The organism is Marinobacter guineae, assembly GCF_002744735.1.
GTDB lineage: Bacteria > Pseudomonadota > Gammaproteobacteria > Pseudomonadales > Oleiphilaceae > Marinobacter > Marinobacter guineae.
Map to the genome: position 1 here is coordinate 402,589 of NZ_KZ319339.1, position 922,746 is coordinate 1,325,334.

Annotated in this window: 852 protein-coding genes, 13 tRNA genes and 4 pseudogenes (1 of these 869 only partly in view); 346 read left to right on the forward strand and 523 right to left on the reverse strand. The window is 56.9% G+C overall.

The genetic code is table 11. The features are described from left to right. Positions 1 to 169: the start of an O-antigen ligase family protein gene (locus tag CLH62_RS01815; RefSeq protein WP_099616443.1), read on the reverse strand. It extends 1,190 nt beyond the left edge of the window; 169 of the gene's 1,359 nt are visible here — the first part of the coding sequence; it begins with the start codon at positions 167 to 169; its stop codon lies beyond the left edge, outside the window. Continuing rightward, positions 166 to 705, reverse strand: a complete 540-nt coding sequence (locus CLH62_RS01820) for an arsenate-mycothiol transferase ArsC (RefSeq protein ID WP_099616444.1) — start codon at positions 703 to 705, stop codon at positions 166 to 168. The genes CLH62_RS01815 and CLH62_RS01820 overlap by 4 nt, the downstream gene beginning before the upstream one ends. Before the next feature lie 157 nt (positions 706 to 862). Between CLH62_RS01820 and CLH62_RS01825 the strand changes: the two genes are divergently transcribed. Further along, positions 863 to 2,050: a carboxylate--amine ligase gene (locus tag CLH62_RS01825; protein ID WP_099616445.1), complete on the forward strand. Its 1,188-nt coding sequence runs from the start codon at positions 863 to 865 to the stop codon at positions 2,048 to 2,050. On the opposite strand, the gene CLH62_RS01830 is transcribed toward CLH62_RS01825, so the two are convergent. The 10 genes from CLH62_RS01830 to CLH62_RS01870 form a co-directional block, all read right to left on the reverse strand. Beyond that, entirely contained in the window at positions 2,036 to 3,139 is a 1,104-nt protein-coding gene (locus tag CLH62_RS01830; RefSeq protein WP_099616446.1) for a glycosyltransferase family 4 protein, read from the reverse strand. The two genes, CLH62_RS01825 and CLH62_RS01830, sit on opposite strands and share 15 nt — an antisense overlap. Continuing rightward, entirely contained in the window at positions 3,136 to 8,952 is a 5,817-nt protein-coding gene (locus CLH62_RS01835) for a non-ribosomal peptide synthetase (protein WP_099616447.1), read from the reverse strand. Before CLH62_RS01835 ends, CLH62_RS01830 begins: the two co-directional genes overlap by 4 nt. Before the next feature lie 13 nt (positions 8,953 to 8,965). Further along, positions 8,966 to 10,297, reverse strand: a complete 1,332-nt coding sequence (locus CLH62_RS01840) for a FemAB family XrtA/PEP-CTERM system-associated protein (RefSeq protein ID WP_099616448.1) — start codon at positions 10,295 to 10,297, stop codon at positions 8,966 to 8,968. 12 nt (positions 10,298 to 10,309) lie between these two features. Continuing rightward, entirely contained in the window at positions 10,310 to 11,176 is an 867-nt protein-coding gene (locus CLH62_RS01845; protein ID WP_099616449.1) for an XrtA system polysaccharide deacetylase, read from the reverse strand. A 44-nt stretch (positions 11,177 to 11,220) separates the two neighbouring features. Beyond that, positions 11,221 to 12,504 (reverse strand): outer membrane beta-barrel protein, encoded by a 1,284-nt coding sequence (locus CLH62_RS01850; RefSeq protein ID WP_228152745.1) that lies wholly within the window; start codon positions 12,502 to 12,504, stop codon positions 11,221 to 11,223. Next, entirely contained in the window at positions 12,497 to 13,231 is a 735-nt protein-coding gene (locus CLH62_RS01855) for a P-loop NTPase family protein (protein WP_228152746.1), read from the reverse strand. The genes CLH62_RS01850 and CLH62_RS01855 overlap by 8 nt, the downstream gene beginning before the upstream one ends. A 164-nt stretch (positions 13,232 to 13,395) precedes the next feature. Continuing rightward, on the reverse strand, positions 13,396 to 14,931 hold the full coding sequence (locus tag CLH62_RS01860; RefSeq protein WP_099616451.1) for an XrtA system polysaccharide chain length determinant: 1,536 nt from the start codon (positions 14,929 to 14,931) through the stop codon (positions 13,396 to 13,398). Positions 14,932 to 14,981: 50 nt separating this feature from the next. Then, the gene (locus CLH62_RS01865; protein ID WP_099616452.1) at positions 14,982 to 15,626 is read right to left on the reverse strand and encodes an XrtA/PEP-CTERM system exopolysaccharide export protein; all 645 of its coding nucleotides are present in this window, start codon (positions 15,624 to 15,626) and stop codon (positions 14,982 to 14,984) included. 61 nt (positions 15,627 to 15,687) lie between these two features. Next, the gene (locus tag CLH62_RS21500; protein WP_322868516.1) at positions 15,688 to 15,894 is read right to left on the reverse strand and encodes a sugar transferase; all 207 of its coding nucleotides are present in this window, start codon (positions 15,892 to 15,894) and stop codon (positions 15,688 to 15,690) included. Continuing rightward, a complete protein-coding gene (locus CLH62_RS01870) occupies positions 15,852 to 17,099 on the reverse strand; it encodes a TIGR03013 family XrtA/PEP-CTERM system glycosyltransferase (RefSeq protein WP_265734797.1) in 1,248 nt (415 codons plus the stop codon). The genes CLH62_RS21500 and CLH62_RS01870 overlap by 43 nt, the downstream gene beginning before the upstream one ends. Before the next feature lie 329 nt (positions 17,100 to 17,428). On the opposite strand from CLH62_RS01870, the gene CLH62_RS21310 reads away from it, so the two are divergent. Beyond that, the gene (locus CLH62_RS21310; protein ID WP_228152747.1) at positions 17,429 to 18,211 is read left to right on the forward strand and encodes a PEP-CTERM sorting domain-containing protein; all 783 of its coding nucleotides are present in this window, start codon (positions 17,429 to 17,431) and stop codon (positions 18,209 to 18,211) included. A gap of 114 nt (positions 18,212 to 18,325) precedes the next feature. Here the strand turns inward: CLH62_RS21310 and prpD are convergent, their stop codons facing one another. Further along, on the reverse strand, positions 18,326 to 19,810 hold the full coding sequence (gene prpD / locus CLH62_RS01880; protein WP_099616453.1) for a 2-methylcitrate dehydratase: 1,485 nt from the start codon (positions 19,808 to 19,810) through the stop codon (positions 18,326 to 18,328). A gap of 569 nt (positions 19,811 to 20,379) precedes the next feature. Here prpD and CLH62_RS01885 point away from each other — a divergent pair. Both CLH62_RS01885 and CLH62_RS01890 read left to right on the forward strand, forming a co-directional pair. Then, a complete protein-coding gene (locus CLH62_RS01885) occupies positions 20,380 to 22,002 on the forward strand; it encodes an FAD-binding oxidoreductase (RefSeq protein ID WP_099616454.1) in 1,623 nt (540 codons plus the stop codon). Positions 22,003 to 22,120: 118 nt separating this feature from the next. Beyond that, positions 22,121 to 22,960, forward strand: a complete 840-nt coding sequence (locus tag CLH62_RS01890) for a PEP-CTERM/exosortase system-associated acyltransferase (RefSeq protein ID WP_099616455.1) — start codon at positions 22,121 to 22,123, stop codon at positions 22,958 to 22,960. Between the two features lie 139 nt (positions 22,961 to 23,099). Here CLH62_RS01890 and CLH62_RS01895 read toward each other — a convergent pair whose 3' ends face one another. Next, positions 23,100 to 23,909 (reverse strand): THxN family PEP-CTERM protein, encoded by an 810-nt coding sequence (locus CLH62_RS01895; RefSeq protein WP_099616456.1) that lies wholly within the window; start codon positions 23,907 to 23,909, stop codon positions 23,100 to 23,102. 578 nt (positions 23,910 to 24,487) lie between these two features. Here CLH62_RS01895 and CLH62_RS01900 point away from each other — a divergent pair. Together CLH62_RS01900 and CLH62_RS01905 are read left to right on the forward strand one after the other, a co-directional pair. Next, complete coding sequence (locus tag CLH62_RS01900; protein ID WP_099616457.1) at positions 24,488 to 25,123, forward strand: PEP-CTERM sorting domain-containing protein; 636 nt, start codon at positions 24,488 to 24,490, stop codon at positions 25,121 to 25,123. Positions 25,124 to 25,229: 106 nt separating this feature from the next. Then, complete coding sequence (locus CLH62_RS01905; protein ID WP_099616458.1) at positions 25,230 to 26,732, forward strand: PA14 domain-containing protein; 1,503 nt, start codon at positions 25,230 to 25,232, stop codon at positions 26,730 to 26,732. A gap of 30 nt (positions 26,733 to 26,762) precedes the next feature. Here CLH62_RS01905 and prpF read toward each other — a convergent pair whose 3' ends face one another. The 10 genes from prpF to CLH62_RS01955 all read right to left on the reverse strand — a co-directional run bounded on the left by prpF (position 26,763) and on the right by CLH62_RS01955 (position 40,103). Continuing rightward, positions 26,763 to 27,941 (reverse strand): 2-methylaconitate cis-trans isomerase PrpF, encoded by a 1,179-nt coding sequence (prpF, locus tag CLH62_RS01910; protein WP_099616459.1) that lies wholly within the window; start codon positions 27,939 to 27,941, stop codon positions 26,763 to 26,765. Next, positions 27,938 to 30,550, reverse strand: a complete 2,613-nt coding sequence (gene acnD / locus CLH62_RS01915) for a Fe/S-dependent 2-methylisocitrate dehydratase AcnD (protein WP_099616460.1) — start codon at positions 30,548 to 30,550, stop codon at positions 27,938 to 27,940. The genes prpF and acnD overlap by 4 nt, the downstream gene beginning before the upstream one ends. 120 nt (positions 30,551 to 30,670) lie before the next feature. Further along, entirely contained in the window at positions 30,671 to 31,801 is a 1,131-nt protein-coding gene (gene prpC, locus CLH62_RS01920) for a bifunctional 2-methylcitrate synthase/citrate synthase (protein ID WP_099616461.1), read from the reverse strand. 126 nt (positions 31,802 to 31,927) lie between these two features. Continuing rightward, positions 31,928 to 32,815, reverse strand: coding sequence for a methylisocitrate lyase (prpB, locus tag CLH62_RS01925; protein WP_099616462.1), 888 nt, complete (start codon positions 32,813 to 32,815; stop codon positions 31,928 to 31,930). 61 nt (positions 32,816 to 32,876) lie between these two features. Further along, positions 32,877 to 33,557 (reverse strand): GntR family transcriptional regulator, encoded by a 681-nt coding sequence (locus CLH62_RS01930; protein ID WP_099616463.1) that lies wholly within the window; start codon positions 33,555 to 33,557, stop codon positions 32,877 to 32,879. Between the two features lie 106 nt (positions 33,558 to 33,663). Continuing rightward, positions 33,664 to 34,836 (reverse strand): AI-2E family transporter, encoded by a 1,173-nt coding sequence (locus CLH62_RS01935; protein ID WP_099616464.1) that lies wholly within the window; start codon positions 34,834 to 34,836, stop codon positions 33,664 to 33,666. A gap of 55 nt (positions 34,837 to 34,891) precedes the next feature. After that, complete coding sequence (gene mdoH, locus CLH62_RS01940; protein WP_228152748.1) at positions 34,892 to 37,024, reverse strand: glucans biosynthesis glucosyltransferase MdoH; 2,133 nt, start codon at positions 37,022 to 37,024, stop codon at positions 34,892 to 34,894. After that, the gene (locus CLH62_RS01945) at positions 37,017 to 37,265 is read right to left on the reverse strand and encodes a hypothetical protein (protein ID WP_099616465.1); all 249 of its coding nucleotides are present in this window, start codon (positions 37,263 to 37,265) and stop codon (positions 37,017 to 37,019) included. Before CLH62_RS01945 ends, mdoH begins: the two co-directional genes overlap by 8 nt. Before the next feature lie 18 nt (positions 37,266 to 37,283). Continuing rightward, on the reverse strand, positions 37,284 to 38,837 hold the full coding sequence (locus tag CLH62_RS01950) for a glucan biosynthesis protein G (protein WP_099616466.1): 1,554 nt from the start codon (positions 38,835 to 38,837) through the stop codon (positions 37,284 to 37,286). A 90-nt stretch (positions 38,838 to 38,927) separates the two neighbouring features. Beyond that, positions 38,928 to 40,103: a ShlB/FhaC/HecB family hemolysin secretion/activation protein gene (locus tag CLH62_RS01955; protein WP_143752344.1), complete on the reverse strand. Its 1,176-nt coding sequence runs from the start codon at positions 40,101 to 40,103 to the stop codon at positions 38,928 to 38,930. 369 nt (positions 40,104 to 40,472) lie between these two features. Here CLH62_RS01955 and galU point away from each other — a divergent pair, with 369 nt between their 5' ends. Continuing rightward, entirely contained in the window at positions 40,473 to 41,312 is an 840-nt protein-coding gene (galU, locus tag CLH62_RS01960) for a UTP--glucose-1-phosphate uridylyltransferase GalU (RefSeq protein ID WP_099616468.1), read from the forward strand. A gap of 14 nt (positions 41,313 to 41,326) precedes the next feature. Here the strand turns inward: galU and CLH62_RS01965 are convergent, their stop codons facing one another. Next, positions 41,327 to 41,563 (reverse strand): hypothetical protein, encoded by a 237-nt coding sequence (locus CLH62_RS01965; protein ID WP_099616469.1) that lies wholly within the window; start codon positions 41,561 to 41,563, stop codon positions 41,327 to 41,329. A 143-nt stretch (positions 41,564 to 41,706) separates the two neighbouring features. Here CLH62_RS01965 and CLH62_RS01970 point away from each other — a divergent pair, with 143 nt between their 5' ends. Next, the gene (locus CLH62_RS01970; protein WP_099616470.1) at positions 41,707 to 42,579 is read left to right on the forward strand and encodes a RibD family protein; all 873 of its coding nucleotides are present in this window, start codon (positions 41,707 to 41,709) and stop codon (positions 42,577 to 42,579) included. 45 nt (positions 42,580 to 42,624) lie between these two features. On the opposite strand, the gene CLH62_RS01975 is transcribed toward CLH62_RS01970, so the two are convergent. Genes CLH62_RS01975 through CLH62_RS01990 form a run of 4 tightly spaced genes read right to left on the reverse strand, consistent with a single transcriptional unit; the run spans position 42,625 to position 46,847 of the window. Then, positions 42,625 to 43,578: a lysylphosphatidylglycerol synthase transmembrane domain-containing protein gene (locus CLH62_RS01975; RefSeq protein ID WP_099616471.1), complete on the reverse strand. Its 954-nt coding sequence runs from the start codon at positions 43,576 to 43,578 to the stop codon at positions 42,625 to 42,627. Further along, positions 43,566 to 45,521 carry a glycosyltransferase family 4 protein gene (locus CLH62_RS01980; protein WP_099616472.1) on the reverse strand — a complete coding sequence of 652 codons (1,956 nt, stop codon included), beginning with the start codon at positions 45,519 to 45,521 and terminating at the stop codon, positions 43,566 to 43,568. Before CLH62_RS01980 ends, CLH62_RS01975 begins: the two co-directional genes overlap by 13 nt. Further along, positions 45,508 to 45,906 (reverse strand): 6-pyruvoyl trahydropterin synthase family protein, encoded by a 399-nt coding sequence (locus CLH62_RS01985; RefSeq protein WP_099616473.1) that lies wholly within the window; start codon positions 45,904 to 45,906, stop codon positions 45,508 to 45,510. The genes CLH62_RS01980 and CLH62_RS01985 overlap by 14 nt, the downstream gene beginning before the upstream one ends. 29 nt (positions 45,907 to 45,935) lie before the next feature. Then, complete coding sequence (locus CLH62_RS01990) at positions 45,936 to 46,847, reverse strand: zinc-dependent alcohol dehydrogenase (protein ID WP_322868517.1); 912 nt, start codon at positions 46,845 to 46,847, stop codon at positions 45,936 to 45,938. Positions 46,848 to 47,108: 261 nt separating this feature from the next. Between CLH62_RS01990 and CLH62_RS01995 the strand changes: the two genes are divergently transcribed. The 9 genes from CLH62_RS01995 to CLH62_RS02035 all read left to right on the forward strand — a co-directional run bounded on the left by CLH62_RS01995 (position 47,109) and on the right by CLH62_RS02035 (position 54,299). Further along, the gene (locus tag CLH62_RS01995) at positions 47,109 to 47,843 is read left to right on the forward strand and encodes a CDP-alcohol phosphatidyltransferase family protein (RefSeq protein WP_099616475.1); all 735 of its coding nucleotides are present in this window, start codon (positions 47,109 to 47,111) and stop codon (positions 47,841 to 47,843) included. After that, positions 47,830 to 48,447 (forward strand): YceI family protein, encoded by a 618-nt coding sequence (locus CLH62_RS02000; RefSeq protein ID WP_099616476.1) that lies wholly within the window; start codon positions 47,830 to 47,832, stop codon positions 48,445 to 48,447. Before CLH62_RS01995 ends, CLH62_RS02000 begins: the two co-directional genes overlap by 14 nt. A gap of 132 nt (positions 48,448 to 48,579) precedes the next feature. After that, positions 48,580 to 49,653 (forward strand): hypothetical protein, encoded by a 1,074-nt coding sequence (locus tag CLH62_RS02005; RefSeq protein WP_099616477.1) that lies wholly within the window; start codon positions 48,580 to 48,582, stop codon positions 49,651 to 49,653. Between the two features lie 102 nt (positions 49,654 to 49,755). Beyond that, positions 49,756 to 50,844 carry a hypothetical protein gene (locus tag CLH62_RS02010; protein WP_099616478.1) on the forward strand — a complete coding sequence of 363 codons (1,089 nt, stop codon included), beginning with the start codon at positions 49,756 to 49,758 and terminating at the stop codon, positions 50,842 to 50,844. A 157-nt stretch (positions 50,845 to 51,001) separates the two neighbouring features. Continuing rightward, entirely contained in the window at positions 51,002 to 51,952 is a 951-nt protein-coding gene (locus CLH62_RS02015) for a DMT family transporter (protein WP_099616479.1), read from the forward strand. Between the two features lie 232 nt (positions 51,953 to 52,184). Continuing rightward, the gene (locus CLH62_RS02020) at positions 52,185 to 53,012 is read left to right on the forward strand and encodes a VWA domain-containing protein (protein ID WP_099616480.1); all 828 of its coding nucleotides are present in this window, start codon (positions 52,185 to 52,187) and stop codon (positions 53,010 to 53,012) included. Between the two features lie 158 nt (positions 53,013 to 53,170). Further along, a tRNA-Val gene (locus CLH62_RS02025) sits at positions 53,171 to 53,247 on the forward strand. A gap of 254 nt (positions 53,248 to 53,501) precedes the next feature. Further along, complete coding sequence (locus CLH62_RS02030; RefSeq protein ID WP_099616481.1) at positions 53,502 to 53,693, forward strand: hypothetical protein; 192 nt, start codon at positions 53,502 to 53,504, stop codon at positions 53,691 to 53,693. A 246-nt stretch (positions 53,694 to 53,939) separates the two neighbouring features. Then, positions 53,940 to 54,299: a hypothetical protein gene (locus tag CLH62_RS02035; RefSeq protein ID WP_143752345.1), complete on the forward strand. Its 360-nt coding sequence runs from the start codon at positions 53,940 to 53,942 to the stop codon at positions 54,297 to 54,299. 28 nt (positions 54,300 to 54,327) lie between these two features. Here CLH62_RS02035 and CLH62_RS02040 read toward each other — a convergent pair whose 3' ends face one another. From CLH62_RS02040 to dapA, 6 genes are all read right to left on the reverse strand, one after another. Next, positions 54,328 to 54,861, reverse strand: coding sequence for a lipocalin family protein (locus CLH62_RS02040; protein WP_099616483.1), 534 nt, complete (start codon positions 54,859 to 54,861; stop codon positions 54,328 to 54,330). Between the two features lie 63 nt (positions 54,862 to 54,924). Next, positions 54,925 to 55,932, reverse strand: a complete 1,008-nt coding sequence (locus tag CLH62_RS02045; protein ID WP_099616484.1) for an NAD-dependent epimerase — start codon at positions 55,930 to 55,932, stop codon at positions 54,925 to 54,927. A 29-nt stretch (positions 55,933 to 55,961) separates the two neighbouring features. Continuing rightward, positions 55,962 to 56,690 (reverse strand): TIGR04219 family outer membrane beta-barrel protein, encoded by a 729-nt coding sequence (locus CLH62_RS02050; RefSeq protein WP_099616485.1) that lies wholly within the window; start codon positions 56,688 to 56,690, stop codon positions 55,962 to 55,964. Between the two features lie 32 nt (positions 56,691 to 56,722). Beyond that, on the reverse strand, positions 56,723 to 57,436 hold the full coding sequence (gene purC, locus CLH62_RS02055; protein WP_099616486.1) for a phosphoribosylaminoimidazolesuccinocarboxamide synthase: 714 nt from the start codon (positions 57,434 to 57,436) through the stop codon (positions 56,723 to 56,725). A gap of 45 nt (positions 57,437 to 57,481) precedes the next feature. Further along, the gene (bamC, locus tag CLH62_RS02060) at positions 57,482 to 58,579 is read right to left on the reverse strand and encodes an outer membrane protein assembly factor BamC (RefSeq protein WP_099616487.1); all 1,098 of its coding nucleotides are present in this window, start codon (positions 58,577 to 58,579) and stop codon (positions 57,482 to 57,484) included. A 35-nt stretch (positions 58,580 to 58,614) separates the two neighbouring features. Next, positions 58,615 to 59,493, reverse strand: coding sequence for a 4-hydroxy-tetrahydrodipicolinate synthase (gene dapA / locus CLH62_RS02065; RefSeq protein WP_099616488.1), 879 nt, complete (start codon positions 59,491 to 59,493; stop codon positions 58,615 to 58,617). Between the two features lie 74 nt (positions 59,494 to 59,567). Between dapA and CLH62_RS02070 the strand changes: the two genes are divergently transcribed. After that, positions 59,568 to 60,035, forward strand: a complete 468-nt coding sequence (locus CLH62_RS02070) for a peroxiredoxin (RefSeq protein WP_099616489.1) — start codon at positions 59,568 to 59,570, stop codon at positions 60,033 to 60,035. A 7-nt stretch (positions 60,036 to 60,042) separates the two neighbouring features. Here CLH62_RS02070 and CLH62_RS02075 read toward each other — a convergent pair whose 3' ends face one another. Beyond that, positions 60,043 to 61,122 (reverse strand): AI-2E family transporter, encoded by a 1,080-nt coding sequence (locus CLH62_RS02075; RefSeq protein ID WP_099616490.1) that lies wholly within the window; start codon positions 61,120 to 61,122, stop codon positions 60,043 to 60,045. A gap of 16 nt (positions 61,123 to 61,138) precedes the next feature. Then, positions 61,139 to 61,366 (reverse strand): sulfurtransferase TusA family protein, encoded by a 228-nt coding sequence (locus CLH62_RS02080; protein ID WP_099616491.1) that lies wholly within the window; start codon positions 61,364 to 61,366, stop codon positions 61,139 to 61,141. A 165-nt stretch (positions 61,367 to 61,531) separates the two neighbouring features. On the opposite strand from CLH62_RS02080, the gene CLH62_RS02085 reads away from it, so the two are divergent. Beyond that, positions 61,532 to 63,010 (forward strand): M48 family metalloprotease, encoded by a 1,479-nt coding sequence (locus tag CLH62_RS02085; protein WP_099616492.1) that lies wholly within the window; start codon positions 61,532 to 61,534, stop codon positions 63,008 to 63,010. Here CLH62_RS02085 and nadA read toward each other — a convergent pair whose 3' ends face one another. The 14 genes from nadA to aspS all read right to left on the reverse strand — a co-directional run bounded on the left by nadA (position 63,011) and on the right by aspS (position 74,241). After that, positions 63,011 to 64,072, reverse strand: coding sequence for a quinolinate synthase NadA (nadA, locus tag CLH62_RS02090; protein ID WP_099616493.1), 1,062 nt, complete (start codon positions 64,070 to 64,072; stop codon positions 63,011 to 63,013). A 192-nt stretch (positions 64,073 to 64,264) separates the two neighbouring features. Then, positions 64,265 to 64,340: transfer RNA gene (locus tag CLH62_RS02095), tRNA-Lys, on the reverse strand. A gap of 69 nt (positions 64,341 to 64,409) precedes the next feature. Continuing rightward, positions 64,410 to 64,485: transfer RNA gene (locus CLH62_RS02100), tRNA-Lys, on the reverse strand. Between the two features lie 94 nt (positions 64,486 to 64,579). Further along, positions 64,580 to 65,317 carry a tol-pal system protein YbgF gene (gene ybgF, locus CLH62_RS02105; RefSeq protein WP_099616494.1) on the reverse strand — a complete coding sequence of 246 codons (738 nt, stop codon included), beginning with the start codon at positions 65,315 to 65,317 and terminating at the stop codon, positions 64,580 to 64,582. 16 nt (positions 65,318 to 65,333) lie between these two features. Then, positions 65,334 to 65,903: a peptidoglycan-associated lipoprotein Pal gene (pal, locus tag CLH62_RS02110; RefSeq protein WP_099616495.1), complete on the reverse strand. Its 570-nt coding sequence runs from the start codon at positions 65,901 to 65,903 to the stop codon at positions 65,334 to 65,336. 68 nt (positions 65,904 to 65,971) lie between these two features. After that, the gene (gene tolB / locus CLH62_RS02115; RefSeq protein WP_099616496.1) at positions 65,972 to 67,285 is read right to left on the reverse strand and encodes a Tol-Pal system beta propeller repeat protein TolB; all 1,314 of its coding nucleotides are present in this window, start codon (positions 67,283 to 67,285) and stop codon (positions 65,972 to 65,974) included. Between the two features lie 16 nt (positions 67,286 to 67,301). Further along, entirely contained in the window at positions 67,302 to 68,282 is a 981-nt protein-coding gene (gene tolA, locus CLH62_RS02120; protein WP_099616497.1) for a cell envelope integrity protein TolA, read from the reverse strand. Between the two features lie 79 nt (positions 68,283 to 68,361). Then, on the reverse strand, positions 68,362 to 68,808 hold the full coding sequence (tolR, locus tag CLH62_RS02125) for a protein TolR (RefSeq protein ID WP_099616498.1): 447 nt from the start codon (positions 68,806 to 68,808) through the stop codon (positions 68,362 to 68,364). A gap of 46 nt (positions 68,809 to 68,854) precedes the next feature. Then, entirely contained in the window at positions 68,855 to 69,544 is a 690-nt protein-coding gene (gene tolQ / locus CLH62_RS02130) for a protein TolQ (RefSeq protein ID WP_099616499.1), read from the reverse strand. Between the two features lie 3 nt (positions 69,545 to 69,547). Then, positions 69,548 to 70,009: a YbgC/FadM family acyl-CoA thioesterase gene (locus CLH62_RS02135; RefSeq protein ID WP_099616500.1), complete on the reverse strand. Its 462-nt coding sequence runs from the start codon at positions 70,007 to 70,009 to the stop codon at positions 69,548 to 69,550. Continuing rightward, on the reverse strand, positions 70,002 to 71,033 hold the full coding sequence (ruvB, locus tag CLH62_RS02140) for a Holliday junction branch migration DNA helicase RuvB (RefSeq protein ID WP_099617594.1): 1,032 nt from the start codon (positions 71,031 to 71,033) through the stop codon (positions 70,002 to 70,004). The genes CLH62_RS02135 and ruvB overlap by 8 nt, the downstream gene beginning before the upstream one ends. A 132-nt stretch (positions 71,034 to 71,165) precedes the next feature. Next, entirely contained in the window at positions 71,166 to 71,795 is a 630-nt protein-coding gene (ruvA, locus tag CLH62_RS02145; RefSeq protein ID WP_099616501.1) for a Holliday junction branch migration protein RuvA, read from the reverse strand. Positions 71,796 to 71,825: 30 nt separating this feature from the next. After that, entirely contained in the window at positions 71,826 to 72,353 is a 528-nt protein-coding gene (ruvC, locus tag CLH62_RS02150; RefSeq protein ID WP_099616502.1) for a crossover junction endodeoxyribonuclease RuvC, read from the reverse strand. 79 nt (positions 72,354 to 72,432) lie between these two features. Continuing rightward, on the reverse strand, positions 72,433 to 74,241 hold the full coding sequence (gene aspS / locus CLH62_RS02155) for an aspartate--tRNA ligase (RefSeq protein ID WP_099616503.1): 1,809 nt from the start codon (positions 74,239 to 74,241) through the stop codon (positions 72,433 to 72,435). Positions 74,242 to 74,575: 334 nt separating this feature from the next. Between aspS and fabR the strand changes: the two genes are divergently transcribed. Next, positions 74,576 to 75,208: an HTH-type transcriptional repressor FabR gene (gene fabR, locus CLH62_RS02160; protein WP_099616504.1), complete on the forward strand. Its 633-nt coding sequence runs from the start codon at positions 74,576 to 74,578 to the stop codon at positions 75,206 to 75,208. Here the strand turns inward: fabR and CLH62_RS02165 are convergent. The 6 genes from CLH62_RS02165 to CLH62_RS02190 form a co-directional block, all read right to left on the reverse strand. Continuing rightward, positions 75,205 to 75,639 carry an HIT domain-containing protein gene (locus CLH62_RS02165; RefSeq protein WP_099616505.1) on the reverse strand — a complete coding sequence of 145 codons (435 nt, stop codon included), beginning with the start codon at positions 75,637 to 75,639 and terminating at the stop codon, positions 75,205 to 75,207. The two genes, fabR and CLH62_RS02165, sit on opposite strands and share 4 nt — an antisense overlap. A 15-nt stretch (positions 75,640 to 75,654) precedes the next feature. After that, positions 75,655 to 76,998: a UDP-glucose dehydrogenase family protein gene (locus CLH62_RS02170; protein ID WP_099616506.1), complete on the reverse strand. Its 1,344-nt coding sequence runs from the start codon at positions 76,996 to 76,998 to the stop codon at positions 75,655 to 75,657. A 30-nt stretch (positions 76,999 to 77,028) separates the two neighbouring features. Further along, entirely contained in the window at positions 77,029 to 78,024 is a 996-nt protein-coding gene (gene galE, locus CLH62_RS02175; protein WP_099616507.1) for a UDP-glucose 4-epimerase GalE, read from the reverse strand. 9 nt (positions 78,025 to 78,033) lie between these two features. After that, entirely contained in the window at positions 78,034 to 78,537 is a 504-nt protein-coding gene (tadA, locus tag CLH62_RS02180; protein ID WP_099616508.1) for a tRNA adenosine(34) deaminase TadA, read from the reverse strand. 130 nt (positions 78,538 to 78,667) lie between these two features. After that, the gene (locus tag CLH62_RS02185) at positions 78,668 to 79,267 is read right to left on the reverse strand and encodes a LysE family translocator (protein WP_099616509.1); all 600 of its coding nucleotides are present in this window, start codon (positions 79,265 to 79,267) and stop codon (positions 78,668 to 78,670) included. Then, positions 79,257 to 79,514 (reverse strand): MFS transporter, encoded by a 258-nt coding sequence (locus CLH62_RS02190; RefSeq protein WP_143752346.1) that lies wholly within the window; start codon positions 79,512 to 79,514, stop codon positions 79,257 to 79,259. Before CLH62_RS02190 ends, CLH62_RS02185 begins: the two co-directional genes overlap by 11 nt. A gap of 153 nt (positions 79,515 to 79,667) precedes the next feature. On the opposite strand from CLH62_RS02190, the gene CLH62_RS02195 reads away from it, so the two are divergent. Next, positions 79,668 to 80,540: a LysR substrate-binding domain-containing protein gene (locus CLH62_RS02195; protein WP_211285631.1), complete on the forward strand. Its 873-nt coding sequence runs from the start codon at positions 79,668 to 79,670 to the stop codon at positions 80,538 to 80,540. A gap of 36 nt (positions 80,541 to 80,576) precedes the next feature. On the opposite strand, the gene hxpB is transcribed toward CLH62_RS02195, so the two are convergent. From hxpB to guaB, 3 genes are all read right to left on the reverse strand, one after another. Beyond that, positions 80,577 to 81,227, reverse strand: coding sequence for a hexitol phosphatase HxpB (gene hxpB / locus CLH62_RS02200; RefSeq protein WP_099616511.1), 651 nt, complete (start codon positions 81,225 to 81,227; stop codon positions 80,577 to 80,579). A gap of 36 nt (positions 81,228 to 81,263) precedes the next feature. Next, positions 81,264 to 82,841, reverse strand: a complete 1,578-nt coding sequence (guaA, locus tag CLH62_RS02205; RefSeq protein WP_099616512.1) for a glutamine-hydrolyzing GMP synthase — start codon at positions 82,839 to 82,841, stop codon at positions 81,264 to 81,266. Between the two features lie 63 nt (positions 82,842 to 82,904). Beyond that, complete coding sequence (gene guaB / locus CLH62_RS02210) at positions 82,905 to 84,368, reverse strand: IMP dehydrogenase (protein WP_099616513.1); 1,464 nt, start codon at positions 84,366 to 84,368, stop codon at positions 82,905 to 82,907. 192 nt (positions 84,369 to 84,560) lie between these two features. Between guaB and xseA the strand changes: the two genes are divergently transcribed. From xseA to CLH62_RS02225, 3 genes are all read left to right on the forward strand, one after another. After that, positions 84,561 to 85,949, forward strand: coding sequence for an exodeoxyribonuclease VII large subunit (gene xseA, locus CLH62_RS02215; protein WP_099616514.1), 1,389 nt, complete (start codon positions 84,561 to 84,563; stop codon positions 85,947 to 85,949). Positions 85,950 to 86,052: 103 nt separating this feature from the next. Further along, complete coding sequence (locus CLH62_RS02220) at positions 86,053 to 87,927, forward strand: propionyl-CoA synthetase (RefSeq protein WP_099617596.1); 1,875 nt, start codon at positions 86,053 to 86,055, stop codon at positions 87,925 to 87,927. A 317-nt stretch (positions 87,928 to 88,244) separates the two neighbouring features. Beyond that, the gene (locus CLH62_RS02225) at positions 88,245 to 88,454 is read left to right on the forward strand and encodes a cold-shock protein (RefSeq protein ID WP_099616515.1); all 210 of its coding nucleotides are present in this window, start codon (positions 88,245 to 88,247) and stop codon (positions 88,452 to 88,454) included. A gap of 93 nt (positions 88,455 to 88,547) precedes the next feature. On the opposite strand, the gene leuA is transcribed toward CLH62_RS02225, so the two are convergent. Further along, positions 88,548 to 90,242, reverse strand: coding sequence for a 2-isopropylmalate synthase (gene leuA / locus CLH62_RS02230; RefSeq protein ID WP_099616516.1), 1,695 nt, complete (start codon positions 90,240 to 90,242; stop codon positions 88,548 to 88,550). A 145-nt stretch (positions 90,243 to 90,387) separates the two neighbouring features. Here leuA and CLH62_RS02235 point away from each other — a divergent pair, with 145 nt between their 5' ends. Next, on the forward strand, positions 90,388 to 90,885 hold the full coding sequence (locus CLH62_RS02235) for an Lrp/AsnC family transcriptional regulator (protein WP_099616517.1): 498 nt from the start codon (positions 90,388 to 90,390) through the stop codon (positions 90,883 to 90,885). A 1-nt stretch (position 90,886) separates the two neighbouring features. On the opposite strand, the gene CLH62_RS02240 is transcribed toward CLH62_RS02235, so the two are convergent. Then, positions 90,887 to 91,501: a TetR/AcrR family transcriptional regulator gene (locus tag CLH62_RS02240; protein WP_099617597.1), complete on the reverse strand. Its 615-nt coding sequence runs from the start codon at positions 91,499 to 91,501 to the stop codon at positions 90,887 to 90,889. A gap of 127 nt (positions 91,502 to 91,628) precedes the next feature. On the opposite strand from CLH62_RS02240, the gene CLH62_RS02245 reads away from it, so the two are divergent. Next, complete coding sequence (locus CLH62_RS02245; protein WP_099616518.1) at positions 91,629 to 93,362, forward strand: proline--tRNA ligase; 1,734 nt, start codon at positions 91,629 to 91,631, stop codon at positions 93,360 to 93,362. A gap of 56 nt (positions 93,363 to 93,418) precedes the next feature. Here the strand turns inward: CLH62_RS02245 and murB are convergent, their stop codons facing one another. The 9 genes from murB to CLH62_RS02290 all read right to left on the reverse strand — a co-directional run bounded on the left by murB (position 93,419) and on the right by CLH62_RS02290 (position 102,318). Further along, positions 93,419 to 94,459, reverse strand: coding sequence for a UDP-N-acetylmuramate dehydrogenase (gene murB / locus CLH62_RS02250; RefSeq protein WP_099616519.1), 1,041 nt, complete (start codon positions 94,457 to 94,459; stop codon positions 93,419 to 93,421). Next, positions 94,456 to 94,935 (reverse strand): low molecular weight protein-tyrosine-phosphatase, encoded by a 480-nt coding sequence (locus tag CLH62_RS02255; protein ID WP_099616520.1) that lies wholly within the window; start codon positions 94,933 to 94,935, stop codon positions 94,456 to 94,458. The genes murB and CLH62_RS02255 overlap by 4 nt, the downstream gene beginning before the upstream one ends. Next, positions 94,928 to 95,722, reverse strand: coding sequence for a 3-deoxy-manno-octulosonate cytidylyltransferase (gene kdsB / locus CLH62_RS02260; protein WP_099616521.1), 795 nt, complete (start codon positions 95,720 to 95,722; stop codon positions 94,928 to 94,930). Before kdsB ends, CLH62_RS02255 begins: the two co-directional genes overlap by 8 nt. 28 nt (positions 95,723 to 95,750) lie before the next feature. Further along, a complete protein-coding gene (locus CLH62_RS02265) occupies positions 95,751 to 95,939 on the reverse strand; it encodes a Trm112 family protein (RefSeq protein ID WP_099616522.1) in 189 nt (62 codons plus the stop codon). Positions 95,940 to 95,958: 19 nt separating this feature from the next. Then, on the reverse strand, positions 95,959 to 96,984 hold the full coding sequence (gene lpxK, locus CLH62_RS02270) for a tetraacyldisaccharide 4'-kinase (RefSeq protein WP_099616523.1): 1,026 nt from the start codon (positions 96,982 to 96,984) through the stop codon (positions 95,959 to 95,961). Beyond that, positions 96,981 to 98,663: a lipid A export permease/ATP-binding protein MsbA gene (gene msbA / locus CLH62_RS02275; RefSeq protein WP_407657770.1), complete on the reverse strand. Its 1,683-nt coding sequence runs from the start codon at positions 98,661 to 98,663 to the stop codon at positions 96,981 to 96,983. The genes lpxK and msbA overlap by 4 nt, the downstream gene beginning before the upstream one ends. 92 nt (positions 98,664 to 98,755) lie before the next feature. Further along, on the reverse strand, positions 98,756 to 99,181 hold the full coding sequence (locus CLH62_RS02280; RefSeq protein ID WP_099616525.1) for an ExbD/TolR family protein: 426 nt from the start codon (positions 99,179 to 99,181) through the stop codon (positions 98,756 to 98,758). Positions 99,182 to 99,186: 5 nt separating this feature from the next. Further along, positions 99,187 to 99,813 carry a MotA/TolQ/ExbB proton channel family protein gene (locus tag CLH62_RS02285; protein ID WP_099616526.1) on the reverse strand — a complete coding sequence of 209 codons (627 nt, stop codon included), beginning with the start codon at positions 99,811 to 99,813 and terminating at the stop codon, positions 99,187 to 99,189. A 72-nt stretch (positions 99,814 to 99,885) separates the two neighbouring features. Further along, positions 99,886 to 102,318, reverse strand: coding sequence for a DNA internalization-related competence protein ComEC/Rec2 (locus CLH62_RS02290; RefSeq protein WP_099616527.1), 2,433 nt, complete (start codon positions 102,316 to 102,318; stop codon positions 99,886 to 99,888). A gap of 81 nt (positions 102,319 to 102,399) precedes the next feature. On the opposite strand from CLH62_RS02290, the gene CLH62_RS02295 reads away from it, so the two are divergent. Next, positions 102,400 to 102,945: a DUF2062 domain-containing protein gene (locus CLH62_RS02295; RefSeq protein WP_099616528.1), complete on the forward strand. Its 546-nt coding sequence runs from the start codon at positions 102,400 to 102,402 to the stop codon at positions 102,943 to 102,945. Here CLH62_RS02295 and lolD read toward each other — a convergent pair. Next, on the reverse strand, positions 102,933 to 103,622 hold the full coding sequence (lolD, locus tag CLH62_RS02300) for a lipoprotein-releasing ABC transporter ATP-binding protein LolD (protein WP_099616529.1): 690 nt from the start codon (positions 103,620 to 103,622) through the stop codon (positions 102,933 to 102,935). The two genes, CLH62_RS02295 and lolD, sit on opposite strands and share 13 nt — an antisense overlap. Before the next feature lie 13 nt (positions 103,623 to 103,635). Further along, positions 103,636 to 104,877, reverse strand: a complete 1,242-nt coding sequence (locus CLH62_RS02305) for a lipoprotein-releasing ABC transporter permease subunit (protein WP_099616530.1) — start codon at positions 104,875 to 104,877, stop codon at positions 103,636 to 103,638. Between the two features lie 122 nt (positions 104,878 to 104,999). Here CLH62_RS02305 and CLH62_RS02310 point away from each other — a divergent pair, with 122 nt between their 5' ends. From CLH62_RS02310 to infA, 9 genes are all read left to right on the forward strand, one after another. Further along, positions 105,000 to 105,587 (forward strand): PilZ domain-containing protein, encoded by a 588-nt coding sequence (locus CLH62_RS02310; RefSeq protein ID WP_099616531.1) that lies wholly within the window; start codon positions 105,000 to 105,002, stop codon positions 105,585 to 105,587. 108 nt (positions 105,588 to 105,695) lie between these two features. Beyond that, positions 105,696 to 105,998, forward strand: coding sequence for a hypothetical protein (locus tag CLH62_RS02315; RefSeq protein ID WP_099616532.1), 303 nt, complete (start codon positions 105,696 to 105,698; stop codon positions 105,996 to 105,998). A 106-nt stretch (positions 105,999 to 106,104) separates the two neighbouring features. Then, positions 106,105 to 107,160, forward strand: coding sequence for an agmatine deiminase family protein (locus CLH62_RS02320; protein WP_228152750.1), 1,056 nt, complete (start codon positions 106,105 to 106,107; stop codon positions 107,158 to 107,160). Further along, complete coding sequence (locus tag CLH62_RS02325) at positions 107,157 to 108,080, forward strand: carbon-nitrogen hydrolase (protein ID WP_099616534.1); 924 nt, start codon at positions 107,157 to 107,159, stop codon at positions 108,078 to 108,080. The genes CLH62_RS02320 and CLH62_RS02325 overlap by 4 nt, the downstream gene beginning before the upstream one ends. A 7-nt stretch (positions 108,081 to 108,087) precedes the next feature. Beyond that, the gene (locus CLH62_RS02330; protein ID WP_099616535.1) at positions 108,088 to 108,999 is read left to right on the forward strand and encodes an AAA family ATPase; all 912 of its coding nucleotides are present in this window, start codon (positions 108,088 to 108,090) and stop codon (positions 108,997 to 108,999) included. A 141-nt stretch (positions 109,000 to 109,140) separates the two neighbouring features. Next, positions 109,141 to 110,094, forward strand: coding sequence for a thioredoxin-disulfide reductase (trxB, locus tag CLH62_RS02335; RefSeq protein WP_099616536.1), 954 nt, complete (start codon positions 109,141 to 109,143; stop codon positions 110,092 to 110,094). A gap of 219 nt (positions 110,095 to 110,313) precedes the next feature. After that, positions 110,314 to 111,027, forward strand: a complete 714-nt coding sequence (gene aat / locus CLH62_RS02340; protein ID WP_099616537.1) for a leucyl/phenylalanyl-tRNA--protein transferase — start codon at positions 110,314 to 110,316, stop codon at positions 111,025 to 111,027. Continuing rightward, the gene (locus CLH62_RS02345) at positions 111,028 to 111,741 is read left to right on the forward strand and encodes an arginyltransferase (RefSeq protein ID WP_099616538.1); all 714 of its coding nucleotides are present in this window, start codon (positions 111,028 to 111,030) and stop codon (positions 111,739 to 111,741) included. 80 nt (positions 111,742 to 111,821) lie between these two features. Beyond that, the gene (gene infA / locus CLH62_RS02350) at positions 111,822 to 112,040 is read left to right on the forward strand and encodes a translation initiation factor IF-1 (RefSeq protein WP_008169200.1); all 219 of its coding nucleotides are present in this window, start codon (positions 111,822 to 111,824) and stop codon (positions 112,038 to 112,040) included. A gap of 101 nt (positions 112,041 to 112,141) precedes the next feature. Here the strand turns inward: infA and clpA are convergent, their stop codons facing one another. Together clpA and clpS are read right to left on the reverse strand one after the other, a co-directional pair. Beyond that, positions 112,142 to 114,412 (reverse strand): ATP-dependent Clp protease ATP-binding subunit ClpA, encoded by a 2,271-nt coding sequence (gene clpA, locus CLH62_RS02355; protein WP_099616539.1) that lies wholly within the window; start codon positions 114,410 to 114,412, stop codon positions 112,142 to 112,144. 18 nt (positions 114,413 to 114,430) lie between these two features. After that, entirely contained in the window at positions 114,431 to 114,790 is a 360-nt protein-coding gene (gene clpS, locus CLH62_RS02360) for an ATP-dependent Clp protease adapter ClpS (protein WP_048496975.1), read from the reverse strand. Between the two features lie 303 nt (positions 114,791 to 115,093). On the opposite strand from clpS, the gene CLH62_RS21555 reads away from it, so the two are divergent. The 8 genes from CLH62_RS21555 (at position 115,094) to CLH62_RS02400 (ending at position 122,186) form a co-directional block, all read left to right on the forward strand. Then, positions 115,094 to 115,405 carry a cold shock domain-containing protein gene (locus CLH62_RS21555; RefSeq protein WP_099616540.1) on the forward strand — a complete coding sequence of 104 codons (312 nt, stop codon included), beginning with the start codon at positions 115,094 to 115,096 and terminating at the stop codon, positions 115,403 to 115,405. 174 nt (positions 115,406 to 115,579) lie between these two features. Beyond that, positions 115,580 to 116,218 (forward strand): pseudouridine synthase, encoded by a 639-nt coding sequence (locus CLH62_RS02370; RefSeq protein ID WP_099616541.1) that lies wholly within the window; start codon positions 115,580 to 115,582, stop codon positions 116,216 to 116,218. Beyond that, the gene (locus tag CLH62_RS02375; protein WP_099616542.1) at positions 116,215 to 116,670 is read left to right on the forward strand and encodes an NUDIX hydrolase; all 456 of its coding nucleotides are present in this window, start codon (positions 116,215 to 116,217) and stop codon (positions 116,668 to 116,670) included. Before CLH62_RS02370 ends, CLH62_RS02375 begins: the two co-directional genes overlap by 4 nt. Positions 116,671 to 116,714: 44 nt before the next feature. After that, complete coding sequence (mnmA, locus tag CLH62_RS02380; protein WP_099616543.1) at positions 116,715 to 117,902, forward strand: tRNA 2-thiouridine(34) synthase MnmA; 1,188 nt, start codon at positions 116,715 to 116,717, stop codon at positions 117,900 to 117,902. Continuing rightward, positions 117,899 to 118,543, forward strand: a complete 645-nt coding sequence (gene hflD, locus CLH62_RS02385) for a high frequency lysogenization protein HflD (RefSeq protein ID WP_099616544.1) — start codon at positions 117,899 to 117,901, stop codon at positions 118,541 to 118,543. Before mnmA ends, hflD begins: the two co-directional genes overlap by 4 nt. Positions 118,544 to 118,631: 88 nt before the next feature. Beyond that, entirely contained in the window at positions 118,632 to 119,999 is a 1,368-nt protein-coding gene (gene purB, locus CLH62_RS02390) for an adenylosuccinate lyase (RefSeq protein WP_099616545.1), read from the forward strand. Between the two features lie 16 nt (positions 120,000 to 120,015). Further along, positions 120,016 to 121,167, forward strand: coding sequence for a cupin domain-containing protein (locus tag CLH62_RS02395; RefSeq protein ID WP_099616546.1), 1,152 nt, complete (start codon positions 120,016 to 120,018; stop codon positions 121,165 to 121,167). Between the two features lie 53 nt (positions 121,168 to 121,220). Continuing rightward, positions 121,221 to 122,186: a GNAT family N-acetyltransferase gene (locus CLH62_RS02400; RefSeq protein ID WP_099616547.1), complete on the forward strand. Its 966-nt coding sequence runs from the start codon at positions 121,221 to 121,223 to the stop codon at positions 122,184 to 122,186. Here CLH62_RS02400 and CLH62_RS02405 read toward each other — a convergent pair. Further along, a complete protein-coding gene (locus tag CLH62_RS02405; RefSeq protein WP_099616548.1) occupies positions 122,175 to 123,185 on the reverse strand; it encodes a LysR family transcriptional regulator in 1,011 nt (336 codons plus the stop codon). The genes CLH62_RS02400 and CLH62_RS02405 overlap by 12 nt on opposite strands. Positions 123,186 to 123,424: 239 nt before the next feature. On the opposite strand from CLH62_RS02405, the gene CLH62_RS02410 reads away from it, so the two are divergent. Together CLH62_RS02410 and CLH62_RS02415 are read left to right on the forward strand one after the other, a co-directional pair. After that, positions 123,425 to 124,198, forward strand: a complete 774-nt coding sequence (locus CLH62_RS02410; RefSeq protein WP_099616549.1) for a hypothetical protein — start codon at positions 123,425 to 123,427, stop codon at positions 124,196 to 124,198. A 56-nt stretch (positions 124,199 to 124,254) separates the two neighbouring features. Then, positions 124,255 to 126,282, forward strand: a complete 2,028-nt coding sequence (locus CLH62_RS02415; RefSeq protein WP_099616550.1) for an ATP-binding protein — start codon at positions 124,255 to 124,257, stop codon at positions 126,280 to 126,282. On the opposite strand, the gene CLH62_RS02420 is transcribed toward CLH62_RS02415, so the two are convergent. Beyond that, a complete protein-coding gene (locus CLH62_RS02420; protein WP_170005748.1) occupies positions 126,233 to 126,712 on the reverse strand; it encodes a MarR family winged helix-turn-helix transcriptional regulator in 480 nt (159 codons plus the stop codon). The two genes, CLH62_RS02415 and CLH62_RS02420, sit on opposite strands and share 50 nt — an antisense overlap. Beyond that, positions 126,709 to 127,200: a glutathione peroxidase gene (locus CLH62_RS02425; protein WP_099616551.1), complete on the reverse strand. Its 492-nt coding sequence runs from the start codon at positions 127,198 to 127,200 to the stop codon at positions 126,709 to 126,711. The genes CLH62_RS02420 and CLH62_RS02425 overlap by 4 nt, the downstream gene beginning before the upstream one ends. A 253-nt stretch (positions 127,201 to 127,453) precedes the next feature. Between CLH62_RS02425 and CLH62_RS02430 the strand changes: the two genes are divergently transcribed. The 3 genes from CLH62_RS02430 (at position 127,454) to htpX (ending at position 130,127) form a co-directional block, all read left to right on the forward strand. Next, entirely contained in the window at positions 127,454 to 128,668 is a 1,215-nt protein-coding gene (locus CLH62_RS02430; RefSeq protein WP_099616552.1) for a pyridoxal phosphate-dependent aminotransferase, read from the forward strand. Between the two features lie 11 nt (positions 128,669 to 128,679). Next, positions 128,680 to 129,150, forward strand: coding sequence for a hypothetical protein (locus CLH62_RS02435; RefSeq protein WP_099616553.1), 471 nt, complete (start codon positions 128,680 to 128,682; stop codon positions 129,148 to 129,150). A 95-nt stretch (positions 129,151 to 129,245) separates the two neighbouring features. Continuing rightward, a complete protein-coding gene (gene htpX / locus CLH62_RS02440; RefSeq protein ID WP_099616554.1) occupies positions 129,246 to 130,127 on the forward strand; it encodes a protease HtpX in 882 nt (293 codons plus the stop codon). 63 nt (positions 130,128 to 130,190) lie between these two features. On the opposite strand, the gene pdxB is transcribed toward htpX, so the two are convergent. From pdxB to CLH62_RS02455, 3 genes are read right to left on the reverse strand one after another with little or no spacing between them, the layout of a single operon-like run. Continuing rightward, positions 130,191 to 131,342, reverse strand: coding sequence for a 4-phosphoerythronate dehydrogenase PdxB (gene pdxB, locus CLH62_RS02445; RefSeq protein ID WP_099616555.1), 1,152 nt, complete (start codon positions 131,340 to 131,342; stop codon positions 130,191 to 130,193). A gap of 17 nt (positions 131,343 to 131,359) precedes the next feature. Further along, a complete protein-coding gene (locus tag CLH62_RS02450; protein ID WP_099616556.1) occupies positions 131,360 to 132,649 on the reverse strand; it encodes a DEAD/DEAH box helicase in 1,290 nt (429 codons plus the stop codon). 6 nt (positions 132,650 to 132,655) lie between these two features. Then, positions 132,656 to 133,210, reverse strand: a complete 555-nt coding sequence (locus CLH62_RS02455) for an elongation factor P hydroxylase (protein WP_322868506.1) — start codon at positions 133,208 to 133,210, stop codon at positions 132,656 to 132,658. A 183-nt stretch (positions 133,211 to 133,393) separates the two neighbouring features. Here CLH62_RS02455 and dsbD point away from each other — a divergent pair, with 183 nt between their 5' ends. Beyond that, positions 133,394 to 135,292 carry a protein-disulfide reductase DsbD gene (gene dsbD, locus CLH62_RS02460; RefSeq protein WP_099616558.1) on the forward strand — a complete coding sequence of 633 codons (1,899 nt, stop codon included), beginning with the start codon at positions 133,394 to 133,396 and terminating at the stop codon, positions 135,290 to 135,292. 9 nt (positions 135,293 to 135,301) lie between these two features. On the opposite strand, the gene tusA is transcribed toward dsbD, so the two are convergent. Continuing rightward, positions 135,302 to 135,541, reverse strand: a complete 240-nt coding sequence (gene tusA / locus CLH62_RS02465) for a sulfurtransferase TusA (RefSeq protein ID WP_099616559.1) — start codon at positions 135,539 to 135,541, stop codon at positions 135,302 to 135,304. A gap of 86 nt (positions 135,542 to 135,627) precedes the next feature. Between tusA and CLH62_RS02470 the strand changes: the two genes are divergently transcribed. Beyond that, positions 135,628 to 135,918, forward strand: a complete 291-nt coding sequence (locus CLH62_RS02470; protein WP_099616560.1) for an antibiotic biosynthesis monooxygenase family protein — start codon at positions 135,628 to 135,630, stop codon at positions 135,916 to 135,918. Here CLH62_RS02470 and rlmM read toward each other — a convergent pair. Further along, positions 135,915 to 136,991, reverse strand: a complete 1,077-nt coding sequence (gene rlmM / locus CLH62_RS02475) for a 23S rRNA (cytidine(2498)-2'-O)-methyltransferase RlmM (RefSeq protein WP_099616561.1) — start codon at positions 136,989 to 136,991, stop codon at positions 135,915 to 135,917. The genes CLH62_RS02470 and rlmM overlap by 4 nt on opposite strands. Positions 136,992 to 137,106: 115 nt before the next feature. Here rlmM and CLH62_RS02480 point away from each other — a divergent pair, with 115 nt between their 5' ends. Then, positions 137,107 to 138,951 carry a sensor domain-containing diguanylate cyclase gene (locus CLH62_RS02480; protein ID WP_099616562.1) on the forward strand — a complete coding sequence of 615 codons (1,845 nt, stop codon included), beginning with the start codon at positions 137,107 to 137,109 and terminating at the stop codon, positions 138,949 to 138,951. 33 nt (positions 138,952 to 138,984) lie between these two features. Here CLH62_RS02480 and CLH62_RS21320 read toward each other — a convergent pair whose 3' ends face one another. Beyond that, positions 138,985 to 139,752, reverse strand: coding sequence for an alpha/beta family hydrolase (locus tag CLH62_RS21320; protein WP_322868507.1), 768 nt, complete (start codon positions 139,750 to 139,752; stop codon positions 138,985 to 138,987). A gap of 101 nt (positions 139,753 to 139,853) precedes the next feature. Between CLH62_RS21320 and ccoN the strand changes: the two genes are divergently transcribed. The 9 genes from ccoN to CLH62_RS02530 all read left to right on the forward strand — a co-directional run bounded on the left by ccoN (position 139,854) and on the right by CLH62_RS02530 (position 148,529). Then, positions 139,854 to 141,284 carry a cytochrome-c oxidase, cbb3-type subunit I gene (gene ccoN, locus CLH62_RS02490; RefSeq protein WP_099616564.1) on the forward strand — a complete coding sequence of 477 codons (1,431 nt, stop codon included), beginning with the start codon at positions 139,854 to 139,856 and terminating at the stop codon, positions 141,282 to 141,284. A gap of 15 nt (positions 141,285 to 141,299) precedes the next feature. Beyond that, positions 141,300 to 141,908: a cytochrome-c oxidase, cbb3-type subunit II gene (gene ccoO / locus CLH62_RS02495; protein WP_099616565.1), complete on the forward strand. Its 609-nt coding sequence runs from the start codon at positions 141,300 to 141,302 to the stop codon at positions 141,906 to 141,908. Positions 141,909 to 141,912: 4 nt separating this feature from the next. Beyond that, a complete protein-coding gene (locus CLH62_RS02500) occupies positions 141,913 to 142,098 on the forward strand; it encodes a cbb3-type cytochrome oxidase subunit 3 (RefSeq protein ID WP_099616566.1) in 186 nt (61 codons plus the stop codon). Beyond that, complete coding sequence (gene ccoP, locus CLH62_RS02505; protein ID WP_099616567.1) at positions 142,095 to 142,985, forward strand: cytochrome-c oxidase, cbb3-type subunit III; 891 nt, start codon at positions 142,095 to 142,097, stop codon at positions 142,983 to 142,985. Before CLH62_RS02500 ends, ccoP begins: the two co-directional genes overlap by 4 nt. 125 nt (positions 142,986 to 143,110) lie before the next feature. Then, complete coding sequence (gene ccoG / locus CLH62_RS02510) at positions 143,111 to 144,541, forward strand: cytochrome c oxidase accessory protein CcoG (protein WP_099616568.1); 1,431 nt, start codon at positions 143,111 to 143,113, stop codon at positions 144,539 to 144,541. Between the two features lie 46 nt (positions 144,542 to 144,587). After that, positions 144,588 to 145,103 (forward strand): FixH family protein, encoded by a 516-nt coding sequence (locus tag CLH62_RS02515; RefSeq protein ID WP_099616569.1) that lies wholly within the window; start codon positions 144,588 to 144,590, stop codon positions 145,101 to 145,103. Further along, positions 145,100 to 147,547, forward strand: coding sequence for a heavy metal translocating P-type ATPase (locus CLH62_RS02520; RefSeq protein ID WP_099616570.1), 2,448 nt, complete (start codon positions 145,100 to 145,102; stop codon positions 147,545 to 147,547). Before CLH62_RS02515 ends, CLH62_RS02520 begins: the two co-directional genes overlap by 4 nt. 38 nt (positions 147,548 to 147,585) lie before the next feature. After that, on the forward strand, positions 147,586 to 147,843 hold the full coding sequence (ccoS, locus tag CLH62_RS02525; RefSeq protein WP_099616571.1) for a cbb3-type cytochrome oxidase assembly protein CcoS: 258 nt from the start codon (positions 147,586 to 147,588) through the stop codon (positions 147,841 to 147,843). Beyond that, positions 147,840 to 148,529, forward strand: a complete 690-nt coding sequence (locus tag CLH62_RS02530; RefSeq protein WP_099616572.1) for a sulfite exporter TauE/SafE family protein — start codon at positions 147,840 to 147,842, stop codon at positions 148,527 to 148,529. The genes ccoS and CLH62_RS02530 overlap by 4 nt, the downstream gene beginning before the upstream one ends. Positions 148,530 to 148,548: 19 nt before the next feature. Here CLH62_RS02530 and ttcA read toward each other — a convergent pair whose 3' ends face one another. Continuing rightward, positions 148,549 to 149,463, reverse strand: a complete 915-nt coding sequence (ttcA, locus tag CLH62_RS02535) for a tRNA 2-thiocytidine(32) synthetase TtcA (protein WP_099616573.1) — start codon at positions 149,461 to 149,463, stop codon at positions 148,549 to 148,551. Between the two features lie 141 nt (positions 149,464 to 149,604). On the opposite strand from ttcA, the gene CLH62_RS02540 reads away from it, so the two are divergent. Beyond that, entirely contained in the window at positions 149,605 to 150,273 is a 669-nt protein-coding gene (locus CLH62_RS02540) for a DNA-J related domain-containing protein (RefSeq protein WP_099616574.1), read from the forward strand. A gap of 48 nt (positions 150,274 to 150,321) precedes the next feature. Then, the gene (locus CLH62_RS02545; RefSeq protein ID WP_099616575.1) at positions 150,322 to 151,353 is read left to right on the forward strand and encodes a polysaccharide deacetylase family protein; all 1,032 of its coding nucleotides are present in this window, start codon (positions 150,322 to 150,324) and stop codon (positions 151,351 to 151,353) included. A 4-nt stretch (positions 151,354 to 151,357) separates the two neighbouring features. On the opposite strand, the gene CLH62_RS02550 is transcribed toward CLH62_RS02545, so the two are convergent. The 11 genes from CLH62_RS02550 to CLH62_RS02600 all read right to left on the reverse strand — a co-directional run bounded on the left by CLH62_RS02550 (position 151,358) and on the right by CLH62_RS02600 (position 165,011). After that, complete coding sequence (locus tag CLH62_RS02550; protein ID WP_228152751.1) at positions 151,358 to 152,431, reverse strand: MalM family protein; 1,074 nt, start codon at positions 152,429 to 152,431, stop codon at positions 151,358 to 151,360. A 33-nt stretch (positions 152,432 to 152,464) separates the two neighbouring features. Beyond that, a complete protein-coding gene (locus CLH62_RS02555; RefSeq protein ID WP_099616576.1) occupies positions 152,465 to 154,090 on the reverse strand; it encodes an OmpP1/FadL family transporter in 1,626 nt (541 codons plus the stop codon). A 38-nt stretch (positions 154,091 to 154,128) separates the two neighbouring features. Continuing rightward, positions 154,129 to 155,139 carry a flagellar protein FilC gene (locus tag CLH62_RS02560; protein ID WP_099616577.1) on the reverse strand — a complete coding sequence of 337 codons (1,011 nt, stop codon included), beginning with the start codon at positions 155,137 to 155,139 and terminating at the stop codon, positions 154,129 to 154,131. Positions 155,140 to 155,193: 54 nt separating this feature from the next. Beyond that, positions 155,194 to 155,994, reverse strand: a complete 801-nt coding sequence (locus CLH62_RS02565) for a C39 family peptidase (protein WP_099616578.1) — start codon at positions 155,992 to 155,994, stop codon at positions 155,194 to 155,196. 289 nt (positions 155,995 to 156,283) lie between these two features. Continuing rightward, positions 156,284 to 157,747: an SLC13 family permease gene (locus CLH62_RS02570; RefSeq protein WP_099616579.1), complete on the reverse strand. Its 1,464-nt coding sequence runs from the start codon at positions 157,745 to 157,747 to the stop codon at positions 156,284 to 156,286. Positions 157,748 to 157,796: 49 nt separating this feature from the next. Beyond that, on the reverse strand, positions 157,797 to 158,402 hold the full coding sequence (locus CLH62_RS02575) for a DUF2238 domain-containing protein (protein WP_099616580.1): 606 nt from the start codon (positions 158,400 to 158,402) through the stop codon (positions 157,797 to 157,799). 21 nt (positions 158,403 to 158,423) lie between these two features. Beyond that, positions 158,424 to 160,175 carry an N-acyl-D-amino-acid deacylase family protein gene (locus CLH62_RS02580; protein WP_099616581.1) on the reverse strand — a complete coding sequence of 584 codons (1,752 nt, stop codon included), beginning with the start codon at positions 160,173 to 160,175 and terminating at the stop codon, positions 158,424 to 158,426. 134 nt (positions 160,176 to 160,309) lie between these two features. After that, the gene (locus CLH62_RS02585; RefSeq protein WP_099616582.1) at positions 160,310 to 161,515 is read right to left on the reverse strand and encodes an efflux RND transporter periplasmic adaptor subunit; all 1,206 of its coding nucleotides are present in this window, start codon (positions 161,513 to 161,515) and stop codon (positions 160,310 to 160,312) included. A 32-nt stretch (positions 161,516 to 161,547) separates the two neighbouring features. Then, positions 161,548 to 163,929: an ABC transporter permease gene (locus CLH62_RS02590; RefSeq protein ID WP_099616583.1), complete on the reverse strand. Its 2,382-nt coding sequence runs from the start codon at positions 163,927 to 163,929 to the stop codon at positions 161,548 to 161,550. 21 nt (positions 163,930 to 163,950) lie between these two features. Continuing rightward, complete coding sequence (locus CLH62_RS02595; RefSeq protein WP_228152752.1) at positions 163,951 to 164,661, reverse strand: ABC transporter ATP-binding protein; 711 nt, start codon at positions 164,659 to 164,661, stop codon at positions 163,951 to 163,953. A 29-nt stretch (positions 164,662 to 164,690) separates the two neighbouring features. Continuing rightward, positions 164,691 to 165,011 carry a TraR/DksA family transcriptional regulator gene (locus CLH62_RS02600; RefSeq protein ID WP_099616585.1) on the reverse strand — a complete coding sequence of 107 codons (321 nt, stop codon included), beginning with the start codon at positions 165,009 to 165,011 and terminating at the stop codon, positions 164,691 to 164,693. Positions 165,012 to 165,164: 153 nt separating this feature from the next. Here CLH62_RS02600 and CLH62_RS02605 point away from each other — a divergent pair, with 153 nt between their 5' ends. The 4 genes from CLH62_RS02605 (at position 165,165) to CLH62_RS02620 (ending at position 170,532) form a co-directional block, all read left to right on the forward strand. Then, on the forward strand, positions 165,165 to 165,497 hold the full coding sequence (locus CLH62_RS02605; RefSeq protein ID WP_099616586.1) for a phasin family protein: 333 nt from the start codon (positions 165,165 to 165,167) through the stop codon (positions 165,495 to 165,497). A gap of 9 nt (positions 165,498 to 165,506) precedes the next feature. Next, positions 165,507 to 167,309 (forward strand): PHA/PHB synthase family protein, encoded by a 1,803-nt coding sequence (locus CLH62_RS02610; RefSeq protein WP_099616587.1) that lies wholly within the window; start codon positions 165,507 to 165,509, stop codon positions 167,307 to 167,309. 70 nt (positions 167,310 to 167,379) lie between these two features. After that, positions 167,380 to 169,104, forward strand: coding sequence for a diguanylate cyclase domain-containing protein (locus CLH62_RS02615; protein ID WP_099616588.1), 1,725 nt, complete (start codon positions 167,380 to 167,382; stop codon positions 169,102 to 169,104). 63 nt (positions 169,105 to 169,167) lie between these two features. Beyond that, complete coding sequence (locus CLH62_RS02620; protein ID WP_099616589.1) at positions 169,168 to 170,532, forward strand: sodium:solute symporter family transporter; 1,365 nt, start codon at positions 169,168 to 169,170, stop codon at positions 170,530 to 170,532. Positions 170,533 to 170,556: 24 nt separating this feature from the next. On the opposite strand, the gene CLH62_RS02625 is transcribed toward CLH62_RS02620, so the two are convergent. The 15 genes from CLH62_RS02625 to CLH62_RS02695 all read right to left on the reverse strand — a co-directional run bounded on the left by CLH62_RS02625 (position 170,557) and on the right by CLH62_RS02695 (position 185,697). Beyond that, positions 170,557 to 171,561 (reverse strand): AgmX/PglI C-terminal domain-containing protein, encoded by a 1,005-nt coding sequence (locus CLH62_RS02625; protein ID WP_211285633.1) that lies wholly within the window; start codon positions 171,559 to 171,561, stop codon positions 170,557 to 170,559. A gap of 5 nt (positions 171,562 to 171,566) precedes the next feature. Beyond that, positions 171,567 to 172,067, reverse strand: coding sequence for an ExbD/TolR family protein (locus tag CLH62_RS02630; protein WP_099616591.1), 501 nt, complete (start codon positions 172,065 to 172,067; stop codon positions 171,567 to 171,569). Beyond that, complete coding sequence (locus CLH62_RS02635) at positions 172,064 to 172,576, reverse strand: ExbD/TolR family protein (protein WP_099616592.1); 513 nt, start codon at positions 172,574 to 172,576, stop codon at positions 172,064 to 172,066. Before CLH62_RS02635 ends, CLH62_RS02630 begins: the two co-directional genes overlap by 4 nt. A gap of 25 nt (positions 172,577 to 172,601) precedes the next feature. Next, the gene (locus CLH62_RS02640; protein ID WP_099616593.1) at positions 172,602 to 173,309 is read right to left on the reverse strand and encodes a MotA/TolQ/ExbB proton channel family protein; all 708 of its coding nucleotides are present in this window, start codon (positions 173,307 to 173,309) and stop codon (positions 172,602 to 172,604) included. A gap of 138 nt (positions 173,310 to 173,447) precedes the next feature. Further along, on the reverse strand, positions 173,448 to 173,753 hold the full coding sequence (locus CLH62_RS02645; protein WP_099616594.1) for a hypothetical protein: 306 nt from the start codon (positions 173,751 to 173,753) through the stop codon (positions 173,448 to 173,450). Positions 173,754 to 173,768: 15 nt separating this feature from the next. Next, the gene (locus tag CLH62_RS02650; RefSeq protein WP_228152753.1) at positions 173,769 to 174,302 is read right to left on the reverse strand and encodes a tetratricopeptide repeat protein; all 534 of its coding nucleotides are present in this window, start codon (positions 174,300 to 174,302) and stop codon (positions 173,769 to 173,771) included. Positions 174,303 to 174,324: 22 nt separating this feature from the next. Next, positions 174,325 to 177,210, reverse strand: a complete 2,886-nt coding sequence (locus CLH62_RS02655) for a tetratricopeptide repeat protein (RefSeq protein ID WP_099616596.1) — start codon at positions 177,208 to 177,210, stop codon at positions 174,325 to 174,327. After that, positions 177,203 to 179,137, reverse strand: coding sequence for a tetratricopeptide repeat protein (locus CLH62_RS02660; protein ID WP_228152754.1), 1,935 nt, complete (start codon positions 179,135 to 179,137; stop codon positions 177,203 to 177,205). The genes CLH62_RS02655 and CLH62_RS02660 overlap by 8 nt, the downstream gene beginning before the upstream one ends. Before the next feature lie 20 nt (positions 179,138 to 179,157). Next, positions 179,158 to 179,709 carry an AraC family transcriptional regulator gene (locus CLH62_RS02665; protein ID WP_099616598.1) on the reverse strand — a complete coding sequence of 184 codons (552 nt, stop codon included), beginning with the start codon at positions 179,707 to 179,709 and terminating at the stop codon, positions 179,158 to 179,160. 19 nt (positions 179,710 to 179,728) lie between these two features. Then, the gene (locus CLH62_RS02670) at positions 179,729 to 180,889 is read right to left on the reverse strand and encodes a DUF3570 domain-containing protein (protein WP_456085514.1); all 1,161 of its coding nucleotides are present in this window, start codon (positions 180,887 to 180,889) and stop codon (positions 179,729 to 179,731) included. Continuing rightward, positions 180,876 to 181,112: a DUF4266 domain-containing protein gene (locus CLH62_RS02675; RefSeq protein ID WP_099616600.1), complete on the reverse strand. Its 237-nt coding sequence runs from the start codon at positions 181,110 to 181,112 to the stop codon at positions 180,876 to 180,878. The genes CLH62_RS02670 and CLH62_RS02675 overlap by 14 nt, the downstream gene beginning before the upstream one ends. A 17-nt stretch (positions 181,113 to 181,129) precedes the next feature. After that, positions 181,130 to 181,627, reverse strand: a complete 498-nt coding sequence (locus CLH62_RS02680) for a TlpA family protein disulfide reductase (protein ID WP_407657752.1) — start codon at positions 181,625 to 181,627, stop codon at positions 181,130 to 181,132. A 17-nt stretch (positions 181,628 to 181,644) separates the two neighbouring features. Next, positions 181,645 to 182,289, reverse strand: a complete 645-nt coding sequence (locus tag CLH62_RS02685) for an outer membrane beta-barrel domain-containing protein (RefSeq protein ID WP_099616602.1) — start codon at positions 182,287 to 182,289, stop codon at positions 181,645 to 181,647. Next, positions 182,259 to 183,011, reverse strand: a complete 753-nt coding sequence (locus CLH62_RS02690) for an SH3 domain-containing protein (RefSeq protein ID WP_099616603.1) — start codon at positions 183,009 to 183,011, stop codon at positions 182,259 to 182,261. The genes CLH62_RS02685 and CLH62_RS02690 overlap by 31 nt, the downstream gene beginning before the upstream one ends. 22 nt (positions 183,012 to 183,033) lie before the next feature. Continuing rightward, entirely contained in the window at positions 183,034 to 185,697 is a 2,664-nt protein-coding gene (locus CLH62_RS02695; RefSeq protein WP_228152755.1) for an HzsA-related protein, read from the reverse strand. 196 nt (positions 185,698 to 185,893) lie between these two features. Here CLH62_RS02695 and CLH62_RS02700 point away from each other — a divergent pair, with 196 nt between their 5' ends. Genes CLH62_RS02700 through CLH62_RS02710 form a run of 3 tightly spaced genes read left to right on the forward strand, consistent with a single transcriptional unit; the run spans position 185,894 to position 191,198 of the window. Next, entirely contained in the window at positions 185,894 to 187,129 is a 1,236-nt protein-coding gene (locus CLH62_RS02700; RefSeq protein ID WP_099617601.1) for a hypothetical protein, read from the forward strand. A gap of 31 nt (positions 187,130 to 187,160) precedes the next feature. Continuing rightward, positions 187,161 to 189,626 carry a LamG domain-containing protein gene (locus CLH62_RS02705; protein ID WP_099616604.1) on the forward strand — a complete coding sequence of 822 codons (2,466 nt, stop codon included), beginning with the start codon at positions 187,161 to 187,163 and terminating at the stop codon, positions 189,624 to 189,626. A gap of 12 nt (positions 189,627 to 189,638) precedes the next feature. Next, positions 189,639 to 191,198: a general secretion pathway protein GspF gene (locus CLH62_RS02710; RefSeq protein ID WP_099616605.1), complete on the forward strand. Its 1,560-nt coding sequence runs from the start codon at positions 189,639 to 189,641 to the stop codon at positions 191,196 to 191,198. Between the two features lie 21 nt (positions 191,199 to 191,219). On the opposite strand, the gene CLH62_RS02715 is transcribed toward CLH62_RS02710, so the two are convergent. Then, positions 191,220 to 192,245 (reverse strand): FAD:protein FMN transferase, encoded by a 1,026-nt coding sequence (locus tag CLH62_RS02715; RefSeq protein ID WP_228152756.1) that lies wholly within the window; start codon positions 192,243 to 192,245, stop codon positions 191,220 to 191,222. A gap of 359 nt (positions 192,246 to 192,604) precedes the next feature. Here CLH62_RS02715 and CLH62_RS02720 point away from each other — a divergent pair, with 359 nt between their 5' ends. Continuing rightward, a complete protein-coding gene (locus tag CLH62_RS02720) occupies positions 192,605 to 193,855 on the forward strand; it encodes a substrate-binding protein (protein ID WP_099616606.1) in 1,251 nt (416 codons plus the stop codon). Positions 193,856 to 193,875: 20 nt separating this feature from the next. Here CLH62_RS02720 and CLH62_RS02725 read toward each other — a convergent pair whose 3' ends face one another. The 10 genes from CLH62_RS02725 to CLH62_RS02770 form a co-directional block, all read right to left on the reverse strand. Further along, entirely contained in the window at positions 193,876 to 195,507 is a 1,632-nt protein-coding gene (locus CLH62_RS02725; protein ID WP_099617603.1) for an NADP-dependent glyceraldehyde-3-phosphate dehydrogenase, read from the reverse strand. Positions 195,508 to 195,518: 11 nt separating this feature from the next. Then, positions 195,519 to 196,325, reverse strand: a complete 807-nt coding sequence (gene tpiA, locus CLH62_RS02730; RefSeq protein WP_099616607.1) for a triose-phosphate isomerase — start codon at positions 196,323 to 196,325, stop codon at positions 195,519 to 195,521. A 22-nt stretch (positions 196,326 to 196,347) separates the two neighbouring features. Then, positions 196,348 to 197,649 carry a phosphopyruvate hydratase gene (gene eno / locus CLH62_RS02735; RefSeq protein ID WP_099616608.1) on the reverse strand — a complete coding sequence of 434 codons (1,302 nt, stop codon included), beginning with the start codon at positions 197,647 to 197,649 and terminating at the stop codon, positions 196,348 to 196,350. A gap of 163 nt (positions 197,650 to 197,812) precedes the next feature. Further along, the gene (locus CLH62_RS02740) at positions 197,813 to 199,819 is read right to left on the reverse strand and encodes a methyl-accepting chemotaxis protein (RefSeq protein ID WP_099616609.1); all 2,007 of its coding nucleotides are present in this window, start codon (positions 199,817 to 199,819) and stop codon (positions 197,813 to 197,815) included. A 213-nt stretch (positions 199,820 to 200,032) separates the two neighbouring features. Beyond that, positions 200,033 to 201,775: an ABC transporter substrate-binding protein gene (locus CLH62_RS02745; protein WP_099616610.1), complete on the reverse strand. Its 1,743-nt coding sequence runs from the start codon at positions 201,773 to 201,775 to the stop codon at positions 200,033 to 200,035. A gap of 221 nt (positions 201,776 to 201,996) precedes the next feature. Next, entirely contained in the window at positions 201,997 to 202,272 is a 276-nt protein-coding gene (locus CLH62_RS02750; protein WP_099616611.1) for a DUF2160 domain-containing protein, read from the reverse strand. 11 nt (positions 202,273 to 202,283) lie between these two features. After that, positions 202,284 to 203,090 carry a carbohydrate ABC transporter permease gene (locus CLH62_RS02755; RefSeq protein ID WP_099616612.1) on the reverse strand — a complete coding sequence of 269 codons (807 nt, stop codon included), beginning with the start codon at positions 203,088 to 203,090 and terminating at the stop codon, positions 202,284 to 202,286. A 10-nt stretch (positions 203,091 to 203,100) separates the two neighbouring features. Further along, a complete protein-coding gene (locus CLH62_RS02760; RefSeq protein ID WP_064228936.1) occupies positions 203,101 to 203,967 on the reverse strand; it encodes a carbohydrate ABC transporter permease in 867 nt (288 codons plus the stop codon). After that, positions 203,967 to 205,067 (reverse strand): ABC transporter ATP-binding protein, encoded by a 1,101-nt coding sequence (locus CLH62_RS02765; protein ID WP_099616613.1) that lies wholly within the window; start codon positions 205,065 to 205,067, stop codon positions 203,967 to 203,969. Before CLH62_RS02765 ends, CLH62_RS02760 begins: the two co-directional genes overlap by 1 nt. Further along, the gene (locus tag CLH62_RS02770) at positions 205,067 to 206,161 is read right to left on the reverse strand and encodes an ABC transporter ATP-binding protein (RefSeq protein WP_099616614.1); all 1,095 of its coding nucleotides are present in this window, start codon (positions 206,159 to 206,161) and stop codon (positions 205,067 to 205,069) included. The genes CLH62_RS02765 and CLH62_RS02770 overlap by 1 nt, the downstream gene beginning before the upstream one ends. Before the next feature lie 332 nt (positions 206,162 to 206,493). Between CLH62_RS02770 and CLH62_RS02775 the strand changes: the two genes are divergently transcribed. Further along, positions 206,494 to 208,374, forward strand: coding sequence for a sigma-54-dependent Fis family transcriptional regulator (locus tag CLH62_RS02775; RefSeq protein ID WP_099616615.1), 1,881 nt, complete (start codon positions 206,494 to 206,496; stop codon positions 208,372 to 208,374). Between the two features lie 26 nt (positions 208,375 to 208,400). Here the strand turns inward: CLH62_RS02775 and glpK are convergent, their stop codons facing one another. Next, positions 208,401 to 209,873: a glycerol kinase GlpK gene (gene glpK, locus CLH62_RS02780; RefSeq protein WP_099616616.1), complete on the reverse strand. Its 1,473-nt coding sequence runs from the start codon at positions 209,871 to 209,873 to the stop codon at positions 208,401 to 208,403. 205 nt (positions 209,874 to 210,078) lie between these two features. Between glpK and CLH62_RS02785 the strand changes: the two genes are divergently transcribed. Both CLH62_RS02785 and glpD read left to right on the forward strand, forming a co-directional pair. Then, on the forward strand, positions 210,079 to 210,837 hold the full coding sequence (locus CLH62_RS02785) for a DeoR/GlpR family transcriptional regulator (protein WP_099616617.1): 759 nt from the start codon (positions 210,079 to 210,081) through the stop codon (positions 210,835 to 210,837). Between the two features lie 181 nt (positions 210,838 to 211,018). Continuing rightward, on the forward strand, positions 211,019 to 212,548 hold the full coding sequence (glpD, locus tag CLH62_RS02790; RefSeq protein WP_099616618.1) for a glycerol-3-phosphate dehydrogenase: 1,530 nt from the start codon (positions 211,019 to 211,021) through the stop codon (positions 212,546 to 212,548). A 275-nt stretch (positions 212,549 to 212,823) separates the two neighbouring features. Here the strand turns inward: glpD and CLH62_RS02795 are convergent, their stop codons facing one another. Beyond that, the gene (locus tag CLH62_RS02795) at positions 212,824 to 213,951 is read right to left on the reverse strand and encodes a porin family protein (RefSeq protein ID WP_099616619.1); all 1,128 of its coding nucleotides are present in this window, start codon (positions 213,949 to 213,951) and stop codon (positions 212,824 to 212,826) included. 358 nt (positions 213,952 to 214,309) lie between these two features. Between CLH62_RS02795 and CLH62_RS02800 the strand changes: the two genes are divergently transcribed. Further along, entirely contained in the window at positions 214,310 to 216,061 is a 1,752-nt protein-coding gene (locus CLH62_RS02800) for an ABC transporter substrate-binding protein (protein ID WP_228152757.1), read from the forward strand. A 14-nt stretch (positions 216,062 to 216,075) separates the two neighbouring features. Here the strand turns inward: CLH62_RS02800 and CLH62_RS02805 are convergent, their stop codons facing one another. Beyond that, entirely contained in the window at positions 216,076 to 216,678 is a 603-nt protein-coding gene (locus tag CLH62_RS02805) for a uracil-DNA glycosylase family protein (protein ID WP_099616621.1), read from the reverse strand. 92 nt (positions 216,679 to 216,770) lie between these two features. Between CLH62_RS02805 and CLH62_RS02810 the strand changes: the two genes are divergently transcribed. Further along, complete coding sequence (locus CLH62_RS02810; RefSeq protein ID WP_099616622.1) at positions 216,771 to 217,511, forward strand: nitroreductase family protein; 741 nt, start codon at positions 216,771 to 216,773, stop codon at positions 217,509 to 217,511. 21 nt (positions 217,512 to 217,532) lie between these two features. On the opposite strand, the gene CLH62_RS02815 is transcribed toward CLH62_RS02810, so the two are convergent. Continuing rightward, on the reverse strand, positions 217,533 to 218,498 hold the full coding sequence (locus tag CLH62_RS02815) for a glucokinase (protein ID WP_099616623.1): 966 nt from the start codon (positions 218,496 to 218,498) through the stop codon (positions 217,533 to 217,535). After that, on the reverse strand, positions 218,495 to 220,315 hold the full coding sequence (edd, locus tag CLH62_RS02820) for a phosphogluconate dehydratase (protein WP_099616624.1): 1,821 nt from the start codon (positions 220,313 to 220,315) through the stop codon (positions 218,495 to 218,497). The genes CLH62_RS02815 and edd overlap by 4 nt, the downstream gene beginning before the upstream one ends. Positions 220,316 to 220,482: 167 nt before the next feature. Between edd and gap the strand changes: the two genes are divergently transcribed. After that, positions 220,483 to 221,487 carry a type I glyceraldehyde-3-phosphate dehydrogenase gene (gap, locus tag CLH62_RS02825; RefSeq protein WP_099616625.1) on the forward strand — a complete coding sequence of 335 codons (1,005 nt, stop codon included), beginning with the start codon at positions 220,483 to 220,485 and terminating at the stop codon, positions 221,485 to 221,487. A gap of 68 nt (positions 221,488 to 221,555) precedes the next feature. Beyond that, positions 221,556 to 223,004, forward strand: coding sequence for a pyruvate kinase (pyk, locus tag CLH62_RS02830; RefSeq protein ID WP_099616626.1), 1,449 nt, complete (start codon positions 221,556 to 221,558; stop codon positions 223,002 to 223,004). Positions 223,005 to 223,448: 444 nt separating this feature from the next. On the opposite strand, the gene CLH62_RS02835 is transcribed toward pyk, so the two are convergent. The 3 genes from CLH62_RS02835 to zwf are packed head-to-tail and all read right to left on the reverse strand — an operon-like array spanning position 223,449 to position 226,305. Then, on the reverse strand, positions 223,449 to 224,096 hold the full coding sequence (locus CLH62_RS02835; protein WP_099616627.1) for a bifunctional 4-hydroxy-2-oxoglutarate aldolase/2-dehydro-3-deoxy-phosphogluconate aldolase: 648 nt from the start codon (positions 224,094 to 224,096) through the stop codon (positions 223,449 to 223,451). A gap of 27 nt (positions 224,097 to 224,123) precedes the next feature. Beyond that, entirely contained in the window at positions 224,124 to 224,843 is a 720-nt protein-coding gene (pgl, locus tag CLH62_RS02840; RefSeq protein ID WP_099616628.1) for a 6-phosphogluconolactonase, read from the reverse strand. Then, positions 224,830 to 226,305: a glucose-6-phosphate dehydrogenase gene (zwf, locus tag CLH62_RS02845; protein ID WP_099616629.1), complete on the reverse strand. Its 1,476-nt coding sequence runs from the start codon at positions 226,303 to 226,305 to the stop codon at positions 224,830 to 224,832. Before zwf ends, pgl begins: the two co-directional genes overlap by 14 nt. A gap of 210 nt (positions 226,306 to 226,515) precedes the next feature. Here zwf and CLH62_RS02850 point away from each other — a divergent pair, with 210 nt between their 5' ends. Next, positions 226,516 to 227,388, forward strand: a complete 873-nt coding sequence (locus CLH62_RS02850; RefSeq protein WP_099616630.1) for a MurR/RpiR family transcriptional regulator — start codon at positions 226,516 to 226,518, stop codon at positions 227,386 to 227,388. A gap of 135 nt (positions 227,389 to 227,523) precedes the next feature. Here the strand turns inward: CLH62_RS02850 and CLH62_RS02855 are convergent, their stop codons facing one another. The 10 genes from CLH62_RS02855 to CLH62_RS02900 form a co-directional block, all read right to left on the reverse strand. Continuing rightward, positions 227,524 to 229,371: a SurA N-terminal domain-containing protein gene (locus CLH62_RS02855; protein WP_099616631.1), complete on the reverse strand. Its 1,848-nt coding sequence runs from the start codon at positions 229,369 to 229,371 to the stop codon at positions 227,524 to 227,526. A gap of 156 nt (positions 229,372 to 229,527) precedes the next feature. Then, positions 229,528 to 229,800, reverse strand: a complete 273-nt coding sequence (locus CLH62_RS02860; RefSeq protein WP_008174603.1) for an HU family DNA-binding protein — start codon at positions 229,798 to 229,800, stop codon at positions 229,528 to 229,530. 238 nt (positions 229,801 to 230,038) lie between these two features. Further along, positions 230,039 to 232,456, reverse strand: a complete 2,418-nt coding sequence (gene lon / locus CLH62_RS02865; RefSeq protein WP_099616632.1) for an endopeptidase La — start codon at positions 232,454 to 232,456, stop codon at positions 230,039 to 230,041. Positions 232,457 to 232,617: 161 nt separating this feature from the next. Next, positions 232,618 to 233,901, reverse strand: a complete 1,284-nt coding sequence (gene clpX, locus CLH62_RS02870) for an ATP-dependent Clp protease ATP-binding subunit ClpX (RefSeq protein ID WP_099616633.1) — start codon at positions 233,899 to 233,901, stop codon at positions 232,618 to 232,620. 76 nt (positions 233,902 to 233,977) lie between these two features. After that, a complete protein-coding gene (gene clpP, locus CLH62_RS02875) occupies positions 233,978 to 234,613 on the reverse strand; it encodes an ATP-dependent Clp endopeptidase proteolytic subunit ClpP (RefSeq protein ID WP_099616634.1) in 636 nt (211 codons plus the stop codon). 172 nt (positions 234,614 to 234,785) lie between these two features. Further along, positions 234,786 to 236,090: a trigger factor gene (gene tig / locus CLH62_RS02880; protein WP_099616635.1), complete on the reverse strand. Its 1,305-nt coding sequence runs from the start codon at positions 236,088 to 236,090 to the stop codon at positions 234,786 to 234,788. Positions 236,091 to 236,334: 244 nt separating this feature from the next. Beyond that, positions 236,335 to 236,419, reverse strand: a tRNA-Leu gene (locus CLH62_RS02885). A gap of 79 nt (positions 236,420 to 236,498) precedes the next feature. After that, positions 236,499 to 236,574 (reverse strand) — tRNA-His (locus CLH62_RS02890). 106 nt (positions 236,575 to 236,680) lie between these two features. Continuing rightward, positions 236,681 to 236,757: transfer RNA gene (locus tag CLH62_RS02895), tRNA-Arg, on the reverse strand. Between the two features lie 32 nt (positions 236,758 to 236,789). Continuing rightward, positions 236,790 to 236,866: transfer RNA gene (locus CLH62_RS02900), tRNA-Pro, on the reverse strand. A 233-nt stretch (positions 236,867 to 237,099) separates the two neighbouring features. On the opposite strand from CLH62_RS02900, the gene folD reads away from it, so the two are divergent. Beyond that, positions 237,100 to 237,957 (forward strand): bifunctional methylenetetrahydrofolate dehydrogenase/methenyltetrahydrofolate cyclohydrolase FolD, encoded by an 858-nt coding sequence (gene folD / locus CLH62_RS02905; RefSeq protein WP_099616636.1) that lies wholly within the window; start codon positions 237,100 to 237,102, stop codon positions 237,955 to 237,957. 138 nt (positions 237,958 to 238,095) lie between these two features. Here the strand turns inward: folD and CLH62_RS02910 are convergent, their stop codons facing one another. The 3 genes from CLH62_RS02910 to CLH62_RS02920 form a co-directional block, all read right to left on the reverse strand. Beyond that, positions 238,096 to 240,276, reverse strand: coding sequence for a malate synthase G (locus CLH62_RS02910; RefSeq protein WP_099616637.1), 2,181 nt, complete (start codon positions 240,274 to 240,276; stop codon positions 238,096 to 238,098). Between the two features lie 150 nt (positions 240,277 to 240,426). Continuing rightward, positions 240,427 to 241,815 carry a cysteine--tRNA ligase gene (gene cysS / locus CLH62_RS02915; protein WP_099616638.1) on the reverse strand — a complete coding sequence of 463 codons (1,389 nt, stop codon included), beginning with the start codon at positions 241,813 to 241,815 and terminating at the stop codon, positions 240,427 to 240,429. Further along, positions 241,812 to 243,491, reverse strand: coding sequence for a glutamine--tRNA ligase/YqeY domain fusion protein (locus tag CLH62_RS02920; RefSeq protein WP_099616639.1), 1,680 nt, complete (start codon positions 243,489 to 243,491; stop codon positions 241,812 to 241,814). Before CLH62_RS02920 ends, cysS begins: the two co-directional genes overlap by 4 nt. A gap of 137 nt (positions 243,492 to 243,628) precedes the next feature. Here CLH62_RS02920 and CLH62_RS02925 point away from each other — a divergent pair, with 137 nt between their 5' ends. Beyond that, positions 243,629 to 244,138: a peptidylprolyl isomerase gene (locus CLH62_RS02925; protein ID WP_099617604.1), complete on the forward strand. Its 510-nt coding sequence runs from the start codon at positions 243,629 to 243,631 to the stop codon at positions 244,136 to 244,138. Continuing rightward, positions 244,135 to 244,860 carry a UDP-2,3-diacylglucosamine diphosphatase gene (locus CLH62_RS02930; protein WP_099616640.1) on the forward strand — a complete coding sequence of 242 codons (726 nt, stop codon included), beginning with the start codon at positions 244,135 to 244,137 and terminating at the stop codon, positions 244,858 to 244,860. Before CLH62_RS02925 ends, CLH62_RS02930 begins: the two co-directional genes overlap by 4 nt. A gap of 36 nt (positions 244,861 to 244,896) precedes the next feature. Here CLH62_RS02930 and CLH62_RS02935 read toward each other — a convergent pair whose 3' ends face one another. The 8 genes from CLH62_RS02935 to CLH62_RS02970 all read right to left on the reverse strand — a co-directional run bounded on the left by CLH62_RS02935 (position 244,897) and on the right by CLH62_RS02970 (position 253,510). After that, positions 244,897 to 245,607, reverse strand: coding sequence for an amino acid ABC transporter ATP-binding protein (locus CLH62_RS02935; RefSeq protein WP_322868519.1), 711 nt, complete (start codon positions 245,605 to 245,607; stop codon positions 244,897 to 244,899). A 98-nt stretch (positions 245,608 to 245,705) separates the two neighbouring features. Beyond that, on the reverse strand, positions 245,706 to 246,791 hold the full coding sequence (locus CLH62_RS02940; RefSeq protein ID WP_099616641.1) for an amino acid ABC transporter permease: 1,086 nt from the start codon (positions 246,789 to 246,791) through the stop codon (positions 245,706 to 245,708). Further along, positions 246,792 to 247,979, reverse strand: coding sequence for an amino acid ABC transporter permease (locus CLH62_RS02945; protein WP_099616642.1), 1,188 nt, complete (start codon positions 247,977 to 247,979; stop codon positions 246,792 to 246,794). 95 nt (positions 247,980 to 248,074) lie between these two features. Further along, positions 248,075 to 249,100 (reverse strand): amino acid ABC transporter substrate-binding protein, encoded by a 1,026-nt coding sequence (locus CLH62_RS02950; protein ID WP_099616643.1) that lies wholly within the window; start codon positions 249,098 to 249,100, stop codon positions 248,075 to 248,077. A gap of 248 nt (positions 249,101 to 249,348) precedes the next feature. Next, a complete protein-coding gene (locus tag CLH62_RS02955) occupies positions 249,349 to 250,245 on the reverse strand; it encodes a hypothetical protein (protein WP_099616644.1) in 897 nt (298 codons plus the stop codon). Positions 250,246 to 250,317: 72 nt separating this feature from the next. Then, positions 250,318 to 251,526, reverse strand: coding sequence for an ABC transporter permease (locus tag CLH62_RS02960; protein ID WP_099616645.1), 1,209 nt, complete (start codon positions 251,524 to 251,526; stop codon positions 250,318 to 250,320). Further along, entirely contained in the window at positions 251,523 to 252,266 is a 744-nt protein-coding gene (locus tag CLH62_RS02965) for an ABC transporter ATP-binding protein (RefSeq protein WP_099616646.1), read from the reverse strand. The genes CLH62_RS02960 and CLH62_RS02965 overlap by 4 nt, the downstream gene beginning before the upstream one ends. Then, positions 252,263 to 253,510, reverse strand: coding sequence for an efflux RND transporter periplasmic adaptor subunit (locus CLH62_RS02970; protein WP_099616647.1), 1,248 nt, complete (start codon positions 253,508 to 253,510; stop codon positions 252,263 to 252,265). The genes CLH62_RS02965 and CLH62_RS02970 overlap by 4 nt, the downstream gene beginning before the upstream one ends. Before the next feature lie 236 nt (positions 253,511 to 253,746). On the opposite strand from CLH62_RS02970, the gene CLH62_RS02975 reads away from it, so the two are divergent. After that, positions 253,747 to 254,619: an ion transporter gene (locus CLH62_RS02975; protein ID WP_099616648.1), complete on the forward strand. Its 873-nt coding sequence runs from the start codon at positions 253,747 to 253,749 to the stop codon at positions 254,617 to 254,619. 34 nt (positions 254,620 to 254,653) lie between these two features. Here CLH62_RS02975 and CLH62_RS02980 read toward each other — a convergent pair whose 3' ends face one another. The 3 genes from CLH62_RS02980 to CLH62_RS02990 all read right to left on the reverse strand — a co-directional run bounded on the left by CLH62_RS02980 (position 254,654) and on the right by CLH62_RS02990 (position 257,572). Continuing rightward, positions 254,654 to 255,046 carry an acyl-CoA thioesterase gene (locus tag CLH62_RS02980; protein ID WP_099616649.1) on the reverse strand — a complete coding sequence of 131 codons (393 nt, stop codon included), beginning with the start codon at positions 255,044 to 255,046 and terminating at the stop codon, positions 254,654 to 254,656. A 67-nt stretch (positions 255,047 to 255,113) separates the two neighbouring features. After that, positions 255,114 to 256,694, reverse strand: a complete 1,581-nt coding sequence (locus CLH62_RS02985; protein WP_099616650.1) for a PQQ-dependent sugar dehydrogenase — start codon at positions 256,692 to 256,694, stop codon at positions 255,114 to 255,116. A gap of 107 nt (positions 256,695 to 256,801) precedes the next feature. Next, positions 256,802 to 257,572: a ferredoxin--NADP reductase gene (locus CLH62_RS02990; protein WP_099616651.1), complete on the reverse strand. Its 771-nt coding sequence runs from the start codon at positions 257,570 to 257,572 to the stop codon at positions 256,802 to 256,804. Positions 257,573 to 257,716: 144 nt separating this feature from the next. Between CLH62_RS02990 and CLH62_RS02995 the strand changes: the two genes are divergently transcribed. Beyond that, positions 257,717 to 258,601: a LysR substrate-binding domain-containing protein gene (locus CLH62_RS02995; protein WP_099616652.1), complete on the forward strand. Its 885-nt coding sequence runs from the start codon at positions 257,717 to 257,719 to the stop codon at positions 258,599 to 258,601. A 47-nt stretch (positions 258,602 to 258,648) separates the two neighbouring features. On the opposite strand, the gene miaE is transcribed toward CLH62_RS02995, so the two are convergent. After that, complete coding sequence (gene miaE / locus CLH62_RS03000; protein WP_099616653.1) at positions 258,649 to 259,254, reverse strand: MiaE family protein; 606 nt, start codon at positions 259,252 to 259,254, stop codon at positions 258,649 to 258,651. A gap of 255 nt (positions 259,255 to 259,509) precedes the next feature. Between miaE and CLH62_RS03005 the strand changes: the two genes are divergently transcribed. Further along, positions 259,510 to 262,104 (forward strand): bifunctional aconitate hydratase 2/2-methylisocitrate dehydratase, encoded by a 2,595-nt coding sequence (locus tag CLH62_RS03005; RefSeq protein ID WP_099617606.1) that lies wholly within the window; start codon positions 259,510 to 259,512, stop codon positions 262,102 to 262,104. Between the two features lie 93 nt (positions 262,105 to 262,197). Here the strand turns inward: CLH62_RS03005 and CLH62_RS03010 are convergent, their stop codons facing one another. From CLH62_RS03010 to CLH62_RS03030, 5 genes are all read right to left on the reverse strand, one after another. Next, entirely contained in the window at positions 262,198 to 262,692 is a 495-nt protein-coding gene (locus CLH62_RS03010) for a universal stress protein (protein ID WP_099616654.1), read from the reverse strand. A gap of 44 nt (positions 262,693 to 262,736) precedes the next feature. After that, positions 262,737 to 264,065: a TRAP transporter large permease gene (locus CLH62_RS03015; RefSeq protein ID WP_099616655.1), complete on the reverse strand. Its 1,329-nt coding sequence runs from the start codon at positions 264,063 to 264,065 to the stop codon at positions 262,737 to 262,739. Between the two features lie 23 nt (positions 264,066 to 264,088). Next, positions 264,089 to 264,604 (reverse strand): TRAP transporter small permease, encoded by a 516-nt coding sequence (locus CLH62_RS03020; protein WP_099616656.1) that lies wholly within the window; start codon positions 264,602 to 264,604, stop codon positions 264,089 to 264,091. A 4-nt stretch (positions 264,605 to 264,608) separates the two neighbouring features. Next, entirely contained in the window at positions 264,609 to 265,646 is a 1,038-nt protein-coding gene (locus tag CLH62_RS03025) for a TRAP transporter substrate-binding protein (RefSeq protein ID WP_099616657.1), read from the reverse strand. Between the two features lie 122 nt (positions 265,647 to 265,768). Then, positions 265,769 to 266,155, reverse strand: coding sequence for a 5-carboxymethyl-2-hydroxymuconate Delta-isomerase (locus CLH62_RS03030; RefSeq protein ID WP_099616658.1), 387 nt, complete (start codon positions 266,153 to 266,155; stop codon positions 265,769 to 265,771). A gap of 302 nt (positions 266,156 to 266,457) precedes the next feature. Here CLH62_RS03030 and hpaH point away from each other — a divergent pair, with 302 nt between their 5' ends. From hpaH to CLH62_RS03080, 10 genes are all read left to right on the forward strand, one after another. Then, positions 266,458 to 267,261, forward strand: coding sequence for a 2-oxo-hept-4-ene-1,7-dioate hydratase (gene hpaH, locus CLH62_RS03035; RefSeq protein ID WP_099616659.1), 804 nt, complete (start codon positions 266,458 to 266,460; stop codon positions 267,259 to 267,261). A 24-nt stretch (positions 267,262 to 267,285) separates the two neighbouring features. After that, on the forward strand, positions 267,286 to 268,092 hold the full coding sequence (gene hpaI, locus CLH62_RS03040) for a 4-hydroxy-2-oxoheptanedioate aldolase (RefSeq protein WP_099616660.1): 807 nt from the start codon (positions 267,286 to 267,288) through the stop codon (positions 268,090 to 268,092). 32 nt (positions 268,093 to 268,124) lie between these two features. After that, positions 268,125 to 268,793, forward strand: coding sequence for a fumarylacetoacetate hydrolase family protein (locus tag CLH62_RS03045; protein ID WP_099616661.1), 669 nt, complete (start codon positions 268,125 to 268,127; stop codon positions 268,791 to 268,793). A 3-nt stretch (positions 268,794 to 268,796) separates the two neighbouring features. Further along, on the forward strand, positions 268,797 to 269,579 hold the full coding sequence (locus tag CLH62_RS03050) for a fumarylacetoacetate hydrolase family protein (protein WP_099616662.1): 783 nt from the start codon (positions 268,797 to 268,799) through the stop codon (positions 269,577 to 269,579). 18 nt (positions 269,580 to 269,597) lie between these two features. After that, entirely contained in the window at positions 269,598 to 271,133 is a 1,536-nt protein-coding gene (gene hpaE / locus CLH62_RS03055) for a 5-carboxymethyl-2-hydroxymuconate semialdehyde dehydrogenase (protein WP_099616663.1), read from the forward strand. Positions 271,134 to 271,216: 83 nt separating this feature from the next. Further along, the gene (hpaA, locus tag CLH62_RS03060; RefSeq protein ID WP_099616664.1) at positions 271,217 to 272,125 is read left to right on the forward strand and encodes a 4-hydroxyphenylacetate catabolism regulatory protein HpaA; all 909 of its coding nucleotides are present in this window, start codon (positions 271,217 to 271,219) and stop codon (positions 272,123 to 272,125) included. A gap of 94 nt (positions 272,126 to 272,219) precedes the next feature. Next, positions 272,220 to 272,642 (forward strand): homoprotocatechuate degradation operon regulator HpaR, encoded by a 423-nt coding sequence (gene hpaR, locus CLH62_RS03065; RefSeq protein WP_099616665.1) that lies wholly within the window; start codon positions 272,220 to 272,222, stop codon positions 272,640 to 272,642. A gap of 133 nt (positions 272,643 to 272,775) precedes the next feature. Continuing rightward, positions 272,776 to 274,008 carry a multidrug effflux MFS transporter gene (locus CLH62_RS03070; RefSeq protein ID WP_099616666.1) on the forward strand — a complete coding sequence of 411 codons (1,233 nt, stop codon included), beginning with the start codon at positions 272,776 to 272,778 and terminating at the stop codon, positions 274,006 to 274,008. A 144-nt stretch (positions 274,009 to 274,152) separates the two neighbouring features. Continuing rightward, positions 274,153 to 275,079 (forward strand): 3,4-dihydroxyphenylacetate 2,3-dioxygenase, encoded by a 927-nt coding sequence (hpaD, locus tag CLH62_RS03075; RefSeq protein WP_099616667.1) that lies wholly within the window; start codon positions 274,153 to 274,155, stop codon positions 275,077 to 275,079. Between the two features lie 59 nt (positions 275,080 to 275,138). Then, complete coding sequence (locus CLH62_RS03080; protein WP_099616668.1) at positions 275,139 to 277,040, forward strand: FAD-binding monooxygenase; 1,902 nt, start codon at positions 275,139 to 275,141, stop codon at positions 277,038 to 277,040. A gap of 76 nt (positions 277,041 to 277,116) precedes the next feature. Here CLH62_RS03080 and CLH62_RS03085 read toward each other — a convergent pair whose 3' ends face one another. From CLH62_RS03085 to CLH62_RS03155, 15 genes are all read right to left on the reverse strand, one after another. Next, positions 277,117 to 277,863 carry a sulfite exporter TauE/SafE family protein gene (locus tag CLH62_RS03085; RefSeq protein WP_099616669.1) on the reverse strand — a complete coding sequence of 249 codons (747 nt, stop codon included), beginning with the start codon at positions 277,861 to 277,863 and terminating at the stop codon, positions 277,117 to 277,119. Beyond that, complete coding sequence (locus tag CLH62_RS03090) at positions 277,860 to 279,992, reverse strand: TRAP transporter permease (protein WP_228152758.1); 2,133 nt, start codon at positions 279,990 to 279,992, stop codon at positions 277,860 to 277,862. Before CLH62_RS03090 ends, CLH62_RS03085 begins: the two co-directional genes overlap by 4 nt. Before the next feature lie 32 nt (positions 279,993 to 280,024). Beyond that, positions 280,025 to 281,032 carry a TAXI family TRAP transporter solute-binding subunit gene (locus tag CLH62_RS03095; protein WP_099616671.1) on the reverse strand — a complete coding sequence of 336 codons (1,008 nt, stop codon included), beginning with the start codon at positions 281,030 to 281,032 and terminating at the stop codon, positions 280,025 to 280,027. A 245-nt stretch (positions 281,033 to 281,277) separates the two neighbouring features. Continuing rightward, positions 281,278 to 282,768: a sodium/proline symporter PutP gene (putP, locus tag CLH62_RS03100; RefSeq protein ID WP_099616672.1), complete on the reverse strand. Its 1,491-nt coding sequence runs from the start codon at positions 282,766 to 282,768 to the stop codon at positions 281,278 to 281,280. A 304-nt stretch (positions 282,769 to 283,072) separates the two neighbouring features. Further along, positions 283,073 to 283,852 carry an AraC family transcriptional regulator gene (locus CLH62_RS03105; protein ID WP_099616673.1) on the reverse strand — a complete coding sequence of 260 codons (780 nt, stop codon included), beginning with the start codon at positions 283,850 to 283,852 and terminating at the stop codon, positions 283,073 to 283,075. 101 nt (positions 283,853 to 283,953) lie between these two features. Beyond that, positions 283,954 to 284,595, reverse strand: coding sequence for a dTMP kinase (gene tmk, locus CLH62_RS03110; RefSeq protein WP_099616674.1), 642 nt, complete (start codon positions 284,593 to 284,595; stop codon positions 283,954 to 283,956). Next, the gene (gene mltG, locus CLH62_RS03115) at positions 284,592 to 285,662 is read right to left on the reverse strand and encodes an endolytic transglycosylase MltG (protein ID WP_099616675.1); all 1,071 of its coding nucleotides are present in this window, start codon (positions 285,660 to 285,662) and stop codon (positions 284,592 to 284,594) included. The genes tmk and mltG overlap by 4 nt, the downstream gene beginning before the upstream one ends. 5 nt (positions 285,663 to 285,667) lie before the next feature. Beyond that, the gene (gene pabC, locus CLH62_RS03120) at positions 285,668 to 286,492 is read right to left on the reverse strand and encodes an aminodeoxychorismate lyase (protein ID WP_099616676.1); all 825 of its coding nucleotides are present in this window, start codon (positions 286,490 to 286,492) and stop codon (positions 285,668 to 285,670) included. A gap of 2 nt (positions 286,493 to 286,494) precedes the next feature. Then, positions 286,495 to 287,742: a beta-ketoacyl-ACP synthase II gene (fabF, locus tag CLH62_RS03125; RefSeq protein ID WP_099616677.1), complete on the reverse strand. Its 1,248-nt coding sequence runs from the start codon at positions 287,740 to 287,742 to the stop codon at positions 286,495 to 286,497. A gap of 131 nt (positions 287,743 to 287,873) precedes the next feature. Beyond that, complete coding sequence (gene acpP, locus CLH62_RS03130) at positions 287,874 to 288,107, reverse strand: acyl carrier protein (protein WP_012136033.1); 234 nt, start codon at positions 288,105 to 288,107, stop codon at positions 287,874 to 287,876. A gap of 134 nt (positions 288,108 to 288,241) precedes the next feature. Further along, positions 288,242 to 288,985 carry a 3-oxoacyl-ACP reductase FabG gene (gene fabG, locus CLH62_RS03135; protein ID WP_099616678.1) on the reverse strand — a complete coding sequence of 248 codons (744 nt, stop codon included), beginning with the start codon at positions 288,983 to 288,985 and terminating at the stop codon, positions 288,242 to 288,244. 18 nt (positions 288,986 to 289,003) lie between these two features. Further along, on the reverse strand, positions 289,004 to 289,942 hold the full coding sequence (fabD, locus tag CLH62_RS03140) for an ACP S-malonyltransferase (protein ID WP_099616679.1): 939 nt from the start codon (positions 289,940 to 289,942) through the stop codon (positions 289,004 to 289,006). A gap of 112 nt (positions 289,943 to 290,054) precedes the next feature. Then, positions 290,055 to 291,056, reverse strand: a complete 1,002-nt coding sequence (gene plsX / locus CLH62_RS03145) for a phosphate acyltransferase PlsX (protein ID WP_407657771.1) — start codon at positions 291,054 to 291,056, stop codon at positions 290,055 to 290,057. 43 nt (positions 291,057 to 291,099) lie between these two features. Beyond that, a complete protein-coding gene (gene rpmF / locus CLH62_RS03150; protein ID WP_070966024.1) occupies positions 291,100 to 291,279 on the reverse strand; it encodes a 50S ribosomal protein L32 in 180 nt (59 codons plus the stop codon). Between the two features lie 100 nt (positions 291,280 to 291,379). Continuing rightward, on the reverse strand, positions 291,380 to 291,934 hold the full coding sequence (locus CLH62_RS03155; RefSeq protein WP_099616681.1) for a YceD family protein: 555 nt from the start codon (positions 291,932 to 291,934) through the stop codon (positions 291,380 to 291,382). Between the two features lie 140 nt (positions 291,935 to 292,074). Here CLH62_RS03155 and CLH62_RS03160 point away from each other — a divergent pair, with 140 nt between their 5' ends. Continuing rightward, positions 292,075 to 292,692: a Maf family protein gene (locus CLH62_RS03160; RefSeq protein WP_099616682.1), complete on the forward strand. Its 618-nt coding sequence runs from the start codon at positions 292,075 to 292,077 to the stop codon at positions 292,690 to 292,692. Here the strand turns inward: CLH62_RS03160 and CLH62_RS03165 are convergent. From CLH62_RS03165 to rluC, 3 genes are read right to left on the reverse strand one after another with little or no spacing between them, the layout of a single operon-like run. Continuing rightward, positions 292,689 to 293,732: a S49 family peptidase gene (locus tag CLH62_RS03165; RefSeq protein WP_099616683.1), complete on the reverse strand. Its 1,044-nt coding sequence runs from the start codon at positions 293,730 to 293,732 to the stop codon at positions 292,689 to 292,691. The genes CLH62_RS03160 and CLH62_RS03165 overlap by 4 nt on opposite strands. A 48-nt stretch (positions 293,733 to 293,780) precedes the next feature. After that, on the reverse strand, positions 293,781 to 294,428 hold the full coding sequence (locus CLH62_RS03170; protein WP_099616684.1) for an HAD family hydrolase: 648 nt from the start codon (positions 294,426 to 294,428) through the stop codon (positions 293,781 to 293,783). Next, on the reverse strand, positions 294,428 to 295,486 hold the full coding sequence (rluC, locus tag CLH62_RS03175) for a 23S rRNA pseudouridine(955/2504/2580) synthase RluC (RefSeq protein ID WP_099616685.1): 1,059 nt from the start codon (positions 295,484 to 295,486) through the stop codon (positions 294,428 to 294,430). The genes CLH62_RS03170 and rluC overlap by 1 nt, the downstream gene beginning before the upstream one ends. Before the next feature lie 595 nt (positions 295,487 to 296,081). Between rluC and rne the strand changes: the two genes are divergently transcribed. Next, a complete protein-coding gene (rne, locus tag CLH62_RS03180; protein WP_099616686.1) occupies positions 296,082 to 299,267 on the forward strand; it encodes a ribonuclease E in 3,186 nt (1,061 codons plus the stop codon). Next, complete coding sequence (locus CLH62_RS03185) at positions 299,267 to 299,809, forward strand: YecA/YgfB family protein (protein WP_099616687.1); 543 nt, start codon at positions 299,267 to 299,269, stop codon at positions 299,807 to 299,809. Before rne ends, CLH62_RS03185 begins: the two co-directional genes overlap by 1 nt. Here CLH62_RS03185 and CLH62_RS03190 read toward each other — a convergent pair. Further along, positions 299,806 to 300,684 carry a PHP domain-containing protein gene (locus tag CLH62_RS03190; RefSeq protein ID WP_228152760.1) on the reverse strand — a complete coding sequence of 293 codons (879 nt, stop codon included), beginning with the start codon at positions 300,682 to 300,684 and terminating at the stop codon, positions 299,806 to 299,808. The two genes, CLH62_RS03185 and CLH62_RS03190, sit on opposite strands and share 4 nt — an antisense overlap. Positions 300,685 to 300,815: 131 nt before the next feature. Between CLH62_RS03190 and CLH62_RS03195 the strand changes: the two genes are divergently transcribed. From CLH62_RS03195 to CLH62_RS03205, 3 genes are all read left to right on the forward strand, one after another. Next, on the forward strand, positions 300,816 to 301,115 hold the full coding sequence (locus tag CLH62_RS03195; protein WP_099616689.1) for a YciI family protein: 300 nt from the start codon (positions 300,816 to 300,818) through the stop codon (positions 301,113 to 301,115). Between the two features lie 124 nt (positions 301,116 to 301,239). Then, entirely contained in the window at positions 301,240 to 301,911 is a 672-nt protein-coding gene (locus CLH62_RS03200; protein WP_099616690.1) for a TIGR04211 family SH3 domain-containing protein, read from the forward strand. 4 nt (positions 301,912 to 301,915) lie between these two features. After that, positions 301,916 to 302,206, forward strand: coding sequence for a PilZ domain-containing protein (locus CLH62_RS03205; RefSeq protein WP_099616691.1), 291 nt, complete (start codon positions 301,916 to 301,918; stop codon positions 302,204 to 302,206). A 55-nt stretch (positions 302,207 to 302,261) separates the two neighbouring features. On the opposite strand, the gene rraA is transcribed toward CLH62_RS03205, so the two are convergent. Both rraA and ppsA read right to left on the reverse strand, forming a co-directional pair. Beyond that, the gene (gene rraA / locus CLH62_RS03210) at positions 302,262 to 302,741 is read right to left on the reverse strand and encodes a ribonuclease E activity regulator RraA (RefSeq protein ID WP_099616692.1); all 480 of its coding nucleotides are present in this window, start codon (positions 302,739 to 302,741) and stop codon (positions 302,262 to 302,264) included. A 32-nt stretch (positions 302,742 to 302,773) separates the two neighbouring features. Beyond that, positions 302,774 to 305,146, reverse strand: a complete 2,373-nt coding sequence (gene ppsA / locus CLH62_RS03215; RefSeq protein ID WP_099616693.1) for a phosphoenolpyruvate synthase — start codon at positions 305,144 to 305,146, stop codon at positions 302,774 to 302,776. Positions 305,147 to 305,317: 171 nt separating this feature from the next. Between ppsA and ppsR the strand changes: the two genes are divergently transcribed. Continuing rightward, a complete protein-coding gene (ppsR, locus tag CLH62_RS03220) occupies positions 305,318 to 306,133 on the forward strand; it encodes a posphoenolpyruvate synthetase regulatory kinase/phosphorylase PpsR (protein WP_099616694.1) in 816 nt (271 codons plus the stop codon). An 83-nt stretch (positions 306,134 to 306,216) separates the two neighbouring features. Here the strand turns inward: ppsR and CLH62_RS03225 are convergent, their stop codons facing one another. Next, positions 306,217 to 309,141 (reverse strand): insulinase family protein, encoded by a 2,925-nt coding sequence (locus CLH62_RS03225; RefSeq protein WP_099616695.1) that lies wholly within the window; start codon positions 309,139 to 309,141, stop codon positions 306,217 to 306,219. 100 nt (positions 309,142 to 309,241) lie between these two features. On the opposite strand from CLH62_RS03225, the gene CLH62_RS03230 reads away from it, so the two are divergent. The 3 genes from CLH62_RS03230 to CLH62_RS03240 all read left to right on the forward strand — a co-directional run bounded on the left by CLH62_RS03230 (position 309,242) and on the right by CLH62_RS03240 (position 312,281). Further along, the gene (locus CLH62_RS03230) at positions 309,242 to 309,703 is read left to right on the forward strand and encodes a hypothetical protein (protein ID WP_099616696.1); all 462 of its coding nucleotides are present in this window, start codon (positions 309,242 to 309,244) and stop codon (positions 309,701 to 309,703) included. A 114-nt stretch (positions 309,704 to 309,817) separates the two neighbouring features. Continuing rightward, positions 309,818 to 311,137 carry a PEGA domain-containing protein gene (locus CLH62_RS03235; protein WP_099616697.1) on the forward strand — a complete coding sequence of 440 codons (1,320 nt, stop codon included), beginning with the start codon at positions 309,818 to 309,820 and terminating at the stop codon, positions 311,135 to 311,137. Positions 311,138 to 311,189: 52 nt separating this feature from the next. After that, positions 311,190 to 312,281 carry a response regulator gene (locus CLH62_RS03240; protein WP_099616698.1) on the forward strand — a complete coding sequence of 364 codons (1,092 nt, stop codon included), beginning with the start codon at positions 311,190 to 311,192 and terminating at the stop codon, positions 312,279 to 312,281. On the opposite strand, the gene CLH62_RS03245 is transcribed toward CLH62_RS03240, so the two are convergent. Next, the gene (locus CLH62_RS03245) at positions 312,241 to 312,909 is read right to left on the reverse strand and encodes a nucleotidyltransferase family protein (protein WP_099616699.1); all 669 of its coding nucleotides are present in this window, start codon (positions 312,907 to 312,909) and stop codon (positions 312,241 to 312,243) included. The two genes, CLH62_RS03240 and CLH62_RS03245, sit on opposite strands and share 41 nt — an antisense overlap. Before the next feature lie 99 nt (positions 312,910 to 313,008). Between CLH62_RS03245 and CLH62_RS03250 the strand changes: the two genes are divergently transcribed. After that, on the forward strand, positions 313,009 to 313,860 hold the full coding sequence (locus CLH62_RS03250; protein WP_099616700.1) for a 6-pyruvoyl trahydropterin synthase family protein: 852 nt from the start codon (positions 313,009 to 313,011) through the stop codon (positions 313,858 to 313,860). A gap of 291 nt (positions 313,861 to 314,151) precedes the next feature. On the opposite strand, the gene CLH62_RS03255 is transcribed toward CLH62_RS03250, so the two are convergent. The 3 genes from CLH62_RS03255 to gltX all read right to left on the reverse strand — a co-directional run bounded on the left by CLH62_RS03255 (position 314,152) and on the right by gltX (position 315,907). Next, a tRNA-Glu gene (locus tag CLH62_RS03255) sits at positions 314,152 to 314,227 on the reverse strand. A 7-nt stretch (positions 314,228 to 314,234) separates the two neighbouring features. Further along, positions 314,235 to 314,310, reverse strand: a tRNA-Ala gene (locus CLH62_RS03260). 115 nt (positions 314,311 to 314,425) lie between these two features. Then, complete coding sequence (gltX, locus tag CLH62_RS03265; RefSeq protein WP_099617607.1) at positions 314,426 to 315,907, reverse strand: glutamate--tRNA ligase; 1,482 nt, start codon at positions 315,905 to 315,907, stop codon at positions 314,426 to 314,428. A gap of 187 nt (positions 315,908 to 316,094) precedes the next feature. On the opposite strand from gltX, the gene CLH62_RS03270 reads away from it, so the two are divergent. Further along, positions 316,095 to 317,006, forward strand: a complete 912-nt coding sequence (locus CLH62_RS03270) for a zinc ABC transporter substrate-binding protein (protein ID WP_099616701.1) — start codon at positions 316,095 to 316,097, stop codon at positions 317,004 to 317,006. Here CLH62_RS03270 and CLH62_RS03275 read toward each other — a convergent pair. Then, positions 316,983 to 317,897 carry an AEC family transporter gene (locus tag CLH62_RS03275; protein WP_099617608.1) on the reverse strand — a complete coding sequence of 305 codons (915 nt, stop codon included), beginning with the start codon at positions 317,895 to 317,897 and terminating at the stop codon, positions 316,983 to 316,985. The genes CLH62_RS03270 and CLH62_RS03275 overlap by 24 nt on opposite strands. A 228-nt stretch (positions 317,898 to 318,125) precedes the next feature. Here CLH62_RS03275 and dusA point away from each other — a divergent pair, with 228 nt between their 5' ends. The 5 genes from dusA to CLH62_RS03300 all read left to right on the forward strand — a co-directional run bounded on the left by dusA (position 318,126) and on the right by CLH62_RS03300 (position 322,685). Next, entirely contained in the window at positions 318,126 to 319,169 is a 1,044-nt protein-coding gene (gene dusA, locus CLH62_RS03280; protein WP_099617609.1) for a tRNA dihydrouridine(20/20a) synthase DusA, read from the forward strand. A gap of 127 nt (positions 319,170 to 319,296) precedes the next feature. Continuing rightward, positions 319,297 to 320,262 carry a transaldolase gene (gene tal, locus CLH62_RS03285; protein WP_099616702.1) on the forward strand — a complete coding sequence of 322 codons (966 nt, stop codon included), beginning with the start codon at positions 319,297 to 319,299 and terminating at the stop codon, positions 320,260 to 320,262. A gap of 42 nt (positions 320,263 to 320,304) precedes the next feature. Continuing rightward, entirely contained in the window at positions 320,305 to 320,754 is a 450-nt protein-coding gene (locus CLH62_RS03290) for a tellurite resistance TerB family protein (RefSeq protein ID WP_099616703.1), read from the forward strand. Between the two features lie 12 nt (positions 320,755 to 320,766). Further along, complete coding sequence (locus CLH62_RS03295) at positions 320,767 to 321,894, forward strand: 3-deoxy-7-phosphoheptulonate synthase (RefSeq protein ID WP_099616704.1); 1,128 nt, start codon at positions 320,767 to 320,769, stop codon at positions 321,892 to 321,894. Then, the gene (locus CLH62_RS03300) at positions 321,891 to 322,685 is read left to right on the forward strand and encodes a glycerophosphodiester phosphodiesterase (RefSeq protein ID WP_099616705.1); all 795 of its coding nucleotides are present in this window, start codon (positions 321,891 to 321,893) and stop codon (positions 322,683 to 322,685) included. The genes CLH62_RS03295 and CLH62_RS03300 overlap by 4 nt, the downstream gene beginning before the upstream one ends. 7 nt (positions 322,686 to 322,692) lie before the next feature. Here CLH62_RS03300 and sthA read toward each other — a convergent pair whose 3' ends face one another. From sthA to CLH62_RS03350, 10 genes are all read right to left on the reverse strand, one after another. Next, positions 322,693 to 324,084 (reverse strand): Si-specific NAD(P)(+) transhydrogenase, encoded by a 1,392-nt coding sequence (sthA, locus tag CLH62_RS03305; protein WP_099616706.1) that lies wholly within the window; start codon positions 324,082 to 324,084, stop codon positions 322,693 to 322,695. 64 nt (positions 324,085 to 324,148) lie between these two features. Continuing rightward, the gene (gene nqrM, locus CLH62_RS03310; RefSeq protein WP_099616707.1) at positions 324,149 to 324,397 is read right to left on the reverse strand and encodes a (Na+)-NQR maturation NqrM; all 249 of its coding nucleotides are present in this window, start codon (positions 324,395 to 324,397) and stop codon (positions 324,149 to 324,151) included. Between the two features lie 13 nt (positions 324,398 to 324,410). Then, positions 324,411 to 325,460: an FAD:protein FMN transferase gene (locus CLH62_RS03315; RefSeq protein WP_099616708.1), complete on the reverse strand. Its 1,050-nt coding sequence runs from the start codon at positions 325,458 to 325,460 to the stop codon at positions 324,411 to 324,413. Between the two features lie 9 nt (positions 325,461 to 325,469). After that, positions 325,470 to 326,696 (reverse strand): NADH:ubiquinone reductase (Na(+)-transporting) subunit F, encoded by a 1,227-nt coding sequence (gene nqrF, locus CLH62_RS03320; protein WP_099616709.1) that lies wholly within the window; start codon positions 326,694 to 326,696, stop codon positions 325,470 to 325,472. A gap of 37 nt (positions 326,697 to 326,733) precedes the next feature. Further along, entirely contained in the window at positions 326,734 to 327,342 is a 609-nt protein-coding gene (nqrE, locus tag CLH62_RS03325; RefSeq protein ID WP_099616710.1) for an NADH:ubiquinone reductase (Na(+)-transporting) subunit E, read from the reverse strand. Beyond that, positions 327,342 to 328,007: an NADH:ubiquinone reductase (Na(+)-transporting) subunit D gene (locus CLH62_RS03330; protein WP_099616711.1), complete on the reverse strand. Its 666-nt coding sequence runs from the start codon at positions 328,005 to 328,007 to the stop codon at positions 327,342 to 327,344. The genes nqrE and CLH62_RS03330 overlap by 1 nt, the downstream gene beginning before the upstream one ends. A 2-nt stretch (positions 328,008 to 328,009) precedes the next feature. Then, the gene (locus tag CLH62_RS03335) at positions 328,010 to 328,813 is read right to left on the reverse strand and encodes a Na(+)-translocating NADH-quinone reductase subunit C (RefSeq protein WP_099616712.1); all 804 of its coding nucleotides are present in this window, start codon (positions 328,811 to 328,813) and stop codon (positions 328,010 to 328,012) included. Continuing rightward, the gene (locus CLH62_RS03340) at positions 328,806 to 330,014 is read right to left on the reverse strand and encodes an NADH:ubiquinone reductase (Na(+)-transporting) subunit B (protein ID WP_099616713.1); all 1,209 of its coding nucleotides are present in this window, start codon (positions 330,012 to 330,014) and stop codon (positions 328,806 to 328,808) included. Before CLH62_RS03340 ends, CLH62_RS03335 begins: the two co-directional genes overlap by 8 nt. A gap of 4 nt (positions 330,015 to 330,018) precedes the next feature. Further along, on the reverse strand, positions 330,019 to 331,365 hold the full coding sequence (locus CLH62_RS03345) for a Na(+)-translocating NADH-quinone reductase subunit A (RefSeq protein WP_099616714.1): 1,347 nt from the start codon (positions 331,363 to 331,365) through the stop codon (positions 330,019 to 330,021). A gap of 266 nt (positions 331,366 to 331,631) precedes the next feature. Then, the gene (locus tag CLH62_RS03350; protein ID WP_099616715.1) at positions 331,632 to 333,101 is read right to left on the reverse strand and encodes a glyceraldehyde-3-phosphate dehydrogenase; all 1,470 of its coding nucleotides are present in this window, start codon (positions 333,099 to 333,101) and stop codon (positions 331,632 to 331,634) included. 220 nt (positions 333,102 to 333,321) lie between these two features. Here CLH62_RS03350 and mfd point away from each other — a divergent pair, with 220 nt between their 5' ends. Both mfd and CLH62_RS03360 read left to right on the forward strand, forming a co-directional pair. Further along, the gene (gene mfd / locus CLH62_RS03355) at positions 333,322 to 336,855 is read left to right on the forward strand and encodes a transcription-repair coupling factor (protein ID WP_099616716.1); all 3,534 of its coding nucleotides are present in this window, start codon (positions 333,322 to 333,324) and stop codon (positions 336,853 to 336,855) included. Positions 336,856 to 336,884: 29 nt separating this feature from the next. Next, positions 336,885 to 337,709, forward strand: a complete 825-nt coding sequence (locus CLH62_RS03360) for a CsiV family protein (RefSeq protein WP_099616717.1) — start codon at positions 336,885 to 336,887, stop codon at positions 337,707 to 337,709. Here the strand turns inward: CLH62_RS03360 and CLH62_RS03365 are convergent. The 5 genes from CLH62_RS03365 to CLH62_RS03385 form a co-directional block, all read right to left on the reverse strand. Continuing rightward, positions 337,684 to 338,472: an S-methyl-5'-thioinosine phosphorylase gene (locus CLH62_RS03365; protein ID WP_099616718.1), complete on the reverse strand. Its 789-nt coding sequence runs from the start codon at positions 338,470 to 338,472 to the stop codon at positions 337,684 to 337,686. The genes CLH62_RS03360 and CLH62_RS03365 overlap by 26 nt on opposite strands. Continuing rightward, positions 338,469 to 339,686 (reverse strand): mechanosensitive ion channel family protein, encoded by a 1,218-nt coding sequence (locus CLH62_RS03370; RefSeq protein WP_099616719.1) that lies wholly within the window; start codon positions 339,684 to 339,686, stop codon positions 338,469 to 338,471. The genes CLH62_RS03365 and CLH62_RS03370 overlap by 4 nt, the downstream gene beginning before the upstream one ends. 24 nt (positions 339,687 to 339,710) lie before the next feature. Next, complete coding sequence (locus CLH62_RS03375) at positions 339,711 to 340,175, reverse strand: L,D-transpeptidase (protein WP_228152797.1); 465 nt, start codon at positions 340,173 to 340,175, stop codon at positions 339,711 to 339,713. An 85-nt stretch (positions 340,176 to 340,260) separates the two neighbouring features. Beyond that, entirely contained in the window at positions 340,261 to 340,938 is a 678-nt protein-coding gene (locus CLH62_RS03380; protein WP_099616721.1) for a TetR/AcrR family transcriptional regulator, read from the reverse strand. A gap of 60 nt (positions 340,939 to 340,998) precedes the next feature. Then, positions 340,999 to 341,892, reverse strand: a complete 894-nt coding sequence (locus tag CLH62_RS03385) for a hypothetical protein (protein WP_099616722.1) — start codon at positions 341,890 to 341,892, stop codon at positions 340,999 to 341,001. A gap of 156 nt (positions 341,893 to 342,048) precedes the next feature. Between CLH62_RS03385 and CLH62_RS03390 the strand changes: the two genes are divergently transcribed. Beyond that, a complete protein-coding gene (locus CLH62_RS03390; RefSeq protein WP_099616723.1) occupies positions 342,049 to 342,669 on the forward strand; it encodes a riboflavin synthase subunit alpha in 621 nt (206 codons plus the stop codon). A gap of 24 nt (positions 342,670 to 342,693) precedes the next feature. On the opposite strand, the gene CLH62_RS03395 is transcribed toward CLH62_RS03390, so the two are convergent. From CLH62_RS03395 to CLH62_RS03410, 5 genes are all read right to left on the reverse strand, one after another. Beyond that, positions 342,694 to 343,851, reverse strand: a complete 1,158-nt coding sequence (locus CLH62_RS03395; RefSeq protein WP_099616724.1) for a class I SAM-dependent methyltransferase — start codon at positions 343,849 to 343,851, stop codon at positions 342,694 to 342,696. Between the two features lie 165 nt (positions 343,852 to 344,016). After that, positions 344,017 to 345,066, reverse strand: a complete 1,050-nt coding sequence (locus CLH62_RS03400) for a class I SAM-dependent methyltransferase (protein WP_099616725.1) — start codon at positions 345,064 to 345,066, stop codon at positions 344,017 to 344,019. 128 nt (positions 345,067 to 345,194) lie between these two features. Next, on the reverse strand, positions 345,195 to 345,368 hold the full coding sequence (locus CLH62_RS21065) for a hypothetical protein (protein ID WP_170005750.1): 174 nt from the start codon (positions 345,366 to 345,368) through the stop codon (positions 345,195 to 345,197). 123 nt (positions 345,369 to 345,491) lie between these two features. Beyond that, on the reverse strand, positions 345,492 to 346,172 hold the full coding sequence (can, locus tag CLH62_RS03405) for a carbonate dehydratase (RefSeq protein ID WP_099616726.1): 681 nt from the start codon (positions 346,170 to 346,172) through the stop codon (positions 345,492 to 345,494). Positions 346,173 to 346,238: 66 nt separating this feature from the next. Next, on the reverse strand, positions 346,239 to 351,131 hold the full coding sequence (locus tag CLH62_RS03410; protein ID WP_099616727.1) for an NAD-glutamate dehydrogenase: 4,893 nt from the start codon (positions 351,129 to 351,131) through the stop codon (positions 346,239 to 346,241). A gap of 164 nt (positions 351,132 to 351,295) precedes the next feature. Here CLH62_RS03410 and CLH62_RS03415 point away from each other — a divergent pair, with 164 nt between their 5' ends. Genes CLH62_RS03415 through CLH62_RS03440 form a run of 6 tightly spaced genes read left to right on the forward strand, consistent with a single transcriptional unit; the run spans position 351,296 to position 358,242 of the window. Further along, complete coding sequence (locus CLH62_RS03415; protein ID WP_099616728.1) at positions 351,296 to 352,258, forward strand: AAA family ATPase; 963 nt, start codon at positions 351,296 to 351,298, stop codon at positions 352,256 to 352,258. Between the two features lie 37 nt (positions 352,259 to 352,295). Continuing rightward, positions 352,296 to 353,237, forward strand: a complete 942-nt coding sequence (locus CLH62_RS03420) for a DUF58 domain-containing protein (RefSeq protein ID WP_099616729.1) — start codon at positions 352,296 to 352,298, stop codon at positions 353,235 to 353,237. Next, positions 353,234 to 353,704 carry a DUF4381 domain-containing protein gene (locus tag CLH62_RS03425; protein WP_099616730.1) on the forward strand — a complete coding sequence of 157 codons (471 nt, stop codon included), beginning with the start codon at positions 353,234 to 353,236 and terminating at the stop codon, positions 353,702 to 353,704. The genes CLH62_RS03420 and CLH62_RS03425 overlap by 4 nt, the downstream gene beginning before the upstream one ends. Then, entirely contained in the window at positions 353,698 to 354,726 is a 1,029-nt protein-coding gene (locus tag CLH62_RS03430) for a vWA domain-containing protein (RefSeq protein WP_099616731.1), read from the forward strand. Before CLH62_RS03425 ends, CLH62_RS03430 begins: the two co-directional genes overlap by 7 nt. Beyond that, on the forward strand, positions 354,716 to 356,527 hold the full coding sequence (locus CLH62_RS03435; protein WP_099616732.1) for a VWA domain-containing protein: 1,812 nt from the start codon (positions 354,716 to 354,718) through the stop codon (positions 356,525 to 356,527). The genes CLH62_RS03430 and CLH62_RS03435 overlap by 11 nt, the downstream gene beginning before the upstream one ends. Beyond that, positions 356,521 to 358,242, forward strand: a complete 1,722-nt coding sequence (locus CLH62_RS03440) for a BatD family protein (protein WP_099616733.1) — start codon at positions 356,521 to 356,523, stop codon at positions 358,240 to 358,242. The genes CLH62_RS03435 and CLH62_RS03440 overlap by 7 nt, the downstream gene beginning before the upstream one ends. 11 nt (positions 358,243 to 358,253) lie before the next feature. Here the strand turns inward: CLH62_RS03440 and ccmI are convergent, their stop codons facing one another. The 9 genes from ccmI to ccmA all read right to left on the reverse strand — a co-directional run bounded on the left by ccmI (position 358,254) and on the right by ccmA (position 365,510). Continuing rightward, on the reverse strand, positions 358,254 to 359,522 hold the full coding sequence (gene ccmI / locus CLH62_RS03445; protein WP_099616734.1) for a c-type cytochrome biogenesis protein CcmI: 1,269 nt from the start codon (positions 359,520 to 359,522) through the stop codon (positions 358,254 to 358,256). A 69-nt stretch (positions 359,523 to 359,591) separates the two neighbouring features. After that, positions 359,592 to 360,071, reverse strand: coding sequence for a cytochrome c-type biogenesis protein (locus tag CLH62_RS03450; protein ID WP_099616735.1), 480 nt, complete (start codon positions 360,069 to 360,071; stop codon positions 359,592 to 359,594). After that, the gene (locus CLH62_RS03455) at positions 360,071 to 360,607 is read right to left on the reverse strand and encodes a DsbE family thiol:disulfide interchange protein (RefSeq protein ID WP_099616736.1); all 537 of its coding nucleotides are present in this window, start codon (positions 360,605 to 360,607) and stop codon (positions 360,071 to 360,073) included. The genes CLH62_RS03450 and CLH62_RS03455 overlap by 1 nt, the downstream gene beginning before the upstream one ends. After that, positions 360,604 to 362,610 (reverse strand): heme lyase CcmF/NrfE family subunit, encoded by a 2,007-nt coding sequence (locus tag CLH62_RS03460; RefSeq protein ID WP_099616737.1) that lies wholly within the window; start codon positions 362,608 to 362,610, stop codon positions 360,604 to 360,606. The genes CLH62_RS03455 and CLH62_RS03460 overlap by 4 nt, the downstream gene beginning before the upstream one ends. A gap of 37 nt (positions 362,611 to 362,647) precedes the next feature. Then, the gene (gene ccmE / locus CLH62_RS03465; protein WP_099616738.1) at positions 362,648 to 363,124 is read right to left on the reverse strand and encodes a cytochrome c maturation protein CcmE; all 477 of its coding nucleotides are present in this window, start codon (positions 363,122 to 363,124) and stop codon (positions 362,648 to 362,650) included. Positions 363,125 to 363,138: 14 nt separating this feature from the next. Continuing rightward, positions 363,139 to 363,378, reverse strand: coding sequence for a heme exporter protein CcmD (gene ccmD, locus CLH62_RS03470; RefSeq protein WP_099616739.1), 240 nt, complete (start codon positions 363,376 to 363,378; stop codon positions 363,139 to 363,141). A 3-nt stretch (positions 363,379 to 363,381) separates the two neighbouring features. Beyond that, positions 363,382 to 364,125, reverse strand: a complete 744-nt coding sequence (locus CLH62_RS03475; RefSeq protein ID WP_099616740.1) for a heme ABC transporter permease — start codon at positions 364,123 to 364,125, stop codon at positions 363,382 to 363,384. Between the two features lie 31 nt (positions 364,126 to 364,156). Next, positions 364,157 to 364,882 (reverse strand): heme exporter protein CcmB, encoded by a 726-nt coding sequence (gene ccmB / locus CLH62_RS03480; protein WP_099616741.1) that lies wholly within the window; start codon positions 364,880 to 364,882, stop codon positions 364,157 to 364,159. Further along, positions 364,872 to 365,510: a cytochrome c biogenesis heme-transporting ATPase CcmA gene (gene ccmA / locus CLH62_RS03485; protein WP_099616742.1), complete on the reverse strand. Its 639-nt coding sequence runs from the start codon at positions 365,508 to 365,510 to the stop codon at positions 364,872 to 364,874. The genes ccmB and ccmA overlap by 11 nt, the downstream gene beginning before the upstream one ends. 134 nt (positions 365,511 to 365,644) lie before the next feature. On the opposite strand from ccmA, the gene fliK reads away from it, so the two are divergent. Together fliK and CLH62_RS03495 are read left to right on the forward strand one after the other, a co-directional pair. Beyond that, a complete protein-coding gene (fliK, locus tag CLH62_RS03490) occupies positions 365,645 to 367,021 on the forward strand; it encodes a flagellar hook-length control protein FliK (RefSeq protein ID WP_228152761.1) in 1,377 nt (458 codons plus the stop codon). Then, a complete protein-coding gene (locus CLH62_RS03495; RefSeq protein ID WP_099616743.1) occupies positions 367,018 to 367,326 on the forward strand; it encodes an EscU/YscU/HrcU family type III secretion system export apparatus switch protein in 309 nt (102 codons plus the stop codon). The genes fliK and CLH62_RS03495 overlap by 4 nt, the downstream gene beginning before the upstream one ends. Here the strand turns inward: CLH62_RS03495 and CLH62_RS03500 are convergent. The 16 genes from CLH62_RS03500 to flhA form a co-directional block, all read right to left on the reverse strand. After that, a complete protein-coding gene (locus tag CLH62_RS03500) occupies positions 367,312 to 368,415 on the reverse strand; it encodes an ATP-binding protein (RefSeq protein ID WP_099616744.1) in 1,104 nt (367 codons plus the stop codon). The two genes, CLH62_RS03495 and CLH62_RS03500, sit on opposite strands and share 15 nt — an antisense overlap. Next, positions 368,412 to 370,694: an ATPase, T2SS/T4P/T4SS family gene (locus tag CLH62_RS03505; RefSeq protein ID WP_099616745.1), complete on the reverse strand. Its 2,283-nt coding sequence runs from the start codon at positions 370,692 to 370,694 to the stop codon at positions 368,412 to 368,414. Before CLH62_RS03505 ends, CLH62_RS03500 begins: the two co-directional genes overlap by 4 nt. Positions 370,695 to 370,720: 26 nt before the next feature. Then, a complete protein-coding gene (locus CLH62_RS03510) occupies positions 370,721 to 371,113 on the reverse strand; it encodes a DUF2802 domain-containing protein (RefSeq protein ID WP_099616746.1) in 393 nt (130 codons plus the stop codon). Between the two features lie 67 nt (positions 371,114 to 371,180). Beyond that, complete coding sequence (locus tag CLH62_RS03515) at positions 371,181 to 371,669, reverse strand: chemotaxis protein CheW (RefSeq protein ID WP_099616747.1); 489 nt, start codon at positions 371,667 to 371,669, stop codon at positions 371,181 to 371,183. Positions 371,670 to 371,803: 134 nt separating this feature from the next. Further along, a complete protein-coding gene (locus tag CLH62_RS03520; RefSeq protein WP_099616748.1) occupies positions 371,804 to 372,553 on the reverse strand; it encodes a chemotaxis protein CheW in 750 nt (249 codons plus the stop codon). Continuing rightward, the gene (locus CLH62_RS03525) at positions 372,546 to 373,343 is read right to left on the reverse strand and encodes a ParA family protein (protein WP_211285635.1); all 798 of its coding nucleotides are present in this window, start codon (positions 373,341 to 373,343) and stop codon (positions 372,546 to 372,548) included. Before CLH62_RS03525 ends, CLH62_RS03520 begins: the two co-directional genes overlap by 8 nt. A 194-nt stretch (positions 373,344 to 373,537) precedes the next feature. Next, positions 373,538 to 374,320, reverse strand: a complete 783-nt coding sequence (gene motD / locus CLH62_RS03530; RefSeq protein WP_099616750.1) for a flagellar motor protein MotD — start codon at positions 374,318 to 374,320, stop codon at positions 373,538 to 373,540. 18 nt (positions 374,321 to 374,338) lie between these two features. Further along, on the reverse strand, positions 374,339 to 375,079 hold the full coding sequence (locus CLH62_RS03535) for a flagellar motor protein (RefSeq protein ID WP_099616751.1): 741 nt from the start codon (positions 375,077 to 375,079) through the stop codon (positions 374,339 to 374,341). After that, positions 375,079 to 376,248: a protein-glutamate methylesterase/protein-glutamine glutaminase gene (locus CLH62_RS03540; protein WP_099616752.1), complete on the reverse strand. Its 1,170-nt coding sequence runs from the start codon at positions 376,246 to 376,248 to the stop codon at positions 375,079 to 375,081. Before CLH62_RS03540 ends, CLH62_RS03535 begins: the two co-directional genes overlap by 1 nt. 42 nt (positions 376,249 to 376,290) lie before the next feature. Next, complete coding sequence (locus CLH62_RS03545; protein ID WP_099616753.1) at positions 376,291 to 378,405, reverse strand: chemotaxis protein CheA; 2,115 nt, start codon at positions 378,403 to 378,405, stop codon at positions 376,291 to 376,293. Positions 378,406 to 378,421: 16 nt separating this feature from the next. After that, positions 378,422 to 379,207, reverse strand: a complete 786-nt coding sequence (locus CLH62_RS03550; RefSeq protein ID WP_099617611.1) for a protein phosphatase CheZ — start codon at positions 379,205 to 379,207, stop codon at positions 378,422 to 378,424. Positions 379,208 to 379,227: 20 nt separating this feature from the next. Beyond that, positions 379,228 to 379,611: a chemotaxis response regulator CheY gene (gene cheY, locus CLH62_RS03555; RefSeq protein WP_008173086.1), complete on the reverse strand. Its 384-nt coding sequence runs from the start codon at positions 379,609 to 379,611 to the stop codon at positions 379,228 to 379,230. Between the two features lie 162 nt (positions 379,612 to 379,773). Then, the gene (locus CLH62_RS03560) at positions 379,774 to 380,517 is read right to left on the reverse strand and encodes an RNA polymerase sigma factor FliA (protein WP_099616754.1); all 744 of its coding nucleotides are present in this window, start codon (positions 380,515 to 380,517) and stop codon (positions 379,774 to 379,776) included. Between the two features lie 32 nt (positions 380,518 to 380,549). Continuing rightward, the gene (locus CLH62_RS03565; protein WP_099616755.1) at positions 380,550 to 381,362 is read right to left on the reverse strand and encodes a MinD/ParA family protein; all 813 of its coding nucleotides are present in this window, start codon (positions 381,360 to 381,362) and stop codon (positions 380,550 to 380,552) included. A 57-nt stretch (positions 381,363 to 381,419) separates the two neighbouring features. Further along, a complete protein-coding gene (gene flhF, locus CLH62_RS03570; RefSeq protein ID WP_099616756.1) occupies positions 381,420 to 382,712 on the reverse strand; it encodes a flagellar biosynthesis GTPase FlhF in 1,293 nt (430 codons plus the stop codon). A 60-nt stretch (positions 382,713 to 382,772) separates the two neighbouring features. Next, positions 382,773 to 384,953: a flagellar biosynthesis protein FlhA gene (flhA, locus tag CLH62_RS03575; RefSeq protein WP_099616757.1), complete on the reverse strand. Its 2,181-nt coding sequence runs from the start codon at positions 384,951 to 384,953 to the stop codon at positions 382,773 to 382,775. A 219-nt stretch (positions 384,954 to 385,172) separates the two neighbouring features. Here flhA and upp point away from each other — a divergent pair, with 219 nt between their 5' ends. Genes upp through CLH62_RS03590 form a run of 3 tightly spaced genes read left to right on the forward strand, consistent with a single transcriptional unit; the run spans position 385,173 to position 387,905 of the window. Further along, positions 385,173 to 385,811, forward strand: coding sequence for a uracil phosphoribosyltransferase (gene upp / locus CLH62_RS03580; RefSeq protein ID WP_099616758.1), 639 nt, complete (start codon positions 385,173 to 385,175; stop codon positions 385,809 to 385,811). 2 nt (positions 385,812 to 385,813) lie between these two features. Further along, a complete protein-coding gene (locus tag CLH62_RS03585) occupies positions 385,814 to 387,070 on the forward strand; it encodes a uracil-xanthine permease family protein (RefSeq protein WP_099616759.1) in 1,257 nt (418 codons plus the stop codon). Then, positions 387,051 to 387,905 (forward strand): class I SAM-dependent methyltransferase, encoded by an 855-nt coding sequence (locus CLH62_RS03590; protein ID WP_099616760.1) that lies wholly within the window; start codon positions 387,051 to 387,053, stop codon positions 387,903 to 387,905. The genes CLH62_RS03585 and CLH62_RS03590 overlap by 20 nt, the downstream gene beginning before the upstream one ends. A gap of 380 nt (positions 387,906 to 388,285) precedes the next feature. On the opposite strand, the gene flhB is transcribed toward CLH62_RS03590, so the two are convergent. The 23 genes from flhB to CLH62_RS03705 all read right to left on the reverse strand — a co-directional run bounded on the left by flhB (position 388,286) and on the right by CLH62_RS03705 (position 410,301). Then, the gene (gene flhB, locus CLH62_RS03595; RefSeq protein ID WP_099616761.1) at positions 388,286 to 389,422 is read right to left on the reverse strand and encodes a flagellar biosynthesis protein FlhB; all 1,137 of its coding nucleotides are present in this window, start codon (positions 389,420 to 389,422) and stop codon (positions 388,286 to 388,288) included. A 166-nt stretch (positions 389,423 to 389,588) separates the two neighbouring features. Continuing rightward, positions 389,589 to 390,374: a flagellar biosynthetic protein FliR gene (fliR, locus tag CLH62_RS03600; RefSeq protein WP_099616762.1), complete on the reverse strand. Its 786-nt coding sequence runs from the start codon at positions 390,372 to 390,374 to the stop codon at positions 389,589 to 389,591. Positions 390,375 to 390,377: 3 nt separating this feature from the next. Then, positions 390,378 to 390,647, reverse strand: a complete 270-nt coding sequence (gene fliQ, locus CLH62_RS03605; RefSeq protein ID WP_099616763.1) for a flagellar biosynthesis protein FliQ — start codon at positions 390,645 to 390,647, stop codon at positions 390,378 to 390,380. 8 nt (positions 390,648 to 390,655) lie between these two features. Next, positions 390,656 to 391,447 carry a flagellar type III secretion system pore protein FliP gene (gene fliP / locus CLH62_RS03610; protein ID WP_099616764.1) on the reverse strand — a complete coding sequence of 264 codons (792 nt, stop codon included), beginning with the start codon at positions 391,445 to 391,447 and terminating at the stop codon, positions 390,656 to 390,658. Between the two features lie 4 nt (positions 391,448 to 391,451). Next, on the reverse strand, positions 391,452 to 391,901 hold the full coding sequence (gene fliO / locus CLH62_RS03615) for a flagellar biosynthetic protein FliO (RefSeq protein ID WP_099616765.1): 450 nt from the start codon (positions 391,899 to 391,901) through the stop codon (positions 391,452 to 391,454). A gap of 1 nt (position 391,902) precedes the next feature. After that, positions 391,903 to 392,394 carry a flagellar motor switch protein FliN gene (fliN, locus tag CLH62_RS03620; protein WP_099616766.1) on the reverse strand — a complete coding sequence of 164 codons (492 nt, stop codon included), beginning with the start codon at positions 392,392 to 392,394 and terminating at the stop codon, positions 391,903 to 391,905. Further along, positions 392,387 to 393,385, reverse strand: coding sequence for a flagellar motor switch protein FliM (fliM, locus tag CLH62_RS03625; RefSeq protein ID WP_099616767.1), 999 nt, complete (start codon positions 393,383 to 393,385; stop codon positions 392,387 to 392,389). The genes fliN and fliM overlap by 8 nt, the downstream gene beginning before the upstream one ends. Before the next feature lie 35 nt (positions 393,386 to 393,420). Further along, positions 393,421 to 393,930, reverse strand: coding sequence for a flagellar basal body-associated FliL family protein (locus CLH62_RS03630; RefSeq protein ID WP_099616768.1), 510 nt, complete (start codon positions 393,928 to 393,930; stop codon positions 393,421 to 393,423). Positions 393,931 to 394,095: 165 nt separating this feature from the next. Further along, positions 394,096 to 395,301, reverse strand: a complete 1,206-nt coding sequence (locus tag CLH62_RS03635) for a flagellar hook-length control protein FliK (protein ID WP_099616769.1) — start codon at positions 395,299 to 395,301, stop codon at positions 394,096 to 394,098. Between the two features lie 155 nt (positions 395,302 to 395,456). Continuing rightward, on the reverse strand, positions 395,457 to 395,804 hold the full coding sequence (locus tag CLH62_RS03640) for an Hpt domain-containing protein (protein WP_099616770.1): 348 nt from the start codon (positions 395,802 to 395,804) through the stop codon (positions 395,457 to 395,459). Between the two features lie 30 nt (positions 395,805 to 395,834). Then, positions 395,835 to 397,598: an ATP-binding SpoIIE family protein phosphatase gene (locus tag CLH62_RS03645; protein ID WP_099616771.1), complete on the reverse strand. Its 1,764-nt coding sequence runs from the start codon at positions 397,596 to 397,598 to the stop codon at positions 395,835 to 395,837. Positions 397,599 to 397,622: 24 nt separating this feature from the next. Next, positions 397,623 to 397,928, reverse strand: coding sequence for an STAS domain-containing protein (locus tag CLH62_RS03650; RefSeq protein WP_099617612.1), 306 nt, complete (start codon positions 397,926 to 397,928; stop codon positions 397,623 to 397,625). 122 nt (positions 397,929 to 398,050) lie between these two features. Then, positions 398,051 to 398,494 carry a flagellar export protein FliJ gene (gene fliJ, locus CLH62_RS03655; RefSeq protein ID WP_099616772.1) on the reverse strand — a complete coding sequence of 148 codons (444 nt, stop codon included), beginning with the start codon at positions 398,492 to 398,494 and terminating at the stop codon, positions 398,051 to 398,053. Further along, a complete protein-coding gene (gene fliI / locus CLH62_RS03660; RefSeq protein ID WP_099616773.1) occupies positions 398,494 to 399,885 on the reverse strand; it encodes a flagellar protein export ATPase FliI in 1,392 nt (463 codons plus the stop codon). The genes fliJ and fliI overlap by 1 nt, the downstream gene beginning before the upstream one ends. Next, positions 399,866 to 400,759 carry a flagellar assembly protein FliH gene (locus tag CLH62_RS03665; RefSeq protein WP_099616774.1) on the reverse strand — a complete coding sequence of 298 codons (894 nt, stop codon included), beginning with the start codon at positions 400,757 to 400,759 and terminating at the stop codon, positions 399,866 to 399,868. Before CLH62_RS03665 ends, fliI begins: the two co-directional genes overlap by 20 nt. Further along, complete coding sequence (gene fliG / locus CLH62_RS03670; RefSeq protein WP_099616775.1) at positions 400,759 to 401,802, reverse strand: flagellar motor switch protein FliG; 1,044 nt, start codon at positions 401,800 to 401,802, stop codon at positions 400,759 to 400,761. Before fliG ends, CLH62_RS03665 begins: the two co-directional genes overlap by 1 nt. Further along, entirely contained in the window at positions 401,795 to 403,495 is a 1,701-nt protein-coding gene (gene fliF / locus CLH62_RS03675) for a flagellar basal-body MS-ring/collar protein FliF (RefSeq protein WP_099616776.1), read from the reverse strand. Before fliF ends, fliG begins: the two co-directional genes overlap by 8 nt. A 15-nt stretch (positions 403,496 to 403,510) precedes the next feature. After that, positions 403,511 to 403,879, reverse strand: a complete 369-nt coding sequence (gene fliE, locus CLH62_RS03680) for a flagellar hook-basal body complex protein FliE (RefSeq protein ID WP_099616777.1) — start codon at positions 403,877 to 403,879, stop codon at positions 403,511 to 403,513. Between the two features lie 248 nt (positions 403,880 to 404,127). Next, positions 404,128 to 405,591 carry a sigma-54-dependent transcriptional regulator gene (locus CLH62_RS03685; RefSeq protein WP_099616778.1) on the reverse strand — a complete coding sequence of 488 codons (1,464 nt, stop codon included), beginning with the start codon at positions 405,589 to 405,591 and terminating at the stop codon, positions 404,128 to 404,130. Between the two features lie 12 nt (positions 405,592 to 405,603). After that, on the reverse strand, positions 405,604 to 406,842 hold the full coding sequence (locus CLH62_RS03690; protein ID WP_099616779.1) for a sensor histidine kinase: 1,239 nt from the start codon (positions 406,840 to 406,842) through the stop codon (positions 405,604 to 405,606). Positions 406,843 to 407,073: 231 nt separating this feature from the next. Next, the gene (locus CLH62_RS03695) at positions 407,074 to 408,525 is read right to left on the reverse strand and encodes a sigma-54 dependent transcriptional regulator (protein WP_099616780.1); all 1,452 of its coding nucleotides are present in this window, start codon (positions 408,523 to 408,525) and stop codon (positions 407,074 to 407,076) included. Positions 408,526 to 408,595: 70 nt separating this feature from the next. Next, positions 408,596 to 408,925, reverse strand: a complete 330-nt coding sequence (locus CLH62_RS03700) for an SOS cell division inhibitor (protein ID WP_099616781.1) — start codon at positions 408,923 to 408,925, stop codon at positions 408,596 to 408,598. A 17-nt stretch (positions 408,926 to 408,942) separates the two neighbouring features. After that, positions 408,943 to 410,301 carry a DUF1329 domain-containing protein gene (locus CLH62_RS03705; RefSeq protein WP_099616782.1) on the reverse strand — a complete coding sequence of 453 codons (1,359 nt, stop codon included), beginning with the start codon at positions 410,299 to 410,301 and terminating at the stop codon, positions 408,943 to 408,945. 258 nt (positions 410,302 to 410,559) lie between these two features. On the opposite strand from CLH62_RS03705, the gene CLH62_RS03710 reads away from it, so the two are divergent. Both CLH62_RS03710 and CLH62_RS03715 read left to right on the forward strand, forming a co-directional pair. Beyond that, positions 410,560 to 411,072, forward strand: a complete 513-nt coding sequence (locus CLH62_RS03710) for a DUF6586 family protein (protein ID WP_099616783.1) — start codon at positions 410,560 to 410,562, stop codon at positions 411,070 to 411,072. Positions 411,073 to 411,123: 51 nt separating this feature from the next. Continuing rightward, positions 411,124 to 411,384, forward strand: a complete 261-nt coding sequence (locus tag CLH62_RS03715; protein ID WP_099616784.1) for a hypothetical protein — start codon at positions 411,124 to 411,126, stop codon at positions 411,382 to 411,384. A 4-nt stretch (positions 411,385 to 411,388) separates the two neighbouring features. On the opposite strand, the gene CLH62_RS03720 is transcribed toward CLH62_RS03715, so the two are convergent. Together CLH62_RS03720 and lexA are read right to left on the reverse strand one after the other, a co-directional pair. After that, a complete protein-coding gene (locus CLH62_RS03720; RefSeq protein ID WP_099616785.1) occupies positions 411,389 to 411,880 on the reverse strand; it encodes a cell division inhibitor SulA in 492 nt (163 codons plus the stop codon). Between the two features lie 42 nt (positions 411,881 to 411,922). Continuing rightward, the gene (gene lexA, locus CLH62_RS03725) at positions 411,923 to 412,531 is read right to left on the reverse strand and encodes a transcriptional repressor LexA (RefSeq protein ID WP_099617613.1); all 609 of its coding nucleotides are present in this window, start codon (positions 412,529 to 412,531) and stop codon (positions 411,923 to 411,925) included. Positions 412,532 to 412,748: 217 nt separating this feature from the next. Here lexA and CLH62_RS03730 point away from each other — a divergent pair, with 217 nt between their 5' ends. From CLH62_RS03730 to CLH62_RS03740, 3 genes are read left to right on the forward strand one after another with little or no spacing between them, the layout of a single operon-like run. Beyond that, a complete protein-coding gene (locus tag CLH62_RS03730) occupies positions 412,749 to 413,750 on the forward strand; it encodes an amidoligase family protein (protein ID WP_099616786.1) in 1,002 nt (333 codons plus the stop codon). Next, a complete protein-coding gene (locus tag CLH62_RS03735; protein ID WP_099616787.1) occupies positions 413,743 to 414,483 on the forward strand; it encodes a gamma-glutamyl-gamma-aminobutyrate hydrolase family protein in 741 nt (246 codons plus the stop codon). Before CLH62_RS03730 ends, CLH62_RS03735 begins: the two co-directional genes overlap by 8 nt. 31 nt (positions 414,484 to 414,514) lie before the next feature. Next, entirely contained in the window at positions 414,515 to 415,201 is a 687-nt protein-coding gene (locus CLH62_RS03740) for an SIMPL domain-containing protein (protein WP_099616788.1), read from the forward strand. Positions 415,202 to 415,203: 2 nt separating this feature from the next. Here CLH62_RS03740 and CLH62_RS03745 read toward each other — a convergent pair whose 3' ends face one another. Continuing rightward, entirely contained in the window at positions 415,204 to 418,965 is a 3,762-nt protein-coding gene (locus tag CLH62_RS03745) for a translocation/assembly module TamB domain-containing protein (RefSeq protein ID WP_211285637.1), read from the reverse strand. Beyond that, positions 418,962 to 420,716: an autotransporter assembly complex protein TamA gene (locus tag CLH62_RS03750; protein WP_211285639.1), complete on the reverse strand. Its 1,755-nt coding sequence runs from the start codon at positions 420,714 to 420,716 to the stop codon at positions 418,962 to 418,964. The genes CLH62_RS03745 and CLH62_RS03750 overlap by 4 nt, the downstream gene beginning before the upstream one ends. 186 nt (positions 420,717 to 420,902) lie before the next feature. Between CLH62_RS03750 and CLH62_RS03755 the strand changes: the two genes are divergently transcribed. Together CLH62_RS03755 and CLH62_RS03760 are read left to right on the forward strand one after the other, a co-directional pair. After that, the gene (locus tag CLH62_RS03755) at positions 420,903 to 421,910 is read left to right on the forward strand and encodes a hypothetical protein (protein WP_099616789.1); all 1,008 of its coding nucleotides are present in this window, start codon (positions 420,903 to 420,905) and stop codon (positions 421,908 to 421,910) included. A 47-nt stretch (positions 421,911 to 421,957) separates the two neighbouring features. Beyond that, positions 421,958 to 423,445 (forward strand): amidase family protein, encoded by a 1,488-nt coding sequence (locus CLH62_RS03760; protein WP_099616790.1) that lies wholly within the window; start codon positions 421,958 to 421,960, stop codon positions 423,443 to 423,445. Between the two features lie 20 nt (positions 423,446 to 423,465). On the opposite strand, the gene CLH62_RS03765 is transcribed toward CLH62_RS03760, so the two are convergent. The 4 genes from CLH62_RS03765 to CLH62_RS03780 form a co-directional block, all read right to left on the reverse strand. Next, a complete protein-coding gene (locus CLH62_RS03765; RefSeq protein ID WP_099616791.1) occupies positions 423,466 to 425,691 on the reverse strand; it encodes a PepSY domain-containing protein in 2,226 nt (741 codons plus the stop codon). A 22-nt stretch (positions 425,692 to 425,713) separates the two neighbouring features. Continuing rightward, complete coding sequence (locus tag CLH62_RS03770; protein ID WP_099616792.1) at positions 425,714 to 426,184, reverse strand: DUF2271 domain-containing protein; 471 nt, start codon at positions 426,182 to 426,184, stop codon at positions 425,714 to 425,716. A gap of 58 nt (positions 426,185 to 426,242) precedes the next feature. After that, complete coding sequence (locus tag CLH62_RS03775) at positions 426,243 to 426,644, reverse strand: PepSY domain-containing protein (RefSeq protein ID WP_099616793.1); 402 nt, start codon at positions 426,642 to 426,644, stop codon at positions 426,243 to 426,245. An 87-nt stretch (positions 426,645 to 426,731) separates the two neighbouring features. Further along, a complete protein-coding gene (locus CLH62_RS03780) occupies positions 426,732 to 428,045 on the reverse strand; it encodes a ferredoxin reductase family protein (protein WP_099616794.1) in 1,314 nt (437 codons plus the stop codon). Between the two features lie 169 nt (positions 428,046 to 428,214). Here CLH62_RS03780 and CLH62_RS03785 point away from each other — a divergent pair, with 169 nt between their 5' ends. From CLH62_RS03785 to CLH62_RS03800, 4 genes are all read left to right on the forward strand, one after another. Then, positions 428,215 to 428,880 carry a response regulator gene (locus CLH62_RS03785; protein WP_099616795.1) on the forward strand — a complete coding sequence of 222 codons (666 nt, stop codon included), beginning with the start codon at positions 428,215 to 428,217 and terminating at the stop codon, positions 428,878 to 428,880. After that, entirely contained in the window at positions 428,870 to 430,189 is a 1,320-nt protein-coding gene (locus CLH62_RS03790; protein WP_099616796.1) for an ATP-binding protein, read from the forward strand. The genes CLH62_RS03785 and CLH62_RS03790 overlap by 11 nt, the downstream gene beginning before the upstream one ends. Positions 430,190 to 430,300: 111 nt before the next feature. Then, a complete protein-coding gene (locus tag CLH62_RS03795; protein ID WP_099616797.1) occupies positions 430,301 to 431,587 on the forward strand; it encodes an ATP-grasp domain-containing protein in 1,287 nt (428 codons plus the stop codon). Positions 431,588 to 431,601: 14 nt separating this feature from the next. Further along, positions 431,602 to 433,632: a CocE/NonD family hydrolase gene (locus CLH62_RS03800; RefSeq protein WP_099616798.1), complete on the forward strand. Its 2,031-nt coding sequence runs from the start codon at positions 431,602 to 431,604 to the stop codon at positions 433,630 to 433,632. An 80-nt stretch (positions 433,633 to 433,712) separates the two neighbouring features. Here the strand turns inward: CLH62_RS03800 and CLH62_RS03805 are convergent. Further along, positions 433,713 to 433,789 (reverse strand) — tRNA-Met (locus CLH62_RS03805). 102 nt (positions 433,790 to 433,891) lie between these two features. Continuing rightward, positions 433,892 to 435,229 (reverse strand): acetyl-CoA C-acetyltransferase, encoded by a 1,338-nt coding sequence (locus tag CLH62_RS03810; protein WP_228152763.1) that lies wholly within the window; start codon positions 435,227 to 435,229, stop codon positions 433,892 to 433,894. Positions 435,230 to 435,638: 409 nt separating this feature from the next. Here CLH62_RS03810 and CLH62_RS03815 point away from each other — a divergent pair, with 409 nt between their 5' ends. Then, positions 435,639 to 437,045 (forward strand): 3-oxoacyl-ACP reductase, encoded by a 1,407-nt coding sequence (locus CLH62_RS03815; protein WP_099616799.1) that lies wholly within the window; start codon positions 435,639 to 435,641, stop codon positions 437,043 to 437,045. An 86-nt stretch (positions 437,046 to 437,131) separates the two neighbouring features. Here CLH62_RS03815 and CLH62_RS03820 read toward each other — a convergent pair. The 6 genes from CLH62_RS03820 to CLH62_RS03845 form a co-directional block, all read right to left on the reverse strand. Next, positions 437,132 to 437,207: transfer RNA gene (locus tag CLH62_RS03820), tRNA-Val, on the reverse strand. Between the two features lie 8 nt (positions 437,208 to 437,215). After that, positions 437,216 to 437,292 (reverse strand) — tRNA-Asp (locus CLH62_RS03825). 67 nt (positions 437,293 to 437,359) lie between these two features. Next, positions 437,360 to 437,435: transfer RNA gene (locus CLH62_RS03830), tRNA-Val, on the reverse strand. A gap of 174 nt (positions 437,436 to 437,609) precedes the next feature. Then, entirely contained in the window at positions 437,610 to 437,867 is a 258-nt protein-coding gene (locus CLH62_RS03835; protein ID WP_099616800.1) for a hypothetical protein, read from the reverse strand. A gap of 47 nt (positions 437,868 to 437,914) precedes the next feature. Beyond that, complete coding sequence (locus CLH62_RS03840) at positions 437,915 to 438,787, reverse strand: DUF2846 domain-containing protein (protein WP_099616801.1); 873 nt, start codon at positions 438,785 to 438,787, stop codon at positions 437,915 to 437,917. Positions 438,788 to 438,927: 140 nt separating this feature from the next. Then, positions 438,928 to 439,908: a hypothetical protein gene (locus tag CLH62_RS03845; protein WP_099616802.1), complete on the reverse strand. Its 981-nt coding sequence runs from the start codon at positions 439,906 to 439,908 to the stop codon at positions 438,928 to 438,930. A gap of 296 nt (positions 439,909 to 440,204) precedes the next feature. On the opposite strand from CLH62_RS03845, the gene purE reads away from it, so the two are divergent. The 6 genes from purE to CLH62_RS03875 all read left to right on the forward strand — a co-directional run bounded on the left by purE (position 440,205) and on the right by CLH62_RS03875 (position 447,893). Next, positions 440,205 to 440,696 carry a 5-(carboxyamino)imidazole ribonucleotide mutase gene (purE, locus tag CLH62_RS03850; protein WP_099616803.1) on the forward strand — a complete coding sequence of 164 codons (492 nt, stop codon included), beginning with the start codon at positions 440,205 to 440,207 and terminating at the stop codon, positions 440,694 to 440,696. A gap of 484 nt (positions 440,697 to 441,180) precedes the next feature. Beyond that, on the forward strand, positions 441,181 to 442,299 hold the full coding sequence (locus CLH62_RS03855) for a 5-(carboxyamino)imidazole ribonucleotide synthase (RefSeq protein ID WP_099616804.1): 1,119 nt from the start codon (positions 441,181 to 441,183) through the stop codon (positions 442,297 to 442,299). 71 nt (positions 442,300 to 442,370) lie between these two features. Further along, a complete protein-coding gene (gene sodB / locus CLH62_RS03860) occupies positions 442,371 to 442,949 on the forward strand; it encodes a superoxide dismutase [Fe] (RefSeq protein WP_099616805.1) in 579 nt (192 codons plus the stop codon). Between the two features lie 264 nt (positions 442,950 to 443,213). Beyond that, the gene (locus CLH62_RS03865) at positions 443,214 to 445,274 is read left to right on the forward strand and encodes a putative bifunctional diguanylate cyclase/phosphodiesterase (protein WP_099616806.1); all 2,061 of its coding nucleotides are present in this window, start codon (positions 443,214 to 443,216) and stop codon (positions 445,272 to 445,274) included. Between the two features lie 22 nt (positions 445,275 to 445,296). Next, positions 445,297 to 445,884, forward strand: a complete 588-nt coding sequence (locus CLH62_RS03870) for a LemA family protein (RefSeq protein WP_099616807.1) — start codon at positions 445,297 to 445,299, stop codon at positions 445,882 to 445,884. Positions 445,885 to 445,895: 11 nt separating this feature from the next. Beyond that, positions 445,896 to 447,893: a M48 family metallopeptidase gene (locus tag CLH62_RS03875; RefSeq protein WP_099616808.1), complete on the forward strand. Its 1,998-nt coding sequence runs from the start codon at positions 445,896 to 445,898 to the stop codon at positions 447,891 to 447,893. Between the two features lie 5 nt (positions 447,894 to 447,898). Here the strand turns inward: CLH62_RS03875 and gspD are convergent, their stop codons facing one another. The 6 genes from gspD to CLH62_RS03905 form a co-directional block, all read right to left on the reverse strand. Continuing rightward, on the reverse strand, positions 447,899 to 449,854 hold the full coding sequence (gene gspD, locus CLH62_RS03880) for a type II secretion system secretin GspD (RefSeq protein ID WP_099616809.1): 1,956 nt from the start codon (positions 449,852 to 449,854) through the stop codon (positions 447,899 to 447,901). A gap of 32 nt (positions 449,855 to 449,886) precedes the next feature. Beyond that, on the reverse strand, positions 449,887 to 450,741 hold the full coding sequence (locus CLH62_RS03885; RefSeq protein ID WP_099616810.1) for a type II secretion system protein N: 855 nt from the start codon (positions 450,739 to 450,741) through the stop codon (positions 449,887 to 449,889). Position 450,742: 1 nt separating this feature from the next. Further along, positions 450,743 to 451,543 carry a type II secretion system protein N gene (gspN, locus tag CLH62_RS03890; RefSeq protein ID WP_099616811.1) on the reverse strand — a complete coding sequence of 267 codons (801 nt, stop codon included), beginning with the start codon at positions 451,541 to 451,543 and terminating at the stop codon, positions 450,743 to 450,745. A 134-nt stretch (positions 451,544 to 451,677) separates the two neighbouring features. Then, positions 451,678 to 453,330 (reverse strand): chaperonin GroEL, encoded by a 1,653-nt coding sequence (groL, locus tag CLH62_RS03895; RefSeq protein WP_099616812.1) that lies wholly within the window; start codon positions 453,328 to 453,330, stop codon positions 451,678 to 451,680. A gap of 78 nt (positions 453,331 to 453,408) precedes the next feature. After that, complete coding sequence (gene groES, locus CLH62_RS03900; protein WP_011785505.1) at positions 453,409 to 453,696, reverse strand: co-chaperone GroES; 288 nt, start codon at positions 453,694 to 453,696, stop codon at positions 453,409 to 453,411. Positions 453,697 to 453,889: 193 nt separating this feature from the next. Then, positions 453,890 to 454,438 (reverse strand): FxsA family protein, encoded by a 549-nt coding sequence (locus tag CLH62_RS03905; RefSeq protein WP_099616813.1) that lies wholly within the window; start codon positions 454,436 to 454,438, stop codon positions 453,890 to 453,892. A gap of 282 nt (positions 454,439 to 454,720) precedes the next feature. Here CLH62_RS03905 and CLH62_RS03910 point away from each other — a divergent pair, with 282 nt between their 5' ends. After that, positions 454,721 to 455,482 carry an SDR family oxidoreductase gene (locus CLH62_RS03910; RefSeq protein WP_099616814.1) on the forward strand — a complete coding sequence of 254 codons (762 nt, stop codon included), beginning with the start codon at positions 454,721 to 454,723 and terminating at the stop codon, positions 455,480 to 455,482. 73 nt (positions 455,483 to 455,555) lie between these two features. Here CLH62_RS03910 and CLH62_RS03915 read toward each other — a convergent pair whose 3' ends face one another. From CLH62_RS03915 to CLH62_RS03925, 3 genes are all read right to left on the reverse strand, one after another. Continuing rightward, positions 455,556 to 455,867: an MGMT family protein gene (locus tag CLH62_RS03915; RefSeq protein WP_099616815.1), complete on the reverse strand. Its 312-nt coding sequence runs from the start codon at positions 455,865 to 455,867 to the stop codon at positions 455,556 to 455,558. A gap of 33 nt (positions 455,868 to 455,900) precedes the next feature. Beyond that, positions 455,901 to 457,235, reverse strand: coding sequence for an AmpG family muropeptide MFS transporter (locus CLH62_RS03920; protein ID WP_211285640.1), 1,335 nt, complete (start codon positions 457,233 to 457,235; stop codon positions 455,901 to 455,903). Between the two features lie 78 nt (positions 457,236 to 457,313). Further along, positions 457,314 to 457,796 carry a YajQ family cyclic di-GMP-binding protein gene (locus CLH62_RS03925; protein WP_099616816.1) on the reverse strand — a complete coding sequence of 161 codons (483 nt, stop codon included), beginning with the start codon at positions 457,794 to 457,796 and terminating at the stop codon, positions 457,314 to 457,316. A 112-nt stretch (positions 457,797 to 457,908) separates the two neighbouring features. Here CLH62_RS03925 and CLH62_RS03930 point away from each other — a divergent pair, with 112 nt between their 5' ends. Together CLH62_RS03930 and CLH62_RS03935 are read left to right on the forward strand one after the other, a co-directional pair. Then, positions 457,909 to 458,880, forward strand: a complete 972-nt coding sequence (locus tag CLH62_RS03930; RefSeq protein ID WP_099616817.1) for a response regulator — start codon at positions 457,909 to 457,911, stop codon at positions 458,878 to 458,880. 369 nt (positions 458,881 to 459,249) lie between these two features. Beyond that, entirely contained in the window at positions 459,250 to 460,278 is a 1,029-nt protein-coding gene (locus tag CLH62_RS03935) for an AraC family transcriptional regulator (RefSeq protein WP_099616818.1), read from the forward strand. A 121-nt stretch (positions 460,279 to 460,399) separates the two neighbouring features. On the opposite strand, the gene CLH62_RS03940 is transcribed toward CLH62_RS03935, so the two are convergent. From CLH62_RS03940 to CLH62_RS21560, 5 genes are all read right to left on the reverse strand, one after another. Beyond that, complete coding sequence (locus CLH62_RS03940) at positions 460,400 to 461,611, reverse strand: argininosuccinate synthase (RefSeq protein ID WP_099616819.1); 1,212 nt, start codon at positions 461,609 to 461,611, stop codon at positions 460,400 to 460,402. Positions 461,612 to 461,740: 129 nt separating this feature from the next. Continuing rightward, positions 461,741 to 462,139: a flagellar export chaperone FliS gene (gene fliS, locus CLH62_RS03945; RefSeq protein WP_099616820.1), complete on the reverse strand. Its 399-nt coding sequence runs from the start codon at positions 462,137 to 462,139 to the stop codon at positions 461,741 to 461,743. A gap of 36 nt (positions 462,140 to 462,175) precedes the next feature. Then, on the reverse strand, positions 462,176 to 464,179 hold the full coding sequence (gene fliD / locus CLH62_RS03950; protein WP_099616821.1) for a flagellar filament capping protein FliD: 2,004 nt from the start codon (positions 464,177 to 464,179) through the stop codon (positions 462,176 to 462,178). 247 nt (positions 464,180 to 464,426) lie between these two features. Further along, a complete protein-coding gene (locus tag CLH62_RS03955) occupies positions 464,427 to 464,861 on the reverse strand; it encodes a flagellar protein FlaG (protein WP_099616822.1) in 435 nt (144 codons plus the stop codon). Positions 464,862 to 464,934: 73 nt separating this feature from the next. Then, positions 464,935 to 466,410, reverse strand: coding sequence for a flagellin N-terminal helical domain-containing protein (locus tag CLH62_RS21560; protein ID WP_099616823.1), 1,476 nt, complete (start codon positions 466,408 to 466,410; stop codon positions 464,935 to 464,937). A 370-nt stretch (positions 466,411 to 466,780) separates the two neighbouring features. Here CLH62_RS21560 and CLH62_RS21565 point away from each other — a divergent pair, with 370 nt between their 5' ends. Further along, the gene (locus tag CLH62_RS21565) at positions 466,781 to 468,268 is read left to right on the forward strand and encodes a flagellin N-terminal helical domain-containing protein (protein ID WP_099616824.1); all 1,488 of its coding nucleotides are present in this window, start codon (positions 466,781 to 466,783) and stop codon (positions 468,266 to 468,268) included. Between the two features lie 123 nt (positions 468,269 to 468,391). Further along, positions 468,392 to 470,500, forward strand: a complete 2,109-nt coding sequence (locus CLH62_RS03970; protein WP_099616825.1) for a motility associated factor glycosyltransferase family protein — start codon at positions 468,392 to 468,394, stop codon at positions 470,498 to 470,500. Positions 470,501 to 470,662: 162 nt separating this feature from the next. On the opposite strand, the gene CLH62_RS21620 is transcribed toward CLH62_RS03970, so the two are convergent. After that, a complete protein-coding gene (locus CLH62_RS21620) occupies positions 470,663 to 470,812 on the reverse strand; it encodes a nucleotidyltransferase domain-containing protein (RefSeq protein WP_143752347.1) in 150 nt (49 codons plus the stop codon). A gap of 151 nt (positions 470,813 to 470,963) precedes the next feature. Between CLH62_RS21620 and CLH62_RS03975 the strand changes: the two genes are divergently transcribed. Next, entirely contained in the window at positions 470,964 to 472,964 is a 2,001-nt protein-coding gene (locus tag CLH62_RS03975; protein ID WP_099616826.1) for a tetratricopeptide repeat protein, read from the forward strand. 52 nt (positions 472,965 to 473,016) lie between these two features. Here the strand turns inward: CLH62_RS03975 and sbcB are convergent, their stop codons facing one another. Both sbcB and CLH62_RS03985 read right to left on the reverse strand, forming a co-directional pair. Continuing rightward, positions 473,017 to 474,462, reverse strand: a complete 1,446-nt coding sequence (sbcB, locus tag CLH62_RS03980; protein ID WP_099616827.1) for an exodeoxyribonuclease I — start codon at positions 474,460 to 474,462, stop codon at positions 473,017 to 473,019. Positions 474,463 to 474,511: 49 nt separating this feature from the next. Beyond that, positions 474,512 to 475,396: a hypothetical protein gene (locus CLH62_RS03985; protein ID WP_099616828.1), complete on the reverse strand. Its 885-nt coding sequence runs from the start codon at positions 475,394 to 475,396 to the stop codon at positions 474,512 to 474,514. Positions 475,397 to 475,747: 351 nt separating this feature from the next. Between CLH62_RS03985 and CLH62_RS03990 the strand changes: the two genes are divergently transcribed. Beyond that, on the forward strand, positions 475,748 to 476,776 hold the full coding sequence (locus tag CLH62_RS03990) for a response regulator (protein ID WP_099616829.1): 1,029 nt from the start codon (positions 475,748 to 475,750) through the stop codon (positions 476,774 to 476,776). 3 nt (positions 476,777 to 476,779) lie between these two features. Then, complete coding sequence (locus CLH62_RS03995; protein ID WP_099616830.1) at positions 476,780 to 477,733, forward strand: GGDEF domain-containing protein; 954 nt, start codon at positions 476,780 to 476,782, stop codon at positions 477,731 to 477,733. Positions 477,734 to 477,772: 39 nt separating this feature from the next. Here CLH62_RS03995 and CLH62_RS04000 read toward each other — a convergent pair whose 3' ends face one another. The 42 genes from CLH62_RS04000 to cysQ form a co-directional block, all read right to left on the reverse strand. Beyond that, positions 477,773 to 478,141 (reverse strand): histone-like nucleoid-structuring protein, MvaT/MvaU family, encoded by a 369-nt coding sequence (locus CLH62_RS04000; protein ID WP_099616831.1) that lies wholly within the window; start codon positions 478,139 to 478,141, stop codon positions 477,773 to 477,775. 161 nt (positions 478,142 to 478,302) lie between these two features. Further along, positions 478,303 to 480,069 (reverse strand): SLC13 family permease, encoded by a 1,767-nt coding sequence (locus CLH62_RS04005; protein ID WP_099616832.1) that lies wholly within the window; start codon positions 480,067 to 480,069, stop codon positions 478,303 to 478,305. Between the two features lie 4 nt (positions 480,070 to 480,073). After that, positions 480,074 to 480,679 carry an adenylyl-sulfate kinase gene (gene cysC / locus CLH62_RS04010; protein ID WP_099616833.1) on the reverse strand — a complete coding sequence of 202 codons (606 nt, stop codon included), beginning with the start codon at positions 480,677 to 480,679 and terminating at the stop codon, positions 480,074 to 480,076. A 110-nt stretch (positions 480,680 to 480,789) separates the two neighbouring features. After that, complete coding sequence (gene cysN / locus CLH62_RS04015) at positions 480,790 to 482,202, reverse strand: sulfate adenylyltransferase subunit CysN (protein ID WP_099616834.1); 1,413 nt, start codon at positions 482,200 to 482,202, stop codon at positions 480,790 to 480,792. After that, the gene (gene cysD / locus CLH62_RS04020; protein ID WP_099616835.1) at positions 482,202 to 483,116 is read right to left on the reverse strand and encodes a sulfate adenylyltransferase subunit CysD; all 915 of its coding nucleotides are present in this window, start codon (positions 483,114 to 483,116) and stop codon (positions 482,202 to 482,204) included. The genes cysN (CLH62_RS04015) and cysD (CLH62_RS04020) overlap by 1 nt, the downstream gene beginning before the upstream one ends. Positions 483,117 to 483,260: 144 nt before the next feature. After that, positions 483,261 to 484,226, reverse strand: coding sequence for a DHH family phosphoesterase (locus CLH62_RS04025; RefSeq protein WP_099616836.1), 966 nt, complete (start codon positions 484,224 to 484,226; stop codon positions 483,261 to 483,263). A gap of 24 nt (positions 484,227 to 484,250) precedes the next feature. Next, positions 484,251 to 485,513: a Vi polysaccharide biosynthesis UDP-N-acetylglucosamine C-6 dehydrogenase TviB gene (gene tviB, locus CLH62_RS04030; protein ID WP_099616837.1), complete on the reverse strand. Its 1,263-nt coding sequence runs from the start codon at positions 485,511 to 485,513 to the stop codon at positions 484,251 to 484,253. Positions 485,514 to 485,895: 382 nt separating this feature from the next. After that, positions 485,896 to 486,207 carry a hypothetical protein gene (locus CLH62_RS04035; protein ID WP_211285642.1) on the reverse strand — a complete coding sequence of 104 codons (312 nt, stop codon included), beginning with the start codon at positions 486,205 to 486,207 and terminating at the stop codon, positions 485,896 to 485,898. A 327-nt stretch (positions 486,208 to 486,534) separates the two neighbouring features. Continuing rightward, positions 486,535 to 488,082: a Fic family protein gene (locus CLH62_RS04045; RefSeq protein WP_099616840.1), complete on the reverse strand. Its 1,548-nt coding sequence runs from the start codon at positions 488,080 to 488,082 to the stop codon at positions 486,535 to 486,537. A gap of 279 nt (positions 488,083 to 488,361) precedes the next feature. Beyond that, a complete protein-coding gene (locus CLH62_RS04050) occupies positions 488,362 to 488,574 on the reverse strand; it encodes a GxxExxY protein (RefSeq protein WP_099616841.1) in 213 nt (70 codons plus the stop codon). Positions 488,575 to 488,723: 149 nt separating this feature from the next. Beyond that, the gene (locus tag CLH62_RS04055; RefSeq protein ID WP_099616842.1) at positions 488,724 to 488,873 is read right to left on the reverse strand and encodes a DUF2442 domain-containing protein; all 150 of its coding nucleotides are present in this window, start codon (positions 488,871 to 488,873) and stop codon (positions 488,724 to 488,726) included. Beyond that, entirely contained in the window at positions 488,842 to 490,332 is a 1,491-nt protein-coding gene (locus tag CLH62_RS04060) for an MBL fold metallo-hydrolase (RefSeq protein ID WP_099616843.1), read from the reverse strand. The genes CLH62_RS04055 and CLH62_RS04060 overlap by 32 nt, the downstream gene beginning before the upstream one ends. A gap of 70 nt (positions 490,333 to 490,402) precedes the next feature. After that, positions 490,403 to 491,458 carry a pseudaminic acid synthase gene (gene pseI / locus CLH62_RS04065; RefSeq protein ID WP_099616844.1) on the reverse strand — a complete coding sequence of 352 codons (1,056 nt, stop codon included), beginning with the start codon at positions 491,456 to 491,458 and terminating at the stop codon, positions 490,403 to 490,405. Then, complete coding sequence (gene pseH, locus CLH62_RS04070; protein ID WP_099616845.1) at positions 491,451 to 492,023, reverse strand: UDP-4-amino-4,6-dideoxy-N-acetyl-beta-L-altrosamine N-acetyltransferase; 573 nt, start codon at positions 492,021 to 492,023, stop codon at positions 491,451 to 491,453. The genes pseI and pseH overlap by 8 nt, the downstream gene beginning before the upstream one ends. Beyond that, positions 492,007 to 493,128, reverse strand: a complete 1,122-nt coding sequence (pseG, locus tag CLH62_RS04075) for a UDP-2,4-diacetamido-2,4,6-trideoxy-beta-L-altropyranose hydrolase (protein ID WP_170005751.1) — start codon at positions 493,126 to 493,128, stop codon at positions 492,007 to 492,009. Before pseG ends, pseH begins: the two co-directional genes overlap by 17 nt. Positions 493,129 to 493,132: 4 nt before the next feature. Further along, entirely contained in the window at positions 493,133 to 493,933 is an 801-nt protein-coding gene (locus CLH62_RS04080; RefSeq protein WP_099616847.1) for an SDR family NAD(P)-dependent oxidoreductase, read from the reverse strand. Beyond that, positions 493,930 to 495,558, reverse strand: a complete 1,629-nt coding sequence (locus CLH62_RS04085) for an aldo/keto reductase (protein WP_099616848.1) — start codon at positions 495,556 to 495,558, stop codon at positions 493,930 to 493,932. The genes CLH62_RS04080 and CLH62_RS04085 overlap by 4 nt, the downstream gene beginning before the upstream one ends. Continuing rightward, the gene (pseC, locus tag CLH62_RS04090) at positions 495,555 to 496,712 is read right to left on the reverse strand and encodes a UDP-4-amino-4,6-dideoxy-N-acetyl-beta-L-altrosamine transaminase (RefSeq protein ID WP_099616849.1); all 1,158 of its coding nucleotides are present in this window, start codon (positions 496,710 to 496,712) and stop codon (positions 495,555 to 495,557) included. Before pseC ends, CLH62_RS04085 begins: the two co-directional genes overlap by 4 nt. A 3-nt stretch (positions 496,713 to 496,715) precedes the next feature. Then, complete coding sequence (pseB, locus tag CLH62_RS04095) at positions 496,716 to 497,714, reverse strand: UDP-N-acetylglucosamine 4,6-dehydratase (inverting) (RefSeq protein WP_099616850.1); 999 nt, start codon at positions 497,712 to 497,714, stop codon at positions 496,716 to 496,718. Positions 497,715 to 497,858: 144 nt separating this feature from the next. Continuing rightward, complete coding sequence (locus CLH62_RS04100; protein ID WP_099616851.1) at positions 497,859 to 499,799, reverse strand: polysaccharide biosynthesis protein; 1,941 nt, start codon at positions 499,797 to 499,799, stop codon at positions 497,859 to 497,861. 128 nt (positions 499,800 to 499,927) lie between these two features. After that, complete coding sequence (locus CLH62_RS04105; RefSeq protein WP_099616852.1) at positions 499,928 to 501,106, reverse strand: DegT/DnrJ/EryC1/StrS family aminotransferase; 1,179 nt, start codon at positions 501,104 to 501,106, stop codon at positions 499,928 to 499,930. Positions 501,107 to 501,150: 44 nt separating this feature from the next. After that, the gene (locus CLH62_RS04110; protein WP_099616853.1) at positions 501,151 to 501,768 is read right to left on the reverse strand and encodes an acetyltransferase; all 618 of its coding nucleotides are present in this window, start codon (positions 501,766 to 501,768) and stop codon (positions 501,151 to 501,153) included. Further along, the gene (locus tag CLH62_RS04115; RefSeq protein WP_099616854.1) at positions 501,765 to 502,361 is read right to left on the reverse strand and encodes a sugar transferase; all 597 of its coding nucleotides are present in this window, start codon (positions 502,359 to 502,361) and stop codon (positions 501,765 to 501,767) included. Before CLH62_RS04115 ends, CLH62_RS04110 begins: the two co-directional genes overlap by 4 nt. Next, on the reverse strand, positions 502,358 to 503,476 hold the full coding sequence (locus CLH62_RS04120; protein ID WP_099617618.1) for a glycosyltransferase family 4 protein: 1,119 nt from the start codon (positions 503,474 to 503,476) through the stop codon (positions 502,358 to 502,360). The genes CLH62_RS04115 and CLH62_RS04120 overlap by 4 nt, the downstream gene beginning before the upstream one ends. A gap of 227 nt (positions 503,477 to 503,703) precedes the next feature. Continuing rightward, on the reverse strand, positions 503,704 to 504,789 hold the full coding sequence (locus tag CLH62_RS04125; protein ID WP_099616855.1) for a glycosyltransferase family 4 protein: 1,086 nt from the start codon (positions 504,787 to 504,789) through the stop codon (positions 503,704 to 503,706). A 15-nt stretch (positions 504,790 to 504,804) separates the two neighbouring features. Then, on the reverse strand, positions 504,805 to 505,728 hold the full coding sequence (locus CLH62_RS04130) for a glycosyltransferase family 2 protein (protein ID WP_170005752.1): 924 nt from the start codon (positions 505,726 to 505,728) through the stop codon (positions 504,805 to 504,807). 1 nt (position 505,729) lies between these two features. Further along, positions 505,730 to 507,010 (reverse strand): hypothetical protein, encoded by a 1,281-nt coding sequence (locus CLH62_RS04135; protein WP_099616856.1) that lies wholly within the window; start codon positions 507,008 to 507,010, stop codon positions 505,730 to 505,732. Further along, the gene (locus CLH62_RS04140) at positions 507,007 to 508,257 is read right to left on the reverse strand and encodes a glycosyltransferase (RefSeq protein ID WP_099616857.1); all 1,251 of its coding nucleotides are present in this window, start codon (positions 508,255 to 508,257) and stop codon (positions 507,007 to 507,009) included. The genes CLH62_RS04135 and CLH62_RS04140 overlap by 4 nt, the downstream gene beginning before the upstream one ends. A gap of 23 nt (positions 508,258 to 508,280) precedes the next feature. Beyond that, positions 508,281 to 509,735 (reverse strand): MOP flippase family protein, encoded by a 1,455-nt coding sequence (locus CLH62_RS04145; RefSeq protein WP_099616858.1) that lies wholly within the window; start codon positions 509,733 to 509,735, stop codon positions 508,281 to 508,283. Between the two features lie 7 nt (positions 509,736 to 509,742). Further along, positions 509,743 to 510,795: a hypothetical protein gene (locus CLH62_RS04150; RefSeq protein ID WP_143752349.1), complete on the reverse strand. Its 1,053-nt coding sequence runs from the start codon at positions 510,793 to 510,795 to the stop codon at positions 509,743 to 509,745. Between the two features lie 36 nt (positions 510,796 to 510,831). Continuing rightward, positions 510,832 to 511,392: a dTDP-4-dehydrorhamnose 3,5-epimerase gene (rfbC, locus tag CLH62_RS04155; protein ID WP_099616860.1), complete on the reverse strand. Its 561-nt coding sequence runs from the start codon at positions 511,390 to 511,392 to the stop codon at positions 510,832 to 510,834. A gap of 6 nt (positions 511,393 to 511,398) precedes the next feature. Next, positions 511,399 to 512,274 (reverse strand): glucose-1-phosphate thymidylyltransferase RfbA, encoded by an 876-nt coding sequence (gene rfbA / locus CLH62_RS04160; protein WP_099616861.1) that lies wholly within the window; start codon positions 512,272 to 512,274, stop codon positions 511,399 to 511,401. Next, positions 512,271 to 513,170: a dTDP-4-dehydrorhamnose reductase gene (gene rfbD / locus CLH62_RS04165; RefSeq protein ID WP_099616862.1), complete on the reverse strand. Its 900-nt coding sequence runs from the start codon at positions 513,168 to 513,170 to the stop codon at positions 512,271 to 512,273. Before rfbD ends, rfbA begins: the two co-directional genes overlap by 4 nt. After that, on the reverse strand, positions 513,167 to 514,231 hold the full coding sequence (rfbB, locus tag CLH62_RS04170; RefSeq protein ID WP_099616863.1) for a dTDP-glucose 4,6-dehydratase: 1,065 nt from the start codon (positions 514,229 to 514,231) through the stop codon (positions 513,167 to 513,169). Before rfbB ends, rfbD begins: the two co-directional genes overlap by 4 nt. 6 nt (positions 514,232 to 514,237) lie before the next feature. Further along, complete coding sequence (locus tag CLH62_RS04175) at positions 514,238 to 515,260, reverse strand: NAD-dependent epimerase/dehydratase family protein (protein ID WP_099616864.1); 1,023 nt, start codon at positions 515,258 to 515,260, stop codon at positions 514,238 to 514,240. Positions 515,261 to 515,263: 3 nt separating this feature from the next. Next, positions 515,264 to 516,538: a Vi polysaccharide biosynthesis UDP-N-acetylglucosamine C-6 dehydrogenase TviB gene (tviB, locus tag CLH62_RS04180; RefSeq protein ID WP_099616865.1), complete on the reverse strand. Its 1,275-nt coding sequence runs from the start codon at positions 516,536 to 516,538 to the stop codon at positions 515,264 to 515,266. 69 nt (positions 516,539 to 516,607) lie between these two features. Continuing rightward, positions 516,608 to 517,582, reverse strand: coding sequence for a Wzz/FepE/Etk N-terminal domain-containing protein (locus CLH62_RS04185; RefSeq protein ID WP_099616866.1), 975 nt, complete (start codon positions 517,580 to 517,582; stop codon positions 516,608 to 516,610). After that, a complete protein-coding gene (locus CLH62_RS04190; protein ID WP_099616867.1) occupies positions 517,582 to 520,194 on the reverse strand; it encodes an SLBB domain-containing protein in 2,613 nt (870 codons plus the stop codon). The genes CLH62_RS04185 and CLH62_RS04190 overlap by 1 nt, the downstream gene beginning before the upstream one ends. 174 nt (positions 520,195 to 520,368) lie before the next feature. Further along, the gene (locus CLH62_RS04195; RefSeq protein ID WP_099616868.1) at positions 520,369 to 521,850 is read right to left on the reverse strand and encodes a capsule assembly Wzi family protein; all 1,482 of its coding nucleotides are present in this window, start codon (positions 521,848 to 521,850) and stop codon (positions 520,369 to 520,371) included. Positions 521,851 to 522,070: 220 nt separating this feature from the next. Then, a complete protein-coding gene (locus tag CLH62_RS04200; RefSeq protein ID WP_099616869.1) occupies positions 522,071 to 522,838 on the reverse strand; it encodes a Wzz/FepE/Etk N-terminal domain-containing protein in 768 nt (255 codons plus the stop codon). Positions 522,839 to 522,930: 92 nt separating this feature from the next. Continuing rightward, entirely contained in the window at positions 522,931 to 523,410 is a 480-nt protein-coding gene (gene rfaH / locus CLH62_RS04205) for a transcription/translation regulatory transformer protein RfaH (RefSeq protein ID WP_099616870.1), read from the reverse strand. Beyond that, positions 523,407 to 524,183, reverse strand: a complete 777-nt coding sequence (gene cysQ / locus CLH62_RS04210; RefSeq protein WP_099616871.1) for a 3'(2'),5'-bisphosphate nucleotidase CysQ — start codon at positions 524,181 to 524,183, stop codon at positions 523,407 to 523,409. The genes rfaH and cysQ overlap by 4 nt, the downstream gene beginning before the upstream one ends. A 90-nt stretch (positions 524,184 to 524,273) precedes the next feature. Here cysQ and CLH62_RS04215 point away from each other — a divergent pair, with 90 nt between their 5' ends. Next, positions 524,274 to 525,635, forward strand: a complete 1,362-nt coding sequence (locus CLH62_RS04215; protein WP_099616872.1) for an MBL fold metallo-hydrolase — start codon at positions 524,274 to 524,276, stop codon at positions 525,633 to 525,635. On the opposite strand, the gene CLH62_RS04220 is transcribed toward CLH62_RS04215, so the two are convergent. The 3 genes from CLH62_RS04220 to CLH62_RS04230 all read right to left on the reverse strand — a co-directional run bounded on the left by CLH62_RS04220 (position 525,632) and on the right by CLH62_RS04230 (position 528,264). Beyond that, positions 525,632 to 526,075 carry a pilin gene (locus tag CLH62_RS04220; protein ID WP_099616873.1) on the reverse strand — a complete coding sequence of 148 codons (444 nt, stop codon included), beginning with the start codon at positions 526,073 to 526,075 and terminating at the stop codon, positions 525,632 to 525,634. The two genes, CLH62_RS04215 and CLH62_RS04220, sit on opposite strands and share 4 nt — an antisense overlap. Positions 526,076 to 526,127: 52 nt before the next feature. Next, positions 526,128 to 527,657: an O-antigen ligase family protein gene (locus tag CLH62_RS04225; protein ID WP_099616874.1), complete on the reverse strand. Its 1,530-nt coding sequence runs from the start codon at positions 527,655 to 527,657 to the stop codon at positions 526,128 to 526,130. A gap of 112 nt (positions 527,658 to 527,769) precedes the next feature. After that, positions 527,770 to 528,264: a pilin gene (locus CLH62_RS04230; protein WP_211285683.1), complete on the reverse strand. Its 495-nt coding sequence runs from the start codon at positions 528,262 to 528,264 to the stop codon at positions 527,770 to 527,772. 395 nt (positions 528,265 to 528,659) lie between these two features. On the opposite strand from CLH62_RS04230, the gene pilB reads away from it, so the two are divergent. The 12 genes from pilB to CLH62_RS04290 all read left to right on the forward strand — a co-directional run bounded on the left by pilB (position 528,660) and on the right by CLH62_RS04290 (position 542,594). Continuing rightward, positions 528,660 to 530,375, forward strand: coding sequence for a type IV-A pilus assembly ATPase PilB (gene pilB, locus CLH62_RS04235; protein ID WP_099616876.1), 1,716 nt, complete (start codon positions 528,660 to 528,662; stop codon positions 530,373 to 530,375). A 2-nt stretch (positions 530,376 to 530,377) separates the two neighbouring features. After that, on the forward strand, positions 530,378 to 531,598 hold the full coding sequence (locus CLH62_RS04240) for a type II secretion system F family protein (RefSeq protein ID WP_099616877.1): 1,221 nt from the start codon (positions 530,378 to 530,380) through the stop codon (positions 531,596 to 531,598). 87 nt (positions 531,599 to 531,685) lie between these two features. Further along, positions 531,686 to 532,561: a prepilin peptidase gene (locus tag CLH62_RS04245; protein WP_099616878.1), complete on the forward strand. Its 876-nt coding sequence runs from the start codon at positions 531,686 to 531,688 to the stop codon at positions 532,559 to 532,561. 3 nt (positions 532,562 to 532,564) lie between these two features. Next, positions 532,565 to 533,164: a dephospho-CoA kinase gene (gene coaE, locus CLH62_RS04250; RefSeq protein ID WP_099616879.1), complete on the forward strand. Its 600-nt coding sequence runs from the start codon at positions 532,565 to 532,567 to the stop codon at positions 533,162 to 533,164. Beyond that, positions 533,136 to 534,251: a hypothetical protein gene (locus tag CLH62_RS04255; RefSeq protein WP_407657758.1), complete on the forward strand. Its 1,116-nt coding sequence runs from the start codon at positions 533,136 to 533,138 to the stop codon at positions 534,249 to 534,251. Before coaE ends, CLH62_RS04255 begins: the two co-directional genes overlap by 29 nt. Next, entirely contained in the window at positions 534,251 to 534,994 is a 744-nt protein-coding gene (gene tsaA / locus CLH62_RS04260; protein WP_099616880.1) for a tRNA (N6-threonylcarbamoyladenosine(37)-N6)-methyltransferase TrmO, read from the forward strand. Before CLH62_RS04255 ends, tsaA begins: the two co-directional genes overlap by 1 nt. 43 nt (positions 534,995 to 535,037) lie before the next feature. Then, positions 535,038 to 537,395, forward strand: a complete 2,358-nt coding sequence (locus tag CLH62_RS04265; protein ID WP_099616881.1) for a hybrid sensor histidine kinase/response regulator — start codon at positions 535,038 to 535,040, stop codon at positions 537,393 to 537,395. A gap of 42 nt (positions 537,396 to 537,437) precedes the next feature. Continuing rightward, entirely contained in the window at positions 537,438 to 537,626 is a 189-nt protein-coding gene (yacG, locus tag CLH62_RS04270) for a DNA gyrase inhibitor YacG (protein ID WP_099616882.1), read from the forward strand. A gap of 123 nt (positions 537,627 to 537,749) precedes the next feature. Further along, the gene (locus CLH62_RS04275; protein ID WP_099616883.1) at positions 537,750 to 538,310 is read left to right on the forward strand and encodes a YfaZ family outer membrane protein; all 561 of its coding nucleotides are present in this window, start codon (positions 537,750 to 537,752) and stop codon (positions 538,308 to 538,310) included. A 157-nt stretch (positions 538,311 to 538,467) separates the two neighbouring features. After that, positions 538,468 to 540,639, forward strand: coding sequence for a hypothetical protein (locus CLH62_RS04280; protein WP_099616884.1), 2,172 nt, complete (start codon positions 538,468 to 538,470; stop codon positions 540,637 to 540,639). A gap of 92 nt (positions 540,640 to 540,731) precedes the next feature. Then, positions 540,732 to 541,667 (forward strand): glucosaminidase domain-containing protein, encoded by a 936-nt coding sequence (locus CLH62_RS04285; protein ID WP_099616885.1) that lies wholly within the window; start codon positions 540,732 to 540,734, stop codon positions 541,665 to 541,667. A 12-nt stretch (positions 541,668 to 541,679) separates the two neighbouring features. After that, on the forward strand, positions 541,680 to 542,594 hold the full coding sequence (locus CLH62_RS04290; protein WP_099616886.1) for an acyltransferase: 915 nt from the start codon (positions 541,680 to 541,682) through the stop codon (positions 542,592 to 542,594). Here CLH62_RS04290 and CLH62_RS04295 read toward each other — a convergent pair. The 5 genes from CLH62_RS04295 to zapE form a co-directional block, all read right to left on the reverse strand. Then, positions 542,560 to 545,262 (reverse strand): helix-turn-helix transcriptional regulator, encoded by a 2,703-nt coding sequence (locus CLH62_RS04295; RefSeq protein WP_099616887.1) that lies wholly within the window; start codon positions 545,260 to 545,262, stop codon positions 542,560 to 542,562. The two genes, CLH62_RS04290 and CLH62_RS04295, sit on opposite strands and share 35 nt — an antisense overlap. A gap of 215 nt (positions 545,263 to 545,477) precedes the next feature. Next, a complete protein-coding gene (locus CLH62_RS04300) occupies positions 545,478 to 546,839 on the reverse strand; it encodes a DUF1329 domain-containing protein (protein ID WP_099616888.1) in 1,362 nt (453 codons plus the stop codon). 33 nt (positions 546,840 to 546,872) lie between these two features. Continuing rightward, positions 546,873 to 548,726: a DUF1302 domain-containing protein gene (locus tag CLH62_RS04305; RefSeq protein WP_099616889.1), complete on the reverse strand. Its 1,854-nt coding sequence runs from the start codon at positions 548,724 to 548,726 to the stop codon at positions 546,873 to 546,875. Positions 548,727 to 548,961: 235 nt separating this feature from the next. Beyond that, positions 548,962 to 550,146, reverse strand: coding sequence for a thiolase family protein (locus CLH62_RS04310; RefSeq protein WP_099616890.1), 1,185 nt, complete (start codon positions 550,144 to 550,146; stop codon positions 548,962 to 548,964). A gap of 159 nt (positions 550,147 to 550,305) precedes the next feature. Then, positions 550,306 to 551,403: a cell division protein ZapE gene (gene zapE, locus CLH62_RS04315; RefSeq protein ID WP_211285685.1), complete on the reverse strand. Its 1,098-nt coding sequence runs from the start codon at positions 551,401 to 551,403 to the stop codon at positions 550,306 to 550,308. A 231-nt stretch (positions 551,404 to 551,634) separates the two neighbouring features. Here zapE and CLH62_RS04320 point away from each other — a divergent pair, with 231 nt between their 5' ends. Next, a complete protein-coding gene (locus CLH62_RS04320) occupies positions 551,635 to 552,075 on the forward strand; it encodes a Z-ring associated ZapG family protein (RefSeq protein ID WP_099616892.1) in 441 nt (146 codons plus the stop codon). A gap of 285 nt (positions 552,076 to 552,360) precedes the next feature. Here the strand turns inward: CLH62_RS04320 and CLH62_RS04325 are convergent, their stop codons facing one another. The 11 genes from CLH62_RS04325 to CLH62_RS04375 all read right to left on the reverse strand — a co-directional run bounded on the left by CLH62_RS04325 (position 552,361) and on the right by CLH62_RS04375 (position 561,574). After that, a complete protein-coding gene (locus CLH62_RS04325; RefSeq protein WP_099616893.1) occupies positions 552,361 to 553,104 on the reverse strand; it encodes a Nif3-like dinuclear metal center hexameric protein in 744 nt (247 codons plus the stop codon). Positions 553,105 to 553,270: 166 nt separating this feature from the next. After that, entirely contained in the window at positions 553,271 to 554,323 is a 1,053-nt protein-coding gene (gene hisC, locus CLH62_RS04330; protein ID WP_099616894.1) for a histidinol-phosphate transaminase, read from the reverse strand. Positions 554,324 to 554,601: 278 nt separating this feature from the next. Further along, positions 554,602 to 555,906 carry a histidinol dehydrogenase gene (gene hisD, locus CLH62_RS04335; protein ID WP_099616895.1) on the reverse strand — a complete coding sequence of 435 codons (1,305 nt, stop codon included), beginning with the start codon at positions 555,904 to 555,906 and terminating at the stop codon, positions 554,602 to 554,604. Between the two features lie 257 nt (positions 555,907 to 556,163). Beyond that, positions 556,164 to 556,811: an ATP phosphoribosyltransferase gene (gene hisG, locus CLH62_RS04340; RefSeq protein WP_099616896.1), complete on the reverse strand. Its 648-nt coding sequence runs from the start codon at positions 556,809 to 556,811 to the stop codon at positions 556,164 to 556,166. A 29-nt stretch (positions 556,812 to 556,840) separates the two neighbouring features. Next, on the reverse strand, positions 556,841 to 558,103 hold the full coding sequence (murA, locus tag CLH62_RS04345; protein ID WP_099616897.1) for a UDP-N-acetylglucosamine 1-carboxyvinyltransferase: 1,263 nt from the start codon (positions 558,101 to 558,103) through the stop codon (positions 556,841 to 556,843). Between the two features lie 27 nt (positions 558,104 to 558,130). Further along, a complete protein-coding gene (locus tag CLH62_RS04350) occupies positions 558,131 to 558,373 on the reverse strand; it encodes a BolA family protein (protein WP_099616898.1) in 243 nt (80 codons plus the stop codon). Between the two features lie 117 nt (positions 558,374 to 558,490). Further along, complete coding sequence (locus CLH62_RS04355; protein ID WP_099616899.1) at positions 558,491 to 558,823, reverse strand: STAS domain-containing protein; 333 nt, start codon at positions 558,821 to 558,823, stop codon at positions 558,491 to 558,493. Next, a complete protein-coding gene (locus CLH62_RS04360) occupies positions 558,820 to 559,473 on the reverse strand; it encodes an MlaC/ttg2D family ABC transporter substrate-binding protein (RefSeq protein ID WP_099616900.1) in 654 nt (217 codons plus the stop codon). Before CLH62_RS04360 ends, CLH62_RS04355 begins: the two co-directional genes overlap by 4 nt. A 16-nt stretch (positions 559,474 to 559,489) precedes the next feature. Continuing rightward, positions 559,490 to 559,948 carry an outer membrane lipid asymmetry maintenance protein MlaD gene (gene mlaD, locus CLH62_RS04365; protein WP_099616901.1) on the reverse strand — a complete coding sequence of 153 codons (459 nt, stop codon included), beginning with the start codon at positions 559,946 to 559,948 and terminating at the stop codon, positions 559,490 to 559,492. 34 nt (positions 559,949 to 559,982) lie between these two features. Next, entirely contained in the window at positions 559,983 to 560,765 is a 783-nt protein-coding gene (gene mlaE / locus CLH62_RS04370; RefSeq protein ID WP_099616902.1) for a lipid asymmetry maintenance ABC transporter permease subunit MlaE, read from the reverse strand. Then, the gene (locus CLH62_RS04375) at positions 560,762 to 561,574 is read right to left on the reverse strand and encodes an ATP-binding cassette domain-containing protein (RefSeq protein ID WP_099616903.1); all 813 of its coding nucleotides are present in this window, start codon (positions 561,572 to 561,574) and stop codon (positions 560,762 to 560,764) included. The genes mlaE and CLH62_RS04375 overlap by 4 nt, the downstream gene beginning before the upstream one ends. Before the next feature lie 188 nt (positions 561,575 to 561,762). Between CLH62_RS04375 and CLH62_RS04380 the strand changes: the two genes are divergently transcribed. From CLH62_RS04380 to yjgA, 12 genes are all read left to right on the forward strand, one after another. After that, complete coding sequence (locus CLH62_RS04380; protein ID WP_099616904.1) at positions 561,763 to 562,743, forward strand: KpsF/GutQ family sugar-phosphate isomerase; 981 nt, start codon at positions 561,763 to 561,765, stop codon at positions 562,741 to 562,743. Continuing rightward, a complete protein-coding gene (locus CLH62_RS04385) occupies positions 562,743 to 563,318 on the forward strand; it encodes a KdsC family phosphatase (protein ID WP_099616905.1) in 576 nt (191 codons plus the stop codon). The genes CLH62_RS04380 and CLH62_RS04385 overlap by 1 nt, the downstream gene beginning before the upstream one ends. Next, complete coding sequence (gene lptC, locus CLH62_RS04390; RefSeq protein ID WP_099616906.1) at positions 563,315 to 563,908, forward strand: LPS export ABC transporter periplasmic protein LptC; 594 nt, start codon at positions 563,315 to 563,317, stop codon at positions 563,906 to 563,908. Before CLH62_RS04385 ends, lptC begins: the two co-directional genes overlap by 4 nt. After that, complete coding sequence (gene lptA, locus CLH62_RS04395; RefSeq protein ID WP_099616907.1) at positions 563,892 to 564,446, forward strand: lipopolysaccharide transport periplasmic protein LptA; 555 nt, start codon at positions 563,892 to 563,894, stop codon at positions 564,444 to 564,446. Before lptC ends, lptA begins: the two co-directional genes overlap by 17 nt. After that, the gene (gene lptB / locus CLH62_RS04400; protein WP_099616908.1) at positions 564,424 to 565,149 is read left to right on the forward strand and encodes an LPS export ABC transporter ATP-binding protein; all 726 of its coding nucleotides are present in this window, start codon (positions 564,424 to 564,426) and stop codon (positions 565,147 to 565,149) included. The genes lptA and lptB overlap by 23 nt, the downstream gene beginning before the upstream one ends. Before the next feature lie 157 nt (positions 565,150 to 565,306). Continuing rightward, the gene (locus CLH62_RS04405; RefSeq protein ID WP_099617621.1) at positions 565,307 to 566,827 is read left to right on the forward strand and encodes an RNA polymerase factor sigma-54; all 1,521 of its coding nucleotides are present in this window, start codon (positions 565,307 to 565,309) and stop codon (positions 566,825 to 566,827) included. A 101-nt stretch (positions 566,828 to 566,928) separates the two neighbouring features. Next, entirely contained in the window at positions 566,929 to 567,237 is a 309-nt protein-coding gene (hpf, locus tag CLH62_RS04410; protein WP_099616909.1) for a ribosome hibernation promoting factor, read from the forward strand. Positions 567,238 to 567,323: 86 nt separating this feature from the next. Then, positions 567,324 to 567,794, forward strand: coding sequence for a PTS IIA-like nitrogen regulatory protein PtsN (gene ptsN, locus CLH62_RS04415; protein WP_099616910.1), 471 nt, complete (start codon positions 567,324 to 567,326; stop codon positions 567,792 to 567,794). Between the two features lie 28 nt (positions 567,795 to 567,822). Continuing rightward, positions 567,823 to 568,707 (forward strand): RNase adapter RapZ, encoded by an 885-nt coding sequence (gene rapZ, locus CLH62_RS04420; protein WP_099616911.1) that lies wholly within the window; start codon positions 567,823 to 567,825, stop codon positions 568,705 to 568,707. Positions 568,708 to 568,714: 7 nt separating this feature from the next. Further along, positions 568,715 to 568,984, forward strand: coding sequence for an HPr family phosphocarrier protein (locus tag CLH62_RS04425; RefSeq protein WP_099616912.1), 270 nt, complete (start codon positions 568,715 to 568,717; stop codon positions 568,982 to 568,984). Positions 568,985 to 569,075: 91 nt separating this feature from the next. Then, the gene (gene mgtE, locus CLH62_RS04430) at positions 569,076 to 570,437 is read left to right on the forward strand and encodes a magnesium transporter (RefSeq protein ID WP_099616913.1); all 1,362 of its coding nucleotides are present in this window, start codon (positions 569,076 to 569,078) and stop codon (positions 570,435 to 570,437) included. Positions 570,438 to 570,463: 26 nt separating this feature from the next. Continuing rightward, a complete protein-coding gene (gene yjgA / locus CLH62_RS04435) occupies positions 570,464 to 570,997 on the forward strand; it encodes a ribosome biogenesis factor YjgA (RefSeq protein ID WP_099616914.1) in 534 nt (177 codons plus the stop codon). 8 nt (positions 570,998 to 571,005) lie between these two features. On the opposite strand, the gene CLH62_RS04440 is transcribed toward yjgA, so the two are convergent. From CLH62_RS04440 to CLH62_RS04470, 7 genes are all read right to left on the reverse strand, one after another. Next, complete coding sequence (locus tag CLH62_RS04440; protein WP_099616915.1) at positions 571,006 to 571,851, reverse strand: carbon-nitrogen hydrolase family protein; 846 nt, start codon at positions 571,849 to 571,851, stop codon at positions 571,006 to 571,008. Between the two features lie 35 nt (positions 571,852 to 571,886). Further along, positions 571,887 to 575,642 (reverse strand): YhdP family phospholipid transporter, encoded by a 3,756-nt coding sequence (locus tag CLH62_RS04445; RefSeq protein WP_099616916.1) that lies wholly within the window; start codon positions 575,640 to 575,642, stop codon positions 571,887 to 571,889. A 40-nt stretch (positions 575,643 to 575,682) separates the two neighbouring features. Further along, positions 575,683 to 577,164 carry a ribonuclease G gene (gene rng / locus CLH62_RS04450; protein WP_099616917.1) on the reverse strand — a complete coding sequence of 494 codons (1,482 nt, stop codon included), beginning with the start codon at positions 577,162 to 577,164 and terminating at the stop codon, positions 575,683 to 575,685. Further along, entirely contained in the window at positions 577,161 to 577,766 is a 606-nt protein-coding gene (locus tag CLH62_RS04455) for a Maf family protein (protein ID WP_099616918.1), read from the reverse strand. The genes rng and CLH62_RS04455 overlap by 4 nt, the downstream gene beginning before the upstream one ends. Before the next feature lie 2 nt (positions 577,767 to 577,768). Continuing rightward, positions 577,769 to 578,245 carry a rod shape-determining protein MreD gene (gene mreD, locus CLH62_RS04460; protein ID WP_099616919.1) on the reverse strand — a complete coding sequence of 159 codons (477 nt, stop codon included), beginning with the start codon at positions 578,243 to 578,245 and terminating at the stop codon, positions 577,769 to 577,771. Continuing rightward, entirely contained in the window at positions 578,245 to 579,078 is an 834-nt protein-coding gene (mreC, locus tag CLH62_RS04465) for a rod shape-determining protein MreC (RefSeq protein WP_407657772.1), read from the reverse strand. The genes mreD and mreC overlap by 1 nt, the downstream gene beginning before the upstream one ends. Positions 579,079 to 579,170: 92 nt before the next feature. Then, on the reverse strand, positions 579,171 to 580,211 hold the full coding sequence (locus CLH62_RS04470) for a rod shape-determining protein (protein WP_048497043.1): 1,041 nt from the start codon (positions 580,209 to 580,211) through the stop codon (positions 579,171 to 579,173). Positions 580,212 to 580,666: 455 nt separating this feature from the next. Between CLH62_RS04470 and gatC the strand changes: the two genes are divergently transcribed. The 3 genes from gatC to gatB are packed head-to-tail and all read left to right on the forward strand — an operon-like array spanning position 580,667 to position 583,908. Further along, positions 580,667 to 580,954, forward strand: a complete 288-nt coding sequence (gene gatC, locus CLH62_RS04475) for an Asp-tRNA(Asn)/Glu-tRNA(Gln) amidotransferase subunit GatC (RefSeq protein WP_099616921.1) — start codon at positions 580,667 to 580,669, stop codon at positions 580,952 to 580,954. A 10-nt stretch (positions 580,955 to 580,964) separates the two neighbouring features. Then, positions 580,965 to 582,422 (forward strand): Asp-tRNA(Asn)/Glu-tRNA(Gln) amidotransferase subunit GatA, encoded by a 1,458-nt coding sequence (gene gatA / locus CLH62_RS04480; protein WP_099616922.1) that lies wholly within the window; start codon positions 580,965 to 580,967, stop codon positions 582,420 to 582,422. Positions 582,423 to 582,456: 34 nt separating this feature from the next. Further along, positions 582,457 to 583,908, forward strand: a complete 1,452-nt coding sequence (gatB, locus tag CLH62_RS04485) for an Asp-tRNA(Asn)/Glu-tRNA(Gln) amidotransferase subunit GatB (protein WP_099616923.1) — start codon at positions 582,457 to 582,459, stop codon at positions 583,906 to 583,908. Positions 583,909 to 584,319: 411 nt separating this feature from the next. Here the strand turns inward: gatB and rimO are convergent, their stop codons facing one another. Further along, the gene (gene rimO, locus CLH62_RS04490) at positions 584,320 to 585,669 is read right to left on the reverse strand and encodes a 30S ribosomal protein S12 methylthiotransferase RimO (protein ID WP_099616924.1); all 1,350 of its coding nucleotides are present in this window, start codon (positions 585,667 to 585,669) and stop codon (positions 584,320 to 584,322) included. A 315-nt stretch (positions 585,670 to 585,984) separates the two neighbouring features. On the opposite strand from rimO, the gene CLH62_RS04495 reads away from it, so the two are divergent. The 4 genes from CLH62_RS04495 (at position 585,985) to CLH62_RS04510 (ending at position 590,259) form a co-directional block, all read left to right on the forward strand. After that, positions 585,985 to 586,395: a PilZ domain-containing protein gene (locus tag CLH62_RS04495; RefSeq protein ID WP_099616925.1), complete on the forward strand. Its 411-nt coding sequence runs from the start codon at positions 585,985 to 585,987 to the stop codon at positions 586,393 to 586,395. Between the two features lie 161 nt (positions 586,396 to 586,556). Continuing rightward, complete coding sequence (cysD, locus tag CLH62_RS04500) at positions 586,557 to 587,465, forward strand: sulfate adenylyltransferase subunit CysD (protein WP_099616926.1); 909 nt, start codon at positions 586,557 to 586,559, stop codon at positions 587,463 to 587,465. A gap of 1 nt (position 587,466) precedes the next feature. Next, complete coding sequence (gene cysN, locus CLH62_RS04505; protein ID WP_099616927.1) at positions 587,467 to 589,125, forward strand: sulfate adenylyltransferase subunit CysN; 1,659 nt, start codon at positions 587,467 to 587,469, stop codon at positions 589,123 to 589,125. 117 nt (positions 589,126 to 589,242) lie between these two features. After that, positions 589,243 to 590,259 (forward strand): nucleoid-associated protein, encoded by a 1,017-nt coding sequence (locus tag CLH62_RS04510; RefSeq protein WP_099616928.1) that lies wholly within the window; start codon positions 589,243 to 589,245, stop codon positions 590,257 to 590,259. Here the strand turns inward: CLH62_RS04510 and trmH are convergent. Further along, positions 590,195 to 590,980 (reverse strand): tRNA (guanosine(18)-2'-O)-methyltransferase TrmH, encoded by a 786-nt coding sequence (gene trmH, locus CLH62_RS04515; RefSeq protein WP_228152766.1) that lies wholly within the window; start codon positions 590,978 to 590,980, stop codon positions 590,195 to 590,197. The two genes, CLH62_RS04510 and trmH, sit on opposite strands and share 65 nt — an antisense overlap. 313 nt (positions 590,981 to 591,293) lie before the next feature. Between trmH and miaB the strand changes: the two genes are divergently transcribed. The 5 genes from miaB to lnt all read left to right on the forward strand — a co-directional run bounded on the left by miaB (position 591,294) and on the right by lnt (position 597,048). Continuing rightward, complete coding sequence (gene miaB / locus CLH62_RS04520) at positions 591,294 to 592,640, forward strand: tRNA (N6-isopentenyl adenosine(37)-C2)-methylthiotransferase MiaB (protein WP_099616929.1); 1,347 nt, start codon at positions 591,294 to 591,296, stop codon at positions 592,638 to 592,640. A gap of 560 nt (positions 592,641 to 593,200) precedes the next feature. Continuing rightward, positions 593,201 to 594,184, forward strand: coding sequence for a PhoH family protein (locus CLH62_RS04525; protein WP_099616930.1), 984 nt, complete (start codon positions 593,201 to 593,203; stop codon positions 594,182 to 594,184). After that, positions 594,181 to 594,654, forward strand: a complete 474-nt coding sequence (gene ybeY / locus CLH62_RS04530) for an rRNA maturation RNase YbeY (RefSeq protein WP_099616931.1) — start codon at positions 594,181 to 594,183, stop codon at positions 594,652 to 594,654. Before CLH62_RS04525 ends, ybeY begins: the two co-directional genes overlap by 4 nt. Next, positions 594,651 to 595,496, forward strand: coding sequence for an HlyC/CorC family transporter (locus tag CLH62_RS04535; protein WP_099616932.1), 846 nt, complete (start codon positions 594,651 to 594,653; stop codon positions 595,494 to 595,496). Before ybeY ends, CLH62_RS04535 begins: the two co-directional genes overlap by 4 nt. Further along, complete coding sequence (gene lnt / locus CLH62_RS04540; protein ID WP_099616933.1) at positions 595,486 to 597,048, forward strand: apolipoprotein N-acyltransferase; 1,563 nt, start codon at positions 595,486 to 595,488, stop codon at positions 597,046 to 597,048. Before CLH62_RS04535 ends, lnt begins: the two co-directional genes overlap by 11 nt. On the opposite strand, the gene CLH62_RS04545 is transcribed toward lnt, so the two are convergent. Further along, positions 597,017 to 597,565, reverse strand: coding sequence for a zinc ribbon-containing protein (locus CLH62_RS04545; protein ID WP_099616934.1), 549 nt, complete (start codon positions 597,563 to 597,565; stop codon positions 597,017 to 597,019). The genes lnt and CLH62_RS04545 overlap by 32 nt on opposite strands. A gap of 480 nt (positions 597,566 to 598,045) precedes the next feature. On the opposite strand from CLH62_RS04545, the gene leuS reads away from it, so the two are divergent. From leuS to CLH62_RS04570, 5 genes are all read left to right on the forward strand, one after another. Then, the gene (gene leuS / locus CLH62_RS04550; RefSeq protein WP_099617622.1) at positions 598,046 to 600,631 is read left to right on the forward strand and encodes a leucine--tRNA ligase; all 2,586 of its coding nucleotides are present in this window, start codon (positions 598,046 to 598,048) and stop codon (positions 600,629 to 600,631) included. Next, the gene (locus tag CLH62_RS04555; RefSeq protein ID WP_228152767.1) at positions 600,615 to 601,220 is read left to right on the forward strand and encodes an LPS-assembly lipoprotein LptE; all 606 of its coding nucleotides are present in this window, start codon (positions 600,615 to 600,617) and stop codon (positions 601,218 to 601,220) included. Before leuS ends, CLH62_RS04555 begins: the two co-directional genes overlap by 17 nt. Beyond that, positions 601,217 to 602,224: a DNA polymerase III subunit delta gene (gene holA, locus CLH62_RS04560; RefSeq protein WP_099616936.1), complete on the forward strand. Its 1,008-nt coding sequence runs from the start codon at positions 601,217 to 601,219 to the stop codon at positions 602,222 to 602,224. Before CLH62_RS04555 ends, holA begins: the two co-directional genes overlap by 4 nt. A gap of 110 nt (positions 602,225 to 602,334) precedes the next feature. Then, complete coding sequence (locus CLH62_RS04565; RefSeq protein ID WP_099616937.1) at positions 602,335 to 602,598, forward strand: hypothetical protein; 264 nt, start codon at positions 602,335 to 602,337, stop codon at positions 602,596 to 602,598. A gap of 187 nt (positions 602,599 to 602,785) precedes the next feature. Further along, positions 602,786 to 603,421, forward strand: coding sequence for an endonuclease (locus CLH62_RS04570; protein ID WP_099616938.1), 636 nt, complete (start codon positions 602,786 to 602,788; stop codon positions 603,419 to 603,421). Positions 603,422 to 603,540: 119 nt separating this feature from the next. Here CLH62_RS04570 and CLH62_RS04575 read toward each other — a convergent pair whose 3' ends face one another. From CLH62_RS04575 to bioB, 9 genes are all read right to left on the reverse strand, one after another. After that, positions 603,541 to 605,331 carry an acyl-CoA dehydrogenase C-terminal domain-containing protein gene (locus tag CLH62_RS04575; protein WP_099616939.1) on the reverse strand — a complete coding sequence of 597 codons (1,791 nt, stop codon included), beginning with the start codon at positions 605,329 to 605,331 and terminating at the stop codon, positions 603,541 to 603,543. 211 nt (positions 605,332 to 605,542) lie between these two features. Continuing rightward, positions 605,543 to 607,342, reverse strand: a complete 1,800-nt coding sequence (locus CLH62_RS04580; RefSeq protein WP_099616940.1) for an acyl-CoA dehydrogenase C-terminal domain-containing protein — start codon at positions 607,340 to 607,342, stop codon at positions 605,543 to 605,545. 271 nt (positions 607,343 to 607,613) lie between these two features. Next, complete coding sequence (locus CLH62_RS04585; protein WP_099616941.1) at positions 607,614 to 608,294, reverse strand: putative metalloprotease CJM1_0395 family protein; 681 nt, start codon at positions 608,292 to 608,294, stop codon at positions 607,614 to 607,616. Positions 608,295 to 608,303: 9 nt separating this feature from the next. Continuing rightward, complete coding sequence (locus CLH62_RS04590) at positions 608,304 to 608,561, reverse strand: flagellar basal body rod C-terminal domain-containing protein (protein ID WP_099616942.1); 258 nt, start codon at positions 608,559 to 608,561, stop codon at positions 608,304 to 608,306. 51 nt (positions 608,562 to 608,612) lie between these two features. Next, positions 608,613 to 609,311, reverse strand: coding sequence for a dethiobiotin synthase (gene bioD, locus CLH62_RS04595; protein ID WP_099616943.1), 699 nt, complete (start codon positions 609,309 to 609,311; stop codon positions 608,613 to 608,615). 12 nt (positions 609,312 to 609,323) lie between these two features. Beyond that, on the reverse strand, positions 609,324 to 610,151 hold the full coding sequence (gene bioC, locus CLH62_RS04600) for a malonyl-ACP O-methyltransferase BioC (protein ID WP_099616944.1): 828 nt from the start codon (positions 610,149 to 610,151) through the stop codon (positions 609,324 to 609,326). 5 nt (positions 610,152 to 610,156) lie between these two features. Further along, positions 610,157 to 610,906, reverse strand: a complete 750-nt coding sequence (locus CLH62_RS04605) for an alpha/beta fold hydrolase (RefSeq protein ID WP_099616945.1) — start codon at positions 610,904 to 610,906, stop codon at positions 610,157 to 610,159. Next, a complete protein-coding gene (bioF, locus tag CLH62_RS04610; RefSeq protein WP_099617623.1) occupies positions 610,903 to 612,078 on the reverse strand; it encodes an 8-amino-7-oxononanoate synthase in 1,176 nt (391 codons plus the stop codon). The genes CLH62_RS04605 and bioF overlap by 4 nt, the downstream gene beginning before the upstream one ends. A gap of 68 nt (positions 612,079 to 612,146) precedes the next feature. Beyond that, entirely contained in the window at positions 612,147 to 613,205 is a 1,059-nt protein-coding gene (gene bioB / locus CLH62_RS04615) for a biotin synthase BioB (protein ID WP_099616946.1), read from the reverse strand. A 41-nt stretch (positions 613,206 to 613,246) separates the two neighbouring features. Here bioB and CLH62_RS04620 point away from each other — a divergent pair, with 41 nt between their 5' ends. After that, positions 613,247 to 613,990: a ComF family protein gene (locus CLH62_RS04620; protein ID WP_228152768.1), complete on the forward strand. Its 744-nt coding sequence runs from the start codon at positions 613,247 to 613,249 to the stop codon at positions 613,988 to 613,990. 147 nt (positions 613,991 to 614,137) lie between these two features. Here the strand turns inward: CLH62_RS04620 and CLH62_RS04625 are convergent, their stop codons facing one another. Continuing rightward, positions 614,138 to 615,286, reverse strand: coding sequence for an NAD(P)/FAD-dependent oxidoreductase (locus CLH62_RS04625; protein ID WP_099616948.1), 1,149 nt, complete (start codon positions 615,284 to 615,286; stop codon positions 614,138 to 614,140). 112 nt (positions 615,287 to 615,398) lie between these two features. Here CLH62_RS04625 and CLH62_RS04630 point away from each other — a divergent pair, with 112 nt between their 5' ends. Genes CLH62_RS04630 through cmoB form a run of 5 tightly spaced genes read left to right on the forward strand, consistent with a single transcriptional unit; the run spans position 615,399 to position 619,015 of the window. Beyond that, positions 615,399 to 615,821, forward strand: coding sequence for a hypothetical protein (locus tag CLH62_RS04630; protein ID WP_170005753.1), 423 nt, complete (start codon positions 615,399 to 615,401; stop codon positions 615,819 to 615,821). A gap of 9 nt (positions 615,822 to 615,830) precedes the next feature. Further along, positions 615,831 to 616,847: a serine/threonine protein kinase gene (locus tag CLH62_RS04635; protein WP_099616950.1), complete on the forward strand. Its 1,017-nt coding sequence runs from the start codon at positions 615,831 to 615,833 to the stop codon at positions 616,845 to 616,847. Between the two features lie 32 nt (positions 616,848 to 616,879). Next, positions 616,880 to 617,248: a PA3694 family proteiin gene (locus tag CLH62_RS04640; protein ID WP_099616951.1), complete on the forward strand. Its 369-nt coding sequence runs from the start codon at positions 616,880 to 616,882 to the stop codon at positions 617,246 to 617,248. Then, positions 617,241 to 618,020, forward strand: a complete 780-nt coding sequence (cmoA, locus tag CLH62_RS04645) for a carboxy-S-adenosyl-L-methionine synthase CmoA (RefSeq protein WP_099616952.1) — start codon at positions 617,241 to 617,243, stop codon at positions 618,018 to 618,020. The genes CLH62_RS04640 and cmoA overlap by 8 nt, the downstream gene beginning before the upstream one ends. A 2-nt stretch (positions 618,021 to 618,022) precedes the next feature. Continuing rightward, positions 618,023 to 619,015, forward strand: coding sequence for a tRNA 5-methoxyuridine(34)/uridine 5-oxyacetic acid(34) synthase CmoB (gene cmoB / locus CLH62_RS04650; protein WP_099616953.1), 993 nt, complete (start codon positions 618,023 to 618,025; stop codon positions 619,013 to 619,015). Positions 619,016 to 619,086: 71 nt separating this feature from the next. Here cmoB and CLH62_RS04655 read toward each other — a convergent pair whose 3' ends face one another. From CLH62_RS04655 to CLH62_RS04705, 11 genes are all read right to left on the reverse strand, one after another. Further along, positions 619,087 to 620,382, reverse strand: coding sequence for an adenylosuccinate synthase (locus CLH62_RS04655; protein WP_099616954.1), 1,296 nt, complete (start codon positions 620,380 to 620,382; stop codon positions 619,087 to 619,089). A gap of 83 nt (positions 620,383 to 620,465) precedes the next feature. Next, entirely contained in the window at positions 620,466 to 621,647 is a 1,182-nt protein-coding gene (locus CLH62_RS04660) for an ATP phosphoribosyltransferase regulatory subunit (protein WP_099616955.1), read from the reverse strand. Between the two features lie 129 nt (positions 621,648 to 621,776). After that, the gene (gene hflC / locus CLH62_RS04665; RefSeq protein WP_099616956.1) at positions 621,777 to 622,652 is read right to left on the reverse strand and encodes a protease modulator HflC; all 876 of its coding nucleotides are present in this window, start codon (positions 622,650 to 622,652) and stop codon (positions 621,777 to 621,779) included. Positions 622,653 to 622,654: 2 nt separating this feature from the next. After that, positions 622,655 to 623,860, reverse strand: coding sequence for an FtsH protease activity modulator HflK (hflK, locus tag CLH62_RS04670; protein ID WP_099616957.1), 1,206 nt, complete (start codon positions 623,858 to 623,860; stop codon positions 622,655 to 622,657). Between the two features lie 83 nt (positions 623,861 to 623,943). Next, a complete protein-coding gene (hflX, locus tag CLH62_RS04675) occupies positions 623,944 to 625,242 on the reverse strand; it encodes a ribosome rescue GTPase HflX (RefSeq protein ID WP_099616958.1) in 1,299 nt (432 codons plus the stop codon). 118 nt (positions 625,243 to 625,360) lie between these two features. Next, a complete protein-coding gene (gene hfq, locus CLH62_RS04680) occupies positions 625,361 to 625,612 on the reverse strand; it encodes an RNA chaperone Hfq (RefSeq protein WP_008170056.1) in 252 nt (83 codons plus the stop codon). A 34-nt stretch (positions 625,613 to 625,646) separates the two neighbouring features. Further along, complete coding sequence (gene miaA, locus CLH62_RS04685) at positions 625,647 to 626,654, reverse strand: tRNA (adenosine(37)-N6)-dimethylallyltransferase MiaA (RefSeq protein ID WP_099617624.1); 1,008 nt, start codon at positions 626,652 to 626,654, stop codon at positions 625,647 to 625,649. A gap of 28 nt (positions 626,655 to 626,682) precedes the next feature. Continuing rightward, positions 626,683 to 628,587, reverse strand: coding sequence for a DNA mismatch repair endonuclease MutL (gene mutL, locus CLH62_RS04690; RefSeq protein WP_099616959.1), 1,905 nt, complete (start codon positions 628,585 to 628,587; stop codon positions 626,683 to 626,685). Positions 628,588 to 628,607: 20 nt separating this feature from the next. After that, the gene (locus CLH62_RS04695) at positions 628,608 to 629,981 is read right to left on the reverse strand and encodes an N-acetylmuramoyl-L-alanine amidase (protein ID WP_099616960.1); all 1,374 of its coding nucleotides are present in this window, start codon (positions 629,979 to 629,981) and stop codon (positions 628,608 to 628,610) included. A 22-nt stretch (positions 629,982 to 630,003) separates the two neighbouring features. Continuing rightward, positions 630,004 to 630,516, reverse strand: coding sequence for a tRNA (adenosine(37)-N6)-threonylcarbamoyltransferase complex ATPase subunit type 1 TsaE (tsaE, locus tag CLH62_RS04700; RefSeq protein WP_099616961.1), 513 nt, complete (start codon positions 630,514 to 630,516; stop codon positions 630,004 to 630,006). After that, on the reverse strand, positions 630,516 to 632,066 hold the full coding sequence (locus CLH62_RS04705; protein ID WP_099616962.1) for an NAD(P)H-hydrate dehydratase: 1,551 nt from the start codon (positions 632,064 to 632,066) through the stop codon (positions 630,516 to 630,518). Before CLH62_RS04705 ends, tsaE begins: the two co-directional genes overlap by 1 nt. A 147-nt stretch (positions 632,067 to 632,213) precedes the next feature. Between CLH62_RS04705 and queG the strand changes: the two genes are divergently transcribed. Next, positions 632,214 to 633,293 (forward strand): tRNA epoxyqueuosine(34) reductase QueG, encoded by a 1,080-nt coding sequence (gene queG / locus CLH62_RS04710; protein WP_099616963.1) that lies wholly within the window; start codon positions 632,214 to 632,216, stop codon positions 633,291 to 633,293. Here queG and orn read toward each other — a convergent pair. Then, positions 633,288 to 633,830, reverse strand: a complete 543-nt coding sequence (gene orn / locus CLH62_RS04715; RefSeq protein WP_099616964.1) for an oligoribonuclease — start codon at positions 633,828 to 633,830, stop codon at positions 633,288 to 633,290. The two genes, queG and orn, sit on opposite strands and share 6 nt — an antisense overlap. A gap of 253 nt (positions 633,831 to 634,083) precedes the next feature. Here orn and rsgA point away from each other — a divergent pair, with 253 nt between their 5' ends. Next, on the forward strand, positions 634,084 to 635,139 hold the full coding sequence (gene rsgA / locus CLH62_RS04720) for a small ribosomal subunit biogenesis GTPase RsgA (protein ID WP_099616965.1): 1,056 nt from the start codon (positions 634,084 to 634,086) through the stop codon (positions 635,137 to 635,139). A gap of 11 nt (positions 635,140 to 635,150) precedes the next feature. On the opposite strand, the gene motB is transcribed toward rsgA, so the two are convergent. Together motB and motA are read right to left on the reverse strand one after the other, a co-directional pair. Then, complete coding sequence (gene motB / locus CLH62_RS04725) at positions 635,151 to 636,110, reverse strand: flagellar motor protein MotB (RefSeq protein WP_099616966.1); 960 nt, start codon at positions 636,108 to 636,110, stop codon at positions 635,151 to 635,153. A gap of 31 nt (positions 636,111 to 636,141) precedes the next feature. Further along, the gene (gene motA / locus CLH62_RS04730) at positions 636,142 to 636,993 is read right to left on the reverse strand and encodes a flagellar motor stator protein MotA (protein ID WP_099616967.1); all 852 of its coding nucleotides are present in this window, start codon (positions 636,991 to 636,993) and stop codon (positions 636,142 to 636,144) included. A gap of 174 nt (positions 636,994 to 637,167) precedes the next feature. On the opposite strand from motA, the gene asd reads away from it, so the two are divergent. Then, positions 637,168 to 638,022: an archaetidylserine decarboxylase gene (asd, locus tag CLH62_RS04735; protein ID WP_099616968.1), complete on the forward strand. Its 855-nt coding sequence runs from the start codon at positions 637,168 to 637,170 to the stop codon at positions 638,020 to 638,022. A gap of 24 nt (positions 638,023 to 638,046) precedes the next feature. Here the strand turns inward: asd and epmA are convergent, their stop codons facing one another. Together epmA and efp are read right to left on the reverse strand one after the other, a co-directional pair. Then, positions 638,047 to 639,015, reverse strand: a complete 969-nt coding sequence (gene epmA / locus CLH62_RS04740; RefSeq protein WP_099616969.1) for an EF-P lysine aminoacylase EpmA — start codon at positions 639,013 to 639,015, stop codon at positions 638,047 to 638,049. A gap of 7 nt (positions 639,016 to 639,022) precedes the next feature. Beyond that, positions 639,023 to 639,598 carry an elongation factor P gene (efp, locus tag CLH62_RS04745; RefSeq protein ID WP_099616970.1) on the reverse strand — a complete coding sequence of 192 codons (576 nt, stop codon included), beginning with the start codon at positions 639,596 to 639,598 and terminating at the stop codon, positions 639,023 to 639,025. Positions 639,599 to 639,643: 45 nt separating this feature from the next. Here efp and epmB point away from each other — a divergent pair, with 45 nt between their 5' ends. From epmB to CLH62_RS04760, 3 genes are all read left to right on the forward strand, one after another. After that, positions 639,644 to 640,684, forward strand: coding sequence for an EF-P beta-lysylation protein EpmB (gene epmB, locus CLH62_RS04750; RefSeq protein ID WP_099616971.1), 1,041 nt, complete (start codon positions 639,644 to 639,646; stop codon positions 640,682 to 640,684). A gap of 222 nt (positions 640,685 to 640,906) precedes the next feature. After that, positions 640,907 to 642,736 (forward strand): GTPase, encoded by a 1,830-nt coding sequence (locus CLH62_RS04755; RefSeq protein ID WP_099616972.1) that lies wholly within the window; start codon positions 640,907 to 640,909, stop codon positions 642,734 to 642,736. 193 nt (positions 642,737 to 642,929) lie between these two features. Beyond that, positions 642,930 to 645,014, forward strand: coding sequence for an EAL domain-containing response regulator (locus tag CLH62_RS04760; protein WP_099616973.1), 2,085 nt, complete (start codon positions 642,930 to 642,932; stop codon positions 645,012 to 645,014). Positions 645,015 to 645,025: 11 nt separating this feature from the next. On the opposite strand, the gene serB is transcribed toward CLH62_RS04760, so the two are convergent. Next, positions 645,026 to 646,258 (reverse strand): phosphoserine phosphatase SerB, encoded by a 1,233-nt coding sequence (gene serB / locus CLH62_RS04765; RefSeq protein WP_099616974.1) that lies wholly within the window; start codon positions 646,256 to 646,258, stop codon positions 645,026 to 645,028. After that, positions 646,251 to 648,575, reverse strand: coding sequence for a DNA topoisomerase IV subunit A (gene parC / locus CLH62_RS04770; protein ID WP_099616975.1), 2,325 nt, complete (start codon positions 648,573 to 648,575; stop codon positions 646,251 to 646,253). Before parC ends, serB begins: the two co-directional genes overlap by 8 nt. A gap of 276 nt (positions 648,576 to 648,851) precedes the next feature. Here parC and CLH62_RS04775 point away from each other — a divergent pair, with 276 nt between their 5' ends. Both CLH62_RS04775 and CLH62_RS04780 read left to right on the forward strand, forming a co-directional pair. Then, positions 648,852 to 649,094 (forward strand): hypothetical protein, encoded by a 243-nt coding sequence (locus CLH62_RS04775; protein ID WP_099616976.1) that lies wholly within the window; start codon positions 648,852 to 648,854, stop codon positions 649,092 to 649,094. Between the two features lie 127 nt (positions 649,095 to 649,221). Next, positions 649,222 to 650,859 carry a methyl-accepting chemotaxis protein gene (locus CLH62_RS04780; protein ID WP_099616977.1) on the forward strand — a complete coding sequence of 546 codons (1,638 nt, stop codon included), beginning with the start codon at positions 649,222 to 649,224 and terminating at the stop codon, positions 650,857 to 650,859. A gap of 33 nt (positions 650,860 to 650,892) precedes the next feature. On the opposite strand, the gene CLH62_RS04785 is transcribed toward CLH62_RS04780, so the two are convergent. Beyond that, the gene (locus tag CLH62_RS04785; RefSeq protein ID WP_099616978.1) at positions 650,893 to 651,474 is read right to left on the reverse strand and encodes a YceI family protein; all 582 of its coding nucleotides are present in this window, start codon (positions 651,472 to 651,474) and stop codon (positions 650,893 to 650,895) included. 72 nt (positions 651,475 to 651,546) lie between these two features. Next, complete coding sequence (locus CLH62_RS04790; protein ID WP_099616979.1) at positions 651,547 to 652,092, reverse strand: cytochrome b; 546 nt, start codon at positions 652,090 to 652,092, stop codon at positions 651,547 to 651,549. Between the two features lie 535 nt (positions 652,093 to 652,627). On the opposite strand from CLH62_RS04790, the gene CLH62_RS04795 reads away from it, so the two are divergent. Next, positions 652,628 to 653,911, forward strand: coding sequence for an EAL domain-containing protein (locus CLH62_RS04795; protein WP_099616980.1), 1,284 nt, complete (start codon positions 652,628 to 652,630; stop codon positions 653,909 to 653,911). Here the strand turns inward: CLH62_RS04795 and CLH62_RS04800 are convergent. The 8 genes from CLH62_RS04800 to CLH62_RS04835 all read right to left on the reverse strand — a co-directional run bounded on the left by CLH62_RS04800 (position 653,901) and on the right by CLH62_RS04835 (position 666,071). Further along, a complete protein-coding gene (locus CLH62_RS04800) occupies positions 653,901 to 655,673 on the reverse strand; it encodes an SLC13 family permease (protein ID WP_099616981.1) in 1,773 nt (590 codons plus the stop codon). The two genes, CLH62_RS04795 and CLH62_RS04800, sit on opposite strands and share 11 nt — an antisense overlap. 95 nt (positions 655,674 to 655,768) lie before the next feature. Then, positions 655,769 to 657,664, reverse strand: a complete 1,896-nt coding sequence (gene parE, locus CLH62_RS04805; RefSeq protein ID WP_099616982.1) for a DNA topoisomerase IV subunit B — start codon at positions 657,662 to 657,664, stop codon at positions 655,769 to 655,771. Between the two features lie 67 nt (positions 657,665 to 657,731). Next, entirely contained in the window at positions 657,732 to 658,208 is a 477-nt protein-coding gene (locus tag CLH62_RS04810; RefSeq protein ID WP_099616983.1) for a protease complex subunit PrcB family protein, read from the reverse strand. Continuing rightward, on the reverse strand, positions 658,205 to 660,919 hold the full coding sequence (locus CLH62_RS04815) for a S8 family peptidase (protein ID WP_099616984.1): 2,715 nt from the start codon (positions 660,917 to 660,919) through the stop codon (positions 658,205 to 658,207). The genes CLH62_RS04810 and CLH62_RS04815 overlap by 4 nt, the downstream gene beginning before the upstream one ends. A 122-nt stretch (positions 660,920 to 661,041) precedes the next feature. Next, a complete protein-coding gene (locus CLH62_RS04820) occupies positions 661,042 to 663,093 on the reverse strand; it encodes a TRAP transporter large permease subunit (protein ID WP_099616985.1) in 2,052 nt (683 codons plus the stop codon). Positions 663,094 to 663,108: 15 nt separating this feature from the next. Continuing rightward, on the reverse strand, positions 663,109 to 664,119 hold the full coding sequence (locus tag CLH62_RS04825; RefSeq protein WP_099616986.1) for a putative solute-binding protein: 1,011 nt from the start codon (positions 664,117 to 664,119) through the stop codon (positions 663,109 to 663,111). Between the two features lie 58 nt (positions 664,120 to 664,177). Next, entirely contained in the window at positions 664,178 to 665,242 is a 1,065-nt protein-coding gene (locus tag CLH62_RS04830; RefSeq protein WP_099616987.1) for a hypothetical protein, read from the reverse strand. A 199-nt stretch (positions 665,243 to 665,441) separates the two neighbouring features. Next, positions 665,442 to 666,071 (reverse strand): TetR/AcrR family transcriptional regulator, encoded by a 630-nt coding sequence (locus tag CLH62_RS04835; protein ID WP_099616988.1) that lies wholly within the window; start codon positions 666,069 to 666,071, stop codon positions 665,442 to 665,444. A gap of 150 nt (positions 666,072 to 666,221) precedes the next feature. Here CLH62_RS04835 and CLH62_RS04840 point away from each other — a divergent pair, with 150 nt between their 5' ends. The 7 genes from CLH62_RS04840 (at position 666,222) to CLH62_RS04870 (ending at position 677,250) form a co-directional block, all read left to right on the forward strand. Then, positions 666,222 to 668,018: an acyclic terpene utilization AtuA family protein gene (locus CLH62_RS04840; protein WP_099616989.1), complete on the forward strand. Its 1,797-nt coding sequence runs from the start codon at positions 666,222 to 666,224 to the stop codon at positions 668,016 to 668,018. Positions 668,019 to 668,168: 150 nt separating this feature from the next. Next, positions 668,169 to 669,035 (forward strand): SDR family oxidoreductase, encoded by an 867-nt coding sequence (locus CLH62_RS04845; RefSeq protein ID WP_099616990.1) that lies wholly within the window; start codon positions 668,169 to 668,171, stop codon positions 669,033 to 669,035. A gap of 9 nt (positions 669,036 to 669,044) precedes the next feature. Beyond that, positions 669,045 to 670,661 carry an acyl-CoA carboxylase subunit beta gene (locus CLH62_RS04850; protein ID WP_099616991.1) on the forward strand — a complete coding sequence of 539 codons (1,617 nt, stop codon included), beginning with the start codon at positions 669,045 to 669,047 and terminating at the stop codon, positions 670,659 to 670,661. A 470-nt stretch (positions 670,662 to 671,131) separates the two neighbouring features. After that, positions 671,132 to 672,292: an acyl-CoA dehydrogenase family protein gene (locus CLH62_RS04855; RefSeq protein WP_099616992.1), complete on the forward strand. Its 1,161-nt coding sequence runs from the start codon at positions 671,132 to 671,134 to the stop codon at positions 672,290 to 672,292. A 160-nt stretch (positions 672,293 to 672,452) separates the two neighbouring features. Then, positions 672,453 to 673,271, forward strand: a complete 819-nt coding sequence (locus tag CLH62_RS04860) for an enoyl-CoA hydratase/isomerase family protein (RefSeq protein ID WP_099616993.1) — start codon at positions 672,453 to 672,455, stop codon at positions 673,269 to 673,271. 154 nt (positions 673,272 to 673,425) lie between these two features. Then, the gene (locus CLH62_RS04865) at positions 673,426 to 675,402 is read left to right on the forward strand and encodes an acetyl/propionyl/methylcrotonyl-CoA carboxylase subunit alpha (protein WP_099616994.1); all 1,977 of its coding nucleotides are present in this window, start codon (positions 673,426 to 673,428) and stop codon (positions 675,400 to 675,402) included. Between the two features lie 18 nt (positions 675,403 to 675,420). After that, on the forward strand, positions 675,421 to 677,250 hold the full coding sequence (locus tag CLH62_RS04870; protein WP_099616995.1) for a long-chain-acyl-CoA synthetase: 1,830 nt from the start codon (positions 675,421 to 675,423) through the stop codon (positions 677,248 to 677,250). Between the two features lie 367 nt (positions 677,251 to 677,617). On the opposite strand, the gene CLH62_RS04875 is transcribed toward CLH62_RS04870, so the two are convergent. Both CLH62_RS04875 and CLH62_RS04880 read right to left on the reverse strand, forming a co-directional pair. Beyond that, positions 677,618 to 678,598: an NADPH:quinone oxidoreductase family protein gene (locus CLH62_RS04875; protein WP_099616996.1), complete on the reverse strand. Its 981-nt coding sequence runs from the start codon at positions 678,596 to 678,598 to the stop codon at positions 677,618 to 677,620. A 148-nt stretch (positions 678,599 to 678,746) separates the two neighbouring features. After that, entirely contained in the window at positions 678,747 to 679,313 is a 567-nt protein-coding gene (locus CLH62_RS04880) for a BLUF domain-containing protein (protein WP_099616997.1), read from the reverse strand. Between the two features lie 194 nt (positions 679,314 to 679,507). On the opposite strand from CLH62_RS04880, the gene CLH62_RS04885 reads away from it, so the two are divergent. The 5 genes from CLH62_RS04885 (at position 679,508) to CLH62_RS04905 (ending at position 684,198) form a co-directional block, all read left to right on the forward strand. Further along, the gene (locus CLH62_RS04885; RefSeq protein ID WP_099616998.1) at positions 679,508 to 680,125 is read left to right on the forward strand and encodes a trimeric intracellular cation channel family protein; all 618 of its coding nucleotides are present in this window, start codon (positions 679,508 to 679,510) and stop codon (positions 680,123 to 680,125) included. A gap of 153 nt (positions 680,126 to 680,278) precedes the next feature. Then, entirely contained in the window at positions 680,279 to 681,577 is a 1,299-nt protein-coding gene (locus tag CLH62_RS04890; RefSeq protein ID WP_099616999.1) for an NCS2 family permease, read from the forward strand. A 30-nt stretch (positions 681,578 to 681,607) separates the two neighbouring features. Continuing rightward, positions 681,608 to 682,150 carry an adenine phosphoribosyltransferase gene (locus tag CLH62_RS04895; protein WP_099617000.1) on the forward strand — a complete coding sequence of 181 codons (543 nt, stop codon included), beginning with the start codon at positions 681,608 to 681,610 and terminating at the stop codon, positions 682,148 to 682,150. 23 nt (positions 682,151 to 682,173) lie between these two features. After that, on the forward strand, positions 682,174 to 682,836 hold the full coding sequence (locus CLH62_RS04900; protein WP_099617001.1) for a fumarylacetoacetate hydrolase family protein: 663 nt from the start codon (positions 682,174 to 682,176) through the stop codon (positions 682,834 to 682,836). A 48-nt stretch (positions 682,837 to 682,884) separates the two neighbouring features. Further along, positions 682,885 to 684,198, forward strand: coding sequence for an ABC1 kinase family protein (locus tag CLH62_RS04905; RefSeq protein ID WP_099617002.1), 1,314 nt, complete (start codon positions 682,885 to 682,887; stop codon positions 684,196 to 684,198). A 49-nt stretch (positions 684,199 to 684,247) separates the two neighbouring features. Here CLH62_RS04905 and mscL read toward each other — a convergent pair whose 3' ends face one another. From mscL to CLH62_RS04920, 3 genes are all read right to left on the reverse strand, one after another. Further along, complete coding sequence (gene mscL / locus CLH62_RS04910) at positions 684,248 to 684,652, reverse strand: large-conductance mechanosensitive channel protein MscL (protein ID WP_099617003.1); 405 nt, start codon at positions 684,650 to 684,652, stop codon at positions 684,248 to 684,250. A gap of 125 nt (positions 684,653 to 684,777) precedes the next feature. Next, a complete protein-coding gene (locus tag CLH62_RS04915) occupies positions 684,778 to 685,455 on the reverse strand; it encodes an SIR2 family NAD-dependent protein deacylase (RefSeq protein WP_099617004.1) in 678 nt (225 codons plus the stop codon). Then, complete coding sequence (locus CLH62_RS04920) at positions 685,455 to 686,858, reverse strand: FAD-binding oxidoreductase (RefSeq protein ID WP_099617625.1); 1,404 nt, start codon at positions 686,856 to 686,858, stop codon at positions 685,455 to 685,457. Before CLH62_RS04920 ends, CLH62_RS04915 begins: the two co-directional genes overlap by 1 nt. 190 nt (positions 686,859 to 687,048) lie before the next feature. Between CLH62_RS04920 and serA the strand changes: the two genes are divergently transcribed. Then, entirely contained in the window at positions 687,049 to 688,278 is a 1,230-nt protein-coding gene (serA, locus tag CLH62_RS04925; protein WP_099617005.1) for a phosphoglycerate dehydrogenase, read from the forward strand. An 83-nt stretch (positions 688,279 to 688,361) separates the two neighbouring features. Here serA and CLH62_RS04930 read toward each other — a convergent pair whose 3' ends face one another. Together CLH62_RS04930 and CLH62_RS04935 are read right to left on the reverse strand one after the other, a co-directional pair. Next, positions 688,362 to 689,018: a YiaD family glycine zipper/OmpA-like lipoprotein gene (locus tag CLH62_RS04930; RefSeq protein ID WP_099617006.1), complete on the reverse strand. Its 657-nt coding sequence runs from the start codon at positions 689,016 to 689,018 to the stop codon at positions 688,362 to 688,364. 36 nt (positions 689,019 to 689,054) lie between these two features. Beyond that, positions 689,055 to 690,062 (reverse strand): alpha/beta hydrolase, encoded by a 1,008-nt coding sequence (locus CLH62_RS04935; protein ID WP_099617007.1) that lies wholly within the window; start codon positions 690,060 to 690,062, stop codon positions 689,055 to 689,057. A gap of 94 nt (positions 690,063 to 690,156) precedes the next feature. Between CLH62_RS04935 and CLH62_RS04940 the strand changes: the two genes are divergently transcribed. Further along, entirely contained in the window at positions 690,157 to 691,050 is an 894-nt protein-coding gene (locus CLH62_RS04940; RefSeq protein WP_099617008.1) for an alpha/beta hydrolase, read from the forward strand. Here the strand turns inward: CLH62_RS04940 and CLH62_RS04945 are convergent. Together CLH62_RS04945 and CLH62_RS04950 are read right to left on the reverse strand one after the other, a co-directional pair. Continuing rightward, positions 691,028 to 691,282: a GIY-YIG nuclease family protein gene (locus CLH62_RS04945; RefSeq protein ID WP_099617009.1), complete on the reverse strand. Its 255-nt coding sequence runs from the start codon at positions 691,280 to 691,282 to the stop codon at positions 691,028 to 691,030. The genes CLH62_RS04940 and CLH62_RS04945 overlap by 23 nt on opposite strands. A 13-nt stretch (positions 691,283 to 691,295) precedes the next feature. After that, on the reverse strand, positions 691,296 to 692,204 hold the full coding sequence (locus CLH62_RS04950) for a DMT family transporter (RefSeq protein ID WP_099617010.1): 909 nt from the start codon (positions 692,202 to 692,204) through the stop codon (positions 691,296 to 691,298). A 236-nt stretch (positions 692,205 to 692,440) separates the two neighbouring features. On the opposite strand from CLH62_RS04950, the gene CLH62_RS04955 reads away from it, so the two are divergent. Then, positions 692,441 to 693,493: a TRAP transporter substrate-binding protein gene (locus tag CLH62_RS04955; protein WP_228152770.1), complete on the forward strand. Its 1,053-nt coding sequence runs from the start codon at positions 692,441 to 692,443 to the stop codon at positions 693,491 to 693,493. Here CLH62_RS04955 and CLH62_RS04960 read toward each other — a convergent pair. The 3 genes from CLH62_RS04960 to CLH62_RS04970 are packed head-to-tail and all read right to left on the reverse strand — an operon-like array spanning position 693,467 to position 696,422. Further along, positions 693,467 to 694,270 (reverse strand): mechanosensitive ion channel family protein, encoded by an 804-nt coding sequence (locus CLH62_RS04960; RefSeq protein WP_099617012.1) that lies wholly within the window; start codon positions 694,268 to 694,270, stop codon positions 693,467 to 693,469. The genes CLH62_RS04955 and CLH62_RS04960 overlap by 27 nt on opposite strands. A 10-nt stretch (positions 694,271 to 694,280) precedes the next feature. After that, a complete protein-coding gene (locus tag CLH62_RS04965; RefSeq protein ID WP_228152771.1) occupies positions 694,281 to 695,549 on the reverse strand; it encodes a hypothetical protein in 1,269 nt (422 codons plus the stop codon). Positions 695,550 to 695,582: 33 nt separating this feature from the next. After that, positions 695,583 to 696,422, reverse strand: coding sequence for a 23S rRNA (adenine(2030)-N(6))-methyltransferase RlmJ (locus tag CLH62_RS04970; protein WP_099617013.1), 840 nt, complete (start codon positions 696,420 to 696,422; stop codon positions 695,583 to 695,585). A gap of 182 nt (positions 696,423 to 696,604) precedes the next feature. Between CLH62_RS04970 and CLH62_RS04975 the strand changes: the two genes are divergently transcribed. From CLH62_RS04975 to CLH62_RS04995, 5 genes are all read left to right on the forward strand, one after another. Further along, complete coding sequence (locus CLH62_RS04975) at positions 696,605 to 697,900, forward strand: imelysin family protein (protein WP_099617014.1); 1,296 nt, start codon at positions 696,605 to 696,607, stop codon at positions 697,898 to 697,900. Between the two features lie 2 nt (positions 697,901 to 697,902). Further along, a complete protein-coding gene (locus CLH62_RS04980) occupies positions 697,903 to 699,309 on the forward strand; it encodes a di-heme oxidoreductase family protein (RefSeq protein ID WP_099617015.1) in 1,407 nt (468 codons plus the stop codon). Positions 699,310 to 699,329: 20 nt separating this feature from the next. Then, on the forward strand, positions 699,330 to 700,367 hold the full coding sequence (locus tag CLH62_RS04985) for an imelysin family protein (protein ID WP_099617016.1): 1,038 nt from the start codon (positions 699,330 to 699,332) through the stop codon (positions 700,365 to 700,367). Positions 700,368 to 700,381: 14 nt separating this feature from the next. Next, positions 700,382 to 701,476: a DUF1513 domain-containing protein gene (locus tag CLH62_RS04990; RefSeq protein ID WP_099617017.1), complete on the forward strand. Its 1,095-nt coding sequence runs from the start codon at positions 700,382 to 700,384 to the stop codon at positions 701,474 to 701,476. A gap of 84 nt (positions 701,477 to 701,560) precedes the next feature. Further along, positions 701,561 to 702,880, forward strand: coding sequence for an MFS transporter (locus CLH62_RS04995; protein WP_099617018.1), 1,320 nt, complete (start codon positions 701,561 to 701,563; stop codon positions 702,878 to 702,880). A gap of 29 nt (positions 702,881 to 702,909) precedes the next feature. Here CLH62_RS04995 and CLH62_RS05000 read toward each other — a convergent pair whose 3' ends face one another. The 5 genes from CLH62_RS05000 to CLH62_RS05020 all read right to left on the reverse strand — a co-directional run bounded on the left by CLH62_RS05000 (position 702,910) and on the right by CLH62_RS05020 (position 708,124). Next, positions 702,910 to 703,275 carry a DUF4870 family protein gene (locus CLH62_RS05000; protein WP_099617019.1) on the reverse strand — a complete coding sequence of 122 codons (366 nt, stop codon included), beginning with the start codon at positions 703,273 to 703,275 and terminating at the stop codon, positions 702,910 to 702,912. A gap of 68 nt (positions 703,276 to 703,343) precedes the next feature. Next, positions 703,344 to 704,984, reverse strand: coding sequence for a methyl-accepting chemotaxis protein (locus CLH62_RS05005; protein ID WP_099617020.1), 1,641 nt, complete (start codon positions 704,982 to 704,984; stop codon positions 703,344 to 703,346). A 219-nt stretch (positions 704,985 to 705,203) separates the two neighbouring features. After that, positions 705,204 to 707,306, reverse strand: a complete 2,103-nt coding sequence (locus CLH62_RS05010; protein ID WP_099617021.1) for a PhoX family protein — start codon at positions 707,304 to 707,306, stop codon at positions 705,204 to 705,206. A gap of 178 nt (positions 707,307 to 707,484) precedes the next feature. Next, a complete protein-coding gene (locus CLH62_RS05015) occupies positions 707,485 to 707,781 on the reverse strand; it encodes a hypothetical protein (protein ID WP_099617022.1) in 297 nt (98 codons plus the stop codon). Positions 707,782 to 707,872: 91 nt separating this feature from the next. Next, positions 707,873 to 708,124: a hypothetical protein gene (locus tag CLH62_RS05020; protein ID WP_099617023.1), complete on the reverse strand. Its 252-nt coding sequence runs from the start codon at positions 708,122 to 708,124 to the stop codon at positions 707,873 to 707,875. Between the two features lie 182 nt (positions 708,125 to 708,306). Here CLH62_RS05020 and CLH62_RS05025 point away from each other — a divergent pair, with 182 nt between their 5' ends. Continuing rightward, positions 708,307 to 709,578, forward strand: a complete 1,272-nt coding sequence (locus CLH62_RS05025) for an alkane 1-monooxygenase (protein WP_099617024.1) — start codon at positions 708,307 to 708,309, stop codon at positions 709,576 to 709,578. A gap of 140 nt (positions 709,579 to 709,718) precedes the next feature. On the opposite strand, the gene CLH62_RS05030 is transcribed toward CLH62_RS05025, so the two are convergent. Both CLH62_RS05030 and CLH62_RS05035 read right to left on the reverse strand, forming a co-directional pair. Next, the gene (locus tag CLH62_RS05030) at positions 709,719 to 710,498 is read right to left on the reverse strand and encodes a crotonase/enoyl-CoA hydratase family protein (RefSeq protein ID WP_099617025.1); all 780 of its coding nucleotides are present in this window, start codon (positions 710,496 to 710,498) and stop codon (positions 709,719 to 709,721) included. A gap of 97 nt (positions 710,499 to 710,595) precedes the next feature. Continuing rightward, positions 710,596 to 712,398: an acyl-CoA dehydrogenase gene (locus tag CLH62_RS05035; RefSeq protein ID WP_099617026.1), complete on the reverse strand. Its 1,803-nt coding sequence runs from the start codon at positions 712,396 to 712,398 to the stop codon at positions 710,596 to 710,598. Between the two features lie 257 nt (positions 712,399 to 712,655). On the opposite strand from CLH62_RS05035, the gene CLH62_RS05040 reads away from it, so the two are divergent. Beyond that, positions 712,656 to 713,651 (forward strand): GlxA family transcriptional regulator, encoded by a 996-nt coding sequence (locus CLH62_RS05040; protein WP_099617027.1) that lies wholly within the window; start codon positions 712,656 to 712,658, stop codon positions 713,649 to 713,651. Positions 713,652 to 713,762: 111 nt separating this feature from the next. Continuing rightward, a complete protein-coding gene (locus CLH62_RS21070; RefSeq protein WP_170005754.1) occupies positions 713,763 to 713,927 on the forward strand; it encodes a hypothetical protein in 165 nt (54 codons plus the stop codon). An 18-nt stretch (positions 713,928 to 713,945) separates the two neighbouring features. Here the strand turns inward: CLH62_RS21070 and CLH62_RS05045 are convergent, their stop codons facing one another. Further along, positions 713,946 to 714,965 carry a CNNM domain-containing protein gene (locus CLH62_RS05045; protein ID WP_099617028.1) on the reverse strand — a complete coding sequence of 340 codons (1,020 nt, stop codon included), beginning with the start codon at positions 714,963 to 714,965 and terminating at the stop codon, positions 713,946 to 713,948. 403 nt (positions 714,966 to 715,368) lie between these two features. Between CLH62_RS05045 and CLH62_RS05050 the strand changes: the two genes are divergently transcribed. The 8 genes from CLH62_RS05050 to CLH62_RS05085 all read left to right on the forward strand — a co-directional run bounded on the left by CLH62_RS05050 (position 715,369) and on the right by CLH62_RS05085 (position 723,353). Beyond that, positions 715,369 to 718,170 (forward strand): monovalent cation/H+ antiporter subunit A, encoded by a 2,802-nt coding sequence (locus CLH62_RS05050; protein WP_099617029.1) that lies wholly within the window; start codon positions 715,369 to 715,371, stop codon positions 718,168 to 718,170. Beyond that, positions 718,170 to 718,538 (forward strand): Na+/H+ antiporter subunit C, encoded by a 369-nt coding sequence (locus CLH62_RS05055; protein ID WP_099617030.1) that lies wholly within the window; start codon positions 718,170 to 718,172, stop codon positions 718,536 to 718,538. Before CLH62_RS05050 ends, CLH62_RS05055 begins: the two co-directional genes overlap by 1 nt. Next, positions 718,535 to 720,052 carry a monovalent cation/H+ antiporter subunit D gene (locus tag CLH62_RS05060; protein ID WP_099617031.1) on the forward strand — a complete coding sequence of 506 codons (1,518 nt, stop codon included), beginning with the start codon at positions 718,535 to 718,537 and terminating at the stop codon, positions 720,050 to 720,052. The genes CLH62_RS05055 and CLH62_RS05060 overlap by 4 nt, the downstream gene beginning before the upstream one ends. Then, positions 720,052 to 720,540, forward strand: a complete 489-nt coding sequence (locus CLH62_RS05065; RefSeq protein WP_099617032.1) for a Na+/H+ antiporter subunit E — start codon at positions 720,052 to 720,054, stop codon at positions 720,538 to 720,540. Before CLH62_RS05060 ends, CLH62_RS05065 begins: the two co-directional genes overlap by 1 nt. Beyond that, positions 720,537 to 720,806 carry a K+/H+ antiporter subunit F gene (locus CLH62_RS05070; RefSeq protein WP_099617033.1) on the forward strand — a complete coding sequence of 90 codons (270 nt, stop codon included), beginning with the start codon at positions 720,537 to 720,539 and terminating at the stop codon, positions 720,804 to 720,806. The genes CLH62_RS05065 and CLH62_RS05070 overlap by 4 nt, the downstream gene beginning before the upstream one ends. 39 nt (positions 720,807 to 720,845) lie before the next feature. Then, complete coding sequence (locus tag CLH62_RS05075) at positions 720,846 to 721,178, forward strand: Na+/H+ antiporter subunit G (RefSeq protein ID WP_099617034.1); 333 nt, start codon at positions 720,846 to 720,848, stop codon at positions 721,176 to 721,178. Between the two features lie 95 nt (positions 721,179 to 721,273). After that, positions 721,274 to 721,555 (forward strand): pyrimidine/purine nucleoside phosphorylase, encoded by a 282-nt coding sequence (gene ppnP / locus CLH62_RS05080; protein ID WP_099617035.1) that lies wholly within the window; start codon positions 721,274 to 721,276, stop codon positions 721,553 to 721,555. A gap of 154 nt (positions 721,556 to 721,709) precedes the next feature. Beyond that, on the forward strand, positions 721,710 to 723,353 hold the full coding sequence (locus CLH62_RS05085; RefSeq protein WP_099617036.1) for a fatty acid--CoA ligase: 1,644 nt from the start codon (positions 721,710 to 721,712) through the stop codon (positions 723,351 to 723,353). Between the two features lie 75 nt (positions 723,354 to 723,428). On the opposite strand, the gene CLH62_RS05090 is transcribed toward CLH62_RS05085, so the two are convergent. From CLH62_RS05090 to CLH62_RS05115, 6 genes are all read right to left on the reverse strand, one after another. Beyond that, a complete protein-coding gene (locus CLH62_RS05090; protein WP_099617037.1) occupies positions 723,429 to 724,682 on the reverse strand; it encodes a D-amino acid dehydrogenase in 1,254 nt (417 codons plus the stop codon). 86 nt (positions 724,683 to 724,768) lie between these two features. Continuing rightward, complete coding sequence (locus CLH62_RS05095) at positions 724,769 to 725,125, reverse strand: translation initiation factor Sui1 (protein WP_099617038.1); 357 nt, start codon at positions 725,123 to 725,125, stop codon at positions 724,769 to 724,771. Positions 725,126 to 725,170: 45 nt separating this feature from the next. Beyond that, the gene (locus CLH62_RS05100; protein WP_099617627.1) at positions 725,171 to 725,707 is read right to left on the reverse strand and encodes a DUF4136 domain-containing protein; all 537 of its coding nucleotides are present in this window, start codon (positions 725,705 to 725,707) and stop codon (positions 725,171 to 725,173) included. 78 nt (positions 725,708 to 725,785) lie between these two features. Next, positions 725,786 to 726,391 carry a YigZ family protein gene (locus CLH62_RS05105; protein ID WP_099617628.1) on the reverse strand — a complete coding sequence of 202 codons (606 nt, stop codon included), beginning with the start codon at positions 726,389 to 726,391 and terminating at the stop codon, positions 725,786 to 725,788. Between the two features lie 15 nt (positions 726,392 to 726,406). Continuing rightward, positions 726,407 to 727,726, reverse strand: coding sequence for a sensor histidine kinase (locus CLH62_RS05110; protein ID WP_099617039.1), 1,320 nt, complete (start codon positions 727,724 to 727,726; stop codon positions 726,407 to 726,409). Beyond that, positions 727,723 to 728,409, reverse strand: a complete 687-nt coding sequence (locus CLH62_RS05115; protein WP_099617040.1) for a response regulator transcription factor — start codon at positions 728,407 to 728,409, stop codon at positions 727,723 to 727,725. The genes CLH62_RS05110 and CLH62_RS05115 overlap by 4 nt, the downstream gene beginning before the upstream one ends. A 172-nt stretch (positions 728,410 to 728,581) precedes the next feature. Between CLH62_RS05115 and CLH62_RS05120 the strand changes: the two genes are divergently transcribed. Beyond that, complete coding sequence (locus CLH62_RS05120; RefSeq protein WP_099617041.1) at positions 728,582 to 729,748, forward strand: GNAT family N-acetyltransferase; 1,167 nt, start codon at positions 728,582 to 728,584, stop codon at positions 729,746 to 729,748. 47 nt (positions 729,749 to 729,795) lie between these two features. Further along, on the forward strand, positions 729,796 to 730,461 hold the full coding sequence (locus CLH62_RS05125; RefSeq protein WP_099617042.1) for a hypothetical protein: 666 nt from the start codon (positions 729,796 to 729,798) through the stop codon (positions 730,459 to 730,461). 13 nt (positions 730,462 to 730,474) lie between these two features. Here the strand turns inward: CLH62_RS05125 and CLH62_RS05130 are convergent, their stop codons facing one another. After that, positions 730,475 to 730,690: a dodecin gene (locus CLH62_RS05130; RefSeq protein ID WP_099617043.1), complete on the reverse strand. Its 216-nt coding sequence runs from the start codon at positions 730,688 to 730,690 to the stop codon at positions 730,475 to 730,477. 197 nt (positions 730,691 to 730,887) lie between these two features. Between CLH62_RS05130 and CLH62_RS05135 the strand changes: the two genes are divergently transcribed. Further along, the gene (locus CLH62_RS05135) at positions 730,888 to 731,658 is read left to right on the forward strand and encodes a DUF3750 domain-containing protein (protein ID WP_099617044.1); all 771 of its coding nucleotides are present in this window, start codon (positions 730,888 to 730,890) and stop codon (positions 731,656 to 731,658) included. Between the two features lie 172 nt (positions 731,659 to 731,830). Here CLH62_RS05135 and CLH62_RS05140 read toward each other — a convergent pair whose 3' ends face one another. The 3 genes from CLH62_RS05140 to CLH62_RS05150 all read right to left on the reverse strand — a co-directional run bounded on the left by CLH62_RS05140 (position 731,831) and on the right by CLH62_RS05150 (position 733,500). Continuing rightward, entirely contained in the window at positions 731,831 to 732,142 is a 312-nt protein-coding gene (locus CLH62_RS05140; protein ID WP_099617045.1) for an AzlD family protein, read from the reverse strand. Then, positions 732,139 to 732,888: an AzlC family ABC transporter permease gene (locus CLH62_RS05145; RefSeq protein ID WP_099617046.1), complete on the reverse strand. Its 750-nt coding sequence runs from the start codon at positions 732,886 to 732,888 to the stop codon at positions 732,139 to 732,141. Before CLH62_RS05145 ends, CLH62_RS05140 begins: the two co-directional genes overlap by 4 nt. Before the next feature lie 69 nt (positions 732,889 to 732,957). After that, positions 732,958 to 733,500 carry a hypothetical protein gene (locus CLH62_RS05150; RefSeq protein WP_099617047.1) on the reverse strand — a complete coding sequence of 181 codons (543 nt, stop codon included), beginning with the start codon at positions 733,498 to 733,500 and terminating at the stop codon, positions 732,958 to 732,960. Between the two features lie 350 nt (positions 733,501 to 733,850). Here CLH62_RS05150 and CLH62_RS05155 point away from each other — a divergent pair, with 350 nt between their 5' ends. Beyond that, a complete protein-coding gene (locus CLH62_RS05155) occupies positions 733,851 to 734,951 on the forward strand; it encodes a Glu/Leu/Phe/Val family dehydrogenase (RefSeq protein WP_099617629.1) in 1,101 nt (366 codons plus the stop codon). Positions 734,952 to 735,041: 90 nt separating this feature from the next. Next, positions 735,042 to 736,454 carry a sodium-dependent transporter gene (locus CLH62_RS05160; protein WP_099617048.1) on the forward strand — a complete coding sequence of 471 codons (1,413 nt, stop codon included), beginning with the start codon at positions 735,042 to 735,044 and terminating at the stop codon, positions 736,452 to 736,454. 7 nt (positions 736,455 to 736,461) lie between these two features. On the opposite strand, the gene CLH62_RS05165 is transcribed toward CLH62_RS05160, so the two are convergent. The 4 genes from CLH62_RS05165 to CLH62_RS05180 all read right to left on the reverse strand — a co-directional run bounded on the left by CLH62_RS05165 (position 736,462) and on the right by CLH62_RS05180 (position 740,635). Continuing rightward, the gene (locus CLH62_RS05165) at positions 736,462 to 737,364 is read right to left on the reverse strand and encodes an NAD-dependent protein deacetylase (protein ID WP_099617049.1); all 903 of its coding nucleotides are present in this window, start codon (positions 737,362 to 737,364) and stop codon (positions 736,462 to 736,464) included. 15 nt (positions 737,365 to 737,379) lie between these two features. Continuing rightward, positions 737,380 to 738,111 carry a polyamine aminopropyltransferase gene (locus CLH62_RS05170; RefSeq protein WP_099617050.1) on the reverse strand — a complete coding sequence of 244 codons (732 nt, stop codon included), beginning with the start codon at positions 738,109 to 738,111 and terminating at the stop codon, positions 737,380 to 737,382. A gap of 287 nt (positions 738,112 to 738,398) precedes the next feature. Continuing rightward, positions 738,399 to 738,962, reverse strand: coding sequence for a DUF1415 domain-containing protein (locus CLH62_RS05175; protein ID WP_099617051.1), 564 nt, complete (start codon positions 738,960 to 738,962; stop codon positions 738,399 to 738,401). An 86-nt stretch (positions 738,963 to 739,048) separates the two neighbouring features. Next, positions 739,049 to 740,635 (reverse strand): ABC-F family ATPase, encoded by a 1,587-nt coding sequence (locus CLH62_RS05180; protein WP_099617052.1) that lies wholly within the window; start codon positions 740,633 to 740,635, stop codon positions 739,049 to 739,051. A 183-nt stretch (positions 740,636 to 740,818) separates the two neighbouring features. Here CLH62_RS05180 and CLH62_RS05185 point away from each other — a divergent pair, with 183 nt between their 5' ends. Both CLH62_RS05185 and CLH62_RS05190 read left to right on the forward strand, forming a co-directional pair. Continuing rightward, a complete protein-coding gene (locus CLH62_RS05185) occupies positions 740,819 to 741,097 on the forward strand; it encodes a peptidylprolyl isomerase (RefSeq protein ID WP_070964993.1) in 279 nt (92 codons plus the stop codon). Beyond that, a complete protein-coding gene (locus CLH62_RS05190) occupies positions 741,097 to 742,047 on the forward strand; it encodes a CIA30 family protein (RefSeq protein WP_099617053.1) in 951 nt (316 codons plus the stop codon). Before CLH62_RS05185 ends, CLH62_RS05190 begins: the two co-directional genes overlap by 1 nt. On the opposite strand, the gene CLH62_RS05195 is transcribed toward CLH62_RS05190, so the two are convergent. Continuing rightward, on the reverse strand, positions 742,020 to 743,222 hold the full coding sequence (locus CLH62_RS05195; RefSeq protein WP_099617054.1) for a M24 family metallopeptidase: 1,203 nt from the start codon (positions 743,220 to 743,222) through the stop codon (positions 742,020 to 742,022). The genes CLH62_RS05190 and CLH62_RS05195 overlap by 28 nt on opposite strands. Positions 743,223 to 743,306: 84 nt before the next feature. Beyond that, positions 743,307 to 744,137: a DUF2059 domain-containing protein gene (locus CLH62_RS05200; protein ID WP_099617055.1), complete on the reverse strand. Its 831-nt coding sequence runs from the start codon at positions 744,135 to 744,137 to the stop codon at positions 743,307 to 743,309. 90 nt (positions 744,138 to 744,227) lie between these two features. Between CLH62_RS05200 and CLH62_RS05205 the strand changes: the two genes are divergently transcribed. Beyond that, a complete protein-coding gene (locus CLH62_RS05205; protein WP_456085517.1) occupies positions 744,228 to 744,944 on the forward strand; it encodes a transglycosylase SLT domain-containing protein in 717 nt (238 codons plus the stop codon). Positions 744,945 to 744,950: 6 nt separating this feature from the next. On the opposite strand, the gene CLH62_RS05210 is transcribed toward CLH62_RS05205, so the two are convergent. After that, positions 744,951 to 745,850, reverse strand: coding sequence for a LysR family transcriptional regulator (locus tag CLH62_RS05210; protein WP_099617056.1), 900 nt, complete (start codon positions 745,848 to 745,850; stop codon positions 744,951 to 744,953). Between the two features lie 147 nt (positions 745,851 to 745,997). Between CLH62_RS05210 and CLH62_RS05215 the strand changes: the two genes are divergently transcribed. Then, positions 745,998 to 746,192, forward strand: coding sequence for a hypothetical protein (locus CLH62_RS05215; RefSeq protein ID WP_099617057.1), 195 nt, complete (start codon positions 745,998 to 746,000; stop codon positions 746,190 to 746,192). Positions 746,193 to 746,306: 114 nt separating this feature from the next. Here CLH62_RS05215 and CLH62_RS05220 read toward each other — a convergent pair whose 3' ends face one another. Beyond that, positions 746,307 to 747,989: an AMP-binding protein gene (locus tag CLH62_RS05220; protein WP_099617058.1), complete on the reverse strand. Its 1,683-nt coding sequence runs from the start codon at positions 747,987 to 747,989 to the stop codon at positions 746,307 to 746,309. Positions 747,990 to 748,326: 337 nt separating this feature from the next. Further along, complete coding sequence (locus CLH62_RS05225) at positions 748,327 to 748,755, reverse strand: Lrp/AsnC family transcriptional regulator (RefSeq protein ID WP_099617059.1); 429 nt, start codon at positions 748,753 to 748,755, stop codon at positions 748,327 to 748,329. 117 nt (positions 748,756 to 748,872) lie between these two features. Here CLH62_RS05225 and CLH62_RS05230 point away from each other — a divergent pair, with 117 nt between their 5' ends. Both CLH62_RS05230 and CLH62_RS05235 read left to right on the forward strand, forming a co-directional pair. Then, a complete protein-coding gene (locus CLH62_RS05230; RefSeq protein ID WP_099617060.1) occupies positions 748,873 to 749,994 on the forward strand; it encodes an arginine N-succinyltransferase in 1,122 nt (373 codons plus the stop codon). Continuing rightward, positions 749,984 to 750,790, forward strand: a complete 807-nt coding sequence (locus CLH62_RS05235; RefSeq protein WP_099617061.1) for a DUF1338 domain-containing protein — start codon at positions 749,984 to 749,986, stop codon at positions 750,788 to 750,790. Before CLH62_RS05230 ends, CLH62_RS05235 begins: the two co-directional genes overlap by 11 nt. 38 nt (positions 750,791 to 750,828) lie before the next feature. Here the strand turns inward: CLH62_RS05235 and CLH62_RS05240 are convergent, their stop codons facing one another. Further along, on the reverse strand, positions 750,829 to 751,485 hold the full coding sequence (locus CLH62_RS05240) for a protein-L-isoaspartate(D-aspartate) O-methyltransferase (protein WP_099617062.1): 657 nt from the start codon (positions 751,483 to 751,485) through the stop codon (positions 750,829 to 750,831). 232 nt (positions 751,486 to 751,717) lie between these two features. Between CLH62_RS05240 and CLH62_RS05245 the strand changes: the two genes are divergently transcribed. Continuing rightward, positions 751,718 to 752,383: an AbiTii domain-containing protein gene (locus CLH62_RS05245; protein ID WP_099617063.1), complete on the forward strand. Its 666-nt coding sequence runs from the start codon at positions 751,718 to 751,720 to the stop codon at positions 752,381 to 752,383. A 293-nt stretch (positions 752,384 to 752,676) separates the two neighbouring features. On the opposite strand, the gene CLH62_RS05250 is transcribed toward CLH62_RS05245, so the two are convergent. Beyond that, a complete protein-coding gene (locus CLH62_RS05250) occupies positions 752,677 to 753,450 on the reverse strand; it encodes a TSUP family transporter (RefSeq protein WP_099617064.1) in 774 nt (257 codons plus the stop codon). Between the two features lie 108 nt (positions 753,451 to 753,558). On the opposite strand from CLH62_RS05250, the gene CLH62_RS05255 reads away from it, so the two are divergent. From CLH62_RS05255 to CLH62_RS05290, 8 genes are all read left to right on the forward strand, one after another. Beyond that, positions 753,559 to 755,436 carry a methyl-accepting chemotaxis protein gene (locus tag CLH62_RS05255; protein ID WP_099617065.1) on the forward strand — a complete coding sequence of 626 codons (1,878 nt, stop codon included), beginning with the start codon at positions 753,559 to 753,561 and terminating at the stop codon, positions 755,434 to 755,436. Positions 755,437 to 755,527: 91 nt separating this feature from the next. After that, complete coding sequence (locus CLH62_RS05260; RefSeq protein WP_099617066.1) at positions 755,528 to 756,589, forward strand: PA0069 family radical SAM protein; 1,062 nt, start codon at positions 755,528 to 755,530, stop codon at positions 756,587 to 756,589. A 17-nt stretch (positions 756,590 to 756,606) separates the two neighbouring features. Next, entirely contained in the window at positions 756,607 to 758,337 is a 1,731-nt protein-coding gene (locus tag CLH62_RS05265) for a L,D-transpeptidase family protein (RefSeq protein ID WP_099617067.1), read from the forward strand. A gap of 55 nt (positions 758,338 to 758,392) precedes the next feature. Further along, entirely contained in the window at positions 758,393 to 759,049 is a 657-nt protein-coding gene (locus tag CLH62_RS05270; protein ID WP_099617068.1) for a c-type cytochrome, read from the forward strand. A 14-nt stretch (positions 759,050 to 759,063) separates the two neighbouring features. Next, a complete protein-coding gene (locus CLH62_RS05275) occupies positions 759,064 to 760,044 on the forward strand; it encodes a c-type cytochrome (protein WP_099617069.1) in 981 nt (326 codons plus the stop codon). A 47-nt stretch (positions 760,045 to 760,091) separates the two neighbouring features. Next, complete coding sequence (locus CLH62_RS05280; protein ID WP_099617070.1) at positions 760,092 to 760,547, forward strand: hypothetical protein; 456 nt, start codon at positions 760,092 to 760,094, stop codon at positions 760,545 to 760,547. A gap of 4 nt (positions 760,548 to 760,551) precedes the next feature. Then, positions 760,552 to 761,490, forward strand: coding sequence for an alpha/beta fold hydrolase (locus CLH62_RS05285; RefSeq protein WP_228152772.1), 939 nt, complete (start codon positions 760,552 to 760,554; stop codon positions 761,488 to 761,490). A gap of 146 nt (positions 761,491 to 761,636) precedes the next feature. Continuing rightward, positions 761,637 to 762,737 (forward strand): NADH:flavin oxidoreductase, encoded by a 1,101-nt coding sequence (locus CLH62_RS05290; RefSeq protein ID WP_099617071.1) that lies wholly within the window; start codon positions 761,637 to 761,639, stop codon positions 762,735 to 762,737. Positions 762,738 to 762,745: 8 nt separating this feature from the next. Here CLH62_RS05290 and CLH62_RS05295 read toward each other — a convergent pair whose 3' ends face one another. Then, entirely contained in the window at positions 762,746 to 763,633 is an 888-nt protein-coding gene (locus tag CLH62_RS05295; protein ID WP_099617072.1) for an alpha/beta fold hydrolase, read from the reverse strand. A gap of 125 nt (positions 763,634 to 763,758) precedes the next feature. Between CLH62_RS05295 and CLH62_RS05300 the strand changes: the two genes are divergently transcribed. Continuing rightward, entirely contained in the window at positions 763,759 to 764,544 is a 786-nt protein-coding gene (locus CLH62_RS05300) for a ZIP family metal transporter (protein ID WP_099617073.1), read from the forward strand. On the opposite strand, the gene CLH62_RS05305 is transcribed toward CLH62_RS05300, so the two are convergent. Beyond that, positions 764,541 to 765,452: a LysR family transcriptional regulator gene (locus CLH62_RS05305; protein WP_099617074.1), complete on the reverse strand. Its 912-nt coding sequence runs from the start codon at positions 765,450 to 765,452 to the stop codon at positions 764,541 to 764,543. The two genes, CLH62_RS05300 and CLH62_RS05305, sit on opposite strands and share 4 nt — an antisense overlap. A gap of 187 nt (positions 765,453 to 765,639) precedes the next feature. Here CLH62_RS05305 and CLH62_RS05310 point away from each other — a divergent pair, with 187 nt between their 5' ends. From CLH62_RS05310 to CLH62_RS05320, 3 genes are all read left to right on the forward strand, one after another. Next, positions 765,640 to 767,151 carry a CoA-acylating methylmalonate-semialdehyde dehydrogenase gene (locus tag CLH62_RS05310; protein WP_099617075.1) on the forward strand — a complete coding sequence of 504 codons (1,512 nt, stop codon included), beginning with the start codon at positions 765,640 to 765,642 and terminating at the stop codon, positions 767,149 to 767,151. Positions 767,152 to 767,179: 28 nt separating this feature from the next. After that, on the forward strand, positions 767,180 to 768,850 hold the full coding sequence (locus CLH62_RS05315; protein WP_099617076.1) for a GMC family oxidoreductase: 1,671 nt from the start codon (positions 767,180 to 767,182) through the stop codon (positions 768,848 to 768,850). A 90-nt stretch (positions 768,851 to 768,940) separates the two neighbouring features. Beyond that, positions 768,941 to 769,561 (forward strand): LysE family translocator, encoded by a 621-nt coding sequence (locus CLH62_RS05320; protein WP_099617077.1) that lies wholly within the window; start codon positions 768,941 to 768,943, stop codon positions 769,559 to 769,561. 16 nt (positions 769,562 to 769,577) lie between these two features. On the opposite strand, the gene CLH62_RS05325 is transcribed toward CLH62_RS05320, so the two are convergent. The 4 genes from CLH62_RS05325 to CLH62_RS05340 all read right to left on the reverse strand — a co-directional run bounded on the left by CLH62_RS05325 (position 769,578) and on the right by CLH62_RS05340 (position 773,383). Further along, positions 769,578 to 770,249 (reverse strand): NAD(P)H-binding protein, encoded by a 672-nt coding sequence (locus CLH62_RS05325; RefSeq protein WP_099617078.1) that lies wholly within the window; start codon positions 770,247 to 770,249, stop codon positions 769,578 to 769,580. A gap of 187 nt (positions 770,250 to 770,436) precedes the next feature. After that, on the reverse strand, positions 770,437 to 771,963 hold the full coding sequence (locus CLH62_RS05330; protein WP_099617079.1) for a tripartite tricarboxylate transporter permease: 1,527 nt from the start codon (positions 771,961 to 771,963) through the stop codon (positions 770,437 to 770,439). Then, complete coding sequence (locus tag CLH62_RS05335) at positions 771,963 to 772,409, reverse strand: tripartite tricarboxylate transporter TctB family protein (RefSeq protein WP_099617080.1); 447 nt, start codon at positions 772,407 to 772,409, stop codon at positions 771,963 to 771,965. The genes CLH62_RS05330 and CLH62_RS05335 overlap by 1 nt, the downstream gene beginning before the upstream one ends. Continuing rightward, positions 772,406 to 773,383 (reverse strand): Bug family tripartite tricarboxylate transporter substrate binding protein, encoded by a 978-nt coding sequence (locus CLH62_RS05340; RefSeq protein WP_099617081.1) that lies wholly within the window; start codon positions 773,381 to 773,383, stop codon positions 772,406 to 772,408. Before CLH62_RS05340 ends, CLH62_RS05335 begins: the two co-directional genes overlap by 4 nt. A gap of 229 nt (positions 773,384 to 773,612) precedes the next feature. On the opposite strand from CLH62_RS05340, the gene CLH62_RS05345 reads away from it, so the two are divergent. Both CLH62_RS05345 and CLH62_RS05350 read left to right on the forward strand, forming a co-directional pair. Continuing rightward, positions 773,613 to 775,232 carry an ATP-binding protein gene (locus CLH62_RS05345; protein WP_456085518.1) on the forward strand — a complete coding sequence of 540 codons (1,620 nt, stop codon included), beginning with the start codon at positions 773,613 to 773,615 and terminating at the stop codon, positions 775,230 to 775,232. Next, complete coding sequence (locus CLH62_RS05350; RefSeq protein ID WP_099617083.1) at positions 775,229 to 775,912, forward strand: response regulator; 684 nt, start codon at positions 775,229 to 775,231, stop codon at positions 775,910 to 775,912. Before CLH62_RS05345 ends, CLH62_RS05350 begins: the two co-directional genes overlap by 4 nt. Before the next feature lie 7 nt (positions 775,913 to 775,919). Here the strand turns inward: CLH62_RS05350 and mtgA are convergent, their stop codons facing one another. Beyond that, the gene (mtgA, locus tag CLH62_RS05355) at positions 775,920 to 776,621 is read right to left on the reverse strand and encodes a monofunctional biosynthetic peptidoglycan transglycosylase (protein ID WP_099617084.1); all 702 of its coding nucleotides are present in this window, start codon (positions 776,619 to 776,621) and stop codon (positions 775,920 to 775,922) included. Between the two features lie 126 nt (positions 776,622 to 776,747). On the opposite strand from mtgA, the gene CLH62_RS05360 reads away from it, so the two are divergent. After that, a complete protein-coding gene (locus CLH62_RS05360; RefSeq protein ID WP_228152773.1) occupies positions 776,748 to 777,293 on the forward strand; it encodes a DUF2244 domain-containing protein in 546 nt (181 codons plus the stop codon). 14 nt (positions 777,294 to 777,307) lie between these two features. On the opposite strand, the gene CLH62_RS05365 is transcribed toward CLH62_RS05360, so the two are convergent. The 3 genes from CLH62_RS05365 to CLH62_RS05375 form a co-directional block, all read right to left on the reverse strand. Further along, positions 777,308 to 777,532, reverse strand: a complete 225-nt coding sequence (locus tag CLH62_RS05365) for a hypothetical protein (protein WP_099617085.1) — start codon at positions 777,530 to 777,532, stop codon at positions 777,308 to 777,310. Between the two features lie 156 nt (positions 777,533 to 777,688). Beyond that, positions 777,689 to 778,471 (reverse strand): substrate-binding periplasmic protein, encoded by a 783-nt coding sequence (locus CLH62_RS05370; protein ID WP_099617086.1) that lies wholly within the window; start codon positions 778,469 to 778,471, stop codon positions 777,689 to 777,691. A gap of 212 nt (positions 778,472 to 778,683) precedes the next feature. Beyond that, a complete protein-coding gene (locus CLH62_RS05375) occupies positions 778,684 to 779,595 on the reverse strand; it encodes a diacylglycerol/lipid kinase family protein (RefSeq protein WP_099617087.1) in 912 nt (303 codons plus the stop codon). Between the two features lie 84 nt (positions 779,596 to 779,679). Here CLH62_RS05375 and CLH62_RS05380 point away from each other — a divergent pair, with 84 nt between their 5' ends. Further along, a complete protein-coding gene (locus CLH62_RS05380) occupies positions 779,680 to 780,570 on the forward strand; it encodes a haloalkane dehalogenase (protein WP_099617088.1) in 891 nt (296 codons plus the stop codon). Positions 780,571 to 780,580: 10 nt separating this feature from the next. Here the strand turns inward: CLH62_RS05380 and rarD are convergent, their stop codons facing one another. From rarD to CLH62_RS05405, 5 genes are all read right to left on the reverse strand, one after another. Further along, positions 780,581 to 781,471, reverse strand: coding sequence for an EamA family transporter RarD (gene rarD, locus CLH62_RS05385; RefSeq protein WP_099617089.1), 891 nt, complete (start codon positions 781,469 to 781,471; stop codon positions 780,581 to 780,583). A gap of 26 nt (positions 781,472 to 781,497) precedes the next feature. Next, a complete protein-coding gene (locus tag CLH62_RS05390) occupies positions 781,498 to 782,385 on the reverse strand; it encodes a DMT family transporter (protein ID WP_099617090.1) in 888 nt (295 codons plus the stop codon). A 106-nt stretch (positions 782,386 to 782,491) separates the two neighbouring features. Next, the gene (locus tag CLH62_RS05395; RefSeq protein WP_099617091.1) at positions 782,492 to 784,687 is read right to left on the reverse strand and encodes a hypothetical protein; all 2,196 of its coding nucleotides are present in this window, start codon (positions 784,685 to 784,687) and stop codon (positions 782,492 to 782,494) included. Beyond that, complete coding sequence (locus CLH62_RS05400) at positions 784,684 to 785,418, reverse strand: TVP38/TMEM64 family protein (RefSeq protein ID WP_099617092.1); 735 nt, start codon at positions 785,416 to 785,418, stop codon at positions 784,684 to 784,686. The genes CLH62_RS05395 and CLH62_RS05400 overlap by 4 nt, the downstream gene beginning before the upstream one ends. 60 nt (positions 785,419 to 785,478) lie before the next feature. Continuing rightward, positions 785,479 to 785,718, reverse strand: a complete 240-nt coding sequence (locus CLH62_RS05405; protein WP_099617093.1) for a TIGR02647 family protein — start codon at positions 785,716 to 785,718, stop codon at positions 785,479 to 785,481. A gap of 55 nt (positions 785,719 to 785,773) precedes the next feature. On the opposite strand from CLH62_RS05405, the gene CLH62_RS05410 reads away from it, so the two are divergent. The 3 genes from CLH62_RS05410 to CLH62_RS05420 all read left to right on the forward strand — a co-directional run bounded on the left by CLH62_RS05410 (position 785,774) and on the right by CLH62_RS05420 (position 788,544). Further along, positions 785,774 to 786,472 carry a pseudouridine synthase gene (locus tag CLH62_RS05410; protein ID WP_099617094.1) on the forward strand — a complete coding sequence of 233 codons (699 nt, stop codon included), beginning with the start codon at positions 785,774 to 785,776 and terminating at the stop codon, positions 786,470 to 786,472. A gap of 78 nt (positions 786,473 to 786,550) precedes the next feature. Continuing rightward, on the forward strand, positions 786,551 to 787,903 hold the full coding sequence (locus CLH62_RS05415) for a dicarboxylate/amino acid:cation symporter (protein WP_099617095.1): 1,353 nt from the start codon (positions 786,551 to 786,553) through the stop codon (positions 787,901 to 787,903). Next, positions 787,900 to 788,544, forward strand: a complete 645-nt coding sequence (locus CLH62_RS05420) for a DsbA family oxidoreductase (protein WP_099617096.1) — start codon at positions 787,900 to 787,902, stop codon at positions 788,542 to 788,544. The genes CLH62_RS05415 and CLH62_RS05420 overlap by 4 nt, the downstream gene beginning before the upstream one ends. Here CLH62_RS05420 and CLH62_RS05425 read toward each other — a convergent pair. Then, positions 788,533 to 789,042, reverse strand: coding sequence for a shikimate kinase (locus tag CLH62_RS05425; protein WP_099617097.1), 510 nt, complete (start codon positions 789,040 to 789,042; stop codon positions 788,533 to 788,535). The genes CLH62_RS05420 and CLH62_RS05425 overlap by 12 nt on opposite strands. 164 nt (positions 789,043 to 789,206) lie before the next feature. On the opposite strand from CLH62_RS05425, the gene CLH62_RS05430 reads away from it, so the two are divergent. Then, entirely contained in the window at positions 789,207 to 789,908 is a 702-nt protein-coding gene (locus CLH62_RS05430; protein ID WP_099617098.1) for a lytic transglycosylase domain-containing protein, read from the forward strand. 50 nt (positions 789,909 to 789,958) lie between these two features. Here CLH62_RS05430 and putA read toward each other — a convergent pair whose 3' ends face one another. After that, a complete protein-coding gene (putA, locus tag CLH62_RS05435; RefSeq protein WP_099617099.1) occupies positions 789,959 to 793,588 on the reverse strand; it encodes a bifunctional proline dehydrogenase/L-glutamate gamma-semialdehyde dehydrogenase PutA in 3,630 nt (1,209 codons plus the stop codon). Between the two features lie 170 nt (positions 793,589 to 793,758). Further along, positions 793,759 to 797,262, reverse strand: coding sequence for an NAD-glutamate dehydrogenase (locus tag CLH62_RS05440; protein ID WP_099617100.1), 3,504 nt, complete (start codon positions 797,260 to 797,262; stop codon positions 793,759 to 793,761). Between the two features lie 159 nt (positions 797,263 to 797,421). Here CLH62_RS05440 and CLH62_RS05445 point away from each other — a divergent pair, with 159 nt between their 5' ends. After that, positions 797,422 to 797,874 (forward strand): Lrp/AsnC ligand binding domain-containing protein, encoded by a 453-nt coding sequence (locus CLH62_RS05445; protein WP_099617101.1) that lies wholly within the window; start codon positions 797,422 to 797,424, stop codon positions 797,872 to 797,874. A gap of 23 nt (positions 797,875 to 797,897) precedes the next feature. On the opposite strand, the gene CLH62_RS05450 is transcribed toward CLH62_RS05445, so the two are convergent. Then, on the reverse strand, positions 797,898 to 799,868 hold the full coding sequence (locus CLH62_RS05450; RefSeq protein ID WP_099617102.1) for a sigma-54-dependent Fis family transcriptional regulator: 1,971 nt from the start codon (positions 799,866 to 799,868) through the stop codon (positions 797,898 to 797,900). Positions 799,869 to 800,208: 340 nt separating this feature from the next. On the opposite strand from CLH62_RS05450, the gene CLH62_RS05455 reads away from it, so the two are divergent. After that, entirely contained in the window at positions 800,209 to 802,011 is a 1,803-nt protein-coding gene (locus tag CLH62_RS05455) for a flavin-containing monooxygenase (RefSeq protein ID WP_099617103.1), read from the forward strand. Between the two features lie 46 nt (positions 802,012 to 802,057). On the opposite strand, the gene CLH62_RS05460 is transcribed toward CLH62_RS05455, so the two are convergent. After that, positions 802,058 to 802,654 carry a phenylacetic acid degradation protein PaaY gene (locus tag CLH62_RS05460; RefSeq protein WP_099617104.1) on the reverse strand — a complete coding sequence of 199 codons (597 nt, stop codon included), beginning with the start codon at positions 802,652 to 802,654 and terminating at the stop codon, positions 802,058 to 802,060. Positions 802,655 to 803,042: 388 nt separating this feature from the next. On the opposite strand from CLH62_RS05460, the gene paaG reads away from it, so the two are divergent. The 11 genes from paaG (at position 803,043) to paaZ (ending at position 814,582) form a co-directional block, all read left to right on the forward strand. Then, complete coding sequence (paaG, locus tag CLH62_RS05465; protein WP_099617105.1) at positions 803,043 to 803,834, forward strand: 2-(1,2-epoxy-1,2-dihydrophenyl)acetyl-CoA isomerase PaaG; 792 nt, start codon at positions 803,043 to 803,045, stop codon at positions 803,832 to 803,834. Between the two features lie 3 nt (positions 803,835 to 803,837). After that, positions 803,838 to 805,358, forward strand: a complete 1,521-nt coding sequence (gene paaH / locus CLH62_RS05470) for a 3-hydroxyacyl-CoA dehydrogenase PaaH (RefSeq protein ID WP_099617106.1) — start codon at positions 803,838 to 803,840, stop codon at positions 805,356 to 805,358. After that, entirely contained in the window at positions 805,355 to 805,801 is a 447-nt protein-coding gene (paaI, locus tag CLH62_RS05475) for a hydroxyphenylacetyl-CoA thioesterase PaaI (RefSeq protein ID WP_099617107.1), read from the forward strand. Before paaH ends, paaI begins: the two co-directional genes overlap by 4 nt. Next, positions 805,798 to 807,045 (forward strand): 3-oxoadipyl-CoA thiolase, encoded by a 1,248-nt coding sequence (pcaF, locus tag CLH62_RS05480; RefSeq protein WP_099617108.1) that lies wholly within the window; start codon positions 805,798 to 805,800, stop codon positions 807,043 to 807,045. Before paaI ends, pcaF begins: the two co-directional genes overlap by 4 nt. A 60-nt stretch (positions 807,046 to 807,105) precedes the next feature. Then, on the forward strand, positions 807,106 to 808,413 hold the full coding sequence (paaK, locus tag CLH62_RS05485) for a phenylacetate--CoA ligase PaaK (protein ID WP_099617109.1): 1,308 nt from the start codon (positions 807,106 to 807,108) through the stop codon (positions 808,411 to 808,413). Between the two features lie 317 nt (positions 808,414 to 808,730). Beyond that, positions 808,731 to 809,723, forward strand: coding sequence for a 1,2-phenylacetyl-CoA epoxidase subunit PaaA (gene paaA / locus CLH62_RS05490; RefSeq protein ID WP_099617110.1), 993 nt, complete (start codon positions 808,731 to 808,733; stop codon positions 809,721 to 809,723). A 17-nt stretch (positions 809,724 to 809,740) separates the two neighbouring features. Next, positions 809,741 to 810,022, forward strand: a complete 282-nt coding sequence (paaB, locus tag CLH62_RS05495) for a 1,2-phenylacetyl-CoA epoxidase subunit PaaB (protein ID WP_070973276.1) — start codon at positions 809,741 to 809,743, stop codon at positions 810,020 to 810,022. Positions 810,023 to 810,034: 12 nt separating this feature from the next. Then, positions 810,035 to 810,799 carry a 1,2-phenylacetyl-CoA epoxidase subunit PaaC gene (gene paaC / locus CLH62_RS05500; protein WP_099617111.1) on the forward strand — a complete coding sequence of 255 codons (765 nt, stop codon included), beginning with the start codon at positions 810,035 to 810,037 and terminating at the stop codon, positions 810,797 to 810,799. Continuing rightward, on the forward strand, positions 810,783 to 811,352 hold the full coding sequence (gene paaD / locus CLH62_RS05505; protein ID WP_099617112.1) for a 1,2-phenylacetyl-CoA epoxidase subunit PaaD: 570 nt from the start codon (positions 810,783 to 810,785) through the stop codon (positions 811,350 to 811,352). The genes paaC and paaD overlap by 17 nt, the downstream gene beginning before the upstream one ends. 13 nt (positions 811,353 to 811,365) lie before the next feature. Beyond that, positions 811,366 to 812,445 (forward strand): 1,2-phenylacetyl-CoA epoxidase subunit PaaE, encoded by a 1,080-nt coding sequence (gene paaE, locus CLH62_RS05510; protein WP_099617113.1) that lies wholly within the window; start codon positions 811,366 to 811,368, stop codon positions 812,443 to 812,445. A 91-nt stretch (positions 812,446 to 812,536) separates the two neighbouring features. Then, positions 812,537 to 814,582, forward strand: a complete 2,046-nt coding sequence (paaZ, locus tag CLH62_RS05515) for a phenylacetic acid degradation bifunctional protein PaaZ (RefSeq protein WP_099617114.1) — start codon at positions 812,537 to 812,539, stop codon at positions 814,580 to 814,582. Positions 814,583 to 814,704: 122 nt separating this feature from the next. Here the strand turns inward: paaZ and CLH62_RS21330 are convergent, their stop codons facing one another. From CLH62_RS21330 to CLH62_RS05540, 6 genes and pseudogenes are all read right to left on the reverse strand, one after another. After that, positions 814,705 to 815,409 (reverse strand): ABC transporter ATP-binding protein, encoded by a 705-nt coding sequence (locus tag CLH62_RS21330; protein WP_228152801.1) that lies wholly within the window; start codon positions 815,407 to 815,409, stop codon positions 814,705 to 814,707. A 210-nt stretch (positions 815,410 to 815,619) separates the two neighbouring features. After that, a pseudogene (locus CLH62_RS21335) lies at positions 815,620 to 816,069 on the reverse strand (hemerythrin domain-containing protein); the annotation flags it as partial. A 17-nt stretch (positions 816,070 to 816,086) separates the two neighbouring features. Beyond that, the gene (locus CLH62_RS05525; RefSeq protein ID WP_099617116.1) at positions 816,087 to 816,845 is read right to left on the reverse strand and encodes an ABC transporter ATP-binding protein; all 759 of its coding nucleotides are present in this window, start codon (positions 816,843 to 816,845) and stop codon (positions 816,087 to 816,089) included. Beyond that, a complete protein-coding gene (locus CLH62_RS05530) occupies positions 816,842 to 817,849 on the reverse strand; it encodes a branched-chain amino acid ABC transporter permease (protein WP_099617117.1) in 1,008 nt (335 codons plus the stop codon). The genes CLH62_RS05525 and CLH62_RS05530 overlap by 4 nt, the downstream gene beginning before the upstream one ends. Next, on the reverse strand, positions 817,849 to 818,724 hold the full coding sequence (locus CLH62_RS05535; protein ID WP_099617118.1) for a branched-chain amino acid ABC transporter permease: 876 nt from the start codon (positions 818,722 to 818,724) through the stop codon (positions 817,849 to 817,851). Before CLH62_RS05535 ends, CLH62_RS05530 begins: the two co-directional genes overlap by 1 nt. A gap of 80 nt (positions 818,725 to 818,804) precedes the next feature. Next, positions 818,805 to 819,962: an ABC transporter substrate-binding protein gene (locus CLH62_RS05540; RefSeq protein WP_099617119.1), complete on the reverse strand. Its 1,158-nt coding sequence runs from the start codon at positions 819,960 to 819,962 to the stop codon at positions 818,805 to 818,807. 277 nt (positions 819,963 to 820,239) lie between these two features. On the opposite strand from CLH62_RS05540, the gene paaX reads away from it, so the two are divergent. Next, positions 820,240 to 821,235, forward strand: coding sequence for a phenylacetic acid degradation operon negative regulatory protein PaaX (paaX, locus tag CLH62_RS05545; protein WP_099617633.1), 996 nt, complete (start codon positions 820,240 to 820,242; stop codon positions 821,233 to 821,235). 3 nt (positions 821,236 to 821,238) lie between these two features. On the opposite strand, the gene CLH62_RS05550 is transcribed toward paaX, so the two are convergent. Genes CLH62_RS05550 through efpL form a run of 3 tightly spaced genes read right to left on the reverse strand, consistent with a single transcriptional unit; the run spans position 821,239 to position 823,576 of the window. Continuing rightward, entirely contained in the window at positions 821,239 to 821,736 is a 498-nt protein-coding gene (locus tag CLH62_RS05550; protein ID WP_099617120.1) for an acyl-CoA thioesterase, read from the reverse strand. A gap of 47 nt (positions 821,737 to 821,783) precedes the next feature. Beyond that, positions 821,784 to 822,968, reverse strand: a complete 1,185-nt coding sequence (locus CLH62_RS05555; RefSeq protein WP_099617121.1) for a YbfB/YjiJ family MFS transporter — start codon at positions 822,966 to 822,968, stop codon at positions 821,784 to 821,786. Between the two features lie 41 nt (positions 822,969 to 823,009). Further along, positions 823,010 to 823,576, reverse strand: coding sequence for an elongation factor P-like protein EfpL (efpL, locus tag CLH62_RS05560; RefSeq protein ID WP_099617122.1), 567 nt, complete (start codon positions 823,574 to 823,576; stop codon positions 823,010 to 823,012). A gap of 150 nt (positions 823,577 to 823,726) precedes the next feature. Here efpL and CLH62_RS05565 point away from each other — a divergent pair, with 150 nt between their 5' ends. The 12 genes from CLH62_RS05565 (at position 823,727) to CLH62_RS05620 (ending at position 835,148) form a co-directional block, all read left to right on the forward strand. Next, complete coding sequence (locus CLH62_RS05565) at positions 823,727 to 824,650, forward strand: LysR family transcriptional regulator (protein ID WP_099617123.1); 924 nt, start codon at positions 823,727 to 823,729, stop codon at positions 824,648 to 824,650. Positions 824,651 to 824,746: 96 nt separating this feature from the next. Then, positions 824,747 to 825,550: a putative hydro-lyase gene (locus tag CLH62_RS05570; RefSeq protein ID WP_099617124.1), complete on the forward strand. Its 804-nt coding sequence runs from the start codon at positions 824,747 to 824,749 to the stop codon at positions 825,548 to 825,550. 39 nt (positions 825,551 to 825,589) lie between these two features. Next, the gene (locus CLH62_RS05575) at positions 825,590 to 826,654 is read left to right on the forward strand and encodes a TRAP transporter substrate-binding protein (RefSeq protein WP_099617125.1); all 1,065 of its coding nucleotides are present in this window, start codon (positions 825,590 to 825,592) and stop codon (positions 826,652 to 826,654) included. A gap of 62 nt (positions 826,655 to 826,716) precedes the next feature. Next, positions 826,717 to 827,313 (forward strand): TRAP transporter small permease subunit, encoded by a 597-nt coding sequence (locus tag CLH62_RS05580; protein ID WP_099617126.1) that lies wholly within the window; start codon positions 826,717 to 826,719, stop codon positions 827,311 to 827,313. Further along, complete coding sequence (locus tag CLH62_RS05585; RefSeq protein WP_099617127.1) at positions 827,310 to 828,593, forward strand: TRAP transporter large permease; 1,284 nt, start codon at positions 827,310 to 827,312, stop codon at positions 828,591 to 828,593. The genes CLH62_RS05580 and CLH62_RS05585 overlap by 4 nt, the downstream gene beginning before the upstream one ends. Positions 828,594 to 828,626: 33 nt before the next feature. Beyond that, the gene (locus CLH62_RS05590; protein ID WP_099617128.1) at positions 828,627 to 829,304 is read left to right on the forward strand and encodes a DUF2848 domain-containing protein; all 678 of its coding nucleotides are present in this window, start codon (positions 828,627 to 828,629) and stop codon (positions 829,302 to 829,304) included. Beyond that, positions 829,301 to 830,647 (forward strand): amidase, encoded by a 1,347-nt coding sequence (locus tag CLH62_RS05595; RefSeq protein ID WP_099617129.1) that lies wholly within the window; start codon positions 829,301 to 829,303, stop codon positions 830,645 to 830,647. Before CLH62_RS05590 ends, CLH62_RS05595 begins: the two co-directional genes overlap by 4 nt. A gap of 5 nt (positions 830,648 to 830,652) precedes the next feature. Beyond that, positions 830,653 to 831,489: a hypothetical protein gene (locus CLH62_RS05600; RefSeq protein ID WP_099617130.1), complete on the forward strand. Its 837-nt coding sequence runs from the start codon at positions 830,653 to 830,655 to the stop codon at positions 831,487 to 831,489. Further along, positions 831,482 to 832,636 carry an NADH:flavin oxidoreductase/NADH oxidase gene (locus CLH62_RS05605; RefSeq protein ID WP_099617131.1) on the forward strand — a complete coding sequence of 385 codons (1,155 nt, stop codon included), beginning with the start codon at positions 831,482 to 831,484 and terminating at the stop codon, positions 832,634 to 832,636. The genes CLH62_RS05600 and CLH62_RS05605 overlap by 8 nt, the downstream gene beginning before the upstream one ends. A 39-nt stretch (positions 832,637 to 832,675) precedes the next feature. Further along, positions 832,676 to 833,434: a 5-oxoprolinase subunit PxpA gene (locus CLH62_RS05610; RefSeq protein ID WP_099617132.1), complete on the forward strand. Its 759-nt coding sequence runs from the start codon at positions 832,676 to 832,678 to the stop codon at positions 833,432 to 833,434. Further along, entirely contained in the window at positions 833,431 to 834,165 is a 735-nt protein-coding gene (gene pxpB / locus CLH62_RS05615) for a 5-oxoprolinase subunit PxpB (protein ID WP_099617133.1), read from the forward strand. Before CLH62_RS05610 ends, pxpB begins: the two co-directional genes overlap by 4 nt. After that, positions 834,162 to 835,148, forward strand: a complete 987-nt coding sequence (locus CLH62_RS05620) for a 5-oxoprolinase subunit C family protein (protein ID WP_099617134.1) — start codon at positions 834,162 to 834,164, stop codon at positions 835,146 to 835,148. The genes pxpB and CLH62_RS05620 overlap by 4 nt, the downstream gene beginning before the upstream one ends. On the opposite strand, the gene CLH62_RS05625 is transcribed toward CLH62_RS05620, so the two are convergent. The 5 genes from CLH62_RS05625 to CLH62_RS05645 form a co-directional block, all read right to left on the reverse strand. Next, complete coding sequence (locus CLH62_RS05625; RefSeq protein ID WP_099617135.1) at positions 835,094 to 836,134, reverse strand: threonine aldolase family protein; 1,041 nt, start codon at positions 836,132 to 836,134, stop codon at positions 835,094 to 835,096. The genes CLH62_RS05620 and CLH62_RS05625 overlap by 55 nt on opposite strands. A gap of 136 nt (positions 836,135 to 836,270) precedes the next feature. Further along, positions 836,271 to 836,969 (reverse strand): crotonase/enoyl-CoA hydratase family protein, encoded by a 699-nt coding sequence (locus tag CLH62_RS05630; RefSeq protein WP_099617136.1) that lies wholly within the window; start codon positions 836,967 to 836,969, stop codon positions 836,271 to 836,273. A 352-nt stretch (positions 836,970 to 837,321) separates the two neighbouring features. Beyond that, the gene (locus CLH62_RS05635) at positions 837,322 to 837,903 is read right to left on the reverse strand and encodes a class I SAM-dependent methyltransferase (protein ID WP_211285645.1); all 582 of its coding nucleotides are present in this window, start codon (positions 837,901 to 837,903) and stop codon (positions 837,322 to 837,324) included. Next, positions 837,884 to 838,735, reverse strand: coding sequence for a sterol desaturase family protein (locus tag CLH62_RS05640; RefSeq protein ID WP_228152774.1), 852 nt, complete (start codon positions 838,733 to 838,735; stop codon positions 837,884 to 837,886). Before CLH62_RS05640 ends, CLH62_RS05635 begins: the two co-directional genes overlap by 20 nt. A 12-nt stretch (positions 838,736 to 838,747) precedes the next feature. Continuing rightward, positions 838,748 to 839,404, reverse strand: coding sequence for an ArsR/SmtB family transcription factor (locus CLH62_RS05645; protein WP_099617137.1), 657 nt, complete (start codon positions 839,402 to 839,404; stop codon positions 838,748 to 838,750). Between the two features lie 114 nt (positions 839,405 to 839,518). Between CLH62_RS05645 and CLH62_RS05650 the strand changes: the two genes are divergently transcribed. Genes CLH62_RS05650 through CLH62_RS05665 form a run of 4 tightly spaced genes read left to right on the forward strand, consistent with a single transcriptional unit; the run spans position 839,519 to position 843,566 of the window. Further along, positions 839,519 to 839,863, forward strand: a complete 345-nt coding sequence (locus CLH62_RS05650; RefSeq protein ID WP_099617138.1) for a DsrE/DsrF/TusD sulfur relay family protein — start codon at positions 839,519 to 839,521, stop codon at positions 839,861 to 839,863. A 3-nt stretch (positions 839,864 to 839,866) separates the two neighbouring features. Next, a complete protein-coding gene (locus CLH62_RS05655; protein ID WP_211285647.1) occupies positions 839,867 to 841,087 on the forward strand; it encodes an MFS transporter in 1,221 nt (406 codons plus the stop codon). A gap of 12 nt (positions 841,088 to 841,099) precedes the next feature. After that, positions 841,100 to 842,239, forward strand: coding sequence for a cysteine desulfurase family protein (locus CLH62_RS05660; RefSeq protein ID WP_099617140.1), 1,140 nt, complete (start codon positions 841,100 to 841,102; stop codon positions 842,237 to 842,239). 16 nt (positions 842,240 to 842,255) lie between these two features. Beyond that, on the forward strand, positions 842,256 to 843,566 hold the full coding sequence (locus CLH62_RS05665; RefSeq protein WP_099617141.1) for an MFS transporter: 1,311 nt from the start codon (positions 842,256 to 842,258) through the stop codon (positions 843,564 to 843,566). A gap of 343 nt (positions 843,567 to 843,909) precedes the next feature. Here CLH62_RS05665 and trxC read toward each other — a convergent pair whose 3' ends face one another. The 5 genes from trxC to CLH62_RS05690 all read right to left on the reverse strand — a co-directional run bounded on the left by trxC (position 843,910) and on the right by CLH62_RS05690 (position 847,761). Continuing rightward, the gene (gene trxC, locus CLH62_RS05670) at positions 843,910 to 844,353 is read right to left on the reverse strand and encodes a thioredoxin TrxC (protein WP_099617142.1); all 444 of its coding nucleotides are present in this window, start codon (positions 844,351 to 844,353) and stop codon (positions 843,910 to 843,912) included. Between the two features lie 62 nt (positions 844,354 to 844,415). Continuing rightward, a complete protein-coding gene (locus CLH62_RS05675; RefSeq protein ID WP_099617635.1) occupies positions 844,416 to 844,799 on the reverse strand; it encodes a DUF2750 domain-containing protein in 384 nt (127 codons plus the stop codon). 47 nt (positions 844,800 to 844,846) lie between these two features. After that, a complete protein-coding gene (locus tag CLH62_RS05680) occupies positions 844,847 to 845,650 on the reverse strand; it encodes a CPBP family intramembrane glutamic endopeptidase (protein WP_099617143.1) in 804 nt (267 codons plus the stop codon). A 245-nt stretch (positions 845,651 to 845,895) separates the two neighbouring features. After that, positions 845,896 to 846,690, reverse strand: a complete 795-nt coding sequence (locus CLH62_RS05685; RefSeq protein ID WP_099617144.1) for an SDR family oxidoreductase — start codon at positions 846,688 to 846,690, stop codon at positions 845,896 to 845,898. 21 nt (positions 846,691 to 846,711) lie between these two features. Further along, positions 846,712 to 847,761 (reverse strand): mechanosensitive ion channel family protein, encoded by a 1,050-nt coding sequence (locus tag CLH62_RS05690; RefSeq protein ID WP_099617145.1) that lies wholly within the window; start codon positions 847,759 to 847,761, stop codon positions 846,712 to 846,714. Positions 847,762 to 847,782: 21 nt separating this feature from the next. Between CLH62_RS05690 and CLH62_RS21075 the strand changes: the two genes are divergently transcribed. Then, positions 847,783 to 847,941, forward strand: coding sequence for a hypothetical protein (locus CLH62_RS21075; protein WP_170005733.1), 159 nt, complete (start codon positions 847,783 to 847,785; stop codon positions 847,939 to 847,941). 69 nt (positions 847,942 to 848,010) lie between these two features. After that, positions 848,011 to 849,210 carry a multidrug effflux MFS transporter gene (locus CLH62_RS05695; protein ID WP_099617146.1) on the forward strand — a complete coding sequence of 400 codons (1,200 nt, stop codon included), beginning with the start codon at positions 848,011 to 848,013 and terminating at the stop codon, positions 849,208 to 849,210. Between the two features lie 83 nt (positions 849,211 to 849,293). On the opposite strand, the gene CLH62_RS05700 is transcribed toward CLH62_RS05695, so the two are convergent. Next, the gene (locus CLH62_RS05700; RefSeq protein WP_099617147.1) at positions 849,294 to 850,160 is read right to left on the reverse strand and encodes a DMT family transporter; all 867 of its coding nucleotides are present in this window, start codon (positions 850,158 to 850,160) and stop codon (positions 849,294 to 849,296) included. 120 nt (positions 850,161 to 850,280) lie between these two features. Between CLH62_RS05700 and CLH62_RS05705 the strand changes: the two genes are divergently transcribed. Together CLH62_RS05705 and CLH62_RS05710 are read left to right on the forward strand one after the other, a co-directional pair. Beyond that, entirely contained in the window at positions 850,281 to 851,198 is a 918-nt protein-coding gene (locus CLH62_RS05705; protein WP_099617148.1) for a helix-turn-helix domain-containing protein, read from the forward strand. A gap of 26 nt (positions 851,199 to 851,224) precedes the next feature. Next, complete coding sequence (locus tag CLH62_RS05710; RefSeq protein WP_099617149.1) at positions 851,225 to 851,884, forward strand: DUF2238 domain-containing protein; 660 nt, start codon at positions 851,225 to 851,227, stop codon at positions 851,882 to 851,884. 12 nt (positions 851,885 to 851,896) lie between these two features. Here the strand turns inward: CLH62_RS05710 and CLH62_RS05715 are convergent, their stop codons facing one another. Further along, complete coding sequence (locus tag CLH62_RS05715) at positions 851,897 to 852,274, reverse strand: hypothetical protein (RefSeq protein WP_099617150.1); 378 nt, start codon at positions 852,272 to 852,274, stop codon at positions 851,897 to 851,899. 149 nt (positions 852,275 to 852,423) lie between these two features. Between CLH62_RS05715 and CLH62_RS05720 the strand changes: the two genes are divergently transcribed. After that, on the forward strand, positions 852,424 to 852,993 hold the full coding sequence (locus CLH62_RS05720) for an NnrU family protein (RefSeq protein WP_099617151.1): 570 nt from the start codon (positions 852,424 to 852,426) through the stop codon (positions 852,991 to 852,993). Between the two features lie 20 nt (positions 852,994 to 853,013). Here CLH62_RS05720 and CLH62_RS05725 read toward each other — a convergent pair whose 3' ends face one another. The 4 genes from CLH62_RS05725 to CLH62_RS05740 all read right to left on the reverse strand — a co-directional run bounded on the left by CLH62_RS05725 (position 853,014) and on the right by CLH62_RS05740 (position 857,918). Next, positions 853,014 to 853,979: a zinc-binding metallopeptidase family protein gene (locus CLH62_RS05725; RefSeq protein WP_099617152.1), complete on the reverse strand. Its 966-nt coding sequence runs from the start codon at positions 853,977 to 853,979 to the stop codon at positions 853,014 to 853,016. 122 nt (positions 853,980 to 854,101) lie between these two features. Next, positions 854,102 to 855,802 carry a BamA/TamA family outer membrane protein gene (locus CLH62_RS05730; RefSeq protein ID WP_099617153.1) on the reverse strand — a complete coding sequence of 567 codons (1,701 nt, stop codon included), beginning with the start codon at positions 855,800 to 855,802 and terminating at the stop codon, positions 854,102 to 854,104. Between the two features lie 31 nt (positions 855,803 to 855,833). Continuing rightward, positions 855,834 to 856,943: a histone deacetylase family protein gene (locus tag CLH62_RS05735; protein WP_211285649.1), complete on the reverse strand. Its 1,110-nt coding sequence runs from the start codon at positions 856,941 to 856,943 to the stop codon at positions 855,834 to 855,836. A 114-nt stretch (positions 856,944 to 857,057) separates the two neighbouring features. Further along, complete coding sequence (locus tag CLH62_RS05740) at positions 857,058 to 857,918, reverse strand: LysR substrate-binding domain-containing protein (protein WP_099617155.1); 861 nt, start codon at positions 857,916 to 857,918, stop codon at positions 857,058 to 857,060. Between the two features lie 190 nt (positions 857,919 to 858,108). Between CLH62_RS05740 and CLH62_RS05745 the strand changes: the two genes are divergently transcribed. Beyond that, positions 858,109 to 858,375 (forward strand): hypothetical protein, encoded by a 267-nt coding sequence (locus tag CLH62_RS05745; RefSeq protein ID WP_228152775.1) that lies wholly within the window; start codon positions 858,109 to 858,111, stop codon positions 858,373 to 858,375. On the opposite strand, the gene CLH62_RS05750 is transcribed toward CLH62_RS05745, so the two are convergent. The 3 genes from CLH62_RS05750 to CLH62_RS05760 all read right to left on the reverse strand — a co-directional run bounded on the left by CLH62_RS05750 (position 858,372) and on the right by CLH62_RS05760 (position 860,710). Next, positions 858,372 to 859,274, reverse strand: coding sequence for a homocysteine S-methyltransferase family protein (locus CLH62_RS05750; RefSeq protein ID WP_099617156.1), 903 nt, complete (start codon positions 859,272 to 859,274; stop codon positions 858,372 to 858,374). The genes CLH62_RS05745 and CLH62_RS05750 overlap by 4 nt on opposite strands. A 48-nt stretch (positions 859,275 to 859,322) precedes the next feature. After that, a complete protein-coding gene (locus tag CLH62_RS05755; RefSeq protein WP_099617157.1) occupies positions 859,323 to 859,646 on the reverse strand; it encodes a hypothetical protein in 324 nt (107 codons plus the stop codon). A 161-nt stretch (positions 859,647 to 859,807) separates the two neighbouring features. Continuing rightward, positions 859,808 to 860,710 (reverse strand): LysR family transcriptional regulator, encoded by a 903-nt coding sequence (locus tag CLH62_RS05760; RefSeq protein WP_099617158.1) that lies wholly within the window; start codon positions 860,708 to 860,710, stop codon positions 859,808 to 859,810. Positions 860,711 to 860,814: 104 nt separating this feature from the next. On the opposite strand from CLH62_RS05760, the gene CLH62_RS05765 reads away from it, so the two are divergent. Together CLH62_RS05765 and CLH62_RS05775 are read left to right on the forward strand one after the other, a co-directional pair. Continuing rightward, positions 860,815 to 861,441, forward strand: a complete 627-nt coding sequence (locus tag CLH62_RS05765) for a class I SAM-dependent methyltransferase (RefSeq protein WP_099617159.1) — start codon at positions 860,815 to 860,817, stop codon at positions 861,439 to 861,441. 306 nt (positions 861,442 to 861,747) lie between these two features. Then, the gene (locus tag CLH62_RS05775) at positions 861,748 to 861,951 is read left to right on the forward strand and encodes a DUF3185 family protein (RefSeq protein WP_099617161.1); all 204 of its coding nucleotides are present in this window, start codon (positions 861,748 to 861,750) and stop codon (positions 861,949 to 861,951) included. Between the two features lie 29 nt (positions 861,952 to 861,980). On the opposite strand, the gene CLH62_RS05780 is transcribed toward CLH62_RS05775, so the two are convergent. Both CLH62_RS05780 and CLH62_RS05785 read right to left on the reverse strand, forming a co-directional pair. Further along, positions 861,981 to 862,382, reverse strand: coding sequence for a DUF2784 domain-containing protein (locus CLH62_RS05780; RefSeq protein ID WP_099617162.1), 402 nt, complete (start codon positions 862,380 to 862,382; stop codon positions 861,981 to 861,983). 36 nt (positions 862,383 to 862,418) lie between these two features. Then, on the reverse strand, positions 862,419 to 863,228 hold the full coding sequence (locus CLH62_RS05785) for a helix-turn-helix domain-containing protein (protein WP_099617163.1): 810 nt from the start codon (positions 863,226 to 863,228) through the stop codon (positions 862,419 to 862,421). 107 nt (positions 863,229 to 863,335) lie between these two features. Between CLH62_RS05785 and CLH62_RS05790 the strand changes: the two genes are divergently transcribed. Further along, positions 863,336 to 863,683 carry a hypothetical protein gene (locus tag CLH62_RS05790; protein ID WP_099617164.1) on the forward strand — a complete coding sequence of 116 codons (348 nt, stop codon included), beginning with the start codon at positions 863,336 to 863,338 and terminating at the stop codon, positions 863,681 to 863,683. A 68-nt stretch (positions 863,684 to 863,751) separates the two neighbouring features. Here the strand turns inward: CLH62_RS05790 and CLH62_RS21210 are convergent, their stop codons facing one another. Beyond that, positions 863,752 to 864,021: a hypothetical protein gene (locus tag CLH62_RS21210; RefSeq protein WP_211285653.1), complete on the reverse strand. Its 270-nt coding sequence runs from the start codon at positions 864,019 to 864,021 to the stop codon at positions 863,752 to 863,754. 34 nt (positions 864,022 to 864,055) lie between these two features. Further along, the gene (locus CLH62_RS21625; protein ID WP_211285655.1) at positions 864,056 to 864,214 is read right to left on the reverse strand and encodes an NAD(P)H-dependent oxidoreductase; all 159 of its coding nucleotides are present in this window, start codon (positions 864,212 to 864,214) and stop codon (positions 864,056 to 864,058) included. A 202-nt stretch (positions 864,215 to 864,416) separates the two neighbouring features. Here CLH62_RS21625 and CLH62_RS05800 point away from each other — a divergent pair, with 202 nt between their 5' ends. The 3 genes and pseudogenes from CLH62_RS05800 (at position 864,417) to CLH62_RS21340 (ending at position 865,854) form a co-directional block, all read left to right on the forward strand. Beyond that, on the forward strand, positions 864,417 to 865,154 hold the full coding sequence (locus CLH62_RS05800; protein WP_099617165.1) for a maleate cis-trans isomerase family protein: 738 nt from the start codon (positions 864,417 to 864,419) through the stop codon (positions 865,152 to 865,154). 86 nt (positions 865,155 to 865,240) lie between these two features. Further along, a pseudogene (locus tag CLH62_RS05810) lies at positions 865,241 to 865,591 on the forward strand (PaaI family thioesterase); the annotation flags it as partial. 41 nt (positions 865,592 to 865,632) lie between these two features. Next, positions 865,633 to 865,854, forward strand: a complete 222-nt coding sequence (locus CLH62_RS21340; protein ID WP_228152776.1) for a DUF3096 domain-containing protein — start codon at positions 865,633 to 865,635, stop codon at positions 865,852 to 865,854. A 105-nt stretch (positions 865,855 to 865,959) separates the two neighbouring features. Here the strand turns inward: CLH62_RS21340 and CLH62_RS05820 are convergent, their stop codons facing one another. From CLH62_RS05820 to CLH62_RS05830, 4 genes are all read right to left on the reverse strand, one after another. Then, complete coding sequence (locus tag CLH62_RS05820) at positions 865,960 to 866,415, reverse strand: DUF4112 domain-containing protein (protein ID WP_099617167.1); 456 nt, start codon at positions 866,413 to 866,415, stop codon at positions 865,960 to 865,962. Positions 866,416 to 866,487: 72 nt separating this feature from the next. Then, on the reverse strand, positions 866,488 to 867,357 hold the full coding sequence (locus CLH62_RS05825) for an NAD(P)-dependent oxidoreductase (protein WP_099617168.1): 870 nt from the start codon (positions 867,355 to 867,357) through the stop codon (positions 866,488 to 866,490). Between the two features lie 38 nt (positions 867,358 to 867,395). Further along, a complete protein-coding gene (locus CLH62_RS21345) occupies positions 867,396 to 867,737 on the reverse strand; it encodes a DUF2252 family protein (protein ID WP_228152802.1) in 342 nt (113 codons plus the stop codon). After that, positions 867,674 to 868,408, reverse strand: a complete 735-nt coding sequence (locus CLH62_RS05830; protein ID WP_228152777.1) for a DUF2252 family protein — start codon at positions 868,406 to 868,408, stop codon at positions 867,674 to 867,676. Before CLH62_RS05830 ends, CLH62_RS21345 begins: the two co-directional genes overlap by 64 nt. Positions 868,409 to 868,956: 548 nt before the next feature. On the opposite strand from CLH62_RS05830, the gene CLH62_RS05835 reads away from it, so the two are divergent. Further along, a complete protein-coding gene (locus CLH62_RS05835; RefSeq protein WP_099617169.1) occupies positions 868,957 to 870,255 on the forward strand; it encodes a PEP-CTERM sorting domain-containing protein in 1,299 nt (432 codons plus the stop codon). A gap of 157 nt (positions 870,256 to 870,412) precedes the next feature. On the opposite strand, the gene CLH62_RS05840 is transcribed toward CLH62_RS05835, so the two are convergent. Then, positions 870,413 to 870,844, reverse strand: a complete 432-nt coding sequence (locus CLH62_RS05840) for a DUF3010 family protein (RefSeq protein ID WP_099617638.1) — start codon at positions 870,842 to 870,844, stop codon at positions 870,413 to 870,415. A gap of 28 nt (positions 870,845 to 870,872) precedes the next feature. Further along, a complete protein-coding gene (locus CLH62_RS05845) occupies positions 870,873 to 871,217 on the reverse strand; it encodes a PBPRA1643 family SWIM/SEC-C metal-binding motif protein (RefSeq protein WP_099617170.1) in 345 nt (114 codons plus the stop codon). Between the two features lie 128 nt (positions 871,218 to 871,345). Between CLH62_RS05845 and CLH62_RS05850 the strand changes: the two genes are divergently transcribed. Next, positions 871,346 to 871,804 carry an acyl-CoA thioesterase gene (locus CLH62_RS05850; RefSeq protein ID WP_099617171.1) on the forward strand — a complete coding sequence of 153 codons (459 nt, stop codon included), beginning with the start codon at positions 871,346 to 871,348 and terminating at the stop codon, positions 871,802 to 871,804. A gap of 97 nt (positions 871,805 to 871,901) precedes the next feature. After that, a complete protein-coding gene (locus CLH62_RS05855; RefSeq protein ID WP_099617172.1) occupies positions 871,902 to 872,993 on the forward strand; it encodes an alpha/beta hydrolase in 1,092 nt (363 codons plus the stop codon). A 125-nt stretch (positions 872,994 to 873,118) separates the two neighbouring features. Here the strand turns inward: CLH62_RS05855 and CLH62_RS05860 are convergent, their stop codons facing one another. The 6 genes from CLH62_RS05860 to CLH62_RS05885 form a co-directional block, all read right to left on the reverse strand. Then, positions 873,119 to 873,841, reverse strand: coding sequence for an amino acid ABC transporter ATP-binding protein (locus tag CLH62_RS05860; RefSeq protein ID WP_099617173.1), 723 nt, complete (start codon positions 873,839 to 873,841; stop codon positions 873,119 to 873,121). Beyond that, positions 873,838 to 874,491 carry an amino acid ABC transporter permease gene (locus tag CLH62_RS05865; protein ID WP_099617174.1) on the reverse strand — a complete coding sequence of 218 codons (654 nt, stop codon included), beginning with the start codon at positions 874,489 to 874,491 and terminating at the stop codon, positions 873,838 to 873,840. The genes CLH62_RS05860 and CLH62_RS05865 overlap by 4 nt, the downstream gene beginning before the upstream one ends. Next, a complete protein-coding gene (locus tag CLH62_RS05870; RefSeq protein ID WP_099617175.1) occupies positions 874,491 to 875,156 on the reverse strand; it encodes an amino acid ABC transporter permease in 666 nt (221 codons plus the stop codon). Before CLH62_RS05870 ends, CLH62_RS05865 begins: the two co-directional genes overlap by 1 nt. A 153-nt stretch (positions 875,157 to 875,309) precedes the next feature. Further along, positions 875,310 to 876,128 (reverse strand): transporter substrate-binding domain-containing protein, encoded by an 819-nt coding sequence (locus CLH62_RS05875; RefSeq protein WP_099617176.1) that lies wholly within the window; start codon positions 876,126 to 876,128, stop codon positions 875,310 to 875,312. 305 nt (positions 876,129 to 876,433) lie between these two features. Then, entirely contained in the window at positions 876,434 to 877,156 is a 723-nt protein-coding gene (locus CLH62_RS05880) for a J domain-containing protein (protein ID WP_099617177.1), read from the reverse strand. Between the two features lie 76 nt (positions 877,157 to 877,232). After that, positions 877,233 to 877,931 carry a hypothetical protein gene (locus CLH62_RS05885; RefSeq protein WP_099617178.1) on the reverse strand — a complete coding sequence of 233 codons (699 nt, stop codon included), beginning with the start codon at positions 877,929 to 877,931 and terminating at the stop codon, positions 877,233 to 877,235. Positions 877,932 to 878,063: 132 nt separating this feature from the next. Between CLH62_RS05885 and CLH62_RS05890 the strand changes: the two genes are divergently transcribed. After that, the gene (locus CLH62_RS05890) at positions 878,064 to 878,906 is read left to right on the forward strand and encodes a hypothetical protein (protein WP_143752350.1); all 843 of its coding nucleotides are present in this window, start codon (positions 878,064 to 878,066) and stop codon (positions 878,904 to 878,906) included. Between the two features lie 42 nt (positions 878,907 to 878,948). Here CLH62_RS05890 and CLH62_RS05895 read toward each other — a convergent pair whose 3' ends face one another. Beyond that, entirely contained in the window at positions 878,949 to 879,587 is a 639-nt protein-coding gene (locus tag CLH62_RS05895; protein WP_099617180.1) for an SDR family oxidoreductase, read from the reverse strand. Positions 879,588 to 879,970: 383 nt separating this feature from the next. Between CLH62_RS05895 and CLH62_RS05900 the strand changes: the two genes are divergently transcribed. The 4 genes from CLH62_RS05900 to CLH62_RS05915 are packed head-to-tail and all read left to right on the forward strand — an operon-like array spanning position 879,971 to position 883,364. Continuing rightward, positions 879,971 to 880,945, forward strand: coding sequence for a TRAP transporter substrate-binding protein (locus CLH62_RS05900; RefSeq protein ID WP_099617181.1), 975 nt, complete (start codon positions 879,971 to 879,973; stop codon positions 880,943 to 880,945). A gap of 34 nt (positions 880,946 to 880,979) precedes the next feature. Then, complete coding sequence (locus CLH62_RS05905; RefSeq protein ID WP_099617182.1) at positions 880,980 to 881,519, forward strand: TRAP transporter small permease; 540 nt, start codon at positions 880,980 to 880,982, stop codon at positions 881,517 to 881,519. 4 nt (positions 881,520 to 881,523) lie between these two features. Further along, the gene (locus CLH62_RS05910) at positions 881,524 to 882,828 is read left to right on the forward strand and encodes a TRAP transporter large permease (RefSeq protein ID WP_099617183.1); all 1,305 of its coding nucleotides are present in this window, start codon (positions 881,524 to 881,526) and stop codon (positions 882,826 to 882,828) included. A gap of 2 nt (positions 882,829 to 882,830) precedes the next feature. Continuing rightward, positions 882,831 to 883,364, forward strand: coding sequence for a winged helix DNA-binding protein (locus CLH62_RS05915; RefSeq protein WP_099617184.1), 534 nt, complete (start codon positions 882,831 to 882,833; stop codon positions 883,362 to 883,364). 184 nt (positions 883,365 to 883,548) lie between these two features. On the opposite strand, the gene CLH62_RS05920 is transcribed toward CLH62_RS05915, so the two are convergent. Next, positions 883,549 to 884,217, reverse strand: coding sequence for a PEP-CTERM sorting domain-containing protein (locus tag CLH62_RS05920; RefSeq protein WP_170005755.1), 669 nt, complete (start codon positions 884,215 to 884,217; stop codon positions 883,549 to 883,551). Positions 884,218 to 884,557: 340 nt separating this feature from the next. On the opposite strand from CLH62_RS05920, the gene CLH62_RS05925 reads away from it, so the two are divergent. Together CLH62_RS05925 and CLH62_RS05930 are read left to right on the forward strand one after the other, a co-directional pair. Then, positions 884,558 to 884,761: a hypothetical protein gene (locus CLH62_RS05925; protein ID WP_099617186.1), complete on the forward strand. Its 204-nt coding sequence runs from the start codon at positions 884,558 to 884,560 to the stop codon at positions 884,759 to 884,761. A 118-nt stretch (positions 884,762 to 884,879) separates the two neighbouring features. After that, positions 884,880 to 884,987 (forward strand): annotated as a pseudogene (locus CLH62_RS05930) (PEP-CTERM sorting domain-containing protein); the annotation flags it as partial. A gap of 60 nt (positions 884,988 to 885,047) precedes the next feature. Here CLH62_RS05930 and CLH62_RS05935 read toward each other — a convergent pair. The 5 genes and pseudogenes from CLH62_RS05935 to CLH62_RS05955 form a co-directional block, all read right to left on the reverse strand. After that, positions 885,048 to 885,221 (reverse strand): annotated as a pseudogene (locus CLH62_RS05935) (GatB/YqeY domain-containing protein); the annotation flags it as partial. A gap of 38 nt (positions 885,222 to 885,259) precedes the next feature. After that, the gene (locus tag CLH62_RS05940; RefSeq protein WP_099617639.1) at positions 885,260 to 886,378 is read right to left on the reverse strand and encodes an ABC transporter permease; all 1,119 of its coding nucleotides are present in this window, start codon (positions 886,376 to 886,378) and stop codon (positions 885,260 to 885,262) included. A gap of 2 nt (positions 886,379 to 886,380) precedes the next feature. Next, on the reverse strand, positions 886,381 to 889,119 hold the full coding sequence (gene rbbA, locus CLH62_RS05945) for a ribosome-associated ATPase/putative transporter RbbA (RefSeq protein WP_099617187.1): 2,739 nt from the start codon (positions 889,117 to 889,119) through the stop codon (positions 886,381 to 886,383). Continuing rightward, positions 889,112 to 890,098 (reverse strand): HlyD family secretion protein, encoded by a 987-nt coding sequence (locus CLH62_RS05950; RefSeq protein ID WP_099617188.1) that lies wholly within the window; start codon positions 890,096 to 890,098, stop codon positions 889,112 to 889,114. Before CLH62_RS05950 ends, rbbA begins: the two co-directional genes overlap by 8 nt. A 390-nt stretch (positions 890,099 to 890,488) precedes the next feature. Next, entirely contained in the window at positions 890,489 to 890,944 is a 456-nt protein-coding gene (locus tag CLH62_RS05955) for a GatB/YqeY domain-containing protein (protein ID WP_099617189.1), read from the reverse strand. Positions 890,945 to 891,006: 62 nt separating this feature from the next. On the opposite strand from CLH62_RS05955, the gene CLH62_RS05960 reads away from it, so the two are divergent. The 7 genes from CLH62_RS05960 to CLH62_RS05985 all read left to right on the forward strand — a co-directional run bounded on the left by CLH62_RS05960 (position 891,007) and on the right by CLH62_RS05985 (position 896,878). Next, positions 891,007 to 891,879, forward strand: a complete 873-nt coding sequence (locus tag CLH62_RS05960; protein WP_099617190.1) for a patatin-like phospholipase family protein — start codon at positions 891,007 to 891,009, stop codon at positions 891,877 to 891,879. Between the two features lie 47 nt (positions 891,880 to 891,926). After that, the gene (ltaE, locus tag CLH62_RS05965; protein ID WP_099617191.1) at positions 891,927 to 892,937 is read left to right on the forward strand and encodes a low-specificity L-threonine aldolase; all 1,011 of its coding nucleotides are present in this window, start codon (positions 891,927 to 891,929) and stop codon (positions 892,935 to 892,937) included. A gap of 116 nt (positions 892,938 to 893,053) precedes the next feature. Then, entirely contained in the window at positions 893,054 to 893,722 is a 669-nt protein-coding gene (locus tag CLH62_RS05970; RefSeq protein WP_099617192.1) for a glutathione S-transferase family protein, read from the forward strand. Between the two features lie 416 nt (positions 893,723 to 894,138). After that, positions 894,139 to 894,969, forward strand: a complete 831-nt coding sequence (locus tag CLH62_RS05975; protein WP_143752352.1) for a hypothetical protein — start codon at positions 894,139 to 894,141, stop codon at positions 894,967 to 894,969. Positions 894,970 to 895,202: 233 nt separating this feature from the next. After that, on the forward strand, positions 895,203 to 895,355 hold the full coding sequence (locus CLH62_RS20930; RefSeq protein WP_143752353.1) for a PEP-CTERM sorting domain-containing protein: 153 nt from the start codon (positions 895,203 to 895,205) through the stop codon (positions 895,353 to 895,355). An 87-nt stretch (positions 895,356 to 895,442) separates the two neighbouring features. Then, positions 895,443 to 896,219 carry a sterol desaturase family protein gene (locus CLH62_RS05980; RefSeq protein ID WP_099617194.1) on the forward strand — a complete coding sequence of 259 codons (777 nt, stop codon included), beginning with the start codon at positions 895,443 to 895,445 and terminating at the stop codon, positions 896,217 to 896,219. Positions 896,220 to 896,311: 92 nt separating this feature from the next. Further along, positions 896,312 to 896,878 carry a DUF2845 domain-containing protein gene (locus CLH62_RS05985; protein ID WP_099617195.1) on the forward strand — a complete coding sequence of 189 codons (567 nt, stop codon included), beginning with the start codon at positions 896,312 to 896,314 and terminating at the stop codon, positions 896,876 to 896,878. Positions 896,879 to 896,935: 57 nt separating this feature from the next. Here CLH62_RS05985 and CLH62_RS05990 read toward each other — a convergent pair whose 3' ends face one another. Next, positions 896,936 to 897,415, reverse strand: coding sequence for an NADAR family protein (locus tag CLH62_RS05990; RefSeq protein ID WP_099617196.1), 480 nt, complete (start codon positions 897,413 to 897,415; stop codon positions 896,936 to 896,938). Between the two features lie 122 nt (positions 897,416 to 897,537). Here CLH62_RS05990 and CLH62_RS05995 point away from each other — a divergent pair, with 122 nt between their 5' ends. The 6 genes from CLH62_RS05995 (at position 897,538) to CLH62_RS06020 (ending at position 903,505) form a co-directional block, all read left to right on the forward strand. Then, positions 897,538 to 898,599 (forward strand): DUF6635 family protein, encoded by a 1,062-nt coding sequence (locus tag CLH62_RS05995; RefSeq protein WP_228152778.1) that lies wholly within the window; start codon positions 897,538 to 897,540, stop codon positions 898,597 to 898,599. A gap of 275 nt (positions 898,600 to 898,874) precedes the next feature. Continuing rightward, complete coding sequence (locus CLH62_RS06000; RefSeq protein WP_044383919.1) at positions 898,875 to 899,081, forward strand: cold-shock protein; 207 nt, start codon at positions 898,875 to 898,877, stop codon at positions 899,079 to 899,081. A 310-nt stretch (positions 899,082 to 899,391) separates the two neighbouring features. Beyond that, positions 899,392 to 899,937, forward strand: a complete 546-nt coding sequence (locus tag CLH62_RS06005; RefSeq protein ID WP_099617197.1) for a PRC-barrel domain-containing protein — start codon at positions 899,392 to 899,394, stop codon at positions 899,935 to 899,937. A gap of 168 nt (positions 899,938 to 900,105) precedes the next feature. After that, positions 900,106 to 900,291, forward strand: a complete 186-nt coding sequence (locus CLH62_RS06010) for a hypothetical protein (protein ID WP_099617198.1) — start codon at positions 900,106 to 900,108, stop codon at positions 900,289 to 900,291. A gap of 65 nt (positions 900,292 to 900,356) precedes the next feature. Next, positions 900,357 to 902,351, forward strand: a complete 1,995-nt coding sequence (locus tag CLH62_RS06015) for a hypothetical protein (RefSeq protein WP_099617199.1) — start codon at positions 900,357 to 900,359, stop codon at positions 902,349 to 902,351. A gap of 161 nt (positions 902,352 to 902,512) precedes the next feature. Next, the gene (locus CLH62_RS06020; protein WP_099617200.1) at positions 902,513 to 903,505 is read left to right on the forward strand and encodes an MBL fold metallo-hydrolase; all 993 of its coding nucleotides are present in this window, start codon (positions 902,513 to 902,515) and stop codon (positions 903,503 to 903,505) included. 110 nt (positions 903,506 to 903,615) lie between these two features. Here the strand turns inward: CLH62_RS06020 and CLH62_RS06025 are convergent, their stop codons facing one another. From CLH62_RS06025 to CLH62_RS06040, 3 genes are all read right to left on the reverse strand, one after another. Continuing rightward, positions 903,616 to 904,497, reverse strand: a complete 882-nt coding sequence (locus tag CLH62_RS06025) for a hypothetical protein (RefSeq protein WP_143752354.1) — start codon at positions 904,495 to 904,497, stop codon at positions 903,616 to 903,618. A gap of 507 nt (positions 904,498 to 905,004) precedes the next feature. After that, positions 905,005 to 905,136 (reverse strand): hypothetical protein, encoded by a 132-nt coding sequence (locus tag CLH62_RS21525; RefSeq protein ID WP_265734798.1) that lies wholly within the window; start codon positions 905,134 to 905,136, stop codon positions 905,005 to 905,007. Positions 905,137 to 905,319: 183 nt separating this feature from the next. After that, a complete protein-coding gene (locus tag CLH62_RS06040; RefSeq protein ID WP_099617203.1) occupies positions 905,320 to 906,741 on the reverse strand; it encodes an FAD-binding oxidoreductase in 1,422 nt (473 codons plus the stop codon). A 233-nt stretch (positions 906,742 to 906,974) separates the two neighbouring features. Between CLH62_RS06040 and CLH62_RS06045 the strand changes: the two genes are divergently transcribed. Next, positions 906,975 to 908,276, forward strand: coding sequence for an NAD(P)-binding domain-containing protein (locus tag CLH62_RS06045; RefSeq protein WP_170005756.1), 1,302 nt, complete (start codon positions 906,975 to 906,977; stop codon positions 908,274 to 908,276). Positions 908,277 to 908,856: 580 nt separating this feature from the next. Here the strand turns inward: CLH62_RS06045 and CLH62_RS06050 are convergent. Together CLH62_RS06050 and CLH62_RS06055 are read right to left on the reverse strand one after the other, a co-directional pair. Beyond that, positions 908,857 to 909,741: a class I SAM-dependent methyltransferase gene (locus tag CLH62_RS06050; protein WP_407657762.1), complete on the reverse strand. Its 885-nt coding sequence runs from the start codon at positions 909,739 to 909,741 to the stop codon at positions 908,857 to 908,859. Between the two features lie 76 nt (positions 909,742 to 909,817). Next, positions 909,818 to 910,276 (reverse strand): styrene oxide isomerase, encoded by a 459-nt coding sequence (locus tag CLH62_RS06055; RefSeq protein ID WP_099617205.1) that lies wholly within the window; start codon positions 910,274 to 910,276, stop codon positions 909,818 to 909,820. Between the two features lie 140 nt (positions 910,277 to 910,416). Here CLH62_RS06055 and CLH62_RS06060 point away from each other — a divergent pair, with 140 nt between their 5' ends. Continuing rightward, a complete protein-coding gene (locus tag CLH62_RS06060) occupies positions 910,417 to 911,013 on the forward strand; it encodes a TetR/AcrR family transcriptional regulator (protein ID WP_099617206.1) in 597 nt (198 codons plus the stop codon). A gap of 188 nt (positions 911,014 to 911,201) precedes the next feature. On the opposite strand, the gene CLH62_RS06065 is transcribed toward CLH62_RS06060, so the two are convergent. The 4 genes from CLH62_RS06065 to CLH62_RS06080 all read right to left on the reverse strand — a co-directional run bounded on the left by CLH62_RS06065 (position 911,202) and on the right by CLH62_RS06080 (position 914,607). After that, positions 911,202 to 912,506, reverse strand: a complete 1,305-nt coding sequence (locus tag CLH62_RS06065; protein ID WP_099617207.1) for a ferredoxin reductase family protein — start codon at positions 912,504 to 912,506, stop codon at positions 911,202 to 911,204. A gap of 117 nt (positions 912,507 to 912,623) precedes the next feature. After that, positions 912,624 to 913,250 carry an NAD(P)H-dependent oxidoreductase gene (locus CLH62_RS06070; RefSeq protein WP_099617208.1) on the reverse strand — a complete coding sequence of 209 codons (627 nt, stop codon included), beginning with the start codon at positions 913,248 to 913,250 and terminating at the stop codon, positions 912,624 to 912,626. Further along, entirely contained in the window at positions 913,250 to 913,576 is a 327-nt protein-coding gene (locus tag CLH62_RS06075) for a hypothetical protein (RefSeq protein ID WP_211285659.1), read from the reverse strand. The genes CLH62_RS06070 and CLH62_RS06075 overlap by 1 nt, the downstream gene beginning before the upstream one ends. A 134-nt stretch (positions 913,577 to 913,710) precedes the next feature. Beyond that, positions 913,711 to 914,607 (reverse strand): LysR family transcriptional regulator, encoded by an 897-nt coding sequence (locus CLH62_RS06080; RefSeq protein ID WP_099617209.1) that lies wholly within the window; start codon positions 914,605 to 914,607, stop codon positions 913,711 to 913,713. Positions 914,608 to 914,757: 150 nt separating this feature from the next. Here CLH62_RS06080 and CLH62_RS06085 point away from each other — a divergent pair, with 150 nt between their 5' ends. Together CLH62_RS06085 and CLH62_RS06090 are read left to right on the forward strand one after the other, a co-directional pair. After that, on the forward strand, positions 914,758 to 915,663 hold the full coding sequence (locus CLH62_RS06085) for a DMT family transporter (RefSeq protein WP_099617210.1): 906 nt from the start codon (positions 914,758 to 914,760) through the stop codon (positions 915,661 to 915,663). A gap of 152 nt (positions 915,664 to 915,815) precedes the next feature. Next, positions 915,816 to 915,956: a hypothetical protein gene (locus CLH62_RS06090; protein ID WP_228152779.1), complete on the forward strand. Its 141-nt coding sequence runs from the start codon at positions 915,816 to 915,818 to the stop codon at positions 915,954 to 915,956. A 17-nt stretch (positions 915,957 to 915,973) separates the two neighbouring features. Here CLH62_RS06090 and CLH62_RS06095 read toward each other — a convergent pair whose 3' ends face one another. Continuing rightward, positions 915,974 to 916,459, reverse strand: a complete 486-nt coding sequence (locus CLH62_RS06095; protein WP_099617211.1) for a DUF6644 family protein — start codon at positions 916,457 to 916,459, stop codon at positions 915,974 to 915,976. 8 nt (positions 916,460 to 916,467) lie between these two features. Further along, a complete protein-coding gene (locus CLH62_RS06100; RefSeq protein ID WP_099617212.1) occupies positions 916,468 to 916,848 on the reverse strand; it encodes a DUF6152 family protein in 381 nt (126 codons plus the stop codon). A gap of 318 nt (positions 916,849 to 917,166) precedes the next feature. Between CLH62_RS06100 and CLH62_RS06105 the strand changes: the two genes are divergently transcribed. Next, the gene (locus CLH62_RS06105) at positions 917,167 to 917,994 is read left to right on the forward strand and encodes a substrate-binding periplasmic protein (RefSeq protein WP_099617213.1); all 828 of its coding nucleotides are present in this window, start codon (positions 917,167 to 917,169) and stop codon (positions 917,992 to 917,994) included. Between the two features lie 52 nt (positions 917,995 to 918,046). On the opposite strand, the gene CLH62_RS06110 is transcribed toward CLH62_RS06105, so the two are convergent. Both CLH62_RS06110 and CLH62_RS06115 read right to left on the reverse strand, forming a co-directional pair. After that, entirely contained in the window at positions 918,047 to 918,526 is a 480-nt protein-coding gene (locus CLH62_RS06110) for an FKBP-type peptidyl-prolyl cis-trans isomerase (protein ID WP_099617214.1), read from the reverse strand. An 89-nt stretch (positions 918,527 to 918,615) separates the two neighbouring features. After that, a complete protein-coding gene (locus CLH62_RS06115; RefSeq protein WP_099617215.1) occupies positions 918,616 to 920,394 on the reverse strand; it encodes a DNA repair helicase RadD in 1,779 nt (592 codons plus the stop codon). 177 nt (positions 920,395 to 920,571) lie between these two features. Here CLH62_RS06115 and CLH62_RS06120 point away from each other — a divergent pair, with 177 nt between their 5' ends. The 3 genes from CLH62_RS06120 to rlmF all read left to right on the forward strand — a co-directional run bounded on the left by CLH62_RS06120 (position 920,572) and on the right by rlmF (position 922,315). After that, positions 920,572 to 920,784, forward strand: a complete 213-nt coding sequence (locus CLH62_RS06120) for a penicillin-binding protein (protein WP_099617216.1) — start codon at positions 920,572 to 920,574, stop codon at positions 920,782 to 920,784. 10 nt (positions 920,785 to 920,794) lie between these two features. Next, positions 920,795 to 921,097 carry a 2OG-Fe(II) oxygenase gene (locus tag CLH62_RS06125; protein WP_099617217.1) on the forward strand — a complete coding sequence of 101 codons (303 nt, stop codon included), beginning with the start codon at positions 920,795 to 920,797 and terminating at the stop codon, positions 921,095 to 921,097. Between the two features lie 267 nt (positions 921,098 to 921,364). After that, a complete protein-coding gene (gene rlmF, locus CLH62_RS06130; protein WP_099617218.1) occupies positions 921,365 to 922,315 on the forward strand; it encodes a 23S rRNA (adenine(1618)-N(6))-methyltransferase RlmF in 951 nt (316 codons plus the stop codon). The last annotated feature ends 431 nt before the right edge of the window (positions 922,316 to 922,746 follow it).

Sequence of the window (922,746 nt, forward strand, 5' to 3'; positions counted from 1 at the left end):
AAAAAAGATAAGTACAAATAAATATGAAAGCCCAACCTTCAGCACGAATCGTTTGAACTATGTATTTCAGATCCATCCGATAGAGCCGTTCTTGATGAGGCGGCGTAGCTGATTTTTTTTTAAGACGCGATCGGGAACTCGCGCTTGTTGAGGATGTTAATCGATTCATGGCATAAGCCTTAGCCGGAGCACGTCTACTTTGCTTTCGATGATAGAGAAAACCGAGCGAAATGCGTCTTCCGGTTCACCATACGGGTCAGCTATTGAGGGCCTGCACTCTTTACCCACCATGCCTAAAATGATGACGGAGGCACCGTGCCCCGGAGGTAAGGCAGTTATCATGTATGGCTCCATGACCACCAACAAGTCAGTGGGTGAAAGCTCTAACTCCTGTAATTTTTTGCTGGAATGGCCTTCAAGATCGATCCCCCGCTCCCGGGCCACCTTTATACCAACGGAGTTGGCGGGAATTCCTCCGTCCGTATCGAGGCCACAACTTATAACCTCTAGCGTTCCACCCTCTCTTCTAAGGCACTCTTGCAAGTATCTTTCCGCATAAACGCTTCTGCAGACGTTACCTTTGCACAGGAAAATAACGCGTTGGGGCGGAGCATTTCCGGAAAAATGTGCAAAACGATCGTACGCGCCGAAAAAAAGCAGACACCATTCTTTAGCGTACTTCCACCAGGATTTTAACTTGACCACTTACTTATCCTTGTCCCTTGGTTCTGCGCAACCTAGCGCGTTGCTCGATTCTACTTGATCAAGGCGTGACTGCCCATTGTTTCGCCTGGTGTTATTTTGACACCACACGAGGCGATCTATACTATCCAAGTCGCTCCTCAGTCCTGGTATCAGCGCTATGTCACATCGGGTATTGATTCTGGATGCCAACCAGCGATCAGCTTTAGCAGCCACACGAAGTCTTGGGCAGAAAGCCCTGTGGGTCACCACAGCGGACGAGAGTTCCCAGACCCTCGCCGGTGCTTCAAAATATGCATCAGCATCTGCCGTCTACCGCTCGCCCTTCAATACTCCTCGACTCTTTCTTGATGATGTGATGCAAATCGTAACGGAGCACAGTATCGATTTTGTTCTTCCTATGACCGAGGCTAGCACCTATGTGTTACTCGCAAACAGAGACCGCCTGCCAGGCCACGTTAAACTTCCCTTCCCGACCGAACATCAGGTTCACAAGCTGGCCAATAAGTGCGAGCTGACGCAGCTGGCCCAATCACTTGGCTTTCCGGTGCCGGGCAGCTTATTCTTTGATAGCAGTCAGGCTTTTTTCGCGAACCCTCCTGAGATTCGGGAATTCCCTGTTGTCCTGAAGCCCGCACTATCAAAAATTCTTCTGACAGATCGCATCATCAGTACTTCTGTCATCGTTGTGCAGAGCCGGGAATCGCTGGAAGCGGCTCTTGAAAAGCCTCAGTTCAAAGACCATCCCTTCATGATCCAGGACTTCATCACTGGTGAAGGCCAAGGAGTCTTTACTCTGTTTCGCGCGGGGCGGCCCATGTGCTTTTTTGCGCATCGCCGACTGAGGGAAAAACCCCCCGAAGGCGGAGTCAGTGTGCTGAGCGAATCCCGCCATATCGATGCCCGAATGCAAGCCATCGCTACAAGCCTGCTTGAGAGTGCGCAATGGGATGGCGTGGCCATGGTCGAATTCAAAGTCAGTCACGACGGTGTCCCCTATATAATGGAGGTCAATCCCCGATTTTGGGGTTCGCTTCAGCTCGCGATCGATTCGGGTGTTGATTTCCCCTACTTTCTTTATCGCAGTGTTTACGACCCGCATTACCAAACTCCAACCCGGTTCCCTGCACCGGGAAATCGTTTACGCTGGTTACTCGGCGATCTTGATCGCCTCTACCTGGTTCTTAAAGCCCCCGCGGACCATTACTCCGTTGGGCGAAAGTTGTTAGCCATACTGCAATTTCTGGCGTTCAACCGCCGAACACGCCATGAGGTGAACCGTTGGTCAGACCTGGCACCGTTCTGGTTTGAGCTTAAGGCTTATATCAAGGCTCTAAGAGCCGGCTGACCCCATTAAACTCAGATACAGAGATTTGTAGCGATCCACCATCATCTCGAGAGAAAACTCACGTTTGGCGTCTTCCTTGGCTTTCTCAACCATTTTTACTACTCCAGGATTCTTCCGAGTCGATTCAATTGCATTGGCAATTTCATCCGGGGCAGCACAGGCAATCAGAAGACCGTTACAGCCCGATGTGATTATTTCCTCCGGCCCCCCGCTACGCGTGGCGACAACAGGCACTCCAGCCAACATGGCTTCCACCGTTGCCAAAGAGAATCCTTCCTGGGTGGATGGAAGCAAAAAAACATCTGCTTGTGCCAACAGATGCCTGGCGTCTTTTCGGAAGCCCATAAAATGAATACGTTCAGCGACCCCGAGAGCTTTCGCCTGATTTATGAGTGGTTCCGTTAACGACGGCTTGGCATCCCCTATAATTATGAAATGTGTGGCAGGATCCTTGATTCTGGGAACCGCCTGAACCAGGTACTCATAGCCTTTTGAACTCCGGACATTGCCGACCGAAACCACTAGCCGTGCCTCCGCCGGCAGGCCAAGGAGGGATCGCAAATCGTCGCCCGCACACGCCGCATCAGGTTGCGCGACACCATTATAAATAAGGTGTGACTTGCCGCTTTTAAGCGTCGAGCGCTCGTTCAGCGCCTTCTGCAACTGGCGGGAGACGCTGACAATAGCGCTCGCCCCCCAGTTTATAATCAGAAACTTCAAACCCAACAGCCGTTCTTGCGAGGCCACATCGACATTGCCATGGAAAGTGGCGATAACGGGCACACCGCCCAGCATTCCGGCTAACGACCCATAAACATTCGATCCAAGTAGATGCGCATGAATCAGGTTAATGCGATGCCGCCTGATCAACCGCACCAGCTCTCTCAGGTAACGAGCATTGAAGGAGCCTTTGGAATCAAGTATCAGAGGCTCGATTCCCAAACTGCGGATTTCACTTGCCAGCCACCCCTCCCCACGAAGAACTACGACCGGCTCAAAATCCGATGACAGTTCCCGGATGAGCTGAACAAAGACGGTTTCTGCACCACCTGGCCCCGTGGTGTCGATCAGATGCAGTACTCGGTTCATTTTTCATCAACCAAGTCGTCAATATTGTTCTCACGGAAGAACTGATTGAGGCGTGCCTTGGTCGCTGGAGACTCAAGAAACGATTCGTGGAACGCGTCAATACACTCAATGATCAGACGCCCTTCAAGCACACCCTTCCAGCCAAGATAGGGGTCGGCATAGATACCCCTGTCACTCATAGGAGCTCTGAGCAGAAGAACGTTTCCCTGATAGGTTTTTTCGGAATGCCGGTAAAGAGCTCGTATATTGTGATCTTTTATAAAGAATGGCCTGAGCTCCACCGGAATTGGTTGCTCCTTGTAGCGGTAATAGAGGATCTGTAACTTCTTCTGATATTGACGAAGACGACTCTGGAGACTGAACTGAAACCGGGTCCACAACGATTTGTGGAGCATTTCGGATTCCAACCGGCGGCCCTCAGGGCCAATCGTGTCCAGGAGGATAACCCAGTCGACCTCTTCGCCTTTTTGTTCGAGAAGGTATGCCATCTCCAGAGCTATCGTGCCCCCCATGGAACCGCCAATGAGCGTGAAAGGACCTCCGTAGCCTGAGCGTCCAAGCTCCTCGACATACTGTGTAGCCATGGCAGTGATCGTATTTGGGGGATCATCAATGCCATTCAGCCCGCTAGACTGAAAACCCAAAACCGGACGATTCAGGCTATCGAGGTCCAACAATCCCCTGTAGCTGAGTACATTACCACCAACCGCATGAATGCAAACGACGGGGTGCGATCCACTTTTGGGTTCAAGGACCACCAGGTTATTCCACTGAGCCTTAACGCTGTCTGAAGTCTCTGAGATCCTGCCTACCGGGAAATCGAGTGAGTTGCTGAGATCTCTTACCGTACGCTGTTTTAAAAGGAGAGATAACGGAAGATCACATCCAAACTCACCCTCGATGTTGCCAAAAAGCTCAACGGCTTTGAGTGAGGACCCCCCCCATTCAAAAAAGTCATCAGTTACGCCGAGGTCCGGCCTCGCCAGGATCTCTTGCCATATTTTTAATAACCTGGCTTCCTGCCTGTTCTCAGGTGGAACTCCTTGGGAGTTCTTTGTCTCGAGCAGGTCTGAACGGGGTAGAGCTCTGCGATCAACCTTTCCATTCGGATCTACAGGCAGCTCGCTGAGACCTATAATGTCTCTTGGCAGCATGAATCTTGGCAGGTGATCCTCCAAATCTTTCCTTAGCTTATTGAGCTTTGCGCGATCTGCTGCTCCGTCGTCCAAAACCACATAAGCAATAATCTCCGGGTTAGCATCGATACCTCGTTCTACCACCGTCGTTGCCTGCCTCACACCTTTAAGGTTCTCGAGAGCCGCGCTTATCTCTCCTGGTTCTACTCTGTGCCCCCTGATTTTAATTTGGTCGTCCATGCGGCCGAGAAACTCCAGGACACCATCATGTCTCCATCGTACCCTGTCACCAGTTCTGTAAAGCTTTGTGTCGGTGCCGATGAACTTATTTCCAGACACGAAAACATCGCGGGTTCGGTCAGGAAAGTTGACGTAACCATTCGCCACACCGTCTCCACCGGCGTATAGCTCACCCGGCACCCCTGGAGGACAAAGCGCGCCATGGTCATCAATCACGTGTACCTGAGTATTAGCGACGGGATACCCGATAGGAACACGATCTGGCACAGCCTTGTAGTCGTGCATTGGATAGCAACAGGTAAAGGTGGTGTTTTCTGTCGGGCCATACCCGTTAATTAAGGTAAGTTGCGGATTAGATTTTAAAACAGCTCTAACCCAGCGAGCCGACAAGACATCTCCACCAGCAAGCAGATAGCGTAGTTTAGAAAAGGACGCTGTATGGTGTTGGGCCATCTGATGGAACAACGCCGCAGTAAACCAGGCCACATTGACCCTTCCGCTTAGCAATATTTCACTTAAAGCTTTGGCGTTAAGATCATCACGTTGTGGAATGATCAGAGTCCCGCCATTTAACAATGGGCCCCAGATTTCAAGTGTCGAAGCGTCGAAAGAAATCGGCGCATTCATCAGAAAACGCGTGTCGCAGTCCAGCGGCAGGAAACTATTATTTTTAACCAGCCTGATGATATTCCGATGGACGACTTCAACACCTTTCGGGACACCAGTCGATCCGGAGGTGAACATAATATAAGCGGGGTCAACGGCAGAGCAGGGAATCAGGCTACCGGCTTCGCGACTGTCGTTTCGCAATGCTTCATCTAACGAGATCCAGTCGGTGCCTTCAGGGAGGTGAAACCGGTCTTCCTCATATTGCCCTATTACATATTTTGTTTTTGACTCTGAGAGAAGCAACCTAAGGCGCTTCGGAGGGTATGTTCTATCCAAAGGCACATAGACAGCCCCAACGCGAAGGACTCCTAAGAGAGCAGCTATCGTCTGCCAGGATCTGCCTGCCAACAAACCAACAGAAGTGCCCTTACCAACACCGGAACCGATCAGTGCCGAGGCAACCCGGTTGCTCTGTGCCTCAAGCTCCGAGTAGCTAATCTGCAACTCACCCTGCTCGATTGCGATCTTGTCACTATGGCTTTCAACCTGAGCCTTGAAGCACTCAAGTAACGAGGCATCTCGAGGATAATCGGTTGTTGTATTACTCCAGTCCCTGAGTACCTTTTGGTCATGAGGTGTTAGTAAGTTGACGTCCCGGGGGTTACATGATGTATCCCTCAACAATTCTGTTAGCAGCACTCTGAAATGCCCGAGTAGGCTTTCAATTGTTGTCCTGTTGAATAGTTTTTTACTGGCCTGTAACCGCAGATCCATTCCTTCCCGATACCAATCGGCAAACAGTACCAGTTCAGTATGACTGAACCCCGTATCGACCGGGCATGGCCGCATGACAATATCATTGTCGAGATAAACCGGTCGCTCCCTGAAATCATTAAAGGTGAATAGCGTTTGGTAGACTGGCGTACGGCTTGGATCTCTGTCCGGCTGGATGATATCGACAATCCTGTCGAACGAGAAATCCTGATGCCGAATCGCCCCGAGCAGCTGAGCATGAACATGCGCCACTATCTCAGTAAACTGATTTTTCTCACCTAAATGAAGCCTCAGAGGCACCGTATTAATAAACAACCCTATGGTGTGTTCGAATCCGTCAGGTCTTTGATTAGCCGGGGTGCCGATCACTATTTCGTTCTTTCCGGTATACCTGGCTAACAATAAACAGTACGTGCTTAAGAAAATGACGAAAGGTGTCGTTCTTAGCTCTTTCGCCACAGCAATCGTGTTATCCAGGACGTCATTCGGAATAGTAATTTCCTGCTGGTCACTTCGAAGATCCAGGGTGGGTGGACGTGGTTTGTCTGTCACCATTTCAAGAACGGGTGGCACAGTCCTGAAAATATTGCTCCAATATTTCAGGTTATCAGGGTTTTCTTCTCGCTTTGAAGAGCCGAGATACTCTGAAAACTGCCGGGCTTTATTTTCGGTATTGGGCGCTCCTTCGTTGAAAAACGCATAAAGATCTTTCAACTCTTGCCATAATTGAGTCTGGGAAATGCCATCGATAATCTGGTGGTGCGCAGATATTTGCAAAACACACTTATTATCATTGCCAAGATATAATTTGAAACGAATGAGTGGACCTTGATGAAGATTAAACGAAGATTGGGCTTCATCTTGCAACTGACCGTCAAGCCAGCGACGATCATCCAGAGCACCGCCACAAACTATCTCTTTCCATTCCAAAACTGGCTTTGTATGGACCCAATATTTTTGTTGCTTCGCTCGAATAATGGCTAACGCATCGTGACGGTTTAGCAGTTCGGCTGCTGCTTTTTTTAAGGATTTAGCATCTACTTCGCCAAACAACCAATAAGCTTCGGACTCATAGAAAATCTCTGGTTGATCATGCAGCGCCGCCGTAACGTCCATTCTCATCTGGGTTTTTGTCGGGGGGAAGACTGGCTTTTTATCAATAGATTCGCTTATTTCCTTATCGTGCCTGCCGTGTTGTTGTGCCTCCCGGGCCGGACTATTGCGTATTAGCGCGGCTTGCTGGAGCAAAACTGGATGATCCAGTAAGTCCACTGGCGGTATCTGCTTCCCGAACTCCCTCTCTATAGAGGTTGAAAGCTTGGCAGCAAGCAGAGAGTGCCCTCCCAGAGAATAAAAGTTATCCTCAGGACCTGAAGGGGCAACGCCAAGAATATCCTCCCAAAGGAGCGCGATACGCTTAACCTCCCCGGAAAACATTGAGACAGATTGTGGCGCGCCTTTTAAACTTTCTGTTTGGCTCAATTCCCGATCAGCGAGTTCAGCAAGGCTTTTTCTGTCAATTTTAAGATTAGGTGTTAACGGAAAGCTCTCAACCTGCCTCCATACCCTGGGAATCATATACTCAGGAAGGCGCGCCGCTAATTCTGTTTCAAGGGCCTCGAAGTTAATTTTTACAGCACTTCGGATAAAAGCAATCAGGTAGGGGTTATTGTTAGAACCTGTGTGTTTTATAACAGCAACTTCTGTCACATCTCTACCGAGCGCGCTAACCTGCTTCTCTATCTCTCCGAGCTCAACTCTATACCCCCGGATCTTGACCTGGTTATCCAGGCGGTCAAGGTAAAATATTGAGGAGCCTTCACGTAAAACCAAATCGCCGGTTCGATACCAATGTTCGATCGCTCCGGTCTCGTTGTTGAGCAACGAGAGGAATCGCTCTGCGTTCAAATCGGGTCTTTGGAAATAACCAGGGGTCAAACACACGCCTGATATCAATAACTCTCCCTGAGCAAATTCATCAGTTTTATGGTCGTCCGCAGAAACCACCCTGTAATGGACATTGGCAATGGGATCGCCAATTGGGATTGCTCCCCGGCTTAAATCGTCTGCATTTACCTGATGACAACTAGACCATACCGTTGCTTCTGTCGGCCCATACATATTCCATAACTCACCTGCACCATAAAGCAGCTTGGCCAATTCAATAGTCAACGGCTCACCGCCAGAAAGTATTTTCTGTGACCTGTCCGGTGTCCATCCATGCTCCAGCAACATACGCCATGTGGCGGGCGTTGCCTGCAGCAACGTTAGATTGTTGTCCTGTATTATTGCTGAAAGGCGCCTGGGATCCAGGCTATCCGGTTTAGGCACGAGATACATCGTCGCCCCTACCATTAAAGGCAGAAACAGCTCCAGTACTGAAATATCGAAAGAAATCGTGGTGAGCGCCATAACTCGATCGCCGGAATGTATACCCGGCCTTCTGGACATAGCGAGAAGAAAATTCACCATCGCAGCTCGTGTGATTGGCACGCCCTTGGGCCGGCCTGTCGAACCAGAGGTGAATATCAAATAGGCAAGATCGTCCGGACACCAATCCGGAAGTGGATTCGGTTCAATGCTGCGAGGCTTATCTTCAACTACGAAAACACGGAAATTATATTCCAAAGGCAGAAGGTGTTCGCTTGCCTTATCGGTGATGACGGCAACAGAATCCGAGTCTTCGATGATGACTGCGATACGCCTCGGGGGAAAGGCGGGGTCGACTGGCACGTAGCATGCCCCGGCACGCATAATACCCAACAATATTGCGGGCAGCTCCAAGAGGCGTTCCATGCATACCAGAACCTTGTCGCCTTTCTTTACCCCTTCAGACGAGAGCCAATAGGCCCACTGTGAACTCTTTCGTTCCAGCTCTTTATAACTGAGCGTTTCTTCATCACTGATTACAGCAAGCTTTTCCGGTTTGTCATGACACTGGTTGAGAAAAAGCTGGTCATAGGAAACCTGCGGCCAGTTTCCAGAATCTGACAAAAATTCATCTTTGGCAGTTATCGAGCCTGAAGCTCCAGCATCCCTGTGTGCTCTTTCCATGGAACATCCAATCTTAAGGGAGATATTTCACAATACCCGGACCAATCAGCCGACTCATCCAAACGGGTAGTCGTTTCCAGGCTGCAATCAACAAGCGATATTTAGGGTTATTCGGGTTCAGATTGGGAAACTCTGCCCCTCGGGATAACGCATAGTCCCAGAACAATGGGATTTCACTTGCGCCCCATTGCTGCTTGAACCTTGCAGTGCCGGTATCTTTGCTGCAACGGCCGAAATCGAACAATCGACAGCCTATTGACACAGAATACTCGAGGGCTTTCCAGTACATTGCCATGTTCACACCGGTATGATTCTGCTTGCGCAGTGTGGAAGCCCATGGAATCTCCATTCTTCCTCCAAAACAGCATAAAATCGCACAGCCTGCAGCCTCGCCGTTAATACGTACCACAACAATTCTGGCCCGTTCACCGAGGGTCTCAACGAGATTCTGAAAAAACGCTTTGCTATACACCGGGGTTCCGAGATCACGCATGTTGTGGGCAAAAACCCGGTAAAAGTCATCAAGTAATTCTAGCCCACCAATTTCTACATTGGAGATTTCCCTCTCTCCTTTTCGAATCTGTGCCCGTAATTTCGGCTGAAAGCTATCCCATAGTTCTTTCGAGTTTTCAGGAAGTGGCAACCAAAAGGTCTGTTTATCCTTGCGCTGTGGGAGTCCGAGAGATAAATCACTGCAATGCCGGAGTTCAACGTGCTGTGCATTCTCGGAGTCACGCCAACGTTCAGCGGCCAAAACAAGGGCGCCCGCAATCTTCTGATTATCAGCAAGTACGCCACCGTAGTTAAAGTAAGGCACTGATACCATGAAGTTGCCAAACAGACGACTTTTTAGTTGACTGACCGGTAAGACGCCACGCACTTCCGACTCTGAATCCAGCACATAGAAGTATCGGCATGAATGCCCGTAAGTATTTTGAATAAACTCCGAGACTTCCGGCAAATGCCATATGGTTGAGGCGGGATGCTGAAGTACATAGTCAGCAGTGGCTCTTGTGACCTCTTCCGGAAACGCTTCTACGACCTTAAACTCACACTCCTGTCGGTTCAGAATTGCCGATTCCACTTGCGGCTTGCCAGGCTTCCAGGCCGACGTCGGTTTAGTGGATGACCTAAGCTGCTGTTTCATCCTCTTCTGCAGCAGTTTCAACTCAGTTGAAACAACCTTCAGCTCTTCCACCAGTGATGCAATGTCGTGTTCGGCAGCCTCGTTGCCAGAATTCCGAATGTCACCGATTCGCCGGCTCAGCTGTCCTTTGGACTCCTTTAGCTCCGAAATGCGGCTGCCGAGTTCCTCGACCTCAGGACTTGCTTCGTTGACTCCCATAACGTTGAAACCTTAGACGGCGACCGCTCTGGACGGAATTGAAGTTTCCTGGAGTACGTCTGACACAGATCCGAACCGGAAATCCTGAAGCAGTCTTTCTAACCGGCTCATGCATTTGTCGAGATTGTTGTAATGGCGAAAGCGGGAGAACGCGCTGACGTTTAAACGCGGCTGCCCGGGATCAATCTCCCATGGATGGAGATAGAAAATGAAAGGTTGCCCTGCGCGATTTATCTTTCCCAGCCCCCAGCGGCTCAGAGCATAAGGATAAAGCCGAAAATAGCCTCCGCCTGCAATCGGCATCCGGTAATTTCCCACCGGGCAGGTGGATAATGGGAACTCTTTTAGCGTACTCCCATTGGGTGCTTCAAGAACGTACGGCTGGTGGGGCGTACCTGGCATTCCATAGCGGTCATGATGCACAGGGAATATCGACGAATCCCAGGTAAACCCTTCCTCACAAAGTATATCAAGAGCCCATCTGGATTTGGCTGTAATCGAGTAACTGGCTGCTCGGTAGCCGACAATCGGGCTTCCTGTTATATCTTCGAGAATTTGTTTGGATTTCCGCGTTTCCTGCCGGAATGTCTCAGGGCTCTGAGTGTAGACCAGTTCATGACTATACCCGTGACTTGCAATCTCGTGCCCATGAGCCTGGATCCGCCTCACTAGCTCCGGCGAGCGCTCCGCCACCCAACCAAGCACAAAGAATGTTGCTGTAACTTTTTGACGATCGAACAACTCCAAAAGCTTATCCGTGTTACGTTCAACACGGTATTCCATGTTGGGCCAGTCAGCCGAATCAACGGCTTCCTTGAGAGCAGCTACCTGGAAGTAGTCCTCTACGTCCACCGTGAGCGCATTCTTTATCTGTTCCATGACTTCGATTTCATCCAGCCAAATACGGTGATTACCAGTACCTCTTACAGAAACCGGTAGCTCAGTCCCACAAGGAGCCAGTTTTCCTGGTATTCCCGAGACGAGACATCACTGGAGCGGCGTTCGTGCCCTAGTCGCGCATTCAGGCCAAGATCACGGCTCAGTGTGTAGGAAACACCGACATCAAACGCAACTATCGAATCCTCTGAGTCATCTTCTTCGAAGGTCAGATAATTCAGGCGAAGGCTGGAAGTCAGGCTAATCCTGCTATTAAGAGGTCGATTTCCGAGAAGGTTTAAACCCACCCTGTCCTCTTTTATTTCCGACGTCAGGTAATCGGAGCGGCTTGCACTGATGCCAGCGCTCACCGTAGACCCGTCGCTGAACAGTTTTTGAATGCCTGTACTCAGTGCGGTAACCTCGACAGCCTCTGTCTCTGACAGATTGAATTCGAAATCACCGAACTGAAAATCGAAATCCGATGTCTGATCCGTGAGTTCCCGGCTTACTGTAAAGAAAAAATCCGCTGAGGGGTTAATCTCACGGTTTATCGAAAGATCGCCGACCAACGCATCACTCTTCTGAGAACCAGAGCCGAACTTGGTTTCGATCTCGCTGACACCCAGACTTCCTTCCAAATCGGTAGTCGACCAGCTCTTGGCAAATGTAATACTGGCGGTGTTACGATCAATCTCTACGCCGGTGTCCAGTTCTGCCTGGTTTGCAGATGCACTAAGGCCAGCAGTCAAGGTGGAACTGAACAGGTGATTCCAGGCAGCCGAGCCAATTACCCTATCGCTGTCAGTCTGTTCAGGCTCCTCGAATTCAGTGTTCTGGTATTGCAGTGAAAACTGCAGCTGATCCCTCTGTGTCAAAAACAGGGTGTATCGCGGGCCCGTCGTGAACACGTTCTTCCGCGTAGTGTTATCAGGTACGTCAGGACGCCGTGTGTCCTGGCTTACATCACTCAGGCGATCAGAGAGAGTCCAGTCCAAACCATGTGCCAATTCACAGCTGCCCTGAAATCCAGCATCGGTATAAAGTTCCGGATCGAAAGTATCATCAAGCCAATAGCCGTAGCCCACCCGCCCATTGAGGTTGGAGTTACATCTTCCCGGATCTTTCACATGCTGAAATGAAACGCCTACCCGGGTTTCGAGGTCGGATTGCTCGTTGGTTGAAACTCGTCGCGCGTTGTCGGTGAACCGGTTATCGAGACTACCGGTGATTGTAACCGGTTCGGCTTGGACCATCGGTATGACCAGAAGGCCTGGTCCAAAGAGACCCAACGTTAAACACCACCAACGTTTTAGTATCAAATCAGCCATTTATAACCGCTCCGACAAATTTGTCAGGGTTGAACGCCGCCGCAGCGCGCTCAACGGCGGCTGCAGTTGTCCGGCCATGTGGCACCACAAGCATGGCGTAGTCGCAAAGCTCTGCGAGAATCCGGGCGTCTGGTGAGTCGGTGATTGGCGCAGTATCCAATACGATAAATCGGTCCGGATACCGCTGGCGAACTGCTTTGAGAAACTGTTTCATCCGGAAAGATGTGAAGAACTCATCTGCAGACTCTCTTCGGCTGCCTGCTGGTATTAATCTGAGCCGGGGGATTCCCGTTGGGTAAAGAATTTTGGAAATGTCATAATCCGGGTCGTCAAGAAAATCGGTGAGGCCGGTTTCCGGGATTATATCCAGTATTGAGTGCATGGTTGGATTCCGCATATTACAGTCAATTACCAGTGCGGTTTTTGACCGGTCGAGCGCGAATGCCGCAGCCAGGTTCAGCGCCATAAATGAGGAACCCGCTCCTTCACCCATGCCACTTACAATGAGGGTGAAATTGTTTCCGCCTGAGACCTCGAGGAGTTTGGTGCGAATGTCACGGAAACGATTTACCAGATCACGATTGCGGGAGTCCGGATGAATGATACGACGCTCATCCAGGTCGTCCGGTGTCAGGCAGCGTGGCTCCTGCATACGAACGATCTGCTTGCTGATGACGTACTTTTCGACCGCTCCGGCTCCCAGCTCAAGGGAGCTGGGAACCAACATTTTAGAATCTTCCCACTCGGAGCCGCCGACGCTTCGGTTTTCCCGCCGATTCTCACCACTTATCCAGCGCTGTTCTTTACCGGTCTCAGCTTCTTCCCTTTCGGATCGATTCCCTTTTCTGACATTATCGGGGACTTCATCCCTATTCTCCGTGGGTCCGGCCATCAGATAACCCCCAGTAATTCTGATACAGCGACGGCTACATAGGTGATCGACACCAATACAGCAGCAATGACTATTATTATCGTAATTCGTCGCTCACGACGTTTTTCGAAGGGCGTACGTACTCTTGGTAATTCACCCAGTACCGGTAATCCGATGGTTTCTTCAAGTTGTTCCCGGGCACGGACTCTCGGATCGACTTGAACATAGCCAACCGCGGCACCAAACGGTGCAAGGATTCCCAGCAGCAGTCCTGCTGCTGCGAACATAGGGAACTGGGGGCCAGATGGCGATCTGGGGTACTGAGCCGCTTCACTGATCTCGTAATTCAATCCCTGGCCTTCGATATCAAGATGCATGGACAATCGGGCCATTTCCCTGCGCTTCAGCAGATCGTCGTAGATCTCTTTGTTAACCTCCATGTCGCGGGTTAATTCCGAGTATTCTGCCTTGTTCGCCTGGATACGTTCCATCCGCTGCTCTTGAGCAGCCATTAATCGTGTCAGTCCATTAATTCGCGTCTCAATCGTTTGGATATCTGCGCGAGTGGTAACCAATTCCCCCCGGAGGTCTTGATAGAGGGGATTCACAAGGGTCTCTCCCCCCACAAGCCGGCTATCGTTGTCACGTGTTCCACGGGCCTCAGCAGCATCCCGCTGATTTCGGAGTTCAGCAAGCTGTTCTTTGATCGTTACAATATCAGGGTAGCTATCGAGGTATTGAAGGCGGAGATCATCCAGCCTTGCCTCAAGAGACTGGATTCGTCGCTCAAAGGCATCGGGGGTGCGCCCGCCCTGACTCAGGGTTGGACTAACCGTCTCAATCTGCTCCTGTAACGACTCGGCCCTGCTTTCCAGTTCGGACTTATCCATTTTGGCAAGCTCGAGTTGGCCACGTAGATTAGCCATCCGCGCATTCGCTTCGTCTTCTGTTCCGTCTACATTTTCCGAAAGAAATTCTTTTAGTTTTGATTCAACCAGAGCTATCTGCCCCTCGTAGCTTTTCACCTGCTTGTCAATGAATTCGTAAGCATTGCGACTCTCTGCACGTTTCTTTCGTATATTTTCCTCTATAAAAAGCTGCCCTAGCTTCTGCGCAACCCGAAACGCCTCAAGGGGCGATCCTGAGCTATAACTGATTGAAAAATATTTATCTCCCCGTGGTGATACACCCGTGTTCTCCCGAAGCGAGGCTATCCTGGCCTCTAGTTCTTCACCGGAGAGGTTCTCAGCGGAATCGCCGAAGATATTTTTGTCAGTCGCAGCCCTTTCAACCACGCTTCTTCGCCACAATGTTTCCTGTATCGTCGACAGGCGCTCCTCTATATTGCTGGTTACTGCACTGCCTTCCATCAATGGGCGAATGATATTGCTGTCATCGGCATAAATAACAACTCGTGATTCGTATTTATACGGCCAGACAAAGCCCGCTCCAAGGACGGTAAAGCTCACGATTAAAAAAATGAAGAAGGCCAGGCCTTTTCGCGACCGGACTTCCCGAATCACCTCTGATGGGATTTGAGCTAGCGGTAATGCCATAAAACGTTCCTGCCTTCCTGGCTGTCACACTTTGTTATGCTGATATTAGCTTAGAAACTGCGTTCAGGTACCGCAAGGATATCTCCTGGGCGCATTCTGTAGTTTGTTTTCACATCACCTTTTGCCAAGATATCGTCCAGACGCACGGGAATCGCTACGATTTCGCCATTCATCGGGCGATACAGCATGGAATTATTTAGTGCGGCGAATTGGGTCGCGCCACCGGCACTCAGCAGCATGTCGAGAACCGTCATGCCGTCCCGATAGGGAACTGAAATCGGCTGTGCTACGGCACCCGTAACCCGAACCCGGTCCCTGAATTCGTTACTACCCATGGATGTAACAATAACGCTAACCTGGGGCTCGCGGATGTAGGCGGAAAGCTCCCCTTCAATGTTCTCGGCAAGGGTCTCCGGTGAATTCCCTGCTGCTCTGACGTCTCCAATGATAGGCACAGAAATCATTCCATCCGGCCTGACGGGGACAGAAATACTAAGGTCCTGGTTACGCCAGACCGTCACAGATACAACATCGGTCACGCCCAGTATGTAAGGGGTGTTTGCACCACCGGGGTCAGAGCTCAATGCTTTTTGTACTCTCTCAGGGGATGAGGCAGGCGTAGAAGCACAACCAGTAATCACAATTGCAACTATTCCAGCCAGCAGAATCAAAAGTTTTCGAGCAAGCAGTGTCATCGTATTTCCTTAATATAAGTCCATGATGTTAAAACAGTTCCGAGAGGTGTAGCCGTCGGAACTACCTTGATCCTTTCTTGAACAATACCACTTCTACTGTCTGAATTATAATCAATAAGTCCAGCATAAGGCTTTGATTCTTGATGTAGTAAAGATCGTATCTGAGCTTTTCTCGCGTGTCTTCCTCGTTATCCGCATAGGCAAAGCATAGTTGCGCCCAGCCGGTCAGACCCGGTTTAACGCGGTGACGTTCCTTATAGAGCGGGATTTTTTTGTGAGCTCTTTCACAAAAACAGGCCGCTCTGGCCTCGGCCCAACGAACGACATTGTTCCGTTGACAATATTGAAAATCTGAGGCAACTCGTCAATTCGCACCTTTCGGATGAAAGCTCCAATTTTCGTTACCCGGGCATCATTTTTAGTCGCCCAGACCGCACCGTTTTTCTCGGCATCAGTGATCATCGATCGGAACTTGTAAACCTTGAACGTTCTACCATTCAGGCCCACGCGCTCCTGACTATAGAGGACTGGAGCCGAGATCCCATCTTCTGCCTTTATCGCCAATGCGGTTAAAAGCATCAATGGCAACGAGAGCAGGAACAAAGTTAAAGCGGCAACAAGATCCAGAGACCGCTTTGCAATGCCGGAAACGGAGGAGACGTTAAAACCATCTGAAAATACCAGCCATCCCGGCGTACTCATCTCCAGAGCAACTTTCCGGGATTCCCGCTCATAAAAGCTTGCTCCGTCAACAATCTTTACACCCTCCATTTTGCATTCCAGCAAATCTTCCATCGGCAGGCCTTTCCGCCTGTCATCAACCGCAACAACTATCTCTGCGATCGGGTTTTTGAGAATGAACTGATGAAGTGAAGTAGGCAGGTCCAGAAGGTGCTCTGATTTTACTTCAACCGGCGCATCCGGCAACGGGACAAACCCAACAAGATTAAAGCCCTTTTTGTTGAAGGGCGTTGTCAGATCTTCAAAAAGCTGTCGGGCGCGGCGGCCAGCCCCGAGTACCAGCACTTTTCGCCGGAAAGTGTCTTTCCCGACCAGGGCAAAAAATACAGAACGCCCGAATCCCAGCATGAAAACACTGAATACCGCTGCGGAGGTCAAAACACTCTGATCCCCGAGATACCAGAGCCAGTCACCGACAAGAAAGTATAAGAAGCCACACACCGGCAAAACGATGATCACAGCCATGATGGTCCGCAACATCATGCTGGACATACCTTCTTCAACCTTAGCCTGGTGAACTCCAAGGGCGATCATGACTAACAGGCTCAACGTAGCAAAAACGATACAGGAAGGAAGAATGAAAGCAATGCTGGACCAGAACAGCTCAGAATCACCGAAAAATCGAAAAAAAACAGAGAGAGCAAATGAGAGGGCCACGAGGATCCAATCAATAAGCCCCAGGACTATAAAGGGTAGATGAAGATAATGTTTGAACAGCCTGACGTGGGCCAAATCAACTCCTTGTGGTGCTCGCGGGCGAACAATTCCGTGCTTCCCGGCATCGGACACAAACTCGGATTCGATTCTACGTTAATTACGATGAAGTTCAATCTGCTTGTAAAGCCATGATTTGTAAAATGGTGTTAAATGAGGAATCGAACTTGAGCAAACACCCGAAAAGCTGTCGAACTTTTTTACACATGTCTCATTTCTGTGACAGCCGGTAGTTTCTAGATCGCTGTATTTATACTTTTTATATGTCTTGGCATGGTAATCGCTTGAGACAAATAGTGGCCATCTTTTTCGGCTGTAATCAGATAGATAAAAAGGAAGTATGACCCATGAAATTATTGACGAGAAGTCTGCTATGTACCGTAATAGCAAGCGTGTCTGTACCGGCTAGCGCAGTTCTGATTACAAAGGACGTTGCCTACGGATCAGCAAATGCCGCGGCAGCTGAACAAGCATTCAGGGACGGGACTTCGTATAGAATAACAGAAACTTTCAACGGCATAGCTCCGAATGCCATTCAGGATCCAGACAATGATGGCTACGAGTCATTCGTTGTAGGCAATCAGCAGAGAAGTTGGGTTTTAGCATCCTCATCATTCAATACCTCTGTGGGCACGTTTCAGCTAACGCAGGCAGAAACTTCACCGAACAGTGACGACGTCCAGATTGGCGATCTGATGATTGAAGACAAGAAAACTGGAGAGTTCGGTCGAGAATTTGCTGGCAACTGGTTGGATAGCAATGACGCGGCCACGGTCACATGGAGTGTAATGGACGGCGCTGCGGGAAATCGAAACGCCCTCGGCTTCTATCTGTCAGATTCGAATGATATCAATGCATCTCTCAAATTGGAGTTCGCTGACGGTACCGTTTCAGATGAAATCCAAATAACCTCCCCGCTAGCAGACAACAATCTGGCATACGTGACTATTTTTTCTGATGTATTCTTCACTAGCGCTATGTTGACGTTCAACAATGGCACAGGCACCAACGATGGTTGGGGGCTGGACAATGTTGCGGTCGCTAAAGTCCCAGAGCCCGGAACACTTGCTCTCTTGGGGCTCGGTTTAGCTGCGATGGGAATTAGTCGACGCCGTAAGCTTGAAGCCTGATTTGCGTTAAGTCTGGCAAAAAGCCCTGATAGACTAATCCGGGCGCAGGTTGATGACAACGCCCCCGACCTCACGGCGGGGGCTTTGTATTTGGGACGATGTCTTGTCCCGGAGTCAGATTACAAAAAGGCTGACAAACTCATGCACTGAGGTGACTTCCAGCACCTTCTGGTCCTTGCAGAGCTGATAGATCTGATCGCAGCGCTGGTCAGGGAAACGGGTTGCGAGGTTGTTGTGGAATTTGTCTTCTAATAAAGGGATCCCCTCTTTCCTGCGGCGACGATGCCCAATGGGGTACTCAACCCCAACTTTGTCCGTGCTGCTGCCATCCTTGAATAATACCTGAATGGAATTGGCGATAGATCGCTTGTCCTCTTCCAGATACTCACGGGTATACCTTTCGTCTTCCACCACTTCCATTTTTTCCCGAAGCCGATCGATAACCGGATTGGCTTCGTGGAAACTGTCTTCATAGTGCTCGGCAGTCAGGTTGCCAAAAATGAGCGGGACCGCCGCCATGTACTGCAAGCAGTGGTCCCTGTCTGCGGCGTTGGCAAGCTTGCCCTGTTTGGAGATGATGCGAATGGCGGATTCATGGGTGGTGATAACAATCCGGTCGATCTCGTCAATACGGTCTTTAACCTGGGGATGCAGGGTTACCGCTGCTTCCGCCGCTGTCTGGGCATGGAACTCCGCCGGAAAGGAGATCTTGAACAGAATGTTCTCCATTACGTAAGAGCCAAATGCCTGGGGTAAAGAAAACTGACGCTTATCCTCGGGCTTTAGCCTCTGGTCTTTGTTGGTTTTGCTGAACAGAACGTCATAGAAGCCCCATTGGGGGGCTGTCAATGCACTCGGAATACCCATCTCTCCTCGCATGGCGATATCAGCCAATCGCACGGCACGGGACGTAGCATCCCCTGCTGCCCAGGACTTGCGGGAGCCTGCATTGGGCGCGTGGCGGTAGGTTCGCAGTGACTGGCCATCCACCCAGGCGTGGGACAGAGCCGACAGCAGCTGCTCCCGGTTAGCGCCCATCAGTTTTGCGGTGACAGCTGTGGATGCCACTTTGACCAGCACCACATGATCCAGCCCCACCCGATTGAAGGAGTTTTCGAGCGCCAGCACACCCTGGATTTCGTGGGCCATAATCATGGCTTCAAGTACATCCTTCATGATCAGCGGCGCTTTGCCTTCCGCCACCCTTTTCTGGGAAAGGTGGTCAGCGACCGCAAGAATACCCCCCAGGTTGTCGGACGGATGCCCCCACTCGGCAGCGAGCCATGTGTCGTTGTAGTCCAGCCAGCGGATGATGCAGCCAATATCCCAGGCGGCTTTAACCGGATCCAGCCGGAAGGAGGTTCCGGGAACGCGGGCGCCATGGGGCACTACCGTGCCCTCAACAATTGGCCCCAGGTGTTTTGTGCATTCGGGGAATCGAAGGGCCAGCAAGCCGCAGCCCAACGTGTCCATCAGACAGTTGCGGGCGGTGTTCCAGGCCTCCTTGCTTTTTATCCGGTAGCCGAGCGTGTAATCAGCGATGGTCTGTATTAGGTCATCGTAATCTGGGCGTTCGTTGAGGTCGAATGTTGCGGACATGGCAACGGCTCCTTCGATTTTGGTGTCTGCTCACCACAGACTAGCTCACCCTGCACCGAGACCCCAAGATCCACGGGCGAAAGCACCTTTTACTTATGGAAAGTGGAAAAAAGCACATTATTTGATTCTAAATACAATCTCCAACAACATACGTAAATTAAACTGACAGCAACAGAGTCGGAAGTTGTAACATTTTATTTACACACTCTCAGAATTTCCTGTTAACTTTGTATATGTGTTAACTTTATATACCCTTTAAAGATAACTAACTTACTTTTCCGAACATCTCCATTTACCCCTACAAATCAATTAGTTACATTTTTCAAAATGTAGAAAAAAATATTAGTTAAATTATTTTAATGAACAACCCCCATCGTATTTCTCTAATCTCATTTTAACTGTTTGTTTGTACTTCAGTTATTTAAAATCAATCGTTTTCAAAGCCGTAATGGTACAACATGGTTATGCCGGTCTTATCTCGCCTATACTCTTCGCGCTAAAGATGAACACGCCGTCAGTAAACTTTAACGACATATTCATTAAGTCTTCGATTAACCGTGGAAACGCCAGTGAATAGCACCGCCACCGAATCTGCAATTGCCGAATGGGCCACGATTCTGGGTGAATCCGGAGTCGTGTCATCTAGTGCAGCAAAATTTGGCGCCTCCACAATAGGAGCGAAGCGCTCTATTCCCGCTGTACTCCGCCCAGAGAACCAGGATCAGGTTGCGGCGGTTCTCGAGATTGCGCAACGGTGGAACGTCGCCGTGTACCCAGTGAGCACTGGTAATAACTGGGGCTACGGAAGTGCCAACCCGGTTGAAGACGGCTGCGTCATCCTCGATCTGAGCGGGCTTGACCGGATTTCCGGTTTCGATCCCGAAATGGGCGTTGTCACTGTTGAGCCCGGTGTAACCCAAGGTGCCCTGAGGGACTTCCTCGATCGCCATGATGGCGATTACCTCGTTCCGGTGACCGGCGCAGGGCCCACATGCAGCATTCTTGGAAATGCCCTTGAGCGGGGTTACGGCATCACGCCGATTACTGATCATTTTGCGGCGGTTACAAAAATCGAAGCAATCCTGCCCGACGGCACTCTTTACCGCACGCCGCTCAGCGAACTTGGCGGCGCCGAAGTAGATGGGCTTTTCAAATGGGGCCTCGGACCTTATATCGACGGGCTTTTCAGCCAGGGGAATTTCGGGGTGGTTGTGAATTTGACCATCGCCCTTGCGCCGGCGCCAGAAACCGTGACTGCCTTTTTCTTTTCCACTAAAGACGACGCCAAACTGGAAGCGCTGGTGCCCACCGTCAGGGCTGTGTTGCGAGCACTTGGCGGTTCAGTTGTGGCGATTAACCTGCTCAACAGTCAACGCATGCTCTCGATGATGACGCCCTTCCCTGAAAACATGGCCGTTGACGGCGTTCTACCTGCAAACGAAGTTGAAAACCTCGCCAACCGTCATGGCGTTCCTGCCTGGAGCGGGGTTGGCGCGATTTACGCGTCAAAGGAGGTAGCCCGAGCGGCCCGGCGCACACTAAAGCGGCTTCTCGGCCCAGTGACCGACCGGCTCATCTTTATCAACCGACGAAAAGTTGACCTGGTGCGAACCGTTGCCCGTGTGCTGCCCGGCAGGCTTGCAACAAGGGTTAAGGGCATGGCGGATACGCTCTCTGGCGCGCTGGAAATCATGCATGGTACCCCCAACGATGTCGCGTTGGCTCTGGCTTATTGGCGCTCAGGTACCCTGCCCGAACCCGGGCAACCCAAAAACCCCGCAAGGGATGGCTGTGGGCTCATATGGTTCGCGCCGCTGGTCCCCATACGGGGAAAAGACGTTCGCCGCTATATCAATATGATTGAACGAATTTGCCCGCAGTACGGTATCAACCCGCTGATTACATTGACGACAGTAAATGATCGCTGCTTCGACTCTACCGTTCCCCTGCTGTTTGATCGCAGGGACGCGGAGGCGACAGCGCGGGCAAACGACTGTTATCGCGCACTTTACAATGAGGGGCAAAAAGAGGGCTTCCTGCCCTACCGCCTCAACATTGACGCGATGGACACCCTGAATACCGGTGGCTCTGCTTTCTCCAGACTTGCCAGTCAACTGAAAGCGGCAGTCGACCCAAATTTTATCCTGGCGCCCGGACGTTACGTGCCCAGGATCAAGCGTTCCGAGGTCTGATGAGCTGTCACCTCGATGCACCGGTAGTACGCCATCAAATGGAGTTAAGACGGCGCTTTTTCTCACTGCGACTATCGCTACAACAGCTCCCTGAACGGGGAAGAATGAGGGCCTAAAAATGAACACAGGGTTTGCACTTCGGCATAAAACAGAAACCACGAATATCCAACAAACTCACGAAGACGTCAGTACCATTTTCAACTCGGTATTTAATGTTGAATTGGCGACATCTCCAGAGGCGATTAACGAGGTCTTTGAAGTTCGGTACCAGGTTTACTGCATCGACCGACCTTTCGAGGACCCCAATTGCTTCGCCGATAAACGCGAGCACGATGTGTACGACCCGCGATCCGCCCACGCTCTGATCCGGCACCGACTAACGGGGGACAGCGTTGCAACCGTTCGTCTGGTGATGGCGGGCGATAACTTGGAACAGGCCGATTTTCCCATGGAAGCCCCCTGTATCCACCGGATGGACCAACGCGCACAGGACGCATTTGCAGGCGCACGCCGCGAGCAGATCGCAGAAATTTCCCGGATGGCGGTCAGCCGGGAGTTTCGGCGGCGTCTCAATGAGGACGAATCGGACGCTGGCATCAGCGATTTCGTCTGCTACAGTGATTCGGAAAACGGCAAGCGCGCCATGCCATATATCAGCCTCGGGCTTTTCGCCGGTATTCTCCAGATGTCGATCAGACATGGCATAACCCACTGGATGGCGGTCATGGAGCCAGCACAGCTGCGCCTGTTAAAGCGATTTGGTGTGGAATTTGATCATGTGGGACCGGTGCTGGAATATCACGGCCGCCGCCGTCCTGCCTTTACCGAGGCGGCGTCACTGATTGACGGCATCAAGAAGCGCCGTCCGGATGTCTGGTCGCTGATTACTGACGATGGGCGATACTTGCCGGCGAAGCCGGATACCGATTATAAGGCAAGCGAGCAAAAGGTTGCCTGACCCCACCAGCGCCTGAGCGATTCTGAATCTCCCTCAGTGCTTTCGGCTTAGGGAAAATTCCAGAATGAAAAAGCCCCCGCTTCTCAGCGGGGGCTTTTTTTACCAACACTATCATCTAAGCATTATAACTGTTCAGAGTTTATGCCTTTGCTGCTTTCTTCCTGCGTGACAGGCCCAGGCCGGCGAGGCCAAGACCTAGCAAAGCCAAGGTACCTGGCTCAGGTACAGCGGTGATTTTAAACCGGGTATCGAAGTTGGTCGCACCGCCCTCTTGGGTCACAAGACCAACACAATCGTCTGAAGCACCCGCTGCATTACAGACGTCGCTACCCAGGCGGGACAGGCCCTCCAATTCAAGGAATACCGTATAGCTGTAATCATCAATGATGAACGACGGTGAAACGAACAGGAAAATTCCACCATCTTCCTGGAAATTCAGAGCGTCGATGTTATCAATGGTGAAAATGTCAGCGCATGCGGGATTAGATGGCACAACAACACACGGTGCACTATTCAGCGTTTCATTGAAGAAACCCTCGAAGGTACGGGAGTCCGTAAACTCGTTATCGCCAGTTGGAGCAACCTGGGTCAGCGTCAAAGTCGAGGTCAGGTCGAAGCTGGCCAACGCAACACCTGCGACAGGGAGGTCATTGTTAGTGTGGGTGAATACCCCACCATCTACGAAATCCCCATTGGTCATAAGGCCACTGTCAGCAGCAACATCAGTTATCGCAACAGATGACTGTGGATCGCTGAGGCCCCATGACAGTTTACGGTTTTCATCGGAAGGTGTGATGACGCCCGTTCCGCCAGTGGCACTATAGTCAGTGAACGAGCTGTTCACCTCATAGCCCCAGTTGGTAATCATTTCAGCGCTGGCAGATTGCACACCCAGCGCAAAAGGCACGACAAGCGTTGATAGAAGCGTTCTTTTAAGTGCAGTGTTCATAGTTATCTCTCCTTGATTGTGAACGCTGGCAGCCAAACTTCAATAAAGCGCATCAGCGGTATAGTTTAGTAAGCATTAGCCATACCACATAACAAAAGTTATTATCTTTCAATATGTTAAATTTTAATACTAGCTGTTTTAGAAAGGCAGGTGTAAGCGTGCTCGACATTTATTGATTATTAATGAATCGCCTAAACATCCATGTATCTTTAGGCGATGTATCAAAATGCCATTTATAAAAACAAAAACAATTTAACACGTCGTTTTATAGTTAATTTTGGATTAAAAGTGAACTCAAACGGAAGAGTGGTCTAAAGATGCGTAAAATATGCTGACACAAAGAATACTAACCGGCTTAATCACATGTGAATGACCCGTTTAAGACCTGCCAGTCTCGAAAAATGGCGGCCAAAAAACGGTTTGAGAGTTTCAATAATATATGTCGATTTTTCTTACACAATAGTGATGTCGACTGCAACAATTCCGGCTATCTAATTGTTTTGTATGTTTAGTCTATCACAGGCACCAATCTTGCTTTTACGATAATCGGACATTCATTCGGAAGTTGGAGTTGCCTCATGAGAAAGATTAAACAATTGGTGGCTGGCACAGCGCTCACGATGTTTGCGGGTGTCGCATCAGCGACGATTATTATCGATAACAGCACGACGGGCTGGTACAACCAGGGCTTGGGAGACTTGGCAGTTACCTACGGCCCTGGCTCCACCTCTTTTCCGGGACCAAACGTCAGCGAGGGAGACCCCAATGTCAATCCTCTTCCAGAGCCGGATCTTTCCCTGACCCCAAACCTTGGAAACTGGCTTGCTGGTGACTTCACGGTGGGCACCTGGAGCGGCCCGAATACAGCTATTCCGGCAAGCTGGACTATCAATCATGAAACTGCGATTGGCTATGAGTTCGTGCTTGAGGAAGCAGCCAACATTTCTGTTGATATCGGGGTAGACAACGGTATCTTTGCCTGGATTAACGGTGTTTTTAAATTTGGTGCCATGGCCGGTGGACCTTCCAATCCTGGCGAGTACTCCTTTGGCACTGTACTCGGGGCGGGAACCCACTATCTTCAGCTTCTGCGTGAGGATCATGGCGGCAGCACCGGGTTCGACATCGAGGTAACAGCAGTCCCTGAGCCAGCCACACTTGGGCTGCTTGGACTTGGCCTGCTGGGCATAGGTATGACCAGACGAAAAAGCTGAGCCAGCCCAGCATGAGGGTGCCGCCAGGCACCCTCACCCAACCTTCCATAAGCACATGGGCACTTCTGCTCATGATGGCTTTGGTGGCTGACCAGGGAGATTCACATTGCCACGACATATTTTATTTATTCTGCACTGCTCGGCTTTTCTCTTAGCAGTCTGCCAGACCTCGCAGGCACAGGATCTCAAAAAACTACCGTCAACCGCCTCACTGCCAGAATCGAGTGTGCCGGGTGAAGTCCGGATTTACTATTGGGACGATATCACCGGGGATTCGATCGAGGCTTTGACAGCAAACGAGACCTATCCCGAAAGCCCCGACCTCACAAAGACAGTGACTGAACTTCAGGGTGTTACAAGTCGAGGCGATAACTACGGCTCTCTGGTCAGAGGCTACATCCTTCCCCCTGCGACAGGCCTGTATACCTTTTATGTAAGCGGCGACGATGAGACCGAATTTTGGCTAAGCTCCTCCTACGATGCCTCACAGAAGAGCAAAATTGCCGCAGTTCCAGACTGGACCAGGTCGCTGAACTACAGCAAATACAGTTCGCAAAGGTCGCCTGCGATTGAACTTTCAGCGGACAAAGGATATTACTTCGAAATTGTCCACAAGGAAGCGGGTGGAGGGGATCACTTCAGCGTGGCGTGGGATGGCCCGGGATTTAGCCGTGAAATTATCTCCGGACAAAACATTGCCAGCTATATTGTGGACAGCACGTCAGCACCAAACGTTGATGGCGGTTTAACATCAGATGTGGCTTACACCAACGGGTTTGTAGGACAGTACTTTCAGGGAAGAGATTTTGATCGGTTTCTCGCCGCCCGCAACGACCAAACGATTTATTTCCAGTCCAGTTCGGGATCTTTCGCAGACGGGCAACTCAAAGATAATTTCAGTGCCAGATGGTATGGCGAGTTTACCGCTCCTCATCCCGATGGAGGCAGGAACTATACGTTCAGGGTTCGTACTGACGACGGATTCAGGCTTTACGTCGACGGCGAGAAAAATCTCTCCGCATGGCGGGATCAGGGGGCCAGTGCCTATACAACAACCGTTACGTTTCAGCCTCAGCAGAGCGTAAACCTCATGATGGAATATTATGAGCATGGAGGCGCTGCCGTCGCTCAGCTTTCAATCATCGACGACTCGACAGGAGCAGAGCTGAAGATCGGCGAGGTGGTAAGGTCCCCTGATCTCAGCGTGCCTTCAGACACGGATTCTGATGGGGATGGCCTATCTGACACTTGGGAACTCCGCAATGGCCTCTCGCCCTGGTTAGATGACGCATCCGAGATCAATAACAACCGCTACACCAGTGTACCCACAACCCCGGAACCCGACACCGGCACTGTAACCCTGAGCTGGACCGCACCATTGACCCGTGTTAATGGCAGCTCAATTTCTCTCAGTGAAATCCAGAGGTATGAAATTGTTTACGGCGATTCGCCAAGTGACCTCAGCAACACAGTTGTGGTTGGTGGAGCCCAAACCAGTGCTGAGATTTCGGGGTTAAGCTCCACAACCTGGTATTTTTCAATGAAGACTGTCGACACAGATGGCCTGAAAAGTGAGAGCTCGAAGGTGTTGAGTCACACCGTCGAGTAACTCAGGCAATCCCCGGTCCTGGGAGCTCCGCTAGAACGAATCCCCGGGCACCCTCACCCAACCTTCCATAAGCACACGGGCACTTCTGCTCATAATGGCTTTGGTGGCTGACCACTGACACTTTACTTCCTGTGCTTCAGCACCCACCCGCAGCGTTCCTGAGGGATGGCCAAAGGTCACATGAGTCCGGTCACCTCCACCGGCAGCCAGATTCACGAGAGTTCCGGGAACCGCTGAGGCAGTTGCGATAGCCACCGCAGCGGTGCCCATCATGGCGTGATGCAGTTTGCCCATGGACAGTGCCCGGACCAACACATCCACATCCCCTGCCCCGATCTGTTTTCCGCTTGAGGACACGTAATCAGAGGGTTTGGCGACAAAGGCCACTTTCGGGGTGTGCTGGCGGTTGGCGGCTTCTTCGATTTTCTGAATCAGCCCCATTTTTACCGCTCCGTAGGCCCGTATGGTTTCGAACATGGCCAATGCTTTGGGATCGGAGTTGATGTCGTCCTGGAGTTCGATGCCCTTGTACCCGATGTCTTCGGCGTTGACGAAGATGGTGGGGATGCCGGCGTTGATCATGGTGGCTTTCAGGGTTCCGACTCCGGGAACATCCAGATCATCCACCAGGTTGCCGGTGGGGAACATGGAACCTTCGCCATCGGCGGGATCCATGAATTCCACCTGCACTTCCGCCGCCGGGAAAGTCACACCATCCAGCTCGAAATCGCCGGTTTCCTGCACTTCGCCCCTGGTGATGGGCACGTGGGCGACGATGGTTTTGCGGATGTTGGCCTGCCAGATGCGGACCGTGCAGGTGCCATCGTCAGGGATTCGGTCCTTGGCGACGAAGCCACTTTTGATGGCGAACGCACCCACGGCAGCAGTGAGGTTGCCGCAGTTACCGCTCCAGTCCACAAACGGCTTGTCGATGGAGACCTGGCCGAACAGGTAGTCGACATCGTGATCCGGCTGGGTGGGCTCCGCCAGGATGACGGTTTTGCTGGTGCTGGAGGTGGCACCACCCATGCCGTCGATCTGTTTCTGGTAGGGGTCCGGGCTGCCGATGACACGCAAGAGCAGCTTGTCCCGGGCCTCGCCTGGGGTTTGTGCTGCTTCCGGGAGATCCTGCAGGCGAAAGAAGACGCCTTTTGAGGTACCGCCACGCATGTAGGTGGCGGGGATTTTAATTTGGGGTTTGTGTGTCATGCCGCACCTTCCGATTGCAGGAAATCCTCAGCAAATCGCTGCAACACCCCACCGGCGCTGTAGATAGACACTTCTTCTGCGGTATCCAGGCGGCACATCACCGGAACACGCTCGGTGCTACCGTTTTTGCGGTGGATGACCAGCGTCAGTTCGGCTCGGGGCGCCGGGGTGCCTTCTACGTCGTAGGTTTCGGTGCCGTCGAGGGCGAGGGTCTTGCGGGTGGTGCCTTCTTCAAACTGCAGGGGCATCACGCCCATACCAATCAGGTTGGTACGGTGAATCCGCTCAAATCCTTCCGCCACGATTGCCTCGACACCAGCCAGAGCAACGCCTTTGGCGGCCCAGTCACGGGATGAGCCCTGGCCGTAGTCGGCGCCGGCGATGATGATCAGCGGCTGTTTGCGCTCCATGTAGGTTTCTATGGCCTCCCACATGCGGGTGACCTTGCCTTCCGGTTCGATCCGGGCCAGGGAGCCCTGCTTCACGTTGCCGTTTTCGTCCCGGACCATTTCGTTGAACAGTTTCGGGTTGGCGAAGGTGGCACGCTGGGCAGTCAGGTGATCACCACGGTGGGTGGCGTAGGAGTTAAAGTCTTCCTCCGGCACGCCCATCTTGTGCAGGTATTCACCAGAGGCACTGTTCATCAGGATGGCGTTGGATGGCGACAGGTGATCCGTGGTGATGTTGTCCGGCAATATCGCCAGCGGACGCATACCCTTGAGGGCTTTCTCACCCACCATGCCACCTTCCCAGTACGGCGGGCGGCGGATATAAGTGCTCTTCGGGCGCCAGTCATACAGCGGGTTGGTGTTGGCCTGGGCATCCCGGGTGATGTCGAACATCGGGATGTAGGTGCTGCGGAACTGTTCCGGCTTCACGCTGGCTTTCACAATGGCATCGATTTCCGCATCATCTGGCCAGATGTCCTTCAGGGTGACGGGGTTGCCGTCCTTGTCATAGCCCAGGGCATCTTTCTCGATGTCGAAGCGGATGGTGCCGGCGATAGCATAGGCCACTACCAGCGGCGGTGACGCCAGGAACGCCTGCTTGGCGTAGGGGTGAATCCGGCCATCAAAGTTCCGGTTACCGGACAGCACCGCAGTGGAATACAGATCCCGGTCGATGATTTCCTTCTGGATAACCGGGTCCAGCGCACCACTCATGCCGTTACAGGTGGTGCAGGCGAAGGCCACAACACCAAAGCCGAGGTTTTCCAGTTCTGGCATCAGCTTGGCTTCTTCCAGGTACATCTTGACCGTCTTGGAACCCGGCGCCAGGGAGGTTTTTACCCAGGACTTACGGGTCAGACCCAGCTTGTTGGCGTTGCGGGCGATAAGGCCTGCGGCGACCATGTTCCGGGGGTTGCTGGTGTTGGTACAGCTGGTGATGGCAGCGATGATGACGGCGCCATCTGGCATTTTGCCTTCTTCCTGCGTCCACTCACCGGCAATGCCGCGCTCTGCAAGCTCGGATGTGGGCAGGTGGGCGTGGGGGTTCGAAGGGCCAGCCAGGGTGCGGGTAACCTTGGACAGGTCAAACTTCAGCACACGCTCGTATTCGGCGTTTTTCATGCTGTCTGCCCACAGGCCGGTTTCCTTGGCGAACTTCTCCACCAGGGCCACCTGGTCGTCTTCGCGACCGGTCAGTTTCAGGTAGTCGATGGTCTGACCGTCGATGTAGAACATGGCGGCAGTCGCGCCGTATTCCGGGGTCATGTTGGAAATGGTGGCACGGTCGCCCACGGTGAGGCTGTCGGCGCCTTCTCCATAGAATTCCAGGTAAGCACCCACCACGCGTTCTTTGCGAAGGAATTCGGTAATAGCCAGTACCATGTCTGTGCTGGTGATGCCGGGCTGAATTTTACCTGTCAGCTCAACGCCGACGATATCCGGCAGCCGCATCATCGAGGCACGGCCGAGCATCACGCTTTCGGCTTCCAGGCCGCCTACGCCAACTGAAATGACGCCCAGGGCGTCCACCATCGGGGTGTGGCTGTCGGTGCCGACGCAGGTGTCCGGGTAGGCCACGCGCTTTCCTTCCCCATCCGGCCGAGCCTGGACCACCGGAGACATTTTCTCCAGGTTGATCTGGTGCATGATGCCGTTGCCGGGAGGAATCACGTCCACGTTCTTGAACGCGGTCTTGGTCCAGTTGATGAAGTGGAAGCGGTCGTCGTTGCGGCGGTCTTCGATCTGGCGGTTCTTCTCAAACGCGTCCTTTTCGAAACCAGCGTGCTCAACGGCCAGGGAGTGATCCACGATCAGCTGGGTGGGTACAACCGGATTGACCTTGGCGGGATCACCGCCCTTCTCGGCGATGGCATCACGCAGGCCCGCCAGATCCACCAGAGCGGTCTGGCCGAGGATGTCGTGGCACACCACACGCGCCGGGTACCAGGGGAAGTCCAGGTCCCTCTTGCGCTCGATGAGCTGCTTCAGGGAATCCGTCAGCACCTCGGGATCGCAGCGGCGAACCAGTTGTTCGGCCAGGATTTTGGAGGTGTACGGGAGTTTGTCGTAGGCGCCGGCCTGAATATCTTCCACGGCCTGGCGGGTATCGAAGTAGTCCAGGTCGGTGCCTGGTAGGGGTTTGCGATATTGAGTGTTCATATTGGGATCTCTGAATGCTTTTTCTAGCCACGGACGACACGGACACACACGGACAAAGACAAACAGGTCTTCAAATCTTTTGGTCCGTGAAAGTCCGTGTCGTCCGTGGCAATAATTTCATTAGGGGCGTTCGTCGATCGGCACCCACTTCGCATCTGCCGGGCCGGTGTAATCGGCGCTTGGGCGGATGATGCGGTTGTTTTCGCGCTGCTCTTTCACGTGGGCGGTCCAGCCGGAGACGCGGGACATCACGAAGATGGGGGTGAACAGCTCGGTCGGGATGCCCATGAAGTGATAGGCGGAGGCGTGGAAGAAATCGGCGTTGCAGAACAGCTTCTTCTCGCGCCACATGACGGCTTCGCAGCGCTCGGAAACCGGATACAGAACGGTATCGCCCACTTCGTCCGCCAGCTTTTTGGACCACTGCTTGATAATGGCGTTGCGCGGGTCGGAATCCTTGTAGATCGCGTGACCGAAGCCCATGATCTTTTCCTTGCGCTCGAGCATGCCCATCAGGCCTGCTTCGGCTTCGTCCGGGGTCTGGAACTTCTGGATCAGCGCCATGGCGGCTTCGTTGGCACCACCGTGCAGCGGGCCGCGCAGTGTGCCGATGGCGCCGGTTACGCAGCTGTGGATATCGGAGAGCGTTGAAGCGCAAACCCGGGCGGTAAAGGTGGAGGCGTTGAATTCGTGCTCGGCGTAGAGAATCAGCGACACGTTCATTACGCGCTCGTGCAGTTCGCTGGGTTTCTTGCCGTGGAGCAGCTCCAGGAAGTGACCTCCGATGGAATCGACGTCACTGTCGGTCTCGATGCGAATGCCTTCGTGGGCGAAGCGGTACCAGTAAGTGATGATCGACGGGAACACCGCCAGCATACGGTCGATCTTGTCGTCCTGCTCGCTGAAGTCCTGCTCGGTTTCCAGGTTACCCAGCATGGAACAGCCAGTACGCATCACATCCATCGGGTGCGCGTCTTTGGGGATCTGCTCCAGTACGGTTTTCAGGGCAGCCGGCAGGCCACGGAGGCTCTGGAGCTTTTTGGTGTAGGCATCCAGCTCCTGGCGGTTTGGCAATTTGCCGCGAAGCAGCAGGTAAGCAATTTCCTCGAACTGGGCTTTTTCAGCCAGATCGGCGATGTCGTAGCCGCGGTAAGTCAGGCCGGCACCGCTTTTGCCAACGGTACACAGTGCGGTTTCGCCAGCTACCTGGCCTCGAAGGCCTGCGCCGCTCAGTTTTTTTGCTTCAGCCATTGTTGTCTCCCATCTTTATCTTGTTTGGGGTGTCGGATTACGGCTTCGCCTAATCCGACCTACACATAATTAATGCCGGAATCTTTGTAGGTTGGATTAGCCGAAGGCGTAATCCAACAGACCTCATTAGCCTTTGCTCTGCTGGAACAACTGATCCAGCTTCTGCTCGAAGTCGTGGTAGTTCAGGAAATCATACAGTTCCATCCGGGTCTGCATCAGGTCAACCACGTCTTTCTGGTCGCCCTTCTCCAGGATGTTCTGGTAAACAGTCAGGGCGGCCTTGTTCATGGCGCGGAAGGCGCTGAGCGGGTATAGCACCATGTCGGCGCCGGCTTCGGCCAGCTCTTTGCGGTTATACAGCGGCGTGGCACCGAATTCGGTGATGTTGGCCAGAATGGGCACATCCAGGGCTTCAGAGAAAGCCTTGTAGTGTTCCAGCTCGGTAACCGCTTCGGCAAAGATGCCGTCTGCGCCGGCTTCGATGCAGGCTTTGGCGCGCTCAATGGCGGCTTCCAGGCCTTCTTTCTGGAAGGCATCGGTACGGGCCATGATGAAGAAGTCTTTGTCTTCACGGGCATCAACCGCGGCTTTGATCCGGTCTACCATTTCTTCCTGGGAGACGATTTCCTTGTTCGGGCGGTGGCCGCAACGTTTCTGGGCGACTTGGTCTTCAATATGGACCGCTGCCGCGCCGGCACGTTCCATTTCGCGAATGGTTCGACCGATGTTGAAAGCGCCACCCCAGCCGGTGTCGATGTCGACCAGCAGAGGTACGTCAGTGGCTGCGGTGATGCGGCGAACATCCTCAACCACGTCGTTCATGGTAGTCATGCCCAGATCCGGCAGGCCGTAGGAGGCGTTGGCTACGCCGCCACCGGAGAGGTAGATCGCCTGGTGACCGACTTTTTCGGCCATCATGGCGGCGTAGGCGTTGACGGTTCCTACGATCTGCAGGGGCTGGTTTTCTTTCAGGGCCTTGCGGAAGCGGGCGCCTGGGCTGAGTTTTTTGGACATGGTGTTGGCCTCTCTTCGTTATTCGTAAAGTTGTGCATGAAGTTGGGGTCAGACCCCTTTTTCAGATCGTCAGTTCGCCTTCTTCAATCTTTTTCTCGATGTTCAGGCGGGCGGCGTTTATGTGTCTTTTCATCAGGAATTCGGCGAGTTCACCATCGCGCTGGGCAATGGCTTCGACGATACGGCGGTGTTCACCCAGCGCCCGATGGGGGCGCCCGGTGGAGGTGCTTAACCGGTAACGGTACATCCGCACCATGTAGTAAAGGTCGCCCAGTAGCATCTGGGCCAGCTTGGTGTTGCGGCTGCCGGTGGCGATCCGGTGGTGGAAGTCATAATCTCCTTCGGCCTGATAATAGGCCTGGCCCTGGGCTTCATCGATCATTCGCTCGTGATTGTCGAGGGTAGCCTGAAGGTCGGCAATCTCCTGGTCTGTCATACGCTCGGCGGCCTGTCGTGCTGCCAGGCCTTCCATCACTTCCCGGATGCGGTAGAGTTCCATCAGTTCCGAGGCGCTCACGGAAACCACCTTTACCCCGGCGTGGGGGCGGCGTACCAGTAAGCCGCGGGATTCGAGTCGGCCAAGGGCCTCCCTCAGGGGGCCGCGGGTGAGATTAAAACGGGAGCAGAGTTCCACTTCGCCGATTTTCTCGCCTGGGATGAGATCGCCTTTCACGATCGCCGTTTGCAGACAATCAAAGGCTTCATCGGCGCGAGTATAGGATTGAATGATGGCTTCGGACATATTTTTGTCAACAATAGTGACTGGAATGATCCGAAATTTACGCCAGCGACATACTATTGTCAACAATCCATCGAACAAAGATTGCTCAATTGTTGACATGGAAACCTCACTTGCCCAGCAACTCCCCTACCGCTCTCAGATTGCTGACGTGGTCGCACAGGGTCTTGATGATCATCAGCACGGGTGTCGCAATGATGAGCCCCACCGGGCCCCAGAGCCAACCCCAGAACAACAGGCCAAGGAAGATGGCCACTTCGTTAAGGCTGGAGACACGGCTGGTGAGCATGGGGAGTAACAGGTTCCCCTGGATGCTGGTGACCACAAGCGAGGCACCGGCGACGATGACGGCCATATCGATGGAGCCAAATTGAATGAAGGCGGCCACTCCGGAACCCGCCATGACCAGAAACGGCCCCAGATACGGCGCGACACTTGCCACACCCGCCACTACGCCCCAGAAAACAGCCTGCTCCATTCCCAGTAAAAAAAACGCCAGCCAGGTGAAAAACCCCACAAACACAGCGCCCAGCAACATCACAAACAGGAAGCGCCGCACCTGACTATGGAACTCGTTCATGATCCGCGCAGCCTTGCGCATGCTATGGAATGCCGGCCCCGACAATCTGACGACTTTTCGCTTGTAGAGCCTGCCCGCCGCAAGCATGAAAAAAACCAGTAACAGTGCGGAAAAAGCCTGGGATATCAGTACCAGTATCGTCGAAGACTCCTGCATCAGGTATTGCCAGACTTTGAAAGGCTTGTCCACCACCCTGACCCGCATCACTTCGGGCTGCTCCGCCGCCTCTGCCTCTTCATCCCCCGCACTCTCCTCGATTTTCTTGGCCACGTCCTGGGCCTTTTCCATGACGCTCTCTTCCTTAGGCGCGGAGCGCGATTCGCTGCGCTGGAACCGCTCAATGGCGAGGGGCGCCTTGTCCAGTATGGCCATGGTTTCCCGCTTCAGGGGGATACTCGCACCGACCACGGCAGCCACCACAATGGTCAACACCAGTGCGGCACTAAGGGTGCGAGGAATCCGAAATTTTTCCAACCCGGACACCAGTGGATCCAGGGCGTAACTGATGAGAATGGCCACCACCAGAGGCAACAAGACCGCTTGGGCCCAGGAGATAAAATACAGTCCCGCGACGCAGGTGAGAACAATCAGCGAGGTACTGCGAACATCCACCATTGGAAGCAGGCTTCGTTCAAACTGGTCGCCATCCTCCCCTGGCTCGCCGGACCCTTCGCCTTTTCGGTTTTCTTCCTGTTTTTCCATGGCTATGCCCTTTATTGCTCCGGCGGCGGCTTGTATTGGTCCAGCCAGGTTTCTGTCAGTACCTGGTCGCCCGGCTCCAACTGGTTCTGCCAAGAAAATTGATACGCCGGCCCCAGAAGCTGTCTGGTGGAGCCTGCCAGGCAAGCTTGTGCAGTTCCGCCAGCGACTGTCTGTCTCGGAATAACTGGCTGAGTTCGCTCCGCGACAGTGACTCGGGCCCTTCGCTGCTAAACCGCTCCACCAGGGGCGCCAGCAGCTCCGCCCTTCTGGTGAGACGGACATTGCGGGCAAGGGCCTGGTGTAGCCGGTTGAGCCTGGGCCGGACCACCGCAGCTTCCACCGCCGTCAACAATGATCTTTCTTCACCGTTACGCCTGGCTGTACGGGCGTCTTCCAATACCTTCACGGGCACTCGTTCTTCCGGTATCAACAGCATGCCCCAGGTTCGCAGGGCCTGACCTGCTCCAACCCGGCTCAGGAACACGGACGTGGGAGCCGCCAGCAACAGCGGAATAGCAACCGGCAGTGACCAGAGGAAGAACATGGGATCCAGGCTCCAGGCAAAGGCGGACCAACCTGCCGCGACCACCATTCCGGGAAGCTGGGTCAGGAAGGCGTCCCGCCAGGAGGTCTCCTGAGTGCGGTTCTGTCCGGCCCAGGTCAGCGACAGGTTCAACAAGGCGCCAATAACATAGCGGCTGTGGGCCATCATCCTTATAGGCGCAAGCAGGACCGAAACCACGATTTCAGCCAGGACACTGATAAACAGTCTCAAACCCCCGCCAAACTGCCTGGCCGTGCCGTGAATAACCGCGTCCAGAATGGCCAGGAATTTCGGGATAAACAGCAGCGAAAGAGTGCTTAACGCCAGGCCGAGTGCCCATTCCGGTCGCCATTCCGGCCACAACGGGAACAACCCCTGATGCCCCTCGGGGAAGTAATCGATTCTGGCGACAGTCATCTGTACCGCTTCCACGGTGGTCAGGATCAGGAACGCCAGCCAGAGTGGCGAAGCCATATAAGCCATGACCCCGTTCAACAGAGCCATCCTGTGGGCCAGCCGGAGCCGGCGCCCGAACAGCAGAATCCACAAATGCTGGAGATTCCCCCGGGACCAGCGATTGTCACGGGAGAGTTCGTCCGACAGCGTTGGCGGAGACTCCTCGAAACTGTTGCCAAGGCCGGGCTCCAGCCAGACTTCGTAACCGGCTCTTCCCATGTAGGCGGCTTCGACAAAGTCGTGGCTCATGATAGGCCCCCGGAACAGGCCGAACCCGCGCAGTTTGCGCAGACCGCAATGCTCCATAAAGGGTTTGATCCGGATAATGGCGTTGTGCCCCCAGAATGCGGCGTCGCCCATCTGGATGGCGGCAAGACCAGTGGCGAACAGGGTGGAATAGAGGCGGTTGGAGAACTGCTGCACCCTTGCAAACAATGACTCACCGTTGATGATGGAGGGCGCCGTCTGCAGTATGCCAACCTTCGGCTCACGTTCCATAAGTTGAACCATGCGCACGATGGTGTCGGCACTGAGCAGGCTGTCGGCATCGAGAACCACGGTGTAGCGGTAGCGGCGGCCCCAGCGGCGCAGGAAATCCGCCACATTGCCACTCTTGAAGTTGAGGTTTACCCTCCGCCGGCGATAAAACAGCCGCCCTTCGGCCCCAAGCTCCCGGCACAGTTGATACCAGGTGGCCTGCTCCTCAAGCCAGACGTTAGGGTCGCGGCTGTCCGAGAGAATATAGAATTCAAACTGGTCCAGATGGCCGGAGCGTTCAAGGTCCTGATACACCGCCTTGAGCCCACTGAGAGTCCAGTAAACGGGCTCGTGATAGACCGGCATGATGATGGCCGTCCTGGCTAATGGTGTTGCCTCCAGATCCTTTCCGGCATGCCGCTTCAGCAAGCTGTGGCGGTCTCCACCCACCAGCCTGAGCAGAAAACCGAATACGGCCGTCCAGAAGCCAACGGCAATCCACATGTACAGCAGCGCGAACAGCACCAACAGCCCCAATTCGACCATGGTGCCGCCGTGGTACGGTAAAACCCAGAGCAGAAAATAGCAGGCGGTAAGCGTTTGCCCCAGCACGAAAATGGTTAGCAGCAGGCGTCTGAAGGTGGCGACTCTGCGCCAACTGCCGGAACGTCTCCGAACCAGTGTGGCTTCCCTGTCGGCCATGTCATTCATAGCCTATGTGCCCCCGCTTCAGTGGTGGGTTGGCATCCGGAATGCTCTCATGGGGGCGCTCGAAAATATCGGGAATGCTGTCGATACAGCGGGCGGGCAGGTCCGGCCCGGCGCCCATTGCCATCGACGTCTCCACAAGGCGAAGGGCTCGCCTGCAGGCGTCTGTTGTCAATGCAACGCCATCGTCATCCAGGTAGGTCAGTACCCGTTCCAACGCTTGCTGACACAGGATCTCGGGCATGATCAGGGTTCCCTCCCTTCATGGTCTGCTCTGAACGGCCCTGGAAGCCTCGAACAACGGATAGGACCAGACTTCCGTCAGGGGCTTGTCATCCAGCAGTAACTGGCCACGAAGAACGGTATCCTTTCCTTTGCCAGGGCGCACCAGCATGGACAGTCGCCAGTTGTTGTCGGCCTCAATGAATTCGACATAATGCTCAACGATTTCAAAGCCGTCGCCACTGGCCCCTGCACTGACGCTGTCGATCACCGCGGCATCCGGTTTGAGTTCGTCAAGTGGGCCACCGGCAAAATCAACGATGATTCGGTAGGCATTCTCTGCTTCGCCACCTCCGGTGCGGTTACCATCCCCCACGAACGTATTCACCACTCGCCCGGTGTCCTGACCAGCCACATCACTGCCACCAAAGCTGAGTGTATAGGCAAATTGGTAGTGAGCGCCGGCACTCGCGTCTTGCCCTGGCTTCCAGAAAGCGACGATGTTGTCGTTAGTTTCGGAATCCGTGGGAATCTCGACCAGTACGACTTCACCATCTGTCCAGCCTTTCCGCGGTGATACCCAGGCGCTGGGACGCAAATCATAGCGCGCCTCGGCATCCTCAAACTGGTGAAAGGCGATGTCTCTCTGAATGAGGCCAAACCCACCGAGGCGGTTCACCTGCAAATAACCAAGGGTGAGGCGGGAGGGATTGACCAGTGGACGCCATAACCATTCACCACTGCCCACGTCGTGAATCAGCAGGCCGTCTGAGTCGTGAACCTGTGGCCGCCACTCGCCAGGCGGGCGAGCCGTATTTTCACCGTAATAGAACATGGAGGTGAGCGGTGCAAATCCCGGCTGGTCCACTGCATTTCGGAAAAACAGTTCGGCCGTGACATCAATCCGGGTAGTTGGGCCGGGTTGTATATCAAAGCTGTAGGCCCCGGACACGCTGGGGCCGTTCAGCAACCCGTATACCCGCATTCGATCACTGCCGCCGCCGGGGCGCTCAAGCCAGAATTCAACAAACGAGGGAAACTCTTCGCCGGAGGGCAGGCCCGTGTTCACAGCGATGCCTCTGGCCGAAAGCCCGAACCGGTTAGCCGTCCCCACTCCCCGGAAGTAACTTGCACCGGCAAAAACCAGAAACTGATTCTGCTCCGTTCCGTCGCCCAAAGGAAACGTGAGCTTGAAGCCGGCGTGACCGAGATTGGCGGGTATTCGCTTGGCAAGGTCAGAGTTGGGAAAGCTGTAGGCAGACTTGTCGAAAGGTATGGGTTCTACACCGTCCGCGTCAATCTCGTTCAGTTGCACTGTATGGGTGTAAAAATTGCCAGGTGGCACCGTCATGACCTGAAAACGGGAACGACCTTCCCGCCAGAGACTCGCCTCGGGATTGAACCGAATGGCCTGATAACTCTGGTAATCCAGATCTCTGAGAAATCCCGGCACCTCAGTTGGCGGCACATATTTGGCTTCGGCCAGGGCCCTGGCCTTGTCGACCACCTCTGCGAACTCAAAAGCCTGAGCGGTACCAATATAGAGAAAGCACTGCAATGTGAGCAGCGTGAGCAATCTTGTCCCTGAGCGCATGGTTCTCCATCCCCATTAGCATTCCTTAGAATAGTAATGTAGCACCTGCGGTCGAAACTTACTCAAGTGACAACTTTTTAAGACTCGGGGTCAGATCCCCATGGACAGCGAGAACCGCACGTCCGGATAATCGGGAATAGTCAGAGCCATGGTGGAGGCCCGGATCATCCGGCCAACGCTGACGTTGGCGGTAAAGGCCCGGCCCTGCATCTTCAGTGAGACCTGGCCCGCGCTGGCGTTACCGTCGCGGTTTGCCTGGGCCCCGTAATCGGGAATCCAGCCCTGCAGCACGGCAAAGTTCACACTGGTCAAAACGCCGTCCATGTATGGCATGGGCCAGGCTGGGCTGGCTGTATCGAATCTCAGCCAGCCACCTCTGAACACAGAAACGGACTGGCCATTGAAACCGGTGAGCATGGACGGGCCGGCGACCGTCAGGTATTCCGACGACGGGAGATCTTCATCCGCAAACTGATACCGTCCGTTCACCCGCCAGCTCCACTGGAACAATTCATGCTCAACAGAAGCGGAAACGGCGAACTTATAGAATTTACTTTCATCCGCCACGTCATCATGGGACGGGTAATCGGTTGCACGGAATTCGCGGCCACTCAACGCCAGAAACCGGGTGTTGGCGACCAGGCCGGCGGCCAGTTCATGGCCTCCGCTGGCCTCCAGGCCAATGGACGAAAGCTGGTAACGCGATTCTGAAACCAGGCTGTCTTCCTCAAAGAATACGCTGTCCCGGCCCCGATGCCGGGCGATGCCATCGAAAGCCATGCCGAACCGGGAGAATAGCGGTCTGCTCGCCCCCAGACCGAGCACACGGGATTCACCACTGGCGTTAAAGCGGCGGCCAGCATTGCTGGCCGCGTAATCGTAACGGGAGCTCCCCGCCTCAATACGCACCTGATTCGCCCCTGCCGGGAAACGATAGCGGAATGACGCCGCACTGGAGTCGGTCTCGTTCTTGTAGGATCGGGCATCACGGTAGTCAAACCCAATGGCATCACTCTTGCCGAGCAGTCTGTCCGCGGCCACCCCCACGGAGCCATCGATGCCATCAGTGTTCAGTTCCGTCCTGCCGGAAAACTTCAACCGAGACCTCAACCAGTGTTCGCGCTCCTTCCGGAACGCGTCCACACTGCCGGCAAAATTGCTCGAATAAGGCTGCCAGCCAGTACGGAGCCACGAGCCGCCTTCTTCTGCGTAGAGAGGCTGAGTGACTGCGCACAACAACAGTGCAGTTAAAAGTGGCAATTTCAATGTAATAAGGTCCTGCCAGAAAGCGCCGGCCACAGCACGAAAGGAAAGCCGCTTAATCTAAATATTTTTTCATGCAGGGAATGTATGGCACCCGGGACGATAAATCCAGCGGCTGTTTCCAAAAATTACAAACGAAATATGTCAATAATACAGTCACTTACTGATGCATTTGAAGGTTTTTTCTATGCAAATCAACAGACAATACCGAGGGTGACGGAGTGCCCTTTTTTACCATTCTTTACAATTCAGTACCGGGCCCTCCATTTCGACCAACAACTTGGTTACACTTGGCATGGTTAATGTGTCCCCCCTTCACGGACGACCGACTGACAGCAGGCGGTGACCCAAGCGAATAAAAGGACGAGCGTTATGATCAAGAAGTGTCTGTTCCCCGTGGCCGGATACGGCACCCGATTTCTTCCGGCGACCAAGGCCATGCCGAAGGAAATCCTGCCGATTGTTAACAAACCTCTGGTTCAGTACGGCGTTGAAGAAGCCGCCGAAGCCGGCATTCACGAATTCGGCTTTGTAACCGGGCGAGGCAAACGGGCGATAGAAGACCATTTCGATATCAGCTATGAGCTGGAGCACCAGATTGCCGGTTCCGGCAAAGAAGATCTGCTGGCGTCAATCCGTGATCTGATTGATCACAACAGCTTTGCTTTTACCCGCCAGAATGAAATGAAGGGGCTGGGCCACGCCATCCTCACCGGCCGCAATCTTGTGGGAGACAATCCGTTTGCGGTGGTCCTGGCGGATGACTTCTGTATCGGCCCCGAGGATGGCGAAGATGGCGTTCTGACTCAGATGGTGAAGCTATACAACCAGTTCCGTTGCTCCATTGTTGCCATTGAGGAAGTGCCTGAGGATGAGACCCACAAATATGGTGTGATTGCCGGTGAATCCATGAAGGATGGCCTCTACCGGATCACCGACATGGTGGAGAAACCGGCGCCGGAAGACGCGCCCAGTAACCTGGCGATTATCGGTCGGTACATTCTTACGCCGGACATTTTCGACATCATTGAGCGCACCCCGGCGGGCAAGAACGGTGAAGTACAGATTACCGATGCGCTACTGGAGCAGGCGAAAAACGGTTGTGTGCTGGCGTACCAGTTCAAGGGCCGCCGTTTCGACTGCGGCAGCATTGATGGCTTTGTGGAAGCCACCAACTACGTCTACGAGAATATTTACAAGAAGGGTAAGTAGGCTCCCGGGCCGGCCTAGCGGCCCAGGATCTGAAGGATCATTCGCCGGTTTTCCGCGGTCGTTCCGCGGAACCGGCGAAGCAGTTCCATCTCCTCCGCAGTCAGTTGCGCCCGCTCAAGTTCTTCCTCCAGCTCATCCAGCGACAACAGAAGATCATCGCTTTTATCGAGGGCAATACCCGGTAGCTCAAGTTGCCCGTCGTATTCGGGCTCCTCTGGCTCCCAGTGCTGAATGGGTTGCGAGTGCTGCATGGCCAACGTACCTCGTCATTCAAACCGGAACGCGTGTCCCGGATAATGCCCTGCGAAGTGAATCAATCTGGAAATGTAACGTACATATAGCTTTGCACACAATCTGCCTATACTGAATATGGCAACAACCAAACAGGATGTTTATGGTGGCAAGAACCCTGGATACCGACTTGGCATGGGAGTTGGTGCTTAGCGCAGTAGATCGCAGTAATGTGACACTGGCATTGCCAGGCACAGACACGGCGGCCGTAAAACTCAACGGCCACGGGGCGTGGCACCTGATTCAGCCGGCCACCGGCGAGGCGAAGGACCTGCTTTCGATTTTCTTACCGCTTTGTCGCCCACTGCCTTCGGATGGTCGCTCGAAGGTCATTGGCCAATTGGGCCAGAGCCTGGACGGACGCATTGCGACGGTTACCGGCCGCTCCCGCTTTATCAATGGCGATGATGGCATTACTCACCTGCACAGGATTCGGGCAGTCTCCGATGCGGTGATCGTGGGTGCCGGCACCGCCTCCACGGATAATCCCCGCCTTACCGTTCGGCGCACAAGTGGCCGAAATCCGGTGCGAGTCGTAATCGACCGTCATCGCCGGGTGCCAGACAGCCATTTCCTGTTCACCGATGGCGAAGCCCCTACTCTGCGCCTGGTCGCCGGCACCTATGAAAAACAGGACCACACGGCGATAGCGCCAGGCGTTACCGAAGTGCCCTGTCTGGGCGACGAGAGTTCGAGTGAGCCGGTGGACCCCAGGCTGATTCTGGAAGTTCTGGCAGATTTCGGATTGAGAAAGATCTTTGTAGAAGGCGGCGGTGTGACGGTTTCGTCGTTTCTCAATGCAGGCTTACTGGACCGGCTGCACGTGATGGTCGCACCCATGATTATTGGAAGCGGCCGGCCCGCCTTCTCACTTCCGGAAATCGATTTTCTGGACGATGCCCTCCGGCCCCGGGCGCAGCTGGTCAATCTTGGCAGCGACATGCTGTTTGATCTGGATTTCTCCGGTAAACAGTAGGTCGGATTAGCCGAAGGCGTAATCCGACAAACAGAAACCGCAAGCTCACGCTACCCGTGGCTTGCCGGCAAACACAAAAGCCATACCTGGCAAACTCGATACCAACACCAAGGCACCGTACCCCACGCTCAGTGCCACGCCTTGTTCCGCCGGCAAGCCCACCATGGGCCAAAGCACAGCGGCGGCACCTTCCCTGATACCCCAACCGGCAACGGTAAGGGGGACAACCATGCTCAGCAGCAGAATGCTGCCCAGTGCAATTATGACGGCCGCCGCTTCAAGGCTATTCAGATACCCTGCCCCCCAGGCCAGGCACAGGAACACGCCCAGATAACTCGCCAGCACCAGCAAGGAAGAACCAACCTGAACCGGCAGGACCGGCCAGCGCAGTAACGATCTGAAAAGATCCCGGCGAAGGTGTCTCAGATAGGCTGCCAGTCTCTCCAACAGCCTCTCAAACATTCCCGAGGTCAGGGCCAGCCAGAGTGCAACTGCGAGGCACAGGATGCCTGAAACAAGCCAGAGGCCGTCATCAATTGACCGGGGAGCAAACTGGCCGGTTTGAAACAGCCAGAGAACAGAAACGGCAACGACCAGGGCAAGCACGAGCTGGCCAGACAGGCGTTCGATGGCTACCCCGTGCACCGCAGACAGCCGCTCGCCTGCTTCGCGCCCGTGTCTCCAGGCTCGGTTCACATCCCCAAGCACCCCGCCTGGCAATACCTGGTTCAGGAATGTGGCCAGATAATATTCCCGTACCGCGACGCCAAAGGGCAGCGAAAGCCCGAGTCGTTCCACGGTATACCGCCAGCGCCAGGCCGACAGGGCCACCTGTAACACCGTGAGCGCGAAAGCTGGCAATAAAATAATTGGAGAAATGCGACCGAGCTCCTGCCAGAGCTCGCTGCCATCCACTGACCAGACCACCAGGCCGATCAGCAGGGCGGTAAACAGCCATCGTGCGGCTAATCGTGCCTGTCTGGTGTTCAGGTCGGCCAAGTTGCCTCTCCGGGCGGCAGTGCCAGCAAATCAATATGGTCTACCGAGACACTCAGGTGCCCTTCAGCCAGCTGAGCGCTTCGGGTTTGAAGCCAACCAGTCAGCTTTTCAGTACAGTCGGGTTCCTGCTCAATCGCCGCCTGTACCCAATCCGCCATGAGCATTTGTGTCAGCGCTGCGTCACCGGCACCCAGTTTCCACACAGATTCTGCCAACTCAACGTCGTAACCCTGTTCGACGAGCCTTCTTTGCAGCATCGCTGACGCCTCCGGGCCGAGGGCCGCACCTGTTCCCTTATCACCGTGCTGGTGCCGGTTCACCAATTCCTGGAGCAGCGAATCATCGGGATGCGCCGGCGACAGCTCGAAATGCCCGGCATAACTCAGCACAATCAGGACGGCCGCTTTTCTGGCAACCACGGCTTTGGTTAATGCAAGCAGCCAGCGTTCTGAGACCAGATCGATCAGGGCGGACGCTGTCACCAGTGCCACACCCGGAGCCAGGTACTGCCCGATGTTTTCCGGAGTCAGTTGCACGGCCTCCGTCTCGAACGGCACATCCAACGTCTTGGCACGCTGTTTTGCTTCACGCAGCAATCCGGCGTCCTGGTCAATGGCCAGCCAGGCCTGAGGCACCGGCAGGGCACGTATCAGAAACATCGCGTTGGAGCCCCGCCCGGTACCGAGATCAACAATCTGCAGGGGTTTGTGGCGACTCCCGGGTTCCTGATCTGCGTAGTGTTTACACAGCCAGCGGTTGAGGCTTTCAGTCAGCTGCCGGGAGCGTGCCCGTTGGTCCGCGTTTTCCCTCGCCACCAGCCAGGAGCTGGCAAACTCGGAATGCTGATGGGTGCGCTGGTTGAAACCGTTGAAATACGTTACAGCGGCCATGAAATCGGTGGCCGTGTCCGACCATGACCGGATCCGCCTGGATTCCTTCTTCGCCAACTTGCGGGCGTGTTGCAATTCTTCCGGGTGTTCCAACCAGCGCCTGATCCGCGCGGCCAGGGCTCTCACATCGCCGGCACTATACTGAACCACACCCGGACGCGCACCGGTACTGGCCAGGGCTCCGCCGTCCGACGAGATAACAGGCAGGCCTGCAGACAGAGCTTCATCGATCACCATGCCGTAGCCCTCGTAGAGAGAGGGAAACACAAAGAGATCCGATTGCTGGTACAGATCCGCCAGCTCAGTTTCACCCAGTTCGCCCGTGAGTTCGATCCTGCCTTCAAGGTCTGCTTCCAGGATCAACTGCCGCACGCACTCGCCATACTCCGCATTGCGGGTGTCCGAACCGACCAGGAGGCAGTGCCAGGGGATCGATTTGAGGGATTGCAGCGCCTCGATCAGTTGATGCTGGGCCTTCCTCGGCGAAAGATGTGCTACACATAGAAGCCGGGGCACCCGGTGTTCAGCCGATGCGGCTTGGGGGCTTGCCCGGCTCGCGACTCTGGTGACACCCGGCTCGGCAACTCGGACCCCTGCCGCCAGGACATCGTAAGCTGCCAGCCGCGATGCGGTAGGTCGACTGGTGGTGACAATCCCCTTTACAAAAGTAAGAGCTCGTTTTTCCGCTTCAAAAAACCAGTCTCTGTCCGCCTCACTCAGGCCGGTTTCATCCGCCAGTGGATGATGCACCAGCGCCAGTAACTGGAGGCGGTCGTGGTGTTTATTGACGACCTCCGGGAGGCCGCCCATGGCAAGCCCGTCCAACACCACGCAAGCGCCATCCGGCATCGCGCCAAGGTGCTGGTCCAGTGCGTTCAGGGCCGCATCATCCGGGCGCGGGAACCGACCCGGCAAACCAGTCACGCGAGCCTTGGTGCCCCGTTCATTGAGTGCCTCCACCAGCTTGCGCACATAACGATAGCCGCCGGTGTTCTGTTCCGGATCCCCCGGAACCAGAAACTCAATGACGCCCGGCGCTTCAGATTCCGGCATGGTAGCTGGCCCAGGCGATATGGGATTCAGAGAGTGCAACTTTCAGGCTGACGATGCCCTGTCCGGTCTCGCCCAGCTTCCCCCCGTGGATAGCCGCAGCCATGCGATCGAACACCATCCTGGCCATGAATTCGGTGGTGGTGTTCCGGCCCGACAGTTCCGGCAGCTCATCCAGGTTCTGCATGTTGAACTCGGCCAGGATCCCTTTCAGGACCTCGGAGGCCAGGCCGATGTCGACAACCAGGTCATCCTTGTCGAGCTGATGGCGCTCAAAGGTAACGTCCACCACGTAGGTGGCACCGTGCAACTTCTGCGCCGGACCAAAGATCTCTCCGTTGAAACTGTGGGCAATCATCATGTGGTCCCGAACGGTCAGGCCGAACATAGCGTCTCCTTGTAGGTGATAATTTCCGGTCAGTAAACAACCCGGTGGCACAGTGTATCGCGGCCATCAATCAGAATTCGTGGCATGGATTTTGGCAGCTCATCAAACTGGCACTCACCGGTAATCAGGACGTCCAGGGTTTCGTCCTGCAGTAACTCCAACGCAAGCGCCAGGCGTTTCCGGTAGTCCCAGCGAGGTACCCTGGCCGGACTAATCTGGCCCACCTGGCTTGATTTCAGAGTCAGTCTGCGTGGATGGAAGGCAGCACCGAGTGGCGCGGACACCGGCTGGTCCCCGTACCAGCTCATTTCCACGATGGTGGCTTCCTGGCCCGCCAGGCCCAGAGCCGTTTCAAGGCCAGATGGGTGCCCGCTGGCGTGTATCACCAGATCGTGATCATCGGGACCGGATTCGCTGCTGAATGTTAACCCCAGAGCTTCGGCCACAGCCTGCCTGTCGGGATTGGTGTCGATGGCTGTTACCCGGGTGCCGGGAATACGGCTGGAGAGCCAGGCGACGAGAAGCCCGACCACCCCCAGACCAACCACGGCAATGCGGTCACCCACAGCCGGCGAGCCGTCCCAGAGTCCGTTGACGGCGGTTTCCATATTGGCTGCAAGTATCGCCCGCTCAGGGGGCAAGCCCGAAGGTAGCGGTGTCACCGCCGCTGCTGGCACCCGGTATCGGTCCTGATGGGGATAAAGGCAGAAAACCGTTTGCCCCTGCAGTTCGGCGGGCCCGTCGACGACGCGACCGACGCTGGCGTAGCCGTATTTGACCGGCCAGGGGAAGTCTCCTTCCTGGAAGGGTGCCCGCATGCGGGAGTGCTCTGTTTTAGGCACCCGGCCATGAAAAACCAGCGATTCGGTGCCCCGGCTGATACCTGAGTAAAGCGATTCAACGGTGACAAAAGCGCCGTTGTCGTCAGCCCCGGGCGGCATTAAAGGCGTTTCCAGAATTTCACCCTTGCCAGCGCCGGTCACCCACCAGGCCCTGGCCAACTGCTCGGGGTTCTTGCCATTGGAATTGGATTGCAATCGAAACTCCTTTCTTTGCAGTGGCACCGCCGCAGTGCCCGGGCTGAACCTTAAGGTCTGAATGCGGTCTACGCTCGTAAGCACGGAAGGACAGATCAACTATAGTCAGTGTACAACGCATCCGCGGTATTTGATGTCTTCAAACCTATACGCTGGAGTTCGGTGATGGATTCTAACGGCCAATCCGCTTCAATCAGGATTCCGCTTCCGCTGGATCTGGCCTGGGGTTTTGGTCTTGTACTCACCCTCAGCTTCGCAGCTGATCGACTTACCGATCTACCCACCCTGTTCTTCCCATTCGTGTTTGTACTTTACGGCACGGTTGCCGGCTGCCTGTTCCGCTACTGGCCCCCAGCCCGTGATTTCGGCTGGGCTAACCGGGCAACCCTGCTCAGGGGTAGCCTGGTGGTTGTGCTGGTGGCATTGGCACCCTTTGCTGGCCTCATAGAAGGCAGCCTCTGGCTATACGGCTGGGTGGCGTTGCTTGCCCTGATTCTGGACGGTGTTGACGGCAAGGTGGCAAGGGCTACCGGATCCCAGAGCGAATTCGGCGCACGTTTCGACATGGAGCTGGATGCGCTGTTCATCCTTGGCCTCTGTGTCGCCGTTCTGGCGCTGGATAAAGCGGGCATCTGGGTGCTGGCCCTTGGCCTGATGCGCTATGCGTTCATCGGCGCCAGCCACTTTCTGAACTGGCTCAACGCCCCGCTTCCCGAAAGTTTCCGACGTAAAACGATCTGCGTGTGGCAGATCGTGACCCTTTTGGTGGCGGTACTGCCGCCGGTAAATGACCTGTTTGCCAGCACCACACTCGCAACGGCACTTGCCCTGCTCCTGTGGTCGTTTTATCTGGATGTCCGCTGGCTTTATCAAAGGAGAGATTCCAATGCTGTTCGCTAATCGAAAAAACCTGTTCCGTTCGGCCCTCGCCTTCCCAGCGGCGCTGGCACTCAGCCCCGCAGCAATGGCTGAACCAAAAACCTATGTGATTGACGACGAGCATTTTTCCATCGTGTTCGAAATCATGCACATTGGCTATGCCCCGGTGATGGGTATGTTCCGGCAAGTTGAAGGCGAGTTTGTCTACGGTGAAGAAGCCAGAGAACTCAGCTCCGGCCAGCTGGTGTTCAAAAGCAACAGCGTGTACACCAACCATGAGAAACGGGATGATCATGTGCGCGGCACGGATTTCCTGAGCAGCAAGAAGTATCCGGAAATCACCTATACCGTCACCGACTTTGAAACCACCGGAGAGAACACCGGCAAGGTAACCGGCGATCTGGAAATGCTAGGCCAGACAAAGCCGGTAGTGCTGGACGTTACCCTTAACAAGGCCGCTGTTTACCCGTTCGGGCACGAAGAATACACCCTCGGCATCAGTGCCTCCACAACCCTCAAACGCAGTGACTGGGGCATGACCTACGGTCTGGACCCGGCCATGGTTGGTGATGAAGTTACCCTGCGATTCGGATTCGAGGCGATTCGGGAATCTGGAATGTTCTGAGTCTCCACGCCCGAGAATGTGACTCGCATCACAACGCCGACACATTCTGTTACATAACCGGGCCAGATTTTTGGGGTCCGGCATAAAGCCCGTTATGTTTAGGAGGACAAAAAACGAAAAGGAAACCGGCGCATGGTCCGAAAGGCGCTGCTGCTTCTGACACTGTTGTCCACCAGCGTGGTCGGGATGGGTTATATCCTGTCTGACGAGAATCGTTCTGCGTTTCGGTGGTTTACCGACCTGACCATCGGAGCGCCTTCTGCGACTGCCGAGAAAGCCGCCTCCGCCGCCCCTGACGCTTCACCGGCCATTGACCAGCCGCCCAAGCCACCCGCCGACAATGCCCTCGGGTTTATGCTGGCCAGTGTTGCTGAGCATTACGAACAGTCTACCCGTTACCCGGCCTGGTCCGTCCCGCTCAGCGAAGCACAGGCGAAGGCCTACCAGGGTAACCGTTACGAGCCGGTCAGCCTTCCGCTGGAGGGTGATGGGCAGTTTACCGTCACGCTCGAGAAATACCGGTTCACCCGGGGCGAAACGATTCTAGTCGCCGCCGTCATTCAGGGCTCCCAGGTTGTTGGCGGCTCACTCACCGCAACTCTTGAAAAACCGGACAGCCGGAAGGCTGTTGCCAGTACCAACCTTGAGCAAGCCGGTTCGGTGGGCTACTTCGAGGGAACGTTGGAGGCGAGTGAGGAGCCCGGAGAATACCGCCTGATCGTGGAGGCTCGCCTGGACGGGCGGCCCGTTCGGCACGCATCTCCGCTTACCATCGAGCCTTATCTCGGCGATTTCGGAGGGCTCGGTGAGCCTCACGTCAGTAACAACAATCTGATTATTCCTGTCAGGTTCTCGCCCGAGAAGCCGGGTTTCTATGCGCTCTCCGCCCAGCTGTACTCCGGTCAGCGCCCTGTTGCCCAGCTGCAGATGGAGCAGCGGCTGGACGGCACATCAGACACTATCAACCTCAAGGCTCACGGCACTGTATTGGCCAACAGGCCCGAGGTCGGTCAGCTCCAGCTACGTCATATCCAGATACGGCAGCTGCCCGCCAGACCCGGCGACCGGACCAATTATGCGTTCGGGCCCGAGAAAGGCTACGTATTCACACCACCGGATCTTGATGATCTGACGGATACCCCGGCGGTGGATCCCGAATCGGAACAACGGGCGGCGCTGCTCCGGCAGCTTGCCGACAAGTTCTGATGGCAGGGCCCAGACCCTGCGCCGGCTGACGCCGGGATGTACCGCCGCGAACGGCGGAGAAACGTCTTGTGACAACAATAATTCAGCAAAGACGGAGCAAATATGAAAACAACAAAGATCGGAAGTGCCTGTAAGGCCGCCCTGGCGGTCGTCATCACCGGTGGTCTGTTTACCGGGACCGCCCAGGCCCAGCTGGCCGGACATAACGTCGTGCTGGTGCACGGCTTTCAACAGGAAGACCTGGCCAACCCCCCGGCCAATCTGCAGGAAGTAAAAGACGCCGGCGAGAACTACTGGCGAACTTTCTGGTTGTCACGTTCCGAAGCCCGTATTGACTGGGCCAGTGACGGGCGGGTTGAGGGCGGCATCGCCCAGCAGGCCTATCAACAGCTGCGCCAGATCAGCCAGCAGGGTTTGTGCAACACCTACTGCATTGTCGTCTCCCACTCCACCGGCGATCTGGTTACCCGCTACCTTCTGGAAAACCAGGCCCGCTGGCTTCAGTCTGAAGGGCTACAACCGCTGAAAATTCTGGCGGCCGTCGACTACTCCGGCGCCGGCGGTGGTACTGAACTGGCGAACCTGGCAATGAGCCTGGCCTATAACGACAGCTGGTACAACTGGCCCCTGCGGGCGGCTGTTGAGGCGTTCACCGGCATTGAACCCGAACCGGGCAAACTGGGTGTGGTAAACGATCTGCAAACCAACACGGCCCGCAACCTGGCCATAGGCCCGAATTCGATTCCCCGGCTACGCTTTGTGGCGGGTGGCTCCTCCTACGGAGGCATCACCAAGCCATTTATTGCCGGAACCGACGACGGCGTAGTCCCTACACATTCCGCTTGCGGTGCCACCACGGCGGAAGGGATTGATTCCTGCTCCTCGAGCGTCAGCCTGGCCGGTAAGGTCACCAGCCAGAATGGTCCTGATGGGCTGTACTACAACCACTACCCGGTGCTGATGAACGAGGGCGTAACCCACAGTGGCGTGCTCGGATCCGAGTCCGGAAACATCTCAGTGCCGGTGGTGAACAACACCACGCTGAATGGCCTGCGAGTGGATTTCGCCAGCCGCACCTACAATCAACGGGCGTGGTGGCAATGGTGGGGATCCGGTGACCGGTATATTGAGGTTCCGGGCTCAGACCAGACCGACATGTCGAACCTGGTGTACAGCACTCTCAACAACTGACGCCACTGCAATAGTGGCTCAGTAAGGAACTCTGTGGCTCAGGGACGAGCCTTTTCCTGTCTTGGTATTTTTACCCATCTTTTCTTTTTAGTTCGCAAACTATACATTGATTCGCTTCTCCCACTGATTCACCGGTTGCCTGTAAAGCGATTACCCAATGTCTGACGCGCACAAATCCGATCTGTTACTGGTTGTTGTTACCCTGTTTGCGGCCATCAGCTGGATGTTTTCCAAAGAAGCCGTTCTCCTGATGCCGCCACTTATGTTCATGGCCGCCAGATTTCTGATTGCCGGTGTGATTCTCGCTTTCTTTGCCCGCCGCTCCCTGATGGCCCTCAGCAAGGATCAGGTGCGCCGCTGTGTCGGCGTGGGGCTGGTATTTGGCACGGCCATGACCTGCTGGGTGATGGGTCTGTTTCATGGCACCAGCCTGGGTGAAGGCGCGTTTCTGACCAGCCTGGGCGTTGTTATTGTGCCCATCATTGCCCGACTGGTATTCAAGGAAGCCCAGCCACCAAGCACCTGGCTGGCAATTCCCATTGCCATTGCAGGTCTTGCCCTGCTCTCTCTGAAGAACGGTTTTCGGCCAGAGGCAGGCCAGATCTTCTTCGTGATGGCTGCAACAATCTTTGCCCTGTACTTCACCCTCAATACCCGGGCTGCCAACCAGAGAACGGTGGTGGACCGGCGGGGCGAGACCGTGGAAAAGCACCGGGTGCCCGCCCTGCCCCTGACCGCCCTCGCCCTGCTTACGGTAGGCCTGCTGACCTTCGTGGAATCCATGATTCTTGAACAATGGCAGCCAACCCTGAGCGACCCGGACCCTCTGTTGATCTGGTGGGTTCTAGCCAGCGCGGTGGTTGGTACCGCCGGACGTTTCCTGATTCAGACCTTCGCCCAGAGCCTGTCCGCAAACAGCCATGGCGTAGTGATTCTGGTCCTGGAGCCGGTCTGGGTAGCTTTGTTCGCCGCGGGCTGGTTCGGTGAGACCATGACCGGCATTCAGTTGGCAGGATGCGGCCTGATCTTCGCGGCACTTATCGTGAACCGGTGGGCGGTATTGAGCAAAGCCATCAAGGAAAAGCTGCGGAGCCGGAAAACCGCATAACAGTAATGAGACAGCAAGTGTCAGGAAAATAAACACTTTTACGAGAACATTCGCAGCTGAGATTTTTAAACCCAGTATGCACATGTTTTTATTGATTTTTTTTGAAAGGATAGGTGGCACGCATTATGCCTCAAAAAACCTGAGCTGATTTTTCAGTTCAGGCGCAGGTTTTACCGATATCGATGTACGGCAAGATGCCTGCAATGCACTCAACCTGGATGAGAAAACTATTATGAAACTGAAAAAACTATTATTCGGCCTTTTGGTCGGTGCCGCCACTCTGTCAGCGCCGGCTCACTCCGCACCTATCCTCAGTGATATCGTATTCGTTGTTGACGAATCCGGGTCCATGGGGAACGTGCAAGCCAATTTGAGAAATAACATAGGCTTGTTCGCCAACATCCTGACCGGAACGGGCCAAGTTGATGCTCGCTATGGCTTGGTAGGTTACGGTGATATCAACGTCGCGCCACGAATGGTGACAGACTTTACCAATGCCACGGGTTTTGCCTCTGCGGCCAGCGGACTGGTCGCGTTCGGTGGGACGGAACCTGGCTATACCGCCACGGCATTTGCCCTGAACGAATTGGATGGCCAGACGGATCTTTTTTCATTTCGTTCCAACGCCGTCAAGAACATCATTATCTTGACGGACGAGCCAAGTAACGGTGACACCGGAACCTATGGCACTGTCGGTGGCGCAGCTGTAAGTGAATCGGTTCTGGATGGCCTTCTCACAAGCAATAACGCTCTGTATAACGGTGTACTCAGTGGCTTCGGAACTGAAGCATCCTACGATGACCTGATTGCTGACCACAGCGGCACCATCTTTAACTTGAACCTGTTCAATACGACGGACCAAACCATTGTCCAAAATTTTGTGACAGACTTCGCCAACAAGAAGCTTCAGGAAACACTCGATTTCTGCGACCTGAATCCAAATGACCCTGCCTGTCAGCCGAATGAGGTTCCCGAGCCCGGCTCTCTCGGCCTTCTGAGCCTGGCCTTGGGCGGCCTGCTATTCAAAAGGCGCCGGAGCAGGCTCCAGGCAGTCTCCTGATACTTCCTTGAGACGGGGTCAACAGACCCCGTCAGTTTTATTTACACGTCGAAAGTTTGGTCAAGTCCCCAGGGCCTATACAACGAATCGGAAAACCGCGTAAAAGTGGTTGACCAACATCGGAGGAATCAGTATATTTCGTCCCCGTTGCAGGACACAGGACCATAGCTCAGTTGGTTAGAGCGCTGCCTTGACATGGCAGAGGTCGGCAGTTCAAATCTGCCTGGTCCTACCATTCCTGCAAGTAAAAGAGTCACTCAGAGCGTAAGCCGAGTGGCTTTTTTTGTGTCTGGTTACCTGCCCCCAAGACCAAATCTCATCTATATTTGACCACAAGAACAGAACAAACTGCTGACAAGATCAGGTACGACAACACCGTTAACAGGCTCCATGGATTGTATAAACTGGAGTAGCCACGGGTGATCCTTTCATGCAAGTCGCAAAAAAATATGGTGTAATATGGTCAAATAACCGTGAATGGGGGGCGGTATGTCTCTGTTGAGCATGTTCTTCAGTGAAGAAGATCGTAAACTTCACCAGATGCGGAAAGAATACCCCAACCCTGATATGCACGTGGTTGGTGATGGTACGGTACGCCTGGATCCGAAGAAGATTCGGGAGTCCAAGGAGTACAAGGCGTTCTCTGCAAAAATGAAAGAGTTTGCCGGAACCGCGAATTAACATGCGTCCAGGGAGGGCCGGGGGCTTTTTCTTCTCATCTTTCCGGTCCTCGTGGCTGGCTACCGAGCCAGCCTGATCCATCCCGTAGAAAGCCTCGCTAACGCCCGCCATCAGGGCCAACGTCTATACCTATCCAGTGCCACAATGGGCCTCAAATGCTTTGCGTTGGCCGGAGTAATCGTCTATCTCCTACACGAACTCCTGCCGAACCCAATCAGCTTTTGGGGATGGCACCTTTCACTGTCATTGGCTGATCATATCGGTAAGTCCATTGCCTCGATGGGGGTGGCTTCCACCAAGGTTGCCATGAATTGGACGTGGTTCATACTACTGAGCATCGCCACTTGGTTTGCCGGTGATCTGCTAAGGTTCAGGGCGTACCTATGGCAGGCGCTCTGGCACGGCACCTGGAACATCAAGGTGCCCGTCACCGGCAAGCTCCTCGCCGACTCGCCAATGGACTACCTACTGTTTAAGGCCATGCATTCGAGAAAAGCTGTAATGCTGTCCATGAGCGACCGAAAGGTTTACGTGGGTTACGTTGCAGCCTGTGCCGAGCCATCCCAGAATGGCGGTGCATACCAGGAAGTTACCCTGGCTCCGTAGAGAACAGGCTTTTCTATGCGTGCAAGGTTTACTCTGCCCGATTCTGTTCCACCATTATCAGCTCTTCCAGATCAAACCCCTCAACCCTGGCCCGCTGCTTGAACGCCTCAATCGCTTTTTCACTGACCTCCGGGGTACGGGAAAGGAACCACAGGTAGTCCCGGTTGTAACCGGTGACGTAGGCATAGGAGTAGTCCTCTTTTTCCAGCTCAAAGACGACGTAGGAAGCGTAGAAGGGGCCGAAGAAGGAGACTTTCAGATGGCCGGTGTTTTCATCTTCCACAAACACGGCCCGGCCATCGGCCTCCTCCCATTTGCCTTCCTCAACGTTGTAGCCTCGGTTGATGACTTTGATGCTGCCATCTTCGTTGCGGCTGTATTTGGCACGGACATTACTCAGGCCGCGCTCGAAGGAATGATCGAGGCGGGCAATTTCATACCAGGTACCGAGATAGCGGTCTGCTTCAAAACCGGTCACTGGCTCAATATTGTCCGGGAGGCTGGTACAACTGGCCAGGCCGATGAGCGTAACGAGCAGGAACCATTTTCTCATAGCGGACATATCCGGGATTTCTCCATGACTGGATGATGGATAATAAAAGGGCCAGCAGTTGCTGGCCCTTGTTTATACCTTGTAGAAGTCCCGATACCAATCCACAAACCGGGCGATACCTTCCTCCACCGTCGTGGACGGTTTGTAGCCGACGTCATCAATCAGATCGTCAACGTTGGCATAGGTGGCGGGGACATCCCCGGGTTGCAGGGGAAGCAGGTTCTTCCGGGCTTTCTTGCCCAGTCTTTCTTCGATGATCTCGATAAAGCGGGACAGCTCCACCGGGTTGTTGCTGCCGATGTTGTACAGACGGTATGGCCCCTTGCTGGTGCCCGGATCAGGTTTTGCGCCACTCCAGTCCTGGTTTGGCTCGGCCACGTGATCCAGGGTGCGGACCACGCCCTCTACGATGTCATCAATGTAGGTGAAATCCCGGCGGTGGTGGCCGTGGTTGAAGACATCAATAGGTTCACCGGCCAGAATTTTCTTCGTGAAAATGAACAGCGCCATGTCGGGCCGGCCCCAGGGCCCGTAGACCGTGAAAAACCGAAGACCGGTGGTTGGCAGGTTGTAGAGGTGACTGTAGGTGTGGGCCATCAGCTCGTTGGCTTTCTTGGACGCTGCGTAGAGGCTCAGGGGGTGGTCCACATTGTCATGCACCGAGAAGGGCATGGTCTCGTTGGCACCGTACACGGAGCTGCTGGAAGCGTATACCAAGTGCTTCACGCCATTATGCCTGCAACCCTCGAGGATATTCATGAAGCCAACGAGGTTGGCATCGACATAGGCGTTCGGATTCTCGATGGAGTAACGCACCCCGGCCTGCGCCGCCAGATGCACGACCCGCTCCGGCTTGTGCCTGGCAAAGAGTGTTTCCATGGCAGCCCTGTCAGACACATCCTCACGGACTTCGGTAAAACCCGCTTTGCTGGTCAGACGTTCCAGGCGGGCTTCTTTCAGGTTCACGTCGTAATAGTCATTGACGTTGTCAACGCCGATAACTTCATCACCTCTGTCCAACAGGCGGTGAGCCAAATGTGATCCAATAAAGCCCGCGGTACCGGTTACGAGAATCTTCAAGTGTCTCTCCTTAGAACAGAATAGCAACCTTAGAACGCAACGCCCGCACTCACAAACGGCCCGCCGATCTCAATATCCAGCCGATCATCACCGTCTTCGTAATCGATGGCCATCTGGCGATAACCGGCCCGGAACTGAACCAGGGCAATCTCATACTGGCCGTAGGCGTTAAAATCATGCAACGAGTCGCCGTCGAAGCTGATGAAGTTGCCTTCCGCGCCTACCGATACGCCGGTAAACGGCAGGTCGAAACGGGCGGAGAGATAAGCCATGGGAATAACGGCATCAACGCTGGTTTCGCTGGTGGCGAGGCCATTTACTTCCTGTACTGTGAGATCACCGGCAAGATCTCGGGCGGTCAGGCCCAGATCCAGGTTAACCCAGTTATCCAGTACTTCGTAATACAGGGTCAGGTCCAGCTGTTCCAGATCCAGGTCGGACTGGACATCGCCAGTAACACCATCGAAGCCCACCAGACCAACTTCACCCCGGCCACTCTGCTCAACCAGCGTGTAGCTCAGACGAACATTGGGCAACACCGGTACCGGATGCTCCAGATAGAGCGAGGCGTTGGCATTGGAATCGCTGTCCAGGTTCAGATCATTTTCGACGTCCACAACGTCGTTGTTGGTGGCAGCCTTACCGGACAGATCGGAATCCCAGTAACTTACGCTGGCGCCCAGACCAACAACATCCGCCTGGGACAGAGGCGTCACCAGAATCAGTGAACCACCTACAGCAAGCAACAGTTTACGCATGACACACCTTTAAAATTGTTTTCAGTTTCAAATCAGTCGAACTGGATACCAAGACGGCGCCCGACTTCCTCATAAGTTTCTATAACGTCACCCAGGCCCTGGCGGAAGCGATCCTTGTCCATTTTCTTGCGGGTTTCGCTGTCCCAGATCCGGCAGCCGTCCGGGCTGAATTCATCACCCAGAACAATCCCGGCACCGCTGCGACCGAACTCGAGCTTGTAATCAACCAGCAGCATGCCGGCTTCGTCAAACAAGGCCTTCAAAACGTCGTTCACTTTGTAGGTGAGCGCCTTCATCTGAGCCAGTTCGTCGGCGGTTGCCCAGCCAAAGCTGACAGCCAGCGACTCGTTGACCATCGGGTCATGTAGCGCATCATTTTTCAGAAACAGCTCATAGGTGGGCGGGTTCAATTCCTGGCCTTCTTCCACACCCAGACGACGGCAAAGACTGCCGGCGGAGATGTTTCGAACCACGCACTCAACCGGAATCATGTCCAGTTTCTTGACCAGTGATTCGGTGGAAGACAGCAGCCCTTCAAAATGGGTTGGCACGCCCGCCGCTTCCAGCTTTTCCATGATGAAGGCATTGAACTTGTTGTTCACCATGCCCTTGCGGTTCAACTGTTCCTTTTTTTCGCCGTCAAAGGCGGAGGTATCATCGCGGAATACCATAACGAACCGTTCGGGATCGTCCGTACGGTAGACGGATTTCGCCTTGCCGGCATAGAGTTCTTCACGTTTTTCCATCAGGGGTCTCCGAAAAGCGGCCGCGTCAGGCGGCCCCTTTCTGAATCAGTATAGGTAATCGAATAGTTGTGTGAGCAGATCCGGCGTTGTCCGGCTGCCAGTGTAACCCGGCGCGGGTTCAGCAGAGACCACGATTGCCCCGTTCCGCTGGATAAGGTTCACCGTATGGGTATGCTGGGGTGCATCCTTGTCGCTGAACCAGCTGAACCAGCCAGGATCCCGTTCGTCTTCAGTACGGAAATCCACCTGGAACCAGCCTTCACTGCGATTCAGGTCCACAACGGGGATGTCAGAATCCGTAAGCGCCCTGCTCACTTCCGCCCAGGAGCGACCGTAATCCAGCTCCATGCGAATAGCGACGGCTTCGTCATTTTCCGAAATCAGCCGAACGAGTGGATCGCTGACCATCCCGGAGGCAGCGCGGGAGAAGGATTTACTCTCTTCCCGGGCCCTTAGAAACTCGCCCAAGTCGGCCAGAATGCGTTTCTGCAAGGCCAACGCCAGCTCTGAAGGATCAGAAACTCCGGGCCAGGGCACCAGCTCACCTGGCTCGTCCGCAACGTCCAGCTTGCGCACCTGAATTTCAGTCGTTTTGCGCCGGACACCAGGTGCCATGCGCACCTGTACAACTACTTTCTGCTCTTCAGCAGAAGGATCGTCAGGCAACTCCACCAGCTCGCGGGCACGCTTGCTGAAATTTGCCAGTTCACTTTGCAGAATACCCAGTTGAGGGCTTTCCAGTGCTACACCCAGGCCGCGTTCGGCCATGTAGGTATTCACAGCTGGCCAGATCCTTCCGGGCACATCGTTCACCAGGAGCCAGGCTCTGCCATCGAGCTCTTCGATAACGTAATTTTCATCGAGGATGTCGGACGTCATGTCCGGCGGACGCGGGATATCGGACGGATACATTTTACTGGCATCGGCCGGTTTGACGTCGCGGATTGGCATGCTCTGGCTGAATCGGGAATCATCAGCCGATTCCGGCAGTTCGAGCGACTGCCCTTCTTTCGCGTTTACGTAACGCTCTGAACGGTCTTCGACCAGACTGCATCCGGAAACTGTTGCTACAAGCAACAGTCCGGACAGAACAACAACGGGTTTCAACATGAAGGTATTACCGGTTCCTTGTAGAACCTGCATCAGGTTACTCCGGGTCAGGGACGATTTCAGCAAACTCAGAGTACACCTGAGGCCTTGAGGGCATCTTCCACTTCGCTGTGGAACTTTTCACTGAGCGGTGTCAGCGGCAGGCGGATGCCTTCTCCAATCATTCCCATTCGATGCAGGGCCCACTTTACCGGAATCGGGTTTGCCTCTAGGAACAGCTTCCGGTTGAGCGGCATGAGCAACTCGTTGAGCCGCTCTGTTTCCTCACGATTGCCGGCAATCGCCGCTTCGCACAGCTGCGACATACCCTTCGGGGCAACGTTAGCGGTAACGGAGACATTGCCCTTGGCGCCGGCAAGCATCAGTTCCGCTGCTGTGGCGTCGTCGCCAGAGTAGACCGCAAGGCGCCCGCCCAGAGCATCAATCAGTTCGGCACCGCGGGGAATGTTACCGGTGGCATCTTTGATGCCGACAATATTGGGGATATCTGCCAGCCGAAGGACGGTCTCGTTGAGCATGTCGCAGGCGGTCCTGCCAGGCACGTTGTAGAGCATCTGGCTCATGCCCGGGACGGCTTCGGCAATGGCCTTGAAGTGCCGGTACAGGCCTTCCTGGGTCGGCTTGTTGTAATACGGCACCACCAACAGGCAGGCATCAGCACCAAGCTTATGGGCTTCGCTGGTCAGCTCAATGGCCTCACGGGTGCTGTTACCGCCGGTACCCGCGATAACCGGAATCCGACCGTTCACACGTTTGATGATATGACCGATAACCCGACAATGCTCTTTCGGGTCAAGCGTTGCGGATTCGCCGGTGGTACCCACAGCCACGATACCGTGCGTGCCGTTTTCGATATGAAAGTCTACCAGCTTATCCAGATCCTCCCAGTGAATTTCACCATCTGGATGCATGGGCGTGACCAGTGCGACAAGGCTACCCGTAATCATAAAAGCTCCGTCCGAATAAAACCGATATGTTAATGTTGGGCACGAACTGACACAAGGGAATTAAAGGAGATGTCATGCCATCCGTCGAGTTAAACAAACCTGTTCCGGATTTTGAAGCAGTAGCTACGGGCGATCAGACCATTCGCCTGGACGATCTCAGAGGCCGGAATGTGGTTATTTATTTTTACCCGAAAGACAACACGCCTGGCTGTACCACCGAAGGCCAGGACTTCCGGGACCGGATGAAACAGTTTGAAGAACTGGACACCGAGATTCTTGGGGTGTCGCGGGATGGCCTGAAGGCACACGAGAATTTCAGGGCAAAATACGAGTTTCCTTTCCACCTGATTTCCGACAAGGACGAGGCGTTGTGCAAGCTCTTTGATGTCATCAAACTCAAAAAGCTGTATGGCAAGGAATACATGGGGATCGACCGCAGTACCTTCCTGATCGATCAGGAAGGTGTGCTCAGAGCTGAATGGCGTGGCGTCAAGGTAAAGGGCCACGCAGACGAAGTGCTGGAGGCTGTGAAGGCGCTTTGAGCGCCTTTCAGACGTTTTCGGTATCCGGCGGGGGAAGGGAATCTTTCACCGGCCAGGCGGAAAACACAGCCTTGAGCATGGTTGCCAGCGGTATGGCAAAGAACACGCCCCACAAGCCCCAGATACCCCCGAAAAAAAGCACCGCGACGATGATAACGACTGGGTGCAGGTTGTTCACTTCCGAGAACAGCACAGGAACCAGCACATTGCCGTCCAGGGCCTGGATGATACCGTAAATCGCCATCACCCAGATAAACTGGCTGCCCCAGCCAAAGGCAAACAGCGCGATTACCGCCACGGGAATAGTCACCACGGCGGCGCCGATGTAGGGAATCACCACGCTCAAGCCAACCAGCAGAGACAGCAGCGCCGCATAGGGCATGCCGAGCAGCTTGAAGGCAATGTAGGTTGCGCCACCGACAATAAGAATTTCCAGGGCTTTGCCGCGGACATAGTTGGCACACTGCAGGTTTACCTCGCGCCAGATTGTCAGCATCATCGGGCGCTGAGGTGGAAGCATTTTGGCAATGGAGCCAAGCAGGACCTCCCGGTCTTTCAGGAAGAAAAACACCAGGATGGGTACCAGCACCATGTAGATCAGTAATGCCACCAGATCCGGGATGCTGGACAGCGAAAAGGACACCAGCCATTGAGTGAACTGACCCACTTCGGTGCTGACCTGCTGGTAAACCGTACCGACAGCCTCAACTGAAATTAGATGGGGGTATTGCTCCGGCAACAACTCAAGGTAGGACTGCAGTTCGCGGATAATCCGCGGCGCCTCGCCAGCGAGCGCACTGAGCTGGGCCCAGATCAACGGCAGCAGGCCGAACAGGAAACCGACAAGCACACCAAGGAACACCAGGAACACCCCAAGGATGGAGACTGCCTCGGGAATTCCCAGCTTGTTAAGCTTGGTGACCAGCCCCTGCAGAATAAAGGCGATGATTAGCGAAGCAATGGCCGGGGCCAGCATGGCACCAAACCAGATGACGAAGACCGTTCCTGTTACCAGAATCAGGAACAGGATGACCGCTTCTTCATCCGAGAAATATTTATGCGCGAGACCGCGTAAAGTCCTGATCATTTACAACTCCGAAAAATTAGCCGCCGCACTTTATCACAAACCGGTACTGCCCGGCGGTTTCAGAGCTGCTCATCAGTGTATGCCGGGACAGCTGCAAAAACGCAGGGATATCCCTGGCAGAACCAGCATCGGTCGCAATGACCTCGAGCTCCTCGCCGGGGGACATGGTATTCAGTTCCAGTTTGGTTTTCAGCAGCGGCATGGGGCAACGCAGCCCGGAGGCATCTAGGTATCGGTCAACCATACAAACAAGGCACCATCACAGTAACAATAAGCGGATTTAACAAGCAGGCATTATGCCGACAGTGATAATGTATTGCATTACAATCCTCTTCAAGGCGGTGATCAGAACTTTTTACCGTAACCCGCTGTCAAACCGGCGATTCAGACCAAAGGCAACCGGCATTACATGATTGTTTACCAATTCCGATTTCGGGCACTCCCAGAATTACTGACTGCGGTCTCACTGGCGCTTGCGCTATTGATTATCTCCCTGCCCGCTCAGGCACAGGACAGCAGCCTGCCCAGCATTGGCGGCAGTGGCGGCGGCCTTATCGCCGGCCAGCAGGAATCAGACATCGGCCAGCAGGTAATGGTATCCATTCGTCGCTCTGCGCCGCGCATCACCGATCCCCTGGTTTATGATTATCTGAGTGCCATTACCTATCGGCTGGTGCCCTCTGCGCCACTTCAAAACCGGGACCTGACCCTCGCACTGATCGACAGCCCTGCCATCAACGCTTTTGCCGTGCCCGGAGGCATTGTCGGGGTTAACGGCGGACTATTCCTGAACGCGGCAACTGAACAGCAGTTTGCGTCTGTACTGGCCCACGAACTCGCCCACCTCAGTCAGCGGCATTTCGCCAGGCGCATGGAGCAGCAGGAAGCCAGCGCACCCCTGACGCTGGCGGGGATGATTGCCGGCATCGTGCTCTCGGCTGTCACCCAATCGGACATAGGATTTGCAGCCATTGCCGGAACCCAGGCGCTGGCGGTGCAGAATATGCTGGCCTACAGCCGGGCCCACGAACAGGAAGCAGACCGGGTTGGCCTGGACATTCTGGCCACCGCCGGAATGGATCCAAGAGGCATGCCGGAAATGTTCGAAATCATGATGCGGCAGAATCGAATGCAGGGAAACCGACTGCCCGAGTACCTGTCCACACACCCCTTGACTCAAAGTCGTGTCGCAGACACCCGAAACCGGGCTGAACAATACCCGGATGAAGAAATACGGGACGGGCAGGAATACCACCTGATTCGAAGCCGCCTGCAGGTTCACTACGCGCCGTCACCGGATGTCGCCGTCGAAACCTTCGAAGCCTACCTTGATAAGCCGGACGTTCAGCGAAATGAGGCCATCCGGTATGGCTTGTCGGTTGCCTACCTGGAAGCAAGACAATACGAAAAAGCCGCCAACATCCTGAGCGAGCTTCTGACGACGAATCCGGGACGGATTACTTTCCAGGTTTCACTGGCAGAGGTTCGGCTTGCCCAGAACCGGCCAGACGACGCCAGGGCAATCCTCATGGATGCGCTGGCAAGAAATCCGGGCAATTATCCTATTACCTACACCCTCGCCCAGACGGAAATTGCCGACGGCAATGGCACCGTGGCAGCCGAGTACCTCAAGCAACTTACCCGCACATGGCCCAGCCAGGAACACCTCTGGCTCAAGCTCGCAGAGGCTGAGGGCATGGCACGGAACATTGTGGGAGTGCACAGGGCGCGCGCCGAATACGACGTCTTGATGGGCGATCTGGAGTCCGCTCAGCGGCAACTCAGACAGGCTCAGGAGAAATTGCCCGCCGGAGCACCCCAGCGGCAGATCGTGACGGAGCGTCTCGCAGAAATCACCAGCCGGTTGACCGCCAGGGCCAACAGCTGATCAGGCGTTACCGGCAGCTTTCAGATTCATGTTGGCGGTGAAGTCGAGCATGCGCTGCAGCGGCTTCAACGCACGCTCTCTGAGCGCCGGGCCCACATGAACTTCCTGATCGCCCTGCTCCAGTACGTGCAACAGGTTTTCCAGACCGTTCATCGCCATCCACGGACAATGGGCACAGCTGCGACAGGTAGCGCCATTGCCAGCCGTTGGCGCTTCAATCAGGGTCTTGTTTGGTGCCAGTTGCTGCATCTTGTAAAAGATGCCGTTATCGGTGGCAACTATGAACTTCTCGTTTGGCAGTGTCTGGACCGCATGGATCAACTGGGACGTTGAACCCACCACGTCGGCCATTTCCACCACTGCATCCGGTGACTCCGGGTGCACCAGTACTGCTGCGTCCGGATAAAGCGCCTTGAGATCTTCCAGGCCACGGTACTTGAATTCCTCATGGACGATACAGGAGCCATCCCAGAGCAACATGTCGGCGCCTGTGGTCTTCTGCACATAATGTCCCAGGTGTTTGTCCGGTGCCCACAGAATCTTTTCACCGCGGGCATCGAGGTCCTCAACGATGGCCTGGGCACAGCTTGAGGTAACCACCCAGTCCGCCCTCGCCTTGACCGCAGCAGATGTGTTGGCATAAACCACCACGGTGCGATCCGGATGCTGGTCACAGAACTCCGAGAACTCATCTTCCGGACAACCGACGTCCAGAGAGCAAGTCGCCTCAAGCGTAGGCATCAGCACACGCTTCTCCGGATTCAGAATCTTGGCGGTCTCCCCCATAAAGCGAACACCTGCCACCACTACCGTCGACGCCGGATGCTGATTACCAAACCGGGCCATTTCCAGGGAATCGGCAACACAGCCGCCGGTCTCTTCGGCGAGGCGCTGAATGTCCGGGTCCGTGTAGTAATGTGCCACAAGCACCGCGTCCTGAGTTTTCAGGGCGGACTTGATGCGGGCCTCCAGGTCAGCCTTTTCGCTGGCGCTGAGCGGCTTCGGCTCGGCGGCATGGGCCAGGTGTTCCTGGACAAGGATACGGTCTTCAGCGTGTGTCATTCCGGCATCTCTGTGTTGCGTTAACGGGGGAAGTATAACATCTCAAACCCCACTTTAATGATTCTGAAACAGGGGCAGCACAAACTCGAGGTGGCTTTTCCTGTTCCCTGCTTACCTAGGTAAGAACGTACACGCAAAAAAAAAGAGCCCGAAGGCTCTTTTTTTCACAAAAACCCGGAGGCTTCTGTTATTTGGTGGGTCGTGAAGGATTCGAACCTTCGACCAATTGGTTAAAAGCCAACTGCTCTACCAACTGAGCTAACGACCCATGACTGCCGATTAAAGCCTTTGGCCTCAATCCATACCGAACGATTCAGCCCACCCGGTATTTCGTAATTGGTGGGTCGTGAAGGATTCGAACCTTCGACCAATTGGTTAAAAGCCAACTGCTCTACCAACTGAGCTAACGACCCAAACGAGGCGCATATAGTAATGATTTTTGGCCGCTGATCAACCCCTTTTTTTCAGGTTTCTCAACATTTTTCCCGTACCGGGGCCTCAGACGTTTCAGGACTCAAGATACTTCTTTGCCAGGTCCGCGGCGCTACTGGCGGGGTAATCTTCGATCACCATTTTCATACGGCGCTGCGCTTCCGCCTTTTCACCCAGGCGATCATGAGTCACGCCGAGCTTGTAAAGCGCATCCGGTGCTTTCCGATGATCAGAAAAACGGGTCGCCACAATGGTAAATGCCTGCTTCGCCTGTTCCAGCTGCGGCTTGACCAGATAAACCTCGCCCAGCCAATAATAGGCGTTTACGGTAAGGTCGCCTTCCGGATACTGATCAATAAACTCGTAAATCCGGCTGATGGCCTCATCATATTTTTTCTGGTTACGGATAAGATCCTGAATCTGTTCGTAGGCCTTGCGCTCTTCGGGACCGGGCTGGCGATATTCCTTGACTGCCGGTGCCGAGCTGGACGCGGCCGAATTCGAGCCTGCCGAGGTCTCAGGAGCTGGTTGCGAAGCCAACTTCTCTGACAGGTCCAGGATACGCTGATCCAGGTCGATATACCGGTCGCGCCCTTGTTCCTGCAGGCGGTTAATCAGATGCCGTTGCTCCTCTACTTCACCCTGGAGCCGCCTGACTTCACCCTGAAGCTGCTGGATCATGTAGAACAGCTCAGCCGTAGCCTGGCTGCTATTGCCACTACGCTGAGCATCCTGAGCTGATTGCGCCAGCGCTGACCCCGCCTGCCCGAAGGCAAGCGGGAGCAACACTGTCGCCATGAGTGTTTTTCTCATGGACCTTCCTGTGTGTTTACTCAAATACGAGTTCCACGCGACGGTTCTGGGCCCATGCACTCTCACTGGAACCCATCACTGCCGGCTTCTCTTCGCCATAGCTTACGGTCTCAAGCTGGCCGCGTGAAGCACCATTCACAATCAGGAAGCGCTGTACTGCGTTGGCACGACGCTCACCGAGGGCCAGGTTGTATTCCTTGCTGCCGCGCTCGTCGGCGTGGCCTTCGAGCCGAACATTCTGGCCCGGATTGTTGGCCAGGTAACGGGCATGGGCCACCAGAACGTCACGGGCTTCCGGCTTGATTTCCGCGGTATCGAAATCGAAATAGAAGACGGTCACTTCACGCAGCGCTGCCTGCTCGGCCTGTTCACGGGCCGCCATGCGCTCTTCTTCTGTCATTGCAGAGGAGGAAACGCCACCCTGGTCATCACCGCCATAGACCGTAGAGCCGCCTTCCTGATCCACAGCCCCTACGTCTGAGCCGTACTCGCCGTCTTCCGTGGGTCCGCCGGTCGAGCTACAGCCGGCAACAAGGCCTACGGAGAGTAAAAGTGCAAATGCCTTGGATTGAGCTGAAAACTTCATAATCTTTTCCTTTCAGTTGATTGACGTTATTTCCTGAACAATTACCGAAGCCAGTCGAGCTGCGGCAATCAGCGAACCAGAGGTCCCCAGACCGGATCCCGAACCTCTCCCTCAGAACCCGGAAGACTGTATGCCGCCCCACCATCCGACGATATGACGGTAAGCACGCTGGTGCCATTCTGGTCGGTTGCATAGATCAGCATCCTTCCATTAGGAGCAACACTTGGAGATTCATCAGACTCTGTCCGGGTGAGAATGGTTTCCTCCCCGGTTTCAAGATCTGTACGGGCAATGTGAAACGCACTGCCCCTTTGATGTACGTAATAGACAAATTCTCCTTTGCTACCGGCCCGGGGGCGTGCGTTGTAACGGCTGCCAAAGGTAATGCGCCGGGGCTCAGCACCGGGCTCTGCCATGTAATAGATCTGGGGGCCACCCGAACGGTCGGAAGTAAAGAAAATCCCTTCGCCCCTGGCGTCCCAGTTCGCTTCGGTATCGATCGCCCAATGATTGGTCAGCTTGGTCAGCTGACTGGTGTCCAGATCCATTCGGTAAATCTCGGCATTACCGTCCTTGGAAAGCGTCATCAACAGCGACCTGCCATCATCGGACCAGGCGGGCGCAGAGTTGAGCCCGGGGAAATCCGCAACCTTGCTACGTTTGCCCGTAGCAAGTTCATGCACGAATATCACCGGCTTTCCGGTTTCAAAGGAGACATAAGCCAGTCTCTTACCATCCGGCGACCAGGCCGGCGACAGGATCGGTTCCTGGCTTTCCAGCCGGATGCGTGCCCGCTTGCCATCGACATCGCTTACCTGCAAACGGTAACGCGGCTTGCCATTGGCGGAATCCAGGGTCACAAAGGCGAGCTGGGTCGAAAATACCCCGGGCACGCCGGTAATGGACTCGTAGACCTTGTCGCTGATGTGGTGCGCCAGGGAGCGCATATTGGAGGCAGGCGCTGCCGCCGTTTCCCCGAGAATGCGCTCCTCACGGTTGACGTCAAAAAGTTCGTAGCGGGCCTGAACCCGATCTCCACTGCGTGTCAGCGACCCCACCAGAACATAACGCTGCCCCAGCAGCCGCCAGTCCCGGAAATACACTTCCTCACGTCTGGATGGCAGGCTCAGCATTTTTTCAGGCGGGAGTGTGCGGAACTCTCCACTCATGGCGAGGTCCGCCTGCACGATGCTGGCAACTGTGTCGCCTGCCGGCATCTGACCGGATTCGGCGAACGGAACGACTGACACAGGTATGGCGGAATCTGCGCCTTCGGTGATCCGGATCAACAGTTCCGCGCGCACACCGGTAACCATCACGAATACAAGAGTGATGGCTGTCAAGAGTGTTTTTGACGGTTTGTACCAAATCCGCTGTGTCATGGTGTTATCCGTATCCTTATCTCAACCTGCGAGGGTTGAATTCAATCGTAAACTGCCGGAAATAACGTTCAAACGTATCCCGGTCGTCTGGTATCGGGTAACGGCTCAGGGAGCGCACCGCGCCAAGGGCTGAATTATCAAAGGCGGTATTACCACTGCTACTGACCAGCTTAACACTTGCCAGCTCGCCCGTTGGTAACAGGGTAATCTGAAGCCGTGCTGTCATGTCCTCGGTCGCCGAGGAGGGCGGATACCAGGCCTGGCTCAGCCTTTCCCGGATCAGTTGCTGATATTTCTCACTTTCCGACAGCATCTGCGCCTCTCTGGCCTTTGCGGCAGCAGCCTCCCGTTGGCGACGGGCTTCCTCTTCAAGGGCCTGGCGAGCAGCATCCGCCTGGGCTTCCAGCTGCTGTTCACGGAGTTTTCGCTCTGCCTCAAGACGCTTTTGTTCAGCTTCCTGGCGCGCCAGTTCTTCCTGCCGCTTGCGCTCCGCTTCTTCCCGCTTTCTCTGCTCTTCCTGCCGGCGTTTTTCTTCTTCAGCTTTTTTTCTGGCCTCTTCCTGCCGGCGCTTTTCTTCCTCGGCTTTCTGACGTTCACGTTCTTTGGCTTCAGCCTCGGCCATTTGCCGGGCGGCTTCCTCTTCACGAGCCTTGCGGGCTTGCCGTTCCTTCGCCTCGGCTTCCTGTCGCTCCCGTTCCTTTTGCTGCTGGAGCTTTTTCTGTTCTTCCTCACGCTTCTGCTCGGCGATACGTCGCGCTTCCTCTTCCTGACGACGCCGCTCTGCTTCTGCCTGCTGGCGCTGTTCCTCAGCCTTGCGTTCTTCATCACGTTTTTGCTGATCCACAGGATCCACCACCGGGCTTGGCTCAGGCTCCTGCTGCGTGATCAATCGGGCCGCTATGCTCCGGGGCGGCGGTTCGTGTTTCGGCGAGGTCCAGGACCAGCCCGCCAGCGCAATGCCCAGGATCAGCACATGGAGCGTTACTGAAAGCACCACTGGCGACTTCCAGGGCGGCACTCCGGTAGTGGTTACTTCGCGCTGGTTATCTCTCACAACACTCCTGCCTGCACCGGTGTCACTTGTCGTCCCGGGGTGATTCAGTAATCAGGCCAATACTGCTGGCGCCCGCACCTTGCAATTCCGCCATCAGTCGCACAACCGTACCGTAGTCCACGTATTCATCGCCACGGACCAGAATTTCACTGGAGGAGCGTTGGGACAGAATCTTGACGATCTGCTCCCGAACTTCGGCCAGCGACATTGGATCACTGCCCTTGTCGCCCACTTCAACATAGTAGGCACCGTTGGCGTCCACCGAAACGATCACCGACTCAACGTCTTTGTCCGCCTGAATCGGATCAGCAGTGGTCTCTGGCAGATCCACCTTGACGCCCTGAGTCAGCATCGGCGCGGTAACCATAAAAATGATCAGCAGCACCAGCATCACGTCGATATACGGAACCACGTTGATTTCCGACATTGGCTTTCGCCGCTGTTCCGGCATCATTCCCATGCCTTTCATAAGCTATCGCTCCTGCCCTGACTCCTGCCCGTAAAAGGTGTGGCCATCACGCGGCGCCCTTGTCAGTCTGGTGAACGCGGCGATGAAGAATACTGGAGAACTCATCCGCAAAGGTGTCATAGTTCTTGAGCAACGCATCGGACATGGCCGCGAAGCGGTTATAGGCGATAACCGCCGGAATTGCTGCAAACAGACCCATAGCGGTTGCAATCAAGGCTTCAGAAATACCCGGGGCGACGGTTGCCAGAGTCGCCTGCTGCACCTGGGCCAGACCGCGAAATGAATTCATGATGCCCCAAACGGTCCCGAACAAGCCGACATAGGGGCTTGTTGAACCGACCGTTGCCAAAAACGGAAGATGGGCCTCCAGGCGTTCCTGCTCGCGGGAGAAGGCAACACGCATGGCCCGCTGCGTGCCTTCCATCACCGCATCGGCATCCCGGCTTTGCTGACGCAGCCGGGAGAATTCCTTGAAGCCAGCCCGGAACAGGGCCTCCATACCGGAAAATGGCGTCGGTTCGGCATTTACCTCCCGGTACAGCTGACCGAGATCCATGCCGGACCAGAAACGTTCTTCAAACGCCAGCTGCGCCCGTTTGGCTTTTCGGAACACCTGAATACGCTGGAAAATCAGCGCCCATGACATGATGGATGCCAGGGCCAGCAAAAGCATGACCAACTGCACCAATACACCGGCGTTTGCAATCAGGTACCAGACTGATAGTTCTGAATCCACCTCTTACTCCTGGCTCATTCTGTTTGTCGTTTCAGGAGGCTGGACATTCCTGGCCAGCAATTCCTGCATATTGTTCGGCAGGCGACGGGGCCGGCCTGTGTCCAGGGCGACACAGGCAACCCGCACTTCGCCGTCGCAGAGCAGTTTCCTGTCCGCAGCACGACTGACCCTCTGCCTGAAGTCCATCCACACCCTGCCGAAAGCCACTGGCTCAGCAGTTACAAGTAACTCATCGTCGAGCTTCGCCGCCACAGAATAGTGGATTGAAAGCCTCTGCACGACATAGCTGATATTGTCGGCAAGCCCCGCTCTCAGACCGACGCCACAACTGCGTACCCACTCGGTCCGGGCCCGCTCCATGTAATGAAGGTATTTGGCATGGAATACAATGCCGCCGGCGTCCGTATCTTCAATATAGACCCGGACCGGCAACTCAAAACCTGCTTCTACTGCCTGATCAGCCAAAAAGATCGTCCTCCCTGCCCGATTTCGGCGGAATAACCCCGAAATGCTGGTAGGCACTGGAGGTAACCATTCGGCCTCTCGGCGTACGCAACATGTAGCCCTGCTGGATCAGGAAGGGCTCAAGCACATCTTCGATCGTGCCCCTTTCCTCACTGATGGCTGCGGCAAGACTCTCAACGCCCACCGGACCACCATCAAACTTTTCAATCATTGCCAGCAGCAACCGGCGGTCCATATGGTCGAAGCCCTGATTATCAACCTTCAGCATGTTCAGGGCCTGATCAGCGATGTCAGAGGTGATACGGCCATCCGCGCGGACTTCGGCATAATCACGGACCCGGCGCAACAAACGGTTGGCGATCCGTGGCGTCCCCCGTGACCGGCGGGCGATCTCGAACGCACCGGCCTCATCCAAAGAAACGGAAGACAGCCGCGCGGACCGGATGATAATGCTGGTGAGATCTTCTGTGTTGTAGAACTCGAGACGCTGAACAATGCCAAAGCGATCCCGCAACGGGGAGGTCAGCAAACCGGCGCGGGTGGTGGCACCTACCAGCGTGAACGGCGGTAGATCCAGCTTGATTGAACGGGCAGCGGGGCCTTCACCGATCATGATATCCAGCTGGTAATCTTCCATGGCCGGATACAGCACTTCTTCCACGGCTGCGCTGAGGCGATGGATCTCGTCAATAAAGAGAACGTCGCCTTCCTCAAGATTGGTCAGCATCGCCGCCAGATCGCCAGCCTTCTCAAGAACCGGGCCCGAGGTTGTCTTGATAGACACCCCCATCTCGTTGGCAATGATATTGGCAAGGGTGGTTTTACCAAGACCGGGTGGGCCGAAAATCAGCACATGATCCAGAGCTTCCTGGCGTCCACGGGCAGCTGAAATGAAAATATCCATCTGCTCACGGACCGTCGGCTGACCAACATATTCGGCCAGCAAGGTCGGGCGAATAGCTCTATCATGCACTTCTTCATATTCACCGGCCCGGGCCGAAATCAACCGGTCGGATTCGATCATGGCATCACCCATAGTGTGGGAATCAACATCGTGCCTCGCCTTCTACCCGTTGCTCCAGGCTGCCCCAATTGTACAAAGGGGTTTGGAGGTGTCACGTTACGCTCTCTACAGGTTCACGACAGGTGGCAGTGATCAGGCCGGTATCATATTGCGAAGGGACAGCCGGATCAGGGTCTCACTGGTCATACCTTCCTCTGCCACCTTGCTAATGGCCTTCGCCGCTTCCTGGGGCTTGTACCCGAGCGCAATCAGCGCAGCTTCCGCCTCCTCTGTCGCCGCCGGCCCAACAGGCGCCGCATGTCCAGCCATCTGACCCAATCCTGTCGCATCAGGCGACGTTGGCACGAATTGCCCTTCAAGTTGCCCTATCCGGTCGGTCATTTCAATAAGCAGGCGCTCGGCCGTCTTTTTTCCGACCCCGGGCAGTTTGACCAACGAGGCCAGGTCCCGGTTCTCTATGCAGCGGATAAACTGCCTGGCATCGAGGCCGGAAAGGATGCCCACCGCCAGTTTTGGTCCCACGCCATTAACCTTGATCAACAGGCGAAACAAATTTCGGTCCAGCCGAAAGGCAAAGCCGTAGAGACTCTGGGCGTCTTCGCGGACTGCAAAATGGGTGTGGAGGATCACTTCGTCGCCGGTTTCGGGTAAGTGGAAGAAGGTGGTGTAGGGAATGTCAATTTCGTAGCCAAGGCCGGCGCACTCTACCAGCGCCTGGCCCGGAGCCTTTTCAACCAGAATACCTCGGATACGACCAATCAAGGGGCATCTCCTGTGGCTCTTGTGAGCTGTTTACTGTTGTCGCACGCGACCGCTTCGAACCTTACCGGCGCCATTGGCCACCCGCAGGATGCTCTGACTCATGTGGGCATGACACATCGCAATTGCCAGGGCATCGGCCGCGTCCGCCTGAGGTTTGCGTGAAAGTGAAAGCAGCACCTGTACCATGTGCTGGACCTGAGACTTGTCTGCCCCACCCTTGCCGACAACTGCCTGCTTGACCTGCCGGGCGGAATACTCGTGAACCGCTAGCCCGCTGTTGGCGGCACTGACGATAGCCGCACCCCTGGCCTGGCCGAGTTTCAGGGCCGAATCGGGATTGCGCGCCATGAACACCTGTTCAATGGCAAATTCTTCCGGACGATACTCGCCGATCAGCGTGGCCAGACTCTGAAAAATGGTCTGCAGACGCTCGGCCATGGGCTTCTCGCCCACGCGAATGCAGCCACTGTCGATGTATTCGATGTGCCGACCTTCGACACGGATGACGCCGTAACCGGTAATTCTCGATCCCGGATCAACGCCCAGAATTATCGCCACATCAATGCCTCTGTCTGGTTACAGCGACGCCATCGACCACCCGGGCGCAGCGCGACGGCCCTGGCCCGGTGCTCACGACTTACTCCTCTGCCTCGCCTGCTTCAGCCTTGTTGCCTTCCACAGGTTTTGCCGACTTGCGCAGGCGGATGTGCAGCTCGCGCAGCTGCTTCTCGTCCACTTCGCCCGGCGCCTGGGTCATCAGGCAGGTAGCGCTCTGGGTTTTCGGGAAGGCAATCACATCGCGAATAGACGTGGCACCGGTCATCAGCATCACCAGGCGATCCAGGCCAAACGCCAGGCCGCCATGGGGCGGGCAACCGAACTTCAAGGCGTCGAGCAGGAAGCCGAACTTGGCCCGAGCCTCTTCTTCGCCGATACCCAGGATGCGGAACACGGTTTCCTGCATCTTTTCGTCATGGATACGGATCGACCCGCCACCCAACTCGGTACCGTTCAGGACCATGTCGTAGGCGCGGGACAATGCGTTTGCCGGATCTGCCGCCAGGTCTTCCGGGCTGCAGGACGGCGCGGTGAACGGGTGGTGAATCGCGGTCAGGCCGCCATCCGGCGTTTCCTCGAACATCGGGAAATCCACCACCCACAGCGGCGCCCAATCACAGGTCAGCATGTTCAGATCGTGACCGACCTTGATACGCAGCGCACCCAAAGCTTCGTTGACCACGGTTGTCCTGTCGGCACCGAAAAAGACGATGTCGCCGTCTTCTGCGCCCACGCGCTCCATGATCGCCAGGGCCACATCGTCGCCCAGGAACTTGATGATCGGAGACTGCAGGCCTTCAACACCCTTGGCCAGCTCGTTGACCTTGATGTAGGCGAGGCCCCTGGCACCGTAGATACCGACAAACCTGGTGTAATCATCGATCTGCTTACGGGTCAGCGCGCCACCTTTCGGAACTCGCAGTGCCGCCACACGGCCTTTGGGATCCTTGGCGGGGCCAGCGAAGACCTTGAAGTCCACACCTGCCACCAGATCACCCACATCCAGCAGTTCCAGCGGGATACGCAGGTCCGGCTTGTCACTGCCGTAACGCTGCATGGCTTCGGCATACGGCATCTGCGGGAATGACGGCAGCTCTACGTTCAGCACGTCCTTGAACAGGGAGCGGATCATGTCTTCGTTCAGACCCATCAGGATCTCTTCATCGATGAAAGAAGCCTCGATGTCTACCTGGGTAAATTCCGGTTGACGGTCGGCACGCAGGTCTTCATCCCGGAAGCACTTGGCGATCTGGTAGTAACGATCGACACCAGACACCATCAGCAGCTGTTTGAATAGCTGGGGCGACTGGGGCAACGCAAAGAAGGAACCTTCGTGGGTACGGCTGGGCACCAGGTAATCCCGGGCGCCTTCCGGCGTGGCACGGGTCAGGATGGGGGTTTCCACATCCATGAAGCCGTTGCTGTCCAGGTAGTTACGGATATAGCTGCTCACCCGGGAACGGAAACGCAAACGATTGATCATCTCCGGACGGCGCAGGTCCACATACCGGTAACGCAGGCGAACGTCCTCGCCCACGTCGACGTGTTCGTCCAACGGGAACGGCGGTGTCGCAGCGGCGTTCAGAATGCTGACTTCCTTGCCCAGCAGCTCAACCTGCCCGGTGGGCATGTTGCTGTTCTCGGTTCCCGCAGGGCGACGACGCACCCGACCGGTGACTTTGATAACGAACTCACTACGCACCTTTTCCGCCAGTGCAAAGCTTTCGGGAGTATCCGGGTCGACGACCACCTGAGAAATACCATCCCGATCCCGCAGATCCAGGAAGATAACCCCACCGTGGTCACGGCGACGGTGGACCCATCCGCAAAGTGTGACTTCCTGATCGATGTGGGATTCATTGATCCCACCGCAATAATGACTGCGCATACCGGTTCCCGTTCCGTTTAATGTGTTCAAATTTGGTGCTTTAAGTGCCGCACCGGATGTGGTGGGCTTTTCCGAAACACGCTGTGAATACGTCCATGTACGCTCTGCTCCGCCATCCATGGCTCCGCAAGGTTTCGGAAAAGCCCACCACACCCGGCGCTACGCTGTTCGTGCCCGCTCAAAAAATGTTGCGACCATAGCGGAAAAGGCGCCCATTATAAACACAATGGCGCTGAAAATCAGGCGTCCTGGAACGCAAATCACGTGGCCGGATGACTGAAGGTTAACAGCCAGCTAGAATGCTCCTTTTTCTACCACCAGAGGGAGTCTGAACTTGGCCACCAGAGCGGAGCAGAAACTGAAAACACGGCGTGCCCTGATGGATGCAGCCCTGGCTCAGTTAAGTGCCGATCGGGGCTTTGGCAGTCTCAGTCTCAGGGAGGTTGCCCGAGAGGCCGGTATTGCACCTACGTCGTTCTATCGACATTTCTCGGAACTGGACGAACTTGGGCTGGCGCTGGTGGATGAAGGAGGCGTTGCCCTGCGGCAGTTGATGCGGCAGGCGCGCAAACGGATCGCCCGGGACGGTGGCAGCGCCATTGTGACGTCCGTGGAAACCTTTATGGAGTATCTGGGTAACAACGCGAACCTTTTCAGGCTCATGCTGCGTGAGCGTACGGGCGTTTCCACGACGTTTCGAACAGCGGTGAAAGCGGAAATCGACCACTTCGTGACCGAACTGGCGGATGATCTTCGGCGGATCGCGGAGGAACAGAACAAGCCGCTCTCTGAGGCGAAACTGGTGGCCGAGGCGATGGTGACGCTGGTGTTCAATCAGGGTGCGGAGGCGCTGGATGCGACTCCGAAGGAGCGAGAGGAACTCAAGGTCAAGCTGAAAACGGAGCTACGGATGATTCTGGTCGGTTCCCAGACGCTGGCAAAATACCAGTCTCGCTCAGGACGCTAGACCCCCGACTGGAGCTGCTCGAGTACCGGAGCAAGCCCTTTCCGGACCTGTTCCAGCTCCAGATCGGTATAGGGCACCGGTGCCTGTTTACCCCACACCGGGCCCGGCCAGGCCGGGTCTCCCTCGAAACGCACGATATGATGCAGGTGCAGCTGGGGCACCATATTTCCCAGGGCGGCGACGTTCATCTTGTCGCCCTCGAACACGTCCATCATAGCCTGGCTGAGCGCCGAGGACTCCCGCAAAAGTTGATGCTGCTGGTCTGCCGACAGCTGATAGATCTCCCGGACTCCGACAACGGCCGGCACCAGTAGCACCCAGGGCCAGGTGCTGTCGTTCATCAACCGGATCTCACACAACGGGCTGGCGCCGAGGCCGATGGTGTCGGCGCTCAGACGGTGGTGCAACTGGAAATCCGCGGGCATGGTCATGATCGCTCCCCAATATTACTGCGAATGGAACTGGGTACGGCCACGACCGATGGCGTAGTAGATCAGCCCGTAACGCTCCAGCATTTCCGGCTCGTAGAGGTTGCGGCCATCAAACACCACAGGCTCACGGATCGTGGCTGCAATGGATTCGAAATCTGGCGAGCGAAATTCTTTCCACTCGGTACAAATTGCCAGCACATCCGCGCCCTTGAGCGCCTGCTCCTTGGTGCCGCACAGGGTCAGGCCCGACTGGTCTCCGTAGATTCGCTGGGTCTCTTCCATGGCCTCGGGATCAAACGCCTGAACGACCGCCCCGGCTTTCCAGAGGTCTTCCATCAGGGTTCGGGATGACGCCTCACGCATGTCGTCGGTGTTGGGCTTGAAGGCCAGGCCCCAGAGCGCCACGACCTTGCCCTTCAGGTCGCCCCCGAAATAATGGCTGATCTTGTCGAACAGGACGTGCTTCTGGGCGTAGTTTACCGCCTCCACCGCATTCAATAGTGGCGCGTCATAGCCACAGTCACTGGCCGTCCGGGCCAGCGCCTGAACATCTTTCGGGAAGCAGGAACCACCATAACCGCAACCCGGATAGATGAAGTGGTAACCAATCCGGGGATCGGAACCGATACCGCGCCGGACGGCCTCAATATCCGCCCCTAGCCGCTCGGCCAGGTTGGCTATTTCGTTCATGAAACTGATCTTGGTGGCCAGCATCGAGTTGGCCGCGTATTTGGTCAGCTCCGCGGACCTCAGGTCCATGAAGATCATCCGGTCGTGGCTGCGGTTGAACGGGTAATAGACTTCCCGCAGGAGTTCCGCGGCGCGCTCGCTATCGGTACCTACAACGATCCTGTCCGGCTTCATGAAATCATTGATGGCCGCCCCTTCCTTGAGGAATTCCGGATTGGAGACCACATCAAAGTCCAGCTCCAGACCTCGGTGGTCAAGCTGTGCCCGAACAGCAGCTCTGACCTTGTCGCCCGTTCCCACCGGCACAGTGGACTTGTCGACCACCACTTTGTAGTCGTCCATGTACTCGCCGATCGACCGGGCAACGGCGGTCACGTACTGAAGATCGGCAGAGCCGTCCTCATCCGGGGGTGTGCCTACGGCAATAAACTGGAGGGTACCGTGCCGAACCGCTTCTTCGGCGTTCGTGGTAAACGAAAGACGCCCCGCCTCGACTGTATGCTTTACGATGTTCTCGAGGCCCGGCTCATAGATGGGAATCTGGCCATTCTTCAGCTTTGCGATCTTGCCCTGATCAACATCCATGCATAGGACGTTGTGACCAACATCTGCCAGACACGCCCCGGTTACCAAGCCTACGTAACCGGTGCCAAAAATCGTAATTCTCATCCGTTAAATCCCGATGCAAATACAAGAAAGTTATTGGGTGTTGTCGGCCTTTTTCTTCTGCCAGATCGCTTCCCAGGCCAGAGCCGTACCCACAATGGTGTCCAGATCATCGTAATCAGGCTGCCAGCCCAGGGTTTGCCTGATCAGCGTGTTATCCGCCATCAGCGCAGCCGGGTCGCCCGCCCGCCGGCCGGCTTCGGTAACCGGAAAATCGACGCCGGACTTTTCCTTCACAACATCAATCACTTCCCGAACCGTAAACCCACGACCATAACCGCAATTCATGACCTTCGAATGACCGCCGTCCGCCATGTAATCCAGTGCCATCACGTGAGCCTTGGCCAGATCTTCCACGTGGATGTAATCCCGGATACAGGTACCGTCACGGGTGTCGTAGTCAGTACCGAAGACGCTCATGCCCTCTCTCTGGCCAGTAACACATTCACAGGCCACCTTGATCAGATGGGTCGCCTCGGGCGTGGCCTGACCGAGCAGTCCGTCAGGATTGGCACCGGCCACGTTGAAATAACGCAAAATGACGTAATTGAGGCTGGAGGCGGCGGCCAGATCCATGATCATCCGCTCGCTCATCATCTTGGAGGCACCATACGGATTGATGGGCGCCAGCGGCAGATCCTCGGTCAGCACCGTCTGCTCCGGCATGCCATAAACGGCTGCGGTGGAGGAAAACACCATGTAGGGCACGCCGTGTTTCTCGACGGCTTTGAGGAGGTTCAGGGTGTTGCGGGTGTTATTGCTGTAATACTTCAGGGGATTGGCGACGGACTCCGGCACGACGATATTGGCAGCGAAATGAAGAACCGCTTCAAACCGGTGGCGGGAGAACAGGTCCTCGATCGCCGTCTCATCCGCCAGATCCCCGACCACCAGTTCACCAGCCGTTACCGCCCAGCGATACCCGGTGGACAGGTTATCGAAAACCACAATATCGTGACCGGCCTGGCCCAGCTGGCGAACCACATGACTGCCAATATACCCGGCTCCGCCGGTAACGAGGACTTTCATAGGCGAGAACTACTCCTTCCCTGAAGGTTGTTTGCGAAGACGCCGGATCTCTGCCCGCCGTTGACTGAAAAACTCACTGATTATCTGACTGCACTGGCCTGCCAGAACACCGCCGACCGCCTTCACATCCCAGTTAAGATGAGGCTCTTCCAGCGTCCGCCGTGATGATTGCACTGCGCCGGCCTTGGGCTCGACAGCACCGTATACCAGCCGGCTGATCCGACCATGAACTATTGCGCCCACACACATGGTACAGGGCTCCAGAGTAACGTAAAGCGTGGCACCGGACAGCCGGTAATTGCCAACCCGGGCGGCGGCATCCCGCAAAGCCCGTATCTCGGCATGGGCGGTCGGATCGCAACCGGAAATCGGCGCATTGAAGCCCGCGCCGATTTCCCTGCCCTCAAGCACCACCACGGCTCCTACAGGCACTTCACCTTTTGCTGCGGCCTGGGATGCCAGTTGTAGTGCCCGATTCATCCAGTATTCGTCAGTCGCTTTTGACTCAGACATTAAACCTAGTAATCCGTCGACTATTCTCAATCGTCGCTTTTCGACAAAGCCCAGAACAGGCAACGGGAGGATAGCGCCGGTGTTTCCGGATTTCCACTGGATTGCAGGATGAAAGGTCTCAATCAGTATACTATTTCCCCAACCACAGCGACCCCACCGATAAAACCAGCATAACGGCAAAGACAATATTGGTAGCACGCCCGATCATGGGATTTCGCAGGAACTTTGAAAAAGTAGCGCCAAAGGCAAGCCAGATCACGCTAAAGACGAGAATGACCACGGTTAGCGCCAACAATTTGCAGGTTGTGTCGACAATCAGGTTGTCAGGCGCAATAGAGTGACTCGAATAAACCGCGCCAATTGCGGCAAAGGCCTTCGGATTGGCAATTGCGAGACTGAACCCGGGTAAAAACGCTGGCGCATTTTCAGACGTTGCTGCGACTTGGCCTACGGGCGCCGTTGCAATTTTCACAGCAAGGTAAAGAATATAAACCCCAGCTATACCTGAGAGAATGGCAAGTAATATTGGCTGAGCAAGCACAAGGGTCGTAACACCTGTTGCTATCATGAGCAGAACGACCATCGTTCCCACAATGATTCCAAACATGTAGGGCAGACCTACCCGAAAACCAAAAGCGGAACCAAGACCCGCAAGGCTAAGTGTCGCAGGACCTGGGCTTCCCATCAGGGGAAGCGCCGCTAGCCACAAGAACAGCAGATTATCCGCCATATGCCAAACCCTCTCGGGGTGCCGGACGTTCCCGCACCAGCAGGTGTGCAATTGCGGAAAACACCCCTAATGCGATGGCGAGATACCAGACCTGATCGTAACTGGCGAAGCGATCGAAGAAAACACCGCCAAGCCAAACCCCAAAGAACCCTCCAAGCTGATGGCTCAGAAAAACAAAACCACCGGCCAGGATGATCGGTATCATCCCATGATTGTTACTCGCGCCAGTGGTTGTTTTGGTCGTCACTACTATTCTGCCCTTTTATCCCTAAACCAATGCCAAGGCATGCATCTGACCTTAAACCGGAGGCACGCTGCAATGGAATTGACGCGGATATTAGCAACGATTTAAACTTTTTAAAATCGAATATATTTTAACTAAAACTTTAGGTTTATTGAATTGAATGTAGCCTTCGATATTGACGCTCTTCGTGCCGTTGTGGCGGGGATCGACCTGCACAGCTTCGCACGCGCGGCTGTGCAGTTGGGCCGATCACAGTCAGCAATCAGCATGCAGCTCAAAAAGTTGGAACAGCAGGCCGGTACGCAACTTTTCGTCCGCAAGGGCAGAAGCCTGGTCCCTACCGAAGCTGGAGAGTTACTGGCTGCATATGCCCGCAGGATGATCGCGCTCAATGATGAAGCTGCACTCGCTCTTGGAGTGACAGCGACTTCAGCTACCGTGCGCCTCGGCCTGCCACAGGATTTTTTTGAGGACGTGATGCCTGCAACCTTGTCTGCATTCTCCCGTAAACACTCTGGTGTTCACGTCGAAGTCCAGGCGGGCCCAAATCACGTTTTGGCAGAAGAGGTCCGGGCTGGTCGACTGGATGTTGCCATCACCTTTTTCTCCGAAGGCTCCAGAAGTGAAGGAGAACTTATTTGCGAACTCCCGATGCACTGGTTGGCGCACGAGAGCTTTATAAGCGATTCTGAAGTTGACCGGATACCCTTGGTGCTATTCGACCATCGCTGCCTCTTCCGGCAGGCGGCGCTCGCCGCACTCGACGGGGCGAATAAGCGTTGGCGAGTTGCGGTGACGACACCAAGTCTGCCTGGCATTTGGGCCGCGCTTCGTTCAAACCTTGGGCTTGCAGTGCGAACACAGCATGGGATGCCTAAAGACACCAAATGTATTGACGACAAGCTTGATCTGCCCAGGCTTCCATCGATTGCTCTTAAGATGCTCCGTTCCTCGGATGCCTCACCCGCTGCGCAGGATCTGTGCGAGATTCTGAAACGCGAAACTGTCAGGCTGGTCACACCCGATTGACGCGCCCTGCTTGAAGCTGCCCCGGGGAAAGTTCAGTTAGTACGCTCTGGCATGGCCCCCTGGATAATCCAGCAGTGTGCGCAATTTGACATCCGCCAAGGAATACCTTGGATTATCAAAATCATGAGCCGGCGGCACAACAACCGTTTTTATTCCCGCTGCCTTGGCAGCCATCACACCGGAGGGAGAATCTTCAAAGGCAATGCACCTTTCGGCATCAATCTCCAGTTTTTTTAGCGTGGAGAAATATACGGCAGGGTCAGGTTTACCTCGCTCCACATGCTCAGATGAGGATACTCCATGGAAATACGGGGCTATATTCAACTTGTTCAGAACCGTGGCAATCAACCGGAAGGGTGAGTTTGTCGATAAGCCAATCCTGTAATTCCTTTCATGGAAATAACCGAGTATCTGTTTGGCACCCACCATCGGTTGACCATCTTTTTTTATCAGCTCATCGACACAATCAATTACTTCATTTTCAACCGCTTCAATGGACTTGTGATTCCATGGGAAAAGCTCGTGCCAGAACTCAGTGACTTCTCTGGTCGTCATGGATGCGGTTTTTTCACAAAGCGAGTCCGATAATTCTACGCCCACAGAGGAGAACACCATTTTCTCGGCTTTCGTCCAAAATGGCTCGGAATCGATCAAGAGGCCATCCATGTCAAAGATGACTGCCTTCATATTCAGGCCCCATCTATCCCATTACCGAAGCGATATTCACTCCCACTCAATGGTTGCCGGCGGCTTGGATGAAACGTCGTAAGTGACCCGGGATACACCGGTGATCTCGTTGATGATCCGGTTGGAGACCGTTTCAAGCAGATCGTACGGCAGGTGTGCCCAGCGGGCTGTCATGAAATCGATGGTCTCAACCGCTCGCAGGGCCACCACGTATTCGTAGCGGCGGGCATCGCCCACCACGCCTACGGACTTGACCGGCAGGAACACGGCAAAGGCCTGGCTGGTCTTGTGGTACAGATCAGCACGATGGAGCTCTTCCAGGAAGATGGCGTCTGCCTTGCGCAGGATATCGGCGTATTCCTTCTTCACTTCACCGAGAATACGGACACCCAGGCCTGGCCCCGGGAACGGGTGACGGTAGACCATGTCGTAAGGCAGGCCCAGTTCAAGGCCGATCCGGCGCACTTCATCCTTGAACAACTCCCTCAGCGGCTCCACCAGCTTCATTTTCATGGTTTCCGGCAGGCCACCCACATTGTGGTGGGATTTGATGACGTGGGCCTTACCGGTCTTGGACGCTGCGGACTCAATCACATCCGGGTAGATAGTGCCCTGGGCGAGCCAGTTGACGTCACGGATGTTGGCGGCTTCGTCGTCAAACACATCGATGAAGGTGTTGCCAATGATTTTGCGCTTCTGCTCAGGATCATCGATGCCCTTGAGTTTGGACAGGAACAGATCTTCGGCATCCACACGAATGACCTTCACGCCCATGTTCCGGGCAAACATGTCCATCACCTGATCGCCTTCGTGCAGGCGCAAAAGACCGTTGTCCACAAACACACAGGTGAGCTGCTCGCCGATCGCCCGATGCAGCAGTGCGGCCGTCACGGAGGAGTCGACACCGCCAGAAAGACCCAACAGCACCTTGTCGCCGCCAACCTGCTCCCGAATCTGGCGCACTGCGTCATCAACGATCTTCGCCGGCGTCCACAGTGCTTCGCAACCACAGACATCCAGAATGAAGTGCTCGAGAATCCGCTTGCCCTGGAGCGTATGGGTCACTTCCGGGTGGAACTGAACACCGTAGAGGTTCCGGCTCAGGTCCTGCATGGCGGCAATGGGGGCGCTCTCGGTGGACGCCAGTAGCTCAAAGCCTTCCGGCATAGCCACCACCTTGTCACCGTGGCTCATCCAGACATCCAGCAGCGAATCGCCGGTGGCGGTAAGGTGATCGGTAATATCCCGAAGCAGAGGGCCGGCGGCGCGCACTTTCACCTGGGCGTAGCCGAATTCCCGCTTCTCGGAACTGGCAACCCGACCACCCAGCTGTTCGGCCATGGTCTGCATGCCATAGCAGATACCGAGAACCGGAATTCCTCGATCAAACAGGCCCTCGGGCGCCCGAGGACCACCCAGCTGCGTGACCGACTCCGGCCCACCAGCCAGAACAATCCCTTTCGGGTTGAACTCGTTGAGTTCTTCCTCGGTAATATCAAACGCCTTGATTTCACAATAGACGCCAATCTCCCGTACACGGCGAGCAATAAGCTGGGTGTACTGGGAACCGAAATCGAGAATCAGGATGCGGTGGTCGTGAATGTTCTGGGCCATGGAGTCCTCGGAGCAAAATGAACAACGCGGCCCTCAGGGGAGCCGCGTCTGGTCAGGCAATGATTAACCGATACGGTAGTTTGGCGCTTCTTTGGTAATGGTCACGTCGTGCACGTGACTCTCACGCATGCCGGCGTTGGTGATGCGTACAAATTCCGGCTTGGTACGCATCTCTTCCATGGTGGCGCTACCGGTGTAACCCATGGAAGCACGCAGGCCGCCAACCAGCTGGTGGACGATGTTACGCATCGGGCCCTTGCAGGCGACACGACCCTCAATGCCTTCCGGTACCAGTTTCTCGATGCCCTTACTGGCATCCTGGAAGTAACGGTCACTGGAGCCCTGACCCATGGCGCCGATTGAACCCATGCCACGGTACGCCTTGTAGCTGCGGCCCTGGAACAGTTCAACCTCGCCGGGTGCCTCATCGGTACCTGCCAGCAGGCTGCCGATCATGACGCAATGGGCACCGGCAGCAATGGCCTTGGCGATATCGCCGGAGAACCGTATGCCACCGTCGGCAATCAATGGTACTCCGCGTTCTTTCAGGGCAGCCGCCACGTTTGACACCGCGGAAATCTGGGGTACGCCAATACCGGCGACAATGCGGGTGGTACAGATTGAACCGGGACCGATACCCACTTTTACAGCGTCGGCACCGGCATCCGCCAGAGCGATAGCCGCCTGGGAGGTTGCAATGTTACCGCCGATCACCTGGACTTCCGGGAAGTTCTGCTTCACCCAGCGAACGCGCTCGATCACACCCCGTGAATGGCCATGGGCGGTATCAACCACGAGCACGTCCACGCCGGCCTCTGCCAGCGCCGTAATCCGCGCCTCGGTGTCTCCGCCTGTACTGACAGCAGCACCGACACGCAACCGACCCTGGTCATCCTTGCAGGCCAGCGGATAGTCTTTGGCCTTCTGGATGTCCTTGACGGTGATCAGCCCACGCAGCTCGAAATTGTCATTGACCACCAGCACCTTTTCGATGCGGTGGCGGTGCAACAACTCTTTGACCTCCTCCAGGCAGGCCCCTTCTTTCACCGTGACCAGCTTATCCTTGGGCGTCATGATGTCCTGCACCGGGGTATCCATTCGGCTTTCAAACCGGATGTCACGGCCGGTGACAATGCCCAGCAGATCGCGGCCATCGACCACCGGCAGACCGGATATGTTGTTGGCCATGGTGATATCCACCAACTCGCGGACAGTGGTATCCGGTGTCACGGTAATCGGGTCTTTCACCACACCACTTTCGTACTTCTTGACCTTGCGAACCGCTGCCGCCTGCTGCTCAACAGTCATGTTCTTGTGCATGATGCCAATTCCGCCTTCCTGAGCCATGGCAATGGCCAGATCTGCCCCGGTGACAGTGTCCATTGCGGCAGACACAAGCGGAATGTTCAGAGTGATACCTTTGGTCAACCGGGTCTGCAGGTTGACCTGGTGGGGAAGAACTTCTGAATATCCGGGAACCAGCAGAACGTCATCAAATGTGAGGGCTTCTTCGGCAATTCGCAGCATTGGGATCCGCCTTTTGAACGTGCTAAGTTGGGAATTTCCGTGCTGTACCCGCGGCGGTACAACAAAGCAAAATCCTTAATCGATCTATTATAAAGGGGCTCTCGGGGACAGTAAACCGCGCCGTTTTTAACCTTCGATTGCATCTTTTTGAAATTTCGCTATTTTTACCCTCCCACTTTTCGGCTATTGCGTATGGATAACGACGGAGTCAGACCGGTGACATCCTCCCTCCAGGACACCCGCCCCCGGGCACTCAGTGTCAGCGAACTTAACCATCAGGCCAGGCACCTGCTGGAATCCAGTTTCATGCAGGTGTGGGTGGAAGGTGAACTGTCGGGATTTTCACGTCCCTCCTCCGGGCACTGGTACTTTTCCCTGAAGGACCGCAAATGCCAGGTCCGTTGCGCCATGTTCCGCGGCTTGAACCAGCGAATCCGAACTCTGCCGAAAGAAGGCGACCAAGTACGCATCCGTGGCAAAGTAACGCTCTACGAGAACCGGGGCGACTTCCAGATTATCGTCGAGCATATTGAGCCGGCCGGCCTCGGCGCACTGCAGCAGGCCTTTGAGGAGCTCAAACGCAAACTCCTCGCCGAAGGCCTGTTCGATAACGCCCGGAAAAAACCGCTGCCTTCACTGCCAAAACACATTGGCGTGGTTACCTCGCCGACCGGTGCCGCCATTCACGACATCCTCACTGTGCTGGCACGTCGCTGCCCGGCCATTCCGGTTACACTTTATCCAACCGCCGTTCAGGGCAAGGCAGCAACCGCCGAAATTGTCAGCGCCATTGAACGGGCCCAGACCCATGGCGTTGTCGATGTACTGATTATCGGCCGGGGTGGTGGCTCTCTGGAAGACCTCTGGTGCTTCAACGAAGAAGCGGTGGCCCGGGCCATTGCGGCCTGCACAATCCCCACCGTCAGCGCGGTTGGTCACGAAGTGGATGTCACCATTGCCGACTTCGTCGCCGATCTGCGGGCCCCGACGCCCTCGGCCGCCGCCGAAAAGATCTCACCGGATCAGTCCGACTGGCTCAAGCAATTGCGGGAACGGGAATTCCGGTTCTCCAATGCCATAGGGCTTGCCCTGAAGCGCCTCAGCACCCAGCTCGGGCACCTGACCGCGCGACTGCGGGATCCGAGGCGGGAGTTGCTTGAAAAGGCCCAGCGTATGGATGAGCTGGAGCTGAGGCTTGAAAAGGCGATCCGGCAGCGCCTGAGCACGGTAAGTGTCAGGAACGACCACCTGCACCAGAGGCTGGTTATGCAGTCGCCTCGCCGACAACTTGCACAAAGCCAGGACACGGTGAAACGCATAACGGAGCGAATGCTCTCGGTAATGCAACAGAGCCTCAGACACCGCCGGGAAAGTCTGGAACACGCGGCACAGACTCTCAATGTCGTGAGTCCTCTGGCGACTCTGGGCCGGGGTTATGCCATCGTGCGGGATGGTGATGGCAAGATCGTTCGGGAAGCGTCTGCGGTCAGTGCCGGGGAGACCATTTCTGCCCGGGTTGCCACGGGCGAGCTGACGGCAAAGGTGACATCGGTCAAAACTGAGAAAGAAACAGGCCCATAATCCCGCCAGACTAAGCCAATGGTCTACTAGTCCATGATTTCAAACGGCCTAAAGTTGTCAGGAAACGTATTAAAACAACAACAGGCACGATGAGGTGGAATATATGGACTATCACTCAGAATTCCGGCGTTCAATAGACAACCCGGACGACTTCTGGCGTGAACAGGCGGAAAAAATAGACTGGATCGAACCGCCGAAAACCATCTGGCAGCCGACCGACAATGGCCACGGGCAGTGGTTCCCCGATGGCACACTGAACACCTGTGACGTGGCGTTGGATGCCAACATTCGGGCCGGCCGGGGCGATCAGAAAGCACTGATCTACGACTCACCGGTCACCAACACCAAGCGCTCCTATACCTATAGCGAACTCACCGACGAAGTGGCTCGCTTCGCCGGTGTCCTCAAGGGTCGTGGCATCACCAAAGGCGACCGGGTGATTATCTATATGCCGATGATTCCCGAAGCCGTTATTGCCATGCTGGGCTGCGCTCGCATCGGGGCGATTCACTCGGTGGTGTTCGGCGGTTTTGCTGCCCATGAATTGGCGGTTCGTATTGATGACGCCAAACCCGAAGCGGTTATCACCGCATCCTGCGGTATCGAAGTGAGCCGTGTCATCGAATACAAGCCGCTGGTAAACAAGGCCATCGACCAGGCCAGCCACAAACCTGAAACCTGCATTGTTTACCAGCGCCCCCAGGCAAAGGCCGATTTGATCCAGGGCCGTGACTTCGACTGGAACGAACTGATGGCGGCCGCGGAACCGGCTGCCCCGGTGCCCGTCAAGTCAACCGATCCGCTCTATATCCTCTATACCTCCGGCACCACCGGCAAGCCGAAAGGCGTGGTCCGGGACAATGGCGGCCATGCCGTTGCGCTGAACTACAGTATGAATCTGGTGTATGACGCCAAGCCCGGCGACGTTTACTGGGCCGCCTCGGACGTAGGCTGGGTCGTAGGCCACAGCTATATTGTCTATGCTCCGCTTTTTGCGGGCTGCACCAGCATTCTCTATGAAGGAAAACCGGTAAAAACACCCGATGCCGGCGCTTTCTGGCGAGTGGTTCAGGATCATAAGGTCAACATGCTGTTCACCGCCCCGACGGCATTCCGGGCGGTTCGCAAGGAAGACCCCGAAGCGGACCAGCTGTCCCGTTACAACATCAGCTCACTGAAACGCCTGTTCCTGGCCGGCGAACGGCTGGATCCGGCAACGTACGAATGGCTTAAGGAACATACCGGCCTGCCGGTTCTCGATCACTGGTGGCAGACCGAGACCGGCTGGGCTATATGCTGCAATCCGGTCGGCATCGAAATGATGGCCACCAAGCCGGGCTCCGCGACCGTGCCCTCACCCGGTTACAACGTTCAGGTGGTGGACCGGAATGGCAGCCAGATGCCAGCGGGCGAACAGGGGCAGATTGCCGTGAAGTTACCACTGCCACCGGGCTGCATGATGACGGTGTGGGGCGACGACGAACGCTTCCGTAAAACCTATCTGGAACCCATTTCCGGATTTTACAGTTCTGGTGACGGCGGCTTTATCGATGACGATGGCTATGTGTTCATCATGGGGCGTACGGATGATGTGATCAACGTCGCCGGCCACCGCCTTTCAACCGGCGAGATGGAAGAAGTGGTGGCGTCCCATCCGGCCATCGCGGAATGCTGCGTGGTGGGTGCCCACGATGACATGAAGGGGCAGATCCCCATCGGCCTGGTTCTCATCAAGGATGGCGCGACGATAGACCATGATGAGTTGGAGGACGAACTGGTAGAAATGGTGCGTGACAAGATTGGCGCCATAGCCTGCTTCCGCCGGGCCCTGGTGGTTGATCGCCTGCCGAAAACCCGCTCTGGCAAGATTCTGCGGCGGGTGATCCGGCAGATTGCCGATGGTGAGGAGTACGCCGTTCCCAGCACCATCGACGATCCGGCCATACTAGAGGAAATCAGCGAGCAATTCCGCCACTAGCGAACTTACTGGCAAACGATACCCGTCCCCGGTCAAACCGGGGACGGCGGTTTTTTATGTTCTGAACCACAACCCGTTGTTTTTATGCGCATTAAAACCTGTTTGTAAGGTTAAAAAATTTCGTTGACGCTCTCCAATCTCGGTCTATACTGAAATTGCTGTGAAAAAACAGCGGTATTTGGTGAATGCGTTTCAACGTCCTGCCGAAGTGCTCTTCGTTGCCCCTTTCCTCAGTACTCTCTGGATTTCTCAGCACCAGTTCCACATGGAATTTGAAGGTCCCGTGAGGGCAAATTACAGAAAGACAGGAAAGATCAATGTCCGATACTAAAACTGGCCACGTTAAGTGGTTTAACGAGTCCAAAGGCTTTGGCTTCATCGCTCAGGACGGTGGCACTGACGTGTTTGTTCACTACAGCGCAATTAACTCAAGCGGCTTCCGTACCCTGACCGAAGGCCAGCAGGTACAGTTCACCGTTACACAGGGTCCGAAAGGTCCCCAGGCGGAAAACGTAACCCCGGTCTGAGGGGGAGCGTTCCGTCCTTTGCCCCTCACGGGCATCGGAAAATCAACAAGCCGGCATTCGTGCCGGCTTGTGCCATTTTTGGAACCGGTCCGCTCAGGCGCCCGCGACCTCAGCTTCCCTCGCCGACTCCGGCATTTCAGTTCCCACCGCCTGCGCCACGGCCGAGAACAAGGCTTGCAGCGTCGCCGAAGTGGTGTCTTCAGCCAATGCCGCCGCACTGCAATGCTTGCCATTGGCAGTCAGCCGGATACAGGCCAGGGCATTGGCATTGGTACCTTCGCCCAGGGCAAACTCGTCATAGGCTTCAACGGCAATCGAGATGCCGAACCGACTTTCCAGGGCTTCCGACACCGCTTCCACAGCCCCCAGACCACGACCTTCAAGGCGAACCGGCGCAGACTCACTGCCAACTGAGACTTCGGCGCGAACGCCTTCTTCGTCGCGGTGCAGATCGTAGGATCTCAATACCCAGTCCGCATGAACCTTCAGGTACCGGTCCTCGAACAGCCTGTGAATGGTCAGTGAATCGATCTCACCACCGTTGGTTTCCGCTTCTCTTTGTACCACTTTGCTGAATTCGATCTGCAGCCAGCGTGGCAGGCTGATGTTGTAATCCCGTTCCAGCACATAGGCGACACCGCCCTTGCCAGACTGGCTGTTAATGCGCACAACTTCTTCGTAGCGGCGACCAACATCGAACGGATCAATAGGCAGATAGGCGACATTCCAGGCCTCTCCTTCCTTCCTGCGCGCCAGGCACTTGCGAATGGCATCCTGGTGACTGCCCGAGAAGGCGGTGAATACCAGCTCGCCGGCATAGGGGTGGCGGGGATGGGTCGAGATTTCGGTACAGGCTTCGACAACCTCGCTGATCGCCGCCATTCCGGACAGATCCAGAGTGGGGTCAATGCCCTGGGAATAGAGATTCATGGCCATGGTGACCAGGTCCATATTACCCGTCCGCTCCCCGTTACCCATCAGGGTTCCCTCAACCCGGTCGGCACCGGCCATGACCGCGAGTTCGGCGGCCGCCACCGCGCAGCCACGGTCGTTGTGGGTATGCACACTGATACTGATGTGCTCACGCCGCTTGATGTTGTCGCAGATCCATTCAATCTGGTCGGCAAACACGTTCGGCGTTGCCATTTCAACGGTCGCGGGAAGGTTGATGATCATCGGCTGGCCCTGGTCCGGGCGCCAGACGTCGCTCACCGCGTCAATCACTTCGGCAGCAAAATCCAGCTCGGTTCCGGTGAAGCTTTCCGGGGAATACTGGAACGTCCACTCCGTTTCCGGATGGCGTGCTGCCATGTCCCTGACCACCTTCGCACCGCTCACCGCAATCTCTCGGATACCATCACGGTCCAGTCCGAACACCTGCTCCCGCTGGACGGTGGATGTGGAATTGTAGACATGCACGATGGCCTTACGGGCGCCAGCGAGCGCTTCGTATGTCCGCTCGATCAATTCCGGCCGGGCCTGGGTTAACACCTGGATTTTCACATCCTCGGGAATACGGTTTTCTTCGATGAGCTTGCGGCAGAAATCAAAGTCCGGCTGACTTGCGGCCGGAAACCCAATTTCAATTTCCTTGAAGCCCAGCTTGACCAGCAAATCGAACATCCGCTGTTTCTGGGCAACTGTCATAGGCTTGACCAGCGCCTGATTGCCGTCCCGGAGGTCTACCGCACACCAGGTTGGTGCTTTCTCGATGACCTTGTCGGGCCAGCGACGATCGGTTTTGGCAACAGGTTTGAACGCAACGTATTTGCGATGATCGAAAGCCATGCGTGTGATTCCTTGCGGTTTCGGGGGTGAAATTTTCAATACGTACAGGTTAACGCGAGAAAGCCGAAATTTGATTGCGAAGTTTGGTTGGAAAGCGTAATTTCTGACTCACTGATTGCTAACAACGGCTTAATCTTGGAATTTTATGGCGATTAACCAGAAAAACCTCATCAAAATTGACAATATCGACCGGCGAATTCTCGATCAGATCCAGAACGACGGCTCCCTGACCAACCAGGAACTTGCGGAAAAGGTTGGGCTATCGCCCTCTCCCTGCCTTCGCCGGGTCCGGGCCCTTGAGGGTGCGGGCATAATCGTCAGGACAGTCACGATTCTGGACCACAAGAAGCTCGGCCTGTCGCTGACGGCGATCATCCTGATCGGTATGGACCGCCACACGCCTGAACGCTTTGCGGCTTTTGAAGAACAGGTCGCCGAGTATCCGGAAGTTCAGGAGTGCTACCTGATCACCGGCCAGGATGCCGATTACATGCTCAAGGTTGTGGTTCCGGATATGGATCACTACCACCATTTCCTGCTTAACCGGATCACCCGTATTCCGGGGGTCAGTGGTGTGCATTCAAGCTTTGTGCTTCGACGGGTAATAGACAGTACCGCCCTGCCCCTGGGCTATCTGTCCTGAATCAGGACACCAGCTCGCGAACGTAGGCCCGGGCCATGCACTTGAGCTCTTCCACCAGCTGCCGGGCCTGATCTTCGGGAAGTGTCACAGCAAGGCGCAAAATCGTCCCGGCGGACCTCGGTAGAAGCAGGCTTGCGGTCCAGCGACGGTCATCGGGAATCTGCGGGCACTCCTCTTTCAGCCGCGCGTCCAGGTCTCTGGCGTTGCTGTAGAGCTCTCTCAGGTCCAGGTCCCGCAGCTCCGGCATGGCCTCCACCCCACTCCAGATCGCCGAATAGGCTGGTTCGGTGCGGTAGAACCTGTAAAACTCGTCAATCAGAACGTCCACCGCATCGATCAGGCCCAGCTGCTGAAGCCGCTCCCGCAGGGCCCTTTCCATCTTCTCGACATGCTGTTCAGCGATGGCATGAACGATGGCCGCCTTGTTGGGGAAATACCGATACAGGGAAGCCAGGGACATGCCCGACTGGCGGGCAATGGCAGACATGCTGGCAGCATCCACGCCCACCTCGTGAAAAATCGCAGCGGCATGACTGAGGATGGTATCGACCCGTTCGCGGCTGCGGGCCTGGACCGGCCGACGCCGCGGGGCAACATCAACTGATTCGTCTGTCATCATCTGTACCTTGTGCAACAGGCTCCGTACAATAACGACCACTTTACGACAAATTAAGGCTGCGGCGGGCCAACCGCCGACTGTCCATTAGTCTAACATTTCAGATTTTTGACAAACGGAAGATACGATGCGAGCAAGCCGTTACCTGATTGCCACCCAGAAAGAGACCCCCGCCGATGCAGAAATCATCAGCCATCAGTTGATGTTGCGTGCCGGCATGATCCGCAAACTGGCTGCCGGGTTATACACCTGGTTGCCGATGGGGCTGCGGACCCTTCGCAAGGTTGAACGGATTGTTCGTGAAGAAATGGACAAGAGCGGTGCCCAGGAAGTTCTGATGCCGGCTGTTCAGCCCGCAGAACTGTGGCAGGAATCCGGCCGCTGGACCCAGTACGGTGACGAACTGCTGCGGATGAATGACCGTCACGGCAGGGACTTCTGTTTTGGCCCGACCCACGAAGAGGTCATTACCGACCTGATCCGCAACGAGCTGAGTAGCTACAAGGAACTGCCGGCCAATTTCTATCAGATCCAGACCAAGTTCCGGGATGAGCGCCGCCCCCGATTCGGCGTGATGCGGGCCCGGGAATTCATTATGAAGGACGCTTACTCCTTTGGTATCAATGCTGAATCCCTGAATGAAACCTACCAGCTGATGCATCGCACCTACTGCGCAATCTTTGACCGCCTTGGGCTGGATTATCGCCCGGTACAGGCTGATTCAGGTGCCATTGGCGGTAGTGCCTCCCATGAATTCCATGTGCTTGCCTCCTCCGGGGAAGACGACATCGTCTTCAGCACCGACAGCGACTACGCCGCCAACATTGAGAAGGCAGAGGCAGTGGCACCCGCGGGCGAACGTCCGGCGCCCGCAGAAGAATTGAAGGAAATTGCCACTCCCGACCAGAGAACCATTGAGGCAATATCGGCCTTCCTGAACATTGATGCTACACGCACCGTCAAAACACTTCTGGTCAAAGCCGAAGCCGATGAAGACGGGCACTCCGGGTTGGTGGCGCTGATCCTTAGGGGCGACCATACCCTGAACGAGATCAAGGCCGAGAACCTGGCAGGCGTAGCTGAGCCTCTGACCATGGCCACGGATGAGGAAATCGAAAAGGCAATTGGCTGCAAGGCGGGCTCTATCGGCCCGGTCAAGCTGGAGGTACCGGTGATTGTCGATCGTAGCGCCGCTCATCTGGCGGACTTTGTCTGCGGTGCCAACCGTGACGGATTCCACCTGACCGGAGTCAACTGGGAAAGAGATGCCCCGCTGGACCGGGTGGAAGACCTGCGCAACGTGGTAGAAGGCGATCCGAGCCCGGATGGCAAGGGCACGCTGGAAATCCGCCGGGGCATCGAAGTTGGTCACATCTTCAAACTGGGTAATAAATACAGTACTGCCATGAACGCCACCGTTCTGGATGAGAATGGCAAGAGCGCAATTCTGGAAATGGGTTGCTATGGTATCGGCGTATCCCGGATTGTTGCCGCTTCCATTGAACAGAACCATGACGAAAAGGGCATCATCTGGCCAGACGCCATTGCACCATTCCAGGTTGCCATCGTGACTCTCAATGCCCACAAATCGCCCACCGTGGCCGAAGCTGGTGAAAAACTTTACGAGCAGCTGCGTCAGGCGGGCTACGATGTACTGCTGGATGACCGGAACGAGCGACCGGGCGTGAAGTTCGCCGATATGGAACTGATTGGTATCCCGCACCGGTTCGTGGTTTCAGAACGTGGCCTTGCGGCGGGCACCCTCGAGTACAAGGGCCGCCGGGATGAGGAAAAACAGGATATTCCAGTGGCTGAGGCGCTACCTTTCCTGGTGAATGCGTCTCCCCGAAAAGGGCTTTAATCCCGGCCCGCCAGGCGGCGGGCTGAACCTTTGGCGGCGCTCCTGATCGGGTGCCGTCAGGGGCTCTCGGGCCCGGCAACAATGCCGGGTTCCATTTCCAGAACAACTCCGAACCGCTTCTCAACGGATTCCCGGATCTCCTCCGCCAGCGCCAGGATGTCGCTGCCACTTCCTCCGGAATGATTGATCAGCACCAGTGCCTGCCGGTTGTGAACCCCCACCCGGGCATTCCGGAAACCTTTCCAACCGCACTGGTCAATCAGCCAGGCCGCCGCCAGTTTAACGCCGTGCTCCTGAGGGTAACCGACAATATCCGGGTGGCGGGTTCTGAGCGCTTCGAACTGCGCCGTAACCACCACCGGATTCTTGAAGAAGCTGCCGGCGTTAGGGATGATGGCCGGGTCTGGAAGCTTTCGCCTCCGGATTGCCATAACCGCCTCGGCTACTTCCAGAGGAGTCAGCTCAGATTCCGGGGTATCACCCAGGTATTCCTGAAGATCTCGATATCCGAGCGTCAGAGGCTTGTTACGTGACAGACCCAGACGGATTTCGGTAATCACGAAACGACCGGGGTTGTGCTTGAACAGGCTATCGCGATAGGCGAAACGGCACTCGGCGTTGTCGAGAATAACCAGCTCACCGGTGATGCGATCCAGTGCCCTTACCGATTCCAGACAGTCGCACAGTTCAACCCCATAGGCGCCGATATTCTGGACCGGGGCAGCACCTGCGGTTCCCGGAATCAGCGCCAGGTTTTCAATACCGCGATAACCGGCTCTGGCAGCATACAGAACCGCTTCGTGCCAGTTTTCTCCGGCTCCCAGAACCAGCGTGGCCCGATGATCAACCACCCGCTCCCAGCGGCGCGCCCGAATGGCCATACGAATAACCAGCCCCTGGAAATCACGGGCAAACACCAGATTGCTTCCACCGCCGAGAATCAGGGGCTCGTGCTGTCCACTTGCTGCCCAGTCCAATGCCGTGGCCAATTCGGAGGCACTTTCAACTTCCACATAGAAACTGGCCAGGGCGGGCACATGAAGCGTGTTCAGCGCCCCAAGCTCAACGTTCTCCCGGATCTCCGGCTTCTGTCTCAAGCCAGACGCCCCCGGATGTCGGCCAGCAAACCTTCCCCGGCTTCATGGATCAGATCGAGAACCACCTCGAAGCCGTCTGCGCCACCATAGTAGGGATCCGGCACTTCATCCTGTAAGGAGCTACCATACTCCAGGAACAACGCCGGGCGGGTGCCACCGTTCTGGTGCCAGACATCCCGGATGTCCGCGAGGTTCTGGTGGTCCATTACCAGCACGTAGTCGAAACGGTCCAGATCCTCGGGGCTGAATTGGCGTGCCCGCAAGCCGCTGATATCAATGCCACGCCGTTGCGCCGCTTCCTGGGCCCGGGCATCCGGGCTTTTTCCGATGTGCCAGTGGCCGGTACCACAGGAATCAATCTCTACCTGTTCAGCCATGCCGGCCTGCTCAACCAGGGTACGAAAGACGCCCTCGGCACTGGGCGAGCGACAGATATTGCCCAAACAAACGAATAGTACCCTTACCGGATCAGCCATTGTCGTTGTTCCTCCTTTCCAGCCATTGCCTCACCCGTTGCAGATCGCTTTCGGTGTCCACGCCGGCGGGCGGTTTCACCGACGCCACATCCACGTGGATCCGGGCACCGTTATACAGGGCTCGCAGTTGTTCAAGAGACTCGGTGATCTCCGTGGGCGCGGGCGACCAACTGACAAATTGCCCGAGTACCGAGACCCGATACCCGTAGATGCCGATGTGCCGGAAATAACCGATGTTATCAGGCATGGAAACGTCGATACCGGTTAACGGTGTACCACCCTGCCAATGGTCCCGGGCCCAGGGTATCGGCGCGCGGCTGAAATAATGGGCCATGCCCTGATGATCAAACACCACCTTGACGACGTTGGGATTAAAAACCTGCTCCGGGTCGTGGATGCGCTCGCACAGGGTCGCAATTGCGGCTTCCGGGTAGAGCTCCAGATTGTCCGCAACCTGGTTGATCAGCTCTGGCGGAATCAGGGGCTCATCACCCTGCACGTTAACGACACGATGGTCCGGCTCAAAACCGAGCGCCCGTGCTACTTCTTCCAGCCGGTCGGTACCGCTGGCATGGTTTGGCGATGTCATGACCACTTCAGCACCGAAGCCCTCGCAGACGCTCCGGATACGCTCATCATCTGTGGCGACAACAACCCGATCTGCCCGGCTTTCGCCGGCACGCTCACAGACATGCTGAATCATGGGCTTTCCGGAGACATCCGCCAGCGGCTTCCCGGGAAGGCGGGTGGAGGCATATCGGGCCGGAATCACAACGGTAAAAGACATGATGTAGCTATCCTGATGACCTTTGACTTTAGCGCTTGTGCAGGCGCTCGTCGGTAGAGAGAGTCCGGGCCTCACTGGCCAGCATCACCGGAATCCCCTCCCGGATCGGAAAGGCCATGGCATCCTGATAGCAAACCAGCTCGGTTCGGGCATCATTAAGTTTCAGATCTCCCTTGCAGACCGGACAGGCCAGCATCGCCAATAATTTTTTATCCATGGTGCTTACTCACTCGATATCAAGAAGTTAACTGTTCGGAGCACTGGCGAACCCGGGCCAGAAAAGCGTCCCGGAAACGGTCTGGCAACCTGGCCTCAACCGTCAGGCTCCAGGCATTGTCAGGGGCGAAATCACGGCACTTTACCGCGTCTTTCGCGGTCATTACGATCATGCCATCGCCGCTCGGATTCAGATCGGCCGGGCGAAACCGGTGATGATCAGGAAACGCCGTCTCGGAAACCACGGCACCCAATGCCCTGAGTGTATCGAAAAAACGGGACGGGTTGCCGATTCCGGCCACTGCCCTTACGGCTTGTCCTTCAAGATCAGAAACAGAACGGGTTTTCCCGGTCCTGACATGAACCAGGGTCCCCGGCTCAAGCACCATCGAATACATCTCCGGGTGCTCAATACCGTCAAAACTCTCCATGGGCTGATCGGAATAGTCCGTACCATTAACAATAACAAAATCCACAGAGGCGAGTCGGGAGACCGGTTCCCGCAAAGGCCCGACCGGTATCAGGGCACCATTTCCAATACCCCGCTTGCCATCAAACACCGACAACTCCACATCCCTGGGCAGCTTGTAGTGCTGGAGACCATCGTCGCATATCAGCAGATCCCCGAGGTTTTTCTCCAGGGCGTATCCGGCCCCACGCCTGCGCTCCGGATCCACAACAACCGGGCAGCCAGTACCGCGCGCCAGCATTACCGGCTCATCACCGGCCTCACAGGGATTTGTCTCGGCGTTTACTTCAACTGGATATCTGTCCGATTTGCCGCCATAGCCACGACTGAGAATCACCGGCCGCCAGCCCGCGGTGACCAACTGGGAAACAAGCCAAGCGGTCAGGGGCGATTTACCGGTGCCGCCAGAGGTGATGTTGCCCACAACCACAACCGGAACCGGCAGCGAGGCGTCACGGGCTTCCCACGCAGCACGGCGTCGTGCTTCTGAAATACTTCTATACAGCCAGGAAAGCGGGGCGAGAAATCCCAGAGGACGATGGCTGCCGTACCAGAGACGATCGACCAGTGAACTCATGACTGCTCGGTGAACTGCATCTGATGCAATTGAGCGTAGGCGCCACCGGCGGCAAGAAGTTCCTCATGGCGGCCGGATTCAGCAATACGACCGTTTTCCATCACCAGTATCCGGTCTGCCTTTTCGATCGTCGACAACCGATGCGCGATCACCAGCGTCGTGCGTCCCCGCATGACGGTTTCAAGGGCATCCTGAATGTGGCGCTCGGATTCCGTATCCAGAGCAGAGGTTGCCTCATCCAGGATCAGCACAGGCGCATTCTTGAGCAATGCCCGAGCGATAGCGAGCCTCTGGCGCTGGCCCCCGGAGAGCATCACGCCGTTATCACCAATCATGGTGTCGAGGCCTTCGGGCATCCTGTCAATGAACTCCAGGGCATGGGCCTTGTCCGCGGCTTCACGAATTTCCTCGCGACTACACTGCCTGAGGGCGCCATAGGCGATATTGGCGGCAATGGTGTCATTGAACAGCACCACGCTTTGGGTAACCAGCGCTATCTGGGCCCGCAAGGCCTTCAGCGAAAACTCCCGCAGCGAATGACCGTCAATTCGGATATCACCTCCGGTAAATTCATAGAACCTCGGCAACAGACTCACCAGGGTGGATTTGCCGCTTCCGGAGCGGCCGACCAGCGCGACGCTCTGCCCCGCAGGAATCTTCAGTGAAATACCTTCCAGTACGTTGTCGAGCTGGTCCCGATAGCGAAAAGACACCTCATCAAACTCGATCTCACCTTCGACTCGACCCGGAGAATAGGTACCCGGGTCCTGCTCCGGTGGCTCATCAATGGTTTCGAACACATCGTAAGCCGCCGCCACACCTTTCTGTATCTTGGCGTGGACAGATGTCACCTGCCGGATGGGTTTGGCCATGGTGGTGGCTGCCGTGATGAAAGCCACGAGCTGACCGGTTGTCATTTCACCCCGGATTTCCGGGGCCAGCATCATCCAGACCAGCCCGGCAATGGCGATGGCCACCATCACCTGTATGACCGGGACACTGATCGCCTGGGTCGAGGCCATCTTGAGACTTTGCTTGAGGTTTTTATTATTAACCTCTTGAAAACGCTCGCGCTCGTAGTCTTCACCACCAAAAGTACGGACGACCCGGTATCCGGAAATAGACTCCGATGCCACATGGGTGATGTCGCCCATGGAACCCTGAATCCGCTGACTGATTTTGCGGAAACGCTTGCTGGCATAGCTCACGACCGCGCCAATAAGCGGGCCGACGGCAAGGAAAATCAGCGTGAGTTTCCAGTTGGTGTAAAACATGTAGCCCAGCAGGCCGATGATGGTCAGACCTTCCCGGAGGGTAATGGTGACAGCGTTGGTGGTGGCTTCCGCCACCTGCTCCACATTAAAGGTGAGTTTGGAGACCAGACGCCCGGCCGCGTTGTCATCAAAGTACCGGGAAGGCAGTGTCATCAGGCGATTGAACACATCATTGCGCAGCGCATTGATCACCTGGCGGCCAACATAGCTGATGAAATACTGGCTCAGAAAGGTGCCGAGCCCCCTGAACGAAAAAACCCCGACGATGACCAGGGTAAGCATCAGGCGGTTCTGTTCGGTGGGGTTCTCAATGGCCGCAATCACGTATTCCATGGCAGCCGCCATACCGGTTGATGCCGCGGCGTAGATAATGTTGCCCAGAACAGCCAGGGAGAACGCCAGCATGAAAGGTCTCACGTAGGCGAGCAGACGTTTGTAGGTTTCCCAGCTACCGGCCGGCGTCACTTCAGATGGATCAGGCAAAGGCTCGGTTACCCTCACTGACTTTCAGCCTCCCGCTCCGTGGTAATGCTCAGCTTGGCAAACCCGAGGCGGCCGGCGACGTCCATGGCACGAACCACAAATTCGTGGGGGGTGCGGGCATCCGCCGTGATAATAAACGGCATCGAGCTGTCACCTTCCGCCAGCTCACGCACGCCCCGCTCCAAAGTTTCACGGCGGTTATTGACCAGCGTACGGTCGTTCAGGATGTACTGCCCTTCGGCATTTATTACCACGTCAATCTGCTTGACCTCCGAGGCCTCTGCGGGGTCGCCGCTTGCCTCCGGCAGTTCCACTTGCAGGTGGCTCTCCCGGGTAAAGGTTGTGGAAACCATAAAGAAAATCAGCAACAGGAACACCACATCGATCAGTGGTGTCAGGTCAACCCCGACTTCCTGGCTTCTCTGGCGCTTGAACTTCACGGCGTTCAGGCTCCTTCCACGTCGATTTCGCGGTCTCCGTGCACAACCTCAACCAGCTTGATGGCTTCCTGCTCCATGCCAACCACCAGCTCATCTACCCTGCGGATGAAGTAGCGGTGACAGATCAACGCCGGGATGGCCACACTCAGGCCGGCGGCCGTGGTAATCAGCGCCTCGGAAATACCACCGGCCAGGTTGCCTGCGTTACCGACACCTGCGAGCTGAATCTCGGCGAACACCTTGATCATGCCAATGACCGTGCCCAAGAGCCCCAGCAGCGGTGTGATGGTAGCCACGGTGCCCAGCGGATTCAGGAAGCGTTCCAGATCATGGATCACCTGACTGGCCTCGTGTTCAATACTCTCTTTCATGATTTCGCGGCCATGCTTGGCATTGATCAGGCCGCCGGCCAGAATCCGGCCCAGGGGAGAGGATCCCTGCAGGGCTTTCAGTTTCCGGCCATTCAGTTCTTTTTTCTTGATCCAGCGCCACAATTCGTTAATGGTCTGCGGCGGTGCAACCCTGGTAGGACGAAGCGTCCAGAAACGTTCCAGGATGATGGCAAGCGCCAGAATGGAACACGCAACAATTGGCACCATCAGAATGCCACCGGCTTTCAACAGCTCGAACACGCTTGGTCTCCCTGATTGTTTGCAAGCCGCGCTACTTTAGCATAGCTACCCGTGGAGGCCACACCTGCAATGTCACGGTATTTTACATTGGTCACGGGTCAGCCCCGGGCCGCTGATCCAGAACGGCGTCTCATCCCGCATTTCCTTTAACGCCAACCGGTTATCGGCAATGGTCATCATTACGCTGCCGGAACAGGCTGTGTTCAGTGAGGCGGCGCCTGACCGCCTGTACCGGGCGGTTACCATTGGGTGGGGATGACCGTAACGGTGGCGGTATCCGGCCGTGTAGATCACCCAGTCGGGATCAAGCTCCTGAACCCACGCTCCAGAAGAGGATGTCTTGCTACCATGATGGGGAGCGAGGACCACCCGACTGCCCGAATGACGCAACGTCCCGCTGGCCGAAAGATAGGCCAGATACTGCGTCTCCAAGCGGTCGGTAATATCCCCGGGCAGTATCCATTCGGTACCCGATTCGGAATGATAGATCCGGATCACACAGGACGCATCGTTGCCTTCGGAAACACCCTGCCCCTGCCAGTAGTCGATGGTCAGATCGCCGAGGGTTTCAGTGACCCGTTCACAGGGCGCGGTGGGCACATCGGCAATTCCATTTCTCATTGCCCCGGTTTCACCGGCCACAACACGACCGATTTCGATCTGCTCCGCGAGCTCTGATACACCTCCGGAATGATCACTGTCCGCATGGCTTATCACCAGGGTGTCGATTCGCTGGATGCCCTCGGCATGCAGATTTGGCAACAGCGTCGATTCAACGGCTGAAAACACCCCGGGCACAGATGGCCCTGTGTCGTAGACAAGGACCTCCCGGCCATGACGGACAAGCACAGACAAGCCCTGCCCGACATCCCAGACCCGGATTTCCGGCTGAGCCACCCGTGGGTTCTGCGGTATCGACGAGGGGGAATAGCCCAGCCACACAAGTGCCGACACGACCGCCACCAGCCGAAACCCGGTAAATGGCGCAAACACCATAACTACCAACAGTATCGATAAGGCCGAGATTTCTTCGGCGCTGGCGGCGATTTCGGGCACCTGCCAGCGTGCGAGCCAGTCCAGGAAACTCCAGAGCAGACCCAGTACCAGATCAAATGCAGGCCCGAACAGATTCGCCGCATCCGGGATGGCGGCGGTAATCAGCCCGCCCGCAACCAGAAGGGGCATGACCACCAGGGACACCCAGGGAATCGAAATCAGGTTTGCCACTAACCCCGACAGGGGCTGCCCCTGCCCGAAGGCTTCCAGAACTGGCCATAAACCGGCAAATACCGAGATCTGGGCCAGCAACAGGCTACCCAACCACCCGGCTCCTGCCAGCCGCGCCGATAACACAGCGATGAGTACCGCGACGGCAGCGAACGACAACCAGAATCCCTGGTCCAGCGGAGCTAAAGGGTCCAGCAGCAAAACCACCGCCAGAGCAACCAGGAACGGTTGCCAGACCGGAGACTGGCGCGCCAACAAAAGCAGCCAGCCGCCCACGATCACCATAACCAGTGCCCGTCGCGTGGGCACGGTAAAACCGGCCGCAAGGGCGTAGGCGGTGCAACAGACCACCACAGAAACAAAGACAATCCGGCGCCCCGTGAGTTCGTTCACGCATCGGGCCGGCCAAGCCAGCAAGAGGCGCCGGCACAAAAACCCCGCACCCAGTGCTACCAGCCCCAGGTGCAAACCCGAGATCGCGACCAGGTGGATGGTTCCCGTCGCTTTCAGCACGTCCCAGTGCTTCTGTGTCATGTACCCGCGATGACCAATCAACAGCGAGGAAACCAGCGCGAAGTGTTCGGTGCCGCCAAACCGGTTTTGTACCCAGTCGACCAGCGACAGGTGGGCACGGCGATATTGGCAGTGCAGGGAGCACTTCACGGTAGGATCCGGCTGAACACTGCGGACGCTTCCAGTGGCCCGGTATCCTTTGCGGAACAACCAGTTTTCATACCGGAAGCCTGCCGGGTTGAGGTTTCCGTGTGGTCTTTTGAGCTTGACCTCCAGGCGCAAACGGTCGCCTTGCAACCTCTCTGCGGCGTGACCATACCAGGCCAGTCGCAGCAACTTGGGTGGACGCGTGCCCGGAACATTAGCGGGGGAAAGGTTGTGCCAATGGGTAACACAGAAACTGAAACGCAAACTGTCGAAACTCCCTGGTGACGGAATATCACACAGGTAACCGGATACCGACAGACGTTCACCTTCGGCTTCTGGTGGCAACACTTCCGAGAGCTGGCTCCGAGCATGCCATGCTGCCCAGGAAAGCCCCAGCAGAAAGCCAAGAGCCAACACCGTCAGCCGACGGATCACGGCAGACGTTGGACGGCAAAGGGAGAAGACAAGCAGAAGTACGGACACTGCCAGCCATTCTGGAGGTGGCAGTATCGACAGCCAATACAGTAAGATAACGCCACAAGAGAAGGCGATAACGCCCAGGACTGCAGCACCGCGCCTTCCCGGCGGGTACGGCGAGCGATTTAGACTTCCGGACAATCCTTGTCCTCCTGTATGTCACATTCACCGGCGACATCCGATGTGCCGGGATTTTAACTCCGTCTAAAGGCAGAACTTCCAATGCCGAAGAAGTTCATGAAACGCTATCTGCCCTCCCCAGAGAAGGTGCAAGCGATGCAGTCGCTGAGCTTTCTGGGCGATATCCTTCACGAACCCAACCTCTGGCATATCAATCGTCACAGTGTCGCCCGCGCCTTTCTGGTCGGCATCTGGTTCTGTTTCATACCCATGCCCTTCCAGATGCTTGCTGCGGCCTTTTTCGCGATCTGGTTCAACGCCAATCTGCCACTGTCGGTTGTCCTGGTCTGGATCAGCAATCCGGTAACCATGCCACCGATTTTCTACTTCAACTATAAAGTCGGGGCCTGGGTGCTGAGCCGCCCCGTTCTCAGTTTCGAGTTTCAGCTGTCATGGTCCTGGATCAGTGAACGGCTCATGGACATCGGAATCCCCCTGTATCTCGGATCCCTCATCGTTGCGACCGTGTCAGCCTGCGTCGCCTACCTGGTCATCCAGTTCCTGTGGCGCCGAAAAATACGCACAGACTGGCAGGTACGGCGAATCAATCGCCGGAAACGTCGTCGGGCGGCCGATCAGACTTCCTGAATCAGCCGGCCCTGTTCAAGCCGTAATACCCGCCCCAGACTCCGGGCCATTTTCATGTCATGGGTCACCATGACAAAAGCAATGCCCAGCTGATCCCGAAGGGACTCGATCAGCGACCTGACCCCTTCACCCGTGTGCTCGTCAAGATTGCCGGTTGGCTCATCCATCAGTACGCAATCCGGCTCGTTAACGAGCGCCCGGGCGATCGCAACCCGCTGACGCTCACCGCCGGAGAGTTCACCCGGTTTATGCGCCAGTCGTTCTGCAAGGCCAACCCGGCTTAACATCGTATCCGCTTTCTTCCGGGCGTCGGTGATCGACATGCCACCCAATACGCAAGGCATCATGACGTTTTCCAGTGCCGAGAATTCCGGCAACAAGTGATGAAACTGGTACACAAACCCAAGGTAACGATTACGGAACCTCGCTCGGCCGGCCTCAGAAAGCCGGTGGATATCCTTGCCACAGATGGAAATCTGACCCGATGACGGTTTGTCCAGCCCGCCAAGCAGGTTAAGCAGAGTGGTTTTTCCGGCGCCACTGCTACCGACAATGGCTACCGTTTCTCCGGGCGCCACTTCCAGGGAAATATCCGAAAAAATGGTCAGCTTTTCGGGCCCCTCACTGTAGGTGCGGGTCACCTGCCGACAGTCAATCACCAGGGGGGAGTCCGCCATGGTCGATGGTTCCTTACTCATAGCGAAGTGCCTCCGCGGGGTCCACTCTCGAAGCCCGCCAGGCCGGGTAGATGGTTGCCAGAAGGCTCATGGCAAGGCCGGCTCCGCTGATTATGAAAACGTCCCGCCATTGCAGCTGCGAAGGCAGGTAACTGATGAAATAGACGTCGGCACTGAGAAACTGGTGCCCCAGCGCGCCTTCAAGCCAGGAAATGAAGGCACTGATATTGAGCGCGCCAAACACCCCCAGTGAGGTTCCTATGACCGTGCCGAAGATACCGATTACCGCACCCTGAACAATGAAAATCCGCATGATCCGACCCGGGGTCGCCCCCATGGTCCTGAGAATGGCTATGTCACCGGTTTTGTCGGTGACGACCATCACCAGAGTGGACACGATGTTGAACGCAGCCACGGCGACAATGAACATGAGCAGCAGACCGATCATCGTTTTCTCCATGCGGATGGCCTGGAACAGATTGCCGTGGGTGCGGGTCCAGTCGGACACGTAGTAACGACCGGGCAGTTCCTTCGCGACGTCTTCCGACACCCGGGGGGCTGCAAACAGATCGTCCACCAGCAAGCGGATTCCTTCCGCCTTGCCGCCGGTACGCATAAGTTTTGCGGCATCGTCCATGTGGATCAGGGTGTAATTCCCATCCAGCTCGGCGCCGACACTGAAAACACCCTTTACCGTAAACCGCTTGAGCCTCGGCAGGACACCTGCAGGTGTCACGGAAGCCTCGGGCAGCACTACGGTCACCTTGTCACCCACCTGAAGGCGCAAACTGGCCGCCATCAGCCGGCCGATGATAATGCCGAACTCACCGGACACAAGATCATCGAGCCCGCCTTCAATCATGTGATTTTCAATGATTGAAACGGTGCGCTCCTGATCCGGGAGAATGCCATTGAGCATCACGCCTCGGACATTGCCACCGCCAGTCACCATACCCTGGCCCTGAATAAAGGGCGCGGCTGCCAACACGCGTGGGTGCTCCTCAACCCGGGCATCCACGGATTGCCAGTCGTCCAGGGGGCCGGTGCCCTGAATCGTGGCGTGGGGCACCATACCGAGAATTCTCTGTTTCAGTTCCCGGTCGAAGCCATTCATCACGGAGAGAACAATAATCAGCACCGCGACGCCCAGCATCAGCCCGATCATCGAGGTCAGGGAAATAAAGGATATGAAGTGATTTCTGCGCTTGGCGGCCGTGTACCGCAAGCCTATGTAAAACGATAAGGGTCTGAACATGGAGAGGAGCCTGTTGCTACCTTCGGGTCTGTCGTGGTCTGGTTTTCCCGGGCACCTTCCAGCACCGAGGGAAACTGCTAAACTGTTCTGTACCAATAAAAATTCTGTTTTCCGGAGCCGAGATGCAGCCATCCAACACCCCCAGCGAACCGGCGGATTATTCACCCGATCGCCGGGACTTTTTCCGCATTGAAGACCGGATCGGCCTGGAAATTCGCAAGCTGGCGCCCGGTACACCCCTGGATACGGATGCGTTTGACGGAGACCATCTTGAAAGCCTGAAAGCGGAGTTCAGGCGGCTGGACCAGGACGTGAAGTCCCAACTCGCCAGCCTTGCCGAGAAAGACCGACTACTTACCGGACTGATCAAATCCCTGAACGGCAAGCTGGATACGCTTGCGCGCATTATGGCCTTTGAGCAAAATCCGTTGCAACCGGAGGACTGGCAGGATGTGACCCTGAGCGAGGGCGGCCTGTCATTCTCCAGCAGTACGCCGGCCTGGCAACCGGGGGACTGGCTTGCCGTTCGCATGACACTTCCGCCAGAGCTTTTCCAGCCTCAGGCTATCGCCCAGGTACTGGAGGTACACCCCGATTCCTCAGGTGGGGCAAGGGTCCACACCGAGTTTACCCGGATCGATGACAGCGATCGCCAGCAGATCGCGCGGCATGTGATGCGGTGGCAGATTCGCCAGCGCCAAAAAGAGTAGACTGGGGAAAAACGGGTGACTTTTGCTAATCTTTTTCGGATATTACGCTTTATCCATGTCTTCCAGAACGAATTTTCGGTGGACAACAGTCTTAATGGAGATCGATCAATGACCAAAAACAGAATTCTGCTCGGAACACTGGCTCTGGCTACCACCCTGGCCCTTTTCCCGGCCGCATCGGCAGTTGCCGAGGAGATCCGCGTCCCGGTGGGAGCCCAGGCAGACCGTGACCAGGCAAATTTTCCTGGCACCGGCATGAGCCAGGCTTCGGTCCGATCTTCCTGGGGCTCCCCCCTGGAGATTCAGGGTCCGGTTGGTCAACCTCCCATCAGCCAGTGGCACTACCAGAATTTCGTGGTTTATTTCGAAAATGATCGGGTAATCCATACCGTTCTCAAGCACAATCGCTGAATAACTGATAGCGGCCCGCGAAGGCCCGAATTCCCCCGCTCATGTCCTGACGTTCAGCCGACCGCTGGCTAGAATGGCGTCTTTTGTGATTTAAGGTGGCTGTGAAGTGACAACAACCAGACGCGTATTGCCCGCCGAATGGGCTCCCCAGAGTGCCGTAATGCTGACCTGGCCTCACCCCGGGACAGACTGGGCATATATACTTGATGAGGTCGAGCCGGTCTTCCTCGACATCGCCAGGGCCGTACTTCGCTATGAGAACCTGGTGATCAGCTGCGAGTTCGTTGCCCGCCTGCAGGAACTTGACAGGGATCTGAACCGGTATGCTGAAGAAAACGGCTTTCCGGGTCGGGTACACATCGTTCCGGCACCGGCAAACGACACCTGGGCCCGGGATCATGGCCCCATTACTATCGTAACCGATGACGGTCCGGCGCTGCTCGATTTCCGCTTCAACGCTTGGGGCGGGAAGTTCCCCTTCGAGAAAGACGACGCCCTCAACCGGCACCTGGCCAACGCCGGCGTATTCGGTGCTACCCCGATGCAGCAGGTCGACTTTGTCCTGGAAGGTGGCTCCATCGAGTCCGATGGCCTGGGTACCCTGCTAACCACCTCCGAGTGCCTGCTGACTCCCACCCGAAACCCTTCTGTGGACCGGACCGCAATCGAGCAGTTGCTTGCCGAAGTTCTCGGCGTTACTCGTATTCTCTGGCTTAACCACGGTTATCTCGAAGGTGACGACACCGACAGCCATATAGACACCCTGGCCAGATTCTGCGCCCCAGACCACATCTGCTATGTGACCTGCCCGGATGTCGCGGACGAACACTACAGTGCTCTGGCTGCTATGGAGGAAGAGCTGCAGCAATTCCGCCAGCTGGACGGTACTCCCTACAAACTGACAGCACTGCCCTGGCCGGAGGCAATCCAAGATGAAGACGGAGAACGCCTTCCTGCCACCTACGCAAACTTTCTGATTATCAACGATGCGGTTCTGCTTCCGGTCTACGGGGTTGCCCAGGACGAAGAGGCGATTGCGGTCATGAAGGAGATTTTCCCTTCCCGTGACATTGTGCCGATTGATTGCCGGGCCCTGATTCGTCAGCATGGCAGCCTTCACTGCGTTACCATGCAGATTCCGGCCGGAGTCGTTACTTCATGAGCACCAAACTGACCGGCAGCCAGATCGCCATCGCCGCCATCCAGCAGGCCTGCAGCCCTGATAAGGCCGCCAGCCTGGCGGTCACGGAAAAACTGGTACGGGAAGCCGCAGCCAACGGGGCCGACCTGATCATCCTGCAGGAGCTCCACGCCACGCTGTACTTCTGCCAGACGGAAGACACCGCAGTTTTCGAACTGGCGGAATCCATACCCGGGCCCACCAGCCAGAGACTCTCTGATCTGGCCGGTGAGTTGGGCATTGTCCTGGTAGGCTCCATCTTTGAACGGCGGATGAACGGTGTCTATCACAACACCGCCGTGGTGTTTGAGAAAGACGGCTCCATGGCCGGGATTTACCGGAAAATGCACATTCCTGATGACCCCGGTTTCTACGAAAAGTTTTACTTCACCCCCGGTGACGCGCAGTTCAACGATGGCCACAGTGGTTTTACTCCCATTGACACCTCCGTTGGCAGGCTGGGCGTCCTGGTGTGCTGGGACCAGTGGTACCCGGAAGCGGCCCGACTGATGGCCCTGGCCGGCGCCGAGATACTGATCTACCCCACTGCCATCGGCTGGGATGTCACCGACGACCCGGACGAGCAGGCACGACAGCTGGAAGCCTGGGTAACCGTGCAACGAGGCCATGCGGTGGCCAACAACCTGCCTGTGGTCGCGCCAAACCGCGTTGGTACCGAACCGGACCCTTCCGGGCAGAGCGATGGCATCCGGTTCTGGGGTAACAGTTTCATTTGCGGACCTCAGGGCGAGTTCCTGGCCCGGGCAGATGACAATTCCGAATGCATTCTGACTGTAACGCTCGATCGCAACCGCAGTGAATCGGTTCGTCGCATCTGGCCGTATCTGAGAGACCGCAGGATTGACGCCTACGGTGATATTCTCAAACGCGTGAGGGACTGAGCCAGGAATGAGAAAACTGGTCGATACCGTTGTCAGTGAACTGAACCAGATACTGCTGGGCAAGGATCAACAGGTCCGCCTTGCTCTCTGTGGCCTCCTGGCCCGGGGTCACCTATTGATTGAAGACATTCCCGGCATGGGCAAAACCACCCTCTCCCATGCCCTGGCCAAAGTGATGGGGCTCAGCTACCAGCGCATCCAGTTTACCAATGACCTGCTACCAGCCGATGTGCTTGGCTACTCCATGTACGACAAACAGGCCGGCAGCCTGGTTTTCCATCCGGGCCCGATCTTCGCCCAGGTGGTACTGGCAGACGAAATCAACCGGGCATCACCACGTACCCAGAGCGCCCTGCTTGAAGCCATGGAAGAGCGCCAGGTATCCATCGAAGGCGAAACCCGGCCGCTGCCCCACCCTTTCTTCGTGATTGCCACCCAGAACCCGATCGAGCAGGGTGGCACCTACCCCCTGCCCGAATCCCAGCTGGACCGGTTCCTTATGCGCCTGCGCCTGGGCTATCCGGACCCCAGAGCCGAGCGGGAACTGCTGGAAGGCGAAGACCGCCGTGTGCTGACCGAAAAGCTCGGCACCCTGCTCTCACAGGCCGACCTGGAAACCCTTCAGGAAGGCGTCACCCGGATAACCGCCAGCCCGGCCCTGCTGGACTATATTCAGCGCCTGCTGGAACAAAGCCGCAGAATGCCGGGGCTGCTTTACGGGCTCTCTCCAAGGGCCGGACTGGGCCTGCTGCGGGCGTCCAAGGCATGGGCCCTGATGGAAGGCCGGCACCACGTACTGCCGGACGATATTCAGGCCGTCTTCTCGGCAGTGGCCGAACACCGCCTGGAACAGGGCGAATCCGGCAAAAGCACCGAACGGGTCAGACAGCTTCTTGCCACCGTGTCAGTGCTTGAGTAAATAGCAAGGTTTTATAAGCGGTATTGCCCAAAACGAATGGCAGACAGCCGCTTTCATGTTAGCCTTTCCACCTTTCCCCGAAGCGCCTGGCCCTGAAAACCGGGCCGGGCAATATACGGTTTTTTCAGTGAGAGATTTTCAATGAGCGACACCAAACATTCCCGACTGATCATCCTCGGTTCCGGCCCGGCAGGCTACACCGCTGCTGTTTACGCAGCCCGCGCCAACCTGAACCCGACCCTGATTACCGGTATTGAAGTCGGCGGCCAGCTCACCACCACCACCGACGTGGACAACTGGCCCGGCGACAACGACGGCGTACAGGGCCCCGAACTGATGCAGCGCATGCTCAAACACGCCGAGCGCTTTGAAACCAGCATCGTCTACGACACCATTAACGAAGCCGACCTGCGCAACCGCCCCTTCCGCCTCAAGGGCGACGGCGGCGAATACACCTGCGACGCCCTGATCATCGCAACCGGCGCCTCCGCCATGTACCTTGGCCTCGAATCCGAAGAGAAATTCAAAGGCCAGGGCGTCTCAGCCTGCGCCACCTGCGACGGCTTCTTCTACAAGAAACAGAAAGTAGCCGTCATCGGCGGCGGCAACACCGCCGTTGAAGAGGCCCTTTACCTCTCCAACATCGCCGACGAAGTGACCCTGGTGCACCGCCGCGACAGCCTGCGCGCCGAAAAAATCCTCCAGGACAAGCTGTTCGAAAAAGCCGAAAACGGCAACGTCAACATCGTCTGGGACCACACCCTCGACGAAGTCCTGGGCGACGGCACCGGTGTCACCGGCATGCGCATCAAGAGTATGAAGGATGGTTCGACACAGGACCTGGAACTGGCCGGCGTCTTCATCGCCATCGGCCACAAGCCTAACACCGACCTGTTCACCGGCCAGCTGGACATGGAAAACGGCTACATCCGTATCCGCTCTGGCCTCGAAGGCATGGCCACCCAGAGCAGCATCCCCGGCGTCTTCGCCGCCGGCGACGTAGCCGACCACGTCTACCGCCAGGCCGTCACCTCCGCCGGCTTCGGCTGCATGGCCGCTCTGGATGCCGAAAAATTTCTGGATCAGCAAGACTGATTGTGATTGAGTAAGAGTGCGAAGAAGGAACGCGAACTCAGGAGTTTGCAAAGGCTGGTGGGAACCCGCTTCTGAAACTGTGCGGAGCCATGGATGGCGGAGCCAAGCGTACAGGGAAGTATTCACAGCGTGTTTCAGAAGGCTGGCCCTCCCGGGCGCGACTCCCAAGTCCGATCAACATGAGATCAGTTTGAAAATCTGAGCAAAAACCGGATATGGATGACCTCACTACCCTGGCTAGACCCTGACCAACTCTGGTTCCCTCCGGCCAACGAAGCCCTGGACGACCCGGACGGCCTCCTGGCACTCGGCGGCGACCTGTCCACCGACCGGCTCATACTCGCCTACCGGAACGGCATCTTCCCCTGGTACAGCGACGAGCAACCCATACTCTGGTGGTCACCCAACCCCAGATGCGTATTGTTTCCGAACGAAATCCACGTATCCCGAAGCCTCCGCCGCACCCTGAACCAGCACCGCTTTCAGGTTACCGCCGATCAGGCCTTCGGCCGAATCATCCGCCTGTGCGCCTCCACCCGGGCCGAGGGCACCTGGATCACTGAAGAAATGATCGCCAGCTACGCCGAACTGCACCAAATGGGCGTGGCACACTCCATTGAAGTCTGGAACCACAGGGGTGATCTTGCCGGCGGGATGTACGGCCTGGGTATCGGCCGGTGTTTCTTCGGCGAATCCATGTTCTCCCTGGAAACCAACGCCTCCAAAGTCCTGATGGTCCACCTTGCTCATCAGCTACAGACCTGGGGCTACCGGGTTATGGATTGCCAGGTGGAAAGTCGCCACCTGCTGACCATGGGCGCCAAAACTATTCCCCGGGAAGAGTTTTTATCTATACTCAGGATGAGCGTCGATCAAAAACCGGATCAGACCGACTGGACCTTCCACTGGCAATGGCCCGGGCCGGAGGATTAAATGAGCAATCTCAGAACCCTGGTGTTCTTTGCAACCCCGCCACACGACTGCAGTTACCTGCCAGACCACGAGGCAACCACCATGTTCGTGGATCCGCGGGCCCATATCGACAAAAAACTCTACAGCCAGCTCACCGCGCTCGGCTTCCGCCGCAGTGGCGGCCATTATTACCGCCCTCACTGCGAGCAGTGCAACGCCTGCATTGCCGTACGCCTTAAAGTAGATGACTTCGAACCCGACCGTAGCCAGAGACGGGTAATGAGGAAAAACGAAGATCTGGAGTGCATGCTGGTGCCGGCCACCTTTACCGAACGGTATTATCAACTCTACGCCACCTATATCGAGGAACGGCACAAAGACGGCGATATGTACCCGCCGTCCCGGGAGCAGTTCACCTCGTTTCTGGTAGAGGGTGCCACCGATTCGTGGTTTCTTGAAATCCGCAAGGACAATAACCTGGTGGGTCTTGCCGCCGTAGACTTGCTGGATGATGGCCTGTCTGCCATCTATACTGTTTTCGAGCCTGAAATGGACGATCGCAGCCTTGGTACTTTTGCTATCCTGTGGCAAATTGACGAGGCCCGCCGCAAGGGCCTGCCACATCTGTATCTCGGTTACTGGATCAAACAGTGCCGGAAAATGAACTATAAAACCCGTTTCCGACCCATTGAAGCGCTCCGCGACGGCCAGTGGCGTGAGCTTGATGCCGACTGACTTTGCCAAACGCGGATAAATAAGGCAGAATTGCGCAATTTAAAATCACGAGAACCATATCCTAACGAGGTTTCTACTGAATGCCGAAATCAGATGCCATTGAAATGGAAGGTGTTATTATCGACACCCTTCCAAACACCATGTTCCGCGTTGAGCTGAGCAACGGTCATGTTGTGACGGCTCACATCTCCGGCAAGATGCGCAAGAACTACATCCGCATCCTGACAGGTGACAAGGTCAAGGTTGAGCTCACTCCCTACGACCTGAGCAAGGGCCGCATTGTGTACCGCGCCCGTTAAGGCGCATGTGACATCTGAAAAGCCCCTCCGGGGGCTTTTTTTGTGAGGCCAAAAAAAACCGCTGCCTGGTTACCCGGACAGCGGTTTTTCCTTACGTCGCCTCAGACGGCTTCCGCCGGCTCATCCTCGTACTCGAACACCAACTCATCGTCACGGAGATGGATGTAGACATCTCCGCCCTTCTCTGACAGGCGCCCGAAAAGGATCTGCTCGGCCAGCGGCCGCTTGATCTTGTCCTGAATCAAACGCGACATCGGACGGGCACCCATGGTGACGTCGTAGCCTTTGTCGGCCAGCCAGGATTTCGCAGCATCATCCACATGCAATACGACATGCTTCTCGTCCAGCTGCGCCTGCAGTTCGGTCAGGAACTTGTCCACCACGTGGGTGATGGTTTCCTTCTGCAGGTCGCCGAACTGGATGATACCGTCCAAACGGTTGCGGAACTCCGGCGTGAATGTCTTGGTGATGATCTCCATGCCATCGGTGCTGTGGTCCTGCTCGCTGAAGCCAATCGAACGACGGGCCATGCTTTCTGCCCCGGCATTGGTTGTCATGACCAGGATCACGTGGCGGAAGTCCGCCTTGCGACCGTTGTTATCAGTCAGCGTACCGTGGTCCATTACCTGCAGAAGCAGGTTGAAGACTTCCGGATGGGCCTTCTCGATTTCATCCAGCAACAACACACAATGGGGGTGCTTGGTGACAGACTCCGTCAGCAGGCCTCCCTGGTCATAACCGACATAGCCCGGCGGCGCACCAATGAGTCTTGAGACAGTGTGGCGCTCCATATACTCGGACATGTCGAAGCGCACCAGCTCGATACCCAGGACCTTGGCCAACTGTTTGGTAACCTCGGTTTTACCAACACCCGTCGGCCCCGCGAACAGGAAGGCACCTTCTGGCTTCTCAGGCGCCTTCAGGCCAGCGCGAGCCAGCTTAATGGACGTAGCGAGAGACTCGATGGCCGGATCCTGACCAAACACCACCATCTTGAGGTCCCGCTCGATATTCCGCAGCAGATCCTTGTCGCTGGTGGAGACGTTCTTGGGCGGAATGCGGGCAATGTTCGCTACCACATCCTCGATATCAGTCACGTCGATGGTCTTTTTGCGCTTGCCTTCCGGCTGCAACCGCTGCCGGGCACCAGCTTCGTCGATTACATCAATTGCCTTGTCCGGCAGGTGACGATCGGTGATGTACCGGTCCGCGAGTTCTGCGGCAACCCGCAAGGCCTTGTCCGTGTACTTCAGATCGTGGTGCTTCTCGAAGTTCGGCTTCAGGCCTTTGAGGATCTGGTAGGTATCCTCGACGCTGGGCTCGTTGACATCGATTTTCTGGAAGCGGCGAGCCAGGGCACTGTCTTTCTCGAAGATGCCCCGGAACTCCTGGAACGTGGTGGAGCCTATGCAACGGATCTCCCCGGAACTCAGCATCGGCTTCAACAGGTTGGAAGCGTCCATAACGCCACCGGATGCAGAACCGGCACCGATAATCGTGTGGATCTCGTCGATAAAGAGAATCGCATGACTCTCTTTCTTGAGTTCTGCCAGTAGCCCTTTCAGGCGCTTCTCGAAATCACCCCGATATTTGGTGCCCGCCAGCAATGCACCGAGATCCAGCGAGTAAACCACCGCATCCGAAATGATGTCGGGTACCTGACCATCCACGATTCTCTTGGCAAGCCCTTCAGCGATGGCAGTCTTGCCTACGCCGGCTTCCCCGACCAACAATGGGTTGTTCTTGCGACGGCGCACCAGAATCTGCACCACCCGCTCAACCTCGTGCTCGCGCCCGATGAGCGGATCAATCCGGCCCTGACGGGCCTGCTCATTGAGATTGGTTGCGTAGCTTTCCAATGGCTTGGAATGGCCGCCTTCCTCTCCGGCTTCATCATGGGAAGCCTGATCATGACTCTCCTGATCTTCAGCACCCTGAACCCGGGAGATTCCATGAGAGACGAAATTGACCACATCAATACGGGCAATGCTCTGTTTCTTGAGCACATAGACCGCCTGACTTTCCTGCTCGCTGAATATAGCGACCAGCACATTGGCCCCGGTTACCTCTTTCTTGCCCGAGGACTGCACATGGAACACCGCCCGTTGCAACACTCGCTGGAAGCCCAGCGTGGGTTGGGTCTCCCGCTCACTGTCGCTGCTCGGGATTAATGGTGTTGTTGAGTCAACAAACTCGACCAGTTCCTCCTGAAGTCGCTTGAGGTCTGCACCACAGGCCTTCAGAACGCCCACCGCCGATTCGTTATCGAGCAGGGCCAGCAACAAATGCTCCACAGTCATGAACTCATGACGTTTATCGCGGGCATTCTTGAAGGCCGTGTTCAGCGTAATTTCCAGATCTTTGCTCAGCATGGGCCACCCCAACGTCTTTCAGTCCGCACGTTCAATCTCGCAAAGGAGCGGATGTTCGCATTCCGAGGAATACTGGTTCACCTGTGCCGCCTTTGTTTCCGCGATGTCCCGGGTAAATACCCCGCATACAGCTTTTCCCTGCGTATGGACGAGCAGCATCACCTGCGTCGCCTTTTCCTCGTTCATTCCAAAGAACGTCATCAGCACATCCACGACGAAATCCATGGGTGTGTAATCGTCGTTCAGGAGCACCACCCTGTATCGCGCCGGGCGCTTGAGAGCAGGCTTTTCGGGAGCAACGCTGAGGTCATCCTGCCGCCCCGGCTGTTCGTCCTCCCCCTGATTTAATACTAGTAGAGAATTTTCGATAGTCCGCATCATTCCTAACCGGTTTATCGGTGCTCCTGTCTAAATGTGGATGTCTGCCCCGGGGTTTTCAAGCAGGGCGTGAGATATTTATCAATACGAACATGATACCGCTTCCAGACTGCGTTCAACCACACATTCCCGGCATAGAAACTATTGACTCGACGCAACGATTGGCCGAAAGTTAATTTGCATTGTAAAATAATGTAAATCCATGCAATGTTTGGGTAACAGGATTCGGACCGATAGTGCGACGGCCGAAAGGCAAACACCACGTACAAGAACAGTGACAGCAAAAGAACAGGGGAGTTCATCATGCCAAGAGGCAAAGTCAAGTGGTTCAACAATGCCAAAGGGTACGGATTCATCATCGAGGATGGTTGCAGTGACGATCTGTTTGCTCACTTCTCGTCGGTCCAAATGGACGGCTACAAGACCCTGAAAGCCGGTCAGGCCGTATCCTTTGATAAAAAACCAAGCGACAAGGGCATTCACGCAGTCAACATCATTCCGGATGAGCAGCCCGCCAGCAAGGCCCATACAGGTGCCGGAAGCGACGCTGCCGAAGAGTCAGGGCAACAGGAATCCGGCCGGGACGGTTATCCGCCCCGCGCAGTAAACGGCTAAACTGCTCTGACACCTGAAGCCATTCCCCCACCTCGAGCTGGTGGGGGATGTTTCTTTTTTGTCTAATAACCAGACGTCACTGCTAACGCCGGCAATCTGACTTTGTCAGTCCTTACCTTTGAAGTACCCTACTCTCACTGAAGCACACTGCAACTTCTGGAAATGTGCGATCGCATGGCTGAGCTCATTCTTTTTAACAAACCTTTTCAGGTCCTGAGCCAGTTTACCGACGATGGCGCCGCTGGGGGAGACTCGCCGCGCGCCACGCTGGCGGACTACCTGCGGATTCCCGGCGTCTATCCGGCCGGTCGACTGGATTACGATTCCGAGGGCTTGCTTCTGCTGACATCCGAAGGTGCTTTGCAGCACCGGATAGCGTCGCCGGCACTCAAGATGCCCAAAACCTATTGGGTGCAGGTAGAAGGCGAGATTTCCGACTACGCCCTGAAACGTCTCGCGGAAGGTGTTGAACTGAAAGATGGCCTCACCCGGCCCGCAAAGGCAACAAGAATGTCGGCGCCGGCTATCTGGCCCCGGATTCCTCCTGTGCGGCACCGCGATACCGTTCCAACCAGCTGGCTGGAGCTGATCATTACCGAAGGCAAGAACCGGCAGGTCCGGCGAATGACTGCCGCGGCCGGCTTCCCGACACTGCGACTGATCCGTTACCGCATTGGCGACTGGACCCTGGAGGGACTGAAATCCGGTGAATACCGGAAAGTCACCGTCAACCTGCCGGCCAGCCCAAACACCAAATCCCGCCCCGGTCGTGCCGGACCCGGGGCCCGAACCCGGAGAACGAGAAAGCCATGACCTGGACACCCCATGCCACTGTAGCGGTTATTGTTGAAGATCAGGCAGGACGGTTTCTCATGGTGGAGGAGTTCAGCGGTGGCAAGGTTGTGTTCAACCAGCCCGCCGGACATGTCGAGGAAGACGAGGCCATACTCGACGCCGTTCGCCGGGAAGCGCTGGAGGAAACCGGCTGGGAGATTGACCCGGTGCACTTTCTGGGCATCTACACCTACAAGGCGCCAGCAAATGGCGTTACCTATTATCGCTTCTGTTACGTTGCCCGGGCCGCTGCAAAGATTTCAGACGATCTGGACGACGGTATCATTGCTGCCCACTGGTTGACCCTTGACGAAATCCGTGGCCTCGGCGAAAAACTTCGCAGCCCGCTTGTCCTGCAGTGCATAGAAGATTACCGAAATGGCCGCCAGTACCCGCTCGACGTCGTCGTCGATTCAAAGACGGCGTGCTAGGAAAATGGTAAACTCGCGGTTTTTTAACCGGTAGCGACGCTGTCATGACCAACACCTCTGAAGCTCAGTCTTCAACCAGCCCAACCAACACCCGCGTGATCGTCGGCATGTCCGGCGGTGTCGATTCTTCCGTGGCCGCCTGGCTGCTGAAGGATCAGGGTTATCAGGTTGAAGGTCTGTTCATGAAGAACTGGGATGAGGATGACGGCACAGAATACTGTACCGCCATGACCGACCTGGCGGACGCCCAGGCCGTGGCCGACGCCATTGGTATCAAGCTGCATACCGCCAGTTTCGCGGCCGAGTACTGGGACCGGGTGTTTGAGCATTTCCTGTCGGAATACCAGGCAGGCCGCACCCCGAACCCGGACATTCTGTGCAACAAGGAAGTCAAATTCCGCGCCTTTCTGGACTATGCCATCACCTTGGGTGCTGACTATATTGCCACCGGCCACTACGCCCGTCAGCGACCCATTGCCGACTCTCGGGGCAAGGCACAGCTGCTCAAAGGACTGGATCCGAACAAGGATCAGAGTTATTTCCTGCACGCGGTCTCAGGCGACCGCATCGCACGGACCCTGTTCCCCGTGGGCGAGCTGGAGAAACCGGAAGTGCGCCGTATCGCCGAGCAGCAGGGCTTCGTGACCCATGACAAAAAAGACTCCACAGGCATCTGCTTTATTGGTGAGCGCAAATTCCGGGACTTCCTGAAACAGTACCTGCCCGCCCAGCCCGGCGATATCGAAACACCGGATGGCCAGAAGATCGGCCGCCACCAGGGGCTGATGTACCACACCATAGGTCAGCGCCAGGGCCTTGGTATCGGTGGCCTCAGTGAATTCGGCGACGAGCCCTGGTATGTGGCGGAAAAGGACCTCGGTCGCAATGTGCTCATTGCCGTTCAGGGCAAGCATCATCCCCTGCTGTTCTCCCGGGGCCTGGTATCCGGCCCGATAGACTGGGTCGCCGGCCAGCCTCCCGCTGGGTCTTTCCGCTGCAAGGCGAAAACCCGCTACCGGCAGCCGGATCAGGATTGTCAGGTTGCGGTCATTGATGGTGGCGTACGGGTCGATTTTGATGATGCCCAGCGGGCAGTTACGCCGGGACAATCCGTTGTCTTCTACGACGGCGAGGTGTGTCTCGGCGGGGGTGTCATTGAGGAAACCTGGCGTGATGGCGACCCCTTGCCGGCTCGTCTGACCGGTTCCAGGCCTCAGGAAGTGACTGTATGAGTCGATCTCTGAAAGACCAGACCCTGGCCCTTGCGGGAGTTTTCCAGGCGGCTAACCTGGTGCAGCAGATTGCCCACAGCGGCCAGTGCAATCAGTCAAGCCTGGAAACGTCCATTCGCTCCCTGTTTGCAACGGATCCCGAGAACACCCTGGACGTGTACGGTGGCGAACTCCGGGATATTCAGGAAGGCCTTGTAACGCTTTCTTCAGTACTCAGCCAGCAGAGCAAGCAGCAGGATATCGAAGTGCTTCGCTATGCCCTAAACCTGGTTCAACTGGAATCCAAGCTGAATCGCCGGTCAGACATGCTGGACGTAATCGGCAGCCGCATCGACCAGGCCCGGCACACCGCCAGCCACTTTGGCTACACCCACCCCAACCTGATCAGCAACCTCGGCTCGGTTTACGCCGATACCATCAGCACCTTCCGGATGCGCATCCAGGTAAGCGGCAATCCCTCGATCCTGCAGCAGGAGGAGAATGCCGCGAAGGTTCGGGCCCTGCTACTTGCGGGTATCCGCTCGGCCGTGCTCTGGCGCCAGACTGGCGGACGCCGCTGGCAACTGATTTTTTCCCGCAGGAAGGTTATCCGGCTCGCCCGGGAACTGGTCGAGGAAGCGAATAGCTCTCTGTACCATTGACAGCGCTGATTCAGTGACAGCGCTGGTGTATGATATGCACCCCCTATTTTCTTTTGATCCGATTCTTTGATGACTTGAGAGGTTTTCGATGGAACTCACCGCCCTGACCGCCATTTCCCCGGTCGATGGACGCTACGGCAGTAAAGTCAGCGTCTTCCGTGAAATCTTCAGTGAATATGGCCTGATCAGGAACCGTGTGACCGTCGAGATCCGCTGGCTGCAGAAACTGGCGGATCACCCCGGCATCACCGAAGTGCCGTCTTTTTCCACTGAGGCCAATGCCGTGCTCGACCGCATGGTGAGCGAATTCAGCCTGGAGGACGCCGAGCGTATCAAGGAAATCGAACGCACCACCAACCACGATGTGAAAGCGGTGGAGTATTTCATCAAAGAGAAAATCGCCAGCGTTCCGGAACTGCACGCGGTGACCGAGTTTGTCCACTTTGCCTGCACCTCGGAAGACATCAACAACCTTTCCCACGCCCTGATGCTGCGGGAGGGTCTGGATCACGGCATGCTGCCCGCCATGGACCGGGTTGTCGACAAGCTGGCGCAGCTGGCCCACGATCACGCTGAACAGCCCATGCTGTCCCGCACTCACGGACAGACTGCCTCCCCCACAACCGTGGGCAAGGAATTGGCCAATGTAGTCCACCGACTGCGTCGGCAGGTCAAACAGGTCCGTGAGACCGAGCTGCTGGGCAAAATCAACGGCGCTGTCGGCAACTATAACGCCCATCTTTCGGCCTATCCGGACATCGACTGGGCGCTGAACGCCAGGGAATTTATCGAGAGCCTCGGCCTTGACTGGAACCCATATACCACTCAAATCGAGCCGCACGATTACATCGCAGAACTGTACGATGCCATCGCCCGTTTCAATACGATTCTGATCGACCTGGACCGGGACATCTGGGGCTACATTTCCCTCGGCTACTTCAAGCAGAAGACCGTAGAAGGCGAAGTGGGTTCCTCCACCATGCCCCACAAGGTCAACCCGATCGACTTCGAGAACTCCGAAGGCAACCTTGGCATTGCCAATGCGCTGTTCAGCCACCTATCAGCCAAACTGCCGATTTCACGTTGGCAGCGGGACCTGACCGATTCTACCGTGCTCCGTAACCTCGGCGTTGGTTTTGCCCACAGCCTGATCGCCTATGAGGCAAGCCTCAAGGGGCTGGGCAAGCTCGAAATCAATCCGGCCCGTCTTGATGACGACCTGGATCGCGCCTGGGAAGTGCTCGCCGAGCCGATCCAGACCGTGATGCGCCGTTACAACATTGAAAAGCCCTATGAAAAGCTCAAGGCATTGACCCGTGGCAAGGCGATGACCCCGGAACTGATCAAGAATTTTGTCGAGAGCCTGGAGATTCCGAACCAAGCCAAGGCAGACCTGATGGCGCTGACTCCGGGCAGTTACATCGGCAACGCCGTTGATCAGGCACAAAACATCTGAAACCGGGAGCATACCCATGAACATGCTTGGCGGACTGACGCCCTCTGAATTTCTGCGGGATTACTGGCAGAAGAAGCCACTTGTCATCCGTCAGGCATTTCCCGGATTCCAGTGCCCGGTCAGCGCCGATGAGCTCGCGGGACTCGCGTGTGAAGAAGGCGTGGAGTCCCGGATTGTCATTGAAAACGACGATGGCAAACCCTGGCAGCTCCACAACGGCCCTTTCTCTGCGGACCGGTTCAGCCAACTACCGGAGCAGGATTGGACCCTGCTGGTTCAGGGCCTGGACCACTGGGTGCCGGATATCGCCGACCTGCTGGAGCACTTCCGCTTCATCCCCAACTGGCGCCTGGATGACGTCATGGCCAGCTACGCCCCGAAAGGCGGCAGTGTTGGCCCTCACTACGACCAGTACGATGTCTTCCTGCTTCAGGCGCAGGGCCACCGACGCTGGACTTTTGGCGGCCACTGCAATCACACCTCGCCGAGAGTGGAAGGCACCCCGCTCCGGATTCTGAGCAGTTGGGAGGGTGAAGAAACTGTCACCCTGGCACCCGGTGACATGCTGTATCTGCCGCCCGGCATCGGGCATCACGGTATTGCGGAAGATGATTGCATTACCCTGTCGGTGGGCTTTCGAGCGCCGACCATTGACGATGTTCTAACCGGCTTCACTGATTTTCTGTGCAGCCAGTCGGATGCCGCGGATCACCTAAACGACCCGGACCTGCAGGTTCAGGACAACCCGGGCACAATCTTGCCCAACGTGATGGACCGCCTGGAAGGCATTATCCGGGAGAAACTTGGCGATCGCCGGCAACTTGCCCTCTGGTTTGGCCAGTATTCCACGGCTCCGAAGAGTATGGACATCGTGGTCCCGGCTGATGAACCGGCCGATACCGGGGATATTGCTGAAGCGATTCATGCTGGCGAGCAAATGCGCTGGAATGAAGGCTCCCGCTTCGCCTATTATGATTTTGAGAGCGAAACGGCGCTGTTCGTGGACGGAGAGCAGTTCCTGCTCAAAGGGGATGCTCGTCCTCTTGCTCCGCAGCTGTGTTCCGCCGCCCGCATCGATATGCCCGCCCTGGCCCGCTTTGCCGGCGACAAGGCATTGCTCGGCCTTCTGACCACGCTCTACAATCAGGGTTCTGTCTATTTCGAGTAATCTCGACTTTAGAGGTATCGGCGAACGGGTAAGCCCTGATATCAGGCATCAACATGAATATCCGATTCAGAAAATACAGTTGGCAACTGGCGCCCTCATCCATCAGGCAGATTCGTCAAAAGGTGTTTATTGACGAGCAAAAGGTCCCCCACGAGCTTGAATGGGATGAAACCGATGAAATTGCAGATCATTACCTGGTGGTCCTGCCGGGCAACACCCCCGCAGGTGTGGCCCGATTGTTCTCCACTCTGGAAGAAACCGGCCACATCGGGCGCATGGCGATCCTGCCTCAGTATCGAGGCCAGGGTATCGGCGAAGCGCTACTCAGGCATCTGATTGCCGAGTCCGCCGAGCACTTTTCCGAACTCAGGCTCTCCGCCCAGGAACACGCGATCCCTTTTTACCAGCGCTCAGGCTTTCACGTGTGTTCGGATGTCTACGACGATGTCGGCATCCCCCACTACGATATGCGCTGCCTGGCACCGGAACTGGCCAACGATGCCCTACCCGGGAGGGATGCGCCCATGATTCTGGGCACGGACGAGGATTCCTGGCTGTTTGATAGCGAAAGCCGGCTGATCAGTCTGATGGATTCGGTTGTTGGCCAGGCGGGTCAGCGTATCTGGTTGTATGATCGCTTGCTGGAGCATGATCTTTATGACCGCCATCGTTTCCGGGAGCTGGTCTCGGCACTCGCTCGCCGCCATCGGCTCAGCGAGGTACGCCTGCTGATTCACGATGACAAGCCACTGGTGAAGCGTCGACACAAGCTGGTCGAACTTTTGCGCCGGCTGCCAAGCCGGATGGAACTGCGTCTGGTCAATGAAGACTACCCGGTGGCAGATCAGCCGTTCATCCTGGCAGACCGGCAGGGGGTGGTTTACCGGCACGACTTCTACAAGCCGGAAGGTTTCGCCAAGTTCGCCGACGGCGGCCGTGTAAAACTGCTCGCCGAGAATTTCCAGCGTATGTGGGATGCTGCCCGACCTTCCCTCGAATTGCGGGAATTACCGCTCTGAGTGGTGGGCCTGCAGCGCATCCGGAGCTTCAAATCTTGCTCCGAACGGGGCAAATTCGGTATCCACTTCACCGGCCACTTCCGCTATTAATTTGCGCAGCCATTGGTGATCCGCGTTGTGTTGCAACAACGGGCTCCAGGCCATTTTCAACTCGAATGGCGGAATCTCGAACGGAGGCACCTTAACCACCAGATTCGGATTGTCTCTCTGCAGCCAGGCTGCACGGGAGGGTAAGGTGGCAATCAGGTCATGCTGTTCCGCCAGCAGCATGGCAACCTGATAGTGCCGGGTGAACACGGAAATCTGGCGCTTGCGCCCCATTCTGGACAAGGCTTCGTCAACCCAGCCAAGGCGTTGGACGTCTTTCGGGTTGACCCCTACGCCCACGCCAAAACCGGTCTTGCTGACCCAGATGTGACTGGCATCCAGATAGGTATCCAGCGTAAACGGCTCTCTGAGCAGGGGATTACGAGCGTTCATCAGGCAGGCGAAATATTCTGTCCAAAGGGTTTTCTGGTGAAAAGACTGGGGGATCTTGTCGAACCGGTTAATAGCCATATCCAGCCTGCCCTGCTCGACATCGAGGAAGCTGACATCGCTCGGAGTCAACACGTCCAGAGTCACGTGTGGCGCTTCCTGCCGGATTCGCCTGAGCACCCGGGGCATCAGACATGACTCGGCATAGTCGCTGGCCATAATCCTGAACACCCGCTGGCTCTCCAGGGCCGAAAACGGGGTCTTCTCCTGCACCGCCTGCTCGATATCGGACAGGACCCTCCGTACCAGCGGTTGCAGCTCTCGGGCTCTTTCCGTGGCTGTCATACCTTCACTGGTTCTCACCAGCAAAGGATCGCTGAACAGGTCACGCAACCGTCTTAACCCGTTACTCATGGCAGGCTGGGTGATGCCGAGGTGGTTGGCTGCCTTGGTAACATTCCGCTCCCGCAGCAGCACGTCCAGGTACACAAGCAGGTTCAGATCAACACGGGAAATATCCACAGACAACTCCGGAACGCCTTAACAACGGGGTAAAAAGAACCTTCATTCACGGGGACAATATACATTATACGGAAAATTCAGGTAATCAATAAGCAATACGAACTTTCACATTTGAAAACGGATTCAACGCCGGATTTCTGCTAGTCTTTCGGATACTTGCTGAATAATATCGGTATTTTGAGGCCGGGCTTGCATACCCGCCGTCCTTTGATCCTGAAGCCGGAGTCGTTACTGACAAAATGGATACCACTACGATTGTCCTTTTACTGGCGGCCATCGTTACCGTCTCGATTGTCATTATTGTGCTCAGTCAGATGCGGGAGCGCGCCCGAATCGAGCGGGCCCGGAGAATCACCGCGCAGGAGGACGCATACAACCGCGCTTTTCGTCTGCTCTCCGAGATTCCCGGCCAATACCTGACCGCCGACCTCAAGCTCCTGCTGATCAAACGCATGGAAGAAGCGTGTAATGAGCTTGCGGGGCTTAAGTCCAACCTTCCGGTCAAACAGTGGCAGGAATCTGCCGCAGATCTGAAAAACCAGATCATGGAAAGGCGGGATTCAACAACGCCAGTCAAGATCGACTCTCCGGAAAAGTCCAACTACGTCAAGGAATTGCTTCAGAATCTCTTCAAGATGATTGAGGGAATGCACAAAAGCGGGCGGATTGACGCTGGCACCGCGAAGAAGAACCTCAAGTACGTTCTGTTCCTGGTTCACAAGACCCACGCCGACCTGCATGTGTTCCAGGCCCGGGATCATATACGCCAGCACCAGATCCGCAAGGCAATCCATGCCTACCATCTGGCCAGCACCGAAATGGGCAAGTCCCGGGACAACCCCCTTGCCATGAAAGCGGTCAAGAGCTTCCGGACCCGCATCAAGGAACTGGAGGCAATGAGCGCAGAAGGCAAGGAGGGCCAATACCCTGAATCCCAGTCCAAACTGGACCGTGAATGGGATACCTTCCTCCACGATGATGAGTGGAAGAAGAAGGCCGACTACGACGACTGAAGGCACAGACCGGGTCGTTAATGTTTCCGGCCCACCAACAGGGACAGTGCATACCAGTGAGCAAACGCTTCAAGCAGCGGCTTTCCTACCGACTCACCCGTGACACCGTACTGGTTGCCATGGCCTTGGGGCTGATGCTCAATTTTGTCCAGATCACCCTGGATTATTTCAGCGCCAGGGAATCCCTGGAAAGCGAAATCCACGCGCTGGTGGATATCAGTAACAGCCCGGCCTCCCAGATTGCCTACAACATCGACGTCCGGCTGGCGGAAGAATTGCTGGACGGCCTGCTCAGGCACCCGGCTACGATTGATGCCCGAATTGTCGATAACGATAACCAGACCATGGCGGCTTCGAGCAAGAGCAGCCCGGAGTCGCCCTACCGCTGGGTCAGCGACCTTCTGTTCGGCGCAGACCGGATCTTCAGGCAAGAGCTGAGAGTACCTCAGCTTGAGGATCTGCCCCTCGGAGAGCTCGTTCTCACCATCGATACCTACCACTATGGTGCGCAGTTTCTCGAACGGGCCGGTTACACTCTCATGAGCGGGCTCTTCAAAAGTCTTATTCTGTCAGCCGCACTGCTTATGATTTTCTATTTCGTGCTCACCCGCCCCATGCTCAGTGTCATCAGCGCCCTCAGCCAGGTGCGCGCCAGTTCTCCGGAGAAAGTCAGGTTACCGATACCGCACAACCACCGGGAAGACGAGATCGGAACCATGGTTGGCATTATCAACCAGCACCTTGAAGCCATTGACTCCAGTCTGGCGCAACTCCGGCATGCCGAGAGTGCCATGAAGAACTACTCTGCTCAGCTGGAGCAGGAAGTGGCAGACCGTACCCGGGAAATCTCCGAGAAAAACCAGGCCCTGCAACGGGGTAACCGCGCCCTGGTAAAAGCCAAAGAAGATGCCGTACGCCGCGCCCGGGCCAGAGCCAATTTTCTGGCCAGCATGAGCCACGAGATCCGCACTCCCCTGAATGGCGTTCTAGGAATGCTTGGGTTGGCATTGGAGGGAGATCTCGATCCCGCTGAGCGCAACCGTCTGGAGATTGCCCTGAATGCCGGTGAAAGCCTGCTGGAACTTCTGAACGATATCCTGGACATTTCGAAGGTTGAAGCCGGCAAGCTGAGCCTCGAAAACATCCCGTTCAGTGTTCGAAGGCTGATCGAAGAATGCGCAACGCTCCATGGCCAACAAGCCCGGCGCAAGAATATTTACCTGATTAACGAAATCGATCCGGATCTCCCGGAGAGTTTTCTGGGCGACCCGACCCGGGTCCGGCAGGTGCTCAACAACCTGCTGAGCAACGCCATCAAATTTACCGAAGAGGGCGGTGTCCGAATCCGGGCAGGCTATTCTGGAGGCAGTCTCAGAATCGACGTGGTGGACACCGGGATTGGCATGTCAAAAGAGGGCCTTCACAGGATATTCTCACCCTTCTCCCAGGCCGACGCGGACACCACCCGGCTCTATGGCGGAACCGGACTGGGGCTGACTCTCTGTCGCCAGTTGGTGGAGCGAATGCATGGCCAGATCCTGGTGGACTCCAGGGAGGGTAGCGGCACCCACTTCACTGTCACCCTGCCGTTGCCGGTTGATAATGCCGGGCCCGCAGACGCTGAAGGAGTGGCGTCCCGGAATAACCGCCTTGGCATCACTTCGGAGCCATTGCAATCCGAGACCGATCAGCCATTATCGATTCTTCTTGTCGAAGACAATCAGGTCAATCAACTGGTGGCCGCTAGCCTGCTCAAAAAGCTTGGCCACCGGACAGACCATGCAGAAAACGGCCAGAAAGCCATCGATGCGCTGGAACAAAAGCACTATGACATGGTGCTGATGGACTGTCAGATGCCGATAATGAACGGTTATGAGGCAACGCAACGGATACGCCAGAACCCGGACTGGAAGAATCTGCCCATCATTGCCGTTACCGCCAACGTGATGCAGGGCGACCGGGAGAACTGCCTGGCATCCGGAATGAATGATTACATCACCAAGCCCTATAAACGTGACGAACTCAGGGCCGTGATCAATCGCTGGCGCCCACCTGCTGCTCCAGAGCACTCAGGACCTGCCTGAGCTCATCCCGGAGCGCAACCAGCCGGTCCGGCTCGACATCAATGCCACACAAGAGGCGCCCGGGTATCTGCCCGGCCTGCTCTCGCAACTCCCGTCCTGCGTCAGTCAGAGCTATTGTAACCACCCGCTCGTCACCCTGGCTCCGTTGTCGGATAACCAGCCCCCGGTCCGCCAGGCGCTTTAGCAGCGGTGTCAGGGTTCCCGAGTCCAGCCGAAGTCGCGCTCCCAGATCAGAAACCCTCGTTAGCCGTCCACTTCTTGCCTGCTCCCAGAGCACCAGCATCACCAGATACTGGGGGTACGTGAGGCCAAGGTCGGCCAGCAGTGGGCGGTAACGAGCCGTTACCGCACGGTTTGCGGCGTACAATGCAAAGCAGATCTGGTTATCAAGATCCAGCATGTCGCTCAATGACTCACTCTCTGCGATCATGCCGGCAGTAACTTCTCGATGTCAGCCCGGATATCCTCGGGTTTGGTTGTCGGCGGGTAGCGGCGGACTACCTTGCCATCGGGCCCGACCAGGAACTTGGTGAAGTTCCACTTCACTTTTTCCGACCCCATCAGGCCTTTGGCCTCGTGCTTGAGAAACCGGAACAGCGGATGAGCGCCTTCGCCATTGACTTCGATCTTGGAAAACATCGGAAAATCGACGCCGTAATTGAGGCTACAGAACTGGCTGATGGCGTCGTCATTGCCGGGATCCTGATTGAGGAACTGGTTGCAGGGAAAACCCAGCACTTCGAAACCCTTACCCCCCAGCTCATTATGAAGCGATTGCAGACCCTCGAATTGCGGCGTGAAACCACACTTGCTGGCGGTGTTAACAATCAGGAGCACCTTTCCCTGATAATCCGCCATGCTTTTCTCATTGCCCTGAATATCCCGTACTTCGAAGTCGTATATCGTGCTACCAGCCATCGGTTTCCCCCATGATGATTTTATATTTTACACAATTACATTGTGCACAATCCAGTTAGAAAAAGCATATCTTTGCAGGCCTTCAGGGAATCACTTTTACAAACCGGTTCAGCTTTGCACTGTAAATCTGCCTGAACACGCCACAATTCATCATAATTCCCCTGTTGCCGTCGCCCTTCGCTCCGCTAGAATAAAGGGCTGTCGTTTTGGCAGGCGTCATTTTCCGATCTCACAAGAAGGAAGCCCGGGTCCTATGCAGAACTACCATAAATCCGCCAAGCTGGATAACGTGTGTTATGAAATACGTGGCGTAGTTCTGCGGGAAGCACGCCGTCTGGAAGAGGAAGGCCATCGGGTGCTCAAGCTGAACATCGGCAACCCCGCTGCATTTGAGCTGGATGTGCCGGAAGAGATCCAGCAAGACGTTATCTACAACATGCACCTTGCCCAGGGCTATGTGGAATCAAAAGGTCTGTTCTCCGCCCGCAAGGCTGTGATGCACTATTGCCAGCAACGAGGTATCGACAAGGTCGATATTGACGACATCTTCCTTGGCAACGGCGTCAGTGAACTGATTGTCATGACTATGCAGGCGATGCTCAATACGGGCGATGAAGTATTGATTCCGGCGCCGGATTACCCGCTCTGGACTGCGGCTGTTACCCTGTCCAGCGGCAAACCGGTGCACTATCGCTGTGATGAACAGCAGGACTGGTTCCCGGATATTGACGATATTCGCAAAAAGATTACCCGCCGTACGCGGGCGATTGTGCTGATTAACCCGAACAATCCGACCGGGGCCGTCTACTCAAAAGAACTGCTTGAACAGGTGATCGAGCTTGCCCGAAAGCACAACCTGATCGTTCTGTCCGACGAGATCTACGACAAGATTCTCTACGACGGCACCCGGCATATTTCCACGGCGTCGTTGGCCGATGATGTTCTGTTCTTCACCTATAACGGCCTGTCAAAGAACTACCGTGCGGCTGGCTACCGATCAGGCTGGATGATAATCAGCGGTGCGAAACACCGCGCCAAAGACCTGATTGAGGGCATTGACATGCTGTCCAACATGCGCCTTTGTGCCAACGTGCCGGCCCAGCTCGCCATCCAGACTGCACTGGGCGGTTACCAGTCCATCAATGACCTGGTTGCCCCGGGCGGACGGCTTTTCGAACAGCGAGAGACGGCCTGGCGGATGCTGAATGATATTCCGGGCGTAACCTGCGTCAAACCCCAGGGCGCCCTCTATCTGTTCCCGAAGCTGGATCCCAAGCGCTTCCCCATTGTTAATGATGAAAAGCTGGTTCTGGATCTGCTAATTCAGGAAAAAATCCTTCTGGTACAGGGCTCTGCGTTCAATATCGATGACAAACAGCATCTCAGGGTGGTCTTCCTGCCCCGGGAGGATACCCTGGAAGACGCCATGGGCCGGCTCGGAAACTTCCTGGACCAGTACCAGCAGTAACGGGGAACACCATGGCTGATATTCATGTCGAGGAATTCTACAAGGATGTGGCGATTGCCCTTGTCCAGCTTTACAGCACTTTTCCAAGACGAATAAACGTGTTTGTGGAGGATATCGCCGGGCCGGATGAGCCCGACGAATTCGGCCTGCACAGCAAGCGGCACATGGCCTGCTTTGGCGCCCTGCTCTGGCTGGCCGAGGAAGGCCTGCTGCGTTATGTGGACACCATTCGCCAGGAAGCCCTCGACCAGGCGGTCCTGACCCGGCATGCGTTCATCCGTTTGAGTGCTCCGGCGCCAGTGTCTCTGACCCAGGAGTTCGGCATTCCGGATGAAAAATCTGCCGAAGCCCTTCCCCGATCAATTCAGGAAGACCTATCCACCCATATCCACCTGGTTCGTACCGCCCTCAGAAGCGGCAACTCGGCCCGGATCAGCCAGGTCATGCGGGCGACGTTTTTCGCCGACCGCAGCAATGATTAAATCGACGTAAGATCGTTGATTGATTGAACCGGGGCCGCATATATCGGTCTGAAATCCGGTTTTATATTCCGTGACAGACTGAACAGGAACCTGACATGCGTATTCTGCTGTTTCTGGCAACCAACCTTGCCGTGATCATTGTCGCCAGCTTCACGCTGCGACTGCTGGGAGTAGACAGCTACCTCGCCCAGAACGGTATTCAATATGGCTCGTTACTGGCTTTCGCGGCCATCTTCGGGTTCGCCGGTGCTATTGTTTCCTTGCTCATATCGAAACCCATGGCCAAGTGGAGCACCAAGGCAAAAGTCATTGAATCCCCGAGAACGCCCGCAGAACGCTGGCTGGTGGATACCGTGGCGGAAATGGCCAAAAACGCCAGTATCGGCATGCCCGAAGTGGCCATCTTTCCAGCGTCACAGTCCAATGCTTTCGCCACGGGATGGAACAAGAACAACGCGTTGGTGGCGGTCAGCGAAGGCCTGTTGCAACGCTTCAACAAAGACGAGATCCGGGCAGTCCTGGGCCACGAAATCGGCCACGTCGCCAACGGTGACATGGTGACTCTGGCGCTGATTCAGGGGGTAGTGAACACCTTCGTGATATTCGCGTCCCGGGTGATTGGCTCCTTCGTTGACCGGGTGGTGTTCAAGAATGAGAGCGGGCATGGTCTTGGTTTTTTCGCGGTCAGTATTGTGGCGGAAATCGTGCTGGGGATACTCGCCAGTACCATCGTGTTCTGGTTCTCGCGCCGCCGGGAGTTTCGGGCCGACATCGCCGGGGCGCAACTGGCAGGGCGATCAGCGATGATCAGCGCACTGGCCCGGCTCAAGCAGGAGAGCGAGATCCCGGACCAGATGCCCGATACCCTGCAGGCGTTCGGTATCAATCGCGGCGCCCGGGGCGGATTGAGCGCACTCTTTATGACGCACCCTCCGCTGGAGGACCGCATACAGGCCCTGCAGAGCGCAAAGCTGTAACAAAAAACCGGGGCACTTGCCCCGGTTTCAGATTGCTGACTTCTTTACCGCCAACACTGCTGATCAGATTTTCAGCTTGAAGCCGATCGCCCGAAAACTGTCCTGTAGGGATTTACTCGTTCCCTTCAGTTGAATCTTGAGGCTGGAGCACTCCCGACGCACTGGGTAGTCACGACGAAGCCGGTCAAACGTCGCCCCCCGCTCCTCAACCGAACCGCTCATAGCGTTCCGAAGTCGGATATCGTCCCGGCGGGGGTCGTAGCATGCCCTCAAGGCAATGCGGATGGCATCTTCCTCCACCGCAGAGCTGGTGAAAGAAATTTTGCTCAGCGCCGGCTCCGGCAGAAACTGCCCCGCTTTCTTGCGAACCGGCAGTCCAAGGAACTGGCTCAGCGCCTGGTAAATCATTTCCGTGCCCTGAACCTTGCCTTCGAGACTGTACCCGGCGATATGCGGCGTTGCCAGCCATACATGATCAACGAGTTCAGGATGGATTCTTGGCTCCTGCTCCCAGACATCGAGAACTACGGTGGGGGCATCACCCTGGCCGAGACGCGCCAGCAGCGCTGATGAGTCGATAACCTCGCCTCTGCCGGCGTTGATAAGCAACTGGTTTGCACCGAGGCAATCCAGCTCCGGTTCACCAATCATGTGGAACGTCGGATGACCACTCTCGCGGGTTAACGGTGTGTGCAAGGTAACCACATCACACTTCATGGCCTCTTCGAGGGACACAAACTCCTGGCCTTCGTCACCCAGGTCAGCTCTTGGCGGATCGCAAAGCCGCACGTCAAAGTCAAGCCGTTCCAGCTTGCGCGCCAACTCACCACCAACGTTACCCACACCGACAATACCGACACTGAGCTGCGACCAGTCGGCCAGACCCCGTTTCTCGGCATAAAGAGACAGAACAGACAGGACATACTCGGCAACACTGTTGGCATTGCAGCCGGGCGCTGCAGCGAACCGGATATCTTTCTGTTCGAGCCAGTCCAGATCCACGTGGTCCGTGCCAATCGTGGTCGTACCCACAAAACGTACGCGGCTGCCTTCAAGCAGCTCACGGTTGACCCGGGTAACCGAACGGACCAGCAGTATATCGGCATCGCGGACTTCGCCGGCAGCCATGGAGCGGCCAGAAACACGTCGGACCTCACCAATATCGCCGAAAAAGGAGTCCAGTAACGGGATGTTTTCGTCTGCTACGATCAACATAATGGTTTCGTGTCCTGTCAGTTCCGGCGCTGACGTTGATTGCGACCGCCCTGACCGCCGCGGCCACCCTGCCCTCCCTGAGGACGGCGACCACGTTTGCGGGTGATCGGCGGGTTGTCCATGGCCACCATGAGCTCTTCATCGGGCACAGAGGTTTTCAGCTTCTGACTGATGTAAGTCTCGATGGCGGGCAGGGAGAAAGAGTCATCCTCACCAGCAAAACTGATGGCAACCCCATGCTTGCCTGCCCTGCCGGTGCGACCAATACGATGGACATAGTCCTCGGCGCTGTCGGGAAGATTGTAGTTGAAAACATGGGTAACACCGTTCACATGAATACCACGGCCAGCAACGTCGGTGGCAACCAGCACCTGAATGCTGCCCTTCTTGAACTGGTCAAGGGTTTTGAGGCGTTTGTTCTGGGCTATCTCACCCGACATCAGGGCCACTTTAACGCCCTGGTTCCTGAGATCTTCCTCCAGATCCCGGCACTGATCACGCCGGTTGGCAAATACCAGAGCTTTTTCCACTTCCGGGCGCTTGAGGAAATTCACCAGCACCGGAAGCTTTTCATCATCGCCTACCAGGTACACCGTCTGTTCCACCCGCTCAGCCGTTTTCTGCTCGGGTTCGATTTCCACGAACTCGGCATTTCCGGTCCACATGGACGCAAGATTCAGAACATCCTGATTGAAGGTGGCACTGAACAGCAGCGTCTGGCGCTCATCCTTGGGGGTGCACTTACGAATGATCCGCTTCACATCCGGGATAAACCCCATATCGAGCATACGATCGGCTTCATCCAGGATCAGGATATCGATCTGATCCAGGAACACGTCCTGGGAACCCAGAAAATCAATGAGCCGGCCCGGTGTGGCAACGAGAATGTCGACGATCTCGTTCTGCAGCTGGTCCCGCTGTTTGTCATAATTCATACCGCCCACTACCGTCACCACATTGTGGCCGGTGTGCTGACATAATTGCTCGGCATCCTTGGCAATCTGCATCGCCAGTTCCCGGGTCGGCGCCAGTGCGAGGACTCTGGGCTCTGACGCGAAGCGGTCTGACTCCGGAATAGGGGTCTCCAGCAGGCTCTGGATAGCCGTTATCAGAAAGGCGGCCGTCTTACCGGTACCCGTCTGGGCCTGGCCGATCAGATCTTCACAGGCCAGCGTCCAGGGCAGAGTTTCTGCTTGAATCGGGGTGCAAAATTCAAAACCAATGGCCGTAATAGCATCCAGCAAACGCTTGTCGAGGTTCAGATCACTGAATCTCAGATCGCCGGTGTGTTTTGGGTCAGTTGTCATAAAGTCTCAGTTTTCCTGCAAATGTCCTGATTCAGAATATAACGGAGCGATGCGCCGGGCATCGTCATGCCAGCGCTCCCTGAGGATTTCTCCGGTTCCATAAAATGTTGCCAGCGCGTCAAAAAAAGCCTGTGCACGGGTCGGCAGGCCGCGCTCCAGGAACTCGCTCACCTGCGCTCGGACGTTCCGGCGGAAACGCTCTTCATTTGCGGCTCCACCTCCGGAGAGGTTGTCCACGCTAATGTGGAAGCGGAATCCCGAGGCCAGGGAAAACAACCATTCGATGGCCTGGGGCTTCACTTCCACCTGCTCGAATGCCTGCTGTTGCTGCGGTGTACGGCCCTCCGGACAGTACCAGTAACCATAGTCGTGAAGTGTGCGCCGGTGCTCACCAGCAATACACCAGTGGCTTATTTCATGCAAAGCACTGGCATAATAGCCGTGAGCAAAAACGACCTGAGCCGGCCGGTTCGGCCCGCTCGCTGGTACGTATTCAGGTTCATCAGTGCCTTTAACCAACTCGGTCCGGTATGCTTCCCGGAACAGGTCATTAAACAGCATGATAAGATCGTTTGGACTGTGATTCATTGGCTGGCTATTGTGCGACTTTACTGCCGCCAATACCAGAGGGAACTTTGACAGGAGTCCCGTGTCCACTGCAGGCGTAACAAGCCGGCTCGCCAGTGGTAATCGCACCGCGACAGTCCGACCGAACCAGACACTAACCGGGAATTTCTACGATCAATGACGGCTTTCTCTGCAGTAACGAAGATGAAACGCCAATGGGCGAACCCACTCAATCTGATCCTGGCGCTCGCCCTGCTCCTTTCAACAGCCAACCCGGCCTGGGCGCTGGGCAGCGGCGTAAACTCCCTGTTCGGTGGTCAGGGCAACGAATTTCTCCCGGTGGACGAAGCTCTGCCATTTAACTCCAAAACCGATAGCGACAGCGTGGTGCTTGCCTGGGACATCACCCCTGGCCATTACCTATACCGTCAACGGATCAGCATTGAGACCACGGACCCGGGGGTCCAGATTGGCGACCCGGTTTACTCCAGCTCCGGCACGACCATCGAAGACGAGTTTTTTGGTAAATCCACCGTATTTTTTGACCCGATAGAAGCCCGGGTTCCGGTCACGCTGCCTGAGGGGGCTCGGGAGGCCCAACTGCAGGTAACTTATCAGGGTTGCGCAAAAGCCGGCTTGTGTTACCCACCCCAGACCCGGGACGTCCTGTTTTACCGGGGTAACGGTGGCGCCGGATCCCAGATGGCTTCCTCGGGAAGCGTCGACGGCACTGCAATCCGGGGACCGGTCAACACCGAGACCGCGACGGGACTTGCGGGCTTCCTCGCTGAGCAGTCCACCCTGGTGATTGCCGGCGTCTTTCTGCTTCTTGGCCTGGGGCTGACTTTTACGCCCTGTGTTCTGCCCATGGTACCCATTATTTCGTCGCTGGTTTCCGGCAGAAACACCCCTACCACCGGCCATGCCCTGCTCCTGTCAGGCAGCTATGTTCTGGGTATGGCGTTGACCTACGCCGCCGCCGGGGTTCTGACCGGTTTGCTCGGCGCCAGCTTTAACCTGCAGGCGCAACTGCAATCGCCCTGGGTGTTGAGCATATTCGCCCTGATGTTCGTGATATTTGCGCTCTCCATGTTCGATCTATTCCAGATCCAGTTGCCCCGGTTTATCCGTGAATCTCTCAATGACGCCAGCCATCGCCTCACTGGTGGCCGGGTAGTCAGCATATTCGGAATTGGCGCGCTGTCTGCACTGATCGTTTCTCCATGTGTTTCGGCCCCGCTGGCAGGAAGCCTTCTTTATATTTCGACCACTCAGGATGCGGTGATAGGCGGTATTGCACTATTCTCCCTCGGCCTTGGGATGGGCATCCCACTGATCCTGGTCGCGGTCGGAGGGCGAAAACTGTTGCCAACCACGGGGCACTGGATGACCGCGGTAAAGCACTTCTATGGCGTAATGTTGCTGGCGGTTGCGATCTGGCTGATCGAACGCCTGGTGCCGGGCTGGCTGGCACTGACGCTGTGGGGACTGCTGATCGCCATTACCGGTGTTCAGCTGGGAGCGTTTGATGCGGCGAAGGCTGGCTGGGAACGTACACGCAAAGGCCTCGGCCTCGTTCTGTTTGCCTATGGTATCGCCCTGCTTGCCGGCGCCGTCAGCGGTGCCAACGACCCGCTCAAACCACTGGCCCCTTTTACGGCTGCGAGCGCCTCTGCAGGTTCCGGTGGTGGCGCCAATGCCCAGCACGCAGATTTTCAGCGGGTCGAACAGCCCGCTGAGATTCGGGATATGCTCAGACAGGCCCGGGAGCAAGGTCGCCCGGTGGTGCTGGATTTCTACGCCGACTGGTGCATTTCCTGCAAGGTCATGGAGCGCAATGTCTTCAGCAAGCCAGATGTTATCCAGGCACTGGGGCCCTATAACCTGCTGCAGATCGACATGACGGACAACACCCCTGAGCAGCAGGCCCTGCTGAATGAACTGGGTCTGTTCGGGCCGCCGGCCATCCTGTTCTATGGCAGGAACGGTGAGGAACTACCCCGGATGCGTGTGCTGGGTGAGATGAACCGCGAGGAATTCCTGAATCACCTTCGCGAAGTGCGCCCGGAAGTCTGAAGCCACCGTTTACTGACCCCTGCGTATCAGGTAGATGAATAACTCGTCAGATTCATTCTGGCTGAGTAACTCATGGCCAAGAAACTGGCAGAACCTGGGAATATCCCGTGTGGTGGAGGGATCCGTGGCAACGACCCGCAAGACGCCACCAGGTTCCACATCGTTTATGCGATTATGCAACATCATCACCGGCTCCGGGCAGAAAAGACCGCGGGCGTCCAATTCAGCGTCGTATTCAGATGCAGTCAAACCCTATCTCCTGTCATTTCGGCTGATTTTTCGAAAATACCTGCTAAATTATTGTTTATAACAGTTAAAACATGTGGAGGTTTGCCATGATCCGGGTTCTGATTGAACGTCATATTGCTGAGTCACTGGAATCAGCCTACGAAGAGCGCTCGCGCAAGGTTCTGCAACAAGCTGTCAGTGCGCCGGGGTTCATTTCCGGTGAAACCCTGGTCGACAGACACGACCCCAACCACCGGATAACCCTTGCAAACTGGCGATCCGAGGCTGACTGGGACCGGTGGTTTCACTCCGAGGAACGCCGAGGCCTCATGTCAGAACTGGTTCCCATGATGGACCAGGAGGAAGCCATCACTGTGCTGGAGCAAAGTGCCATTTAACCAGTCCGCTCAATGAAGCAGGTGATCTCTTCACGATCATGATAGAGATGGCGGGCCTTCAAACGAAAGCCGATGCCCGCCTCACTGAGCCCGTTTACCAGAATATCACGGCAGATCAGCCACTCGTCATAGCGCTTCTTCATCGGCAGCTTCAGATTAAACACCGCGAAGCGGCACAATCCCTCACCAAACCAGGAAACCGCCAGATTCGCGGTTTTTCTGGGCTGATCCACGATATCGCAGACCATCCAGTCGATTCCGCGTTTTGGGCGCCAGCCATAACCATCCGCCTCAACATGCTCCACCTGGCCCGTGGCCATCAGCTCCGGATTCATCGGTCCGTTATCCACGGCCGTTACCATCATGCCCTGGCGAACCAGCTGCCAGGTCCAACCACCGGGGGCGGCTCCAAGGTCTACAGCTTTTTTACCGCCGCCCAGGTAGTCCAGTTCCTGTTCCGCTGGAAGGAACACCTTCCATGCTTCCTCCAACTTCAGTGCAGAACGGCTGGGCGCAGACGCCGGTAACCGCAGGCGCGGAATGCCTCCGACATAACGGGCCCGGTTATCCACGAGGCTGAATCCGACAACCGCACTGGAAAAATCCGACAGAAATACCTCAAGGCGCGCCGGAGCCGGTGCATTCTGGTCTGTCCTGAGCAAGCCCGCCCCACGCAGACCCCGGGAAAGCGGCGAAACCAATTTTCGGGCAAAATTCCCCAGGTCCCGGTCCGAGTTATTCTCCGATAACCGGATTTCAACGCGTGCACACCCGGGGTAGCCCCGCCCCAGGCCCTTCAGCCCGTCAATAATGGCTCCGACGCGATCCGCATCGGGAAGCCTGAATTCACCAAGCACCACTATCCAGTCCCGGACAAACACCAGGTTATCCAGGTCGAGGCGCGCCATGACCTCATCAGCAGTATCCGGTGCGGCAGGGTGGAAACGAACCAAACCCCGATCCGTCTCTGGCTCAAAATAACCGAAGATGCCCTTTTCAGCGGCTGAGTCTGTCATCTCACGGCCGGCTTCGGTTTCGAACCCGGGCCGGCAAAATACAAGAATCTGTTCCATGCAATACCTGAAAAATGCGAACTGAAAGCCAACCCGCAAAAGTTGAATCTGTTTAACAGCGCTGATTGTCTTCTCTGGCTACACTTCCCGCTCTGATATCCGCAGGAAGTACTGAATGTCGCCGATTTTGCGCCTGTTTGCCATCCTGAGCCTTTCGCTGATCCCTGCCCTGGCATTCACAGATGCCGGCTCGCTCAAGACCGGGTGCCCAACGCTTGAAGCAACCGACAGCGGAGCGCGCGATTCACTGATGCAGTACATCTGCTTCTACAATGCGCCACCCGGTGAACCTGCCCATAATGCATCCAGGCCCGAGCAACTTCCGGAAGATCTCGCATGGACACCGGCACATGGCCGGGACCTGGTCTTCAGCGCCACGAAATCGGTGTACTGGGTTCACCTGCATATCCGGAACTCCGGGGCGGAGCGTAGTTTGTGGTACCTGAAGCTCAACTACCCCCTGCTCCATGAAATCACCCTCTGGCAAACAGGAAATGGTACTACAGAGTCCATAGTAACTGGCGATCAGCACGCGTTTTCTTCCCGCGGGATAGATTACCGGTATTTTCTATTGCCCGTCACACTGGATGCCGGCGAAACCCGTTCGATTACGCTGAGGGTTCACAGCAGCGGTGCACTGAATGTTCCGCTGAGCCTGGAAACCCCGGCGGAAGTGATTGCCGGCAGTAACCACCTGACGCTGACCCACGGACTATTCTACGGAGCGTTACTGGTGTTTGCCGTGTTCAATCTGCTGCTTTTTTTCAGCTCCGGAACGGCCTACTACTTTTACAACGCCTTTTACATGGCCGCCCTCGGACTGTTTCTGTTTGCCATGGGCGGATTTGCCAACCAGTACTTCTGGCCCAACAACGCCAGTTTTGCCAATACCTCCATCCCACTGTCCCTGTCACTCTGCGCGCTGTCCATGACACTTTTTGGGCGTTCATTCCTTGAAGTCGCCAAAGGAACCATCTCGGAAACCGCTCTGAAGACCCTGGCCTGGTTTTGTATCGGCTTCCTGGCCCTTACGCTGATATTGCCCTACACCAAAACCATCCTTCTAAACACCGTCCTGGCCCTGACGGTTATTTCAAGCCTGTTCATCATTGCCGCCGTTCGCTGGAAACAGGGTTACCAGCCGGCAATGTGGTACCTGCTCGCATGGCTGGTGATGCTGGTTGGAGGTCTTATCTATGCCCTGGCGGCGTTTGGCTATCTGACTGATTTCCTGGCAAGGGAAGCGCTGATGCAGTTCGCCGTGGGCGGACAGGTTATTCTGCTCAACTATGCCATGGTGCAGCGCTGGCGCCTGCTCAACCAGAAACTCCTCGAAGTGGAGCACAATGCGCGCACGGAGCTTGAATTCAAAGTACACGAGCGTACCGCACAGCTGAGGAACACCATGCGGGAACTTGAAAAGGCCAACCGTCAGCTGTCGACGCTGAGCATGAACGACGCCCTGACCGGCCTGCACAACCGAAGGCATCTGGACAACATCTTCCCTGAATTGTGTGCCGAGGCGCGCCGCACAGGCCACACACTGACTCTGGCTCTGGTGGATGCCGATCATTTCAAGGCGATCAACGACACCTGGGGACACAGCTTTGGGGATACCTGCCTTCAGTTCATTGCAGAAATGCTGACCAGGCATGTCAAGCGGCCCCGGGATATTGCCATCCGGTTTGGTGGCGAGGAATTCGCGCTACTCCTGCCGGGAACGGACCCCGCCGGAGCAAGGATAGTCTGCGAAGCATTGCTGGCGGACGTTGCCAACACACCTCTGATCTCGCCCGATGGAACCGAAGTAAGGATAACCCTGAGTGCGGGCATCGCATCCCTGCGCACCGGTGAAGACCAGAACCGGCTTTTCGAGCGGGCAGATGAAGCGCTGTACGCCGCCAAAAACGAGGGCCGTAACCGCGCGCTGCTCTCTGAGGTCACCGAAGCCCGAACCTGAAGACCGAACCTGATGACCGAACTGGCCAGATTCTCAGGAACTCAGGCACTCATCAACAAAAAGCCGCGTTTCGCGGGCGGCCCTTTCTATCAGGTCCTTCTGAGTGAGCTGCTGGCTTTTCAATGGCTGAAAATCGTGGTCACCACCCTCCAACCAGCGAAGTCTGACGAATTCAAGCTCCTTTTCCTGCCCGGCCATTTCTGCTGGTTTGCCAAAAGGGTCCCTGGTTCCCTGGAGAACCAGCATTGGCAACTTCAGCTCGTGGAAGTGCCCGGTGCGCCACCGATCCAGCTTTCCCGGCGGGTGGAAAGGAAATCCGAAGCAGGCGACGCCATCAATACCATTCCGTTGGCTGGCGAGAATACTGGCCATCCTGCCACCCATAGACTTGCCGCCAACCAGCAGCCTGGTTCGTTCGCCGAGCTCCCCGCGAATCTCATCAACAAGCGACGAAAAATGATCAAGTAACAAAGGCTGCCGGTCGGGCGGGCGCTTCTTCCCATCCAGACGCCGCTTCTGCATGTAGGGGAATTCAAAACGCACCGATCCAATGCCCTCCTGCCCCAGGGCTTTGGCAAGCACCTCCATAAAGGGAGAATCTGCGGGTGCACCGGCACCGTGCGCCAGAATAAGCACAACTTCCGGACGATTCCCACAAGCTTTGATCTTAATCAATCTCACAGAATTCACCTCTGGTGTGTAAGGGGCTATTATTGCTAACCAGGCAACACACATTCCGAGCGCTGAACAACTCCAATAACGGCATAAAAAAAGGAAGCCATGTTGCTGATTCCGGCGCATTTGACGGATGTCAGGAGTTGACCTGAGTCATTGCAAACAGCTAATGGTTTCTCCATACTTGCGCCCGCATATTTCCCCACTTTAAACCCATTGGTAAGGCTATGAGCACAGTAAATCCGAACCTGACATACAACTACAAGGTGGTGAGACAGTTCGCCATCATGACAGTGGTATGGGGTATTGTAGGTATGGCGCTGGGTGTGCTGATTGCAGCACAGCTGGTTTGGCCGTCCCTCAACCTCGACCTGCCCTTTACCCACTTCGGCCGCCTCCGGCCGCTGCATACCAACGCCGTCATCTTCGGCTTTGGTGGGAGTGCCCTGTTCGCCACCGCCTATTATGTTGTGCAGCGCACGTGTCAGGCCCGTCTAATTTCAGATGGACTGGCCGCGTTCACCTTTTGGGGCTGGCAGGCGATCATCGTTTCGGCAGCCATTACTCTGCCACTTGGCCTTACCTCTTCCAAGGAATACGCCGAGCTGGAGTGGCCGATTGATATTGCCATTGCGGTGGTGTGGGTCGTTTACGCTCTGGTGTTCTTTGGCACCATCATGAGGCGCAGCACCCCACACATTTATGTGGCCAACTGGTTCTATGGCGCATTCATAATTACCATCGCGGTTCTCCATATCGGTAATAACCTGGCGCTACCCGCTACTGCGTTCAAGTCCTACTCGGCGTATTCGGGTGTCACTGACGCCATGATGCAGTGGTGGTACGGCCACAATGCTGTGGGCTTCTTCCTGACCGCTGGCTTCCTGGGCATGATGTATTACTTTGTTCCCAAGCAGGCCAATCGCCCGGTTTACTCCTACCGCCTGTCCATCGTTCATTTCTGGGCACTGATCGCAACCTATGTCTGGGCCGGCGGCCACCACTTGCACTATTCTGCTCTGCCAGACTGGGCGCAGACTGCAAGTATGATCATGTCCCTGATTCTGCTTGCGCCTTCCTGGGGCGGTATGATTAACGGCATGATGACCCTCTCAGGCGCCTGGCACAAACTGCGTACGGACCCGATCCTGCGTTTCCTGGTGGTTTCCCTGTCCTTCTACGGCATGTCGACGTTTGAAGGCCCGATGATGTCCATCAAGACCGTGAACGCACTATCTCACAATACTGACTGGACCATCGGCCACGTTCACTCCGGTGCGCTGGGCTGGGTTGCCATGATCAGTATCGGCGCGGTCTATCACCTGATTCCGAAGCTCTGGGGCGTTCAGGCGATGTTCAGCACCAGCCTGATCAACGCGCATTTCTGGCTTGCGACAGTGGGCACCGTGCTTTACATCGTCGCCATGTGGGTTAACGGCATCATGCAGGGCCTGATGTGGCGCGCAGTAAACCAGGACGGCACACTGACCTACAGCTTCGTTGAAGCACTGGAAGCTTCGTACCCAGGCTATTTCGTCCGCTTCCTCGGTGGCGTTATCTTCCTGACCGGTATGCTTGTCATGGCTTACAACGTCTACATGACCGTGCGCCAGAAAGACGCGGTTGCGCAGGACAATGCGGCAACACAGCCTGCGTAACGGGAGAGAGATCAAATGAAACACGAAATTGTTGAAAAGAATATTGGTCTGATGATTGTACTGATCATCCTGACCATCAGCGGTGGCTTTCTTGCGGAAGTGGTCCCCCTGTTCTTCCTGAAGAGCGTCAATGAGCCGGTTGAGGGCCTTGAGCCCCTGTCTGCGCTCGAACTGGAAGGTCGGGACATCTACATCCGTGAAGGCTGCCACGTGTGCCATACCCAACAGATCCGCCCGTTCCGTGCGGAAACCGAGCGGTATGGCCACTACTCCGTCGCGGGCGAGTTCGTTTACGACCGCCCGTTCCTGTGGGGTTCCAAGCGTACCGGCCCGGATCTCGCACGCGTAGGTGGTCGTTATTCCGACGCCTGGCAACGCCAGCACCTTTACAATCCGCGCAGTGTGGTTCCCGAATCGAATATGCCAGCGTTCCCCTGGCTGTTTGAGGACCAGGTCGACCATACCGAGACCGCCGCGAAGCTGGAGACCCTCCAGACTCTGGGCGTGCCCTACACCGACGAGCAGATTGCTAACGCATCCGCCCAGGTTGAAGGCAAATTTGAAATCGAGGCTCTGGTCGCATACCTGCAACAGCTGGGTACAGTGCTTTCAGAAAAACGGTGAACCCATGGATATTAATGATCTACGCGGCATTCACACCTTTCTGGTAATGGCCGTCTTCCTTGGAATCATATGGTGGGCCTACAGTGCCCACCGCAAGAAGGCCAACGAGGAGGCAGCCCACCTGCCCTTCGACGATGACGACGTGGAAAAGCGTACGCTCGAACAGGAAAAAACGGAGAAGAAACAATGAGTACGTTCTGGAGCATCTGGATCAGTGTGATCGTGCTCGGTACCGTTTTCGGCTGCTGGTGGCTGCTTTATGCAACCCGCAAGAGCCAGACGACCGATAGTGAAACCGACCGCACTATGGGCCATTCCTTTGATGGCATAGAGGAATACGATAACCCCCTGCCTAAGTGGTGGTTTTACCTGTTCCTCGCAACTTGTATTTTTGCACTCGGTTACCTGGCTTTATACCCGGGTCTTGGCAACTACAAGGGCCTTCTTGGCTGGACTTCGACAAACCAGTGGGAAGCCGAGGTTGCCGCAGCTGAAGAGAAGTACGGTGAAATTTATGCCGAATTTGGTCAGATGCCGGTTCCGCAGCTGGCGGAAAACAGCGATGCCATGAAAATCGGCCAGCGCCTGTTTGCCAACAACTGCTCGGTTTGCCATGGCTCTGCAGCCCGTGGTCAGGTTGGTTTCCCCAACCTGACTGACGATGACTGGCTCTGGGGCGGCACTCCGGAGGCCATTCTGTCCACCCTGCACAATGGTCGGATGGGCAACATGCCTGCCAAAGGCACCATGCCAAGTATGACCAACGAACAGGTTGACCAGGTCGTGAACTACGTTCTGAGCTTCAGTGGGCGGGAACAGGACGCCGAGGCTGCGAAAGCCGGCAAACAGGTCTTCGCTCAGGCCTGTGTGGCCTGTCACGGTCAGGACGGCAAGGGCAATCAGGCCATGGGTGCCCCCAATCTGACAGACAATACCTGGCTCTACGGTTCCACTTATGACTGGATCAAAGAGACGGTCATGAACGGTCGTCAAAACCAGATGCCAGCCCAAAGCGGCCGGCTCTCGGAGGACCAGATTCAGATTCTGGCAGGCTACGTTTACAGCCTGTCGAACTGAGTCACCCGGCCGGGGTCTGCCCCGGCCTGGTCTTTTCAACCCTGTGCCTGCGTTTGCGGGCACAGGCTTGAAAAGATCAGCAGCCCCAGGGCCTGTTGCCCCACACTACTATTCTGGAGGTAACGATGAGCAGTGAGATCCCGGTCAAACAGGTTGACCCGTCCTCTGACCCCTCCGACAACAAAAATAAATCCGGAACCGTCGAGCTATACGCCAGCCGCAAGAAAATCTACGTCAAGGAAGTCAAAGGCTTTTTCCAGAGGATCCGCAACGTCAGTCTGCTGGCGCTTATGGGCATGTACTTTGCCTTTGTCTGGTTCACCCTGGACGGGCAGCCACTGATTCACTTTGACCTTCCTGCCCGTGAGTTCCACCTCTACGGCGCGACGTTTTACCCGAAGGATTTCATCCTGCTTTCAGGGATGCTGATCATCTGTGCCTTTGGCCTTTTCTTCATTACCACTCTGTTTGGCCGGGTCTGGTGCGGATATACCTGTCCGCAGACTGTGTGGACCTTCATCTTCATGTGGGTCGAGGAGCGTATCGAAGGCAGCCGCAACAAGCGGATTAAGCTCGACAAATCTCCCCGCTCGGCGGAGAAGATGTTCAAAAAATCGGCCAAGCATACGATATGGCTATTGATAGCACTGGCTACCGGCCTGACTTTTGTAGGCTATTTCTATCCCATCCGGGAGCTGCTTGCCGATATCTTTACCCTTCAGGCCAATGGCTGGGCCTATTTCTGGGTCGCGTTTTTCACCGTCGCGACCTACCTGAACGCAGGGTGGATGCGTGAGCAGGTTTGCCTCTACATGTGCCCATATGCCCGCTTCCAGTCGGTGATGTTTGACCCCAACACCCGTGTCGTTTCATACGATCCCAACCGGGGCGAGCCAAGGGGTGGCCGTAAGAAGGGCGTTGATCCTGCAGAAGTAGGTCTGGGTGATTGCATTGACTGCGGTCAGTGCGTGCAGGTCTGCCCCACGGGTATTGATATCCGGGACGGGCTGCAATACGAATGCATTGGCTGCGCATTGTGTATTGATGCCTGCGACGAAATCATGGACAAGATGAATTACCCCAGAGGCCTAATCCGCTATACCACCGAGAACGAACTGGAGGGAAAAACCTCAAAGCTGCTGAGACCACGAACCTTTGGTTACGGAGCTGTGCTGTCACTAATGATCGCAGCCATTATCTTCACCATTGCAACACGGGTTCCTGCCCAGATGGACGCACTGCGCGATCGAGGCGCACTGTATAGCTATAACGGTGAAGGTCGGATTGAAAACTCCTACACACTTAAAATTGCCAACATGACCGAAGTACCGCAGACCTTCACTATCTCGGTGACCGGCCTGGAAGATATCCGGATTCTGACAGACACCACGCTTACGGTGGAAAGCGGGGAAAACCGTGCCCTGCCCACGGTTGTTGATGTGCCGCCGGAGTCTATTGAAGAATCCAATAGCGAAATCCTGTTCAGGGCGCAGTCAGAAACAGATAGTTCCCTGAACCTCGAAACTGAAAGTCGATTTGTCGGTCCAACGCGGTAATCTCTGATTTCGCGAAGACTCCAAATATTTAAACAGGATTTGATTTATGATCGATGAAGCACCGGTAAGCCCCTGGTATCGCCAACCCTGGCTCTGGTTCCTAATAATGTTCCCTGCGGCGTCAATCATCTATTGCGCCATCGCGCTCACAATTTCGCTGAATATGGATAATTCGTTAGTGACGGATGACTGGTCCAAGGAAGGTCGCGGCATCAATATGTCTATTGCGCGGGACGAGAAAGCGGCCGACCTTGGTATGGAAGCCCAGATTGATTTTAGCCAACGGAACGTGACTGTTAATCTCAGCACGACTGATGGTCCGGCAGAGTTTCCGTATCTGGTCCTTAATCTGTTTCATCCCACTCTGTCGGATCAGGACCGCGTCGTCCAGTTCAAGCAGATTGCACCGGGCAGGTTCGCCGGCCAGCTTCATGAAGACATTGAAGGCCGCTGGTACTACGATCTTCGGGGGCCGGCCAATGAATGGCGCCTGAAGGGCGAAACCCGGCTACCCTCGGAAAGCGGAATAACGGTCAAAGCTGCGGAGTATGCCCAAGGTTGACCAGCCTGGATTGCTTTCATTGCGGCGAGCCAGCCGACGGTGAGCCGCCCATCACCCTTGAACTCGATGGTACAACCCGCCACTTTTGCTGCCAGGGCTGCAAGGCGGTTTGCCAGACCATCCATAATGAGGGTTTGACCGGGTTCTACGAATTCCGGACGGAGTCTGCGGTTACCCCCAAACAGCTGACCCCGGTAGAGGTCAACCGTCTGAGAGAAATGGACCATCCACTGGTTCAGGCATCGTTTGTTGCACCTGTGAAAGGCGCCCAGGAAGCCCAGTTACTGATCGGCGGCATTACCTGCGCTGCCTGCATCTGGCTGCTGGAAAATCATATGAAAAGGCAGCCGGGCGTGGTGTCCTTCTCGGTCAATCACACCACGCAGCGGGCAAGACTGGTCTGGTCCCAGGATCAGGCGCCCCTGAGCGACCTGCTGATTGCCATCTACGAACTGGGATACACCGCCCGCCCCTACCAGGCAGACGAAGCCGAACAGGCCCTCAAGGCCGAACACCGGTCCATGCTGATTCGCCTCGCGATTGCCGGCATCGGCTCCTTCCAGAGCATGATGCTGGCGTTTCCGCTGTATTTTGAGCTGGTCAACGACCTGTCACCACAGTTCGTAAGCTTCTTCCGGTGGTTCAGTCTGCTGGTAGCCACACCGGTGGTTTTCTACAGTGCCGCGCCTTTTTTCCGCAACGCCCGGCGCGATATCCAGAGCCGGCAACTGACCATGGACGTGCCCGTTGCCATTGCCATCGGTCTTGCGTACCTTGCCAGCGCCTGGGTAACCGTGATCGGTGGCGAGGAGGTGTACTTCGAGTCCGTGTGCATGTTCACCTTCTTCCTGCTTCTGGGACGCTATGTTGAGGTTCAGGCCCGCTATCGCGCAGGGCTGACAGGCAATGCTCTTGCCGGCTTCCAGCCAACGGTTGCGACGTTGGTGAGGGGTGATGATTCAGAAATTGTACCCGCCCACCAGGTAAAACCCGGGGACATCATTCGCGTTCGGCCGGGAGAAACCCTGCCCATTGATGGCGAAATTGTCCGGGGCCAGTCAACCCTCAACGAGGCGGCACTGACCGGCGAGTACCTGCCGGAGACCCGGTTCCCCGGAGACCCGGTCCACGCCGGCAGCGTCAACGGTGAGAATGCCCTGGACATTCGGGTGGTAAAAGCCGGTTCCCAGACCCGCCTCTCCGGTATCCTGAGGGTACTGGACCGGGTTCAGTCAGAAAAACCCCAGGTTGCGAGGATGGCTGACAGGATAGCGGGTAAATTCGTTGGGCGAGTGCTGATCCTGGCGCCGATTGTCTGGATCGGCTGGTGGCTGGCCGGTGCCGATAATGCTTTCGATATTACCCTCTCCGTCCTGGTTGTTACCTGTCCCTGCGCGCTGTCACTGGCCACGCCCACGGCGATCACCTCGGCAACCGTGAAACTCCGCCGCCTTGGATTCCTGCCAACACGGGGGCATACCCTGGAATCGATGAATACTGTAGATACCGTGGTATTCGATAAAACCGGGACCCTGACCCGGGGTGAGCTGAGTCTGGTGGAAACCGAGATCGTCGGCAGCATGGACGAAAAGACCTGCCTCAAGCTCGCTGCCGGGCTGGAAAAATACTCCGAGCATCCGATTGCCAGAGTTTTCCATAACCGAACCGCCGCCGCGGTCGAAAACGTGGAAAACCACCTTGGCGGAGGACTGTCTGGAAAGCTGGCGAATCTCGCGCTTTTTATTGGCCATCGGGGATTCGTAGAGCAACACACTGTGGCACCATTCCCGAATAGCGGGCAGCATCAAGGTATGGAAATCTGGCTGGCCTCTGACAGCGAATGGCTGGCCTGTTTCAGGTTGGATGACCAACTCCGTGACGACGCCCGTTCAGCCATCAAGGCTCTGCAAAGCGCGGGTATACGCACCCTGCTTCTGAGCGGCGACCGCTCGGGCCATGTCAATCAGATTGCTGGCCAACTGGGCATCGACGAAGCCATAGGCCAGGCATCTCCGGAACAAAAACTCGCCGTTCTCGAACAGCTGAAGGCTGAGGGGCGACAGATCATGATGGTGGGCGATGGCCTGAACGACCTGCCCTCCATGGCCGGAGCCGGCATTTCGGTTGCCATGGGCACTGCCGCGGACCTGACTCAGCTGAAGGCCGATGCGGTACTACTCAATGGCCAGTTACTACAATTGGTTGAAGCCCTGAAGACCAGCCGTCAGACCCGCAGAATTATCCGTCAGAATCTGTGGTGGGCCCTTGTTTACAATGTCTGCGCACTGCCGCTGGCTGCGGCTGGACTGGTACCACCCTGGCTGGCCGCGATTGGCATGTCACTCAGCTCACTGGTCGTTGTCCTTAATGCACTAAGACTTGGTAAGGCGCCAGGCGAAGCACATCCGGACAATTCCCTGGTTGGCGCCCGGACACTGGCCTGATAACGTACCTCTATATTCTTTTCCGCGAGGTTTAACCCGTGCAAATCGTAATGTTCCTGGTCCCGGTGATGCTCATACTGGTGACGCTGGGCATCGTATTGTTTTCATGGGCCGTAAAAAACGGCCAGTACGATGACCTTGAGGGTCCGGCCCACCGGATACTCTACGATGATGACAAGGACATGATCCCGGACGACGCCCGGACCGACAGACCGGCAAAAGAAGCAACCTCAGAGCAGGCTGCGGATACCAACGAGGAGAAAGATCTGGAAGAGGACAAGCCCGAAAAAGGATGAGCCCGGAACTTTACCTCAGCTATCCAAGTGCTTTCCTGATCGGACTGCTCGGCAGCACTCACTGCCTGGGAATGTGCGGGGGTATCAGTGCTTCCCTCTCCATGGCCTTGCCAGTCGGCAAGGGCTTCAGGCTTCGACAGACCGTGATGTTACTGGCCTTCAACTTCGGCCGGATTGGCAGTTACGTTCTGATTGCAACCCTTATTGCGCTGGCCAGCACCTCTGCGGCCAGCCAGTGGGCATCCGCTGGCCTTGTCCTGCGCACACTGGCGGGCGTATTGCTCATATTTATGGGCCTGTCCATGGGCCAGTGGTGGCAGGGTATCCGCTATGTCGAACGCGTCGGCGCCCCGATCTGGGGCCGACTTTCTCCCCTGACCCGCCGCTTGCTTCCTGTAAATCATGGCGGGCAAGCTCTTGCCCTGGGCGCGCTCTGGGGCTGGCTGCCCTGTGGCCTGGTTTACAGCACGCTGGGTTGGGCGGCACTGCAACCGACGGTGGGATCTGCGGCATTGACCATGCTGTTTTTCGGGCTTGGAACCCTGCCGTCCATGCTGGCAACAGGGTATGCCGCAGGCTGGATTCGGAGCTTGCAGACACACCGGCTATTCCGGAAAGCCACCGGTGCGCTGCTGATTCTGTTTGGTGTCTGGACACTACCATTCCAGCACCTGGTCGGGCATTAGACCGACGCCTGAACGATCGCTAGATGTTCAGCACATCCAGACGGCCAAAACTGCTTGCTTCCTCCGGTTCCGCCGTATGCACCGCCTGGCGCTTTCCGCCCAGCCGTCTGCCTTCCCGGAAGTCGTACAGATTGGTATCCGCCAGATGTGACGGTTCAACGTTGCACATGGCGCGGAACATGGTTTCAAGGCGCCCAGGGTGCTGTTTGTCCCAGCTCTGGAACATATCCTTGATCACCTGGCGCTGGAGATTTTCCTGGGAGCCGCAAAGATTGCAGGGAATAATCGGGAATTCCCTCAGGGCCGCGTAGCGGGCAATGTCCTTCTCACGGCTAAACGCCAGCGGCCGGATGACCGTATTGCGGCCGTCGTCACTATGGAGTACCGGCGGCATCGACTTGAGTTTGCCGCCGTAGAACATGTTCAGGAACAGGGTTTCCAGAAGATCGTCCCGATGGTGGCCCAGTGCAATCTTGGTAACACCGTGCTCCTCCGCAAAATTATATAGAATTCCGCGACGTAGGCGGGAACATAGGCCACAGGTGGTCTTCCCTTCCGGCACTTTTTCCTTAACAATACTGTAGGTATCCTTCTCGATGATGTGATACTCGATACCCATGGATTCAAGGTATGCGGGCAGCACCTCTTCCGGAAACCCGGGCTGTTTCTGGTCAAGATTTACAGCAATCAGTTCAAACGAAACCGGCGCACTCTTCTGCAGGTTTAGCAGAATGTCCAGCATGGCGTAAGAGTCTTTACCGCCGCTGAGACAGCACATGACTTTGTCACCGGCTTCAATCATCGAGAAATCGGCAATCGCCTGCCCGACTTCGCGGCGCAGACGTTTCTGCAGCTTGTTCAACTCCAGTTTCTGGCGGCGTTCGCGCTCAGGGTTGAGGGACTGTTCGGAACTGGCGATCATTGTTTCGGACATACCAACTACGTTCATAAGGCAAGTGGACGAAGGATTATACGCGTCACATGGATTCAGGGACAGGATACCGACATCGATATGTTTCGGACTGGCAGCCGGCCACACTTCCCTGACGGACCCGAGTCCCCTACCATTGGACCTATGACAGATAACGACTCCAACATAAGCTTCCCATCTTCCCGGGCGATCGAAACCGATGCCCTGCTTGAGCACCAGGTTCAGCATCTGCTGGTGGCCGTGGAACACGAACTTCGATCGGCGCCTGCGGGAATGAACGAGCTGTCGCTGATCAAGTCACTCCAGAGACCACCGTGGGAACTTCTCGGCGAAGTCAGTTTCAACGAACCGGAAAAGCTCTACCCGGTTCATTTTCTGTTATTCCATGTACTGTACCGGCTTCGTGACCAGTTATCCGAGACGGGCGAAAGTCTTCGGATTTCACCGTTGAATATCTGCGTGGAAATCCAGAAGGTCATCGGTGGCAAAGGGGTACCAGATGGTGTCGACACGTTGCGCCAATTCTATCTGGACCTATCCCAGTACCGTTTGCCGGAAGATGCAATACACCAGATGATGGACGATTTCTGGACCGGTCGCCCCGGCGGCAAGGGCCCGGCACAGGCAGAAACGAAAGCCGCCGCTGAGGCATTGGGTTTTGAGGCCTTGCCATCAGATTTCCCCTCTGTGAAGCAACGTTTTCGGCGTGCGGTTATGCACGCGCACCCTGATCGGGGAGGCAACACGGAAACGATCCAGCGTTTGAATGAGGCATTCGCCGTTCTGAAAGCTCATTTTCGCCACAGCGCCTGATCAATCTTAAAAAAGATCGTTTTCAGTTCAGTCAATTCAGGAGACACCATGCCGACCAGAGCACTTGTTAAACCACTTGCCGTGTTTTCACTGTTGGCGGCAGCCTTTCCAGCATGGTCTGATCTCGTCGTGCTCCAATACCACCATGTGAGCGATTCCACTCCACCCGCGACCTCCACATCGGTCTCGCTGTTCGAAGGCCAACTCGAGAAGATTTCGGATCTGAACATCGATGTCGTCAATTTACTTGAGGGTACAAGGAAAACACTGACTGGCGGGGATGAAGGTGACAACCGCATTGCCATTACGTTTGATGACGCCTACGAGTCCGTCTATTCAGAGGCCGCGCCCTTGCTGACGTCGAAAGGCTATCCCTACACCATATTCGTGAACACCCAGGCGGTAGGCCGCAACGGCTACATGACCTGGGATCAGATTAAAGAACTTGCCGGGCGGGAAGGCGTCACTATCGCCAACCACAGTGCCGACCATGGCCACCTTGCGAAAAAGCCCGGCGAGACAGATGGTGAATGGCAAACCCGCGTCTCGAACAGTCTCGATTCTGCCCAAAGCACCCTCTCCGACGAGCTCGGCTCCAGTGTGCCGCTGTTCGCTTACCCCTACGGCGAGTTTGACGAGGCGCTTGAGAAGCAGCTGGCAGCACGGGACTGGTACGGTTATGGCCAGCAGTCCGGGGCGATCGGGCCGAAATCCGCCAGAACGCGGCTACCTCGCTTTCCCATGGCCAATGCCTATGGTCAACTGGCCAGCCTTGAGAACAAACTTCTCAGCAAGGCCTTTCCGATAGATGCCGGAAACCTGCCAGATGGTGTGATCTCTGAGAATCCGCCGACTCTGGCCTTTCCGCTGGTCTCACCCATCAGTACAAACAGGCTGACCTGCTTTGCCTCTGGCCAGGGGCGGATCGAATTCGATGTGGTCGACGGCGCCGTCAGGGTTAAAGCCCCGGACAGCTTCAACAGCAGGCGGTTTCGCTACAACTGCACCCACCCTGCGGGCAATGGCAGCTACTACTGGCTTTCACAACAATGGCTGGATCTGAGCAAACCGGAGGACTGAGGCCTCAGCCTTCTACCTGCATCAGTCCGAGCTCGCCCTGCCGGATGTGAGGGATCCGGCGCGGGCCTGACCGGGTTTCAATAACGGTCTGGCCATCGAGGTCCTGTTGACGGGTAAAAAGAACAATCCACCGCTCCCCCCGGGCCGGAAATGCAGGGATCCAGGCTTCCAGATAACCAAGGCGACGCCAGTTCTCCGGCTCGAAATCCATCACCAGGTCCGTGACTAACCGAACGGGCTCCATTTGCTCGTCGAGAAACACCACAGATGGGACGAAAACGCCGTTTCTGGCGTAGGAACGTAGCCGCATAACAAGGCTGCCAACCGTTTCCGCATCCGGCAGTTTCACCAGCTCATAGGGGCTGGCACCGGTCAGGAACGGATGAACGTTCGAACTTTCCGAGAGCGTGACGCCGAATTCCCGGCCCGATTGCCAGCTCCGATTATCTTGAGTATCCAGAGATTCACAGCAGCCGGCTGAGAAACGTGCGAAAAAATCATCAGCGGAACGTTCAATACCGAGAATGGCGAACGCATCCGGATCATGTCCGGGCACCGGCTCAGGGGCCGACTGGCTATCGCCAGCATGGTAAACACGGGCTTCAGTAATCTGGACAGGCGGCTCTACCAGGCCTTTCTGACGATCCGTACGGGTATCGGGCCGGTAATAGCTGACCCTGACGTTACCTTGCGCGTCCCGCCATGTGAAGTAGGGTTGCCGTTGGCCAGGGCGAACATAGCCGTCTTTCTCAAGCTGCTCCGCGTCCGGGTAGTTCTCCAGGGTGTATTCGGTTCCTTCTTCGAGGGCCGCGGGCTTGCCTGTTCCGGGTTCCTGTGACTCCGAAGTGGACCCATCGCCAGGCTCACCGGCTTTTTGGTCGGTGTTCTTCTCGGCGCTCTTACCCATGCTTTGTCCGGTAACTCCGACAATCGGTGAGTACCGGACCCTGCCCTGCTCATCAACCCAGGTGAAATAGCCCTCCCGCTCAGAGACGACCGAGCCGCCACCCTGGCAGCCTGTCAGTACCGTAGCGAGCAGTAGACACAGTGCGAATTTCAGAAAAGAGCCCTTGGTCACGGGAAATATCTACTCTATGGTTCGCGGAAGCTCTCAGAATTTTGTCCGGAAACTGAGGCCTGCCATCACAACCCGAAGCGAGGTTTTAACATCGAGGCCTGCATAGGGGTTGTAAATGATGTTGGTGATATTGTCGCAGTTTACGTTACAACTGGTGTCCGCAGGAATCGACTCCACCGAGTGAAGATAACTAAGGTTCATATCAATCTCGGTGTTCTTGTCCCACTGGTACCCCATACCAACACTGTAGAGATTCGCACCACCAAAAGGCGCCATCACCTGTCGCTGATCATCCGGGATAACCGAATCCCGGATTTCAACGCCCGCCCGCAAGTCCAGACGTGATGAGGCATGAAACTCCATCCCGAAAGCCCAGTTCCACTGACTCTTAAAACCCAGTGGCAGTCTCAGGGTGTTCGGCGTGGCATTGTCTGGCGAGAGGATCCGCGCCGCGTTCAGAAACTCCAGGTTCCGATCGAAACGAAAAACAAACGCGTCCCACTGTTTGTAGTCCGTCCACCCAATATCGGCGTTCAGGGTCAGTTTCGGGTGCACATCGACACTGATGCCGGTCTGGAAATGCTGGGGATAGACCAGATCCATGCTGACATTGCCGGATTCCTTTGGTGCACCCGATGGGAGGCTGAGAATGGCGGAGGTAATGGCACCAAGCACCGACCCGTTGACACTTTGCCAGAAGCCAGACCAGTCGTCGGTATACTGGATTTCGAAGGTGCCCTTCATGTTCATGTCGGCTTCGGAGGTGTAGCTCGCCCCCCAGCTGAACCAGTCGGTCGGCTCCCACATCACACCCAGAGTGTAGGTGGGTGAGAGGGTTTCCTGAACGTTGATATTCAGGGCGCCGATATCATCCCAGGGACCAACATTACCGCCACAAAGCGCAAGCCAGGGCTGAAGCGGCTCATCACCGCTTTCACAGTTGAAGGCGTCCTGAAGCACCTCCGCCACACCCAGCAAAAGGTTAGGCGCCCGCATGTACTGATCGGCTGCAACCCCCATGTGAGACAGGTGGATACCGGCACCCACGGACCAGTCGTCGTTAATCTCGTAACCAATCGTTGGTGACAGATAGGTGGTTCTCTGCAACGCCGTTGCCTGAGGCTGATACCGGCCAGGGTCGTCCTTGTCCCGATAGAAACCCGCCGCCATAGGCAGATAAAACGCATTCCCGAAAGTCAGTTTGGACCCGGGTGGGTTGATACTGATACCCGCTGACGGTGCGAGGGCCGGCCCCGGGGGCGTTCTCAGAATGCCGTAGCCCGGCAGGTACAAAGCCACGTTATTGGTATGGCTGTGGGTATTGGCAACCGGATCCCGCTGTCTTCCGGTTTGCGGATCCGTCTCCAGGCCATCAATACCAAAAATCTCGTAACCTTCAGGCGCTATAAAGTCCGCGTCGATATCCAGATAGACGCTCATCAGGTTCACTTCGAGCTGGCGACCCTCCAGCTTGGTCAGACCCGCCGGGTTATAGTGAATTGCCATGATCCCCGGAGGATCAGCCGTCACCGCGTTCCCAAGCGCCAGCGCCTTGGGATGAATCGTCAGGTTCTGTGCTAACTGGGCCTCGGCTCCACACGAGATGGTCGTGGCAATCAGGGCCGCGAGAATCTGCAGGTTGTGGCTTTTCTGTCCCATGAAATCCTTCCCTTCCCGTAGATCGTCAACGACACCAATCACTCTTTGAGGCCGGAGAAGTTAATGGGCAGGGATACCCCCAGGGAAAAGTCCGGCGCATCCTCGGTGAGGCCAATCCCAAGGCTGGTGTTGACGATGGTGGTATCGCTGACGCGGGTCCCCAGGGACATGCTCAGGAAGCCGGTCATCTGATCCTGGGCCACGGCCTGGTCGCCATTCGAGAAGGTCAGGATGGTTTCGTCGCTGTAGCTGAGCTGAGCCGAAATACTGAGTGAGATGTCGTAGGACAGGGAGTAGGCAAAGCCGGCCGAACCAGAGAGCCCGAATCCGGGGTCCACTTCCGTCAGCAGGCGGGCTCCACGAACCTGCTGGAGATTTTCTGCAGGCAGGTTGTAGGTGGCGCTCACCGAGCCGAAAATTACAACCGGGTCCAACACCTTGGACAAACTTGCGCCGCCACCGATGGAGTAATAACCACTGCCAGTGGAAAGCTGCTCGTTGATATCAATCTCGTAGGGGCTGACGCCGGTCTTGCTGGACAGCGTACCGAACAGGGTGGTCGACATCTTGCCGGGCACATAGGCGAAAGGCTGCCAGCGACCGGTAAAGGAAATGTCGCCGAAATCGTAAACACTCAGCTCGTCCTGGGTATCGTACTTGACCACCAGAGGGATACGAGTGCCAACAGTGAGGTTGTCCAGAAGACCGTAATCATAGGAAAACGAGTTGGTAAAGCTGTGGGTTGCCGACGGTACTACATCGAGATTCCTCACGGAGCCGTTGGTGATGGCCAGGTCCAGCCGCTGATCGGCAGTATAGGAATAGTCGAAGGAGTAGTTCAGGGAGTGAGAGCCCTTCTTCTGCAGGGAGTAATTCTTCTCCGCAGCCTGAAACACTTCTTCCAGCTGTTGGGAAGCGTCCTCGTCTCCTTCCTGCCGGGCCAACGCCTCCCGCGCCTGGTCCACACTTCCTTCCTGCGCCAGGGCCATGCCCGGAAGCAGACCTGCCGTGGAAACAAGGATAAAGCCTCGCACAAACCAACGATTCATCCTGACTCCCTTATTTTATTTGTAATGTTCCTGCCCCGGGGAATTCCCGGAAAATTAGTTACGACGGTAGTGCAATTGCTTTCGAGTGTTCTCGACACTGCCGTCGGGATTGTTTTTCTGGCGTTCCAGCAGATTCTGGATCCGCCTCTGGGTGGATTCGTGAAACGCCGGTATCCGTTCCAGCGCCAGAAGGGTCATTGTCTGGTCGTCCACAAAACGAAGGTCTTCCTCTTTCAGCTCCAGGTTGTCCAGCGGCTTGTCACTGCCCGGAAAGACAATGAACAATACATTGTCGTCCCACTTCTCCTCGAACTGAGCCAGCGTGAAGGAAATATTGCCTACCGAAGGATCTGCCATGTACACCCGCCCATCCCGGATGGTCCGCAACACCACAAAATGCTTGAAACCCGCATGATGAATGGGAACGATGGCCGGGTGGTCCAGATCTTTAAGGTCATCAATGGTGGCCCGGAAACCTCCTGACGGATAACCCAGAGCGGTCACCAGCCGCTTCATGTCGAGCATGGAAAATGCCCGCCGCTCAACAATTCGCTCGCTTTCACCGTAATGGAGGAGGCCTTCCATAACCTGACGTTCAGACAGTGTCCGCCCCAGATAGAAGTTCAGCACCGTGGTCAGCGCCGCACTGCCACAGCTGTAATCGTAGGCCTGGCGAACGATGTTCCGGAACTTCTGCTCCACCAGAGGCTCAACCCGGACATCAGAGCGCAGGGTGACAGGGCTGGAGTCCACATCCTGCTGAATAACAATGGCGCCTTTTTCATAGGGCTCCACCACAGTTGCTTCCTGCACCATGGTGAATGTGAGAATGGATCCAGCGAGCACCAGCAGCATGTCAGACAAAGTCCTTGTTATTATTGGCCACGGTATTTATCGGGTTACATGTTGTTACGGTAAGATACCGAAAAGCCTGCCCCCTTAAAGATAACTGTGCCTCAAATCTGTCGCCGCAGAAGGGGCCTTCCGGACCGGATTTGAGAACTGGTTCATGGCACTTGCGGCGCATGACAGATTTTCGGTCATTTCAAGACGACGAGACCACGATCAGGGGGGCGTAGGAGAAGTGACAGAGGGGTAAAGACAGGGACGGAGGAAAGCCCGACATCGAGCGGGGCTCTCCCCGTTACATAGAAAAGACCACTCCCAAAAGCAGGTAGCTCAGCAGGGTCACAACCAGAATACCCATCAGGTTCAGGGCAAAGCCCGCCCGGATCATATCGCTGATCTGCATATGGCCACTGGAGAACACTATGGCATTGGGCGGGGTTGCCACCGGCATCATAAAGGCACAGCTGGCTGCAATGGCGGCGGGAACCGTCAGCAACAACGGCGATACCCCCTGGCTCATGGCAAGTGCACCCAGCAGGGGCAAAAAGGCGGCGGCCGTTGCGGTATTGCTGGTGACCTCGGTGAGAAAAATGATGACGGCAGCCACCAGCACAATCATCACAAGCGTTGGCAGGGTCCCCGCCACCCCGAGACTTTGCGCGATCCACTCCGCCAGACCGGAGCTGCTGATCACGCCAGCCATTGCCAGGCCACCACCGAACAGCAACAGAACCCCCCAGGGGATACCCTTGGCCGTTTCCCAGTCCAGCAGGAACTCCCGTTTGCCGGCATGTACCGGAATAATAAACATGGCAATAGCGGCGGCGATGGCAATACCGGTATCGCTTAACCATGGCATCAGGCTGTCTGATAACAGCGGGCGGAAAATCCAGGCACTGGCGGTGATCAGGAATACCGCCGCAACCAGCTTTTCGCCCTTGCCCAGCGGCCCTAACGCATCAAGCTCCTCCCGTATAGCAGTGCCGCCATCACCGGAACTGCCCAGGCCAAAGTCGCGACGGGTCAGCCACCACCATGCCAGAGCCAGCATAACGATCGTGACCGGAACCCCAAGCAGCATCCATTGGGCAAAACCGACCGATATCCCCTGGTTTTCACTCAGATACGCCGCCAGCAGAGCATTGGGCGGTGTGCCGATCAGTGTTGCGATGCCACCTATACTGGCGGAATAGGCAATGGCCAGCAAAAGCGCGGTGGCATAACGCCGAACCCCGTCCGGATTATCCGTGCCCATCATGCCCACAACCGACAGGCCAATGGGCAGCATCATGATGGCCGTTGCGGTATTGCTCACCCACATACTCAAAAAAGCGGTGGCCAGCATAAAACCGCCGATCTGCCGCCGTGGTTCACTGCCAACGGCCTTCAGGGTCATCAGGGCTATTCGCCGATGCAAATTCCAGCGCTGCATGGCAAGCCCAAGTGTGAAGCCGCCCAGAAACAGGAAAATAATCGGATTGGCGTAAGGCGACGTGGCCTCACCAACGCTCCCGAGCCCGAGGGCCGGCACCAGAACGATCGGCAGTAAAGCGGTAGCCGGAATCGGGATGGCTTCCGTTGACCACCAGGTGGCCATCAACAGCATCAGACCCAGGGCTGCCCAGGCTTCTGCGCCCATGGTTGCCGGGGGTGGGAGAACAACTGTTGTCAGCAGAAATGCGGCGCCAAGAAGCAGGCCGATGATCTGGCTCCGTGGAAGTCCATCCGATGTGCTTTCAGCCGGAAGTTCGTCAGACATGCCGTTCTATTCCATTTTCCGAGATATGAAACTTGTGACGATCACGGCCTTACAGACCTTGCAATTGACGATCATGAACACGACCGAGCAGAATCAGGGCGAGAATAGCACCGGATAACGCCCAGGCCATATCCGACTGGGTATCCCAAACATAGCCCTGGGTGCCCAGAAACGCTTCTGCCGCCTCATCACTCAACAGGGCAACCCACCATTCAATCAGTTCGTAGAAGGCACTCACGGCCAGACAGAAACAGACGATAAAAAACGAACGCCAGCCGCGGCGGGCAAAGACACCGAACCGTATCACCAGTTCCCGGGCAATGATCGCAGGCACGAAGCCCTGGGCCAGGTGCCCCAGTTTATCGTAGTTGTTGCGCTCCCAGCCAAACCAGTCCCGGAACCAGTCGAATAACGGCACTTCGGCATAGGTGTAGTGACCGCCGACCATCAGGATAATGGCATGCACCAGGATCAGCTGGTACACCAGCGGCGTCAGTGGATACCGGAAAAAGCACCAGACAACCAGACCAAACCCAATGGCCGCCGGCAACACCTCCAGCACCCAGGTTGCCCGGTCCTTGGGCTCGATGCCAGACCACAGAAACACCGACAGAAATACGGCTACCCAGGCCATAGGTGCCAGTTTATTGCTCATCCTCTCACTCCAGTTTTCGGATCATCTAGCAGTGGCGCCGGCACGGAGAAAGCAACCATACCCCGGCTGCTTACCGAGCTCCTCCTCCGGTTCGCCATTGGTTATTGCCGCTTGTCCATTGATCAGTACGTGTTTAACACAACCGGGCACCCGGTTGACCATCCGTTCAAGGCCAAAATTCTCCATTTCCGCCCATTCCACCTGCTCCAGATCCTGATCCAGGCCGCCAGGGTCCAGCACGGTGATATCCGCCCGATCCCCCTCCCGGATGTGGCCTGCGTCAACCCCAAACCAGTCCGCCTGTTCCCCGGTCAGGCGATGGACCGCCCGCTCCAGAGACATAATAGGCTCACCCTCTCCATAACTCTCATGAACCAGCTTGAGGAACCGCAACGGAAGATTATAGAACGCCATATTGCGGATATGAGCGCCGGCATCGGAAAAGGTGATCAGGGCAGCGGGATTGGTGACCATTTTCCGCAGCCGGTCCTTTCTGTGATTGCCGACGGTGGTAAACCAGCGCAGTGAGCAACCGTGTTCAACCACCATATCCAGGAAGAAGTCGACGACGTGAATGCCCCGATCAGCCGCCAGTTCGGCAAAATTACGGCCGACAACGCGTTTATCGGGACAGTCCAGAATAACCGCGTCACCAAAGTCTCGCTGCCACACTCTGGGCGAGAGCTTTTCCCTGTAGAATTTCCGGAACTTGCGCCGGTACTGTTCATCCTTCAACAGCTCATTCCTTTCAAGCTGATCGCGAATATCGAGCGCCATCTCACCCGCACCGAACTCTTCGAACAGCACGATATCCATACCGTCAGCGTAAACCGTGAACGGAGTCGGCAACAGCTGCCAGCGAAAATTACCGCCAAAGCTGTTGGCGAGCCATGCCACCAGACTCGCCATAGGCTTCACCGTGGGATTGCCTTTGAGGTCAATCATGGCGATCAATGTTGTTTTGAGGGGTTTGCGCAACCAGCCGAAGGTCTCTTTAAGGTATTGCGTAACCTGCAGTGGGTTGGCGGCATTCGGTGCGCCCTGATGCACTCGCCCGTATCGGCGAAGGAGGCGGTTCAGCCGACTTACCTCACGCCATCTGGCATAGGTACTGGGCAGGCTCTTGGACCACTCCCGGTCACCATCGACCTTATCCCACTTCAGGCACATGGTGGATAACCCCAGAAACCCTTCCTGCAGGGCCTCCTCAAGCAATGCCTCCATTCGCGCCTGCTCTTCGGCCGTTGGGCTTACAGTCCGGTCCGTTGCCCGCTGAAGACCCATCACGGCCGTTCGCAGGTCGCTATGGCCAAGAAAACTGATCACATTGGGCCCGAGCGGATGTTGGTCCATAAAGGCCACCCACTCCCTGGGCGTGGTCCAGGATTTGTAGTGTTTCAGGATAGGCAGCACTTTTTCCCGGGGCACCGTCTCCACCCGGGTAAAAATATCTGAGGCGTCTTCCGGGTCTGCGCACACCATGCTCAGGGAGCAGCTGCCGATAAGCACGGTGGTGACACCATGACGCACGGACTCGGACAAGGAAGGCGCAACCAGCAGTTCGGCATCGTAGTGGGTATGGGTATCCAGAAAACCCGGCGTCACCCAGCAGCCCCGGGCATCAATCACCCGCTTTGCCTGGCCAGGGTCCGGTTCCTCTTCACATACCCGGGCGACCCGCCCGTCTTTTATCGCAACATGAGCAATGCGGGAAGGGCCGCCGGTTCCATCGAAATAGCGGCCGCCGGTAATGAGGGTATCGTATCGGGTCACCTTGCCGGACTCCTTTTTCTTGTTTTGATCGGTGTTCGCGCAATCAGTCTAGCCAGTAAAACGTGATATGTCCTCTCGTTTCGCCACTGGGATCAGGCCAAAAAGGCCGTAACTACCCGGTTCTGTCCCGGCCATCATCGGACTCTCACCCGACTGCCATCCTCCAGCTGACGATCCGGATGACGGACCACCCGATCGCCTTCGCTCAGGCCATCAAGAATGACCGTGTGAAACCCATTGGTGCGGCCTGTTGAAATGGCTGTGAGCTCTGCCTGCTCGTCCACAACCTGGAATACCAGGCTCTGGCCATCCTTGCGGAAAATGGCGGACTCGGGGATCTGAAGCTCATCATCCGAGGTCCAGAGCACGAATTCCGCATCCACCCGATAGCCGTCTCCGAGAGTCTCCCAGGCTTCCAGGGGACTGGTGATATCCGCAACCACCTGTACCCGCCTTTCTTCCACACCAAGCGCGGAGACGTCCTCGAATCCCACAGGTTCAACCCGCCTTACTACCGCATCCAGAGTGCCACCACCCCAGCCCGTGAGACGCACAGGCACACCGGGACTTAGCTTGACAGCATCGAAACTCAGGACGTCAATGACTACCTCAAGGGCGCCCGGATCACCCAGCTCCAGAATGGCCTCGCCGGCGTGTATGACGCCTTCACTTTTGCGTACAACCCCCAGCACCGAACCATTGACCGGGGACCGGACCGGAACCCGTTCCACAGAGCCATTACCGGAAGCCCTGGCGGCAGAGACTTCAAGGCGGGTCCTGGCGGCCGCCAGCTCGTGTGCCATGACTTCTTCATCAAAACGGGCAGAGCGCAGGATAGCCTGAGCCCTGTCGGCCGCAGCCCTGGCCTGCTGCAAACGCTCTTCAGAGACAAAATGATCACCACTGAGCGCCTGCAGGCGGGCCAGTTCCCGTATCGCCAGATCCGCTTCCGCCTGGGCCGCTGCGACTTTCTGTCGGGTGGAATTCAATGCTGACCGGGCTGACTGAACCTTGGCCTCCGCCTCCGCCCGGCTACGGGCGTCCAGGGTGCTGGCGGGCATGGGATCCACTTCGGTGAGCAGTTCTCCGGGAATAACCGGATCACCCACCTCCAGAATCACCCGATGGAGATAACCCGCCACCGGGGACGACACCACATACCGGTCCCGAACCCGGGTTCTGCCCTCCTCCCTGATGGTTATTTCCATTGGTCCGCGGCTCACCGTTGCCAGATCCACCCACACCGGATCCGGGCGAACCGTGAACACGAGTGCGGCAATGGCAAGCAGCACGAATATGCCCCAGAACAGCCATTTTCCTGCAAACCGTTTTGCTGCCATAGCGTCAATTCACTCCTTGTTTCCTGCAGCAACTATTCCCGTGTTTTCAGCACGGCCACCAGATCCAGCGCCTTCAGGCGCCACCACGCAATAACCCCTGAAGCAATCGCAGATACCACCACAACCAGCGCCGAAATGCCCAGGGTCTGGGACGTTATGGTCAGCGGAACCCGATAGAGCTCCGTTTGCATGGCCGTGACAATCAACAACGCCAGGCCCTGCCCGATTAACCACCCGAGCGGCACGCCCAGCAACAGCAACAGCGCCACCTCCCCCAACAATATATGCGCTACTTCGTTGTGGGTGTACCCGAGCACTCTGAGGCTTGCCAGCTCCCGGCCCTTCTCGGCGAGGGATATCCGGATTGTGTTGTAGACAACACCAAAGGCGATGATGCCGCCCATCAGGCTGTTGAAGAAGGTGAACGTCAGGAAGGTCCGGGCCAGCGTGTCATAAAAGCTGTCCAGCATGGCCTGACGAATACTCAGGCCAAGAACCCCGGGGGTTTCCCGGAGGCTGTCATAGACTTCCGCCGCTTTGGCGGGATCCAGGTTGATCATGGCCTGGTTGATCAGGGGCCCATCACCCAGGGCCCGGTTCAGGGCATCAAGGTTCATGTAGGCGCCCACGCCGAGAAACTCACTGGTAACCCCTGCGACAGGCACCAGTACCGTTCGCCGGTCGCCTTCAAGCAGCTCCAGCTGAAGGGTATCGCCGGGGTTCACCCCCAGTTCCCGGGCCAGATAATCCGTTAGCAGAAGTCCCTCGCCCGGAAGCCTTACTCGCTCCAGGTTGCTGTCGACAACAAACTGTAGCCGCGCGTCAGCGGGTATCCCGGTCACAGCACTACGCCATTCCCGGTGCCCGAACTTCAGGCGTGCAGGCACCGTGCGCCGGCCCTCAACGTAACGGATTCCCGGCTGGCGTTGCAGGCCGTAGAGGGCTGCACTGTTCACCGGATCGATAAACGTGGTGGCCAGATCCTGTTGTTGGACCCGGGCAAACTGGGTATGCACCATCAATGACACCGAATCAAACTGGAAATTACCAACCATGACAATGGCCGTGGCCATGGCGACTCCACTCATGGAGAGCAGTGTCCGTGCAGGACGGCGGGAGAGTTGGCGCACGATCATTCGCGATGGCTGGGAGAAACGGACCCTCGAAAGCAGCTTTTCCGCCACGGTCACCCGGTATCTGGCAGGTCCCTCCGGCCTCATGGCCTCGGCAGGCGGCAAAGCCGCTGCCTGCCTGATGGCTTTCCAGGCACCGAGCCAGGCGACTGTGATGGTCAGTGCAGCCAGCAACACCAGCCAGAGGGGATTGATACGGAACAATAGCCCCGGAAACCGGTAGAAATCCATGTAGAGCTCGCCCAGCGCACGCCCCAGCCATAATCCCAGAACCAGCCCGAGCAACAACCCGATAGCCGCAATCACGATAACCAGTTTGCTGTAGTGCCAGGCGATCTGCCGGTTGCCATAACCAAAGGCCTTGAGCACCGCGATGATGTCCCGCTGGGTACTGATCAGCCGGCTAATCACCACATTCAGAAGGAACATGGCCACTCCCATAAAAATCAGGGGAAAAACCGTGGCCATGGTTTTCAGCTGGTTCAGTTCGTCGCTCAGGAAGCGGTGAGAAAACTGGTCATCCCGACCATAAGCTCCGGTCGCACCATAGCGAGCCAGCAACCGATCAAGAGCATCCGCCACGGAGGCAACCGAATAGCCCGGCCTGAGCGTAACCACCAGGCTGTTAAACGCACCCCCCATATCCATGGCGGCTTCCAGAGCCTCTGCGCTCATCCAGAGCACACCGTACCGCTGGTAATCGGGCAGCATGGCGCCGGGCGGAATCACGTAGATGAATTCCGGCGATTCGACAATGCCGGTCAGAACAAGCGCCTGTCGCCGGCCATTGATAATTCCATGAAACTGGTCGCCGAGCGACAGCTCATGGGCCTCGGCAAAACTCCCGATGACCGCAACTTCCTGGTTTCGGCCGGGGGCTGGAAGCCGTCCCTCCCGGATGAAGAGGCGATTGATATCCGGCTGGCCATCCGGGGGGATCGACACCAGCCGTGCCGAAACCGGATCCTTGAAACCGGGTATCTCCAGTTTGGCGCCCCCCTCCACGCGGCCTTCGTAACGGGCGACACCAGGCAGCTTTTCGATTTCTTGAAGAATATGGCGGGGCGCCCGTTTCAGGACGGAAAACACCTCTGCAAACTGGTGCTGCTCATAATACTGGGCCCGGGTTGCGAGCAGGGAGGAGTAATTCACCAACGACATGACACACACTGCGACGCCGCCGGCGATCACGAGGGCGATGGCGAGCACCTGGCCCCGCATCTGCCAGAGCTCCCGGCGTAGCTTTGTGTTCAAAACCGTGTTCAGTGCATTGCTGGCCATCGCGCTCACTTGTCCGGCTCGTTACCAGGACAGAGTCCGTGGATCCTGGCGCTGATCGTTACGGCGTTCGCCGCTGATATTGCCGTCGGAAAGCGTGATCACACGATCCCCCATACCGGCTATGGAAGCGTTGTGGGTAATGATAACGGTGGTGGTGCCCGTTTCCCGGTTCGCCTTTTCCAGCGCTTCGAGAACCAGCACGCCGGTAGCCGAATCGAGGGCCCCAGTCGGCTCATCGCAAAGCAGCACTTCCGGGCGCTTGGCAATGGCCCGGGCGATGGCAACGCGTTGCTGTTCGCCACCGGAAAGCTGTGCCGGAAAATGGTCAATGCGCGCCTTCAATCCAACCAGCTCAAGAGCCTCTTCGGGCAACATCGGATCGGACGCAATTTCGGTAACCGCAGCCACATTTTCCCGGGCAGTCAGGCTCGGAATCAGGTTGTAAAACTGGAACACGAAGCCAACATGCTCCCGGCGATAGCGGGTCAGTTCACGATCTCCGGCGGCGCTTAGGTCTATATCCCGGTAGCGAACCTCTCCGGAAGTCGGCACATCCAGCCCGCCGAGGATGTTAAGAAGGGTGGATTTTCCCGAACCGGAGGCCCCCAGCATCACGACCAGTTCGCCACGATACAGGTCCAGATCCACCCCCCGGAGGGCGAATACCTGGATCTCTCCCTGATCGTAGGTTTTGGTCAGCCCCCGGGTGTGAAAAACCGGTGGCTCTGCCATGGCTGCCGTCCCTGGTTCCATGCGGTCAGTCAGTCTTCAGCACAGTCAACGCACACGGTGGTATAGGGCAGCACCTGCAAGCGGCGCGGATCAATGGCTTCGCCACAGGATTCACATTCATCACCGATACCGTTCTCGATACGCTCAAGCGCACGTTCTATCTGCGCCAGTTCGGTACGGGTTTCTGTTTCGAGAGAATCAACCACTTCGTCGTTCTGGGTCTGGGTGGCCTGCTCCTCGAAATCCTTGTCCAGCGCACCGTCCTCCCGATGCTGATGTGCCTCATAACGGGAGAGTCTGGCTTTCAGGTCAGCTCGCAGTGTTTCCAGTTCCGATTTCCGGTCACTCATATTACGCCTCCTGGCTTTCCGGATGGCCCGGGATAAGCAAACGTCTACAGTAAAGCATAAGCTGAACCCGGGATTGATGCTTGTCAAAATTGCGTAATACTGACTGGGGCAAAATAAGGTTTCAATCAACCTGTATACAAGGGAGTTGTAGCAATGACTAATGACCTGTTTGACAAAGCCACGCGCCTGAATGAGACCCTGCTTGAGCAGTTCAGCAAGGCGGCGGAAATGCAGATGAATGCCTTCCGACGTTATGCAGATGTCACCATGGAGCAGGCAAGAAAAGTTTCTGAAGTGCGGGATCTGGAGGGTTTGAAGACCGTGACCGGAGACCAGGCCGAAACCCTCAAGTCCCTCAGCGAACAGTTCACTGCGGACTGGAAAGCCTGGCAGGACTACTTCAACGAAAGCCGTGAACAGTTCGGCAAGGTGTTTGAAAAAGCCCCTGAAGAAACCACAAAGCCCGGCCCGAAAGCCGCCAAGTAAAGGATTTTTATGTTCGGCCTGGATACGCTTGGGAAAGCCGTCAATCAGCTGGTCAACAGCTTTGAAACCAATGTCCGGCAGGGGCAGCAGCATTTGGAGACGCTGCTCGGGGATGCAGGCGTCATGGACGACGCGAAACTCTCTACCCTGACTGAAATGTCTGATGCCTACCGGACCATGGCTGAAGACCTGTTGCTGCATCCGCTCAGGTTTGCCGGTGCCGAGCTGGATTTGGCGCGCAAGCATATGGCACTGGGGTATTACACCCTTGCCCGGCTGGTTGGGAAGGACAAGCAACCGGTGGCTGAGCCTGAGCCCGATGACCGGCGTTTCCAGGCCGAAGACTGGCACCGGCATCTGCCCTTTGATGTCCTGCACCAGGCCTACCTCATCAATTCCAGGGCGTTCCTGAACTGGGTGGACGATATGGAAGGCGTGCCCCAGGCGGGGCGGGACCAGATGCTGTTCTACGGTCGGCAACTGACCAGTTTGCTCTCGCCGGCGAACTTTCCGGCAACCAATCCGGAAGTACTCAGGATTACCTGGGAGCGCAAGGGCATGAACCTGGTTGATGGCGGCCGCCAGCTGATCGAAGATCTGCGCCAGAATCCATCCCTGTTCAATGTCGGCATGACCGATCGCTCCGCCTTTGAGGTAGGCCGCAACCTGGCAACCACCCCGGGCAAGGTGGTCTTTCAGAATGAGCTGATGCAACTGATCCAGTATTCACCCACAACGGAAACCGTCAGCAAGCGGCCCTTGCTGATCGTTCCGCCATGGATCAACAAATATTACATTCTGGACCTGACCGCCCGGAACTCCTTTATCCAGTGGCTGGTGAACCAGGGCCAGACCGTGTTTATCATTTCCTGGCGTAACCCCGGCCCCTCGTTCCGCAACAAGGGCTGGGACGATTACATGCAACTGGGGCCTCTAGCCGCCATGGATGCGGTAACGGAGGCCACCGGCGAAGAACGGATGAATGTCATCGGCTACTGCATCGGTGGCACCCTGCTGGGCTCCACTCTCGCCTGGCTTAAGAAAAAGCAGCGCAATCCGGTGGTCAGTGCCACCTACCTGGCAACCCTGCTGGACTTCTCGGACCCGGGTGGCATCGGCGTGTTTATCAACGATCACTCCATCCGGGGTATTGAACGCATGCTGGAGCGCAAGGGTTACCTGGATGGCCGCGCCATGGCATTTACCTTCAACCCGCTCCGGGAAAACGAGCTGTTCTGGTCATTCTGGACCAACAACTACCTGAAGGGACAGAAGCCAGCAGCCTTTGACCTGCTCTACTGGAACACAGATGGCACCAACCTGCCGGCAAAGATGCACAGCTTCTATCTGCGGGAGATGTATTTGAACAACCGGCTGGTGGAGCCGGATTCACTGACCCTGGCCGGAGAAACCATCAACCTGTCCGCGATTGATGTGCCCTCCTTTTTCCTCTCGGCCCGACAGGACCATATTGCCAAGTGGAAATCCACCTACAAAGGGGCCCTGGCCCATGGCGGCGATGTTCGGTTTGTGCTCTCCGGTTCCGGCCATATCGCCGGTGTGATCAACCCACCATACAAAGAAAAATACGGCTACTGGACCAACGACACGCTGGTACCTGACGCAGATAACTGGTTCGAAGATTCAGAACATCATCCGGGGTCCTGGTGGCCACACTGGCTTGAATGGATTGCGCGCTTCTCTGGCGGAGACGTGCCGGCTCGCATCCCGGGCGAGGGGGCGGTGCCAGTGATTGAGAACGCGCCGGGAAGCTATGTGCGAGTCAAGGCGGCAGACGCGGCAAAATGTTAAACTAATAAGAGTATGTCCGGCATCTGAACGAGACGCCAAGCCAACAACAAGACAAAAAACAGGAGAGCCCATGGGGCGGCCGCTACCGATTTCCCGCATCATGCACAGCGGTCTCTTACTGCGCTGCCCGCCGCAGACCTCAATTGCTGATGCCGCAGCACGGATGGCCGAAAACTCGGTCAGTTCGATTCTGATCACCGAAAACGACCAGTTGATCGGTATCTGGACCGAGCGCGATGCACTGACTGTGGACTTTTCCAACCCAGACAGCTTTGAGCGCCCGATCAGCTCGGTTATGAGCTCTCCTGTGCTCACCCTTTCCTCCGACATGGATGCCGGGGAAGCGGCCCTGCGTTTTCGGGAAACCGGAAAACGCCACTTTCTGATCGTCGATGAGTCCGGCGCCCCTGTTGGCATTCTTTCCCAGACTGATCTTGCGCTGAACCAGGGTCTTGAACCCTATCTGCGCCTGCGCGAAGTAAGCACGGCCATCCCCCATCCCCCATTGGTTACCGATGGCAAGGTACCGCTCTCTGAAGTGGCGGCGATCATGCACCGGCACCAGGCAGATGCCGTAGTCGTGGATTGTCATGACGAGGGGCTGGGCATCCTCACCGAGCGGGATATTGTGCGGCTGATTGCCCGCAATACCGGCAACGCACTGGCCTCTGACCTGGCCACCCGGCCGCTGCTAACCGTCAGCGGGTCGGACCCGCTGATTCATGCCAGAGACCTGCTGATCAACCACCGGATCCGCCATCTGGCGGTAACCAACAGCCAGGGCGAGGTTATCGGGCTGATTGGCTACAACGACATGCTCGCCGGTGCCGAACAGATGTATCTGGACGATTTACGTGAAGCCCTTGAACAGAGGGACCGGGCGCTTGCCAAGTCGCGGCAGACACTCCAGCTGGCGGAGCGGGTAATTGAGTCGTCCTTCGAAGGCATCATGGTTACCGACAAGAACGTAAACATCGAGTTCGTTAACCCGGCGTTCACTCACCTCACGGGTTACAGCCAGGAAGAAGTCGTTGGCAAAACGCCGCAGGTTCTGTCCTCGGGACGACATGACCGCGAGTTCTACCAGCGGATGTGGAACTCGCTGGTCACCCATGGCTATTGGCGGGGCGAGATCTGGAACCGGCGCAAGAGCGGGGAGCTTTATCTTGAGCTGCTGACGATCACCGCTATCTCCGATGACGAAGGCAAAACCACCCACTACGCCGGCCTGTTTACCGACATTACCCAGAACCGGAAGAACGAGGAGCAGATCCGTCAGCTTGCCTACTATGACGCCCTCACCGGCATTCCCAATCGTCGGCTTCTTGAGGACCGGCTGGAGCACGCCATTCGCCACGCCCATCGCCGCTCATCCCTGCTGGCGGTCATGTTCATGGATCTGGACCATTTCAAGGCAGTGAATGACCGACTCGGCCACGCGGCCGGCGATGAACTCCTGATTCTGTTCACAAACCGTGTTCAGGGTTGCCTGCGTGAAGACGATACGCTGGCACGTCTTGGAGGGGATGAATTCATTGTCTTGCTGCCCGATCTGGAAAAAATTGAAGATGCCTTTCAGGTTGCTGACCGTTTGATTGCGCGGAACCAGGAAACCTACCGCATCAACGGGGAATGCCTGAAGGTGGGCTCCAGCATCGGAATAAGCCTTTATCCTCAAGACGGGGCGACGGCGTCGGAATTGCTGCAGGGTGCCGACATCGCGATGTACCGGGCCAAACAGGATGGACGAAATCTGTTCCGGCTGTTCAGCCCCGCCGTTGCCGAAGGCGCCTGATCTCGCCCCGCAATCCCCGTTGTGGCACTATTGCCCGCTGGATAACCGGCGGAGACCCACCCCATGTTCTACACCACCCTTGCGGCTATCGCGGCCGCGATGATTCTGTTTACCTGGCTCGGGCTCAGGGCCCGTCTTGCGGACGGCGGGCTGGACGATTACGTGACAGCACGCAACAGCCAGGGTGCCCGGGCCCTCGGGCTTTCGTTTCTGGCTTCCGGTATGGGGGGCTGGATTCTGTTCGCCCCGCCGGAGGTCGGCGCCCTGGTTGGGCCGCTGGCACTGGCAGGCTACGCACTCGGCGCCGCCCTGCCGTTTATTGTGTTCGCCTTCTGCGGGCCCGCGATCCGTCGTTTCCTGCCACAAGGCCGTAGCATCGGGGAGTTTGCCAACGCCTGTTACGGCAACGGGGTCCGTCATTACGTTTCCCTGATCTCGGTACTGTACATGCTCTGTTTCCTGACCGCCGAGCTCACCGCCGTAGGCGCGATCACCTCGCTCCTGTCCGGCATCAATGGCGGTATTGTGGTTGTTGGCGTTGCGATAACCACATTGATTTACACGGCCGTAGGTGGCCTCCGTGCGAGCATCGTAACGGATCAGTGGCAGGCGCTCCTGCTCATCGGCCTGCTGGCCATTGTCAGCGTGGTGGCCATCGGCAAACTGCCTGATGCGGCACCGGCCGCACTCCCGGATATTCCGGCGACCGCTGCCCTCAGTGTTGCCCTGACGCTGGTGATTGCGGTAACCGCTGCCAACCTGTTTCACCAGGGATACTGGCAAAGGTTATGGTCGGCCCGTGACACTGATGCCCTCAGCCGGGGGGCACTGCTGGGAGGTGTGGTCACCATCGGTGTAGTTGCTGTCGTTGGCGGGCTTGGGATCCTGGCCGCCATGAGCGGCGCCGACCTTGGCAACCCTCCGATTCCGTTCTTTGCATTGCTGGCCGATGCCCCAGCCTGGCTGGCTTTACCGGCTCTTATTCTGGCCATCACGCTGGTCGCTTCGTCGGTTGACACCCTGCAGAATGCGCTCGCATCCTTGGCGGTTACCGAAAAACAGGGCCTTTCGATTGTCAGTGCCCGATGGTTCACGGTGCTGCTGATGATTCCGGTGGTTCTAGTCGCGCTGCAAGGGATTTCCGTGCTGCGGCTGTTCCTGATCGCCGACCTGCTGTGCGCTACAGCGGTGTTGCCTGTACTGATGGGACTGTGGGGGAAAATGACCACTCGGGCGGCGATTCTGGGCTGTCTGGCAGGGCTTCTCGGGGCGATTCTGCCTGGATGGATTTCCGGAGGCAGTTTGATGGCTGGCCTGGAAGCTGCGAGTTTCCCAGGCAGCATTCCAACCCTGATGCCATTCGTTGGTGCCCTTGCAGGCTCTGGTTTGGTTAGTCTCGCAACCGCAGTTGCGACCCCGAAACGCTAGGAAGACGCTTTGCTGTCCAGTTATTTAACTGGACAGCAATTCGATCGGGTATCTGATTTTGGTTTGGTCGACCCCCGGCCGCGCCCCAAAATCCACTAGCCTCAAACGGTTACAGATCTTGCTCTCCAGCGCCGGCTCATTCAGCGTGGATTCCACCACTGAGCAACTGGATACCGCTCCGTTGGGCTCAATGACCAGCTCCGGCGTGATACTCCCCTGAAGCGAAGGCTTCCGTCGCAGCTCCCGGTTGTAGATGCTGTATATCGCGGACTTGTTGGCGTCCATGGTCCGACGCAACTCTTCCTTGCTCCGGGTTCGGGCGGCGGTTTCATGCTGCTCCTTGCGGGCCGCCTCTTTGACTTCAGCAACCCGTTCGGCTTCTGCAACTTCCGCGCGCTGGCGCTCAGCCAGAGCGACCTGACCGGCCTCCCGATTGAGCACCTCCTCGTTTACGCCACTGCTCTTCGCACTCGCGGTAGCGCGGGAGGCCAGCGTATCACCGGTTTTGCGAGCAATAGGCTCAGCTGTATTGGCAACCGGGCCATCCAGCTTGACCGACTCCGCCAGCGAGCTGAGTTTTTTGAGTTCGCTCCCCATTGCCAGAATACCGGTATTCTTTGCCTTTTCCCGCGCCTTGGCGACCTCCTCGGGCTTGGGTTCCGGCTTTGGCTCTGGTTTTTCCGCTACCTGTGGTTCAGGCTCCGGCTCCGGTTCCGCAACCTCCGGTTCGGGGACGGGCTCCGGTTTTGGTTCAGGCTTCGCCTGCTCCACCGGCTTTTCCTCAGGCTTTGGAGGCTCGGGCTCAGGTTCAGGCAGTACCGGTTTTGGCGGCTCTTTCTTCTCAATGATCAGTTTCGCCAGCTGGGGTGGCAAAGCTTCCTGTTCCTGCCTGTCCAGCTCAGGCAGTTCTATCCAGCTGACATAGCCTGCGAACGCGAGGAACAGCGGCACCACCACAACGGCTGCAGCCAGCAGTCGCTTCCGCTCGCCGCGCTCCTGATTCCAGGGTAATCCGTACCGGTAATCCATAATGATCAGGCTCCCTGTTCCGTACGCTGATTAACCGCCAGGGAAATGCTGGCGTAACCGGCGTCCACACAGGTGGACATGATTTTCTTGAGCAGCTCGTAAGGCAGTTCCCGGTCCGCAAGAATAGTAATGGGTCGACCTTCATCCGGTGCTGGCGCCGACGAACGGCTGGCCTGGTAGTCCAGCTCCTGTTTCAGGGAGGGCTCAACCTGCCCGTCGAAGGTCTGGAGGGCGACACGTTTCACCACCAGTCGACCGTTAACCAGAATATCCCTGTCGGTGACGGTCAATGCCAGCACATCACCCGGGGGTTGCTGGGCGGTAGAATCGGGCAATTTAATGGCGTTGTTCTGGTTCAGTACCTGTACGTCGGACGAGGAGTTCACCATCAGGAAGAACACCAGGATGGTGAAAATATCCATTAGCGACACCAGGTTCATCTTTCCCTGGCTCTTGTTACGCCGGTAGTGACGCTTCAAACGACGGGCTTTGGCGGACTCTTTCATGAGCTCACCTCCGCGGATCCCGAGGTCTGGGCAGGCGCATCACCGAGTGAGATCTCCGGGAACAGTTCTGCTTCAACAACACTGCCAGCCACAACGGCTTCGTAGGAGCGCACCGTGTCCATCACGGAGACCAGGGACTGATACGACGTCTGCCGGGACGGCATGATGATCACATCCTTCTTGTCCGGCACCCGACTCTTGATCTCTTTCATGACATCCTTGAGCAGAGCGAAATCATACTCGCCCTCACGCCGGGGAATGCTCTTGATGACGCCGCCCTGGTTATCCGCAACGACTAGCCGATCTTCATAGATCACAACCTGGATCTGCAGTTCTTCAGCCTGCTCCGCCGAAAGGCTTTCACCGGTCGGGAAGTTCAGTTCCAGAACGCTGGTGTGGGCAAACACCATGTTCAGCAGCAGTACCGGCACCAGCACGATCATGAGGTTCATGAAGGGCGTGATGTCGAGATCGGCCTCACTTTGTAGGCGACGATGTTTCCGTCTCATGGCCTGACATCCTTTTGGCTGGTTATCAGGCCGGGGTACCGGCCGGTGTCGCTACCTGGGCCGCCCCTGGGACGGCATGGGCCTGCGGCTGCGCTGCAGACCGGTTTGCAGAGCCGTCACTGAGCAGGTTAAGCACCTTGATGCCGGCCATCTCGAAACTATCGACAATTTCATTGGTTTTGGTCTGCAACAGGGAGTGAACCAGCAGCATGGGAATGGCCGACATCAGGCCGAACGCGGTGGTGTTCATGGCCACCGAAATACTCTGGGAAAGAAGACTCGCCTTCTGGGCCGGATCCGCCGCAGCCACTGCGGTGAATGCCGCGATCAGGCCGATAATGGTACCCAGCAGGCCCAGCAGTGTGGCAATGTTGGCCAGGGTGGCCAGGTATTGCGTGCGTTTTTCCAGGCGGGGCATGACGTCCAGCAATCCCTCTTCCATCGCGTACTCGATTTCCTCACGGCCCTGACGACGTGCCAGGCGCTGCAGGCCAAAACCGATCATGGTCGACATGGCACTACCGGATTCCTGGGTGTAGTTCAGGGCTCCCTTGAGATCGCGTTTGGAAATCATCTGGTGCAGGCGGTTAAAGTCCCGGCGATTGGTGATTTTCTGGGCGGAGAGATAAACGTAGCGCTCAATGGCAACAATGAGTCCGATAATCAGCACAACCGCGATCGGAAACATAAAAAAGCCACCTTCCTGAAAAAAGCGAACGGCGGTATCAATCATTTTGTGGGCACTCCATGGTCCGGTTTTGAATCAGTCTATGCGCGACCCGCCCTGGAGAGAGTAAGTTCGCGAAAGTCTGTGTGAGGGTTTGTTTAATCTTGCGCAGGGACACACTCAGGATGCGACAGGCGTCACGCTCTATTCCCCGGCTGCTGACTGAGCCTGCCTGATGAACGCTTCGTGGTACTTGATAAACCGCTGGAACTCGTAGCGCTCCAGGGGCATGAGGCCCTGATCAACCATCAGGCGTTCTTCCGGCGCACGCAACTCGTCCACTTCCGGTGGCTGCCAGGGCACCAGATACATCACCGTCGGCACTTCCTGATCACCACGTATGCGCGTGCCTTCAATGGTCACAACGCCCGGGGCGCCCTGGGCGTATAGCAGGGGTGTCGTCGGCATCAGCGCGGAGACTGCGAGGGCGATCAGCGCGGGACGTTTCATATCACCTTTTCCACATCAGATTCTGTTTTTCGCATCGAAGATCCAGTCTTCCAGTCTCGGGTGCGGTTCGCTGGCAGCGGATTGATAACGCTCATAGAGTTCAACAGCATCCACAGGTTTACCCAGGTAGATATCAAGCAGGAAGGCCAGATTAAGGATCGCTGGTGCGTAATCCGGATCAACAGCCAGAGCCGCCCGATAATAGCGTTCCGCTTCGTCGAATTGTCCGGCGTTCCGGGCAATCACGCCCAGATGATTCAACGCCTGGACATGTTCGGGATTCACCGCCAGCACACGCTCAAACCATTGTTTCGCGGTATCGGTCTCTTCTACCTTGAAAGCAATGATGCCAAGGTTGGCCATGGGTCCGGACTTCTCGGGATAGTCCCTCGCCAGTTGCTCGAACCGGGCCTTGGCTTCGGCAAGGTCGCCCTGCTCCATAGCCTGGACCGCTTGGCTGAATGAGGCTTCAAGGACTGCCTGCTCGACTTGTTCCCCAGACTCTGGCGGCGTCGGGGCCGTCACGCATCCAGACAACGTAAGCATCATGAAAAGACAGATTCCACAGGCCTTAATCAAGTCCATAGACAACCCCCGAGGTCACTTCTTCTTTCCGGTAACGCCCCGGCAATAGCACTTTCAAGGCCTCGTAGCTACGCCGGACCCACTCATCGAAAATTCCCTCCCGGGCCCGACGGATGTTTTGCTCGTGGATATCGATTGCGTTGTCCTCAAACGGATAGGCCTGTTCTTCCAGAAGAAGCTCGTACTGGGCCAGTTCAAGCTCGCTCAGTCCGGTGGGCCGCTCAGAGTCCATCAGGTCGGCACCGAGGCGTCCATAAATATGGGCGATCTGGTAACCGGCCTCGGTGGCGAACGATGAGAGACCGTAGCTGGCGGTTTTCTTGTAGGCATTGACTGCTCTTTCGAGTGCGTCGGTCTTTGCTGTCATGCTCTGATTTAGCGGAAGAGTCAGGCGAATGCTGTCATACCGGGCAAGAGCATCGCGGGCGAGAATCGCAGAGGCTGACGCCGCAAGGTAGCGCATGCGATCATCCGCCTCGTCCGGGTTTCGATCCACAGTTTCCATCTGCTTGCGCAGCCAGTAATCCCGTTTTTCGGTATCCCCCTCTTCCTGGTAGAGCTCGGACAGCCGATTGGCCGCCTCCATGTAGACATCCACCGGCTCGGGATGGCTGTTGGCGTAACTGCGCCAGGTGTCGATCGCCTTTTCCCGGTTGCCGGCCTGATCGTACAACTCTGCTGCAATCAACAGATTTTCCCTTCGCTCTTCCGGCGTCGTCGCCAGGGCCACCATTTGCTGAAGTTCGTCGGCTGCCCGCTCCCACTGCTCCGTTTCACGGTAGGCCAACGCCAGTTTTGCCGGGACCGTATCAATCAGTTCGTGGTCCGGGAAAGCCCTCCGGAATCCGTTCAGCACACTGATAGCCTGATCCCAAAGACTGGCGGTGATAAGAAGTGAGGCAGCATCGTATTCCGCATTTGCCCGCAGAACGGATTCGGGAACGGCCGTGCCGACTCGCAGGAACTCGCTGACGGCCGCCTCCACATTGCCGGCATCAGCTAACTGCTCTGCCTGCCGATAGACCGCTGCGGCCAGATTTTCACGAACCCCGCTTCTGCGTTCATCGTCTTCAGCCATTGTCGTCAGGGCATCACGGTAATCCTGTTCCGCCTCCGCGTATCGAGTCAGTTCGGACAGGCTGTGGCCAGACAAGAGCAAGGCTTCCGTCGTTAATTCGGCCGGAGGCGCCGGTTGCCAGGTAACAAGGCGAGCCGCCATATTGACCGACTCTTCCCAGTTGTTCTGGTCAAACTCCCGCTGCAGTGCGATGTAATACACCGCGGGTGCCCGGGAATCACCTGGGAAGGCGTTTGCAAACCTCAGTCGGTTCAACTGTTGTAGCTCCTGATACGCCATCTGCTCCGATACGGGTTCGCTTTCCCATGTCTTTGCGTACTCCCGGAAGGCCAGTACCGAAGCATAGCCCGCCTCCGGTGCCCGCTCGGGCACCTGGTCCCCGGGATAGTCATAGGCCACCCGCTCGAAAGCTGCGATGGCCGCCGGCCAGTCTTCGAGTTCCAGATAGGTCTCACCCAGTAGAAAGAGACGCTCGGGTGTGCGGGGATGATCCGGGAAAGTAGCCGCAAATTCGGCATAATAACTGGCGGCTTTACGGTAGTGATCGTCCGCCTGCTGATCATCCGTGGCCTCCCCTGCCAGCAGGTACTGACGGTCTGCCAGTTCCGGCAACAGCTGGTCCAGTTGCTGTTCGATAAAGCTGATCGACTCGGGGCCCGCTGACTGCCAGTAATCGCTGTAGAGTCCGTAAAGGCTGACAAAGCCGGCTTCTCGTTCAGGGATGGTACGGGTAAAACCGGCGAGCTCCAGGGTATCGATGATACGAATGTGGTAGCGCGGCGCCCAGGGGCTGGCCGGATGGTCTTCGATATAGACTTCAAAGACATCGATGGCGTCACTGTATTGTTCCCTCTCGAGCAAGAGCTCGCTGTAGCGGTCGTAGACCAGGATTTCGTATGGGCGCCCACCAGTCTGGCGGAACAGAGCCTGGAGAGTCTCCGCGCCGTCAAGGTAAGACAGTGACAGCCCCACTACCCTGAACAGATCCTCGATCAGGGTCTGGCTACGCTGATCCACATCCGCAACCGGTTGGCCATCAGGCATCACCAGATCGAGCACTTCTACGTAGCTGAACAGGGCCTCCTGGTATTGCGCCTGCTTGAACAGACTCCAGCCTTTCATGTAATGCGCGTTCACCAGGAACGAGGCATCGGCCATGCGCTCCTGGCTGGCGAGGGTCACCTCGTCGAACGCCTGCTCCGCTTCCTGGTATCGGCCATCGATAAACAGCAGATCCCCCCGGCGGAACTGGGCTTCAATCCAGTATTCTGAATCGGGGTAACGTTGGACCAGGGTATTCAGAGCCTCCAGCTGTTGGGGCGTCGCACCCCGAAGCTCCCAGGCCCTGGCAAGCTGATAGTAGATCTGATCATTGCCTTCGCGCTCTGGATATTCCGACAGAAGGCGCTGATAGGCTTCAATAGCACCGGAGAGCTCATCGACGGCGGTATCGGCCATTTTCCGCTCCGCCCGCTGGAACTCCAGATCGGCCAGCCGATGCCGGATGGTGACCTGTTTCCGGGGATCGTCCACGAGCGGCAGAAGCGCCTTGTAGCTGTCCATCACCGTTTCGATGGAAACATCGCCCGATGGCTCGCCGCCAGCCTCTGTACCTTCACTACCTTGCCGGGTTTCGATCGCCGGAAGCGCTGCCAGGGTGCCCTCACGGACACGGGGCATTTCCTCGCCCCCGGAGGGCATTATCGACTGCAGCATCTGGCAGCCACTGGCCATGACAAGGGCCACGGCAATGACAAGCCCTTTAACGGTCTTTCCAAGCGTCCGATTACTCATCCCCGGCACCTGCATTTTGCGATGCGCGGAACAGCTGGTCCGCCAGCCTCGCCTGGGCATGACGGGAAGCCAACAGATAACCGTTCAGCTCTTCCTGCTGGGCTACAAGCATGCTGTCTACCTGGCTCAGAAGGGCTTGCCGGGCATTGCCCAATGCTTCAGACACCTCTTCCCCAAGCGTCGCTAGCTCCCGTTCACTGGCAACAATGCGTCGAGCCAGTTCGGCATTACGGGTGTCATCAGCGATCAGGGTTTCAACACGTTGCCGCTGGGCCTGAAAGCGCTCCATTTCACGATCCAGCTCCCGCAACCGTTTTTGCGCCGCCCAGCGATTCACGCCATAGTCATCCGCAATCCACCAGTCGAAGTAGGCACGCATCCTCTGATAGGTCGCACGCTGGCTGGCCGTGGTCGCGTCGTCAGGCAAGCCCGCCAGAGTTTCTTCAGCCTCATCGAGCTTGTCTCTCAGTGCCTTCTGTCTCGAGGTCAGGAAGAACCCGGCGTCTTCCTCCGTCAGTGCAGTGGAAATCTTCTCACTGAACTCCTGGTGCAACTTCTGCCACTGGTCCGCCTGCTGGTTTTCCAGCGCCCGACGGGTTTGTGTGATACGAACCTGACGCTGCTGTTCACGGGTTTCCAGCATGATCCGGAAGGATTCGAACCGGGACTGCCGCTCGGCGATGAAGGACTGCATCCGGTAAAGTTCGTTCAATTCCGCAAGAGCCTGCTGGAACGTTTCCGAAGCCAGCACTTCCGCAATGCCGAAATCGACGGGATGTACCCGCGGTCGTCCGTAGGAATCTGTGAGAATCCCGTCGCTATCACGGCTAAAATCGAGCTGCGCCATCAAATTCTCTTCACTGAGCCGATTCCGGATGTTATCGAGCTCCTCGATACGGGTCTGGTAATGGTCGGCTGCCTGTTTAAACGCGGGCAATGCTCGCTGCGGTCTGTTCATCTGCTCAAGAACATAGGCCCGGGCAAACGGAACCTGTTGTCGCCACGGCAAAAACAGATCCCGGTTCGAGAGGGTATCAAGGGCATCGAGTGCCCGCTCCGGCCTGCCCTGCCCGACCGCGGCTACGGCGTAGTCAAAAAGGGCCTGATCGGCGAACACCCCATTTAGGGGCATGCCCCCAAGGACCTCCAGGGCCGCATCGAACTGGTTATCCCTGAGATACAGTCGGGCAAGTGACAGGCGGGCCCTGCCCAACAGTCCCTCACGTTCGGTCTCCGATTCTGCAGAGTCGGTAGACTGATCAATTATGGCGATAAGTGCCTGCAGTTCCGCCTCGGCCGCGACGGCGTCTCCTGCAGCCAGGGCGGAAACTGCCGAATTGTAGCGGAGGTAAAGGGACCAGATATCCGTGTCTTCCAGTTGCGCCTGGAGCGACGCCAGTTCCGATTCCTCTCCGAACCTGGAAGACATCATGGCCAGTCGGGCTCGCAGATAAATCCACTCGCGGAACAGGTCATGGTTGGCCTCAGCCAATATGTCGCCATCCACGCGCTCCAGATTCTCGCTGGCCAGTCCGTGGTCACCCTGGAGGTAAAACACCTTGCCCAGATAAAACCAGGCCTGATTGCGGACATCGGGCGAAAGAGTGCTGCCCGCACCGTCAGCACCGAGCAGTTCCGTGAATAATCTGCTGGCCTCACGGGTCATGCCCCAGGACAGCATGAGCCCGCCCTCTACCAGAGCCGGGTGATCACCATGACCATCAATGCCACCTTGTTCCCGAGCAACCGCCAGCTGGGTCAAAGCCTCAAAGGCGTTGCCCTGGTGGTATTCATAGAGTACCCAACCGTACCTGAGGTCCTGCGCACGCTCCGGTTGGGGCTCATCGGCCTGGGCCGGCGCAATCATCGTCAGCCATAGCAAAGCACCGGTGAACAGTACCGGGCGCGCTCGAAACGGCTTGATCACTGTCAATCCCACGACGCGGCTTACTCCCACTCCACAATGGACACGGAGGGCTGATAATCGGAAGAGCGATCCTCAACACGGATCTCCAGAGCGGCTGTGCCAGTACCCTTTTCAAATTCCAGGGACGCGGCCTGCTTGTAGGGCCGCTGATCCGGACCGATGCCTTCAACGAACGCTGTCATCTGGTGAACTCCGGTTTTCAGGTTGCCCACATACAGCCGCTGCATGCCGCCCCGTTCGAGTGCTTTTACCTGACGCTCCGTGTAGAGGTAAGAGGCGACGATCTCATCGTCGACCTTCAGCTTCACCGCATCCAGCTTCAGGAACTTTCCGGCATCCACGCTGAGAAACACCGCAACCTGGGTATTGGCCGGGAACAGCAGATCCTCCTCGAGGATAAACAGGTCCCGGTTCAGTCGGATCACCTTCTTCTTAAGGGCCTCCACCTGTTCGGCGACAGCTGTGTCATCCTTCTCTGCCCCGGTGTTGGTCTGGGCGAATGCGGGGGCCGTCAGGGCGAGAGTCAGTGCCGCCAAAAGCGCCGGGATTTGATGGTTCAAGCAAGTGGCCATGGTCGTTCTTCCTGCATGCTCAGTATTCAAGAATCAACGACGCCCGGGTTACGTAGGCATCGAAGGAATAAAGGGGTTCTTCGCCTGGGAGATAGTCGCCGGCTGCGGTGACATCCCGGAAGTTGTCATAATCAAAATTCAGCCAGTCCACCAGGAGACTGAACTGCAGGCGGTCAATACCCGGAAGAGACGTCTGTTTCCATTCGTACACCGCGCCTACCGCCAGGGTCGTCCCTGAAAGCGAGCTGAGCTCCTTGTCCCTGGCGAGGTGAGTCTGGGAGTTCTCGAACGGGAAAAGATCGCTGTAAAAGTCCGCCTCGCCCTGGCTGTAATAACGCACGGAACCCTCGAGGGTCCAATGCTGGTTCAACCCGTGAACGTACCCCAGTTCGACGGTATGGGCGTCAATGCCCCAGGTATCCGAAAAATAGCGGTATTCACCCCGGATCGAGGCCCGATAAGGCAGATAGTAAAGCGCTCGCATGGCCACGGATGTACTGGTCCGGGTTTCCGGATACCGTTCCGGTTGGTACAGGAACGCTGTGGAATCGTTGGGATCGATGTAGCGATTCTGACGGTACGGGTTCTGCAGGAAGCCCTCATCCGTGACCACCTCAAGATCCAGGCCTACCAGACTGTTGCGGGTGACAACCTGGCTCAGACCCAGCTGATAGTTCCGGCGATCGGCTTCCTCGCTGAAGGAATCGTTCCCGACCCGGCCCACTTCGTCCCAGCCACTGGCATAGCCCATGGTGACCGTTGACATGCCCCCGAAGAACTCCTGACTGACAGAAAAATAGACGGTATTGGCTTCGTAATCGTTTTCCGTACTGTTGGTAAAGCCGAGACTCAGAATGGATTTATCGTGCAGGTAATCGACGCCAAAGCTGTACTCGTTACGCTCTTCCTCATAGGGACTGGCGGTGGCCAGAACATCCACCGATGCAGCCGAAACTGAATCGACATAATACTGTCCAGACAAAGAAACCTGGGAGCCGATACCCTTGCGCACCAATACTGACGGACCGTCAATGACCATGCCACCGCCGTCATAACGGTGATAGAGAACATCCACGTTATCGACCGGAAGCGTTGCAGCAATCGCCTGATTCCCGAATAGCATCAGGGCGAGCAAAACGAAGCCGGACCGCACCAACTGTCGTCTGTCAGTTGCAGCCACAACCACCTCCCGAACCGCCTTCCGCTCCCCGTGCAGACTCCCGGGACTGATAGACGTGATGCATGTAGGAATCCGCTTTGCCATGACGGCTGAGACTCATGACCGGATCTGCCAGATTATCCCGTTCGTAAGGTTTCACCCACGGCTTGACAGAACTGCATCCAGAGACCGTGAATGTGGCGACCAGAAGAGCAGAGACAGTGAAGATCGACAAACTACGCATAAACGTCCCGTCCAAAATTACTCACGCACCAATTCGCGAATCTGCTGTTCGTAATCGTCTTCGTAACCCGGCTGGTATCCGTAGTGCAGATACCGGGCTTTACCATCGCGATCAATCATCACGGTCGTTGGCATGGCCTGCACTTCGTACAGCTCGCTAACCGAGCTCTCCGGATCGTAGAGGACCGGGTAATTCACGGGCACCTTGTCCAGGAAGCGGTGTGCCTCCTCCCGATTCTCATCCACATTGACCGCCAGAATCGTGAAGCCAAGATCCTTGTACTGGCTGTACAGCTCATCCATCAGGGGCATTTCCTGGCGGCATGGCCCGCACCAGGAGGCCCAGAAGTTCAGCATCACCACTTCACCACGATGGTCCTCCAGCCTCAGGTTCTCCCCGGAACGGCTTTCCAGGGTGAAATCCGGGGCCGGGACATTGATTGCTTCAGCGCCGACCAGGGGGCTGAGGCAGGCCAGGACGCCCGCCGCTGCAAGTGATTTCATGGATGCTTTCATAACCATTGCTCCTGTATTCAGAAAAAGACCGACAGGCCAGTGCTGACCTCGGTGTTCATGGAGGTTTTCTCAGCCCCCAGAACATCTATTCGGTAGTAGTGCTGTCGCACGCCAATGTGAACTGCAACGCTGTCCGTCAACAGCACCTGATAGCCCGCCCCGGCATTCAGGGTAAACCGGGTATCACCGGCAAAATCCGTGGCTCCGGCCCCTGCGATCAGGTAGAAATTGGTGTTGAACGCGTAGTTCTCGGTGAGGAAGGCCTCGCCCGGAAGCACGTTGTAACCCAGGTTGATGTTGTAATAGCTGTAATCCCGCTCACTATCGGTGAGCACCTCTACGTTACCGGCCAGCTTCTCGAAACTGGTTTCTCCGCCCTCCGCGAAGCCGACTCCGGCCTCGAAAAAGAAGGACTCACTGAGGTGGTAAGTGAGCTTGCCGCCATAAAGCAGCGACGACTCGAAGTCCTCGATATTGAGCACGCCCACAAAAGCGCCGATTTCAAAGTTCTCGGTGTCAATCAGCGCCTCAGTGACCGGCACCGGGGTAACATCCGGCTCGATCAGCGGCCGATCATCCTGGGCCTGGGCGGTCGCGGCTACGCATAGCCCTGCCCCTAGGCACAGCGGTTTCAGAAAAAGATGCTTAGTCCGATTTTCCATTCTGTCGCTTCTTCGTTGGTGGACCGGGTAGTGAACACTTTGTAGTCCTTCACTTCGGCACGGATGAAATATCGATCGGTGATGTAGGCGCGGATACCAAGTCCGGCATGGCCGATACCGTTGTCACGCTCTTCGGGCTCAGCCAGAGTGGCCTTGGGATCAACCCAGATATGCCCGACCCCGAGGGTAAAAAAGGGTGATACCCGCCAGTGCGGGAATGGCTGATGCACCAGATTCGCATTGACCATTCGAATCTCCGACGCGCTGCCCAGAATCTGCGAGGCCCAGAGCTCGGCGGACAGGTTCCGCGTCATCCAGAAACCGCCGTAGCCGGCAGTGACAGCGGCACCATCAAACTCACCCATCATCAATCCGGCCTCGACCCGCCGGTTACCAAAAGACTCGAAATCCGGTACCTGAAGATCTACCCGGTTACCCGTGGCATCCATGGTCTGGGCGATATCGGCAACGGAGACCCAGCCTTCCCGGCCCCGGGAGTCCGTTACTTTGATCCAGCTGGTCTTGCGTTGAAGAATGGTCAGCCATTCCCCTTTCTCGCTGGTATGGAAAACCGGGTAGCCAGTTGCCGGGCCGGTTCGCCACGCAATGTAGGGCTCGGTCACCTGCACCTGAGCAACGTTCTCATCACCCTGACCCCACAGCCAGCCAGCCCAGCTCTGGGCCGGAAACAACAATAGAAACATGAGAATGGCAATGGGCATGGCGCGAGAGTCAGTCCTTGGATCAGTTTTCCGGGGCGTCGAACGGATTGTTAAAATACTGGCCGCCAATATCCAGCCATTCTGCGATCAGTCTCAGCTCGGCGGGTGTGAGGAAATCCTTATGAGAGCCGCCGTCCTCGAATACGTTAAAGAAGCGACTGGCACGGGCGCCATTGACAGACATTGAGGCCTGAATCGGAACCGTCACCATGATCGGCTGCACATTTCCTTCGGCATCCAGGATCGGGTTACCTTCTTCGTCCTCCAGCACTTCCCCGGAATCCACAAGTACATCTACCAAGGCTCCGTTAACCAGCTCCTGCTCGTTATCCGGGAACAGTAGTTCCCTGTAAGCGTTGAAATGCAGTGGTTCATCCGGTGACGGCCCATCGCCCAGGTCCAGTTGCCCAGCCGGCAACTGCTGCGCGTCTGCGGCATCCGTGTTGGTGTGACAACTGGTGCAGGTGTAGTCATCCACCACCGCCATGGTGTCCGGGTCCAGTACCTCCCGGTTGACACTCCAGAGTGGATGAATGTGCTGCTCGTAATTGATCACAATCCTGCAATTCGGTGCCCACTCGGTGGCACAGACGCCAGAGATGGGTGGCGGGGTCTGCAGATCGGCGTAGGCATAGGCAAAACTGTCCGGCTTGGGGTCCACCGCATCACCGGACCACTCATCGGCATAGATCACATCCGGCGTCGGCCGGCGAAGCTCGTTGATGCGGGCGAACACCTCGGCCATGGTTTCACCCATATCGGTAAACAGGCTGGAGTCGGTATTGGGGAACGAAGTGCCAGTGGTTGCTGCCCCGTCCCAGACAGGTCCCGGGCCGGCATCCGGTCTGCCGTGGGGTGTCGGACTGTTTGGGTTATGGCAGCCTGAGCACTCGAGGGTCTCACCGGGGCGCACCGTCAGCCAGTTCTGGTGTCTGGCGCCGATCCGCTGACCCTTCTCATCCAGCACACTGATGGCGAATGCGACATTAGCCGGTACAGCCACCTTCACCGAGCCGTCCGGCTCTATCGGCACATACCCCAGTATTTCCCGCATTAATTGAGCGCGGCTCCGGCCAAAAGCGCTGTTGTCAAAATCCCGGACATTGTCATCGGGGATAGCCACGGGTTTTTCCAGGCGCAGGAATCTGGCCGGGCGATCCTCCGGTGGCGTCTGCAGCGGATCGGCCATTGCAGCAATACCAGCCGGTGTGGTGTCCACTCCATCAATATCGTACACACTGCGAATGTGCAGCACCCCGTAACCGGCATCACCGAGGGCCCCCTCATCACCCGTAAACTGGGATTCCGGAATAAAGCCTTCCAGAGGACGTTCCTTCATCAGGACCGCTTCATCAAACTGGACACCTTCCACCGGCGGGACCACCGGTCGCTGGGTTTCGCTATTGATATCAAGAAGCCACAGACCGTAGACGGGCTCCGCGGGTTGATAATCTTCGGATTGCAGGCGATCTTCCGTGCAATTAACAATCCGGTCGGTTGCTGTTTCACGCAATCGGCAGGGCGTCCAACTCGCCAAGTAGCGATTGGTCCCGTCAAGCAGTGGTGAAACCGACGCGTAACTGCCTTTCAGCGACAGCTGCCCATCCAGGCCCACACCGGGCACAAGCGAGCGCTGACCTGCACCTTCGGTCCCATCGATGCGCAGATTGGCCTCGACAAATTGGTCAACATCGACTTCGGCCAACACGGACGCGTAATCATCAGTCTCAAAAGGTCTTAGCTGTACCAGCAGATTGCCGCTGTCGGACTTGCGAGGCTGCAGATACTGAATGTCGTTCGCTTCAGGTACCGAATCGTGGGAATTACGGCCGTACAGATAGCTCAGGCCGCTTCCGTCGGGGTTCACGCGATAGAGGTTTACACCGTTGTTGCGGGTCTGGCCGGCATTGTCCCAGCGGCTGAACACGATGGTGCCATCGTCCGCCACCATGGGGTCAAGGTCGTGGCTCTGGTTAAAGGTAATCTGCTCAATGTTCTGGCCATCATCGTCCATCACATGCAGAACGAGCGCAGGGCTGTCACCCTCCTCGTCCAGACCGGAGTATTGGGGCTTGCCTTCATCAAGCAATACCGCTTTCGAGATCCGTTGACGGGTGGAGGAGAAAATGATTCTGCCATCGGGCAGATAGGCAGGCGCGACATCCTGACCGGCCCGAGCGGTAACATCTGAATCAATGATCCGACGCAGGGCATCGGTACTGACGTCGTATTCCCAGATATTCCACGTTGGCTGATCCTCGTCATCGGCGTCTTCGATTTCCGGGGCGCGCATGGCGAACAGCAATCTGGAGCCATCGTGGGAGACGTGAAGATCTTTCACGTCGTAACGCAACTGGCCATTGTCATCGAGGAATTGCGGCCCGGCGAACGCCCTGGAGGCAATATCCCGTGTTTCAGCATCGGCGGTCGCGCTGGCCTTCAGAAGCAGCCTGGCGCCGGGACGGAAGGCCGAAGGGTCCGCCAGGTTATCCTCCACCAGGGCCCCGGTATTCTCGTCAAACAGCAAGGATCGTTCGACATAAGCCACAGGGTTCTCGACAACGACCGGATCCGCCTGCTGGCTGTCGCTGCTCGAAAGGCAGCCAGACAGCACCGCGAGTGAGCCAAGGGCGATAGCCAGGCGAACACTGTGAGAGATCTGCAGACTGGGTGACTTAATTTCCAACTTACGAACCCTGTTCCGGATGACATTCCATGACATAAATTAAGTCGGTTCCGAGGGTAGGCTCCAAGGCTTTTACGTAACCTTATGTAATAACGTGGCCTACAGCTCAAAACGGAGGTTAGAGCAAGCCGTAAACTTTTAACAAATGTCAAAAGTCATTAATGTGCGATTGCTAACGATCACCGAGGGAAAGGACATGACCGGCCGGAACAGGATCCGAAGCCTGATCATCAAGGCTTGCAGTACCGCAGTTCTCGTTGCACTGGTGTCTGGGCAGGCAAGCATTGCTCAGGCCGGCCCCAGGGAACAGGCTAAACGAATCCACGACCGCATTGCCGGCGTGCCACCCTCTGCCAGTGTTCTGGATGCCATGGAAAATGATATTGCTGCCGGCAGCGCAATTGATGCGGCATTCACGGCCATGGATGACACCGCCTTCTACGACGTCACCCTGAAGAATTTCGCGGCCCCCTGGACCAATGAGGCGATGTCAAAATTCGTGCCGCTCAATGACTATATCGCCACGGTGATCGGCCTGGTGCGGGACGGGGAAGATTTCCGCAAAGTCCTGTATGACGATGTGCTGTATATTGGAGACCCTTCCCTGAATCTGCCGAACTACTCCAACAGCAACAACAATCACTACGAATCCCTGGAGAACAGCGGAGCCAGCCTCAAAAACAACCTGGTGAGCGTGAATCAGTCCACTTATACCGGCCTTCCACCCTCTGCCACGGCTGGCGTGATCACGTCCAGGGCGTCAGCCCGAGCATTCTTCAGTGCCGGCACCAACCGGGCCATGTTCCGTTTCACGCTGATCAATCACATGTGCAACGACCTGGAACAGGTCGCAGACGTTACTCTGCCACCCGACCGAATCCGGCAGGATGTTTCCCGCAGCCCGGGTGGTGACAGCCGGGTATTCCTGAATAACTGCGTTGGCTGCCACACCGGCATGGACCCCATGACCCAGGCGTTTGCCTACTACGACTACGAATATGACGCCAATGCCGACCCTGATGGAGAACTGGGCAGGTTGGTCTACAACGCCATTGGCGAAACGGATCCGGAAACTGGTTCCAGGGTTCAAGCCAAGTATCACATCAATGCTGCGACCTTCGAGCAGGGCTATGTGACACCCGACGACAGCTGGGATAACTACTGGCGTCAGGGCGCCAATCGCCGGCTGGGATGGGATCCTTCACTGCCTGGTTCCGGCAATGGTGCCAAGAGCCTGGGTAGGGAGTTCGCCCATTCCGAAGCCTTCGCCGAGTGCCAGGTCAAGAAGGTGTTTGAGAATGTCTGCCTACGCCCTCCTTCAAACAGCGCGGACCGTTCACAGGTAAGCAGTATGGTTGTCAGCTTCGCAAGCCAGGGTTACGACCTGAAGCAGGTATTTGCAGAATCCGCTGTGTATTGCATGGGGGAGTGAGGACGCTATGAAAACATTTAAAGGAATTTCCATGAGCTCCCTCAAGTCGGCCTTCGCTGTTACCGCCCTGGCCATACTGCTTTCCGCCTGCGGTGGCGAATCCACGGAACAACTGCCGAATACCTCCCAGAATTCCGGCACGGTTACCTACAACGGGCCTGCTTCTGCGACCGATGACGTTGCCAGCTTCAAACGCACGGTCTGGGACAACCTGGTCACCCAGGACAAATGCGGCGCGTGCCACGGTGCCAATGGTCAGGCACCGACGTTCGTCAACGAGCAGGACGTTAACCTTGCTTATGCCCAGGCAAACTCCATTGTTAACCTGTCTGATCCCTCTCAATCTGCGATGGTGACCAAGGTAGCCGGTGGCCACAATTGCTGGTTGCAGAGCTCGTCGGCCTGTGTGGACATTCTCACCACCTACATTTCCAACTGGGCCGGCGGCTCTGAAGGCTCTGCAAAAACCGTTGAACTCCGCGCTCCGGAGCTCAAAGAACCGGGTGCCACGGTTTCCCTACCCAGCGACACCGGATTATTTTCCACCACGGTATACCCCGAGCTCAGACAGTATTGCAGCGAATGTCATGCTGATGGTGGCCAGACCCCCTACATTGCCAGTGCCGATGTCACCACTGCCTACGCTCAGGCGAAAAGCCGCATTGATCCGATGAACCCGGGCTCATCCCGTCTGGTTGAGCGATTGCGATACGACTTCCACAACTGCTGGGATGATGATTGTGAAGCCTCAGCCGATTTGATGGAGCTGAAGATTCTTGAAATGGTCCAGGACCTCAGTGCACAACCCGTAGATTCAACGCTGGTCGCCAGCAAGGCGCTCAACCTTCAGTCAGACGGACTGCTTGCCAACTCCGGCGGTCGTTTTGAAGACAACGTAATTGCCCTCTACGAATTCAAATTTGGTGAAGGCCAGACCGCCTTTGATACCAGCGGCGTGTCGCCTGCGCTGGATCTGACCCTGAGCGGAAACGTTGACTGGGTTGGCGGCTGGGGTATTGACCTTGGCCCCGCAGGAGAAAACGAGCAGGGTTTCATGATCCCTGCCGGCAAGGCCCAGGGCAGCACCACCGCCAGCCGCAAGCTGCACACCCTGCTGACTGCCTCCGGCGAGTACAGCATCGAGGCCTGGGTCGCGCCGGGGAACATCACCCAGGAGGATGCCCGTATCGTCACCTATTCGGGCTCATCCACCACTCGTAACGTTACGCTCAGCCAGTCGCTCCAGCGTTACGAAGTACTGCATCGCAGCACCACCAGCGATGAGAATACGCCTTTCGCGACCCAGGACGCCGACATGCTCCTGCAGGCAACCCTCCAGCACGTGGTAGTGAACTACACCCCGGCGACCGGGCGCCAGATCTTTGTGAATGGCGTTCCGACCGGCGATGTCGACCCGGACGACGGCGGACTGCTGACTGAATGGGACGACAGCTTTGCTCTGGTGCTAGGCAACGAGACGGATGGCAATTCCCCCTGGCAGGGCGCGATCCGTATGGTCGCCATCCACAATCGTGCGCTGACACCGGAACAGGTCCAGGCCAACTTCGAGGTGGGTGTTGGCCAGAAGTTCTATCTCCTGTTCGGTGTCTCTCACCTGATCGACGTGCCCGAGAGTTTCATCGTGTTCGAAGTCAGCCAGTTCGATAGCTATGCCTACCGATTCACCAGTCCCTTCTTCATCAGCCTTGACGAAACCGCTGAGCCTTCAAATATCCCGCTGCGGGGCATGCGGCTGGGTATTAACGGCAAGGAAGCCACTGTCGGACAGGCCTGGGCCAATCTCGACGTTGTCCTGGACAGTGGCAGCTATGAACCGGGTACTGGTCAACCGCTCTCCTCTCTGGGCACCATCATCGCCCTGGAAAACGGACCAGAGAACGACGAGTTCTTCCTGACCTTCGACCAACTGGGCGGCAGCAGTTTCGCCCGCTCCGAACCGTCTTTGCCGCCGCAGCCGGAGCCCGCAGACCTGGAGCCGTCCTCCGAGATCGGTCTGAAGACCTTTGACGAGATCAACGAGTCCATGTCGCGGATGACCGGCGTGGCCACAACCAATCCGGCGGTATTCGCCACTTACACCACGGTGAAGCAGCAACTACCAACGGTTGAGACTATCCAGGGCTTCCTGTCCTCCCACCAGATGGCGGTTACCCAGATGGCGATCCAGTATTGCGATGCATTGGTTTCCAACGGGCAACTTCGGGCCGACATGTTCCCGGGATTCGATTTTTCCGCGCCGGCGGGCAGCGCCTTTGATCACAGTGGCAAGAGTCTGGTTACCGGGCCGCTGCTGTCCCGTTTCGTAGGCAGCAACCTGGCTTCGCAGCCCGTAGACAGCGATATTCAGACCGAACTCAGCAGCCTTATGGATAAACTGACCAGTTGTGGCGCCGGATGCCCGGCAGATCGCACGGAAACGGTCGTGAAAGCAAGCTGTGCCGCCGTGCTTGGCAGCGCCACCACCTTGGTTCAGTAGAGGAAGCCGATCATGTTCATACGCAAACCCCGTAAAAAGCCCTTGGGCAACGGCAGCCCACTGCTCCACGACGATCACGGTAAACCCAGGACCCGTCGCGAGTTTATTGCCCAGGGCCTGATGGCAGGGTCCGCCACCGTTTTCGGCGCCTCCCTGTTCAGCCTGTTCGGCAATCCCAGAATGGCGTCCGCAGCGCTCTCTTCAGACCTGGAAACGCTGAAAGCAAGCTGTGGCATAGCGGTTCAGGGTGCAGGAAAGATTCCGTTTATCTGCTTTGACCTGGCAGGCGGCGCCAACATTGCCGGCTCTAACGTGCTGATGGGCAAATCCGGTGGGCAAATGGACTTCCTGAGTACCGCGGGCTACAACAAACTCGGGCTACCAGGTGACATGCTGCCGAACGATCCGGCGTTCGTGAACACGGAGCTGGGCCTGGCTTTCCATTCGGACAGTGGTTTCCTGCGCGGCATTCTCCAGAGCACGAGTGCCGGCACCCGAGCAGCAACGGACGGCGCCATTATTGCGGCCCGTTCGGAAAACGACACCGGAAACAACCCCCACAATCCGATGTATGGCATCCATCACGCGGGTGCCGACGGCTCCCTGCTCTCTCTCATAGGGTCCCAGAGTTCGGAATCCGGCGGTAACTCGCTGGCACCGATGAACCTGATCAATCCGGAGGTACGCCCCACCAAGATTGACCGGCCGTCCGACGTCACTGGCCTGGTGGATGTCGGCGATCTGATCGGCATTCTGGATCAATCCGACGCAGTCGCCGTGATGGAATCCATTCAGCGAATCAGCGACGCCAAGATGAACCGGGTGAACACTGGCATTTCCACCGACGAGGTGGTCAAAGATCTGGTCCGCTGCGGCTATATCAAGAGTGCCGATCTGGCCGACCGGTTCGGCAATCCGGCGGAACTGGATCCCGAACTCGACCTCGAAATCGTTGGCCCTACCGGCATTTTCAGCCGCGATGAGTTCAACAGCAACCGCGAGTTCCGTAAAACCGCCTCTGTGATGAAGCTGGTACTGAACGGTTACGCCGGCGCCGGCACGATCACCATGGGCGGCTATGACTACCACACGGGTGAACGCGGAACGGGCGAGCGACGTGATGAACAGGCAGGCCGCTGTATGGGCGCCTGTCTGGAATATGCGGCCCGGGTGGGCATGCCATTGATGCTTTACGTTTTCAGCGACGGCTCTGTGTCGAGCAACGGCCGGATTGACGATTCCATGGACGGTCGCGGCAAGGGCGAGTGGACCGGCGACAACCAGCAGACGGCCGCCTCCTTCTTCATGGTGTACAACCCGGCGGGTCGCCCTACCCCGATTCGCAGGCAGATCGGCTTCATGCGCTCTGATGCCTCAGTGGAAACCGCATCCAGCCCGGCGGCCAATAACGTCAATCAGTTGGTCCAGACGGTTTTACTCAACTACATGGCATTACACGGGGAACAGGGCGAGTTTGGCGCGCGCTTCAACGGCCACGGGCTGGGCAACGGCACCTCCCGGGACAGCCTGATTGCGTTCTCGAACGTGGTAAACGGCACTATCGGAAATTAACCGAAACTGCTCGTTCCGCCCCTATTCTGATTGGGGCGGAACGAGCCCTTCTGACACATGCATCATGCGCTGGTCGTCGATAATAACCACATCGATACCAGGCAGTCGCTCAACCATCTCCAGCCCTTTCTCAGGCCCGAGAACGAACACTGCGGTGGAAAGCCCGTCAGTGGTTAAAGCATTCTCGCCTATGATCGTCACACTCTGAACACCCTGAACCGATTTGCCGGTGGCAGGCGACAGTATGTGATGGACACGGTCCCCTGCCTCATCCACAAAAAACCGCTCATAATCTCCAGAGGTAGACACCGCCACGTCCTGCAGTGGCAAAATCACAGCATTACGATCTTCCGAGCGTGGGTCCCGGATACCGACATACCACGGCCGCCCTCGCTTGTCGCCAAGAAGCCGCATATCACCACCGGCACTCAGCCGGGCATGGCGGATACCGTGACTGACAAGGCGCTCCACTCCAAGATCCACTGCATAACCCTTGGCGATTCCACCAAGATCGGCCTTGATGCCCGGCTGGCGGTATTTGACTGTCCGGTTGGTCTCATCAAGGATCACATCCCGGAAATTCACCCGGGACAGGCCCGAACGGATTTGTTCGTCGGTCGGTTTCTTCCCGGTTCTGAAGTCATAAAAATAGCCGACCGAGCCAAAGGTCACGTCGAATGCGCCGTCACTGAGAAGTGATATTTCCCGGGCTTTCTGTAACACCTGAAACAGCCCGGAACTGACAGGAACCGGGCCGGCCGCAGCCTCACGATTAAGCCTGGAGACTTCCGAATCCTCCCGATAACGACTCATCTGCTTGTCCACCTGATGAAAAACCGCCAGCACATCGTTTCCGACCCGATTCGCAAGTTCTTTGTTTTCCGTCCAGAATTCCAGCTCTATGGGCGTTGTCATGGCGGTATCTGAAAACCGATACCACTCTGCACTGGCTACTGCCGGGTAGGCCGCAAGGCATCCAGCTGCGACCAGACAACCGACCGCTGCCCGAACGCGACCAATGAAGCTCCGGTATGTCACTTCCTTCATTCTGAATTCACCATTGATTTAAATTTATCAGCCTGCCATTCCACGCAAGGCATCGCCCCCTCCCACTCGCCCTTACTACGTCAACAAAGGGTGCCACAAGGACGATTAAGGAAACGCACTGAAGTCACAGTATGACTTAAATTGATTTGAGGGGAATCCATGCAGACAGACCGGAAAGTCAAAGAGGCTTCCGGGATTTTGACATATATCACCAACCTACAAATTGTTACGCAAACTTCCACTTTAGTCCCATTGTTGACCCCATAATCAGCACTGAAACTAGATCTTCTTTACTAATAACCAAAAAAAGAACGTAGCCCGCTTCTCCAGTGGCGCTGCAATTCTGGAGGCCAACCCGAATGAATGTCAGAAAAGTACTCTTTTCTGCTTGCCTGCTGTTGCTGGCAAGTACCACTGTCTATGCAGAAACACTGAAGATCGGCCTGAACTACCCTCAGACCGGCCGCTACAAGGATCAGGGGCTGCAACAGCGTCTGGGTGCCTTTCTGGCGGTTGACGAGATTAACAAGGCCGGCGGCGTTATGGGCCGGCAACTTGAGCTGGTGATCCGAAACACCCGGGGTGAACCTGCCCGGGGAGCCAAAAACACCGCAGAACTGATCGACCGTGAAGGCGTCCAGATGGTGTTCGGCGGTGTCTCCAGCGCGGTAGCCATTGCCTCTGGCAAGGCGGCCCGGGATCGTGACCGGATCTACTTCGGCACCCTCACCTACTCGAACGCGACCACTGGCGCTGAGGGCCACTCCCACATGTTCCGGGAACCCTACAATGCCTGGATGACGGCCAGGGCCCTGAGTCAGTACCTGAAAACCAACCATCAGAGCGACGATTATTTCTACATCACTGCCGACTACACCTGGGGCTGGTCGGTGGAAGAGTCGGTCCGGAAGTTCTCTGGCACCGAAGACACCGAGCGTCACAAGGGCGTGAAAACTCCGTTCCCGCGGGCCCTGATTGCCGACTTCCGAGAGGCTCTGGAACAGGCGGAGGCAAGCAATGCCAAGGTTCTGATGATGGTACTGTTCGGCGATGACATGGTGCGCGCTCTGAATGTCGCCTATGAGATGGGAATCACCGAGAAAATGCAGATTGTTGTGCCCAACCTTACCCTGGGCATGGCAAGGCAGGTTGGCCCCACGATTATGGAAGGAGTCGTAGGTGGCTCCCCCTGGGTCTGGAATGCGCCCTATGAGCTGAACTATCCTCGCGGCAAGGAATTCGTCGAAGCCTTCTCCAAGCGCTACGAGATGCGCCCCTCAACCGCAGCAGCGTCTGCCTACAGCATCGTTTACCAGTATAAGGACGCCGTCGAGCGGGTAGGCACTACCAATACCAGCGCAATCATCAAGACCCTGGAAGGACATAGGTACACCTTCCTGAAAGACGAACAGTACTGGCGGGAATTCGATCACCAGAACGTCCAGACAGTGTATGTGGTCAAGGTAAAGCCACGAAACACCGTGGTGGAGGATGAATACAGTTCCGATTATTTCAGCATCATCGATTCCATGCCCGGCGATCAGGCGGCCCAGACCCGGGAAGAATGGGAAGAGCGTCGCCGGGAGGCTGGTAAGCCCCCCCGGCTCTGAGTTTCATTCTGAACGCGCTATCAGAACAGGTAGTCCGTTGTCAGAATCCTGGAATGACGACCCCGCACAATACTGGTTACCAGGTCCCGGTTGGTATCACTGGATTTGGTAGCCACCGTTGTGCGAATCGAGAAGACTCGCAAGGCATCCGACACCGACAGGGTTCCCTCGGCAGAGTCTTTCCGGCCATTGAACGGCAGCGTATCCGGCCCTCTCTGGCACTGGGCATTGAGGTTGAGACGCCCCACCTGATTGGCAAGCAAATCGATCAGGCCGCCCAAGGCGTCCGAATCCGAGCCGAAAATACTGAGTTGCTGGCCATAATCTGAGTCCCGTACGTGCTCAATCACTTCCCGTTCGTCTGTGAAGGACACAATCGGAATGACGGGTCCGAACTGTTCTTCATGATAGATACGCATGGCGGGTGTTACCGGGTATAGAACGGCCGGGTGGAAATAGGTTCCGTGAATGTCACCGCCGCCCGGATTCACCACCGAGGCACCCTTGGCCAGGGCATCCTCCACCAGCTCTCTGAGGAACACAGTTTTACCCGGTTCTGGCAGCGGCGTCAGCGACACATCCGGCTCCCAGGGCATACCAGCGGTCAGTTCGCTCACAGCCGCCGATAGGCGCCGGGCAAATTCATCGGCCAGCGACTCATGCACGAACAGCAGTTTCAGTGCGGTACATCGCTGGCCATTAAAGGACAACGCACCGGTTACGCATTCACTGATAGTCAGATCCAGATCAGCATCGGGAAGCACGATAGCGGGATTGTTGGCATCCAGGCCGAGCACTGCTTTCAGCCGGTGCGGTTTCGGATGCATCTGTTTCAACGCCGAGGCACCACGGTGGGTGCCGATGAAGGCAAACATATCCACCTTGCCGCTCTCCATCAGAGGTCCGACGGTGTCCCGCCCCCGACCAAAGATAATGTTGATCACCCCGGGCGGAAACGAGCTCCGGAACGCCTCCAGCAGGGGACCTATCAGCAACACACCGTATTTCGCAGGCTTGAACACCACCGTGTTGCCCATGATCAGCGCCGGGATCAGCGTGGTGAAGGTTTCATTGAGAGGGTAGTTGAAAGGGCCCATGCATAACGCGACTCCCACAGGCAGGCGGCGGGTCTGGGCCACCACCCCGCCGACAGTTTCAAAGCGGGAAGATCGCCGGTCCAGAACCTTCAGTTCATGAATCGTATCGTTGATGTAATCGCAAGTCCGGTCAAATTCCTTGCAGGCATCTTTCCAGCTTTTGCCGATCTCCCACATCAGCAGCTCAACCACCGCATCCCGATGACGACGCATTTCCGCAAGAAACCGCTCAACATGCGTAATCCTGCGTGACACTGACAGGCTGGGCCAGACACCATTGCCCTGATCATAGGCCGCGACCGCGGAATCCAGCGCTTCGAGCGCCGCAGTTTCATCCATCAGCGGTGTCTGGCCAATCACCAGGGGCTCGGGTTCCCCCTGCCCCGGCCGATGGATACATACCGGGCTGCGAACTTCGGCAAAAGGGCCGTGCCAGGGGCGGAGTTCACCCGCGACGAGAGTGCTGTCAATGTGCAGGCCGCCCTGGCGGAATTTCTCAGGCACAGCATCTTCGCCGGGGAAAAAACCCGGCCGCTTCCAGCTTTCTTGCTGCATGTCCTTCTCCATCAGTTGATTTCGCATTCAGAGGCGACGACGCCGGAGGCTTCCGCCAGGGCACCGGCGATCGTTCCGAATTCGTCCGCGTGCAGGGAGGCCCCGCCAATCAGCCCGCCATCCACATCGGCAAGACTGAACAGTTCAAAGGCGTTTTCGGCTTTGACGCTGCCCCCGTATATCACACGCAGTCGCTGGCTGATGTCATCAGACGCCTCTGGCGTATTGTTGGCGATAAATTGCCGGATTTGCTGATGCACCCAGGACACCTGTTCCGGCGTTGCGGTTCTGCCCGTGCCAATGGCCCAGACCGGCTCGTAGGCGATAATCCCGTTTGCCATGGCTGACAGCCCCACCTTGTCGATCACATCCTGCAGCTGCCGTTCAATGACCAGTCCGGTCTGGTCGGACTCCCGCTCATCCAGTGTCTCTCCGACACAGAGCACCGGCGTCAAACCGGCGCCCAGAACAGAGCGGTATCGGGCGGCGACCTCCAGACTGCTTTCACCGAAAAGTAACCGGCGTTCGGAATGGCCCACCAGCACGTACCGGCACCCCATCTCGTGGAGCATGGTGGCGCTGACCTCTCCGGTGTAGGCGCCAGATACAAATCCGGACGCATTCTGCGCACCCAGCGCGATGCCCGTGTAACCGAGCAGATCCCGAACCTGGAACAGGTAGGGGTAAGGTGGGCACACCGCCAGATCAATCGACTTGCGGAACATCCTCAGGCGCGGCAATACCCGTACCATCAGGGCCTGGTTGGCCTGAAGGCTGCCGTTCATCTTCCAGTTTCCAATCAGAATCGGTTTTTTCATGATGTTTCTCCCGAAAAGCGGTTCAAGTGTCGAGGGCGCAACGGATAGCGCCAACACCGGGATAAAACGCGTGAGCGCCAAGATCCTGCTCAATGCGCAGCAGACGGTTGTATTTGGCGACCCGGTCTGATCGGCAGAGAGAACCGGTTTTGATCTGGCCTGATCGCGTTGCCACAGCCAAGTCCGATATAAAGGTGTCTTCGGTTTCGCCGCTGCGATGGGAAATTACAGTGGTATACCCGGCATCCTGGGCCACACCGATGGCGTCCAGGGTTTCGGTCAAGGTTCCGATCTGGTTGAACTTGATCAGCACTGAGTTGGCAATACCCTTGCAGATGCCCTCGGTGATGATCGCGGTATTGGTCACGAAAAGGTCATCGCCTACCAGCTGAACACGTTCACCGAGTTTTTCGGTCAATAGTTTCCAGCCGTCCCAGTCGCTTTCATCCATGCCATCTTCGATTGAGGCGATCGGGTATTGCATGGCCAGGTCGAGGAGGTAGTCGGAAAACTCTTCGGAGGTGAACTGTTTGCCAGCTCCCTTCAGGTTATAACGACCATCTTCATAGAACTCGGAAGCGGCGCAATCGAGGGCGAGGACAACATCGGATCCGGGCCGGTAACCCGCCTTTTCAACAGCTGCCAGAATAAGGTCGAGGGCTTCCTCGCTGGACCGCAGATTGGGAGCAAAGCCGCCCTCATCACCCACCGCCGTGGACAAGCCATTTTTCCGGAGCAGAGACTTGAGGGCATGGAAGGTTTCCACACCCATGCGTAGCGCCTCGCTGTAACTGGGCGCCCCGACGGGCTGGATCATGAATTCCTGGATATCAACATTATTATCTGCGTGGGCGCCGCCATTGATGATGTTCATCATGGGCACAGGCAGTATGCTGGGGCCGCTGCAACCGTATAACTCGGCAAGGTACCGGTACAGAGGCTGCTGGCGGTAATTGGCACCGGCGTTAGCCGTGGCCAGCGAAACGGCGAGAATGGCATTGGCGCCAAACTCTGCCTTGTTGGGAGTACCATCCATCTCGCACATGAGCCGGTCCATGACCAGCTGGTCAAACACCACGCGCCCCTCAAGTGCCGGCGCAATACGTTCGTTAACAGACCGGACCGCCTGAAGGACTCCCTTGCCGTTATAGCGGTTGTTGTCACCATCGCGCTTTTCCAGCGCTTCCCGGGTTCCCGTGGACGCCCCGGAAGGCACCCGGCCCTGCCCGACTACGCCATTACGGAGTTCAATGTCCACTTCCACTGTGGGGAATCCCCGGGAATCCAGAATTTCCCGGGCCGTGACTGTTTTTATGTGTTCCATAGCGTATTTCCTGTTACATCATTGTTGTTTGCGAATTATAATTTTTGTTACCGAACATAAATCACATCTTAATATTCGCAAACGAACATCATCAAGCAAAAATAACCGGCCAATCAGACAAATTTGTTATATGGAAACGAAAGTTAGCCGGTAATAGATTTGATCAGTGGACCCAAAAGCGCGCCATCAGTGATTCAATGTTACTCACCGAATCCTCCAGCCGGTCACAGGTAGTGACCAGTTCGCCAATACTTTCAAGACTTTCGACCGCAGAGGCACTGATATCATTGACCTGCCGCGCTACCACTTGACTGACATTCTCCTGCTCATTCATTCCGTGGCGGATGTGCTCCGCGCCCAGATGGATCCGCCCCATTGCCGAGCCAATCCTGCCAGCCCCTTCAGAGACGTTCGCCATCAAGTCGCGCACCGACCGGAGCTGGTCGAAACTGGAGTCCATTGAACTTACCGATTCCGACGCTTCCCTTTGAAGGTCCTCGACGAGATTTCGGATCGTATCGGTGCTCTCGGTTGTCTTTCGGGCCAGGCCACGAACTTCATCGGCAACCACTGCAAAGCCGCGACCGGCATCACCGGCCCGGGCCGATTCGATGGCGGCGTTCAGGGCCAGCAAGTTGGTCTGGTTGGCAATATCGTCGATAGCCTCGGTTATTCTGCCAATGTCGAAGGAAGCCTGCTCAAGCTGGCGGAGTTTCCCGGCTGTCTGTTCCGCCTGACTCTCCAGGCCCGCCACACAGTCCATGCCGCGCGCTGCCGCAGTCAGGTTGTCCTCCACCTGGCGGTTAACCTCGCCAACCAGGTTATGGGTATCCCGAACGGAGCCGGCTACCTCCCTTGCCGATGCCTCCATCTGGGTCATTGCTGCGGCAATAGCGCGGAGCTCGTCTGACTGGTTCCGTATCCGTTCGTTGAAGTCCCTGGCAAACCTGGCGTTACCCGATGCGATCACCGATATGTCCGAGCCCGCCTGCTGCAAACTTCCCAGCACTGTTGCCATGGCCTCGGACAATCGGTTCACGGAACTCTTCAGGTCGATAAACTCGCCACGGGCCGGGAATTCAAGGGCCCGTGAATAATCGCCGTCAGCCATGGCAGCAAGGTGTTGCTGGGTTGCCTGAAGCGGTCTGCTGATCATCCGTCCGAGCCTGATGGAGGTTACCAGAGCAACCAGAACCACCACTGGCAGCAGCCAGTAAACCAGCTTTTCCGAATTCACGGCGGTTGCATCCAGTGCGAATACTGAAGCGCTCGCCCGGTCAGCCACGGTTCTCCCGGCTTCATCCAGTCCCGATGCCATTGCCGTTAGAGTCCTGTCGACCTTCCTGGCCGCCTGTTCAAGCTCAAGCCGGCTCTGGCGATAGCCAGAATACTGGCTGATGATCCCGACTTCATCATTCACCGCCGAAAGAAACGTCCGCACAAACGGCGGCAGCCCTTCCAGGCGCGGCACCTCGTCCACCAGGGCCGATATATCCTGCTCAAAGGTCTGGGTATTGAAACGGAGATTCTCGACGATGGCACTCAGTTTACGCGCGTCTTCCGTGCTGACCATCTGCATGATCAACAGCTCGATGTTGGCCAGGTTCTCCATCACCGTGGTGAACAGGTCGCGGATGTAAATATCTCGTCCCGCCGGTTCTGTCCCTTCCCTGACCAGAGTTCTTTTTATTTCCCCGTTATTGGCAAGGAACTCGCTCAGTCCCGCATTCACGGCCTCCGACACAGACAGCACCCGACCCTTGAGGGCGACGAAGGTCTCAGCCGAGCGCCGGAGTTCATCCAGTTGTGCGCGTGCGGAGACATTGATCGACTGCAGTGCCGGAAACATGGCCATACTGTTGGACGTAGTCAGTGCATCAATACTCCTACGCAGCTCGTTGAGGCTGCTGGAAAGTTTTGTTGATCGGTCATCCAGCGCCGGCTGGTCGTCAGCAGAAACGACTTCCACTGCATACTTTGCAGTTTCCGAGCGATGGGCTTCCATTTCCTGAATCAATCCGCTGAGCGGAAACACATCCGATGTCAGTTTGTCCGTTGTTCCTGAGAGCGACGACATGATGCTGATATTGAATGCTCCCCAGCAGACAATAATCACGCAAAGCAGGCCAAAGCCCGCGTACAAACGATGGATTACGGAGATTCTGTTCATTGGACACACCCTTCCCGCCACCGTTATGAAAAGGCGGGCAAAACGCTAGAAAAAGGGCCGGCAGGGTTGGCCCCGGGAGGGGCTACCTTGGAATGCTTGAAAGGGGGGAACTATAAGCAACCGGCCAAAACCCACCGTGACAACGGTGCTCTGCCTGCCGCAACGAAAGGGTCCTGTTGCGGCAGGCATTGCTCTTGCAGAAATCAGCTCGCCTTAGCGAGCCTCTTCCCAGGTTTTCAGCAGCTCATCGTAGGCAACGGTTTTGCCCTGCGGCTTTTCGTTAGCCAGCTTCGGCTTGGGTGCGCCGGGCTGGTCCAGCCAGTATTGTGGGTCACGCGGCTCGTTAAGCTTCGGACCACAGTTCGGTTGAACATTGGCACGCTCAAGGCGCTCCATGACCCGATCCTGGGCCTGAGCCAAGCCGTCGAGGGCTTCCTGCGGAGTGGCTTCACCACTGGCTGCCTGGGCAATGTACTGCCACCAAAGCTGGGCCAGCTTCGGATAGTCTGGCACGTTGGTACCGGTCGGGGACCACTGCACGCGGGCCGGGCTGCGATAGAACTCCACCAGACCACCGAGCTTCGGAGCCATTTCAGTCATCGCCTCAGACTCGATGTCGGACTCGCGAATCGGAGTCAGGCCGGCAATGGTTTTCTCCAGAGATACGGTCTTGGCTACGGTGAACTGGGCGTACAGCCAAGCTGCAAGGCGACGTTTCTCAGGCGTGGAGTCCAGGAAAGTCCAGGAACCAACGTCCTGATAACCCAGCTTCATGCCCTCTTCCCAGTAGGGACCACGGGGAGACGGTGCCATGCGCCACTTGGGCGTGCCATCTTCATTCACAACCGGCAATCCATCCTTGATCATGCTCGCGGTAAAGGCGGTATACCAGAAGATCTGCTGGGCAACATTACCCTGCGCAGGAACCGGACCGGCCTCGGAAAAGGTCATACCCTGGGCTTCGGGAGGCGCATACTCACGCAGCCAATCCACGTATTTCTCGGTGGCATACACGGCAGCGGGACCATTGGTTGCACCACCACGGCTGACGCTGGAGCCGACCGGGTGACACTCCTCAACCCGAATCCCCCATTCGTCTACCGGCAGGCCGTTAGGCAAGCCTTTGTCGCCAGCACCCGCCATGGAGAACCAGGCATCGGTGAAACGCCAGCCCAAAGACGGATCTTTCTTGCCGTAGTCCATGTGACCATAGACGCGCTCACCGTCAATTTCCTTCACGTGAACCGAGAAAAACTCGGCAATATCCTCGTAGGCTGACCAGTTCACCGGAACACCCAGATCGTACCCGTAGATTTCTTTGAACTGCTTCTGCAGGTCTTCACGTTCAAACCAGTCGGCCCGGAACCAGTAGAGGTTGGCAAACTGCTGCGTGGGCAGCTGGTAAAGCTTGCCATCCGGCCCGGTCGTAAAGTCGAGGCCGATGAAGTCGTCGAGATCCAGTGTGGGCAGTGTCAGATCTTTACCGGCACCATTCATGATGTCCTCAACCGCGACCACCTTGCCATAGCGGAAATGGGTGCCGATCAGATCCGAATCGTTCACGTAGCCGTCGTAGATGTTACGTCCGGACTGCATCTGAGTCTGGAGCTTCTCGATAACATCGCCTTCCTGAATCAGCGTGTGGGTCAGATTGATCCCGGTGATTTCGGAAAACGCCTTGGCCAGAACATTGGACTCATACTCATGAGTCGCTATGGTTTCAGAAACCACGTTGATGTCCATGCCACGGAACTGCTCAGCGGCTTTGGTGAACCACTCCATTTCCTTGAGCTGTTCTTCCTTGCTCAGAGTAGAGTTCTTGAACGCTTCATTAACCCACTTCTCAGCTGCTTCACTATACTGATCGGCACTGACATGCAGGCTCAAACCCATGCTGGCGACACCAACGGCGGCGCTGAGCAACAGGGTTCTCGGATATTTATTGTTGTTGAACATATCCAACCTCGTTCGTCTTGTTATGAATGGAACGAAACAGCCGGGTTTCGTTTCCGCATTTATAGCGCTCTGGTCGCTATTCTTTTCACCGGAACCGCCTATGATCGATTCCGATCATTGAAATAAAAATAGTTCGTTTGCGAAATCATTACAAGTATTTTTAGCGGATTTATAGATCCGGATGTTCGAAAAACCAACATAACGAACATCCGATTCCAGATTCATCCCCAGCGCAACAACACCAGTAGCCAGGCCACCGAGACCGCCAGCGCCACCCAGAGGGTGATATCGCTGACCGCCAGGAAGGCCAGATGTATATACGCAGCCGATAGCAATCCGATAAACAACCGGTCACCGCGGGTGGTGGCTATCGGCAGAAACCCCTTCCTCTCGGTACACGGGGAGACAATTTCGAAAACCGTCATTACCGCCAGAATTCCCGCAATCACTGCAAAGAAGATGGCGACGGTCGGCGTCCAGTTCATCCAGGCAATCATAAAACGTCTCCTTACACGCGTCCGAGGGCGAAGCCTTTGGCAACATGGTTGCGAACAAACCAGATCACCAGCAGGCCGGGAATGATGGTGAGCGAACCGGCGGCGGCCAGAACACCCCAGTCGATACCGCTCGCCCCGATCGTTCGGGTCATGATCGCCCCGATCGGCTGGGCATCCACGGACGTGAGCGTCCGGGCCAGCAGCAGTTCCACCCAGGAGAACATGAAGGCAAAGAAGGCCGTCACCCCGATCCCGGACCGAATCATCGGCAGGAACACCTTCACGAAAAACTTCGGAAAGCTGTAACCATCAATATAGGCCATCTCGTCATATTCCCGGGGTACACCGGACATGAACCCTTCCAGAATCCAGACAGCCAGGGGCACGTTGAACAGGCAGTGAGCCAGTGCCACCGCAATGTGGGTGTCGAACAGACCGATGGATGAATAAAGCTGGAAGAAAGGCAGCAGGAAGACCGCCGGCGGCGCCATCCGGTTGCTCAGCAGCCAGAAGAACAGGTGCTTGTCACCCAGGAACTTGTAGCGGCTGAACGCATAGGCGGCAGGCAAGGCCACAAGCAACGTGATGACCACGTTGATGGACACGTAGATCATCGAGTTGATGTACCCGCTGTACCAGCTGGGATCCGTAAAGATCACGGCATAGTTATCCAGGGTGAAGTTCTGGGGCCAAAGGGTCAGTCCCCCTAGAATTTCCTGGTTGGTCTTGAACGACATGTTCAGCAACCAGTAGATCGGAGTCAGGAGCAGCAGAATAAACAGCGTAATCCCGACGTTTTTCGAACGTGTCTGTCTCATCACACTCTCCTTATTTTTCTTTGTCGGCGTGCGTAATGGCGGTAAAGAAGAGCCACGAAATAAGCAATACAATCAGGAAGTAGATCAGCGAGAACGCAGCCGCGCGCCCCAGATCAAACTGACCGATTGCCATGGTCGTCAGGGTCTGGCTCAGGAAGGTGGTGGAGCTGCCAGGGCCGCCACCGGTGAGCACGAACGGCTCAATGTAGATCATGAAGCTGTCCATAAACCGCAGCAGCACCGCGATGATCAGAACACTCTTGAGCCTCGGGAGCTGTATATACCGGAACACTGCCCACTTCGAGGCGCGGTCAATTTCCGCCGCCTGGTAGAAAGCTTCCGGAATTGCCCGCAACCCTGAGTAGCAGAGCAAGGCCACCAGCGGCGTCCAGTGCCAGACGTCCATCAGCAGAACCGTCAGCCACGCATCGAGGGTGTCGCCGGTATAGTTGTAATCAATCCCCAGCTGATTGATGCCCCAGCCGAACAGACCGATATCGCCCCGGGCGAAGATCTGCCAGATGGTGCCAACCACGTTCCAGGGAATCAGTAGCGGAATAGCCAGAAGAATCAGACAGAGCGAGCCCTTGATGCCGGATTTGGGCATCATCAGGGCGACCCCGATCCCGAGAGGGATCTGGATCAAGAGGACCGCGCCAGAAAATATGAACTGACGAATCAGGGAATCCTGCAGGCGCTCGTTGCTCAGCACCTCCTTGAACCATTCCGTGCCCACGTAGAACGCCTGGCCCGGTCCGAAAATATCCTGAACCGAGTAATTCACCACGGTCATCAGAGGAATCAGCGCCGAGAAGGCAACGAGCAGAAATACCGGCAGCACCAGCCACCAGGCTTTGTTGTTTTGTACCTTTTGCATCACTGTTGCTCCTGTACCAGGAATTCATCCACATACAGCTTCAGCCATTGCTTCGGGAACGAAAGATGAACCCGGCTGCCGATCGATGCGGCGAAGTCCTCGCTCTGCCGGACTTTCATTTTCTCGTGATCAAGCTGAACGGTAACAATCTTGTAGGTGCCCAGATCCTCGACATCCAGGACCTCCGCCTCGAAGGTGTCGTCTGAAGCCACTGAGGACACTTCCACAAACTCAGGCCGAATTCCGATCTTGATGTTGGTGGATCTCGTCCGCTTCAGGACATCAACCTGCCAGGGCTGAAGCGCCACAACCGTGCTTCCGAAGCACACGCCCCGTGGGCACCGCTGAACCTCGATGAGATTCATGCCGGGGCTACCGATGAAGAACCCCACGAATGTGTGATTGGGCTGCTCAAACAGCTCGGTTGGGGTACCGAACTGGACAATCTGGCCGCCGTACATCACGGCAATCTTGTCGGCAAAGGTGGAGGCTTCAAGCTGGTCGTGGGTGACATACACCATGGTGATGTCGAACTGTTCATGAATCTGCTTGAGCTTGCGGCGCAACTTCCACTTGAGTTGGGGATCGATCACCGTCAGTGGCTCGTCGAACAGAATCGCCGAAACGTCCTCCCGCACGAGGCCACGCCCCATGGAGACCTTCTGCTTCTCATCCGCGGTCAGATTCTTCGCCTTCTTGTAGAGCTTGTCCTCGATTTCCAGGACTTCAGCGATCTCATGAACTCGGGCCTTGATCTTGGAGGCGGGCACCTTGTTGTTCTTGAGGGGAAACGCCAGGTTGTCGTAGACGGTCATGGAGTCGTAAATGACCGGAAACTGGAAAACCTGGGCAATGTTTCTGTCTCGTGGGGACAGCTCGTTAACACGCTTGCCGTCGAACAGGACATCCCCCTCGGAAGGCTGAACCAGGCCGGAAATAATGTTCAGCATGGTGCTTTTCCCGCAACCGGACGGCCCCAGCAGTGCGTACGCTCCACCCTTGTGCCAGACGTGGTCGAGCTGACGGATCGCGTAATCATCCGGCCCTTCCGGCCTGTCACTGTAACTGTGGGCAAGTGATTTCAATTGAATTTCGGCCATCAGACAGACCCTCCTGAAACCTGGGACGGTGTGTGCACCAGTTGCTCGTTATTGTCGAAGACGAACAGTTTGTTGATCGGCAGGTACACCTTGATGGGCGAACCTGTGTGGTACTGATGCACACCCATCAACTGCAACACCATTTCGAAGTGACTGTTCTCCACATGCATGAAGGTTTCGGAACCACTGATCTCGCTGAGCTCCACCTCCATGGACATTTCCAGATCATCATCGCTGGTAGGAACCAGGCCAATATGGCTGGGACGAATCCCGAACCAGTAATCGCCGGGTTTCAGCTTCGCCAGTTCCTGCGTGAGCGCATGGTGGGAGTACTCGTCGAAGGTCACCTCGGTTTCAGAAACCCGGCCTCGAATCATGTTCATCGGGGGCTCACTGAACAACTGTGCAGCAAGCGTGTTCACCGGGGCACGATAGACCTCCATCACTGGCCCGGTCTGTACCACCTGGCCCTCGTGCAGCAATGTGGTTGTGCCACCGAGCGCAAGGGCTTCATTGGCCTCCGTGGTGGCGTACACCGCAATGCACTGGCGCTCGCGGAACAGTTCCCGCAGTTCCGCCCGAAGCTCTTCTCGCAGCTTGTAATCGAGGTTAACCAGGGGCTCGTCGAATAGCACCAGGGTGGCATCCTTCACCAGGGCCCGGGCCATGGCGGTTCGCTGCTGCTGGCCACCCGACAGTTCCAGTGGGTAGCGCTTGAGCAATGGATCAATCCGAAGCATGGACGCCGTTTCCTTTACCCGGCGATCAATCTCGGACTCCGCCATCTTCGCCAGCCGCAGCGGCGAGGCGATATTTTCGTAGACGGTCAGATTGGGGTAATTGATGAACTGCTGATAGATCATCGATATGTTGCGGCTCTGCACGCTCTGCCCTGTGACGTCCTCACCGTTGTAGATCAGACGGCCGTTATCGGGCTTGTCCAGCCCGGCCATCAGTCGCATCAGCGAGGTCTTTCCGGCCAGTGTCCGGCCAAGCAGAACGTTAAAGGAACCTGCCTCAAAGGTGAGGTTGGCATCCCGGATAAAGTCGACACCGTCGACTTCACGGGAGAGATTCTCCAGTGTTAAGGACATAGGCTTTCCTTTTTGTTCTTGTGGAAACGCACTCCGGGCCGGTTTCCACCGACCACGAAAATTCGATTTCGAATCTCCTTACGCAAAGGCTATACCAGCTTACGCGTCTTCATAGGTGATTTTACCTACACCATTGTTTTTGCGGTCTTTTTATTTATTCTTGGATTTCATATTCGAAAACATCAATGTTCGTTTAGCAATACTTTGTTCAAATTGAACATTGACGTGAACAGCATTTGCACAGATGATTGAGCAACACCTGTGACACATTTGCCTGGGTTAGCTGCTCGAACGTCGACCAGAACAACAAACGAACGCCTGAGTGACGCCAGATGAGAAAAAACGAATATTCGGATTACCGAAGCGTTATTGCCGATTCGTGGAACCGTTGCATTGCCTGGGGCCTTGATCACGATCACGAGCCGGCACCGCTGATGCCGGAATCGGCCCGGCTGGAGGAAATAAACCGCCAGTACAGCGAGCTGCTCTCGGTAACCGAGGCCGAAGTGCTGCCCTACTACCGGAACGTACTTTCCAACAGCCGCTGCCTCATTCTGCTCTCCGATCAGCATGCGACGGTACTGAACAGCTGGGGCGATGAACGCATCACCGAGACCCGACTGAAGCCCTGGTTCCAGGCCGGCGCAAACTGGCAGGAGCAGAATTGCGGCACTAACGCCATCGGAACGTCGATTGCTGTCGGTGCGCCGGTGCAGATTCAGCGAAACGAACATTTTCTGAAAACAAACCGAAGCATCATTGGCTCCGCAGCACCTATTTTCGATGCCCACAGACAGATTGCCGGCGTTCTCAGTGTGTTCAGCGACGCGTACCTGCCACAGGCGCATACCCTGGGCATGGTTCGACTGCTTTCCCAGTCTGTGGAAAACCGCCTCATCAACCGTCAGTTTGGCCCGGATCATTTCCAGATCACTCTGAATACCACGGCGGACAACTTCGACAGCCCCTGGTCGGGCATCCTGATGTGCGATGATTCCGGCCGGGTCATTGCGAGCAACCAGCGGGCGGACCAGTTGCTGGGAATAAATACCGTTGAGGCCCGTCTGGATGAGCTATTTACCGGCCACCGAAACCGCATTCTGGGGCACCCTGAAACCGAAACCCTGCAGCTGACCACCCGGAGCAAGGTAAGACTGAGCGCCCGGATCAAACGCCCGACAAGGCTTGGCGAAAACGCAGCACAGACAGAGCCTGCGCGGCTGCCAGACGAGGTCAGGCAAGCCGATGGGTTTCTGGGCATCGACAACCTCGAGTATGGCGACTCAGCCGTCAAGCGGTGCGCCACACAGAGTCACAAGGTACTTCAGCGGGGTGTACCGGTGCTTATCACCGGCGAGACAGGGGTCGGCAAGGAAGTGCTGGTCAAGGCACTTCATCGGGCATCCCACCGCAAGGATCAGCCGCTGGTAGCGGTTAACTGCGCAGCCATTCCACCGGAACTGGTTGAATCAGAGTTGTTCGGTTATGAACCGGGCGCGTTTACCGGCGCCAGGGCGCAGGGCTCCCTGGGGTTCATTCGAAAGGCCCACAAGGGCATTCTGTTTCTTGATGAAATTGGCGAAATGCCCCTGTCGGCGCAGTCCCGGCTGCTTAGAGTGCTGCAGGAACGGGTCGTTACCCCGGTGGGCTCCACTGACAGTCTTCCTGTCGATATTCTGCTGGTTACCGCGACCAACCGGCCTCTGAGCTCACGTATCGACAACGGCCATTTCCGGGCGGACCTCTATTACCGCATCAACGGCCTTTGCGTGGAACTCCCTTCGCTTCGGAACCGGGCCGACAGGTTGCCCCTGATACAGACCCTCTATTCGCAGCATCGGGATCCCGGACAGTCAGAGTATCTGTCTCCCAAAGTTCTTTCCGCCCTGGAGAACCACCCGTGGCCAGGCAACATCCGGCAGCTGGTGAATGTGCTGCGGGTAGCAATCGCGATTGCAGACGGGGAGGACGTACAGGTCTGGCACTTGCCGGAAGACTTTCTCGCGGAATTCGAGACCACGGCCGGTGAGGAGTCCGAAACAGCTATGCAGGAGCCAGGTATCGCCGGCCTTGAGGTGGAACCAGAAGATACACTTGCCAGAACGCTCAAGGTCTATCGAAAATGCACGGGCAACGTATCTCATGCAGCGAGAGAACTCGCCATTAGCCGCAACACCCTGTACAAGCGCCTGCGGGAATTGGGAGTTCGCTGATATTCGCTGCCGGGAGAGTCAGGGCTTCAAAGCTTTTGCACCGCCTGGATCCAACCATCGTAGAGCTTGTCCCGATCCTCTTTGGTCATGACCGGCTCGAAATTCCGGTCGCATCGCCATAATTCCGCGAGTTCCTCGAGGGATTTGTACACACCTGCTTCAAGGCCCGCCAGGTAAGCGGCGCCCAGGGCCGTGGTTTCCACAATCGACGGGCGATCTACCCGCGCACCGAGTATGTCCGCCAGGAACTGGAGGACCCAGTTATTTGCCACCATGCCACCGTCAACCCGAAGGTTGACCGGACGAATGCCGTCTTTTTCCATGGCCTTCTGCAGATCCTTGGTCTGGTAGCAAACGGATTGCAGGCCCGCCGTAACAATTTCCTTGATGCCGGTATCCCGGGTCAGACCGAATATGGCACCTCTCGCATTGGGATCCCAATAGGGCGCCCCAAGCCCGGTAAATGCCGGCACCAGGTATACACCGTGATCGACTGGCGTTCCCTCCGCCAGAGGCTCGGTTTCACAGGCATCCCGGATAAGCTGAAGGCCGTCCCGCAGCCACTGAATGGTAGCGCCGGCGATAAAGATACTGCCCTCAAGGGCATAGGTAGGCTTGCCATTCACTCGATAGGCCACCGTCGTAAGCAACCGGTGCTCCGATTGCAAAGCCTTGTCGCCGGTATTGAGCATCAGGAAGCAGCCGGTGCCGTAAGTGCTCTTTGCCATGCCGATGCCAAAGCAGGTCTGGCCAAACAGGGCAGCCTGCTGATCGCCAGCAACGCCAAGTACCGAAGTACCGTTGAGCGCCCCACCGTGGGTAATCTGTCCGAACTGATCGGCAGAATCCATCACCTCCGGTAACAGCGATTCGGGAATGCCGAAAAGCTCCAGAAGCTCCGGATCCCATTTCTGGGAATGAATGTTGAAAAGCAGTGTACGGCTGGCATTGGTGGCGTCGGTACGATGCTCGCGGCCACCGGTCAGGCGCCACAACAGAAAGCTGTCGACCGTTCCAAAAACCAGCTCACCCCGCTCTGCGCGCTCGCGGACACCGGCGACATTTTCCAGTATCCAGCGGATCTTGGTGGCGGAGAAATAGGGATCAATCAGGAGGCCGGTCTTGCTGTTGACCCAGGATTCAAGCCCTTCACTTTTCAGCGACTCACAGTAGGAGGCGGTTCGCCGGTCCTGCCAGACGATTGCGTTGTACACGGGCTCTCCGGTTTCACGATCCCAAACCACCGTGGTCTCGCGCTGGTTGGTAATCCCCACCGCAACCACTTCACCGCGATCACCACACTCTTCGGCCATCACGGCGTCGCAGGTCTGCTGAACCGATGACCAGATGTCCTCCGGATTGTGCTCAACCCAGCCACTGGCCGGGAAATGCTGCGGGAATTCCTGCTGTCGGGTGGCGTGGATGTTGCCCTGCAGGTCAAAGAGTATGGCTCGGGAACTGGTAGTTCCCTGATCGATAGAAAGGATATATTGGCTCATAATATTTTCGACCTCGCTTTCTTGTTTTTTCGTATTTTTACTTTTTTGAACATCAATGCCAAGTGGTTTTCACGGAAAACGCACATATTGCGTGTCGACCCCTTTAAAAAAGCTGCATAACCCGCTGAAAACCACTAAACTTTGATAATGTTTTCGGACGCACAGTATTTCGCACGAGAAGAATGACAGAGCGGAGGAGTTTTTAATGGCACAGCGTCGCCGACAGGATCTGATTATGGAGCTGATCCAGCAGAACGGTTTTGTCACAACCGAGCAGCTGGTGGACCAGTTCAAGGTAACGCCCCAGACCATCCGCCGGGACCTGAACGAACTCGCGCAACAAAAAAAGCTCCGCCGGCACCATGGTGGAGCAGGCATCGACTCCAGCACGGTCAATACTGCTTACCAGGCCCGAAAAATCATGGACCTTGAGGCCAAGGAACGAATTGCAGAAGCGCTGGTGGAGCTGATCCCGGATAACTCCTCCATGTTCATCAATATCGGCACCACCACCGAGACCATTGCCAAGGCCCTGCTGGAGAAGAACAACCTTCAGATCGTCACCAACAACCTCCATGTCGCGTCGATTCTTTCTGCCAAGGAAGACTTCCACGTGATCATTGCCGGTGGTGAAGTTCGCAACCGGGATGGCGGGATTGTCGGTGAGGCCACCCGTGACTTCATCAACCAGTTCAAGATGGACTTCGGCATCATCGGCATCAGCGGCATCCACAACGATGGCTCCCTGCTGGACTTCGATTACCGCGAAGTCCGGGTTGCCCAGGCGATCATTGCCAATTCCAACCAGGTTCTGCTGGCAGCGGACCATTCCAAGTTCGGGCGCAATGCCATGGTCCGTCTTGGCAGCATTTCCCAGGCTGACCATGTGTTTACCGACCAGCAGCCACCCGTGGAAATCCGCCAACTGCTGACCGAACACAACGTTCAACTCCACATCGTCTGACCGCTTTTCGCTTGCCCTTCTATCCGAAAACGTGAACGCATCCGCTTTTTCGTTTTTTTTCTATTTTTTCCTTTACGAATATGTTTGCCTTTCGCATAATAGCGATATACCGCATATCGAACACGAAAAGTGCGCACCACAACAAAGCGTCTTTTCCATTGGCGTCAGGAGATGACCAACAATGACTATGGAGCACGATCAGTTTGACGTTATTGTCGTTGGCGGCGGAGTCAACGGCACGGGCATTGCCATGGATGCGGCGGGACGGGGACTGAAAGTTCTACTTTGCGAAATGAATGACCTGGCCTCAGCCACCTCATCAAGCAGCAGCAAGCTGATACATGGCGGGCTGCGGTACCTGGAACATTATGAATTTCGCTTGGTCCGGGAAGCCCTGGCCGAGCGCGAGTCCCTGCTTCGCAACTCACCACACATCATGTGGCCCATGCGTTTCCGGCTGCCTCACCGCCCTCACCTGCGGCCAGCCTGGATGATTCGCACCGGCCTGTTTCTCTATGACCATCTGGCAAAACGGGAAATCCTTCCGGGCTCCCGCTCGATCAAATTTGATGAGAAGGATCCTCTGAAGCCCGATATCACTAAAGGCTTTGAATACTCTGACGGCTGGGTAGACGATGCCCGTCTCGTGGTGCTGACCGCAAAGAAAGCACAGCAGTTTGGCGCACAGATACTGACCCGCACCAAATGCGTCAAGGCAGAACAGGGCTCAAAGGCATGGACGGTCACTCTTCGTGACATGACCAACGAAACCGAAAAAACGGTATCGGCGAAGGCTATTGTGAATGCCTCTGGCCCCTGGGTAAGCAAACTGTTCGGCGAGACTCTTTCCATGCCGGCTCCCAAGATGATTCGCATGGTGAAAGGCAGTCATATTGTGGTACCGCGCATGAACAAGGGCACCGAGGCCTATATCCTTCAGAACGAGGACGAGCGGATCGTTTTCGTCATTCCCTACGAGGACGAATTTTCACTGGTGGGCACCACCGACGTGGATTACGAAGGTGACCCGAAAAAAGCAAAGATTTCGCCCGAGGAAACCGACTACCTGCTGAACATCGTGAATTCTCACTTCAAGCGACAACTGGAGCCTTCGGATGTTGTCTGGTCCTACTCCGGTGTCCGCCCCCTGATGGACGATGAGCAGGAGAATGCCCAGAAAGCGTCACGGGACTACTCCTTCGAGGTCAATAGTGAAAAAGGTAAGGCGCCGCTGATTTCGGTATTCGGAGGCAAGATCACCACCTATCGCAAGCTGGCCGAAGCCGCCACAGACAAGCTTTGCCAGTTCTTTCCGGAGGCCGGCGGTCGCTGGACCAAAACTGGTGTTTTACCGGGCGGAGACTTTGCCAATCATGAGGCACTGGAAGAAACCCTCAGACGTGATTTTCCCTGGCTCTCCGAGAAGGTGATCAGTCGTTACGTTCGTACCTACGGCACAACCAGCTACGACATTCTCCGGGACTGCCACTCCATGGACGATCTGGGCATACATTTCGCCGGGACGCTGTATCAGCGGGAAGTTGAGCACCTGATAAAGAACGAATGGGCCATGACGTCAGAGGATATTCTCTGGCGTAGGACCAAACAGGGGCTATACGCCAGTGACTCGGATGTCGAAGCCCTGGAACGTTTTCTGATGAAAACGGTCACTACCGATAACCGCAAGACTGCTCTCCACCACAGCGCCTGAAACTCTCTCAGGCATTTTTGCTCCGGCCGGATTCTATCCGCCCGGAGCTTTTTTACGTCGGAGTACACGGACAGGGGGAGGGCTTTCCCAAAACACGCTGTAAATACGTCCCTGTAAGCTCGGCTCCGCCATCCCTGGCTCCGCACGGTTTTGGGAAAGCCCTCCCCCTGCCCTCGAAAACTTTGTGCATAAACTCCAACAAAAAAGGTTGAGGAATGACCCTCAACCTTTTCATTGCATCCCCTATGGTTGGAGGAGCAGTCATCTGGCATCAATCAGAACGTCAGCTGCGAACCAAAGATGATCGCATCATATTCGCCCTGCCCGTCACCCGTACCCAGAGTGGTGTATTCCGCCATCAGGGTCAGGTGGTCGGTTGCCGCATAGCGAGCGAACAGCATGGTCAGATCGGTGTCGTTGCTGTCACCAGCGACGATATCGTCCTCGCCTTCACCATAGCTGACACCCAGTGTGGTCCGGTTGATCTGGTAGGTGGTCTCAACATACCACTGGCTGGCGTCTTCCTCGTTCGGGTCCAGGCGGGCGGCGAAAACGCCGTTGCCGGTACCCTGGGTCATGCCGTAGTTACCGCGAACACTCAGACCACCCAGTGAGACGGAGCCCCCGAAATCGATACCGGACATGGTGTAGTCATCAAAGGTGCCGGTTTTGGAGTCCACGTCCTGGGTGAAGCCGCTGGACCAGAGGGAGAAATTGTCACCCGAATAGACCACGTTCGCTTCGATGCGGGGCATGGTGTACTCGGCATCTGTAACGCCATCCACTTTCGACGGGCTGAACAGGCCAACTTTGAACTGCAGGCCGCCCAGGCTGTTGGAGGTGTACATCACGCGGGGTGTGAAGTTGGCGTAGAAGTAGCCGTTACCGATGCGCCCGGCGGTGGCTGCCACCTGGTCCGGCCCGCCGATCAGGCCGACACCCAGCGCGCTGCCGTTATCACCAATGGCAGGAACCCCATAGATACCGAACCCCTTACCAATGTTGACCTGGCCAAAATCACCGGCCACGGCAATCTCGGAAACCCGGCTACGAAACTCGGCGTTTGCATCGCCCGGTGCAATGTTGGCGTTCATCTGGAAGTGACCAGAGACTTCCAGGCCATTCTGGGTCGGTGCGTAGATGTTGGTTTGCAGTGTTGCCGGATTGAAGCCGGTCGTGATGGTGAATGAATCCTCATCGGTTGGTTGGTCATAGTTTCCGAACACCGCAAAGATCGGAATATGCCCGTTAAAACCGGCTTTCCACCCATTATCAGACTCAAAAGAAACTTCCGCCAGGGCTGGCGAAGAAACGCCTGCCGCCAGTAAGACCGCGGCTGCCAGAGGAGCCTTTCGGAACGAGTGGTTGTTGGACGAAGTTGGAACATTGTTATTTTCGATCATGTTAGCTTCCTGTTTTTGTTAGCGCTGAACGATCGTCAGCCACCCCAAAAGTCTTGCGAAGGACATAGCCATGGGTGGCCAACTGCGTTAACGAACTGCCCGCTTTTCGTTTTAAGACACAACAGTTCGAAACAGAACAAATCTAACGCCGAAAATCGAAAATGAAAAGTTTATGATCGAAAAAATTTTCGTTTAGACGACCTTCAGAAAGGCAAGAATACTATAAGAATCACTTAAATCGATGTTTAATAACACTTTATTCCATTAAACAGCTGATCAATAATTTTTCGTTGACGAACCTTATCTCTAACCATAAGATCGTTAATTGTACGAAAAGCAACAAAAAAAAGAGACGATCATGAAAACATTTCTGCTGTTTATCGGCTTGATGCTAGTGATTAGCCGCCCGGCAATAGCCGGTCCCCTCTTCGACGCGCTGTCCGATGAAAAGCGATCGCTCATCCGCGCGCTGATCCAGGACCACTTTCCGGATTCGACCCTGTCGGAGGATGAACAGGCCGAAGAGCTGGCCTGGTTCGCCCGCGCAGCCATGGAGCTCAAGGGAACCGAGATCTCGGTCCTGTCAGAACAACTGCCGACCCATGACTATGAGGCTCGGGTTTTAGCGCCTGCGTTTTCGAAGCTCACCAAGATTCCGGTAACCCACGACAGAAAACCGGAAGGCGAGGTCATCCGCCAGATAAACCTGCAGCGGATCATGGCTGCCAAAGGCCGTTATGACGCATTCGTCAATGACTCCGACATGATCGGTACCCATTCTCGCAGCGGCTGGGCTCTGGCACTGAGCGATTATATGGAGGGGGCGGGCAAGGCATTTACGCTGCCGACCCTGGCACTGGAAGATTTCATTGGCCTGGAGTTCGTCACCGGTCCGGATGGCAAGATCTACCAGCTACCCGACCAGCAGTTTGCCAACCTGTACTGGTTCCGTTACGACTGGTTCCAGCGGCCGGAATTGAGGGCCCAATTCAGGGAACGTTACGGCTACGAGCTTGGCGTGCCCGTTAACTGGTCCGCATACGAAGACATTGCGGAATTTTTCACGGTACACGTACGGGAGATCGATGGAGAACGGGTATACGGGCACATGGACTACGGCAAACGGGACCCCTCCCTGGGATGGCGCTTCACCGATGCCTGGTTTTCCATGGCAGGCGCAGGTGACCGTGGCATCCCCAACGGACTACCGGTCGATGAGTGGGGCATTCGTATGGAGGGCTGCCATCCTGTTGGCTCGTCTGTCAGTCGTGGCGGCGCTACCAACAGCCCGGCGGCGGTCTACGCATTGGAAAAATACATTGACTGGCTGCAGCGCTTCGCTCCTCCGGAAGCTGCGGACATGACGTTCTCTGAAGCCGGGCCCGTGCCGGCGAAGGGACAGATTGCACAGCAGATTTTCTGGTACACCGCCTTTACATCCGATATGACAAAAGAGGGTTTACCCGTCGTCAACGAAGACGGCACGCCCAAATGGCGCATGGCGCCCTCCCCACGGGGCGCCTACTGGCAGAGGGGTATGAAACTGGGATACCAGGACGTTGGCGCCTGGACTATCCCGCGCGCGATGGGGGCTGAACAGCAGAAAGCAGCGTGGCTATACGCCCAGTTCACCGTCTCACGCACGGTGTCACTCCAGAAGACCCTGTACGGCCTGACACCCATCCGGCTTTCAGACCTGGAATCGCCGCAGATGCAGCAAAAAGCGCCGGCACTGGGAGGCTTGGTCGAGTTCTACCGCAGTCCAGCGAGGACAGCCTGGTCACCCACTGGAGTGAACGTGCCAGACTACCCCAGGCTGGCCAAGCTCTGGTGGCCAAACATCGCCGATGCGGTAACCGGTAAAGTCAGCCCGCAGCAGGCGCTCAATAACCTGGCTGCGGCACAGGACAGAACCCTTTCGGTCATTGAGCGTAATTTCCTGGCCGGTGATTGCGGCCCGAGAATGGCAGATGAACAGCAGCTAAAGGGCGGTGAGTGGTGGCTGGCCCAACCCGGTGCGCCCAAGCCTCGCCTGAGTAATGAGAAACCCCAGGGCAAAACCATCCGTTACGAGGACCTGCTCAGGCAGTGGGACATCGCGGGCAACTGAATAACCTCCCGGCCTCAATCGGGCTCAAGGAGCCTGGCAACTCGACGCTGCAGCGCTGGCACCACTTCGCTTTCGAACCAGGGATTGCGGCGCAGCCAGAGGTTATTTCTGGGGCTCGGATGTGGCATAGGCAGAACGTCCGGCCAATACTCCTGCCAATGCTGCACATTGGCCGTGACGGATTTACGACAATCGGCCAGGTGCCAGGCGTGGGCATATTGGCCGATAACCAGAGTCAACCCGATATGCTGAAGACGATCCAGCAACAAGTTGCGCCAGGCTGGCGCGCACTCCGGCCGCGGCGGAAGATCTCCGGACTTGCCGGTACCCGGATAGCAAAACCCCATGGGCAGGATGGCGAGCTTCTGCTCATCATAGAAGGTATCCCGGGTTATCCCCATCCATTGTCGAAGCCGGTCGCCGCTGGGGTCGTTGAAGGGCAGCCCGGTTTCGTGCACTCGCCTGCCCGGAGCCTGCCCGACCACCAGAATTCTGGCGCTTTCGGATATCTGTATGACCGGCCTTGGCCCACGGGGCAGAACGTCGGCGCAAATCGTACAGGCCCGCACGCGTCGAACCAGGTCGTCGAAGGGAAGCCGGGAAAGATCCTCAGTCATGAGTGTTCCGTCTTCAGGGTGATTGCATAAACAGGGATTTCCCGTAACGATAGAGGCACAATCACGACACAACAAGTCTCGAAGGACACATCATGAATGCCAAAGCAGGCTCTCTCCCGCTGCCGGAAATCGATATCGAAGAGTTCCGGAAAGTCGTTCGCACGCGCCGTTCCATCAGGCGCTTCACCGATGAGCCTATTCCCGAGACGGTGCTTGACGATTGCCTGGAGCTGGCCACCCTGGCCCCCAATTCCAGCAATCTTCAGCCCTGGGAATTTTTCGTTGTCCGCACTCCGGAGCTGAAGGCAAAGCTTGCCCACGCCTGCCTTGGCCAGAATGCAGCGAAAACCGCCGCCGCGCTGATCGTGGTGGTTGCCCGACCCGATACCTGGCGAGCTCATGCACGGCAAGCCCTGGAGGACTGGCCGGAAGAAAAGCTGCCGCCTATCGTTGAAAAGTACTACCGCAAAGTCGCCCCCATTCATTACAACCAGGGCCCCTTCGGTATTCTGGGGTTAGCAAAGAAAGCGGCGGGCCTTGCCGTGGGAATCACCAGGCCTGTGCCCCGAGGCCCCTACTCCACCTGCGAGATGAAAATCTGGGCCACCAAATCCACAGCCCTGGCGGCCCAGAACCTGATGCTTGCGCTCAGGGCCCATGGCTATGATTCCTGCCCCATGGAGGGTTTTGACGAGTGTCGTGTTAAGAAGCTGCTCAACCTGCCCGGGAAAGGACTGGTGACCATGGTGCTGGCAGCCGGCCGCCGGGCGGAGAACGGCGTGTATAATCGCCAGTACCGTTTTGATCAAAGCCAGCTGGTACACTTCCTTTGATCTGGCCCGGGCAATCCGGAATCAAACCTCCCGATTGCCCAGCGCTTCCGCGGCTCCCAGCAACCCAGTGTAGGGTTCCGTCACCACGTAAACCGGCGTGAATTCAAGCAGCGGCCGCATCCTGCCCTTGTCCTCGAAGCCGTTACGGAAGGGACTTTCCAGGAAGAACTCGAGGAAGCGCGGCAAGATGCCACCACACAGGTAGACTCCACCGGTACTCCCCAGGGTAAGGACGCCGTTCCCGGCAACCCGGCCCAGAATCTCACAGAAATGACGCAGGGTATGGCGAGCCAGGCTATCGGCATTCTCAACAGCGGCTGCGGTGATTTTCTCCGGCGCATCCAGCCGCGCGGCCACACCCTGTATTTCCGCGTGGGCCTGATACAGATTAAGCAGGCCCTGACCACACAGTATCCGCTCTACCGAAACCCGCCCAAACCGGGCCTTCAGGATCCGCAGAACCGCCATTTCGGTATCGTCCGTGGGTGCGAAATCCACATGCCCGCCTTCGGTCATCAGCGGAACCCAGCCGTGCTCGATGGGCACCAGGCCGGAGACACCAAGCCCGGTACCCGGGCCCATCACCAGCCTGGGACGACGGCGATCACCAGGACCACCGCAGACATGAACCAGCTGATCCTCAGCAACGTGAGGAACCCCCAGCGCCATGGCCGTGAAGTCATTGATCACCTTGAAGGCTGACCAGCCAAACTGCCGCCGGACTTCTTCGGTATCAAAACACCAGTGGTTATTGGTCATTTGCACCCGGGTTCCGCGCACCGGCGAGGCAACTGCCAGGCAGGCTTCGCCGACTCCGGCAACCCCGACCCGGCCCAGATAGTCCCGAACCGCGTCATCAAGATTGTTGTAATCACCGCAGGGCAGGATTTCGATAGCTCGGGGCTGGACGCTACCCTGCTCTACCAGGGCAAAGCGAGCATTGGTGCCGCCAATATCACCCACCAGCGAGTAGTGTGTTGCTGTCATGCCTCGTGATTCCAGAAGAAACTGGCTCCTTCCTCGGGATTGCCGGCGGCGCGACGCATCCAGCCAAACAGTTCCCGACCATAACCGTGATGATACCCCGTCAGGTCTGCTATTTCAGATTCGCGACTGGCAAAGTCCTGGTCATCGACCCGGATGGACAGAACCCCTTTCTCGGCATCCAGGCAGACCACATCGCCGGTTTTCACTTTCGCCAACGGCCCGCCGGCAAGAGCTTCGGGATACACGTGAATTGCAGCCGGCACCTTGCCCGAGGCGCCGGACATCCGGCCGTCAGTCACCAGGCCTACCTTGAACCCACGGTCCTGCAACACCCCGAGATAAGGCGTGAGCTTGTGCAGCTCCGGCATGCCGTTACTCTTCGGCCCCTGGAAACGAACAATCACGATGCAGTCCCTGTCCAGGTCGCCGGCCTCGAACGCCGCCTTGAGCTCGTTCTGATCGTTGAAGACCACCGCCGGCGCTTCCACCTTACGGTGTTCCGGGGCAACGGCGGATACCTTGATCACGCCACGCCCGAGGTTGCCATCGAGCACCCTCAAGCCACCATCTTGCGCAAAAGGCTCCGCCACCGTACTGAGCACATCCGGGCGCAGGCTTTTTTCTGGTGCCGGCTTCCAGACCAGTTTGTCTCCCTCCAGCTCCGGCATTTCGGTATAGCGCTCCAGGCCATGGCCAACAACGGTATTCACGTCGTTGTGGAGGTACCCGCCACTGAGCAGCTCTTTAATCAGGAATGGTGTACCACCTGCTTCATGGAACGCATTCACATCTTCCTGACCGTTGGGATAGATCCGGGTCATGGACGGAACCACCGAGGAGAGCTCGGCATAATCGTTCCAGTCGATGGTGATGCCCGCCGCCCGGGCAATCGCGATCCAGTGGATGGTGTGGTTGGTGGAGCCACCGGTCACCAGAAGCGCCACCAGGGCGTTGACGATGCTCTTCTCATCCACCATGTCGCCCAGACCAAGATCGCCGCCCTGGGGCTTCGATAACCGGATGACCTGTTCAGTTGCAGCCCGGGTCAGTTGATCACGCAGCGGCGTGTTTGGATTCACAAAGGCCGCTCCCGGCAAGTGCAGCCCCATCACCTCTACCAGCAACTGGTTGCTGTTGGCCGTGCCATAAAACGTACAGGTGCCCGGACTGTGATAGGACTTGCTTTCAGCTTCAAGGAGCTCGTCTTTGCCAACCTTGCCTTCGGCATAGAGCTGGCGGATTCTCTGCTTTTCCTTGTTGGGCAGGCCTGAGGGCATCGGGCCCGCCGGAACCAGGATGGTGGGCAGGTAACCAAAGCTGAGCGAGCCGATCAAAAGGCCGGGAACGATCTTGTCACAGATTCCCAGCAGCATGGTCGCATCAAACATATTGTGGCTCAGAGCCACGGCGGTGCTCATGGCAATGGTATCCCGGGAAAACAGGCTCAGCTCCATACCCGGCTGGCCCTGGGTAACACCGTCACACATCGCCGGTGTGCCGCCAGCAACCTGAGCCACCGACCCCATGCCCCGGGCCGCTTCCCGGATCAGATCCGGGAACTTTTCATAGGGTTGGTGGGCCGAAAGCATATCGTTGTAGGCCGTCACCATGGCCACATTGGCCTTGTTCATAAGCTTCAGGGTGTCTTTGTCACCCTGGTCACAGGCCGCGAAGCCGTGGGCCAGGTTGCCACACGACAGAGAGCTGCGGTGCGGGGATTGGGCTTTCAGTGCATTCATCCGGCTGAGATAGTCCTGCCGGCTGGCACGACTGCGCTCGATAATTCGCTGTGTCACCTTGTCTACGGTCGGGTGCATGGTGGGCTCCATTGCGTCATTTATTAGAGTGTCCGTTTTAGACGTAATTTTACGTCCTTTTTTTGGCATTTCCACCTTTGTATCGTTCATTTATTCTTTCTTTGTTGTTATATTTACTACATTACAGAGATTGATCGAACAAAAAACAACCAATAAGGAGCCGAAAGATGACTATCCGTATCGCAATTAACGGGTTTGGCCGTATCGGTCGCAATGTCTTGCGGGCATTGTACGAAAATAACTACCGCAAGCAGATCCAGGTTGTCGCCATCAACGATCTCGGCGACGCCGAAACAAACGCCCATCTCTTAAAGTATGACAGCGTTCATGGCCGATTTGACGGCGTTGTCAGCCACGATGCGGAATCCCTCACTGTCAACGGTGATCGTATCGGCATTACGGCGATCCGCAACCCGGAAGAACTTCCCTGGAAAGACTTTCATGTTGACGTGGTATTCGAATGCACCGGTTTGTTCACCAAAAGGGAAAAAGCTGCAGCACACCTGACTGCTGGCGCTCGCAAGGTCATCATATCGGCACCAAGCCCGGATGCAGACGCCATGGTAGTCTATGGCGTTAACCATGATGTTCTGACGGCCGAACACGACATCATTTCCAATGCCTCCTGCACCACAAACTGCCTGGCTCCGGTTGTTGAAGCACTGCACAAAGCCGTGGGTATCGAAAGTGGCCTGATGACTACCATCCACTCCTACACCAACGATCAGAAGCTGAGCGACGTTTACCATTCCGACCTTTACCGGGCGCGCTCGGCGACCCAGTCAATGATTCCGACCAAGACCGGCGCCGCGGCAGCAATTGGCAAGGTTATTCCGGAGCTTGACGGAAAACTGGACGGCCTGGCTGTCCGCGTTCCCACGATCAACGTGTCGCTGGTGGATTTCGGCTTTATCGCCGGCCGGGACACCACCGTGGAAGAAGTAAACGAAGCGGTGAAAGCCGCCGCCGAAAAAAGCCCGGTTCTGGGCTACAACGTAGAGAAACTGGTGAGTGTCGATTTCAACCACAATCCACTCTCGAGCATTTTCGACGCCAACCATACCCGGGTCCTGGGTCGTCATGTAAAAGTCATGGCCTGGTACGACAATGAATGGGGGTTCTCGAATCGCATGCTGGATAACGCCATCGCTCTAATGAACGTCAGCCAGTAAAACTGGCCGGTTTGAGTTAATCCGCTACTCTATTCGGGAACATTTTGAAGAACCAAAGGACACCAACCATGCTCAGGCGTACCAAGATCGTCGCCACCCTCGGCCCCGCAACCGACTCACCGGAATCGCTTGCAGCGATCATTGCTGCCGGCGTAGATGTCACTCGGCTGAACTTTTCCCATGGCAGTGCGGAGGAGCACATCGGGCGCGCCCGCCGCGTTCGTGAAACGGCTGCCGCCCAAGGGCGGTTTGTCGCTCTTCTGGCCGACCTGCAGGGCCCGAAACTCCGTATCGCACGCTTTACGGAAAACAAGGTTACGCTGAAAGCCGGTCAGACCTTTATCCTTGATGCAGCCATGGACAAGGAAGCCGGTACCGAGGAGAAAGTCGGGATCGATTACGAGCAGCTGATCCAGGATGTGGAGCCAGGTGACATTCTGGTTCTTGATGACGGTCGTATCGAAATGGAAGTACAGTCGGTAAGTGATCACAGTATCACCTCGACTGTTTTGATCGGCGGCCCCCTTTCCAATAACAAGGGCCTGAACAAGCGTGGCGGTGGACTTTCTGCCGAGGCACTTACCGAGAAAGACAAACAGGATATCGTCACCGCAGCCAAGCTCGGTGCCGATTACGTCGCGGTCTCCTTCGTCAGAACTGCAGAGGACATGCACGTTGCCCGTCGCCTGCTCAGGGACGCCGGTTCAGAAGCCGGCCTTGTTGCCAAGATTGAACGTGCAGAGCTTGCCGACGACATGGACGCACTGGATGCTGTGATTGAGGCGTCGGATGCGGTGATGGTTGCCCGGGGTGACCTGGCGGTTGAAATCGGCGATGCCCAACTGGTTGGCGTTCAGAAACACATTATTTCCCGGGCCCGGGTGCTCAACCGCGCGGTGATCACCGCAACCCAGATGATGGAGTCCATGATCACCAGCCCGATGCCCACGCGTGCCGAGGTATCGGATGTAGCCAACGCGGTGATGGACTACACCGACGCGGTCATGCTGTCGGCAGAAACCGCTGTGGGTGATTACCCGAAAGAGGCGGTGGAAGCCATGGTGCGCATCTGTCTGGGCGCCGAAAAGCACCCGTCCATGCACCAGTCAAAGCACCGTATTCATGAGAGTATGGCGGAGGTTGACGAGGCCATCGCTCTCTCTGCCATGTACGCTGCCAACCACCTGGAAGGCGTCTCTGCGATTATCTGCATGACCGAAACCGGTGCAACGCCAAGGCTGATGTCCCGCATCAAGTCCAGCTTGCCTATTTTTGCGTTCTCGCGGCATCATTCTACCCAGCATAGAGTTGTGTTGTTCCGCGGGGTGCAGACGATTCCGTTTGATTCGGCGAGAGTACCGAATGAGCGTACCAATGCTTTGGCGGTGTCTGAGTTGATCAGCCGTGAGGCAGTGAAGGATGGGGACCTGGTGGTGATCACCAAGGGTGATTATGTGAATGCCCAGGGCGGAACCAACACCATGAAGATTGTTCGTGTTGGTTCTGATATTCGCTGATTGTTTGTTTTTTACACCAGCCCGCTGTCGATTGACGCATGACCTTGTAGCCTTCAGGTTCGTGCGGGTCGGCAGTGGGGTTACCGTTTCCCAAAACCGCTACAAGCACATCCCTGTGCGCTTGACTCCGGCCATCCATGGCCTCCGACATTTTGGGAAACGGTAACCCCACTCCCTCCATCAGCCCTTTCAGAAATACCTCTTGGTGAACGCTTTTCAACAAGCAAGGTCGGATTACGCCAAAGGCTAATCCGTACCTACTAGCTTTGATTTGCTTCGCGATATCGATTGGTTAGACAGAGCGCTTTGGGGTGGGGCTTCCGGGAATGTGGCTGGCCAGGGACGGCCAGCCTCAAGCGCACAGGGATGTGCTCGTAGCGGTTCCCGGAAGCCCCACCCCAAAGTGCGAACACCCCGAAATCATTAGGCTACCGGGCAAAACGCTCAGAGATCCGCCAGGCTGCCCCGGACAATCTCGGTGATTTTCGACCAGTCTTTAGCGGCCACGACATCCGCAGGGGTCAGCCAGGTGCCACCCACGGCCTGGACGTTGCTGAGGGCCAGGTAGTCTGCTGCGGTGTTGCGGCGAATGCCGCCGGTCGGGCAGAAGGTGACGTCCGGGAAGGGCCCGCCGAAGGCTTTCAGGGCAGGGATACCGCCGGCCACTTCGGCTGGAAAGAACTTGAACTCCCGGTAGCCCAGATTGTAGCCAATCATCAGCTCGGAAATAGTGGCAATACCCGGCAGCAGAGGGGCTTCCGAGGTCAACGCAAACTCCAGGATGGCCTCGGTAACACCCGGGGTAATCACAAACTGGGCACCTGCGGCTTCGACTTGTCGGTATTGGGTGATACTGGTTACGGTGCCCGCACCTACCCACGCGTCCGGGATGGCTTTTCGGACTTTTTCGATGGCGTTGATACCGTGCTCGGTTCGCAGGGTGATTTCAAGAACGTTAATACCACCATCAACCAGTGCCTGACACAGGGGCACGGCGTCGTCAATATCGTTAATGGTGATCACCGGTACCAGAGGGGAGGAATTCAGTACCGCCCGGACGCGCTCGCGATGATAATCGGAAAGTCGGCTCATAGTCTTCTCCTAATCAATTCAAGGCGTTCAGGGGCTCCAGAACACCTGCAGGCCGGGTTTCAGGAAGGCCCTGATGGGCATCTCCATCACGCTGTCCAGATCCGAAACGGCCTTTTTAAGGGTATCCAGTTTATCCTCACCCTTGAGATGCAGCGCCGTGAATCGTGCGTCTCTCAGTGGTGGCCAGGTCAGGGTAATACGCTTTTGAGGCTGCGATGCCGGCGTCGCAACCGAAACAATTTCCTGGCACTCCGGATTCATGGCGCAGGCCAGTTCCGGGGCGTCCGGAAACAGGGAGGCCGTGTGACCGTCGTTACCCATGCCAAGAATCAGTACGTCCAGTGGCAAAGCCAGGTCGGCCAACTCAGCTTTCACTGCTTCAAGCCCTTCTGCGGGCGTGGCACCGGGTTGTTTTAGCGACAGGAATCGCGCCGGTGCCGCGTGGTTCCGCAACAGGTTGTCCTTAACCAGGCGGGTATTGCTCGTAGGGTGGTCTTCCTCTACCCAGCGCTCATCCGCCAGCAGAACGTCTACCCTGCCCCATTCGAGATCCTTATCAGACAATGCCTTGAAGAATGGCAGGGGTGTGGAGCCCCCGGAAACAACAAGACTGGCCCGGGGCACATCTTTCAGGCGTCTGGCCAGAAATTCAGCAACGGCATCAGCAAGATTGAGGGCAACTTCCTCCGGAGTTTCACCGAACCGGGCCCGGACGCCTTCAGGCAACTGCAGATCAGACGTCTTCATACCAGCTCCTCCCATCCCGGGTAATCATGGCGATGGAGGCAACAGGCCCCCAGGTTCCGGCAGCGTAGCGCTTGGGCGGTTCGCCACCGTCTCTCCAGTTCTGAATAATCTGGTCCACCCAGCGCCAGGCGTATTCCACTTCATCCCGACGCACAAACAGGTACTGGTTACCTTTCATAACTTCCCAAAGCAGACGCTCATAGGCATCGGGAATACGGTCAGTATCGAAGGTTTCGGAGAAGGTCAGCTCCAGCGGACCCTGGCGCAGGCGCATGCCCTTGTCCAGCCCCTGATCCTTGGTGAGAATTTTCAGGGACATGCCCTCATCCGGCTGCAGGCGGATGATCAGCTTGTTGTTGGCCAGGTGCTTCTGGTCCGGATCAAAAATGTAGTGCGGCGCCGGCTTGAAGTGAATGATGATCTGGGAAATCTTCTCCGGCAGGCGTTTACCGGTCCGGATGTAGAACGGCACACCGGACCAGCGCCAGTTATCGATCTCCGCTTTCAGAGCGACAAAGGTTTCCGTGGCGCTACCCTTGTTGGCCCCCTCCTCTTCCAGGTATCCAGGGACAGGTTTGCCGTTGCTGGTCCCGGCTGTGTATTGACCACGGACCACGTAACTTTCCATCATATCCGGAGTAATCTGACGCAGCGCCTTAAGGACTTTCACCTTTTCATCCCGGATACTGTCTGCGGACAGATCCGAAGGCGGGTCCATGGCAATCAGGCATAGCAGCTGCAGCAGGTGGTTCTGGATCATGTCGCGAATCTGGCCGGCCTTGTCGAAATAGCCCCAGCGGCCCTCGATGCCGACACTTTCCGCTACTGTTATTTCCACGTGGGATATGTGGTTCTGGTCCCACTGGGACGCAAACAGATTGTTGGCAAACCGCAGGGCAATCAGGTTCTGAACCGTTTCCTTGCCCAGATAATGGTCAATACGGAACAACTGGTTCTCGTTGTAGACCTCACCCAGCTCATCATTGATAACCTTTGAAGACTCAAGATCATGCCCGATCGGCTTCTCGACCACCACGCGAGTCTTTTCGGTGCAGCAACTTGCTGACCGGAGGTTCCTGGCGATGACGCCGTACATGGATGGCGGCGTGGCCATGTAAACGATAAGTTCGTTGTTGACGTCATCACGCCACTCGTTAAGCACATTGAAACCGTCCGGATCAGTGAAGTCCAGAATCTGGTAATCCACCCTCTGTAGAAAGGCTTCTGCTACTGTTGCGTCGAACTCTGCCGGTTTCACATGCTGCTTCAGCTTTTCGAGCAACTGTTGGCGCACGGTTTCGGTATCTGCATCGCTACGGGCAATGGCAAGTACCCTGCTGCCATCCGCCAGCAGGTTCGCACGCTCGAGCTGGTACAGCGCAGGGAACAGTTTGCGCTGGGCGAGGTCGCCCAGCGCTCCGAATAGCATCAGGTCACAACGGGTAGTAATCTTGTTGACCATTGGTTCCTTCTCTCTGATGGGCGGCCCGGGGAGAATTGCCCGGACAGAGTTTAATGTAGTAATTTTAAACAAATAATGACATCCGAAAATGGTTTTTCCAAGAAAAAACTGCATTCTGTGATACTTTTACTACCCCAAACACCGCGAAAAAGCGGTATAATCAGCGCGTTTTTACGATAATGACCGCCCAAGATTCAGGGAGTACCATTGATGGCCGCGAACCAGGCGCACCGTGACGACAACCTGCTTGAGGACATCCAGTCCCGGCTGGACAGCCTTAACAAATCCGAGCGAAAGGTGGCAGAGGCCATTCTCCGGGACCCGAGTGCGGCGACCCGTTACAGCATAGCCGCTCTGGCCAGGGCCGCGGATGTCAGCGAGCCAACGGTTAACCGTTTCTGCCGGGGCTTCTCAGCCACCGGGTTCCCGGACTTCAAGATCCGCCTGGCGCAAAGCATTGCCACCGGCACCCCCTACATCGGTCAGAATATAGAGCCCGACGACACGGTTACCGAATTCGCCGACAAGATCATGCTCAGCACCATTGCCAGCCTGGATAAGGCCCGGCAGGCACTGGATCCGAAAGCTCTGGCCACCGCCATCGACTATCTGATTCAGGCCAAGCAGATCAATTTCTTCGGCATGGGCGGCTCCGCGTCTGTGGCACTGGACGCCCAGCACAAGTTCTTCCGCTTCAATATTCCCGTGATGTCCTACGACGATGCCCTTATGCAACGAATGGTTGCCGCAGGCTCCAACGTCGGCGACATTATCGTGCTGATTTCCTACACCGGCCGGACCCGGGAAACGGTGGAGATTGCCCAGCTGGCTCGCGCCAACGGGGCCACTGTGATCGGCATCACCAATCCGGACTCGCCCCTGGCGGAAATATGTACGGTGGTATTGGGTGTTACCGCGCCAGAGGACACCGAGGTCTACATGCCAATGTCGTCCCGTATCATTCATCTGACCGTTATCGACATTCTGGCAACCGGCGTAACCCTGAAGCGCGGCGCGGATTTCCTCGGCCATCTGAAGAAAATCAAGGAAAGCCTCAAGCCCACCCGGTTCCCGCCGAACTAGTCTTCGCAGACGACAAATAAAACCTGAGCTCGAAAAGAAAACAGATCTATCCAAAAAACAAAAGGCCCGGGCAGGATGCGCCGGGCCTTTTGTTTAATCCGAGGCGCCAGACGGCACCCTCTTACCACTGAACTCTTACGGGCGGTCTACTTCCGCCTGATTCCTCAGGAACTGCTGGTAGGCCGCATATTCCCGCTGCCCTTCAAGCGATGCCAGGAAATCACGAAGCTGGCTCAGTTCCGGACTGTCCTCCGCAACCTCGCCGTCTTTTACCGCTTCCAGTGCAATGACGAAGGCGGAATTCGCCGTCACCGTTTTGCCGTAGCGGGCTTCACCTTCATCCGGACGCGACAGCGAAAACGCTTGCTGCATCACAGCCGGGGCTGCTTCGGAGGAATTACGGGCCAGGCTTTCGAAACTGGCCCATTCCGCCTCGCTCTCAACGGGCTCTCCCGCCTCTAGTTTCGCTATGATAGCATCCGCCCTTTCAACAAGTGCTTCACGGGTCTTGCGCTGTTCCAGCGTCGCCCGGATAGTCTCACGAACCTCTGCCAGAGGCAGCTGCTCCGCCTCGTGGTATTCGCGAACCCGTGCCACCACGGACACGTTATCACCCACATCAATCAGCTCGGTGTTGTAACCAGCCTCCAGCACATCTTCGGAGAACAGCTGCCGAACCAGGCCCTCGTGATCAAACGGTGCCTGACCGCCTTCCCGGGTGATTGCTTTGGCTTCACGCACTTCCAGCCCAAGTTCCTCTGCAGGTCCGGCCAGGTCGTCTGCCGCGTAGGCAGAATCCGCAAGCTGGGCCCGAACCTCGGCAAACCGCTCGTTGGCCTTGTCACGCGCGAGCTCGCGGCGCAACTGATCTTCAATCTCTGCCAGCGGCGGAACCTCTGACTGCCTCACGTCTTCCAGCCGAATCAGGTGAACCCCGAACGACGACCTTACCGGCTCGGAAATTTCACCTTCCTCAAGTGCGAACAGCGCTTTTTCAAAGGCTTCATCGTAAATGCCCCGACCAGCATAGCCAAGGTCGCCACCCGCTTGCGCCGAGATGGTATCGATGGAATATTCCTTAGCCAGGTCAGCAAACGACTCGCCGGCTCCCAGACGCTCCTGGATGGTCGCCATCGTCTGGTCGGCCTCGCTGCCCTCTTCGATCAGGATATGGGAAGCCCGGCGTTCCTCACTGGCCAGATCAGCGGCACGTTGCTCGTAATAGGCCTGGAGTTCCTCGTCGCTGATCTCTAAGTTCTCAGCCAACGCTCCCAGGGAGAGCGTGATGTACGCCGCATCCACCCGTTCAGGCTGCTGGAACTCACCTGAGTTCTGCTGGTAGAACTCCTCAACCTCAGAATCGGTCACTGAAACGTTGGCTTCAACCGCACTGGCAGGAATGTCGAGAACCCGAAAACTCCGAGTCTGATTCTGGATACGTAAAAGCTGGACCGCATTCTCATCAGCAACAACAGCGCTCTGGATGATGCCTGCCCTGATCTGGTTGAGAACATACTGCTTTCGCATTGCCTCACGGAATTCTGTGACGCCCATCCCCATATTGCGAACCGTGGCAACGAACCGATCACGATTGAACTGACCGTCTACCTGGAACTGGGGCATCTGGGTGATCAGCGCGTCAATGTCAGCGTCGTTGAGCGCAAGACCCTGGGCATTGGCATCCTGAATCAGAACCTGCTCCCGGATCAGGGAATCGAGAACGTCTCTACGAATCTGGTCTTCATTGAGCAAGGACGGATCGGGGGTTTCCATTGCGGACAGCCGGCGCTGGCTTTCCATCTGGACCACGCGGAGAAACTCCCGCTCAGTAATATCCTCGCCATTGACGGTTGCCACTTCAGGCTCGCCAGAGAATCCGCCGATAATGGCGTCCATTCCCCAGATGGATAGCGACAAAATCAAAAGACCAACAATGATCTTGGCAATCGTGCCCTGGGCATTTTCCCGAATATCTTGAAGCATGTTTCTCCCGAATCCCTGTTCAAGGTCGTGCAGTGTTGTTGGTTTCAGCGTGCTGTTACGGGCCGGCTTAACGTAAAAAGGCGCACCCGGTTCGGAATGCGCCTTGAATTCTTCTTGGGTGGCTCCCTGTGACAGGAACCACCGGAGAAAGAACCGTTACTTAACGGCGTCTTTCAGGGCCTTGCCTGCTTTGAACCCAGGCACTTTGGAGGCCGGAATCTTGATCTCGGCACCAGTCTGGGGGTTACGACCGGTACGAGCAGCACGCTCTTTAACGGAGAAGGTACCAAAACCGATCAGAGTTACCTGATCGCCTTTTTTAAGGGCACCGGTGATGGAGTTGGTCATTGCATCCAGAGCACGGCCAGCGGCGGCTTTGGAGATATCTGCGGACTCTGCAATTGCATCGATAAGTTCGGACTTGTTCACACTAAACCCCTTCGATTTCAGGTTGAAGATGTTATAGGTTGGTTTGTTTTTTCTCGGACGTTCTCGACTATCGCATAAGCGGTCGGAGAATTCCATTCTTCAGTTTTCTTATTCCTTGCGGCATTAAACCGGTGATTGGAATAGGCACTTACTGCGCGGGAGCCCTTGGTATTGGCTGCTTCACGGCGAAACAGTTATACCAATGGGCTCTCTGGCATGTCAACAACTCATCAAGGCTTTAATGTGTATTTATGCGTTCTGACGCATCGCCTTCCTCATCACGCGCCTTGCCCGAACCGGTTTCCGGTGATGATTCCTCAGCCCGCGGCTCAGGCGGATAAGCCAGTGCTATGTCCAGAACTTCATCAATCCACTTCACCGGGCGAATCTCCAGGGATTCCTTGATATTATCCGGTATCTCCTTGAGATCCCTGACATTCTCGTCCGGAATAATAATTGTCTTGATGCCTCCGCGGTGCGCTGCCAACAGTTTTTCCTTGAGCCCGCCAATGGCCAGCACGCGACCTCTCAGGGTGATCTCACCGGTCATTGCCACGTCAGCCCGGACCGGAATCTTGGTCAGTGCAGAAACCAGTGCCGTGCACATGCCAATACCTGCACTCGGGCCGTCTTTTGGTGTTGCGCCTTCGGGAACGTGGACATGAAGATCGTGCTTCTCATGGAAGTCATCGGCAATTCCAAGACCCGGTGCCCGGCTACGAACAACCGTCAACGCAGTCTGAATTGACTCCTGCATGACATCACCGAGGGAACCGGTTTTTACCACACGGCCTTTGCCCGGGGTGAGCGCGCACTCAATGTGAAGAAGCTCGCCGCCCACCTGGGTCCAGGCCAGGCCGGTTACCTGACCGATCTCGTTTTTCTCCTCAGCCAGGCCGTATTTGAACTTCTTGACCCCTGAGTAGTCCTCAAGCATCTCTTGCGTTATCTCTACAGAGGCCTTGTCGCCACTCTCAACGTGATTACGCACCACCTTGCGACAGATCTTGGCGATCTCGCGCTCAAGGCCGCGAACGCCTGCTTCGCGAGTGTAGTAACGGATCAGGTCCCGAAGCGTTTCCTCCGGCAACTTCAACTCATCCTTACGCAGCCCGTTGGCCTTGATCTGCTTGGGCAAGAGGTAACGCAGGGCGATGTTGACCTTCTCATCCTCGGTATAACCCGGAATGCGGATGATCTCCATCCGGTCCAACAAAGCCGGTGGAATGTCCATGGAGTTGGAGGTACACACAAACATCACATCGGAAAGGTCATAGTCCACTTCCAGATAGTGATCGTTGAACGTGTGGTTCTGCTCCGGATCAAGCACCTCAAGCAGAGCTGACGCCGGATCGCCCCGGTGATCCATACCCATCTTGTCAATTTCATCAAACAGAAACAGCGGGTTCTTCACACCGACCTTGGCCAGCTTCTGCAGGAGCTTGCCCGGCAGCGCGCCAATGTAGGTTTTCCTGTGGCCGCGAATTTCCGCTTCATCCCGCACACCACCCAACGCCATACGGGTATATTTGCGGTTGGTAGCACGGGCGATGGACTGTCCCAGTGAGGTTTTACCGACACCGGGAGGGCCGACCAGACAAAGTACCGGGCCTTTCACCTTCTTCACACGACTCTGAACGGCCAGGTATTCCAGGATGCGCTTCTTCACCTCATCCAGGCCGTAGTGATCCCTGTCCAGGATTTCACGGGCTTTCTCAATGTCATGACGAACACGGCTGCGCTTTTTCCAGGGCACCGCCAGCATCCAGTCGATGTAACCGCGAACCACGGTGGCTTCCGCAGACATGGGTGACATCATCTTCAGCTTGTTCAGCTCTGTTTCTGTTTTCTTGCGAGCTTCTTCAGGCAGGCCGGCTTCTTCCAGCTTCTGTTCAAGCTCTTCGAAGTCATTATTGCCTTCACCCAGGTTACCCATTTCCTTCTGGATAGCCTTCATCTGTTCGTTCAGGTAGTACTCGCGCTGACTGCGTTCCATCTGCTTTTTCACACGGCCACGAATACGCTTTTCGACTTCAATCAGGTCGATCTCACCATCAAGCTTGCCGAGCAAAAGATCAACGCGCTTGCGGATATCCAGCGCCTCCAGGAGCTCCTGTTTCTCCGGAATACGCATCTCCAGATGAGCGGCCATGGTATCGGCCAGGCGCTCAAGTTCCTCTATTCCGGTCAGGGCATTGGACACTTCTGACGGCACCTTTTTGGAGAGCTTCACGTATTTTTCGAACTCGTCCATCAAGGTCTTGATGAGCACCTCTTCCTCGCGCTCTGGCAGACTCTCTTCATCCATCAAAACGGCGCTGCCTGATAGATATTCGCCTTCGGTGATGTCACTGATGGTCGCGCGGGCGTTGCCCTCAACCAGCACCTTCACGGTGCCGTCCGGCAGCCTGAGCATCTGCAGTACGGTGGCCAGGGTACCCATATCAAATACATCCCTGGGGCCCGGCTCATCTGTGGAAGCATCCTTCTGGGCGACCAGAAGAATTTCCTTGCTTCCTTCCATTGCGGCTTCCAGAGCCTGAATGGATTTTTCTCGGCCCACAAACAGGGGGACCACCATGTGCGGAAACACCACTACGTCTCGCAGCGGGAGCAGCGGGTATTCGTGCACGGCATTTTCGGGTATCCGGGTCATAGGGAATCCTCTGACGATATTTCTTTCAGCATATCACCCTTCATTGGGGCGACCGTGAAAATTGCAATCTTTTTACCAAACGACACAGGCCAGGAATATCGCGATACAAAACGCGAAAAGGGGCGTTTCCGCCCCTTTTCAGTTCAACTGTTGAGCAAGGATCAATCCTCTGGAACCGCCTTGGCGTGATCACTGCTTGCGTAGATCTTGAAGGGCTCGGAATCCCCGTTGATCACGCTCTCGTCAATCACAACCTTGGTCACGTCATGCTCAGATGGAATCTGGTACATGGTATCCAGAAGCGTTGCTTCCATGATCGACCGCAACCCGCGGGCGCCGGTTTTCCGCACCATCGCCTTCTTGGCAACCGCCCGCAACGCATCGTCCCGGAAATCCAGCTCGACACCTTCCATATCAAACAGCTTCTGATACTGCTTGGTGAGGGAGTTCTTGGGCTCGGTCAGGATCTGAATCAGCGCCTCTTCATCAAGCTCGTTGAGCGTTGCAACCACTGGCAGGCGACCAACGAACTCAGGAATCAGACCGTATTTGACCAGGTCCTCGGTTTCCACATCCTTAATGATATCACCGGTGTTCTTGGCGTCGTCCTGACTGGCCACTGACGCGGAGAAGCCAATGCTGTTCTTCTCGGTGCGCTCACGAATAACCTTGTCCAACCCGGCAAAGGCGCCGCCACAGATAAACAGCATGTTGCCGGTATCCACCTGCAGGAATTCCTGCTGCGGATGCTTCCGCCCTCCCTGGGGCGGAACCGAGGCAACGGTGCCCTCGATCAGCTTCAGCAACGCCTGCTGCACACCTTCACCCGAAACATCCCGGGTAATAGAAGGATTGTCTGACTTGCGGGAAATCTTGTCGATCTCATCGATGTAAACAATACCCCGCTGGGCCTTATCGACATCGTAGTCACATTTCTGCAGCAGCTTCTGGATGATGTTCTCGACATCCTCACCGACATAACCTGCTTCAGTCAGCGTTGTGGCATCGGCAATCGTGAACGGGACATTCAGCATGCGCGCGAGGGTCTCTGCCAGCAGGGTCTTGCCGCTACCCGTTGGACCGATCAGCAGAATATTGCTTTTGCCGAGCTCAACGTCACCCTTGCCTTCGCCATAACGAAGACGTTTGTAGTGGTTGTAAACCGCAACCGATAGCACCACCTTGGCGCGATCCTGACCAATCACATACTCGTCGAGGGTTATGCGGATCTCGGCCGGTGTAGGAAGGCGATCGCTAGGCTCTTCCTGTGCATTTTCCTGGATTTCCTCCCGGATAATGTCATTGCACAGGTCAACGCACTCGTCGCAGATGAACACCGAGGGCCCTGCAATGAGCTTACGGACTTCATGCTGGCTCTTTCCACAAAACGAGCAGTAAAGCAACTTGCCGTTATCGTCGCCCCTGCCGTTTCTTTCATCTGCCATTGAAATACCTCTGATCTCGTTTTGCCGGCGTTACAGCCTGATACACCGGCCAAGTATGATGCGATTACTTCCAGTATTATTTATTCGGTACGCGCTTATCAAGTATAGAATCAATCAGCCCATAGTCTTTCGCCTGAGTCGGATCCATGAAGTAGTCACGGTCCGTATCCTTGGCGATCGTCTCCAGATCCTGCCCGGTATGATGGGCCAGGATTGAATTCAGGGTATGCCGAATCTTGAGAATCTCGCGAGTGTGGATCTCGATATCAGTCGCCTGGCCCTGGTAGCCGCCCAACGGTTGGTGAATCATCACCCGGGAATTCGGCAGACACGCACGTTTGCCAGCAGCGCCACCGGCGAGCAGGAATGCGCCCATACTGGCCGCCTGGCCGACGCACAGAGTGGCCACATCCGGCTTGATGAACTGCATGGTGTCGTAGATGGACATACCCGCAGTCACGGAGCCCCCCGGGCTATTTATATAAAGGTGGATGTCCTTGTCCGGATTTTCCGATTCCAGAAACAGGAGCTGAGCCACGATCAGATTTGCCATGTGGTCTTCTACCGGACCCACCATGAAAATCACCCGCTCTTTGAGCAGGCGGGAATAAATATCGAACGACCGCTCACCGCGAGCTGTCTGTTCAATAACAATCGGTACCAGTCCGGAATTGGTAACCATTGCGGGACCATCAATTGGTTTCTGCGTCATGATGCGCCTGAACTCCTTATGGACAATGGGTCGTGGACTCGCGCCACGGCAGTTTCAGTAATGCTATACCCTATACTTTGCCAGCAGCGGCCCCAGATGAAAACAGCCGGGCATGCCGGCTGTATTGAGGGATCGGCCAACAGGGGCGGAATTAATCCACCCCTGGGGCAAATCAGCGCTGGGGTTGACCAGCCTGCACGGCCTCTTCGTACTTAACCTTCTTTTCTTTCACGTCCGCCTGCTCAAGCACGTGGTCAACAACAGCATCTTCCAGTACGGAGGACTCGATCTGAGACTTCTGCTCCGGATTGCTGTTGAAGTGTGCAACAACCTCCTCAGGCTGTTCATACGTAGACGCGATTTCCTGGATCTTCTCATCCACTTTCGCCGGGTCTGCCTTCAGGTCATTCTTCTTGACCACTTCCTGGAACAGGAGACCGGTCTTGACGCGGCGCTCAGCCTGCTCCTGGAAAATCTCCTTGGGCAACTGCTGGAAATCGACCTGACCACCAAAGCGCTGAACGGCGTCCTGACGCAGACGGTCAATCTCCTGGTCCACCAGGGCAGCCGGGATGTCCAGCTCGGTGGTTTCGAGCAGGCCGTCAACGACGTCGTTCTTGACCTTGTTGGATACCGCCTGCTTGAGCTCGCGCTCCATGTTCTTTTTAACTTCTTCACGGAAGGCTGCTTCATCTTCGGCATCAATACCGAACTTCTTGAAGAACTCGGCATCCATTTCCGGCAGTTGGGGCTCTTCTACCTTGTGAATCTTGATCTCAAACTTGGCCGGCTTACCTGCCAGATCCTCGTTGTGATAATCCTCCGGAAAGGTCACTTCGATTTCCAGGTCCTCACCGGCCTTGCCGCCGACGATTGCCTTTTCGAAGCCAGGAATCATCTGGCCGGAACCGAGAGTCAGACGATGACCTTCAGCGGAACCACCCTCGAACTCTTCACCGTCGATAGACCCTTTGAAATCGATGGTCAGCACGTCCTTGTTCTTGGACTTGCGCCCGACTTCTTTCATGGTGGCCTGCTGACGGCGCAGGTTGTCGATCATGTTGTCGACGTCTTTGTCGGTGATTTCAGAGGTCAGCTTTTCAACAGAAATCTTACTCAGATCGCCCAGCTCGATTTCCGGAAGTACTTCGAAAATGGCAACGAACTCAAGGTCCTTGCCCTCTTCCATGGTCTTCGGCTCAAACTTCGGCCAGCCCGCAGGATTGATATCCTGCTCCTGCAGTGCCTTGATGTAGTTGTCGCGCATTACCTCGCCGACGATTTCCTGGCGGACGCTGTCACCGAAACGACGCTTGACCACGCTCATGGGCACCTTACCCGGACGGAAACCATTAAGACGCACGGTACGCGCGGTTTCCTGCAGGCGTTTCTGGACCGCCTGGTCGATTTCCTGGGCGGGCACACCAATCGTCATGCGACGCTCGATGTTGGAGGTCGTTTCAACAGACACTTGCATGGAAGATCCTCAAATTACAGGTTCGGTATGTGAATGAAATTAAACCTAAAAGTCCGGTTTCGGGGGAATTCCCGCAAAGGACCGAAAATTAAAAGCCGGTAGTTTATCATGCTTTGCCCCGCCGAGAGAATCACCTGGCAAGGCACTTTGAACCGCATCTCTGATAAGACCGGCAAAAACCACTAAAGACCAGAGTTGGGGACGAAACCGGAAAAAGAAAGGCGAACTGACAAAAAGAAAGGGGTGGTGCGCGAGGAGAGACTCGAACTCTCACGGGTTGCCCCACTGGAACCTAAATCCAGCGCGTCTACCAGTTCCGCCACTCGCGCACAACGGGATGAGGAATAACCGATAGCAAGACTGCCATCAATACATTCACCAAACGCGGAATCAAATCTGAAAGAAAAGTGGGGTGGACGAAGGGGATCGAACCCTCGACCGCAGGAGTCACAATCCTGAGCTCTACCAACTGAGCTACGTCCACCACATCAGGACCTACCTTTCGGTATTTTTCAGTCGACGACAGAGTCGTCAACAATTCAACTTTGCCGGTTACGGTCGCTCCGGCGCGGACCAAGCCGACGACTTGATGGCGCGCCCGGCAGGACTCGAACCTGCGACCACCCGCTTAGAAGGCGGGTGCTCTATCCAGCTGAGCTACGGGCGCTTGACCGTTCGCCCACCTGAATATCCAGAAAATGGTCGGGGTAGAGAGATTCGAACTCCCGACATCCTGCTCCCAAAGCAGGCGCGCTACCAGACTGCGCTATACCCCGATTGAACTGAACAACAAGTGCTTCAGCAAAGTTGGCGCGCATATTACCGGCGCCGGCAAGCCCCGTCAACACGGAATTTTAAATTCCCTGAGACAACTGCTCCTCAATGACAAAGCACCGCTACGAAAGTTCCCCTGAAACAGGGCCGCACACCCTCCAATTGGAGTTCCGGCGGAAGCATGAGACAATGCCCGGCCTCCAATTTACCGATGCCCAAACCGACAAGACGAGACATGACCGCCAAACTGATCAACGGAAAAGAAATTGCCGCCGAAGTAAGACAGCAGGTCGCCATCGGCGTGGAAACCCGCAGGCAGCAAGGACTTCGCGCTCCGGGACTTGCTGTAGTGCTGGTCGGCAACGATCCCGCCTCTCATGTGTACGTAGGCAACAAGCGCAAGGCCTGCGATGAAGCCGGAATCCTGTCCCTCTCCTATGACCTGCCGGCAGACACCTCTCAGGAAGCTCTGGAAGCTCTGATAGACGAATTGAACGAGAATCCGACGGTGGACGGGATTCTTGTGCAACTCCCCCTTCCTGACCATCTCGATGCGGATCCCATTCTGGTAAAGATCCGGCCAGACAAGGATGTGGACGGCTTTCACCCCTACAACATTGGCCGGCTGATGCAGCGCAAACCCACCCTGCGCCCCTGCACTCCGGCGGGCGTGATCACCCTGCTCGACAGCATAGGAACGCCTTACAAGGGCCAGCACGCGGTGATAGTAGGCGCCTCCAACATTGTCGGGCGACCCATGAGCATGGAGCTGCTTCTCAAAGGTGCGACCACAACCGTTTGCCACAGGTTTACACCGGATCTTGAGAAGTTTGTTCGGGAAGCGGACATTCTGGTGGCCGCCGTTGGCAAACCCGGATTGATCAAGGGAGAGTGGGTGAAGCCAGGCGCTACGGTAATTGATGTAGGCATCAACCGGATGGAAGACGGTAAACTTCATGGCGATGTGGATTTCAAGGCTGCATCTGAGAGGGCCGCCTACATCACACCAGTTCCCGGTGGTGTCGGACCCATGACCATTGCCACATTGCTACAGAACACCCTGTACGCAGCGGACGTGCTGCACAAGGACTGAACTCGACCTCTGTTGAATTACGGCTTGGCCTAATCCAACGTATAAAGTGCATGCTCTCAGGTAGGTCGGATTAGGCGAAGCCCTAATCCGACAAGCCATAAAAAACCCCGCCGTAGCGGGGTTTTTTATGGCCAGAGCTTACTGCCCGTATTTGGCCTTCGCCTTCAGACGGTAAGCGTGCAGAAGCGGCTCAGTGTAACCGTTCGGCTGCTCACGGCCCTTGAGAACCAGATCCAGTGCTGCCTGGAACGCCACACTGTCATCAAAGTTACCGGCCATCGGGCGATACGCAGGATCACCCGCGTTCTGCTTGTCGACCACCGCAGCCATGCGCTTCATGGTTTCCATGATCTGCTCTTCGGAGCAGATACCATGGTGCAGCCAGTTGGCCAGCAACTGGGATGCAATCCGCAGGGTGGCGCGGTCTTCCATCAGGCCCACATCATTGATATCGGGCACCTTGGAACAACCAACACCCTGGTCAATCCAGCGTACGACATAACCGAGAATACCCTGGGCGTTGTTGTCCAGCTCCTGCTGGATGTCTTCGGCGCTCAGCGACGATGGATCTTCCATCACCGGCACCGTCAGAATGTCATCCAGGGCAGCACGGGTGCGGCTCTCCAGCTCTTTCTGGACGTCTGCAACATTGATCTGGTGGTAATGGGTGGCGTGCAGGGTTGCCGCGGTGGGAGACGGAACCCAGGCGGTGTTGGCGCCGGCTTTCGGGTGACCAATCTTGGCTTCCAGCATGCCGGCCATGAGATCCGGCATGGCCCACATGCCCTTACCAATCTGGGCAACGCCACGGAAACCGGTCTCCAGACCGATATCCACGTTCCACTGCTCGTAGGCGTTAATCCAGGTTGCCTGCTTCATCGCGCCTTTACGAATGAACGGACCCAGCTCCATGGAGGTGTGGATCTCGTCACCAGTGCGATCCAGGAAGCCGGTGTTGATGAACACAGCGCGCTCCCTGGCGGCATGAATACAGGCCTTCAGGTTAACCGTCGTACGGCGTTCCTCGTCCATGATACCGACCTTCAGGGTAAAGCGTGGCATACCGAGAGCGTCTTCAACGCGGCCAAAGAACTCGTTGGTGAAAGCCACTTCTTCAGGACCGTGCATCTTCGGCTTCACGATGTACATGGAGCCTTTGGTGCTGTTCTGGAACGTGCCACTGCCCTTCATGTCGTGGATGGCGATCAGCGACGTAATCAGACCGTCCATCAGACCTTCGGGCACTTCGTTTCCGTCTTTCAGCAGGACAGCCGGGTTGGTCATCAGGTGACCGACATTACGGATGAACATGAGGCTGCGCCCTTTCAGGGCCAGCTCGCCACCGTCCGGCGCTGTGTAGGTGCGGTCCGCGTTCATTTTACGGGTCATCTGCTCGCCACCTTTCTCGAAGGTTTCCTGCAGATCACCTTTCATCAGGCCCAGCCAGTTTCGGTAAGCCAGCGCCTTGTCGTCGGCATCCACGGCGGCAACTGAGTCTTCGCAGTCCATGATGGTGGTCAGCGCAGACTCCATCAGTACATCCTTTACATTGGCGCCGTCGCCTTTGCCAATTGGATGGCTGGCGTCAATCTGGATCTCGAAGTGCATGCCGTTCTTGACCAACAGCACACCCGCAGGCGCATCGGTCGGACCGGTGTAACCAACAAAGCCCGCCTCATCTTTCAGACCGGTGGTATCACCGTTCTGGAGCTTGACCACCAGCTTGCCACCTTCAACCAGGTACTTGGCAGCATCTTTGTGGCTGCCGGAAGCCAGTGGCGCGGAGCTGTCCAGCAAATTGCGGGCCCACTCGATTACCTTGGCGCCACGCACGGGATTATAGCCACGACCTTTCTCGGCACCGTTGTCTTCGGAGATAGCATCAGTGCCGTACAGAGCGTCGTAAAGACTTCCCCAGCGAGCGTTCGCAGCGTTCAGGGCAAAGCGGGCGTTCATGATCGGCACAACCAGCTGAGGCCCGGCCATGGTGGCAACTTCCGGATCAACATTGGAGGTGGAAATCTTGAATTCAGCTGGCTCGTCAACCAGATAACCGATGTCTTTCAGAAAAGACTTGTACTCGGCCATGTCCAGCTTCTGACCCTTGTGATCCCGGTTCCAGCTGTCCATTTTTTCCTGGATCGCGTCACGCTTGGCCAGCAAATCCCGATTGCGCGGGGCCATCTCGTTCACGATCTTGTCAAATTCTGCCCAGAATTTGTCGGCATCGATTCCGGTACCCGGAATAGCTTCATTGTTTACGAAGTCATACAGATTCTTTGCGACCTGAATGCCGCCGATTTGTACGCGTTCTGTCATCGTTGTCTGCCTCAGTGGGTTACGTTTCCCGACTCCCCCTTCGCCTTGAGGGGGCATTCTAATTTGTGCGACGCATTGTAAGGGAAAATCCTTACAAGATCATTCCCGCAGGCGCAAAACTGGTCTGACCAATCACCATTTACTCGAAACTCAAGCTCGCCGCCAGCTCGTTCCCTCACGGGAATCGTCCAGAATTACCCCCTTCTCCGCCAGTTGATCGCGGATCCGGTCAGCCTCGGCAAAATCCTTCGCCTTCCGGGCATCCGCCCTGGCCTGGATCAAGGCCTCAATGTTGTCGGCACTGAGCTCACCGCCAGCGCCCCCTTGGAAAAAAGCTTCAGGATTCTGCTGCAACAGGCCAAGCACACTACCCAGTCTGACCAGCACCGCAGCACTGCGCTTCGCTTCCTCTTCACTGCCATCCCGACGATGCTGATTGATCTCGTTGGCGACGGCGTGCAACACAGCAATGGCGCCTGCGGTATTGAAATCATCATCCATCGCCTCGGCAAACCGCCGGTCATGCTCTGTTTCCGGCACATCCGCCGCTTTCGCGGGCACAATGCCGCGCAGTGCATGGTAAAGCCGGGTGAGGGTTCGGCCGGCCTCGGCCAGGTTCTCCTCGGAATAATCCACCTGACTCCGGTAATGACTGGAAACCAGGAAATAGCGAACCACTTCCGCAGGGTAGGTTTCCATAATCTCGCGGATGGTGAAGAAATTGCCCAGGGATTTGGACATCTTTTCCTTGTTTACCCGAATAGCGCCAGCATGCATCCAGGTATTTACGAATGTGTGGCCCGTGGCGCACTCGGATTGGGCAATCTCGTTTTCATGGTGTGGGAACAATAGATCGGGGCCACCGCCATGAATATCAAAGGTGTCGCCCAGGCAGGAAGTGGACATGGCCGAACACTCAATGTGCCAACCCGGTCGGCCATCCCCCCAGGGTGAAGGCCAGCTGACCTCCCCTGCTTTGGCCGCTTTCCACAGTGCGAAATCCGCTGGGCTACGCTTGGCTTCCTGAACATCGACCCGGGCACCCGCCAGCAGGTCGTCCAGCTTCTTCTTGCTGAGCTTGCCGTACCCATCAAAGGAATCAACGGCAAAATACACATCACCGTTATCGGCGGCATAGGCATGCCCGCCATGGATCAGCTTGTGGATCATCGCGATGATTTCGTCGATATACGCGGTGGCCCGAGGCTCCTCATTGGGAGACAGCACACCCAGACGCGCCTCGTCTTCGTGCATGGCCTGGATCATGCGCCCCGTAAGTTCATTGTAGGGCTCACCGTTTTCCTCGGCCCGGCGCAGAATCTTGTCGTCGATATCGGTGATGTTGCGAACGTAATTCACCTCAAAACCACGATGGCGCAGGTAACGGGTGACCACATCAAAAGCCACCAGAACCCTTGCATGGCCGAGATGGCAATAGTCGTAGACTGTCATGCCACAGACGTAGATCCGGACCTTCCCAGGCTCAATGGGCCGGAACTCTTCCTTCTGTTGGGTCAGCGTGTTGTAGATGCGGATCACTTGCCCCCCTTTCCCCAGGAATCCCTGAGCGTTACGGTACGGTTGAAGACCGGCCGGCCGGCACTGGCGGTGTGCTCCTGATCGCAGTAGAAATAACCTTCCCGCTCAAACTGGTATGGCAGCTCGGTACGAGGCTCTGCCAAACTCTTCTCAACCCGGGCACCCTTGAGAACGACCAGAGATTCCGGATTCAGATGATCCATCAGATCGCCGTCCTTATCGCTGTCCGGCGATTCATGGTTGAACAGGCGGTCGTACAGGTTGATATCCGCTTCCACACTGTCAGTTGCAGACACCCAGTGGACAACGCCGTTCGGCTTGTAGCCCTCCGGGTTCACCCCCAGGGTGTTCGGATCGTATTCGCACTTGAGCTCCACAATCTCGCCACTGTCGTCCCGGATAACTTCCCGGCACGTCATCACGTAACCGCCCCGCAAGCGTACCGCCTGATCCGGCGCCAGCCGCTTCCATTTGCGCGGAGGCTCCATTTCGAAATCCTCGCGGTCGATGAACAGAGTCTTCGTCCACGGCACTTCGCGCTCGCCCATTCCCGGGTTTTGCGGGTGTGCCGGGAGCCTCAGGGTCTCAACCTGATCGGCCGGGTAATTGGTCAGCGTCACCTTCAGTGGACGCATCACACACATGGCGCGCGGGGCCCGATTGTTCAGGTCCTCCCGGATAGCATGCTCCAGCATGCCCACATCAACGGTGCCGCCCGCCTTGTTCACGCCGATCATGTCGCAAAAGGTGCGAATGGATTCAGGCGTATAACCGCGCCGGCGCATGCCGGAAATGGTGGGCATCCGCGGATCATTCCATGAGTCGACAACACCTTCGTCCACCAGACGCTTGAGCTTGCGCTTGGAAGTAATGGTGTAATTCAGGTTCAGCCGGGCAAATTCGATCTGGCGCGGATGACACGGACCGGAGATGTTATCCAGAACCCAATCATACAGCGGCCGGTGGTCTTCAAATTCCAGGGTGCACAGGGAGTGGGTAATACCCTCCATGGCGTCGGAGATCGGATGGGTGTAGTCGTACATCGGGTAGATGCACCATTTGTTGCCGGTCTGGTGATGCTCGGCGTACCGGATTCGGTAAAGGATCGGATCGCGCAGGTTAATATTCGGCGACGCCATATCAATCTTGGCACGCAGAACCAGCTCACCGTTCTGATACTTGCCGTCACGCATGTCGCGGAACAACTGCAGGCTCTCTTCAACCGGACGGTCCCGATACGGGCTGTTTCTGCCTGGCTCTTTCAGACTGCCCCGGTACTCGGCCATTTCGTCGGCCGAAAGCGCACACACGTAGGCCTTGTCCCGGGTGATCAGCTCTTCAGCGAAATCATAGAGGGCGTCGAAATAATCCGAGGCATATCGAACGTCTCCGGCCCATTCGTAGCCAAGCCATTCCACATCCTGCTTGATGGCGTCAATGTATTCCTGGTTCTCTTTTTCCGGATTGGTGTCGTCAAACCGCAGGTTGCATTCACCGGAAAAGGTTTCGGCGATACCAAAGTTCAGGCAAATCGATTTAGCATGGCCAATGTGCAGATAGCCATTGGGCTCAGGCGGGAAACGGGTAACCACCTTTCCAGTGTGTTCGCCGCTGGCGATGGCGTCTTCGATCAGGCTCTGGATAAAGTTGTGGGCTTTCTTCGACTCGGCGCTCATACAATCTCTGTTAAAGGGGAATGAATCTTAAACCGCGTATTATACTCACAAATCCTGGCCGGACTCATGCATACCGGGAAACTCTTGAGTACAATGTGGCTTTTACCGCACTCAACCTCTATGAACAGGAAACCCTGATGATTCTGCTGACAACCAACTTCGGTGACATCAAGCTGGAACTGGACCACGACAAGGCTCCGGAAACCGCCAAAAACTTTGAACAGTACGTTCGCGACGGCTTTTACGATGGCCTGATTTTTCACCGTGTGATCAGCAACTTCATGATTCAGGGGGGCGGTTTTGAGCCGGGAATGACACCGCGCAAAACCCGGGATTCAATCCAGAACGAAGCTGACAATGGCCTGAGCAACATGCAGGGGACCATTGCCATGGCCCGCACCATGGACCCTCATTCCGCCACCGCCCAGTTCTTCATCAACGTGGAAAACAACGGCTTTCTTGACCACACCGCCAAGAATGCCGAAGGCTGGGGCTACTGCGTTTTCGGCAAGGTGGTTGAAGGAATGGAAACGGTGAACGCCATTCGTGCCGTACGCACCACCATGCGCGCCGGCCATCAGGACGTTCCAGCGGATGACGTGGTCATCGAGAAAGCGGAAGTTCTGGAGGACGGAGGCGCGGCGTGACCGCGCTGTTTATTTCGGATCTTCATCTGGAAGAATCGCGCCCGGACATCACCGGGGCGTTCCTGGCCTTTCTCGATGAGAAGGCTGCCGGGGTGGAGCAACTCTACATCCTTGGCGACTTTTTCGAGGCCTGGATCGGAGACGATGAACGGACCCCGTTACAGGAACAGGTTGCCGCCGCCCTTCGGAAAGTAAACGAGAGCGGCACCGAGATCTTCCTGATGCACGGCAACCGGGATTTTCTTATCGGAAAGGATTTCTGCGATCGGGCTGGTGCGATCTTGCTGGAAGATCCCACCGTCATTGATCTCTATGGCACCCCCACCCTGCTAATGCACGGCGACAGCCTGTGCACCGCCGATGTGGAGTACCAGAAGTTCCGGGCCAACATGCGCAACCCGCAATGGCAACAGATGATACTCCAACGCCCCCTGGAAGACCGCCAGCAGATGGCCCGTCAGTTACGGGAAATCAGCATGGCCAAGAATCAGGGCAAGGAAGAGTTCATCATGGACGTATCATCCGAGGAAGTGGTCCGGGAAATGGAAGCCCATGGTGTCCAGCGGATGATCCACGGCCACACCCACCGTCCGGCAGAACATGCGCTGACGACGAACGGACATCCTGCCAAGCGGATTGTCCTGGGTGACTGGGGGGAGAACGTCTGGTGGCTTGAGGTGAAACCGGGCACCTCGCCAACCCTCAACAAACATCCGCTGTAACGCAGACAGGCCGGGCAATTGCCCGGCCTGTCTGTCTCAGTTGTGAAGAATCTGCTCAAGGAATTTCTGGGTTCTCGGCTCTCTGGGGTTGGAGAAGAATTCCTGGGGCGGCGCCTCTTCAACGATCTCGCCGCCATCCATGAAGATCACCCGGTCTGCCACCGTTTTGGCAAAGCCCATTTCGTGGGTGACACAGATCATGGTCATGCCACTTTTTGCCAACTCCACCATAACATCGAGCACTTCCTTGATCATTTCCGGGTCAAGTGCCGAGGTGGGTTCGTCGAACAGCATAATTTTCGGTTTCATGCACAGAGCCCGGGCAATCGCCACCCGCTGCTGCTGGCCACCCGACAACTGCCCCGGGTACTTGTTGGCCTGATCGGGTATCTTGACCCTCTCCAGATATTCCATGGCGCTCGCTTCAGCTTCCTTACGAGGGATCTTGCGGACCCAGATAGGCGACAGGCAACAGTTCTCCAGCACGGTCAGGTGCGGGAAAAGATTGAAATGTTGAAACACCATGCCGACTTCCCGGCGCACGGTATCAATCTGGCGCACATCATCAGTCAACTCCACATCATCCACCACTATTTTGCCCTGCTGGTGCTCTTCCAGCCGGTTAATACAGCGGATGAATGTGGATTTTCCGGAACCTGACGGGCCGCAGATTACGATGCGCTCGCCCTGCTTCACTGTCAGGTTCAGATCTTTCAGAACGTGAAAGTCCCCATACCATTTGTGCATCCCCTCGACACGAATAATATCGACTTTCGGCTCACTCCGGCTCTCCGAATTCTGCTGGCTGTCCGGTGTTCGGGTGGTTTCTGTCATTGGATTACCCATCATGATTTATGACCAGTGTCGAGTTTGCGCTCCAGCTTCTGGCTGTACCGGGAAATACCAAAACAGAACACCCAGAAACAGAAGGCAACGAAGACATACCCCTCAACGGCAACGTTCTGCCAGGCGGGGTCCGTTATGGTTGATTGGACTGTGCCAAGGATATCGAACAGGCCGATGATCAGCACCAGCGTGGTGTCCTTGAACAACGCTATGAATGTGTTAACAATTCCCGGAATGACCATCTTGAGGGCCTGCGGCAGGATGATCAGCCCGGTTTTTTTCCAATAGCCGAGTCCCAGCGCATCCGCTGCTTCGTATTGCCCCCGTGGTATGGCTTGAAGGCCACCCCGGATGACCTCCGCCATGTAGGCTGACTGCCAGAGAGTAATGCCGATCAGTGCCCGCATCAGCTTCTCGAAGTTCATGCCTTCCGGCAAAAACAGCGGCAGCATCACAGACGCCATGAACAGCACGGTAATCAACGGCACCGCGCGCCAGACCTCGATAAACACGACACAAAGGCCGCGAATAATGGGCATGTCCGAGCGCCGCCCCAGGGCCAGAAGAATGCCGATGGGCAGTGACGCGATTATCCCGATATAGGCAATAATCAGCGTCAGCGTCAGGCCACCCCATTTGGCGCTATCTACTGCCTCAAGGCCGAAACTGCCGCCCGGGATCAAGACATAACCAACCACCGGCAGGCCGGTCATGCCGAAAATACCCAGCCACTTGCGGCCCGGGAAGTTCTCGATGAACTGGGGCACGAACGACAATGCCAGCAGGGCGAACATCACATCGATACGCCACTGCAGCTCATTGGGATAAAACCCGTAGATAAAGAAATTCAGGCGCTGGTTGATAAACAGCCAGCAGGCACCGGCACCCGTACAGTCGCTCGGATCACTGCCTTTGAAATCCGCGTCAAGTAACAACCAGTTCAGTACTGGCCCCACGCTAGTCACCAACAGATAGCCCACGATCAAAGTCAGCAGGGTGTTGTACCAGCTGGAGAACAGATGCATGCGCATCCAGGCTACCGGGCCCAGCTGTTTTTTCGGTGGCTTTATTACAGACTCAGCCATTCATCGCTCCTTAATCGCTACGGCCCGATTATAGATATTCATAAACAGGGAAATGAGTAGACTGATTGTCAGATAAACGGCCATCGTGATCGCAACCACTTCAACGGCCTGGCCGGTCTGATTCAGGGTCGTCCCCATGAACACCGCCACCAGATCGGGATAACCGATCGCTGTCGCCAGGGAAGAGTTCTTCACAAGATTCAGGTACTGGCTAGTCAACGGAGGGATGATCACCCGCATGGCTTGCGGAATCACCACCAGACGAAGGGTCAGACTGTTCGGCAGGCCCAGAGCCTTGGACGCCTCCGTCTGACCCTTGCTCACCGAGAGGATGCCCGACCGGACAATCTCTGCGATAAAGCTCGCGGTATAGAGAGACAGTGCAATCCACAACGCCGCCAGTTCCGGAATAATGGTTATGCCCCCCCCGAAGTTGAATCCTTTCAGGGCCGGAACATCCCAGGTCAGTGGTTGCCCCGCCACCAGGTATGCCAGAGCCGGCAGCAGTAACAGAACGGCAACACCCACCTTGAACGTGGGAAAGATCTGCCCGGTGGCCAACTGGCGCTTTTTGGCCCAGATTCGGAGGGCCACCACCGCAATGATGGCAGCAACCAGCCCACCCCAGACCAGTCCGAAGCCATCCTGGGCCACCGGTTCCGGCAGGTACAGGCCACGGTTATTCAGGAACAGTGCATTGCCCACCTCAACACTTTGCCGGGGCGACGGCAGGTTGCTGAGCACCGCGAAGTACCAGAAGAAGATTTGCAGCAGCAGTGGAATGTTGCGGATCACCTCGATGTAAACCAGGGCGACCTTGGCCACCAGCCAGTTACTGGACAATCGCGCAACTCCCAGAATAAAGCCCAGGATCGTGGCAGCGACGACACCCATGGCGGAGACCAGCAGGGTGTTGGTGAGCCCCACCCAGAAAGTCCGGCCGTAAGACATGGTAGCGTCGTAGGGGACCAGGCTCATGATGATGCCAAAGCCAGCGGTTTCATCGAGAAAGCCGAAGCCGGTACTGATGCCCCGACTTTGCATGTTGGACAGTGTGTTATCAATCAGGGTCCAACCAGCCCAGAAGACTATAGATAGAGTGACGATCTGAAAGAAGATGGAGCGAATGCGCGGGTCATACCAGGGCTTGGGGCCCGCAGGTCTGGAATCGATGGTTTGTTTTTTCATGCATTTTCCCGAAAAGCTTCCGTGCGGTTAAACACATCACAGATTGACCGGAGGCAAGGCTCGACCGGAGCCCGCCCCCTGTCCGCTCTCAGGTATTAACGAACCGGTGGCGCATACATGATGCCGCCGTCGGTCCACAGTGCGTTGAGGCCGCGATCAAGACCCAGCGCTGTATCAGGCCCTACGTTACGGTTGTACATCTCACCATAGTTGCCGACCTGCTTCACAACCTTGTACCCGAAGTCCGCCGGCACACCCAACTTGGCGCCCATGTCGCCATCGGTTCCAAGCAGGCGCTGGATGTTCGGGTTATCCGACTTCAGCATGTCATCCACGTTATCCATTGTGACACCCAGTTCTTCGGCGTTGATCTGGGTAAACAGAACCCACTTCACAATGTTGAACCATTGATCATCACCCTGGCGCACCACGGGGCCGAGGGGCTCTTTGGAGATGGTGTTTGGCAGAATCTTGGCCGAGGACGGGTCGGCGAGTTTGGACCGAAGTGCTGCAAGCTGTGACCGATCGGATGTCAACACATCGCACCGGCCAGAGGCAAAACCCTGCACTGTCTGCTCGGAGGTATCAAAAACAATCGGTTTGAACTCCATGCCCTTGGCCCGGAAATAGTCGGCAAGATTCAGTTCGGTGGTAGTACCCGCCTGGATACACACGGTTGCACCGTCAAGCTGGGTGGCATCGTCCACACCGATGCCCTTATTAATCAGGAAGCCCTGGCCGTCATAGTAATTGACGCCGGTGAAGTTCAGACCCAGGGATGCATCGCGAGTAAGAGTCCAGGTGGTATTCCGGGACAAGATATCGATTTCGCCGGATTGCAGCGCCGTTAAGCGTTCCTTTGCGGTCAGCGGAGTGAACTGGACAGCCTTGGCGTCACCGAAGATGGCAACAGCGACGGCCCGGCAGGTATCCACATCAATGCCTGTCCAGTTGCCATTTTCATCAGGCTGTGAAAATCCGGGAAGGCCACTGGTCACACCGCACTGCAAGTGCCCTTTCTCCTTGACACTTTCGAGCGTTGTAGCCGCGCTGGCAGTTGAAGCGGTAAATGCGCCCAGAATCAGGGCGGCGCCGACGGCAATCGACTTGGCGTTATTCATTATTTTATCTCCGAAGTTCCGTTGATTATACGAGCAACGGTTCCCAGCAATTTATAAGCCAGAGAACTTAACGCGTTGATTTTTTGTGTTTATTTTCTTAAGAGCCGGTTCTGTTAACACACTTCGGCCACACCAATGTGCAAGCCGTGCCCCAGTTCGGCGCACGGGAAGACTACAGGTCAGTAGAAAGGTGTTTTCCTGAACGCTCAGTTACAAGATAGAACATAGATCAGGATCTGAACTGAATTTCAGGAATTTTCTGAGGAAAATTTCATTTCAGTAGGTTCAGAGTAGGTATCCAGCCGCTTCAGCCAGCCTGGCAGCCAGCGTTCCAACTCAATCGGGTTATCAGCGTTCTGCGCCCTTCTGGTCAGCACCCTCCTGGCGGCATCGCGAAACTGAACCAGAGCGGTGTCCCCCTGCGCACCGTCCATCGCCATCAGCACCTGCAGCAGCCCCCAACCTTCACCATTGTAGCGCTCTGATGCTGCGAGGCCCTCTCCCTTGAAGTTTACGTAATCCATGATTGCGTACACCCCGCCTGGAGTCTGACTCAGAGCCTGAAGGCGTGCAGCAATTTCATCCTTCTGTTCCTCGGGGACAGCATCGATCACCTTCGCCAACGATTTTCTGGCGCGGCGAAATATGAATTCCGCCTGAATGCCCTGCGTGCCTGCCAGAAATTCCCTGAGCTCTGCCATTTCAGGCGAATCGAGGACTGCCAGAAAGGACTGCCTGTTTGCCCACGGCGCGTCAAATGGCTCAACAGCTCTCAGCCACTCGGGGATGCTCACTTGCCGCTGCTGCATGTACTCAATCAGGGCAGGAAAACTTTCAACGAATTTTCCATCGACACCCTGCGGATACCAGATAAAGTGACCGATCCCCAGAGACGGGAAGGCTTCGCCCTCGTTCCAGTGAACCAGACACTCAAAACGGCCCGCACACTCGTTACGGAAAATCTGCTGACCGACCCAGTCCAGCTGAGCAGGGGTAAGCGCGAGGGAAATATCTCCGGCGGGTAAGGCAGAGTTCTCCGCAACGGGACCCCCGGAACCGCTGGCTGGCGCTTCTTCATCCGAATCGCAGCCGGCCAGACTCAGAAGACCGGCCAGGAAGATCACTCCGAGAAACTTAAAAGGCACTGGTTTGCTCCTGAAGAGAAGGTGGTAAGCACCGTCAACCAATAACATACTCCACCAGATTTCGGCAGGTCGTTATTCGTGGCGTAACGCATCGATCGGGTTCAGCATGGCTGCTTTGCGGGCGGGGAAGTAGCCGAAGATCACGCCAATCGCCACCGAGAAAGTAAACCCGACCGCCATAACCGCTGGCGAGACAACAAAGGGCATATCCAGCCGCCAGGTCACCAGCCAGGTTCCGCCTACGCCCAGAACCAGACCTATGATGCCGCCGAGCGTCGAGAGAGCAATGGACTCTACCAGAAACTGGGTCAGCACATCGCGGGCCTGCGCCCCGATAGCAAGGCGAATGCCGATCTCACGGGTACGCTCTGTGACCGAAACCAGCATGATATTCATGATTCCGATACCGCCGACCAGCAGGCTGACCGCCGCAATCGCACCGAGCAGAACGGTCAGGGTGTTGGTGGTGCTCTCCAGAGCCTGTGCGATATCCTGGGTGTCCCGGACATAGAAGTCATCGGCGGCGCCAATTGAAGCGCTGCGTCGCTGTCTCAGAAGGGATTCAATCTGTGCCTGGACCATGCCGGTTGTGCCATCCACCAGGGCGGACACGTAAATGGCCCCGACATCGAGCTCGCCAACCAGCCGTCTCTGTACCGCCTTGACCGGCATCAAAATGGCTTTGTCCCGGTCCTGCCCCATGGACTCACCCTTCTCTTCCAGCACACCAATCACCCGACAGGCCGTCCGCCCTACCCGAATGGTCGACCCCAATGGTTCCTGACCGAGGTACATTTCCTCGATCAGGGTCTTGCCGATAATGCATACGGCAGCGCCGGAGGACAGCTCATTGGCCTCAAACACTCGACCGTAATCCAGGTGATGGTTGCGTACGGCAAAATACTCGTTGGTGGTGCCGGTAATTGGGACGGTGTCATTGACATTACCGATGACGACGGTGGCACTGGTGTTGAGCGCGGGAGCCACCAGGATCCCGTCCACCTCGTTGCTGATGGCCTCTGCATCGGCCAATTCAAAGTTCTCCGCACTGGTTCGGACGCCTCCAGGGCCCCGCTGGGCGGAGCCCGGCATGACAAACAGCAGGTTGGAACCGATGCTGGCGATCTGTTCAGTGACGCTGCGGGTGGCTGACTGCCCCAGGTGCACCATAGCCACCACACTCGCCACCCCGATAATGATGCCGAGGGTGGTCAGGAACGAACGGAGTTTGTTACGGGCAATAGCCTGCACCGACATGCCCAGGGTGTCCAGGGCCCTCACGGGATAACCTCCGCAGGCGCGCCATCCCTGACCAGCTTGCCATCGGTGAAAAACAGGATCCGGTCGGCATACCTGGCGATCTCAGGTTCATGGGTCACCATAAGGATCGTAATTCCACGTTGTTCACGGATGGAAACCAGCTCCTTCATGATCTCCCCCGCCATCACGGTATCCAGGTTACCCGTTGGCTCATCCGCCAACAGTACCGGCGGTTCGGTTACCAGGGCCCTGGCAATCGCCACCCGTTGCTGTTGGCCTCCGGAGAGCTGCGCAGAGGTCGCATGAACCCGCTCGGCAAGGCCAACGTTCGTCAGTGCCTGCATTGCCAGCTGATGGCGCCGGGTTGGCCGCACCCCTTCATAGATCAGTGGCAGCTCGACATTTCCCAGGGCACTGACCCGGGGCAACAGGTTGAAACTCTGAAACACGAAGCCCATGAAATTGCGACGTAACAGGGCCAGCTCGTCCCGGTCCAGGCCACCGACTTCCACGCCCCGGAACCAGTATTCGCCAGAGGACGGAACATCGAGGCAGCCGAGGATATTCATGCAGGTGGACTTCCCGGAACCTGACGGTCCCATGATTGCGACGAACTCCCCGGCGCGGATAGTCAGGCTCACACCATCCAGGGCACGAACTTCCGTAGTGCCACTGCCGTATATCTTGTAGATGTCGCGCATCTCCACCACGGCTGGAGCCTGTGTCGTCTCAAGCAATCCGGAAGAACTCTGGTCATTCATGGCGTCACCGGCTTTATTCCGGTGATCACCATGTCTCCCTCCGCCAGCTCATTACCGGTCAGTTCCGTAAACCGGCCATCAGATGCACCTGTTTGTACCACCACCCGGGTCGGCTGCCCCTCACGCGTTACCCACACAGTGTTTGAAGGTCCGGATCGATTACCGCCGGCCCGGCCGCCGGGGTGACTGAACAGCCCTCCGCCACCGGCACCGGTCTCCGGTGGGCTGAAACGGAATGCCATGTTTGGCACCCGGAGAACGTCCTCGCGCCGGCCGGTTTCGATGGTCGCGGTTGCTGTCATGCCCGGTCTGAGAAGCCCCTCACTGTTATTCACGGACAGCACCGTGGTGTAGGTGACCACATTGTTCTCGACGGCAGGATACAGATGAACCTTGAGCACTTCGGCGGAAAACTCCCTTCCGGACCAGGCATCGACAGTAAAGGTCGCGCTCTGTCCCGCCTCGACCAATCCGACATCCGCCTCATCCATAGAGACATGCAGTTCCATTTCTTTCAGGTCCTCCGCCAACAGAAACAGGACCGGGGTCTGGAAGCTGGCAGCCACGGTGTTACCGGGCTCGATACTACGCTGCAGAACAACCCCGTTGATGGGCGAGCTGATTATGGCTTTTTCAAGCCGGGTCCGGGCCTGCGATACTGAAGCATCTGCCTGTCGTACTGACGCCCGCGCATAGGCCAGCTTGGCTTCCGCCCGTTTTCGGGCCGCCATAGCAGCATCCAGTTCGGCCTGGGCCGAGGTGCCCCGCTCACGCAATGCATTGACCCGTCGCTCATCGACTCTCGCTTCTTGAAGGGTAGCCTCGGCCTCCGCCACGGACGCCCGGGCCAGGGCAAGCTGGGCCTCAGCCTGTTCCAGGGCGACTTGCAGTTCATCGGTATCGAACAGAGCCAGCACCTGACCTTCGGTAACCTGGTCATTCTCATCCACCAGGACCCGGGTAATCAGGCCGGAAATCTCGGCACCTACCGAAACCTCACTTTTGGGCTCGAGGCTTCCAGTCGCCGTGGCCGTCAACACCATGTCGCCACGGTCCAGGCCATGCGTCTGCCAGCGTACCTCTTTGTCATCCGGCCACAGCCACCAGCCACAGAGCGCTATAAGTGCCAGGAATACGACCAGCCAGGTCCACCTGCTTGCCCTGCCGCGCTCGCGCCCCGCGCGGATAACATGATTGACCTCGGCAGCCATTTCCTGCCGGGATGGGTCTTTTTCCTCTTGCATCAACCTATCCCCCAAACCGGAATGACATAAGCCAGGAACTTGAGAATTTTGAGTACGCAATGTGCCGACAAAGTTCTGTATCGCAAAAACAGATAGCGCCCCGACACAGACACACTCCTGTTTGAAAGTCCCTTCATAGCGCCCCCTTCGGAGAAAGTATGTTGACGGGGAAACCCACAGCTCTCTAGAGTTTAGAGGAGTTCAGACACCCTATGGTGAAATGGAGACCTAAAAGAATGCCGAGCCTTGAGCCCGCAAAGCTGGGACTGCGCACCCGGCTATTCAAGTTGCTTTTCGAGTCCGACAGCCGCGCGGCCAAGGCTTTTGATATTGGCTTGGTCCTACTGATTTTCATCAGTGTCGGGATTGTCATGCTCGATAGCATAGACAGCTATCACCAACGCTATGGTGACCTGTTTTTCTATTCCGAATGGTGCATCACCATTCTCTTTACGATCGAGCTGGCACTGAGAATCTACAGTTTGCAGAAGCCATGGCTCTACCTGAAAAGCTTCTACGGCATCATAGATATGCTGGCGATCCTGCCAGCATGGCTAACACTGATCGTGCCCGGTTCCCAGACCCTGATTATCGTTCGGATGCTCCGGGCATTAAGGCTGTTCCGGGTGCTTGACATGATGATCCTGGAGGGTGAAAAGAGGCTCCTGCTCGATGCCATGATACGGAGCCGGCATCAGATTCTGTTGTTCCTGTTTACCGTTCTGATGGTTGTGACTATCTTTTCGTCTCTTCTTTACTTGATCGAACCCTCAGAGGCCGGATTCACCAGCATTCCGACAGCGATCTACTGGGGCATTGTCACACTGACGACGGTCGGCTACGGCGACATAACGCCGGTCACCCCATTGGGACAGTTTATATCGGTAGCCATAATGCTCACCGGTTACTCGATTATTGCACTGCCCGTGGGCATTTTCTCCGCCGAAGTGATCCGGGCTCTGCGTGAAGAACGCTACTCCCGTGAAGCCTGCCCCGGGTGCGGCAGGGATCACCATGAACAGGATGCGCGCTACTGCAAATTCTGCGGAACCTGGCTCGATGAGGACACGGTTGATCCTCGCAAGAATGCAGAAGGCCCCGCAACCTGAGGCTCCGGGGCTTCTTTGGGCTGAGTTGCGGGCCTCAGTCCATGAGGTGCTCGGACAATGCTGACCTGATCTCGTCAGGAATAGGCAGGGCTTTCTCTGTCTTGTAATCGAAATGAATCAGTACGGCCACGCCACGGGCAATCTGTTTGCCGTTCTGCCAGGCCTCCTGAACCACGTGGAAGGAGCTGTTGCCGATTTTGCCAATCCCGGTGCGAATCTCCACCGGCATGTGCCAGTAACTCTGGGCCATCAGGTCAATCTCCAGCCGAGCGATGATCAGCGGCCAGGTTTCGGCTTCCAGGGTAGGATGAAAAATCTGGAAAACCGGCGTTCTGGCCTGCTCAAACCAGACTGGCAAGGTGGTGTTGCTGATGTGCCCCAGAGCATCGGTATCGCTGAAACGTGGTTCCAGTTCAAGATGAAACATTGTGACTTCCCTTTTTCCAAAACCACGTACTATACACCGATGAAAGAGCGAGGCCCCAGCTCCAGAACTATGGCACGATGCGCAATACCCGGCCTTCGGGGCTGTCCGTCAGCAGATACACCGCACCTTCCGGCCCGGTGACCACATCGCGAATTCGTTCGCCCAGTTCTTTGAACAATGTTTCTGAATCCTTTGCCCGCAACCCCTCCAGCTGAACCCTGTGCACACTTCTGTCCGCAAGAGCCCCAACCAGAAGACTTCCACGCCACGCCGGAAACAGATCAGCCCAATAGCGTGTCATTCCGGATGGTGCGATAGAAGGCGTCCAGTGTACCAAGGGCTGCTCCATGCCTTTAAGCTCCGTAAATGGAGTAACCATCGCACCGGTATAGTCAATGCCATGGGTAATCACCGGCCAGCCATAGTTATTTCCGGGCTCGATCAGGTTGATTTCATCACCGCCCCGGGGGCCGTGCTCATGCGCAATCAGCCTGCCCTCAACAGAGTCATACAGAAGACCCTGTACATTGCGATGACCGTAACTGTAGATTTCCGGCAATGCCCCTTCGCGGCCGACGAAGGGATTATCATCCGGGGCGGTACCGTCAGGATTCAGCCGGACAATCTTACCCAGATGACTGGACAGGTTCTGGGCCTGCTCGCGGAAATCAAACCCGTCACCCAAAGCAACCACCAGAGTGCCGTCCGGAAGCCAGGCCATCCGACCACCGTAATGTGCGTTCCCGTATTTAGCTGGGGTGGCCCGGAAAATCTCGGTGACATCCGCCAGTGCTTCCCCGTCAAACCTGCCCTTCGCAACACACAGGTGATTAGCGGGTTCCGTATCACAGGCATAGCTCAGGAAAATCATCCGGTCCCCGGAAAAATCCGGGGACAGCACGACCTCGAAGAGCCCGGCCTGACCATCGTTGAACACAGCGGGCACTCCCGCTATCGGGGCCTCCAGCAACTGACCGTCGTCAGAGATTCTCCTGAGCCGACCTGCCCTTTCCGTGACCAGAGCACCACCCGCCGGCAGAAAAGCCAGGGACCAGGGATGCTCGAGCCCGGAAGCCACCGTTTCAACGGTATAATTCTCCTCCGACTGGGCCTTGGCGGGATCGGAGGGCCATGCCACCCCGACTACCAGACAACACAACACCATCGATGTCGTCGAATGACTACCCGCTGAGGGTGGCCTGTATGCCGATAGCCGGGCAAAGAGCCCGCCTGCCAAAGCAGCCGTAGCAAGCATGGCAGCCAGTCCGGCGTGGGAACGGGTTGCCGCGATCAACGTCGGCATTGGTGCCAGGGCATTGGCCGTCGCCAAGGCAACCCACAGCCCGGCTGCCGCAGCGAGTGCGAACACCGGTCCACGAAATCGCGGCCCGATAACCCTCGATACTCCGGCGGCCATAGCCTGTGAAAGCAGGAAAGCCGCCCCGAAAAGAATTGCGTAGACCGGGCCGAAATTGAGCAGGTCATGGACCGTTGCAGACAGGCGAGTGCCAATATCGATCGTTACCCCCAGTTCCTGAAGGGCAAGCATGTTCAGTTGGGTCTGAACTACTGAACCCAGGATCACTCCGACCACCAGGGCAGCCAGAAAGCCCAGTAAAATTCGTCCTGTTCCCTGCCTGCCTTTCATTGGAAGTCTCTCCGGAAGCTTTTCCCGTTTGTACAATTGGTCGTACTGGCATAAAAAAACCGGAGCATCACACTCCGGTTTCATTAGGGACCACGCAGGAGCGCTCTTTACTGCTCCACAAACGCCCGCTCGATAACGTAATGCCCCATATCGCCACCCCGGGCTTCCTTGAAGCCCATGTTATTAAGGATAGCGCAGGTATCCTTGAGCATGCTCGGGCTGCCGCAGATCATGAACCGGTCGTTTTCCGGATCGAAATCCGGCAGGCCCAGGTCACGGGTGATCTTTCCGGTTTCCATGGCATCCGTCAGGCGGCCCCGGTTTCGGAACGCCTCACGGGTCACAGTCGGATAATAGACGAGCTTGCCTTCGACCATTTCACCGAAAAACTCATTTTCCGGCAACTCTTCGATTTCCTTCTGGTAGGCAAGTTCTGACACATAGCGTACGCCGTGGGTCAGGATCACCTTGTCAAATGCCTCATAGACTTCCGGATCCTTGATGATGCTCATGAATGGTGCGAGCCCGGTGCCGGTGCTGATCAGCCAGAGATTCTTGCCCGGCAGCAGGTTATCCAGAATCAGGGTGCCGGTAGGTTTGCGGCTCACCAGAATTTCGTCTCCCACCTGGATCTTCTGAAGGCGGGAAGTAAGTGGACCGTCCTTTACCTTGATCGAGAAAAACTCCAGCTCTTCCTCATAATTGGCACTGGCAATACTGTAGGCACGCATCAAAGGCTTGCCGTCGGTTTCCAGACCAATCATGACAAAATGACCGTTTTTGAAACGAAACCCCGGGTCCCGGCTTGTAGTGAAGCTGAACAGGGTATCGTTCCAGTGATGGACGCTGGTAACTTTCTCTTTGATCAGGTTGCTCATGTAAACCTCTTGCCTGTTCGTTACGCTTTTTACGGCGAATGATTCAAGTTTGGATTGCGATAAGTGTAACCCGGCACTAACCTATCGGGAAAATGGGATATTCACATAACCTTATTCGACCCAGTCGATTTATAGCGGATTATTATGAAATACAGTTTCCGGCAACTGGAAGTCTTTCTGGCCGCGGCCCATTTCCAGAACATTACCCGTGCTGCGGAATCGCTCGCCATGTCACAATCCGCCGCCAGCAGTGCGCTAAAGGAGCTGGAAAACCAGTTTGATATCCAGCTGTTTGACCGCGTGGGCAAACGCCTTCAACTGAATGAACTTGGTCGACTCTACCGGCCAAAGGTTGAGGCCGTCCTCGCCCAGGCAAATGAGCTGGAGCAGGCGTTCAGCAAACACACGGAAGTGGGTGCCTTGAAAGTCGGCGCTACGCTCACTATTGGTAACTATCTGGCCGTAGGTGTCATGGCCCAATACATGAATACCCCTACCCGCCCACGAGTCGCCCTGGAAGTTGCCAACACGAGCACAATCGCCAGAAGGGTCAAGGATTTTGAACTGGATATCGGGCTGATTGAGGGGGAACTGCAGTCGTCGGAACTGGATGTCATTCCATGGCGGGGCGATGAACTGGTGGTTTTCTGCTCGCCCAGCCACCCTCTGGCCAGCAAACCCTCGCTGAGCGATGACGACCTTCGGGACGCCACCTGGATCATGCGGGAACAGGGTTCCGGCACACGGCAGAGTTTTGAACGAGGGATGCACGGCCTGTTGGCGGATCTGAATGTGCTTCTGGAACTGGAACATACGGAAGCCATCAAGCGCGCGGTCGAAGCGGACCTTGGCATTGGCTGTCTGTCCGACGTTGTTCTGGCCGATGCCTTCAAACGTGGAAGTCTGGTTCCCCTGGCTGTGCCGGAGCACCGCCGTTTTGACCGGCAGTTCTACTTCATCCTGCACAAGCAGAAATACCGCAGTGCCGGGATTGACGCCTGGATAGAACTTTGTCGGAAGCTTCGATAAAAAGCGTGAACTTGGGGTCAGATGAAGGCGTTCATCTGACCCCGGTTTCAGCTTACCGGACCGCTGTGAAACCGGAACTCGGTGTCCGGCTCCTCAATCAGTGCCTTTTCCAGCGCCAGAAACTCGGCGACGCGCTCGTCTACTGGGCCGGCGGCCGCCTGCTCAGCAAGCTTGAGATAGTCTTGATAGTGCCGCGCCTCGGATTTCAGGAGGCTGGTATAGAAATCCGCCAGCTTTTCATCCAAGGAAGGCGCCAGTGCCGCAAACCGTTCGCAAGAACGAGCTTCGATAATAGCCCCGACGATAAGAACATCCACCAGCCGGCCGGGATCTTCTGAGCGGACTTCCTGTCTCAGTCCTGCCGCGTAGCGGGACGGAGTCAGGTGGCAGTATTCCACACTCCGTTTGTTCATGATCGCCAGCACCTGCTCGAAATGCCGGAGCTCCTCCCGGGCAAGCCGTGACATCTTGTTCAGCAACTCGTTGTTGTCGACATACCGATACATCAGGCTGAGTGCGGTGGATGCGGCCTTCTTCTCACAGTGGGCGTGGTCGATCAGCATCAGCTCCTGGTTCGCCAGGGCATTGTCGATCCATTGTTGCGGAGTCCGGCACGGCAGAAAGTCATGAATCTCTTGCAGGGCGTCGGTCATATCATCATTACGCTGGTTAATTGGCGGCAGGAGTATAGCGCACTTAACAGATCTCTCCGACCTCTGTCCAACTTAACTTTATAAGGGGTTTCCTATAGAATGCAGCGCCAGATCAAGGAGTCTCTGAATAAATCCTGAAACCCCATCGGTGATTTGAGGCCTTATTCAGAGGCTCCTGCGGCCTTTTCGCCACAAAACTCCCGCCGGGCACCACGCCCACAGCGCGGAACATTCCAACTGATGAGGGTCCATATCGTGTTAGAAGCCTATCGTGAACACGTTGCTGAACGTGAAGCCCTGGGCATTCCGCCCAAGCCCCTGAACCCCGAGCAGACTGCTGGTCTGATCGAGCTGCTGAAGAACCCGCCGGCCGGTGAAGAAGCAACCCTGGTTGACCTGCTGGAAAACCGCGTTCCGCCGGGCGTGGACGAAGCCGCTTATGTAAAAGCTGCGTTCCTGACCGCAATCGTTAAAGGCGAAGCCACTTCTCCGCTGATCGACAAAAAGAAGGCTGTCCAGCTGCTGGGCATGATGCAGGGTGGCTACAACATCGCCACTCTGGTTGATCTTCTGGACGACAGCGAACTGGCCGAGCTGGCCGGCAAAGAACTAAAGCACACGCTGCTGATGTTTGACGCGTTCAACGACGTTAAAGAAAAGATGGACGCTGGCAACGCCGTCGCCAAGTCCGTGGTTGAATCCTGGGCCAATGCCGAGTGGTTCACCAACAGGAAAAAGGTTCCCGAAAGTACCAAGATGGTGGTTTTCAAGGTTACCGGCGAAACCAACACCGACGACCTGTCTCCGGCTCCGGATGCCTGGTCCCGGCCGGATATCCCGCTGCATGCCCGCGCTGCCTATAAAATGGAACGCGACGGCCTGAAGCCGGAAGAGCCCGGCGTCACTGGTCCCATGGGCCAGATCGACGAAATCAAAGCCAAGGGCCTGCCAGTTGCCTTTGTGGGTGACGTTGTCGGTACCGGTTCTTCACGGAAGTCTGCCACCAACTCCGTTCTGTGGTTCTTCGGTGACGACATCCCTGGCGTGCCGAACAAGCGTGCCGGCGGTGTCTGTATCGGTAACAAGGTCGCCCCGATTTTCTTCAACACCATGGAAGACGCTGGCGCTCTGGTATTCGAGGCCCCGGTTGACGACATGAACATGGGCGACGTCATTGAGATCCGCCCGTACGAAGGCAAGATCCTGAACGAAGCCGGCGAAACCATCTCCGAGTTCAAGTTCAAGTCTGATGTGATCCTGGACGAAGTTCAGGCCGGCGGCCGTATCCCGCTGATCATCGGTCGTGGCCTGACCGCCAAGGCCCGTACAGCGCTGAGCATGGGTGCCACCGACCTGTTCCGTCTGCCGAACGACCCGGAAGCCGGCACCAAGGGCTTCACCCTCGGCCAGAAGATGGTCGGCAAGGCCTGTGGCCTGGACGAAGGCAAGGGCGTTCGCCCGGGTACCTACTGCGAGCCTCACATGACCACCGTCGGCTCCCAGGACACCACCGGTCCGATGACCCGTGACGAACTGAAAGATCTGGCATGTCTGGGCTTCCAGGCCGACCTGGTGATGCAGTCCTTCTGTCACACCGCAGCCTACCCGAAGCCGGTAGACGTTGAAATGCAGCACACCATGCCGGACTTCATTCGCAACCGTGGCGGTGTTTCCCTGCGCCCGGGCGACGGCATCATCCACTCCTGGCTGAACCGCATGCTGCTGCCGGACACTGTTGGAACTGGCGGTGATTCCCATACCCGTTTCCCGATGGGCATTTCGTTCCCGGCCGGTTCCGGCCTGGTTGCATTTGCCGCGGCGACCGGTGTTATGCCGCTGGACATGCCGGAATCTGTACTGGTCCGCTTCAAGGGCGAAATGCAGCCGGGTATCACCCTGCGTGATCTGGTGCACGCCATCCCGCTGTACGGCATCAAGCAAGGCCTTCTGACCGTTGAGAAGAAAGGCAAGATCAACGAATTCTCCGGCCGTATCCTGGAGATCGAAGGACTTGAGCAGCTGACCGTTGAGCAGGCGTTCGAACTGTCTGACGCTTCCGCCGAGCGCTCTGCAGCCGGTTGTACCATCAACCTGTCTGAAGAGTCTGTAGCCGAGTACCTGCGCTCCAACATCACCATGTTGCGCTGGATGATTGCCGAAGGCTACGGCGATCCGCGTACTCTGGAGCGTCGCGCCCAGCAGATGGAAGAGTGGATTGCCGATCCGAAGCTGATGCGTGCCGACAAGGACGCGGAATATGCCCACGTGGTGGAAATCGATCTCGCCGAGATCAAAGAACCGATCGTGTGCTGCCCGAACGATCCGGACGATGCCCGCACCCTGTCCGAAGTGGCTGGTGACAAGGTAGACGAAGTCTTCATCGGTTCCTGCATGACCAACATCGGTCACTTCCGTGCCGCTGGCAAGCTGCTGGCACAGAACAAGGAGCCCCTGAAGACCCGTCTGTGGATGTCACCGCCCACCAAGATGGACCAGGCCCAGCTGATGGAAGAAGGTTACTTCAACATCTACGGCACCGCCGGTGTTCGCACCGAAATGCCAGGCTGCTCCCTGTGCATGGGCAACCAGGCACGTGTGGCGGCCAAGAGCACGGTGCTGTCCACCTCCACCCGTAACTTCCCGAACCGACTGGGTGATGGTGCCAACGTGTACCTGACCTCAGCGGAACTGGCAGCGGTTGGCGCGGTGCTTGGCAAACTCCCCTCCGCCGAGGAGTACATGGAGTACGCCAAGGACCTGAACAGCATGTCGAAAGAGATCTACAAGTACCTCAACTTCGACCAGATGGAGAACTACACCAAGAAGGCCGCCGAGGCGAACGTTGCCTAAGCACTGACTTTTTTCGGTTCAGCTCCACGAAAAACGCCAGCCTCCGGGCTGGCGTTTTTTTGTCGGCTCTCGTGGCATTACCAACGGCCAGCGTCACCCCCCCATCAGCGGCACGATCAGCACCGGACGCTTGGAGTGGGTCAGCGTCTTGGTCGCGGTAGAGCCGATCAGTGCCTGCCCTAGCGCGCTGTGTTTGCGGGTTCCCATAACGATCACATCGGCATTCATCTCGTCGCCGACTTCTAGGATTTTACGCCAGGGTGTGCCTACCTCGATGCGCGCCTCAATGTTCTTCAGGCCCAACACTTCGTGCTCTTCCAGCTCTTCCTCGCAGAAGCGCTCTATCCGCTCGCGAATCTTGACGCTCAGCGCTTCAACGCCTTTATGCAGCATGTCGTCGAGCTCTTTTTCCTCCATCATGTTACTCAGCAAACTGCGTGCGGTACCCGACAGGGACTCAATCACGTGCAGATAAGTGATCTGAGCGCCGGAGTAGTGACCACACAGGCTGACCGCTGCACGGAATGCCGGACGTGAACCTTGATCAAGATCGGAGACATATAAAATCTTTTTAACATCATGAAACATTGTTCTTCTCCTCTATCCACCCGGGGCAGGCAAGGCTGTACTGCTTAGCCGTACAGCAGCTCCGGCAAAAACAGTGCAATCTGAGCAATAAACACAATCAGCGCCAAACGCACAATATCGGCACACCAGAATGGTGTAACACCCTTGAAGATAGTGCCCGTTTTGACATCTCTCAATACTGCACTGAGCACAAAGACGTTCATACCCACGGGTGGCGTGATCAGACTGATCTCAGTCACGACAACGACAACTATGCCGAACCACACCAGATCGAAGCCCATACTCTCTACAAGTGGATAGAATACCGGCACTGTCAACAGGATCATCGACAGACTTTCAAACACCATCCCAAGCACAATGTAGATACCCAAAATTGCCAGAATCACGACAATCGGGGCCACATCCAGCGCAGTCACGAACTCCAGCAACATACCCGGCAGCCCGGCCCGGTTAATAAAGTCCGAGAAAATCAGCGCTCCAATCACCACGGCAAACAGCATCGCAGAAGTACGCGCTGTATCCGCCAGTGTTTCGAAGAGTGTGGACCAAGTAAGGCTGCGCCGGGCGAGGGCAATCAGAAAAGCGCCACCGGCACCAATGCCCGCAGCTTCCGTCGGCGTGAAGACACCCAGATAGATACCGCCCATGACGACGGTGAACAACAGCAATACACCCCAAACGCCTTTCAGCGCGCGCAAACGTTCCGGCCATTCGGCTTTCTCACCCGCGGGGCCGGCGCTGGGATCACGCCAAACCACATAACGCACCGCGACCATATACATTAGCATGCCGAGGATGCCCGGAATGAAACCGGCGGCGAACAGTTCACGGATAGAGGACTCGGTCAGCAGACCGTAAATTATCAGAATAACGCTCGGCGGTATCAGGATACCCAGAGTTCCGCCAGCAGCGATAGAGGCGGTGGCCAAAGAATCGGCATAACCGTATTTGCGCATCGGTGGCATGGCCACCTTGCCCATGGTTGCGGAGGTTGCCAGACTGGAGCCACAGATCGCCGAGAAACCACCACAGGCTACGACCGTTGCCATGGACAATCCGCCCTTGCGATGGCCGAGAAAAGCATTGGAAACATGGTAAAGCTCCTGGGCCAGGCCCGAACGGGTCACCAGGTTACCCATCAGCACGAACAACGGAATTACCGACAGGCCATAATTCTGGACCGTATCAATCACCCGGTTCGACGCCATCGACAGGGCGCCCCGCCAGCGGAAATCCATGAAGTTGTTCAGGTCCAGCCCCATCAGAAAAGCGAAGCCAAAGAAACCGACCAGACCCATGGCAAAGGCAATCGGCACCCTCAGAACCAAGATCATGAAAAGGAGAACGGCAAAGCCGGTCAGCACGACGGTCATAGAATTTTCCGTAACTGATTGGTTTATTTTTCAGGAGTGAACAGGGTGCGATAAACGCCGAGCGTTATCATGGCGGCGGCGGTCAGCCAACTCATTATGGCGATGTACTGGACGATATAACCACTGGGCATGCCGAGAAATTCCGTCACAACACCACGCCGGATCGATCTCTCGCCAAGCTCAAAGATCCGTACCCCAAGGAAATACATCGAAGAGGAAATAATCAGGGCCGAAACCAGTCCGAGAACCTTCAACACCTTTTGTCCCAGCACATTATCAAGCAGATCCACCACGATATGCCCACCCCGATAAGTGATAACCGGCATCGCCGCGAATACCATCAGGGCAAGGCCGAGCCGGGTGAGCTCAGTGGCCCCGGGAACGGGGCTGTTGAAGAGATAGCGACCGGCCACGTCCAGGCAGGTAGTCAACATAAGCAGGAAGAGAACTGACGCTGCTACAGCCTCCAGAAGAAAGACCAGCCACTTGGCTGGCCCCTTCTCGCCATAATGCCTGTTAACCCATGTAGCGAGAGACATGTGGTTACTCCTGGTGCTCACTCTCATACTCTCGGGCAATGGTCCGCAGCTCTTTGAGTGCCTGTCGGGCCTTCGGAGCACGATCAGACACACTCTGGATCCACTGTTCGTCCATGCCCTGAATCAGCTTCTGGAAGTCCTGCGCCATCTTATCCCCTTCCTTAACCCGGATGATGTTGACGCCGGCTTCCTGCGCGGCCTTCAGGCCCGCGTCATCAATGCCATCCCAGGCGCGTCCCGCCAGGGCGGAGAGTTTTTCACCCGAGACGTTCATGATCGCCTCGCGATCCTTGGGGTCCAGTTTTTCCAGGAAGTATGGGCTGATGAACATGGAAAAACTGCCGAGATACATGCCTCCGGGGAGCATGGTGACGTTGGGCGCCACTTCCTTCAGACGCAGCGTTTTCTGCTCACCCATGGGGAGGAAGGCACCATCAATCACCCCCTGCTGCATCATTTCATAGACTTTTGGGGCAGGCGCTGAAACCGCAGTCACGTCCATTCGCTTGCCAAGCTCGGTCTGGACGCCACCACCAATACGAATCTTCTTGCCCTTTATCTGGTCGAAGGAGGTAATTGGCTCAATGGAATGGATATAGCCCGGACCATGGGTAAACATGCCCAGGAGGGTCAGGCCTTCAAACTCGCCGGTGTCCATGAAATATTCATTATACACCCGCCAGAGTGCCACAGACGCTGCCTCGGCCCCCACACCCAGGCCCGGCAGCTCCACAATCTGAGGCAATTGGAAACGGCCCGGAACGTAACCGTGGTAACTGAATCCCGCGTCGACGACACCGTCCTCTACCAGTGTAAACATGGTTTTCGGGTGGCCCAGATCGCTTTCGATTTCAACCTTAACCCGTCCTTCCGTTGCCTCTTCGACCCATTTGGCCCAAGTCGGCCAGACCACGGCATTCTGTGGGTTGGTCGGCGGCAGCCAGGTCCCAACGTGTAAGGTCGTGGCGGCGAAAGCGCTGCCGGATATTGCCAACCCCAATGAAAGGATGGCGGCTTTGGTAAAGTGCTTTGTTTTTGTCATAACGGCCTATCTCCTGATTGTTTTGTAGTTATTACTTGCGTTGCCGCGGCCTGGGAAAACCCGCGGATTTTTCTGGCGCTGCCACTACACATTTGCAGCGCCTACCCCGTATCACACTCCCGTCAGTTATTTTTGAACAGTGGATGAATGTTGTTCTTGTTGAATTTGAGAACAGGGTCCAGCTCCGTCATCTCGAATGAAATCTGGCAATAGCTGGCATCAGTGACTGGCTTCATCCAGTCGCAGAGAATGTCGAAAACCCTCTCGGCGACTTCCTTTTTCAGCGCCATGTCCCGGCCATGGCCTATCTTCAGAGTCAGGTTGAGGAAGGAGAAATCTTCTCTACCATCCGCGACCCGGAAATCGTCACAACGGATAGCGCGACTACGAACGCCACCAATGGGGAAAGCCCCGGTGGAGACCATGTATTCGTGTAAACGTGAGAACAGCGACTGGAATTCCAGTCGGTCGTGGAGATTACCTGAATACTCGACGATGAAATGAGGCATAGGATGAGTCCCGGATATTAGGTTCATCGTTGTTATTGGACGTTCCCGGCAACGTTTGCGACACCGGAACTACCCAGAATCTAATTAACATATTAAGTTTTGTCAACTCGCTCCCGGAAATGAAATTCGTCGGGGGAATGAGCATTCAACAGTCCAAATCGGACCCTTGACTTACTTAATATGTTAACTAAAATAACAGGATTATCGACAGGGCCCAGCGCTCGTTCCGGACTTGAGCGACTGCAGCCCGCGACAGACCACCGCCGGTCATCCACCCGACAACAAAAAGGTGCATTGCAAGCATGTTGACGAAAGATCAGATCGAAACGGCTGCCGACCGCCTGTACGAGGCCGAGACCAGCCGCAAACAGATCCCGGCCCTGACACTCGACCACCCGGATATGACCATGGAGGATGCCTATGCCATCCAGAAGGCTTGGGTGGATCGCAAGGTGGCCGAAGGCCGCGGAGTAATCGGCTACAAGATTGGCCTGACCTCCCGTGCCATGCAGATGTCGTCGAATATCGATGAACCGGACTATGGCGTACTCCTTGATGACATGCTGCTCGAGGATGGCGCCACCATCAAGGCATCAGACTTTCTAGATCCTCGCATAGAGGTCGAACTGGCCTTTGTTCTGAAAAAGCCACTGTTCGGCGATAACGTCACGATTTTCGATGTGATCAACGCAACCGACTACATCATCCCGTCACTCGAGCTGATCGCGGCCCGCTGCCTGCGTACCGATCCCGAAACCGGCTACACACGCAAAGTCTACGACACCATCTCCGACAATGCCGCCAACGCTGGCATCGTTATGGGGGGCCGCCCCATCAAGCCAATGGACATTGACCTGCGCTGGGCCGGCTGCATGCTGTACCTTAACGGCCAGATCGAAGAAACCGGGCTCGCTGGCGGCGTTCTGGGCAATCCGCTCAAGGGCATCACGTGGGTTTGCAAGCGCTTTGCGCCGCACGGCGTTGGCCTCGAACCGGGTCAGGTCATTCTGTCCGGCTCCTTCACCCGGCCGGTGCCGGTCAAGGCGGGCGATACCGTACATGCCGATTTCGGTTCTCTGGGTGGCGTGACCCTGAACTTCGATTAAACAGACCGCACCGAGGACACGAGCATGGAACTGCCCAAGAACCGTTTCAAGCAGGGGTTGGCCGCAGGTGAAACCCAATATGGGCTCTGGCTGGGGCTGCCGGATAACAGCGCAGCCGAAATTGCCGCAGTAGCCGGCTTTGATTGGCTACTCATCGACGGCGAACATGCCCCGTTCGACCTGCGCACGATCCTGTCTCACCTGCAGGCAATCGCCCCCTACGATGTTGCCCCGATCGTGCGTTGTGTCGAGGGCAATACGGCACTCATCAAACAGCTGCTGGATATCGGAGTACAGACGCTGCTGGTCCCCATGGTAGAGGACGCGGAACAGGCGAAGCGGCTGGTGCAGGCGGTTCGCTACCCACCGGATGGCATTCGCGGTCTTGGCACCTCGCTGGCTCGAGCGGCGCGCTGGAATCAGGTGCCTGGCTACGTGAAGAAGGCCAATGACGAGATCTGCCTGATTGTCCAGGTGGAAACCGCCAGCGCCATGGACAACCTCGATGAGATCCTGGCGGTTGAGGGCGTGGACGGGGTTTTCATCGGGCCGTCCGATCTTTCCGCATCCATGGGCTATGTTGGCGACGCCGGCAACCCGGTGGTCATTGATACCATCAACAAGGGCCTCAAGACGATACGTGCTGCCGGTAAATATGCCGGCCTGCTCTGTCTCGACCCATCCCTGGCGGAAAGCTACACCCAACAAGGCGCAGATTTCGTTGGCGTTGGCGTCGATACCATGATTCTGGCCACCGAAACCCGCAAGCTGGCGCAACGCTTCAAACAGGGTGCGCCAGTTAAAGACGACAAACCTCAGGCCGGCTATTGATCAACGACGGCCGTAACAGGAAAAGGTTACTCATGACAGCAAACACCCTGGTCAGCAGCAAACTGGTCTGCGTCGCACTGAATGACAAGTCGCAGCTGGCGGCTCTGGAGGGCACCTTCAATGAAGCGCCCTACAAGAAACCGCCGACCCAGCCGGTGCTGTATTACAAGCCGCGCAATACCTGGAATGTTGATGGCGCCGAGGTGGAATGGGCAAAAGATTTTGACGGCAACGACGCCCCAGCCATGGCCGTTGGCGCCAGCCTGGGCGTGGTCATTGGACAAGAAACCTGCCGCGTCAGCCAGGCAGAAGCACTCGAATATGTCCGTGGCTACACCATCGTCTGCGATTTTTCCCTGCCGGAGGAAAGCTACTTCCGCCCCGACATCAAAGGCAAATGTCTGGACACTTCCGCGCCGGTCGGCCCGGAGATCGTCCCGGCCGACACCATCGACAATCCGGATGCCCTCACAGTCACCGTTTTCGTCAACGGCGAACGGAAAAACGTGTTCCCTTTGGCGAACATGCAACGCAGCGTTGCCGAGCTGATCAGCAAGATTTCCTGGATTATGACTCTGCAACCGGGAGAGGTCATCGCCGTCGGCTTTGCCGGTGAGCGTGTTCCGGTCGCCAAGGGAGACAGGGTAGAAGCAACCATCGAGGGTGTCGGCACCCTGACCAACACACTGGGAGGTGCCTGAGCCATGAGGCATGCACGCATCATTTTTGAGGGCCGCGAGCTCGATATCGACATTGACGCCAGCGATCGCATTACTACCACCGACGGCCAGGAGCTGAACGTGGCTCTGGATTCTGCCGACATCACCTGGCTGCCGCCGGTAAAGGAACCGGGGACCATCTTCGCGCTGGGCCTGAACTACGCCGATCACGCCACCGAGCTGGCGTTCGAGCCGCCCAAGGAACCACTGGTATTCATCAAGCACGCCAATACCCTGACCGGGCACAAACAGGTCAGCTACCGTCCCGACAACATTGAGTTCCAGCATTACGAATGTGAGCTGGTGGCGGTGATCGGCAAAAGAGGCAAGAACATCAAGCGTGAAGATGCGATGGACTATGTAGCTGGCTATACCGTGTGCAACGACTTCGCAATCCGAGACTATCTGGAGAACTACTACCGCCCGAACCTGCGGGTAAAGAGCCGGGACTCCCTGTTACCGATGGGGCCGTGGATTGTCGACCGCGATGACGTCGCAGACGTCAACAACCTGCGCCTGACTACCGAAGTCAACGGCAAGATCACTCAGGACGGCTCAACGAGGGACATGATCTTCGACATTCCCTTTCTGGTGGAATACCTGAGCAAGATCATGACCCTGAACCCGGGTGACATGATCGCCACCGGCACCCCGCACGGTATGGTCGACATGCAGCCCGGAGACACCGTGGTCTGCACCATCGAAGATATCTGCTCGCTCGAGACACGCATCGTCTCCGAGAAAGAGTACTACGGCGACAAATACTGAGCCTTCAGGAGAACCATTATGAGCGATACGCAAGCGACCAACCTGGAACGTGCCCAGCGCTACCTGGAGCGCTTCAGGAACAACACTACCGGTCACTATATCAACGGTGAGTTCACTCTGGGCAATGGCGGCAATGAGTACGATAACATCACGCCGACCGACAACAGCCCCATCGGCAAGATCATGGCCGGCTCAACCGACGACATGAATGCCGCCTGCAAGGCTGCCGAGGATGCGTTTGAAGCCTGGGCTGCCACACCGGGCGCCGAACGCAAGCGGCTCCTGAACAAATTCGCCGACCGACTTGTAGAGCGTGCCGACGAAATCGCCCTGGTCGAATCCATGGACTGCGGCCAGGCGATCCGTTTCATGAAAAAGGCAGCCGAACGCGGTGCTGCCAACTTCCGATTCTTCGCTGACAAGGCGCCGGAAGCCCAGGACGGCCTCGCCCTCCAGCAGCAGGAACACACTAACTTTACCGTACGCAACGCGATTGGCCCGGTGGGCATCATCACGCCCTGGAACACACCGTTCATGCTGTCTACCTGGAAGATCGCTCCGGCCCTGGCGGCAGGCTGTACCGTTGTCCACAAGCCGGCCGAGTTGACGCCCCTGAGTGCCTACATCCTGGCAGAGATCGCCGATGAAATTCTGCCGAAGGGAGTCTGGAACATGGTCAACGGCTTCGGCGAGAGCGTTGGCAAGCGAATGACCGAACACCCGGCAATCAAGGCCGTGGCCCTGGTAGGAGAGTCCGCCACTGGCTCCCATGTTATGCGTCAGGGTGCCGACACCCTCAAGCGCATGCATTTCGAACTGGGAGGAAAGAACCCGGTCATCGTGTTTGACGACGCCCACTTCGATCGAGCGCTGGACGCAGTTGTGTTCATGATCTATAGCCTCAACGGCCAGCGCTGTACCTCGTCCAGCCGTTTGCTGATCCAGAGTGGCATTCGTGACAAGTTCATGGCCGCACTGGAGCAGCGGGTTCGCAACCTGAAGGTCGGTCACCCGCTGGACCCGAACACCGAAGTCGGCCCACTGGTACACAAAGAACACTACGACAAAGTCCTGAGCTATTTCGATATCGCTAGAGAAGATGGCGCCAACATCGCCGTCGGCGGCAAGCGCATCACCGAGGCGAACGGCGATCTGGACCCGGCCGGCAACTACCTGGAGCCGACTCTGTTCACCGACGCAAACAGCAGGATGCGCATCGCGCAGGAAGAGATTTTTGGACCGGTACTGACCACGATTACCTTTGATACCGAAGAAGAAGCTATCGCGATCGCCAACGATACGGAATACGGTCTGTCCGGCTACATCTGGACCGAAAACACCGGTCGGGCCATGCGCATGGCCCGACACGTCGAAGCTGGCATGCTTTGGGTGAACTCCGAGAACAACCGCAACCTGCCGTCTCCGTTCGGGGGCACCAAGATGTCCGGTATCGGCCGTGACGGCGGCGACTGGAGCTTCGACTTCTACATGGAAACCAAGAACGTCTGCATCGCGCACGGCACTCACCATGTGCCGCAGCTTGGCAAGGGCTGAGTGCGGAGCCCTGGCCAAACCAACAGAACCCCGTGTCGATGCACGGGGCTCTGGTTCCGTAAAGCTTTTGCTATATTCGCCCCATGAGCGACGCCAATGATACCGAATGGATTCCCAACATCATCCTGGGACAGGACTACGACAGGCGCTATCTTGATGCGCCTATTCATTATGATGTGCTGGAAAACCTGGCCGCTTTCTATGGCCGCGACATGCCGGTGCACCGCCACGCCCAATATGTTCAGATCCACTATGTCGATCATGGCACGATCGATTTTCTTATTGACCACAAAGTCTATGAAGTCATTGGGCCCAGCTGTTTCTTTACGCCGGCGTCCACTCCCCATTCGTTCCGCACCGATCCCGGCGCCCGCGGGCACGTTCTGACGATTCATCAGTCCCTGGTATGGCAACTGATGCAAGACAATGCCAGTCGCGAAATCAATACCAGCCTCACTCAAGCAATCTGTCTGGAGCATGACCGGCTTCCTGACGAACAGAAAGCCCTGTGGAGGCGGCTCGCCCGCATCCTGGAAGATATCCAGCTGGAATGGTCCGGGAATCAGGCAGCAAAGGACCTGGCGCTGATGAGCCTGGTGCGGCTGTTACTGGTCAACCTGGCCAGGCTCTCTTTCAAACGGTCGGCCAGCAGAACCGTCAATAATGAGGACCTGCGACTGTTCCATCGATTCACCGAAATGATTGAGGAACACTACCAGCAGCAGTGGCATCTGCCCCGCTACACCGCGGAAATGGCGATTTCAGAAAGCCGGTTGAATCAGACCTGTCAGCGGATTGCCAACAGGCCCCCGAAGAAGCTGATTCACGACAGAGTGATTCAGGAAAGCAAGCGGCTGCTCATCTTCAGCAATTTTTCCAGCAACGAGATCTGCTACCAGCTTGGCTTCTCCGATCCTGCCTACTTCTCACGCTTCTTCAAGAAGCACACCGGGATGACCACCCAGCAATTCCGCAAGCAGACGGGATACTAGACATTCCTTAACACATTAATAAAATAGCCTATTACTCCTTTTGGCAACGACTAGCCGAATTCCCTGAGACCGGACGACTAAGGTTACCTATTTCATGCGCAAGTTTGATGATTCGCTTCCCCTCCGGCTACTCAAGGCCCGCGAGGCTGCCATGGGCTTTTTCCGTCCCCTGCTCCAGGAAATCCCCCTTACCGAACAGCAGTGGCGTGTCATCCGAGCGCTTAATGAATTCGAGGAACTGGAATCGAAGCAGCTGGCGGAACTGTGCTGCATTCTCAGCCCGAGCCTCACCGGAATCATCAACCGGCTTGAACAGCTGGGTTACATAAAACGCCGAAAGTCAACGGAGGATCAGCGCCGAACTCTGATCAGCCTGACCGACAAGGCCAAGAAAATGTTCGCGAGTATGAGTCCTCGCCTTGAGGCACGCTACCAGGAAATGACCGAGCGTTTCTCGCACGAAGACATGAAAGCGCTGGAGGAGCTGCTGATCAAGTTCTGTGATGTGAAGCCCTGAAGGCCCTTCCTCCGCCACCGATCTCCAGACCTGAAGGCGTTGACATTAGATAATATATTAACTAAATTATTATTTAATATGTTAACTAAATTAGGGCGGCCGGACACGTTCGCCCTCTGAGACAGTGTCGAAAATGATTGCTGATAACCCGGTGCGTACACCGTCCATCGCCCTGATGACGCTGATTGCAATGGCGAGTCCTCTGGCACTCAACCTGTTCGTGCCAGCCATGCCGGACGCGGCCCGGGCGCTGCAGACCGACGTGAGCGTGATTCAGCTGACCTTTACGGCTTACCTGTTCACGCTTGCGTTCGGCCAGTTATTGTCCGGCCCACTGGCCGACCACTTCGGCCGTCGCCCGATCCTGCTCGGGGGACTGGTCTTCCACACACTCGGGAGCCTGCTGGCTGCACTTGCACCCGATGTAACGCTCCTGATCGCCGGCCGCGTACTGCAAGCACTCGGTGGCAGTGCCGCTATGGTAATGGCACGCACGATTATCATCGACATCTATGGTCGCGAGGGAGCCTCCGCCCGCATGGGTTATGTCGTTATGGCAATTGCCTCTGCCCAGACAATCGCCCCGGCGGTCGGCGGCTTTCTGAACCTCTGGGCGGGATGGAATTCCATTTTCTATGTTTCCCTGGGCATGGGCGGCGTCGCGCTACTTGTCGCCACGCTACAGTTGCCGGAAACCTGCCGTGTGAGAAGCGAAAGTCTGCGGTTGGGGCCGGTCATCCAGCGTTACGCCAGTGTCTTCAACTCGGGGGGGTATATTGGTTATGCACTCTCCACCACCTGCATCGCCGCGGCATTCTATATGTTCGTTGGCACCGCACCCTATATCGTCGACGGCCTCGGTGGGAACTCCGCGCTGTTTGGCACCTGGTTCCTGTCAGTTTCGCTGGCATTTATGGCAGGCAGTTTCTTGTCGACCCGGTTGGCCACGCACGCCAGTATCGATCAGGTGCTGTGGTTAGGTAATGTGCTCTCGCTGACCGGCGCCCTGACACTGCTGGGCTTCACGCTTGGTAATACTCTGACCTATGCCACGCTGTTTCTTCCGATGGCGCTGGTAACTTTCGGCCGCGGATTGAGCCAACCCAATGCCCAGTCCGCTGCGATCAGCTGTTCGCCAACATCCGCAGCCACCGCCTCTGGACTGATGGGGTTCATCCAACTGTTGGCGGGCGCCGTGATTGCCCAGCTGATGCCGTTGCTGCTGGGCGAAGGCGTGCTACCGATTGCCGCTTGCATCTTCCTGGCACCTGTGGCTGCTCTCGGTGCCCACTATTACGCGATAAGTCGCCAGCGCAGCCCGGAAGCAGAGCTTGAGGTAGGAAAAACCGAAAAATGCAATTTTTAAGGTGAATACTGCATTTCCTGTTACAGAGGAGCCGAGAATAATTGAGTTACAGAAGCTGGAACCAAGCGCTGCCACTCAATATCAACAGAATGACACTGTGTAACCCGATGCACCCGAAGCTTTCAACAACAAAAGGAAACTGTCATGGGAAAACTCGCGCTTGCCGCTAAAATCACGCATGTACCATCCATGTATCTATCCGAGCTGGACGGTCCGCAGAAGGGCTTTCGCCAGGCGGCCATTGACGGTCATATCGAGATCGGCCGCCGCTGCCGTGAGCTGGGCGTGGACACCATTGTCGTATTCGATACCCACTGGCTGGTGAACGCCAACTACCACATCAATTGTGGCGCCCACTTCAAAGGTAATTATACCAGTGGTGAACTCCCTCACTTCATTTCCAATATGAAGTTCGAATATGACGGGAACCCTGAGCTTGGCAAAATTCTGGCCGCGGAATGCAATACTCAAGGCGTGGAAACACTGGCGCATGACAAGACAACCCTCGACCCTGAGTACGGCACGCTGGTACCGATGCGCTACATGAACGAAGACCGCCACTTCAAGGTAATCTCGGTCTCCGCAATGTGTACCGCGCACTACCTGAATGACAGCGCGCGTCTGGGCTGGGCAATGCGCAAGGCGATCGAAGAGCACTACGATGGCACCGTGGCGATCTTTGCAAGCGGCTCGCTCTCCCATCGCTTTGCCCAGAACGGTCAGGCACCGAAATTCGCCACCAGAACCTGGTCTCCGTTTCTCGAACGCATGGATCACGAAGTGGTTCGGATGTGGGAAAACGGCGAGTGGCAAGACTTCTGCGAAATGCTGCCCGAATACGCCGTTAAAGGTCACGGTGAAGGCTTTATGCATGACACCGCCATGCTGCTGGGCGCACTGGGCTGGTCGGAGTATGACCAGAAAGCGGAAGTACTGACACCTTACTTCGGCAGCTCAGGGACTGGCCAGATCAACGCCGTATTCCCAGTATCTCAGGTCAGCGGCGACAAGGTTCCTGCTCCGCAGGCCTCAGTCACCGAGTCTTTTATTCCCGGTTCAAGCCGGATCTGACGGTAAACCGGTCTCAGTATTAGCCGGCCGGATCCAGAAAACAAAAAGGAGAAGTAACAATGCAGTTTCACCATCACGGCTACGTATCCAGCGACCCAAGAATCGAGGAGGCATCCGGCACGGGCATTGATCGCCCCGAGACGCTACCGGATTTTGTGGATGTTCTCATCGTCGGCAGCGGGCCTGCCGGCATGATTGCCGCCGCTCAGTTGGCAAAGTTCCCGAACATCACCACACGGATCGTCGAACGGCGCTCCGGACGCTTGGAAATTGGCCAGGCCGACGGCATCCAGGCCCGCAGTGTCGAGACATTCCAAGCATTCGGTTTTGCTGGAAGAATCACCGAGGAGGCCTACCGCATTACCGAGATGGCGTTCTGGGCCCCGGACGCCGATAACCCGGCGCACATTGCCCGCTCCTCGGTGGCGTTGGATGACCCCGGCGGTAAAATCAGCGAGTTTCCCCATCTGATCGTCAACCAGGCCAGGGTCCTTGATTACTTCGCCGAGTTTGCCAAAAACGCCCCTGCCCGGCTGACTCCGGACTATGGTCTGGAATTCGTGGGCCTGAAGATTCACGACGGCGAGAACTATCCGGTCGAAGTCACACTGCGTCATACCGCGGGCGACAAAGAAGGCCAGGAATGCACCGTGAAAGCCAAATACGTCATCGGCTGCGATGGCGCTCACAGTCGTGTTCGTGAATCGATTGGCCGGAAGCACATAGGCGCGGTCTCCAACCATGCCTGGGGGGTGATGGATGTGCTGGCCACCACCGACTTCCCGGACATCCGTACCAAGTGTGCCATTCAGTCCTCAAGCGGGGGCAGTATTCTGCTCATTCCCCGCGAAGGCGGCCACCTGTTCCGGATGTACGTCGACCTCGGCGATGTCCCCGAGGATGACAACCACCAAATCCGCCAGACCACCCTGGAGACCACCATCAAGAAGGCCAACCAGATCTTGCACCCCTATACCCTGGAGGTGAAGAACTGCGCCTGGTACGCCGTCTACGAGGTTGGCCACCGGGTGACCGACAAATTCGATGACGTGCCCCCCGGCGAAGAAGACTCCCGGGCTCCCCGGGTGTTTATCACCGGTGACGCCTGCCACACCCATAGCGCCAAAGCCGGTCAGGGCATGAACGTATCCATGCAGGACGGTTGGAACATCGCCTGGAAGCTGGGCCACGTGCTCTCCGGCATCGCGCCCGAATCTCTGCTCAGTACCTATTCGAATGAACGACAGGTTGTCGCGCAGAACCTGATCGACTTCGATCGGGAATGGTCAACCCTGATGGCCAAGCCCGCCGAGGAGTTCGAGGATCCGAAAGAACTGGCGGATTTTTACGTGAAAACCGCGGAGTTTCCGGCTGGCTTCATGACCGAGTACATGGAGTCGATGATCACCGGCACCACAGAACACCAGAACCTGGCCACCGGCTTCCCAGTTGGCAAGCGATTCAAATCGGAGCGGGTAATTCGGGTTTGTGATGGCAATGATGTCCACCTGGGTCACCATGCCGCCGCCGACGGTCGTTGGCGGATCTACGCCTTCGCCGATAGCGCCCGCCCAGGGGAGGACTCACGTTTGTCCGCTTGGGCGGAGTGGCTGCTCAGCTCACCCGACTCGCCGGTTGTGAAGTACACCCCCGAGGGCTCGGATCTGGACAGCCTCTTCGACGTTAAGGTGATCTACCAACAACCCCATGGCGAGGTCGAATTCGGCCCGAAAATCCCCGCCATTTTCGCGCCAAAGGTGGGGCCCTTCCAAGTAACCGACTATGAAAAAGTCTACTCCATCGACCCGGAGGTCAACATCTTCGAAACGCGCGGTATCGACAGAGACGGGGCCGTTATCGTCGTTCGACCTGACCATTATGTTTCGCAGGTGCTCTCATTGAGTGACGTTGATGAGCTTGCCAGTTTCTTTGACGGGGCCCTGCACCGCCGTTCCCGGTGATGATAGGCATTGGATGGTATAGCAAAACGGTGAAGCTGGGCCAGTTTGGCCCAGCTTCACCGGGCCGGGCTGTAAACTAGTAAGCGATAAGCCGGACCAGAATAGCCGCCACCATCACCAGGGTGATCCACTTGACCCACTGCGCACCCTTTTCGCTCAGATTGACCCGCACCGCGATGAAAGCACCGGTAATATTGCCAAGGGCCAGCGTCAGCCCCATGCCCCATCGAACTTGATCACTGATCGCAAAAATCATCAGGGCCGGCAAGGTATAGAGCAGCACAATCGCGACCTTGAAGACGTTTACCTGGCGCAGATCAATCCGCAGCATCCTGTAAAGAACCACCAGGAACAGTGCACCAACACCGACCTGGATGAAGCCGCCGTACACACCGATCAGAAACATGGCCAAGTAGATCACAGGGCCAAGCCGGTCCGGCGTCAGCGGACGGGTGTCCAGTTTCGGTTGGGGCAGTAACATGAAGATAGACGCGCCTATCATGGCGACCACAAGCACGAACTCGAATACCGCGTCGGCTACCCAGGTCGCCACCCACGCCCCCAGCAGTGAGCCCACCACCGCCGGCACCGCCAGATGCACACTGACCACCAGGTTGCCATGTCCCATCCGATGGAAGCTACCTACCGCTGTGATGCTCTGAAGAGTAATGGCGACCCGGTTGGTACCATTTGCCACCTGCGGTGGCAATCCGAGAAACATGAGAAGCGGCAGCGTCAGCATGGACCCACCGGCGGACAGCACGTTGATGAATCCGGCAAGACCACCGAGAGCAAGCAGGGCCAGAACATCGATGACCGTCATGAATCTACCCGGGCAGCCTGAGCCAATGCCGGCGAAGCTCTGCCTCGACGAGCGCTCCAGACCAGAACCGCTACAAAAATGACCAGGCCGGCACCATCGAGCAGAATCTGCCCGTGAGGCCAGAGCATGAGCGCGCCGATCGGGAACATCACCAGGCGAACCAACGGAGGAAGTTGATGCTCAAGGTAGCCCTCAAGGCCTGCGATAATGGCGTAGATGCCAAACAGCGCAAAGCAGAACACCCGGATCATTTCGGTGAAATCCCCGGTGATGAGCGGCGAGTAGGCGAACAGCAGCGGCACGATGTAGAGCCCTTTGGCCAGCTTCCAGGCGGTAAATCCGGTTCGCATCTGCGGAGTTCCGGCAATCGCAGCCGCTGCGAAAGCGGTCAGGCAGACCGGCGGTGTCACGTTGGAATCCTGAGACAGCCAGAAAATGATCATGTGCGCTGCCACCAACACCATCGACAAGGTAGCTGGAGACAGCGCCTGCTCCAGTAACTGAGAGCTGAAAGTGTCCGGCACCACTGCCAGAAGCTGCTGGGCCGTGGCCAGGTCCATGGGCGCGTTGAGCAGCGCCATCTGGTCCGGGGCTGCCAGCATGAATATGGCTTTCGCCTGCTCCGGCAAATTGCCGTTCATTAGCAGTTCCAGCAACTGACCCTGGGCAATCAGGTTGTAAATTGCGGGCGCTGACAAGGTCGCCAGCACGATATAGGCCGCTGTGACCGGCAACCCCATACCCAGAATCAGTGAAGCCAGGGCCACCAGAAAAATGGTGATAACCAGGCTTCCACCGGCCCATTCGGTAATCATCAGAGAGAAGGTATTACCTATGCCAGTGGTGGAGACAACCATCACAATCAGGCCGACGGTGATCAGAAGAATCGCCGTTGTGGTGATGTTTTTGGCTCCCATAGCCAGGGCATCCAAAATGTCCCTGATGCCCATCGGATGCCTGGACAGCCGTGAAGCGACAATCACCGACAGAATGGCGATGCCTGCGGCGTAAGTGGGCGTAAAGCCATAGATAAGTGCGGCAATCAAAACCACCAGGGGCAGCAGAAAATGCCAGCCGTCTTTCATGACTTCTTTCAGGGAGGGCGCCTCGTCGTCTTCCAGTTTCACCGCATGACTGCGCTTGGCCTCTATCCGGACAAACATGGCCACCGAAATGAAGTACAGAAGAGCGGGCAGCGCTGCCACACCGATAATGGTCAGGTAAGACACCTGAGTGTACGATGCCATGATAAACGCCCCTGCTCCCATCACAGGAGGCATCAGCTGGCCCCCGGTGGATGCCGCCGCCTCAACGCCCGCAGCAAAACGGGCCGGAAAGCCCGCCTTGCGCATCAGGGGAATGGTGATAACACCGGTCGACACCGTATTGGCAACACTGGAGCCAGAGACCGACCCCATCAGCCCGGAAGCGAAGACCGCCACGAAGCCCGGACCACCAACAAACCGGCCGGCAGCGCAGCGGGCCAGCTCGATAATAAAGTCGCCTGCACCGGACTTGACCAGAAAGGCACCGAACAGGATAAACATGAACACGTAGGTCCAGGAAATGCGGGCGATCGAGCCAAGCATACCCTGGCCCCCGAGATAGGAACGGAACAGAACCGTTTCCCAGGACAGTCCGGGGAAATTGAAGATGCCATCAATATACTGGCCCCACCAGGCCACATAGGACAGGGCAATCATACAGAGCAGCGGGATGAACCAACCCACGGTCCGGCGAGCAAATTCCAGAATCAACGTCACGGCGGCGATAGAGACTATCCAGTCCGCAGTATTGAAGTTGACACCGCGCTGGTAAAGGTCGTCTTCAAAAATGATCAGGTAGAAGGCACAAGCCAGTGCGACCAGACCAAGCACCACATCCACCCCGAACACCACTCGCTGCCCCGTGGCCGAGCGGGCCCTCAACATCGGCGTGGTCAGGGCACAGATCAGACCAAACAGGCCAAAATGCAACGCCGATGTCCACAAAGTCGAAATGGTGGAAAAGGTGTTGAAGTACAGATGGATCAGTGCCGCAACGATAGCGAGCCAGAAAACCACCGGCCCGATCAGCCGGTGATTCAGTCGTTCAGCCGCTTCGCTGGCGCTTTCGTCGCGAACCTCCACAGGAGGTTCGCCTGTTTCCCGCTCAGCCACGGTTACTTGGCAATCAGTCGATCAGGAATGGTTAGCCCCTGCTCCTGATAAAACCGGACAGCACCCGGATGCAGCGGCAAGGGCAAACCGGCTATGGCCTTTTCCAGCGCCATAGCCTTGGTGGCGGGATGGATATTATTCAGGAACGGCAGGTTGGCGTAGATCGTTTTCGTGATCTGGTAAACATCCTCTTCGGAAACATCCGCCCGCACGGCGAGGATATTGGGCTGGGCAATCGTTTCGATCGCCTCATCCTGATTGGGGTAGGTGCCTGCCGGGATGGTATAGGGCGTCCACAGCTCGAAATCACTGTTCACTTCGGCCAATTGTTCTGCGGTGAAGTTCAGGGTGGTGATATCGCTACCCATGTTGGCATAGGCTCGGGTAACGGCGGACGCCGGAACACCTGCCGGGATGTTCATGCCATCGATATTGCCGTTCTGAAGCGCGTCTGCGCTGGGCCCGTAGCCAAGATGGGCCAGATCAATCTTGTCCAGATCAACCCCCAAATTGCCCAGGATAAAGCGTCCGGACCCCTCAGTGCCGGAGTTCCGGGCACCGATGGAAAAGCTTTCGTCGTAAAGATTGGTCATATCGGCAATGGTGCCGGTTTCCGCCAATTCTTTGGAGACCACAAAGTGTTCAACGTTTTGCCAGAGCATGGACACAGAGCGGAGGTTCTTGTAGGCCTTGGGAACCGGCCCGGTTCCGTTCCAGGCATAAGCGCCATAAAGCCCCTGAAGAATACCAAACTGAATCTGATCTTCGTCCATCAGCTTGAGATTCTCGCCGGAACCGGCAGAGCTGATGGCAGAAACGGAAATATTGGTCTTGGGCTCCAGCTTTACCTTGATCAGTGTGGAAAGGGCAACGCCCACGGGGTAGTAGGTGCCCCCGGTCGTCGCGGTGCCCATCACGTAGTTGCCTTCCGCCTGCACCCCGGAAGAAAAGGAAAAGATGGCGGCTGCCAGCACGCCCGCGGTGGATTTCAGAAATCGGTTCTTGATCATAACCCTTTGTCCTTTCGTCATTATTATCGTCCGCAACTGAGATGTAACCCTATTAAAGTAGCGGTTTGGAAGGATCTCTACCAGTTCACGAGGCCAACTCTAGACCTTGGTATGAGTCGCCACCTGCTGCGCTCAAAAATCCAGGCTCCAAACGCAACAATCCCCCGCCCGGGGCGAGGGTTTGTTGGCAGTGACAGAGCCCCTCCTGGAGCTCTGTTCCTTCTTCCGGCGCGATGCGCCTTTTTTTAACGGGTGATGTGCTGATATTCGCCAGCATCGGCAGTCACAGTGCTCACCACCAGGATGGCAATCATGGAAGCGATGAAGCCAGGAATGATCTCGTACACGCCCGGACCACCCATGAACTCTCCATTCCAGCCCAGTGAAATCCAGATGATAACGGTAGCAGCACCGATAACCATGCCTGCGATGGCGCCCGCACCGTTGGTGCGCGGCCACATAAGCGACAGGATAATCAACGGCCCAAACGCCGCGCCAAAGCCTGCCCAGGCGTTACTGACCAGCGCCAGAACCTGTGAGTTCGGATCGGAAGCAATAACCGCAGCAACCAGGCCAACCAGTACAACGCAGATCCGGCCAACAAATACGCATTCCTTGTCATTCGCCTCCTTGCGCAGGAACAGGCGATAGAAGTCTTCGGTCAGTGACGATGAAGACACCAGCAGCTGACTGGAGATGGTGCTCATGACCGCAGCAAGCAAGGCCGCATAGAGAAAACCAGTGATCAGTGGATGGAACAGCAGATTCGACAGAATGATAAAGATGGTTTCCGGATCTTCAACATCCAGTCCATTGCGAATTGCGTAAGCCCGGCCGAACACACCCAGAGAGATTGCGCCAATCAGGGAAATAGTCATCCAGCCCATACCAATGTTACGAGCAATAGGCACATCTTTCAGGGTACGGATTGCCATAAAGCGCACAATGATGTGGGGCTGGCCGAAATAACCCAGACCCCAGGTGACCGCAGACAGCCAGCCAATAAAGGTCAGGCCTTCCGTCCACGACAGTAGCGTGGGATCGACTTCATTCAGAGTCTGTGCTGCCTGGGAGTAACCGCCGCCGCCTTCGCCAAAGAGCACAACCGCGGGCATAATCACCAGCGCCAGCATCATGATGCAACCCTGTACAAAATCCGTCATGCTCACGGCAAGGAAACCACCAACAACGGTGTAAGCCAATACAACACCCAGTGTGATGACGATACCCACTGCGTAGTCGCTCAACCCACCGAAGTTGAAGATTCCGGCAAACGCGCTTTCGAACAGCTTGCCGCCAGCAACCAGACCGGACGCTGTGTAAACCGCGAAGAAGATAACGATAACGATTGCTGACACCGTGCGCAGGGAAAGCGCCTGTGTCGGAAACCGGTTAGCCAGAAAAGACGGAATGGTAATCGCGTTGCCGTAGTGAACTGTCTGTTCGCGAAGACGTGGCGCCACCAGGGTCCAGTTAAAGAACGCCCCTACCAGTAGGCCGATACCAATCCAGGCCGAACCCAGGCCCGATGCAAACAGCGCCCCGGGCAACCCCAGAAGCAACCAACCACTCATGTCCGAAGCGCCGGCCGAAAGCGCGGCCACCTTTGGACTGAGTGCTCGCCCACCCAACATGTAATCTTCGGATGAAGACGTAGCTCTGCGCATCGCATAAACGCCGATGGCGATCATGAGCGCAAAATAGAGAAATAGACTTATCCAGACACCAATAGCCATAAGGCTCCTCCGGTTTAATGAGTCGGATTAGATCCGCCCGCGATGCACAGAGCCGACCGAACGCCAGCATGCTGTACCGTTCTTCTTGTAAACCCGAATCCCATCCTGATTAGAACAAGGCAAAACACTGAGAAGGCACCCCATGAATATAGTTAACCATCCAGGGTTTGCGACAGCTGTATTGAGCAATTGCGCCAGGCGGGCCTCCAGCCGCTGTAAGTTAGTATTACTACGGACCTCAGGCTTACAAAATCCTACGATTCTTTTACAGAATCCTACGGTACTGCTCTAAACACGGACGATATCAGGCCACGTCCTCACGGAGTTGCAATCGGGAAGGTGTCGTACCCTTATACTTTCGCAGCGCATTGGTCAGTGCGCTCTGGGATGAAAAGCCAGTTCGATAACTGATTTCGGACACCGAGAGAGAGGTGGACGCAAGCAATTCAGCTGCCTGATCAAGCCGGGTCCGTAACAGGAACTGGTGAGGTGTAATGCCAGCCACTTCCCTGAAGACCTCATGGAATCGGCTGACACTCAGACAGGCTTCACCGGCCATGTCTTCAACCGTGATCTTCCGGTGGAGGTTTTTGAGGATATAACGTCGAACGGCTTCAGGACTGATGCTGTAACGATTTGGGAATTTGGCATGCCGGTCACTGATACGGTCAGCCATACAGTAAAGAATACTTGCAGCCAGATGCTGCTGAAGAGTGATGTTGCTTGGTGCGCGATCAAACTCGCCAGCGGCGAACTGGACCAGCCCCTGTAGACGGCTATCCATCTGCAGGGTTCGTGGCTTTTCGAACACCCGCATCATCCGCTCATAATCAGCATGGGCCGGTGTATTGATGGCCGGAGTCAGCGGGTCAAGATTAATGACCAGAACATGATTTTTAACATCACCGCAATAATCATGTCTGGCTTCAGTTGGAACGAAATACGCCTTCCATGTGTCGAGAAGGGACCCGTTGCCATCAACGCTCAGTTCAGCTTCTCCCCGCACCCCGACAACGATCTGATGATGTTCATGTTTGTGCTGATGAGCGGCTATTGGAAGTTTCAGAAGTTTCGAATTGAGCATTAAAACTGCCGACTTTTAATTGAGAATGTGCATCAATTAAAGCAGATCATTACAGAAAGTGCACGAATGCCGGGGCAAGCATTTGTATATCCAGGCACGTTTCAGGATGAGCCGGCGGCCCTGACCAGCCCTGTCAGAACTCTGGCAACGCTCTCAGAAACGTCCTCCAGCGGTAGTGCTGCATTAATCACATGATATCTGGAGGGCAGCGCCATTGCCCTCTCCAGATAGACATCCCGGATTCGCTGGAAGAATTCCAGGTCCTCTTGCTCAAAGCGGTCCAGTTCACCTCGTTTTCGAGCCCTGGCCATTCCGGTTTCAACAGGGGCATCCAGAAGCACGACGTGATCAGGCCGTATTTCACCCTGAACCAGGGTTTCCAGAAGGGCGATCCGTTCAACTGGCACGCCTCTGCCACCGCCCTGATAGGCAAACGTCGCGTCTGTAAAGCGGTCACACAGGACCCATTTGCCCTGATCGAGAGCCGGCAGTATGCGGTTGTATAGATGCTGCGCTCTCGCCGCAAACATCAGGAGAAGTTCCGTGGTTTCGTTAACCGGTTCATCCCTGGGCGACAGTAACAGCTCACGAATGGCCTCTGCCATGGGCGTCCCACCAGGCTCCCGGGTCACGATAAAGTCTACACCAAGACCCTTGAGCGTTCTCGCGGCATTGGCGAGCTGTGTCGACTTACCAACACCTTCGGTACCTTCAAATGTGATGAACTCTCCCCGACCATTCATCCCGCACCCCCATCATTACCAGAGGAGGTATCTTCCGGCGCCGGAGAAGACCGGTAATCCTGGCGACGGTTGAGCTGAAACTCCCGCACTGCCTTCTGATGTTCGGCGAGGGTACGGGAAAACTTGTGGGAGCCATCGCCACGGGCGACGAAATAGAGTGCATCCCCGTCATCGGGGTGCAGAGCTGCATGAATCGAATCGCGCCCAGGCAAGGCAATCGGCGTGGGAGGGAGGCCATCAATGCGGTAGGTGTTATAAGGCGTATGGGTACGCAGGTCCTTCCTGCCGATCCGACCCTTGTAGCTGTCGCCCATGCCGTAAATAACCGTGGGATCGGTCTGGAGCCGCATCCCCTTTTGCAGACGACGAACAAACACTCCGGCCACCTGATCCCGCTCCCCGGGTGCGCCAGTTTCCCGCTCAACGATAGAGGCCATGATCAGGGCTTCATAGGGGTTATCGTAGGGTAAACCCTCCTCCCGGGCCTCCCATTCCTCAGCCAGAACGACCTCCATCTTGCCGAAGGCCCGCTTCAGAATATCCAGATCGGTCTCAGTGCTTGTAAAGGCATAGGTGTCGGGGAAGAATCGCCCCTCAGGATGCTCTCCTTCAGCTCCGACGGCGGACATGATCTGCTCATCAGTCCACTCGCCCGTAACCTGCTGCATCCGATCAACGCGCCTCAGTGCTTCACGCATATCCTGAAACGTCCAGCCCTCAATGAACTGCACGTACCAATGTTTGATATCCCCCGACACCATTAGGTTGACCATGGCTTTCGGGCTCATGCCATCGAGAAACTCATAGTCACCGGCCTTGATAAGCGCCTGCTCCGGGTAGAGACGGCCGTAGAGCCTGAGCCAAAAGCTTTGCTGGACCAGCCCCTGCGACTGCAGTCTTTGAGCCACTGCGGTGAGTGTGGCGCCCTGGGGAACGTTAAAAAGCACCGGCTCATCCAGCGCCACGGGTTCGTCAAGCCCCTGAAGACCCTGCCAGACCCACAGCCCGGTTCCAGCCGAGGCCAGCACGGCAACACAAATACACGCAAGCAATAACTTCTTGAGCAAACGATTTATTCCAGTGTTTCGAGAGGATTGAAGATTGTCGCAAGTCCGCCATCGACAGGCAAATCATGACCGGCAATAGTGCGAACCGGAACAATACCGAGAACGCTGTTCAGGAGAAACAGGCCCTGGCATTCCGGGCCCAGTACGTCTTCGACCGTTATCGGCTTCTCAGCCACCGCCTCTCCCCTTTGCCTCAGGCGCTCCAACAGCCACTGGCGCAGAACTCCGGCAACGGCCAGACTGGCAGCCGGCGGCGTCACCCAGCCATTATGCTTTCGAAGCAGAAGATTGGTCCGGGTACCCTCGACGAGGTTGCCGTCGCTGTCAGACATTATGACTTCAAATATGGACTGGCCAAGCTCGGCGGCGGCCATCACCTGCTCAAGCCGGTTCAGAGATTTGATGCCGGCAAGCAAAGGATTGACCGTCAGTGGCACCCTGGAGAAATCGACCACGACGCCAGAGGCATCGGGTGTGGGAGGCAGTGGCGATGCAGACACAAGAAGGTTAGGCACCATGCCTGGGTCCGGGCGGTAACCACGACCGCCCCCGCCGCGGGTCAGGGTCAGCTTGAGAATCCAGCCATCATCGGTGAATTGTTCGGAAAAACGCTGGCCAGCCCGGGTGCAGACAGTCGCGAGCTCACGGCGCGAAACATTGATCCCAAGTCTTTTGGCATCCCGCGCCATACGATCAAGGTGTCGCGAAAGAAGAACACCTTTTTGCCCGACCATGCGGATGGTTTCGAACAGGCCGTCGCCATAGGCCAGCCCGCGGTCATCCGCTGGCAGACCGCCCTCCTCTGCCCAAAACAGGCGAAAAACGGCCATGGTCAGTCTTCGAAGCGACGAAAGATCAGGGTTCCGTTGGTACCACCGAAGCCGAAGGAGTTGGACAAAGCCACCCGTACATCCGCCTTACGACTTTCGTGGGCAACGAAATCCAGATCGCACCCATCATCGGGATTGTCCAGATTGATGGTGGGGGGCAACACCCCATCGCGGATCGACAACACCGAAAAGATCGCCTCGACCGCACCGGCAGCACCGAGCAGATGCCCGGTCATGGATTTCGTGCTGCTCATGGCGAGTTTGTCGGCATGACCTTCAAATACACGCCTGACTGCAGCCACTTCCGCCACGTCACCGACCAGGGTTGAAGTGCCGTGGGCATTGATATAATCGATTTCATCTGTCTTCAGGCCGGCATCCCGGATGGCATTCACCATGGAGCGTGCCGCTCCTTCGCCATTCTCCGGAGGCGCGGTAATGTGGTGGGCGTCGTCACTCATGCCGAAGCCGACAACCTCACCATAAATCGTGGCGCCTCGTTGCTTCGCGTGTTCCAGATCTTCAAGAACAACGACACCCGCACCATCACTAAGCACAAACCCGTCCCGGTCTTTGTCCCAGGGCCGGCTCGCCTTGGTCGGTTCGTCGTTGCGGGTAGAAAGTGCCCGGGCGGCCGAGAAAGCCGCCATTCCAGTACGCGTCGTTGCCATTTCGGAGCCACCGGCCAGCATCACATCAGCATCCCCGTAAGCAATGGTGCGGGCAGCGTAACCAATATTGTGGGTGCCGGTGGTACAAGCGGTAACGATAGCGATATTGGGGCCACGGTAGCCGAAACGAATCGCCGCATTACCGGAAATCATGTTGATCACAGAGGCCGGCACAAAAAAAGGCGAGACTTTGCGAGGCCCGGATTTGTCCATGGTCAGAACGCTTTTCTCTATGTACTCGAGACCACCGATCCCGGATCCGATTGCGATCCCCACTCTTTCCCGATCAAGTTCCTCGAAGGACTCAAGACCACTGTCATCCACCGCCTGCTGGGCGGCAATAAGGCCATAATGAATAAATGCGTCAAGCTTTCTGGCGTCTTTGGCCGAGAGGTATGGCTCCATATCCAGATCACGGATGGCACCCCCGATCCGAGTGTTGTAACCAGACGCGTCAAAACGATCGATCATTCCGATCCCGCTGCGCCCTGCCCGGATACCTTCCCAGGATGACTCCACGTCATTTCCCAGAGGAGACAGCATGCCCACGCCCGTGATAACAACTCGCCGTTTAGTCATAACCCCTTGCACCTGATCTTGTCCGTATAAATCTGCAACCGGATTGAACCTGATTTTTCAGCCAATAAAAAAGCCGTCCCTCGATGTTTCACAAGGACGGCTTTTTGTCTGGCTTTCTTAAATGCAGAGTATCAGGTGTGCGCGACGATGTAGTCGATCGCGTCCTGAACACTTGCCAGTTTCTCAGCTTCCTCATCAGGAATCTCGGTTTCAAATTCCTCTTCCAGGGCCATAACCAGCTCAACGGTGTCCAGTGAGTCAGCGCCAAGATCCTCTACAAAAGAAGATGAGTTCTGAACCTCGGACTCTTTTACGCCCAACTGTTCACAAACGATCTTCTTAACGCGCTCTTCAACTGTACTCATAATGTCCTCACTTTGTGTGTCAACCAAGCAACTCAAGTGCTGCCAGTTTAGTTTAAACCCTACCTGCAAACAAGCAGGGATTCTGTCAAACATGTTGTGCGACAAGGAGTTGCGCACAGGCTCCGGAACGAAGCTTATCCCATGTACATTCCACCGTTTACGTTGATGGTTTCACCCGTCACGTATCCGGCGGCATCTGATGCCAGGAAGGCAACCACAGCTGCCACTTCTTCCGGCTCACCCAGACGACCCGCGGGTATGATTTCCAGCATAGCCTCGCGCTGCTTGTCGTCCAGTTTTTTTGTCATATCCGTGTCAATAAATCCCGGCGCCACGCAATTCGCGGTAATTCCCCGGTTCGACATTTCCTTCGCCAGGCTTCGGGTAAAACCCTCCACCCCGGCCTTGGCGGCACAATAGTTACCCTGCCCGGGATTACCCATACCTGCAACCACTGAACTGATATTTACTATCCGGCCCCATCTCGCTTTCGCCATTCCACGAAGCACAGCTTTGCTGGTGCGATAAACGCTGGAAAGGTTGGTTTCCAGAACCGATGCCCAGTCCTCGTCTTTCAGCCGCATCAGCAGGTTATCACGGGTAATGCCGGCATTATTGACGAGAATCAGCGGTGCACCGGATCTCTCGGTCAGTTCCTTCAGGCCTGCCTCAATGTTGGCGGGGTCCGCCACATTCATGACCATGCCGTAGCCCTTGAACCCGGCGGACTGCAGATCCTTGGTGATGGATTCAGCACCGCTGGCGCTGGTGGCAGTCCCGATGACTTCAGCGCCCTGCTCGGCCAGTGCACGGGCAATCGCCTGGCCAATTCCGCGGGTCGCACCGGTTACCAGTGCAATCTTACCTTCCAGAGACATGAATCACTCCCTTTCGTTTCAGGATTGGCGGAACGCGCCGAGCGCCTTCGCCAGCGAGTCCGGATCTTCGATACTGTGAACCGCCAGAGCCCGGTCAATACGCTTTACAAGTCCGGCGAGGACCTTGCCAGTCCCACACTCAACAGCCACTTCCACGCCATTACTCACGAGTGTACGAACGGAATCCGTCCACAAAACCGGCGAATAGAGCTGCTTCAGAAGATTGGCTTTCAGTGTAGCGGATTCCGTCTCGGCCGCGGCGTTAACATTTTGTATAACCGGGATGACAGCATCGTTAAAGCGCACGTCCTCCAGCGCTTTGGCCAGCTCCTCCGATGCGCCTTTCATCAAGGCGCAATGGGACGGAACGCTGACTGGCAATGGCATGGCCTTGCGCGCGCCTTTTTCCTTACATGCTTCGATGGCCCGCTCGACGGCAGCCGCCGAACCGGCTATCACCACCTGCCCGGGCGCGTTGAAGTTCACGGCCGAGACAACTTCGCCCTGAGCAGCGCTTTCACAGGCAGCGACGACATCATTATCCTCAAGACCCAGGATTGCCGCCATCCTGCCTTCCCCTGCCGGCACAGCATCCTGCATGAGCTCACCACGAAGGCGAACCAGCTTTACCGCTTCTATAAAGTCCAGGCTCTCTGAGGCGACCAGAGCACTGTACTCGCCCAGACTATGGCCGGCGAGAAAATCCGGCTTAACGCCGCCTGCCACAAACCACTGGCGCCACAGGGCGACACTGGCCGTCAGCAGTGCAGGCTGGGTGACCGTGGTTTTGTTGAGCTCCTCGGCCGGGCCGTTCTGGCACAAATGCCATAGGTCGTAGCCCAACGCATTGGAAGCTTCAGCAAAGGTTCTGTTGATAATAGGCCAGGCCTCAGCGGCCGCCGAGAGCATGCCAACGGATTGAGACCCTTGTCCGGGAAAAATAAAGGCTGATTTCATAAGCGGGATCTTATCGTCATTAAGGGGTTACGGGAGATTAGCCAATAGTACAAGTTAGGCCAGTTTTCCGCGAATGCGTGGTCAGGTCGGGACAGACTTTAGTCTCAGACGATCAAAGCATGAGGTCGTCGAGGCGCTCATTGATCCGGCGAGGCACTTCCAGCTCTACTTCCCTGACAGCCTGACGAATGGCAGAAAGCATGGCCCGCTCGTTGGCGTTGCCATGACTCTTGATAACTACGCCCTGCAACCCGAGCAGGCTGGCGCCGTTGTGGCGGGAGGGGTCCATCAACTGCAGCAGTCGGCCAATAATCGGCCTGGCCAGCAGACCAACCAGCCTGCCGTAGAGATTCCGGGTGAAAGCCTGCTCCATCAGTTCAATCAGGAGCCCAGCAACGCCTTCGCCGGTTTTCAGAGCGATGTTCCCGACAAACCCGTCACATACAACCACGTCTGCTACATCCCGGAACAGGTCGCTGCCTTCCACATAACCGATGTAATTGATGGTGTCGCACTGGGCCAGCATGTGAGAAGCCAGACGAACCTGCTCATTGCCCTTAATCTCTTCTTCTCCGACATTCAGCAACGCCACCCGGGGCTCTGCCTGCTGGCAAATAGCCGAGGCCATCAGGGAACCCATCAGGGCATACTGGTATAGATTTTCAGCGGTTGAATCGACATTGGCACCAAGATCGAGGACATGACAGCGCCCCCGGAGAGAGGGAATCAGTTTGGCGATAGCGGGCCTCTCAATGCCCGGATACATGCGAATAATGGAACGACCAAACGCCATCAGGGCACCGGTGTTCCCGGCACTGACACAACCCTGAGCCTCATCGTCACGGACCAGACTCAGGGCAATAGCCATGGATGAGTTCTTCTTGTGACGAAGGGCATGGGACGGTCGCTCATTCATGCGCACCACATCTGCCGCCTCCACAATAGAGATTCTGGCATGCCCCTCACGCAACAAAGCCTCAAGCTCGCTCCGGATTCCCACCAGAACGATGCTCAAGGCTTCGTTTTCACGCACCGCCTGTAGCGACGCAGCAGCCACGATAGCGGCTCCACGATCGCCACTCATGGCGTCAATCGCGATGGTGACCGGCTTCACCGTTCCGCCATCCGATTCCCTGCGGTGCATAGCGACAACGAGATTACTCGTCGCGCGCTTCGATTACCTGCTTACCACGGTAGAAACCGTCTGGAGACACGTGGTGGCGAAGATGAACTTCGCCAGTGGTCGCGTCGGTGCTCAGAGCGGCAGTGCTCAGAGCGTCGTGTGAACGGCGCATGCCACGCTTGGAACGGGTTTTGCGGTTTTTCTGTACAGCCATGATTATGCTCCTGACCTGTTAACGTAAACTTTATATTACCTGGAAAGTAACGTGTGTTCGTTTAATGCGCGCCGGCTTCCCGAAGGATACCCGCGCCCGGTTAATGCTTTGTCTTCTTGAGATTCGCCAGCACGCTGAACGGGTTCTCGCCCGACTTTCTCACCGGCTCTGCCGCAGAGCCGTCAGGCTCATAAGCCTCCAGATCTTCCCGGGCCGGACATTCATTCCGATCATGAAGCGGGAACGCTGGCAGCACCAGCAACAGCTCGTCTTCTGCCATTGACCAAAGATCTGCACTGAAATCATCGGTCAGGTAAGGCTCAAGCTCGTTAGGCAGCTGTTTCGCCTGTTCATCGCTGGTTACCAACCCCAGTTTGAACCGGGAAACCAGTGTCGCGCGCATGGAACCCATACAGCGTTGACACTCCAGCTCCACCGGAGCTTCGAGCTCGCCCGAAACAACGCGACGACGCTCGCTGTCCATATAAAAGGACAACGTCACCCGACACGCAGCGTTCTCCGAAAACCCCAGAACAGCTTCTCGGAAACGGCTAAGCCCGCTGAGGGGAATGATTCCCTCCAGAGTGCTGTTTTGTTCCGCTAACCGGTAAGGATCAACAGATTTGGGTAACTCGGCGTTCGACGCTTTTGACATAGGCGCGCAATTTTAGGGGCGCAGCCCTCTACTGTCAAAGACTTCATTGCTTTTTGGACAGGGGTTCCCGTGCAGATAGGTGTAATTTACGATAAACGTACTCCAGCTCGTCCTCCCCCGCTACCCCAAGGACAATACACATGACGCAAAAACCACTGCTGCTAGCCTCGTCGTCACCCTACCGCAAGGCGCTCCTGGAACGACTTGGCCTACCCTTCACTTGCGCCAGCCCCGATGTCGACGAAACACCAATTCAGGGCGAAACCGGGGAGGCGCTGGCAACTCGCCTGGCCGAGGCCAAGGCCAGAGCCCTGACAGAGCGCTTTCCCGGCCACTGGATTATTGGATCAGATCAGGTGGCCTGCCTGCCGGATGGCTCCTTACTGAGCAAGCCGGGGAGTCACAAACAGGCAACTGACCAATTACGCCAGAGCAGCGGCCACAGAGTCCTTTTCCTGACAGGGCTTGCACTGCTGGACGCGGACTCAGGAAAGCTGGAACGTCACTGCGAGCCTTTCACTGTTCACTTCCGGCAGCTGACCGACGAGGAAATTGACACCTATTTACGACGGGAACAACCCTACGACTGCGCCGGCAGCTTCAAGATGGAAGGCCTGGGCATCACTCTTTTTGAAGCGCTCGACGGCAGGGACCCGAACAGCCTCGTCGGGCTACCCCTGATCGCCCTGAACCAGATGCTGCGGCGCTGGGGCCGGAACCCCCTGCTGGAAAACCCGCCTGATAGTGCCCAGGATTAACGAAGTTCCAGACGGGACTCCACCAGCTGACCGGCAAAGCCCTCGCCAAAGGCAACGCCCAGCTGGTCAACGATATCCTGAAATGGCGATTTCCGACGACTGTAGTCCACCAGATCTTCCTGACCGACAATCTGACGGGCGACGTGTGAAGCGCTGCCCAAGCCATCCACCAGACCCAGCTCAATCGCCTGCTCACCGCTCCAGACCAGCCCACTGAACAGACGCTCATCATCGGCCAGGCGATCCCCCCGACCCTGCTTGACCGCCTCAATGAACTGTTGATGCGTGTTTTCCAGCACACCCTGCCAGAACGCCACCTCCTTTTCCTGTTCCGGAGAGAAGGGGTCGAGGAAGGCCTTGTTCTCGCCGGCGGTATACAACCTTCGCTCAACACCAATCTTGTTCATCACTTCGGTGAAACCGAAGCCGCCGGCGACAACACCAATTGAGCCGACGAGGCTGGCACGGTTTGCATAAATCTCATCGGCAGCCGCGGCGATGTAATAAGCCCCGGAAGCACCGATGTCGGAAATCACCGCGTACACCTTCTTTTCCGGATATTCGCCGCGCAGCCGCTTTATTTCATCGTACACATAACCCGACTGGACCGGGCTTCCACCAGGACTGTTAATCCGAAGAATCACCGCCACCGAGTTTGGCTCCTCAAAAGCGGTCCGAAGCGAACCGACAATATTATCGGCGCTTGCCAGCTCATCTGCCGCTATCGGGCCGTTAATCTCAACCAGGGCGGTATGCTTACCCGAGACACTGTCCAATGAGTCGCCGAACGGAACCTTCAGCATGAATAGCAACGCAATCAGATATCCGAAGGTAAGGAACTTGAAAAAAATCCCCCACCGGCGGCTTCTGCGCTGCTCGGCCTGGAGCGACATCACCAGTTTTTCAATGAGCTTCCAGTCCCGGCCGGACTCTGGCGGCATTTTTGGCGACCTGCGGCCAAACAATGGCTTACTGCCTTTTTCAGGCTCTACTGGCTCATCTCCCCACCCAGGGGACTTATCGGAATCCCAGTCACTCATTCATGCATCCTGTCAGCAACATTGATTAATTTGGCCAAGCTACCTGGTTCAGAGCCCAAGTACCTGGCGCAGGTCGGGCACGGTATCAACAATGGCATGGGGCGAATAATCACCCAGCACATCGCGCTTGTGCACGCCCCACTCGACACCTATGGAAGGCATTCCGATACGCTGGGCCATTTCCAGGTCATAGCGGGTGTCGCCGATCATTACCGCTTCGGCTGGCTCAATTCCGTAGAAATTCAGGATCTGCTCGAGCATTGCGGGGTCTGGCTTTGAACGGGTCTCATCCGCGCACCGGGTTATCTCGAAGTGACTGCCAAGGCCACTGGAAACCAGGGCCGAATCGAGCCCCCGACGGCTCTTTCCCGTGGCCACGGAACAACTGCGACCAGAACCGCGAAGGTCAGCCACCACATCCGCCATACCCTCGAACACATTCTGGGGCGTGGTGGTCTTGTTGAAGAAGTAGCCCGCATAGCCCTCTCGGATGCTATTCATCTCTTCACGACTAATGCCCGGATAGAGTTTCTCCAGCGCTTCGACCATACCAAGACCGATTATATCCCGGTAGGCCTCACGCTCCAGGGCCGCGTAACCCAGGTCGGTTGCTGCCCGGTGCAGGCTGTCAGCGATGTGCTCGACAGAATCCACCAGAGTCCCGTCCCAGTCAAAAATAACCACTCTGACGTTCATTAACCTGTTCCTTTAAGACGTGCCCCAAGTTTTATAAGCACGTCGTTGAATGCATCGTCGTAGGGCGCTTCGAGGCGCATGGCCTCCCCCGACACCGGCAAGGTAAATTCGAGGGCCCGGGCATGAAGCATAAGCCGCTGCCCACCAATCGCCCTGAATGCTTTTAGGCTGACATCATCCATATACTTGTCGTCACCTGCAATCGGATGACCCGCCCAGGCACTGTGAACCCTGATCTGGTGTGTTCGCCCGGTTATCGGTGAGGCCTCCACCAGGCTGTAGCCCTGATACCGGTTAAGGCACCGGAACGTGGTCAATGAAGCTTTCCCCGATTCGTCAACCCTGACTCGCCGCTCGCCATTAGGCATCTCATACCGCAGAAGGGGGGCATCAACCCGGTCGACACCGGCCTGCCAGTCACCGGCCACCAACGCGTGATAGTGCTTTCTTATCCGTTTCTGGCGAAGTTCGTCCTGCAGATAGCGCAATGCTGAGCGTTTCTTGGCCACCATAACCAGCCCGGATGTGTCGCGGTCCAGCCGGTGCACAAGCTCCAGGAACTTTGCCGACGGCCGGGCCGAACGCAAGACTTCAATCAGACCGAAACTGAGGCCACTGCCGCCATGAACGGCAATACCCGAGGGCTTGTTGACCACCATCATCTGTTCATTCTCGAAAATGACCGCGGCCTCAATAACCCCCTGCACGCGGGAGCCGGGCGCGACCTGCTCTGGCTTTTCCTTGCGAGTCACAGGCGGAATCCGCACCTGATCACCAGCTTTCAGTCGGGTGTCTGGCTTAACCCGACCTTTATTGACCCGAACCTCGCCCTTTCTCACCACCCGATAGATAATGCTTTTGGGCACGCCTCGAAGTTGCGCCAGAAGAAAATTATCCACCCTCTGGCCCTCATTATCCTCATCGACAGTGACCCACTGAACACCCTGGCGAACCTCTCCGCGGGGAACTGCCTTTTCGCCACTCCCTCTCCTGGGTGATGGTGCCGCCTTGTAGGGCCTGGCCTTGGCTGGCTTCTTGTTCGCGAGCTTGCGGGACATGGAACTCCTATGGTGGCGACCTGAATGCAGGATTGAACGGCAACCTGAATACTGTTATATTCCGGCGTGCTCTGTCGTTTGTCTACGGCCTGACCAACTCAAGTCAGAAGCCGGAGCGGCAGAAGTATACCGACACTATTCGAGAGTTTGAACGCCGTGCACCCAATCACTACCGGGAACGGCGAAGGAAATGCTCCCGGAGTACCAGGCCAGATCTTCGAAAGACTGAAACCTGTCCCCGGGAAAAGGAAAAACCGCGCAGAAAACCGCGGGCGACATCGCGAAGAATCATTGCCACGCAGGGCCGGGCCGTCCAGCTTACGAATACGACGTGAGACCCAGGCACCTGAGTGAACCTGAAAACGGATAACATGCGTCAACAGACACGAACCTTACACGACCTCTCCCTGCCTTCAGGCAGCCGGATCGTCGGCGTTGGTCTCAGACCGAAAGGATCACACCCCCGAAGGGTCTGATTCGTCTGGCCGCCGGTCCGCCCTTGATGTAACAGGGCCCGCGGCACGCACATCCTGCTTCGCTGATGCGATCCCCTCTGGTTTTCTGTCAAACTAAACGACAGGAACTCTTTCTTTCCATGAAAAGAATGCTTATCAATGCAACTCACCCTGAAGAGTTGCGCGTAGCTCTGGTTGACGGCCAGCGTCTTTTTGATCTCGATATCGAATCCAGCTCCCGCGAGCAGAAGAAAGCCAACGTGTACAAGGGGCGCATTACTCGCGTTGAACCCAGTCTCGAAGCTGCGTTTGTTGATTTCGGTGCCGATCGCCACGGTTTTCTGCCCCTGAAGGAAATCTCCAAGGAGTATTTCAAGAAATCCCCGGGTCAGATTGAGGGCAAGGTCAATATCAAGGATGTGGTCTCTGAGGGCCAGGAAGTCATCGTCCAGGTCGACAAGGAAGAACGTGGTAACAAGGGCGCTGCCCTGACGACCTTTATTTCCCTGGCCGGCCGCTACCTGGTGCTCATGCCCAACAATCCCCGTGCCGGAGGTATTTCCCGCCGTATTGAGGGTGACGAGCGGGCCCAGCTCAAAGACGCCATGAACGATGTCCAGGTGCCTAAATCCATGGGCATCATTGTGCGTACCGCCGGCATTGGCCGAACCACCGAAGAACTGCAGTGGGATCTGGATTACCTTGTTCAGTTCTGGGAAGCCATTTCCCAGGCTGCCGGCGAACGCAAGGCGCCGTTTCTGATCCACCAGGAAAGCAACGTCATTATTCGTGCCGTACGCGACTATCTTCGCCAGGATATTGGCGAGGTTCTGATCGATTCAGATGGCGTATATGAGGACGTACTGAACTTTGTCCGCGCGGTAATGCCGACTTTCGAGAACAAGATCAAGCTGTACAAGGATGAAATCCCGCTGTTCAGCCGTTATCAGATAGAAGGCCAGATCGAGACCGCGTTCCAGCGGGAAGTGAAGCTGCCTTCCGGCGGTTCAATTGTTATCGATCCGACCGAAGCACTGGTGTCCATCGACATCAACTCCTCCCGTGCCACCAAGGGCCACGACATCGAGGAAACTGCCCTTCAGACCAACCTGGAAGCGGCCGAAGAAATCGCCCGCCAGCTGCGCCTGCGTGACATGGGGGGGCTAATTGTTATCGATTTCATCGATATGACCCCGGCCAAGCACCAGCGGGAAGTTGAGCAGAAGATGCGTGAAGCCCTGGAAATAGACCGGGCCCGGGTTCAGGTTGGCAAGATCTCGCGATTTGGCCTGCTTGAAATGTCCCGTCAGCGTCTGCGCCCCTCCCTCGGGGAGACGCGAAGCGAGGTTTGCCCTCGCTGCGAGGGCCAGGGCACCATCCGGGGCATTGAATCCCTCGCCCTGAGCATCATGCGCCTGATCTACGAAGAGTCCTCGAAAGACAAGACCGGCGAAGTGCGGGCTGTTGTCCCTGTGTCTGTTGCCACCTTCCTTTTGAACGAAAAGCGCAAGCAGCTGGCCGATATCGAGGCTCTACAGGAAGTCAGCATCGTCGTGGTTCCTGTGCCACACATGGAAACACCGCACTTCGAAATCGTCCGGATGCGTGATGATGAAACAACACCTGAGCATATTTCCAGCCACCAGGTGGCTCAGGAATACAGCGAGCGTGAAGAGGAAATCTTCGAAGCTCCGGCGGCAGAAAAACCGGTTCGTGAACAGGCAGCCGTAAGGGCGATTCGCCCCAGTGCACCTGCGCCTACGCCCACGCCGGCACCAAAGGCTGCCGAAGCCGTCGATCCGGAGGAAGGCCTGTTCCGCCGCCTCGGACGCAAGATTGCCTGCTTCTTCAACGGAGAAGAAGAACAGCAGACCGAGACCAGCGAAAAAAGCAGAAGCCAGCGTGAAGATCACCGCAATCAGGGCCGCCAGGATCGTCGTAAATCCCGCGTAGCCCGTGGTGACGACCAGCGCTCCGGCGGCAACCGCAGCGGCAACGAACGTCGTCAGGGCGGCCCGCAAAGCCGTGGCGAGGACAACCGTGGGCGCAACCGCAATCGTAACGATGACCAGAACCGCGGAAACCAGAATCGCCAGAGCCCGGATAACAAGGACACTGACAACAAAGGTGACAACAAGGGCACTGATAACCGCCGGGATAGCCGCCGGGACAATCAGGGTCGTGGGCGCAACAAGCCCCAGCGGGACCAAAAGGATAACCGGGACCAGAAGGACAGCAGCCCACAGGAAAACGTTGCCAAGTCAGCCGGCGGTGAAAAGCCCGCATCTGACGAAAAGCGGCGCAAGCCTCGACGTCAGCGCAGTCGCGACGGCTCGCCGGCGGAAAATCCGGCCTCCACGCCGGCAGACCGCAAGGCTGCCCGCAGCGAAAAGCACCAGAAGGATACCCAACCGGAGGTCAGCGCCGAAGGCGACAAGCCTGCGGTAAAAGCCGAGCAGCCACGGGATAACCGTGAAAAGGCTTCAGAAAAACCTGAGAACAAGGCAGCCGCGCCGACTCAGAAGGACGAGCCGAAGCAAGATCGGAAGCCGGGCCAGGCTGACCAGCCCGCTGCTGCACAATCGCCTTCTGACAGCAAGGCCCCTGAGCAGCCGAAAGAAGCAGCAAACGCCGCTGACCAGCCGACCGGGAAGTCCGGAGGCACTGCTGAGGCCGGCACGAAGACCGAGGCACCTGAAAATGTGGAGGAGCAGAGCAGCAAGCCTTCAGCTGCGGACCAAAAGCCATCAACGGGCGAGAAAAAGCCTTCTGCTGCCGATAAAAAGCCCTCTGCCCGAGAGCGTAAACCTGCAGCCGAAAGCGCTGATCAAGCACCGAAAGTCGAGGTAGAAAAGAAGGCAGAAGCTGAACCAAAGCAATCTGCCAAGGCCGAAAAAGCGCCCGAGACCGCTTCTGTGAAGCCGGCCAGCAGCTCAGAAGCGCCGGCCGCCAAGGAAGCGTCCGCCGCTAAACAGGCACCTGCGACCAAAGAAACCGCGGCCGCTAAAGAAGTGCCAACTTCTGATCAGGCGCCTGCCCCTGCTGAAAAGCAGCAATCGGCTGAAAAACCAGCGCCGCAGCCCGCCGCTTCGAAGGCTGCCCCGAAAGAGCAGCCCGCCGAACCGAAGTCATCTCCGGCGGCGGACGTACAGCCTGAAAAGACTGAAAAGCCTGCGACTGGGTCCGAGAAGAAGGACAAGACTCCCGAAACGCCGGCAACCAATGTTCCTGTCACACCGGGACGTGCCTACAATGACCCAAGAGAAGTCCGCAAGCGCCAGAAGGCTGCGGAAGAGGCCAAAAAGGCCGGGAGTGACACTAACTGATGCTATCGAACTCTGACATTGAAGCGCTGGAGGACATCCTTTTTGCCGAACCCTGGGGCGATGATGCCCTGGATTTCTTCGGCTTTCACGGGGTAGTCTGCGCCAGCGTCGTCGGTCCGGCGGAATTGGGTGCGGAAGAAATCTTCCGCCTCGCCACGGGTATCGATGAGGTACCCGATGGCGGGATTCCTGAGGTTTTCAGGCGCTGCGCCGAGCAATTGGCTGGAGATATGGCCCAGGCCCTGGATATGGGCCAGGCTCTGGAATTACCGGAACCGGAAGACGGCGACCCCATGAACGCGCTGGAGAACTGGTGTGCTGGTTTCGTCGACACCTTCCTTGAGCACGAGGAAGAGTGGCTGGACGCTGCCGGCGAAGAGGAAACCGCCGACCTGATGGTACCCATGCTGACGTTGTCAGGACTGTTCGACGACGAAGATTTTCAGAACGTTCGCAACAGCGAAGAGCTGTCCCGGCAAATGGCCGATGCCATTCCGGATTCGCTGACCGATCTGTATCTCCTGTTCCACGCGCCGGATTAAACCGGCGCAGGGCTCAGAATTGGTTGTCTGAAAGAATGCCAGACCGGCTCAAGCCCGTCTGGCATTTTTGCAATGCGGCCAAGCTCACACCAGGGTGCGCCGGGAAAGTGAAAGTCACTGCCCTGAGACGCCAGCAATCCTTCCCTTCGGCAAAGCTCCGCGAGAAATCCCAGGTCCCCGCTGGACTGTCCCGAGGTGGAAACTTCGATCGCCTGCCCTTCTGCCCTCCGGAAATCGGCCGTCAGCTCCCGAAGCTTGGTAGCAGTGAGCTGGTATTTCCGTGGATGGGCAAGAACAGCAATTCCGCCCGCCTCATTAATCCAGCGAACCACTTCCGACAGTTCAGGCCAGTAGGCTTTTACGTCACCGGCCTTGCCGTTGCCCAGGTAACGTTTAAACGCCTGCGCAGCGTTCCGCACTACGCCCTCGCCCGTGAGGACCTCGGCAAAATGGGGGCGACCCGGTACATCACCGCCTGCAGCAGTTGTTGCCTTCCCCAGCAGATCATCGACACCAAGCTTGCCCAGCCGTTCGGCAATCATCCTTGCCCGGGCCCAGCGATTCTCGTTTTGCTGCTCAAGAGCGCCCCGGAACCCGGCGTCATCCGGGTCGAAATCCAGCCCAACAATATGAATGTTTCGACTTTTCCAGATGCAGGACAGCTCCACTCCGGGAATCAGGGTGACACCATGCCTCCCTGCCGCATCCCAGGCTTCGGCGAACCCGCCAATGGTGTCATGATCCGTCAATGCAAGGTGGCTGACACCACGCTCAGCGGCGCGCTCAAGCAGTGCTGAGGGTGATAGCGCACCGTCTGAGGCGGTACTGTGGCAATGCAGATCAATGCACAAAACCGGGTCTTGCGGTATAGTCACGAAACATCCTGAATCAGCGGGGAATGGGCGATATGCCATGTCTGGACAGTGTACCAGCCATCCCTGGCGCTATACGACTGCTGATTATTTGTCAGCCAGTAACGTTTAAGAACTTCAATCCGGAGAACTGAATGTATTACGCCATTATCAGTGAAGATGTCGAAAACAGCCTGGCCCTGCGCCAGTCTGCGCGGCCCGCCCATATCGGGCGCCTGCAAGAACTGAAGGCCGAGGGCAGATTGCTTGTTGCAGGCCCGCACCCCGCTCTGGACACACCGGAACCGGGTGACGCCGGCTTTACCGGCAGCCTGGTGATTGCAGACTTCGACTCCCTGGAGGCAGCCCAGGCATGGGCCGATGCCGACCCCTACATTGAGGCCGGCGTGTACGAGAAGGTTACAGTGAAGCCGTTCAAGGCCGTTTTGCCGTGATCGCTTCCGTTACAGCATGAGTTTATTGTAATGATGGCTCGCTTGCACAGCCGGGCATCTGTGACAAAATTGCGCTTTTAACTATGCTCCGACTTTATCCAGAGAATTTCAGGGAACGTAACCAGTGACGCTTTTTCGTCTCGCTATCAGTGTGTTGTTTGCAGTGTCGTCAATTGCCGTTGCCCAGGCGAAAACGGTCTGGGTGGACGATCAGTTGTATCTCCCGGTGAGGTCTGGCGCAGGTACTCAGTACCGTATTATCGAGAATGCGGTACCCAGCGGGACGCCTCTGGAGGTGCTTGATGCTTCCGATTCGGCTTATACCCGGGTTCGCACCCCCAAGGGCACGGAAGGCTGGGTGTCCAGCCAATATCTGAGCGAAACGCCCATCGCCGCAGACCGCCTCAGGACCGCCAACCAACAGCTCGAAAACACCCGTGCGGAGCTCGCCCAGGTGACAGAGCAACTGACCCAGGTCACCAACGAGCGGGACGCCCTTGAGAACTCTGAATCGACGCTCTCTAATCGCTCCCAGGAACTCCAGGAAGAGCTACAGCGTATCAAGAGCATCGCCTCCGACTCGATTAACCTGGCACGCCGGAACCGCGAACTCCTCGAGGAAAACCAGAAAATCCGCAACGACCTTGAGGTCCTTACCGCAGAAAACGAACGCCTCGAAGCCAGCAAGGAGTATGACTTCATGCTACTCGGCGCCGGCCTGGTCCTCGGCGGCGTGATGCTGGCACTGATTATTCCGATGCTCAAACCAACAAGAAAAACGGACAACTGGGCCTGATGCCATGAAGGATTACTCGGAAAAGCGTGACTTTCACCGTATGCAGGTGAACTCTGAAATAGAAATTACCGATAGTCAGGGTAACAGGTTCACCGGCGTCTGCCGCGACCTGAGTGCGGCCGGCATGCAACTCCATGTAGGGCGCAAGGTAGCCGTTGGCGAAGAACTGCAAACAGTCCTCCACCCCACAAGCGATCAGTTTCCTCCACTGGAAACGGTGTGCGAAGTCATTCGGTGCGAACCGGAGGGCGACGGATTCCTGCTCGGAACGAACATCAGCGAAGTAACTCGCTGAAGGCAAAACGGCGGCCATTGGCCGCCGTTTCTATATCTGCAAGATGGCCTCTGGCTCAGACCAGAGGCTTCTCCGAAACAATAATGCCGTTATTGTCGGCATATACATAATGACCGGGGTGAAAGGTTACGCCGTGGAAGGTAACCGGCACATTCAGGTCGCCAAGGCCACGTTTTTCACTTTTCCGGGGATGAGTTCCCAGAGCCTGAACGCCCAACTCGGTGTTACCAATCTCGTCCACGTCCCGAACGCAACCGTAGATAATCAGGCCGGCCCAGCCATTGCTGGCAGCTTTCTCCGCCAGCATGTCGCCCAGCAGTGCATGGCGCTTTGAGGCACCACCATCCACCACCATGACCCGACCATTGCCGGGCTGGCCAACCTGCTCTTTTACCACGGAATTGTCTTCAAAGCATTTCACGGTCACTATCTCACCGCCAAAGGCCTTGTTGCCGCCATAGTTGTTAAAGCCGGGTTCCACAACCTGCACTTCCGGAAATTCATCGCACAGGTCCGGGGTAATAATCTCGGTCACTTTGTCGCTCTCCTTAATCCTGGAAAATGAACTCAGTCAATCTTTTCGTCGGCCAGGAAGAACCAGGTATCCAGCACCGAATCCGGATTCAGGGAAACGGAATCGATACCCTGATCCATCAGCCACTTGGCCAGATCCGGATGATCCGATGGCCCCTGCCCGCAAATACCGATGTATTTATCTGCCTTCTTGCAGGCCTGAATGGCGCTGGCCAGCAGTGCCTTGACGGCATCGTTACGCTCATCGAACAGGTGGGCGATAATACCGGAATCCCGGTCCAGCCCCAGGGTAAGCTGGGTCAGGTCGTTGGAGCCAATGGAGAAGCCGTCAAAATGCTCCAGGAACTGATCGGCCAGAATCGCATTGGCCGGCAGCTCACACATCATGATGACACGAAGGCCGTTCTCACCACGCTTCAGGCCATTCTCTGCCAGCAGGCTAACCACCTGTTCGGCTTCACCAACGGTGCGAACAAACGGCACCATCACTTCCACATTGGTCAGCCCCATCTCGTTGCGGACCTTTTTCAGGGCGCGGCATTCCAGTTCAAAGCAATCGCGGAAGGTTTCGGAAATGTAGCGGGATGCGCCACGGAAACCCAGCATCGGATTTTCTTCGTCCGGCTCGTACAGGGTGCCGCCAATCAGGTTGGCGTACTCATTGGACTTGAAGTCCGACAGCCGCACAATAACCTTTTTCGGCGCGAACGCGGCGGCCAGGGTGGAAATACCTTCCACCAGCTTGTCCACGTAGAAATCGACCGGAGACGAATAACCCGAAATGCGCTTTTCAACGGTCTGCTTGATGTCCCGGGGCAACCCGTCAAAGTTCAGCAGGGCCTTGGGGTGCACACCGATCATGCGGTTGATGATGAACTCGAGGCGGGCCAGGCCAACGCCTTCATTGGGCAGCGCCTGGAAATCAAAGGCACGGTCCGGGTTGCCGACATTCATCATGATCTTGAACGGGATATTGGGCATGGAATCGACGGTATTTTCCCGCAACTCGAAGTCCAGGGCACCTTCGTAAATCAGACCTGTATCGCCCTCGGCACAGGAAACCGTCACTTCCTGACCATCTTTCAGGATCTCGGTTGCATCACCACAACCAACCACCGCCGGGATACCCAGCTCACGGGCAATAATGGCAGCGTGACAGGTACGTCCGCCCCGGTCCGTCACAATGGCGGAAGCCCGCTTCATGACCGGCTCCCAGTCCGGATCGGTCATGTCTGTCACCAGCACGTCACCGGCCTGAACGCGGTCCATTTCCTTGATGCTGGTAATAATCTTCACCGGGCCGCTGCCGATCTTGTGGCCGATACTGCGACCTTCCACCAGCACATTGCCGGTTTCATTCAACAGGTACCGCTCCATCACGTTGGCAGAGGCGCGGCTCTTGACGGTCTCAGGCCGGGCCTGAACGATGTAGATCTTGCCATCGTCACCATCCTTCGCCCACTCGATATCCATGGGGCGCTGATAGTGTTTTTCGATAATCATCGCCTGGCGGGCCAGATCTTCCACCTCGGCATCGGTAATGCAGAAGCGATTACGCTCGTCCTGCTCGACCTTGACCGTTTCCACAAGCTGACCTTCGCCGGGGCTGGTATGGTAAATCATCTTGATGGCCTTGCTGCCCAGATTGCGGCGCAATACCGCCGGGCGGCCGGCCTCCAGTGTCGGCTTGTGGACATAGAATTCATCCGGGTTCACGGCACCCTGAACAACCGTTTCACCGAGGCCATAAGAGGCCGTCACAAAAACCACATCCCGGAACCCGGATTCGGTATCCAGTGTAAACATAACGCCACTGGCGGCGGTCTCACTGCGCACCATTTTCTGGATACCGGCGGACAGAGCGACCATCTTGTGATCGAAGCCATGGTGGACACGGTAAGAGATGGCCCGGTCGTTGAACAGCGAAGCAAACACTTCTTTAACCGAGGTGCGTACCTGCTGCAGTCCGACCACGTTCAGGAAGGTTTCCTGCTGGCCAGCGAACGAAGCGTCTGGCAGATCCTCTGCAGTCGCCGAAGAACGCACAGCAACGGCCATATTTTCGTTGCCGTCCTGCAAGGCGGCGAATGCCTCTTCCAGTGCGTTTTCCAGAACATCCGGGAACGGAGTATCCAAAATCCACTGGCGAATCTTCGCACCCACCCTGGCCAGTTCGTTGACATCGTTGATGTCCAGGGCATCCAGAACATTGTCTATTCGCTCTTTCAGGCCGTCTTTGGCAAGAAATTCGCGATAGGCATGAGCGGTCGTGGCAAAGCCACCGGGAACGGTGACACCTGCGTTGGCGAGATTACTGATCATTTCGCCGAGAGAGGCGTTCTTCCCGCCCACCCGGTCGACATCGGACATTCCCAGGTGATCAAACCAGATAATGTAATCTTCCAAAGCACGTCTCCCTTGAGTCTGTGAAGCAAAGAGCAAAACCGGGCCAGCGGTATCAGGCAATAAAAGCAGGCAATATCCACTGCGGGGTCTCGAACTTGGCGTGTATGATACTGTAACCTGCGGAAATTACCTAGGGAACCACCCGCTGAATACGGAACCGGACGATACACCATGAAACGCACTGCTTTTTTCATTTCCGACGGCACCGGCCTGACCGCCGAGGCATTGGGGCACAGTCTTCTGGCCCAGTTTGAGAAGATCGAGTTTGAACGGGTGACCGTTCCCTACATCGATGACGAAGAAAAAGCACGGGAGATGGTCAAGCGCATCAACAAGGCGGCCGAGACGGACAGTGCCCGCCCACTGGTCTTTGACACCATCGTGAACAGCGACATCCGGGATATCATCTCAACAGCCGAAGGTTTCATGGTGGATATTTTCGGAACCTTTCTCAATCCCCTGGAGCAGGAGCTTCAGTCCTCCTCCTCCTATACCGTCGGGAAATCCCATGCCATCAATAACGAAGGCAGTTACGAACGGCGGATCAAGGCGGTCAATTTTGCGCTGGATAACGATGATGGCGCCCGGACAAGACATTATGATGAAGCTGACCTGATTCTGGTCGGAGCTTCGCGGAGTGGAAAAACCCCGACCTGCCTCTATCTGGCACTACAGTACGGGGTCAAAGCAGCCAATTACCCGATTACGGAAGAAGACCTGGAAGACCAGCAGATCCCGGGCGCCCTGAAGCCCCACAAGGAAAAAATCTACGGGCTGACCATCGATCCCGAACGCCTCGCCACCATACGGAACGAGCGTCGGCCCAACTCAAGGTACTCCTCCATCAAGCAGTGCATGCACGAAGTCGAGGAGATCGAGCTGATGTACCGGCGTGAGCGCATTCCGTACCTGAATACCACGGCGTATTCAGTGGAAGAGATTTCGACACGGATTATGGTGAGCACCGGGCTGAAACGGAATCGCTGACAGGACTGGAATAGCGAACAAGCCGAAAAAAGGGGAAAAGGGTCAGATGAAAGCGTTCATCTGACCCCGGTGTGTTGCACTTATCACATTTCCTGAATATCCAGGCCAAGCTCCTCGGCCCTGGCCCTGTTTTCCGGGCTGGTAACCATGGCAATGCTGGCTTTTTCAGCCACCAGCCAAGCATTGGCTACCCGTTTGAGATCGTCCAGCGTAACTGCCAGAACACGCTCCCGGAACCGGGCCCTCTGCTCCGGCGTGCGCCCAAACAGCTTGTTGTGGAACGCATGCCGCGCTGCGCCAGCCGGAGAACGGGGCCGGTCAAGCTGACCAATGACCCCGAGGATGGATTCCTCAAGCTCCTGATATTCGTGATCGGTTTCCTGTAGCCAGATCAGCGCCTTGTCGAAATCCTCCAGAGTCTCTTCCAGGCGAGGGTCGCGATAGGAGAAGAACCGGAAGGTTCCGTTCACGCTGTCCTGCCCGGCGCCGCCACCGTAGGCGCCACCCTTCTCACGGATTGCACGGTGCAGGTAGCCGTTACGCAGGAAACCACCGAGCACGGTCAGCGCCGCTGCATCCGGATGGTCCACTGGCACAGTGCTATAGGCCTTGGCGCAGAAGTTCACTTGCGTAGATGTCAGCCAGGCCTCACGGGTGGTGTAGCTGACTGGCTCGATCTTCCAGTCAGAGCTGGTGGGCGCCGATGCATCCTGCCAGCAGGATTTGAGGTCGTCGACCATAGCCGGAAGCTGCTCTTCCTCACCAATCAGCAAGAACTCCCGCTCCTGATTACTGATTTTCTTGTGTAGGGCTGCCAGCTTCTCGCACAGGGACACCAGTTCTTCCGGATCTTTCAGGGCCTGATCCAGCTGCTTGGTGCCCCGAATACCGGCCAGCCCCCCGAGCCGGAATGACAGCCAGGCACCCGCGCTCATGCCCTGGGACGCCGCGCTCATCGCCAATGCATGACCACTGCCGGTGACCGCCTGCTCGCGGCGGGCACGGATCTGGGCAATGATCTCCCGAACCCGCTCTTTCTCGTCGAAACGGGCATCGATGTAGACGTCACGGAGCAGCCGGGTCAATGCACTGCGGTTCCGGGCCAGAGCCTTGCCGTTGAATATGATGTAACCGGACAGATCCTGGACATCGTCGATACGGCCCTTGGCACTGAACGCGGCGCCTATGCCACCGGATTCCGCGGAAATGCGGTCCTGCATCTGCAGGTAGTCCAGCTCTCCGCAACCCACCTCGGAAATCAGGGCGGTGTAATAAGGCACCAGAAGCAGTTCTTCTTCGGTGAGGGCTGGCACCGGCACCACCACCTGCTCATATATCAGCCCATTGGTCCCGCGGGCATAGACCGTTGCCGAAATATCGCCGTCGTAACGGCCTTCCGGCTCAGGCATTTGCAGTGGTACATCGGACAAGTCAACCTTTGGAAGAATGGAGTCGTCGTCCTTGCGCATCTGCCGCTCTTCAAGGGCACTGGCCCGCTCGACAATCATCCGGACCTCATCCTCTGTCAGCTCTTCCTTGCGACGGGCCAGAGCCTCCCGGATGGCTTCCTGACGACGGCTTTCCAGCTTTTCATCCGGGCGCAGGGTCAGCGTCACCCTGTGTGGATTTTCCAGCAGCTTTTTGCGAATCAGACCGGGCACATACCCGGGATCCTGAATTTTCTCCCGGAGCGTTGCCAGCACCGGTTCCAGATCGAGCAATTCAACAGGGTCGCCGCCGTGGACCATGGGCGCAATTGCGCTCATGATCAGCTGCAAACCATAAGGGGCATGATCGCCAGCGATCTCACGCTGATGCAACTCCAACTGATGCAGGATGGCTTCCAGGCGCTCCTCACTGACACCTTCCTCCACCACCTGGTGCAGCGTGGCCTCGATCAGTGCTTCCAGATCCTTGTGTTTTTCGGGCTCGCTGCCTTCAATTCCGCACACGAAAGTCATTTCGCGATTGGAATCCTCCAGGCCACACATGGGCGACGGCGCATGGCCCAGATCGGTGGTTTCCAGGGCCCGCATCAGGGGCGAGGCACTGTTTTCCAGAAGCACCGCGGAAAGCAATTGCCCTTCCAGGTTTTCCTTCAGGTCAAAGCTCTGCCCCAAGAGCCAGCCGACAACAATGTGGGTCTTGTTGTCTGTACCCTCGCCTTCATTTACCGCATAGCCCTGCTCCACCCGTACCGGCGCAAACATGCGCTTTTCATCACGAACCGGCAGGTCGATGTCGAGCCGGTCGAAGCGTTTTAGCGCCAGCTCCTCGAACTTTTCGTGGTGCTCCCGGGCGGGAATATCGCCGTAGGTGGCAAAAATCGCGTTACTGGGATGATAGTGGTGACGATAGAACTTCGTCAGGTCATCGTAAGTGAGATCGACAATGTGGTCCGGCTCGCCACCGCTGTTGTAATGATAGGTGGTGGTCGGAAAGAGATGACTGCTCAGGTTCTGCCATAACTGGGACGTGGGCGAACTCATGGCACCCTTCATTTCATTGTAAACAACACCCCGGTAGACCAGATCAGTGGAAGGATCTTCCGGTTTGTCGAACTCCAGGCGGTGGCCTTCCTGGGCGAAATCCAGCGGATCCAGCTTGGAGAAGAACACACAGTCCAGGTACACCGTCAGCAGGTTGTCAAAATCTTTCCGGTTCATGCTGGCGAAGGGATACGCGGTCCAGTCGCTGCTGGTAAAGGCATTCATAAAGGTATTCAGCGACCGCCGGATCATCATAAAGAACGGATCGCGAACCGGAAAACGTTCGCTGCCACAGAGTGCGGTATGCTCCAGAATATGAGCAACACCGGTCGAATCCATTGGAAAAGTGCGTAGGGCCACGAAGAATACGTTCTCGTCGTTGTCGGCCACCAGGTGCAGGTGCCGAGCCCCGGTTTTCTTGTGGCGATACTCCTCAACATCGATATTGAGCGTGTTGATCCGGTGACTGCGAAGCTTCTCAAAGGCCGGATGGGTTGCGTTGTCGATCACTGCAGCCATTCAAACTATCCTGTCTTTAAACAATTGGAGAATTGTAGGGTAACACGTAGTATCGATTATCATGCATCTCTCCCGTAGCGATAAGGTACCCCGCTAATCCATGACAACACCTGCACCTAAAACCAAGGCTGTTGATGCCCCCGAAGTCGCCGCCTACTGGGTCGAACGACGCCGTTATCTCGACCGCATACGGAAAGTTCCAGAAATCAGACAGCGGTTCTGGCGGGAAGTTGCCATCTACCTGCTCCGCCGGCTGCTCTGGTCATTCGGATTTTTCCCGGTATTCCTGGCCTTCTGGATTCCGTTCGTGATGGCCAGCTTCAACCCTGTTGTCATGGCATCCGATCTGATTCCGCTGCTGGAGGAGTTCGTCAATTCCAACCCGGAAGTACAGGCAACCACCATCAGCACCCTTTTGATTGCCTGGGCATCGATCGGATTCTTCTTCCTGGTGTTTGATTTTGTGCTTACTCCGTTTACGTCGCCTTATGAATATGAAGCCGATGTGTACATGAGATCATGGGAACAGCTCAACCATGATCAGCTTCCGGATAAAGTGTGATTTGGCCTGCATTCTCGTTAACTCCAGACACTTTCTGTTACATAACGTTGCGCTCACTGGTTAAGATGAAGCGGTAGACAGAATTCCGAGAATGCAGGATTAAGAGGTTCCGCCATGGTCGATTTCAGACCACTTCTGTTCATCAACGCCCTTGCACTTATGTTGCTGGTCACCGCCGGATTCGCATCGGTCCGGAGCGAGCTGCAGATGACAGAAACCTTCGAACCACCCACCGTAGACCAAGTCGTTGCCGCCGAAGCTGTCTCAGCGGTCGAGCAGTCAGCTCCTGCCTTGGTTGAGCCGGAATACTCAAGTTCAGTGCAAACCCGCACAGAAGACCGCCAGCCCAATGTCGATACCACCCCGTTTACCGTGCCCCCCATGCTGGAAGAGCCCACGGTTCTGGCGGTCGCCGAACCACCCTCGGCAATGACGACCCGCACCTACGACGCTCCGGAGGTGCAAAAGCAAGATCGCACCAAATCCGGGAAACAACCACCAACCACAGGCACACTGGTGCTTCGCTCAAACGTTGTGGGTGATCAGGTTACGATCAATGGTAAGGAATACGGCGCAACCCGCCTCGACCTTGAACTGGAACCGGGCCGGTACGATGTCACCATCAGCAAGACCGGCTTTAAGCCCTGGAGACAGTCCATTGCCCTTGAAGCCGGGAACGAGATGACGTTGGTCGGCAAGCTGAAAGCCTACACCACAGTTAATTACCGCAACGGCAACTGGATCGGTGGCGTGCGCACCGGCGACGGCAGATACGAAGACTCAGATGGCCTGCGCTATGAAGGGCATTTCGTGAATGGCGAGTTTGATGGTCAGGGCATCGCCTGGTACCCCAATGGCAGCCGGTATGAAGGCGAATGGTCTGGCGGCAAACGTCACGGCGAAGGCGTATGGCGCAGCGCCGACGGCGCCCGCTACTCTGGGGATTTCAGGGACAATCAGTTTAATGGCAAAGGCACACTGACACTGGCTGACGGGAATATCCTTACCGGCCACTGGCAACAGGGCCAACTCAATGGCCACGGCTCACTGACCACCGCTGACGGCATCCTATATGTCGGCGGGTTCCGTAACGATGAATTCCATGGCTCGGGCACCCTTACCTACCCGGACGGACGCCATTATGAGGGTGAATTTTCCAACGGGACCTTCCACGGTACCGGCTCCGAGGTCTTTGCCAATGGCAAGAAATACGAAGGCCAGTACATCGAAGGAAAATTTCACGGCAATGGGCTGTTAAAGAACCCCAACGGCAGCTCCATTGAAGCCACTTTCCGTCATGGCGAGCCCTACGGACAGGTTCGCCTGACCACGGCGGCTGGGGAAGTATTCACTGCCCGAACAACTGAACCCGGTGTCTGTTATCGGGACAAGAGCTACCGGGCCACCGAATGCCCGAAACTGGAAGGCTGGTAATCACGTCGGCCCGATAACAAATGCGTTTGCAGTAAACGATTGAGGTAGTGACATGGCGATCAAGAACGCTCTGCTGGTAGACGACTCCAAAGTGGCACGATTTGCCCTGAGTAAACTGCTGGAAAGTCGTGACATGGAAGTCAACATGGCTGGTTCGGCCGAAGAAGCCCTGGATTTCCTGACTAGTCATGGCCGCCCGGATGTCATTTTCATGGATCACCTGATGCCGGGTATGAACGGCGTGGAGGCCACCAAGGCCATCAAGGGCAACCCCGAGACAGCGGGCATTCCGATCATCATGTGTACGTCCAAGAAATCCTCGTCCTTCATGGAGGAGGCAAAGACCTTTGGCGTTTACAACATCCTGACCAAGCCGCCCCAGCCCGATGGCCTCAGTCAGGTTCTGGCCCAGCTGGCCAGCGATGTCACCAAGGGTACACTGCCAGAGCCACCCACCGAGGACACAACCCAGGCCGGGGAAGACGACCTGCTAAACGTGCCTGCAAATGCCTCAGTTGAGCTCTCGCCGAAAACCGGGGAATCCGAACGCCGGGGCAGTGCCCAGGCCAATGTTGTTCCGCTAACCAGCGACCTCATTGAGCAGATTGCCCGCTCTGCTGTTAAAACCCATATCAACAACCGGCTGCATGAGCTGCTCAGCTCCCTGTTTGATGAGCAATTTGACCATCTCAAGCGGGCGCTGGACGAATCCCGCAGCAAACAGGAGGCGGCGATTGAGGAGCGCCTCAATGCCGTTTCCGAAATGGTCGAGGAACGTACGAAAAATCTGCGGGATGACGTTGCCGCTGAGGTCAATCTGAACCTGGGCAGCGAGTTTGCGGTGCTGAAAAAGGAGCTGAAAAAGAATTCAGGATTTACCAGCGAGCACATGGCGGAACTGAAGGATCACATTACCAGCGTCCAGACCATTGATACGGAGTTCTGGCAAACACTGCAGTCAGAGGCGATTCAGCAGGCCCACGAGATTTCCCGGGAAACCGCGGAAGACATTGCCCAGCGCACGATTGATCTGTTCGTTGCCCAACAGCGGTCAGCGTCGTCCCGGGTATATACCATGGGGCTTGCCCTCAGCCTCGGTATCTTCAGCGTCGGGATTGCCTGGCTGTCCGGTCTGTTTGGCTGAGTAGCCTTCTGATTCTGTGCCAGTCTGCCGGGGTGTCGACATCCTCGTGAACCCCCGGGATGTCCACCCGGGTGGCTCTCACCTCGGCCAGCAGGCGGCTGGCTCCACGATCCCCTTCAAGATCCAGTACCAGGGGCCACAACCAGCGAGGCAGATAGGCTGGAACACCTGGCCGCTCGCCGTAATCCGCTGCGATAGGTTGCTCAGGAACATAGCGCGCGGCATCCCCGAACGCCTTCAGGGCATTCAGGTCTAGCAGTGGCTGATCTGCCAGTAGCACAAATACTCCTTTTACTGTCGGCCCCAGACTATGGATTCCGGCAGCCAGTGATGCCGACAATCCCTGATGCCAGTCCGGCGCTTTCAGCCATAGTGAAGGTTGGCTGTGGCAACGAAAGCGGATCAAAGGGTACCAGGCGCCGCACACCACCCGGACATCACGGCTCAATAGCCGGCCCTGGTCAATGGCAGCGTCCAGCAGGATTTTTTTGTCCTCACCGCCACCGACGCCGAGGGGCAGCAGCGCCTTGGGCCGACCAAGCCGGGTTGATGCACCGGCAGCCAGTATCAGTGCCGGAAATTCCTGATCGTTGATCTGTTTGCGGAAGTTTATGATGTTCTGCCCGATAGCGAGAAGTTATGGTGCCTGGCAATCAGCCAGACTGCTGTACCCGGGGATTTTTGCTAGAATTCGCTCATCAATCAACCATACCCGCCCGGAAATTTGATGAACCATCTGTTTGTAGACAACCTGACCGTTATTGATTTCGCATATCTGGACCCGACAAGGGGGCTGGTAGGCGAAAGCTGGATTGCGGATGTGGTGCTTGGCGGGGAGCTGGATGACCAGGGCATGGTGTTCGATTTCAGTAACGTGAAACGTACCATCAAACGGGTGATTGATGAGCGTGTCGATCACCGCCTGGTGATACCCCGGGGCTTCCAGGGCCTGTCCTGGAGCGAAGAACAGCCGGACACGTTCACCTGGGCGCTGACGGATGGCAGCCAGATTGTTCACCGCTCCCCCGATGAAGCCATCGTCTGGCTGTCGGCGGAACGAGTAGTACCTTCTGCTGTGGCTGCCCTGTTGGAACAGGAGATCAAGGCGGTGCTTCCGGCGAACGTAACCTCAGTGGAGATCCATCTTCGGGAAGAGGAAATCGACGGCGCCTACTACCACTACGTGCATGGCCTGAAGAAGCATCTTGGTAACTGCCAGCGCATCGCCCATGGCCATCGCTCCCCGATTCGCATTGATCGCAACCGGCACCGTGATTATGACCTCGAGCGGCGATGGGCGAAGCTCTGGCGGGATATTTACGTGGGCTCAGAGGAAGATGTGGTGCGCCGCCATGTGGGAGATGACGGGGTTCGGTACGTGACCTTCGAGTATGAGGCCAATCAGGGGGAGTTTGCGCTGACGCTGCCGGAGGAGCGGGTTTACATGCTGGATACCGATACCACGGTTGAGCTGATTGCTGCACATATTGCCGACAAGCTCAAGGTGGAGTTTGCTGCCGATGCTATTCGGGTCAAGGCTTATGAGGGTGTGGGCAAGGGGGCTATCGCTTCACGGTGAGCCCAGAGCCGCTGAGCCCGCTCACCCCGGAGGACGCGATCAGTGTGGCACCGTTCCAAAACACGCCGTGAACCCATCCCTGGGGGCTTGGTGTTGCCATCCATGGCAACACACAGTTTTGGAACGGTGCCACACTGATCGCCCGCAAGCTACTGTGAGGGCTTTTCCAAAGAGATTCTGGAACTCAGGGTCAGATGAAATTTTCGTCTGACCCCAAAATCAGACACAAAAAAACCGCCCGAAGGCGGTTTTTTTGATGGCTTTCCGGTGGACTAAACCGTTAAGCCGTATTGGCGTCCCCTAGGGGGTTCGAACCCCTGTTGCCGCCGTGAAAGGGCGGAGTCCTAGGCCACTAGACGAAGGGGACTAGAAATTGGTGGAGCCAAGCGGGATCGAACCGCTGACCTCAACACTGCCAGTGTTGCGCTCTCCCAGCTGAGCTATGGCCCCTCAACGGCTGCGTATATTAAGGATCCGCCCTATGGGCGTCAACCTTTTGAACATCTTTTTTTCAGTTTTCTGAACATCCCTGTCCTGGCCGTCTATAAATTCACCAAAGCGGTTATCAAACACCCAGTGCGGCGTATTCTTTTTCCACTTTCTTGGTTTCCTTCTTCGAGAAGCCACCAAGCACTTCCAGGGCGTGGCGCAATCGGGAGCGAGTCATGTCCGGTCCAAGCAGGGCCATGGAGTCCATCACGGACCAGGAGTTGGGTGTGCCGGCAATGGCTACGAAGATGGAGAACATGAAGTCACCCATTTTCAGGTCCATGGCTTTGGCCAGCGCCTTGATATCGGCGAAGATGGTTTCCTTGCTCCAGTGGCGCTGGGCTTCCAGTTTCCAGAGGGTGAACTGCAGAACCCGTTTGACCTGTGCCTCTTCCAATTTGTTGTGGCCAAAGTCCTCCGGTTTGAGGCTGAGCATACCGGAGAACATGAACTGGGCCATTGGCGCCACGTCAGAGAACACTTCCGCCCGGCCCTTGATGTGAGGCACCAGGGCGCTCAAAGCGTCTTCGTTGAACCACCACTGGCGCATACGCTCCATGAACTGCTCTTCGGTCAGTTCATCCCGCAGCCACTGACCGTTAAGCCAGCGCAGTTTCTCTACATCGAAAACCGGACCACCCAGGGAAACGCGTTGGATGTCAAAGTTCTCGATCATTTCATCCAGCGTGAACTTTTCCCGCTCGTCCGGCATGGACCAGCCCATGCGGCCAAGGTAGTTGGCAACCGCTTCCGGCAGAAAGCCCATGCGCTCGTAGAAATTGATACTGGTCGGGTTCTTGCGCTTGGAGAGCTTGCTCTTGTCCGGGTTGCGCAGCAGCGGCAGGTGGCAAAGTACCGGCATGTCCCAGCCAAAGTACTGGTACAGCAATTTGTGCTTCGGCGCAGAGTTGATCCACTCCTCACCCCGCAGCACGTGGGTAATTTCCATCAGGTGGTCGTCGACGACATTGGCCAGATGGTAGGTTGGCATACCGTCGGATTTGAGCAGGATCTGGCAATCCACCTGCGACCAGTCGATTTCAATAGTGCCGCGGAGCATGTCGTCGATCTCGCAGACACCCTCATCAGGCACCTTCATGCGTATCACGTAAGGCTCGCCGGCATCCAGGCGCTGCTTCACCTCATCTTCAGACAGCTCCAGGTCGCCCTTGATACCGGGGTTCAAACCCTGCGCCTTGCGCTCTTCCCGGATGGCATCGAGCTCTTCCGGGGTACGGAAGCAGTAGAAGGCATCGCCCGCCGTGACCAGGTCTTCGGCATACTGGCGGTAGGAGTGCTTGCGCTCCGACTGTCGGTAAGGACCGTGGGGGCCACCGACATCGGGACCTTCGTCCCAGTTGAGCCCGAGCCAACGCAGGGCCTTGAGGATATCCTGCTCGGACTCCGCCGTGCTCCGGGCCTGGTCGGTATCTTCAATACGGAGGATGAACTGGCCGCCGTGCTGGCGGGCGAAGCACAGGTTGAACAGGGCCACGTAGGCGGTACCAACGTGTGGATCACCGGTGGGTGACGGAGCAATTCGGGTACGTACTGTCATGAAACCTTCCTGAAAAGTCGGTGGCCGTTTGATAAACCCGGCATTATACCGGCCCTCAACAGCTTTCGCATGACCAGAGCGCATCCGCAGCCACATAAATCGCGGCACTGACACTTTCTTTTGCGACAGTCACCTGATATTTGTTACATTATAACATTACACACTCAATGGCAGGATCCGAACCACCATGCGCGCTCCCGGAAAAGTACTTTCACTGGCACTTGGTGCCAGCACTCTCCTTGTAAGCGGCGTTTTGCATGCCGAAACCCGTATTGTTACCTCCATCAAGCCTGTCGAGCTTATTGTCCGCGCCATTGCCACGGACGACATGTCGGCTACCAGCCTGGTTCCAGCGGGTTCAAGCCCCCACAACTACTCGATGAAACCCTCCCAGAGGCGGGCCCTGGAAAATGCCGACGTGATTTTCTGGGTAGGTCCGGAAATGGAAACCTTTCTGTACCGGCTTCTGTCGGCGCAAGAGTTCAGTAGCCGTACCGTAGCTCTGATGGCAGGCGAGCACGAGCCCGACAACGCCGGACATAACGGTCATGATGCTCACGACCATGGCGATGGTGAAGACCCACACATCTGGCTGGACCCCGAAATGGCCATCGAAATGGCTGAGACAATCCGCGACGCAATGGCCCGACTGGATGGTGTCAACATCCAGGCCATGGACCAGAACTTCCAGCAGTTCAAAGCCAGCGTTCGGGAAACCGACAGCGCCATTCGTGCCCGGCTTGCTCCAGCCCATGACATCAGCCTGTTCTCCTACCACAGTGCCTTCACCCGATTTGCGGATCATTACGATCTGAAACTGGAAGGTGTTCTGACATTGAACCCGGAACTCTCCCCGGGCGCACGTCACATTGCCGAGGTTCAGGACAAACTGCGCAAAGGTCGCCACCCCTGCCTGCTGACCGAACCTCAGTTCAATCAGCGATGGTGGAAGTCGATCACACAAAACCTGGATGTCACATTCAGCACCTGGGATCCCCTGGCGACGGAGATCAAGGTGACTGCGGATGGCTATAACGATTTTCAGCACAGCATTGTCGATGCCGTGCTCAAATGCCTACCAGAGGATGCTCAGCATTAGGGGGATGGAAGCAATGGCCAGCAGGGTCTGGCCACTAATGATACCCGCCATCAGCGGGGCATCGCCCCCCAGCTGGCGGGCCAGGATATAAGCAGATGTGGCGGTCGGCAGGGCCGCCAGCAAAACAGCAACCTTCACCATCAGTCCGTCGAGGCCCAGCACCAGCGCCAGCCCGGCGGTCATCAGGGGGAAAGCCACCAGCTTCAAAACGGAAGAGATGATGAAAGGCAGTGATGCTCCACGCAGCGCCTTCATTTGAAGGCCCGCGCCCACTGTCATCAACCCCATTGGCAACGCCAGATTGCTGAGCGGCTCGAGTATGCCCCCGATCAGCGGATGAAAACCAATTTCGAAAAAGCTCCAGATAACACCGATGACTGAGCCAACAATCAACGGGTTGGTGACAATGGCCTTGAACACCGGCACAAGCCTTACCGGCCCGTCGGTCGCCACCAGCGAAAACATCAGGATGCACAGGAGGTTGAGCAGCGGCACCATGACGGCAACCGCTATTGCGGTCAACGACAGCCCCTCATCGCCCAGCAACATGCCCCCGGCAGCAAGGCCCACGTACGAATTGAACCGGATGGCGCCCTGGTAAACGGATGAAAACACCGGGCCACGCCAACGCCAGAACCATTGCGACAAAGCCAGAACCAGCGTCATCGAAAGCAGCATGGCACCGATCAGCAGGACAATGTCGCCGTATGCCGAGGCGGGCAATCGTGCCTGCCCCAGCTTGAAAACCAGCATGGCCGGGAACAGCACGTAGTAGGTAAAGCGCTCAGCCTGGGGCCAGAAATCGCCGCCCGGGAAATCCACGCGCCGGAACACATGCCCGAGCATGATTAAAACAAAGATCGGCAACAGGGCCTGTACCATTAACGGCATGCGTGCCAACTCCGAGGCCATCAGGAAAGGGAGCGAAGAACTCCCTGTCATTAGGAAGCTATGCAGGATAGCAAAAGAACACAAGACCGTCCTGTAGACAAACCGGGCGTTTCAGCCGAACAGGAAAATAATGCCGGCGAGCTTCTCGCCAATCCCCTACGTAATCACCGATTGTTTATTGATACAATGCCGCTTCAGGACAAATTCATATTTTCGATTAAATCTATTATGCAGAATCAAGTTCCGCTCTCAGCTTCAACGAGCCCCTACCAGGCGAATGGCCCCTCTCGCCGCTTCTGCGTGGCGCCGATGATGGATTGGACCACCAGCCACTACCGCTACCTGGCGCGCCAGCTGAGCCGGCATACCCTGCTGTATACCGAGATGGTGACTACCGGGGCATTGATCCACGGTGATACCGCGCGCTTCCTGCGCCACGACGAGGCTGAGTACCCGCTGGCGCTTCAGTTAGGCGGCAGTGATGCCAGGGAGCTGGCACACTGTGCAAGACTCGCAGAACAGTACGGGTTTGACGAGGTAAACCTGAACGTGGGCTGCCCCAGCGACCGGGTTCAGAACAACATGATCGGCGCCTGCCTGATGGGTCATCCGGATAAGGTGGCCGAGGGCGTGAGGTCGATGATTGAGGCGACGGACCTGCCGGTTACCGTTAAACACCGGATCGGCATCGACGGTCGCGAATCCTGGGACGATCTGTGCGAATTCGTGGAAAAGTTGGCCGAAGCCGGATGCCGGACGTTTATCGTACACGCGCGTATTGCCATCCTTGAAGGCTTGAGCCCTAAGGAGAACCGGGATATCCCGCCGCTCAAGTATGACCGGGTTTATCAACTGAAAGCCAAATACCCCCATCTGGAAATCATCATCAACGGTGGTATCAAGACCTTTGACGAGTGTCATGAGCATCTCCGGCACACGGATGGCGTTATGCTTGGCCGGGAGGCGTATCACAACCCCTGGCTGTTGGCGGCCGTTGATTCGGAGTTCTTCGGCCAGGCCGCACCGGTCAAAACCCGCCACCAGGCGCTGCGGGCAATGCTTCCGTTCATCCAGAGCGAGCTGGATCGGGGCGTCTTCCTGACCCATATGTCCAGACACCTGCTAGGCCTGTTCCATGGCCAGCCCGGGGGCCGGCAGTTCCGCCGCTACATCAGTGAAAACGCCCACAAGTCCGGCGCCGGCCTCGAAGTGATCGAAACTGCCCTGGAAAAGGTCAGGGAGCCGGCTAATCCGGAGATTGCCGAAGCTTAACCGCTGCCAAGGAACCCCATACCTTTTGTTGTCTTGTTCCTGTCAGAGCGGCCCGTTATTGTAGGCACATAGCCAGCGCCCGGGATTCGGGCGCATCAATAACAAATCAACTGGGACGACAGGACGAATGACCAGCAAGCTCGACCAACTGAAAACCATGACCACCGTAGTGGCAGATACCGGCGACATCGACGCTATTGCGCAATGGCGGCCGGAAGATGCCACAACAAATCCGTCGCTTCTGCTTAAGGCGGCCGCCTCCGAAGCTTATCGCCCAATGCTCGACAAGGCAGTAGCCCAAGCCCGCCGCCAGGGCGGTTCAGGCGCTGAGCAGCTGACCATGGCAACGGATATGCTGGCCGTGCTTGCCGGCCGGGAAATCCTGAACCTGATTCCCGGTGTTGTTTCCACTGAAGTCGATGCACGGCTCTCGTTTGACACCACGGCAACTCTGGCGCGGGCCCGCCGCCTGGTTGAGCTGTACGACCAGCAGGGTGTGGATACAAACCGCGTGCTGATCAAGATTGCGGCTACCTGGGAAGGCATCCGAGCCGCCGAGCAACTGGAAAAAGAAGGGATACATTGCAACCTCACGCTTCTGTTCTCCTTTATCCAGGCTGCAGCCTGCGCCCAGGCCGGCGCATTCCTGATCTCACCCTTTGTCGGGCGCATCCTCGACTGGCACCTGGCCAACACCGGTCGCGACAGCTACCCCGCCGCCGAAGATCCTGGCGTACTTTCGGTCACCCGGATCTACAATTACTACAAGGCCAACGGTTTCAATACCGTAGTTATGGGAGCCAGCTTCAGGAACAAAGGTGAAATCGAAATGCTCGCCGGTTGCGACCGGTTGACCATCAGCCCTGCGCTTCTGCAGGAACTGAAAGATGACCACGGCGACCTGCCACAACAACTGGCGGCTGATTCTGCCAGCTCACCGGATCGTTTTGGCACAATCGATGAAAAGCTGTTCCGCTGGGAATCCAACGAAGATGCCATGGCAACGGAGAAACTGGCCGATGGTATCCGCCGCTTCACGGCGGACCAGATTGAACTTGAAAACCGGGTTCGGCAGCTATCCAAAGCAGCCTGACTCCAAGCCTTTCCCTGAGCACAGGAGTACGACTGTCCAATCATGATTGAGCGCCTGAAAAAACTGTTTGCGGGACCGGAAGCTGAGGACGAAAAACCTGATAACCACCAACTGGCCGTGGCTGCCACGGCGCTGATGGTGCAGCTGTCCCGGGTTGATCAGCATGAAGATGAGCGGGAGTTACAGGCCATTGTCGACGGCGCGGTGAAAGCGCACCAGGTAACCCGGGCGGAAGCCGAGGAAATTTTGGAGGATGCGCTCAGCCACGCCGATGATGCCACCTCGCTCTATGAGTTTACCGGTCAGATCAACGAACACCTGGATCAGGAAGGCAAACAGACCCTGTTGGAAAGCATCTGGCGCGTGGCCTTCGCGGACGGGCGCATCGACAAATACGAAGAACACCTCATTCGCCGCATGGCGGACCTGCTGCACCTTAACCATCGGGAATACATGCAGGCGCGGCACCGCGCGGAAGACGCCGGTTCTTAAAAAGGAGACAACATGTTAGCCATCCTTCACCCCAACACGGCCATGGACAGCGAAGAATATCGCCAGACCATGCATTATCTCGAAAACCTGCCAGGGGTTTCTGTGCGGGTTCATGAGGTTCAGGGCGCGACCCAGCGGCTGACCGAAATCTACCTGCTGGGTGACACCAAGCCCCTCAACAAGGAAGAGATTGAGGCATTACCGGCGGTTGAACGGGCCATCCGCATATCAGACGATTACCGGATTCTCGGTCGTCACAAGGATGACCGACGGCAAAGTGGCTTTACCTACAATGGCGTGGAGTTCAATCAGTCCAACCTGAACATTTTCGCCGGTTTGTGTGCGGTAGACGTTCCCGAACACGTCGACATGATGATGAAGGCTCTGGAGGACAGTGGCGAAGTCTGTACCCGGATGGGCGCCTACAAGCCGCGCACCAACCCCTACTCGTTCCAGGGCCATGGCAAGGGCTGCCTGCCCTGGGTGTTTGAGAAAGCGGGCAAGCATGGCATCAAGGTGATCGCCATGGAGATCACTCACGAAAGCCACATCGAGGAAATCGACACCTGCCTGGAAAAACTTGGCCGGCCCACCGGCGTCATGCTCCAGGTGGGCACCCGGAACACCCAGAACTTCGAGCTGCTTAAGGCCATTGGTCGCCAGAGCACCTATCCTGTGCTGCTGAAACGTGGTTTTGGTATCACCCTGAACGAGTCCCTGAACGCCGCCGAGTACCTGGCCAGCGAAGGCAATGCCAATGTGATCTTCTGCCTGAGGGGCATGAAAACAGAGGCCGGCCAGCCCCACCGCAACATGGTGGACTTTGCCCATGTGCCCGCGGTCAAACGCCTGACCCGTATGCCGGTGTGCGTGGATCCCTCCCATTCGGTCGGGACCCGTGAGCAATCGCCGGACGGCATCCTCGATGTCATGCACGCGACAGCCCAAGGCGTTATCGCGGGCGCCAACATGGTGCTCGTGGATTTCCACCCGAAACCGGAAAAAGCCCTTGTGGATGGCCCACAGGCCTTGCTGATGCATGAATTGCCGGCTTATCTGGAAGATATCCGTCTCTGCCACGATACCTGGAAGAAACGCCAGGCCATTTATCAACGTCTGAAGGAAGAAGCGCCGGAATGATTGTGTACGGACACAGAGGCGCCAAGGGAGAGGCTCCCGAAAACACCCTGCCCGGATTTATTCACGCCTACCGGCACGGTATCCGGCACTTCGAGCTGGACCTGGTTTTGTCCAGGGACGGCAAGCCGGTTCTGGTGCACGACCTGTCGGTGGACCGTACCACCGGCCAGAAAGGCAGCATCAGCCAATACACCGCCGCCGAACTGGCAGCCATGGATGCGCGCCGCAATACCAGTTCCTGGCCCAGACCAACCGGCATTCCAACGCTGGACGATCTGCTGGATCAGTTCGACGACCTGGAACATCTGCAACTGGAGGTCAAAAAGGACAGCCGCCAGAGACTAAATATCCTGTGTAACCGGCTGACCGAGGTAATCCAGCACCGAAATCTCTATCAGACCGCGGCGATCACCTCCTCCGACACCTGGTTTCTCAAGCAAATCCGGCGGCGCAACAGGAACATCCGTATCGGCCTGGTAACCGAACGAAAGTTTCCTCGTCCCCTGAGTATTGCCAACCGCCTTGGGTGTGAGTACCTTTGCATTAACTGGAAGCTGTGTTCAAAAGAGCTGGTGGAACAAGCGCACCGCCGCGGAATGCACGTATCCACCTGGACGGTGAACCGCATTCACGACATGCTGCAGCTGGAAGAAATGGGGGTGGACAGTATTATCAGCGACTACCCGACAAGCACCCGGATGTTCTTTGATAACCGGGCCCGCTCCCTGTTATCCCTGCCGCAAAATCAGGAAGGCGTTTCGGCGGACAGCGAGGCTCTGTCCGCCACCTGAGGCCGGATCAGAAGATCCGGTTAAGGCCGTTCAACGCCGCTACTCGGTAGGCTTCGGCCATGGTCGGGTAGTTAAATGTGGTATTGATGAAATAGTTCAGGGAATTTGCCTCCCCTTCCTGATTCATAATCGCCTGACCGATGTGGACGATCTCGGCTGCCTGGTCACCAAAGCAGTGAATACCCAGAATCTGACGCGTCTCGCGATGGAACAGGATCTTCAGCATGCCCACCGCTTCACCTGTGATCTGAGCTCGGGCCAGATCCTTGAAGAACGCCTGACCAACTTCGTACGGCACCTTCGCTTCGGTCAGCTCACGTTCGGTTTTACCGACAGAACTGATTTCCGGAATGGTGTAAATACCCGTTGGCACATCCGACACAAACCTGAAGTAGTCGTCCTTCACGATGTCCGAGGATGCCGACCGCCCCTGGTCATAGGCGGCACTGGCCAGGCTGGGCCAGCCGATAACGTCCCCTGCCGCGTAAATATTGTCCACCTCGGTTCGGTAGTGCTCGTCAACTGCCAGCTGGCCGCGACCATTCGGGACCAGATTGATATTCTCAAGGCCCAGCTTTTCCGTGTTGCCACTGCGGCCATTACACCAGAGGAAAGCGTCGGCACGGATCTTCTTGCCTGACTTCAGTGAAAGCACTACACCGTGGTCGTCACCATCAACCGATTCATATTCCTCATTGTGACGCACCAGTACACCGTTGTTGCGAAGGTGATAGCTCAACGCGTCAGAGATTTCGTCATCAAGGAAATTCAGCAGCCGGCTACCCGGGTTGATCAGATCCACCTTCACACCCAGCCCGGCAAAGATGGAGGCATACTCAGAGCCAATGACTCCAGCGCCGTAAATAATAAGGGTCCGCGGCGTATGCGAAAGGTTGAGAATGGTGTCGGAGTTGTAAACCCGGTGATGGCGGAAATCGACATCAGGCGGCAGATAGGGGCGGGAACCGGTGGCAATGATCGCCTGCTTGAAATGCAGGGTTTCAATGGACTTGTGACCACGAACTTCAATCCGGTTCTGATCGATAAAGGACGCACGTCCGTTGATCAGATCAACACGGTTGCGGGAATAGAACTGGGTTCTGAGCTTGACCTGTTTGCCGATAACCTTCTGGGCATTCTGCAGCACACGAGGAAAGGAGAACCAGCGGGGTTCACCGATATCCCGAAACATCTGGTTGGTGTTAAAAGTGATGATCTGCTTGACGGAATGGCGCAACGCCTTGGAAGGAATCGTCCCCCAATGGGTGCAGTTGCCGCCGACCGTAGGCTTGTCCTCGATGATCGCGACACGTTTGCCATGTTTCGTCGCATTCATCGCCGCGCCTTCGCCGGAGGGACCGGCGCCGATAACGACGACGTCGTAATGATGTTCTGCCATGCGCGCAGTAACTCCTTATCTACGTCGTGAAAAGATAGTTGTAATTATCGATCACAGAATCGGATCAATGCTTGCGGGTGCTGGTGGCATCGTAAGCCAGAGCTTGTGGCTCTGTTCCTTCCCTGGTCAGCCGCTGATTCTCTTCCTCGCACTTCTGGGTATTGCCTCCGCAGATGTCACAAGACTGGCTGATACCCAAGGCACCGATACCACCACAGGTTCCGCTGATCGGCTTGCGCCCGAAAATCACACCGATGGACATGGCCGCAACCAACAGCACCACAATAAACAGAACTAACAGAAAGGTACCCATTTTTGCCCTCCCCCTATTGAGTCACGTAAGACGAAAAGGCCGGCGTCTGATGCGTCTCGAAGCCCTCATCCGTTCTTACAATAAAATAGGCCGGGATATTTTCCCTCACCGCGAGCGCATTGGCCCGTTCGTAGCCCATTACATTAAAACCGGTTGCCAGGGCGTCTGCCGTCATACAATCTTCCGCAATTACGGTAACTGACGCCAGATTGTGCGATATCGGCTCACCGGTCCCTGGATCTATTGTATGCGAGTAGCGGCGCCCTTCCGATTCGTAATAGTTACGATAGTCACCGGATGTTGCCATGGAGCGTGATTCCAGCGCCACCACCCTGTTAACCTGCCGCCCCTCTGATATCGGTTGCTCGATCGCCAACCGCCAGGTGCTGCCATCTGGCTTGCGACCGTTAACCCGAACCTCACCCCCGATTTCGACCAGATAAGCCTGCACGCCCTCACTATCAAGGTATCGGGCCACCGCATCGACCCCGTAGCCCTTGGCAATTGCGGACAAATCCACATATTGAGTCGGGGCTGCCCTCACCGAAGGCGGATCCGCCTTCAACTCCAGTTTGTCGAAACCGGTCGCGGACAAAACCTGTGTGAGCTCCTCATCAGAAGGTATCGTTTCCGGTCGCGCCTGTGGACCGAACCCCCAAAGATTTACTACAGGCCCGATTGTTACATCAAAAGCTCCGTCAGTGAGCGTAGAAATCTCCGCAGCTTTTTGCAGTACCCGGAATAAACCATCTGAAACCGGAATCCAGTCTGACTGGTCCTTCCGCTGATTAAACCGAGACAGTTCCGAATCAGGGCGCCACGTCGACATGGAGGCATCAACCCCCTCGAGCACCTCGTCGATACCGCTCGCCAGAGTCTCAAGCCTTTCCTGATCGTCCGTCAATACGACATTGATGTGGTAGCTGGTGCCAAAAACGGGACCCGATATTTCCCAAACATTTTCTTCAGGCTCAAACGAACAACCCGCCAGAGCGGCAACGGCCAACGCTAGAAAAGCGCTGGCCAAGGCCGCCCTGGCGGGTCGTAACATGCGGAATGTCATCAGGACTGCTTAACCTCCGAAGTCATCCAGCATGATATTTTCGTCCTCTACGCCCAGATCCTTGAGCATCTTGATAACCGACGCGTTCATGATTGGGGGCCCGCACATATAGAACTCACAGTCTTCAGGAGCCGGGTGGTCCTTGAGGTAGTTCTCGTACAACACGTTATGGATAAAGCCGGTCGGCCCTTCCCAGTTGTCCTCGGGCAGCGCATCGGACAGCGCGACATGCCACTCAAAGTTTTCATTCTCTTCCTGCAGCATGTCGAAGTCTTCCACGTAGAACATCTCGCGGACACTTCGAGCCCCATACCAGAAGCTGATCTTGCGCTTGGAATTAAGGCGCTTTAATTGGTCGAAGATGTGGGAGCGCATGGGCGCCATACCGGCACCACCGCCGATGAATACCATTTCGGCGTCTGTCTTCTTGGCAAAGAACTCACCAAATGGTCCCATCACGGTAACTTTGTCGCCCGGCTTCAGGTTGAACACATAGCTGGACATTATGCCAGGATTGTGATCAGTCCCTGGAGGCGGCGTTGCAATTCGGATATTGAACTTGAGAACGCCTCTCTCTTCCGGGTAGTTCGCCATCGAATAGGCCCGGATGGTTTCTTCCTTGTTGATCGCCTTGTAGCGCCAGATGTTGTGCTTGTCCCAGTCTTCGTGGAATTCTTCCTCGATATCGAAATCCTTGAAGTCGATCTCGTACGGAGGGCACTCAAGCTGCACATAACCGCCAGCACGGAAGTCAACCTCTTCCCCCTCCGGCAGCTTCAGTATCAGTTCCTTGATAAAAGTAGCCACATTGTGGTTGGAAACGACCTCACATTCCCACTTCTTGACGCCGAAGAACTCTTCCGGCACTTCCACCTTCATATCCTGTTTGACAGGAACCTGACAGGACAAACGCCAGCCTTCCTTCTCTTCACGATTGGTGAAGTGAGTCTTTTCCGTAGGCAGCATGGCACCGCCGCCTTCGAAAACCTTGCATTTGCACTGGGCGCAGGTACCACCGCCGCCACAGGCAGAAGACAGGAAAATGCCGTTATTTGCCAGGGTGCCGAGCAGCTTGCCGCCGGCTTCTGTTTTAACCGTGTGTTCAGGATCGTCATTGATCTCAATGGTCACATCACCGGTGCTTACCAGCCTGGACCGGGCCGCAAGAATCACTGCGACCAGGGCCAGAACGATAACGGTGAACATGACCACGCCGAGAATAATTTCTGTATTCATGGTCTCGCCTTTTCGTTAAACCGAATCACCGGGTGAGTTACAGTGAAATACCGGAGAAGGACATGAACCCCAGGGACATCAGACCAACAGTAATGAAGGTGATGCCCAGGCCTCGCAGGCCTTCCGGAACGTCACTGTACTTGAGCTTCTCGCGGATACCCGCAAGGGCGATGATGGCCAGTGCCCAGCCGAGGCCGGCACCGAAGCCATACACCACACTCTCGCCAAAGGTGTAGTCACGCTCCACCATGAACAGCGAGGCACCAAGGATGGCACAGTTCACCGTTATCAATGGCAGAAACACACCCAGAGCGGCATAGAGCGCCGGGATATACTTGTCCAGTACCATTTCCATGATCTGGACAATCGCCGCGATTACACCGATATACGTCAACAATCCGAGAAAGCCCAGGTCTACATTCGGCAGGCCTGCCCAGTCCAGGGCGCCTTCACGAAGAATGCTGTTGTACAGCAGGTTATTCACCGGCACGGTAACGGTCAGTACAACCACTACGGCAATACCAAGCCCCGTGGCAGCTTCCATCTTCTTGGAGATAGCGAGGAAGGTGCACATCCCCAGGAAGAACGCCAGCGCCATGTTTTCAACGAAAACGGCCTTCAGAATCAGACTGATATAATGTTCCATCAGAACGCCTCCTTGGCGGTATGACGCGACATTTTGTAATCCGGCTCTTCAACCTGCTCAGGTTTCCAGGTACGCAGACCCCAGATCGCCAGACCGATGATGAAGAACGCACTCGGCGGCAACAGAAGCAGGCCGTTGGGTATGTACCAGCCACCCTCGTTGACCACCGGCATCAGGGTTACACCGAACAGTGAGCCTGCGCCCAGCAATTCACGGAAGAAGGCCACGAAAATCAGAAGAACCGAGTAGCCCAGCCCGTTACCAATGCCGTCCAGGAAGCTCAGCCAGGGGCCATTTTTCATCGCAAAACCTTCTGCACGGCCCATTACGATACAGTTCGTGATGATAAGGCCAACGAACACTGACAGCTGTTTACTGATCTCATAGGCGTACGCCTTGAGAATCTGGTCAACCACGATTACCAGCGAGGCAATAATGGTCATTTGCACGATGATCCGGATACTGCCAGGAATCTGTGCACGAACCATGGAGACCGCAAGGTTTGCGAATGCGGTAACCGCGGTAACCGCCAGGCACATAACCAGGGTTACGTTCATGCTGGTGGTTACCGCCAGCGCCGAACAGATACCGAGGATCTGAAGGGCGATCGGGTTATTACTGAAGATCGGTTCAAAGAGAACCTGTTTGGCTGATGCATCTGCCATGATCAGACCTCCCCTTGGCGAAGTTTCTTGAGGAAAGGCGCGAAGCCGCGGTCACCCATCCAGTAGTTAACGAGTTGCTGCACGCCGCGGCTGGTCAGTGTTGCGCCCGACAGAGCATCGACTTTGTGCTGCTTGTTCGGCGTGTTGGCACTCACACCGCCTTTCACCAGCTGGATCTGTGGCTCGGTTTTATCCTCGTTGTAGAGTTCCTTGCCGGTCCACTGCTGCTTCCAGCGGGGGTTGTCAACTTCGCCACCCAGGCCCGGGGTTTCTGCATGCGCATAAAAGCCAAGACCCTCAATGGTGTTCAGGTTGCCCTCAAGAGAAATAAAGCCATAGAGGGTGGACCAGAGTCCGTAACCGTGAATAGGCAACACCACGCGTTTGAGCTCGCCATTCTCGCTAAGGGTGTAGATCTTGGCCACATCCGGACGGCGTTTGATGCCAGCCTTGTCCTCGGAAGCCGGAATGTCGGTGGACAATTCCGGATTCGACGCCGCCTTGTACATGTCGTACTTCATGGGATCCTGAACACCCACGTAAGAGGGCTCAACGAACTCACCGGTTTTCAGGTTCACCAGCCGCACCTGGAATTGTGCGAAGGTTTCCTCGATTTCCTCGGCGGTTGGGCTGTCCGGCAGCATACCCGCTGCTGACAGAATATTGGTCTTTATGTCCAGGTTCTGATTCTTGATCTGAGCCGGCTTGAGCATAACGGCAGCCGTTGAGACCACCACAGAGAACACAATACTCAGCACCAGCGCAACAACCAGCGTACGGGAGACAGTTTCTTTAGCTTTAGCCACGTGCAAGCCTCCGTTTGATATTGGCCTGGACCACGTAATGGTCCATCAGCGGTGCGAACAGGTTGGCGAACAGAATGGCCAGCATGATGCCCTCAGGGAAGGCGGGGTTGATCACACGAATCAGAATCGTCATCACACCCACCAGGATGCCGAAGCACCACCGTCCGGTATTGGTCATCGCCGCTGAAACCGGGTCCGTCGCCATGAACATCATGCCGAAGGCGAACCCGCCCATCACCAGATGCCAGTGCGCAGGAACGGCAAACATCGGATTGGTTTCAGAGCCAACAATGTTCAGCAGCAGGGACATACCAATCATGCCGATCAGCACACCACCGACGATTCGGTAACTGGCGATCTTCATGGCCAACAGGATCAGGCCACCAATAAGCACCGCGACGGTGGAGGTCTCGCCCATGGAACCCTGAATCGTGCCCACAAAGGCGTTCATCCAGCCAATCTGCGCTTCCAGGGCCTCAAGACCACCGCTGGCTGCCCAGCTCAGGGCGGTTGCGCCACTGAAGCCATCTACGGCGGTCCAGACAGTGTCGCCGGATATTTGCGCCGGATAGGCGAAGTACAGGAACGCACGGCCGGTCAGGGCCGGGTTCAGGAAGTTCTTGCCGGTACCGCCAAACACTTCCTTGCCGATCACCACACCGAAGGTGATACCCAAAGCTACCTGCCACAGCGGGATAGTCGGTGGGCAGATCAGGGCAAACAGAATGGACGTTACGAAGAAGCCTTCGTTCACCTCGTGACGACGCACAGTGGCAAAGAGCACCTCCCAGAAACCACCAACCACGAAGGTAACAAAGTAGATGGGCACGAAGTAGGCCATGCCATAGATGAAGTTATCCCAGACGCCTGCGCCTGCTCCGGTTACCGCGAGAGCCTGAATAAAGGCCGTTCGCAAGCCACCGTCCGCGACCATAGCGTCCGGATTGGAAGCCAGGAAGCTGTTGGCCTGGAAACCGATATTCCACATACCGAAGAACATCGCCGGGAAGGCGCACAGCCACACCGTAATCATGATGCGCTTGAGGTCAATTCCGTCACGCACATGAGATGTAGTGGATGTCACGTTCGCTGGCGAGTAGAAAATAGTATCTACCGCCTCGTAGAGCGCATACCAGCGCTCGTACTTGCCACCTTTTTCGAAATGGTGCTCGATACCATCGAGAAACTGTCGGATTGCCATCGTATTAGCCCTCGATCTCGATTCGGGTCAGGTTCTCGCGGAGAATCGGACCGTATTCGTATTTACCCGGGCACACGAAGGTGCACAGCGCCAGATCTTCTTCTTCCAGCTCCAGAGCGCCCAGTTTCTGTGCCATTTCGGTGTCGCCCACAATCAGCGATCGCAACAACTGGGTTGGCAGAATGTCCAGCGGCATGATCTTTTCGTACATGCCCACCGGCACCATCGCCCGTTCACTGCCGTTGGTAGTGGTGGTCATATCAAACCGCTTGCCGCCGATCAGCTTGGACAGATAGATGTTCATGACAGAAAACCTGTTGGCTCCCGGTGAGAGATAGGCCATGAACTCACGCTTGTTACCCTCTTCCAGCACCGAAACCTGATTGGCAAAACGACCCAGATAGGCGCAGGGACCATCAGCGCGCCGACCGCCGAAAACGGAACCAGAAATCGCACGCACTTCGCAATCCGTGGCAATCTCACCGTCCAGCAGCTCCGGAAGACTCGCACCCAGTCGGGTACGAACCAGTCGGGGCTTCCGGGCCTTGGGACCACCGATAGCCACAATCCGCTCGACCGGCACTTCTCCGGATTCGAACAGTTTGGCCATATCAATCACGTCCTGATAATTGATGCTCCAGACAGTCTTGCTGCCAGACACCGGATCGAGGTAGTGAATATGGGTACCGACATTGCCAGCAGGGTGCACACCGTCAAATTGATGCACTTCAACAGCATCGGACTTGGGAACGGGAACATTGGATCCCGGTTTACCGGTGACAAACACCTTGCCGGAGGTCAGCTTGGTGAGGATCGTCAGGCCTTTCTCGAATGCCTGGCTGTTCTCGCCAATAATGACAGTCGGATCCGCTGCCAACGGGTTGGTGTCCATCACAGACACGAAAATGGAGTGAGGGGCAGAATCAATCTCGGGAACCTTGCTGTAAGGACGCGTCTTGAACGCTGTCCACAGCCCGGATTCCACCAGATTATCAACGACCTGCTGGCGCTCAAGGCCGGCAAGGTCCGCTTCATTGTAGCGCGCAAAGGTCTCAGCCTCATCGCCATCGACTTCGATGACAATCGACTGAAAAACACGACGCTCACCACGATTGATCTCTTTCACTACGCCGGCGGCGGGTGAAGTATAACGAACGCCTTCAGTCTTCTTGTCCGTGAACAGCAGCGTACCGCGCTTGACACGGTCCCCTTCTTTCACAGCCATCGTCGGCTTCATGCCGTTGTAGTCAAAACCGATCAACGCCACGTGGCGAACGGGTTTGCCGTCTGTAATGGTCTGTTCGGGAGCGCCGCTGATGGGAAGATCCAGGCCTTTTTTGATCTTGATCATTAGCCTCGTCCAATCAGTAGAAACTATTCAATGGATTTGTAACGTCCGACCTCTGCGGCCCAGAAAAAGATGAGAAACGGAGTGCCAGACATACCCAAAATCGCGCCAATTATAGAGATTAAGGAATGCTATTTCCACCAGAAACCGGAACAGGTTTGTGCCCGAACGTAAACCACTCAACTCACAAGCCCAAAAAACAAAACCCCCAGCAGCGTATACTGCCGGGGGTTTTATGCCTTTTACGTCACCAGGTCAGTGCGATTTGATCAGTCCCTGGCTCGCTTCGGGAAAATCGGGTAGTTGATGCCGGCCATCTGGCTCACCACACGGATCACCTGGGCGCTGTAACCGAACTCATTGTCATACCAGACGTAAAGAATCAGGCGCTTGCCACTGGCAATGGTCGCCTGGGCGTCAACAATACCGGCATGGCGGGAACCCACGAAGTCAGTGGAAACGACTTCCGGAGAGTTCACGAAATCGATCTGCTTCTGCAGCTCGGAATGCAGCGCCATTTCACGCAAATATTCATTCACACCTTCGACATCAACCTCTTTCTTGAGATTGAGGTTCAGGATCGCCATTGAAACGTTGGGCGTCGGCACACGGATGGCATTACCAGTCAGTTTGCCTTTCAGAACCGGCAACGCCTTGGCAACCGCCTTGGCCGCGCCGGTTTCAGTAATAACCATGTTCAGGGCCGCACTGCGTCCACGACGGCTGCCTTTGTGATAGTTATCAATCAGGTTTTGGTCGTTGGTGTACGAGTGAACGGTCTCAACGTGCCCGTCTTCAATACCATACTCGTCCTCAATGGCCTTCAGGACCGGAGTGATGGCATTGGTCGTGCACGAGGCAGCTGACAGTATCTTGTCATCGTCAGTGATCCAGTCGTTGTTGATGCCATACACAATGTTCTTGATGTCGCCCTTGCCCGGCGCAGTCAGCATCACGCGACTGACACCCTTGGACTTGAGGTGAAGGCCCAGTCCGGCCTCATCACGCCAGATACCGGTGTTGTCAATGACGATGGCGTTGTTGATGCCGTACTTGGTGTAGTCCACCTTGTCCGGACCGTCGGAATAAATCACCTTGATGTAATTGCCATTGGCAATGAGCGCTGATTCCTTCTCATCGACGGTAATGGTGCCGTCAAACGGACCATGAACGGAGTCACGGCGCAGCAGACTGGCACGCTTCTCCAGGTCGTTCTCTGCACCGCCCTGACGAACCACAATGGCACGCAATCGAAGGTTGTTGCCGCCCCCGGCTTTCTCAATCAGGATACGCGCCAGGAGGCGACCAATACGGCCAAAACCGTACAGAACGACGTCTTTAGTGTCGTTATTGGCGTCTTCCTCGGACTGGGCGGCGTACTGACCAACCACAGGGCCAATTTCACGCTTCAGGAATTCGGTCAGATCACCACCTTCAGCCTTGAACTTGACCGCAAGTTTGCCAATATCAATGTGGGCACGGCCAAGCTCCAGCTTGTCCATGGCCTGGAGGAGCGGCAGGGTATCGTGAACAGACAGTTCGCTATCTTCAACCTGACGTACGAATCGATGCGCACGAATGATGTCGATAACAGACTGGTTAATAATTGCGCGGCCATAGACAGATGTAACCACGTTGTTCTTGCGGTAGAGGCGGCCGATCAGCGGAATCATGGCTTCCGCGGTGGATTCTCTTTCTGTCCAGTTAGACAGGTGCTGATTGATCTGTTCGTGACTCACGCTTGGACCTCTGCAATTGGCACTTGGAAATTGGGGCACATATTATCCAACTTAATCCTGCCGACCGCAAATACAGGCGCCCAAGACCTTCGTAGACACCACTTTCCTCTCAGGACTTGAAGCGCGCCAGCTGCAGCCGCCATGACACCGTCGTCTGCGGGCGTTAGAATACGCGGCTCCCCGCCTCCCGGACATCCACAGCAGGAGAACCAGACTGCCCATGAGCCAAGGTGCAAACACACGCCCGTCATCCCGGATCATGATTGCCCCGGAATTTCCAACCCGGCCGGCCGATCATCGCACATGGGGCCAATTGCACGGCAGCAGTGACGCGCTGGCCATCTGCGAAAGTGCCCGCGCCCACAAGGGCCTGACACTGGTCATTACCCGCAGCACCGACGACGCGATACGCCTGGAACAGGCCATGCGCTTTTTCCTTGGCCTGCCCGCGGAGGAAGATGGCCCGGCAGTCAGCGAAAACGGACTGGAGCTGTTATCGCTACCCGACTGGGAAACCCTGCCCTACGACCTGTTTTCGCCGCACCAGGACATCACTTCACGGCGTATCCGCACCCTGCACCGACTGCCATCAACCAGCCACGGCGTGCTTGTGGTACCGGCGAGAACTCTCATGCACCGGCTACCGCCAGTCAACTATCTCCAGGGCAACACACTCCTGCTGGAAGTCGGCCAGTCCCTGGACATCGACAGCTGGCGCATGCAACTGGAAGCCGCCGGATACCGGCATGCGGAAAACGTCTATGAGCACGGGGAATATGCCGTTCGTGGTTCGATCCTCGACATCTTCCCCATGGGTGCCAGCCAGCCTTACCGGATAGACCTGTTCGATGATGAGATTGAAACGCTCCGAACCTTTGACCCGGAGACCCAGCGCTCCATCGATCGTATAGACCGCATCGAACTGCTGCCCGCCTACGAGTTCCCCTGGCACAAGGAAGCGCGCTCGGGATTCCGCAGTCGCTGGTTTGAACAGTTTCCCAATTCGGACAAAGACACGCCGATCTATCAGGATGTGACCCACGGCATCACCCCGCCGGGCATTGAGTACTACCTGCCCCTGTTCTTCGACGAAACAGCAACCCTGTTCGACTATCTGCCGGGCACAACCCATGTATTTACCGCCGCCGAATTGAACGAAGCCGTCAGCCACTTCGATGCCGAAACACGGAACCGCTACGAGGACCGCCGCCATGATCGCTTGCGGCCAATCCTGCCGCCCGGCCACTTGTTCCTGCAGCAGGATGAACTGTTCGGGCACCTGAAGGCCTTTCCCCGAGTATCGATTTCGTCTGAAACCTCCGACGCCGCCGGATCTTTCAACTGCCCGAGTACAACCCTGCCGGACATTGCCATGGACGGCCGCTCCGCGGATCCTGCGGGTCGCCTGAAACGGTTTCTCGGGGAGTTCAGTGGCCGGGTTCTGATCTGCGCGGAGTCGTCCGGGCGGCGTGAGGCGCTGATTGAGAACCTTGGTGACCAGGGCCTTGAACTTGAGACCCTTGCCAGTTGGCAGGCGTTCCTGGAGGACAGCAAGTGCCCGCTGGGCATTACCATTGCGCCCATGGAGCAAGGACTCCTGCTCCCGGACCACGCTCTCGCGCTGATTACCGAAACTGCGCTCTTCGGGGAGCGGGTGCTGCAAAGGCGGCGTCGGGAAAAACCCACGGAAACCGACGACGCCGGCTTTCGGGATCTGTCAGAACTGCGAATCGGCGCTCCTGTGGTCCATATCGACCATGGCGTCGGCCGCTACCGGGGTCTGGAAACCATTACTGTTGAGGGCGAAGCCAGCGAATTTCTGATGCTGGAATACGCCGGCGGCTCCAAACTCTATGTGCCGGTCTCCAGCCTGCACCTGATTTCCCGCTATGCCGGTAACGACACCGAGCATGCCCCACTGCACAAACTCGGCACAGATCGCTGGAGCACAACCAAACAGAAAGCCCTGGAGAAAATCCGCGACACCGCAGCGGAACTTCTGGATGTCTACGCCCGTCGCGAAGCCCGCAAGGGCTTCAGCTTTGAAGATCCGAAAGAGGCCTACCGGGCCTTTGCCGCCGGCTTCCCCTTCGAGGAGACGCCGGACCAGCAGATTGCCATTGAGTCCGTTATTGAAGACATGACCAGCGAACGCCCCATGGACCGCCTTGTCTGTGGTGACGTCGGCTTCGGCAAAACCGAAGTAGCCATGAGGGCCGCCTTTATGGCGACCTGGTCCGGTAAGCAGGTTGCCGTGCTGGTGCCCACCACCCTGCTGGCACAGCAACACTACGAGTCATTCCGGGACCGGTTTTCGGACACCGCCGTTCAGGTGGAACTGCTCAGCCGTTTTCGCACGGCCGGCCAGACCAGCAAAGCGATGGAAGCCGTTGAAAACGGTAATGCCGATATTGTGATCGGCACCCACAAACTTCTTCAGGGCGACATCCGGTTCAAGAACCTCGGTCTGGTAATCATCGACGAAGAGCATCGTTTCGGGGTTCAGCAAAAAGAAAAATTCAAGGCCCTGCGAGCGGAAGTCGACATGCTCACCCTCACCGCTACACCAATTCCCCGCACGCTCAACATGGCCATGGGACATCTGAGGGACCTGTCAATCATCGCCACCCCGCCCGCCCGGAGACTGTCAGTAAAGACGTTTGTCCGGCAGCGGGACAACCCCATGGTCAAGGAAGCCATCCTCCGGGAAATTCTGCGAGGTGGGCAGGTGTACTTCCTCCATAATGATGTGGCGACCATTGAAAAAACCGCAGAGGATCTCCGGTCCCTGATTCCCGAGGCACGCGTAGGCGTGGCCCATGGCCAGATGCGGGAACGGGACCTGGAACAGATCATGTCGGATTTCTACCACAAGCGCTTTAATGTGCTGGTATGCACCACCATTATTGAAACCGGTATCGACATTCCCAGCGCCAACACCATCATTATTGAACGGGCAGACAAGTTCGGCCTGGCGCAGTTGCACCAGCTGCGTGGTCGCGTGGGTCGCTCGCACCATCAGGCCTACGCCTATCTGCTGACACCACCGCCTAAATCCATCACTTCTGACGCCAGAAAGCGGCTTGACGCCATATCCGAAGCACAGGACCTGGGCGCAGGCTTTATGCTGGCAACCCACGATCTGGAAATCCGGGGCGCAGGCGAATTGCTCGGTGAGGAACAGAGCGGGCAAATCGAGAGCATTGGCTTTACCCTGTACATGCAGTTGCTGGACGAGGCCGTCAAGGCCATCCGCGAGGGCCGGACGCCAAACGCCGACCTTCCCCTGAGCCACGGTACCGAAATGAACCTGCGAATTCCTGCGCTGATTCCTGAGGATTACCTGCCGGACGTCCACAACCGGCTGATGCTGTATAAACGAATCGCCAGCGTGGATAACAACGAAGCATTAAAAGAACTTCAGGTTGAGATGATTGACCGATTCGGATTATTACCGGATCCCGCCAGGAACCTGATCCGCCAGACAGAGCTTCGGCTTGAGGCAGAGGCCCTGGGCATCGTGAAAGTCGACGCCGGCAAGGAATGGGCGCGCCTGGAATTTGGCAGCTCGACGCCGGTGGACCCGCTGGTGTTGGTTAAAAAAGTGCAATCCAGGCCGGACCAGTACCGGCTTGAAGGGGCCAACAGCTTCCGTTTTCGGCTGAAGGATGCCACAACCGGTGGTAAACTCGACGGCATTTCCCGGATGCTTGGTGAGTTGGAACCTGCCAACCGCGGCGCATCCTGCTCATGAACGCCCGATCAACATGTGGAGTACTACCCTTGCAGATTGATGGAATTCGCTGTTACCGATACGCGACACGGGCCATCCTGGCAGCGCTCCTGCTGACTTTTTCACTCACTGGCACTGCCCAGCAGACCGAGCGCGCCAGTTTGCCACTGGAACCGGGCGAACCGATTCCGGAGGACTATTACCGCGCAGAATTCGTTATTCTTGAACGGATTGTCGAGCCTGAAGCGGTGAATGAACAAATGACGGGCCGGACCGTGGAGCCACCAATCGAAACAGAAGAGATACTCTGGTCGGTGCTTCAGGGCGGATCAACAGAAACCACCCTGGACCTGGCGCCCCGAAATGAGCTGTATCTCGCAAACGCGGCCCAACGTCTGGAGCGCAGCGGCAGATACCGGGTACTGGTCAGCGCCGGCTGGTACGAAGCCTTCCCGCCGGAATATAAAGGCACTCCCCTGAGGATCGAGGCAGGCGACTGGATCGAAGGCGCGGGAACCCGTGAGGTGGAAGGCCACATCACCATCGACCGCCAGCGCTATCTCCACGTGGGTGTTCACCTGAACCATTGGCAGCCTGCGAAAGAGGAGCGGCCCGCAATTGATGAGCCGATGCCCGGAGAAGCCCCGGCAGCATCTCCTGAAGAGGCGCCTAAGCCCGAGGGCGCAAACCCGGCCACAGCCTCAACCAGCGGGGCCGCCGCTCAACCGCAGGCGCTGAGGGCTGAACCGGCGCCCTTGGAATTGCTCACCTGGATTCGGGAAACACGCCGGATGCGGAGCGAAGAAGTCCATTTCCTGGACTCCCCCACTATCGGCGTCCTGGTTTTCTTCAAGAAGATTGAGGCAGCGAACTAAGCACACCAAGACCGGCCATTGAGACCTCAAGGATTCGCCTGACTCCGGACATTCCCCGCTCAATGGCCTCTTCAATCTCCGCCATCGTAATGATGTGGTCGGATTTTCCGGCCGCCCAGTTCACCACGAGTCCAAGACAGACATAGCGCATTCCCAGCTCAGCTGCCAAAGCCGCCTCGGGCATGCCTGTCATACCCACCAGGTCGCAACCGTCCCGCTCCATCCGGATAATCTCGGCGGCCGTTTCCAGCCTCGGCCCCTGGGTTGCACCGTAGACCCCGAAACCCGAGAACGGCACTTTTTCCGCGCCAGCGGCATCAATCAGAATCTGGCGGGCGCTCTCGTCATAAGGCCAGGTGAAATCGATATGGGTCACCGATTCCAGATCACCCTCGAAAAACGTGCTCGCGCGACCCCAGGTGTAATCAATAATCTGATCGGGAACAACTACGTGGGCGGGCCCCATGCCCCGGTGAATCCCGCCAACAGCATTCACACCAATCACCGTTCGCACGCCGGCGTCGTAAAGAGCGCGAAGGTTGGCCCGGTAGTTCACCTGATGGGGCGGGATACGGTGCGGGTTGCCGTGGCGCGCCAGAAAGATAACCGTCTGATCATCCAGCCGGCCCTCAACCAGCGGCGCGGAAGGAACTCCCCAGGGCGTCTCGACTTGCCTTTCACCGGTGATTTCCAGGCCCGAAAGGGTTGTCAGCCCGGTGCCACCGATAATTCCAACCGGATGAAGCTGCTCTGGCGACGTCATTCTGCATCTCCTGACTCTTCCACTTCCCCTTTTCTCTGGCGCTGCCCGGTCTCCGCAGACGACTCCTCCGAAGATCTCTCAGCGTCCGGGTTCTGGTCGCGACCCGCGCCAGTTAACCTAAGGCCCTCTGGCAGGTGCAAGGTCCGTGTCGGGAAGGCAACCTCGGCACCATAGCCCTCAATGATGTCACTGATTTTCAGCAACACATCCTGCTTCACTTCGTGGAAACGAACCCACTGAACTGTCTTGGTAAAAGTGTAAACCATGATATCCAGAGAAGACGCATTGAACTCCAGGAAGTTCACGATCAGCGTCTGTTCGCTATCGATGTCTTCATGTTGCTCCAGCATGGCCCGGATATCTCCAACTATGGTTGCCATCTGGCTCACATCGGCATAACGGATACCGATGGTTTCGTAGATGCGACGATTGGTCATGCGGGAGGGGTTTTCAACCGCAATGGTCGTAAAGACCGCATTCGGCACATACAGCGGGCGTTTGTCGAAGGTGCGAACGGTGGTCAACCGCCAACCGATATGCTCCACAGTGCCTTCAATGTTGCGGTCCGGGGAGCGTACCCAATCGCCCACCTTGAAAGGGCGATCCAGGTGGATGATAAATCCGCCGAAGAAGTTCGCCAGCAGATCCTTGGCGGCAAAACCAACAGCGATGCCGCCGATGCCGCCGAAAGCGAGTACCCCGGACATGCTGTAGCCGAGTGATTGCATCACAGTCAGCACGGCGGTAATGATAACCACGGCCCGGGACAGCTTGCTCACCGCGTTCACGGTGGTGTAATCCATGGGCTTTTGCATCTTGAGAGGAGATACAAGAATCCCCTCGCCTTCCTTGATCAGGCGCAGCACCGCCCAGACCAACACAAACACGAAACCCATCCTGAGCACGGTTTCATTGGCGGTAAAGATTTCGGCATCCGAGTAGCGGTGGGCCACTTCAGCTGCCCAGTAAACGCCCTGCAACCAGACAAACGCAACGACCGGCTTCCGGGCCGCGTGCAGAAGTGCATCGTCCCAAAGATTATTGGTATTGCTGAACTTGCGCTCCAGCGCCGCGATGACGTGACTGGCGACATACGCTACCGTAGCTGTGCCGAACACCAGCGCGAAGACGACGACGCCGACGCGCCAGCCTTCGGACAACAGCCCGAAATTCTGAATCCAGCCATTCAGCGTGGCCACGATATCCCCGATCATCGGATTCCTCTGATACAAGAAGGTTTAACGGATAACAACAGCCGTTCCCGGCCTGACGCGATCGAACAGGTCAATCACATCGGCATTGCGCATCCGGACACAGCCATGGGACAGCGGCACGCCCATGGGCTCGCGGTCCGGTGTGCCGTGAATGTATATGAAGCGGCGGAAAGTATCGACACCCGGACCCCGGTTTTTTCCCCACTCACGACCACATAGCCAGAGAATCCGGCTGAGGATCCAGTCGCGGTCGGGGTATTCCCGGGCAAGCTCAGGGCTGTAAATTTCGCCGGTGGGGCGCCGGGCACGGAACACAGTCCCGGGAGAAAGTCCGGCGCCAATGCTGGCACGGATGTAATGGCTGCCCCTGGGAGTACAGCCACTGCCATCCTGCTCGCCAGGGCCGTTGAGTGCTGTGGAGACCGGATAGGAGGCAAGAACCTGTCCACCTCCGGTCAGGAGGCTGAGGCTCTGGAGGGTCAGGTCAATGTCGATTCGAGCTTCAGTGGAGTGTATCAAAACCGGCCAGCCTCCCTTCGGGATTGAGAGGGAAGCCTAACCGAGAGGACGGAGCTCAGGCAACCGAGACCTTGTTGCCAGACGAAGGAATCAGCATGGCGTCCTCTGCCTGCATCCCAGCGGCGAGAAAGGGGACCAGCCGGGCGGCAATCTCCTGAACAGTAGTTTCAACACCCAGTTTGTTCTGCAGGATATCGCGCAGGGCATCACTGCTGGACATGGTGAACGCGGTTGCGCCGAGCATGAACTGAATGCGCCAGTAACGGTCGACAGAGGACAACTGCGGTGTTGCTTCCTTGAGGAGGCGCATAAAACGGCTGAAGGGCTCGCTGTACTCCTGCTCCAGAAACTTCCGGAGATGCCCCTGGGACTGGGTATAGGCGAGTCCCAACAGCCGCATGAAGATGGAAATGCCTTTCTCGTTCCGCTGGGGCATGCGCACCGCGCTTTCTGTCAGGGCCCATAGCGTCTGATTCAGTGTTGGCGGCTTACCCTCACAGCGTTCCTCAAGTTCGTCGAACGCGCTTTCAAGAGTTGCGGAAAACGGCGTCAGAAAACGCGCGAAGACGGCATGAATCAGCGCGTTTTTTGAACCAAAGTGGTAATTGACAGCGGCCAGATTTACTTTAGCCTTACTGGTAATCATGCGGAGCGAGGTTTCTGAAAAACCCCGGTCGGCGAACAGCTCTTCGGCTGCATCGAGAATCCGGTCAACGGTATCAGACTGCGCCATTTTGTTTTCAATGCCTCTAGCAAACGTCTGTTTGAAACATACGTTTGAACTGCAGTTATGTCAAGTTCTGGGCTCCGGATCCGCCGCAACATCCTGCCAGCCATGATCAATGGCTTTCTGGTTGCCCTCGAAAAAAGCCTTCTGAACCCGACTGTAGGCCTTCTCCGCCTCCAGCAGGTAGATCAGGTACATGCGCACGTGCTCCCGGCGGGTCAGCTGACGGGAAAGAATGCGGCCCTCAGACAGCCTCAGCAAATGACTGAACCGCGGATTCCTGAGGGCCGGATTAAAGTCGGCCATCTGCGCACACTGCCATATCAGCCCGTCGGCGCCTTCCAGGTGCGCGGCATGCCGCCTGGCCTCCCGAAGCATCCGCTGACGGGTGACGACGAGATCCAGGTAAGACGGTTTCGACGTGTAGATCCGACGAACAGCAGGTATTCCGAGCAACAGGATCATCACAAAGGCCCCAAAACCGCCGCCCGCGATCCAGGCCGGCACAAACCCGGTCAAGCCGCTGAGAAAGACGACTGCGGCGAGCAGTGCACTGAACACCCATAGGTCCCGGCCCCGGCGCGCCTCGGCCAGAGTGTAGTTGTCGGGCCAGTCATTCATCGCCAGCAGGTCAAAATCCATCAGCAGAACACGGTCGCACTGCCGCAGCATCTGCCGCAGTTTGCGTTGCCTGGACTCCGCCACCATCCGCTCTGCGCTGCCACTGGTTTTATCACCACCCTTGTCAGCCCCGGCCATGGCGTCGGGTGCAGCTTCAGCGTCTGAACGCTGCCCGGGCTTTGCGACCTCCACGGCTCCAACCGGAGCAGCCGCCGGGGCCGAAACACGGGGATGTGTAGCCGGGGCCACTGGCACAGGGTCTGCGGCGCGGCCAGGCCGCAGCACAGGAGCCTGAGCGGGCGTATCTGCTTGCGCGGCTTTGCTCTGATTTTCAGCCATGGCAGGTTGTCCGGATTAACGGTGGTTTTAACAGGTATCGACTACCAAACCGGATTCTTGAATCCTTTGCCGTCGCCTTGGCATCGAGCGGTCTGCTCGCTATCCTTTGCGATCCTGCCAAACCGGCAGCCGCACATCATTTTATGAGGTCAGGTTATGTTCACAGGCATAGTTCAGGGGATCGCAATCATTGAAGATATTGCTGCCAAACCCGGTCTTAGCACCTTCGCTGTCCGCTTCCCGGCAGACAAAGTGGGCGGTGTCGCCATCGGAGCATCTGTGGCCATCAACGGCACCTGCCTGACCGTAACCTGCCAGGAAGGCAGCACACTCCACTTCGACGCCATGCAGGAAACACTGAGGCTGACTACGCTGGGGGACCTGAAAGCCGGGGACCCGGTTAATTTTGAACGCGCGGCCCGTATCGGGGATGAGATTGGCGGGCACCTGCTGTCCGGTCACATCCACACCACCGCAAAGGTCGTCGAAATCCTGCGCCCGGAGAACAACGTCACCCTGTGGTTTGAAGTGCCTGAGGAGTGGGCCCGCTACATTTTCCCCAAGGGCTACATTGCCATTAACGGCGCCAGCCTGACCATTGGCGAAGTCCGGGGCAACCGGTTCAATGTCCACCTGATTCCGGAAACCCTCAGGGCCACAACCTTTGGCTCAGCTCAGGAAGGCCAGCGGGTAAATATTGAAATAGACAGCCAGACCCAGACTATCGTGGATACCCTGGCACGACTGGGGTACGACCGCCCGACACCCACTCTTTGATCAGCCGGTTACCAGGGCGACTTGTCAGCGATTGCCAGCCCGGAAGACCACGAACTTTGGGCTGGCATCCAGCTGATGTACCGATGAGAAATACCGGCGCAGGCTGCGGTGATAACCCAGATGGCGGTTTCCGACCAGCAACACTATGCCGTCCGGCGACAGATGTTGGGCGGCCTGCTCGAACAGGCGTTGGGCAATATGATCGCCAACCACGCCTCCTTCGTGAAACGGCGGATTCAGGAGGATAAGATCAAATCTGCCTTGCGCTGGTTCAACACCGTCGGCGTGTACAAAGGCCACCTCCGCTTCCGGGAACGCCCGTTCGACATTGTGGCTGGCGCTGAGCACTGCCTGGCTCGATACGTCGTTGAAGCACACCTGCAGATCCTGCCGCTCTGCCAGAGCCGTTAACCCAAGCACGCCATTGCCACAGGCAAGATCAAGAACCCGCGCACCGGGTTCGACACCTGTCACAGCCTCTGCCACGTGGGACAGCAGCAGCCTGGTACCGATATCCAGCTTTTCCCTCGAAAACACCGCGGGTAAAGCCTCAACCTTATGATCGCTTTGCCCGGTCAATTGATAGCCTTTCCAGGTCTCCGGCCAATCCCCAAGTAGCGCACTCCCCTTCCTGAAACGAATGACCCGGGCCTTTTTTCGTGCCGGCAGCACCTGTTCGGTATTCACAGCTTCAGCAAAGACATCGACGCTTCTGGCCGGAAGGTGTTTGATCATGCCTCCAGCCAGCAGGACACCGGAGTCTGCCATTACGCCGTTGAGCCAGCGCAGCAGCCAGCCGAGATAGTCCACCTGCCGCGGAATTCGCATGACCACAAGATCGAACGGTCCTTCAGGCGGGTTGATCCAGCTGTGCACCTGGCAAGGCGCAATCAAGGAAGGATTGAGCGAAGCATTCTCGTCCAGAGCAGCGATCAGACTCGCACTGTCGGCAACGACCACTGGTGACAGACTTGAGAGCCCGAATGACAGGGCGCCAAATTGATCATCCACTATCAGGACTCTGGGCTCTGTACCACCACTGGCGGCGTTGCGCCCCGCTGCAAGGAGAAGCTCATCCGCCGCATCCCAGGCCCGCAGCGTCGGATCTCCGGTACCCGGTCGGCTCAGGCTCAGAGTTCGGGGCAGAGTACCGTCAGCATAAACCAGTTCGGCAGTTGTCATTTCAGGCATCCTGAGGGTGTTTTGTCACAAAGACGCCATTTTAGGCTGATTATTCTAGAAATTAACCCTAACGTTAGAGGCGTTCACGCTGAACATCCCTTTTCCGGTTAGCTCCATTGTTCTGGACGCGAACCTTTTGCCCCTCACCCCAGGGGCTTTTTTATTTCAGGGCCGGCGAAAAGCCCGGTATACCGTAAACCGGCGATCTTCCCGTAATCGCTCTACCGGGCCGATACACCGTTTCATCAAAGGCTCATAGGGCAGGAAGCTGTTCGCGACGAGACGAACCTCGCCGCCAGGTCTGAGATGGCGTACAACCTCGCGAAGGAAACGCTCGGTCATGGACATATCGGTTCTCACTCCGCTGTGGAAGGGGGGGTTGCTCAGTATCGCCGGCCAGAAACCCTCAACACGGCTCAGGCCGTCCGACGCCATTATTTGGCCAGAAACACCATTACGCTGATAGGTGGCCCGGGCACAGATTACGGCCTGGGACTGCACATCCACCCCGTCGACGATGATTGCCGGCTGCTGCATCTGCTTTTGCCGGGCATCGAGCCAGGCGCCGATCACTCCCGCACCGCACGCAAAATCGAGAATGTGACTGGCGCGCAGGGGGTGTTCGCTGAGGGTTTCCAGAAGCATTCGGGTGCCGTCGTCAAGCTCTCCATGGCTGAAAATTCCCGGTAACCCGGCGACTTCCAGATAAATACCCGCGCATTCCATGCCGGTCCAGCTCATCCATTCCCTAAGCTCAAACCCTGCCAGTGGTTCAACGGCTTCTGCACACCACACCTGACAGTGCCTGGCACTGTCTACCTTGGCAGCCTGTGGCGCCACAGCTTTCAACTGTTTGACAGCCCCGGCAATACCCTCTTTTTTCTCGCCAACAAGAACCAGCCGGGCGCTTTTTGCCGCCAGCCAACGGGCAAGTGCCAGCCGCAACTCCAGCTCGGCCCGAGCCTTAGGCAAAAACACCACAAGGGTGTTGAAGGCTCCCGCACTAAAGACCGGATCGGCGTAGCCGAAGCCGACCTTCCAGTTGTCCTGTCCCCGCAGAGTCTCGCACACACCCGCATGCTCACTCATGGCTATACCGCCGGACTCAGAAAGCTCAGACAACAGGCCAGCGGAAGTAACACCCAACAGGGCAACCTCCCCTGTGAGCAGATGGCGATTCTTCAGCAGGGCTTCGTGGGAATTGGGTAATGACATTGAACAGGTAATCCCGCTTGGGTGGCTCTAAAACGGAATACTTTAACCGGAATGCGCCCTCGAGTCTCCCATGCCAGGCCAGACTCTGAGGGCTTTAGAACGAAAGGCAATGGGCAGCAGGCAAGCGATCACTTGTATCGGGCAACGGTGCCCACACGGAGAGCGTCTTCCGGGGACATGCCCCAGTCCTCAGGCTGTCGGTTTTCAGAAGGCTTGCGTCCCTGGGTGCGCTCATCTGACGCGACTGAGGCGCCTTTGCGATGGTTTAAGGCTGTCAGGGCTTTTTGCATCAGTTCTTTCATGGTTCACCTCCTCGCTTACAGCAGTCGTTACTCTACCAAAGCGGGAGGTGACCAACTGTGATGACGCCGAGGGTCAGGAAGTGACACTCATCACGAATTTTTGACGCAATTTTACATTGTTCACTAGACGGTTTTCTGACGCCCAGAGCGCACCGGCCTCAGAATCAGTTCATCCAGACTGGTTTGCCGAACACGCTCAAGATCTTCCTCGCCTGAAACCGACAGCCCCATATCCCTGAGAATACCGTCGGCCACATCGTAGACAAAACCATGAACCGTCAGCGCTTGGCTGCGTTTCCAGGCTTCCTGGACAATGTTGTTCTGGCACACATGCCCCACCTGCTCAACCACGTTCAGTTCGCACAGCCGGTCTACCCGGTCCTGGACATTCGGCAGGGCATCCAGCACCTTCTGGTGCCGGTCTCGCACATCCTGCACATGTCGCAGCCAGTTACTGATCAGCCCGAAGCCCTCATTGAGCAGTGCCGCTCTCACGCCACCACAACCGTAATGCCCTACCACCAGAATGTGCTTTACCTTCAGCACATCAATGGCGAACTGGAGCACCGACAGGCAGTTGAAGTCCGTATGCACAACCACGTTGGCAACGTTCCGGTGAACGAACAGTTCACCGGGCAACAGATCAACAATCTGGTTGGCCGGCACACGACTGTCCGCACAGCCAATCCAGAGATATTCCGGTGCCTGCTGGTTGGACAGGCGATGGAAAAACTGGGGATCCTGGGCCTTGATGCCATCTGCCCAGGACCGGTTCTTTTCCAGAAGATGGTCAAGCTGACCCATTACCCCTACTCCGTTCAGTGATTCCCGGCCGCCGATTGAACGGGAATCATGGCTTCAAAGCAATACTCAGTTTGTCTGAGCCTCGGCCTCAACCTCGCCATGAGGCTGATGCATGGTGGTCTGGGCCAGATCCAGAAGCTCCCGCAAGGCCACTGAGAACATGGCATACTCCGGCTCTCTCACACCCTTGAGCTCCGACAGCATGGATTTCCAGCGCTCGATCATCTGCTGATATCGCTCCATCCAGCCCTCCACACAGGCGGGCACGTCCGCCGGCTTTTCTGCCAGCTTCAGTACACCGGTGGTCAAAGCCCGCTGCTGCCAGTCCAGATCCTCACGGAAACTTTCCCTGGCAAGGGCCTGCCAGTGAGAAGCCGGCGTCAGAGAGGCAATGGCATTGGCGAACCAGTTGAGATCAAGACGGTCACCCAGCTCGTAATAGAGATTGGCGACGGTTTTCAATGGCATTCCTGACGCTTCCTGTGCCTCGATGATACCGAGGGACGAGTACAGGTGCCCGGTACCGGAAACCACGGAAGCCAGCTCTGAAGGCAATCCGGCGTCCACCAGTGCCTGATGCCGCTTTTCCCAGCTGATCCGGGCCTGCTCTCCCAGATACTCCGGAAGGCCTGCGGTAATGGCCCAGACGCTGTCGGCAAAACGCTCCATGTGACTCTGGATGCTCAGTTCCGCGCGACGGTTGCGCAACAGCCAGCGCACGGAACGGCGCATCAGCCGCATCAGGTCCTGCATTAACTGCATCTGAAGCTGGGCCGGTACATGAAAATCGAGATCCTCGATCCTGTCCCACCAGTTATCGATTCGGAAAACATCCCGGGCAATGATCCAGGCCAGTGCTATCGAGGCCGCATCTGCGCCGGTGGACTGGTTGAGCCGCTCCACAAAGGTAATACCCATGTGGTTAACCATGTCATTGGCAATCTGGGTGGCAATGATTTCACGGCGCAACTGGTGCTCTCCCAACTCTTTCGAGAACTTCTGGGTCAGGTCCCTCGGGAACACCTTGTACATTTCGCCGGCCAGCATCGGATCGTCCGGCAGCGTGCTGTTGATCAGGGTCTGCTTGAGATCGCCTTTCACATAGGAGATCAATACCGACAACTCCGGCCGGGTCAACCCTTTCTTGTCCAGCTTGCGCTCAGACAGGGTTTCGTCATCCGGCAGGAACTCCAGGGCGCGGTTCAGCTTACCCTCACTCTCAAAGGTGTTCATCAACCGGCGGTATTCCTCCAGGCGCGTTGCCGCATCCTCGTTGGCGATGCTTATGGCCTGGGTCTGACGGTAGTTGTTCTTCAAGACGAGCTGAGCCACATCGTCGGTCATTTCCTCAAGCATGATGTTGCGCTGCTTGAAAGTGAGATCACCCATGGCCACTGCCCGGTTGAGCAGGATTTTCATGTTGACCTCATGGTCTGAACAGTCAACGCCACCGGAGTTGTCAATGAAGTCAGTATTCAGGCGCCCGCCCTTGAGAGCGTACTCAATACGCCCGAGCTGGGTCAGCCCGAGGTTACCGCCCTCGCCGACAACCTTGCAGCGCAGCTCCGACCCATTGATCCGAAGACCATCATTGGCTTTATCGCCAACGTCGCTTTGGGATTCGCTTGAAGCCTTCACGTAGGTACCGATACCGCCTACCCAGAGCAAGTCCACTTGTGCCTTGAGAATATGGGATATCAGCATGTTTGGCGGAACCCGATCAGACTTGATGCCCAGCAGTTTTTTCATTTCCGGGCTGACAGGAATCGACTTGGCATTCCTGCTGAAGATGCCACCGCCCTTTGAGATGAGTTTGCTATCGTAGTCGGTCCATGCGGATCGGGGCAGCGAGAACAATCGTTTACGCTCTATATAACTCCGCTCCGGATCCGGGGTCGGGTCGATAAAGATATGAACATGGTTAAAGGCTGCAACCAGTTTTGTTTTCTCCGAAGACAACAGACCATTGCCGAAAACGTCGCCACCCATGTCGCCGATGCCGATGGCGGTGAATTCATCCAGCGCCGGGTTGATGCCCATCTCCCGGAAATGACGTTCTACCGAGACCCAGGCACCCCGGGCGGTAATGCCCATCTTCTTGTGGTCGTAGCCGTTGCTGCCGCCGGAGGCGAAAGCGTCGCGCATCCAGAAGCCATATTCCGCAGCCAGAGCATTGGCTATGTCCGAGAAGGTTGCCGTGCCCTTGTCCGCAGCTACCACCAGATAGTGATCGTCTTCATCATGACGGATCACCCGCTCTGGCGGCTGAATGCTGGCATCCACCAGGTTGTCGGTAATATCCAGCAAACCACGGATAAAGGTTTTGTAGGCTTCGATCCCCTCCGCCTGGAAGGCTTCCCGATCCGAGGGATCCGGCAGGCGCTTGGCAACAAAACCGCCTTTGGCTCCCACCGGAACGATCACTGCGTTCTTGACCTGCTGGGCCTTAACCAGGCCCAGAATCTCGGTACGGTAATCCTCAAACCGGTCAGACCAGCGCAGGCCGCCACGGGCGACCTTGCCGCCCCGAAGGTGAACACCCTCAACTCGCGGCGAATAGACAAAAATTTCGAACATTGGCAGCGGCAGGGGTACATCCGGAATACTGGATGGATCGAACTTGACACTGATGTAGGGTTTCGGGCCGCCCGCTTCATCCTGCTGGTAATAGTTGGTGCGCAAGGTGGCCTGGATCAGCTCCAGGTAAAGCCGCAGCACGCGGTCCTCACTGAGATTTTCTACATTTTCGAGACCGGCGTTGAATTCGATCTCCAGCTTTTGCTGAGCCGCCTGGCATTTACCCGGGCTCTGGTATCGCTCCGGGTTGAAACGAACTTCGAAGAACTCGAGCAGCAGCCGCGTCAGCTCAACATGGTTCACCAACGTATTGGAGATAAAGGTCTGACTGTTGGAAAAACGGATCTGGCGCATATAACGGGCGTAAGTCCGCAAAAGCGCAATCTCCCTCCAGCTCATATAGGAGGAAAGAAGCATCCGGTTGAAGGCATCGTTCTCAGCCTCTCCGTACCAGACCCGCCGGAACAATTCCTCGAAAATCGGCCGGATACGATGAATGTCAACCACATCGCCGGTGTGAGCCTGGAGGGTGAAATCGTGAATCCACACGGTCTTGCTATGGCGGTCAGTCACCTCGAACGGATGCTCGCCAATGACGCGGAAACCAAGATTATCGAAAATCGGCATCACGTCTGAAAGGGGCAGCGGTTCGTCCGGATAGAACAGCTTGAAGTGCAGCGTGCTCTCATCCTCCTCCAGTGCCCGATAGAAGCTCATGGCAAGGTCGCCTTTGATGGCGGACGCCGAAATATGCTCTAGATCGATCGCCGCACGCCTGGCCGAGAACATGTCGGTATAGCTGGCCGGGAAACCGCCGGCCCACAGACGGTAGAGCTCATTGCCCTGCTCTTCACCATAAGCTTCGCTCAATGCCTCGGAGAGGCCGTCACGCCAGGATTGCGCCAGTTCAATGACTTTCTCACGGATTTCCCCGGTTGGCAGCTGACGGTTTTCAACCTGGGGCACCCGGATGGTGAACTGGACCCGAGCCAGTACAGATTCGGAGAAATGGGTAACAAACTCGACGTCCTCGGCATCCAGCCGGTCCACCAGTACCTGCTCCACTTTCAGACGCAGTTCGGTGTTGTAGATATCCCTCGGGAAGAACGCCAGGCAGGTCACAAACTCCCCGTAAACATCTTCCCGCATGAACAGTTCAATACGGCGGCGCTCCTGAATGTACAGGATGCTTTTGGCCACCTTGAGCAGCTCGTCCGGCTCGATCTGGAACAACTCGTCCCGGGGATAGAGCGTCAGAATCTGCTCCAGTTCCTTGCCGGCGTAATCATCACGAAGGAAGCCGGAACGTTTCATCACACTCTGGAACTTGCGCCTCAGCAGCGGAATTTCATCCGGTCGCTCGTTATAGACCCGGGCGGTATACAAGCCAAGGAAGCGACGCTCGCCAACAACCTCGCCCTTGCTATTGAACTTCTTCACCGCGATGTAGTCCGGATAGGCCGGACGGTGGACCCGTGACCGCTGGGCTGACTTGGCAAAGATAAAGATATCGTCGGTCCGGGTCATCTCGTGCCGGGTACGCTGGGGCATCTCATTGAGGCGCACTCTGTCTGGCCGCTCATTGTTGACCCTGAGGATACCCAGCTCGGAGTTTTCAACTCGCCGGACCACCATGCCGCTCTTGTACTTGGCAAAGTCGTATTCGTCGTAGCCCAGGAAGGTGAAATGGTCCCGGGCCAGCCATTCCAGAAACGCCCGGGCCTCTTCCTTCTGCTCTTCATTGATACCGGCGGTGGTACTGTCCAGCTCCCCGATAATCTCGGTCACCTTTTCAGAAACCAGCGGAAAATCGGATACCGCTATCCGGACTTCATGGAGCACGTTCCGCAGGGTATCTGCCAGATCCCGGAGATCCTCCGGATCACTGTGCCGGTCTATTTCCAGGACGATAAAGGCCTCATAGGCGGATCCGGGAGAACTCTTTTTGGTGGGATGCAATTTCTTCAGCCTGCCGTCCTCGTCCCGCTGGACCTGAAGAATTGAATGCTGAATCGAGTGGGTACCAATTTCCCGCTGATTGATGGCAATGCGCAGGGAATCAATCAGGAACGGAATATTGGGGTGCAACACGAAGACGACGGTATGGGTCGACTGCCAGCCATCGCTTTCAAGGTCCGGGTTGAAAACCGCAACCGAAGTTTCCTCGACGGACCGCTTCTGCAGGAACTGCCAGGCAGCGAGAACGGCACCGTAGGTGTCCGCGAATCGCCGGCTTACCAGCTCTTCCAGGGGAATGTGTGCGTAATGCTGCTTGGCAAATTCGCTGATTCTTTTGGCTTCGGTTTTGGTAATCTTCTTTGCAAAGGCCTCAGCCAATTGTTCAAAGAACTGATCCTTGCTGGCCACTGTCAGCGCATTCATGGTCGACCTCAGTTGGTGTGAAATAAACGTAATCACGGTATCGTCACATAAGCATAGTCAAACCCTTGATTTTTGCCGGCCAGACGCTAAAACTGCGGCAACTACCTACGCACGATACGGGTTTCTCCGGAATAATCCTCAATGAGAGGGAGCAGTCACTTCAAATGTCGTTACAGAATACGTTCGGTGAGTTACGGGTACAGTTAGCCAAACGGATAATCGGCCAGGAAAAACTGGTAGACCGCCTGCTGATCGCCCTGCTCGCAGACGGTCACCTGCTTGTTGAAGGGGCTCCGGGTCTGGCCAAAACTACTGCGATCAAGGCCCTCGCAGATCACCTGGACGGGAATTTCCACCGTATCCAGTTTACCCCGGACCTGCTGCCATCAGACGTCACGGGCAGCGAGATCTACCGGCCGGAAACCGGCCAGTTCGAGTTCCAGCGTGGCCCTATTTTCCACAATCTGGTGCTGGCCGACGAAATCAACCGCGCACCAGCCAAGGTACAGTCAGCACTACTGGAAGCCATGGGGGAACGACAGGTCAGCGTGGGCATGCGCACCTTCACTCTGGACCAGCCATTCATGGTAATGGCCACCCAGAACCCGATTGAGCAGGAAGGCACCTATCCGCTGCCCGAAGCGCAACTGGACCGGTTCCTGATGCACGTGGTAATCCATTACCCGTCGGCGGAAGCGGAGAAAGCTATTCTTCAGCTCGCCCGGAACGATTATCGGCAGGGCCTGCCAAAGACTGACCTCCGTCTCACGGCTCAACAGGTTTTTGCGGCCCGGGCCGAGGTGGCCGACATCTACATGGCAGAGGCTGTCGAGCAGTATCTGCTCGCACTGGTTCTGGCAACCCGGGACCCGGGCACCCTGGACCCGGAGCTCGCACGCTGGACAGCCTTCGGCGCCAGCCCCCGGGGCACCATTGCTCTGGATCGCTGTTCCCGTGCTCTGGCATGGCTTGATGGCCGCGACTATGTCACGCCCGACGACGTCCGGGCCATGGCCTTTGATGTACTGCGCCACCGTATACTGCTGACCTTTGAGGCCGAGGCCGAAGGCATGACCGCAGACACCGTGATTGAGCGGCTGATCGAACGTGTTCCGGTAAGTGCCTGAAAGCGACGACGGAAGTTATTCACGGGAGCCGTCAGGAATGCCGAATACCGACGCCGTAACCAACATCGGCCTGCCGGATCTCATCCGCCTGCAGGCAGACGCAAGGGCATTGAAACTGCCTTCAGCACGCCCGGTACGTTCCCGCCAGGCCGGCCTTCAGCGATCGCCCCAGCGCGGCCGGGGCATGGCTTTTGCCGAAGTCAGGCTATACCAGCCCGGCGATGACATCCGCAGTATCGACTGGCGGGTAACCGCAAGACGGCAGGCACCGCACACCAAGCTCTACGAGGAGGAAAGGGAACGGCCAGTACTACTCCTGTGCGACCTCGGCCCCAGCCTGTTTTTCGCCAGTACCGGCGCCTTCAAACAGGTGCGATGCGCCCAGCTGGCTTCCATTCTCGCCTGGCTGGCTCTTTGGTCCGGCGACCAGGTCGGCGGCATTGTCTTTAATGGTGAAACGCTGAGCGTTCAGCGCCCGGCCCGGCGCAAAAAATCGGTACTACGGCTGCTGGATACCCTGGCGGAGCAGCAACACAGGTCGAGTCGCGACCTGCCGCAAAAGGAAGGTGCCGGTCCGGCCAGGCTGGATACGGCCCTGACCGAGGCGCGCCGGGTTGCCCATACCGGCAGCAGGATTTTCGTGATCAGCGATTTTCTGGAGATCTCCCCGGAGACCGGGAAACTGCTGGGCGCCCTGGCCCGCCACAATGCTGTCAGTGCACTCAGGGTCGTCGATCCCCTGGAAAAGGAATTACCCAAAGCCGGGCGGTTCGCGGTAGCGGGCCCCGATGGCCCAGTCTGGTTTGACGCCGCCAACCCGCGCTTCCAGAGAGCCTGGCATGAGAAGGTGGCCCACCATGAAGGGCAGCTCCAAGACTGTTTCCGAACCTCGGGCGTTATTGCAGCAACTGTCTCGACGGGAGAGGATCCAGCGGTGGCTCTGAAATCACTGCTCGGACCAGGGGGGCGAATCGGGTGAATCCGCAAGATCCACTCAGCCAGCTCAGAGACATTCACCTGCCCGATCCAGGGGGCTTCTGGCCGCCAGCGCCTGGGTGGTGGATCCTGGCCATTCTGGTGATTGCCCTCATCGCGGCACTGATCTGGCTGACTCTCAAGCGCAGAAGCAAAAACCGCTGGTTCCGGTCGGCACGGTCGGAACTGGCCCTGCTGGAGCTTTCGGCGACCCCGGATGCCCGGTGGTTTATGCAGCTGAATACGCTTCTGAAGCAGGCCGCCCGGGAGCGATACCCGGAATCGCACCCGGAAGCCCTGACCGGTGATGCCTGGGTGGAATTCCTGCTAGCCACAGGCCCCAAACACCGGGTTGCCTCAAGGCCGGTGGCTGAGGCCCTGGTACAAAGCGCCTGGCGGCCGTCGGTGTCAACCGAGCCTGCTCAGGCGCTGGCATTTGCCAGGCTGTGGCTGGGAGGCCAGAAATGCTGAACCTTGCCTGGCCCTGGGTGCTCACTCTGGTAATCATTCCTCTGCTTCTTCAGTGGCGCAAACCTCAGGGGCAGTCGGTGGATGCACCGGTTCTGCCGATTGGCCACTGGCTGTCAGACCTGCCCGGCGTAAGCCGCCGCGGCAGTGCTATGCCGCTGTGGCAGAAACTGCTGCTGTTTCTGATGTGGGTATTACTGGTCATCGCTCTGGCGAGGCCGCAGCATGTTGGCGAACAAACTCAGATGCCGGTTTCCGGCCGTGACCTGATGTTAGTGGTGGATATTTCTCCCAGTATGGACGAGCAGGACATGGTGCTTCAGGGCCGGAGCATTAACCGACTGCAAGCTGTTAAGCGGGTCCTTGATGACTTCATCTCCCGCCGCCAGGGCGACCGGTTGGGGTTGATCCTTTTCGGCACCGAACCCTACGTCCAGGCGCCCCTGACCTTTGACCTTGAAACCGTCAGAACCCTGATGCAGGAAGCCGGCCTCGGTATGGCAGGCCGGGCCACCGCCATTGGTGATGCCATTGGCCTTGCCACCAAGCGGCTCCGGGACCGACCCCAAGATCAGCGAGTGATGGTATTGCTCACTGATGGTGCCAACACCGCCGGCGAAATCACACCAGACAAGGCCACGGAGATTGCCGCTGCCGCCGGCATACGGATTTACACCATCGGTATCGGCGCGGAGTCCATGGTGCAACGCGGCCTGTTGGGGTCGCGCCGTGTCAACCCGTCCCGGGATCTGGACGAGAGCCTGTTGACCCGAATGGCGCAGCAGACCGGCGGTGAGTATTTCCGCGCCCGCAGCCTGCCAGAGCTTGAGCTGATCTACGAAAGCATTGATCAGCTGGAGCCTATCGAACTGGAGGGCAAATACTACCGCCCGGTCACCGAACTCTATGCCTGGCCCGCCGGCCTCGCGGCAGCCTTGTGGGCCATGCTGTTTCTGTACCGGCACATGGGCCAGTTTCTGGCCTCGCGGCGCCCGCATAGGGAGGGGAAACCGGATGTTGGCTGATTTTCATTTCCTGCGCCCGTTCTGGCTGTTGTTGGTTCTGCTGCTGCCTCTGATGTACCTGGCGTTCCGCCAGTTTCGTCTGGGGGACAGCGGCTGGGCTCGGCTCATTCCGGCTCGTTTGCTGTCGCCTGTCATACGGCACGATGGCACATCAGGCAGAACCCACAAATCCCCAATGGTACCGGCTGCCATTGCCCTGGTCGTTCTGGCCACGGGCCTTGCCGGACCGGCATGGCGGGAAGCGCCTACCCCGCTTAAGCAGCCGGGTGACAGCCTTGTGATCGCACTTGACCTGTCACTCTCCATGCTGGCAACCGACGTAGAACCAGACCGTCTGACCCGAGCCAAACGGAAAATCCGGGATATTCTCGCGGTGCGGCAGGGCAGCCTGACCGGGCTGCTCGTTTACGCCGGCGATGCTCACGTGGTCACACCGCTGACCGACGATGCCAGAACCATCAAGGGCATGCTGGATGTGCTTGATCCAGTCATTATGCCAGCCACCGGCAATCGCGCTGATCTTGCCGTCGCCAGGGCGGCCGACCTGCTGAAACAGGGTGCGCCGGGTAACGGCCGGATTCTGGTAATCACCGATAAGATCAGTGAACGCTATTGGCCTGACATACGGGACACCCTGTCCGGCGCCGGGTATGCGCTCAACACCCTAGTGGTGGGGACGGAAGAAGGCGGGCCCATCCCCCTCGCCCGCCGCGGATTCATTCGTGAAGACGGTGACATTGTGATCAGCCGCGCCACCCCCGACGCCCTGTCAGAGCTTGCCCGGAGCACCGGAGGACAGAGCCATGAACTGACCCTCAACAGCTCCGATATTGAATCCCTTGAGCTCAGTCCGAAAGACTCCGGTGACTGGCAGGAAACAAAAGCAGGGCTGACTGTCAGCCGTTGGCAGGATGACGGTTACTGGCTGCTCTGGCTTGCTGCCCCCTTGATTTTGCTGGGCTGGCGCCGGGGCGCATTAACTGCCCTGGCGCTGGTGCTTTTGCCAGCGCTTCCACAGCCGGCAGCAGCCATGACCTGGGCCGACCTTTGGCAACGTCAGGATCAGAGAGCCAATGAACTGATCCAGAATGATCCGAAACAGGCAGCCGCCAGGCTGGATGATCCCGAGTGGAAAGGCTCCGCACTGTATCGGTCTGGTCAGTTTGATGCGGCCGCCCAGGTCTTTTCCCGGGCCGAAGGGCCCCGCGCCAGTTACAACCGGGGCAATGCACTGGCCAGAGCAGGCAAACTCGAAGAAGCCCTCTCAGCCTATGATAAGGCTTTGGCAGCGAATCCGGAGATGGAAGATGCCCGCCACAACCGGAAGATTGTCGAGGAATTACTGAAACGGAAAAATCAGAGCAAAGACGACAGTCAGAGCAATAAACAGCAAGACCCGTCAGAATCCCAGGGCGGCGATGGCAACAATCAGCAGGATAGTCAGAGCCAGCCCGGAAACAATAAAAATCCCGGTGACTCTGGCAACGAGCAGCAGCAAAACCCCGGGAACAGCCAGCGTTCAGCCGGGAACCCTGAAGAGTCAGGCGAGCAGAACCGCGAACCGGGTCAGCAGAACGGTGACCAGAAGAAAGAAACTCCGGAGCAGGGGTCAGTAGAACGGGAGTCACAGACGAATCAGTCCCAGGCACCTGCGCCCATTTCTGAAACACCCCTGACGCAGAGCCAGGAGCAATCGCTCAGACGGGTTCCCGACAACCCGGGCGGCCTGTTACAACGCAAGTTCCTGCAACAGTATCAACAACGCCAGACTCCATCCGATGAGGGCGATACACCATGGTAAAACGGTTGATCACAGCAGCCGTCTGTCTTTTTCTTCTAACGGCAATCTGGCTACCGGCCCAGGCACAAGAACTTACAGTCGAGCCTGACCGAACCCGGCTGTACGAGGGTGAAGTGCTGACCCTCACGGTCAAAGGCAGCATGGAAATCGATATCAACCTGGGCAACCTGTTCGATTTCGACATGTCTAACCTGCCCAAGCCCGATATCGAAAAGGTACAGCCGGATTTCGAGATTCTGGCACAGAACCAGCAATACAGCATCCAGACGATCAACAACCAGATGGTGGGGGAGATCACCTGGACCTATCAGCTTGCCCCGACAACCACCGGTGAACTGACCATTCCCGCCCTCACTTTCAATAACGCTGTTTCCGAGCCTGTCACGGTCGAAGTAGTGGACGGCACGCCTCCGGATCAGGAGAACACCGGCCGTGACAGTTTTATTGAACTGTCTGCCGATAAGGCCGAGGTTTATGTGCAAGAGCAGTTGACGCTGACCGTAAGTCTGTTTTTCCGCGGCAACCTGATTCGGGGAGAACTGTCTGAGCCCCAACACCCCAATGTCGTTATCGAACCGCTCGGCAGGCAACAGGAATTCTCACGCTACCGTGACGGCGTACGCTATCGTGTAGTGGAACGCCGCTATGCTCTGTTTCCCCAGCGCCCGGGCAACTTCAAGCTCTCCCCGATCCGGTTTGAGGGACAGGCCCGGGACGCCCAGGGCAAGCTGAAATTCCTCAGGGACAGCGAGGAGCTGTTTGAAATACCGGTCAAGGACGTCCCATCGCAGTTCACCGGGAAAACCTGGTTGCCGGCAAGCAGCGTAAACCTGACAGAAGCCGGGTTGCCGCCTACTCTTGAAGTCGAAACCGGTGAAAACATCACCCGTGAAATCCGGCTGACAGCAACCGACCTGCCCTCAGAGACGCTGCCGCCGTTGCCGGATGTCGTGCCACCGGGTTTGAGGAGTTATCCGGAACAACCCGAACGAACCACTGAGACAACGCCTGACGGGCTTACCTCATCATTGACTCAGTCAGTGGCCCTGGTACCCATTGAGGCCGGGCAAATGACCCTGCCCGCCATCCGCATACACTGGTGGGACACGGAAGCCGATCGCGAACGTGTTGCTGTGCTTCCGGAAAAAACGCTGACGGTCACAGACCCGACAGCCACCGCCGACGCAGTGCCGCCGGAGAACACAGCGACAACAGGCGGTCAGCTCCCCACAACAAGTGCGGAGCCCAGCTCCCCGGATACGCCGACCCCGGACCTGAGCACGCCCTGGAAATGGCTCAGCCTGACGCTGGCAGCACTCTGGATCGGGACTTTGCTGGTCTGGTGGCGGTCGCGGAATCCGGCAAAACGGCCGGTTACCAGCGAGAACAGAAATGATCGGGCCGCCTTTGAACGACTCATCAAGGCCACCCGGGACGGTTCTGCGACAACGCCGGAACTGCTGGTGGAATGGGCCAACCTGCACGCCCCCGGTCATGGCTTTCATTCTGCGGCAGACGTTACCGGCCATTTCCGGAACGATGCGTTAACGGCGGAGACCAGAAAACTGCAGGCTCGGCTTTTCGCGCCCGGTCAAGGCACTGACGATTGGGATGGGCGCCCCATGGTCAGGGCATTGCAGCAGATAAGGGAAGCGACTACAAAGCCGGATTCCCGGACTGACCTGCCGCCGCTCTTTCCCCAAGGCCTGGCCTAGGCCAGGCCGGATCAGTTAGTCAGCTGCTGGTCGATCACAATGGACACCGGTTCCTTCTCGGCATCGCCCACCGCAACCGGTGTATCCGAGCTGCCCTGCCAGTCTCCCGGCTGGGCGCTCACACTTCCGGATCTGCTGAGTCGGGCAGTAATGACGACTTCTTCAGCACCGGAAATTCTGGCTTGGGGTGACATGGAATAACTGTCGTCCAGACGTATTTCTGCAGGCAACTGATCCGCCGTCAGCCTTGCCACTGCCAGCGGAGGCCCTTGCTGGGCGCCAGCCTGGCGGGCGAACACGAACAGCGTGGTATCCGCAGGCACCTGATCCCTGAACGCTTCAACCAGTGTTACCCGTACCGTTACCCCCACTCCGGCAGAGTCGGGTTCGGCAGCCAGTTTCGGCGGCTCCTCTCCCAACCGGGTGTAGGCTTCACGTATTCCCTCACGGATGGAGGCGATCTGGGGATGATCCGGAGCCACGGTCCCAATACGTTCCCAGTATTCGATGGCCTCGCGATAATTTTGCTGGCTGAATGCGTTAATACCCAACAGGCCAAGGGCATTCACTTCATCCGGGTTCAGCGAGCGCGCCTGTTCGATCGCGGCAGTGACTTCTTCCGTCATGGCGCCTTCGCTGCCGAAGAACAACGCCTGGGCCGCCAGGCCATAGGCAACGGATTCAGAGCGATCATCCTCAGAGACACTGTCTGCCAGTTGGCGGAAGGCCCAGGCGGCATCGTTATAGCGTTCCAGCCGCATGTAGGTTCGACCCAGCATGGCCCAGCCCTCCGGATTGTCGGGGCTGGCTTCCAGTCGCTCGCGAAGCTGCGTTGAAAGCTCCGTCATCTGTTCTTGTCTGGAGGCGTCCGTGGCGCCCATTTCCTGCATGGTGATGAACTGCTCGACCCGGTCCATGGCGCCCCACTGCTGATACAGATAGAACGTTGCTGCCGGTATCAGAAGAATCGACACCAGGCCGACCGCCATGGCGCTCCTCCGGCCCTTGACCAGAGGTTTCAATTGCTCGTTTTCCGGCACATCGTCCAGCATGGCGCCGGCCAGCTCTTCTTTCAGTTGGCGGTAGTTTTCGGCATCAAGAATGCCGGCCTCGTATTCGTCGTCAAGCTCCTTCATCCTGGAGCGGTAAGCCAACAGATTCTGGTTTTTCAGATCCGTCTGTTTCCTGGTGCCCGGATGGTGAAAAAAAACCGGGTAGAGCACGAACGCCAGGGCAAGAATAATCAGTACCGTTGCGGCAATCCAGAAGGTTTCAGTCATGGAGTTCCAGTCACAGGTTCAGAATTAAATGGAGTAGCAGCGTGAACAACAGGGTCAGCACCGGATGATTCAGGAGGGCCTGTCACGCTTCTGAGCAGCCAGCATTTTATCCACGCGGGCCTTTTCTTCCTCGCTCAGCGCCGGGGCGTCGGGTCCGGCCCGCCGGGAGCGTATGACCACCCCGGCGACCACCAATAGCCCACCGAATACGGCGATGGCCGGAGTTGCCCACAGCAGGAACGTGCGGCTTTCGAATTCCGGCTTATAGCGGACGAACTCACCAAATCTGCCAACCAGAGAGTCGACAATCTCTTCATTGCTGGCACCGTCTTTCATCATCCGGTAGACCACATCTCGCATATCCTTCGAGATCGGCGCGTTGGAATCAGCAATATTCTGGTTCTGGCATTTTGGGCACCGCAGCTCCGAGATCAGGTTCTGATATCGCTGTTCCTGGGCCCTGTCCTCGAAGTTATAAACGTCGGCAACTTCTGCCGCTGCAAGTCCGGAAAGAAGGACGGCAAGGGCAACAAACACAATCCGGATCATCAGCCATCCTCCCGGACTTCGTTGATGACCGGCAACAGCGTCTGTTCCCATACGTTCTCATTGACCACCCCAACATGGCGGTACCGAACAACACCACCGGCGTCAATCACGAAGGTTTCCGGTGCGCCGTAGACACCCAGATCAAACCCCAGGGTTCCCTTCGGGTCATAAATCGTTTTCCGGTATGGATCGCCCAACCGGTCGAGCCAGACCAGGGCGTCTTCCCGGTTGTCTTTGTAGTTCAGGCCGATGATGGGCACCCCTTTTTCCATCGCCAACCACATCAGGTCATCATGTTCATCCCGGCAGGCCGGACACCATGTGCCCCACACATTCAACAGGTTCACCTGACCACGAAACAGACCCTGATCAAGCATGGCATCGGGGTTGTGCAGATCCCGCAGGCTGAACTCGGGGACTGGTTTACCAATCAGTGCCGACTCCAGTTTGGTGGGATCCTTGCCGATACCCGCAAACAGCACTATGCCAATCACGACGGCAACGAGTAAGGGCAGAAAGAGTAGGAACCGCTTCATGATACGGCTCCTGCGGAGCGGGTCGAGCCAGCGTCCGTAACAGGCGCACTGGTGTCTACTTTCTCCTCTGCCCGTTCCCGGACCCGGTAACGGCGATCAGAAATGGCCAGGAAGCCACCGGCGGCCATGAAGATCGCACCCAACCAGAGCCAGCGCACCAGCGGCTTGTACTGCAGACGGATGGCCCAGGCGTCGTCGGAAATGCGCTCGCCAATGGCCACGAAAATGTCCCGGAACAGCCCGGCATCGATGTCTGCTTCCGTCATAACGCTCATACCAACGGAGTACTGGCGCTTTTCAGGATGCAGCTCGGCAATGCGCTCGCCGTCCAGCATCACGTCAAAACTGCCGTACTGGGCGGTAAAATTGGCTCCATTACGGGCGCCAATATCTTTGAATACAAACTGATAATCACCGACCATCGCGACATCGCCCGGCACCATGCGAACGTCCCGCTCAATGCCGTAATTGGACACCACCGTGACTCCCGCCATGGTAATTGCCAGGCCCAGGTGGCCGAGCACCATGCCGTAATAGCTACGGGACTGGCGCTTGAGCCCATGGATTCGACCTTTCCTGGAAGACGATTTGTCCCAGAGATCCCAGAAGGTGGCAACCGTCACCCACATGGCGGTAAATACCCCGACAAAGGCCCAGGGCTTGAAGCCGTCGTAACCGATCATCACGGCTGTACTAGCGATAAGGCTGACCGCCAGCGGCCACAACAGCTTGCGCCCGAGCCAGCCGCCATCGGTTTTCTTCCAGCGGGAGAAAATCCCTGCGCCCATCAACAGACCTGCTGCAACCGCCAACGGGCTGAAGGTGAGGTTGAAGAACGGCTCACCGATCGACAGCTTGCCCATTTCCAGAAAATCGAGAACCAGTGGGTAAAGTGTTCCCACGGCTACCAGCAGGGTTGCCGATACCAGCAGCACATTATTGAGCAACAGGAAGATTTCCCGGGACAGTGACCCGTACCGGGAACGGACGTGAACCACCGGTGCCCGGACCGCATAGAGTGTAAGACTGGCTACGATAGTGACCGCCAGCAATGCCAGCAGGAAGGTGCCCCGCTCCGGGTCGGAGGCAAAGGCATGAACGGACGTAAGCACCCCGGAACGAACCAGGAACGTACCCAACAGGCTGAGGGAGAAAGTGACAATCGCCAGCAGCACGGTCCAGCTTTTGAACACGCCGCGCTTTTCAGTCACCGCCAGGGAATGCATCAGAGCGGTGCCGGACAGCCATGGTAACAGGGACGCGTTCTCGACCGGATCCCAGAACCACCAGCCACCCCAGCCAAGCTCATAATAGGCCCACCAGCTGCCCAGGGCGATACCCAGGGAAAGGAAGGCCCAGGCGACGGTGGTCCAGGGCCGGGACCAGCGGGCCCAGGCAGCATCGAGTCGGCCGTTGATCAACGCCGCAATCGCAAAGGCAAAGGCGACGGCGAAACCGACATACCCCATATAGAGCATGGGAGGATGAATGATAAGGCCCACATCCTGGAGCAACGGATTAAGGTCCGCCCCGTCTGCAGGCACATTGGGTAGCAGGCGATCAAACGGGTTGGAGGTAACCACGATGAACAACAGGAATCCGACGCTGACCATGCCCAGCACTGACAGCACCTGAGAAATCATCACCGAAGGCAGTCGACGACTGAAGATCGCCACCGCCAGCGTCCAGCCCGAGAGCATCAGAATCCAGAGCAGTAGTGAGCCCTCATGGCCGCCCCAGACCGCACTGAACTTGAAGTACCAGGGCAGCATGCTGTTGCTGTTGTTGGCAACGTAGGCCACTGAAAAGTCATCTGTGACAAAGGCATTGGTCAGGATGGCAAATGCGAGGCCGACAAAGACAAACATGCCGGCTGCCAGCGGCCTGGCAAATGCCTGGAGGTTGTCCCTGCCAGTCAGGGACCCCGCCAGGGGTACGACGGAAAGGAGCACTGCCAACAACAGCGCGAGTATCAGTGCAAGCTGTCCGAGTTCGGGATACATCAGCGCCCTCCAGAAACCAGGCTGTTAGGTGAAGCGTTTAATAGGATACCGTATTCGTGGTTGCATTCTCACTGGCCTTGTTCTGGCCTTTTGCTGCCTTTTCCAGCGCATCAGCAACTTCCGGCGGCATGTAATTCTCATCGTGTTTGGCCAGAACCTGATCGGCCACAAAGCGACCGTTGTTATTCAGTCTGCCCATGGCAACCACGCCCTGCCCTTCGGCAAACAGATCCGGCAGAATCCCGGTGTATTCAACCGGTACCGAAGCGTTGAAATCGGTGACCCGGAACTCTATCGTCAGGCTGTCCGGATCCCGCACGACGGATCCCTCCTCGACCATTCCGCCAGCCCGGATTCTGACATCCACCGGCGCTTCACCGGCGGAAATCTGGCTGGGGTCGTAGAACAGATTGATGTTCTGGCGCAGGGCATAGGTTGTCAATGCTACAGCGATGCCCAGCCCTACTAGCAGGAACAGGACAATCGTAAGGCGCTTTTTTCGGATCGGATGCATCGGGTACCTGCCATTCAGTCTTGGGAAACGTTTACGCGGGTGAAGGAAGCTGCTGAACCACGGGCAGCCTGTTGTTCGCTCCTGTCAGCCTGAAATTCGTAACCGCGCCGGCAGGATTCAATTGCTGCCTTGCGGCGATGTACAGACCAGACCATCATCGCGATCATCAGGACGAAGAAGACACCGTAGCAGGCCCAGACATAGGGCCCGTGGCCCTCCATCACCAGAAATGCCGAAAAGGAATCAAACGCCATACATCAACCTCTCCCGGCCATAACATAATCCTTTACCCAGCGAGTGCGCTGCTCGCGGAACAGAATCTCTGTCTGCATTCGTAAACAGGCGAGCCAGCCAAACAGCAGATACAGGCCAAGAACTGAAAGTAGCAACGGAACCCACATGTCCGCAGGCATTGAGGGCTTTTCAGTCAGCTTGAAGGTGGCCGGCTGGTGCAGGGTATTCCACCACTCCACGGAGTATTTGATAATCGGGATATTCACCACCCCGACCAGTACAAGAATCGCCACCGCCCGAGCCGCCGACTTTTCATCATTGATGGCCCTGTCCAGGGCAATCACGCCGCCATAAAGAAACAGCAGTATCAGCATGGAGGTCAGCCGGGCATCCCAGATCCACCAGGTTCCCCAGGTCGGCTTGCCCCAGACCGCTCCGGTGAACAACGCAAGAAACGTCAGTACCAGCCCCACCGGTGCCACGGCCTTGACGAAAACATCTGCCAGCTTCATGCGCCAGACCAGGGTGACCACCGCCGCGACGGCCATCATGATGTAGATCGACTGGGCAATAAAGGCCGTGGGCACGTGAATGAAGATAATCCGGTAACTGTTGCCCTGGAGGTAATCCTTGGGCGCGAAGGCCAGGCCCCAGACAATTCCCGCCATCAGCAGCAATACGCCACCCGCCAGCAGCCAGGGCATAAGCCGGGTCGCAATCCCGAAGAACCATTTGGGAGAACCCAACTTGTGAAAAAATTGCCACATCAGATGGTCACCGTCCTACCGTTACCTTGTTTTAGCCATTCGACAGACTGATTCGCAGCGCTGCAGCGGATGCAAAGGGTGCGAGTGTCAGGGCCAGCACCAGAAATGCCCCCATCAGGGCCACGTAGGCACCAACCTGGGCCCCTTCCGCTGCGGCAGCCACTGTCCCCGTACCAAAAATCAGGACAGGAATGTACAGCGGAATGATCAACAGGGACAAGAGCACCCCTGCCGAACGTAATCCCAGGGTCAGGGCTGCACCAATTGAACCAATCAGACTCAGCACCGGTGTACCGATCAGCAGCGTTAGACACAAAACTCCGATGGAGTTCCCGTCAAGATGAACCATTACGCCAAGAACCGGCGTCAGTATCACCAATGGCAACCCCGTTAACACCCAGTGCGCCATGGTTTTCGCCAACACCAGCAGAAACAGGGGCTGAGGCTGGAGTACCAGTTGTTCCAGGGTGCCGTCATCAAAATCGTGCCGGAACAGATGATCCAGCGACAGTAACACCGAAAGCAGCGCAGCCACCCAAAGGATACCGGCACCCGCCTCCCGCAGGAATGACACTTCCGGGCTAACCCCGAGGGGAAAAAGGGTTACAACCATCACAAAGAACAACAACGGATTCAGCAAATCCTGTCGTTGCCGGAAAGCCACCTTGAGGTCACGGGCGAAAACGCCCCGCATTGCCGCCAGGACTCCTACTGTATCATCCCGCAGCTTAAGAACGGGTCGGACATCAGCGTTCATCAGATGACCCTCCGCCCAGAACAATACGCTGCATTCCGGGCATCCGGAGATCGTGGTGGGTCGTTACAACCACCGCACCACCCTCGGCGGCCCGCTGCTGCAGGAGTGTTTCAATAGCACTGACGCCGTCTGCATCAATTGCCGTAAAGACTTCATCAAGCAACCAAAGGGGCTCATCGGCGATCAGCAGTCGGGCAAGAGCTACCCGCCTCTGCTGGCCTGCCGAAAGCTTCCGGCAGGGCACGTCCTGGAATCCGGCCAGCCCGGTGCCCTCCAGTGCCTGGCGCAGGACTGGATCTGGCACGGCGCATCGCCCGGACGTCAGTGCCCGAAGATTTTCCATCGGCGTCAGCAGCGGCTTGATGCCCGGCCGGTGGCCAAGGTACAGGGTATTTCTGAGGAATTCTTCCCGCTGCGCGGACCTTCGCTTGCCACACCACAGAAGCTCGCCGGACCAGGCATCGTTCAGGCCAGCAAGCATCCGCAGCAAGGTGGTCTTGCCGGAGCCGTTGGGGCCCTCGACACGGGTAACCGTACCGGGCAATATGGAGAACGACAGGTCACGGAAAAGGATCCGTTCGTCCCGTTCGCACTGCAGATCAACAGCCTGTAATAACGGCTCAGACATCAGGGCCCCGTAACCAGGACGATGCGCGCATGTGCGGCATCGGGTGCATTCGTGACAGAGACGGCGGATGCGCCTTAATTCGCGCATGGCCGGCCGGCGCGGCGTATTATAACGAAAGAGCTTGCGGATTACTCTTGTCCAACATCAAATCAGTGACGATGAAACTACCCAGCGGACAACAACCTCCTGTACCTCCTGCCCAGCCGGCGTCCCAGACCATCCGGCCAACCGGCACCACAGAAGTCAGCCGCGAGCCCGTTACCGCGTCCGCCAGGCAACTGCTGGACCAGATCCAGCTGGCAAACCGGGAAACCACCCTGGCCCGGGTTGCGGAGATCCTGAACCGGCAAAGCGGAAGTAGTACCGATGTGTTGCTGGATATTCGCGGCAAATCCCTTCTGGTTCAGGCAGCGATCGGTAAAACCGAGCTCTCGCCAGGTGACTGGGTAAAGGTGATGCGGGCGGGCAACGAGCTTCAGCTCATGGGCAAACTGGCGCCTGCACCCGAAGCTGGCATTGCCCGGGCCCTGGCTCAGCGACTGCCCTGGCAGCAAACCCTGGACACCGGCCTGGCGAAACTTATGGGCGCACTGACCCAGGGCCTGAAGCAGGACCCGCTGCCCGGCCAGTTACCATCAGCCCGGCAGACTCAGGCCCTGCCGGAATCGGCCAGGCAGACGATCGAACAGCTGGTGGCAAGGCTTCCGTCGGGAACCGGTCTGGCGCCCGGGGCCGGCGGTCAGGCTGCGACACCGCAACAGGTTCGCCAATGGCTTTCCGAAAGCGGCCTGTTTGCGGAATCCCGCCTTGTCCAGACGCCTGCGGCCCAACTCCCCGATCTGAAACTGGCCCTTGGCAGGGTGATTACCGCATTGCTGGCGCAGCAGGGCAGCACTCCGGAACAGTTCAACCGTTTGACCCCCATATCAACGCCTGAATTAATGCAGGCGCCCCTGCAATTCCCGCAACCTCTGGCGACACCCCAGGCACCCGGCGACGGTGAGCCCCCCAGTGTCGGACAAATGCTTCGCCTGTTGGCGGGCATGCTCAACCGCATTACCGTAAATCAGCTCCACAGTCAGGTGCTGACAGCCCGGGGCGGTGGTGATGCCGCCGCACCCGTCTCTACCCTGTTGCTGGATCTGCCCTGGCTCACCCCCCAGAATGAACCAAGGCTGGCACAAGTGCGGATTGAACAGTATCCGGAGGACAGGCAGACAGACAGGAAATCGTCGGGGCCAACAACAACCGAGTGGCGGCTCTCGCTGACCATGGATCTGGACGACGCCGGACCACTGCACTTCGATGTCGCCTTGCGGCAGCAGGCCGTCAGCGCCCGGGTCTGGGCGGAAAAACAGGCGACTTTGCGGCAGGTAAACGAGGAACTGCCCGCGCTGCGGCAAAGTCTGACTGACCTCGGCCTGGATGTGACAGATCTGGAGTGCCGCCGCGGTACACCCCAGAGCAGCATCACCCGCCTTGAACACAGACTGGTGGACACCCGGGCATGACATCAGAAGCAGACCATCACGACAACAGGGCCGCCGTCGCACTCAAATACGATGGTGACAAAGCACCCACCATCAGCGCAACTGGCACCCACGAACTGGCGGAGGAAATTATCCGCATCGCCAGGGAGCATGACGTTCCGCTGTATGAGAACGCCGAACTGGCAAGCATTCTGGCCCGACTGTCCCTCAACGAGGAAATCCCCGAGTCACTGTACCGGGTGATTGCTGAAATTCTGGCGTTTGCCTTTCATATTCGGGGGCTTACGCCGGATGACAGGAAACCGGATGGCTCAGCGGATCAGTGAACGGAGCGCCCAGGCCTGCTGCCAGTTGCCACCGCGCCGGGGCGCAACGGCTGTCTCGAAGTAATGCCTCAACCGGCGGCGATCATCCGGCTGATCCTTGAGGGCTGAGCCGATAATATGGTGCATCAGTAGCTCCACCGTCATGCTGCCGCCGCCGTAATACCATGCATTCAGGCTCGCCGCGTGGGCCACGGAGACCGCTTCGGCGGTGGACAGGGCCGAACCCGCCAGTCGGTCGGTACTGCGGCCATCAAGGGTCTGTCCATTGCGCAGCTCGTGGAACATGGTCACCAGAATCTCGACCACCGACTCATCAATGTCCACGTCGACGCCTGCCCGGTCATTGGCTTTGCGAACCTCCCGGAGCACAACATCCATTTCATCCGAAAGATTGCGGATCGGGCAAATTTCCTCGAAGTCCATGCGTCGCTTCAGGGCGGCACTCATTCGATGCACACCCTCATCTACGCTGTTCGAGGTGGCAATGACATTGAAACCTTCCCGGGCCAGAACCACGCCTTCGTCGCCAGCCAGCTCCGGAATCACCGCGACCCGGTCTGACAGTACGGATAGCAGCGCATCCTGTAGCGACTGCGGGCAACGGGCAATTTCCTCGAAGCGGACCATGCGCCCTTCCATCATTCCTCGCAACAAGGGGCTTGGTACCAGCGCCTTGAGGCAGGGCCCTTCGTTATGCAGAACGGATTCGTTCCAGCTGTAAAGCAGCTGCCCGACCTGGCTGACTGCCCCGCCCTGAAGTATAAGGGTGGAGTTGCCGGATATGGCGGCTGACAACAGTTCGGAAAGCCAGGATTTGGCGGTCCCCGGCTCTCCTACCAGGAGGCACCCACGGCTGGTGCACAGGGAAATGATGATCCGGACCACCATGGCACGGTCGGCGACGAACTTTCGTTCGATACCGAGTTTTTCATCCCCCCTCACGAACTTTTCCACGGCGCGGGGTGACATCTGCCAGCCAGGCGGCACCGGGCCATGATCCATACCTTTCAGTTTCTCCAGCTCCTGAACATACACAACTTCTGCAGGCTCACGCTGCACGGCCCTGATTGCCATATTTTCGCTGCTCATTCCTGACTCCTGCGACCACCACGGACTTCTGGCGCCATGCGCTCCCTGGGGAGAATTCGTGGCAATTCCGAAAGCGGGATAATTCCCTCAATAACATGGTCCAGCGCACTGTCCCGCATGGTAATCAGACCGGCATCCAGTGCCCGCCAGCGAAGCTCTCCGATTGGAGGCTGGCTGGATATTGCATTTCGGATATCGGAGTCAACTTCCATATATTCCACAATTGCCACCCGACCCTGGGTACCCCGGCCGTTGCATTTATCACAGCCGGCGCCTTCGAAACACCGGAAATCCGCCGGCGGACCGTCAGGAAACATCTCGGACAGAATCACTGGATCGGGCCTGGCAGATTCGCGGCAGTGCGTACAGATTCGTTTGGCCAGGCGCTGGGCGATCACCGCCAGCAATTCACCGGCAATGGAGTTCGGGTGAACACCAAGATCATAAAGGCGCTGCAGAGAGTCCACTGCGTCATTGCAATGCAGCGTCGACAACACCACATGTCCGGTCTGCGAGGCTCGAATAGCCTCCAGCGCGGTTTCCTGATCGCGGATTTCGCCAACGAGAATGACGTCCGGGTCTTCCCGGACAAACGCTCTCATGGCATCGGCAAATCCAAAGCCTATCTCCGAGCGCACCCGGGTTTGCTGGATGTTATCGATAGAGTACTCAATCGGATCTTCCACCGTGATCACTTTCCGGCGACCATCATCGGCCAGAGTCTGCAGCCCGGCATAAAGCGTGGTTGATTTGCCAGACCCCGTAGGCCCCACGACCAGAACCAGTCCTGCCGGGTTATCCAGCAAGCGCTGATAGCGCCCACCGATCATCGCTGACATACCGAGCTCGGTAATGGTCATGGCGCGACCGGTCTGGGGTAACAGGCGGATGATGGCGTGTTCGCCATGGAGCGACGGCTGGGTCTGGATGCGCAGGTCGTAGGCCATGTCACCCAGCTGCAAACGTGAACGGCCCCCCTGGGGTAGCCGGTGCTCGGCGATATTCAGTTCCGCCCGAAGCTTGATCACGTTAATCACCCCTTTGAATTCCCGGGGCGACAACTGATACTGGGGCAAATCGTGGAGATCGCCGTCCACCCTGAGACGGATGCGAATCCGGTCTCCGTATTGCTCTATGTGAATGTCGCTGGCTTTTTCACTCACGGCATCCAGCAGAATGGCCTCGTACACGGACACCAGATAGGGACTGATGTGCTTGTTGTTGGGATCGTTAGCCAGCAGCTGGTCGCTGTGTCCATCGCTCCCTGGCTTCGGTTCGACCCCTGCACCATGATCCGCCGCGAAATTGCTGCCCTTGACGGTCAGATCCAGGGCCGACCAGATGCGACGGAAATCCGTCGGTGTCACCAGCAGGCAGTCAATCACCTGATTTGGGCTGAGGCGTTCCAACTGGTCCGTGCGTGCGTCCGGATCATCGGTCACAACGGTGATCTTTCCGTCATCCTGGGCAACAGGAATCATCCGTGACAGATCCAGGAAGGTCCGCGAGAAGCGCCGGAACAGCGCCGGATGGAGGTCCGGAAGCAGCTCATCCGCATCGGTAAAGGTCATGCCTCGCTGACGTGCGAGGGAGCGGTACAGATCAATCTCTTCAAGATTCAGTTTACGCCGAAGCACATCAAGCACCCGGCAATTCTGCTTCGCCGCTTCCGCTTTCGCCTCGGCCAGGGTCTTGTCATCCACAACGCCCTGATCAATCAGGATCTGTTCCACATTGCGGTTGAAGTCGACCCAACCGAGAGTCCGAACCCGTTCCAGCCTGGCTTCGCGTTTCACAAACATCGCCAGACTCGGCACAGGTCCGGCACGGCCCTCAAGGCAAACCAGGTGCCCCCCTTCCCGAAGGAAATGAGCCAGGGGGTTGCGCTCTTTGATAAACGTGGTGCACAGGACAAGATCGCATGGCTGGTCAGGCCCCGGTGCCTCATCCACGCTAGCGACCAGAACGTCCACATTGTGCATGCCAAGACGGAAAAACCGCTCCCGGGCCGCTTCCGCGACAACCGCATTTTTCTCCAGGTAAACCACTCGATGGGCCAACTCAGAAAGCACTGCAGCAAGATATCCGGAGCCGCCGCCGACATGCATCACCACCTGATCCGGTTCGATCTCGGGGATCAGGGACAGGATATGACTGACGGTTTCCTCGCGGGGGATGGAATGCCCGGTGATCGAGGGAACCAGATCGGAACCGGAAACAAAATCATGGCGGGATACAGACCTTAGGGCCTCAAGGGCCCTCGCGTACACTCTCTTCATTCAGCAACGTCCGTAACTGCATGGTATCAGGCCGCCTGACGTTTTCTGAGTGCTGACACCAGCTCGGCCTCGGGACGGGATATTCCGCACGTATTCATAAGATCGTCGATATCGGCACCGAGATCAACCAGTCTTGAAGCTTCATCGTAGGAGATTCGCAGCGGGTCATTCTGCCGCATCTCGTCCAGTGTAGTACGCAGTTCGTGTAACTGACGCTCGCAGGCCACAAGGCGCTGTCCCACCCCCATGCTGCCACTGGTGGTGGCATGCAATTCACGGCCGAGGGTGTCACAACGCTCTTTCAGGGATGCCTTCAGGCTGCGCACCTGGCGCCCCAGAATCAGGCCCTGAACGAGGACCAGAGACAAGGCGACAACAGTCAGCGCCCAAGGAAGATAGGAAGGAATTTCTGCAAACATGACGGATATCTCCCGTTAATTTCCACGGAAGGCATCCATCATCCGGCCTGTAATGGATTGCTCCGGTTTACAGTGCCGCGATTTCAGCCCACTCGTGGTCTGACAGCATCTTGTCGAACTCGACCAGTATGATCAGTTCGCCATCCTTGTTGCACACGCCCTGGATAAACTTGGCACTTTCCTCGTTACCCACGTTCGGTGCAGTCTCGATCTCACTGGCTTTCAGGTAAACCACCTCGGCTACCGAATCCACCAGAATACCCATAACCTGATTGGCCGATTCCATCACCACAATCCGGGTTGCATCGGTCACTTCCGCATCCGAAAGACCGAAGCGCCGGCGGGTGTCGATCACCGTGACAACGTTACCCCGCAGGTTGATGATGCCGAGCACGTAATCCGGAGCACCCGGAACCGGAGCAATCTCCGTGTATCTCAGTACTTCCTGGATCTGCATGACGTTCAGACCGTAAGTCTCATCATCCAGCCGGAAAGTAACGTATTGCAGTACCTGATTATCCTGGGCCTGATTGGTTTGTCCGCTCGGGGCTGCCATAGCGATGTTTCTCCTCTTGGGCTGCCCGGCGGGCAACCTGATCGTCAAAAAATTATCGTCAGTGCCCAATACTATAGTTAAGGGCACAAACCGTGCCAGCGCGGCTCGGTTTCATTCGGTAACCAATATTTGCGTCAACTCAGATCCAGATGGTGCTCCCGCTCGGCCCGCACCAGAAGGTCTGCCATGGTACGCACGTCGATGAGCGCGCACATCTGATCAATCACGGTTCCCGCCAGCCAGGGCCGTTTGCTCCGGGCAGTCCGCCAACGAACTTCATCTGGTTTCAGGGTAAAGGACTGGGCCACGTCGTCACAGGCCAGCCCCCAATCGCTGTTATCGAGCCGGATCACAAATCGGTAGTTATCCCGTGCATCGGGCGGCACCCGTCCTGCCATAATCCATTCCGCGGTATCCACCACCCGGAGATTCTGATCCCGGTCGGGCCGGATACCCATATACCAGCGCGGGCTTCCGGGAATCGGCCGAATCTCCTCTTCAATGCGGTGGATGGCACCAAGCAGAATCAGCGGCACCGCCAGCTGCAACCCGGCAACGGTAAAAATAAGGCACTCAAAAGGCTGCTCGGACCATTCCGGGCGCGAGGGTGGCGCCGCCGGCTCTGGTTCAGGCGTGGCAACGACTTTTGGTTCCGGCATGGAGGTCTCCGGTGCCTGACGAACCATTGGCCGGACAGCCACCGCGGGCTTTTCCCGCAGAATCTGGGGCGGCTCGGGCCGAGCCGCCGGTTTTTCGGCGGGTTTCTGCGGAGCAACAACCTCCTCTCGCAACGCCGTATCCGTCGCGGTATGTAGCAACTCGTCGAGATAACTGGCGATTGCGGACTCCGGGCTCGCCAGCCGTGTCAATTTATCGTCAGCCATGCTGACGCTCCTTCACGGACCCTACCCGGGCCATCAGGTCGTCAAGGAGATGGTTGTAAGCCCGGACACCGTGAGTCTCGGCTTCCAGCGCAGAGGGAATCAAACCCGCCTGGCTGGCATCCCGGAATTTGGTATCCACGGGAATAGCAAACTGCCACAGGGATTCCCGGTAGGTTTTGCGTAGCAGATTGAGGCTTTTCACCGAGGCCTGGGTGCGTCGGTCATAGAGTGTTGGCACGATGGTGTATGCCAGCTCGTTCTTCTGGGAACGCATGATCATCTTGAGCGTGTGGAGCATTCGCTCAAGGCCCTTGATAGCAAGAAATTCGGTTTGCACAGGGATGATCAGGTGCTGGGCTGCGGCCAGGGCATTGACCATCAGCACCCCAAGGGACGGTGTGTTATCCAGAAGCACATAATCAAAATCATCCCAGAGCTGGGTCAGGGCCCGGGAGACTATCAGCCCCATGCCTTCCACGCCGATCATCCGGCGCTCCAGGGTTGCCAGTGCAGCACTGGCCGGCAGCAGGGACAGCCCACGGCAACTGGTTTCGGTAATCAGCTGGGCCGGAAGCCCCTCGGGGACCTTGCCCTGATGCTGGAACAGATCAAACACACTATGGGCGATGGTGTCCGGATCGTATCCGAACCAGCTGGTGAGCGAGCCGTGGGGATCCAGATCCACAACAAGAACGCGTTTGCCCCGCTCAGCGAGCAAGCCGCCCAGCGCAACAACGGATGTGGTTTTGCCGACACCACCTTTCTGATTGGCTACTGCCCAGATTCGCACGCGTTGATTCTCCAGAGTACACATCGGTGTGGCCGGATTAACAGGGGCCACAGTCCCACTTATCGGCAGCCGCCCGGGCAACTTGAACGAATCACCGGGGGATTTCCGGCAAGCTCTTGCCGTCGCCTTTTATGACCGGGAAGTAATACAGGAACCGTGCCAACAGAACCATACGCATCTGCCGAGGAGGAGCATCATCGCATGGCGCCCCGGATACTCGCGTCGCGGGAAATCAGCAACACTACCCGCCGGTTTCTGCGCCGCCCCTCTTCCGTGTCATTACGGGCAACCGGCTGATGCTGGCCATAACCGACTGCGGCAAGACGCTCCGGTTCAATGCCTTCCATGACCAGCATCCGGACAACGGCCGCCGCTCGGGCAGCGGACAGCTCCCAGTTGGATGGGAAACGGGGCGTGCTGATGGGCAGGTTATCGGTAAAACCCTCAACCTTCACGGCGTTATCACGGTTATTCAGGACTGTGGCAATCTTCTCGACCACCTCGAACGCATCGTAGTGGGGCTCGGCATCACCACTTCCGAACAGCAGGCTGTTGGGCAGGTTCAGCTCAAGCCATTTGTCACTGGTTTCCAGCGTCACCACGCCCTGATTGATGAGTTCGTCAAACTCCATGGCCAACTGGTCGGCCATGGCACGCAGGGCCTCGGTCCGGGCCTGGGCATCCATTTCAGGGTTTCGAGGAGCTTCGGTAACCGCCGGGGGTATCACGTTTTCAGTGGGCGCGGTCAGGGACGGCTGAGGCCGGTCGCCGATTTCAATGGGCTGGAAGGATCGCTGGGGCGCATTGAAAACCCCCGTCAGGGTTTCCGACAACACCTTGTACTTGCCTTCGTTCACGGACGAAACCGAGTACATCACCACGAAGAAGGCGAACAGCAGGGTGATGAAGTCAGCATAGGAAATCAGCCAACGCTCCTTGTTGTTCAGGTCGTCCTGGGGTTGCCTACGGCGCCGCATAAATTGGCCTGCGCATGCTTACTGCAGGAAGCCCCGCAGCCGCAATTCGATGGATTTCGGGTTTTCACCCTCGGCGATGGCAATAATGCCATCAATCATCATGTCCTCGTAACGGGTACGTTCCCGTACGATGCCGCGCATCTTGTTGGCCACCGGGAAAAACAGCAGGTTCGCCAGGGCAACGCCGTATATGGTCGCAACAAAGGCCGTGGCAATGCCGCTTCCGAGTGATTGAGGATCTTCCAGGTTGGTCATCACCTGAATCAGACCCATGACAGCACCGATAATCCCGATGGTCGGGGAATAGCCACCCATGGCCTCAAACACCTTGGCAGACTCAAGATCGCGCTGTTCCCGGGAATCCAGATCAACCTCCATAATGCCCCGGATAGTTTCGGTTTCCGCACCGTCCACCAACAGCTGAAGGCCTTTCCTGGCAAACGATTCCGGCTCTCTCTCAGCCAGCCCTTCAAGGCCCAGAAGCCCCTGTTTTCGAGCCTTCACGCTCCAGTCAATGACCTTCCCTATGCCATCTTCCATATTGATGAACGGCGGAACAAAAACCCAGCGCACCTGGGTAAAGGCGCGTTTGAGCATGGGCCAGGAAGTCTGAAGAAGCGTCGCGGCGAAGGTGCCACCAATCACGATCACCGCCGCCGGGCCATTAAAAAGCGAGCTCAGCGCCCCACCCTCCAGCAGGTTGCCGCCCAGGATGGCAGCGAAAGCGAGAATAACCCCGAGGAGACTCAGGATATCCATCAGGAAACGCCTTCCACCAGTCGAGGCCCGATTTCGTCCAGTGACAGGACTTCATCGGTCAATCCGGCCTTGGCAACGGCCATGGGCATTCCATAAATGACCGACGATTTTTCGTCCTGAGACCAGATATCCGAACCACTCTGCTTCATCATCCGGCAGCCATCCTTGCCATCAGACCCCATGCCGGTAAGAATCACACCCAGGGTCTTACCCGGGAAACTCCGGGCCAGTGAACCAAAAGTCACATCTACGCAGGGCTTATAATTGAGCCGCTCGTCGCCCGGCAGGATCCGGACCCGGGCCTGCCCGCCCCGGCTTTCAATCATCATCTGTTTGCCGCCGGGCGCCAGTAATGCAAGCCCCGGGCGAAGAACATCGCCATCTTCTGCCTGCCGTACTTCGATCTGGCATAGCTTATTGAGCCGCTCTGCAAACGCCGGCGTAAAACTCGCTGGCATATGCTGGACCAGCACCAGTGGCGCCGGAAACGAAGCAGGCAAGGCGGTCAGTACCCGCTGCAGCGCCACCGGCCCGCCCGTTGAGGTACCAATGCCGACCACCGCGTAATGTTTGGCGGGGCCCCGACGGACATGGCGCCTGGGGGTTTCCGCCTCGCCTGTGGACCCCACACCCGGAGCCCGATCCTGAAGGCCGGGGCGCTGACGCGGTGGTGGTTCAGGCCGGGGCCGCCCTGGAGCATTCTCACCCGTGGGCCTGGCAACAGGCGATGGCGGTTCCGGCCTGGCAGGAGCGGCCGTCCTGGCGCCGGGACGGCTACGGGCGACATCCAGAACCCGGTCGATCAGGATTTTCTGGAGCTGACTGTTATCCCTGGCAATTTCCTCAAAATTCTTCGGCAGAAAGTCAACGGCACCGGCTTCCAGGGCATCCAGCGTCACCCGCGCACCTTCATAGGTGAGCGAGGAAAACATAAGAACAGGCACCGGATGCCTGCGCATGATTTCCCGCACGGCAGAAATACCATCCATGACCGGCATTTCGTAATCCATGGTGATTACATCCGGACGCAGCTTCTCGGCAAGCTCGACACCTTCGCGGCCGTTGGTGGCAGCACCAACGACCTTGATCTGGCCGGAGCTGGTCAGGATTTCCGTCAGCCGTTTTCGAAAAAACCCTGAATCATCAACGACCAGGACAGAAACTGTCATCCATTTCTCCTACCTATTCCATAGTCACCGGCTGGTAACGGTTTAACCGTAGTGTTGCAGCAGGCTGGGAACATCAATAATCAGCGCGATTCGACCATCACCGGTAATCGTGGCGCCGGCCATACCCGGAGTACCCTGGAGCGCACGACCCAGCGGTTTGATAACCACTTCTTCCTGCCCGACCAGCTGGTCGACCACGAAGCCTACCTGCTTGGTGCCCATGGCCACGATCACGACATGGGCATTGGCCGGCACTTCCCGGGATCCTTTGTCACGCACCAGCCAGCGTTTAACGTGGAATAATGGGAACACTTTCTCCCGAACCACGATGCATTCGCGACCATCCACGATATTGGTTTTGGTGAGATCCAGATGGAAAATCTCAACCACGTTCACCAGCGGCAAGGCGAAGGACTGGTCCCCGAGCATGATCATCAGGGTAGGCATGATGGCCAGCGTCAACGGAACCTTGATGATAATCCGCGACCCTTTGCCCATGGCCGACTCAACACTCAGTTGGCCATTGAGCTGACCAATCTTGGTTTTCACCACATCCATACCGACACCACGGCCGGAGACATCGGAAATCTGATCCTTGGTCGAAAAGCCCGCGGCAAAGATCAGGTTGTAGCACTCGGTATTGGTCAGACGATCGGCTGCATCCTGGTCGTAAATCCCCTTTTCCACCGCCTTGCGACGCAATACCTCGGGGTCCATACCGGCACCGTCGTCGTCAATGGACAACAGGATATGATCGCCTTCCTGTTCTGCCGACAGCGTAACCGTGCCCTGGCGCGGCTTGCCGGCTTTTTCGCGGACATCCGGCGCCTCAATTCCGTGATCAACGGAGTTGCGGACCAGGTGCACCAGAGGATCGGACAGTGCTTCCACCAGGTTCTTGTCGAGGTCGGTTTCCTCGCCATGCATGACCAGATTCACCTCTTTCTTGAGGCTTCTGGCAAGATCCCGAACCACCCGAGGGAAACGGCCAAATACTTTCTTGATCGGCTGCATGCGGGTCTGCATCACGGCAGACTGGAGATCGGTCGTTACCACATCCAGGTTCGAGACCGCCTTGTGCATGTGTTCGTCTTCGCTTGCCGCGCCGAGACGCTGTAAACGGTTCCGAACCAGCACCAGCTCGCCCACCATGTTCATGATGTCATCCAGGCGCTTGGTATCGACGCGCACGGTGGTTTCCGCGGCCGGGGCATGTTCCCTCGCCGGCATGGCTGGTGCCACACTGTCTTTGGTGCCCGGTTTATCAGCGGGTTTCGGTTCTTCTTTCGGTTTTTCAGCCTTGGGCGGCTCGGCTTTCGGCTTTTCCGTTTTCGGCTGCGCGGCCGGCTGGCCGCCGATGGTCGGGCTTCCGCCCTTGCCATGGAGGTCGTCCAGCAGCTTCTCGAATTCGTCGTCGGTGATCAGATCATCGCTGCCGCCGGTTTCAGTCTTCGGGGGCTGCTTTTCGTCTTCCTTTCCCGGAATCTCATCCTCGGCCGGTGTACCAGCAAACTGACCCTTGCCATGCAGCTGGTCCAGAAGCGCCTCAAACTCGTCATCGCTGATCTCATCATCACCGGAACTCCCGTTCTTGCCGGCGCCAGCGTCAGGACTGGCCGGCGGTGAGGGTTCGCCGGGTTGATCGTCATGCAATGCATCCAGCAGCTTCTCGAATTCGTCGTCGGTGATATCACCGCCGTCTTCGTTCGGGTTGTCATCCTTCGCTTGTTCCTGCTGTGGAGCGGTGGCCGGGGAGGCACTTTCGGCCTCCGGCCGCGCCAGGGCGTCGAGCGCTGCAATCAGTGCGTCAGGGGCGGGCGTCAGTTCCTCGTTGTTCCGGACCTGCTCAAACATCGCGTTAACGTTATCGAGGGCTTCCAGAACCACGTCCATCAGCTCTGAATCTACCTTGCGCTTGTGATTGCGCAGGATATCGAACACGTTCTCCGCGGAATGACAGCAATTCACCAGAGCATCAAGCTGCAGGAAGCCTGCCCCGCCCTTTACGGTGTGAAAGCCACGGAAGATGGCGTTGAGCAGATCACTGTCATCAGGATGTTGCTCAAGGTCTACCAACTGCTCTGACAGCTTTTCGAGTATTTCGCCAGCCTCTACCAGAAAGTCCTGCAAAATCTCGTCATCAGCATCAAACGCCATGCGTTACCCTCTTTATTCAGAAACCGAGACTGGACAACAGGTCATCAACATCGTCCTGTCCCGAGACTACATCTTCACGCTCATCGGCCTTGATCTGGGGCCCGACGCCCTTTTCCGCAGATTCTTCCTTTTCCTCAATCTGGTGCACCGTGCCCGTCAGCTGATCGACATGACTGGCCATCACCACCAGGCTGAGCATCTGCTCCTCAACCTCTTTCACCAGCGTGGTGACCTTCTGGATGACCTGCCCGGTAAGATCCTGGAAGTCCTGGGCCAGCAATATTTCCGAGAGGTTGTTGTACATGGTGTCCGCGTTAGTGGTCATACCGGCAAAAAAATTGTCGATCCGACCATACAACTGGCGAAATTCTGCCGGCTGCATCTCCCTGCGGCGTAACCGTTGCCACTCGTCCCGCAACGCCGCTGCCTCGTCTCTCAATGCGTTGGCTACCGGCATGGTTGCCTCGACCAGATCCATGGTCCGGTTGGCCGCTTCACCAGTCATATGCACCACGTACTCAAGGCGATCAGAGGCATCTGTCATTTTTGACAGCGCTTCCTGCTGCTCCGCGTTACGGGGGTCTATCTGAAAGTTCCGGATCGCTTCGTGCAAACTCCGGGTGAGTCGCCCGACCTCGCGGTACAGACTCTGATCCCTGACTTCACTGAGTTCATTGATCAGGGTCATGGCTTTGGCATATTCACCAGCATTGACACATTCAGCCAGTTCGGTTGCCTGACGCTGGAGCTTTTCCGTAACCTCTGGTTCGAGGCCCCGATGGTTCTTCTTGCTATCGCTCATGAGAGCCATCCGACCTCTGGTTACTGGATTCTTTCAAAGATTTTCTCAATCTTTTCCTTGAGCACTGCAGCGGTAAACGGCTTGACGACATAGCCATTCACGCCTGCCTGGGCCGCGGCAACAATCTGGTCCCGCTTGGCTTCGGCGGTAACCATAAGTACCGGCAGGGTTTTCAGGTTTTCATCCGCCCTTACAGCTTTGAGCAGATCAAAACCGGACATACCCGGCATGTTCCAGTCGGTTACCAGAAAATCGTATTTTCCGCTTTTGAGCATCGGCAGCGCCGTGTTGCCGTCATCAGCTTCATCGGTATTGGTGAAGCCAAGATCACGCAGCAGGTTCTTGATGATCCGTCGCATTGTGGAAAAGTCATCCACAATGAGAATTTTCATGTTCTTGTCCAAAGGGACCTCCAGTTAGTAACACCCGGAATTCGTTTGACCTTTCTGCTCGAAATCCAGCAGGCCGCTGTTTTAACCGCTTATTGTCTGATGTTTGCTTCGGTTGTAAAGCATCGGTTACCAAAAACTACAGACTGCCCCGGTGCAGACACACAAAGCCGGTGATCAGTTGCCCGTATCCTGGCGCCAATCCGACAACCGCCCACGAAGGCGCAAGGCTGCCTGGCTGTGGATCTGGCTGACCCGGCTTTCGCTGACACCGAGTACCGCGCCAATTTCCTTGAGGTTCAGCTCTTCCTGGTAATACAGGCTCAGCACCAGTTTTTCCCGCTCCGGCAACTGCTCAATAGCCTCAGCGAGACTGCGACGGAACGCGTCAGACGACAGCCCTTCCAGGGGATTATCCCGTGGCTCTGTTTGTTGTATCGGCAGCTCTCCGGATTCATTGAGCTCATCGAGACTAAAAAGTCGTCCGCTGTTGGAATCGGAGAGGTAGGAATGATACTCGGCCAGCCCCATGTCCAGTTCTTCAGCCACTTCCAGGTCCATGGCTTCCCGGCCGAGGCGGTCTTCGACGGTCTTGATGGCCTGGGAAATGCGGCGGGCATTACGGTGTACAGAACGGGGAACCCAGTCGCCCTTGCGGATCTCATCCACCATGGAGCCACGAATCCGGATACCGGCGTAAGTCTCGAAGGTTGCACCCTTGGTGGAGCTGTAGCGTTGAGCAGCCTCAAGCAGACCGATCATTCCGGCCTGCATCAGGTCTTCAAGCTGAACAGAGGCCGGCAGCCGGGCCATCAGATGAAGGGCGATTTTCTTGACCAGAGGCGCGTGCTCCTCAACGAGCTGAGAAGGCTTCTGCGCGCCTGACTGGCTATAGATTCCGAGGTTTTTCGCCAATGTCATGTATCCGGTTTTTTTGTTTGACTGGATCCGATTCAGACTTCGACGAGCCGCTCCACAAAGAATTCCAGATGGCCGCGGGGAGAGGAAGGCAGCGGCCAGCTATCAACTTTTTCCGCAAGCGCCTTGATCGCCAGGGAAGCTTTCGCCCGGGGATAGGCATCCAGCACTGCTCGCTGCCGCTGAACCGCTTTTTTCACCGCCTCATCGTAAGGCACCATGCCGACATATTGTAGTGCCACATCAAGGAAGCGCTCGGTGACCCGGGTCAGTTTTTCAAACAGATGCCGGCCTTCCTGCTCATTTCTCACCTGATTGGCAAGAATGCGGAAACGGTTGGTGCCGTAATCACGGTTCATAAGTTTGATCAGGGCATAACAGTCAGTGATGGATGTGGGTTCGTCGCACACCACCAGGAGCAGCTCCTGGGAAGCCCTCAGAAAGCTCACCACGGATTCGGAAATGCCCGCAGCAGTATCCACGATCAGCACATCGATCTGGTCACCGAGTTCACTGAACGCGTTGATCAGTCCGGCATGCTCCATGGGGCTTAGTTGAGTCATTCGCTGGGTACCGGAAGATGCCGGTACAATCTTGATGCCCCCGGGGCCATCGACCAGGACGTCCTTGAGATCACACTCGCCCGCCAGCACATCCTGGATGTTCCGGTTGGCGGTAATACCGAGCAGCACATCGATATTGGCCAGCCCCAGGTCGGCATCAAGAAGCACCACTCTCCGGCCTTTCTGTGCCAAGGCAATCCCGAGGTTCACCGACACGTTACTCTTGCCGACTCCACCTTTTCCGCCGGAAACTGCGATCACCTGTACAGGTTGTGCTCTGCTCATACTGTTTTTAGTCTCTCGCCACGTTTAGCCGGGTGCTGTTTCTGGACGCTCGCTCTCTCAGGCTCCTTCGGCGACCGCCTGCTGTTTCTGGAGAGTTTTAAGCCGGTCCACGGCCAGCCGCACCAGCGGAACAGCTTCCGCGTGGTGCAGGTCTTCGGGAATCTTTTGCCCGTCTGTGTAGTAGGCCACCGGCAGGCCGGTTTCCATCACAAAGCCGAGAGACTCACCAAGTGTCAGGGCCTCGTCGATCTTGGTCATAACGCAGCCCGCCAGATTTGCCATCTTATAGCAATGCCAGACGGATTTCATGATGCGCGGCTGACTGGTAGCCGACACTACCAGATGCGTCTTGATATTGTGATGGCTGCGCGCCAGTTCGGCCAGTTGTTCCTGATAGCCTTTGTCCAAACTGGTCAGCCCGGCGGTGTCGATCAGTACCAGATGACGGTCTGACAACTCGTCCAGAATATCATCCAGACTGTGGCTTTCGTCGACAACTCGCACCGGCACATTCAGAATGCGACCGAAGACAAACAACTGTTCATGGGCCGCCACCCGATAACGGTCGGTGGTAACCAGGGCCACGGAATCGGCACCATGCTTGAGCACATACCGCGCCGCAAGCTTACCGATCGTGGTGGTTTTACCCGAACCAGTTGGCCCTACCAGGGCAAAGACACCGCCCTGATCCAGCCATTCCATGCGGGAGGTCCGGACACCGGTGCACAGCATTTTCAGGGATTGCTTCCAGCCATCCTCCAGACGCCCGGCCTTGTGGCGACGAGAAATAGACCCCGCCAGATCGCTACCGAGACCGAATTCCTGAAGTCGCTCGGCCAGTCTCTGCTGAACCGCATTGGTTGCCGGCACCTCAGGCGCCGGCTTACGGCCCTGCATCATGTCCTTTAGGGAACTGATCTCCGCGCGCATCTGTGCCAGCTCATCGGAATAGACTTCCCCGGATCGGCCCGGAGCCGGATTCTGATCATCAAACCCGGAAGCCACCGCCTCCTGAACCGCCGCGAACGACGACCCGGTATAACCCGCACCCTGGGAAGCCCGCTTTTCACGGACCTCCCGGATGCGATCCCGGGACCGGCCGAGCTCGTCCTCAAGACGCCGGTGCTGATCCGCCTGCATTTCTGCCAGGCGCGAGCCGTTGGTGGCTTCCTGCGCCTGATCACCCAGTCGCTGGCGCGCCATGTTTTCGTCATAGTCCAGCGCCGTCACAATTTCGACGCCGCCGTCCACCCGGCGGTTTGAAAGAATCACGGCGTCTGGCCCCATCTGTTCACTGACCTGTTTCAGCGCCTCTGCCATGGTCTTGGCAAAAAACCGTTTTACTTTCATGATGCTTCTTCCTCCACCGGCAACACCGTGCCGGCGTTGTCCGCTCTGTCATCCGCGCCGTTACTGGCCAACGGACGCCACGATCGTGATCTGTTTGTTATCCGGTATTTCCTGGTACGAGAGCACATGCAAACGCTCTACCCCGTAGCTGGCGAATTTTGCCAGTACCGGCCGCAGCGGCCCGGAAACCAGCAAAATGGCTGGCTTACCCAGCATTTCCTGTCGCTGGACGCTCTCCTGAAGCGAGCGCTGAAGCTTTTCAACCATATTGGGCTCCAGAACCAGGCCAATGTCTTCCTGTCCGCCGGATTGTTGACTCTGTTGAACAGACTTTAGCAATAACTGTTCCAGATCCGGATCCAGAGTGATCACCGGTATCTCCGCCTCATTGCCACAAATGCTCTGAACGATCATCCGCCGCAGTGCCTGGCGGGCAACCGTAGTAAGCAGCTTCGGATCCTGGCTTTTCGGATGGACATTCACGACAGCCTCGGCAATTGAGCGCATATCCCGAATAGGCACCTCTTCCTTCAGAAGGTTCTGCAGCACTTTCAACAGCAGGCTGATGGAAATGGTGGCGGGAACAAGCTCTTCGGCCAGCTTCGGCGAGGTCTTCTCCAACTGGTCCAGCCACTTCTGAACCTCCTCGTGGCCCAGCAACTCATGAGCGTGCTTCTGTAAAACCTGATTCAGGTGGGTAGCCACAACCGTACTGGCGTCCACCACCGTGTAGCCGAGAGTCTGGGCCTGATCTTTCCGGTCCGGCTCGATCCAGCAGGCATCCAGGCCAAACGCCGGGTCCTTGCCCTCAATGCCTTCGATTTTGCCGAACACCTGGCCCGGATCAATGGCCAGCTCCCGGTCTGGATGAATTTCTGCCTCGGCAATGGTGACGCCCATCAGGGTAATTCGGTATACGTTGGGCATCAGGTCGAGATTGTCGCGAATGTGAACGGAGGGCATCAGAAAACCCAGGTCCTGGGACAGCTTCTTGCGCACGCCCTTGATGCGACTGAGGAGCTGGCCACCCTGGGACTTGTCAACCAGGGGAATCAGCCTGTAACCCACTTCCAGGCCAACAATGTCCACCGTGGAAACATCGTCCCAGCCCAGCTCTTTTGTTTCCCCCGGTGCCGGAAGCTGACGCCCTTGATCGCCACCAACATCGCCGCCCGGCGGAAGATCGCGACCGGCCGGACGCGGTGTACCAGAGGCCCCGCCCCGCCCCGGGAATACGCCCTCTTCTTCTACCGTCTGGCGCTGATGTTTCCAGATATACCAGGCAGCGCCCCCGGCCAGCGCACCCAGGCCCAGGAAGGCCACATGGGGCATACCCGGAATCAGGCCAAGAATGATCAGGATGACTGCAGCAATTGACAATGCCTTGGGCGCGCTGAACATCTGCTGCAAAATCTGCCCGCCCATGTCCTGGCTGGAAGTCACCCGGGTAACCATGATGGCGGCAGAGGTTGAGAGCAGCAGCGAAGGAATCTGGGCGACCAGACCATCACCGATAGTTAGCAATGCATAGCGCTCCATGGCGAGGCCAAAATCCAGGCCATGCTGGAGCATGCCGATCGCCACTCCGCCGATTATATTGATGGCCAGAATAAGCAGGCCGGCAACGGCATCGCCTTTCACGAACTTCGACGCACCGTCCATGGAGCCATAGAAATCGGCTTCCTGGGCAATCTCTGCCCGGCGATGCTTGGCCTCCTCCTGGTTGATCAGGCCCGCATTCAGATCGGCGTCGATCGCCATCTGCTTGCCTGGCATGGCATCCAGGGTAAACCGGGCACTTACCTCGGAAACCCGGCCGGCACCCTTCGTCACCACCAGGAAGTTAATGATCATCAGGATCGCAAAGACCACCAGGCCAACGGCGTAGTTACCGCCAATCAACACCGCGCCGAAGGATTCAATGACCTTACCGGCAGCGTCTCCGCCCTCATGGCCGTTGAGCAGCACGATCCGGGTAGACGCCACGTTCAGGGCCAGGCGCAACAACGTGGCGACCAGCAACACTGTTGGAAAAGACGCAAACTCCATGGGCCGAAGCGCGTAGACACATACCAGCAAAATGACGATTGACAAGGTGATGTTAAAGGTAAAAAACACGTCCAGCAGGAAGGCCGGCATGGGCAGAATCATCATGCCCAGCAACCCCATCAACATGATGGGTACGCCCAGATTTCCCCGCGTCAGGGTTTTGACGTTATTGAGGACTAAAGCTCTGTCCATGCCGGAAACTTCTCCGATTGGCCATGCCTGAAGGCATTTTGAAGGTCGAGATTCTGACGCCGTAACGTCGTTTGAAAGGGTTATCGCAAGATCCGTACCACTCCGTCGAGGATTTCACGCAGACCGGTGCTCAGCCGCCTGACTCGACCTGCCAGATGCGGTATCCTTGCGCCATTTGATCGCGACATTGAAACCCTAACCCGACACACAGGTGACCCCATGCCCATCCACGAGGTAAAACACCCGCTTATCCGCCACAAGCTCGGCCTGATGCGCCGTGCGGATATCAGCACCAAGAATTTTCGTGAGCTGGCACAGGAAGTCGGTGCCCTGCTGACCTACGAGGCCACCAAGGACTTCTCCTTGCAGGAGAAGACCATCGAAGGCTGGGCCGGCCCGGTGACGGTGGAACAGATCCACGGCAAGAAGATCACCATTGTTCCGATTCTTCGGGCGGGTCTTGGCATGCTCGATGGCGTGCTCAGCCTGATTCCGGTCGCCCGGGTGAGCGTTGTCGGCCAGATCCGCAACGAGGAAACCCTGGAAGCCAGCACCTACCTGGAAAAACTGGTGGGGGAGCTTGACCAGCGGATGGCACTGATTGTCGACCCGATGCTGGCCACCGGCGGCTCCATGATTTCCACCATCGACCTGCTCAAGAAGGCGGGCAGCACCGAGATCAGGGCACTGGTTCTGGTCGCCGCTCCAGAGGGTATTGAAAAGGTCCTGGAGAAACACCCGGATGTGTCTATCTACACCGCCTCAATTGACGACCACTTGAACGAGAAAGGCTATATCCTTCCCGGTCTCGGCGATGCCGGCGACAAGATCTTCGGCACCAAGCAGAAGGACATTTGAGCATGCAGGACCATACCAACGACCCGGTCTGGAAACAGGCGATCGCTGGCTCCCAGATGCTTTTGGTGGCTTTCGGCGCACTGGTTCTGATGCCTCTGATTACCGGGCTGGACCCCAACGTTGCCCTGTTCACAGCCGGCCTTGGCACCCTGATCTTCCACGTGGTCACCGGCGGCCAGATTCCCATTTTCCTGGCCTCTTCCTTCGCCTTTATCGCACCGGTTATTGCCTCCAAGGGCCGGTTTGGCATGGAAGAAACCCTGGGCGGCCTGATGGCAGCAGGCATCCTCTACATCATCCTGAGCGGACTGGTTCGCCTTCGGGGCACCGGCTTTGTCCGCCGCCTGCTGCCCCCGGTCGTGATCGGCCCGGTGATCATGACCATCGGTCTTGGCCTCGCACCAGTTGCCGTTCATATGGCCTCCGGGCGCACAGGTGATGGCGCAACCCAACTGATTCCCTACGACACCGCCATCTGGATCGCCATGATCTCACTGGCCGTGACCATCATCATGTCAGTCTGGTCCAAGGGAATTTTCCGGCTCATTCCGATCATGTTTGGCGTTATTACCGGCTATATCCTTTCCGCTGTCGCAGGCATTGTGGATACCACGCCCATTCAGGAAGCGGCCTGGTTTGCGGTACCCAATTTTGTTGCGCCGTCCTTTAGCTGGGGGGCTGTTCTGTTCATGATTCCGGTTGCGATTGCGCCGGCCATCGAACACATCGGTGACGTACTGGCCATCGGCAACGTGACCCGCAAAAACTACATCGAAAAGCCCGGCCTGCACCGCACCCTGCTGGGCGATGGCCTCGCCACCAGCGCTGCCTCTCTGCTCGGCGGACCGCCCAACACCACCTACTCGGAAGTTACCGGCGCGGTCATGCTGACCAAGAACTTCAACCCGAAGGTGATGTGGTGGGCTGCCTGTATTGCCATCGTTCTGGCCTTCGTGGGCAAGTTCGGTGCAGCGCTGCAGACCATTCCGGTACCGGTCATGGGCGGCATCCTGTGCCTGCTGTTCGGCTCCATTGCGGTGGTTGGCCTTAACACACTGATCCGCCATCAGGTGGACCTGTCGCAGTCTCGCAACCTGGTTATCGTGGGTGTCACCCTGGTGTTCGGTATTGGCGGAATGGTTCTTGGCAACATGGAAGGTATCGCGCTGTGCGCAGTGGCCGCCATCATCCTGAACCTGGTGTTGCCAGGCAGCCACGAGGCGTGGGGTAAAGCCATTTATGAGCAGAAAACCGACTGACAGCTCCGGCATCAGTTTCACTGCCCTGTATACCGGTGCCGTCTGGCACCGGTACGGGCTATCGGACGACACCCTCGCCACCGAAAAGGGCCGCTGGCTTTATCACCTGATGACACCGTTCGAGGCAGCCAGCAAGGCGGCCATCGGCGGCAACATCCGCACCTTTCTGCTCCAGCGCCATCTCATCATTGATCATCTGATTGACCAGGCTATCCGGGACAAAGGCATCACGCAGGTCCTGGAAATCGCCTGCGGCATGTCACCCCGGGGCACCCGCCTCCGGCAAAGGCACCCGCTGATCCACATGGTGGAAGCCGACCTGCCCGACATGGCCGGCCGAAAAGCCCTGAGACTCCTGGCCACCGGCCGGCTGGGCGACCACCACCAGGTAACACCGATTGATATCCTGGCAGAGCACGGCGAGTATCAGCTTGAGACTGTGATCGACCGGGTGTTCGACAACACCGAACCGGTGATCATCATCACCGAAGGCCTGACCAGTTATTTTTCGGTGGATGTCATCAGCAACTTCTGGCGCCGGCTTGCCGCCGCCATGGCAAAGCGCCCTGGCTCCATCTACCTGTCCGAAAGCTACTACCAACCCACCCAGCCGCTGCTGAACACCACCCTCAAAGCCCTGGGCAGCCTGCTCGGAGCAGCCACCCGAAGCCAGGTCACCTTCCACTTCCAGACCGACGAACAGGCCCGGGAGCATTTCCGTTCCTGCGGGTTCAACGCCACGACCGTGCATAATCCCCGGTCCTGGTATGGAGTTCTGCCGATACCGGAAAGCCGGGGGGAGCCGATGGTTCGGGTTATTGAGGCTGGCTGTTAAGTAGGTTTTCGGCTTAGGCTCTAGCCCAAGCCTGAAATTGGAGAGGAGGAGGCTTGCGGGGTTACTTCCCAAAAACCGCTACGAGCACGTCCATGTGCGCTTGTTTCCGGCCATCCATGGCCTCCAACATTTTTGGGAAGTAACCCCGCAAACCTCACCAACTTCACAGGAATCCTCCGGTTCCCCAACGACACCTCTTCAGCGTTTTTTAAGCGATATCGATCGGCTTCAAAAGTGGTTGTGAGCGGCCTTTTCAGGACTGTCTGTGGCCATGGATGGCCACAGTCAAGCGCACAAGGATGTGCTCGTAGCGTGTCCTGAAAAGGCCGCTCACAACCACGCTTACTCCCTAACAGGCAGGCTAAGAAAAGAACGCAAACTCAAACATCGCGCCGCAAATCCGAAGGAATAGGCAAATCAGGCATACCAGGCTTGGCCCCACGTCCCTTGCGGAACTGCCGCAACTGGAACACATAGGCAAGAACCTGCGCGATAGCCATATAAAGGCCATCGGGAATCTCCTCGCCGATGTCGGTGTTGTGGTAAACCGCCCGGGTCAGCGGTGGCGTCCGCAGGATTTCGACTTTGTTCTCGCGGGCGATTTCCATGATCTTGAAGGCAATCTCGTCGGCGCCCTTGGCCACCACTACCGGCGCGCCCATCGCCTTCTGATCGTATTTCAGTGCCACCGCATAATGGGTCGGGTTGGTAATAACCACGTCCGCCGTAGGTACGTCCTGCATCATGCGGCGCTGGGCCATTTCGCGCTGGAGTTGGCGGATCTTGCCCTTGACCTCCGGCTTGCCCTCGGTGTCCTTATACTCGTCCTTCACTTCCTGCATGGTCATCCGGAGCTTTTTCTGGTGATCGAAGATCTGGAACGGCACGTCAATCAGCGCAATGATGATGGTGGCGCAGGACAGCGCAAAGAAGCTCCAGCCAAGGGTCCAGAGTACGTGCTCCATAGCCGGTACCGCCGGCTCTTCGGCGATGCTGAGCAGGTCTTCGGTGCGCAGGTTGAGGATGAGTATGGCCACGGCCATGACCAGGCCGACTTTGGCGATGGCTTTGACGAGTTCTATCAATGAGCGCATGGAAAACATGCGGCCAAGTCCCTTGATGGGGTTCATGCGGTTGAGTTTGGGGGCGATGGCTTTGCCGCTGATCAGTAACCCGCCAATGCCGATGGAGCCGAATACGGCGGCGATCAGGAGCATGATCAGGATGGGTGCTAGTGCCCAGGCGGCTTCCTTGGCGGAGGCCAGCAACTGGAGGCTCATGTGCCGGGTGTCGTAGATGGCGGAGCGTTCAATAACGAAGCTGTCACGCATGATGGCTTCCAGTGACGCCCCGAGGCTGGCACCAAACATGAGCAGGCCGCCCGCGCCGGCGAGGAGTACGGCCATGGTGGCCAGCTCTTTCGAACGGGCAGTCTGGCCCTCCTCCCTGGCTTTTTCGAGCCTTCGGGGGGTGGCCTCTTCCGTTTTTTCCTGACTGTTGTCGTTTTCTTCGGCCATTCGTTAAATCCGGCTTGTGCAGTGTCGGCAGGTGGGTCAGGCTTTCCAAAACACGCTGTGAATACATCCGTGTACGCTTGGCTCCGCACAGTTTTGGAAAGCCTGCCCCACCTGCCTCTGCAAACTCCTCAAGGGGAGTCTCTCTTCGTCTCGACTTCGCGGCCACCTAAGGTTGACCTTGCAGTCCCCGCATGAAATCAAACGTCTCTCTCGTGTACTGATCGAAGTGCGGCAGGAAATTGGCGTGCAGCACCCATATGGCAAACAATCCAAAAATCAGGCCAATCGGAAAACCCAGGGCGAAGATGTTCATCTGGGGCGCAGCGCGGGTCATGACGCCGAAGGAGATGTTGACGATCAGCACGGCCGCTACTGCCGGCAGTGCCAGCAGCATGGCGGACGCGAACATCCAGCTGATGCGATGGGCCAGTTCCCAGACGCCGGTTTGTCCCAGGCCTTCCATGCCGATGGGCAGGGTCCGGAAGCTTTCGATGAAGACTTCGAAGGCGACCAGGTGTCCGTTCATGGCCAGGAACAACAGGGTGATGGTGATAGTGTAAATCTGGGCCAGAACAGGCACGTTGACGCCGTTGGCCGGGTCGACCATGGAGGCGAAGCCGAGGCCCATTTGCATGGCAATCATCTGGCCGGCAACGACGAAGAGTTGCCACAAGGCAGTCAACGCGAAGCCCATGCCGACGCCAATCAGGATCTGTTGCAGGGTGATGACCACGGCGTCAGCACTCAGTGCCTCTACCTGGGGAACCGGCGGTATCATGGGCACAATGAGGATGGTCATCAGCAGGGCCAGGCCCAGGCGGACCCGGGCCGGGACTAGCTGGGTGCCGAAAATGGGGACCACCATCAGAAAACTGGCCAGGCGAAACAGGGGCCAGAGGTGCTGGCCTACCCATTGGCCGATCAGGTCCGCGCTGAGGTCTGCCGGTATCATCGGTCAACCGATCAGGTAGGGAATGTTGGCGAACAGGCGGTTAGCGTGGTCGAGGAGCTGGGTCAGCATCCAGGGGCCCCAGACGATGATGACAATCAGTGTGATCAGCAGGCGCGGCAGGAAGCTGAGGGTCTGCTCGTTGATCTGGGTGGCCGCCTGGAAGGTGCTGACAACAAGACCGATAACCAGACCCGGTCCGATGATGACGGACGCCAGCAGGACAATCAACCAGAGTGCTTCGCGCAAGATGTCGATAACCGTTTCCGGAGTCATAAGGCCCCCTATATTCCGTAACTGGCAGCCAGGGTGCCCATGATAAGGGCCCAGCCGTCTACCAGAACAAACAGCATGATCTTGAATGGCAGTGAGATAATGATCGGCGACAGCATCATCATACCCATGGCCATCAGAACACTGGCCACCACCATGTCGATAATCAGGAACGGGATGAACAGGATAAACCCGATCTGGAAGGCGGTCTTGAGCTCGCTGGTGACAAACGCAGGCATCAGTATCCAGAAGGAGACGTCCTGAGGGGTGTCATACTGCACGTCCGCAATCCGCATGAACAGGGCCAGGTCGTCTTCCCGGGTTTGCTCCAGCATGAACTTTTTGAATGGCTGGCTGGCCAGTTCAACCGCTTCAAGGGACGTCACCTCTTCCTGCAGATAGGGCTGCAGCCCCACCTGGTTGGCTTCTTCCAGGACCGGCTTCATGATGAAGATGCTCAGAAACAGGGCCAGGCCCAGCAAGATCTGGTTCGATGGTGTGGACTGCAGGCCAATGGCCTGACGGAGAATGGCAAACACGACGATGATTCGGGTGAAGGAGGTCATCATCATGAGCATGGCCGGCAGGAAGGTCAGCGCGGTCATCAGCGCCAGTATCTGCAGGGTCACCGAATATTCCTGAGCGCCCTCGCCTTCCCCCGGGGTGACAGTAAACGCAGGAATGCCGGGTATACCGGTGGATTCCTGAGCCAGAGCCAGTGGCGCCCAGGCCAGGCCGGCGAGCACAACCAGAGTGGGAATCAGTCGCTTGATAATGGCAGGCTTGAGAGTAACGGCAAGCATGGGCCTAGTCATTCCTCGTCGGGGAGGTCCAGGATTTGCCAATCATGCTTTGCAGACGACGGGCAAAATCACCGGAACTGGCATTGCCGGCATCGACGACGGGCTCGTCAAAGACGTGCAGGGTCCTTATGGCCGAGGGAGTAATCCCCAACAGGATCTGCTGACCGCCCACCTCGATCAAGGCAATACGCTCCCGTGCTCCGATGGCCATCACCGAAACCACCTTGATGGCGTTGTTGTTCATGCCGGTCATGCCGTTCATCCGGCGGATGATCCAGGCGCAGCCATAGATCACCGCAATCACGGCGACAAGACCCAAGCCAAGGCTGACAATGGTGCCAAGGGTATCCGGCGACCTGACCGGGGAAGCCGGAGCTGCGGTGCTGGCCGTTTCCTGGGCCAGGGTCGGAGTCACCAGTACCAACAATGAGATGCCCGGGAGCTTTGACCACATATTACTTCTGCAACCGTTTGATTCTTTCGCCCGGGCTGATCACGTCGGTCAGGCGAATGCCGAACTTTTCGTTCACCATAACCACCTCCCCGTGAGCAATCAGGGTACCGTTCACCAGAACATCCAATGGTTCACCGGCAAGCCGGTCCAGTTCGATCACCGAGCCCTGGTTCAGCTGAAGCAGGTTACGTATCGGTATCTGGGTATTGCCCACTTCCATTGATATGGTGACCGGGATATCCAGGATAACGTCGATATCCGGAGACAGACCATCGCCCTTTGCAGGCTCGGTTCCCGTGTCGAATTCCTCCATGGGGGCCGTCTGAACGCCGTTGCCGGCGTCCTCCGATTCACCGGCCTCGGCCATGGCGGCAGACCACTCGTCCTCACGGCCGCCTTCGTCGCCGGACTCTTCCATGGCTGCTTCCCACTCGGCAGCCAGCTTTTCGTCTTCGCTGAGTTCCTGCTCGTCTTTCTTGTCGTCGTCAGCCATTGCGTCCCACCTTCAGTTGTTTCTTTACTTTGGGCACCGTTGCCCGTTCGTGAATTCTCAGTGCCAGTTTTCCGTCACGGGTACCCATCGTGGCTTTATAGATGGGAATGCCGTTAGCGGTAACTGTCAGGTGATCCGGCATCTCCACGGGAATGATGTCTCCGGCCTTCATTTTTGCGATGTCCCGCAAGGAAATCCGCCGGCGACAGACCGTGGTGTTGATCGGCACGTTAACCTCTTTGATGTCCTCCTGGAGTGCGTTAACCCAGCGCTCATCAACATCATCGATATCACTCTGCACCCCGGCGTCCAGTACGTCGCGAATTGGCTCTATCATGGAATAGGGCAAGGCGAAGTGGAGCTCACCACCGCCACCATCCAGTTCGATATGAAAGGTGCTGACCACCACCACTTCGCTGGGGCTGACGATGTTGGCCATAGCCGGGTTTACTTCCGAACTGAGGTACTCGAAATCGACCTTGAGCACCGCATGCCAGGCCTCTTTCATATCCTGAAATACCTGATTCAGAACCATCTGGACAATGCGCGTCTCGGTTGGGGTGAACTCCCGGCCTTCGATCTTGGCATGCCGCCCTTCGCCGCCGAAGAAATTGTCCACCAGCTTGAACACCAGCTTGGCGTCCAGCACGAACAGGGAAGTGCCCCGCAACGGGCGCACCTTGCACAGGTTAAGGCTGGTGGGCACATACAATGTGTGGATGTATTCACCAAATTTCATGATCTTGACGCCGCCGGTGGAAACATCCGCATTACGGCGCATGAGGTTGAACAGGCTGATTCGGGTATAGCGGGCAAACCGCTCATTGATCATTTCCAGGGTCGGCATGCGACCACGGACGATGCGGTCCTGACTGGAGAGGTCGTAGGACTTTATGCCGGTATCATCGGCCTCTTCGTAGGTATCAATGTCACCATCATCCACCCCGTGGAGGAGGGCATCGATTTCATCCTGTGACAACAAGTCCTGCATACTTGATCCTGCCCCTGATAGGCTTCGCCCGTGCCCTATTGCACGACAAAATTTCTGAATAACACCCGTTTGACGGCGGGCTCACCTTCCTGTTCCAGCACCTGGTTCACGGTCGTCAGCATTCGCTCGGCCAGGCCCCGGCGCCCCTCGGGCGTCTGCAAGTCCTTGAACTCACTGTTACCAAGAACCATGACCAGCTGGCTGCGGATCAATGGCAAGTGCAGTTGCGCCGCTGACAGAGCCTGGGGATCAGTCGCTTCCAGCGCCAGATAGACCTGGGCATAACGCTGGCGCCCCTGGGCTTGCACTGTTGTAACCAGAGCCTTGTCAATCGGCACGTAGGTGCTGGGAACAAAGCTTTCTTCTGCTGCTTCGCCCACTTCCCCATCGTCTCCGCCCAGTCCAGGCAAACCACCACCGAGAAACCACAGGGTGCCCACAACAGACAGCACAATCGCCAGAATAACAACCGCCACCAGCATGATGATCAGCTTCAATTTGCCTTTTTTGGCGGGAGCCGTTTCAGACGCGTTATTTTCAGCCATAGTGTTCGCTTTGCCAGAAATTCGTCAGAGGGAGCGTTTTTCCGTGACTTTCTCAGAGTGGATGCAAAGGATGGGCCAGAAACCCCACCCTTCCCGTTCAGAACAGCAGTTTAGCGTTGCCGGGAAGGATGGGCAAAAGAGATTGGACGAGAATTTCGGGAGCCGTCAGGCGAAGATGTCCACTTCACCTTTCCAGCTGAGATCAAGGTTACCTGATTTCAGGCTGTCGTCATCCTGGTCGGTGTCGGCAAATTGCGACGCCGTGGCCGTGCCGGAGGCATGGCTTTCTTCGGCGCCCTGGTCACCGGCCTGCTGCTGGGGCGAGTCAGAAACATCAAATCCGGCCAGAGACAGGCCTTGCTCTCCCAGCATGTCCCGCAACCGGTGGGAATTCAGTTCCAGCTGGTCACGCACCAAAGGGTTGGCAGAGTGAACGGTGATGCTCGCCTGTTCATTCTGAACCCGGACCTTGACCTCCATTGGCCCCATATCGGGCGGAGTCAGGTGAATTTCCGCCACCGACATGTTCCGGGCGGTCAGCCAACTGAGTTTACCGACCAGTTTGTCGCCCCACTCGGCGTGGCCAATCGGCACATCAATGGAGGTGGCATAACTTTTCAGTGGGCCCGTCAGTGAGCCTGCCGTCTCTGCAGCCAGTTTTGCGGCGGCATTGGTGCCGCTTGCCCCCTGCTGCGACACCAGATCAATGGCCGACTGGAAGCGACCGGAGCTCAGCGCTGTCCCCGACTCCGCGTTCCGGCCAAGGTCCGAAAGCGACGCCGTCTTCATCGCTTCCGTCAGCGTTGCATCCGCCGCAACACCGGCAGGAGTCTTGCCTTGCTGGCCAGGAGCGTTCGACGCCAGGCCGTTGAACAGTCCATTGCCCGGAGTCAGCTGGCCGGGAACGCCGGCCGACACTCCGGACCCGGTTTTGGGTGCAGCTGCAAACAGGCTGGCCTCGCCCGACCGACCGGATTGCGGACTTAGCCAGGCCTGCAACTCGGCAAAGGTGAGCGGGAGTGCGGTAGCGTCCAGATCTGCCCGATCTCCTGCGACCTCGGCCTCAGCGGACTTGGATCCCGCTTCGTCAGCGGAACCGACGGCCTCTTTATTACCTTTCGTGACGGTGTCTTTGGCGCCGGAGGCATCACTCCGGCCGGCGTCAGAATGGGCTGACTGTGGCTCATCGGAAGACGTTGCCTTTTCGTTTCGCTCTGCCTTCTGGCGATCCATACGTTTTTGCTCGACCTGAGAGACCGACTCAAAATCGCGTTTTCTTTCAGCCGTATCGCCACTGCTGGTGGATCTGGAAGAACCAGATTCCTTCTGAATCCCGGGCGTGGGAGTTTGGGGAAGAACCATTTGGGCCATGGCAACCTCTTGCCGCTTTTGTCACGTTGGCGCCCTCACCTTGCCGGACTCTGGCCGATGCAGGGGCGATTTATCCACTATTACAAAAGGCTAAGCAAATGCGGTGCCAGAGCACTCTCGCTCTATAAAGCCGGGCTTGATTAAGTGGGCACCAATTAACGTACAAGCAAACCCTGCAGCCGTTCGGCTACCTGATGAAATTCCGCGTCAATGGCATCCAGCAATGCCGGAGCTTCTTTCAGACGAGAGTCTTTTCCGGCCTTCTCGGCATTCAGGCTCAGCTCACCGAGCCGGGGAGCGCCGATATTGATACAACTGCCCTTGAAGCTGTGGGCTGTTTTGGTGAAGGCATCGCTGTCATTTTCCTCCAGCGCTTCACGCAAACTCCGGATCCTGTCCCGGGAGTCCGCAAGATAGGTCTGTATCAGAACTTCAAATTCATCTTCCATGACGTCCTGAAGCTCAGCCAGTGCTTCCTCGTCAAGGTGTGGTTTATCACTCATGACCAACCCCCTGGTGCGTTTTGATGACATTTAACGGGCCACATCTCCCTGATTTACTGCGGCGCCGCTGAAGTGCCAGTCATAGACAATTTCAACATGATTACCCTGCTCATGAAACCTGACGGATTCAGAGAGGCGTTTCAACAATTGAAGGCCCCGCCCGGCATATCGTTTACTGCCCTCCGGGGGAGCTCCGGATGTGGCACTCGGATGGTTTCGGAAATCAAACCCTCGCCCGCTGTCCTCACATACGACACGCAGGCGGCCCCCATCCGGTTTCAGAGAATGATGAAGGGTGAAACGAATGTAATGACCCTCGACATAACCCAGACGCCGCTTACGCTCCAGATAGTAACGGCCAAACCCTTCCGGTGAGTGCTTCCACTCCGACGGCAGTTCCAGCACCCCATGTTCGAGGGCATTATTATAGAGCTCCGCCAGCAGCGTATAGATCTCGCCGCTTCTCCGTCGAAGACCAGGAACCTCCATGCAGATATGCAGAAGCAGCGGCAGCGGACTGAACTCCCCGAGAGTCTGCTCCCGGATCTCGTAGCTGCAACGCCACTCCGCCGGACCGGCAAGCGCGGAAGGCGCCGTCCGGTCCGGCAAAGGGGAAAAGCCTGCCTGGGCGCTCATTTCCAGACAACAAAGTGTCAGGTCGTCGCCATCTTTGAAGCCACCGGTAAACCGGTGCACCGCTGACATCATGGTATCAAACGGGTGCTCACTGTGATCGAGATGCGCCAGAGCATCAATCACACCCTGCTCGCCAAAAACGTTTCCGGCCCTGTCCGCGGATTCCAGGAATCCGTCGGTCATCATCATCAGACGATCGCCCGGGCCGGCACCAAGCCTCTCGAATTCCGCATTGAACTGATCCGGCGCAAGGATACCGAGGGGCAGGTGCTGCGACGGCAGCGCCTGCCGGTCGCCCGAGGAGCGGATCAGCCAGCCGTCCGGCAAACCGCCGTTCCAGACCTGAACCTGATTGAGCTTGAAATCCGCCTCAATCATGGCACCGCAACAGAACATGCCGGTGGGAAGAATACGCGTGAGTTTCTGGTTGATTTCCCGCAACACATCCTGGCCGTTAAAGCCTTTGCTGGCCATGCCGTAAAAGATTTCTGCAACAGGCATGGCGCCAATGGCTGCCGGCAACCCATGGCCGGTAAAGTCACCCATGAAAATGAGCATACCGCCGGCCGGTCTGGGAGACGCAAACAACACGTCGCCATTAAAAATGGATTGCGGCGACGCATGGTAGCGAATGTTGCTTGCGTCCAGGCAACCCGAGTGAGCAACGTTATCAAACACCCGCTTGGCAATTTCCTGCTCTTCAGTCAGTTGCCTGTTCCGCTCCCGGATCAGATCCCGCTGGTCAGACAGGGTCTGGTGCATCAGCCGCATCCGGTTGAACGCGTTGATCTTCGCTTCGATGATGGTGCGGTTGTAGGGTTTTCCGAGAAAGTCATCGCCGCCGGCCTCCAGGCACCGGGCCAGCGCCCCGGCCTCGGACAGGGACGTCAGGAAGATCAGCGGAACCAGCCGTTCGCCGGCCAGGGACTTGATCTGCCGGGCCGCTTCCATGCCATCCATCACCGGCATCAATGCATCCAGCAGAACAAGATCCGGCATTTCCTGTTGGAAAAGGGAAACAGCATCTAGGCCATTCGAAGCATCCAGTACTTCGTGGCCCAGACGCTTTAAAAGGGTTTTAAGGATGAGGCGATCGCTGTCCGAATCATCGGCGATAAGAATTCTGAGTGGGCTTTGTTCCGCAACGGCATCATCCATGAGAGCTCCGGCAGTTCGCAGGCATCAGCGAATATTGAACAGTTGCTCGAAATTGGAGATGGAGAGGATTCGTCGGACGTCGTTATTGCAGTTCTCAATCACAATGCGGGCGCTGTCGCCGCCGGCATAATCCCTGAGCAACAACAACATGCCCAGCGCCGAGCTATCCAGGTAGGTTGTATCCGACAGGTCAACGACATAACCCCGGATGTCCGGATCGCCATGCTCGTAAGCGTCCCGGAACGCCTGGTGGGTGCTGAAGTCAAAGCGCCCTTCAATCCTGATAACAAGTGTCTTACCGTCATCATCGCGGCGCGTCTGAATCGGCATTCGAAAACCTCCAAAGGCGTCAATAGCAGCATTCAACCGGGCCCACCCTCCGGCTCTTCATGGGTTAAGGATAGCTGAGTGACCTGAAAATGCATCCGCATTCGCGTGATGCAGGACAAAATTCAGCGCTGCCGCCGGTTAAAGGCCCGGCCTGCCGCCTCATCCGAGAGTTTCTGTTCACGAAGGTCCTGCTCTCTGCGTTCCTGTTGCCGGCAGGTGTCGACGTACTTTTCCATGCCACGGCGCCGCTCCCAGGCTTGCTGCCATTCCTGCTTGCGCACCTCGAACACTTTCTCCGCCTGATCCAGCTGCGTCTGCTGCTGCCGGATCACCTGGTCGAGCTGAGCAATGAAAGCCTGCCAGGCCTGCAGACGGGTCACCTGCACCACCCCTTGCTGGCTATTCCGGATCTGCTGGCGATATTCCTGTTGATAGCGGTTCAGGTTATCCACCTGTTCACGCTGCTGGTCAACCAGTTTACGGGCTTCGCCCATTCGCTCCAGGGCTTCGCGTTCTTTGCGCTCCTCAAGGGCGAGAACCACTGCCAGTCGCTGTGATCTCAGCATCAGCCATCACCTGCGCCGCTGCCGGGGTTCGGCACGGCAGATTTGCGCCGCTCGGGAGATCGGCGCTCAGGCACAACCGCCAGCAGCTGTTCGATACTGTCTTTCAGCGGCGCCCTCTCATTCAGCCCCTGTTGCAGAAACTGGCGCATATTGCCGATGTGGGTGATAGCGAAATCGGTTTCCGGATCGGAACCTTTGACATAGGCACCAACGGATATAAGGTCCCTGGCCTGCTGATAACGGGAATACACCTGCTTGAACCGCTGGGCCCGGGCAAAATGTTCGGTATCGGTGACCTGGGGCATCACCCGGCTGATGGAAGCTTCCACATCGATTGCCGGGTAATGCCCCTCTTCCGCCAGCCGGCGGGACAACACGATATGGCCATCGAGAATTGCACGGGCGGCATCGGCGATCGGATCCTGCTGGTCGTCGCCTTCGGTCAGCACGGTGTAGAACGCGGTGATGGACCCACCACCCGGGCGGCCATTGCCGGTTCGTTCCACCAGCTGGGGTAATTTGGCAAACACGGATGGGGGGTAACCCTTGGTCGCAGGGGGCTCTCCAACAGCCAGGGCAATCTCCCGCTGGGCCTGGGCATAACGGGTCAGGGAATCCATCAGCAGCAGCACGCGTTTGCCCTGATCCCGGTAATACTCGGCAATTCGCGTTGTCAGCATGGCCGCGCGCAGGCGCATCAGCGGTGAATCGTCCGCCGGTGAGGCCACCACCACAGAGCGTGAAAGTCCTTCCTCGCCAAGGATGTCCTCGATGAATTCCTTGACCTCACGGCCCCGCTCGCCAATCAAGCCGACCACGGTGATATCGGCGTCGGTGAATCGGGTCATCATGCCCAGCAACATACTCTTGCCTACGCCACTGCCGGCAAACAGACCCAGGCGCTGGCCCTGACCAACGGTCATCAAGGCATTGATGGCGCGAATGCCGACATCCATGGACTGGCGCACCGGCGCACGGTTCAGGGGGTTGATGATATCGCCGCTCAGGGGCACCCGGGCTTCCGCCTGTAAGGGACCTTTTCCGTCAAGGGGCTCACCACTGCCATCGACCACCCGGCCCAGCAGCTGGGGACCCACCGGTACGCGGCTTGCCGCCGACAGGGGCACCACCCTTGCCCCCGGCTTGAGGCCTTCGATGGCGGTGAGGGGCATCAGGTAAACCCTGTCGTCCTCAAAACCCACGACTTCGGCTTCAACATTGCCGGTGCCCTGGCCAAAGATCACGCACCGGTCACCCACCACCATGGGACAGCCAACGCACTCGAGGGTCAAACCGACCATGCGGGTCAGCCGACCGGATAACTCGGGTTCGGGCTCACTGCCCAGAAAGCCCTTGAAGCGGTTCAGACGGTCAGCGAGGCTCGAGGTCATCGCCGTCACCCTCATTCTGATCCGGCTTCGGGTCTTCCCCGGAATCCTCCGGCTCCTGCGAATCCAGGACATCGCGATGGAAACCGGTCAGATCCTCCATCAGCGAATCCAGCTCTTCGGTTTCTCCGCTCCCACTCTCGCTCATCTGCTGGTCCAGCATGCTCTGAACGGCTCGCTGGAAGCGCTTCTCCACGGTAAAATCAACCAGGCTGTGCCGGGTTTCGACCGTGCAACCACCAGGCAGTATATTGTCATCTTCAATCACTGATGCGGACGTTTCGAGGCGTGCAGCAACCTCCCGGACCGTTTCGCAATCCTCCGGATGAATATGGATGCGGATGTTTTCTGCCGTGGAAGGTAGAGCCTCCAGTGCCCGACGAACAACCTGCCTGATCTGTGAGGAGTCGATGGTAAGTTCCCGGTAGACCACCGCTCGGGCCAGCACCGTGGTGACATTAACCAGGGCCGTTTCCAGTTCGTCCTCGTGCCGTCGAATGGGCAGCAGCAGCTCGCCCAGCAGATGCTCAAGCCGGTCAAGTTTGGTATCAATTTCCTTGCGGGTATCGTCGTAGCCCTGGCTCGTGCCCTGCTCCCGGCCTTCCGTCAGACCGGTTTCGAGGCCTTCCTGATGGCCCTGTGAACGTCCTTCCGTGAGCCCGGCCTGATAACCCTGCTCCCGACCTTCGTTGTAGCCATCTTCCCGCGCGGCCTGGCGGATTTCGTCAATATCCGCCGCCGTCAGAGGTTTGACGTCCCTCTCCTCTTCCCGGGCCACTTCGTTGCCGCTCGCGTCCAGCAAGGGCAGCTCCCAGCGCTCATAGGCTGTCAGCTGCTCTTTCGGAATCCGGTTGAGGTCGCGGGTGGGATCTTTCATCACATCATTTCTTCGCCAGCACCGCCGAGGGAGATTTCACCGGCCTCAGCCATACGGCGTGCGATGGTAATAATGTCTTTCTGTGCGGATTCAACTTCGCTGACCTTGACTGGCCCTTTGGCTTCCAGATCATCCTGAAGCAGTTCCGCAGCACGTTTGGACATGTTCTTGAAGATCTTTTCCTGCACCTGGTCGTCGGCACCCTTGAGGGCCACCACCAAAACCTCCGAGGACACTTCCCGCAGCAGCGCCTGGATACCGCGATCGTCGACCTCCTTGAGGTTATCGAACACAAACATAAGGTCTTCGATGGTGCTGGCAAGATCCGGATCCATATCCTTGATGGAATCCATCAGGTTGCCTTCAATGCTTCGGTCCATAAAGTTCATGATGTCCGCCGCCCGCTTCACGCCGCCGATCCGGCTGGTCTGGGAAGCGGCGCCACCGGAGAACTGTTTCTCAAGAATATCATTCAGTTCCTGCAGGGCCTGGGGCTGGATGCTCTCCAGCGATGCCACCCGCATCATCACATCAAGGCGGACTTTTTCATCGAGGGTGCCAAGAATCTCTGCGGCCTGGTCCGGATCCAGGTATGAGATAACAATGGCCTGGATCTGGGGATGCTCGTAACGAATGATGTCACCCACGGCCCGGGGTTCCATCCATTTGAGGGTATCCAGCCCGGTGGTGTTGCCGCCAATCAGAATACGGTCAATCAGGCTGGCGGCTTTATCGTCGCCCAGGGCCTGGGTCAGCATCGCCCGGATGTAATCGTCATTACCCACACCCAGACCGGTCTGGCCGCCCACGGCATCAACAAACTGGTTCAGCACAAAGGTTACGTCGTCTTTGCTGACGTCTTTCATCTGCGCCATGGCAACGCCTACACGCTGAACCTCTTTTGGCCCCATGTGTTTCAGAACCTCAGCGGCATCAGCCTCGCCCAGGGACATCAGCAGGATAGCTGCCTGCTCAACCCTCGGAATCTTCCGCTGGGGTTTCTGCGGTGCGTTGGTACCCTGCAGGTTGGCTTGTTCAGTCATCGACATTCACCCACTGGCGCATTACCTGTGCGACCCTCGCAGGGTCTTCCGCGATAAGGCCTTTCAGTGCATTCAATTGCCTATCATAACTGTCTGTCGCGCCAGGCAAAAGCAGCTCATCCTGGGACGACATGGCCTGGCGCAGTTCATCGCCGCCTTCAATCTGGTCCAGACTGCCATAACCGCCGTCACCGGAATCCATGCCCCGCTCCCGCTGGCCACCACCAGAAAGGCTCTTGAGTGTCGGACGCAACAGGCCAAGCACCAGAACCAGAATAACCAGCCCGGCCAGAACCTGCTTCATCAGATCCCAGAACCAGGGCTGTTCCCAGAATCCGGGGGCCTCGAATTGAATAGTTTCTTCCGGTGCGAATGCGGTGTTCATTACGGTAACGCTGTCGCCCCTTGCCGCTGAATAACCAACTGCATCCCGCACCAGCATGCTCAGGCGTTGCAACTCCTGCTCAGGCCAGGGCTCATAGCTGACCTCACCGGTCTGCGGATCGACCACTCTCATGTCGTCCACGGCCAGGGCTACGGTAATGCGTTTTATCCGGCCGAGCTCCTGGCGCACGTAACTGACCGTGCGGTCCATCTCGTAATTCCGTGTCGACTCGCGACGAACATTCACCGGCTGGGGCGCAGCGCCTTCGCCATCACCTCCGGCGGCCTGCTCTGGCACCGTTGCATCTGCCGGAGGTTGGTTTGCCAGCGCCCCGGGAATGCCGCCCGGCGCACCGGTTGTGCGCTGCTCGGTAAGCTCACGCTCACTCCGTACGGCCTGCTGCTCCGGATTGAAAAGTTCTTCGGCCTGCTCAACAGAGGAGAAATCAAGATCCGCGGAGACCTCCGCCCGGTATCGGCCATCGCCGACAATTGGCGATATCAAAGAAGCGACACTGCGCGTCAGTCGTTCTTCGACCCTGGAAGTATAATCGTACTGATCTCCCATCCTGTCGGCATCACCATTGCTCTCCTTACCGGTGAGCAGGTTGCCGTTCTGATCCACGACAGTTACTCCCTCCTTGTTCATCATCGGAATACTGCCAGCAACCAGATTCACGATCGCGCTGATCTGCTCCTGCTCCGGCCGACCGCCGGCGAAAACTTCAAGAAACACAGAGGCAGACGGCTCCCGGGCATCGCGGACGAAAACCGAACGTTCGGGAATGGCCAGGTGTACCCGGGCATTGCGCACACCTCGCATGCTGGCAATGGTGCGCGCCAACTCACCCTCGAGGCCTCTGCGGTAGCTGATGGTTTCCATGAACTGTGAGGTCCCCAGGCCGCGCTCCTGATCGAGTAATTCATAGCCCATGGTTTTTTGGTCGGTCACACCCTCGGCTGCCAGCTTCAGCCGCGCACTGTAGACCTGGTCCGACGGGACCAGCAAAGCGCCGGTCCGCGGGTCCATCTTGTATTCAATGCCATTGCTTTCAAGGATGGAGGTAACGTCCTGCGGGTTGTAGGAGGACAGATCCCCCACTACAGGCTGGTAATTTGGTTCCTGAGCCCAGAGCACCACGGCAAGCCCCAGTGCCACGCTGGCGGCAAGACCAACCATCAGGCCAATCTGGCGCAGCAGATTCAGTCGGTTGAACCCCAGGAACAGATCGCTCCCGCTCTCAGGCGCATCACCATCCCGGGCTGCCGGAACATTGGAGGCGTTGGTTTGTGCAGGTACGCTGGCCATGACTCTGCTCCGTTATCAGATCGGCATGTTCATAATGTCTTCATAGGCCCGGACCACCCGATTACGTACCTGGGTCAGTGCTTCGAAGGAGACAGAGGATTTCTGGGCGGCAATCATGACACGGGTGATATCCACATTGGGATCGCCCTTATCGTAGGCGGTGCGGAGATCCCCGGCAGTTTGCTGGAGGTCATTAACGTTGTTCACAGCCTTGCCCAGCATATCGCTGAAGCTTGAGGTCTCCTGGGTTTCCTGGACCTGGCGGGGGCCGTCGATGCGGCCACGAACCGATTGATCCTGCTCGATTTGCTGGTTCTGCATCATTTGTGAACGCAGGGACCGGATATCGGACAAAACACTGTTGATGTCGGCGCGCTGAACCATAATTCTCTCCTGGCTCCGTCCTCCCATGGACGAAATTGCTCTTGGGACTCTGTTACAGCAGTCTAAGCAATCAGCAGGCCAACTAGATTTTATTATTATATTTCAGATAGTTAGGATATATTAGCCAGGAGACCGAAAGACCAATGACGGACTTTTGACGACACACCGGGTGTTACCCGTGCCCACTGCAGAAAGGACAAAAAAAGGCATCCCGAAGGATGCCAATGAAGGAGTTCGTTTTGCAGGGGTCAGGCCATGGCCATCTCGGCATCCAGATCGATTCCGGCGTCACGCATCTGGGCCAGTTTGTATCGGAGCGTTCTTGGGCTGATCCCCAGTTGCTCCGCTGCCCGATTGCGACGCCCACGCTCTTTCCGGAGGGTCTGGATAATGATACGGAATTCCTGCTGTCGCAGATCATCGCCCAGCGATCCGGCCCCATCAGGATCTTCATCGCGCAATGTCTGTGGTTGCTCCTCTGCGGCAACAGGGCGGCTCATGACATCCTCCGTCGGCCGCGACTGGGGAGAGTCCGTCGGTGCAGAGACCGGCGCCACGCTGTGAATATCCGGCCTGCCGGTGATGCCAAGTTCCAGGCACAGATCGCCGGCATGAATCACATTGCCCTGGTGCAATACCAAAGCACGCTGAAGGGCATTATCCAGTTCCCGGACATTGCCCGGCCACCGATGATTCATCAGGGCCGTTCTGGCATCCTGGGCAAAACTGATACCGGTCAGCTTCATCTTCCGGCAATGCTTTTTCAGCAGCGACATGGCCAGCGGCATAATGTCCAGGGGCCGCTCCCGCAGGGGCTGCCAGTGCATGGGAAATACGGTCAGCCGGTAGTAAAGGTCTTCCCGGAACTTGCCTTCGCGAACGTAGTCCGCCAGATCCCGGTTGGTGGTAGCCACCACCCGGACATCCAGGCTGATGGTCTTGCGGCCACCCACACGCTCTACTTCCCGCTCCTGCAACACCCGTAGCAGCTTGGACTGAAGCCCCAGATCCATTTCAGAGATTTCATCCAGAAGAATGGTGCCGCCGTTGGCCTGCTCAAACTTGCCCGGCGACGAGGCCACCGCCCCGGTAAATGCGCCCTTCTCGTGGCCAAACAGAATCGCTTCCAGCATGTTCTCGGGAATGGCCGCGCAGTTAATGGCGACAAAGGGCTGATCTGCCCGAGGGGACTGCTGGTGAATGAAACGGGCAAGCACTTCCTTACCGGTTCCACTTTCGCCGGAAATCATCACCGTGGAATCACTGCCGGCAACTTTCGTGGCAAGCTGGAACATGCGTTTGCTGATCGGGTCTTCGGCCACCGGTTGATCGCTGGATTTCTGGTGTCCGCCGCCCACAACCTTGCTGACTGCATCCACCAGGAACTGCGGCTCGAACGGTTTGACCAGATAATCGGTGGCGCCAGCCTGCATCGCAGCCACCGCGTCGCTGATCTGGCCATAGGCGGTAATCAGCATCATCGGCAAACCGGGATAGAGACGCTGCACCTCAGCCAGTAGCTGATGCCCGGACAAACCCGGCATGTTGACGTCACTGACCACCATATCGACCGGGGACTCCGCCAGCCGCTCCAGCGCCTCATTGGCGTTCGACGCTTCCCGGACCCGGAACTTCGCCAGCTCGAGGGTGGTGACCAGTGCTTCCCGCAGGTCATGGTCATCCTCAACTATCAGAATCTGGGCCTTGGCCATGGTTGCCTCCGATCAGTATTTGTTACGCAGTTGCGGTAAACGCAGAGTGGCGACAGCACCGCCCTGCTCCAGCGATTCAATGGAAAAGCGACCCTGATGAGCCTTGACGACAGCCTGCACCACCGCAAGCCCGAGACCGGTGCCATGGGATTTGGTGGTGTAGAAGGCTTCGGTCAGCCGGTTCGCTTCAGCGGGCTGAAAACCCGGCCCGTTATCGACAACCCGGATCACCAGTTCGCCGGCCTCTTCCACAACGTGAAGGGCAACCCTGGTGGCGCCGGATTCAAGACTGTTATTCACAAGATTGGTGCAGGCGCCGACGAGCGCGTCGCGGTTGCACATCAGGCGACATTCCCCGGAAATCCCGTCCTGCAGAGTGACCTCCGCGCCCGGTGCTGGCCGGAGCCCCTCTATCGCGGAAGAAAGCGCTGCGACCAGTTTGCCTGCGGACAACTCCTCGGCGAGCCGGGTTTCACCGCGGGCAAAAATCAGCATATCCCGCACCTGCTGCTCAAGATGGGTCAGGCGGGACATCAAACGGGACGCGCAACGCTGACGCATTTCTTCATCCAGATCTTCCTGGCTCAGATGGCCACCGTAAAGAATGGCCGCAGACAGCGGAGTTCGAATCTGGTGAGCCAGAGACGCCACCATCTTGCCCATGGCAGACAGCCGCTGGGCATGGGCAAGCTGTGCCTGAAGGTGACGGGTTTCGGTCAGATCGGTAAGCAGAATCAGCTGCCCGGGCTGATTTTCCATGGTCCGGATTTCGATGCTGACCCTGCGGCCATCCTTCAGGGATACCTCGTGACCGTCATCCCGGCGCGGCGCAAAGCAGCGCTGGATTACATCAACCCAGCGGGCGCCATCCAGAGGCTCCCCCAGCAGGGCGATGGCAGCAGGATTGGTCTGGGTTACCACCCCCTGGCTATCGAGCACAACAACACCGGCCGGCAGTGCATTAAGCAGAGTAGATAACCGGTCGGCAAGCTGTTCCTTTTCTTCAAGTTCCTGCTGGCGCTGCAGAGACTCCTGGGTCAGCTCACCGGACAACTGGTTAACCCGGGATTCCAGAGTGCGGTAGGAGTCGGTGATCTGGCGCGACATCCGGTTAAACAGCTCCAGAGCGGAATCCACCGCCTCATCGTCCTGTTGCGGAAACAACGCTGTAACCTTGTCGTTAACGTCCGCCGCCGCGTTGGCTTTTGCGCCGCCCGCTTCGGACTGAATAACAAACTGTGCCTGACTCATAACCTGACTCCCCGATAGGCCCGTTGGCCTGGACCCTATTGTTCGGATGCTTCGTTTTCAGGTTATTAAGCCAGCGCCGTGCCAACTTGAATTTTTCTATATATTTCAGGTAGAAAGAGAATCACTTGAAAGGGCGATGACAATTTTACGTCGGCCAGAAACGAGAACGGCGCCTCAGGTTACGAACCTTTGACGCCCTTCCTGGAAACACTGTCACCCGTAAAAAAGCATTCAGGACTCTTCAGACTCCTCCTCCCGAAGCCCGTACTTACGCACTTTCTCCACCAGAGTTGTGCGCCGGATTCGCAGCTTTTCGGCTGCCCGTGCGACCACGCCGCCCGCCTCGTCCAGAGCCTGCTGAATCAACTGCTTCTCGAGGTTCGAGAGATAGTCCTTCAGGTCAATCCCGTTCACTGGCAGCAGCGCTGGAGCATCCAGGCCCACCAGCCCTGGTATGCCAGAAGGCATTCCGGTGTCCTCTACCGGCCGGTTCTCATCGTAATCGTCAACGTACCGGAACTTCTTGGGCAACTCCTGCACGCCGATAACCCCGTAAGGATGCATGATGGAAAGCCGCTCCACCAGATTGGCCAGCTCACGCACGTTACCCGGCCATTCATGGCGGCAGAGACTCATGATCGCCGCGGAATTCATCCGCAGTGAGCCACGCTTCTCCTTTTCCATTCGGGAGATCAGCTCGTTAATCAACAGGGGAATGTCCTCTACCCGCTCACGCAACGACGGCATTTCGATCGGGAACACGTTCAGCCGGTAATAAAGATCTTCCCGAAAATCCCCGGCCTCAATCATGTCCTCGAGATGCTTGTGGGTCGCTGCGATGACCCGGACATCCGCCGACTGGGTACGATTGCTTCCCACCCGCTCGAACGTGCGCTCCTGCAGAACCCGCAGAATTTTAACCTGCATATTGAGCGGCATATCCCCGATTTCATCCAGAAACAGGGTGCCACCCTCTGCCAGCTCAAAACGCCCGACCCGGGCCGTGATCGCCCCGGTAAAGGCACCCTTCTCGTGGCCGAATAATTCGCTTTCCAGCAATTCCGCCGGAATGGCGCCACAGTTAACGGGAACAAACGGTTTGTCACGGCGGGAGGAATGATAATGAAGGTTACGGGCCACCACTTCCTTGCCGGTACCGGATTCACCGGTAATCAGGACACTCACGTCCTTGTCGGCCACCTGCTCCATCAGCTGACGTACATGCTGCACCTTGCGACTGGTACCCACAAGGCTCCGGAAAAGCTGGAGGCCTCGCTGTTGGCCGCGCTCCCGGGACCGGCTGAACTGATCCCGGTAGACCTGCGCACGGTAAAGCGAATCGACAAACTTGGTGTAGTTCAGCGGCCATTCTATACGGGCAATAATGCGGGCGCTGTCGTCATCGGACAGGCCTCTGAGCTCCGGGTGACCCAGCAAAAGCAGAGGAATCCCCTTAACCGCCTTGCAAAAAGCTGTAATGGTGTCGACGGCTCCGGCATCTTCGCCGTTCACTACTGCCACCGAAATATCCGAAAGGCTTTCCTGGTCGCCACTGCTCAAAAGCGCCTTTGCTTCCCCGCCGGCAAGGATCTCCTCCTCACCCAGGAATTCAAGAATGGTGACCATGTCACGCAACCTTGAGTCATCCTCGCTCAGCACCAGCACTTTATTACCTTTAGACATTCAACCGAAACTCTTGGGGGATTTGTGCGGTATTTAAGACTGTAAGGACGGCAGAGTCAATTTAATGACGCTATTTTGGCGGATTTGAGGAGACGTTTTGATAGGCCTTGGCAGCGCTGCGATTCCGGTTCACCCCCTTTAGGCCGTCTTCTGCTTCCTTGCGGGCGATGCGGGCGGATTCATCCGCTGCGTCGATAAATTGCTGCAGCTCCTCCAGCCGGAGCCGCACCGGCTCCGGTTCCAGTGCTCCAGCCTCGAGGGCAGCCATCAGAGGCTCGACCGCCGGTTTTACCTTGTCATTAAGCTGCGCCATGGCGTCCCAATCCTTGTCCGCCAGCGCGCGACCGAGGTCAGCCATCAGCCGGTCCAGGTGTTCCAGTTGAGCTTGTAAAGCTGTCATTCAGATCTCCTGCCGGATCAACGGCGGGCGGCCCGACGTGCCGCTGATGCGGTGAACTCGCTACCCCGGAACCCGGGTTCGAAATCGTACGCCGGGAAACCATCGTCCAGGCCATCGATGTAGTACCGCTCCGCTTTCAGGTCGTAAGTCATTTCCATGGTAGACCAGAACACCGGCTCACTGTAATAGCTGATGTTGTGAGCCTCGGAAACCCGCCACAGATTGCCCTTGGCATCATACTCCTCAGAAGCCAGAATCTGCCAGCTGTCCTCATCCACATAAAACACCCGACGATCATAGATGTGCCCAATGCCGGTTCTACGCCTGGCCTCGACAACCCACACGCGGTGGAGTTCATATCGTGTCAGCGCCTGGTTGATATGGCCGGGCCGGATCACGTCAGCTGGCTTCGCAGTCGGCCCGTGAAGTTTATAGGCATTGTAAGGCACGAACAGTTCGCGCTTGCCCTTTAGCTCCCAGTCGTACTGGTTCGGAGCACCGTTGTACATGTCTTTCTGGTCCACCGAACGCAGTGACGATGAGTTCGGCAGGTCCGTCTCATAGGCCAGGTTCGGAGACCGGCGAAGGCGGCGGGACCCGGCATCATAGCGCCAGGCGAGACGCGGCGAACGCACCTGGTCCAGGGTTTCGTGAACCAGGGTAATGGTCCCGGCCAGGGACGATGGCGAAACGGTGTCGGTTTTCAGGTAGAAAATCTTGTTGTCAATTTCTGTAAGTTCGGCACCTTTCTGACTGTAGGCAAAAAAGTAACTGTAATCATTCACCACGGAGTTGAACGAGCCGTCCACCTGAGGCGTTGCAGAAGCGCTGCGAAAGCCAATCTCCTCGCCCCGATAGCGCAGAATGTGGTTCCAGATGACCTCCAGGCCACTGGCAGGAATCGGGAACGGGCTGGTCATGATGGTGTTCCGGACGCCATTGCCATTATCAAGCAACTCGGCAGTAACCGCATTTTCCCGGTACTTGTCGTATACATGCTCTGGAAATGCCGCTGTGCGCCGGGTCTGATACACCGGCATGAAGAAATCCGGGCCGTACTTCTCAAGCATGGCAATGTGGCCGCCCGAAAGCTTGTCCCGATAGAGGTCAAGATTGTCCGCGGTAATCACAAACAGGGCTTCATCTTCCGGGAATGGGTCTGTCTCCACCTGCCCCTTACGCCAGCCTTCCGGCGGCTGGGTAAGACCTCCGGTCCACTTGGGAATACTACCCGAGGAATTTGCGCCCCGTTCGGCACCGACCGGAGTGAGATCATCTCCCAGGCGCTGGGCCTCGGAGGCTGTGACCTTGGACAGGGCTTGTCCGGACAAACCGAGGAAAACCGCTGCAACACCTGCAACAATGTGGCTTCGCATCCCTTACACCTCCAGAAATTCATGCTGTTGGACAGCCGCAACAATCAGGGCTCGTTCAGCCGGGCGCCTTTTTTGCCAAATTAAAACGCCCGTTTCAAGTGAATGTTTGTATTTAATTGTGAATCTTCTCTGGCAACCACATGCGCGCCTCAGCCACTCCTCCCGAACGACAGCTGCAGAAATTTTCTGTCAGAAATGGTATAGTGGCGGATTAATTTTCCGAGGTTTACGCCCACGTTCGGGGATTGCAGGTAATTCATGGCCTCACAATGGCATTCACTGGTTTCTCAGAAACTGTTCCTCGCCCGGACACTGCTAGGTCAACTTGACCGGGCAACGGCTCAGAATGAAGAACATGCACCCAACGAAGCAGAGCAGGCACTACGCCGCGAAGCGGCGATACAGGGGGCCACCGAGTTACTTTTGAGATCCAGACGCCTGCTACTGGTGATGATTGCCCGGCTATACCAGAATAAGTCCGAAGACCCTTCAACACTGGACGATCTGGCCTCGGCAATTGGAGAGGAACCCAGCGAAGTAAACCGGCTGCGGGAGATCGAGAACAGATCAGGAAGCTGGTGGAACCATCTGGATCAGCTGGAAATGGCCCAGAGCCGGCCGCCGGCAACCCGAAAAACAGTCAGTACGGATAATATCATTGCGGTATCCGCAGACTCAGGCCCGGACCGCTCTGCCGCGGCGTTGTTAAAAACACTCAATGCCGTCAAACACTTTGCCGACGATCTGGAAGAACAGCACAGCGAGTGGTAAGCGCATAAAGCTGCCCGTTATCCGGATCTCAACTACTGAAAGGTTTATTGAATGTCACCATCGTTTTTTGAAATCGTACAATTGACCAATGGCGACTATGCTCTGCGCCGGATCGACGATGACAGCGCTCCGCTGGTGAAGATCTCGTTCTCGGAAGAAGCGCGGGAACTGATGGAAGATCGCGACCTGTCCGTTGCCAAGGCGATGATCGCCGCGGGCATTGAAGCTGTCGGCAACGTCGCACACGATATCGACTGGGAAGACGATGAGCTGGACGCCCCGGACGCCCAGCCCTCCTACACGCTGCACTGAGCGGTTAGCGCTGCCTTAACACCACACCGTGGCTGTTACCCTCTGCTGATGCCTTTTGCAGGGAATCGAAGGCAGCCCGACCCAGTTTCCTGGTCCACATGACAACCGCATGGCAAGTACCAGCGCTCAGGGCGCGCTCTGCCAGTTCCTGCGCGGGGTATTCCTGGGTAGAGCGGAGCACCAACAGCTCGCCGGCAATAATTCCGTGCATTTTCTGCCATTTGCTAACCAGCGCCTGAGGCGGGTCAATCCACGCCAGCCAGCGCTTTTCCTGGTTCAGCTGAGTTAGCATAGGCAGCAGCAACTGGAAATTTTCTACCTGCCCCTGCGGCAGGATAATTTCAGTCACATTTCCAGCAGCAGGCGCTTCCGTGGTATCCGGGGTGCGTCGGGCGCGAATGACGGAACGTCGCTCACGGGCTGCAGCTGCCGGCACTGAACAGGACAGAGCGTTGTGTTGGTATGCCAGATTCTGATTAAAGCTCAGTTGTTCCATAATTCACCCGATTCTCAATAAATCTGTGGTTACCCGGCCGGATCAGTGCAGATCAGAACGGCGGATAACGCCTACACCAAGACCTTCTATGAACAGTTCCTGTTCTTTCAGGTCGATCTCGATAGGCGCGAACTCGTCATTCTCGGCAATCAGATAGACTTTCGAGCCTTCCTTGCGAAAACGCTTAACCGTGACTTCATCCCCCACCCGGGCAACGACCACCTGGCCGTTATGTACATCCTGGGTGCTGTGAACCGCGAGCAGATCGCCGTCCAGAATACCGATGTCCTTCATGCTCATGCCCCGCACCCGCAGCAGGTAATCAGCCGACGGTGAAAAGAACTCCGGCCGAAGGGTGCAGTGATCCTCAATGTGCTCCTGCGCAAGAATCGGACTACCGGCGGCCACCTGACCAATCACCGGCAAACCCAGATCCTCTTCTGCCTCAGGCAGACGGATGCCCCGGCTTGCCCCGGGCACCATTTCAATGGCGCCCTTCCGGGCAAGCGCCCGCAGGTGCTCTTCAGCGGCATTGGCTGAACGAAAACCCAGCTCGGCTGCAATTTCCGCCCGGGTGGGCGGGTAGCCGGTCTCGTCAACGTATCGGCGGATAATGTCCAGTACCTGGGATTGTCTTGCTGTAAGCTTCATTAAGCTGCTCCGCTTGATCAGGGCCGGCATTCCCGCTTTAAAAGGGACACCCGAAGGGGCGCCGGCAAACCTGTTTTTATATACAGTGATTTGACTATATACAGTGTTTTATCCAGTGTAAAGTCACCACCCTGATTTTCTTGCCAGCGCTTAACAATGACGATCAGTACCGGTGTGATATGGTGAGGTCATGACTCACTATCTACCCGGGAGCACCATGACAGGGACCACGGCCTGCAGAATGCCCGATGTTCTGAAAACCACAGAAGGAAAGGAGCGCAGGGTTGGCGTTGAAATTGAAATGTCCGGTCTTGGCTACGACGAACTGGTAGCTCTTGTTGCAAAGCTGCTGGGAGGAACACCGGTCCTGCAGTCGCGGTACGTGACCACGCTCAAGACAGAGCTGGGTGAATTCACGGTTGAACTGGATTCCGACCCCATCAAGGATCTTGATCTGGCCGATGAGCGGCTTCCCCGTTCGATTCGGGAATTAGGCGGCCAGGCAATGGGTGTGATTGATGCCGCTGCGGAAAGGATCGTTCCGCTGGAAATCATCAGCCCACCGCTGCCATTTGCCAGCCTGGAAGCGGTCGAATCCCTGGTCGATAATCTTCGGGAGGCCGGCGCCCTTGGCAGCCGTGATGCCATCTACTTCGCCTTCGGCCTCCAGCTCAATCCCGAGCTGCCGGACCTCAAGCCGGCAACGCTGGTGCGCTACTTCCAGGCCTTCACCCTTCTGTATGACTGGCTCAAGGCAAGGCACCAGCTTGATGTCAGCCGAAAGTTCACGACGTATATCGAACCCTGGCACAATCGGTATACCGAACTGCTTATGGAAGACGACTATCAGCCGGATCTGCCGCAGCTGATGGAGGATTACCTGGAGTTCAATCCAACCCGGAACCGGGCCCTGGACCTTCTGCCCCTGTTTGCCCATCTCGATCATGAGCGGCTGGATCGCCACGTTAGGGACCCAAGGATCAAAAGCCGGCCAACCCTGCATTACCGGCTTCCGGATTGCGATATCGACAACGCGGGCTGGCATTTTTCATCCGTCTGGAATGACTGGGTGGTGCTCGAACGCTTAGCCAACAATCCAGACGATCTGTCGGAGATGCGCGCTCTGTTCCGTGAACGCCGAAAACTCAACCTGCACAATCTGACCCACAGCTGGCTGGAAACCACTGAAAACTGGCTTGCCAGGAAGGGCTATGTCTGAGCAGTCTGAGAACCCTGGCCGGGAACCGGAAACTCCGGGACTGACCATCGGTATCAGCGGCCCCGCACGAAAGAGCCTGGCACACCGTCTGATCAGCCTCGGCCTGAGACTGCATGGGGCCAGGACCTACTACATCCGGCCAGGCTCCCGGGTGGATGTATCCCTGCTCGACGGCCTTGTGTTGTCCGGTGGCACCCACGTGCACCCGGAACGCTATGGCCAGGAACCGAAGGTTACCGCACGTTATGACCGCATGCGGGATGCCACCGATCAGTCACTGCTGGAACAGGCAGAAAGAATTGGTATTCCGGTGCTGGGTATCTGCCGCGGCGCCCAGTTCATCAACGTTTTCCACAATGGTTCCCTGTGCCAGAACGTGACACCTCTGCGAGTGAATACAAGGCATCGTCCTCTGTTGTTACCGCTGCAGACGGTTCGTCTGGTTGAACCCAGCAGGCTACGGGAAGTGATGGAGTCCCCGGTGATTGGCGCCAACCGGATTCACAGCCAGACCATCAAGCGCCTGGGCCGGAACCTGCGCGTTACCGCGGTTGACAACGATCTGTTTGTTCAGGCCATTGAAAACACCCGGGGCCAATGGCTGATGGGCATTCAGTGGCATCCGGAGTATTTGCTTTACCACAGCGGGCACAGACGCATCTTCGGCAATTTCGTGGACGCCGCCCGCCGATTCAAACTGGCACGCCTGGAACCCGATTCCGACGACGCCTGATATCAATGCTGCATGCACAGGAGGAACTTCCATGGCTGGACGGAACCAAAAGTCCCGTTTTCTTCTTTCCCTCGCCCTGATGGCACCGGCGCTGACCCTGGCGGGCGAAGTCACGCTCGCTGGCGAGGGCAGTGTTCGCTATGAGCCGGACAGCGCCAGGCTTCAGTTCACCGCCAGTGCGGAACATGCACTTCCGCAGAAGGCCACGGAAAAGGTGGCAACAATGGTGACCCAATGGCGCGACGGAATCAGCCGCTATCGGGACCAACTCGAGGAATATTCCGATTCCAACGTCAACCTTTATACTCGCACCCTGCCCCCTGAAGAACGGGGCGAAGAGCCGCAAAAGCAGGCCATGGCGTCCCAGACCATCAGTTTCAGCATCAAGGACCTGACTCTGCTTAACCCCTTGTTGCAACAGGCTCAGGCCCTGGGACTGGACTACAGTCTGGGCCCCCACCAGTTTTTCCACTCGGATGAACCCGGTATGGAGCAGGAAGCGCTAGCCAGGGCCATTTCCGATGCCAAAGCCCGCTGCAGTTTCGTGGCCAGCCAGCTTGACCACACCTGCGGGGATGTCGTGACCATCAACGTCAATGGCGGCCATCGCCCGGTACCGATGATGAGGGCGGAAGCCAAAGCCATGTCAGATACCGTGTCCAGCGTCGGTGAACGGGAAATCCGGGCTTCGGTCAGTGCCACTTTCGAACTGGACTGACGTCAGAAGTCACGGGTGTAGAAGATATCCAGGGAAGCCGCCAGACCACTGGCGGCTTCCAGGTAGAAATACTTGCCAAGGTCATATCTCAGTGCGACGGTAGTAATCGGCTCGAAAATCCCCACGCCATAACGCACGCTCAGATCATCGGTCAGATAACCACTGGCCACCACCGAGGTCTGCTCGCCGGCGCCCTCGGCTTCAAGGGTCAGCTGGCGAATACCGAACTCCTCCCCGATTTGCCCCGTCACCTTGTTTGCCTGGGTCAGGCCCAGTGACAGTGCAGCCCGGCTCATCTGTCCCTCGTCGCCCCTGCTCTGGGGAGCGCGCCCCAGAATCAGGTAGGACAACGCATCAGTCTGCGGCATATCGGGATTGGAGAAGACCTCTGTGTTGGGCGACTCAACCGGGCCACTGAGGCGAATGCCGGCGACGACCGTACCCACTTCCCGCACCGCTTCAATGTCGAGATAAGGCTGTGTCAGATTGCCAACAAACAGCAGCCGGGCCCGCCTCAGTGTAAGCTCCTGACCGAAAGCTTCGTACTGACCATTGACCAACTGCAGGGTCCCGCGGGTGTCCATATTGTTGGTAATTCTAAGGGTGCCTTCCAGGTCACCCGTTACCCCTAATGCGGCAAACGATACCTTGTCTTCGCCCACCACAACGGTGACGTCCATATCCAGGGAACGGACAACCGGCTCTTCCTGCTCAACACCTACAATCACCTCATCTTCCGAGACAGAGACGGCCTGCGCCGGCAGCCCTTTTATCTCGATATCCCCCCGTGGTACGCCAACTTCACCGGAAACCTTCAGGGCTCCTTCCCGGAACGCTATTTTCAGGTCCGGCGCTATCTCAAGCCGGGCATAGGGCTCAAGGTTAAATGGGACCCGGTTTCCGGTAATGGTGATTTCTCCCTTTGGCGCCTGCTGCCAGTCAAACTCACCATCGATAATGGTCTGGCTTCGGGAATTACTCTGGATCCGACCATTGAGTTGTGCGGAATAGCCCGTGAACTCAAGACTCGCAACAATTTCTTCCATGGGCACCGGCAGCCTGGGGTCTGTGACCTTTCCATTGGTCAGATACACTTCGCCATTTACAGCCGGTTTCATCAGCGGGCCAGAGAGGCGGCCTTCCCCATCTACCTGGCCGGCGATTTCCTCAAGCCCGGTGAACAGCCCGGCAAGCGCAAGATCCAGCCCTTCGAGCCGGAAGGTCCCATCAACCTTCCGCTCCGTAGAGGTCGGGTCCAGCCCCATATCCAGCTCAAATTGACCCACTTCCGGCCCGGAAAGCCGGACCGCCAGATCTGCCTGCTGCGGTTTGAGGTTTATCTCGGTTGTGAAGACATTGTAGGCAAGCGGTTCCCAGTCGCCGTCCACCAGCACCTCGAATTCACCATCGCCGGCGTCCAGGAAAACCCGCCCATCCGGACCAGCATCCGTTGAGGTGAATTGTATTTCGCCATTGATCCGGGCATCCCAGCGCAGGGTTTCGGGCAAGAGCGGCGCCAGTGCAACAGTCGGGAACCGATCAATGGTATAGGCAATCCGGGGAACCGGGAGCAGGGTCTGGTCTTCTGCACAGACCGTGCTCTGCTGCCAGCGCCAGCAATGATTGCCAAAGGTAAGTTCGCCGCTGTCGATATAGGCCAGAGCTGCCGGAGATTCCAGTTGCCAGCGCTGGGACTGACCGGGCAAGGCGATAACACCGCGGGACAGCGCTCCCTGCCAGGTTTGCCAGTCTGGCCCGGCGCCACCTTCAAATTCCAGTTCCAGGTTCGCCTCCAGGTGGCTGGCATTGATAGCGACACTGTGCTGACCTTGAGTGCCAATCGCTTCAACATTGATCGATTCGAGTTCCTGCCCAAACGCCTTGATGTTGCCAGCCTCAAGCCGGCTTGCCAGGCTCAGGCCCGACTCCAGGCTCGCATCGAGGGACAGATTCCCGGCAACCAGTTCGTCCTGCCAGCTCAGGTCCCGGCCTGTTGCCGAAAGCTCCCCGGTCGGGTCCTCCGGCGTGCCGCCTGCGGTCAGGGTTGCTTTCAGGGTGCCGGCAAGGCCGGGAAATATCGCATCGGGCTCGTTTACCGCCAGTGCCAGATCGGCGCGCACACGATCGCCCCAGGTGCCGCTTCCTTCGAGGCTGTTCTCACCCACTGCCAGTTCAAGCCCGGAAAGCTCCCAACTGCCTGATGAGGTTTCGAGATTGCCCACAAGAGATGCAGGATTGGAGCGCCAGGCCCCCTCGAGATTCCAGCCCGCGGTCATTTCCGGAATCGCGCCTTGCCTGAGCTGCCCTTCGGTTGTTACCTCGCCACTGAGGCTGGCTTCCAGGAGGGGCACCCAGAAGCCGGGATTGAAGTCCTGAAGCTGCAACACAGCCTGCCAGGACAGGGAGCCGGAATAATTCACTGATCCGTTACCCGCGAGCGAACCGGCACCCGTTACAACCCTCAGATCCGTCACCTCAATTTTTTCCAGGTCGCCGTTGACCCTGGCAGACACTTCGGCCTTGCCCTGGGGGCTATCGACATCAGCGGTCAGCTCGGCCTGGTAGTTTCCCTCCTGCCAGGCAACGGTGCCATCCAGCGATTGAAGCGATACCGGCGGAGGCTCGAGGCCCGGAACCAGCGTATACCAGGGGAAGCCCCGCAGCCGGACGTCCGCACTGGCGTTCAGCCCGCCAGTCCAGTTCACTTTTCCGGTTGCGACCACAGTATCCTGACCAGCCCCGGACTCTTTGACAGTGGCCAGTTCAATACGGACGTTTTCCGCAGCCTGAGTGGTGACCAGGCCTTCGAGCAAGAGCTTTACCGGTCCGGCAGTGCCGGGCAACCGGGCCTGCCCACGGGTACGGAATCCCTTCTGCAAGCTGCCTTGCGCCTCTACAGACCAGTCCTGGAGGATCAGGGTTTCCGGCAGCGCCCGGGCCGCCAGGAAGTTGTCGGAGGTCAACTTGAAACGGGCCGGAAGCGCCGGATCCAGCGGCTCGACTTCTCCGGTCAATCTGGCATCGAGATAACCGCCGCTCTGAGCGTTAACCATCAGGTTCCGGACGCTGCCGGAGAGCGTGGCGTCCACGGTCCACTCATCACCGAATGGGGCTGGCAGGCTGGCCGTGAGCTCCAGGTCGACTGGCCAGTCCCGGCGAGTCTCAATCCGGCCGGAGGCACTGACGGTATAGTCCCCCAGCTGATACCAGAGGCGATCAATGTTCCAGGCCGCTCCGGATCCGCCTGCATCGAGCTCAAACCGGTCCCAGATTTTGTTGCCATTGAAGGTGAAGGTCCCCATCCGGACACCACTGACCCTCAGGGCGAGGGGCAGGTCAACGCCGGGCAGAGTTATCCCGCCACTGTCCCCGGATTTTTCAGCTGGAGGCAGCTGGGTAACCTCAAGCTTTTGTGCCTGAAGCATCTCCACACACAGTTGCTTACGGAACAGGCAAGAGGGCGACCAGTCCACCAATGGCGCCTGGATGACCACTTCAACGCCATAACCCCGCCATTCGAGATGATCGGCCTGCCACTGGCCAAACAGGGAGCCACGATCATTTTCCACCAGTAAGCCGGGCACCTGGTCAATCACCCAGGCGGTGCCGGTTTCGGAACGCAAGGCAAGCAGAACCGCCGCCAGCACTAAAAGCGGCAGGAGCACCAGAAGCCCCAGACACAAAAGCAGCCAGAACCGGAGGCGATGCCGTCCTCTCGGTCGCTCCGGATTCCTGTCTGGTGATTGCTCGGGTGTCTGTGTCACAGCTCGGGCCCCATGGAAAAGTGAATCCGCCAGCCGCCGCCGAACTGCGGATCCAGCCCCTTGGCAATATCCAGACGCAGCGGCCCGACCGGACTGATCCACCGAATACCCACACCGGCACCTGTGGCCAGCGGATCGTTCAGTTGGTTGATGGCGTTACCGTGATCCACGAACAGCGCCGCCCGCCACTGGTCTGCAAACTGGTACTGGTATTCAGCACTGCCGACCATCAGATAGCGGCCGCCCACCGGGACCCCGTTATCGTTTTCCGGCGACAGGGTTTCATAACCATAGCCCCGGACACTCTGGTCACCACCGGCAAAAAAGCGCAGTGAGGGGGGAACATCCTCAAACCGGTTGGTGGCAACGGCGCCCACCTGAAAGCGGGCCAGAAAACGGTGATTTTCCGCAAGGGTAAACAATCCCTTGGCCAGCGCATTCACATGGAGAATGTCCACGCTGGAGAGGACCGAGCGATGCGAGCCGGTCGCGTCAAACTGAAGACGGTAACCGCGGGAGGGATCCAGTTGCGAATCGGTATGGATTTTGGAGTAGCCAATGCCGGGCAGGAGCAGTGAACTGGTGCCTTTTTCATCGTCGCCGATGTTGTAGCGCTCCCCTTCCCAACGAAGCGACAATACCTGCAGCCAACCATCGTCAAGCTGATGCTGCCATTGTTGCCCGAAGGTCAGCAGTTCCGATTCGACATTTTCGATATCTTCTCTCTGATAGCCGCTGGTGAGCCGGATCAGGTCAGTCATGGGCGGATCCAGCGGCAGCTCATACCAGGCACTCACGCTTTGCCTGGGAGCGGACAGTTCCGTTTCCGCTCCGCGTTTGTGGCCCATGGGGTTGATCCAGTGCTCGCGCCAGGTGCCCGTCAACCGCGGCCCCACATCGGTCGAGAAACCGACACCCGCAGCCACCGACCGAGCCTCTCGCCTGGTAAGGGCGACGCTGACCGGGATCACTCCGTTTTCTGCGTTACCCGGGGAGGCATCGATATCCACCCCCCTGAAATAGCCGCTGCCCTGTAGATCATTGTTCAGCTTTGCAATCTCATCGGCATGATACGGTGTGCCTGGCGTGAAGCTAACGAACCGTTCCAGCAGATCGATTTCAAACCAGTGCCCCTCCGCAAAGGTAACGTCTCCCAGCCGGTATCGCTGCCCGCTGTCGTAAATCAGAGTGACCGTAGCGGTCCGGGCAGCGGGATCCACCTTCAGGGTGTGAGTCACAAACGAGCCATCAAAATACCCCCGACGGCGCGCACGGGTCTGGATGGTTTCGCGGAGCCTGGCATATTCGCCATGATTGAGAATATCGCCTTCCGCAGGTTGCGCCGGGAGATTGGCCGTGAACCGCTCATCCGAGGAAGCCTCTCCCCTGATTTCAACGGTGCGGTCAATGACCCTGACCGGCTCTCCGGGTTTAATGGTTAATATCAGTGTTGCGGTTGTTTCCGAATCTCCTTCCTGAATCCGCCAGTCGATCAACGGGCTGTAATACCCAAGTGCCCGCAACGCTTCCCGCGCCTGGCTGACCGCGGTAGGCGCATAGCGGCGAAGGTTACCCTCACTACGGCCCTCCACCTCACCAATAAATGCCTCGGCGTTCGCCCTGAGATCCGGGTAATCGCCTTCCAACCGTACTTCAACCTGTTGCGCGAAAACCCATTCGGGAGCGCAGCAAAGCAGAGCCACAAAAAGCCGGATCCGGCACGATTTCACAGCTTGGTAAATTGATAGCATCCGGCTATTTCAGTGTTGGTGGTAACAAGGAGGACTTCCATTCAAGCGTGGGAGTTTAATGGCAGACGGTCAAGTTAATCCATGGTTGGCCGCACGGCCTTTGGGCAGCGGCTTCAGGGCGAGTCGTTTGTACCTCTGAAATAAGCTAACCTGTCAGAGACTTAGCAACAACCCGGACTCTGGCGAATGCTGAAGATTAACCGAGAAAACCTCAAATCCAGCCACCAGCTCATCTGGTTCATCATCGATTTCCTGATGCTGGGCCTGTTGATTATCAACCTGGCGCTCATCATCTGGGACTCGATCTACAACTTTGTCGCCGTCCAGAATCTGCTGAAAGAGCAGGTGCCGACCATACAGTCCCTCTACCACCCGATCCACGAACGATTCATATTTTACGATCTGATCTTCGTCGCCATATTCCTGACCGAGTTTTTTGTACGCTGGGGTTACGCCATCAAGGCCAGGGTCTATGACCGCTGGTACTTCTACCCGTTTATCCACTGGTACGACCTGGTGGGCTGTATTCCTGTTGGCAGCCTGCGCTTCCTCCGTGTTCTGAGGATAATCTCCATCATCTACCGCCTGCACCAGTACAAAATTATTGATGTTACGAACACCAAGATCTACCGGTTCGTTAACTTCTATTACGAAGCGTTTATGGAAGAACTGTCGGACCGGATCGTACTCAAGGTACTCAGTGGTGTGCAGCAAGAGGTGCAACGGGGCTCCCCGCTATTCGAGAAGATCCAGCAGGATATTCTCTACCCCCGACGAGACATGCTGTCTGACTGGATTTCCAAACGAGTGGCCGAGGCCGCTCAGGAGGGCTATGTACCCAACCGCGGCGCCCTCAGAAGCTATCTGGAGGACAGAGTCGATAATGCACTAAAACAGAATCTGGAGCTGTCACGGCTGAAATATCTTCCGGTGGTAGGGCCCACCATACAGGAAACCCTGGAAGAGGCCGTGGGAGACATCGTTGCCCATGTCATCCACCAGATCCTTGAAGACCTGGCCTCGGCTTCCAATCACGCCTTCATTGAAGACATCGTGAACGTGTTCCTGCCGACACCCGGTGAGGAGCAGGCTGATGAAGCCCAGAACGAGGCACTGATCAATCTGATCATTGAAATAATTGATGCCGTCAAGGGCCAGGTGAAGGTAAAACACTGGCGCACCGAAATGCCCTGAGCAATCGGCAGCCATCCATTACCACCCTAATAATAAAGAGACCATCCATGGATGCACCGCACCTTCCATTGCACTATCAGCCGGCCCATGAACTCCTGGGCCAACTGGAGGCCGGGACCCTGACCAGCGAGGCACTAATGACTGCCCTGCTGGCACGAATACGTGAGCATAACCCTGCCATCAACGCGATCGTCACGCTGGATGAACAGAGCGCAATGACCAGCGCCCGCGAAGCCGATAAACAGCGTGTGGCAAATATCGCTAAAGGGCCACTTCATGGATTACCGCTTACCCTGAAAGATACCTGGGAAGTGGCAGGAATGCCCTGTACCGCAGGTGCGCCGGCACTCAGAAACCACAGGCCTGAAATCCATGCTGATATCGTGCAGCGCCTGGCGAACGCCGGGGCGATCATTCTGGGCAAGACCAACGTGCCGATCTATGCCACCGACCTGCAAAGCTATAACAAACTGTTTGGCGTAACCAACAACCCCCACAATTCCGCCCACACTCCCGGCGGGTCCTCCGGTGGCGCCGCTGCGGCACTGGCGGCCGGCATGACGCCCCTGGAGGTGGGTAGTGATCTGGCCGGCTCCATTCGCATACCCGCGCATTTCTGCGGCGTGTTTGGCCACAAGCCTACGCGTTCGCTGGTTTCCTTTCGGGGCCACATCCCCGGCCCTCCCGGCACCCAGTCCCGGCCAGATCTGGTGGAGGGCGGCCCAATGGCCCGCAATGCCAGAGATCTTGAACTGCTGTTGAAGGTCATTGCCGGCCCCAGACCCGTTGAGGAACGCAGCTGGGCCCTGAATATGTGGCCATCAAATCTTCAATCCATCGATCAGGCCAGGGTCGGCTTATGGCTTGAAGATTCCCTGTGCCCGGTCGAAAAGGAACTCACCGAAGGTTATCGCGCACTGGGCAAGTCCCTGGCCGACAAAGGCGCCCTGGTGGCGGAGGCGAGCCATCCCCTGCTCAGCCTGGAGCATATCCTGCCCCCCTACTTTAACTTGCTGGGCAGCCTGCTCAGCACCTCCCTGAAACCCGCCCAGCGCCGGCAAATGAAATGGATTGCGCGGCTCGGGCCCTGGCTGAGATTCCTGGGTCCCACGACACCGTTTATCGGTGAATACGGGCGAGGCGTGAATCAATCCGTGTATCAGTGGATGGCCTGGAGTGAGATGCGGGAGAAAATGCGGGCGGAGATCGAGTCCCTGTTCCGGGAGGTGGATGTACTGCTCACCCCGGTCACGCCCACCACCGCCATCCGGCACGACCATTCACACCCGGCGTTCAAGCGCCGCATCACTGTTGCCGGCCAGCCACGGGCCTACATGGACCAGTTCTGCTGGATTGCCTTCGCCACCCTGCTGGGCCTGCCGGCCACCTCCGTACCGATCGGGCGCACGGACGATGGCTTGCCGTTCAATGTTCAGGTGATTGGTGCGCCGGGAATGGACCTCACGACGATCCGGTTTGCGCAATTGCTGGAGGAAGCCGGGCTTGCCGGGTTTGTGAAGCCGGAAGGTCTTTGAAAAGCAGGAAAGCCGTTCATTCAGTAGACGTCCTCCAGATACCGCCCTTCGGCTCTTAGCGTTTCAACATCGGTTGCCAGGGGTTTGAGGATGTCTTCAATGACGTGCTTCACTCCAGCTGCCATATCCCTGCCACCACAGACCAGAATCTGAGCTCCCGCATTAACCATCTGGCGCACAGCCATCTGATCCTGCCTGAGCTTATCCTGAACATAAGCGCGCTCGTCAGATCGCGAGAACGCCGTATTCAGCCCGGTCAGCCGATGGTCGTCAAGGTAGCGCCATAGCTCGGGTTGGTACAGAAAATCAGATTTCGAACTGCGTCCGCCCCAATAAAGGTACATAGGGTTGCGTTCGGTATTTTTTCGGATAAAACCGGTCAATGGGCCAATCCCGGCACCGGCTCCGATTAGAATGACCGGCGCGTTACCGGTGGCGGGCCGAAAGCCGGGATTGTGGCGGATGAATCCATCAATTCGATCACCCGGTCTGAGCCCGTGCAAATACCCGGAGCAAAGACCGCCAGGCTGTTTGCGGACGCATATCTCCAAAACCCCGTCAGTGGCAGAGGATGCAAGAGAATAGAACCTCGGGCCCTGCCCGTGCGGAGGCATCACGCCCAGCAGATCGCCCGCTTCGAATTGTGGCAGAGTCTTGCCGGCTCGGGGGAGAAACGTCGGCCACCAGCCCCGTCCCTGCTCCGCCGTCTTGAAACGCAGGATACTGGTAGGTGCCTGCACCGCAACCCCGTAATCCGCCCGCTCTACCAGCTCCAGCTTTACCGTGGACTGCGGCAACGGATCGTAGGTCAGCGCAAGCGGTGTCCCGATACGCTTACCGACCTTGTCTCCCCACTCACTGAATTGCGAAGCGGAACACCGGTCAATCAGCTCAATGGTATGCAAACGGCTCAGTCCTTTGCTGGCGAGCGCCGCATCCACCTCCACTGCAAACTGACAGAAGTTCGGAAACTGTCGGTCACCAAAGCCCAGCACGGCGTATTTCAGAGTCTTCTCGCCCCGGAAATCACGGAGCCTGGCCATAAAGCTCCGAGCGGACGCCGGCGCGTCGCCGTCGCCATAGGTCGAGGTCAGCACAAAAAGCATGGAAGCCTGGGGATAACGGTCAGCCAATGCGTTCATCTCGGCACAATGCACCCGAAAACCTGCCTTGTTCAGGCTGGCGTGGAGTTCCCGGGCAAACCCCCAGGTGGTATTACCTTCGGAGCCGACGAGGATGATGGTATCCGCCTGAGAGGCATCGGCATTGTCCGGAAACTTCCCTGACGAGCGGCGTCGCTGCCACCAGATTGTTATTCCCGTCACCGACAGCACCGGTATGGTCAGCGCCGCGACTCCGAGAATCAGGCCCAGCCACCACAGGCCCTCGCCGGTATGCAAACTGACGATCCACTGCTGGAATACGCTACCGTCAGAGCGAGGCTGATACTTAAGCAGCTCTCCGGTCGCCTGATCAACAAATCCGGAACCACCGCTGGTTGTCAGGGAATAGACATCCTGCGGGTCATCTGGATAGGGAAACACCAATTCCCGTAGTTCGCTCAGGTCAACATTCGAGAGCGCGCCCAGCGTCGCCACCGGAGCCGGTTGCCCGCCAGAGACCTCAGCAGGAAACATGGGCCCGATTTCGACCGGTTCGGGCAACAAACCAAAACGCTGAGCTGACAGGTAACTGCCGGTCAACGCTGACAGCAGCAACCCGAGAACGGCAAACCGGGCCAGTTCAGAGTGAATCCGTTTGTTACCGGAACCGGCGAACGGCCGTAACAAAGCCTTCCAGCCGCCGGCCCGGCGGACCAGCAGCAGGATCCCGGAGATGCACAGCAGTACCATGACAGCGGCCATCACCCCCGCCAACATCCGGCCTGCGTCATCCACCAGAAACGAGCGATGCAGATCCTTGATCCAGGTAAAAAAAGGCGATGGCTCATAGGGCGCAATGCCCTCTCCGGTCAAGGGGCTGACCAGGTCCGCCCCGGGCTGGCCGTCACGGCTGTAATACACGACCACTCCACCGGACGGGCCCCGCACAATCTGTTCGGTTCCCGGGTAATGGGCCACCACCCGTCCTGCCAGCTCCGCCACGCTCACCTCGCCAGAAGCCGGGATCACTGCTGCCGCCCTGTCCATCGCCGGCGCCAGGGCCAGAACCGCCCCGGTGATAGCGAGCGTAATCAGGAACAACGCCGCCAGCAGCCCCGGTAAACCGTGCAATTGTCGTAACATTGCCTTAGCTCCTGCCAGTCGGTTAAAAGTCGTAGCGGAATGAGGCAACATAACCACGCCCGGTGACCGGTTTGCCGGCACCGTCGCTGGTCAGTGGTACGGCGACATCCGCCCGATTGTCCCGCATGTCCTCAACGGCGGTGTCGACACGGACTTCGTGGCCACTGTCGATCAGGGCATCATCCAGATTAAGGGTGATTTTCAGGGTTCGCCCGCTGGTTATACTGGCTCCGGTCAGGCCATCATATTCAGCCGGATTGAGCCTGCTGCCGCGCGCCCAGCCACTCAGGTGTTTGTAGTATTTGGATTTTTTACCCGCAATCCAGAGAGTTCCCTGGTAGTTACCGGCAGCATCCGTGAGGTAAAGCGCCAGGTAGGCGCCATCGCCGCCATAGTTGAGCAATTCGGTCGTGAAGGTCACTTCACGAGCCTGTGCAAGAGCCGGCAACGCAACTGCAATAGCCAGGCCCAGCGCAATAACAATCTTTTTCATACAGTCTCTCCGGTAAAAACGTAAAGCGCGCAAAAAGTAAACAGAAAGAACAGTCCGGTTATTCAACCGTTACAGTGGGACGGCCCTTGACGATGCCATTGCTGGGAGCCGGCGCCTGGCCATTGACCTGGGCACCTTCCTGCCTTTGATTGCCGTAGCCGCGATCGTCGTCCTCATCGTCGTCGTCATCGTCTTCTTCCCGTTCCATTTCCATCAACTTCAGGGAAGCCGGTGCAAAAGACGCCTCTGCCCGATAACCCTCCGGCGCCAGGCCTTTTACCTCATAACAACCGTCATCCACCTTGATGCGGTATACCTTCCAGCCTTCGCCTTCCAGTTTCTGGCGGAGGTTTTCCCGGGGCTGCCAATTGGCCACCGGATCATCACAATCGTCGTCAGCCAGCAGCGGAGTGCCCACCAACAATAAAGCAAGGCTTAAAATCACGGGTTTGGTCTTCATGAAATGTCTCCTGTTGTGTCCACACCAAACACTCTATGCGGTTAACCTGACAGTGGCCTGAACACGCCCGCACTTGATCGACGAAGATCAGCGGAACTGGAAAGCCTCTTTATGGAACCGCGACAGACGAAAGGTCGCAGCCCGCATTCCCTGTTCGATTGCCCGCCCCAGCCCTGCCGGGCCGCAAAACCATACTTCCGCCCCTGCAGCTGAACGGCCGCCGGCAGCCAGCTTCTCTGCCGAGAGTGCCTCACCCTTGCTGCTGTCATGAATCTGCAGGTTAATGCCCTGCAAGTCCCGACAAAGCGTCCGGAGACGTTGCACCATGGGGTCCTGATCGGCATTTCGCGTGCAGTAGTGCAGGTCTGCCTCCGGTGCCGGGGCCGTACTGGTGTCGATGGCTTCAAGCCAGGCCAGGAAGGGCGTCACTCCAATGCCACCGGCAATCCAGATCTGGTGGGACTTGCGGTTTCTTCGATTGAAATCAAAGCGGCCGTAAGGGCCCTCAACTTTCACAGTTTGCCCAACCCTGATTTTTTGACTGAGATTACGAGTGAAGTCCCCGAGAGATTTAATGAAGAAAGTGACCGTGCCATCTCCCTGGTCAGCACTGGCAATGGTGAACGGATGGGCACCTTCCATCGTGTTGAATGTCACGAACGCAAATTGCCCCGGACGATGACCCCGCCATGTCGGACCCAAACGGCAGGTTACTTCGGTGACATCCCGGGCCGGGTTATTGATTGCAGTGATCGCTCCTTGAACCCGGCGACGACGGCCAATTCTGCCAGCAAGGGAAAGCCCGCTGGCGAGGCTACCGCCCGTGAGCAGGATGACCATCAGCATACCAATAGGTTGCTGCCACCATTGCAGTGGAGTGAGCCACGCCGCATGAAAAGCAAGTAACAGGTACAGCGCCGGCATAGCCCGATGCAGATAGCGCCAGAATTTGTAGGGGAACTTGCGCCACAGGGTAATTAGTAACATCGCGAACAATAGATAAATGGCGAACTCGCCAATGTCCTCGGCGGCATCGCGCATGGATTCGATAAACCCGGAATAATGCGTTTCGTGCTGCTTGCCCGCGTCGCCGAAAATCGACTCGATTACGTCATCACCCATTTCAATCAGCCAGTGGGCAGCGGCAAATACCACCGCCAGAATGCCCGCCCATTTGTGGGTACGATAGATCTGATCCAGCCCGCCCAGGGGGCGTTCGAGCCAGGCCGGACGCAACGCCAGCATCATGGTCAGCGACATCAATGCAATGGATAACCACCCGCTGAGCAACAGGCTCTGGTCATAGACTGACCAGATAGAAGCAGCGCCCGACGCATCAGTCAGATTCCACGCCCAGAGCCCGGAAACCACGGCGATAAAAGGTAAAATTATCCGAATCATGACATTTCCTCCGATCGGACCTTGGAATAGTTGGGATAAGGTTATCGTCCAAACCTGACAGCCAACTGAAGGTCGGTGGAAATACAGATGACAAGGTCCAGCGCCATTCAGGCTGCTGTCAGGCCCACGCTGTAGTATCTTGCTTCCCGGGTTGGGATAGAGGTGAACGATGCGAGTACTGTTGGTTGAGGATACGACTGGGCTGGGCGAGGCCGTGCGGGATCAGATCACCGATGACGGCCACGCGGTGGACTGGGTGCAAACCCTGGCCTTTGCCGAATCCAGTGTCCAGACCACCACCTACGACCTGATTCTGCTCGATCTGATGCTGCCGGACGGCCATGGCTTCGGTTTTTTGAAAAAGCTGAGGTCAACAGGAAACACAACACCGGTTATCATCCTAACCGCCAGGGATCAGGTGTCTGACCGGATTGAAGGCCTGAACGCCGGCGCCGACGACTATCTGGTGAAGCCTTTTGATCTTTCCGAACTGTCAGCCCGTGTCTCCGCGGTAGCCCGTCGTTACCGCGGCAATCCAAGCCCCCTGATACGCGTTGGTGAGCTGGAGGTGGATCTCGGTGATCACCGCATCAGTCGCAACGGTCAGCCAGTGGAGCTTACGGCCAGGGAGTGGGCACTGTTCGAAGGCTTTATCCAACGCCCCGGAATGCTATTATCGCGATCGCAGCTGGAGGATCGCCTTTACGCCTTCGGGGCAGAAATCGAAAGCAACACTATTGAGGTTTATGTCAGCCGTATGCGCAAAAAACTGGGGCGGGACGCCATCATAACAGTCAGGGGTATGGGCTATCGGCTGGACACACATGACCACTAGAACCAGCTTACAGAAAAGCCTGGGCATCGGCCTCACACTGGGCGTCACCCTTCTCTGGCTGCTAGGCGTTACAGCATCCGGACTCGTGGCCCAGCACGAAATGAATGAGGTCTTCGACAGCGCCCTGGAAGAAACGGCCCAACGCATCCTGCCGCTGGCCGTCACCGACATCCTGAACCGGGAAAATGGCACCGGGAATCAAACCGCCCCTGCCATGAAAGACCATGACGAGTACCTCACTTACCTGGTCCGGGACCCAAAAGGCAACCTCCTGCTCCAGTCCCACGATGCCGACCCCCGGGTGTTTGGCACATTGCCCCGGGAAGGGTTTTCAAACACGGCGACGCACAGGATATACGGAGCCTCTGCCGTCAGTGACACCCTCTACATTGAGGTGGCCGAACCTTTGGCTCACCGACGCGAAGCGGCACTGGAGGCGGGTCTGGCGTTGCTGATGCCCCTGGTTTTCCTGGTTCCGATCAGCCTGCTGGGTGTCTGGTGGATTGTCCGGTTGTCCCTGCGAAAAGTGGTCGAATTCCAGCAGTCGATAGAATCCCGAGGTGCTGGAGATCTCTCCCCCGTTGCCGAGGATCGGCTACCAAAAGAATTCGAGCCGATCGCCGTTGCCGTCAACCGGTTGCTGGAACGATTGCACCGCGCCCTTGACACAGAACGGAGTTTTACTGCGAACAGCGCCCATGAGTTGCGGACACCCCTGGCAACAGCGCTCGCCAAAGTGCAGCGACTGAAAACCCAGGTACAAAGTAATCAGCTCAAGAATAATGTTGCCGAGATTGAGGACGCCCTGCGCAGCCTGTCGATGCTGTCCGGGAAACTGCTCGAACTGGCGAAAGCCGAAGGCGGGGGAGCCATATCACAGAATCAGCACAACCTTGTGCCAATACTGGCGATGATCGTTGCTGATTTTGAAGGTCAGGTTCCGGGACGGATAATCCTGAGCTTGCCTGAGGGTGAAGTGAACTCCTTCCTGGATCCCGATGCCTTCGCCATCCTGGTGCGTAACCTGATTGAAAATGCCCTCAAGCACGGCTCCCACAATCAGTCTGTGGAGGTCAGCCTGGCAGACGATGGTACCTTGAGGGTATGCAATGGTGGCAAGGTCGTACCACCGGAACAACTTGCCCTGCTACGGAACCGGTTTGCCCGCTCAAACACGGATGCAACCGGTTCCGGCCTGGGCCTCGCCATCGCAGACGCGATTGCCAAAGGTGCAGGCATGACATTGCATCTGAGGTCGCCGGCAACGGGACGGCAGGACGGTTTTGAAGCGGAGCTTGTCGCACGATAGCGAGCGTGCTGCTATGGTCATAATTGGCATCATCCGGTAATTCGTGCCTGTCAGATCGACCAGCGGGAGCGTGAATCGCCGAAATCGATGGCTCTCATGGAGGAAGTTCCAATGGCGAAACAGAATATATTCGTCATGGCCATGGATGACTTTCACCAGGTCATGCTTGAAAGACTGCTGGGCAGCGAGGATATGGTCTTCCATCCACTGCTGGATATGAAAACGGCCGTGGACACCATCGACTACGATATGGCGGAGCTTCTGGATCGTGCCCGGCAAACGCTGGAAGATTTCCCCGGGACCGTGGACGCCATCGTCGGCTACTGGGACTTTCCCACTTGCAGTCTGTTACCCATCCTGCGTAGGGAGTGGAGCCTGCCGGGCCCCTCCCTGGAAGCCACCTTGCGCTGCGAGCACAAGTACTGGGCACGAACGGAGGAGGTACAGGTGGCGCCGAGGCAGACACCCCGTTTCGCAAGCTTGAACCCGTTCGACGAGAACGTGCTGGATACGCCGCCACTGCCTTACCCCTTCTGGATCAAGCCCGTGCGTGCGCATTCCTCGCAACTGGGCTTTCATGTCAATAACCGGCAGGATTTCGAACACGCCCTTGAGCAGACCCGTGATGGTATCCATGTGTTTGCCAAACCCTTCAACTATATCCTCGCAATGGCCCAGCTTCCGGACGATATCGCGCCCGTTGACGGTTGGCACTGTATAGCAGAAGAAATCATATCCGAAGGACGTCAATGCACCCTGGAAGGTTATGTGCTCAACGGGGAGGTGGAAATCTACGGGGCGGTGGACTCATTGCGTGAGGGTGCGGTCGGGTCCTCCTTCTCCCGCTATCAGTATCCATCGAGCTTGCCGGCTTCGGTTCAGGACATCATGGTTCAGGACTGTCGGCGCTTTATCAAGCGGACGGGCTTTGACAATTCACCGTTCAATATCGAGTTTTTTTATAATGAAAAGAACGCCACCGTGTGGATGCTGGAGGTGAATACCCGTTGCTCCAAATCCCATAGTCCGCTGTTCGAAATGGTGGATGGAAGCTCCAACCTCCAGGCAATGGTAGACGTGGCGTTGGGACGCAAGCCAGCTTTTCCGCCGGAAGGCGGCAAGTACCGTTATGCCGCCAAGATCATGCTGCGTGAACACCAGGACGCAGTGGTCGAACGGGTACCCGGTGCGGATGAGGTTCGTGCCATCGAAAAGGACATTCCCGGGTGCCATATCAAGGTGGAGGCGGAACAGGGCGGCAGGCTCAGTGACATGCTCCACCAGGACAGCTACAGCTTCGAGTACGCCTTGCTGTTTCTGGGCGGCGACAGCGTGGAAGAAATCGATAAACAGGCAGGTCATATCAAGGCTCGACTGGATTTCCGGTTTCGCCACTAGAAAAAGGAGGACGGATGAGCACACCCCAAGTCGCCACCGATCTGCCCTGCAGGGTCCGTGAAATAGAGCATGTGCGTATCCCCATGGCAGACGGGGTGGAGCTTGCCGCCCGCGTCTGGCTCCCCGAGGGTGCGGAGGAAGCGCCGGTCCCGGCGATACTCGAGTACATTCCCTATCGTCGCCGGGACATGACCCGTCCGCGAGACGCCGTGATGCATCCCTACTTTGCTGGTCATGGCTATGCCGCCGTGCGCGTGGACATGCGTGGCAGCGGAGACTCCGATGGCGTGCTGTCGGATGAATACATCCAGCTCGAGCTGGATGATGGCTGCGAGATCCTGCGCTGGCTGGCACAGCAACCCTGGTGCAACGGTACCGCCGGCATGATCGGTATCTCCTGGGGCGGGTTCAATGGTCTGCAGATTGCTGCCATGCAGCCGCCGGAGTTGAAGACGGTGATCTCCGTTTGCGCCACGGACGACCGCTACGCCGACGATGTGCACTACATGGGCGGGTGTCTGCTCGGGGATAATCTGTCCTGGGCCTCCACCATGTTCGCCTTCAATTCCCTGCCGCCGGATCCCGAGATGGTGGGAGAGCAATGGCGCGCCCTCTGGTTCGAGCGCCTGCGCGCCAATGAACCCTGGGTGGTCGAGTGGCTGCGCCACCCCCATCGTACCAACTACTGGAAACATGGCTCCGTGTGTGAGGACTGGAACGATATCCAGTGCCCGGTAATGGCGGTTAGCGGCTGGGCAGACGGTTATTCCAATGCGGTTTTCCGCCTGATGGAAAACCTGAAGGTACCGCGCCAGGGCCTGATTGGCCCCTGGAGTCACAAGTATCCCCATGAGGGTGTGCCCGGTCCCGCCATCGGCTTCCTGCAGGAGGCGGTGCGTTGGTGGGACCACTGGCTCAAGGGCAGGGATAACGGCATGGACCGTGAGCCGGTTCTGCGCGCCTGGCTGCAGGACAGTGTCCCGCCCTTTACCCGCTACCAGGAAAGGCCCGGTCGCTGGCTGGCTGAACCGGAGTGGCCCAGCCGCCATGTAACCATGGAGACACTGCAGCTGGACGGCAGCGGCCGCCTGCGGTCCGAAGGCGAGCCGGTGGACAACGAGCCGCTGACGATTCAATCTCCCCTGAGCGTGGGGCTGTTCGCGGGCAAGTGGTGCTCCTACGCGGCCACACCGGACCTGCCCCATGATCAGCGCGAGGAGGATGGCGGGGCCCTGGTGTTCGAGTCCGCGCCGCTGGAAAAGTCTCTGGAACTGCTGGGCGCGGTAGTGTTGGAAGTGGAGTTGTGCTCGGACCGTCCCGTGGCCATGCTGGCCGCCCGGCTGTCGGACGTGGCGCCCAATGACAAGGCCACGCGGGTGACCTATGGGGTGCTCAACCTCTGCCACCGGGACAGCCATGAACAACCGGAGGAGATGGTTCCGGGAAAGCGCTACCGGCTCCGTCTGACGCTCAACGGCTGCGCTCAGCATTTTCCCGTGGGCCACCGGCTTCGCCTGTCACTGTCTACCTCCTATTTTCCGCTCACCTGGGCGCCTCCAGAGCCGGTCAGGCTGACCATTTTTCCGGCGGGCAGCCGCTTCAGCATCCCTGCGCATCAACCCCATGACGAGCCGCCGGAACCCGAGTTCGAAAAGCCCGAGGGCGCACCCCCGATCGATCAGGTGGCGCTGGAAACGGCGCACAACAACTGGTTCGTAAAGCGCGACCTGGCCAACGACATATCCACTTTGGAGGTGATCAATGATCCCGGCTGGACCCGGCTGACAGAGGTGGACCTGGAAATAAAACGTAGCACCCGTGAGTGGTACACGTACTGTGGTGACGACTTCGGATCATTGCGTGGCGAAACCCTTTGCGAATGGGGTTTGCGTCGTGGCGACTGGCAGGTGGAAACCATCACTCGTACGGTGATGACCTGCGATATGGAGCACTTCTACATCCATGCACAGCTGGATGCCTGGGAAGGGGAGACGCGGGTGTTTTCCAGAAACTGGGACGAAAGCATTCCGCGGAAGCTGGTCTGACCCTGCCCTATCTGCAGGAACCTTCTGCCAGCCAAAACGCAAAAAGTCAGACCAGTAATTCACTGATCTGACTTTTTATATGGTAGCGGGGGCTGGATTCGAACCAACGACCTCCGGGTTATGAGCCCGACGAGCTACCAGACTGCTCTACCCCGCATCAAACTGGTTGTATCCCGAGGAAGCCCCCCGATCAACGAGGTGCGCATAGTACGGGGCGACGCAGTATCTGTCAAAGGGAAAAATGACTTTTTCCGATAACTCACCGTTCCAGTATTGCAGTTATCCCCTGCCCGCCTGCCGCGCAGATGGAAATCAGGCCTCGGCCACTACCTTTTTCCTCCAGCAACTTGGCCAGCGTCGCCACAATGCGTCCACCGGTGGCTGCAAACGGGTGCCCGGTGGCCAGGCTGCTGCCTTTCACATTGAGTTTGTCCCGATCAATGCTGCCCAGAGGCTTGTCCAGTCCCAGACGTTCCTTGCAGAAGACAGGATCTTCCCAGGCTTTCAGGGTGCACAGTACCTGCGCGGCGAAGGCTTCGTGAATTTCATAGAAATCGAAGTCCTGCAGCGCCAACCCCGCTTTTTCCAGCATTCGGGGCACAGCATAGGCCGGGGCCATCAGCAGCCCCTCTTTCTTGTCCACAAAATCCACAGCCGCGACTTCAGAGAACGTCAGCCAGGCCTTCACCTCATAGTTATTCTCTTTCGCCCACTCCTCACTGGCCAGAAGCACGCAGGAAGCGCCATCCGTCAATGCCGTACTGTTGGCCGCTGTCATGGTGCCGTGCTCCCGATCAAACACCGGCTTCAGTGTTGCCAACTTCTCCAGAGTCGTGTCCGGCCGCAGAATATTGTCCTTCTCCAACCCCGCCAACGGTGTCAGCAAATCCGTGAAGAAGCCCTCTTCATAGGCCTTGGCCAGCTTCTGGTGACTCTCCCAGGCCAGCTTGTCCTGCTCCTCCCGGGGAATGTCCCATTCCTTGGCCGTCACCTGGGCATGCTCACCCATGGACATCCCGGTGCGGGGCTCGCCGTTCTCCGGCACCTCTGGCTTCAAATGCCCCGGCCGGAACCGCCCCAGAATCTTCAACCGCTCACCGGTGGTCTTGGCCCGGTTCAGGTCCAACAGAATCTCCCGAAGCCCCTCACCCACACCAATCGGCGCATCAGACGTAGTATCCGCACCGCCGGCAATACCACACTCAATCTGCCCCAGGGCGATCTTGTTGGCCACCAGAATAGCCGCCTCCAACCCCGTGCCGCAGGCCTGCTGAATATCATAAGCCGGCGTCTCCAGCGCCAACCCACAACTCATCACCGACTCCCGAGTCAGATTAAAGTCCCTGGAATGCTTGATAACCGCCCCCGCGGCCACCTCGCCCAACTGCTTGCCCTGAAGACCATACCGATCCACCAGCCCCCGAAGCGCCGACGTCAGCAACTCCTGATTGCTGATCTTGCTGTAAGCGGTATTGGACTTGGCAAACGGAATCCGGTTTCCGCCGATCACCGCAACACGGCGGATACCCGCCGGAGCGCTTACGGGCTGTTTGGAAGTTGATGCGTTCTTTTGATGAGTTTTCGGTGCCTGTGCCATGATGAATACATTCCTTTTTTGAGAAAGTTACGATGTCCGAAGGAGCATTGGGGGCTGGCTTCCCAAAACCGTGCGGAGCCATGGGTGAAGCGCAAAGCGCTTCACGGGCAAGCCATGGACGGCTTGCCCAGGACCTTTAGCGCGACGCAGGAGCAATAAGCGCTAAAGGGCGGAGCCGAGCGTACAGGGACGTATTCACAGCGTGTTTTGGGAAGCCAGCCCCCAATGCTCCCTGCACCCAATCCAGCAATCCGTGAACGTAAGACAGTGTAGCTACACCTCGGTCCGCCTCATTGGCACCCCTGACAACACCCTACAGGCATTGAGTCAATCCAAAAACTGTCCGATTCTTTACCCTGTAGGACGATTCGCATCCAGAACACCGACTGCAACCACAAGGAAGCCCCCCATGTCTGACCTTTATTTTAGAATAGTAAACACCCCTGCAGGCAAAACCGCCGCACAAACCCTTGGTCTGCCAGCGCCAGTGCCCCTGAAACGCCTCAAGCGCACCGACCAGCCGTTTATCGAAGGCGACGTGCTCATCGGCGCCGCCAATGGAGGAAAGGCCATTGCCACCCTGGGCAGCATATTAAGCGCCAGCGCCGCTACTCTTCACCATGCCAGCAGCAACGACCGCCTGAAAGAATCGGCCAAGGCCGGCAACAAGGCCCAGCCGCTGGATCTGGGTTCCGAAATCAACCAGAAATTCTCGGCACTGGTCTTTGATGCCACCGGTCTCAAAAGCCCGGGCGACCTACGGGCACTGTACGACTTCTTCCATCCCACCATCAAAAAGCTGGGCAGCAACGCCTGCGTTCTGGTAATCGGCCAGAATCCGACCAGCTGCCGCAAGGCACCGCACGCCGCGGCACAACAGGCCCTTGAAGGCTTTGTCCGCAGTGTCGGCAAGGAAATCGGAAAGAAAGGTTCCACCGCCAACCTGCTCTGGATGGCGCCCGGGGCTGAGAAACAGCTGGAATCCAGTGTGCGCTTCTTCCTGTCGCCGCGCTCAGCTTATGTATCCGGGCAAGTAACTAAAATCGGCAAGAGCGAGGCCGCACCGGCAACCAACCCCGTTGCACCGCTGACCGGCAAAGTGGCACTGGTCACCGGTGCGTCCCGGGGCATCGGCGCCGCCATTGCTGAAACACTGGCCCGGGACGGCGCCACCGTGGTCGGGCTGGACATCCCCCCAGCCATGGAGGAACTGGAAAAGGTTACCGAAGCCATCAATGGCATGGCCCTCGCCTGCGACATCACCGATGACAAAGCCCCGAAGCTGATCGGCGATTTCCTGGAGGAACATTTTGGGGGCGTTGACCTGGTCATCCACAATGCAGGTATCACCCGCGACAAAACCCTGGGCAATATGCCCGAACACTTCTGGGACATGACCATCGCAGTGAACCTGACCGCGGAAGAACTGATTGACGAGGAGCTGATGCAGCGCGAGCTCCTTAAAGAGAACGGGCGGATTGTCTGCATCTCCTCCATCAGCGGCATTGCCGGCAATTTCGGGCAGACCAATTACTCCACCGCCAAGTGCGGAGTCATCGGTTACGTGGAAGCCATGGCCCGGCAGGTGAAAAACGGCATTACCATCAACGCCGTCGCTCCCGGGTTTATCGAAACCCAGATGACCGCCGCCATGCCCATCACCATCCGTGAGGCCGGCCGCCGAATGAACAGCCTGTCTCAGGGTGGACAACCGGTCGATGTTGCCGAAACCATCGCCTGGTACTGCAGCCCCGCGTCCAACGGTGTGAACGGCAATGTGGTCCGTGTTTGTGGGCAGTCGCTGATCGGCAAGTGAACATGGGGTCAGATGAACTTTTCATCTGACCCCGAATTCAGCACAAAAAAGGGCCGATCCTTGCGGATCGGCCCTTTTTAGAATTCTGGTGGGTGGTACTGGGATCGAACCAGTGACCCTCGCCTTGTAAGGGCGATGCTCTCCCAGCTGAGCTAACCACCCGGGAAAAATGGCGGAGCGGACGGGACTCGAACCCGCGACCCCCGGCGTGACAGGCCGGTATTCTAACCAACTGAACTACCGCTCCGCATCAATTCTGGCCCGTAGGCCTGAACCTGAAACCGGATGGGGTGATCCGGTGATGCTTTTGAAAGTGGTGGGTGGTACTGGGATCGAACCAGTGACCCTCGCCTTGTAAGGGCGATGCTCTCCCAGCTGAGCTAACCACCCACTTTCAAGTCTTTCTCTCGAGCCTTTCAAAGGCGCTCACCTGCTGGCCAGCAATGCTGTCTCAATCAAGTGAGAGGCGCATTTTAAGCATTTGGCTGGCGGTGTCAAATATTTTCCGGAAATTTTCCAGGAAAACCCGCAAGCCTCTAAAAAACGGACAGTTTCCAAGCAATCCTACTTTTTCCCTGAGCCCCTGCCAGCGGTCCGGACGCCCCTCATTTCCGGGCGATTCTGGCCTGCCTGCTGCGCTTTTTCCTGCAGAGACAGCTCACTCACACGGCTGCGCCTGTCTTTCGGAACCGCACGATTCGCCAGAGAGCAATTCAGATCGTCCAGACGTTTCTGCAGATCGCCCCAACTTTCAAGCAGCTGCGGAACAACCTCATCCGTCAGTTTTTCCAACCGGTTGCGTAGAGAATCCTTGAGCGCCATTGTTTTCACTTCCCGAGCATTTCAACTGCAGACAGTGTAGTCAGCCCTCAGAAAATCCACCAGCCGCCGCCTGATTCCGCTTCCTCACGGCGCTCGCGCTCCAGTTCCAGTTGCGCATACTCCTCTTCCAGCTTCTCGATCTTGCGATCAGCTTCCAAAGTAACCGTAGGGCCGCCGCCAAAGGGCCAGAACCATGAGGCAGATTCGTATTTGCCCTCTTCTTTCAGGCGCTCGATTTCAAGCTGACGCTCTTCCTCAAGCAGCACCAGCCGGCGCTCGTAATCCATATCCTCATTAACTTCGACAATAGACGTAGCTGCATGATTTGGTGCCAGCAGATCGCTGTTCAGAAAACGGGTTGAAACAATCTCCTCCGCCTGCATCGCGTATTCACGAGTCACCAGCTGAAGATCGCCCTGCGCCAGCGGGTGCTCGGGATCCAGATCCGGGTGCCGCCGCCCCGGCTCCGAGAGTTCGTTATACCGCAGATAATAGATCTGGCCCGGCTCAACCTGCAGCGTAGCGTCAGCAATCAGGCTCAAACTGAAGGAATTCATCCCCTCCAGCCCCAGTAGTGGCCGTCGCATGGCAATGTGACGCTCACCAGGGCTGACCTCCAGCCAGGTAAAACTGTCATTGCGGATATTAAAATAGTGCGTGTCATCAATGTAGACGCTGGGGGCCTCAATCTCATCAGCCGCCCACTGGGAATGAGTCCGGTAGAAATACAGCACCGCATTCCGGCGGTCCCAGCTGTCGTTGGCAATGTGTACAAAGTCGTGGCCGGACACCGGATGCAGGAACGAACCAACACTCTTGCCGATGGACTGGTAAACCGTACAACCCGACAGCGCCAGCAACAGAGACAACACAGCCAGCGGCCGGAGAACAGAGAGAACGGAAGGCACTCGGGTTTTCATTGTTGTTAACTCTTCATCCAGATTGCGAGTTGCCTGATCATAACAACTGCAAAACAGCAGAAATGAGAGCTACCGCAAGGGATGACTACAAACCGTTACAAAACCCGAAACGCCACCTTTTAATTACCCGAAAACTATTACTACTGCCGGCTCAGTTGAGTACGAAGCTGATTCACCTCTTCGGAAAGCCGGACCAGGCGGGAGGTCAGCTGCGAACGTGACGCATCAATGGATTCCACCGTCCGTTTCAGATTTGCGAGCTCATTCCGAAGCGCCTGAACCCGGCCGTCGTCGGAAATATCAGCCGTCTCCCGCTCCAGGGCCGCAATCCGCCCTTCCATACCGCTGATCCCCAGCTTCTGCTCCTGCTCAAACCGCCGGATACGGCTCTCGATCACCTGATCCACATCTGCAAGTTGCTGGCTGAGCTTCGTAAGCTGGGCCGTCGCCTGCCGGTTTGCATCCTGCAGGGCTGTTACTGACGTCTCCGTCTGTTGCTTCAGGGAAGCAACATCTGCCGAAAACGACGACCGGACCTTCTCAACTGAAGCCTCAAGCCCGCCAATCGCCTGTTTGCTCTCAGCCAGGCCAGACTCCACCGCTGCGATCCGCTCCTGATGCTCATCCAGGCGCTTCTTATTGCGCTCATTGGCAATGGCCCAGAGCTTCCGGATCTCACTATCCGCCGTATCCAGCTGCTTCTTCTGCGCAGCAATCTGATCCGCCAGCGACGCCCCACGCTCCTGAAGATTCTCCCCGGTCTCGGAAAGGTCCCCTTCAAAACGCGCCAACGCCAGCTTGCTCTGCCGAGCCCAGTAATCCGCCTCCTCCAGCTGGCTTTCCAGAACCTGAACCCGCTGATTCTGCGAATACCAGCCAGCACCGGCTGCCACGGCCACTGCAATCACCAGCAACCAGAGCATCGCCAGACTCCCACGGCCGCTGCCACCGTTACCACCCTTGCCGCCTGTACCCCCGTCAGCCGGCCTCTTACGCCGCGGCGGCTCCCCCTTTCCGGCGGAAGACGGCCTGGGTTTCCTCTCTGCCGCTGCCTTGGGCTCGGCACTACCAATCGGTCTTTGGGCTCTCAGCTCATCATCATCTGGACGGATCGGTTCCATTACAGCTCCTGAGTATGGACGGTATGAACAATAAGGATTGATAATACCTGTACTTATAAGCAGGGTGAAATAAAGGCGCATTAAAGGAACGCGGTACAGAAGCTCGAGGCGCGGTTGGGATTCCTTTTCCAGAAATGTCGGAGGCCATGGATGGCCGGAGTCAAGCGCACAGGGATGTGCTTGTAGCGGTTTCTGGAAAAGGAATCCCAACTGCGCCATACACTATGGCTTTGTTGCATGGTAGGTAGCCAAAACATACAATGGCCGGCTTTCCAATTATCACAGGACTGTTGCATATGCAGCCGCTTGTAGGACTCATCATGGGCTCCAAATCCGACTGGCCCACCATGGAACACGCCGCCACCATGCTCGACAAACTCGGTGTGCCCTATGAAACCAAAGTCGTCTCCGCCCATCGCACCCCGGATCTGCTGTTTGACTATGCCAAAACCGCCACAGAGCGCGGCCTGAAAGTCATCATCGCCGGTGCCGGCGGCGCAGCGCACCTGCCAGGCATGGTTGCTTCACAAACCGCCCTGCCAGTTCTGGGCGTGCCCGTACAGTCCAAAGCCCTGAATGGCCTGGATTCCCTGTTGTCCATCGTCCAGATGCCCGGCGGTATCGCCGTTGGCACCCTGGCCATCGGGAAAGCCGGGGCCACCAACGCTGGCCTGCTGGCAGCACAGATTATCGGCACTTCAGACGACAATGTCCGAAAAGCCGTGGAAGAATTTCGCTCTACTCAAACACAGACGATACTGGACAATCCTGACCCTCAGGATCAGTAATCAGAACTGGGTGCCAGGCCCCGGAGCCAAACTCCGGAGAAAGGAGCCTTCGGGAGATGCCCTTCCAAAACACGCTACAAGCACGTCCATGTGCGCTTGTTTCGGGCCATCCATGGCCCTCTACAGTTTTGGAAGGGCATCTCCCGAAGGCTCCCCCAGCTTTGGGTGGTTCATCATAAATGGCACCATGGTCAGACGAACGTAAGCCACGCGTTGACTCCCAAGCCTGCTGAGCGGGGTGGAAACCCTTTTCCAAAACTGTGCGGAGCCATGGATGGCGGAGCCCAAGCGTCACATGGGTGGGGCCGAGCGCTTATGAAGCGAAGCTTCATGCGACAGCCGCACGACTGCAATCTACGATTGCAGGCCGGACCCCGGAGGGGTGCCGCAAGGAGCGTGTTTTGGAAAGTCATTCCCAACCTGCTCATGCACCCAAAGTCAGAAGCCAGAAGATTAACCGCCAAAACAAGGCAGGAGAACACACATGAGAATTGGTGTACTGGGCGCCGGCCAACTGGGAAGAATGCTGGCACTGGCCGGATACCCCCTGGCCAAGACCTTTGTTTTCTATGACATGTCCGGCAGCCCCAGCGCCGGGCTTGGTGAAGTCATCATCGACCGTGACGGCGAATACCTCGATGACTTCCTCTCCCGCGTTGACCGGGTTACCTACGAATTTGAACACCTGCCGGTTGAAGTGGCCGAAAAAATTGCCGCCCACAAACCCGTGCACCCGTGCCCCCGGGCCCTGCAGGTGTGCCAGAACCGCGAAGCGGAGAAAACCCTGTTTGGCCAGCTGGGCATCCCGACGCCGAAGTGGAAAATTGCCGACAGCGCCGCCGCCCTGAAAGCGGCCGCGGAGGAACTTGGCTGCCCGGTGGTGGCAAAATCCAACACCGAAGGCTATGACGGCAAGGGTCAGGCTGTGCTGAAAAGCCCGGAAGATGCCGAGGCGGCATGGGATTCCATCGGCCATCCGCGCCTGATCGTGGAAAAGTTTGTCGATTTCCACCGGGAAGTATCGATTATCGCGGTCAGAGCAGAAGACGGTGACCTGGCGTTCTACCCCATGGCGGAGAATACCCATCATGAAGGAATCCTGCGCTACTCGATTGCTCCAGCACCCAAGCTAGAGAAACACGTCCAGGAAGACGCAGAGCGTTACATCAAGGCCCTACTGAACGAACTGGAATATGTCGGCGTATTAACCCTCGAGTTGTTCGAGACTGCCGAAGGCCTTGTTGCCAACGAGATGGCGCCGAGGGTACACAATTCCGGACACTGGACCATCGAAGGTGCCATGACCAGCCAGTTCGAAAACCATATCCGAGCGGTAAGCGGTCACCCGTTGGGCAACGTGGCGCCCCGGGGAGTAAGCTGCATGATCAACATCATCGGCGAGCATGGCGACATCGAACGCATCCTCGAACTGCCCTACGCGCATGTCCACCTCTATAATAAAGGTGAACGGCCGGGCCGGAAGCTGGGCCATGTAAACATCCTTGCGGACAGCTACGAAGAGCTGGTCTGGCGGGTAAAGAACTGTGCGCAGTTCCTGCCCGGTTGCCCGGAGTTTAATAGTTCTTTAACGACAAAGGGTTGATCTGACTCAAATCGACCTTATATTGGGATGACGTACATCCACATAAATAGAGAGACAGGGAGAACGACCTCATGGCATTTGAACTTCCCGCACTGCCTTATGAAAAAAACGCACTGGAACCGCACATCTCTCAGGAAACCCTTGAGTACCATTACGGCAAGCACCACAACACTTACGTAACCAAGCTGAATGGCCTGGTAGAAGGTACCGACAACGCCAACAAGTCTCTTGAAGACATCATCAAGAGCGCCAGCGGCCCACTGTTCAACAACGCCGCTCAGGTCTGGAACCACACTTTCTACTGGCACTGCCTCAGCCCGAACGGTGGCGGTGAGCCGACCGGCGCTGCCAAGGAAGCCATCGAGAAAGCCTTCGGCTCTTTCGAAGACTTCAAGAAAGAGTTTAACGACAAAGCAGCCAACAACTTCGGCTCCGGCTGGACCTGGCTGGTGAAGAAGGCCGACGGCAGTGTTGGCATTGTTAACACCAGCAACGCGGAAACGCCGCTGACCGGTGCCGACAAGCCGGTGCTGACTGTCGACGTGTGGGAGCACGCGTACTACATCGATTACCGCAACTCCCGCCCGAACTACCTGGAAGCTTTCTGGAACCTGGTCAACTGGGATTTCGTGAACGAAAACCTGGCCTGATCGGAGTCAGCTTCCGGGTGCAGCTGTAAAAAGCTGCCGCACAAAAACGCCCGCCCTGCGCGGGCGTTTTTGTATCTGTCGTATGAAAAGAATTACAAATTGAAACAACAGCACCCTGAAATCTTTGAAAAAATCGCCGATACTCAATGTACTTACTTTAACTCTGAAACATACTTACAAGTAACTCTCAGGGTACGACTCAAAGCGCATCGCCCCTTTTTGCGAAGCAATCGTCCTGAAGAAACGGATTAAAGACAGGCCTGAATGCAAAACTCCTTCGAGGTTGAACATCGCCTGGGCTATCGAATCTTACGGTGGATCCTTACCGTGGCCCTTGTCAGTGGTGTCATTGTCAGCACCATACAGGTGATTCTGGACGCCCAGCGCGTGTCCACGGGTCTGGACAATGACGCCAGGCAGACCATTGCCATGGTGAAAGACGCCGCTACCCAGGCCGTGTTCAGCATTGATGCCGAACTGGCCCAGCAGGTAGTCGACGGCCTGTTTGCCAAGGAAGCCATTCACATGGCCCGCATCGTTCATCCGGATGGCGAACCACTGGGCAATCGCAGTCGTCCCCTTCAGGAGACCGCCTTCAGACCCGTGACCGACCCGATTTTTGGCGCAGAGCGACTGTTCCGCGAGCCACTGACCCGGGAAGGAAACCCGGGGACGACCTACGGCTATCTTGATGTTCACTACGACACCGCACCGGCAGCCGGCACCTGGCTGGACCGGGCTGCAGTCACCTTTGCCTCAGGGATAGCCACCGCCCTAATTCTGGGCATGGTGCTGTTTTATGTTTTCCATCTGTTGCTGACCCGGCCACTGCTGAGAATTGTCAGCTCCGTCAAACAGGTTGATCCGGCCCACCCGGACGATCGTCTGGTAACCATTCCCTCCGGCCACCAGAGCGATGAGCTCGGTCTCTGGGTGAATGCGACCAACAATCTGCTGGTCGCCATTGGCGACAGCCAGACCCGCCATCGAGAGGCTGAAGACAGGGTCAGCCGACTGTCTCGCTACGACCAGCTAACCGGACTGCCCAGCCGCGATACCTTTATGGAATTGCTGGTTCGGGACATCGAAGAGGCCGACAAACGCAACACCTCACTGGCCCTGATTGTCTGTGGCATTGACGATTTCAAATCCGTGAACGAGCAGTGCGGTTTCCGCACCGGTGATCTCATTCTGCAAACGGTGGCAGACCGGCTTACCAGCAAACTGAATAACGCCCGCTTTACCATTGCCCGCCTGGGCAGTGACCAGTTCGTGGTTGTTGAAAAAGGCCTCAGGGACGGATTCCAGGCCGCCGACACCGCCGAAAGCATTCTTTCCTGCATCAGCAGTCCGATGCTGGTTGAGGATCAGAATATCGCCATGACAGCAACCATGGGCGTCGCGCTGTTCCCCTCGGATACCGATCAGGCCGACCGGCTCCTTCAGAGCGCCGAACAGACAATGACCCTGGCCAAGCAAAATGGGCACAATCACTTCCAGTTCTATGTAGCCAGTATTGACCAGGAAATCCGGAACAGGAAACAGCTGGAAAAAGATCTTTCCCAGGCGCTGTCCAGTCATCAGTTCCACCTGGTCTACCAGCCTCAGATCAACCTCGAGAGCAAACGGGTGATCGGTGCCGAGGCACTGCTAAGATGGGAGCACCCGGTTCGTGGCCTGGTACCACCCGACTTTTTCATACCCGTGGCCGAATCCAACGGCTCCATCGTCGAGATCGGCCAATGGGTACTGGACCAGGCCTGCTGGCAGGCAGCCCGATGGGCGTCCGATGGCTCCCCACTGCGCATTGCCGTTAATCTCTCCGCGGTTCAGTTACGCCAGGAGACCATAGTAGACGACATCCTTGATACCCTGAAGCGACACAAGATCCCCGCAGGCCGACTGGAGCTGGAAGTGACCGAAACCAGCTTCATGACCAACCTTGCAGATGCCGTGGCCAAACTTCACCGCTTGCACAAGGCGGGCATCAGCATTGCGGTGGACGACTTCGGCACCGGTTATTCTTCCCTCACCTACCTCAAGCAGATGCCGGTTCAGCACCTGAAAATTGACAAGCAGTTCATTCGCGACCTGCTGGTGAACGAGGAAGATACCCGAATAGCCAATACCATCATCGATCTGGGCAGGAGCCTGAACCTGTCCGTGGTTGCAGAGGGCGTGGAAACGGCAGAGCAGGAGTACTATCTCACCCAGCGCGGATGCCAACTGGCGCAGGGTTACTACTTCAGCAAACCGCTACTACCGAAAGATTTTGAGACTTTTGTAAAAGGTTTTCACGAGCAAATCGTGGAAAATAACGCCTGATTCATCACCCCGAGGAGTTGCCATGGGCACTACCGTCATTGGCCTGATTGTTATTACTGTCGTCGTAATCTTTCTGGTCTTTATCTACAACCGTCTGGTTTCCCTGCGTAATCAGTTCAAAAACGGCTTTGCCCAGATTGATGTGCAGCTGCAGCGGCGCCACGACCTGATTCCAAACCTGGTTGAGGCTGCCAAGGCCTACCTTACCCACGAAAAGAGCACCCTCACCCAGGTCATGGAAGCCCGTAACAATGCGGTCAGTGCCCAGAAAGACGCGGCCAGGGACCCCGGTGACGGCACCAAGATCCAACGCCTCGGAAGTGCGGAAAATCTCCTGACCAAGGCCCTCGCCAACTTCTATGCCGTTGCAGAGAACTATCCGGAGCTGAAAGCCAACGAGACCATCCAGCAACTTATGGAAGAGCTGTCCAGCACCGAGAACCGGGTCGCCTTCGCCCGCCAGGCCTATAACGATGGCGTCATGAGCTACAACATTTTCCGGGAGCAGTTCCCCAACAACATCATTGCCGGCATGTTTGCCTTCAAGGAAACGGCACAGCTGGAACTGGATTCCCCGGAAGCCCGCCAGGCCCCGAAAGTGGCCTTCTGAGGCCCTGAGGCATGGCTCATCCGGGATTCTTTCAGCGCCAGGCCCATGCCCGGCGCAATACCAGCCTACTGGTATTCCTGTTCCTGACAGCGGTCGCATTTATCACCCTGGCGGTTTGTCTGGTGGGTTACTTGGTGACCCGCAGCGAATCGTCCGGCCTTGCCTTTCACCACTGGCTGCTTTCCAACCACGGACTGTTAACTGGCGCAACCGTCGTGGTATTGATTGGTCTCGGATCCCTGCTCCGCTGGATCGATCTCGCCGGCGGCGGCAGCCGGGTTGCGAAAATGGTGGGCGCGCGGCCAATTGACCCGGACACCCGGGACAGCGATGAGCGCAAACTGCGCAATATTGTTGAGGAAATGGCCATCGCCAGCGGTGTTCCAGTGCCGGAACTCTACGTGATGGAGCAGGAAACCGGCATTAACGCCTTTGTGGCCGGCTATACAGCCAACGAAGCAGTGATGGTGGTCACCCACGGTGCGATTACCCAGCTGTCACGGGACGAACTCCAGGGCGTCGTAGCCCACGAGTTCAGCCACATCTTTAACGGCGACATGCGCCTGAACGTGCGCCTGATTGCCCTGCTTGCCGGCATTCTGATGATTGGTCAGATTGGCGGTTTCCTGCTTCGGGCATCGTTTTACCGGGGCCACCGGGTCGGACGGTCCCGGGATGGGCGGGCACAGGCGGCCATGGGCATTATCGGCCTGGCACTGTTTGTGATTGGCTACGTCGGTGTTTTCTTCGGCCGGCTTATTCAGGCGGCAGTCTCGCGGCAACGGGAAATGCTGGCAGATGCCTCATCGGTTCAGTTCACCCGCAACCCCGAAGGGATTGCCGGCGCTTTGTTCAAGATCGGCCTGAAGGGCGGCTATCTGGACACCACCAGCCACGCCAGCGACATGAACCACATGTGTTTTGGCGAAAGCGCCCGGATGAAATTCACCTCCCTGTTGGCGTCCCACCCTCCCATTGATGAGCGTATTAACGCAATTCAGCCGGGCATGCTGGCCAGGCTGCGCAGTCGGCTCCGGGATACCGAGCCGGGGGCTGATCTTTACCGGGGTTCAGGCCCGGCACCTGTGGCCGGAGCATCAAGGTTCACCGGGGCAGCGTCGGAAATTCTCCGCCCAGTCACTGGAAAGGGCGCGCGAACATCGCCACTGGCCTCGCGTGCAGATCAGACGGACAAACCGGCCCGCAAGTTCTCAGACCAGGTCGGCACCATCAATCGGCAGAGCGAGGATTTCGCCCTCCGCTTCCTGAGCCGGCTCCCGGCCACCTTCCGGAATCTCCTGTACACCCGGGCCGGTGCTGTGCAACTTTGCTATGCCATGCTGATCAGCGAACTCTCCCGGGAACAGCAGGTGCAGAGGCTCACCCTGCTGCCCTCGCACCCGGTACTGGGCAGCCAGCCGGACCTGCTCGAAAAACTGCTGCCAGCCCTGAAGACCATTGGCGAGGGTGTTCGGTTCCCGGCCCTTGAACTGGCCATGCCCGCCCTTCGCAAGCTGGACCCGGAGGAACGGGAAACGCTCATTACCAACGTTCAGAAACTGGTGGCGGCGGATAACCGGGTCAGTCTGTTCGAGCTGGCGCTGACCAGCTTCCTGTCCCGGCACCTCGGCGCCGAGGCAGACAGAGTGGTTCCGGTTCGCTATAAGAGCTTCAGACCTGTACTGCCGGCCCTGCAAAGGCTCCTGAGCCTGCTGGCTCGCGCAGGCGCCACCTCCCAGCCCGACGCAGAAGCGCTGTACCGGGAAGCCATGGCGGGCTTTATGGATGCCCGGAACGGAACCCAGCCGGTCCTGGAGAAGGTCACCATGCGCCAGCTACGGGAAGCCCTGACTGCCCTGAACGGCCTGTCCCCCTTGCTGAAGCCTGCGGTGATTGATGCCTGCGGGCACTGCATAACCCACGATGGCAAGGTCGAGACACGGGAATACGAGCTGATGCGGCTTGTGGCGGACCAGATGGATTGTCCTATGCCGCCACTGATGGTGTGAGCGGCCTACTGAACCCGCTGGCTGCTGCCCGCATCGAATAGCGCGTCGATGGGTGGCTGAGAGCCATCCTCGGGCAGCCCGAGCTTTTTGCGCACATCAAGGTCGACCTCCCACAGGGCCCGGTATTTGATCTCCGTGGCGGCCACCGCGTCCGCCTTGCCCAGCATAATCGTAGGCTTCAGGAATACCAGTAGGTTACGCTTGATGCGGCTGGTGTTTTCCGATGAAAACAGACGCCCCAGAAACGGAATATCCCCGAGTAACGGCACCTTACTCCTGGTCACCTGGGTATCTTCACGAATCAACCCGCCAAGCACGATGGTTTCGCCGTCATCAGCCAGAACAGTGGTCTTGATTTCACGTTTGTTGGTCACGATGTCGGAGGCATTCTCAATGCTGTCTGCGACGCTCTCGGTGGTCTGCTCCACCACCAGCCGCACCAGACCATCGGCACTGATGGTCGGCGTGACCTTCAGAGTGAGGCCCACATCCCGGCGTTCGATGGTAGTAAATGGATTGGTGGCGCTATTGCCGGTAGAGGTGTATTGCCCTGTCCGGAAGGGCACGTTCTGGCCCACGGTGATCTCCGACTCCTGATTATCAAGGGTGATGATACTTGGCGTGGACAACAGATTCGCCGCCGTGGAAGTCGACAGTGCCTGCAACAGCACCCCCCAGCTCACGCCATTTTCGTTGCGTTCACCGGCGCCGATGGTGATCCCGCCTACGGCCGGGGCAATTGGGGTATCAGACAGGATGGCCGTCAACACATCCCCCAGGCTTCGCCCGACATTGCCGAAACTGGTACCAAGCACTGGCGTGGAACCGCCCGACTCGTCGCCGGCGGCCAGCTGAACCCCCAGATCCTGACCCATTTCATCACTGATCTCGACAATGGCCGCCTCAATCATGACCTGAGCCCGGCGCACATCCAGGGCTTCCACAATCTGCTCCGCTTCCTGCATCAACGAAGGCTCACCGCGAACCACCAGAGCGTTCAGGCCCTCATCGGCAAATACAGTGAAGGAATTACCGGGAGTGCCGCCCCCGGATGCGGAACCTGCCGCACCGGCACTTTCTTTCGCCACCTCACCCATCACACCCTTGAGAATCTCGGTCAGATTCTTGGCATCCGCATGCTTCAGGCGGAGAACCTTGGTGGTGCCGCCGGTCGCGGATGGCTGGTCCAGTTGCCGGATCAGCCCCCGCATCTTGTCGCGGAACGTTTCATCACCACGAAGAATCAGCCGGTTAGAGCGCTCATCCGCGGTAACACTGTACTTGCGCGCAGCATTGTCACCGCCGGCCCGGCCAAGTTCGTCCGGCGCCAGCTCCTGAAGCAGTGTAACCATGTCCCCCACCCAGGCTTCCTCGAGCTGGATGACTTCAACCTCATATTTCGATGGGCTGTCGAGTTCCCGGACAATCTGTTCGATACGCGCGATGTTCGAGGAATGATCGCTGATGATCAGCGCGTTGGCGGCAGCGACACCGGCCAGATGCCCATACTTCGCGACCAGCGGCCGAAGAATCGGCACCAGCTCGAGGGCGTTGGCGTTATCAATCTGAATGACCCGGGTAATAAGCTGTTCTGAGGGCGTTTCTTCAAAGCGGGTCAGGATTTCGGCGGACTGCTTGGCATCCACCTGCTGCACCACCTTGATAACCTCCTCGCCGGGAATGGCGGTGAAGCCATGCACGTTCAATACGGCCAGGAACAGGTCGTAAATCTCATCCTTGTTCATGGGGGCGCTGGAGAGCACCGTGACCTTGCCTTTAACCCTCGGGTCCACCACAAAGCTGTATCCGGTAATGTCCGCCACCTGGGTGACAAAGGCACGGATATCCGCATCCTTCAGGTTCAGCCGCCAGGTTTCTTCCTGCCCGTACGCCAATGACATCATTGGCAGCAGAATAAGCAGAGCAATGGCCCGTAACAGATTGGTCTTGTGGTTATACATCTGGCGATTTCTTCCTGTTTCGATGAACCCGGTCAGCGCCACTGCTCGGGTATGGCATAACTGATGGTGAGGATGGAGCCGTCACGCTCGATTTCTATCTCCAACTGAGACTGGTCACGCCAGTTCTCAAGCAGGGCCTTGTCCTGATCAATATTGCCCAACCGCTGGCCATTGATGGCTGTAACCACATCACCGGCCTGCAGGTTGACGGCGTTCAGCATGGCGTTGGAGCCATCATACACATATCCGGACATGCCGCTGTTATCCACCGGGCTGAGTCCAAAGGGTGCAAGTGCCGCAATGCCCTGGCTATCAATCTGTTCACGGGCGTTGGCCAGAAACGCATCGGGAGAGGATTCTGCCGGCTCCGCCGCTACCTCTGCAACCAGGTCCGAAGACACCGATTCTTCAAAGGCCAGCGATTCATAACGCCCGCCCCTGCGTATCAGTACACGCCCCGGTTCAACCTCAGCGAGTTCTGCATTACCGGGCAACACCTCTCCCACCCGGTAATACGCTGTTTCACCATTGCTTCCAGCAACTATAGCACCGGAGTCCTCCGGACGCTGCGCAACCAGCACGCCTTCGAGCCTAAGTCTCAGGCGGGTTTCCGGTGCCGAACGGCGATCGGCCTCAGCGACCTCAATCGCCCGCTCTGAACGACCGAAAAAATCGTAGATGGCCATGGAGTCCGTCGCGCGGTTACCCATGGCCAGACTGCCTGAGCCCTCCGATACCGGTGCCCGGGGAACTGGCTTGTCGTCCCAGGCAATCAGCCAGGTAATCCGGGCCAAGACTACACCCAGGTAGAGCACCAACGCCACCAGCAGTAGATTCGCAATACTCCTGGAAATCCGGCTCTGGGCCTGGCCACTGAGCAGGGCCATACTATCGTGCCCCCGGAACAAGCGGCTGCCGTACCCGGAACACAACGTCGCCCGGGCTTGCGGAGTCCGGCCAGGGCTGGCCAGCCAGATCCACCATGCGTTTGTAAACACGCAACTCCATCATCCCGTTCCAGGATATCGTCGCGTCCGCCGCCGGGCCTTCTCCACCCTGCTCTGCGACGGCCAGGGCAACACCACCCTGGCTGGTATCGACGGTATCCAGCGTCGCCTGCATCGGCGGGAATTCAGCCTGGCCCCGCTGATCGCCCATGGGCCAGGTAACCAGCCCACCACCCCAGCGCCCGAGGCCTTCAGCCCGGGTGATCCGGTTGTCGGCCCAGGCCATCTCCAGCCGGTCGATAATCACCTCACCCTCAATTATCGCGCCGCCACTCTGGCGGATAAGCTCCTCAAATTCAGCAACCGCCACTTGCCCGCGCGCATTCAGTCGGGCGCTGGCTGGCCACCCGATCGTAACATCACCATTCAGCGAAGATTGTGACGATTCCACGGAAATCCGAAGCGGCAGCTCCAGGCTGGTAACTGAGGGCAGGTGCAGGCGCCAGTCCACACGCAGTGGAAAACCCGCAACGATCATTCCAGCCTCACCATCCCAAAGCCGTCCGGCCACCTGCCGGACCTGGATCTGGGCCGGCAACGGCACATGGGCAGACGCCTGCTGCCAGACCCAGCCGGCAGGTACCAGAAACACCAATGACAACAGATAAACCAGAGCGCCCAACAACAGCAGCAAAAACACCTTGCCTGGGCGGAGAAAAGACTTTGGTTCAGCGTCACTCATTCAGCTACACACAGAAAATGGACCGGAAGCCGAGTCTAGCAAAGGCATGGCGCAAGTTCATGACAAAAAAACAAAAAACCCCGCGCCAGTGTGAACCAGCGCGGGGTTTTTAAAGGGCCAGGATCAGGCCGGCATTACATCATGCCGCCCATGCCTCCCATTCCGCCCATACCACCCATGTCCGGCATACCGCCGCCGGCTTTCTCGTCTTCCGGCTCGTCTGCAATCATCGCCTCGGTGGTGATGATCAGGGACGCAACGGAAGCGGCAGCCTGCAGCGCGGAACGGGTAACTTTGGCCGGGTCGAGAATACCCATTTCCAGCATGTCACCGAACTCTTCGGTAGAGGCGTTGTAGCCATAGGCACCTTCGCCCTCCAGGATCTTGTTCACCACAACGGAGGCTTCACCACCGGCATTGGTTACGATCTGGCGCAGCGGAGCTTCCATGGCGCGGCGCAGGATGTTCACGCCAGCCTTCTGCTCTTCGTTGATGGTTTCTACCTTCTCCAGGGCCGCAATTGCGCGGATCAGGGTAACACCGCCGCCCGGCACAACGCCCTCTTCAACCGCGGCGCGGGTGGAGTGCAGAGCGTCTTCAACGCGGGCTTTCTTCTCTTTCATCTCAACTTCGGAACCGGCACCAACCTTGATGACGGCAACACCGCCAGCCAGCTTGGCCACACGCTCCTGCAGCTTTTCCTTATCGTAATCGGAAGAGCTGTCTTCGATCTGCTTGCGGATCTGCTCAACGCGGGCCTCGATATCACCCTGGGCACCAGCGCCATCAATGATGGTGGTGTTTTCCTTGGTAATGTTGATCCGCTTGGCAGTACCCAGATCGTCCAGAGTGGTGTTCTCCAGAGTCAGGCCAACCTCTTCAGAAATCACGGTACCACCGCTCAAGATGGCGATGTCCTGCAGCATTTCCTTACGACGGTCACCGAAACCAGGCGCCTTGACGGCAGCCACTTTCACAATGCCGCGCATGTTGTTGACAACCAGAGTCGCCAGCGCTTCGCCTTCAATATCTTCGGCGATGATCATCAGCGGCTTGCCAGCCTTGGCGACAGATTCCAGCACCGGTAGCAGTTCGCGGATGTTGGAGATCTTTTTGTCGACCAGCAGGATGTACGGGTCATCCAGTTCGGCAGACATGTTGTCCTGGTTGTTGATGAAGTACGGGGACAGGAAGCCACGGTCGAACTGCATACCTTCAACCACGTCCAGCTCGTCTTCCAGGCCACGGCCTTCCTCAACGGTAATGACACCTTCCTTGCCGACTTTTTCCATCGCATCTGCGATAAGCTGACCAATGGTCTCGTCGCCGTTGGCGGAAATGGTGCCTACCTGGGCGATGTTGCGGTTGTCGTCACAGGGCTTGGACAGGTCACGGATGGCCTGCACTGCGGCGATAGTAGCCTTGTCGATACCCCGCTTGAGGTCCATCGGATTCATGCCGGCAGTAACGGCCTTGATGCCTTCCCGAACGATAGCCTGCGCCAGAACGGTCGCAGTGGTAGTGCCATCACCCGCGGTGTCGTTGGTCTGGGAAGCAACTTCCTTGACCATCTGGGCACCCATGTTTTCGAACTTGTCTTTCAGCTCGATTTCCTTGGCGACGGATACGCCGTCCTTGGTGACGGTCGGTGCGCCAAAGGACTTGTCGAGAACCACGTTGCGGCCTTTCGGGCCCAGGGTTACCTTTACTGCGTCTGCCAGAACGTTAACGCCCTGAACCATACGTTTACGGGCGCTGTCACCGAATCTAACGTCTTTTGCTGCCATGTCTTCAATTCCTGTTCGTTAAACCGAATTCGTTGAATCAATCGGAATAATAAGAGTTCGTGCCGGTCGCTTCCGCGATCACTCAAGCACGCCGTAGATGTCGTTCTCGCTCATAATCAGGAGCTCTTCACCGTCAACCTTTACGGTATTACCGGCGTACTGACCGAAAACCACGGTGTCACCAACCTTGACCGCCAGTGCACGGGTTTCGCCGTTATCGAGGATACGGCCATTGCCCACGGCAATTACCTCACCCTGGGACGGCTTTTCCTTGGCGTTGCCCGGCAGCACGATGCCACCTGCAGTTTTCTCTTCTTCTTCCTTACGGCGCACGACAACACGATCGTGTAACGGACGAATTTTCATCGCTCGATTTCTCCAATAGCCAGATTGATGTGGCAATGACATTGTTGATGTAGGTCGGATTAGCGAAGCGTAACCCGACAAATTGCCCGGCTTGATAACCAACTGTTTTCAGTGGAAATCAGCCCGCAGCGAACTTGTGATACCTATTTGGGGTAGCAGGTAGGGGTTTTCAACACCCCAAGACAAAAATTTTTCACTTTTTTTCGATGCGATCACGATCGGATTCCGTTTCGTCCCGGAATTCACCTTCGATAATGTCGCCATTGCTATCCCGGTCAAACGGCCGCTGGCTGCCAAAGGGATTCTCCCGACCACCAAACGGATCCTGACCGAACGGATTCGAGCCCCCGCCAGCGCGGAAAAAGAAGCTCTGGCTCCGGCTCTGACCAGCCACGACCATGCGCTTGAGAGCCTGGGCAGCAAGCCAGTGACGGGTTCCCGGAATCAGGCATAAGAAACCAACGGTATCGGTAATAAAGCCCGGAGTCAGCAACAAGGCACCACCAACGGCGAGGATCAGCCCCTCGGCAACCTCTTTGGCGGGCAGTTCACCACTGTTCAGCCGCTGATTGGCCCTCAGCAATGTTGCCAGACCCTGCTGGCGCAAAAGCCAGGCACCGATAACAGCGGTCAGTAACACCAGCCCGACGGTGTTTAAAACACCAATCATGCCGCCAACCTTGATCAACACCGCCATCTCGGCGATCGGCATGATAATAAATAGAAACAGGAACACAGACATCAGGCCCTCGCGGTCTGAATAGGAATTTCAGAAGGTCTGGTATACTCGCAGCCCTTCAGTTTTTAACAAGAAGCCACTCACATGGCTCGTCGCACCAGTGGCACCGGGCCTCCGTGGAATGTTGGAGGCCAGGGATGGCCGGAAACAAGCGTACATGGACGTACTCGCAGCGGTTCCACGGAGGCCCGGTGTCACTGGTGCCTGCACCCAAGCCTGGAAGGCAGAGGTCAGTCAGACGCATAGCAACCATCAACCACCTGATTACAGTAGTTAGGGCAAAACATGAAACTTCAAGATTCCGTGATTGCAATTACCGGCGGCGGCCAGGGTCTGGGCCGTGCCATGGCCGAATATCTTGCCGCCAAAGGCGCAAAAATAGCGCTCATTGACCTGATGCCGGACAAACTGGACGAAGCCGTCGCCGCCTGCAAAGCCGCCGGTTCAGACGCCAGACGCTACGTCTGCAACGTCGCCAAGGAAGAAGACGTTGAAAAAACCTTTGACGCCATCGTCAAAGATTTTGGCCATCTCAATGGCCTGGTGAACAATGCCGGCATCCTCCGGGACGGCCTGCTGGTCAAAGTGAAAGACGGCAAAGTCGAGCGCCGCATGGAACTGTCCCAGTGGCAGGCCGTTATTGACGTCAACCTCACCGGCGTATTCCTCTGCGGCCGCGAAGCCGCCACCCAGATGATCAGGAACGACGACCGGGGAGTAATCATCAACATCGCCTCCATCTCCCGCGCCGGCAACATGGGGCAGAGCAATTATTCCGCCGCCAAGGCCGGCGTCTCCGCCCTGGTTCCGGTCTGGGCCAAGGAACTGGCCCGCTACGGCATTCGCTGCGCCGGCATCGCTCCGGGTTTCATCGAAACCGAAATGACCGCCTCCATGAAACCGGAAGCCCTGGAAAAAATGACCGCCAGCATCCCCCTCAAACGCATGGGCAAGCCAGAAGAAATCGCCTCAGCGGCGGCGTTTATCTTTGAGAACGACTATGTGTCCGGGCGGGTGATTGAGGTGGATGGGGCTCTCAGGCTCTGACAATGCACTCGGGGTCTCAGCCTCGTGCTGAAGATCTCCTTGTCGGATTACGACTCTTTGAGCCTGATCCGACCTACGGTTGCCATTGGAATCGACGCATTGGGACGCGACCGTTGGTGACCTCTACGCCCTCACGCTTCAGTCTGCCAACCTGAGTTTCGTAGGCATGGGAGCCTTCGGGGAAGGCGATCTGGCCGTTGCTGCGGATAACCCGGAACCAAGGCACCGAATGGCCGGCAGGCAACTTGCCCAAAGCCCGGCCTATGTAACGAGCCTGTCGGCCAAGGCCGGCCATTTCTGCAACCTGACCGTAACTGACCACCCTGCCCTCAGGAACCGCCAGAACGACTTGCCAGATTTTCTGGTCTTTGGTGGGTTCGGACATCTCGCCTCCTGAAATCGGGGTCGGATGAACTTTTCATCTGACCCCATCTTCATCTGACCCCTGCTCATGCTGCGGCGCCAAAGCATCCAGGCGCTTGCCCTGGCGGATCATGAACATGGCCAACAGAACCGCCGGCACGCCCATAATCGCAGAGACCAGGAAGAACTCCGCATAACCGAACCCGGCTACCACAATGCCGGAGAACCCACCGAGAAACTTACCCGGCAAGGTCATCAGGGAGCTGAACAGCGCGTACTGAGTCGCCGTAAACGAGGCACTGGTCATGCTCGATAGCCAGGCAATCAACGCCACATTGGCAATACCGCCACTCAGGTTATCGGCACTGACCACCGCCGCCAGCGTAACCAGATTGGGCGGATACTGAGCCAGCAGAACGAACAAAAGGTTGGTGGCCGCTGTCATGATGGCGCCCAGCAACAGAATGCGCCGCACGCCATAGCGAACCACCATCACGCCCCCCATCAGTGAACCCGCGATGGTCATGAAGAAACCGAAAATCTTGGTAACGTCCGCGACCTCGGTTTTGCTGAAACCCATGAAATCCAGATAGAACGGATTGGCCATCACCCCCATGGCAATGTCCGCAATCCGGTACACCGCCACCATCAAAAGGATGGCGATGGACAGTTCCTTGTAGCGGCGGAAGAAATCCAGAAACGGACCGGCAACGGCAGCATAGAACCAGCCAATCAGCCGCGCCAGCCGTGGATTGAGATGGGTTCGCTTGCTGGCTTCCTGCTCAATCTTGTGGGCAATGTCCTGAGCCGCGACAAAGTGGTTCACCCGGGGCTCACGCACAATCAGAACTGTCAGCGCGCCAACGCCCACCAGAGCCGCCATCACCTCATAGGACACCCGCCAGGACCAGAACTCGGCCAGGTAAAGAGCGCCGGCACCGGCCACCAGCAGGGCCAACCGATAGCCAAAGATATAGGTAGCCGCCAGGGCCGCCTGGAGACGCTCCTCGGCAATCTCAATGCGGTAGGCATCAATGGCCACATCCTGGGTGGCGGAGGAGAATGCCACCAGCAATCCACAAAGGGCCATCATTTCCGGCGCAGCGATGGCGTCCACATGGGCCATCAGGTATAGGCCCGTAGCGATGCCAACCTGCGCGAAAATAATCCAGCTCCGGCGTTTGCCTAACAGCCGGTCCAGCAATGGCAGTTTCAGGCGATCCACCACCGGGGCCCAGAACACCTTGATGGAATAAGTAATTCCGAGCCAACTGAAGAACCCAATGGTGGCCGTTTCCACCCCCACATCCGCCAACCGGGCGTTCAGGGTGGAAAACACCAGCAAAAACGGCAAACCGGCGGAAAAGCCCAGGAACAGCAGGGCAATCACCTGCCAGCGGGTGTAGGTGTAGAGCGTGTCCCGGATCAGGGTCAGGCGGGTGCCGTTTACGATGGTGAAGCCTCCGGGTCAGTCGCGAAAATTGTTGAACTGCAGCGGGATATCCAGCTCGGTTTCGCGGAGCATGGCAATGGCGGTTTGCAGATCATCCCGCTTCTTGCCGGTTACCCGAACCTTGTCACCCTGGATGCTGGCCTGCACTTTCAGTTTGGCGTCCTTGATCATCTTCACGATCTTCTTCGCCATATCGGTTTCAATACCCTGCTTCAGCAGCAGATGCTGTTTTACCAGCTTGCCGGATTTGCTTTCACCGTCTTCAGACAAGGCCCGGGCGTCGATTTTGCGCTTGGCGAAGGCCATTCGCAGCATGTCCATCAGCTGTTCCAGCTGAAACTCCTGCTCCGCACTGATGGTAATGCCCTTGTCATCGTGCTCGATATTCGCTTCCACGTTCTTGAAATCCCAGCGGGTGGCCAGGTCTTTCCTGGCCTGATCCACCGCATTGGTGACTTCGTGCATATCAATTTCTGAAACAATGTCAAAAGACGGCATGGTCGTTATTCTCCAACAGGGTAAGCAGGTATACTTCTTCAATTTGCAGGGGATGATACCAACCCCCGGCAACTCCCGCATCTGACAATGGACTGGTAAAAAGAAGATAACAATGCCGAATCTGGACCTTCCCATACTCGTAGTAGACGACGCGAAATTCAGCAGTATGGTTGTTGGACGCACCCTGCGAAAGGCCGGGTATCGCGACGTACGCATCGTCAACAATGCACCGGAAGCCCTTGAGCTGATTGAACAGCGACCGGTGAGCGTACTGATCGCCGACTGGCTGATGCCGGAAATGGATGGGCTGGAACTGACCGACCAGGTTCGCCAGCAGGACGAGCAGAACAACCACTATACCTATGTAATCCTGCTCACCGCCCGGGAAAGCGTAGAAGCACTCTCAGAAGCCTTCGACCGCGGCGTGGATGACTTCATCTACAAGTCCGACATGACCAAACAGCTGATCCCCCGCATTTTTGCGGCAGATCGAATGGCAGACCGGCAGAACACCCTGCTGCGGGCCAACTCCCTGCTTATCGAGAACAACCGGGAGCTGGAATCCACCAACATCATCGATCTGGAAACCGGCCTCTGCAACAGCAAATACGGTCGGGAGCGGCTGACCAAAATGCTGCGCCACGCCGAATCCCGTGGCGGCTGTTCCGCATACGTGTTGTGCGGCATCCGGAACTGGCAGGAGCTGAAACGCAAATACCCGCCCACGGTAATGAGTGAACTCGCCATCGGCATCGCCCGCCGGCTGAGCACCCTGATCCGCCCGATCGACGCCCTGTGCCGAGTGGGCGACAACCAGTACGCCCTCATCGCGTATTTTCCGAACAGTGACCATTGCACCACCACCGCGTTCCGGCGCGTGTTCGACGGCATCAACCACAAAGCCCTGAAAACCACCGCCGGTTATATTTCCGTCGAGGCAGGCATGGTGCTGTGCAAGGCGGACGCCCAAAACGGCACACCCTCAATACAGGATATGGAGCGGGCCGCGGTTCAGGGGTTGGTGGATGCCTATGATACCCGCCGGTTTACCGAAACCGCGCCGGATGTCAGTGCAACGGCCTGACGATTTTGTCGGATTACGCTGCGCTAATTCGACACTCGCACCCAGCACCGCCCCATCACATTCGGTAACACTGATACACACTTCACAAACAGACAGCCAGAGGCGAAAGCCCTATTCTGCAATTGTGGATTCAAGCAGTATCCACCCATGGCGGGGGAGCCGTGCAGTACCTCCGCCGCACTATGGGAAGGTTGATCCACAGAATTAACGAATTTTTCAGGCAATTTCGTTCTTTCCTTGTTTTTCAGGCCAGCTTTCTAGCTGGCCTTTTTATTTTTACCACTTATTTTTCCAACCCGCCGCTCAGACTCTTCTGCACAAGTTCCGTTATACTCCGCCTATAACGACTCCAAAAACAGTGCTGTAACCATGAAAACCCTTGGAACCGCCTCAGTAGCCGCTCTGCGCCAATACGTTCGCGCTGCCGAATCCGCCGGAGTGGACATCAATCTGCTTTTCCACAAAGCCGAACTGAATCCGACTATCCTCGATACCGACGACGGCCGCATCAACGGCGAGCAGTTCCAGCATTTTATCCGTTTATTGTGCGAGCAAACCGCAAACCCAATTCTGGGCCTGGAAACCGGCGACTTTGTTCAGCCAGGCTCTTACAGTGTACTTGGCTACATCACCATGAGCTGCGCCACCCTGGGCGAGGCGGTAGCACGCATTGCGCCGTTCGAAAAACTCGTCGGAGATATGGGCACCACCAGCCTCGCCATGAAAGGTGACGACATCAAACTGAGCTGGAACTGCAATTACACCGATCCCGTCGTCCGGCCACAGCTGGTGGATAACGTCTTTGCCTCCTGGGTGAACTATGCGCGCTGGTTGGCGGATGATCAGAAGGCGTCACCCAGCTCAGCAAAACTACGCCGCACCTCGCCCGGCCCGGCGTTTGAGCGGGCCTATCAACAACGATGGCAGTGCCCGGTCACCTTTTCTGCCGACGAAGACAGCATTACCCTAAAAAAGACCCTCCTGGAAACCCGCCTGAGGCAACCAGACCCCCTACTCCGCAAAACCCTCGAAGCCCATGCCCTGAGCCAGCTGGCGTCTCTGGATACCGACAGTGACCTGACCTCACGGGTGCGGCATAGCATCCAGCAGCAACTGATGCACGGCATTACACGGCAGGATATGGTCGCAGAAGACCTGGGAATGACCAGCCGCACGCTACAGCGGAAACTGAGCCAGGAAGGCGTGTCTTACCAGAAACTGCTGGATGAAGTGCGGCAAAAAATGGCCGAGGACTACCTCTGCAACAGCGAGCTGGCCATTCCGGATATTGCACTCAGGCTGGGATACAGTGAAACCACGTCGTTTCACAGGAAGTTCAAGGCGGTAACGGGGAAGACGCCCGGCGAATTTCGCCAGTCAGAAAAGCCAGGCAGGTAGCGCTTTTCAGGACTGTCGTTGGCCAAGGATGGCCAACGTCAAGCGCACAAGGATGTGCTCGTAGCGTGTCCTGAAAAGCGCTGCCTGCCTGGCGCTTACGCCGAATTAGCAGGCAATGCTTTTAAAGCTTTCGGCCTTTCCCTGCAGCAATCCGCAGACGCAGGGCATTCAGCTTGATAAAGCCTTCCGCGTCCTTCTGATCGTAAGCACCCTGATCTTCCTCGAAGGTGGCAATCTTCTCGTCAAACAGGGAATCGTCAGACTTACGACCAACCACGTCCACGTTGCCCTTATAGAGCTTCAGACGAACGGTACCGTTAACATAAGCCTGAGTCTGGTCAATCAGCGCCTGCAGAGCTTCACGCTCCGGCGACCACCAGTAACCGTTGTAGATCACCTCGGCGTAACGCGGCATGATGCTGTCTTTCAGGTGTGCCACCTCACGGTCCAGAGTGATGGACTCGATGGCACGGTGGGCACGCAACATGATGGTGCCGCCCGGTGTTTCGTAGCAGCCACGGGACTTCATGCCCACGTAGCGGTTCTCGACGATGTCCAGGCGACCAATACCGTTCGCGCCGGCAACCTTGTTCAGGGTTTCCAGCACTTCATGCGCCTTCATCTCCTGACCATCGACGGCAACAATGTCGCCCTTCTTATAGGTCAGCTCAACGTACGTCGGCTTATCCGGCGCGGTTTCCGGAGACACACTCCAGCGCCACATTTCTTCCTCGGCTTCTGCCCAGGGATCTTCCAGATTGATGCCTTCGTAAGAGATGTGCAGCAGGTTGGCATCCATGGAGTATGGGCTCTTGCCCTTCTTCTTCTCCACCGGAATATTGCGCTCGTCACAGTACTGGAGCAACTTCTCGCGGGAGTTCAGATCCCACTCACGCCAGGGCGCAATCACCTTTACACCGGGCTTGAGCGCATAGGCGCCCAACTCGAAACGAACCTGATCGTTACCCTTACCGGTAGCGCCGTGGGAAATCGCATCCGCGCCTGTTTCATTGGCGATGTCGATTAGACGCTTGGCAATCAGCGGGCGGGCAATGGAGGTACCCAGCAGGTACTCACCTTCGTAAACGGTGTTGGCGCGGAACATCGGGAACACATAATCGCGTACAAACTCCTCGCGAAGGTCCTCAATGTAGATTTCCTTAACCCCCAGCGCCTCGGCTTTCGCCCGCGCCGGCGCCACTTCCTCGCCCTGGCCGATATCGGCGGTGAAAGTCACCACCTCACAATTATAAGTGTCCTGCAACCACCGAACGATAACGGAAGTATCCAGGCCACCGGAATAGGCCAGCACCACCTTTTTAATATCAGACATGCCCTTGCTCCAGACTGAACAGAATGGATGTGTTGAAAAGAAGGGCAGTATTGTACGGGAGAGCGGGGGGAATGGCTATAAAGCCCCTCTCCCCTGGCGGGAAAGGGGCTGGGGAGAGGGAGTTATTGACTAGCCAGCAGCCTGCTGCCCAACAGCCTCTTCCCGAATGCCATCCCAGCCTTCCTTGATGGAGCGCAGCAAGTTAGCCACTTCATCCAGCTTGGCCACATCATTCCTGGCATTCGCCTCAAACAGGGTGCGCTCCATGTAGTCGTAGAGCCCTTCCAGCCGGGCTGCCAGGTCGCCGCCCTGTTCGAAATCCAGGAAGCTGCGCAGCCCGCCGATAATTTCAATGGCCTTGGAGATCAGCTTGCCCTTGCCCTCGTAATCCTTGGCCTGCATCCGGGCCTTGGCCATGTTGATCCGCTCCAGGGCTCCGTTGTACAACAGCTGAATCAGTTTGTGCGGATCCGCATCGGTGATGCTGGTTTGGGTGTTTACCCGCTGGTATGCCTGTAAACCATTCATAATAAGCCTCTTCGTTCGCTAACGGGCATTCGCCGGTCAGTTGTTATTCCGATTGTTTTGGGGGGCCAGTGCGGCCAACTGCTGAGTTACGTAGTCCCGGGTACTGTTGAGCTGCGAAATCAGGGAATCTGCGGCACTGAACTGGGCGACCAGGCGTTCGCGATAAGATGTAATCCGCTCCTCCAATCGCGCACGGCTCTCCTGGATCTGCTCCAGATCCCGGTTCAGGCTTTCGGTCCGGGATTCAATCGCACCGCCCGAGCCCACAAAGTTACTCACCAGATCAACTGTCCGTTCACCCACGCCTTCAACAAAGGTGATGGAACCTCTTGAGCCAGTCTGATCACCGAGGACTCTCACCTGCAAACCAGAGGCGCCACCATTTCCGCTACCTAGGAACAGCACTTGGCCATCGCCTTCAGCGGTGCGACCACCGATTGTCCCTGCAACATCGTTTCCGGCTGCTCCTGCCGCCACGGCCAAGCCATAGGCCGCGCCATCCTCTGCGCTGGTCACGCTCACATTCGATTCACTGCCATACTTAGAGGAAGTAAACGTCAGTTTTCCATCTGCATCCAATCCCACCTGAACCGACACATCGGCCGCATTCAATGCATTACTGCTATTCAACTGGGATTGTATTTCGTCCACAAAAGCCTGCGGAGACGTGTAGTCGCCCTGGGTCAACGTCAGGCTTACGGAAGTTTCCCCGTTTACCTGCAACGTAAACTCATCATTAGCACCAGAGATCGTCAAGGGAGTTGTTGCGTTGGCGACCAGTGCGGCATTCCCCGTCAACGAGCCCTGAGTTGCCGCCTGAGTAATTGCAATATCATAAGTGCCTGGCTCGGTGCTCAGTCCGCTGCGCACAAACTCTACCTGGCCATCGGTGGTTCGGCCCTGCTCAGCGAACAAAGCAGTCACGTCATCCGGGTAGGCTTTGAGCTGCTCCTCAAACTTTGCGCGATCAAACTCCAGCCCGCCGGTTTCAAAATTGGTTGTGATGCCGACGTCCGCGAGGCTGCGCACATTGGCATTTTCCAGGCCTGGAACTACCCGAGTCAGGATCTGGCGCAACTGATTCTGGATGCCACGTACGGTGGAATCGCCTGTCAGCAAGCTCCCGACACCCGCCTCGGCATTGAACCCAGCCAGGCTGTCGATAGTTGATTGCAAGGCGTTGAACTTATCAACGAATCCTTGAACACGGTCAGCCACGGCACCAAAGTCCTGCTCCACTTTGATGGTGGAAGTGCCTGTCGCCTGAATATCAAATGTGAGGCCATCTATCACATTTTCGAAGTTATTGGTGGATCGAGTGACGGCAACACCGTTGATTTCCATCACCGCATCAGTAGCAGCAATCGTTTCAGTCAGGCCTGCACCTGCGTCCATGCCAGCATTAAAGGCAAATCGCGAGAGCCCCTGATTATCGGTGTCAGTGCCACCGCTGTCTCCCGATACGGAAATACTCACCGCATTGGCCGTGCCGGTTTCATCGGCAGAGAGCACAAGCTGAAACCCACTGCCTGTATCAATAACGCCTGCGGAAACCCCTGATTCGGACTCGTTAATGGCGTTTGCCAGACCCTGGAGTGTGTCGTTGTTACTGTCGATGGTGATATTCGTGGTTTTGTCGCCAACCGACAATGTCAACGTGCCCTGGCCGACACTGGTTGCATCCCGGTCCGCAAATACCGCATTAGAAGCCAGTGCCTGAGCCTGGGCCAGACTAGTAACATTCACACTGTAAGTACCGCGACTGGCCTTGGTGCCATCGACAGAAACCGCAATATCTTCGTTAGAGGAACTTGCCGAGAAAGCCTTCAGATTATCCGGCGCGCTCAGTTGGCGCATCGGAAGTCGCAATTCTGTCACCGCACTACGCAGCTTGCCGTAGGCCGACAACAGGGCCTCGGTTTTCTGGGTCTCCCGACTCAGGCGCGTATCAGTTGGCTTGCGTTCCGCAGCCACCAACTGGTCCACCAGGTCTGCGTTCAGCACCCCAGACCCAACACCCAAAGATGAAATACCAGCCATATTCATGCCTCCTCAAGGGGGCGAAATCCGATTCTGATCAGTTTATCGGCAAAAGGCGGCAAAACTTTGCCTTTTTCTTCCGTCGATTTGTAACGCCATGTAACGCCACGTCGCTCTCCATCCCCCTCACGGCAGACGGGATGGGGCAAGAGGGTTAGACACTCCAAAACGCAGAACACCGCCGAACCCTCTCGGGTGCGGCGGTGCTGAAATACCGTCGTTTTAATCCGCGCAAGAGCGGCAACTCTTACACCTTGATGTTAAACAACGTCAGCGGCTCACCCTGCTGCAAGTTCTCTGCCAACCTCAATGCCAATTCGTCCGGAATCTGGCGAATAACCTCTTGGGTCTTTTGATCAACCACCTTTACGATGGTCTGCCCAAGATCATTATCCACTTCGAACTGCAGATCCCGTTGCACATTCTGAACAAAATCGTTCAGCTGGCTGACCGCGTCGTCGAGTTCCTCGCGCTGGGCTTCACTACGCGCCTGAAGCTCCTCAGCTTTAGACGGCTTTGTAGCTGCCTGAGGACTCTGAACCGGGCGAGCAGCAGCAGACGAAAGAGCAGGGTCGGAGGCATTCCTGCCCTCGGCCTGAGATGACGACATTGCCTTCACCGGGACCGGTTCACTGGCTCTAACCAGCTTCAGGCTCGGGTTGTTCAGGTTAACGTCATTCATAGCTTTACCTCGCTATCCTCAAACGGCATTAAGCCGGAACCCGAAGGTTCCGGCTGTTACCGCTAAGCCCCTATTACTGCAGGAGGGACAGAACCTGCTGCGGACGGGCGTTGGCCTGAGCCAGTACAGAGATGCCGGCCTGCTGCAGCACCTGGGATTTGGAGAGCTTCGCGGTTTCAGCAGCGAAGTCAGCGTCCAGGATACGGCTGTTGGCAGCACTCAGGTTTTCTGAGGTTGTTGCCAGGTTTGCAATCGTGGAGTCGAATCGATTTTGCACCGCACCCAGCTCACTCCTCAAGCTGTTCACCGTTCCCAGGGCAGAGTCGATACGTTTGATTGCATCATTGGCCTTATCCACGTCAGTGACACTAACGGTATCAATAGAACCAGTGGCGGCCTGAGTTTGACCATCGGTGAAGCCTGCAAAGGCTTCGTTATTGCCACTCAATGTAATGGCTTCAAGAGCCTCAATGGTGACCTGGCCTCGCTGGGTTGCCGCTGAACCGACCGTCCCGACGGCTGCCGCAGTAAAGCCTGTGGTTCCAATTGCGGCGGCTCCCGTGGCACTGGTTAATGTTTGCGCAGTAACAGTGAAGTTCTTGCCATCAGCTTGAGTGAGGATAATACCGCTGGTGGCTGCGGCTGTGGCTTCGGCTGTAAAGCCCTCAACGCCCGCGGCAGCAGCCTGCTCATTGATGGCCTGAGCGAATTCAGCCTCGGTTAAGGTGTCAGAGGTAGTGCCCGCTGTCAGAGAAACCGTAAATGAAGTTGTGCCGACGGAAATATCCGCTGAGTAGGTCCGCACTCCAGTACCAGTCGCAGCAGCAATATCTTTGAACCCAAGTTCGTTGACGTTAGTCGCTGAAACTGAGGTAAGGCCGCTGACGTTGGCATCGTTGATTGCCGCGGCAATCGACTCCGCAGAATCGCTATCGGAAGCACCAACATCCACCGCTTGACCGGACCCTACCTGAATTTTCAGATCGCCGGCTCCAAGGGCAGCAGTAACATCAGTACCCTCCAACGAAGCAAGAGAACCAATTTGTTCCCTACGCGTACCCTGCGACAGATCTACACCGATAGTTTGACCAGAATTAGCACCTACCTGGAAATTCTGCTCACCAAAACTACCATCCAAGACTTTAAGACCGTTGAACGCGGTCTGGGTTGAGATACGCTCAACTTCAGCCAGTCGCTGCTGTACTTCCTGATCCAGAGCTTGCCTGTCAGAAGCGCTGTTGGTGGCGTTGGCAGACTGAACCGCGAGATCACGGATACGTTGGAGGTTGTTGGTGATCTCATCCAGGGCGCCTTCTGCCGTCTGGGCAAGGGAGATACCATCGTTGGCATTTCGGGTAGCCACATCCAGGCCACGAATCTGCGACTGGAAACGGGTGGAAATTGCCAGACCAGCCGCATCGTCTTTGGCAGAGTTGATCCGCAGGCCGGAAGACAGACGCTCGAGAGCCTGGTTGCTCAGATCCTGAGACTTTTGAAGCTGATTTTGCGCGCTCAGAGACGCTACGTTTGTGTTGATACCGAGAGCCATGATGCTTCTCCTAAAACTGGTTAGTCTTTCTGGAAAGAGGTCTGACGCTTGCTTTCATTTCTGGTGCGCCGCCCTGCTGAAGTGCTTAACGACCCGCCCTGACAAACCTTGAGAAAAGATTTCGGCTTTATTGTAATTAATTGTAAAGCGGCAAAGGGCTTCCGCTGTCCTACGGCAAAAGACCGGTTGGCCCGGTTAATTGAAACCTTTTAGTGAACTTATAGTTCTTAAAAAACAGCCTGTTAAATCGTTAAAATAAAATTGGCATAGACTTCGCTTGATATCCGGCATAACGGAAATTTTACGAACATCCGTCGCCAGGTTTCCAGCAGGATACCGGCTCCCGGAATCTCTGAGCAGGAGAAATATCATGCCCCAAGTCATCAATACGAATATAGCTTCGCTAAATGCCCAACGGAATCTCAACCAATCACAGAGCGCGGCAAATGTCGCTTTCGAACGATTATCCTCCGGCCTCAGAATCAACTCGGCAAAGGACGATGCGGCTGGATTGGCTATTTCCACTCGTTTCGAGTCTCAGATATCAGGTCTGAATGTCGCTCAACGCAATGCCAGCGATGGAATATCGCTGGCACAGACGACAGAGGGCGCCCTGGATGAAGTGACGAACAATCTCCAGCGCATACGGGACTTGGCGGTGCAGTCTGCCAACGCCACCAACAGCGCTTCGGACCGACTTGCGCTCGACCAGGAGGTGCAGCAGCGTATTGAGGAAATCGCGCGGATAGCGGACCAGACAACCTTTAACGGACTCAAGGTCTTGGATGGGTCTTTTGGTGAACAAGACTTTCAGGTAGGCGCGAACGCTGGCGACACGATTAGCGTCAACCTAACCAAGGGCTCCCGGGCTGACCAAATCGGATCTCTGGCTGTTTCAGGTCCGAGGCAAGTTGGTAATACTGGACTAGCAGACAACGATCTAACCATTGCAGTTGGTGATAGCGAAGCTTTCCCAGTTCCTGGCACCGGTACCGACTCGTCAGCCAAGGCCAAAGCCGAAGCAATAGATTCGGCGAACATTCCTGGCCTTCCAACTGTTTCAGCGACTAACGTCAACGAACTTGGGTTCAAAGATATTGCTGCTGCGACTGGTACTGGAGTGCGGACCTACTCAGCGGATATTTCCGTCGGCACAACTTCATTTACGGTTTCTCTGACAGCGGGCACTACCTCTGACACCTTAACCGAGGCTGAATTTGCTCAGGCCATCAATGAGCAGGCTGCTGCCGCGGGCATTGAGGGCTTTACAGCCGAAGCCACAGCCGCAGCCACTAGCGGTATTATCCTCACTCAAGCTGATGGCAAGAACTTCACTGTTACTGCGCAAACATTAACCAGTGCCACGGGAGCCGCCGCAATTGGAACCACAGGCTTTACTGCGGCAGCTGTCGGGACGGTCGGTTCAGCGGCAACCCAGCGAGGCCAGATCACCATTGAGGCTCTTGAAACTATTACTATTGGCGGGACGGCTCCTGAAAAAGCAGGCTTTCTGGCCGGGGGGGAAACGATCGCTGTCAGCGGGAGCCTTGAAGAAGTAAACATCAAGACTGTGGTTGGCGCTAACGATGCGATTAAACGCGTCGATTCAGCCCTGACAACCATCAATGCTATCCGCAGTGAGCTGGGTGCGGTTCAAAACCGGTTTGAATCCACAATTTCCAACCTGAGCACAACGTCAGAGAATCTGGCAGCTGCAAACAGCCGGATCAGAGACGCAGATTTTGCCGCCGAAACCGCTGAACTGGCCAGGACGCAGGTGCTTCAGCAAGCCGGGCTGTCGGTACTATCTCAGGCCAATGCTCGCCCCCAACAGGTGCTTCAGTTGCTTCAAGGCTAAAAAGCAACGTAACCAGACAATCCATTGAATGTGGCTGCCCTCCTCTTAACAAGGGGCAAGGGCAGTCCCTCGAAGTCTGTGTGTTATGCTTTAAGATAAAAGTTCATTGCCGATTTTTGCAACATGGGCGATGCGAATACCCTTTCGGAGGAAAATGTGAACTCTCCTGGCCAGACTCTCAACCCAGCCCTCGCTTTTGCGCAACGGCGGACCAAAAATCTTTCATTCTTCCGGAAGGCCTACCCGGCAATATATAGTTACTTTAAAGACTACCGTATGACTAGAGCTGAGGTCGTCATTAGCGCCAAAGAGGACGAGGTAGACCTCTGGATAGACGGCAAGTCTTTATATAACGGCCAAGGACGGTCCCGTGCAAAACAAGGAGTTGAGTTGTTCAAAGCGACCTTCTCCCCTGGCTCAAAGATCCCATCACTTCAACCACCATGGCCGGGGGACTATTATCACCCAAGATTTGCGCACATGGCAGTTGATAATCTGTCACGCCTCTCCCCACTCAGGCGTGAGGAGTTTACGGGCTATCCTATTCCTAACTTCTATCCGTTGGTTGTATTTCAGGGAGTTGGCCTGGGATTTCAGATCGAGCAGCTCATCGAATCGTCTGATGTTGAAAACTGCATTATCCTGGAGCCCGATGTCGAAATATTTGCTGCGAGCCTGCTGACTGTCGATTGGGAGAAGATCTGTAAGAGCTTTCCAAATTCCGGCCAATCTTTGAGGTTTCTTATAGGAGCAGAACATTCCGAAGAGGGTCTCTGGGAACCTCTGCTCAGAAACCTGCTCCATTTTTCTCCTATTTTTCCTTTGATGAATTTCTTTCTCAATGAGAGAGGAGATCCGGTTATGGACCAGGTGGCGAGCCGCCTGAATCGTGAGGCTGTCGTTTCGCTTATGGTATGGGGACATTACGACGACGAAGTCCGTCAAATCAATAACGCACTTCATGCCTTCCACAACAATATAAGAGTCATTCCCGACAGAGGCAGTCTTGATTCCGATGTCCCAGTCTTTATCGTTGGCAGCGGCCCCTCTCTTGACGATCGACTCAACGATATCAAGAGAGTGCGAGAGAAAGTTCTGATTGTCAGTGCCGGCACAGGACTTCGCGCTTTACTGGAAAGTGGCATTTATCCCGACTTTCATGTCGAACTGGAGTCCGACTACATGAATTACCGGGTGCTTTCATCTTATGACAGAAAAAAATTAAAAAAGATCTGCATTGTTGCTGCCTCTCAGATCTGCCCTCTCATTTGGGATCTTTTTGGCGACCAGAGGTTATACTTCAAGAAAGAAAGCCCGATTAGTGGTTTGTTTGGTAATCCAGAGTCAACCATCTCGTACGGGACTCCAACATGTACCAACGCCGCCCTGGCCCTATGCTCTCAAATGGGACTGCGCAATATTTTTCTTTTTGGCACAGATTATGGTTTTCGCGACAATGCAAAACATCACGCGGGCCAATCGGTTTATATGAAAAGTGAGGATAATACACTTCACACTGAACTTAGCGAAAGCGCCAAAAAAGCGTTCTCAACCAGTAAAACATTCGCGATAAACGGAGTTAATAATACCAAAGTTCAGACAACATCTACCTATTTTACCGCCAAGCGAAGCGTAGAAAACCTAATAAATCTCGAAAAGTCGCGGTCTCCAGAAATTCGCTTTTTTAATTGTTCGGATGGTGCAGAAATCATAGGCGCTAACTGGCTGACACAAAATGACTTTTTTGAGACCATCAGCGAATATGGCTCAGCCGATAGCCGGGCCAGGACTTTCAATGCGCTCTTTTCATCAGACGCCTTGTCGGTCAAAACCGCTCAATTCGAATCTCAACTCCTATCAATAGAAGAGAACCTTCAGGATCTCTATCTAAAAATCTCAAGTATCTTGAAAAACAGAAAGCTACATGGCAAAAAAGATATCACCAGAGTCACCTGTGAAATAAGCCGCTACGTGGAAGAAAACCTTATAAAGGACAACCCGAGCTTCTACTACATGATTCGGGGTGCTGTCAGACATTTTCTATATGTGGGTTTTGCGCATACATTAGCCATGGAAGATTCTCAAGATGTGAGTCGATTTCTCAAGATCTGGAAAGCCGGTTTTCTTGATTGCCTGAAGGCCCTTCCAAAGCATTTCCACGAGGTGACCAGTAAAGTCTACGACATGGAAACAGACCCATGGATTTACCAGTCGATCAACGACCCGGAGTGATCTTTCGTGTTGGCATCTGGATGCTCAGAATAATCTTAGCTACTTGGCACATCGACTTGGCTGCCCGAATGATCTACCCGGCGAAAAAAATAGAATCGAGCTCTTCCTTTAATCCAAAATAGGAGGCCGCCATCAAGGCAGCAGAGAGACCTTGATCAAAAGTCACCAGAAATCCAGATCGCTTGATTCATCAAGTCGTCCGGTGACAGCCGACCCGAAAGCGGCAAGGGCGTTCACATTATACTTACGGCAAAGCTGCTCCACCTCTTTTGGTTGATCTGTCAGGATAACTGGAAACCCGGAATTCGCCATTCCCGCTCCCTCAAGGGTTTTCCCCTCTTCGGGCTCTCCAACCTACGAACTGGCACACCTTTCGCAACACCTCCCCCAAAGCACGGCAAACCGTCAAAAAAACTGCAGACCTTTGCCGCTCCCAATTGCGGCTGGTATCACGAGGTGTCCCATGCAAGCCAAGCATCAAGTCCAGGTATCCCAATCCCAACAGGCCCAGGTTGCCCGCCTGATTCTGCAAGCCAATCTTGCCTATGGGGAATCCAACAGCAACGGCCTAAGCCATATTCAGCGGCTGAAAGCTCGCCACGAGTGCCGGGGATACCTGAACGACGCTCTGGTGCTTGAGCCTGAAAACGCGAGCGCTTTGGGCCTGCTGGGGCGGGTTGAGATGGACGACGGGCAGCTTGAGAAAGCTCACACCCTGTTCAATGCCAGCCTGGATCAGCAGCCCGGTCAGGCACAGCAGTATTGCAACCTGGGCTACTGGGCCCTGAAAACCGAACGGCCCGCGCTGGGGGAGCAGTATTTCCTGCAGGCTCTGGACTGCGACCGGCAATCCGCCGCCGCTTTCTGTGGCGTTGCCCATTCCAAACGCTTGCAGGGCCAGTTCGATGTGGCCTACCTGCATTACCGCAAACTGCTGGAAACCGGCGCTGAGTGGGAATCCGTGTACAGCGGCATGCTCACCTGCGCCCAGCATCTGGACGTGAACAAAGCTGATTCCGCCCTGGCCCAGGATGCCATCACCCTGCTCCAGCGGGATGGTTTGCCCCATCAGGAGCTTGGCCGCTTCGTGGGCGCGATCATTTACCTGCAGTACGATCTGGATAACCCGGACGCGCAGATCTTTCTGGAAGCCGCTAGCGAAGATGAGCTGCTGATCCTGGCCCTCCAGAAAACCCTGATGCCCAACCCGGCAGTGGAAGAACTGGTCACCATGCTGCGCAGGGCCATTATCGCTGAAGTGGCGCAAACCGTTGAACTTCGGGACGAGCTTCAGCGTCTCTCTCTGGCTATCGCCCAGTATGCAGACAGGACCGGTTATGCCCTGTCTGCCGAAGATGACGAAGAGCGACTGGTTTCCGCCATCAACGACAGTATCCAGGCGCAATTCGCCCTGGGCGAGGAGCAGGACACGTTGATCGGCTCCCTGATGGTCAGCGCCATGTACGGCGCCCTCTTCCACCAACAGTTTGCCGTCCAGCTGGGCCAGTGGAACCTTGTGGACTGGCCCCTGGCGCTTCAGCCAGTTCTGGCCGCCAGCTACTATGACAGGGCCGAAGAAGAAGCCATCAAGCAAAACTTCGATGAGAAAGCCGAAGAACTCTGCATGGATAAAACTGACGTGCCCCAGGCCTGGCCGGCCTGGTCGCAGCTGGCTAATCGGACAGAAAGCAGCCTGAAAACCCTGATGGCAACCGAATTGGGCCTGGCTACCGACAACCTTCCGGCCACTCTGCGCATCATGGTCTGCGGCGCCCAGTCCGGCCAGCGCGCCATGGAACTGGCCAGCTACCTGGATGACGTGGAAGTGATCGCGGTGGACGAATCACTGGCCAACATTGCGAAGGCCACCCGCATGGCCAGCGAGATAGGCATGGACAACATCGTGTTCTGGCCCTGGTCCATCGCCCAGCGTTTTGTGGCGGATGGTCACCAGGTGCACTGGATTGAAGTCGGCCGCCTGCCCTCGCCGGCCATGACCACCCTGTCACTGGCGGCACTGGTAAACGATGCCACCGGCTCCGGCGCCGTCGTTCATATGCATACCGCCGTTGGCGAACAAACCGCAGGTGACAAACAGGTGCGCAACCTGATTGCCGACCACAAACTCCAGCCCACCCGCCAGGCCCTGCGCCAGCTCCGCCGGATGGTTCTGGCCAACCGGAAAGACACAACCTGGCAGGAACTGACTTCCGATGCGGATTTCTATAGCCTAGGCGGCTGCCGCGATCGCTGGTTCCGGCCCCAGGATACCGCCCAGTTGAAAGAGCTGATGGCCATGGTAAGCAATGAAGTGGAATGGAAGCTGGTAAAAGCCCGGGATATTGATGGGCACAGCCTGGCCACTGGGCCGGTTCAGAAACAGATTCAAGCTGAGGCACTGGGGAGTGAAGTGCAGAGTTTGATGGGGCAGAATCTGAGTGTTTATTTTTTGAAGCGGCGGTGAGCGTGAACCTGGGGTCAGATGAAGTTTTCATCTGACCCCGCCTCCATGATTCTCAGATGTACGGAATCAAAGACTCCCCATACAAATGCAAATCCTCCAAAACCCGCCGCTTCTTCGGCGACAATTCCGGGTCCGCCGCCAGGCGCTGTAATTCCTTGGCGAAGGCCTCCAAAGACCGCCAGCCTTTCTTCGGGTGCATCAGCCGCTGGCTGCGGAACTGTTCCCAACGTTCGAGCTCCTCGCCAGCCAGGGTGCCCGGGTAATTGCGGGCTCGGTAGCGGAACAGCAATTCCGGCAGGCGATCATCCTCGAAAGTCACTTCCAGTTCACCCAGCGTTTCCACTGGCTGCTCCAACACCCGGTTTAGTGTCTCCCTGTCAGCCTTGCTGATGAAGCCTCCAGCGTACAGTTGCTCATCCGGATCGGTGAGGTCGCTTTCGTGGGGCTGGTCAAAGGCCTCCGCAATCCTGCCCGGCAGATCCGGCGCTTTACGCAGCATGGCGAGATTGGCCCTGAGGGTATCGCCATCCAGCGCCAGTTCGTCCAGCCGTTCCTTCGACAAAGTCGATAGCATGGTCGACGGTGCCAGCACCGGGCACTTGTTCAGCTGCACACCTTTCAGCGGGAATCGGCTAACCCCCTCCCCCAGTTCCGCCTGGGAAGTAAACACCCGCTCACGAATCTGCTCAGGCGTAGCATTGATCAGCTCGCTCGGGTCTTCCCGCAGGTCGTACACAATTACCAGGTTCTTGTTGGTGGGATGATCGGCCACCGGGGCAACCAGGGCGCAGCATCCGCGAGTGGCGGGGTACTTGGCGGATATGTGGAATACCGGCTTCATGGTAGCGGTGTCCAGCATGGCCCTGGCGGAGTGCTTGTCTTTATTCTGAAGCACAAAATCAAACAGCTTCGGCTGTTTCTGCTTGATCAGCTTCGCCACCGCAAGGGTCGCCTCAACGTCCGACATGGCATCGTGGGCGGCTTCGTGGGCGATGCCATTGGCAACCGTCAGCGCCTCCAGCTTGAAACTGGGGCTGCCGTCGTCCTTGCGGGGCCAGTTGATGCCTTCCGGGCGCAACGCGTAGGTCAGTCGCACCATATCGATGATGTCCCAGCGGGAATTGCCGTTCTGCCATTCCCGGGCATAGGGATCGCGCAGGTTACGGTACAGCGTGTGACGGGTCACTTCGTCGTCAAAGCGCAGGCTGTTGTAGCCCACCACGCAGGTGCCCGGCTGGCTGAAGGCTTCGTTGATCTGGGCGATAAATTCCGCCTCGGGGAAACCGTCTTCCAGGGCTTTTTGCGGGGTAATGCCGGTAATCAGGCAGGCTTCCGGTGATGGCAGGTAATCATCCGCCGGCTTGCAGTAAATCACCAGCGGATCTTCGATGATGTTGAGGTCCGCATCCGTCCGCACACCGGCAAACTGGGAAGGCCTGTCGTGAACCGGGTCTACGCCGAAGGTTTCGTAATCGTGCCAATAGAACGAGCGGATCAAGGGACTGAGCTCCTGCCAAATGGGTTTCCAACTGGCAGGAGTTTAGCATTTAAAACAATTGGGTACCCATATCCTCCCGATGCGTCTGCAATCGTGGCACGCCCTGGCCGATCAGTTGGCTCATGCTTACCGTCATGCTCGTGGGCAGATTGATAAACACCCCTTTGCCGGCATTGATAACATTCACGCCATCCGGGCTTTGCCAGTCCACACCTTCACGCTGAAACCCGATAAAGAAGTCGTTGGTAAAGCCGGTGGTGCCATCGGAGTTTTCTTTGCCCACGAAGAGCGACTGAAGATGGGTCAGCGGCGCACAGTTGACGTTCTGCGCACAGTCCGCTGTACCATCATCAATACCAATATTGCTGGCCCGATATTTGGTGGCCTGGGAGTTCTGATCGAAAAGCGTTGCGTCAAATTCCTGACCACTGCCGTCCACCAGAGTGAGGCCAATATCCCCACTGAAACTGCTGGTCAGCGAAGAAACAGACCCCCGCGCCTGCCCGAACCCCATGCGGAATCCGGATAGCTTGCCCTCGGCCGGATCTTCCGCCAGTTCGATGTAAGGCTGGAAGGCTTCAAAGTGTACCGTGTCACCGGCACTGTAGGAATGACCGTTATACTGAACACCATCCGTGCGGGCGATATGCCCAAAAGCCACATGCTGTGCCGCGAAGTCCACTCCGCCATCGATTGTGCCGGCTTTCACATCATCCACATTCAATCGGGTTTCCACATCCATGCCCAGCGTCATGCGCGTGAACTCATGGGGGTTTCCCGGAATGTCCTGAATGTTCTCGATCTGCATAAAAGCCTGCCCGGTCACCTCACCCATTTTTTCGTCAGAAATGGGTTTCAGCTCGGCCTGGGCAACGGGCGCAATACCCAGGCAGAACAGGGTGACGGCAGCGTATCCATACGCCTGCTGTCTCATAGTTATCGTCTCTGAAGTAGTCGTTTAGAGCCAGTTTTCGACGCCCGGCTCCACTGCAGCCCGGTTTGTTTTTGGTTTTCCCGGTACGTGCAGGCGGCTGTGTTTTACACTGTTTTTATTTGCCGCACGTACACTATAGCCAAGGCACCTCGGCCAATAGAGTGAGCAGAGTCACAATCACCGTTTACAATTCAGTAATACTCGGCCAAGTATGAATACAGTCACAAAACTTTTAACTTAAGATACTTACATACCCTTACCGAACGTTACGAATGCTGTAGCTAACGTGTACACAACTAACTCCGCTGGTATACTTGGCAACCCTATGATCAACCCCCAACGGCCACCTCAATGACCACCCGCATACTGATCTGCGACGATTCCGCACTCGCCAGGAAACAGATGGCCAGAGCTTTGCCGGAAGGATTGCAGGCAGATGTCAGCTATGCGCACGATGGCAAGGAAGCACTGGTAAAATTAAGAAAGCACGAAGCCGAGTTGATGTTCCTGGATCTGAACATGCCGGAAGTGGATGGCTACCAGGTACTGGAGCAGATCCGCAAAGAAGATCTGCCTGTGATGACCATCGTCGTCTCCGGTGATATCCAGCCTGAAGCGAGGGAGCGGGTAAAAAAACTCGGCGCCATCGATTTCATCAAAAAGCCCACGGAAACGAGCACCGTGGTGCGCCTGCTGATGGATTATGGTGTCTACCGCCCCGGAGACATCGAAGACGCCGCGTTACAGGACGCCAGCCTCCGAAGCACTGGCAGCACCGCCCCGGAGATCTCCGTTTCCCTGAACGACTACCTGCAGGAAATCTCCAACGTGGCCATGGGACGGTCCTCGGATCTGCTGGCGCGCCTGCTACGAGTGTTTGTGAAGCAGCCCATTCCCAAGGTGGCCTTCCTCGCCAATTCCGAACTGCACATGGCGATCTCCTCCGTCAGCGACAGCGACACCTACTCGGCTGTGTGCCAGGGCTTTACTGGAGCCGGCATCGCCGGCGAGGCACTGCTGCTGTTTGCGGATGCCAGCTTCAAAGACATGGCCGAGATGCTGCACTACGAAAACCTCGAAGGCGAAGCCGTCAACGTCGAAGTGTTGATGGATATGTCCAGCATCCTGTTCGGCGCCTTCCTCAAAGGCATCGGCGACCAGCTGGACCTGAAGCTCGGCCTGGGCCACCCCACGGTACTGGGCCAACACCGGCAGATTACTGAACTGCTCGATCATCACAGCGCCCGGGAAGAACAGCTGCTGTGCATCGAAATCTGCTACACCCTGGAAGACCGGGACATTGAATGCGACATGCTGATCCTCCTCACCGAGGACTCAGTTCCCTTTCTCGAAGATCGCCTGCAATATCTGGTGGACTGACCCATGGCCATTAACGACTTTGAAGCCAACTCCTTCCACTGGCTGGTGGACATGCTGGAATCGGTGGAGGTGGGCCTGGTGGTGCTGGACCTGGATTTCCGGGTACAGGCCTGGAACGGCTTCATGGAAAACCACAGCGGCATAACCGCCAGCAAGATCCGTAATCAGGTGCTGTTCGATGTGTTCCCGGACATCCCCAAAGCCTGGCTCACCCGCAAGGTCGATGCCGTTGCCCTGCTGAACACCCGGGCATTCACCTCCTGGGAGCAGCGCCCCTACCTGTTCCGGTTCCGCAACACCCGGCCCATTACCGGCACCGAAGAATTCATGTTCCAGAACCTCACCATCAGCCCGCTCTCCGGTGTTACCGGGCAAGTCGAGAAAGTATGCCTGATGGTGTACGACGTCACCGACATCGCCAGCAGCAAACGGGCTCTGGAGCAGGCCAACGAACAACTGGCCAAACTCAGCATGACCGACCGCCTCACCGGCCTGCTCAACCGCGGCACCTGGGAAAACCTGGTAGACGCCGAGTTCGAACGCTTCCGCCGCTACGGCCACACCACCAGCCTGGTGATGTTCGACATAGACCACTTCAAACCCGTCAACGACACCCACGGCCACCTGGCCGGCGACGAAGTGATCAAGCATACCGCCAGCATAACCCGCGCCAACATCCGCCAGTCCGACAGCGCCGGCCGTTACGGTGGTGAAGAGTTCGGCATCATACTGCCGGAAACCGACGCCGAAGGGGCGCGGATTATCTGCGAGCGGATACGGGACAATATCGAACAGAGTGTGGTGGAAACCAGCGTGGCGCCGATTCGATATACCATCAGTATTGGCATTGCCCAGTTAACGGAGAAACCTGAGAACTATATGCAATGGATGCAGCAGGCGGATGAGGCGTTGTATGCGGCGAAGGAAGGGGGACGAAATCGGGTTGTAGTTGGCTAATCGCCCCTCTCCCCTGGCGAGAGAAGGGCGAAACTTAAATCAATCCTGCTGCCAGCTCTGCACAGCTTCCTTACCATGCTTCTGACGCCACTCATTCAGCGTCTTGTGATTACCACCACGGGTTTTAACCACTTCGCCGGTATGCGGGTTCTTGTAGGTTTTCATCGGGCGCTTCGGGCGGCTGCCAGCTGTTGAATCTGACTTGCCACCGGCTACAGAAGGATCAATCGCAGAAAGGATCTGAAGTACATCCTTCGGTGATTTATCATATTCCTTCATCAGGGAACGAACCTTGTTTTCAAACTCCAGTTCACTTTTCAGAGACTGATCTTTTTCAAGCTGTTCCAGCTCTGATGCAAGCTTTTCCATAAGCTGTTTTTTCTGGTAATAATCGTTAATCTTTGCCATGGAATTAAAACCTTATTCAAGTAGGGGTTTTAAAAACTTTATTGGAGTTGACTAAAAGTCGCCGTCAATAATAAACAAATCAACGTATCCTGGCAAAATTATTTATTTGCAAGGCCTTAATAAAAAACCGGTCCGCAATTAAACAAAAAGACAACTCCTACTCAAAACGACCATACCAATGGAATTAATACAATCGCAGTTAAGGCCACCAAACCGCTTAAGGGTAAGCCAATTCGAACGTAATCAAAAAACTGATATCTACCCGGGCCGTATACCATCAGGTTAGTCTGATATCCCAAAGGCGTTATGAACGAAGCCGATGCCGCAAACATGACGGCAATAGCAAAAGGAATGAAGTTAACATCCAGCTGTTCGGAAACCGCAAGGGCGATGGGGAACATCAACACGGCAGCGGCGTTGTTGGTAATTACCTCGGTGAAGATGGCCGTCAGCAAATACACAATAGCCAGCGCCAACCACGGCGTTAGTGCTCCGAAGCCCAGCAGACCGCCGGCCACCCATTGGGCGGCGCCGGTTTCAGTCATGGCATTGCCCAGGGCAAAGGACGCCGCAATCACCACCAGCACCGGCAAATCCAAACTACGCCGGGCCCGACTTGCAGTAATACAGCCTGAGGCAATCATCGCACCCGCAGCCAGAAATGCCGCTTCCATGATCTGCAAAAGCCCGGAAGCGCTCACCAGCACCATGAGAACCAATATCCCCATTGCCCGTGGCGCCCTGTGGAAATCCGGCGGCGTAGAATCATTCAATGCGCTGACCAGCAGGAAGTCACGCCGGAAGCGGTACTGCTCCGCAAACTGATGGCTGGCTTCAAGCAACAGCGTGTCACCCATTCGAAAGGTGATATCACCCAGCTTACCCGGCACCCGTTTGCCCTCCCGGGACAGGGACAGAATGACCGCATTGAACCGGGTACGAAACTGGCTATCGCGGATGGTCTTGTTCAGGGCCGGGAATTCCGGCCCAAGAACCACCTCTACCAGGCACCGCTGGTGGTTGGCCACATCCAGCTTGTGAACACTACCGTTGGCCGGTTTCAGGCCCTGGATACGGCGCAGCTCACTGGCGCATTCGGGCGCGCCCACAAAATACAGCCGGTCACCCGCCTGCAGGGTCCGGTCCGGATCTACGGCGGTAATCAGGCGGCCACCACGATCAATCTCCGTAAGGTAGCCGTAATTCAGGGCCCTGAGGCCTGCCTCGGCAATGGTTTTGCCCACCAAAGGGCCGGGCGCCATCACCTCAACCTCAACCCCGTATTGACGAACCAGGTCCAGTTCCTCGGTTACACCGCCACGGTCCGGCAATATCCTCGAGGCAAACAGAACCAGAAATGTACCGCCTACGAGCAACAACGGCACACCAACCCTGGCCAGCTCAAACAACCCAAGATTGATACCAAGAGTGCTCTGGAGCAGGCCATCCACCACCAGGTTGGTACTGGTGCCGATCAAGGTGCAGGTGCCGCCGAGAATGGCGGCATAACTCAGGGGTAACAGCAGCTTGGACGCCGGAACCCCAAGCCTCTGGGCCCAGTCCTGAATGGCGGGAATAAACATGGCAACCACGGCGGTATTATTCATGAACGCGCTGAGAATGCCGGTGGGCGCAATCATTCGCAGCTGGGCACCTTTCTCCGTTTTCGGGTGCCCCAGTAACCGACGGGCAATCCACTGCACCGCTCCGGTTTCCTTCAACCCGGCCGCCACCACATACAGAGTTGCAATGGTAATCACGCCCGGATTGCCGAACCCCGCTAAAGCCTCTGCCGGCCCCAGGATTCCCGAAATCAACAGGAATGCCAGAGCGGCCATCAGGACCAGGTCCGCAGAAACACGGGTAAGTGCAAGTGAAGATAACACTGCAAACAGCGTTATCAGTGTCACTATGCCTTGCCACTCCATGGATTTAATCCTTACGGGCGATCATTTCCCGCTCAAGCAAATAGGCAATCAGAGACTCGACACACTCGTCCACCGAGTGCCGGGACGTATCCAAACGAATCTCAGGGTGTGCCGGCACTTCGTAGGGCGAGTCTATCCCGGTGAAGTGCGTGATCTCGCCTGAGCGAGCCTTCTGATAAAGCCCCTTCGGGTCACGCTCTTCGCAGGTAGCCAGCGGGGTATCCATATACACTTCAATGAACTCGCCTGCCGGGAATAGCTTACGTACCAGGCGCCGGTCGCTGGTGAACGGAGAAATGAACGCGCTCATGACGATCAGGCCAGCGTCCGCAAAGAGTTTGCACACCTCGCCCACGCGGCGAATGTTCTCTTCCCGGTCGTCATCAGAGAACCCCAGATCCTTGCACAAACCGTGGCGAACATTGTCGCCATCCAGCAGGAACGTGTGGTAACCACGCTTATGCAGGGCCACATCCAGCGCATTGGCAATCGTCGACTTGCCGGAACCACTCAGGCCGGTGAACCAAAGCAGGCATGGTTTCTGGTTTTTATTAACCGAACGCTCCGCACGGGTGATTTTGTGATCGTGCCAGACAATGTTATTTGCCAAAACTTTTATCCTTTATTTTTTTGCCACGGACACTCACGGACCCACACGGACGTAAAACATAGAAGTAATTAGTCTTTTGTCCGTGAGCGTCCGTGGCTCAAATTAATCCATTAAACGACCTTACAACCCCACTCCGGATAATTCTCCCGAATAAATTGGTTCAGGTTGCGCTCCGCTTCGGTGTATTCCCGTTCAGTCACGGCACCAGCGCCACCCAGCGCACGCTCCACCATACCCGCCGCCACAGTCACGTTGGTCAGCTTATCAATCAGGATAAAGCTACCAGTTCCTGGATGACGCTGATAATCCTCCACCACCACCGGCTCGGACAGCTCCACATCACACAGGCCAATGGCATTCAACTCAAGGCCACCTTCGGTCTCCGGATAGCGCTCCAGGGTATTTACATCAATCTCTTCGAGGACCTCGTTGACGTAACAATTGGTCACCCGGGTCCCGATCTTGATGCCATACTCACGGCCGGGCTTAAGCGCCTTTTCATTCATCCAGACGATATGGGCCGCAAAACGGTTACCCAGCGCTGGGCGACTGTTGGCGTGCACCAGAAGATCCCCACGGGAAATATCCACTTCGTCTTCCAGGGTCAGCGTAATGGCATCCCCCGGCCAGGCCCGCTCAATCTCGCCTTCGTAGTTGTGAACGCCTTTCACACGGGAGGTTTTACCGGAGGGCAACACCGCCACCTCATCGCCCTTGTGCACCACACCACTGGCGAGGGTGCCGCAATAGCCCCGGAAATCCAGGTTCGGGCGGTTTACATACTGCACCGGGAAGCGAAGGTCGGTCACGTTCACGTCTTCCAGAAATTCCACCTGTTCCAGAATATTCATCATGGTCTCGCCGTGGTACCAGGGCATCTGCTCGCTACGGTTAACCACGTTGTCGCCATTCAGTGCGGAGATCGGCACGTAGTAAACATCTTTCAACCCAAGCTGGGTGGCCAGCTTCTGGTATTGCTCACGGATGTTATTGAACACTTCCTCGGAGAAATCCACCAGATCCATCTTATTGATGGCCACCACGATGTGCTTCAGCCCCAGCAGGCTGACAATAAAACTGTGCCGGCGGGACTGAGTCAGAACGCCTTTGCGGGCGTCAATCATCACCACCGCCAGATCACAGGTGGAAGCACCGGTCGCCATATTGCGGGTGTACTGCTCATGGCCCGGGCAGTCGGCGATGATGAACTTGCGCTTGTCGGTGGAGAAATACCGGTAGGCCACATCAATGGTAATGCCCTGCTCCCGCTCAGAGGCCAGGCCATCCACCAGCAAGGCGAGATCCAGCGACTCACCGGCGTTGCCCTGGCGCTCGCTGTCTTTGTGCAAAGCCGCCAGGTGATCTTCAAAAATCAGCTTGGAATCAAACAACAGGCGACCAATCAGCGTGGATTTGCCGTCATCAACACTGCCACAGGTCAGAAAGCGCAGCATGTCCTTGTTTTCGTGCTGGTCCAGATACGCGAGGATATCCGATTCAATCAATTCAGAGGCGTGCGACATTAGAAATACCCTTCGCGTTTTTTCTGTTCCATGGAAGCAGCCGAATCGTGATCAATCACCCGGCCCTGGCGCTCAGACGTTTTCGTTAGCAGCATCTCCTGAATAATCTCCGGCAGCGTCGCCGCCTCGGATTCAACCGCACCGGTCAACGGATAACACCCCAAGGTACGGAAGCGCACCATCTTCATTTCCGGCGTCTCGCCCGGCTCCAGCGGCATGCGATCATCATCCACCATGATCAGCGTGCCATCGCGCTCCACCACAGGACGCTCCGCCGCGTAATACAACGGCACAATGTCTATGTTTTCCAGATAGATGTACTGCCAGATATCCAGCTCCGTCCAGTTGGAAAGCGGAAACACGCGAATGCTCTCGCCCTTGTTGACCTTGCCGTTGTAGAGATTCCACAACTCCGGCCGCTGGTTTTTCGGATCCCAGCGGTGGAACCTGTCCCGGAACGAATACACCCGCTCCTTGGCCCTAGACTTCTCCTCGTCCCGGCGGGCACCACCAAAGGCGGCATCAAAACCGTACTTATCCAGCGCCTGCTTCAATGCCTGGGTTTTCATCACATCGGTATGCTTGGCACTGCCATGGGAAAACGGCCCGATGCCCTGGGCCACACCTTCCTGATTGGTATGCACAATCAGCTTCAGGCCCAGGCGCTGTGTCAGTTCATCCCGGAACTTGATCATCTCCCGGAATTTCCATGTGGTGTCCACATGCATCAGCGGAAACGGTGGCTTGCCCGGCGCAAAGGCCTTCATGGCCAGATGCAGCATGACCGCGGAATCCTTGCCGATGGAATACAGCATCACCGGGTTATCAAACTCGGCGGCCACTTCACGGATGATGTGGATGGACTCGGCCTCAAGTTGCTTGAGGTGGGTTTTCTTTGGAGGGGTTAAAGTCATATCTATTCCATTTGCTTGTTTGGCCGGAAACCTTTGAAAGACAGGATCTTAGCCACGGACACTCACGGACCCACACGGACAAAAGATTAATTATTTTTGTGTTCTTCGTCCGTGAGCGTCCGTGAGTGTCCGTGGCCAAAAAAATCAGTCAGCCCAGAATCCCTCCACAGTATCGAGAAACGCCTGCAACTGCTCCGCCGGCAACGCATTTATCCCGGCAGCCGCCTTCCTCCCACCACCGGTCGCAAACTGGCGCGCCACTTCATCAGCACCACTTCGATTATTCAGCGGAGCGCGAATACTTACCAGATAGATGTTATCGGTACTCTTCGTGACTATCGCACACGCCTTATCCGGATTTCGGTTGGCAAGCTCATTACCCAAAACGCCACTCACCCGGCGCGCCCAGGCATCATCCGGCAGTTTCACCACAAGTGACGTGGCAGTTTCGGAAAGAACGGGAGCCGCCAGCCCCTGGGCCATGTCCGCCTCGTAGCCATCTCTCAGTTGCTGCCACGCTACGGGAGCGGAATCGATCAGCTCAAGGGGATCCTCAAACTTCACGCACTCCCGGTACACATCGGCAGGGTGGAAGTGCAGGTCCTCCACGGACGCGCCATAGCCATTGTAGTTGATGCAAACGCCGAGTGTTTTAAGCGCTTCCGTCTGATCTGATGACAAACCGGCCTTACTGGCCAGTTCCTCGCCGACAGCATTGAGGTTATCGCCAAAGGCAGCTGCAATCGCCCAGTTATGGAACCGACCGCCAAGGTGCCGGTCCACCAGCAAACTCGTGCAGGTGGTCGGTTGGGTATCGATCAAGGCAGTGAAATTGGGGCTATCGGGCAGGTCATCACCCGGAAAGTGGTGGTCCACATAAAAAACCGAGCAGCCTGCGGCCAGCAGTGTATCCACGGCGTCCCGGTTCTTGTCGAGACTGATATCGAGGATATTCACCCGGGCAGGCTCGCTCGCTGGCACCAGTTGCACCAGGGCAATGTCCCGCTTTACGCCAGTGATCAGTGTTGTTTCCGCAGGTTCAGCCAGGCGGAGCTGGATTAGGGCACAGATGCCATCGGCATCGCCATTAAATACATCGTAAGTTTGCATAAACTCTCTGTGCTTCGACTGCATTCACAACCTAAAATCAGCTTCGCCCAATGGCAAAACACCCTTCAGATCAAACAGAACTCCATCTTTTTTCAAATAACCCCGGAGCTCTTTTGAGGATTTCGCAGCATATTCCCGATGCGGCACTGCCAGAAAAACCGCATCGTAGTCCGCGGTTTTCGGGGCATCCACCAAAGAAATACCATATTCATGCTCGGCTTCCTCATTATCCGCCCAGCAATCGGTAACATCCACCGCACAACCAAAATCTTCCAGCTCACGGATAACATCAACCACCCGGGTATTTCGCAAATCCGGACAATTCTCCTTAAAGGTCAGCCCCATCACCAGTACCTTTGAGGACGCCACCGTATGCCCGGTTTTGATCATTGCCTTAACAAGCTCTGCCGCTGCATACGGGCCCATATTGTCATTTACCCGACGTCCGGCAAGGATAATGTCCGGGTGATAACCAATGGCCTGAGCTTTATGGGTCAGATAATACGGATCCACCCCAATACAGTGGCCGCCGACAAGGCCGGGTTTGAACGGCAAAAAGTTCCACTTGGTGCCGGCCGCCGCCAGCACTTCATGAGTATCAATCTTCAACCGCGCGAAGATCATCGAAAGCTCATTCATCAGCGCAATATTCAGATCACGCTGGGTATTCTCGATAACCTTTGCCGCCTCAGCCACTTTAATTGAACTGGCCTTGTGGGTACCGGCGGTGATAATGCCGGCATAAAGTGCATCCACTTCATCGGCAATCTCAGGAGTGGAGCCGGAGGTGACTTTCATAATGCTGGTTACCCGGTGCTCTTTATCGCCCGGGTTAATACGCTCCGGGCTGTAACCGGCAAAGAAATCCTGGTTAAACACCAGGCCGGAAACTTTCTCCAGAACCGGCACACAGACCTCTTCGGTCGCGCCGGGGTATACCGTGGATTCATAAATCACGATATCGCCCTTCTTCAATACCTGGCCGACGGTTTCACTGGCCCTTACAAGTGGAGTTAAATCGGGCGTTTTGAACTCATCAATTGGGGTGGGAACCGTCACAATGTAAATCTGGCAATCGCGAATGCCTTCCAGATTATCCGTAAACGACAAACCCGATGAGGTCGCTAATTCTTCCCTGGACACTTCGCGGGTAAAATCGACACCGTCTTTCAGATCAGCAATGCGCTTACTGTTGATATCAAAACCGACGATTTCCCGTTTTTCGCCAAAAGCGGCCGCCAGGGGCAGCCCCACATACCCAAGACCAATGACTGCAATTTTCTTCATTTGAAATCCTTTCCCGGAATGTCCGATACCCTTTCAGAAGCATCATTTAATAAAGCGTTCGCCCACGATAGAGGCAAATCTTGGATCACGCCGCACGGTTCTTCACCAACGGCCAAGCACCGTTTTTCTCCGCATCAAGCACAATAACTTCAACGATTGAGCCATCGTCCGCATTGCTCTCAGCCCTCCCATGAAAAATGGTGCATTGCCGTTTTCACTATCAGCTTGTCTTCAAGATCCAGTTACGCCAGAAGTGGCGCCGTGGTGGCTGATTTCAATCATGACAACATCCTTGTCAGTGAACTAGCTGTAAAAAGAAAGTCTCGCGACTGAGTGCAATGCTAAAACCTACCTCCACTGAGCCGCGTCAAACAAAAAACGTTCAGGCAACGTCTGAAAGTTGTTTTTCCAGGGTTTCTGGAAGCTCAAGGCGAGTGAACAGCTGAGCTGGATAGAGATAGTCTTCACCAGACTCATCAATTATGCGCATCATCCCGTGTGATGCGGCCGCCTCATCTTCAACCACCTGATACAGCTTCCTCGGTTCCAGGGAAGCTTCGAAGCCCTCGTTGTTGGTACAAACTGCAAAATGATGAGTCATAGGTTTACCCGAGAATTCGCTTGATCTTAATTTCCTTTTTGCCGATTCCAGAAGCTTCATACCAATGAATTTCGGCCTCCAAAACAGCTCCATCAGGCAACTCTATTGTGGCATCGCCTTTTCGCTTTCTCCACCGTCCGGGACCATAAGCCCTCTGGAGCCTCTGGAGCTCGCGAATGCCCGTACCTCGGGCAAACGTTTCGGGGTTTCGTACTCGCCCGATTATTCTGAAATACATTCAACCTCGTCCTTGAAGTTCATTGATTGAAAAGCCCGTGGAGGCATAAGCGCCTGCCTGAATCAGACCAAAACTCAGCAACCCAAACAAATAAATCGATTCAAAATCCTCATCAGCTCTTTTACTGAGCCGGTAACTTGCCATCTGCTTCTAGCCTCTCCCTGGCCGCCTGGCAAATAACCTTACTGCCCATCCTGCAGATCAGCAAAACCTTCGGCTACAGCCTGCTCTAATTCAGAGGCAATGCCGGCCTGGGCCAGCACCGGAAATTCCTTCATCAATTTGCCACTGACCCGGCCATGCTGGCGTATCGCCCGGATCATCCGATCGATGTGTTCATCAGGGCCTTCAACCCAATCCTTGATCGCCTCGCGTGTACGGTACCAGGCCCTCTGAAAGGCAGCCTGATGGTGCATCTCGTGTTCCAGGGTGTGGCGAACGATCGCGAACAGATATTCTGCTTGTTCGGTCAAGTCGGGATAGCGCCAGACAGGTGCCGCCTCGTCATAGGCATTAAAAACAAAGTCTGATTCAATACCATCTGCATACGCCACGCGTTCGTGGGTGAAATCGACCGCATCACGGTAAGCCGACATCAATGGCCGGGAGTAGCGCTCAAGAATCCGATCATACTCGGCCCGCCTCACCGCCGAGGACGTTATCGCCGCTGACACAGGCAAAATAAAAGGCTCCGGCACCACGCCGTCGCGGCGGAGGGTATCATTCACCAGAAAACGGGCGATTCGCCCATTGCCATCCGCCAGCGGATGAATAAAAACAAACCCGAAGCTTGCTACGGCAGCGCGAACTAGCGCCTCCCCCGGACCGGTTCGCGCCAGAAAACACTGTAACCCCTCCAGCATGCCTGGCAACCAATCCCAGTGCGGGCAGACGTAATGAACAACCGCTCCGTAATCGATTGAGCTGCTCCCAACAAAAACCGGAGATTGCCGCAAGCCTGTCCGGATCGTAGTGGTACCCAGGATAGCCGACTGAAATTCACTCAGGGCGCACTCATCAAGGGGAGAGTCCAGCCGGCCACAATACTGTTCCATGGCGGTGGCAAAACGGCGTATACGATCCTGATGCTGCCCTTCGTGCTCGATCACGAAACTGGCTCGGCTCTCTTTAATGGTCAGCCACACTGCGCTGCGGCGTAAGATATCCGGCCCGAACTCACCTTCCATTGCTGCAAGCCGGTCGGCGATCCCGTATTGGCGGGCCTCCAACAATGAAGTCGTGCGACGAACAAGCGGGCAGAATTCAGGGGTCCCCGGCAGGTTGTCATTAATCCGCCAGCGGCGGTTACGGCGCACCTCAGTGGCCGCCGTAACGTACAGTTCGGGATCCAGTGCATCACGATAGTTGCCACCGACATCCTCCACTGCCAGGGTATTGCCGGTTAGCCATTCGTAGAGAAACCCGGCACGCCGGGCATACTGGCCGGTAGGTTCAGAGCGTATCCAGTCAGCAAGCGCCTCTGCGGGCAATGCCCCAAACAACCTTGCCAGAAACTCCAGCGCCACCCCTTCGTGTTTTAAAGCGAAGGTCAGGTGCGCGCCCACCGTGCCTTGCGGGCGCATCGCCTCTGTGTAATATTCCAGGCGGCGGCCGGCCTGGTCGTAGGTTTGGCGCCTGCGCCCAATACGGCTTTCCAGCGGCAGCGGCTGGATTGCCTGCACGTTGTAGCGTGCCGCCAACCAGGCATAGCCAATTTCATCACCCGCCATCGTGCTCAAAATGATTATCCTGCCAAAAAAACGATTAAAACTGCCAGCTTTTCAGAAAAAACAATTCTAGCAGGTGCCGGTCACGATATATATCTGGCAATGGCGTCCCAGTAGGGCTTCAGATCCCGGTATATCCGGGGGAATTCCGCCGCCAGAGGAGAATCGACGACAATTTCCAGAGATCCCTGGTGAAGGAGGGGGCTGACCCCGCAGGGGCATCTGTTTCGTCACTGATAGTGCGCATTGGTCTCAGCCCTCCCATGAAAAAACCCGGCCTGGTCATAACACCACCCGCTTTACCACAGCCTTTGGAAACGAAAAATTAACCAACAGACCAAGCTCTTTCCCTGTGGCTTTGAGGTAGTTGATTAACTGCGGCTCCTGAATCAACGCCTTCTGGTAGACCGACTCCAGAAAACCTGCTCCCAGATGCCGGTATACCTCATACACACAGCCGGTAATACGGTAGCAAAGCTCTTTTTCCTTGAGCATCTTATATCCTTATTTTTAAGAACATTTTTGCCACTAAATCCACGAAAGAACACGAAAGGGAAAGACAAGGAAGCCCTGACTTTTAATCAGTCAGTCTTTGTTCGTGTTCTTTCGTGGATTTAGTGGCAAAAATCTTTATCTTTTCCATGTCAGGCCGCGTGATCACGTTTTGGGTGGGTTTGGTCGCCTTGGCCAGCCAGCAACCCCTGGATACTGATATCCTCATCCAACGAATCCCAGTGAATACCATGAACACTCAGTTCAAAGTCATCTCTGGCTTTTTGTTCCGCGTGCAGCAAACGTGGGAATCAGAGTTTGAGATTCAGGCAGCAGCCCTTCAAGCTTCGCCAGAAGCGCCGCCTTTGCCTCCTGATCTCCATGCACCACCCGAATCTCCTTCGGAGCCTGAGGAATGCCCTGAACAAACCGCAGCAAATCACTCTGCCCCGCATGGGCCGAATAGCCACCAACCTGATGAACCCTCGCACGAATGTCATAGCGCTCACCATCCAGCTCCACCCAGCCACCACGGGGACCATAATTAAGAATATCCCTTCCTGGCGTGCCTGCGGCCTGGTAGCCCACAAACAGAACATCGTTCCGCTTTTCTCCGAGCATCGCTTTCAGATAATTCACCACACGGCCACCGGCACACATACCAGAACCAGCCAGAACTACACACGGGCGATGTGAGCGGGCCAGGTACTCCACCGCGTTCAGATGGTCTTCGTGGGAATTGATGACCGTCAACTGCTCAAACGACAGAGGATGACGGCCCTGAGATACAACTTCCGAGGCTTCGGCGTCCCAGAAGGGTTTCAGATCCCGGTAGATCCGAGTGAATTCGGCGGCGAGCGGCGAATCCACCACAATTTCCAATGACTCCCAGGTAAAGGACGGGTCTGACCCTTTATTATTCGTCCGTGAGCGGCCGTGAGTGTCCGTGGCAGCGCCAGCAACTGGAGAGTCGGCAAACTCATGGATTAAACTTTCGATTTCATAAAGTAACTCCTGGGTCCGCCCAATACTGAACGCCGGCACCAGCACCGTGCCACCGTCCGCAAGCGCATGCTCCAAAACAGCCTTTAGCCGGTAGCGGCGAGTCTCCCGATCCTCATGATCCTTATCACCATAGGTACTCTCGATCACCAGCCGGTCCGCCCGCTCTGGAGACTCCGGCGCCGGAAGCAGCGGCGCATGGGGCGCCCCCAGATCGCCACTGAACACAATGCGTTCTTCAGAATCCCCTACCCGGGCATCGCATTCCACATAGGCCGAACCCAGAATATGCCCTGCCCTCTGCAGCCGAACGGCAAGTGACTGGCCTTCCTCATCAAAAACCGAATGCCACTGGCCGTACGGAACGGGGACCAGGCGAGAACGAATCAGCCCCAAAACCCGGTCAATCAGCTGCCGATCCCTCGTAAAACCAATCTTCAGGGCGTCTTCCAGAATCTCCGGCAACATAATCGCCGACGGCTCCGAACAGATAATCGGCCCGTCAAAACCCGCCGCCAGCAGATAGGGGATGCGGCCCACGTGATCAATGTGCACATGGGTAACTACCAGAGCCCGGATATGATCAATGGGAAAATCAATGGAGAGATCAGAAGCGGAGGCACCTCGGCCTTCATCCTGGCCCTGGAACAGGCCGCAGTCTATCAGAATGCCGCTTTTGCGAGCTCCGGAGCCGAGGGTGAGTTCGTGGCAGGAGCCGGTCACGCCTTTGGTGGCGCCGTGGTGGGAAATCGAGATCATGCTTAAACGTCCTTGTTGCTGCTGTTACCACTCGCCTCTCCGGGCGAGTGCTTTGGATTTGCATTCCGGCCTACTGAAAGTCTGATTCCTTAACCGGAGAATTCCTGCTGATGTCCTGTGTGGCAACCTTGCCAATGATGCTGTTCAGATGCTTCGGGGCCATCCCAAAGCCTGGGCGAACACTTCGTATATCATCGCCGGTTATCACTTCGCCGGCCTTGATGTCGTTCACAAAGTACAGGGAACGACGAAACAGCGCATTTCCCTGCTCGCTGGATTTTCGCCCGTAATCTACCTTGCCCAGAGCCTTCCAGGCCGTCTTGCTATCCCGGCAAAGCGCCTTCAGGTCCTCAGGTTCGAGTGAAAAACTGTCATCCGGGCCGCCGCCGGACCGGTCAAGCGTAAAGTGCTTCTCAACGATGGAAGCGCCCAGAACAACACTGGCAATCGCCGTTGTGTTGTCCAATGTATGGTCAGACAAACCGGTTACCAGCCCAAAACGCTCCTGCATATCCACAATGGTACGCAGGTTATAGTCTTCCGCAGGCGCCGGATAGCCACTTACACAGTGGAGAATGGCCAACTGGGTGCAACCTGCCCCCTGCGCTGCATTAATGGCTTCCTGAATCTCCTCAGCGTCTGCCATGCCCGTGGAAATAATCATCGGTTTGCCGGTCCGCGCCACGTACTCAATCAATGGCAAATCCACGGCTTCAAACGAGGCGATCTTATAGGCTGGCGCGCCCAGGTCCTCAAGCAAGTCAACCGCAGTGGCATCAAACGGGGAACTGAAAATCGTGATCCCCCGCTCCCGGGCACGATCAAAAAGTGGTTTATGCCACTCCCAGGGCATGTGGGCCTCTTCATACAACTCGTATAGAGTACGACCGTCCCACAAACCGCCTTTAATTCTGAATTCCTCACTATCTGAATCCAGAGTTATGGTGTCTGGTCGGTAGGTTTGAAGTTTCACCGCATCCGCGCCAGCTTCAACCGCCGCATCAATAATTTTCAACGCGGTTTCGAGCTTGCCATTATGATTGGCTGACAGCTCTGCAATAATGAAGGGACTGTGCTTCTGCCCTATTTTACATCCGGCGATTTCAATTTCTGGCCATTCATTCATCAGACGCACCCAACATTCTCAAAATTCTTTTCACCATCAGTTCCCTTTTTGCCGACCAGTCCGTCGCCAGTAGTCCCAGGCAATAAATATCGACGAATTCACCATCGACTTTATGTTGCTCCCTGAGAATTCCTTCAACATGAAACCCGAATTTCTGATGTAATCTGATTACACCATCATTGAAAGCCAAGACTTCGCAGCAAAGCTTGTGGAGATTCAATTCCTCAAACGCATAATCCAACGCCAGCATCTCCATGCGGCTCCCGGTTCCACGCGGAGCCTCTGGTGCAGCATAGAACGCCCATGAGGCATTCTTATTTTCCTGGTCTATCTGGGTGAAGCCCACAATGCCCTGAGCCAGCCCCTGGAACTCGTACATGAAATATTTGCAGGCATCGCTTTCTCTGGCTCGCTCCCACCAGCGCATGTGCTCATCGAGAGGAATAATGTGGCGCGTGTACATATTCTGTCGAACAGCCGGCTCATTCCGCCACGAAAGCATGAGATCGAGCTCATTTTCGTTAATGGCCCTGAGGCACCCTATTTTTTCATTCTCGTAATTCATGATCACCCCCTAACTCAAGCAAGGTAGCAACAACCCGGAATACGCCCCGCCCGTCGGTTATTGCAGCAGCAGCCTTGGACATTGCTACCAACTGCCCCGGGTATGAATCAAGGTCCATCAGTACTCTAGTCAGGGAGTCTTCAAACCGCTCTCCGCTCTCCAGGATCCTTACCGCTCCGGTTTCCTCGAGTTCACGGGCCGCAAAAACCTGATTCTCCGCAACAACAACCATTGCGGAAGGTAATCCAAGACAGCACCTTTCCCAAATTGAAGAACCGGCCGCCCCAATAACAAAGTCCTGTTGCTCCATCACCTCGGCCATGTTTCCGATGCCTACCAGAACTTCTACTTTCAGCTTTATGGAGCCTGCCAGCTTTCGGATAGCCTCAACCCACGGAGAAGATGGGCCCATAACAACCGTCACGTTCTTTTCCTGATGCCAATCCAGAGAATCCAGTACTCTCAGGGCGCGATGAGTGAGATTATCCTGATCGACACCACCTATACTGATGAGAATATTCTGAAGTCTTGGCCGAATCCGTCTCTGCAAACTGGAATCACGCAGTTCAGAGAATTGCGGGCGCAATAAAGAGAAATGGGCGCCGCACAGCAATCTCGATTCAGAAGGGGCTAGTTTCCGGTAACTGGCAGGCAAACGACCGTAGGTTTGATCCAGTAACAAATCACAGTCGTGGGAACGATTGGCAAGATCATCAATTACCATGATTTTTTTACAATAGGGCCGCAGTTCAGATTCCCATTTCTCCGACAAGGCATAATGATCAACAACCAACCAATCCGGCTGCCTCCCCGCCAGTGCACGAATGCTTTGATCCGCATCAAATTGCTGCATGCGGTCAAACCAATCATCATCAGTCACGTGAGAGCCATCATCGTCGGTGAGAGATTCATCCCGTCCTTCTAATCGCAACACCTTGAAACCGGAGCTTTCTATCAGAGAACAAAGGTCACCTGTTTGTGAACACGACAGGAATACGCATTGAACACCACGGTCTCTCAGTTCACCGGCAAGGGTCAAACACCTCATTACATGGCCAGAGCCTGTTTCAAGAGAGGCGTCTGCGCGAAACATCACGAACCTCATGCAGTCACCAACACGTCCACCCACCATCAACCATCAGACTGGCGCCGTTGACATAGCTTGAGGCCGATGACGCAAGAAACACCGTCGGGCCGGCAATCTCGCTCGCCCTGCCAATGCGCCCCATCGGAACCTTGGCTGCCAACGCCTCGATGAATGCCGGAGAATTATCCTGAACGGTCTGAGCGGGAAATGGCCCGGGGCAAATCGCGTTCACGCGGATACCTTCCTTTCCGAATTCACAAGCGGCGTAACGCGTCCATTGCAGCAGGGCTGCCTTGGCCGCACCGTAAAACGGAGGGTTTGCAGATTCGGCATCCGGGTACAGCCTTTGGTCCGGGCTGACAACACCGTACATGGAACCAATATTGATGACCGAAGCATCGCCATCAAGGGCGACCGCCCGGCGAAGTGAAGGCAACGCCTGCTGGAACAGAAAATGAGAGGCGACAACGGAAACCTCGTAGCTCTGCGTGAAGCTCTCGGGCAACGCAGATTCAATACTTCCGGCCCCGCCCGCATACGCATTGTTGATCAGCACATGCAATTTTTCCGCCCCACGCTGCTCGAAGAACGCCACAACGGCTTGCCGGTCTGATACATCGAAGACGGCGGGAACGGCATCGAATCCCTTCGAACGCAATGCTGCGGATAGCGATTCACACTTTTCCGAATCTCTGCCATTCACAAGAACCCGGGCACCTGCGCTCGCCAAAGCCTCTGCCATAACCGAGCCCAAGTGGCCGGTCGCTCCTGTTATCAGGGCTGTCTTACCTGACAGCGAAAACAGGGATTGATCACTGCTCATGGTTCTCTCCTCCACCGGGCAGGATCCAGAGTTCTCGCAGCGAGCATCGGTCGGTTTTCTTTAATCAAGCGAACCTCTTCGGGCCCAAGCCCGGATTTATCAAAAACAACGATATTCTGCTTCAGCTGAGCCAGGCTCTCCATACCAATCACCACACCATCAATCCACTTCTGCGCCAGACAGTATCGGATGCAAAGCTCTGAAACCGACTCACACCCGTGATCATGGGCAGCATCCCGAAGCCACCGAATACAGGCTTCCGGCCTTTGTTCTCCAGCTTGTCGCCAGAGCCCTGGATCATCCGCGACCAGCAGCCCCTGAAGCATGGAGCTTCGCACATGGACAACCAACCCCCGGTCAGCCCGCGCTTCCTCAATTTTCGGAATCAGACTATCCCATCGCCAATCAAGAATATGGAATGGCATCTGAATCAGCCCGACATCGGGCACTGAGAGGCTTGCGGCCAACTCTTCCGGCGACTGAACAGACACACCAAGCGTACCAATAGTCCCTTCCGCTCTCATTTCTCTGAGACAGGACCAAACTTGCCCGCCCCAATCATGAAGGTGCGTTGCCCGGTGCAACAGCAAGACATCCAGGCGGGCCGTTCGCAAACTGGCCTGCGAGTGAAAAACACTGCTCTCCACGAACGCCCGGACAACTTCCAATGAAGGCTCTTCAGGGAATTCCGCCAGGGGAGAAAGCTTCGTTATAATCGGCACACGCCCGTGCCAGCCAGACGCCAGCGACCGGCCGATTACTTCTTCACTTCGGCCATAGGCACGGGCAGTATCGATGTACCCAACGCCACTGCCAATGGCTGTTTTCAGAATAATCTCTGCCGCATCCAAAGAAGGCATGCCCGAAGCATTCGAAATGCCATAGTCCATTCCCAACTGGGCCGTACCAACCACCAACCTGGAACAACGGTGGCGCCCAACAGGTTGAAATCGCGTGCCTTCCAGCCTTTTTATGAGGTCCATCCAGGGATGGTTTACCGGGTCGGGGACCTCCCGAAACACCTGTTGCACCGCCACATAGTCATCAAAGCAGTCCACAGTCGCCCGATAATGGCCCTTGGCAAGATCCTGATATCGCCGAAAGTAAGTATCACCGAATTGGCGGCGTACCCAGGGCGTTACATGTTCAAGGTCATGTTGTTCAGAAGTCGACGCAAGCGCATTCCGAAGGTGTCTTAGCCAGGTCAGCTCAACGCTTACCCCGTAAGGCAATCCGGAGGGCTCACCGTTGCAGCACAGATAGTCCAGCTGTTGCTGAATGAATTCGTCATACAACTCATCCAGTAACTGGCCATCGGGAAAAACGTTATCTGCGGTGAGCCGGAAAACGCAGGTATCGTCCTCATAATCCGCCAGCGCAGACACAACCCTGTCCAGCGTGTTATCAAGGTCCCCCCGATAACAGCGAATACCCTCGCTTTCGATGGTATCGGCAAGGCAATCGTCTGTTGGCTCCTTCGAGGTCGCAACAAGAACATCACAGCCGTTGTTGCCCGCCCGTCTGGCAGCCAGCACTGCCAACGGGATACCGCCAACAGGCAAAAGAACCTTTCCAGGGAGCCTTGATGAATTTGAACGGGCTTGCAGAATGGCAACCCGCCTCACGTCAGCGCTTCCTTCAACGCCGCAACGACTTCCACTTGTTGTTGGTCCGTTAACAACGGAAACAAGGGCAGACTGATCGCCTCCCCGTAGTAGCGCATGGATTCAGGAAAGTCGTCGCGCTCAAATCCCATAGCTTGATAAAAAGGCTGGGTGTGAACCGGAATATAGTGCAGATTCACACCAATTCCGCGGTCACGCAGAGCCTCGAACACTTCTCGGTGGGAACGGGTAATCAGATCCAGCCTGAGCCGGATAACATAAAGATGGAAGCCGGAATAGCTGTCAGGGTGCTGCCAGGGAGTGATAACTGGCAGTTCCTGAAGTAACTCGTCGTATTGCCGGGCCAGTTCGTGGCGCCGGGCCACATATTGATCCAGGCGCCCCACCTGACTGATGCCAAGCGCCGCCTGTAATTCGGTCATACGGTAGTTAAAGCCGAGATCAACCTGCTGGTAGTACCAGGGTCCATCCGGCTCCTGGGTCATTTCGGCGGGGTCTCTCGTGATGCCGTGGCTGCGCAGCCGCATCATCCGGCTCGCCAACTGATCATCGTTGGTCAGCGCCATGCCTCCCTCGGCGGTGGTTACGATCTTCACCGGGTGAAAGCTGAATACAGTTATGTCACTAAACCGGCCACTGCCGATGAAAGCGCCCTGATACTTCCCGCCGATTGCATGGGAAGCATCCTCGATGACGCGGAAACCGTATTGCCGCGATAACTCAAAAATCGCTGCCATGTCACAAGGCTGCCCCGTCAGGTGAACAGCAACAAGAACCTTAGGCAAACGACCTTCGGCTTTTGCCTTCGTTAACTTTTTAGCCAACGCCTCAGGGCAAAGGTTGTAGGTTTTTGGATCAACATCCACAAAATCTACCTGTGCGCCACAATAGAGACCGCAATTCGCTGAAGCAACGAAGGTAAGAGGAGACGTCCACAACCAATCCCCCGCTCCCAGCCCGAGGGCAACACATGCGATATGCAGGGCCGAGGTTGCACTGTTTACCGCACAGGCGTGCCTCGCTCCTACATGATCAGCTACCTGGCGCTCAAACTCTGGTACTTTGGGGCCCTGAGTCAGGTAGTCAGATTTCAAGACCTCAAGAACAGCTGCGATATCCTGGTCAGTAATCTCCTGACGGCCATAGGGAATCATCGCTTATATACTCCCGATTTTTTCCTGGTTGGCATCAATCCAGGTTCGTAACTGATCTTCCGTCATCCACTCGGCATTGTTGTCACTAGAATACACAAACCCCTCCGGAACCCTCTTACCGTCCTTGATCCGGTTCGCATCCGCGCTCCAGTCATGAATCGCAGGCAGGATTTTGAAGTGCTCCGGATACTCATAGGTGTAATAGGAGTCCTCAGCACCGATCATCTGCTCATGGAGCTTCTCTCCGGGGCGAATACCAACAATCTCGTGGCGGGCATCTGGCGCGACGACACGGGCAAGATCCGTCACCTTCATAGAAGGGATCTTCTTCACGTAGATTTCACCGCCTTCCATGTCTTCGAAGGCATGCCAAACCAGCTCCACCCCTTCTTCGAGGGAAATCATGAAACGCGTCATTCGCTCATCGGTAATGGGCAAAACACCCCGATCCCTGACTGACATAAAGAAAGGAATGACCGACCCTCGCGAGCCCATCACATTGCCATACCGAACAACGGCAAAGCGGGTTTCATGCCCACCTGCGTAGGAATTTCCGGAGACAAACAGTTTGTCTGAGGCAAGCTTGGTGGCGCCGTATAGATTGATCGGGCTACTGGCCTTGTCTGTGGACAGCGCAACAACCCGCTTTACACCCTTATCAATACAGGCATCGATAAGGTTCATGGCACCATTGATATTTGTCTTGATGCACTCAAAAGGATTGTATTCGGCCGTTGGAACAATTTTGGTTGCCGCCGCATGCACCACATAATCCACGCCATCCAGGGCCCGATAGAGTCTGTCTCGATCACGTACATCGCCTATAAAAAACCGCACACGATGATCACCGGCAAACTGCTTGGCCATCTCCCACTGCTTCATCTCATCCCTGGAGAAAATGATCACTTTTCTCGGGTTATATTTTTCAAGCAGCATGGGCACAAAGGTATGGCCGAAAGAGCCTGTACCGCCGGTGATCAGTATGGAGCTGTTTTCAAACATGGGAGGTCGAATACCTTTGGTTGTTTATTGCAGCGCGCGTGGCTCACTGGATTCGTTCCTGCATGATAAAAGAAAAAAGGGGCAAGATCTCCCCGATCCGCCCCTTCTTTCACTCACCATTGTGTTCGCGCAAATAAAACAGGCTCAGGCTGGGAACCGTCTGATCTTCCCGGCTTCCTGAGAAATTAAGGCCAATCGATGGTCACCGTTACACCAGACAAGATCGGCAACCTCGCCGTTCGGCGCGTAACCCGCAGGAGCGGCCTTCAGAATCTCCACCACTTCCCGGCAATCAAAGTCCTGGCTGGCGCGCATCAGGCGGTTGAGAGTGTGCTCAACCTCATCCCAGGCCATAGAAGCCTCACGCGCCATCATGATTCGTGGATGGGCCGTCCCTTGAGGGTCATCACCAATCAACAGCTCCTCAAAGAGCTTCTCACCCGGCCTTAGCCCCGAGAACACAATCTCGATATCGCCATCCGGCTGCTCGTCGGTTTTCTCCATCAGACCCATCAGATGAATCATCTTACGGGCCAAATCTGCAATTTTTACGGGCTCGCCCATATCCAGCACAAACACTTCACCGCCCCGCCCCATGCTTCCAGCCTGCAAAACCAACTGGCTTGCCTCGGGAATTGTCATGAAGTAGCGGATGATATCCGGATGGGTCACCGTTACCGGGCCGCCGTCGCGGATCTGGTCCCGGAACAACGGGACTACGGAGCCGGATGACCCCAGCACGTTGCCAAAACGCACCATGGAAAAGATGGTATCCGACTGCCGCTGGGCCAAGCCCTGCAACACCAGCTCCGCCAGGCGTTTACTCGCGCCCATCACATTCGTCGGCCGCACTGCCTTATCGGTAGAGATCAGAACAAAGCGTTTAACTCCAGCTGCAATTGCAGCCTCGGCGACGTGGAAAGTACCGAAAACGTTGTTCTGAACGCCTTCGATAATGTTGTGCTCAACCAGAGGCACATGCTTATAGGCGGCTGCGTGATAAACCGTCTCAATACCAAAGCTGCGCATGGCCGCTTCGCAGCGCCTCCGATGGCTAACGCTACCCAGCAGCGCATAAATCTCCACCCCCAACCCCTCAACCTGGTTCAGGGTTTGGAGTTCACGTTCAATCGCATACAGGGAGAATTCAGACTGCTCAAACAACACCAGCCGGCTTGGCCGGTGCCGGATAATCTGGCGGCACAGCTCCGAACCGATGGAGCCACCGGCGCCAGTGACCATCACAGCCCGGTCATACAGGCTTTTCGCTACCTGGGCATTATCGGGTTGAACCGGGTCCCGACCCAGCAGGTCCTCCAGTTCCAGATCCCGGATATCGTTAATCCGTGCCTGGCCAGCCACCAGTTCCGACATGGTGGGAACCGTCTGCACAGGAATCGCCAACGGCTCCAGCTTTTTGAGCAAGCGCTTGCGATCAATTCCCGAATTGGCATCCAGGGCCAGCAACAAACGCTTGATCCGATGCTTCTTCACAGCCCGCTCAATATGGCTGATGTCGTACACAGGAATACCGTTGATCAGTGCCCGGTGATTGGCTTTAGTAAGGGTAATAAAGGCCGAGGGATGGAACTCAGTGCCCTGGTCCAGGGCGTTGGCCAGTTGCAGACCCGTTTCGCCGGCACCAACAATCGCCACAAATTCCTTGTTGCGGTGCCTTGGGCGATGCACCAACATCCGAACGGTCATCCGCGTGCCGCTCACAAAAATAAACGCCAGAGCACCGTAGATAATCGGGACCGAGCGCGGAACCAATACTTCTAGCCAGTAGCCCAGCAGAATGAGCGTTACCGAAGAAATGAAAACGCCGGAAATGATCGTGATAAAAGCTCGGTCGCTCAGGTAACGAACCACCGCCCGGTACAGGCCCAAACGAACAAAAACAATGATGGTGAAAGCCACCGTTAGCCCGGAAACGATCAACTGATCCCTATTGGGAACCCAGAGCTGCTGATCCAGACGCAACGAAAAAGCCGCCCAAAGGGAAAAAAACAGAACGACAACATCTGCAAAAACAGACACCAACCGTTTTTGAACACGAGACAAGTTCAGGAATGTTTCGAACATGGTTGTCCTTTGCCGGTAAACGTATAACCGCAACTAGCCTTTAAAAGGCACACTTTTGCTCTAATCGAGGGGTTTGTCCAGACTCTTAGCATTACGTAGCATTACAAGTGCCACTTACGGCCCTTTTCCTAGCGGCGAGCGGCCTGCTCCATCACGGACCGCAATACCTCACAGGTCTTGTCCATCTCGACGGCTGTCAACGTAGGGTGCACAAGGAACATCAGGCTCGTTTGCCCAAGTTCCCGGGCCACAGGCAGGGGTTCTTCTGGCCGGAAGCCGGTATTATCAAAGGCCTTTTCAAGATAAACCTCGGAACAAGAGCCTGAGAAACAGGGCACACCGGATGCAACAATTTCATTGAGAATGCGATCCCGGCTCCAGCCATAGCGCAGCTGGTCAGGCTCAACGAACACGTAACACTTATAGGCTGCATGCTCGATGTCCTCAGGAACCTCCGGCACCCTCAAGCCGGGCAGAGTCCGCGCACACGCCCAGATTTGTTCAGCATTGGAAAGCCGCTGGGCATGCCACTCCGCCATGCGCTTAAGCTGTATACGGCCAATAGCACCCTGCATTTCTGTCATCCGCCAGTTAGTACCAAAACTATCATGCAGCCAGCGAAACCCCGGCGGATGTTCACGCTCGTAAACCGCCTCCCAGCTTTTGCCATGATCCTTGTAAGACCACATAAGGGACCATAACTCGCGATCATTCGCCGTCACCATGCCACCTTCGCCGCCGGTGGTCATGATCTTATCCTGGCAGAACGACCAAGCGGCAACATGGCCCAACGAGCCGACCGGCCGACCTTTATATGTGGCACCATGCGCTTGGGCACAATCTTCAATAACCGAGAACTCATGCTTGCAGGCCAAATCGTTCAAAGCATCCATATCGCAAGGCCAGCCCGCGAGATGAACCGCAATAATCGCACGGGTCCGGCTTGTAATCAGGGGCGCCACCGTCTCAGCGGAGACGTTCTGGGAATCACGATCAACATCCGCAAATACCGGTTTAGCACCCACTGTCACAATACTGGAGACGGAGGCCAGAAAGGTTCTCGAGGTAACAATCACCTCATCGCCTTCACCGATACCCAGCCCCTTTAGCGCCAAATCCAGAGCGACCGTCCCATTGGCCACCGCAACGGCGTACTCCGTGCCGGAAAAGCGTGCGAATTCTTTTTCGAACTCCCGGCACTCTGACCCCGTCCAATAATTAACCTTGTTGGATAGCAAAACCCGGGAAACCGCATCAGCCTCCTCGTGGGTGAAGGAGGGCCAAGGGGAAAAAGGACCATTCAGCATTCAGTTAGCCTTACCTGTGCAGATCAAAATTCAGTTCAGAAAATTCACGTGGGCCGGGCGGGATTGCCAAAGGCCACAACCCCATCAGACAGATTCCGCGTTACAACAGCCCCCATACCAACAACAACTCCGTCGCCAATGGAGACTAACTGCTTGACGGCCGCGCCAATACCAATCCAGCTTGCCCGCCCGACAACCACGCCACCGGCCAAGGCAGCATTGGGACTAACATGAACCCCATCAGCCAGCCTGCAGTCGTGTTCTACCACTGAACCCGTATTGATGATACACCCCTTGCCAAGCTCAGCCCCCGCATTCACTGCGGAATTAGCAAAAATAACCGTTCCCGGAGACACCCTCGCATACCGGCTGACCTGCGCTGAAGGGTGAATGATAACCACAAGAGATGCGTTTCCCGCTTCCAGTTCAGTAAGCTTCTCAAGACGTACTGTGCTATCCCCGATGGCGACGACCACCCCATCGTAGCGCCCGAGGCTTTCAATCAGCTCCCTGCTGCCACCTTGAACCGGCCAGTTGCCATTTGTCTCGATTACCGGCCAGGCGTCGTCATAAAAAACCACTTCATCCCAACCCGACAGCTCGGCAGCATCCGCAACCACTTTGCCATGACCACTGGCACCAAGAATAGCCAGCCGCTTCACGAATCGTTTCCACCAAATTTGGTCATGGTCGCCTTACCATCCTGACTGATACCGTCCCGTTTCACGACCTTTAGGACAGTGAGAAACAAGATTTTCATATCCAGCCAAAAGCTTTGATTGTCCACGTACCAGACATCCATCCGGAATTTCTCATCCCAACTCAATGCGTTCCTACCATTTACCTGAGCCCAACCAGTGACACCAGGGCGCACATTATGGCGACGATATTGTTCAGAAGAGTATAGGGGCAGATATTCCATGAGTAATGGACGGGGGCCTACCAGGCTCATATCGCCCTTGAGCACGTTCCATAACTCCGGTAGCTCATCCAGACTGGTCGACCGCAAAAACTGCCCGAACGACGTTATGCGTTGATCATCAGGAAGCGGATTGCCATTCTTGGCGACAGCATCCAGCATGGTGCGGAACTTTATCATTTCGAAGGGGGTGCCGCCTTTACCCGGGCGGGTCTGGCGAAAAAACACTGGAGAGCCAAGCTTCCTGCGAATTTGCCAAGCAGTGATACCTAAGACAGGAGCAAGGAAAATCAGACCCAAAGCCGAAACAACGATATCCAAAAAACGCTTGATCACTTTATCCCCATTTCTCTCAGCATATGAGCGTTCACCTTACGTACGTCGTATTTCTCTTCAGCGATCTTGCGAGATTCTCCGCCCATGCGACTCACCAAGGCAGGGTCATGAACAAATGCCAACATGGCTTCAGAAAGAGCATTTACAGACTTCACAGGCACAAGGTATCCGTTCTTGCCATTGATGACGGTTTCTCGACACCCCGGCGCATCAGTGGTAATAATCGGTCGCCCCATAGCCATGGCCTCCAGTACCGTGCGTGGCGTACCTTCTGAGTAGGAAGGAAGCACATACACACTGGCATTTTCGATAGCCGGTTTCACATCACTAAGCCTGCCATAAAAAGCCAGCGTACCTGCAGACACCCAATCATCAAGTTCCGCCTGGGCAATTGAGTCGGGGTTGTCGTCAATCCAGCCCACAAGCCCGAACTCAACATTCGGATGTTTTGCTCTAACCAAGGCAGCGGCTCCCGCGTACTCACGTATTCCTTTTGCGCACAACAACCGCGCAATTAACAAAAATCTGGGCACCTCAGGTAAGGTGGCGGCCCTGAAGCTTGCGACATCAACACCGGAGCCATTCACCACAACGGACGCACCTTGCGTTTTCAGTATATTCTCCTTGCGAAACAGCGCCTGATCGTCAGGATTCTGAAAGAAAACCATATCTGTTCGGGCCAGCGCGAACCGATAGAGCCGATGCACCAGACGTTTTAGTATTCGCCGACCGCCATCAGCCTCCTGAAACGCATAGCCCAGGCCAGTGATCAAAGCGAAACGCTTCGGTACGCGTGATAACCAACCAGCAAGACTGCCATAAATCACCGGCTTAATGGTATATCCAAGCACGAAGTCAGGCCGAATACGCCGCATCAGAGCCCAGAGACTTAACAGTGCAACAAAGTCTGCAGCCGGGTTCATACCGGTACGCCGAAGCGGAATATCGTAGACCTGCAAACCTTTCGCTTCCAGCTGGCGCCGAATCTCACTACCAGGGGGTAGGTCCGGCGCTGCCACATGAACATCAAGTCCCGCATTTAAAAGCGAGTCGATAAGAGGGCCTCGAAAGTTCAGTAACGAATCGGGATAACCGGCTATCAATAAAAATTTCATGAACGTCACACAATGAAAGTACCGTGATATTCTATTGATCTTCCAACCACTTCTGAAACATCAACACACTTCAAAGATCATATTGCCAGTTCTTCTTGCCACTAAGGTGTGACGACCGCAGGAGTCCAATTGACTCAGGATGAAAGAAGTCGCAAGACCGGGGGCGGTTTTCATCTAATAACGCCACAGCCGAATCGCCATCATAGAAACGGGCAATTCCACACGCACTAAACAGATTCCGGTAAGACAACCGACTGGGTGAATATACCTGCAAGGACTGGCGCCTGAACCGCCAACGAATACTGGGTCTCCACCGCTTTCCGCCCTGCTTTGCCCAATTGCAGTCTCTGCGCCGGCGATTCCAGCAGTTTGTCCAGCGCAACTTCCCACTCTGCTGTATTGGCAGCCAACAGCCCACACTGGTTCGCGCCAACAATATCGACATTCACCCCCACTGGCGAGGCGATAACAGGAATGCCACCCGCCATGTATTGAATTAACTTATAGCCGCATTTACCTTTTTCCCAAGGCCCATCGGATAAAGGCATGATGCCAATATCCATCTGAGCAATCAGCTCTGCCTCGAATGCTTCACTCCAAGGAACAACCTCAACATCAAGGCCCGGGAATTCAGATACAATATCGTCTGAAGCACCAACCAACAGCAACCGTGCATTATGTTTTTGACACAGCGACGTCAACGCCCGAGCCATGCCAACAACATAGCTCTGGGTAGAGGGTGAACCGATCCAGCCAATCACCGGCTTTGCCGCCGGCGATGACTCATTCGAGTTATAGCGCGTTGCATCAACCACCGTCGGCACCAGCTCAACGCGAACAGCACCTGCCGTTTTCGCCCGGCCTGCCAGATAATCATTCCCGGCCACGACGCATCGTGCGTACCGCATTACGACGTCAATTTTACGCCCCAGAGCCCGGCGCAGCACCGAATTCCCCGACAGGTCATAGTTATGAAAGATCGCATCATCGTAATCAACCACATAGCGCTTACCCAGCCAGTGCAAAATCCTTTCTGCGAGCGCTGGCAAATAGGGGAATATTTCTTTTTCAATCCAAATCAGGTCGTAACGGAAGACACTGAGCAGCACGAACAGCCTGCGTACATAGAGCATCACCGTGCGCAATGGCGCCCGTTTACCATGCTTATAAAGCAGGTCAAGGTATTGATCGTCAAAAAGGCTACTGACGGTGATCTGAAACCCTTCGGCCTCCAAAAAAGGTAAATACTGTAGTGAACGCAGGCGGGTACTGGCGCCTTTTCTTGAATATTTTGAAAGAAGGAGGATTTTCATAAACTCTTATAGCACTTACCGCGTCTTGTTTTTAAAAAGCCATTCTGGCACCCATGCCAACAGCATCCGATAACCCGCCCAGGTCTCCTTCAACCCCGATAAAGAACGCCGGGCCAGAGCCAACGCCGAACGAGCCAAAGGTTCGAGCAAGAGTGTCGTGGCCAGCACCATTAACGCAGCGGGGAAAGAAAAATGCTTAAAGGCATACAGCAACCGGCTACGCAGCGAATAAAAAAGCCGTCTCGCCTTAACCTGATTGGAGGTGCCGCCACCGGCATGAAAAGCTTGGGCATCGGCCAGATAGAAACTTTGCCAACCGGCCAGACGTGCACGGTATGAAAAATCAACCTCCTCGAAATAAACGAAGAAACGTTCATCAAAACCCTGCAGTTGCTCAAAAAGCCTGCGACGAACGAAAAAGAAAGCACCAATAACCTGATCGACCTTGCGATCAGCCAAATGATCCCATTCCGCCATGGAGTTACCAAGACCGGGAAAAATACGATCCAAGCCAACGGCATGAGCCAAAAATCCAGTGACCGAAGGAAACCTCGCACAGCTGCGGGACACCTTGCCGCTCTCCTCAATCAACTGAGCACCGCAAATACCTACCACCTGGTTAGCCGGCGCCTGCATGAAGTTGACTACCTTTCTAAGCGTACCCTCGAAGAGTGCCGCATCGGGATTGAGAAACAGCAGATAATCACTGTCGGCATCCTTCGCCCCCAAATTACAGGCCTTACCGAAACCGAGGTTTTCGCCGGCTCGTATCAGAGTAACGTTCGGCATTCCCTCAACCGAGGTTTCCGAGCCATCTATAGAGCCGTTATCGACGACTATGATCTTTCCGACATAATCGCCGCCAAATTGGGTGACGGAATCAACGCAGGTTTTAAGTTGTGGGCCTGCGTTCCAGTTAACGACGATGATATCAAGCATATTATATAGCCACTCGTTGGTATTTTAGGCTTGTCGCAAGCAGATGTGGCAATATAACAATCCACAGGAAGTCAAATTTACCAAAATATGGATTAGAGGCAGCGGCTATGCAGAAACAAAATACCCCTGTCATCAAAGGTAAGACGTATATCTTTAAATCAGGCCTCATCTTCAATGATTGCCTGACTCTAATCAGCCCATACCCAAACCAAGAAAAATAAAATAGGAAACCGACTAGCCCTGTAGAGAATAATAGATATACATAAGTTAGTTCATAAGCCCACCCCATCTCTGTTGAACGAACTACGTCGACAGTCGAGCCGTTTCCTGCACCAAATAGAATTGAGCTATCAAACCAACCATTCATCAGGGAAAAGAACTGTAGCGTACGTTCTGACGTGCTCTCGCCGGATTCAAAATTAAAGCCGTCCGCAAACATAATCCAAACTTTGGTAAGATTAAAACCAAGATGATTAAGCAACCCTAAAGCGATTAAGAACAAAAAAATTGATAGTATATAAAAACCAGGTGATCTTGATAATCGCCGAATTTTTATCGGTAATTTTTTAAGACCGGAAAACAAAAAAAATTCTGCCAGAACAATGGCTGGAATGATCATAAAGACGAGTAGCATCGCACGCCGGCCAGTCAAGAACGTAAGAACAATAGACGCCAAAATTAATACCAACCATAAATACGTTTTTTCCCGATATGGGAGCTTTAGCTTAATGTAAAAAAAGTGTATCGCCAGAGGGATAAGGAAAATAAGAGATGAGATCGAGTACATCCTATACTCGACAAATCCATCATAAAATCCGACACCCTGACCTTGATCAAGCTCAAAATAAAGACTTTCTGGCACAAAGCCTGACTTCACTCCAAGGAATAAAAAACTATAAATAATAATAAAAACTAATGAGGCAATCAGCACCTTAAAAAATACTTCAAGCGAACGATCGTTAGAGAGATATACAGATAGCAACAAAAACACCCAGGGCCATAGAAAATAAACAGTTAAGACACGAACTGCGCCAGGTGCACCATTTAAAAAGCCATAAAAAGAATACAATAAACCTACTGAGGTTAAAGATAAGATAGCGAAAAATGCAGTCTTGTTAATTTTAAAAACACCCAAAAACAAGCCTAAAATTGCTACCGAGCAAGCCAACAAAAGCAAACCTGCCTTGGCTGGCACATAAGCGGTAGGAACAAACATTGCCATAAAAATAAGAAGCAACGTTGAACCGCCTCCTATGCGACGCATTAGTAATTTTTCATTCATAACTTCACGAACGCATTAAACCGCAATGACAATTCATGTTCTGAATAGTCGTCAGGCACTGAAAATCTGATCTTATCATAAAAACCAGTGTTTGCATTTCGCGCACTGTTGGCAGTATTGGAGGCAACATCAACCAACGTCGCCTGCGGCAGAGACTCGCAAATCTTCCATGTTGCACTATCCTTTTCAGTTACCACAAAAATGGGCAGGCCGGTCGGAATATACTCAAAGAGTTTACTCGGCAAGGCGGCATAGGATGCCGATAACAGCAACAATCCATCTGACTTTGGTAACTGCGCTAACAGCACGGCACGGGGAACTGCTCCAGGGGTTTCGATTTGCCAACCAATAGCCTTAAACCGTGGTTCAAACGGAGCAATCTGCGCCAACTCTTCCTTCGTGAGCGCGCCGATCAATCGAACAACTCCAGTTTTGGACGTATCGGCGAGATCTCTTAACAGTGGCTCCAGTAGCAGCGCTGGATATTGTGTAAGTCTGGACCCTGTGAAACGGCCTGCATGAACAAGTACTGTTTTAGCGGTATCAACTCCAGCCTCCGCTTCGGCTCTCAGCGTCTGCGCATTTTCAGGGTAGCCATTAGTGAGCACCTGAACCTTTGATGCAAGATGTGGGTAACGGCGACACAACAAGTCGCTCCATACCTCCGACGTAACCTGAATCCCTTTTGCGTCATGCAAAATTCGACGCTCTAACCGTCTTTCCTGCCAGCGGCGCAGTGCTGACGAACGTAATAACGGTTTAAGCGGCTCATCAAGCCAGCCGTCGCGCATATCAACGATGTGCGGAACTGAAGTTTTTCGCGACAGAATCCAGGCGCCAACGTGGGCTGACTCGGGTGGGCTGGAAGACAGTATAAATTGCGCGCCCGCCATGGCCGCCACGACAGTGGGGTGACTAGCAGCGGAACGCGCCCATACAACGGTTGGATCGGGATTAAATAACCAATAAGCGAGCGCGCGGCGCCACTTGTTGGGCTTTCTGGGGTTAGCAGCAGCCGGCTCCCTCAATTCAGTGTCGCGATAAAGCCCAAGACGGTCACGCACTGTTATTTGCTGACCCCATGACTCATCATGTATCGCATCTGCGCTACCAGCCCGGATCATGACGATACGATAGCCCTCTTCTACCAACCAACGCACGAATCGATCTAGTCGATTGTTGCCGACATGATTTTGTTGACCCCAAAAAGGCGCAAATAAAACAGCTTTTTTGATTGTTTGCCTCATGATATTTTTCAGATCTAATCGATTTAGTGGTTGGCAACTAACCGAAACATTGCCTTTAACCACGTGCGGTTAACTAATGCGCTCACTGCGAAATAAGCAGGTACGGCAATTCCACCACCTACCAACAAGCGATACGCAGGAAAGTCTATGGGAGCGACCATTGTATAGGCAAGACCTACCGATGAAGCTGCACACCCAAAAGGGATAAGCAAACTCATAGCATATTCTGCGCCGCCTATTCCCGTGCTAGGCCGAACTAAAAAATACCAACCAGGAATTAACAAAAACGCGGCAAGTAAAGCCTCTGCAGCTGCTAAAACATTTACACCCGATTTAGAAGCGATCCAGAGAGTGGGCGGCACTATAAACAACAGGAGGACATTCCAGAAAAAAGAAAGTCTTGCCTTACCCACGGCAACAAGCAGGCCGCCAACCGGATTACTGCATGAGCGGAACATACCCCATACGGCCAATAATTTTAATATACTGTCAGCATCAATCCATTTTGACCCAAATAGTATTTCCACAACGTCTTTTGAAAAAAAAGCAAGGGCGACATATATAGGAAAATTGATTGATGCAGTCATCCTCATTATCTTCAAATAAATGGTTCGCAACAACTCCAAGTCATTCTGAGCCTCAGCCATAACAGGTAGTCCAACGCGTGTTACAACAGGATTTATGATACCTCCTATTTTTAAGCTAAGATTTCTCGGTAGACTAAACAACCCGAGAGTAGCTGTGGGAAAAACTCTTCCTGCAATCAATACATCAGCTTGGCTATTCACGCTATTTACAAGATTTGTTAGTAATATATAGCTACCGAATTTCACGAAGTGGTTTATCTCGTTTAATTTAAAATGGAATTCTGGCTTCCAGCCATCTCGAGCAAAAAACCAAAGTAACAAAGCTTTGCTCGATTCCATCGCAACTATCCCGGCGACCAATGCATAAGCACTAGGTATCAGGATCGCCCATATTAACGAAGTAGAGAATGCGATAATCGAAGCGACGATTTCGACTTTCGCTATTATCGGAAACCGAAGCTCTTTCTCGGCCATAACCCGTATTTGTTGACCCACTGTCATAAAGAGCACACTGATACTCATAACCATCAGCAATGGCTGAACATTGGGCTTGTTAAAAACTAAATGACTAAGAGGATAGCTAAGAATCAAAATGATGGTCATTAATAACAAACCCACCATCAAATTAAGCCAATAGAGTGTCGACAATTGGCTTCTTGAAATTTCTTTAAAATGAATTATTGCGCTACTGATACCGAAATCTGCAAAAACTTGCGTAAAGGCCATTATTGATAAAACAATAGCCATCAAGCCAAAATCTTCAGGCACGAGCAAGCGGGCCAGTATTGCCATCTGTGCAAATTGAAGGACAGTACGCCCAACCATTGCAACGCTGGTCCAGCGAACTGCGGAGAATGACGCGGCTCTTAGTTTACTTTTTGCCTCGGTCATGTCGCAGTTAACTCTCTGTCTTTATGCCGGAAGTAGATCGAAATGCCTCCGCCCACTCGATAACAATTTTTTTCCAGCTACTAACCGATCGAATGATTTCTCTGTTTCTATTCACATCTGGACGGTAACCCTTTGCTTTTATCAATGCATCGGACAGGTCATTCAAAGTATCTACTTCGATCCAGGAAATACCTCTATCACGAAGTAAATCATATGGCAGCCAGCTACCTGTAATGACTACGCCACCTGCATAAATAGTCTCTTGCATCGCACCAGACAACGCATCATTTTCTTGTAGCTGGACAAGTATATCGGTTTTCAGTCGAAATTGAGCAAGCTCGGCGCCGGTATAGAAGCTCTCATCAACCTTGGACTTGAAGTTTGCATCGCGCAGTCGAGTCTTCACGAGTTCCCTGTTCCGTCTATCTCCATAGCTCATATGAAAAACAAACTCAAAATCATTCAATAGTTCACAATGGCTATCCAGTACTTCGATTAACTTTAAATGCTGCTGATTCGGGGAGGCATTAGTGCCAATCATCACTTTTTTTCTTTCGGCGACGCCCGCTTCACTCGACTCCGATAGCACGATATCGTCAATATCATCTAATAATCCAAGACCAAACCGAAGCTCGCATATTTTTGTAACATTACTAAATACTCGCTCGCACTCAGCCATATAGTCACGGTTATTAAATGACAGAAATTTAGAGTTTTTCAATATGAATTTTATAAAAGGATACTTCCTTTTAGAGAGTGATACATAATCGCTTCCCCAGAACGAAATAGAATAATTTACTCGAAATACGGCCAGCATTATTGAAACTAAATAATTCCTTACACTAAAAAACTGTATCGAAACTAGGTCAACATCATAGCGCAGAATTTTTATAAAATCTCTTGTGGCAAGACTCAACAGCTTTAACCAAAGAATAACACGAGATTTCCCAGATATATTATCTGTTTTGTATAGTTGCACTTCGAATTTTATCGTCTCTAATTCTTTCAACAACCTGTCAAACAAAGGGTTACTTGATCCCGCGATGAACAAGACTCTCACGAATTCACACCTATTCAGAAATTCTGTTTCGGGAAGTTAGAAGGAAAAGTCCAATTTCGCGTCTTTTAATAGACAGCCCAACTGATCCTTATCTGACAACCCCGGGGCTTCTGCAACTGTGTCTAGTGGCCAGTTGATTTCGAGTACCGGGTCATTCCACAGTAAAGTATGCTCAGACTGCGGGTGATAATAGTCAGTAGTTTTATAAAGAAAGTCTGCAGTTTCACTCAAAACCAGGAATCCGTGGGCGAAGCCTTCTGGAATCCACATTTGCCTATGGTTTTGACCGCTCAGTTCGGCAAAGACGCTCTTTCCAAAAGTTGGTGAGAATTTTCTTAGGTCAACGGCAACATCAAACACTCGGCCCCATGGAACCCGCACCAATTTACCTTGAGGTTGTACCAATTGATAATGCAACCCTCGCAATACACCTTTGGTTGAGCGCGAATGATTGTCCTGGACAAATTCGACCGAACGCCCTACAGCCTCGTCGAAGCTTCGCTGGTTCCAGCTTTCCATAAAAAAGCCGCGGCTATCACCGAAAACTTTGGGTTCAATGATCAGGACATCAGGAATTGATGTCGGAATAATATTCATTGCCTCTTACTCTCCACCAATCACTTTAAGGAGATACTGGCCGTAACCAGTCTTTTTAAGACCCTCGCCCTGCTTTCGAAGCGTTTCTGCAGTTAGCCAACCGTTGTTGTAGGCGATTTCTTCAAGGCACGCGATTTTCAGCCCCTGGCGTTGCTCAATTGTGTGCACGAAGTGGCCCGCTTCCATCAGCGAATCATGGGTGCCGGTATCCAGCCACGCAAAGCCACGCCCCAACATCTCGACACTCAGGCTTTGCTCTTCAAGATAAGCGCGGTTGACGTCAGTAATTTCAAGCTCGCCACGGTGCGAGGGCTGGATAGCTTTGGCGATATCCACAACGCTATTGTCATAGAAGTACAACCCGGTTACAGCATAATTGGACTTGGGGTGCGAGGGCTTTTCTTCAATCGAAATCGCCCGTTGCTGAGCGTCGAATTCCACCACACCAAAACGCTCGGGGTCGGAAACGTGGTAGCCAAAAATGGTCGCACCCTGCTCCCGGTCGCTAGCGGCTTTGAGTTTTTGAGAGAAATTCTGCCCGTAAAAGATATTGTCACCCAAAATCAGGCAGCACGGATCATTGCCAATAAATTCTTCGCCAATAATAAAGGCCTGGGCGAGTCCATCCGGGCTTGGCTGTTCAGCGTAGCTGAGAGTTATTCCGAACTGGCTGCCATCCCCCAGCAGTTTTCGAAAGTTCGGCAAATCTTCCGGGGTAGAGATAATCAGGATTTCACGCATCCCCGCCAGCATTAAAACGGACAGCGGATAGTAGATCATCGGCTTATCGTAGATTGGCAGAAGTTGTTTCGACACACCGATGGTAATGGGGTGCAAGCGCGTACCAGAGCCACCGGCGAGAATAATGCCTTTGCGCGTCATTGTTCGGTTCCTTGCGTTTCGGTCAGCATTCGTGCGACGCCTGATTGCCAATCCGGCATGGTCAAACCAAATGTCTTATTTAGTTTGCGGCAATCGAGCCGCGAGTTGAGTGGCCGACGGGCCGGCGTAGGGTAGGCAGACGTTGGGATAGCGCCAATTTCTTTTACCGCTAGCCGTTGGCCGGCATTAAGGGCCTGTTCAATGACAAACTTGGCGAAACCGTGCCAGGACACTTCACCAGCGGCGGCCAAGTGATACAAGCCACTCGTACCAGGGTGATTTGGTGCGTGTTTAAGTGCATGTGCAGTCACGTCTGCAATGAGTTCCGCACTAGTGGGTGCGCCAAGCTGATCGTTAATCACGTTGAGTTGCTCACGCTCTTTCGCCAGACGCAGCATGGTTTTGGCGAAGTTGTTACCTCTGGCAGCATAAACCCAACTGGTTCTAAAAATCAGGTGCTTGCAGCCACTGGCTTTGATCGCCTCCTCACCCTCAAGCTTGGTTTGGCCATAGACGTTCAGGGGTTGGGTTAAGCTGTTCTCCAGCCACGGTTGAACGCCTTCTCCGTTAAACACATAGTCAGTGGAGTAATGTATTAGCCAGCTGCCCACTGCGGCCGCTGACTCGGCCAATGCTTTTACGGCATCCGTGTTAATGCGCCGGGCCAGTTCCGGTTCACTTTCGGCTTTATCAACTGCTGTGTAAGCGGCAGCGTTCACGATGACATCTGGCTGTATACTGCTCAGCGTGTCTCGCAATCCTTTTACGTCGGTAAGGTCACCACAGTATTGACCGAATCCCGAACGATCAAGTGCGATCAATTCGCCCAATGGTGCCAGTGCACGTTGCAGCTCCCAACCTACCTGGCCGTTTTTTCCAAGCAACAGGATCTTCACTGCCCTACCCCCAACCGCTCACGCTGGTAGCTGCCATCTTGTACCCGCTGACACCATTCCTGGTTATTCAGGTACCAATGCACTGTTTTTATCAGGCCGGTCTCGAAAGTTTCAGCCGGGGCCCAGCCCAGCTCTTGCTGGATTTTTCCGGCGTCGATGGCGTAACGCAGGTCGTGGCCAGGGCGGTCGGTTACGAAGGTGATCAGGTCGCGGTAATATGCAAGGCCAGACGGCTTTTCGGGAGCCAGCTCTTCCAGCAGGTCGCAAATGGCCTCAACCACGTCAATATTCTGTTTTTCGTTGTGGCCGCCGATATTGTAGGTTTCGCCGGTTTTGCCTTCGGTCACGACTTTATAAAGTGCACGGGCGTGGTCTTCCACATAGAGCCAGTCACGGATTTGCTCTCCCTTACCGTAAATCGGCAGGGGCTTTCCTTCCAGGGCGTTGAGAATGACCAGTGGGATGAGCTTTTCCGGGAAATGGTAGGGGCCGTAGTTGTTGGAGCAGTTGGTGACCAGAACGGGCAGCCCATATGTCCGGTGCCAGGCGCGTACGAGATGGTCTGAGCTGGCTTTGCTGGCGCTGTACGGGCTGCTTGGCGCATACGGTGTTTGTTCAGTGAACAGGTTTCCCGGACCATCCAGATCGCCGTACACTTCGTCCGTGCTGATGTGATGGAAGCGGAAGTTCTGGCGGCGCTCGGCTTCGAGTGGTTGCCAGTATTGGCGGACCGCTTCCAGCAGGGCGTACGTGCCAATGATGTTGGTTTCGATGAAGTCGGCGGGGCCGTCTATGGAGCGGTCTACGTGGCTTTCAGCAGCCAGGTGCATGATCGCGTCTGGTTGATGCTCTTCCAACACCCGATCGACTTCAGCGCGGTTGCAGATATCGACCTGTTCAAAGGCGTAGCGGCTGCTGTCGCTGACCTCGGCTAGGCTTTCAAGGTTGCCCGCATAGGTGAGCTTGTCAAGGTTGACCACTTCATCCTGAGTGTTCTGAATAATGTGGCGGATTACGGCGGAGCCGATGAAGCCTGCGCCGCCGGTGACCAATAATTTCATAGAAGCTTAACCCACGTTCTCGATATACCAGGGCATGGCTTTGGCGATGCCCTCTTTTATTCTGTATCCCGGCTCGTAGCCGAGTTTGCTCTCAGCCTTGCTGACATCCGCCTGGGAGTGGCGAACGTCACCGGCGCGAAACTCCCGGTAGACCGGTGCATTAGAATAAGGCTTTCCGTTTTCCGCCAGCGCGGATTGCAATGCGTTGAACAGGTCGTTCAGGGTGGTTCTGTCGCCAACGGCCACATTATAGACTTCATTCTTGGCGCTTTGAGCAGCGATGGCCGCGAGCAGGTTGGCCTGAACGGCGTTTTCGATAAAGCAGAAATCCCGACTGGTTTCGCCGTCGCCATTGATGAACACATCTTCACCCTGAATCATCGCGGCGGCCCACTTCGGGATAACGGCGGCGTATGCGCCATTTGGGTCCTGGCGCCTGCCGAATACGTTGAAGTAACGCAGGCCAATGGTATTGAAACCGTAGGTTTTGGCGAAGACATCGGCGTACAACTCGTTGACGTATTTGGTCACGGCGTAGGGGGATAACGGTTTACCGATGTTCTCCTCCACCTTAGGCAATGCCGGGTGGTCACCGTAGGTAGAGCTGCTGGCTGCGTAGGTGAAGCTGGCAACCCCGGCATCACGGGCAGCAACAAGCATATTCAGGAAGCCGCCAATGTTGGTGCCATCGGTGGTGATCGGGTCGTTGATGCTGCGTGGCACAGAACCGAGGGCGGCCTGGTGCAGCACGTAGTCCACGCCCTGGCACGCTTGCTGGCAATCCTTCAGGTTGCGAATGTCACCTTCGATAAAAGAAAAGCGTTGCCACTGCTCGTGGCTGACATAGGCTTTCACTTCGTCCAGGTTATGCTGGTGGCCGGTAGCAAAGTTATCCAATCCGACCACGGTCTGGTTCAGTGTTAGCAAGTACTCCAGCAGGTTGGAGCCAATAAACCCGGCTACGCCGGTCACCAGCCAGGTTTTCGGGGCCTCGTTTAGCTCGATCTGCAACTGTTCGTATCGGGTCATGGTTTACAGCCTGATGTCGGATTCGTTTGCGGACAGAATGTATTTCAGGTCGTAAATCACCCCGGCCGGTTTTGCCAGCGCCCGGATACCTGCCGCACCCAGTGCTTTAAACTGATTGTGCCCAACCGCAAGAATCACACCGTCGTACTGGCCGAACATCGGCTGTTCAATGGGTGCGATGCCGTATTCATGTTGTGCTTCGGCAGTGCTTACCCACGGGTCGTAAACATCCACTTCAATATTGTATTCCGCCAGCTCTTTGACGATATCAATCACCCGGGTATTCCGCAGGTCCGGGCAGTTTTCCTTGAAGGTGAGGCCCATCACCAGTACCCGCGCGCCTTCCACATGAATACGCTTTTTCAGCATGGCTTTAACCAGCTGGGAAACCACGTAGGCGCCCATACCATCGTTCAGGCGGCGGCCTGCCAGGATGATTTCCGGGTGGTAGCCGATGGTCTGTGCCTTGTGGGTCAGGTAGTACGGATCTACGCCAATGCAATGGCCACCCACCAGGCCGGGGCGGAATGGCAGGAAGTTCCATTTGGAACCGGCGGCCTGCAGGACAGCTTCAGTGTCTATACCCATTTTGTTGAAGATCATCGCCAGTTCGTTGATAAGGGCGATATTCAGATCCCGCTGGGTGTTTTCGATAACTTTGGCAGCCTCGGCGACCTTGATACTGCTGGCCTTGTGAGTGCCTACGGTAATGATTTCGTTGTACAGCGAGTCTACCAAATCGGCGATTTCGGGGGTGGAGCCGGCGGTGACTTTTTTAATGTTGGTGACACGGTGCTCCTTGTCACCGGGGTTAATCCGCTCCGGGCTGTAGCCGGCGTAAAAATCCCGGTTAAACACGAGACCGGATACCCGCTCAAGAACCGGAACGCAGTCTTCCTCGGTTGCGCCAGGGTAAACAGTGGACTCATAGATTACGATATCGCCCTGTTTAAGGGTTTTCCCGATGGTCTCGCTGGCTTTGATCAGCGGCGTCAGGTCCGGGCGCTTGTGTTCGTCGATCGGAGTCGGCACCGTAACGATGTAGACGTTAGCGGCTTTGAGATCCTCGGAGCTGGCGGTGTAGCTGAGGTAAGCCGCCTGCCCCATCTCATCACTGCTGACTTCCTGGGTGTGGTCCTGGCCGCTCTGGAGCTCGGCGATACGCTCCTGGTTGATATCGAAGCCGATGACGGGGCGCTTTTTGCCGAATTCGACGGCCAGAGGCAGGCCTACGTAACCGAGGCCGATCACGGCGAGGGTTAGGTTGTCTGTTTGCATAGTAGTTGCTTGCTTTTTTCGGTGGAAACTGGACTTCAGATTTGTGAAAAAAGGGGTCAGACCCCAACTTCAGGCTCCGACTTCGGCCCCATGTTCAGGCCTGCCGCCTTTCAAGAAGGCCCGAATAAATACCATGAAAACACCGAGCATGCCGCCTAACATGGTGGCGACAATGGCGATGAGGGCACGCTTAGGCTCGCTCTTTTCCTGGGGGACAATGGCTGGGTCTACAGTTTTGAAGATGTATTCATCTTGGGCATTAGCCAGCATAACCGTACGGGTTTCACTTTCTATAAGCTGATAAAACACCTGCTGCATACCGGAGATATTAGTCTCGCTGAGCTTTTCTTCCAGATAAGCAATACGTGCTTCAGCTTTTTGTACGTCTTGTTGCCGCATGTATTCGTTAATGTCGTGTACCAGTTTCTCCGTCCAGTCTTCTGCAGCAGGGGGCGACTGACTTTTCACGCTGAGGGTGACCATTCCGGTTTCTTCGTTACTGGAAAGGTTCAAGTGACCTTCTTTGAATTTTTTCACCATGTCCCAGTCGGTGGGCCTGAGGCTCTCGCCTTCTTCATTGGTGAGCCATTCGCCGATTTCCGGGTTGTAGACCTCGCGATTGATAATCCACTGTTTGTTTTCCATGTCCCAAGCTTCGGTGGCCATGAGCGGGATTGTGAGCTCATGGCGGTGGATGAAATCTTTGAGGAAGGCATGGGATTGCAGCACAGCTTTAGCCATAACGGTTTGGTTGTTGCCACCACCGCCGAGGCTGATGCCCGCCAGGCTGGCCAGGCCGCCAAGTTGACCACTAATGCCACTGGCACCACCTTCATCCTGTGTAGGTGCAAGGAGCACGCTGGCCTGATAAATGTTTGGCTTGCTTAGGGCATAGAACACGCCCGCTGCTGCGAACAGGATTGTTGTGGCAATGATAATCCACTTGCCCCGCCAAAGGGTCGCAAAAAGTTCCCGCAGGTCGATTTCATCTTCAGGGTAGGCCTGAATTTCAGGGACTTCCTTTATACGCTCATACTGGGTCATTATAGATTCCCCACTGCTGCTGCGCCAAGCGCCATCTGGTAAACGATCTGGCTTACGTTGCTCCACAACTCGAGCTGGTTCAGTCGGTCTACATCAATCGGTACGATAACCGTATCCCCCGGCTGCAACTGCTGGCTCCGGCCTCCGAACCAGGCACTCTTTTCGGGCAACATTACAGAACCGTCTGCCTTCACAACGTACACCCGGTCTTGGTCTGCCTGGCGAGTCGGGCCGCCGCTCCTCTCAAGGTAATCGTCCACAGTTAGGCCGGCCGAATGGAGATGGCTCGTCGGGAACTGAACTTCGCCGAATACGCTGACCGCTTGGGGAATAGTCGGCACGTTCAGTGTATCGCCATCCTGTAATCGGACGGGTTGGTAACCGGAGTCCGCCAGCACTTGCGGCAGATCTATTACCATCCTTCCCACTGGCCGGCTACTCTGCACGTCTTCAAGCAACCCCTTAACTTCGTCTACACGCTGGGCATTCTGCCCCCCAAAAGAGTCACCCTCCAGCTGCACGCCCAGCAGGTCGCCCTGCAGTCGCTCCTCGGCCTCACGGAGGCGCTGGGCTTCCAGTTGGCGGAGTTTCTCCCGGGTGAATACCGCGCCACGGGGAAAGGCATTATTTGTGAGGCCACCGGCCCGTTCCAGTACTTGACGGAGGGTTTCACCCTCACGGAAGGTGTATTGGCCGGGGTACCGTACTTCGCCTTCCAGCGTTATGGTACGGTTCGTGCCAAAGGACGGAACGGACTTGATCAGAAGCCTGTCCCGGCTTTCCAGTCGCACATCGCTTTTCCCGAGCATGGCTGCAGCCAGATCTACCTGAATGATTTGAGTTTGCTCTACGCCATTGTCATCGGTGTAGCGACGGGCAAGTTCCGCGGAATACATGGAGGCGGAATCGGTGAGGCCGCCAGCCACAAAAATCGCGTCTTTTACGGTGCCTGTGGTCGGTAACGGGTATTCGCCCGGGTAGCGAACCGGGCCTGAGATGCGCATGGTAAGTTGCGGCGAGTAGGGCCCCGCCTGTGCTTTCAGGCGTTTGATGACCGGTTCAAACAATGCGGTCCTGGTGAACTGTTCTGCATTGTTTTTGAGTTCTTCCTGCGCCTTCAGCCTTTCCCGCTCATCCAGGTTTTCAAATGCCCGGGCTTCCCTTTGCTGCCTTTGTTGCTTCTGGACTTGCGAACCATCTTTACTGTCTTCAAGTTCAAACGGAACTTTGCCGGTGTCTGTAAAGAACAGGAGCTGGTCCTTCTCCTGAAGCATCAGGTCTGCTGAACCACCTGGGGCGGTAATAGCGCTCTTCAGTTCCAGATTTACCACTGAGATTCTCTTGGTTTCCGGATCTGTGCGCACAATGGCAGCGTAATTGGTGTCCGCGAAGTCCAGCAGGTCGGCATCCAGGTTCCGGACTATCGAGCTCGCTCGCATTCCCGGTACCCAGGCGAACTTACCCGTTCGGGTGGCAGCACCCTTGATTTCCACGTACTGGCCGGTTACGTCGGCTATGGAGGCCACGGAGATCCGGTCGCCAGATTTCACCCTGGCCTGCTTGCCCGAGTTCTGGGTTAGATCGGCTTCGGCAATAATGCGCAGAAAATCCTCGTTGGTGCGCTCAATTTTCGTGATCTGGGGATAGGCCTGGGGCGTTAGCCCGCCCGCCAAGTCAACAAGCTCTTGCAGGCTGGTGCCTTTCTCGATTTCGTAGAGGGCTGGCCGATACACCTCTCCGTCAATACCGGCAAGGCTGCCAACTGCCGGAATAAAGATGACATCGCCGGCTTGAAGGCGAGCGTCGTCCGAGGTGTCACCCTTCAGAAGCAGATCGTACAGATCCAGGGTACCGATCAGTTTGCCATTGCGTTTGTGCTGAACATTGCGCAAGGATCCCGTCTGCTTGATACCACCGGAAACATATAGGGCGTTAATAATCGTCGAAAGCGAGCTTACGCTGTAGGAGCCCGGGGTTCTTGCCTCACCCAGTACAAACACCCGGATACTGCGCAGCTCCCCCAGTGAAACCGCGGCTTTCACCCCGATATACTGTTCGGAAACCAGCTGGGTGATGTGGTCGCGAGTTTGCTGAAAGGTAAGGCCGGCAACCGAAACCGGGCCACGTTCCGGAAAATCAATGGTTCCGTCGCGGGAGACCGGGAGTTCCAGTTGTTGGTTCTGATTGCCCCAAAGCTGGACCTTCAGAACGTCGCCGGGGCCCATGGTGTATTCCGCCGGAACCGGAATCTCGGTTACAGGTGCAAAGGTGGTGGGAGAGCCGGCAAACAGTTCGTAGCCAAAAGGCTCCAGCCCATGATTCTTTTTGGCAAACTCTTCGTCCTCTCTCTCCTGCTCTTCAGCCGCCTGACGGGCTTCCTGCTCACTCTCCTCCAAAGGCTTCACAACTTCCTGCGAAGGTTGTTGGGGGCGGGACTGGCTGGATGAACCGGTTAACTGGCTTAAATCCACTCCGTATTGCTTTGCCAAAGCTTCCTGCTGAGCTTTGGGCAGGGATTTGAACTGTTCTATCTGTGCGGGAGTGATAGATTGGGCTGTGACTGCCGTGGGGAGCAGGAGAGCCAGGGGGAGTAGTAGGGATTTCAAGTTCACAGGTTGCTGTTCCGGTTTAGGTATTGAATTTTTTGCCACGGACACTCACGGACGGAAAAGAAAAAACACAGAAATTCTTTTGGGCTGTTGTCCGTGAGGGTCTGTGAGTGTCCGTGGCTAAAGAATCTTGAAGTTGGGGTCAGACCACGTGGGGTCGGACCCCTTTTTCAGGGTTCAGAATCGGTAAGTCCATTCAGCGCCAACGGACCACTGGTCTTTTTCGCCGCCAAGGTATTCAATTTTCTTGTCGGTGGCCTGAAGGTTCAGGTCCAGCCAGCCGTTGAGCATTCGAGTGCCATAGCCGACATCAATAATGGCTATGTTTTGATCGCCTTCCGGCACGGTATAGAAGATATCCTGATTCGGGGTGACGGTACGGTTGACGCCATCTTTGTTCAGCCGTGCGTAGGTTATCTTCGCACTGAGGTTCGTGCCGTCATCAAAAAAGTTGAACGCTCCGAGGGTGACTGCTTCCGCATCACCATCAAAGCTGCCCGCCATGCTTCGACCGTAATAGCGGTATCCGGAACGATAACGGGAGTGGTCGTAGGTGATGTTGGGCATTGCCTCACCGAGGACGTCATCGGCCAGGGTATTGGTGTACTCAACAAACCACTGCTGGTCGGCTTTTAAGAGCTGGGTCGTCCAGTCGGCGCCGAGCAGCCAGGATTTTCGGGCCGGGAAAGCACCGGCTTCATCTTCGCCCATCATTTGGGCATATACACCCATGGATTGCTGGCCGATTCCGAAGCCATAGCGAGCGTCGATGCTCGCAAGCTGATTGCCGGGATCATCCTCCTCAAGCTGGCCATTATCCCGGCCTATCAGCGCGTTCCAGAGTGTAGAGGCATTTTCCGGGCGGCCTTCACCCCCAAGCATGATGGCCCTGGACAAACCAATATCCAGTCCGCTTACCGGGCGAAAGGTCAAGCGCATGCCGATCAGCTTTGCATCTGGCACCGCCCTGTCGCTTTCGTATTGGCCGGCGAAGGCGGTGAATTGCCAGGGCCCAACCCATTGCAACCATTCCGCTTCTGGCGCGTGACTGTTATTGCGATTAACCCAGAGGGCCGGCATTGGGCGGGCGTTATTTGAGAGAATCAGGCTGGACTGCCAACCCGGCCCCCACCAGCGGTCTATGGCACCGGCACCAAATACCCAGTTGCCGGCGGCGGCTGCCAGATAGGAGCCATCGAGACGCAGCTCTTTATCGTCATCGGTTTTATCGGCATAGGCCGGCTTAAGCCCCAGGGCCCAGACTTCGCCTTGCCACTGGAGATCGATTGCAGTTCCGGCCTTCGCCAACGAATTCTGATCAAACCCCCGGATTCCAGGAATCTCACTACTGCCATATAGGCTGTACTCGCCCCGAAAGCCCTGCTGGGCCTGCTCTTCCTTCTCGAACCGGAGATAAGCGGCCGCTGAGCCTACTGACGGTTGATCAGAGCTAACACTGGCTTCAAGACCGTTGTGCACCGTGCTCCACATAAGCGGCCAGGTGCTGACCGTGCGATCCATATGGCCACGATCTGCCAGCTTTTGTGCCGCGAAACGCGCCCGGGAATCTCCCGGCTCAAGCCAGGGGGCTGCCGAGAGGGAAAAACTTGCCAGACACGCTACCGCCCCACCGACCAGGGCCCAGTGTTTTAAGGTCATAAAATTATAATTATCTGAGAGCCGACAGGGGAACAGCAATAATAAGGCAACAGCTGATTCCCAACTGGTCCTTGTCGGTATATGAATGTGGTGTTTCAGAAGGGTGAGGATTTTACGGCATCGCCTATGACAAGCAAGTGACAAAAAGCCCGACACTTGGCGATTCAGCAGGTTACCTGAGTAAAGAATTGTTAAAACGTCGGAATTGCAAGGAAATTGCTCACATTTCGGCCAATTGCGCCTTCACCAGACTTGCAAACTCTGTAACGAATGCGAGGAAAACACCTCCCATCAAACCCAGCAGGCCAGCCAACAGAACAATCAGGCTGCGCGCCGGCCCCTTTCGCCCCGCACTTTCCCGGCTTACCGCCAGCACTTCCATTGGCTGAATAGAGCTGAGGGTCACCTCAAGCGCTAACCGTTTTTCAAAAGCCGCTGCAATGGCCGTCCCCGCATCCGTTGCGCCTTCTGAACCTTCCAGCATCTTGATCGTTGAGGTAAGCGATTCGATTTGCCGCTCCAGGTTCCGCTTCAGGCTCGATACAGCCGCCGTTTGCGCTTCCAAGAGTTCATCAATAAGCTGGGCATGAACCTGTTTTACGACCTCTGCCTGAGACGGCGATGCCTCAGACACCACCCGGATCAGCCCGGTATTCTCCGGGTTTTCGAATTGGACTTTAAACGGAATAGACTGGTCATGTTCTGCATGGTAGGTAGACTGGTACTCTGGCAGCCACTGGCTCTCAAGTGTTGCGATTATCGCTGCCGGATTGTCAATGTAATTGCCGGGCGCCTTCTCTGCCAGCTTGACCAGGCTGACATAATCGTATCTTTCCGGCATCAGCATTGCGTAAATGATTCCAGCCAGTAACGCTGAAAAGAGAACTGCGTAAAAGACTCGCCGACGCTTTAAGAACGTCGATGCAAGATCGACCAGGCTGATTTCGTCATTGTATTGCGGCTGAGATCCGCGGCGCCTATCTTCCATTTAAGCTCCATCTTTTTTGTTATATGGCACGGGGCTGAGTTGTCAGCCGCACTTGGCCTGACTCTGTTTCAATGCCCTAATGGCAGTTCCTGTTAGCTCTTTATAGCAGATACCGGCACTTTTACCCGCTGCTGCTTCTGCATAAAGTTAATCAGCACAATCGCCCGTTCTTCGCCATCATAGGCCTGGAAGATGGCATTGATGCCTTCGAACGGCCCCTCGTTGAGCTGTACGGCCTGGCCCGGCTTGATGCCGCCCTGCTCGGCCACCGAATCGAGGCTGTCTTTGATGTGCTGAATCACCTCATTACTCATGGCGGCCGGCTTGTTGGCGAAGCTGACGATTTTCAACACGCCCCGGGTGGAGCGCAGCTTTGCCCACATGGGGTCGGTCTGCTCCAGATTCACGAACAAATAGCCTGGGAACAGGGGCTCCAATTTTTTGCTGCGCTTGCCGGCCTTGATTTTTTCCACGGTGATTTTCGGAAAGAAGCAGGCAATATCCTGATTCTGAAGATTCGCGAGAGCGCGATCGCCCTGGGCGGGCTTGAGTTGTAGTGCGTACCAGTTCATGGCCGGTGACGGTACCAGCTTCCCGCAGCAATGAAATACGGATTTAACACATCTGGTTTACCGTATTTCAGTGGCGTTCCATCCAGGGTCTCAACTTTGCCGCCCGCAGCCACAAGTACAGCCTGGGCTGCGCCGGTGTCCCATTCACAGGTTGGACCCAGACGCGGGTAAATGTCGGCATGGCCTTCGGCGATGCGGCAGAACTTGAGGGAGCTGCCGGCCTGCACCAGTTCATGTTCACCAAGCGCATCAATAAAGGCTCTGGTGTCTTCGTTAAGGTGGTTTTTACTGGCCACCACCCGCTTTACTGCTTTGGGTTCCGCTACCCGGATACTGTGAACCCTTCCGGTGCGGTCGCGCCTATGGGCGCCCTCACCCACTACGCCCCAGTAGGCTTCCTTCAGAGCTGGGGCGATAACCACACCCATTACTGGCTCGCCGTCTTCGATCATGGCAATGTTGACGGTGAATTCCCCGGTACGCTGGGTGAAATCTTTGGTGCCATCGATGGGATCCACCAGCCAGAACCGGCGCCAGTGTTTGCGCTCTTCCCAGGGAATGTCTTTGCCTTCCTCGGAGAGAATGGGGATATCCCGGCTGATGTTGCGCAGGCCGTGGGTGATGATGTCATGGGCGGCGGTGTCTGCCGCAGTGATGGGCGAATCGTCGGCTTTGTAGCTCACCTTGAAGTCCGACTGGTAGATATGCAGCACTTTCTCGCTGGCCTCGTCGGCCACTTTGATGACATCCGGGAGGATGGAGCTGTAATGCATGTAATTCGCTTCCTGCTTCAGATCAAAACGTTATGAACTATGATAGGTGATAGTAACATTCCAGCAATAAATAATCAGAAGGATGCCTCTATGAAACTTCGCTTCCTCGGCGGCACAGGAACAGTCACCGGCTCCCGCTACCTGCTCTCCGATGACAAGCACCGGATGCTGGTGGACTGCGGCATGTACCAGGGTGTAAAAACCCTGCGCCGGCGCAACTGGGCGAAGTTTCCGGTGGATCCGTCCACCATTGATGCAGTGGTGCTTACCCACGCCCACATTGACCACTCGGGTTACCTGCCCGCCCTGGTGAAAAACGGCTTCAAGGGCAAGGTCTACTGCACCAAGGCCACCCATGAGCTGTGCAAGGTTCTGCTGCCAGATGCCGGTTTTCTGCAGGAGGAAGATGCGAAATACGCCTTCCGCAAGAAGTTCTCAAAACACGAGAAACCGGAGCCGTTGTTTACCGAGAAAGACGCCTGGGAAGCCCTCAAGCATTTTGAATCCCTGCACTACCACGAGACGTTCGAGCCGGTGAAAGGGTTTCAGGTAACCTTCACCCCGGCGGGGCATATTCTCGGCTCCTCCTGTGTGCATGTTCATCACAAGGGTGCTGACAGAACGGTGGTGTTCAGCGGTGACGTGGGGCGGCAAAACGACATCATCATGCGGCCGCCGGAGCCCCTGCAGAAGGCGGATGTGCTGGTGTGTGAATCAACCTATGGGGATCGGGCCCATGGCGAAACGGATCCGGAAGCAGAGCTTGCGGATATTATTACGCGAACCGCTGGCCGGGGCGGCATTGTTCTGATTCCCTCCTTTGCCGTCGGCCGGGCCCAGATGTTGTTGTATGTGATTCACAAGATTATGAGCGACGGGAAGATCCCGAAGCTACCGGTGTTCCTGAACAGCCCCATGGCCATCAAGGCTACCGAGATCTTCTACAAGCACCATAAAGAGCACAAGCTCAGTGGCGCGCAATGCGAATTGATCGATGACAAAACGACACTCGTGCGCACCGTGGAAGAGTCCATTGAACTGGATGCCGCACGTTATCCCTGCGTGATTATCTCTGCCAGCGGCATGGCCAGTGGCGGGCGGGTTTTGCATCACCTGAAGACCCTGTTGCCCAACCCACGTAACAGCGTTGTTTTTGCTGGGTTCCAGGCGCCTGGTACGCGGGGGGATGCTCTGGTGAATGGAGCCGAATCCGTGAAAATCCATGGAGAGTATTGGCCGGTGAAGGCCGAGATTCACAACCTGGATTCACTCTCAGCTCATGGGGATTACAACGAGATTCTGGCCTGGCTTGAGCAGGGTTCACTCAAGCCGGAGAAGGTGTATGTCACTCACGGGGAGATGGTTGCGAGTGACGTTATGCGGAAGCGGATTCGGGAGAAGTTTGGTTGGGATGTTGAGGTGCCGGAGTTGTTTGACGAGGTAGGGGTTTAATTGACTGTGCAGCCTGACGGGCTGTACCTGCCTCTCCAGTTCGAGGCCCCGCTTGTGTCGACGATACAACTCCAGCTTCCGGCAACTGATCGCTCAAGTCGCAATACGACACCAGTGAGATCGCCGTGAGCATTGCCGCCCATGGTCACCTGAAGGTGACCAGAACCGTCAGCATTTAGCGTCGCTATATTCGTTGCGACTGTACCGGTGGTTAAGGGCGAGGGGGAATAGCCGATATCTGAGTTAGTCACCGCTCCATTCTGCGCTAGTCGTTCCTCTACCGCCGACTTATACGCCGACAGCTCCCCGAGGGCCCGATTTATCTGGGATTGCATTACATACCCTTGATAGGTGGGTATGGCTATGGATGCGATAATACCGATGATTGCAACAACGATCATCAGTTCAATCAATGTAAAACCACTGTTCTTTCCAGGCATGAAACATAATCCAGTGAAATATATCTGTCCTCAAGCAAAGTTCAGACCAGCATCATTCGCTGCCAGGCCGAGGGAAATTTCCGTGTAGCCAGAAGCGCGGTAGGAGCGGAGCGTAGGGACTCTCGGCATAGACACTCAGATCCGCTTCCATTGCCTGGTGGTAACGCCATACCTCTTGGCCCCAGGCAACTCCCAAGATTAGCACTGCAAAAGCAAGCATTGGTTTTAGGCGGGCCCGGCCTGGCATGGCATCACTCTCCCCCTCTGAAGCGAAGGCATTCTCAACAGGTTGCAAACTCAAAGCCCAAAAGACTGCCAGCACCACCAAGCTAACTGTCATTGAGGCGGGAACAAGAAAGACTGCGGAAACTCCTGCGTGAGCCAGTCCCGCTATGCAGGAGGCAGTAAAAGCAACCATCAAGGAGGCATACTCCTGCGATCCTGAAACAATTAGTCCGCGTAAGAAAAGAAGCCTTTTCAAAGTTACGCCCAGAAGGACAGCCACGAACGCTATCAAGGTCCAGCCGTACTCGGCCGCCCACATCAAATACATGTTATGGGGATGCCCCAAGGTCTGAACAAACAGGTATTCTGGCGTAATTGAAGAATGGGTAAGCCAAGATTGAGCCCCCATACCCAACGGGAAGTTTTGCAAACTCATTTGCCATGCCTCCCTCCAGAGCGGCATGCGCCCAGAAGCACCAGCATGCAGGGTACGGATCACAGTTTCGTCGAAAACCAGTTCCGGAATTGCCCAGGACAGCAAACACCACAGAACCGCGCCCAACAGAACAAATTTCACCGAAACCACCAACCAAGGTATTGTAGCCCGACCAAAAATTGCCAGCACAATCAACGCCGCTAGTGCCAGACTGACCATTGACCCTCGCGAGGTTGTGAGTAACGCTACCCACCACCAAACCCCGGACGTGAAGAAGACTCCTACCCGCCAAAGTCCATTATTTCTGAGTGGTGCATATATTAGCGCCAGCGGAAGCAACGGCAGGAACCAAGTGGCCAAGTGGCTCCAGTAACGCATGTTTACAAAACCCCAGGGAATGACGTCAACGAGTTTGGAGAAATCGTCCGTGATGGCGAACACATACATTGTGAGGCTCATGGCCGCATAGAAAAAACAACCAATCTGAATCACGGCAACCAATGTGATGGCAGCCTTTTCAGTGCATTGCAGTGCGCGAATACCCCAACCTAAAACTGAAAATCCCAGAAAGAAAAACGCATACATTCCCGGCTCAACCCACCGGTAATCGCTGCCAGAGACAGGAACGGCCAGAACGAGAAACCCCATGGCCACCAGGAACGCAGGCCAGTTATCCAGCCATAAATTAGCGCGCCCATCACTTGCGGGAACCAGCAAAACAACAAACGTTACGAAAACAACAAGGAAGACCTGAAAAAAACGCTGATTAGCAAAGTTGCTGAACCAAACCGGCAGGAAATCCGCAAATAGTGAAACAAGAATAACGGAGACAAAAACGGGGACGAGAAAACCATGGAAAAAAGAGCTGGACTGGTTGAATTTCAGAGGAATTTGAGAAGTACTATACCCTTTCGTTACCACATCAACGCCCCAGCATGACCACCAATAAATAACAACAAAAACCCCGCCTATTGGCAGGGCTTTTGACTTTCTCTTACTCTCAGACCCCAAAGGGCTTGAGCGCAGTGCTTACTTAGCTGTGCTCACAGCTGGCCGGCGCGTACGAGTCCTTCCAACCTTGAGTAGATGTTCCACCTGTCATGGAGCAGGAGTAGGCGCCAGCAAGACTGCGGCTGACAGTAATGACGACACCACGGACAGAGCCGGAAGCATCTTCACCCAACTTCACAGACCAAGTCATAGTTGGCAAGTCACCATCTGTCACATCGAGACCGGCCGCATCGCCATAGGTATCGTCGACAAGGTTAGACCCAGTCCAACCAATATTGATTTGGCGAGGACTAGCACCCAAATTATCTGCAGTCGCAACGACTTCACCGCCGCTGTTAAAGATGCTTTCAGCGCTGGATTTGAGAGCGTTAACCTCACCAACAACACGAGAAACCTGGGCGCGAGCGGTATAGTCCTGATACTGCGGAATAGCGACAGCTGCCAGGATACCGATGATCGCAACGACGATCATAAGTTCGATCAGAGTGAAACCCTTCTGGGCGTGATTGATTTGCATATTTTTCATTGTCGACCTCTGTGTTTAACGGTTATCAACTCTTAATGGCCCGGGCCCGGTGGAGCCGTGCCCCGCGACCGGTTTTAGAGCCTACCCGAGCTAAAGCAGCTGCCGTGCCAGTTTCGCGAATAGAGCGATTTCCACTTTATTATCAGCATGATGTGATCGTCGTCGTTGCCTATGATGATGCCAGAGCGTTGACTGGCATCCGACCCGATGCGTCACCACGTGACCATTTTTGTCAGTTCTCTGTTACATCCAATCGGCTCAAACCCAATAGCCTTCACCTAATCAATACAGAAAGCGCCTTTCCAAACCAACACCAGACATCTAAACTCAGTGACATTTACAAAATACCCTTTTCAGCAACTTAGGCAGCATTTCTCAGTCAATTTATGTCTACCAACAAAAGCAACGTGACTCTAACCGGGCTGGCAAGGCGCTTCGTAGATGACGGCCTTCTTGATGAAGCTACCGCCAAGGACGCATTCCTCCAGGCCTCCCAAAACCGAATCCCCCTGATCACCTACCTCACCCAAAACAATCTGGCAGACAGCGCAAAACTGGCTTTCTCTGCTGCCATGGAGTTTGGGGTTTCGGTTCTGGATCTTTCTGCATTTATGACGGAAATGATGCCGGAGAAAGTGGTAGACGAAAAACTGATCCGAAAACACAACGCACTTCCTCTTTATAAGCGGGGAAATCGGCTGTTTATTGCGGTTTCTGACCCGACCAATATCCAGGCTCTGGATGAAATCAAATTCAACACTGGCCTGAGTACCGATGCGGTTCTGGTCGACGACGCCAAGTTGCGAGATGCAATCGACAAGTATCTGGAATCCCAGGACACCACGATGGGGGATCTGGATGACTCGGATCTGGAGGGCGTTGAAACCGAAGGCGGCGAGCAGGAAGACGATGGCGCAGTTACAGCGAGCGAAGTTGATGATGCGCCTATCGTCAAGTACGTGAACAAAATGCTCCTTGATGCGATTCGTGGCGGCGCCTCGGATGTTCACTTCGAGCCCTATGAAAAGATCTATCGTGTCCGGTACCGTACCGACGGCATTCTGAAAGAAGTCTCCCGACCTTCAGTAAAGCTTGCCCCAAAGATTTCCGCCCGCGTAAAAATCATGGCCCAATTAGACATTTCCGAGCGGCGTGTGCCTCAGGATGGCCGGATCAAGATGAAGCTGTCCAAGACCAAGGCGATTGATTTCCGGGTGAATACCCTTCCTACCCTCTGGGGTGAGAAGATTGTGTTGCGGATCCTGGATCCCAGTCAGGCCAAGCTGGGCATTGATGTGCTGGGGTACGAGGAAGACCAGAAAAAGCTCTTTATGGATGCCCTGGCGCAGCCCCAAGGCATGATTCTGGTTACCGGTCCCACAGGCTCCGGTAAAACCGTCTCCCTTTATACCGGTCTGAACATATTGAACACACCGGGCATCAATATCTCCACGGCGGAAGACCCGGCGGAAATCAATCTGGAAGGCATTAACCAAGTTAACGTGAACACTCGGGTGGGTCTGGGCTTCGCGGAAGCCCTGCGGGCGTTCCTGCGACAGGACCCGGACGTAATCATGGTGGGTGAGATCCGGGATCTGGAAACCGCCAACATTGCGATCAAGGCCGCCCAGACCGGCCACCTGGTGCTTTCGACCCTGCACACCAACAGCGCCGCCGAAACACTTACCCGGATGATGAACATGGGAGTTCCTTCGTTCAACATTGCCACGTCCGTAAGCCTGATTATTGCCCAGCGACTTGGCCGGAGGCTGTGTAATTCCTGCAAGCAGGCTGCGGAGATCCCGAAAGAGGTGCTTTTGGAGGAAGGGTTCACACAGGAACAAATTGATACAGGCTTCACGTTGTACCGCCCCAAGGGCTGTGATAAATGCAATGGAGGATATAAAGGCCGCGTCGGTATTTACGAGGTGGTCAAGATTACCGACGAGCTGGCGAACATGATTATGGAAGAAGCCAGTTCCATCAAAATTGCACAGCAGGCTCAGGCAGAAGGCTTCCGAACTCTGCGTCAATCCGCTCTTCGCAAAGTGATTGAGGGAGTTACCAGCCTTGAGGAAGCCAACCGCGTGACGAAGGATTAAGCATGGCAGAGAAAGCACAGAAGCTGGAATCGTACGTTTGGGAAGGGAAAGACCGGAGGGGCAATAAGTCCAAGGGTGAACTCACGGGTGCCAACCTGGCGCTGGTTAAGGCCCAGTTGCGAAAGCAGGGGATCATGCCGGACAAGGTGAAGAAAAAGCCCAAACCACTTTTTGGTGGCAGTAAGAAGATCACACCGTTTGATATTGCCATGCTGACGCGCCAGCTGGCGACGATGATGAAAGCGGGTGTGCCTCTCGTTCAGAGCTTCGACATCGTTGCTGACGGCCTTGAGAACAAAGGGCTTCAGGAATTGGTGATGAGTATCCGGAATGACATTTCTTCAGGTACCAGCTTTGCCGGGGCGCTCCGTAAGCACCCCCGACATTTCGATGACTTGTATTGCAACCTGGTGGATTCGGGTGAGAAGGCAGGTGCGCTTGAAGCGATGCTCGACCGGATCGCCACTTATCTTGAAAAGACCGAAATTTTGAAGAAGAAGGTAAAAAAGGCAATGACTTACCCCATTGCCGTTGTCGTGGTTGCGATTATTGTTACGGCTATTCTTCTTGTGAAAGTTGTTCCTCAGTTTGAGAGTCTTTTCAACGGTTTCGGCGCTGAATTGCCGGTTTTCACCCAGATGGTGGTGAGATTATCTGAGTGGATGCAAAGTTGGTGGTTTGTTGTTTTGCTAGGAATAGTCGGCACTATTTTTCTCTTCAAAGAAGCAAAACGCCGGTCTCAGAAGTTCTCGGATCTGGTCGATAAATACGTTTTGAAGTTACCCGTCGTCGGCGAAATCCTCGATAAATCTGCCGTCGCGAAATTTGGTCGCGTTCTCTCTACCACCTTTGCTGCGGGTGTGCCTCTGGTGGATGCGCTGGATTCTGTTGCTGGCGCGACCGGTAATGCTGTTTACCGCGATGCTATTAACCAGATCAAGAACGATGTCTCCAGTGGCACACAGTTACAAGCCGCTATGCGCCAGCAGGATGTCTTCCCCGTTATGGCGGTTCAACTTACGGCTATCGGTGAAGAGTCCGGTAACCTGGATGAGATGCTGGCCAAGGTGGCAGAGCATTATGAGGCAGTGGTGGATGACATGGTCGATAACCTGACCGCACTGATGGAGCCGATGATTATGTCGGTTCTGGGTGTGCTTGTGGGTGGTTTGATTATTGCGATGTATCTGCCGATCTTCCAGATGGGGCAGGTTGTTGGTTAATGCCCCTCTCCCCCGGCCCCTCTCCCGCGAGGGGGGAGGGGAGATTAAAGCCAGACCCTCCTACATTTTTTAACTCTGGGCGTTTTGATGGTCTCCCTTGATACATTTCTTGCCACCCCTTGGCTTCTTTACCTCACCGTCACACTTTTTTCCCTTTGCATCGGCAGCTTTCTGAACGTTGTGATTCTGCGTCTGCCGAAAATGATGCATCAGGACTGGCGCTGCCAGTGCGAGGAATTTCTGGAGCTCCCTGAAAAACAGCGGAAGCCGGAGGAGCGAATTACGCTTTCCAAGCCGGCTTCTACCTGTCCTTCCTGTGGCCATGGGATTCGGGCTTGGGAGAATATTCCGGTGGTGAGCTGGCTGCTGCTTCGGGGCAAGTGTGCTTCGTGCAAGGCCGGCATCTCTCCCCGGTATCCAATTATTGAGGCCGTTACCGCCCTGTTTTCGGTGGTAACGATTGCCGTCATCGGGCCCAACGAGTCTGCGCTTTGGGCGTTGTTGCTGGTTTGGGCGCTGGTGGCACTTACCGTGATTGATTTCGATACCCAGCTTCTGCCGGATAGCATCACCCTGCCCCTGATGTGGCTCGGGCTGGTGCTGAATTATTTTGGTGTACTTACAGACTTTACCAGTGCCTTTTGGGGCGCTGTGGCGGGTTATCTTTCGTTGTGGTCGGTTTACTGGTTGTTCAAGCTGGTTACTGGCAAGGAAGGTATGGGCCATGGGGACTTCAAGTTGCTGGCCGCTCTGGGTGCCTGGCTGGGGTGGCAGTTGTTGCCGGCGGTGATTCTGCTTTCTTCGGTGGTCGGTGCGGTTGTGGGTATCAGCCTGATGGTGTTCAAGAAGCATGGGCGGGAGGTGCCGATTCCCTTTGGGCCTTATCTGGCGACGGCGGGGTTGATTTGTTTGTGGTTTGGGAGTGAGATTCAGGCATTCTGGTTCGGGTTTCTGGGGGTCTGATCCATGGCGATTATTGGCCTGACCGGCGGGATTGGTTCCGGCAAATCCACTGTGGCACGCCTGTTCGGTGAGCTTGGTGTGCATTGGGTGGATGCGGATGATGTGGCCCGGCAGGTGGTTGAGCCGGGGACGCCTGCGCTGGCGCGGATTGCTGAGCATTTTGGGGAGGGGATTCTTACGTCTGAGGGTGCTCTGGATCGGGCTCGGCTTCGCGGAATCGTCTTTCAGGAGCAGGAAGAGCGGCTTTGGCTCGAATCGATTTTGCACCCTGTGATACGTGAAGAATTGATTCGGCAGTTAAACCCGGAAAACTACCAGCTTCCTTATGTGCTTCTGGTCTCCCCTCTCCTCCTCGAAACCGACCAGCACGAACTGGTTGACCGTATTGTGGTGATTGATGTGCCAGTCGATGTGCAAATTGAACGCACTATGGCCCGGGACACCAACTCCCGGGAGCAGGTTGAGCGGATTATTGCCGCGCAGATGTCGCGGCAGCAGCGAGTTGAGCGTGCGGACGCTATAATTGACAATAACCGCCCTATGGATGAGGTGGAGCGTCAGGTGCGTGAGCTGCATGAACGATTTTTGGTGGACTTTGGCTAACGGGTGTTTCCGCTATTTGCTTGCGGGTCTGGCGGCTGCGATTACTCTGACCTTTTCTTCTCCCAGCTACAGCATCGAGCCTGTGTCTGAGCCGGAGGATCAGCCTCTGGTGGAGATTCTGTCGCCGGATCGGTTGCCTATCGGGTTTTATACCTTTGAGCCGGATGAGTACTGGGCAGAGCCCAGGGACTCCTACTGGCTGAAATTCAGTAACTGGGTGCTGCGCCAGGAGCGTATTCAGGGACCCAGGGTTCAGTCTCTGGGCCAGTGGGCAGATAAAACACTCTCCGGCAGCGAACAGGGCCTTCCGAATAATCAAAGCTACCTGCGTATCGGCTTTGCCACGGAATCGGAGTACGGAGATATTGCGCAATTCGAGCCGGAGGCGCGTTTCCGGCTGGATATTCCGACCACTGAGGAAAAACTCCGGCTGGTTATCGAGAGCGAAAGCGAGGATCTGATTCCTCTCGAAGAGCGCCAGCGGGACCGGCAACTTACCGAGCCGAACCGGTCTGACACCCAGGCAACCGGCGCCCTGCGTTATCTGACGGAAGTGGGTGACGCCATTAACTTCTCCAATGATGTGGGGGTGCGCCTGCGGCTCCCCCCGGACGCATTCTGGCGTGCGACGGCTGAGAAACGGTGGCGCCTGGACGACAAGTGGATCCTGAACGCCCAGCAGCGATTTTATTATTTTCACCAGGACGGCTGGGGCGAGCGAACCTGGATTGGTGCCGGTCGGCCGGTGGGGAATGGCTGGTACTTTCAGTCCTCATCCGAGCTGGAGTGGGTGCACCGGAACCGGGAATTTGCCGCGGCGCAGATTTTCAGTGTGCGGAAGCGGATGAACAACCGGCTGATCGTAACGCCCCGGCTGGGCGTGCTGGGCGAAAGCCAGCCTTCCTGGCGCACCACGTCAGCATTCGGGGATCTGACCTTTCGGTACCGGCTGCACAGCAACTGGCTTTACGCGGAGCTGATTCCGGCATTGGAATTCCCCCGGGAGGAAGGCTTCAAGGACCAGGCTTCGGTGGTTTTCCGCATCGAAATGTTTTTCTCGGGGATTATTGAGGACGATCGCCTGTAATGCCACGACACCCGTCCAAATCCGCAGCTGAGGCCCTCACGCTATCGCCTATTGCCATTACCCGTTCCTGCTTCCGGGACAAGTTTGGAGTGCCGCGTCAGCCCGGGCTGACCCGCCATGCCAGGGCCGACCTGGTTATCCAGTCGCCGTTTGACCGGGAGGATGCGTTCCGAGGGATTGAGACCGCCAGTCATCTGTGGCTCACCTTTCAGTTTCATGAGGCTGTGCGTGCCGAATGGCGGCCCGTGGTGCGCCCTCCCCGCCTGGGCGGAAACCGGAAGATGGGCGTGTTTGCCAGCCGTTCGCCATTCCGCCCCAACAGTCTTGGGCTGTCAGTTGTACGGAATGAGGGGTTGGCCCGAATTGATGGCAGGCTGGTGCTGCGCATCAGCGATCATGACCTGATCGACGGCACGCCGATTCTGGACATCAAGCCCTACCTGCCCTTTGCCGATTCCGTGCCGGAGGCCACCCTGGGCTGGGCCGATTCACCGCCTACAGAAAGGCTGGAGGTGGTGTTCCTGCCAGAAGCGGAGGAGCAGATCCGGCAGCTTTTACCGGAACACTACCCGGAGCTGCGTGCCCTGATCGAGGATGTGGTGGGCTACGACCCTCGGCCCTCTTTTCGCCGGGGGCGGGAGGAAGATCGCATTTACGGCGCCCATCTGTACGATCTGAATGTGCGCTTCCGGTTCGTGAATGCTCATTCACAGAAACGTGTCGAAGTGCTAACGGTCTGTTAAACTGCTGCTGGTGATTTTGTAGTCGACACAGGGAATTCGTGCCTTGCCTTCAAAGCGGTTGTTCGAACGATTGGGAATACGGCCATTGGCAGCAAGACTGCTCGCCTACGTATTGCTGTTCAGCCTGCTGTTATCACTGGTCGCCACGGGCGTTCAGCTGATCGGCGAGTTCGAACGCCGGAAGGCCGATCTGCTGGGCACCCAGACCAGGGCCGCCGAACTGGTTGCCGGGAGCATGAGCAACAACATCTGGCTGATGAACTTCAGCGAGGTAGCCAACAGTCTGGATGACATGAAGGCGGTGCCCGCCATCCAGTTCGCCCGGGTGGTCACCAGCACCGGTGAGGAATTCAGCACCGGCACCTACCCCGACGGCCGGGTAATCACTCAAAGTTTCCCTCTGGTTTTTGACCGTTCCAGCATCCGCAGCCCCGAGAATGTCGGCCGGCTGACCGTCACGTCCTCCATTGATCAGATCCATGAGGAGCTGCGGGACCGGGCCCTGCTGAACCTGCTGTTCCAGTCCATTGTGGTGATGCTGGGCACCCTGGGATTACTGGTAATTGTTCGCCTGACGTTGTCCCGGCACCTGGAATCCATGGCCGACTACGCGGCACGGCTGAACCTGGATGCCCTGGTGGACCCGCTGAAGCTGAAACGCAAGGCCCCGAAAACGCCAGACGAACTTTCCGAACTGGAGCAGGCCCTGAACAAGATGCGCCTGCAGATTCTGGAAGACACCCGCTCCCTTCGCCAGACCACCATACAGTCCCAGGGCGAGCGGGACGATGCGGTGCGGGCCAATCACGCCAAGAACCAGTTCCTGGCCAATGTCAGCCACGAGCTGCGCATTCCCCTGCAGTCCGTGCTGGGTTACGCCAACCTGCTGACGGACACGCCTCTGGACCAGGAACAACGGGAATATGTTCAGACCCTGCTGAGTGCCTCGGAAAGCCTTTCCGCCATTATCAACGACCTGCTGGATATCTCCAGGATGGAAGCCGGCAAGCTGGTGCTGGATGACATTCCCTTTGACCTGCGGGAAACCCTCAACGATCTGGTACACATGCTCGGCGCCCGGGCCCGGGAGAAGGGGCTGGCCCTGGAGCTGCGCATTGACGAGAACCTGCCCTGGGCCCTGAAGGGCGATCCGGTGCGGATTCGCCAAATCCTGCTGAACCTCACCTCCAACGCCATCAAGTTCACCGATTCCGGCCATGTGCTGATAGGCATTGAGGTGTTGGGCCGCAGGGACGACCAGGTCCGGATTCGCCTGGCGGTGGAAGATACCGGCGTCGGCATCAATCCGGAAGATGTGCCCCTGGTCTATGAGCCCTATGTGCAGCTGGGCCAGCAGTTCCAGCGCCAGCTGCCCGGCGCCGGTCTGGGCCTGACCATTTGCCGGCAACTGGTGAACCTGATGGACGGCTCGCTGGAACTGGAAAGCCGGCCCGGCGAAGGCTCCACATTCTGGATGGAACTGACCCTGCCCGTTGCCCCGGAGAACGCCGCCCGGGTTCGGCCGGACACCCGGATGGTGAAGAACCGCCGGATCCTGGTGGTGGACTCCTACGAACTCTCCCGCAAGATGACCCTGGAAATGCTGTCGCGCCATGAGGTGCACATCGAGGCGGTGAAATCGGCCGGCGAGGCACTGACGTCCCTGCGTACCGCGTTCGATGGCCAGCAGCCGTTCGACGCCATTATTCTGGACGGCTTTGTGCCGGATATGGACAGCGACCTGCTGTGTCGGCAGATCCGCAGCAACCCGCTGTGGGCGGATATGCGCCTGCTGATTCTCTCGTCTAACCCGCAACGGGGCGATGCCGAGCATTTCCGCCAGGCCGGCGCCGATGCTTTCCTCAGCAAGTCGCTGCGGGAATCCTGCCTGACACCAATTCTGCACCAGCTGTTTGCCGACGCCGCCAGGCAGGAACGGCACTTTCTGACTCGATTCTCGCTTCAGGCGGTAACAGATACCGCCCGGCGGCGTGAATTGCCCTGCGGCCGCATGAAGGTGTTGCTGGTGGAAGATAACCCGGTTAACCGCACCCTTACCCGCCGGCTTCTGGAAAAACTGGGGTGTGACGTGATGACGGCCAATGACGGCGAGGCCGCCGCCAGCCTGTGGCAATGGCACCCCTTCGATCTGATTTTCATGGACTGCGTGATGCCCCGGGTGGACGGTTTTGAGGCGACGCGCCGACTCCGGGAGTGGGAACAGGTCAATAACCGGGAGCACATTCCGGTCATAGCCCTGACCGCCAGTGCCATGGAAGAAGACGAGGAACGCTGCCGCCGTGCCGGCATGGATTTGTTTGTTGCCAAGCCTGTCAATATTGAAATGCTACGGGCAGTACTGGAACAATACTGTAAAGCGTCCGCCGCCTCCTCAGTCTGAGGCCCGGACATCCAGTTACGTTTCCAAGACGCCAAGGTAGCCATGAACGTTGAATGCCCAACCTGTAGAAAATCCGTGGAATGGACGGAATCCAACCCCTGGCGCCCGTTCTGCTCGGAGCGCTGCAAACTGATCGACCTGGGGGCCTGGGCCAACGAGGAATACCGGGTACCGGCCGAGAACGTCTCACCGGAGGACCTGGACCAGGGTGGGGAAACTACCCGGCACTGAGCTCCTGAATCCTAAACCCGAAACGCCGAGGCAACCGGGAATTACCGCCTTTTAAGTTGAGTGGTCTCAGGCGCCCCGTTACCATACCGCCAAATCAATTAATAACTTACCGAAGGTGCACACATGAAAGCGTCCCGGATTTCCCTGATGATTCTCTCCCTGGCTGCCGCACCGGCATTTGCAGGCGATGTTGACCTGAGCCTTACCAACGATTCGGTGAAAGGCCAGGTGAATTTCTTTGGAAGCAGCAACGACATCCAGCTGGGCACGGGCTACACCTACCACGAAGGCAGCCGTGACATCCTGAACGTGGATTTTCATGCCCAGGGCCGCACCGCTCTGGGTAACCTGCCCACGACCGCCGGCATCGGCATGCGTGGTATCTACTGGGATCAGAGCCGGGCTGATGGCGGCGCCCTGGGTCTTGGCGGTTTTGCCACTGTCAACATTCCGAACGTGCCGGGCCTGTCCTTTACTGGCGGCCTGCACTATGCGCCAAGCATTCTCTCGTTTGGCGATTCGGATGACATGACCAGCCTGGAGCTGCGTGGCAGCTATCGGGTTATCCGCAATGCCGAGATATTTGCGGGCTACCGTTACCTGAATACCGAGCTGGATCGCCCGCTGCGCGGTGATGTGAATCTGGACGAAGGTGTTATGGCCGGCATGAAGATCTTCTTCTGATTCCTGCCTCTTTGTAACGGGCGCCCGGGATCCCCAGACGAGATCCCGGGCGCGCGATTCGTGCCCTTCCCGTAGCTCTTTCGTGCTTTTCCTCACGCTTTCCCGAAAAACCGACTGTTAGACTGTTTGCCTGTACTTTCTGCACGGATAGCCAGGCATGCGATTCACTTTCGGTATACTCCTCTGCTCCACCCTGTTGCTTACCGCCGGATGCGGAAGCGGCGAAGATGCCCTTGAGGGCGCGAGCACCCAGCCCAACGATTTTGCCGGCAGCAAAAACCCGGTGGATGACTTCAGTTCCGGCAGTACCGGCGACTCCACCAACGCCGGCGGACTGGAAACCAATGAAGTCCGGATTACCATGGAAGTGCCGGATGGCGTATCCAGCACTGGCGAACCCACCCGCCGCAACCTGAGAATCGTGCAACCGGACAGGGTGAGCGTTTACTACACCAACACGGCCCTGCAGACCCTGGGCGAGCCGCCGATCTCCACCCGCACCGACAGCGAAGGTTTTACCATCATTGAGTTCACCGAAGGCCTCCCTCTGGGGCCGGACGTGATCATTGAAGCTGTCTATGGCAACACCCGCATGCGGGCCCTCGCCGCCGATGCAGACCGGGATGTGAAGGTGAATCCGTTCTCCGAGTACCTGGTGCGAAACACCCTGAGCAATTATACCCCCGGGGAATTCCAGGCCATTCTGGACTGCGTGGCCGATGCCAACGGCGAGCTCTGCCTGAACAAGTATGTGTGGTCGACCCTGGCCGACCAGGTTCACGACTTCGAGATTGACATTCCCTCCGGTGCCGACCTGCAGGACGCACTTGCCCTACTTGCCGCGCGGGGTGATTTCGCCCGTTACGTGAGTGCCATGGCCGACTACGCGGTGCTGGATGAGTCCTCTTCTGGCAAGATCAGCGCGAGCTCCGCAGACTACAACTCGGTATTCCTGGGTATCGAACTGGACCAGACCTTTCTGGAACCGTCCCTGGTGGACTCTGGCCAATGGGGTGTTCGCACCGCCCAGGAAGAAGTACTGGAAGACGCCAATGGCACCGGCTACGTTTACCCGGCCCTGACCCTGACCAGTTTTGATGCCTTCAACATCCGGGTCACTTCCCTGGCGAATGACATTCCCTATGACCGTGAAGCCCTGATTCATCAGGATGGTAATAATTTCTTTGTGCGCGGTTCTGAAGATTGGGAACGTAACACCCACTCTTCCTCTCCCGGTGCTGCCACCCTGCTGGAAGACACCCGCCTGCTGGCTGGCCGGGCCCTGTTCCAGAGCATTACCGGCCGGGGCAGTTCAAAGATCATCGGCTGGACCCGCAACCCTTACTACCTCAATGCCTTCACCAGCCTTCCGGTGGATGAAACCACGGGGCCGGACCGGGTCATCAGCGGGTATTTCAGCGCGGGCAAGGCCATTGAACTGGAAGCCGAAGGCGACCAGTTGCGGCGGCTCGGCACGCTGGAGGACCAGTATCTGTCTGTGCTCGAGATCAATCTGCTGCGCAAGGAAGGTTTCGATTCAAGCTCACTCAATGGCCGGAATTACAACATCCTGTACCTGGCAACCCGCTTCAGCGATGGGGCATCGCCGATGGCGATTGAAACCGGGCTTGGCCAGTGGCAGATCGACTCAGGCACGGTTAACCAGTCCCAGACCTTCACCACGGTTCAGCGCGGCAATGCCGGCGGCGTTGCCACCGACAACACCGGTACCCGCACGGATGACTGGACCCTTAGCAGCCGGACATCGCGGCTGAGCACGAAAGATGAGGATATTGGCCGGCTGAACCTGGACATAACCACCGCTTCAGGGGACTTCGAACAACCGGACATCGGCATTGGCGCCAGCACCCCTGACGGCACCCTGATGGCCTTCAATCTGGACGATAGCCCCATGGGAGATGGGTTGCTGATCGCTGCGGAGCAGACCGTCGCCAGCGCACCTTCCACAGGCCAGTTCCGGCTTCAGGGGGTGGCACTGGGGCTGGCACCGGATACAAACCGGCTGCGGCATTTCGACAATGCCCTGCTGACCATCGACTCCTCCACGACGGCAACCTTCTCGCCCATTTCCCTGACCAGCAGCCATTCGGTGAGCAATGAGACGGTGACGACGCCGGAACTTCATGAAGATCCGGACATTGCCCTGACCTACACCCAGACCGGTGATGGCCGGGTCCGGTTCAGTGCCGGTAATCTGGAGCTCGAAGGCTTTCACACCGGCAGTCAGGACCAGTTCTTCCTGAGGTTCCGGACTACAGAGGCCAGCGAGGAGCAGGTGGGGCTGGTGATCGCCACTCGACTGCCCTGACCCGTCCGGAGCCATGCCGTAAAACCCAACTGGCAAACGCGCTCGTATAACCTGTTATAATTATTGCTATATCGACTTGGACGAGAGGTTTTATGTCTGCAGGTAAACGGGCTTTTATGCTGATGGTTCCGCTGATTGCGTTTGCGATCGGGGGCAGTCTTTATACGCCATCGGCGAGCGTTGGGCAGAGCCGTTCCGACAACAGCGGATCTGAGCCCGCACTGTCCTCCCTGCCTCCCCTGCCCAGTTGGGCCAATGACGACCTGCCGGACTTCTCAAAATACCGGGATACCACCGAAAAGAAGGCGGCGTTCTTTTCGTTCCTTTATCCGCGCATTGTTCTGGCCAACTCACGAATCCTGATTGAACGGGATTATCTGGGGAGTCTTGCCAGCAAGAAGGAACTGACCGCCAAGGAATATCGCTGGCTGGCCCAGCAGTCCGAGCGGCTGAGGGTGGATGCCGAACCCGGCAGCAAGGCGCAGTTTGCCCTGCTTCGCAAACGCCTGGATGTGATTCCGCCCTCGCTGATTCTGGCCCAGGCTGCCAATGAATCCGCCTGGGGCACCTCCCGCTTTGCTACCAAGGGCAACAACCTGTTCGGCCAGTGGTGCTTCTCCAAAGGCTGTGGCCTGGTACCGCTGAGTCGTCCCGAGGGCGCCAGCCATGAGGTCGCGCACTTCTCATCGCCTTATCGCTCGGTTCGGGCTTACATCCAGAACCTGAACCGGCACCCCACCTACCAGCTGTTAAGGGATGTCCGTCTGCGGGATCGACGCAACAATGCTTCGCTTTCCGGAGCGGACCTTGCCGAGGGTCTGCTGGGCTATTCCGAGCGTGGTGAAGAGTACGTAGAAGAGATACGGGCAATGATTCACTACAACAACCTGGAGTTTTACGATGACGACTTCCGGAGCGTGGTCCGCAATCTGACTCCGGACAGTCTGGAACAGTTGGCATCCGCCGAAACGGAAGCCAGGCTGCTGCCCCGTCAATCATCGCTGAACAGTACCCCGGCTGAAGGCTAGAGACTCCCCTGCATGGTTAATTTCCTCCCTGCGCCGCTGAAGGGACTCCTGGCGGCCTTGCTGATACTGTGTAACACACTGATTCTGTTCCCCGTACTGCTGGTATTTGCCCTGCTCAAGCTGGTGCTGCCGATTGTCGCCATTCGCAAGGGCTGCACCGTGGTTCTGAACAACATTGCCTGGGTATGGATCGGCTTCAACAACCTGCTGATGGATCTGCTGCACAAGGTGGCATGGGATGTTCGGGGCGTGGAGAACCTGAGCCGACGGCACTGGTACTTTGTTACCTGTAATCATCAAAGCTGGGCCGATATCCCGGCCATCCAATACGTTCTGAACAGCCGGATTCCGCTGCTGAAGTTTTTTCTGAAACAGGAGCTCATTTGGGTTCCGTTTCTGGGGGTTGCCTGGTGGGCACTGGATTTTCCGTTCATGCACCGGCACACCAAAGAGCAGATCGCCAAACGCCCGGAACTTAAGGGTAAGGATGTGGCCGCCACCCAGGCCGCCTGCGAGAAATTCCGCTACACCCCGGTAACCATCTTCAACTTCATGGAGGGGACCCGGTTTACGCCGGAGAAACACGACCGTCAGAACTCACCTTATCGGCACCTGCTGAAGCCGAGGGCCGGTGGCACGGCGTTTGTGCTCGGGGCCATGGGCGAGATGATTCACACCATGCTGGATATCACCATAGTTTACCCCCATGGTAGGGCCAGTTTCTGGGATTATCTGTGCGGGCGCATCCGGAGGATCATCGTCGACATTCGGGTACGCGAGATTCCAGGTGAATTTCTGGGGATGGATTACGAAAACAACCGGGAAACCCGGGCCGCGTTTCAGCGCTGGGTCAGTGAGATCTGGGCCGAAAAAGACGCCCGAATCGAAGAACTCAAAGCAGCCCCAGTTCCCGGGCGCGCACAATAGCCTGAGTGCGGGATTTTACTTCGAGCTTGGCGTTGATGCGCCGGGCGTGGGTTTTCACGGTATGCAGGGAAATGTGCAGTTTGTCGGCAATCTCCTGATTTGAAAGCCCCTTGGCGATCAGCTCCAGTACGCCCTGCTCCCGCTCACTGATCGGTTCCGCCAGGGCTTCGACACCACTGGTCTGCGGTTTAATCTCGAAAAGATTTCCCAGGGCCTCCTTGAATGGGCCCTCCGGCAGCTGACCAAAGCCTTTCTCCATCAGATCCTGAAGCTCTCCCCGTAACTCCGAGAACGGACTGATAAAGTGCTCGCGAGCCGCTTCAATAACCACGGCTGTCAGAATCTTCTGGGCAACCACAAGACCTTTTTCATCCTGAACAATGACCGCTTCGAGCAACCGCATGTGCAGCTCAACCCCCCAGGGGATCGTGCCCTCGTAGCGTTCACGAATGCCCTGCAGGGTTTCCCGGGCGCGGATCAGGTCACCGCGGGCCAGATCAATCCGAACCTGCAGACAATCCAGCAGGCCCGGCATCATCGGGAACAGTTCCGGCACACAGCCCGCCTCCCGGTAGGGCGCCAGCTTGCTGACCGCCTGATCGGCGCTATCGATCTGATTCTGGGCCAGCCAGCAACTGGCCTTGAGGGCCTCAAGAACCGGAACGAACAGAGATTCATCCACCTGCCAGGAATGCATGGTGCGCTCGGCCCGGCCAATCCAGACAAAAGCGTCTTCCAGCCGGCCCTGGGCCCTGCACATCAGCACCCGAATGGTCATCGCCAGCAGCAGGCCCAGATCCCGGGTCTGTTCGGCATGCCGACCACAGGTTACCAACAGCCGGTCGGCTTCCGCTTCCCGGCCCTGGTGCCAGAGCACCAATACCAGGTTCAATTGAAGCCGGGTTTCACCAATCCGTGCCGGCCGGGCCAGCTCCTGCATGGCAGTATCCAGGCCGGTGCGCAGTAATTGCTCGGCGTGTTTAAGAGCGCCTTTGCCCAGTTCGATGCGGGCATGGGCATAGACGGCCAGTGCTTCCGAGCCGGAATCCCCCGCTTCCCGGGCCAGCCGTGCCGCGGCCCGGTTGGCTTCCCGGGCTTCCTGGAAGCGACCGGCCGCGCACAGGGCACTGGAACGCACCATCTGCGTCACCAGTTGCCCCTGGGTACTGAGTTCACCTTCTGCAAGTGCCCTGTCGGCCATTTCCAGTGCCGGGGCCACGCTGCCCTCACCCCTGAGAATAAACGCCTTGAGAGCACAGATCCGTGCCGCGTGCTCTTCCCGATCGGACTCCGGCAGGCCTTCAATGAGGGCTCTGGCCTGACGGAACTGCCCGCCAATGGCATGAACCCAGCTGTAGACAATTCGCAGGCGGGCACTGCGCTCAAGCAACTGGGCTGGCAGGCTCTTGCGAAGTCTGAGCAGTGACGCCGTGTCCTGCCCCAGCAGCAAGGCTTCGGAGCCCTCGGAGGCGATTCGGATCACTTCGTCAGCATCCCCCGCCAGCAGGGCGTATTTGAGGGCTTCCGGGAACTGATCCCGCACACCAAACCAGCGGCTGGCCTGAAGCATCCGCTCGGCGTAGCCTGCCATCATGGGGGTTCTGAGCCATTCCTGCATCAGCGGGTTAAGCCGGTACCACCGCCCCCGGCCGGGCAGGGACTTGAGAGGAAGACCTCGATCAACGGCCTGGGAGGGAACGAAACCGGTGTCCGGCAACAGCGACTCAAGGGCCAGGAACAGTTCATCGGAACACAGCTCCAACTCGGCAATACCCCGCAGGGATCGAAGCTGGCCGGGCGTAAGACCACCCAGTACCGATTCTTTCAGGAACCGTTCCACTCCCGCCGTTTCCTGTATCGGTTTTCTCTCCGGATTCCGGGACACTTCACGACGATAAAGCGCCAGTGGCGTTGCCCAGCCTTCGGTGATGTCATACAGCTTGTCTACGGCCACGCTGGTCAGCTGGCTTCCTGCCATGGCCGGCTGGAAGAATTCGAAGGTTTCTGAGCGTGAGAATTCCAGTGCTTCGGAGCCAATTCGGGTAAACCGGTTTTCAAGCTCGAGACCGTGGGTTTCGAAAGGCAGTGCCTTGCGGGAAATGAGTACGATCGAGGAGCCGGCCGGAAAATCTGCAACCAGTTGTTGCAGCAGTTCGACTACGGCCGGGTTGCCGAGATTCTGCAGGTTGTCCAAAACCAGGATCCGTGGCTGCTCCGCGCTCTTGTGGGCCAGCGCCACCTGCATCATCGCCAGGGTGTCTGAGAAGGTCGCGCCACCCTGGCGGCCCTGCTCTGGAGTCTCGGGCAGATCCAGGGCAATGGCGAGCAGTGTCAGAAAGCGTGATGGTGCGTTGTCCTGGGCATTCAGCGCAATCCAGCGGGCCTGATCGCTCGACACACCGGAACCACCAAGTGCGCTGACCACGGCATGGGATTTGCCGTAACCACAAGGCGCCTCAATAAACAGAACACTGCTGGAGTTCAGCGCTTCGGCTATCTTGCTGTCGAGCTTCGGCCGTGCCATTGAATCCGGCGGCACGGCAGGAACCTGCACCCTTTGCCTGAGCAGGCCCCTGACCAGTTCACCCCGCTGAAGACCACTGTTTGCTGACTGGAATTCATCATTGGCTGCACAGCCATCATTGAATGGTTTCACGCACTGCCCCATTTAAATCCGGCCTGAACTGCCTAATACCGCCGGAAAAGTGGATCTTTGCACTGACTTTTGAGCGGCGACCGGCATCGGGTACGCCTTTAGTATGAGAAGAAGGTTAAACCAATTGAGGGGCGGGCTGCAAAATTTTGACGTAAAAGGATTTTATGGCGTGTTAAAAAAACGGCGGACCCGAAGGCCCGCCGTTCTTTTTTGCTTTGAGCTTGCGCTTACCGGGTACCGGCACGGCGCAGTGCTGCCGGCGTGTAGTCCCTGGAGCGACGCTCGACACCAAACTCATATGGGTTTTCTTCTTCGTTAGTCAGGCCAAGTGCCAGATAACGACCAGAAAGCAAATCATACAGTGTCTCTATGGCATACCAGGGCACGTTCTGGTCATAGAACTGCATGTTGTGGGCTTCAGCAACACGCCAGAGCTCGCCACGACCGTCGTAGTGGTCGATTACCGAGGCCTGCCAGGAATCTTCATCGATGTAGAAGTCACGCTGGGCATAGATGTGACGCTCACCCTCTTTCAGGGTTGCACGCACGTGCCATACACGATGCAGTTCATAGCGGGTGAAATCCTGATTGATATGGCCAGCCTTGATAATCTGATCATAGGTCAGGCTCGGGTCAACCAGCTTGTAGGAGTTGTACGGAAGGTACATTTCCTTCTTGCCGACCAGCTCCCAGTCGTAACGATCCGGTGCGCCGTTAAACATGTCGAAGTTATCAGAGGTACGCATACCGTCTGCGGCTGTACCCGGTCCGTCGTAGGCTACCTGGGGCGCACGGCGAACGCGCCGCTGACCCGCGTTATAAACCCACGCACGACGTGGCTCTGCAACCTGATCAATGGTTTCGTGAACCAGCAAGACGTTACCCGCCAGACGGGCTGGCCCGGTAATGGCCTGCTTGAAGTAGAACAGGACGTTCGGATCATCTCCTGGCGAGTAATCCGCCAGGTAGGTGCGCCAGGTCAGCTCGTCCTGAAATTTCACAACGGAGAAATCGCCGTTCTCGGTCGGGGTCACCTGACCGACGTTACGCTGCACGGAACCACCGCGGTAGCGGGTAATGTGGTTCCAGATAATTTCCAGGCCGTTCTGAGGGATCGGGAAGGGAGTAGCAGACTGGTAGTTGCCCAGGCCATTACCATCCTTGATCAGCTCTACGGTGGTTGCATTCTCAACGGTCTGCTCCATGACTTCCTGCGGATAGGCGGCAGAACGGTGGGTTTCATACACCGGCATGAAGTAGTCGTCGTAACGCTTGATCATGGCAACCTGACCCGGGGACAGTTTGTCTTTGTACTGATCAACGTTGCTCTGGTCGATGGTGAACTTCGGCTCTTCGTTGGGGTACGGATTCACGTAGATGCCGTCACCCTTGTAGTTGGCCGGAGGGGTGGTCAGGCCACCGGTCCACGGGGGGATTTCACCACCATTGCCGGCTTTCTCTGCACCCATCGGGGTCAGCGAATTGCCCAGCTTGGCCGCTTCTTCAGCAGAAACCGCACCCCAGGCCTGGCCGGCAAACATGCTCGCTGCCAGAACGCCTGTGGCCAGTAGTTTCTTGTTCAGTTTCATTTAAATTCCCTCATTAAACGAATTTTTGCCGGTTCAGAATGAGTAGGAAACACTTGCACTCACGAAATCGCGGTCAGTCAACTCGTTATACGGCTTGCCGCCGAAAAAGTTTGTATAGCCGATTTCACCGGTAATCTTGTTCTGGTACACCGCCTCCACGGACAGGCCGATAGCCTTGCTACCCTCGTTGAAGGCGCCGCCTGGCTGCGGGCTGTAACCCTCGACGTCGTGGCTCCAGGCCAGTTGCGGTGACAGATTAACACCCGCAAGCGCGTTCGGGTAACTCCATACCAGCCGGGTACGGTAACCCCAGGAGAAGTCGGTTGTGAAGCCTTCGTTGTTACAATAGTTGGTATTGATGTTCACACCCAGCGCACAGGCATCAAGACCGCCAGCGCTCGGAATCGTTCCCACACCGAAAGTACCTGAACGGCCATAACGAGCCTCATCGTAATCTGGCAGGTCGTGCACGTAGGTCGCGCCGAATTCTGTGATCAGGGAGAGACGGCTTGCGCCCATAACCTGGTCAAAGAACTTGATCAGTGTGAACTGAGCCTGCGACACGCCGTACTCGTCGTAACCTTTGACTTTGGAACCCGGGGGGATTTCACCGCCAAACTCTTCTTTTCTGCGCTGCTCAAGAAGACTTACGTCGGTGCCGTCAACCGGGTTATCCAGCTGAATACCCCCGTAGATCAGCTCGAACGCGTTCCACTGCAGGGGCAGCTTGTCACGATAGGAGTATTCCGCACCCAATGACCAGCCGCCTGGGGTGGTGGTGTTGATGCTGATGCCGTAGAGGTTGATATTCTCCGGGTACTCAATGAAGTAGGAGGGGAACTGCTCACCGGTATCCTTCACTGTGCCGCTCACGTAAGGCAGGCGGCTGTTGTACTTGATGTAGTAGAAGCCAAGCTCGGAGTCATTCAGGGCCGGCACGTACCAGCGCATGGCGACACCAAACTGGTCTTTGGAATCGGCTTCGTTGTCGCCCAGGCGTGGCGCGATAAAACCCTGAGCCAGTGCCTGGGAGTCCGGCAACTGGCCGGCAAGCAGAACCGGGCCACAGCCGTCGGCGGCGAAATCGTTGGTGGAGAAGAAGGTGCCACAGTCGTCAGGGCGAATGGGTTCCCAATCGGCCTGTACGAAGGTTTCCAGCGTGATGTTCTCGGTCACACCGGCAGACATATAGAACATTTCAACCGGCAGAAGGGCGTCTTTCAGCTCTGAGCCCGGCGCCCGGAAAGCCGGAACGTCGACCGGGTTAATAACGTTGATACCGCCCTGGATGAAGGTACTCTCACCCCAGCTCACCACCTGTTTGCCGTAGCGGAGACTGACGGGAACGTTGCCAAAATACCAGTCCGAGAATATGTAGGCGTCGAGAATTTCCCCGCCTGAAGCGTTGTCTTTGGCGTCGTCATTCAGTTCACGGCGCTGACCGACGTAATCAACGGCACGGCCTTCGTCTTTCAATTCAAAGTCGTACCAGTAGCGGCCCCGGAGCAGACCACCAACACGGGTAAGGTAGGCGCTGTCGACGTCGTAAGTGAGGTAAAGTTCACTGTTACCCTTGACGATTTTGGAGTAGGTGTCGCCAGACTCGAAGTTCAGGTTGCCGTCGTCGTAGTTGTTGGTGGAGGCCCCGATATTCGCGAGTGAGCCGCCTGGAGCATACTCCGGGCCAAGGTTACCCTGGGCGATGAGGCGTTTGTCGCGATCTTCGACTCGCCAACCGACACCGGCGGACAGCGTGGTGTTGAACTGGGCTTCCACATCTCCCACGTAAAACGAATAGGCGGCTGCCTGACCGGACATTCCGGCTGCAACGGCCACGGCCAGCGGTACTTTGGTCCAACGCTGCCATTGGTATGTTTTTCTTGTCATTGGAAGGCTACTCCATTGTTGTTCTGAGTCGCTGCTCTGATTATTGGTGTTCACGATGTATTGGAGGCTTCGTGCACAGTGCTCGTGATGTTGGCACTATAGCTAACGCCTTCGGGCGCTTTGATCAGTCAAAAGTATGATTTTGCTCTCACACCTCTATTACCGCCGGGTTTCGTCGCACAGAATCACTATAGACAACAATTTTGGATGCAACCACCTTGGTTTTGGTGGTTTTTTAGAGCATCTCGATAGCCATGGCCGTAGCTTCACCACCACCGATGCAGAGGGCTGCGATGCCTTTCTTTTTGCCGTAACGCTGAAGGGCGTACATCAGAGTAACCAGCAGCCGGGATCCGGTGGAGCCGACGGGGTGACCCTGGGCGCAGGCACCGCCGTGAATGTTGACTTTTTCGGGATCCAGGCCGAGTTCGCGGATGGGCATCATGGCGACCATGGCGAAGGCTTCGTTTATTTCGAACAGGTCGACGTCTTCCTTGCTCCAGCCGGTTTTGCCGAACAGGGTTTCGATGGCGCCAACCGGGGCGCAGGTGAACTCGGAGGGATGCTGGGACTGGGTGCTGTGGCCGACGATTCGGGCCAGGGGCTTGATACCGCGTTTTTCGGCTTCGGATTCACGCATCAGGACCAGTGCGGAGGCGCCGTCTGAGATGGAAGAGGCGTTGGCTGCGGTTACGGTGCCATCTTTGGAGAAGGCCGGGCGGAGGCTCGGGATCTTGTCGATGTTGGCGTTGTGGGGTTGTTCATCATCTTCGACAACGACTTCGCCTTTGCGGGTTTTCACGGTGACCGGGATGATTTCGTCCTTCAGCAGGCCCGCTTCGATGGCTTTCTTGGCCCGGGTCAGCGAGGTAATGGCATATTCATCCATTTCTTCACGGGTGTAGCCTTTCCTGTCTGCCATTTCCTGGGCAAAGGCGCCCATCAGGCGGCCGGTTTCGGCGTCTTCGAGGCCGTCGAGGAACATGTGGTCCTGGGGCGCCTGGCCCGGGCCCATGCGATAGCCAGTGCGGACGCCCTGAAGGATGTACGGGGCGTTGGACATGCTTTCCATGCCGCCGGCAACCATGATGTCGTTGCTGCCGGCCTTGATCAGGTCGTGGGCGAACATGGCGGCTTTCATGCCGGAGCCGCAGAGCTTGTTGATGGTGGTGGCACCGGTGTTATCCGGCAGGCCGGCCTTGCGCATGGCCTGGCGAGCAGGGCCCTGTTTGAGGCCGGCGGGGAGCACGTTGCCCATGATGACTTCCTGCACATCCGCAGGTTGCAGGCCAGCGCGTTTTACGGCCTCGGCGATGGTGAGGGCGCCCAGGTCGGTGGCACTGACATCGGCCAGACTGCCCTGGAAGCCGCCCATGGGGGTACGGGCACCGCTTACGATTACTACGCTGTCTGTGCTCATTTCTGAATCTCTCTTTATTGGTTTTACTGATTTTGCCACGGACACTCACGGACGCTCACGGACGAAAAGAAAAAATTTCTTTTTGTCATCGGCTTTTGCATGCTTTTGTCCGTGAGCGTCCGTGGCTAAAAAACATTCTCTTCCCCGACCAAATTATTGTCAGGGTTTATGCGGTGCTTCGAGGTATTCCCGGGACTGCATCTCCAGCAGGCGGGACTCGGTGCGCTCGAATTCGAAGCTCAGGCGACCGCCGGTGTAGAGTTCGGTGATGGGAGCGGCGGCGGAGATGATGACCTTGACGTTGCGGTCGTAAAATTCATCAACCATGTTAATGAAGCGCCTGGCCTGGTCGTCTTTTTCCTTGCCCAGCACCGGCACGTTGCTGACGATGATGGCGTGGAACTGGCGGGCCATTTCGATGTAGTCGTTCTGGCTGCGGGGGCCATCGCAGACGTCTTTGAAATCGAACCAGACCACGTCGTCTGCATGGGCCTGGGCCGGGATTTTGCGGCCGTTGATTTCCATGGTTTTACTGTGTTTTCCGGCTTCAACCGCCAGTCCATCAAAGCTCTTCCGGAGGCTAATATCCGCCTCTTCATCCAGCGGGGAATGGAACAGTTCTGCCTGCTCAAGGGTTCGCAACCGGTAATCCACGCCACCGTCGACGTTGACCACATCGGTGTGCCTCTTGACCAGCTCAATGGCAGGCAGGAACCGGGCTCTCTGCAGGCCGTCCTTGTAGAGACCGTCCGGAACGATATTGGACGTGCACACCAGGGTGACGCCACGGCTGAACAGTCCGTCCATCAGGGTGGCGAGGATCATGGCGTCGCCGATGTCCGACACAAAGAATTCGTCGAAGCAGATAACCCGGGTCTCGTCTGCAAACTTTTTGGAAACCAGCTCCAGGGGGTTCTTCTCACCCTTGAGGGATTTGAGCTCGTTGTGGACACGCTGCATGAAGCGGTGAAAGTGAACCCGCATCTTGCGTTCGAAAGGCAGGGACTCGAAAAAGGTGTCCATCAGGTAGGTTTTACCGCGGCCGACCCCGCCCCAGAAATACAGGCCCTTGATCGGCTTTTCCCGACCTTTTTTCAGTTTGCGGCGCAGTTTGGTCATTGCCTTGTTACGATCACTTTCGGCTTCCACCAGTTTGTCGTAAAGTGACTGAAGACGCTTTACGGCATCTTCCTGGGCCGGGTCCTTCTGAAAATCCGGGCGTTCAAGATCCTTCTGGTAACGTTGCCAAGGGGTCAGGGTCGCACTGTTTTCGGAGGACATCGAAGCTGTCATCAAGGTATTCCCGGAAGTTGGTCGTAAATTTGGGCGCCGTATTGTCTCGCATTTGGCGATTTTTCGCCACGTTGGGCGCCAGAGGAGCAATACGACGATTGGCGCAGGCCACAATCATGGGATGATGGAGCCCGGGGCGTTATACTCGTATAGCAGGGGCTTGGCTCACTTCTAGGAAAAAGGACGACACAGCATATGACAAACCTGATTCTGGCAGCGATTGCCGCATTGGTTGTTGGCATTGTCATCGGGGTATTTGTTGGCCGTTCCGGGCAGGGAACGACGCTTCGGCAGCGCCGGGCGGAACAGCAGATTGAGGAACTGAAAAGCGAGTACACGCGCTACCAGGCCCAGGTGAATGAGCATTTCATGGAATCGGCACATTTGCTGCGCCGGTTCAACGATGTCTACCGGGATGTAAACCAGCATCTGGCACGTGGTGCCAACCGTCTTTGCAATGATGAGGACTGGATGGAGGAGTTGGCGCAGGAGACTTCGAAGAAGCGTCTGGAGGAGGTCCGCGAGGATGGCGTTGAGCCGCCGCGGGATTATGCTCCCAAGACCGATCCGAAGGATTCCGGGACGCTTGCTGAGGACTTCGGGCTCAAGAAGGGCGATAAAGCTCAGCAGGCTTGATGGCTACCAGCCCGCCCGAAACTCGAAGTTTTGACCTTCTCTGGACTCAGAGTTTTGGTGCAGGAGCGGGTCAGGATGTGCTTTCCAAAACCCGCTCCTTACGGCACATCCATGTGGCGCTTGAGCTCCGCCATCCATGGCTCCGCACAGTTTTGGAAAGCACATCCTGACCCGCTCTATCCGACCTCAGTGCTATTCGCCTTGGCTCTCAAATCTTATTTCTGGATCAAAGGCAAATTGAATTAGGGGTCAGTTGAAAGCTTTCATCTGGCCCCGTGTTCGCCGCTATACCGGGTTGTCGCAATCGATGAATTGGTGATTTATCCCGAACTCCTCAGCCAATGCCTTTCCGAGAGCCTGCACACCATAACGTTCAGTGGCGTGATGACCGGCTGCAAAATAATGGATACCGCATTCTCGTGCTGTGTGCGTCGTCGGCTCGGATATTTCACCGCTGATGTAGGCGTCCAGACCGGCGTCCAGGGCAGTGTTAATAAACCCCTGTGCGGCACCGGTGCACCACCCTACCCGTTTAATTGAACTGGGGCCCTCGCCTACCCATAAAGGTTCGCGATGGAGCTGCCTGCCAAGGTGCAGGCCGAATTCCTCCGGAGACATCGCCTCTTCAAGCTCACCTTCCCAGACAAGACCACCTAACGGGCGGGGGTTCTTGATGCCCAGAACGTGCGCTAACTGGCGGTTGTTGCCGTATTCGGGGTGGTCGTCCAACGGCAGATGGTAGGCGACGAGGTTGATGTCGTTGTCGAGAAGCTGTTTCAGGCGTTCACGTTTCATGCCCTGGATGCGTTGGTCTTCGCCTTTCCAGAAATAGCCGTGGTGAACGAGGATCATATCGGCGTTCGCTTCAATGGCGGCTTCGATCAGGGCTTTTGAGGCGGTTACGCCGGATACGACGGTCTTGATTTCGGACTTGCCTTCAACCTGCAGACCATTCGGACAGTAGTCCTGAAAGTCACCGGGCTGAAGCCATTGTTCGATTCTAGTAAGGATCTTGTTTCGATCTGCCATGAAAATCTCCCGACGGGGCTATATCTTCGAAGTTAGAAGAGCAGGGCGGCGATCACGTTTCGGAAATGTTGGAGGCCATGGATGGCCGGAAACAAGCGCACATGGACGTGCTCGTAGCGGTTTCCGAAACGTGATCGCCGCCCTGCTCCACCCGACTACCCAAAGGCTAGAGAGACTGGAGGCCAGCAATCAAGGCATCATTCTGAGACGGTGTGCCAATAGTGATCCGCAAAAAGTCACTAATACGGGCCTTGTTGAAGTGCCGAACAATAATGCCCTGCTCTCTCAGGCCTTTCGCCAAAACTTCCCCCGGTTGATCTTTATGGCGGGCAAAGATGAAGTTTGCCTTTGAGGGTAACACCTCAAAACCAAGATCCTCGAGGGCAGCCGTTACTCGCTCCCGTTCGCTGATCACGCCATCACAACATTTCCGGAACCAGGCTTCGTCTTCGTAGGCAGCCTTGGCACCGGCAAGGGCCAGACGATCAAGGGGGTAGCTGTTGAAGCTGTTTTTGACGCGATTGAGCGCTTCGATCAGGTCCGGGTGCCCCACAGCAAAACCAACCCGCAAACCCGCCAGTGAACGGGCTTTGGAGAGCGTTTGGGATACCAGCAGGTTCGGGTACTGGTCGACCAGGGTAATTGCGCTTTCACCGCCAAAATCAATGTAGGCTTCGTCTATCACAACCGCGCGGTCTGGATTGGCGCTCAGGATTTCTTCGACATGCTGCAATCCGAGGTAACGGCCTGTCGGCGCATTCGGGTTCGGGAAGATGACGCCGCCATTGGGCTGTTTGTAGTCTTCCGGGTTGATCTCGAAGCTGTCAGAGAGCGGTACAATTTTGCTCTCGATGTTGTAGAGGCCGCAGTACACCGGGTAGAAGCTGTAGGTAACGTCCGGGAACAGAATGGGCTCGCCGTGCTGGAACAGGCCATAAAAAATGTGCGCCAGGACTTCGTCGGAGCCGTTGCCCAGGAATACCTGTTCCGGTTTTAACTTGTGGTAAGCCGCAATTGTCTGGCGCAGGGCTTCACCTTCCGGATCCGGGTAGAGGCGGAGGTTGTCGTTCAGTTCGGCCTGGATGGCTTCTATGACTTTTGGTGAGGGGCCAAAGGGGTTTTCGTTGGTGTTCAGTTTCACCAGGTTGGCCATTTTCGGCTGCTCGCCTGGTACATAAGGGACCAGGTCGTTGACCAATGGGCTCCAGAATTTGCTCATCGCTTTTGCACTCCGTTTGGTGCAGACGGGCAGCGGGCAAGTCTGTTTCCGAGAACCGCTACAAGCACCCGCAAGCGGGTCCGGCCAGCAATCACAGATTGCTGTCGTGCGTTTGTCGCATGAAGCTTTGCTTCATAAGCGCTCGGCCGCACCCATGTGCGCTTGGCTCCGGCCATCCATGGCCTCCGACATTCTCGGAAACAGACTTACCCGCCGCCCTGCATACTATGGGAAATAAGTCTCAGCCGGATTAGCTAAGCGTAATCCGACAATCAAGTTCAACCCTTAATCCGATATTCCGCTGACCGGGCATGGGCGGTTAACCCCTCGCCCCGTGCCAATACCGACGCCACGCGTCCCATCCGGTCGGCACCCTCCGCGCTGAAACCAATGATGGAGGACCGCTTCTGGAAATCGTAGACACCCAGCGGTGAGGAGAACCGTGCCGTGCCGCTGGTGGGCAGCACGTGGTTCGGGCCAGCGCAGTAGTCGCCCAGGGCTTCTGCGGTGTAGCGGCCCATGAAGATGGCGCCGGCATGGCGGATGTCTTCGAGCATGGCCTCGGGGTCTTCAACCGACAGCTCCAGGTGTTCCGGGGCAATACGGTTGGAGACGGCGGCGGCTTGTTTCAGATCGGCGACCTGAATCAGGGCGGCGCGGTCGGTGATGGACGTGCGGATGATGTCGGCACGCTCCATGGTAGGCAGCAGTTTGTTGATGCTGGCTTCAACCGCGTCCAGGAACGCTGCGTCCGGGCTGATCAGGATGGACTGGGCCTGTTCGTCGTGCTCGGCCTGGGAGAACAGGTCCATGGCGATCCAGTCCGGGTCGGTTTTGCCGTCGCAGATCACCAGGATTTCCGAGGGGCCGGCGATCATGTCGATGCCAACGACGCCGAAGACCTCCCGCTTCGCCGTAGCGACGAAGATGTTGCCGGGACCGACGATCTTATCGACAGCTGGTATGGTTTCGGTGCCATAGGCCAGTGCACCAACGGCCTGAGCGCCGCCAACCGTAAATACCCGGTCAACGCCGGCAATCGCCGCAGAGGCCAGAACCATATCGTTCACAACACCGTCTGGCGTGGGGACAACCATAATCACTTCACCCACACCCGCAACTTTGGCCGGTATGGCGTTCATCAGCACAGAGGATGGGTAAGCGGCCTTGCCGCCCGGCACGTAAAGACCCGCCCTATCAAGCGGTGTCACTTTCTGGCCAAGCACGGTTCCGTCTTCGTCCTCGTACTGCCAGGATTTCTGGTTCTGCCGCTCGTGGTAGTCCCGGATCCGCTCAGCCGCTTTTTCCAGGGCGACGCGCTGGTCCTGGGGAATCACTTCCAGGGCCTGCTGCAAACGGTCCTGGCTCATTTCCAACTCGGTGACGGAACCCACCTTCAACCGGTCAAACTTCTCGGTAAACTCCAGAACGGCCTGATCGCCACGAGTTTTCACCTCATGCAGGATATGACGCACCGACTCGTTCACTTGATGATCAACGCTGTCGTCCCAGGCCAGAAGTTTGGCCAACGAGCTGTCGAAGTCACTATTCAAGGCGTTCAGTCGTTTGATACTAACGGTCATAACTCAAATCCTGCTCTGGATTGTTGACTTACTTCTGCCGGATACCCGCCGGCAGTGCGGGGTAGTTGGGAGTGTGGGCCTTTCCTGTCTGGCTTTCGGTGGCCGAGCAGTCAGGGAGGCCTTTCCAAAACACGCTCCTTGCGGCACGTCCATGTGACGCTTGAGCTCCGCCATCCATGGCTCCGCACAGTTTTGGAAAGGCCTCCCTGACCACTCGTATCAGCATCGGCGTTAGGAAAGCCCCAAGCGGCAAACCCTTAATCGAACGTTCTGCGTTTCTCTACGGCAGCAGACATCTTTTCGATTATGGGATTAATACGCTCGTGTTTCATCTTCATGGACGCGCGATTCACCACCAACCGGCTGCTGATGTTCTCGATCAATTCACGGGCTTCAAGGCCGTTGGCCTTCAGGGTGTTGCCGGTATCGACGATATCGACGATTTCATCAGCAAGCCCCAGGATCGGCGCCAACTCCATAGCACCATAAAGTTTGATGATGTCCGCCTGGCGACCCTGTGCCGAATAGTAACGGCGAGCCAGGTTCACAAACTTTGTCGCCACCTTGATACGACCGGGCGGCGGAGTCTGACCTTTCGGGCCGGCGGTCATCAGGCGACAACGGGAAATATTCAGATCCAACGGTTCGTAGAGCCCTTCCCCGCCATGCTCCATCAGAACATCCTTGCCGGTCACCCCCAGATCCGCTCCACCGTACTGAACATAAGTCGGCACATCGGTAGCGCGGATGATCAGCACCCGCACGTTCGGGTCCGTGGTCGGAAACACCAGTTTGCGGGATTTCTTGATGTCGTCGACCAGCTCAATACCGGCTTCCGCCAGCAGCGGCAGGGTTTCTTCGAGGATTCGTCCCTTCGACAAGGCGATGGTGATGGAATCTGTCATGGATTCTTCCGGTTTCCCGTTGATGTCTTTCACGCCGGCAGTCGGCGGATGGTGGCACCCAGCAACTGCAATTTCTCTTCGATGCACTCGTATCCGCGGTCAATATGGTAGATGCGGTCTACGATGGTATCGCCGTCGGCAACAAGCCCGGCGATTACCAGACTGGCGGACGCCCTGAGGTCCGTGGCCATGACCGGTGCGCCGGTCAGGTGGTCCACGCCCTTGATAATGGCGGCGTTACCTTCCAGGGTGATGTCCGCGCCCATGCGGATCAGTTCCTGCAGGTGCATGAACCGGTTCTCGAATACCGTTTCCACGATGGTGCCTGTGCCTTCTGCCACGGCATTCATGGCGGCGAACTGGGCCTGCATGTCCGTCGGAAACGCCGGATAAGGCGCTGTGCGGATGCTCACCGCTTTCGGGCGGTTGCCTTTCATGTCCAGCTCAATCCAGTCCGGGCCGGTGCTGATGTGGGCACCTGCCTCCTCAAGTTTGAGCAAAACCGCTTCGAGCAGTTCTTCGCGGGTATCCTTGAGCTTTACCCTGCCACCGGTGGCTGCTGCGGCAACCAGGTAGGTGCCGGTTTCGACACGGTCTGGCAGCACGTTGTAATGACAGCCGTGCAGGCGCTCGACGCCGTTGATTTCGATGGTTGCCGTGCCGTGGCCCTTGATGTCCGCACCCATGGCGATCAGGCACTCGGCCAGGTCCACCACTTCCGGTTCGCGGGCGGCGTTTTCCAGGATGGTTTTACCGTCCGCCAGGGCAGCGGCCATCATCAGGTTTTCGGTACCGGTTACCGTGACTGTGTCCAGGAAGATGTGGGCGCCCTTGAGGCGGCCATTGGTCTTGGCCTTGATGTAACCATTCTCGACCGTGATCTCCGCGCCCATCATTTCCAGGCCGTGGATGTGCAGGTTCACCGGGCGGCTACCAATGGCGCAGCCACCGGGCAGGGATACTTCCGCTTCACCGAAGTGGGCGACCAGTGGGCCCAGCACGAGAATGGAGGCCCGCATGGTTTTCACCAGTTCGTAGGGCGCGTGGAAGTGCTTGATGGTGTTGGCGTGGATTTCCACACTCATCTTCTCATCAATGATCACTTCAACGCCCATGCGGCCCAGCAGCTCAATCATGGTAGTTACGTCGTGCAGATGCGGCAGGTTGCCGACGGTCACCGGCTCATCCGCCAGCAGGGTTGCTGCCAGAATTGGCAGGGCAGCGTTCTTGGCGCCGGAAATCCGGATCTCACCATCCAGGGGCTTGCGGCCCCTGATCAGAAGTTTGTCCACAATAAATATCCTGTCTTGTAGGAGCTCTCAGCCCTGGCGCGCAGCCCATTCCGCCGGAGTAAATGCTTTCGGATGAAGTGCGTGAATTGAGCCTTCCATGATCTGCTGGAACAGCGCCTTGTTGATCAGCTGCTGGCGCTTGATGGTCGGCAGGCCTTCAAATACATCACCCACCACGACGACCATGTAATGGGTACCATCAACCTGTACCTGAACCTCACAGCCGGGCAGTGCTTCTTTGACCAGCTCGGTTACTTCGGTGGCATCCATAGAAAATCCTCGGGTGTTTTGAAATCAGGGGCGAGATTGTAACCAATTCCGAAGCGCGGGTCAGCTTTACTGTCCTGTAACCAGGGGGGGCGGAACCGGCGGGCTTGGTGGTCGGGTTCAGTGGGCAGGATGCACGGATTCCGGGCCGAAGCCGGCAAGCTGGTCTTGCAGGTTGCTCAGGGCGGCCAATGAGGCCAATCGGCCACTGACGCCCCGGAACGACAGGGAAATGCCCGCCTGGTGCGCCAGTCGCTGCCAGCAGAGCAACATGGACAGGACAACACTGTGGGCAGTGACGAGCCCGTCCAGATCCACAACGAGATTTCCGGACGCGGTCCCGATCAGCTCTTCGCCCTGCTTTCTCAGGGCCACGACAGTATCGGCACTCACTTCCCCGGTAACAACCAGAGCACCATCCGCCAGCTGAACCTGCGGCGCCCCGGAGGTCACGATTTGTCCACTTTTGATTCAAGATCCAGGGATTTGGCCGCATCACTCCAGCTGTCAATCACAACCTGAATCTGGCCCCGATTTTCTTCCATTTCCTGGCTGAAACGGTCCCGGAAGGCCAGACCAATGTTCACACCTTCAACAATGACGTTCTCCATCAACCAACGGCCATCGCCAGTCTTGTACATCGAATAGGTCACCGGATACCGGTTGCCGGACGCACTGATCACTTCCATCTGGACCGACGCCCGGCCGTCATTCTGTGGATTGATGGTGGCTTCCTTGACCTCTATCGCAAAGTCCTCGGCGTTCACCAGCGCCTGGGCGTAGCTGTCAAAGAGGCTGCGCTTGAACGCGACCACAAACTCATCCCGCTGTTCAGGGGTGGTCTGGCGGGCGTATCGACCCATCACTCGGGCTGCAATGCGCCGGAAATCCACGAAATCCGTCAGCGCCTGATCCATGCTCTCGTAGAACGCCTCGGGGTCCCTCTCGTAGAGGCCGCGTTCCTTATTGAGCTTGTCAACCAGTCGCTGGGTGTTCTCATCCACATAGTTGCGGAGATCCTCAGCCTCACCAGCCTGAACAGGCGCTACCAGAAACAGCGCCATTAAAAAGCCAAGGAAAATGTGGTGTTTCAGTGCAGACATCAGGGTCTCCTGTCGATTAATTCTCAGCCCGGCCCGAAGCAAAGTTACTGATCAGCCGCTCAAGGTTCATGGCCGACTGTGTGGAGTAGAAGGTATCACCGTCTTTTAGCGACTCCATATCGGCGCCGATTGATATATCAATGTACTGTTCTCCGAGCAGACCGGATGTACGTATAACTGCGGAACTGTCAGCAGGAATGTTATCGACGTCAGAGTGAATCGACATCTCAACCCGGGCCTGAAAGGTCTCTTTGTTAAGGGTGATGGATTCGATGGTCCCGACGGTGACGCCCGCCATGGATACACGACCCCGAGGCGTCAGCCCGCCGGAATCGTTGAAGTTGGCATATATGGTGTAGGTATTTTCAGCCGATTTGGCCGACAAACCGCTCACCTGCAGGGCCAGAACCAGCAGGGCTGCACAGCCTGCGATCATGAACAGGCCAACAATGATTTCAGTCGTTCTTTTCGCCATTTCCGGCTCCGGTATTATCTCGTTAATCGATGATTCAGAAATCGCCAAACATGACAGCGGTCAGTATAAAGTCCAGCCCCAGCACCGCCAGAGACGAGTACACCACGGTTTTGGTCGTCGCGGAGCTGATGCCCGCCGATGTCGGTACACAGTCGTACCCCTGGTAAACAGCTATCCAGGCGCAGACAAAGCCGAATACGACGCTTTTGATCATGCCATTGAGCACGTCGTCAACGAAATCCACCGACGACTGCATGTTGCCCCAGAATGAGCCTTCAAACACGCCCAGCCAGTCTACGCCCACCAGCATGCCGCCCCAGATACCGATAACGGAAAAAATGGCAGCAAGCACTGGCATGGAAATAAAGCCGGCCCACAACCGCGGCGCCACCACGCGGCGCAGCGGATCCACCCCCATCATTTCCAGGCTGGACAGCTGCTCGGTGGCCTTCATCAAACCGATTTCCGCCGTCAGAGCGGAGCCGGCGCGGCCCGCGAACAGCAGCGCAGTTACCACGGGGCCCAGTTCACGCACCAGGGTCAGGGCAATCATCTGGCCGATGGCGGCTTCGGAGCCATAATCACTGAGAATGGTGTAACCCTGCAGCGCCAGCACCATACCGATGAACAGGCCGGAAACCACAATAATTGGCAGCGACAGCACGCCAACCGCGTACAGCTGTTTCACCAGCAGCGGGAAGCCGGTTGCCGGCCGGGGCACGCCCGCCAGCACGCCGGCAAGAAAACGCCCCGAACGGCCAAACGACGAGACGACGTCCAGGCCAAGCCGGCCGAATGCAGCAATTCGGTCTATCAAGACACACCCCCGGAAAGCCCGAAATCCCTGGCGGCACCCTCCGCCGGATAATGGAAGGGCACTGGCCCGTCTGGCTGCCCCTGAAGAAACTGCTGGACCTGGCCGGAGGGGTGTTCGCGAAGCTGCTCCGGCGAGCCCTCACCAATGATCTTGCCATCGGCAATGATGCAGGCGTAATGGCAGATGCTGAGGGATTCCGGCACGTCGTGGGATACAAGCACGCTGGTAAGCCCCATGGAGCTGTTCAGATCCCGGATCAGTTTAACCAGAACGCCCATGGCGATGGGATCCTGACCGGCAAAGGGCTCGTCGTACATGATCAGTTCCGGATCCAGCGCAATGCTTCTCGCCAGGGCAACGCGCCGGGTCATACCCCCGGACAGCTCCGAAGGCATCAGATGCCGGGCACCACGCAGCCCGACTGCTTCCAGCTTCATCAGCACGACGTCCCGGATCATGTCCTCCGGAAGTTTGGTGTGCACGCGCAGGGGGAAGGCAACGTTCTCGAATACGCTCAGGTCGGTGAACAGCGCACCGCTCTGGAACAACATCCCCATTTTTTCCCGGAATGCGTAGAGGGCCTTGCGCTTGAGCTTGGGCACGTCATGGCCGTCTACTACCACGCTGCCGGAGTCGGGCCGGAGTTGACCGCCGATCAGTCGCAGGAGTGTGGTTTTACCGGTTCCGCTGGGGCCCATGATGGCGGTAATCTTGCCGCGAGGAATATCCAGGCTGACGCCGTCGAAAATACGGCGCCCGGAGCGGGAAAACACGACGTCCCTGAGCGATATGTAAGCCGATGAATCCATAGTCCTTACCTTTCAAAGAGGGGCTACATTATGCCAAGGAGCGCTTAAGCTCAATCCAAAGAGCCCAAAATGTACTGATAGCAATGATCAGTCTGACTGAACTTTCGGTAACCGGGCATCGTTTCCGGGTGAAAATGATATACTCCCCTCACCAATTCCAATGTCTTAACAGTTAGGCCCAAAGCCCGATGACCGAACAGACTCCGATCGATTTCCGAACGCCCGCCCTCCGTGCCATCCGCATCGAGCGTGATGCCATCGATGCCCTTGAGGGCCGTATCGACGATCACTTCACCCGGGCCTGCGAAGTCATTATGAAGTGCAAGGGCCGCGTGGTGGTTACCGGCATGGGCAAGTCCGGCCACATCGGGAACAAGATCGCCGCAACCCTGGCCAGCACCGGCACGCCCTCGTTTTTTGTTCATCCGGGCGAGGCCAGCCACGGCGACATGGGTATGATTACCCCCCAGGATGTGGTTATCGCCATTTCCAACAGTGGCAACACCAGCGAAGTGCTCACCATTCTGCCACTGATCAAACGCATGGGCGCCCCGTTGATCAGTATGACCGGCAATGCGAACTCCACTTTGGCACGGGAAGCCGTGGCCAATCTGGATGTCAGCGTCGAGGTGGAAGCCTGCCCCCTGGGTCTGGCACCAACATCGTCCACCACCGCAACCCTGGTGATGGGCGATGCTCTGGCGGTCGCCCTGCTTGAGGCCAGGGGTTTCAGCGCCGAAGACTTTGCCTTTTCCCACCCGGGTGGAAGCCTGGGCCGGCGGCTACTGCTGCGAGTCTCTGACATCATGCACACTGGTGACCGCATTCCGGTGGTCAGCGAGAGCACGCCCCTCAGCGGTGCCCTGCTGGAAATATCCCGCAAGGGCCTCGGCATGACCACTATCGTTGATGAACAGGGCGCGCTGGCAGGAATATTCACAGACGGCGACCTTCGCCGGACCCTGGACCGTTCAGTAGACATCCACAATACCCCGATTCATGAGGTGATGACCCGGCATGGAAAAACCATCCAGGCCGATCATCTGGCGGCAGAAGCTCTGAACGTGATGGAAGAAATGAAGATCAACGCCCTGCCAGTCACCGATGACAGCGGTGCACTGGTCGGCGCCATCAACATGCACGACCTGCTTCGAGCGGGAGTGATTTAATGGTCAGCCACCCCCTACAGAATGAATGGCCCGACTCCCTGCTGGCGAAAGCGGCGAAAATCCGGCTGATTGCCCTGGATGTCGACGGCATTATGAGCGACGGCAAGCTCTACTTCAGCGCCACCGGCGATGAGCTCAAGGCCTTCAACATCCTCGACGGCCTGGGCCTGAAACAGTTGATGGCTGCGGGTATAACCGTGGCGGTCATCACCGGGCGCAAGTCGCCGCTGACGGAAAAACGTATGAGGGACCTCGGTATCCCCCACCTGATGCAGGGGCGGGAAGACAAGAAAGTGGCCCTTCAGGAACTGGTGAGCGCCATGGGCATCGGCCCCGAAGCGATCGCCTACATGGGCGACGATCTCCCAGACCTGCCGGCCCTGACGTTTGCAGGCCTCGGAATCACCGTGCCCAATGGTTACTGGCTGGTCCGGCAGCATGCGGATTACTGTACCCGGGCCCAGGGAGGAAATGGTGCCGTCAGGGAGGCTTGCGACCTGCTGCTTGGCGCCCAGGGCAAGCTGGAATCAGCGCTGGCCCCTTACCTGGGGCCTGATCAGGAGGTTGACACATGAACTGGCTCCCGGATCGACCCTTGCTGCGGACACTTGCACTGGCGGGCACCACTGTCGCGGCGGTGTTCCTGCTCTGGCGAAGCGATGAGCCTACGGTTATCGACAGGCAGACCGCCGATCTGAGAGGCGATACCGAACCCGACGGATTCGTGATCAATGGCGATTACACCTCGTTCGATGAAGACGGCAACCTCAAGGTCAGCTTTACCAGCCCGCGGATCGAGCAGTTCGAGGAGAACAACCTGGCCACCATGGAATCGCCAAGGGCCGAACTCTACGGCGATACCGGCGGTGCGGACACCCTGCCCTGGATTGTGGAAGCCGAGAATGGCAGCCTCCTGCAAAATGAAAATCTGCTTTACCTGACCGGTAATGTCCGGATACTCCGAAGTATTGGCGGTCGGGACACCACCCTGACAACGTCAAGCCTGACCCTGGACAACGACCGGGGCATGGCGTACACGGATGCACCCGTAGAAATACGCGACGTTACAGGAATCACCCGCGCCACAGGCATGAAAGCGTGGATCGACGAGCGGATTCTGGAACTGAACTCCCAGGTGGAAGGACTCTATGAAACCGGAAACTAATCGATACCGGGGCCTGATGGCTGCCCTGATTACCATCGCCATGGCCGGTCCGGCAGCAGCTTTCGACCTTGATTCTGACATTCCCATCAAGGTGACCGCAGACACCGCCCGCCTCGACGATGGCCAGGGCATCGCCACCTACACCGGCGACGTAGAGCTTGAACAGGGCGAAACCCAGCTGAACGCGGAGCGTGTGGTTCTGTACCGTGACCAGAACGGCCTGAGCCGGATTGAAGCCGTTGGAAGCCCGGCCCGTTACCGCCAGCCCACCCGTCAGGGTGAAGGTGAAACCGACGCCAGGGCCCTGAATATAACCTGGTCGGCCACTGACCAGCGCCTGACCTTTGAAAGGGAAGCGGTCATCGAACAGAATGGCAACCTGTTCCGGGGCGATGTCATCCATTATGATACCGCCCGCCGGGTCGTGACTGCAGAAGGCGGCGCCGGTACCGGCGAAGGGTCCGGCCGGGTAGAAATGGTGATTCAGCCACGCAGCACCAACAGACAGGGTTCCGATGGCAGTTCTGAGAGCCAGTAATCTGGCAAAGAGTTATAAACAGAAAAAAGTGGTAATCGACGTTTCCCTGGAAATCCGCAGTGGGGAAATTGTTGGCCTGCTGGGCCCCAATGGCGCTGGTAAAACCACCTGCTTTTACATGATTGTGGGGCTGGTTCCTGCCGACCGGGGCCGGATTACCATCGACAGCCGCGACATCACGCATTTGCCCATGCACGGTCGGGCACGCCAGGGCATCGGCTACCTTCCCCAGGAAGCCTCGGTATTCCGTAAACTGACGGTACGAGACAACATCATGGCGATCCTGGAGACCCGTAAGGGGCTGGGTAAGGTAGAGCGGGAAAACAAGGTGGAAGAACTGCTCAAGGAATTCCACATTACCCACATCCGCGACAGTATGGGAATGGCCCTGTCCGGTGGCGAGCGCCGGCGTGTGGAAATTGCCAGGGCCCTGGCAATGGAGCCGGCCTTTATCCTCCTGGATGAGCCGTTCGCCGGTGTTGACCCCATTTCCGTAAGTGATATCAAACACATCATCCGGCATCTGCGGGACAAGGGTATCGGTGTGTTGATTACCGACCACAACGTGCGTGAGACCCTGGACATCTGCGAGAATGCCTACATCGTTTCCGGTGGCCACATCATCGCCTCCGGTAATGCCGAGGCCATTCTGGCCAATCAGCAGGTGAAGGAAGTGTACCTGGGCAATGAATTCAGGCTGTGACGCCTAATGGCCGATTGTTTTGATGATCTGTAGCAAGTAAACTCGGCAAAGAACTTGCTAGGGTAATACAGAACCAAGGCAAGTAACCGACATATAAAGATTTTTTCACTACCCACGACACCAATCGCTGATGAGTGACGGATCCTGAACCATGGTGATGAAAGCCTCCTTACAGTTAAAGCTGGGTCAAAGCCTGACCATGACGCCCCAGCTGCAACAGGCGATCCGGCTTCTACAGCTTTCCACTCTCGACCTTCAGCAGGAAATCCAGCAGGCACTGGAATCCAACCCCATGCTGGAAACGTCCGAGGATGATGATCAGTCGGAGACGGACACCGGAAATGACGAACGGGAGGCCAATGCCACCGAGTCCGCCGCTGAAACAGCTCCCGAACCTTCGCCCGACTGGGACGAAACCGAAAACGGCCCGGACTGGTCCTCGGAAAACGAAATCCCGGATAATATCCCGGACGATCTTCCGGTCGACACCGCCTGGGACGATATTTACCAGTCCGCACCGGCACCGGCAGCCCGTAACGACGACGAAAACGATCACGATTTCGAAACCCGGAACTCCCCCACCGAAACGCTTCAGGATCACCTGGAATGGCAACTGAACCTGACCCCCATGAGCGAACGGGACCAGGCCATTGCCCACGCACTCATGGACGCGGTGGATGAACGGGGCTATCTGACCAGCCCCCTGGAAGAGATCCATGCCGGGATGCAGGATGAAAACGACGAAGACCCCCTTGAACTGGACGAAGTGGAAGCGGTTCTTCACCGACTGCAGCATTTTGACCCTTCCGGCGTATTCGCCCGGGACCTGCAGGAATGCCTGCTGATCCAACTTAACCAGCTGCCGCCGGATACGCCCTGGCTGGCCCAGGCTCGCCTGGTCATCACCCATTACATCAATCTGCTGGGCAACCGGGACTACGCCCAGCTGTTGCGTCGCAGCCGTCTGAAAGAAGATCAGCTGCGGGACGTACTGGCCCTGATTACCGGCCTGAATCCCCGCCCCGGCGACGTGATTGACCGGGCCGAACCCGACTACGTGATTCCGGATGTGATCGTTCGCAAGCACAACGGCCGCTGGCGCGTTGAGCTGAATCCGGAAATTGCCCCGCGCATCCGCGTCAATGCCAGCTATGCTTCTTTTATAAGGCGTGCGGACAGCAGTGCCGACAACACCTACATGCGGGACCAGCTGCAGGAGGCGAAATGGTTTATCAAGAGCCTGCAGAGCCGCAACGAAACCCTGCTGAAAGTGGCGACCCGTATTGTCGAGCACCAGCAGGGGTTTCTGGATCAGGGTGAAGAAGCCATGAAACCGCTGATCCTCTCGGACATCGCCCAGGCGGTTGAGATGCATGAGTCCACGATTTCCCGGGTAACCACCCAGAAATACATGCACACCCCCCGGGGCATTTTCGAGCTGAAATATTTCTTCTCCAGCCATGTCAGCACTGACGAAGGCGGTGAATGTTCTTCCACGGCGATACGCGCGATGATCAAAAAGCTGATTGCCGCGGAAACACCGAAAAAGCCGTTGAGCGACAGTAAAATTGCAGCCATGCTAGGGGAACAGGGAATCAAGGTTGCGCGACGCACCGTTGCCAAGTACCGGGAGGCCATGCACATTCCGCCTTCGAACGAACGCAAGCGACTGGTCTGAACACCCCGAGGTCCGGGCGCAACGCAGTAATCGCCGGCGCACAAAGCGCCAGCACCCAGACCGGCTCCCGGGAGCCGGCACGATGACAACAGGAGACGCCTATGCAACTCAATATTTCAGGCCATCACGTAGAACTGACTCCCGCATTGAAGGATTATGTTTCAGAGAAGTTCCAGAAGCTCGAGCGTCACTTTGACCACATCAGCAACTGCCAGGTAACCCTGGAAGTGGAAAAGGTACGCCAGATTGCGGAAGCTACGCTGCACGTGGTTGGTGGTGAGATTCACGCAAAGGCAGAAAATGAGGATATGTACGCGGCTATTGATGCCCTGATCGACAAGCTGGACCGCCAGATTCTCAAGCACAAGGAAAAGAATGTAGACCGGATGCACGGAAACGGCGCTCGCTAACTGCCTGTTTTCATGCATGTCATCCAATCGAGCTGCGACACGGTTGACGTGTCGCAGCCTTTTTTTAACGGAAGTGCAGTCGATTCATGAGCGACACACCCCTGACCATAGACAACATTCTTGCACCGGAGCTCACCCTTTGCCGGGTGTCCGCCTCCAGCAAGAAGCGGGCTCTGGAGTTTATTGCCGAGCAGATAAACCACCAGGACAATACGCTCAGTGAAACCCAGATATTCAATAACCTGATCTCCAGGGAGCGTCTGGGCAGTACTGGTATTGGCCAGGGCATTGCCATCCCGCACTGCCGCCTGGAAGGCCTGGATCATGTGGTGGGCGTGCTGATGACGCTGGAAGAAAGCGTCGAGTTCGACGCCATCGACAATCAGCCCGTGGACCTGATCTTTGCCCTGGTCGTGCCCAAGGAGGCCACCAGCGAACACCTGGAACTGCTCAGCCAGCTGGCCGAAAAGTTCAATGAGCGGTCGTTCTGCGATCGCCTCCGGCAATGCGAGGACGCCAACACCCTGTACGAGCGCATGACCGCCTCAGGCGGATGATATTCACTGCAGTGGAGGTAACTTGGTCATGAAGCTGATTATCGTCAGTGGCAGGTCTGGATCGGGCAAGAGTACCGCACTTCATGTGCTGGAAGATCTCGGCTTCTATTGCATAGACAACCTCCCCATTGGCCTGCTCTTCCCCCTCACCCGGGAAGCCGCCAGCCAGACCAAGCCCGGCCGGCTCGGCAAGATGGCCGTGAGCATCGACGCCCGCAACCTGTCCGGTGAGCTGGCGAATTTCGAGGAGATCTACCGCCGCCTTCAGGAAACCGGAGTGACCGTTGAGATCATCTTCCTGGATGCCGACGAGCAGTCCCTGCTGCAGCGCTTCCATGCAACCCGCAGAAAGCACCCACTGAGCGATGACAAGACCTCGCTGCGGGAAGCCATCACCAGTGAAAAAAAGCTTCTCGAGCCGCTTTCCAAGCTCTCAGACCTTTATGTAAACACCACTGGCATGTCCATGTACGAACTCCGGGACATGGTGAAGCAGCGTGTTGTCGGCAGGAAGGACCAGGAACTGGCCCTGCTGTTCCAGTCGTTTGGTTTCAAGCACGGTGTACCGCTGGATTCAGACTTTGTCTTCGACGTTCGGTGCCTGCCCAACCCTTACTGGGATACCAGCCTTCGCAAGTATGTGGGCACCGACCAGCCGGTGATCGAATTCCTTGAAAAGGAGCCCGCGAGCCGGAAGATGATCGAAGATCTCAAGGCTTTCCTGGACACCTGGCTGCCCTCTTTCGCGGACAGTAACCGCAGCTACATGACCATTTCCATCGGCTGCACCGGAGGCCAGCACCGTTCGGTGTATGTGTGCGAGCAGCTGGGCGAGCACTTCCGGCAGCAGTACAACAATGTGCAGGTGCGCCACACCGAACTGCCACATTTGCAGACACGGGAAGAGATCTGATCAGCCCATGATTCGCCGCCCGATTACCATTATCAACAAACTGGGATTGCACGCCCGTGCCACCGCCAAGCTGGTTGCCACCGCCTCCGAATTCGACAGCAGCGTGAGAATTACCGGCAAGGGCCGGGACGTGGACGCAAAGAACATCATGCAGGTAATGATGCTGGCCGCCAGCAAAGGCACGGATGTTGAGCTCATTGCCGACGGGCCTGACGAGGATCAGGCCATTGATGCGCTGGTTGAACTTATTAATGATTATTTCGGAGAGGGCGAATAGCACTTCCCGTACGGCATTCACCTACAACTCTTTCTCACCGATTGCCCGTAACTCCGCTATAATACAGGCGTTTTCTGACGCCGGGTGATTCATGACCGATATTCTGGAAAAAAGCCAGGCCCGCCAGCGCCTTCGCTCCCTGAGCGAAGCGCTGGACAGCGGCGCACTGAAGCAGGTTGCCCGCATCCTGAACGGTGGCCTGAGCCCCAGTGATATTGCTCACCTGCTGGAATCGTCTCCGCCCAGGCAACGTGCCCTGCTGTGGAACCTGGTCGACAAGCAGCTGGAAGGGGAAGTCCTCCAGTACCTGAGCGATGATATTCGCGGTTATTTCCTGAGCCAGTTGAACGCCCAGGAACTGGCGGACATTATCGAGGATTTCGAGTCGGACGATCTGGCCGACTTGCTGCAGCAACTGCCGGACACGGTGATCCAGGAAGTTCTGGACACCATGGACGAGCAGGACCGACAACGTGTGGAAGAGGTCCTCTCCTACCCGGAGGACACCGCCGGCGGCCTGATGAACACGGACACCATCACGGTGCGCCCGGACATCAGTATCGACGTGGTACTGCGTTACCTTCGCCGGCACCGTACCTTGCCGCCGATGACCGACAGCCTGATTGTGGTCAGCCGGCGCGATGAATTCATCGGCATGCTGCCGATTACCAAAATGCTGGTGTCCAACCCTGCCTCGACCGTGCGGGAAGTGATGGACACCGACATCGAGCCGATTCCCGTTAGCCTCTCCGACACCAAGGTAGCGACACTGTTCGAGCGCTACGACCTGATCTCGGCGCCGGTGGTAAACGACGAAGGCCGATTGCTGGGCCGGATCACCATCGATGACGTGGTTGACGTTATCCGTGAGGATGCGGATCACTCGCTGATGAGCATGGCCGGTCTGGATGAAGACGAAGATACCTTTGCTCCGGTCTGGAAAACCACGCGCCGCCGGGCGGTATGGCTCGGGATCAACCTGCTTACCGCACTTACCGCATCTGCGGTGATCGGCATGTTCGAGGCCACCATCGCCAAAGTGGTCGCGCTTGCGGTGCTGATGCCGATTGTTGCCAGCATGGGCGGTATTGCCGGCAGCCAGACCCTGACCCTGGTTATCCGGGGCATGGCCGTCGGGCAGATCAGCGGCGCCAACGTTGGCTGGCTGCTGAACCGTGAATTTCTCTCCGGCATACTGAACGGCCTGCTCTGGGCGGCCGTGGTGGCAGGAGCAGCCATGCTCTGGTTCCAGGAGGTGCTGATCGGTTTGATCATCGCCGCCGCCCTGGTGATCAATCTGGTTGCCGCGGCACTGGTGGGTACGGTACTGCCGCTGTTTCTCAAATCACGCAATATCGATCCGGCCCTGGCTGGTAGCGTGATACTGACAACCGTGACGGATGTGGTTGGTTTTATGTCCTTTCTTGGCCTTGCGACCATTTTCTACGCGTAATCCGACAAATCGAACCGGGCAGAATTATGAGAGATCATCAAGACGACAACGACGCGCCGGAATACGACGGCCCGAGCAAATCCCAGGTCAAACGGGACATGCATGCATTGCAGGCTCTGGGCAAGCGGATGCTGGATCTGAGCAACGATCAGCTGGAAACCCTGCCGATCAGCGAGACCCTCAGAGCTGCCATCGAGGAATCGCGGCGTATCCGCCAGAATGAGGCCAAGCGCCGGCACTTGCAGTACATTGGCAAGATCATTCGCCAGGAAGACGACCCCGAGGCCCTGGAAAAGGCCATCGACGCCTTCGATGCCGGTAGCGAGGAACACACACGCCGGCACCACCTGGCGGAGCGCTGGCGCGACCGGATGATTGCCGAGGGCGATTCGGTAGTGGGGGAATTCTTCAGCTACTGCCCGGGTGCAGATATGCAACACCTGCGCAACCTGGCCAGGAATGCCCGAAAAGATGTCGAAAAACAGAAAAACACGGGCCAGGCCCGGAAACTGTTCCGCTATCTTCGGGAGTGCATCGACGACGCCGAGGCTATCGGTTAAGCCCGTCTTCAGCCTTTGAGACGACGATGCTCCCAGACCGGCATCCGGGTACGGAGGTTGGATAACTGGTCGGTATCCAGTTCCGCGGCGACAACTCCCGGGCCTTCACCAATTTCAGTCACTACCCGGCCCCAGGGATCGCAGATCAGGCTGTGGCCATAGGTCCGTCGCCGTTCACTGTTCCGGCCACCCTGCCCGGCTGCCACCACCCAGACCTGGTTTTCGATGGCCCGTGCCCGGATCAGAGGGTGCCAGTGGGCATCACCGGTTTGCCAGGTGAAGGCACTCGGCAGGCATACCCAGTCGGCCTCCCGCTCTCTCAGCGCCCTGAACAGCTCCGGAAACCGCAGGTCGTAGCAGATGGCGAGACCCAGCTTCCCAGCCGGCGTGTCCACGGTAACCACCTGTTCCCCCGGCTCAAAGGTGTCGGATTCCCGGTACTGGCCATGGGCGTCTTCAACCATGGCATCGAACAGGTGGATCTTGTCGTAACGGGCGACTTCTGTTCCCTGGTCATCAAACACCAGGCAGCTTGCCCGCACCCGACTTTCAATATCTGAACCATCCGGGCGCTGTGCCAGAGGCATCGAGCCGCCGACAATCCAGATACCAAGCTTCCGGGCCTGGTGCGCCAGAAAGGCCCGTATCACCGGGTCGGGACCGGCTTCCCTGCGGCCACAATCAACCATCTGGCTGGTTGCCAGAACCGCAAAATTTTCCGGCAGCACGGCAACCTCGGCCCCCTGTCCCGCGGCTTCGGCCAGCAATCGCTCCGCTTCGGCCAAATTGGCCTGAATATCATGGCTGCTTACCATCTGAATGGCTGCAACCCGACTGGAAATCCGTTCGCTCATGACTGCCTCCCCACATTGTTATTCAACGGTCGCTGTTATTCACCGTTATCGAATACCCGCTGCAAGTCCACTTCTGGCTCATCCCATGTGCCTGTAACGCTGTAGGTTGCGCTGGTCAGCTTGCTTAAAGGGTCGCCCAGGATCTTGTCCAGTACAAACAACGCGCCGCCGATGGGGGCACCCGCTCCCATCAGCAGTGCCGCCAGCGGCAGATTCTGGGTCAGGGGCAACACAACCACCAAACGCATATCCAGCTCCTCACTGGCCATATTCGTCGCTCCACTGAGTTTGAAAGCACCGGAGGGGCCCACCACCTGAAGTTCCGGATCCATCGTCAGCAGGCCATTGATGACCTGAGCCTTACCAGAAATTGCATCGAATGCCACGCCCCGCTCGTAAAGATCGGAGAAATCGAGCTTGAGTCGCCGCCACAAGGTGTCGGCGTTCAGCAAGTTGAAGACCCGGAATAGCTGCGCGGTGTTGCTACGCTCAAGAATCACCCCTTCATCCAGCCTCAGGCTGACCGAGCCATTGAGCTCCGCTACCGAGAATTCATCCGGCCTGCCCGGCCAGTCCAGGTCCAGCTCGATGTTGGTGGCCTTGTTGGTCACCGGCATCTCGGTGTCGAACAGCTCATTCAGGTCTGCCAGAGCACCACCGTTAATGGATCCCCAGAACCGGCTTGTCTCCCGCTCATCAACGATGCTCCAGGTCATGTTACCCATCAGAGTCAGGGAGTTGAGCTGCCCCTGTATATCATTGACGTTCAACCGGTAGGGTTCGGGGCGGAGCCGGAAAGCCCAGCGTCCCAAAGAATCAGTGTCCAGCTGGAGATCGGCGACGGTTACGTTAATGTCGGGCCAGTTGCCCATATCGAGAGCCCGGAACGCTTCGAGCTGTTCTTTCAGGGTGAGCAAATCCGCGGACTCCTTCGCAGCACCTTCGCTGCGCAGGAGCCGCAGGACCTCGAAATCCACCATCACGGTATCGCCATCGTCGGGGATCGCCACCCGCCCCTTCGCGCGTTTTGAGTTCGTTGTGACCACCCAGCGGTCGCCGAGATCCAGAGCATTGATGTCAATATCAGTCAATACCTGGCTCCCGAGATAAAGGTGGCCAAGGCGCAGATCAACTCCGGTCTCCTTCCACAACAGATCGAATGCCAGCCGGTTTTCCCATTCGCCGGTGATCCCCAGGCCTCCGGCAGCGGACGGATTAATGACTGCTCTCAGAGGCGCCACTTCGCCAGCAGGTTTTGCCAACGGCTCCGGCCAGTCAACGGCCAGGTCTTCGAGACTGGAGCGCACCCGGATGCCGGAGGTCGAGTCAGCCCCCACGTCCAGTTCGGCGGTGTAGGACACCCTTCCCTGGAGGCCAAAACCCGACTTCTCCGAAAGCCCCGCACGGGCAAAAACACCCGGCACCGGAAGTTCTCCGGACTGGCGGATGCTGAGAGCTTCCCCTGACCGGGCGCGACTGAACCCTATGGTGACCGGCTCACCGAAGAAGGTCGCCGCCAGTGGTCCGCCGGAAAAACCATCTTCGCTGTGGTAAGTCAGTTCGCCCTGGATGCCTTCCCAGGCCAAGCTCGCGGTGGGGTAAGCAATGGCACCGTCATCAACAGCAATGTTGGCCTCAACCACGGGGGGTTGCCCCGAGCCAAGTGGCAGATCAATTGCGAGTGCGACCTGATATTGACCCCCATACTGTAGTTTCCGTGCTTCAGCCCCCGCCAATTCACCCAGAGGGCTGTTGTCCATCCAGTAGCCAATCGACTCACCCGGCACCATCGCCGACACGTCCACTCTTACCTGGGCGCCCTCTGCTCCGGGTATCACCCTGACAGTGCCAGGGTTCAGACTCAGCCCCCCTGTCTCACCGGCTTCGAGCTGGACCAGCGTGTTGCCGTTGTGAACCTCCACCCGGCCCCGGGCGGAGCGAACCTCCGGCCAGTTTTCGTCATAGCGAACGATAGCCTGGTCGAACTGGTAGACCATGGAGGAAACGAAGGAGCCCTTCGGGGCATCGGAGCCTATCTGGCCGTGCCCGTAGTAGGTTCCGGAAGTGATATCCGCTTCGCGGATGGCCGTGGTCAGCCACTCGTACAATTCGGGACTGACAACTTTGGCCGGAACAAAATCCGCCAACATTGCTGCGGTGCCGTCTTTCAACGACACCCGGAGGCCCAGGTTGTCCTCGCCCTCTCGGTCCAGCTTCAGGTCAAACGCACCCTCGAGTTCCGTGTTCTCGTTATAGACCATCCGGACACCATCGGAAAATACCCGGGTAATGGCGCCGTCCAGCTGCCAGGCGACCTGGCCTTCAGCCACCGGAAATGTCCAGGCACTGCCATACAGTTGGGGAAAATCGAGGCGCACGGGAGTTTCCCCGGCCGCAATCTCCACATAGCCGTTATCTCTGTCCAGAAAGATCAAGCCGTTAACGGATGTCACCCCGGGTGCTCCGCCGTAGGCCCGGATACTGACATCCCTAAGCCGGCCCGAAAGCTCGAATTTCTCTGGTGACTCGTCAGGCAGGTACACTTCAAGCTGGTCAAGGAATCCGCCTGGGCGATAATTGCGCATTGCCCTCAAGGCCCGTTCCGGCAGGATCGGAAGCCTCGCGGCAAGGCGGCGGGTGGGCGCTAGCGGCAGCGCATCGGCAATCACTGACATACCGCCTTCCGAAGGCGCCAGACGCAGACTGAACGGGGACACCACGTCACCATCCCAGGTCCACTGGAGCTGCTTCAGATGCCACTCTCCGAGGGCAAGCGAATCCGGATCGCCAGGGCTTTTCTCGGTCATGACGTGCTCATGACGGCGCCAGCCAAACCGGGCCTGTATGTCCTCCAGCGGCGCCAGAGACTCCTGCCCGACACCAAGCTGGAGGTACGGTGTCCGAACCGTTCCGGTCACCTGTTGCAATAAGCCATCACGGAACGTCAGCCAGGCCTCACCGCCAAGATCAAACCCTTCCACCCGAAGCGTCCGCCACTGGTATTCGTCGATCAATCCGTCGAACAGCCGACCGGAGTCCACATCGAGATATAGCTGACCGGTAAAATCACCCCGAAAGAAGTGCTCTCCCACCAGGGCAAAGCTGGCCAGTTGCTGGGTCGTACCAGATTGCATGGCACGGCCGGAGGCATGGAACAATCCACGGCGATAGTCCAGATCCAGCTGGGGAATGTCCAGATGGCGACGATTGCCCTGACTGTCCCGGATACCAAGATCTACCCGGGTAATTTTCACATAGGGATCAGACAGCCAGTTGCCTGCAAGCTCCAGCCACTCACGCAGCTGGTTGCTGACCGGCTCAGGAATGTCCGCACCCCGCACCGCCACATCCCCGCTCTGCTCCTGGTTAACCGTGAGTTCCAGTCCGTCGGCCTCAAAGTCTTCGAAGACAATTCTCAATCGCCTCAGGGATGCGAGAAAATCAAACCGGATATTGAGGTACTGCAGGTTTGCCACGACAACACCCGTTTCAGCATTGCTGATCCGGATATCACGGGCAGAAAAAGAAGGATCAAGCCAGTACCAGCGTGAGGAGAGGCTGCCAATGCGGACGTCGTGCCCCAATCGGTCGGAAAGTTCGCGAGCCAGATCGTCGCGAAAGCTGTCTACGTTCTGGGTCAGTTGGCGACCCAGGCCGGCGTATAGGGCGAATAGCACCAGCACCACCAACAGGAACCACCAGATGAGGCTGGCAAGGCGTGCTGCCAGACGAACCGGAGGGCTCTCTGGCAGATTCTCCGGAAGCGGCGGCTCGTGATCGGTGGAGGACATTCGGGCACCTTACTCCCCAAGCCCGCAGATTACCCCGGGGTCAGAGCAAAACGACATCGTATTGCTCCTGGCTATAAAACGGCTCTACCTGGAAACGAATGGTTTTGCTGATAAACGTCTCCAGATCGGCCACGTTGTCCGATTCTTCGTCCAGCAGGCGGTCGACCACACTCTGTGATGCCATGACCAGGTAACTCTCGGCATCGTAGGCACGATTGACCCGGAGTATCTCCCGGAATACCTCGTAGCACACGGTCTCGCTGGTTTTCAGAAAGCCCCGGCCGTCACAGATCGGACAGGGCTCGCAAAGCACCTGGCCAAGACTCTCTGTAGTGCGCTTTCGGGTCATTTCCACCAGACCCAGTTCCGATACGCCAGTAATCTTGGTTTTGGCGTGATCCCGCTCCAGCATTTTTTCCAGCATGCGGTGCACCTGACGCTGGTGCTCGGGATCTTCCATGTCGATAAAATCGATAATGATGATGCCACCGAGATTTCGCAGGCGCAGCTGGCGGCTGATGGCCCGGGCGGCCTCGAGATTGGTCTTGAAGATGGTTTCTTCCAGATTCCTGTGACCCACAAACGCACCGGTATTGATATCAATGGTGGTCATGGCCTCGGTCTGATCGATGATCACGTAACCGCCGGACTTGAGCTGGACCTTCCGGCTCAGGGCTTTCTGGATCTCGTCTTCTACCGAGTAGAGATCGAATATGGGCCGTTCTCCCGGGTAGTATTCGACTTTGTCGGCAAATTCCGACACAAACTCATCAACAAACTGCATTACCCGCTGGTGGCTCTCGCGGCTGTCGATGCGGACCTTCTCGGTCTGGGGCCGGATCAGATCCCGGATGGTACGAATGAACAGGGGCAGATCCTGGTAGACCACAGCAGGTGCCTGAACGCGGGAAATCCGTTCGTGAATGGACTGACTCAACCGGTGCAGATAGATCATGTCGCCTATCAGATCTTCCGGTGAAGCCGCCTCGGCAGCGGTCCGGATGATGTAGCCACCCTGAACGTCCGGGTCCTCTGCAGAGGCTTCCTCGATCAGCGTTTTGAGGCGTGCGCGCTCGTTATCGTCCTCGATCCTCTGGGAAATACCCACATGACTGACCCCGGGCATGAATACCAGGTACCGGGAGGGTATGGAGAGCTGGGTTGTCAGCCTCGCGCCCTTGGTGCCAATCGGGTCTTTGGTGACCTGAACGACCAGGGACTGGCCCTCTCGAAGCAGGCTGCGAATGTCCGGGACGGTTTTAGGGGCATCGGCCGGTTCATCGCCATTGGACTGACTCGGAACCACATCGGAAGCATGAATAAACGCCGCCCGCTCCAGGCCAATATCGACGAACGCGGCTTCCATGCCCGGTAGTACCCGCACCACTTTACCCTTGTAGATGTTCCCGACAATGCCTTTCCTGCTGGTGCGCTCAATATAGGCTTCCTGCAGCATTCCGTTCTCAACCAGGGCCACGCGGGTTTCCACGGGTGTTACGTTGATCAGGATCTCTTCACTCATGATGTTTGGCTCTCCAGACTGCGCGGCCAGTTTTTCCAGACCGGGTAACCGGCATCCGCCAGTAATGCTGATGTTTCCTGCAGCGGCAAACCAACCACGGCACTGTAGCTACCCCGAAGCTCATTGACAAAAATACCACCAAGCCCCTGAATTCCATAACTTCCGGCCTTGTCCATTGGTTCACCGCTGGCAACATAGGCCTCGATTTCGCTAGCGGACAGCGCCCTGAACCGGACTTCGGTTACCACCAGCCTGGAATGGCACACGCCATCACACGCCAGTGCCACAGCGGTCATCACCTGATGGGTGGCACCAGAGAGCTGGACCAGAGTCGCTCTGGCCTCACCGGCACAAGAGGGTTTACCAAGAATGACGCCATCAAGGACGACGGAGGTATCGGAGCCCAGTACCTGGCATTCCGGAGATGTTTCTGCCACCGCCAGCGCCTTCTCCCTGGCCAGCCGCTCCACATAGTGTTCAGGCGTTTCGCCAGGCTCCGGCGTTTCATCGATATCCGCCGGACGGACAGAAAATCTCAGGCCGATTTGCTGCAACAGCTCTGCCCGTCGTGGCGAAGCCGAGGCAAGAATGAGTGACGACATGGCTAACCCAGTTTGCGGTTAATGTTGTCCAGCACAATGGAAAAGACCGGCCATACCAGGGCACTGGTCAGAGCCGGCCAGAGATAGCCGAACCCGGCATCCTCGCCACCAAGCAGCTGCTTCAGGAAATGCACCAGCATCTGGTTGATCCCGAGCAACAGGAACACCATCAGACACTGCTGGGGCATCGGATACATGCGAAGACGCTGGTGGATGGTAAGCACCAGGAAGGCGATCAATGCCATGGCCATGGCATTCACTCCGAGAGGAGTGGCCTCCAGAACGTCCAGCAGCAGCCCGAGACACCAGGCCAGCAGGACACCGAACTGCGCTGGCGCCCGGAACGTCCAGTAGAAAACGACCAGCCCCAGCCACTCGGGACGGAACTCGAACCAGCCAACGGGGAACAGGGAAATACTGAAAACCAGGGCGAAAATAGCGGACAGTACGAAAACCGGATAGCTGATTACCGACAGCATCAGTCCTGCCCTCCCTGCACGGCGTCTGCCTCAACGTTGGTGGCGGACTCGCCTTCAACGATCTCACCTTCGGTCGGTGACGATCCTTCAGGCGGAAACACCACCAGCACCAGACGGCTCTGGTTTAGCTGCGCTTTCGGCGCTGCCTCTATGGAGACAAACGGCTCACCCTGTTCCTTGGTAATGCGGCTTACTTCTGCCACCGGGTAGCCTCGGGGGAAGCGGCCACCGAGGCCGGAACTTACCAGAAGATCGCCTTCCCGGATGTCCGCCGTGTCTGGCACATGGACCAGATCAAGGGTATCGCTATCGCCGGTGCCCAGCATGATAGCCCGTAATCCGTTGCGGACCACTTCCACCGGAACGGCGTGGCTGCTGTCAGACACCAGCAGGACCCGAGACGTTAACTGACTGCTCTGCACCACCTGTCCCATCAGCCCGTGGGCATCCAGAATGGCCTGGCCTGGCACCACGCCATCGCGCCGACCTTTGTTGATGATGACTTCATGGGAGAACGGATCTGGAGAGACACCGACCACTTCGCCCACGATGACGCGGTCGTCCAGTACCTCGGAGGAGTTCATCAGGCGGCGCAGTTCGTTGTTTTCAGAAGCAAGGGCCGCGTACTTCAGAGCACGGCGCTCAAGGATCAGCAAACGGGCCCGAAGGTCTTCGTTCTCTTGCTGCAAGTCTTTTTTGTTTTCAAACAGCCCTGCCACCCAGTCAGTGAATTCGTAGGGTGCATTGCCGAGCCAGTATACCGGCGCCAGGCCTGTGGCAATGGTGCTGCGCACGGTTGAGAGCTTGTCGAAACGCGCATCGGCAACCACCAGGGCTGCCGATACGAGAAGAACAATGAGGAGTCTGAAACCGGGAACAGGCCCCTGAACGAAGATGGTTTTAATGTCGAGCCCTCCCCACAGGATTATCCCTCCTGGGAGAACATTCCGATGCCACCCCGGTCAATCACTTCCAGCGCCTTGCCGCCACCACGGGCGACGCAGGTCAGCGGGTCTTCAGCGATGATCACCGGCAGGCCGGTTTCTTCGCTGATCAGTTTGTCCAGTCCGCGCAACAATGCACCACCACCGGTCAGTACGATACCGCGTTCGGCGATGTCAGAGGCCAGTTCAGGCGGCGATTGTTCCAGCGCACTTTTCACGGTCTGGACGATCTGCGCCAGGGATTCCTGCAGTGCGTCAAGAATTTCTTCGCTGTTCAGGGTAAAGGCCCGGGGCACACCTTCTGCCAGGTTGCGGCCGCGAACGTCGATCTCGCGGATGTCGAGGCCTTCGTAGGCACAGCCGATTTCGTGCTTGATACGCTCGGCCGTGGAATCGCCAATGAGGCTGCCGTAGTTGCGACGAACGTAGGTGACGATGGCTTCGTCGAACTTGTCACCACCAACCCGGACCGACTCGGCATAGACAATGCCATTCAGGGAGATAATGGCGATTTCGGTGGTGCCACCGCCGATATCCACGATCATGGAACCGCTGGCTTCCTCCACAGGCAGGCCAGCACCGATGGCGGCCGCCATGGGCTCTTCGATCAGGAAGACTTCCCGGGCGCCTGCGCCCAGGGCGGATTCGCGAATGGCCTTGCGTTCCACTTGGGTGGATTTGCTGGGTACACAGACGAGTACCCGGGGGCTCGGGGTAATGAAGCTGTTTTCGTGCACTTTATGAATAAAGTGCTGAAGCATTTTTTCGGTGACGACGAAGTCTGCGATCACACCATCTTTCATGGGGCGGATGGCGGTGATGTTGCCCGGAGTACGACCCAGCATGCGCTTGGCTTCTGCGCCAACAGCGGCGACCATTTTCTGGGAACCGCTCGTACGGATGGCCACAACGGACGGCTCATTCAGAACGATTCCGCGCTCACGGACGTAAATAAGGGTGTTGGCGGTGCCCAGGTCGATGGACAGGTCGCTTGAGAATAAGCCTCGGAGTCTTTTTATCAACATTCGTGTAGTTTCAACCTGAGAGTTGCAGTCGCGTAGAAAAGATGCGGCAACTTTAGCAGTGAGCACCCCTGCAGGCAAGGCGCGAACGGGCCTCGCGCCTTACGGTTCACACATTTACCTTGTGGGCTGGGGCCTCCCGCGATTGTTCGAATCTGTTACCATACGTTCTTTATTTTTCGGCCTCGGTGTAGGGCCGCTCGGGGATTCCTTTTCAAAACACGCTACGAGCACCCGCAAGCGGGTCCAGACAGCAATCACAGATTGCAGTCGCGGCGCGGCACGCGAAGCTTCGCTTCTAAAGCGTTTGCTTCGCCCATGTGCGCTTGTTTCGGGCCGTCCATGGCCCTCAACAGTTTTGAAAAGGAATCCCCGAACGTCCCCGCAACTCAGAGTGGCCTTCTTTACGTAACAACGATTTATTAACGACATTTCATTTATCTGGGAGGCAATGCGTGACCATTTCCCGCAAGGACATTGAGAAAGTCGCTGTGCTCGCCCGCATTCGCGTGGATGACGAGCAGGTTTCGGCTCTGGAGAAGGATCTGGGCAATATCCTGGATTTGGTGGATCAGCTGGGTGCTGCCGATACCGACGCGGTTGAACCCATGGCCCATCCGCTGAATGCGGTTCAGCGCCTGCGCGCCGATGAGGTGACCGAGATCAATCAGCGGGACGCCTTCCAGGCGATTGCACCGTCCACCGAGAACGGGCTTTATCTCGTGCCCCGCGTTATTGAGTGAAGGACGTATCATGCATAACAAATCCGTAGCAGAGCTTTCCCGGGAACTGGAGAGTGGCCAGGTTTCCAGTGTGGAGCTGACTCAGCAATTCCTTGACCGCATCAAGCGGGAAGACGGCAAGTACAACAGTTTTATTACCGTGACCGAAGAACAGGCGCTGGCCGATGCACAGGCGGCAGATGCGCAGCGGGCGGCGGGGAATGTCACGCCCTGGACGGGTATTCCGTTCGCTCACAAGGATATTTTCTGTACCAATGGGGTGCGCACCACCTGTGGTTCGAAGATGCTGGAGAATTTTGTTCCGCCTTACGACGCAACGGTAACGGCGAATTTCCGTCAGGCCGGGGCGGTTTGCCTTGGCAAGACCAACATGGATGAGTTCGCCATGGGGTCGTCCACTGAATCCAGCTATTTTGGGGCCACCACCAACCCCTGGGGTCTGGGCCAGGGTGAGAAACGGGTGCCGGGAGGTTCTTCCGGTGGTTCTGCAGCAGCAGTGGCAGCCCGGCTGGTGCCGGCAGCTACGGCAACGGACACCGGTGGCTCAATTCGCCAGCCGGCGGCGCTTTGTGGCGTAACCGGGCTGAAGCCGACTTACGGCCGGGTGTCGCGATACGGGATGATTGCCTTTGCCTCCAGCCTCGATCAGGGCGGCACTATGGCCCGCACCGCAGAAGACAACGCGCTGATGCTGAACGTGATGGCCGGGTTCGATCCGAAGGACTCTACCTCGCTTGATCGTGAAGTTCCGGATTACACCGTCACTCTGAACGAGCCGTTAAAAGGTCTGAAGATCGGTTTGCCAAAGGAGTACTTCAGTGACCAGCTCAGCCCGGCAATGGAGCAACAGGTTCGCAATGCGGTGAGGGAATACGAGAAGCTGGGTGCCACGGTCAAAGAGGTGTCCCTGCCCAACGCCAAGCTGGCGATTGCAGCCTATTACGTGATTGCGCCGGCGGAGGCGTCTGCCAACCTGTCCCGCTTTGACGGGGTGCGTTACGGCTACCGTTGCGAGGATCCGAAGGATCTGATGGATCTGTACACCCGAACCCGCGCCGAAGGCTTTGGCACCGAGGTGAAGCGCCGGATTCTGGTGGGCACCTACGCGCTGTCTGCCGGCTATTTCGATGCCTACTACCTCAAGGCCCAGAAAGTTCGCCGCCTGATCCAGCAGGATTTCATCAACGCCTTCGAGGAAGTGGACGTGCTGATGAGCCCGACCACGCCCTCGCCTGCCTTTATCCAGGGCGAGAAGACCAGCGACCCGGTGACCATGTACCTGGAAGACGTATTCACCATCGCCATCAACCTGGCGGGCATTCCTGCCATGTCAGTGCCGGCGGGCTTTGTGGATGGTCTTCCGGTGGGTCTGCAAATTATCGGAGATTATTTCTCCGAAGCCCGTTTGCTGAACGCCGCCCATCAATTCCAGCAGGTGACCGACTGGCACCAGCGTGAACCGCAATAAGTCCGGGACAGGCCCCTTACAGGAGAGAGCAACTATGCAGTGGGACATTGTGATCGGGCTGGAAATTCACGTTCAGCTCGCCACCCGAACCAAGATCTTTTCCGGCTCCAGCACCGCCTACGGCGCCGAGCCCAACACCCAGGCCAATGCCGTTGATCTGGCCATGCCGGGCACCCTGCCGGTTCCGAATGAGCAGGCCTTCCGTTACGCGGTGATGTTTGGCCTGGCGGTAAATGCAGAAATCGAACGCCGCTCGGTATTTGAGCGGAAGAACTACTTCTACCCGGACCTGCCCAAGGGTTACCAGACCACCCAACTGGAACGCCCGATAGTAGGCCCGGGCTATGTGGATCTTGATCTGGCCAATGGCGAGACCAAGCGCGTGCGCATTCATCACGCCCATCTGGAAGAGGATGCCGGCAAATCCCTCCACGAGGATTTCCATGGCATGACCGGTGTCGACCTTAACCGCGCTGGCACACCGCTGATCGAGGTGGTTACCGAACCGGACATGACCAACGCGGAAGAAGCCGTGGCGTTTGCCAAAAAACTGCACGGCATTGTGACGTCCCTTGGCATCTGCGATGGCGATATGTCCCAGGGTTCCATGCGTTTTGACGTCAACATCTCCCTGAAGCCAAAAGGTTCGGACACGCTGGGCACTCGCACCGAAACCAAGAACCTGAACTCCTTCCGCTTTATGGAACAGGCCATTGCCCACGAAGTGGAGCGCCAGATGGACATCCTGGAAGACGGCGGTACCATCGTGCAGGAAACCCGCCTGTACAACGGCGACCGGGACGAATCCCGCTCCATGCGCACCAAGGAAGAAGCCAACGATTACCGCTACTTCCCCTGCCCGGACCTGTTGCCGGTGGAAATCGATGACTCGTTCATCGAACAGGCCCGCGACAGCCTCCCGGAACTGCCGGATGCGCGCAAAGCACGGTTTATGGAGCAGTATGGCCTGAACGACTACGACGCGGGCCTTCTCAGCGGCGATTCAAAGCTGGCCGGGTTCTTCGAGGACGCCGCCAGCCACGGCAAAGACGCCAAGCTGGTGGCCAACTGGATACAGGGCGAATTCTCTGCCCGCCTGAATGCGGAAGAAAAATCGGTTGCCGACTCCCCTATCACCGGTGCTCAACTGGGTGATCTGGTGGTGCGGATTGCCGACAACACGATTTCGTCCGCCGGCGCGAAGAAGGTCTTCGAGGCGCTTTGGTCTGGCGAGAAGGACAATGTCGACGCCATCATCGATGCCAAGGGCCTGAAGCAGGTGTCCGACACCGGAGCCCTCGAGGCCATGGTGGATGAGGTTCTGGCCGGCATGCCGGATCAGGTGGCCCAGTATCAGCAGGAATCCGATCCCAAGAAACAGAAGAAGATGCTTGGCGGGTTTATGGGGCCGCTAATGAAGGCCTCCAAGGGTCAGGGCAATCCGAAGCTGTTTAACGAGATTCTGGTCAAGAAGCTTGGGGGGTAATTCTCAGGCGCGGGGGCGTGGTGTTTGGCTGCGGCCCCAGCCTTCTTTTTCTGGAGTTAACGCACGGGTGGGTGGGGCTTTCCAAAACACGCTCCTTGCGGCACGTCCATGTGACGCTTGAGCTCCGCCATCCATGGCTCCGCACAGTTTTGGAAAGCCCCACCCACCCGCGCTGTTGAGTTCCGCAGTATAGACAAGGTGTGGGATTATGCTTCGCAAATCCGACCTACGTTCCTGCTGACTATCGCTGAAAGGCGCGAGGCCTTGGCAGGAGGTGCCTCCCAAAAATGTTGGAGGCCAAGGATGGCCGGAAACAAGCGCACATGGACGTGCTCGTAGCGGTTTTTGGGAGGCACCTCCTGCCAAGGCCCTCCCCAAAACAAGAAGGCTAGGAGCCCAACAAGAGGCCGATCACACCAACCGCGCCCAAAGATCATGCTCATCGGCATGCTCAACAACAGCCTGAACAATCTCCCCGGGAACGAGGTCAGTCTCGTCGTTGAGGTAAACCATGCCGTCGATCTCCGGCGCATCGGCCTTTGATCGACCAATAGCGCCCTCTTCGTCGACTTCGTCGATCAGCACGTCGATGGTTTTACCGATTTTGGCCTGCAGGCGGGCGGCGGAAATCTGGGCCTGTTTTTCCATGAAGCGGGCCAGGCGCTCTTCCTTTACTTCTTCGGGAACCGCACCTTCCAGTTCATTGGCCTTCGCGCCTTCAACCGGGCTGTAGGTGAATGCACCCACGCGGTCCAGCTGCGCTTCGTCGAGCCAGTCCAGCAGGTACTGGAAATCTTCCTCGGTTTCGCCGGGGAAGCCGACGATGAAGGTGGAGCGGATGGTCAGCTCGGGGCAGATTTCCCGCCACTTGCGGATGCGCTCCAGGGTTTTGCTGTCGTGGGCCGGGCGTTTCATGGCCTTGAGGACTTTCGGGCTGGCGTGCTGGAACGGGATGTCCAGGTACGGCAGGATCTTGCCTTCGGCCATCAGGGGGATGATGTCGTCTACATGGGGATAAGGGTAAACGTAGTGTAGGCGCACCCACACACCCATTTCACCCAAAGCCTCACACAGGGCCTGCATTTTGGTTTTCAGCGGGCGGCCCTGCCAGAATCCGGTGCGGTATTTGATATCCACGCCGTAAGCGGAGGTGTCCTGGGAAATTACCAGCAGTTCCTTGACGCCGGCATCCACCAGCCGCTGCGCCTCGTCCATCACATCCCCGATCGGGCGGCTGACCAGATTGCCGCGCATGGAAGGAATGATGCAGAAGGTGCAGCGGTGGTTGCAGCCCTCGGAGATCTTCAGGTAAGCATAATGCCTCGGTGTCAGTTTGATGCCCTGGGGCGGAACCAGATCCGTGAATGGGTCGTGCTGTCTCTTCTGGGGCACGAACTGGTGAACAGCGCCGACCACCTCTTCGTAGGCGTGGGGACCGGAGACAGCCAGAACGCCGGGGTGGGTCTCGCGGATCTTGTCTGCTTCGACACCCATGCAGCCCGTGACGATGACTTTCCCGTTTTCGCTGATGGCCTCGCCAATTGCATCCAGGGATTCCTGCTTGGCAGCATCGATAAAGCCACAGGTGTTCACCACCACGATATCGGCGTCGTCATAGGTTGGGACCACGTCGTAACCATCGAGCCGGAGCTGGGTGAGGATGCGCTCGGAGTCTACTAGGGCCTTGGGGCAGCCAAGGCTGATAAAGCCGACCTTGCCATTACCGGTTTCTGTAGTGGGGTTCTCGATATTGTCTGTCATAAAAGGCTAGGAATTCCCGGAGCTCACTGAAAGCCCACATATGAATGAAGGCCGACATTTTACACCAGGCACGGTGCCACCTGCAGCAAAAGCCGGACCTGTTTTACAGGTGGATAATACTGACAGGTGTCAATTTTTGTGACGCTTTGTTCAGAAACAATTAACGAAACTGCCACAATAAGCGGCAGACTTCTTGCTGATCACAAAGTCAACAACTACACTTTCATGCGTTTATCATGAGTTTAAGTGTTTTTCTGGAAGGGATTTATGGGAAAGGCAGCCTCATTTGCAACCAGACACGCCAGAAGAGTAAACATGAAACCTGTCGCCGCCAAACTGAATCTGCGCAACCAGCAACGGGTGGACGTATCCACCGACATCACCATTGAAAAGCCGGACGGCTGCTGTCTGACCTGCTCGGTCTCCAATCTTTCACGCACCGGCGTGATGATTTCCTGCAATCAGGAAACCGTGAAACAGTTGATCCCTGAACAGAAGGCCCCCGCTCCCGGCAACTGGATTGCCGTCAAGGCCCGGTTCTCTGTGCCCGTTGTTGCCACCCAGCCGGTTTCCATTATTGCTGACGGCAATATTGTACATATGCGCCGGATTGCCAGAGATGAATTCCAGCTGGGTATCCAGTTCGCGGAATTTGAGGGCAACGGCTTCGACTATGTCGACCGCTACGTTGCCAAATTACTGGCCGATTCCCGCAATCCAGCCTGAGCCAGAACACCCGCGTTTCTGAAGCCCGGCGCCCGCCACCTGCTATATTGTTATAACGCCAATGTCTAGTTGGCCGTCTTCTTATGCCCTTGTCGGCTCTGGTATAGTTGCCCTATCAATTCGCATAGCCAAAACGGCCCGCATGGCGGCAACGGATTACCATGACCACATACAACCTCACGCACCTGAAACAGCTGGAAGCGGAAAGCATCCACATCATCCGGGAAGTCGCAGCCGAGTTCGACAATCCGGTGATGCTGTATTCCATCGGTAAGGACTCCGCGGTAATGCTGCACCTGGCCCGCAAGGCCTTTTATCCGGGAAAACCGCCCTTCCCCCTGATGCACGTGGACACCACCTGGAAGTTCCGGGACATGATCGATTTCCGGGACCGAAAAGTGAAGGAATACGGCCTGGACCTGATCGTTCACAAGAACGAGGACGGCATCAAACAGGGCATTGGTCCATTCACTCATGGCAGCGCCAAGCACACCGACGTGATGAAAACCCAGGCCCTCAAGCAAGCCCTGGACAAGTACAAGTTTGATGCGGCGTTCGGCGGCGCGCGCCGGGACGAGGAAAAGTCCCGCGCCAAGGAGCGTGTGTATTCCTTCCGCGATGAATACCATCGCTGGGACCCGAAGAACCAGCGCCCCGAGCTTTGGAACATCTATAATGGCAAGATTAACAAGGGCGAAAGTATCCGGGTATTCCCGTTGTCCAACTGGACCGAACTGGATATCTGGCAGTACATCTACCTGGAAAACATTGAGATCGTTCCCCTCTACTACTCCGCGGTGCGCCCGGTGGTTGAACGCGACGGCACCCTGATCATGGTGGACGATGACCGCATGCCTTTGAAGGAAGGCGAGAAGCCGATGATGAAATCCATCCGCTTCCGTACCCTCGGCTGCTATCCGCTGACCGGTGCCATCGAATCCGAGGCGGACACTCTGCCGGAGATCATCCAGGAAATGCTGCTGGCCACCAGCTCCGAGCGCCAGGGTCGCGTGATCGACCACGATTCGGCTGGCTCCATGGAACAGAAAAAGCGGGAAGGGTACTTCTAAGATGTCACACCAGTCTGATCTGATTGCTGAAGATATTCAGGCCTACCTGAAACAGCACGAAAACAAGGAACTTCTGCGCCTGCTCACCTGTGGCAGCGTGGACGACGGCAAAAGTACCCTGATCGGCCGCCTGCTGCATGACACCAAGATGATCTATGAAGATCATATGGCGTCACTCAAAACCGACAGCGCCAAAATGGGCACCACCGGAGAGAAGCTGGATCTGGCCCTGCTGGTAGACGGCCTGCAGGCGGAGCGCGAACAAGGCATCACCATCGATGTGGCCTACCGCTATTTCTCCACCGACAAGCGCAAGTTCATCATCGCCGACACCCCAGGCCACGAGCAATACACCCGGAATATGGCCACTGGCGCATCCACTGCGCAGGTAGCGATCCTGATGATCGATGCCCGCCACGGCGTGCTTACCCAGACCCGCCGGCATTCCTACATAGCATCGCTGTTGGGCATCCGCCACATTGTGGTCGCGATCAACAAGATGGACCTGGTGGATTTCAGCGAAGAGCGCTTCAACGAAATCCGGGACGACTATCTGGCATTTGCCGCCAAGCTGGGCCTGAAGGACATCCGCTTCGTGCCGATTTCCGCCCTGGAAGGCGACAATGTGGTGAACAAGAGCGAGAGCACACCCTGGTTCACCGGCCAGCCGCTGATGGAAATCCTGGAAACCGTGGAAGTGGGCCGGGACAAGAACCTGGAACACTTCCGCTTCCCGGTTCAGTACGTCACCCGCCCGAACCTGAACTTCCGCGGCTTCTGCGGCACCATCGCCTCCGGCGTGATCCGCCCGGGCGAACAAGTGATGGCCCTGCCCTCCCGGCGCACCAGCACCGTGAAAGAAGTCGTAACCTTCGACGGTAACCTTGAAGAAGCCTACATCGACCAGGCGGTCACACTGACCCTGACCGACGAAATCGACATCAGCCGCGGCGACATGCTGGTGAAGGTGGAGGATGAACCGGAGGTGGGCAACCGCTTTAACGCCAACATTGTCTGGATGACCGACGCCCCGCTGGAAACCGGCCGCCTCTACGATATTAAGCTCGGGCCCACCTTCACCTCCGGCACGGTAAAGAAGATTCACCACCAGACCGACGTGAACACCCTGGAAAAGAACGAGAATCCTTCTGCCCTGCAGCTGAATGAGATTGGCCTGTGCGAACTGACTCTGAACCAGCCGATTGCCTTTGATGCGTACCATCGGAACCACGCCACCGGCAGCTTTATCGTGATCGACCGGCTGTCTAACGTCACCATCGGTGCTGGTATGGTCGCAGGCCTGGCAGATGCTGGCGAATCCCTGGACCCGGTGTCCGTCGAAGAACGCGAACGCCGCCTGGCCCAGAAACCGGCGATCATCGCCTGCAATGGCAAACAGGCGCCAGCGCTGGCCCTGGCGGTTGAGCGGGCGTTGTTCGACCAGGGCAAAACCGCCGTGGTGGTCACCGAAGAAAACGCCGGCGATGCCGACGAACGTCGCCGCGTTGCCCAGCTCCTGACCTCCCATGGGTTGGTTGCCATTGCCGTCAACCTCGGCACGGACATCGCCAACGCAGCGGCAGCCGCCGACAGCGAGCAAGAGATTCCCGAGGTTGTCAGCAAACTTGTGCAGGAATTGGTTCGCAGCAAGCGTATTTAAAATTTTGATGTGCGACTATAACGGTTGCTGAAGGTCGCCGCCGACCATGGCAAAATCACCGGCCCCGGAAATTAACTCCGGGGCCTTTTTTGTTCTGCCGACAGGAGCATTTCGTCTATGGCCATCAAACACCTCCGCACTGCCTTCGCCAGCCAGTATCAACCGGGCCAGCCCGCCCGCCTTGTTTCCGGCGAGGCCCTGCAGGAGCCCGGTGGCGATTACGAAGGCCTGCACAAGCAGATGAAGCGGCTGTTCAACAGCAAGCCCGGTAAGAAGTACGGCCGATTCTCCGAAGATCTCGGCGAATGCCCGTTCAGCGCCTGGCTGAAAGACTACCTCGAAGACAAACAGAGCTTCGGTGCCATGACGGATCGCCTGTTCGGGCAGTGGCAGGAACTGCTGACCGGCAGCCAGGAGGAGTTTGATGGCCACTTGATGATCGTGCATGACGCCCTGGCCGATTCAGAGGTGGTCTATCTCTTTATTCTGGAGAACGACAGCGCCATGCGGTTTGATGGCACTGAGTCGCTGGATGCTACAGACGTTCTGAGTTTGTCCAGGCTGAATCTGGCGGTTCGCATCGAGCTGGACGACTGGCGCAGCAACAACCCGGCAGAGAATTACATGACATTGGTCCACGGCCGCGGCACGGGCGAGCCCGGGGAGCTGTTTATTCGCTTGTGCGGGTTTACCAATCAGGTGGATGTGGAAAAAGAGACCATAACGTTCCTGGATGCGGTGGAGGCATTCGCCAAGTCCTCCGAGCCGGAAAAGGCCGGTGAGGTTCGCAACAAGGCGTACGAATTCTGCAAGGAGCAGCATGCCCTGGGTGAGCCGGTGGAAATCGAGGCGCTTTCCGGCTATCTGGACGAAAGCGAACCGCAACGTTTCAAGGAGTTTGCCTCCAAAACCGCAGAGCTTCCGGAGAACGGCGTACTTCACCCGGATCACCGCAAGGTGAAAAAGCTGGTGCGTATTGCGGGCTCCGGGGGAGGTATGAGCGTCTCTTTCTCATCCGACCTGGTGAATCAGGCGATTTACTATGACCGGGACAAAGATGCGCTGACGATCACTCGACTTCCCAAGGCTTTGCGGGAGCAGCTGCAGCGGTATCTGGAAGCTCGCGAGGAGTAAGGTTTTCGGGTTGGTCGTCCCATCTTGGGCGGTTTGCGCGCAACTTCCGGACTTCCTGCATCCAACCTACCCCATCGATCAGCTCGCCGGTTTCCGGGTCAATGGGCGGGTATGGCAGCTTGCGGTCGTCGCAGTACCGTTTGACCGTGGGCTGGCACCAGCGGAACAGCAGGCGATTGTACTCGTCATCGGGCAGCCTGCGCTGGTCAAACAGACCGGCCAGTTTCCGTTGCCTCTGGGCTTCCGACAGGATAATCGCGCAGGCGGCGGAAACATTCAGCGACTCCACCATGCCCATCATCGGAATCACAATGTGCTCGTCGGCCTGGGCCGCGGCATCAGCGCTGACACCATCCACTTCATTGCCCAGAATCACCGTACACGGCACGGTGAAATCCGCGTCCCGGAAATCAATAGCCCGATCCGAAAGCTGCGCGGCGTAGAGCCTGTGGCCCTGCCCTTTCAGGTTTGCAATGGCCTCGTCCATGGTGCGGTGGGTGTGGGTTGTTACCCAGTTATAGCTGCCACCGGCGGTTTTCCGGAAGGCCCGGAAGCCTTCTTTCGGCCATACCACATGCATGTTCGCCAGACCGAACGCATCGCAGGAGCGGATGATGGCGGACAGGTTCCGGGGTTTGTGGACCTGGTCGGTGAGGACGCTCAGATCCGGTTGGCGGGTGTTGAGGGTTTGTTTGATTCGGGCGAGGCGTTCGGGGGTCATGGCTTTTCGGGTTTCACTCAAAAGTTCGGGAAGTCGCTGGCAGAGCCCTTGCCAAAACTGTTGAGGGCCATGGACGGCCCGAAACAAGCGCACATGGATGTGCTCGTAGCGTGTTTTGGCAAGGGCTCTGCCAGCGACTTCATGCACCAAAAGTCAGAATGAACGAAATAGTACCACAGCCGGACTAGCAACAAGCCGAGACAAAGGTGGTTGAAGAATGAGCAGGCCGTTATACTACGCAGTTCCTTTTTGCTGGCGCCCTTTAGCAACCACCCAGTTCCCGGCGCAACATCCACCAGATTACGTGAGACCCATGGCCAAAAAGCTGTACATCAAAACCCACGGCTGTCAGATGAACGAGTACGACTCAGCCAGAATGGCAGACCTGCTCAAGACCGGCGAAACCGTCGAAATGACCGATTCGCCGGATGACGCCGACATCCTGTTGCTGAACACCTGCTCCATCCGGGAAAAAGCCCAGGAGAAGGTATTTCACCAGCTTGGCCGCTGGAAGAAGCTCAAAAGCAAAAAGCCCGACCTGATCATCGGCGTAGGCGGCTGCGTAGCTTCCCAGGAAGGCCAGGCCATTATCGACCGGGCGCCCTACGTCGACATGGTCTTCGGCCCCCAGACCCTGCACCGGCTGCCGGACATGATTACCGAAGTCCGCGCCAAGGGTAATGGCGTGGGCGTGGTAGACGTGAGCTTCCCGGAGATCGAAAAATTCGACAACCTCCCCGATCCCGGTGCCGACGGCCCGTCCGCGTTTGTGTCCATCATGGAAGGCTGCAGCAAATACTGCACCTTCTGCGTGGTGCCCTACACCCGCGGTGAAGAAGTCAGTCGACCAGCCGACGATGTGATCGCCGAAGTCGCCCACCTGGCCGGCCAGGGTGTTCGGGAAGTGAACCTTCTCGGCCAGAACGTGAACGCCTACCGTGGCGAGACCCACGATGGCGACATCATGGACCTGGCCGAGCTGATTGAGCTGATTGCCGCCATTGACGGTATCGACCGGATCCGTTACACCACCTCCCACCCGGTGGAATTCTCGGATTCCCTGATCGACGTCTACGAGCGGGTGCCGGAGCTGGTCAACCATCTGCACCTGCCGGTCCAGAGCGGCTCGGATCGCATCCTGGCTGCCATGAAGCGCGGCCACACGGCACTGGAGTACAAATCCAAGCTTCGCCGCCTGCGCAAGATCCGGCCGGATATCAGTTTTTCCTCGGACTTCATTATCGGCTTCCCGGGTGAAACCGAGAAAGACTTTGAAGACACCATGAAGCTGATCAACGACATCGGTTTCGATATGTCCTTCAGCTTCGTCTACAGCGCCCGACCGGGGACTCCGGCGTCGGATCTGCCGGACGAGACGCCGATGGAGGTCAAGAAGCAGCGCCTGAGTATCCTGCAGGACCGGCTGAACCAGAATGTGATGGATATCAGCCGCAAGATGGTCGGCTCTACTCAGCGGATTCTGGTGACGGGCCTGTCCAAGAAGGACCCCGGGGAGTATGCGGGGCGCACGGAGAACAACCGGATTGTGAACTTCCGGCATGAGAATCCGGAGGTTGTTGGGCACTTTATCGATGTCGAGATTGTGGAGGCTTATCCCAACTCTCTTCGCGGGTTGCCCTTGAACTCGGAGTTACATTAAAACTGGGACCTATCCGTCTGAGGCTTGGCATTGGGAGGCTGGCTGGAAGGGCTTCCCAAAAAACGCTCCTTCGGCACGTCCATGTGACGCTTGGGCTCCGCCATCCATGGCTCCGCACATTTTTGGGAAGCCCTTCCAGCCAGCCTCCTTCCGGCATCACAGGGATAGTATGCGTAGGTTGGATTAGTAATTGTAGGTTGGATTAGACGAAGTCGTAATCCAACAAAAAAATGGGACCTCGGAATTTGTCGGATTACGCCGCCGGCTAATCCGACCTACTTGTTTTTCTATATTCGGGCCTGCACATAGATTGATCAGGGTGAGGGCCGGGGTGTGTTTCCAAAAACGTGGAGCGCCAGGGATGGCGCGACCGAGCCCTACAGGGGTGAGGCCGAGCGCTTATGAAGCGAAGCTTCATGCGACAGCGGAACGACAGCAATCTGTGATTGCTGGCTGGACCCCGTAGGGGTATTTACGGGCGTTTTTTGGAAACACACCCCGGCCCTCGGCCTTTGCACCAAAATCAGAAACACGTTCTCCCAAAACAAAACGGAGCACTTTTGAACGCCAACGATCACAGACAATTTGACCTGCACCCGGTGGACCAGCGTCGGCTGACGACGCTTTGTGGCCAGTTTGATGAAAACCTGAAGATGATTGAAAGACGCCTGCAGGTGAAAATCGGCCGGCGTGGGCATCACTTCCGGGTGGAGGGTGAAACCGAACATGTGGCGGCGGCCGTTGAGGTTGTGCGGCATCTGTATCGGGAAACCGAAGCCATGGAGGACATTTCGCCGGATACGGTGCACTTGTATATCCGGGAAACCGGCTTCGAGCGGTTGCCCGAAGACGTGCCCTATGACGGGGCCGTGACGGTGATCAAGACACCCAAGCTTCAGGCCAAGCCCCGGGGGGCGAACCAGCAGAAGTATGTGCACAGCATCCGCACTCACGATATTAACTTCGGTATCGGCCCTGCCGGTACCGGCAAGACCTGGCTGGCGGTGGCCTGTGCGGTGGAGGCTCTGAAGGACGAGCAGGTAAAGCGGATTCTGTTGGTGCGGCCGGCGGTGGAAGCTGGTGAAAAGCTGGGTTTCCTGCCCGGGGACCTGGCTCAGAAGGTGGATCCGTATCTACGCCCGCTGTACGACGCCTTGTATGAAATGCTCGGCTTTGAGCAGGTGACGCGGCTGATCGAGAAGAGTGTGATTGAGATTGCGCCGCTGGCGTTCATGCGCGGCCGTACATTGAACAACTCGTTTATCATTCTCGATGAAAGCCAGAACACCACCCGGGAACAGATGAAGATGTTCCTGACCCGGATTGGCTTCGGTTCTACCGCCGTCATTACCGGTGATACCACCCAGGTGGATCTGCCCCGTGGCCAGAATTCCGGGCTGATTCATGCCGCCGGTGTGCTGAGCAAGGTGCCAGGCATTGGCTTTACCCGGTTTGAAGCACGGGACGTTGTGCGCCATCCGCTGGTTCAGCGCATTGTGGAAGCCTACGATTCTTTTGACGACGGGAGCGCAACCGGCCAGTGAGCGAGCTGACAGTGGATTTTCAGCAGGTTTTCGAGGCCCCCGGCATTCCACCGGAACGAGCTTTTCAGGAATGGGCGCAACTGGCGTGGCAGAGGGAGGATCCGTCCGAGGTGACTGTCCGTATTGTCGGGACTGATGAGAGCCAGGCGCTGAATCAACAGTACCGGGGCAAGGACAAGCCAACCAATGTGTTGTCCTTCCCATTTGAGGCGCCAGCCGGTATAACGATGCCATTGGCGGGAGATCTGGTAATTTGCGCGCCAGTTGTTGAGAATGAGGCCCGGGAACAGCGGAAATCGCTGGAAGCACACTGGGCTCATATGGTGGTGCATGGCATGTTGCATCTCCAGGGTTATGATCATATTGAAGACGAAGATGCCGAGATCATGGAAGCCCTCGAAGTCCGGTTGCTGGCACAGCTTGGATTTGGCAATCCCTACGAAGCAGAGGAAACGGAAAAAGACTCATGAGCGACGATCAGTCGAGTCGCAGCCAGGGCAGCAAGTCCTGGCTGGAACGTATATCCCAGGCCTTCTCCAGCGGGCCTGAGTCCGTCGAGGACGTGCTGGAAATCCTGCGGGACGCCGAGTCCCAGAACATCATCGATGTCGATGCCATGAGCATCATCGAGGGTGCCATGCAGGTGATCGACATGCGGGTGGATGAAATCATGATTCCCCGCTCTCAGATGGTCACCGTCAAGGCAGCCCAGGACCCAAAAGAGTACCTGGGAGAGATTATTTCCTCTGCCCACAGCCGCTTTCCGGTGATTGGCGACAGCCAGGATGACGTTATTGGCGTCCTGCTGGCCAAGGACCTGCTTCCCCTTGCCATGAACAACGACCTGAACTGGAACCGCATCCGGGAAATTCTTCGGCCGCCCACTTTTGTGCCCGAGAGCAAGCGCCTGAACCAGCTTCTCAAGGAGTTCAAGGAAAACCGTAACCATATGGCCATTGTGGTGGACGAGTACGGCGGCACCGCCGGGCTGATCACCATTGAGGACGTGCTTGAGCAGATTGTCGGGGAAATTGAAGACGAACATGACTTCGATGAGGAAACCCACATCAAGGCACGGGGCGATGGCAGTTACGCGGTCAAGGCGGTAACCCCGGTCGACGATTTCAACGAGTTCTTCGAGACTGAATTCGACGAAGAAGAATTTGACACCATCGGTGGTGTGGTACTCAAGGAGTTCGGACACCTGCCCAGACGGGGCGAATCGGTTGAATTTGGCGGCTTGGGCTTTACCATTGCCAACGCCGATAACCGTGTCATCCGTCTGTTGCAGGTAACCCGCAGTGAGCCATGACGTTGCAAACGCCAAAGTCCTGAATACCCCGCTATCAACCAACCGCTGGCTCGGCGCGGCAACCCTCGTTGTTGCCGGCGCCCTGCAAACCCTGACATTTTCCCCGTTTCAGCTCTGGTGGTTGGGTCCCGTCTCGGTTTTGCTGATCCTGCTGGTCACGGTTCCCCTGGCGCCGGAAAAACTGCTCAGGGCCGGATGGCTGACCGGCCTGGGTCTGTTTGGTAGTGGTGCCAGCTGGGTGTATGTCAGCATCAGCGAACACGGCAACACCGCTATTCCCGTCGCCATCCTGCTAACGGTCGCCTTTGTGGCTGGCCTGGCGCTGTTTCATGGCCTGGCGTTCTGGTTCTGGGGAAAACTGGCAAAGAAGAGTGCTATCCGCCGACTGATTCTGTTCCCTGCCATCTGGATTCTGGGGGACTGGCTCCGGGGCTGGTTGCTGACCGGTTTTCCGTGGCTGTATCTCGGTACAGCCCACACCGACGGTCCGCTTGCCGGCCTGGCGCCTTTAGCCGGCGTCCACGGTATCACTTTCTGGATTACGGCTACCGGCGCTGCACTCTACGGGGGCTGGTGGCTGATCAAACACCTGAGGCCGGTCGCCGCCGGAGTCACTCTCGTGATTGTGCTGACTCCGTGGCTGATCGCTCCCGCCATGAACCGGATTGACTGGACCGAGCTCAGCACCGAGGCCACAACCTTCGCGGCCATGCAGGGCAACATTGCCCAGCAGATCAAGTGGGATCCGGAATTTCTAAAAGACCAGATTGTGACGTATCTGGGCATGACCGAGGGCCACTGGGACACAGACCTGATCCTGTGGCCGGAAACGGCTATTCCCATTCCTCAGGATCAGGCCGGCACAATCATTGAGCACATCAGCAGTGAGCTGGGCGACAACAGCACCCTGATTACCGGGATACCCTGGTACGGGTTCAGTGACCGTCTTGAGGATTTCACGTACCACAACAGCATTATTGCGATTGGCAATGGCGACGGCATGTACCACAAGCAGAAGCTGGTCCCGTTTGGTGAATATGTGCCGTTGCAAAGTGTACTGAGGGGCCTGATCGGGTTCTTCGACCTCCCCATGAGCAGTTTCAGCCAAGGCCCGGCCTGGCAGGATCCACTTACGGCAAACGGCATCAAGATCATGCCGTTCATTTGTTACGAAGTCGCCTACCCGGATTTCGTCGCGTTCAATGCGCGAGGTTCCGACCTGTTGCTCACCATCAGTAACGATGGCTGGTTCGGGGACTCCATCGGGCCGCTGCAACATCTGCAAATTGCCCGAATGCGGGCACTCGAGACCGGCCGCTATATGCTCCGGGGCACCAATAATGGCGTGACCGCAATCATCAATCACCGGGGCGAGCTGACCGAGACCATCCCGCAATTCGAGCGCGCTACTCTTACCGGTGAGGTATACACCGCCACCGGCAGCACGCCTTATATGCAAACCGGTTCCTGGCCGGTACTGACCCTGGCGTTCATCCTGATCGTGTTTGTCCGGGAGCGGATCATTCCTCCCGTTTCGGCCAGCGGCTCGTAACCCGCTCGTAGTAGTGGGAGCCGCAGGCTTCGCAGGGTTCCAGATGGCTGGTGGCAGTCAGGCAGCGCATGTGTCCGCAATTCAGGCACTGGAACATCCCGGCAGTGGCCACTTCTCCCGAGATGTACTGCCCTATCTCCTTGTTTTCCAGTTTCTGTTTGAGCTCCAGAGTATCCACCAGGGTTTTGTCGGCAACGGACAGCAAGCGGTCCGCCAGCTGGTGCTCCAGCAGGGCAATATCCAGCTGTAGCCACTCTCCCAGCCCTTCACCGGTTTCGTCCATAAAGTGCATCAGGTGCTCAAGGTCCCGTTGCAGGTAGGCACCGAGGAGATCCGCTTCTTCCCGGGTCATTTCCTCCAGTTCGTACTCAAACTCCACCGCTTTCTGGACTTCCTCCTCCAGTGTCTGAAGCGAGGTTTCCTCTAACTCATGGAGACGCGTTTTCACCCGCTCCAGCATTCGGTCATAAACTTCCAGGGCTTTTCCTGAGAGATGGCTTCGTTCTGGTGTTGTCATAAATACTCCTTCAAATAGATCTTGGCACCCCACACAAATACGTAGAGCCGATCAGTTGGTGCAAGAGTCAGGCTGTGTCAGGCTTTTCCGGGACACGCTGTGAATACATCCCTGTACGCTTGACTGCAGCATCCATGCTGCAGACAGTCCCGGAAAAGCCTGACACACCCTGCCTCCCAGACGTTTGGTGATCGCGTCTCAATTCTGACTCCCAGGGTTCGGGGCGGTGGCCGGTGCGGCTTCCTGAGACTGTGCGCAGCATGGATGCTGCGCTCAAGCCTAACAGGGACGTATTCACGGCGTGTCCCTGGAAGCAGTGCCCGTCAGCGCCTTCCCCGCAGCTATAAGTCTGGCACAAGACCAGGAAATTGGCAGACTACCTGTAAAGCCAAGTGTGCGTTAGAATATGCGGCCCGCTTTGGACATCGTTTTGATACAGGGTTTTATTTTTCACACAAGGTAATTTCGGTAATGGCAGGAATGGACGAGCAATACAATCCCCGTGACGTAGAGCAGAATGCCCGTAATTTCTGGGAAGAGAACAAGACCTTCATGGTCAAGGAAGAGCCAGGCAAACCCAAGTACTACTGCCTGTCCATGTTCCCCTACCCCAGTGGCAAGCTGCACATGGGGCACGTCCGCAACTACACCATTGGCGATGTCGTTTCCCGTTACCAGCGCATGCAGGGCAAGAACGTGATGCAGCCCATGGGCTGGGATGCTTTCGGCCTGCCCGCCGAGAACGCGGCCATTGCCAACAAGACGGCTCCGGCCAAGTGGACTTACGCCAATATCGAATACATGAAAAATCAGCTCAAGCAGCTGGGCTTTGGTTACGACTGGGACCGGGAGCTGGCGACCTGTAAGCCGGATTATTACCGTTGGGAGCAGTGGTTCTTTGCCCGCCTGTATGAGAAAGGCCTGGTGTACAAGAAGATGTCCACGGTGAACTGGGATCCGGTGGACCAGACGGTTCTGGCCAACGAGCAGGTCGTGGATGGCCGCGGCTGGCGTTCCGGGGCCCTGGTAGAGCAGAAGAAGATTCCCCAGTGGTTCATCCGCATTACCGACTATGCCGAGGAGCTGCTGAACGATCTGGATCAGCTGGAAGACTGGCCCGAGCAGGTCAAGACCATGCAGCGAAACTGGATCGGCAAGTCGGTGGGCACCGAGCTGACCTTCCCGCTCAAGGACAAGGACAGCGGTCTCACGGTCTACACCACACGCCCCGACACCCTGATGGGCGTGAGCTACATGGCGGTTGCCGCCGAGCACCCGCTGGCAAAGGAATCGGCAGAGCGCCACCGTGATGTTGCCGAGTTTGTGGAGGAATGCCGTAACAGCAAGGTGGCCGAGGCTGAGCTTGCCACGATGGAGAAGCGGGGTATTGATACCGGCTTCAAGGCCATTCATCCGCTGACCCAGGAAGAGATTCCGGTCTGGATCGCCAACTTTGTGCTGACAGATTACGGTACTGGTGCCCTGATGGCCGTTCCCGGCCATGACGAACGGGACCATGAGTTTGCCCTGAAATACCGCCTGCCAATCAAACAAGTGATTGCCGCGCGCGATGGTCGCGAGATTGATGTGCAGGAGCAGGCCTTCACCGAAAAGGGCACGCTGGTGTCTTCTGGCAAATACAGCGGCCTGACCAGTGAAGAGGCCTTCGACGAGATCGCCAGTTACCTGGAACAACACAACATCGGCAAGCGCACGGTGAACTATCGCCTGCGTGACTGGGGCGTGTCCCGGCAGCGTTACTGGGGCGCACCTATTCCAATGATGACCCTGGAAGACGGCACCGAAATGCCGGTGCCCGATGACCAACTGCCCGTGCTCCTTCCGGAAGATGTCGAGATGGACGGTGTGCAGTCGCCGATCAAGGCGGATCCGGAGTGGTGCAAAACCGAATACAATGGTCAGCCAGCCACACGGGAAACCGATACCTTCGACACCTTTATGGAGTCGTCCTGGTACTACGCCCGCTTCTGCAGCCCCAATTACGACAAGGGTATGCTGGATCCGGCCGCCGCCAATTACTGGCTGCCGGTGGATCAGTATATCGGTGGTATCGAACACGCCATCCTGCACCTGCTCTACGCCCGTTTCTTCCATAAGCTACTGCGGGATGTGGGTCTGGTCACCAGTTCCGAACCCTTTAATCGCCTGCTCTGCCAGGGCATGGTTCTGGCCGAAACCTACTACCGCGAAGACGGCAAGGGCGGCAAGCTGTGGATCTCTCCCGCCGATGTCACCGTTGAGCGCGATGAAAAGGGTCAGCCCATTCGCGCCATCCACAAGGACGACGGCGAGCCGGTGATCTCCGGCGGCGTCACCAAGATGTCCAAATCCAAGAACAATGGCATCGATCCCCAGGCCATCATTGACCAGCATGGCGCCGATACCGTTCGCCTGTTCATGATGTTTGCCGCGCCCCCGGAACAGTCCCTGGAATGGTCCGACAGCGGCGTGGAAGGCGCCCACCGTTTCCTCAAGCGTCTGTGGCGCCTGGTGAATGAACACGCAGCCTTCGGGCCTGCCCCAGCGGTGGACCCAGCCACCCTGGACGATGGCCAGAAGAATCTGCGTCGCAAGACCCACGAAACCATCGCCAAGGTCAGCGACGATATCAGCCGCCGACTGACATTCAACACGTCCATTGCGGCCGTTATGGAACTGCTCAACGATGTCGGCAAACTTCAGGGCGACGAACCCCAGACCCGCGCCGTTCGTCAGGAAGCCCTCGATACCGCAGTTCTGGTGCTCTCCCCGATTGTGCCCCACATCTGCCACACACTCTGGCACGCACTGGGCCACCAAGAACCGGTCGTTGACGCGCCCTGGCCCAAGGCCGATGAAAGTGCCATGGTGCGGAGCCAGATTCAGGTGGTGCTTCAGGTCAATGGCAAGGTTCGGGCCAAGGAAGACGTTCCAGCGGACATCAGCAAATCCGATCTGGAGAAACTGGCCCTGGAAAACGAGAACGTGATGCGTTTCACCGAAGGTGCCACTGTGCGCAAGGTGATCGTGGTTCCCGGCAAACTGGTGAATGTGGTGGCCAACTGATATGCCCCGGCACTTCGCTCTGAGCTCCCTTACCCGCCTCTATGTCACTGCTTCCCTGGTGGCGCTTCTGGCGGGGTGCGGATTCCAGCTGCGTGGTGCGCCTCCGGTATCAGCGGCCCTTCAACCCCTTGCGGTGGATTGTTCGTCACCGGTTCCCGAAACGCTTTGTCAGTCCGTAAGGGAGCAGCTCAAGCTTGGAGAAATCAAGCTCGTTCCCGTTGAACAGGCCGACTATATTCTGCGCCTTGATGACTTTGAGGAAGACCGGCGCGCGACCGCCATCACCGCCCAGGCGGCCGCTGCGGAGTACACGCTTCGACACTCGGTGGCTCTTGAGGTTGTCAGCGCTGACCGCATTCCCATCGTTGCCTCAACCCGCCTGAACACCAGCGAAAGCTACCGGTACGATGAAACCAATGTATTGGCAAAGCAGCGTGAGGAAGAGGCACTTCTCCTGCAATTGAACGACCGCCTGGCGCAGCAGGTTCTTTTCCGTCTGGCACCTCTGACCGCCGAACGGATTGACGCCATTCGGGCGGAATACAATCGCACTCAGGATGCCGGGGCTCCAGCAACAGGCAAGCCATGAAGACCAATCCGGGACAACTATCCCAGCTACTGAAAAAGAGCCTCGCCCCGGTCTATCTGATTTCAGGGGATGAGCCACTGCTCGTTCAGGAATGTTGTGATCAGGTTCGAAAGGCCGCGAAAGAAGCCGGATTTCATGACCGGCTGACCTTCCATGCCGACCACCAACTGGACTGGAACGCGGTCGCGGACGAATTCAGCGCGATGTCCCTGTTCGCCGAAAAACGCCGCATAGAAATTCACCTGCCAACTGGCAAGCTCGGAGACGGCCGCGCCGTACTCGAGCGCGTGCTTCAGGAGCCACCTGAAGACATCATTCTGCTGCTGATCAGCACCCGTCTGGATGCTGCCGAAACCCGCCGCAAATGGTACAAGGAGCTCCAGGGCAAGGGCGTGCATGTGCCGGTCTGGCCAGTCGACGCTGACAAGTTCCAGGGCTGGCTTCAACAGAGGGCCAGTAGCCGTGGACTCAGCCTGACCCGCGGTGCTCTGGCAATCATGAGCGAACGCCTGGAAGGCAACCTGCTTGCCGCCAGCCAGGAGCTGGACCGGCTGGCCCTGCTGGCGAATGGCAATACGATTGACGAAGAAACCGTTGAACAGGCCGTCCAGGATAGCTCCCGGTTCAGTGGTTTCGAGCTGGTCACTGAGCTGATCTCGGGTCGGGCACCCCACGCCTGCAAGATGATCAGCGTGCTGCAGCAGGAAGGCGAGAACCCGCTGGGGCTGCTGGCTGTCCTGAGCCGCGACCTGAACCTGTTGCTTGAACTGAAATCCGCAGGCGGCCAGGCGGAAAACCCGGCCTCATTCCTTAAAAAAAGAGGCGTGTTCCAGCCTCAGCGGGCGCGAGCGATGGAACAGGCTGCCCGCCGGCTGAACCGCGCTCAACTGCACGAAGCCGTTGCACTTTGCAGCCAGATCGACCGGGCGACCAAAGGCTTCGACCCACTCTCCCCCTGGCACTATCTCAGAGATATGTCGGCGCTGCTGGCCACCCGCGCCTGATCCAGGTCAAACTCTTTCCTCCTTGTCATTTTGTGGCCCGGCAACCCCTTGACAGTTTTTTACAATCGGGCGCATTGTAAGCACACCATCAATCCAAGGAGGTGTTTTAGATGAGTCTTCAAGACGAGTTCAAAAAACTGTCGGAAAAGGTAAAACAGTATCGGGATGAGGCCCGTGTGCAGCTTCACCTGGCCCGCGAAGACGTAAAGGACGAATGGGATGATCTTGAGCAGGACTGGGACCGCTTCCGGACCAAGATCGACCAGATGATGCACGATGCAGAAAACGCCTCTCAGGAAGCCCGTCAGACGACCCAGAAACTGGGCGAAGATCTGAAAACCGGATATGAAAACATCCGCAAAAAAATGAAGTAGAAGTGTTAACCCGTTAACATTACGCCACAAATATCTACCACAGAGGCTCCGTGGGTCTGAGTCTCTGTGCCATACTTCACAGTATCAGTGAACAAAGCGTCATAGTTTTGACCCGCCTGATCAATCTCTGACCAGGAGGGCCTGAATTGCCAGGGCGCTTGACCACACTGCGAGGTATAAATGGCGTATGAAACGATTCTTACCGGTACCCACAGCATTCATCCTCCTGCTCACCACAACCCTCGTGATTGGCCAGAACATCCGTTTCAGTGATCCGGAAACGGTTATTTCGGATCATTTCTGGGGCAATCTTTACGCCAACGGCGGGAATTCTTTCTTCTGTGACACCCCATTTACCAGCAAGGGCTTCATGCTCTCCGACGGGTATGTATACCCGCTGGCAGATGTGCGCAGCGCGCTCGACTGTGGGACGTCGCGCCAATGTGAACAAGACAACCATTACCGGCAGATAGCCTCAGACATGCACAATATGGTGCCAGTGCGAAGCCGGACCGAAATGGGTCGGCGCAATGCCCGATACGAAGACCTGGGTTCTGCCGTCAAAGCAGACGAGTGCGGCATTCGCCAGAGTGCCCAGTTCTTTGAGCCCCCTGCAAGGGTAAAAGGCGATGTTGCCCGGACGGTGGCCTACATGGTCGACACCTACAAACTACCCTGGCTGGGCTCTGCTGCCGTGTTCAAAGGCTGGAATCAGCTGGACCCACCTGACGATGGTGAGCTGACGCGCCATCGACACATTGCCGAAATCCAGGGGAACGAAAACCCTTTCGTCACGGATCCCGAGCGAATGGAAAGACTCTGACTCTTAACTTCCAGTCCGGAGCTGATGCCAACCTCTATCAGATGAAAAAGGGGTCAGATGAAACTTTCATCTGACCCCTTTTTATATGCTCCTTTCTTATATCTACTTTAACTCTGGAATCAGAATTCCTCGGCTGTCAGAGCCATCATCGATTCGCTGCCGCTACGGATGCCTTCGGCCAGAGAAACGGTTTTTGGCAGCAAGCGGTCAAAATAGAACCGCGCGGATTTCAGTTTCCCGCTGTAGAAGCCTGAGGTATCGCTCTCAGCCTTGGGTGCAGCGGCCTTCGCCATCTTGGCCCACATGTAGCCAAGGGCTGTCAGGCCGAACAGGTCGAGGTAATCCACCGAGGCAGCTCCAACGGCGTTGGGGTTGTCGCCCGCCTGTTTGATCACATGCTCTGTCACATCATCCAGGCGCTCTACCGCGGCAGCGAGAGGCTCCAAAAACGGGCGCAGGTGTTCGTCACTGCTGTTTTCCTCCAGAAAAGTCGCCACATCCTGGGCAAACAGCTCGTAAAGCTTGCCCTGGCTGCCAACCACTTTCCGGCCCATCAGGTCCAGGGCCTGGATGCCATTGGTGCCCTCGTAGATCTGGGTAATCCGGCAGTCACGAACCAGCTGCTCCTGGCCCCACTCGCGAATAAAACCATGGCCGCCGAATACCTGCTGGCCCATGATGCAGGCATCCAGGCCACGATCGGTCAGGAACGCTTTCGCCACTGGGGTCAACAGTGCCACCATGCCTTCGGCATGTTTGCGGCGCTCATCATCTTCAGCGTACTTGGAGATGTCCAGCCACTGCGCCACGTAGGTTGAGAAAGCGCGGCCGCCCTCAACATAGCCTTTCATGGTCAGCAGCATTCGGCGTACATCCGGGTGCACAAGAATCGGGTCAGCCGCTTTCTCAGGCTGCTGGGCACCGGTGGGCGCGCGGCTCTGGATGCGGTCAAGGGCATATTCCCGGGCGCTTTGCAGTGAGGCTTCAGCGGCACCGATGCCCTGGATGCCAACGCCCAGGCGCTCGTAATTCATCATGGTGAACATGGCGGCCAGGCCTTTGTTCTCCTCTCCGACCAACCAGCCTTTGGCGCCATCGAAGTTCATCACGCAGGTGGCGGAGCCCTTGATGCCCATCTTCTTCTCGATGGAGCCACAGCTGAAGCTGTTGCGCTCACCCAGAGAACCATCGTCGTTCACCATGAACTTGGGCACCAGGAACAGGGAAATCCCCTTCGGGCCCTTTGGAGCATCCGGAAGCTTGGCCAGCACCAGGTGGATGATGTTCTCCGCCATGTCGTGCTCGCCCCAGGTAATGAAGATCTTGGTACCTGTAACGTTGAATGAGCCGTCGTCGTTAGGCTCGGCCTTGCTACGGATAATGCCCAGGTCCGTACCGGCATGGGGCTCGGTCAGGTCCATGGCACCGGACCAGACGCCGGAGTACATGTTGGGCAGGTATTTTTCCTTCAGTTCCTGGCTGCCGTGGGCATCCAGGGCAAGGCTGGCACCGGCTGTCAGCATGGGTGCCAGGCCAAAGGCCATGTTGGCACCCTGCATCATCTCTTCGAACTGGGCCACCAGTGTCTTGGGCATACCCATACCGCCGAATTCCGGGTTACCACCCAGACCGTTCCAGCCACCTTCCACGATGGTCTGGTAGGCTTCCTTGAAGCCCTCCGGGGCAGTCACTTCTCCGTTGCTCCACTGACTGCCCTGCTCATCACCTTCGCGGTTCAGGGGGGCGAGAACGCCACTGGTGATCTTGCCGGCCTCCTCCAGGATGGCATCAGCCGTATCCGGGTCAACATTTTCGGCAACTTTCGGCAATGACGCCCACAGGGAGGGCGCGTCAAAAACTTCGTTCAGAACAAAGCGCATGTCACGTAGGGGTGCCTGGTAATCAGCCATCTAAAACTCTCCAAAATTTCTGTCAGTCTGTTCAGGTGGCAAAGAGGCCTTGGTTCCGGCCGGTCACACCTGCTTGGGCTATGTGTCCGCTGAAGATTGTTTTTATGGGCGCTTATTCTACCCCAAAAGCGGACCCTAACTCATGAAAAAAGCCCGCCTCCGGGGAGGGCGGGCTTTTGCATCCTGAAAAACTATCCTTCGGTGCCCGCGCTTAAATAGCGAAGGCTTCCTCAGGCATATCCATCAGGCTATCAGCGCCGGCCAGCATGCTTTCGGCATGAGCTCTGGCGCGGGGCAGCATACGCTTGAAGTAGAAGCGGGCAGTCTGCACCTTGGCGTTGTAGAACATCTCCTCGGAAGTACCCTCAACCATCTTGTCCAGGGCAACCTTGGCCATGCGGGCCCACAGGTAAGCGAACACTGCGTAACCAGAGTACATCAGGTAGTCCACGGACGCGGCGCCCACTTCTTCACGGTTCTTCATGGCGGTCATGCCGATCTTCATGGTCAGTTCGCCCCATTCCTTGTTCAGAGCCGCCAGCGGCTCCAGGAATTCCTTGAGCTGTTCGTTATCGGCATTTTCCTTGCAGAACACGTGAACCTGCTTGGTGAAGCCCTTCAGGGACTCACCCTGGGTCATAAGCACCTTGCGACCCAGCAGATCCAGCGCCTGTATACCGGTGGTTCCTTCGTAGATCATGCCGATACGGGCATCACGTACGTTCTGCTCCATACCCCACTCGGAAATAAAGCCGTGGCCACCGAACACCTGCATGCCCAGGTTGGCTGCTTCATAGCCGATTTCTGTCAGGAATGCCTTGGCGATCGGGGTCAGGAAGCCCAGCGCCTCGTCAGCAGCCTTACGCTCTTCTTCGGTCTTGCCACTGTGAACAATATCAGCCTGCTGCGCAGTAAGATAAATCAGGGCTCGGGCACCCTCAGCCACTGCTTTCTGAGTCAGCAGCATACGACGTACGTCCGGGTGAACGATGATCGGATCCGCAATACCTTCGGGGTTCTTCGGGCCGCTCAGAGAACGCATGGCCAGACGATCCTTGGCATAAGCCAGGGATCCCTGGAAACCCAACTCGGCAGCACCCAGGCCCTGAATCGCGGTACCGATACGAGCCGTGTTCATGAAAGTGAACATGCAGTTCAGGCCCTTGTTCTCCGGCCCGATCAGCCAGCCCTTGGCACCGTCAAAGTTCATGACGCAAGTGGCGTTGCCATGGATACCCATCTTGTGCTCAATGGAGCCACAGGACACCGCATTGCGCTCGCCGGAGGAGCCGTCTTCGTTTGGCAGGTTCTTGGGCACGATGAACAGGGAAATACCCTTGGTGCCTTCCGGAGCGCCCGGCAGGCGTGCCAGAACGATGTGAACAATGTTCTCCGCCATGTCGTGCTCGCCGGCAGAGATAAAGATCTTGGTACCGGTGATGGCGTAGGTGCCGTCGGCATTCGGCTCTGCCTTGGTACGCAGGGTACCCAGGTCGGAACCACAGTGCGACTCGGTCAGACACATGGTGCCGGTCCACTCACCGCTGATCAGCTTGGTGAGGTAGGTCTGCTTCTGTTCTTCGGTGCCGTGCTCCTCGATGGTGTTGGTCGCTCCGTGGCTCAGGCCTGGATACATGCCGAATGACCAGTTGGCGGTACCCACCATTTCGCTCATGACAAGACCGAGAGAGTGCGGCAGACCCTGGCCACCGTAGTTGGGATCAGCCGTCATGGACGGCCAGCCACCTTCCACATACTGCTGGTAGGCTTCCTTGAAGCCAGTCGGTGTTTTCACACTGGCTTCGCTCCAGGTGCAACCTTCCCTGTCACCCACCTGGTTCAGCGGAGACAGAACCTGCTCACAGAATTTCGCACCTTCCGCAATAATGGCATCCACCATGTCCGGAGTTGCGTCTTCAGCACCTTCCAGGTTGGCGTAGTGCTGCTCGCTGTTCAGCAGCTCGTTCATTACGAATTTGATGTCACGCAGGGGCGCTTTGTACTCAGGCATGGAATCCACCTCGGTTTTCGGTCTCAGCTGAAACAGGTTGACAGCTTTTGGCCTTGGGTTTGCTCAGACACTGCAGCGCGATGCGCCGCAGCCTTAATTAAACACTTGTTTGAAACATACGTTTAGAGGCACGGAATTGTCAATAGCCGGGTGCAAAAATTGTGTTGCCGTATGTCACAGGATCTCGCGCCACAACAGTGCCCAGAGCATTCGCCTGGTCATCGAAAAGCGAAAAAATCAAGTGGGGAAAGGGAGTTGAACAGAGACAGGTTCAGGCAGAAACGGGCTCGAATGATGAGGATCCGGCATGATCATTCTGACCGTCTTTTTCAGCCATGGCAGAGACCTCACGATAAGTGTCGTCGGCCTTCTTTGACGGCCCGCTATCGGTCGCCAGCTCTGACTGGGCCTGGAGCATTATCTGCATCGCCTGAGCAGCGACCGCCCGGTCCTGGCCAGAAGGCTCCGCCGGCGCCATGGCAGCGGCCCGGACAGTTTGCATTTTCTGGATAGTAGCCTGAGGGTTGCCCTGCACCGGTGAGAGATCAATGGAGACTTCGCCGCCAACCGCGTATTGGGCACCGTCCGGCCCTCGCTGGTAGGTAAACGACATCGCACCGGCGTACTGGCCACCCACAGCCTGATGCGCTGCCTCATGGGCCCGGACTTCACGATCCCGGGCTTTAAGCTCGGTCAGTTGCTTGAGTTCGTCGACATTCAGTCCCTGCGAGTTATCGGCGGCCTTTTCAGTGCGATCAGACTCCCGTTTATTCCTTGCAGAATCAGCCGGTGCCACGGCTTCGGTCGCCTTATCGCCGACGGCGGGCGTTTCCTGCTGAGCTGTAGCGCTGGTTTGTTGAACGCGGGCAGAACCCTGAACAGTAGAAGGCGGCCCAAAAGGACTTTGCGAGGCAGTCGGAAATACCGGAGGAAGGGAGGAAAGCACGTTCACGGCCCCCGGTCAGGCCATAATATCCAGAAGCGTTCCGAGCGTTTCATCGGCGGTTTTCACCACCTGCGCCGAGGCTTCCACACTACGCTCGTAGATCTTGAGGTCGACCATGGGCTCGATCAGATTGCCAGCACCCTCGGCAGTTCCCTGAGGACCATCTACCCCGCCACGAGCAATCTTGCGGGCAGCATTTTCCATGCCGGCCATGCCGTCCTGAATGCCCTGGATGCCAACTGAGAATGAGTTTGAGAGTGTGTTGCTGATCATAACCGCTCTGCCCGATGACCATTATTTGACACAATTAAGCCATATTATTGGTCATTTTTCAAACAGAGAATCAATATTGAGGTAATTTGCCAGCATCTCAGGGCGCGAATGCTCAAGCCACGGCAGTATTCCCAGGCACGGCGATGCCATGTGATTGACCAGGTAATTCAGGGTGTCCTGCTCACAACTCATGGGCTCGGGCTCGGGCTCAGTCCGGTTGGCAACCCAGCCAGCCAGCATCAGCCCGTCATTCCGTATGGCTTCTGCCGTGAGCAAGGCGTGGTTGATGCACCCCAACCTGAGCGAGACCACGAGAATCACCGGCATGTCCAGCTGGCGAGGGAATTCCGCGTAGGTTTCCCGATCATTAAGCGGGACCCTCCACCCTCCAGCACCCTCCACCAGCAGCAGGTCCGCAGGGCGCACCTGCAGACCGCGGCAGAACCCTACCAGGCGATCAACGGTAATGTGCCGGCCTGCCTGTTCAGCGGCCACATGGGGCGCAATGGCCGGCTCCAGCGCAACCGGATTGACCAACTCATACGCCAGTGGTTCCGAGATGGCATTCTGCAGAATCAACGCATCTTCGTTGCGCAGCCCTTCGGATGTCCGCTCACAGCCGGAAGCAATGGGCTTCATCGCCAGTGTCCGCTTCCTCATGGCTCGTGCGGCGTGCAGAATCGCGGCAGATACCATGGTTTTGCCCACACCGGTGTCGGTACCTGTTACAAAATAGGATTTTTTCGCCATGGTTCAGTCCCGTCAACGCTTCTGCCAGTAAATCCAGGCGGCCTCATAGCTGGCCATAATCGTGCCGTCCGGCTCTTTCGGGTAATGCCTGCACATGTTTCGCATCCTGCCCGGCGCGGTGATAGCCTTGCGGCGCCCTGCACCCCGGAAACCTGCGCCAAGATGCCTGAGCTCACCTGCCAGCATCATGGGCGACGTGTAAGGCAGGCGGATGGTTCTGGTTTCAATGGTCGCCTGTGGCAGTTCAGCGTGCACTTTCGCATGCAGGGCCGTTTCAGTCTCGAAACGGTTCACATGTTCATGCTCCGGATCAACCGCCTTCCAGGCGCTGTTCAGCTCTCTCAGCGTACCGTCGAGGAGGCTGGAGACCATCAGTCGTCCGCCGGGGCGCAGTATCCTCCGACATTCCCGGAACACCGCCCGGGGGTCTTCACACCACTGGATCATCAGATTACTGAAGATCAGGTCGTAGCTTGCATCCGGCAAAGGCAGATGCTCGGCATCGCCAACGACCCAGTCAATACCTTGAGAACTTTTTTCCCGGGCTTCCTGCACCATGCCTCGTGACAGATCGACCCCTGCCACCTCCCCCACCTGCTCCATCGCCGCGAGCTTGCGGGAGAACCAGCCAGTGCCGCAGCCAAGATCCAGAGCCTCTGAATCTGCCCGCACCGCGTTCCGGGTCTGAAGCTTCTGAAGCATGGTATTGCCCATGAAACGCTGCAGTCGTGAGGCATTTTCGTAGGTGCTCCGCGCGTTGCCGAAGCCCCGGGCAATATCAGCCTTGAGCGTCCGGGAGTCACCTTTCAGGCCACCCCGAGTGCCAGTGATGGAACTCATGACGCTCATGGTGACAATGCGGTCTTCGAAGCCAGAAAAGACTGAATTGCCCCCCAGCAATCTGCAGCCGAACATCCACCCGGCCAATGTGCCATTCCCTTGACCACCGTCTGGCAACTGGCGACCGGAATCTCAAGATCGCCGGCCCAGGATCTGACAACAATATCCTGCCCTCCCATCACGTGAAGGGCAGGCGTGGAGAGCGATTGCCAAAGCGCTCTCTGATCCCCGGCGTCCAGCCATTCGAGGCTCTTACAGAGATGATCGTGAGACACCAGGGTGCCTTTTTCGAGCCAGGATTTGAGATTCTGGCGCTCCTGCTTCTCGTCGGCTGCTCCGTTAATCATCAACAGAAGGAAATGCAGCCAATACCGTTGCGGATCCTGGCGAATACCCCGGACAAAAGCCTTGAACTCACGGGCCGCCATTCCATGGGGCCAGCTCTCATCGGCAACAAATTTCGGAAAACCGCCGAGAGTGATTGCACAGGACACCGAACCGGTTTCACGGGAGGCGGCCTCCATCACAACCTGGCCACCGAGGGACCAACCCATCCAGACTGAAGGCTCGGGATACAACGAGAGCAACTCCTCGGCCACTTCAGCCACGGAATCACTGCGGGCCAACAGTTCATCGTCCAGCGACACTGCCACAACCTCGCCTGGCCAGAAACCATAAAGCCCGGACAGCATCTCCGCCCGGACACCCCAGCCACCGACAACCACGAGGCGCGGACAGACCCTTGCGGAACTCAAATCGCCACTTCCGTGTTCTGAACCAGATGACGACATTCCGACAGCGCGTTCAACAGACAATCGAGATTCTCCTGAGTATGTGCGGCACTGAACGTAACCCGCAAACGAGCCTCCCCCACTGGAACAGTGGGAGGGCGTATCGCCGACACCAGCAACCCCCTGTTTTCCAGCGCCTGGCTCAAGGCCAGAGCAGCGTGGTTATCGCCAATCATGATCGGCTGAATGGGCGTATGGGAGTGCATCAGCGCATAACCCTGCGCAGATGCCTCTTTCCGGAACCGGGAAACCAGCCCCAGAACATGTTCCCGACGCACCTCATCACGCTCGATGAGATCAATACTTGCACAGGTTGCCAGGGCAAGTGCGGGCGGCATGGCAGTAGTATAGATGTAGGTTCGCGCTTTCTGAACCAGATAATCCATCAGCAGCGCCGGCCCGGCAACAAATGCGCCGCTGGTACCCACCGCCTTGCCAAGGGTGCCGATCAGCACCGGCACATCCGCCTCAGACAGACCCATCTCGGCGACACTCCCCCGCCCCTGCGGCCCGAGGACACCAAGACCATGTGCATCGTCAACCACCAGCAAGGCATCATGGGCCTGGCAGACCCGCGCCAGCTCCGCCAAAGGCGCCACATCGCCATCCATGCTGAACACACCATCCGTCACCACCAGCTTGTGGCCGGTCGTTTCCGCCAGCATCGCTTCCAGCGCGGCAACATCCCCGTGGGCATACCGCCGAACCCGGGCCCGGCTCAGAATACAGCCATCGATAATGGAAGCATGATTCAGCCGGTCCGAGAAAATCGTATCTCCGCGACCAGCCAGAGCCGAAATCACACCCATATTGGCCATGTAGCCGGTCGAGAATAACAGCGCCGCACTGCGCCCGGTGAATTCCTCCAGGCGCTGTTCCAACTGGTGGTGCGCATCGTGGTGGCCACAGATCAAATGGGAAGCCGCGCCCCCAAGGCCCGTATCCGGAAGCGCGGCATGCAGTGCGTCAATGTTAGCGGGATGGTTGGCAAGCCCGAGATAATCGTTGCTGCAAAAGGAAAGCAACGATTTGCCGTTGGCAACCAGGGACGGCTGCTGGGGTCCTGAAATCAGCCGGCGTGTTCGGTACAGACCGGCCTGTTTACGCTGTTCAAGTTCAAGGGCAAAATCCCGCACGAGCATGGCTCCGGATAAGTCGTTGCACATTTAGCCTGCTCCCCCGAGGTTCAGTAATTCTCAGAGATTCAGGCAGATTCCCGGGTAGCGTCATAGAACATGTGGCGAGTTGCCTCATGCTCCACAGCCTCGGCAATCGCCTCCTCTTCCTGTTCCTCAGAGGCACACTGCTCACGCTGCTCAGGGCGGATGCCCAGGCGCTTGAACAGCAGCATATCCGCATCGGCTTCCGGATTTGCCGTCGTCAGCAACTTCTCACCGTAGAAAATCGAATTGGCACCGGCCAGGAAGCAAAGCGCCTGCATCTGCTCATTCATATTCTCACGGCCCGCCGACAGACGCACATGGGAAGCCGGCATCATGATCCGGGCCACCGCAATAATGCGAACGAACTCGAACGGGTCCAGATCCTCCACGTTCTCCATGGGCGTGCCCTTCACCTTCACCAGCATATTCACCGGCACACTTTCCGGATGGTGCGGCAGGTTCGCCAGCTGGACCAGTAAGCCGACTCGATCGTCTTCATCCTCGCCCATACCCATAATGCCGCCGCAGCAGACTTTCATCCCGGCCTTGCGGACATTATCCAGCGTATCCAGGCGATCCTGGTAAGTGCGGGTAGTAATGATGTGGCTGTAGTACTTCTCAGAGGTATCCAGATTGTGGTTGTAGTAATCCAGACCAGCTTCGGCCAGCTCGACCGCCTGCTCTTCCTTCAGCATGCCCAGGGTCATACAGGTTTCCAGCCCAAGGGACTTCACCTGCTTTACCATATCCAGAACATAGGGCATGTCTTTCTTCGAAGGGCTTCGCCAGGCCGCACCCATGCAGAACCGGGAGGCGCCTTTCTGCTTCGCCGCTTGAGCTTCGGCGACCACCTTCTCGATTTCCAGCAGCTTCTCTTTCTCGAGACCCGTGTTGTAGTGACCGCTCTGAGGGCAATATTTGCAGTCTTCCGGGCAGGCGCCGGTCTTGATCGACAGCAGCGTGCTCACCTGCACCTCGTTGGGGTCAAAATGCTCGCGGTGCACGCTCTGGGCACGGAACAGAAGGTCGTTAAAGGGAAGCTCGAAAAGCTCGCGGGCTTCTTGCAGTGTCCAGTCGTGGCGGAGTTCTGTAGCGGTCATGTAAAAGTCCTGTTAACCTTTCCCGGTCTCTGGGTTTACGGATGAATCAGATGATAAAGGGACTGAACTGGCTGTCAACCTTCATGGAACTAAAGGTTAACAGCGCCAAACAGGGCGGACTTTGTGTTGCCTGCCTTTCTTCCAATTCTTTCAATGGGTTATGTCAGCCATGCCGGGAAGATTTACCGGTTAACCGCTGGCACTGCCGTTGCTGCGCCCTGCCGCTGGCCTTTCCGTCCTCGGAGCTGCTTTGCGGTGACTGTCTGAAGTTTCCGCCGCCGTTCAAGACATCCTGCATTCCCTGGCGCTACCAATACCCCGTCGATGGCATGATCGGCCGCTATAAATACAACGGGCAGCGCAAGTTTGCACGGCCGCTGCTCGCGGACTTTGCCGGCGCTCTTGAACAGAAACTGGACAGCGCATCGGTAACACGACCGGACGCACTGGTGCCCGCGCCGATGGATTCGCGGCGCCGGCGCCAGCGCGGTTTCAACCAGGCCCAGGATATTGCCGAACACCTCGGGCGGGATCTGGGGATTCCGGTGGAGGCCGGACTGGTGCAGCGTGTTCGCCGGGTGCGGGCACAGCGGGAACTGAACCGGGAGGCCCGGCTGGCAAATCTTCGTGGGGTGTTTGAGGTAATGTCGGTGGTGCCTGAGCGGGTGGCCATTGTGGATGATGTGGTAACGACGGGGGCGACGGTTCGGGTTTTGGCTTCGGTGTTGCGGGAGGCGGGGGCCCGGGATATTCAGGTATGGGCTTTGGCTCGGACGCCTGGCTGAAGCTGCCCTGGGATTATGGTGCAAGCACCGGTCAGCCAGGCCCTCCCGGGATACGCTACAAGCTCATCCGTGAGCGCTTGTTTCGGGCCATCCCTGGCCCTCTACAATCCCGGGAGGGCCTGCCTGACCGGCGCCCGAAGCTTTCAGTTAGACCAACATTGCTTTAACACGTTCTGCAATTGCCAGACATGAAGTCAGTCCTGGTGATTCGATTCCAAACAGGTTAACGAGGCCGGGCACGCCATGATCTTCGGGGCCATCGATTCGGAAATCAGCAAAGCCACCATCAGGGCCTGTCAGCTTTGGGCGGATGCCGGCGTAGGCCGGTTGGAGCCGGGAGGGGTCGAGGGCGGGCCACCATTGGCGGATGCCCTTGGCAAAGGTTTCGAGGCGATTGGCGTTGACGGTGTAGTCTTCCTGTTCGATCCATTCCACATCGGGGCCGAAGCGGGCCTGGCCGGCCAGATCCAGGGTCAGGTGGACGCCCAGGCCGCCGGGTTCGGGGACGGGGTAGACAAGGGTGTTGAAGGGGTGTCGGCCGCTGTAGCTGAAGTAGACGCCGCGGGCCAACCATTGCCTGGGCTTATGGTTCTCTGGTAGACCTGCCCAGGTTTTTGCAAGGGGAACGGCGCCCAGGCCAGCAGCGTTGATGACGTTGGTGGCTTGCAGGGTCAGATGGTTGTCACCTGCTACTCTGAGCAGGTGGTGGCCATTGCCGGATTCCGCGGTAACGACCGGAGACCGGAGCGCGAGCTGGCCACCGGCATCTTCCAGTTCTCCAAGCAGCGAAAGCATGAGACCGTGGGTATCGATGATGCCGGTTTCGGGTGACCAGAGGCCGGAGCAGGCATTGATTTCCGGAATCTGGCGGATGATGGCGTCAGCGTCATGGATGGCCAGTTTGACGCCGTTGCGGGCGGCAGCGGCCCTGATATCTTGGAGTTTCCTGGTCTGGGGCTCGTTGGCGGCGACAATCCATTTGCCACAATTCCGGTGGTCGACCTTGTGGCTCCGGCAGTAATCATAGAGAAGCTGACGACCCTCTACGCAGAGTTCTGCCTTCAGGGAGTGCTCCGGGTAGTAGATCCCGGCATGGATAACTTCACTGTTTCGGGACGAAATGCCTTCTCCGAACCGGTCTCCGCTTTCCAGAATGATCACATCGTGCCCATTTTTGGCCAGTGCACGGGCAATGGCCAGGCCGACGACACCGGCTCCAATGACAACGGTTTCAGTTTCGAGGAACTCTCCAGACACTTCTTCCCTCTCCCGCCTATCTGCTGAATACCGGAGCATAACCCATCCCCGCACGCCGGCGGAAACCGGCTTCCGGGGCGCCAACACATTACTCAGAGACTCATACCGGTTATACTTGGGCCCGGAAATGAGTGGAAGGAGCCCGGCGATGATGTCTGACAGGAAGCAGTTTTTACTGGTGATGGTGGTGGCGGCCCTGTTTGTGGGCTGGCTCGGCTGGCGCGGTTTTGAGGTTATCAGCCTGAATGAGCAGCTGAAAGCGGATGACATGGTTGCCAGCTACCCCTACAAGCACCGGGTACTCAGGGTGGAAGGAGATACTGCCATCATGAGTTCCTTGCGGTCACACACAACGTCTACCCACCAGGCCCTGAGTGCCGTATTCCCGAGTATGCGAAATCTTGGCGACAGCCACCGGGACTGGCAACGGGCAGAGCGCGAGCTGGCCCAGGTGCAGGCCCGCGCAGGGGATGTTGTACTTGGAGCTTCCGGCATATCCCGTATTCGCTGGGAGCTGGATGAAAACTGGTACCATCTGCAGTCCATGAAATCCAAATACGACACAAGGCTCTGACGTTCCATTATGACCCATGAACCCGCTCTTTCAGCGTCCACTCACCCCTACGATTCCCTGACTCCAGATATCATTCTGGATGCAATGGAAGACACCGGGTTTGCGGTAACTGGTCGGCTTTTTGCGCTGAACAGTTACGAGAACCGGGTTTATCAGGTGGGTCTGGACGAAGGCCCGCCGATGATTACAAAGTTCTATCGACCCGGGCGGTGGAGCGAGGCGGAGATACGGGAGGAGCATGACTTCACCCTGGAGCTGGAGCAGGCAGATATTCCGGTAGTCGCGCCCATGCGGCTCGCCTCCGGAGACACCCTCGGTCGCCATGGCGAATTCCTGTTTGCCGTGTTCCACCAGCGCGGGGGTCAGGCTCCGGACACCAGCGTGACAGACACTCTCTACAGGTTGGGCCAGTGGCTTGGTCAGATCCACAACATCGGTGCCCGCAAGCCTTTTGCTCATCGGCCAGGCATGTCGTTACTCGACGGCATTGAATCCGCCAACCAGCTACTGGTGGAAGGCGGCTGGATTCCGGCGGATCTCCGGCCGGCATGGGACAGTCTGATTCCGGATCTCCAGGCGCTCTGCGCCGCCCGCATTGATGAGGCGGGCCCTGTTGAGACCCTGCGCCTGCATGGCGACTGCCACGCCGGCAATATTCTCTGCCGGGAAGAACAGATGTTGTTCGTGGATCTGGACGATTGCCGCTCCGGGCCGGCCATTCAGGATATGTGGCTGCTGCTTAATGGCGACGACTTCGAGCGTGGTGCCCAGCTTGGAGAACTGCTCGAAGGTTACGAGATGTTCCGTGATTTTAACCGCCGTGAACGTCACCTGATCGAGCCATTGCGCTGCTACCGGCAGATCGCGCATTGCGCGTGGCTGGCCAAGCGCTGGGATGACCCCGCCTTTCCGCGTTTTTTCCCCTGGTTTGCCCAACCCAGATTCTGGTCCGACCAGATTCTCTCGCTCCGGGAACAGCTCTCCGCCCTGCAGTCACCGGCAATTACGGTACCAGGGCAGTACTAACCCCACATAAACACGCTTGAAATGAGGTAGGCATGAGCCAGAATGAGGCCCGTTACACTGTCCGCAGCCTGATCGTGACCGCGCTGGCCGCCATCATCGGCACAGTCCTGGTGCTTGAGATGACCGGCAAGATCAGCCACACAGAGAACAAGGACCACGTCCCGGTTGGCGATTTCAAAGCCATTCATATCACCGAAGGTGAGACCTTCCGTATGTCCCCGAAAGCGTCGGAACTGCATGCTGTGTGCGAGAACGGCTACCTGGCCATTGCGGCGGATGTGGACCCCTCGTTCCGGGGTATACTGGTGGATTACAAGAACCGCGGTGTCCGGTGCAGACGCCCTTCACCGACCGGGCCAGCAGTTCCACGGCAGCCGGAGACACAAGAAGGCAATGAATAAGTCTCGCCAATCTTCCAGACCACCGGAGCAGGTGACGGACCGGCTGTTTGCCACCGAGCGTCGCCCCGAGGATTTCCGGTTTGATGCGTCGGTGGCACGGGTTTTCCCCGACATGATCCGCCGTTCGGTGCCCGGTTACACCACCATCATTCCGATGATCGAGGTGATCACCGAGCAATACGCGCAGCCGGGCTCCCACTGCTACGACCTGGGTTGTTCGCTCGGCGCCTCTACCCTGGCAATGCGGCACGGCATTCCACATCAGGACTGTACCCTTGTGGGCGTGGACAACTCCGAGGCGATGATCGAGCGTTGTGAGCATTACATTGCCCTGGACGACAATAACCTGTCCGTTACGCTCCGTTGCGAAGACATTCTGGACACGGAACTCAGTAACGCCTCGGTCACAACGCTCAATTTCACCTTGCAGTTTGTCGATCCGGACCAGCGGGCCAGCCTGCTCACCCGGATAGCCAAAGCAACCCGGCCCGGCGGCGTCCTGATCCTGTCGGAGAAAATCCGGTTTGAATCGGAGAGTGAGCAGGTGACACAGACCCGCCTGCACCACGAATTCAAGCGCGCGAATGGTTATTCAGATCTGGAAATCAGCCAGAAACGCACGGCCATTGAGCAGGTCCTGATTCCAGAAACACTCGCAGCCCACAAGCAGCGACTCCAGGCGGCAGGCTTCGATCAGGTTCTGGTCTGGTACCAGTGCTTTAACTTTGTTTCCATGCTCGCCATCAAGGCCAATACACTCGACACCGACTGACCATGGCAGACTTTGACTGGAAAACCCGATTCGGGCCGCTTCTTGATCAGCTTTCAGAGGACGGTCTTGCTGCCTGGGCACAAACGCTCAGGCAGCAACTGACCCGCCGCTTTGACGACAACCCCCATGGCGATCTAGATCGCTGGCAAGCCGCCCTCGCCCGTCTGCCTGAGATGGCCGGTGTGGAGGCGCACCTGGACCGCTCCGCGGTAACGCTGACATCGCCACACGCCCTGACGCCGGAGCAGCAAAAGCACCTGCAACAGGGGTTGCGCGGACTGATGCCCTGGCGCAAGGGCCCTTTCGATTTCTTCGGTACCCGGATTGATACCGAATGGCGCTCCGACTGGAAGTGGGACAGGGTATCCCCCTACCTTTCAGACCTTTCCGGCCGCCGTATTCTTGATGTCGGCTGTGGCTCCGGCTATCACTGCTGGCGGATGCTGGGCGAAGGTGCTGGCCGCGTCATCGGCATCGATCCCGGCCTGCTGTTCCTGTTCCAGTTCCTGAGCGTCAAGGATTACCTGGGTAATGTACCGGCAGACCTGCTGCCGGTCCGGATGGAGGATATTCCAGAAGGTCTTGAGACCTTTGACACCACGTTTTCGATGGGTGTCCTCTACCATCGCAGGTCACCGCTGGACCATCTCCTTGAACTCAAGGGGACACTCAGGCGAGGCGGAGAACTGGTACTGGAAACTCTGGTGGTTGAAGGCCCCGAGGGCTTCAGCCTGATGCCCGAGGATCGCTACGGGCAGATGCGCAATGTCTGGTTCCTGCCCACCTGCGACACCCTTCTACGCTGGCTGGACCGCACCGGATACCGCAATGCCAGAGTGGTTGATGTTACCCCCACCACGACAGACGAGCAGCGCAGCACCGACTGGATGCGGTTCAATTCCCTGCAGGACTTCCTGGATCCGGACGACCCGTCAAGAACGGTCGAAGGCTACCCGGGCCCCTTACGGGCAACACTGATTGCCCAAAAGCCCTGAATAAAAAGGAACCCCTGAGCACAAAAAAACCGCCGTGCCGGCTGGCACGGCGGTTTTTGTTCCGTTGGCGTTTACTCGCCGAACGGATGGCGGAGCGTGATGGTTTCAATACGGTCCGGCCCGGTGGAGATCACGTCAATCGGCGCTTCAATCTGCTCCTCCAGGAAGCGGATATAAGCCCTGGCGTTCTCCGGCAGCTGCTCCAGGCTGGTCAGGCCAACGGTGCTCTCGCTCCAGCCCGGCAGCTCGGCATAGACCGGCTCGATGTCCTTGTACGTGTCACAGCCAATGGGTGGGCGGGTAATTTCGCCATTCGGCGTCTTGTAGCCGACACAGACCTTCACCGTCTCCATTCCATCCAGAACATCCAGCTTGGTGAGGCAGATACCGGAAACACTGTTGATCTGGATGGCGTGACGTAGGGCAACCGCATCAAACCAGCCACAGCGGCGGGAGCGACCGGTGGTGGTTCCCACCTCATTGCCTTTCACCGCCAGATGTTGGCCCATCTCATCAAACAGCTCGGTGGGAAACGGGCCTGAACCCACGCGGGTAGTATAAGCCTTGGTGATGCCCAGCACGTAATCCAGAAACAGGGGGCCGAAACCGGAACCGGTGGCAGTGCCGCCGGCCGTGGTGTTGGACGAGGTCACATACGGATAGGTGCCAAGGTCAATATCCAGAAGCGAGCCCTGAGCCCCCTCAAACAGAATGTTTTCGCCACGCTTGCGGAAGTCATGGAGCATATCGGTGACATCCGCCGCCATGGGCAGGATTTCTTCGCCCATCAGTTTCAGCTCTTCAAGGGCCGCATCGATGTCCTCAGCCTCTTCCTTGAAGTACTCAGTCAGGATGAAGTTGTGGAAGGACATGATTTCGCGCAGCTTTACTTCAAACCCGGCAGGATTGCACAGGTCGCCCAGGCGGAGGCCACGGCGTGAAACCTTGTCCTCATAGGCCGGACCAATACCGCGACCGGTCGTGCCGATCTTGTCGACACCGCGGGCCCGTTCTCGGGCCTGGTCAATACGGACATGGGTGCGCAGGATAAGGGGGCAGGCCAGGCTGATCCGCAGACGGTCACGAACAGCGACGCCATTGGCTTCCAGCTCACGCACTTCCTTGAGCAGCGCCTCCGGCGACAGGACGACGCCATTGCCGATCAGGCAGTAAACATGCTGACGCAGAATACCGGAAGGGATCAGATGAAGCGCCGTTTTCTTGCCGTCAATCACCAGGGTATGGCCGGCATTGTGCCCGCCCTGGAAGCGAACGACGGCTGTGACCTTGTCGGTCAGCAGATCAACAATCTTACCCTTGCCTTCATCACCCCATTGGGTGCCCAGCACAACAACGTTTTTACCCATGATTCTCTCTCAATGCGGCTGCCCCGCGGGACAGGCGTTTCGCAAGTTTACCTGTAAATGAACTCACCGAAGCCCCGGGGGGATCAGCCCAGCTTCTCCACGACCCACTGGCCGCCCTGCTTGACCAGCTTCCGGTCACAGCCTCTGGTGGCCGGATCAACACCGTTATCCTCCGGCAAGGCACGGACAACGATTTCCGTCATTCTCAGGCCGGAAATCACGCCTTCGAGGGCCAGGTCATCATCCGCTGGCGCCCAGACTGCACCGGCTTTCCGTAACGGCCGCTCACCCAGGGACACCAGTGCGCGGATATCGAGACTGAATCCTGTCGCAGGCCGTGCCCGACCAAAATCACTGCCAATGGCATCATAGCGCCCGCCCTTGGCCACTGAGTCGCCATGACCGGGAACATAAGCCGCAAACACAAGGCCGGTATGGTAGTTGTAGCCACGCAACTCGCAGAAATCGAAGCCGAAACTGACCTCCGGGTAGTCCCGGCCCAGCATGTCCGATACGCGACCAAGCTGATCCAGTGCCGCATCCAGATTTTCGGATGCACCCTGCAGAACACGGCGGGCCTCGGTCAGCGCTTCCGGGCCGCCACTGACTCGAGCGAGTTCACGCAAGCGAGCACCAGCAGAGCCATTGGGGCATCCGCCCAGCAGCTCGTCGAGCTCGGGCACCGATTTGCGGGCCATGGCGTCAAAAATCGCGGCTTCGGTGTCCCGGTCAAAATCCGCTTCACCGATCAGGCTCTCGTAAATCGAAACGTGGGCCAGGTCCAGGTGAATACGCGGCAGACCGGCAACCCGAAGGGCTTCCAGCATCAGGCTGATTACTTCCATATCCGCTTCTTCGGAGGCGCTGCCAAAAAGCTCGCAACCTGCCTGGATCGGCGTCCGTCCGGTCAGCATATGGCACGGACGGGTATGGAGCACATGGCCAGCGTAACATAGGCGGGTTATGCCATCCTGGCCCAGGGTATGAGCATCGATACGGGCTGCCTGGGGTGTCATGTCCGCTCGAACCCCCATCATCCGCCCAGTCAGCTGATCGGTCAGCTTGAAGGTTTGCAGCTCCAGATCGTGTCCGGTTCCGGTGAACAGGGATTCGAGGTATTCAATTAGCGGCGGGATTACCAGCTGATAGCCCCAGCGCTGGCAGGTATCCATTACATCCCGGCGAAGGGATTCGATCCGTCCGGCCAGCGGAGGCAGAATGTCCTCTACCCCGTCCGGCAGTAACCAGCGATCAGATACAGTCATGAGACTCCGTTGTATGTTATATCCGGAAAGAAAACCCGACACAAAACCGCCAGAATTTTACACGGTTGGCAGGCACAAAAAAACCGGAATACGGATGTATTCCGGTTTATTTCTACTCTCAGGTGCGCATCACTGCGCGCCCTGGGGGTCCCTCATGTACTTCATGAAATCGCCTTCCGAGTCGATCACCATGATGTCGTCCTTGTTGGAGAACGCATTCTGGTAAGCGGAAAGACTTCGATAGAAGCTGAAGAACTCACCGTCCTGACTATAGGCATCGGCGTAAATCTGCGCCGCCTCACCATCGCCTTGACCTCGAAGCTGCTCGGACTTGGAGAACGCTTCCGCCAGGACCACCGTGCGCTGGCGATCGGCATCCGCCCGAATCCCCTCGGCGGCCTCGCGACCACGGGAGCGGTATTCCTGAGCCAGTTTTTCCCGCTCAGTGGCCATCCGGCGATACACGTTCCCACGGACCTGCTCCGGCAGTTCAATGGCCTTGATGCGGATATCCAGCACCCGGATGCCAAACTCGCTGAGCGCGGTTTCGTTGACCAGATCCTTGAGTGCGGCCATCAGCTGATCACGCTCGCCTGAAACCACCTCATGCATGGTACGAACACCAAACTCGTTGCGCAGGCCAGTGTCCACCCGCGATGCGAGAAGACTCTGGGCCCGGAATTCATCACCACCGGTGGCCCGGTAGAAGGTATCCACATCGGTGATTTGCCAGGCAATGTAGGAATCAACGTCCAGCGGTTTTTTCTCAATGGTCAGGTACTGACGCGCGGGAACGTCCAAGGTCAGAACCCGTACGTCGAATTGGCGGACTTCATCAATCACGGGAACCTTGAAGTGAATTCCCGCAGGAACGTTGGTCTCAACCAACTCTCCGAAACGTAGCAATACGCCACGGTGGGTTTCCGGAATAATGTAAACGCTGGACGATACCAACAACAGAATGATGAGGGTACCAGCAAGACCAATAATGCTTTTGGGTCCCATGATTATCTTCCCTCTCTCGTGGTGGTGGACTGGCGATTACGCAATTCGCGAAGCACCTGATCCGTCAGGGACTGGATATCAACCTGACCTGTCAGGCTGCCAGCGTCCCCGGCACTTTCATTCCGCCCCGCGGCCAGGTTAGCGCTGCCCTGACGGGTCAGACGATCCAGCGGCAGATACATCATGTTATCGCCGGACTTGGTATCCACCAGCACCTTGCTGGAATTGGCCAGCACATTCTCCATGGCCTGCAGATACATGCGCTCTCGGGTGACCTCGGGCGCCTTCTCGTAAACGGTCAGCAGATCCATATACCGGGCAGTCTCACCGTCGGCGCGCTCAACCACCTGGGCCTTGTAAGCCGCTGCTTCCTCAACCATGCGCTGAGCCTGGCCGCGGGCTTCCGGTACAACCTTGTTGCGGTAGGTTTCTGCCTCTTCCTTCAGTCGCTGCTCGTCTTCACGGGCACGCTGCACTTCCCGGAAAGCATCCTGAACCGGCTCGGGTGGCTGGGTACTTTCCACGTTTACCCGAACGACCTGGAGGCCAGTACCATAGTCCTGCAGGAAGTTCTGGAGTCGCTGCTCTACATTTACTGCAAGCTCAACCCGACCTTCGGTCAATACCGCATCCAGAGTGGCACTGCCCACTTCGTGACGAAGCGCACTGTCGGTGGCAAAGGCCAGAGCCTGGTTCGAATCCCGGACATTGAGCACATAGTCACGGGCATCACTGACCCGGTACTGCACCTGCAGATCCACGCTGACCAGATTCTCGTCCTGGGTCAGCATCTGTCCGGTCGACTCAGCTGTACGAACGCTGGTGACCCGTACTTTAGTGACGTCATCAATCAACGGCACCTTGAAGCGCAAGCCCGGGCTCTCTGTCCGGTCGTATTCCCCGAAGCGAAGAACAACAGCCCGCTCCTGCTCATCCACTGTGTAGAAAGACTGGAAGACGACATAGCCAACAACAACAATGGCAGCCAGGGCGAGGATGGCGCCAATGCCGCCGCTGCTCCCGCCGGTACTGCCACCGCTGCCACCTGACTTGCCACCTTTACCGCCCAACATCTTGTTGAGCTTGTCCAGCCCTTTTTTCAATGCCTCATCGAGGTCTGGCGGACCCTGATCATTGCCGCGCCGACCACCACCGGTACCCCAGGGGTCGTTGTCGTTACGGTTTCCACCCGGTTCATTCCAGGCCATAGTGCTCTCCGTTACTGACTTATAAATAGAATGGCTGCAAATACTAGGGATTTATCTCCGCCCCGGCAATAGCCGTTCCGGTTTCAGGCATGCCCGAGCTCGAGCCTGACCGATTCTTCCTTCACTCCGGCCCGGCTAAGCAGCTGCAGCCAGTCCCGGTTCTGCAAGCGAACTTCCAACACCGTATCCCCAGTCTCACGGTGCTCCTCGCTCAGCACGGAGCCGGCCTCATGCAGCAGCGCGCGCAGTTTGCCGTCGGCAGGACCCAGCAAAACAAAATGGTGTACAACGTCCTCTGCAAGTCTCTCCACAATGGCATCGTACAGGCCGTCAAGCCCTTCGCCGGTTACCGCGGACACCCAGGCCCGCACCGGAACACCTTCTTCATTACGCTCAATTCGCGGCGTGAAGTCTTCCAGCAGGTCGATCTTGTTAAACACCTGCAACATGGGAATCTCATCTGCCCCGATCTCGGCCAACACCTCTTCAACCTGCTCTATATTCTCGTCACGCCGGCTGTCGTGGCTATCAATTACGTGAAGCAGGATCGTCGCTTGTGTCGTTTCTTCCAGGGTCGCCCGAAAGGCTTCCACCAGCTTGTGGGGAAGGTGGCGGATGAAGCCCACCGTGTCCGCCATTACGACCGGCCCGATATCCGGAAGTTCCAGACGCCGCAACGTCGGATCCAGAGTTGCAAACAACTGGTCTGCAGCATATACGGAGGAAGTGGTAATCCGGTTGAATAAGGTGGATTTTCCTGCGTTGGTATAACCCACCAGAGACACGGTTGGAATGTCAGCACGCTGACGTGCCCGGCGACCCTGGTTCCGCTGCCGGCGAACCTTCTCAAGACGCTTGTGGATGGACTTGATCCGTTCCCGAAGCAGCCGACGGTCGGTTTCCAGCTGGGTTTCGCCGGGGCCCCGAAGGCCGATGCCACCCTTCTGCCGCTCCAGGTGGGTCCAGCCCCGTACCAGGCGTGTCGACATGTGGTCGAGCTGTGCCAGCTCCACCTGCAGTTTACCTTCGTGAGTCCGGGCGCGCTGGGCGAAGATGTCAAGAATCACACCGGTACGATCGAGCACCCGGCACTTGAGTTCCTGCTCGATATTTCGCTCCTGACGCGGACTCAGTGCATGATTGAACAACACAACATCGGCTTCATTGGCGGCCACGGCGTCACGAATTTCTTCCAGCTTTCCTTCACCAACGAAAAATCTGGGGCTCGGTTGCTTGCGGGAACCGGTAACAATGCCCACCGGCTCAACGCCGGCGGACGTCACCAGTTCCCGAAACTCGCCGGGGTCTTCGGTGCCGTCGTGGGCAGTAAAATCGATGTGGACGAGTATCGCGCGCTCACCGACATCAGGACGTTCAAACAATTGGCATCAACTCCCGAACAGTGAAATTGTCAATATCATAAAAACAAACACCCGCGGCCATCAGACCCTGAAAAGGATCTTCTGGAACGCGGGTGGCAATACCGGGAAAGCGGATGGATCAGTCTTCAGACTCGCCCTCTCCTCCCGGAGCCTGCTGCGGAATGCGAACATTGCGGGCAGGAACCACAGTGGAAATAGCGTGTTTGTAGACCATCTGGCTGACAGTATTTTTCAGCAAAATCACGAACTGGTCGAAAGACTCTATCTGGCCCTGGAGCTTGATACCGTTAACCAGAAAGATGGAAACCGGAATGCGTTCCTTGCGTAAAGCATTAAGGTAAGGGTCTTGTAACGAATGCCCTTTTGACATGTGTGTTCTCCTGTTTTTTAGTAAGTGCAGATCGTCATTTGTCAGAGTTAAATGTGGTGCGAAGTCTGATTTTTTTCAAGGCTGCTTCAGCGTTAAGTTTGTCTTCGCTGTCCAGCCAGTCTACATCAGACCACTTACGCAACCAGGTCAACTGCCGCTTCGCCAACTGGCGTGTGGCTGCAATGCCCTTGCTTACAAATGTGTCGTAGTCGTCTGCCCCGGACAAATAGTTCCAGGCCTGACGGTAGCCGACACAACGCATGGAAGGGAGGTCAGGGTGCAAATCTTCCCTGAGCATCAATGCTCGCACTTCTTCGAGGAAGCCTGCCTCCAGCATCTTGAGGAAGCGCTGATGGATTCTCTCGTGAAGCACTCGCCGCTCAGGCGGCATCATGGCAAGTTGAACAACAGTATACGGAAGCAGAGGTGTTTCGTCTGCCTGCCAGCGGGTAAAATAGGTGTAATCCTCAATATCGCTTCCATTGCCAGACTCAGGCACACCCTCGTCTTTACCGACAACCTCCGCCTGCCAGAATGCAGAAATCGGCTTACCAGTTACGCGCAGAACTTCCAGAGCCCGCAACAGTCGCTGGCGGTTGTTAGGATGTATCCGTTCCGCCGCGACCGGATCTACACTTTGTAGTTCACGATGCAGCGCCTCCCAACCGAGTGCCTCAGCTTCCCGCTCCAACGTTCTGCGTGCTTCCGGACTCGCCGCAGGTAAGCCGGACAAACCATGCAGCAATGCCTTGAAGTACATCATGGTTCCACCCACCAACAAGGGTATCCGGCCAGCTGCCGTAATCTCGGCCATGGCAGCGAGCGCATCGCGCCGAAAATCCGCAGCCGAATAAGTTTCAGCCGGATCACAGATATCGATCAACCGGTGCGGGGCCCGAGCCAACTCTTCGCCTGTCGGCTTGGCCGTGCCAATATTCATACCACGGTAAATCATGGCCGAGTCGACACTGATGATCTCGCAAGGTAGCTGCTCGCAGAGCGCCATGGCCAGGTCGGTTTTACCGGAGGCTGTCGGGCCCATCAGGAAAATGGCCGGGGGCAGTGACACCCTAGCGCCCCCGCAGGAAAAGCTTGTCCAGCTCGGACAGGGTTACCAGTGTCCAGGTCGGCCGGCCGTGATTGCACTGGCCGCTTCGTTCAGTGGCTTCCATGTCTCTGAGCAATGAGTTCATTTCCGGAATGGTGAGCTGACGGTTCGCCCGCACCGAGCCATGGCACGCCATGGTGCCGAGCAGTTCGTGAGTTACCGCTTCCACCCGGTCGCTCTGGCCATGCTCGATAAGATCTGCCAGCACGTCACGCACCAACTGCTCCGTGTCGGCCCCCCGCAAAAGCGCCGGCACCTGCCGGACCGCCAGGGTTTCCGGGCCAATTCGTTCTATCTGCAGGCCAAGCTTCTGCAGCTCTTCCCCATGGCTCTCGGTAAGCGCGGCTTCTTTCTGGCTGACCGCCAGAGACAGCGGGACCAGCAATGGCTGGCTTTTCAGATCCTGCTCGGCAAGCGCCCGCTTCATCCGTTCATAGGTTATGCGCTCGTGGGCCGCATGCATGTCCACCACGATCATCCCTGCCCGACCCTGGGCCAGAATATAGATACCGTGCAGCTGGGCAATGGCATAACCCAATGGCGGCTCCTCATCACTGTCGACTGACGGCGTCGGAAGGGGCGTGGCAGCTCCGTCATGGAACGGAGTCGACTGCGGGCTTCCGGTTCCTCCACCGGCGTTCAGGGACTGATAGAACGCCATCTGATCACTGGCGCGCCAGTCCTGCTGAGGCTGTGACTGACCACCAAAACCGGCTGGTGCACCTGATTGACCGTAATTCGGCACTGCTGGCTGGCCATTCCAGGACGCCCCCGCCGGGGCGCACATGGTCGGCGAACTTTCCGCCTGAGCCGACGCTTCACGACCAAAAGACTGGGCAACCGCGCCCCGGAAATGATCATCCGGGCGAACGTCGGCCAGGGCCTTATGCAAAGTTCTGAAGATAAAATCGTGAACCAGCCGGCCGTCCCGGAAACGGACTTCGTGTTTTGTGGGGTGCACATTCACATCCACCGTAGCCGGGTCGACTTCCAGATAAAGCACAAAAGCCGGGTGGCGGTTGTTATAGAGAACATCCCGGTAGGCCTGGCGCACGGCGTGGGCCACCAGCCGGTCACGGATCACCCGGCCGTTGACAAAGAAATACTGCAGGTCCGACTGACTGCGGGAAAATGTCGGCAGAGCGACCCACCCCCAGAGACGAAGCCCCGTCGCTTCTGCATCGATGACCACCGCATTGTCGATGAACTGCTGCCCACACAGGGAGCCAATCCGCCGTTCACGATCAAGGGCTGAATCGGCGGGCCTAAGGCTTTGAACTACCCGCTGGTTGTGACGGAGAGTGAAGCCGGCATCGAACCGGCTCAAGGCCTGGCGGCGCACGCATTCCTCAACGTGGTTGAATTCGGTTTTTTCGGTGCGCAGAAACTTGCGGCGCGCGGGGGTATTAAAGAACAGATCACGCACTTCAACGGTGGTACCCACCGGGTGTGCGGCGGGAGAGATTCTGGCGTCCATCTCCCGGCCTTCCACTTCAACGCGGGAGGCCGCTTCCTGCTCTACTGTCCGGGAAGTCAGCGCCAGGCGGGACACTGAACTGATGCTGGCAAGCGCCTCACCACGAAAGCCCAGGGAGGCCACAGCTTCCAGATCATCAAGGCTGGCGATCTTGCTGGTTGCATGCCGGCTCAGGGCCAGCGGTAAATCATCCTCTTCAATACCGCTGCCGTCGTCCCGCACGCGGATCAGCTTGACGCCGCCCTGCTCCACCTCAACATCAACTCGGGTGGCGCCAGCATCCAGGGCATTTTCGACCAGTTCCTTGACGACAGATGCGGGTCGCTCCACCACTTCACCCGCGGCAATCTGGTTCGCGAGCCGTGGTGACAGCAATCGAATGGGGGGCATGTTACGGGAAAACCTCTTGATCAGGACGCGGGAATACGGATGGTTTGCCCTACCATAACACGGTCATCCCGCAGGTCGTTATACTGCATCAGCTCACTGACGGTGGTCTGGTTTTTCCTGGCCACTCCGGAAAGCGTGTCACCACGCTGGATCCGATACTGACTGACGCTGTTTCCGCCCTGGCGATTCTGCTTCTGCCAGGCCAGCAATGTGCCCGGTGGCGGGGTTTTCTGAAAGTAATCGTCTACGCCTTTCATAATGGCCCCGGCCAGCTTGTTGCGGTACCACTCAGTCGACAGGTTTTTCTCTTCCTGGGGATTGGATATGAACCCGGCTTCCACGAGGATAGAGGGAATATCCGGTGACTTCAGCACCACAAACGATGCCTGCTCCACGCCCGGCTTATGCAGCTTGGCAACGCGCCCGAGTTTGCCGAGGACCGAGCTGCCAACACCCAGGCTGGCGTTGATACTGGCCGTCATGGACAAATCCAGCAACACCCCTGCAAGCGTGTCATTGCGACCATCCAGGGACAATCCGCCAGCACCACCTATCAGGTCTGAGCGGTTTTCGCTGTTTGCCAGCCAGCGGGCGGTTTCACTGGTCGCGCCACGCTGCGACAGGGCAAAAACCGAGGCACCTTTAGGCTGGGGCGTGCGAAACGCATCTGCATGTACGGATACGAACAGGTCGGCATTGTACTTTCTGGCCAGCAGCGTCCGGTTGCGAAGGCCAATGTAATAGTCACCGGTCCGGGTCAGCTTGGCGGTGTACCCCGGCTGGTCATTGATCAGATCGGCCAGGGTTTTCGACATTTTCAGAACAACATCTTTCTCACGAGTACCTCTGGGTCCGATAGCACCCGGGTCCTCTCCGCCATGGCCGGCATCAATCACCACGATAACATCCCGCTTTCCGGCTGAGTTCTGGGTAACGGTAGGCTTGGTGGCCTTTTCCAGACGGCTGCCGCTCTCATCAATCAGATCAACGACCAGCCGGTGGCCATATTGCTGGTTCGGCTCAAGCTGAAAGCTTCGGGGCTTGATGTCCGTTTCCAGGTCCAGAACCACCCTCAGATCGTTTCCATTGCGAGGCGCACTGCGAATCCGCTTGATCGGGCTGCCGGAGAGGTCCAGCCCTGAGAAATCTGCTTTCTGGCGGGTATTCTTGAGATCGATAACCAGGCGGGACGGCCCTGACAGGGAAAAGATATTGTGCTCTACCTGCCCGGCGGTATCGAATACAAGGCGGGTGTGATCCGGCGCCGGCCATATCCGGGCACTTTCCACCTGGGTTCCGGCCACCGTTGTTCCGGCCAGAACAGGCAACACCAGAGCCGCCAGCAACAGTGCCAGCGGCTGGACCAGTCTTGTTTTGAGTTCAGCAATTCTCATACAGCCTACCTGCCAGTTTTCATCAGGTCCCGACCTGGTTGTGGTCCGGACCAATCAATTGCAGCTCATTGAGCACCGAGGCACCTCGCCCGGAACGGGCTCTGATGACTACAGAACGCCCTTCGCCCTGCCGCTCCAGATGAATTTCTAGATCCGGATCGGGCAGTATCCCTTTTCCCCGCTCGGGCCACTCGACCAGACACAGATTATCGCCGGCGAAGTAATCCCGAATGCCCATGTATTCCAGTTCTTCCGCATCGCCGAGCCGGTAAAGATCGAAGTGGTACGCCGGTGGTTCCAGGTCTTCATAGGGTTCCACCAGGGTATAGGTGGGACTTTTTACCGCGCCGGCGTGGCCCAGCCCACGCATGACACCACGGCTGATGGTGGTCTTACCCATGCCCAGGTCGCCGTCCAGATAGATCACAAGGCCCCGGCCGGATTCGGCAACTCGCTTTGCCAACTCGCGGCCCAGCTCTTCGGTTTCAGCCTCGCTTTCGAGAAACAGACGGCGCTCACTCCCCATCATGCTCATCAATCCTCCCGCACCCGATTGCCTTCAGACTCCCGGAACACCAGCGGCAGCGCATCAATCACGTCGCTGGGTATCAGCCCGATGAATCCCCGGGTCTCTGAAGCTTTGTCGGCGGCCGCCAGATGGACTGAAGCACCGAGAACAGCCGCTTTGTCCGTCTCACCAAGCTGGGCGTAAACGGCACCAATAATACCTGACAGCACATCACCCATGCCGCCGGTGGCCATTCCCGGATTGCTGCCGCTGATAATATCGACCGCTGCGCCTCCCGAAGCGACCACTGTACCTGCCCCTTTCAGCAATACAGTCCCACCGTACAGGGCCTGTAATTTGCGGGCAGCGGCCATTCGATCAGCTTCCACTTCCGGCACCGGACAGTTGAGCAATCTGGCTGCCTCGCCCGGATGGGGCGTTAAAATATGGTTTTTTGCCGGTATGGCAACCCGAGCGGACAACAGATTCAGCGCGTCGGCATCCAGAACCCGGGGCTTACCGCTGGAAAGGACCTGTTCCAGCATCTGCTGGCCCCAGGCGCTACGGCCGATCCCGGGACCACAGACTATAACCGACGCTGAGTCCAGCAACGGTGGCAATTCCGACCCATGGATCAGGCCATGAACCATCACCGAGGGGCACCTGGCCAGCGCGGCACTCACATGCTCGGGCCGGGTTGCCAGGGAAACCAGACCAGCCCCGGAGCGCGCTGCGGCCTCTGCCGCCAGCAGGCCGGCGCCCCCAAACCCCCGGTCTCCGGCCACCACTAGTACATGTCCGAAACGACCTTTATGGGCGTTGGCGGGTCTTTCCGGCAACCAGGACATAACCGACGCCCAGTCACGACGGCGCGCAATCGCCCCCTGACCACTACCAGCAACGCCATCGGCCGCACCAAGGGACTCAAACACAACCCTACCGGACACTGCAGCCCCTTGGCCGGTAAACAGGCCAGCTTTGAGGCCAATAAATGTGACGGTCATGGTTGCCTTTACCACATCTCCCTCTGCCGCCCCCGTGGTCGCATTCAGTCCCGAGGGTAAATCCACCGCAAGAACCGGCACTGACATCTGGTTGCACCGCCCTATCAATGCGGCAAAAGGTTCACGCGGCGCACCTGATACGCCGGTTCCCAGCATGGCATCTACAATCAGTCCGGCACCGGCAAAAAGCTCGTTGAGGCCCGATTCCGGAATATCCTCCAGCTCACCGACATCCACGCCGTCGGCAAGCGCCTTTTGCCAGGCTTTTCTTGCATCACCGGTGAGCTTTTTGGTTGGTGCGACGGCGACACAATGAACATCCATACCATGCCGCTGTGCGTTGGCCGCAACCAGGTAGCCATCGCCACCATTGTTGCCCGCACCGCAGAGAACTAGAACCGGACCACACTCGCGCCAGTGCCGGACCAGGTGCCGAAACGCCGCCTGGGCGGCAGATTGCATCAGTTCAAAACCATCAACACCCTGCTGATCAATCACATAGCGGTCAATCTGCCTGACCGCATCGGCGGAAAACAGCGCGTCTGGTAGACTGTGCGCAGCGGACGGCGGCATGAACCTTTGCTCCCGTTACAGAAACCGGTTTAAGAAAATTGGCCAGATACCTGTAAAGCATAGCAAAACAGCAGAAAAGGTCATAACTTAATCAAATTAAATATCCGTACCCTCGTTTCCGGACGGATCTCACTACCGGCAGTTTCTATGAGCGCCTCGTCAACCTGTGACAAACCATCCCCGGAACTGGCTGATCTGCCAGCACTAATCCGCCGGTGGGCCGCTGAGCTTGGATTCTCCGATGTAGGGATTACCACGCCGGATACCGGGGAGCATGCCCATCACTTGCAGGACTGGCTGGCTGCGGGATATCAGGGCGAAATGGATTACATGGCGCACCATGGCGACAAGCGATACACACCTACCTCGCTGGTCCCGGGCACCTGCCGGGTTATCTCAGTAAGAATGGATTACCTCCCGGCGCCAGACAACCCCAAAGAAGCGCTCACTCACCGGGATAAAGCCTATGTTACCCGCTACGCACTGGGGCGGGATTACCACAAACTGATCCGCAAGCGTCTCGCCCGGCTGGCAGAACAAATTGATGCAGCGGTGAACGGATTCGATTACCGGGCTTTCGTGGACAGTGCGCCGGTGCTTGAGCGCGCGCTGGCCCAACGGGCAGGGCTCGGCTGGATCGGCAAGAACAACATGTTGATCCATCCGAAAGCAGGCTCTTTCTTTTTCCTGGGGGAGATTTTCACCAGCGCGCCGCTGCCCATTGACGAGCCATTCGAAACCGACCATTGCGGCAGCTGTTCGGCATGCCTGGATCTTTGTCCCACCGATGCATTTGTCGGTTCGCACAAATTGGATGCCAGACGCTGCATCAGCTATCTGACCATTGAGCTCAAGGGCAGCATTCCGGAAGAGTTACGGCCGCTGATGGGTAACCGGGTTTTCGGATGTGATGACTGCCAGCTGGTCTGTCCCTGGCAGAAATTCAGCAAACCGACGAAAGAGCAGGACTTCCAGCCCAGACACGGGCTGGACAATACTTCTCTGGCCGAGCTGTTTCTCTGGAGCGAAGAGCAGTTCCGGAAGCGCACGGAAGGCTCTGCCATTCGCCGGACCGGCTACGACGGTTGGCTTCGCAACCTGGCAGTCGGGCTGGGCAACGCGCCTTCAACCATTCCGGTCATTGAAGCCCTGAAAAAGCGTGCGGACCACCCTTCCGAGATGGTCCGCGAGCATGTCCAGTGGGCCCTCAGGCAACACGACCTATAGCTTGAAGAACTGATCCCGATAATGGCGCAGTTCGTTGATGGAGTCCCGGATATCATCCAGAGCCAGATGACTGCCTTTCTTTTTGACGCCGGCCAATACATCAGGCCGCCAGCGACGGGCCAATTCTTTCACCGTGGATACATCCAGATTCCGGTAGTGGAAGAACGCCTCAAGTTCTGGCATGTACTTGACCAGGAACCGGCGATCCTGGCCAATGCTGTTACCACACAAGGGCGACTGCCCCGCCTCGATGTGTTTCTTCAGGAATTCAATGGTCTGCTGCTCGGCTTCTGATTCGGTGATATTGCTCTCCTGAACGCGCTTGGTCAGCCCACTTTCACCGTGAGTCTTGGTACACCATTCATCCATGCTGTTGAGCAAGGTGTCCGATTGGTGAACAGCAATGACAGGACCTTCCGCCACTACATTCAGTTCCGAGTCGGTGATGATTGTTGCCATTTCAATGATCCGTTCTTTTTCCGGATCCAGGCCTGTCATTTCAAGATCAATCCAAACCAGGCGATTGCCATCTGACATTTTTATCCCAGCCTTCTGAGTGTGGTGGTAGTGGGGCTGGCACCGGCTTTCCGGAAACCGCTACAAGCACATCCATGTGCGCTTGACTCCGGCCATCCATGGCCTCCGACATTTCCGGAAAGCCGGTGCCAGCCCCACTCTGAAATCAGGTGATATACATTTACCGTTTCGGCAATGTCCAAGCCGATTAACTACGATTGCAGTATGATGGCACACCAAAGGCAAAATTTTCATCTGATTAACCGGGACGTAAATGGCAAAACGGCGACTGAACAAACAGCAGCAATTCCGCATCAAGAAAGTCCAGGAAGAACGGGCAACCCGTGCGGCGCGCAAGGAGAAAAAGGTTCAGGAGCAGGCCGACGCCGGTGAGCTTGGCCCCGAGCAGGAAGGGTTAGTCATTGCTCACTACGGGCAGCAGCTGGATGTGGAAGCACTGGAAGGTGAGCTGGCCGGGCAAGTCGTGCGGTGCTTTGTCAGGGCCAACATCGACAGCCTGGTAACCGGGGACAAGGTTGTCTGGCGGCCGGGGAAGAATGAAACCGGCGTTATTGTTGCCCGCTGTGAGCGCCAGAACCTGCTGCAACGGCCGGATAATTTTGGGGCCCTGAAGCCGGTAGCCGCGAATATTGATCATATTATTCTGGTGATTGCACCGGAGCCGGAGCCCCACGACAACCTGATTGACCGGTACCTCGTTGCTTCGGAAATGACCGACATTCCGGCAGTTATCCTGCTGAACAAGACGGATCTGCTTACCGACCGAAACCGGCAAGGCATTGATGCCCTGCTCGGGCGCTATGAGGCGCTCGGCTATGAAGTGGTGCGGACGTCTGCTGCCGAGTCCGGTGACAAACCATCACCGGAGGTTGAGGCCCTGGTGAAGGATCAGACCAGTGTGTTCGTGGGGCAATCGGGCGTGGGCAAGTCGTCGATCATCCAGACGCTCATGCCCGATGAGGCGATTCGCGTGGGCGCCGTGTCGGAGAGTACTGGCAAGGGTGTGCACACCACCACCACAGCAAAGCTGTTCCATCTTCCCATGGGAGGCGACCTGATCGATTCGCCGGGTATCCGCGAGTTCGGGCTGTGGCACATGACACCACAGGAGATTGAGTACGGGTTCCGGGAGATCCGGGAGGTCATCGGCAACTGCAAGTTCCGCAACTGCAGGCATATGGGAGATCCAGGCTGTGCGATTGATGCGGCGGCGGATCAGGGAAAGATCAGTCCGGAGCGGCTGAAAAGTTTTCACCGGATTCTTCAGGACATGGCGGAACAGCAGGGCCGCGGGCTGAGAGTGGACTGAACAATCCTGTCCTACCAGTTCAGCTCACCCGGTGCCGGCTCCACTTTTTCCTCCAGCCATTCCCCACTTTCAAGTCGCTCGCGAGCGGCTTCCTGCTCTGCGTCGGACGGGCCGGTAAGGTCAATCAGGGGCTCATCGGAGCGGCCTGCACTGCTTTGGATGCTGTCCACGGTTTTCTTGTTCAGAACAATAATGGAAATTCGGCGGTTTACCGGCGCTGTCGGGTCTTCCTGGTCAAACAGTACGGAATCGCTCAGGCCCACGACACGGGCGATCTGGGGCTTACGAACTCCACCGGCAACCAGTGCCCGGCGGGCCGTATTGGCACGGTCAGCCGAAAGCTCCCAGTTGGTGTAACCAGGACGACCGTTGAACGGCGTCGAATCGGTATGCCCGGTAATACTGAGCTTGTTATCGACCGAACCCAGCGTCTTGGCCAGTTCAAACAGGATATCCTGGGAGTAGTACTTGAGCTCGGCGCGGCCGCTGTCGAACATGGGGCGACCGGAACGATCCACGATCTGGATGCGCAGGCCTTCATCGGTGATGTCGATCAGCAGCTGATCCTTGAACTCCTGCAGGGTTTCGTTCTGTTCGATGCGTTCTTTCAGCTCCTGGAACAATTCCTCCATGCGGCGTTGCTCGAGGGTTTCAGAAAGCTCGTCCACCACCTGGTCTTCGATCTGGATCTGGCTTGATTCGATGTCCGGGCTTGCCTCGTTTACTACGGATGCACTGCCTTCCAGGTCCACCGGGTTCGGGGATCCACCCTCGGTGAACCCCACCGGATCACGGAAATAACCCTCCACTGCCCGCTTTTGTTCGGGAGACGCCGTCGCCGTCAGCCAGAGCACAAGGAAGAAGGCCATCATGGCGGTGGCAAAGTCAGCAAACGCAACTTTCCAGGAGCCACCGTGATGGCCCCCGACGATTTTCTTCTTGCGCTTGATGATGATCGGTTGTTCTTCCACGAATCGGCTCCGGGGTCAGGTGCTGGCGGTATTACTTGGAGCGAACGTGATCGTTCAGTTCCTGGAAACCAGGACGCTTGTCAGTCGGCAATGCCTTCCGACCGAACTCAATCGCCATCTGGGGCGCCTGCCCTGATACTGTGGCTACAATGGCCGACTTTACGCATTCGTAGGCCTTGAGCTCGTATTTGGCGGCGTGTTCCATGGCGATGGAAGTAGGGCCAACGAAGCCGTAGCCCATGAAAATACCCAGGAAGGTGCCTACGAGCGCAGCAGCAACACTCAGGCCAATCTTCTCCGGCCCCTCACTCATGAAGTTCATGGTGATGACAATGCCCAGTACCGCCGCCACGATCCCGAGGCCGGGCAGCGCATCCGCAATCTTGTTGACGGCGTGCGCAGGCTCTTCAATCTCGTGCTGGCGACTGTCAATCTCATTTTCCATCATGCCTTCCAGCTCATGGGTCGCCATGTTGCCAGAGCTGATAATACGCAGGTAATCGGTAATAAATGCCTGCAATTCTTTGGACTTCATGATGGCAGGGTAGCGACTGAAGATCTGGCTGGACTCTGGATTGTCAATGTCTTCTTCTATCGCCATAACGCCCTGCTTTCGGGACTTGTCAAAAATCTCATAAAGCAGGCTGAGAAGATCCATGTAGAACGATTTGTTGTAGGGCGAACCGGTAAGCAGCTGAAAGCCCCGGCTAAAGGTTTCCTTCAGGGTATGCATGGGGTTGGCAATGATGAATGACCCCAAAGCCGCGCCGAAAATGATCAGCACTTCTGTTGGCTGCCAAAGCACCATCAGATTGCCGCCATGGAGAACGTAGCCAGTAAATACACTGGCGATAACAATAACCGCACCGATGATCAGTAACATGGTAACTAAGCACGCCTTATATTCTTGGTTATCGGCCGGAGCCGGAAGTCTGCCCGCACAAGCTGCCCTGATAATAGCAAGGCCCCACCAGAACAGCGAAGCCATGAAACAATTTCTATACACGTGGCAGTCTTTGGTAAACTTCGCGACTTTGAGCGCAAAGGATCACTTTTAATGTTCGACAAGCTTTTTGTTCTGAGCCAGTACATCACGCCGCAACTGGCGATTTCCCGCCTTGCAGGTCGTCTGGCCGACTACGACCAATCTCCAGCGCTCAAGAACCGGGTGATCAAATGGTTTATCGGCCGATATGGCGTAGACATGAGCGAAGCGGCCGAATCCGATCCGGAGACCTACCCGAGCTTCAACGCTTTCTTTACACGGGCCCTGAAACCCGGCATTCGTCCGTTGGCCGAAGGAGACAAAACACTGATCAGCCCGGTTGATGGCGCAATAAGCCAGCTCGGCAAGGTAACCGGCGACCGGGTCTTCCAGGCCAAGGGCCAGTCCTTCAGCCTGAGCGAACTGCTCGGAGGAGACGAGCAAACCACCAAACCGTTTGCTGGCGGCGAATTCTCCACCATTTATCTGGCGCCAAAAGATTACCATCGAATTCACATGCCCATAGCCGGCACCCTTCGGGAGATGATCCATATTCCGGGCAAGCTGTTCTCGGTAAACCCGGTGACCGCTGAAAACGTCCCCAACCTGTTTGCCCGTAATGAGCGGGTTGTCTGCATCTTCGACACCGAGGCGGGCCCGATGGCCATGGTGCTTGTGGGCGCCATGATTGTCGGCAGTGTTGAAACCCGGTGGGACGGCGTGGTGGTGCCAAGTGGCAATCAGGTTACCGCAACCCGTTACGAGGGCGAACAGGCGATCAGGTTTGCCAAGGGCGAGGAAATGGGCCGGTTCCGGCTGGGTTCGACCGTGATCCTGGTTATGCCCAAGGGAACAGTTACCTGGAACAGTAATCAGGTAGCTGGCAAGACCGTGCGTATGGGCGAAGCCTTTGGCGCACTTTCCTGAACCGGACAACGGCGGTGTTGACCGTCATGCCTGATCAAACGGGAATGCCAGGACCTCTCGTATATCCTCAACGCCCAGCTTGATCATCAGCAGGCGGTCCAGCCCGAGCGCCACTCCGGAACACTCGGGCAACCCCCTCTCCAGCGCTGCAAGAAACGCCTCATCGAGAGCCATTTCCGGGCTCCCGGAACGTCGACGCAGCCTGTTATCCGCTTCGAAGCGGCGGCGTTGTTCCTGCGGATCTGTCAATTCCCAGTAGCCGTTGCAAAGCTCCAGACCGTCGATATAGAGCTCGAACCGGTGCGCGATTTCAAGGCCATCCCACGTGGACACCCGGGCCAGGGAGGCCTGAGAGGCCGGGTAGCCGGTCATGAATGCCGGCCGTTGCCGGCCAAGGTTTGGCTCAACCGCAAAACTCATCAGCAGGTCCAGGCAGCCGTCGCGACTCAAATCCGCCAGCTGTTCCGGCTCCAGCCATTGCTCACAGCGGCGACGCAGTTCGCGGTCGGTGGCCTCAAACGGATCGATATTGGCCCACCGTTCCATCGCCCCCCGGTAATGGATGGTCTCCGGTGGCTGGCATCCGAGCCAGCCACACACAAGGTCTGAAACCTCTGACATCAATGCCACATCGTCAAACCCTTCACGATACCATTCCAGCATCGAGAACTCAGGATTGTGGCGACGCCCCAGCTCGCCATTGCGGAAAACGCGGGACACCTGATAAACCGATCCGAAACCCGCGGCTAGTAGGCGCTTCATGTGGTATTCAGGAGAGGTCTGCAGCCAGCCGCCAGTTCGGGCGCCGGCCGATACGTGCGCCTGAATGCCGTCCAGATTGGGATCGGTAACACCATGCTGCCCGAGAATCGGTGTTTCAACTTCCAACACCCCTCTGTGCGCAAAAAAACCGCGCACGAACGCCAGTTGTTGTGCACGGCTTTTCAAGGCAGCCTGCGAGGCAGAGGGCTGCCAGACAGGTTCGTTGGTCACGTCAGGATTAACTGCTCTTGACCCGGTTGACGTACTCTCCGGAGCGAGTATCGACCTTGAGCACTTCACCGATGGTAATAAACAGAGGCACGTTGACCACGGCACCGGTAGAGAGGGTTGCGGGCTTGGTACCACCCTGTGCCGTGTCACCCTTCATGCCCGGGTCGGTATCGACCACTTCGAGCTCTACGAAATTGGGCGGCGTAACCGACAACGGGGCACCGTTATACAGGGTCACCGTGTAGACATCCTGCTCTTTCAGCCACTTCAGGGTGTCACCAACGGCCTTGGCATCCGCTGGGTACTGCTCGAACGAGCCATCAGTGAGCATGAAATGCCAGAATTCCCCGTCGGTGTAGAGGTATTCCATGTCCTGATCAATCACATCCGCCGCCTCCAGACTTTCGCCGGATTTGAAGGTGCGCTCCCAGACACGGTTGGTCATGAGGTTGCGCAGCTTTACACGGTTAAAGGCCTGCCCCTTTCCGGGTTTTACGAACTCGTTTTCAAGAATGATACAGGGGTCGCCATCGAGCAAAACTTTAAGACCGCCGCGAAATTCGTTGGTAGAATATGAAGCCATGAAATGTCCACCTGACAAAATGCTGTTTAAAATTCAAAGGTCGCTATGATACAGCGAACCCCCGCCCGTATAGAAGCCCACCTTTGTGACCACGAGCAACGCAGCTGGCAGCAACTGCTCTCGGAGTCGGTGACATCGCCTGAGGAGCTGCTCCGGCGGCTGGGACTTCCCGACGACCTGTGGCTTTCCGGCGCACGCCAGGGCCACCGGCTGTTTCCGATTCGGGTGCCGGAACCGTTCCTGGCCCGAATGGAAAAGGGCAATCCGGCCGACCCACTACTCAGGCAGGTCCTGCCACTTGAGAATGAAACCGACCATGTGCCGGGTTTTGTCAGCGATCCCCTGCAGGAGGCGGGCGCCATTCCGGCCACCGGTCTGATCCGCAAGTACCGCAGTCGGGCGTTGCTCATGGTAACAGGCCAGTGCGCGATAAACTGCCGGTACTGCTTTCGGCGGCACTTTCCCTATGACGAACAGCGCCTGAGCCCGAAAGACCGACAACGTGTCATCGACACCCTGGCGGGCAGCCCGGAGGTTAACGAGGTTATACTCAGTGGTGGCGACCCGCTGGCGGTCAATGACCGGCTTCTTGCCCAGTGGGCATCGGCGATCAGTGGCATCCCTCATATCCGCCGACTGCGGCTGCATACCCGCCTGCCCGTGGTGATTCCCCAGAGAGTCTGCGATGAGTTACTGAAGTGGCTGTCAACAACGCCACTGCAAGTGGTTATTGTTCTTCACATCAATCATCCGGCGGAAATCGACACCCCAACCCGCCGGGCACTGGGGTATCTCAGGGTAACCGGTGCAACACTGCTGAACCAGAGTGTTATCCTTCGTGGCGTGAACGATCAAGCTTCGATCCTTGAAGCTCTCAGCGAAACGTTGTTCGAGGCCGGAGTACTACCCTATTATCTACACGCCTTCGATCCGGTGGCCGGCGCGCACCATTACAATGTGCCCGATCAGGAGGCGAAGGAACTGGTGCGTGAGCTGCTGGGAAGGCTGCCTGGTTTCCTGGTTCCAAAGCTTGTACGAGAGGAGCCAGGGATGGATGGCAAGTCCCCGATCAACCTGTTCCCGTGACGCGCTTCTCATAAAAGGCCTTAAAATCACTTGTCAAAGATTGTCAACTCGTGATCTTCTCGCTTTTTGAAACTGGCTTGCTACTTTAAAGTCCAGTAACGTTCAACGATAAAACATGTATTTGCGGCGTTTTCCTGACAGGCCGGTGGGTAGCAAACAACCACCAACTGAGCAGGGCCAACCCCGGAATACCACCTGTGATCCCGATATTGGCATGAATTCATGGAAGGTATGACCCTGAAACCAGATCTCCGTGTTCCCGAACAGAAAACGGCCAGCCTGTCGTTCTGTGACACAACGCCCAAAGCATTCAGGATCTGGACAGACCAGCTGCCGATGGCCAATATCGGTGAGGTTTCACGCCAGCTTTACCATGCCATCATCGAACTGAACCATCTGTTCCTAGCACCGCAGCAACGTATGCAGTTCCTGGAGCTTATCCGGGAAAAAATCCATTTCGTCTGCAACGAACTCGCCAGGCATTATCTGGGCCTGGCCGTGGCACTTCCGGAAAAACAACGGAAGATCGCCAACCTGTCTCAGGCCTTGCAGTTACACCTCGCGAGCGGATACAAGCTTTGCCTTCTCGAGTTTATTGACACTGGTGGTCTGGACAAAAACCGCAGACAGATCGCCAGCGCCGTTCACCGAGCCATCTCTGAGCTGGCAGCAACCATCGTGAGATCCCATCAGCTCTACTGCCCCAGCCCGGCCCAGAGCTGGCTGGAATGCCACCGGCTGTTCCGCTTCGCCCACCGCAACAAGCTCTCGGTGGTGCAGGTGGAAGATGATACTTTGCAGCATCGGCGCACCAGCTCTGTTGCCGACAGCTACAAACGCATTCTTCTGCTTGGCTGTGCCCGGCCCAATCAGCTTCGCCAGTCAGAGCTTTTGCAGGTTTACGAGCTGTTCGAATCCTGGACTGATCACACACATTGCGGGCCAGATATCGGCGAAGACAGCCTGTTTGTAGTCAATATGGAACGGGACAACCCGCCGTTCTACCGCAGTCTGCTTGATCAGAAGCCCGGTGATGAGAGCTTCGGTTTTGACACCAGTGAGCTGTCTGCCATGCTCTCGGATACTCTCCATGCCCGCCGTGAGCACGAGGGGGCCGGTCATGAACTGTCGATTCCGGCGAAAGTCAGCGACACACTGCTGACCCATCTAACTCAGGCGCTGGGCATCCTCGCCAAACGAAACTTCAACCGTATTGCGAGTCAGGGTTCCCTGGAGGTCTGTGTTGGCCTCACAGCCGCGCACTACTTCATCGCCGGCGAAAAAACCTTTACCGAGTTTGTGAATGGCAATGACAATGGTCACCACGAAGAAGAAAACCTCTTCGTGCGCGCCGCGCGACAGAACCAGGATGCCTGGTCGGGAGCGCACGATGCCGCCCCAAGCGAGGAACGACTGCACGCTGCGGATGCGCCCATCAATTTCCGGGGCAGCTATGGCAACTCACAGGCACCCTCCACCGACAAAAACCGGCCGAAATCGCACCAGTCCCTGCTGATCAATACCAGCCCGGGCGGATACTGCGTCGCCTGGGAGAGCACTGTTCCACCCTCGCTTCAGGCAGGCGAAGTGCTTGGCGTCCGGGAACAACGCACCCACCCCTGGAGCGTGGCGGTTGTGCGCTGGATCCGCCAGATCAAGAATCAGGGCACCCAGGTCGGCATTGAGCTGCTGGCTCCCAGCGCATCTCCCTGCGGCGTCCGCCTGATCCAGAAAATCGGTAACAACAGCCAATATCTCCGGGGGCTGTTGTTACCGGAAATCAGCGTGGTCAATCAGTCGGCCACCCTGATTACACCCCGGCTGCCATTTCAGTCGGGCAGCCGCATTTCATTGCTACATGACGGCCGGGAAGATCAGGGCCAGCTGTCTCGGAAGGTTTCGTCCACCGGCAGCATCAGCCAGTTCGAGCTCAAGTTGCAGAACTCTGCGGCACTGAGCACCGGCACCGCTTCTGCATCGGCATCGGCATCGGCATCGGCATCGGCCAGAGCCAGCGAGGATGAATTCGACTCCCTCTGGCCATCATTATAATGTTGCCAAACTGAGACGCCGGAGCCCCGGCGAGGGTTGTTATTGAACCGCAACCCCTGCATCATTCAGCGATAGTGAACGACCGGCCTTGCGACACCCGCAAACCGTTGACTGCAAGTTACTGTATTCAAACAGATCGCAGACTGCTAACGGTGGCCGCCTCCGCCAATGTGTATCACGAGACGTCTTACGAATGCAGAAAAAGAACGCGACCGTACACCTGCTGATTCTTGATCCATCTCAAAATGATGCCGAATCGCTGGTCAGCCTGCTCCGGAATTCAGGCAAGGCCACCAGAGCCCATCGCATCACCTCCGAGGAGGACCTCGAAGAAACTCTGAAAGCGGGTAACTGGGATCTGTTCCTTGCCCGTGATCTGGACGAGGAATTCTCGGCCGACGATGCGCTGGCAATGATCCGCCGGATGGACAAGGACATTCCCTTCATCCTGCTGACAGAACAAGCAAGCCGTGAACGCACGGTCGCGATGATGAAGGCGGGCGCACAGGATACGGTCCCCTTTGAGTACACCGATCTACTTGTGCTCGTGGTCAACCGGGAACTGGCCGCCCTTGAAGAGCGCCGCCGGCGCCGGGTGCTGGAATCCCATCTCAGGGAGGCGGAGCAACGCTGCCAGCTGCTGCTCGAGAGCTCCAAGGATGCCATCGCCTACATCAACGACGGTATGCACATCTACGCCAACCAGTCGTATATGGAGTTCCTTGGCTACGACGATATCGATGATCTGATCTGTATTCCGGTTCTGGACACCCTTACCCCGGAAAGTCAGGACAAATATAAGGGGTTCATGAAGTCCTTCGCTGAAAAGGCCGAGGATGGCATGACCATGAACTGCACGGCACGGCGCAGTGACGACCACGAACTGAATGTCACCATGTCGGTATCCGCGGCTACCTACGACGGCGAGACCTGCACCCAGATTGTGCTGCAACCGGAACACAGCGATGCGGAACTCGAAGAAAAGCTGCGCCAGATAAGCAGCCAGGACCTACTGACTGGTCTTTATAACCGTCAGTACCTGATGGACGCGCTCGCCGAAGCAATCTCCAATGCCGGCAAGAATAACGAAACCGGAGCGCTTGCCTATATCGCTCTGGATAACTTCATGAGCATGAAGAGCCAGGTGGGCATATCCGGCGCCGACCTGCTGCTTGGCGATCTTGCCAACCTGCTCAAGGAGCAGGCCGGAGACGACCTGGCACTCGCAAGGTTGAGTGATGACGCCTTCAGCCTCCTGTGCCAGCCCTGCGATGAAAAAACCATGGCTGATCACGCCGAGCGCATCCGCAAGGCAGTTGAAGACCATCTGTTTGATATCAATGGCCGCACCGTTCAGCTCACTCTGAGTATCGGGGTTGCCGCGATTACCGAGAACTCGCCCAAAGCCGAAGAGCTGATGGCCCGGGCCCATACCGCATCGGCGGAAGTCCGCAAGCTGGAAGGCCATGCCCAGGGCAACGGTGTCGTACTCTATAACCCGGCGGATTTTGAAACGCTGGATGAGAGCAATTCAGTGGAGGCCATTCAGAAAGCCCTGGAAGAGAACCGCTTCCGGCTGCTGTTCCAGCCGATCATCAACCTGCGCGGAGAAGGCGAGGAGCATTACGAAGCCTTCGTGCGGATGCTGGAGAAGGACGATAAGGAAGTCTCGCCTTACGATTTCCTGCCTCCGACGGGGCCAAGCGATACTGCCATCAAGATTGACCGCTGGGTGATCCTACAGACCATCAAGCAACTTTCCAGCCACCGTTCCCGGGGCCACGATACCCGACTGTTCCTGAACGTGACAGCGGAAACCTTGCAGGACAAGACCTTCACACCCTGGTTGAGCGTTGCACTGAAGGCCGCTCGCCTGCCAGGCGAGTCCCTGATCTTCCAGATCCGGGAAGGGGACGCGAACAACTACATGAAACAGGCCAGAGACTTCACCAAGGCCGTTCATGAACTCCACTGCAAGGTCTCGATTTCGCAATTTGGCTGCGCCCTGAACCCGTTCAACACGCTCAAACATATCGATACTGACTATGTGAAGATTGATGGCTCTTTTACGGAAGAGATCCAGAAGAGCGACAAAGCCAAGGAGCAGGTGAAGGAGATGGTCAAAAGCCTGCAGAATAACGGCAAGCTGACCATCATACCGCTGGTGGAAAATGCGGGTGTTCTGGCAACCCTCTGGCAGGCAGGTGTCAACTACATCCAGGGCTATTACCTGCAGGCCCCGGTTCCGGAAATGAACTACGACTTCGGCGACAACTGAGCCGGACCGGCTCAGAAGTCCGCCTGATCGAGACCCTGATTGGTTTCACTTTCCCGGAAACCAATCAGATACAGGATCGCATCCAGCCCCAGTGTCGAGATGGAGTGGCGGGCCGACTCCTTCACCAGGGGCTTGGCCCGGAACGCAACACCCAGCCCGGCCTGGCTCAGCATCGGGAGGTCGTTGGCGCCATCGCCCACCGCAATAACCTGCTCCCTGGAGATGTGTTCCTTTTCAGCAATTTCCAGCAACAGTTCGGCTTTGCGTTTGCCATCGACGATCTGCCCGGCGACCCGGCCGGTTACCTTCCCGTTCTCGATCTCAAGCTCATTGGCATAGATATAGTCGATACCCAGCTTGCGCTGCAGATGGCGGGCAAAATAGGTGAACCCGCCCGACAGAATCGCTGTCCGGTAACCCAGGGCCTTGAGGCTGAGAATCAGGTGTTCCGCCCCTTCGGTCATGCGCAAACGGTTGGCAATACCTTCCAGTACTGACTCATCCAGCCCTTTGAGAAGCGACAGGCGCTCGGCAAAGCTCTGGCTGAAATCCAGCTCGCCCTGCATGGCCCTTTCGGTGATTTCCGCCACCTGCTCACCAACCCCGGCTTCCATGGCCAGCTCATCGATCACCTCCGCCTCGATCAGCGTCGAATCCATATCGAAGACCACCAGGCGACGGTTGCGCCGAAAAATCGAATCCTCCTGGAAGGCGATATCCACATTCATTTCACCGGCAATATGAAGGAAGTCCGCGCGCAATTGCTCAAGATCCGAAGGGGTGCCACGAACCGAGAACTCCACGCAGGCAATCCGGTTATCGGAGGCATTCAGTGAGGGCCTCGCAGAAAGCCTGGTGATATTGTCGATGTTCAGCCCATGGCGAGCGGTAATGGCCGATACCCGGGCGATCTGTTCAGCCTTGATGTCCCGGGACAGCAAGGTCACGATGTAGCAGGCGCGATTCCGGGCCGCCGCCCAGGACTGGTATTCCTCGACGGTGATCGGCGCAAACCGCACCTGCAAATCAAGGGCGTGGAGCCGGAACAGCAGATCGCGAATGACCGGTGAGGATTTCGATTCGTCCGGAATATCAATCAGGATACCCCAGGTGAGATGATCGTGAATCACCGCCTGGCCGATATCGAGAATCCGCACATCATAGCGGCCCATGATGCCGGTGATTTCCGACGTCAGGCCAGGCTTGTCCCGCCCGGAAACATTGATCAGTACCAGCTCACTCACTTTCGGGCCTCTCCTTTTCAGAGCTCTCACGTTCAGAACTCTCCTCTTCCCGGGCCCGGGCGGCGGAAGGAATCACCTCAATGGCATCGACCCGCTGCAGGCCCCGGGGCAGTTTGTGGCCACGACGGCCACGCTCACCGAGGTAATGTTCGAGGTCGCTGAAGTGCAACCCCATCTTGCGTTTTCCGGCCTGGATCTCAAGCTGGTCATCCTCGGCGAATACCGCAATCGAGACCACATATTCTTCCCGGTTCTGAACCCGTGCAGACGGTATGCTGATGATCTTGTTGCCCTTGCCCTTGGCCAGCTCCGGCAACTCACTTAGCGGGAACACCAGCATCCGCCCCTCGTTGGACACCGCTCCCAGATACAGCGTTTTTTCGGTAGCCGGTATGATTACCGGAGGCAGGATCTTTGCCCCCTTGGGAACGCTCACCACTGCCTTGCCGTTGCGATTTTTACTGAGCATGTCGTTCAGCGACGTCACAAAGCCATAGCCGCCGTCAGTGACTAACAAGGTCTTGCGAGATGGATCCCCCATCAACAACCCCGAGAACGTGGCACCGGAAGGCGGATTGATCCGACCGGTCAAAGGCTCGCCTTGCCCCCTGGCCGACGGTAGGCTGTGGGCCATCAGCGAATAGGCACGCCCGGTGGAATCCAGGAAAATTGCCTGTTGGTTTGTGCGCCCCCTGGCCGCCAACGCAAAACGGTCGCCGGCCTTGTAGCTGAGGCCTTCGGGCTCGATGTCATGGCCCTTGGCGGCACGAACCCAGCCTTTATCGGACAGCACCACGGTGACTGGATCGTTCGAGATAAGATCCAGTTCACTGAAGGCCCGGGCTTCCTCTCGCTCAACAATCGGAGAGCGACGGTCGTCACCAAAGGTTTCTGCGTCCGTCTCCAACTCGTTCTTGATCAGTTCCCTCAGACGGTCTTCGGAGCCAAGAATCGATTGAAGTTCGTCCCGTTCTGCAGACAACTCGTCCTGCTCACCGCGGATTTTCATCTCCTCAAGCTTGGCCAGGTGGCGCAGTTTGAGCTCAAGGATGGCTTCGGCCTGATCTGGAGACAAGCCGAAGCGAGACATCAGTTCGACTTTGGGCTTGTCCTCGGTACGGATTATCTCAATAACCTCATCGATATTGAGGTAGGCGATCAACAAACCTTCGAGCAGGTGCAGGCGCGCCAGAACCTTGTCGAGGCGGTGCTGAAGGCGACGGATAACGGTGGTCCGGCGGAACGTCAACCACTCGGTCAGAATCTGGTGCAGCCCTTTGACTCCGGGCCGGCCGTCATTGCCGATCACATTAATGTTGACTCGGTAGGTCTTCTCAAGATCAGTGCTGGCAAACAGGTGGGCCATCAGGCCATCGAGATCCACCCGGTTGGAGCGGGGCACAACAACCAGACGGGTCGGGTTTTCGTGGTCCGATTCATCGCGGAGGTCTGCCACCATCGGCAGCTTTTTAGTCTGCATCTGATGGGCAATCTGCTCCAGCACCCGGGCACCGGAAACCTGGTGCGGAAGGTCGGTGACCACGATCTCGCCGCTTTCCCGAATCCAGCGGGCACGCATGCGTAGTGAACCGCGGCCGGTCTCATACATCTGCCGGATATCCTTGCGCGGGGTAATAATCTCAGCAAAGGTGGGGAAATCCGGCCCCTTGATGTGTTCGCAGAGCTCATCCACGGTTGCATCCGGCTGGTCCAGCAAGCGGATGCAGGCGGCGGTGACTTCCCGCACATTGTGGGGCGGGATATCAGTGGCCATACCGACGGCAATACCGGTTGTGCCGTTCAGGAGCACGTGAGGCAGCCTGGCAGGCAGCACTGACGGCTCATCCATGGTGCCATCGAAATTAGGCACCCAGTCTACTGTGCCCTGGGCGAGCTCGCCGAGCAACGCTTCGGCAAAAGGCGCCAGACGGGATTCGGTATAACGCATGGCGGCAAAAGATTTGGGATCATCCGGCGAACCCCAGTTACCCTGCCCGTCTACCAGTGGGTAACGATAGGAGAACGGCTGCGCCATCAGTACCATGGCTTCATAACAGGCGCTGTCACCATGGGGGTGGAACTTACCCAACACGTCACCCACAGTTCTGGCAGATTTCTTGTACTTGGACGTGGATTTCAGCCCCAGTTCGGACATCGCGTAGACAATCCGACGCTGTACCGGTTTAAGCCCGTCACCAACATTGGGAAGCGCCCGGTCAAGAATGACGTACATGGAATAGTCGAGATAGGCCTTTTCCGTGTAATCCCGGAGCGCTACCCGCTCAAAGCCTTCATCCGTTGTCTGAAACTCTGGCATGGATGCCTCTTTTGCCTGTATTACCTGATTTGAATAACGCCAGTGATGCTACTCCCCGTGCCCGAAATAATCACCGGGCAGCGGCAGCTGCACATTATATGGAGCACGGCGCCGATACACCAACAACCTGCGGATTTAATGGCCAAAACCAGTGATCTGTCCCACTGGGGGCTGATTCCAATAGCGGAATTCCCGCATGGAGAGTCTGTAAGGTGCGCCGTATGCTCGCTGACATTGAATAGAAGACCGTTTTACTCATCTGACAAGCGGAACACTATGAAGCCCAATATCAAAGCCTGCGGGCAAGCCATGGCCACGGCCCTGGTAAATGCAGTTCTGGCAGTAGCGCTGATGCTCCTCGTGGAGTTTGCGATCAGTGGCAGCTTCCAGGTCCCCGAGCCCTATCTCTGGGCGGGTTTGCTGATCTGGCTGGTCATCTTTGCGGGACAGTTCTGGCGCCAGCGCCACTTATGCAAGTCCTGTGAGTCAACAGGGCAATCACCTGATCCCTCCCGCTAAGCCGCCATACTCCCGGAATTAACTGGCTTTCTTTGACCGGGAGCAACCCTTCTGTTTTTAGTCATGACAAATTGTCCCCCGGTGTTATGCTTGCCAATAATCCAGCACAGCAAACCGGGAGGTCTGCATGGAATTTGGCAAGCATCTGGGACTTCGTGTAAAAATCGCCTTACCTTTCGTCATCACGTCAATCGCCCTGATTATCATAGGCCTGTTCGCAGTCAGCACCGTCCGGAACCTGGTTTCAGACACGGATAATATTGCCGACACCTACCTGCCCTCGGTCAGCGAAATCCTTAACGGCGACAGGGACCTCTACCAGGCACTGGTTGCCCAAATGGCATATCTGGATGCAAGTTCCAATAGCGAGGACGGTGCTGACAATCTAAAAAGTTTTGATGAAAACACCCAGCAGGCCCGGAACCGCTTCAAACAGGCTGTTGACCGGCTCCAGGGCACCGGTGTCGCCGACATTGCCCGTGGCTTCGACTCAGCCTTTGACCGCTGGCTAGCTTCTGCCCGGCGCACCCTCGAACTGGCCGGCAATGGCAACCCGGATGAGGCCAGAATGCTCGCGGCCAGCGAAACCAGTCAACTGTTCGACAACCTGCGAGGCTTCTATGATGAAGTCGGAGCCCATGCCGACAGCCGAGCCCAGACCCGGGCTTCCGATTCATCCTCTGAAGGCCAGGCCAGCTCACTGACCATACTACTGATTACAGTGGTTGCGATTGTCGTCAGCATTCTTCTGTTTGCCATGTTCCTGAAGATGATCATCAGATCGATCACTGCGCTCAGAACTCAGCTCGACAATATTGCCCAGGGCGAAGGTGACCTCACCCAACGCATTCCGGTCGAAATCGATGACGACCTCGGCAAACTTGCCCGGAGCTTCAACCTGGTGCTCGAAAACCTGCAGTCGATGATTGGTTCCATACAGCAGTTGACCCGAGAGCTGGGTACCGGAGCCACCGATCTTGCCAGAGCCGCCAAAGAAAACAACGACGGAGTAACCCGTCAAACGGATTCGATTGCCATGGTGGCCACGGCCATCAACGAAATGCAGAGCGCGATAGAAGAAGTAGCGGGAAATGCCTCAAGGGCGGCAGAAATCACCCGGGACGCGGAACAAAAGGGCAAGAACGGTGCCCGAATTATTCGCAGCTCCTCCGAGCAGGTGCACAGGCTGGCGGCCCAGATTTCCAAAGCGGTGGAAGTCATACGTAAGCTTTCCGATGATTCCGACAACATCACTTCAGTTCTGGACGTGATACGGGGAATTGCCGAGCAGACCAATCTTCTTGCACTGAATGCGGCCATCGAAGCGGCACGGGCCGGCGATCAGGGGCGGGGTTTTGCAGTTGTCGCCGATGAAGTAAGGACCCTGGCCCAGCGTACCGGGCAGTCGACCGAAGATATACAGACGATGATCACCGCGTTGCAGACCGGCGTCGCCGACATTGTGTCAGTGATGGAGACCGGCAGCCGGGAGGCGACGGAAACTGAAAAACTGGCAACCGAGGCTGAACGGGAATTGAACGGCATCCTTGAGGCCATGGCGAACATCGCGGATGTGAATACCAGCGTCGCTTCTGCCACTGAGGAGCAGACTCAGGTAGTGGATGAAATCAACAGGAGCATTACAGAAATCAACGATCTGGCCGCCGAGGGCGTCAGTCGGTCGCGGGACATTGACGGAATCAGCGAATCCCTCGAGGGCTATGCCCGGGAACTCGAAAACCAGACAGGCAGGTTCCGGGTATAAACCCGGAACCTGTCTTGGCAGGATCAGCCAGGCTTACTGCCGGATACCTTCGACAGAAATGATCATCTCAACAGTCTCGGAGGCCTTTCCAAGATCCATCGGGATTCCGAAATCTTTCAGACGGAGTTCGGTTTCAGCTTCAAAGCCCATGCGGTAACCGCCCCAAGGGTCTGCACCGTGGCCGACCATTTCGGCATCCAGCGTTATTTCCTTGGTAACGCCACGCAGGGTCAGGTCGCCAATGATGTCAGCTTCACCCCCGTCATCAACCACCACCCGCTTACTCTTGAATGTAGCCTGCGGAAATTCATCAACGTAAAGGAAGTCTTCGCTGCGCAGGTGCTTGTCACGCTCGGCGTGGTTTGAATCAACGCTGCTGGTGTCGATGGTGACATTAACAGAGCTGTTTTCCGGGTTTTCCGCGTCGTACACGAACTGACCGTCGAAATCATTGAATCGGCCATAGAGCCAGCTGAAACCAAGATGTGAAATCTTGAAGGTGATGAATTGATGGGTGCCTTTGGTATCAAACGCGTAGGTGCCACTGTGCTCATCGGCATAGGCTGCGCCTGCGAGTGCCATCGAGATGGCGGAAGCAAGCAGAACTTTTTTCATGGTTATCTCCCTTATTTCATTGGTGCCCGACTCCCGGGCGTTACACGAATTCAGATTCGGGTTGCGCGATCGCTACTTCCCCAGCATACGACGGAGTGTCTGGTCGCGATCAATAAAGTGGTGCTTGAGAGCGCCAGCTGCATGGACCAGGGCAAGACCGATGATGGCCCAGGTAGTCCAATAGTGAACAGTCCCGGCGATATCTTCCATTCCCTTTATCTGACCGGTCACCGACGGTACTTCAAACCACCCAAAGACACTGATGGAAGAGCCGTCGGCAGTTGAGATCAGGTAACCGCTGGTCATTGCCACAAAGATCAGCACATAGAGCAGTGCGTGTGCCAGATGAGCGCTGCGAACTTCCCAGCGCTTATGGCCTGCCAGCGATGCTGGCGATTTATTCAGTCCTTTCCAGATAACCCGGAAAACCATGACCGTCAGGAGCAGGATGCCAACACTGCGGTGAATGTCCGGGGCTTTTTTGTACCAGTCATGGTAATAGGTTAAATCCACCATCCAGTACCCGAGTGCGAATAGGCCGAATACCGTCAGGGCAACAAGCCAGTGAATGACGATTGCCACCAAGCCGTAACTGGATGATGTATTGCGGATTTGCATGATAAAAACTGACCTTGATCCCTGATTCTGATTATCTGGCCACAGTTTAGGAATGCGGCTTCACGAAAAAAATCAAAATCTTTTGCTGCCGTGCATCAGATTTTCTGACCAACCTCTCGCTACTTTTGCCTTTGTAACCTTTGTCTTTGGTCGCATACGGGTTTTACGGATTGCTCAAAATTATAGCAACGATAAACTTTAAGCATATTGCAATGCCCCGTCGGGGGCCTCATTGACCGAGAGGACAAGACATGGAATTTGAATTCGACGAAACTGTGGTTGTGCCCAGCAACAACTGATTCTGTGGCGGTCTTACGGGACCGCCAGGCTCTTATATCCGCCCTACCTGACCACAAAAGATACAAACCGTTTCCAGTTTCTACATGAAACAGTGGTAATAAACGCGTTTTTTTGGCAATCTTCCTCCCAACTATCAGTAACTTCAGACTTTTCAGAAATACCCGTACTGATACGTGACAGTTCAGGCGTCTGACTCTGGCGGCTGATGCGTTCGCTTAATTAACCAGAATCGTCTATGTCGAAACGCCTCCCTGAAAAGCTGACGGCTCCGGAAGTGGAACTGTTATCCCCTATGCTGAACAGGGAAGGTGACACATGGACCGCTGATTTCAGAGGACTTAAGCTCAGAACGGCGCTTCAACCCATTTACAGCATTTCCCACAAGCGGATTGTCGGCTATGAGGCACTTATCCGAGCCTTTGACAACGACAACTCAGCAGTACTCCCGCTACACCTGTTTCAGCTTCCCGATTCCGCCGCAGAGAATCTGCTGTTGGACCGACTCTGCCGGTACCTTCATATACGCAACTACAGTGGCATCAGTGACCAGCTGAACTGGCTGTTTCTGAACGTGTCGCCGCAGGTGGTCACCAGCGGCAGCCAGGCAGATTCTTTTTTTGGTCAGCTCCTTGCCAAAACCGGCCTCCCTCCGCACCGCATTGTGATGGAGATTGTGGAGCAGCCAACAGACGACGCTGAAAGACTTCGGGAAACAGTCGCCTATTACAAAAAACTGGGTTGTCTCACCGCCATCGACGACTTTGGTGCCGGCCATTCCAACTTTGAACGGATCTGGAATCTGTCGCCCGATATCGTGAAGCTGGACCGGAAACTGCTGACCCGGGCAACAGAAGATCACAAGGCCCGCCAGATTCTCAACGGGATTGTGTCACTGCTGCATCAGTCCGGCTGCCTGGTGCTGCTGGAAGGCGTGGAAACCCGTGACCAGGCGATGATCGCCATTGATGCGGGTGTCGACTTTGTTCAGGGTTTCTATTTCCGAAAGCCAAGCACGGACCTGAACCAGCTTGCCCACGCGCCTGCGGATTTCGACCAACTGCTGCAGGAATACAAAACCCGCAACCAGGTCACCCTGGACCCGACACGGCAACTGGTGGAGTTTTTCAGTGGCTTTTTCGATCACGCTATCACCAAGTTGCGAAACGGTCTTGGCATGGACGACGCCTGCCTGAATCTGCTGAACCATCCGGCAGTGTCGAGGTGCTATCTCGTGGATGACAAGGGCGTACAGATTGATGACACGCTGGTGTCCGACACTGTCACCCGCAGTCTTGATCCGCGCTTCAAACCCCTGGAGAGCACCAGCAGTGCTGACTGGTTCCGCCAGCAGTATCTGCGTCAGGCACTGGCTCAGCCTGAAAACCTGCATGTAACGGCACCCTATTTGTGCGTCACCGGTGCCTACATGTGTGTAACGCTGTCGCTAGGCTACTACCAGGATGGAAAGCTGCAGGTATTGTGCTGCGACATCCTCGCCAACCCTGTAGCTACGGATTAATTCCGTACACGATGGCGATGACTGCGACTGTCACAATGCCGATAAACACATTCATTGGCACCCCGACACGAACAAAATCACCAAACCGATAACCGCCGGGACCGAACACCATCATGTTGGTCTGGTAACCCAATGGCGTGGCAAAGCTCGCCGACGCGGCCATCATTACGGCGATCACAAACGGCTCTGGTGCAACGCCCATACTGCCAGTCATGGACAGCACAACCGGAATAATCAGCACCGCTGCGGCGTTATTGGTGATCACTTCCGTCAGCACCGACACGGCAAAATAGACCAGAAAGATTGTGAGTAATACGTGTCCCTGGCTGAGTTCCAGGATGCCTTCGGCGACAAATCTTGCCGCGCCGGTCTGTTCCAGCGCCGCACCCATCGCAAAAGAAGCGGCTATGGTGAGAATCACCGGCACATCCACCGATTTCTGGGCCTGACCGACCGAACAGCAGCCAGACAGAATCATCAGCGCCGCGCCCAGCAATGCCGCGTTCAGCATGCTCAGGATGCCGCAGGCTGCCAGGCCAACCAGAACGAACAGGATCCCCCAGGACAACCAGGCGCGATCGTGCCGGGGGGTTTCAGTTTCCAGGTCATTGATCAGCAGAAAATCCTTGTTGTAACGCTGGCGACTGACAAACGCGGGCCGGGCCTCCAGCAACAGTACGTCACCCGGCTTCAGGCGAATGTTGCCCAGATTGCCCGATACCCGCTCACCGCCCCGGGCAACAGCCAGAACCACCGCACCATACCGATCCCGGAAACGGGCATCCCGGATGGTTAGCCCAAGCACATCGGACTGGGGCGACAAGGCCGCCTCGACCAGGCGCCGCTCTGCCCTGTCTTTGCTCAGGCTCGGTTCGTCTTCATGGACAGAAGGCACGATGCCGTTGATCCGCAGAAGGTCCGAGATGGCCTGGGTATCACCGGCGAACACCAGGCGATCACCACCCCTGAGCCGCTCCTCGGACGGCACCGCTGTTACCACGCTGCCATCACGCTCAATCTCAACCAGATAAAGCCGTTCCAGCTCCCGGAGTCCGGCTTCGCCAACGCTTTTGCCTACTAGTGGGCCGTCGAACGATACCGCCACCTCCAGCGTGAACTCCCGCATGGAGCCGAATTTCTGCTGATCCTTGCGATCAGGAAGCGCTCTGGGCATAAACAGCAGCAACGCCGCCACACCAATGATTGCGACGGGCAGCCCCACGGCAGTAATAGAGAAGATCGAGAAGCCCTGTTCGCCAGTCAGCTGCTGGTATTGGCCATTAACTACGAGGTTGGTGCTGGTACCAATCAGCGTAAGAGTGCCACCGAGAATCGCCGAATAGCTGAGGGGAATCATTAGCTTGGACGGCGATATACCAATTTTTCTGGACCAGGCATGAACGGCCGGAATCATGGTGGCCACAACAGGGGTGTTGTTAAGGAAACCGCTAAGAAGAGCAACCGGCAGCGCAATCCGCGCCTGGGCCGAGCGAACCGTTTTTGGGTTTCGGAGCAGGTGATGAACCAGCAGGTCCACGCCACCGGAGTGATGGATGCCAGACGCTACCACGAACATGGCGACAACGGTGATAAGACCACTGTTACTGAAACCCGCCAGGGCCTGATCGGCAGAAACGATACCACTGGCACTGAGTACCACGAGCACCCCCATCATCACCAGATGGGGCGCAAATCGCCCTGCACTCATCAGCAACAACGCAGTGCCTGCGAGGCCCAGCGCAAACCAACCTTGCCAGTCCATCAACGGTTCTTCCCGATCAGAAAACTGGCAGGATAAAGGGTTTGCAGAATACTTAGAAAGAATAAAGGATGCTTTTTATAGCACCTTAAGGAATATCAGACCGCGATATCCGCCATGTTGCCGTAGGCTTCCAGCCATGCCCTGCGATCGGACGCGCGCTTCTTGCCGAGCAGCATATCCATGCGGCTGTCGGTGTCGTCACCGTCTTCTATGGTCAGCATCACCAGGCGCCGGGTATCGGGCGCCATAGTGGTTTCACGAAGCTGCAGCGGATTCATTTCACCAAGACCCTTGAAGCGGGTTACTGAAATCTTGCCCTTGCGTTTCTCCGCTGCAATGCGGTCGATAATGCCCTGCTTTTCGTGCTCATCCAGGGCATAGAAGGTTTCCTTGCCCAAATCCACCCGATACAGGGGTGGCATGGCAACGAAGATGTGACCCGCGGCAACCACCGGGCGGAAGTGTTTTACGAACAGTGCGCACAGCAGCGTGGCGATGTGCAGGCCGTCAGAATCGGCATCCGCGAGGATGCAAACCTTGTTATAGCGGAGGCCTTCAAGTTTATCGGATCCGGGATCCACGCCAATGGCTACTGCAATATCATGCACTTCCTGGGACGCCAGGATCTCTCCCGAGTCCACCTCCCAGGTATTCAGGATCTTGCCCCGCAACGGCATCACCGCCTGAAATTCACGATCCCTGGCCTGTTTTGCGGAGCCACCGGCTGAGTCACCCTCCACCAGAAACAGCTCCGAACGGGCGGTATCGCTGCCGGAGCAGTCCGCCAGTTTGCCAGGCAAAGCCGGACCGGATGTTACCCGTTTACGCGCCACCTTTTTGCTGGCCCGCAGACGTCGCTGGGCATTATTGATAAACAGCTCTGCCAGCGCTTCCGCCACGTCGGTGTGCTGATTCAGCCAGAGACTGAAAGCGTCCTTGACCACGCCGGAGATAAACGCGGCCGCCTCCCTGGAGGAAAGCCGCTCCTTGGTCTGCCCGGAAAACTGCGGCTCCTGCATCTTGAAGGAAAGGACATAGGCCGCCCGCTCCCAGATATCCTCGGGGGAGAGTTTCACACCACGAGGTAACAGGCTGCGGAATTCACAGAACTCACGCATGGCTTCGAGCAGGCCGGTGCGCAGGCCATTGACATGAGTCCCGCCCTGAGCAGTGGGAATCAGGTTCACATAGCTTTCCATGACCGCTTCACCGCCTTCCGGCAGCCATTGAATCGCCCAGTCTACGGCTTCCTTGTTACCCGAAAAGCTGCCGGTGAACGGTTCCAGTGGCACCGCTTCAATGTCGGCCAGTGCAGTTAGCAGGTAATCCCGCAAACCGCCTTCATAACACCATTCATCTTTTTCGCCGGTCTTTTCCTGCAGGAAGGTCACTGTCAGACCGGGGCACAATACGGCTTTTGCGCGCAGGTTATGGCGCAGCCGGCTGACGGAAAAATTGGGGCTGTCAAAGTATGTCACGTCGGGCGTGAACTTCAGGCGGGTACCGGTGTTGCGCTTGCCCACCGTGTCGATCACTTCCAGCTCAGAGGCCTTCTCGCCATTGGCAAAGGTCATCCGGTGCAACTGGCCATCCCGCTTGATGGTGATTTCCAGGTGTGTGGACAGGGCGTTCACTACGGAGACACCCACACCGTGAAGGCCACCGGAGAAGTTGTAGTTACCCTGGGAGAACTTGCCACCAGCATGGAGGCGGGTCAGGATCAGCTCAACACCCGACAGGCCCTCTTCTTTATGAAGGTCCACCGGCATCCCCCGGCCATCATCCTCAACGCTGAGAGAGCCATCACTGTATAGCACCACATCAATACGCCGGGCGTAGCCCGCCAATGCCTCATCCACACTGTTATCAATCACTTCCTGTGCCAGGTGATTGGGCCGACTGGTGTCTGTGTACATCCCGGGGCGCTTGCGCACCGGATCCAGGCCACTCAGTACTTCAATAGCATCGGCGTTATATTGTTGCTGGCTCATGGGCAGGAACTGACTCCGCGATAGATATGAAAAACTGAGCCCTAGCTTAGGGATTCGTGAAGAAAGATCAACGGTTGTTTTCGGCGCGGGTGATCTGGATATCGTTCCAGCCTTCGGCGGCTACTGCTATCACCGCGCACGGGGTTGTCAGGGCCTGGGTGACCATTGTGCCGGGTGCAGGTTCGGTAACCCTGATGGTGAGCTGTAGGGTTCCATCGGCAATTTCCGAGCTCTCCAGTGTCACTCCGAAGCCACCGGTTGGCTTTTGCCCAATGGAGGCCAGCACAATATGTTCTCGCTGATAATCAATATCCCTGAGCGACTGAAGTGAAAGGGTGCGCGCCGGCAGCGCCTCAAGACGTGCCAAGTCCTCCAGAGTGCCGATATGGAGATATCCGGGCGCAGTCATACCGCAATGGGCCGACTGGGCAACCTGTCTGGCCAGGGGCGCGCCGGCATCGGTCTCGGTCTGGCTGACAGCACAGCCGGCACTCAGGACTCCGGCCGCTATCAGACTGCTTCGAATCAGGGGTTTCACGTTCATGGAATCTGGATCGCCTTTACGCTGGTCGACTGACTTCCAGCCTGCTCTGACAGTAACCGGTAACCCACGAAATCCGGCCTGGGCAGAAAGTCTGGTGAATTCACAGACAGGGCCGGTCTGGAATAGCTGGTGGTCATCCGGAGTCCGGTAACCAGTTGATTCTCGCGCACTTCAATTATCTGCCGCAAACCGGCAACCGGGTACTCGGCGCAGGCCTCACCGGCGTGACAAATCAGGCCATCATTATCGAGGTCCGTTCCCGCAACCAGGAAATACTCGCCCGGAGGCACTTCGTTCTGGAGTTGCGGCGCCTGGCCATCATCCGGGAGAAACTCGAACTGATATTGGCCTTCGTTTACCGTGGCAACCGTCTGACCAACAGTTACAAAGGTATCGCCCTGAGGTTCAGGCTCAACCAGCAGGACAAAATGCCGGCCGGCGTCCCGGGCCTGTTGGTCGGTGATCTGCTGGCCTATCACGGGGATGGCCAGCCTTTTCTCTCCTTCTGATCCCGTTTCGTAGGTGACAATAAAACTTCCTCTTGATGACAGTCCAGTCTCAAGATTCTCCGGAATCAGTGCTAGCTCTAATTCAGCGACTGGATTCTCCGAATCCACGGCAAGCGGAAGTGTTTCAGACCCTCGTGATACAAAAAACCAGTCATCTGAAGCTGAAACACCAGTAATGCGAACAGCACTGTCTCCCAGCCGTGAAAATTCGACAGTCTCGGGCGAAGAAACCCCCGCTTCCACGGCAAGGTTCACCACCGCTGGCGATGCTGTGAGCAATTCCGGCGGTGATCCAGAAAGCACAGCTTGAATGGCTTTGCCTGCGTCCAGAAGGCCATAGCCCAACTGATCAGTCCGGTTACAACCCGCTTCACAGGGAGGTAGCGTCAAGTCCCCGTTTATGAGGTAGCCATCAATGTTCCCTGAGTTCAGCGCCGGCCTGACCTCTTTCATCAGGGCCAGCACGCCGGACACATGAGGCGCCGCCATGGACGTTCCCTGCAACCCACGATAGACCGCCTGCAACTGCCCATCCACTACCGCTGCACTGGTACTGCTGACCAGATCGCCCTGGCCATCACCATTGCCGTCGCGACTGGCATCGCCGCCCGGCGCGGCAAGATCAATCGTGCTACCAAAGTTCGAATAAGATGAAAGGCTGCCGGCACCGTCCACGGCGCTGACCGAGAATACGTTTTCCAACGCGGCCGGACAGGATGGCTCGCTGGTGGCCGAGTTGCCGGCTGCGGCAACGTAAATAATGCCTTTTTCCACGCCTTGATTGATAAGCTGCTGAAGCGTGCCCGCAACACCCGGGTCACCACAGGGAAGACCCCCGAGACTCAGGTTAACGACGTCTGCGGACGGCCTGGCCTGATCGCCCAACACCCACTGCATGCCCTCAAGCAGATCACTGAGCGTGCCAGAACCGCCCTCTCCCAAAACTCGCACCGCCATCAGGTTGGATCCGAAAGCAACACCGGCGCCGCCAATGCCATTGACTGCCGCCGCTACGGTGCCCGCAACATGAGTCCCGTGGTAGACACTGCCACCCACAGCATTTCCCGGATCGGCGGGAAAGTCATCGCCGTCTACGGCGTCGAAGCCGGCGATGACATTGGCCGTCAGGTCCGGATGCCACTGCCCGCCATCCCTGAACAAGCCAGTATCCAGGACCGCAACGTTGACATCCGAGCCACCACCAGGGGCAAGCTGCCAGGCTACCGGGCCGTTGATCAGGGCGTAATGCCACTGCTGGCCAAGGACGCTGCTCGGATAAAGGGGCTCATCCACCGGCGAGGCAAAGGCCTGGGTCTTATAGTTTGGAGATGCGTGGCGGATGGCGGGGTCGTCTCTCAGGCTCCGGATCCAGGCAAGAGTCTGTTCTGCGGGGCTACTCTGACTCAACGCGGCCACTGCGGCGGGGCGCCGGACCGTCCAGAGGCCGGGGGCAATCTGGCGCCCTGGTGCCATCAGCGCACTGGCTGGAAGCCCGTTGCCCCTGACCCCTGGATCGCGCAGGGAAACAATCGCCTCATCCTGAACGAATTCGTGTCTTGGCCAGTCGTAAGCGGTCGCGGTGGGTGTTTCCGTTCTCGACGAAGACAGGATGTACAACATGGGCGGAGCACCAAGTGCAGTCACCGACAGGGTATAATCACCTGACTGTTCGCTGTCGAGCGCAATGGTGACGGGCGACCCATTACCGGGCGCTGTCTTTTCGGCGAGAATTGTGCCATCAGGCGCTTCAACAGTTAGCCGAAGATCGGACGCTGTTCCAAGCCTCGTGGCAAAGCTCTGCAGGGTCAGTTCCAGACCTGCCTGCAGCGACGAGACGTACCGATCCTCTGGGTCAGGAAAGTACTGGAAAGGGTCAGACCCTGTATAAATCGACGGATAATCACGGACCTGCGTAGTGTCGCTGACATATCCCGCCAGAATAAACTCAGGCGGCAATAGCTGGGCCGAGGTCAGCGGGGCACGGCCAAGCAGCGCATCTGCATTATCCGCATCAACCCGTGTTCCCGCCTCTATGTCGATGGTTCCAGCCAGAGCGACTGGAGCTGGCAGGTCACCACTGCCGGAGCCTCCACCACACCCGACCACAGCCAGGCCAAGCGCCATGGATATGCACATTCTCCCAAGGTTACCGGGAACCGACGCCAGCACCATAAACAACACTCCCCAAATTTCCCTCAGCATAACCCATCCCAACCGAGGTGTTATTTACTGAGTGTTAACCGTTACGCGAACCAGTGACTACCGGATGCAAAAAAAACCGCCGGAGGTTACCCCCAGGCGGCTTTCAAACTAGCATCCCCACATTACAACGCGTAGAACAGCATCGGTACAAAGGCCGCCACCAGGAGCGTCGGCCCCATTACTGCCAGAGGCAGCAACAGGCGCTGATAACGGTGCCAGAAGGAGCCGGTACGTTCCGCCGCCAGCACTTCCGTCTCACCCACCACCTGGCGGGTCAGCAGATGGTTGAGCGCTACCGGCGGGCTCAGATAGCCCAATTCGAATGCTACCAGGCACACAATCCAGAAATGCAGCGGATCAATACCCAGCTGAATAGCCGGCTGGGCAATGGTGGCTGACACCAGGATCACCGCGCCGAACGGATCCATGACCATGCCGATGATAGTGAGCATCACCACGATCACCAGCATCGCGATCCACGGGCTGGTCAGGTTCTCCGGGAAGAGAGCGTGGACGATATCCGAGCGCTCAAGAATCCCGCCGAGGCAGATCGAAAAACCGATGAGGGCCAGCAAGGCTCCGATATGAACGGCGGAGTCACTGGCGGCGGCGGAACTCCGGCTCCAGAAGACCTTCAGGCGGGTTTCATCATCGCCCTGGCTGTCACCGCTGGCATCCAGAAAAACCAGCGCCAGCATTACCAGCGGCAGAATCAGCGGTGCGCTGTACTCATTGAACTGAAGTCCAAGTACAACCCATATAGCGAGAATCACAACGGCTGCGACCAATGCGTAAGGCATCAACGCCTTCATTCTGCGGATGGATTCCCGAAACGCCCCTGGCGCCGGCCTGGGCTTCCAGTTTCCTTCGGTTTTGCAGACAACCAGGGAAAACAGCGTGGCCGACATGATGAACACCCAGAAGCCCCAACCATACAGTTCCGTAGTGGTGACTTCCTTGTTCAGTGCAGCAACCACCACAATCAACAGACAGGGATTGAGCACGACACCCAGACTCCCCGACATGGCCGTCGTGGCCAGGGAAAGTTGGCGACCGGCGCCCGCGCGGCGGAGTTCGTCGTAAACGACACCGCCCACAGCGAGAATAAATATCCCCGAGGCGCCGGTGAACGCCGTGGGAAAAGCGGTTGCGAAAATAATCACGGACGCCAGCATGGGCGCCGGCAAGTTGTAGGGTTTGATGACGTTTAGCAGCAGCTCCGGCAAGCGGGTCTGCTTCAGCACCATACCGACCAGCACATACAGGCCGATGTTTATAAACATGGAGGACAGATTCGACATCATCCCGAAATAGATGGCCAGGCCGGAGGCGTAGCCATCCACCAGGAAGAAGTAACCCATGGCAATCAGGCCCATGGCACAGTAAAGCGGCAACACAAGACCCGATGAAAGCGAGAGACTTCCCGCCCTCATCCGTTCCGGCACGTTCACAAAGCGCACCGCATTGATTACCATGAACAGGCCAAATACACCCATCCAGGCAGACTGGAGCTGGCTCGTCGACTCCGATCCCGGCGAACTGGCCAGCTGGCCGAGATAGGCATTCAGAGACGCTACCATCAGCCCGTTTACGGCAAACTGCACACCCTGACTCAAGCGCCACTCAGCGCGGTTCCCTGGCAGACGCAACGCGATATGGTCCGCATCGAGGGCCGCAACAGCCGCTGCCAGCGCGAACATGGCGATGAACAGATACTTGGTGAGTTCAATGTTATCCAGCAGAAAATCCGCCAGCCCCTGCTCCACACTCTTGAACAGCCCTAGGGCCGGGGTGGCGTGCTGCAGATTCTGTTCGTAAGTCACGTACTCCTGCTTACAAAGCTCAAGGTTACGCTCCAGGGAGGTCCGGATAGCCTCCGGATTAGGCGGCGAACTGAACAGATCATCCGGATCGGGCTTGTAGGCTTCCACCCGCTTGCGCACTTCGGCATCAACATTCATTTCGAGCTGACAGGACGGCTCTGTGGCGTCCGGGTTCAGCAGGTAATAATTTGGCCAGGTCTGCTCACCGACCCACAACAGGCGGGAGTGGAGTGAATTACCCATTCCCAGAACAAGCGTGGAAAGGAGCAACAACAAGAGTACTGCCCCGTGCAGCCGATGCACGGGGTACAGGGTCCTGACCGCCGGGGCCGTCAATGCGCGCCAGTTCATAGCCGTTCCGCCCCTTTATTCGCGATTGGCCGATGTGCACTCGGATGCAGACGGGTTGCTGGCGCAACGGATCTTGCTCAGCAACCCCAGCATCTTGGGATGGTAGACATCTGGCGCCCCGTTGAGGCCGTCGCGCATCTCAATCCGGTTCTGGCGGAACATCTCCTGATAGCCCTCAATATCCTTTTCCGGAATGCGAATCCATTTCTCCTCCGGAATTGCCTTTTCCTGGCTGGTGATCAGGCTCATGGCCTGCGGGAACATTGCCCAGGCGACTTCCCGGGCGTTCTGGGAAGTGGCATCGGCGAGTACGTCTTCCCTCGCGATGATCTGAATCGTCAATTGTGCCAACGGATAATCCACAATGCCGCCCGTGTCACCAATGCCCTTGTAGAGCTCCAGCGCCTCATAGGCAAAAGCAGGCGCATAGGCTGTGTCTACAGACCCGTTGTTGAACTTGCCCGCAAAGTTCGTGATGTCCGAAGGCACCACCGTGGCCTTGATAAAGTTCACCATGTGAATGGCGTCTTTCTGATAATCCAGCGTTGCCATGCGCTTGCCGGCCAGCTCGCCGGCGGTATCTATGCTGCGGTCGTTCACGAACAGGTAACCGGCACCAACAGGGATAATACCCAATACTTCATAGCCATTGGCTTTCATGAGGGGGGCCGCCTTGGGCTGGGCAAGGGTTGCCAGCAGGGTTTTGAGGTCATCATAGGAGGGGATCGCGCCCACCGCGCTGACACTTCCAGTGAATCTGTTGAACGGGCGGGTACGAATGTCCGTGGCGGCCACCGCATCACACTGGCCGGCATTGAAATCGCCTACGGCAACGCCTTCATCGGTGTAGGGTTTGAGCTCGAAATCGACGCCGTGGGCTTTCATTTCCAGCGCATAGTCCTTGATCATGTTGAAGACATCGCCATTGGCACCAATTACGTCGAAGACACACATCTTCACGGTCTGGGCTGAGGCAATAGGTGCAATGGCAGCGAGAGTCAGAGCGGCAACGGATTTGCGGATCATAACGACCTCCGGGTCATTCTTGTGGTTATAGGTAATCAGAAGGCTTGGGACGTTTGCCTCAGAGCAGGTCGTCCAGATTCATGGTTTCAACGTTTTCCGTGCCCTGATCAGGGCTCATTTTTCCGAAGGAACTTTGCGGAGTGCGATGGCCGTAACTGGCAGTCCAGTGCTTGTCCGAAGAGAACCGGATAACCCTTGCCGCCACTTCATCCACGAGGCGGTACTCCTCCCATACCTCGACCTGGCCTTCAGCCTCGGCAAAGTGGGCAATGGCATCGGCCAGGACATCCGGGCGGCCAAAGGTTTCTGCCGCCACGGCCTCAACCGCCAGGGACGCACGGATACCAGCCTGGACACCCAGGTCCGAGCTGTGTTCGAGAACGCTCCAGGGATCCGGCGATAGTTCCGGCCGGGTATCCGGCAACAACAACCAGACCAGGGCCCGAATGGCATTGGGCAATCCACCCCACTTTTCATTATCGACACAGGTGGCTGCCCGCTCAGCCTGAGGCGCGATGCTGCGGGGGATGCCCGCCATGGCGCCGGAATTGGCATCATTCACGATGGCCTGCATTCCAGTCAGCAGGCCTAGCAGGAAGGTAATTTCATCCTGCTCGTTAAACAGGAAGGGGCACTCGACAGGTTCCGCAGCCGGGTCGAAATCGTAGGCTGCCATCGCACGATTAAACGCGCGATACCGGCGTTGTGCGGTTTTCGCGTTCAGCCGTTTGGCTTCTTCCCGGGCATCTTTGGCGGCGGGCACTTTGCCCGCGTAATCCGCTCGCAGGTAGGCAAGCTCAGCCTCCCAGGCCCGGTATTCCATGCAGTTGGCCGCCAGCAGCATCAGGAGGGAACCGGTGCTGTCCGGCGCCTCGGTAACGCGGGAAAAGGAATAGAGCAGCGGGTCAACGCCTTCACCCAGGGCACAGGCCATGTCCGGATCAGACATCTGCATCACATAAGGTGTGGCTTCGCCCTCGGAGTAACCAGAGAGTACAACACCGGTCGTCGTGTATATGGGGTTGGCTGAACAGCCTGCAAGCGCGGCCACCACCGCCACTGTAAGAGTCTTCAGGCGCGAGACCGCCTGGTCCGGTGCAAACCTTGCCAGTGAGGAGATCATATTTCACCCTGCGTTTCGTTGTTTTTGTATGCCCGATCTGAATCTCGGTTTTTATCAACGGATGCAAGAATGCGGCTAAAACTGTCCTACAAAAATGGCTCGAATGCCGATTTAGTCATGCCGATCAGGCCAATGGCCCGTAAAGAAAAGGAGGGATTTTGGGTTTTCTTGATTTAAAACAAGGTTCTTTATGAAGGGATCAACTGCTCTCCAGTGCCATCATCGCCATTACCTGATCCGTTAAACCGTCCAGCGTAAGACCCCCTCGCTCGGGTTTGTACCAGGTAACCGTCCAGCTAAGAGCGCCAGTTAACATCCGGCGCACCACGAAGGGCTCCGCTTCCAGAGCCCCCTCACCTTTCAGGGATTCCAGCACATCCAGCCAGAGCTTCTCGTAGATATCCCGAAGCTCCAGCACTTCAGCCTGGGAGGAAGCCGAGAGGCTTCGCCATTCGAACACCAATACGGCCATGGCCTCGCCGGTCTGACCGTTGATCGACTCCAGCTCGGCGCGAATCAACCCACGGAGTTTCGCCCGGTTGGACTCCGCAGCTTCAAGTGCCGCCTGCATCAAGGCCGTATTCAGGCGAATGGTTTCCACCATTACGGCCTTGAGAATTTCTTCCTTGGTCCGGAAATGGTGGAACAGGCTGCCAGACTGAATACCGACGGCAGCCGCCAGATCCCGAACCGTTGTACGCTCATACCCCTTCTCGCGGAACAGCCGGGCGGCCTCGGTAAGCAGGCGGCCACGGGCGCCGTTGGGGTCGGACACGAGGTTATCGGCGATCAGGGACTGGAGAATCTGGTTCTGGCTCACTAACGCTATCCGGTTGGCATATCAGGGTCTTGATTCTACCCTAAACTTGCCTATTTACAAACCAAGCGCTTGCTTGGTATTGTCAATCTCATCGTTGGATAACATTGCCAGACTCAGGGCCCTGCTCCGGGTTGGCGACAGCAGACAAGGCAAAACAAGATGGCTGATTCCCCGAAAACCGTCCGCATCGGATGCTCTGCCGCTTTCTGGGGCGACACGGAAACCGCAGCAGCGCAGCTCGTTCGCCAGGGCAATATTGATTACCTGGTGGCCGACTACCTGGCAGAAATCACCATGTCGATCATGGCCGGCCAGAAAATGAAGGATCCGACCCAGGGCTACGCAAGGGATTTCGTCCAGACGGTCATGGGACCTTTACTCGGAGACATCAAAGAGAAAGGCATCCGGGTGCTCGCCAATGCCGGCGGAGTGAATCCCGTCGCCTGCCGTGACGCCCTGCAGGCGCTTTGTGAGAAAGCGGGGGTGGAGATGAAGATTGCCCTGGTGCTGGGCGACGACCTGCTGATGAAAAAGAAAAAACTGGCCGATGCCGGCATTACCGAGATGAGCTCAGGACAGCCGATGCCGCCGATGATGGTGAGCCTGAACGCCTACCTCGGAGCGCCAGGCCTGGTGGCGGCGCTGGCAGAGGGTGCCGACATTGTGATTACCGGCCGGGTTGCTGACAGTGCCCTGGTCCTGGCACCACTGGTTCACGAATTTGGCTGGGACTGGAGTGACTACGACAAGTTGGCCCAGGGCAGCTTGGCCGGGCACCTGCTCGAATGTGGCGCCCAGTCCACGGGCGGGAACTTTACCGACTGGGAAGACGTGGCTGACGGTTACGCCGACATGGGCTTCCCCATCGCCGAGGTGAGTACCACTGGCGACTTCGTGCTCACCAAACCCGACGGAACCGGTGGCAAGGTCAGCCGGGGGACGGTGGCCGAACAGCTGGTGTATGAGATCGGAGATCCGAGGGCCTACCTGCTGCCGGATGTGACTTGCGATTTCACCGGCGTAGAGCTGACTGAAACCGGAACGGACCGGGTCACGGTTCGCGGCGCCCGCGGGCTTGCCCCGACCGACAGTTACAAGGTCTCCGGCACCTGGCCGGATGGGTTCAAGTGCACCGTTACCTTCTTGCTGGCCGGCATGGCTGCAAAAGCGAAGGCCCAAACCGTGGCCGAGGCGATCCTGGCAAAAACCTCACGGATGTTCAGCGAACGTGGGCTGCCCGATTACACCGAAACCAGCATCGAACTGCTGGGCACAGAGACCACCTACGGTGCCCATGGCCGGGGCGGAGATTGTCGCGAAGTGGTGGTAAAAATCAGCACCGCCCATCCAAAAAAAGAGGCACTGGTGTTGTTCTCCCGGGAAATTGCTCAAGCGGCAACCGGGATGGCTCCAGGCATTACCGGCATTGTCGGCGGCCGGCCGACAGTGTGGCCGAAAATTCGTCTGTATTCCTGCCTGGTTCCGAAAACGGAGGTGTCAGTCGCGGTGGATCTGGGCGAAGGCAAGCAGCCGGTGGAGGTGAATACTCGTGGCGGATTCGAATCAGATCAGCTTCAGGCCCAGTCTTTTGGCAGCGGTGCGCCAGCGACAGACACCACGGTATCGCTGGTCAGACTGGCCTGGGCCCGCAGCGGCGACAAGGGCGATCACAGCAATATCGGCGTGATTGCCCGGCACCCGGAGTACGTGCCGTTTATCGAAGCTGCACTGACTGAATCGGCGGTAGCTGGCTGGATGGCTCATACCCTGAACCCGGAATCCGGCAAGGTGACCCGTTGGGCCCTGCCCGGCTTCCATGCATTTAACTTCCTGCTGGAACACAGCCTTGGTGGTGGTGGTGTCGCCAGTTTGCGTATTGATCCGCAGGGCAAGGCGTTTGCGCAGCAGTTACTTGAGTTTCCGGTGCCTGTTCCTTCTGGCCTGGTTAAGAGTTAATTCTTTGGTGCATGCGCTCTGGCCACTTGCCCCTTCCGGGACACGCTGTGAATACGTCCGTGTACGCTTGAGCGCAGCTTCCCTGCTGCGCACAGTCCCGGAAGGGGCAAGCGGCCAGAGCGCCCGAACATTGGAAAGGGTCTTCGAGATATGAGCTATCAGTCTGTTTTTCATCCGGACTTGTTTAAGGGTCAGGTTTTCATTGTCACCGGCGGCGGTTCCGGCATTGGCCGGTGCACGGCCCATGAACTTGCCTCGCTGGGCGCACGGGTTGCCCTGGTGGGTCGCAAGTCCGAGAAAGTGGAGTCTGTAAAAGCAGAGATCACGGAAGACGGCGGCATCGCATCTGCCCATGTCTGCGACATCCGGGAAGAGGAATCCGTCAAAGCCACCATCAAAGCCATTATTGCCGAGCATGGTGGTCTGAACGGGCTGGTGAACAATGCCGGCGGGCAGTTTCAGGCGCCGCTGACGGGGATAAACCAGAAGGGTTGGGAGACGGTGGTTCGGACCAATCTGACCGGCGGGTTCCTGATGGCCCGGGAGGCTTATACCCAGGCGCTTTCAAAAACCGGTGGCGCCATAGTGAATATTGTTGCTGATATGTGGGGCGGCATGCCGGGCATGGGCCATTCCGGCGCTGCGCGGGCAGGAATGGTGAATTTTACCCAGACAGCGGCGGTTGAATGGGGTGCCTCGGGCGTTCGGGTGAATGCCGTGGCCCCGGGCTGGATCGCCTCCAGCGGCATGGACAATTACCCCGAACACATGAAGCAGTGGATTCGCAGCCTTGGCGACAATGTGCCGATCAAGCGGATGGGAACCGAATCCGAAGTCAGCTCAGCCATCTGCTTCCTTCTCAGTTCCGGCGCAGCTTTTATCAGTGGTGACTGCCTGCGGATCGACGGTGCCGCGTCCCAGGGCGGCCGGGTGTGGCCGTTGCCGAAGGCCAAGAACAATGAGCCCTACAACGGCTTTCATCGCGCCGTTACCCCGAAAGTTCTTAGCGAAGACTGAGGAGCAATCATGCAGGTAATTGAATCCACCGTAAGCTCCCAGTCCGAGGACTTCCGCACCAACGCCGAAGCCATGGAAGCCCACATCACCACGTTTCGGGACGTGGAGCAGAAGGTCCTGGATCTGGCGGAAGCCGCCCGGGAGAAGTTCACCAAACGGGGCAAGCTGCTTCCGAGGGACCGCATCAACCGGTTGCTCGACCGTGGCACACCGTTCCTGGAACTGTGTTCGCTAGCCGGCTATAAGATGCACGACGACAAGGACGGCAGCATGGCCGGCGGCGGGATCATCGCCGGTATTGGCTATGTCAGTGGCATCCGGTGTCTGGTGGTCGCCAGCAACAGCGCCATCAAGGGCGGCACCATCACCCCGGCCGGGCTGGACAAGACACTCCGGCTGCAGCAGATCGCCATGGAGAACAAACTCCCGGTGGTGTCCCTGTCTGAAAGCGGTGGCGCCAACCTCAACTACGCAACCGACATCTTCGTGCTCGGCGCCCGCGGCTTTGCCAACCAGGCCCGTATGTCCGCCGCTGGCATTCCGCAGGTGACGGTTGTTCACGGCAATGCCACCGCCGGAGGCGCTTACCAGCCAGGCCTGTCTGATTATGTCATCGCGGTGCGCAAGCAGGCCAAGATGTTCCTGGCCGGCCCGCCGTTGCTAAAAGCCGCCACCGGTGAAGTGGCTACTGACGAGGAACTGGGTGGCGCCGAAATGCATGCCCAGGTGGCTGGCACCGCCGAATATCTGGCAGAGGATGACGCCGACGGCATTCGCCAGGCCCGAAACATCCTGGAAGCCCTGCCCTGGAACGAACAGCTGCCTCCGCAACGGGAACTCACCTGGGACGAACCGCTCTACACGGCGGACGAGTTGCTGGGCGTTATTCCGGCGGATTCCAAAAAGCCCTACGACGTCCGCGAGATACTCGCCCGCATCGCCGACGGTTCGAAGTTCATGGACTTCAAGAACGAGTTCGATGACCAGACCGTGTGCGGCACCATCCGCATTGAAGGTCATTCCGTTGGCATCATCGGCAACAACGGCCCCATCACCCCGGCGGGTTCGGCAAAGGCAGCCCAGTTTATTCAACTCTGCGACCAGGCGGGCACACCGTTGCTGTTCCTGCACAACACTACCGGGTTCATGGTGGGCACTCATTCGGAACAAAACGGCATCATCAAGCACGGCTCAAAAATGATCCAGGCCGTGGCCAATTGCCGGGTGCCAAAGGTCGCAATTGTGATTGGTGGTTCCTATGGTGCAGGTAACTACGCCATGTGCGGGCGTGGTCTGGACCCAAGGTTCATCTTCGCCTGGCCCAACAGCCGAACCGCGGTCATGGGCCCGGCCCAGGCGGGCAAGGTGATGCGCATTGTGGCGGAGGACAAGCAGCGCCGTGGTGGCATTGAGCCGGATCCGAAGACGCTGGATTTTCTGGAGCAGGCCACGGCGAAGAAACTGGAGGAAGGCTCAACCGCTTTGTTTGGGACGGCCAGACTCTGGGATGACGGGCTGATTGATCCGCGGGATAGCCGGCGGGTTCTGGCGTTGGTGTTATCGGTTTGCCGGGAAGCGGAGGTTCGGCAGTTGCGGCCTAATACGTTTGGTGTGGCCCGCCTCTAGGCCTTCTGGGCTTGGTGGGGCCCGCCTCTGGGATTGCTTGTTTTGCGGGAGGAACCGTCTGGGAGAAGGTGTCCAAAAACCGCTACAAGCACATCCATGTGCGCTTGGCTCCGGCCATCCATGGCCTCCGACATTTTTGGACACCTTCTCCCAGACGGTTAGTCAGAATTCAGGGGGGTAGCGCTTTTGTAGAGCACGCTTTTCAACCGCGCTGTTGGATTACGCCCTCTGCTAACCCGACCTACAGGAACAACAAAACTGTCAGCAGGTAGCAACAAACTTGCAGACAGCAGCGAGAGCGGGGGCAGGCTTTCAGAAAATGTAGAGGGCCAAGGATGGCCCGAAACAAGCGCACATGGATGTGCTCGTAGCGGTTTTCTGAAAGCCTGCCCCCGCTCTCGCTGACCAGATTAGCGAACGTGCTCTAACAGCACGTAGGCACGAACTTTCTTAACAAGGAGAACAAGAACGTGAAATTCACAGCCGAACACGAAGCCCTTCGAAAAACCGTCCGTGATTTCGTCGAGAAGGAGATTAACCCCCATTGCGACGAATGGGAGGAAGCCGGGGAGTTTCCGATTCATGAGTTGTTCAAGAAACTTGGCAACCTCGGGGTCCTCGGGATCCAGAAGCCGGAAGAATATGGCGGCATGGGGCTGGATTACAGCTACAACCTGGTGGCGGCGGAAGAACTGGGCATGGCCCACTGCGGCGGTGTTCCGCTAGCCATCGGGGTTCAGACCGATATGTGTACGCCAGCCATCTCCCGTTTTGGTTCCGATGAACTCAAACGCACCTTCCTGGCTCCGGCTATTGCAGGTGACATGGTGGGCTGTATCGGCGTCAGCGAGGTTGGCGCGGGTTCTGATGTGGCGGGGATGAAAACCACCGCGAAGAAAGACGGTGACGACTACATCATCAACGGCTCCAAGATGTGGATCACCAACAGCCCCAAATCCGATTTTATCTGCCTGCTGGCCAACACTTCTGATGACAAGCCCCACAAGAACAAGTCACTGATCGTGGTGCCCACCAAGACACCGGGCATTTCCTTCAGCCCACACCTGAACAAACTGGGCATGCGTTCCTCGGAAACGGCTCAGATCTTCTTTGACGACGTTCGTGTACCCCTGCGCTATCGTATTGGCGCCGAAGGCACCGGCTTCATGATGCAGATGCTGCAGTTCCAGGAAGAACGTCTCTGGGGCGCCGCCAATGTGATCAAGGCGCTGGAGAACTGCATCAACAAGACCATCGAGTACTGCCGCGAGCGCAAGACCTTCGGGCAACCGCTGATTGACAACCAGGTGATTCATTTCCGCCTGGCGGAGTTGCAGACCGAAGTAGAAGCCCTGCGCGCCCTTACCTATCAGGCCTGTGAGATGCATGTTGATGGTAAGGATGTGACCAGGCTCGCCTCAATGGCCAAGCTGAAAGCCGGACGCCTGGGGCGTGAGGTAACGGACAGCTGCCTGCAGTACTGGGGTGGTAACGGTTACATGTGGGATAACCCGATTTCCCGGGCGCACCGGGATGTGCGGCTGGTGTCCATTGGCGGTGGTGCCGACGAAATCATGCTCGGGATTATCTGCAAGATGATGGGGACCTTGCCGGGCAAGAAACGCGACTGAGGCATCAGGCTTTGGCGGAAGGCTACCAGGTTGGCTGGGCCTCCCAGGACACGCCCGCGAGTACCTCCCTGTAGGGCTCGATCGGGCCATCCCTGGCCCTCAACGGTCCTGGGAGGCCCAGCCAACCTGATAGCCCCAAACCTTTTACGTGGAGTCAGTTATGGTTCAGCTACCACATTGCGAAACACTGCTTCTGGAAAAACAGGGGCCTACCCTGTTTATCACCATCAACCGGCCTGGCGTCCGCAACGCCATGAGCCTCGAGATGGTAGCGGAACTGTCGACGGTTTTTGCCCAGATCGAAGACGACCTGCACATCCGCGCCGTCGTGATCCGGGGCGCCGGTGGTCATTTCTGTGCCGGCGGAGATATCAAAGACATGGCTGGCGCCCGAGGCCAGAAAGCCGCCGACGGCGAAGCCGATCCGTTCTACCGTTTAAACAGAGCCTTCGGCCAGATGATCCAACAGGTCAACGAATCCTCGAAAGTCGTTGTCGCGGTCACCGAAGGCGCCGTCATGGGCGGTGGATTCGGTTTGGCCTGCGTTTCCGACGTCGCCATCGCCGGGCCAACGGCGAAATTCGCCATGCCGGAAACCTCCCTCGGCGTCATTCCCGCTCAGATTGCGCCGTTTGTGGTTGAACGAATCGGCCTCACTCAGGCCCGGCGACTGGCCTTGCTGGGCTTAAGAATCGATGCGAACGAGGCATGCAGTCTTGGAATAGTTCACCAGGCGGCATCTTCGGATGATGAACTGGAGGAGATGCTGGCCAAAGCTTTGGACCGTGTTCGCCAGTGCGCTCCGGTGGCTACAGCTGAAACCAAGGCTCTGCTTCATCGGGTTGGCCATGAACCCATGAGCGGTCTACTCGACAGCGCTGCAGAAAAGTTTGCGGAAGCCATCCGTGGAAGCGAAGGAGCCGAGGGCACCATGGCTTTCATGCAAAAGCGGTCACCGGCCTGGGCAGGCGACTCCTGATGATTGCGGAGCGCGGGAGGTTGGATGTGCCTCCAGAAAATGTTGAAGGCCATGGATGGCCGGAAACAAGCGCACATGGACGTGCTCGTAGCGGTTTTCTGGAGGCACATCCAACCTCCCGCGCGGCCCCACACCCAAGCAAGAGAACAAGAACATGCTAAAAAAACTGTTAATAGCCAACCGCGGCGAAATCGCGGTTCGGGTAATCCGCACCGCAAAAGCCCTGGGATACCGCACCGTTGCGGTCTACTCCGAAGCCGACGCCAAGGCCCTGCACGTGGAACTGGCCGACGAAGCCGTCTGCATTGGCCCGGCACAAGTCTCCGCTTCTTACCTGAACAGCGACGCCATCCTGGAGGCCGCCCGCAAAACCGGCGCCGACTGCATCCACCCGGGTTATGGCTTCCTGTCGGAGAACGCCACCTTCGCCACCGCCTGCAAAGACGCCGGCCTGGTCTTCGTTGGCCCGCCAGCGCCCGCTATCGAACTGATGGGCAGCAAGCGCCGATCCAAAATCGCGATGCAGGAAGCAGGCGTACCCGTGGTGCCAGGCTACGAAGGCAACAACGCCAGCGACGACGAACTCATCTCGGCGGCCAAAGACATCGGCTACCCCTTGATGATCAAAGCCTCCGCTGGCGGCGGTGGCCGCGGCATGCGACTGGTGGACAACGAATCCGAACTGGCCGAGAACATCAAAAGGGCACGGTCCGAGGCCAGACAGGCCTTTGGCGACGACGAACTGATCCTCGAAAAAGCCGTGATTGAGCCCCGCCATGTCGAAATCCAGGTGTTCGCCGACCGGCACGGCAACGCCGTTTACCTTGGCGAGCGGGACTGCTCCGTCCAGCGCCGGCACCAGAAAGTGGTCGAAGAAGCGCCTTCCCCCTTCGTTACGCCCGAACTGCGCAAAGCCATGGGCGAGGCGGCGGTCAAGGCGGCCCTGGCCTGCAGCTATGAAGGCGCCGGCACCGTCGAGTTTCTGGTGGACAAGAACCGGAACTTCTACTTCCTCGAAATGAACACCCGCCTGCAGGTGGAACACCCGGTCACCGAGCTCATTACCGGTCAGGATCTCGTCGCCTGGCAGCTTACCGTTGCCGAGGGACTGCCCCTGCCAATGGCCCAGGAAGAGATCAGCCTCAACGGCCATGCCATCGAGGTACGGCTTTACGCAGAGGATCCAGCCCAGGGCTTCACGCCCCAGACCGGTCCTCTGTATATATTTGAACCGGCAAAAGGTGAGGGGCTGCGGTTCGACACCGGCGTTCGCTCCGGGGACAGCATCACGCCCCACTACGACCCCATGTTGGCCAAAGTCATCGCCTGGGGCCAGAACCGCGACGAGGCCCGACGCAGGTTGATCCTGGCCCTTGAGGACACCGCGGTATTCGGCGTCACCACCAACCGCTATTTCCTGAGCCGGATCATCGCCAACGACACCTTCGGTGCTGGAGAAGCAACTACAGCATTCCTGCAGCAAGCCTTCGCCGAAGATCCTTCACTAAAGCCACAGCAGCTGGACATCCGCCAGCTCGCCCTCGCGGCCTCCGTCCTAGACCATGGCATTTCGGGCCAGAGCGCCTGGAGCAATGCGCCCGCGACCATGATCCCGATCAAGCTGGAAACCGGCGACACCATTGTCGAGCTACTGGTCACCCGCAGTGGCAACCGGTTGACGTTCAGCATGGGCGAAACCCGGCATACCCTGATTATCGAGAGCCAGCGTGATGGCCTCTTGTGCATTATCGACAACGGCGTTCGTCAGACTTGCCAATATCACCGGCAGGGCGATTCCCTATATTTGCAGGCGTTCGGGCAGTCCTGGTCGGTACGGGACATCACTCACCAGCCAGTGGCTGGCACCAATGGGGCGGGCAGCGGTCGTATTCCGGCAACCATGGATGGCGCCATTATCGATGTGCTGGTAGAAGCTGGCCACACCGTTCGCCAGGGCGATACCCTGGTGATACTGGAAGCCATGAAAATGGAGCACCCGGTGAAAGCAGATCGTGATGGCGTCGTCGGCCAGGTTCACGCCAGCAAGGGTGACCAGGTAAAACGCAGCCAGTTGCTGGTGGAGATCACTGCGGACGAAACCGCCGAACAGGAGACCAGCGCAAAACCATAAGCCGGGTAAGGAACCATCATGAGCCAAGACAATGTATCCGCACTGGACATCGCCCGCAGCCTGCCGGGCGTCATCCGACGTCTGCCTGCCATAGCCCGGGGCTTTTACTACTATTCCCTGAAAAACGAGAACCGGGAACTGACACTCGGCACCCTCATCGAAACCAATGCCAGGAACGTCGGCAACCGGCCAGCCATCCTGTTTGAGGACCGCTCCATTACCTGGCGTGAGTTCAACGGCTGGGCCAACCGAATCGGCCGCTACCTCCAGGATCAGGGCCTCACCAAGGGCGATGTCATCGCGGTTTTTCTGGAGAACCGTCCCGAACTTCTGGCTGTGGTAGCCGGCGCCGCCAAACTCGGCGTGGCCTGCGCCATGCTCAACTCCTCCCAGAAAGGCAAGGTACTTGAGCACAGCGTCAACCTGATTGAACCGAAAATGGTTGTGGTCGGTGAGGAGCTGGTTAAGGCATTTGATGGCATAAAAGCAGATCTGAAGCTCCGACACCCTCATCCGTTCCAGTTCCTTGCAGACACCAACACCCTGAACGCCTTCGGCGATGCCCCGGACGGGTACGTCAACATGGCAGAGCAGGTCAGCGCCTTCAACAGTAACAACCTGGCTTTGGCAGACCCACCCAGAATGGGCGACACTGCGATTTACCTGTTCACCTCCGGCACCACCGGCCTGCCCAAGGCAGCCCCGGGTTCCCACCGCAAGTTCATCAAGGCCTACGGCGGGTTTGGCCTGATGTCCCTGGCGATGAAGCCGGAGGATGTACTCTACTGCACCCTGCCCCTATACCACGGCACCGCGCTGCTGGTGTGCTGGGGCTCAGTGCTGGCTGGCGGCTCCGCCATTGCCCTGCGCCGCAGGTTCTCCGCCACCGCCTTCTGGGACGATGTCCGCCGCTACCGCGCCACCACGTTCGGTTATGTCGGAGAACTCTGCCGCTACCTGCTCAACCAGCCTCCCAGCGAGCAGGATCGTAACCACAACCTGACCAAGATGATCGGCAACGGCCTGCGCCCATCCATCTGGAAAGAGTTCAAGGAACGCTTTGGCATCGAAACCGTGGCGGAACTCTACGCCTCAAGCGAGGGCAACATCGGTTTCAGCAACTTCTTCAATCTGGACAACACCGTGGGTTTCTCCACCGCCCCTTTCAAACTGGTGAAATTCCACGAAGGCACCCGGGATCCGGTTCGCAACACAAAGGGCTTCATGCAGGAAGTCACCAAAGGTGAGCCCGGCCTGTTGATTGGCGAGATCACCCAAAACTGGTCCTTCGAGGGCTACACCCAGAAAGAGGCCACGGAAAAATCCATCCTCCGCAATGCCTTCAAAAAAGGCGATGCGTGGTTCAATACCGGTGATGTCCTGAAAGAGATCGGCTGCGGCCACCTGCAGTTTGTTGACCGCATGGGGGATACCTTCCGCTGGAAAGGCGAGAATGTCTCAACCACGGAGGTGGAGAACATCATCGACGGTTCCGCGATGGTCGAGGAGGCCATCGTCTACGGCGTGGAAATCCCCGGCACCAACGGCAAGGCCGGGATGGCAACCCTGGTGCCCCAAAGCAATGGTCGCGAGTTCGACGTTAACAGCCTGTTCGCCTACCTCCAGGACAACTTGCCGGCCTATGCCATTCCGGTGTTTGTGCGGGTCACCCACGCCATCGAGAAAACGGGAACGTTCAAGTACAGGAAGGTGGATATCCAGAAAGCCGGCTATTCACTCGGCCATTCCAGCGAGAAAGTTTATGCCTGGCTGCCTCGCACTGATGGGTATACCTTGCTGACGCCCAGGTTGGTTGCGGAAATTGATGGTGGGAAGGTCAGCTTTTGATATGGGCTGGGTTGTTTTGGCCCTAGCCTGCAAGGATTGGTGCGGGATCGTGTCGGGCTGAGCTCCCCAAAAACCGCTACGAGCACGTCCATGTGCGCTTGTTTCCGGCCATCCATGGCCTCCAACATTTTTGGGGAGCTCAGCCCGACACGACCATCGTCCGCAGGAGTTAACTCAGGGCCAAAAACGACGTTTCCCGACGGCCAATGAGCAGTAGGTCAGATATATCTCCGTTGCCGGAAGTTGGCGGTTGGAGCCCCCTCCCAAAAATGTGCGGAGCCAAGCGCACATGGATGTGCTTGTAGCGTTTTTTGGGAGGGGGCTCCAATCGCCGACCTCCCCCCGAGCTACCAGGCTGCGCAACAACTCAGGAGCCGACTTTAAGAACAACCTTCCCGGTAGCCCGCCGCTCAGTCAGCGCACCCAGGGCCTTGGCGTAGTCTTCAAACTCGAAGACCTCGCTGATTTGCGGGTCAATCTTGCCTTCGGCGTAGAGCTTCATCAGCTCCATCATGTTCTGGGCACTGGCCTCGGGTTCGCGCTGGGTGAAGCTGCCCCAGAAAACACCTACCACGGAGCAGCCTTTCAGCAACGTCAGATTCGCCGGAATTTTCGGAATCTCGCCGGCCGCGAAGCCCACGATAAGGTGCCGGCCGTTCCAGGCCATGGCGCGCAGGGCCTGTTCGGTGAAGTCACCGCCCACGGGATCGTAGATCACATCCACGCCTTTGCTCTTGGTGAGCTTCTTGACGGCGTCTTTAAGAGGCTCTTCGGAGTAGTTGATCAGTTCATCCGCGCCCGCAGCCTTGGCGACAGCAAGTTTCTCAGCGGAGCTGGCGGCAGCGATGACTTTCGCGCCCATGGCCTTGCCCAGTTCAACCGTCGCCAGACCGACACCACCACTGGCGCCGAGTACCAGAAGCGTCTCACCCGGCTGAAGGTTTGCCCGCTGCTTGAGTGCGTAATAGGAGGTGGCGTAGACCATCGTGAACGCGGCAGCCTTTTCATCAGACATGCCTTCGGGAATCGGCAGCAGGTTCTGCTCAGGAACGACCACTTCTTCGGCAAAAGCCCCGTATCCGGTCAGCCCCGCCACGCGATCACCGACTTTGAAGCGGGTAACCTTCTCACCAACGCCGATAACCTCACCGGACATTTCGCCGCCCGGTGAAAACGGCATGTTGGGTTTAAGCTGGTACTTGCCTTCGATAATCAAGGTGTCCGGGAAGTTCAGGCCCGCAGCTTTAACGCGAACCTTTACGCCGTGACCTTTTACATCCGGGCTGGGGACATCTTCGATGACCAGGTTTTCAGCCGGACCGTATTCCTTGCAGAGGATGGCTCTCATGGGTTCTCCATTCTTGTTTGATCGGGTTTCAGGCTGGGAATTCGCCTGCTATTTGATACCCGTCAAGCTAAACAGAGTCTTACCATGAAGCAAATAAAGTTCTCTTATTGAAACCCATAAGCCTTGCTTATTTTCCTACAGTCACCGGTCAGAGCATGGAGCCGGCGAAAAAAAGCGCCCCCAACAGACACAGGGCGGCGGCAATCAGTCCCGCCTTCAGGCCCGGGGAGAAAGCCTGTGGAGTGTCACCCACTGTCCTTGTGTCATCATGATTGACCAGTTTCTGGTCGTGGCTGGAATTGCGGACAAGCTCAATCATGTCTTCGCACTGATCAGACGTAAATGACGCCGGCTCGAACGCCTCGAGCCCCTGCGACTCCAAAAACCGCCGAACGTCCCGGGACAATGGCACGTACTTCATTGACCAGTTGCTGAAGGTGCGATCTTCGAGCGGTTCTTCGATGAGGGTCACGACATTGCGGTGCCTCTCATCCTTCAGTATCCGGTCAAAGGTTTTCCTCACCTCATCCTCTTCGCCTTCCAGGTACTGGAAAAACCGATTGTTGCCGTAATACAGCCCGCCTACCAGTTTTCCTTTGGCATTATTCCTTCTGGAGGTCATCAGAATCCGGGCAACGTGGGGCTCTACACCTTTTTCCACCGGTTTGGCTTCGAAAGTGGCTTCACTGGCATAGGCCAGACGCATCAGGGACATAACAACTCCGTACAACAGGATAAAGGTAAGTTGGATGCAAGATACGTGCGGGCCTGTCGTTATGGATCACAGTCCCGGAGATCAAGCAACTCGGCAACCGGCCCTGCGAGATGAACTGAAAGGCGTTTTCCGCTATCCTGCGCGCTCGGAAATCCGCCGCCAGGCTGATCCTTGTTCACCATTCAGGGCCCGCCATGCCAGACGTTATCTACGTGCTTGAAATGATTGGAATCATCGCCTTTGCCATTTCCGGTATGATTGTGGCGCGTTCCAAGAATATGGATCCTGTCGGCGTGTTCACCATCGGATTCATCACGGCCCTCGGTGGCGGCACCCTCCGGGACATGATCATGGACAACCATCCGGTTTACTGGATCAAGCACCAGGAACAGCCCATTCTGATTCTGGGCATGGCGATTGTGTTCAGTTACTGGAGTCGGGCCGAGCGGATTCGCGAATCCAGGATCGTGCTACCCGACGCCATCGGCCTCGGTGTCTTTTCCATACTGGGCGCCCAACTGGCTCTGGATCTGGGGCACTCCTGGTTTATCGCTTCGCTTCTCGGAGTGATGACCGGCACTTTTGGCGGCGCACTGCGGGACACCCTGTGCAACGAAGTGCCCTACATATTCCGCAAGGACCAGATCTACGCATCCATTTCCTTCGCCGGCTGCTGGCTGTATTTCGTGTGCCAGTGGTTTCTTGAGAACGAGGCCCTGCCCCTGACCATTGGTCTGCTGTTTATCACGTTCGTGCGAATGCTTGCGGTGCGGTTCGATATCCGCCTGCAGCGGGATCCCCACGGCAGCTGACCGAGCTTGCCGAATGTGACGAACTGTCAATCATCCCTTGGCCTTAGGCGCATCAGCCGGTAAGATTGCCGTTTTTTCACGCAATTCACGAATTCCGTTCAGACCAGACTTCCAAACACCAACCTTCAGCATCCTGTGAGGCAGACACCCGTCATGCTCGAACGACTGTTCCAACTCCAGGCCCACGGCACCACTGTTCGTAAAGAAGTGGTTGCGGGCATCACCACCTTCCTGACCATGGCCTACATCATTGTGGTCAACCCCAGCATCCTCTCCTCTACCGGCATGGATTTCGGGGCTATTTTCGTTGCAACCTGCCTTGCAGCGGTTATCGGCACCCTGATTATGGGCCTGTGGGCCAACTACCCGATAGCCCTCGCACCCGGCATGGGGCTGAACGCCTTTTTCTCCTTTACCGTGGTCGGCAGCATGGGCTACAGCTGGCAGGTGGCGCTGGGAGCCGTGTTCCTGTCTGGTTTCCTGTTCTTCCTGCTGAGCATTTTCAAAGTCCGGGAATGGATCATTAACAGCATCCCCCTGTCCCTGCGCTATGGAATTTCGGCGGGCATCGGGTTCTTCCTGGCCCTGATAGCCTTGAAGAATGCCGGCATTGTGGTGGACCACCCCGCGACTCTGGTCGGTCTCGGTGAAGTCAAGACGGCAGAAAGCCTGCTGTTCTTCGGCGGTTTTGTGCTGATCTGTGCATTGTCGTTCCGGCAAATAACCGGCGCTGTGATGATCGGCATTATTGCGGTAACCGGCGTGGCCATGGCACTTGGGATGGTGGAATACAACGGCTTTATTTCAGCACCTCCCAGCATCGCTCCTACCTTTATGCAGCTGGATCTGGCCGGTGCACTCAATGTCGGCATGATCAGCGTGATCTTTGCCTTCCTGTTCGTGGATCTTTTTGATACATCGGGAACGCTTATCGGTGCAGCCCAGCGGGGCGGGCTTCTGGACAAGGACGGCAAGCTTCCCCGCCTCGGCCGTGCCCTGATGTCGGATTCTGTCGCCACCATGTCCGGCGCTGCCCTGGGCACCTCGACCACTACCAGTTACATCGAATCCACAGCCGGTATTTCCGCCGGTGGCCGTACCGGTCTGACAGCCGTTGTCGTCGCCGCATTATTCCTGGCCTGCCTTCTGCTCTCGCCGATTGCCAGCATTATCCCCGCTTATGCCACCGCACCCGCACTGCTGTATGTTGCCGTTCTGATGGCCAGTGGCCTCAAGCTGATCGACTGGGATGACGTCACTGATGCCGCCCCGGCGGTGGTCACCGCGCTGATGATGCCGCTGACCTTCTCCATCGCCAATGGCATTGCCCTGGGCTTCATCACCTACGCCCTCGTGAAGGCTCTGAGTGGCCGCTGGTCTGATCTGAACGCCAGCGTTGTTATCATTGCCATTGTCTTTATCCTGAAATTCATTTTCCTGGACGTGGCATAACCCGCGTCCGGAACAATTACCGGATCTGTTATGGATTATTTCTCGGAGAGCATCAAATCGGCGATTCGCACCGTACCGGACTGGCCGAAGCCCGGTGTCGCCTTCCGCGACATCACCACGGTACTTCAGGACAAGACCGCCTTCCGAAAGCTGATTGATGCCTTCGTGCATCGCTACCACGGCCATGAGATTGACGCTGTCGCCGCCGTTGACGCCCGTGGCTTTATCATTGGCTCAGCACTGGCCTATGAACTGAACGCCTCTTTGGTACTGGTTCGCAAGAAGGGAAAGTTGCCCTTCGACACGTTGGTGGAAGACTACGAGCTGGAGTACGGCACGGCCTCGGTTGAGCTGCACAAGGATGCGTTCAAGCCAGGTGACAAGGTCGTACTGGTGGACGACCTGATCGCCACCGGCGGCACCATGCTGGCGGCGAGCCGTCTGATCCGGCGGATCGGCGCGGAAATTGTGGAAGTGGCCGCGATGATTGATCTGCCTGACCTAGGAGGCTCCCGGAAGCTGCAGGACGAGGGGCTTCAGGTTTATACTGTCTGCTCGTTTGAAGGGGATTAACCACCAGCATACAGGAGGCGACCATGCCGGATTACCAACACCACTGGAAGGACGGCACACCCGTTCATCTGCCTCTCGGTAAAATTGTCTGCATTGGTCGCAATTACGCGGAGCACGCAAAGGAGTTGAATAATCCGGTGCCTGATGAGCCTCTGCTGTTCATCAAGCCCGCCACCTCTGCTGTCCATATCACCCGCCCTCTGGATTTCCCCAGAGACAAAGGTGAGGTCCACTTCGAGACCGAGCTGGCTGTACTTATTGGCCGCCCCCTGACCCAGGCCTCGGCCAGTGAGGCCGAGGCCGCTATCCTCGGATACGGTCTGGCGCTGGACCTGACCCTGCGGGACCTGCAAAGCAATCTCAAGGAAAAAGGCCAGCCCTGGGAACGGGCCAAAGCCTTTGACGGTGCGTGCCCGCTTTCGCCCTTCGTGGCCGCCGAGAAGTTTGCCGGTGGCAATATTCACTTCACCCTGGACATCGATGGCAGCCGCCAGCAGACCGGCGACACCCGGGATATGCTCAATCCGGTGATTCCCCTGATTGCCCATATCAGCAGCCAGTTCACCTTGTTGCCCGGCGATGTTGTCCTGACCGGCACCCCCAGGGGTGTTGGCCCACTGAACTCCGGCCAGACTCTGTCACTGGAACTGGAAGACCTGCTGTTCGTGGAGACCAAAGTGGTTTAACGTGCAGGCCCGGCTAAACCCATATCCGGTCAAAGGCGTACATCTGTTATGGCAAAGAAACCGGTTACCTCCCGAAGTGGGCGCTTTTTCAAGCTCGCAGGCATGACTGCCTCTGTCGCAGGGCAGTACGCCGGCCAGCGAGCGCGCCGAATGTTCCGAACAGAAAATGACGAAGGCGCCCAGAGCGAGAGTTACACCCGCATGGCGGACCAGATTGCCGACACCCTAGGAGAGCTCAAGGGCGCAGTCATGAAAGTCGGCCAGATCGCCTCCCAGACCCAGGATTTTCTGCCCAAGGAGTTTTCAGACGCCTTGGAGAAGCTGCAGAAAGAAGCGCCTCCAATGCCGTTTGAGGTGATCGTCGAGCAGATTGAGTCGGAGCTGGGCAAACCGGTTTCCGAACTGTTCGAGTATTTGCAGGAGACACCCTACGCCGCAGCCTCAATCGGCCAGGTGCACCGGGCCCGGCTGCAGGACGGTACCGATGTCATCGTAAAAGTTCAGTACCCCGGAGTTGACGAGTCCTGCGATTCCGATCTGAAGCAACTGCGTCTGGCCCTGAAGCTGGGCGGCTTGCTTAAGATGCCCAAGGAATCGGTTGACCGCTTGTTCGCGGAGATCCGGGAGCGGCTCAAAGAGGAGCTGGACTATGAAAATGAAGCGAGGAATATAGAACTCTTCCGCAAATTCCACGAGAACCAGCCCTGGGTCCTGATTCCCTCGGTAGCAGAAAGCCACTCAACCCGTCGCGTGCTGACAATGGAACTGGTCGAGGGCGACCACGTCAGCAAGGTCAGCAGCGACCGGTACGACCAGGACACCATCAACCTGATCGGCCACCGGATCTTTACCCTGATGGCGGACCAGTTGTTCCGCTTCCAGTGCATCCACGGCGACCCCCATGCCGGTAATTTCGCCTATCGTCCCGACGGAACCATCATCATGTACGACTTCGGGTGCGTGAAGAAACTGAAACCGGAGATTGTCGAGGCTTACCGCAACGCGCTCGTTGCCGCCCTGAATGAGGATTATGAAGCTCTGGACAGCTACCTCATTGACCTCGGCGCCCGGGTCGGCAGCCAACCAGCCGTGGATGAAGCCTACTACGCCATGTGGCGGGATATTCTTGTAGTGCCGTTCGAGCACGACGAGCCCTACGACTTTGGCGAGTCTGAAATTCACAAACGGGTGGCGGCGAAGACGAGTACGGTATTCAAATACCTGGACTTCTTCAAACCGCCGGTGGAAAGCATTTTTATTGACCGGATGATTGCCGGCCACTACTGGATGCTGAAGCGCCTGGGGGTTCAGGCGGCATTCCGAACGGAACTGCAAAAGTATTTGCAGAAAGCGTCGGGCTGACGTGCACGCCCCAACGCTTCCGCCCCTAGTGATTTTGACAGTGATCAGGCTAGGATCTGTCCTTGAGCAAGTCCCGAATCTCCATCAACAACTGCTCCTGGGCAGAGGGCGCTGGCGGTTCCGCCGGGGTTTCAGCTTCCTTCTTGCGCATACGGTTCAACGCCTTCACCGCCATGAATACTGCGAAGGCGACGATGATGAAATCAAACACTGCCTGAAAGAACACGCCATAACGTATCGCCACGGCCTCAACGCCCTCCTCGGCGGCTTTGAGGGTGATCATCAGATTCGAGAAATCCACATTACCGATCAGCATACCGATCGGCGGCATCAGCACATCCGCCACAAACGACGAAACAATCTTGCCAAACGCCACGCCAATGATAATACCCACCGCCATATCCATGACGTTGCCCTTTACGGCAAACTCCTTGAACTCTTTCACTATGCTCATCGCACACATCTCCTTGAATGTCAGACCCTGTTGGCCCACATACAGCGAGGGCACGCCAGCTCAGGCGTAATCTGAGTGTAGTGTATGGATGAAAAAAGAATAAAGGATGGTCGCGGGTATCGCGTTCAGCGCAGGCCTGCAACCCAATCGGCCATACCCTCGCAGGCCCCCTTGCGGATCACCCGGGCACGGGAAACCGAAGCCGGCTCACCTGGGTCAATGACAGTAACGTGCACTTCCCTGTCCACTTCATAAATCAGCCCGGCCGCAGGATAGACCTGAAGAGATGTACCGACGATCAGCAGATGATCCGCGGTGCGGACGATCTCGGCGGCTTTTTCCAGCATGGGCACTTCCTCACCGAACCAGACAATATGGGGGCGCAGCTGGGCGCCCCGCTCGCAGGTATCACCGGGGTTTATATCCCGATACCCGATGTCATACACCAGTTCGGGATACCGTGAACTGCGGGCCTTGGTGAGCTCGCCGTGAAGATGAATCACGTTGCTGGCACCACCCCGTTCATGGAGATCGTCCACGTTCTGGGTAACCACGGTTACCCGATAGCGCTTCTCCAGTTCTGCCAGCAGCCGATGCGCTTGGTTGGGTTGTGCAGATTGGAGCTGGCGGCGGCGCTCGTTGTAAAACCGCAACACCAGCTCCTGGTTCCGGGCAAAGGCTTCCGGTGTGGCCACATCGTAAACACTGTGCTGTTCCCACAGACCGCCGTTATCCCTGAAGGTGGAAAGACCGCTCTCAGCGCTGATTCCGGCGCCTGTCAGTACAACGATGTGATCCTGCATCAGTCGAAAATCTTGCCCGGGTTCATGATGCCGTTCGGGTCGAACACCTGCTTGATTCCTTTCAGATAAGCGATTTCAGCCTCACTGCGGGTGTACTTCAGATAGGGCTTCTTGGTCATGCCAACCCCATGCTCGGCTGAGACGCTGCCCTGGTAGCGCTCAACAATCTCGAACACCCACTTGTTCACCTGTTGGCACTTCTCGAAAAAGTCCTCCTTGGCCATATCCTCCGGTTTGAGGATATTCAGGTGCAGGTTACCGTCACCGATATGGCCAAACCAGATGATCTCGAAATCCGGGTAATGCTCGGTGACCACCTCGTCAATTTCCTGCAGGAAACCGGGAACCTTGGACACCACCACGGAAATGTCGTTCTTGTAGGGTGTGCGGGGCGCAATGGATTCGGAAATCCGCTCCCGCAGCTGCCACAGGTTCTGGGCCTGGGTTTCGCTCTGGCTGATGACACCATCCAGCACCCAGCCGTTCTCCACGCATTGCTCGAACAGCCCCATGGCATCGTCCATGACCTGGTCGGAGACCGCTTCGAACTCCAGGAGCGCGTAGTACGGTGCCTCTGTCTCGAACGGTGCCTGCACCTGGCCGTGGGCCAGAACATGGCCCATGGCCTGATGGGAAAAGAACTCATAGGCGGTGAGATCGATCTTCTTCTGGAAGGTCTGCAACACATCCATGGTGTTGGTCAGGTCATTCAGGCCAAGAACCAGTACCGTCAGGTTATCCGGCTTGCGGGAAAGCTTCATGGTGGCTTCGGTGATGAAGCCCAGGGTGCCTTCCGCACCGATAAACAGATGCCGTAGATCGTACCCGGTGTTGTTCTTTTCCAGATCCTTGTTCAGATCAAGGATGTCGCCCTTACCGGTCACCACTTTCAGGCCGGCAACCCAGTCCCGGCTCATGCCATAGCGGATGACCTTGATACCACCTGCGTTGGTGGAGAGATTACCACCGAGCTGACTGGAGCCTGCGGAGGCGAAATCGACCGGGTAATAGAGGCCGTTGTCCTCGGCCGCATTCTGCAACTGCTCAGTCACAACGCCGGCCTGACAACGAACCGTACGGTCACTGGCGTTGAAGTCCAGAATCCGGTTCATGTTGTCGAACGCCACAACCACCTCGCCGTTAGCGGCCACAGCGCCGGCACTCAGACCCGTCCGACCGCCTGAGGGCACCAGAGCCACCTGATTCTCGTTGGCAAACATCACCAGCGCCTGAACCTGTTCCGTGGTCTTGGGCAACACAATCGCCAGGGGCTTGGGCGGATAAATCCGGGTCCAGTCCTTGCCGTAGGTGTCCAGATCCGCCGGGTCGGTCAGTACTTTTCCGGGGGCATCGCCGGAGGCCATCAGGTCTTTGAGGGAAGCAATGATCTGTTCGGAATTCATGGATTCGTCAGTCTCGTCAGGTTTGGGCCGGGGCATCTTGCAACAGGAATCACAGACAGTTGATTCAGGTAAACCGGCGCGCTGTGAAAGTCTGCGTTTATGGTATCATACCGCCCCTGTTCTGTGAGCCAGCCCTGACGATCACTGGCCACGGGTCATTTCACGTGACGAAAGGTTCGGAAGCAAGCCCATGTCAAATACGTCTCTTGAGAAGAGCAAAATCCGGATCCTGCTGCTGGAAGGTGTGCATCAATCTGCCATTGATACCCTGAATGCTGCGGGCTACACCAACATCGAGTATCTGACTCACTCGCTGGCTGAGGAAGACCTGATTGAGAAGATTGCCGATGCGCACTTCGTCGGGATTCGGTCTCGTACCCAGCTGACCGAGAAAGTATTTGAATCCGCCAGGAAGCTGGTGGCTGTGGGCTGTTTCTGCATCGGCACCAATCAGGTTGACCTGCAGGCGGCCACGCGTCGGGGCGTTGCGGTATTTAACGCGCCCTTCTCCAATACCCGTAGCGTTGCAGAACTGGTTCTGGCCCAGGCGATCCTGCTGCTGCGGGGCGTGCCTGAGAAGAATGCCAAGGCCCATCGCGGCGAATGGCAGAAGTCTGCCAAGGACAGCTACGAAATCCGCGGCAAGAAGCTCGGCATTATCGGCTATGGCAACATCGGCACCCAGTTCAGTGTCCTGGCCGAAGGCCTGGGCATGGATGTGTATTTCTACGATGTGGTTTCCAAGCTGTCGATCGGCAACGCTACCCAGGTGGGCACCCTGCAGGAACTCCTCAACATTGCCGATGTGGTCAGCCTGCACGTGCCCGAAACCCCGGCTACCAAGTACATGTTCAAGGCCGAGCAGTTCGCCCAGATGAAGCCCGGCAGCATCCTGATGAATGCCTCCCGCGGCACCGTTGTCGACATCGACGCCCTTGCCGACGCCCTGGGTAGCGGCAAGCTTCTGGGTGCAGCCATCGATGTGTTCCCGGTTGAACCGAAGTCCAATGACGAAGAGTTTGTCTCTCCGCTGCGGGAGTTCGATAACGTCATCCTGACCCCGCACGTGGGCGGCTCCACCATTGAAGCCCAGGAGAACATCGGTCGCGAAGTGGCGGAAAAACTGGCCATGTACAGCGACAACGGCACGTCGGTATCTTCGGTGAACTTCCCGGAAGTTGCGCTGCCGTCACACCCCAACCAGCACCGTTTGCTGCACATTCACGAGAACGTGCCCGGTGTGATGTCGGAGATCAACCGGGTATTCTCGGAAAATGGCATCAACGTGTGCGGTCAGTACCTGCAGACCAAGGAAGACATCGGTTATGTCGTGGTTGATGTGGACAAGGCCTACGGCGAGCTGGCACTGGAGAAGCTGCTTAAGGTGAAAGGAACGATTCGCTGTCGCGTTTTGTTCTGATCAGAACCCGTAAACAAAAAACCGGAGCACATGCTCCGGTTTTTTGTGGCCGTTTTTTACGTGACCCAATGCCACCTGGCCCCTTATTGCATAGGAACGAGGGTCAGCTCAACACGACGGTTCTGCTCCCGGCCGGAAGCCGTATCGTTTGAAGCAACAGGATAACGCTCACCGTAACCCACCGCGCGTGTGCGCTTGGGCTCAATGCCCTGGTTCATCAGAAAGTCCCTGACTGAGGACGCCCGACGCTCGCTGAGCAACTGGTTGTAGCTGTCTGAGCCTGAGCTGTCAGTGTGCCCTTCGATCTGGATAATCGTCTTGTCATACTCCCTCAGCACCAGAGCCACAGACTCCAGGGTTCCGCTGAAAGAAGATTTGATGCTGGACTCATTCAGATCAAAGGTAATATTACCCGGCATCACCAGCTCGATCTCGTCGCCATTACGAACCACGCGAACACCCGTGCCCTCAAGCTGGCGCCGAAGCTCGGCTTCCTGCTTGTCCATGTAATAGCCGACGCCGCCACCGATAGCCGCACCGCCGGCCGCACCAATCAGCGCACCTTTACCCCGGTCACTACTACTTGAAGTCGCTGCCCCGATTGCGGCGCCGCCAATTGCGCCAATAATGCTGCCCTTGGTCGCACTCGACGTTTTCTCCTCGCCGGTGTATGGGTCATAGGTCATACAACCGCCAAGACCAACAGTTGCCACCGCAAACGCAAGAATTGTCTTTTTCACTACTTTCTCCTGTGCCTGATTATCTCGGCTGCCCCTTTAGCGGGTGTCTGCTGCCGAGTTCGTGAATGTACCAATAATGGTATTGAATACGGTTGCCTGTAAATCCTGAGCTTCGTTCACAAGATGATGACGTCCGTCAGGGATTCTCAGTTCCTCCACAGAGGAAAATTTGTTCCGGATAATGCGCAGATTGTGCTGCCAGTCTACCGTGAGATCCTTTTCACCCTGCACCACCGTCACCGGAAAGTCGACGGGCCTGGCGGATTCAATGTGCGGAACCCATTTCCGAAGGGCACTCACCCAGTCGACATGGACGGCTCGGGCCTGGAGCGGGTCGTGTTCCCGCAGAAATCGAAGGAACCTGGTGTTGCCGCTGTTCTCTGCAAACACCCGTCGCCAGCTGGATAGAAAAGGTTTTACCAGACTATGGAGCGTTTTGGCTCCGAGCCAGCCCATGGGCCTGATCAGCGGCGCCAGCAATACCACTTTGCGGAAATCAGACGAGGTCTGATCGTGTTGGTTGGATAACAGGTAGTCGATCAGAATCGCACCACCGGTGCTCTGCCCGACCGCAAACCACGGCTCACGGACCTTGCCCCTCGCCTGCGCAATCACGTCTGCCAGAACCCCCTGATACTCCAGAAAGCTGCCAATCGCCGCCGGTGTGCCGCTGGACAGGCCATGGCCCGGCTGATCGTAGGCCAGTACGTCAAATCCCGCTCCAATGCACCGTTCAATCAACTGGCTGTATAGTCCGACATGATCGAAGTATCCGTGCAGGATAAACACCGTGCCCCGGCCCGGCTTCGAGTCCGGGAGCCGGAAATAGTGCACCATAACCTCGTGACCACCCGCTTTGACATAGCCCTGATGGTAATTGACCTCAGGATGCTCGACCCAGAGATCAAGGCCGTAAAAACGGCAGTAGGCAACCATCTCCTCACGGAGTTCCCGTGAGTGAGCAGGATCAAATGGTTCGAGCCTGTCCAGAAGCGAGTGTCTGTCCCAATCCGGTATTTCTATGGTATCTGTTTTCCAGTACACGTAGAGTTAAACGCCTGTCATGGATGAGTTATAAGTTTTCGGCTCTCAATCCTAACCTATAGCGGGCCTAACCCATAGCGAGGGTATACCACAGATGTTGCAACAGCTTCTCGAGACGGGGTTGCGCCAGACTATGAACTGCCTGGTAAAGCCAGTGCTCAACCCGACCGTTCCGGTTTCACTCCAGAGAAGAATTGTCCGCCAGGCTTATCGCAGTTCGATACCACCGCGGGGCGCCCGGTTTCAGAAAACCACCGTTGGCGGAATACCGGCAACCCGGACAACTTTCGGAAGCGACCCTCACGGGGCAGTGCTGTACCTGCACGGTGGTGGCTACATCATCGGATCCTCTGCCACCCATCGTGGAATTACCGGGCACCTGGCCAAAACCAGTGGTTGCGCCGTGGTTGCGCCCGATTACCGGCTGGCGCCCGAACACCCCTTCCCCGCAGCACTGGATGATGCCGAAGCCTGCTGGTCTGGCCTGCTTGAAGAGGGTTACAAGCCGGAGCAGATTGCCGTCGCTGGCGATTCGGCGGGAGGCGGACTCACTGTTGCTCTGGCCATGCGCCTGCGGGACCAGGGGCTGCCACTGCCGACGTCACTGATCGTGTTTTCACCCTGGGTTGACCTGACCCAGGAACACCTTTACGCGCCGGAATGTGAACCGGTATTGCAGCCAGCCTGGACCAGTAAGGCTGCCAGGCTTTATGCCGGCCAGGAGCCGTTGACGAACCCCCTGATATCACCGGTCTTTGGTGACCTGAGCGGCCTGCCCCCTTTGCTGATTCAGGTGGGCAGCCAGGAAATCCTCCTGAACGATGCCGAACGGCTGGCTGATGTGGCGAAACGGGATGACGTCGAAACACGGATCGAGGTATTCAATAGCCTCTGGCACGTGTTCCAGGTGCACAGTGGCCAACTGGAGCGGGCGACCGCTGCCATGGAAACTGCCGGGGAACACATCAAACGACATCTGGCAGGCTGAGCTCGCCCCGGGCCAATGCTTCTTTCCGGGGTCGGGTCCACTGCTTGATATGCCATTCCAGCCGTGAAGCCCGGCTTCTGTCTCCGGCCTCTGCGCTGAACACCAATTCCAGTGGCCCTTTGCCTCTCAGACTCCGTGCCCCTTTGGGCGCACCAGCCTGATGTTCGCTGAAGCGCCGTTCAACATCGGTGGTTATACCGGTATAGAGCGAACCCCGAGCTGTCCGCACCATGTAGACAAACCAGCTAGCTGCCAAGGGTCAGGGCCTCTTCCCGGACCTTCACTTTTTTCTGCTGGATCCAGAGCCCCATCATGATCAGGACCAACCCGATGTAAGTCGAGTGCAGGATCTGCTCGTCCAGAATAAAATAGATGAACACCAGCGAAAGGAACGGTGAGATAAAAATCAGGTTGCTGACCTTCGAGGTGTTTTCCGCCTTCTTCATGGCGTAGGACCACAGCACAAAAGCAATGCCCATCTCAAACACACCGACATAGACCGCAGCGGCCAGAGACGTTCCGATGGAAAAGGTCAGGCCTTCCGTCCACCAGCAAATCATCAGAATCACCGGTAGCCCGCACAGAAAATTCAGGAACAGGCCAACCACCGGATCCCGGGTGTCACGGGTGGCAATAATCCAGTAGGACGCCCAGACCACTGTACTGCCAAGTGCGAGAGCAACCCCGAGCGGATCCTCGAAACTGAGGGACGTTACGGCCCCGCGGGTGGCAATCACCACCACCCCGGCATAACAGACCAGGCCCGCTACAATATCCAGTTTGCGCAGCCGATGCCCCAGAAACGGTACCGACAGATAGGCCAGCACCAGGGCCCAGGTATAGTTCAGCGGTTGCGCTTCCTGGGCAGGCAACCGGTCAAAGGCTCCGAACAACAAAAAATAGTACAGGCAGGGATTAATCAGCCCCATACCAAAGGACTGGGCGTACTGTCTGCGACTGAGTGAAAACACCAGATGCCACCGACCCTGAAGCATCAGGATAATGGCCATCACAACCACCGACGCGCTGCAGGCAATCAGCAGCATCTGGACAGGAGCCAGCTCCCGCAGGGAAAGCTTGAACGCGGTTGCCACTGTGGACCATAAAAGCACAGTGCCGAGACCATACAGCATGGCCTGTTTCTGGTTCTTCATTCACGGCCTCCTGCCGGCGACAGGTAAATCATGGTATTACTCCCCTCAGGTCCAGGCTGGCCCTTGATCAGTTTTGGCGACAGTGTAATGCAATCACTCCCTGTTACCCACGGCAGCGAGCATTCTTGTGTTACCTTGTATATCAAAATCAAACAAGGATTGAGAGAACTGGGGTCCCCGTTATGCACACATTCCGTTTCAGGTTTTGGCCACTGTGCGCTGCCTTGGTATTAGCGTTGGCCGGATGCTCTGACGACCAGAATGCCAACAATGGGGAGTCCACCGCCAAAAGCCCGGAGGCGCCCGAATACCCGGTTACCTGGCGCTTTGCCCTGGAGGAGATTGAGGGCAGTGTGCAGCATGCCTATGCAGAGGCCCTGAAAGAGCGAATTGAGGAACGTTCCGACGGCAGAATCCTGATAGACGTCTTTCCCTACGGCTCTCTGGGGACTTCAACCCAGCTCACCGAGCTGGTCCGGAATGGTTCGGTAAACCTCGCTTTCGCCTCACCTGGACACCTGGCCGACAAGGTCCCGGAAGTGGGCATTTTCACCCTGCACTTTGTTCTGCCCGAGGACACCAGCGTCACCCGGCAATTGCTGGCGAGCCCGGAACTGATCACCCTTTTCGAACAACCCTATGCAAGCCAGAACATGAAGTTGCTGGCGTTCGTTCCGGAGGGCTGGATGGCCTGGACGGCGGATAAGGCTCTGCGCACACCGGAAGATTTCCAGGGATTCCGGATCCGTACCATGACCTCCGATATAGCCGAGGAGGCCTATCGCGCTTACGGTGCCGAACCCAGCCAGATTCCCTACTCGCAGGTATACAGTGATCTCCAGTTGCAGAAAATTGATGGCCAGAGCAATCCTGTTTTTGCCATTGAGGAAATGGATTTCTATGAGGTCCAGAGTACCCTCACCGTTGCCCGGCCAGCGCAGTTTGTCTCATCGGTTATCTCCAATCTTGAGTGGTACAACAGTTTGCAGGAGAACCAGCAGCAGTGGCTCGATAACGCCCTCAAAGATGTCGCCGAGATCGCCTGGGAAACCCAGGAAGAGCTCAACCAGACGCGACTTCAGAAAATGCTCGAAGAGGCCCAGTTAAGCGTGGTGCGTCTGACTGATGCGGAGCGGGAGGTTTTTCGTGAAGCCAGCATGCCGGTTCGGGATATTTATCTGGAACGCACCGGAGAAAGCGGACAGCAGATCATGGGAACGCTGCTTCAGCTGATCAAGACGCTGGAGGCCAAAAACCAGGAATCAGCGGATTCCGGCAACGGGGGCTGAGACAAAGCGGATGCCTTCGACTGACAGCGCACTTGCCCCGCGTGCCGTCAACTCGGATATAAAGTGGAACTGGTCTTTAAGCTCAACCGGATAAGCCTTCAAGCGGTAGCACATGCCCCAGGGATTATTGGAAACCACAACCAACACTGGCCGGAACGTCCGGGTTTGGGGGCAGGTGAAGGCCACATCCCGTAGCAGACTCATAACCCTGCTGACATCATGATGGGGCTCAAGGTTGAATTCGGCCACACACATCAGGTTGTCTGTGCCATCGTTGCCATTGGCAATCAGGGAATTCCAGAGTTTGCTGTGGGGAATCACCACCACGGTATCATCAGGCGTAACGATCTCGGCAGCCCTGGTGCCAATGGAACGCACTTCCCCGTACTGGCCGTCCACTTCTATCCAGTCACCCGGGCGATACGGCATCTCGTAGAGCGTAACGACGCCGGCAATCAGACTGTTTGCATAATCCTTGAAGGCAAAGCCCAGGGCCAGGGCCAGCGCACCAAAAATGGCAATCATGTTTTCGAAGGAGGGGTCCACGAGTATCGGAACCACCACAATGATGGTCACCACGATGATGACCAGCCGCAGCAGCGGAACCGATGCCAGGACGTAGAATCGGGGTTTGCCGCCCAGCTTTCCTGCGATTTTAGGTAGCAGCTTCTGAATGACGATGGTCAGCGCCGTTCCAATAAGCACCACGACCAGTGCCTCCAGCAACGCCACGGAAGTAATTGCCGAAAACGCTTCCTTGATTCCGAGATCACTCATTATCCATCTCCTACAGCATGTCTACAGGAAAGCCCCAACTGTCCAGGTGTCGCCGGATGGAGGGGTAGCCGAGTGCCGTGACCATCCAGCCTTCGCCGGCCGCCTGCTGCTCAATCAGTTCGGAGCGCGCCAGCCGGGCCAGAATGAAGCTCAGCTCACCCTCCGGAATGCCCGTTACCAGAGCAAGGCTCGATGCATTCAGTCCGTCATGCAGCAGCAGCGCGTGCAAAACCAGCCCGATGTTGTCGCCCTGGGTCTGGGGTACGATGGGCAGACCCAGCTGATCAAACGGAACAACCCAGAACCGCGTGACCTTGGTGCTTTCAGCCACCCCCTGCCCGGGGTCCTCCGATTGGGCCTCCTCTTCGGGGCGGGCCCTGAGTGAGCGTTGCCAGATTGCCAGCGCAACGCCCGGATTACCTCTGGCTGCGGAGGCAAGATCCCGGAGGTATCTGCTGTGTTTACGTTTTTTACCCTCCCCCTGCTCAGCCATCGGCAACACATAGTGACCATCATCAGTCATCCGTACGATGACTGTCCGCTGACCCGCCTGCGATGCATGGAACTCAAACCAGGCACCAATTCCTGCAGCGTCCAGCGGCTCAGGGGTCAACGGGGCAAAATGGACATCCTGGAAATAGGCGGACCAGAACTGCCAGCACCAACTGGAACAACCGATAACTCCTGGCCCGAGGCCGCCAGCGGCAACCCGCCTCAGCAGCTCCCGGATCAATGCCAGACCCGACAAGTGGCGAAGCCAGAAATCCGCCAGTTCGGGAATAACCCAGGGAGTGGAAAGATCCTGCCGGCCCCACCATTCACGGGCGCCCTGGTCGTCCACCAGAAGGTTCTCCGGGGGCACTATCACAGACCATGGCCCGTGCACCCCAATTTTCGCCGGCTCAAGTTCCGGGAAAAACCCAAGAGCCGAACGAATGCCCGAAAACGGGGCCGCCACGAGGAACGTCACATTCTGGTAGGCATTGCCATCCGAGCGAGCATCCTCCAGCGACCTCAACAGCGCGCCTGCCAGTTTGGGGTAGTCCGGCTGCGGAGCCAGGGTTTGCAGTTTCGATCTGGATAATTCCGGCAGGCTATCGAGGCTTTCAAACGCCCCTGCTTCCGGCGCAACGCCCGCACGGATTTGTGCCAGCGCGTGGCGAAAAGCATCTTTCAGGGACCGCCTGACGGACGTTTCGGGCGCTTTCCACTGATCAAAAGGGATGAGTGCTCCCGGCAGACAGGGGCAGTCAGTCTTTTCAACCGGTTCTTCCGTCAATCCTGTCACTCCTTCAGACCATCAACCGGCCGGCTATTCAGGCACCAGCCATTCCACGCTATGGGATAGATTCAGAGCATCCGGCCCGGCAACGCCATTGATCATTTCCGACAACCGGACATCGAATCCCCAGGGCGGATTTACCACCAGCATCCCGGAGCCTGTCATACCTCGCTCCGGTGGCGTTCGCAGGTGCGCCTCACTGCACAGCACCTTAGGGACAGCGGTCGCCCTGACAGCGTCTTTCAGCTGCCCCTGAAGGCCACTGGTCAATATCGGATACCAGACAAGATAGACCCCATGCCGACATTTTTGCCAGGCTTTTCCCAGAGTTTCAGCAACATCCAGGTAATCGGACTTGACCTCGTAGGATGGATCAATCAGTGCCAGCAGGCGAGGCTGCTTCGGGGGCAACTGCCTGAGCAAACCAGCCAGGCCATCCTGCCTTAGCACATGAACCCGGCCAGCAGAAGCCCAGTCCGCCAACTGTTCACCTTCAGAGGGATGGAGCTCAAACAGGGTCAGATCATCCTCGGCCCGGAGAAAATGCTTGAACCAGGCAGGTGACCCAGGATAAACCGTCAGTTCCCCGCTTCCGGCATTGAACCGTGCCAAAACATCCAGCACCTGGCGCCAATCCTCCGATCGCAGCTGCTCGCGGGCCCTCCAGAGCTTCTGGATACCGTTGTCCGCTTCGCCCGTTTTCCGGGCTCTTTCACTGCGCAAGTCATAGATGGCACTGCCGGCATGGGTATCAAAGCAGGCAATGCCGGATTTTTTTGCCTGCATCATTGCCAGAGCCAGCGTCAGCGCCGCATGTTTCTGAACATCGGCAAAATTTCCGGCGTGGAAGGCGTGTAGATAACTCAACATAGTGGGGCTCCATCCTAACGAAGCCATTAAGCCCGATCACGGCCGAACAGAGCAAGAGGCTCTCCGACAGAAAAACCAAATCAAGACCGGAATCTTCCTTGCCATCCTCGCGCCAACACCCCATAATTCTCAAACGAGAATGCATACTATTTAGATCAAGATTCCCATAAAAGGAGAATACCGTGTCATCCACCTTTCGCCCGGCCCCGCTGGTACTGATTGTTGCCGCCGCGCTCACCGCTGGCTGCGCCAACTCCCCTTGGTCCGCAGACAGGTCCGAACACGCCACCAGGGCGTCTGTTGTTGCGCATTATGCTGATCTTGCCTATGCGAACTACGAGGACGCCCTGCTCACTGCCCGAGCCCTGGACGAAGCCACTGATCGTTTGATTGCCAGCCCGACCGAAGCAAATCTGATAGTCGCCAAGGAAGCCTGGCTCGCCGCCCGGATTCCCTATCAGCAAACCGAAGTATTCCGTTTTGGCAACGCGATCGTGGACGACTGGGAAGGCCAACTGAATGCGTGGCCGCTGGATGAAGGCCTGATCGACTACGTTCAAGCCGACGATTACCAGCACGAGCTCGGCAATGCCGGGGCAACTGCGAACATCATAGGCAGCAGCAAGGTCAACGTCGGTGGAGAAACCCTGAATGTCGAAACGCTGACACCGGAACTGCTGGCCGGCCTGAACGAAGTCGGTGGCTCCGAGGCCAATGTGGCAACCGGCTATCACGCGGTTGAGTTCCTGCTGTGGGGCCAGGACCTGCATGGCTTTGACAACGGCGCAGGGGAGCGCCCGGTAACGGATTATGCTACCGGCGCCGATTGCACCAACGGCAACTGCGGGCGTCGCGGTGAATACCTCGATGCGGTGACCGATCTCCTGGTTTCCGATCTGGAATGGATGGTGGCTCAGTGGGCGCCGGGCAGCAGTGACAACTATCGCGCCCAACTGATATCCGCGGACGCCAACGAAGGGGTGCAGAAAATGCTGTTCGGCATGGGCTCCCTGTCACTGGGCGAACTGGCCGGTGAGCGCATGAAAGTGGCTCTGGAAGCCAACTCTTACGAAGACGAGCACGACTGCTTCAGCGACAACACCCACAATTCTCACTTCTACAATGGTCAGGGCATCCAGAATGTGTACACCGGCACCTACCGCCGTGTGGATGGCAGCCTGGTGACTGGCCCCTCCCTCTCCGATCTGGTTGAACAGACCAACCCGGAACTGGATGCTCGCCTCAATGCCCAACTGGACGCTTCCATGACAACCCTGGGCGCGATGAAGAGCCAAGCCGAGAATAGCCAGAACCCGGTGCCCTTCGACATGATGATCGCCCCGGGCAACTCGGCAGGCGCAAGGGTTGTCAATAACGCCATTATTGCCCTGGTTGAGCAGACCGGCTCGATTGAGCAGGCAGCCCGCGAACTGGGTATCGAAGCGCTATCTCCGGATGACGCCGGCCACGCGTTCTGATCATGATGAAATTGATTGTCCTTATGGGTGCCCTGGCGCTCGCCAGCGCACCCGCCTTTGCTCAGACTCACGCGGGCTACCCCCTTCAGACAACCCCGGCGACCGGGGGAGAAGGTACAGTGCGGCAGGCTGATACCAATGCCTATTCCCTGCCCCAGGGCAACCTGTCCATGACCAAGCGTCTCGACTTCAGCGTGGGCAACAGCTTCTTCCGTAACCCCTGGGTAGAAGCACCGGCCAGCACCGATGCCAGGGACGGTCTCGGCCCCCTGTTTAACACCAACTCCTGTCAGGGCTGCCATATCAAGGATGGCCGCGGACACCCGCCTGGCGTGGATCAGCCGCCGGTCTCCCTGTTCCTGCGACTGGCGGTCCCTGCCGATCCTGAAAAAGATGCGGATATCCTCCGTACCCATGGCTTCAAGCCTGCCCCGGTGTATGGGAGTCAGTTACAGACAGCCGCCCTGCCGGCGGCCAGGCCGGAAGCCGATCTCGTCATCGAATGGGAGCCCGTCACCAAAACCCTCGCAGATGGCACAAAAGTGGAGTTGCAAGACCCGGTTTACCGGATTGATAACCCCAACTATGGCCCCCTGCCCGACGACCTCCTCGTTTCCCCGAGGGTGGCACCCCAGATGATTGGCATGGGCCTGCTGGAAGCGATCCCCGTCGACAACCTCAAGGCACTCTCTGACCCTGACGACCGCGACGGCGATGGTATCTCCGGCAAGCTCAACCAGGTCTGGGACCTGGCCAGCCAGCAAACCCTGCCTGGGCGATTCGGTTGGAAAGCCGCAGAGCCCGATGTTCATCAACAAAGCATGGGCGCCTTCGCCGGCGATATGGGGCTGACGTCCTCAATAAAACCGACGACCGATTGCACCCCGAAGCAAGCGTGCGAGCGCTTTACCGAAGGTGGCTCCCCGGAAGTCAGCGACACGGTTGCGAGCTTCGTCACCTTCTATGCGAAGAGTCTCGCAGTGCCCGCCCGGCGTAACCTGGACTCGGAATCGGTTCAGCGGGGTGCCAGGCTGTTCAATGAAACCGGTTGCGCGGGCTGCCACACACCAAGGCACCACACCGGCAACGTGATTGATCGGCCTGACCTCAGCACTCAGATTATCTGGCCCTATTCCGATCTGCTTCTGCACGACATGGGGCCAGCTCTTGCAGATGGCCGGGATGAATTTCTGGCCAGCGGCAGCGAATGGCGCACCCCGCCGCTCTGGGGAATCGGCCTGGCGCAGGTCGTCAATCCGCAGGCGGGTTTCCTTCATGACGGTCGCGCCCGGACGCTGGAAGAGGCGGTGCTCTGGCACGGTGGCGAGGCGCAGCCGGCGGTGGACCTCTACCGCCAGATGCATGCAGCCGACCGTCAGGCGCTCATCGACTTTCTGAATTCTCTTTGAACTCTCTTTGAGGAATTGCAATGCATAAGCTGATGACCCTCGCGAACGCAGCGGCCCTGATTTTGCTGTCAGCCAGTGCCTATGCAGCAGATACTTCAGATTCCCCGGCAAGGAAACAGTGGCATCAATCCATCCAGGCGGGCTATCAAACGCTGGCGACAGAAGCCAACCGTTTCCACACCACAGCACACGACTACTGCAAGTCGCCCGGTCCGGATGCCCGGGCTGTGGCAGAGCAAGCCTGGATCGATGCATTCCTCGCCTGGCAGAAGGTCCGTTTTGTGGATTTTGGCCCGATCGAGAATAACAACCTGGCCTGGCAATTCCAGTTCTGGCCCGATCCGAAAAACCTCATTGCCAGAAAAGCTGCCTTCCTGCTGGAATCGACGGAGCCCGTTTCGCCAGAGGTCATTGCCCGCTCTGGCGTTGCGGTCCAGGGCTTTCCGATGGCGGAGTACCTGCTATATGACGAGCCACTGAATGCCAGTGAAGACGCCCTTCCTGCCCCAAAAACCTGCGACCTGCTCAGTGCCGTCGCCAAACATATCGCTACCAACAGCAAACAGCTCAGCAATCAGTGGCAATCGTTCAGGAAACATTACCTGACTACGAATCCATACCGGGACACCACCATCCGCAGCGCCATGACTGCCCTGGAAATCCTGGAACAACGACGTCTGGCACAGCCAATGGGCATGAGGGGCAACGACAAACGCTCTGCCTACGCCGCTGATGCGTGGCGTAGCGGTACCAGCCTGATGACGACAGAGGCGACCCTTCAGGGACTCGGGCAGCACTTCCTCCCCGGCCTGACTCTGCTTCTGAAAAACAGCAACCGGCCTGAGCTGGCACAACGAATCGAACGGCAGTTCGACGAAGTTCTGGAGAACTTCCCCGGGCTGCACTCGCCAATGGTAACTCTGCTGTCAGAGAGCGATGCGTTCAGCCGGCTCCAGAACTTCTATGTTGACGTCTCGCAACTCACCACCCTGGTAAACGACCAGGCTGCAGTAGAGCTCGGTGTCGTTCGCGGCTTCAACTCCAGTGATGGTGACTGAGGAGTGGCGGGACCATGAACCTGAACCGACGACAGCTTCTGAAAACCGGCCTTGCAGGTGGTCTGACAGCAACACTTACCAGCTGCAGCCTGCTCCCGAGAAAGACAGGCAGTTCGCCCGAGCACTTCACCGGGGCAATCGGTCTGCCCGATGGCGGTTTTGGCATCAGTTCGTTCGATCGCCAGGGCAAGCCCCTTTGGCAAACCCCGGTTGGAACTCGCTGCCACAGTGGCTGCAATCGACCAGGGGGCAACGAAGTACTGTTCTTTGAGCGCCGCCCCGGCTGGACTTTCCACGTTTTTGATCTGACCACCGGAACCCGAATCCATCAGGTCCAGGCGGCGCCTGGCGAACATTTTGTGGGACATGGCGTGTTTTCACCTGACGGACGCTGGCTCTATGCCACCGCCAGCCGTTATGAGCTGGGCGAGGGTATTGTTGTGGTCTACGATACGGAGCGCGGCTATCGGCGTGTCGATACCTTTGAGATGGCGGGCATTGGCCCCCACGAACTGACGTTACACCCGGATGGTGAGACTCTGGTGATCGGCCTCGGTGGTATCCTGACGCATCCGGATTACGACCGCATCAAGCTCAACCTGGACACCATGGACCCGGCCCTGATCCTGATGAACCGTCACTCCGGCACAGTTGTCGGGCGTTTCACGCCAGATCACCAACAGCAAAGCGCCCGCCACGTGAGCGTTGACAGCGGGGGCCAGATCTACGTTGCTTACCAGTATCAGGGCCCGCTCCATGAGGCGCCTGCGCTTCTGGCGCGTCTGGAAGGCGGCAGGCTGCAGGAAATCCGGTTTGACAACGACACCCAGCTAGCTCTGGGCAACTATATCGCCAGCGTGGTCGCCCACCCGGAGAACGACCTCGTTGCCGCCGCCTCCCCCGTCGGTGGCACGGCTGTGGTTTTCAGAGGCAGCACCGGCGAACTCCTGGCCCGGGCATCCATCCCGGACTGCGCGGGTGTCCAGGCCCTCGCCGGTGGCGACTTCCTGATCTCTTCCGGGCTCGGCAAACTGGTTCAGCTGGGTGCAGAGAACCATGCCCGGGAAATTGCCACGCTCCCCGTCTATTGGGATCATCACCTGGTCTGATCCTCCTGGCAATCCGTAGTCCGGTATTAAGGACAGCCATGCGAACTGGTATCCTTGCCCGACATATTTCCGGAGGACGGTAGCTTGACTGGCAACAATCACAAGAGGGACACCATCGATCAGCTCTACGCCCTGGTTGCGAACGAAGAAGACGCCCGGGTGTGCAAGGACATTCCCGAAGAGGCGTGCCAGGCGGTTCCCCGCAACTTCTTCCTGATTCTCGCCAGTAACGTGCTCACCAAACTGGGGGATCTGCTGATCAGCCCGAAAACCGTGCTGGCCTGGGTGATGAGCGCTGTTGGCGCGCCTGCCCTGGTTGCCTGGCTGGTCCCCATCCGCGAATCCGGCTCCATGGTGCCGCAAATGGTCATTGCGGCCTGGGTTCGGCGCCGGGCGGTTCGCAAATGGTTCTGGACGCTGGGGAGCTTCGGCCAGGCTGCCAGTGTCGTGGCCATGGCTGCAAGCGTGTGGTTTCTCGAGGGCTACGCCGCCGGCGGTGGCATCATAGCCTCCCTTATCGTTTTTTCACTGGCCCGCGGATTCTGCTCGGTGTCCATGAAGGATGTCCAGGGCAAGTGCGTTCCGAAAACCCGGCGCGGTCGGCTCTCCGGTCTGGCGGCCACCATCGGAGGCACTGCGACCGTGGTTCTGACGGTCCTTCTGTTCTGGGACCGGGGCGATCCAACCCTCGCCTTTTATAGCCTACTACTGCTTCTGGCCGGAGCACTCTGGATCATTGCCGGCCTGCTCTTTGCCGGGGTAGAGGAGTACGAAGGCGAGACCGGCGGCGGCGGAAACGCCATAAACCAAGCCTTCAGGAGCCTCTCCCTGCTCCGGGATGACGTTCCATTCCGGAACTTTGTGATCACCCGGGCGCTGTTGCTTGGCTCCGCCCTGGCTGCCCCGTATTTTGTGGTTCTGGCCCAGAAAGAGTCCGATATCGGCTGGATGCTGGGGGTCTTCCTGCTGGCCAGCAGTCTCGCCAGCTCGCTCAGTGCCAGCTTCTGGGGCTGGGCAGCCGACACCTCAAGCCGGAAGGTGATGATTCGTGGTGCCGGCATGGCCAGCGGGGTTTGCCTGGTGGTCGGCTTTACCGCTCTCTGGCTGGGTACCGATATCGGCAGCGTCTGGTTTTATCCGGTCGCCTTCTTCATATTGAGTGTCGCCCACGCCGGTGTGCGGCTCGGGCGCAAAACCTATCTGGTGGATATGGCCGGTGGCAACAAGCGCACGGACTACACGGCGGTGAGCAACACCGTCATCGGATTCCTGCTGCTCGCCACCGGCGGTCTGACGGCTCTGGTTTCAATGATTTCTGAAGTGGCCGTCATCATCGTGCTCGGCCTGATGGGACTGGCCGGGATGTTCAGTGCCATTCGCCTGAAGGAAGTGACAGAGGCTTGATGGCTAGCGTCCTTCATCCCTTCGGAAGATCAGGAAGGTGCCTTGCCATCGTTCAGCGCCAGGGCACCTTTTACAATGCGGAAGATAATCCAGATCGAGATACCCAGAAGAATGAACCAGCCGATGATCAGCGGCGTGGTTACAATTCCGATTACCGTCCAGAGCATACCGATCCAGAAGGTTCGGATCTGCCAACGGAAGTGACGCTCCACCCAGGTATTGCGCACGTCGTCCAGTTTGACGTAGTTGATAATCACGCCCACCAGGCCGGTGATACCCCCCAAAAAAAACGACAGCGCCTGAAGAATGTAGACCACAACCGCCATATTACGGGCCGGGTCTGAACGGCGGGACGCGGGGTCCGAATCGGCAGGGATAAACTCCGGTTCAGTCAAGGCAAGTCTCCTCTTGAACAATTAACCGGAGTCTACCACAGCACTACAGCCCGGGCGTCCCGACGCGATCAGTGATTGTCCGGACGGTAGCCAAGGCGGAAGCCGCCCCAGTGCTTGCCGTTCACATAGATCGGCACGGACAGATCGTGCATGATCTCGCCCGTATCCCGCCGGTAGGTTTGCAGCAGCATGTTCTCGGTATGCGTGCCACAACGGATTCCGGTCCGGTCATTGAACAGTCGCTTGCTCCGGCTCTTGACCAGATCCACCTTCGGATCCCCGGTCGGGGCTTGGGCGAAGTCGCGGTTGTGGGTGGGCACATAGCCATCCGGCGCCGCAGAGATGGCAAAGACAATCGCCTCATGGGCATTCTTGACCTGTTCCTGAACCGTGGGCAGGTACTGGTCAGTGAATTTGTCAAAACTGCTGGAATACTTGGGCGGATGGGTATTTGGAACCGGCGTTCGTTTCTTGTCGAACAGTGCGCTCTCTGACAGTTTACCGTCACGAATGGCCTGCTCGAACAGCTGACCAATCTGGTCGGCACCGGCTCGGGCCTGGTCGTAGAATGGACGGTGATAGCTCTCCTCGCTGTTCAGCGCGAAGGAGGCATTGGCTTTTTCCGCCAGCTCCATCAATGTGGCGGCCTGCTCTGCCAGAGATGCCACGCTGGAATCACTCTCGGAAATCTGGTCCCGCACGGTTTCGATGGCCGAGAACACCTGCGCGAGACTCTGTTCGTTGTTCTGGTCAATTTCGGCAATACGGGCAACCTGCTGCTGAACCCGGTCAGACTGATCCCGGATCTGCTCCAGGCGCTCACCAACGCTCTCGACGGAAGTCAGACCTTCCTCGACACTGCGGGCAAGATCTTCAATGCGGGACACGATCAGCGTGGTATCCGAACGAATTTCCTCGAGGGTTTCCGCCACTTCACCGGTAGCCTGGGCCGTGCGCCCCGCCAGCTGACGCACCTCATCGGCCACCACGGCAAAGCCCCGCCCCTGATCACCGGCACGGGCGGCCTCAATGGCCGCATTGAGCGCCAGCAGATTGGTTTGCTCGGCAATGCCCTGAATGGTGGTGGTCACACCCTGAATCTTGTTGGACTTCTCGTTCAGCTCCTGGATCAACCGTAGATTCTCACCGGACTGCTGGTGTACCGCACGGACGCTGTCGATGGCCGAGCTCAGTGCTTCGCGCCCTTCAATACTGACCTGCTTGTTCTGCAAAGCCATGGTGGCGGCGTCAGTGGCCTGCTCGGAGGACTCCCGGACGGTTTCGGTAATCTGGCCCGCGTAATCGGCCATCTGGGCGGTTTCTTCCACCTGGCGGTCCAGCCGAATCTTGAGCTGGTCTGCTGCAAAGGATACCTGGGCAGCCGAAATGGCGTTCCTGTCGGCGCTCCCCGATAGGGTTTCCACCAATGCGCGCCCGGCTTTTGCATCGGAGAGCAGTTGCCGACACTGGGCCTGAAGCGGATGGTCTTTCGCCAGGGTGCCATCGTTCAGAGCCTTGAGCCCGCGTTCGGTCGGCTCCAGCACCCGGACGATCAAAAAACCGCCAGCGGCTACCAGACCAACCACGAGACCAATCAGTAGCGAAGCGGGTTCAAGACCTAACAACGGCGCCACCACTGCACAGACGATCCCGAGAACGACGGCAACCGCCACCCCCAAAAAAATTGAAGCCCGATCCAGCAATCCCATAGAAACCTCTTCTTTATCGTTGCTTCTGCAAACATCTTGTTATTCAAGGCCATTGTGGAGACTAAAGAATTTATGTGAGTTAATAACTCATACTTTAGTGCATTTGACGTGTTTATCGGCTGGGAAAGGGGTTTCTGAAACAAAAAACCGCAAACCCGACTCACTCTGTTACCAAGTGGGCCGGGTTTGCGGTGTTCAGGTGATCGCTTTAGCGCGGAATCAGGCGCCGACAACACCACCGTCGTCGCGGGTCACGATCACAGTGGCATCGCGGGGACGAGGGTCGGTTGCATCCGGCCAGTTTCCATCTGGGTGCTGGATGTTGACGAACATGGTCTTCACATCCGGTGTGGAAACAACACCAGTCACTTCACAGCCGACCGGGCCAACGAAGAAACGCTTGATTTCGCGGGTCTCCGGGTTCGCTGCCAGCATCATGTTATTCTGGTAGGGTGCAGCGTCTGAACCGTCGGTCTGGATCCAGAGGCGACCGTTGTAGTCGAACCACAGGCCATCTGGACTATTGAAAATATTGTCGTCGGTCAGGGATACGATAACCTGGTCGTCAACCACGGTTTCAGTCCCCTGCTCACCCGCGAAGACAAAGATGTCCCACTCGAAGCCGGTAGCTGTGTGATCGTTACCTTCTTCGCTCCAGCGAATGATGTGGCCGGTACGGTTGATTTCATTCGGGTTAGCAGCATTGACGCCGTCGTAGCCGTCCTTGCCACGATTGGAGTTATTGGTCAGGGTGAAATACACCTGCCCTGAATTCGGGTCGACTGCACCCCACTCGGGGCGATCCATTGTGGTTGCACCAGCGATGTCTGCGGCCAGGCGCGTATTCAGCAAAACGTCCGCCTGATTCTCGAAACCATCAAAGGCAACGTCACCGACCGTCGTTCCTACCGCGGCATCGACCTTGGCTTTGAACTCCGCGTTATCCAGGTCCAGAGCCAGCCAGTCACCAGTGCCATCCTCATTGAAGCGCGCAACATACAGAGTACCCTCATCCAGCAGGTAGCCGCCCGCAGTCGCTGCATAGTATGGCTTTGAAGAGACGAACTTGTAGATGTACTCGAAGCGTGAGTCGTCGCCGGAGTAGCAAACTACCGGCTGGCCTTCCTTGACCGGCGCAAAGATCACACCTTCGTGGCCAAAACGGCCCAGTGCGGTGCGCTTTTGCGGCTTGCTTTCGGGAGTGAACGGATCGATCTCGACCATGTAGCCATAGGTGTTGGCTTCGTTGCGGTAGTCATCTTTAGCGGTGCCCGTTCCTGGAGTCACATCGAAACGAATGTATTGATCTTCCTGACTATCAGCCAATTCCCAGTCATATCGAGAAGACGCAGGTTTAATGGTAATACCATCGTCTTCGTAACTTTGACCACTTACACCGTGGCGAGCTTGCTCGCGGGGGAGCTCCAAGCTGTCATGCTTAAAGTATCCGTGCCAGTTCTCTTCGGCAGCCAGGTAAGTACCCCAGGGCGTCGGGCCCATGGCACAGTTGTTCAGCGTACCGCGAGTCTCGGTGGCATCCGGGCTATATTTGGTAATCAGCTTGCTGTAACCGCGAACCGGTCCACGGATGTCCATCTCGGTGTTGCCGGTGATGCGGCGATTGAAAGGGCTGCCGAAAACGACATCCCAGGTGCCTTCGCTATCCCGCTTGATGTGCACAACCGAAACACCGTGCGCAGCGATTTCTTTTCGCACGTCATCAGAAATGCGCTTTCCGTTCAGGTCCTTTACGCCAGTCCAGCCATTCTGCTTACCATTCTCATCAAAAACAGGAATCGTATTGGTGTGTTTCAGCAATGCCCGCTGATTAATGTACTCATGGTTCATCACCAGAAGGCCTTCACTGGAGCTGTTGCCACCAGCCTTCTGGTCAATCGGGAAGAAATGCACGCCATCGTGGTGCATGCCAACCTGTTGCTCCTGTTCAGCACCAGTATTGGTACCGTCAGCTTTGTATTCAGGGTAAGAACCGGTAAGGGGAGTCCCCCAGGGCAGGAATGCCTGGGAAGAGTACCCCTCCGGTACAACCACTTCATTGGCATTAGAGGTTGCAACAGCTTTAAACCCAAGGTCGGTACTGGCGACATTTCCGGTGGTAGTGGTGTCATCGTCGTCACTACCACAGCCGGCAAGGCCAAGGCCCATCACGCTGGCAAGGGCGGCACCCACGCTACCTTTCATTACAGTTCGTCGCTGCATGCGCGCGGCCAGAACCTGATGGAAAGGGGTGTTGTCAGAATGGTTAACTACCGGCTCGTAGTTCGGATCCAGGTAATTGGGGTCAAGGTCGTGCTTCGCCATGGTAATGCCTCTCTCAAAGAACAGCGGGTCGATGTTGTTGAGAGGCCAGTTTCGGCGGTAAATATGACAGTAAGCGTACGTTTAAAAGACAAATGCATTAACATTATTTTACAGAACCGGACCGGGGGAGATGACCGCCCCGTTCAACCTAATATATCGGGGCGATCCGGCCTATCAATTACTGCTGTGTGGCGTCTTCGTAGCCTTCTTCCATAGAGTCACCTGCTTCCTCGGCGGCATCACCCATTTCATCAGCGGTGTTCTCGGCACCTTCCTCCAGTTCTCCGAGGGCTCCCTCGTCCTGACCGGTAGCTTCTTCATAGGTTTCTTCGACTGAATCACCGGCATCTTCCATCATTTCGCCGGCATTGTCCGCAGCCTTTTCGACATCGACACCTTCGTCGTCTTCAGAGCTGCAGGCGGCCAGGCCCAGCGTCATAACCATCAAAAGCGCACCCAGTGTGAGCTTGTTCATACCATGTCCCTCTATTGGTAAGTATTTACAACGTGAAACAGGGTACGGCGAGGCCCGGCATAAAGACAATTACCGGGTGATTACCCTTTGGTTAATCAGCGCTGTCTGCCAGCAGCCGACCATCAATGGTGATGACGTGATCGAACGGAAGCATGGTGCCTCGTCCGAGCACCAGGAAGTCCTGTCCTGCGCGACTGCAAAGATCACGAATAACATCGTGCACCGTGCATATCTGGCCGGCGCTGTCCCGGTAGACCACCTCAGTCAGCTGCCCTGAACCCATATATTCCCGAAGCATGCCCTGAACTGAATATGAAGCCGTAGCGGAGGACAAATGTGGCATGGCTGATTCTTCCCTGTCGTCGAGCTCTTGTTTTCCCCAAAGTCTGGCTCAGAAAACAGGATTTCGCCAAAGGCATGATATTTGTCATTTTGCGCCAAGCTGCTCCACCCTGATTGGTGGTCGTTGCATTGCCAGATTGTCCGACATAAATTGGAGTTACGCGCATCGAATGGGAGAGAACAATGAATGCCAAAACCCGTGACAATCTGGAATCACATCAAGTGGCTTCGCCAGCAGACGCTGCCCCAACCGGCACCTGGAAAGATCCGAAAAGGTACATGTGGCTGATGGGCCCGGCCCTGCCGGGCATCGGACTCGCCGCCCTGACCGGCTACGCCCTGGCCCCTAAAAAACTCAAAGCCCTGGCCTGGACCGGGCCCGCGCTGGTACATGCCATCATTCCGGCCCTGGACCGGGCCATTGGCGAAGACCAGAGCAACCCGCCGGAATCCGCCGTTAAGACGCTGGAACAGGACAAGTACTACGACCGGATCGTGAAGGCCTTTATTCCGACCCAGTACGCCATGACCTTTCTGGGCGCCTGGCTGGCCAGCCGCAAGAATACGTCTCTGGACGATAAAATCGCACTAACGCTTACCGTTGGCGCCATCAATGGTGTCGGCATCAACACTGCCCATGAGCTGGGCCACAAGTCGAACAAGCTTAACAAGCTGTTGGCGATGGCGGCTCTGGCACCCACCGGATACACCCACTTTGTTGTCGAGCACAACTTTGGCCACCACAAGCGGGTAGCGACGCCAGAGGACCCCGCCAGCAGCCGGATGGGCGAGAGTTTCTGGAAGTTCCTGCCACGGACTGTGATTGGCGGTATCAAGTCATCCATCAGGATTGAGAAGGGGCGGCTTGAGCGCAAAGGTAAAGGCTTCTGGAGCCTGGACAATGAGTTGCTCCAGGGCTGGGCCATGAGTGCGGGTTTCTTTGGTGCGACAACGTTGGTTTGCGGACCTCGGGCAGTACCTTTCCTGGCGGCGCAGGCGGTGTATGGCGCGAGCTTGCTGGAGAGCGTGAATTACATTGAGCACTATGGTCTGCTGCGCCAGAAGAACAAGAATGGCAAGTACGAGCGCACCCAGCCGGAGCACAGCTGGAACAGCAATCATATTGTGACCAATCTGTTCCTGTATCAGTTGCAGCGGCACTCGGATCATCATGCGCACCCGCAACGCAGCTTCCAGGCCCTGAGGCATTTTGAGAAGGCGCCGCAGTTACCGGGTGGTTATGCCTCGATGCTGTTGCCGGCCTACTTGCCGCAATGGTGGTATGAAACCATGGATAAGCGGGTGATTGACCACTACGAGGGGGATCTGAGCAAGATCAACTGGGATCCGGATCGGAAGGAGGAGCTGATGGCCAAGTATGCGGATTACGCGGCAGATGTGGCTGCTGAGGCGAAGGCTCGGCGGGAAAAATCAGTTTCGGAGGAAGCTGCCTGAGAAATCCGCTTGCGTGCCGGCGGGCAACTGGCCCCTTCTCCCGGGACACGCCGTGAATACGTCCATGTAGGCTTGAGTGCAGCATCCCTGCTGCACACAGTCCCGGGAGAAGGGGCCAGTCGCCCGCTCATAGCTCGGTGCTACCTTCCTTTAAAAACAGCCACTCTCCTTTCGAGAAAAGACTGGATGCCTTCCTTCACATCCTCACTCGCCATAACCGGTTGCAAATCCGGAAACAACCGTTGCTTCGCCACTTCCTGCCCTTCGCTGACCGCGATCTTCGAGGATTTCAGACTGCCCTGAACCCCTAGCGGGGCAGCTTTTGCAATCTTCTCGGCGATTTCAAGCGCAACGGTGAACTGCTCGCCGGGTTCCACCAGTTCCTGAATCAGGCCCCACTGGTGCGCCTGCTCGGCGCTCCACTCATCACCCGTCAGCAGGTACCGCTGGGCATTGCCCCAGCCGATTTCACGCTGCAAGCGGATGGTGGCGCCCCCGCAGGCGAAGATGCCGCGTTTTACTTCCAGTTGGGCGAAGCGCGTGCCTTTGGCCGCGACGCGAACGTCGGTGTTAAGCATCATCTCAACGCCGCAGGTGAAACAGATACCCTGGGCGGCGAAGACGACCGGTTTGCTTAGGCCTTCTCCGGTAATGTGGAACGGATCCAGCTCGCCCTCGCCTGGCTCGATGCCTTTGCCATTGGCAAACACGCCTGCCCAGTCGTCCAGTTGCAGGCCGCTGGTGAAGTGGTCGCCTTCGGCATACATCAGCCCGACCCGTAGCTCCGGATCATTCTCCAGCTGGTAATAGGCCGCCGCGATCTGGTGGTACATCTCGCGGTTCATGGCGTTCATTTTTTCCGGGCGGTTCAGCCCGATCAACAGGATGTGGTCTTTCTTTTTAACGTTCACCAAAGCCATTTATCTTACCTTTTAAATCCTTTGTTATTCTTTGCAGGCCGCATCCAAGTTCGGTCGCGCTTACGCCAAGTATCAAAGGCCCCCGATAGACCTCAGGTCAGAACCACTCGGCCTTCATGTTCAGACAGGTATCGTCCTGATTGCGCAACAGAACCAGATCCTGCGCCACGGTTGGCAATTCCCAGTGGAAGAAGTACTGGGCCGCCTGGAGCTTGCCCTGATAGAAGTTGCGTTCGTCATCGCTGTTGGCTGAGCCCAAAGCATGGGCAGCCGCATTGGCCTGCCGGAGCCACATCCAGGCGACGATGATGTGCCCGAACAGGTGCAGGTAGCAGGAGGCGTTGGCCAGGGTTTTGTCGACCTCGCCGCCCATCAGGGATTTGCCCAGGCTTTGGGTGACTTTCACCGCCTGCTGCAGGGTTTCGCTCAGAGAGAGCGCCCACTGCTGGCAGCGGTCGGTGGTGGCCGCCTCGAGATCCACCTGCATTTCCTGCATCAGCAATTGCAGGCCGTGGCTCTGGTCCTGCCAGATCTTACGACCGAGTAGGTCCAAGGCCTGGATACCGTTGGTGCCTTCATGGATGGGGTTCAGGCGGTTGTCGCGCCAGCACTGCTCTACCGGATATTCCCGGGTGTATCCTGCGCCACCATAGACCTGAATGGCCAGATCGTTCGCTTTGGGGCCGTATTCGGAAGGCCAGGCTTTGATCACCGGGGTGAGCAGGTCCAGCAGTTTGCCAGCTTCCAGGCGCTTCTGTTCGTCCGGATGGGTGTGCTGGTCGTCCATCAGCCGCGCGCCAAACAGGCACAGGGCCAGGCCGCCTTCGCTGTAGGCTTTCTGGGCCAGCAGCATGCGCCGTACATCGGCATGGTCAATAATGGGCACCTGCGGGGATTCCGGATTCTTTTCGCTGGCCCTGCGGCCCTGCAACCGGTCCCTGGCGTATTCCAGGCTGTGCATGTAACCGCGATAACCGATAACCGCAGCGCCAAAGCCGACGCCTACCCTGGCTTCGTTCATCATCTGGAACATGTATTTCAGGCCCTGGTGGGGTTCGCCAACCAGGTAGCCGTGACAGGGGGCGTCGTCGCCGAAGCTCAGGGCCGTGGAGGTAGTGCCACGGTAGCCGAGTTTGTGGATCAGGCCGGCCAGGCTGACGCCATTGCGTTCTGTAGGATTGCCCTCCTGGTCCACCCGGAACTTGGGGACGATGAACAGGGAGATGCCCTTCACACCCGCCGGGGCGCCTTTGATCTTGGCCAGCACCATATGAACGATGTTGTCGGTGATCGACTGTTCGCCGCCCGAGATATAGATCTTGGCGCCTTTGATCAGGTAATGCCCCTCGTCGGTGAGCGTTGCCGAGGTGCGGATATCCGCCAGGGAGGAGCCGGCGTGGGGTTCAGTGAGTGCCATGGTGCCACTGCAGCGGCCGCTGAGCATGTGCGGCAGGAAGGTGGTTTGCTGCTGTTCGTTGCCGAATACGCGGATGAGGTTTGCCGCGGCAGTGGTCAGGAACGGGTAACCCGCAGTGCCGGGGTTGGCGGCGGTGAAGAAGCCGTTGCAGGCGGCCATAACCGACTCCGGCAGTTGCATTCCGCCCAGGTCGTAGTCGTAACGCCCGGCGATGAAGCCGGCCTCGGCGTAGGCGTCGAAGGCTTCTTTGACCTGCGGCAGCATTTCGACCTGGCCGTTGACGAACCTGGGTTCGTCCTTGTCGGCGGCACTGTTGTGAGTCGCAAACTTTACCCGGGCCATTTTGTCGGCGGTTTCGATGACCGCGTTGAAGGTGTCGCGGTTGTGTTCGCGGAAGCGCTCACGGGTGGTGAGGTTTTCGGTATCGAGAACTTCATAGAGCTGGAACGCCAGGTCGCGGCGGTCGATCAGGGTGTCGGTCATTCTTGGTCTCCTGTTTGTAGCCAATAGCCTCTCATACCTTGTTTTTTCTGGGAACCGGCGCTTATGACATAATCATGGTCAATATCGCCAAACCTTGATCTTACATTGATTCAACTGGCACTCGGCGGCCGGCCGCCAGCGGGGCATACCCTCCCGGGACACGCTGTGAATGCGTCCCTGTACGCTTGAGTGCAGCATCCCTGCTGCACACAGTCCCGGAAGGGTATGCCCCGCTGGCGCCTTACTTTGGAGTATGTATGCGGAGCGTTTCTGTAATCGGTTTCGATGGCGCTTTAGCCAGTGCGATAACCGGAATTATTGATCTTTTGCGGCTTGCCGGGGTTACCTGGGCGAGGATTAACGGAGAAACGCCGGTACCTCAGTTCTCAACGCAACTGCTAACCAAAGACGGAGCACCCTGCCGTTGTATAAACGGCCTGACCATTCAGCCGGATGGGGCATGGAGCGTTCGGCAACAGACAGACAAAAACGCTGATCTAGTCATAATTCCAACCATTGGTGGCTCCATTGATCGAGTGCTGGCTGAAAACCCGGAATTGATTGAATGGCTTGGCAACTTTCAGACGTCAGACGCCGGCCAGGTTCGCTTGGCCAGCAACTGCACGGGCGCTTTCATGCTGGCGGAGGCCGGTTTGCTGGATGGGCGGCAGGCGACGACTCACTGGGGGTTCAGTAACCAGTTTCGGCAGCGTTATCCGGCGGTGGATCTGCAACCGGACAAGCTGGTGACGGTGGACGGGTACGTTGCCTGTGCAGGGGGCGGGATGGCCTGGTGGGATCTGGGAATTTATCTGGTGGAGCGCTATGCCGGGGCTCAGGTGGCACGGGAGTTGGCGAAGGCGTTTGTGATTGATGCCGGCCGGACCAGTCAGGCGCCATACAGCGCCTTGCAGGCTCGGAGATACCATTCGGATGCCGCCATTCTGAGGCTTCAGGAGTGGCTGGATGGCCATTTCAGTCATCCTGTGACTCTGCAGTCTCTGGCTTCGCTGAGCGGGCTGGCTGAGCGTTCACTGATTCGCCGGTTCAAGGCGGCGACGGGGGATACGCCAACCAGTTACCTGCAAGTTCTGAGAATTGAGGCGGCGCGGCAGCACCTGGAAAATTCCCGGGTGGCGGTTGAGGAGGTTACCCGGTTAGTGGGGTATGAGGACGTCAGTTCCTTCAGCCGACTGTTCAGAAAACACACCGGTCTGGCGCCAGGGGTGTACCGCTCCAGATTTGGGCGCTGATCCTGGTAGAACCGCGTTCTGGCGCGGGTTATGCATCGAATTTTCCAGAAGGCCAGGTTCCGGCCGGTAACGTAAAGAATACCGACAGGTTTACATATGGGGAGGTCCGCCATGAGCGCACCAATGAAGCAAAGCCAGGCAGACATTCTGAACCGGCTTTACGATATGAAACGCAAACAGATCGAAAATGCCCTCCAGCAGGGAAACAGCTTTCGCTGTCAGGTTCTTGAAGCAGAAGCCGAGGCTATTTCACACGCACTGAAGACTGTTCGCTAGCCATTCCCGGCCCATTCATCAGGAGCCATATTTTTTCAGACGACGGCTCCAGCGCTGCTTCGCGTAACGGCGAAGGTTAGAGACATTATCGGTTTCGTCCATGATCTCGGTGCCCAAAAGTGTCTCTAATATGTCCTCCAGCGTCACTATTCCCAGCCAGGTTCCGAGCTCGTCATAAACCACGGCCAGGTGTTGCCGCTCTCTCAGCATGTCCGAGAACAGAAATTCGATATTGGTGTTGCCTTTAACCCGCTTGATTTTGCGCATATGTTCCAGAAGGTTCACATCGGCATCCAGGTTGATCAGATCCGCCCGGTGGAGGTATCCGAGCGCCTCTCCATCTTCATCTATTACCGGATAGCGGGAGAACGGTGATCTTCCGACCTTCTCTCTGAACTGCCCAACCGTGACATCCGGGTCAACGAATTTGCACACCGTTCTGGGTGTCATCACGGAGCTGACCTTGATTTCATGGAATCGGAGCACGTTCTGGATCATCCGCCGCTCGTCTTCATCCAGAGCCTGCTGATCCCGGCCGATCTCGGCCAGCGCGCTGATCTCGGCGCGTATATCAACGTCTGCTTCACCAGATCCGATTCGACGGGTGATCTGTTTGGAGAGCCAGATGAACGGCAACAATGCCTTGATCATAAACCCAAGAACAGCTGGCAGCTTCGGCGCAATGGAGCGCCAGTACTTGGCACCGATGGTCTTCGGGATAATCTCGGAGAAGAACAGGATGGCGAGGGTCATCACTGCTGACGCGGCCCCCACCCACGCCTCTCCAAAAACCACCGCCACCTGGGCGCCGACACCAGTTGCACCTGCAGTATGAGCCACGGTGTTGAGTGTGAGGATTGCCGAAAGCGGGTCATCAACATCGTCTTTGAGCTTACGCAACTTGGCGAACAGCTTCGGGCTGTCCTTTTTAAGTGAGGCGATATAGCTCGGCGTAACCGACAGGAGCGCGGCTTCGAGGATTGAACAGAGGAACGAAAAGGCAATGGAGATAACTGCGAATGCAATCAGGAGCGTCATAAGGACCTTGGCGTAACTAAGGGGCAGAAATTTTATCGAACTGATATCCGATTCACCACAAGCAATGAATAATGGCCTTTGAACTCTTGATCAATAGCAAGTTGACTTGACCTTCCGGACGGGCCACGTATCATCGGACTTCAAGTTTTACTGACGGAGCAACCATGACCGCAAGGTCCTTCGGCTGCAATAGCACTATCCGCCCACCTGTTACCGCTGACATCGCGCGGCATCGGGGACGTCTTCCGTACTTCCCGGACCCGCCCGCTTCCTGCTGATCCACCTCACCGCCCCCTCCGTAATGGCACCGGAACACATTATGCAGGGATGCTGGCAGGAGACTAAACTCTGGCAAACATGCCTCTGATACTCACTTAGAAAAAAAACCAATAACGAGGTTGCGATGTCGCTACCGCTGGTTGTTTTACTGCCCTTTCTGGGCGCCCTGGCCGCACCCCTGTTCGCCCAGGGCGGTCGAACGGCGATTGCCATAGCGTCGTCGGTTCCCGCACTGATTGCCCTGGCAGCCCTCTATCCTCACTGGCAAACCCTGGCTGACGGCGGAGTGGTTCTGCACAGCTATGAATGGTTGCCGGCCCTCGGCCTCTCTTTCAGTTTCAGGCTGGACGGGCTATCCCTGCTGTTTGCCCTGCTGATACTGATTATCGGGCTGCTGATCATCCTTTACTCCCGCTACTATCTCAAAGCCCACGAGAATGTAGGCAAGTTCTACGCGCTTTTGCTGTGTTTCAAGGGCTCGATGCTGGGCATTGTGCTCTCCAGCAACCTGCTATTGATGATGATCTTCTGGGAGCTGACCAGCCTGACATCGTTTCTGCTGATCAGTTTCTGGACCCACAAACAGGACGCCCGGCGAGGTGCCCGTATGGCGCTTGCTGTGACCGGTGGTGGTGGTCTGGCCCTGCTCGCCGGCATACTGATCATCGGCAACATTGTTGGCAGCTTTGAGCTCGACGATGTACTGGCGGCCGGCGACCAGATCAAGGCACACGCCCTGTACCCGGTTGCCCTGACCCTTGTTCTGCTGGGCGCGTTCACGAAATCCGCCCAGTTCCCGTTCCATTTCTGGCTGCCCCACGCGATGCAGGCACCCACGCCGGTTTCTGCCTACCTGCACTCTGCCACCATGGTGAAGGCGGGTATCTTTCTCATGGCGAGGCTATACCCGGCACTGGCGGGAACCGAGCAGTGGTTCTATATGGTCAGCTTTACCGGCATGGCTACGCTGCTTCTGGGCGCCTACATCGCCATGTTCAAGCATGATCTGAAAGGCCTGCTGGCCTATTCCACCGTAAGTCATCTGGGACTGATTACCCTGTTGTTCGGTATGGGCACCGAACTTGCCGCCGTTGCCGCGGTTTTCCATGTGATCAACCACGCCACCTTCAAGGCCTCCCTGTTCATGGCCGCCGGAATCATCGACCACGAGACCGGCACCCGGGACATGCGCCGTATCAACGGGCTGTGGCGGTATATGCCGCACACCGCTACTCTGGCTATGGTTGCCGCCTCTTCCATGGCCGGTGTTCCGCTGCTAAACGGGTTCCTGAGCAAGGAAATGTTCTTCGCGGAAGCCCTGCAATTAAATCTGCCCGGACTCTGGGCCTGGCTACCTCCGATTGTGGCAACGCTTGCGGGAATTTTCGCCGTCGCCTATTCCGCACGCTTTATCCATGACGTTTTCTTTAACGGCAAGCCTGTCGATCTGCCGATCTATCCGCCCCACGAGCCACCCCGTTACATGAAGTTCCCGGTCGAGATCCTCGTGTTTGCCTGTATCATGGTCGGGATATTCCCGGCAGTATCCGTTGGCCCGCTTCTGTACATGGCCGCATCGGCCACCCTGGGCGGGAACGTGCCTGATTACCAGCTTGCGATTGTGCACGGCTTCAATCTTCCCCTGCTGATGAGCTTTGTGGCGTTTTTCGGTGGCCTGCTTATGTACAGTCAGCGTCAGCGCTTCTTCAACTTCCACGCCCGGTTCCGGGAGATTGACGAGAAGGCCGTGTTTGAGGCGATCATTTCCCGGATTGTGGATCTCGCCAACCGGTTCACCGCCCGGGTGGAAAACGGCTCCCTCCAGCGTTATGCGATGTTGCTGGTCGTCAGTGTAATTGCGGTTGCTGCCTTGCCGCTCATCAACCTCGGGATATTTATCGGGGAGAGCGGGTTCAGCCCTGTGGACTGGCCCACCGCCATCCTGGCCGGCACTTTGATTCTCTGCGCCATCGCCACCGCCGTAATGCATCGAGAGCGGTTCTACGCACTGGTGTTGCTGAGCGTGGTTGGATTGATTGTGGCCCTGGCATTTGCCCGCTTCTCGGCGCCAGACCTTGCGATGACACAGCTGTCGGTGGAAGTGGTCACCATTGTTCTGCTGATGCTCGCGTTGTACTACATGCCGTCCTGGACCCCCGTCGAAACCTCCAATGGGCGGCGGTTTCGCGACATTGTCATTGCTCTGGCAGCGGGAACCGGCATGACACTGGTCACCCTCGCCATGCTGACTCAGCCCTTCACTTCCATCTCGGATTTCTTCCTGGAAAACAGCAAGCCGGGCGGTGGTGGCACCAACGTGGTTAACGTCATTCTCGTCGACTTCCGTGGCTTTGATACCCTGGGCGAGATCACCGTTCTGGCCATCGCAGCCCTGGGCATTTACGCCATGCTCAAGCACACTGCCCTGACACCACCACCGGGCGATGGCCAGGGCCATCCTTGGACACGTGATGCCTACCCCCTGATGCTCCGACAGATCGCCCGCCCGATGCTGCCACTGGCACTGATGGTGTCGGCCTTCATCTTCCTGCGGGGCCATAACATGCCAGGCGGTGGCTTTATCGCCGGCCTGATCACCTCAGTCGCGCTGATTCTGCAATACATTGCCAGCGGTATGATCTGGACTCAGGACCGGATTCCCCTCCGCTACCACAACGTCATCGGCCTGGGCCTGCTGTTCGCCACCATCGCCGGTGCCGGCAGCTTCGCGTTCGGCTATCCGTTCCTGACCTCAACCTTCGGTTACATTACCTGGCCCGTAGTCGGTAAATTTGAGGTCGCTTCCGCCATGGTCTTTGACCTGGGCGTCTACCTGACGGTTATCGGAGCCACCTTGCTTGCCCTGGTGAGCATTGGCCGGCTGTCACCTCACTCCGCCATCAAGAGTAAAAAGGAGAGTGCGTAATGGAGCTTGTTTTCGCACTGGTCATCGGCGCCCTGACAGCATCCGGCGTTTACCTCGTTTTACGGGCGCGCACCTTCCCTGTGGTGGTGGGCCTTACCCTGCTGTCCTACGGAGTGAACCTCTTTCTGTTTTCCAGCGGCCGGCTGGCAACGGGGCAGCAACCTGTTATCGGTACAGCGGCAAACTATTCCGACCCACTTCCCCAGGCGCTGGTGCTTACAGCCATTGTGATCGGCTTCGCCATGACCGCTTTCGTTGTTGTGCTGTCACTGCGAAATCTGGCGGATAATGAGGACGACCATGTGGATGGCCAGAAACCCTATAAATCACCTGCCCCCGAGGAAGAAGAGGAGGTAACCGGTAAATGAACCACTGGCTTACCGCTCCTATTCTGATCCCTCTGCTCGGTGGCATCCTGCAGGCCTTGATGGGTTACGCCCCCATCAGCCTGCGCCGCACGCTGGCCCTGGCCACCACCGTTCTGATGCTGGTCTCGGCCATCATACTGTTGGTGCTGGCAGACGACGGCAGCTACCGGATTTACGCCTTCGGAAACTGGCAGCCGCCGTTTGGCATTGTCCTGGTTCTGGACCGGCTTGCCGCCCTGATGCTGATCCTGACCGCTGTTCTGGCCCTGTTCTGCCACCTCTACGCCATCGGTGGCGCCGATGAAGGCAACCGCCAGTTCCACGCGCTGTTCCTGTTCCAGCTGATGGGCCTGAACATTGCCTTTCTCACCGGCGACCTGTTCAACCTGTTTGTCGCCTTCGAGGTGCTGCTCATAGCTTCTTACGGCCTGTTGATGCATGGCGGAGGGACGGTAAGGACTGTTCCGGGCCTGCACTATGTCGTGCTGAACCTGGTTGGCTCCGCGATATTCCTGATCAGTGTCGGCATGATCTACAGCGTCACCGGCACCCTTAACATGGCCGACCTTGCGGTCAAAATTCCCGAGGTCTCCGGTGAAAACCTGAATATCGTCAAGGCCGGCGGCATGATGCTGCTGGTGGTGTTCGGGTTGAAAGCCGCCATTCTGCCCCTGTGTTTCTGGCTGCCACGCGCCTATTCGAAAGCCACAGCCCCAGTCGCTGCCCTGTTCGCAGTGATGACCAAAGTCGGCGTTTACGCCATTTTGAGGGTTTATCTGCTGATATTTGGCGACAATGCTGGCGAACTGGCCAACCTCGGGATGGACTGGTTGTTCCCGATTGCCCTCGCCACCCTGGCTATGGGTGTTATCGGCGCTCTGGGTTCCGGCAGCCTGAAGACACTGGTCGCCTGGCAGGTGATCATTTCGGTGGGCACACTGCTGGCACCGGTGGCTCTGGGTTCCGAGGCCGGTCTTTCAGCCGCCCTGTTCTACCTGCTGAGTACCACCTGGACCGTTGGCGGGCTGTTTCTTGTCGCGGAGCTGGTGGCCAATCAGAGGGGCACTGCCGACGACCGGATCATCACCGCCCCACGGATGCGAAATCGTACGTTCCTGAGTGTTCTGTTCCTGATTGGTGCTGTTGCCGCAGCCGGCCTGCCGCCCCTGAGTGGTTTCTTCGGCAAGTTGCTGATCCTGCAGTCCGTTGAGCCGGGAACCGAAATGGCCTGGCTGTGGTCAGTGATTCTGATCGGAAGCTTCCTGACTGTCATTGCCTATAGCCGCGCAGGGAGCATTGTTTTCTGGCGAACCGTAGACGGCCACCTGGAAACGCCCGACCCGCTCAATGGCCGAATCTCTGTTGCAGCCGGAGCACTGACCGCCCTCGCAGTTGTGATGGTGGCCCTGGCCGGACCAATCACACGCTATACCGATGCGACAGCAGCCCAATTGTATGATACTGACGCCTACATCGAAATCTTGCAGACCCCCATGGTCGGGGAGGATAACTGATGCTTGATCGCCTGAGTTTTCCACAACCCTGGTTGAGCCTGATCCTGTTCACTACCTGGCAAATGCTCAGTGATGGCGTATCTGGAGGCAGCATTGTTTTGGGGCTGATTCTGGCTTGGCTGATACCTCAGTTGACCGCCGGCTTCTGGCCCGAACGCCCGGCCTTCGTCAAAGCCTGGCGCATGCCAGCCTATCTGGCGATCGTTCTCAAGGATATTGTGGTTGCCAGCTTCTCGGTGGCCCGCCTGATCCTGAGCCCGCGCCAGCCGAGGCCCATCTTCGTCTGTTATCCGCTGAAGCTTGAGCATCCTCTGGCCATTTCCATGCTTGCCAGCACCATTTCGCTGACGCCGGGAACCGTAAGCGCGGATGTCAGTGATGACAACAAAACCCTGTTGATCCATGCGCTTGACGCCGGGAGCGACCAGGAGGTCATTGACGCCATACACAACCGCTACGAGAAGCTGTTGATGGAGATGTTCCAATGATAACGGTCACCCTCTACATCACCATTGCCATGGTTATCCTGGCTGCCCTGCTCAACGTCTACCGGCTGATCAAGGGCCCGGACGCACCTGATCGGGTGTTGGCACTGGACACGCTCTATATCAACGCCATTGCCCTGATTATCCTGCTCGGCATCACACTGGGAACGCGAATGTACCTGGAGGCAGCTCTGCTTATCGCTGTCATGGGCTTTGTCGGAACCGTGGCCATGGCCAAATACCTGAAACGGGGCAGCGTCATTGAATAGCACCGCCCCCAACCAATCATCTCGTGGAGGACATTGACCATGAGCCCCATCGCGGAAACTCTCATTTCTGCCCTGCTGCTACTGGGGGGCGCCTTTACCCTGATTGGCGCCATTGGCCTGGCGCGGCTACCAGACTTTTTCACCCGCCTTCACGGGCCGACCAAGGCCACGACCGTTGGCGTGGGCGCCATCATGCTCAGCTCGGTGATCTATTTCAGCGCCAGGGGCGAGGGCGTCGGCATTGCGGAGATCCTGATTACCGTGTTTCTGTTCATGACAGCGCCTGTGAGCGCGAATATTCTGGCCAAAGCTGCCATGCACATAGGCGTGAGTACGATGGTAGAGACCGAAGGCAAACCCTGGGACCAGTGAATCGGCGTAACCTGATACTGGCCGGCATTTTGTCATTGGACTTGAAGAGTTTTGCCGTATAGTAGGCCCCCAAACCTTTTCGAGGAGCCCAGCATATGCTGAAAGTAAATGAGTATTTCGACGGCAAGGCCAAGTCCATTGCCTTCCAGACCTCTACCCTGCCAGCCACCGTTGGTGTGATCAGCCCGGGCGAATACGAGTTCGGCACCAGCAAAAAAGAAACCATGACGGTGATCAGCGGCGCCCTGACGGTTCTGCTTCCGGGGATGGAAGAATGGATGACCTACGGCGCCGGTGAAAGCTTTGACGTTGCAGGCCAGGCCAGCTTCAAGGCCAAAACCGATATCGATACCGCCTACCTCTGTACCTACCAGTAACAGACCAGATCGCAGAGCGAAACAAAGCTTTTACCTAAGCATCGGTTCGCTCTGCATTTTTTTCACTTTCCATGGTTCCTGTTTCGCCCAATCTGTGTCAGATTTATCCTGTTTCTCGCGATAACATCAACAACTGGGAAAGAGGAAATGAGCAATGGCACAGACCCGCATTTTATCGCCGGCTGACAACGCCTATCAGTATCCGCTGCTGATCAAGCAACTCCTGCTCTCCGGTCCCCGCTACAACCCGGACCAGGAAATCGTGTACGCCAACCGCAGCAAGTACACCTATACCGATCTGGTCGACCGAATCCACCGACTGGCCAACGCGCTGACAGATGCCGGCGTGCAGGCGGGTGATACCGTGGCTGTCATGGACTGGGACACTCCTCGTTACCTCGAGTGCTTCTTTGCCATTCCGATGATTGGTGCCATTCTGCACACCGTCAATGTCCGGTTGTCCCCGGAACAGATTGTTTACACCATGAACCACGCCGAGGATGACGTTGTCCTGGTGCACGACGACTTCCTCCCGATCATCGAGGGCGTCAAAGAAGAGATAAAAACGGTCAAGACCTGGATCCAGCTGACCGACAGTGAAGCGCCACAGGCAACCTCTGTAAATGCCATCGGTGAATATGAGAGTCTGCTGAAAAAGGCCGCCAACCAGTTCGACTTCCCGGACTTCGACGAAAACAGCGTCGCAACCACCTTCTACACCACCGGTACCACCGGTAATCCAAAGGGCGTTTACTTCAGTCACCGCCAGCTGGTGCTGCACACCCTGGCAATGACAGGCACAGTGGCTTCATTCGACGAGATGCCACTCATGCGTTCCTCGTCGGTTTACATGCCAGTGACCCCCATGTTCCACGTTCATGCCTGGGGCGTGCCCTATGCCGCCACCATGATGGGCATCAAACAGGTGTATCCAGGCCGCTATGAACCCGAGTTACTGGTCGACCTTCTGAAAGAGCATAAGGTCACCTTCTCCCACTGCGTACCGACCATCATGCAGATGATGATGGCCACCGAATCCATCAAGACCGCAGACCTGAGCAACTGGCACGTCCTGATTGGCGGCAGCGCACTGACCAAAGGCCTATGCGATGCAGGGGCCAGGCTTGGAATCAAAATGTACACCGCTTACGGCATGTCTGAAACCTGCCCGCTGCTCTGCGCCTCCCACCTCAAGCCGGAAGACATGGAGCTGCCTCTTGAGCAGCAAACCTCGATCCGGGTAAAGACCGGCATTGCGACGCCCATGGTTGAGCTGGAAATCGTGGACCCCGAAGGCAACCCGGTGCCTCATGATGGCGAGGCCAAGGGCGAAATCGTGGCCCGCGCCCCCTGGCTGACCCAGGGTTACTTCAAGGAGCCTGAGAAGGGCAAGGAGCTCTGGGAAGGCGGCTGGCTTCATACCGGAGACGTGGCTTCCATGGAGCCGGACAACACCATCACCATCAAGGATCGCATCAAGGACGTGATCAAGACCGGAGGCGAGTGGCTGTCTTCACTGGACCTGGAGAACCTGATCAGCCAGCACCCGGCTGTTGCCGGCGCTGCGGTGGTCGGCGTACCCGACGAAAAATGGGGCGAACGTCCTCACGCGCTGGTTACCCTCAAGCCCGGTGAAAGTGCCGGTGTTGAGGACATTCAGAACCATTTGAAGCAGTTCGTGGACAGTGGCGAGATCAACAAGTGGGCGATCCCCGGACATATTGATTTCGTTGAGGATATCCCGAAGACGAGTGTTGGAAAGATCAACAAGAAGCTGATCCGGGATCAGCTGAAGTAACAGACCTGGAGTCATAAACAGGTGAAGACGGGTCAGGTGAAGACTGTCATCTGACCCCTTTTTATCAAACCTGTCTTATAACCCGGAAAACGTGAAGTCTACTTCCGGCTTGCGCCCCTCAATGATATCCGCCAGCGCAGCTGCAGACCCACAGGAATGGGTCCACCCCAGCGTGCCGTGTCCGGTATTCAGGTACAGATTTGCGAAGTGGCTTTTGCCGACGTAGGGGACATTGGAGGGAGTGGCCGGGCGCAAGCCGGTCCAGAACTCGGCCTGGTCCCAATAGCCCGCCTCTGGCATTACCTCGGCCGTCCTCCGCACGATGGCGCGGCAGCGGGTGTAATTGAGGTTTCGGCTGTAGCCGCCCAGTTCCGCCGTGCCCGCCACACGAATCCTGTCGCCAAGGCGTGAGTAGACCAGCTTGTATTCATCATCGGTAAGGCTGACCTTGAACGCCGCCTCTTCATTCCTGACCGGTACGGTGATGGAATAGCCCTTCGCCGGATAGATATTCAGGAAGATCCCAAGCTGTCGGGCCAACGCGGCACTGTAGCTACCAAGGCTCAAAACATAGGCGTCGGCCCGCAGGGTCTCGTGGCGCCCATCGGTCAGGGTCTGAACGCCCAGCACACGTTCGCTTGCCTTTTCGAAGCGGAGGATCTGGGTGCTGTATCGGAACTCCACACCGGCCTCGGCACAACACCTGGCCAGGCTCTGGGTGAACATACGGGCGTCACCGGATTCGTCGTCAGAAGTGTAGGTGGCCCCTGCGATCCGGTTCTGGATGGGCTTCAGCGCCGGCTCCAGTTCAACCGCCCGATCAGCATCGATAATCTGCCGGTCGCAGCCAAGAGACTGCATGATCCGGGTAGGCTCTTTGGCACCGTCAAACTCGGCCGGATTGGTGTAAAAGTGCAGAATGCCTTTCTCGAGGTGGTCGTATTGGACATTGGCATCCTTGCGCAGAGCCTGTAGCTGACTGCGACTATAGGTACCAAGATTGACCATCTGGCGAATGTTGTGGGCTGCTTTGGCAGAGGTGCACTCCCCGAGGAAAGACAGTGCCCAGCGCCACTGGGCAGGATCCAGCTTCGGCCGGAACAACAGGGGAGCATCTGCCTGAGTGAGCCATTTCAGCACTTTAAGGGGTGCCGACGGATTGGCCCAGGGCTCGGCATGGGACACCGAAATCTGACCGCCATTGGCGTAACTGGTTTCTAACCCGGCCTGATTTTGTCGGTCAACCACTGTGACCTGGTGCCCCTGCTTTTGCAGAAACCAGGCTGTTGTTATGCCAACAACGCCCGCACCCAAAACCAGTATGTGCATTCTTGCCTCCGGTCAGCTTCAAATCTGGAAATAGTTATCGCGGGCCGTATTGTAGCCTGAGCACACAATGATTGCGTGTTATACCATCAGCCACCGGCACGTTTGACGGTCCAGCCGTTCTGCTCAAGCAGTGGCACGAGGATGTCCCGCTGATCGCCCTGAATTTCAACCACGCCGTCTTTTACGGTGCCGCCGGTACCGCATTTCGCTTTCAGGGTCTTTACGTATGCCTTGAGAGCCTTTTCATCGAGAGGAATGCCGGTAATCAGGGTCACGCCCTTGCCCTTGCGCCCCTTGGTTTCCCGGCTGACTCTTACAATGCCGTCGCCGGCAGGTTGTGTGGATTTGCTGCAGGTACAGTCGGCTACCGGATTCCGGCAACCAGGGCACATGCGCCCCGTCTCGGTGGAGAACACCAGCCCCCCATCGGATCGCTTTTTCATCCTGTCTCCGTGGTTTTCGTGATTTTCTACGTCTAGCTCAATGTATCAGTCGAGGCCCGGCGGATACTTGGTGAACATTTCTGTTACGACTTCGTCGATCAGCTTGCGACGGGTTTCCGGGGACTGGTTTTCATTCAGATAACGACGACTGGCAGCCCTCCAGACCACCTCTTTGCTCGTACTGTCCGCCAGTTCCACCACCAGCTTGCCCTCTTCAACTTCACGGACAGGTGGCGGAGCCGCAAGCGCCCAGCCGAAATTACCGCTGCCAAAGCCAAATCCAAGGCCCAGCCCGGTCTGCTCCAGCCTCTCCTCCGGCACGATCTGCCAGCTCACCAGCAAGTCGGCCTCCGCTTGCGGAACCCGCTGCAGGGCCTTTCGATTGAGCTCTCTTTCAATGGCATCCCTTACCCGGCTGCCATCCAGCGACACAAAGGACGAAGAATCCGCCTCAGTTGTGGGCGCGAATGCCCAGGACGAATAGTTTCCAAAAACCACAGACGAGTTGTAATCCGTCACCACATTGCTGGCACAACCACTCATGGCCAGCGCCACTATCGACAACATCACGAATCGCATCATGTTTTCATCCCTCAATGGAGGATTTTCCTGTTAATCAGTATACGCACAGGTGACGCGTGAAGGCGCCTTTCAGATCCATCACCTTTCAAAACTGTAATCCAGCTTATGGGCATCACAGAATGCCCCGAATTCCCCGACCAGATTCTCAGGAACCGAGAGCCTCGCATGGACGGGAGAACCATAATCAACCGAGTCCAGCGTCGCACCATGCACCTCGCACCAGTGTCTAAGAGGCTGCTCATCGGCGAAAGACAGGGTAACCCTTGTATCAACGACGGGCTGCTGGACAACCCGGCCCACTGCTGACAGGACACTCTCCGCAGCACCCGCGTATGCTCGCACCAGGCCTCCAGCGCCGAGTTTAATGCCCCCGAAATACCGTACTACCATGACCAGTACGTCGCCCATATCCTTGTGCTGGATCACACTCAATATTGGCTTTCCGGCAGTCCCTGATGGCTCACCATCATCGTTCATCGCGGCCTCAGCCGCAGAGCCCGGGCGCCCAATCTGGTAGGCCCAGCAGATGTGGCGGGCATCCGGATGATCCTTGTGGGCCTGCTCCAGCCAGGTTTTCACTTCATCGCGGGAGCTTACCGGGGCCACTCGGGCAATGAAACGACTTTTCTTCACTTCCGTTTCCCGCTCAAGGTATCCTGCCGGTACGGGGTAATCTTTTTTCATCGCAACCTGCTTCATTCAACCCTGGATAAACACCGGAAGACGAACCGTAACCCTTAAACCGCCCGGCTCGCCAACGGCTGCTGTGATCTCGCCATCGTGAGCGGAAACGATGTCTCTGGCAATAGCCAGCCCCAGGCCCCAGCCCGTTCCACCCCGGGATTTATCGGCCCGGAAGAATGGCTCGAACAGGTGCGGCACTAACTCCTCCGGGACCCCGGGGCCCTCATCTTCTATGGTCAGATCAAGCCACCCATCCGACACAGATACGGCAAGGTTAACGACCTTGCCGGGTGGCGTGTGATCCAGCGCATTTTGCAGAATATTATCGATTGCCCGCTGTAACAGCCCCTCATCGCCCAGCACCGAGGTACCGGCACTTTCCGGCGAGGCAACAAGCTTACAATCAACACCCTGATGTTCCGCGTAATCGGCCGCATCCTGCAGCACCCGGTTAATCACCTTGACCGGCTTCAGGGGCTCCCGCTCAATATCCCCGCCAGCCTCGGTAACCCGGTACAACGCCAGGATCTGGCCCGTCATCGTTTCGAGTCGCTCGTTCTGGCGCAGAATGCTGGCCATCAGTTCCTCATCCGCGCCGTCCTCAATCGCCAGTTCAATGGCGACACGCTGACGGGCCAGGGGTGTACGCAGGTCATGGGAAATGTCCCGAAGCAGGTGCTTTTGCCGCTCCAGCAGGCTGCATAGCTGCTCCGTCATGGCATTGAATGCCGTTGCCAGCTGACCCACTTCATCCCGGCGCCTGGCGATCTTATTGCTGACTCTGAGGGAATTATCGCCGCTGGCAATGGCCTGAGCGGTCGTTTCCATATGCCGAAGCGGCCGTGAAACAAGGCGGGCGATCCACCAACACGCCAGGGAAATCATGATCAACGCCAGCCCCAGTTCTATGGCACGGAAGAACTTCGGATCCAGCCAGCCGGCACCGTTAATTCGCGGCCAGGCCACCAGGCGGTACCCATCACCAACATCGAGAACCGCCGGTTTCTGCGGATACCAGCCCGAATTCATCCTGTCACGGATAAATGAGGGCAGCTTGCCATCGTTCTCGTCCTGCTCAATCAGAACGAGGTACAACTCAAGACGCTCGCCCTCGGACCGCAGAAAGCGCCAGGCCTCACTCCGATCGCCGGACTCACGGATTTCTATCGCCTCCTCGGCCAGATCCCTGAGGCCCACCTGGCGCTCTATGGCCTCCCTTTCACGATCCAGAAGCACACGGGTAGCCAGGTTGCTGACCACCACAGTCACAGCCATGGCCAGCCAGATCGAGAGGAAAATCCGCCAGAACAGTGGGAAAATGGTCCGGCGCTTCATGCTGGCACCCGGTAACTGTAACCGAGCCCGCGAACTGTCTCGATCCTGGGCGGATCGTCATTGCCCAGCTTCTTGCGGAGATTGCTGATGTGCATATCGAGGGTCCGGTCGTAAGCCTCAAGCCTTCGGCCAAGGGCCCACTGCATAAGATCGGTTTTTCGTACCACGCTGCCCGCATGGGCGAGCAGAACCTGCAGCACTTCGTATTCGGTGGCGGTCAGATCCAGCACTTCATCGTTCTGGAAAATCCGCCGGTGGCCGGGCTCAACCCTGATATCTCCGTAGGTCCTGGCAGCATTGACCTCTGTTTTCTGATCCCAGGCAATCCTGCGCAACAGCGCCTGCAGACGAGCCACCAGCTCCCTGGGGTTACAGGGTTTGGGAATGTAATCATCGGCACCCACTTCGAACCCCACGATCCGGTCGGTTTCATCGCCCCTGGCCGTCAATAGCACAACGGGCAAATGGGTTTCCGCTCTCAGCTCTCGCAGCACCTCAAGGCCACTGATATCCGGCAGCATGATATCCAGAACCACGATGTCGCAGTGCTGACCCAAAGCCAGAGCCAGCCCGTCCCGGCCATTGGCCGCTTCACGGACGGTAAACCCCTGGTTGGTCAGGTAGCGGGCAAGCAGCTCTCGCAGTTCGTCATCGTCTTCGACCAGTAAAACCCTGTTCTGCATCTTTGTTCTCCACCGTGGCTGCCTGAAGTCTAACATGCTGCTGGCAAGCTGCTGATTCGGCGCAATTTCCTTTGCAGAACATTTACAAAGGCCCGATCTTCATTGACGAGGGGTGATCAGAAGCCGGGTTCTGACGTATGGTATCGGGTAGATCAAGGAGCTCTTTCCAACCATGTCAGTAACCGGACTGTCTTCTCTCACCCTGGAAACCTGTGCCAGCGTCAATGCCATCCCGCAGCGGGATTGGCAACGGCTGGCGGGGCACTCCAACCCGTTTCTCCGCCAGGAGTTCTTCCAGGCTCTGGAGGACGCCGGCTGTACCACGGCAGCCGCCGGATGGGCGCCCAGCCACCTGGTTTTCCGAATGGCCGGCAGGATTGTCGGCGTGGCGCCGGCTTTTCTGAAAAGCCACTCCATGGGCGAATACGTGTTTGACTGGGCCTGGGCCGAGGCCTATCAGCGCCACGGGCTGGACTACTACCCGAAATTGCTGATCGCCATTCCGTTTACGCCCTCCACCGGGCCCAGATTGCTGTTGGATCCGGCCTTACGCGAACAGCTCAAACCGGAACAGCTCCACAACCTGCTGGATACGCTGACGGACAGGCTTGGCGCACACTCCTGGCACTTGCTGTTCCCGGACGCCGATGACCAGAAGCTGCTCCATCACGACCAGGCACTGCACCGCCTCGGGTGCCAATTCCATTGGCACAACCACGGCTACCGGAATTTCGAGGCTTTCCTTGGGGCGCTGAACTCTCGCAAGCGTAAATCAATCCGCAAGGAACGCCGGCAGGTGGCTGAGCAAGGCATTTCCTTTGCCCGCTTTCACGGCCGGGACATTCCGGACCATGTGCTTTCAACATTCTACGTGTTTTACCAGGCAACCTATCTGAAACGGGGCCAACGTCCTTACCTGAACAAACGCTTTTTCGAACTGCTGCGGGCGCACCTACCGGAGCACCTGCACATCGTGATGGCCGCCCGCGAGGGCGAGATGATTGCCGGAGCCCTGTTTCTTGCCGGGGAAGACACCCTCTACGGGCGCTACTGGGGCTGCCTCGATGAATACAACCACCTGCATTTCGAGACCTGCTATTACCAGGGCATCGAGCTGGCGATGGATCTTGGTCTTCAGCACATTGACGCCGGCGCCCAGGGCGAACACAAGTTGGTGCGGGGCTTTGAACCGGTCATTACCCATTCCTGGCACGGCATTCTGCACCCGGGCTTCCGGGAGGCTATCGAAAACTTCACCCTCGAAGAGGCTGACCATGTGTTAGGTTACCTCAACGATGCAAAATCCGCTCTTCCGTTCCGACAGCAGGGGCAGGATTAGCTTCTATACTGAAGATCCGAGACAGGAATTGGACGGAGTTAGATACCATGGACACGGACGCGCTTTGGCGCATGCTTTCATCAGTCAATTTACCGCTATTTGTCTCCGCGGGAGCCTTTCTGCTTGCCCTGATTTCCCTTAGCCTTATTTCTGGGGCCCGGCGCCGCAACCAGGACCAACTGGCAAACTTGCGCGAGAAGTGCGACACGCTCTGGCGTGAATTGGATGACATTCGCGTAGCGCAATTCAACCGTCCCGGAAGTGCCGGAAGTGCCGGGGCATCCTCGCCATTTGAAGAAGCCTCCTACCATACCGAGATGCAGGCCTACAGTAAGATCTGGCCCCAGGTGTGGCAACTGTACGAACGCCTGGGCACGTTCCTGAGGGCTGTAGAAGCGGGTGAAGCTGCAGGAGAGCTGAGACTCGAATCCCGGAACGCTGCCCTGGAAGCACGAAATTTGCTGAACAGGAACCGCCCATTCTGCAGCCAGTCCGTAGATGAGCTGGTCACACGATTGATTGACGCCGAAATCAAGGCACACCTTGCCGCCTGCCAGTATCTGGATTTGCTCAAAGACGTTTCCAGCGCCTCTTCCGGCCACGACCGGAGGGTTCTGCAGGACAAATGCCACAGCCTGCATGAGGGGGAAGCCCGAGACCTGATGAATCAGCTGGCGGCATCAATCCGGCAACGGGCCATCCGGGCCAGTTGAAGACCCGCGTGCTTTAGCTCTCAGCAATACGGAAGCCCACTTTCATCACCACCTGATAATGGCCCACCTTGCCCCCAACAATATGGCCACGGGTTTCCGTCACTTCAAACCACTCCATGTTACGAACACTTTTGCCACACTCTTCAAGCGCGTTTTCGATGGCGTCTTCAATGCTTTTTTGGGACGAGCCAACAATTTCCACTTTCTTATACACGTGATGGTCAGACATTACATGGCTCCCTGAAAGATCATTTGTGATACTACTGAGACTAGAAGAGAAGCCGGGCTCCGGCAAACCACCACAGGTTTCACAGGCTCATCTGATCGCTCCCGACTGGCGTATTTGTTCACTACAATTATCCAGGGGGCAAGGAACTTCATGTTCTTTACGGGGTCCCGGTGGTTTCCATATTTCGGACAGGGTTCATGAAACGATTTTTCAAATACACCAGCTGGTTTCTTGGCGGCCTGCTGTTCCTGCTCTCCGGCCCACTCCTGCTGGCCACCAGCGGCAGTTTGCAGGGCGCGGAAAGTTGGCACACCGCCACCCGTGCAAGCGCAGGAATTGCACCACCACCGGAAACAACCAAGGCGGCCATCGTGCAGGTATACGGCGCCCGGGCCTGGAGCTGGCGCGGCTACTTCGCCGTGCACACCTGGATCGCCACCAAGGAAAAAGGTGCCAGCCATTACAAGGTTCACGAGGTCACCGGCTGGCGCAGCTATGTGGTCAATTCCCGCCCCGGAGAACCGGACCGGCACTGGTATGGAGCCAAACCGGAGCTGTATGCGGACATACGTGGTGAAGAAGCGGAAGAGCTGATTCCGGACATCTACCAGGCGGTGGAGTCCTATCCCTACCCGACAGAATATGAAGCCTGGCCCGGGCCCAACAGCAACACCTTTACCGCCTGGGTGATCCGGGAAACCGAAGGGCTGGAGGTGGCGCTGCCAAACCATGCCATTGGCAAGGACTATCTGGGAGACCACGTTACAGCACCCGTTCCGGGTGGATCAGGCTATCAGTTGTCGTTCGGGGGCTACTTTGGTTTGTTGGTGGGCGTTCGCGAAGGTTTGGAACTTAATGTGCTGGGCTTGTCTTTCGGGGTTAATCCGCTGGGATTGGGCATCAAGCTTCCCGGTATTGGAGAACTCGCCTTGCGAAACACCAACCCGATGTCCTCTGATTCAGAGTAGGCAGACGGTCGGAGCGGGGTGGGGCTCCCAAAAAACGCTGTAAATACGTCCCTGTACGCTTGGCTCCGCCATCCATGGCTCCGCACATTTTTGGGAGCCCCACCCCGCTCCGACCTGCTTCTCAGCAGGCCGTCACAGACCAGCAAATTTCAATCCGCTTAGAATCGGCAGCTTACGCCAGATAACGCACTACCCCGGCCGCCGCAATGCCTGCGGCGATGGCTGGTAAAGGCTTGCGCAAGGCAAGCATGGTCACTGCGGTGACCACCAGGGCCGCGAGTGCCCCGGCATCACCACTGACTGCCATGGGCACGATGATGGCGATCAGAACCGAACTGGCCATGGTGTTGATGAAGCTTTCGATCCGGGGATTGATCCGCACAAACGACATGATGAAAACGCCGCCAAAGCGGGTCAGCAGGGTAACCGCGGTCATGATCGCGATGAGCGCCAGAATGCCGGCAGCGGTGGTTTCAATGGTCATGGGCGCTCCCCTTCTCCCTCTACTTCTGACTCGGCAGCGTCAGGCTTGTGCTCAAGCCAGAAGAACCCGATTGCGCCACCCGCCAGGGCTCCGACCACAACGTGGGTATTGGGCGGTAGCCATTTCCAGGCGGCGAGCGAGGCAAGGGCCGCCACTGTCCAGGCCACCAACACTCGGGGTGATTTTTTCCCGCCCAACGCCATGGCCAGCAAGAAACAACCAAGAACCATATCCAACCCGAGGGATTTCGGATCCTGCAACAAACCACCAAAGTAGACACCCAGCCAGGTACCGACAATCCAGGCCAGCCAGAGCACCAGCCCGCCGCCTAGAATCACCTCAAGATTACGCCGACCGCTCTGATATTCCTGAGCCGAGATTGCCCAGTTGGCATCGGTCAGCAGCAACAACAGGCCATACCGCTTACCTGGAGACAGATCCTTGAGCATCGGGTATAGCGAAGCGCCCATGAGCAAATGGCGGGAATTGATGGCAAATACCACGGCCATCAAGGGCAGGATCGAAACGTCGCTGCCCCACATGTCGACGGCTGCAAACTGGGAGGCACCGGCAAAAACCGTGGTACTCATCAGGATGGCTTGCAGCGGCTGGAGCCCCTTCTGGGTCGCGGCCAGGCCGAAGGCAGCACCAAACGCCACCACAAACAACGAGATGGGTAAGAGCCGAAAGAATTCAGCGCGCACCTTGGCAGGCTGGAGCTGATAAGAATAGGAAGCGACGGACATCCGGGGAAGCTATGTCAGTTTCCCCGGTCAGCGTATAGGTAGATACCGAAGTAACCCCCCAATCTGCGACTAATGGACTACGTGCACCTTGCCATCCGCCGCTGCGAACGGATTATTGAAGCTGCTGCCTTCACCCTGGAGCTTGGCCTCCGGATGATTCAGGGCCATCAGTTCTTTCATTTGTGCCACGTCGGCCTTCGGCACGTCCACCATCACCAGGTGGCGACCGGCCTCGATGTCGCTGTGGTATTTTCGGATTCGGTAGTTCTCTGTTCCTATACCGCCGAATCCGCCAAGCCAGCCACCGGCAAGGACCGCAAATACGCCCATTGCCACGTAGGCCGCTGGAGGCCAGCCAAGCCCGCCCCAGATCGCCATGGGTATCACAAAGAACAGCGTAAACAGTGCGCCAATGATCATCCCCCGCTCAACAAACCTGGGCAGATCGGTCTTATCGAGCACACTGGCGGAATGCAGCCTGTGAGTATAGAGGCCCGCCTCGTCCTTGCTGAAAATATGAAAACGCCAGTCGGTAATACCCTGCTCATGAAGGTCTTCAGAGATGCTTTCAACGCTATCGATGGAGTCCACGAGATAGAAAAGCCGTTTCATAATATTCCCCCTACTCAGAAACCCTGAGTCAGACGATATACCCTGATTATAAATTAACCAGCGCTGGTAACCTCATGAATGCTGGAACCGTTTTACGATAAGCAGAGGCAGGATATGACGCTTGCGTCTATTAGTTCGCTTTTGCATGTTGACGTTAACGTCAATTATGGCTAGTTTGTTTTCGTCCAGCCCCAAAAGGGCGCATTCCAATGGGAAAACCCCAACGGAAAAACCGGACACCTGAAATCAAAACGCCGGCCACAAGCCGGACGACAAGAACAAGATACCCGCTCATGCCGAGATCCGGCCCGGTGGGAGAGGATTTCAACATGCTCGATAGCACCCCCTCCATGAACGTATTCAGCCATCCTGAATTCGACAACCACGAACACCTGTCCTTTTTCTGCGACCCGGAAACCGGACTGAAAGCCATTGTTGCCATCCATAACACCTCCCGCGGCCCTGCCCTGGGCGGTTGCCGGATGTTTCCCTACACCACGGACGAAGAAGCCCTGCGCGATGTGCTGCGGCTGTCCCGAGGCATGACCTACAAATCCGCCCTGGCCAACCTGGATCTGGGCGGCGGCAAATCAGTGATCCTTGGCGATCCCCGAAAAGACAAGACCGACGCCCTGATGGAAGCCATGGGCCGCCACCTGGAGGCCCTGGGTGGCCAGTACATTGCGGCGGAGGACTCCGGCACCAGCGTTCCTGATCTCAAGGTGATGGGCCGGTACACAAAACACGTAGCGGGTATCGCTGCGCGCCCCGGCTTTGATGGAAACCCGAGCAACGGCGACCCGTCTCCGGCCACCGCCTATGGCACGTATATCGGCCTCAAGGCAGCCGTAAAGCACAGGCTCGGCCGGAATGACCTCAAAGGTCTGAAGGTGGCTATCCAGGGCATTGGCAACGTCGGTTTCCGGCTGGCCAAACACCTCAAAGAAGCCGGCGCCGAGCTGTGGGTATACGACATCCACCAAGACAACATGCGCCGGGCAGTGGACCAGCTGGGCGCCAAACCGGCCGCCGCTCAGGACATCCTGCTCCTGCCGGTGGACGTAGTTGCTCCCTGTGCGATGGGCGCGGTGCTCAACGATGACAGCATTCCGCAACTGCAGGCCAGCGTCGTGGCCGGCGCTGCCAATAATCTGCTGGAACACCCGGAGCATGACGCCATGCTACGTGATCGGGGCATCCTCTATGCACCGGACTTCGCCATCAACGCGGGGGGCATCATCGATGTCTTCTACGAGCGCACCGGCGCCACACCGGAAACGGTGCGCGCCCATGTGGAAACCATCGGCGACACCCTGACCGAGATCTTTAACCGTTCCGACCGCTCGGGCCGCCCAACCGGGGAGGTCGCCAACGAGCTTGCGGAAGAACGGTTCCAAAGGCACACCGCCGGTGCCGGGCTTGCGCCCGAGCGGTCGGCTCGCACCGGGTAACCTGACACCGGCGCATCCCTCCGGGGGCTGCAGGCTTGTGAAGCCCCCTTTTAAACCCTGATACAAAAACAAATACTCCGGGAGATAGTTATGTCTGTCACTTCATCAGATTCCGCCGCCTATTCGGGGGCGCTTGAAGGTTCAAACGCCAAACGCGGGCTCTGGTCATCACGCCTTGCCTTCATCCTTGCAGCCACTGGTTCCGCCGTCGGCCTCGGTAATATCTGGAAGTTCCCCTACGTCACGGGCGAGAACGGCGGTGGCGCCTTTGTTCTGGTTTATCTGCTGTGCATCGCCGTTGTCGGTATTCCCATCATGATGGCGGAAGTCATGATCGGCCGTCGCGGTGGTTGCAGCCCGGTCAAGAGCTTGAGCCTGATTGCCGAGCGGGACCGCCTCAATTCAGCCTGGAAGCTGGTAGGTGCCGTAGGCATTCTGGCGGGCTTCCTGATTCTCTCGTTCTATTCGGTCATCGGCGGCTGGGCCATTTCCTACGTTGGCACCACCGCAAGCGGGCAACTCGCCGGACAGTCCGCCGAGGCGGTTGGCGCCATCTTCTCCGGGCTGCTCAGTGACCCCACCACCCTACTGGCCTGGCACACCCTGTTCATGGCCCTGGTGATGGTTGTGGTTGCCAGGGGTGTACGCTCAGGGCTTGAGCGGGCCGTCAGCATCCTGATGCCGGCCCTGTTCGTTCTGCTGCTGATTGTCGTGGGCTACGCCATGACTACCGGCCACTTTGGCCAAGCCGCTGCCTTCCTGTTCCAGCCGGATTTCTCCAAGCTCACTACCTCAGGAATACTGGTAGCGCTGGGGCACGCGTTTTTTACCCTGAGCCTCGGTATGGCCGTGATGATGGCCTACGGCTCCTACCTGCCCAAGAACATCTCCATCGCCAAGACGTCTATGGCTGTCTCTGTCATTGATACTGGCGTGGCACTGCTCGCGGGCCTGGCAATTTTCCCGATCGTGTTTGCCAATGGGCTGGAGCCAGGTGCGGGCCCGGGCCTGATCTTCCAGACCCTGCCGCTGGCCTTCGGTCAGATGCCGATGGGCTCGCTGTTCGGCACTCTGTTCTTTGTGCTGCTGATATTTGCCGCCTGGACGTCCGGGATTTCGCTGCTAGAGCCGATTGTGGAATGGCTTGAAGAGCGGAAAGGCATGAATCGCACAGTGAGCACACTGGGTGCTGGCATTGTCTGCTGGGCGCTAGGTATTGCATCGATCCTGTCCCTGAACCTGTGGTCTGACTTCGCACCACTGGGCTTCGTACCGATGCTGGAAGGCAAGACCATCTTCGACCTTCTGGACTTCTTCACCGCCAACATCATGCTGCCTCTGGGAGGTCTGTTGGTTGCCCTGTTTGCCGGCTGGGTGATGTCCCGTCAAGCCATGGAGAGGGAGCTTTCCCTTTCCCCGGCCATGTTCAATTTGTGGCTGATTACCGTGCGCTTCGTTACCCCGGTGGCAGTCGCCGTGGTATTTATCTACAACCTGATGTAACCCGCCGCTAAAGCTGATCGAGGGAGGCCTTCAGGGTCTCCCCGATCCTTGCATTAAGTTTCAGATCCACCAGATCTTCTGCCCGAGTCCGGCCCAGGTTCAGCGTGGCAATCGGCTTGTTCCATTCGTTTGCATAGCGGCAGAATCGAAAACCGGAATAGACCATCAACGAGGAACCAATCACCAGCAGACCATCGCTGGCCTTGAGCGTATCAAGTGCCGAATACACACGGTCCTTGGGGACAAAATCTCCGAAAAACACCACATCCGGCTTCAGAATACCTTCACACGTCGGGCAATCCGCCAGCCGGAAATCCGAGAAGTCCACATCCAGATCCGCGTCACCATCCGGCGCCGTGTCTGCCGTATACTTTCGGAATCCGGGATTCAGATCGCCACACCGATCGTGCACTTCATCTCTCGGGCAACGGTAGCCGCAGCTCATACACACCACCTCATCAGCCCGACCGTGAAGATCCGTCACCGCCCGGGTGCCGGCCTTCTGATGCAGTCGATCCACGTTCTGGGTCACTACCAGGCTACTATGGTTGAGCAGTTCCAGTTCCGAGATGCAATGGTGGGAGGGGTTGGGCGTGGCATTTCGCATCACTGGCCAGCCGATCAGGCTGCGACCCCAGTAACGCTGGCGGGTGTGAAAATCCTCCATAAACGCGTTGTGCTGAACCGGCTGCTTGCGTTTCCAGGCGCCGTCGCCATCCCGGTAGTCCGGAATACCGGAATCGGTGCTCACCCCGGCGCCGGTGAGAATCAGTAAACGGGGGTGGCTGTGGATAAACTCCGCCAGCAACACACCCGCCTCCGCCGGCTCATGCAGCACGGCCGGCTGCGCCTTTTCGGGCAGGCGCTGGCTGGAGCTGAAAGGTCGGCTGCGGTGTGTGGTTTCAGGCATACAAGCTCCGGTTTCTCAGCCCGGTTTGCGGGCCAAATACACGGTGTTGAACGATTCCCTGTTCTGGAACGGATTAAAAAAGGATACGACATGGCAGGCGACATCGATGAATACTTCATTTAAAACCGCCATGAACTCATCATCCTCGCCCTCGTTGGACCACATGGCAAATACGCCCCGGGGCTTCAGTTGCCGGGCCATCAGGCGGAGGTTGTTGGCGGTGTAGAAGCTGGCGCTGGAATCGTGCAGCAGGGCCCGGGGCGAGTGGTCGATGTCGAGGAGAATGGCATCGAATTGCTTGCCGGGGTTATCCGGATCAAAGCCGCCGGTGTCAGGGTCGGCAACGGCCAGATCGAAGAAGCTGCCATGGACGTAGCGGTTGCGGGAGTCGGCATTCAGGTCTTTGCCCAGGGGCACGAGTTCCTGCTGGTGCCAGCCGATAACAGGTTCGAGGTATTCGACAACGAGTTGTTCGGCCACGCGCTGGTGTTTGAGGGCGGCGACGGCGGTGTACCCCAGGCCAAGTCCGCCAACGACAACACTGAGGTTATCCCCTTCGGTTTCACCCAGTCCGATATCGGAGAGGGCGATTTCAGCGTCCACGAACATGCTGGACATGAGGAATTCCTCGCCCAGTTTCACCTCAAAGATGTCCCGGTCACCAATAGCCGGAATGCGGCGTCTGCGCAGGGTGATCTCGCCGATTACCGAGGGTTGGCTGTCAATTTGCTCGAAAAGCAGGCCCATTTGTTCTGACTCTTCTGGTTGGTCTGGTTTGCAGCTGTAACGTTATTTCTGAGTTTGCCGCCCCCTGGCCGTCAAATCCGTGCATTCGCCGGTGGGCAGGGCTTTCCAAAACACGCTCCTTGCGGCACATCCATGTGACGCTTGGGCTCCGCCCCTCTGCGCTTATTGCTCCTGCGTCGCGCAGAGGGCCCTGGGCAGGCCGTCCATGGCCTGCCCGTGAAGAGCTTCTCGCTCTTCACCCATGGCTCCGCACAGTTTTGGAAAGCCCTGCCCACCGGCTCCTCATCCTACTCCCCTGTATCCGGCGAGTTCTCCAGGCAGTTAGCGAGGATTTCCCGCATCTTCTCCGCCCCCAGATTTTCCATCAACTCAATGTTTCGCTCGGGGATTCCGTCCACATCTGGATAACTGTCAATCGCCGCCTCCAGACTGGCTTCCCTTAACAGATGCAGCATCGGGAACGGTGAACGGTTGGTGTAGTTCTCCGCCGCGTCCGGCTCGGTGCCCGCAAACTGGTAATCCGGATGGAAACTGGCGATCTGGTAAACGCCCTCCATCTCCAGATACGCCAACAAACCATCCGCCGCGTCCAGAAATTCATTGTAGATCCCGAAGTCCTGCAATACACCCGGGTGGACCAACAGGGTGGTTTCGATCTCGGGTTCGTCTTCCAGTCGCTGAAGCTCCGAGTGCAGGGCCTGCAGCAGCTCGTCTTCGGTCTCGGCTTCCGAAACGACAAACCGAACCCGGTTCCGGACCAGTTCCCGTTTGGCGAACGGACACAGGTTGTAGCCGACGACTACGTCTTCCACCCATTTGCGGGTTGCGGTAATAATTTCGGTCTCGCCCATGCTGCGTTCTCATATAGTTATAAAGGCCGCACAGAAGTCCGATCGGGCAGCCCCAAGGTTTAAGCTTTAACAACGAGGTTTAAGGCTTAAACGTACCCCTGACTCCGTAGATAATCATCATAAGACCCACTGAAGTCAGTAATACCGTCGGCCTTAAGCTCAATAATCCGGGTAGCCAAAGAAGAAACAAACTCCCGGTCATGGCTGACGAAAATCAGGGTGCCCGGATAGTTCTCCAGCGCCAGGTTCAGCGCCTCAATGGACTCCATATCCAGGTGGTTCGTAGGCTCATCCATCAGCATCACATTCGGCTTCTGAAGAATCAGCTTGCCGAACAACATCCGCCCCTGCTCGCCACCGGAAATCACGCGGACAGATTTGGCGATATCATCGCCGGAGAACAGCATACGCCCAAGGGTACCGCGAACCAGTTGTTCGCCACCGGTGGTCCACTGGGCCATCCAGTCGGCCAGAGTGGCGTCGTCAGCAAAATCCTCGGTGTGGTCCTGGGCGAAGTAACCCACCTCGGCGCTGTCGGTCCACTTCACTTCACCGGAATCCGGTGTCATTTTGCCGGCCATGCACTGCAGCAGGGTGGTCTTGCCGATGCCGTTGGGGCCAATAATGGCCACCCGCTCACCAGCTTCAATCTGCAGGTTCAGTTTCGACAATACACACTCTTCACCGAAGCCCTTGTAGAGATCTTTCAGGGTGACCGCCTGGCGGTGAAGCTTTTTGGTCTGCTCAAAGCGGATAAACGGGCTCACTCGACTTGAGGGCTTTACTTCTTCCAGCTGAATCTTATCGATCTGGCGTGCCCGGGACGTGGCTTGCTTGGCCTTGGAGGCGTTGGCAGAGAAGCGGCTGACGAACTGCTGCAGCTCGGCAATCTGGGCCTTTTTCTTGGCGTTGTCCGACAACATGCGCTCTCGGGCCTGGGTGGCGGCGGTCATGTATTCGTCGTAGTTGCCGGGGAACAGGCGCAGTTCGCCATAATCCAGATCCGCCATGTGCGTGCACACGCTATTCAGGAAGTGTCGATCATGCGAAATGATGATCATGGTGCTGTTACGGGCCACCAGGATGTTTTCCAGCCAGCGGATGGTGTTAATATCCAGGTGGTTGGTAGGCTCGTCCAGCAGCAGTACATCCGGATCGGAGAACAGCGCCTGGGCCAGCAAGACCCGCAGCTTCCAGCCAGGCGACAGGGCGCTCATGGGGCCATTGTGCTGTTCCAGGGGAATTTCCAGGCCTAACAGCAGCTCGCCTGCGCGGGAGTCCGCAGTGTAGCCGTCCAGTTCGGCAAATCGGACTTCGAGGTCCGCCACCGCCATGCCGTCTTCTTCGGTCATTTCTGCCAGCGAATAAATGCGGTCGCGCTCAGCCTTTACTTCCCAGAGCTCTTCATGCCCCATGATCACGGTGTCGATGACACTGCAGTTCTCAAAGGCGAACTGGTCCTGGCGCAACTTGCCCAGGCGGGTGTTGGGCTCCAGCATCACCTGGCCGGCCGAGGGGTCAAGATCTCCACCGAGGATTTTCATGAATGTGGACTTGCCGGACCCGTTGGCGCCGATCAACCCGTAACGGTTGCCGTTGCCGAACTTTGCGGAAACGTTTTCAAACAGGGGCTTGGCCCCGAATTGCATGGTGATATTGGCAGTGGAAATCAAGAAGCAAACCTGTCGATGTGGGGCCGGCCGGGCGCCGGCTAAACGAAAGAGCGCATTGTACAGGTTTGCTGGCAGGACTGTGAGACCGCAGAAACACGGATAAAAAGCACTTGCCTCCGGCGGGCTGTCCGGGCAGCATTCCCGTTCTGACGTACCCATTCATCCGAAAACAGGATATTGATCATGGCACAGGCAACCGCACGCCACATTCTGGTAGACAGCGAAGCGAAATGTGAAGAACTGAAGAAAGCCATCGAAGGTGGCCAGGATTTCGCGGAAGTGGCAAAGCAGCACTCTTCCTGCCCCTCCGGCCGCAACGGCGGCGATCTGGGCTCCTTCGGCCCGGGCCAGATGGTTCCCGAGTTTGACAAGGCCGTATTTAACAGCGAGCTGAACACCGTGCTCGGCCCGATCAAGACCCAGTTCGGCTATCACCTGCTGGAAGTGACAAGCCGCAGCTGATGAGTCCGGGTGCCACACCGGGAATGCCCAGCGCCGGTCGGCGGCTTCAGCTGCTGGCCGGTGTGACTTCACTTCTTATTGTTCCGTTTCTCTTTTTTGGCGGGCCTGACTGGTCCTCGGGGCCGGTATACAAATCGGCCTGGAATCTCGGCCACATCCTTCTCTTTGCCCTTCTGACTCTTACCGTGAGACCCTGGCAGTGGCTCCAAGGCTGGCGCCTCTGGCTGGCAGTGACCAGTGTATTGCTGGCCGCTGGAATCGTCATTGAACTGCTCCAGTACGGACATGATCGCGAGATGGACGTGCAGGACCTGCTCCGAAACCTGATTGGCAGCTGGCTGATCATTGCCTGGCGCCCCCTGTTCTTTTCGGGAAATCGGAAAACCGCCGGCAGCGTACTGATGGCCGCCTTCACCACGCTGTTGCTGCTGTCTGAACTGGCCACTACCGCTCAGGTAGCTGCCCGGCAATTTCAGATGAACCGTCAATTGCCGGCCCTTTATGACTTCCAGAGAGAGGAACCCTCACCCTTCTGGAGCGGGCCGCTCACATCCTCGCAAGCACATGCTCCGGAAGGCTCAAAAAGCTTGAGAATCAACCTGGGCACGGAAACCTATTCGGGGGTATCCCTGCACAACTTTCCATCCGACTGGCGAGGGTTCGCGACACTGTCCCTGACTCTTTTCAATCCCGATTCCCAGCCCCTTTCGGTGACCCTTCGAATCAACGATGTGGAACATGACAGAGGTGACAATGCCTACAGCGACCGATTCAATTTCAGGCTTGACCTGGAGCCCGGCGTCAACACTTTCGAAATACCGCTGGCGACCATAGAACAGGCGCCGGACCAGCGCCCCATGGACATGAGCGAGATACGCAGGCTTGGCCTGTTCGCCACTCGCCTGCCCGAACCAAGGTCTGTTTACCTGCTGGCGCTGGCGCTTGACTGAGCCAGTGTCCAGGGATTGGTTGTGATTGGCTCAGCGCCGGCATCGGTTACCAGAATTGTCTCACTGCACCCGATACCCCATTTCCCGGGGACACGCAGGCAAATCGGGAGGTGAAACACCATACCGGGACTGAATTCCGAGTTGCCGCCGCGTGCGATAAAGCCGGAACCTTCCACCCAGGAGGGCGGAAACTGGGCGCCGACGGTGTAGCCGAATACGCCGGAGAAAAACACCGTGCCGGAAAGAGGGGCCAGGGCTTTCTCCGCTGCCTGGGCGGCGGAATCAAATGTCACGCCCGGCTTCACTGCCACCAGAAGGGCATCCACAACGCTTCGACAGCCGTCGAATACCTTTCGCATTTCCCGGGACGGCGTTCCGGCAACCACGGTTTGCATCATGGGTGCGGTGTATCGCTGCCAGGCGGAACCGAATTCCAGAAATACCGGCTCATCCTGCTCTATCCTGCAGCGTTTGTGGTTGGTGTGAATCACGCTGCTGCGCCGGCCTGCGGTGACAATGGGCTGCATGCTCATGAACTCACTGCCTGCCTCCAGCAGGGACCGCGCACCAACAGCAGCAATGTCGTTATCCGTTAACCCCGGCCGAACTTCTGCCGCTGCCGCTCTCAGCCCTTCGCCGGTGATACGCGCACTCTCGCGCAGGTATTCGATTTCACCCGCGGATTTAACAATGCGAATCTTCTTGACGAGGCCGCCACTATCAATAAACCGAACGCTTGAGAGCCTTGCTTTCAGGCCTTCAAGCACACCCTGCCGGAGCGAGCCGTGCCAGGCATCAATGCCGACAATGTCCGCAGAACCATTCAGGGCATCAATCAACGGTGACAGTACTTCGCCAATGCCTTCCCAGCGATAGCCGGTAACGTTGGTCACACGGGTTGTCACCATGGCTGGGCCCATTTCAATGGAGGGCACCTGCAGGAGCAGGGATGAGCCGGTGACCAGCAGGGCGACGTGAACGGACACCTCAAAGGTACTGTAACCGGTCAGATAGAAAATATCGGAAGGGTCCGTCAGCAACAACGCGTCCATGTCTTCAACGGCCATCCGATCCCGCACCCGGGCAAGCCGATGATCAAATTCTTCCGCTCCGAAGGAGCATTCAGAGCCCCTTAGTTCTGCCGGAAGCGCTTTCTGATAGGCATTGAAATCCATGGTCGCACCTCCTCGGTTACTCTTACCAAGGAGAGTGGACCCGAATTTGCATTTTCACAAATTTTAGAGGGCTTTCAGCAGCATTTACTGGCTGTTTCCGGGCGCCGGCGAAAGAAATTGCGCCAGCTGCCTGCCCACCGATTCTATCGGGTCTGTAATCGCCTGCTGGATGCTGTTGGTAACAACCTTCGAGAACGCCGCTCCGGCGGGGCTTTCCAGGAAACCCAGATACAGGTCCATTTCCTGGGCTCCAATATTCTCGTAGGTATAGAGGTAGCTGTCGTACACCTGCTGGCCGACGACACCTGTCAGCATACTGCGCTGGCCTTCAATGCGTTGCCGAAGCTGATCGTAATTCTCCGAATCACTGCTGAACGCGGCCATGGCGGTTGCCAGCCCGAGTTGCACCGCGATGGTGGTATCCACCGCGCTTTCAGTAGCGCGGGAAGCACGATCAAAGCGGTCGAACATTTCGGCTTTGCGAGTGCCCTTGTATTTGCTGTTCAGGCCAGGAGCACGAGCCTGGATCTGTTGCCAGGCGGAAGGCTCGGAGGCGGCAATCTCAGCAGCGGAAATCTTCCTGCCAACCGGTGTTTCATACCAGCCCTGCACCGCCTCAAGCTGTCCGTCCGTCAGCTGGTTTTGCAAATCGGTAATAATCTGCTGCTCAATATCAGCGGCACTGAAACTGTTGCTCACCACATTCCCGATGGTATCCGCCACCATGGGCGGCAACTGGCCGCTTCGTTTCAGACCGTCCCGAATGCCCTGGCTCATCATGGCCGGATATCGGGCGACAATGTCGTCAACCGGTGAGGCCGCCAGCGCCTGGCGGGCGTCTGTTGCCGCCTGGGCCGTTCCGGTGAAAAGCATGGCGGTGACTAAAAGAGGTTTAATTAGGGGAAATCGCTTCATTTACCTATCATCCCGAATGTATCGTTGGTTCCCTTATGCCACGGGTACGATACATGCAGCAAGCAATCCCGCGGTCCCGGAGATGACGGTTTGGTAGGAATACGCAAAAAGCCCCGCCGGAAAGGTAAACGCCGCCAGACAGCCACTGAAATCTGGAAAAGCCGGGCCAGATGGTACGGACTTCCGGTCCTGGGTTTGCTGATGGGAGTATGGGCCACTTTACGGTTCAGCCTGCTGGCACCGGATCCTCCGGCCAATCCGGAAGACCTCTGCGAGATCTTTCGGGAACATCCCGTCTGGTATGACTACGCCAGCGAATCGGAGCAACGGTGGGGCACACCGATCGCCACGCAGATGGCTTTTGTCTACTACGAATCGTCCTTCCGCAGCCATGCCCGACCGCCGCGCTCCCTGCTCTGGGGCTTTATTCCCTGGGCCAGGCCAACGACCGCCTACGGCTATGCCCAGGCCCTGGACCCGGCCTGGCGGGAATACCTGCAGGCCAACGGTGAGGGATGGTTTACCGTTCGTACCGATATGGAATACGCGCTGGATTTTGTCGGCTGGTACAACCACCTGACCCACCGGCAGCTGGGTATTCCATTTTCAGCCCCGCGGCAGTTGTATCTCGCATACCACGAGGGCCGGGGCGGCTATGCCCGTAAAACGTTCGAGGTAAAACCGGCCGTAACCGCCCTTGCCTCCCGGGTGCAGACTCGGGCCTTCCGATATGACCACCAGCTCAAAACCTGTGAACAGGAGTTCCAGTGCTGGCGCTGGTACCAGTTCTGGCCGTTCTGCGGCTGAATCCTGTTAAAGCGCTGTTTTGATCTCCAACTGGGCTTCAAGCGCCTGCAGTCGCTCCACCAGATACTCCATGACAATCCGGACGCGGGCCATCTGCTGGGTATCCTGGTTCACATGCAGCCATAGATCCACACTCTCGCCTTCCAGCGGGTCGGACAGGCGACGAAGTTCACGGGTACCTTCACCCAGGTAGCATGGCAATACCGCCAGTCCGGCGCCCGCCCTGGCGAGGGCATGCATGGACTGCAGGCTGTTGCAGCGAATTACCGATGCCACGTTTTTCAGATGCTTCCGGTACCAGCGGCCCGTGGCCAGATGACTGAAGGTTTCATCAGGAATAACCCACAGGCAGGCCTCCGGATGATTCTCAATGTCCATGTTGCGATTTCGCCGACAATACCGTGCAGAGCCGTAAACCGCCGATTCGATGGCGGCAATCCGCTCTCCCTCGAGGGTTGCCTGCGGCTTGTTTTCTGGCCGGAGCGTCAGGTCTGCCTCCCGATGGCTGAGGTTGGCCACATCGTTGTCCGTCAGAATTTCCAGCTCAATATCCGGGAATTCCCGCACCAGCTCCGCCAGTATCGGGCTGAGCAATTCATTCATCATGGCGTCTTCGGCTGCCAGCCGCACCTTTCCCACTGGCGCGGAGTCCTGCCCCACCAGTTTCCGCTCGAGATTATCCATCTCCACTGCCAGCCGCTCGGCTTCCCGAAAAGCCGTTTCACCCACCGGTGTAAGCTGCAGTCCGTCTCTGCTTCGTTCAAAAAACTGCACACCCAGCGACTCCTCCATCTGGTCAAGTCGCCGTAAAACAGTGGTTTGATGCACACCCAGTAATTCGCCGGCCTTGGCGAGCGTTCCGCCTATTGCCAGAGCCCTAATATATCGAAGATAATCCCAGTCCATAGCTACTGCATATTTGCAACGTGAGTACGGATTTTAACGTATTTAAGCTGCAAATAAGAACCCTTAGAATGCTGTTTATATTAAAGGTAGATCCCTAACTAATCTGCCCAGTTGAACTAACCCACCCATAGAAAGGAGGAAGGCGCTATGACTCAGAACCATATCGCAACCGTTAACCCGCTGCCGTCCAGTATCCTCCACAATAGTACTGAGGTCAGGCGCCAGTATACCCGTGCTGCGGCAAAGCAGACGGTTCAGTTTTTCAGTCGCAAAATGCGAAGCTTCAACCGGAAAGCAGCAAACGTTGCTTCGGACATGACCCAGATGCAGGGCGGCCACTGAGCCAACACTGATATCTGGCATGAACGCGGGGACCGCGTAGGCTGGAAACGAAACACAGGGATTTGAAAACGCCGGCGGCGCCCGAGGGAGCCACCGGCGTTTTGCGTTTGGGAGTCAGAACTCCCAGACCACCTTTTTCTTCTGGCTGAACCAGTCGTCCATTTTTTGGTTGTAGAAGTCTTCGATAACGTTCCGCTTGATCTTCATGGTCGGCGTAAGCATACCGTTTTCCATGGTCCAGGGCTCCCTGACCACCACCACGAATGCCACTTTCTCGTGGGATTCACATTCAGCGTTCACTGCTTCCAGTTCGGCGGCCAGTTCCTGCTCCAGTTCACTGCGATCGGCACCGGTTTCCAGTTCGCCCCGTGCTTCCTCAGAAAGCAGGATCATCAGGCACGGCTGCGGCTGGTTGGCACCGGCAACACAGACCACTTCTGCTTTGGGGTGGTTAAAGCGGTTCTCGATAGGAACCGGAACAACATACTTGCCTTTCGAGGTCTTGAAGAGGTCTTTCACCCTGCCAGTAATCCGGAGAGTGCCATCCCGGTCAATTTCCCCCATGTCTCCGGTTTTCAGGAAGCCGTCCTCTGTGAGGTCCTCTTTGGTTTTTTCATCATTCTTGTAATAGCCCAGCATCTGGCCAGGGCTCTTTACCTGGACCTCACCCCCTTCGCCAATGCGATGCTCCACACCCGGATTGGCCATACCCACAGAGCCGGCCCTGGCCTGACCCGGCCGGTTGGCGTGGGAGTAGCCGAAGTTTTCTGACATGCCGTAGACCTCCAGCAACTCCAGCCCGAGATTCCGGTACCAGTTGACGATCTCAGCTGACAGGGGCGCGGCGCCGGTGAGCGCCGCCCGGCAATGATCCAGCCCCAGCTGGCGAAGTACTTTCTTTTTTACCAGACCACGGATGATGGGAAGGCTGAACAGCAACTTCTGTTTTTTCGGCGGCAGTTTCGCGTTTACACCCAGGTAGAACTTCATCCACAGGCGGGGAACGGAGAAGAACAGCGTCGGCCGCGCCCGCTGAAGGTCTTCCTGAAAGGTATCAAGGGAGTTGGCGAAGTACAGATGAAAGCCGTAGTACAGGGACTGGGTTTCCACCGCCGCCCGCTCTGCCACATGGGCCAGCGGCAGGTACGAAAGCATCCGTTCACCGGAAGAGACCGGAAACAGTTGCTGCAATCCGTCTGCCACCGAAATCATGGTCCGAAAGCTGTGCATGACGCCTTTTGGCCGGCCGGTACTGCCGGATGTGTAGACAATGGTCGCCAGGGTATCTTGAGCTGGCAGCTTCGGTTCCGCAGGCTCCTGGCCGGCAATGATCTCCAACCACTTCGGCGTGTCGTCCCTTGGTGACATGGGCAGGGAAATAAGCGGTAAATCATCGGGAATGTGATTTTTGATATCATTCCAGCCGTCCGCGGTACCGTCGAGTTTTCCGAGGAACAACAGTTTTGCCTCGCAGTGCTCAAGCACGTAGGCCGCGGTATCACCGTTGAGGGTGGGATAAAGCGGCACCGACACGTGCCCGGCCGCCCAGATGGCCAGATCCGCCAGAATCCAGTGCGCACTGTTCTTGCCCAGGATACTGATATTGCTGGGCTCAGGAAGGCTCAGGCTGTTCAGGAAGGCGGCCATTCGGGAGACCTGGTCAGCGGCCTGCTTCCAGGTGATGTCCTCAACACGGCCATCCGGATACGGCTGGGTAAGGTAGACATTATCGGGGGTCTCCCCGGCCCAATAATACAGGCAATGGAGAGAGGTCTGCTTCCGGGGATCAACCGCCATAGATGGCTCCTTTATTGTTATTGTGCTGTATGTTTCAGGTTCTGAATTGCTATTCATACTAGCGCCATTTCACGAGCGCTCAATAGCATTTAATGCCCGTACAGTTGGCCAATTAATCCTCCGTTGCGAACTACCTCTCAAAACACTTCGTGACATTGGTCAAGTTTGATCTACAGTGAAGGTTGCTGCGTATCGAATTCCATCACTGTAGGAGGTGACCATGAGAACATCGACTCGCTCTTCCCTGATTTTTCCTGCCTGGGGCATAATCCTGGTCGGTTCCGTTGCGTTTCTTTACTGCGCCTATGCTGGCCTGCTGGGATCCTGAAGCAATTGTCTAGCGACGAAACTTTGTTTCCAGCACTACCGCAGAGTTTGTCCGCTCAACCCCTTCAAGATTGCCAATGGCGTCCAGCACCTTGCTCAGTTCCTCAAGGGACTGGGCCTGAATGATGGCAACCAGATCGTACTCGCCGCTCACTGAAAACAGTTGCGACACCTGGCTGATTTGCTCCAGAGCCAGATTGGTCCGCGCTGTCAGTTTCTGGAATACCTTGATCGACACATGGGCCTCAACCTGATTAGCCAATAATTCCCCACCCAGCTGAACCGAATAGCCCCGAATGACACCGCTGGCTTCCAGCCGTGCGATCCGATTCTGCACCGTTGAACGGGACACATGCATGGCTTTTGCCAGCTCCGTAATACTGGCCCGGGCATTCTGGCGCAGCAGCATTAACAGTTTCTGGTCCTGCGGGCTGATCATTTTGTCGCTCCCTCTTATCATTCTGACATTATTATAGATCATTTCGATCATTCTGAACCTGCAATCTGTTATCAGCTGCTCTCATACTGGGCCAAAACAACGCTCAGGACGCTGGCCATGTTTATCCGACCCATTAGCCCCGGGGATCTCGATGCACTCTACCGCATTGCCGTTGAATCCGGCCCCGGCTTTACCTCTCTGCTGCCGGACCGGGGTGCTCTTGCGCGAAAGATTGACCATTCCGTATCGAGCTTCGCCAGATCCGTCACCGCACCGGGTGACGAGCACTACCTATTTGTTCTGGAGGACAGCGGGACCGGAGAAATCCTGGGCACTACCGGTATTGAAGCCGCCGCAGGCCTGAACCGGCCACTTGTCCACTTTCGCCGCAACGCCGTTATCCAGCACGCCAACGTCCACCAGATGCGGCGCCCCGAGGAAAGCCTGACCCGTTGCCAGCACTACATCGGCTGCACCGAAATCTGTTCACTCTATCTGCGACCAGGGTTTCGCCGCGCCAATGCCGGCAAGCTCCTTTCCCGGGTGCGTTTCCTGTTCATGGCACTTCACCCTGAGCGGTTCTCGGATATCGTCATCGCGGAAATGCGGGGCGTTTCAGACCAGGCCGGGCGATCTCCATTCTGGGACTGGCTGAAGCACCATGTTGCGGACCTGGATTTTGCCTCAGCCACTCAACTGGCCTGCTCCGGACACGCCGGCTTTATTGAGGAATTAATACCCGCCGTGCCGTTCTATACTCAACAAATGAACCATGCGGCCCGGGCGGTAATCGGCCAGGTTCACGAAGATACCCGCCCGGCCCGGCATATGCTGGAGCGGGAGGGCTTCCGGCACCAGGGTTTTGTCGATCTTCTGGATGGCGGCCCAACCCTGGAGTGCCCGAAGGCGGAGATCGCTAGCGTGCGCACCACCCATATAGGCAAGGTTCAGCTTCATGCGGGGGCAAAGCTCCCTGAGGATAGGGAGAGGGACGACTATCCATACGCTATCGTGGCCAACGCCGGCTGTTCCGGTTTCAGGGCAACCGTGACCGACCGGGCCTATCCGGAACCTGAAACCGGCCGTGTAGTTGTGGCAGCCCGACTGGCAGAGCATTTGGGCCTGGGCGATGGCAACCTGGCCTGCTGTCTTCCCCTCGCCGGAAGCAATAAACAGTCACAGCCCGGTCAACAGATCCGCCATACACTGGCTACTGAGGAGATTCGCTATGCATACTGACCCGGACACACTGTTCGCCCGGCTCTGGGAGTCCTATCGTCAGGTGACCCCTTCCGCCGACCGCATCCACAAAATCCTGGGTGCCGAGGAAGGTCAGGAAATCGTCAACGACCACATCGCACTGCGCACCTTCAACCTGGATCCGGTGCGGCTCGAGGCACTGGCCGAGCATTTTCTGAGCCTTGGTTATCAGCAAGGCGGCGAATACCATTTTGAGGCCAAGAAACTGTATGCCCGGCACTATGAGCACCCCTCCAGGGAACTCCCGAAGGTCTTCATATCGGAGCTGCTTGTTGATCAGTGCTCACCGGCATTACAGGCAGTGGTGGAAAACCTGGTCGCGCAGGTGCAACCCAACGCTGTAAAAGCCGATGATTTTCTGTATTCCGGGCGCCATTGGACGATTAAGTACGACACTTATCAAGACCTCCTTCAGGAAAGCGAGTATGCCGCCTGGATGGCTGCCTGGGGCTATCGTGCCAATCATTTCACGGTCAGCATCAATCACCTGGAACAGTTCCGGACGGTGCCGGATATTAACCAGTTACTGAAAGACCACGACTACACGGTGAATGCGTCAGGCGGGGAGGTGAAGGGATCGCCGCAAGATCTTCTGGAGCAGTCGTCAACCATGGCTGACAGGGTACCTGTAACCTTTTCTGATCAGACCGTGACAATCCCGAGCTGCTTTTACGAGTTTGCCCTGCGGTATCCGAAACCGGACGGCGAACTCTATTCGGGATTCGTGGCCGCCTCGGCAGACAAGATTTTCGAGAGCACCAACGCCGCAGGCTGAGACGCTTCTCGCCCGCTCACCCTGTTCAGACCATCTTGTCAGGACCACCCCTGCTCGCCGAGCAGGGGTACAAAACGGACAGCCCCGAAGTCCTCGGTTCTGAATTCGCTTTCCGCCAACCGGGTAATCCGCAGTAACGACTGCACGGAATGCTCGGAGCCAACGGGAATCACAAGGTGGCCACCAACAGCCAGTTGATGCTTCAACGCCTCGGGCACTACCGGCGCACCGGCAGCCACGACAATGCCATCGAAGGGCTGATGTTCTGGCCAGCCCAGAGTGCCATCACCGCAGCGGACCACCACGTTATCAAACCCTTCCGACACCAGGGTGCTGCTTGCCCGTTCCGCCAACTCCGGCACTCTTTCCATGCTGAAAACCTCGCTGGCGATACAGGCAAGAACGGCAGCTGCGTAACCCGACCCGGTTCCAATATCCAGCACCTTTTCGCCACCCTGAAGATTCAGAGCCTCGGTCATCAACGCCACAACATACGGCTGCGAAATCGTTTGCCCTGCGCCAATGGGCAGCGGCCCGTCATCGTAGGCACAGTCCTGCATGCTCTTTGGTACAAATTTCTCCCGTGCCACCCGGCCCATGGCCTCAAGTACCAGTGGCGACTCGATTCCCCGGGCGACGAGCTGATAATCCACCATGGATGCTCTTCGGGACGCAAATTCACTGCCCTGTGTCATTGTCTGCCTACTCCTCTGGTCAACCCCTTCAACCGCCGCCGCCCACCGATTTTCCGGTGTATCGGTCACCACTTACCGGCGGTTACAAAGCAGTAACTTTTTTACAACGGCGGCCATCACATTATCTGACTACTTTTTACTCACCGGTAGTTACAGAAACAACCGCCGAGCACCAAAACAATAAAACGGACAACGGGCTGAGAATCAGGGACCCCGTTGTTGAGGAGGAAAAATGTCAACATCTGTTAACCACCTCGACGAGCGGACGCGGGATTCCGCCGAACTGCTTGAAGAAATCATGCCCTCTGCCATCACCCTGGCCATGATGCTTCGCCACCGGAAGATGGCTGCGTGGCTGCGTACCGAGTTTGATGGCTATCAGGACCTGGAGGCCGCCCCACCCTATCGGCGTCAATTGCATGGTCATATTGTTGCCAAGTCTCCCCAGTATGGCTGGATTCCCGCGCCGATGGACGATGACCAGAAAGAGGAATTCGGCTATATGGACCTGCTTGATGGCGTAAAAGCCCTGGAGAAGGTATGTATCAACTGCAAAAAGGGTAATGGCACCCGCGTCTTGCTGGCCAAAGAAGATATGGCTGTTCTGCAAAAGCAGATCAACCTCACTGCCGAACTGGCTATAAACCTCAGCCGGGACGTCTACTGCCGCCTGCTAAGAACCGTTCGGGCGGCGATTTACCTATGGACCCAGGAGCTCATGGCGGAAGGCTTGGCCGGTGAACACAACCACTACAGCCCCGATGAGCGGGCGAAAGTGGCGCAACTGGATGACCCGGAAAAGTTCTGGCGCCGGGCCCTGGAGGAAGTGGACAGCCTGCCGATACCCGATGTTCGTGAGGTCGGATTCTTCGAGCGGGTATTCGGGCGCGCAGGCTGAAGGCCGCCACTGCCCACCAACCCGCTCACTAGTGTCCCGTCTGGCTAATTCGTTAACCTACTGAGCCACTGAGGGCCTTGATAGCTAGGCGCGGTGGCGAAGGTTTGGTGGTTCCAAATCGAGACAGCGCAACGCGGCTATCAAGGCCCTCAATGGCTCCCGAAGGGCGACACGCCGAGACCTCTGGCCGGTGTTGCCAGCCCTTGATGTGGAACCACCACACCTGCGGACTGGCGCCTTGGCCAGAGGCCTCGGCGTGTCGCAGTAGGTTAACAAATTAGCCAGACGGGACACTAGAGGACACTGACAATGCCGACGCTGCTCACCAGGAGCAGCACGGCTCCTAGCAAACGAAAGAAAACCGGCGTCTCGGCCCGGAGAATACGGTCGTGGGCATAGAGACCGATCACGTGGCCCACGGCTGCACAGGGCAAAAGCCAGAGATGGTGAACGAGCTGGAGATCCACGCCAGCCCAAATGAATGCCGCCATCTTGATCAGCACCAGAATGAACCAGAGTGCGAACAAGGTATCCCTGAGCTTCTCCTTAGGCAGGTGCTGTGCGGCGACAGCGATTATCAACGGCGCTCCGATCAGGGATGTTCCACTGATATAGCCCCCCACCATCAGGAAAACTGCATCGACAGTCTTGCTGCCGCTGCGAAATGGCCGATTGATGATGTAAGACACCGAATAAAGCGCGACGATCACGAAGATAATGGCACTGAGAATGTCGGAAGGCATGGTGATCAGACCAAACACACCAATCAGCTTGGGCACGATCATGATCCCGAGGATGCGCCACAAATACTGCCAGTCAACGGTCCCGGAACCTGTGGCACGGAGCTCTCCGGCTCTCGTGCGATTATTCATCCAGATGGTCAGGGATGAAAATACCAGCAGGTGAACCGCGATAATCGGGAGAAACACCAACGGCTCATCAAGAACCAGCAGAAGAAACGGTAATGACAGGACGGCACCACCAAACCCTAACCCGGACCGGACAAAGCCGCTCCAGACGAAAATCAGGGCAATCAGCAGATATTGATAGTTTGCGAGGTCTGACATGGAATTCCTGTTAAAAAAATGGGCCGGCCTTTTTCCGAAACTGATCTAAGCTCTTATAATTGTGAATAGTTACGAAGCAAAACAATAGCATGCGGAGGATGTTCGTTAATGGCCCTGTCCTGGAAACAGAAGTTTATGATGTTGATTGTTGCCACGCTGATAGGGCTGGCGATTGCCACCATGGCGTCCCTGAGCGGACTCGACAAGGTGTCGGATGCCTATGAAGCACGCGGGCAGGCCCGGGCCTATGAGTCCGCCTCCCTCACTCTTCTGAACGACTGGCTTGCTCTGGAGAGACTGAGCGAGAGTCTCGCGCCGGAGCAGGTCGAAAGCTATCAGCAACAACTGGAATCCCTCTCTGGACAGGCCCTGGCACTGAGCGAATCCGCAACCACCCTGCCGGGCGACACCATTAACGCCATCGCGCAACAAATCCGCGAACAGGTCGCGAAGTATACCCGACTTCGTACCGAGTGGCTGGCCCTGAACCGGCAGCTTGGGCTGACGCCTGACACCGGGCTCAGGGCAACGATGTCCAGCGCCATCGATGATAACCTCCGGAAGATCAGCATCTCGATCTTCAACGACGATATCAATATCATTTCGTCGACTTACCGGGATTACCTTTCCACCTTTGAAGCCTCCTATGCCCAGACAACCCGCGAAGCGCTCGATCGAATGCAGACCACCGTCCGGGATATGGAATGGCAGGAAATCGACATCGGCAAAGCCGTGCAGGCGTTCGACGATGCTTTTGCCAAGGCAGAACAGCTCATCACCTCGCTATCGACAATCGAAAACCAGCTGGCCGACGCCGGTGCGAGCATTCGAAGTCAGATCACCGAGCAGAACAACCTGCTTCGAACTGAACTTATCGTGGCAACCAGCCAACGTGCCGAGGAAGCCCGGACTTCCTCTACCTGGCTGATCATTGCGACCGCGGCCGCCGTGTTGGTCATTCTGGTTATCACTCTGACAGCTGCTTCCAGAACCCTGGTAAAACGACTTAATGATGCCGTGCGCCTGCTCACCCAGGTCGCGGGCGGCGATCTCAGCCAGCGCCTTGAGCCGGGCAAGAACCCGAACGATGAGTTTAACCGGCTTGGTCAGGCCGCCAACAAGATGCTGGACGATGTATCCCGCGTGATTGGCCAGGTGGTTGAAGGCAACCGGACCCTGTCGGCCCTGCAAAGTGAACTGGACGCACTGGTTGATCAGATGGGACGCAATGGCGAGCAGGTTGAGGACGAAACCGAGCAGACCGCCACCGCCGTCCAGGAAATCTCCCACACTGCGGTGGACATTGCCCAATATACCCAGTCGGTCAACGAAGCCGTCCAGAGCGCCAACGGCGCTGCCCATTCCGGCGCCGAAGTCGTCAGGCGCAGTGCGAAAACCATGAGTGAGCTGGCCGAGCGGATCCAGAAAACCCACGATCAGGTTGGCCAGCTGAGCAAGACCGGCGAAAAGGTTAATTCAATCGTCGGCGTGATCAACAGCCTCGCCGAACAGACAAACCTGCTTGCTCTGAATGCTGCCATCGAAGCTGCGAGGGCCGGTGAAGCCGGCAGAGGTTTTTCTGTGGTCGCCGATGAGGTCCGCTCCCTGGCAGAAAAAACGGTCTCCGCCACCAATGGCATCGCCGAGATTGTGGAATCTCTCAATCGTGAAACGTCAGCCATTTCCAAACTGATGAAGGAGGGACTGGATTCCGCCGGCGACGGAGAAGAAAGCTCCAAAGAGGCGGCTCATTCGATTGAGCAGATCACTGGCTCCATCCGCCAGCTGGCCGGGGATATGAATCAGGTGGTTTCCTCGGTTGAGGGTATCTCCACTACAACCGAGGAAATTGCACAGAAAGTCGAGCAGATTCACGGCCACACCCGGGAAACCTCGGACATTCGCCAGAAACTCAACGCCCACATTGAACGACTCTCAACACAGGTAGCGTCCCTGACCCAGGCCTCTCAAGGCTTCCGCCTGTAACGGGCCAGGGGGCAATAACTCTGGTTGCACAGAACTGGGCGGAGGGTTAGCATACCCGATACTGTACATTTAAACAGTATCGGGTATGCCTATGAAAACGCGCGCCACCGCCCTGAACCCCCACAATCGCTTCCAACCCATAGTCACGGATCGTCAGTGTGACGATGGCTGGCACCAGGATCCGGAGGATGAGCTGAATCCGGACACCCTGGCCACCGAAGTGATGTATGAAACTGTCCGGTCGATCATTAGCCGCAACACCTCACCGGACGTGCCTTTTGATCAGTCCATCAACCCCTATCGGGGGTGCGAGCACGCCTGTATCTATTGCTTTGCCCGCCCCACTCACGCTTACTGGGACATGTCGCCGGGACTGGATTTTGAAACCCGCCTGATTGCCAAGTCCAACGCTGCCAGCAAGCTCCGGGAAGAACTGGATCGGCCCGGTTATCGGGTTTCGCCCATTGCCCTGGGCATGAATACCGACGCCTATCAACCCCTTGAGCGCGATCAGAAGATCACCCGCCAGATACTGAAGGTGCTGTCAGACTACCGACATCCGGTTTCAATCATCACCAAGGGCGCCCTGATCCTGCGGGACCTCGATTTACTCTCCAGTCTCGCCAGCGAGGGTCTGTGCTCGGTGCGGGTGAGTCTTACCACCCTGAGTAACGACCTGAAACGTCGAATGGAGCCCAGAGCTGCCGCCCCGGCAACCCGGCTGAAGATGATCAGACAACTCTCGGAGGCCGGGATTCCGACCGGAATTATTCTCGGGCCGGTCATACCTTTCATTAACGACCATGAGATCGAAGCCATTCTTGAGGCTGCGGCCGAAGCTGGAGCAACCCGTGCCAGCTGGATTATGCTACGTTTACCTCATGAGTTGGACGAACTGTTTCAGGATTGGCTGCACCGGCACTTCCCGCTGCGGGCGGAACACGTCATGAACCGGATGCAGGACCTGAGGGGCGGGAATAGCTATGACGCCACTTTTGGTCGCCGAATGACGGGCACAGGCCCCTATTCTGACCTGATCCGCCAGCGGTTCTCGAACAAAGCACGGCGCCTGGGGCTTAACCTTCATGAGGAAGAACCCCTGCGCACGGATATTTTTCGCCGGCCCGGCGGCGAGCAAATGGGGCTGTGGTAATCAAATGGAGACCACCGATGCATGGACCGAGTCGTTTTTCCCTTACCACGGCACTGGTTACCCTGCTCGCCTCCGCCCTGTGGTTGTCCCCATGCTCTGCGACAGATGAAGCCATAGTTGCGAGAGTGGAAGCACTGAGTGCCGGATTTCCGGTTAAGGTTCTGGGCGACACCCTGATGGCCCACAAGGCGCTGCCGGCATTCTATGGGGCCAACGGTTACCAGCGAGCCTGGCAATCACCTGAACTCCGGCACCAACTGATCAAAGCCGTCGAGCGCGCCAGTGATGACGGACTGAACCCGGTGGACTACCACGCAGACATACTGTCCGATCTGGCTTTCCGGCCAATGGAAGATTTCTCGGCGGACCTTCAGGCGGACCTGGACCTCCTGTTTTCCGACGCGTTCCTGATTCTCAGCTCTCACATGCTGGAGGGGAAGGTCAATCCGCAAACGGTTCATGCCGAATGGACCGCCAATCGTCGCGAGCGGGCGATGGAATCGGTCCTGAGTGAAGCTCTGGCGCGTGAGGACATTGTCGGAGCTCTGGCTGCACTCCGGCCAGCCGATCCGGCCTACCGTCAGCTGATGTCGGCCCGGCGAGACCTGACAACGCTGCTGGGACAACCATGGTTGCCCATCGCATCAAGGCCAACGATACGCCCTGGCAAGCGCGATGAGAGACTGGGGGAAATCCGCCGCCGGCTTGCGGTACTGGGAGATCTGACTACAGAGCCTGCGCCACCCAGGGACCCACTGTTCTATGGGGAGGATCTTGAAGAGGCGATACCGCGATTCCAGGCGCGGCACGGACTTGAACCCGACGGCCTTATCGGCCGGGATACCTTCACCGCCCTCAACCTGATGCCGGTGGAGCGTCTGCGCCAGATTGACGCCACTCTTGAGCGCTGGCGGTGGCTCCCTGAATCCCTGGGTGACACCTATGTACTGGTGAATATCGCCGCCTATGAACTGATAATGGTGGAAAACGGCGAAGACGTGCTACGCAAGCGCGTGATTGTAGGGCAACCCTTCCGGCAGACGCCTGTTTTCAGCGACCATATCCAGTACCTGGTATTCAGCCCCACCTGGACCATTCCCCGTACGGTCATGATTCAGGACCTGTTACCCCAGATCATCAGGGACCCGCAGTACCTTACCCGCCTCAATATCGGCGTTTACCGTGGATGGGGTGCAGACAGGGAAAAGGTGGACCCGACGGAGGTTGACTGGCAATCACTCAACCGGAACAATTTTCCCTTTCAACTGGTCCAGGAGCCCGGCCCGCAAAACGCCCTGGGACAGGTGAAATTCATCTTCCCCAACCAATACGATGTCTATCTGCACGATACTCCGGGCCGTGACCTGTTTGGCCGGAACGAGCGTTCGTTCAGTTCCGGCTGTATTCGGGTTGAACAACCGTTCGATCTGGCTGAGCGCCTGCTGGCAGCAGTGCCGGACTGGTCCAGGAAAAAAATCGACAGCCTGGTGACGGCGACCGCGCCACAAACCGTGGTATTGCCAAAACCCGTGACGGTCCACATTCAGTACTGGACTTCCTGGATTGATGACGAAGGCCGGATGCAATTCCGGAACGACATCTACAACCGCGACGCCCGCCTGATCGCGCAACTGCGCCAATCTGCATCCGGAGACGGCCAGCTGCCTACTCCGGTTGCCACAGCAGACTTCTCTGCGTCAACAACCCTCTCCACCACCGACAGGAGCGATCAACCGAAGTTTGATTGACATTATTACCAAAGGGAATATCCTAATTCGTTTAGTTTATGAATGGAGGCAAATAATGACAACCCTCTCCCGAATGATTCTTGCTGGCGCCCTTATCGGCCTGGCAACCGGCGCAACCGCAGCCGAAAGTGATCCCGAACGGGGTGCACAACTGGCGGCCCAGGGTGATGGCAGTGGCGCCCCATGCGTCGCATGCCACAGTGCCGATGGTTCCGGCAACAATGCAGCCGGCTTCCCTCGTTTGGCCGGGCTTGATTCTGCTTACCTTGCCAAGCAGATGCTGGACTATAATGCCGGAGAACGGGTCAGCCCGGTGATGCAGCCCAATATCAACAACTTCGACGAACAACAGATCCGCGATCTGGCCGCGTATTACGCCGCCATGCCCGTGCCGCAAACCACGACGACTGCAGACGTCGGTGAAGACGTGCTCGCACTGGGTGAAAAGCTCGCCAACCAGGGTGACTGGGACAACTATATTCCACCGTGCTCTTCCTGCCATGGCCCCGGCAACCGCGGTGTCGGCGAAATCTTCCCGGCAATAGCCGGACAGCATCCGAATTACATCCGGTCACAGATTAATGCCTGGAAAAACAACCAGCGCAACAACGATCCCAACCAGCTGATGACCGCAGTTGCGGAACGACTGACCGAGGAACAGATTGATGCCGTGGCCGCCTATCTGGGCAGCCAGAGTGCAACCACAGAATAAAAGGAGGCAGAGCCATGAAACTCAAGCACACGATCTCCCTGCTCGCCAGCCTGCTGGTTGCAAGCCCGGTGATCCTTGCGCAGCCTGAAGTTCCGGTAAATCTGCCGGAGTTCAAAGAAGGTCAGTACATTCACGACGCTCCCACGGTAGAAGACCTGAGAAAGGATGACAGCATTCATCCGGAGCTCAAGAAGGTCATCCTCAAAGGCCGGGACATGTTCATGAACACCCAGCAGCTCCGCGGAAAGTATGTGTTCAATGACCTGAACTGCAAGTCGTGCCATATGGGCGAGGGCCGAATGAACTGGTCCGCCCCGGTCTGGCCGGCGGCAACGACCCTGCCGGATTTCCGGGGCAAGAACCAGCACGTGAACTCCCTGGAAGAACGGATTGCCGGCTGCTTTTCCTTCTCCATGAACGGCAAGTCACCGGCCTATGGCAGTGACGACATGCTGGCCATGGTGGCCTACCACAAATGGCTCGCCACGGGTGCTCCGGTGTATGAAAAGAACATCGGCGGCCGCGGCTTCAGTCATCTGGGCCGGGAAAAGCCTGAGCTGAGCTACGAGCGCGGCCAAGAAGTGTATGCGGAAAACTGCGCGGTTTGCCACGGCGAAAACGGGCAGGGCCAGGAAAAGAACGGTGAGGTTGTATTCCCGCCCCTGTGGGGTGACGGCTCCTACAACTGGGGCGCCGGTATGACCCGCATCTTCACTGCGGCCTCGTTCATCCAGAACAACATGCCGCTCGGTAAACCGGGCTCGCTCACCGATGACGAAGCCTGGCAGGTTGCCAACTTCATCAACTCCCAGGAACGGCCACAGGATCCACGCTACACAGGTGATGTGAAAGAAACCCGTGAGAAATATCTGAACTTCCACAAACACACGAACTATGGAACAGTAGTGAACGGTGAGTTACTGGGCGATCACGACAACACCGGTACCAAGCCTTTCCTCAAGCCAGACATTTTGCAGCCCAGGACTTTCGAATAAAGTCGAAACGGGGCCGGTAACAGGGAAGGCAAAGGCCAGGAGATTCTATGCCACGCATACTGCCTTTCCTCTCGACACTGCTCCTTCTTAGCGGCTGTCAGTCACTGCCCTCCGAAACGGAGGGCAGTATTCCGTCCGACAAAATCATGTTGAGCGCCCAGCATTGTCTGAGCGAATACATTGATGACCTCGACAAGGTCCACTTCGGTCCCTGCCTGAAAATTGTTTCCGTCAATGGCCAGGCGCCGGCGGTTGGGCAGGACGGTTTCGTCCCGTTGCCCATAGCCACTGAGCTCAACCTCCAGACGAGCTGCGTCTACCGGCATGCTGATGGCACCCCGATTCCGGCCACCGTGAGCACTGCTACTTTTGAAGTGAAATCCGACACCTTCACCTCCGGCGGACAACGCTGGTATCTGCACGCGCACAAGCAGGCCCGAGGGGTCACTGGTTGCGAACCAACCCTGTCCCGGTCAACCTACCCATCCTATAAAACGGACTAGGTCAGTGGGCTCGGCTCAAACCACTGCTACTGGCAACAGCGAACACCAATTGCGGCTTCAGGATGGCAGGCGGCTGACCTACACCGACCTGGGTGATCCCCAGGGCTACGCCATACTGTTCGGTCATGGCATGCCGGGCTGCAGGCTGGAGGGTCACTTTCTGCATGAACGAGCACGCCAGCACGGATTCCGCATCATTACTCCGGATCGATCGGGAATAGGGCTGTCAGATTACCGGGGCCGCCGCCTGCTCAGGGACTATCCGGAGGATATCCGGCAACTGGTCGATACCCTGGAATTGGCGCGCTTCTCCTATGTCGGCTGGTCCAGTGGCGGCTCCCGGGCATTGGCCTGCGGCTATGCCCTCGCCGACCGGATGGATCTCGGAGTCTGCCTCTCAGGCTACACCCACTTCGGCGAATATCCAGGCCACCACAGACTGATTGAGGGCACGCGATGGCCCGGCCCTCGCCTGGCAAAGCTGAGCCCGACACTGCTGAACCTGGTGGTCCGGCTGGTCGTTCGATTGTCCCTCCGGCACCCGGGCCTGTATATGCGTGAGACCAGGCAGCTGGTGAGCGAACAGGACAGAGCCCTGCTCCGTGCTTTTCTCAAGGGCGAATGCTTTCGGCGCGACCAGCTGGAGTGCCTGCAAAGCGGCGGCAAGGCCATCGCCACCGATCTGCTGACCGAGCTCGGAGACTGGGGTTTCGAACTTAAAAGTGTGAAGGTGCCCATCCTCATCTACCAGGGCGAACAGGACCCGTTCGTCCCTGTGGACTATGCCCGTCATCTGGCAGACAATCTTCCCGCCGCCGATTTGACCCTGATGCCAGGCGCAGGCCACGTGTACCCGCTGGCCGAACAGTTTCAGGAACGCCTGTTTCAACGCCTGAACCATTACCTGAACAACCCACACCGGAAGCTACAAACCACGACCTGATTCATCACCGATCTTCGCGCCCTTCAGCAGCCATAGAGTAATCGTTCAAAAATACTGACAAGCTGAGTCGATATTCTTCGCTTTAAGAGCGCGCGCTGCGCCCGGATAGTAGGTACTGATAAATTTTACGACCCATGAGGGTATCTATGAGCGACGTGATGCAATCCGACCAATTCAAATCCATCGATGTACCTAACCGGTTCGCCCTGGCCCCCATGACACGCACCAGTGCAGAGCCCGCCGGCACACCGAACAGCCTGATGGCCGATCATTATGAGGGCTATGCCAAAGGCGGTTTTGGTCTGGTGATCACCGAGGGCACCTACACCGACAACAAGGCCAGCCAGGGTTACGCCAACCAGCCCGGCATCATCAACGACGCCCAGATTAGCGGCTGGAAGACCATCGTTGACCGTGTGCACGCCGCCGGCAGCAAAATCGTTGTGCAGTTGATGCATGCGGGCGCCCAGTTTCAGGCGAATCGCCATACCGATCAGCCCCAGGGCCCCAGCGACGTCGTTCCGAAAGGCGCTCCGCTCGGTTTTTATGGCGACCAGGAAGCCTGGAAGACACCGTCTGCCATGACAGATGCCGACATACAGACCGCCATCGACGGTTTTGCCCAGTCTGCAGCCAATGCAAAGGCGGCCGGATTTGACGGCATCGAGATTCACGGCGCCAACGGCTATCTGCTCAACCAGTTCCTCAGCACCCACTTCAACAAGCGGGAAGACCGCTACGGCGGCCCGCTGGAGAATCGTCTGCGCTTGGTGACAGAGGTAGTAAGTGCCGTGCGCCGGGCGGTGGGGGAAGACTATCCGGTGGGTATCCGGCTCTCACAGGGCACCGTCACCGATCCGGACCATCAGTTGCCCGAAGGCGAAGCCGGGTTCCGCAAGATTGTCGAAGCGGTTCGCGACGCCGGGGCGGATTTTGTCCACACCACCGACGGTGATGTCAATCGGCAGAATTTCACCGCCGGAAGCGAAAGCCTGGCCAGTGTCGCGGCCACCGTTGACGGCATTGAACTGATCATCAATGGCAATATTGATGAAACCAACTACCAGGACTTGGCCAACCAGTTCCCGGGCACATTACTGGCCGTTGGCAAGAAAGCCCTTGCCAACCCGGACTTTGTGCAACGCCTCAAGGACGGAAAAGAGATAGCGGACATCGACTTCGCCATGTTGCAGCCCAAGGCAACCATCTCCAACGAGCTGGCCTGGCGCAAGCAAAACGCGGCCTGAGCGCCCGCCTAGTCCGGTAAGAAAAACCGCCGGAGTTCGTCGATGACGGCCTCCGGCGCTTCCTCGGGCAGGAAGTGCCCACAACTGAGGGCCCCGCCCTCAACCTTCGACGCGTAATCCCGCCACACCGTGAGAACCTCGTACGTCCGGTTCACGAAGCCTTTGTTGCCCCAGAGAACCTGAAGCGGGCATGCCACTTTACGACCTTCGCTCCGGTCTTTACGATCGTGCACCAGGTCAATGCTGGCCGCCGCCCGGTAATCCTCGCAACTGGCATGGATAGCGTCAGGCCGGGAAAAGCAGCGAACGTACTCCTGCACTGCCTCTGAATCGAATTCCGCTCCCGGCGCCGACCAGCGCGTGAGTTTTTCCCGCAAGTAATAGTCCGGATCGAGGCCGATCATGTGCTCTGGCAGTCCGTCCTGCTGGATCAGGAAAAACCAGTGGTAGTAGCCGGTTGCGAAGGCCTGATCGGTGTGCTCGAACATGTGCAGCGTGGGCGCAATGTCCATGACACAGGCCCGCTCGACCCGTTCGGCATAGTCCAGACAGAGCCGGTGTGTTACCCGGGCGCCCCGGTCGTGACCAGCCACGCTGAAACGCTGATATCCGAGCGCCTCCATCACAGCCACCATATCCGACGCCATCTGCCGCTTGCTGTAGGTCTGATGATCCGGATCGGAATCCGGTTTGCTGCTGTCGCCGTACCCCCTGAGGTCCGGGCATATAACATGAAAATCCCTGGCTAGCGCCGGTGCAACACGGTGCCACATCAGGTGGGTCTGGGGATAACCATGCAACAACAGCAGAGGCGATCCAGAACCAGCATGGGCAAAATTGATGGTTGCTTCGCCCGTCTGGACCGACTGGTATTTGAATGGTTCAGGTAGCCTCATCTGATCTCCCTGTTTCGACTGGGTTGTTACTGGCATTGTGGCCCGGGGCAACGGTCTTGCACCATACAACCAACCGACAATAACCCCGGCTGCTATTCTGAACCTATTAGCTAACTGGAGAGCGAATGACACCTGATATCAGTATTGTCTGGCTGGGCACCCTGGCCAGTCTGTTTGCCGGCCTGGCAACAGGGCTCGGTGCACTGGCGGTCTTTCTGGTTCGCACCATTACCCATCGACTTCAGGACGCCATGCTGGCCGCAGCGGCGGGGGTCATGCTGGCCGCTTCGTTCTTTTCTCTCTTGCTGCCAGGACTGGAATACGGCGAGGAAATCACCGGGCAAACCTGGAGCGCGGCTCTGATCGTCATCTTTGGCCTGCTATCGGGTGCCGCTGCCCTGCTCTTTGTACACCAGAAACTCCCCCACCAGCATTTCGAGTTGGGCCGGGAGGGGGCAGACGTGTCTTATATCCGGGGAATCTGGCTGTTTATCATCGCCATCACGTTACACAACTTCCCCGAGGGCATGGCCGTTGGCGTCGGCTTTGCCGGCGGCGACGTGAACAACGGTTATGTGCTTGCCACCGGGATCGGCCTGCAGAACATTCCCGAGGGCCTGGCCGTCGCCTTTTCTCTGCTGGCCATCGACTACTCGAGGGCCAAGGCTTTCGGCATTGCCCTGCTGACCGGGCTCGCGGAGCCATTGGGCGGCCTGCTTGGCGCCACCATGGTGTGGCTGGCAGAACCTCTGATGCCCTGGACACTCGGTTTCGCAGCCGGCGCCATGCTATTCATCATCAGCAACGAAATTATCCCGGAAACCCATCACCGGCAGTGGAAGATCATGTCCACTTTCTGCCTGCTGGGTGGCTTTGTGGTCATGATGTTTCTGGATGCCACCCTGGGCTAAGCCGCAGCAGACAGATTCCACACGCCTGCCAGTGCCTCCAGTGCCTCGGAAATCAGGGGTTCATCCTGCCGGTCACGGTGCCAGATAAAGCTTAGTGCGCAGGGCAACTGCACCCCTTCCACAACCACCAATCCCCTTTCCTGACGCTCGGCCATGGCCAGGGCGTCCCTGGCGAGACTCAGGCCGACACCGGCCCGAACCAGATCGAGCATACAGGCTTCCTGGTCGACCTGGGCGACGCCGTGAGGCGTCAGGCCCAGCGGTTCCAGAGTGCCTTTGAGCAGCCGATGGTGAACAGAGTTTTCGGGTGTGACAATCCACGGCATACCTGCCAGATCCGACCACTCGCTTGATAGGATCCGTTGCCCCCAGCCTGCCGGCGCAACCACATAATAATGGAATTGGGTCAGCTCACGATGGGCTACCTCGGGAGCCAGCGCACCGGGCCCCACACCGGGCGGGGCCAGAAAAAACCCGACATCCAGCCGGCCATCCCTAACCTGCTCCAGTACGCTGCCACTCATGCCCTGCCGAAGTTCGGTTTCCAGCTGAGGTGCGCGCTCCACCAGCCGATGCAGAAATGCGCCCAGACGAATGAACTCGGGATCGACGATGGTGCCAATCCTGAGGCGCCCCCGCAGGGTGCTGTGCAGTGCCCTGGCGCTCTGCTCGAACGCCGCCATGGCCGCCAGCGCTTTCTCCGCAGAGGGCAACAGGGCCTGGCCATCCGGCGTCAGTACCAGCCCCTGGGGCCTGCGCAGAAATAGCTTCAGATCCAGTTCATCCTGCAGATGCTTGAGTTTCAGGCTGACCGCAGGCTGGGTCAGGTGAAGACGGACCGCTGCCCGGGACACACTGCCCTCTCGGGCAACCGTAACGAATGCCCGAAGGCTCTGGAGGGGATTCATAAAAAGCCTCATTCGCACTGAGTTATATAAAAGAACCTTATATCAGGGTTTTGAAAATCTCAATTGCTTTAGCCCCTGATCCACACTAGCTTGTATGGTTAAATATCCATCAACATTGATGAGAAGCCTGCCAGAACCGTATAAAAGGCATCTTCCAAAGATTTCACGCGAAATAATCGAGGCACCCATGACCAACGCAACCATACTGCATTATATCAATGGCGAAATATCGCCAGGTACGTCCAGCCAGACTCAGGACGTGTTCAATCCGGCCACTGGCCAGGTGAGCGGTCAGGTTGCCCTGGCCAATCGCGCGGATGTAGACGCAGCCGTCGCCGCGGCCGATGCGGCTTTCCCTGCGTGGGCGGATACCCCGCCCATCCGTCGCGCCCGCGTGATGTTCAGATTCCTGGAACTGCTTAACAGACACAAGGACGACCTGGCCCGGGCCATCACTGCCGAGCACGGCAAGGTCTTCACCGATGCCCAGGGCGAAGTGGCCCGGGGCATCGACATTGTGGAATTCGCCTGTGGCATTCCGCAGTTGCTGAAAGGGGATTACAGCGAGCAGGTCAGTACCGGCATTGACAACTGGACCACCCGCCAGCCACTCGGCGTGGTTGCCGGTGTCACCCCGTTCAACTTCCCGGTCATGGTACCTATGTGGATGTTTCCCGTTGCCATCGCTGCGGGCAACACCTTTGTGCTCAAGCCCAGCCCGCTGGACCCGAGCGCATCACTGATGATTGCCGATCTGCTCCGCCAGGCGGGTCTGCCCGACGGCGTTTTCAACGTGGTTCAGGGCGACAAGGACGCTGTTGAAGCGCTGATTGAGCACCCGGATGTGCAGGCCCTGAGCTTTGTCGGCTCCACGCCAATTGCCAACCTGCTCTATGAAAAAGGGGCGAAACTCGGCAAGCGGATCCAGGCCCTCGGCGGCGCCAAGAACCACATGGTAGTCATGCCCGACGCAGACCTGGACAAGGCCGTCGACGCCCTGATCGGCGCCGCCTACGGCAGTGCCGGCGAGCGCTGCATGGCCATCAGCGTGGCGGTTCTGGTTGGCGATGTGGCGGACAAGATAATGCCACAGCTGGCTGAACGGGCCCGCACGCTAAACGTGAAGAACGGCGAGGACCTTGACGCCGAGATGGGGCCAATCGTTACGGCCGCCGCACACCAGCGCATTACCGGCTACATTGACAAGGGCGTGGCCGAAGGCGCCAAACTTGTGGTTGATGGCCGGGAGTTTGATTCCTCAAACACCGGCGAAGGCTGCGAAGAGGGTTTCTGGATGGGCGGATCCCTGTTCGATCAGGTAACGCCGGACATGACGATCTATCGGGAAGAGATCTTTGGCCCGGTTCTGGCGTGCGTACGGGTGCCCGATATTGCCACCGCCATCCGGCTGATCAACGACCATGAATTCGGCAACGGCGTCAGCTGTTTCACCGAGAGCGGCAGTGTGGCCCGGGAGTTCGGCCGGCGCATCCAGGTGGGCATGGTGGGCATAAACGTGCCGATTCCGGTTCCCATGGCCTGGCACGGCTTCGGTGGCTGGAAGCGCTCCATGTTCGGCGACACCCATGCCTACGGCGAAGAAGGCGTGAAATTTTACACACGCCAGAAATCCATTATGCAGCGCTGGTCCGATTCCATCGACGCCGGTGCAGAATTTGTTATGCCGACCGCCAAATAACGGCTGAACCAGCTGCGGAGAAAGCGCCATGTCCGACAACAAGAAAGCAACGGGACATCAGGAATTCGACTACATCGTGGTAGGCGCCGGCACCGCCGGCTGCCTGCTCGCCAATCGTCTGAGTGCGGATCCGACCAACCGGGTATTGCTGATCGAGGCCGGTGGCCGGGACAACTACCACTGGATCCACATCCCCGTCGGCTACCTGTACTGCATCAATAACCCTCGCACCGACTGGTGCTTCCGCACCGAGCCGGACCCCGGCCTGAATGGCAGATCCCTTATCTACCCCCGGGGCAAAACCCTGGGCGGCTGCTCCAGCATCAATGGCATGCTCTACATTCGTGGCCAGGCCCGGGATTACAACCAATGGGCGGAGATCACCGGCGAAGACGCCTGGTGCTGGGACAACTGCCTGCCCGACTTCATGTGCCACGAAGATCACCATAGGCTGGATAACGGCGGAGACACCGATCCAGAGCACAGCAAATACCACGGCCAGGGTGGCGAATGGCGCGTTGAACGCCAGCGCCTGAAATGGAAAGTGCTGGAAGACTTTGCCACGGCCTGCGTTGAGGCCGGCATTCCCCGGACCCAGGATTTCAACCGGGGGGATAACGAGGGTGTGGATTACTTTGAGGTAAACCAACGCTCTGGTTGGCGCTGGAGCACCTCCAAGGCCTTCCTCCGGGAAGCCGAAAAGCGCCCCAACCTCACCCTATGGCACTCCACCCACGTACTCGGCCTTGAAACGGAAGCCTCCGGCTCCGGCCCCCGCTGCACCGGTGTCCGAGTGGACCAGCCCAATCATGGTGAAATTCTTGCCCGGGCAGAGAGGGAAGTGATCCTCTCGGCTGGCGCCATCGGCTCGCCACAATTGCTTCAGCTGTCCGGCATTGGCCCGGCCGATCTGCTCAAAGAACACGGCATTGATGTGGTCGCCGATTTACCCGGTGTGGGCGAGAATCTGCAGGACCATCTCCAGATCCGATCCGTGTACAAGGTGAAAGGGGTCACCACTCTGAACAACATGGCCAACTCTCTTGTCGGCAAGGCCCGCATCGGCCTCGAGTACCTACTCACCCGCTCCGGTCCCATGAGCATGGCACCATCACAGCTTTGCCTGTTTACCCGGAGCTCCGAAGAATACCAGCATGCAAATATTGAGTACCACGTCCAGCCCCTGAGCCTGGACGCCTTCGGCCAGCCGTTGCACGATTTCCCGGCCATCACCGCCAGCGTCTGCAACCTGAACCCGACCAGCCGCGGCACGGTGCGAATTCGAAGCAACGACCCGAAACAGGCGCCGGCCATTGCGCCCAATTACCTGAGCACTCCGGAAGACCGGAAAGTGGCGGCAGATTCACTGCGGGTAACCCGACGCATTGCTGAGCAACCTACCTTCATGCAGTACCAGCCAGAAGAGTTCAAACCCGGCCTGCAGTATCAGAGCGACGATGAGCTGGCCAAGCTGGCCGGGGATATCGGCACCACCATTTTCCATCCGGTAGGCACTACCCGAATGGGCCACGCTGACGATGAACTGGCCGTGGTGGACCCCCATCTGCGGGTCCGAGGCGTGGCGGGCCTGCGAGTAGTCGATGCCGGCGTTATGCCCACCATCACCAGCGGCAACACCAACTCCCCCACCCTGATGATTGCGGAGAAAGCCGCCCGCTGGATTCTGGCTGGCGAATAGGGACTGAACTGGTTGCAGTTCTGAAGTTTTTTAAATGAAACAGGCTGCTAAACTTGGCAGCCTGTTTCATTTGCAAAGGACTGATCCGCCATGACCCTCGCCACCTGGCTGACCGTTGTCACGATCTGTGTTCTCGGTGCCATGTCACCCGGCCCCTCACTGGCACTGGTACTCAAGCAGACGCTGACTGGCGGGCGCCGCAATGGTGTCATTACCGCCCTGTCGCACGGTATCGGCGTCGGAATCTATGCCTTTCTGAGCATCCTCGGGCTGGCCGCCATCATCACCGCCTCCCCGACCGCCTTCTCGATCCTGCAATGGGGAGGAGCCCTCTACCTGGCCTGGCTTGGGGTCAAAGGGCTGATGGCAAAGCGAAACACCAATGAAGAAATACCGGAACCCCCGACCACCAAAAGCGCAGCCCGTGACGGCTTCCTGATTGCCTTCTTCAACCCGAAAATCGCCGTGTTTTTCCTGGCCCTGTTCAGCCAGGTGGTCGGTACGGACACCAGTCTGGTGGCCAAGTTCGGCTATGCCGCCACGGCTTTGATCATCGACACCAGCTGGTACCTGATCGTCGCCTGGCTGTTCTCCAATCCGAAATGGTTGGCCTTGCTCAGGCAGAAAGCCGTGTGGTTCGAGCGCGTTTTTGGCGCCATTCTGGTTGGCCTGGCAGGACGCCTGGTGTTCGGCATCCTGAACGGAAGATGACCAGTGTCTCGCCAGGCTAATCCGCCAACCTGACAATTTCGTCGTATTCGCGAATCTGAATCACGCGTTCGGCGGCCGGTTCAGAGGCCAGGCTGCACACTTCGTTGACCATGGCACTGGCCACCGTTGCCGCATCAATGCCCCGGTATTTTTCCAGCGGCCCGATCAGCGCGCGGTTAATCAGCGGCATGGCTTTGATGCCCAGAGCCTCTGCGGTTCGATGCTCGCTCCGGTCACCTAACAACAGGCTTGGGTGATAGATGGACAGGTAGGGATAGCGGAGCGCCCGCAGGGAATCTTCAAGCTCCCCTTTTACCCGGTTGTAGAAGATGGTTGATGACGAAGACGCACCAATGGCGGACATCAGAATAAAGGCCCTCGCTCCCTGCGACTTGCCAAGTTCCGCTGCCTTCAGGGGGTAGCCAAGGTCCACCTCGCGAAACCTGGTCTGGGAGCCCGCTTTTTTAATGGTTGTGCCAAGGCAGCAGATAATAATATCCACATTGAACAGATCCCCATGATCCGCCATTTGGCCAAAGTCGATTTCATGCTGCTCCAGTTTCTCGTGCAGGGTCGGCAATTTATGGCGGACCAGTGCAACCACCTGAGAAACTTCATCTTTAACCAGCAACCCTTCCAGCACCTTGCCACCCGTCAGGCCAGTGGCACCCAGTAACATCACCCTCATAACAATCCTTCCCCGGACAAACCTGTCACTATCCTACCAAAGACTCATCGAAACGGGGTCATCGGTCCATCGACATCAATGGCCGCCAGTGTGATCGACCTGCCCCTCTGAGCGGATAAAAAACACCGGGCAAAGCCCGGTGCAAAGACTGACAACAGATCGTCCGGCGGGAGTGTTCAAGACAGGGTCAATCGCTGACTGGACCCTCCTTCAGTGCCGCCCGCATCCGCCGGCGGAGAATTGGCCCTACCAGCGTTGGCAGCACCAGCCCGAGGCCGGCTACCAGCCAGAACCCGATGGCCAGTGGGCTGGACCACAGTACCGTCCAGTCACCGTCGGACAGAATGAGCGCGTGCCCGAGGTTTTTCTCCATTTCCGGGCCCAGCAAGAGGCCGAGTATGATCGGCACCAGAGGGATCTCAAGCTTGCGCAGGAAATACCCGCCAACACCGAAGGCCACCATGAAGTACAGATCGAAGGTGCTGTGGCTGATGGAATAAACTCCCACGAAGGCCACCATGGTCACGATGGGCAACAGGTACATCGGTGGTACCGAAAGCAGCCTGACAAAGAAGCCCACCAGGGGTATGTTGATTATCAGCAACAACACGTTCCCGATCAGCAGCGCCGCAATCACGCCCCAGACAATGTCGGCATGTTGGGTGAACATCAGCGGGCCCGGAGTGATGTTGAGAGAGATCAGCATCGCCAGCAACACGGCGGTGGTTCCACTACCCGGAACACCCAGGGTCAGCATCGGCACCAGGGCACCGGAAGACGCACCGTTGTTGCCGGCCTCAGGAGCCGCCACGCCTCGTATGTCGCCTTCACCGAAGGTGCCCTTCTTGCCCAACACCTGCTTTTCCAGGGTATAGCTGATAAAGCTCCCCAGAGACGCACCGGCACCGGGCAAAACACCGGCAATAAAGCCCAAAACCCCTCCTCGCAACTGGGTCGGAATGGTATGAACCAGTTCCTTGAAGCTCAGGGTTATCTTGCCCACGCTCATCTTCTTGCGACCACCACCGATTCGGGCCTCAACAAAGAACAGCAGCTCGGAAATCGCGAACAGGCCGACAATGGCCAGGATAAAGTCAATACCCTCGTACAACTCCAGGATATCGAAGGTGTACCGCTGAGTGCCGGTCGCGATATCAATACCAACAGTGGAAATCATGATACCGATGGTCGCGGCAATCACCGTTTTCATCGGGTTTTTACCGGTGATACCCCCAAGGGTGGCAAACGCGAGCATGAACAGCGCAAAGTATTCCGCCGGACCGAAGGTCAGGGCGAATTTTGCCAGAATGGGCGCCAGCATGATCAGGCCAACAGTCCCGATCAGACCGCCGGTGAACGATGCGATGGCGGAAATGGCCAGGGCGTCCGCTGCCCGGCCCTTCTGCGCCATGGGGTAGCCGTCCAGACAGGTCATCATCGCGGGCTCATCCCCCGGAATATTCAACAGGATCGAAGAGATCCGTCCACCGTACATGGCGCCGGCATACACCGAGGTCAGCAGAATCATCGCGGTTTCCGGAGGCAGCCCCAGGGTGAACGCCAGCGGAATCATGATGGCAACACCATTGGCGGGGCCAAGGCCCGGCAGACAGCCAATCAAGGTTCCCACAAAGGCGCCCAACAGTGCGAACATCAGGTTGTATGGGGTCAACGCCACCGCAAACCCTTCCATCAGAAAGCCCAGGGTTTCCATCAGTTCACCTCCAGCAGGCCACCGGGCAGGCTCAGGTCCAGGCCGTAGTTAAACAGCACAAATACCACAACTGCACTGATCAGGCCGGTGAGGAAAGCCCTGACGGGTGTACCACCCATGCGCCAGCTCAATGTACCGACGGCCAATGTGGTGGAAATCACAAAGCCCAGAGGTTCCAGAAGCAGGGTATAAACCACCAGCACGACCACGGAAATTGCCAGCTCCAGTGCGGATTTGCCTACTGGCCAGCGTGCGTCCGGATCCGGCTTGATCATCAGGTACAGGCTGCCAGCCACCAGAACCACCGACAGAATGGTAGGGAAGGTTTCGGGCCCCACGCCCTCGGCGCCGCCGAATGGCTCGGGCCACTGCTGGGCAGCCCAGCCATAGGCAACGGCGAGGACCAGAAGGCCCAGGCCGAGTATTCGATCACCAGCGCCTGTCATTTCAGCAGACCGATTTCGCGGGACAGTTGTTCGATCTCCTGAACCTGGTTTTTGACAAACTCATCAAACTTGTCCGCAGGCGGATGGAATGGAATCAGGCCATTGCTCTTCATGACTTTCTTCCATTCCTCACTGGCATACAGTGTGTCGACTGCGTTGACCCAGTATTCCCTGGCCGCCTCATCAGCGCCTTTGGGCATGTAGAAGCCGCGCCAGTTCGGACCAACAGCCTCAACACCCTGTTCTTTGGCTGTCGGAATATGGTTGAACTTACCGGGCAGGCGCTCGTCTGCGAGCACAGCCAGTACGCGCAGGTCCCCCGATTCCATGAAACCGGTGGCTTCGGAGATATCTCCGGTAAAAGCATCAACCTGACCGCCGACCACCTGGGTCATGGCCTCACCACCGTTGTTGTAGGACAGGTACGGAATGCGCGGCAGGTCGTCTGCACCCGCGGCTTTGGCGGTAATCAATACCTTCAGATGATCCCAGCCACCCCGGGCACTGCCACCGGCGAATTTGACGGATCTGGGATCGGCACTGACAGCGTCCATCAGGTCGTTCAGATTCTTGTATTCGGAATCCTTGCCGACAGCGATGACGCCGTAATCGGCGCCCAGTGCGCCGACCCAGGTCACCATATCGGCGTTCATGCCGGGAAACTGTTTCTGTGCCAGGCGTGTGGTGGTGGCGGTGGATGCCGCAACCAGCAATTTATTTTCTTCGGCACGCTTGCTAACAGTGTGTGCGTAAGCCACACCACCGCCGGCACCTGCCATATTGACGGTTTGTACACTGCCATCAATCAGACCAAGCTCCTGCATCACATTACCCGCACTGCGGCAAGTAAAGTCCCAGCCGCCACCGGGATCAGACGGAGCGATGCACTCAACTTTTCCGGATGGCTCCCAGGCCAGGGCAGACATACTGACGGCGGCCGCCGCCACAAAAGACAGGGTACGTTTGATCAACATTGTGTCACCTCATGTTTGTTTTTGTGTTCGCTCCCGAGGCAGACCTGTTGGCAAGGCCAATGGGGCGACTCGCATACAGGTTAAAAGCGGATCGGCACGGTCTGGAAGTTTGTGGTCGTAAAGCCTTTAAAGAAACTAATGGCCGTTTTGTTCATAAAGTTCACGGGCAATCATTGCCGCCGTGGATTACCCTGATGGGCAAACAACAACAACCCCAGCAGTCCATATCGTGTTTCGAAAGACCAAACTAAAAACCCGCATGATTCTCACCCTAGGGCTCGTCAGTGCTTTGCAGACGATCCTGATTGGTGTGTTCGCTGGTTATTATCTGAGCGAATCCCTGTACGACGAGATCGGCCAGCGGGCACTCATGGTTGCCAAAACGGTGGCGGCCACACCGGCGGTCATTTCCGGTATCCAGAACCGCGATGTGGCCGAGCTCAACCACTTGGCGGCCCGCCTGGCAGAGACCAACGAAGCCCTGTTTATCGTCATCGGTGACCACAACTCCATCCGCCTCGCCCACCCGGATCCGGATCGTCTGGGCCATTCCATGGCCGACGACGACGGCGATTATGGCCGCCTGGCCCTGGTGCACGGTGAAGCCTACGTTGCCAGAGCACTTGGCAGCCTGGGCGAATCCGTGCGCGGCAAGGCTCCGGTAAAAATGCCAGCCACCGGCGAGATCATCGGCATCGTGTCGGTGGGTTACAGCCTGGCCCAGGTGGAGGCCACCATCGAGCGATACAATTTCGTGCTCTATGGGGTGGTCGGTCTGGTCCTGTTGATCAGTATTGTCGCCGCCATTGTGATTGCCGGGCGGTTCAAGCGCGCGATCTTCGGCCTGGAACCGGAACAGATCGCCCGGCTGTTCCGGGAACGGGATGCCACCCTGCAGTCCGTTCGCGAAGGCATCATTGCCATCAACCGGGAAGGCCTGATTACCACTGTCAACCGGACCGCCCTGGACACCCTGGGACTGGAACCGGAAACGCCCCTGGCCGGCCAACCGATACTGTCGGTATTGCCGGAAAGCGACCTGCTGTCAGTGCTGGAATCCGGGGTCCCGGATTTCGACCGGGAAGTGTGGCTGCGGGGCCGGCAAATGGTTGTGAACCGGCTGCCGGTGCGTGAAGGCAGCGACATCATTGGCGTGGTGGCCAGTTTCCGGCTGCGTGATGAGGTGGATCAAGTCAGCCGCCAGCTGACCCGCATCCAGCAATACGCCGATACCCTGCGCAGCCAGACCCACGAATACTCCAACAAGCTGCACACCATTGCCGGCCTAATCCAGATTGGCGCCACCGACGAGGCCATGGCCCTGATTGGCAGCGAAGTCAGTGATCACCAGGCGCTGCTGCACCTGCTGCTGGAGGCAGTGCCCGACCCGGTCCTGGCCGGCTGCCTGCTGGGTAAATACAACAGGGCACGGGAAATGGGCCTGCACCTGGACATTGATCCCGACAGCCAGATGGCCGACATTCCCGAGCGGCTGCCGAGGGATCAGTTGGTCAGCGTTCTTGGCAACCTGATCGACAACGCCCTGGAAGCGACCCGGTCGCACACCGGTGAAGGGGGCCACGTCCAACTCTCCATGACTGATCTCGGACACGAACTGATCTTTGAAGTTGAGGACCAGGGGCCCGGCATCCCCGTGGCGGCCCAACAGAAGATTTTCGAGAAAGGGGTCAGCAGCAAGGAGGGCGATGAACACGGCATTGGCCTGCACCTGGTCCGTCTGTTCCTGAACCGCTGGGGCGGCTCGGTCACCGTTGAGAACCTGTCGACCGGAGGAAGCCGCTTTACCCTATACTTACCAAAATCACCGGAAGAGAGGAAGACCCGTTGATCCCCATTCGCCTACTGATCATCGAAGATGACCGCAAGATAGCGGAGATTCAGCGACGGTTCGTGGAACGTCTGGAAAATGTTGAACTCTGCGGCATCGCCCACACCCTGGCTGACGCCCGGGACCAGGTTGATGTGCTGGCACCGGATCTGATCCTGCTGGATGTGTACTTTCCCGATGGCAATGGCCTGGAGCTATTACGGGAGCTGAGGGCTTCGGACAGCGGCAGCGATGTCATCCTGATCACCGCCGCCAAAGAGGTCGAAACCCTGCGCAGTGCCCTGCGAGGTGGCGTGTTCGACTATATTCTCAAGCCGCTGGTCTTCGAGCGTCTTCAGGAGGCCGTCAACCGCTACCGGGAGCACCTGGAACGTTTGTCCGGTCTGCACCAGGTGGCCCAGAAGGAAGTGGACGCGCTGCTGCCCCGGACCGCCGGGGAGGACACCCGCTCCGGAGAGGCGCGCCTGCCCAAGGGCATTGATGCGCTGACCCTGGACAAGATCCGGGAGGTAATGGCCAGCGGAGGCCATCGCAGCGCCGAGGAAGTGGGCAGCGCCATCGGTGCCTCCCGAACCACTGCCCGCCGCTACCTGGAATATCTGGTTGGCTCCGGGGAACTGTCGGCGGAGGTCACCTACGGAAGTGTCGGGCGCCCGGAACGTCGATACTGTGGGCGCTGACACCCGTTTACTCATATAGACCCTGCAGATAACGCAGCCCCGACAACTGCGTCATCTGCCCGCGGATCCATGTCACCCGTTCCCAGACATAAGGCGACGGGTCGGCGGCATTCAGCACCCGCGGATTGGGCAATACCGCCGCCAACCGGGCCGACTGGCCCGGAGAAAGTTCACCGGCGGCGATACCGAAATAGGCCCGACTGGCCGCCTCCACGCCGTAAATCCCCGGGCCGAACTCGGCAATGTTCAGATACACCTCCATGATGCGCCGCTTTGGCCACAACACCTCCATGGTTAGCGCCAGGCCGGCCTCCAGTGCCTTACGCACGAAACTGCGATCATTCCAGAGAAACAGGTTTTTGACGGTCTGCTGGGTAATGGTACTGGCACCTCTCAGGCCCTCACCGGCGCGGTGTTCCGCCAACACCTTGGCGATGGCATCAAAATCCACGCCCCGGTGGTACGGAAAACGCTGGTCTTCGCTGGCAACCACCGCCAGTGGCATCCAGGGGGAGATATTACCCAGCGCCACCCACTCTTGCCGCAGTTCGGCATGGGGGTCAGCAAGGGCGTGCCCCAGCATGAATGCCGAGGTAGGCGGGTTCACAAACCGGAACAGTAGCAACAGGGAAAGCAGCAACAGCACAGCGCCCGCCAGTGCCCAGGCAAGCGTAAACAGGGTCTTTTTAACTATGGATTTGCCAGCCACGCACCACCATCGAATCAGAGTTGACTATTATCAATATCAGGCCGCCAGTATGTCGTGGTTCTGGTGGCGTTTGAATTACAGCTGATTCAGGCTGCCGAAGGTCATCGGGGCGGCCAGGCTGCACGTATGTTGAAAAGGACGCAATTGAGGCACTTGCCCATGGTGGAGCGCATACCACGCCCGGATGGCCTCCGGTTACTGCTTACGCCGAACCGTTCCATGACCTGGCATGGCAACGTCAGAATATGGCTGTGCCTTTTTGCTATCTCAGTCGTCATCACCACGGGCTTCAGTCTCGCGGGTGCCTGGGTGATCGTTCCTTTTGCCGGCCTGGAACTGATCGCACTGGCATTCGGCATCTACCTGACTTCCCGCGATTGTCAGCGGCGGGAAGTGCTGACCATAAACGATACAGATATTCACATCGAGAAAGGTATGAAGCAGAAACAGGCGGAGTGGACCCTGCCTCGACGGTACGCCCGCCTCCGGCTCGATGCACCGGCACATCCGTTTACTCCGGCGAAGCTGTCGCTCACCCATCGCGATACGGATGTGCCTCTCGGACAATTCCTCAACATTGACGACACTGCCATTCTTGTCGACTTTCTGGAATCCCGTGGTGTGGTGGTGGAACGCAAAGAGCCCGATCCGCAGATCGGGCTCTGGTTCTGACGGCATCATGAAAGCTATTTGGCGGGTGGTGTCTGCTTTCTTGCCAGGAAATAAAAAACAAGACTGACAACACCACAAACGACCAATATCCAGCCTGCACCTTCAGCCATCTGTGAGTTACCGCTGCCAAGCCCGATCAGCACTACAATACCGATGATGATGCTGAACAGGGCCGAAGCAAACAGAATGATAAGACTCTTGCGTGGCTCACGCTTCACAACCGTTTTCGGATCTTCCATAGTCGAACCTCCAGTTCGGTCGATGAGCGAGCAGGCTCAAAAACGCCTGCCTTTTATGCAACGCTCTAGTGGAAGAGTGTAGGTCATTTCCTGATCATTCAAGGCATTTCGGTATAGTCGATAACGCTTATGTCGCTCCTCAGCCCCTTCCACGGCTTACTCGTATCGAGCCACAATCTTTTCAATTTCCCCGGCACTGCGGGCCTCATCCAACGCTTGCTGCAGATCTGCGATGATGGCTGGATCGGTGTTGGTGCTGAAGGCCAAATACATCGGTGTCTCGCGGAACACCAGCACCGATTTCAGGCCGGTGATCCCGTGCTCCTCCTCCGCCACCAGCGGACCTACCAGGCCATCGGTCACCCACAGATCCGCCTGGCCCAGTGTCAGGCGACGTGCATTCACATCACCGGAGATGCCCATAACAACATTGAAGCCCTGGTCTACCAGGTAGCCGGACATGACATCACCCTTGTAGCCCGCAATCCTCAGATCCCTGGCATCCTCCAGCGAATCCAGAGTTATGTCGGAGTCCGGTGCAGCAAATAACGTCCATTTGATGGACGCCAGTGGCCCCACCCACTGGAACTGGTCTTCCCGCTGATCGGTCCGGGCCGTGCAAAAAAGGCCGTGATTTTCGCGATCCTGAACCCAGTCGTAGGCATAGCTCCAGTCCCGCATCTTCATCACGTAATCGTAATCCACTCGGGCAAGTATGGCCTTCACCATATCGGTACAGATGCCGGTAATACCGTCTTCGCTGTGGGCAAAACCTTTTCCGGACTCAGAGGCGTTATAAGGCGGGTAGTTTTCAGTAAAAATATAAAGGCGTTCTGCCGCCAGGGCGGTCTGGCCAAGAGCAGACAATGCCAGCGACATCACGCTGTATTTAACGCCTTTCATAACTTTTGAGGAGACCGATACACGTTCAGAGGGCATTCTCTTGTCCTTTTCGACGATTCAGATGGAATGAAGATCGAGCGCCTGGAATCAATTCAGTGATAGCCATAGGCAGCAACATGGCTGCAAAATCGACGCTTTGGCATTTTTTGCCAGCGAATATGGTTGATTTTGCCAATATTGCCCATGATTGCGCGTCCTGCCGGAAAAGTCAGTGACAAAACGTATCTGAAAATTTCAGATCGAGCTGCTCAGAAAGAGCCAAAGATTCCGTCATCCCTGTCATCTGCTGCTGAGGTACTGACCACTTTTGTCCCGATAACACCAAGACTGCTCCTCAAGCAAATGACGTCAAGGGGCGTTTTGGAGACCACATCACCATCCGCCGTCACAGTTTTAGGCTTGCCGGTATGCACTGAACAGTGCTGGCCTTTCATATGGACCATGGTACTGGTGCGCTTGGGGGCCCGCTTGTTAAGACGGACTATCAGGAAGGTGAACAGGAGCTGGAAAAGCGAACGGGGCCTGACTGCGATGACATCGAGTTGACCATCGTTGGCCGAGGCTTCGGGAATTTCATTGCCGCCGCCAAAAAAAGCGCCGCTGGCCACGGCAATGGTAAGCCATCGACCTGAAACCACTGCCTTTTCACAGCGAATGGTCGCCCTGAAACCACGCTTGGCATTCACCCGGCGCAGCAACTCCACAACGTAACTGAAACGCCCAAGTATTCTTTTACCGGCCCCTCCGGACTCACGAGCGGGCAAGGTCCCGAAACCCACGTGGGCCACGTTCAGGAAAATACCATTACCATAGTCCGCTACATCCACCCATTGCTTCGTGCCACTGGCGATCAGTTGACACAAGGCGTCCGGCTGGGCCGGAAGTTCGAGATTCCGGGCGAAATCGTTGGCGGTGCCGGAAGGCAGGACGGCGAGGGTGGCGCCTTTTTCCCGGCACAGGCGAGCCCCCCTATTCACCGAGCCGTCGCCGCCGGCGATGATGACCGTATCCTGATCCCCGACTCGGGCCGCCCACTCCATGTCCTCGAAATCACAGCATTCAGGTTTCGGGATGCCAGCGGCCACGAGATGCTCCAGCCAGAACTCGCGGCCCCGCTCACCATCACCCGCTTTCGGGTTGCAAACCAGCCAGTAGGTCATTGAACTTGTCTCTCCCTTGACACGGAGTTTGGGGTGGGTTGCCATAGCCATTCCCTCACAATAATGAACAACAAGGCAAGTGACATGGATTTCGTCAGAACTCCGGAAGAACGTTTTGAACGCCTGCTCGATTACCCCTTTGATCCGCATTATGTGGAGTTGGGTGATCTGCGCATGCATTACGTGGATGAAGGCCCCGCCGAGGCCAGCCCCGTTCTCATGATGCACGGTGAACCTTCATGGTCTTATCTATACCGCCATATGATTCCTGTCTGTGCGGCAGCCGGCCATCGGGTGATCGCACCGGACCTGATCGGCTTCGGCAAATCTGACAAACCGACAGCTGTCGGCGATTACAGCTATCAGCAGCACATGAACTGGATGCAGGCGTTTATTGATGACCTCGGCCTGACCGATATCACACTGGTATGCCAGGACTGGGGCTCCCTCCTGGGCTTACGGCTTGCGGCAGAAAACCCGGACCGTTTCCGGGCCATTGTGGTAGGTAACGGCATGCTGCCCACCGGAGACCAGAAAGCGCCACCGGCGTTCAGGATCTGGAAGAACTTTGCGCTGCACAGCCCTTGGTTCCCCGTTGCCCGGATTATCAATACCGGCTCATTCCGGAAACTGGGTCCTGATGAACTACGTGCCTATGACGCGCCTTTCCCGAACAAGCAATACAAAGCAGGTGCCCGCGCCTTTCCGCGCCTGGTTCCGATGCATCCCGACGACCCGGCTAGTGAGGCCAACCGCAACGCCTGGAAGGTCCTGGAGCGCTGGGAAAAACCCTTTCTCACCACCTTCAGCAACGGCGACCCGATCACCCGTGGGGGTGATACCTATATGCAAAAGCGAATTCCGGGCGCAAAAAACCAGCCCCATGTCACCCTGAAAGGTGGCCATTTCCTTCAGGAAGATTCGCCAGTAGCTTTTGCCCGGGCGATCAACAATCTGCTTGCCACCCTGGCCTGAAGATTTGCCTTCAGTTCTGGCCAGCCGGAACCCGGGGCCGGTAGTGCCAGGACGACCAGCTGTAAAGACCGAGGGCTATCCAGATCACCACAAAGCTGGCCAACTGAACCTCGCTCAATGGCTCCCCGAATACCAGCAGGGCAATAAAGAACTGCAGGGTTGGATTGATGTACATCAGGAAGCCGACCGTCGCCAGCCGCAAACGCCGGGCAGCGCCTGCAAAAAGGAGCAACGGGATGGCGGTAACGATGCCACTCGCCATTAGCAGGGTTCCAATATAGGCACTGTCGCCAAAACTGGACACCCCTTCTCCAACCAGCCAGCCAAAGGTGAGCAGGCCCACCGGCAGCAGTAACAGGGTTTCCACGAACAAGCCAGACAGGCCATCCAGAAGCACCTGCTTTCGTACCAGGCCATAGGTGCCGAAACTGACGGCCAGCACCAGGGAAATCCAGGGCAACTCCCCCAGAAGGACGAGCTGGATGAGGATACCAACGCCCGCCAGCACTACAGCCGCCATTTGCCATGGCCCCATACGCTCTCGAAGCACCAGCATGCCCAGGGCCACGTTCACCAGAGGAGTCAGGAAGTAGCCGAGACTGGCCTGCAGAACATGCCGGGTTTCCACGGAGTAGATGTAAATTCCCCAGTTGATGGCAATGAGCAAGGCACAGGCCAGTACCCGCCAGAGCTGGGCCGGATTAGCAAGAGCCGCACTGACGGCCGGCCAGCGCCGCAAGCCGCTGATAACCAGGGCAAGGAAGACACAGGACCAGATGATCCGGTGAATCAGGATTTCAAACGCCGGCACCCCTTCGAACAGGGCGAAGAACAGTGGAAAACAGCCCCAAATGGTATAGGCGCTGAGGCCATACCCGACGCCTTTGGTCACTTCCGTCATGCCTTAACCATCCCCGGGAATCCTTATTAAGCCGGTTTTTTCTGGGTGACCACCAGAGCCACGCCGACAATCGCGATCAGCCCGCCCGCCATAGCAAGCCCGCCCAGGCGCTCATCAAACAACAAATAGGCTTCAAGCGCGGTTACCGGCGGCACCAGGTAGAAAAGACTGGCGACCTGCGAGGCGGCGCCCTGACGGATCAGCCACATCAACAACAGAATTGCCCCTATCGACACGCCGAACACCAGCCAGGCCATGGACAACTGCAACTGCAGGCTCCACTCGACTTCCCGGGTCTCCAGGGTGAATACACCGATCGCAAAGAAGGTTGCGGCGGCGGCATACTGGATCATGGTACCGGCTACCAGGTCCGCTCCGGTACCATGCCGCTTCTGGTACACCGTGCCCAGGGATATACCTGTCAGCGCAAAGAGCGCCCACAACAGGCTCCAGGGTGAAAAACCCGAGCCGGCACCGGTGCCCCCGAATTTTTCAAGCAGAACAAGGGCGACACCTACCAGGCCCAGGGCAAGCCCGACCCATTGCCGGCCACTGACGGACTCTTTGAGAATCGCTACGGCTGCTGCGGCAGTTACCAAAGGTTGCAGCCCCACAATCAGCGACACAATCCCCGATGCCATACCGCCCTGAATCGCATAATACACGCCACCGAGATAGCAGCCATGCACCAGCACGCCAGTAACCGCCAGATGGCCAGCACCGCGCCAGCCGGGCCAGCGGGTTTTCATGATCCAGGCCAGACCAGCGAGCAGCACCAGCGTCATCAGCATGCGCAACAGCAGCAGGGTAAAAGGCTCGGCAAAGGGCAAACCGTACTTGGCGCCGATAAACCCCGTACTCCACAGCCAGACAAACAGTGCGGGGACAAAAAACGAGTAGAACAGTGAGCGCATGGATCTCAACCGGATTCGATGTATCTGTCAGTAAGCTTACTTTATAAGTTAGCAGGCAAACAAAACAGATACAGAAAACCGGTTTCACGACCATTACAGAGGATGGTCACGGACGAACCTCAGGGAGCATCACTTCGATGTCCGGCTCCTCATGGTGCCAGCTTCCGTTCCAGGTCACTTCGGACGCACCACCAGGCCGGGGCTCAATAGTTACAGTGATGGTTCCGAAACTGGTCGGTGCCGGGCCAAAGCGAATAGGCTTGTCCTGCTCCAGCCAGCGTGTGGGAATGCCCGCACAGAGAATCAGCCGATCGCCCTCCTCCCGCACGAAGCAGTTGCGTACCATCAGCACCCATTCCGCCGATGCCCAGACATGGTGCCCATCCCCCATACAACCACCTCCGGTACCGGGGTGGATGGCCTCTGGCCACTGTCCGGTTGGCGATGCCAGCCCGGCGACGGCATCCACCAGCTTCAGATAACGGGGATCCCCGGCCCGCAACAAAATCTGCGCGACATGCAGGGTCAGGTAGGCATTGAGGCCCGAGTGAATCATGTCCTGGTAGAACGCCCCTTTCACAAAGCAATTCTCAAGCAGGAATTCGACACAGTCCAGCAACCTCGGATCATCCGGCTTACACAGCTGGGCCGGATACCCGAGCGCCAGTGAACCGATGGCACCCGCATCCAGCCGACGGTAGGGTGAAGCCGGCATTCCCGGGCGTTTCAGGCGTTCGGCACAGGTCGCCAGGCTGCGATCGACGGTCTGGGCAAACTCCCGGGCACCAGCACCAAAGTGCTCGCTGCTTTCCCGATCGACCGGCCTGAGCAACATCTCAGCGGCCCATAGGCCAGCGATTCCCCAGAAGTCGTCCCAGTAGTAATAGTCATTAGGCCCCAAGTGCTCGGCACTGAAGCCGGCCGGCAGCAGACCTGCGTGGGGTTTGTCCAAAGTCTCGCTCAACCGCTTTTTCTGGATCCAGCGGGCGCCTTTGCGCACCGGCTCCAACCATTCCCGATGCAGGGGCCGACCGGTCAGTTCGTGGAAACGCCTCAGAATCCAGAGCACTTCGCCGTTGGCGTCCCACTCCCCTTCCTGGGAGCGGAAGTACCCGTTTTTCAGCTGCCGGTCGGGAAACTGGTACAGCGCGCGTTCTGCGCGGTCCGTCAGCCCGGCGCAGAGCAAGGCGTGGATTATGAAGGCAGCATCCCGAAACCAGAAGCGTTTGTAGGTGTAGGGCCCGGGATAGACATCCTCCGGTGAATGCAGCACCAGGGAGTGAATAGCCGCATCATAGAGGAACTGCCAGGATTCATCAGGGCACTCCAGCCGGGCATGCCCCTTCAGGGCACTGGGCCAGCTGTCCGAACGAAGCGCCGGAACCGGCTCGTCCGACAGGGGAACCCTTACGGTAAGCTCCGAAACCTCTCCGGCCCGCAATGGAAACAGAGCTGCTGCCGTGACCATGCCGACATCGCATTTACCGTGACTCTGGTCTTCATTGTCCTGGAGATGAATCCTTACATCGCCCTGCCGATAATCCGAGACGTGATGACGCTCGGCCGGCCGGCTGAAAAACACAGTCTGCTTTCCGTCAACGGTCCAGGCATCCCGCTGCTCTGACAGACTAACCCGATTGATAAAACTGATGCCCTCCGGGTTTGCAGGCCGCAACGAGAGTACCAGCGAGCCCGATGTTTCTGATCTGGCCTCCAGGATCAGCTCACAAACCGGCTTGCCGTTTTCCACCACGACCCGGGACCGACTGGTCAGGCTCAACCCGTCCAGCTCTGAATCGGTCATTATACAGGGGCCACCCTCAAACTTCTGACGCTGCCGGGCAGTCTTGCTGCGGGAGGGCAGCAGGCAGCGGCCGTCATCGGCCAGCACCCAGGCATCCAGAGACCACCCATCATAAAAAGGCGTCAGAAGACCCCGGGGATCAACAACCGGTAATTCGGGCACGTCCGGCTGCCCGATGGCCGTCCAGTTACGGTTGCTCAGGTTGATATGGGTAATGGAAAACGCCCGGGGAATAAAGGCAATATCCCCGGGATCAAACTGCCGCTCAACCCAGTATGGCCAGACCCAGTCCAGGTTATGCTGAATCACCCGGCTGTTGATCAGTCCCCGGGCGTGAAACACCACCCCGGCTCTGAGCAATTCGATTGGTTCGCCAACCTCCGAAGGCTGGGCAAAGCTGTGCAGCTTTCCCAACAGCGCTATCGGATCCAGAAAACCATGCCGATGGGCCATGCGTTTCACCAGGTACCGCCAGGGCAACCACTTCATCCAGCTCATTGGCTCGTCTCCTGCTCCGTTGGCTCGGTTTCGACTCTGTAACGGGCCAGTGCCCGCCGGGCGAGGCGGTTCAGATACACCACCGCCAGTACGGTGCCTACGAACCCTGCACCGTATATGGCCCACTCAAGCGGCGTACGACCGGACTCCCGCTCGCCAAGAGTCGTAAGATCCGCTGCGAGGGAGCCCAGGTACACGTTATGGAGCGAGAATGGAATAACACCCAGAAATGTCCCCGCAACGAACCCGCCAAACGAGAAATTGGTGAGACCGAACAGGAAGTTGGAAAGTTTTCCCGGAAAGAAGGGAATCAGGCGCGTGAGCAGCACAATTTTCCAGCCATGGGGTGCCATCTCATTGCTCACCATGGAGAGCCGTGCGCGATTGCGAATATAAACGTGGGCGTGCTCACCAAGAAGATGCCTCGCAATCAGGAAAGCAATCGCCGCCCCCAGTGTGGTTCCAATCACCACATAGGTCGTGCCCTCAACAACGCCAAAAACAAAGCCCGCACCGGTGGTCAAAAGCACACCCGGGAGCAACAGCACCATGGCGAGCACCATGATGCCGACAAACAGGACGGCCGCCCAGACTCCCTGGGTATCAAACCAGCGCAGCAGGTCCACGACCTGCTGGTGAACGCCTAGCGCATAGAGCAGACCAACCATCAGTCCCACTCCAGCGATGCTGGCCCCCATCCACAGCAGGGGTGATTTTTTCCAGTTACTCATGCGTTAACCCTAACGCGAGAGTACACCGCGTCTCAAAGAAACGGGCAGGCGGCCCAATATTCAGGGGTTGCTAAGAATCGACTGCAGCTTTTGGGTCAACTCCACCGCTTCTGCCCCGAGTGGCGTCAGGTAGCCGCCATCCCTCTGGCTGATAAGTCCCTTGGAATACAGGTTCTCCGCGGCCCTCACCGTTTCCGGAGCCGCCGAATGGGCATGCACCTTGAGCCCTTCCTGGGTCGAGGTGGACGGGAACTGGCCCAGAAGATTGAGTTCCGCGAGATGATCAACAGAGAATGGCATGGCATTTCCTCGTATTATGGTCAGGGGTTTACACTCAGCATAGCCGATTCACACCATGAAGCTTTCACGAATTCTCAGCAACCTTAATGGCATCAGTCGCAGCCAGGCCAATTTCCTGATTGCCTCTGGTCGGGTAACAGTGAACGCCGCCCCATGCAGGGAACCTGCATCTGAGGTCGACCGGTTTGCACAGGTTCGGGTGGATGGGGAGACCATTCAGGCCGGCGAGCCCGCCCACTACCTCATGCTCCACAAACCCGCCGGCTACCTCAGTGCTACGCTCGATGATACTCACAAAACCGTTCTGGATCTGATTGCCCCGGCGTTACGCCCCGAGCTGCACATTGCCGGAAGACTGGACCGGGCCAGCACCGGGCTGCTGATTCTCACCAACGACGGCCAGTGGTCACGTCAGCTAACCGAGCCCCGGATCAAGATCCCGAAAGTGTACTTGGTAACCACGGCCAACCCGATCTCGCCGGATACGGCCATCCGGTTTGCGGAGGGCATCTGGTTTGAGTTCGAGCAACTGACAACCTCACCCGCGCAGCTCGAAATCCTCGCCCCCCGGGAAGCGCGGATAACCATTTATGAGGGTCGCTATCATCAGGTGAAGCGCATGTTCCATGCGGTCGGCAACCGCGTAACGGCCCTGCACCGGGAAAGCATGGGAAACATTCGGCTGGACGAAAAGCTCGCTGCTGGAGAGCACAGACCATTGAACAGCGAGGAAATCGGTCACCTCCGACATTGATCTGGCTCACACGTGCCAAGGCCCATTGAACTATGCTACCCATCAGACCGTTCAGAGAAACACGGACCATTCGAGACTATGGTAAACCAGGCTAGCAATCATTATCCCCGGCCACTTCGCCACCTGAGTAGCTACCTTTCGGGACTGGTACAGGGAAAGCTCTGGCTGAAGGTGCTGGTCGGCATGTTTCTTGGTCTGGTGACAGGAACATTACTCGGCCCTTCCGTAGGCCTCGTCGAGCCAGAAACCGGCACCCTGATCGGTAACTGGCTGGCCTTTCCGGGGCAATTGTTCCTGGCCACCATCCAGATGATCGTTATTCCCCTGGTGATTGCTTCTGTGGTCAGAGGACTTGCCGCCAGCGAAGACCTGGATCAGCTGCGCAAACTGGGACTGAGGGTAACCGGCTTCTTCGTTATCACAACCGCAATTGCCGCATCCATTGGCCTCTGGATCGGCAATCTCATCAACCCTGGCAGCATGATGGAAGGCCTTGCAACTCCGGTTGGGGCCGGAGAAAACAGTGTGCCAGCCGCCACCATGCCGAGCGTGGACGAACTTCCCCAGACCCTGATTGGCCTGTTACCCGGAAATCCGCTGGATGCCATGGTCGAAGGCCAGATGCTGCAGGTGGTAATCTTCTCCATCATTATCGGGATTGCTCTGGTCAGCATGGCGCCGGAGAAATCTCGCCCCATGCTCGATCTGCTCGACTCCCTCCAGCAAATCTGCATGACGGTGGTGCGCTGGGCCATGCGGCTTGCCCCGATTGCCGTCTTCGGTCTGATGGCACAGCTGACAACAACCCTCGGGTTCCGGGCGATGCTGGGCATGGCCTCCTATGTGGCAACCGTTATTGCCGGGCTGATTGTACTGCTTGGCGTTTACATGCTGATTCTGAAATTTCTTGCGGGCCAATCACCTTTGCGCTTCCTGAAAGACAGCAAGGATGTGTTACTGCTTGCCTTCTCGACATCGAGCTCAGCGGCTGTCATGCCCTTGTCCATCCGCACCGCGGAGGACAAGCTTGGGGTCCGCCCTTCGGTTTCCCAGTTTGTTATTCCGCTAGGCGCCACCATCAACATGAACGGCACTGCACTGTATCAGGCCGTTGCGACCATCTTCCTGGCGCAGGTGTACGGCATTGATCTCAGCATGGGCAGCATGGCGCTGGTGGTTGCCATGGCCGTAGGCGCCTCTATCGGCTCTCCAGCCACACCCGGCGTGGGGATCGTCATTCTGGCCATGGTGTTGCAGACCGTTGGAATACCTCCCGGTGGCATTGCACTAATCATGGGGGTGGATCGGATTCTGGATATGTGTCGTACTGCCATCAACGTCACCGGAGATCTGGTTACCTGCCGGCTTATGGAAAACTGGTCCGGCAAAAGGCTACCCGACATCGAACCACCCAAACAGGAGTACCAATGACAACCTTACAAATCGACATCGTCTCCGACATCGCCTGCCCCTGGTGCGCCATCGGCTACGCTCGTCTTGAAGAGGCCATGAAGGCGCTCAAGGGCGAGATGGAGTTCAGTATTGAATGGCACGCCTTTGAGTTGAATCCGGACCCCTCTGGCGACGGCGAGCCCATCCTCCCCGCCCTGAGCCGGAAGTATGGTCGCAGTGAAGATGACATGCGCGCCAATCAGAGCCAGATGATGGAAATCGCCCAGGGCCTGGGATTGAACTTCGAGAAACTCCAGGAACGGCATACCCGCAATACATTCGACGCCCACCGACTGGTTAAATGGGCGGGAGAACAGGGCAAGCAGACCGAAATGAAAATGGCGTGTTTCGAGGCGTACTTCGGACGGGCGGAGAACATTTCTGATGCCGATGTACTGGTGAAATGCGCGGAAAGTATCGGCCTTGACGGCAACCAAGCCCGGGAAATTCTGGCCTCGGAGCGCTACGCCAACGCAGTGCGTGAGGACGAAGCAAAATACCAGCAAGCCGGCGTTTCGGCGGTTCCCGCCTACATCGTCAACCAGAAATATCTGATCTCAGGTGCTCAGGAGCCGGAAACACTGATTAATGCGTTTCGGGAGATTACGTCAGAGGCCTGATACCACCGCTTCGCAGACCTGATCCTGATTCAGCCCAGCGCCTTTAACGGTCAGATCTGCATAGCGGGAATACAGGGCATACCGCTCTTCGAACAACGCCTCCAGGGACTGATCCGGGCGCCGAGAAATCCCCCTCATACTGTGATCACCGATTCGCTTGATCACCAGATCCAGTGGTATATCCAGAAAGACCACAGTCCCGTTCGCCTTGAGGTGCTCCATGGCACGGGCGCTGTAGACCGCACTGCCACCGGTGCTGATCACTTTATGCTGGACATCCAGCTTGAGCAGTACCTGCTCCTCAATGTGCCGCAGGGCCTCATAACCATCCTGATCTACAATTTCCTGCAAAGTGCGACCGGCGTCCTCCTGGATGAGCAGATCGGTATCGATGAACCCCAGCCCCAGTCGTTTTGCCAGCAACACACCAACGGTGCTCTTGCCACTACCGGGCATACCGATAAGAATGAGGTTTCGGGCTCTGATCTGGTTTTCCATGATTTTTCCGGGTAAATGAGAACTGGCTGGCAATACTCAGAACGTAACATTTTTCCGACAAAGTGCGCGCTTTATTCAATCTCGCAAGGCCGTATAATCCAGGGAAAACCGACTTGAAAGAACGCACTGAGTCGACCGTTGATCGCATCGTTCACGAGTGAATAATGATAATCGGCAGATCACTACTGATCCCACCACTGGCAGCTTTGCTGTTTGGACTGTCCGCGCCAATCCTGGCAGACAGCATAAAGCGCATTGTGCACCCGGATGGTACGGTCGAATTCACCAACGTGAAAGGCGCTGAGCAGCCCAGGGCCTCTACTGGTAATGACACGGTTTACCGCTACAAAGATGAAAATGGGGTTGTTGCCTACAGCAGTATCCAGCCAGCGGTTGCAGAATTCGACGTTATCCGCTTCCACTGCTATGCCTGTGATCCGGCGTCCACGGTGGACTGGCGCAAGACACCGCTTTTCACCAAGCCTTTCCGCTCCGAGATCCAGACTGCAGCCCAGGATTATGGTGTGGATCCGGCCCTGGTTCGGGCAGTGATTCATGCGGAGTCTGCGTTCAATGACAAGGCGATTTCACCGGTAGGCGCCCAGGGGTTGATGCAACTGATGCCGGGAACTGCCCGAGAAGTGGGTGTGGCTAACGCCATGATCGCCGCCGAGAACATCCGGGGCGGGGTCAGTTATCTGTCAAAAATGCTTGATCGCTTTGGCGGCGATATCCGCCTTGCAACCGCGGCCTACAACGCCGGCCCTGGTGCCGTAGGCCGGTACGGAGGAGTACCGCCCTACGCTGAAACCAGGGCCTACGTCGAACGCGTGGGCATTCTCCACGAGCGCTACGCTGCCCGGTAACAACCTCGCTCAAAAAGACCCGCAATTGCCACCAGCCCCTCCCGGAAAGCTTACTCGGAAGCCGCAATCAGGCTTGCGTTACCTCCGGCTGCGGTGGTGTCCACACACAGGTGGCGTTCGATCACGAACCGCTGATCCAGGGTATGCTCGGTAATCACCGGCAGCAATGCGCCGTCACGCTTGGCAAGCGCCTCGCGGTATTGCTTCAAGAGGGCCTGGCTCGCGCAGCTCACCACTGCTTCAAAACCATAGACTGTTGCCAGTGCGTCCGGCTCCAGGAGCCCCTCAACGCCGACAATTGGCAGCCCAGCCTTGGCAGCACTGTCGACTGTTTCCTGAACGCCCGGAGCAATCACGACCACCTTGTTGCCCTGGGACAACGCGGTACCGGCCTGTTCCAGGGCGGTTTCCTTGTCCGGGCCCAGGCAGAGAACGACACCGCGGGCATGGTTGGACAGGCGGTTGGTCTCGCCCGTTGGCCCCGGCAATGCTTCCACATGCGCATCCAGTGGTTCGGGCACATCCCCGAAGATCGGCTTGAGCACCTCGGTCCGGGTTTCCGGCCTGGGCGCGGTCAGTTTGTCGAGTTGGCCAATCAGCTTCTGGAGCTGTTTGGCGTCCATCTTTTTGGCGCTGGAATCCGCCTCACGCTCGACCGTTTTACCTTTCAGGAAACGACGAACGTACTGGGGACCACCAGCTTTGGGGCCCGTCCCGGAAAGACCTTCACCACCAAAGGGTTGGGAGCCCACGATAGCGCCGATCTGGTTGCGGTTCACATAGGTGTTACCGACCTTGATCCGGCTGCTGATTCGCTCCACCCGACGGTCAACCCGGCTGTGAATACCGAAGGTCAGCCCGTAACCCTTGGCGTTGACGGAATCCACCACCTTGTCGATGTTTTTGGCTTCGAAGGTGGCAACGTGAAGTACCGGCCCGAAGATCTCCTCTTCCATCTCTTCGATGCCACTCACACTCAGCACCGCCGGAGACACAAACAGGCCCTTCTCGGGAACAGGAAGCTTCTTCAGAAGCTTGCCGTTACGCTCGAATTTCTCACAGTGATCGACGATTTTCTTGCGGGCGTTTTCGTCAATGACCGGCCCCACGTCCGTGGACAGCAGCCAGGGATCGCCAATGCCAAGCTCTTCCATGGCGCCATAGAGCATTTCCATCAGGCCATCAGCAATGTCCTTCTGCACGTACAGCATGCGCAACGCCGAGCAGCGCTGGCCGGCACTCTGGAACGACGACGCCAGTACGTCACGGACCACCTGCTCCGGCAGCGCGGTGGAATCCACAATCATGGCGTTCAGGCCACCGGTTTCCGCCACCAGCGGCGCGTCCGGCGCCATGTTTTCGGTCATCACCTTGTTAATGCGCTGAGCGGTAGCGGTAGAGCCGGTGAAGCACACGCCACTGACCCGTGAATCGGAGGTCAGAGCCGCACCCACGGTCGCGCCAGTGCCCGGCACCAACTGAATTGCATCAGTCGGAATACCGGCCTGGTGCATCAGTTCCACAGCGCGGATTGCCAACAGCGATGTCTGCTCAGCTGGCTTGGCAACAACGGTGTTACCGGCGGCCAGGTTTGCCAGGATCTGCCCGGTGAAAATCGCCAGCGGGAAGTTCCAGGGCGAGATACAACAGATCACCCCTCGGGCATCACCGCTGTCCTTGTAGCGGATCGCTTCATTGGCGTAATACTGGGAGAAATCCACCGCCTCACGGACTTCGGCAACGGCATCCAGCAGAGACTTGCCAGCCTCCCGGGTGGTCAGTGCGAACAGCTCGTCGACATTCTCCTCATAGAGATCACCAACCTTTCGTACGCAGGCCGCGCGCTCCTCTACAGACTTCTCCGACCAGCTCTTGAAGCCTTCTGCAGCCGCGGCGATGGCGGTGTCCACGTCGGCGTCGGAGGCCTGGGTAACGTGCCCGACCAGATCATCCAGGTCGGCCGGGTTACGCACCACCTGTACCTCGGTGCCGGTAACCTCACCGGCAATCAGCGGGCCGCCTTTCCAACGGTACTCCTTGTAGGCTCCCCGGCCGTCTTCGATCTGCTGCACTGTCACCGGATCGGTAATGTCCCAGCCCTTGGAGTTGCGACGGCTCTCTCCAAACAGTTTGAACGGGTGCACGATCGCCTTGCTGGAGATGTTGCCGCCCATCTCCTCCACGCTGACAATCGGGTCTTTTGCGATTTCTTCAGGCGTGATGCTGGTGTCCACGATCTGGTTCACAAAGGAGCTGTTGGCTCCGTTTTCCAGAAGGCGGCGCACCAGGTACGCCAGAAGATCCTTGTGGGGACCGACCGGGGCGTATATGCGACAAGGCACACCACTGACCTTCAGCACTTCGTTGTGCAGGGACTCACCCATGCCGTGCAGGCGCTGGAATTCGTAATTGTTCACCCCCTTGGTTTTGGCCATTTCCAGAATGGCGGACACCGAGTGAGCGTTGTGAGTGGCAAACTGCGGGTAAATGCGGTTCGTCATGTTCAGTAGTTTGGTGGCGCAGGACAGGAACGAGACATCACTGCAGGCTTTACGGGTGAACACCGGGAAGCCGTTCAGGCCCATCACCTGGGCGCGCTTGATTTCGGCATCCCAGTAAGCGCCCTTCACCAGACGTACCATGATCTTGCAGTCGTGCTTCTCTGCCAGACCATAGAGCCAGTCAATCACGAAAGCGGAACGCTTGCCGTAGGCCTGTACCACAACGCCAAAGCCATCCCAGCCTGCCAACTCCGGGTCCGACACCAGCTCTTCAATAACATCCAGGGACAGGTCAAGACGGTCCTGCTCTTCAGCGTCGATGTTGAAACCCATGTTGGCGGCGGCGGCTTTCCTGACCAGTTCGCGGGCACGGGGCAGCAACTCGTTCATCACCCGCTCCTTGTTGCCGTATTCGTAACGGGCCAACAGGGCAGACAACTTCACGGAAATACCCGGATTCTTGCGTACATCGCCCTTGCTCGCCTTGGCGATGCTGTCTATCGCGTTGGAGTAGGCGTCATAGTAGCGCTTGGCGTCGTCATCCGTACGGGCAGCCTCACCCAGCATGTCATAGGAGTAGGTGTAGCCTTTGTCCATGTACTCCTTGGCTTCATCCTGGGCTTCGTCGATGTCGCGGCCCAGCACAAACTGGCGGCCCATCTCTTTCATCGCCTGGCCGGCGACGGTACGAATCACCGGCTCGCCAAAGCGCTTGAGCAGTTTACGCAGGGTTTCGCCCACGGTGTTGCGCTCGGAATCCCTAAGCAGATTGCTGGTCATCAGCAGGGCAACAGTAGCGGTATTAATCAGCGATGAAGATGCCTTGCCCACGTGACTGCCCCAGGCACCCGACGTGATCTTGTCTTCAATCAGCTCATGGATCGTGGTGTTATCGGGCACACGCAACAGCGCCTCAGCCAGACACATCAGGGCAACGCCTTCCCTGGTCGTCAGGCCATATTCCGCCAGGAACTTCTCCATGATGGTGGACTTCGCGCTCTTGCGGACATTGCGAACCAGCTCGGCGGCGCGGGCGGAAATGGCATCCCGCTCGGCCTGGGACAACTGGGCGCCAGCAATCATTTCGTGGATCACCTTGTGCTCATCAGCAAGAATGTAGTCACGGATCGCCTGCCGGCTGTCAACAAGCTCCGGCGTCTCTGATTGCTGCGGTCTCATAGCTGTACCCTCTTAGTTGTTTGTCTCTCCGGCATTCTACCTAGATCAACAAAGACTATTTCTCCGTAAAAACCAGGCACGCACGACATTACGTCTTTTTTAGTTAATCGAAATTTAATAATCCTCCTGGAAACCACCAGATATTAGGCACTTTGCCTGCACTGCCTGTTCTATCCGGCCTTCGCCGCCAGCTCTCTCAGCATTCCGTGGGCCACCGAAAAAACGGCACAATCCAGGACGCTAACGGCCTGCATATCGCGCAGCATTCGCTCCCACCGGGTGAGCAACGCCTGTTTGTCATCTCGCCATGCCCCAAGTCGCTCGACCGGGGCTCCGTAGCCTTCCACCGGCTCGGAAAACACGCTGAGCGTGAGATTCCGCAACTGGTGATCCAGATCATCCCGGTAGTGAATGATCGCCAGCACCTGCCAATGGCCCTTTGCCCGGAATGCCCGCATCTGCCGGTCCAGCCAGGTCAGGTTCAGACTTTCGCCAAGGCTGAAATAGACCCAGGCAACAGCTTCAAGATCCTGGCCCAGCTGACGGGAAATCTCGATTATATCCATCAGCCAGTAGCGGCTTTCGGCGGAAGCGCACCAGGCTGACAAATCCTCCGGAACCTTCCGTTTACAATATTCAGCATAGCGTTCTTGCCAACGACTTGCAGGAATCACCGATTCCAAACGCTCTTTTGAGGCCAGAACATCGGCTATGGGTGCCCGGTAATGATCAATGCAGGAGACCGGATCCAACGCCTGCCGACGGTTCTGCAACAGCCAGCTGGCGCTTCGGGTCACCAGGCGGATGGCATCTGCAAACAGCTCTGCCTGCCTGTCCGAGCTGATTTTCCCATCCAGCGATTCGATGGCTTCCCAATGAGCGTCTACGTCGTGAATCCGGAGGGAGATCAGGTAAGCTGCGGCAATCCGGCCCGCATCTGCACCTGTGGCACTGCGGATCCGGTCGAACCAGGTGATTCCCATGCGGTTTACCAGATCATTGGCGATCTGGGTTGCCGAAATTTCGGCCCGCAGCGGATGAGCATCTACCGTCTCCGGAAAAGCCGCCAGCAGGGACGCCGGAAACGCCGAGTGAAGCGCCGCGTTAAACCGGGAGTCATGCACAATCGGCGCTGCCACCAACGCCTGTTTCAGCTCAATCTTGGCATAGGACACCAGGACCGCCAATTCCGGGCGGGTCAGGCCCGCACCACGTTCCCGGCGCGCCTGCAGCTCTTCATCGGAGGGGAGGAACTCGAGGCCGCGGTCCAATTTGCCCTCTGCCTCCAGGCGCCGCATCAATCGGTCATACTGGTCCGCGCTGGCGACTGCCGTGTTCTGCGCCAGGCTCAACGCCATGGCCTGTCGGTAGTTGTTTCTCAGCACCAGACCCGCCACTTCCGTGGTCATTGCCCGCAGCATCCCGTTGCGTTCGGGCAGGGTCATCCGCTGCCGATTCACCAGATCATTGAGAAGGATCTTGATATTGACCTCATGGTCCGAGCAGTCCACGCCACCGGCGTTATCGATGAAATCACTGTTGGCCGAGCCGCCGTGGCGGGCGAAGTCAATCCGCGCCCTCTGGGTAACCCCGAGGTTGCCACCCTCTCCCAGAACCTTGCACCGCAGCTGGTTGCTGTCGATTCTCAGGGCATCGTTGGCCTTGTCGCCCACCTCTTCATGGGATTCCGAAGGCGCCTTTACATAGGTGCCAATACCACCATTCCACAGCATGTCCACTGGCGCTTTCAGCAAGGCGCTGATCAGTTCGGAGGGCGGCAGCGTCCGCGCCTTGATGCCCAATGCCTGTCGCATTTGCGCAGACACCGGAATGGACTTCATGGAGCGCGCGAATACACCGCCACCATCGCTGATCAGCCGTGTGTCATAGTCGGCCCAGGTTGATCCCGGCATATTGAACAAGCGCTGGCGTTCACGGAAAGACGCCTCGGCATCCGGCTGCGGATCAATAAAGATGTGCTGGTGATTGAAGGCGCCGACCAGGCGAATCCGCTCTGACAACAGCATGCCATTGCCAAAAACATCGCCTGCCATGTCGCCAATACCCACCACGGTGAATTCGTCCGTCTGTGTGTCTGTGCCCTTTTCGAGAAAATGCCGCTTCACTGATTCCCAGGCGCCTCGGGCAGTAATACCCATTTTCTTGTGGTCATAGCCCTCACTGCCGCCAGAGGCGAAGGCATCACCCAGCCAGAAGCCGTATTCCGCAGCAAGCATGTTGGCAATGTCAGAAAAAGTGGCGGTTCCCTTGTCTGCAGCAACAACCAGGTAGGTGTCGTCGCCGTCGTAACGGACCACGCTTTCCGGAGGCACAACCCTGCCGTCTTCCAGGTTGTCGGTAATATCCAGAAGCCCTCTGATAAAGATCTGATAGCAGGCAACACCCTCTTCCCGCAGCGCCTCCCTCGATCCGTCCTGCGGCGGTTGCTTCACCACAAAGCCCCCCTTGGCGCCGGCCGGCACAATCACCGAGTTCTTTACCTGCTGGGCTTTTACCAGACCGAGAATCTCGGTGCGGTAATCCTCAATCCGGTCAGACCAGCGCAAGCCGCCCCGGGCGACAGGGCCAGCTCTCAGATGCACACCCTCAACCCGAGGCGAGTAAACGAAAATCTCAAATTTCGGTCGCGGTCGTGGGATGTCCGGAATGCAAGAGGGATCCAGCTTCAGCGAGAGGTAACTCCGAAAACCGCCATCCTCCTGGCGCTGGAAATAACTGGTTCGGAGCGTGGCCCGGATCAACACAAAAAAGCGCCGGAGAATTCGGTCGTCATCGAGGCTCTCGACTGCTTCAAGTGCGTCAAGTATCTCTGCCTCAATCTTGCCTGCTGGGGCCTGGCCTTTCTTTTTCCCCTGTAACTCAGGGTCAAACCGCTTCTGGAAAAAGGAGACCAGCATGGAGGCGATGTCAGGGTGGCGGGCCAGGGTCTCGGCAATAAAGGGCTGGCTGAAGCCGAAACGCAGTTGCTTGATGTAACGGGCATAGGCCCGGAGTAGCGCCACCTCACGCCAGCCAAGGCCACATAGCATGATAAGCTGATTGAAATCGTCGTTTTCCGCAAAACCATTCCAGATCTCCCGGAAAGCCCCCTGGATCAGAGGCCTGACGGCATCAAGTTCAGCGTTCCGGCAGCGAGCATGGAGCTCAACGGTAAAGTCACTGACGCCAAAGGTTTCACCGTCCCGGCGCCGCACCCGGTAGGGGTGTTCACCGAGCACCCGCATGCCCAGATTCTCCAGGATCGGGATCACATCTGACAGAACAACCGGTTGCCCCTCGCTGTAAAGTTTGAAGTGAAATCCGGTTTCGGAAGGATCCCGAGGCTGATAAAATCGCATGGGCACATCGGAGCTGACGGCGATGGACTGGATCTGTTCAATATCGGCCAGAGCCTCCGCTACCGAAAATCTGGCCCGATAGGCCGAAGGAAACCCGCCACTGAACACCTGGGCGTAACGGCCCCCGAAGGATTCTCCGAAAACCCGAACGAGCTCGGCGTGCAGATCGTCGTCCCATGATCGGGACTCCTCAACCATCCGGGCAACAATCTCCCGCAATTCAAGGGAATCGTCATTGTCGGTGGACTGGTTCTGAAGGACATCGGCAAGCTGTTCCAGCAGGGTTTGTTTTTGTAATGTGTGTGGATCGGTCATCGAAACTCTCCGGGCTTTTCCCACGTTCTTTCGGTAATAGCGTAGCTGACAGTATACGCAAGGCCCGAAAGTCGCTTTGACCGTATAGTTTCGGAATCGAGGAGTTTTGATTATATTTACCCTATGATTTAGCCATTAATCCAGCCTGGAACCGACCCTATGGCCGATTTGGATAGAATTGACCAATCGATTGTTCGCGAGTTGCAGAAAAATTCCCGGATCACCGTGACCGAGCTCGCGTCTCGGGTAGGCCTTTCCAAAACCCCATGTCAGGTGCGGATGCGCCGGCTGGAAGAGCAGGGCTATATCACCGGCTACACGGCCCTGGTGAACCAGACCAAGCTGGGGCTCAGCCACATTGCCTTTGCCCAGGTCACCCTGAATGACACCAGCATTGGCGCTCTGACGGCCTTCAACATCGCCGTCAAGCAGTTATCCGCGGTGGAGCAATGCCACATGATTGCCGGCAATTTCGACTACCTGCTGAAAGTCCGGACCCGGAACATGCAGGAATACCGGCAGGTGCTGGGCGAGGAAATATCGGCCCTGCCCCACGTGCTCCAGACCAGCACGTTTGTGGTGATGGAAAACGTGAAGGATGCAAGCATCTGAAGTCGCCCGGGAACCGCCTTACCCTATCTGCCGGATACATCTCCCCGGCCCAGAAAACGGGGCAAGATAATTCCCTGCTGCCCCATCCACCGATAGACCGTTGGCCGGGATACCCCGAACTGTCTGGCCACCGCTGAAATGTTCCAGTGGTGCGCGTGCAGGGCGTTCAGCAGAGGCGTCGATTCAGGACCGGTGGCAGACAGGTCATTTTCGAGGGGAGGCATGCGATCAGACACGCATTCTTCCGGCAAATCATTGGCTGTGATCTCGCCACCGTCACAGGTTGCCTCAGCAAACATCAGTGCATTGACCAGCTGGCGAATGTTCCCTGGCCAGTCGTAGGCCAGAAGTGCACTTACGGCGTCTGCACGCAATCGAACTGCCGACAGCCCCCCGCCGGCAATCAGGTTATCCAGTACAGAATGAATAACGTGCAGCCGGTCCGCCCTTTGCCGCAGAGGCGGCAGCTTCAGAGAAGCGCCATTGAGACGATAGTAGAGGTCCGCACGGAAATCACCGCGCTCAATCAACTGCCCCAGATCCTGATGGGTTGCGGCGATGACGCGACAGTTCACGCGAACGGGCCGGTCCGCACCAATCGGCAGGATCTCCCCTTCGGCGAGGACCCTTAATAGTCGGGTCTGGAGCTGCAGCGGCATGTCTCCGATCTCGTCGAGGAACAGTGTGCCCCCATCCGCTTGCTGAATCAGTCCGCGCATGCCTTTGGTGCGCGCGCCAGTGAAAGCGCCGGCAACGTATCCGAAGAGCTCGCTCTCAATCAACGATTCCGGAATCGCCGCGCAATTAACGGCCACGAACGACCGTTTGCTACGATTGCTCGATTCGTGAATAGCACGAGCAAGAATCTCTTTGCCGGTTCCGGTCTCACCAAGTATCAGCAAGCCTACGTCCCGATTTCGAAGTCGCTTGGCCAAACCAAGCGTGCGACGCATGACAGGGTCGTCGGCAGCCAGCCTATCCAGCCCCGGAACCTGCTCATCCGCAGCAAATGTTTCAGTCCCGGCCGACCGGGGGGAGACGATGCGCGGCTGAATCAGCGCAGCAAAGAAGGTGTCGCCGCTGCCCTGACGACGGAAAGCCCGCACCTGGTCGTCCTGATCAAACGGAATGCTCCAGATATCCTCTAGTTGGCACTCGAAAAACTGAGTCAGGCCTGGCTTCTGGCCCATGGCTTTCTGCCGAGGCATATCGCCAATCAGCGCACGACCAGCGGTATTGCTGGCTTCTACCCGCCCTGCCTCGTCGATGGCGAAGAGATATTGCCCGTTTACCTGCACGAACTCCCTTGAGGCATCACAGCGGAAAATCACCTGATTACGGTATCTGCGAAGAAAGTAGGCGTCTTCAATCATTCGGGCGTAGAGCTGAGTCAGGTTAAGCGCGAACGTCTGACTGTAGCGGGCCTGCGGCGAGTCCAGTGCGGAAATATCCAAAACCGCCAGCAGCTTGCCGGAAGGGTCCAGGATCGGAGCAGACGTGCAGGTCAGGCTGATATGAGTCGCATCAAAATGATCTACCCGATGGCAGGTCAGTGCCTGGTGTTCAGCAATACAGGTTCCCACTGCACAAGTACCAGCATACTGTTCGCTCCAGTCAGCACCAAGATAAAGCCCGGCCTGCCGAAGACGCCGGTCGGAGCGCCTGTCACCCAGGTACTGGACAGTAATCCCTCGATGGTCCGTCAGCAACAGGACATACCCCAGATGGGAAATCATCCCATACAACTGCTCGACGCCCGCCCTTGCAACATTCAGAAACTCGTCCACTGAATCCTGATGCTCTCGCAGGGTCTGCTGTGTGACGATACGGGCGCTACGGGGCTGGCTCGGATCAAGTCCGTATTCAGATATGCAGCGCTTCCACGAACGCCCGATCAGCTCCGTCTCGGGGAATTCAGTTGCCGATTGACCACCCTCCGCATAGCTGAGAATGGTATCGATGTGGTGACGTTGGGCAAGTTGTTGCGCGGTCATGCAAAGCTCCTGAACCGACGGGCTCTTGTTGGTTGTCATCTGTCGGAGGACTACTGCAATATCCGTTCAGCTTATACCCTTACCACCTCCCCCCGCATCCTTCTTTAGTACCAGCAAATCCATTACACCTGTAACCTCGACAGCCTCCGGAACATGACAGCTGTAACGCTCTCCGAACGAAACCCACCCCGGCGTCTGTACTGCCACTTATTTACGCTCTTCAAAAAAACATTCGTTATTTCAGAAGCCTGGCATGCAGAGTCGCGGGGAACCGCAACCTGGCACAGCAGCTGCAGCACCCACTTTGCAAACAAAAACAACGCAACAGTGGAGAACGCAAATGACAGAGCACCCTCTTAAACCCACCCAAAAAGTCGAGCAATGGCTCGCCAGTTTCAGTGAAACCCTACAATCAGACAGCCCCGAACAGGCTGCTGATCACTTTGAGGAAGATGGATTCTGGCGGGATCTTGTCTCAATGACCTGGAACATCAAGACCATGGAAGGCCGTGACGAAATCCGGGGCATGCTCGCAAACATGGCGAAAGCCAGGCAGCCCCACAACTGGCAGGTTTCCGAAGACGCCACCGAACAGGACGGTGTGCTGGAAGCCTGGATCACCTTCGAGACCGATGACGCGTTCTGCAAAGGGCAGTTGCGGCTTCGTGACGGCAAGGCCTGGACCCTGCTCACCACCATGCAGGAGCTGCGGGACTTCCCGGAGAAACGCAAACACCTGCGCCCCAAGGGCGCCCAGCACGGCGCCAGCAAGTCCCGCAAGACCTGGCTCGAGGCCAGACAGGAAGAAGAGCGGGAACTCGGTTACGGCAAACAGCCTTATTGTGTGGTCATCGGCGGTGGCCAGGGTGGTATTGGCCTGGCCGCCCGCTTACGGCAACTGGATGTGCCCACCATCGTCATCGAGCGTAACCCCAGGCCCGGCGACTCCTGGCGCAACCGTTACAAGTCCCTGTGCCTGCACGACCCGGTGTGGTACGACCACATGCCCTACATTCCATTCCCGGAGCACTGGCCGGTCTTCTGCCCCAAGGACAAAGTTGGGGACTGGCTGGAGATGTACACCAAAATCATGGAACTGAACTACTGGAACTCGACCGAATGCACCGGTGCCCGCTTTGATGAGGATCGGCAGGAGTGGATCGTTGATGTGGTCCGGGATGGGGAAAGAGTGACCCTCCGCCCAAAACAGCTTGTACTGGCTACCGGCATGTCCGGCATCCCCAATATCCCGAACATTCCGGGCATGGACAGCTTTGAGGGGGAACAGCATCATTCCAGCAAACACCCGGGCGGGGAAGCCTACAAGGGCAAGAAATGCATTGTGCTGGGCTCCAACAATTCAGCCCATGACATCTGCGCCGCCCTCTGGGAAAACGATGCCGACGTAACCATGATTCAGCGCTCCTCCACCCATATCATCAAGTCCGACACGCTCATGGACCTGGCCCTGGGTGGCCTCTATTCGGAGCAGGCAGTCGAAAACGGCATCACCACCGAAAAGGCCGATCTGACCTTCGCGTCCCTCCCCTACCGGATCATGCCTGAATTCCACAAGCCGGTTTACGAGCATGCGCAGGAACAGGATGCGGATTTCTACAACCGCCTCAGGAAAGCCGGCTTCATGTTGGATTTCGGTGATGATGGTTCCGGTCTGTTTATGAAATATCTCCGCCGTGGCTCCGGTTATTACATCGACGTCGGCGCCTCGGAACTCGTCGCTCAGGGGGAAATCAAGCTGAAAAGCGGCGCGACCATTGAGCGCATAAACCCCGAATCCGTGACCCTGACAGACGGTACCGAGCTGCCCGCAGACCTGATCGTGTATGCCACCGGCTTCGGCTCAATGAATGGCTGGGCCGCCCGTATCATTTCCCAGGAGGTGGCCGACAAGGTGGGCAAATGCTGGGGGATGGGCTCGGATACCACCAAGGATCCCGGTCCCTGGGAGGGCGAACTGCGTAACATGTGGAAACCAACCCAGCAGGAGGCACTCTGGTTCCACGGTGGTAACCTGCATCAGTCGCGACATTACTCGCTGTACCTGGCGTTACAACTGAAAGCGCGGATGGAGGGGCTGGCAACGCCTGTATACGGATTGCAAACGGTCCATCACCTGTCCTGATACAGCCTGGGGCCCCACCCGTGGGAGGCCGGGGTCCCAGGTTCTTTTATTCCTGCTCGTACTTCGGCTTGTAACCGCTGGCATCCACCCGGGGTCGGTCCTGGTCGTCCTCCGCCTTTGGCTGCACTTCCTCCAGACTGGCCAGGGAACGAAGCGTCAGTCTCTGGTACTCCTCGGTTCCCTTTTTCTTCCAGGCGATTTCCTTGTCGCTGAGCATCCGCATCACTTTCGCGGGCGATCCAACGATCAGCGAGCCCGGTTCACAGGTGAACTTCGCCTTAACAAAAGCGCAAGCGCCAACGATGGAACGGGGCGCTATGTGGGCCTCGTCCATCACCACCGCATTCATGCCCACCATGGCGTCTTCGCCAACAACACAGCCATGCAAAATCGCACCGTGCCCGACGTGGCCATTTTTCTCGACAATGGTGTCCATGCCCGGGAAAGCATGCATCACGCAGGTGTCCTGAACGTTCGAGCCCTGTTTGAGAATGATCCGGCCGAAATCGGCACGCAGCGAGGCCGCCGGCCCGACATAGCAATCCGGGCCGATCCAGACATCCCCGATCAGTACGGCAGTCGGGTGAACATAGGCTGACGGGTGAACGACGGGGACAACGCCTTCTATACTGTAAATGGGCATAACGCTCTCCTGAACAAGTGGGCACCGGAACGGAATCAAACCTTGGCAAGGCCAACGAACATGGGACCCGAAAAGTTATTGTGATTCATTTTCTGTATCACATTATCGTTTTTCGTATGATTTTTCATGCCTAAAAGGCTGCCTAAGTTAGCCAAATGCCTGCAAAAACTGTAACCATAGGAGGCACCCTAAAATATTTTGCAGGTTTTTCAGTAAGATAAAAACCGCAGATTACCACTTAAGACCAAAGTGATACAGAACTTGCCAACCACAATCCTTGACCAGTATCAATTCTAAGATATACTCATTTTTCGCAATCGATAGCGCCGTACCGGTCCAAGACGCCTTTCAAGCTATCCCCCAAAACAAACAACAGGACAAAACCGCCATGACTCAGCCGAGCATTCTTCTTGAAATCGATCAGGGTGTGGCTCTGCTAACCCTGAACCGTCCGGACAGCCTGAACAGTTTCAATGTCGAGATGCACGAACGCATGCGCGACGCCATCAGCACCGTGCGCAAGGATGAGTCTGTCCGGGTACTGGTCATTACCGGCTCTGGCCGTGGTTTTTGCGCCGGGCAGGATCTCTCTGACCGCAGCGTATCGCCAGACCAGGAAGTGCCGGACCTGGGCGCCTCCCTGGAGAACTACTACAACCCGATGTTGCGCAGCCTGCGGGATCTTCCGATGCCGGTTGTTTGTGCCGTTAACGGTGTCGCTGCCGGCGCCGGTGCCAACATCGCTCTGGCCTGCGACATCACGCTGGCGGCACGGTCCGCCAAGTTTGTTCAGGCATTCTGCAAGCTGGGGCTGGTGCCCGACTCCGGCGGCACCTGGATTCTGCCTCGTGTAGCCGGCATGGCCCGGGCAAAGGGTATGGCCCTGCTGGGCGATAAGATCAGCGCCGAACAGGCCGAGAACTGGGGCATGATCTGGCGCTGCGTGGATGATGAGCAGCTCAAGGAAGAAACCATGAAACTGGCCCGGCATTTCGCCACCCAGCCCACCAAAGGCCTTGCCCTGATCAAGCGCGCACTCCATGACAGCGCCAGCAACACCTTCGAAGAGCAGATCAACCTGGAAAGAGACTTCCAGCGGATGGCCGGGCAGACCGAAGATTACCGCGAGGGCGTCGCCGCCTTCATGGAGAAACGTACGCCAGTGTTCAAGGGGAAGTAATTCATGCAGGCACTTGATACCCAAACCACCATCGCCGTCATCGGCGCCGGCGCCATGGGCTCCGGCATTGCCCAGGTTGCGGCCCAGGCCGGCCACCGGGTTTACCTGCATGACCAGAGAGACGGTGCAGCAGAAGCTGGGCGGGATGGCGTTGCCAAACAGCTTCAGCGCCGCGTCGACAAAGGCAAGATGCAGCAACAGGACCTGGACGCCATCATCGGCCGGATCCAGCCGGTCGCAAACCTCGATGAAGTAGCCGATGCCGGGCTGGTCATTGAAGCAATTATTGAAGACCTCGACATCAAACGCGAGCTGTTAGCCAACCTGGAAAACCTGTGCACTGGAGACGCAATCCTGGCCACCAACACGTCTTCCATCTCTGTTACGGCCCTCGGTGCCGGCATGAAAAAGCCCGAGCGCCTGGTGGGAATGCACTTCTTCAACCCGGCCCCTCTGATGGCACTGGTCGAAGTGGTGATGGGCCTGGCCACCAGCAAAGCCGTTGCCGAGACCGTTCACGCCACGGCAACCGCCTGGGGCAAGAAACCGGTGTACGCCACCTCGACACCCGGTTTTATTGTCAATCGCGTCGCCCGTCCGTTTTACGCGGAAAGCCTGCGCCTGCTCCAGGAACAGGCCACCGATGCGGCAACGCTGGATGCCATTATCCGCGAAGCCGGGCAGTTCCGCATGGGCGCGTTTGAGCTGACTGACCTGATCGGTCACGACGTCAACTACGCGGTGACCAACTCCGTATTCAATTCCTACTTCCAGGATCCGCGCTTCCTGCCCTCGCTGATCCAGAAAGAACTGGTGGAAGCCGGCCGTCTCGGGCGCAAGAACGGCCAGGGCTTTTACCCCTATGGCGAAGGCGCGGAAAAGCCGGAGCCACAAACAGAACCGGCGCACCAGTCTGACGAAACCGTGGTTATCGTCGAGGGCAATCCCGGCGTGGCAGCTCCGCTGATCCAGCGCCTGAGGGAGGCGGGCCTGACAATCGTAGAGCGCGACGGCCCGGGCCAGCTTCGCTTTGGCAACGCCGTGCTGGCCCTGACTGATGGCCGCATGGCCACCGAGCGGGCCGCTACCGACGGCACTTCGAACCTGGTGCTGTTTGACCTCGCCTTCGACTACAGCAAGGCATCCCGACTGGCGCTCGCCGCTGCAGATCAGACCTCAGAAGCAGCAGTTTCCAACGCCTGTGCTTTACTGCAAAAGGCGGGTGTTGCCGTAAGCCTGCTGGCGGATCGCCCCGGGCTGGTGGTTATGCGCACCGTCGCCATGCTGGCCAACGAAGCCGCCGATGCCGCGCTCCATGGTGTTGCCACCATCGCGGACATTGATCTGGCCATGAAGGCGGGCCTGAACTATCCCGAAGGCCCTCTGAGCTGGAGCGACCGCCTGGGAACGGGCCATGTGTTCAACGTGCTCACCAACATCCAGAACAGCTACGCAGAAGATCGCTATCGCCCTGCCCTGCTGCTCCGGAAAAATGCATTCGCACAGAAGGGGTTTTATTCATGAGCGAGATGGACCCGCAAACACTCGCCGAGGAATGCGCGAAAGCCATGTTCGCCCGGGACCGGGCGAGTCAGAACCTGGGCATGAGCATTGAATCGGTTGCTCCCGGCAAAGCAGTGCTCACCATGACCGTCACCGGCGACATGATCCAGGGCCACGGTTCCTGCCATGGCGGCTACCTGTTCACCCTGGCCGATTCCGCTTTTGCCTTCGCCTGCAACAGTTATGATCGGGCCACCGTCGCCTCCGGTTGCAGCATTGATTACATGTCCGGCGCCAAAGAAGGCGACCGGCTGACCGCTACTGCCGAAGAGCAGGCCCGCGGCGGCCGCACCGGCGTTTACGACATCACATTAACCAATCAGGACGGCCGTAAGGTCGCCCTGTTCCGCGGCCGTTCCTACGAAGTTCGCGGCACCGTACGCTATTCGGAGGACAATTCATGAGCACGGACAAACTACTTCAGGACGCCTACATTGTTGACGCCATCCGCACCCCCATCGGCCGTTATGGCGGCGCGCTCTCTGCGGTGCGTGCGGACGATCTGGGTGCGATCCCCATCAAGGCCCTGACCGAGCGACACCCGGACCTGGACTGGTCCAAAATCGACGACGTACTCTACGGCTGCGCCAACCAGGCGGGTGAAGACAATCGTGACGTTGCCCGCATGTCTCTGCTGCTGGCCGGGCTGCCCGTCGACGTACCGGGCAGCACCATCAACCGCCTGTGCGGTTCCGGCATGGACGCTGTAGGCAGCGCTGCCAGGGCCATCCGTACCGGTGAGACCCAACTGATGATCGCCGGCGGCGTTGAATCCATGTCCCGGGCCCCGTTTGTGATGGGCAAGGCGGACTCGGCATTCAGCCGGAAGGCAGAGGTCTACGACACCACCATCGGCTGGCGCTTCGTCAACCCGCTGCTCAAGAAGCAGTATGGGATCGATTCCATGCCGGAAACCGCAGAGAACGTGGCGGCCGATTTCGGGATTTCCCGGGAAGATCAGGACGCTTTCGCCCTGCGCAGCCAGCAACGAACTGCTGCAGCGCAGAAAGCTGGACGACTGGCCAACGAAATCACCCCAGTGACCATTCCCCGGCGCAAGCAGGAGCCACTGGTGGTGGATACCGACGAGCACCCCCGGGAAACCAGCCTTGAAAAGCTGTCCACGCTGCCTACGCCATTCCGCGAGAACGGCACCGTGACTGCGGGCAATGCCTCCGGTGTCAACGATGGCGCCTGCGCCCTGCTGCTGGCCGGCGCCGATGCGCTCAAGCAATACAACCTCAAGCCCCGCGCCCGGATCGTTGCCATGGCAACTGCTGGCGTTGAGCCACGGATCATGGGCTTCGGCCCCGCCCCGGCAACCCGCAAGGTTCTGGCAACCGCGGGCCTGGAACTGGGCGATATGGACGTTATTGAACTGAACGAAGCCTTCGCAGCACAGGCCCTCGCGGTCACCCGCGACCTCGGGCTCCCGGATGACGCCGAGCATGTTAACCCGAACGGCGGCGCCATTGCCCTTGGCCACCCGCTTGGTATGAGCGGTGCCCGGCTGGTAACCACGGCCCTGAACGAACTTGAGCGCCGTCACGCCGGCGGCCAGAAAGCCCGCTACGCCCTGTGCACCATGTGCATCGGCGTTGGCCAGGGCATTGCCATCATTATTGAGCGGACGGATACGGTGGCCTGAGGCCACCGGTCGAAACAGAACAACGACCATTACCCGAAAAGAACAACGCAGGACAGAATCATGAGCTTACCATCACAAAAACTTGGCAAACTTGACCGCATGGAAACCGCCAGCATTGACGAGCTCCGCCATGAGCAACTGCAGCGCCTGCGCTGGAGCGTGGTCCATGCTTATACCAATGTGCCTTTCTATCGCAAAGCCTTTGATGAGATCGGACTCAAGCCGATGGACATCAATTCGCTTGACGATCTGGCAAAGATACCGTTCACCACCAAGGCGGACCTGCGGGACAATTACCCGTTCGGCATGTTTGCCACCCCAATGGACCAGGTTGTCCGCGTCCACGCCTCCAGTGGCACGACCGGCAAGCCCACGGTGGTAGGCTATACCCAGAGCGATATCAACACCTGGGCCGACATTGTTGCCCGCTCGATCCGGGCCGGCGGCGGCTCCCGGGGCGACAAGGTTCACGTGGCCTACGGTTATGGCCTGTTCACTGGCGGACTTGGCGCTCACTACGGAGCCGAGCGTCTTGGCTGCACGGTCATTCCCATGTCCGGCGGTCAGACCGAAAAGCAGGTTCAGCTGATCAAGGACTTCGAGCCAGACATCATCATGGTCACGCCGTCCTACATGCTGAACATCGCCGACGAGCTAGAGCGACAGGGCATTGACCCGCACAAGCTGCCACTGCGACTGGGCATTTTCGGAGCGGAGCCCTGGACCAACTCCATGCGTACAGAGATCGAAGAGCGCCTTGGAATCCAGGCGCTGGACATCTATGGCCTGTCCGAAGTCATGGGCCCGGGTGTTGGCATGGAATGCATTGAAACGAAAGATGGCCCCACCATCTGGGAAGACCATTTCTACCCGGAAATCATCAACCCGGAAACCGGCGAAGTCCTGCCCGATGGCGAATACGGTGAGCTGGTCTTCACTTCACTGACCAAGGTGGCTCTGCCGATCCTGCGTTACCGCACCCGTGATCTCACCCGCCTGCTGCCAGGAACCGCGCGCCCGATGCGCCGGATCGACAAGATCACCGGCCGCAGTGACGACATGCTGATTATCCGTGGTGTGAACGTGTTCCCGAGCCAGATCGAGGAGCAGGTACTTAAGTGCGAGGCACTGGCACCGCACTACGAGATCGAGATTTATAAAGAAGGCAACATGGACTGCGTGGACATTCGAGCCGAACTCAAACCGGGCTTTTCCGGCGATGAGTCGCGCGCCAAGGCAGCCAAGGAACTGGCTCACCACATCAAATCCTACATCGGCATCAGCACTCGCATTGAGGTGGTGGAAACCAACCGCCTGGCTCGCTCCGAGGGCAAAGCCAAGCGTGTTTTTGACCGTCGCAAACAATAAATCTGCATGACTCAAGTAGGGCAGCCCGCAGCCATTGCGGCTGCCCTCCAGACAGCCGCCCCTGCACAGGCAATGATTTAATTTTACTCTCCAGCCGCTAATCTCAATAGCATTTCTTCACGTATCATATTTTTAACTATAAAAATCAGTACCATAAGCGCCATTGAGCAACCAAATAGATATAACATGACACACAAAGACTGTTCTTGATATTTATTCAGTATCATATAATATGGAGTTATTCGCCCTCTGGTGTTATCTGAGGGTGCCAGTGTTCACGGAGCCACAGAACAACAAGCCCGATCCGGAGGTATTTTATGTACGCCCAGCTCGTTGAAACCGGCGCCAAGCGCCTGAAGACCCTGGAAGAGATGTCGCCTGAAGAGCGCGAGTTTCAGGAGAAGGTTGACGCCGAAACCAAAATCGAACCCAAGAACTGGATGCCTGAAGGCTACCGGAAAACCCTGGTTCGTCAGATTTCCCAGCACGCCCACTCCGAAGTGGTCGGCATGCTGCCCGAAGGTAACTGGGTTACCCGGGCCCCCACTTTGAAGCGCAAGCTCCAGCTGATGGCCAAGATCCAGGACGAAGCGGGCCACGGTCTGTATCTCTACAGCGCCATGGAAACCCTCGGTGCGGACCGCGATGAAGAGATCGAGAAACTGCACCAGGGCAAAGCCAAGTATTCCAGCATCTTTAACTACCCGACTCTGAACTGGGCCGACATGGGTGCGGTTGGCTGGCTGGTAGATGGCGCGGCGATCGTAAATCAGGTTGTGCTCCAGCGTACCTCCTACGGTCCTTACTCCCGGGCCATGGTCCGCATCTGTAAGGAAGAGAGCTTCCACCAGCGTCAGGGCTATCAGATCCTGCTGGACATGATGCGAGAAGGCACCGACGAGCAGAAAGCCATGGTGCAGGACGCGATCAACCGTCTGTGGTGGCCGGCTCTGATGATGTTCGGCCCGCACGATGACGAGTCCCCGAACTCACAGCAGTCCATGGCCTGGAAGATCAAGCGCAAGAGCAACGATGAGCTGCGCCAGATGTTCATTGACCAGACGATTCCGCAGCTTGAATTCCTGGGCTGCACTGCGCCGGATCCGGATCTTAAGTGGAACGAAGAAACCGGACACTACGATTTCGGTGAAATCAACTGGCAGGAATTCTACGATGTTCTCAAGGGCAATGGCCCTTGCAACCGCGAGCGCATCAACACTCGCAAGAAAGCAATTGACGAGGGCGCCTGGGTCCGCGAAGCGGCCGTCGCCTATGCCGAAAAACAAAAACAGCGCGCAAAAGCCGCTTGATACCGGAGGAATACAATATGTCTGAATGGCGCCTTTACGAAGTTTTTGTGCGGTCCAAGCACGGTCTGAACCACAAACACGTGGGCAGCGTGCACGCCTCTGACGCTGAGATGGCCATGGAAAACGCCCGTGATCTGTACACACGCCGAAACGAAGGCGTGAGCATCTGGGTTGTGCCCTCCGACACCATCACGGCCTCCGCATCCGACGAAAAGGAAGTACTCTTCGATCCGTCGGAAGACAAGGTTTACCGGCACGCTTCCTTCTACAAGCTGCCCGATGAAGTCGGACACATGTAAGGAGCTGTTCCAATGACACAAGCAGAAGCATTACAGGAATACCTGCTGCGCCTCGCAGATTCCGACATGATCCTGAGCCAGCGCCTGTGCGAGTTGTGCGGCAAGGCCCCGGCACTTGAGGAAGAAATGGCACTGATGAATGTTGCCCTCGACCTCGTCGGCCAGGCCCGCAACTGGTATGAGTACGCTGCCGAGCTGATTGATGATGGCCGGGATGCTGACAAGCTGGCATTTCGTCGCGACACCCAGGATTACCGCAACCTGCTGCTCACCGAGCAGCCCAATGAGGATTATGCGGTGACCATGGGCCGGCAGTTCTTCTTTGACGTGTGGCATTACTTCACACTCAAGAGCCTGACCGAATCCAGCGATGAGCGCATTGCCGGTATCGCCTCCAAGGCCTTGAAGGAAGCCACCTATCACCTGCGCCGGTCATCCGAGTGGGTCAAGCGTCTGGGCGATGGCACCGAAGAAAGCCACCGCCGCATGCAGGATGCCGTGGATATCCTCTGGCGTTTCACTGGTGAACTGATCACTCCGGACGACACTGATCGTGTCATGGCCGAGGCGGGCATTGGCCCGGACCCGGACCAGCTTGCCAATGACTGGCGCGGCATGGTCACCGAGGTGCTCACCCAGGCCACCCTGACACCGGGCGCAGAAGATGCCTGGATGTACATGGGCGGCAAGCACGGCGAGCACACCGAACACCTTGGTTTCATTCTGGCAGAAATGCAGTTCCTGCAGAGGGCCTATCCCGATGCCACAACATGGTGATTCAGACAGCCGGTCAGCCGTCGATATCCTGATTGCCAGTGATCGGGTGCCGGCAAATGCCCGCCCCGATCTGCTGACAGAGGACGACATCTGGGCACTTCTCGAAGAGGTCAAAGACCCCGAAGTGCCGGCAGTAAGCGTCGTGGAACTCGGCATTGTTCGTGCCGTGCGTTGGGACGGGAAAGAACTGTCCATTGACGTTACCCCGACCTACTCCGGCTGCCCAGCCACCGAGTTGATTGAGGAACTGATTACCGAGGCCCTGCGTGCCGCTGGCTTCCGGGATCCGAAAATCAACCAGGTGCTGACCCCTGCCTGGACCACCGACTGGATCACAGACGAAGGCAAAGAGAAGCTTCGGGCATTCGGAATCGCACCGCCCGAGGGCAGCTCCAGCAAGTTGAGCCTGCTCGGCGAACCGGACGTCATTGCCTGCCCCCATTGTGGCAGCAAGGACACCGAACGGGTCAGCGAATTCGGATCCACCGCCTGCAAAGCCCTTTATCGTTGCAAGGAATGCCTCGAGCCCTTCGACTATTTCAAATGCATCTAGAGCCGATACGATCATGAACAAATTCTACTCACTGACCCTCAAAGAGGTCAGACCTGAAACAAGAAACGCCGTATCACTTGCTTTTGATCTGCCGGAAGACCTGGCGGACAAGTTCAGCTACAAGCAGGGCCAGCACCTGATTGTCAGAACCAAACTGGATGGCGAGGAAGTTCGCCGCTCCTACTCAATCTGCCGCAGTGTCAACGATCAGGAACTGCGCATTGCGGTCAAGAAGGTTGCCGGTGGCCGTTTCTCCACGTTTGCCAATGAGCAACTGAAACCCGGCCAGACGCTGGAAGTCATGCCGCCCCAAGGCCACTTCTCCATCGACCTGGATCCCGAGCGTGAAGGCAATTACCTGGCGGTCGCCGCAGGCAGTGGCATTACCCCGATCCTGTCGATCGTCAAGACCACCCTGGAAACCGAACCCAAGAGCGAGGTCACGCTGTTCTATGGCAACAAGGCCACCAGCAGCACCATGTTCCGGGATGAACTCCAGGACCTGAAAAACGAATACATGGCCCGCCTGAACCTGGTGTACATCTTCACCCGCGAAGAACAGGACATTGACCTGTACAACGGTCGCATTGACCACGACAAGTGCGATGCCCTGTTCGATCACTGGATCAACGCCAAGGATCTCACCGCTGCCTTCATCTGCGGCCCCCAGTTAATGACTGAGGATGTGCGGGACTCCCTGCTTCGCCATGGCATGGACAAGAGCAAGATTCATTTCGAGCTGTTTACTCCGGTCGGCGGTGCACCCCAGGCCCGTAAGGACAGGGCGCCGTCGAAAGTAGATCCGCAGTCCATCAGTGAAGTAACGGTGATCGCCGACGGCCGCTCCCTGACCTTCCCGCTGGTTCGTGATACCAAGAGCATCCTCGAAGCCGGTAACGAGGAAGGCGCCGACCTGCCCTACTCCTGTAAAGCTGGCGTCTGTTCCACCTGCCGCGCCAAGGTTGTTGAAGGCGAGGTAGAAATGGACCAGAACTTTGCCCTGGAAGACTACGAGGTAGAAGCCGGCTACGTGCTTTCCTGCCAGTGCTACCCGGTCAGCGACAAGGTGGTTCTGGACTACGACGAAATGTAGTCCCCGGCCAGCCAACAAGTAAGACACGAGCAAGGCAAGTCCCGTTTCTGCGGGGCTTGCCTTGGCGTTTCAGACACGAATGGAGTTTGCCATGTCAGTCCTGAAAAGTTTCATTGCCGGCCAGTGGGTCGGTGAAAAGGCCGCCAAGGCTTTGCCCAGCGCCGTTAACGGCGAGATCGTTGCCCATACCCACGACGACACCCTCGATTTCAAAAATGCCGTTGAGTATGGCCGCAAGGTTGGTGGCAAGAACCTGATGGCCATGGATTTCCAGGAGCGCGCCCTGGCTCTGAAGGCCATGGCCATGTACCTCCAGGAGCACAAGAAAGAGCTTTACGCACTGTCGATGCATACCGGTTCGAGCAAGGCCGACAACGGTATCGATATTGACGGTGGTTTCGGCACCCTATTCTCCTACGCCAGCATGGGCCGTCGCGAACTGCCGTCCGGCAATGTCGTGCACGAAGGTCCGGTGACCCCTCTGGGCAAGAACAACCACTTTGCCGGCACCCATATCCTGGTGCCCCGCGGTGGTGTGGCAGTACACATTGATGCCTACAACTTCCCGGTGTGGGGCATGCTGGAGAAATTCGCTCCGACCTTCCTGGCGGGCATGCCCTCCATAGTGAAGCCGGCCACCTCTACCTGCTACGTGACCGAACTCGCCGTTCGACTGATGCAGGAATCCGGTGCCCTGCCCGAAGGCAGCCTGCAGTTGATCATTGGCAGCACCGGCGACCTGTTCGACCATCTTGAAGAGCAGGACGTGGTTACCTTCACCGGCTCGGCAGCAACAGCTCGCAAACTCAAGAATCATCCGAACATCATCAACCGTTCGATTCCGTTCAATGCCGAGGCCGACTCACTGAACAGTGCCATTCTGGCGCCAGACGTGACCCCCGAGCACGAAGAGTTCGATATCTTCGTGAAGGAAGTGGGCCGCGAGATGACGGCGAAGGCCGGTCAGAAGTGTACCGCTATACGCCGGATTCTGGTGCCGAAAGATCGAGTGGAGGCTGTCTGCGAGAAGCTGAAAGAGCGGTTATCGAAAGTCACCGTGGGCGATCCTTCGGTTGAAGGCGTACGCATGGGCGCTCTGGCCTCCATCGACCAGCTGGAAGACGTCAAAGCCAATATCCAGGAACTGCTGAAGACCAGCGAACTGGTCATCGGTGGCGACGGCAGCTTCAAACCGACTGGCGAAGGCACCGAGAAAGGCGCGTTCATCGAGCCGCACGTACTGCTGTGCCGGAACCCGGAAAATGGTTGTGGTGCACACGACATCGAGGCCTTTGGCCCGGTTGCAACGGTGATCCCCTACGACACCGTTGAAGACGCAGTGGCTCTGTGTGCTCAAGGCCGGGGTTCACTGGTCACCACCCTGACCACCCGCGATCCTGCCATTGCCGGCAGGATCGTACCCCTGCTGGCGGCCTTTCACGGACGCCTGCACCTGCTCAACGCAGAAGCTTCAAAGGAATCCACAGGCCACGGTTCGCCGCTGCCCATGCTCAAGCATGGTGGCCCGGGTCGCGCCGGTGGTGGCGAAGAGCTCGGTGGTATCCGCGCGGTTCATCATTACCTGCAAAGAACGGCGATTCAGGGCTCCCCGACCATGCTGGCTGCGGTCACGCGCGAGTACGTGCGCGGTGCCGATCTGATCGAAACCGATGTGCATCCGTTCCGTCGCCATTTTGAAGATCTGCAGATCAACGAATCCCTGCTGACTCACCGGCGCACGGTTACCGAGGCGGACATCGTCAACTTCGGCTGCCTGTCCGGCGATCACTTCTACATGCACTTTGATGAAATTGCGGCGCGGGACTCCCAGTTCGGCAAACGCATTGCCCATGGCTACTTTGTGCTTTCCGCTGCGGCGGGGCTGTTCGTTTATCCGGGCGAAGGTCCGGTTCTGGCGAACTACGGTCTGGATACCCTGCGCTTTATCGAGCCGGTTGCCCCTGGAGACACCATCCGGGCGCGGCTGACCTGCAAGCGCAAGATCGATCAGGGTCGTACATCTCCGGACGGACACCCCCAGGGTGTGGTGGTCTGGGATGTTCAGGTTCACAACCAGAATGACGAAATGGTTGCGAGCTACGATATCCTGACACTGGTTGCCAAAAAGCCCGAGTAACACCGGGCTTGTCAGACTTTCTCCCTGTCTTGGACCCCAGGGAGAAAGTCACAGGCAAATAAAAGGGGGACAGGTCGTAAGACCTGTCCCCCTTTTATTGGTGCGTTATAAACTTTGGGCGATTACATGCCCAGGTAAGCCTCACGTACCTTCTCATTACTGAGCAGTTCCCGGCCGGTGCCTTCTATCACGACTTTGCCGGTTTCCAGTACATAACCACGGTCGGCCAGTGCCAGCGCCTGGGATGCATTCTGCTCGACCAGGAAGATGGTAATACCCTCTTCCTTCAGCTCTTTCACGATGTTGAAAATCTCTTCAATAATCAACGGCGCAAGCCCCATGCTGGGCTCGTCCAGAAGCAGCAGCCTCGGTTTGGCCATCAAGGCCCGGCCCATGGCCAGCATCTGTTGTTGACCACCGGACAGCTCACCCGCCAGGTTATGGCGCTTCTGGCGAAGGATGGGGAACTTGGTGTACATGCGCTCCAGATCATCCATCACCTCGGGCGTCTTGCCACGGGTGTAGGCGCCAAGCAACAGATTGTCATGAACACTGAGGTCCTTGAACACCTGCCGGCCCTCGGGCACCTGAACGATGCCATCGGCGACCCGCTGATCCGCGGGGATCTTCGCCAGGTCTTTGCCTTCAAAGGTTATCGCGCCGCGGTCCGTAGGCTGTAACCCGGAGATGGTCATCAGCAGGGTAGATTTGCCGGCACCGTTAGCCCCTACAAGCGAGACTATCTCGCCGCTATTGATCCGGATATCCACATCATGCAGCACCTCGATCTGGCCATAGGACGTAACCAGCCCCTTGATGGACAGCATTTCCTGTTTTGCATGAGGCGCGGTGACCCGGTCTGCATGCTTGAGCCCCAGCCCCCCGAACTTTTCCGGGGTGTAGCTGACGATTTGGTGACGTAACTCCCGGAACTCTTCCCGGACCCGTTCACCAAACAAAGGGTCGTTCTCCACATCCCGTGCTTCAATGATTTGCTGCCAGTCTTCCTCGGTCAGCAGCTTCCGGGCCCGGGGAATCACAACGCCCTCTTCCTTGCGGATGTGCTTACGCAAGGCTTCAGTGAAACGTGCCAGGGCATGACTGAATTCCTCACGACCTTCCGGCCAGCCTTCTTCGCATTCCGCCAGCAGCTGGCGCAATTCCAGAAGTTTTTCATGGCCGACCACGTAGCCCTTGGCCAGCTTCTCCAGCAGGGGCGCGGTCTCGGGAGACTTCTCACCGAGCCGCTTATAGAGCTCGATGTCCGTGGGCGTACTGTGGACCCGCTGGGAGAAATGCTGAATGTAGTCAAAGATTGTCTTGAGCAGCCGTTCATCCGGCCGCTGGTCGTTAAGGTTCATATCACTCAGAAGCTGATCCAGAAGATCCAGGATCCGCCACAGCGCCTGATGTTCGTGAACAATAATTCGGACGGCCTGCTCACTGCGTGACTGGGCAGGCGCCATTTCAGTGTGTTGCTCGCTCATGTGAAATGTCTCCTTGCTCAGCCACCCAGATAGGCGGCGATAACGTCCGGGTTTTGACGGATTTCCTCGGGCGTACCCTCGGCCAGAACGCGACCATAGTTAAGCACCAGCAACCGGTCGGAGATTCCCATCACCAGTTTCATATCGTGCTCAACCAGCATCACGGTAATGCCCTGATCCGCAATTTTCCGGATTAAGTCTTCCAGTGCCGCAGTTTCCGTGGCGTTCAGTCCTGCCGCCGGCTCATCCAGCAGGATGACCTTCGGCTCGGCGGCCAGGGCCCGGGCTATCTCGAGCCGCTTGAGCGCTCCGTAGGACATCGCAGAGGCTTCTGCATCCAGATAATCACCACAACCCACGTACTTCATCAGGTCAGCCGCGCGCTTACGGGCGGCTGTCTCATTACGACGCAGGGACGGCAAACGGAACAGCGTAGTGATCAGGCTACTCCTGAGCTGCAGGTGCCGGCCAAGCATCACATTCTCGATGGCTGTCATATTCATGCAGATCTGCATCTGCTGGAAGGTCCGGCACATGCCCCGTTCCGCAAGCTGGTTCGGTTCGAGCTTGGCAGTACTCTCACCGTTCAGCAGAATCTCACCCTTCGTGGGGATGTAGAGGCCGGTAATGAGGTTGAACAGCGTGGTCTTGCCTGCGCCGTTCGGACCAATCACGGAATAGACCTGCCCCGCCTCCACGGCGAAACTGACACCTTCCACCGCATGAACACCACCAAAAGCCTTATCGAGACCTTTTACTTCAACCAGTGCTGTCATGCCTCACCTCCCGCTTTCTTGCGCATTCTTTTGGAAACGGTTGCGGTGATAGTGGGCAACAGGCCCTTGGGCATAAAGATCATGGTCAGCATCAGGATCAGGCCGAACATCACTGTTTCGAGCTCCTGGAAATCCGCCAGAACCTGGGGTAACAGTTTCAGCACCACGGCGCCCAGAATCACACCGAAGGTTGAGCCCATGCCACCAAGGACGACCATGGTGATAAAGAGAATGGAAAACTCGAAGCTTGCCACCGCCGGAGTGATAAAGCCCTGAAAGTGGGCGTAAAGGCCGCCCATGACACTTGCATAGATGGCGGAGATCACGAATACGAGGCTTTTGTACTTCGCAGTGTCGACGCCCACCACGCTGGCAGCCACTTCCGAACCTTTCACAGAGCGTAAAGCCCTGCCGATGGGCGATTCAATCAGGTTCTGAGCGAACCAGACCGCCAGCAAAAGCACCACACTGGCCAGGATATACCAGGCCTGAACGCCAGAAATATCCACACCAAACAACGAATATCGGCCAAAGGTGCTGAGCTCCCAGCCGAACAGATCGAAGGCGGGGACCGGCATGCCGTCCGGGCCGCCGGTAATGGCGCGCTCGTTGTTCAGAATGATGGCAATAATGAAGCCTACCGCGAGGGTTGCCATGGACAGGTAATGACCCTTCAGTCTCAGGATCGGGCGTCCCACGACCCAGGCGATGATGCCGACTGCAATGGCACCGACCACCAGTGCGGGGATAGAAGACCAGCCGTAAGTCCCGGTTGCGATACCGGTGAAATAAGCACCCAGCCCAAAGAACCCGGCATGGCCGAGACTGATCTGGCCGGCAAAGCCTACCAGCAGGTTAAGGCCGACAACCGTAGCGGCAATGATGGCCATCTGAATAACCAGTTCATAATGGAACGGGTTGCCCAGGAAAACCGGAAGAATAATCAGGATTAATGCGAGGACCATCAGGCCCCGGAGGCGCGACTGCATAAACCGGTTCAACATCAGACACGCTCCACAACTTTGGCACCGAAGAGTCCGCGGGGCATGAAGAAGAGCACCAGCAGAATCATGGAAAACGCCACCGCATCCTTGTAATCGGAGGAGATATAACCGGCCGCCATGGCTTCAACAATACCGAGTGACAGCCCACCAACTACGGCGCCAACACCACTGCCAAGGCCACCAATAGCCGCCGCCACAAAGCCTTTCAGGCCGAGGATGATTCCAATGTCATAGGAAGTGAAGGTAATCGGTGCAACCACGATGCCGGCTACCGAGCCAAGCAGGGCAGACACCATAAAGGCCAGCATCAGCACCATCTGGGTACGGATACCCACCAGGCGCGCCGCTTCCTTGTTCATGGAAGTTGCAAGAATCGCCTTGCCTATCAAGGTCTTGGTAAAGAACAACACCAGACCGACCACCATGACTGCACCGATCCCCAGAACCCACAGGCTCTGGCTGTTCAGTACCGCACCAAACACCTCAATCGGCTCGCTGGTGCTGAAGTTCTGCATCACATGGTATTCCTTACCCCAGACCACCTGGGCAATACCACGGATGAAGATCGACGCACCGATCGTAATAATAATCAGGGTAACCACATCGGCCTGCTTGGCCGGCGCAATTGCGAGGCGCTGAAGAGCAATTCCAAGCAAACCCGCGAGGATAACGGCAAGCACGACCGCCAGAATCATGGGCACACCCATGGCAGTCAGGGAAACCGTCGCCATGCCTCCAATCATCAGGAATTCGCCCTGGGCGAAGTTGATGACATGGCTGGCGTTATAAATCAGGGTGAAACCGAGGGCTATCAGGGCGTAGGTCGCACCGATAGTAATCCCGGTGAACAGGTACTGTAAGAATTCTGCGAGCATAGCGGTGGTTCCGGTCGAACATCGGCTGGCGACTTATCCGAAAAGGACAGCCGCCAGCCGCGAGACAGGTGAAAGGGATATCAGTTAATCAGTTTCCATTCGCCGTTCTGGACTTCCAGAATGCGGAAGGAATCTGCATCAAGGCCGTTGTGGTCATCCGGAGCCATATTGAACTCACCGGTAACCCCGACATAACCCTTGATGTTTTCCAGTGCATCGCGCACGGCTGCAGGGTCGGTGGAGCCAGCTTCTTCAATGGCACGAACCGCCAGCATCAGGCCGTCGTAGGCGTAGGCACCGAAGGTTGAAACCTTGGAATCCCAGCGCGCCTCATACTCGGCCTTGTAGTTCTGAACTACTTCTTTCTGGGGGTCATCTTCCGGCAGTGAGTCCGGAACCAGCAGCGGTGACGCTGGCAGGCGAAGACCTTCAGCCGAAGAGCCGGCCAGTTCAAGGAAGCTGTCAGAAGCTACACCGTGGGACTGATAGAACGGAAGCTCCATTCCCAACTGGGCATAGTTGCGGGTGACAATGGCAGGGCCCTGACCGAAACCGAAGTTAAGAACCGCTTCAACACCCTTCGTGTTACGGATATTGGTCAGTTGGGCGGTCATGTCTGTATCAGATCCGCTGTAGGTGACATCGGCCACGACTTCCATGCCCATCTCCTCGGCTACTTCCAGAGTCTGGGTGCGACCGGAGCTTCCGAAGCCACCTGTGCCTGAGATAAGGCCAAACTTGGTGATACCGCGATCCTTCATGTCGGTCAGAATCCGCTCTGCCGCCATGCGATCGGTTTGGGGAGTCTTGAATACCCATTTCTTGACCGGATTGGTAATAACAACAGCACCAGCCAGGGAGATAAACGGAACCTGTGCCTGCTCAATCAGTGGCACCGCTGCCATGGTGGCACCGGTGGTGCTGCCACCAACGATGATATCCACCTGGTCCGAGCGGATCAGACGGCTGGCGAAGTTACGGGCAGACGAGGCATTGCCAACGTCGTCGTAATGGACCAGCTCCAACGGGCGACCCAGGACACCACCTTCTTCATTGATTTTTTCAACGTACATCTCGAGCGTTTTCAGCTCGGGATCACCGAGGAAAGATGCCGGACCTGTAACAGACAGGAACGACCCGATTTTGATTGGTTCAGCTGCCTGGGCACTCATCATCATGAGACCGGCCGCAGCGACTGCTGCGCATTTTCCTGCGCGACGCATCATTGTTCTAAGCATTGTTTTTGTTCTCCCGAATTGTGCAGGGGCTTGAGTGGGTTTTTGTTTCTTCGCTCCCGGTATAATTCGATACCATTGACGAATATCAAACGAAGTTATTGTATCATAACTTCCATGTCAACTGATTTCACGGGGTCCGGGCATGGCCTCTTAAGTAAAGCCGACACTGACCCAACGCGCCAGCACGGCAATGCGAAAGACAAACCTTTACCTGACACGTAAGACCCGCATAATACGTGCAACGTGTTTCATTGATTCTTATTTGCGAACCCAGGCCATGACTGCAAAAAACCAGCTCGAACTGCTCGTCAAAAACTTCCAGAAGAAGCGGCCGCTTCGCGCCGGCTCTCTCATCATCACCATCTACGGCGACGCCATCGTTCCCCGCGGCGGCAATGTCTGGCTTGGCAGCCTGATGAAGCTGGTAGAACCCATGGGCATCAGCCAGCGGCTGGTTCGAACGTCGGTTTATCGCCTGGTTCAGGAATCCTGGCTGCAGACCGAAAAGGTAGGGCGCTGCAGTTATTACAGCCTCACCGGCCCCGGACTGCGCCGTTTCGAGCAGGCCTTCCAGCACGTTTACAACCTCGATACCGAGGAATGGAGCGGCAGCTGGTGCCTTGTGTATCTGAACCAGCTGACTCCGGAACTTCGCCAGAAAGTCCGGGAAGAACTGAAGTGGCTCAGCTTTGGCAGCATGGCGCCGGGCCTGATGGAACACCCCCGATTTACCCGCAGCGAATTGATTCCCATGCTGCAGGAATGGGGCGCTCTTGAAGACACCATCGTGATGCAGACCATGCCCATGGAGCAGAAAAGCCCCAAGGCACTTCGCCTGCAGGTTCGCGAAAGCTGGAACCTGGAGGAACTGGGAGGTCGCTACCGGCGCTTCCTGAAACAGTTCCGCCCGTTGTGGCGGGAGCTGCAGTCAGAAGACACACTCAGTCCAGAGGAATGCCTGCTTCTCAGGATCCTGCTGATCCACGAGTACCGCAAAATTCTGCTTCGTGATCCCCTGTTGCCCGATGAACTGTTACCAGGTGACTGGGAAGGTCGCAGCGCCAAGCAGCTTTGCCGAAACCTGTACCGGAAGATCTACGTGCGGGCCGAGCAGTGGCTGGACGAGACTCTGGAAAATGCCTCGGGTCCTCTGCCAGGGCCAGGTGAGAAGTTTTACAAACGCTTCGGGGGACTGCGGGATACCGCCGTTAAGAGCGACCTGGCCGCTGAGCCGGAAGCCTTCGAGGCGAGTATTCAGCTGGCCGACGACTGACTTTCAGTCGGGCGATGAAGCCAGCTGCTTACGGGTCTTCAAGCGCCCCTGCCGCCGGATCTGGGCATTGCCATAACGGCGTTTCTGCTCTGCAGTCTCAGGAATCACCTCCGGCACATCCACCGGTTTGTCGCGCTCGTCCAGAGCCACAAACGTAAAGAACGCCGAGAGAATGTGACGGGTGTCGCCGGTGTAACTGTTCTCGGCTTCGACCCTGGCACCGATCTCCATCGACGATCCCCAGCTTCGATTCAGAGCCAGGCTGAACAACAGAGTATCGTTTCCCTTGGCCGGCGCCCTGAAATGAATGGAATCCACCGCCGCCGTCACGCAGACATGGGCTGAGTGGCGCTCAGCCACAACCAGCGCCAGACGGTCACACTTAGCCATGATCATTCCACCGAACACGGTGTTATGGGAGTTCATGTCGTTCGGGAAAACCTTGTAGACATGCTTCTCGATGGCAGAGGCAGCCACGGGTTTCGATGGTTTGCCAGACATGGGATCCTTTCCTTTCGTATTTGAGTTCCAATTACCTGATCGGCCAGTCATCCGGCGGTGACAGCTTCTCCCTGGCGTTGCTGCGCCCGCCGCGCCAGGTGCAACACCACCACACCAAGGGCCATTACAATCAGGGTAAGCCAGAGGCCATTGGTATAATTACCCTCCACATCGGCCAGGTAACCTACCACCGCGGGGGCCAGCATCTGGGCTATGCCATAGCTGAAAGTCAGCCGGCTCATGGGCCGGGACGGATTCTCGGGGAACACGCGCCCCACCATCGCCAGCATCATACTGACAATACCAATGAAGCTGGCACCATAAATTACCGCGCTGAGCATCACGCTGACCATGCTGGTGTTAACGATCAGCATCAGGATGCTCACGGAATTGAGCACGTAGGCCAGATACAGCGCCAGCCACTGCCCCCACCGGCGCGAAAACACATCCCAGAGCCAGCAGGCCGGTGTCGCGGCAAGACCGGCGATGAGCCAGATCAGCCAACCGTGGCCGCTGAGCTGCGGCATGGATTCGGCGATGGCCACCAGGAACGTAGCCGTAACCACATAGCCCACGCCGGCGCAGAAATAGGCCAGCTGAAGAATACGAATGAAGCGGCTCCGCTCATCCCCGGCACCTTCACCCCCGGTGCGAGGCAAAGCGCAGGCCCGGTAATCCGGCATCCAGCGCCAGGCGGGCACCAGCAGCACCAGGGCCACGACCCCATAGATCACCCATTGCTGATCCCAGGTAAAGGCATCCTTGATCAGCTCAGCCACCACGGCGGTCAGGACAATCCCGAGGCCGATGCCGGAAAAGAAAACGCCCAGCTCGGACTTCTGATTATTCTTGATCAGCCAGCTCATCAGCAGCCCGGCACCCAGCAGCATGCCCGCAGACGTGCTCAGCCCGGAGACGAAGCGCAACACGAACCACACCCAGACATTGGTGGTGTACCCCATGAGAACCGTCGAAATCACCGCAACCACGAGCCCAAGCTGGTACAGCCTTACCTTGAGATCTAGATCGCTGATTCGGGTGATAAGCAGCGCACCGGTGAGGTAGCCGGCGTAATTCACGGTTGCCAGCATGCCCACCACGGATTTGCTCAGCCCCAGCGCCGCGACCATTTCTGGAATCATCGGCGTGTAGGAGAACCGGGCAATGCCCACCATGACCACAACCGAGATCACGCTGGCCACCAGCACTTTTAATGTTTCTATCGGTTTCACGGGGTTTCCTTACTTCGCACTTATTATGGAACGGCTTGCGATCAGGCGCGGCCCAGGAACCTGCGCTCCTCCACATTAATCCGGATTCGGTCACCGGTGGAAATATGCTCCGGCACCTGCACCACCAGACCTGTGGTCAGCTTCGCCGGTTTGGTTCTGGCGGTTGCAGACCCACCCTTGACGGAAGGATCCGTTTCTTCGATTTCGAGATCCACGGTCGGCGGAAGGTCCAGAGCCACCGGCGCATCGCTGACGAGAATCACCATCAGGCCCTGGGTGTCTTCACTGATAAACAGAAGTTCCTCGGCGATGGCGTCTCGATTCAGGCTGTATTGGGTGAAATCCTCGCTGTCCATGAATACGAACTCATCGCCGTCCGAGTAGGAAAACGTGGCCGGCCTGCGCACCAGGTCCGCCATATTGAGCATGTCCGAGTCTTTGAATGTCTCGTCAAGCTTGCTTCCGGTGACCACGTCGTACATCCGCATCCGGTAAAGGCTGCCGCCCGCCCGGCCCTGCGGAACCGAGCGCTCGATGTCTTTCACAAAATAGGCGCGGCCCTCGTATTCAACCGCAGAATTCTTCTTGATCTCACTGGCTTTTGGCATGTTCGGTATTTCCAGAATATTGGGAATGTAACTTTACGTCCGCTGATATACCACGAAGTCCGGCGACTTGCGATATCGAACGGGCTGTTTTGGCAGTGCCTGTCAGCGTAGCTTATGATCCTCTTATCCTGTCGGCAATGCGGTGACCCCATGAACATTCGAACACTGGAAACCTTTATCTGGATTGCCAGGCTTGGCAGCTTCCGGGCGGCCGCAAGCCGGGTTTATGCCTCGCAGCCCTCCGTCTCGGCGCGAATTGCCGGCCTGGAGGACCAGCTCGGTGTTGAACTATTCGATCGCTCGGCCAGGAAAATCACGCTCACTGCCAAGGGTCGGGAGTTTCTGATTTACGCCGAAAAAATGCTGAGCCTGCATGGCGAGATGTTGCAGGCGGTAGCGAAACCTTCATCGATTCAGGGCACCATCCGCCTGGCGGTGTCGGAAACCATTGCCCATACCTGGTTGCCACAGCTCATTGAAAGGGTCAGTGAAGCCTATCCTGCGATCAATCTGGAGCTGGATGTCGACATCTCCGTCAATATTGCCGAGAAACTGGTCAACCACGAAATCGATATCGCGTTTCTGATGGGAGGCGTGAATCAGCCCGGAATCATCAATCGGGATCTCTGCCGCTACTCCCTGATCTGGGTGGCCAGCCCCAAGCTCAACCTTCCCAAGCAGGCAATGTCGCTGGAGGAACTGTCCACCTGGCCCATTGTGACCTACCCGAGAAAGAGTGAACCTTACATGGCCATCCGCTCCCTGGTGGACCCGATGAACCATTCCACGCGAATCCACTCCAGTTCTTCGCTGTCCACGATCATCCGCATGACCGTCGATGGCCTGGGCGTCAGCGCACTACCCCGGGAAATTCTCCAGCATGAGCTCAGTGCCGGTACACTGCGCCGCTTTGAGGTTAAGGCCGACGTTCCGGACCTGGCCTTCAGTGCTGCTTATCGGGCTGGCCCCGGCGGAAATGTGGTGCAGGCCATCGCGGAACTGGCCTTGTCCACTGCCGAAAAGCGGGCGCCCACGCCAAAAAACGCCCCTGCACAGCCCTACAACACTCACTGATCAGGTTTTTCGATCACAACTGATCCCATCTTTCGAATTGTATTAATCGCCAGCTCTGCCTTAAATGTAAAAATCATACAATTTTGAGGCAGCACCATGGCAGCGACCCACACCCTGAATCCGCAATCCACGCCCAAAGCGGTGCGAAAGGCCGCCCGGGAAGGTCTGCTCACCGGCCCGACATCCGGCCTCGCCAGTGGTTACGTCCAGGTCAATCTGGTCATCCTGCCCGAAGCCGAGGCCGCCGGTTTTCTGCGCTTTTGCCAAGCGAATCCGAAACCCTGCCCGCTTCTGGCGGTCAGTGAACCCGGTACCCGCACCTGCGATGCCATAGCCACCGACCTCGACATTGCCCGGGATGTGCCGGGCTACCGCATCTATCGCAACGGCGTTGCCAGCGAAACGGTTGCCGATGTGGCAGATGAATGGCGGGATGACCTGGTGACCTTTGCCCTTGGCTGTTCCTTTACATTCGAGCATGCCCTGATCCAGGCCGGCCTGCGGGTCCGCCATATTGACCAGGACCGGAACGTGCCGATGTACCAGACCTCGGTACCGCTGACGCCCGCCGGAGGCTTTAAAGGCAACCTGGTGGTCTCCATGCGGCCATTCTCGGCGGCGGACGCCATCCGGGCCATCCAGATCACCACGCGTTACCCCCAGGTGCACGGCGCACCGGTACATCTGGGTAATCCGGGACTCATCGGCATTTCGGAACTGTATTCGCCGGATTACGGCGACTCGGTCTCCGTAGCCGAAGACGAGATCCCGGTGTTCTGGGCCTGCGGTGTTACGCCCCAGCAGGTCCTTATCGATTCCGGTGTTTCGTTTGCTATCACCCACAGCCCGGGCCACATGCTGGTTACGGATATTCCTGACAGCACCCTGGCCCTGTTTTAAACAAACCCAGCACGACCACAGAAAACTGAGGAAACAACCATGATGACAAAAAAACCCCTCGCCATTGCCACCGTCGTTGCCATGTCCATGGCGGGCGCCAGCGCCCAGGCCCAGGACATCGACAGCACCAGCCTTTCCTACGTCGGTAGCTGGAGCAGCCTGTCGCTGTACCAGAATTTTGAAAAGCCCTTCTGGGCCGATCACATTCCCGACGCTTCCGATGGCCAGATTTCCACCGATGTGACCACCTTTGATCAGATGGGCCTGGGCGGTGGTGAAGTCTATCGCCTGATGGCCCGCGACGTCATTGAGGTGACCTCAACGGTTGCCGACTACGCCGTGGCCGACGCACCGGAACTGGAAGGCCTGGACATGCCCATGATCGCGCCCGATGTGGAAACCGCCCGCAAGGTTGCCGAAGCCTATCGCCCGGTGCTCGCGGATGCCTTTGCCCAGCGTTTTGATGGTGCGCAGCTTCTGGCCGTCGTGCCCTACCCCTCACAAATGGTGTTCTGCAATACGCCGATTGAAGGTCTGTCAGACCTACAGGACAAGAAGATCCGTGCCAGTGGCCGAACCACTGCGGAATTCCTTCAGGCCATCGGGGCCGAAGGCATCACCCTGAACTTCAGCGAAGTGCCCGGAGCTCTTCAGCGGGGCGTAATTGACTGCGCTGTCACCGGTTCGCTGTCTGGCTACAGCTCCGGCTGGCATGAAGTGTCGACCCACCTGTACCCCCTTCCCGTGGGTGGCTGGGACCACGTAGTGACCGCCATGAACGGCAAGAAGTGGGATTCGCTCTCGGAATCCACTCAGGAATGGCTGACCAGCGAGATCAAGACCAACTATGAAACACCGGTCTGGGACGCCGCCGTGGAAGAGACCAAAGAAGGCATCGCCTGCCTCACGGGCGAAGGCACCTGCACCCGGGGCGAACCCGGCGACATGGTGCTTGTGCAAGCCACCGACGGGGACTTCACCAACGCCTCCCAGGCCCTCGAAGAAACCGTTCTGCCCAATTGGGCCGGCCGCGTCGACCAGGAGTGGGTTGACCGCTGGAACGAGACCGTGGGCGCCGTTACCGGCCTGAAAGCCTCCAAGTAACCGCAGTATCCGTCATAGGCGACCGGGGCAGAGCCTCTGCCCCGGTCGCCCTGGAGAACACTATGTTGCAACAGGCCAACTCCATTCTCGATCGGCTGCTGGAAGGGGCCCAGATCGGATCGCTCTGGCTGGCACGGGCCGGCGGCGCGCTGATTCTGCTGACTGTGGTGATTGTCACCATAGAGGTGATCACCCGGCAACTCATGGGCCGCTCCGCCGTACACGCCACCGAAATCACGGGCTACATCATGGCGGTCAGCACCAGTTGGTGCTTTGCCTATACCCTGCTATGCAAGGCCCACATCCGGATTGATGCCCTGTACCTGAATTTCCCGACACGGGTGCGTGCTGCACTCGACTTGCTGGCCCTGTTGGCCATGACGCTGTTCTGCGTGCTGGTCGTCGGGGCAGTGTTTGATGTCGCCTATGCTTCTTTCGACGACGGTGCCACCGCCAACACCCCGCTCGGCACCCCCCTGTGGATACCTCAGACGCTATGGCTGGCAGGCCTCACCTGGTTCAGTTTCGTCGTCTGCCTGCTGACCCTGCGGGTAATTTTTGCAATGTTTCAGGGTGATATTGATGGCATCCAGGCCCTGGCCGGAAGCCCCACGCTGGATGAGCAAATCGAGCACGAAAACCGGGAAGCACAGTCATGATTCTGACCGCATTGATCATTCTTCTGGCTTTACTGGTGCTGAGCGTACCCGTTGCCGCCACCCTCATTGTTCTGGCCCTGATGCTGGATGAGTTCTTCTCGCCCTTCCCCCTGTTCCGGGCCATGGGCGATGTCCTCTGGACCGCTTCCGACAGTTTTCTGCTGATTGCCATTCCGCTATTCATTCTGCTTGGCGAAATCCTGGTCAGAACCGGCATCGCGAAGGGCACCTACCGTTCCCTGGAAAGCTGGCTGTCCTGGCTGCCCGGCGGTCTGCTGCACGCCAACATTGGAACTGCCACCCTGTTCTCTGCCACCTCCGGCTCCAGCGTGGCCACGGCGGCCACCATTGGAACTGTTGCCATCCCTCAGGGCAAGGAGATGAAATACGATCCGAGGCTGTTCACCGGATCTATTGCCGCCGGTGGCACCCTGGGCATCATGATCCCGCCGTCCATTAACCTGATTGTGTACGGCTTCCTGACCGAAACCTCCATTCCGCAGCTGTTTGCCGCAGGCCTTCTGCCGGGGTTGCTGCTGGCCACCCTGTTCATTGTGGGCACCGCGCTAATCTGTATCTGGAAGCCCTCACTTGGCGGGCCGAGCGTCAGCCACAGTTGGGGGGAACGGATTTCGGGGCTTCGGAACCTGATACCGGTCCTGGTGCTGTTCGGCATAGTGGTCGGTTCTATCTACACCGGTATGGCAACACCCACCGAGGCTGCGTCACTGGGGGTGCTGGGCGCCATGGTGATTGCCCTGTCCATGGGCAAGCTGTCCACGAAGGTGATTATCCAGGCCCTGGACGGAACGATGAAAACCACCGGCATGATCATGCTAATCATCATGGCCTCCTACTTCCTGAATTTCGTGCTTGCGTCTGCCGGCGTTACCCGTGAGCTTACCGGCTTTCTGGAGTCCGCCGGCCTGGGCCCCTATTCCACCCTGATGCTGGCGATTCTGATCTATATCGTGCTCGGTTTCTTTATTGAAACCCTGTCTTTGATGGTTATCACCATTCCCATCGTCGCGCCTATCATCATCGGTATGGGCTTTGATCCGGTCTGGCTGGGCATCCTGCTGATCCTGCTGATCGAGATGGCATTGATTACCCCGCCGGTCGGGCTCAACCTCTACGTTGTCCAGGGCGTTCGCAAGGGCGGGCCGTTCAGCGATGTGATGGTCGGGGCCATGCCCTATGTCGCCATGATGCTTGTGATGGCCGTCATCCTGATTCTGTTCCCATCCGTGGCACTGTTCCTGCCCGGCCTGATGAACTGATCCTCTTACAACCAACCTTTATCGGAGCCAACCATGATCACTTTTCGACTTGCCGACACCGAAGACACTCTGGACATCGACGTTCAGGAACTCATCATCGCTGGCTGGGCGGGACGTGAGCAGGCCGGTATCGATGAGCATATTGAGGAGCTGAAGGCGATTGGCGTCACGCCACCCTCGAGCACACCGCTGTTCTACCGTGTTGCTGCCAACCAGTTCACCACAGCTCCTGAGATTCAGGTGCTCGGTGATCAATCCAGTGGCGAAGCCGAGGTGGTACTGATTGGCACACCCGACGGCACGCTGGTTGGCATCGGCTCGGACCACACCGACCGCGAAGCGGAAGCCTGGTCCGTGGCCCATTCCAAACAGGTGTGCGCCAAGCCGGTTAGCCAGCAAGTCTGGTGGCTCAAGGACGTTATCGAGCACTGGGACCAGCTCCAGATAACCTCCTACGCCACCATTGACGGCGATGAAGTGCGCTATCAGGAAGGGCCGGTTACCGGCCTGCTTCACCCAGCTGAACTGCTGCGTCGCTTTGGCCAGGACCAACCGACACTGGCACCCGGCCAGGCCATGTTGTGCGGCACGCTGCCGGTGATCGGAGGCGTGCGGCCCGCCCAGGCCTTCCGGATGGTCCTGACCGACCCCGTAACCGGCCGGAGCTTGCAGCACCAGTATGACATCCGGACACTGCCGGTGATCTCATGAAGTCGCTTTCAGCCTCCCACGAACCAACACTCAAGGCCCTGCTTGAGAGCATGCGTGATGGCCTGTGGCAGTCTACCGATCTGCTTGATGCCTGCTTCTCCAGCATCGACAGCAAAGACAATCCTGCTGCCCAGGTATACACCAAACGTTTTGACCGTGCGGCCCGCGCTGAAGCAGCCGCAGCAGACCGGCTAAAGGCCGGCGGCGTGCCGGCGGGCGAGCTTTCGGGATTGCCCATCGCACTCAAAGCAATATTTGACGTCGCCGGCGAAGTAACCCATTCGGGTTCCCGGGGGTGGCAGGCAGCCGCCGGTCAGGACGCTCTCGTCGTGTCCCGGTTGCGCCGGGCCGGGGCTGTGATTACCGGCCACACCAACATGACCGAGTTTGCCTACTCCGGCCTGGGCCTGAACCCCCACTACGGCACCCCGGACAACCCTCTGGCGCCCGGGCGCATCCCGGGAGGCTCATCCTCCGGCGCTGCCGTCGCGGTAGCCCAGGGCATGGCAGCGGCCGCCATTGGCACCGACACCGGCGGGTCGGTCCGGATTCCGGCAGCCTTCTGCGGCCTGGTGGGCTTCAAGCCCTCACAGCAGCGTATTCCCCGCGACGGCACCTTTCCACTCTCCGACAGCCTGGATTCAATTGGCCCGATTGCTCGCAGTGTCGACTGCTGCGCGCGCCTGGATGCCGTCCTGTCCGGAAGCCATTTTCAACCGCGGGCACCCACTGCGTTGAAGGGCCGGCGCTATGTTGTGCCGTCTGACTACATGCTGGACGGTATGGATGAAACCATTGCCCGGGCGTTTTCCCGCAGCCTGAAGACGCTTCGTGATGCCGGCGCCAGCATCATTGAAGCCCCGGCGCCGGTGCTCCTGACATTGTCTGAACTCATGGAGGGTGGCGGGTTCACCGCTGCCGAAAGTTACTTCGTACACCGACAGTCACTGGTTGACCACGGTGACCAGTATGACCCACGTGTCCGCAGCCGGATTGAGCGGGGTGCCGCCCTCTCGGCTGCTGATTATCTCGAACTCCTGCGCCGGAGGCGGGAACGCAAGAAGCAGGCAGACGAGTGGCTGCGTGACTACGATGGCCTGCTGTCACCAACCGTTCCAGTGGTGCCACCACAGATGGAGGAACTGACGTCCGATGAGCAATACGCCCGCCTCAACCTGCTGATCCTGCGCAACCCCACCGTCGCCAATCTGTTGGATCTTTGCGCCATCACGCTTCCAAACCACGGCCCTGACGAGCTGCCTGGCGGCTTGATGCTGATTGGCAGAAATGGTTCGGATGAAGCGCTGCTAAGGCAGGCACAGGCCATCGAGGCGGTGTTGTAACTGCGATGGTGACCGTGCTGCTCACCAAACTTATAGCCACCGCCCTTGTGGTGATTGTGGTATCGGTGTCAGTTGGCAAACTGGGACCAAGGCTGGGCGGCATCATCGCCGGAACCCCGATTGTGCTTGGTCCGGGTTACTTTTTCATGCTTCAGGACTGGCCGGTGGAATTCATTCGGTCTGCGGCTCTTGCCACGCTGCAGGCCCTGATCGCCACGCTGCTTTTCAGTATCAGTTTTGTGCTCTCCGCCGAGCGGTTCGGCGCCCTGCCAAGTCTTGGCCTCGCTACCCTGCTTTGGATTCCAGCGGCTTATCTTTTTTCCACCATGCCCGGAGGCCTCATCGTTGCCGTGCTGGTTTATGGCGGGGTCTTGCTGCTTGCAGGAATCATCAACCGCGCCCTGAATCTGAAACTGCCCCACGTGGTGGCAACCTCAGGATGGTTTGACCTGATACTTCGGGGAGTTCTCGCCGGCATTCTGGTCAGCGTCGCCACCACCCTGGCGGCCAACACCGGCCCTCTGCTGTCCGGCCTGTTGGTGGGCTTTCCCGTCGGCCTGTTCACCATCGGCTGGACGCTCCACGATCGCTATGGCCCGGATGCGGCACGAGCCACCGTTGCCGCCGCACAGCAGGGCATGCTCAGCCTGGTCGCCTTTGCTGTCGTGACCGCCATGGTGGTGGGTCACGCACCGCCAATGGTGACGTTTGTCCTGGCCCTGCTGTCCTCAATGGCCGTCAGCGCTACCCTGTTCATGATCAGCCAATGGAGAGTCCGGCGAGCCTATGGCCACCTCCTCGAGGCCTCAACGAATAATAGAGGAGACCACTCCAATGAATGAGCCCAAAGCATCGATTACGGATTCCCGCTCCGGAGGTGAAAATGCCCGCCGCATCCTGAAGCGGGATCCCAACCCTCACCTGTTCCGACCAGTGACTTTTCGGTCAGTGACCGCGCGCAATCGGATCATGTTGTCACCCATGTGCCAGTATTCCGGCCAGGAGGGGCTCTCCAACGACTGGCACTTCGTGCACCTCGGAGCCCGGGCAGCCGGTGGTGCCGGCTGGGTGTTTACCGAAGCGGTACACACGGAGCCCCGCGGGCGAATCACCCCCCACTGCCTGGGGCTCTGGAACGACGAGCAGCGGGACCGGCTGGCCCGCATTGCCGGATTTGTCGAAGCCCAGGGCGCGGTACCCGGCATCCAACTGGGCCATGCTGGCCGAAAAGCCTCCGTGGGCCGTCCCTGGGAAGGCTCGCACCCCCTGCGGGTAGACGAAGGTGGCTGGGACGATCAGGTGTCCGCCTCGGCCCTGCCCTATGCCAGTGGCTGGCACACCCCCATGGCCATGACCCAGGACCAGATTGACGACGCCCTGCAGGCCCTGAAATCCGCTGTGCGCAGAGCCCGGGAGGCCGGCTTCAAGGCCCTGGAGCTTCATGGCGCGCACGGCTATCTGATTCACCAGTTCCTGTCTCCGCTCAGTAACCAACGCACGGACGCTTACGGTGGAAGCTTCGAAAACCGCATCCGCTTCCTTCAGGAATCCATTCAGGTGGTCCGGGAAGCCTGGCCACATGACCTGCCACTGTTCGTGCGGCTGTCATGCACCGACTGGGTTGAGGGCGGCTGGACTCTGGACGATACAGTACGCCTGGCAACGTTGCTGCAATTTCAGGGGGATGTAGACCTGATAGACTGTTCGTCCGGGGGCAACGACCCGAGACAGCAAATCCCGATTCATCCCGGGTACCAGATTCCCCTGTCTCAGGAGGTGCGCTCCAGGGCGGGCATTGCCACCGGGGCGGTTGGCCTGATCCACAGCCCGGACCTGGCCGAATCCGTTATCGCCAATGGTCAGGCGGATCTGGTAGTCCTCGGTCGTGCCCTGCTGTCCGATCCGGCCTGGCCTCTGCGGGCAGCTGCCACTCTGAGGGCCGAAAACGTTGAATGGCCAAAACAGTATGAACGTTCAAATATTTTCTGAGTTATCACGAACACGTCTTGCAGAGACAACGAGGTTACTATGACACCTTTGAAGCTGAACGCTGATATGGGCGAGAGCTTTGGCCCCTGGGTCATGGGGCTGGATCATGAGGTCATGCCCTATGTTGATCTGGCCAACATCGCCTGTGGCTTTCACGCCTCAGACCCCGATGTGATGCGCCGGACCGTGCGGATGGCAAAAGAGCATGGGGTCATTATCGGCGCCCATCCCGCCTACCCGGATCTGGTTGGCTTCGGCCGGCGTTCCATGGCCTGCTCCGCCAGTGAAATAGAGAATCTGGTGCTGTATCAGCTGGGTGCCCTGGCCGGCGTGTGTCGTGCCGAGGGCACTCAGGTGAGCTACGTAAAACCCCACGGCGCACTCTACAATGACATGGCCAGAAACCCCGAGATCTTTGCCGCCGTTGCCACCGCGGTTAAAGCTTTCGATCCCGCCCTGCCGCTGATGACTCTCGCGACACGGCAGACAGCCACGATGCGGGAACAGGCTGAACAGCACGGCATCACCCTGTGGTTTGAAGCCTTTGCCGACCGGGCCTACGACAGCGAAGGCCGGCTGGTTGCCAGATCGGAACCCGGCGCGGTGCACCATGACCCGGAACTGATTATCGATCAGGCACGGCGCATTGCGACCGGGCAGCCACTGACCGCAAGCGACGGCAGCGATCTGGTGTTGCAGGCCGACACCCTGTGCGTCCATGGCGATAACGAGGAATCCATTGCCGCCGTCCGGCGTATTCGCGACATGCTCAATTCTCTGGAAAAAAGTAGCTCATGAGCCACAGTGACCTGCCAAGACTAGAGCCGGCTGGCATTGATGGCTGGATGGTGCGCCTGTTCGGCACCATCGAGGAAAACAACCTGCTTTGGCTGACGGCCCTGACCCACGATTGCGAGGCTGCATTCGGCGAGGCTTTGGTCGATCTTGTGCCCTCCTACACCACCTTGCTGGTGATCTTTGACCCGCTGCAAATCAGCCCCTGGCAGGCCCGCGAGCGGCTTGTGGACATACTGGCCCGGCTGGTTCCGGACGATATCGGAGGCGAAGGGGAACTGCACAAGCTGGCCACCTGGTACAACTCGAGCGTCGGCCCCGACCTGGAGCGCGTTGCCGAACTCTCGGACATGACGGTCGACGCCATCATCGACACCCACAGCTATCAGGAATACCGGGTCTTTGCCCTCGGCTTTTCGCCCGGCTTTGCATTCATGGGGCTTTTGGACGACAGCCTCATCTGCCCACGCCTGGAAACGCCGCGCCCGAAAGTGCCCGCTGGCAGCGTCGCCATAGCCGGCCAGCAGACGGCCGCCTATCCGGCGGTTACCCCCGGCGGCTGGAACCTGATCGGTCGCACGGCCGCCCGACTGTTTGACCGGAATCGTGATGGCTTCAGCCTGCTCAAGGTGGGGGATCGGGTTCGATTTGTCGCCGTTGACCAACATACCTTCGAGAGCGAGGGCGGCGACCCGACGCCCATAACACCGGCCCGGGAGGAGACACGCTCATGAGAGCCAGCACCACTGGATTTCGAGTAACCCGGGCAGGTCCCCTGGCCCTGCTGCAGGATGCCGGACGATTCGGCGTTCGGCACCTGGGTGTGACCCAGGGCGGCCCGGCAGACCTTCATGCTTGGGGCTGGGCCAACCGGCTGGCCGGCAATGGCTGGGGAACACCGGTACTGGAGATTACCTTTGGCGGGCTCCAGTTGCAGGCGGAGTGCGATCTCACCATTGCCGTCACCGGCGCGGACCTGTCGGGCCGGCTCGAAGACCAGCCGCTGCCATTGTGGCGCAGGATCAAAATCGGCAAGGGCGAGCGGGTGGTGTTCGGCACCCCGGCCAAAGGCCTGAGGGCCTACCTTGCGGTTGCCGGCGGGTTCTCGGCTGAGCCGGTTCTGGGCAGTGTTGCCTGTGTGGTTCGGGAGCAACTTGGCGGGTTCGACGGCCAGGGCCGGCGCCTGACGGACGGTGACCAGCTGAACATCGAGATACCCTCCCCCAACATGCCTGACACTATCGAAGTGGAGGCTCCGGAGCAGGAACGACCGGATTACACCGCACCGGCAATCCTCGATCTGCTGCCTGGTGCCCAGGTGGCCGACTTTACCGGGCGCAGCCTGTTCGATGCCTTCAACGCCGAATGGCGTGTCGACGACCGCGCGGACCGAATGGGCGTTCGCCTGACCGGCCCGCCGTTACACTGCCGGATCCCATCCCTGGTGTCCGAAGGCATATCACTGGGGGCTGTGCAGGTTCCCCCGGATGGCCAGCCCATCGCCCTGCTCAACGACCGGCAAACCATCGGTGGCTACCCGCGCCTCGGCAATCTGACGCCACTGGCAGCCTCAAGGCTGGCCCAGTGCAAGCCCGGGCAAAGCGTCCGGTTGCGGCCCGCCGGCGCGGAACGAGCGCTCCGGGAACACCGGCAATTCATCCGTCAGGTTGCAACGGCCATCAACGACCGGACATCCGCCAGAAACCGGTCCACCTGATTATGGGTTGTTGCCCATGAGCACATCAGTCGGGCGCTTCCACCGATAAAGTTGTAGAAGCGCCAGCCCCTGGCCCTCAGCTCCGCCTGAACCGGCTCCGGCATTTCAACGAAAACGCCGTTGACCTGTCTCGGGTAGCGCAGCCGGATACCAGGCAGGCCTTCCAGGCCCCGGGCTAGCCGCTCTGCGCAGGCATTCGCATGGCGGGCGTTCTGCAACCAGACATCGTCCTCCAGCAGCCCACACCAGGGCGCGGAAATGTAGCGCATCTTGGAAGCCAGTTGACCGGCCTGCTTGCAGCGCCATTCAAAGTCTTCCGCCAGCGCCCGGTTAAAGAACACCACCGCCTCACCAAGTGCCAGACCATTCTTGGTGCCTGAAAAACACAACACATCCACACCCACTTTCCAGGTAATCTCCGAAGGATGGACACCCAGCGCGGCCACCGCATTGGCGAAGCGGGCGCCGTCCATGTGGATATTCAGTTTGTGCCGGTCAGCCACCGCCCGGATAGCGCGAAGCTCTTCGGGAGTGTAAACGGTGCCTACCTCTGTGGCCTGAGTCAGGCTCAGGGCCTTGGGCTTCGGATAATGGATATCGGTCCGCTTGGTGACCAGGTGCTCAATGCTTTCTGGCGTCAGCTTGCCATTCTCACCTTGCCCCAACAGCAGCTTCGCGCCATTGGACGCATACTCCGGCCCGCCGCACTCATCGGTTTCGATATGTGCCAGTTCGTGGCAGATCACACTGTGGAACGACTGGCCAATGGAGGCGAGCGCCAGAGAGTTGGCAGCGGTGCCGTTAAACACGAAGTAGACATCGCAATCGGTATCAAACAACGCTCTGAGGCCATCCGCCGCCTGCTGCGTCCAGCTGTCCTCACCATAGGCTGGCTCATCAGTGCGGTTTGCCGCTTCCATGGCTGCCCAGGCCTGAGGACACACGCCGCTGTAGTTATCACTGGCAAACTGTTCGGACTGGGACACAACGCGCTCCTGAATTTATGCAACGAAAGCCTCCCACGTTATCGGAATGGCAGTTTTTTGCCAACGGTGAGAGTTCTGAAATCAGGAGAAAATAACTGGGCCCCGGGGGCCCGGTTGGACGACAGGGGAATTTTTATTAACCGCTCAGCCCCAAATGCTCTGAATCCTGTTCAATGCACCGGTCCAGCAGCGCAAGGTACTCAGCCTTGGCCTTCAGCTTGGTCTCCCGGTGCGCCCGCATGTTCAGGGTCTTGAAGTGAGTGGCCAGTTCGTTGGCCCGCTCAAGCAGTTTGTCCTGGGCAACCACTTCATCCAGGAAGCCCGCCTCAACGGCGCCCTCGGGATTGTAGATCTCTGCATTCACTACCGAGCGATAAAAGTGAGCCGGAGTCAGGCGGTGCCGGGCAATTTCAATGCCGGCATGGTGCATGGTCATACCAATGGCAACCTCGTTCAGGCCCAGCTTGAACGGCCCTTCGACGCCAACTCGATGGTCTACTGACAGCAGAATGAACGCACCCTTGGCAATGGCGTGGCCGCTGCAGGCCCCGATCACCGGCAACGGAAACGCTGCCAACCGGCGGGTCAGTTTGGAGCCCGTGGCAACCAGGGCCGCCGCTTCTTTCGGACCTTTCTGCATCTCTTTCAGATCGTAACCGGCAGAGAAAATGCCCGGCTGGCCGGTCAGGATTACCACGGCCTTGTCCTGCTCCGCACGGTCCAGCGCCGCGTTCAGCTCCTCAAAAACCTCATGGCTCAGGGCATTGGCCTTGCCGTTGCTGATGGCAATCGTCGCAACACCGTCTTTCAAGTCATAACTTACCAGCTCAGTCACCTGTTCTACCTCTCTACCGGAATTAAAGTGAGCGTTTGTTTACTTCGACGGACCTGATTGTGGGTTAGGCGCGCTAGAGATTCAATATCCATTGGTCATGTCGCCAAAACCTGGCCGAAATTTGAGATAATCAAGTACCCGGTAAGGTCGCAAAGCGAACATTCGAGATGGAATCTGAACTGGCACTGATGAGTATCTTTGCTGAGCGTTTGGAAGATGTTGGCTTGCGACGCTGTGGCGATCATGGCCATTGGAGGCACGATGATCGGGCCGTGAACCGCCCGGTTGTCATACTTTGTCCCCGGCCACCAGCAAGAATCCACCAAGGGGAAGATGGTGCGGCAGGCATGCTTCAAGCGTTCGGGCGATCACGCGCCCCTCTGGAAGCCAGATCGCGGTTTGGAAATGGACGTTTTATAACCGGAAGCGAAATGAGCACATCGCGAAGTTCGCGACGCGTGTGCCAGTACGCCCCTTGATAAGCGCTCTGATTGCGGCCGCGTCCCTTTTGGCGCCATAACAGGCTGTGACGGTTCAATAATCCTACGACGAATCTGCCCCGGGTAACCCGAATAATCTCACTCAACGCATCTGGCCATTCCGGAACAAAACAAAGTGCGGTCACAGACATCACCCGGTCGAAACTGCTGTCCACAAACGGCAATTGCGCAGCGTTGGCAGGCAGGTAGCAGGTGTCTGAATCCTGGCCTCTGGCGTATGTCAGGGCTTCCCCATCAATGTCCACTCCGGTCACCGAGGGAGATTGAGGCAAGCCTGCTATCCGGCGAGTAAACCAGCCTGTGCCGCAGCCGACATCGAGTACCTTGTCCCCCGGCTGGCAGTCCAACTCAGACGACAGCAGCCTGAACTCCGTCTCACCGATCCACCGGCCACGGCCACTGGCATACCAATGATCATACTGTTCCGGTGTCATGATGTTGTCCTGTGTGCGCTGGACGCCTTGCGGTGTGACGGAAAGGCTGTACCAACATTTGAGCCAGCCGCAGATCGTGTTCCGTCCGGAAATCTTCAATTCCGATGGTCATGCCCAGATGCCCCTTTTCAGGCTGGGCACGGTAGGTTCCGAAAAGCCGGTCCCACCAGGGTACGCTGAAGCCGAAGTTGCTGTCCGTTTCACGCTGAATGGCAGAGTGATGGACCCGATGCATGTCGGGTGTCACCAGAAACAGTCGTAACCAGCGATCGACCTTCTGCGGAAGACGAACATTTCCATGATTAAATAGCGACGTCGCATTCAGAAGCACTTCAAACGCCACCACGGCCAATGCCGGCGCACCAATGAGCACAACAACCGCCATTTTGATGGCCATGGACAGCACAATCTCAAGTGGATGAAAACGCAAACCGGTCGTTACGTCGAATTCCAGATCGGCGTGATGCATGCGATGCAGTCGCCAGAGCCAGGGAACGGCATGGAAGATCCGATGCTGAAAATAAATGGCCAGGTCCAATGCGATAATGGCGAGAATCACAGCTCCCCAAGCCGGCATTGAAACCAGGTTCAGCAGGCCCCACCCGTGTTCGAAAGCATAAATGGCCGCGCCAACAGCGGCCAGGGGAAAGAACAGACGAACCGCCAGGGTGTCCAGAATCACGATGGCGAGATTGCCGGGCCAGCGAACCAGGCGCTTGATGACTTGCGGACGTCGGCTAGCAACGATCTCCCAAATCGCCATCAGACTCAGCACCGAGGCAAAACCCAGAATCCGTATCGCCGGTTCATTGGCCAGGATGAAATCTGACACGGTTCACCCTCCTCAATGGACCGGCAAGCCCGCCGCTTTCCACTCTGGAAACCCCTCATCAAATCGGCGCACCCGGAAGCCAAGCTTGCGCAGCCTTTCTACCGCCTCATGGGACAGCACGCAGTAAGGGCCACGGCAATAGGCGACGATTTCCCGATCTCTGGGCAGCGCATCCAGCATGGTTTCCAGCTCATCCAGGGGGATATTGATGGCATCCGGCAGGTGGCCCGCCTGAAATTCTTCGTGGGGCCGAACATCCAGCAACGCGACCGATCCTTCCCGCAAACCGGCCAGAAGATCGTCCCGCGAGACAGCCTCCAGAGTGCCGCCCGGATCGTCAGAGTCAAACAGCCGGCTAACAAGGCGTTCCACTTCGGCCAGATTGGTTTCGGCTACGTCGCGTAGCAGGCTCATGAGCGTCACGATGCGCTCGTCCGTCAGCCGGTAGATCACTTGCTTGCCAGAGCGGGTCGCCGTGACCAGCCCGGCCCTGCGCAGGTGTTGCAGGTGCGCCGAGGCATTGCCCACGGTCAGTTCTGCCGTGTTTGCCAGCGATTCCACGGACGCTTCGGATTGTGCCAGGCGCTCCAGCAGCGCGAGCCTGTGCCCGCTACCCAGCGCTTTGCCAACTTGGGCCAAGGTGTCCAGAAGATCTTGTCGGGCTGTCATTTTACTACCTCATTTTATTCGGGCGATGGGCCGTTGCTTGACAGCCCAAATCTTTCCATTATTCTAATAACTAATAGAATGTTTGCAAGTCAATTCGTGTAAGGAGCCTCCCCGATGAAAGCCCTGATCCTCATTAACGACCCACCCTATGGAACCGAGCGCCTCTATAACGGTTTGCGTATGGCGCATGCCCTGATCAAGAAGGACTGCGAGGTCACCGTCTTTCTCATGGGCGATGCGGTGTCAGGCGCCAAGACGGGCCAGAAAACCCCGGATGGTTTCTACAATGCCGAACGCATGGTCAAGCGGGCAGCGCTGAAGGGAAACGTCCTACTGTGCGGCACCTGCATGGATGCCCGGGGCATTTCCGAGGAGGAAGTGGTCAAAGGAGCCCAGCGCAGCACCATGGATGAATTGGCGGATGTGACCATGGCCGCTGACAAAGTGTTGGTGTTCTGAGCCATGAGCGACTCTCAGGGCATGTGCCAGCTGGAGAAACGCAACGTTGCCATTCTGGTGATCAGCCAGGTGATGTTCATGGTCGCCGCCATTACGGTGATGACCCTGAGCGGTGTGGTCGGCCAGCAATTAAGCCCCGACCCTGGTCTGGCAACCCTGCCGATCGCCTTCATGATGCTGGGCACGGTGATCTCCACCCTGCCGGCGTCATTGTTCATGAAAAAAGTGGGGCGGCGCCGGGGTTTCATTGTCGGTGCAGCCCTGGGCGGAGCCGGCGGCGGGGTACTGAGTTTTGCCGGCGTTGCCATCCAGTCGTTCGCGGTGTTCTGCCTGGGCAGTCTGCTGCTGGGGCTGTATCAGGGCTTTGCCATGTATTACCGATTCGCGGCGCTGGATGTGGCCAGCCCGTCGTTCCGCAGCCGGGCCATTTCCTTCGTCCTGGCCGGTGGCGTGGCTGCCGCATTTCTGGGGCCCTGGAATGCCAGTGCCATGGGCGAACTGGTTCCCGCTGTTCCCTCTGGCGGCCCTTATCTGATCATTGCCGTTTTGGCGTTGGTGGCGATTGCCCTGCTCAGCCAATTGAAAGTGCCTTATGTCGGAGAACCCCACGAAGGGGAAAGCACCCGCCCCATGGGCACCATTGCCCGAAACCCAGCATTTTTAGTGGCATTAGCGGCAGGTGCCATCGGGTACGCCATCATGATACTGGTAATGACCGCCACACCACTGGCCATGCGTGCCAATGACTTCGAAATGGGACAAGTGGCGTTCATTATGCAGTGGCATGTGCTGGGTATGTATGCACCGTCGTTCTTTACCGGCAGTCTGATTGCACGTTTCGGGTTGGGCCGTATTCTGACAGCCGGCTGCCTGATTCTGGTGGGCACCGCTGTAACGACTTTACTGGGCGCAACACTCGTACATTTCTGGGTGGCGTTGGTACTTCTGGGCGTGGGCTGGAACTTCCTGTTCATCGGTGGCAGCACCCTGCTTGCCACTTTGCACACCGAAGCCGAACGGGGCAAAGTCCAGGGCGTCAACGACCTGGTGATTTTTGCCATGGTCACCGTGGGTTCACTGATGTCCGGAACGCTCCTGCATCACCTGGGTTGGGAGACCATGAATCTGCTGATGCTGGCGCCCATCGGAGTCGTTGCGCTGTTAATACTCTGGATGCGTTTGAACCGAGCCTCTTTACCAGTGGCCCAGACCAGGACGTCATAAAGGATCACCCGTATGCCAAACCCGATTTATCTTGATCACAACGCAACTACCCCCGTGGCAACGGAAGTTGCTGCTGCCATGTGTGATGCGCTTAGGAACCTCTACGGAAATCCCTCTTCCGGCTACTTCCTCGGTCAGGCGGCTGCCATGGCAATTGCTGATGCCCGGCAGGCGGTAGCTGACCTGATTGGCGGTAATCCTGAGGAACTGATCTTTACCGGCTGCGCAACGGAAGCCAATAACCTTGCCCTGTTGGGGTTGGCAAGGGCCTCTGCCGACAAAAGGCACCTGATAATCAGCGCGGTGGAGCACCCGGCTGTGATGGCGCCGGCTCGTTATCTGGAGAGTCAGGGTTGGGGATTGACGGTTGTTCCCGTGGATGAGTATGGGCGGGTATCGGCCGACGCCGTGGCTGACGCGGTGACCCCCGACACCACCCTGGTGTCCATCATGCTGGCGAATAACGAAGTAGGCACCCTCCAGCCGGTGGCGGAGATAAGTCGTTTACTGAAAGGTCGCAACGTATTGCTGCACACCGACGCCGCCCAGGCCGTCGGGAAACTCCCGGTCAATGTCGAGGATCTGGGCGTGGACCTGCTCACCGTGGCTGGCCATAAATTCCAGGCCAGCAAGGGCATTGGCGCCCTGTATGTCAGGGAAGGGACTCCCATACGTAACATTCTGTTTGGTGCCGGTCATGAACGAGGACTCCGGCCGGGTACGGAAAATGTGCCCGCGATCATCGGGCTTGGAGTTGCTGCCCAATTAGCCAGCCAGCGGCTGGTATTGCGCGATGATCGCCTGTGCCGGCATCGCGACCAACTACACGAGCGGCTCCGGTCTGCCATACCGGGCCTGGCACTCAATGGTCATCCTGAACATCGCCTGCCCAACACATTGAACATCTCGTTTCCGGGCGTAACGGGCAAGGCGTTGTTGGCTGCGGCCAGCGAGACGGTGTTGGCATCGGTGGGGTCGGCCTGCCACTCCGACGAAGAAGGCCCCAGCGGCGTACTCGGGGCGATGGGACTGCGTGCTCGCCGAGCCAATGGCGCTGTTCGCTTGTCAACGGGTTGGGAGACCACGGCCGAAGACATTGAGCTGGCTGCGCATGGGCTGATCCAGGCCTGGTCACAATTAACAACCAATTGAGAAGAGGCCTGCCGGCATGGAACCCAATACCGCTTCGTACGAGCACTATCGCCATGGCATTCGGGAGAACCTGCATCAGTTCAGCCATCAGCTGGGCCAGGTGTTTCTGGTTGGTCTGACCATCGGCATGATGCGAACCGTCGTTCCGGCACTTGCAGAATCGGAGTTCGGCGTGGCTGAAGGCTCCTTTCTGATGCTGACGTCCTTCGTGGTGGCCTTTGGACTGGTCAAGGGCGTTCTGAACTTCGTAGCCGGACGACTTGCGGAGCGTATCGGGCGCAAGAAGGTACTCTTGTACGGTTGGCTCTCCGCCATCCCGATCCCTGTGATGGTGTTGCTGGCTCCATCATGGGGCTGGATTGTGGCGGCTACTGTGTTGCTGGGAGTCAATCAGGGCCTCTGCTGGTCCATGACTCAGACCTCAAAAATGGACATCACCCGGGCCGATGAGCGAGGCCTGACCATGGGCCTCAATGAGTTCTCTGGTTATGTGGGCGTTGCCATCGCCGGCATCGTCACCGGTTACCTCGCGATTGGACTTGGCCCGCGCATGGGATTGTTTGTGTTTGGCGCAGTCGTCATCGGCTTGGCCATTGTTCTGACGCTCATTTCTATCCGGGAAACTCACGGGTGGGCGAAGGCGGAAAGCGCCCGTCATGCCAGCGGAACGGCTACTGGCCCTAAAGCTCGCTTACCTGGGAACATATCGGATAACCCCACGACCGGGGAGGTTTTTACGCTCATGAGCTGGCGTGATCGTCGGATGGCGGCGTTCAGTCAGGCCGGCCTGGTTGAGAAATTTGTAGACGCCCTTGTCTGGGTGTTTTACCCGGTCTACTTGTACCAACAGGGCCTGGGGCTCGGCGCCATTGGCTGGATTGTGGGGATTTATGGGTTTGTCTGGGGTGGCTCCCAGTTTGTGACCGGGCGCCTGTCAGATCACATTGGGCGCCTCAAGCCGATTGTGTGGGGCATGTGGTTGTGCGGCGGTGGCGTTGCCCTGATGCTGCTTGGCGACGGTGTTCTCTGGTGGTCTTTCTCAGCGGCTGTCACCGGTATTGGTATGGCACTGCTTTACCCCAATCTGAGTGCGGCGGTAGCGGACATTTCCCATCCAAACTGGCGCAGCTCTGCCATTGGGATATACCGTTTCTGGCGTGACCTTGGTTACGGCATCGGTGCTCTGGCCTTTGGGATTATCGCCAACGTGACCGGAGTGGTCACCAGCGGTTTCTGGTTTGTCGCGATTGCGATGTTTCTTTCCGGCGCCCTGGTCATGCTCTGGGGCGAAGAGACCCATCCACGTCTGAACCCCAAACGCGAATGAGGGGAAGCCTCGTCACTTTGAATTTACTTGTAAACCTCCCTTTTTCAGTTGCATCGCTGCTTAGAGTTTTCCGTCCGTTAGTGCTTCGCCAAGTATTCCTATGGTGCCAAGCCCTCTAGTGGATTTCGGGCGCGCGAATGTCCGCTTTTGTTTAAGAGCGCACATGCAGCCGGAACCCGGCGTCAAAAGCAATTATCGCTACCTGCAAAGTCAGCTTTACCCACAAAAACTGTGGATAACTTTGTGGGAACAGCTCGGATAGGTGTCTTCAGCCCTGCAATGGCAGGGCCTCAGCAATTGTGGCGTTTTAATGACCGGCCAGCGAATAAATGGCCTTATCAGGCTAGCGAATACCCTTGGACTGCAGCCACTGACCGATCTGCGCCTGATTCATGGCGCCGCTCTGGCGGGCCACTTCCCGGCCATTCTGGAACAGGATCATGGTAGGGATGCTGCGAATGCCAAACTGGCTGGCCGGAGCCTGAGCCTGTTCGGTATTGAGCTTGGCAAAACGGACTTTGCCCCGCCAGTCCTTTGCGGCCTGCTCAAACTGCGGCGCCATCATCTTGCAGGGGCCGCACCAGCTGGCCCAGAAATCCACCAGTACCGGCACATCACTGCGTCCTGTATGGGCGGCAAAGTTCTGGTCTGTCAGTTCCAGAACCTGGTCCGGCCACAGCGGCTGTTTGCAGGCGCCACAGTTTCCACCGGATGACAGCTTGTCTGCGGGCACACGGTTTACCTTGTGGCAATGGGGACACACCAGGTGTCGGATGTCAGTTGTCATTGAATACCCTCTATTCGTCTGTTAACCAGAACATCGGGGCAGCTGGACGGAATTCAAGCCGGCTAAAAATCCGACATCGCATCCTGCAGATCGCGCTTCAGCTCCTCCGCCTCAGTGATCCACACGGTTTTATCGAGGCCCGGAAACACGCCGACATCAAGCCCATCCTTGGTCAGCCCCGGCACCCACTTCCTGAAAAAATCTGGCAAGGAGATACTTCGAGGAGACAGATCATCCGCACCCTTGGCGTATTCGGTGGCAAACTCCGATGCGGGCCACACGGGCAGGTACTCCACATCGCCATCATCTGAGACAATTTTCAGGAAGCGATTGTCGTTGTTCACCAGAATCCAGATTTCGCGCTCCTCTCCTACCTGGCTCAGGAAGTAGTCGTACCGCTCTTCACCATCCATTTCGATAATCGGGGTAAGTTCATCGCTGCTCATGTCAGGCACGCCACTCCAACAGGTTGCTTTCGGGTAGATTTCGGAGCCTAACACGTATTCCGGGAGGACTGACGTCCCGTTTTCCAAAACATCACAAGCAGCATCGCCAAAGCGAGGTTTCCGGTGAGCATAAACGGATACATAGCGGGTGAGATTCGCAACCACTCACCGGTAAAGTTCATCATTGCGTGGAAAATCAGAACCGCGAGTATGCTTCGCTGGGTGCAGTTATAAACATACACAATCAACAACGTATGGCAGATGATCATCGGCATCCACCAGTAAAGTTCCGGGTTAAAGGTTGTATTGGCATAGTACCCTGGAAACCAGACAAAGGGCGCATGCCAGATGGCCCAGACAGCGCCATTAACCAGACCTGCAACAATGGGGCTGTAGCGCTGCAGCAGAGCTTCCAGGTAAAAGCCACGCAAGCCTACCTCTTCCACAGCCGGAAACACGAAGGACAGCACAAACAGGAACAGCAATGGCCCCGGATCAACAAACAACAGCCAGTTCGTATTGAGGGGCTCGCCGGCAATACCCAGGAGCCGTGCCACACCGGCCATGGCAAGATCGAACACCAGCCAGAAGAACAGGAGAACCAGCCACCAGCGGCCAGGAATGCGCCGCCAGTCAGTCAGGCGCTGCCATAGATCCCGCAACTGGTCTTTCCCGCCCGCCACAGCGGCTAAACCAAGACCCGCAACGATTGGACTGGCACCACCGAGTAAAAACCAGATCAGGTTTGGAAACGCCCAGACCGAGGACTCCGACAACAGCACTGGCACCCAGAAAAGATAGGCCCAACCCAGGTAAACCAGGGGAAACGCTATTAAAGGTCGCCTGATCAATGACGCTCTCCTCCGTAGGCCATCGTTCCAAACAGTATCCTGGCAATCTGCCCTGCTTTGGCGCTGCTCTTGGCAATGGTATGCCTTTCTGCTGTTCGGAGTGATTCTGGTGTTTTTTTGCGGGGTCGTTCCTCAGGGGGAACTTCTCGGAAGTGGCCTTTCCTTTCGCCTCCCTCCCAGCCTTCCTGCTGAGTGGTACCGAACAATGCGAGTCAGAAAGCCTGAATGTGACGAGCTGACAGGCCTTAGGATCTCGCCCTGGCCATGCGGAACAGCGCCTCCGGTGAAATCCGCTTGACCCAGAGCGCAGCCATTTCCTTGCCCTTGCCCACCGGGATCTCACGTTTCTTTGCCTTGAGGCCTTTGTACACCACTTCGGCGCATTCGGTTACATCCATGCCGCCGGCAATGTCCTCGTCCTCCTCGCCATAGGCCGATCCATCACCCGCCAGGGCGTTACGGGAAATATCGGTACGAATAAAACCCGGAGTAATGGTGGAAACCTGCACTCCCTGCCCTTCAACCTCCGCGCGCAAGGCATCGAAAAAACCCATCACCGCATGTTTGGCAGCACAATAACCCGTTCGCATTGGCGCACCTACCTTGCCGGCAACACTGGAAGTCACCGCGAGATGGCCTGCGCGACGCTCCAGCATATGGGGCAAAACCGCCTTGGTCAGCGCAATCTGGCCCATGACGTCCACATCCATCAGTTTCTGGTAGACCGCCATGTCCGTGTCCTTGCACAGCGAGCGCTGTGAAACACCGGCGTTGTTAATCAGCAGATCCACGGAGCCAAAAGTATCCAGCACGGTCTGAACCGCAACGGGCAGGGAATCCCAGTCTGTCACATCCAAGGGCAACACCAATACCTTATCAGCGGCAAGCCCTGAATCACGGCAACGAACGGCGACACGCTCAAGCTCGCTCTCACGCCGGGCGGATAAAACAAGGCGGGCGCCATCCTGTGCAAATCGCAAGGCAAGCGCCTCGCCAATGCCGGAGGATGCTCCGGTAATCCAGACAGTTTGTGCGGGCATGACAGTTCCTTTTTGAATCGTTCAGCTATCAACCAGACGCGCCCTCAGACGGGGCAACTGAGATGGGTAGTTTTCCTGGATGAAGGTTACCAGGCCCTCTCGAACGGCACACCTCAGATCCCAGTTTCTACTGGAGTTCGAAGCGCTCATCAGAAACCGTACCTGCATGGCCTGGTCATTGGAGTCGGTAACCTGCACCGTTGCCAGCTCACCATCCCAGAGGTTGGATTGCGCCAGCAACCGATTGAATTCCTGTCGAAGCGGTTCTACCGGCATGGTGTAGTCCACCCAGATGAACACGGTTCCCAGCAGCTCTGCCGAATTCCTCGACCAGTTCTGGAACGGGTTTTCGATAAACCATTGCAACGGAATAACCAGTCGCCGAAGGTCCCAGACCCTCAAGACAACATAGGTGGCCGTGACCTCCTCCACCCAGCACCATTCCCCCTGCACGTGCAGCACATCATCGATGCGAAAAGGTTGAGTCAGCGCAATCTGCATACCCGCCAGCAAGTTGCTGAGCACAGGGCGAGCGGCGAACCCGAGAATCAGGCCACCAACACCCGCGGAAGCGAGCAGGCTTGCGCCCATGTGCTGGACGGACTCAAAGGTCATCAGGGCCGCCCCAAAACCGATAATCACGATGAGGATGTTCAGGGCCCGAACCAGGAACCGGGTTTGGGTTTCAACCTTGCGCGCGCGCTTCCACTGCCCCTCAAGCACCGGGTTCAGCGCGACAATTACCTCGCCGATGGCGGACGTCAGCCGGACCGCCGCCCAGGTGATAGCGAGGATGAGCAGTAGAGTAGTGACCTGCTGGATTGCTGCTATTAATGGCAGATCCGCTGGCGCTGACTTAAGCGTTCCTGTCAGCGCCAGCAGACAAAACACAACACCGAGAGCCCGGGCCGCGGCATCGAGAAACAACCGCAGCACCGTTCTGGACTCGGAGAAATGGCGAAAAACGGCCAGAGCCAGCCGAAAGATGACATAGGTGGCCACTACCGCAAGGATTGCCGAAAACCCGGGCCACAACCATGCTTTGAAACCAGTCTCAAACGCTTCCAGCATCAGCCCTCCGCGAGCCTGCTATTGAACAGAACAACAGAACAACCGCAATCCCGCAAGCTGCTCTGCTCTCTGGAAGACTATACCAGCCCCTGCTCTCTTGCCATTGCCAAAGCCGCTTTTGGCCCGGTCCATAGCGACGGGAGGATGATCAGCGATACCGGACTCGCCGTCAGCGAATAGTCAGTTACACGTGGTCTGGTGGAAAGCATCAACGTATGGTTAGCTATCTACCTTCTAAGGAGATGAACCTTGTCCCATCTGCAACTTGCCATATTGCTGGGTATGACCGTGGCCCTCGGCCCTTTGGCGCTGGATGCCTATCTGCCGGCATTTCCCAGCATTGCTGACGAACTGAATATCTCTCACAGCCAGGTCGGATTAACCTTGAGCGCCTATGTCACCACCCTCGGCCTGGCGCAATTGGTGGGCGGTCCTTTATCAGACCGCTATGGACGGAAGCCGATCCTCTTTGGTGGCCTCATTGTATTTGCCTGTGGCGCTGTGATGGTCTCAATGGCGGACACGCTATCCGAGATGGTTTTCTGGCGTATCGCCCAGGGCATAGGCGGGGCATTCTGCGCGGTATCGGTACCGGCCATCGTTCGGGACCAGGTCGGTGGCCAGGAGGCCGCACGACTGTTCGGGCTGATCGGCCTGATCATGTTTGTTGCGCCAGCTGCCGCACCCTCACTGGGCGCTGTGATGCTGGCACTGGGCGAGTGGCACTGGATTTTCCTGATGCTCGCCGGCTACGCGGTGTTTATGTTGCTGGCACTCAATGTGGCACTTTTCCCCAGACTACAACCACCGCCGCGGACCATTACTCCCCTCAAAACACTGGTGACGAACTACCTGTTAGTGCTCCGGCATAAGACCACCATGCGCTTCGTGGGTATTCAGGTGCTTTGCTTCAGTACCATGCTCCTGTTCATTACCCATTCCTCTTTCATCTATCAGGAATGGTACGGCCTATCCAACAGCCTGTTTTCTATACTGTTCGCTGCGAACATCGCCTTTATGGCAACGCTGAATCTGATAAACCGGCCGCTACTGCGGCGATTTTCATCCGTGGTTCTGGTGCGGGCGCAAGTCATTATGCAATGCCTGGCTCTGGTTGCTCTGGTGATCGCGGTTTTACTGGAAGGGCCACTCTGGGCAGTGGCGGCATGTATTATCGTAGCCATCGGCAGCCAGGGCGGGATTGTGCCTAACAATATGGCCAACGCCATGGAATTTTTCCCAAAGCTCAGTGGTACCGCAGCGGCGTTGCTGGGTGCCTCCCAGTTCACCATTGCCGGGGCCATCAGCACGCTCTCATCGGTCTTTGGCGATCAGACTCTGCTGACAATCACCTTGGGTATGCTGGCTTGCTCGACGGGCGCAGTCATTCTCGCTATCGGAGCACCCCGGGCAGTTGCCCGGGCTCTGGCCAATCATGAAGCAGGTTGAAACGGTTTGAATCCGTATGACTCTCTGTGAGCGGAATAGGACACCCTGAATTGCCAGTGCCGAACCTTCAGCATTCCCAAGGACTATTTTCGGGCCGTTCGGAACAGTACATAGTTCCCCAGAAGCGCCAGGGACGCCCCCAACACCGCCGTTACCGTCCACTCGAAACCCTCCAGCCAGGTCGAAACGCTCAGGGCAACAACCGGGAACAGCACCGTTGCATAACCGGCCTTATCAGCGCCAAGGGTCTGGATCACTGTGATGTAGCTGTAAAACGCAACGATGGAACCTGGAACTGCCAGAAAGACCGTTGCGCCCCAGAAGGTGGCCGCCGTGGGCAAAACCCACTCCGCATCCTGTACCAGGCACCAGACGCCCAGTATCAGGGCTCCGTATACCATGGCCCAGGCGTTTGCCAGGAACAGAGGCACCTGCGACATCCGTACCTTGATGCTGACCAGGTTTCCCATCGAAAACCAGAAGGTGCCGGCAACCGCGAACAGAATGCTGGTCGCAGTGGCGTTACCCAGCTGCAGATCATGCCAGAACAACAAAGCCACACCCGTGATTCCCAGAAAAATCGCCGGATACAGCCGAGCAGTGGGTGTAAGCCGCAACCAGAGCCAGCCATTCAGTGCGTTAAACAGGGCCGCCAATGAAAACACCACCGCCAGCAGCCCGCTGGTCATGGATTCTGCTGCACGGTAGATCAGCAGGAAGTTCACGCTGTAGAGCGTCAGTCCCTGGAGCACAAGCCAGCCGTGCTGCTTCAGCGTCAGCTTCTGCAGGCGTCTCATTAAAGCCAGAACCACCAGGGCCAAGGCAGAGGCCATCAGAAACCGGTAGAAGACTGAAATGTCGACGGGCGCTGACTCTACCTGCAAGCGAATCGCGGTCCAGGTCAGGCCCCAGATCAATACCGTCAAACCATAATGAACAGAGATTGGCATGCCAGTGATTCCTGTAAGTAACTGAGACATTCGCGGATAAGGCGATCAGATTAGGACGGAAAAGACACCAAAACTTGTCAGATCCTGCTTAACCATGGATGATTCTTGCGGAGGCCAGATATGCACGATGACTCAACACTTGCGCCCGACTCACCCTTGAGCACCCAGCAGGACAGCCGCGATATTGTCGACGCGCTAAAGGCTGTCGGCGTGACACCACGAAAACTCATGGAGCTTGACGAGGGTCGTGCAATAGCATGGTGGCAGAACCGCACGGGCGAGGTTTACTACGAGCGCCCCAGACATCACTCCCTCAGCATTTACATCAACAATGGCGAAAAAGCCAAGCGAATATTAAACGGGCAAATCGTAAGTCAGGGCTTTCCCGGCGCAGTTTGCCTGTTCCCGGCAGGCAGCCGCTCAACCTGGCAGATTGGTGGCCAGTTTGAATTCTTCCATTTCTACTTTAACGACCTGGACGTTGCCCAATGCGCGGAACAGACGTGGGACTGTGAATCCGGCACAGTCCAGCTTTCAGAGCTGTATCACGCCGAAGACCCGCTGTTGTCGCAGACTGGAAAGCTGCTGGCACTCACTGACTGGCAGGCCCCAGGGCAGGCCCTGGCGATGGATCATCTGGCACAATGGATGCTGCTTCAGACTGTCAGCCGTCACGCCAATGTACGGCAGGCACCTCCCGCCGTTAAAGGTCAGCTATCGATTCGTTATCGCCGCCTTTTACAGGAACGCATTAACGCTCAACTGGATCAACCACTGTCTCTCGCGAACATGGCCAGCTGGGTAAATCTCAGCCCCTACCATTTCGCCCGGCTCTTCCGGGCCAGCTTTGGCTGCGCCCCTTATCAATACGTTCACGAACAACGATTAATCCGCGCCCGCGACATGCTTCGTAAACGGAGCAGTAAAATCACTGCCATCGCACTGACATGCGGATTCAATGATTCCAGCCAATTCAGCCGGGCGTTCAAGGCAAGGTTCGGAGTCACGCCTTCCCGGTACCGCTCTGAAGCTGACTGAATGCACTGCCCCTGGAGCCCGACGCCATGCGAATTCGCGTTACGCATCAAAGGATCACGATTGCTCTACAGTTGATACTGCTTGCCGAAGCAGTGTTCGCAATCTGGGGCCAGCGTTGGATTCCCGCATTCCTGACAGCGATGATTATCGCCATCACCTTTTTCCCGGTGCTGTTTGAACGTCGCTTCAGAATTCACATCCCCCCAGAACTCCAACTCGCTGCCATCGCTTTTGTCTTCGCCTCCCTGTTCCTTGGCGAGATACGCGATTATTACACGCGGTTCTGGTGGTGGGACATGGCACTGCACACCATGTCCGGTTTTCTGCTGGGTATTCTCGGCTTCCTGCTGGTACACATCATGAATGAAACCGAAAAAATTCACGTCCACATGAAACCGGGTTTCGTGGCCTTTTTCGCATTCATGTTTGCGCTGGGCGTGGGTGCGCTATGGGAAATGTTGGAATTCACCATGGACTCAGTTTTCGGGATGAACATGCAAAAACCCATGCTAGGTGATCCGTCGGGGCTAACAGATACTATGTGGGACCTGGTTGTTGATGCGCTAGGGGCGCTGGTCATCTCCTTCCTGGGCTGGCGCTATATCAAGAACCCCGATGGGCGATCATTCCTGGAACGCTGGATTGACTCCTTTATCGAGCGGAATCCCAGGTTTTTCAGGCGGTGAGGCCGGAAATATTCATCGTTCAACCAGCCCCGATCGCGGAACCAGACAATTCGCCGCCGTGAGAAAAAGGTCCCGAAACGCAGCTTCTGAAGCAATCACACTCGGCAACCTGTCGTAAATCATCCGCCGACAGGATGATGTGCGGGCTTCGCTCTCGCTGACGCAGGCTGCGTGCACCTCTGCGCCCTCAATCTCGCCGGTCGCGTCTTCGCAGAGCTTTGGAATCTGCGCAATAACCCAGTCAACAGCCACACTGCGCTCCACCGGATTGGCTGCAAGGTTGGTAAACCGGCTGGCGTTTACGGGCTCGGGCTGTTCACGGGATTGCTCCCAGAGAAGGAATAGCAAGGCAGCAGATACCAATACGACTGTAACCAAGGGAAACTTCATGGGCGCCTTTTCAGTACGATGAATCCAGCCCCGGATGATAAACGCTTGGGAATGTTCTGTCCCGGTTTCCTATACTGTCTGGGATTTCACACGTATGGGCCGTCGATGGACAACGGCCCGATCAATCCAGCAACAAGGAGTTGTGGCAAATGATCACACTGATCGTTGGTCTGTTTCTGTTTCTCGGCGTGCACTCGCTCTCCATCGTCAACGAGCCACTGCGCAATCGCCTGAATGCTTCCATCGGCGAGGGTGCGTTCAAAGGGCTCTACTCGCTGGCCTCCCTGGTCGGCCTGGTACTTATCATCTGGGGTTATGGCGCCGCCCGCCTGGACCCCACCGTAATTTACACGCCGCCAGGCTGGCTCAGGCATCTGGCCATGCTGCTCCTGATCCCGGTGTTCCCGTTACTGTTCGCCACCTATTTCCCGGGCAAGATCAAGGCGAAACTCGGTCACCCGATGCTGGTCGCGGTAAAACTCTGGGCTCTGGCTCACCTGCTGGCGAACGGAATGCTCCACGACCTCCTGCTGTTCGGGTCTTTCCTCGCGTGGGCGGTGGTCGACAGGATTTCCATGAAACGCAGAACCCAGCGGCCCATTCCCACACTGCCGGCCAGCAAGGCGAACGATGTTATTGCCATTGCCGGCGGCCTTGCGGTGTATGTGGTGATGGTATTCTGGGCGCACCAGTGGCTCTTTGGTGTGGCACCGGTCTGATCGGGCGGCTGACCTTCGGGTCAGCGCCCCTGGGCGCCCCGGCGCAACCAGTTGTGCACGAAGGCAAGTTTGCGTCTCGACATTTCCGAGAGTGCAAAGGGGTAGAGGTCTGACAGGCCCATGGAACGGTTTACGTGATTCACCCGCATGGCCAACGAGGCAGCCACATGGATCAGCAATGCAGAGTCCTGCTCTGAGTAGGGTTCCCAGCCGCGCTCGGGCAACTCAGGAGATGTCAGGCCGGATGCCACGAAACTGTCGGTAATGTCGTTCAGATGCAGCAGGTGCGCCGCGGTTTCGGCCCAGTCTTCATGAGGATGCGCTGACGCATAACTGGTCAGGTAAAACAGCCTCCAGTCCGCCGGCGGCCCCTCGTGATAGTGCCGTTGAAGTGCGGCTGGGTAATCAGCACGCTCATCACCAAACATCTCGCGGAACGCCTCCAGAAAGTCCTCGCGCAGGCTGAGGCGCCACCAGAGCATATGGGCAATCTCATGGCGCATATGACCAACCATGGTTCGGTAAGGCTCGTCCAGCGCTTGCCTCCTCGTGGCCCGTACCACCGGGTCAGCCTCGGCCACACTGATTGTCACCACGCCGTTGGCATGCCCCATGGCGACCGGCGTCAGTCCCTCTGCGAGCATATGGAAAACCGGGCGCGTACCAGGATCTTCCGGCCGGAACCAGTGCCAGCGGCCGAGATTGTCCAGCACCCAGCGCTTCGCAGCCTCGGTTGCGGCCCAGTTCGGCATGGCGTTTGGAATATTCGGATCCGGAGCCAGTGCCGTCATAGCACAGGCCCGACAAAAAGTGCCCTGTTCCGGCGCGATCCAGTTACACCCTATGACCTCTCGATTTGCACAAAACGGAGGCATGGGCAGAAACGCCCTTGCCTGGGGATCGTAGGCGACAGGGGTGCCATCAAAAGTGGTCAGGTTATCGAACCACAGAGTGCCAGAGCCGACCGGATTGGAAAAAACCATCATAAAGCGGGTGCTCCTGTTGAGCGGCAGAGTGCATGGAAATAAATCGCCACTTTCTCAAACCTATACCCTACAGCAAAGGAACGGCAATTATGGCAGGTAAATCTATTGGTCCATGACGCCCTCTAGAACTGACTTCTCCCCCGCAACAGAAGCTGCATCTCATCAATACTGTCATCCCCGTCCAGGGGAAACGCGAAATCCAGGTGCAGCATCCGCTGAACTTCAATCCGGCTGGATGCCAGCCGCATCCCGAAACCGACATCTTTAAGTACCCCTTCATCGGGACCATTATTCCGACTGTCGGTGAACCAGGCCCGTCCCACGTCCGTGAACAGGACTCCCCCCAATCGAAACAGCTTGAAAGGATGCCAGTCCGGGAAATAACGGCGTTCCAGAGTCCAGAGCACGCGCCGGTTACCCTGCTGATACTCGCTGGGGTAGCCACGCAGCCCGTTCTCTCCCCCGATGAGCAATTGCTGGTCCGCCGTCAGGTTGTGGGCCGCTGTAAAAGCAAGATTGGTATACCAGCTGTTCCAGCGCACCGAGCCTCCGTAAAAATACTGAACGCTCACCGTTCCCAGCATGTTCTCTACCCGGTCTTCATCAAGCCGGTAGGTGCCGCTCTGGCTCAGCTCATAACTGGCGTAGTTGGTCTCTGTGGTCAGCAATGCATCCTGGAAGTCCATGTTCAGGACCACCCGGTCCTCGGTAGCACCAAGCCCAGTGCCGGAGTAACCCAGCTCCGTACGCCAAACAAACCCGTCACGCACATCCTCTACACGCTGCAACCGGGTCAGGTTGGTCATTTCCCGGAAACGGTTCTGGCGATAATCAAAACCAATCCAGGGGTAACTCAGAGCGCGGTCTTCGGGAAGGAGGTCCAGAGCAGGTTCGTTGGGTAGCCGGTCAAAATCGAGGGAGTCGTATCGGTAGCCCGCCAGCAGGCGCAATTGCCGGTCATCCCGCTCAGCAAGCCGCCATCCACCATCAATGCTGAAGTATTCCTGGCTGCGCCGGTAATCGGCAATTGCCTCTGCACCAACATAACGGGATTCTTCACGCACATCGTCGACACCACTGAGGCCGAAACGCCAGTTGGTTAGCTCACTGTAGAAGGGTCGCTCCAGGTAGGCGCTGCGGCCCCGCCCGTCGCTGCGCTCATCTAAGGAGAACCCTGCCTGCCAATGGGAGCCGAACACATTCGGATCGTCGAAAAACAGACTGGCCTCAGAGCGGTCCGGATCCTTGGCGTAGGAGATGCCCACGTTTTTGCCAGACCCGATAAAATTGGGATCTGAAAGCCCGACGTTGGTGGTGTTCTCGCCTCCAGACCGCGACACTCCAAAGCTCGGAAAAAGTGTCCAGGTATCCCGCGTCAGCACGCTCACCTCAACCTCATTCCCGCAAACACGGGTTATACCCACCCAGGCTGCTGTCAGGTAGTCCCGTTGGCGTAGCAGCCGCTCGGATTCTGAAATGAGTCCCGGGGCAAAGACATCCCCTTCTTCAAACACCAGCTGGGAACGCAAAGCCGATTCCCAGGTAGGTGTATTGAGCGTATTCAGGGTTCGATAAAGAGTGTTGTTCTGGTCGGGATCACTGGTATCAAAGATGGGCCGGCGAATAATGCGGACACTGCCAATGAGCGCGCCCTCAGGAATCAACATATCACTCTGGCGTTCCAGCTGATCTCGGGGCTTGTCCAGGTTAACGCCCTCCGGCTGGACCTGGCTGTCGACGCAGTCCTCGCCAACCAGCTCTGCCCCAAGACAAGGCCCAATAAATACCAATCCTGAAATAACGAGCGCACTCCGGAAAGCCATACCGCCCTCTACAACCGGAGAACAAACCGGGTCATTCTTCAGAGGGCTCCTCGGTGAATGCACTGAGGTGAAACGCCTTGGCTTCCTCCACTGCCTCCAAACCACATTCTTTGGCCTCCGGGACTGCGCCGCCAGCCAGAACTTCGAGAACAGAGCGCACGCCATGAGACAGCGACTCCGTGTTATACCCGCCCTCCAGAACAAAGGCCAGCCGCCCCCCACACAGCCGATCTGCCAACGACTGCACAATGCCCGTCATGGCGCCAAAACCCTCGAAGGAAACATTCATCGCAAGATCATACCAATGCGTGTCGAAGCCTGCGGATACCAGAATCAGGTCCGGCTTGAAGTACTCTGCGGCCGGCACAAGGATCTCGTTGAAAGCCTTGAGGTAAGCGACATCACCGGCACCGCCCGGCATGGGCACGTTCACTGTGGCGCCCTCGCCGAGCCCGGCCCCCACATCCTGCAGACTGCCGCTGCCCGGATAAAACGGTGAGGCCCGATGGATATCGAAAAACATCACATGAGGATCTGCCCAGAAGATGTCCTGGGTGCCATTGCCGTGGTGGGCGTCCCAATCCACAATCAACACTCTCTTGCAATCAAGTTCGGCCAGAGCATGGGCGGCAGCAACGGCAACGTTGTTCAACAGGCAAAAGCCTCTGGCACGGACCGGTTCCGCATGGTGCCCGGGGGGCCGAACTAACGCAAAGGCACTCCGGGTGCTGCCGGAAACCACAGCCTCCACAGCGGCAATAGCGGTACCCGCAGCCACCTCAGCAGCCTCAATGCTGCCGGGGGAAACCGCTGTGGTATCCACATCCAGCCAGGCATTCTTGTTGCGCAGGAGAAATAGATCATCCAGGAAAGACGTGGTGTGGACGCGGGCAAGCTGCTCCCGGGTGGCGACCTTGCCCGTGGCGAACCGGACGCCCTCAACCGGCTCGCGCTTCAGTAAATCCAGAATCGCATGAATGCGCCCGGGGTGTTCAGGGTATTTCCACTGAACAGTCAAACCCGCAAGGATCGTACGAACCCGTTTGTCCAGGCGGCCTGGAAGAAAGGCCGCATTCACATCGGGGGCGTGATTGAGTACCCGTTCATCGTAAAATACGGTGACATCTCTTCTCTCAGTCACAGCAAGCTCCATATGCTTTTAATCAGAAGGCGTGCAGACTCCCTTATCTCGGAGCCGTGCCACTGCCACAAGCATAGTCAAAGAAGCAGGTACCTGATAGTTGGAGCGCCCATATTACCGCAGGCTCTGGAACGCGCCTTTGACATGGGATGCAAGGGCATCATTGAGCGGATTGGAGCCCCGGCGCACAAGTGCCAGCTGGTACATTCCAATCTCCGGTAAATTATCGCTGGCAATCTCTTTCAGAGGCGAGCGCACCAGGCTCTGGGGGAACGGTGCCACAGCCAGATCCGCCAGCATGGCGGCTTCCTGACCGGAGCAATGCTCACAGGTATAGGCAATTCGATAAGGCACCCCGGCTTTATCGAGCGCCCGCAGTGTCATCCGGCGCCAGGCGCAGCCTTCGTGTGCCATAGCAATCGGCAGCGGGGTACGCAAGAACGCCGAAGAGCCCTCCCGACCGGCCCAGACCAACGGTTCTTCATGGACGACCTCGCCTCGATCGGGCCCTCTCTCGTCGGCCACTGTAACCAGGGTCATATCCAGCTCCCCGGCGTCCAGTCGGGCCAGGTTCTGTTTACTCGAGCCAACAACAACATCCACCAGCACCGCCGGGTAGGATCTCGCAAACTGCGCAAGCACCTCCGGAAGAATCCGGGTGCCAACATCATCCGAGGTTCCGATACCCACCTTGCCCTCCAGCGTAGGGGCGATGAAATGCTGCACGGCCTCCTCATTCAAACGCAACAACCGGCGACTGTAATCGAGCAACACCTCACCTTCGGTGGTTAAAGTGACTTGCCGGGGCTGCCTTATAAACAATGTTTTACCGAGGTTATGTTCCAGCTGTTTGATTTGCATGCTCAATGCTGACGGCGTCCGATGCACCAGCTTTGCCGCACCGGTAAACGTGCCACACTCAGCAATGGCAACAAAGCTTCGGAGCACATCGTTATCAAGCAACGGTATCTTCACGGGGCAGCAACTCCTGGCCGGCTTATATAAACACTGACTTAAGCATAATTGAACGAATAGTTAAATTCTTTTCGTTTGATTGAAGCCATTGTAACCCGCATCCTATGGGCCTTGGGCAAGCTTGAGCGATTAGAACGAAGTCTCCAAGCGAAGTGCTGCAAGCCATTCACCAACATCCAGGGGCGTAAACATGTTGAAGATTGCGGACCATCAATCAACCGCCGCCATGCAGCCAATAACGTCCTGGATGCAGAGTTATTCCAGGCGTCAGCAATTCCGCCGGATGGCTCAGTCGCTGCTGAAGGAACGAGACGATACGCTTTCGGATCTGGGCTATGACCGGCACGATCTGGAAGGCGCACTGCATCTGCCAATTCGAAAAGACGCACTGCAATACATTGAGGCGCGCCGATCGACAAGGGCACATGAGGGCCGCCGGCGCAGGCTACCTGCCTAACCGGCTAATTCTGAGAATCGCACCAATTTGAATTCGCCTGCCAGCACATCGGCCAAATGCCGAATGTGCTCAGGCGTAATCTCACAGCAACCACCAACGACACTGGCACCATCGTCTAACCACCGCTTTACCTGCGCAGCATAAGCCTTTGGGGAAATGTCCGGTCTTGCTTCCAGTTCATCCACTGAACCTCCGCCGGCCATGGGCTCAACCGTTTTGAACGCGTTGGCATAGCCCCCGACGCACGGGAACAGTTTCGCAAGCTCTGGCATGGTATGTGTCAGCACTTCGGGATCGCAGCAATTCAACATGACGGCTGTTGGCATGAAAGGCTCAACGGCAGCGACTGCTTGCGCGAGGGTTTCTCCAGACCGGAGCTTGCCGTCAGTCTCTAGCCGGAAAGCCACACCGAACGGTTTGCCCTGTTCAATTGCGGCCGCACATGCAGCTCTCGCCTCCAGAATGTTGGTCATGGTTTCAATGAGGAAGACATCCGCCCGGGATTGCAGCATGGCCAACGTGGCATATTCCGCCTTCAGATCGTCAAAGGAACGGGCGGGCTGGCCTCGATAACTGCCAACCAGGGGTGGCAGGCAACCGGCGATATCAACGTCCGCACCAGTCATATCGATGGCGCGCTCCAAAATCTCAAACGCCGCCTGGTGAATCGCTTCTATCTCATCGTCAAGGCCTTCTCTGGCCAAACGAGTCGGAGTGGCCGCGTAGGTGTTCAATGTCAGTGTTCGCGCCCCTGCCCGGATAAAATCCACATGCACGTCAATGACAACCTCGGGCTGTTCCCGCATCACTGCCACTGACCAGAGCGGCGAACTGACATTCATGGCCCTGCGATAGATTTCCTGGCCCAGGCCACCATCAAGAAGTGCAACAGGTTTCATAGAATCCTCGTCAATCTCAGCCTGGCATCAGCCAGAGTCCTGCCTCGATCAGCCAAAATAGTCCTGCATCCAGTCAAACAGCGTGCTGGCTGTCATGTCGCCAAGGGCCAACTGCTGGAAATCATTACCCACTTCATCCTCTATAGTCACAAACTGGTAAAGAAGAGTGCCGGGCTGCTCGTCGTGAAGAATAAGCGTGATACGCCGGCGGGTGCGAAGGCAGTCAATAGTCATCACATCAGCTGGTATACCGGCATCACGCATGCCTTGGCGAACCTCCACAACCGGATTGATGTGCTGGTGGGCGGCCTGAATGCGGGCGTGGGCATCGCTGGCAAGGTTAGACAGGGTCTTGAGAGGATCTTCAGGCATTGGGACCGGCTCGCTCTTAGGCTGTGTGATTGGCGATGATTACCATGGTAGCCCAATCGTGGGCGACCATGAAAAGACTGCCCTTTACATTTCTGATGAGATCATCACTACCAACGGCTCCGAGCAGGCGATTTCCCTCCTTGCGAATGTTTTCGGCCTGTTCAACCTGCAGAATCGAAGTACTCAGCAAGCTCGTCTACAAGAAAATCAAACACGGTCCGAACCCTGAGGTTCATTCTGAGTTCCCTGTGAGCGACGAGCCAGACATCACCGGTAAAGACATGGCCCGGGAAAACCCTCTCAATACCGGGCTCGGCGTCCCCCAACTCTATCGGGACCATCCCGATTCCCATACCCGCCCTGGTCATCTCCCAGTGCACGAGATGGCTATCAGTTCTGGCGGTGAAACTTGCCTCTGTCAGCTTTAACCCTTGGGCGGCTAATGCACCCATGTAGGCTTCATTGTTTGAAACAAACCCGATAAACCGGGCCTCGCTGAGATGCTCCTGGACCGGTCGCGGGATTGACGCCAGTAAATCGGAATCCGCATACAGGGTTGCCTCAAAGGTTCCGACCTTGCGCGCAATAAGGTCCGGTTCCGATGGCCGGAAATTTCGGACTGCAATGTCGGCGGCACGACGTCGAAGGTCGCTGGCTTCGTTAGAGGCGACCAGGCTGACTCGAATGCCCGGATATCTGCGTTGGAGTTTTTTAAGAATAGGAGGCAGAGCGAAAGCGGCGGTAATCTCAGAGGCTGATACAGTGATATCGCCCTCGATGGAAGTGGCGCGGCCGGTGGCGGCAAGCGAGAAACTGCTCGCGGCCTCGCCCATTGCCTGAACATAGCAAAGCAATTCCAGACCATTCTGTGTTAACTCCAACCCCCGACCTCCACGTTCGAAAAGGGCTGTGGACAGCTCCTCTTCCAACGCCGAGACCTGCCTGCTCAGGGTCGGCTGAGAAATCCCCAGCGCCTTTGCAGCAGCAGATAAAGAACCTTCCTCGGCAGTCACAAGGAATGCCCGCGCTCGGTTCCAGTCGAATTTAACAGATCGCCAATTCATTCATTTATGCATATCATGGATGCGGATATGGCGATACTACCAACAGAATTGCAGAGATAGAATGGCCTCTAGTGAATTAAAGCAGCCAGCACAGAGGTAATCCCATGAGTTCGTCTGTCAATTTCTGGAACCGTAGCGCTGCGCGTTACGCCAGACGCCCAATCGCGGACCAGAACGCCTATTTGAAGAAGATCGACCTCACCCAAAATTACTTTCATTCAGAAATGGATGTCCTGGAGTTCGGTTGCGGTACCGGCTCGACAGCACTGATCCACGCACCCAAAGTCCGGAGCTATCTCGCAACCGACGCTTCTGCGCGGATGATTGAGATTGCCCGGGAAAGATTGGCAAAAAAACACGCTGACAATCTCACTTTCCAGGTTGCCTCCATTGATGACTTGCAACAACGGCAGCAGACATTCGACGCCGTATTGGGTTTAAACATCCTGCACCTCCTCCGCGACCCAAAATCTGCCATCGAGAAGGTCTTCGGCATGCTAAAACCCGGCGGTGTGTTTATCAGCAACACCGCTTGCCTGCAGGATACCCGGGCACACTTGAAACCCGTCGCTCTGGTCGCGAGCCTGCTACGGGTCGCACCCTACGTGAAGTTTCTATCCCGAAAGGAACTGGAAACCAATCTTGAGAGTGTGGGATTCCAGATCCAGTACCGCTGGGTACCAGAGAACTCCAGAGACGTATATTTTCTGATCGCCACTAAACCAACCTAAAATCGAGCCATCAGAAAAAAGGGTGGTTGCAACCAATGAAAGGAACTCTGCTTATACTGATGTTTTTTGCAGTTACTACTGGATGCAGCAACAGAGCAGTCTATGACAACGTGCGCATCCACCAACGTAACGAGTGCGCAAATGAACCGCCTTCGACCTACTTTGAATGTATTGAACGTGCGCACAAGTCGTATGAGGAATACGAACGAGAAAGAAAAGAGGTGTTGGAAAAGGCGGAATCTGATGTCAAGCTTCCATAGACTATCAGAATGTTGCGCACATCTGCGCATTACAGGGAATAATCTAATGGCAAGCTCAAAACTAATCGGTATCGTCCTACTCGTAGTGGGCATCGCCCTACTCTACTTTGGATACCAATCAACACAGTCCCTCGGCGACCAGTTGACCGAGACAGTCACCGGCCGCTTTACAGATAACACCATGTGGTACCTGATTGGCGGTGCTGCCGCAGTTGCAGCCGGTGCTTTTCTGGCATTTTTCAGAAAATAAAGTGGCTCCGCCCTTCCGACAGGGCAATGCTAGTCTCGGCGTCGCCTGGGCCTGACCAGATACCAACTGGCCAGGACCAGCGCCCCAAACACCGTATAGACCAGAATAAATACCCAGTCCGGTGCGCTGTAATACAGGATGGATTGCAGCCAGTGCTGGATGAATGATCCCTCGTAGCCTGCTTCACCCGCCTTCGCGCGAAGCGCCATCTCCCAAGCTGTTAACGGGCAAAGCACGCCCAGCCAGGATTGAAGAACGACGATACCGATAACACTCAGGTGGCTTAGCCGGAACCAGAAATTGCGCACCCACTGCCATCCAAGGAAGTGACCAACGAAAGTTGCCACCAATCCCAGAATAACGAAAGCCACCAGCATCGTGTGCAAGACCAGCAACAGGTCCGCGAATACCAGGAACCACCGCATTTCCATCGTCACCCCCCGTATTCTGCCCCCTTGCTGACAGAGCTACCCGAGCTTCGCGAAAAACAAGCGTGCACTCTCGTTGGCGGGAAAGATCATCTCAACCCTCAACTCGGACAGAAACACATCGTTCACCGGACCAAAGCGTGCAATCATCGTGGTGGTTTCGAGGATTTCATCACCCATGTTCAGGCGCGTGCGAATGGAAGGGCTGTCTGGCAGACTTTCCGGCTTCGGTATTTCGCGTAACAGTTCCTGAATTTCCAGAATCAGTGCTTGCATTCGCTCATCCCCCTGATAACGGGAAGCATCACTCAACAGGTGCTCATAAGCTGCCCACGCCACTTCATCCCAGTTGTCTACCACTGCTTTCCATTTGGGCGAGGAGAGATACGCCTGATACAGGTTAACCGGTTCGTCAGCTTTCAGTTCCGGGAACATCATGAACGCCGTCGCGTTGCCATCCACCACATCGCCCCAACGATTTAGCACCAGAGCAGGGTATGGCTGGTGGTTGGTGATCAGTTCACGAATGGCCGCCCGATACACCTCCAGCTGATCACTCTCGTAGTCTTCCTCAAAATAGGCGGCCGGCAACCCGGCCGCCATCAACAGCTCGTTACGTTCCCGTAGGGGAATATCGAGCGTCTCCGCCAACCGCAGTACCAGATCCCGCTTTGGTCGTGAACGGCCAGTTTCGATAAACGACAAGTGGCGCGGCGAAAGCTCTGCCTCCACCGCCAACTCAAGCTGGCTCAATCTTTTCTGGTTTCTCCAGAACCGCAGCTTATGGCCAAAAGCACTGTGTTCTGTGATCTCGCTGCCCTGGTCTATCGACCTATTTTCAACGGTCATTTATCCGCCCTTTACCTTTTCGGGAAGTGCGCCAGAAATCTCATCGGCGCATGCTCATACTCAGAGCATAACCAATTCTGAACATCAACGTGCAGAGGCAATCCACAATGCATATTTTCCGAATCGCGCCCGTTTTATTTCTCGCATTCACAAGCTTCACGCTCTGGGTGCTGGCTACCTCGGAGCAGAATTTCTGGCTATGGTTTCTAAGCCTGTTTACCGAGAGGGAATCACTTCAGGTCGTTCTGGATCTGGGAATTGCCCTGTTGCTGCTTATGTATCTGCTGTACCGGGATCATGTTGCCCGGGGCGGCAGCGCCAAAAGCTTTATCCCCTTTCTGGTTGCCCTGCCGTTGCTCGGCGTCATCTCGCCACTGGCCTATCTCACAGCCAGAGCACTGAAGCCAGACTGGATGCTCATGACAAGCGATGGTCGGTCCCTTACCGAACGCTAGACGGCAAGGCCCGTTTCAGAGCCGGACCGAAGCCCTTCATGGGCTTCCTGGACACCACTGCTCGAAATTCAAAGCCGCCACCGCATTGAATGGTTCTGCCTGAGCCCCCCTTCCCCATCCCAATCGTCCCAACCGGCAAGCGGAATCGGGGGCTCGCAGGAAAGCGTGGGTATCCGCTCCGCCCCGGCGGTTTTGTTCTGCGCCAGTCGCTTTCTGAACGCGCCCTCGCCCTGATACCTAATACCGCCGCCTTGCACGCCATAGCTAACCTGGGGCGCCAGCACATCGAAACCTACGTAATAGAGCGAAGCGTGCATCGGCCATAACCAGTGCACCATATTCCCAGCTCGACCGAAGGGCATGAACGCCTGTTCAGGGGGAGCCTGCAGTCACAGAGCATATCGCCGTCTTGCCCTGAAAATGGCCCCGGTTGTAACGCCGGCTGCCGGAATCAAGCCCGCCATATACAAGCACCCGGTCAAACCAGCCCTTCAATATTGCAGGCTGGGCATGCAAACGGCGGTGCGCCATGGGCCGGGCTTGGCGGTGCTGCCCTGTTATCTCGGGGATTCAGACCCCGAACTCATGCGGTTGACAGACCCCTTGCCGGAACTGGCCTTTCCGCTCTGGCCGCTCACCCACCCGGATCTGAGACGCGTCAGCCGGATCAGGGTATTCACGCAAGACATTGGAGAGTACATTCGACAAAGACTTGGATGAGAGGAAGCGACCTATGAGCCACACATCAGCTCCCGCCAGACTCGGATTTCTCTACCCAGGCCATGCGGCCGAGGATGATTATCCACTGCTCGGTTCCATGGTAGAGCCACCAGCCCAGGTCACTCTCGTCCACACCGAGTTTCTGGAAGACGCCCACACCGTTGAGGCCCTCAGTGAAATGGGCAGTGTCAGCCGACTTTCGAAAGGCGCGGAAGCCCTTGCCGGCTCAGCGATTGAATCGGTAATGTGGACCTCCACCAGTGCCAGTTTCGTACTTGGCCTGGATGGCATCCGCCAACAGATCGACACTCTTGAGAAACTCCTCCGTGTGCCCGCGTCCACAACGGCCATGGCGTTCGCCAGAGCAGTCAAAGCGATTGATGCGGGAAAGGTAGCCATTGCCGCCACCTATCCCGAGGATGTCGCACAGCGATTCCGGGAATTCCTCAACCATTTCGATATTGAGGTAGTGCATCTTGCAAGCCGCGGAATCGAAACGGCTGCGGAGGTGAGCACGCTGGAGAAGGACGAGGTCATCAACTTTGCACTGGCCAACACCCGCAACCATGCCGACGCACTGCTCATTCCCGACACCGCCCTCCACTCTGTGGCATGGCTGACCGATCTCGAGAAGGCGACCGGGAAGCCGGTGCTGACGGCCAACCAGGTGAGTTTCTGGGAAGCTCTGCGCCTATGCGGAAAACTGACGCCCCAGTCCGGACTGGGCAGGCTGTTTGAATCGGTGCCGTGAACAGTATGGCTGAACTCGCCGGCGGGCTGATAACAGACGCATCCATTCCCTATGGCGCCCGGTGGATTCCTTAACAGCAACACGGATTCGTCCACGGCGGCGTGGTCAGCTACCTGGCAGACAACGCGCTCACCTACGCCGGTGGCTCGGTTCTGGGTGATTCGGTTAGATCCGAGTACAAGATCAATTACCTCAGGCCGACCATTGGAGAAATACTGATCGCAAAGGCGTCCGTGATATCGGCCGGCAAACGGCAGGCCGTCTGCCAATGCCAGGTTATTGCCATCGCCGAGGGTGAAGAACGGATGGTAGCTGTTGCTCAGGGCACGATTACCAAGGCAGGGGATTCCCGAGATGGGTTGGACTTTCCATTCGACCGGCGGAGAATCCGACCAACTTGGGGCCTGAGTGGACAATTCTCACTAAACCAGTATTGAAGAATACACTCACAACTCACAAACTACCCAAGAGGTCCTTGATGTCCGACGCCTCGAATGCCAATCTTCTTGAGGTTTACTCGAACCCTTCAGAAAGCAGCACCACAAGAGAATCCGCCATGACTTTGCACCTGGAACTCGCTCCTCTCATCAGCCTCGGCGCCGGCATCGGCATCCTGGTTTTTCCCAAATTGCTTAACTACATTGTCGCCGGTTACCTGATTGTTCTGGGAGTACTCGGCTTATTGGGGCACTCCTTTTAAATCGCGGCGAGGAACATTTCCCAGGTCTGACGAAGGAACCCTCAATGCCCTGAAAACCGCCTTCACATTCATACCCCAGCCAGGGTTGGGTCAGGCGCTCGCCCATTAGAAAATGAGCGTCAACCCACCCGTAATCACGGCAAACAGAACGGACAACCAGATCAGGGTCACCCAGGGAAAGGGTGGCGGAGGCGGCTCGACCGCGAGCTGCTCTTCCAGATAGTTTTTCAGCAACCGGGTGTTGCGGGTGTTGGCCTTGTAGATGGCGTCAAAGGCATCGCCTACAACCGGCAACAGACCACCGACGAAATCGATCCCCATATTGCGCAGCATACGCAGCTTCACATCCTTGCTGGCGCCCGCTCGCTGAGCCTCGAGCAGAACATAGCCAGACAACACCAGGCCGGCCATGTCGCCCACCACCGGTACCAGGCCGATAATTGCCTCCATACCAATCCTGAATCGGGTAAAGGGTATGCCGATGCTGCTGTCGGTATATCGGCTGAACTTCTCCAGCCGCTCGAGGATCGCCCTTTGTTGGGCTTGGGTAGGTTTCGCCATTACATCTCCAGAAAACTCACACTGTTCCGATATCCAATGTTATTCCCCTGTAGCTGCCGGGGGCTCGGGAAACTAGCCAAGCTTTTCCAGGTAATCGAATACCGCTGCAAAGTCCTCGCGTCCGTGCCCGGCACTATTAGCCTGACCAAAGATAGATTTGGCCACACCTGCCAGAAACAGCGGCTGCTTTTTTTCGTAGGCGGTCACATCCAAAAGCTGCAAATCCTTGAGCATCAGTTCCAACGGAAACTGGGCTTCGTAGTCGCCCGCCTTTATGAGTCCGGCCTTACCCTTCAGGAAGGGCGCGGTAACCGGCAGGTTTGGCAGGGTGTCCATTAAGAAATCCCTGCTGAAGCCAAGCTTCTCACCCAGCAATGCGGTTTCGGAGTACACCAGCATGTTCTGGGCGAGCAAGGCATTGACCAGCATTTTGAAGCCACTGCCCTGCCCGGCAGGACCAACATGCAGAATTTTCTGGCCCATTTGCTCGAGCAATGGCCGAACTTGCTCAATATCGACCGATTCACCCCCGAGCAGGAACGTCAGCTCACCCGTTTCTGCCGGCATTTTGGTACCCGCCACGGGAGCATCCAGAAAGCGTACCCCCCTGGCGCGAGACCGTTCATCGCACTCGCGAGTGTATGAAGGATTCACGGTTGAGCAATTGATCCAGAGTGCGCCTTCGTCCATCGCACCGACAAAGCCGTCATCACCAAAGGCGACCTTTTCCACCACCTCCGGGGCACTGAGCATGGTGAATACCACCTCGGCATCAGCCACCGCGTCCCGGGCGGAATCAGCAGTCCGGGCGCCGGCATTTTTGAGTGGGGCCATTGCCTCGGGAGACCGGTTGAAAACCGTTAGTTTGATTCCGTTATGATTGAGCAGATTGTTCGCCATGCGACTGCCCATGATGCCAAGACCGATAAATGCGACGTTCATACAATTCTCCGTTGTAGTTCCAAAAGACCTGATCCGGATTAAAAAGACTCAAAAAATGTCTGAAAATCCCGCTCCACACACTCCGCATAGTGGTTAGCAATGGCTCCCACCAGCGTGACAAACTCGCTCTCCCGGCCTTTGGTCAGCTGCTTCAGGGAATCCTCGAACAGGAACGGCTCGTTTGGGTTGAGCGAACGACTGGCACGCTTGTGCTCGGTCGCCAATACCTCTCCCCAGGCAGCCGCCATCTTGCGCAAGTGTTTCTTCTTCACAAGTTTGTCGGTGGGAAAGTCGTCCTTGAACGGCGACCGCTCTCTCACCGAGAACACTGCTCCATCAAATTCCAGCCAGCCAAGGTAGCGGTCCGGGTGTTCCGCCAGGGCCCGGAAGGCGGCCGCATGGCGGGAGACAGGCGTTTGAGCTTCGGATTGGTGGCGTCGAAAACACGCTTGCCATTCTTCTGCAGCCGGGTCCACTTATCCAGCATGCGTTTGCGGCCTTTCTTCTTGCCGACCTTCTCCAGGAACTTCTTCAGCGGCTTGCCAGCCGTATCCGCAGTGAAATGGACTTCCTGCCCCAGGTCGTCCTTATGGTAACGGGTCGCTGTCTCGAGATAGCCTTCCACCAGTGCCTCCAGGGCTTTGGTGCCGGCGGAATCATCAAAGACGCCATTGGCCCGGGTGTCCAGCACCAGGCTAACGGCCAGGCGCCACAGGTCGTATTGGTAGTCGGACACCACGGCGTCATCAAAGTCATCCAGACCGTAGATCACGTTGCCGTCATGGTTGGCAAATGCCCCGAAGTTGTACACATGGGCATCGCCCTGTATCCAGGTCTGAGTTCCGGACACCCCGCCAAACAGCGCAAACCGCCAGTCGTTGTACATATCCTGCCAGAACAGGTGGCTGGTGCCCCGGAAGAACCGATAAGCAGACTCGGACATAGCAGCAAACTTCTTTTTCCGGGCGGCGGCATTCAGGTCTGCATTGTGTTCGGCAATCGCCTGGATAACCTGCTGGTCGCGGTTATGGAGCGTCAGGTCTTTGATCATGTTCGGCTCTCTTTGCTCGATTGCAGGAGTTAGAGGATCAGCCTAACACGGAGACTGGAACGTCACAGGATTGGAGCAACCCAGAATTAAAGCCGCCTTCCCATTGACGAGCCACCACAGCTCTGCGGCTGATTATGCGGACCTAAGCGGTGTTCGCTACCTGAAACGAACGATCGATGACCGGCTTCCTGACTGCTGTCATCATAACGATCCCCTTTTCCCGGTATTTTTCGGTTTTTTCTTTTCAAATGAAGTTACACCTTCACACCCTCATGTCGAATACTTTTACACCAAAAACTTCAATCAGCATCACAGCTATGCACTGTAGATTTACATGTACTCAAAATAGCGTCGATTACTTTTACATCACTGTTAAGCACGTCCTCCCCCCACATCGGGTTCCGTAATCGGACCACTCATAACTGGCTGTTATTTAGTTATTTCTAAAAGCCTGGCGCAAAGCCTGCTAGATCGGCCGTGCCAGCTGGGGGAATCTTCGTTTCCAAAGGCTGAGCAAAACCTCTACGAAGAAAAACTGGAGATTAAACATGAAGCTATCGGACCGCTTCTTACGTTCAACTTTGGCCCTGGTCATCGCCGGGCTTTCAACCGGCTCTGCGTTCGCTGCGCAAATTACCGACTGGAATCTGGACAATGTGGTTGTTTCGGGCCCCGACAGCGACGGGAATTACTTCAGCACGATCTACGACAAGGCTCCCGTGGATAGTTCAGCCAATACCAACGGCTATATCAAATACGATCTGGATGAGGGTGCGGAACCCGGACTCAAGGTCGTCAACGATGCTCCGGTTGGGGTTTCAGGCTCTCCGGTTGATAACTGCATCATGGCCGCTGGCAGCGCAACCTGTAACGGCGAGTTCCAGAGCGGCAAGCGATTCAAGCTCGACCAAACGGAAGTCGGCCCGATCGACCTGGTATTCGATTTGAGCGGCAATTCGTTAAATGAAGACAATGACGGGCTCTACAGGGTCTTCCAGAAGTACGGCAACAGCACAGGCGGCACCCTGGGCGGATTCAACATCGGCCTGGGATTCGGCATCGGAGACACGTTTGAGTACTCCAGCGAAGGCGACGGCTTAAGTTTCGTTGACTTCGGCGAGGAACCAAAGGGGAGCGAGTTCAGTTCACTCTTTGCCCAAGGGCTGTTTGGTGAGGACGAAGAGCGTGATCGCCTCCGGGGTTACTTCAGCGGTGAGCGCAGCGGCTTCGGCCTGGATCTGGTGAACGAGGACCTGTTCCAGACCACGGGTCTGTTTGGCGGCGAGTTTGGCTATGAGGCCCTGTTCGGTGACTGGATGTCCTATTCCATGGCACCCGATGGCTACTTCTATGACGATGACGGCGATCCCTCAACCGATGCTGTCCTGATGGCCCACTTCGATGCCGCCACAGGCAAATGGATCATGAACCGGGCGCTTGATGCCGATGGTAATATCCTGACCACCGCTGAAGGAAACGAAGGCGATCAGTATGACAGTATTGCTGACGTCGAGGACGCGTTGGCGGCACAGGCAAGTAATCTTGAGCTTGCGGCATGCCCTGACGAGGCTGTTCCCGGAACTGCCTGCCTGGCTGGCACCGACGCGATTGAAGACCTTGCCAAGTTCAACGTGAGCTACTTTATTGATCCCGTAAACCTGGACCTGTTTAGTAACCCATTCAACTTGGACCAGGACCTAGGTGGCCGGGAAACGTTCACCTTGCGCATTAGCGCTGTCAGATCGGTGGCAGTACCGGAACCCAGCACTCTTGCACTATTTGCAACGGGGCTGGTAGTCCTTCTGGGTCGGCGTCGCGCCGGCCGAAGCAAGGGCATCACTGCCTGAGAGCAAACGGTATCAGCTCTTCTTAACCGGGGCGCGCTTGCGACGTAGTCTGTCGCAAGCGCGCCCTTTACTAACCAGCGTTTCTGCCAACCGCTGGGTCTCACCCGACCGCGAGCGCCCCTGGAGCAAGAAAACAAGTCTGTCCCGGTTTTCTCGGCTATTTCGCCATGTGCCCCACATACGCGGCAGTAAAGGCAGTTTCCTGAAAGACCTTCAAGCCGGTCTCGGCAAACGGAATTGGCAACGGGTTTGCGGCCAGCGTGGACTTGATCAGCGCAGGCGGGAGCAACCTCACTTCCAACCCGGTATCGGGAATCAGCTGAATGGCCGCCTCCAGCTTGAAGCTGATGGCACCACCGGCAAACTTGCCTTTCGGCATCCGCTCCTTGATCGCAACGCTGCTCACCCCGTGCTTGGCCATCAATTCAGCAAATGCCGCCTGGAACTGTTTCAGGTCTTCCCGGGTGTGGTTTTTGGTTAGCGACAGCTTGCGCACCTTGCACTCCGGCAAGGTGAACTGCCCTCGATCCAGATTCAGTAAACACACCACGGCATCGCTGCCGGTCAGTTCCACTCCGCAAATAATCACAGCATTCCTCTCCTTTCCGTTATCGCCCTCAGCCACAGCACTTCTTGAATTTAACGCCACTGCCGCAGCTGCAAGGGTCATTGCGGGAGGGCAACGTCGCCGAGGTAACCGTCTCCCCTTTATTCAGGAGTGCGGTCAGTTCGGCGATGGATTCAACAGCGCCCTCGCGGGGATCAACCGTAATATTCGCGTGCAGTTTGGCCTTCGCCACCCGGGCTTCGATCTCTTGCTTGCGTGCGTCACTGGTAACCACCAGCGTTAGCGGGAACTTCTTGCTGCCACTCTTCTGACTGGCGTTGGTCTGGAAGCCGCCGTAAGCGGTGTGGTGCTGGCGCGCATCCTGCCGGCCTTTGAAGAAAAATTTATCTGACATACTGAAATCTCTGATGTGAGGAAGAGTACCCGGATGCTCAAAGAAACACTGGCTACCGCTGGGCGAGACGTTTTAGCATGCTAACGTAACTGGATATATAGGCAGAATCCTTATTTTGGTGATAACCCATGACTGAGCCACACAACCCACCCTTCCGTTTCCGATTACGCGTCCGCTATGGCGAATGCGACGCCCAGGGTGTTGTATTCAATGCCCGATACGCAGACTTCGTGGACATTGCCGTTAACGAGTACATCCGCACACTGTTTGGCGACTATCAGCACTTGCTGGACCAGGACCTGGATATTCAGGTAGTCAGTCTTACGGTGAACTGGAAGGCGCCGGCACAGTTTGATGATGTCCTGGAAGCCCGCATCAAAGCCGGTCGGTTGGGAAACACGTCTTTTACACTGCACCTGGAATTTTACCGACATGGAGATGACCGATTGATCGCCGATGCTGACATTACCTATGTTCTGATTCAGCCCTCGGTGATGGCCAAGACCGCGATTCCTGACAATATCCGGGAACAACTCTCACAAGGCGCCCCCGGGGTGCTGATCAGTCATGCGGGGGAAAGTGCTTAGAATTCCGCGAGAAATGTACCCCAGGGGCTCCGAAGATTGTCGGGGGACGGTGTCATAATGGCGCTCCTGTTCTTTTAGAAACCTGTAAGGGCTGAATATGATATTCGGAATCGCCTGGTTCGCAATGATGTGGTTTGGGCTGATCATGCTCGCGCTGATCGCTGCCGTGGTGTTCGTCCTGCGCCGGAGCCGCGATGCCGGGGATGACACCGAAGCGCCCACCCGCGAGCAACCCCACGAGCACCAAAGTGAGGCCCGCCAACAGGTGCTTGAAATGGTCAGGGGTATGCATACCGCCGCTGAAGGTCTCCATGGCCGGGCTCGTGTTGAGGCGTTGCGGAACTATATGGATAGCATGAGCGATGGTCTGGAGGTGATCTCGGAAATCCGTTCCCCTGCCGGCGGATCTCCCAGAGGCGAATGGGTCATTGCGCCCGGGGCAAAACCCGAGCGCCGGATTCTCTATATCCACGGCGGCTCCTGGATCGCCGGCAGCCCCAAAAGCCATCGCGCCATTACGGATCGGTTATCGCGGCTGGCCCAGGCCTGCGTCTTCGCTGTCGATTACCGGCTGATGCCGGAAAACCGCTACCTGGACGGCATAACCGACTGTCAGCGGGCTTATCGCTGGATACTGGACAATGGCCCTAAAGGAAAGGCTCAGGCCACCTTCGTGGTAGTTGCAGGAGATTCCGCCGGCGGCAGCCATGCCCTCGGACTCATCGCCTGGATAAGGGATCAGGGTCTGCAGCCACCGAACGCAGCGATTGCCTTGTCACCCTCCACCGAACTGATGCTGACCTCTCTGGGCAGCCGTGCCAACCTGAAAACCGATGCCATGCTCGGGCCAACGGTTAAAAAATTGTCCCGGGTACCGCTGCCATTGCTGTGGTGGGGAACCGTTCTGGGCATGCGGGTATTGCCCACCAGCCCGATGGCATCGCCCCTGCGCGGGAAATTACACGGTCTGCCACCAACACTGATTCATGTCAGCGAATCGGAAATGTTGCTGGAGAACGCCCAGCGGTACGCAGAGAAAGCGCGGGCTGCTGGTTCACCGGTGGAATTGGAAACCTGGCCTGACATGGTTCATGTGTGGCACCTGTTTACGCCACTGTTACCGGAGGCGGAAGAGGCGTTTGAGCATATCGGGGAATTTCTGTCGCGGGTGGAAGCGGATTCAACGTAAAAGGATCTCCGAACCGGTGGTCAACGTCAGTTTTCAACAGCCGGGCAAAGTCTTCCCTCCGCTCCCGCCAGGAGTCAGTCGAGAATTCGACCGACCCCTGGCGGATTCAAGTCAGCAACAGCTTATCAACGCACTTTTGAAAGGAATTTCTGCGTTAACGGATTTTGCGGATCGGTAATAACCTGTTTTGCCTCACCGATCTCAGCAATAACACCTTGATGAAAGTAAGCCACGCGATCAGATACATCACGGGCGAAGCCCATTTCATGTGTCACGCAGATCATGGTCATCCCCTCATCCGCCAACAGGCGCAACGTATCCAGAACCTCTCCCACCAACTCGGGATCAAGGGCGGATGTAACCTCATCAAAAAGCATGTAGTCGGGTTTCATGGCAAGGGCGCGGGCAATCGCCAGGCGCTGCTGCTGACCTCCGGACATTTTCGTTGGGTAAACATCGAATTTATCACCCAGGCCAACATGCTCGAGTTCCTTTTTAGCGATTTCAATCGCTTCGTCCTTGCTCATTTTTTTGACGATTCTGGGCGCAAGAGCCGCATTTTCGAGCACGGTCAGATGCGGAAAGGAGTTCCATTGCTGAAAGACCATACCCAGCTTCTGACGCAGTTTATCCTTATTCGTGTCTTTGCTATGGACATCAACATCATCCACGATGATCTTGCCCTTGTGGATTGCCTCTATGGCATTGATGCAGTACAGCAGGGTCGACTTACCACTGCCGGAGCCACCGATAATACTCAGCACTTCGCCATTGGCGACATCCAGACTGACGCCTTTTAGAACTTCAAGATCACCAAAGGATTTATGGACATTCTGGATACTAATCATATTGCCATTTTCCTCTCAACATACCGACCATATGAAGATAAGGGGTATGAAATAATAAAATAAAAGATACCGACACCGATCAGAATCTCCAGCGGTTGCTGGGTACGGGAGATGAGCTGTTCGGACGTGCGCAGCAGTTCCATATAACCAATCACAGAAACCAGGGCAGAGTCTTTGATCACACTCAGGGCAACACCAAGCCAGGAGGGGAAAACCGCCCGTAAACCGATGGGCAAGCGAATATGATAAATGGTTTGCCAATGGTTCATGCCCAATGACCGAGCTGCGGTCTGCATGGATACAGGTACGCTTTCGAAACCACTACGGAAGACTTCACTCATGAAGGCCATGGTGTATAACGAAAGCACGATGGAGCCAGCCACAAAGGGGTCTAGGGGGATTCCTGCCGCGCCCACAAAGGTTGAGAAAAGAACGAGCTGGATAATCAGCGGTACGCTTCTGAGTACATCCAGCAGCCCACCAAACAGCATGTTGACCAGCTTGTTGCTTTCAGCACGAATAAAACCGACGATCAAGCCCAGCACGGTTCCCAGCACAATGGCTAATACGGAGATGGTCACCGTATTCATGACACCGGTAAGAATAAAACCCGTATCGTTCCAGGACAGAGGCGTGAATAAGGAGTTCATCAGATTTCCCCCCTGAACAGTTTGCGGGAAAGAAGCGATGAACTGATCAGCACCAGTTTGGTGATGATGAAGTACATAACCGCTGCCACAATGAAAAACTCAAGCGTCCGGAATGACAGTGACTGCAGCCTCTGGGTCGTTCCCGAAAGCTCACTCATGCCAACCAGAATTCCCAGTGAACTCATCAGGATGGACCAGACAAACTGGTTGGTCATCGGGTGATAGATACGCCTGAGCATTTGCGGCAGGATAATGTATCGATACACTTGGATGCTGTTCATACCCAGAGATTTGGAAGCACTGTACTGGGTGCTGGGGATAGACTGGAATCCACCCCGGAAGGTTTCGGTCAGGTACCCTGCATTGATAAATACAAGGGCGCTCAGTACCGCAACATAGGGGCTTAAATGAATGCCAAAAGCACCCAGCCCGAAATAAGCCATATAGATCTGAAAAAGGGCCGGAGTGTTCCTGGCTGTCTCCACCCATGCCGTCGCAACATAACAGAAGGGCTTGCTGTTGTTCATCTTGGCAATCGCCAACAGTATTGCAATCACAATACCAAGGAGCATGGCGAGCACGGACACGTGCAGGGTTACGAAGGCTCCATTCAGCAACTCAGGCATTTTCTGGAACACGACGTTCCAGTGAAATTCATAAGTCATACCTTGGCCACTTTCTGTGGTTTAAGAGGGCTCTGATGAGCGCCTGGTCCAGGCACTGGTCAGAGTTCGAAGCACTTCCACAAAGCTATTTGCGGCAGGCTTTTCGATAAGTAACGTGAGCAGCCGCCCGGCAGGCGGCTGTCGATAGGATGTTTACTTATTATCTCTCAAGGTCTGAATCAGATCCGCAGGCGCGTCTGAGCCGAAGTGTTGATTGTACCGCTTGTCGAGGTTGCCATCGCGAATCTGGTGCACCAGAAACAGGTTCAGGTACTGGATCCAGGCGCCTTCGCTTCTTTTTGCGATCAAGCCGACAACGTCGTCATATTTGGGTACAAAGGGACCTGCGACAAAATCTTCGAACTCTTCGCTCTGAAGCTTGGTCGCGATATTGGTGTTGGTTGAAATGATCGCGTCCACTTTACCCTGGTACAAACCCAGGAATGCATCGTTTTCAGATTTGAACGCTGTGTAATTATCCGTGCCCCAGCCGTTTTTCTCGGCATAGGCGAGGTATTCAGTTTCGTAGGTAGTACCCAGTGCAGCACCCACCTTCAGGTTCTTGAGGTCATCAAACGAACTGATTTGCTTGTCTTTCGGGGAAATTACCTGAAACTTGAAGACGAAGTACGGGTAGGTGAATCCAACGGATTTTGCACGTTCCAGGGTATCGGAAGTTGAGCCGATAACTACATCGGTTTTTCCGGAAACCAGGGATGGGATTCGATCACCCCAGGTAAGGTTGAGTACATTTACGTCCACGCCAAGGGCGGCACCAAGATCATTACAATAATCCACATCGAAACCGGCGGGATTATTGTCTTTGTCGAAATAGCCCATGGGTGGGAAGTCGAGTACCACACCGCAGTTCAATGTGCCTCGTTGAATCACGGTGTCAAGCTGGTCGGCTGACGCATTCATGGAGCCGGCCGCAACAAAGGCGAGCACTACTGTTGCGAGTTTCCTGATCATAGTTTGTCTCTCTTGTTTTTGTTCGGGTGATAATTAAAAAAACTTTTAGTCATCTAAAAGAGTACCCAAAAAGTGTACCCTAGATTTTTTAGTGAAAACTCTTGAAGTTCCCAGCCAGCTAGTGAATTTAACCTTAATCTTCAACTTTAATAGGAAATAATATGGAAAGCTGTTTGTATTTTAGACAATAAAACCATAGGCAGCATCGACATACTTATTTAATTCATTGAATTAATAGATTTTTTAAGCTAAATCCATAAAACAGAGACAGAATTGACCGAAAGTGTTGGATCAGGGAAGGGAAATCAGCTCAGCAGGCAGTCTTTGGCTTCATTGATACGCGCAGCCAGATAGTTACTTCCGCCACGATCCGGGTGCACTTTCTGGATCATCCGGCGGTGAGCCTGGATGATCTCTTCCCGGCTGGCACCTGCCTCCAGCCCCAGTATGTCCAGAGCTTCGCTCTCGGTCAGAGGGCCGCCGGCATTCGCACCCTCCCCGGATTCCCCGCCGTCAGCGCCGGCCTCGTCGTCAGCACGCCAGGAGTCTCCGAACCGGCGGTCCAGGTAGGTTTCCAGTAGCCGGGCAGAGTCTTCGTCCTGCTCCCGGCAGTAACGCAACAGCTCAAGAAATTCGCTCTCTCCCAGATCCGCCAACTCTCGCCCGACCATGGGCCCTTTCAGGATCTTGCCACTCATGGCTCCGGAGTCATGGTCCAGACTCATCTCGAGAATATCGCTGGTAACATGGGATTGGTTGCCCGGTTTGGCTTTTGCGTCGCTCCTTCCCGTACCCGCCACGCGCCCCGCCAATATAGATGGCAGTACCCGGCGCAGCAGAGGGAAAAGAAACGCCAACAGCGCAAACAGAACATGCAATCGGCCGGTAAGGGCCATGAGAACCACCATCGCGATACCGGCAATCAATGCCAGCTTTATGATGGCAGGCTTGCGCTGGCTGGGCGGCTGATTGCGCAGCCAGACCCACGCGACAACCGACAGTACGATAACCAGTAGCGTTAGTGGCACTCAGATACTCCAGGCTCATCGGCCCATCGGCCCATCGATGGATGGAAGGTGACTTGTTGATGGATTGGAACGAGCGCTATCTGATCTGCTGGGTCAGGCGCTTCACTTCCGGGGAGCTGCGGCTGGAAAAGTCCTGCAGCGCCTTGGCTCCCCCGGAAGCATAGACCGCAACAGCGGCCATAAGATCCTTGAGAACCTGGGGGCTGTTGCGATCAAAGGGCGCATACGCGCCTCCAGACAACTTGCTCACCTGCTGGAACACCGCCCTGGCATGGGCATCGGCGCCCTCATGGAACATGAACACCGGGGTTCGCAGCATGCCCAGTTCTCCGGCAGTATGGCAGAGCTCGTCCACCGGCTCCTCGCAACAATCGCCGATAAACACCACGGCCTTGACGGCCTCTGCGCGGGTTTCTTTCACTGCGTGTGCCAACACCCGGCTGATCTGGGTGCGGCCACCCAGGCAGGAAACGCCGTTCATCAGGTTCAGCAACTGACCGGTCTCGGTGACAAACTTCGTGGCCTTGAATTGGCCAAAACCACGGTAGTAACAAAGCTGAATGGCCAGGCCGCCCAAATCCCGGGTCGCCATGAACAGCTCACTCTGCAAGTGGCAAGCCTGATCCCACGTCGCCTCCCGGCTCGCGGTGGCGTCCAGGGCAAATATCAGCCGGCCTCGCTGTCCGTCACTCTGCTTTGGCAGCTTGCGGACCTGATGAATAAACTGGTCGATAGATTGCTTATCGGATTTAGTGCGTAGCTCTTTGTCGGACATAGACTCCTGAAAACCGCCTCGGCCAGCCAATGTATCGCTATAATCGTAGGGCAAAGGCATCATAATTCACAGGCCCGAGAAAACAGGGGCGGCATTGTGTTCAAAGGGCGCTTCTTTCAACCCGTTCAAACCATGAATCCTGCGATCTCGTGGCTTTTTCCCCTGGTGGCTCTGCTGGTAATCGCCCTGGCCCTTCCACGCGCCGTTCAGGCCTCGAGTGACTTCTACCTGCTGTACCGCCAGTGGCAGCCCTACGACTGGCCGGAAGATGTGCCGTCGGCCACCGAGGTGAGCCGTTCCCAGCGTGGACTGGGCTGGCGTCGCCAGGACGCTGCGGGCACGTTCGGCGTTGATTACGATTATCAGCCTCTGCGCATACGCACCGGCCAACCCGCGCATAACGGCCACTTGCACCGCCTGACCTTCGGGGGCGAATGGCAGCACCTGCTCTACCGCGTGGAAGCGCGGGCTGGCATTGCCGGTACCTCCAATATATTCAAGCATCAGGAATTTCACAGTGATGTGGTGAATGGACGCGTGGCGATCTTCCGGGCCGTTAGTGAGGACTCGCCCTTCAGTCTCGGAGTTGGCGGTGATCATCGGTTCGGGTCTTTCCACTGGCTTCCCAGGGTGCGCTGGGAGCACGCGAGTGAAAGCGGCCAGTGGCTAATCGATCTGCCAGTCTTGCTGCGATGGCATAGTCCCGGTGAACGCTGGGAGTTCCGGCTGGAACGCAAGGGAGATCGCTGGGCCACGCTGGATCAGACTCGGGAGGTCGAAAGCGCGCTCTACCTGCGCGAGTGGCGAGCGGAGCTGACATACCGGATCAACGCCGGTTCAGGCTCTTGGCCAGCGGTGGTTCTGGGCATTGGCGCGAGCGTGGATACCCGTGTCCGGTATCAGGACCTGGGCGCAGGGACGCTTGATCAACGTTTGGGCGATGCCCTTCTGGGGAGTGTAAGGCTCAACTGGTAAACCACAGGCCCCGCACAACCATTGAGCGGGGCCTGATGGACGTTACAGCTTTGCCAGTGCTTCAGACACCGGCGTGTCGCCGGACACCACTTCAAAAACGCGGTTGTCGGTATTATCGGAATTCAGCACCGCCAGTAGGACGCGGGCAACATCCTGGCGTGGAATCTTACCGAAATCCTCCAGCCTCGCTCTCACAGCAACCTTTCCCGTACCGTCGTCATCGGTCAGCTGCCCGGGGCGAACAATGGTGTAATTCAGGCCGCTGTTCTTCAGGTGCTCATCAGCGTTGTGCTTCGCCTGAAGGTAATGACGGAGTTTCTCCGGCCCCTTTTCCGGCTCTCCGGCCCCCATGCTGCTCACCATGATAAAGCGCTTTATGCCCATGGCCCTGGCTGTGTCCACCAGCCGGATCGCACCGTCCTGATCGACATCGATAGTCTTATCCGGCCCGGTATGAGGGCCTGAGCCAGCGGTAAAAATAACTGCATCGCAGCCTCTCAGGGCCTCGCTGCAGTCCTGCTCCAGATCGCCCAGCACGGTTTCCGTGGCACCCAGCTGCTGCAATTCGGGACCCTGATCCGGGTGTCGGATCAGCGCACGTGCCTCATGATTGCTGTCTGCCATTTCCCGCAACAGGTGTTGCCCGATTTGCCCGTTGGCTCCTGCAATGAACACATGCATGGCGGATCTCCTGGTTAGCTGATTGGCGTCAATATCCTATACATAGCTGAGTGCGCTGCTCGCACAAATCAAGGCACTGAGCGCGCCCCTATGTCGCAGTTTAATAAAAAGCCGCCTCTGGCTTTGTTATTGGCACGAACAGCAGCCTGAAAAACGCCCCACAAAAACATTTTATCGATATTTTATCCACAAAACGTGGTCATTATACGTATTGTTTTTATGTAAAAAGTTTGACACATGCTTTTATGGCCGCTAGCTTGATCAATTAAAGCACAATGTCCAATAGTCAGTATGTGCCACTGGCGTCTCACAAGATGCCTACAACAAAAACCATGAACGATTTGCCCGGATCACTCCCTTCCGGCGCATAGTAAGGAGAAAACATGAAGATCAACGCCAAGCACTTAGCTGCATTAATGCTCTCTGTGGTCATCGGGAACGCCCACGCAGAGACGAACTGGGATATGCCGACACCGTACGGCGATTCCAATTTCCACACCGCTAACATTCTCGAGTTTGCCAAAGATGTAAAAGAAGCCACCGATGGAGAGCTGAACATAACCGTTCACAGTGGTGGGTCTCTCATCAAACACCCCGAAATCAAGAACTCTGTTCGCCGTGGTCTTGTGCCCATCGGCGAGTTGATCATGTCCCGACTGGCAAATGAGGATCCTTTGTTCGAGGTGGATTCGGTTCCCTTTCTGGCCAGCAACTACGATGAAGCCTGGAAACTTTACCAGGCGTCCCGTGATGTGCTGGCAGAGCGTCTTGAACGCCAGCGTCTGAAATTACTGTTCGCAGTGCCCTGGCCGCCGCAGGGCATTTACACCCGATTCCCGGTGGAAACCGGCGAAGAACTTCAGGGTGTAAAAATGCGCGCCTACAACAAATCGAGTGAACGCTTGGCCGAATTGCTGGGCGCCGTCCCAACTCAGGTTGAGGTGCCGGACATTCCGGTTGCGTTTGGAACCGGTCGAGTCGACGCCATGATCACATCCCCTTCAACCGGCGCCAATACGCGGGCCTGGGATTACCTGAGTCACTTCAACCATGCTCAGCTGTGGTTGCCAAAGAACATGGTTATCGTCAACTCAAAAGCGTTCGAAGGGCTTCCTGAATCCACCCAAAAAGCGATTGAAACGGCCGCCGCTGAAGCTGAGAAGCGCGGATGGGAGGCCAGCAAGGCCGAAACCGATGCCAAGATCGCGATCATGGAAGAGAACGGCATTGTCGTGTCCGAGCCCAGTGACGCACTGGTCGAGCGTCTCAAGGAGGTTGGTGCGACGATGGAGCAGGAATGGCTGGAGCGTGCCGGTGAAGACGGTAAGGCACTTGTCGAAGCCTATCGCGCCCGCTAACTCCTGATTAATCTAAAAAACCCGGAGCATCTCCATGCGCAGGTTTCTGGACTCTCTGTATCGTTTCGGCGGGTACATCGCAGCATTACAGCTGACAGCGATCATGGTTATGGTGGTGCTCCAGGTGTCCGGACGAGTTCTCGACAAAGCCCTGCAGGCCCTCGGACTGAACTCCCTGGGCCTCCAGATTCCGGGGCTGGCGGAACTCGCGGGGTTTCTGTTGCTCGGGGCCACATTCACCGGGCTGGCCTACACCCTGACGGTTGGAGGGCATATCCGGGTTGACCTTTTGCACAGAGTACTTCCGGCAAGCATCCAGAAAGCCCTGGACCTCCTGGTGACGGTAATCGCGCTGGCAATCACCGGCTACGCAGTCTGGTACAGCGTGCTGTTGACCTATGACAGCTACGACTTTGGCGATCTGTCGATTGGTATGGTTCCGGTTCCGCTCTGGATCCCGCAGTTAGTGATGGTTGTCGGACTCATCTGGCTTCTGGTTGCCTTACTCGATGTATTGCTCGGGCTGATCACTGGTCGTATTACCCATATCAAAGACGAAGCCCCTCTGGAGTGAAACCATGGACATGATCTGGATGAGTCTGGTGCTCCTGACCGGCCTTCTGATGCTGCTCGGCGCAGGGCTTTGGGTTGCCTTTGCTCTGACGGCAACCGGCCTGGCCGCCCTGTATTTCCTCAGCAACGTTCCGATAGGTTATAGCCTGGCAACTTCGTTTTACGGTGCCAGCGCATCCTGGGAACTGGCAGCACTGCCTATGTTTATCTGGATGGGCGAGGTGCTTTTTCGTTCCCGGCTGTCGGAGGAAATGTTTAACGGTATTGCTCCGTGGGTCGGTCGTATTCCTGGCCGACTGCTTCATACCAACATCATTGGTTGTGGTATTTTCGCTGCCATTTCCGGTTCGTCGGCGGCTACCGCGGCAACCATCGGGAAGATGTCCATACCGGAACTCACCCAGCGAGGCTACGACCGCAAACAGATCCTGGGCACTCTGGCCGGTTCTGCCACCCTTGGCTTGTTGATTCCCCCGTCTATCATCCTCATTGTCTACGGCGTTGCTACCGAGCAATCCATCGCCAGGTTATTCGTAGCAGGCATTCTGCCAGGCTTGCTACTGATGGTAATGTTCGCGGGTTACGTGGGCATCTGGTCGAAGATGAACCCCTCCGGTGTGCCAGTTGAAGAGGAAGAATCCTTGCCGCTGGCAGAGAAGTTGCGCCGTAGCAGGCCACTGATACCCGTGGTGTTGCTGATCGTTGGCATAATCGGATCAATCTATGCTGGGCTGGCATCACCAACGGAGTCGGCTGCGGTAGGTGTGGCGTTGGCGCACCTGTTGTCCTGGCGTGGCGGCTCTCTGAGCCGGGCCAACTGCATGGATGCTCTGATGGGCACGGTGAAAACCTCCACCATGATCGCTTTCATTCTCGTGGGCGCCCACTTTCTGACCGTATCCATGGGTTTTACAGGCATCCCCCGGAACCTGGCAGCCTGGATCAATACACTGTCACTGTCCCCTTACATGCTACTCCTGGCGCTGACGGCGTTTTTCATTCTATTGGGGTGCTTCCTGGATGGTATTTCCGTAGTCGTACTCACTACCTCCGTGATCCTGCCGATGGTACAGGCTGCCGGGATCGACCTGCTATGGTTTGGGATCTACCTGGTAATCGTAGTGGAAATGAGCCAGATAACACCTCCAGTGGGGTTCAACCTGTTCGTGATCCAGGGGCTTACCGGCGACAATATTATCCGGATTGCGCTGGCCGCAATGCCGTATTTCCTGCTGTTGATGGCTGGGGTGCTTCTGATCACTCTCTTCCCTGAAATTGTTACCTATCTACCGAATCAAATGGGAAATTGATAATGCAGCATAACGATCAACCATCAGGCGGGAAAAGTGTTGGCCCGATCGTGTCTTCATCGCATCTTTCAGGGCGCGCGGCGGAACTCTCAGAGCTGGAATTCGGGCTGATTGTTGCAGGAAACGCTTTCAGCCGTTGGATGGTGCGCTGCATGAACGCTGCTGGCCTCCCGGATCTGAGCCCTCTTGATATCCTCGTCTTGCACAGCGTGAACCATCGGGCCCGACCAAAGAAATCAGCGGACATCTGTCTGGTACTCAATGTAGAAGACAGCCACACAGTCACCTACGCGCTAAAGAAACTCCTGAAGCACGAAGTAGTGGTATCGGAGCGTCGCGGCAAGGAAACCTTCTACTCAATCACCGAAAAAGGTGAGGCAATCTGCCAGACCTACGCCGAAATTCGAGAAAACTGTTTGGTCGATTCGCTACGGACATTGGGATTCTCTAATACCGATCTCGGTTCAATTGCCAGTTTTTTGCGCGGTATCTCGGGGCTCTACGATCAGGCAGCTCGGTCCGCTGCATCGCTATAAATAAAGAAAACCCTGGATCGACGCCCGCGAAACCAGCAAACGGCAGGCAACTCTGATATAGAAAGAGCACCTGCGTTTAATTGCCTCTCGCTTGCAGCGGGAGGCAATTAAACCAGACATTTTCCGGCGCACTATTTTGGCTTCGGGTCAGAACGTGCTGGCCCTGAAAGCAAAACGAAGAGACCTACCGGGTCTTGCGTCGAACCGAGAGAGCCAAAAGGCCGGTGCCCAGAAGAACCAGTGTTCCCGGCTCTGGAACCGAATATTGGATCGCGTACTGACTACCAAAGACATCACCATTGGTCTGGAACGCGTACACATCAAGCGTATAGATCCCAGACAAAAGGCCGGTGAAAGAAGTAATGCCCATATCAGCTTCAGAACAACCTACTGGAACACCTGTTCCACCCGGAGCACAAGGATCAAGCTGTCCATCATAGGAATCCCAAATATTTAATAGGCCGCCAGGACCAGTCAGGTCGACAGTAGCTGTATCATCGGACAGCAGCCATATGTTGAGATCCCCGGGGCCTCCAACTGTGAAAGTACGTTGAAAATGCGCTGTCGCCTGAGAACGGTCATTGCGGTCGGCGGTATTGGGAGCGACAACTCCACCGACGCCCGTATTCCCGTAGCTAATCCACTTGGCAGTGCCGGCCGCCAGTCCTGCGTCATCACTGACATCGCCCCAAGCGCTGTGCGGCGTGATTACAGTTGCCGCACCTACAGGGGATACCAGGACATCATTACCATCGCCAGACCATTCGGTGATCATTCCCGCATTGACAGACGCGGCGAGAGTCAAACCAGCAAGGCTCAACCCTATTTTTCTCAGTAATTTTCCATTTTTCATGGGGTTCTCCATTTTTTTGTTAGCCATAGTTATCACTACACATGTGTATTAGCAAAATACACGCCTATCCTTATCACATTGATTATATGGATTTTTTTAATGGAGACCTGTGGAGGCCGTAAAATAAACTGACACTCGTTGCCTAGCATCGTTCTCTTCCGGATACATCGGGCAAACCATGAAATGAGGGAGGGCTTCATCAGTTGCTCTGTGTAACAAGGCGTCGACGTTCAGGAGAGCAATGAACCTGGAAAAATATCTGTCTGTGATTTCCCGAATCGGTGGGATCAACTCCCGAAACGGATTAAGGTAGGCGTTTTGCGCCGGAGGCATTTACGTCATGGAAACCGCTAACCTGATTTGGGGACTCATTTTCAGTTCCATCGGAATCGGTTATTTCATTTACGGGCGCAGGCAGTCGAACCTGGTCGCTCGTTACAGCGGTATCGCCCTGATACTGTATCCGTATCTCGTGACCAATACCCTTGCGCTGGTGGCTGTTGGCATTTTGCTGATGCTAACCCCCCGATTCATTGAACTCTGATCGACACTTCGTGAGGTAACCGGGGCACACTTCAGAAAAGCAGCAATGTCAGACCTGTTAAGGAGACCGTATCTAGACCGCTAAGGATGGCGGTGTTCAATCGGATCGTGACTTCAACGACTTCGTCGCCCGAGTCAATTTTGTCAATCCGGTGCCGGAACCTGGTACGTTGGCACTCTTGGGGCTGGGCATGGCAGGTCTCGGTCTGACTCGTCGCAGAAAGTAACAGTAATTCACCCCGACACCCTGTTCCCTAAAAACCCTCCAGATCGGAGGGTTTTTTGTGCTAACCACTCAGCGCCGCCCGTACCTTCTTGCTCAGATGCCCCATATCGACCCAACCAAGCACCTGGGGGCGCAGGTCGTTCATCACACGCCCCATGTCTTGCATGCCCTGGGCGTCGGTTGAGCTGATTGCCATACGGATCAGGGCGTCCAGGTCATCCTCGGTAAGGGCGGCGGCATGGTCTGGCGCTCCTCCCCGGACAACCCCGACCATCACACCGACAAATGCCTTCGGAACAGCACTAAAGCGGCAAAGAAGAACACACTACCAATGGCTATCAGTGCCAGCATCTGTGGCCACACCACCTCAATCCCTGCACCCCGATACAGAATCGCCTGCGCCATACTCACAAAGTGCGTGGTGGGTGCTACCAGCATGATGTTCTGCACCAGATCCGGCATGCTCTCTCGAGGGGTAATACCACCAGAAAGAAGTTGCAGGGGCAGGATGGTGAGAATCAGCAGCAGGCCGAACTGAGGCATGGTGCGGGCCACGGTGCCAATCAGGATACCAATGGCGGTGGTGGAGAACAGGTGAATCAGAGCCCCGAGCAGGAACAGCCAGACCGAGCCGGCAATCGGAACGTTGAGCCACCCCTGGATCACCAGAGTGATAGACATGGAAGCCGCCAGCAACACCACCAGGCCATTAGCCCACACCTTCGACGCCATGATCTCAAACGATCTCAGTGGCATGACCATCAGATGCTCCACGGTGCCGTGCTCACGCTCACGGATCAACGCCGCACCGGTGAGGATGATGCTGATCAGAGTCACCTGAGTAATCAGTTCCATAACACCGCCAAACCAGGTGCCATCCAGGTTCGGGTTGAAGCTGGCCCGGCTGACCAGGGTTACCGGCAGGCCGTCTGAAGAACTGCCCGGTTGCAGAAATTCGGCTACCTCGGTCATGGCAAAGCGTTCAATGTAGTTGGTGCCGATAAACGCCTGGCTCATGCGGGTGGCGTCGATATTCAGCTGCAGACTGACTTGCTGCCCCTGGCGCACCTTGCGCTCAAAGCCTTCGGGGATCACCAGGGCAAAGGTGTGGCTGCCCTGGTCGAGCAGTTCATCAATCTGGTCATAGCGCACCATGTCTGGCGGCAAAAACCAGGGCTGCTGCAGGGCGTCGATCACCCGGCCGGAGAGCACGGTCTGGTCCTCGTCCACCACCGCTATCGGCGCGTTGTGAAGCTCCATAGAGCCGGCAGAGCCGGCGGTGTAAATCATCAGAGTGAAGGCCAGAAACACAAACACCATCAGTACTTTATCGCGCCACAGACTGCGCAGTTCCTTGACGCCCAGATGCCAGATATTGCTTAACGATCCCATCATCAGCGCCCCTGTTTTCTGAGCAGTGTCACTGCCATCAGGGTGAATACCGGGATGAACGCCGCCAGCGCCAGAAATGCGCCCTGCATATCGCCCAGGGTCAGGCCTTTGGTGAATACACCCCGGCTGATCTGCAGAAACCAGGTAGCCGGCCACAAGGGACCGATCCAGGCGCCGGCGCCGCTCAGGGAAGAGACGGGTTCGGTCAGGCCGGAAAACTGCACGGTGGGCAAGATGGTCAGAATAGCGGTCGCAGCCAGAGCAGCAATCTGGGTAGAAGCAAACGTAGAGATTACCTGGCCCAGAGCCGTGGTGGCGGTAACAAACAGCAACGCGCCCAGAGTGAGGGTCAGTAGCCCCCCTTTTACAGGTACATCAAATACATACACCGCCAGCAGTACCAAGCTGACATAGCTCACCATGCTGAACGCGATATAAGGCAACTGCTTACCCAGCAGAAACTCCAGCCGGGTAACGGGGGTCACGTACAGGTTGGTAATGGAACCCAACTCTTTCTCGCGCACAATGCCCAGCGCCATCAGGATAGCCGGAATGAAGATCAGCAGAATCGGAATCACCGCAGGCACCATGGCATCCAGGCTGCGGAAATCCTGGTTGTAGCGGTAGCGGTCTTCCAGAGTCACCAGGCTCAGGGTGGGGGCCTCGCCCCAGGTTCGTTGCGCCAGCTCACCCAGATAACTGATGTGCAGGCCCTGCACATAACCCAGAATGGTTTCACCCCGAAATGGCATGGCACCGTCTACCCATACCGCCAGCTCGGTATTTCGACCGCGTTTCAGGTCTTTGCCAAAACCCGACGGGATCGTGATGGCCAGGCTCAGCTCACCAGAGCGCATTCGCTGTTCCAGCTCGTCCATGCTTTGGATCGGCGGCTGTTCCAGAAAATACCGCGAGCCGGCAAACGCACTGACGTAATCCCGGCTTTGCGGTGTCTGATCCCGGTCCAGTACCGCGAAGGACAGGTCCTCCACATCCAGGGTGATGCCATAACCCAGAATCAGCATCAGCAGGGCAGAGCCAATAAAGGCGAACGCCATGCGGATCGGATCCCGCAGCAGTTCTCGGGCTTCGCGCCGACCATAGGCCCAGAGACGTTGTACGCTGAACGGTTTGTGGCGGCCAGAATGCCCATTACCGGCGTTCAGCACCGCGCCATCGGCGCGGGTTTCCGGCTCCTTGTCCACCGCTTCCAGGGTTTTCATGAAAGCGCCTTCCAGGTTATCCGTGCCGGTTTGTTGCGCCAGCTGTTCCGGGGTGTCGCAGGCCAGCACTTCACCGGCGTGCATCAGCGAAATTCGGTCACAGCGCTCGCCTTCGTTCATAAAGTGGGTAGAGATGAAGATAGTCACCCCATCCTGCCGGGACAGCCGCATGAGCAGCTGCCAGAACCGGTTGCGGGCGCCGGGATCGACGCCGGACGTGGGCTCATCCAGAATCAGCAATTCCGGTTCATGCACCACCGCAACCGCCAGAGACAGGCGCTGGCGAACGCCCAGGGGTAGGGAGCCGGCCAGGTGGTCCAGCACCTCCTCCAGCCCGAACTCCTGGGTCAGGGTGTGGATGCGAGAGGTGATTTTCTCATCCGGCAGATGAAACAGGCGGCCGTGCAACTCCAGGTTCTGGCGCACGGTCAGTTCGCCGTACAACGAGAAAGACTGGGACATATAGCCCACCTTGCGCCGGGTAGCCAGGTCTTTGGCGTCCAGCGGCTCACCAAATAATTTCACCTCACCTTCGGTGGGCGTAAGCAGGCCGGTGAGCATTTTCATGGTGGTGGTTTTACCACAGCCGTTAGAGCCCAGAAAGCCGAAAATCTCGCCCTTGGGGATGGCGAAGCTGACGTCTTTAACAGCGGTAAAATTGCCGTATTTCAGGGTAAGGTTCTGAGCTTCGATGGCGAGTGTGTCTCGCCGTTGATCAGACGGTTGCTCTGCGTCCTGCGTGGATGCAGGTGAGCCCTGGTCCTGTGCCTGGCGGCTCTGTGGCAGCAGTGCAATAAAGGCATCATCCAGATTATCAGTCCCTGTTTGTTGGCGCAGATCCAGGGGTGATCCGGTAGCCAGCACTTCACCGGCATCCATGGCTACCAGCCAGTCGTAACGCTCCGCTTCTTCCATATAAGCGGTGGCGACCAGCACGCTCATCCCGGCACTCTGCTGGCGAATGGCATCAATCAGATCCCAGAACCGTTTGCGGGACAGAGGATCTACGCCGGTGGTGGGCTCATCCAGAATCAGTAAGTCCGGGTTGTGGATCAGCGCGCAGCACAGCCCCAGTTTCTGCTTCATGCCGCCGGACAATTTGCCGGCAGGGCGATCCCGGAATTCCAGCAGGCCGGTGGCATCCAGCAGGCGGTCAATCTGCTGCTTGCGGGAAGGGCCGGTAAGGCCGAACAGGTCGGCGAAGAAGCCGATGTTTTCGTCAAGCGTCAACGTGTGATAGAGGTTACCACCCAAGCCCTGGGGCATGTAGGCAATGCGCGGTGCCACCTGGTTGCGGAAGCGCTGGCTGGCCATGTCGCCGCCCAAAACTTGCAAACTGCCCTCTTGCAGCTGCCGGGCTCCGGCAATCAGCCCCAGCAAGGTGGATTTGCCGACACCATCAGGGCCGATCAGGCCCACCATACAACCGGCGGGAAACTCCAGGGTAATGCCAGACAACGCAGAAGTTTTCCCATAGGTGTGCCTGACTCCATCCAGCCGGGCCACGGTCTCAGTCATTGGGCAGGCTCACCTGCAGGCTTTCCGGCCATGCCTGGCTTTCATCCAGCCGGACATAGGCTTCGCCGGGCACACCGGTTTTCACCCGATCCCGGTAGGCCTTGAGCAAATCCGGATTGATGCGGATACGCACTCGGAACATCAGCTTCTCGCGCTCGCTCCGGGTTTCCACCGATTTGGGCGTAAACTGGGCTTCTGCCGCCACAAAACTGACTTGCGCCGGCACTACGTAATCCGGCAGAGCATCCAGAATGATGCGGGCCTCAGAGCCAACCCGAACCCGGCCAGCTTGTGACGTAGGCAGAAAGATGGTCATGTACACGTCGGTTACATCCAGCACCGTGGCGACCTTGCCACCGGCGGCCAATACTTCGCCCGGTTCTGCCAGGCGGTAAAGCACCCGGCCACCGACGGGTGTGGTTAGCTGGCTGTCATCAATGTTGGTCTGGACCTGGCGGATGGCAGCCCGGGCAGCTTCAATGCCGGCCAGGGCAGAGCTTACCTGTGCCTGGGCCGCCTGCAGCGCAGCGTCCGCAGTTTCCGACGCAGTGCGGGCACGGTCCAGCTGCTCGCGGGAAACATTGCCCCGGTCTAACAGGGTTTCAAAGCGTGCCAGCTCGGCGCGGGCATAACGACGCTCGCTTTCCCGCTGGGCAACCACAGCTTCAGCCAGGCGCTGGGACTGTTCAGCCTGATGCAGGTTGGCTTGCGCTGCCGCCAGTCGCGCTGTCAGTTCATCGGTATCCATCACTGCCAGCAGTTGGCCGATTTCCACCAATTCCCCTTCCGCAATGGAAAACGATTCCAGGCGGCCAGGAATGCGGGTCGCAATGTCCACTTCGGTCGCTTCGATACGGCCATTGCCTGAGGCAATGTGCTCGGGAAATTCGTCGCCCCTGGGTATCAGATACCAGGCAGCGATCGCAATTGCCGCCACAATTACCAGAGCCAGGAAGATTTTAAAGCCTTTACTGGGCATGATTCATCCTTGAGAAGTAGGCAGATAAAGTCAGAGCAAAAAGTATAGGGACGAAAGGTGGGTAAGTCATCCGTGAGAACAGCACGTCCGGCTACTCTCAAAACTCGGCGGGAACCTCTCAGCTCACCATGCTACCTGTCTCTCCTCTTTGCAGAGGAGCCGTTACCCGGCGTTCCACATACAGCCGCACACATCGGCCTCGACAATGATGACAATAGAGAGAGAACCACTGCTTTTATTTGAGCGAGTTCACCAGCAAATAAACCTGTCCCGGTTTTTTGTTCAAATACCGATTTCGGTTCGATCGCCAGTTTTTGCGAGGCATATCAATGCTCTACGATGAGGCCGCTCGATCAGCTGCATCGCTATAGGTAAAACAATCCCTGGATGTTAACCCGTCAGCGCCGCCCGTACCTTCTTGCTCAGATGCCCCATATCGACCCGGCCAAGCACCTGGGGGCGCAGGTCGTTCATCACACGCCCCATGTCCTGCATGCCCTGGGCGTCGGTTGAGCTGATTGCCATACGGATCAGGGCGTCCAGGTCATCCTCGGAAAGGGCGGCGGGCATGAACTCCTCAATAATCACCATTTCCGCCCGCTCCTTGTCGCCCAGCTCCTCGCGACCGGCATCATCGTACTGACTGGCGGCATCGCGGCGCTGCTTGAGCATCTTGTCCAGCACCTTCAGAACGTCTTCGTCATCCAGGTCGCGGCGTTCATCAATCTCGATCTGTTTGACTGCGGCCTGAGCCATACGCAAGGTGACAAGCCGCGTTTTGTCCTTTTCCCGCATCGCGTTTTTCACCGCATCGTTCAGTTGTTCCTTAAGTGATTGTTCCGCCATGGTCTACCTCTGTTAAAATCAATCGGAAATTTCCCTTCTGAAACATCATCAGGCGCCCATCCATGAAACTCAACCCCTTTAACACCCGTATCGGTCTGGCCCTGGGGGGCGGCGCCGCCAAGGGCATTGCTCATATTGGCGTTTTGAAGGCCTTCGAGGAAGAGCACATCCGGATTCACTGTATTTCAGGAACCAGTGTGGGGGCGCTGGTCGCCAGTTATTACGCCTTTGGCCGCCCGGCAGAGTCCATACTTTCCATTTGCTCCACGCTGAATCTGTCGAAAATCATCAACTTTACCCTGGAGCGCGGCGGCCTGTTCAGCACCAATGCTATTCGGGAGATGATCCATCGGGATCTGGGGGATTGCCGGATCGAAGATGCCGACATTCCCCTGGCCATTTGTGCAACCGATATCGAAACCGGCGAGCAGCTGATCTTCAGAAAAGGAAACCTGGCAGATGCCGTCTGTGCCTCCATGGCTGTGCCCGGCCTGTTTGTGCCGGTGGAGGTAGATGGCCGGATACTGGTAGACGGTGGGCTGGTTGAAAATGTCCCCATATCGCCGTTGGCCAAAATGGGCGCTGGTATTACCGTGGCCGTTGATCTGAGCCATGTCGGCCGGTACCCGAAACCGACAGACATGCTTGATGTGATCAGCAACGCCATCAACATTGGGATCGACTTCAATACCCGCAAGCAGCTGAAAAGGGCGGACATAGCGGTGCCGTTGGACTTAAGCCGTTATAGCCTAACCAACAACGCCGACCGCGTGGAAGAGCTTTACAGGGAAGGCTACCACCCCATGAAACAAAAGATTCGCCAAGTGCTCTGGTACAAGCGAATGAATGTCGTTATCAGCCTCATAAAAGGGGCCCGGGAATTGTTGCCCTTCAAGGTGCCGGAGATTCTCAAGAACCTCAGGCGCTCAACCTGAAGACCGGGACGGATTGATCTTTTACTCACTCATAAGGCGCCACCATCATGATCGATTTCCGCAGCGACACTGTTACCCGCCCTTCCATGGAGATGCGCGAGGCCATGGCCTGTGCCGAGGTGGGAGACGACGTATACGGTGACGACCCGACCGTTAACAGCCTGCAGGCCTACGCTGCCGAACGCCTGGGCTTCGAATCGGCGCTGTTTACCGCCACCGGCACCCAGGCCAACCTGCTGGCCATCATGAGCCATTGTGGCCGGGGCGATGAATACCTCTGCGGCCAGTCGGCCCACAACTATCGGTATGAAGGCGGTGGCGCCGCCGTACTGGGCAGCGTTCAACCGCAACCGATCGAGAACGAGCCGGACGGCAGCATCAACCTCGAAAAAGCCCGGGCAGCCATCAAAGCCGATGACTTCCATTTCGCCATGACCCGCCTGCTCTCGCTGGAAAACACCATCGGCGGCAGAGTGCTCTCACTGGACTACCAGCGCCAGGCTCGTGCCTTCTGCGATGACCACGGGCTGCTTCTGCACCTCGATGGTGCCCGGATATTCAATGCCGCGGTGAAATCCAACTGTGACGTGACCGAGATAACCGGGCACTACGACTCGGTCAGTGTCTGCCTTTCGAAAGGACTTGGGGCGCCGGTCGGATCCCTGCTACTAGGATCAAAAGCCTTTATCGACCGGGCAACACGCCTGCGCAAAATGGTGGGTGGCGGCATGCGCCAGGCCGGCATACTGGCTGCTGCCGGGCGAATCGCCCTGGAGCAGGGGCCGCTCCGTCTGTTTGAGGATCATGATAACGCCAACTACCTGAGTGCCGGCCTGGCCGGAATTCCGCATCTGGAGATCAACCCCGACAGCACCCAGACCAACATCGTCTACGCCCGATGCCGGACTGGCGAGGCCGAGCAACTGCGCAGCTACCTGGCCGACCAGGGCATCCTGATCACAGCGGGAGACCCCATCCGTTTCGTGACCCACCTGGATGTGAACCGGCAGGACGTAGACCGGTTGCTGGGCGCCATTCGGCATTTTTACCAATCGTGATCACCGGTCCCGACTTTCCCACAATGCGACTTAACGCACGATGGTGGTGAACCAAAAAGCCGTTTGAAGACTACTCTTTGGTCCTGCTCATCTTTTGATGCGAACGGAGTTTCTGAATGATTACAGTTCACCACCTCAACAATTCCCGCTCACAACGCGTTCTCTGGATGCTGGAAGAGCTGGAAGTACCCTATGAGATCCAGCGTTACGAGCGTGATCCGAAAACCATGCTGGCGCCTGCAAGCCTCAAAAAAGTACACCCGCTGGGTAAATCACCGGTGATTACCGACGGCGATCTGGTGGTGGCGGAGTCCGGCGCCATTATCGAATACCTTGCCCACACCTATGGCAAAGACACGATGCTGCCCGAGAGCGGCGGCCAGGCGTGGCTGGATTACACCTACTGGTTGCATTACGCCGAAGGCTCTTTGATGCCTCCGCTGGTGATGCGCCTGGTGTTTGAAAAGGTCAAAACCAGCCCAATGCCGTTTTTCGTCAAGCCAGTGGCAAAAGGCATTGCCGACAAAACCAATGAAATCTTCATCGGCCCAATGATCAAAACGCACCTGGACTTTGTCGAATCCCACCTGGCGAAAAACACCTGGTTTCTCGGAGATAACCTCAGCGCGGCGGATATTCAGATGAGCTTTCCGCTGGAAGCTTCAGTAGCACGAGGCATTGTCGGCGAGAACCGGCCCTATATCACTGCGTGGGTGGAGCGAGCGCATACCAGGCCGGCTTATCAGAGAGCGCTCGAAAAGGGAGGGAAATACGATTTCGCCTGAAGAAGCAAAATGGCCTTGCTCAGGTTGTATCCGCTGCTTTCGCTGTCATCCTTGAAGCCGGATCGCCTTACCGAGGGCCATCCATACCGGCGAAGAGGGGTCTTCTCCCTCTTGGTGCGGTAGCGAACAGACCGAACCTCACCGACACCCTAGCCTGAAACCGTAACAAGCCACTAATCGGTAGTATGGCTATGAATCCACACAAAATCATTTCTCAAGGCGGTCTCGTCCCACGCGACGGCCGATCTTTCTTAAAAAACCAACGATCTGTCCTGCCTCTGCCCGGTTTCCGGATGTCCAACTCCTATCAGCCTTGTGCGCGAGAGCGATGCTCTCCCTCAAGTCATGGTGATAGCTGTCCGCTGTAAAACTGTAAAAGCAGATTTCCCCAAAGGATGTTTAGAAGGGAGTGCACTATGTTTAGAAGGACTTTTAATTCAGGTCTTGCTGCAACAGTACTATGCGCCAGTGTATTACTGAGTGCCTGTGGCGGAGGCGGAGGCTCCGGTAGCTCCGGCAGCTCTGCCAGTTCTGCCAGCTCGGGCGGAGATGCCACCACACTGAAAGCCGGTCTGTATGTGGCCGATGTAAAATACGTCAACGGCGCCCCCTCACAAAAAGCGGTCACTTATCTCAGTCCGACAGGGACGTTTGCGATTATCTTCGGAGGGGGAGCTGGGCTTTCGTTCGGAACGCTGGCATTTGATAGCTCCAATATCAGTGGCACCAGTATTGACTATCGCCAGCTGGACTCTGATCAGCCGAACTCTGAAGGCTTTGTCGAGGACAGGAGCGTCTTCGAGGGAGCGATAAGCGGGACCATCAGCTCGCTGGAATCCGGTTCGTTTTCTACGGCCGACCCTGCGGGCAAAGTGAATACAAACGTCACACTGAAGCGGCAAAACTCGCTCAGCGACCTGGGTATCTCTATGAAGAGAGTTGCCGGTACTTATGTAAAGGGTGAATCTGAGGTTGCCCTGACCTTCGGCGAAGATGGCTCATCGTTTGCTCAGTATTATACGCAGACGACCGGTTGCCAACTTGGAGGACCCGGAACCCTCTCTGTACCTGTTGCTTCGATAAACGTCTTTGACATCAGCTACACCATGTCCAACTGCACCAACGAGAGCCGCAATGGGGAGTACTCCGGCATCGGCTTTTTCGGCCCGACCGCAGACCAACGAATGCAAGTGGTGTTCGCAGCTCATAACGGGAATGTGGCAATGAAGTTCGAGGGCATAAACTAAACTAAGACCAGGGCCGGAACCGCCTATGACACAGGCAAAGACCATCTACCTCATCGGCCCTTAATTCTTGTCCCCGCCGGGGATCGCGGGCGTCGGAACTGCCATATAAACCGCCGGATATTTTTACACCTATCGTTTTGCCGAAAATCCATGTCATTGATTCCTCGTATTTCAGTATCCCTGGCCTGAAAAATGCTGAATCCATATGGAGCCCATCATATGGAAGATTCACTATGAAATACGTAATCACTGGACTGATTTTCTCAACGCTTTCTGCGACTGCACTGGCAGGTACGGCACCCATATCGGTTCCCGAGCCCGGCATGCTGGGTTTATTTGCAGCCAGCGTGGCAGCACTGTTTATCGCCAAGAAATTCCGTAAATAGTACGGTTTCATTAAGAAAGCCGTAATAGGTAAAAGGGACAACGAAGCAGGGACGCTGCAGTTCAAGAAATCCCTGAATTAAAGTGCCATGGCCACCTATCAAATTCTCTACCTGATCAGTATTCCGCTGATTATTGCAGCGGAGTATCGTTTCGCCCGGAATGAGCTTTTCCAGGATCGTTACGACCGCTGGTTCAACAATCTGAGTCTGGGCTTTATCAACGAAGCCGTTCTTCTGGCTTCTCCAGTATTGATTCCCCTATTACTGCTACCAGAATCACCTTCCTCCCACCTGAACCCATTGTTGGGAGCTTTGGCCGCATTCCTGGTTCTGGATCTGGCTTCATACTGGCTCCACCGTGCATACCACCATTTCGGGGCGCTTTGGCGTCTGCATCGCGTTCACCATTGTGATCTCGAACTGGATTATTCAACCACCTTTCGCCATCACCCGGGGGAAGTCGTGGTCAGTTTGCTCGTCATCTATCTGGTAATGGCAACACTGGCACTGACGCCAACTCAGGTCATCCCCTATGTGATTGCGGTCAAGGCGGCCCAACTTCTGGCGCACTCGAATATCCGTCTCGGTACCCGCACAGATTCCCTGATAAACCTTCTTTTTGTTACGCCGGGCACTCACCAGTTTCATCACTCCCGACAACAGCCCCAGACTGATTCCAACTTCGGAGAGGTTTTGACGGTCTGGGACCGGCTGTTTGGTACCTACACCTGCCCCCAGAGTTCGCCGGAACCCGCAGCGTTTGGTCTCGATGAGTTTTCAGAGGCCAGGGACCAGCGCCTTGGCGCGTTACTGGTACTGCCGATACGATCCATTCGGAAAACAGGCCGAGGGCCGGTGTGGTGAGGTTGCCAGCCAATCCCACCACCGATTGAGTCCGCCACATCATCAATGGCGTAATGTTGCATCTGAACACCAACTAGGCGCAAAGTCAGACAATGAAAAAGCTTCAACAGCTACTCGCCCTCATTGCCCTCGCCGCCCTGGCCCAAACCAGCCAGGGCCAGCTTCGCTGCGGCAGCTCGTTGGTAAGTAACGGCGCCTGGCCCATTGAGGTAGAGGAAAGCTGCGGCCCGCCGGACTATGTCGCGGCGTACCCGACGGCGACGGTGCCCGGGCTTGGCGTGGTTCAATCGGAAGAGCACTGGTATTACAACCCAGGGCCCCAGCGCTTCATCCGGCGTGTCATTTTTCGCAATGGCAAGCTCGCCCGCGTTGATAATCTGGGCTACGGATTTCACGTTTCCGATTCCCCCAGCTGCGACGTCAGCACCCTCAGGCACGCCAGAACTGAATACGAGCTGATTGCCCGCTGCGGCCAGCCCGCATCGAAACGGGTGGAGTGGCAGACACCTTCACTCCAGAGACACTCAGAAACCTGGCAAACCCTGCAACCGGTGCTCGTTCAGGAGTGGTTATATGACTTCCCGCGCAATCAGTTTCGACAGGTTGTGACCCTGAGAGACGGACAGGTTGTGGACATTGCGTCGCGCCCTGGCAATTGAATCTGACTCAGAAGGAGCACCTAAAATAGCCTCGGTTGGAATTCCGACGGTTGGGGATCAACCCCGCTCCTCCTGCTCTTCCCGCAACTTGGCCCGCACGTTCATCAGCACTTGCCCGTAACGGTTTTCACCCCGACGATCATGGCCACAGCCCCAGAAATAATCATAATTGCTGTTTTCAACGATCTTCTGCTCGCCGGTATCAAGCAGCGCCGCTGCCAGCTCCGGGTTCGCGCGGCAGCGCACGTAGACCCCACGCGTCATCACGGTTTCACGCACCTGCTTCCAATCCCGCCGCAGGCTCTTGTGCCGCTTGCGGCCAAGCTTTCCCGCCTTGGCAGGCGTATCCGCTGCCCTTACCTTTTCCTGCCGGTTTTCATCGGTGAATTTCATACCCTGAAAGTAGTGTTCCAGGGTAGGCCAGACCTTGCCCTCCAGCTCAAAGCTGAAGGGGATATGGGTTCCCAATGGGTTTTCTGGATCCGTTCGTGACATGAACAGGTCATTCTCGCCGTTGTCGGCCGCAAAAAGAGACATGGTTACAATCCTTTGGAAAAGCAGTGGTATTCAGATACCGCCAAGTATCACTTAGTCAAAGCCAATGGTCACGCCGCCGCCAGAAATAGCTCACGGTTTTCCGCAGGCTCAGGAGGGATTTGGTGACAGGCCCGGGTTCCTGCGTTGAACAGGTGGCCCGCTATACTCAATTACGGTTTAATGCGCCAGACACTCACTTGCCTGCAGACACGCCGGTCACTATGCACACTGTCACATCGCCCGAACAAAATGTCTCCGAAGTTGAGATACAGCAAGCAATCCGTACAGGCATCGAGCGCTACTTTGACGACTGCCGTGCGCGGGTACCGGCGTTTATTGACCGCCATTTCCATTACCCCGGCGCCATCGCGACCAACCAGAAGGCACTGGGATGGGACATGTTGCGGGCACCCATCAATCTCCTGTGGGCGCCGGTGTACGCCCTGGCATGCCTGCTAAAAATCCTGACACCCAAGCGACCAGGCCTGATGTGGCTGCACCGCTTGGCAAATCGTGTACCCGCCGGTTTTACCACGCGGGTACAACAGCACATCTCGCACCTGATCCTTGTGGATCTGTTGAACAATGATCAGGAAGGCTCACTTCTGGAGGCCTATCTGATTGAGGCGCTGGAGGCGGTGTATGAGCGCCACACCTGCGAGCCGGTCGATCACCAGCGGTTTAACACGCTGATTGAGCCGCTGGTCGCGGACACTCTCAGTCAGTACCGGGTGACCCGGACGGCGGCTGCCGATATCACCAACAGTATTTCATGCACGGTGTTGGGGGCGTTTGCCTTCCAGAAGTTTACCCCGGGTGGTATCGGGCTCGGAGTGGTGCTGGCGTCAATGCTCGCAAAGACCCTTGCCGCCAGAGACTTTATCCTGGGTGAAACCATCGGCGGGTGGTACTACAGCGTTTTTCCACCAGAGCCTTCACTGGCGACGACGGCCAGCGTTATGGTTGCTGTCATGGTCTCATTGGCGGCGTTTGCGGCCCTGTCCGGTGTTATTTTCGACCCCGTTCAGGCTGCGGTCGGCTTGCATCGTCGGCGCCTGCACAAGCTTCTGGATCACCTGCAGAGGGACGTTACACTCAGTACCCAAAGCAGCTTTCGCCCGAAAGACCAGTTTGTGGCGCGGATTCTGGACACATTCGACATGATCAGGGCGGGTTTACTATAGCTCACGGCGCTCGACAAATACCGGTTCGCCGCAGAGTGTCTGGATGGGGCGGAGCGATTAATTGAAAACTTTCCTATGCAGTGCCTCTTAATTAGCGTACTGTCAGTGCCGTTGGAAAGATTTAGCAAAGCATTTCACGAATAAGAACTTTTGTGTTGTCAAACCTCTTGTCCTGTTTCTGATCCTGCACGTTTTTTTATTTCCCGCATATCGCTGATCAAAGATCACAACGATCTTTTGACGGCACATTATTGATTAATTTCAGGATAATTATTATGTCTACTATTAAAGGCAACGTTAAGTTCTTCAATGAAGCAAAAGGTTTTGGCTTTATTACTCGTGAAGGCGGCGCAGACGTTTTTGTTCATTACAGCTCTATTCAAGGTGGCGGTTTCAAAACTCTGGCCGAAGGCCAGGAAGTTGAATTCAGCGTGACCGAGGGCCAGAAAGGTCCTCAGGCAGAGAACGTTATTGGTCTGTAAATAACAGCCAATACGTTACTTGAAAAGGCAGCCTCAAGGGGCTGCCTTTTTTATGGAAAACCGAAAACGCGACTTCAATGTTACCTTCGAACTTTCTTCCTGCTGACTCCTTTTCTTTCTGCTGACCTCTTAGTGCCCTAGCGCACCGACTGACCAACTCCCTCAACGTAGGTTAGGAGTTCATCCTGAATTCGATATTTCGTGACGATTCAGTCTCCTTATCGGCATAAAGCCATGGAGAAAAGCTGTGATGAAGCGGTCAGACAGAATGTTTTGTCCGCCTGACACATCCGATTGGAAGGAGAATCCTATGAAAAAGCTACATTCACTCGCGTTCTATGCATTGCTCACACCGGCCATAACCCTGAGTTCAGGTGCTTTGCTCGCTGCACAAGGCAGTAGCGAGGATACCGATTTGGGAGAGCAGAGCATGGGCCAGGATGCTGACCCCAAGACGCAGAGCCCTCAACAAGACAAAACCGTTACCAAGTCCAAATACAATACTGATGAGCCAGCTGATCAGGAAATGGGCAACCAGTCTGGCATGCAGAACAAGGGCTATATGGAATCTCCGCCAGCTAATGGCATGATGGCGAGCGACTTGATCGGTACTGAACTCAAAACCAGTGGTGACGAAAGTGTGGGTGAGATCGGTGACCTGATTATTGATCAGGATGGCAAGGTCGTGGCTGTTGTAGTCAACGTTGGCGGATTCCTGGCTATGGGTGACAAACACGTAGCCATAGATTGGAAAGCTGTAAAGATGTCAGGCAATCCTGATGATCGGGACCTGCGGGTCGATATGACTCGTGATGATCTGCAATCCGCGCCGAGTTATGAAAATCCGGCTGATTGAAGGCCAGATCCCCCCTCAAATACCGAGGGGGGAATGAATATACGGCGGGGCGCCCCAAAGTTTCCCGAATTTCATTTTCCCCGGGCACCTCGGCTTCAAGAACAACATTGACGGATCTCTCTGCAGGGTCCTGAATATAGGTTATATCACCCTGCGGAGGAAACGGGCATGAAGTGGATCATACTCGCCATTATTATCGCTATTGTGGCCTTCTGGCTGTATCAGGGCCGTCGCAAGAACAACATTGAAGACCCTGAGGTTAAGACATTCGAGGAAAAGGATTACTACCTCACATCGAATGACAACGCATCCGATGACCAGTCATCCCCCGATAAAAGTAATCCGCGTCACTAAGTGGTTCTTCAAACCGGGGGCAGCTCAGTTAACATGCCCCGAGGTTCACTGAAGGATAGGATGGTATGTCCAGAGCCAACCACGAATCCGAAAACCGGAATAACAGCCCGTCAGTCGAGCTCCTGAAGCCACTTGACGCAGCCATCAACCGCCTTGCTGAAACCAATGCCAGTGAGGGCGTCTCGCCGGTATTCGAGGTGATCGATGCGGCAAAACCCCTGATGTTCAGCCCGGAAGGTCTCGACGCGCTTTACGAACGCGTGCCGGCCATTGAGTCAGCCGGATTCTTTCGAGGAAGCGATTGGGACTACCCGCAGACACTGGTGCCCTCCCTGGCCGCACGCACGGTTCGCCACGGGGAACCGACCGCAACACTGGTTGAATGCCTGAGCCAGATACGCCTTTTGGCAGTAACCAAAGGCGATTACACCCACCCTGCTATCTCGGCAGAACACGCCCAACACTTTCTCGCCCAGGTACTGGCGATGAATCTCGATCTGGTGGTCAGTGATCTCCAGGAGAGCGACCGGCTGCGGCCCGATCAACTCGGCTACGTTGTTCAGAACCTGTATCACTACCTGTTGCGGTATCTGGGCTACGAAAACCTCATGGAAGATCTGGTGGCCGAAGTCTGGCGGATTCTGGCGCAACGCCCCGTCCAGGTAGCGGGTGTCAAACACATGGTGACCCAGATAGCGGTCTGCCTGGAAAAACCGGACGCGCTGGGTGGCGAAGTCAGCGACGACGCGGTGCAGTTGATTAACGCCGTATTCAGCCCCACCGAGGGTTGCCGTGAAGATCCCGGCTTTGAGGTCTATGCTGAGCGACTGGCGGAAATGGACGATGCCACCCTGCTACAGGAGGCCATCGCCTTTGCGCAATCCATGCACTCTACCGGCCTGGTGTCGGCCTATATGCCGGTATTCATACGCTACCTGCGTGGCCGCTGGAACGACCTGATTCCCACAGCCCTGGGGCTAAGCTACACAGGTGCAGACGCTTTTCACTGCTACCCTGCGTTGATACATCGCCTGATTGACGAAGCCCTGTTTCCAGAGACCAGCCAGTGTGCCTATGGCCTGGCCATGATGCTCGAGCGGGGCATTCTGTACGCGCCCCCGGTGGCGCCGTCCCTGTGGCGCCAGATACGCCTGTCGCTCTGCGACGCTGCGGCCGAGAAGATCGGGGCCGTCTTCGGAAGCAGCCGTTCCCCCGAATGCTTTCTGCTCGCCGACGTGCTCAATGTGCTTGGCCTCCCGCTGGGAATCGGACAGGGCAACTATCCCACCTGCCAGTCTACACGCGCCCTGTCCATGTGGGCCTACAACATGCCGGCAGAACTGCTTCGGATCCTTGCCTGGGCGGCGCGGGACGATGAAATCGTGATGCGCTTTGAAGGCAACAGCATATCTTCGCGGGAACTCGGCGCTGGACTTGCGACCGAGCCGCCGGTGGATGTGGACGCGGTATCCCTGCTAACTGTGCCGCACCTGGATCGCATCTATTTTGAAATGGGGCGACGCAGTGTCGGGCGCGGAGAAGATCCACACAAATGGGTCAACGCAGAATTCCATGGCGATAACGTCGGCCACGGATTTCGCATTGCAGTCGACGTTTTCACGGGTGGCCTTAAAGACTTCGAAGGGTTCATTCGCGATTTTTATGCCGCCTATCACCCTTTCTACAACGGCAACATCCCTGTCATCAATCCACAACCGGCCGGTATCGCGGTGACCGACAGCGCCACGCGCTTTCTTGGCTGGCACGCCATCACCATCCAGCGGCTGGCACTGGATGCGGACCAAAACATGCGCGTCTACTTTTTTAACCCCAACAACGACAGTGGCCAGAACTGGGGCCAGGGGATCGTCACCTCAACTCACGGCCACAGCGAGCGTTATGGTGAAGCGTCATTACCGGTGGCCGAGTTCGTCTCCCGCCTGTATGTATTTCACTATGATCCGCTCGAAAAGGGTGAGCCGGGCAATGTCCCGACCGACGAAGTCAATCGGGCCATGGAGCTGGCGATAGACAGTTGGGCTTCCGGGCGCCAGGCTTAAAGATCACGGGCGGCGCGAGCAGCCCCTGGGAGATTGAAACCGGCTTATTGCCAACATCTGCCAATATAGCTCCGACAGGATGAAATGCCCATGGCCACTGGTAACATTGTACTCACAGACCACCAATCACAAGTGGTAGATCGCGCGGTTTTTGTGGGTTCATGACCATCGACCGTGAACGCCTGGCAGTCCTTGCCGCGCAACCCCATTTTCACCGGGGCAGGTATCGCAATCAGGAGCGCGTGGAGCGGCATGGCCTGGGAGATTTTCTGCGCTGGCAACTGGCCCCCGGGCGCCGTTTCCCGCCGGGTAAACGCTACGCACTGCTGCGCCCGGATGCCCACTTGCTGATGAACCCGCCGGCAGAGCCACAACTGGTCTGGCTGGGGCATGCGTCATTCCTGTTCCAGTATCGGGGCCTGAACGTACTGACCGATCCGGTGTTATCGGACCGTGCCAGCCCCTTCCGGTTGGTCGGGCCGAAGCGGTTCACCCCGCCGGCCCTGACTGTGGCGGAAATGCCGCCGATCCACCTGGTACTGATTTCCCACAATCACTACGACCATCTCGACGAAGCAACAGTGCGCCAGTTGCACCGACGCTTCGGGGATAACCTGTGCTTCTATATTCCCATGGGGCTACGACGCTGGTTCGAGAAACGTGGCATCCAGAATCTGGTGGAACTGGACTGGTGGCAATCGACGGCCCTGGCCGCCGAAAACGAAGTATTCTGCCTGCCAGCACAGCACTTCAGCGGACGAACCCCAACCGATACCAACACCTCGCTCTGGTGTAGCTGGCTTCTGGAAATGGACGGCTTCCGGCTCTATTTCGGCGGTGATACCGGTTATGGCAAGGTGTTTCGCGACATTGGCGAGCTGTTTGCGCCCATTGATCTGGCTCTGCTACCCATCGGCGCCTACGAACCGCGCTGGTTCATGGCCCCGGTGCACGTGGCACCGGAAGAAGCGGTCAAGATACATCAGGATATTGGCGCCCAGCAGTCCATAGCCATGCACTGGAGTACCTTCGTACTCACTGACGAACCCATGGACGAACCACCCCGTCGACTGCGGCTGGCGCTGGAGAGACAGGGCCTAAGTGAGTCGGCCTTCCGGGTTATGCAACATGGGGAAGTGTGGTCGCCGCAGTGATTAACGGGAAAACCGGGACTACCGGAAAAATCAATCTGTCCCTGGGCGTTTTACTGAAAAACTCCGGCGGCGAGATCGATAAAATTGTCCTGTCCCGATTTTTCTTCGTACTATAACGCGTCAAGTTTTTGAAACTCCCTGTTTCGCTTAGCTATTTTCTTGCTGCTCGCACGACCGCGACTGAGCAAGCTTCGATGGGAAGAAAACAATAAATTAAGCATGACTCTCCTACCACTGCCGAAATGGCGGCGATGGAAAGCTTCCGTGTTCTCAAAAAATATTGTTCCAGCTGGGCCCGTAATATTCTTTATTGAGCCACCGAAACGGTTTTCTGCCTCAGCTAAGGTTATTGAGCCTCGCAGAACATCCGTGATCTTAATGTCGCGATGACTCCCTTTAGCAACAATATGATAGGAAGATTCCTCATTAACATCCGTGAGATAAACAAAGAGGTTCAGCGATGCCCAGCCCGCATAGTCAAAATGAAAAGAATTTTGTTGATGCTCTTTCGGGCTTTGTCCTGATCGAGATACAAATAATGAGGATTCCAGGAGAACGGGTTCAGATTTTAAATAGGCCCGCAAAATATTTTTTATTCCTGGGTCCTCGGTTAAACGACACACGTCCTCATTGATTTGATGAACCAGCTGGTATTCTTCAGGGGGCAACTGGTCCGTTATTTTCCGTAAACTACTGACCAGATCTGCAGGCAACTGCCCAAGAATCGCAACACTGTCTTGCCGAATTTCATCTGCGATAAGCTTTGCATCAATATCACCAAGTATTGACTCTCTACTATTATCGATTGATTCAAGTGGCGGCCTAAGCTTCTGAATGGCATAAATAGGGCCTAGCCGCCAAGGAGCGAAGTGAAATAATTGCCTGATTTTGTGTAGGGTGGCTGATAGCTTGAGGCCATTTGCCGTTCGCCTGACAAAGTTCAACGACGAAGCCAGACTATCCTCGCTGCCAACGCTAGATCTATTACTCATAAGCTCCCTTCGCAAAAACATCAATCGATGCTTCCGTAGCATTTAACTACAAATACTAGACGATCTCATGAGTTTTTCGAGGATCAATTTGTCCAGGTTTTCCTCTTCCGCCCCCCGCCTTCAAGGCTAAAGTCTGATGCCCCCTTTACCCTGTTCGTGCAACCAGCGCCTCCAGTCCAAACCCAACATACTTACCCCGCCAATGTAATTATCATCCACCAGGTAATACGCCAGGGTGCGATCACCCCGGTTAAAGTTGTGCATTAGCCGCACTACAAAGAACTGGATGCACGGCTTTCCTTAACCTATTAAACACTGCGATTTACCCGACGGCGAGGTGAATTAGTTGCTGTGGCCTTACTTCTGACTCTTTAGCGCCCTAGAGCACCGACTAGCCCAACTCCCTTAACGTAAATTAGGAACTCATCCGATCCGAAGGAGAGTCCTGTGAAAAAGCTACATTCACTCGCATTTTACGCATTGATCACACCGGTCCTAACTTTGGGCTCAGGTGCTGTGCTCGCCGCACAAGGTAGTGAGGATACTGATCTCGGAGAGCAGAGCATGGGCCAGGATGCTGACCCTGAGACGCAGAGGGTCGATATGACGGCTGATGACCTGCAATCTGCACCGAGTCATAAAAAAAACCGGCTGACTGAAGGTCAACCCCAGTGGAAAATCCGCTCAATGCATGAACCTGCCGAGCACTATGAGGTCTTCTCAAGGGCTTGGCGGACATTCTGCTCTGCTCTCCGCCAGAGCTCTTGATTAAGACTCTGCACCTCCTGGCGTAATGACTCCACGGCTGCATCACCGTCATCCTCAGGAGCGGCGTGCCCTTGGGCCAACGGCAGCACCATTATCAGGCCGAATATTCTGATTCACCCTGAACAGATTCTCCGGATCATACTTCTGCTTGACCTCCACCAGCCGCTTGTAGGCCGCCCCGTAGGCAAACTCGACCCGGTCAGTCTCATCATGGGACAGAAAATTGATGTAAGCGCCACCACTGGCATAAGGCTTGGCGGCCTCAAAGAATGCGCGCGCCCACTGGCGGCAATGTTCATCTTCCTCGGGCGTTTCCCAGCGCCCATGCACATTCATCACATAGTTTGCGTCACGGCTGGAATAGGCCATGGCATCGTGCGCCACCCGGCCGGTTTCACCGCCAATGGAGGCAATAAAGATCTCACAATGAGGCGAGGGCAGTTTGTCCCCATACTCCAGCGCAACGCGGATCACATCGTCGGTCAGCTTTACAAAGTTGTGGGACTTCCAGTAATTCCGCGCACCGTCCACCAACAGCGGATCAAACGCCTGCTGCCAGTTGGCGTAGGGTTGAACACCCACATGCTCGCCGTGCGCATCGCCGAACGAACGCAGGGGTGCGATCAGCTTCTCGCCCACTTCCGGGTCCCCGGCGTAGCAAATCGCCAAGGCGACGATCGGTTCGCCATGAACCGATTCAGGGAGGAAAGGCAGCGGTGGCGCATGGCGAATCACCAGCCACACATTGAGCTCATCGGGCATGGTTTCCGTGAAACGCGCGAACTGCGTCAGCACCGACAGGGCCTGACCGAAGGGAAACACCATCAGCCCGCTCAACAGCTCCGGCCCCACGGGGTGTAACTGGAACTGAAACCGCGTGACAATTCCGAAGTTACCGCCGCCACCCCGCGTGCCCCAGAACAGGTCCGGGTTTTCCGTGGCGCTCGCGTGAGTCTGGCGCCCATTGGCGGTAACCATGTCCGCGGAGATCAGGTTATCAACGGTCATCCCAAACTTGCGACTGAGCCAGCCAAACCCGCCCCCCAGGGTCAGGCCCGCAACCCCTGTGGTGGAATTGATACCCAGCGGCGTGGCCAACCCATGCATTTGTGCAGCTGCGTCAAAATCCGCCAATGTGCAGCCGGGCCCAACGTAGGCCCGCTGCTTTTCAACATCAACTTCAACGTCCTTCATTTGCGACAGATCGATCATCAGGCCGTCGTCGCACACGGCGTTGCCCGCGATGTTGTGCCCGCCTCCTTTGACCGAAACCAGCATCGATTGGTCACGCCCGAAGTTGACCGCGGCCACCACATCTTCCGCGGACTGACACTGGGCAATCAGCGCCGGTTTCCGGTCGATCATGGCGTTCCAGATCTGACGGGCCTGATCATAACCGGCATCGCCAGGCTCGAACAGAGGGCCACCGAACTGCCCTTTGAAGGTGTCTATCGTTTCTTGCCGCAACTTAGTCATAGCCATCTCCTCGCCCCGTAAGGCTCCTCTCTCCATCCTGCGCCCTTTCAACAGGAACGCCAGCGGGTTATTAGACGGTTTAAGGACTATGGCGGAACTGTTAGCCGGTTTTGGTCAGGAAAACGGGGAATATTGGCGCTGGGCGTAAGGAGGGTGTAGCTTAAAAATTGAACGCAATGCGTCGATCACCCCCTACCCTCTTCGGGATGCCAGCGCATTTGCAGGAGCATCCGATGATTCAGAGCACCAATGAAGGCCTTGATCTGGTTATCGTCGGCGGAGGAATCGGCGGCATCATCTGTTTGAAGTACGCCAGAGACGCCGGGCTGAATGCGCTTCTTCTGGAGCGCGGTGCCCGCATCGGTGGTCTGTGGCGCGACCTCCCGTCCTGGCAGGACATTCAATTCCGCAAGGAAGACTGGACGCTTGGCAATCTACCGCTCGCCGGGGAGGACCAGCCCAGCATTCTGAGTAACATAGAAGCCTGGGTCGAACGCTTTGAACTATCGCCCTACATCTGCCTGAATGAGTCCGTAACAAGCGCCCGGCCGTGCGAGCAGGGCTGGCGCCTGACCACAGATAAGGCAACACACGAAGCGAAGTGGCTGATTGCCGCCACCGGTGGACACAACCGCCCCATCGTACCGCAAGTCCGACGGGTCGATTCTTTGATCACTGAGTATCACTCCTCCGCCTTACGCGATCCCGAGGAATTGCGGGACAAGCGGGTTACCGTGGTGGGAGGCGGTGCGTCCGCCTACGATCTTCTGGATCTTTGCTTCGCCCACGGCGCTCGCAGTGTCGTGTGGATCTTTCGCTCCACCAAGTGGATGCGACCGACGCGCCGAGGGAAACACCTTGGCATCGACATGCGGGTTCTGGCCAGGTACCAGATGCTCTGCCTGCCGGCGAGCATGGTTCATCGACTGTCCAACAAAGACCTGAAGGCGAGATACGCAAAAGCAGGTATCAACGAGATAATGCCAGAGGGCGATTTCGACATCCGCCGCGACCAGCTCATCCCGGGCCGGCCGGGGATGCTCATGAACTTTGCCAGCATTGAGCGCCATCAAGGCGAAGTGCGCACCCTCCGCGGCAGAACCATTGAGATGTCGAACGGCGAGGGGCTGGAAACGGATCTGCTGCTCTGGGGTACCGGGTATGGCGTTGACCTCGGTTTCCTTGGGCTTGAGGCGCTTAACAAGGCAAGAAACCTCAACGAAATCGGCAGTCGCTGTTATTCGGGCTTCCTCTCTGCCGACGCTCCCAACCTCTTCCTGCTGGCACCGGGCGTGCTCGACACCAACACCTCAACGCCGTGGGCTTATGCCCATGTAGCTAAATCCATCATGTCTCACATCGGGGGAAGGCCGGTTTTTGTGAAGCCCCCCTGTGAGGCCTTCACGAACCATTTTGATCTCATCAAGCTGCTGGCTCCAAAGGATCGAGAAAACTACCCGTTAGGCATCTGGTACCTGAAGTACCTCTGGCTCGCATTGTGTCATCCGTGGAAACGACCGATGCCTATTCCATGACACGCAACCCTTTCCGAAAACGGGACCGGGGCTATCTTCGTTCAAAATAACCCTGTCCCGGTTTTCTCCTTCCGTTCACGCGCCTGGTAGCGGCAGCATTCACCACTACCAGGCAATTGCTTGTTACGACGCAGCTTCCAGTTCGTTGATCGCTTTTTTGAGCACCTTCACAGACTCGGTATGTTTACCCTGATTGTGCAGCGATTCACCCTGATCCCGGAGCGCTTTGATCCTGGCCTCAGTCTCACTGTCCAGTTGTGCCGACTGCAGTTATTCGTCGATCTGGCTCACCAGAGAGGGGCACTGGCTTCCGAGTGCACTGCCCGCAAAAAACACCGCAAATAACAGAATCACAAGATAACGCATGATCGTTCCTCCTTTTTTCACACGCCTCCCTATAGCATAGCCAATCCGGCCTCGATGCGCGGCCCTAAAATCAAAGCGCCAGGATCATGCTACCCCTTTGAAACCCTCAAGGGCGGCATACATACCAGTAGTTCTGGAAATCGTGTTCCAGCTCATGCACGTCGATATTCCGGACGCCCGCCTCACCAAAATACCCCAGCGCTTTCTCCCTCCCTCACATGGCTCCGAGTCCCTCGCCATCCTGCGCCAGGGAAACGGTCATGCAGTGCATGCAGGAAATGGTGTAAAGCAACGGGCCGATCGGATGGTCCCTGTCACTGTGATGATGGCTTGACCCCTTGATATCCTGGGCCAGATAAACACCGTCGTCAGTGAGCGCTTGGCGGATGCCCCGCAACACAGCAAGAGGGTCCTTCTGGTCGTGGACGGCATCGAATGTGGTGATCAGATGGTAAGGGCCGGGTCGCTCGCTGTGTTCAAGGCCACTGACGTCAAATACCCGGAAGGTTGTGTTGTCGTTCCCGAGCGCCCTGGCTTCCTGGCTAGCATACCGGACGGCATCCCCGGATATGTCGTACCCGGTAAACTGGCTGTTCGGGAAGAGCCTGGCCAGCTTGTTCAGTGCCCGCCCCCTGCCACAACCGACGTCGAGGACCCGAATACCTCGTTCCAGACGTTCGATAAGGCCTGGTACGAGCGGGAGAATATCTGTTTCCAGGGCAGGAACAACAGACTGACCACTGTCCTCGGCCATAACCTCGTGGAAGCGCTCGAAACGTTCATAGGGGACGCCGCCTCCGTTGCGAAAGCAATGAACAATGTCATCCTCCACCGAGCCAAGCAGCGGAATATACTGGGCAAATACCGCAATGTTGTCTGTCGGTGCCTTCCGGCACAGGCCGGCAGCGTGTTCCCGGGGCAGGTAGTAGGTTTTTCCTGCGGGATCATTCTCGACAATGTTGCCAACGGTCATCGCTCCTAGCCATTCCCTGACGTATCGCTCGTCAAGGCCGGCCTTTTCCGCAATCTGAGCACTGATTGCAGCTGGCATCTCAGCCATGGTGTCGAAAAGTCCGGTTCGGTGGCCCACCGAGAGCATCAGAGCCCGCGAAAACCGGGACAGACTTATTCCCCCCCAATTTGTCCCGGTTATCGAAAACTGCAGGCAATATCACTTATTCGACCTGATTTCCGTGATTCCAGACTCCCCAAAACACCATAGCGGCAACCACCACCATCGCCACCGAGAGCGATGACAGGGCTATGGCAATGAGGCCTTCTTGAACTGCCGAACCCTCGAAGCCCGCAGCAGCTATGGGCATCATTGATCCGCCTGCACCGACAAACCCGGCAGCCAGCGTGGCCAGCCAGTTGGTGTAGGTACCGAATACCGCAAGACCAAATGCGATTCTTTCGGCAGTGCGCCCCAGCCGAAGCTTGGGCCAGATCACCCCCAGCACAATCAACACTACTCCGTTCATGATGCCTTCAAGGTGGCTCGACAGCCCCATTCTGGCATTCTCCATTAACGGCAGTAGAAACCCCGTTAACAGCCCCATGAGAAACAGGATGATACCGAGTTGGTACAGTCTGCGCTCGCGGTTGGTGACGGCCGACAGAGATGCGTTATTCATAAGTTACCCCCCTCCTGAATGTAGTCAGGGAGACCCGTCCCCGACTCGCGTTCCACTCATTTTAAGAATACACTGTGTATATTCAATACGAGAGAATATCCCTCGTTCGCGCACCTGTCAATATTGGGTATACAGCCTGTATGTCGATTAATTCCCCGAAACGTAGCTACCGAAAAACCGCCCGGGCAAAACAGGAAGAACAGACCCGGCAACGAATTACCGAAGCGGTCGTTGAGTTACACCGAACGGTCGGACCAGCGCAGACAACCATTAGTGACATTGCAAACCTGGCGGGTGTCGGCCGCGTGACGGTGTACAAACACTTCCCTGATGACTCCGCGATGTTTCGTGCCTGCGGTGATCACTGGATAGCCGATAACCCACCGCCGGATTTTGCTCAGGCACTCGCAGAGCCGGATGAGTTAAAGCGGGCTGCCGGCGTGCTCCGATTGCTTTACGACTACTACCGCCGTACCTACGACATGATGGGAAAAGTAATGCGGGATGCGAAGACAATGCCCGCCCTGGCGGATGTGGTTGAAAACGGATGGATGAAGCTGCTGCGAAGTCTTGAGGACTCGTTGATGCCAGCTGGGAAGCAAAGCGCCAGCGCAAAACGTTATCGTGCAACGCTCCGGGTAGCTATGGATATCGATACCTGGAGTACAATCTCCAAAATGGGTCTTGATGACGAATCGGCAGCAGAGCTGGTGTGCCAGTGGCTGAAGGAAGAATGACAATGCTTTTTAGAGCCGTGACACCAACGGTTGCTTCGGGCCTTCTGATCATCGCCAAATGGGAAAACCGGTTTTCCAAAGCCATGATCTAGCGCAAAACAAAAACGAGAAGGATCAAGCATATCGTGATATTCAGAACCCAGATGAGCAAAGAAACCCGTCGCCGCTGGCTCAAGCGCTTGAATGGACTAGTCATAGTTGAACCGCTCCGACAGGATACGATGAGAGGGCGTTCCCCTCTTAATCAAGTGGTCTTCAACGACATCCATCATGATCGCCGGCCCGCACATCACAAAGACCCATTCGCTGAACTCTTGCTCTGAAAAGACGCGATCTATCAGCGCTGCATCTATAAAGCCTGTCTCTCCGTGCCAGGTTTCTGGCGGTTCGGACAGCACGTAGACCACGTCCTCCGGATCCAGCTCTTCCCGATAGGCAATCTGATCGATCACCCGATTTCCATAGATCAACTTCACCTTGCGCGAATCGTCGGTCAGGCGCATTTGCCTGAGTATGCCCAGCAGCGGAGCAAGGCCAACGCCACCTGCGATGAGAGCGACCCCGGGTTCAGCGCGACCATCGACAGAAAGATTGCCATAAGGCCCGTCAAGATAAGCGACTGTTCCAGTTTTTATCTGGCCAATGGTTCGTGTGAAGTCGCCAAGCTCTTTGATCATGAAAGATATTTCCGGTCCGGCCGCCGGCGCTGAGGAAATGGAGAACGGGTTTTCTTTCATCGAGAATGGGGGGTGCCCCACGTTTAGCCAGGCGAATTGCCCAGCTTTGTAATCAAGACCACGATGACCGTCTGGCTCCACGGTCACTTCCCATTGTTTTGGCGTCAACCGGACTACGGAGGTCACCCGCCAGGGACGGGCCTTCTGCAGAAGGGGAACCAGCAGGTAGACAGTCAGTAGTGACCCAACAGCCACGCCTGTCATTGCCAGCCACACCCAGCTCATCACCGGCTGCGAGCCGTAGCGCCCGGCATACACGGTATGATGCAACAGAAGAACTGCGATCAAGAGCGCGCCGACCCCGTGTAAAAGGCGCCATGTCTCGTATTTGAAGTCCAGCTGGGTACGCCCGATGGCCAGCAGCACAAGGCTTGGAAGAAGCAGGTAGGCGGCAATGCCTGTCGACAGAGCGGAAAAATCAGTCGTGATGGTCAATTCGCGCGTCGGGTCCCATGGGCGTTGACCACCTGACGGCGTCCCCTGGTAAAGAAACGGGTGTAGCAGAGCAAAGACCAATGCCGTGCGAGCCATGATCTGGTGAAACCGCATGGTCACATCCAGTCCAACGCCATTTGAAATGGCCTTGAAACGGCCGGACAGAATGAATTCCACGAGGACCATCGAGAAGGCCAGAATGCCAAGGCCAGATGCCAGTTCCTGGTGGAACTGGCGTGGCGGCCCTCCGACCCACGCGGACAAGATCAACGGCAATGTGATAGCGACAAGGTAAGCAACGATCAAAAACAGTAGTTTCATCGGTCTAGCCTGTTTCGCTTCTTCTGGCCATGCAATCTAGTCTTCCACAGAGCCCCTGGATTTCAGGAAGTGCACCACAGGCTAACACCGGTTAGCCGCCACCCCAACACTAATGGTTCATACCCTGATAACAAAGTCGTCGTAATCCAGACGCACCTTGGTTAATCCGGCGGTATGATCTCTTGCACTGCGATGACCCAGCGCCACAATGGCGCTGGTCTCAAGGCCTCGCTCTTTCAAACCCAGCACTTGGTCGTAAGCGCTGGCATCAATGCCCGTCATTGGACAACTGTCGATGGCCATCACTGCCGCCGCCGACAGCAAGGTTCCCAGCGCAATGTAGGCTTGCTGATGGGCCCACTGCCTTTTCTCCAACTCCGATTTTGACGCCAGAGCACCTTTCATATGGGCGGCATACCCTGCAACTTCTTTTAAGCTGCTACCGCGGGCCTGAAGATGTCGCTCGATATACCGATCCACGGTGTCATCGCCGATCCGGGTCTCAGCTGCGAAAACAACCAGATGGGAACATTCCCTCACCTTCTGCTGGCCGAAAGAATGCGGCAAAAGGTCTCTTCGAACGGACGCCGATTCGACGAGAATCACCCTATAGGGCTGCAACCCGTAGGACGAAGCGCTTTTACGGGTTGCGTCCAGGAGCGATTCAACGGCTTGATCTTCCAATGATTCCGGAGAGAATTCCCGGGCGGCATAACGCCAATCCAGTGCAGCATGAATATCCATCAGTCGACCTCCCTGTATGGGATGGCCACAGGGCGCAACGGTGCAGCGCCTTTGGGTGTGTGAGTCATCCACATCTGAAAGTGCGGATCACCTGCAGCCTGCCAGCTGGGCATACCAATAAAATACTCAACGCTCAGATCGTAGGCACGGGTAGGGTTCAGATTGGCAAGTGCAGCCATTCTGGAGTCGACAGTCATCATATTCAGTCGACCTATTTCATCGTCGGGACCCCAGGGACTCGACGCGACATCAGCAGCGCTGGCCATTGCAGGCGCCACTGAGGCCGACAGCATGAGGGCAGCAAAAAATGGAATCTTGGTTTTCATAGAGTGGTCCTCCTCAGGTTCGGACGTTCACTCTATGAAATGGCTGGCAGCCGATAAACGGAAGGAAAAGAACTTAATAATTTCCTTTTCGGAAACAATAAATCCGTGAATTTTCTTCATCGGCCCAGCAAGCTCTATTCCCAATAGGGCCGATCTCCCAGATGCGCATCAAGATGATCCACCAAGAGCTTTACCTTCGCCGGCTGCTTGCGCCCCGGGGGAAATAGTGCAAACACCGTATAGGGCTTTGGCGGGAAATCATCCAGCACGGGTGTCAGAGCTCCGCTCTCGATATCAGGCTGCACCAGGAAGCGCGGCAGGAAACCAATCCCCAAGCCGTTCAGCAGGCTCCGGCGCATAGCAAGGCTACTGTCTGTGCGGAAATTGCCAGATACCACCACTTCCTCGTCACCCAACGCCCAGACCCTTGGCTTTTCGTGGAGCGTGTAGGTCAGGCAGTTGTGCGCTGCCAGATCGGCGGGCGATTCTATCGGGGGTGCATTATCAAGATACTGCGGCGCAGCACAGACAATGTTTCTGGATGTCCTGAGCGGCCGTGCCAACAGGCTTGAATCGGCCAATAAGCTGCGTACCCGGATCGCGATATCCACGCCCTGCTCCACCAGGTCCACCATACGGTCGCTGAGCTGCAGGTCGACATCAATCTCCGGATAGCGCATCAGAAAGCTGTCGATAGCCTCCGTGATATGCGTCAGGCCGAAGGACATAGGCACGTTAATCCGAATGGTTCCGCGGGGCTCCGACTGAATGCCCCTGGCTTCCAGCTCCGCGTCTTCCAGACCATCCAGCAACGCCTGAGTCCGTTCAAGAAAAGCCAGGCCAGCGTCTGTGAGATGCATTCTGCGCGTCGTGCGATTGATCAGCCGGGTGTCGATGTCCCGCTCAAGAAACGCAATGTGCTTGCTGACCGTCGCAGCGGTGATATCCAGATCATCGGCCGCTTGGGTAAAACTCCCCAGTTCCGCAACGCGACGGAACACTTTCATGGCAACAAGCTTATCGGTAGCCACCGCAGACTCCTGAATATTCCTATGACATTCGCTGGCGATAATTTCCAATCTGGAATGAGTATTGTTCGGTTCGCTCCAATTATCAATGCAATAAATCCATTCACACTCATGATCACTGGTTTCAATCCAACAACATGGAGCAGGCCAATCATGATCACGCTAGCGCAACGTAGGGCCTTGCCGCCCCAAGTCATCGTCTGGGGCCTGTTGATGACCAATGGATTTTTGATCGCCCTGATGCTCGCCCTCGCCAAGTCGGCGACGTCCTACGGCATGCCCGCCATTACCTATGCGTTCTGGCAGACCTTGATTGCCGGGATCGTTCTTTTGCTTTGCACTGGAAAGCTCCGGGCAATGGTCGCACGACGGCTCACCACATACTTTCTGATCAGCAGCCTAACGGGCATCGCCATACCCAATGCCATCGGCTTTTATCTGGTCACCAGACTTGGCACCGGCTATGTCGGCATCATGTACGCCCTGCCACCGATATTTACTTTGCTGATTGCCACAACCATGGGGCTGGAAAATCTTAATTGGAAAAGGCTGACGGGGCTAACAATTGCAGTGTCCGCATGCGCGTGGATCGTAATTCAGCGGCACTCTGAAGTCAGCCAGACAAGTCTGCTCTGGTTTGCCCTTGGCCTCGTCATCCCTGTGGCGCTGTCGGTCGGCAATATTTACCGTTCAGTCGCCTGGCCGGGTCAAACCAGCCCCATGACACTTGCTGCCGGCACGCTGCTTACATCAGCAATCTTCCTCGGCATGCTCGCAAAACTGACGGAAACATCCCTGATCATGGCAGGTTTTCGATCTCCACTTCTGAGCATTGTGGTTATGCAGGGTTTTCTTACCGCACTCACTTACTACTGCGCCTTCGAGGTCCAGAAGCGATCCAATCCGGTGTTCTACAGCCAACTGGGTGCGATTGCCGCCGTGTTTGGGCTACTCATTGGTGTAGCGTGGTTTGATGAGCGCTATTCACTGGGGGTCTGGCTCGGCGCTCTGGCCGTTATTATTGGGTTGCGTATGAGCAATCGTGCGTCGCAAGGCTAGGCAAACGCCGGTATAGTGCAACCATGAACTACCCCAACGCATTGTCTGCCTAACCGAAGAAACCACAGCAACCGTCTACGCCGTCGGAGCCGTTGCCGCGGAACCCCACTTTCATCAGGGCAGGTATCGAAACCTGGAGTCTGTGGCCCGCCATGCACTGGGGTACCTTCGTACTCACTGACGAACCCATGGACGAACCACTCCGTCGACTGCGGTTGGCGTTGGAGAAACAAGGCACCAATGAATCGGATTTTCGGGTGATGCAACACGGGGAAGTGTGGTCGCCGCAGTGATAGGCGGGAACGCGAGTTCAGAAGTACCCCAACAGCCTGCCAAGGACCAGCACACTGATCCAGACTGCCAGGGACAGAAAGGCCCCTGCCCTCAAGGCTACAGGCATGGGAGCCTCCATCGGGAGGCTCCGTATATCCTGTTGCTTTAACACCCGCCCCAGAATTAACGCGTTCAAGACGCCCAAGAGAACGAGCACGATCTTCGCCTGGAACAACGGCGACCCGGCGTAGTCCGCGGCCGCTGTGGCGAATAACAGTACGCCGCAGACAACCGCCAACCCCAAACCAATTGCCGATGTAATTCGAAGCACATCAACAAACACCATCACGGGGTAGTTGCGCCAGAGCCCCAGCAAGCGCAAATCCAGCGGCACAATGCCGCCAACCAGCATGGCAACCCCGAGAATATGCCCGGCATTTACCAGCGGGTACATGAATGTGGAGTTGCGCAGGGCCGAGGCAAAGGCCAGATTCTCGACTGAGACCAGCGCTTGCTCGATCATCCCCGGGCTCAGGACGTACGGTCGGGATACAAATCGTAGTCCTTCCCGTCGATCACAACCCGTTCGGCCTTGACCAGACGTTCGCCTTCTTTGGCGGAGCGATGACCATGCACGGTAATTTCCCGGCCCTGGATCAACATCTCTTTGCTGAGCCCAACCCGGTCGTTACGCCAGGGCTGACCAACTTCCACAACCCATTCCTCGCTATCCACGCTTATGGTGACCTCGCCATGGGGATTACCAAGGCGCACAGATTGAATGACACCGGTGATTTCAAATTCCTCGTCGGTTGCCCAGGCCCAACCATGATGAGCCTGCGCGGCAGAGGCAGCGAGAAAAGCAGCAAGAACAGCTGAACAGAGCAGATAGGTAAAACGAAACTGAGGCATATCCAATCCTCTTATCGCGGTTCTGTCAGGGCAATCGCTCACGCACTTCATCATGCCCACTCAAATGTACGATAGTTCCATTACACCAGACTATGACAGGTACGCCAGAGATTCATTCCCCCGCGATAAGGAAGAACAACGACTGGATATGCGGCTTATCTTTGCAACTCGTCCAGTTTTATTTGCCCTTGGATAACCATAAATGCGTTCGGACTTTCGTTCTGTTACAGACATTTAGTGTCCGGCTCGATATTCTGAAGCAGCGTGGGCACAGACCGTTATGATGGCTGGCTGGTTTCCGGGACACAGGATTTGCGAATGGTTTGGAACTACCGTTTCGGTGGAATGATTCTAACGGGAATGCTGCTAATCAACGGGCTTTCCAGCGCCCATGCCTGGGGCGAACCGATCACTGTCGTGACGGAGCACTCGCCTCCAGGTGAATACCTCGATGAAAATGGCCGCGTCACCGGCGCTACCGCCGAACTTGTCCGTGAATTGATGAAACGTGCCGGCGAGCCGAGTGACATTACTCTGCTTCCATGGGCGCGGGGCTATATGATGGCCCGAAGAGGACCAAATGTAGCATTGTTTGAAACCACCCGATCAGAAATGCGGGAACACCAGTTCAGATGGGTCGGTCCAATTAAGCGCATAACCGGCGGTTTTTTTGTCCGGCGCCAGGATGGTATTTCAATAGAGACATTGGACGATGCGCGTGATCTGGATGGTGTTTGTGTGTATCGCGGCAGCTCTGGCGGGCAATTACTGAAGGCTCTGGGCTTTACTAATCTGGAGCAACCCACCCGGTCGGCGCAGTGCCTTGAAATGCTGATGCACGGTCGCGTCGATACCTGGATGACCAGCGACATTGCCCGTTTGCCGATATTTGCCGAAACGGCTTATTCAGAGAACGAAGTCAGACTGGCCTATGCCACCTCGACGAAATACCTGTACATTGCGATGTCCCTGGATACGCCGGATTCAATTGTCGAACTCTGGCAGGAAACCCTTGATCAGATGAAACTGGATGGCACGCTTGCACAGTATTACCGGGGCACTTACCCCGATGAAATGATCAAGGCGCTTAGCCAGCCAGGACACCCCGATCTTCCCTGGCTGGACTCAGGGCAGGCAGTTCAATAATTTCTCCAGCCACACGGTCCTCGCTCACCTCCAACCGCCCCCCTCTAATCCTTCAATGATGCCCACCCGGCCCATGCGCATGACCGTGCGCGATCTCTTCCGGATCTGCCGCGCGCACTTCGATGATTTCGATATCGAAGCTCAGGGTTCTACCGGCCATCGGATGGTTGGTGTCGACATCGGCAAACTTGTGGCCGACCTTGGCAACCACCACATGGCGCGGGCCCTGCTCGGTTTGCACCTGGGCGATCATGCCCGGCTTCCAGCGTTTGGCACCCATCAAATGCTTGATCGGCACCCGCTGCACGGCATCGGCCTTGCGCGGACCGTAGGCTTTTTCCGGAGTGATGGTGACACTGAAGCTTTCGCCGGCGTCGCGCCCTTCCAGGGCTTCTTCCAGGCCCTGGATAATGCCGCCGTGGCCATGCAGGTAGGCATTCGGCTCACCGCTTCGGGAATCTTCAACGACGTTGCCTTGTTCATCACGGACGCTGTAGTGGAACAGGACGACTTGGTTCTTTTCGATTGGCATAGGGTTCTCTGCGACGGTTAAAGGTACGCCATTATAACCAGCAGCGGCGTTGACTGCAGGACGTGAAAACAAGGACAGGAAAACGGAGCTTACGCTTCATTCGCCTTACGATAGTGACCCTGATAATCAAAAATCCGTTCCTGCACCTGCCAGTAGTGCTTTTGCTTACGGGCAATCACAAAATCCGGCACCGGCAACAAGCCCTGCATCTCAAGCACCTCACCCACCCTGCTGAACACTTTCGGAGCCTGACTATTGGCGAAACGACGTCCAAACAGCTTGTTAAAGACGTTGCGCTGGCCCGGCTTGCTGAAATCAAACGACTCGATGAGCTCCTCCCCATCTTCACCGTGATAGGTGATCCTCAGTTTGCTGCCACCAACACTTAGCGTGATCCCGGCGCAACGGATCACCATGGCATCCTTGAGTTTCAGCGCATCTCTAAGCTGATCATCCGGGTCGATGATGGCTTTACGGCATTGGTGACAGTTGCGGGCCGCAATATCATTCTCGCCACCGCAATGTGGGCACTCCTTGAAACGGAAACGGTAATCGCACTGTTGAGGGCGCCCGTTCTGTTCGGCAGGTTTATCCCCTTCAGCAGGCTCCAGCAGCCCCTGGCAACGGCGCCCGTAGTGCTCGATCACACGGCCGTCATCGTCGGTTTTGCCCCAGAAGATATTGGCAAAACCACAGCCCGGGCAGAACACCTGCACCGGCTCACTGTCGGGGTTCGGTTTGGGCTCCCCAACCTCCGGGTGGTGCAAATTCACACTGTTGCCCGCGTAATCAACCACCAGACAGTCCTGTTTGCCTTCGTCCAGACGAAGCCCGCGGCCCACAATCTGCTGGTAGAGGCTGACCGACTGGGTAGGACGAAGAATGGCGATAAAGTCCACATGGGGCGCATCAAAGCCCGTGGTGAGCACAGACACATTCACCAGATACTTCAACTGCCGCTGTTTGAAGCGCTGGATCAGCAAGTCCCGATCCTTCAGATCGGTCGCGCCAGTCACCAGGGCGGTCTGGTGTTCCGGCAGATAACCGCTGATCTCCCGGGCATGCTCCACCGTTGCCGCAAAAATCATCACCCCCTTGCGCTCAGCCGCCAGCTCCATCACCTGCTCAATGATGGCGCGCGTCACACGCTTATGTTTGCTCAGCAGCTGGTTGACGTCCTTCTCGGCGTATTCGCCAAAGCGATCCTGAGGCAGCGCGGAGAAATCGTATTGCGCCACCGCCGCGTTCACCAACTCGGGCCGGGTGAGATACCTCCGATTGATCATGTAGCTCAACGGCAGCTCATAAATGCAGTGCGCAAAGGGCTTATCCTGTTCTTCACTAAAGCCACGAACAAAACCCCGGTAGTGATAGCGATAGATCCAGCCCGTGGCTAAACGGTAGGGCGTGGCGGTTAGCCCGAGCACTTTGAGGGAGTCATTCTGTTGCCGCAGCAGCTCGATGATTCTTTGATACTGACTGGTTTCCTCACCACTGACCCGATGGCACTCATCGATGATGATCAACGAGTATTCATCACTGAACTGGTCCAGATTCGCTGAAACAGACTGCACACTGGCAAAGGTCACCTGATGGCGGTTTTCCTTGCGTTTCAACCCGGCGGAGAAGATGCCGCCCGTTAACCCGTAACTCTGGTATTTGGAGTGATTCTGCTCCACAAGCTCTTTCACGTGGGTCAGCACCAGAATCTTGCGTCGGGCAAGACGGGCCAACTCGGCAATCACCAGGCTTTTACCGGCACCGGTTGGCAGCACGATGACGGCAGATTCGTCCGATTTGCGGAAATGGCTTAGCGTGGCATCCACCGCTTCCTGCTGGTAAGGGCGGAGCTTAAAAGGAGGGCTCATTTTTCAGGGCTTAATCGTTTTCAGGGTAAAAAGGATGCAGCGCATTGCGGCCCTCGTCTTCTGCAATGCACAATACCAGATTGGAAGTGTGGGCCGTGCGCTGGAAAGCCACTTCAGTCAAAAGCTCGTACTTTTATGATAGAACAATCGCCCACAACGAAACCAGGAGGTCAGCCCATGGCAGACGACGATACGCTGGAAGCCCTTAAAACCGCCTTCACCTTCATGCCACAGCCGGTGGAAGTGAACCGGTTTGAGTATGGTGACGACGCAGACAGGATTCTCGCTCAGGTGAACTTTGTCCGGGAGGTGCTGGTTGGGCATGGTATCGATCCTGAGGAAGTGGCTGACGAGATCAATCCGGACGCCGCCCCCAATTCCTGCTATTAGCAAGCCCCTTATGACAGCGAAGGTCAGAACCCGGATTCTCTTTCACTCCAGACACCTCAGTATCTATCTGGTTCGATACCCGGAAGGTCACAAGGTCGTACCGCACGTGGATATGGTGTCCGAGGGGCGACTGTACAAACTTAACCTCGTGCTGGTAAAACCCAGAGCCGGTGGCCGTTTCCTGTGTGAAAAGAACATTTTCAACCTGGCCGGACGACTCTATCTGTTTCGTCCCGACCTTTACCAACACCGGGTCTCAAGAATCGAGCGAGGAAATCGGTGGCTACTGAGCTTCGCGTTGACCCGAAGCTGATGCCCGAGGATGGTCGCTGGCTGGCCAACCTCTTCCAGCCATGTCGAAAGCCTCCCTATACCATTGTAGGTTTACAGGCTTGACGCTACTGAAGATGATCGTACTTCAGCATAGGTCAAACACTACAAATCCCGCGCGTCCGCAACAGAGTTTGGCAGTGGGTGTCGGGCTGATGGTGGTGCCGCGGTTTATAGAGATTTAAGATTATAATCACGGACCAAGCCAGACCCACTCTACTATCGAACTCCAAGCCTCGGGCCTATTACTGTGCGCACCCTCCATCGAAGTGAAAAAAGCCGAGCCAAACCTGTTCGCAAAGGTCTACACCCGAGGAATCTACACAACCAGGGCTATGACTTCCCAGCGCTCGTAAAAAGCCACCCGGCACTAGCCCCCCATGTGAAACCGAACGCTCATGGCGACCTTTCCATCGACTTCGCAGACCCACTGGCCGTAAAAACACTCAACGCCGCATTATTGAACCGGTACTACCACATTGCCGACTGGGACATTCCGGAGGGTGCGCTTTGCCCTCCAATCCCGGGCAGAGCCGACTATATCCATTACATGGCGGACCTGTTTGGGCTTGGAACCGGGCCTGGGCTTGAACAGCCCAGCATCAAGCTCCTCGATATTGGCACTGGCGCAAATGGAATCTACCCGCTACTGGCCTGCCAGATTTACGGCTGGCAGTGTGTGGGTAGTGACACTAACACCCAGTCGCTTGAGAACGTAGCCACGATTATCGCCAACAACCCCACACTCAAAGAACGCTTCACGCTGCGAACGCAACCCGATAAAAACCACATCTTTGAAGGGATCATTCAAGCCGGGGAGTTCTTTGACGTCAGCGTATGCAACCCACCCTTCCATGCCTCGCCCGATGAAGCACGTAAAGGTAGCCGGCTTAAACTCAATAACCTTGCTCGTAGTCTCGGTGAACAAAAAGCAAAAACCGAATCCCCCACTCTGAACTTTGGCGGGCTGGGAGCGGAGCTTTGGTGTAAGGGGGGTGAACAGCTGTTTCTGAAAAAGCTGATAAAAGAAAGCCAGGTATATTCAACTCAATGCCGCTGGTTTACCAGCCTGGTTTCAAAGGCCGACAATGTTAAGCCTGCAAAGAAGATGATTCATAAGCTCGGTGCCGTTGATATACGGGAAATAGAGATGAAGCAGGGAAATAAGATTACCAGGGTATTGGCCTGGACATTCATCTGAGCCGCTGCCGAGGTGGCGCATGGTTATGCGAAACCTACTGTGATATTGCTTCAGAAGTCCGAGACAGATCTATTTCACCGGCACTTCAAGCTCCGGTGAGCAAATCCGTCCTTCTTTAGAAAAATGAAACTGTCCCGTTTTTGCTGATCTCGAGTAGGCTCGAACCCTCACAACCTGCCAGCTAAAAGCCATAACAACAAGCACACAACCCCAAAAAGAAGCACTGCAAAATGGACAGCCAGGTTCTTCTGAGTAGTTGGGGCGGGCTTTCTGGTGAAACCGAAGTAATCCTCACCAAACAGCCCCACGCCACAGCCCTCACAGTAGTTTTTCGAGTAAGAAACCCTCAGCGCAGATGGCTCAAATTTTTTCCGACAGCTGTAACAACTAGGCTTAATCATTTCGGGCTCCAGACAGAACAACTGCGCATA

Excerpts from the sequence above, each read along its gene's own strand:
- CLH62_RS02030 (WP_099616481.1), top strand. The coding sequence starts at position 53,502 with ATGTCTCTGTTGAGCATGTTCTTCAGTGAAGAAGATCGTAAACTTCAC.
- CLH62_RS05650 (WP_099617138.1), top strand. The coding sequence starts at position 839,519 with ATGAAAGCCCTGATCCTCATTAACGACCCACCCTATGGAACCGAGCGC.
- rne (WP_099616686.1), top strand. The coding sequence starts at position 296,082 with ATGAAAAGAATGCTTATCAATGCAACTCACCCTGAAGAGTTGCGCGTA.
- lexA (WP_099617613.1), bottom strand. The coding sequence starts at position 412,531 with ATGAAGCTTACAGCAAGACAATCCCAGGTACTGGACATTATCCGCCGA.
- hflC (WP_099616956.1), bottom strand. The coding sequence starts at position 622,652 with ATGGGACCCAAAAGCATTATTGGTCTTGCTGGTACCCTCATCATTCTG.
- CLH62_RS03720 (WP_099616785.1), bottom strand. The coding sequence starts at position 411,880 with ATGGAACAACTGAGCTTTAATCAGAATCTGGCATACCAACACAACGCT.
- CLH62_RS02515 (WP_099616569.1), top strand. The coding sequence starts at position 144,588 with ATGATCGATGAAGCACCGGTAAGCCCCTGGTATCGCCAACCCTGGCTC.
- CLH62_RS03185 (WP_099616687.1), top strand. The coding sequence starts at position 299,267 with ATGCTATCGAACTCTGACATTGAAGCGCTGGAGGACATCCTTTTTGCC.
- lptC (WP_099616906.1), top strand. The coding sequence starts at position 563,315 with ATGAACTGGCTCCCGGATCGACCCTTGCTGCGGACACTTGCACTGGCG.
- CLH62_RS03520 (WP_099616748.1), bottom strand. The coding sequence starts at position 372,553 with ATGGCTGACGATAAATTGACACGGCTGGCGAGCCCGGAGTCCGCAATC.
- CLH62_RS03885 (WP_099616810.1), bottom strand. The coding sequence starts at position 450,741 with ATGGCCCTGCTCAGTGGCCAGGCCCAGAGCCGGATTTCCAGGAGTATT.
- CLH62_RS04185 (WP_099616866.1), bottom strand. The coding sequence starts at position 517,582 with ATGACCCAGTATGAGCGTATAAAGGAAGTCCCTGAAATTCAGGCCTAC.
- hpaA (WP_099616664.1), top strand. The coding sequence starts at position 271,217 with ATGAGCGACGCCAATGATACCGAATGGATTCCCAACATCATCCTGGGA.
- lolD (WP_099616529.1), bottom strand. The coding sequence starts at position 103,622 with ATGGCGGACTCCCCCCTGGTGATTGACTGTCGGCAGGTGACCCGCACC.
- epmB (WP_099616971.1), top strand. The coding sequence starts at position 639,644 with ATGATACAGCGAACCCCCGCCCGTATAGAAGCCCACCTTTGTGACCAC.
- CLH62_RS03070 (WP_099616666.1), top strand. The coding sequence starts at position 272,776 with ATGATTGCTGATAACCCGGTGCGTACACCGTCCATCGCCCTGATGACG.
- hfq (WP_008170056.1), bottom strand. The coding sequence starts at position 625,612 with ATGTCAAAAGGGCATTCGTTACAAGACCCTTACCTTAATGCTTTACGC.
- CLH62_RS02745 (WP_099616610.1), bottom strand. The coding sequence starts at position 201,775 with ATGTTCAACAACAATAAATATCCGAGAACCCTGTTGCTCAGCGCCGCC.
- CLH62_RS03235 (WP_099616697.1), top strand. The coding sequence starts at position 309,818 with ATGGTCGATTTCAGACCACTTCTGTTCATCAACGCCCTTGCACTTATG.
- CLH62_RS05455 (WP_099617103.1), top strand. The coding sequence starts at position 800,209 with ATGACAGAGCACCCTCTTAAACCCACCCAAAAAGTCGAGCAATGGCTC.
- rarD (WP_099617089.1), bottom strand. The coding sequence starts at position 781,471 with ATGACGGAAGTGACCAAAGGCGTCGGGTATGGCCTCAGCGCCTATACC.
- CLH62_RS03935 (WP_099616818.1), top strand. The coding sequence starts at position 459,250 with ATGAAAACCCTTGGAACCGCCTCAGTAGCCGCTCTGCGCCAATACGTT.
- CLH62_RS03690 (WP_099616779.1), bottom strand. The coding sequence starts at position 406,842 with ATGAGTCAGGCACAGTTTGTTATTCAGTCCGAAGCGGGCGGCGCAAAA.
- CLH62_RS05715 (WP_099617150.1), bottom strand. The coding sequence starts at position 852,274 with ATGAAGTTTCCCTTGGTTACAGTCGTATTGGTATCTGCTGCCTTGCTA.
- CLH62_RS05540 (WP_099617119.1), bottom strand. The coding sequence starts at position 819,962 with ATGCTTAGAACAATGATGCGTCGCGCAGGAAAATGCGCAGCAGTCGCT.
- CLH62_RS06110 (WP_099617214.1), bottom strand. The coding sequence starts at position 918,526 with ATGCCAATCGAAAAGAACCAAGTCGTCCTGTTCCACTACAGCGTCCGT.
- CLH62_RS05325 (WP_099617078.1), bottom strand. The coding sequence starts at position 770,249 with ATGAGGGTGATGTTACTGGGTGCCACTGGCCTGACGGGTGGCAAGGTG.
- CLH62_RS05835 (WP_099617169.1), top strand. The coding sequence starts at position 868,957 with ATGAAGCTATCGGACCGCTTCTTACGTTCAACTTTGGCCCTGGTCATC.
- CLH62_RS21210 (WP_211285653.1), bottom strand. The coding sequence starts at position 864,021 with ATGGTGCACTGGTTATGGCCGATGCACGCTTCGCTCTATTACGTAGGT.
- CLH62_RS21320 (WP_322868507.1), bottom strand. The coding sequence starts at position 139,752 with ATGCGCCGGAATCAGCAACATGGCTTCCTTTTTTTATGCCGTTATTGG.
- CLH62_RS01865 (WP_099616452.1), bottom strand. The coding sequence starts at position 15,626 with ATGACACTGCTTGCTCGAAAACTTTTGATTCTGCTGGCTGGAATAGTT.
- CLH62_RS02690 (WP_099616603.1), bottom strand. The coding sequence starts at position 183,011 with ATGCCCATTGCCATTCTCATGTTTCTATTGTTGTTTCCGGCCCAGAGC.
- lptB (WP_099616908.1), top strand. The coding sequence starts at position 564,424 with ATGGCAGTTCTGAGAGCCAGTAATCTGGCAAAGAGTTATAAACAGAAA.
- CLH62_RS04005 (WP_099616832.1), bottom strand. The coding sequence starts at position 480,069 with ATGGAGTGGCAAGGCATAGTGACACTGATAACGCTGTTTGCAGTGTTA.
- galE (WP_099616507.1), bottom strand. The coding sequence starts at position 78,024 with ATGAAAGTCCTCGTTACCGGCGGAGCCGGGTATATTGGCAGTCATGTG.
- CLH62_RS02610 (WP_099616587.1), top strand. The coding sequence starts at position 165,507 with ATGTTCGGCCTGGATACGCTTGGGAAAGCCGTCAATCAGCTGGTCAAC.
- CLH62_RS04950 (WP_099617010.1), bottom strand. The coding sequence starts at position 692,204 with ATGAAGAACCAGAAACAGGCCATGCTGTATGGTCTCGGCACTGTGCTT.
- CLH62_RS03840 (WP_099616801.1), bottom strand. The coding sequence starts at position 438,787 with ATGAAAACCCGAGTGCCTTCCGTTCTCTCTGTTCTCCGGCCGCTGGCT.
- CLH62_RS02345 (WP_099616538.1), top strand. The coding sequence starts at position 111,028 with ATGAGCAATCTCAGAACCCTGGTGTTCTTTGCAACCCCGCCACACGAC.
- CLH62_RS04350 (WP_099616898.1), bottom strand. The coding sequence starts at position 558,373 with ATGGATGCCACCGAAGTAACCGAGCTGGTCAAAGAAGCACTGCCCGGC.
- CLH62_RS02675 (WP_099616600.1), bottom strand. The coding sequence starts at position 181,112 with ATGCGTAGTTTGTCGATCTTCACTGTCTCTGCTCTTCTGGTCGCCACA.
- fliI (WP_099616773.1), bottom strand. The coding sequence starts at position 399,885 with ATGACCTCGAGCCTCGCTGACCGTCTGAACCGCTTCAAGGGCTTTCTG.
- CLH62_RS04970 (WP_099617013.1), bottom strand. The coding sequence starts at position 696,422 with ATGTTGAGTTATCTACACGCCTTCCACGCCGGAAATTTTGCCGATGTT.
- CLH62_RS02750 (WP_099616611.1), bottom strand. The coding sequence starts at position 202,272 with ATGATTGCCTGGATGAACTGGACGCCGACCGTCGCCATCTTCTTTGCA.
- CLH62_RS05575 (WP_099617125.1), top strand. The coding sequence starts at position 825,590 with ATGATGACAAAAAAACCCCTCGCCATTGCCACCGTCGTTGCCATGTCC.
- CLH62_RS05860 (WP_099617173.1), bottom strand. The coding sequence starts at position 873,841 with ATGATTAGTATCCAGAATGTCCATAAATCCTTTGGTGATCTTGAAGTT.
- CLH62_RS04755 (WP_099616972.1), top strand. The coding sequence starts at position 640,907 with ATGGAAGGTATGACCCTGAAACCAGATCTCCGTGTTCCCGAACAGAAA.
- CLH62_RS04245 (WP_099616878.1), top strand. The coding sequence starts at position 531,686 with ATGGTCTCCCTTGATACATTTCTTGCCACCCCTTGGCTTCTTTACCTC.
- hpaR (WP_099616665.1), top strand. The coding sequence starts at position 272,220 with ATGCGCAAGTTTGATGATTCGCTTCCCCTCCGGCTACTCAAGGCCCGC.
- nqrM (WP_099616707.1), bottom strand. The coding sequence starts at position 324,397 with ATGGGTACCTTTCTGTTAGTTCTGTTTATTGTGGTGCTGTTGGTTGCG.
- ptsN (WP_099616910.1), top strand. The coding sequence starts at position 567,324 with ATGAGCGACACACCCCTGACCATAGACAACATTCTTGCACCGGAGCTC.
- CLH62_RS02835 (WP_099616627.1), bottom strand. The coding sequence starts at position 224,096 with ATGAGCCGACTTTCCGATTATCATCGCGAGCGCGTCCGGGCGGTACTG.
- CLH62_RS03250 (WP_099616700.1), top strand. The coding sequence starts at position 313,009 with ATGAACCATCTGTTTGTAGACAACCTGACCGTTATTGATTTCGCATAT.
- CLH62_RS06005 (WP_099617197.1), top strand. The coding sequence starts at position 899,392 with ATGAAAAAGCTACATTCACTCGCGTTCTATGCATTGCTCACACCGGCC.
- CLH62_RS04705 (WP_099616962.1), bottom strand. The coding sequence starts at position 632,066 with ATGCCGCCGTCCGCTGCGCACAGTCTACCAGACGCGCTGTTTTCCGCC.
- CLH62_RS05390 (WP_099617090.1), bottom strand. The coding sequence starts at position 782,385 with ATGCGCTCACTGTTCTACTCGTTTTTTGTCCCCGCACTGTTTGTCTGG.
- CLH62_RS05925 (WP_099617186.1), top strand. The coding sequence starts at position 884,558 with ATGGAAACCGCTAACCTGATTTGGGGACTCATTTTCAGTTCCATCGGA.
- trxC (WP_099617142.1), bottom strand. The coding sequence starts at position 844,353 with ATGACAACTGACATCCGACACCTGGTGTGTCCCCATTGCCACAAGGTA.
- CLH62_RS04810 (WP_099616983.1), bottom strand. The coding sequence starts at position 658,208 with ATGAACGTGAAACCCCTGATTCGAAGCAGTCTGATAGCGGCCGGAGTC.
- CLH62_RS02575 (WP_099616580.1), bottom strand. The coding sequence starts at position 158,402 with ATGAGCAATAAACTGGCACCTATGGCCTGGGTAGCCGTATTTCTGTCG.
- CLH62_RS05195 (WP_099617054.1), bottom strand. The coding sequence starts at position 743,222 with ATGGATTTCAATGCCTATCAGAAAGCGCTTCCGGCAGAACTAAGGGGC.
- parC (WP_099616975.1), bottom strand. The coding sequence starts at position 648,575 with ATGCCAGAGTTTCAGACAACGGATGAAGGCTTTGAGCGGGTAGCGCTC.
- CLH62_RS03315 (WP_099616708.1), bottom strand. The coding sequence starts at position 325,460 with ATGACATTCCGCATGTTACGACCCGCCAGGGCGGCCTTGGCCAGCGCT.
- CLH62_RS05655 (WP_211285647.1), top strand. The coding sequence starts at position 839,867 with ATGAGCGACTCTCAGGGCATGTGCCAGCTGGAGAAACGCAACGTTGCC.
- CLH62_RS05110 (WP_099617039.1), bottom strand. The coding sequence starts at position 727,726 with ATGAAGCGCCGGACCATTTTCCCACTGTTCTGGCGGATTTTCCTCTCG.
- CLH62_RS04785 (WP_099616978.1), bottom strand. The coding sequence starts at position 651,474 with ATGAAAAAAGTTCTGCTTGCTTCCGCCATCTCGATGGCACTCGCAGGC.
- CLH62_RS03400 (WP_099616725.1), bottom strand. The coding sequence starts at position 345,066 with ATGTCATTACCCAATTCCCACGAAGCCCTGCTGAAGAATCGCCATCTG.
- CLH62_RS05035 (WP_099617026.1), bottom strand. The coding sequence starts at position 712,398 with ATGACCGACACCCTGATCGACCGCCGCGACCTGGCGTTCCAGCTCTAT.
- hxpB (WP_099616511.1), bottom strand. The coding sequence starts at position 81,227 with ATGAAGGCAGTCATCTTTGACATGGATGGCCTCTTGATCGATTCCGAG.
- eno (WP_099616608.1), bottom strand. The coding sequence starts at position 197,649 with ATGGAACACATAAAAACAGTCACGGCCCGGGAAATTCTGGATTCCCGG.
- CLH62_RS02165 (WP_099616505.1), bottom strand. The coding sequence starts at position 75,639 with ATGACCATGCCCGCGGATTTCCAGTTGCACCACCGTCTGAGCGCCGAC.
- CLH62_RS02225 (WP_099616515.1), top strand. The coding sequence starts at position 88,245 with ATGTCCGATACTAAAACTGGCCACGTTAAGTGGTTTAACGAGTCCAAA.
- nadA (WP_099616493.1), bottom strand. The coding sequence starts at position 64,072 with ATGACACACGCTGAAGACCGTATCCTTGTCCAGGAACACCTGGCCCAT.
- CLH62_RS05115 (WP_099617040.1), bottom strand. The coding sequence starts at position 728,409 with ATGCAGAACAGGGTTTTACTGGTCGAAGACGATGACGAACTGCGAGAG.
- CLH62_RS04780 (WP_099616977.1), top strand. The coding sequence starts at position 649,222 with ATGGAATTTGGCAAGCATCTGGGACTTCGTGTAAAAATCGCCTTACCT.
- CLH62_RS03535 (WP_099616751.1), bottom strand. The coding sequence starts at position 375,079 with ATGGATATCCTGAGTCTCCTCGGGGTTATTCTCGCTTTCGCTGCCATC.
- CLH62_RS21340 (WP_228152776.1), top strand. The coding sequence starts at position 865,633 with ATGTCCGACGCCTCGAATGCCAATCTTCTTGAGGTTTACTCGAACCCT.
- CLH62_RS04820 (WP_099616985.1), bottom strand. The coding sequence starts at position 663,093 with ATGAACTGGCGCGCATTGACGGCCCCGGCGGTCAGGACCCTGTACCCC.
- CLH62_RS03635 (WP_099616769.1), bottom strand. The coding sequence starts at position 395,301 with ATGGCCCAAATGGTTCTTCCCCAAACTCCCACGCCCGGGATTCAGAAG.
- CLH62_RS05005 (WP_099617020.1), bottom strand. The coding sequence starts at position 704,984 with ATGGGATTGCTGGATCGGGCTTCAATTTTTTTGGGGGTGGCGGTTGCC.
- CLH62_RS05140 (WP_099617045.1), bottom strand. The coding sequence starts at position 732,142 with ATGACCATTGAAACCACCGCTGCCGGCATTCTGGCGCTCATCGCGATC.
- CLH62_RS04305 (WP_099616889.1), bottom strand. The coding sequence starts at position 548,726 with ATGACAAGAAAAACATACCAATGGCAGCGTTGGACCAAAGTACCGCTG.
- acnD (WP_099616460.1), bottom strand. The coding sequence starts at position 30,550 with ATGAACACTCAATATCGCAAACCCCTACCAGGCACCGACCTGGACTAC.
- CLH62_RS04060 (WP_099616843.1), bottom strand. The coding sequence starts at position 490,332 with ATGATCTCGATTTCCCACCACGGCGCCACCAAAGGCGTGACCGGCTCC.
- CLH62_RS03170 (WP_099616684.1), bottom strand. The coding sequence starts at position 294,428 with ATGAACGTCAGAGTGGTTATTTTTGACTGGGACGGGACTCTGGTGGAT.
- CLH62_RS06125 (WP_099617217.1), top strand. The coding sequence starts at position 920,795 with ATGACAGCGAAGGTCAGAACCCGGATTCTCTTTCACTCCAGACACCTC.
- CLH62_RS03330 (WP_099616711.1), bottom strand. The coding sequence starts at position 328,007 with ATGGCAGATGCATCAGCCAAACAGGTTCTCTTTGAACCGATCTTCAGT.
- tal (WP_099616702.1), top strand. The coding sequence starts at position 319,297 with ATGACCAGCAAGCTCGACCAACTGAAAACCATGACCACCGTAGTGGCA.
- prpC (WP_099616461.1), bottom strand. The coding sequence starts at position 31,801 with ATGGCTGAAGCAAAAAAACTGAGCGGCGCAGGCCTTCGAGGCCAGGTA.
- mutL (WP_099616959.1), bottom strand. The coding sequence starts at position 628,587 with ATGCCCCCCATTCGATTGCTGTCACCACGGCTCGCGAACCAGATTGCC.
- CLH62_RS03785 (WP_099616795.1), top strand. The coding sequence starts at position 428,215 with ATGCGAGTACTGTTGGTTGAGGATACGACTGGGCTGGGCGAGGCCGTG.
- CLH62_RS05420 (WP_099617096.1), top strand. The coding sequence starts at position 787,900 with ATGACAACCTTACAAATCGACATCGTCTCCGACATCGCCTGCCCCTGG.
- CLH62_RS03865 (WP_099616806.1), top strand. The coding sequence starts at position 443,214 with ATGCAAAACTCCTTCGAGGTTGAACATCGCCTGGGCTATCGAATCTTA.
- lon (WP_099616632.1), bottom strand. The coding sequence starts at position 232,456 with ATGACCCGGATACCCGAAAATGCCGTGCACGAATACCCGCTGCTCCCG.
- CLH62_RS06015 (WP_099617199.1), top strand. The coding sequence starts at position 900,357 with ATGTCCAGAGCCAACCACGAATCCGAAAACCGGAATAACAGCCCGTCA.
- CLH62_RS04425 (WP_099616912.1), top strand. The coding sequence starts at position 568,715 with ATGATTCGCCGCCCGATTACCATTATCAACAAACTGGGATTGCACGCC.
- CLH62_RS05445 (WP_099617101.1), top strand. The coding sequence starts at position 797,422 with ATGGCCGATTTGGATAGAATTGACCAATCGATTGTTCGCGAGTTGCAG.
- CLH62_RS01900 (WP_099616457.1), top strand. The coding sequence starts at position 24,488 with ATGAGAAAGATTAAACAATTGGTGGCTGGCACAGCGCTCACGATGTTT.
- CLH62_RS05160 (WP_099617048.1), top strand. The coding sequence starts at position 735,042 with ATGTCTGTCACTTCATCAGATTCCGCCGCCTATTCGGGGGCGCTTGAA.
- CLH62_RS02590 (WP_099616583.1), bottom strand. The coding sequence starts at position 163,929 with ATGGCCAGCAATGCACTGAACACGGTTTTGAACACAAAGCTACGCCGG.
- CLH62_RS05645 (WP_099617137.1), bottom strand. The coding sequence starts at position 839,404 with ATGACAGCCCGACAAGATCTTCTGGACACCTTGGCCCAAGTTGGCAAA.
- CLH62_RS02370 (WP_099616541.1), top strand. The coding sequence starts at position 115,580 with ATGGCTGAGCTCATTCTTTTTAACAAACCTTTTCAGGTCCTGAGCCAG.
- pyk (WP_099616626.1), top strand. The coding sequence starts at position 221,556 with ATGCTCAGGCGTACCAAGATCGTCGCCACCCTCGGCCCCGCAACCGAC.
- CLH62_RS02255 (WP_099616520.1), bottom strand. The coding sequence starts at position 94,935 with ATGGCTGATCCGGTAAGGGTACTATTCGTTTGTTTGGGCAATATCTGT.
- CLH62_RS05045 (WP_099617028.1), bottom strand. The coding sequence starts at position 714,965 with ATGACGCTCCTGATTGCATTCGCAGTTATCTCCATTGCCTTTTCGTTC.
- CLH62_RS06000 (WP_044383919.1), top strand. The coding sequence starts at position 898,875 with ATGTCTACTATTAAAGGCAACGTTAAGTTCTTCAATGAAGCAAAAGGT.
- CLH62_RS04860 (WP_099616993.1), top strand. The coding sequence starts at position 672,453 with ATGGTTCAGCTACCACATTGCGAAACACTGCTTCTGGAAAAACAGGGG.
- rimO (WP_099616924.1), bottom strand. The coding sequence starts at position 585,669 with ATGACAGACAATATCGAGAACCCCACTACAGAAACCGGTAATGGCAAG.
- paaZ (WP_099617114.1), top strand. The coding sequence starts at position 812,537 with ATGTCAGTCCTGAAAAGTTTCATTGCCGGCCAGTGGGTCGGTGAAAAG.
- CLH62_RS06115 (WP_099617215.1), bottom strand. The coding sequence starts at position 920,394 with ATGAGCCCTCCTTTTAAGCTCCGCCCTTACCAGCAGGAAGCGGTGGAT.
- CLH62_RS03155 (WP_099616681.1), bottom strand. The coding sequence starts at position 291,934 with ATGTCAAAAGCGTCGAACGCCGAGTTACCCAAATCTGTTGATCCTTAC.
- CLH62_RS02625 (WP_211285633.1), bottom strand. The coding sequence starts at position 171,561 with ATGGATTACCGGTACGGATTACCCTGGAATCAGGAGCGCGGCGAGCGG.
- CLH62_RS03995 (WP_099616830.1), top strand. The coding sequence starts at position 476,780 with ATGGCCATTAACGACTTTGAAGCCAACTCCTTCCACTGGCTGGTGGAC.
- edd (WP_099616624.1), bottom strand. The coding sequence starts at position 220,315 with ATGCACCCGACCGTAGACAAGGTGACACAGCGAATTATCGAGCGCAGT.
- CLH62_RS03275 (WP_099617608.1), bottom strand. The coding sequence starts at position 317,897 with ATGCCGTTAATGGTACAGGCCCTGTTGCCGATCTTTGTTTTAATCATG.
- CLH62_RS05765 (WP_099617159.1), top strand. The coding sequence starts at position 860,815 with ATGAGTTCGTCTGTCAATTTCTGGAACCGTAGCGCTGCGCGTTACGCC.
- CLH62_RS02640 (WP_099616593.1), bottom strand. The coding sequence starts at position 173,309 with ATGATTGATACCGCCGTTCGCTTTTTTCAGGAAGGTGGCTTTTTTATG.
- CLH62_RS05020 (WP_099617023.1), bottom strand. The coding sequence starts at position 708,124 with ATGCCACATTTGTCCTCCGCTACGGCTTCATATTCAGTTCAGGGCATG.
- CLH62_RS03815 (WP_099616799.1), top strand. The coding sequence starts at position 435,639 with ATGTCTGACCTTTATTTTAGAATAGTAAACACCCCTGCAGGCAAAACC.
- CLH62_RS05900 (WP_099617181.1), top strand. The coding sequence starts at position 879,971 with ATGAAGATCAACGCCAAGCACTTAGCTGCATTAATGCTCTCTGTGGTC.
- zwf (WP_099616629.1), bottom strand. The coding sequence starts at position 226,305 with ATGGTCAACAAGATTACTACCCGTTGTGACCTGATGCTATTCGGAGCG.
- tviB (WP_099616865.1), bottom strand. The coding sequence starts at position 516,538 with ATGCAAACAGACAACCTAACCCTCGCCGTGATCGGCCTCGGTTACGTA.
- CLH62_RS03975 (WP_099616826.1), top strand. The coding sequence starts at position 470,964 with ATGCAAGCCAAGCATCAAGTCCAGGTATCCCAATCCCAACAGGCCCAG.
- CLH62_RS04495 (WP_099616925.1), top strand. The coding sequence starts at position 585,985 with ATGAAACCTGTCGCCGCCAAACTGAATCTGCGCAACCAGCAACGGGTG.
- ybgF (WP_099616494.1), bottom strand. The coding sequence starts at position 65,317 with ATGAGAAAAACACTCATGGCGACAGTGTTGCTCCCGCTTGCCTTCGGG.
- CLH62_RS05890 (WP_143752350.1), top strand. The coding sequence starts at position 878,064 with ATGAATCCTGCGATCTCGTGGCTTTTTCCCCTGGTGGCTCTGCTGGTA.
- CLH62_RS04385 (WP_099616905.1), top strand. The coding sequence starts at position 562,743 with ATGGTCAGCCACCCCCTACAGAATGAATGGCCCGACTCCCTGCTGGCG.
- CLH62_RS04570 (WP_099616938.1), top strand. The coding sequence starts at position 602,786 with ATGAAACGATTCTTACCGGTACCCACAGCATTCATCCTCCTGCTCACC.
- ccoP (WP_099616567.1), top strand. The coding sequence starts at position 142,095 with ATGAGTACGTTCTGGAGCATCTGGATCAGTGTGATCGTGCTCGGTACC.
- CLH62_RS03790 (WP_099616796.1), top strand. The coding sequence starts at position 428,870 with ATGACCACTAGAACCAGCTTACAGAAAAGCCTGGGCATCGGCCTCACA.
- fliD (WP_099616821.1), bottom strand. The coding sequence starts at position 464,179 with ATGGCTGGTATTTCATCTTTGGGTGTTGGGTCTGGGGTGCTGAACGCA.
- trxB (WP_099616536.1), top strand. The coding sequence starts at position 109,141 with ATGAGCGACACCAAACATTCCCGACTGATCATCCTCGGTTCCGGCCCG.
- CLH62_RS05940 (WP_099617639.1), bottom strand. The coding sequence starts at position 886,378 with ATGGGATCGTTAAGCAATATCTGGCATCTGGGCGTCAAGGAACTGCGC.
- hpf (WP_099616909.1), top strand. The coding sequence starts at position 566,929 with ATGCAACTCAATATTTCAGGCCATCACGTAGAACTGACTCCCGCATTG.
- CLH62_RS03340 (WP_099616713.1), bottom strand. The coding sequence starts at position 330,014 with ATGGCAATCCGACAGTTTCTCGATGGTATCGAGCACCATTTCGAAAAA.
- CLH62_RS05755 (WP_099617157.1), bottom strand. The coding sequence starts at position 859,646 with ATGCCTGAAGATCCTCTCAAGACCCTGTCTAACCTTGCCAGCGATGCC.
- CLH62_RS02435 (WP_099616553.1), top strand. The coding sequence starts at position 128,680 with ATGGCTGATATTCATGTCGAGGAATTCTACAAGGATGTGGCGATTGCC.
- CLH62_RS05610 (WP_099617132.1), top strand. The coding sequence starts at position 832,676 with ATGACACCTTTGAAGCTGAACGCTGATATGGGCGAGAGCTTTGGCCCC.
- CLH62_RS05075 (WP_099617034.1), top strand. The coding sequence starts at position 720,846 with ATGAGCCCCATCGCGGAAACTCTCATTTCTGCCCTGCTGCTACTGGGG.
- CLH62_RS02450 (WP_099616556.1), bottom strand. The coding sequence starts at position 132,649 with ATGACAACTGACCCAAAACACACCGGCGATCTGAGATTCAGTGATCTG.
- CLH62_RS03685 (WP_099616778.1), bottom strand. The coding sequence starts at position 405,591 with ATGGCCAAGGCCCAGATTCTGATAGTTGAGGATGACCATGACCTGCGG.
- CLH62_RS06055 (WP_099617205.1), bottom strand. The coding sequence starts at position 910,276 with ATGAATAACGCATCTCTGTCGGCCGTCACCAACCGCGAGCGCAGACTG.
- CLH62_RS03030 (WP_099616658.1), bottom strand. The coding sequence starts at position 266,155 with ATGCCTCATTTCATCGTCGAGTATTCAGGTAATCTCCACGACCGACTG.
- CLH62_RS05800 (WP_099617165.1), top strand. The coding sequence starts at position 864,417 with ATGAGCCACACATCAGCTCCCGCCAGACTCGGATTTCTCTACCCAGGC.
- CLH62_RS02710 (WP_099616605.1), top strand. The coding sequence starts at position 189,639 with ATGTTCATACGCAAACCCCGTAAAAAGCCCTTGGGCAACGGCAGCCCA.
- CLH62_RS04215 (WP_099616872.1), top strand. The coding sequence starts at position 524,274 with ATGAAACTTCGCTTCCTCGGCGGCACAGGAACAGTCACCGGCTCCCGC.
- CLH62_RS03440 (WP_099616733.1), top strand. The coding sequence starts at position 356,521 with ATGGTAAAACGGTTGATCACAGCAGCCGTCTGTCTTTTTCTTCTAACG.
- gspD (WP_099616809.1), bottom strand. The coding sequence starts at position 449,854 with ATGTATAACCACAAGACCAATCTGTTACGGGCCATTGCTCTGCTTATT.
- hpaH (WP_099616659.1), top strand. The coding sequence starts at position 266,458 with ATGTTGACGAAAGATCAGATCGAAACGGCTGCCGACCGCCTGTACGAG.
- CLH62_RS06070 (WP_099617208.1), bottom strand. The coding sequence starts at position 913,250 with ATGGATATTCATGCTGCACTGGATTGGCGTTATGCCGCCCGGGAATTC.
- CLH62_RS04580 (WP_099616940.1), bottom strand. The coding sequence starts at position 607,342 with ATGCCTGAGTACAAAGCGCCCCTGCGTGACATCAAATTCGTAATGAAC.
- CLH62_RS04280 (WP_099616884.1), top strand. The coding sequence starts at position 538,468 with ATGCGATTCACTTTCGGTATACTCCTCTGCTCCACCCTGTTGCTTACC.
- CLH62_RS05170 (WP_099617050.1), bottom strand. The coding sequence starts at position 738,111 with ATGGGCCTGCTTTTCGAGCAAATTGACAGCCAACCCTCGGTAATCGGC.
- CLH62_RS01855 (WP_228152746.1), bottom strand. The coding sequence starts at position 13,231 with ATGTTGGTTCCCAGCTCCCTTGAGCTGGGAGCCGGAGCGGTCGAAAAG.
- CLH62_RS03160 (WP_099616682.1), top strand. The coding sequence starts at position 292,075 with ATGACGCAAAAACCACTGCTGCTAGCCTCGTCGTCACCCTACCGCAAG.
- CLH62_RS04510 (WP_099616928.1), top strand. The coding sequence starts at position 589,243 with ATGGCCATCAAACACCTCCGCACTGCCTTCGCCAGCCAGTATCAACCG.
- CLH62_RS03800 (WP_099616798.1), top strand. The coding sequence starts at position 431,602 with ATGAGCACACCCCAAGTCGCCACCGATCTGCCCTGCAGGGTCCGTGAA.
- CLH62_RS04635 (WP_099616950.1), top strand. The coding sequence starts at position 615,831 with ATGACCCATGAACCCGCTCTTTCAGCGTCCACTCACCCCTACGATTCC.
- guaB (WP_099616513.1), bottom strand. The coding sequence starts at position 84,368 with ATGCTGCGAATTGCCGAAGAAGCCCTCACATTTGATGACGTTCTGCTG.
- CLH62_RS03540 (WP_099616752.1), bottom strand. The coding sequence starts at position 376,248 with ATGACAGTTTCTGTCCTGGTCGTTGATGATTCAGGGTTTTTTCGAAAA.
- ccmD (WP_099616739.1), bottom strand. The coding sequence starts at position 363,378 with ATGGCGTTTGATTCCTTTTCGGCATTTCTGGTGATGGAGGGCCACGGG.
- CLH62_RS05950 (WP_099617188.1), bottom strand. The coding sequence starts at position 890,098 with ATGCCCAGTAAAGGCTTTAAAATCTTCCTGGCTCTGGTAATTGTGGCG.
- CLH62_RS04045 (WP_099616840.1), bottom strand. The coding sequence starts at position 488,082 with ATGGCGGGTGATGAAATTGGCTATGCCTGGTTGGCGGCACGCTACAAC.
- CLH62_RS02800 (WP_228152757.1), top strand. The coding sequence starts at position 214,310 with ATGAAAACATTTCTGCTGTTTATCGGCTTGATGCTAGTGATTAGCCGC.
- tpiA (WP_099616607.1), bottom strand. The coding sequence starts at position 196,325 with ATGAAAAAACCGATTCTGATTGGAAACTGGAAGATGAACGGCAGCCTT.
- CLH62_RS02080 (WP_099616491.1), bottom strand. The coding sequence starts at position 61,366 with ATGGTTGACCGATACCTAGATGCCTCCGGGCTGCGTTGCCCCATGCCG.
- CLH62_RS05980 (WP_099617194.1), top strand. The coding sequence starts at position 895,443 with ATGGCCACCTATCAAATTCTCTACCTGATCAGTATTCCGCTGATTATT.
- CLH62_RS05410 (WP_099617094.1), top strand. The coding sequence starts at position 785,774 with ATGAAGCTTTCACGAATTCTCAGCAACCTTAATGGCATCAGTCGCAGC.
- CLH62_RS06075 (WP_211285659.1), bottom strand. The coding sequence starts at position 913,576 with ATGAAAACCAAGATTCCATTTTTTGCTGCCCTCATGCTGTCGGCCTCA.
- CLH62_RS02935 (WP_322868519.1), bottom strand. The coding sequence starts at position 245,607 with ATGCACAAATGGTATGGGGACTTTCACGTTCTGAAAGATCTGAACCTG.
- CLH62_RS01980 (WP_099616472.1), bottom strand. The coding sequence starts at position 45,521 with ATGCCGGAATCTGAAGCGCCGGGCGTCATTGAGTTTCTGGTTCCGGGG.
- ppnP (WP_099617035.1), top strand. The coding sequence starts at position 721,274 with ATGCTGAAAGTAAATGAGTATTTCGACGGCAAGGCCAAGTCCATTGCC.
- CLH62_RS03845 (WP_099616802.1), bottom strand. The coding sequence starts at position 439,908 with ATGGAACCGATCCGTCCAGATGATGATGAGCTGAGAGCCCAAAGACCG.
- cysQ (WP_099616871.1), bottom strand. The coding sequence starts at position 524,183 with ATGCATTACAGCTCCATCCTCCCGGATGTCATCAAAGTGGCCGACGAG.
- CLH62_RS03050 (WP_099616662.1), top strand. The coding sequence starts at position 268,797 with ATGAGGCATGCACGCATCATTTTTGAGGGCCGCGAGCTCGATATCGAC.
- CLH62_RS03025 (WP_099616657.1), bottom strand. The coding sequence starts at position 265,646 with ATGACAAAAACAAAGCACTTTACCAAAGCCGCCATCCTTTCATTGGGG.
- mreD (WP_099616919.1), bottom strand. The coding sequence starts at position 578,245 with ATGCTGTCGGTAATCAGCTATCCGGTTTTCGTACTGTCCGCTATTTTC.
- CLH62_RS05185 (WP_070964993.1), top strand. The coding sequence starts at position 740,819 with ATGGCACAGGCAACCGCACGCCACATTCTGGTAGACAGCGAAGCGAAA.
- CLH62_RS03010 (WP_099616654.1), bottom strand. The coding sequence starts at position 262,692 with ATGTTTCATGATGTTAAAAAGATTTTATATGTCTCCGATCTTGATCAA.
- CLH62_RS03710 (WP_099616783.1), top strand. The coding sequence starts at position 410,560 with ATGGCCTCACAATGGCATTCACTGGTTTCTCAGAAACTGTTCCTCGCC.
- CLH62_RS02070 (WP_099616489.1), top strand. The coding sequence starts at position 59,568 with ATGCCATCCGTCGAGTTAAACAAACCTGTTCCGGATTTTGAAGCAGTA.
- CLH62_RS04905 (WP_099617002.1), top strand. The coding sequence starts at position 682,885 with ATGGCAAAGAAACCGGTTACCTCCCGAAGTGGGCGCTTTTTCAAGCTC.
- CLH62_RS03460 (WP_099616737.1), bottom strand. The coding sequence starts at position 362,610 with ATGTATCCCGAACTCGGACAGCTTGCACTGATACTCGCGCTGTTGTTG.
- pxpB (WP_099617133.1), top strand. The coding sequence starts at position 833,431 with ATGAGCCACAGTGACCTGCCAAGACTAGAGCCGGCTGGCATTGATGGC.
- CLH62_RS05605 (WP_099617131.1), top strand. The coding sequence starts at position 831,482 with ATGAATGAGCCCAAAGCATCGATTACGGATTCCCGCTCCGGAGGTGAA.
- orn (WP_099616964.1), bottom strand. The coding sequence starts at position 633,830 with ATGTCAGATGGCAATCGCCTGGTTTGGATTGATCTTGAAATGACAGGC.
- serA (WP_099617005.1), top strand. The coding sequence starts at position 687,049 with ATGTCAAATACGTCTCTTGAGAAGAGCAAAATCCGGATCCTGCTGCTG.
- CLH62_RS04840 (WP_099616989.1), top strand. The coding sequence starts at position 666,222 with ATGGCTGATTCCCCGAAAACCGTCCGCATCGGATGCTCTGCCGCTTTC.
- fliQ (WP_099616763.1), bottom strand. The coding sequence starts at position 390,647 with ATGACTCCGGAAACGGTTATCGACATCTTGCGCGAAGCACTCTGGTTG.
- CLH62_RS21525 (WP_265734798.1), bottom strand. The coding sequence starts at position 905,136 with ATGACTCGGTGCAGATTGCAGGTCATCAGCCGTCATATCGACCCTCTG.
- CLH62_RS05525 (WP_099617116.1), bottom strand. The coding sequence starts at position 816,845 with ATGACAGCACTGGTTGAAGTAAAAGGTCTCGATAAGGCTTTTGGTGGT.
- CLH62_RS05090 (WP_099617037.1), bottom strand. The coding sequence starts at position 724,682 with ATGCACATACTGGTTTTGGGTGCGGGCGTTGTTGGCATAACAACAGCC.
- paaI (WP_099617107.1), top strand. The coding sequence starts at position 805,355 with ATGAGCGAGATGGACCCGCAAACACTCGCCGAGGAATGCGCGAAAGCC.
- CLH62_RS03545 (WP_099616753.1), bottom strand. The coding sequence starts at position 378,405 with ATGGCGTTTGATGCTGATGACGAGATTTTGCAGGACTTTCTGGTAGAG.
- CLH62_RS04300 (WP_099616888.1), bottom strand. The coding sequence starts at position 546,839 with ATGAAACTGAACAAGAAACTACTGGCCACAGGCGTTCTGGCAGCGAGC.
- CLH62_RS04800 (WP_099616981.1), bottom strand. The coding sequence starts at position 655,673 with ATGGACTGGCAAGGTTGGTTTGCGCTGGGCCTCGCAGGCACTGCGTTG.
- aspS (WP_099616503.1), bottom strand. The coding sequence starts at position 74,241 with ATGCGCAGTCATTATTGCGGTGGGATCAATGAATCCCACATCGATCAG.
- CLH62_RS05585 (WP_099617127.1), top strand. The coding sequence starts at position 827,310 with ATGATTCTGACCGCATTGATCATTCTTCTGGCTTTACTGGTGCTGAGC.
- CLH62_RS05295 (WP_099617072.1), bottom strand. The coding sequence starts at position 763,633 with ATGAGGCTACCTGAACCATTCAAATACCAGTCGGTCCAGACGGGCGAA.
- CLH62_RS03195 (WP_099616689.1), top strand. The coding sequence starts at position 300,816 with ATGTATTACGCCATTATCAGTGAAGATGTCGAAAACAGCCTGGCCCTG.
- CLH62_RS02765 (WP_099616613.1), bottom strand. The coding sequence starts at position 205,067 with ATGGCCGAAATTCAATTGAAATCACTTGCCCACAGTTACAGTGACAGG.
- mlaD (WP_099616901.1), bottom strand. The coding sequence starts at position 559,948 with ATGGCGAAAAGAACGACTGAAATCATTGTTGGCCTGTTCATGATCGCA.
- flhF (WP_099616756.1), bottom strand. The coding sequence starts at position 382,712 with ATGAAAGTAAAACGGTTTTTTGCCAAGACCATGGCAGAGGCGCTGAAA.
- CLH62_RS04100 (WP_099616851.1), bottom strand. The coding sequence starts at position 499,799 with ATGTTCGAAACATTCCTGAACTTGTCTCGTGTTCAAAAACGGTTGGTG.
- CLH62_RS05960 (WP_099617190.1), top strand. The coding sequence starts at position 891,007 with ATGAAACTCAACCCCTTTAACACCCGTATCGGTCTGGCCCTGGGGGGC.
- CLH62_RS05155 (WP_099617629.1), top strand. The coding sequence starts at position 733,851 with ATGAACGTATTCAGCCATCCTGAATTCGACAACCACGAACACCTGTCC.
- CLH62_RS05210 (WP_099617056.1), bottom strand. The coding sequence starts at position 745,850 with ATGGACTGGGATTATCTTCGATATATTAGGGCTCTGGCAATAGGCGGA.
- CLH62_RS05365 (WP_099617085.1), bottom strand. The coding sequence starts at position 777,532 with ATGGAAGATCCGAAAACGGTTGTGAAGCGTGAGCCACGCAAGAGTCTT.
- CLH62_RS03650 (WP_099617612.1), bottom strand. The coding sequence starts at position 397,928 with ATGCCGATTCAGACGCGCCGCGATGATGACGGTAAGACACTTGTTATC.
- cysN (WP_099616834.1), bottom strand. The coding sequence starts at position 482,202 with ATGTCGCACGCCTCTGAATTGATTGAATCGGATATCCTCGCGTATCTG.
- CLH62_RS03915 (WP_099616815.1), bottom strand. The coding sequence starts at position 455,867 with ATGTCCGAACCCACCAAAGACCAGAAAATCTGGCAAGTCGTTCTGGCG.
- paaX (WP_099617633.1), top strand. The coding sequence starts at position 820,240 with ATGACTGCAAAAAACCAGCTCGAACTGCTCGTCAAAAACTTCCAGAAG.
- CLH62_RS02455 (WP_322868506.1), bottom strand. The coding sequence starts at position 133,210 with ATGCTGTTTAATGACCTGTTCCGGGAAGCATACCGGACCGAGTTGGTT.
- CLH62_RS02410 (WP_099616549.1), top strand. The coding sequence starts at position 123,425 with ATGGATACCACTACGATTGTCCTTTTACTGGCGGCCATCGTTACCGTC.
- CLH62_RS02220 (WP_099617596.1), top strand. The coding sequence starts at position 86,053 with ATGGACTATCACTCAGAATTCCGGCGTTCAATAGACAACCCGGACGAC.
- CLH62_RS05905 (WP_099617182.1), top strand. The coding sequence starts at position 880,980 with ATGCGCAGGTTTCTGGACTCTCTGTATCGTTTCGGCGGGTACATCGCA.
- CLH62_RS05660 (WP_099617140.1), top strand. The coding sequence starts at position 841,100 with ATGCCAAACCCGATTTATCTTGATCACAACGCAACTACCCCCGTGGCA.
- cysD (WP_099616926.1), top strand. The coding sequence starts at position 586,557 with ATGACCACATACAACCTCACGCACCTGAAACAGCTGGAAGCGGAAAGC.
- paaD (WP_099617112.1), top strand. The coding sequence starts at position 810,783 with ATGCCACAACATGGTGATTCAGACAGCCGGTCAGCCGTCGATATCCTG.
- CLH62_RS05665 (WP_099617141.1), top strand. The coding sequence starts at position 842,256 with ATGGAACCCAATACCGCTTCGTACGAGCACTATCGCCATGGCATTCGG.
- CLH62_RS04795 (WP_099616980.1), top strand. The coding sequence starts at position 652,628 with ATGTCGAAACGCCTCCCTGAAAAGCTGACGGCTCCGGAAGTGGAACTG.
- CLH62_RS05785 (WP_099617163.1), bottom strand. The coding sequence starts at position 863,228 with ATGACCGTTGAAAATAGGTCGATAGACCAGGGCAGCGAGATCACAGAA.
- CLH62_RS03695 (WP_099616780.1), bottom strand. The coding sequence starts at position 408,525 with ATGTCTAAAGGTAATAAAGTGCTGGTGCTGAGCGAGGATGACTCAAGG.
- pseC (WP_099616849.1), bottom strand. The coding sequence starts at position 496,712 with ATGATTCCCTATGGCCGTCAGGAGATTACTGACCAGGATATCGCAGCT.
- CLH62_RS05450 (WP_099617102.1), bottom strand. The coding sequence starts at position 799,868 with ATGACCGCGCAACAACTTGCCCAACGTCACCACATCGATACCATTCTC.
- putP (WP_099616672.1), bottom strand. The coding sequence starts at position 282,768 with ATGGCTATTGGTGTCTGGATAAGTCTATTTCTCTATTTTGCGCTCATG.
- fliS (WP_099616820.1), bottom strand. The coding sequence starts at position 462,139 with ATGAATGGTTTACAGGCATACCAGCGGGTAAACACCCAAACCAGCATC.
- CLH62_RS03430 (WP_099616731.1), top strand. The coding sequence starts at position 353,698 with ATGCTGAACCTTGCCTGGCCCTGGGTGCTCACTCTGGTAATCATTCCT.
- CLH62_RS04240 (WP_099616877.1), top strand. The coding sequence starts at position 530,378 with ATGGCAGAGAAAGCACAGAAGCTGGAATCGTACGTTTGGGAAGGGAAA.
- CLH62_RS04775 (WP_099616976.1), top strand. The coding sequence starts at position 648,852 with ATGAAGCCCAATATCAAAGCCTGCGGGCAAGCCATGGCCACGGCCCTG.
- CLH62_RS04565 (WP_099616937.1), top strand. The coding sequence starts at position 602,335 with ATGAGTCTTCAAGACGAGTTCAAAAAACTGTCGGAAAAGGTAAAACAG.
- CLH62_RS05375 (WP_099617087.1), bottom strand. The coding sequence starts at position 779,595 with ATGACCTACTGGCTGGTTTGCAACCCGAAAGCGGGTGATGGTGAGCGG.
- CLH62_RS05215 (WP_099617057.1), top strand. The coding sequence starts at position 745,998 with ATGACTCAGAACCATATCGCAACCGTTAACCCGCTGCCGTCCAGTATC.
- CLH62_RS04135 (WP_099616856.1), bottom strand. The coding sequence starts at position 507,010 with ATGAATGAAAAATTACTAATGCGTCGCATAGGAGGCGGTTCAACGTTG.
- CLH62_RS05095 (WP_099617038.1), bottom strand. The coding sequence starts at position 725,125 with ATGAAAAAGCGATCCGATGGGGGGCTGGTGTTCTCCACCGAGACGGGG.
- CLH62_RS02685 (WP_099616602.1), bottom strand. The coding sequence starts at position 182,289 with ATGGAAAATCGGACTAAGCATCTTTTTCTGAAACCGCTGTGCCTAGGG.
- CLH62_RS05245 (WP_099617063.1), top strand. The coding sequence starts at position 751,718 with ATGTCAACATCTGTTAACCACCTCGACGAGCGGACGCGGGATTCCGCC.
- gspN (WP_099616811.1), bottom strand. The coding sequence starts at position 451,543 with ATGAGTGACGCTGAACCAAAGTCTTTTCTCCGCCCAGGCAAGGTGTTT.
- CLH62_RS05565 (WP_099617123.1), top strand. The coding sequence starts at position 823,727 with ATGAACATTCGAACACTGGAAACCTTTATCTGGATTGCCAGGCTTGGC.
- pseH (WP_099616845.1), bottom strand. The coding sequence starts at position 492,023 with ATGAATTACGAGAATGAAAAAATAGGGTGCCTCAGGGCCATTAACGAA.
- CLH62_RS04760 (WP_099616973.1), top strand. The coding sequence starts at position 642,930 with ATGCAGAAAAAGAACGCGACCGTACACCTGCTGATTCTTGATCCATCT.
- CLH62_RS04380 (WP_099616904.1), top strand. The coding sequence starts at position 561,763 with ATGACCGAACAGACTCCGATCGATTTCCGAACGCCCGCCCTCCGTGCC.
- CLH62_RS03105 (WP_099616673.1), bottom strand. The coding sequence starts at position 283,852 with ATGCTCAATTCGAAACTTCTGAAACTTCCAATAGCCGCTCATCAGCAC.
- CLH62_RS05885 (WP_099617178.1), bottom strand. The coding sequence starts at position 877,931 with ATGTCCGACAAAGAGCTACGCACTAAATCCGATAAGCAATCTATCGAC.
- CLH62_RS21560 (WP_099616823.1), bottom strand. The coding sequence starts at position 466,410 with ATGGCTCTCGGTATCAACACAAACGTAGCGTCTCTGAGCGCGCAAAAT.
- tmk (WP_099616674.1), bottom strand. The coding sequence starts at position 284,595 with ATGAATGGTCGGGGAGAGTTCATCACATTTGAAGGTACCGAAGGTGTT.
- CLH62_RS05705 (WP_099617148.1), top strand. The coding sequence starts at position 850,281 with ATGCACGATGACTCAACACTTGCGCCCGACTCACCCTTGAGCACCCAG.
- CLH62_RS05910 (WP_099617183.1), top strand. The coding sequence starts at position 881,524 with ATGGACATGATCTGGATGAGTCTGGTGCTCCTGACCGGCCTTCTGATG.
- CLH62_RS05405 (WP_099617093.1), bottom strand. The coding sequence starts at position 785,718 with ATGCCATTCTCTGTTGATCATCTCGCGGAACTCAATCTTCTGGGCCAG.
- CLH62_RS04625 (WP_099616948.1), bottom strand. The coding sequence starts at position 615,286 with ATGCTCCGGTATTCAGCAGATAGGCGGGAGAGGGAAGAAGTGTCTGGA.
- gatB (WP_099616923.1), top strand. The coding sequence starts at position 582,457 with ATGCAGTGGGACATTGTGATCGGGCTGGAAATTCACGTTCAGCTCGCC.
- CLH62_RS21565 (WP_099616824.1), top strand. The coding sequence starts at position 466,781 with ATGCCCCAAGTCATCAATACGAATATAGCTTCGCTAAATGCCCAACGG.
- CLH62_RS02990 (WP_099616651.1), bottom strand. The coding sequence starts at position 257,572 with ATGAGCAACCTGATCAAAGAGAAAGTTACCAGCGTCCATCACTGGAAC.
- CLH62_RS02305 (WP_099616530.1), bottom strand. The coding sequence starts at position 104,877 with ATGTTCAGACCCTTATCGTTTTACATAGGCTTGCGGTACACGGCCGCC.
- rapZ (WP_099616911.1), top strand. The coding sequence starts at position 567,823 with ATGAAGCTGATTATCGTCAGTGGCAGGTCTGGATCGGGCAAGAGTACC.
- CLH62_RS04825 (WP_099616986.1), bottom strand. The coding sequence starts at position 664,119 with ATGATCCGCAAATCCGTTGCCGCTCTGACTCTCGCTGCCATTGCACCT.
- CLH62_RS05100 (WP_099617627.1), bottom strand. The coding sequence starts at position 725,707 with ATGATGCGATTCGTGATGTTGTCGATAGTGGCGCTGGCCATGAGTGGT.
- CLH62_RS04220 (WP_099616873.1), bottom strand. The coding sequence starts at position 526,075 with ATGCCTGGAAAGAACAGTGGTTTTACATTGATTGAACTGATGATCGTT.
- hisD (WP_099616895.1), bottom strand. The coding sequence starts at position 555,906 with ATGACCGTTAGTATCAAACGACTGAACGCCTTGAATAGTGACTTCGAC.
- CLH62_RS02010 (WP_099616478.1), top strand. The coding sequence starts at position 49,756 with ATGAAAACAACAAAGATCGGAAGTGCCTGTAAGGCCGCCCTGGCGGTC.
- lptA (WP_099616907.1), top strand. The coding sequence starts at position 563,892 with ATGAAACCGGAAACTAATCGATACCGGGGCCTGATGGCTGCCCTGATT.
- CLH62_RS04815 (WP_099616984.1), bottom strand. The coding sequence starts at position 660,919 with ATGCTGAGGGAAATTTGGGGAGTGTTGTTTATGGTGCTGGCGTCGGTT.
- CLH62_RS05270 (WP_099617068.1), top strand. The coding sequence starts at position 758,393 with ATGACAACCCTCTCCCGAATGATTCTTGCTGGCGCCCTTATCGGCCTG.
- CLH62_RS05085 (WP_099617036.1), top strand. The coding sequence starts at position 721,710 with ATGGCACAGACCCGCATTTTATCGCCGGCTGACAACGCCTATCAGTAT.
- mscL (WP_099617003.1), bottom strand. The coding sequence starts at position 684,652 with ATGAGCATAGTGAAAGAGTTCAAGGAGTTTGCCGTAAAGGGCAACGTC.
- CLH62_RS02000 (WP_099616476.1), top strand. The coding sequence starts at position 47,830 with ATGCTGTTCGCTAATCGAAAAAACCTGTTCCGTTCGGCCCTCGCCTTC.
- CLH62_RS04535 (WP_099616932.1), top strand. The coding sequence starts at position 594,651 with ATGAGCGACGATCAGTCGAGTCGCAGCCAGGGCAGCAAGTCCTGGCTG.
- efpL (WP_099617122.1), bottom strand. The coding sequence starts at position 823,576 with ATGCCAAAAGCCAGTGAGATCAAGAAGAATTCTGCGGTTGAATACGAG.
- CLH62_RS02855 (WP_099616631.1), bottom strand. The coding sequence starts at position 229,371 with ATGCTTCAAGATATTCGGGAAAATGCCCAGGGCACGATTGCCAAGATC.
- CLH62_RS01990 (WP_322868517.1), bottom strand. The coding sequence starts at position 46,847 with ATGCCGCCCGGGGCTGACGACAACGGCGCTTTTGTCACCGTTGAATCG.
- CLH62_RS03020 (WP_099616656.1), bottom strand. The coding sequence starts at position 264,604 with ATGTCTCTCGCTACATGGGTTAACAGGCATTATGGCGAGAAGGGGCCA.
- CLH62_RS02185 (WP_099616509.1), bottom strand. The coding sequence starts at position 79,267 with ATGGCGGATAATCTGCTGTTCTTGTGGCTAGCGGCGCTTCCCCTGATG.
- fliE (WP_099616777.1), bottom strand. The coding sequence starts at position 403,879 with ATGGTTCAGCGCGCCGACATCAACAGTGTTTTGTCCGATATCCGGTCC.
- CLH62_RS02650 (WP_228152753.1), bottom strand. The coding sequence starts at position 174,302 with ATGATGCTTACGTTGTCTGGATGCGTGACGGCCCCGACGCCGCCAGAG.
- CLH62_RS03270 (WP_099616701.1), top strand. The coding sequence starts at position 316,095 with ATGCGCGCTCCCGGAAAAGTACTTTCACTGGCACTTGGTGCCAGCACT.
- CLH62_RS06010 (WP_099617198.1), top strand. The coding sequence starts at position 900,106 with ATGAAGTGGATCATACTCGCCATTATTATCGCTATTGTGGCCTTCTGG.
- CLH62_RS02240 (WP_099617597.1), bottom strand. The coding sequence starts at position 91,501 with ATGACAGACGAATCAGTTGATGTTGCCCCGCGGCGTCGGCCGGTCCAG.
- CLH62_RS04360 (WP_099616900.1), bottom strand. The coding sequence starts at position 559,473 with ATGTCTGCACTGAAACACCACATTTTCCTTGGCTTTTTAATGGCGCTG.
- CLH62_RS01890 (WP_099616455.1), top strand. The coding sequence starts at position 22,121 with ATGAACACAGGGTTTGCACTTCGGCATAAAACAGAAACCACGAATATC.
- rfbB (WP_099616863.1), bottom strand. The coding sequence starts at position 514,231 with ATGAAATTATTGGTCACCGGCGGCGCAGGCTTCATCGGCTCCGCCGTA.
- putA (WP_099617099.1), bottom strand. The coding sequence starts at position 793,588 with ATGAGACCGCAGCAATCAGAGACGCCGGAGCTTGTTGACAGCCGGCAG.
- CLH62_RS04790 (WP_099616979.1), bottom strand. The coding sequence starts at position 652,092 with ATGCAAATCCGCAATACATCATCCAGTTACGGCTTGGTGGCAATCGTC.
- guaA (WP_099616512.1), bottom strand. The coding sequence starts at position 82,841 with ATGGCCCAGAACATTCACGACCACCGCATCCTGATTCTCGATTTCGGT.
- CLH62_RS01860 (WP_099616451.1), bottom strand. The coding sequence starts at position 14,931 with ATGGCATTACCGCTAGCTCAAATCCCATCAGAGGTGATTCGGGAAGTC.
- CLH62_RS03940 (WP_099616819.1), bottom strand. The coding sequence starts at position 461,611 with ATGTCTGATATTAAAAAGGTGGTGCTGGCCTATTCCGGTGGCCTGGAT.
- fabG (WP_099616678.1), bottom strand. The coding sequence starts at position 288,985 with ATGTCTCTGGAAGGTAAGATTGCACTGGTAACCGGTGCGACCCGCGGA.
- nqrE (WP_099616710.1), bottom strand. The coding sequence starts at position 327,342 with ATGGAACATTATATCAGTCTGATTCTGAAGGCCGTTTTCGTTGAAAAC.
- CLH62_RS05745 (WP_228152775.1), top strand. The coding sequence starts at position 858,109 with ATGTTGAAGATTGCGGACCATCAATCAACCGCCGCCATGCAGCCAATA.
- CLH62_RS02075 (WP_099616490.1), bottom strand. The coding sequence starts at position 61,122 with ATGATCAGGACTTTACGCGGTCTCGCGCATAAATATTTCTCGGATGAA.
- cmoA (WP_099616952.1), top strand. The coding sequence starts at position 617,241 with ATGAATAAGTCTCGCCAATCTTCCAGACCACCGGAGCAGGTGACGGAC.
- fliG (WP_099616775.1), bottom strand. The coding sequence starts at position 401,802 with ATGACTGAACAAGCCAACCTGCAGGGTACCAACGCACCGCAGAAACCC.
- CLH62_RS05165 (WP_099617049.1), bottom strand. The coding sequence starts at position 737,364 with ATGCCTGAAACCACACACCGCAGCCGACCTTTCAGCTCCAGCCAGCGC.
- CLH62_RS05790 (WP_099617164.1), top strand. The coding sequence starts at position 863,336 with ATGCATATTTTCCGAATCGCGCCCGTTTTATTTCTCGCATTCACAAGC.
- CLH62_RS02760 (WP_064228936.1), bottom strand. The coding sequence starts at position 203,967 with ATGCAAAAGGTACAAAACAACAAAGCCTGGTGGCTGGTGCTGCCGGTA.
- CLH62_RS02330 (WP_099616535.1), top strand. The coding sequence starts at position 108,088 with ATGAGAAAACTGGTCGATACCGTTGTCAGTGAACTGAACCAGATACTG.
- CLH62_RS01930 (WP_099616463.1), bottom strand. The coding sequence starts at position 33,557 with ATGTCCGAAGCCATCATTCAATCCTATACTCGCGCCGATGAAGCCTTT.
- CLH62_RS02615 (WP_099616588.1), top strand. The coding sequence starts at position 167,380 with ATGGGGCGGCCGCTACCGATTTCCCGCATCATGCACAGCGGTCTCTTA.
- CLH62_RS05340 (WP_099617081.1), bottom strand. The coding sequence starts at position 773,383 with ATGTTGATCAAACGTACCCTGTCTTTTGTGGCGGCGGCCGCCGTCAGT.
- msbA (WP_407657770.1), bottom strand. The coding sequence starts at position 98,663 with ATGCTGGCGTTCTCCCTGGCTGTTCTGGGCAACATTATCTACGCCGCG.
- CLH62_RS06105 (WP_099617213.1), top strand. The coding sequence starts at position 917,167 with ATGGTTTGGAACTACCGTTTCGGTGGAATGATTCTAACGGGAATGCTG.
- cysD (WP_099616835.1), bottom strand. The coding sequence starts at position 483,116 with ATGACTTTAACCCCTCCAAAGAAAACCCACCTCAAGCAACTTGAGGCC.
- CLH62_RS05990 (WP_099617196.1), bottom strand. The coding sequence starts at position 897,415 with ATGTCTCTTTTTGCGGCCGACAACGGCGAGAATGACCTGTTCATGTCA.
- rfbA (WP_099616861.1), bottom strand. The coding sequence starts at position 512,274 with ATGACGCGCAAAGGCATTATTCTCGCCGGTGGCTCTGGTACGCGCTTG.
- CLH62_RS03715 (WP_099616784.1), top strand. The coding sequence starts at position 411,124 with ATGTCACCATCGTTTTTTGAAATCGTACAATTGACCAATGGCGACTAT.
- hflK (WP_099616957.1), bottom strand. The coding sequence starts at position 623,860 with ATGGCCTGGAATGAACCGGGTGGAAACCGTAACGACAACGACCCCTGG.
- CLH62_RS02265 (WP_099616522.1), bottom strand. The coding sequence starts at position 95,939 with ATGGATAAAAAATTATTGGCGATGCTGGCCTGTCCGGTCTGCAAGGGA.
- pseI (WP_099616844.1), bottom strand. The coding sequence starts at position 491,458 with ATGAATGAATGGCCAGAAATTGAAATCGCCGGATGTAAAATAGGGCAG.
- folD (WP_099616636.1), top strand. The coding sequence starts at position 237,100 with ATGACCGCCAAACTGATCAACGGAAAAGAAATTGCCGCCGAAGTAAGA.
- CLH62_RS21330 (WP_228152801.1), bottom strand. The coding sequence starts at position 815,409 with ATGCTGTCCATCAAGGGGCTGGTTACGTCCTATGGCCAGATCGAGGTG.
- mgtE (WP_099616913.1), top strand. The coding sequence starts at position 569,076 with ATGACCGATATTCTGGAAAAAAGCCAGGCCCGCCAGCGCCTTCGCTCC.
- CLH62_RS04285 (WP_099616885.1), top strand. The coding sequence starts at position 540,732 with ATGTCTGCAGGTAAACGGGCTTTTATGCTGATGGTTCCGCTGATTGCG.
- CLH62_RS01845 (WP_099616449.1), bottom strand. The coding sequence starts at position 11,176 with ATGGAACAGATAAAGAATGCGCTCACGGTGGACGTAGAGGACTACTTC.
- paaH (WP_099617106.1), top strand. The coding sequence starts at position 803,838 with ATGCAGGCACTTGATACCCAAACCACCATCGCCGTCATCGGCGCCGGC.
- CLH62_RS01825 (WP_099616445.1), top strand. The coding sequence starts at position 863 with ATGTCACATCGGGTATTGATTCTGGATGCCAACCAGCGATCAGCTTTA.
- CLH62_RS02850 (WP_099616630.1), top strand. The coding sequence starts at position 226,516 with ATGGCCGCGAACCAGGCGCACCGTGACGACAACCTGCTTGAGGACATC.
- aat (WP_099616537.1), top strand. The coding sequence starts at position 110,314 with ATGACCTCACTACCCTGGCTAGACCCTGACCAACTCTGGTTCCCTCCG.
- CLH62_RS02545 (WP_099616575.1), top strand. The coding sequence starts at position 150,322 with ATGCCGACCAGAGCACTTGTTAAACCACTTGCCGTGTTTTCACTGTTG.
- CLH62_RS05415 (WP_099617095.1), top strand. The coding sequence starts at position 786,551 with ATGGTAAACCAGGCTAGCAATCATTATCCCCGGCCACTTCGCCACCTG.
- rfbC (WP_099616860.1), bottom strand. The coding sequence starts at position 511,392 with ATGAATATTATTCCGACATCAATTCCTGATGTCCTGATCATTGAACCC.
- CLH62_RS03760 (WP_099616790.1), top strand. The coding sequence starts at position 421,958 with ATGGATGCACCGCACCTTCCATTGCACTATCAGCCGGCCCATGAACTC.
- CLH62_RS03875 (WP_099616808.1), top strand. The coding sequence starts at position 445,896 with ATGGCTCATCCGGGATTCTTTCAGCGCCAGGCCCATGCCCGGCGCAAT.
- flhA (WP_099616757.1), bottom strand. The coding sequence starts at position 384,953 with ATGGACAGAGCTTTAGTCCTCAATAACGTCAAAACCCTGACGCGGGGA.
- CLH62_RS21620 (WP_143752347.1), bottom strand. The coding sequence starts at position 470,812 with ATGGCGAATTCCGGGTTTCCAGTTATCCTGACAGATCAACCAAAAGAG.
- CLH62_RS02085 (WP_099616492.1), top strand. The coding sequence starts at position 61,532 with ATGATTGTTTACCAATTCCGATTTCGGGCACTCCCAGAATTACTGACT.
- CLH62_RS03205 (WP_099616691.1), top strand. The coding sequence starts at position 301,916 with ATGAAGGATTACTCGGAAAAGCGTGACTTTCACCGTATGCAGGTGAAC.
- CLH62_RS02565 (WP_099616578.1), bottom strand. The coding sequence starts at position 155,994 with ATGCTGCTGGTGCTCGCTGGATCCATTCTCACATTCACCATGGTGCAG.
- CLH62_RS05225 (WP_099617059.1), bottom strand. The coding sequence starts at position 748,755 with ATGATCAGCCCGCAGGACCAGAAACTGTTAATGCTGCTGCGCCAGAAT.
- CLH62_RS02235 (WP_099616517.1), top strand. The coding sequence starts at position 90,388 with ATGGCGATTAACCAGAAAAACCTCATCAAAATTGACAATATCGACCGG.
- CLH62_RS01985 (WP_099616473.1), bottom strand. The coding sequence starts at position 45,906 with ATGTTCGGCCTGACCGTTCGGGACCACATGATGATTGCCCACAGTTTC.
- paaC (WP_099617111.1), top strand. The coding sequence starts at position 810,035 with ATGACACAAGCAGAAGCATTACAGGAATACCTGCTGCGCCTCGCAGAT.
- CLH62_RS21310 (WP_228152747.1), top strand. The coding sequence starts at position 17,429 with ATGAAATTATTGACGAGAAGTCTGCTATGTACCGTAATAGCAAGCGTG.
- CLH62_RS03240 (WP_099616698.1), top strand. The coding sequence starts at position 311,190 with ATGGCGATCAAGAACGCTCTGCTGGTAGACGACTCCAAAGTGGCACGA.
- groL (WP_099616812.1), bottom strand. The coding sequence starts at position 453,330 with ATGGCAGCAAAAGACGTTAGATTCGGTGACAGCGCCCGTAAACGTATG.
- CLH62_RS03665 (WP_099616774.1), bottom strand. The coding sequence starts at position 400,759 with ATGAAAGATCCCACCCGCGACCTCAACCGGATTCCGAAAGAGCAGCTG.
- CLH62_RS05255 (WP_099617065.1), top strand. The coding sequence starts at position 753,559 with ATGGCCCTGTCCTGGAAACAGAAGTTTATGATGTTGATTGTTGCCACG.
- fliM (WP_099616767.1), bottom strand. The coding sequence starts at position 393,385 with ATGCAGGACTTGTTGTCACAGGATGAAATCGATGCCCTCCTCCACGGG.
- CLH62_RS04130 (WP_170005752.1), bottom strand. The coding sequence starts at position 505,728 with ATGCTTGATATCATCGTCGTTAACTGGAACGCAGGCCCACAACTTAAA.
- CLH62_RS02940 (WP_099616641.1), bottom strand. The coding sequence starts at position 246,791 with ATGGCTGAGTCTGTAATAAAGCCACCGAAAAAACAGCTGGGCCCGGTA.
- CLH62_RS02560 (WP_099616577.1), bottom strand. The coding sequence starts at position 155,139 with ATGAATCGTTGGTTTGTGCGAGGCTTTATCCTTGTTTCCACGGCAGGT.
- CLH62_RS04660 (WP_099616955.1), bottom strand. The coding sequence starts at position 621,647 with ATGACTGTATCTGATCGCTGGTTACTGCCGGACGGGGTAGAGGACATT.
- CLH62_RS02645 (WP_099616594.1), bottom strand. The coding sequence starts at position 173,753 with ATGAAACGTCCCGCGCTGATCGCCCTCGCAGTCTCCGCGCTGATGCCG.
- CLH62_RS05380 (WP_099617088.1), top strand. The coding sequence starts at position 779,680 with ATGGATTTCGTCAGAACTCCGGAAGAACGTTTTGAACGCCTGCTCGAT.
- CLH62_RS03380 (WP_099616721.1), bottom strand. The coding sequence starts at position 340,938 with ATGGCGCAGTCTGATACCGTTGACCGGATTCTCGATGCAGCCGAAGAG.
- CLH62_RS05580 (WP_099617126.1), top strand. The coding sequence starts at position 826,717 with ATGTTGCAACAGGCCAACTCCATTCTCGATCGGCTGCTGGAAGGGGCC.
- CLH62_RS04050 (WP_099616841.1), bottom strand. The coding sequence starts at position 488,574 with ATGCTCAAGGAAAAAGAGCTTTGCTACCGTATTACCGGCTGTGTGTAT.
- motD (WP_099616750.1), bottom strand. The coding sequence starts at position 374,320 with ATGCGGCGCCGTAGGCAACCCCAGGACGACCTGAACAACAAGGAGCGT.
- rsgA (WP_099616965.1), top strand. The coding sequence starts at position 634,084 with ATGGCAAAACGGCGACTGAACAAACAGCAGCAATTCCGCATCAAGAAA.
- CLH62_RS04000 (WP_099616831.1), bottom strand. The coding sequence starts at position 478,141 with ATGGCAAAGATTAACGATTATTACCAGAAAAAACAGCTTATGGAAAAG.
- CLH62_RS03515 (WP_099616747.1), bottom strand. The coding sequence starts at position 371,669 with ATGGCAGCCCCGAGCGGACAAACCAATCAGGCCCAGGATAATCAGGTA.
- CLH62_RS01850 (WP_228152745.1), bottom strand. The coding sequence starts at position 12,504 with ATGGCTGATTTGATACTAAAACGTTGGTGGTGTTTAACGTTGGGTCTC.
- mfd (WP_099616716.1), top strand. The coding sequence starts at position 333,322 with ATGAGCCAAGGTGCAAACACACGCCCGTCATCCCGGATCATGATTGCC.
- yjgA (WP_099616914.1), top strand. The coding sequence starts at position 570,464 with ATGAGAGATCATCAAGACGACAACGACGCGCCGGAATACGACGGCCCG.
- tig (WP_099616635.1), bottom strand. The coding sequence starts at position 236,090 with ATGCAAGTGTCTGTTGAAACGACCTCCAACATCGAGCGTCGCATGACG.
- CLH62_RS02740 (WP_099616609.1), bottom strand. The coding sequence starts at position 199,819 with ATGAACAGAATCTCCGTAATCCATCGTTTGTACGCGGGCTTTGGCCTG.
- CLH62_RS02805 (WP_099616621.1), bottom strand. The coding sequence starts at position 216,678 with ATGACTGAGGATCTTTCCCGGCTTCCCTTCGACGACCTGGTTCGACGC.
- gap (WP_099616625.1), top strand. The coding sequence starts at position 220,483 with ATGACTATCCGTATCGCAATTAACGGGTTTGGCCGTATCGGTCGCAAT.
- CLH62_RS05220 (WP_099617058.1), bottom strand. The coding sequence starts at position 747,989 with ATGGCGGTTGATCCCCGGAAGCAGACCTCTCTCCATTGCCTGTATTAT.
- CLH62_RS05675 (WP_099617635.1), bottom strand. The coding sequence starts at position 844,799 with ATGAGCAGCGATGAACTTACCCCGATTATCGAAATGGATGGTGAAGAG.
- CLH62_RS03385 (WP_099616722.1), bottom strand. The coding sequence starts at position 341,892 with ATGGCTGAAAATCAGAGCAAAGCCGCGCAAGCAGATACGCCCGCTCAG.
- CLH62_RS02985 (WP_099616650.1), bottom strand. The coding sequence starts at position 256,694 with ATGAAAGGCAGGCAGGGAACAGGACGAATTTTACTGGGCTTTCTGGCT.
- CLH62_RS04845 (WP_099616990.1), top strand. The coding sequence starts at position 668,169 with ATGAGCTATCAGTCTGTTTTTCATCCGGACTTGTTTAAGGGTCAGGTT.
- rng (WP_099616917.1), bottom strand. The coding sequence starts at position 577,164 with ATGAGTGAAGAGATCCTGATCAACGTAACACCCGTGGAAACCCGCGTG.
- CLH62_RS04105 (WP_099616852.1), bottom strand. The coding sequence starts at position 501,106 with ATGCTGAATGGTCCTTTTTCCCCTTGGCCCTCCTTCACCCACGAGGAG.
- CLH62_RS05015 (WP_099617022.1), bottom strand. The coding sequence starts at position 707,781 with ATGAACAAGCTCACACTGGGTGCGCTTTTGATGGTTATGACGCTGGGC.
- CLH62_RS02425 (WP_099616551.1), bottom strand. The coding sequence starts at position 127,200 with ATGGCTGGTAGCACGATATACGACTTCGAAGTACGGGATATTCAGGGC.
- CLH62_RS02725 (WP_099617603.1), bottom strand. The coding sequence starts at position 195,507 with ATGCAGCAAGAAAGCTGGAAGCGGCCGGGTTTTTTCCCCGGCGAAGAT.
- CLH62_RS02965 (WP_099616646.1), bottom strand. The coding sequence starts at position 252,266 with ATGAATGACCAGAGTTCTTCCGGATTGCTTGAGACGACACAGGCTCCA.
- CLH62_RS05850 (WP_099617171.1), top strand. The coding sequence starts at position 871,346 with ATGACTGAGCCACACAACCCACCCTTCCGTTTCCGATTACGCGTCCGC.
- CLH62_RS04230 (WP_211285683.1), bottom strand. The coding sequence starts at position 528,264 with ATGCAAATCAATCACGCCCAGAAGGGTTTCACTCTGATCGAACTTATG.
- CLH62_RS02310 (WP_099616531.1), top strand. The coding sequence starts at position 105,000 with ATGCAGCCATCCAACACCCCCAGCGAACCGGCGGATTATTCACCCGAT.
- CLH62_RS03775 (WP_099616793.1), bottom strand. The coding sequence starts at position 426,644 with ATGAAGACCAAACCCGTGATTTTAAGCCTTGCTTTATTGTTGGTGGGC.
- fliR (WP_099616762.1), bottom strand. The coding sequence starts at position 390,374 with ATGATACCGGCAGACCTCAGCGCGGACCTGATCGGCCAATGGGTAGGC.
- CLH62_RS03550 (WP_099617611.1), bottom strand. The coding sequence starts at position 379,207 with ATGAGCGATAGCAAGAAGAACCATCGGGGCCTCGAACCAGAGGTTACG.
- ruvB (WP_099617594.1), bottom strand. The coding sequence starts at position 71,033 with ATGATCGAATCCGACCGGTTGATTTCGGCCCGGGCCGGTGAATATGAA.
- CLH62_RS03645 (WP_099616771.1), bottom strand. The coding sequence starts at position 397,598 with ATGGATGATGCCGTTGCGGAACAAAGCCCACTCAGAATTCTTATCGCC.
- ccoO (WP_099616565.1), top strand. The coding sequence starts at position 141,300 with ATGAAACACGAAATTGTTGAAAAGAATATTGGTCTGATGATTGTACTG.
- CLH62_RS03080 (WP_099616668.1), top strand. The coding sequence starts at position 275,139 with ATGCAGTTTCACCATCACGGCTACGTATCCAGCGACCCAAGAATCGAG.
- galU (WP_099616468.1), top strand. The coding sequence starts at position 40,473 with ATGATCAAGAAGTGTCTGTTCCCCGTGGCCGGATACGGCACCCGATTT.
- CLH62_RS05175 (WP_099617051.1), bottom strand. The coding sequence starts at position 738,962 with ATGGGCGAGACCGAAATTATTACCGCAACCCGCAAATGGGTGGAAGAC.
- coaE (WP_099616879.1), top strand. The coding sequence starts at position 532,565 with ATGGCGATTATTGGCCTGACCGGCGGGATTGGTTCCGGCAAATCCACT.
- CLH62_RS05760 (WP_099617158.1), bottom strand. The coding sequence starts at position 860,710 with ATGAATTGGCGATCTGTTAAATTCGACTGGAACCGAGCGCGGGCATTC.
- CLH62_RS02810 (WP_099616622.1), top strand. The coding sequence starts at position 216,771 with ATGAATGCCAAAGCAGGCTCTCTCCCGCTGCCGGAAATCGATATCGAA.
- CLH62_RS03905 (WP_099616813.1), bottom strand. The coding sequence starts at position 454,438 with ATGTCTGTGTTCCTGTTTCTATTTATTATCATGCCGATCGCCGAGATG.
- CLH62_RS05725 (WP_099617152.1), bottom strand. The coding sequence starts at position 853,979 with ATGATGGTTTTTTCCAATCCGGTCGGCTCTGGCACTCTGTGGTTCGAT.
- CLH62_RS02945 (WP_099616642.1), bottom strand. The coding sequence starts at position 247,979 with ATGAAAAAACAAACCATCGATTCCAGACCTGCGGGCCCCAAGCCCTGG.
- pgl (WP_099616628.1), bottom strand. The coding sequence starts at position 224,843 with ATGAAGACGTCTGATCTGCAGTTGCCTGAAGGCGTCCGGGCCCGGTTC.
- CLH62_RS06025 (WP_143752354.1), bottom strand. The coding sequence starts at position 904,497 with ATGAGTAATAGATCTAGCGTTGGCAGCGAGGATAGTCTGGCTTCGTCG.
- CLH62_RS05305 (WP_099617074.1), bottom strand. The coding sequence starts at position 765,452 with ATGAATCCCCTCCAGAGCCTTCGGGCATTCGTTACGGTTGCCCGAGAG.
- clpX (WP_099616633.1), bottom strand. The coding sequence starts at position 233,901 with ATGGCAGATGAAAGAAACGGCAGGGGCGACGATAACGGCAAGTTGCTT.
- CLH62_RS05290 (WP_099617071.1), top strand. The coding sequence starts at position 761,637 with ATGAGCGACGTGATGCAATCCGACCAATTCAAATCCATCGATGTACCT.
- paaE (WP_099617113.1), top strand. The coding sequence starts at position 811,366 with ATGAACAAATTCTACTCACTGACCCTCAAAGAGGTCAGACCTGAAACA.
- CLH62_RS05830 (WP_228152777.1), bottom strand. The coding sequence starts at position 868,408 with ATGATCAAAGACCTGACGCTCCATAACCGCGACCAGCAGGTTATCCAG.
- CLH62_RS05010 (WP_099617021.1), bottom strand. The coding sequence starts at position 707,306 with ATGGCGAAGCACGACCTTGACCCCAATTACCTGGATCCGAACTACGAG.
- CLH62_RS05535 (WP_099617118.1), bottom strand. The coding sequence starts at position 818,724 with ATGCTCGCAGAATTCTTACAGTACCTGTTCACCGGGATTACTATCGGT.
- CLH62_RS02635 (WP_099616592.1), bottom strand. The coding sequence starts at position 172,576 with ATGAGACGGAAACATCGTCGCCTACAAAGTGAGGCCGATCTCGACATC.
- flhB (WP_099616761.1), bottom strand. The coding sequence starts at position 389,422 with ATGGCCGAAGAAAACGACAACAGTCAGGAAAAAACGGAAGAGGCCACC.
- pilB (WP_099616876.1), top strand. The coding sequence starts at position 528,660 with ATGTCTACCAACAAAAGCAACGTGACTCTAACCGGGCTGGCAAGGCGC.
- kdsB (WP_099616521.1), bottom strand. The coding sequence starts at position 95,722 with ATGTCTTTTACCGTTGTGATTCCGGCCCGATATGCCTCCACCCGCCTT.
- CLH62_RS02600 (WP_099616585.1), bottom strand. The coding sequence starts at position 165,011 with ATGAGTGACCGGAAATCGGAACTGGAAACACTGCGAGCTGACCTGAAA.
- CLH62_RS03705 (WP_099616782.1), bottom strand. The coding sequence starts at position 410,301 with ATGCGAAGCCACATTGTTGCAGGTGTTGCAGCGGTTTTCCTCGGTTTG.
- CLH62_RS03370 (WP_099616719.1), bottom strand. The coding sequence starts at position 339,686 with ATGATCGGGGATATCGTGGCCACGCTGAATGGCTGGATTCAGAATTTC.
- fliN (WP_099616766.1), bottom strand. The coding sequence starts at position 392,394 with ATGGCTGACGACGACAAGAAAGACGAGCAGGAACTCAGCGAAGACGAA.
- CLH62_RS03990 (WP_099616829.1), top strand. The coding sequence starts at position 475,748 with ATGACCACCCGCATACTGATCTGCGACGATTCCGCACTCGCCAGGAAA.
- CLH62_RS05875 (WP_099617176.1), bottom strand. The coding sequence starts at position 876,128 with ATGATCAGGAAACTCGCAACAGTAGTGCTCGCCTTTGTTGCGGCCGGC.
- CLH62_RS05820 (WP_099617167.1), bottom strand. The coding sequence starts at position 866,415 with ATGGCGAAACCTACCCAAGCCCAACAAAGGGCGATCCTCGAGCGGCTG.
- CLH62_RS03410 (WP_099616727.1), bottom strand. The coding sequence starts at position 351,131 with ATGAATGCGCTGACAGTGGCCAGCAAGGATCAGTTCTTTGAACAATTG.
- CLH62_RS03970 (WP_099616825.1), top strand. The coding sequence starts at position 468,392 with ATGGGCGATGCGAATACCCTTTCGGAGGAAAATGTGAACTCTCCTGGC.
- CLH62_RS03740 (WP_099616788.1), top strand. The coding sequence starts at position 414,515 with ATGGCTGGACGGAACCAAAAGTCCCGTTTTCTTCTTTCCCTCGCCCTG.
- rlmM (WP_099616561.1), bottom strand. The coding sequence starts at position 136,991 with ATGGAACAGATTCTTGTATTTTGCCGGCCCGGGTTCGAAACCGAAGCC.
- CLH62_RS04630 (WP_170005753.1), top strand. The coding sequence starts at position 615,399 with ATGTCTGACAGGAAGCAGTTTTTACTGGTGATGGTGGTGGCGGCCCTG.
- acpP (WP_012136033.1), bottom strand. The coding sequence starts at position 288,107 with ATGAGTACAGTTGAAGAGCGCGTTAAGAAGATCGTTTGTGAACAGTTG.
- CLH62_RS03870 (WP_099616807.1), top strand. The coding sequence starts at position 445,297 with ATGGGCACTACCGTCATTGGCCTGATTGTTATTACTGTCGTCGTAATC.
- CLH62_RS06065 (WP_099617207.1), bottom strand. The coding sequence starts at position 912,506 with ATGAAACTACTGTTTTTGATCGTTGCTTACCTTGTCGCTATCACATTG.
- CLH62_RS01830 (WP_099616446.1), bottom strand. The coding sequence starts at position 3,139 with ATGAACCGAGTACTGCATCTGATCGACACCACGGGGCCAGGTGGTGCA.
- CLH62_RS05395 (WP_099617091.1), bottom strand. The coding sequence starts at position 784,687 with ATGAGCTGGATGAAGTGGTTGCCCTGGCGGTACCTGGTGAAACGCATG.
- CLH62_RS03475 (WP_099616740.1), bottom strand. The coding sequence starts at position 364,125 with ATGTGGCAATTTTTTCACAAGTTGGGTTCTCCCAAATGGTTCTTCGGG.
- CLH62_RS04175 (WP_099616864.1), bottom strand. The coding sequence starts at position 515,260 with ATGACCCGATACGAACAGTTGCAGATCGAGCTAAACGAGGCCCCGAAA.
- pal (WP_099616495.1), bottom strand. The coding sequence starts at position 65,903 with ATGAAGTTTTCAGCTCAATCCAAGGCATTTGCACTTTTACTCTCCGTA.
- CLH62_RS05105 (WP_099617628.1), bottom strand. The coding sequence starts at position 726,391 with ATGAAAAAAGATTACCCCGTACCGGCAGGATACCTTGAGCGGGAAACG.
- htpX (WP_099616554.1), top strand. The coding sequence starts at position 129,246 with ATGCGTATTCTGCTGTTTCTGGCAACCAACCTTGCCGTGATCATTGTC.
- CLH62_RS02430 (WP_099616552.1), top strand. The coding sequence starts at position 127,454 with ATGCAGAACTACCATAAATCCGCCAAGCTGGATAACGTGTGTTATGAA.
- rpmF (WP_070966024.1), bottom strand. The coding sequence starts at position 291,279 with ATGGCTGTACAGAAAAACCGCAAAACCCGTTCCAAGCGTGGCATGCGC.
- CLH62_RS05550 (WP_099617120.1), bottom strand. The coding sequence starts at position 821,736 with ATGTCTGGCAAACCATCGAAACCCGTGGCTGCCTCTGCCATCGAGAAG.
- CLH62_RS03985 (WP_099616828.1), bottom strand. The coding sequence starts at position 475,396 with ATGAGACAGCAGGCGTATGGATACGCTGCCGTCACCCTGTTCTGCCTG.
- bioD (WP_099616943.1), bottom strand. The coding sequence starts at position 609,311 with ATGGCGAAAAAATCCTATTTTGTAACAGGTACCGACACCGGTGTGGGC.
- CLH62_RS05135 (WP_099617044.1), top strand. The coding sequence starts at position 730,888 with ATGAAACGATTTTTCAAATACACCAGCTGGTTTCTTGGCGGCCTGCTG.
- CLH62_RS02570 (WP_099616579.1), bottom strand. The coding sequence starts at position 157,747 with ATGTCTGACGAACTTCCGGCTGAAAGCACATCGGATGGACTTCCACGG.
- CLH62_RS03765 (WP_099616791.1), bottom strand. The coding sequence starts at position 425,691 with ATGTTACGACAATTGCACGGTTTACCGGGGCTGCTGGCGGCGTTGTTC.
- CLH62_RS05315 (WP_099617076.1), top strand. The coding sequence starts at position 767,180 with ATGTCCGACAACAAGAAAGCAACGGGACATCAGGAATTCGACTACATC.
- CLH62_RS02770 (WP_099616614.1), bottom strand. The coding sequence starts at position 206,161 with ATGTCCTTAACACTGGAGAATCTCTCCCGTGAAGTCGACGGTGTCGAC.
- CLH62_RS04880 (WP_099616997.1), bottom strand. The coding sequence starts at position 679,313 with ATGTCCCTGATGCGTCTGGCCTATGCCAGTGAAGCCACTTTCGAAGCC.
- dapA (WP_099616488.1), bottom strand. The coding sequence starts at position 59,493 with ATGATTACGGGTAGCCTTGTCGCACTGGTCACGCCCATGCATCCAGAT.
- hisG (WP_099616896.1), bottom strand. The coding sequence starts at position 556,811 with ATGACAGATTCCATCACCATCGCCTTGTCGAAGGGACGAATCCTCGAA.
- CLH62_RS03095 (WP_099616671.1), bottom strand. The coding sequence starts at position 281,032 with ATGATCAAGAACCGATTTCTGAAATCCACCGCGGGCGTGCTGGCAGCC.
- CLH62_RS04145 (WP_099616858.1), bottom strand. The coding sequence starts at position 509,735 with ATGACCGAGGCAAAAAGTAAACTAAGAGCCGCGTCATTCTCCGCAGTT.
- CLH62_RS04945 (WP_099617009.1), bottom strand. The coding sequence starts at position 691,282 with ATGGTGCGGACAGCTCGGGGTTCGCTCTATACCGGTATAACCACCGAT.
- glpK (WP_099616616.1), bottom strand. The coding sequence starts at position 209,873 with ATGAGCCAATATATCCTTTCTATCGATCAGGGAACTACCAGTTCCCGA.
- CLH62_RS05055 (WP_099617030.1), top strand. The coding sequence starts at position 718,170 with ATGGAGCTTGTTTTCGCACTGGTCATCGGCGCCCTGACAGCATCCGGC.
- hpaI (WP_099616660.1), top strand. The coding sequence starts at position 267,286 with ATGGAACTGCCCAAGAACCGTTTCAAGCAGGGGTTGGCCGCAGGTGAA.
- CLH62_RS03735 (WP_099616787.1), top strand. The coding sequence starts at position 413,743 with ATGTCTGAGCAGTCTGAGAACCCTGGCCGGGAACCGGAAACTCCGGGA.
- prpF (WP_099616459.1), bottom strand. The coding sequence starts at position 27,941 with ATGACACACAAACCCCAAATTAAAATCCCCGCCACCTACATGCGTGGC.
- CLH62_RS02970 (WP_099616647.1), bottom strand. The coding sequence starts at position 253,510 with ATGCAAGAGGAAAAAGACCCATCCCGGCAGGAAATGGCTGCCGAGGTC.
- rbbA (WP_099617187.1), bottom strand. The coding sequence starts at position 889,119 with ATGACTGAGACCGTGGCCCGGCTGGATGGAGTCAGGCACACCTATGGG.
- CLH62_RS02020 (WP_099616480.1), top strand. The coding sequence starts at position 52,185 with ATGAAACTGAAAAAACTATTATTCGGCCTTTTGGTCGGTGCCGCCACT.
- clpS (WP_048496975.1), bottom strand. The coding sequence starts at position 114,790 with ATGCGGACTATCGAAAATTCTCTACTAGTATTAAATCAGGGGGAGGAC.
- fabF (WP_099616677.1), bottom strand. The coding sequence starts at position 287,742 with ATGACTAAACGGCGAGTTGTTATCACGGGCGTGGGCATGCTGTCTCCT.
- CLH62_RS05685 (WP_099617144.1), bottom strand. The coding sequence starts at position 846,690 with ATGCCCGCACAAACTGTCTGGATTACCGGAGCATCCTCCGGCATTGGC.
- CLH62_RS05125 (WP_099617042.1), top strand. The coding sequence starts at position 729,796 with ATGGACACGGACGCGCTTTGGCGCATGCTTTCATCAGTCAATTTACCG.
- parE (WP_099616982.1), bottom strand. The coding sequence starts at position 657,664 with ATGAGCCAGCAACAATATAACGCCGATGCTATTGAAGTACTGAGTGGC.
- tolB (WP_099616496.1), bottom strand. The coding sequence starts at position 67,285 with ATGACACAGCGGATTTGGTACAAACCGTCAAAAACACTCTTGACAGCC.
- gltX (WP_099617607.1), bottom strand. The coding sequence starts at position 315,907 with ATGACAGTACGTACCCGAATTGCTCCGTCACCCACCGGTGATCCACAC.
- CLH62_RS03630 (WP_099616768.1), bottom strand. The coding sequence starts at position 393,930 with ATGGCTGAAAATAACGCGTCTGAAACGGCTCCCGCCAAAAAAGGCAAA.
- CLH62_RS04290 (WP_099616886.1), top strand. The coding sequence starts at position 541,680 with ATGGTTAATTTCCTCCCTGCGCCGCTGAAGGGACTCCTGGCGGCCTTG.
- CLH62_RS03930 (WP_099616817.1), top strand. The coding sequence starts at position 457,909 with ATGCCGAATCTGGACCTTCCCATACTCGTAGTAGACGACGCGAAATTC.
- tsaA (WP_099616880.1), top strand. The coding sequence starts at position 534,251 with ATGCCACGACACCCGTCCAAATCCGCAGCTGAGGCCCTCACGCTATCG.
- hpaD (WP_099616667.1), top strand. The coding sequence starts at position 274,153 with ATGGGAAAACTCGCGCTTGCCGCTAAAATCACGCATGTACCATCCATG.
- hisC (WP_099616894.1), bottom strand. The coding sequence starts at position 554,323 with ATGAGCAAATTCTGGAGCCCATTGGTCAACGACCTGGTCCCTTATGTA.
- purC (WP_099616486.1), bottom strand. The coding sequence starts at position 57,436 with ATGGAAAAACGTGAAGAACTCTATGCCGGCAAGGCGAAATCCGTCTAC.
- CLH62_RS05280 (WP_099617070.1), top strand. The coding sequence starts at position 760,092 with ATGCCACGCATACTGCCTTTCCTCTCGACACTGCTCCTTCTTAGCGGC.
- CLH62_RS04405 (WP_099617621.1), top strand. The coding sequence starts at position 565,307 with ATGAAAGCCTCCTTACAGTTAAAGCTGGGTCAAAGCCTGACCATGACG.
- ccmB (WP_099616741.1), bottom strand. The coding sequence starts at position 364,882 with ATGAACGCTGATGTCCGACCCGTTCTTAAGCTGCGGGATGATACAGTA.
- CLH62_RS02595 (WP_228152752.1), bottom strand. The coding sequence starts at position 164,661 with ATGGCAGAGCCACCGGTTTTTCACACCCGGGGGCTGACCAAAACCTAC.
- CLH62_RS04325 (WP_099616893.1), bottom strand. The coding sequence starts at position 553,104 with ATGGCAGATCGAAACAAGATCCTTACTAGAATCGAACAATGGCTTCAG.
- CLH62_RS21070 (WP_170005754.1), top strand. The coding sequence starts at position 713,763 with ATGAGCGCACCAATGAAGCAAAGCCAGGCAGACATTCTGAACCGGCTT.
- CLH62_RS02785 (WP_099616617.1), top strand. The coding sequence starts at position 210,079 with ATGGCACAGCGTCGCCGACAGGATCTGATTATGGAGCTGATCCAGCAG.
- trmH (WP_228152766.1), bottom strand. The coding sequence starts at position 590,980 with ATGACCCCCGAACGCCTCGCCCGAATCAAACAAACCCTCAACACCCGC.
- CLH62_RS04870 (WP_099616995.1), top strand. The coding sequence starts at position 675,421 with ATGAGCCAAGACAATGTATCCGCACTGGACATCGCCCGCAGCCTGCCG.
- CLH62_RS06085 (WP_099617210.1), top strand. The coding sequence starts at position 914,758 with ATGATCACGCTAGCGCAACGTAGGGCCTTGCCGCCCCAAGTCATCGTC.
- CLH62_RS03085 (WP_099616669.1), bottom strand. The coding sequence starts at position 277,863 with ATGACGGTCATCGATGTTCTGGCCCTGCTTGCTCTCGGTGGTCTTGCC.
- CLH62_RS04875 (WP_099616996.1), bottom strand. The coding sequence starts at position 678,598 with ATGAGAGCCATCCTCTGCAAGGAATACGGTCCGGCTGAAAACCTGGTC.
- CLH62_RS02315 (WP_099616532.1), top strand. The coding sequence starts at position 105,696 with ATGACCAAAAACAGAATTCTGCTCGGAACACTGGCTCTGGCTACCACC.
- CLH62_RS02980 (WP_099616649.1), bottom strand. The coding sequence starts at position 255,046 with ATGTTTCATCTTGAACTGGAACCACGTTTCAGCGATACCGATGCTCTG.
- CLH62_RS03395 (WP_099616724.1), bottom strand. The coding sequence starts at position 343,851 with ATGACAACTGCCGAACTGGTTTATGCTGACGGTACTCTGCCCCGAACT.
- pseB (WP_099616850.1), bottom strand. The coding sequence starts at position 497,714 with ATGTTTGAAAACAGCTCCATACTGATCACCGGCGGTACAGGCTCTTTC.
- ccmE (WP_099616738.1), bottom strand. The coding sequence starts at position 363,124 with ATGCATCCGATCCGAAAAAAGCGCCTTACGATTGTCCTGTTCCTGCTA.
- CLH62_RS02540 (WP_099616574.1), top strand. The coding sequence starts at position 149,605 with ATGACAGATAACGACTCCAACATAAGCTTCCCATCTTCCCGGGCGATC.
- CLH62_RS04455 (WP_099616918.1), bottom strand. The coding sequence starts at position 577,766 with ATGTCGTCACTCATTCTTGCCTCGGCTTCGCCACGACGGGCAGAGCTG.
- CLH62_RS05825 (WP_099617168.1), bottom strand. The coding sequence starts at position 867,357 with ATGAACGTCGCATTTATCGGTCTTGGCATCATGGGCAGTCGCATGGCG.
- ccoN (WP_099616564.1), top strand. The coding sequence starts at position 139,854 with ATGAGCACAGTAAATCCGAACCTGACATACAACTACAAGGTGGTGAGA.
- CLH62_RS04655 (WP_099616954.1), bottom strand. The coding sequence starts at position 620,382 with ATGGGTAAAAACGTTGTTGTGCTGGGCACCCAATGGGGTGATGAAGGC.
- CLH62_RS03955 (WP_099616822.1), bottom strand. The coding sequence starts at position 464,861 with ATGAATGACGTTAACCTGAACAACCCGAGCCTGAAGCTGGTTAGAGCC.
- CLH62_RS03855 (WP_099616804.1), top strand. The coding sequence starts at position 441,181 with ATGAGAATTGGTGTACTGGGCGCCGGCCAACTGGGAAGAATGCTGGCA.
- fliO (WP_099616765.1), bottom strand. The coding sequence starts at position 391,901 with ATGTGGTCAAAGCTCCCGGGCATCTCATTGTTGGTACTGGTGACTCCG.
- CLH62_RS05275 (WP_099617069.1), top strand. The coding sequence starts at position 759,064 with ATGAAACTCAAGCACACGATCTCCCTGCTCGCCAGCCTGCTGGTTGCA.
- CLH62_RS04255 (WP_407657758.1), top strand. The coding sequence starts at position 533,136 with ATGAACGATTTTTGGTGGACTTTGGCTAACGGGTGTTTCCGCTATTTG.
- bamC (WP_099616487.1), bottom strand. The coding sequence starts at position 58,579 with ATGCAGGTTCTACAAGGAACCGGTAATACCTTCATGTTGAAACCCGTT.
- CLH62_RS03560 (WP_099616754.1), bottom strand. The coding sequence starts at position 380,517 with ATGACATTGGCGAAAAACCTCGGAATCTATAGCCAGTCAGGCGCGCAG.
- CLH62_RS02605 (WP_099616586.1), top strand. The coding sequence starts at position 165,165 with ATGACTAATGACCTGTTTGACAAAGCCACGCGCCTGAATGAGACCCTG.
- CLH62_RS03835 (WP_099616800.1), bottom strand. The coding sequence starts at position 437,867 with ATGGCGCTCAAGGATTCTCTACGCAACCGGTTGGAAAAACTGACGGAT.
- CLH62_RS04195 (WP_099616868.1), bottom strand. The coding sequence starts at position 521,850 with ATGACCTTAAAACACTGGGCCCTGGTCGGTGGGGCGGTAGCGTGTCTG.
- cysN (WP_099616927.1), top strand. The coding sequence starts at position 587,467 with ATGTCACACCAGTCTGATCTGATTGCTGAAGATATTCAGGCCTACCTG.
- xseA (WP_099616514.1), top strand. The coding sequence starts at position 84,561 with ATGGATAACGACGGAGTCAGACCGGTGACATCCTCCCTCCAGGACACC.
- CLH62_RS05590 (WP_099617128.1), top strand. The coding sequence starts at position 828,627 with ATGATCACTTTTCGACTTGCCGACACCGAAGACACTCTGGACATCGAC.
- CLH62_RS03455 (WP_099616736.1), bottom strand. The coding sequence starts at position 360,607 with ATGAAGCGGTTCCTACTCTTTCTGCCCTTACTCGTTGCCGTCGTGATT.
- CLH62_RS05635 (WP_211285645.1), bottom strand. The coding sequence starts at position 837,903 with ATGACACCGGAACAGTATGATCATTGGTATGCCAGTGGCCGTGGCCGG.
- CLH62_RS02470 (WP_099616560.1), top strand. The coding sequence starts at position 135,628 with ATGATCCGGGTTCTGATTGAACGTCATATTGCTGAGTCACTGGAATCA.
- clpA (WP_099616539.1), bottom strand. The coding sequence starts at position 114,412 with ATGCTGAGCAAAGATCTGGAAATTACGCTGAACACGGCCTTCAAGAAT.
- fliP (WP_099616764.1), bottom strand. The coding sequence starts at position 391,447 with ATGCTTGCCGTTACTCTCAAGCCTGCCATTATCAAGCGACTGATTCCC.
- ttcA (WP_099616573.1), bottom strand. The coding sequence starts at position 149,463 with ATGTCCGAAACAATGATCGCCAGTTCCGAACAGTCCCTCAACCCTGAG.
- hpaE (WP_099616663.1), top strand. The coding sequence starts at position 269,598 with ATGAGCGATACGCAAGCGACCAACCTGGAACGTGCCCAGCGCTACCTG.
- CLH62_RS01950 (WP_099616466.1), bottom strand. The coding sequence starts at position 38,837 with ATGCGCTCAGGGACAAGATTGCTCACGCTGCTCACATTGCAGTGCTTT.
- groES (WP_011785505.1), bottom strand. The coding sequence starts at position 453,696 with ATGAAAATTCGTCCGTTACACGATCGTGTTGTCGTGCGCCGTAAGGAA.
- CLH62_RS05775 (WP_099617161.1), top strand. The coding sequence starts at position 861,748 with ATGGCAAGCTCAAAACTAATCGGTATCGTCCTACTCGTAGTGGGCATC.
- CLH62_RS04985 (WP_099617016.1), top strand. The coding sequence starts at position 699,330 with ATGCATAAGCTGATGACCCTCGCGAACGCAGCGGCCCTGATTTTGCTG.
- CLH62_RS05985 (WP_099617195.1), top strand. The coding sequence starts at position 896,312 with ATGAAAAAGCTTCAACAGCTACTCGCCCTCATTGCCCTCGCCGCCCTG.
- CLH62_RS06120 (WP_099617216.1), top strand. The coding sequence starts at position 920,572 with ATGGCAGACGACGATACGCTGGAAGCCCTTAAAACCGCCTTCACCTTC.
- CLH62_RS05430 (WP_099617098.1), top strand. The coding sequence starts at position 789,207 with ATGATAATCGGCAGATCACTACTGATCCCACCACTGGCAGCTTTGCTG.
- CLH62_RS04590 (WP_099616942.1), bottom strand. The coding sequence starts at position 608,561 with ATGATCAGCAACACACTCTCAAACTCATTCTCAGTTGGCATCCAGGGC.
- upp (WP_099616758.1), top strand. The coding sequence starts at position 385,173 with ATGCCCATCCACGAGGTAAAACACCCGCTTATCCGCCACAAGCTCGGC.
- CLH62_RS05040 (WP_099617027.1), top strand. The coding sequence starts at position 712,656 with ATGCGGAGCGTTTCTGTAATCGGTTTCGATGGCGCTTTAGCCAGTGCG.
- CLH62_RS03780 (WP_099616794.1), bottom strand. The coding sequence starts at position 428,045 with ATGATTCGGATAATTTTACCTTTTATCGCCGTGGTTTCCGGGCTCTGG.
- CLH62_RS05440 (WP_099617100.1), bottom strand. The coding sequence starts at position 797,262 with ATGACCGATCCACACACATTACAAAAACAAACCCTGCTGGAACAGCTT.
- ccmI (WP_099616734.1), bottom strand. The coding sequence starts at position 359,522 with ATGACTGAAACCTTCTGGATTGCCGCAACGGTACTGATTATTCTTGCC.
- CLH62_RS02295 (WP_099616528.1), top strand. The coding sequence starts at position 102,400 with ATGCCGAAGAAGTTCATGAAACGCTATCTGCCCTCCCCAGAGAAGGTG.
- pseG (WP_170005751.1), bottom strand. The coding sequence starts at position 493,128 with ATGAGGTTCGTGATGTTTCGCGCAGACGCCTCTCTTGAAACAGGCTCT.
- CLH62_RS05370 (WP_099617086.1), bottom strand. The coding sequence starts at position 778,471 with ATGCCCTCTGAACGTGTATCGGTCTCCTCAAAAGTTATGAAAGGCGTT.
- CLH62_RS05320 (WP_099617077.1), top strand. The coding sequence starts at position 768,941 with ATGACCCTCGCCACCTGGCTGACCGTTGTCACGATCTGTGTTCTCGGT.
- CLH62_RS01935 (WP_099616464.1), bottom strand. The coding sequence starts at position 34,836 with ATGGAAAAACAGGAAGAAAACCGAAAAGGCGAAGGGTCCGGCGAGCCA.
- CLH62_RS05330 (WP_099617079.1), bottom strand. The coding sequence starts at position 771,963 with ATGGAAACCCTGGGCTTTCTGATGGAAGGGTTTGCGGTGGCGTTGACC.
- yacG (WP_099616882.1), top strand. The coding sequence starts at position 537,438 with ATGAACGTTGAATGCCCAACCTGTAGAAAATCCGTGGAATGGACGGAA.
- CLH62_RS05870 (WP_099617175.1), bottom strand. The coding sequence starts at position 875,156 with ATGACTTATGAATTTCACTGGAACGTCGTGTTCCAGAAAATGCCTGAG.
- CLH62_RS05050 (WP_099617029.1), top strand. The coding sequence starts at position 715,369 with ATGTCGCTACCGCTGGTTGTTTTACTGCCCTTTCTGGGCGCCCTGGCC.
- CLH62_RS05260 (WP_099617066.1), top strand. The coding sequence starts at position 755,528 with ATGAAAACGCGCGCCACCGCCCTGAACCCCCACAATCGCTTCCAACCC.
- CLH62_RS05730 (WP_099617153.1), bottom strand. The coding sequence starts at position 855,802 with ATGGCTTTCCGGAGTGCGCTCGTTATTTCAGGATTGGTATTTATTGGG.
- CLH62_RS06020 (WP_099617200.1), top strand. The coding sequence starts at position 902,513 with ATGACCATCGACCGTGAACGCCTGGCAGTCCTTGCCGCGCAACCCCAT.
- CLH62_RS05310 (WP_099617075.1), top strand. The coding sequence starts at position 765,640 with ATGACCAACGCAACCATACTGCATTATATCAATGGCGAAATATCGCCA.
- CLH62_RS05690 (WP_099617145.1), bottom strand. The coding sequence starts at position 847,761 with ATGCTGGAAGCGTTTGAGACTGGTTTCAAAGCATGGTTGTGGCCCGGG.
- CLH62_RS04080 (WP_099616847.1), bottom strand. The coding sequence starts at position 493,933 with ATGAGCAGTGATCAATCCCTGTTTTCGCTGTCAGGTAAGACAGCCCTG.
- fliJ (WP_099616772.1), bottom strand. The coding sequence starts at position 398,494 with ATGCTGAGATCACAGCGACTGGCAGTGGTTCTCGCCCTTGAGGAGCGC.
- pdxB (WP_099616555.1), bottom strand. The coding sequence starts at position 131,342 with ATGTTGATCGTAGCAGACGAAAACATCCCGTTACTGGACTCCTTTTTC.
- CLH62_RS02680 (WP_407657752.1), bottom strand. The coding sequence starts at position 181,627 with ATGAAAGCATCCATGAAATCACTTGCAGCGGCGGGCGTCCTGGCCTGC.
- infA (WP_008169200.1), top strand. The coding sequence starts at position 111,822 with ATGCCGAAATCAGATGCCATTGAAATGGAAGGTGTTATTATCGACACC.
- CLH62_RS05530 (WP_099617117.1), bottom strand. The coding sequence starts at position 817,849 with ATGTTGAACCGGTTTATGCAGTCGCGCCTCCGGGGCCTGATGGTCCTC.
- CLH62_RS05780 (WP_099617162.1), bottom strand. The coding sequence starts at position 862,382 with ATGGAAATGCGGTGGTTCCTGGTATTCGCGGACCTGTTGCTGGTCTTG.
- CLH62_RS01895 (WP_099616456.1), bottom strand. The coding sequence starts at position 23,909 with ATGAACACTGCACTTAAAAGAACGCTTCTATCAACGCTTGTCGTGCCT.
- CLH62_RS20930 (WP_143752353.1), top strand. The coding sequence starts at position 895,203 with ATGAAATACGTAATCACTGGACTGATTTTCTCAACGCTTTCTGCGACT.
- cmoB (WP_099616953.1), top strand. The coding sequence starts at position 618,023 with ATGGCAGACTTTGACTGGAAAACCCGATTCGGGCCGCTTCTTGATCAG.
- CLH62_RS04865 (WP_099616994.1), top strand. The coding sequence starts at position 673,426 with ATGCTAAAAAAACTGTTAATAGCCAACCGCGGCGAAATCGCGGTTCGG.
- pcaF (WP_099617108.1), top strand. The coding sequence starts at position 805,798 with ATGAGCACGGACAAACTACTTCAGGACGCCTACATTGTTGACGCCATC.
- ccoG (WP_099616568.1), top strand. The coding sequence starts at position 143,111 with ATGAGCAGTGAGATCCCGGTCAAACAGGTTGACCCGTCCTCTGACCCC.
- CLH62_RS04980 (WP_099617015.1), top strand. The coding sequence starts at position 697,903 with ATGATGAAATTGATTGTCCTTATGGGTGCCCTGGCGCTCGCCAGCGCA.
- CLH62_RS04140 (WP_099616857.1), bottom strand. The coding sequence starts at position 508,257 with ATGAGGCAAACAATCAAAAAAGCTGTTTTATTTGCGCCTTTTTGGGGT.
- CLH62_RS02585 (WP_099616582.1), bottom strand. The coding sequence starts at position 161,515 with ATGGCAGCAAAACGGTTTGCAGGAAAATGGCTGTTCTGGGGCATATTC.
- bioC (WP_099616944.1), bottom strand. The coding sequence starts at position 610,151 with ATGAGTTCCATCACTGGCACTCGGGGTGGCCTGAAAGGTGACTCCCGG.
- CLH62_RS05030 (WP_099617025.1), bottom strand. The coding sequence starts at position 710,498 with ATGGCTTTGGTGAACGTTAAAAAGAAAGACCACATCCTGTTGATCGGG.
- CLH62_RS06090 (WP_228152779.1), top strand. The coding sequence starts at position 915,816 with ATGCACTGGGGTACCTTCGTACTCACTGACGAACCCATGGACGAACCA.
- CLH62_RS04125 (WP_099616855.1), bottom strand. The coding sequence starts at position 504,789 with ATGAAAATCCTCCTTCTTTCAAAATATTCAAGAAAAGGCGCCAGTACC.
- CLH62_RS05970 (WP_099617192.1), top strand. The coding sequence starts at position 893,054 with ATGATTACAGTTCACCACCTCAACAATTCCCGCTCACAACGCGTTCTC.
- paaK (WP_099617109.1), top strand. The coding sequence starts at position 807,106 with ATGAGCTTACCATCACAAAAACTTGGCAAACTTGACCGCATGGAAACC.
- CLH62_RS04025 (WP_099616836.1), bottom strand. The coding sequence starts at position 484,226 with ATGCAAACTTACGATGTATTTAATGGCGATGCCGATGGCATCTGTGCC.
- mdoH (WP_228152748.1), bottom strand. The coding sequence starts at position 37,024 with ATGAATGACATGGCCGACAGGGAAGCCACACTGGTTCGGAGACGTTCC.
- CLH62_RS01965 (WP_099616469.1), bottom strand. The coding sequence starts at position 41,563 with ATGCAGCACTCGCAACCCATTCAGCACTGGGAGCCAGAGGAGCCCGAA.
- CLH62_RS05145 (WP_099617046.1), bottom strand. The coding sequence starts at position 732,888 with ATGTCCGTCGCTTCCTATTCTTATCAGCTCCAGCCTGCCAAGGTGCGC.
- CLH62_RS02920 (WP_099616639.1), bottom strand. The coding sequence starts at position 243,491 with ATGAGCGCCGAGTCGAAGAAAGCCCACAACTTTATCCAGAGCCTGATC.
- CLH62_RS01970 (WP_099616470.1), top strand. The coding sequence starts at position 41,707 with ATGGTGGCAAGAACCCTGGATACCGACTTGGCATGGGAGTTGGTGCTT.
- paaB (WP_070973276.1), top strand. The coding sequence starts at position 809,741 with ATGTCTGAATGGCGCCTTTACGAAGTTTTTGTGCGGTCCAAGCACGGT.
- leuS (WP_099617622.1), top strand. The coding sequence starts at position 598,046 with ATGGACGAGCAATACAATCCCCGTGACGTAGAGCAGAATGCCCGTAAT.
- CLH62_RS02720 (WP_099616606.1), top strand. The coding sequence starts at position 192,605 with ATGAATGTCAGAAAAGTACTCTTTTCTGCTTGCCTGCTGTTGCTGGCA.
- CLH62_RS05200 (WP_099617055.1), bottom strand. The coding sequence starts at position 744,137 with ATGAAGCGATTTCCCCTAATTAAACCTCTTTTAGTCACCGCCATGCTT.
- CLH62_RS01835 (WP_099616447.1), bottom strand. The coding sequence starts at position 8,952 with ATGGAAAGAGCACACAGGGATGCTGGAGCTTCAGGCTCGATAACTGCC.
- CLH62_RS03590 (WP_099616760.1), top strand. The coding sequence starts at position 387,051 with ATGAGCAGAAAACCGACTGACAGCTCCGGCATCAGTTTCACTGCCCTG.
- CLH62_RS02715 (WP_228152756.1), bottom strand. The coding sequence starts at position 192,245 with ATGAAGGAAGTGACATACCGGAGCTTCATTGGTCGCGTTCGGGCAGCG.
- CLH62_RS05750 (WP_099617156.1), bottom strand. The coding sequence starts at position 859,274 with ATGAAACCTGTTGCACTTCTTGATGGTGGCCTGGGCCAGGAAATCTAT.
- CLH62_RS02530 (WP_099616572.1), top strand. The coding sequence starts at position 147,840 with ATGAGCCCGGAACTTTACCTCAGCTATCCAAGTGCTTTCCTGATCGGA.
- CLH62_RS02500 (WP_099616566.1), top strand. The coding sequence starts at position 141,913 with ATGGATATTAATGATCTACGCGGCATTCACACCTTTCTGGTAATGGCC.
- purB (WP_099616545.1), top strand. The coding sequence starts at position 118,632 with ATGGAACTCACCGCCCTGACCGCCATTTCCCCGGTCGATGGACGCTAC.
- CLH62_RS04900 (WP_099617001.1), top strand. The coding sequence starts at position 682,174 with ATGCCGGATTACCAACACCACTGGAAGGACGGCACACCCGTTCATCTG.
- CLH62_RS05425 (WP_099617097.1), bottom strand. The coding sequence starts at position 789,042 with ATGGAAAACCAGATCAGAGCCCGAAACCTCATTCTTATCGGTATGCCC.
- CLH62_RS03450 (WP_099616735.1), bottom strand. The coding sequence starts at position 360,071 with ATGATCCGGATTGTGTTTGTTGCCCTTGCCGTCCTTCTTTCCGGACTT.
- CLH62_RS05070 (WP_099617033.1), top strand. The coding sequence starts at position 720,537 with ATGATAACGGTCACCCTCTACATCACCATTGCCATGGTTATCCTGGCT.
- paaA (WP_099617110.1), top strand. The coding sequence starts at position 808,731 with ATGTACGCCCAGCTCGTTGAAACCGGCGCCAAGCGCCTGAAGACCCTG.
- CLH62_RS03565 (WP_099616755.1), bottom strand. The coding sequence starts at position 381,362 with ATGAGCAGAGCACAACCTGTACAGGTGATCGCAGTTTCCGGCGGAAAA.
- paaG (WP_099617105.1), top strand. The coding sequence starts at position 803,043 with ATGACTCAGCCGAGCATTCTTCTTGAAATCGATCAGGGTGTGGCTCTG.
- miaA (WP_099617624.1), bottom strand. The coding sequence starts at position 626,654 with ATGGGCCCGACAGCCTCCGGTAAAACCGACCTGGCCATGGCGCTCTGC.
- CLH62_RS02910 (WP_099616637.1), bottom strand. The coding sequence starts at position 240,276 with ATGACAGAACGCGTACAAATCGGCGGCATTCAGGTCGCAAAGAATCTG.
- CLH62_RS03505 (WP_099616745.1), bottom strand. The coding sequence starts at position 370,694 with ATGAAGAGAGTGTACGCGAGGGCCCTTGAGGCCCTAAGGTCTGTATCC.
- queG (WP_099616963.1), top strand. The coding sequence starts at position 632,214 with ATGAGCGCCTCGTCAACCTGTGACAAACCATCCCCGGAACTGGCTGAT.
- ppsR (WP_099616694.1), top strand. The coding sequence starts at position 305,318 with ATGAAACGCACTGCTTTTTTCATTTCCGACGGCACCGGCCTGACCGCC.
- CLH62_RS04885 (WP_099616998.1), top strand. The coding sequence starts at position 679,508 with ATGCCAGACGTTATCTACGTGCTTGAAATGATTGGAATCATCGCCTTT.
- CLH62_RS03295 (WP_099616704.1), top strand. The coding sequence starts at position 320,767 with ATGTTAGCCATCCTTCACCCCAACACGGCCATGGACAGCGAAGAATAT.
- CLH62_RS04445 (WP_099616916.1), bottom strand. The coding sequence starts at position 575,642 with ATGTCCTCCACCGATCACGAGCCGCCGCTTCCGGAGAATCTGCCAGAG.
- CLH62_RS02630 (WP_099616591.1), bottom strand. The coding sequence starts at position 172,067 with ATGAAAGAGTCCGCCAAAGCCCGTCGTTTGAAGCGTCACTACCGGCGT.
- clpP (WP_099616634.1), bottom strand. The coding sequence starts at position 234,613 with ATGACGCAGAAACCAATTGATGGTCCCGCAATGGTTACCAATTCCGGA.
- CLH62_RS05570 (WP_099617124.1), top strand. The coding sequence starts at position 824,747 with ATGGCAGCGACCCACACCCTGAATCCGCAATCCACGCCCAAAGCGGTG.
- CLH62_RS03015 (WP_099616655.1), bottom strand. The coding sequence starts at position 264,065 with ATGACCGTCGTGCTGACCGGCTTTGCCGTTCTCCTTTTCATGATCTTG.
- CLH62_RS02755 (WP_099616612.1), bottom strand. The coding sequence starts at position 203,090 with ATGAGACAGACACGTTCGAAAAACGTCGGGATTACGCTGTTTATTCTG.
- CLH62_RS05360 (WP_228152773.1), top strand. The coding sequence starts at position 776,748 with ATGTTGAAAAGGACGCAATTGAGGCACTTGCCCATGGTGGAGCGCATA.
- motA (WP_099616967.1), bottom strand. The coding sequence starts at position 636,993 with ATGTTACTGATCATCGGTGCGGTTATTGTTATCGCCAGTGTATTTACT.
- CLH62_RS02620 (WP_099616589.1), top strand. The coding sequence starts at position 169,168 with ATGTTCTACACCACCCTTGCGGCTATCGCGGCCGCGATGATTCTGTTT.
- CLH62_RS03345 (WP_099616714.1), bottom strand. The coding sequence starts at position 331,365 with ATGATCAAGATCAAAAAAGGCCTGGATCTTCCCATCAGCGGCGCTCCC.
- CLH62_RS04275 (WP_099616883.1), top strand. The coding sequence starts at position 537,750 with ATGAAAGCGTCCCGGATTTCCCTGATGATTCTCTCCCTGGCTGCCGCA.
- CLH62_RS05065 (WP_099617032.1), top strand. The coding sequence starts at position 720,052 with ATGCTTGATCGCCTGAGTTTTCCACAACCCTGGTTGAGCCTGATCCTG.
- CLH62_RS03750 (WP_211285639.1), bottom strand. The coding sequence starts at position 420,716 with ATGCTATCAATTTACCAAGCTGTGAAATCGTGCCGGATCCGGCTTTTT.
- CLH62_RS02775 (WP_099616615.1), top strand. The coding sequence starts at position 206,494 with ATGAGAAAAAACGAATATTCGGATTACCGAAGCGTTATTGCCGATTCG.
- CLH62_RS03795 (WP_099616797.1), top strand. The coding sequence starts at position 430,301 with ATGGCGAAACAGAATATATTCGTCATGGCCATGGATGACTTTCACCAG.
- CLH62_RS05700 (WP_099617147.1), bottom strand. The coding sequence starts at position 850,160 with ATGCCAATCTCTGTTCATTATGGTTTGACGGTATTGATCTGGGGCCTG.
- CLH62_RS03435 (WP_099616732.1), top strand. The coding sequence starts at position 354,716 with ATGTTGGCTGATTTTCATTTCCTGCGCCCGTTCTGGCTGTTGTTGGTT.
- CLH62_RS03925 (WP_099616816.1), bottom strand. The coding sequence starts at position 457,796 with ATGCCGTCTTTTGACATTGTTTCAGAAATTGATATGCACGAAGTCACC.
- CLH62_RS04640 (WP_099616951.1), top strand. The coding sequence starts at position 616,880 with ATGAGCCAGAATGAGGCCCGTTACACTGTCCGCAGCCTGATCGTGACC.
- prpD (WP_099616453.1), bottom strand. The coding sequence starts at position 19,810 with ATGTCCGCAACATTCGACCTCAACGAACGCCCAGATTACGATGACCTA.
- CLH62_RS05895 (WP_099617180.1), bottom strand. The coding sequence starts at position 879,587 with ATGCATGTGTTCATTGCAGGAGCCAACGGGCAAATCGGGCAACACCTG.
- CLH62_RS04830 (WP_099616987.1), bottom strand. The coding sequence starts at position 665,242 with ATGATCTCCTCACTGGCAAGGTTTGCACCGGACCAGGCGGTCTCGCGC.
- CLH62_RS04850 (WP_099616991.1), top strand. The coding sequence starts at position 669,045 with ATGCAGGTAATTGAATCCACCGTAAGCTCCCAGTCCGAGGACTTCCGC.
- CLH62_RS03225 (WP_099616695.1), bottom strand. The coding sequence starts at position 309,141 with ATGGCTGCAGTGATCGACAACGCAACCCATCCGGCCTTTGAGAAGCTT.
- CLH62_RS03500 (WP_099616744.1), bottom strand. The coding sequence starts at position 368,415 with ATGAGCAGCGAAAATATGGCAATCAGGGCCGTGCAGCGTGAGCCTGCA.
- CLH62_RS02245 (WP_099616518.1), top strand. The coding sequence starts at position 91,629 with ATGCGAGCAAGCCGTTACCTGATTGCCACCCAGAAAGAGACCCCCGCC.
- CLH62_RS05190 (WP_099617053.1), top strand. The coding sequence starts at position 741,097 with ATGAGTCCGGGTGCCACACCGGGAATGCCCAGCGCCGGTCGGCGGCTT.
- rfaH (WP_099616870.1), bottom strand. The coding sequence starts at position 523,410 with ATGAACTGGTACGCACTACAACTCAAGCCCGCCCAGGGCGATCGCGCT.
- CLH62_RS05955 (WP_099617189.1), bottom strand. The coding sequence starts at position 890,944 with ATGGCGGAACAATCACTTAAGGAACAACTGAACGATGCGGTGAAAAAC.
- CLH62_RS21065 (WP_170005750.1), bottom strand. The coding sequence starts at position 345,368 with ATGAAAGAACTGATGCAAAAAGCCCTGACAGCCTTAAACCATCGCAAA.
- CLH62_RS02420 (WP_170005748.1), bottom strand. The coding sequence starts at position 126,712 with ATGATCGCAGAGAGTGAGTCATTGAGCGACATGCTGGATCTTGATAAC.
- CLH62_RS04940 (WP_099617008.1), top strand. The coding sequence starts at position 690,157 with ATGTTGCAACAGCTTCTCGAGACGGGGTTGCGCCAGACTATGAACTGC.
- CLH62_RS04545 (WP_099616934.1), bottom strand. The coding sequence starts at position 597,565 with ATGACAACACCAGAACGAAGCCATCTCTCAGGAAAAGCCCTGGAAGTT.
- dusA (WP_099617609.1), top strand. The coding sequence starts at position 318,126 with ATGCAGAATCAAGTTCCGCTCTCAGCTTCAACGAGCCCCTACCAGGCG.
- CLH62_RS05620 (WP_099617134.1), top strand. The coding sequence starts at position 834,162 with ATGAGAGCCAGCACCACTGGATTTCGAGTAACCCGGGCAGGTCCCCTG.
- can (WP_099616726.1), bottom strand. The coding sequence starts at position 346,172 with ATGGGTCAGCTTGACCATCTTCTGGAAAAGAACCGGTCCTGGGCAGAT.
- CLH62_RS03910 (WP_099616814.1), top strand. The coding sequence starts at position 454,721 with ATGAAACTTCAAGATTCCGTGATTGCAATTACCGGCGGCGGCCAGGGT.
- CLH62_RS02005 (WP_099616477.1), top strand. The coding sequence starts at position 48,580 with ATGGTCCGAAAGGCGCTGCTGCTTCTGACACTGTTGTCCACCAGCGTG.
- CLH62_RS06040 (WP_099617203.1), bottom strand. The coding sequence starts at position 906,741 with ATGACTAAGTTGCGGCAAGAAACGATAGACACCTTCAAAGGGCAGTTC.
- CLH62_RS04310 (WP_099616890.1), bottom strand. The coding sequence starts at position 550,146 with ATGAGCACAGACAGCGTAGTAATCGTAAGCGGTGCCCGTACCCCCATG.
- efp (WP_099616970.1), bottom strand. The coding sequence starts at position 639,598 with ATGGCTTCATATTCTACCAACGAATTTCGCGGCGGTCTTAAAGTTTTG.
- CLH62_RS04960 (WP_099617012.1), bottom strand. The coding sequence starts at position 694,270 with ATGAGTGATCTCGGAATCAAGGAAGCGTTTTCGGCAATTACTTCCGTG.
- CLH62_RS05460 (WP_099617104.1), bottom strand. The coding sequence starts at position 802,654 with ATGCCCATTTACAGTATAGAAGGCGTTGTCCCCGTCGTTCACCCGTCA.
- CLH62_RS05230 (WP_099617060.1), top strand. The coding sequence starts at position 748,873 with ATGTTTATCCGACCCATTAGCCCCGGGGATCTCGATGCACTCTACCGC.
- CLH62_RS02700 (WP_099617601.1), top strand. The coding sequence starts at position 185,894 with ATGACCGGCCGGAACAGGATCCGAAGCCTGATCATCAAGGCTTGCAGT.
- CLH62_RS04120 (WP_099617618.1), bottom strand. The coding sequence starts at position 503,476 with ATGAAATTTTTATTGATAGCCGGTTATCCCGATTCGTTACTGAACTTT.
- purE (WP_099616803.1), top strand. The coding sequence starts at position 440,205 with ATGCAGCCGCTTGTAGGACTCATCATGGGCTCCAAATCCGACTGGCCC.
- CLH62_RS03415 (WP_099616728.1), top strand. The coding sequence starts at position 351,296 with ATGTCGTTACAGAATACGTTCGGTGAGTTACGGGTACAGTTAGCCAAA.
- CLH62_RS02925 (WP_099617604.1), top strand. The coding sequence starts at position 243,629 with ATGATTCTGCTGACAACCAACTTCGGTGACATCAAGCTGGAACTGGAC.
- mnmA (WP_099616543.1), top strand. The coding sequence starts at position 116,715 with ATGACCAACACCTCTGAAGCTCAGTCTTCAACCAGCCCAACCAACACC.
- CLH62_RS04320 (WP_099616892.1), top strand. The coding sequence starts at position 551,635 with ATGACAAACCTGATTCTGGCAGCGATTGCCGCATTGGTTGTTGGCATT.
- CLH62_RS02050 (WP_099616485.1), bottom strand. The coding sequence starts at position 56,690 with ATGCGTAAACTGTTGCTTGCTGTAGGTGGTTCACTGATTCTGGTGACG.
- CLH62_RS05595 (WP_099617129.1), top strand. The coding sequence starts at position 829,301 with ATGAAGTCGCTTTCAGCCTCCCACGAACCAACACTCAAGGCCCTGCTT.
- tadA (WP_099616508.1), bottom strand. The coding sequence starts at position 78,537 with ATGTCTGAGTCAAAAGCGACTGACGAATACTGGATGAATCGGGCACTA.
- CLH62_RS04295 (WP_099616887.1), bottom strand. The coding sequence starts at position 545,262 with ATGGGGCAGTGCGTGAAACCATTCAATGATGGCTGTGCAGCCAATGAT.
- CLH62_RS04375 (WP_099616903.1), bottom strand. The coding sequence starts at position 561,574 with ATGGATTCATCGGCTTACATATCGCTCAGGGACGTCGTGTTTTCCCGC.
- CLH62_RS04555 (WP_228152767.1), top strand. The coding sequence starts at position 600,615 with ATGTGGTGGCCAACTGATATGCCCCGGCACTTCGCTCTGAGCTCCCTT.
- CLH62_RS02395 (WP_099616546.1), top strand. The coding sequence starts at position 120,016 with ATGAACATGCTTGGCGGACTGACGCCCTCTGAATTTCTGCGGGATTAC.
- CLH62_RS02815 (WP_099616623.1), bottom strand. The coding sequence starts at position 218,498 with ATGACAGCAACACACTACTCGCTGGTGGGTGATATTGGCGGCACCAAT.
- CLH62_RS21555 (WP_099616540.1), top strand. The coding sequence starts at position 115,094 with ATGCCAAGAGGCAAAGTCAAGTGGTTCAACAATGCCAAAGGGTACGGA.
- CLH62_RS02950 (WP_099616643.1), bottom strand. The coding sequence starts at position 249,100 with ATGAATAACGCCAAGTCGATTGCCGTCGGCGCCGCCCTGATTCTGGGC.
- CLH62_RS05130 (WP_099617043.1), bottom strand. The coding sequence starts at position 730,690 with ATGTCTGACCATCACGTGTATAAGAAAGTGGAAATTGTTGGCTCGTCC.
- miaE (WP_099616653.1), bottom strand. The coding sequence starts at position 259,254 with ATGACCGACGCCCTGCAAGAGATTCATGACTTTCTGCCGTGCCGGACT.
- CLH62_RS05250 (WP_099617064.1), bottom strand. The coding sequence starts at position 753,450 with ATGTCAGACCTCGCAAACTATCAATATCTGCTGATTGCCCTGATTTTC.
- fliF (WP_099616776.1), bottom strand. The coding sequence starts at position 403,495 with ATGGCCAGCGTACCTGCACAAACCAACGCCTCCAATGTTCCGGCAGCC.
- sodB (WP_099616805.1), top strand. The coding sequence starts at position 442,371 with ATGGCATTTGAACTTCCCGCACTGCCTTATGAAAAAAACGCACTGGAA.
- CLH62_RS05060 (WP_099617031.1), top strand. The coding sequence starts at position 718,535 with ATGAACCACTGGCTTACCGCTCCTATTCTGATCCCTCTGCTCGGTGGC.
- CLH62_RS02705 (WP_099616604.1), top strand. The coding sequence starts at position 187,161 with ATGAGCTCCCTCAAGTCGGCCTTCGCTGTTACCGCCCTGGCCATACTG.
- CLH62_RS03390 (WP_099616723.1), top strand. The coding sequence starts at position 342,049 with ATGTTCACAGGCATAGTTCAGGGGATCGCAATCATTGAAGATATTGCT.
- CLH62_RS05265 (WP_099617067.1), top strand. The coding sequence starts at position 756,607 with ATGCATGGACCGAGTCGTTTTTCCCTTACCACGGCACTGGTTACCCTG.
- CLH62_RS05710 (WP_099617149.1), top strand. The coding sequence starts at position 851,225 with ATGCGAATTCGCGTTACGCATCAAAGGATCACGATTGCTCTACAGTTG.
- tolR (WP_099616498.1), bottom strand. The coding sequence starts at position 68,808 with ATGAAAGGCATGGGAATGATGCCGGAACAGCGGCGAAAGCCAATGTCG.
- CLH62_RS04695 (WP_099616960.1), bottom strand. The coding sequence starts at position 629,981 with ATGAGAATTGCTGAACTCAAAACAAGACTGGTCCAGCCGCTGGCACTG.
- CLH62_RS05975 (WP_143752352.1), top strand. The coding sequence starts at position 894,139 with ATGTTTAGAAGGACTTTTAATTCAGGTCTTGCTGCAACAGTACTATGC.
- tsaE (WP_099616961.1), bottom strand. The coding sequence starts at position 630,516 with ATGAGCATGATGGGGAGTGAGCGCCGTCTGTTTCTCGAAAGCGAGGCT.
- CLH62_RS04920 (WP_099617625.1), bottom strand. The coding sequence starts at position 686,858 with ATGAATTCCGAACAGATCATTGCTTCCCTCAAAGACCTGATGGCCTCC.
- CLH62_RS03045 (WP_099616661.1), top strand. The coding sequence starts at position 268,125 with ATGACAGCAAACACCCTGGTCAGCAGCAAACTGGTCTGCGTCGCACTG.
- CLH62_RS04990 (WP_099617017.1), top strand. The coding sequence starts at position 700,382 with ATGAACCTGAACCGACGACAGCTTCTGAAAACCGGCCTTGCAGGTGGT.
- CLH62_RS05915 (WP_099617184.1), top strand. The coding sequence starts at position 882,831 with ATGCAGCATAACGATCAACCATCAGGCGGGAAAAGTGTTGGCCCGATC.
- CLH62_RS05150 (WP_099617047.1), bottom strand. The coding sequence starts at position 733,500 with ATGAAACGGCTTTTCTATCTCGTGGACTCCATCGATAGCGTTGAAAGC.
- CLH62_RS05025 (WP_099617024.1), top strand. The coding sequence starts at position 708,307 with ATGAATGCCAAAACCCGTGACAATCTGGAATCACATCAAGTGGCTTCG.
- CLH62_RS04200 (WP_099616869.1), bottom strand. The coding sequence starts at position 522,838 with ATGGAAGATAGGCGCCGCGGATCTCAGCCGCAATACAATGACGAAATC.
- CLH62_RS01840 (WP_099616448.1), bottom strand. The coding sequence starts at position 10,297 with ATGGGAGTCAACGAAGCAAGTCCTGAGGTCGAGGAACTCGGCAGCCGC.
- CLH62_RS01995 (WP_099616475.1), top strand. The coding sequence starts at position 47,109 with ATGGATTCTAACGGCCAATCCGCTTCAATCAGGATTCCGCTTCCGCTG.
- CLH62_RS02325 (WP_099616534.1), top strand. The coding sequence starts at position 107,157 with ATGAGCACCAAACTGACCGGCAGCCAGATCGCCATCGCCGCCATCCAG.
- ltaE (WP_099617191.1), top strand. The coding sequence starts at position 891,927 with ATGATCGATTTCCGCAGCGACACTGTTACCCGCCCTTCCATGGAGATG.
- CLH62_RS04890 (WP_099616999.1), top strand. The coding sequence starts at position 680,279 with ATGCTCGAACGACTGTTCCAACTCCAGGCCCACGGCACCACTGTTCGT.
- pabC (WP_099616676.1), bottom strand. The coding sequence starts at position 286,492 with ATGGCCGTTTTTCGCCTGTTTTGGGCAGAGGAGGGCGGTCTGCCAGCG.
- CLH62_RS02375 (WP_099616542.1), top strand. The coding sequence starts at position 116,215 with ATGACCTGGACACCCCATGCCACTGTAGCGGTTATTGTTGAAGATCAG.
- CLH62_RS03495 (WP_099616743.1), top strand. The coding sequence starts at position 367,018 with ATGACATCAGAAGCAGACCATCACGACAACAGGGCCGCCGTCGCACTC.
- CLH62_RS05120 (WP_099617041.1), top strand. The coding sequence starts at position 728,582 with ATGTCAGTAACCGGACTGTCTTCTCTCACCCTGGAAACCTGTGCCAGC.
- CLH62_RS06095 (WP_099617211.1), bottom strand. The coding sequence starts at position 916,459 with ATGATCGAGCAAGCGCTGGTCTCAGTCGAGAATCTGGCCTTTGCCTCG.
- CLH62_RS05600 (WP_099617130.1), top strand. The coding sequence starts at position 830,653 with ATGGTGACCGTGCTGCTCACCAAACTTATAGCCACCGCCCTTGTGGTG.
- prpB (WP_099616462.1), bottom strand. The coding sequence starts at position 32,815 with ATGTCCAAAAAACTCAGCCCAGGCGCCCGCTTCCGCAAGGCCCTGAAA.
- CLH62_RS02665 (WP_099616598.1), bottom strand. The coding sequence starts at position 179,709 with ATGGCCACTTGCTTGAACCATCAAATCCCGGCGCTTTTGGCGGCACTG.
- dsbD (WP_099616558.1), top strand. The coding sequence starts at position 133,394 with ATGACGGCTTTCTCTGCAGTAACGAAGATGAAACGCCAATGGGCGAAC.
- CLH62_RS03770 (WP_099616792.1), bottom strand. The coding sequence starts at position 426,184 with ATGAAAAAGATTGTTATTGCGCTGGGCCTGGCTATTGCAGTTGCGTTG.
- CLH62_RS03165 (WP_099616683.1), bottom strand. The coding sequence starts at position 293,732 with ATGAGTGACTGGGATTCCGATAAGTCCCCTGGGTGGGGAGATGAGCCA.
- hflD (WP_099616544.1), top strand. The coding sequence starts at position 117,899 with ATGAGTCGATCTCTGAAAGACCAGACCCTGGCCCTTGCGGGAGTTTTC.
- CLH62_RS02400 (WP_099616547.1), top strand. The coding sequence starts at position 121,221 with ATGAATATCCGATTCAGAAAATACAGTTGGCAACTGGCGCCCTCATCC.
- CLH62_RS04895 (WP_099617000.1), top strand. The coding sequence starts at position 681,608 with ATGGATTATTTCTCGGAGAGCATCAAATCGGCGATTCGCACCGTACCG.
- CLH62_RS05335 (WP_099617080.1), bottom strand. The coding sequence starts at position 772,409 with ATGACAGGCGCTGGTGATCGAATACTCGGCCTGGGCCTTCTGGTCCTC.
- nqrF (WP_099616709.1), bottom strand. The coding sequence starts at position 326,696 with ATGAATACAGAAATTATTCTCGGCGTGGTCATGTTCACCGTTATCGTT.
- CLH62_RS03700 (WP_099616781.1), bottom strand. The coding sequence starts at position 408,925 with ATGACAGCTTTACAAGCTCAACTGGAACACCTGGACCGGCTGATGGCT.
- CLH62_RS03365 (WP_099616718.1), bottom strand. The coding sequence starts at position 338,472 with ATGACGTCGCCAGAGCAGCTTCATCCGGTTGGAATTATCGGTGGCACC.
- CLH62_RS03290 (WP_099616703.1), top strand. The coding sequence starts at position 320,305 with ATGATTGAGCGCCTGAAAAAACTGTTTGCGGGACCGGAAGCTGAGGAC.
- CLH62_RS05400 (WP_099617092.1), bottom strand. The coding sequence starts at position 785,418 with ATGAGTAACTGGAAAAAATCACCCCTGCTGTGGATGGGGGCCAGCATC.
- rluC (WP_099616685.1), bottom strand. The coding sequence starts at position 295,486 with ATGTCCCGCAAGCTCGCGAACAAGAAGCCAGCCAAGGCCAGGCCCTAC.
- fabD (WP_099616679.1), bottom strand. The coding sequence starts at position 289,942 with ATGAAATCAGCCTTTATTTTTCCCGGACAAGGGTCTCAATCCGTTGGC.
- CLH62_RS02480 (WP_099616562.1), top strand. The coding sequence starts at position 137,107 with ATGTCGCCGATTTTGCGCCTGTTTGCCATCCTGAGCCTTTCGCTGATC.
- tviB (WP_099616837.1), bottom strand. The coding sequence starts at position 485,513 with ATGAAGAAAATTGCAGTCATTGGTCTTGGGTATGTGGGGCTGCCCCTG.
- ccmA (WP_099616742.1), bottom strand. The coding sequence starts at position 365,510 with ATGTCTGAGCCGTTATTACAGGCTGTTGATCTGCAGTGCGAACGGGAC.
- CLH62_RS03420 (WP_099616729.1), top strand. The coding sequence starts at position 352,296 with ATGCCGAATACCGACGCCGTAACCAACATCGGCCTGCCGGATCTCATC.
- CLH62_RS03510 (WP_099616746.1), bottom strand. The coding sequence starts at position 371,113 with ATGTTTGCAGAAATTCCTTCCTATCTTCCTTGGGCGCTGACTGTTGTC.
- CLH62_RS04440 (WP_099616915.1), bottom strand. The coding sequence starts at position 571,851 with ATGAGCGAACGGATTTCCAGTCGGGTTGCAGCCATTCAGATGGTAAGC.
- CLH62_RS02555 (WP_099616576.1), bottom strand. The coding sequence starts at position 154,090 with ATGGGACAGAAAAGCCACAACCTGCAGATTCTCGCGGCCCTGATTGCC.
- CLH62_RS05720 (WP_099617151.1), top strand. The coding sequence starts at position 852,424 with ATGATCACACTGATCGTTGGTCTGTTTCTGTTTCTCGGCGTGCACTCG.
- CLH62_RS03300 (WP_099616705.1), top strand. The coding sequence starts at position 321,891 with ATGATTGTGTACGGACACAGAGGCGCCAAGGGAGAGGCTCCCGAAAAC.
- CLH62_RS02015 (WP_099616479.1), top strand. The coding sequence starts at position 51,002 with ATGTCTGACGCGCACAAATCCGATCTGTTACTGGTTGTTGTTACCCTG.
- CLH62_RS05865 (WP_099617174.1), bottom strand. The coding sequence starts at position 874,491 with ATGAACTCCTTATTCACGCCTCTGTCCTGGAACGATACGGGTTTTATT.
- CLH62_RS04035 (WP_211285642.1), bottom strand. The coding sequence starts at position 486,207 with ATGGAGCTGTTTTGGAGGCCGAAATTCATTGGTATGAAGCTTCTGGAA.
- CLH62_RS05855 (WP_099617172.1), top strand. The coding sequence starts at position 871,902 with ATGATATTCGGAATCGCCTGGTTCGCAATGATGTGGTTTGGGCTGATC.
- bioB (WP_099616946.1), bottom strand. The coding sequence starts at position 613,205 with ATGACCGCTACAGAACTCCGCCACGACTGGACACTGCAAGAAGCCCGC.
- gatA (WP_099616922.1), top strand. The coding sequence starts at position 580,965 with ATGCATAACAAATCCGTAGCAGAGCTTTCCCGGGAACTGGAGAGTGGC.
- CLH62_RS01945 (WP_099616465.1), bottom strand. The coding sequence starts at position 37,265 with ATGCCCGAGATCCTGTGTCAGCAAGCGTTGGAACGGGTACTGACCTAC.
- CLH62_RS05845 (WP_099617170.1), bottom strand. The coding sequence starts at position 871,217 with ATGTCAGATAAATTTTTCTTCAAAGGCCGGCAGGATGCGCGCCAGCAC.
- CLH62_RS03730 (WP_099616786.1), top strand. The coding sequence starts at position 412,749 with ATGACAGGGACCACGGCCTGCAGAATGCCCGATGTTCTGAAAACCACA.
- CLH62_RS02975 (WP_099616648.1), top strand. The coding sequence starts at position 253,747 with ATGCCGAGCCTTGAGCCCGCAAAGCTGGGACTGCGCACCCGGCTATTC.
- sthA (WP_099616706.1), bottom strand. The coding sequence starts at position 324,084 with ATGGCAGAACATCATTACGACGTCGTCGTTATCGGCGCCGGTCCCTCC.
- CLH62_RS02655 (WP_099616596.1), bottom strand. The coding sequence starts at position 177,210 with ATGAGTAATCGGACGCTTGGAAAGACCGTTAAAGGGCTTGTCATTGCC.
- holA (WP_099616936.1), top strand. The coding sequence starts at position 601,217 with ATGAAGACCAATCCGGGACAACTATCCCAGCTACTGAAAAAGAGCCTC.
- asd (WP_099616968.1), top strand. The coding sequence starts at position 637,168 with ATGTTCGACAAGCTTTTTGTTCTGAGCCAGTACATCACGCCGCAACTG.
- CLH62_RS03755 (WP_099616789.1), top strand. The coding sequence starts at position 420,903 with ATGCTGAAGATTAACCGAGAAAACCTCAAATCCAGCCACCAGCTCATC.
- miaB (WP_099616929.1), top strand. The coding sequence starts at position 591,294 with ATGGCCAAAAAGCTGTACATCAAAACCCACGGCTGTCAGATGAACGAG.
- glpD (WP_099616618.1), top strand. The coding sequence starts at position 211,019 with ATGACTATGGAGCACGATCAGTTTGACGTTATTGTCGTTGGCGGCGGA.
- CLH62_RS02170 (WP_099616506.1), bottom strand. The coding sequence starts at position 76,998 with ATGAGAATTACGATTTTTGGCACCGGTTACGTAGGCTTGGTAACCGGG.
- CLH62_RS05920 (WP_170005755.1), bottom strand. The coding sequence starts at position 884,217 with ATGAAAAATGGAAAATTACTGAGAAAAATAGGGTTGAGCCTTGCTGGT.
- CLH62_RS06045 (WP_170005756.1), top strand. The coding sequence starts at position 906,975 with ATGATTCAGAGCACCAATGAAGGCCTTGATCTGGTTATCGTCGGCGGA.
- CLH62_RS02795 (WP_099616619.1), bottom strand. The coding sequence starts at position 213,951 with ATGATCGAAAATAACAATGTTCCAACTTCGTCCAACAACCACTCGTTC.
- leuA (WP_099616516.1), bottom strand. The coding sequence starts at position 90,242 with ATGGCTTTCGATCATCGCAAATACGTTGCGTTCAAACCTGTTGCCAAA.
- CLH62_RS21625 (WP_211285655.1), bottom strand. The coding sequence starts at position 864,214 with ATGGCGCACCGCCGTTTGCATGCCCAGCCTGCAATATTGAAGGGCTGG.
- CLH62_RS05300 (WP_099617073.1), top strand. The coding sequence starts at position 763,759 with ATGACACCTGATATCAGTATTGTCTGGCTGGGCACCCTGGCCAGTCTG.
- CLH62_RS04915 (WP_099617004.1), bottom strand. The coding sequence starts at position 685,455 with ATGCAGGATCACATCGTTGTACTGACAGGCGCCGGAATCAGCGCTGAG.
- CLH62_RS06050 (WP_407657762.1), bottom strand. The coding sequence starts at position 909,741 with ATGCTCTCGGTGGGCCACCGAACCGGACTTTTCGACACCATGGCTGAG.
- CLH62_RS04575 (WP_099616939.1), bottom strand. The coding sequence starts at position 605,331 with ATGGCTGATTACCAGGCACCCCTACGTGACATGCGCTTTGTTCTGAAC.
- CLH62_RS03585 (WP_099616759.1), top strand. The coding sequence starts at position 385,814 with ATGCAGGACCATACCAACGACCCGGTCTGGAAACAGGCGATCGCTGGC.
- CLH62_RS02995 (WP_099616652.1), top strand. The coding sequence starts at position 257,717 with ATGAAATACAGTTTCCGGCAACTGGAAGTCTTTCTGGCCGCGGCCCAT.
- lpxK (WP_099616523.1), bottom strand. The coding sequence starts at position 96,984 with ATGAGTTCACTGGTCGATCGTCTCTGGTACGGCAGCCATCGTCCTCTG.
- CLH62_RS02040 (WP_099616483.1), bottom strand. The coding sequence starts at position 54,861 with ATGTCCGCTATGAGAAAATGGTTCCTGCTCGTTACGCTCATCGGCCTG.
- CLH62_RS04620 (WP_228152768.1), top strand. The coding sequence starts at position 613,247 with ATGAATCAGATGATAAAGGGACTGAACTGGCTGTCAACCTTCATGGAA.
- CLH62_RS05235 (WP_099617061.1), top strand. The coding sequence starts at position 749,984 with ATGCATACTGACCCGGACACACTGTTCGCCCGGCTCTGGGAGTCCTAT.
- CLH62_RS06060 (WP_099617206.1), top strand. The coding sequence starts at position 910,417 with ATGTCGATTAATTCCCCGAAACGTAGCTACCGAAAAACCGCCCGGGCA.
- CLH62_RS03810 (WP_228152763.1), bottom strand. The coding sequence starts at position 435,229 with ATGGCACAGGCACCGAAAACTCATCAAAAGAACGCATCAACTTCCAAA.
- CLH62_RS03230 (WP_099616696.1), top strand. The coding sequence starts at position 309,242 with ATGACAACACCTGCACCTAAAACCAAGGCTGTTGATGCCCCCGAAGTC.
- CLH62_RS06100 (WP_099617212.1), bottom strand. The coding sequence starts at position 916,848 with ATGCCTCAGTTTCGTTTTACCTATCTGCTCTGTTCAGCTGTTCTTGCT.
- CLH62_RS03640 (WP_099616770.1), bottom strand. The coding sequence starts at position 395,804 with ATGAGTGATAAACCACACCTTGACGAGGAAGCACTGGCTGAGCTTCAG.
- CLH62_RS05240 (WP_099617062.1), bottom strand. The coding sequence starts at position 751,485 with ATGACACAGGGCAGTGAATTTGCGTCCCGAAGAGCATCCATGGTGGAT.